The 910417-nt window shown below is 71.7% G+C and carries 846 protein-coding genes, 2 tRNA genes, 8 pseudogenes and 7 riboswitches (2 of these 863 cut by a window edge); of the genes and pseudogenes, 446 read left to right on the top strand and 410 right to left on the bottom strand.

Features of this window, described 5'->3' with window-relative positions; genetic code table 11:
* The 3 genes in view from FR742_RS21875 to FR742_RS21865 are tightly spaced (at most 10 nt apart) and all read right to left on the bottom strand, a layout consistent with a single transcriptional unit that may run on beyond the window.
* Positions 1-405, bottom strand: partial view of an AraC family transcriptional regulator gene (locus FR742_RS21875; RefSeq protein ID WP_187281252.1) — the 5' portion only. It extends 435 nt beyond the left edge of the window; 405 of the gene's 840 nt are visible here — the first part of the coding sequence; it begins with the start codon at positions 403-405; its stop codon lies beyond the left edge, outside the window.
* A complete protein-coding gene (locus tag FR742_RS21870; protein ID WP_148032657.1) occupies positions 402-2381 on the bottom strand; it encodes a serine/threonine-protein kinase in 1980 nt (659 codons plus the stop codon). Before FR742_RS21870 ends, FR742_RS21875 begins: the two co-directional genes overlap by 4 nt.
* 10 nt (positions 2382-2391) lie before the next feature.
* Positions 2392-4185, bottom strand: coding sequence for a serine/threonine-protein kinase (locus tag FR742_RS21865; protein ID WP_148032656.1), 1794 nt, complete (start codon positions 4183-4185; stop codon positions 2392-2394).
* Between the two features lie 289 nt (positions 4186-4474).
* On the opposite strand from FR742_RS21865, the gene FR742_RS46405 reads away from it, so the two are divergent.
* Positions 4475-5293 (top strand): chorismate mutase, encoded by an 819-nt coding sequence (locus FR742_RS46405; protein WP_148032655.1) that lies wholly within the window; start codon positions 4475-4477, stop codon positions 5291-5293.
* A gap of 113 nt (positions 5294-5406) precedes the next feature.
* On the opposite strand, the gene FR742_RS21855 is transcribed toward FR742_RS46405, so the two are convergent.
* Positions 5407-6435, bottom strand: a complete 1029-nt coding sequence (locus FR742_RS21855) for an SGNH/GDSL hydrolase family protein (RefSeq protein ID WP_187281250.1) — start codon at positions 6433-6435, stop codon at positions 5407-5409.
* A gap of 183 nt (positions 6436-6618) precedes the next feature.
* Between FR742_RS21855 and FR742_RS21850 the strand changes: the two genes are divergently transcribed.
* The gene (locus tag FR742_RS21850; protein ID WP_315970625.1) at positions 6619-7551 is read left to right on the top strand and encodes an oxidoreductase; all 933 of its coding nucleotides are present in this window, start codon (positions 6619-6621) and stop codon (positions 7549-7551) included.
* Here FR742_RS21850 and FR742_RS21845 read toward each other — a convergent pair.
* Complete coding sequence (locus tag FR742_RS21845) at positions 7535-8923, bottom strand: amino acid permease (RefSeq protein WP_222709019.1); 1389 nt, start codon at positions 8921-8923, stop codon at positions 7535-7537. The two genes, FR742_RS21850 and FR742_RS21845, sit on opposite strands and share 17 nt — an antisense overlap.
* A gap of 158 nt (positions 8924-9081) precedes the next feature.
* Between FR742_RS21845 and dnaE the strand changes: the two genes are divergently transcribed.
* Together dnaE and FR742_RS21835 are read left to right on the top strand one after the other, a co-directional pair.
* Positions 9082-12609 carry a DNA polymerase III subunit alpha gene (gene dnaE, locus FR742_RS21840; RefSeq protein ID WP_148032653.1) on the top strand — a complete coding sequence of 1176 codons (3528 nt, stop codon included), beginning with the start codon at positions 9082-9084 and terminating at the stop codon, positions 12607-12609.
* Positions 12610-12703: 94 nt separating this feature from the next.
* Positions 12704-14074 carry an amidase gene (locus FR742_RS21835; RefSeq protein WP_148032652.1) on the top strand — a complete coding sequence of 457 codons (1371 nt, stop codon included), beginning with the start codon at positions 12704-12706 and terminating at the stop codon, positions 14072-14074.
* 5 nt (positions 14075-14079) lie between these two features.
* Here the strand turns inward: FR742_RS21835 and FR742_RS21830 are convergent, their stop codons facing one another.
* The gene (locus FR742_RS21830) at positions 14080-14613 is read right to left on the bottom strand and encodes a hypothetical protein (RefSeq protein WP_148032651.1); all 534 of its coding nucleotides are present in this window, start codon (positions 14611-14613) and stop codon (positions 14080-14082) included.
* 62 nt (positions 14614-14675) lie between these two features.
* Between FR742_RS21830 and murA the strand changes: the two genes are divergently transcribed.
* Positions 14676-15983 (top strand): UDP-N-acetylglucosamine 1-carboxyvinyltransferase, encoded by a 1308-nt coding sequence (gene murA, locus FR742_RS21825; protein ID WP_261808667.1) that lies wholly within the window; start codon positions 14676-14678, stop codon positions 15981-15983.
* Between the two features lie 55 nt (positions 15984-16038).
* Positions 16039-18249, top strand: a complete 2211-nt coding sequence (locus tag FR742_RS21820) for a transglycosylase domain-containing protein (RefSeq protein ID WP_261808666.1) — start codon at positions 16039-16041, stop codon at positions 18247-18249.
* A 4-nt stretch (positions 18250-18253) separates the two neighbouring features.
* Here FR742_RS21820 and ybaK read toward each other — a convergent pair whose 3' ends face one another.
* Positions 18254-18748: a Cys-tRNA(Pro) deacylase gene (gene ybaK / locus FR742_RS21815; protein ID WP_148032650.1), complete on the bottom strand. Its 495-nt coding sequence runs from the start codon at positions 18746-18748 to the stop codon at positions 18254-18256.
* Positions 18749-18766: 18 nt separating this feature from the next.
* Positions 18767-19510 carry a helix-turn-helix domain-containing protein gene (locus tag FR742_RS21810; protein ID WP_148032649.1) on the bottom strand — a complete coding sequence of 248 codons (744 nt, stop codon included), beginning with the start codon at positions 19508-19510 and terminating at the stop codon, positions 18767-18769.
* Positions 19511-19568: 58 nt separating this feature from the next.
* On the opposite strand from FR742_RS21810, the gene FR742_RS21805 reads away from it, so the two are divergent.
* A complete protein-coding gene (locus tag FR742_RS21805) occupies positions 19569-20708 on the top strand; it encodes an MFS transporter (RefSeq protein WP_261808665.1) in 1140 nt (379 codons plus the stop codon).
* A 12-nt stretch (positions 20709-20720) separates the two neighbouring features.
* Here the strand turns inward: FR742_RS21805 and ligD (FR742_RS21800) are convergent, their stop codons facing one another.
* Positions 20721-21725, bottom strand: coding sequence for a non-homologous end-joining DNA ligase (ligD, locus tag FR742_RS21800; RefSeq protein WP_148032648.1), 1005 nt, complete (start codon positions 21723-21725; stop codon positions 20721-20723).
* Positions 21726-21784: 59 nt separating this feature from the next.
* On the bottom strand, positions 21785-21976 hold the full coding sequence (locus FR742_RS21795) for a hypothetical protein (protein WP_148032647.1): 192 nt from the start codon (positions 21974-21976) through the stop codon (positions 21785-21787).
* Between the two features lie 226 nt (positions 21977-22202).
* Here FR742_RS21795 and hisD point away from each other — a divergent pair, with 226 nt between their 5' ends.
* Genes hisD through hisF form a run of 9 tightly spaced genes read left to right on the top strand, consistent with a single transcriptional unit; the run spans position 22203 to position 28180 of the window.
* Positions 22203-23510, top strand: a complete 1308-nt coding sequence (gene hisD / locus FR742_RS21790) for a histidinol dehydrogenase (RefSeq protein WP_148032646.1) — start codon at positions 22203-22205, stop codon at positions 23508-23510.
* A complete protein-coding gene (locus tag FR742_RS21785; protein WP_148032645.1) occupies positions 23507-24577 on the top strand; it encodes a histidinol-phosphate transaminase in 1071 nt (356 codons plus the stop codon). Before hisD ends, FR742_RS21785 begins: the two co-directional genes overlap by 4 nt.
* On the top strand, positions 24574-25167 hold the full coding sequence (gene hisB / locus FR742_RS21780) for an imidazoleglycerol-phosphate dehydratase HisB (protein ID WP_148032644.1): 594 nt from the start codon (positions 24574-24576) through the stop codon (positions 25165-25167). The genes FR742_RS21785 and hisB overlap by 4 nt, the downstream gene beginning before the upstream one ends.
* Positions 25164-25319 carry a hypothetical protein gene (locus FR742_RS44665; protein ID WP_187281249.1) on the top strand — a complete coding sequence of 52 codons (156 nt, stop codon included), beginning with the start codon at positions 25164-25166 and terminating at the stop codon, positions 25317-25319. The genes hisB and FR742_RS44665 overlap by 4 nt, the downstream gene beginning before the upstream one ends.
* On the top strand, positions 25316-25951 hold the full coding sequence (hisH, locus tag FR742_RS21775; RefSeq protein WP_187281248.1) for an imidazole glycerol phosphate synthase subunit HisH: 636 nt from the start codon (positions 25316-25318) through the stop codon (positions 25949-25951). The genes FR742_RS44665 and hisH overlap by 4 nt, the downstream gene beginning before the upstream one ends.
* The gene (locus FR742_RS21770) at positions 25944-26273 is read left to right on the top strand and encodes a hypothetical protein (protein ID WP_148032642.1); all 330 of its coding nucleotides are present in this window, start codon (positions 25944-25946) and stop codon (positions 26271-26273) included. The genes hisH and FR742_RS21770 overlap by 8 nt, the downstream gene beginning before the upstream one ends.
* Positions 26273-26995, top strand: a complete 723-nt coding sequence (gene priA / locus FR742_RS21765; protein WP_148032641.1) for a bifunctional 1-(5-phosphoribosyl)-5-((5-phosphoribosylamino)methylideneamino)imidazole-4-carboxamide isomerase/phosphoribosylanthranilate isomerase PriA — start codon at positions 26273-26275, stop codon at positions 26993-26995. The genes FR742_RS21770 and priA overlap by 1 nt, the downstream gene beginning before the upstream one ends.
* Before the next feature lie 22 nt (positions 26996-27017).
* On the top strand, positions 27018-27422 hold the full coding sequence (locus tag FR742_RS21760; RefSeq protein ID WP_222709018.1) for a Rid family hydrolase: 405 nt from the start codon (positions 27018-27020) through the stop codon (positions 27420-27422).
* The gene (hisF, locus tag FR742_RS21755; protein ID WP_148032640.1) at positions 27419-28180 is read left to right on the top strand and encodes an imidazole glycerol phosphate synthase subunit HisF; all 762 of its coding nucleotides are present in this window, start codon (positions 27419-27421) and stop codon (positions 28178-28180) included. Before FR742_RS21760 ends, hisF begins: the two co-directional genes overlap by 4 nt.
* On the opposite strand, the gene FR742_RS21750 is transcribed toward hisF, so the two are convergent.
* The 3 genes from FR742_RS21750 to FR742_RS21745 all read right to left on the bottom strand — a co-directional run bounded on the left by FR742_RS21750 (position 28177) and on the right by FR742_RS21745 (position 30618).
* Complete coding sequence (locus tag FR742_RS21750; protein WP_148032639.1) at positions 28177-29538, bottom strand: glutamine synthetase family protein; 1362 nt, start codon at positions 29536-29538, stop codon at positions 28177-28179. The genes hisF and FR742_RS21750 overlap by 4 nt on opposite strands.
* A gap of 61 nt (positions 29539-29599) precedes the next feature.
* A complete protein-coding gene (locus FR742_RS44660) occupies positions 29600-29761 on the bottom strand; it encodes a hypothetical protein (RefSeq protein WP_187281247.1) in 162 nt (53 codons plus the stop codon).
* A 215-nt stretch (positions 29762-29976) separates the two neighbouring features.
* The gene (locus tag FR742_RS21745) at positions 29977-30618 is read right to left on the bottom strand and encodes a TIGR03085 family metal-binding protein (protein ID WP_148032638.1); all 642 of its coding nucleotides are present in this window, start codon (positions 30616-30618) and stop codon (positions 29977-29979) included.
* Positions 30619-30733: 115 nt separating this feature from the next.
* On the opposite strand from FR742_RS21745, the gene FR742_RS21740 reads away from it, so the two are divergent.
* Positions 30734-32542 carry an ABC transporter ATP-binding protein gene (locus FR742_RS21740; RefSeq protein ID WP_187281439.1) on the top strand — a complete coding sequence of 603 codons (1809 nt, stop codon included), beginning with the start codon at positions 30734-30736 and terminating at the stop codon, positions 32540-32542.
* On the top strand, positions 32539-34326 hold the full coding sequence (locus FR742_RS21735; RefSeq protein ID WP_148032636.1) for an ABC transporter ATP-binding protein: 1788 nt from the start codon (positions 32539-32541) through the stop codon (positions 34324-34326). Before FR742_RS21740 ends, FR742_RS21735 begins: the two co-directional genes overlap by 4 nt.
* A gap of 5 nt (positions 34327-34331) precedes the next feature.
* Here FR742_RS21735 and FR742_RS21730 read toward each other — a convergent pair whose 3' ends face one another.
* Both FR742_RS21730 and FR742_RS21725 read right to left on the bottom strand, forming a co-directional pair.
* The gene (locus FR742_RS21730; RefSeq protein WP_148032635.1) at positions 34332-34715 is read right to left on the bottom strand and encodes an ATP-binding protein; all 384 of its coding nucleotides are present in this window, start codon (positions 34713-34715) and stop codon (positions 34332-34334) included.
* Positions 34708-35535 carry an MEDS domain-containing protein gene (locus FR742_RS21725; RefSeq protein ID WP_148032634.1) on the bottom strand — a complete coding sequence of 276 codons (828 nt, stop codon included), beginning with the start codon at positions 35533-35535 and terminating at the stop codon, positions 34708-34710. Before FR742_RS21725 ends, FR742_RS21730 begins: the two co-directional genes overlap by 8 nt.
* A gap of 140 nt (positions 35536-35675) precedes the next feature.
* Between FR742_RS21725 and FR742_RS21720 the strand changes: the two genes are divergently transcribed.
* The 14 genes from FR742_RS21720 (at position 35676) to FR742_RS21655 (ending at position 46018) form a co-directional block, all read left to right on the top strand.
* The gene (locus FR742_RS21720) at positions 35676-36017 is read left to right on the top strand and encodes an STAS domain-containing protein (protein WP_148032633.1); all 342 of its coding nucleotides are present in this window, start codon (positions 35676-35678) and stop codon (positions 36015-36017) included.
* Between the two features lie 86 nt (positions 36018-36103).
* Entirely contained in the window at positions 36104-36475 is a 372-nt protein-coding gene (gene hisI / locus FR742_RS21715) for a phosphoribosyl-AMP cyclohydrolase (protein WP_148032632.1), read from the top strand.
* A complete protein-coding gene (locus FR742_RS21710; protein WP_148032631.1) occupies positions 36476-37054 on the top strand; it encodes a Trp biosynthesis-associated membrane protein in 579 nt (192 codons plus the stop codon). It abuts the gene before it with no gap.
* Positions 37055-37281: 227 nt separating this feature from the next.
* A complete protein-coding gene (locus FR742_RS21705) occupies positions 37282-37851 on the top strand; it encodes a CD225/dispanin family protein (RefSeq protein WP_148032630.1) in 570 nt (189 codons plus the stop codon).
* A gap of 6 nt (positions 37852-37857) precedes the next feature.
* A complete protein-coding gene (locus FR742_RS21700) occupies positions 37858-38289 on the top strand; it encodes a DUF2752 domain-containing protein (protein WP_148032629.1) in 432 nt (143 codons plus the stop codon).
* A 125-nt stretch (positions 38290-38414) separates the two neighbouring features.
* Complete coding sequence (trpC, locus tag FR742_RS21695; protein ID WP_148032628.1) at positions 38415-39254, top strand: indole-3-glycerol phosphate synthase TrpC; 840 nt, start codon at positions 38415-38417, stop codon at positions 39252-39254.
* A 20-nt stretch (positions 39255-39274) separates the two neighbouring features.
* On the top strand, positions 39275-40498 hold the full coding sequence (trpB, locus tag FR742_RS21690; protein ID WP_148034733.1) for a tryptophan synthase subunit beta: 1224 nt from the start codon (positions 39275-39277) through the stop codon (positions 40496-40498).
* Between the two features lie 15 nt (positions 40499-40513).
* Positions 40514-41314, top strand: coding sequence for a tryptophan synthase subunit alpha (gene trpA, locus FR742_RS21685; protein ID WP_148032627.1), 801 nt, complete (start codon positions 40514-40516; stop codon positions 41312-41314).
* 181 nt (positions 41315-41495) lie between these two features.
* Positions 41496-42056, top strand: a complete 561-nt coding sequence (locus FR742_RS21680; protein WP_261808664.1) for a DoxX family protein — start codon at positions 41496-41498, stop codon at positions 42054-42056.
* Positions 42022-42774: a thioredoxin domain-containing protein gene (locus FR742_RS21675; RefSeq protein ID WP_148032626.1), complete on the top strand. Its 753-nt coding sequence runs from the start codon at positions 42022-42024 to the stop codon at positions 42772-42774. Before FR742_RS21680 ends, FR742_RS21675 begins: the two co-directional genes overlap by 35 nt.
* A gap of 26 nt (positions 42775-42800) precedes the next feature.
* Positions 42801-43820 carry a prolipoprotein diacylglyceryl transferase gene (gene lgt / locus FR742_RS21670; protein WP_148032625.1) on the top strand — a complete coding sequence of 340 codons (1020 nt, stop codon included), beginning with the start codon at positions 42801-42803 and terminating at the stop codon, positions 43818-43820.
* Positions 43817-44521: a VIT1/CCC1 transporter family protein gene (locus FR742_RS21665; RefSeq protein ID WP_148032624.1), complete on the top strand. Its 705-nt coding sequence runs from the start codon at positions 43817-43819 to the stop codon at positions 44519-44521. Before lgt ends, FR742_RS21665 begins: the two co-directional genes overlap by 4 nt.
* Positions 44518-45339 (top strand): hypothetical protein, encoded by an 822-nt coding sequence (locus FR742_RS21660; protein WP_148032623.1) that lies wholly within the window; start codon positions 44518-44520, stop codon positions 45337-45339. Before FR742_RS21665 ends, FR742_RS21660 begins: the two co-directional genes overlap by 4 nt.
* Before the next feature lie 85 nt (positions 45340-45424).
* Positions 45425-46018 carry a hypothetical protein gene (locus FR742_RS21655; RefSeq protein ID WP_148032622.1) on the top strand — a complete coding sequence of 198 codons (594 nt, stop codon included), beginning with the start codon at positions 45425-45427 and terminating at the stop codon, positions 46016-46018.
* A 99-nt stretch (positions 46019-46117) separates the two neighbouring features.
* Here FR742_RS21655 and FR742_RS21650 read toward each other — a convergent pair whose 3' ends face one another.
* Complete coding sequence (locus FR742_RS21650) at positions 46118-47746, bottom strand: bis-aminopropyl spermidine synthase family protein (protein WP_261808663.1); 1629 nt, start codon at positions 47744-47746, stop codon at positions 46118-46120.
* A gap of 195 nt (positions 47747-47941) precedes the next feature.
* On the opposite strand from FR742_RS21650, the gene gltB reads away from it, so the two are divergent.
* The 4 genes from gltB to pyk all read left to right on the top strand — a co-directional run bounded on the left by gltB (position 47942) and on the right by pyk (position 57282).
* On the top strand, positions 47942-52474 hold the full coding sequence (gene gltB, locus FR742_RS21645; RefSeq protein ID WP_148032621.1) for a glutamate synthase large subunit: 4533 nt from the start codon (positions 47942-47944) through the stop codon (positions 52472-52474).
* 12 nt (positions 52475-52486) lie between these two features.
* On the top strand, positions 52487-53965 hold the full coding sequence (locus FR742_RS21640; RefSeq protein ID WP_148032620.1) for a glutamate synthase subunit beta: 1479 nt from the start codon (positions 52487-52489) through the stop codon (positions 53963-53965).
* 144 nt (positions 53966-54109) lie between these two features.
* On the top strand, positions 54110-55732 hold the full coding sequence (locus tag FR742_RS21635; protein WP_148032619.1) for a S8 family serine peptidase: 1623 nt from the start codon (positions 54110-54112) through the stop codon (positions 55730-55732).
* Between the two features lie 119 nt (positions 55733-55851).
* Positions 55852-57282, top strand: coding sequence for a pyruvate kinase (gene pyk / locus FR742_RS21630; RefSeq protein ID WP_148032618.1), 1431 nt, complete (start codon positions 55852-55854; stop codon positions 57280-57282).
* A 50-nt stretch (positions 57283-57332) separates the two neighbouring features.
* Here pyk and dapD read toward each other — a convergent pair whose 3' ends face one another.
* From dapD to FR742_RS21615, 3 genes are all read right to left on the bottom strand, one after another.
* Positions 57333-58274, bottom strand: coding sequence for a 2,3,4,5-tetrahydropyridine-2,6-dicarboxylate N-succinyltransferase (gene dapD / locus FR742_RS21625; RefSeq protein WP_261808662.1), 942 nt, complete (start codon positions 58272-58274; stop codon positions 57333-57335).
* A gap of 49 nt (positions 58275-58323) precedes the next feature.
* Entirely contained in the window at positions 58324-58743 is a 420-nt protein-coding gene (locus FR742_RS21620) for a pyridoxamine 5'-phosphate oxidase family protein (protein ID WP_148032616.1), read from the bottom strand.
* Between the two features lie 215 nt (positions 58744-58958).
* Positions 58959-59041, bottom strand: a tRNA-Leu gene (locus FR742_RS21615).
* Between the two features lie 107 nt (positions 59042-59148).
* On the opposite strand from FR742_RS21615, the gene FR742_RS21610 reads away from it, so the two are divergent.
* Complete coding sequence (locus FR742_RS21610; RefSeq protein ID WP_261808661.1) at positions 59149-59733, top strand: ANTAR domain-containing response regulator; 585 nt, start codon at positions 59149-59151, stop codon at positions 59731-59733.
* Between the two features lie 16 nt (positions 59734-59749).
* Here the strand turns inward: FR742_RS21610 and FR742_RS21605 are convergent, their stop codons facing one another.
* Positions 59750-60361, bottom strand: coding sequence for a hypothetical protein (locus tag FR742_RS21605; protein ID WP_148032615.1), 612 nt, complete (start codon positions 60359-60361; stop codon positions 59750-59752).
* 427 nt (positions 60362-60788) lie between these two features.
* Between FR742_RS21605 and FR742_RS21600 the strand changes: the two genes are divergently transcribed.
* Positions 60789-62084 carry an ABC transporter substrate-binding protein gene (locus FR742_RS21600; RefSeq protein WP_148032614.1) on the top strand — a complete coding sequence of 432 codons (1296 nt, stop codon included), beginning with the start codon at positions 60789-60791 and terminating at the stop codon, positions 62082-62084.
* Positions 62085-62150: 66 nt separating this feature from the next.
* Here the strand turns inward: FR742_RS21600 and FR742_RS21595 are convergent, their stop codons facing one another.
* The 6 genes from FR742_RS21595 to FR742_RS21570 all read right to left on the bottom strand — a co-directional run bounded on the left by FR742_RS21595 (position 62151) and on the right by FR742_RS21570 (position 67411).
* The gene (locus FR742_RS21595; protein WP_148032613.1) at positions 62151-62546 is read right to left on the bottom strand and encodes a hypothetical protein; all 396 of its coding nucleotides are present in this window, start codon (positions 62544-62546) and stop codon (positions 62151-62153) included.
* A 62-nt stretch (positions 62547-62608) separates the two neighbouring features.
* Positions 62609-63394: an ABC transporter ATP-binding protein gene (locus FR742_RS21590; protein ID WP_148032612.1), complete on the bottom strand. Its 786-nt coding sequence runs from the start codon at positions 63392-63394 to the stop codon at positions 62609-62611.
* Positions 63391-64323 carry an ABC transporter ATP-binding protein gene (locus FR742_RS21585; protein ID WP_148032611.1) on the bottom strand — a complete coding sequence of 311 codons (933 nt, stop codon included), beginning with the start codon at positions 64321-64323 and terminating at the stop codon, positions 63391-63393. The genes FR742_RS21590 and FR742_RS21585 overlap by 4 nt, the downstream gene beginning before the upstream one ends.
* The gene (locus FR742_RS21580; protein WP_148032610.1) at positions 64313-65299 is read right to left on the bottom strand and encodes a branched-chain amino acid ABC transporter permease; all 987 of its coding nucleotides are present in this window, start codon (positions 65297-65299) and stop codon (positions 64313-64315) included. The genes FR742_RS21585 and FR742_RS21580 overlap by 11 nt, the downstream gene beginning before the upstream one ends.
* 10 nt (positions 65300-65309) lie before the next feature.
* Positions 65310-66461: a branched-chain amino acid ABC transporter permease gene (locus tag FR742_RS21575; RefSeq protein ID WP_261808660.1), complete on the bottom strand. Its 1152-nt coding sequence runs from the start codon at positions 66459-66461 to the stop codon at positions 65310-65312.
* A gap of 536 nt (positions 66462-66997) precedes the next feature.
* A complete protein-coding gene (locus tag FR742_RS21570) occupies positions 66998-67411 on the bottom strand; it encodes a PaaI family thioesterase (RefSeq protein ID WP_372452401.1) in 414 nt (137 codons plus the stop codon).
* A 62-nt stretch (positions 67412-67473) separates the two neighbouring features.
* Between FR742_RS21570 and polA the strand changes: the two genes are divergently transcribed.
* The 5 genes from polA (at position 67474) to coaE (ending at position 74315) form a co-directional block, all read left to right on the top strand.
* The gene (gene polA / locus FR742_RS21565; protein ID WP_148032609.1) at positions 67474-70164 is read left to right on the top strand and encodes a DNA polymerase I; all 2691 of its coding nucleotides are present in this window, start codon (positions 67474-67476) and stop codon (positions 70162-70164) included.
* Between the two features lie 110 nt (positions 70165-70274).
* Positions 70275-71372, top strand: a complete 1098-nt coding sequence (locus FR742_RS21560) for a polysaccharide deacetylase family protein (protein WP_148032608.1) — start codon at positions 70275-70277, stop codon at positions 71370-71372.
* A 203-nt stretch (positions 71373-71575) separates the two neighbouring features.
* On the top strand, positions 71576-73054 hold the full coding sequence (gene rpsA, locus FR742_RS21555; protein ID WP_148032607.1) for a 30S ribosomal protein S1: 1479 nt from the start codon (positions 71576-71578) through the stop codon (positions 73052-73054).
* Between the two features lie 191 nt (positions 73055-73245).
* Positions 73246-73692, top strand: coding sequence for a GNAT family N-acetyltransferase (locus tag FR742_RS21550; protein ID WP_261808659.1), 447 nt, complete (start codon positions 73246-73248; stop codon positions 73690-73692).
* A gap of 20 nt (positions 73693-73712) precedes the next feature.
* The gene (gene coaE, locus FR742_RS21545; protein WP_148032605.1) at positions 73713-74315 is read left to right on the top strand and encodes a dephospho-CoA kinase; all 603 of its coding nucleotides are present in this window, start codon (positions 73713-73715) and stop codon (positions 74313-74315) included.
* Here the strand turns inward: coaE and FR742_RS21540 are convergent.
* On the bottom strand, positions 74312-79897 hold the full coding sequence (locus FR742_RS21540) for a TIR domain-containing protein (protein WP_148032604.1): 5586 nt from the start codon (positions 79895-79897) through the stop codon (positions 74312-74314). The two genes, coaE and FR742_RS21540, sit on opposite strands and share 4 nt — an antisense overlap.
* A 58-nt stretch (positions 79898-79955) precedes the next feature.
* Between FR742_RS21540 and FR742_RS21535 the strand changes: the two genes are divergently transcribed.
* The gene (locus tag FR742_RS21535) at positions 79956-81128 is read left to right on the top strand and encodes an SLC13 family permease (RefSeq protein ID WP_261808658.1); all 1173 of its coding nucleotides are present in this window, start codon (positions 79956-79958) and stop codon (positions 81126-81128) included.
* Between the two features lie 39 nt (positions 81129-81167).
* The gene (locus FR742_RS21530) at positions 81168-81611 is read left to right on the top strand and encodes a hypothetical protein (protein WP_148032603.1); all 444 of its coding nucleotides are present in this window, start codon (positions 81168-81170) and stop codon (positions 81609-81611) included.
* On the opposite strand, the gene FR742_RS44655 is transcribed toward FR742_RS21530, so the two are convergent.
* From FR742_RS44655 to FR742_RS21515, 5 genes are all read right to left on the bottom strand, one after another.
* Positions 81604-81750 (bottom strand): hypothetical protein, encoded by a 147-nt coding sequence (locus FR742_RS44655; protein ID WP_187281245.1) that lies wholly within the window; start codon positions 81748-81750, stop codon positions 81604-81606. The two genes, FR742_RS21530 and FR742_RS44655, sit on opposite strands and share 8 nt — an antisense overlap.
* Entirely contained in the window at positions 81747-81884 is a 138-nt protein-coding gene (locus tag FR742_RS44650) for a hypothetical protein (RefSeq protein WP_187281244.1), read from the bottom strand. The genes FR742_RS44655 and FR742_RS44650 overlap by 4 nt, the downstream gene beginning before the upstream one ends.
* 98 nt (positions 81885-81982) lie before the next feature.
* On the bottom strand, positions 81983-82783 hold the full coding sequence (locus FR742_RS21525; RefSeq protein WP_148032602.1) for an inositol monophosphatase family protein: 801 nt from the start codon (positions 82781-82783) through the stop codon (positions 81983-81985).
* Positions 82784-82793: 10 nt separating this feature from the next.
* Positions 82794-83411, bottom strand: coding sequence for a hypothetical protein (locus FR742_RS21520; protein ID WP_148032601.1), 618 nt, complete (start codon positions 83409-83411; stop codon positions 82794-82796).
* Complete coding sequence (locus tag FR742_RS21515) at positions 83408-84469, bottom strand: hypothetical protein (protein ID WP_246639253.1); 1062 nt, start codon at positions 84467-84469, stop codon at positions 83408-83410. Before FR742_RS21515 ends, FR742_RS21520 begins: the two co-directional genes overlap by 4 nt.
* Positions 84470-84651: 182 nt before the next feature.
* Between FR742_RS21515 and FR742_RS45285 the strand changes: the two genes are divergently transcribed.
* Both FR742_RS45285 and FR742_RS45280 read left to right on the top strand, forming a co-directional pair.
* Positions 84652-84993 carry a bifunctional 2-polyprenyl-6-hydroxyphenol methylase/3-demethylubiquinol 3-O-methyltransferase UbiG gene (locus FR742_RS45285; RefSeq protein ID WP_261808657.1) on the top strand — a complete coding sequence of 114 codons (342 nt, stop codon included), beginning with the start codon at positions 84652-84654 and terminating at the stop codon, positions 84991-84993.
* Positions 84994-85062: 69 nt separating this feature from the next.
* Positions 85063-85434, top strand: coding sequence for a hypothetical protein (locus FR742_RS45280; protein WP_222709016.1), 372 nt, complete (start codon positions 85063-85065; stop codon positions 85432-85434).
* Here FR742_RS45280 and FR742_RS21505 read toward each other — a convergent pair.
* The 3 genes from FR742_RS21505 to FR742_RS21495 are packed head-to-tail and all read right to left on the bottom strand — an operon-like array spanning position 85431 to position 89014.
* Complete coding sequence (locus tag FR742_RS21505) at positions 85431-86204, bottom strand: sporulation protein (RefSeq protein ID WP_148032600.1); 774 nt, start codon at positions 86202-86204, stop codon at positions 85431-85433. The two genes, FR742_RS45280 and FR742_RS21505, sit on opposite strands and share 4 nt — an antisense overlap.
* A 9-nt stretch (positions 86205-86213) precedes the next feature.
* Entirely contained in the window at positions 86214-87452 is a 1239-nt protein-coding gene (locus tag FR742_RS21500) for an SPFH domain-containing protein (RefSeq protein ID WP_148032599.1), read from the bottom strand.
* Complete coding sequence (locus FR742_RS21495) at positions 87449-89014, bottom strand: SPFH domain-containing protein (RefSeq protein ID WP_148032598.1); 1566 nt, start codon at positions 89012-89014, stop codon at positions 87449-87451. Before FR742_RS21495 ends, FR742_RS21500 begins: the two co-directional genes overlap by 4 nt.
* A gap of 143 nt (positions 89015-89157) precedes the next feature.
* On the opposite strand from FR742_RS21495, the gene FR742_RS21490 reads away from it, so the two are divergent.
* From FR742_RS21490 to uvrB, 4 genes are read left to right on the top strand one after another with little or no spacing between them, the layout of a single operon-like run.
* Complete coding sequence (locus tag FR742_RS21490; protein WP_187281243.1) at positions 89158-90072, top strand: ABC transporter ATP-binding protein; 915 nt, start codon at positions 89158-89160, stop codon at positions 90070-90072.
* A complete protein-coding gene (locus FR742_RS21485) occupies positions 90069-90923 on the top strand; it encodes an ABC transporter permease (protein WP_187281242.1) in 855 nt (284 codons plus the stop codon). The genes FR742_RS21490 and FR742_RS21485 overlap by 4 nt, the downstream gene beginning before the upstream one ends.
* 14 nt (positions 90924-90937) lie before the next feature.
* Positions 90938-91171 (top strand): helix-turn-helix transcriptional regulator, encoded by a 234-nt coding sequence (locus FR742_RS21480; RefSeq protein WP_148032597.1) that lies wholly within the window; start codon positions 90938-90940, stop codon positions 91169-91171.
* Between the two features lie 36 nt (positions 91172-91207).
* Positions 91208-93313, top strand: a complete 2106-nt coding sequence (gene uvrB, locus FR742_RS21475; RefSeq protein WP_148032596.1) for an excinuclease ABC subunit UvrB — start codon at positions 91208-91210, stop codon at positions 93311-93313.
* Between the two features lie 197 nt (positions 93314-93510).
* Here the strand turns inward: uvrB and FR742_RS21470 are convergent, their stop codons facing one another.
* Complete coding sequence (locus FR742_RS21470; protein WP_148032595.1) at positions 93511-94002, bottom strand: hypothetical protein; 492 nt, start codon at positions 94000-94002, stop codon at positions 93511-93513.
* Between the two features lie 401 nt (positions 94003-94403).
* Entirely contained in the window at positions 94404-95039 is a 636-nt protein-coding gene (locus tag FR742_RS21465; protein WP_187281241.1) for a GPP34 family phosphoprotein, read from the bottom strand.
* 188 nt (positions 95040-95227) lie between these two features.
* Here FR742_RS21465 and FR742_RS21460 point away from each other — a divergent pair, with 188 nt between their 5' ends.
* Positions 95228-95713 carry a hypothetical protein gene (locus FR742_RS21460; protein ID WP_222709015.1) on the top strand — a complete coding sequence of 162 codons (486 nt, stop codon included), beginning with the start codon at positions 95228-95230 and terminating at the stop codon, positions 95711-95713.
* A 10-nt stretch (positions 95714-95723) separates the two neighbouring features.
* On the opposite strand, the gene FR742_RS21455 is transcribed toward FR742_RS21460, so the two are convergent.
* From FR742_RS21455 to FR742_RS21440, 4 genes are all read right to left on the bottom strand, one after another.
* Entirely contained in the window at positions 95724-96242 is a 519-nt protein-coding gene (locus tag FR742_RS21455) for a Uma2 family endonuclease (protein WP_261808870.1), read from the bottom strand.
* Between the two features lie 117 nt (positions 96243-96359).
* Positions 96360-96965 carry a hypothetical protein gene (locus tag FR742_RS21450; protein ID WP_148032592.1) on the bottom strand — a complete coding sequence of 202 codons (606 nt, stop codon included), beginning with the start codon at positions 96963-96965 and terminating at the stop codon, positions 96360-96362.
* Positions 96966-97203: 238 nt separating this feature from the next.
* A complete protein-coding gene (locus tag FR742_RS21445; protein WP_148032591.1) occupies positions 97204-97791 on the bottom strand; it encodes a DUF4126 domain-containing protein in 588 nt (195 codons plus the stop codon).
* A gap of 4 nt (positions 97792-97795) precedes the next feature.
* Positions 97796-98698, bottom strand: a complete 903-nt coding sequence (locus FR742_RS21440; protein ID WP_148032590.1) for a choline/ethanolamine kinase family protein — start codon at positions 98696-98698, stop codon at positions 97796-97798.
* A 69-nt stretch (positions 98699-98767) separates the two neighbouring features.
* Here FR742_RS21440 and FR742_RS21435 point away from each other — a divergent pair, with 69 nt between their 5' ends.
* Entirely contained in the window at positions 98768-101146 is a 2379-nt protein-coding gene (locus tag FR742_RS21435) for an FAD-dependent oxidoreductase (protein WP_148032589.1), read from the top strand.
* Here FR742_RS21435 and FR742_RS21430 read toward each other — a convergent pair.
* From FR742_RS21430 to FR742_RS21420, 3 genes are read right to left on the bottom strand one after another with little or no spacing between them, the layout of a single operon-like run.
* On the bottom strand, positions 101103-101882 hold the full coding sequence (locus FR742_RS21430) for a GntR family transcriptional regulator (RefSeq protein ID WP_148032588.1): 780 nt from the start codon (positions 101880-101882) through the stop codon (positions 101103-101105). The genes FR742_RS21435 and FR742_RS21430 overlap by 44 nt on opposite strands.
* Positions 101883-101931: 49 nt before the next feature.
* Complete coding sequence (locus FR742_RS21425; RefSeq protein ID WP_148032587.1) at positions 101932-103056, bottom strand: nitronate monooxygenase; 1125 nt, start codon at positions 103054-103056, stop codon at positions 101932-101934.
* Between the two features lie 41 nt (positions 103057-103097).
* Positions 103098-103745 (bottom strand): acyltransferase, encoded by a 648-nt coding sequence (locus tag FR742_RS21420; protein ID WP_148032586.1) that lies wholly within the window; start codon positions 103743-103745, stop codon positions 103098-103100.
* A 106-nt stretch (positions 103746-103851) separates the two neighbouring features.
* Between FR742_RS21420 and FR742_RS21415 the strand changes: the two genes are divergently transcribed.
* The 9 genes from FR742_RS21415 (at position 103852) to FR742_RS21375 (ending at position 113394) form a co-directional block, all read left to right on the top strand.
* Positions 103852-105513, top strand: coding sequence for a CTP synthase (locus FR742_RS21415; RefSeq protein ID WP_148032585.1), 1662 nt, complete (start codon positions 103852-103854; stop codon positions 105511-105513).
* A 44-nt stretch (positions 105514-105557) separates the two neighbouring features.
* A complete protein-coding gene (locus FR742_RS21410; RefSeq protein ID WP_148032584.1) occupies positions 105558-106166 on the top strand; it encodes an NUDIX hydrolase in 609 nt (202 codons plus the stop codon).
* Positions 106163-107089 (top strand): site-specific tyrosine recombinase XerD, encoded by a 927-nt coding sequence (locus FR742_RS21405; protein ID WP_148032583.1) that lies wholly within the window; start codon positions 106163-106165, stop codon positions 107087-107089. The genes FR742_RS21410 and FR742_RS21405 overlap by 4 nt, the downstream gene beginning before the upstream one ends.
* Before the next feature lie 116 nt (positions 107090-107205).
* Positions 107206-108147 (top strand): ParA family protein, encoded by a 942-nt coding sequence (locus tag FR742_RS21400; protein ID WP_148032582.1) that lies wholly within the window; start codon positions 107206-107208, stop codon positions 108145-108147.
* The gene (locus tag FR742_RS21395; protein ID WP_222709014.1) at positions 108144-108962 is read left to right on the top strand and encodes a ScpA family protein; all 819 of its coding nucleotides are present in this window, start codon (positions 108144-108146) and stop codon (positions 108960-108962) included. The genes FR742_RS21400 and FR742_RS21395 overlap by 4 nt, the downstream gene beginning before the upstream one ends.
* Positions 108955-109683: an SMC-Scp complex subunit ScpB gene (scpB, locus tag FR742_RS21390; RefSeq protein ID WP_261808656.1), complete on the top strand. Its 729-nt coding sequence runs from the start codon at positions 108955-108957 to the stop codon at positions 109681-109683. The genes FR742_RS21395 and scpB overlap by 8 nt, the downstream gene beginning before the upstream one ends.
* Before the next feature lie 1133 nt (positions 109684-110816).
* Positions 110817-111830: a pseudouridine synthase gene (locus FR742_RS45910; RefSeq protein ID WP_261808655.1), complete on the top strand. Its 1014-nt coding sequence runs from the start codon at positions 110817-110819 to the stop codon at positions 111828-111830.
* A gap of 69 nt (positions 111831-111899) precedes the next feature.
* Positions 111900-112259: a chorismate mutase gene (aroH, locus tag FR742_RS21380; protein WP_148032581.1), complete on the top strand. Its 360-nt coding sequence runs from the start codon at positions 111900-111902 to the stop codon at positions 112257-112259.
* Positions 112260-112311: 52 nt separating this feature from the next.
* Entirely contained in the window at positions 112312-113394 is a 1083-nt protein-coding gene (locus FR742_RS21375) for a prephenate dehydrogenase (protein WP_148032580.1), read from the top strand.
* Positions 113395-113439: 45 nt separating this feature from the next.
* Here FR742_RS21375 and FR742_RS21370 read toward each other — a convergent pair whose 3' ends face one another.
* Complete coding sequence (locus FR742_RS21370) at positions 113440-113634, bottom strand: DUF2795 domain-containing protein (RefSeq protein WP_148032579.1); 195 nt, start codon at positions 113632-113634, stop codon at positions 113440-113442.
* Positions 113635-113654: 20 nt separating this feature from the next.
* Positions 113655-114503, bottom strand: coding sequence for a glycosyltransferase family 2 protein (locus FR742_RS21365; protein ID WP_261808654.1), 849 nt, complete (start codon positions 114501-114503; stop codon positions 113655-113657).
* A gap of 105 nt (positions 114504-114608) precedes the next feature.
* Between FR742_RS21365 and FR742_RS21360 the strand changes: the two genes are divergently transcribed.
* The 5 genes from FR742_RS21360 (at position 114609) to aspS (ending at position 120269) form a co-directional block, all read left to right on the top strand.
* Complete coding sequence (locus FR742_RS21360; protein WP_148032578.1) at positions 114609-115235, top strand: TetR/AcrR family transcriptional regulator; 627 nt, start codon at positions 114609-114611, stop codon at positions 115233-115235.
* On the top strand, positions 115232-116593 hold the full coding sequence (locus FR742_RS21355) for a carotenoid oxygenase family protein (protein ID WP_148032577.1): 1362 nt from the start codon (positions 115232-115234) through the stop codon (positions 116591-116593). Before FR742_RS21360 ends, FR742_RS21355 begins: the two co-directional genes overlap by 4 nt.
* 70 nt (positions 116594-116663) lie before the next feature.
* Positions 116664-117320: a (d)CMP kinase gene (gene cmk / locus FR742_RS21350; protein WP_261808653.1), complete on the top strand. Its 657-nt coding sequence runs from the start codon at positions 116664-116666 to the stop codon at positions 117318-117320.
* A gap of 30 nt (positions 117321-117350) precedes the next feature.
* Positions 117351-118745, top strand: a complete 1395-nt coding sequence (der, locus tag FR742_RS21345) for a ribosome biogenesis GTPase Der (RefSeq protein WP_148032576.1) — start codon at positions 117351-117353, stop codon at positions 118743-118745.
* A gap of 261 nt (positions 118746-119006) precedes the next feature.
* A complete protein-coding gene (gene aspS / locus FR742_RS21340) occupies positions 119007-120269 on the top strand; it encodes an aspartate--tRNA(Asn) ligase (protein ID WP_148032575.1) in 1263 nt (420 codons plus the stop codon).
* A 37-nt stretch (positions 120270-120306) separates the two neighbouring features.
* On the opposite strand, the gene FR742_RS21335 is transcribed toward aspS, so the two are convergent.
* The 7 genes from FR742_RS21335 to FR742_RS21305 form a co-directional block, all read right to left on the bottom strand.
* Positions 120307-121632: a lipopolysaccharide biosynthesis protein gene (locus FR742_RS21335; protein WP_148032574.1), complete on the bottom strand. Its 1326-nt coding sequence runs from the start codon at positions 121630-121632 to the stop codon at positions 120307-120309.
* On the bottom strand, positions 121622-122890 hold the full coding sequence (locus FR742_RS21330; RefSeq protein WP_148032573.1) for a DegT/DnrJ/EryC1/StrS family aminotransferase: 1269 nt from the start codon (positions 122888-122890) through the stop codon (positions 121622-121624). Before FR742_RS21330 ends, FR742_RS21335 begins: the two co-directional genes overlap by 11 nt.
* Positions 122891-122969: 79 nt before the next feature.
* Positions 122970-124058, bottom strand: a complete 1089-nt coding sequence (locus tag FR742_RS21325) for a GNAT family N-acetyltransferase (protein WP_261808652.1) — start codon at positions 124056-124058, stop codon at positions 122970-122972.
* Positions 124059-124125: 67 nt separating this feature from the next.
* Positions 124126-125655, bottom strand: a complete 1530-nt coding sequence (locus FR742_RS21320) for an MFS transporter (protein WP_148032572.1) — start codon at positions 125653-125655, stop codon at positions 124126-124128.
* Positions 125652-126302, bottom strand: coding sequence for an LppX_LprAFG lipoprotein (locus FR742_RS21315; RefSeq protein WP_148032571.1), 651 nt, complete (start codon positions 126300-126302; stop codon positions 125652-125654). Before FR742_RS21315 ends, FR742_RS21320 begins: the two co-directional genes overlap by 4 nt.
* Before the next feature lie 59 nt (positions 126303-126361).
* Positions 126362-126820, bottom strand: coding sequence for a MarR family winged helix-turn-helix transcriptional regulator (locus tag FR742_RS21310; RefSeq protein WP_148032570.1), 459 nt, complete (start codon positions 126818-126820; stop codon positions 126362-126364).
* 70 nt (positions 126821-126890) lie between these two features.
* Entirely contained in the window at positions 126891-127490 is a 600-nt protein-coding gene (locus FR742_RS21305) for a 4'-phosphopantetheinyl transferase superfamily protein (protein WP_261808651.1), read from the bottom strand.
* A 110-nt stretch (positions 127491-127600) separates the two neighbouring features.
* Between FR742_RS21305 and FR742_RS21300 the strand changes: the two genes are divergently transcribed.
* Positions 127601-129004 (top strand): FAD-binding oxidoreductase, encoded by a 1404-nt coding sequence (locus FR742_RS21300; protein ID WP_148032569.1) that lies wholly within the window; start codon positions 127601-127603, stop codon positions 129002-129004.
* Here the strand turns inward: FR742_RS21300 and FR742_RS21295 are convergent.
* Both FR742_RS21295 and FR742_RS21290 read right to left on the bottom strand, forming a co-directional pair.
* Positions 128985-130514 carry an alpha/beta hydrolase gene (locus tag FR742_RS21295; protein ID WP_148032568.1) on the bottom strand — a complete coding sequence of 510 codons (1530 nt, stop codon included), beginning with the start codon at positions 130512-130514 and terminating at the stop codon, positions 128985-128987. The genes FR742_RS21300 and FR742_RS21295 overlap by 20 nt on opposite strands.
* A 93-nt stretch (positions 130515-130607) precedes the next feature.
* Positions 130608-132002, bottom strand: coding sequence for an aminopeptidase P family protein (locus FR742_RS21290; RefSeq protein ID WP_148032567.1), 1395 nt, complete (start codon positions 132000-132002; stop codon positions 130608-130610).
* A 123-nt stretch (positions 132003-132125) separates the two neighbouring features.
* Between FR742_RS21290 and FR742_RS21285 the strand changes: the two genes are divergently transcribed.
* The 4 genes from FR742_RS21285 (at position 132126) to FR742_RS21270 (ending at position 135771) form a co-directional block, all read left to right on the top strand.
* Positions 132126-132554 carry a CBS domain-containing protein gene (locus FR742_RS21285; protein WP_148032566.1) on the top strand — a complete coding sequence of 143 codons (429 nt, stop codon included), beginning with the start codon at positions 132126-132128 and terminating at the stop codon, positions 132552-132554.
* A 21-nt stretch (positions 132555-132575) separates the two neighbouring features.
* Positions 132576-133166 (top strand): hypothetical protein, encoded by a 591-nt coding sequence (locus tag FR742_RS21280; protein ID WP_148032565.1) that lies wholly within the window; start codon positions 132576-132578, stop codon positions 133164-133166.
* An 80-nt stretch (positions 133167-133246) separates the two neighbouring features.
* Positions 133247-134029, top strand: a complete 783-nt coding sequence (locus FR742_RS21275) for a cyclase family protein (RefSeq protein ID WP_148032564.1) — start codon at positions 133247-133249, stop codon at positions 134027-134029.
* Positions 134026-135771, top strand: coding sequence for a thiamine pyrophosphate-binding protein (locus FR742_RS21270; protein ID WP_148032563.1), 1746 nt, complete (start codon positions 134026-134028; stop codon positions 135769-135771). The genes FR742_RS21275 and FR742_RS21270 overlap by 4 nt, the downstream gene beginning before the upstream one ends.
* Here FR742_RS21270 and FR742_RS21265 read toward each other — a convergent pair.
* The 3 genes from FR742_RS21265 to dhaK are packed head-to-tail and all read right to left on the bottom strand — an operon-like array spanning position 135768 to position 137751.
* Positions 135768-136142 (bottom strand): PTS-dependent dihydroxyacetone kinase phosphotransferase subunit DhaM, encoded by a 375-nt coding sequence (locus tag FR742_RS21265; RefSeq protein ID WP_148032562.1) that lies wholly within the window; start codon positions 136140-136142, stop codon positions 135768-135770. The genes FR742_RS21270 and FR742_RS21265 overlap by 4 nt on opposite strands.
* Positions 136142-136783 (bottom strand): dihydroxyacetone kinase subunit DhaL, encoded by a 642-nt coding sequence (gene dhaL / locus FR742_RS21260; protein ID WP_308248878.1) that lies wholly within the window; start codon positions 136781-136783, stop codon positions 136142-136144. Before dhaL ends, FR742_RS21265 begins: the two co-directional genes overlap by 1 nt.
* Positions 136771-137751 (bottom strand): dihydroxyacetone kinase subunit DhaK, encoded by a 981-nt coding sequence (dhaK, locus tag FR742_RS21255; protein ID WP_148032561.1) that lies wholly within the window; start codon positions 137749-137751, stop codon positions 136771-136773. The genes dhaL and dhaK overlap by 13 nt, the downstream gene beginning before the upstream one ends.
* A gap of 65 nt (positions 137752-137816) precedes the next feature.
* Here dhaK and FR742_RS21250 point away from each other — a divergent pair, with 65 nt between their 5' ends.
* Positions 137817-138602 carry a 1-acyl-sn-glycerol-3-phosphate acyltransferase gene (locus tag FR742_RS21250; protein WP_148032560.1) on the top strand — a complete coding sequence of 262 codons (786 nt, stop codon included), beginning with the start codon at positions 137817-137819 and terminating at the stop codon, positions 138600-138602.
* Here the strand turns inward: FR742_RS21250 and FR742_RS21245 are convergent.
* Positions 138599-139408, bottom strand: coding sequence for a serine/threonine-protein kinase (locus FR742_RS21245; protein WP_148032559.1), 810 nt, complete (start codon positions 139406-139408; stop codon positions 138599-138601). The two genes, FR742_RS21250 and FR742_RS21245, sit on opposite strands and share 4 nt — an antisense overlap.
* A 56-nt stretch (positions 139409-139464) precedes the next feature.
* Positions 139465-140709, bottom strand: a complete 1245-nt coding sequence (locus tag FR742_RS21240) for an MFS transporter (protein ID WP_148032558.1) — start codon at positions 140707-140709, stop codon at positions 139465-139467.
* A gap of 68 nt (positions 140710-140777) precedes the next feature.
* On the opposite strand from FR742_RS21240, the gene FR742_RS21235 reads away from it, so the two are divergent.
* The 5 genes from FR742_RS21235 to FR742_RS21215 all read left to right on the top strand — a co-directional run bounded on the left by FR742_RS21235 (position 140778) and on the right by FR742_RS21215 (position 147854).
* On the top strand, positions 140778-141383 hold the full coding sequence (locus tag FR742_RS21235) for a winged helix-turn-helix domain-containing protein (RefSeq protein WP_187281240.1): 606 nt from the start codon (positions 140778-140780) through the stop codon (positions 141381-141383).
* Positions 141384-141450: 67 nt separating this feature from the next.
* On the top strand, positions 141451-142176 hold the full coding sequence (locus tag FR742_RS21230) for a DUF4142 domain-containing protein (protein WP_148032556.1): 726 nt from the start codon (positions 141451-141453) through the stop codon (positions 142174-142176).
* Between the two features lie 84 nt (positions 142177-142260).
* Positions 142261-143151, top strand: a complete 891-nt coding sequence (locus tag FR742_RS21225; RefSeq protein WP_148032555.1) for a siderophore-interacting protein — start codon at positions 142261-142263, stop codon at positions 143149-143151.
* A 102-nt stretch (positions 143152-143253) separates the two neighbouring features.
* A complete protein-coding gene (locus FR742_RS21220) occupies positions 143254-146469 on the top strand; it encodes an HAD-IA family hydrolase (RefSeq protein ID WP_148032554.1) in 3216 nt (1071 codons plus the stop codon).
* Positions 146470-146507: 38 nt separating this feature from the next.
* Positions 146508-147854 carry a mannitol dehydrogenase family protein gene (locus FR742_RS21215; RefSeq protein ID WP_148032553.1) on the top strand — a complete coding sequence of 449 codons (1347 nt, stop codon included), beginning with the start codon at positions 146508-146510 and terminating at the stop codon, positions 147852-147854.
* Positions 147855-147864: 10 nt separating this feature from the next.
* Here the strand turns inward: FR742_RS21215 and pruA are convergent, their stop codons facing one another.
* Both pruA and FR742_RS21205 read right to left on the bottom strand, forming a co-directional pair.
* Entirely contained in the window at positions 147865-149490 is a 1626-nt protein-coding gene (gene pruA, locus FR742_RS21210) for an L-glutamate gamma-semialdehyde dehydrogenase (protein WP_148032552.1), read from the bottom strand.
* A gap of 2 nt (positions 149491-149492) precedes the next feature.
* On the bottom strand, positions 149493-150410 hold the full coding sequence (locus FR742_RS21205) for a proline dehydrogenase family protein (protein WP_148032551.1): 918 nt from the start codon (positions 150408-150410) through the stop codon (positions 149493-149495).
* Positions 150411-150485: 75 nt separating this feature from the next.
* Between FR742_RS21205 and FR742_RS21200 the strand changes: the two genes are divergently transcribed.
* Positions 150486-151538, top strand: coding sequence for a CdaR family transcriptional regulator (locus tag FR742_RS21200; RefSeq protein ID WP_148032550.1), 1053 nt, complete (start codon positions 150486-150488; stop codon positions 151536-151538).
* Between the two features lie 30 nt (positions 151539-151568).
* Here FR742_RS21200 and FR742_RS21195 read toward each other — a convergent pair whose 3' ends face one another.
* The 3 genes from FR742_RS21195 to FR742_RS21185 all read right to left on the bottom strand — a co-directional run bounded on the left by FR742_RS21195 (position 151569) and on the right by FR742_RS21185 (position 155228).
* Complete coding sequence (locus FR742_RS21195; protein ID WP_148032549.1) at positions 151569-152162, bottom strand: FMN-binding negative transcriptional regulator; 594 nt, start codon at positions 152160-152162, stop codon at positions 151569-151571.
* A gap of 28 nt (positions 152163-152190) precedes the next feature.
* The gene (locus FR742_RS21190; RefSeq protein ID WP_148032548.1) at positions 152191-153294 is read right to left on the bottom strand and encodes a glycosyltransferase; all 1104 of its coding nucleotides are present in this window, start codon (positions 153292-153294) and stop codon (positions 152191-152193) included.
* A gap of 107 nt (positions 153295-153401) precedes the next feature.
* A complete protein-coding gene (locus FR742_RS21185) occupies positions 153402-155228 on the bottom strand; it encodes a SpoIIE family protein phosphatase (RefSeq protein WP_148034714.1) in 1827 nt (608 codons plus the stop codon).
* Between the two features lie 64 nt (positions 155229-155292).
* Between FR742_RS21185 and FR742_RS21180 the strand changes: the two genes are divergently transcribed.
* The gene (locus FR742_RS21180) at positions 155293-156012 is read left to right on the top strand and encodes an ANTAR domain-containing response regulator (protein ID WP_148032547.1); all 720 of its coding nucleotides are present in this window, start codon (positions 155293-155295) and stop codon (positions 156010-156012) included.
* Here FR742_RS21180 and FR742_RS21175 read toward each other — a convergent pair.
* The gene (locus FR742_RS21175) at positions 156009-156371 is read right to left on the bottom strand and encodes an STAS domain-containing protein (RefSeq protein WP_261808650.1); all 363 of its coding nucleotides are present in this window, start codon (positions 156369-156371) and stop codon (positions 156009-156011) included. The two genes, FR742_RS21180 and FR742_RS21175, sit on opposite strands and share 4 nt — an antisense overlap.
* A 169-nt stretch (positions 156372-156540) precedes the next feature.
* Between FR742_RS21175 and FR742_RS21170 the strand changes: the two genes are divergently transcribed.
* Both FR742_RS21170 and FR742_RS21165 read left to right on the top strand, forming a co-directional pair.
* A complete protein-coding gene (locus FR742_RS21170; RefSeq protein ID WP_148032546.1) occupies positions 156541-157314 on the top strand; it encodes a SigB/SigF/SigG family RNA polymerase sigma factor in 774 nt (257 codons plus the stop codon).
* 73 nt (positions 157315-157387) lie between these two features.
* The gene (locus FR742_RS21165; protein WP_261808649.1) at positions 157388-157741 is read left to right on the top strand and encodes an ATP-binding protein; all 354 of its coding nucleotides are present in this window, start codon (positions 157388-157390) and stop codon (positions 157739-157741) included.
* A gap of 82 nt (positions 157742-157823) precedes the next feature.
* Here the strand turns inward: FR742_RS21165 and FR742_RS21160 are convergent, their stop codons facing one another.
* From FR742_RS21160 to FR742_RS21140, 5 genes are all read right to left on the bottom strand, one after another.
* Entirely contained in the window at positions 157824-158018 is a 195-nt protein-coding gene (locus FR742_RS21160; protein ID WP_148032544.1) for a hypothetical protein, read from the bottom strand.
* Between the two features lie 12 nt (positions 158019-158030).
* The gene (locus FR742_RS21155; RefSeq protein WP_148032543.1) at positions 158031-158777 is read right to left on the bottom strand and encodes a hypothetical protein; all 747 of its coding nucleotides are present in this window, start codon (positions 158775-158777) and stop codon (positions 158031-158033) included.
* Positions 158778-158782: 5 nt separating this feature from the next.
* Positions 158783-159328, bottom strand: a complete 546-nt coding sequence (locus FR742_RS21150) for a hypothetical protein (protein ID WP_148032542.1) — start codon at positions 159326-159328, stop codon at positions 158783-158785.
* A gap of 69 nt (positions 159329-159397) precedes the next feature.
* The gene (locus tag FR742_RS21145; RefSeq protein WP_148032541.1) at positions 159398-159823 is read right to left on the bottom strand and encodes a hypothetical protein; all 426 of its coding nucleotides are present in this window, start codon (positions 159821-159823) and stop codon (positions 159398-159400) included.
* A gap of 135 nt (positions 159824-159958) precedes the next feature.
* Positions 159959-160032, bottom strand: a tRNA-Pro gene (locus FR742_RS21140).
* 125 nt (positions 160033-160157) lie between these two features.
* On the opposite strand from FR742_RS21140, the gene FR742_RS21135 reads away from it, so the two are divergent.
* Positions 160158-161015: an NAD(+)/NADH kinase gene (locus FR742_RS21135; RefSeq protein ID WP_148032540.1), complete on the top strand. Its 858-nt coding sequence runs from the start codon at positions 160158-160160 to the stop codon at positions 161013-161015.
* A 9-nt stretch (positions 161016-161024) separates the two neighbouring features.
* Here FR742_RS21135 and FR742_RS21130 read toward each other — a convergent pair whose 3' ends face one another.
* Positions 161025-162377: a YibE/F family protein gene (locus FR742_RS21130; RefSeq protein WP_148032539.1), complete on the bottom strand. Its 1353-nt coding sequence runs from the start codon at positions 162375-162377 to the stop codon at positions 161025-161027.
* Positions 162378-162451: 74 nt separating this feature from the next.
* Here FR742_RS21130 and FR742_RS21125 point away from each other — a divergent pair, with 74 nt between their 5' ends.
* Together FR742_RS21125 and FR742_RS21120 are read left to right on the top strand one after the other, a co-directional pair.
* Complete coding sequence (locus tag FR742_RS21125) at positions 162452-163165, top strand: DUF72 domain-containing protein (protein ID WP_148032538.1); 714 nt, start codon at positions 162452-162454, stop codon at positions 163163-163165.
* Complete coding sequence (locus tag FR742_RS21120) at positions 163166-164134, top strand: magnesium transporter CorA family protein (protein WP_219544483.1); 969 nt, start codon at positions 163166-163168, stop codon at positions 164132-164134.
* Positions 164135-164582: 448 nt separating this feature from the next.
* On the opposite strand, the gene FR742_RS21110 is transcribed toward FR742_RS21120, so the two are convergent.
* From FR742_RS21110 to thrS, 3 genes are all read right to left on the bottom strand, one after another.
* A complete protein-coding gene (locus FR742_RS21110; RefSeq protein WP_148032536.1) occupies positions 164583-165524 on the bottom strand; it encodes a TAXI family TRAP transporter solute-binding subunit in 942 nt (313 codons plus the stop codon).
* A complete protein-coding gene (locus FR742_RS21105) occupies positions 165521-168067 on the bottom strand; it encodes a TRAP transporter fused permease subunit (RefSeq protein WP_222709013.1) in 2547 nt (848 codons plus the stop codon). The genes FR742_RS21110 and FR742_RS21105 overlap by 4 nt, the downstream gene beginning before the upstream one ends.
* An 81-nt stretch (positions 168068-168148) precedes the next feature.
* Positions 168149-169468: a threonine--tRNA ligase gene (thrS, locus tag FR742_RS21100; protein WP_148032535.1), complete on the bottom strand. Its 1320-nt coding sequence runs from the start codon at positions 169466-169468 to the stop codon at positions 168149-168151.
* Between the two features lie 50 nt (positions 169469-169518).
* On the opposite strand from thrS, the gene FR742_RS21095 reads away from it, so the two are divergent.
* Positions 169519-170490, top strand: coding sequence for a LuxR C-terminal-related transcriptional regulator (locus tag FR742_RS21095; protein ID WP_148032534.1), 972 nt, complete (start codon positions 169519-169521; stop codon positions 170488-170490).
* A 25-nt stretch (positions 170491-170515) separates the two neighbouring features.
* On the opposite strand, the gene FR742_RS21090 is transcribed toward FR742_RS21095, so the two are convergent.
* On the bottom strand, positions 170516-170956 hold the full coding sequence (locus tag FR742_RS21090) for an ATP-binding protein (RefSeq protein ID WP_261808648.1): 441 nt from the start codon (positions 170954-170956) through the stop codon (positions 170516-170518).
* 157 nt (positions 170957-171113) lie between these two features.
* Here FR742_RS21090 and FR742_RS21085 point away from each other — a divergent pair, with 157 nt between their 5' ends.
* The 6 genes from FR742_RS21085 (at position 171114) to FR742_RS21060 (ending at position 175289) form a co-directional block, all read left to right on the top strand.
* Positions 171114-171581, top strand: a complete 468-nt coding sequence (locus FR742_RS21085; protein ID WP_148032533.1) for an adenylyltransferase/cytidyltransferase family protein — start codon at positions 171114-171116, stop codon at positions 171579-171581.
* 88 nt (positions 171582-171669) lie between these two features.
* The gene (locus FR742_RS21080) at positions 171670-172257 is read left to right on the top strand and encodes a hypothetical protein (RefSeq protein WP_148032532.1); all 588 of its coding nucleotides are present in this window, start codon (positions 171670-171672) and stop codon (positions 172255-172257) included.
* A 28-nt stretch (positions 172258-172285) separates the two neighbouring features.
* Positions 172286-173026, top strand: a complete 741-nt coding sequence (locus FR742_RS21075) for a DUF427 domain-containing protein (RefSeq protein ID WP_148032531.1) — start codon at positions 172286-172288, stop codon at positions 173024-173026.
* Positions 173027-173080: 54 nt separating this feature from the next.
* Positions 173081-173473, top strand: a complete 393-nt coding sequence (locus FR742_RS21070) for a GntR family transcriptional regulator (protein WP_148032530.1) — start codon at positions 173081-173083, stop codon at positions 173471-173473.
* Positions 173470-174330, top strand: a complete 861-nt coding sequence (locus tag FR742_RS21065) for an ABC transporter ATP-binding protein (RefSeq protein ID WP_261808647.1) — start codon at positions 173470-173472, stop codon at positions 174328-174330. The genes FR742_RS21070 and FR742_RS21065 overlap by 4 nt, the downstream gene beginning before the upstream one ends.
* The gene (locus FR742_RS21060; RefSeq protein ID WP_148032529.1) at positions 174327-175289 is read left to right on the top strand and encodes an ABC transporter permease; all 963 of its coding nucleotides are present in this window, start codon (positions 174327-174329) and stop codon (positions 175287-175289) included. The genes FR742_RS21065 and FR742_RS21060 overlap by 4 nt, the downstream gene beginning before the upstream one ends.
* A gap of 5 nt (positions 175290-175294) precedes the next feature.
* Here the strand turns inward: FR742_RS21060 and FR742_RS21055 are convergent, their stop codons facing one another.
* The 3 genes from FR742_RS21055 to FR742_RS21045 are packed head-to-tail and all read right to left on the bottom strand — an operon-like array spanning position 175295 to position 179472.
* Complete coding sequence (locus FR742_RS21055; RefSeq protein WP_148032528.1) at positions 175295-176557, bottom strand: M20/M25/M40 family metallo-hydrolase; 1263 nt, start codon at positions 176555-176557, stop codon at positions 175295-175297.
* Entirely contained in the window at positions 176554-178419 is a 1866-nt protein-coding gene (locus FR742_RS21050) for a prolyl oligopeptidase family serine peptidase (protein ID WP_187281239.1), read from the bottom strand. Before FR742_RS21050 ends, FR742_RS21055 begins: the two co-directional genes overlap by 4 nt.
* Before the next feature lie 3 nt (positions 178420-178422).
* Positions 178423-179472, bottom strand: a complete 1050-nt coding sequence (locus FR742_RS21045) for a peptidase C39 family protein (protein ID WP_148034707.1) — start codon at positions 179470-179472, stop codon at positions 178423-178425.
* An 81-nt stretch (positions 179473-179553) separates the two neighbouring features.
* On the opposite strand from FR742_RS21045, the gene FR742_RS21040 reads away from it, so the two are divergent.
* Positions 179554-180885 (top strand): SWIM zinc finger family protein, encoded by a 1332-nt coding sequence (locus FR742_RS21040; protein WP_148032527.1) that lies wholly within the window; start codon positions 179554-179556, stop codon positions 180883-180885.
* A gap of 51 nt (positions 180886-180936) precedes the next feature.
* On the opposite strand, the gene FR742_RS21035 is transcribed toward FR742_RS21040, so the two are convergent.
* A complete protein-coding gene (locus FR742_RS21035; RefSeq protein ID WP_148032526.1) occupies positions 180937-182049 on the bottom strand; it encodes a DUF5925 domain-containing protein in 1113 nt (370 codons plus the stop codon).
* A gap of 41 nt (positions 182050-182090) precedes the next feature.
* On the bottom strand, positions 182091-183608 hold the full coding sequence (locus tag FR742_RS21030; protein ID WP_148032525.1) for a serine/threonine-protein kinase: 1518 nt from the start codon (positions 183606-183608) through the stop codon (positions 182091-182093).
* A gap of 120 nt (positions 183609-183728) precedes the next feature.
* On the opposite strand from FR742_RS21030, the gene mtnA reads away from it, so the two are divergent.
* From mtnA to meaB, 5 genes are all read left to right on the top strand, one after another.
* Positions 183729-184667 (top strand): S-methyl-5-thioribose-1-phosphate isomerase, encoded by a 939-nt coding sequence (mtnA, locus tag FR742_RS21025; RefSeq protein ID WP_148032524.1) that lies wholly within the window; start codon positions 183729-183731, stop codon positions 184665-184667.
* A gap of 82 nt (positions 184668-184749) precedes the next feature.
* Positions 184750-185526, top strand: a complete 777-nt coding sequence (locus FR742_RS21020; protein ID WP_148032523.1) for an N-acetylmuramoyl-L-alanine amidase — start codon at positions 184750-184752, stop codon at positions 185524-185526.
* A gap of 55 nt (positions 185527-185581) precedes the next feature.
* Complete coding sequence (locus FR742_RS21015; protein WP_148032522.1) at positions 185582-187315, top strand: methylmalonyl-CoA mutase family protein; 1734 nt, start codon at positions 185582-185584, stop codon at positions 187313-187315.
* Positions 187312-189450 (top strand): methylmalonyl-CoA mutase, encoded by a 2139-nt coding sequence (gene scpA / locus FR742_RS21010; protein WP_148032521.1) that lies wholly within the window; start codon positions 187312-187314, stop codon positions 189448-189450. Before FR742_RS21015 ends, scpA begins: the two co-directional genes overlap by 4 nt.
* Positions 189451-189556: 106 nt before the next feature.
* Entirely contained in the window at positions 189557-190516 is a 960-nt protein-coding gene (gene meaB, locus FR742_RS21005; protein ID WP_148032520.1) for a methylmalonyl Co-A mutase-associated GTPase MeaB, read from the top strand.
* Between the two features lie 10 nt (positions 190517-190526).
* On the opposite strand, the gene FR742_RS21000 is transcribed toward meaB, so the two are convergent.
* Positions 190527-192299, bottom strand: a complete 1773-nt coding sequence (locus tag FR742_RS21000) for a long-chain fatty acid--CoA ligase (RefSeq protein WP_148032519.1) — start codon at positions 192297-192299, stop codon at positions 190527-190529.
* A 33-nt stretch (positions 192300-192332) separates the two neighbouring features.
* Positions 192333-192521, bottom strand: coding sequence for a hypothetical protein (locus tag FR742_RS20995; protein WP_148032518.1), 189 nt, complete (start codon positions 192519-192521; stop codon positions 192333-192335).
* Between the two features lie 25 nt (positions 192522-192546).
* Between FR742_RS20995 and FR742_RS20990 the strand changes: the two genes are divergently transcribed.
* The gene (locus FR742_RS20990) at positions 192547-193077 is read left to right on the top strand and encodes a CGNR zinc finger domain-containing protein (protein WP_148032517.1); all 531 of its coding nucleotides are present in this window, start codon (positions 192547-192549) and stop codon (positions 193075-193077) included.
* A 38-nt stretch (positions 193078-193115) separates the two neighbouring features.
* Entirely contained in the window at positions 193116-194093 is a 978-nt protein-coding gene (locus FR742_RS20985; RefSeq protein WP_148032516.1) for a hypothetical protein, read from the top strand.
* A gap of 45 nt (positions 194094-194138) precedes the next feature.
* Here FR742_RS20985 and FR742_RS20980 read toward each other — a convergent pair whose 3' ends face one another.
* The 3 genes from FR742_RS20980 to FR742_RS20970 form a co-directional block, all read right to left on the bottom strand.
* The gene (locus FR742_RS20980; RefSeq protein ID WP_148032515.1) at positions 194139-194402 is read right to left on the bottom strand and encodes a zf-TFIIB domain-containing protein; all 264 of its coding nucleotides are present in this window, start codon (positions 194400-194402) and stop codon (positions 194139-194141) included.
* Positions 194403-194458: 56 nt separating this feature from the next.
* Positions 194459-195310, bottom strand: coding sequence for a phosphotransferase family protein (locus FR742_RS20975; RefSeq protein WP_148032514.1), 852 nt, complete (start codon positions 195308-195310; stop codon positions 194459-194461).
* A gap of 574 nt (positions 195311-195884) precedes the next feature.
* Positions 195885-196955 (bottom strand): pentapeptide repeat-containing protein, encoded by a 1071-nt coding sequence (locus FR742_RS20970; protein ID WP_148032513.1) that lies wholly within the window; start codon positions 196953-196955, stop codon positions 195885-195887.
* Between the two features lie 739 nt (positions 196956-197694).
* On the opposite strand from FR742_RS20970, the gene FR742_RS20965 reads away from it, so the two are divergent.
* The gene (locus FR742_RS20965) at positions 197695-198588 is read left to right on the top strand and encodes a TIGR03619 family F420-dependent LLM class oxidoreductase (RefSeq protein WP_148032512.1); all 894 of its coding nucleotides are present in this window, start codon (positions 197695-197697) and stop codon (positions 198586-198588) included.
* A gap of 45 nt (positions 198589-198633) precedes the next feature.
* Here FR742_RS20965 and FR742_RS20960 read toward each other — a convergent pair whose 3' ends face one another.
* The 5 genes from FR742_RS20960 to murQ form a co-directional block, all read right to left on the bottom strand.
* Positions 198634-199299: a response regulator transcription factor gene (locus tag FR742_RS20960; protein WP_148032511.1), complete on the bottom strand. Its 666-nt coding sequence runs from the start codon at positions 199297-199299 to the stop codon at positions 198634-198636.
* Positions 199296-200444 carry a sensor histidine kinase gene (locus tag FR742_RS20955; RefSeq protein ID WP_148032510.1) on the bottom strand — a complete coding sequence of 383 codons (1149 nt, stop codon included), beginning with the start codon at positions 200442-200444 and terminating at the stop codon, positions 199296-199298. Before FR742_RS20955 ends, FR742_RS20960 begins: the two co-directional genes overlap by 4 nt.
* A 181-nt stretch (positions 200445-200625) precedes the next feature.
* Positions 200626-201051: a hypothetical protein gene (locus FR742_RS20950; protein ID WP_148032509.1), complete on the bottom strand. Its 426-nt coding sequence runs from the start codon at positions 201049-201051 to the stop codon at positions 200626-200628.
* A gap of 531 nt (positions 201052-201582) precedes the next feature.
* Positions 201583-202731 (bottom strand): serine hydrolase, encoded by a 1149-nt coding sequence (locus tag FR742_RS20945; RefSeq protein ID WP_148032508.1) that lies wholly within the window; start codon positions 202729-202731, stop codon positions 201583-201585.
* A 62-nt stretch (positions 202732-202793) separates the two neighbouring features.
* Positions 202794-203693 carry an N-acetylmuramic acid 6-phosphate etherase gene (gene murQ / locus FR742_RS20940; RefSeq protein ID WP_148032507.1) on the bottom strand — a complete coding sequence of 300 codons (900 nt, stop codon included), beginning with the start codon at positions 203691-203693 and terminating at the stop codon, positions 202794-202796.
* A 57-nt stretch (positions 203694-203750) separates the two neighbouring features.
* On the opposite strand from murQ, the gene FR742_RS20935 reads away from it, so the two are divergent.
* A complete protein-coding gene (locus FR742_RS20935) occupies positions 203751-204863 on the top strand; it encodes an exo-beta-N-acetylmuramidase NamZ domain-containing protein (RefSeq protein ID WP_148032506.1) in 1113 nt (370 codons plus the stop codon).
* 2 nt (positions 204864-204865) lie between these two features.
* Here FR742_RS20935 and FR742_RS20930 read toward each other — a convergent pair whose 3' ends face one another.
* From FR742_RS20930 to FR742_RS20895, 8 genes are all read right to left on the bottom strand, one after another.
* Positions 204866-205774, bottom strand: a complete 909-nt coding sequence (locus FR742_RS20930; protein ID WP_261808646.1) for a GNAT family N-acetyltransferase — start codon at positions 205772-205774, stop codon at positions 204866-204868.
* A gap of 1 nt (position 205775) precedes the next feature.
* Positions 205776-206786, bottom strand: coding sequence for an ABC transporter ATP-binding protein (locus FR742_RS20925; protein WP_148032505.1), 1011 nt, complete (start codon positions 206784-206786; stop codon positions 205776-205778).
* Entirely contained in the window at positions 206783-207769 is a 987-nt protein-coding gene (locus FR742_RS20920) for an ABC transporter ATP-binding protein (protein WP_261808645.1), read from the bottom strand. The genes FR742_RS20925 and FR742_RS20920 overlap by 4 nt, the downstream gene beginning before the upstream one ends.
* Positions 207770-207771: 2 nt before the next feature.
* A complete protein-coding gene (locus FR742_RS20915) occupies positions 207772-208674 on the bottom strand; it encodes an ABC transporter permease (RefSeq protein WP_261808644.1) in 903 nt (300 codons plus the stop codon).
* Positions 208671-209681 carry an ABC transporter permease gene (locus FR742_RS20910; protein WP_148032504.1) on the bottom strand — a complete coding sequence of 337 codons (1011 nt, stop codon included), beginning with the start codon at positions 209679-209681 and terminating at the stop codon, positions 208671-208673. Before FR742_RS20910 ends, FR742_RS20915 begins: the two co-directional genes overlap by 4 nt.
* Positions 209682-209683: 2 nt before the next feature.
* Positions 209684-211507, bottom strand: a complete 1824-nt coding sequence (locus FR742_RS20905) for an ABC transporter substrate-binding protein (protein WP_148032503.1) — start codon at positions 211505-211507, stop codon at positions 209684-209686.
* Between the two features lie 163 nt (positions 211508-211670).
* Positions 211671-212594: a zinc-dependent alcohol dehydrogenase family protein gene (locus tag FR742_RS20900; protein ID WP_396989492.1), complete on the bottom strand. Its 924-nt coding sequence runs from the start codon at positions 212592-212594 to the stop codon at positions 211671-211673.
* Positions 212595-212628: 34 nt separating this feature from the next.
* Positions 212629-213840, bottom strand: coding sequence for a M20 family metallopeptidase (locus FR742_RS20895; RefSeq protein ID WP_148032501.1), 1212 nt, complete (start codon positions 213838-213840; stop codon positions 212629-212631).
* A 100-nt stretch (positions 213841-213940) separates the two neighbouring features.
* Between FR742_RS20895 and FR742_RS20890 the strand changes: the two genes are divergently transcribed.
* Both FR742_RS20890 and FR742_RS20885 read left to right on the top strand, forming a co-directional pair.
* Complete coding sequence (locus FR742_RS20890; protein ID WP_219544626.1) at positions 213941-214696, top strand: HAD-IIA family hydrolase; 756 nt, start codon at positions 213941-213943, stop codon at positions 214694-214696.
* Between the two features lie 5 nt (positions 214697-214701).
* Positions 214702-215346, top strand: coding sequence for a hypothetical protein (locus FR742_RS20885; RefSeq protein WP_222709012.1), 645 nt, complete (start codon positions 214702-214704; stop codon positions 215344-215346).
* Here FR742_RS20885 and FR742_RS20880 read toward each other — a convergent pair.
* The gene (locus tag FR742_RS20880; protein WP_148032499.1) at positions 215309-215809 is read right to left on the bottom strand and encodes an NUDIX domain-containing protein; all 501 of its coding nucleotides are present in this window, start codon (positions 215807-215809) and stop codon (positions 215309-215311) included. The genes FR742_RS20885 and FR742_RS20880 overlap by 38 nt on opposite strands.
* A gap of 81 nt (positions 215810-215890) precedes the next feature.
* Between FR742_RS20880 and FR742_RS20875 the strand changes: the two genes are divergently transcribed.
* From FR742_RS20875 to FR742_RS20865, 3 genes are all read left to right on the top strand, one after another.
* Complete coding sequence (locus FR742_RS20875; RefSeq protein ID WP_148032498.1) at positions 215891-216814, top strand: acyl-ACP desaturase; 924 nt, start codon at positions 215891-215893, stop codon at positions 216812-216814.
* A 24-nt stretch (positions 216815-216838) separates the two neighbouring features.
* Positions 216839-218815, top strand: coding sequence for an AarF/ABC1/UbiB kinase family protein (locus FR742_RS20870; protein WP_148032497.1), 1977 nt, complete (start codon positions 216839-216841; stop codon positions 218813-218815).
* A gap of 83 nt (positions 218816-218898) precedes the next feature.
* A complete protein-coding gene (locus tag FR742_RS20865) occupies positions 218899-219432 on the top strand; it encodes an NADPH-dependent FMN reductase (protein ID WP_187281238.1) in 534 nt (177 codons plus the stop codon).
* Here FR742_RS20865 and arfB read toward each other — a convergent pair whose 3' ends face one another.
* On the bottom strand, positions 219433-219840 hold the full coding sequence (arfB, locus tag FR742_RS20860; protein ID WP_148032495.1) for an alternative ribosome rescue aminoacyl-tRNA hydrolase ArfB: 408 nt from the start codon (positions 219838-219840) through the stop codon (positions 219433-219435).
* Positions 219841-220008: 168 nt separating this feature from the next.
* Here arfB and FR742_RS20855 point away from each other — a divergent pair, with 168 nt between their 5' ends.
* From FR742_RS20855 to FR742_RS20845, 3 genes are all read left to right on the top strand, one after another.
* A complete protein-coding gene (locus FR742_RS20855; protein ID WP_148032494.1) occupies positions 220009-220815 on the top strand; it encodes a hypothetical protein in 807 nt (268 codons plus the stop codon).
* The gene (locus FR742_RS20850) at positions 220812-221390 is read left to right on the top strand and encodes an HAD family phosphatase (RefSeq protein ID WP_148032493.1); all 579 of its coding nucleotides are present in this window, start codon (positions 220812-220814) and stop codon (positions 221388-221390) included. The genes FR742_RS20855 and FR742_RS20850 overlap by 4 nt, the downstream gene beginning before the upstream one ends.
* A 90-nt stretch (positions 221391-221480) precedes the next feature.
* Positions 221481-222989 carry an alkaline phosphatase gene (locus FR742_RS20845; RefSeq protein WP_148032492.1) on the top strand — a complete coding sequence of 503 codons (1509 nt, stop codon included), beginning with the start codon at positions 221481-221483 and terminating at the stop codon, positions 222987-222989.
* A gap of 16 nt (positions 222990-223005) precedes the next feature.
* Here FR742_RS20845 and FR742_RS20840 read toward each other — a convergent pair whose 3' ends face one another.
* Positions 223006-224355 (bottom strand): FG-GAP-like repeat-containing protein, encoded by a 1350-nt coding sequence (locus FR742_RS20840; RefSeq protein ID WP_148032491.1) that lies wholly within the window; start codon positions 224353-224355, stop codon positions 223006-223008.
* A 67-nt stretch (positions 224356-224422) separates the two neighbouring features.
* Between FR742_RS20840 and FR742_RS20835 the strand changes: the two genes are divergently transcribed.
* Complete coding sequence (locus tag FR742_RS20835; protein WP_261808643.1) at positions 224423-225652, top strand: cytochrome P450; 1230 nt, start codon at positions 224423-224425, stop codon at positions 225650-225652.
* Here the strand turns inward: FR742_RS20835 and FR742_RS20830 are convergent.
* Together FR742_RS20830 and FR742_RS20825 are read right to left on the bottom strand one after the other, a co-directional pair.
* Positions 225634-227031, bottom strand: coding sequence for an MFS transporter (locus tag FR742_RS20830; RefSeq protein ID WP_148032489.1), 1398 nt, complete (start codon positions 227029-227031; stop codon positions 225634-225636). The two genes, FR742_RS20835 and FR742_RS20830, sit on opposite strands and share 19 nt — an antisense overlap.
* Before the next feature lie 236 nt (positions 227032-227267).
* Complete coding sequence (locus FR742_RS20825) at positions 227268-227960, bottom strand: MBL fold metallo-hydrolase (protein ID WP_148032488.1); 693 nt, start codon at positions 227958-227960, stop codon at positions 227268-227270.
* Between the two features lie 99 nt (positions 227961-228059).
* On the opposite strand from FR742_RS20825, the gene FR742_RS20820 reads away from it, so the two are divergent.
* Together FR742_RS20820 and FR742_RS20815 are read left to right on the top strand one after the other, a co-directional pair.
* On the top strand, positions 228060-228461 hold the full coding sequence (locus tag FR742_RS20820; protein WP_148032487.1) for a helix-turn-helix domain-containing protein: 402 nt from the start codon (positions 228060-228062) through the stop codon (positions 228459-228461).
* A 354-nt stretch (positions 228462-228815) separates the two neighbouring features.
* Positions 228816-229205: a DUF4180 domain-containing protein gene (locus FR742_RS20815; protein ID WP_148032486.1), complete on the top strand. Its 390-nt coding sequence runs from the start codon at positions 228816-228818 to the stop codon at positions 229203-229205.
* Between the two features lie 120 nt (positions 229206-229325).
* Here the strand turns inward: FR742_RS20815 and FR742_RS20805 are convergent, their stop codons facing one another.
* The 5 genes from FR742_RS20805 to FR742_RS20785 form a co-directional block, all read right to left on the bottom strand.
* The gene (locus FR742_RS20805) at positions 229326-230069 is read right to left on the bottom strand and encodes a hypothetical protein (protein WP_222709011.1); all 744 of its coding nucleotides are present in this window, start codon (positions 230067-230069) and stop codon (positions 229326-229328) included.
* 332 nt (positions 230070-230401) lie between these two features.
* Positions 230402-231163: an alpha/beta hydrolase gene (locus FR742_RS20800; protein ID WP_148032485.1), complete on the bottom strand. Its 762-nt coding sequence runs from the start codon at positions 231161-231163 to the stop codon at positions 230402-230404.
* Between the two features lie 213 nt (positions 231164-231376).
* The gene (locus tag FR742_RS20795; protein WP_148032484.1) at positions 231377-232735 is read right to left on the bottom strand and encodes a phenylacetate--CoA ligase family protein; all 1359 of its coding nucleotides are present in this window, start codon (positions 232733-232735) and stop codon (positions 231377-231379) included.
* Between the two features lie 31 nt (positions 232736-232766).
* On the bottom strand, positions 232767-233423 hold the full coding sequence (locus FR742_RS20790; RefSeq protein ID WP_148032483.1) for a response regulator transcription factor: 657 nt from the start codon (positions 233421-233423) through the stop codon (positions 232767-232769).
* Positions 233420-234670, bottom strand: coding sequence for a sensor histidine kinase (locus FR742_RS20785; protein WP_148032482.1), 1251 nt, complete (start codon positions 234668-234670; stop codon positions 233420-233422). Before FR742_RS20785 ends, FR742_RS20790 begins: the two co-directional genes overlap by 4 nt.
* 174 nt (positions 234671-234844) lie before the next feature.
* On the opposite strand from FR742_RS20785, the gene lon reads away from it, so the two are divergent.
* The gene (lon, locus tag FR742_RS20780; protein WP_148032481.1) at positions 234845-237205 is read left to right on the top strand and encodes an endopeptidase La; all 2361 of its coding nucleotides are present in this window, start codon (positions 234845-234847) and stop codon (positions 237203-237205) included.
* Between the two features lie 52 nt (positions 237206-237257).
* Here the strand turns inward: lon and FR742_RS20775 are convergent, their stop codons facing one another.
* Complete coding sequence (locus tag FR742_RS20775) at positions 237258-238139, bottom strand: alpha/beta hydrolase (protein ID WP_148032480.1); 882 nt, start codon at positions 238137-238139, stop codon at positions 237258-237260.
* Positions 238140-238216: 77 nt separating this feature from the next.
* Between FR742_RS20775 and FR742_RS20770 the strand changes: the two genes are divergently transcribed.
* The 8 genes from FR742_RS20770 to FR742_RS20735 all read left to right on the top strand — a co-directional run bounded on the left by FR742_RS20770 (position 238217) and on the right by FR742_RS20735 (position 246359).
* Positions 238217-238807, top strand: a complete 591-nt coding sequence (locus tag FR742_RS20770; protein WP_148032479.1) for a TetR/AcrR family transcriptional regulator — start codon at positions 238217-238219, stop codon at positions 238805-238807.
* Between the two features lie 23 nt (positions 238808-238830).
* A complete protein-coding gene (locus FR742_RS20765) occupies positions 238831-239976 on the top strand; it encodes a Fic family protein (protein WP_148032478.1) in 1146 nt (381 codons plus the stop codon).
* 291 nt (positions 239977-240267) lie between these two features.
* Positions 240268-241218 carry a methionine ABC transporter ATP-binding protein gene (locus FR742_RS20760; protein ID WP_148032477.1) on the top strand — a complete coding sequence of 317 codons (951 nt, stop codon included), beginning with the start codon at positions 240268-240270 and terminating at the stop codon, positions 241216-241218.
* On the top strand, positions 241215-241871 hold the full coding sequence (locus FR742_RS20755; protein WP_148032476.1) for a methionine ABC transporter permease: 657 nt from the start codon (positions 241215-241217) through the stop codon (positions 241869-241871). The genes FR742_RS20760 and FR742_RS20755 overlap by 4 nt, the downstream gene beginning before the upstream one ends.
* A 10-nt stretch (positions 241872-241881) precedes the next feature.
* A complete protein-coding gene (locus tag FR742_RS20750; protein ID WP_148032475.1) occupies positions 241882-242694 on the top strand; it encodes a MetQ/NlpA family ABC transporter substrate-binding protein in 813 nt (270 codons plus the stop codon).
* Positions 242695-242787: 93 nt separating this feature from the next.
* Positions 242788-243357 (top strand): hypothetical protein, encoded by a 570-nt coding sequence (locus FR742_RS20745; protein WP_148032474.1) that lies wholly within the window; start codon positions 242788-242790, stop codon positions 243355-243357.
* Between the two features lie 95 nt (positions 243358-243452).
* Positions 243453-244979, top strand: coding sequence for an AMP-binding protein (locus FR742_RS20740; RefSeq protein WP_148032473.1), 1527 nt, complete (start codon positions 243453-243455; stop codon positions 244977-244979).
* Between the two features lie 141 nt (positions 244980-245120).
* On the top strand, positions 245121-246359 hold the full coding sequence (locus FR742_RS20735; RefSeq protein WP_148032472.1) for a S1C family serine protease: 1239 nt from the start codon (positions 245121-245123) through the stop codon (positions 246357-246359).
* Positions 246360-246447: 88 nt separating this feature from the next.
* Here the strand turns inward: FR742_RS20735 and FR742_RS20730 are convergent, their stop codons facing one another.
* The 8 genes from FR742_RS20730 to FR742_RS20695 form a co-directional block, all read right to left on the bottom strand.
* Positions 246448-247188: an ABC transporter permease gene (locus tag FR742_RS20730; protein WP_148032471.1), complete on the bottom strand. Its 741-nt coding sequence runs from the start codon at positions 247186-247188 to the stop codon at positions 246448-246450.
* On the bottom strand, positions 247181-248065 hold the full coding sequence (locus tag FR742_RS20725; RefSeq protein WP_148032470.1) for an ABC transporter ATP-binding protein: 885 nt from the start codon (positions 248063-248065) through the stop codon (positions 247181-247183). The genes FR742_RS20730 and FR742_RS20725 overlap by 8 nt, the downstream gene beginning before the upstream one ends.
* Positions 248062-248385 (bottom strand): transcriptional regulator, encoded by a 324-nt coding sequence (locus tag FR742_RS20720; RefSeq protein ID WP_148032469.1) that lies wholly within the window; start codon positions 248383-248385, stop codon positions 248062-248064. The genes FR742_RS20725 and FR742_RS20720 overlap by 4 nt, the downstream gene beginning before the upstream one ends.
* On the bottom strand, positions 248382-249005 hold the full coding sequence (locus FR742_RS20715) for a hypothetical protein (RefSeq protein WP_148032468.1): 624 nt from the start codon (positions 249003-249005) through the stop codon (positions 248382-248384). The genes FR742_RS20720 and FR742_RS20715 overlap by 4 nt, the downstream gene beginning before the upstream one ends.
* An 86-nt stretch (positions 249006-249091) precedes the next feature.
* The gene (gene cydC, locus FR742_RS20710) at positions 249092-250771 is read right to left on the bottom strand and encodes a thiol reductant ABC exporter subunit CydC (protein ID WP_261808642.1); all 1680 of its coding nucleotides are present in this window, start codon (positions 250769-250771) and stop codon (positions 249092-249094) included.
* Complete coding sequence (gene cydD / locus FR742_RS20705) at positions 250768-252516, bottom strand: thiol reductant ABC exporter subunit CydD (protein ID WP_148032467.1); 1749 nt, start codon at positions 252514-252516, stop codon at positions 250768-250770. Before cydD ends, cydC (FR742_RS20710) begins: the two co-directional genes overlap by 4 nt.
* A 7-nt stretch (positions 252517-252523) precedes the next feature.
* Positions 252524-253288: a cytochrome d ubiquinol oxidase subunit II gene (locus FR742_RS20700; RefSeq protein ID WP_148032466.1), complete on the bottom strand. Its 765-nt coding sequence runs from the start codon at positions 253286-253288 to the stop codon at positions 252524-252526.
* Positions 253289-253298: 10 nt separating this feature from the next.
* Positions 253299-254465, bottom strand: a complete 1167-nt coding sequence (locus FR742_RS20695) for a cytochrome ubiquinol oxidase subunit I (protein ID WP_148032465.1) — start codon at positions 254463-254465, stop codon at positions 253299-253301.
* Positions 254466-254552: 87 nt separating this feature from the next.
* Between FR742_RS20695 and FR742_RS20690 the strand changes: the two genes are divergently transcribed.
* Complete coding sequence (locus tag FR742_RS20690) at positions 254553-254897, top strand: PadR family transcriptional regulator (RefSeq protein WP_148032464.1); 345 nt, start codon at positions 254553-254555, stop codon at positions 254895-254897.
* Here the strand turns inward: FR742_RS20690 and FR742_RS20685 are convergent.
* Both FR742_RS20685 and FR742_RS20680 read right to left on the bottom strand, forming a co-directional pair.
* Positions 254875-255534 carry a permease prefix domain 1-containing protein gene (locus tag FR742_RS20685; RefSeq protein ID WP_148032463.1) on the bottom strand — a complete coding sequence of 220 codons (660 nt, stop codon included), beginning with the start codon at positions 255532-255534 and terminating at the stop codon, positions 254875-254877. The genes FR742_RS20690 and FR742_RS20685 overlap by 23 nt on opposite strands.
* Positions 255535-255593: 59 nt before the next feature.
* The gene (locus FR742_RS20680; protein ID WP_148032462.1) at positions 255594-256649 is read right to left on the bottom strand and encodes a pentapeptide repeat-containing protein; all 1056 of its coding nucleotides are present in this window, start codon (positions 256647-256649) and stop codon (positions 255594-255596) included.
* Positions 256650-256755: 106 nt separating this feature from the next.
* Between FR742_RS20680 and FR742_RS20675 the strand changes: the two genes are divergently transcribed.
* Together FR742_RS20675 and trxA (FR742_RS20670) are read left to right on the top strand one after the other, a co-directional pair.
* Positions 256756-258447 carry an ExeM/NucH family extracellular endonuclease gene (locus FR742_RS20675; protein ID WP_148032461.1) on the top strand — a complete coding sequence of 564 codons (1692 nt, stop codon included), beginning with the start codon at positions 256756-256758 and terminating at the stop codon, positions 258445-258447.
* Positions 258448-258585: 138 nt separating this feature from the next.
* The gene (gene trxA / locus FR742_RS20670; RefSeq protein ID WP_148032460.1) at positions 258586-258960 is read left to right on the top strand and encodes a thioredoxin; all 375 of its coding nucleotides are present in this window, start codon (positions 258586-258588) and stop codon (positions 258958-258960) included.
* 72 nt (positions 258961-259032) lie between these two features.
* Here trxA (FR742_RS20670) and FR742_RS20665 read toward each other — a convergent pair whose 3' ends face one another.
* Together FR742_RS20665 and FR742_RS20660 are read right to left on the bottom strand one after the other, a co-directional pair.
* On the bottom strand, positions 259033-259800 hold the full coding sequence (locus tag FR742_RS20665) for an SAM-dependent methyltransferase (RefSeq protein WP_148032459.1): 768 nt from the start codon (positions 259798-259800) through the stop codon (positions 259033-259035).
* Positions 259801-259891: 91 nt separating this feature from the next.
* Entirely contained in the window at positions 259892-261226 is a 1335-nt protein-coding gene (locus FR742_RS20660) for a class II 3-deoxy-7-phosphoheptulonate synthase (RefSeq protein ID WP_246639746.1), read from the bottom strand.
* 154 nt (positions 261227-261380) lie between these two features.
* Here FR742_RS20660 and FR742_RS20655 point away from each other — a divergent pair, with 154 nt between their 5' ends.
* Positions 261381-262136 (top strand): anti-sigma factor domain-containing protein, encoded by a 756-nt coding sequence (locus tag FR742_RS20655; protein WP_148032457.1) that lies wholly within the window; start codon positions 261381-261383, stop codon positions 262134-262136.
* 56 nt (positions 262137-262192) lie between these two features.
* On the opposite strand, the gene tnpA is transcribed toward FR742_RS20655, so the two are convergent.
* Positions 262193-262621 carry an IS200/IS605 family transposase gene (tnpA, locus tag FR742_RS20650; protein WP_148032456.1) on the bottom strand — a complete coding sequence of 143 codons (429 nt, stop codon included), beginning with the start codon at positions 262619-262621 and terminating at the stop codon, positions 262193-262195.
* Positions 262622-262644: 23 nt separating this feature from the next.
* Between tnpA and FR742_RS20645 the strand changes: the two genes are divergently transcribed.
* Positions 262645-263796, top strand: coding sequence for an RNA-guided endonuclease TnpB family protein (locus FR742_RS20645; protein WP_148032455.1), 1152 nt, complete (start codon positions 262645-262647; stop codon positions 263794-263796).
* A 12-nt stretch (positions 263797-263808) separates the two neighbouring features.
* Positions 263809-264510, top strand: a complete 702-nt coding sequence (locus FR742_RS20640) for a hypothetical protein (protein WP_148032454.1) — start codon at positions 263809-263811, stop codon at positions 264508-264510.
* Here the strand turns inward: FR742_RS20640 and FR742_RS20635 are convergent.
* From FR742_RS20635 to FR742_RS20585, 11 genes are all read right to left on the bottom strand, one after another.
* The gene (locus FR742_RS20635) at positions 264454-265491 is read right to left on the bottom strand and encodes a phosphotransferase family protein (RefSeq protein ID WP_148032453.1); all 1038 of its coding nucleotides are present in this window, start codon (positions 265489-265491) and stop codon (positions 264454-264456) included. The genes FR742_RS20640 and FR742_RS20635 overlap by 57 nt on opposite strands.
* 62 nt (positions 265492-265553) lie before the next feature.
* Entirely contained in the window at positions 265554-266552 is a 999-nt protein-coding gene (locus tag FR742_RS20630) for a LacI family DNA-binding transcriptional regulator (RefSeq protein ID WP_148032452.1), read from the bottom strand.
* Positions 266533-267942 (bottom strand): GH1 family beta-glucosidase, encoded by a 1410-nt coding sequence (locus tag FR742_RS20625; protein ID WP_148032451.1) that lies wholly within the window; start codon positions 267940-267942, stop codon positions 266533-266535. The genes FR742_RS20630 and FR742_RS20625 overlap by 20 nt, the downstream gene beginning before the upstream one ends.
* Complete coding sequence (locus tag FR742_RS20620) at positions 267939-268790, bottom strand: carbohydrate ABC transporter permease (RefSeq protein ID WP_148032450.1); 852 nt, start codon at positions 268788-268790, stop codon at positions 267939-267941. The genes FR742_RS20625 and FR742_RS20620 overlap by 4 nt, the downstream gene beginning before the upstream one ends.
* On the bottom strand, positions 268787-269743 hold the full coding sequence (locus FR742_RS20615) for a carbohydrate ABC transporter permease (protein WP_148032449.1): 957 nt from the start codon (positions 269741-269743) through the stop codon (positions 268787-268789). The genes FR742_RS20620 and FR742_RS20615 overlap by 4 nt, the downstream gene beginning before the upstream one ends.
* Before the next feature lie 69 nt (positions 269744-269812).
* Positions 269813-271141 carry an ABC transporter substrate-binding protein gene (locus FR742_RS20610; protein ID WP_148032448.1) on the bottom strand — a complete coding sequence of 443 codons (1329 nt, stop codon included), beginning with the start codon at positions 271139-271141 and terminating at the stop codon, positions 269813-269815.
* Between the two features lie 270 nt (positions 271142-271411).
* Positions 271412-272656 (bottom strand): RNA polymerase sigma factor, encoded by a 1245-nt coding sequence (locus FR742_RS20605; protein ID WP_148032447.1) that lies wholly within the window; start codon positions 272654-272656, stop codon positions 271412-271414.
* 183 nt (positions 272657-272839) lie between these two features.
* Entirely contained in the window at positions 272840-273271 is a 432-nt protein-coding gene (locus tag FR742_RS20600; protein WP_261808869.1) for a YciI family protein, read from the bottom strand.
* A gap of 93 nt (positions 273272-273364) precedes the next feature.
* Entirely contained in the window at positions 273365-274063 is a 699-nt protein-coding gene (locus tag FR742_RS20595; RefSeq protein WP_261808641.1) for a CHAP domain-containing protein, read from the bottom strand.
* A 13-nt stretch (positions 274064-274076) separates the two neighbouring features.
* A riboswitch (cyclic di-AMP (ydaO/yuaA leader) is annotated at positions 274077-274214 on the bottom strand.
* Positions 274215-274328: 114 nt separating this feature from the next.
* On the bottom strand, positions 274329-275285 hold the full coding sequence (locus FR742_RS20590) for a Gfo/Idh/MocA family protein (RefSeq protein WP_222709010.1): 957 nt from the start codon (positions 275283-275285) through the stop codon (positions 274329-274331).
* 48 nt (positions 275286-275333) lie between these two features.
* Complete coding sequence (locus tag FR742_RS20585; RefSeq protein ID WP_222709009.1) at positions 275334-276149, bottom strand: aldo/keto reductase; 816 nt, start codon at positions 276147-276149, stop codon at positions 275334-275336.
* A gap of 97 nt (positions 276150-276246) precedes the next feature.
* Here FR742_RS20585 and FR742_RS20580 point away from each other — a divergent pair, with 97 nt between their 5' ends.
* Entirely contained in the window at positions 276247-277200 is a 954-nt protein-coding gene (locus tag FR742_RS20580; protein ID WP_148032443.1) for a hypothetical protein, read from the top strand.
* Between the two features lie 2 nt (positions 277201-277202).
* On the top strand, positions 277203-278363 hold the full coding sequence (locus FR742_RS20575; protein ID WP_261808868.1) for a DUF6716 putative glycosyltransferase: 1161 nt from the start codon (positions 277203-277205) through the stop codon (positions 278361-278363).
* Between the two features lie 37 nt (positions 278364-278400).
* On the opposite strand, the gene FR742_RS20570 is transcribed toward FR742_RS20575, so the two are convergent.
* From FR742_RS20570 to FR742_RS20555, 4 genes are all read right to left on the bottom strand, one after another.
* Entirely contained in the window at positions 278401-279684 is a 1284-nt protein-coding gene (locus FR742_RS20570; protein WP_148032441.1) for a polysialyltransferase family glycosyltransferase, read from the bottom strand.
* Positions 279681-280658 (bottom strand): glycosyltransferase family 2 protein, encoded by a 978-nt coding sequence (locus tag FR742_RS20565; protein ID WP_187281237.1) that lies wholly within the window; start codon positions 280656-280658, stop codon positions 279681-279683. The genes FR742_RS20570 and FR742_RS20565 overlap by 4 nt, the downstream gene beginning before the upstream one ends.
* 5 nt (positions 280659-280663) lie before the next feature.
* Positions 280664-282706: an N-acetylneuraminate synthase family protein gene (locus FR742_RS20560; protein ID WP_148032440.1), complete on the bottom strand. Its 2043-nt coding sequence runs from the start codon at positions 282704-282706 to the stop codon at positions 280664-280666.
* Positions 282707-282804: 98 nt separating this feature from the next.
* Positions 282805-284154, bottom strand: coding sequence for a cell wall metabolism sensor histidine kinase WalK (locus FR742_RS20555; RefSeq protein ID WP_148032439.1), 1350 nt, complete (start codon positions 284152-284154; stop codon positions 282805-282807).
* A 328-nt stretch (positions 284155-284482) separates the two neighbouring features.
* On the opposite strand from FR742_RS20555, the gene FR742_RS20550 reads away from it, so the two are divergent.
* From FR742_RS20550 to FR742_RS20530, 5 genes are read left to right on the top strand one after another with little or no spacing between them, the layout of a single operon-like run.
* A complete protein-coding gene (locus tag FR742_RS20550; RefSeq protein WP_148032438.1) occupies positions 284483-285742 on the top strand; it encodes a maltose ABC transporter substrate-binding protein in 1260 nt (419 codons plus the stop codon).
* A gap of 6 nt (positions 285743-285748) precedes the next feature.
* Positions 285749-287317 (top strand): ABC transporter permease subunit, encoded by a 1569-nt coding sequence (locus tag FR742_RS20545; protein WP_148032437.1) that lies wholly within the window; start codon positions 285749-285751, stop codon positions 287315-287317.
* On the top strand, positions 287314-288153 hold the full coding sequence (locus FR742_RS20540) for a sugar ABC transporter permease (protein WP_222709008.1): 840 nt from the start codon (positions 287314-287316) through the stop codon (positions 288151-288153). The genes FR742_RS20545 and FR742_RS20540 overlap by 4 nt, the downstream gene beginning before the upstream one ends.
* A gap of 3 nt (positions 288154-288156) precedes the next feature.
* The gene (locus tag FR742_RS20535) at positions 288157-289947 is read left to right on the top strand and encodes a glycoside hydrolase family 13 protein (protein WP_222709007.1); all 1791 of its coding nucleotides are present in this window, start codon (positions 288157-288159) and stop codon (positions 289945-289947) included.
* Between the two features lie 52 nt (positions 289948-289999).
* Positions 290000-291256 carry a right-handed parallel beta-helix repeat-containing protein gene (locus FR742_RS20530; RefSeq protein ID WP_261808640.1) on the top strand — a complete coding sequence of 419 codons (1257 nt, stop codon included), beginning with the start codon at positions 290000-290002 and terminating at the stop codon, positions 291254-291256.
* A gap of 2 nt (positions 291257-291258) precedes the next feature.
* Here the strand turns inward: FR742_RS20530 and FR742_RS20525 are convergent, their stop codons facing one another.
* Entirely contained in the window at positions 291259-291816 is a 558-nt protein-coding gene (locus FR742_RS20525; RefSeq protein ID WP_148032436.1) for a hypothetical protein, read from the bottom strand.
* 153 nt (positions 291817-291969) lie between these two features.
* Here FR742_RS20525 and FR742_RS45270 point away from each other — a divergent pair, with 153 nt between their 5' ends.
* The 5 genes from FR742_RS45270 (at position 291970) to FR742_RS20505 (ending at position 296134) form a co-directional block, all read left to right on the top strand.
* Positions 291970-292158, top strand: coding sequence for a hypothetical protein (locus FR742_RS45270; RefSeq protein ID WP_222709006.1), 189 nt, complete (start codon positions 291970-291972; stop codon positions 292156-292158).
* Positions 292155-292280 carry a hypothetical protein gene (locus FR742_RS45900; protein ID WP_261808639.1) on the top strand — a complete coding sequence of 42 codons (126 nt, stop codon included), beginning with the start codon at positions 292155-292157 and terminating at the stop codon, positions 292278-292280. The genes FR742_RS45270 and FR742_RS45900 overlap by 4 nt, the downstream gene beginning before the upstream one ends.
* A gap of 164 nt (positions 292281-292444) precedes the next feature.
* Positions 292445-293047: an amino acid-binding protein gene (locus FR742_RS44645; RefSeq protein WP_187281236.1), complete on the top strand. Its 603-nt coding sequence runs from the start codon at positions 292445-292447 to the stop codon at positions 293045-293047.
* A gap of 196 nt (positions 293048-293243) precedes the next feature.
* Positions 293244-294461 (top strand): acyltransferase, encoded by a 1218-nt coding sequence (locus tag FR742_RS20510; protein ID WP_261808638.1) that lies wholly within the window; start codon positions 293244-293246, stop codon positions 294459-294461.
* 488 nt (positions 294462-294949) lie between these two features.
* Positions 294950-296134 carry a hypothetical protein gene (locus tag FR742_RS20505; protein WP_148032433.1) on the top strand — a complete coding sequence of 395 codons (1185 nt, stop codon included), beginning with the start codon at positions 294950-294952 and terminating at the stop codon, positions 296132-296134.
* 84 nt (positions 296135-296218) lie between these two features.
* On the opposite strand, the gene FR742_RS20500 is transcribed toward FR742_RS20505, so the two are convergent.
* Positions 296219-297502, bottom strand: coding sequence for an ABC transporter ATP-binding protein (locus FR742_RS20500; protein WP_148032432.1), 1284 nt, complete (start codon positions 297500-297502; stop codon positions 296219-296221).
* A 229-nt stretch (positions 297503-297731) separates the two neighbouring features.
* On the opposite strand from FR742_RS20500, the gene FR742_RS20495 reads away from it, so the two are divergent.
* The 3 genes from FR742_RS20495 (at position 297732) to FR742_RS20485 (ending at position 301576) form a co-directional block, all read left to right on the top strand.
* The gene (locus FR742_RS20495; RefSeq protein WP_148032431.1) at positions 297732-299201 is read left to right on the top strand and encodes a glycoside hydrolase family 13 protein; all 1470 of its coding nucleotides are present in this window, start codon (positions 297732-297734) and stop codon (positions 299199-299201) included.
* 257 nt (positions 299202-299458) lie between these two features.
* Entirely contained in the window at positions 299459-300484 is a 1026-nt protein-coding gene (locus tag FR742_RS20490; protein WP_148032430.1) for a LacI family DNA-binding transcriptional regulator, read from the top strand.
* Positions 300485-300697: 213 nt separating this feature from the next.
* Positions 300698-301576, top strand: coding sequence for a carbohydrate kinase family protein (locus FR742_RS20485; RefSeq protein ID WP_148032429.1), 879 nt, complete (start codon positions 300698-300700; stop codon positions 301574-301576).
* 29 nt (positions 301577-301605) lie between these two features.
* Here FR742_RS20485 and FR742_RS20480 read toward each other — a convergent pair whose 3' ends face one another.
* The 5 genes from FR742_RS20480 to FR742_RS20460 all read right to left on the bottom strand — a co-directional run bounded on the left by FR742_RS20480 (position 301606) and on the right by FR742_RS20460 (position 308012).
* Positions 301606-303447: a serine/threonine-protein kinase gene (locus tag FR742_RS20480; protein ID WP_187281235.1), complete on the bottom strand. Its 1842-nt coding sequence runs from the start codon at positions 303445-303447 to the stop codon at positions 301606-301608.
* A gap of 117 nt (positions 303448-303564) precedes the next feature.
* The gene (locus FR742_RS20475) at positions 303565-304341 is read right to left on the bottom strand and encodes an XdhC family protein (protein WP_222709005.1); all 777 of its coding nucleotides are present in this window, start codon (positions 304339-304341) and stop codon (positions 303565-303567) included.
* Positions 304338-306686 carry an aerobic carbon-monoxide dehydrogenase large subunit gene (locus FR742_RS20470; protein WP_148032427.1) on the bottom strand — a complete coding sequence of 783 codons (2349 nt, stop codon included), beginning with the start codon at positions 306684-306686 and terminating at the stop codon, positions 304338-304340. The genes FR742_RS20475 and FR742_RS20470 overlap by 4 nt, the downstream gene beginning before the upstream one ends.
* Entirely contained in the window at positions 306683-307150 is a 468-nt protein-coding gene (locus FR742_RS20465; protein ID WP_148032426.1) for a (2Fe-2S)-binding protein, read from the bottom strand. The genes FR742_RS20470 and FR742_RS20465 overlap by 4 nt, the downstream gene beginning before the upstream one ends.
* Position 307151: 1 nt before the next feature.
* The gene (locus FR742_RS20460; RefSeq protein ID WP_148032425.1) at positions 307152-308012 is read right to left on the bottom strand and encodes a xanthine dehydrogenase family protein subunit M; all 861 of its coding nucleotides are present in this window, start codon (positions 308010-308012) and stop codon (positions 307152-307154) included.
* Positions 308013-308097: 85 nt separating this feature from the next.
* Here FR742_RS20460 and FR742_RS20455 point away from each other — a divergent pair, with 85 nt between their 5' ends.
* From FR742_RS20455 to FR742_RS20440, 4 genes are all read left to right on the top strand, one after another.
* Entirely contained in the window at positions 308098-309006 is a 909-nt protein-coding gene (locus FR742_RS20455; RefSeq protein ID WP_148032424.1) for a LysR family transcriptional regulator, read from the top strand.
* A gap of 77 nt (positions 309007-309083) precedes the next feature.
* On the top strand, positions 309084-309617 hold the full coding sequence (locus FR742_RS20450) for a SigE family RNA polymerase sigma factor (protein ID WP_148032423.1): 534 nt from the start codon (positions 309084-309086) through the stop codon (positions 309615-309617).
* Complete coding sequence (locus tag FR742_RS20445; RefSeq protein ID WP_148032422.1) at positions 309614-310681, top strand: ABC transporter substrate-binding protein; 1068 nt, start codon at positions 309614-309616, stop codon at positions 310679-310681. The genes FR742_RS20450 and FR742_RS20445 overlap by 4 nt, the downstream gene beginning before the upstream one ends.
* Positions 310682-310773: 92 nt before the next feature.
* Positions 310774-311766 carry a DUF5937 family protein gene (locus FR742_RS20440; RefSeq protein WP_187281234.1) on the top strand — a complete coding sequence of 331 codons (993 nt, stop codon included), beginning with the start codon at positions 310774-310776 and terminating at the stop codon, positions 311764-311766.
* Here FR742_RS20440 and FR742_RS20435 read toward each other — a convergent pair.
* The 5 genes from FR742_RS20435 to FR742_RS20415 form a co-directional block, all read right to left on the bottom strand.
* On the bottom strand, positions 311763-312158 hold the full coding sequence (locus tag FR742_RS20435) for a RidA family protein (RefSeq protein ID WP_148032420.1): 396 nt from the start codon (positions 312156-312158) through the stop codon (positions 311763-311765). The genes FR742_RS20440 and FR742_RS20435 overlap by 4 nt on opposite strands.
* Before the next feature lie 69 nt (positions 312159-312227).
* Positions 312228-313148: a LysR family transcriptional regulator gene (locus FR742_RS20430; protein WP_148032419.1), complete on the bottom strand. Its 921-nt coding sequence runs from the start codon at positions 313146-313148 to the stop codon at positions 312228-312230.
* Positions 313149-313159: 11 nt separating this feature from the next.
* Positions 313160-314269 (bottom strand): NAD(P)/FAD-dependent oxidoreductase, encoded by a 1110-nt coding sequence (locus tag FR742_RS20425; protein ID WP_148032418.1) that lies wholly within the window; start codon positions 314267-314269, stop codon positions 313160-313162.
* Positions 314266-314454, bottom strand: a complete 189-nt coding sequence (locus FR742_RS20420; RefSeq protein ID WP_148032417.1) for a ferredoxin — start codon at positions 314452-314454, stop codon at positions 314266-314268. The genes FR742_RS20425 and FR742_RS20420 overlap by 4 nt, the downstream gene beginning before the upstream one ends.
* Positions 314451-315629, bottom strand: a complete 1179-nt coding sequence (locus FR742_RS20415) for a cytochrome P450 (RefSeq protein ID WP_148032416.1) — start codon at positions 315627-315629, stop codon at positions 314451-314453. Before FR742_RS20415 ends, FR742_RS20420 begins: the two co-directional genes overlap by 4 nt.
* A gap of 188 nt (positions 315630-315817) precedes the next feature.
* Between FR742_RS20415 and FR742_RS20410 the strand changes: the two genes are divergently transcribed.
* Both FR742_RS20410 and FR742_RS20405 read left to right on the top strand, forming a co-directional pair.
* The gene (locus tag FR742_RS20410; RefSeq protein WP_148032415.1) at positions 315818-316981 is read left to right on the top strand and encodes a VLRF1 family aeRF1-type release factor; all 1164 of its coding nucleotides are present in this window, start codon (positions 315818-315820) and stop codon (positions 316979-316981) included.
* Between the two features lie 121 nt (positions 316982-317102).
* Positions 317103-318059 (top strand): cyclase family protein, encoded by a 957-nt coding sequence (locus tag FR742_RS20405; protein ID WP_187281233.1) that lies wholly within the window; start codon positions 317103-317105, stop codon positions 318057-318059.
* A gap of 60 nt (positions 318060-318119) precedes the next feature.
* On the opposite strand, the gene FR742_RS20400 is transcribed toward FR742_RS20405, so the two are convergent.
* The 8 genes from FR742_RS20400 to FR742_RS20365 all read right to left on the bottom strand — a co-directional run bounded on the left by FR742_RS20400 (position 318120) and on the right by FR742_RS20365 (position 328174).
* Positions 318120-319397, bottom strand: a complete 1278-nt coding sequence (locus FR742_RS20400; RefSeq protein ID WP_222709004.1) for an ROK family transcriptional regulator — start codon at positions 319395-319397, stop codon at positions 318120-318122.
* A 22-nt stretch (positions 319398-319419) separates the two neighbouring features.
* Entirely contained in the window at positions 319420-321246 is a 1827-nt protein-coding gene (locus tag FR742_RS20395) for a glycoside hydrolase family 9 protein (RefSeq protein ID WP_148032414.1), read from the bottom strand.
* Positions 321243-322211, bottom strand: a complete 969-nt coding sequence (locus FR742_RS20390; protein ID WP_148032413.1) for an N-acetylglucosamine kinase — start codon at positions 322209-322211, stop codon at positions 321243-321245. Before FR742_RS20390 ends, FR742_RS20395 begins: the two co-directional genes overlap by 4 nt.
* Complete coding sequence (locus FR742_RS20385; RefSeq protein ID WP_148032412.1) at positions 322208-323470, bottom strand: 6-phospho-beta-glucosidase; 1263 nt, start codon at positions 323468-323470, stop codon at positions 322208-322210. The genes FR742_RS20390 and FR742_RS20385 overlap by 4 nt, the downstream gene beginning before the upstream one ends.
* Positions 323467-324288 carry a carbohydrate ABC transporter permease gene (locus FR742_RS20380; RefSeq protein ID WP_261808637.1) on the bottom strand — a complete coding sequence of 274 codons (822 nt, stop codon included), beginning with the start codon at positions 324286-324288 and terminating at the stop codon, positions 323467-323469. Before FR742_RS20380 ends, FR742_RS20385 begins: the two co-directional genes overlap by 4 nt.
* Entirely contained in the window at positions 324285-325250 is a 966-nt protein-coding gene (locus FR742_RS20375; protein WP_261808636.1) for a carbohydrate ABC transporter permease, read from the bottom strand. The genes FR742_RS20380 and FR742_RS20375 overlap by 4 nt, the downstream gene beginning before the upstream one ends.
* Entirely contained in the window at positions 325250-326599 is a 1350-nt protein-coding gene (locus tag FR742_RS20370) for an extracellular solute-binding protein (protein WP_148032411.1), read from the bottom strand. Before FR742_RS20370 ends, FR742_RS20375 begins: the two co-directional genes overlap by 1 nt.
* 186 nt (positions 326600-326785) lie before the next feature.
* Positions 326786-328174: a hypothetical protein gene (locus FR742_RS20365; protein ID WP_148032410.1), complete on the bottom strand. Its 1389-nt coding sequence runs from the start codon at positions 328172-328174 to the stop codon at positions 326786-326788.
* A gap of 41 nt (positions 328175-328215) precedes the next feature.
* On the opposite strand from FR742_RS20365, the gene FR742_RS20360 reads away from it, so the two are divergent.
* Entirely contained in the window at positions 328216-328929 is a 714-nt protein-coding gene (locus FR742_RS20360) for a hypothetical protein (protein WP_148032409.1), read from the top strand.
* Positions 328930-328954: 25 nt separating this feature from the next.
* On the opposite strand, the gene FR742_RS20355 is transcribed toward FR742_RS20360, so the two are convergent.
* From FR742_RS20355 to FR742_RS20340, 4 genes are all read right to left on the bottom strand, one after another.
* Complete coding sequence (locus FR742_RS20355; protein ID WP_148032408.1) at positions 328955-329176, bottom strand: hypothetical protein; 222 nt, start codon at positions 329174-329176, stop codon at positions 328955-328957.
* Between the two features lie 196 nt (positions 329177-329372).
* Positions 329373-329591 carry a hypothetical protein gene (locus FR742_RS20350; RefSeq protein WP_148032407.1) on the bottom strand — a complete coding sequence of 73 codons (219 nt, stop codon included), beginning with the start codon at positions 329589-329591 and terminating at the stop codon, positions 329373-329375.
* A 126-nt stretch (positions 329592-329717) separates the two neighbouring features.
* The gene (locus FR742_RS20345) at positions 329718-330713 is read right to left on the bottom strand and encodes an alpha/beta hydrolase (protein WP_148032406.1); all 996 of its coding nucleotides are present in this window, start codon (positions 330711-330713) and stop codon (positions 329718-329720) included.
* A gap of 94 nt (positions 330714-330807) precedes the next feature.
* A complete protein-coding gene (locus FR742_RS20340) occupies positions 330808-331866 on the bottom strand; it encodes a helix-turn-helix domain-containing protein (protein WP_148032405.1) in 1059 nt (352 codons plus the stop codon).
* A gap of 134 nt (positions 331867-332000) precedes the next feature.
* Here FR742_RS20340 and FR742_RS20335 point away from each other — a divergent pair, with 134 nt between their 5' ends.
* The gene (locus FR742_RS20335) at positions 332001-332582 is read left to right on the top strand and encodes a hypothetical protein (RefSeq protein ID WP_148032404.1); all 582 of its coding nucleotides are present in this window, start codon (positions 332001-332003) and stop codon (positions 332580-332582) included.
* On the opposite strand, the gene eda is transcribed toward FR742_RS20335, so the two are convergent.
* The 4 genes from eda to zwf all read right to left on the bottom strand — a co-directional run bounded on the left by eda (position 332583) and on the right by zwf (position 337932).
* Positions 332583-333194 (bottom strand): bifunctional 4-hydroxy-2-oxoglutarate aldolase/2-dehydro-3-deoxy-phosphogluconate aldolase, encoded by a 612-nt coding sequence (eda, locus tag FR742_RS20330; RefSeq protein WP_148032403.1) that lies wholly within the window; start codon positions 333192-333194, stop codon positions 332583-332585.
* A gap of 127 nt (positions 333195-333321) precedes the next feature.
* Positions 333322-334281: a glucokinase gene (gene glk / locus FR742_RS20325; protein WP_148032402.1), complete on the bottom strand. Its 960-nt coding sequence runs from the start codon at positions 334279-334281 to the stop codon at positions 333322-333324.
* Positions 334282-334510: 229 nt separating this feature from the next.
* Positions 334511-336457 carry a phosphogluconate dehydratase gene (edd, locus tag FR742_RS20320; RefSeq protein ID WP_148032401.1) on the bottom strand — a complete coding sequence of 649 codons (1947 nt, stop codon included), beginning with the start codon at positions 336455-336457 and terminating at the stop codon, positions 334511-334513.
* Positions 336458-336462: 5 nt separating this feature from the next.
* Positions 336463-337932: a glucose-6-phosphate dehydrogenase gene (gene zwf, locus FR742_RS20315; protein WP_148032400.1), complete on the bottom strand. Its 1470-nt coding sequence runs from the start codon at positions 337930-337932 to the stop codon at positions 336463-336465.
* 142 nt (positions 337933-338074) lie between these two features.
* Here zwf and FR742_RS20310 point away from each other — a divergent pair, with 142 nt between their 5' ends.
* The gene (locus tag FR742_RS20310; protein ID WP_148032399.1) at positions 338075-339277 is read left to right on the top strand and encodes an ROK family transcriptional regulator; all 1203 of its coding nucleotides are present in this window, start codon (positions 338075-338077) and stop codon (positions 339275-339277) included.
* 191 nt (positions 339278-339468) lie between these two features.
* Here the strand turns inward: FR742_RS20310 and FR742_RS20305 are convergent, their stop codons facing one another.
* Together FR742_RS20305 and FR742_RS20300 are read right to left on the bottom strand one after the other, a co-directional pair.
* Positions 339469-339987 carry a hypothetical protein gene (locus FR742_RS20305; RefSeq protein WP_148032398.1) on the bottom strand — a complete coding sequence of 173 codons (519 nt, stop codon included), beginning with the start codon at positions 339985-339987 and terminating at the stop codon, positions 339469-339471.
* Between the two features lie 76 nt (positions 339988-340063).
* The gene (locus FR742_RS20300; RefSeq protein WP_148032397.1) at positions 340064-340792 is read right to left on the bottom strand and encodes a DUF2470 domain-containing protein; all 729 of its coding nucleotides are present in this window, start codon (positions 340790-340792) and stop codon (positions 340064-340066) included.
* Between the two features lie 66 nt (positions 340793-340858).
* Between FR742_RS20300 and rpsD the strand changes: the two genes are divergently transcribed.
* Complete coding sequence (gene rpsD, locus FR742_RS20295; protein ID WP_148032396.1) at positions 340859-341473, top strand: 30S ribosomal protein S4; 615 nt, start codon at positions 340859-340861, stop codon at positions 341471-341473.
* 31 nt (positions 341474-341504) lie between these two features.
* Here the strand turns inward: rpsD and FR742_RS20290 are convergent, their stop codons facing one another.
* Both FR742_RS20290 and FR742_RS20285 read right to left on the bottom strand, forming a co-directional pair.
* Complete coding sequence (locus tag FR742_RS20290) at positions 341505-342317, bottom strand: ion transporter (RefSeq protein ID WP_148032395.1); 813 nt, start codon at positions 342315-342317, stop codon at positions 341505-341507.
* A 57-nt stretch (positions 342318-342374) separates the two neighbouring features.
* On the bottom strand, positions 342375-342833 hold the full coding sequence (locus tag FR742_RS20285) for a nitroreductase family deazaflavin-dependent oxidoreductase (protein WP_148032394.1): 459 nt from the start codon (positions 342831-342833) through the stop codon (positions 342375-342377).
* Between the two features lie 86 nt (positions 342834-342919).
* Between FR742_RS20285 and FR742_RS20280 the strand changes: the two genes are divergently transcribed.
* Entirely contained in the window at positions 342920-343225 is a 306-nt protein-coding gene (locus FR742_RS20280) for a DUF4190 domain-containing protein (protein WP_148032393.1), read from the top strand.
* Here the strand turns inward: FR742_RS20280 and FR742_RS20275 are convergent.
* On the bottom strand, positions 343222-343857 hold the full coding sequence (locus tag FR742_RS20275) for a TetR/AcrR family transcriptional regulator (protein WP_148032392.1): 636 nt from the start codon (positions 343855-343857) through the stop codon (positions 343222-343224). The two genes, FR742_RS20280 and FR742_RS20275, sit on opposite strands and share 4 nt — an antisense overlap.
* Before the next feature lie 66 nt (positions 343858-343923).
* On the opposite strand from FR742_RS20275, the gene FR742_RS20270 reads away from it, so the two are divergent.
* Positions 343924-344664 carry an ABC transporter ATP-binding protein gene (locus FR742_RS20270; RefSeq protein ID WP_261808635.1) on the top strand — a complete coding sequence of 247 codons (741 nt, stop codon included), beginning with the start codon at positions 343924-343926 and terminating at the stop codon, positions 344662-344664.
* Positions 344661-345386: an ABC transporter permease gene (locus tag FR742_RS20265; RefSeq protein WP_148032391.1), complete on the top strand. Its 726-nt coding sequence runs from the start codon at positions 344661-344663 to the stop codon at positions 345384-345386. The genes FR742_RS20270 and FR742_RS20265 overlap by 4 nt, the downstream gene beginning before the upstream one ends.
* 7 nt (positions 345387-345393) lie before the next feature.
* Here the strand turns inward: FR742_RS20265 and FR742_RS20260 are convergent, their stop codons facing one another.
* Positions 345394-346749, bottom strand: a complete 1356-nt coding sequence (locus FR742_RS20260) for a S8 family serine peptidase (RefSeq protein ID WP_148032390.1) — start codon at positions 346747-346749, stop codon at positions 345394-345396.
* 183 nt (positions 346750-346932) lie between these two features.
* Here FR742_RS20260 and FR742_RS20255 point away from each other — a divergent pair, with 183 nt between their 5' ends.
* Both FR742_RS20255 and FR742_RS20250 read left to right on the top strand, forming a co-directional pair.
* Positions 346933-348969 carry a spermidine synthase gene (locus tag FR742_RS20255; RefSeq protein WP_148032389.1) on the top strand — a complete coding sequence of 679 codons (2037 nt, stop codon included), beginning with the start codon at positions 346933-346935 and terminating at the stop codon, positions 348967-348969.
* Between the two features lie 213 nt (positions 348970-349182).
* Positions 349183-349863 carry a glycoside hydrolase family 25 protein gene (locus tag FR742_RS20250; protein WP_187281232.1) on the top strand — a complete coding sequence of 227 codons (681 nt, stop codon included), beginning with the start codon at positions 349183-349185 and terminating at the stop codon, positions 349861-349863.
* 70 nt (positions 349864-349933) lie between these two features.
* Here the strand turns inward: FR742_RS20250 and FR742_RS20245 are convergent, their stop codons facing one another.
* Positions 349934-351256, bottom strand: a complete 1323-nt coding sequence (locus tag FR742_RS20245; RefSeq protein WP_261808634.1) for an LCP family protein — start codon at positions 351254-351256, stop codon at positions 349934-349936.
* A gap of 1266 nt (positions 351257-352522) precedes the next feature.
* Positions 352523-353530: a neutral zinc metallopeptidase gene (locus FR742_RS20240; protein ID WP_148032387.1), complete on the bottom strand. Its 1008-nt coding sequence runs from the start codon at positions 353528-353530 to the stop codon at positions 352523-352525.
* 765 nt (positions 353531-354295) lie between these two features.
* Here FR742_RS20240 and FR742_RS20235 point away from each other — a divergent pair.
* Complete coding sequence (locus FR742_RS20235) at positions 354296-355165, top strand: LysR family transcriptional regulator (RefSeq protein ID WP_148032386.1); 870 nt, start codon at positions 354296-354298, stop codon at positions 355163-355165.
* A 149-nt stretch (positions 355166-355314) separates the two neighbouring features.
* Here the strand turns inward: FR742_RS20235 and FR742_RS20230 are convergent, their stop codons facing one another.
* Positions 355315-356673, bottom strand: a complete 1359-nt coding sequence (locus tag FR742_RS20230) for a cell wall metabolism sensor histidine kinase WalK (protein WP_148032385.1) — start codon at positions 356671-356673, stop codon at positions 355315-355317.
* Positions 356666-357340 carry a response regulator transcription factor gene (locus FR742_RS20225; protein WP_148032384.1) on the bottom strand — a complete coding sequence of 225 codons (675 nt, stop codon included), beginning with the start codon at positions 357338-357340 and terminating at the stop codon, positions 356666-356668. The genes FR742_RS20230 and FR742_RS20225 overlap by 8 nt, the downstream gene beginning before the upstream one ends.
* Positions 357341-357467: 127 nt before the next feature.
* Between FR742_RS20225 and FR742_RS20220 the strand changes: the two genes are divergently transcribed.
* Genes FR742_RS20220 through FR742_RS20210 form a run of 3 tightly spaced genes read left to right on the top strand, consistent with a single transcriptional unit; the run spans position 357468 to position 360521 of the window.
* Positions 357468-358607 carry an outer membrane lipoprotein carrier protein LolA gene (locus FR742_RS20220; RefSeq protein ID WP_148032383.1) on the top strand — a complete coding sequence of 380 codons (1140 nt, stop codon included), beginning with the start codon at positions 357468-357470 and terminating at the stop codon, positions 358605-358607.
* Positions 358604-359581, top strand: a complete 978-nt coding sequence (locus FR742_RS20215; protein ID WP_148032382.1) for an ABC transporter ATP-binding protein — start codon at positions 358604-358606, stop codon at positions 359579-359581. The genes FR742_RS20220 and FR742_RS20215 overlap by 4 nt, the downstream gene beginning before the upstream one ends.
* Positions 359568-360521 (top strand): ABC transporter permease, encoded by a 954-nt coding sequence (locus FR742_RS20210; RefSeq protein WP_148032381.1) that lies wholly within the window; start codon positions 359568-359570, stop codon positions 360519-360521. Before FR742_RS20215 ends, FR742_RS20210 begins: the two co-directional genes overlap by 14 nt.
* Positions 360522-360590: 69 nt before the next feature.
* Here FR742_RS20210 and FR742_RS20205 read toward each other — a convergent pair whose 3' ends face one another.
* Entirely contained in the window at positions 360591-361307 is a 717-nt protein-coding gene (locus tag FR742_RS20205) for a YcnI family protein (protein WP_148032380.1), read from the bottom strand.
* Positions 361308-361355: 48 nt separating this feature from the next.
* Positions 361356-361892, bottom strand: coding sequence for an MFS transporter (locus tag FR742_RS20200; RefSeq protein ID WP_148032379.1), 537 nt, complete (start codon positions 361890-361892; stop codon positions 361356-361358).
* Positions 361893-362038: 146 nt separating this feature from the next.
* On the opposite strand from FR742_RS20200, the gene FR742_RS20195 reads away from it, so the two are divergent.
* A complete protein-coding gene (locus tag FR742_RS20195; protein WP_261808633.1) occupies positions 362039-362497 on the top strand; it encodes a hypothetical protein in 459 nt (152 codons plus the stop codon).
* On the opposite strand, the gene FR742_RS20190 is transcribed toward FR742_RS20195, so the two are convergent.
* From FR742_RS20190 to FR742_RS20180, 3 genes are read right to left on the bottom strand one after another with little or no spacing between them, the layout of a single operon-like run.
* Positions 362494-363246: an ATP-binding cassette domain-containing protein gene (locus FR742_RS20190; RefSeq protein ID WP_261808632.1), complete on the bottom strand. Its 753-nt coding sequence runs from the start codon at positions 363244-363246 to the stop codon at positions 362494-362496. The genes FR742_RS20195 and FR742_RS20190 overlap by 4 nt on opposite strands.
* A 2-nt stretch (positions 363247-363248) precedes the next feature.
* Entirely contained in the window at positions 363249-364037 is a 789-nt protein-coding gene (locus FR742_RS20185; RefSeq protein WP_148032378.1) for an ABC transporter permease, read from the bottom strand.
* Positions 364030-364803, bottom strand: coding sequence for an ABC-2 family transporter protein (locus FR742_RS20180; protein WP_148032377.1), 774 nt, complete (start codon positions 364801-364803; stop codon positions 364030-364032). Before FR742_RS20180 ends, FR742_RS20185 begins: the two co-directional genes overlap by 8 nt.
* A gap of 271 nt (positions 364804-365074) precedes the next feature.
* Here FR742_RS20180 and FR742_RS20175 point away from each other — a divergent pair, with 271 nt between their 5' ends.
* Together FR742_RS20175 and FR742_RS20170 are read left to right on the top strand one after the other, a co-directional pair.
* Complete coding sequence (locus tag FR742_RS20175; protein WP_148032376.1) at positions 365075-366055, top strand: alpha/beta hydrolase; 981 nt, start codon at positions 365075-365077, stop codon at positions 366053-366055.
* A 129-nt stretch (positions 366056-366184) separates the two neighbouring features.
* On the top strand, positions 366185-367018 hold the full coding sequence (locus FR742_RS20170; protein WP_148032375.1) for a siderophore-interacting protein: 834 nt from the start codon (positions 366185-366187) through the stop codon (positions 367016-367018).
* On the opposite strand, the gene FR742_RS20165 is transcribed toward FR742_RS20170, so the two are convergent.
* From FR742_RS20165 to aceA, 3 genes are all read right to left on the bottom strand, one after another.
* A complete protein-coding gene (locus tag FR742_RS20165; protein WP_148032374.1) occupies positions 367011-368288 on the bottom strand; it encodes a hypothetical protein in 1278 nt (425 codons plus the stop codon). The two genes, FR742_RS20170 and FR742_RS20165, sit on opposite strands and share 8 nt — an antisense overlap.
* The gene (locus FR742_RS20160; protein ID WP_148032373.1) at positions 368285-368788 is read right to left on the bottom strand and encodes a SigE family RNA polymerase sigma factor; all 504 of its coding nucleotides are present in this window, start codon (positions 368786-368788) and stop codon (positions 368285-368287) included. The genes FR742_RS20165 and FR742_RS20160 overlap by 4 nt, the downstream gene beginning before the upstream one ends.
* Positions 368789-368958: 170 nt before the next feature.
* Positions 368959-370245: an isocitrate lyase gene (gene aceA / locus FR742_RS20155; protein ID WP_148032372.1), complete on the bottom strand. Its 1287-nt coding sequence runs from the start codon at positions 370243-370245 to the stop codon at positions 368959-368961.
* Between the two features lie 258 nt (positions 370246-370503).
* Between aceA and FR742_RS20150 the strand changes: the two genes are divergently transcribed.
* Both FR742_RS20150 and FR742_RS20145 read left to right on the top strand, forming a co-directional pair.
* Entirely contained in the window at positions 370504-371976 is a 1473-nt protein-coding gene (locus FR742_RS20150) for a helix-turn-helix domain-containing protein (RefSeq protein WP_396989440.1), read from the top strand.
* Positions 371977-372018: 42 nt separating this feature from the next.
* Positions 372019-372942, top strand: coding sequence for a glucosyl-3-phosphoglycerate synthase (locus FR742_RS20145; RefSeq protein WP_148032371.1), 924 nt, complete (start codon positions 372019-372021; stop codon positions 372940-372942).
* A gap of 19 nt (positions 372943-372961) precedes the next feature.
* Here the strand turns inward: FR742_RS20145 and FR742_RS20140 are convergent, their stop codons facing one another.
* From FR742_RS20140 to FR742_RS20130, 3 genes are all read right to left on the bottom strand, one after another.
* Positions 372962-376210: a discoidin domain-containing protein gene (locus FR742_RS20140; RefSeq protein ID WP_148032370.1), complete on the bottom strand. Its 3249-nt coding sequence runs from the start codon at positions 376208-376210 to the stop codon at positions 372962-372964.
* On the bottom strand, positions 376207-377595 hold the full coding sequence (locus tag FR742_RS20135; protein WP_148032369.1) for a glycoside hydrolase family 43 protein: 1389 nt from the start codon (positions 377593-377595) through the stop codon (positions 376207-376209). Before FR742_RS20135 ends, FR742_RS20140 begins: the two co-directional genes overlap by 4 nt.
* Positions 377596-377872: 277 nt before the next feature.
* A complete protein-coding gene (locus FR742_RS20130) occupies positions 377873-378067 on the bottom strand; it encodes a hypothetical protein (RefSeq protein ID WP_148032368.1) in 195 nt (64 codons plus the stop codon).
* Positions 378068-378279: 212 nt separating this feature from the next.
* On the opposite strand from FR742_RS20130, the gene FR742_RS20125 reads away from it, so the two are divergent.
* From FR742_RS20125 to cydC (FR742_RS20090), 8 genes are all read left to right on the top strand, one after another.
* The gene (locus FR742_RS20125; RefSeq protein WP_148032367.1) at positions 378280-379488 is read left to right on the top strand and encodes an acyl-CoA dehydrogenase family protein; all 1209 of its coding nucleotides are present in this window, start codon (positions 378280-378282) and stop codon (positions 379486-379488) included.
* Positions 379489-380465: 977 nt separating this feature from the next.
* Complete coding sequence (locus tag FR742_RS46600; RefSeq protein ID WP_148034686.1) at positions 380466-380813, top strand: transposase; 348 nt, start codon at positions 380466-380468, stop codon at positions 380811-380813.
* Positions 380814-380866: 53 nt separating this feature from the next.
* The gene (locus tag FR742_RS20115) at positions 380867-381721 is read left to right on the top strand and encodes a hypothetical protein (RefSeq protein ID WP_261808631.1); all 855 of its coding nucleotides are present in this window, start codon (positions 380867-380869) and stop codon (positions 381719-381721) included.
* A gap of 642 nt (positions 381722-382363) precedes the next feature.
* Positions 382364-382966: a superoxide dismutase gene (locus FR742_RS20110; protein ID WP_148032366.1), complete on the top strand. Its 603-nt coding sequence runs from the start codon at positions 382364-382366 to the stop codon at positions 382964-382966.
* Between the two features lie 118 nt (positions 382967-383084).
* Entirely contained in the window at positions 383085-383588 is a 504-nt protein-coding gene (locus FR742_RS20105) for an N-acetyltransferase (RefSeq protein WP_187281229.1), read from the top strand.
* A 144-nt stretch (positions 383589-383732) separates the two neighbouring features.
* Positions 383733-384740, top strand: a complete 1008-nt coding sequence (locus FR742_RS20100) for an ABC transporter substrate-binding protein (RefSeq protein WP_148032364.1) — start codon at positions 383733-383735, stop codon at positions 384738-384740.
* A 100-nt stretch (positions 384741-384840) separates the two neighbouring features.
* On the top strand, positions 384841-386559 hold the full coding sequence (locus FR742_RS20095) for an ABC transporter ATP-binding protein (protein ID WP_148032363.1): 1719 nt from the start codon (positions 384841-384843) through the stop codon (positions 386557-386559).
* Complete coding sequence (gene cydC / locus FR742_RS20090; protein ID WP_148032362.1) at positions 386556-388316, top strand: thiol reductant ABC exporter subunit CydC; 1761 nt, start codon at positions 386556-386558, stop codon at positions 388314-388316. Before FR742_RS20095 ends, cydC (FR742_RS20090) begins: the two co-directional genes overlap by 4 nt.
* A 557-nt stretch (positions 388317-388873) precedes the next feature.
* Here the strand turns inward: cydC (FR742_RS20090) and FR742_RS20085 are convergent.
* The 3 genes from FR742_RS20085 to FR742_RS20075 are packed head-to-tail and all read right to left on the bottom strand — an operon-like array spanning position 388874 to position 390430.
* On the bottom strand, positions 388874-389479 hold the full coding sequence (locus tag FR742_RS20085; RefSeq protein WP_222709003.1) for a histidine phosphatase family protein: 606 nt from the start codon (positions 389477-389479) through the stop codon (positions 388874-388876).
* A 1-nt stretch (position 389480) separates the two neighbouring features.
* On the bottom strand, positions 389481-390233 hold the full coding sequence (locus FR742_RS20080; RefSeq protein WP_148032360.1) for a CbtA family protein: 753 nt from the start codon (positions 390231-390233) through the stop codon (positions 389481-389483).
* An 8-nt stretch (positions 390234-390241) separates the two neighbouring features.
* A complete protein-coding gene (locus FR742_RS20075; RefSeq protein ID WP_148032359.1) occupies positions 390242-390430 on the bottom strand; it encodes a CbtB-domain containing protein in 189 nt (62 codons plus the stop codon).
* A 31-nt stretch (positions 390431-390461) separates the two neighbouring features.
* Positions 390462-390590: riboswitch (cobalamin riboswitch) on the bottom strand.
* 42 nt (positions 390591-390632) lie between these two features.
* Positions 390633-390811, top strand: a riboswitch (cobalamin riboswitch).
* Between the two features lie 141 nt (positions 390812-390952).
* Here FR742_RS20075 and FR742_RS20070 point away from each other — a divergent pair.
* The 8 genes from FR742_RS20070 (at position 390953) to FR742_RS20035 (ending at position 398616) form a co-directional block, all read left to right on the top strand.
* Positions 390953-391939 (top strand): ABC transporter substrate-binding protein, encoded by a 987-nt coding sequence (locus FR742_RS20070; protein WP_148032358.1) that lies wholly within the window; start codon positions 390953-390955, stop codon positions 391937-391939.
* Positions 391936-392991: an iron ABC transporter permease gene (locus tag FR742_RS20065; protein ID WP_222709002.1), complete on the top strand. Its 1056-nt coding sequence runs from the start codon at positions 391936-391938 to the stop codon at positions 392989-392991. The genes FR742_RS20070 and FR742_RS20065 overlap by 4 nt, the downstream gene beginning before the upstream one ends.
* A gap of 28 nt (positions 392992-393019) precedes the next feature.
* Complete coding sequence (locus FR742_RS20060; protein ID WP_148032357.1) at positions 393020-393808, top strand: ABC transporter ATP-binding protein; 789 nt, start codon at positions 393020-393022, stop codon at positions 393806-393808.
* Positions 393805-394494 (top strand): (2Fe-2S)-binding protein, encoded by a 690-nt coding sequence (locus tag FR742_RS20055; protein WP_148032356.1) that lies wholly within the window; start codon positions 393805-393807, stop codon positions 394492-394494. Before FR742_RS20060 ends, FR742_RS20055 begins: the two co-directional genes overlap by 4 nt.
* Positions 394495-394540: 46 nt before the next feature.
* A riboswitch (cobalamin riboswitch) is annotated at positions 394541-394736 on the top strand.
* A gap of 61 nt (positions 394737-394797) precedes the next feature.
* A complete protein-coding gene (locus FR742_RS20050; RefSeq protein WP_148032355.1) occupies positions 394798-395643 on the top strand; it encodes a nitrite reductase in 846 nt (281 codons plus the stop codon).
* Positions 395640-396320, top strand: coding sequence for a precorrin-8X methylmutase (locus FR742_RS20045; RefSeq protein WP_315970624.1), 681 nt, complete (start codon positions 395640-395642; stop codon positions 396318-396320). The genes FR742_RS20050 and FR742_RS20045 overlap by 4 nt, the downstream gene beginning before the upstream one ends.
* Positions 396317-397837, top strand: coding sequence for a precorrin-2 C(20)-methyltransferase (locus FR742_RS20040; protein WP_148032354.1), 1521 nt, complete (start codon positions 396317-396319; stop codon positions 397835-397837). Before FR742_RS20045 ends, FR742_RS20040 begins: the two co-directional genes overlap by 4 nt.
* The gene (locus FR742_RS20035) at positions 397834-398616 is read left to right on the top strand and encodes a cobalt-precorrin-4/precorrin-4 C(11)-methyltransferase (protein WP_222709001.1); all 783 of its coding nucleotides are present in this window, start codon (positions 397834-397836) and stop codon (positions 398614-398616) included. Before FR742_RS20040 ends, FR742_RS20035 begins: the two co-directional genes overlap by 4 nt.
* On the opposite strand, the gene cbiE is transcribed toward FR742_RS20035, so the two are convergent.
* A complete protein-coding gene (cbiE, locus tag FR742_RS20030; RefSeq protein ID WP_187281228.1) occupies positions 398606-399841 on the bottom strand; it encodes a precorrin-6y C5,15-methyltransferase (decarboxylating) subunit CbiE in 1236 nt (411 codons plus the stop codon). The genes FR742_RS20035 and cbiE overlap by 11 nt on opposite strands.
* Positions 399842-399870: 29 nt before the next feature.
* A riboswitch (cobalamin riboswitch) is annotated at positions 399871-400016 on the top strand.
* Positions 400017-400133: 117 nt separating this feature from the next.
* On the opposite strand from cbiE, the gene FR742_RS20025 reads away from it, so the two are divergent.
* From FR742_RS20025 to FR742_RS20010, 4 genes are read left to right on the top strand one after another with little or no spacing between them, the layout of a single operon-like run.
* Positions 400134-402137: a VWA domain-containing protein gene (locus FR742_RS20025; RefSeq protein WP_148032352.1), complete on the top strand. Its 2004-nt coding sequence runs from the start codon at positions 400134-400136 to the stop codon at positions 402135-402137.
* Entirely contained in the window at positions 402137-402901 is a 765-nt protein-coding gene (gene cobA, locus FR742_RS20020) for a uroporphyrinogen-III C-methyltransferase (RefSeq protein ID WP_148032351.1), read from the top strand. The genes FR742_RS20025 and cobA overlap by 1 nt, the downstream gene beginning before the upstream one ends.
* The gene (gene cobO / locus FR742_RS20015; protein WP_148032350.1) at positions 402901-403515 is read left to right on the top strand and encodes a cob(I)yrinic acid a,c-diamide adenosyltransferase; all 615 of its coding nucleotides are present in this window, start codon (positions 402901-402903) and stop codon (positions 403513-403515) included. The genes cobA and cobO overlap by 1 nt, the downstream gene beginning before the upstream one ends.
* On the top strand, positions 403509-405899 hold the full coding sequence (locus FR742_RS20010; RefSeq protein ID WP_148032349.1) for a cobyrinate a,c-diamide synthase: 2391 nt from the start codon (positions 403509-403511) through the stop codon (positions 405897-405899). Before cobO ends, FR742_RS20010 begins: the two co-directional genes overlap by 7 nt.
* Before the next feature lie 2 nt (positions 405900-405901).
* On the opposite strand, the gene FR742_RS20005 is transcribed toward FR742_RS20010, so the two are convergent.
* Genes FR742_RS20005 through cobN form a run of 4 tightly spaced genes read right to left on the bottom strand, consistent with a single transcriptional unit; the run spans position 405902 to position 412473 of the window.
* Positions 405902-406627, bottom strand: coding sequence for a cobalt-precorrin-6A reductase (locus FR742_RS20005; RefSeq protein WP_148032348.1), 726 nt, complete (start codon positions 406625-406627; stop codon positions 405902-405904).
* The gene (locus tag FR742_RS20000) at positions 406624-408105 is read right to left on the bottom strand and encodes a cobyric acid synthase (RefSeq protein WP_148032347.1); all 1482 of its coding nucleotides are present in this window, start codon (positions 408103-408105) and stop codon (positions 406624-406626) included. Before FR742_RS20000 ends, FR742_RS20005 begins: the two co-directional genes overlap by 4 nt.
* Positions 408102-408848: a precorrin-6A synthase (deacetylating) gene (gene cobF, locus FR742_RS19995; protein WP_261808630.1), complete on the bottom strand. Its 747-nt coding sequence runs from the start codon at positions 408846-408848 to the stop codon at positions 408102-408104. The genes FR742_RS20000 and cobF overlap by 4 nt, the downstream gene beginning before the upstream one ends.
* Positions 408849-408864: 16 nt before the next feature.
* Entirely contained in the window at positions 408865-412473 is a 3609-nt protein-coding gene (cobN, locus tag FR742_RS19990) for a cobaltochelatase subunit CobN (RefSeq protein WP_148032346.1), read from the bottom strand.
* 35 nt (positions 412474-412508) lie between these two features.
* Positions 412509-412624, bottom strand: a riboswitch (cobalamin riboswitch).
* Positions 412625-412699: 75 nt separating this feature from the next.
* On the opposite strand from cobN, the gene FR742_RS19985 reads away from it, so the two are divergent.
* A complete protein-coding gene (locus tag FR742_RS19985) occupies positions 412700-413020 on the top strand; it encodes a hypothetical protein (protein WP_148032345.1) in 321 nt (106 codons plus the stop codon).
* Between the two features lie 199 nt (positions 413021-413219).
* Here the strand turns inward: FR742_RS19985 and FR742_RS19980 are convergent, their stop codons facing one another.
* The gene (locus FR742_RS19980; protein WP_148032344.1) at positions 413220-413429 is read right to left on the bottom strand and encodes a hypothetical protein; all 210 of its coding nucleotides are present in this window, start codon (positions 413427-413429) and stop codon (positions 413220-413222) included.
* Positions 413430-413602: 173 nt separating this feature from the next.
* Here FR742_RS19980 and FR742_RS19975 point away from each other — a divergent pair, with 173 nt between their 5' ends.
* The 3 genes and pseudogenes from FR742_RS19975 to FR742_RS45895 all read left to right on the top strand — a co-directional run.
* The gene (locus FR742_RS19975) at positions 413603-414163 is read left to right on the top strand and encodes a hypothetical protein (RefSeq protein WP_148032343.1); all 561 of its coding nucleotides are present in this window, start codon (positions 413603-413605) and stop codon (positions 414161-414163) included.
* A 336-nt stretch (positions 414164-414499) separates the two neighbouring features.
* The gene (locus FR742_RS19970; protein ID WP_148032342.1) at positions 414500-415039 is read left to right on the top strand and encodes an MFS transporter; all 540 of its coding nucleotides are present in this window, start codon (positions 414500-414502) and stop codon (positions 415037-415039) included.
* Positions 415040-415111: 72 nt separating this feature from the next.
* Positions 415112-415282 (top strand): annotated as a pseudogene (locus FR742_RS45895) (ATP-binding cassette domain-containing protein); the annotation flags it as partial.
* Positions 415283-415357: 75 nt separating this feature from the next.
* On the opposite strand, the gene FR742_RS19960 reads toward FR742_RS45895, so the two are convergent.
* Positions 415358-415504, bottom strand: coding sequence for a hypothetical protein (locus tag FR742_RS19960; RefSeq protein ID WP_222709000.1), 147 nt, complete (start codon positions 415502-415504; stop codon positions 415358-415360).
* Between the two features lie 133 nt (positions 415505-415637).
* Here FR742_RS19960 and FR742_RS19955 point away from each other — a divergent pair, with 133 nt between their 5' ends.
* Positions 415638-416195: a sigma-70 family RNA polymerase sigma factor gene (locus FR742_RS19955; RefSeq protein ID WP_148032341.1), complete on the top strand. Its 558-nt coding sequence runs from the start codon at positions 415638-415640 to the stop codon at positions 416193-416195.
* 43 nt (positions 416196-416238) lie between these two features.
* Here FR742_RS19955 and FR742_RS19950 read toward each other — a convergent pair whose 3' ends face one another.
* From FR742_RS19950 to FR742_RS19940, 3 genes are read right to left on the bottom strand one after another with little or no spacing between them, the layout of a single operon-like run.
* Positions 416239-416502 carry a hypothetical protein gene (locus FR742_RS19950; protein ID WP_148032340.1) on the bottom strand — a complete coding sequence of 88 codons (264 nt, stop codon included), beginning with the start codon at positions 416500-416502 and terminating at the stop codon, positions 416239-416241.
* A complete protein-coding gene (locus tag FR742_RS19945; RefSeq protein ID WP_148032339.1) occupies positions 416499-416999 on the bottom strand; it encodes a CoA transferase in 501 nt (166 codons plus the stop codon). The genes FR742_RS19950 and FR742_RS19945 overlap by 4 nt, the downstream gene beginning before the upstream one ends.
* Positions 416927-417454 (bottom strand): CoA transferase, encoded by a 528-nt coding sequence (locus FR742_RS19940; RefSeq protein ID WP_148032338.1) that lies wholly within the window; start codon positions 417452-417454, stop codon positions 416927-416929. Before FR742_RS19940 ends, FR742_RS19945 begins: the two co-directional genes overlap by 73 nt.
* A 225-nt stretch (positions 417455-417679) precedes the next feature.
* Here FR742_RS19940 and FR742_RS19935 point away from each other — a divergent pair.
* Positions 417680-418228: pseudogene (locus FR742_RS19935) on the top strand (HAD family hydrolase); the annotation flags it as partial.
* Positions 418229-418279: 51 nt separating this feature from the next.
* Here FR742_RS19935 and FR742_RS45265 read toward each other — a convergent pair.
* Complete coding sequence (locus FR742_RS45265) at positions 418280-418417, bottom strand: hypothetical protein (protein WP_222708998.1); 138 nt, start codon at positions 418415-418417, stop codon at positions 418280-418282.
* A 74-nt stretch (positions 418418-418491) separates the two neighbouring features.
* Here FR742_RS45265 and FR742_RS45260 point away from each other — a divergent pair, with 74 nt between their 5' ends.
* Positions 418492-418776, top strand: coding sequence for a hypothetical protein (locus FR742_RS45260; protein ID WP_222708997.1), 285 nt, complete (start codon positions 418492-418494; stop codon positions 418774-418776).
* Here FR742_RS45260 and FR742_RS45890 read toward each other — a convergent pair.
* Both FR742_RS45890 and FR742_RS46595 read right to left on the bottom strand, forming a co-directional pair.
* Positions 418739-419035 carry a hypothetical protein gene (locus tag FR742_RS45890; protein WP_261808629.1) on the bottom strand — a complete coding sequence of 99 codons (297 nt, stop codon included), beginning with the start codon at positions 419033-419035 and terminating at the stop codon, positions 418739-418741. The genes FR742_RS45260 and FR742_RS45890 overlap by 38 nt on opposite strands.
* A 32-nt stretch (positions 419036-419067) precedes the next feature.
* A pseudogene (locus FR742_RS46595) lies at positions 419068-419376 on the bottom strand (Fur family transcriptional regulator); the annotation flags it as partial.
* A gap of 289 nt (positions 419377-419665) precedes the next feature.
* On the opposite strand from FR742_RS46595, the gene FR742_RS19920 reads away from it, so the two are divergent.
* The 14 genes and pseudogenes from FR742_RS19920 to FR742_RS46590 all read left to right on the top strand — a co-directional run.
* Positions 419666-420292 carry a DJ-1/PfpI family protein gene (locus FR742_RS19920; protein ID WP_148032335.1) on the top strand — a complete coding sequence of 209 codons (627 nt, stop codon included), beginning with the start codon at positions 419666-419668 and terminating at the stop codon, positions 420290-420292.
* Positions 420289-421296: an ABC transporter substrate-binding protein gene (locus tag FR742_RS19915; RefSeq protein WP_148032334.1), complete on the top strand. Its 1008-nt coding sequence runs from the start codon at positions 420289-420291 to the stop codon at positions 421294-421296. Before FR742_RS19920 ends, FR742_RS19915 begins: the two co-directional genes overlap by 4 nt.
* Complete coding sequence (locus FR742_RS19910) at positions 421293-422357, top strand: iron ABC transporter permease (RefSeq protein WP_148032333.1); 1065 nt, start codon at positions 421293-421295, stop codon at positions 422355-422357. The genes FR742_RS19915 and FR742_RS19910 overlap by 4 nt, the downstream gene beginning before the upstream one ends.
* On the top strand, positions 422354-423184 hold the full coding sequence (locus FR742_RS19905; RefSeq protein WP_148032332.1) for an ABC transporter ATP-binding protein: 831 nt from the start codon (positions 422354-422356) through the stop codon (positions 423182-423184). The genes FR742_RS19910 and FR742_RS19905 overlap by 4 nt, the downstream gene beginning before the upstream one ends.
* Positions 423174-424142, top strand: a complete 969-nt coding sequence (locus tag FR742_RS19900; RefSeq protein ID WP_148032331.1) for a GlxA family transcriptional regulator — start codon at positions 423174-423176, stop codon at positions 424140-424142. Before FR742_RS19905 ends, FR742_RS19900 begins: the two co-directional genes overlap by 11 nt.
* A gap of 33 nt (positions 424143-424175) precedes the next feature.
* Positions 424176-424481 (top strand): hypothetical protein, encoded by a 306-nt coding sequence (locus tag FR742_RS19895; protein WP_148032330.1) that lies wholly within the window; start codon positions 424176-424178, stop codon positions 424479-424481.
* 289 nt (positions 424482-424770) lie between these two features.
* Entirely contained in the window at positions 424771-425256 is a 486-nt protein-coding gene (locus FR742_RS19890; RefSeq protein WP_148032329.1) for a hypothetical protein, read from the top strand.
* 82 nt (positions 425257-425338) lie between these two features.
* On the top strand, positions 425339-426076 hold the full coding sequence (locus FR742_RS19885; RefSeq protein ID WP_148032328.1) for a YcnI family protein: 738 nt from the start codon (positions 425339-425341) through the stop codon (positions 426074-426076).
* Positions 426073-427767, top strand: a complete 1695-nt coding sequence (locus FR742_RS19880) for a copper resistance protein CopC (protein WP_148032327.1) — start codon at positions 426073-426075, stop codon at positions 427765-427767. The genes FR742_RS19885 and FR742_RS19880 overlap by 4 nt, the downstream gene beginning before the upstream one ends.
* Positions 427764-428381, top strand: a complete 618-nt coding sequence (locus FR742_RS19875) for a DUF1775 domain-containing protein (RefSeq protein WP_187281226.1) — start codon at positions 427764-427766, stop codon at positions 428379-428381. Before FR742_RS19880 ends, FR742_RS19875 begins: the two co-directional genes overlap by 4 nt.
* A 184-nt stretch (positions 428382-428565) precedes the next feature.
* A complete protein-coding gene (locus FR742_RS45255; protein ID WP_222708996.1) occupies positions 428566-429408 on the top strand; it encodes a hypothetical protein in 843 nt (280 codons plus the stop codon).
* 2 nt (positions 429409-429410) lie between these two features.
* Positions 429411-429662: a 2'-5' RNA ligase family protein gene (locus tag FR742_RS45250; protein ID WP_222708995.1), complete on the top strand. Its 252-nt coding sequence runs from the start codon at positions 429411-429413 to the stop codon at positions 429660-429662.
* A 437-nt stretch (positions 429663-430099) separates the two neighbouring features.
* Positions 430100-431170, top strand: coding sequence for an AfsR/SARP family transcriptional regulator (locus FR742_RS19865; RefSeq protein ID WP_148032325.1), 1071 nt, complete (start codon positions 430100-430102; stop codon positions 431168-431170).
* A 127-nt stretch (positions 431171-431297) separates the two neighbouring features.
* A pseudogene (locus FR742_RS46590) lies at positions 431298-431432 on the top strand (hypothetical protein); the annotation flags it as partial.
* A gap of 256 nt (positions 431433-431688) precedes the next feature.
* Here FR742_RS46590 and FR742_RS45885 read toward each other — a convergent pair.
* The 3 genes from FR742_RS45885 to FR742_RS19850 all read right to left on the bottom strand — a co-directional run bounded on the left by FR742_RS45885 (position 431689) and on the right by FR742_RS19850 (position 433226).
* On the bottom strand, positions 431689-431940 hold the full coding sequence (locus FR742_RS45885; protein ID WP_261808628.1) for a hypothetical protein: 252 nt from the start codon (positions 431938-431940) through the stop codon (positions 431689-431691).
* Between the two features lie 55 nt (positions 431941-431995).
* Positions 431996-432796, bottom strand: coding sequence for a DUF2267 domain-containing protein (locus FR742_RS19855; RefSeq protein WP_187281461.1), 801 nt, complete (start codon positions 432794-432796; stop codon positions 431996-431998).
* Positions 432797-433037: 241 nt separating this feature from the next.
* Complete coding sequence (locus FR742_RS19850) at positions 433038-433226, bottom strand: hypothetical protein (RefSeq protein ID WP_148032323.1); 189 nt, start codon at positions 433224-433226, stop codon at positions 433038-433040.
* Positions 433227-433554: 328 nt separating this feature from the next.
* Between FR742_RS19850 and FR742_RS19845 the strand changes: the two are divergent.
* Positions 433555-433980: pseudogene (locus FR742_RS19845) on the top strand (DJ-1/PfpI family protein); the annotation flags it as partial.
* A gap of 194 nt (positions 433981-434174) precedes the next feature.
* Here FR742_RS19845 and FR742_RS45245 read toward each other — a convergent pair.
* Complete coding sequence (locus FR742_RS45245; RefSeq protein ID WP_222708993.1) at positions 434175-434330, bottom strand: leucine zipper domain-containing protein; 156 nt, start codon at positions 434328-434330, stop codon at positions 434175-434177.
* A 275-nt stretch (positions 434331-434605) separates the two neighbouring features.
* On the opposite strand from FR742_RS45245, the gene FR742_RS19835 reads away from it, so the two are divergent.
* Positions 434606-435496 carry an SRPBCC family protein gene (locus FR742_RS19835; RefSeq protein ID WP_148032322.1) on the top strand — a complete coding sequence of 297 codons (891 nt, stop codon included), beginning with the start codon at positions 434606-434608 and terminating at the stop codon, positions 435494-435496.
* On the top strand, positions 435493-436662 hold the full coding sequence (locus FR742_RS19830) for a zinc-dependent alcohol dehydrogenase (RefSeq protein WP_148032321.1): 1170 nt from the start codon (positions 435493-435495) through the stop codon (positions 436660-436662). The genes FR742_RS19835 and FR742_RS19830 overlap by 4 nt, the downstream gene beginning before the upstream one ends.
* Here FR742_RS19830 and FR742_RS19825 read toward each other — a convergent pair.
* The gene (locus tag FR742_RS19825) at positions 436652-436993 is read right to left on the bottom strand and encodes a DDE-type integrase/transposase/recombinase (protein WP_187281225.1); all 342 of its coding nucleotides are present in this window, start codon (positions 436991-436993) and stop codon (positions 436652-436654) included. The genes FR742_RS19830 and FR742_RS19825 overlap by 11 nt on opposite strands.
* A gap of 197 nt (positions 436994-437190) precedes the next feature.
* Here FR742_RS19825 and FR742_RS19820 point away from each other — a divergent pair, with 197 nt between their 5' ends.
* Positions 437191-437751: a phosphate-starvation-inducible PsiE family protein gene (locus FR742_RS19820; protein ID WP_148032319.1), complete on the top strand. Its 561-nt coding sequence runs from the start codon at positions 437191-437193 to the stop codon at positions 437749-437751.
* Between the two features lie 20 nt (positions 437752-437771).
* Here the strand turns inward: FR742_RS19820 and ligD (FR742_RS19815) are convergent, their stop codons facing one another.
* On the bottom strand, positions 437772-438746 hold the full coding sequence (gene ligD, locus FR742_RS19815; protein ID WP_148032318.1) for a non-homologous end-joining DNA ligase: 975 nt from the start codon (positions 438744-438746) through the stop codon (positions 437772-437774).
* Positions 438747-439148: 402 nt separating this feature from the next.
* On the opposite strand from ligD (FR742_RS19815), the gene FR742_RS19810 reads away from it, so the two are divergent.
* Positions 439149-439523 carry a hypothetical protein gene (locus tag FR742_RS19810; RefSeq protein ID WP_148032317.1) on the top strand — a complete coding sequence of 125 codons (375 nt, stop codon included), beginning with the start codon at positions 439149-439151 and terminating at the stop codon, positions 439521-439523.
* Positions 439524-439888: 365 nt separating this feature from the next.
* On the opposite strand, the gene FR742_RS19805 is transcribed toward FR742_RS19810, so the two are convergent.
* A complete protein-coding gene (locus FR742_RS19805; RefSeq protein ID WP_148034681.1) occupies positions 439889-440317 on the bottom strand; it encodes a DUF2267 domain-containing protein in 429 nt (142 codons plus the stop codon).
* A 110-nt stretch (positions 440318-440427) separates the two neighbouring features.
* On the opposite strand from FR742_RS19805, the gene FR742_RS19800 reads away from it, so the two are divergent.
* The 14 genes from FR742_RS19800 to FR742_RS19735 all read left to right on the top strand — a co-directional run bounded on the left by FR742_RS19800 (position 440428) and on the right by FR742_RS19735 (position 456078).
* On the top strand, positions 440428-443061 hold the full coding sequence (locus FR742_RS19800) for an AAA family ATPase (RefSeq protein WP_148032316.1): 2634 nt from the start codon (positions 440428-440430) through the stop codon (positions 443059-443061).
* 103 nt (positions 443062-443164) lie between these two features.
* Positions 443165-443614, top strand: a complete 450-nt coding sequence (locus FR742_RS19795) for an Hsp20/alpha crystallin family protein (protein ID WP_222708991.1) — start codon at positions 443165-443167, stop codon at positions 443612-443614.
* A 19-nt stretch (positions 443615-443633) separates the two neighbouring features.
* Positions 443634-444122 carry a general stress protein gene (locus FR742_RS19790; protein ID WP_148032315.1) on the top strand — a complete coding sequence of 163 codons (489 nt, stop codon included), beginning with the start codon at positions 443634-443636 and terminating at the stop codon, positions 444120-444122.
* Positions 444107-446005, top strand: a complete 1899-nt coding sequence (gene dnaK, locus FR742_RS19785; protein WP_148032314.1) for a molecular chaperone DnaK — start codon at positions 444107-444109, stop codon at positions 446003-446005. The genes FR742_RS19790 and dnaK overlap by 16 nt, the downstream gene beginning before the upstream one ends.
* A gap of 1 nt (position 446006) precedes the next feature.
* Entirely contained in the window at positions 446007-446513 is a 507-nt protein-coding gene (locus FR742_RS19780; RefSeq protein WP_148032313.1) for a nucleotide exchange factor GrpE, read from the top strand.
* A complete protein-coding gene (locus FR742_RS19775) occupies positions 446510-447436 on the top strand; it encodes a DnaJ C-terminal domain-containing protein (RefSeq protein WP_148032312.1) in 927 nt (308 codons plus the stop codon). The genes FR742_RS19780 and FR742_RS19775 overlap by 4 nt, the downstream gene beginning before the upstream one ends.
* The gene (locus FR742_RS19770; RefSeq protein ID WP_148032311.1) at positions 447433-447726 is read left to right on the top strand and encodes a chaperone modulator CbpM; all 294 of its coding nucleotides are present in this window, start codon (positions 447433-447435) and stop codon (positions 447724-447726) included. Before FR742_RS19775 ends, FR742_RS19770 begins: the two co-directional genes overlap by 4 nt.
* Positions 447727-447736: 10 nt before the next feature.
* Positions 447737-450355 (top strand): ATP-dependent chaperone ClpB, encoded by a 2619-nt coding sequence (gene clpB, locus FR742_RS19765; RefSeq protein WP_148032310.1) that lies wholly within the window; start codon positions 447737-447739, stop codon positions 450353-450355.
* 1 nt (position 450356) lies between these two features.
* On the top strand, positions 450357-450785 hold the full coding sequence (gene trxA / locus FR742_RS19760) for a thioredoxin (RefSeq protein ID WP_148032309.1): 429 nt from the start codon (positions 450357-450359) through the stop codon (positions 450783-450785).
* Complete coding sequence (locus FR742_RS19755) at positions 450782-452434, top strand: cyclic nucleotide-binding domain-containing thioredoxin-disulfide reductase (protein ID WP_148032308.1); 1653 nt, start codon at positions 450782-450784, stop codon at positions 452432-452434. The genes trxA (FR742_RS19760) and FR742_RS19755 overlap by 4 nt, the downstream gene beginning before the upstream one ends.
* A gap of 17 nt (positions 452435-452451) precedes the next feature.
* On the top strand, positions 452452-452901 hold the full coding sequence (locus tag FR742_RS19750; protein WP_148032307.1) for a DUF1931 family protein: 450 nt from the start codon (positions 452452-452454) through the stop codon (positions 452899-452901).
* 138 nt (positions 452902-453039) lie between these two features.
* Positions 453040-453891: a zinc metalloprotease HtpX gene (gene htpX / locus FR742_RS19745; protein ID WP_148032306.1), complete on the top strand. Its 852-nt coding sequence runs from the start codon at positions 453040-453042 to the stop codon at positions 453889-453891.
* Between the two features lie 192 nt (positions 453892-454083).
* Entirely contained in the window at positions 454084-454683 is a 600-nt protein-coding gene (locus tag FR742_RS19740) for a DUF1345 domain-containing protein (RefSeq protein ID WP_148032305.1), read from the top strand.
* Between the two features lie 174 nt (positions 454684-454857).
* On the top strand, positions 454858-456078 hold the full coding sequence (locus tag FR742_RS19735; protein WP_222708990.1) for an NAD(P)/FAD-dependent oxidoreductase: 1221 nt from the start codon (positions 454858-454860) through the stop codon (positions 456076-456078).
* Positions 456079-456356: 278 nt separating this feature from the next.
* On the opposite strand, the gene FR742_RS19730 is transcribed toward FR742_RS19735, so the two are convergent.
* Entirely contained in the window at positions 456357-457220 is an 864-nt protein-coding gene (locus FR742_RS19730) for an SMP-30/gluconolactonase/LRE family protein (protein WP_148032304.1), read from the bottom strand.
* 528 nt (positions 457221-457748) lie between these two features.
* Here FR742_RS19730 and FR742_RS19725 point away from each other — a divergent pair.
* Positions 457749-458852 (top strand): aromatic acid exporter family protein, encoded by a 1104-nt coding sequence (locus FR742_RS19725; protein WP_187281222.1) that lies wholly within the window; start codon positions 457749-457751, stop codon positions 458850-458852.
* A 233-nt stretch (positions 458853-459085) separates the two neighbouring features.
* On the opposite strand, the gene FR742_RS19720 is transcribed toward FR742_RS19725, so the two are convergent.
* Both FR742_RS19720 and FR742_RS19715 read right to left on the bottom strand, forming a co-directional pair.
* A complete protein-coding gene (locus tag FR742_RS19720) occupies positions 459086-460486 on the bottom strand; it encodes a sugar porter family MFS transporter (protein ID WP_148032302.1) in 1401 nt (466 codons plus the stop codon).
* Positions 460487-460550: 64 nt separating this feature from the next.
* Complete coding sequence (locus FR742_RS19715) at positions 460551-461603, bottom strand: glucose 1-dehydrogenase (protein ID WP_148032301.1); 1053 nt, start codon at positions 461601-461603, stop codon at positions 460551-460553.
* Positions 461604-461853: 250 nt separating this feature from the next.
* Between FR742_RS19715 and FR742_RS19710 the strand changes: the two genes are divergently transcribed.
* The 3 genes from FR742_RS19710 to FR742_RS19700 are packed head-to-tail and all read left to right on the top strand — an operon-like array spanning position 461854 to position 463107.
* A complete protein-coding gene (locus FR742_RS19710) occupies positions 461854-462042 on the top strand; it encodes a hypothetical protein (RefSeq protein ID WP_187281221.1) in 189 nt (62 codons plus the stop codon).
* Complete coding sequence (locus FR742_RS19705; protein ID WP_148032300.1) at positions 462035-462628, top strand: TIGR03086 family metal-binding protein; 594 nt, start codon at positions 462035-462037, stop codon at positions 462626-462628. The genes FR742_RS19710 and FR742_RS19705 overlap by 8 nt, the downstream gene beginning before the upstream one ends.
* Positions 462625-463107, top strand: coding sequence for an SRPBCC family protein (locus FR742_RS19700; RefSeq protein ID WP_187281220.1), 483 nt, complete (start codon positions 462625-462627; stop codon positions 463105-463107). The genes FR742_RS19705 and FR742_RS19700 overlap by 4 nt, the downstream gene beginning before the upstream one ends.
* Before the next feature lie 177 nt (positions 463108-463284).
* On the opposite strand, the gene FR742_RS19695 is transcribed toward FR742_RS19700, so the two are convergent.
* Positions 463285-463971, bottom strand: coding sequence for a Na+/H+ antiporter NhaA (locus FR742_RS19695; protein WP_261808627.1), 687 nt, complete (start codon positions 463969-463971; stop codon positions 463285-463287).
* 830 nt (positions 463972-464801) lie between these two features.
* On the opposite strand from FR742_RS19695, the gene FR742_RS19690 reads away from it, so the two are divergent.
* Positions 464802-467798 carry a BTAD domain-containing putative transcriptional regulator gene (locus tag FR742_RS19690; RefSeq protein WP_187281219.1) on the top strand — a complete coding sequence of 999 codons (2997 nt, stop codon included), beginning with the start codon at positions 464802-464804 and terminating at the stop codon, positions 467796-467798.
* 755 nt (positions 467799-468553) lie between these two features.
* Here FR742_RS19690 and FR742_RS19685 read toward each other — a convergent pair.
* On the bottom strand, positions 468554-468757 hold the full coding sequence (locus FR742_RS19685) for a hypothetical protein (protein ID WP_148032296.1): 204 nt from the start codon (positions 468755-468757) through the stop codon (positions 468554-468556).
* A 497-nt stretch (positions 468758-469254) separates the two neighbouring features.
* Between FR742_RS19685 and FR742_RS19680 the strand changes: the two genes are divergently transcribed.
* From FR742_RS19680 to FR742_RS19645, 8 genes are all read left to right on the top strand, one after another.
* The gene (locus FR742_RS19680; RefSeq protein ID WP_148032295.1) at positions 469255-469707 is read left to right on the top strand and encodes a hypothetical protein; all 453 of its coding nucleotides are present in this window, start codon (positions 469255-469257) and stop codon (positions 469705-469707) included.
* 228 nt (positions 469708-469935) lie between these two features.
* On the top strand, positions 469936-471609 hold the full coding sequence (locus tag FR742_RS19675) for a hypothetical protein (protein WP_148032294.1): 1674 nt from the start codon (positions 469936-469938) through the stop codon (positions 471607-471609).
* Between the two features lie 114 nt (positions 471610-471723).
* The gene (locus FR742_RS19670; protein WP_148032293.1) at positions 471724-472266 is read left to right on the top strand and encodes a hypothetical protein; all 543 of its coding nucleotides are present in this window, start codon (positions 471724-471726) and stop codon (positions 472264-472266) included.
* 97 nt (positions 472267-472363) lie between these two features.
* A complete protein-coding gene (locus FR742_RS19665) occupies positions 472364-473497 on the top strand; it encodes a DUF932 domain-containing protein (RefSeq protein ID WP_222708989.1) in 1134 nt (377 codons plus the stop codon).
* Positions 473498-473599: 102 nt separating this feature from the next.
* Positions 473600-474070 carry a hypothetical protein gene (locus FR742_RS19660; RefSeq protein ID WP_148032292.1) on the top strand — a complete coding sequence of 157 codons (471 nt, stop codon included), beginning with the start codon at positions 473600-473602 and terminating at the stop codon, positions 474068-474070.
* On the top strand, positions 474067-475047 hold the full coding sequence (locus FR742_RS19655) for a hypothetical protein (protein WP_148032291.1): 981 nt from the start codon (positions 474067-474069) through the stop codon (positions 475045-475047). The genes FR742_RS19660 and FR742_RS19655 overlap by 4 nt, the downstream gene beginning before the upstream one ends.
* Positions 475047-476342, top strand: coding sequence for a hypothetical protein (locus FR742_RS19650; RefSeq protein WP_148032290.1), 1296 nt, complete (start codon positions 475047-475049; stop codon positions 476340-476342). Before FR742_RS19655 ends, FR742_RS19650 begins: the two co-directional genes overlap by 1 nt.
* Before the next feature lie 11 nt (positions 476343-476353).
* Positions 476354-476836, top strand: coding sequence for a hypothetical protein (locus FR742_RS19645; RefSeq protein WP_148032289.1), 483 nt, complete (start codon positions 476354-476356; stop codon positions 476834-476836).
* Positions 476837-477317: 481 nt separating this feature from the next.
* Here FR742_RS19645 and FR742_RS19640 read toward each other — a convergent pair whose 3' ends face one another.
* The 3 genes from FR742_RS19640 to FR742_RS19630 form a co-directional block, all read right to left on the bottom strand.
* A complete protein-coding gene (locus FR742_RS19640) occupies positions 477318-477593 on the bottom strand; it encodes a hypothetical protein (RefSeq protein WP_148032288.1) in 276 nt (91 codons plus the stop codon).
* The gene (locus FR742_RS19635; protein ID WP_187281218.1) at positions 477590-478135 is read right to left on the bottom strand and encodes a phosphotransferase; all 546 of its coding nucleotides are present in this window, start codon (positions 478133-478135) and stop codon (positions 477590-477592) included. Before FR742_RS19635 ends, FR742_RS19640 begins: the two co-directional genes overlap by 4 nt.
* 112 nt (positions 478136-478247) lie before the next feature.
* Positions 478248-479366 (bottom strand): hypothetical protein, encoded by a 1119-nt coding sequence (locus FR742_RS19630; protein ID WP_148032286.1) that lies wholly within the window; start codon positions 479364-479366, stop codon positions 478248-478250.
* A gap of 160 nt (positions 479367-479526) precedes the next feature.
* Here FR742_RS19630 and FR742_RS19625 point away from each other — a divergent pair, with 160 nt between their 5' ends.
* On the top strand, positions 479527-480720 hold the full coding sequence (locus FR742_RS19625) for an RNA-guided endonuclease TnpB family protein (RefSeq protein WP_148032285.1): 1194 nt from the start codon (positions 479527-479529) through the stop codon (positions 480718-480720).
* A gap of 39 nt (positions 480721-480759) precedes the next feature.
* Here the strand turns inward: FR742_RS19625 and fxlM are convergent, their stop codons facing one another.
* The 6 genes from fxlM to FR742_RS19595 form a co-directional block, all read right to left on the bottom strand.
* Complete coding sequence (fxlM, locus tag FR742_RS19620; protein ID WP_148032284.1) at positions 480760-482868, bottom strand: methyltransferase, FxLD system; 2109 nt, start codon at positions 482866-482868, stop codon at positions 480760-480762.
* Positions 482869-482901: 33 nt separating this feature from the next.
* The gene (locus tag FR742_RS19615; RefSeq protein ID WP_261808867.1) at positions 482902-483906 is read right to left on the bottom strand and encodes a lanthionine synthetase C family protein; all 1005 of its coding nucleotides are present in this window, start codon (positions 483904-483906) and stop codon (positions 482902-482904) included.
* 249 nt (positions 483907-484155) lie between these two features.
* Positions 484156-487239, bottom strand: a complete 3084-nt coding sequence (locus FR742_RS19610) for a lantibiotic dehydratase (RefSeq protein WP_222708988.1) — start codon at positions 487237-487239, stop codon at positions 484156-484158.
* An 83-nt stretch (positions 487240-487322) separates the two neighbouring features.
* The gene (locus FR742_RS19605) at positions 487323-487472 is read right to left on the bottom strand and encodes an FxLD family lanthipeptide (protein ID WP_148032283.1); all 150 of its coding nucleotides are present in this window, start codon (positions 487470-487472) and stop codon (positions 487323-487325) included.
* A gap of 165 nt (positions 487473-487637) precedes the next feature.
* The gene (locus FR742_RS19600; protein WP_148032282.1) at positions 487638-487859 is read right to left on the bottom strand and encodes a hypothetical protein; all 222 of its coding nucleotides are present in this window, start codon (positions 487857-487859) and stop codon (positions 487638-487640) included.
* Positions 487860-487959: 100 nt separating this feature from the next.
* Entirely contained in the window at positions 487960-489213 is a 1254-nt protein-coding gene (locus tag FR742_RS19595) for a helix-turn-helix domain-containing protein (protein ID WP_148032281.1), read from the bottom strand.
* Between the two features lie 413 nt (positions 489214-489626).
* On the opposite strand from FR742_RS19595, the gene FR742_RS19590 reads away from it, so the two are divergent.
* Entirely contained in the window at positions 489627-490055 is a 429-nt protein-coding gene (locus FR742_RS19590) for a DUF4433 domain-containing protein (RefSeq protein WP_148032280.1), read from the top strand.
* On the opposite strand, the gene FR742_RS19585 is transcribed toward FR742_RS19590, so the two are convergent.
* Both FR742_RS19585 and FR742_RS19580 read right to left on the bottom strand, forming a co-directional pair.
* Entirely contained in the window at positions 489998-490921 is a 924-nt protein-coding gene (locus FR742_RS19585; RefSeq protein WP_148028989.1) for an IS3 family transposase, read from the bottom strand. The two genes, FR742_RS19590 and FR742_RS19585, sit on opposite strands and share 58 nt — an antisense overlap.
* Positions 490918-491286 (bottom strand): transposase, encoded by a 369-nt coding sequence (locus FR742_RS19580; RefSeq protein ID WP_148028988.1) that lies wholly within the window; start codon positions 491284-491286, stop codon positions 490918-490920. The genes FR742_RS19585 and FR742_RS19580 overlap by 4 nt, the downstream gene beginning before the upstream one ends.
* On the opposite strand from FR742_RS19580, the gene FR742_RS46585 reads away from it, so the two are divergent.
* The 16 genes from FR742_RS46585 to FR742_RS19500 all read left to right on the top strand — a co-directional run bounded on the left by FR742_RS46585 (position 491280) and on the right by FR742_RS19500 (position 503563).
* Positions 491280-491534 (top strand): DarT ssDNA thymidine ADP-ribosyltransferase family protein, encoded by a 255-nt coding sequence (locus FR742_RS46585; protein WP_148034677.1) that lies wholly within the window; start codon positions 491280-491282, stop codon positions 491532-491534. The two genes, FR742_RS19580 and FR742_RS46585, sit on opposite strands and share 7 nt — an antisense overlap.
* Positions 491535-491561: 27 nt before the next feature.
* Positions 491562-492778 (top strand): IS3 family transposase gene (locus FR742_RS19570; protein WP_396989404.1). Its coding sequence is split into 2 segments (ribosomal slippage): positions 491562-491874 and positions 491874-492778, totalling 1218 coding nucleotides; the frame shifts between segments, so codons are not numbered across the junction.
* Between the two features lie 65 nt (positions 492779-492843).
* Positions 492844-493542, top strand: coding sequence for a tyrosine-type recombinase/integrase (locus FR742_RS19565; RefSeq protein WP_187281217.1), 699 nt, complete (start codon positions 492844-492846; stop codon positions 493540-493542).
* Positions 493539-493922: a DUF6262 family protein gene (locus FR742_RS19560; RefSeq protein ID WP_148032277.1), complete on the top strand. Its 384-nt coding sequence runs from the start codon at positions 493539-493541 to the stop codon at positions 493920-493922. Before FR742_RS19565 ends, FR742_RS19560 begins: the two co-directional genes overlap by 4 nt.
* 454 nt (positions 493923-494376) lie before the next feature.
* Positions 494377-495654, top strand: a complete 1278-nt coding sequence (locus FR742_RS19555; RefSeq protein ID WP_222708987.1) for a pentapeptide repeat-containing protein — start codon at positions 494377-494379, stop codon at positions 495652-495654.
* A 1145-nt stretch (positions 495655-496799) separates the two neighbouring features.
* A complete protein-coding gene (locus tag FR742_RS19550) occupies positions 496800-497900 on the top strand; it encodes an FAD-dependent monooxygenase (protein ID WP_222708986.1) in 1101 nt (366 codons plus the stop codon).
* Between the two features lie 89 nt (positions 497901-497989).
* Positions 497990-498229: a hypothetical protein gene (locus tag FR742_RS19545; RefSeq protein WP_148032276.1), complete on the top strand. Its 240-nt coding sequence runs from the start codon at positions 497990-497992 to the stop codon at positions 498227-498229.
* 74 nt (positions 498230-498303) lie between these two features.
* Positions 498304-498912 carry a DUF4192 family protein gene (locus tag FR742_RS19540; RefSeq protein WP_187281216.1) on the top strand — a complete coding sequence of 203 codons (609 nt, stop codon included), beginning with the start codon at positions 498304-498306 and terminating at the stop codon, positions 498910-498912.
* A 462-nt stretch (positions 498913-499374) separates the two neighbouring features.
* Positions 499375-499563, top strand: a complete 189-nt coding sequence (locus FR742_RS19535; RefSeq protein WP_148032274.1) for a hypothetical protein — start codon at positions 499375-499377, stop codon at positions 499561-499563.
* Between the two features lie 92 nt (positions 499564-499655).
* Positions 499656-500144 (top strand): single-stranded DNA-binding protein, encoded by a 489-nt coding sequence (locus tag FR742_RS19530; RefSeq protein WP_148032273.1) that lies wholly within the window; start codon positions 499656-499658, stop codon positions 500142-500144.
* 169 nt (positions 500145-500313) lie between these two features.
* Positions 500314-500709 carry a hypothetical protein gene (locus FR742_RS19525; RefSeq protein WP_148032272.1) on the top strand — a complete coding sequence of 132 codons (396 nt, stop codon included), beginning with the start codon at positions 500314-500316 and terminating at the stop codon, positions 500707-500709.
* Positions 500706-501005, top strand: coding sequence for a hypothetical protein (locus tag FR742_RS19520; RefSeq protein ID WP_148032271.1), 300 nt, complete (start codon positions 500706-500708; stop codon positions 501003-501005). The genes FR742_RS19525 and FR742_RS19520 overlap by 4 nt, the downstream gene beginning before the upstream one ends.
* Positions 501005-501721 (top strand): hypothetical protein, encoded by a 717-nt coding sequence (locus FR742_RS19515; protein WP_261808626.1) that lies wholly within the window; start codon positions 501005-501007, stop codon positions 501719-501721. Before FR742_RS19520 ends, FR742_RS19515 begins: the two co-directional genes overlap by 1 nt.
* Positions 501722-501923: 202 nt before the next feature.
* Complete coding sequence (locus FR742_RS19510; protein WP_148032269.1) at positions 501924-502553, top strand: vWA domain-containing protein; 630 nt, start codon at positions 501924-501926, stop codon at positions 502551-502553.
* Between the two features lie 416 nt (positions 502554-502969).
* Positions 502970-503275, top strand: a complete 306-nt coding sequence (locus FR742_RS19505) for a hypothetical protein (RefSeq protein WP_148032268.1) — start codon at positions 502970-502972, stop codon at positions 503273-503275.
* Between the two features lie 102 nt (positions 503276-503377).
* Positions 503378-503563, top strand: a complete 186-nt coding sequence (locus tag FR742_RS19500; protein ID WP_148032267.1) for a hypothetical protein — start codon at positions 503378-503380, stop codon at positions 503561-503563.
* A gap of 204 nt (positions 503564-503767) precedes the next feature.
* Here FR742_RS19500 and FR742_RS19495 read toward each other — a convergent pair whose 3' ends face one another.
* On the bottom strand, positions 503768-504208 hold the full coding sequence (locus tag FR742_RS19495; RefSeq protein WP_148032266.1) for a hypothetical protein: 441 nt from the start codon (positions 504206-504208) through the stop codon (positions 503768-503770).
* Between the two features lie 138 nt (positions 504209-504346).
* Here FR742_RS19495 and FR742_RS44635 point away from each other — a divergent pair, with 138 nt between their 5' ends.
* The 4 genes from FR742_RS44635 to FR742_RS19480 all read left to right on the top strand — a co-directional run bounded on the left by FR742_RS44635 (position 504347) and on the right by FR742_RS19480 (position 507100).
* Positions 504347-504484, top strand: coding sequence for a hypothetical protein (locus FR742_RS44635; RefSeq protein ID WP_187281215.1), 138 nt, complete (start codon positions 504347-504349; stop codon positions 504482-504484).
* 1403 nt (positions 504485-505887) lie between these two features.
* Positions 505888-506028, top strand: coding sequence for a tyrosine-type recombinase/integrase (locus FR742_RS19490; protein ID WP_148032265.1), 141 nt, complete (start codon positions 505888-505890; stop codon positions 506026-506028).
* 172 nt (positions 506029-506200) lie between these two features.
* Positions 506201-506569 carry a hypothetical protein gene (locus tag FR742_RS19485; protein WP_148032264.1) on the top strand — a complete coding sequence of 123 codons (369 nt, stop codon included), beginning with the start codon at positions 506201-506203 and terminating at the stop codon, positions 506567-506569.
* Between the two features lie 171 nt (positions 506570-506740).
* Positions 506741-507100, top strand: coding sequence for a hypothetical protein (locus FR742_RS19480; RefSeq protein ID WP_148032263.1), 360 nt, complete (start codon positions 506741-506743; stop codon positions 507098-507100).
* A 483-nt stretch (positions 507101-507583) separates the two neighbouring features.
* On the opposite strand, the gene FR742_RS19470 is transcribed toward FR742_RS19480, so the two are convergent.
* The 5 genes from FR742_RS19470 to FR742_RS19450 form a co-directional block, all read right to left on the bottom strand.
* Positions 507584-508342 (bottom strand): SDR family NAD(P)-dependent oxidoreductase, encoded by a 759-nt coding sequence (locus FR742_RS19470; RefSeq protein ID WP_222708985.1) that lies wholly within the window; start codon positions 508340-508342, stop codon positions 507584-507586.
* Positions 508339-509109 carry an HpcH/HpaI aldolase/citrate lyase family protein gene (locus FR742_RS19465; protein ID WP_148032262.1) on the bottom strand — a complete coding sequence of 257 codons (771 nt, stop codon included), beginning with the start codon at positions 509107-509109 and terminating at the stop codon, positions 508339-508341. Before FR742_RS19465 ends, FR742_RS19470 begins: the two co-directional genes overlap by 4 nt.
* Before the next feature lie 3 nt (positions 509110-509112).
* On the bottom strand, positions 509113-510006 hold the full coding sequence (locus FR742_RS19460) for an ABC transporter permease (RefSeq protein WP_148032261.1): 894 nt from the start codon (positions 510004-510006) through the stop codon (positions 509113-509115).
* A gap of 8 nt (positions 510007-510014) precedes the next feature.
* Positions 510015-510803 carry an ABC transporter ATP-binding protein gene (locus tag FR742_RS19455; protein ID WP_148032260.1) on the bottom strand — a complete coding sequence of 263 codons (789 nt, stop codon included), beginning with the start codon at positions 510801-510803 and terminating at the stop codon, positions 510015-510017.
* 65 nt (positions 510804-510868) lie between these two features.
* Positions 510869-511648, bottom strand: a complete 780-nt coding sequence (locus tag FR742_RS19450; protein ID WP_148032259.1) for an IclR family transcriptional regulator — start codon at positions 511646-511648, stop codon at positions 510869-510871.
* A 194-nt stretch (positions 511649-511842) separates the two neighbouring features.
* Between FR742_RS19450 and FR742_RS19445 the strand changes: the two genes are divergently transcribed.
* The 9 genes from FR742_RS19445 to FR742_RS19405 all read left to right on the top strand — a co-directional run bounded on the left by FR742_RS19445 (position 511843) and on the right by FR742_RS19405 (position 520461).
* On the top strand, positions 511843-512733 hold the full coding sequence (locus FR742_RS19445; protein WP_148032258.1) for a DUF6282 family protein: 891 nt from the start codon (positions 511843-511845) through the stop codon (positions 512731-512733).
* Between the two features lie 33 nt (positions 512734-512766).
* Complete coding sequence (locus tag FR742_RS19440) at positions 512767-513633, top strand: hypothetical protein (protein ID WP_148032257.1); 867 nt, start codon at positions 512767-512769, stop codon at positions 513631-513633.
* 15 nt (positions 513634-513648) lie between these two features.
* Positions 513649-514740: an ABC transporter substrate-binding protein gene (locus tag FR742_RS19435; RefSeq protein WP_222708984.1), complete on the top strand. Its 1092-nt coding sequence runs from the start codon at positions 513649-513651 to the stop codon at positions 514738-514740.
* The gene (locus tag FR742_RS19430) at positions 514741-515718 is read left to right on the top strand and encodes an LLM class flavin-dependent oxidoreductase (RefSeq protein ID WP_148032256.1); all 978 of its coding nucleotides are present in this window, start codon (positions 514741-514743) and stop codon (positions 515716-515718) included.
* A 143-nt stretch (positions 515719-515861) separates the two neighbouring features.
* Complete coding sequence (locus FR742_RS19425) at positions 515862-517055, top strand: thiolase family protein (RefSeq protein WP_148032255.1); 1194 nt, start codon at positions 515862-515864, stop codon at positions 517053-517055.
* Positions 517052-517714 carry a 3-oxoacid CoA-transferase subunit A gene (locus FR742_RS19420; RefSeq protein WP_148032254.1) on the top strand — a complete coding sequence of 221 codons (663 nt, stop codon included), beginning with the start codon at positions 517052-517054 and terminating at the stop codon, positions 517712-517714. Before FR742_RS19425 ends, FR742_RS19420 begins: the two co-directional genes overlap by 4 nt.
* A complete protein-coding gene (locus tag FR742_RS19415) occupies positions 517711-518376 on the top strand; it encodes a 3-oxoacid CoA-transferase subunit B (RefSeq protein ID WP_148032253.1) in 666 nt (221 codons plus the stop codon). The genes FR742_RS19420 and FR742_RS19415 overlap by 4 nt, the downstream gene beginning before the upstream one ends.
* 17 nt (positions 518377-518393) lie before the next feature.
* The gene (locus tag FR742_RS19410; protein WP_148032252.1) at positions 518394-519821 is read left to right on the top strand and encodes an aldehyde dehydrogenase family protein; all 1428 of its coding nucleotides are present in this window, start codon (positions 518394-518396) and stop codon (positions 519819-519821) included.
* A 13-nt stretch (positions 519822-519834) separates the two neighbouring features.
* A complete protein-coding gene (locus FR742_RS19405; RefSeq protein WP_222708983.1) occupies positions 519835-520461 on the top strand; it encodes a nuclear transport factor 2 family protein in 627 nt (208 codons plus the stop codon).
* 557 nt (positions 520462-521018) lie between these two features.
* Here the strand turns inward: FR742_RS19405 and FR742_RS19395 are convergent.
* From FR742_RS19395 to FR742_RS19375, 5 genes are all read right to left on the bottom strand, one after another.
* The gene (locus FR742_RS19395) at positions 521019-522035 is read right to left on the bottom strand and encodes a serine hydrolase (protein ID WP_261808625.1); all 1017 of its coding nucleotides are present in this window, start codon (positions 522033-522035) and stop codon (positions 521019-521021) included.
* 68 nt (positions 522036-522103) lie between these two features.
* On the bottom strand, positions 522104-523474 hold the full coding sequence (locus FR742_RS19390; RefSeq protein WP_148032250.1) for a sensor histidine kinase KdpD: 1371 nt from the start codon (positions 523472-523474) through the stop codon (positions 522104-522106).
* Complete coding sequence (locus tag FR742_RS19385) at positions 523471-524148, bottom strand: response regulator transcription factor (protein ID WP_148032249.1); 678 nt, start codon at positions 524146-524148, stop codon at positions 523471-523473. The genes FR742_RS19390 and FR742_RS19385 overlap by 4 nt, the downstream gene beginning before the upstream one ends.
* 268 nt (positions 524149-524416) lie before the next feature.
* The gene (locus tag FR742_RS19380; protein WP_148032248.1) at positions 524417-525610 is read right to left on the bottom strand and encodes an NAD(P)/FAD-dependent oxidoreductase; all 1194 of its coding nucleotides are present in this window, start codon (positions 525608-525610) and stop codon (positions 524417-524419) included.
* A gap of 49 nt (positions 525611-525659) precedes the next feature.
* On the bottom strand, positions 525660-526511 hold the full coding sequence (locus tag FR742_RS19375; protein ID WP_148032247.1) for an SDR family NAD(P)-dependent oxidoreductase: 852 nt from the start codon (positions 526509-526511) through the stop codon (positions 525660-525662).
* 229 nt (positions 526512-526740) lie between these two features.
* Here FR742_RS19375 and FR742_RS19370 point away from each other — a divergent pair, with 229 nt between their 5' ends.
* Together FR742_RS19370 and FR742_RS19365 are read left to right on the top strand one after the other, a co-directional pair.
* Positions 526741-527682 carry an RNA polymerase sigma-70 factor gene (locus tag FR742_RS19370; protein ID WP_148032246.1) on the top strand — a complete coding sequence of 314 codons (942 nt, stop codon included), beginning with the start codon at positions 526741-526743 and terminating at the stop codon, positions 527680-527682.
* A gap of 73 nt (positions 527683-527755) precedes the next feature.
* Positions 527756-528979: a cytochrome P450 gene (locus FR742_RS19365; protein ID WP_148032245.1), complete on the top strand. Its 1224-nt coding sequence runs from the start codon at positions 527756-527758 to the stop codon at positions 528977-528979.
* 309 nt (positions 528980-529288) lie between these two features.
* Here the strand turns inward: FR742_RS19365 and FR742_RS19360 are convergent, their stop codons facing one another.
* Both FR742_RS19360 and FR742_RS19355 read right to left on the bottom strand, forming a co-directional pair.
* The gene (locus FR742_RS19360) at positions 529289-530620 is read right to left on the bottom strand and encodes a ricin-type beta-trefoil lectin domain protein (protein ID WP_148032244.1); all 1332 of its coding nucleotides are present in this window, start codon (positions 530618-530620) and stop codon (positions 529289-529291) included.
* A 295-nt stretch (positions 530621-530915) separates the two neighbouring features.
* Positions 530916-531686: a FadR/GntR family transcriptional regulator gene (locus tag FR742_RS19355; protein WP_148032243.1), complete on the bottom strand. Its 771-nt coding sequence runs from the start codon at positions 531684-531686 to the stop codon at positions 530916-530918.
* A 167-nt stretch (positions 531687-531853) separates the two neighbouring features.
* Between FR742_RS19355 and FR742_RS19350 the strand changes: the two genes are divergently transcribed.
* Genes FR742_RS19350 through FR742_RS19335 form a run of 4 tightly spaced genes read left to right on the top strand, consistent with a single transcriptional unit; the run spans position 531854 to position 536045 of the window.
* On the top strand, positions 531854-533092 hold the full coding sequence (locus tag FR742_RS19350) for an ABC transporter substrate-binding protein (protein WP_222708982.1): 1239 nt from the start codon (positions 531854-531856) through the stop codon (positions 533090-533092).
* A gap of 55 nt (positions 533093-533147) precedes the next feature.
* Positions 533148-534041, top strand: coding sequence for a carbohydrate ABC transporter permease (locus tag FR742_RS19345; RefSeq protein WP_222708981.1), 894 nt, complete (start codon positions 533148-533150; stop codon positions 534039-534041).
* Entirely contained in the window at positions 534041-534868 is an 828-nt protein-coding gene (locus tag FR742_RS19340; RefSeq protein WP_148032241.1) for a carbohydrate ABC transporter permease, read from the top strand. Before FR742_RS19345 ends, FR742_RS19340 begins: the two co-directional genes overlap by 1 nt.
* A gap of 25 nt (positions 534869-534893) precedes the next feature.
* Positions 534894-536045, top strand: a complete 1152-nt coding sequence (locus tag FR742_RS19335) for a mandelate racemase/muconate lactonizing enzyme family protein (RefSeq protein WP_222708980.1) — start codon at positions 534894-534896, stop codon at positions 536043-536045.
* A 24-nt stretch (positions 536046-536069) separates the two neighbouring features.
* Here FR742_RS19335 and FR742_RS19330 read toward each other — a convergent pair whose 3' ends face one another.
* Entirely contained in the window at positions 536070-536807 is a 738-nt protein-coding gene (locus FR742_RS19330) for a FadR/GntR family transcriptional regulator (RefSeq protein ID WP_219552531.1), read from the bottom strand.
* Positions 536808-537185: 378 nt separating this feature from the next.
* Here FR742_RS19330 and FR742_RS45880 point away from each other — a divergent pair, with 378 nt between their 5' ends.
* The 3 genes from FR742_RS45880 (at position 537186) to FR742_RS19315 (ending at position 544195) form a co-directional block, all read left to right on the top strand.
* Positions 537186-539543 carry an RICIN domain-containing protein gene (locus FR742_RS45880; protein ID WP_148032238.1) on the top strand — a complete coding sequence of 786 codons (2358 nt, stop codon included), beginning with the start codon at positions 537186-537188 and terminating at the stop codon, positions 539541-539543.
* 83 nt (positions 539544-539626) lie between these two features.
* Positions 539627-542446, top strand: coding sequence for a carbohydrate-binding protein (locus tag FR742_RS19320; RefSeq protein WP_148032237.1), 2820 nt, complete (start codon positions 539627-539629; stop codon positions 542444-542446).
* Positions 542447-542458: 12 nt separating this feature from the next.
* Positions 542459-544195, top strand: coding sequence for a ThuA domain-containing protein (locus FR742_RS19315; RefSeq protein WP_148032236.1), 1737 nt, complete (start codon positions 542459-542461; stop codon positions 544193-544195).
* A 52-nt stretch (positions 544196-544247) separates the two neighbouring features.
* Here FR742_RS19315 and FR742_RS19310 read toward each other — a convergent pair whose 3' ends face one another.
* From FR742_RS19310 to FR742_RS19280, 7 genes are read right to left on the bottom strand one after another with little or no spacing between them, the layout of a single operon-like run.
* Positions 544248-545579 carry a nucleotide pyrophosphatase/phosphodiesterase family protein gene (locus tag FR742_RS19310; RefSeq protein WP_148032235.1) on the bottom strand — a complete coding sequence of 444 codons (1332 nt, stop codon included), beginning with the start codon at positions 545577-545579 and terminating at the stop codon, positions 544248-544250.
* Positions 545579-546691 carry a metabolite traffic protein EboE gene (gene eboE, locus FR742_RS19305; RefSeq protein ID WP_148032234.1) on the bottom strand — a complete coding sequence of 371 codons (1113 nt, stop codon included), beginning with the start codon at positions 546689-546691 and terminating at the stop codon, positions 545579-545581. Before eboE ends, FR742_RS19310 begins: the two co-directional genes overlap by 1 nt.
* A gap of 2 nt (positions 546692-546693) precedes the next feature.
* Positions 546694-547539, bottom strand: coding sequence for a TatD family hydrolase (locus FR742_RS19300; RefSeq protein WP_148032233.1), 846 nt, complete (start codon positions 547537-547539; stop codon positions 546694-546696).
* Positions 547540-548046 (bottom strand): EboA domain-containing protein, encoded by a 507-nt coding sequence (locus FR742_RS19295; RefSeq protein ID WP_148032232.1) that lies wholly within the window; start codon positions 548044-548046, stop codon positions 547540-547542.
* Entirely contained in the window at positions 547991-548884 is an 894-nt protein-coding gene (locus FR742_RS19290) for a sugar phosphate isomerase/epimerase (RefSeq protein ID WP_261808624.1), read from the bottom strand. The genes FR742_RS19295 and FR742_RS19290 overlap by 56 nt, the downstream gene beginning before the upstream one ends.
* On the bottom strand, positions 548854-549699 hold the full coding sequence (locus FR742_RS19285) for an SCO3242 family prenyltransferase (protein ID WP_148032231.1): 846 nt from the start codon (positions 549697-549699) through the stop codon (positions 548854-548856). Before FR742_RS19285 ends, FR742_RS19290 begins: the two co-directional genes overlap by 31 nt.
* Positions 549696-550826 carry an inositol-3-phosphate synthase gene (locus FR742_RS19280; protein ID WP_222708979.1) on the bottom strand — a complete coding sequence of 377 codons (1131 nt, stop codon included), beginning with the start codon at positions 550824-550826 and terminating at the stop codon, positions 549696-549698. The genes FR742_RS19285 and FR742_RS19280 overlap by 4 nt, the downstream gene beginning before the upstream one ends.
* Before the next feature lie 280 nt (positions 550827-551106).
* Between FR742_RS19280 and FR742_RS19275 the strand changes: the two genes are divergently transcribed.
* The 8 genes from FR742_RS19275 (at position 551107) to FR742_RS19240 (ending at position 564641) form a co-directional block, all read left to right on the top strand.
* Entirely contained in the window at positions 551107-552546 is a 1440-nt protein-coding gene (locus FR742_RS19275; RefSeq protein WP_148032229.1) for a sugar ABC transporter ATP-binding protein, read from the top strand.
* Positions 552547-553509 (top strand): ABC transporter permease, encoded by a 963-nt coding sequence (locus FR742_RS19270; RefSeq protein ID WP_148032228.1) that lies wholly within the window; start codon positions 552547-552549, stop codon positions 553507-553509. It begins immediately after the preceding gene.
* Positions 553506-554456 (top strand): ABC transporter permease, encoded by a 951-nt coding sequence (locus tag FR742_RS19265; RefSeq protein ID WP_148032227.1) that lies wholly within the window; start codon positions 553506-553508, stop codon positions 554454-554456. Before FR742_RS19270 ends, FR742_RS19265 begins: the two co-directional genes overlap by 4 nt.
* The gene (locus FR742_RS19260; RefSeq protein ID WP_148032226.1) at positions 554443-555639 is read left to right on the top strand and encodes a substrate-binding domain-containing protein; all 1197 of its coding nucleotides are present in this window, start codon (positions 554443-554445) and stop codon (positions 555637-555639) included. Before FR742_RS19265 ends, FR742_RS19260 begins: the two co-directional genes overlap by 14 nt.
* Positions 555640-555675: 36 nt before the next feature.
* Complete coding sequence (locus FR742_RS19255) at positions 555676-556509, top strand: sugar phosphate isomerase/epimerase (protein ID WP_148032225.1); 834 nt, start codon at positions 555676-555678, stop codon at positions 556507-556509.
* A gap of 217 nt (positions 556510-556726) precedes the next feature.
* Positions 556727-560200, top strand: coding sequence for a ThuA domain-containing protein (locus tag FR742_RS19250; RefSeq protein ID WP_148032224.1), 3474 nt, complete (start codon positions 556727-556729; stop codon positions 560198-560200).
* Between the two features lie 62 nt (positions 560201-560262).
* Positions 560263-563109, top strand: a complete 2847-nt coding sequence (locus FR742_RS19245; protein ID WP_148032223.1) for a glycosyl hydrolase family 95 catalytic domain-containing protein — start codon at positions 560263-560265, stop codon at positions 563107-563109.
* Between the two features lie 230 nt (positions 563110-563339).
* Positions 563340-564641: a TrkH family potassium uptake protein gene (locus FR742_RS19240; protein WP_148032222.1), complete on the top strand. Its 1302-nt coding sequence runs from the start codon at positions 563340-563342 to the stop codon at positions 564639-564641.
* A 23-nt stretch (positions 564642-564664) separates the two neighbouring features.
* Here the strand turns inward: FR742_RS19240 and FR742_RS19235 are convergent, their stop codons facing one another.
* The 4 genes from FR742_RS19235 to FR742_RS19220 all read right to left on the bottom strand — a co-directional run bounded on the left by FR742_RS19235 (position 564665) and on the right by FR742_RS19220 (position 569178).
* On the bottom strand, positions 564665-566221 hold the full coding sequence (locus FR742_RS19235; RefSeq protein ID WP_148032221.1) for an ABC transporter permease: 1557 nt from the start codon (positions 566219-566221) through the stop codon (positions 564665-564667).
* Positions 566218-567090, bottom strand: a complete 873-nt coding sequence (locus tag FR742_RS19230; RefSeq protein WP_148032220.1) for an ABC transporter ATP-binding protein — start codon at positions 567088-567090, stop codon at positions 566218-566220. The genes FR742_RS19235 and FR742_RS19230 overlap by 4 nt, the downstream gene beginning before the upstream one ends.
* The gene (locus FR742_RS19225) at positions 567083-567748 is read right to left on the bottom strand and encodes a TetR/AcrR family transcriptional regulator (RefSeq protein WP_148032219.1); all 666 of its coding nucleotides are present in this window, start codon (positions 567746-567748) and stop codon (positions 567083-567085) included. Before FR742_RS19225 ends, FR742_RS19230 begins: the two co-directional genes overlap by 8 nt.
* Before the next feature lie 71 nt (positions 567749-567819).
* Positions 567820-569178 carry a TrkH family potassium uptake protein gene (locus FR742_RS19220; RefSeq protein ID WP_261808623.1) on the bottom strand — a complete coding sequence of 453 codons (1359 nt, stop codon included), beginning with the start codon at positions 569176-569178 and terminating at the stop codon, positions 567820-567822.
* Positions 569179-569437: 259 nt separating this feature from the next.
* On the opposite strand from FR742_RS19220, the gene FR742_RS19215 reads away from it, so the two are divergent.
* Positions 569438-569704, top strand: a complete 267-nt coding sequence (locus FR742_RS19215) for a GlsB/YeaQ/YmgE family stress response membrane protein (protein ID WP_148032218.1) — start codon at positions 569438-569440, stop codon at positions 569702-569704.
* A gap of 132 nt (positions 569705-569836) precedes the next feature.
* On the opposite strand, the gene FR742_RS19210 is transcribed toward FR742_RS19215, so the two are convergent.
* The gene (locus FR742_RS19210; RefSeq protein WP_187281214.1) at positions 569837-570448 is read right to left on the bottom strand and encodes a TetR/AcrR family transcriptional regulator; all 612 of its coding nucleotides are present in this window, start codon (positions 570446-570448) and stop codon (positions 569837-569839) included.
* Positions 570449-570549: 101 nt separating this feature from the next.
* Between FR742_RS19210 and FR742_RS19205 the strand changes: the two genes are divergently transcribed.
* On the top strand, positions 570550-572064 hold the full coding sequence (locus FR742_RS19205; RefSeq protein ID WP_148032216.1) for an FAD-dependent monooxygenase: 1515 nt from the start codon (positions 570550-570552) through the stop codon (positions 572062-572064).
* A 109-nt stretch (positions 572065-572173) separates the two neighbouring features.
* On the opposite strand, the gene FR742_RS19200 is transcribed toward FR742_RS19205, so the two are convergent.
* Positions 572174-572632 (bottom strand): GbsR/MarR family transcriptional regulator, encoded by a 459-nt coding sequence (locus FR742_RS19200; protein WP_148032215.1) that lies wholly within the window; start codon positions 572630-572632, stop codon positions 572174-572176.
* Positions 572633-572799: 167 nt separating this feature from the next.
* Here FR742_RS19200 and FR742_RS19195 point away from each other — a divergent pair, with 167 nt between their 5' ends.
* The 3 genes from FR742_RS19195 to FR742_RS19185 are packed head-to-tail and all read left to right on the top strand — an operon-like array spanning position 572800 to position 576568.
* Positions 572800-574407: a CocE/NonD family hydrolase gene (locus tag FR742_RS19195; RefSeq protein ID WP_148032214.1), complete on the top strand. Its 1608-nt coding sequence runs from the start codon at positions 572800-572802 to the stop codon at positions 574405-574407.
* Positions 574404-575408 carry a reductase gene (locus tag FR742_RS19190; RefSeq protein WP_148032213.1) on the top strand — a complete coding sequence of 335 codons (1005 nt, stop codon included), beginning with the start codon at positions 574404-574406 and terminating at the stop codon, positions 575406-575408. Before FR742_RS19195 ends, FR742_RS19190 begins: the two co-directional genes overlap by 4 nt.
* Positions 575409-575422: 14 nt before the next feature.
* Positions 575423-576568 (top strand): FAD-dependent monooxygenase, encoded by a 1146-nt coding sequence (locus FR742_RS19185; RefSeq protein WP_148032212.1) that lies wholly within the window; start codon positions 575423-575425, stop codon positions 576566-576568.
* Positions 576569-576636: 68 nt separating this feature from the next.
* On the opposite strand, the gene FR742_RS19180 is transcribed toward FR742_RS19185, so the two are convergent.
* The 3 genes from FR742_RS19180 to FR742_RS19170 all read right to left on the bottom strand — a co-directional run bounded on the left by FR742_RS19180 (position 576637) and on the right by FR742_RS19170 (position 579804).
* Positions 576637-577020 (bottom strand): STAS domain-containing protein, encoded by a 384-nt coding sequence (locus FR742_RS19180; protein ID WP_148032211.1) that lies wholly within the window; start codon positions 577018-577020, stop codon positions 576637-576639.
* A gap of 335 nt (positions 577021-577355) precedes the next feature.
* Positions 577356-578225, bottom strand: coding sequence for an alpha/beta fold hydrolase (locus FR742_RS19175; RefSeq protein WP_222708978.1), 870 nt, complete (start codon positions 578223-578225; stop codon positions 577356-577358).
* A gap of 547 nt (positions 578226-578772) precedes the next feature.
* Complete coding sequence (locus FR742_RS19170; RefSeq protein WP_148032209.1) at positions 578773-579804, bottom strand: TerC/Alx family metal homeostasis membrane protein; 1032 nt, start codon at positions 579802-579804, stop codon at positions 578773-578775.
* 405 nt (positions 579805-580209) lie between these two features.
* Between FR742_RS19170 and FR742_RS19165 the strand changes: the two genes are divergently transcribed.
* Positions 580210-580431: a hypothetical protein gene (locus FR742_RS19165; RefSeq protein WP_148032208.1), complete on the top strand. Its 222-nt coding sequence runs from the start codon at positions 580210-580212 to the stop codon at positions 580429-580431.
* Here FR742_RS19165 and FR742_RS19160 read toward each other — a convergent pair.
* Positions 580421-581578 carry a cytochrome P450 gene (locus FR742_RS19160; protein WP_148032207.1) on the bottom strand — a complete coding sequence of 386 codons (1158 nt, stop codon included), beginning with the start codon at positions 581576-581578 and terminating at the stop codon, positions 580421-580423. The genes FR742_RS19165 and FR742_RS19160 overlap by 11 nt on opposite strands.
* 506 nt (positions 581579-582084) lie before the next feature.
* Here FR742_RS19160 and FR742_RS19155 point away from each other — a divergent pair.
* The 3 genes from FR742_RS19155 to FR742_RS19145 are packed head-to-tail and all read left to right on the top strand — an operon-like array spanning position 582085 to position 586126.
* Positions 582085-583416, top strand: a complete 1332-nt coding sequence (locus tag FR742_RS19155) for a cytosine permease (RefSeq protein WP_148032206.1) — start codon at positions 582085-582087, stop codon at positions 583414-583416.
* Between the two features lie 29 nt (positions 583417-583445).
* The gene (locus FR742_RS19150) at positions 583446-585017 is read left to right on the top strand and encodes a hydantoinase/oxoprolinase N-terminal domain-containing protein (RefSeq protein ID WP_148032205.1); all 1572 of its coding nucleotides are present in this window, start codon (positions 583446-583448) and stop codon (positions 585015-585017) included.
* On the top strand, positions 585002-586126 hold the full coding sequence (locus FR742_RS19145) for a DUF917 domain-containing protein (protein WP_148032204.1): 1125 nt from the start codon (positions 585002-585004) through the stop codon (positions 586124-586126). Before FR742_RS19150 ends, FR742_RS19145 begins: the two co-directional genes overlap by 16 nt.
* On the opposite strand, the gene FR742_RS19140 is transcribed toward FR742_RS19145, so the two are convergent.
* The 3 genes from FR742_RS19140 to FR742_RS19130 all read right to left on the bottom strand — a co-directional run bounded on the left by FR742_RS19140 (position 586123) and on the right by FR742_RS19130 (position 588609).
* Positions 586123-587514 (bottom strand): PepSY domain-containing protein, encoded by a 1392-nt coding sequence (locus FR742_RS19140; RefSeq protein ID WP_148032203.1) that lies wholly within the window; start codon positions 587512-587514, stop codon positions 586123-586125. The two genes, FR742_RS19145 and FR742_RS19140, sit on opposite strands and share 4 nt — an antisense overlap.
* 138 nt (positions 587515-587652) lie before the next feature.
* Positions 587653-588213 (bottom strand): hypothetical protein, encoded by a 561-nt coding sequence (locus tag FR742_RS19135; RefSeq protein WP_148032202.1) that lies wholly within the window; start codon positions 588211-588213, stop codon positions 587653-587655.
* Positions 588214-588357: 144 nt separating this feature from the next.
* A complete protein-coding gene (locus FR742_RS19130) occupies positions 588358-588609 on the bottom strand; it encodes a hypothetical protein (protein WP_261808622.1) in 252 nt (83 codons plus the stop codon).
* 45 nt (positions 588610-588654) lie between these two features.
* Here FR742_RS19130 and FR742_RS19125 point away from each other — a divergent pair.
* From FR742_RS19125 to cobM, 3 genes and pseudogenes are all read left to right on the top strand, one after another.
* A pseudogene (locus tag FR742_RS19125) lies at positions 588655-589092 on the top strand (pyridoxamine 5'-phosphate oxidase family protein).
* On the top strand, positions 589089-589391 hold the full coding sequence (locus tag FR742_RS19120) for a hypothetical protein (RefSeq protein WP_187281211.1): 303 nt from the start codon (positions 589089-589091) through the stop codon (positions 589389-589391). The pseudogene FR742_RS19125 and the gene FR742_RS19120 overlap by 4 nt, the downstream one beginning before the upstream one ends.
* 3 nt (positions 589392-589394) lie before the next feature.
* Positions 589395-590138, top strand: coding sequence for a precorrin-4 C(11)-methyltransferase (gene cobM / locus FR742_RS19110; RefSeq protein WP_148032201.1), 744 nt, complete (start codon positions 589395-589397; stop codon positions 590136-590138).
* 230 nt (positions 590139-590368) lie between these two features.
* Here the strand turns inward: cobM and FR742_RS19105 are convergent, their stop codons facing one another.
* The 3 genes from FR742_RS19105 to FR742_RS19095 all read right to left on the bottom strand — a co-directional run bounded on the left by FR742_RS19105 (position 590369) and on the right by FR742_RS19095 (position 594128).
* Positions 590369-592447, bottom strand: a complete 2079-nt coding sequence (locus FR742_RS19105; protein WP_148032200.1) for a sensor histidine kinase — start codon at positions 592445-592447, stop codon at positions 590369-590371.
* A gap of 115 nt (positions 592448-592562) precedes the next feature.
* Positions 592563-593819: a formamidase gene (fmdA, locus tag FR742_RS19100; protein ID WP_148032199.1), complete on the bottom strand. Its 1257-nt coding sequence runs from the start codon at positions 593817-593819 to the stop codon at positions 592563-592565.
* A 27-nt stretch (positions 593820-593846) separates the two neighbouring features.
* Entirely contained in the window at positions 593847-594128 is a 282-nt protein-coding gene (locus FR742_RS19095; protein WP_148032198.1) for an FmdB family zinc ribbon protein, read from the bottom strand.
* Between the two features lie 266 nt (positions 594129-594394).
* On the opposite strand from FR742_RS19095, the gene FR742_RS19090 reads away from it, so the two are divergent.
* From FR742_RS19090 to fdhA, 8 genes are all read left to right on the top strand, one after another.
* Positions 594395-595558, top strand: a complete 1164-nt coding sequence (locus FR742_RS19090) for a cysteine desulfurase family protein (protein WP_222708976.1) — start codon at positions 594395-594397, stop codon at positions 595556-595558.
* Between the two features lie 77 nt (positions 595559-595635).
* The gene (gene fdh / locus FR742_RS19085) at positions 595636-598812 is read left to right on the top strand and encodes a formate dehydrogenase (RefSeq protein ID WP_148032197.1); all 3177 of its coding nucleotides are present in this window, start codon (positions 595636-595638) and stop codon (positions 598810-598812) included.
* A gap of 4 nt (positions 598813-598816) precedes the next feature.
* The gene (locus tag FR742_RS19080) at positions 598817-599593 is read left to right on the top strand and encodes a 4Fe-4S dicluster domain-containing protein (protein ID WP_148034666.1); all 777 of its coding nucleotides are present in this window, start codon (positions 598817-598819) and stop codon (positions 599591-599593) included.
* The gene (gene nrfD / locus FR742_RS19075; RefSeq protein ID WP_261808620.1) at positions 599590-600513 is read left to right on the top strand and encodes an NrfD/PsrC family molybdoenzyme membrane anchor subunit; all 924 of its coding nucleotides are present in this window, start codon (positions 599590-599592) and stop codon (positions 600511-600513) included. Before FR742_RS19080 ends, nrfD begins: the two co-directional genes overlap by 4 nt.
* Positions 600514-600616: 103 nt before the next feature.
* Positions 600617-601915 carry an L-seryl-tRNA(Sec) selenium transferase gene (selA, locus tag FR742_RS19070; protein WP_148032196.1) on the top strand — a complete coding sequence of 433 codons (1299 nt, stop codon included), beginning with the start codon at positions 600617-600619 and terminating at the stop codon, positions 601913-601915.
* The gene (locus FR742_RS19065; RefSeq protein WP_148032195.1) at positions 601915-603720 is read left to right on the top strand and encodes a selenocysteine-specific translation elongation factor; all 1806 of its coding nucleotides are present in this window, start codon (positions 601915-601917) and stop codon (positions 603718-603720) included. The genes selA and FR742_RS19065 overlap by 1 nt, the downstream gene beginning before the upstream one ends.
* A gap of 79 nt (positions 603721-603799) precedes the next feature.
* Positions 603800-604684 carry an MIP/aquaporin family protein gene (locus tag FR742_RS19060; protein ID WP_148032194.1) on the top strand — a complete coding sequence of 295 codons (885 nt, stop codon included), beginning with the start codon at positions 603800-603802 and terminating at the stop codon, positions 604682-604684.
* A 49-nt stretch (positions 604685-604733) separates the two neighbouring features.
* The gene (gene fdhA / locus FR742_RS19055) at positions 604734-605954 is read left to right on the top strand and encodes a formaldehyde dehydrogenase, glutathione-independent (protein WP_148032193.1); all 1221 of its coding nucleotides are present in this window, start codon (positions 604734-604736) and stop codon (positions 605952-605954) included.
* Positions 605955-606002: 48 nt separating this feature from the next.
* On the opposite strand, the pseudogene FR742_RS46580 reads toward fdhA, so the two are convergent.
* The 3 genes and pseudogenes from FR742_RS46580 to FR742_RS19040 form a co-directional block, all read right to left on the bottom strand.
* Positions 606003-608134, bottom strand: a pseudogene (locus FR742_RS46580) (xanthine dehydrogenase family protein molybdopterin-binding subunit).
* Between the two features lie 104 nt (positions 608135-608238).
* Positions 608239-608997, bottom strand: a complete 759-nt coding sequence (locus FR742_RS19045; protein WP_148032192.1) for a xanthine dehydrogenase family protein subunit M — start codon at positions 608995-608997, stop codon at positions 608239-608241.
* Complete coding sequence (locus FR742_RS19040; protein ID WP_148032191.1) at positions 608994-609512, bottom strand: (2Fe-2S)-binding protein; 519 nt, start codon at positions 609510-609512, stop codon at positions 608994-608996. Before FR742_RS19040 ends, FR742_RS19045 begins: the two co-directional genes overlap by 4 nt.
* A gap of 169 nt (positions 609513-609681) precedes the next feature.
* Between FR742_RS19040 and FR742_RS19035 the strand changes: the two genes are divergently transcribed.
* Positions 609682-610704, top strand: a complete 1023-nt coding sequence (locus FR742_RS19035) for a zinc-dependent alcohol dehydrogenase family protein (RefSeq protein ID WP_148032190.1) — start codon at positions 609682-609684, stop codon at positions 610702-610704.
* Here the strand turns inward: FR742_RS19035 and FR742_RS19030 are convergent, their stop codons facing one another.
* Positions 610705-611337 (bottom strand): pyridoxamine 5'-phosphate oxidase family protein, encoded by a 633-nt coding sequence (locus FR742_RS19030; protein WP_222708974.1) that lies wholly within the window; start codon positions 611335-611337, stop codon positions 610705-610707.
* 216 nt (positions 611338-611553) lie between these two features.
* Between FR742_RS19030 and FR742_RS19025 the strand changes: the two genes are divergently transcribed.
* From FR742_RS19025 to FR742_RS19015, 3 genes are all read left to right on the top strand, one after another.
* Positions 611554-612567: a TerC/Alx family metal homeostasis membrane protein gene (locus FR742_RS19025; protein ID WP_148032189.1), complete on the top strand. Its 1014-nt coding sequence runs from the start codon at positions 611554-611556 to the stop codon at positions 612565-612567.
* A 69-nt stretch (positions 612568-612636) separates the two neighbouring features.
* Positions 612637-612900 carry a hypothetical protein gene (locus FR742_RS19020; RefSeq protein WP_148032188.1) on the top strand — a complete coding sequence of 88 codons (264 nt, stop codon included), beginning with the start codon at positions 612637-612639 and terminating at the stop codon, positions 612898-612900.
* On the top strand, positions 612897-613925 hold the full coding sequence (locus FR742_RS19015) for a glycosyltransferase family 9 protein (RefSeq protein WP_187281210.1): 1029 nt from the start codon (positions 612897-612899) through the stop codon (positions 613923-613925). Before FR742_RS19020 ends, FR742_RS19015 begins: the two co-directional genes overlap by 4 nt.
* Before the next feature lie 16 nt (positions 613926-613941).
* On the opposite strand, the gene FR742_RS19010 is transcribed toward FR742_RS19015, so the two are convergent.
* The 3 genes from FR742_RS19010 to FR742_RS19000 are packed head-to-tail and all read right to left on the bottom strand — an operon-like array spanning position 613942 to position 618509.
* Positions 613942-615771 (bottom strand): S9 family peptidase, encoded by a 1830-nt coding sequence (locus FR742_RS19010; RefSeq protein ID WP_148032186.1) that lies wholly within the window; start codon positions 615769-615771, stop codon positions 613942-613944.
* Positions 615768-617348 (bottom strand): asparagine synthase (glutamine-hydrolyzing), encoded by a 1581-nt coding sequence (gene asnB, locus FR742_RS19005; RefSeq protein WP_148032185.1) that lies wholly within the window; start codon positions 617346-617348, stop codon positions 615768-615770. The genes FR742_RS19010 and asnB overlap by 4 nt, the downstream gene beginning before the upstream one ends.
* Before the next feature lie 12 nt (positions 617349-617360).
* Complete coding sequence (locus tag FR742_RS19000) at positions 617361-618509, bottom strand: glutamate--cysteine ligase (RefSeq protein WP_148032184.1); 1149 nt, start codon at positions 618507-618509, stop codon at positions 617361-617363.
* A gap of 242 nt (positions 618510-618751) precedes the next feature.
* Here FR742_RS19000 and nhaA point away from each other — a divergent pair, with 242 nt between their 5' ends.
* The 6 genes from nhaA (at position 618752) to FR742_RS18970 (ending at position 626520) form a co-directional block, all read left to right on the top strand.
* Complete coding sequence (gene nhaA / locus FR742_RS18995; protein ID WP_148032183.1) at positions 618752-620008, top strand: Na+/H+ antiporter NhaA; 1257 nt, start codon at positions 618752-618754, stop codon at positions 620006-620008.
* Between the two features lie 54 nt (positions 620009-620062).
* Positions 620063-621214, top strand: coding sequence for a CdaR family transcriptional regulator (locus FR742_RS18990; protein WP_261808619.1), 1152 nt, complete (start codon positions 620063-620065; stop codon positions 621212-621214).
* 75 nt (positions 621215-621289) lie between these two features.
* Positions 621290-621514, top strand: a complete 225-nt coding sequence (locus FR742_RS18985) for a hypothetical protein (protein ID WP_148032182.1) — start codon at positions 621290-621292, stop codon at positions 621512-621514.
* Positions 621515-621788: 274 nt separating this feature from the next.
* Positions 621789-622748, top strand: a complete 960-nt coding sequence (locus tag FR742_RS18980) for an arabinan endo-1,5-alpha-L-arabinosidase (protein ID WP_261808618.1) — start codon at positions 621789-621791, stop codon at positions 622746-622748.
* 69 nt (positions 622749-622817) lie between these two features.
* The gene (locus FR742_RS18975; protein WP_148032181.1) at positions 622818-624224 is read left to right on the top strand and encodes a hypothetical protein; all 1407 of its coding nucleotides are present in this window, start codon (positions 622818-622820) and stop codon (positions 624222-624224) included.
* 73 nt (positions 624225-624297) lie between these two features.
* Complete coding sequence (locus tag FR742_RS18970) at positions 624298-626520, top strand: hypothetical protein (RefSeq protein WP_148032180.1); 2223 nt, start codon at positions 624298-624300, stop codon at positions 626518-626520.
* A gap of 58 nt (positions 626521-626578) precedes the next feature.
* On the opposite strand, the gene FR742_RS18965 is transcribed toward FR742_RS18970, so the two are convergent.
* Both FR742_RS18965 and FR742_RS18960 read right to left on the bottom strand, forming a co-directional pair.
* A complete protein-coding gene (locus tag FR742_RS18965; RefSeq protein ID WP_148032179.1) occupies positions 626579-627529 on the bottom strand; it encodes an alpha/beta hydrolase in 951 nt (316 codons plus the stop codon).
* A gap of 65 nt (positions 627530-627594) precedes the next feature.
* Positions 627595-629232: an NAD(P)/FAD-dependent oxidoreductase gene (locus FR742_RS18960; protein ID WP_148032178.1), complete on the bottom strand. Its 1638-nt coding sequence runs from the start codon at positions 629230-629232 to the stop codon at positions 627595-627597.
* 443 nt (positions 629233-629675) lie between these two features.
* Here FR742_RS18960 and FR742_RS18955 point away from each other — a divergent pair, with 443 nt between their 5' ends.
* Positions 629676-630332, top strand: coding sequence for a GntR family transcriptional regulator (locus tag FR742_RS18955; protein WP_148032177.1), 657 nt, complete (start codon positions 629676-629678; stop codon positions 630330-630332).
* On the opposite strand, the gene FR742_RS18950 is transcribed toward FR742_RS18955, so the two are convergent.
* The 9 genes from FR742_RS18950 to FR742_RS18910 form a co-directional block, all read right to left on the bottom strand.
* Complete coding sequence (locus FR742_RS18950; RefSeq protein WP_148032176.1) at positions 630326-631513, bottom strand: serine hydrolase domain-containing protein; 1188 nt, start codon at positions 631511-631513, stop codon at positions 630326-630328. The two genes, FR742_RS18955 and FR742_RS18950, sit on opposite strands and share 7 nt — an antisense overlap.
* A gap of 31 nt (positions 631514-631544) precedes the next feature.
* Positions 631545-631922, bottom strand: a complete 378-nt coding sequence (locus FR742_RS18945; protein WP_148032175.1) for a hypothetical protein — start codon at positions 631920-631922, stop codon at positions 631545-631547.
* A gap of 184 nt (positions 631923-632106) precedes the next feature.
* Positions 632107-632409, bottom strand: coding sequence for a hypothetical protein (locus FR742_RS18940; protein ID WP_148032174.1), 303 nt, complete (start codon positions 632407-632409; stop codon positions 632107-632109).
* A 149-nt stretch (positions 632410-632558) separates the two neighbouring features.
* Complete coding sequence (locus FR742_RS18935; protein ID WP_148032173.1) at positions 632559-633509, bottom strand: alpha/beta hydrolase; 951 nt, start codon at positions 633507-633509, stop codon at positions 632559-632561.
* 73 nt (positions 633510-633582) lie between these two features.
* On the bottom strand, positions 633583-634725 hold the full coding sequence (locus FR742_RS18930) for a S9 family peptidase (protein ID WP_148032172.1): 1143 nt from the start codon (positions 634723-634725) through the stop codon (positions 633583-633585).
* Positions 634709-635167, bottom strand: a complete 459-nt coding sequence (locus FR742_RS18925; RefSeq protein ID WP_148032171.1) for a TetR/AcrR family transcriptional regulator — start codon at positions 635165-635167, stop codon at positions 634709-634711. The genes FR742_RS18930 and FR742_RS18925 overlap by 17 nt, the downstream gene beginning before the upstream one ends.
* A gap of 71 nt (positions 635168-635238) precedes the next feature.
* Positions 635239-635841: a hypothetical protein gene (locus FR742_RS18920; protein WP_148032170.1), complete on the bottom strand. Its 603-nt coding sequence runs from the start codon at positions 635839-635841 to the stop codon at positions 635239-635241.
* Between the two features lie 72 nt (positions 635842-635913).
* Positions 635914-641670 carry a LamG-like jellyroll fold domain-containing protein gene (locus FR742_RS18915; RefSeq protein ID WP_148032169.1) on the bottom strand — a complete coding sequence of 1919 codons (5757 nt, stop codon included), beginning with the start codon at positions 641668-641670 and terminating at the stop codon, positions 635914-635916.
* A 673-nt stretch (positions 641671-642343) separates the two neighbouring features.
* A complete protein-coding gene (locus FR742_RS18910; RefSeq protein WP_148032168.1) occupies positions 642344-643519 on the bottom strand; it encodes an esterase-like activity of phytase family protein in 1176 nt (391 codons plus the stop codon).
* Between the two features lie 232 nt (positions 643520-643751).
* Between FR742_RS18910 and FR742_RS18905 the strand changes: the two genes are divergently transcribed.
* Complete coding sequence (locus tag FR742_RS18905; protein WP_222708973.1) at positions 643752-644966, top strand: P1 family peptidase; 1215 nt, start codon at positions 643752-643754, stop codon at positions 644964-644966.
* Positions 644967-645012: 46 nt separating this feature from the next.
* Here FR742_RS18905 and FR742_RS18900 read toward each other — a convergent pair whose 3' ends face one another.
* On the bottom strand, positions 645013-645969 hold the full coding sequence (locus FR742_RS18900) for a LysR family transcriptional regulator (RefSeq protein ID WP_148032167.1): 957 nt from the start codon (positions 645967-645969) through the stop codon (positions 645013-645015).
* 229 nt (positions 645970-646198) lie between these two features.
* Between FR742_RS18900 and FR742_RS18895 the strand changes: the two genes are divergently transcribed.
* Positions 646199-647515: a M64 family metallopeptidase gene (locus FR742_RS18895; RefSeq protein ID WP_187281209.1), complete on the top strand. Its 1317-nt coding sequence runs from the start codon at positions 646199-646201 to the stop codon at positions 647513-647515.
* Positions 647516-647584: 69 nt separating this feature from the next.
* A complete protein-coding gene (locus FR742_RS18890; RefSeq protein WP_148032165.1) occupies positions 647585-648655 on the top strand; it encodes an ADP-ribosylglycohydrolase family protein in 1071 nt (356 codons plus the stop codon).
* Here FR742_RS18890 and FR742_RS46390 read toward each other — a convergent pair.
* Positions 648652-649404, bottom strand: a complete 753-nt coding sequence (locus tag FR742_RS46390) for an NUDIX domain-containing protein (protein ID WP_187281208.1) — start codon at positions 649402-649404, stop codon at positions 648652-648654. The two genes, FR742_RS18890 and FR742_RS46390, sit on opposite strands and share 4 nt — an antisense overlap.
* A 461-nt stretch (positions 649405-649865) precedes the next feature.
* On the bottom strand, positions 649866-650858 hold the full coding sequence (locus tag FR742_RS18880) for a hypothetical protein (protein ID WP_148032164.1): 993 nt from the start codon (positions 650856-650858) through the stop codon (positions 649866-649868).
* 195 nt (positions 650859-651053) lie between these two features.
* On the opposite strand from FR742_RS18880, the gene FR742_RS18875 reads away from it, so the two are divergent.
* Both FR742_RS18875 and FR742_RS18870 read left to right on the top strand, forming a co-directional pair.
* Positions 651054-651794 carry a sugar phosphate isomerase/epimerase gene (locus FR742_RS18875; RefSeq protein WP_187281207.1) on the top strand — a complete coding sequence of 247 codons (741 nt, stop codon included), beginning with the start codon at positions 651054-651056 and terminating at the stop codon, positions 651792-651794.
* An 83-nt stretch (positions 651795-651877) separates the two neighbouring features.
* Positions 651878-652690, top strand: a complete 813-nt coding sequence (locus FR742_RS18870) for a MerR family transcriptional regulator (protein ID WP_148032163.1) — start codon at positions 651878-651880, stop codon at positions 652688-652690.
* A 100-nt stretch (positions 652691-652790) separates the two neighbouring features.
* Here FR742_RS18870 and FR742_RS18865 read toward each other — a convergent pair whose 3' ends face one another.
* Entirely contained in the window at positions 652791-653531 is a 741-nt protein-coding gene (locus FR742_RS18865) for an SDR family NAD(P)-dependent oxidoreductase (RefSeq protein ID WP_261808864.1), read from the bottom strand.
* Entirely contained in the window at positions 653528-654505 is a 978-nt protein-coding gene (locus FR742_RS18860; protein WP_148032161.1) for an aldo/keto reductase, read from the bottom strand. The genes FR742_RS18865 and FR742_RS18860 overlap by 4 nt, the downstream gene beginning before the upstream one ends.
* Positions 654506-654582: 77 nt before the next feature.
* On the opposite strand from FR742_RS18860, the gene FR742_RS18855 reads away from it, so the two are divergent.
* Positions 654583-657099 (top strand): DUF6493 family protein, encoded by a 2517-nt coding sequence (locus tag FR742_RS18855; protein ID WP_148032160.1) that lies wholly within the window; start codon positions 654583-654585, stop codon positions 657097-657099.
* 21 nt (positions 657100-657120) lie between these two features.
* On the opposite strand, the gene FR742_RS18850 is transcribed toward FR742_RS18855, so the two are convergent.
* The 4 genes from FR742_RS18850 to FR742_RS18835 are packed head-to-tail and all read right to left on the bottom strand — an operon-like array spanning position 657121 to position 661185.
* On the bottom strand, positions 657121-658116 hold the full coding sequence (locus tag FR742_RS18850; RefSeq protein WP_148032159.1) for a LacI family DNA-binding transcriptional regulator: 996 nt from the start codon (positions 658114-658116) through the stop codon (positions 657121-657123).
* Entirely contained in the window at positions 658113-658958 is an 846-nt protein-coding gene (locus FR742_RS18845; protein WP_148032158.1) for a carbohydrate ABC transporter permease, read from the bottom strand. Before FR742_RS18845 ends, FR742_RS18850 begins: the two co-directional genes overlap by 4 nt.
* A complete protein-coding gene (locus FR742_RS18840; protein WP_148032157.1) occupies positions 658958-659866 on the bottom strand; it encodes a carbohydrate ABC transporter permease in 909 nt (302 codons plus the stop codon). The genes FR742_RS18845 and FR742_RS18840 overlap by 1 nt, the downstream gene beginning before the upstream one ends.
* Positions 659863-661185, bottom strand: coding sequence for an ABC transporter substrate-binding protein (locus FR742_RS18835; RefSeq protein ID WP_148032156.1), 1323 nt, complete (start codon positions 661183-661185; stop codon positions 659863-659865). The genes FR742_RS18840 and FR742_RS18835 overlap by 4 nt, the downstream gene beginning before the upstream one ends.
* 158 nt (positions 661186-661343) lie before the next feature.
* Here FR742_RS18835 and FR742_RS18830 point away from each other — a divergent pair, with 158 nt between their 5' ends.
* Together FR742_RS18830 and FR742_RS18825 are read left to right on the top strand one after the other, a co-directional pair.
* Entirely contained in the window at positions 661344-663332 is a 1989-nt protein-coding gene (locus FR742_RS18830; RefSeq protein ID WP_148032155.1) for a beta-galactosidase, read from the top strand.
* Positions 663333-663344: 12 nt separating this feature from the next.
* Entirely contained in the window at positions 663345-664445 is a 1101-nt protein-coding gene (locus tag FR742_RS18825; RefSeq protein WP_148032154.1) for an arabinogalactan endo-1,4-beta-galactosidase, read from the top strand.
* Here the strand turns inward: FR742_RS18825 and FR742_RS18820 are convergent.
* The gene (locus FR742_RS18820) at positions 664442-665584 is read right to left on the bottom strand and encodes an acetate/propionate family kinase (RefSeq protein ID WP_148032153.1); all 1143 of its coding nucleotides are present in this window, start codon (positions 665582-665584) and stop codon (positions 664442-664444) included. The genes FR742_RS18825 and FR742_RS18820 overlap by 4 nt on opposite strands.
* 79 nt (positions 665585-665663) lie before the next feature.
* Here FR742_RS18820 and FR742_RS18815 point away from each other — a divergent pair, with 79 nt between their 5' ends.
* On the top strand, positions 665664-666458 hold the full coding sequence (locus tag FR742_RS18815; protein ID WP_187281206.1) for an alpha/beta fold hydrolase: 795 nt from the start codon (positions 665664-665666) through the stop codon (positions 666456-666458).
* A 28-nt stretch (positions 666459-666486) separates the two neighbouring features.
* On the top strand, positions 666487-667050 hold the full coding sequence (locus FR742_RS18810) for a DUF6328 family protein (RefSeq protein WP_222708972.1): 564 nt from the start codon (positions 666487-666489) through the stop codon (positions 667048-667050).
* Here FR742_RS18810 and FR742_RS18805 read toward each other — a convergent pair.
* Genes FR742_RS18805 through FR742_RS18775 form a run of 7 tightly spaced genes read right to left on the bottom strand, consistent with a single transcriptional unit; the run spans position 667024 to position 673481 of the window.
* Entirely contained in the window at positions 667024-667326 is a 303-nt protein-coding gene (locus tag FR742_RS18805; protein ID WP_148032151.1) for a monovalent cation/H(+) antiporter subunit G, read from the bottom strand. The genes FR742_RS18810 and FR742_RS18805 overlap by 27 nt on opposite strands.
* On the bottom strand, positions 667323-667583 hold the full coding sequence (locus FR742_RS18800) for a monovalent cation/H+ antiporter complex subunit F (protein ID WP_148032150.1): 261 nt from the start codon (positions 667581-667583) through the stop codon (positions 667323-667325). Before FR742_RS18800 ends, FR742_RS18805 begins: the two co-directional genes overlap by 4 nt.
* On the bottom strand, positions 667580-668176 hold the full coding sequence (locus FR742_RS18795; protein ID WP_148032149.1) for a Na+/H+ antiporter subunit E: 597 nt from the start codon (positions 668174-668176) through the stop codon (positions 667580-667582). The genes FR742_RS18800 and FR742_RS18795 overlap by 4 nt, the downstream gene beginning before the upstream one ends.
* A complete protein-coding gene (locus FR742_RS18790; RefSeq protein ID WP_148032148.1) occupies positions 668173-669705 on the bottom strand; it encodes a Na+/H+ antiporter subunit D in 1533 nt (510 codons plus the stop codon). Before FR742_RS18790 ends, FR742_RS18795 begins: the two co-directional genes overlap by 4 nt.
* On the bottom strand, positions 669705-670316 hold the full coding sequence (locus tag FR742_RS18785) for a Na(+)/H(+) antiporter subunit C (protein ID WP_148032147.1): 612 nt from the start codon (positions 670314-670316) through the stop codon (positions 669705-669707). Before FR742_RS18785 ends, FR742_RS18790 begins: the two co-directional genes overlap by 1 nt.
* Positions 670313-673048: a Na+/H+ antiporter subunit A gene (locus tag FR742_RS18780; protein ID WP_148032146.1), complete on the bottom strand. Its 2736-nt coding sequence runs from the start codon at positions 673046-673048 to the stop codon at positions 670313-670315. Before FR742_RS18780 ends, FR742_RS18785 begins: the two co-directional genes overlap by 4 nt.
* Positions 673049-673052: 4 nt before the next feature.
* Positions 673053-673481, bottom strand: coding sequence for an SRPBCC family protein (locus FR742_RS18775; protein WP_148032145.1), 429 nt, complete (start codon positions 673479-673481; stop codon positions 673053-673055).
* Between the two features lie 171 nt (positions 673482-673652).
* On the opposite strand from FR742_RS18775, the gene FR742_RS18770 reads away from it, so the two are divergent.
* Positions 673653-674219 (top strand): NADAR family protein, encoded by a 567-nt coding sequence (locus FR742_RS18770; RefSeq protein WP_148032144.1) that lies wholly within the window; start codon positions 673653-673655, stop codon positions 674217-674219.
* A 3-nt stretch (positions 674220-674222) separates the two neighbouring features.
* Here FR742_RS18770 and FR742_RS18765 read toward each other — a convergent pair whose 3' ends face one another.
* The 3 genes from FR742_RS18765 to FR742_RS18755 form a co-directional block, all read right to left on the bottom strand.
* On the bottom strand, positions 674223-675140 hold the full coding sequence (locus FR742_RS18765) for a carbohydrate kinase (protein WP_148032143.1): 918 nt from the start codon (positions 675138-675140) through the stop codon (positions 674223-674225).
* Positions 675141-675339: 199 nt separating this feature from the next.
* Positions 675340-676158, bottom strand: a complete 819-nt coding sequence (locus tag FR742_RS18760) for a PIG-L family deacetylase (protein ID WP_148032142.1) — start codon at positions 676156-676158, stop codon at positions 675340-675342.
* Positions 676159-676280: 122 nt separating this feature from the next.
* Positions 676281-677384, bottom strand: coding sequence for a glycerophosphodiester phosphodiesterase family protein (locus FR742_RS18755; protein ID WP_148032141.1), 1104 nt, complete (start codon positions 677382-677384; stop codon positions 676281-676283).
* A gap of 62 nt (positions 677385-677446) precedes the next feature.
* Between FR742_RS18755 and FR742_RS18750 the strand changes: the two genes are divergently transcribed.
* The 3 genes from FR742_RS18750 to FR742_RS18740 are packed head-to-tail and all read left to right on the top strand — an operon-like array spanning position 677447 to position 679070.
* Positions 677447-678049, top strand: a complete 603-nt coding sequence (locus FR742_RS18750; protein WP_219549101.1) for a TetR/AcrR family transcriptional regulator — start codon at positions 677447-677449, stop codon at positions 678047-678049.
* A complete protein-coding gene (locus FR742_RS18745; RefSeq protein WP_148032140.1) occupies positions 678046-678702 on the top strand; it encodes a VC0807 family protein in 657 nt (218 codons plus the stop codon). Before FR742_RS18750 ends, FR742_RS18745 begins: the two co-directional genes overlap by 4 nt.
* Positions 678699-679070 (top strand): DUF6069 family protein, encoded by a 372-nt coding sequence (locus tag FR742_RS18740; protein ID WP_148032139.1) that lies wholly within the window; start codon positions 678699-678701, stop codon positions 679068-679070. The genes FR742_RS18745 and FR742_RS18740 overlap by 4 nt, the downstream gene beginning before the upstream one ends.
* 8 nt (positions 679071-679078) lie before the next feature.
* Here FR742_RS18740 and FR742_RS18735 read toward each other — a convergent pair whose 3' ends face one another.
* The 6 genes from FR742_RS18735 to FR742_RS18710 all read right to left on the bottom strand — a co-directional run bounded on the left by FR742_RS18735 (position 679079) and on the right by FR742_RS18710 (position 685518).
* Complete coding sequence (locus FR742_RS18735; RefSeq protein ID WP_148032138.1) at positions 679079-680014, bottom strand: hypothetical protein; 936 nt, start codon at positions 680012-680014, stop codon at positions 679079-679081.
* Positions 680015-680082: 68 nt separating this feature from the next.
* Positions 680083-681144, bottom strand: a complete 1062-nt coding sequence (locus FR742_RS18730; protein ID WP_222708971.1) for a spore photoproduct lyase family protein — start codon at positions 681142-681144, stop codon at positions 680083-680085.
* 72 nt (positions 681145-681216) lie between these two features.
* Complete coding sequence (locus FR742_RS18725) at positions 681217-682737, bottom strand: acyl-CoA synthetase (RefSeq protein WP_148032136.1); 1521 nt, start codon at positions 682735-682737, stop codon at positions 681217-681219.
* 40 nt (positions 682738-682777) lie between these two features.
* The gene (locus tag FR742_RS18720) at positions 682778-683299 is read right to left on the bottom strand and encodes a GNAT family N-acetyltransferase (protein WP_148032135.1); all 522 of its coding nucleotides are present in this window, start codon (positions 683297-683299) and stop codon (positions 682778-682780) included.
* 96 nt (positions 683300-683395) lie between these two features.
* Positions 683396-684505 carry a hypothetical protein gene (locus FR742_RS18715; RefSeq protein WP_148032134.1) on the bottom strand — a complete coding sequence of 370 codons (1110 nt, stop codon included), beginning with the start codon at positions 684503-684505 and terminating at the stop codon, positions 683396-683398.
* A complete protein-coding gene (locus tag FR742_RS18710) occupies positions 684493-685518 on the bottom strand; it encodes a helix-turn-helix domain-containing protein (RefSeq protein ID WP_148032133.1) in 1026 nt (341 codons plus the stop codon). Before FR742_RS18710 ends, FR742_RS18715 begins: the two co-directional genes overlap by 13 nt.
* Before the next feature lie 345 nt (positions 685519-685863).
* On the opposite strand from FR742_RS18710, the gene FR742_RS18705 reads away from it, so the two are divergent.
* Positions 685864-686115, top strand: a complete 252-nt coding sequence (locus FR742_RS18705) for a hypothetical protein (RefSeq protein ID WP_148032132.1) — start codon at positions 685864-685866, stop codon at positions 686113-686115.
* 41 nt (positions 686116-686156) lie between these two features.
* On the opposite strand, the gene FR742_RS18700 is transcribed toward FR742_RS18705, so the two are convergent.
* The 5 genes from FR742_RS18700 to FR742_RS18680 all read right to left on the bottom strand — a co-directional run bounded on the left by FR742_RS18700 (position 686157) and on the right by FR742_RS18680 (position 690472).
* A complete protein-coding gene (locus tag FR742_RS18700) occupies positions 686157-687125 on the bottom strand; it encodes an MsnO8 family LLM class oxidoreductase (RefSeq protein ID WP_148032131.1) in 969 nt (322 codons plus the stop codon).
* Between the two features lie 35 nt (positions 687126-687160).
* Positions 687161-688165, bottom strand: coding sequence for a hypothetical protein (locus FR742_RS18695; protein ID WP_148032130.1), 1005 nt, complete (start codon positions 688163-688165; stop codon positions 687161-687163).
* Positions 688162-688629 (bottom strand): SigE family RNA polymerase sigma factor, encoded by a 468-nt coding sequence (locus FR742_RS18690; RefSeq protein WP_148032129.1) that lies wholly within the window; start codon positions 688627-688629, stop codon positions 688162-688164. The genes FR742_RS18695 and FR742_RS18690 overlap by 4 nt, the downstream gene beginning before the upstream one ends.
* A gap of 90 nt (positions 688630-688719) precedes the next feature.
* A complete protein-coding gene (locus FR742_RS18685) occupies positions 688720-689670 on the bottom strand; it encodes an adenylate/guanylate cyclase domain-containing protein (RefSeq protein WP_261808617.1) in 951 nt (316 codons plus the stop codon).
* 46 nt (positions 689671-689716) lie between these two features.
* On the bottom strand, positions 689717-690472 hold the full coding sequence (locus FR742_RS18680; RefSeq protein WP_148032128.1) for a FadR/GntR family transcriptional regulator: 756 nt from the start codon (positions 690470-690472) through the stop codon (positions 689717-689719).
* 86 nt (positions 690473-690558) lie between these two features.
* Here FR742_RS18680 and FR742_RS18675 point away from each other — a divergent pair, with 86 nt between their 5' ends.
* From FR742_RS18675 to FR742_RS18640, 8 genes are read left to right on the top strand one after another with little or no spacing between them, the layout of a single operon-like run.
* Positions 690559-692061 carry an ABC transporter substrate-binding protein gene (locus tag FR742_RS18675; RefSeq protein ID WP_148032127.1) on the top strand — a complete coding sequence of 501 codons (1503 nt, stop codon included), beginning with the start codon at positions 690559-690561 and terminating at the stop codon, positions 692059-692061.
* Positions 692058-693005, top strand: coding sequence for an ABC transporter permease (locus tag FR742_RS18670; protein ID WP_148032126.1), 948 nt, complete (start codon positions 692058-692060; stop codon positions 693003-693005). Before FR742_RS18675 ends, FR742_RS18670 begins: the two co-directional genes overlap by 4 nt.
* A complete protein-coding gene (locus FR742_RS18665) occupies positions 693002-693835 on the top strand; it encodes an ABC transporter permease (protein ID WP_148032125.1) in 834 nt (277 codons plus the stop codon). Before FR742_RS18670 ends, FR742_RS18665 begins: the two co-directional genes overlap by 4 nt.
* Positions 693822-694742 carry an ABC transporter ATP-binding protein gene (locus FR742_RS18660; RefSeq protein ID WP_148032124.1) on the top strand — a complete coding sequence of 307 codons (921 nt, stop codon included), beginning with the start codon at positions 693822-693824 and terminating at the stop codon, positions 694740-694742. The genes FR742_RS18665 and FR742_RS18660 overlap by 14 nt, the downstream gene beginning before the upstream one ends.
* Complete coding sequence (locus FR742_RS18655; protein ID WP_187281205.1) at positions 694705-695505, top strand: ATP-binding cassette domain-containing protein; 801 nt, start codon at positions 694705-694707, stop codon at positions 695503-695505. The genes FR742_RS18660 and FR742_RS18655 overlap by 38 nt, the downstream gene beginning before the upstream one ends.
* The gene (locus tag FR742_RS18650) at positions 695502-696683 is read left to right on the top strand and encodes a M20 family metallopeptidase (RefSeq protein ID WP_261808616.1); all 1182 of its coding nucleotides are present in this window, start codon (positions 695502-695504) and stop codon (positions 696681-696683) included. The genes FR742_RS18655 and FR742_RS18650 overlap by 4 nt, the downstream gene beginning before the upstream one ends.
* A complete protein-coding gene (locus FR742_RS18645; RefSeq protein WP_261808615.1) occupies positions 696680-698029 on the top strand; it encodes a P1 family peptidase in 1350 nt (449 codons plus the stop codon). The genes FR742_RS18650 and FR742_RS18645 overlap by 4 nt, the downstream gene beginning before the upstream one ends.
* 23 nt (positions 698030-698052) lie before the next feature.
* Positions 698053-699480, top strand: a complete 1428-nt coding sequence (locus FR742_RS18640) for an aldehyde dehydrogenase family protein (protein ID WP_222708970.1) — start codon at positions 698053-698055, stop codon at positions 699478-699480.
* A 48-nt stretch (positions 699481-699528) separates the two neighbouring features.
* Here the strand turns inward: FR742_RS18640 and FR742_RS18635 are convergent, their stop codons facing one another.
* The 4 genes from FR742_RS18635 to FR742_RS44625 all read right to left on the bottom strand — a co-directional run bounded on the left by FR742_RS18635 (position 699529) and on the right by FR742_RS44625 (position 701883).
* Positions 699529-700293, bottom strand: a complete 765-nt coding sequence (locus tag FR742_RS18635) for an SDR family NAD(P)-dependent oxidoreductase (protein ID WP_148032121.1) — start codon at positions 700291-700293, stop codon at positions 699529-699531.
* A gap of 13 nt (positions 700294-700306) precedes the next feature.
* Positions 700307-700849, bottom strand: coding sequence for a GNAT family N-acetyltransferase (locus tag FR742_RS18630; protein WP_148032120.1), 543 nt, complete (start codon positions 700847-700849; stop codon positions 700307-700309).
* 56 nt (positions 700850-700905) lie between these two features.
* Positions 700906-701631: a L,D-transpeptidase family protein gene (locus FR742_RS18625; protein WP_148032119.1), complete on the bottom strand. Its 726-nt coding sequence runs from the start codon at positions 701629-701631 to the stop codon at positions 700906-700908.
* Positions 701632-701742: 111 nt separating this feature from the next.
* Positions 701743-701883 carry a hypothetical protein gene (locus FR742_RS44625; protein ID WP_187281204.1) on the bottom strand — a complete coding sequence of 47 codons (141 nt, stop codon included), beginning with the start codon at positions 701881-701883 and terminating at the stop codon, positions 701743-701745.
* Between FR742_RS44625 and FR742_RS44620 the strand changes: the two genes are divergently transcribed.
* Positions 701882-702748: a hypothetical protein gene (locus FR742_RS44620; RefSeq protein ID WP_187281203.1), complete on the top strand. Its 867-nt coding sequence runs from the start codon at positions 701882-701884 to the stop codon at positions 702746-702748. The genes FR742_RS44625 and FR742_RS44620 overlap by 2 nt on opposite strands.
* A gap of 225 nt (positions 702749-702973) precedes the next feature.
* Positions 702974-703480, top strand: a complete 507-nt coding sequence (locus FR742_RS18615; RefSeq protein WP_148032118.1) for an isoprenylcysteine carboxylmethyltransferase family protein — start codon at positions 702974-702976, stop codon at positions 703478-703480.
* Positions 703481-703486: 6 nt separating this feature from the next.
* Here FR742_RS18615 and FR742_RS18610 read toward each other — a convergent pair whose 3' ends face one another.
* Positions 703487-703759, bottom strand: coding sequence for a hypothetical protein (locus tag FR742_RS18610; protein ID WP_148032117.1), 273 nt, complete (start codon positions 703757-703759; stop codon positions 703487-703489).
* Positions 703760-703857: 98 nt separating this feature from the next.
* Between FR742_RS18610 and FR742_RS18605 the strand changes: the two genes are divergently transcribed.
* Positions 703858-704832, top strand: a complete 975-nt coding sequence (locus FR742_RS18605) for an acetylxylan esterase (protein ID WP_148032116.1) — start codon at positions 703858-703860, stop codon at positions 704830-704832.
* 70 nt (positions 704833-704902) lie between these two features.
* Here the strand turns inward: FR742_RS18605 and FR742_RS18600 are convergent, their stop codons facing one another.
* Positions 704903-705190, bottom strand: coding sequence for an iron-sulfur cluster biosynthesis family protein (locus FR742_RS18600; protein ID WP_148032115.1), 288 nt, complete (start codon positions 705188-705190; stop codon positions 704903-704905).
* 182 nt (positions 705191-705372) lie between these two features.
* Here FR742_RS18600 and FR742_RS18590 point away from each other — a divergent pair, with 182 nt between their 5' ends.
* From FR742_RS18590 to FR742_RS18565, 6 genes are all read left to right on the top strand, one after another.
* Entirely contained in the window at positions 705373-705993 is a 621-nt protein-coding gene (locus FR742_RS18590; RefSeq protein WP_187281202.1) for a DUF4142 domain-containing protein, read from the top strand.
* 140 nt (positions 705994-706133) lie between these two features.
* The gene (locus FR742_RS18585) at positions 706134-706982 is read left to right on the top strand and encodes a DUF2382 domain-containing protein (protein WP_148032112.1); all 849 of its coding nucleotides are present in this window, start codon (positions 706134-706136) and stop codon (positions 706980-706982) included.
* Positions 706983-707448: 466 nt separating this feature from the next.
* On the top strand, positions 707449-707736 hold the full coding sequence (locus FR742_RS18580) for a hypothetical protein (protein WP_148032111.1): 288 nt from the start codon (positions 707449-707451) through the stop codon (positions 707734-707736).
* A 78-nt stretch (positions 707737-707814) separates the two neighbouring features.
* Complete coding sequence (locus FR742_RS18575; RefSeq protein WP_148032110.1) at positions 707815-709215, top strand: FAD-binding oxidoreductase; 1401 nt, start codon at positions 707815-707817, stop codon at positions 709213-709215.
* Between the two features lie 85 nt (positions 709216-709300).
* Positions 709301-710962 carry an MFS transporter gene (locus FR742_RS18570; RefSeq protein WP_187281201.1) on the top strand — a complete coding sequence of 554 codons (1662 nt, stop codon included), beginning with the start codon at positions 709301-709303 and terminating at the stop codon, positions 710960-710962.
* A complete protein-coding gene (locus FR742_RS18565; RefSeq protein WP_187281200.1) occupies positions 710959-712083 on the top strand; it encodes an FAD-dependent monooxygenase in 1125 nt (374 codons plus the stop codon). The genes FR742_RS18570 and FR742_RS18565 overlap by 4 nt, the downstream gene beginning before the upstream one ends.
* Here FR742_RS18565 and FR742_RS18560 read toward each other — a convergent pair.
* A complete protein-coding gene (locus FR742_RS18560; protein ID WP_261808614.1) occupies positions 712067-713161 on the bottom strand; it encodes a serine hydrolase domain-containing protein in 1095 nt (364 codons plus the stop codon). The genes FR742_RS18565 and FR742_RS18560 overlap by 17 nt on opposite strands.
* 81 nt (positions 713162-713242) lie before the next feature.
* Positions 713243-713575: a hypothetical protein gene (locus FR742_RS18555; protein WP_148032106.1), complete on the bottom strand. Its 333-nt coding sequence runs from the start codon at positions 713573-713575 to the stop codon at positions 713243-713245.
* Positions 713576-713653: 78 nt separating this feature from the next.
* Here FR742_RS18555 and FR742_RS18550 point away from each other — a divergent pair, with 78 nt between their 5' ends.
* Positions 713654-714661, top strand: coding sequence for a hypothetical protein (locus FR742_RS18550; RefSeq protein ID WP_148032105.1), 1008 nt, complete (start codon positions 713654-713656; stop codon positions 714659-714661).
* Between the two features lie 30 nt (positions 714662-714691).
* Here FR742_RS18550 and FR742_RS18545 read toward each other — a convergent pair whose 3' ends face one another.
* Positions 714692-715549 carry a helix-turn-helix domain-containing protein gene (locus FR742_RS18545; RefSeq protein WP_148032104.1) on the bottom strand — a complete coding sequence of 286 codons (858 nt, stop codon included), beginning with the start codon at positions 715547-715549 and terminating at the stop codon, positions 714692-714694.
* Positions 715550-715684: 135 nt separating this feature from the next.
* Between FR742_RS18545 and FR742_RS18540 the strand changes: the two genes are divergently transcribed.
* On the top strand, positions 715685-716677 hold the full coding sequence (locus FR742_RS18540; protein ID WP_148032103.1) for an aldo/keto reductase: 993 nt from the start codon (positions 715685-715687) through the stop codon (positions 716675-716677).
* 7 nt (positions 716678-716684) lie between these two features.
* Here FR742_RS18540 and FR742_RS18535 read toward each other — a convergent pair whose 3' ends face one another.
* The 3 genes from FR742_RS18535 to FR742_RS18525 form a co-directional block, all read right to left on the bottom strand.
* Positions 716685-717284 (bottom strand): pentapeptide repeat-containing protein, encoded by a 600-nt coding sequence (locus FR742_RS18535; RefSeq protein ID WP_148032102.1) that lies wholly within the window; start codon positions 717282-717284, stop codon positions 716685-716687.
* A gap of 149 nt (positions 717285-717433) precedes the next feature.
* The gene (locus FR742_RS18530; protein ID WP_148032101.1) at positions 717434-718594 is read right to left on the bottom strand and encodes a cation:proton antiporter; all 1161 of its coding nucleotides are present in this window, start codon (positions 718592-718594) and stop codon (positions 717434-717436) included.
* Between the two features lie 6 nt (positions 718595-718600).
* Positions 718601-719083, bottom strand: coding sequence for a cation:proton antiporter regulatory subunit (locus FR742_RS18525; RefSeq protein ID WP_148032100.1), 483 nt, complete (start codon positions 719081-719083; stop codon positions 718601-718603).
* Positions 719084-719233: 150 nt separating this feature from the next.
* On the opposite strand from FR742_RS18525, the gene FR742_RS18520 reads away from it, so the two are divergent.
* The 4 genes from FR742_RS18520 to FR742_RS18505 all read left to right on the top strand — a co-directional run bounded on the left by FR742_RS18520 (position 719234) and on the right by FR742_RS18505 (position 721869).
* Positions 719234-719896, top strand: a complete 663-nt coding sequence (locus FR742_RS18520) for a response regulator (RefSeq protein ID WP_261808613.1) — start codon at positions 719234-719236, stop codon at positions 719894-719896.
* Positions 719897-719988: 92 nt separating this feature from the next.
* Positions 719989-720396, top strand: a complete 408-nt coding sequence (locus FR742_RS18515; RefSeq protein ID WP_148032099.1) for an ATP-binding protein — start codon at positions 719989-719991, stop codon at positions 720394-720396.
* A 31-nt stretch (positions 720397-720427) separates the two neighbouring features.
* Positions 720428-721489 carry a PAS domain-containing sensor histidine kinase gene (locus FR742_RS18510; protein ID WP_261808612.1) on the top strand — a complete coding sequence of 354 codons (1062 nt, stop codon included), beginning with the start codon at positions 720428-720430 and terminating at the stop codon, positions 721487-721489.
* Positions 721486-721869 (top strand): response regulator transcription factor, encoded by a 384-nt coding sequence (locus FR742_RS18505; protein ID WP_148032098.1) that lies wholly within the window; start codon positions 721486-721488, stop codon positions 721867-721869. The genes FR742_RS18510 and FR742_RS18505 overlap by 4 nt, the downstream gene beginning before the upstream one ends.
* A gap of 6 nt (positions 721870-721875) precedes the next feature.
* Here the strand turns inward: FR742_RS18505 and FR742_RS18500 are convergent, their stop codons facing one another.
* Positions 721876-723057 carry an acetate/propionate family kinase gene (locus FR742_RS18500; RefSeq protein ID WP_148032097.1) on the bottom strand — a complete coding sequence of 394 codons (1182 nt, stop codon included), beginning with the start codon at positions 723055-723057 and terminating at the stop codon, positions 721876-721878.
* The gene (locus FR742_RS18495; protein ID WP_148032096.1) at positions 723033-725336 is read right to left on the bottom strand and encodes a phosphoketolase; all 2304 of its coding nucleotides are present in this window, start codon (positions 725334-725336) and stop codon (positions 723033-723035) included. Before FR742_RS18495 ends, FR742_RS18500 begins: the two co-directional genes overlap by 25 nt.
* Before the next feature lie 96 nt (positions 725337-725432).
* On the opposite strand from FR742_RS18495, the gene FR742_RS18490 reads away from it, so the two are divergent.
* Complete coding sequence (locus tag FR742_RS18490) at positions 725433-727139, top strand: IlvD/Edd family dehydratase (RefSeq protein ID WP_148032095.1); 1707 nt, start codon at positions 725433-725435, stop codon at positions 727137-727139.
* Positions 727140-727189: 50 nt separating this feature from the next.
* Here FR742_RS18490 and FR742_RS18485 read toward each other — a convergent pair whose 3' ends face one another.
* The 4 genes from FR742_RS18485 to FR742_RS18470 form a co-directional block, all read right to left on the bottom strand.
* The gene (locus FR742_RS18485; protein ID WP_148032094.1) at positions 727190-727546 is read right to left on the bottom strand and encodes a spore germination protein GerW family protein; all 357 of its coding nucleotides are present in this window, start codon (positions 727544-727546) and stop codon (positions 727190-727192) included.
* A 14-nt stretch (positions 727547-727560) separates the two neighbouring features.
* Positions 727561-729192 (bottom strand): glucose-6-phosphate isomerase, encoded by a 1632-nt coding sequence (gene pgi / locus FR742_RS18480; RefSeq protein WP_148032093.1) that lies wholly within the window; start codon positions 729190-729192, stop codon positions 727561-727563.
* Between the two features lie 171 nt (positions 729193-729363).
* Positions 729364-730086, bottom strand: a complete 723-nt coding sequence (locus FR742_RS18475; RefSeq protein ID WP_148032092.1) for a VIT1/CCC1 transporter family protein — start codon at positions 730084-730086, stop codon at positions 729364-729366.
* Between the two features lie 166 nt (positions 730087-730252).
* Entirely contained in the window at positions 730253-730852 is a 600-nt protein-coding gene (locus FR742_RS18470) for a hypothetical protein (protein WP_148032091.1), read from the bottom strand.
* A 218-nt stretch (positions 730853-731070) separates the two neighbouring features.
* Here FR742_RS18470 and FR742_RS18465 point away from each other — a divergent pair, with 218 nt between their 5' ends.
* The 6 genes from FR742_RS18465 (at position 731071) to FR742_RS18440 (ending at position 741855) form a co-directional block, all read left to right on the top strand.
* Complete coding sequence (locus FR742_RS18465; RefSeq protein WP_148032090.1) at positions 731071-732087, top strand: Clp protease N-terminal domain-containing protein; 1017 nt, start codon at positions 731071-731073, stop codon at positions 732085-732087.
* A gap of 252 nt (positions 732088-732339) precedes the next feature.
* Positions 732340-733548, top strand: coding sequence for an amidase (locus FR742_RS18460; RefSeq protein ID WP_187281199.1), 1209 nt, complete (start codon positions 732340-732342; stop codon positions 733546-733548).
* Positions 733549-733651: 103 nt separating this feature from the next.
* On the top strand, positions 733652-735730 hold the full coding sequence (locus FR742_RS18455; protein WP_148032088.1) for a hypothetical protein: 2079 nt from the start codon (positions 733652-733654) through the stop codon (positions 735728-735730).
* Between the two features lie 62 nt (positions 735731-735792).
* Positions 735793-739179, top strand: coding sequence for a phosphodiester glycosidase family protein (locus tag FR742_RS18450; RefSeq protein ID WP_261808611.1), 3387 nt, complete (start codon positions 735793-735795; stop codon positions 739177-739179).
* 154 nt (positions 739180-739333) lie between these two features.
* A complete protein-coding gene (locus FR742_RS18445) occupies positions 739334-740482 on the top strand; it encodes an amidohydrolase family protein (RefSeq protein WP_148032086.1) in 1149 nt (382 codons plus the stop codon).
* Positions 740479-741855 carry a M20 family metallopeptidase gene (locus tag FR742_RS18440; protein ID WP_261808610.1) on the top strand — a complete coding sequence of 459 codons (1377 nt, stop codon included), beginning with the start codon at positions 740479-740481 and terminating at the stop codon, positions 741853-741855. The genes FR742_RS18445 and FR742_RS18440 overlap by 4 nt, the downstream gene beginning before the upstream one ends.
* A gap of 5 nt (positions 741856-741860) precedes the next feature.
* On the opposite strand, the gene FR742_RS18435 is transcribed toward FR742_RS18440, so the two are convergent.
* Positions 741861-742415, bottom strand: a complete 555-nt coding sequence (locus FR742_RS18435; RefSeq protein ID WP_148032085.1) for a dihydrofolate reductase family protein — start codon at positions 742413-742415, stop codon at positions 741861-741863.
* 73 nt (positions 742416-742488) lie between these two features.
* Between FR742_RS18435 and FR742_RS18430 the strand changes: the two genes are divergently transcribed.
* The 3 genes from FR742_RS18430 (at position 742489) to FR742_RS18420 (ending at position 746427) form a co-directional block, all read left to right on the top strand.
* Positions 742489-745311, top strand: a complete 2823-nt coding sequence (locus tag FR742_RS18430; protein WP_148032084.1) for a glycoside hydrolase family 2 TIM barrel-domain containing protein — start codon at positions 742489-742491, stop codon at positions 745309-745311.
* On the top strand, positions 745308-745514 hold the full coding sequence (locus tag FR742_RS18425; RefSeq protein ID WP_148032083.1) for a hypothetical protein: 207 nt from the start codon (positions 745308-745310) through the stop codon (positions 745512-745514). Before FR742_RS18430 ends, FR742_RS18425 begins: the two co-directional genes overlap by 4 nt.
* Positions 745515-745770: 256 nt before the next feature.
* Positions 745771-746427 carry a hypothetical protein gene (locus tag FR742_RS18420; protein ID WP_148032082.1) on the top strand — a complete coding sequence of 219 codons (657 nt, stop codon included), beginning with the start codon at positions 745771-745773 and terminating at the stop codon, positions 746425-746427.
* Positions 746428-746429: 2 nt separating this feature from the next.
* Here FR742_RS18420 and FR742_RS18415 read toward each other — a convergent pair whose 3' ends face one another.
* Positions 746430-746921: an Lrp/AsnC family transcriptional regulator gene (locus FR742_RS18415; RefSeq protein WP_148032081.1), complete on the bottom strand. Its 492-nt coding sequence runs from the start codon at positions 746919-746921 to the stop codon at positions 746430-746432.
* 105 nt (positions 746922-747026) lie between these two features.
* On the opposite strand from FR742_RS18415, the gene FR742_RS18410 reads away from it, so the two are divergent.
* Positions 747027-748208: an MFS transporter gene (locus tag FR742_RS18410; protein ID WP_148032080.1), complete on the top strand. Its 1182-nt coding sequence runs from the start codon at positions 747027-747029 to the stop codon at positions 748206-748208.
* Positions 748209-748294: 86 nt separating this feature from the next.
* Positions 748295-748582 carry a putative quinol monooxygenase gene (locus tag FR742_RS18405; RefSeq protein WP_148032079.1) on the top strand — a complete coding sequence of 96 codons (288 nt, stop codon included), beginning with the start codon at positions 748295-748297 and terminating at the stop codon, positions 748580-748582.
* A 15-nt stretch (positions 748583-748597) separates the two neighbouring features.
* Here the strand turns inward: FR742_RS18405 and FR742_RS18400 are convergent, their stop codons facing one another.
* Positions 748598-748933, bottom strand: a complete 336-nt coding sequence (locus FR742_RS18400; protein ID WP_148032078.1) for a hypothetical protein — start codon at positions 748931-748933, stop codon at positions 748598-748600.
* 103 nt (positions 748934-749036) lie between these two features.
* Here FR742_RS18400 and FR742_RS18395 point away from each other — a divergent pair, with 103 nt between their 5' ends.
* Positions 749037-750488: a serine/threonine-protein kinase gene (locus FR742_RS18395; protein WP_148032077.1), complete on the top strand. Its 1452-nt coding sequence runs from the start codon at positions 749037-749039 to the stop codon at positions 750486-750488.
* A gap of 46 nt (positions 750489-750534) precedes the next feature.
* On the opposite strand, the gene tuf is transcribed toward FR742_RS18395, so the two are convergent.
* Positions 750535-751701 (bottom strand): elongation factor Tu, encoded by a 1167-nt coding sequence (gene tuf, locus FR742_RS18390; protein WP_148032076.1) that lies wholly within the window; start codon positions 751699-751701, stop codon positions 750535-750537.
* Between the two features lie 301 nt (positions 751702-752002).
* Here tuf and FR742_RS18385 point away from each other — a divergent pair, with 301 nt between their 5' ends.
* The 8 genes from FR742_RS18385 (at position 752003) to FR742_RS18350 (ending at position 762739) form a co-directional block, all read left to right on the top strand.
* Complete coding sequence (locus FR742_RS18385) at positions 752003-753919, top strand: S9 family peptidase (protein WP_148032075.1); 1917 nt, start codon at positions 752003-752005, stop codon at positions 753917-753919.
* Entirely contained in the window at positions 753883-755196 is a 1314-nt protein-coding gene (locus FR742_RS18380) for a serine hydrolase (protein ID WP_261808609.1), read from the top strand. The genes FR742_RS18385 and FR742_RS18380 overlap by 37 nt, the downstream gene beginning before the upstream one ends.
* A gap of 5 nt (positions 755197-755201) precedes the next feature.
* Positions 755202-756044: a serine hydrolase gene (locus tag FR742_RS18375; RefSeq protein ID WP_261808608.1), complete on the top strand. Its 843-nt coding sequence runs from the start codon at positions 755202-755204 to the stop codon at positions 756042-756044.
* A gap of 23 nt (positions 756045-756067) precedes the next feature.
* Positions 756068-757654: a CdaR family transcriptional regulator gene (locus tag FR742_RS18370; RefSeq protein ID WP_148032074.1), complete on the top strand. Its 1587-nt coding sequence runs from the start codon at positions 756068-756070 to the stop codon at positions 757652-757654.
* A 95-nt stretch (positions 757655-757749) separates the two neighbouring features.
* Complete coding sequence (locus FR742_RS18365; RefSeq protein ID WP_148032073.1) at positions 757750-759309, top strand: ABC transporter substrate-binding protein; 1560 nt, start codon at positions 757750-757752, stop codon at positions 759307-759309.
* A complete protein-coding gene (locus tag FR742_RS18360; RefSeq protein WP_261808607.1) occupies positions 759310-760248 on the top strand; it encodes an ABC transporter permease in 939 nt (312 codons plus the stop codon).
* Entirely contained in the window at positions 760248-762056 is a 1809-nt protein-coding gene (locus FR742_RS18355; protein ID WP_148032072.1) for a dipeptide/oligopeptide/nickel ABC transporter permease/ATP-binding protein, read from the top strand. Before FR742_RS18360 ends, FR742_RS18355 begins: the two co-directional genes overlap by 1 nt.
* The gene (locus tag FR742_RS18350; RefSeq protein WP_148032071.1) at positions 762053-762739 is read left to right on the top strand and encodes an ABC transporter ATP-binding protein; all 687 of its coding nucleotides are present in this window, start codon (positions 762053-762055) and stop codon (positions 762737-762739) included. Before FR742_RS18355 ends, FR742_RS18350 begins: the two co-directional genes overlap by 4 nt.
* A 59-nt stretch (positions 762740-762798) precedes the next feature.
* Here the strand turns inward: FR742_RS18350 and FR742_RS18345 are convergent, their stop codons facing one another.
* Positions 762799-763230: a hypothetical protein gene (locus FR742_RS18345; protein ID WP_148032070.1), complete on the bottom strand. Its 432-nt coding sequence runs from the start codon at positions 763228-763230 to the stop codon at positions 762799-762801.
* A 225-nt stretch (positions 763231-763455) separates the two neighbouring features.
* Here FR742_RS18345 and FR742_RS18340 point away from each other — a divergent pair, with 225 nt between their 5' ends.
* Positions 763456-765090 carry a helix-turn-helix domain-containing protein gene (locus tag FR742_RS18340; RefSeq protein WP_222708968.1) on the top strand — a complete coding sequence of 545 codons (1635 nt, stop codon included), beginning with the start codon at positions 763456-763458 and terminating at the stop codon, positions 765088-765090.
* An 87-nt stretch (positions 765091-765177) separates the two neighbouring features.
* Here FR742_RS18340 and FR742_RS18335 read toward each other — a convergent pair whose 3' ends face one another.
* From FR742_RS18335 to FR742_RS18295, 9 genes are all read right to left on the bottom strand, one after another.
* The gene (locus FR742_RS18335; RefSeq protein WP_148032068.1) at positions 765178-765831 is read right to left on the bottom strand and encodes a hypothetical protein; all 654 of its coding nucleotides are present in this window, start codon (positions 765829-765831) and stop codon (positions 765178-765180) included.
* Between the two features lie 235 nt (positions 765832-766066).
* A complete protein-coding gene (menC, locus tag FR742_RS18330; RefSeq protein ID WP_148032067.1) occupies positions 766067-767167 on the bottom strand; it encodes an o-succinylbenzoate synthase in 1101 nt (366 codons plus the stop codon).
* Complete coding sequence (locus FR742_RS18325; RefSeq protein ID WP_148032066.1) at positions 767164-767928, bottom strand: GNAT family N-acetyltransferase; 765 nt, start codon at positions 767926-767928, stop codon at positions 767164-767166. The genes menC and FR742_RS18325 overlap by 4 nt, the downstream gene beginning before the upstream one ends.
* A 133-nt stretch (positions 767929-768061) precedes the next feature.
* A complete protein-coding gene (locus tag FR742_RS18320; protein WP_261808606.1) occupies positions 768062-769132 on the bottom strand; it encodes a Xaa-Pro peptidase family protein in 1071 nt (356 codons plus the stop codon).
* A complete protein-coding gene (locus FR742_RS18315; RefSeq protein ID WP_148032065.1) occupies positions 769129-770040 on the bottom strand; it encodes an ABC transporter ATP-binding protein in 912 nt (303 codons plus the stop codon). Before FR742_RS18315 ends, FR742_RS18320 begins: the two co-directional genes overlap by 4 nt.
* A complete protein-coding gene (locus FR742_RS18310) occupies positions 770037-770810 on the bottom strand; it encodes an ABC transporter ATP-binding protein (protein WP_148032064.1) in 774 nt (257 codons plus the stop codon). Before FR742_RS18310 ends, FR742_RS18315 begins: the two co-directional genes overlap by 4 nt.
* Positions 770807-771682, bottom strand: a complete 876-nt coding sequence (locus FR742_RS18305; protein ID WP_148032063.1) for an ABC transporter permease — start codon at positions 771680-771682, stop codon at positions 770807-770809. Before FR742_RS18305 ends, FR742_RS18310 begins: the two co-directional genes overlap by 4 nt.
* Positions 771679-772761, bottom strand: a complete 1083-nt coding sequence (locus FR742_RS18300; RefSeq protein WP_261808605.1) for an ABC transporter permease — start codon at positions 772759-772761, stop codon at positions 771679-771681. Before FR742_RS18300 ends, FR742_RS18305 begins: the two co-directional genes overlap by 4 nt.
* A 2-nt stretch (positions 772762-772763) precedes the next feature.
* Complete coding sequence (locus tag FR742_RS18295) at positions 772764-774338, bottom strand: ABC transporter substrate-binding protein (protein ID WP_148032062.1); 1575 nt, start codon at positions 774336-774338, stop codon at positions 772764-772766.
* A 108-nt stretch (positions 774339-774446) separates the two neighbouring features.
* On the opposite strand from FR742_RS18295, the gene FR742_RS18290 reads away from it, so the two are divergent.
* A complete protein-coding gene (locus FR742_RS18290) occupies positions 774447-775082 on the top strand; it encodes an Lrp/AsnC family transcriptional regulator (RefSeq protein WP_148032061.1) in 636 nt (211 codons plus the stop codon).
* Positions 775083-775085: 3 nt separating this feature from the next.
* Here the strand turns inward: FR742_RS18290 and FR742_RS18285 are convergent, their stop codons facing one another.
* The gene (locus tag FR742_RS18285; RefSeq protein ID WP_261808604.1) at positions 775086-775427 is read right to left on the bottom strand and encodes a hypothetical protein; all 342 of its coding nucleotides are present in this window, start codon (positions 775425-775427) and stop codon (positions 775086-775088) included.
* Between the two features lie 171 nt (positions 775428-775598).
* On the opposite strand from FR742_RS18285, the gene FR742_RS18280 reads away from it, so the two are divergent.
* Positions 775599-776366, top strand: coding sequence for a DUF4239 domain-containing protein (locus FR742_RS18280; RefSeq protein ID WP_148032060.1), 768 nt, complete (start codon positions 775599-775601; stop codon positions 776364-776366).
* A 1-nt stretch (position 776367) separates the two neighbouring features.
* A complete protein-coding gene (locus tag FR742_RS18275; RefSeq protein WP_148032059.1) occupies positions 776368-777117 on the top strand; it encodes a hypothetical protein in 750 nt (249 codons plus the stop codon).
* A gap of 262 nt (positions 777118-777379) precedes the next feature.
* On the opposite strand, the gene FR742_RS18270 is transcribed toward FR742_RS18275, so the two are convergent.
* From FR742_RS18270 to FR742_RS18255, 4 genes are all read right to left on the bottom strand, one after another.
* Positions 777380-778207: an alpha/beta fold hydrolase gene (locus FR742_RS18270; RefSeq protein ID WP_222708967.1), complete on the bottom strand. Its 828-nt coding sequence runs from the start codon at positions 778205-778207 to the stop codon at positions 777380-777382.
* A 76-nt stretch (positions 778208-778283) separates the two neighbouring features.
* Entirely contained in the window at positions 778284-779105 is an 822-nt protein-coding gene (locus tag FR742_RS18265) for an MBL fold metallo-hydrolase (RefSeq protein ID WP_148032058.1), read from the bottom strand.
* A gap of 109 nt (positions 779106-779214) precedes the next feature.
* Entirely contained in the window at positions 779215-779865 is a 651-nt protein-coding gene (locus tag FR742_RS18260) for a TetR/AcrR family transcriptional regulator (RefSeq protein ID WP_148032057.1), read from the bottom strand.
* Positions 779862-780680, bottom strand: coding sequence for a class I SAM-dependent methyltransferase (locus FR742_RS18255; protein WP_148032056.1), 819 nt, complete (start codon positions 780678-780680; stop codon positions 779862-779864). Before FR742_RS18255 ends, FR742_RS18260 begins: the two co-directional genes overlap by 4 nt.
* A 59-nt stretch (positions 780681-780739) precedes the next feature.
* Between FR742_RS18255 and FR742_RS46575 the strand changes: the two genes are divergently transcribed.
* Both FR742_RS46575 and FR742_RS45865 read left to right on the top strand, forming a co-directional pair.
* Complete coding sequence (locus FR742_RS46575; protein WP_396989320.1) at positions 780740-781153, top strand: SMP-30/gluconolactonase/LRE family protein; 414 nt, start codon at positions 780740-780742, stop codon at positions 781151-781153.
* Positions 781053-781481 (top strand): SMP-30/gluconolactonase/LRE family protein, encoded by a 429-nt coding sequence (locus tag FR742_RS45865; protein WP_261808602.1) that lies wholly within the window; start codon positions 781053-781055, stop codon positions 781479-781481. The genes FR742_RS46575 and FR742_RS45865 overlap by 101 nt, the downstream gene beginning before the upstream one ends.
* 9 nt (positions 781482-781490) lie before the next feature.
* Here the strand turns inward: FR742_RS45865 and FR742_RS18245 are convergent, their stop codons facing one another.
* The gene (locus FR742_RS18245; RefSeq protein ID WP_148032055.1) at positions 781491-782048 is read right to left on the bottom strand and encodes a DUF305 domain-containing protein; all 558 of its coding nucleotides are present in this window, start codon (positions 782046-782048) and stop codon (positions 781491-781493) included.
* A 92-nt stretch (positions 782049-782140) separates the two neighbouring features.
* Here FR742_RS18245 and FR742_RS18240 point away from each other — a divergent pair, with 92 nt between their 5' ends.
* The 4 genes from FR742_RS18240 (at position 782141) to FR742_RS18225 (ending at position 788228) form a co-directional block, all read left to right on the top strand.
* Positions 782141-783388: an FAD-dependent oxidoreductase gene (locus tag FR742_RS18240; RefSeq protein ID WP_148032054.1), complete on the top strand. Its 1248-nt coding sequence runs from the start codon at positions 782141-782143 to the stop codon at positions 783386-783388.
* 142 nt (positions 783389-783530) lie between these two features.
* Positions 783531-784541 carry a hypothetical protein gene (locus tag FR742_RS18235; protein ID WP_261808601.1) on the top strand — a complete coding sequence of 337 codons (1011 nt, stop codon included), beginning with the start codon at positions 783531-783533 and terminating at the stop codon, positions 784539-784541.
* 209 nt (positions 784542-784750) lie between these two features.
* A complete protein-coding gene (locus FR742_RS18230) occupies positions 784751-785239 on the top strand; it encodes a hypothetical protein (RefSeq protein ID WP_148032053.1) in 489 nt (162 codons plus the stop codon).
* Between the two features lie 175 nt (positions 785240-785414).
* Positions 785415-788228, top strand: coding sequence for an AbfB domain-containing protein (locus tag FR742_RS18225; RefSeq protein WP_148032052.1), 2814 nt, complete (start codon positions 785415-785417; stop codon positions 788226-788228).
* 5 nt (positions 788229-788233) lie between these two features.
* On the opposite strand, the gene FR742_RS18220 is transcribed toward FR742_RS18225, so the two are convergent.
* The 4 genes from FR742_RS18220 to FR742_RS18205 all read right to left on the bottom strand — a co-directional run bounded on the left by FR742_RS18220 (position 788234) and on the right by FR742_RS18205 (position 792654).
* Positions 788234-789148 (bottom strand): pirin family protein, encoded by a 915-nt coding sequence (locus FR742_RS18220; protein WP_148032051.1) that lies wholly within the window; start codon positions 789146-789148, stop codon positions 788234-788236.
* On the bottom strand, positions 789145-790287 hold the full coding sequence (locus tag FR742_RS18215) for an MBL fold metallo-hydrolase (protein ID WP_148032050.1): 1143 nt from the start codon (positions 790285-790287) through the stop codon (positions 789145-789147). The genes FR742_RS18220 and FR742_RS18215 overlap by 4 nt, the downstream gene beginning before the upstream one ends.
* A 125-nt stretch (positions 790288-790412) precedes the next feature.
* Positions 790413-791075: a DUF3152 domain-containing protein gene (locus FR742_RS18210; RefSeq protein WP_261808600.1), complete on the bottom strand. Its 663-nt coding sequence runs from the start codon at positions 791073-791075 to the stop codon at positions 790413-790415.
* A gap of 220 nt (positions 791076-791295) precedes the next feature.
* Positions 791296-792654 carry an FAD-binding oxidoreductase gene (locus tag FR742_RS18205; RefSeq protein ID WP_148032048.1) on the bottom strand — a complete coding sequence of 453 codons (1359 nt, stop codon included), beginning with the start codon at positions 792652-792654 and terminating at the stop codon, positions 791296-791298.
* Positions 792655-792688: 34 nt separating this feature from the next.
* On the opposite strand from FR742_RS18205, the gene FR742_RS18200 reads away from it, so the two are divergent.
* The 3 genes from FR742_RS18200 to FR742_RS18190 are packed head-to-tail and all read left to right on the top strand — an operon-like array spanning position 792689 to position 795122.
* Positions 792689-793897, top strand: coding sequence for a Tm-1-like ATP-binding domain-containing protein (locus tag FR742_RS18200; protein ID WP_148032047.1), 1209 nt, complete (start codon positions 792689-792691; stop codon positions 793895-793897).
* Positions 793894-794715, top strand: coding sequence for a phosphoenolpyruvate hydrolase family protein (locus FR742_RS18195; RefSeq protein WP_148032046.1), 822 nt, complete (start codon positions 793894-793896; stop codon positions 794713-794715). The genes FR742_RS18200 and FR742_RS18195 overlap by 4 nt, the downstream gene beginning before the upstream one ends.
* Positions 794715-795122, top strand: coding sequence for a cupin domain-containing protein (locus tag FR742_RS18190; RefSeq protein ID WP_148032045.1), 408 nt, complete (start codon positions 794715-794717; stop codon positions 795120-795122). Before FR742_RS18195 ends, FR742_RS18190 begins: the two co-directional genes overlap by 1 nt.
* Positions 795123-795146: 24 nt before the next feature.
* Here FR742_RS18190 and FR742_RS18185 read toward each other — a convergent pair whose 3' ends face one another.
* Together FR742_RS18185 and FR742_RS18180 are read right to left on the bottom strand one after the other, a co-directional pair.
* Positions 795147-795578, bottom strand: coding sequence for a type II toxin-antitoxin system PemK/MazF family toxin (locus tag FR742_RS18185; protein ID WP_148032044.1), 432 nt, complete (start codon positions 795576-795578; stop codon positions 795147-795149).
* Between the two features lie 55 nt (positions 795579-795633).
* Complete coding sequence (locus FR742_RS18180; protein WP_148032043.1) at positions 795634-796425, bottom strand: aminoglycoside phosphotransferase; 792 nt, start codon at positions 796423-796425, stop codon at positions 795634-795636.
* Positions 796426-796520: 95 nt separating this feature from the next.
* On the opposite strand from FR742_RS18180, the gene FR742_RS18175 reads away from it, so the two are divergent.
* A complete protein-coding gene (locus tag FR742_RS18175) occupies positions 796521-797273 on the top strand; it encodes a thioesterase family protein (RefSeq protein WP_261808599.1) in 753 nt (250 codons plus the stop codon).
* On the opposite strand, the gene gndA is transcribed toward FR742_RS18175, so the two are convergent.
* Together gndA and FR742_RS18165 are read right to left on the bottom strand one after the other, a co-directional pair.
* Positions 797274-798698 (bottom strand): NADP-dependent phosphogluconate dehydrogenase, encoded by a 1425-nt coding sequence (gene gndA, locus FR742_RS18170; RefSeq protein WP_148032041.1) that lies wholly within the window; start codon positions 798696-798698, stop codon positions 797274-797276.
* Between the two features lie 62 nt (positions 798699-798760).
* Positions 798761-799456 (bottom strand): HAD family hydrolase, encoded by a 696-nt coding sequence (locus tag FR742_RS18165; protein WP_148032040.1) that lies wholly within the window; start codon positions 799454-799456, stop codon positions 798761-798763.
* A 22-nt stretch (positions 799457-799478) separates the two neighbouring features.
* On the opposite strand from FR742_RS18165, the gene FR742_RS18160 reads away from it, so the two are divergent.
* Entirely contained in the window at positions 799479-800114 is a 636-nt protein-coding gene (locus FR742_RS18160) for an NAD(P)H-binding protein (RefSeq protein WP_148032039.1), read from the top strand.
* 4 nt (positions 800115-800118) lie between these two features.
* Here the strand turns inward: FR742_RS18160 and ptsP are convergent, their stop codons facing one another.
* The 8 genes from ptsP to FR742_RS18120 are packed head-to-tail and all read right to left on the bottom strand — an operon-like array spanning position 800119 to position 806814.
* On the bottom strand, positions 800119-801738 hold the full coding sequence (ptsP, locus tag FR742_RS18155) for a phosphoenolpyruvate--protein phosphotransferase (RefSeq protein ID WP_148032038.1): 1620 nt from the start codon (positions 801736-801738) through the stop codon (positions 800119-800121).
* Entirely contained in the window at positions 801731-802012 is a 282-nt protein-coding gene (locus FR742_RS18150) for an HPr family phosphocarrier protein (protein ID WP_148032037.1), read from the bottom strand. Before FR742_RS18150 ends, ptsP begins: the two co-directional genes overlap by 8 nt.
* Positions 802013-802022: 10 nt before the next feature.
* Complete coding sequence (locus FR742_RS18145) at positions 802023-803027, bottom strand: zinc-binding dehydrogenase (RefSeq protein ID WP_148032036.1); 1005 nt, start codon at positions 803025-803027, stop codon at positions 802023-802025.
* Positions 803024-803449 (bottom strand): PTS sugar transporter subunit IIA, encoded by a 426-nt coding sequence (locus tag FR742_RS18140; RefSeq protein WP_148032035.1) that lies wholly within the window; start codon positions 803447-803449, stop codon positions 803024-803026. The genes FR742_RS18145 and FR742_RS18140 overlap by 4 nt, the downstream gene beginning before the upstream one ends.
* Positions 803442-803750, bottom strand: a complete 309-nt coding sequence (locus tag FR742_RS18135) for a PTS lactose transporter subunit IIB (RefSeq protein WP_148032034.1) — start codon at positions 803748-803750, stop codon at positions 803442-803444. Before FR742_RS18135 ends, FR742_RS18140 begins: the two co-directional genes overlap by 8 nt.
* A 3-nt stretch (positions 803751-803753) precedes the next feature.
* Positions 803754-804992 carry a PTS mannitol transporter subunit IICB gene (gene mtlA, locus FR742_RS18130; protein ID WP_148032033.1) on the bottom strand — a complete coding sequence of 413 codons (1239 nt, stop codon included), beginning with the start codon at positions 804990-804992 and terminating at the stop codon, positions 803754-803756.
* A gap of 53 nt (positions 804993-805045) precedes the next feature.
* On the bottom strand, positions 805046-806056 hold the full coding sequence (gene pfkB / locus FR742_RS18125) for a 1-phosphofructokinase (RefSeq protein ID WP_148032032.1): 1011 nt from the start codon (positions 806054-806056) through the stop codon (positions 805046-805048).
* Complete coding sequence (locus tag FR742_RS18120) at positions 806053-806814, bottom strand: DeoR/GlpR family DNA-binding transcription regulator (RefSeq protein WP_148032031.1); 762 nt, start codon at positions 806812-806814, stop codon at positions 806053-806055. Before FR742_RS18120 ends, pfkB begins: the two co-directional genes overlap by 4 nt.
* An 87-nt stretch (positions 806815-806901) precedes the next feature.
* Between FR742_RS18120 and FR742_RS18110 the strand changes: the two genes are divergently transcribed.
* Positions 806902-807840, top strand: a complete 939-nt coding sequence (locus FR742_RS18110; protein WP_187281198.1) for a hypothetical protein — start codon at positions 806902-806904, stop codon at positions 807838-807840.
* A gap of 25 nt (positions 807841-807865) precedes the next feature.
* On the opposite strand, the gene FR742_RS18105 is transcribed toward FR742_RS18110, so the two are convergent.
* The 3 genes from FR742_RS18105 to def are packed head-to-tail and all read right to left on the bottom strand — an operon-like array spanning position 807866 to position 809257.
* Positions 807866-808204, bottom strand: coding sequence for an MmcQ/YjbR family DNA-binding protein (locus tag FR742_RS18105; RefSeq protein WP_148032030.1), 339 nt, complete (start codon positions 808202-808204; stop codon positions 807866-807868).
* Between the two features lie 10 nt (positions 808205-808214).
* On the bottom strand, positions 808215-808646 hold the full coding sequence (locus FR742_RS18100) for a CBS domain-containing protein (RefSeq protein WP_261808598.1): 432 nt from the start codon (positions 808644-808646) through the stop codon (positions 808215-808217).
* A gap of 59 nt (positions 808647-808705) precedes the next feature.
* Entirely contained in the window at positions 808706-809257 is a 552-nt protein-coding gene (gene def / locus FR742_RS18095) for a peptide deformylase (protein ID WP_148032029.1), read from the bottom strand.
* A 133-nt stretch (positions 809258-809390) separates the two neighbouring features.
* Here def and FR742_RS18090 point away from each other — a divergent pair, with 133 nt between their 5' ends.
* Positions 809391-810185: a class I SAM-dependent methyltransferase gene (locus tag FR742_RS18090; protein WP_148032028.1), complete on the top strand. Its 795-nt coding sequence runs from the start codon at positions 809391-809393 to the stop codon at positions 810183-810185.
* 10 nt (positions 810186-810195) lie between these two features.
* On the opposite strand, the gene FR742_RS18085 is transcribed toward FR742_RS18090, so the two are convergent.
* Positions 810196-810717: a hypothetical protein gene (locus tag FR742_RS18085; RefSeq protein ID WP_148032027.1), complete on the bottom strand. Its 522-nt coding sequence runs from the start codon at positions 810715-810717 to the stop codon at positions 810196-810198.
* 25 nt (positions 810718-810742) lie between these two features.
* The gene (locus tag FR742_RS18080; protein WP_148032026.1) at positions 810743-811657 is read right to left on the bottom strand and encodes a hypothetical protein; all 915 of its coding nucleotides are present in this window, start codon (positions 811655-811657) and stop codon (positions 810743-810745) included.
* Positions 811658-811792: 135 nt separating this feature from the next.
* On the opposite strand from FR742_RS18080, the gene FR742_RS18075 reads away from it, so the two are divergent.
* Positions 811793-812725: a GNAT family N-acetyltransferase gene (locus FR742_RS18075; protein ID WP_148032025.1), complete on the top strand. Its 933-nt coding sequence runs from the start codon at positions 811793-811795 to the stop codon at positions 812723-812725.
* A gap of 35 nt (positions 812726-812760) precedes the next feature.
* The gene (locus FR742_RS18070; protein WP_148032024.1) at positions 812761-813537 is read left to right on the top strand and encodes an arylamine N-acetyltransferase; all 777 of its coding nucleotides are present in this window, start codon (positions 812761-812763) and stop codon (positions 813535-813537) included.
* A 188-nt stretch (positions 813538-813725) separates the two neighbouring features.
* Here FR742_RS18070 and FR742_RS18065 read toward each other — a convergent pair whose 3' ends face one another.
* Genes FR742_RS18065 through FR742_RS18055 form a run of 3 tightly spaced genes read right to left on the bottom strand, consistent with a single transcriptional unit; the run spans position 813726 to position 818503 of the window.
* On the bottom strand, positions 813726-817106 hold the full coding sequence (locus FR742_RS18065) for a LuxR C-terminal-related transcriptional regulator (RefSeq protein ID WP_148032023.1): 3381 nt from the start codon (positions 817104-817106) through the stop codon (positions 813726-813728).
* 15 nt (positions 817107-817121) lie between these two features.
* Positions 817122-817853 (bottom strand): DNA polymerase beta superfamily protein, encoded by a 732-nt coding sequence (locus FR742_RS18060; RefSeq protein WP_148032022.1) that lies wholly within the window; start codon positions 817851-817853, stop codon positions 817122-817124.
* Complete coding sequence (locus tag FR742_RS18055; RefSeq protein ID WP_148032021.1) at positions 817850-818503, bottom strand: DNA polymerase beta superfamily protein; 654 nt, start codon at positions 818501-818503, stop codon at positions 817850-817852. The genes FR742_RS18060 and FR742_RS18055 overlap by 4 nt, the downstream gene beginning before the upstream one ends.
* A gap of 119 nt (positions 818504-818622) precedes the next feature.
* Here FR742_RS18055 and FR742_RS18050 point away from each other — a divergent pair, with 119 nt between their 5' ends.
* The 9 genes from FR742_RS18050 (at position 818623) to FR742_RS18005 (ending at position 831912) form a co-directional block, all read left to right on the top strand.
* Positions 818623-820485, top strand: a complete 1863-nt coding sequence (locus tag FR742_RS18050) for a propionyl-CoA synthetase (protein ID WP_148032020.1) — start codon at positions 818623-818625, stop codon at positions 820483-820485.
* A gap of 71 nt (positions 820486-820556) precedes the next feature.
* Entirely contained in the window at positions 820557-823586 is a 3030-nt protein-coding gene (locus FR742_RS44615; protein ID WP_187281197.1) for an NACHT domain-containing NTPase, read from the top strand.
* 128 nt (positions 823587-823714) lie between these two features.
* On the top strand, positions 823715-825127 hold the full coding sequence (locus tag FR742_RS18035) for a hypothetical protein (protein ID WP_261808597.1): 1413 nt from the start codon (positions 823715-823717) through the stop codon (positions 825125-825127).
* On the top strand, positions 825124-826224 hold the full coding sequence (locus FR742_RS18030) for a sensor histidine kinase (protein WP_187281196.1): 1101 nt from the start codon (positions 825124-825126) through the stop codon (positions 826222-826224). Before FR742_RS18035 ends, FR742_RS18030 begins: the two co-directional genes overlap by 4 nt.
* Positions 826221-826868 (top strand): response regulator transcription factor, encoded by a 648-nt coding sequence (locus FR742_RS18025; RefSeq protein WP_148034642.1) that lies wholly within the window; start codon positions 826221-826223, stop codon positions 826866-826868. Before FR742_RS18030 ends, FR742_RS18025 begins: the two co-directional genes overlap by 4 nt.
* A gap of 189 nt (positions 826869-827057) precedes the next feature.
* Positions 827058-829034, top strand: a complete 1977-nt coding sequence (locus FR742_RS18020; RefSeq protein ID WP_148032019.1) for an MMPL family transporter — start codon at positions 827058-827060, stop codon at positions 829032-829034.
* Positions 829035-829082: 48 nt separating this feature from the next.
* The gene (locus tag FR742_RS18015) at positions 829083-829976 is read left to right on the top strand and encodes a hypothetical protein (protein WP_261808596.1); all 894 of its coding nucleotides are present in this window, start codon (positions 829083-829085) and stop codon (positions 829974-829976) included.
* Positions 829977-830048: 72 nt separating this feature from the next.
* Positions 830049-830918 (top strand): hypothetical protein, encoded by an 870-nt coding sequence (locus FR742_RS18010; RefSeq protein ID WP_261808595.1) that lies wholly within the window; start codon positions 830049-830051, stop codon positions 830916-830918.
* A gap of 100 nt (positions 830919-831018) precedes the next feature.
* On the top strand, positions 831019-831912 hold the full coding sequence (locus FR742_RS18005) for a hypothetical protein (protein WP_148032018.1): 894 nt from the start codon (positions 831019-831021) through the stop codon (positions 831910-831912).
* Here FR742_RS18005 and FR742_RS18000 read toward each other — a convergent pair.
* Entirely contained in the window at positions 831909-833054 is a 1146-nt protein-coding gene (locus FR742_RS18000; RefSeq protein ID WP_148032017.1) for a glycosyltransferase, read from the bottom strand. The two genes, FR742_RS18005 and FR742_RS18000, sit on opposite strands and share 4 nt — an antisense overlap.
* A 4-nt stretch (positions 833055-833058) precedes the next feature.
* Entirely contained in the window at positions 833059-833874 is an 816-nt protein-coding gene (locus FR742_RS17995) for a formylglycine-generating enzyme family protein (RefSeq protein ID WP_219544449.1), read from the bottom strand.
* A gap of 232 nt (positions 833875-834106) precedes the next feature.
* Here FR742_RS17995 and FR742_RS17990 point away from each other — a divergent pair, with 232 nt between their 5' ends.
* Both FR742_RS17990 and FR742_RS44610 read left to right on the top strand, forming a co-directional pair.
* Complete coding sequence (locus FR742_RS17990) at positions 834107-835066, top strand: Ppx/GppA phosphatase family protein (RefSeq protein WP_148032015.1); 960 nt, start codon at positions 834107-834109, stop codon at positions 835064-835066.
* A gap of 80 nt (positions 835067-835146) precedes the next feature.
* The gene (locus FR742_RS44610; RefSeq protein WP_187281195.1) at positions 835147-835320 is read left to right on the top strand and encodes a hypothetical protein; all 174 of its coding nucleotides are present in this window, start codon (positions 835147-835149) and stop codon (positions 835318-835320) included.
* 5 nt (positions 835321-835325) lie between these two features.
* Here the strand turns inward: FR742_RS44610 and FR742_RS17985 are convergent, their stop codons facing one another.
* Together FR742_RS17985 and FR742_RS46570 are read right to left on the bottom strand one after the other, a co-directional pair.
* Positions 835326-835757 carry an ATP-binding protein gene (locus FR742_RS17985; RefSeq protein ID WP_148032014.1) on the bottom strand — a complete coding sequence of 144 codons (432 nt, stop codon included), beginning with the start codon at positions 835755-835757 and terminating at the stop codon, positions 835326-835328.
* A 175-nt stretch (positions 835758-835932) separates the two neighbouring features.
* Positions 835933-836151, bottom strand: a pseudogene (locus FR742_RS46570) (STAS domain-containing protein); the annotation flags it as partial.
* Between the two features lie 65 nt (positions 836152-836216).
* Between FR742_RS46570 and FR742_RS17975 the strand changes: the two are divergent.
* Positions 836217-837170 carry a GNAT family N-acetyltransferase gene (locus tag FR742_RS17975; RefSeq protein WP_148032013.1) on the top strand — a complete coding sequence of 318 codons (954 nt, stop codon included), beginning with the start codon at positions 836217-836219 and terminating at the stop codon, positions 837168-837170.
* Here the strand turns inward: FR742_RS17975 and FR742_RS17970 are convergent.
* The 5 genes from FR742_RS17970 to FR742_RS17950 all read right to left on the bottom strand — a co-directional run bounded on the left by FR742_RS17970 (position 837167) and on the right by FR742_RS17950 (position 843211).
* Positions 837167-838462 (bottom strand): AAA family ATPase, encoded by a 1296-nt coding sequence (locus tag FR742_RS17970; protein ID WP_261808594.1) that lies wholly within the window; start codon positions 838460-838462, stop codon positions 837167-837169. The two genes, FR742_RS17975 and FR742_RS17970, sit on opposite strands and share 4 nt — an antisense overlap.
* The gene (locus tag FR742_RS17965; protein WP_148032012.1) at positions 838459-839886 is read right to left on the bottom strand and encodes a hypothetical protein; all 1428 of its coding nucleotides are present in this window, start codon (positions 839884-839886) and stop codon (positions 838459-838461) included. Before FR742_RS17965 ends, FR742_RS17970 begins: the two co-directional genes overlap by 4 nt.
* Positions 839883-840980 carry a hypothetical protein gene (locus FR742_RS17960; protein WP_148032011.1) on the bottom strand — a complete coding sequence of 366 codons (1098 nt, stop codon included), beginning with the start codon at positions 840978-840980 and terminating at the stop codon, positions 839883-839885. Before FR742_RS17960 ends, FR742_RS17965 begins: the two co-directional genes overlap by 4 nt.
* On the bottom strand, positions 840977-841762 hold the full coding sequence (locus FR742_RS17955; protein ID WP_148032010.1) for a hypothetical protein: 786 nt from the start codon (positions 841760-841762) through the stop codon (positions 840977-840979). Before FR742_RS17955 ends, FR742_RS17960 begins: the two co-directional genes overlap by 4 nt.
* 105 nt (positions 841763-841867) lie before the next feature.
* Positions 841868-843211: an MFS transporter gene (locus tag FR742_RS17950; protein WP_148032009.1), complete on the bottom strand. Its 1344-nt coding sequence runs from the start codon at positions 843209-843211 to the stop codon at positions 841868-841870.
* Positions 843212-843406: 195 nt separating this feature from the next.
* Here FR742_RS17950 and FR742_RS17945 point away from each other — a divergent pair, with 195 nt between their 5' ends.
* From FR742_RS17945 to FR742_RS17935, 3 genes are read left to right on the top strand one after another with little or no spacing between them, the layout of a single operon-like run.
* Positions 843407-844249, top strand: coding sequence for a shikimate dehydrogenase (locus tag FR742_RS17945; RefSeq protein WP_261808593.1), 843 nt, complete (start codon positions 843407-843409; stop codon positions 844247-844249).
* A 12-nt stretch (positions 844250-844261) separates the two neighbouring features.
* A complete protein-coding gene (locus FR742_RS17940) occupies positions 844262-846025 on the top strand; it encodes a bifunctional sugar phosphate isomerase/epimerase/4-hydroxyphenylpyruvate dioxygenase family protein (protein WP_148032008.1) in 1764 nt (587 codons plus the stop codon).
* 37 nt (positions 846026-846062) lie between these two features.
* Positions 846063-846716, top strand: a complete 654-nt coding sequence (locus tag FR742_RS17935) for a TetR/AcrR family transcriptional regulator (RefSeq protein WP_148032007.1) — start codon at positions 846063-846065, stop codon at positions 846714-846716.
* Here FR742_RS17935 and FR742_RS17930 read toward each other — a convergent pair.
* The 6 genes from FR742_RS17930 to FR742_RS17905 all read right to left on the bottom strand — a co-directional run bounded on the left by FR742_RS17930 (position 846704) and on the right by FR742_RS17905 (position 852620).
* Positions 846704-848116 (bottom strand): NAD(P)/FAD-dependent oxidoreductase, encoded by a 1413-nt coding sequence (locus FR742_RS17930; RefSeq protein WP_148032006.1) that lies wholly within the window; start codon positions 848114-848116, stop codon positions 846704-846706. The two genes, FR742_RS17935 and FR742_RS17930, sit on opposite strands and share 13 nt — an antisense overlap.
* An 88-nt stretch (positions 848117-848204) precedes the next feature.
* Positions 848205-848897: a bifunctional 2-polyprenyl-6-hydroxyphenol methylase/3-demethylubiquinol 3-O-methyltransferase UbiG gene (locus FR742_RS17925; protein ID WP_148032005.1), complete on the bottom strand. Its 693-nt coding sequence runs from the start codon at positions 848895-848897 to the stop codon at positions 848205-848207.
* A gap of 32 nt (positions 848898-848929) precedes the next feature.
* Complete coding sequence (locus FR742_RS17920) at positions 848930-849751, bottom strand: ABC transporter permease (protein ID WP_148032004.1); 822 nt, start codon at positions 849749-849751, stop codon at positions 848930-848932.
* On the bottom strand, positions 849748-850467 hold the full coding sequence (locus FR742_RS17915) for an ABC transporter ATP-binding protein (protein WP_148032003.1): 720 nt from the start codon (positions 850465-850467) through the stop codon (positions 849748-849750). The genes FR742_RS17920 and FR742_RS17915 overlap by 4 nt, the downstream gene beginning before the upstream one ends.
* 27 nt (positions 850468-850494) lie before the next feature.
* Positions 850495-851442, bottom strand: a complete 948-nt coding sequence (locus FR742_RS17910; RefSeq protein WP_148032002.1) for a phosphotransferase family protein — start codon at positions 851440-851442, stop codon at positions 850495-850497.
* A complete protein-coding gene (locus FR742_RS17905) occupies positions 851439-852620 on the bottom strand; it encodes an acyl-CoA dehydrogenase family protein (protein WP_148032001.1) in 1182 nt (393 codons plus the stop codon). Before FR742_RS17905 ends, FR742_RS17910 begins: the two co-directional genes overlap by 4 nt.
* A 46-nt stretch (positions 852621-852666) precedes the next feature.
* Between FR742_RS17905 and FR742_RS17900 the strand changes: the two genes are divergently transcribed.
* On the top strand, positions 852667-852993 hold the full coding sequence (locus FR742_RS17900; protein WP_148032000.1) for a DUF6285 domain-containing protein: 327 nt from the start codon (positions 852667-852669) through the stop codon (positions 852991-852993).
* A 180-nt stretch (positions 852994-853173) separates the two neighbouring features.
* A complete protein-coding gene (locus FR742_RS17895) occupies positions 853174-853839 on the top strand; it encodes a lytic polysaccharide monooxygenase (protein ID WP_148031999.1) in 666 nt (221 codons plus the stop codon).
* Positions 853840-854038: 199 nt separating this feature from the next.
* Here FR742_RS17895 and FR742_RS17890 read toward each other — a convergent pair whose 3' ends face one another.
* Together FR742_RS17890 and FR742_RS17885 are read right to left on the bottom strand one after the other, a co-directional pair.
* Complete coding sequence (locus FR742_RS17890) at positions 854039-854506, bottom strand: putative toxin-antitoxin system toxin component, PIN family (RefSeq protein ID WP_261808592.1); 468 nt, start codon at positions 854504-854506, stop codon at positions 854039-854041.
* A gap of 1 nt (position 854507) precedes the next feature.
* Positions 854508-854966: a helix-turn-helix domain-containing protein gene (locus tag FR742_RS17885; protein ID WP_148031998.1), complete on the bottom strand. Its 459-nt coding sequence runs from the start codon at positions 854964-854966 to the stop codon at positions 854508-854510.
* A gap of 368 nt (positions 854967-855334) precedes the next feature.
* Between FR742_RS17885 and FR742_RS17880 the strand changes: the two genes are divergently transcribed.
* Entirely contained in the window at positions 855335-855793 is a 459-nt protein-coding gene (locus FR742_RS17880; RefSeq protein ID WP_148031997.1) for a VOC family protein, read from the top strand.
* Positions 855794-855916: 123 nt separating this feature from the next.
* A complete protein-coding gene (locus FR742_RS46565) occupies positions 855917-856027 on the top strand; it encodes a hypothetical protein (RefSeq protein ID WP_396989296.1) in 111 nt (36 codons plus the stop codon).
* Here the strand turns inward: FR742_RS46565 and FR742_RS17870 are convergent.
* Positions 855990-856406, bottom strand: coding sequence for a hypothetical protein (locus tag FR742_RS17870; RefSeq protein ID WP_148031996.1), 417 nt, complete (start codon positions 856404-856406; stop codon positions 855990-855992). The genes FR742_RS46565 and FR742_RS17870 overlap by 38 nt on opposite strands.
* A 153-nt stretch (positions 856407-856559) precedes the next feature.
* Between FR742_RS17870 and FR742_RS17865 the strand changes: the two genes are divergently transcribed.
* Positions 856560-857189, top strand: a complete 630-nt coding sequence (locus FR742_RS17865) for a hypothetical protein (RefSeq protein WP_148031995.1) — start codon at positions 856560-856562, stop codon at positions 857187-857189.
* 908 nt (positions 857190-858097) lie between these two features.
* On the opposite strand, the gene FR742_RS17860 is transcribed toward FR742_RS17865, so the two are convergent.
* Genes FR742_RS17860 through FR742_RS17850 form a run of 4 tightly spaced genes read right to left on the bottom strand, consistent with a single transcriptional unit; the run spans position 858098 to position 860845 of the window.
* A complete protein-coding gene (locus FR742_RS17860) occupies positions 858098-858433 on the bottom strand; it encodes a helix-turn-helix domain-containing protein (protein ID WP_148031994.1) in 336 nt (111 codons plus the stop codon).
* On the bottom strand, positions 858430-858657 hold the full coding sequence (locus FR742_RS17855) for a type II toxin-antitoxin system RelE/ParE family toxin (RefSeq protein ID WP_315970621.1): 228 nt from the start codon (positions 858655-858657) through the stop codon (positions 858430-858432). The genes FR742_RS17860 and FR742_RS17855 overlap by 4 nt, the downstream gene beginning before the upstream one ends.
* Entirely contained in the window at positions 858658-858801 is a 144-nt protein-coding gene (locus tag FR742_RS46385) for a hypothetical protein (protein ID WP_315970620.1), read from the bottom strand.
* Between the two features lie 22 nt (positions 858802-858823).
* Positions 858824-860845, bottom strand: a complete 2022-nt coding sequence (locus FR742_RS17850) for a beta-galactosidase (protein ID WP_148031993.1) — start codon at positions 860843-860845, stop codon at positions 858824-858826.
* A gap of 159 nt (positions 860846-861004) precedes the next feature.
* Here FR742_RS17850 and FR742_RS17845 point away from each other — a divergent pair, with 159 nt between their 5' ends.
* The 6 genes from FR742_RS17845 (at position 861005) to FR742_RS17820 (ending at position 868993) form a co-directional block, all read left to right on the top strand.
* Positions 861005-862009 (top strand): LacI family DNA-binding transcriptional regulator, encoded by a 1005-nt coding sequence (locus tag FR742_RS17845; protein WP_261808591.1) that lies wholly within the window; start codon positions 861005-861007, stop codon positions 862007-862009.
* 253 nt (positions 862010-862262) lie between these two features.
* Positions 862263-864764 carry a glycoside hydrolase family 3 N-terminal domain-containing protein gene (locus FR742_RS17840; RefSeq protein ID WP_148031992.1) on the top strand — a complete coding sequence of 834 codons (2502 nt, stop codon included), beginning with the start codon at positions 862263-862265 and terminating at the stop codon, positions 864762-864764.
* Entirely contained in the window at positions 864764-865750 is a 987-nt protein-coding gene (locus FR742_RS17835; RefSeq protein ID WP_148031991.1) for a sugar ABC transporter permease, read from the top strand. Before FR742_RS17840 ends, FR742_RS17835 begins: the two co-directional genes overlap by 1 nt.
* Positions 865744-866622, top strand: coding sequence for a carbohydrate ABC transporter permease (locus tag FR742_RS17830; RefSeq protein WP_148031990.1), 879 nt, complete (start codon positions 865744-865746; stop codon positions 866620-866622). Before FR742_RS17835 ends, FR742_RS17830 begins: the two co-directional genes overlap by 7 nt.
* A gap of 36 nt (positions 866623-866658) precedes the next feature.
* Positions 866659-868296, top strand: coding sequence for an extracellular solute-binding protein (locus tag FR742_RS17825; protein WP_148031989.1), 1638 nt, complete (start codon positions 866659-866661; stop codon positions 868294-868296).
* Positions 868297-868300: 4 nt separating this feature from the next.
* The gene (locus FR742_RS17820) at positions 868301-868993 is read left to right on the top strand and encodes a hypothetical protein (RefSeq protein ID WP_148031988.1); all 693 of its coding nucleotides are present in this window, start codon (positions 868301-868303) and stop codon (positions 868991-868993) included.
* On the opposite strand, the gene FR742_RS17815 is transcribed toward FR742_RS17820, so the two are convergent.
* The gene (locus FR742_RS17815; RefSeq protein WP_148031987.1) at positions 868987-870984 is read right to left on the bottom strand and encodes an alpha-glucuronidase; all 1998 of its coding nucleotides are present in this window, start codon (positions 870982-870984) and stop codon (positions 868987-868989) included. The genes FR742_RS17820 and FR742_RS17815 overlap by 7 nt on opposite strands.
* Before the next feature lie 61 nt (positions 870985-871045).
* Between FR742_RS17815 and FR742_RS17810 the strand changes: the two genes are divergently transcribed.
* On the top strand, positions 871046-871936 hold the full coding sequence (locus FR742_RS17810; protein WP_219544392.1) for an SDR family oxidoreductase: 891 nt from the start codon (positions 871046-871048) through the stop codon (positions 871934-871936).
* On the opposite strand, the gene FR742_RS17805 is transcribed toward FR742_RS17810, so the two are convergent.
* The 4 genes from FR742_RS17805 to FR742_RS17790 form a co-directional block, all read right to left on the bottom strand.
* The gene (locus FR742_RS17805; RefSeq protein WP_148031985.1) at positions 871927-872955 is read right to left on the bottom strand and encodes a YafY family protein; all 1029 of its coding nucleotides are present in this window, start codon (positions 872953-872955) and stop codon (positions 871927-871929) included. The two genes, FR742_RS17810 and FR742_RS17805, sit on opposite strands and share 10 nt — an antisense overlap.
* Complete coding sequence (locus FR742_RS17800; protein ID WP_187281194.1) at positions 872937-874526, bottom strand: CocE/NonD family hydrolase; 1590 nt, start codon at positions 874524-874526, stop codon at positions 872937-872939. The genes FR742_RS17805 and FR742_RS17800 overlap by 19 nt, the downstream gene beginning before the upstream one ends.
* A gap of 112 nt (positions 874527-874638) precedes the next feature.
* The gene (locus FR742_RS17795; RefSeq protein WP_187281193.1) at positions 874639-878139 is read right to left on the bottom strand and encodes a S8 family serine peptidase; all 3501 of its coding nucleotides are present in this window, start codon (positions 878137-878139) and stop codon (positions 874639-874641) included.
* Positions 878140-878266: 127 nt separating this feature from the next.
* Complete coding sequence (locus FR742_RS17790; protein ID WP_148031984.1) at positions 878267-879706, bottom strand: glycosyltransferase family 39 protein; 1440 nt, start codon at positions 879704-879706, stop codon at positions 878267-878269.
* A 232-nt stretch (positions 879707-879938) separates the two neighbouring features.
* On the opposite strand from FR742_RS17790, the gene FR742_RS17785 reads away from it, so the two are divergent.
* The 3 genes from FR742_RS17785 to thyX all read left to right on the top strand — a co-directional run bounded on the left by FR742_RS17785 (position 879939) and on the right by thyX (position 884055).
* A complete protein-coding gene (locus tag FR742_RS17785; RefSeq protein WP_148031983.1) occupies positions 879939-882065 on the top strand; it encodes an anthranilate synthase component I in 2127 nt (708 codons plus the stop codon).
* 50 nt (positions 882066-882115) lie between these two features.
* Positions 882116-883261, top strand: a complete 1146-nt coding sequence (locus FR742_RS17780) for an amidohydrolase family protein (RefSeq protein WP_148031982.1) — start codon at positions 882116-882118, stop codon at positions 883259-883261.
* A 65-nt stretch (positions 883262-883326) separates the two neighbouring features.
* The gene (gene thyX / locus FR742_RS17775; RefSeq protein WP_148031981.1) at positions 883327-884055 is read left to right on the top strand and encodes an FAD-dependent thymidylate synthase; all 729 of its coding nucleotides are present in this window, start codon (positions 883327-883329) and stop codon (positions 884053-884055) included.
* Between the two features lie 9 nt (positions 884056-884064).
* Here the strand turns inward: thyX and FR742_RS17770 are convergent, their stop codons facing one another.
* Complete coding sequence (locus tag FR742_RS17770) at positions 884065-884373, bottom strand: MoaD/ThiS family protein (protein WP_148031980.1); 309 nt, start codon at positions 884371-884373, stop codon at positions 884065-884067.
* A gap of 3 nt (positions 884374-884376) precedes the next feature.
* Positions 884377-885456 carry a sialidase family protein gene (locus FR742_RS17765; protein WP_148031979.1) on the bottom strand — a complete coding sequence of 360 codons (1080 nt, stop codon included), beginning with the start codon at positions 885454-885456 and terminating at the stop codon, positions 884377-884379.
* A gap of 135 nt (positions 885457-885591) precedes the next feature.
* On the opposite strand from FR742_RS17765, the gene FR742_RS17760 reads away from it, so the two are divergent.
* Complete coding sequence (locus FR742_RS17760; protein ID WP_187281192.1) at positions 885592-886383, top strand: helix-turn-helix domain-containing protein; 792 nt, start codon at positions 885592-885594, stop codon at positions 886381-886383.
* Here FR742_RS17760 and FR742_RS17755 read toward each other — a convergent pair whose 3' ends face one another.
* On the bottom strand, positions 886384-887502 hold the full coding sequence (locus FR742_RS17755) for an FAD-binding oxidoreductase (RefSeq protein WP_148031977.1): 1119 nt from the start codon (positions 887500-887502) through the stop codon (positions 886384-886386).
* Between the two features lie 488 nt (positions 887503-887990).
* Here FR742_RS17755 and FR742_RS17750 point away from each other — a divergent pair, with 488 nt between their 5' ends.
* The 3 genes from FR742_RS17750 to FR742_RS17740 are packed head-to-tail and all read left to right on the top strand — an operon-like array spanning position 887991 to position 890392.
* Positions 887991-888692 carry a gamma-glutamyl-gamma-aminobutyrate hydrolase family protein gene (locus FR742_RS17750; protein WP_148031976.1) on the top strand — a complete coding sequence of 234 codons (702 nt, stop codon included), beginning with the start codon at positions 887991-887993 and terminating at the stop codon, positions 888690-888692.
* A gap of 9 nt (positions 888693-888701) precedes the next feature.
* Positions 888702-889616, top strand: a complete 915-nt coding sequence (locus tag FR742_RS17745; RefSeq protein ID WP_148031975.1) for an alpha/beta hydrolase — start codon at positions 888702-888704, stop codon at positions 889614-889616.
* Positions 889613-890392 (top strand): enoyl-CoA hydratase/isomerase family protein, encoded by a 780-nt coding sequence (locus FR742_RS17740; RefSeq protein ID WP_148031974.1) that lies wholly within the window; start codon positions 889613-889615, stop codon positions 890390-890392. The genes FR742_RS17745 and FR742_RS17740 overlap by 4 nt, the downstream gene beginning before the upstream one ends.
* A 142-nt stretch (positions 890393-890534) precedes the next feature.
* On the opposite strand, the gene FR742_RS17735 is transcribed toward FR742_RS17740, so the two are convergent.
* Both FR742_RS17735 and FR742_RS17730 read right to left on the bottom strand, forming a co-directional pair.
* Positions 890535-891716 (bottom strand): acyl-CoA dehydrogenase family protein, encoded by a 1182-nt coding sequence (locus FR742_RS17735; RefSeq protein ID WP_148031973.1) that lies wholly within the window; start codon positions 891714-891716, stop codon positions 890535-890537.
* The gene (locus FR742_RS17730; RefSeq protein WP_148031972.1) at positions 891716-892333 is read right to left on the bottom strand and encodes a class I SAM-dependent methyltransferase; all 618 of its coding nucleotides are present in this window, start codon (positions 892331-892333) and stop codon (positions 891716-891718) included. The genes FR742_RS17735 and FR742_RS17730 overlap by 1 nt, the downstream gene beginning before the upstream one ends.
* A gap of 129 nt (positions 892334-892462) precedes the next feature.
* Between FR742_RS17730 and FR742_RS17725 the strand changes: the two genes are divergently transcribed.
* From FR742_RS17725 to FR742_RS17665, 13 genes are all read left to right on the top strand, one after another.
* The gene (locus FR742_RS17725) at positions 892463-894064 is read left to right on the top strand and encodes a histidine kinase (protein WP_261808590.1); all 1602 of its coding nucleotides are present in this window, start codon (positions 892463-892465) and stop codon (positions 894062-894064) included.
* Complete coding sequence (locus FR742_RS17720; protein WP_148031971.1) at positions 894061-894759, top strand: response regulator transcription factor; 699 nt, start codon at positions 894061-894063, stop codon at positions 894757-894759. The genes FR742_RS17725 and FR742_RS17720 overlap by 4 nt, the downstream gene beginning before the upstream one ends.
* A 56-nt stretch (positions 894760-894815) precedes the next feature.
* Positions 894816-895241, top strand: coding sequence for a hypothetical protein (locus FR742_RS17715; protein ID WP_148031970.1), 426 nt, complete (start codon positions 894816-894818; stop codon positions 895239-895241).
* Between the two features lie 10 nt (positions 895242-895251).
* Positions 895252-895845, top strand: coding sequence for a phosphoribosylanthranilate isomerase (locus tag FR742_RS17710; protein ID WP_148031969.1), 594 nt, complete (start codon positions 895252-895254; stop codon positions 895843-895845).
* A 63-nt stretch (positions 895846-895908) separates the two neighbouring features.
* Positions 895909-896670 carry a GNAT family N-acetyltransferase gene (locus FR742_RS17705; RefSeq protein WP_148031968.1) on the top strand — a complete coding sequence of 254 codons (762 nt, stop codon included), beginning with the start codon at positions 895909-895911 and terminating at the stop codon, positions 896668-896670.
* A gap of 63 nt (positions 896671-896733) precedes the next feature.
* Positions 896734-897315, top strand: a complete 582-nt coding sequence (locus FR742_RS17700; RefSeq protein ID WP_261808589.1) for a CDP-alcohol phosphatidyltransferase family protein — start codon at positions 896734-896736, stop codon at positions 897313-897315.
* 3 nt (positions 897316-897318) lie between these two features.
* Positions 897319-899820, top strand: coding sequence for a mannose-1-phosphate guanyltransferase (locus tag FR742_RS17695; RefSeq protein WP_148031966.1), 2502 nt, complete (start codon positions 897319-897321; stop codon positions 899818-899820).
* Between the two features lie 257 nt (positions 899821-900077).
* Entirely contained in the window at positions 900078-900590 is a 513-nt protein-coding gene (locus FR742_RS17690; RefSeq protein WP_148031965.1) for an FHA domain-containing protein, read from the top strand.
* Between the two features lie 23 nt (positions 900591-900613).
* The gene (locus FR742_RS17685; RefSeq protein WP_148031964.1) at positions 900614-901240 is read left to right on the top strand and encodes a MerR family transcriptional regulator; all 627 of its coding nucleotides are present in this window, start codon (positions 900614-900616) and stop codon (positions 901238-901240) included.
* Between the two features lie 106 nt (positions 901241-901346).
* Positions 901347-901817, top strand: coding sequence for a bifunctional nuclease family protein (locus tag FR742_RS17680; protein WP_148031963.1), 471 nt, complete (start codon positions 901347-901349; stop codon positions 901815-901817).
* 148 nt (positions 901818-901965) lie between these two features.
* A complete protein-coding gene (locus FR742_RS17675; protein ID WP_148031962.1) occupies positions 901966-902586 on the top strand; it encodes a MerR family transcriptional regulator in 621 nt (206 codons plus the stop codon).
* A gap of 51 nt (positions 902587-902637) precedes the next feature.
* Positions 902638-902729: riboswitch (glycine riboswitch) on the top strand.
* Positions 902730-902883: 154 nt separating this feature from the next.
* Positions 902884-905715: an aminomethyl-transferring glycine dehydrogenase gene (gcvP, locus tag FR742_RS17670; protein WP_148031961.1), complete on the top strand. Its 2832-nt coding sequence runs from the start codon at positions 902884-902886 to the stop codon at positions 905713-905715.
* A 159-nt stretch (positions 905716-905874) separates the two neighbouring features.
* The gene (locus FR742_RS17665) at positions 905875-906744 is read left to right on the top strand and encodes a tetratricopeptide repeat protein (RefSeq protein ID WP_148031960.1); all 870 of its coding nucleotides are present in this window, start codon (positions 905875-905877) and stop codon (positions 906742-906744) included.
* Between the two features lie 722 nt (positions 906745-907466).
* Here FR742_RS17665 and FR742_RS17660 read toward each other — a convergent pair.
* Entirely contained in the window at positions 907467-907814 is a 348-nt protein-coding gene (locus tag FR742_RS17660; protein WP_148031959.1) for a hypothetical protein, read from the bottom strand.
* Between the two features lie 83 nt (positions 907815-907897).
* Here FR742_RS17660 and FR742_RS17655 point away from each other — a divergent pair, with 83 nt between their 5' ends.
* Positions 907898-908491, top strand: coding sequence for an alpha/beta family hydrolase (locus FR742_RS17655; protein WP_148031958.1), 594 nt, complete (start codon positions 907898-907900; stop codon positions 908489-908491).
* A 16-nt stretch (positions 908492-908507) separates the two neighbouring features.
* Here FR742_RS17655 and FR742_RS17650 read toward each other — a convergent pair whose 3' ends face one another.
* The gene (locus tag FR742_RS17650; RefSeq protein WP_148031957.1) at positions 908508-908705 is read right to left on the bottom strand and encodes a DUF5999 family protein; all 198 of its coding nucleotides are present in this window, start codon (positions 908703-908705) and stop codon (positions 908508-908510) included.
* A gap of 210 nt (positions 908706-908915) precedes the next feature.
* Positions 908916-909485 (bottom strand): TetR/AcrR family transcriptional regulator C-terminal domain-containing protein, encoded by a 570-nt coding sequence (locus tag FR742_RS17645; RefSeq protein WP_148031956.1) that lies wholly within the window; start codon positions 909483-909485, stop codon positions 908916-908918.
* Positions 909486-909599: 114 nt separating this feature from the next.
* Between FR742_RS17645 and FR742_RS17640 the strand changes: the two genes are divergently transcribed.
* Entirely contained in the window at positions 909600-909998 is a 399-nt protein-coding gene (locus tag FR742_RS17640; RefSeq protein WP_148031955.1) for a hypothetical protein, read from the top strand.
* Between the two features lie 148 nt (positions 909999-910146).
* On the opposite strand, the gene FR742_RS17635 is transcribed toward FR742_RS17640, so the two are convergent.
* Positions 910147-910417, bottom strand: the end of a protein-coding gene (locus FR742_RS17635) for an RNA polymerase sigma factor (RefSeq protein ID WP_148031954.1). Its footprint extends 1052 nt past the window's final position; the window shows 271 of its 1323 coding nt (coding positions 1053-1323); its start codon lies beyond the right edge, outside the window; its stop codon occupies positions 910147-910149.

Raw genomic sequence — 910417 nt, 5'->3', positions numbered from 1 at the left:
CTCGGTCGCCTGGTGCGCGCGCGCCATCAGCGCCGCCACCTCGGGGTCGCGCACCACCTGCTCGGGGAAGTACGGGGTGCCCTTCGGCAGGCCCAGCTCGGCCGCCACCTCGCCGACCGCCGCGACCGACGGGTAGAGCATCCGGTACGCCCACCCGCCGTCCACACCGGCCTGGCCCGTGTGCACCGAGTCCGGGTTCACCAGGACCACCTCGCCCGCCGCGGCCCGGTGCAGGTCGCCCCGGTACTCGAACTCCTCCACGCCGTCGAGGATGATCCCGATCGCGTACCCCTCGTGCACGTGACGGGAGAAGCGGTGGGTGACGTAGCGGGCCTTGAGCAGGTCCACCTCGGGCACCGCCGGATGACGCCAGAAGCGGGCCCGCTCCTGCGGCCGGCCGCTCATCGCGCCGGCCGGAACGTGGCGGTGAACGTCTCGAAGAAGCGCCTGTCGCGCTCCCAGCGGGCGCCGGTGGTCTCCCAGTAGAGCGCGAACGGGCGGCCGCCGGCGGTGGTGAAACCGCGGTTGATCACGTGGATCGCGGTGCCGTCGCGGGAGCGGGTGAACTCCCAGTCGGCGGCGGGGCGGCCCTGGTACTCGATCGCGCGGATGGCGACGCGTTCGTAGCCGGGGAACTCGCCCTTGCGGAGGATCTCCCGCTCCAGCGCCCGCCAGTGGGCGGCCGGGGTCGCGTGGTCGCCCTCGGGGACGGTCCATTCGACGATCATCACGCCTGGGGTGCCGGGGCCGCTGAAGGTGACGCTGTCGCGCTGCGGGTTCTTGACGGCGCGCCAGCCGCGCGGCACGGCGACCGAGAACCCGCCGGCCGCGTTCCGATACGCCCGCCAACCAGCGGGGACCGGGTTCCCGGTGGGGGTCACGTTCCCGGTGGGTTCGCCGGTCGCGTTGCCGGTCGGCACGCCGCTCGCATTCCCGGTGGGCTCGCTCGTCGGCTCCCCTGTACCGCCCGCTGTCGGGTCCCCACCAGGTTCCCGGGTCGGCTGACGCGGAGGCTCTCCGGACGGCCCGTGGGTGCTCTCCGTCGGCCCGACGGCACCGATGCCCGGTTCGCTCCTCAGCAGATTGACGAGTACCACGCCTCCGCCGCCGACCACCACGAGCGCGGCCACGGCCGCCGCCACCACGACCCACCGCTTCCCGCCCGACCGCCCACCGCCGGTCACCGTCCCATACGGGGACCTCTGCGGGCCCGTCCCCTGCGGCGGCGTCCCGTACGAGCCAGAGCCTCCGTGAGAGTCGAGCGGAGCGGAATCCCCTCCGCCCGGACCCGAATGCCCGTGCGGGACGCCGACGTGATGGGGCGCTGGGCCCGCGCCGTGGGGCCCCGAGGCGCTGGCGTGGTGGGGTCCCGAGCCCACGTCGTGAGGGCCCGAGGTTCCGTACGGGGTGCCGGCGTGGTGGGGCGCTGGGCCCGCGCCTTGATGGCCCGAGGCTCCCTGCGGGGTGCCTGTGTGGGGCGGGGACGGGCTTGCGTATCGGCTGTCGGGGCCCAAGGGTGCCGGTTGCTGGTGGATTGCGCCGTACGGGCCGGGTGCCTGAAGGCCGGGGAAGGGCCGGTCCATGGACGCGGCGTCGAGGAGCTGGGCGGCGTGGCCGGCGGGCAGGCGGGTGCCCGGGTCCCGCTGGAGCCAGCCCATGATCACCGGTGTCAGCGCCCCGGCCCGGCGGGGCGGCTCGACCGCGTCGCGGAGCACCGCCGCCACCGTCGCCGCCCACGAGTCGCGCCGGAACGGCGGCCCGCCCTCCACCGCCGCGTACAGGGTCGCCCCCAGCGACCACAGGTCGGACTCAGGCCTGGCGGGCTCGCCGTTCAGCCGCTCGGGAGGCATGTACGCTGGCGTGCCCACGAGACTGCCCGTCGCCGTCAGCCCCGCCTCGGACTCCATGGTGGCGATGCCGAAGTCCGTCAGCACCACCCGCCCGTCGTCGGCCAGCAGCACGTTCTCCGGCTTGACGTCGCGGTGCAGCACCCCGGTGGCGTGCGCGGCGCGGAGCGCGTCGAGCACCCGCGCGCCGATCGCCGCCGCCCGCGCCACCGGCAGCGGCCCGTCCGCGCGGATCGCCTCCGCCAGGGAGCGGGAACGGACGAGCTGCATGACGATCCACGGCCGCCCGTCCTCCTCGACGACGTCGTGGATGACCACCACCGAAGGGTGGTCCAGACGGCCCGCGGCCCTGGCCTCGCGGATGGTCCTGCGGTTGAGCTCGGCCCGCTGCCGCTCGCCGACCCCGCTGTAGCGGACCTCCTTGATCGCGACCGTACGGTCGAGCAGCTCGTCGTAGGCACGCCACACCACGCCCATGCCGCCCTCACCGAGCGGCTCGACGAGGCGGTAGCGATTGCCGACCTGCCTGTCCACGCGGGGCAGCCTACTGGTCGGGTTTGAAGGTCGCGCAGAACGTCTCGAAGAAGTGGTAGTCCTTCTTCCAGCGACTTGCGAGGTTGTGCCAGTAGATGGCGTAACCACGGCCGTTGTCGGTGATGAATCCCCGGTTGCGCACCCTCGTCTTGCCGGTGTTGGTGTTCCAGGTGAAGTCCCAGTCGGCGGCGGCCTTCTGGTAGTCGACCGCCTTGATGTCGATCAGCTGGTAGCCGCCGAACCCGTACTTGGCCGTCTTCTCCTGCTTCCGCCAGTCCTTGACCGGGTCGCTGCCAGGCTTAGAGGCCCGGTCGACCGACACGAACGCGTTGGAGCCCGCGCCGGGGCCGCGGAAGAACACCTGGGAACCCTCACGCTTGTAGACGTCCCAGCCCTTGGGCAGCCCTATGGTGAAGTCGAGCTGCTTGTCCTTGTACCACTTCCAGCCCGAGGGCAGGGTGGCGGCCTGTGCCGTCTCCTCCTCGGTGGGCGTGGGGGAGGGCGTGGCCGACGGGGACTCGCTGACCGTGGGGGAAGGGCTCGACGACGGCTCGGCCGCGTCCGTGGTCGCCGCGCCGGTCGGCTCGGAGGTGGCGGCGGTGCTGGCCGCCGTCGTGGGGCCGGGGCCGCCGGACGGGTCCTCCGGGGTGGCCCGCAGGCCGAGGTAGCCGCCGACGCCCGCGACCAGGAGCACGGCCGTCACGGCCGTGATCACGGGCAGCGCCTGGCGCCTGCCGGCCGAGTCGGCGTTCATCGTGGACTCGGCGTCGTAAGGCGGCGTCGGTGGGTGCTCGGTCGCCGGCGTGATCCGCGCGCCGGTCTCGGGCGGCGGCGCCACGGCGGGCCGGGGCGCGGGCTTGGACACCGGCTGAGGAGCGGGACGGGGCGGGGGCACCGGCATCAGGTTGGGGTCGGTCGGCATGTCGTCCTCGACCGGCGGCACCTTCGGCATCTTCGCCGTCCGCACGGCCGGTGGCTCGCTCGACGCGGCGATCGTCTGCCGCAGCAGCCGCTCCGTCTCCTCGTACATGAGCCGCTGCACCGGCTCCTTGGCCAGCAGCCCGTCGATCACCGGCGCCAGCGGCCCGGCGTGCGTGGCCGGGTCGGGCTCGTCGGTGAGCACGGCGTGCATGGTGGCCAGGGCGTTGCCGCGTTCGTGCGGCGAGCGGCCCTCGACGGCGGTGTAGAGCGTCGCGCCCAGCGCCCACAGGTCGGACTCGCGCCGCGCGGGCAGCCCTTTCAGCCGCTCGGGGGCGATGAACGCCGGCGTGCCCGCCAGCCCGGTCACCGTCAGCTGCGTCTCGGTCTCCAGCGTGGCGATGCCGAAGTCGGTCAGCACCACGCGGCCGTCGTCGGCCAGCAGGACGTTCTCCGGTTTGACGTCGCGGTGGAGCACCCCCGCCTCGTGGGCGCGGTGCAGCGCGTCGAGCACCGCCAGGCCGATCTCGGCCACCCGCTTGGGAGGGAGCGGCCCGTCGTTCTTGATCACGGCGCCGAGCGACCGTGACTGCACGAGCTGCATGACGATCCAGGGCCGGCCGTCCTCCTCGATCACGTCGTGCACGACGATCACGTTGGGATGCTCGAACCTGGCCGCGGCCCGCGCCTCACGCATCGTGCGCCGGTTCAGCAGTTGCACCTCGTCGCCCAGAGCGGCCGCGTATCTGACCTCCTTGACCGCGACGGTGCGGTCGAGCAGTTCGTCATGGGCTCGCCACACGATGCCCATGCCACCCTTGCCAATGGGTTCTTGCAGGTGGTAACGACCGGCGATGCGGCGTCCGCCCGGCTTGTGATCCGACATCAACGGCCTCAAACCCTCCCTCTAGGCCAAGAAATACTCCCATAGCCGGGGATCAACGGCGACTCGCCGCGAGGACAGTCCGCTATTCGAGAAGCCCGTCCCACTAGGTGGAGTGAGCCGTGTAAAGTGCGAACATGACTCGTCGCTACGTGTTTACCGAGCCGGCTCCGGGAGGGCCGGTCGTCAGCTAGCGACCACCTGGAGCCGGCAACAAAGGCAGAGACGCCTCGTCTCTGCCTTTTCACGTTCTTTGCCGGCTCCCGGTGAGCCGGCCGAGTGGGGAGCCGAGATGTCATCGACCTTGGAACGCCACGTGGTCCCGCTGGGCGGCCATCCCGTGGGCGAAGGGCCCGCCGTGGTGATCAGTGACCGGGTGAGCCTGCGCGAGCCTGACGCGGTGCTGCCCGCCGCCGTCACGCTCGCCGAGCCCGCGAGCGCCGCCGACCTGCCCGCCATCGCGGCCAGCGCCCAGGGCGTGGTCATCGGCGGCGCGTGGACCAGGGACATCCCGCTGGTGCGCGCGGTGGCGGGGCTGGGGCTGCCGGTGGTGGTGGAACGCCGCCGCACGGCCACCCTGGAGGAGTGGCTGGGCGTGGCCGACTACTGCGAGGCGGAGGGCGGCGTCCAGGTGATCCTGTGCGAGCACGCCGACCTGGGGCTGCTGCGCGAGGCGCGCGCCGTGTCGGGCCGCCCGGTGCTGGCGGACGTCACCGCCGACCCCGGCCTGTCGACGGCCGCCGTCGCGGCGGGCGCCGACGGCCTGATCGTGTCCGCCGACGGCCGGCACGAGGCGGAGGAGGCGGCCGCCCTCGTCGGCGCCCTGCTCCGGCCGGAGGACCCGGCCACGCTGGCCGAGTGCCGTCAGGCGATCGACCGCGTGGACGCCGCCCTGGCCACCCTCCTGGAGCGCCGCGCCGCCCTCGCGGGCCGCGTCCAGCGGCTCAAGCCGGTCGGCGGCTTCGCGGGCCGCGACCCCGGCCGCGAGCGCGCCCTGGTGGCCCGGATGGCCGAACGCGCCCCCAGCCTGGGCGAGGCCAGGCTGGCTCCCGTCATGAACGCGGTCATCGAGGCCGGGCTGCACCTCGCGGAGGAACGCGCGGCCGGATGAGCAGCCGCCCGGCCCGCTCCCCGCAGACGGTCCGCGACGCTCCCGGGGAGACCCCGGCCGCCGAGCGCCAGGAGGGGAGGACCTCCGGTGGGCGATGCCGGGAGGGTCTTCCCTCAGGGGGTGGTGAGGTGGAAGTTGTTCAGCGGGCGGCCGGGGCCCGTCGTGATCTGGGCGTTGATGAGTTCGGCGAAGCGGCGGTAGCCGTCGGCCGTCGGGTGGAAGCTGCGCGGGTCCACGGTGAGCTGCTCCATGTCCACGATCACCCCGTTGAGGTACGGGCGCGGCCGGCCCACCTCGTGGCCGTCGAACGCCTCGTACGCGTCCACGTACTCGACGCTGCCGGGCCCGCCGAAGGCGACGATCGCCCGGTCGAACTCGCCGGCCACCTCGCGCACGACGCCGTTCAGCCGCTCGGTCATCGAGTTGAGCCAGCGCTGGTCGGCGACGCCGAGGTTGTCGATCCGCCCCGGCGGCGAGGCGGGGAACGGCCGCGGGTAGCCCAGCAGCACCACCCTCGCCTCGGGCGCGCGCGTCCTGATCTCGGCCAGCACGGCCCGCATGCTGCCGCGAAGCTCCCCGATCCGGCGCCGCACCTCGGCGTCCTGGTCGACGCAGGCCGACGACCACGGGAACTTGACGATGCACTCGGTGAGCACCGGCGCGAACCCCGCGTCGTTGCCGCCGATGCTCAGCGTCACCAGGCTCGTGCCGGCGCCGACGCGCTCGATCTGCGGCTGCTGGCCGTGCTGGCCCCGCAGCAGGTTGCCGGTGGTCGCGCCGCTGCACGCCCAGAACCCCGTCTCGCCGCCGAACGCGTGGGCGCCCGCCACGAGCGGCACGTACGAGCCGCCGGCGCGGTGGCAACGGTCGGCGCCGCCGTCCAACGGCGCCTCTCCGCGCCGGTAGACGCCCTCGCCGGACGAGTACGAGTCGCCCAGCGCCACGTAGGCCCCGCCGAGCGCGACCTCGGCGGCGGTCAGCCTGGTCACCTGCGGGAGCCGGCCCGCCGGCTCCCCGGTCGCCGGACAGCCGGCGTCCAGCAGCGCGCACGCGAGCCCCGTGTAGACACCCGCCGGCAGCCCCGCGACGGCCAGCGCCACGCCGAGCAGCACCGCCGCGACGACGCCCGCCGCCTTCCTCACCCCAGTCAGCGCGACCTCCCCCGAGACTCCGCCTTCGAGGGTAGATCAGGGGACGGCTTACGGTCACGGTCGTTTTGCGTACGTTCCGGCCCCGCGGTGATCTTCGGCCGCCCGGACTGCTAAGATTCCGGTGATCGCCTGAGCCTTCCCGGCGCGGACCACGTCCGCCGGGGAGGCTTTTTCATGTCCGGATCCCCTTTCGACGACGTGAGGCCCCGCATGACCACGCAGACCCCCGCCGCCGGCACCTGGAAGCTCGGCGACCTGACCGTCAACCGCATCGGCTTCGGCGCGATGCGGCTCACGGGCGGCGCCGCCTTCGGCCTCGGCACGCCGAGCGATCGCGACCGTCCGATCGCCGTGCTGCGCCGCGCGATCGACCTCGGGGTCGACCACATCGACACCGCCGCGTTCTACTTCTCCTCGACGCGGTCCGCCAACGAGCTGATCAACCGGGCGCTGTCTCCTTACCCGGAGGGCCTGGTCATCGCCACCAAGGTCTGGGCGGGCAGGGACCCGTCGGGCGAGTGGATCTGGGCCACGCCCGGACAGCTGCGCGGCCAGGTGGAGGAGAACCTGCGCCAGCTCGGCCGGGACCACATGGACGTGGTGAACCTGCGCATCCCGCGGAGCCGCGCGACCGGCTCGATCGCCGAGCACTTCGGCGCGCTGGCCGAGCTCCGCGACGCCGGGCTCGTACGCCATCTGGGCCTGTCCAACGCCACACCGGCCCAGCTGGCGGAGGCCGTGGCCATCGCGCCGGTGGTCTGCGTGCAGAACGCCTACACCGTGGGGGCGCCGGCCGCCGAGCAGGAGTTCCTGCGGGCCTGCGGCGAGCAGGGCATCGCGTACGTGCCGTTCTTCGCGATCGCCGGCGCGGGGCGCGAGCGGGGAGCGGTCGCCGGGGAGCAGGAGTCCGTGCGGGCCGTCGCGAGCGCCCACGGCGCGACGCCCGCGCAGGTCCGGCTGGCCTGGACGCTGGCGCAGGGGCCGCACGTGCTGGCCATCCCCGGCACCGGGAACCCGGACCACCTCGCCGAGAACGTGGCGGCGGGGGCGCTGCGGCTGTCCGGCGAGGACCTGGCACGCCTGGCCGGTGTCACTCGGCTGGACTGACTGCGGGGGAGGCCGGATCGGCCGCGGCCGCGAGGCGCTTCCTGCGGAGGCGGAGCAGGAACCACCCGGCTGCGATGCCGGCGGCGACGACCGGGAGCAGGTAGAAGGCGACCCGCTGGTCCTGGTCGGCGAACGGCATCAGGAAGACCACCAGGGCGAGGAAGGCCAGGGTGAGCCAGTTGGTGTAGGGGGTGCCGGGCATCGGGAAGGCGGAGCGGTGCCCGGTGCGCCGCAGGCGGAGCTGGCAGTAGACGAGCGTGCCCCAGGTGGTGACCACGCCCAGCGAGGCGCACGCGGTGGCGATGTTGAAGGCGCGCTCCGGCACGAAGGAGAACAGGGCGATGCCCGCCAGGAACATCGACGCGGTGAACAGCACCCCGCCGATCGGGATGCGGCGCCGGCTGAGCGCGGCGGTGAAGCCGGGCGCCTCGCCCTTGAGTCCCATCGACCGGACGATGCGGCCCGTCGCGTACAGGCCGGAGTTGCACGACGAGAGCGCGGCGGTGATCACGATGAGGTTCATGGCGTCGGCCGCCCACGGCACGCCCAGACCGGCGAACACCGTGACGAACGGGGACGTGCCGGCCTCGTAGGCGGTCCACGGCAGCACCATCGACAGCAGCAGCACCGAGCCCACGTAGAACAGCGCGATCCGCCACACCACGCCGTTGACCGCCTTCGGCATCACCTTCTCGGGCCGGGCCGTCTCGCCCGCGGCGATGCCGACCAGCTCGATCGACGCGTACGCGAACACCACCGACTGCAGGCTCATCAGCACCAGCGGGAACCCGGTCGGGAAGAACCCGCCGTGGGCCACCGCGTTCGCCGGCGTCGCCTGGCCGACGGTGAACACCACCAGCACCAGCCCGACCACCAGGAACGTGACGATGGCCAGCACCTTCAGCAGCGCGAACCAGAACTCCAGCTCACCGAAGAGCTTCACCGACAGGAGGTTCACCACGAGCACGAAGGCCAGCGCGAGCAGCGCCGTCAGCCACTGCGGGAACGCCGGCGCCCAGTAGTGGACGTAGGTGGCGATCGCGACCAGCTCGGCGACGCCGGTGAACGCCCAGTTGAACCAGTACATCCACCCGCTGGCGAAGGCGGCCCACGGCCCGATGAACTCGTGCGCGTACACCACGAAGGAGCCCGAGGCGGGCCGGTAGAGCGCCAGCTCCCCGAGCGCCCGCATGACGAAGAACGCCGCCACCCCCGCGGCCGCGAACGACAGCACCAGGGCCGGCCCCGCGGCGGCCAGCCGCCCGCCGGCGCCCAGGAACAGCCCCACGCCGATCGCGCCGCCGATGGCGATCATCTGCACCTGGCGGTTGCCCAGGGCGGGCCGGTATCCCTCGTCGGACTCCGTGTGCACTGAGTGTCTCCTTCGTGACTTTCCGTCACGGAGAGGGTATAGGCGCTGATCGAGGGAGAGGGATCCGGCACGCCGTCCCCTGCCACGCCCCGGAGTGTCGGTGCGGACCACTAGAGTCGGAGCGCACACCACACGTTCAGACCGGGAGGCGCCGCTCCATGTCGTCCAGCGACTCGTTCGTCCATCTGCACGTGCACACCGAATACTCCATGCTCGACGGGGCCGCGCGGCTCAAGCAGATGTTCAAGCAGGTCGGCGAGCTGGGCATGCCGGCGATCGCGATCACCGACCACGGCAACATGCACGGCGCCTACGACTTCTACCGGCAGGCGACCGGCGCGGGCGTCAAGCCGATCATCGGCATCGAGGCCTACGTCGCCCCCGCCTCGCGCTTCAACAAGAAGCCGGTGCTGTGGGGCGAGCCGCACCAGAAGAAGGACGACGTCTCCGCGGGCGGCTACTACACCCACATGACGATCTGGGCGCGCAACAAGACCGGCCTGCACAACCTGATGCGGCTGTCCTCGCGCGCCTACACCGAGGGCTTCGTCCGCAAGTGGGCGCGGATGGACGCCGAGATCCTCGCCGAGCACGCCGACGGGCTGATGGCCACCACCGGCTGCCCCTCCGGCGAGGTGCAGACCAGGCTCAGGCTCGGCCAGTACGACGAGGCGGTCAAGGCCGCCGCCAAGTTCCAGGACATCTTCGGCAAGGACAACTTCTTCCTGGAGGTCATGGACCACGGCCTCGACATCGAGCGCCGCGTCCGCGACGGGCTGACCCGCATCAGCAAGGAGCTGGGCATCCCGCCGCTGGTCACCAACGACTCCCACTACACCTACGAGTCCGACGCCTCCTCCCACGACGCCCTGCTCTGCATCCAGACCGGCAAGCAGCTGTCCGACCCCGACCGGTTCCGCTTCGACGGCAGCGGCTACTACATCAAGACCGCCGACGAGATGCGCGCCGTCGACTCCTCCGACCTGTGGGCCGAGGGCTGCCGCAACACGCTGCTGGTGGCCGAGAAGGTCGACCCCGCCGGGTTCTTCGAGCACAAGAACCTCATGCCGACCTTCCCCGTGCCCGACGGCCTGACCGAGGAGGAGTTCTTCCGCCAGGAGGTCTGGAGAGGGCTTGAGCGCCGCTTCCCCGAGGGCGTCGACGAGGAGCACCGCGCCTGGGTCGAGAACGAGCTGCGGGTCATCGTCCAGATGGGCTTCCCGAGCTACTTCCTCGTGGTCGCCGACTTCATCATGTGGGCGAAGAACAACGGCATCCGCGTCGGCCCCGGCCGTGGCTCCGCGGCCGGCTCCCTGGTGGCGTACGCGCTCGGCATCACCGACCTCGACCCGATCCCGCACGGCCTGATCTTCGAGCGGTTCCTCAACCCCGAGCGCGTCTCCATGCCCGACGTCGACATCGACTTCGACGAGCGCAGGCGCGGCGACGTGATCCGCTACGTCACGGAGAAGTGGGGCGCCGACAAGGTCGCGATGATCGCCACGTTCGGCACCATCAAGGCCAAGGCCGCCATCAAGGACGCCGGCCGCGTCCTGGGCTACCCGTACGCCCTCGGCGACAAGGTCTCCAAGGCGTTCCCGCCCGCCGTGATGGGCAAGGACATCCCGCTGTCGGGCATCTTCGACAGCGACCACCCCCGCTACGCCGAGGCGGGCGAGCTGCGCAGGCTCTACGAGGAGGACGTCGACGTCAAGGCGACGATCGACCTCGGCAAGGGCCTGGAGGGCCTGATCAGGCAGACCGGCGTGCACGCCGCCGGCGTGATCATGTCCGCCGAGGTGCTGACCGACCACATCCCGATCATGCGCCGCGACTCCGACGGTGTGATCATCACGCAGTTCGACTACCCGACCTGCGAGACGCTCGGCCTGCTGAAGATGGACTTCCTGGGCCTGCGCAACCTCACGATCATCGACGACTGCCTGAAGATGATCGAGGCCACCACCGGCGAGCAGATCGACCTGCTGGCGCTGCCGCTCGACGACCGCAAGGCCTACGAGCTGCTGGCCCGCGGCGACACGCTGGGCATCTTCCAGCTCGACGGCGGCGGCATGCGCTCGCTGCTGCGGCTCATGCGCCCCGACAACTTCGAAGACATCTCCGCCGCCCTCGCGCTCTACCGCCCCGGCCCGATGGGCGCCAACTCCCACACCAACTACGCCCTGCGCAAGAACGGCCAGCAGGAGATCACCCCGATCCACCCTGAGCTCGAAGAGCCGCTCAAGGAGATCCTTTCCACGACCCACGGCCTGATCGTCTATCAGGAGCAGGTCATGGCCATCGCGCAGAAGGTCGCCAACTACTCGCTGGGCGGCGCCGACCTGCTGCGGCGCGCGATGGGCAAGAAGAAGAAGTCCGAGCTCGACAAGCAGTTCGTGACCTTCGAGCAGGGCATGAAGGACAACGGCTTCTCCGCCGCCGCCATCAAGGCGCTGTGGGACATCCTGCTGCCGTTCTCCGACTACGCCTTCAACAAGGCCCACACCGCCGGCTACGGCCTGGTGTCCTACTGGACGGCCTACCTCAAGGCCAACCACCCCGCCGCCTACATGGCCGCGCTGCTGTCGTCGGTCAAGGACGACAAGGACAAGTCGGCCCTCTACCTCAACGAGTGCCGCCGGATGGGCATCAAGGTGTTCCCGCCGGACGTCAACGACTCCGACTTCGACTTCACCCCGCGCGGCACCGACATCCGCTTCGGCCTGTCGGCCATCCGCAACGTGGGCGCCAACGTCGTCGACGGCATCATCAACGCGCGCAAGGAGAAGGGCCGCTTCGCCGACTTCAAGGACTTCCTGCGCAAGGTGCCGGCGCTCGTCTGCAACAAGCGCGTCATCGAGTCTTTGATCAAGGCCGGCGCGTTCGACTCGCTCGGCCATGTCCGCAAGGGCCTGGTCATGGTGCACGAGCAGGCCGTCGACGCGATCATCGACATCAAGAAGAACGAGGCCATCGGCCAGGACTCGCTGTTCGGCGCGATCGAGGGCGGCGAGGACCAGACCTTCGACGTGCAGATCCCGGTGGGCGAGTGGGACAAGACCACGCTGCTGCAGTTCGAGCGGGAGATGCTCGGCCTGTACGTGTCCGACCACCCGCTGTTCGGCGTCGAGCACATCCTGGCCGCCGGGGCCGACTGCTCGATCGCGGCGCTGCAGGACGACAGCCGTCCCGACGGCCAGGTGGTCACCGTCGGCGGCATCCTGTCGGGCGTGCAGCGCAAGGTCACCAAGAAGGGCGACACGTGGGTGCTCACCCAGCTTGAGGACCTGGAGGGCGCCATCGAGGTGATGATCTTCCCGTCGGCCTACCAGCTCTGCTCGACGATCCTGGCCGAGGACGCGATCGTGTTCGTCAAGGGCCGCATCGACAAGCGCGAGGACATCGGCAAGATCATCGCGATGGAGGTGACGGCCCCCGACCTCACCCAGGAGGCCGGCGGGCCGCTGCTGGTGAGCCTGCCGCTCAACCGCTGCACCGCCCCCGTGGTGAGCAGGCTCAAGGAGATCCTGACCACCCACCCCGGCACCTCCGAGGTCCACCTCCAGGTCCACAACGGCCCCAAGACGACCGTCCTGCGGGTCGACGACCGGCTGCGGGTGGCGCCGTCACCGGCGCTGATGGGCGATCTGAAGCAGCTGCTCGGCCCGGCCTGCCTGGGGGCCTGACCCGTCCCCGGTGGCGGAGTTCGACCAGGCCGGGGCCGCTGCCTGGGCAGACCTCGCCATCGTGGGCCGCCCCCGGGTGGGGGAGGATCACGGGGTGAGCGAACTGCACTACCTGAGCGCCACCGAGCTCAGCCATCTGATCCGTACCCGCCAGGTGAGCGCGGTCGAGGTGCTCCAGGCCCACCTCGACCGCATCGAGCAGGTCAACCCCCGGGTCAACGCCGTCGTCACCCTCGTCGCCGAACAGGCCATGGACGCCGCCAAGGCCGCCGACGCCGTCGAGCCGGTCGGCCCGCTGCACGGCGTCCCGGTCGCGCACAAGGACCTCACCGACACCGCGGGGATCCGGACCACCTACGGCTCGCCGCTGTTCGCCGGCCACGTGCCGGAGCGCGACGACCTGGTGGTGCGGCGGCTGAAGGCGGCGGGCGCGATCACCGTGGGCAAGACGAACACGCCCGAGTTCGGCACCGGCTCCCACACCGTCAACGACGTGTTCGGCCTCACCCGCAACCCGTACGACCTGACCAGGTCCGCCGGCGGCAGCAGCGGCGGCGCGGCGGCGGCGCTGGCCACCGGGATGGTGCCGCTGGCCGACGGCTCCGACATGGGCGGGTCGCTGCGCAACCCCGCGTCGTTCTGCAACGTGGCAGGGCTGCGGCCCACGCCGGGGCGGGTGCCGGCGGTCTCCGAGATCGCGGCCTGGTACACGCTGTCGGTGCAGGGGCCGATGGCCAGGAACGTCGACGACCTGAGCCTGATGCTGTCGGTCATCTCCGGGTTCGACCCGCGCTCGCCGTACGCGATCAAGGAGGCGTACGCGCCCGAGCCGGAGGAGGGGGTGGCAGGGCTGCGCGTGGCGTGGAGCCCCGACCTCGGCGGGCTGCCGGTCGACGCCGCGACGGCGGCGGTCACCGCGACCGCGCCCGCGGTGTTCGAGCGGCTCGGCGCCCGCGTGGAGGAGGTCGAGCTGGACCTGGAGGACGCCGAGGTGGCCTTCCGCACCTACCGCGCGTGGTTCTACGCGCTGGCCTACGGCGACCTCGACGGGCTCGGGGCCAACACCGCGTGGAACGTCGAGCGGGGGCGCGAGGTCACCGGCGCCGACCTGGCCCGCGCCGAGCGCGCCCGCAGCCGTCTCTACCAGCGGATGGCGGACTTCTTCGACTCCTACGACGTGCTCATCGCCCCGGTCAGCCAGGTGCCGCCGTTCCCGGCGGAGGAGCCGTACGTGCGCGCGATCGACGGCGTGGAGCTGCCCGACTACCTGGCGTGGATGCGGTCCGCCTACTGGGTCAGCGTGCTGCACGCCCCGGCCGCGTCCGTCCCCGCCGGGTTCACGCCGTCGGGGCTGCCGGTGGGGGTCCAGATCATCGGCCGTCCCTTCGCCGACGCCCGCGTCCTGCGGGTGGCCCGCGCCTTCGAACAGGCCACCGGCCACGCCTCGCACCACCCGCCCCTCTGACGGCCTCAGCCGGGCGGGGGAGCGCCGTCCCCGGTGGGCGGGTGGGGCTTGCGGAGGGGGGACTCGCGGTAGCCGTGCATGCCCTCCAGGAACCCGAAGAGCCCCACCGCGAGCATCGGCCACGACACCAGGACGCCCTTGGCCGTCAGGTCCAGCGGGCCGGGGACGAACGTGACCCCGGGGAAGGCCGAGGCCTCGACGGTGACGACGCCCACGGTGACGGTCGTGCCGATCCACCAGGCGGCCAGGGCGCCCGCGGCCCCGCCCAGGCAGAGCCCCAGGAGGACCGGGAGCTGGACGCGGCGGCTGAGGAACCAGGCCAGCGCCCCGCACGCCAGCCCCAGCCCGCCGGTGATCGTGGCGAACCAGCCGTCCGCCGCGATGAGCGCCTGCGTGGACGGGTCCGCCAGCGCCGGCGCCTGGTCGAAGGCCCGGTACGGGGGCCGCGGCGACAGGGCGGACCACAGGAGGCCGGCGGGAAGCCCGAGGGCGGCGAGTGCGAGGACAGTGATCGCGAACGCGCGTACTTCCCTCGTCACGCCACGCCCCTTCAATCGCCGGCAGGACCAGATCGATGGTATCTCCCGGTTAGGCTCACTTCGTGATTGAAGAGAAGGTCTGGGTGATAGAACCCTCTGGCCCGCTTCGCGGCGATGTCGTGGTGCGCGGGTCGAAGAACGGGGTCTCCAAGCACATGGTCGCCGCCATGCTCGGCGGCGGCGAGAGCACCATCCACAACGCCCCCGAGGTGGGCGAGGTCGGCATCACCGCCGCCATGCTGGAGGCGCTCGGCATCCACGTCGAGATCAGCAAGACCGAGATCCGCATCGGGCGGGGTCAAGAGATCAGGCCGCGGGTGCCCGACGCGTTCACCGGGCTGAACCGCATCCCGATCCTCATGCTGGGCCCGCTGCTGCACCTGGCGGGGGAGGCGTTCGTGCCGCTGGTCGGCGGTGACCCGATCGGGCGGCGGCCGATCAACTTCCACGTGGAGGCGCTGCGCGCGATGGGCGCCGAGGTGGAGGTCGGTGACACCGGCGTGTTCGCCAAGGCGGGACGGCTGCGCGGCACCCGCCTGGAGCTGCCGTACCCGAGCGTGGGCGCGACCGAGACGATCCTCATGTCCGCGGTCCTGGCCGAGGGCAAGACCGTGCTGAAGAACGCGGCCACCGAGCCCGAGGTGGTGGAGCTGGCGCTGTTCCTGCAGCGGATGGGCGCCATGATCGAGCTGTCGCCGGACCGCCGGATCGTCATCGAGGGCGTGGAGCGGCTGCGCGGCGCCTCGACCTGGCTGGCCGGCGACCGCATCGAGGCGTTCTCGTACCTCGCGGCGGGACTGATCACCGGCGGCGAGGTGCGCGTGCACGGCTGCCCGCAGGACCGGCTGGTCACCGCGATCACCACGCTGGCCAGGATGGGCGCCCGGTTCGACATCAACGACGAGTACCTGTGCGCCACCGCGCCGCCGGAAGGGCTGCGGGCGGCGGCCGTGCAGACCGACACCCATCCGGGGTTCATGACCGACTGGCAGACGCCGCTCATGGTGCTGTTCACGCAGAGCCAGGGGATGTCGGTGCTGCACGAGACGGTGTTCGAGAACCGTCTGGTGTACGTGCCGGCGCTGAAGAGCATGGGCTGCGAGATCGAGGTGTTCGACCAGTGCCTCGGCGGCCCCGCCTGCCGCTACCACGACACCAACGCGCGCCACTCGGCCGTCGTGCGCGGGGTGTCCCAGCTGCGGGGCGCCGACGTGACACTGCCCGACATCCGGGCCGGGTTCTCCGCGGTGCTGGCCGCAGCCGTGGCCGACGGGCGCTCGACGCTGCGCGGCGTGCACCACATCGAGCGCGGCTACCACCACCCGTTCGAGCAGTTCCAGTCACTTGGTCTGAACATCAGCAGAGGTTAGTAAAGAGACAGGAATCGGGCGTTTGCCGGGGATCGGGCGGTCGCACATCAATGTCGTGACTGTCCGCACATCCATCGCCACGCTCGGCATGGTGGGCGCCCTCGGCGGGGTGCTGGTCGCGGCGTTCGCCGCGCCCGTCGTCGCCGGGGCGGGCCTGGCCGCGAAGGGCACCGCCGACACCTTCACGCACCTGCCGCCGGCGCCGCGCGAGGAGCCGCTCAGCGAGGTGACGCGGCTGGTGGACGCGAGCGGGCACACCTTCGCCCAGTTCTACCAGGCCAACCGGACCACGGTGCGGCTGGACCAGGTGGCGCCGGTGATGCGGCAGGCCATCGTGGCGATCGAGGACGCCCGCTTCTACGAGCACGGCGGCATGGACGTCATCGGCACCCTCCGGGCGCTCATCGCCAACACCCGGGCGGGCTCCATCAAGCAGGGCGGTTCCTCGCTCACCCAGCAGCTGGTGAAGAACATCCTGGTGGAGAGCGCCAAGACCGAGGAGGAACGAGACCGGGCCCGCGCCCCCAGCGTCTCCCGCAAGATCCACGAGCTGCGGCTGGCGCTGGCGATGGAACGCAAGTACCGCAAGGGCGAAATCCTGGAGAAGTACCTGAACATCGCCTACTTCGGCGCCGGCGCGCACGGCGTCGAGGCGGCGGCCAGGCGCTTCTTCTCCACCTCCGCCGCCGAGCTGACCCTCACCGAGGCGGCCACCCTGGCCGGCGCCGTGCGTACCCCGTACTCGACCGACCCGTCCATCGGCCGCGCGCAGCGCGCGCGCCTCAAGGAGCGCCGCGACCTGGTGCTCGACCGCATGGCGGGACTCAAGCTGATCACCCGCGAACAGGCGTCCGAGGCCAAGGCCAGCCCGCTCGGGCTGAAGCTGAAGCCCGAGCCCGGCGGCTGCTCGCAGAGCGAGCATCCGTACTTCTGCATGTACGTGCACCGCGAGCTGCTGACGAACGAGGTCTTCGGCAGCACGGCGGCGGTACGGCGGGCCCGCATGGAACGCGGCGGGCTGGTGATCAGGACCAGCCTGAACCCGAAGGCGCAGAAGGCAGCGGAGCGGGCCATCAGGGAACGGGTGAACCCCGACGACACCGAGGTGGCCGCCGAGGCGATGGTGGAGCCCGGCACCGGCTGGATCCGGGCGATGGCCGCCAGCAAGAAGGTCGGGCCGGGCAAGAAGGGCGGCCCGCGCACCACCTACAACCTGGTCGCCGACGTCCGGCACGGCGGCGGGCAGGGGCTGCAGGCGGGCTCCACGTTCAAGGTGTTCACGCTGGTCACCGCGCTCAAGGAGGGCTGGCGGTTCGGCGACGGGTTCGACACCCCGGGGTCGCTGGTGCCCTCGAAGGGTTACCGGGACTGCGCGGGCAAGCCGGTCAACGACCCGTCGGCGCAGGTGTTCAACGCCGGCGGCGAGGGCAGCGACGGCGGCCCGCACAGCCTGGAGACCGGCACCTGGAAGTCGGTCAACATCTTCTACATGATGCTGGAGCGCAAGGTCGGCCTGTGCGACGTGGTCAAGACCGCCAGGGAGCTCGGCGTCGTCAGGGCCGACGGGCGGCCGCTGCGCGAGGTGCCGACGTTCACGCTGGGCGTCAACGAGATGGACCCGCTCACGGTCGCGGCCTCGTTCGCCGCGCTCGGGGCCCGCGGCCGGTACTGCCGCCCGCTCGCCATCGTGGAGATCGCCGACAGGAACGACCGGCGCACCCGCGTGCGGCCCGACTGCCACCAGGCGATCGAGCGGCCCGTCGCCGACGCGGTCAGCCACGTGCTGACCGGCGTGTTCGACAAGGGCACGATGCGCGGCCAGGACCCCGGCATGCCCGCCGCCGGCAAGACCGGCACCAACAACGGCTACACCTCGGCCTGGTTCGCCGGCTACACGCCCCGGCTCGCCGCCGCGGTCAGCGTCGGCGACATCCGCGGCTCCTACCGCCACCCGCTGAGGAACGTGGAGATCGGCGGCCAGTACTACGGCTCGGTGCAGGGCGCCTCGCTGCCGGGGCCGATCTGGGTGGACTCGATGCGGCGGGCGCTGCGGGGCGAGGAGAACCGGGGCTTCCACGGCCCCGACATGTCGCGCTTCGGCGGCGGTCACACGCCGGGCCTGGAGGAGGCGCTGGCGGAGGAGCGGGGGGAGACGCGCGAGAGGGGCGACCGCCGCGGTCGCGACCACCCGATCTCCAAGCGGCACCGCAAGATCATCGAATGGCTGCTCGGCGAGCGGCGGCACCCGCCGCGCGACCGGTGGTGAGGCGTCAGGCGGGCTTGCCGATGGGCGCCGTCACGGCCCCGGTCAGCTCGATCAGGCTGGCCGGCGCGGTCTCGATCTGCAGCCCGCGCTTGCCGGCCGAGAAGTAGACCGTCTCGAACTCCAGCGCCGAGGAGTCGACCACGGTCGGCAGCCGCTTGCGCTGCCCGAGCGGGCTGATGCCGCCCACCACGTAGCCCGTCACCCGCTCCACCTTGGCCGCGTCGGCCATCGCCGCGCGCTTGCCGCCGAGCGCCGAGGCCAGCGCCTTGAGGTCGAGCTTGCCCGCCACCGGCACCACCGCGACGGCCAGGCCGCCCTCGGTCTCGGCCACCAGGGTCTTGAAGATCCGCTCGTAGGGGACGCCGAGCGCGTCGGCGGCCTCCTCGCCATAGGCCTGCGCGGCGGGGTCGTGATCGTACGGGTGGAGCGTGAACTCCGCCTTGGCCCGCTCCAGCGCGACGGTGGCGGGGGTGCCGCCCTTGGTCTTCGACTTGCCCACAGGACGAGTGTAGCGAATCTACAATGTAAAGGCGCGGCCGGGGGTGTACCCGAGCGCCCGCCGGAACGCGTCGATGAACGCGCTCGCCGACGACCAGCCGCACCGGTGCGCCACCTGGGTGACGGCGCCGCCCTCGGCCAGGAGCAGCAGCGCGTGGTGCAGCCTGAGCTGGGTGCGCCACTGCGGGAACGTCATGCCGAGCTCGGCCCGGCAGAGCCTGGCCAGGGTCCGGTCGCTGGTGCCCGCGTCGGCGGCGTGCCGGGCGAGCGTCCGCGGGTCCGCCGGGTCGGCGTGCAGCGCGGCGCAGACGGCCGCCAGGCGCGGGTCGCGCGGCGTGGGCAGGTGCAGCGGCTGCTCGGGGGAGCGGCGCAACCGGTCGAGGAGCACGGCGAGCAGCCGCCCGCGCTCCCCGCCGTCCGGGCCGGCCTGTGCCGCCTCGCCGGTGTAGGCGATGATCAGCTCGCGGAGCAGCGGGCCGACGGCGAGGACGGCGGGGCGGCCCAGGCCCAGCGGGTTGGCGGTGAGGCCGACCAGCCGCACCTCGGTGGCGCCGTGGGCGCGGTGCTCGTGCACGGTGCCGGCCGGGATCCAGATGGCGCGGTTGGCCGGGGCGACCCAGGTGCCGGCGCCGGTGGTGACGGAGAGGACGCCGTGGCGGGCGTAGACGATCTGGTGGGTGTCGTGGCGGTGGGCGTCGATGCCGCTTCCCGGCGCCAGGGGGCGGAGGCCGGTGGGCGCCTGCGGCAGATGGCGGATTTCCATGACAAGTTGGCACTTTATCGGAAGCGCGCCATCCCGGGCCCCGGCGATGATCGGGGGCGTGCGGGCGAACAAGGTGGGGATGCTGGCGGCCGGCCACGCCGGGGTGGACGTCTACCAGGGGGCGGTGCCGGCGCTGGTGCCGTTCCTGGTGGCCGAGCGGGGTTACGGGTACGTGGCGGTGTCGGGCGTGGTGCTGGCCGCGACGTTGCTGTCGTCGGTGGTGCAGCCGGTGTTCGGGGCGCTGGCGGACCGGTGGCGGATGCCGTGGCTGATCCCGGCCAGCATGGTGACGGCGGGGCTCGGGGTGGCGCTGAGCGGGGTGACGGACTCGTACGCGCTGACCTGGCTGGCGGTGGCGCTGTCGGGGCTGGGCGTGGCCGCGTACCACCCGGAGTCGGCGCGGCTGGCGAGGATCGCCAGCGCGGGCAGCCACGTGCGGATGAGCTGGTTCTCGCTGGGCGGGACACTGGGGTTCGCGTCGGCGCCGGTGCTGGTGACGCCGCTGCTGGCGGTGGGCGGGCTGGGCGCCTCGCCGTGGCTGGTGGTGCCGGGGGTGGTGGGCGCGCTGGTGACGCTGCCGGTGATCCGGGCGCTGTCGGGGCGCGGCGCGGCGCGCGGCGCGGCGGCGGAGGCGTCGGGGCGCGACGACTGGGCGTCGTTCGCCCGGCTGACGCTGGTGATCGTCTTCCGGTCGGTGGTGTACGTGGGGCTGAGCGCTTTCGTGGCCCTGTACGCCGGGGGCGGGGCGGCGGGGGCGGTGGCGCTGTTCGTGCTGTTCGGGGGCGGGGCCGTGGGCACGGTGCTGGGCGGCAGGCTGGCCGCGCGGTGGGGCCGGGTGCGGGCGATGCGGGCGGCGTACGCGGCGAGCGTGCCGGCGGTGGCCGGGGTGGTGCTGGCGCCGGGGCCGCTGATGTACGTGTTCGTCGCGGCGGCGGCGATCACCCTGTACGCGCCGTTCTCGCTGCACGTGACGCTGGGCCAGGACTATCTCCCGCGGCGGGTGGGCACGGCGGGCGGGGTGACGCTGGGGCTGGCGGTGAGCGCGGGCGGGCTGGCCAGCCCGCTGGTCGGCTGGGTGGCGGAGACGGTGTCGCTGCGGGTGGCGCTGGGCTGTCTGGCGCTGGTCGCGATACCGGCCTGGCTGCTGTCGCGCACGCTGGCGGAGCCGGCCAGGCCCGCCGTCACGAGCGAGACCTGACGGCCGCCGCGGTCAGCCGACGGCGGAGGCGCCGCCCGGCGAGCCGGGGCCGATCAGGCGGACCTCGCCCGGCCGCCGGTCGGGGCGCAGGCCGCGCCAGGAAGGGTGGCGCAGCCGGTGGTCGCCGGTCACCTCGGCGTACTGGACCTCGCCGACCATGACGGGCCGCACCCAGTGGGCGTCGCGGGCGTGCTCGCGCGGGACCGGTTCGGCGAAGGGCGGGTCGTCCTGCTCCAGCGGGGCCAGGCGCCGGCGCAGGTCGCCCAGCATGGACTCGGTGAAGCCGGTGCCGACGTGCCCGATGAACAGCAGGCGCCCGGCGTCGTCGTACGAGCCGAGCAGCAGGGAGCCGATGGTGCCTGAGCGCCGCCCGGAGCCGGGCTTCCAGCCGCCGATGACGACCTCGACGGCGCTGACGTTCTTGACCTTGGTCCACTCGCCGGTCCGCCTGCCGGGCCGGTAGGGGGAGGCGAGCCGCTTGCAGACGACGCCTTCGAGGCCGAGGCGGCGGGAGGAGGCGAAGGCGTCCTCGGCGTGGTCGTGGAAGCGGACGGGTACCTGCCAGCGGTAGCCGGGGGTGAAGACGGTCTCCAGCAGCTCGCGGCGTTCGGTGTAGGGCAGCTGGATGACGGGGTCGTCGTCGAGGTGCAGCAGGTCGAAGGCCATGAAGGTCACGGGCACGGTGCGGGCGAGCTCGGCGACGCTGACCGGGTTGCGCTGGTGCATGCGCGGCTGGAGCGCGCCGAAGCTGGGGCGGCCGGCCTCGTCGAAGGCGACGATCTCGCCGTCGACGACGGCCTGGCGGCGTCCGGTGGCGCCGGCCATGAGCTGGAGCTCGGGGTAGGCGGAGGTGATGTCCTTGGCGTTGCGCGACATCAGCCGGACGGTGCCGCCGGCGATGTAGGCGATCGCGCGGACGCCGTCCCATTTCATCTCGACGGCCCATTCGTCCTGGTCGGCGGAGGGCAGCGCGCCGGCCTGGGCCAGCATGGGCGCATAGGTGGGCAGCGGCGCCATGACGGGTGCCATACCCCGGCTGGGTCGTGGACGTAACCCGAAATAACCTGACAGTTCGGTCAAGCCGGGGCGTGGCCGTCCTCGACGAGCTGGCCCAGGTCGACCCCGTGCAGGGCGAGCTCGGTCACGCTGGCGCAGTATCCCTGCAGGTAGAGGCGGCCGCCGATGTCGTGTGAGATGCGGAGGAGCGGCCGGTCGTCGAGCACGATGGCCTCCACCACGATGCCGCCCGGGGCACGCCAGATCGCCATGCCAGGATCGTACAAAGGTGTAGGTAAAGCACAAGTAATGACAAAGTAGACATAAAGTCCGATGGCCGGAGGGAAAGGCTCGTCAAAGGGCGGGTGTGTCAGTTCCCTCGGATCATGGGGAGGCGTCAGCGCCAAGTTTTACCCGGCCGTCCCTCTTGGGCTCGCCCGGAGTGTCCGCATGCTGGACGGAAGCGGATTCAGGGGTTGGACTCCGTAGACTGTGGGGGTGATTTCCCGTATCGACATGCGCGGGTCCCTTCCTGCGGACCTGCGCGACGTGCTGCCCCGCGCCGAGCTCGACGTCGAGGCCGCCCTGGAGAAGGTGCGGCCCATCTGCGAGGACGTGCGCCATCGCGGGGCGGCAGCCGTACGGGAGCTGACCGCCAGGTTCGACGGTGTCGAGATCTCCACCACCCGGGTGCCCGCCGAGGCGATCGCCGGGGCGCTCGCCGGGCTCGACCCGAAGGTCAGGGCCGCGCTGGAGGAGTCCATCCGCCGCGCCAGGCTGGTCCACCGCGACCAGCGCCGCACCGAGGTCACCACCCAGGTGGTGCCCGGCGGCACCGTCACCGAGCGGTGGGTGCCGGTCGACCGCGTGGGCCTCTACGTGCCCGGCGGGCGCGCCGTCTACCCGTCGTCGGTGGTGATGAACGTCGTCCCGGCCCAGGAGGCCGGGGTGCCCTCGCTGGCGGTGACCAGCCCCGCCCAGCGGGAGTTCGGCGGCCTGCCGCACCCGTCGATCCTGGCCGCCTGCGCGCTGCTCGGCGTCGACGAGGTCTACTCCGCGGGCGGCGCCCAGGCCGTGGCCATGTTCGCCTACGGCACCGAGGAGTGCCCGCCCGCCACCATGGTCACCGGCCCCGGCAACATCTGGGTGGCCGCGGCCAAGCGGCTGCTCAAGGGCCGCATCGGCATCGACAGCGAGGCCGGCCCCACCGAGATCGCGATCCTGGCCGACGCCACCGCCGACCCGGTGCACGTCGCCGCCGACCTGATCAGCCAGGCCGAGCACGACGTCATCGCCGCCGCCGTCCTCGTCACCGACAGCGAGGAGCTGGCCGAGGGCGTGGAGAAGGAGCTGCCCGCCCAGGTGGCCGCCACCCGCCACAGCGAGCGCATCGCCGAGGCGCTGCGCGGCCGCCAGTCCGCGATCGTGCTGGTCGACGACCTCGACGCCGGCCTGAAGGTGGTCGACGCCTACGCCGCCGAGCACCTGGAGATCCAGACCGCCGACGCCGCCGCCGTGGCCGCCCGGGTACGCAACGCCGGCGCGGTCTTCGTCGGCCCGTACGCCCCGGTCTCGCTGGGCGACTACCTCGCGGGGTCCAACCACGTGCTGCCCACCGGCGGCTGCGCGTGCCACTCCGGCGGGCTGTCGGTGCAGACCTTCCTGCGCGGCATCCACGTCGTCGACTACACCCGTGAGGCCCTGGCCGAGGCGGCCGCCCACGTGTCGGTGCTGGCCGACGCCGAGGACCTGCCCGCCCACGGCGCCGCGATCCGCGCCCGCTTCGACTGGCAGGTGCCGTCATGAACCTGGACGACCTGCCCATCCGCGACGACCTGCGCGGCAAGAGCCCCTACGGGGCGCCGCAGATCGACGTCCCCGTGCGGCTCAACACCAACGAGAACCCGCATCCTCCGTCCGCCGAGCTGGTCGCCGACCTGGCCGAGGCGGTCGGCAGGGTCTCGGGCGAGCTCAACCGCTACCCCGACAGAGACGCCGTCGAGCTGCGCGCCGCGCTGGCCGCCTACCTGGGCCACGGCCTGACCACCGAGCAGGTGTGGGCGGCCAACGGCTCCAACGAGATCATCCAGCAGATCCTGCAGGCGTTCGGCGGCCACGGCCGCAGCGCGCTGGGGTTCGAGCCTTCCTACTCGATGCATCCGATCATCACGACCGGCACCAGCACCGAGTGGATCCACGCCGCCCGCGAGGAGGACTTCTCGCTCGACCCGGGCAAGGTCGTGGCGGCGATCGGCGAGCACCGGCCCGACGTCGTGTTCGTGGCCTCGCCCAACAACCCGACGGGCACCGCCCAGCCGCTGGAGACGATCGAGGCGATCCTGGACGCGGCGCCCGGCATGGTCGTGGTCGACGAGGCCTACGCCGAGTTCGCCCGCGAGGGCACGCCGTCGGCGCTCACCCTGCTGCCGAGCCACCCCAGGCTGATCGTCACCCGCACCATGTCCAAGGCGTTCGCCATGGCCGGCACCCGGCTGGGCTACCTGGCCGCCCACCCCGCCGTGGTGGAGGCGCTGCTGCTGGTGCGGCTGCCGTACCATCTGTCGACGCTCACCCAGACGGCGGCGCTGGTGGCGCTGCGCCACCGCGCGGAGCTGCTGGGCACCGTCGACGCGCTGCGGCGGGAGCGTGACGCTACGGTTGACTGGCTGCGGTCCAAGGGGCTGGCGGTCGCCGACTCCGACGCCAACTTCGTGCTGTTCGGGCGCTTCCCCGACCGGCGCGCGGTGTGGGAGGGACTGCTGGCGAGGGGCGTGCTCATCCGCGAGGTGGGCCCGCCCGAATGGCTGAGGGTGTCGATCGGCACCGGTGAGGAAATGGCGGCGTTCCGCGCCGCCATGGAGGGAGTTCTGTGAGTCGCGTAGGCCGCGTCGAGCGCACGACGAAGGAGACGTCCGTCCTGGTCGAGGTCAACCTCGACGGCACGGGCGCCGTGGACGTGTCCACCGGGGTCGGCTTCTTCGACCACATGCTGGCGCAGATCGGCAAGCACGGGCTGATCGACCTGACCGTCAAGACCGAGGGCGACCTGCACATCGACTCCCACCACACGATCGAGGACACCGCGCTCGCGCTGGGCGCCGCGCTCCGCGAGGCGCTGGGCGACAAGTCGGGCATCAGGCGGTTCGGTAGCGCGTCGTGCCCGCTCGACGAGGCGCTCGCCGAGGTCACCGTCGACCTGTCCGGCCGCCCCTACCTGGTCCACTCCGAGCCCGAGGGCATGGCCCCGATGATCGGCCCCGACTACGACACCACGATGACGCGCCACATCCTGGAGTCGATCGTCGCCCAGGCCGCCATCTGCCTGCACGTCCGCGTCCCGTACGGCCGCAACGCCCACCACATCGTGGAGGCGCAGTTCAAGGCGCTGGCCAGGGCGCTGCGCGCGGCGTCGGAGCGTGACCCGCGGTCGACCGGGGTGCCGAGCACCAAGGGCGTGCTATGACCGAAAACGCGATCGCCGTCATCATGGTGTTCCTCGGCCTGTTCCTCATCGGCGGCGTGGTCTCGCTGATCAAGCAGGGCATGAAGGTCGGGGCCGCCGTGTGCGGGCTGGGCGCGGCGATGGCACTGTTCGCGGGGGTGATGTGGTGGTGAGCAAGAACGTCGTGGTGCTCGACTACGGGTCCGGCAACCTCCGCTCGGCCGAGCGGGCGCTGGCCAGGGTCGGCGCCGATGTGACCGTCACCTCCGACTTCGACGCCGCGCTGGAGTGCGACGGCCTGGTGGTGCCGGGCGTCGGCGCGTTCGCCGCGTGCATGGCCGGTCTCAAAGGCGTGCGCGGCGACCAGATCGTCGGCAGGCGGCTGGCCGGCGGCCGGCCGGTGCTGGGCATCTGCGTCGGCATGCAGATCCTGTTCGCCCGCGGCGTCGAGCACGGCGTGCAGACCGCCGGCTGCGACGAGTGGCCGGGCACGGTCGAGCGGCTCGACGCGCCGGTGCTGCCGCACATGGGCTGGAACACCGTCAAGGCGCCGGCGGGCAGCGTGCTGTTCGCCGGGATCGACCCCGCCACCCGCTTCTACTTCGTGCACTCCTACGGGGTGCGCGAGTGGGAGCTGCGCACCGGCGACGGCTTCGCCGAGCCGGTGGTCACCTGGGCCGAGCACGGCGTGCCGTTCGTGGCCGCGGTCGAGAACGGCCCGCTGATGGCCACCCAGTTCCACCCGGAGAAGTCCGGCGACGCCGGCGCCGCGCTGCTGAGCAACTGGCTCGGCACCCTTGAGTAAGGAGCGGGCGCGCCGCCGCGCCGAGCGCGAGGCCGCGCGGGCGCGGGCCATCCGCCTCAACGAGGAGCGCCAGGCCCGCCGCGCCCGTCGCAGGGCGGCACTGGCCCGCCTGGTGCCGCGCCCGGTCCGGGTCGCGCGGCAGGGCGGGCTGCTGGCCCGCCGCCACCGCGCCCAGAACGCCGCGGTCGCGCTGGGCTTCCTCCTCGTGCAGGTGCTGGCCTGGCTGATGTGGGGCTCGCCGCTGGTGACCTTCGGCGTGTTCGTCTGCTCCCTGCTCCTGCTCCCCGTACTCGTCACACTCGCTTTCGACCGGAGGACCTGATGTCGCTCGTTTTGCTCCCCGCCGTGGACGTCGCGTACGGCGAGGCCGTACGCCTCGTCCAGGGTGAGGCCGGGACCGAGACCGGCTACGGCGAGCCGCTGGCCGCCGCGCTGGCCTGGCAGGAGGCGGGCGCGGAGTGGATCCATCTGGTCGACCTGGACGCGGCCTTCGGCCGCGGCTCCAACCGCGAGCTGATCACCGACCTGATCGGCCGGCTGGACGTGAACGTGGAGTTGTCGGGCGGCATCCGCGACGACGAGTCGCTGGCGGCGGCGCTGGCCACCGGCTGCCGCCGGGTCAACATCGGCACGGCCGCGCTGGAGAACCCCGAGTGGTGCCGCAAGATCATCGCCGAGCACGGCGACAAGATCGCGGTCGGCCTGGACGTGCGCGGCACCACGCTCGCCGCCCGCGGCTGGACCGAGGACGCCGGTGACCTGTGGGAGGTGTTCGACCGGCTGGAGGCCGACGGCTGCCCCCGCTACGTGGTCACCGACGTGACCAAGGACGGCACGCTCAAGGGCCCCAACCTCGACCTGCTGAAGCAGGTCTGCGCACGCACCGACAGGCCCGTCGTGGCCAGCGGCGGCATCTCCTCGCTCGACGACCTGTCCGCACTGGCTTCTCTCGTCCCCGACGGCGTGGAAGGTGCCATCGTGGGAAGGGCCCTGTACGCCCAGGCGTTCACGCTGGAGAGCGCACTGGCCACTGTCCGCAGTTAGATCCCTGTCGGGAGGGGGCGTGATGGGCACCATGAGTATGGACAGCATCGGCACGCGGGTGTTTTCGGGCGGCGTCTGGGAGGAGAAGTACGGATACGCGCGAGCGGTCATCGCCGGAGACCGGGTCATCGTGTCAGGCTGCACCGCCACCGTCGAGGGGGAGGTCCGCCACGTCGGCGACCCCTACCATCAGGCGCTCACCGCGATGGAGATCGCGCTGGAGGCCGTGGTGAAGGGCGGGCTGTCCCGTGAGGACGTCGTCATGGTGCGCTACTACGTGGTGGATCAGCGCCACTTCGACCAGGTGGGCAAGGCCATCGCGGAGGTGTTCGGCAAGGTCCGTCCGGCCTGCACCGGAGTGCGGGTGGCCGGCCTGGTCGAGCCGAGGATGCTGGTAGAGATCGAGATAGAGGCACAACGAGCATGACCGTAGCCGTCAGAGTGATCCCCTGCCTGGACGTCGACGCCGGGCGGGTGGTCAAGGGCGTCAACTTCGAGAACCTGCGCGACGCGGGCGACCCGGTGGAGCTGGCCAGGCGCTATGACGAGGAGGGCGCCGACGAGCTGACCTTCCTCGACATCACCGCCTCGTCAGGTGAGCGCGACACCATGCTGGACGTCGTGCGCCGCACGGCCGAGCAGGTGTTCATCCCGCTCACCGTGGGCGGCGGGGTCCGGTCCGCCGACGACGTCGACCGGCTGCTGCGCGCGGGCGCCGACAAGGTGTCGCTCAACACCGCGGCGATCGCCAGGCCGGAGCTGCTCACCGAGGCGTCGCGCCGGTTCGGCGCGCAGTGCGTGGTGCTGTCGGTCGACGCCCGGCGGGCGCCGGGCACGCCGAGCGGCTTCGAGGTCACCACCCACGGCGGCCGCCGCGGCACCGGCATCGACGCGGTGGAGTGGGCGGCCAGGGGCGAGGAGCTGGGCGTGGGCGAGATCCTGCTCAACTCGATGGACGGCGACGGCACCCTCGACGGCTACGACCTGGAGATGATCCGCGCGGTCCGGGCCGTCGTGCGGGTGCCGGTGATCGCCAGCGGCGGGGCCGGGCGCCTGGAGGACTTCCCGCCCGCCGTGGCGGCCGGCGCCGACGCGGTGCTGGCCGCCAGCGTGTTCCACTTCGGCACGCTGAAGATCGCCGAGGTGAAGGACACCCTCCGGGCGGCCGGCCACCCGGTCCGCTAGAACACCCGCATGTGCTGGAAGCACTCGTAGGAGGCGTCCCGTCCGGCGAACGCGGCCGCCTCCGAGCGCTTGACCGCGAGGAAGGCGTCGCGCCGCAGCGGGCCCAGCGCCTCCGTCAGCGTCTCGTCCGCCTCCAGCGCGTCGAGCGCCTCGTCCAGGGAGGTGGGCAGGCGCGGGTAGAGGCCGGGGCGGGTGTCGGGGTCGACCGTGACCGGCTCGCCCGGGTCGAGCTTGCGGCGGATGCCGTCCATCCCCGCGTGGATGACCGCGCCGAGCGACAGGTAGGGGTTGGCGGAGGAGTCGGACGGCTTCAGCTCCAGGTTGGGCTCGCCGAGCTCGCCCAGCGGCGAGCAGACGCGGACCGCCGCCTCCCTGTTGTCGGGGCCGTATACGGCGTACGCGCTCGACCACCTGCGCGGCGCCAGGCGGCGGAAGCTGTTGACGCTGCCGCAGGTGAGCGCGGTCAGCGCGGGCAGGTGGGCGAGCAGCCCGCCGATGAACCAGGCGCGCACGTCACCGTCCTCGCCGAACACGTTCGTGCCGTCGCGCCACAGCGACAGGTGCAGATGGGCGCCGTTGCCCGCCTGGTCGGCCAGCGGTTTGGGGGCGAGTGACGCCCACATCGCCATGCGCATGGCGACCCCGCGCACGGTCTCGCGGTAGAGCACGTGGTTGTCGGCGGCGCGCAGGGCGGGCGCGTGGCGTACGGACAGCTCCTGCTGGCCGGGGCCGAGCTCGGGATGGCAGTGCTCGACCCGCAGCCCCTGGGTCTCCAGGGCGCGGATCAGCTTGATCGTGTAGTCGTGCGCGGTGTCGAAGCCGGTGCCCGCGTAGCAGAGGGAGTCGTCGATCGGCACCAGGCGGTCGGGCCCGCCGGACGGATCGGGGAGCCGGCGGCCGAGCGTGAACTCCGGCTCGAAGGCCGCCAGCAGCAGGTAGCCCTCGGCCGCGAGTGAGGCCACCGCGTCCTTGAGGAAGGAGCGCGAGCAGGCCTCCCAGGGGGAGCCGTCGGGCAGGCGCAGGTCTGACAGCATCGCGGCCGCGCCGGGCGCGTGGGGGAGGGTGACGTAGGTGGAGGGGTCGGGAACGATGCGCACCTCGCCCACCGGACCCATGTGCTCGACGTCCTGCAACTGGTCGAGCATGTTCATCGCCATCATGGCCACCGTGTGCCCGATGCCGGACGTGAGCCGCTCCGCGAGACGCGACCGGGAGGCGGCCTTGCCGCGGACGACGCCGCCGTGGTCGACGTACAGAAAGCGGATCAGCTCCACGCCTTCGAGCTCCGCTCGCTCGAGGATGCGCCTGACCCCGGGGTCGGGCTGGTGGAGCGTGTTGGCGCCTGGACGATCTGTCATCCTGCCTGCGTAACACGTCTGGGCGGCGCGGGGAAGCATCTCCCGCAGACAGGACCGACTATCAGGTCAAGACATTGGTAAAGAAGACAGCCAACTGGTTGGCTCCGTTGATGATTCCGTCAAATACTCCGTTGACCGCGGCGGCGGCTTCGGCCGGCCGGGTGAACAGGTAGAAGACCACGAACGCCACCAACACGTACGTGAGCACCTTCTTGACCTGCATGGGGGGCCTCCTGCAGTCCGTTCCCAGCCGTATATACCCGGATCTGGGCGATCACCTTGCATCTTCTGTGAAGATGTTCATGATCCTAACCGGGGGGCTTGTCTCTGGCCCATGGTACGGCCTGCCGGCGCCGCGGGAGCGCCTTCCGCGCAAGGGTTTTCCGGCGTCGCAGGTGAGGGTGTGCCGTGACCCTCGTCACCATGCCCCGCCCCTGGTCAGACGCCCAGCCGGGCGCTCCTCAGCCGCTCGACGGCGTCGGCGTCGCCGCTCAGCTCGGCCCGGGAATGCGCCTGGCGGCCGAAGCAGAAAAGCAACAGTTCGCTCGCCGTTCCGCTCACCTCGACCTTGGGACCCTGCTGGGCGCCGCCCAGGACCACGGACCTGGCCCCGCCGCCACCCCGGCGGTGGAGCACCACGCCGACGGGGGCGCGGCGCAGCATCATCTTCGCCATGGCCGACAGCCGCTTCCAGATCAGGTCCTCGAAGTCGGCGGGCAGCTCGCGCGGCTCCCAGCCCGGCTGGGCGCGCCGTACGTCCTCGTGGTGGACGAAGAACTCCATGGTGTTGACCGCCGTGTCGAGGAACGGCAGCAGCCCGTACACGCCGCCGGGCCTGCGCACCAGGGCGACCAGCGCGGGGAACGGGTGCTTGGCCTTCAGCCCGCGCTGCACCGAAGCCGTGTGGCCGGCCAGCGCGCGCACCGCGATGCCCGGCATCGCGTCGGGCCGGCGCTCGCGCAACGCCAGGTGCGCGGCCAGGTCGTAGGTGTCCCAGCCCTCGCAGAGGGTCGGCTCTCCGGGGCCGAGCTGGTCGAGCAGGTCGCAGAGTGCGGCGCGTTCGCTACGGGCGTGAGTCACATCGTCAACCCTACCTGTGGGAATAACGGGGCGATCAGACGTGATAGTGACTTACGTAGAAACGTCGGGTGTGAAAGGAATTTTCCGAGTGGCGAACAAGGTCACCTCGGCCGTCATGCGTCAAGGGCTTCGCGTCCTTGGGGTGGCCATTCGCACCGAGAAGGTGGTGTTCACCTTCGCCGTGCTGGCGAGCGCCGTCTACGGCGGGATGACCGTCGCCTCGGCCTGGGCGCTCGGCTGGGCGACCCAGAACGTCGTGCTCGCCGCGTTCGACCGGGGGGAGGTCACCACCGGCGCGCTCTGGACCGGCGTGCTGCTCATCATGGGGACCGCCCTGCTCAAGGCGCTGGGCGTGGCCGGGCGGCGCATCCTGGCCGGGCTGATGCAGTATCGCATGCAGGCCCGCTCCCGCCGCGACGTCACCAAGCAGTATCTGCGCCTGCCGTTGTCCTGGCACCACCGCCACCCGACCGGCCAGCTGCTGTCGAACGCCAGCTCCGACGCCGAGGCCGCGTGGGCGCCGCTGGCGCCGCTGCCGATGGCCGTCGGCGTCGTCGTCATGCTGTTCACCGCGGCGATCGGCATCCTGTTCACCGACCTCATGCTCGCCCTGGTCGGTTTCTTCATCTTCCCGGCCATCGCGCTGCTGAACCTCGTCTACCAGCGCCGGCTCAGCCCTCTCGTGACCCGCGCCCAGCAGCTCCGGGCCGAGGTGAGCGAGATCGCCCACGAGAGCTTCGACGGCGCGCTCGTCGTCAAGACGCTCGGCAGGGAGGAGCTGGAGACCGACCGGTTCCGCCGTCGCGCCCACGAGCTGCGCGACGCCAACATCGCCGTCGGCAAGGTGCGCGGCCTGTTCGACCCCCTGCTGGAGGCGCTGCCGACGCTCGGCGTGCTCGCCGTCCTGGCCGTCGGCGCGCTGCGGCTGTCCACCGGCTCGATCGACTCCGGGCAGCTCGTCCAGGTCGCCTACCTGTTCACGCTGCTGTCCTTCCCGATCAGGGCGCTCGGCTGGGTGCTGGCCGAGCTGCCGCGCAGCGTCGTCGGCTGGGGCCGGGTGCAGGCCGTGCTGGACGCCGAGGGCTCCATGACCTACGGCGAGACCGCGTGCCGGCCCGACGGCCCCGCGTCCCTGGAGGTCAAGGACGTCTCCTACGCCTACGGCGACACCGAGGTGCTGCACGAGGTCAGCTTCGACGTGCCCGCCGGGCGCACCGTCGCCCTGGTCGGGCCCACCGGCTCCGGCAAGTCCACGCTGGTGCAGCTCCTGGTCCGCCTCGTGGACCCCGCCTCGGGCCAGGTCCGGCTCGACGGCGTGGACCTGCGCGACCTGCCCTACGGCGGCATCGCCGAGTCGGTGGCGCTGGTGCCGCAGCAGACGTTCCTCTTCGACGACACCGTACGCGGCAACATCGCGCTCGGCCTGCCCGTCGACGACGAGCGGGTGTGGCGGGCGCTGCGCCTGGCGCAGGCCGACGGCTTCGTCGCCGGGCTCGGCGACGGCCTCGGCACCCACGTCGGCGAGCGCGGCACCACCCTGTCCGGCGGCCAGCGCCAGCGCCTCGCGCTGGCCAGGGCGGTCGTCCGCGAGCCCCGCCTGCTCATACTCGACGACGCCACGTCCAGCGTCGACCCGCAGGTCGAAGCCAGGATCCTGTACGGGCTGCGAGACCGGTCGCAGGCGTCGACCGTCGTGGTCGTCGCCTACCGGATGGCCACGATCGCGCTCGCCGACGAGGTCGTCTTCCTCGACCGGGGCCGGGTCGCCGACCGCGGCACCCACGCGGAACTGCTGGACCGCTGCCCCGGCTACCGCGACCTGGTGACCGCCTACGAGCGCGAGGAGCTGGAACGGGCCACGCTCGACACAGACACGGACACCGACCGGCGGCCCGGTCTCGAAGAGGAAGAGATCAGCGCATGACCGTCGAAAGCGGGCGCATCGGCGCCGGTGCCGAGAGATCCGCCTGGGGCGTGGTCCGGCAAGGACTGTCGCTGACCCCCGAGTTCCGCAAGGGCCTGGGGGTCACGCTGGTGCTGGCCGTGATCGCCACCAGCGGCAAGATCATCGTTCCGCTGGCCGTGCAGCAGACCATCGACACCGGGATCGCCACCGGCCATCCGGATCTGCCGTACATCACCCGGATGGTCGCGGTGTGCGCCATGGCGGTGCTGCTGACCGCGGCGGCCGCGTACCTGATGAACGTCCGGCTCTACAAGGCGACCGAGTCGTCGCTGGCCACGCTGCGGGTGCGCGGCTTCCGGCACGTGCACGACCTGTCCGTGCTCACCCAGAACACCGAGCGGCGCGGCGCCCTGGTCTCCCGCGTCACCAACGACATCGACCAGATCAGCACGTTCATGCAGTGGGGCGGGCTGATGATCATCATGGCCTTCGGGCAGCTGATCATCGCCTCCGTGCTGATGTTCGTCTACTCCTGGCAGCTCACGCTGCTGGTGTGGGCCTGCTTCGTGCCGTTGATGATCGCGTTGCCGCGCTTCCAGCGCTGGCTGTCGGCCGCCTACACCCGGGTGCGCGAGCGCACCGGCGACATGCTGGCCGCGGTCAGCGAGTCCGTCGTGGGCGCCGCCGTGATCCGCGCCTACGCCACCGAGCGGCGCACCGCCGAGCGCATCGACCAGGCCGTGGACGCCAACAAGGCCGCCCAGGTCAAGGCGCAGACCATCGTCGGGTTCGTGTTCCCGCTGACGGAGATCGTGGCGGCCCTGGCCATCGCCGGGATCGTGCTGCTCGGCGTGCGGCTCGGCCTGTCGGGTGACATCACCGCCGGCCAGCTGGTCGCCTTCCTGTTCCTCATCACCCTGTTCGTGGCGCCGATGCAGACCGCCACCGAAGTGCTCAACGAGGCGCAGAACGCCATCGCGGGCTGGCGGCGGGTGCTCGGCGTCATCGACACGCCCGCCGACGTGGCCGATCCCGGCGACGACGGCACCGCGCCGCCGCGCGGCCCCATCTCCGTCGCCTTCGAGGACGTCACCTTCGCCTACCCCGGCGGCCCGCCCGTGCTGCGCGAGGTCACCGTGGACATCCCGCCCCGCTCACGCCTCGCCGTCGTCGGTGAGACCGGTTCGGGCAAGACCACCTTCGCCAAGCTGCTCACCCGTCTCATGGACCCGGTCTCGGGCCGCGTCCTCGTCGACGGGCACGACCTGCGCGGCGTCCGCTTCTCCTCGCTGCGCGAGCGCATCGTCATGGTGCCGCAGGACGGCTTCCTGTTCGACGGCACGCTCCAGGAGAACATCCTGTACGGCAAGCCGTCGGCCACCCGTGAGGAGATCACGCTCGCCCTCACCGAGCTGGGCCTGGCCGACTGGCTGGAAGGCCTGCCCGCCGGCCTCGACACCCCGGTCGGCCAGCGCGGCGAGTCGCTGTCGGCGGGCGAGCGCCAGCTCGTCGCGCTGGCCCGCGCCTACCTGGCCGACCCCGACCTGCTGCTGCTCGACGAGGCGACCTCGGCCGTCGACCCGGCCACCGAGGTGCGGCTGGCCCGGGCCCTGGAAGGCGTCACCCGCGGACGCACCGCCGTCACCATCGCGCACCGCCTGTCCACCGCCGAGAACGCCGACGAGGTCCTCGTCTTCGACGGCGGCCGGCTCGTCCAGCGGGGCCCGCACGCGGAACTGGTGGGCGAGCCCGGCGTGTACGCCGACCTGCACGCCTCCTGGATCTCCGCCGCCCGCTCCTGACCGGCTCACGACGCCGCGAAGGTTACCGTCGTCCCGCCGGGACCCGAGACGATCGTGAGCTGCTCGCACAGGAGCCGCGTGAGCCACAGGCCGCGCCCGCCCGCCTCGAACGCGGCGGGCGGGGGCGAGGCGGTGGACCAGCCCGGCGGCAGGCCGGGGCCGTCGTCGGCGACCTCGCACCACAGCCGCCCGTGCTGCCACCACAGGCGCAGCCGCCCGCCGCCCCCGCCGTGCAGGACCGCGTTCGTGGTCACCTCGTTGACCGCCACCACGAAGTCCTCCAGCCGCCGGCCCGCCAGCCCCTCCTGGGCTGCGCGGGCCGTGACCATCTTGCGCAGCAGCGTGATCCGGCCGCGCGCGAAAGTCTGCGAGAGTATCTGCCTACACATCACCGGCCGGGCGCACGCCGAGGGCGTCGCCCGCCTTCAGCAGGCGCAGCAGCCGCGCCAGCGGGCTGCCGCACGCCACCACCGTCCGCCCCGGCCGCCTGGCCAGGGCCATCGCCACCAGCAGCTGCGCCGAGCCCGCGTCGATGAAGTCCAGCTCCGTGGCGTCGATCACGACCTCGTCCCGCTCCGCCCGCAGCGGCGCCAGGATCGAGGCGAACGCCTGGCGGTTCGTCAGGTCGACGTCGCCCCGCAGCCGCAGCCCCGGCGGCGACGACGTGGCGGCGTACCGCAGCAGCGCCTGCTCCGGCGAGATCGGGTGCACGCCCGTCACCCTGTCGAGCGCCTCACAGGGGAACAGCGCCCGGTCGTACTGGCAGACGGCCGCCAGCCCGCACCGCCCGAACAGCGCGTTCACCGCCGACTCGGACGCCACCTGCCCCGGCGGGTCGTGCACTCCCCACGAGGCGTCGACCAGCGCGTACAGCCCCCGGTAGCCCTGGGCGAGAGCCCGCTCCCCGGCGGCCTCCAGCCGGTCGAGCGCCCGGCAGGGATCCGGCCGGCCGCCGGTCAGACGCGTGCCGGCGATCTCGATCCGCCCGGCCGACTCCGCCTCGCGGAACCCCGGCACCAGCGGCGTCAGCCACGCCCGCGTGCGGTCGGGGGAGTCGGCGTGCGTGATGATCAGCACCTTGGTGCGGCGGCGCAGCCCGTTGAGCGTGAACAGCCGGGTCGCGGCCCGCCGCTCCCGGTCGCCGAGGAACGGCAGGCATACGTGATCGCCCAGGTCGGGGTCGAGGGCGGAGCCGGTGACACGGACCACGATGCGCTCCCTATCGGCGTGGTCTCGAAGATACCGGTCGGAGCGATATCACGCAGTGCGTTCTCCGTAAAACAGTCAGTGACGGACCAAGGAAAGGTGTAGCTTCGACGCGGGCCGCCTTGTCACAGGGCGTGAGGAGCATGGCGTTGGAACTGCTGCAGATGACTCGCCGGAAACACGGCGAGCGGACCGTGGTCAGCCTGGCCGGCGAGGTCGACGCGGACAACGTGTCGGAGGTGCGCACGTGCCTCGCCGAGGCGGTGCGGGCGCACGGCCCGCGCCTGGTCGTCGACCTCAGCAGGCTGACCTTCATCGACACCACGGGCCTGGGCGTGCTGGTGCGCCAGCTCGCCGCCCTGCGCGAACGCGACGGCACCATGGCGCTGGTCGCACCGGACGGCCAGGTCCTGCGCCGGCTCCGCCGCACCAACCTGGCCCCGCTCTTCCCCATCTACGACACCCTCTCCCAGGCCCTCGACTGACCTTCGCGCGCGTCCTGGAGCTCACGGGGAGGGCGCACGGCACGGGGGAGTGCGGGAGCGCGCCGCGGGGCTGGTTGAATGGCGGCATGCCGCTTGATCCCGAGATCGCCGCGAGACTGAAGCGCGACGGCGACGGGCTGGTGCCCGCGATCGTCCAGCAGCACGACACCGGTGAGGTGCTCATGCTCGCCTGGATGGACGACGAGGCGCTGCATCGCACGCTCACCACCGGCAGGGCCACGTACTGGTCCCGCAGCCGCCAGGAATACTGGGTCAAGGGCGACACGTCCGGTCATGTCCAGTACGTGCGAGAGGTCGCGCTCGACTGCGACGGCGACACCTTGCTGGTCCGGGTCGACCAGGTCGGCGCGGCCTGCCACACCGGCGACCGCACCTGCTTCGACGCCGACCGGCTGCAGGCCGTCCAGGGCCCCGCCGCCGCGCCCGCGGAGCGGTAGATGGGCTCCGGGCAGGGCGCGGGCCGGCGGGAGCTGTGGCTGTGGGTGGCGCTCACGGCCGCGGGCTGCCTCCTGGTGCTGCTCGCCGCGGGCCGCCCCTGGGCGGACGGCGTACGGGCGAGCGGCGAGCTGACGGTCCCCACCGGCGGTGACCTGAGCCCGGTGCTGACCCCGCTCGCCCTGGCGGGGCTGGCCGGGGTCGTCGCCGTGCTGGCCACCAAGGGCGCCGGACGGCGCGTCGTCGGCGCCCTGCTGGCGCTGTGCGGCATCGGCGCGGCGGCCGCGGCGTGGGGCGCCACCGGCCGGGCCGGGATCGAGACCTGGCTGCGCGGGCACAACGTGCTCAGCGCGGCGGGCCCGCTGGAGTGGGACGTCGTGACAGCGTGGCCCGCCGCCGCCGGGCTGGGCGCGCTGCTGATGCTGGCCGGCGGGGTCCTCGCCGTCATCCGCGGCGGCAGGTGGGCCGGCATGTCCGACCGGTACGAGCGAGCGGCCGACCGCCCCCGGCCCCAGGCCGACGGTGACAGGGCCCTGTGGGACGCGCTCGACCGCGGGGACGACCCCACCGAATCGCGCTGAGTTCGTTCACGTACGGATGTCTCTCCGGGCCTGTCCGCCCAGGCCGCCGGCGGCATGATGGTGACGCTGCCCGGTCCCGCCGCGACCGCGTCGGCCGGTTACTGAAGTTTTGCAGGCGGATTACAAGTTGTCCGCAAGCTGAACGTTATTGCATGTCGCCCATGGTTTGTCGCTAGGCTGCCGCGCGCACCTCACCACGAACTAACGATATGAGGAGTTAAAGGGACATGAGTTACGGAAACCAGGGCGACGGCGGATATGGCGCCCAGCCGCCCGGTGGCGGTTACGGTCAGCAGCCCCCGAGCGGTGGCGGCTACGGTCAGCAGCCGCCCAGCGGCGGTGGTTACGGTCAGCAGCCGCCCAGCGGTGGCGGCTACGGCCAGCAGCCCCCGAGCGGCGGTGGCTACGGTCAGCAGCCCCCGAGCGGTGGCGGTTACGGCGGTTACGGCGAGCAGCCGCCGAGCGGCGGCGGCTACGGCGGTCCGCCTCCCGGCTACGGCCAGCAGCCCGGCGGATACGGCACCCCGCCGGACAACCACCTGGTCGCCGCCATCCTGACGACCCTGTTCTGCTGCCTGCCCCTGGGCATCGTCTCGATCGTCAAGTCGACGCAGGTCAACCAGAAGTGGCAGATCGGCGACATGCAGGGTGCCATGGCCGCGTCCGAGGAGGCCAAGACCTGGTGGAAGCGGTCGCTGATCGCGGGCATCGCGATGTACGCCCTCATCATCGTGGGCTACATCGTCTTCTTCATGATCATCGCCGCGAGCGTCACGACCACCTATGGCACGTACTAAATAACCATGACCGACGCGAACCTCGATCGGCGCGGCGCTGACCGGCTCAAGGCAGTGCTCGCGCCGCTCGGTGTGGCCGCGGCCGCCGGCGCCGTCTTCGCGGTCGTCGGCACGATCGACCCCAACCAGCCGGGCAACTACCCGACCTGCCCCTTCCTGTGGGCGACGGGCCTCTACTGCCCCGGGTGCGGCACGCTGCGCACCATCCACGCACTCGCCCATCTCGACCCGGTGACGGCGCTCGGCCTGAACCCGCTGGCCCTGGCGATGGTCCCCTTCCTGCTGTTCTGGTGGGGACGGTGGATGGTGAACGCGTGGCGCGGCAGACCGCGGCGCACCACGCTCGCCCACCCCGCTTACCTGTGGGCGTTCCTGGCAATGGTGATTCTTTATTGGGTCGTCCGCAATCTCCCATTCGGGGTGTTCCTGGCTCCCTAGTCAACCCCCCTGTGGCGAGCCGACCTCGCCGGGGCCGATACCATCGCAGAGTACGGGGCCGGGAGCGGACGCCTTGCGAACTACCGGTCTCCACCCCCACTGCCGACCGGAGGGACCCTAAGCGCGTGAGTGAGCGGACGGAAGGACCTAGTGTCCTCGACGACATCCTCGACGGGGTGCGTGCCGATCTCGCCGCACGCCAGCAGACCGTGTCACTCGGCGAGCTCAAGCAGCGCGCCGAGCGGGCGCCGGCCCCCCGCGACGCGCTCGCCGCGCTGGGCGGCGACCGGGTCTCGGTGATCGCCGAGGTGAAGCGTTCCAGCCCGTCCAAGGGTGCGCTGGCCGCGATCGCCGACCCGGCGGCGCTGGCGGCCGACTACGAGGCGGGCGGCGCCCACGTGATCAGCGTGCTGACCGAGCGGCACAAGTTCGGCGGCAGCCTCGACGACCTGGCCGCCGTGCGCGCCCGGGTCGACATCCCCATCCTGCGCAAGGACTTCATCCTCACCTCCTACCAGCTCTGGGAGGCCCGGGCCCACGGCGCCGACCTGGCGCTGCTCATGGTCGTCTGCCTGGAGCAGGAGGCGCTGGTGTCGCTGATCGAGCGCGCCGAGTCCATCGGGCTCACCCCGCTCGTCGAGGTCCACACCGAGGAGGAGCTCGACCGGGCCGTCTCGGCGGGCGCCCGCGTCATCGGGGTCAACGCCCGCAATCTCAAAACTCTCGAAGTCGACCGCGACGTCTTCAGCAAGTTGGGGCCGAAGATCCCCGATAATGTCATCAAGATCGCAGAGTCGGGTGTGCGGGGCCCGCACGACCTGCTCGCCTACGCCAGATGGGGCGCCGACGCGGTGCTGGTGGGAGAGAGCCTGGTCACCGGCAAGGACCCGCGCAAGGCCGTGGAGGCGCTGGTGACCGCAGGCGCCCACCCGGCGACACGCCCGGATCACGGAGCAGAGGGATAGCAGTGGCAAACGAAGGCACGATCCTTACCGCCGCCGATCTCGCCGGCAACGGCGTCCACGGCGACGATCCCGATGTGCACGGCAAGTTCGGCATCTTCGGCGGCCGGTTCGTGCCCGAGGCGCTCATCCCGGCGCTCGACGAGGTCGCCCGCACCTACGCCGAGGCGCGCGCCGACGCGCGGTTCCTGCGCGAGTTCGACCACCTGCTGCGCACGTACGCGGGCCGGCCCACCACGCTCACCGACGTGCGGCGCTTCAGCGAGCAGGCCGGCGGCGCGCGGGTCATACTCAAGCGCGAGGACCTCACCCACACCGGCGCCCACAAGATCAACAACGTTCTGGGCCAGGCCCTGCTCACCAAGCGCCTCGGCAAGAAGCGCGTCATCGCCGAGACCGGAGCGGGCCAGCACGGCGTGGCCACCGCCACCGCCGCCGCGCTTCTCGGCCTCGAGTGCGTGATCTACATGGGCGCGGTCGACTGCGAGCGCCAGGCGCTCAACGTCGCCAGGATGAAGCTGCTCGGCGCCACCGTCGTCCCGGTCCACAACGGCTCCAAGACGCTCAAGGACGCCATCAACGAGGCGTTCCGCGACTGGGTCACCAACGTCGACACCACCCACTACCTGTTCGGCACCGTCGCGGGCCCGCACCCGTTCCCGGAGATCGTGCGCGACTTCGCCCGCATCATCGGCGTCGAGGCCCGCCGCCAGATGCTGGAGCTGACCGGCGCGCTGCCGACCGCGGTGTGCGCCGCCGTCGGCGGCGGCAGCAACGCCATCGGCATCTTCCACGCCTTCGTCGGCGACGAGGGCGTCCAGCTCCACGGCTACGAGGCCGCGGGCCGGGGTCTCGACAGCGGCGAGCACGCCCTGACCCTCACCGCCGGCACGGTCGGCGTGCTCCACGGCTCGCGCACCTACGTGCTGCAGGACGAGGAGGGGCAGACGATCGAGTCCCACTCGATCTCGGCCGGCCTCGACTATCCGGGCGTGGGCCCCGAGCACGCCTGGCTCAAGGACAGCGGCCGGGCCACCTACCACGGCGTCACCGACGACGCGGCCATGGCGGCGTTCTCGCTGCTGGCCAGGACCGAGGGCATCATCCCGGCCATCGAGTCCTCCCACGCGCTCGCGGGCGCGCTGGAGCTCGGCCGGGAGCTGGGCCCCGAGGCGACCATCCTGGTCAACCTCTCGGGGCGCGGCGACAAGGACATGGGCACGGCCATGAAGTACTTCAACCTCTGACGACCAGGACCACCAATGACGACTCTTCAGACGGTGTTCGCCAAGGCCAAGGCGGACAACAGGGCCGCCCTCGTCGCCTACCTGCCCGCGGGCTTCCCGACCAAGGACGGCGCCGTCGCCGCCGCCGCGGCCCTGGTCGAGGCCGGCTGCGACGTCATCGAGATCGGCCTGCCCTACTCCGACCCGCTGATGGACGGTCCGACCATCCAGGACGCGGTGCACCGCGCCCTGGTCAACGGCACCCGCATCGCCGACGTCCTGCGCACCGTCGAGGGCGTGGCGGCCACCGGCGCGGCCACGCTCGTGATGACGTACTGGAACCCGATCGACCGCTACGGCGCCGACCGGTTCGCCCGCGACCTGGCCAACGCCGGCGGCGTCGGCACCATCACGCCCGACCTGACCCCCGAGGAGTCGGGGCCGTGGCGCGAGGCGTCCGCCGACGCAGGCATCGACACCGTGTTCCTGGTCGCGCCCAGCTCGACCGACGAGCGCATCGCGGCGGTCGCCGCCTGCTGCACCGGGTTCGTCTACGCCGCCTCGCTCATGGGCGTCACGGGCGCCAGGGAGTCGGTCAACGTCGCCGCCGAGGGCCTCGTGGAGCGCACCCGCGCCCACACCGACCTGCCCGTGTGCGTCGGCCTCGGCGTCGGCACCGGCGCGCAGGCGGCCGAGGTCGCCCGCTACGCCGACGGCGTCATCGTCGGTTCCGCCTTCATCCGCCGCCTCCTGGACGCGCCCGACGAGGCCGCGGGCCGCGCCTCGATCCAGAAGCTGGCCCGTGACATGGCCGAGGGAGTCCGCGCCCGCGGCTGACCCGGCCCGCGAGCCCCCCGGGAGCTCCCGGGGGGCTTCACCTTGTCACGCGCCTTGTCACGCGCCTTGTCCCGTGCGACCTGCGGCAATCGGCGCTTAGCCGAGTCTTATCGGCAGCGTGATCAGATAGATCCAAGGTACTGTGCGCTTTCCCGGTACACAGCGGAAGAGGAGATGGCCCGTGAACGCGTCGGAGGCGTCACGCAACGCCAGATCAGCGATACCCTGGGTGACGACCGCCGCCCGGCTGGTCCTCGGCGGGGTGCTGATCGTGGCCGGTGGGCTCAAGATAGGCAACCCGTCCGAGTCGGTCGTGGCGGTCAGAGCGTACGAGCTGCTGCCCGACGCGGTGGCCACGACGGTCGGCTACGGCCTGCCGATCGTGGAGATCGTGGTCGGCGTGCTGCTGATCATCGGGCTCATGACCAGGGTGGCCGCCGTGGTCGCCGCGCTGCTCATGCTGGCCTTCGTCTTCGGCATAGCCTGGGCGTGGGCCCACGGGCTGCGCATCGACTGCGGCTGCTTCGGCGGCGGCGGTCAGCTCGGGGCCGGGCAGGAGCCGACGTACCTCATCGACATCCTGCGCGACTTCGGCTTCGTGCTGCTGGGCGTCTGGATCGTGCGATTCCCGCCCGGGCGCGTCGCGCTCGACCGGCCGCTGGGCCTGGCGGGGCTGGAGCATCCGATCGGAGAAGAGGAGAACGGCGATGGGCAAGGGCGACCGGGCGAAGTCGGCGCGTGAGAAGATCGAGCAGCAGCGCGCAGCCGACCGCGTGCGGGAGCGGCGCAAGAAGCTCGTCACCTACGTGACGGCCGGCGTGGTCGCGCTGGCCGCCGTCGGCGCCGGGTGGTGGTACGCGGCCAGCAGGTCGCAGTCCGAGCAGGCCGGCGAGGCGCTGGCGCCGATCACCGTGAACGCCGAGGGCGCCGTGGTGATGGCTAAGGAGGGCGTGACCCAGCCGGTGATCGACATCTACGAGGACTTCCAGTGTCCCGCCTGCCGCGAGCTGGAGCGGGTCAGCGGCGCCACGTTCAAGAACCTCGCCGCCGAGGGCCTGGCCAAGGTCGTCTACCACCCGATCACGATCTTCTCCCAGGAGCCGACCAAGTCCAACTCGGTGCGGGCCGGGGCCGCCTCCCGCTGCGTGCCCGACGGCCCGCAGTGGATGGCCTTCCACGACACGCTCTTCGAGCACCAGCCCAGCGAGGTGGGTGAGGGCTTCAAGCTCGACGAGATGGTCGAGTGGGGCAAGGACGCCGGCATCACCGACCCCGCCTTCGAGACCTGTGTCACGTCCCAGACCTACGCCAAGGCCCAGCTCGACTACAGCAAGAAGATCGGCGACGAGCAGAAGATCCAGGGCACCCCGACGGTGAAGCTCAACGGCACCGAGCTCGACAGCAGTGTCGCGTTCTCGCCTCAGGAGCTGCGCGAAACCGTCACCGAGGCCGCCAAGTAGCGCGGCGTCCGCTACCCTCACCTGACATGCTCCTAGCCTCGATTCCCAGCCCCTCCCAGGGGGTCTGGTATCTCGGAATCATCCCGATCAGGGCCTACGCGCTCTGCATCGTGCTCGGCGTGGTCGTCGCCGTCTGGCTGGGCGAGCGCCGCTGGCGCGCTCGCGGCGGCGAGAAGGGCACGATCATCGACATCGCCGTGCCGGCGGTGATCTTCGGCCTGATCGGCGGCCGCCTCTACCACGTCATCACCGACTGGCAGACCTACTTCGGCAGCCGCGCGATCAAGGAGCCCATCCAGGCCCTGTTCATCTGGGAGGGCGGGCTCGGCATCTGGGGCGCGGTCGCGCTGGGCGCCGTCGGCGTCTGGCTGGCGTGCCGCCGGCGCGGCCTGTCGCTGAGCGCCGTCGCCGACACGGTCGCGCCAGGCATCGCCTTCGCCCAGGCGATCGGCCGCTGGGGCAACTGGTTCAACCAGGAGCTGTACGGCTCGCCGACGACGCTGCCATGGGGCCTGGAGATCGACATGCAGCACGGCGGCGAGCCCGGCGTGCTCTACCACCCGACGTTCCTGTACGAGTCGCTGTGGAACGTCGCGCTCGGCTTCGCCCTGATCTACGCGGGCAAGCGGTTCTCGCTGCGCCACGGGCGGCTGTTCGCCCTCTACGTCGCCGGTTACACGCTGGGCAGGTTCTGGATCGAAGGGCTGCGCATCGACCCGGTCGGCGGCGTCGACCACGCCGTCGAGTTCCTCGGCCTGCGCATCAACCAGTTCACCGCCATCGCGCTGTTCGTCGGCGCCCTCGTCTACTTCTGGGTGACCAGGAACAAGACCTCCGAGGAGGTCGTCGTCGCGCGGCCGGACGCCACTGCGGACGCCACTGCCGACTCCACTGCGGACGCCACTGCGGACGACGACGCCGATCCGGCGCACCGGCCCGATCAGGCCGACCCCGACGACGACCCCGCCACCGAGGAGGCCTCCGGCGCGGACCGGGCTCCCGGACAGGACTCCGAAGCCGTACCCGAGGAGAAGAACAGCCGATGAGCGAGCGCGCGGAGGCTCACCACCAGCACCGCGACGTCGCCGGAGGCTGGCTGCGGCCGTCCGTGTTCGGCGCCATGGACGGCCTGGTGTCCAACTTCGCGCTCATCGCCGGGGTCGCGGGCGGCACCGGCGACCCCGGGATCATCGCGCTCGCGGGCGTCGCCGGGCTGGCGGCGGGCGCGTTCTCCATGGCGGGCGGCGAGTACGTCTCGGTCGCCAGCCAGCGGGAGCTGGCCCTGCGGGAGATCAAGGTGGAGGCGCGCGAGCTCGCCCACCACCCCGACGAGGAGCTGGAGGAGCTGGCCCGGTCCTTCACCGACCGGGGCGTCGATCCCGCGCTCGCCGCCGAGGTGGCCAGGCAGCTCTCCCGCGACCCCGAGCAGGCGCTGGAGCTCCACACCCGCAACGAGCTGGGCATGACTCCCGGTGACCTGCCCAAGCCCAAGGTGGCGGCCGTCTCGTCGTTCCTGTCGTTCGGCCTGGGAGCCGCCCTGCCGCTGCTGCCCTACCTGTTCGGCGCCGTGGAGCTGTGGGTGTCGGCGGTGGTGTCGTGCCTGGCCCTGTTCGGCGCGGGCGCGATCGTGTCCGCCGTGACGGCCCGCAGCTGGTGGTACTCAGGGTTGCGGCAGCTCGTCGTCGGCAGCGTCGCCGCCGCGCTGACGTTCGCCCTCGGCCACGCCATCGAAGGCGCGACGCTGTGACCGGCCCGCAGCGCAGCCGCAGGCGCCGCCGGACCCGGCCGCCCCGGTCCGACTGGCAGTTCCCGCTCCTCACCGACTGGGGGGTCCGGCCCGAGCGGCAGAAGCTCCTCGTCATCGTCACCTCGTCGATCGCCGTCCTCGCCGCCGCGGTCGCGCTCGTCGTCGTGGTGGCCTCACTCGGCTCCTACACGCCCGAGAGCCGGACCGGGGCCGCCATCGCGCAGACGAGTTCCGCGCTGCCGCAGACCTTCCACGGGTGGGCCTCGCCCAAGCTGTTCGAGCCGATCTCCGACCGCGCCGAGGACGCCGAGCCGCTCACCGCGAAGGAGGTCTTCGCCCAGAAGACGCTCACCGGGGAGAAGAAGCTCAGGCTCCGGCTGGTCGCCAGCAAGATCGAGGCCGACTGCTCGGCCGCCCTGTGGGGGGAGGCGCTGATCGAGCAGGTGTCCGCCGCCGAGTGCAGCCAGGCCGCCCGCGGCCTCTACACCAGCGCCGACGGCCGCTACGTCGGCCAGTACACCCTGCTCAACCTGCGCGACGGGCAGGCCGCGGCCGAGCTGGTCGAGTCGCTCAAGACCCTCTACCGGGGAGGCTGGACGCTCCCCCTGGAGAGCGCCAAGGCGGCCTTCCCCGGCAGCGGCTACACCGAGGCGGGCGGCTACGCCCTCGGCCACTACGTCGGGCTGGTGTGGATCGGCCGGGCCGACGGCGCCGAGCCCACGGCCAAGGACGACTACGTGTCGCTGGCCCTGACCCTGCGCGGCGCCGAGAAGCCTGTCTACCAGCGCGTCGTGGCGATCACCGGGCCGGGGTCCTGATGGTGTACGCTCCCACGCGCTCGTCCGGTTACCGAGGAGGCCGCTCGTCCGCAGCGGCAGGTTGTTGGCGTCACAGGGGGACTAGATGCCGGTCCGACTCGTCATCGCGCTGGTGTCGGCCGCGCTCGCCGTCGTCGCGGCGGGCGCGTGGCTGTGGCTGGGACGGGACGCGCCCCGGCCCGCCGCGCTGCGCACCCAGCCCACGTCCGCCCTGTACGCGCTCGTCGACACCCGCCAGGCCGACACCCGTCCGCTGACGGCGGCCGAGGTCTTCACCGGCGCCACGCAGACCCTCGGAGCGCTGCGGCGCGAGGCCGTCGAGGAGCTCGACGACTGCGCGGACGCGCTGTGGGGGGTCGAGGCCGACGGGTGCACGCAGGCGCTGCGTGCCACGTACCGGGGGGAGGGGATGGCGGGGCAGTTCGTCATCTTCAACCTCCCGGACGGGCGGGCCGCCGACGCGCTGGTGTCCGCCCTGCGCACGGACGGGTTCGTCCGGCAGGCGCTCCCGTTCGACCCGGCCCGCAGCCGTGCCGAGGTCCGCGCGCTGGGGCACTACGTGACGGTCAGCTGGGCGGGTGTCCTGGAGGGCGCCGCGGAGGGCGATCTCGTGCAGCCTCTGATCGCCCTCGACGGGCTGAGCGCCGTCGTCCAGTCGCGCGTCCTCGACGCCACGTGAGCGGGGTTTCTCTCGACCTGTGCGTGACCAGCCGTAGTGCGTGAAAAGCTTCAAACCCTTTTGGGGAACCCCCTCGGGTGAGGCGCCGTCATGCGTGCCTTACGGCCCGCTGTTCCCGCCGTGGGGATTCGAAACGCCGCTGTCCCCGTCGGCGGGGAGGGAGCGGAGGGTGGTGCCGATGGCGGAGGGGAGGGTGGTGAGGCGGTGGAGTGGGGCGTCCAGGGGGGTGAGGTCGCCGGCCCAGGGGGCCGCCTCGCGGATCAGGGCGCGGGCCTCGTTCTTGGTGAGGGTGACGTCGTGGGTGGCGGCTACCGCGATGAGGGCCTCGCGCCAGGTGTTGGCCAGTTTGGCGTGGCCGCTGTCGAGGATGCGGCGCAGGATCTGGGCCTGCGGGGCCTCGGGGCGGGGGCGGCGGGTCGCGGTGAGCATGGCGCCGGACCCGGTGAAGCTGTAGACGGGGTCGAGCGCTGAGGGGATGTCAAAGGGGCCCGCCAGGTGGACCTCGACGTGCGGGGCACGGGTGGCCAGCAGGAGGCGGGGGAGGGCGGCCTCCAGGCCCGGGGGGACGGCGATCGCGACCCTCTCCACCGAGGCCGCGTACGGTTTGCCCAGCCAGGTCGCCAGCTTGACCCGGGGCTGAGGGAGGGTGGCGGGCCAGTCGCCGACCAGCAGGTCGGCCTCGCCCGCGGACGAGAGGCGGGTGGCGGACTCGGCCATGCTCGCGGGGGTCGGGCGGGGCTCCGCTTGGCCGGGAGCGGGCGCCGGGCCGGACTCGACCGATTGGGGGCCGTGGGTGTAGATGGCGGTGGTGAGCTGGGAGAGGCGGGAGCGCACGGCGGGGGCGGTCTTGGTGGTGGGGCGCAGGATGTAGAGGTCGGCGGCGGAGCCGATCGCCTCTGCCCCGAAATATCTGTTGAAATCTGGGTAAATCGCTTCAAACGCCACGTTCAACGCCGACAGGGCGTTCTGCACCTTCAGCGCCAGCGCCGGGGTCCGCTCGCTCGCCCCGTACGCCAGCAGGACGCGCCCGTTCTCCGTCAGGCCCTCCAGCGCGCGGGCCACGAACAGGCCGACGCCCTCCGGGGTGTACGGGGGGTCGGTGACGGCCAGGTCGTGGTCGCGGGCCGACGCGGGCAGGCCCAGCCGCAGGTCGGCCCAGCGGGTGTGGATCCCCAGCCGCTGCTCGTCGATGTAGGCCAGGATGCGGTCGTCGACGTCCACCACGGTCACGTCGGTCTCCGGATGCACCAGCTTGACCGCGACCGAGGTCAGGTCATGGTCGCCGACACACAGCAGTCGCGCGCCCGGGAGCCAGAAACGGGCCCCGAGCAGCAGCGCCCGGCGCAGGACCGTCTCGGGCGTGGCCGGCACGTGGTCGAGCGCGTGGCGGGGCCGCGGCGCCTTGGCCACCAGCTCGCGCAGCCGCTCCAGTGCGGGCTCGTAGTGCGCGACCAGGTGCTGGACCGGGTCCTCCGGAGGCGGCGCGAGCGCCAGCAGGTCCTGGAAGTCCTGCCAGTGCGCCGGCGGCAGCCGGAACCGGTCTCCCTCCCGCTCCGTCCGCAGCTCGCGCAGCAGCTCCTCGACGGTGCGCCGGGACGTCGCGGTCTCCCTGACCAGGTCGGCCAGGGACCACCAGCGGCCGTCGCAGAGCAGGGTCAGCGCGTGCCTGAGCCGCCTGCTGTCCACCCCTGCCGCGCCGAGCAGGCGCTCCACCCCGTCACGCTCCATACGGCCACCCTATCGATCCGCCGCGCCAAGATCCGAGCCGCTGACCTCGGATAAGTGCGACATGTTTCGTAAAACGGACGCGATGGGCACCATTCCGGCAGCGTGCGGTAACCTCTACACACGATATGCAGCAGGGCCAACGTCGTCCCCGCCTGTAAGCAGTTCAAGACAGACGATGACGACGGGAGGGATGCAATGCCTGCTGCCCACCTCGGGTTCCCCGAGCCCCAGGGCCTCTACCACCCCGCCAACGAGCATGACGCCTGTGGTGTCGCCATGGTCGCCGACGTCGCAGGACGCCGGGGGCACGGGATCGTGGTCAAGGCGCTGACGGCGCTGTGCAATCTGGATCATCGGGGGGCCAAGGGTAGCGAGCCGGACACCGGCGACGGAGCCGGGATCCTCACCCAGATCCCCGACGCTTTCTACCGCGCGACCACCGGCTTCCCGCTGCCCCCCGCCGGGCAGTACGCCACCGGCATCGCGTTCCTGCCCATCGACGAGCAGGCGCGGGCCATCGCCACCGGCATGATCGAGGAGATCGCCGCCGAGGAGGGCCTCACCGTCCTCGGGTGGCGCGACGTGCCGGTCGACCGCGCGCTGCCCGGGCCGAGCGCCCGCGCGGTCATGCCGTACTTCAAGCAGCTCTTCGTGTCCTCGCCGGGCGGCGAGGCCGGGCTCGGGCTCGACAGGCTCGCGTTCTGCCTGCGCAAGCGGGCCGAGCACGAGGTGGACGTCTACTTCCCGTCCCTGTCGGCGCGTACGGTCGTCTACAAGGGCATGCTCACCCCCGAGCAGGTCGAGCCGTTCTTCCCCGACCTGTCCGACGAGCGTTACGAGAGCGCGATCGCGCTGGTCCACTCGCGCTTCTCCACCAACACGTTCCCGAGCTGGCCGCTCGCGCATCCGTACCGCTACATCGCGCACAACGGCGAGATCAACACCGTCAAGGGCAACCGCAACTGGATGCGCGCCCGCGAGGCCATGCTCCGGTCGGACCTGATCCCGGGCGACCTGGCACGGCTCTTCCCGATCTGCGACCCCGACGCGAGCGACACCGCCTCCTTCGACGAGGTGCTGGAGCTGCTCCACATCGGCGGCCGGAGCCTGCCGCACGCGGTGCTCATGATGATCCCTGAGGCGTGGGAGAACCACACCGAGATGGATCCCGCGCGCCGCGCCTTCTACGAGTTCCACTCCTCCCTGATGGAGGCGTGGGACGGCCCGGCGTCGATCACGTTCACCGACGGCACGCTCGCCGGCGCCGTGCTCGACCGCAACGGCCTGCGCCCCGGCCGCTTCTGGGTGACGGCCGACGGGCTCGTCGTGCTCGCCTCCGAGGCGGGGGTCCTCGACTTCGAGCCCGGGGACGTGGTCCGCAAGGGCCGCCTGCAGCCCGGCCGGATGTTCCTCATCGACACCGCCCGCGGCAAGATCATCGAGGACGACGAGATCAAGGCCGAGCTCGCCGCCGCGCTCCCGTACGAGGACTGGCTGCACGCGGGGCTGGTCAGGTTCGAGGAGCTGCCCGCGCGCGAGCGCTGGGTCGTGTCGGAGACGCGCGAGGTCGACAGCCCCAGCCACGAGGCGCTCGTCAAGCGGCAGCAGACCTTCGGCTACACCGAGGAGGAGCTGCGCGTCATCCTCACCCCGATGGCCCGCACCGGCATCGAGCCGATCGGCTCCATGGGCACCGACACCCCGGTCGCGGTGCTCAGCGAGAAGCCCAGGCTGCTGTTCGACTACTTCAGCCAGCTGTTCGCGCAGGTGACGAACCCGCCGCTGGACGCCATCCGCGAGGAGCTGGTGACCAGCCTGGCCAGCACGCTCGGCCCCGAGGGTAACCTGCTCGACCCCGGGCCGACGTCGTGCCGCCAGCTCGTGCTGCCGTACCCGGTGATCGACAACGACGAGCTCGCCAAGATCATCCACATCAACGACGAGCACGACCTGCCGGGCTTCCACCCGCACGTCGTCTCCGGCCTCTACGAGGTCGCGGGCGGCGGCGAGGCCCTGCTGCACCGCCTCGACGAGATCCGGGCCGAGGTCTCTCAGGCCATCGCCGACGGCGCCCGGATCATCGTGCTGTCCGACCGCGGCTCCGGCGAGGCGCTCGCGCCCATCCCGTCGCTGCTGCTCACCGGCGCGGTGCACCACCACCTGATCCAGGAGAAGACCCGCACCAAGATCGGCCTGGTGATCGAGACAGGCGAGGCCCGCGAGTGCCACCACATGGCGCTGCTCATCGGCTACGGCGCCGGCGCGGTCAACCCCTATCTCGCCATCGAGACCGTCGAGGACCTGGTCGACAGCGGAACGCTCAAGGTCGACAAGCGCAAGGCCGTACGCAACCTGATCAAGGCGTACGGCAAGGGCGTCATCAAGGTCATGTCCAAGATGGGCGTGTCGACCGTGGCCTCCTACACCGGCGCGCAGATCTTCGAGGCGCTCGGCCTGAGCCAGGAGGTCATCGACTCCTGCTTCACCGGCACCACCTCGCGGCTCGGCGGCGTCGGCTTCGACGTGCTGGCCAGGGAGGCCGCCGAGCGTCACGCGCACGCGTACCCGAGGGCGGCGAACGCGCACCGCCGGCTCCAGGTCGGCGGCGAGTACCAGTGGCGGCGCGAGGGCGAGCCCCACCTGTTCAACCCCGAGACCGTCTTCAAGCTGCAGCACGCCACCCGGACCCGCCGCTACGAGATCTTCAAGGAGTACACCGGCATGGTGGACTCCCAGGCGGAGCGGCTGATGACCCTGCGCGGCCTGTTCAAGCTGCGCGCGGGCACCCCGATCCCGATCGAGGAGGTCGAGCCCGTCTCGGAGATCGTCAAGCGGTTCTCCACGGGCGCGATGTCGTACGGCTCGATCTCGATGGAGGCGCACGAGACGCTCGCCATCGCGATGAACCGGCTGGGCGGCAAGTCCAACACCGGCGAGGGCGGCGAGGACCCCGAGCGGCTCTACGACCCGGCCCGCCGGTCGGCGATCAAGCAGGTGGCCTCCGGCCGGTTCGGCGTCACCTCCGAGTACCTGGTGAACGCCGACGACCTGCAGATCAAGATGGCCCAGGGCGCCAAGCCCGGCGAGGGCGGCCAGCTGCCCGGCCACAAGGTCTACCCGTGGATCGCCAAGACGCGCCACTCCACGCCTGGCGTCGGCCTCATCTCGCCGCCGCCGCACCACGACATCTACTCGATCGAGGACCTCGCGCAGCTCATCCACGACCTGAAGAACGCCAACCCGGCGTCCAGGGTCCACGTGAAGCTGGTGGCCGAGGTCGGCGTCGGCACGGTCGCGGCCGGGGTGTCGAAGGCGCACGCCGACGTGGTGCTGATCTCCGGCCACGACGGCGGCACCGGCGCGTCCCCGCTGACCAGCCTCAAGCACGCGGGCGCGCCGTGGGAGCTGGGCCTGGCAGAGACGCAGCAGACGCTGCTGCTCAACAACCTGCGCGACCGCATCGTGGTGCAGGTCGACGGCCAGCTCAAGACCGGCCGCGACGTGGTCATCGCCGCCCTGCTGGGCGCCGAGGAGTACGGTTTCGCCACCGCGCCCCTCGTGGTCAGCGGCTGCGTGATGATGCGGGTCTGCCACCTCGACACCTGCCCGGTGGGCGTGGCCACGCAGAACCCCGAGCTGCGCAGGCGGTTCAGCGGCAAGCCCGAGTTCGTGGTCAACTTCTTCGAGTTCATCGCCGAGGAGATCCGCGAGTACCTCGCCGAGCTGGGCTTCCGCTCGCTCGACGAGGCCATCGGACACGTCGAGATGCTCGACACCACGGCGGCAGAGGACCACTGGAAGGCGAGCGGGCTCGACCTGTCGCCGATCCTGCACCGGCCCGACCTGCCCGCGAGCACCGCGCTGCGCCGGGTCACCGGCCAGGACCACGGCCTCGACCACGCGCTGGACAACACGCTCATCCAGCTCGCCGAGGGCGCGCTCCGCGACGGCACCCCGGTCACGCTCGACCTGCCGATCCGCAACGTGAACCGCACGGTCGGCACCATGCTGGGCTATGAGGTCACCAAGCGTCACGGCGGCGAGGGCCTGCCCGACAACACGATCGACATCTCCTTCACCGGCTCGGCGGGCAACTCGTTCGGCGCGTTCGTGCCCCGCGGCATCACGCTGCGGCTCACCGGCGACGCCAACGACTACCTCGGCAAGGGCCTGTCCGGCGGTCGCGTCACGCTGCGCCCGCACGAGGAGGCGCCGCTCGACGGTCACATCATTTCCGGAAATGTCGCCCTGTACGGTGCCACGTCCGGAGAAGTGTTCATCCGGGGCGTCGTCGGTGAGCGGTTCTGCGTGCGCAACTCCGGCGCGACCGCCGTCGTCGAAGGCGTCGGCGACCACGGCTGCGAGTACATGACCGGCGGCAGGGTGGTCGTGCTCGGCCCCACCGGGCGCAACTTCGCGGCCGGCATGTCCGGCGGCGTCGCCTACCTGCTCGACCTCAAGGCCGAGCGGGTCAACCGCGAGATGGTCGCCATCGAGGCGCTCACCGGCGAGGACGCCGAGTTCCTCAAGGAGACCGTCGAGAAGCACTTCGCCGAGACCGGCTCCCCGGCGGCCAAGCAGCTGCTGGCCGACTGGGACTCCGCGCTCACCCGGTTCGGCAAGATCATGCCGACCGACTACCGGCGGGTCCTGGAGGCCGCGGAGGCCGCCCGCATCGAAGGCAGGGACATCGACGAGGCCGTCATGGCGGCTGCGGTTCAGGGATAGGGAGGCGTACCGATGGCTGACCCCAAGGGGTTCCTCACGCACGAGCGGGAGCTGCCGGCGCGCCGCCCCGTCGACGTCCGCATCGGCGACTGGCAGGAGGTCTATCAGGACTTCCCGTCCGGCAAGCTGACCAAGCAGGCGGCCCGCTGCATGGACTGCGGCATCCCGTTCTGCCACAACGGCTGCCCGCTGGGCAACCTCATCCCGGAGTGGAACGACCTCGTCCACCGCACCGACTGGCGCGAGGCGATCGAGCGGCTGCACGCCACCAACAACTTCCCGGAGTTCACCGGCAGGCTCTGCCCGGCTCCGTGCGAGGCGGCGTGCGTGCTCGGCATCAACGCCGACCCGGTGGCGATCAAGCGGGTCGAGGTCGAGATCATCGACCGGGCGTTCGCCGAGGGCTGGGTCACCCCGCAGCCGCCGCAGCGCAAGACCGGCAAGCGGGTGGCCGTGGTCGGCTCCGGCCCGGCCGGGCTGGCCGCCGCCCAGCAGCTCACCCGCGCCGGTCACGACGTGGTGGTGTACGAGCGGGCCGACCGCGTCGGCGGGCTGCTGCGCTACGGCATCCCCGAGTTCAAGATGGAGAAGCGCCACATCGACCGCCGCCTGGCGCAGATGCGGGCCGAGGGCACCGAGTTCCGCACCGGCGTCAACGTCGGCCTCGACGTCACCGCCGCCGAACTGCGCGAGCAGTACGACGCGGTGGTGCTGTCCGGCGGCGCGACCGCGTGGCGCGACCTGCCGGTGGCGGGCCGCGAGCTCAAGGGCGTCCATCAGGCGATGGAGTATCTGCCGCTGTCCAACAAGGTGCAGGAGGGCGACTTCGCGGTCTCCCCGATCTCCGCCGAGGGCAAGCACGTCGTGGTCATCGGCGGCGGCGACACCGGCGCCGACTGCATCGGCACCGCCATCCGGCAGGGCGCCGCGTCCGTCACCCAGCTGGAGATCATGCCGCGGCCGCCCGAGACCCGGGCCCCCGGGCAGCCGTGGCCGACCTTCCCGATCCTGTTCAAGATGGAGAGCGCCCACGAGGAGCTCGCCGAGCAGGGCGGGCAGCGGGTGTATGCGGTCTCCACCACGGAGTTCGTCGGCGACGCCGACGGCAACGTGAAGGCGCTGCGCCTGGTGGAGGTCGAGGGCCCGCAGTCGGGCTTCAAGCCGATTCCCGGCACCGAGCGGGAGATCCCGGCCGAGCTGGTCACGCTCTCCATGGGCTTCGTCGGCCCGGAGCGGGGCCCGCTGCTGCGGGACCTGGCCGAGCTGGGCGGCGACGGCTTCTACGACGCCCGGGGCAACGTCGCGCGCGACAAGACCTACATGTCCAAGGTCGACGGCGTGTTCGTGGCCGGCGACATGGGCCGCGGCCAGTCGCTCATCGTCTGGGCCATCGCCGAGGGCCGCGCCGCCGCCAGCGGCGTCGACCGGTTCCTGACCGGTGACACGGCGCTGCCCTACCCGATCCTGCCGACGGCCCGTCCGCTGGTCTGACCTGCGCTGGAACGAAACGCCCGCCCGGCCCCTTCCCGGGCGGGCGTTTCGCGTCCCGGCTCGCCCCCGTATCCGGCGGGTTGCATCAGTTGCCGCAGGTCGGGAAGATGCACATTCTGGAGAAGTACGGATGATAGGGGAGAAATGAGGCGTGTTGCCCCGGTCCTCGCGGCGCTGTCGGCGACAGCCGCGCTGACCGCCTGCTCCCCGGTCACCCCCGCGGCCGCGGCCGCCGCCGACTACCTCGTCTTCTACGCCGACGGCCGCCGGGCCGACGCGCTCACCGCCGTGCGGAAGGCCGACGGCACCGTCACCCACACCGAGACCAAGCTCGGCTACCTGATCGCCCAGGGCTCCGGCGAGCGCTTCGCCGAGACCGTCGGCGCCGACCCCGCCGTCGTCGGCGTCTCCGGCGACAGGGCCATCGGCCGCACCTCCGCGACCGCCGCCAGGGCGTTCCCCGACGGGTCGGCCTTCGGCGAGAAGGGCTCCGCCGAGAAAAGCGACCCGCTCAGCGGCCTCCAGTGGGACATGCGGCTGATCGGCGCCGACCGCGCCAACGAGAAGGCGCCCGGCACGAAGAAGGTCCTCGTCGGCGTCATCGACACCGGCATCGACGGCAACCACCCCGACATCGCGCCCAACTTCAACCGCGGGCTCAGCCGCAACTTCGTCACCGACCGGCCCAAGGACGAGAACGGCGAGAACCTCGACGGCCCCTGCGAGGCCGCGGACTGCAAGGACCCCGTCGACCAGGACGACGAAGGCCACGGGACGCACGTCGCCAGCACCATCGCCGCGCCCATCAACGGCATCGGCATCGCCGGAGTGGCCCCTGGGGTGCAGCTCGTCAACATCCGGGCCGGCCAGGACTCCGGCTTCTTCTTCCTCAAGGCCAGCCTCGACGCCCTCACCTACGCCGGCGACATCGGCGTCGACGTGGTCAACATGAGCTACTACGTCGACCCGTGGCTGTTCAACTGCCGGGCGAACCCGTCCGACAGCAAGAAGGAGCAGCTCGAACAGCGCGCCATCATCACCGGCATGCAGCGCGCCCTCGACTACGCCAGGAAGAAGGGCGTCACCCTCGTCTCCGCGCTCGGCAACGGCGCCACCGACCTCGGCCGGCCGAAGGTCGACAACGACAGCCCCGGCTACCCGCGCGGCGATGAGAAGATCCGCCGGATCGACAACAGCTGCCTCAACGTCCCCGCCGAGTCGGAAGGCGTCATCTCGGTCGCCTCGGTCGGCCCGTCCGGCCGCAAGGCCATCTACAGCGACTACGGGACGGAACAGGCGGACGTCGCCGCGCCCGGCGGCGACGCGCTCGACGGCAAGGGCGCCTCCCCGACCCGCTCCATCCTCGCCGCCGCCCCCGAGAAGGCGCTGCGCGCCAAGGGCCGCATCGGCGCCGACGGCAAGCCCAAGGGCCAGGACGTCGTACGCGACTGCGCCCGCGGCACCTGCGCCTACTACCAGTATCTCGACGGCACCTCCATGGCCGCCCCGCACGCCACCGGCGTGGCCGCCATCATCATCAGCCGCTTCGGCGAGCCGGGGCCGGGCGGCGTCACCCTCGCGCCGGACACCGTCGAGGAGTACCTGTACAAGACCGCGACGCCGACGGCGTGCCCGGTCCCGCGCGCGTACGTCTACGACGTGTACGGGGAGAAGACCACCCATGTGTGCGAGGGCGGCCCGGACAAGAACGGCTTCTACGGCCACGGCATCGTCAACGCCCTGGAGGCGGCCACCTTCGAACCATGACGGCGACACGTGCACGTGGCGCGCTCGCCGGTCGCCGTTGCCGTGCTGTTCTCCCGCGCGCGGTACGTTCTGCGTCGTCCTTGACTGCCAAGTGGTCTGTACCAATTAAGGTAGGACTCGTGACACGTCGCGCGAAAATCGTCTGCACTCTAGGCCCAGCCACGTCCTCACCCGAACGCCTGCGCGATCTCATCGCCGCGGGCATGGACGTCGCACGGTTCAACCTCAGCCATGGCGACCATGACATGCACAGAGAGGTCTTCGATCGCGTCAGGGAGGTGGCGGCCGACCTCGGCCGCGGTGTAGGCGTTCTCGCCGACCTGCAGGGCCCCAAGATCCGCGTCGGCCGCTTCGAGGAGGGGCCGGTCCGGCTCGGCTTCGGCGACGTCTTCTCCATCACCGCCGAAGACGTCCCCGGCGACCGCGAGCAGGTCTCCACCACCTACAAGGGTCTCGCCAAGGACGTGCGCCCCGGCGACACCATCCTCGTCGACGACGGCCGGCTCGTGCTCGAGGTCACCCGCGTCGACGGCGACCGGGTCGTCACCCGCGTCGTCATCGGCGGCATGATCTCCGACAACAAGGGTCTCAACCTGCCCGGCGTCAACGTCAGCGCCCCCGCGCTCACCGACAAGGACGAGACCGACCTGCGCTGGGCGCTGCGCACCGGGTTCGACATGATCGCCCTGTCGTTCGTCCGCCGCCCCTCCGACGCCGACGTCGTACGCAACATCATGGAGCAGGAGGCCGTCCGCCTCCCCCTCCTCGCCAAGATCGAGAAGCCGCAGGCGGTCGAGCGCCTCCCCGAGATCGTCGAGGCCTTCGACGGCATCATGGTCGCCCGCGGCGACCTCGGCGTCGAGCTGCCTCTGGAGCAGGTGCCGATCGTGCAGCGGCGCATCATCGAGCTGTGCCGCGAGAAGGCCCGCCCGGTCATCGTCGCCACGCAGATGCTCGACTCGATGATGAGCGCCCCCCGCCCCACCCGCGCCGAGGCCTCCGACGTCGCCTACGCCGTCATGGACGGCGCCGACGCGGTCATGCTGTCGGGCGAGACCTCCGTCGGCAACTACCCGATCGAGTCCGTCTCCACGATGGACCGCATCGCCTGCGCCGCCGAGGCCTCCTCGCTGCACGCCACCCACACCCTGGAGCGCATGCCGGAGACCACCGGCGGCGCCATAGCCCGTGCCGCCGCCGAGGTCGGCGCCATCGTGGGGGCCAAGGCCCTGGTGGCCTTCACCATGTCCGGCGAGACGGCCCGCCGGCTGGCCCGCTACCGCTCGCCGATCCCGCTGCTGGCCTTCACCTCCGCGCCCCACGTCCGCGGCCAGCTCTCGCTCACCTGGGGGGTGGAGACGTTCCAGGTGCCGTTCGTGCACCACACCGACGACATGGTGCGGCAGGTGGAGGCGTCGCTGCTGTCGCTGGGCCGGCTGGAGAAGGGCGACAAAGTGGTCATCGTCGCCGGCTCCCCGCCCGGCACCCCCGGCTCCACCAACGCGCTGCGCGTGCACACGATCGGCTCCGCCGTCTCGCACGCCAGCTGAGGGACCGTCCGTCGGCCGGCTGCTGCCCCCGTGAGGGAGCCGGCCGGACGCTAGTTGGCGTGCAGCGCCTCGTTCAGCTCGATGCCGGTGCCCTGGCGGGTCACCACCTCCACGGCGCCGGTCTCGGAGTTGCGGCGGAACAACAGCCCGTCGCGCCCCGACAGCTCCCTGGCCTTCACCACGCCGCCGTCCGGCAGGCGCACCTTCGTGCCCGCCGTCACGTACAGCCCGGCCTCGACGACGCAGTCGTCACCCAGGGAGATGCCGATGCCCGCGTTCGCGCCGATCAGGCAGCGCTCGCCGACCGAGACGACCTCCTTGCCGCCGCCCGAGAGCGTGCCCATGATGGACGCGCCGCCGCCCAGGTCGGAGCCCTCGCCGAGCACCACGCCCGCCGAGATCCGGCCCTCGACCATGGACGCGCCCAGCGTGCCGGCGTTGAAGTTGACGAACCCCTCGTGCATCACGGTCGTGCCGCTCGCCAGGTGGGCGCCCAGGCGCACCCGGTCGGCGTCGGCGATCCGCACCCCGGACGGCATCACGTAGTCGACCATGCGCGGGAACTTGTCGACCCCGTAGACCGCCACCGGCCCGCTGGCCCGCAGCCGCGCCCGCGTGATCTCGAAGCCGTCCACGGCGCACGGCCCGTGGCTGGTCCACACGACGTTCGCCAGCTTGCCGAACACCCCGTCGAGGCTCAGGCCGTGCGGCCGGACCAGCCGCGCCGACAGCAGGTGGAGCCGCAGGTAGGCGTCGTGGGCGTCGGCCGGCGGCTCGGAGAGCTTGGCGATGCCGGTGCGGACCGCCACCACCTCCACGCCGCGCGCCTGGTCGGGCCCCACCAGCCCGCCCAGCTCGCCGGCCTCCTCGGCGGAGAGCCGCTCGGTGCCCGTCACGGGCGGCTCGCCCAGCTGAGGCTCGGGGAACCAGGTGTCGAGTACGGTGCCGTCAGCGGCTATGGTCGCGAGGCCGATGCCGAAAGCGCCGGTCACGGCAGGATCGATAGCAGTCACATGCCTCAAAATACCGTGACGGTGCTCCTCAGATGGCGCCCAGGTCGGCCGACAGCCAGTGTTCGGGCCGCATCCGGAACGTCACCAGCGCGCCCAGGTCGGACCCCTCCACGTAGCCGGGAACCGCCTCGACCGGCAGGTAGCGCGAGGCGATCCTGGTGAGCTGCTCCAACGTCGTCGGCCCCGACCACACGACCGGCCCCTCGACGGACACGTACCGATAGGTCGGGCTGGTCCGCTGCACCAGCAGCGTGAAGCGGCCCGTCTTCCCGATCAGCGCCGCCTTCCGGGAGTCACGCCCGGTCAGGAACTCGACGTCGCCGCCCGGTTCGTAGTCGTACCAGACGGGCACGCTCAGCGGCCCCCGGTCCGCTCCCGCGTCGACCGCCACACCGGCCACATGCGGCTCCGCCAGGAACTTGGCCCGCTCCGCCACGTTCAACCCCACGGCATCCACCTCCGAAAAGCCACCGTGATCCGTTCATTACCGATCTTCGGTCACCCTATGCCTGCTTTGGAGGCGTACCTTGGAGGCGAAAGGTCACGTGGAGCAGGGGGAGGCGTCTCGACGGGGCGTTCGGGTGTACGACCTGGCCGCCGCAACCGGCCGATCGGAGAGCACGATCAAGGGTCACACGAGGGTGCGTGCGACGGTTTCCGGGGTGCCGGAAGCGGGATTCGAACCCGCACGCCCTTGCGGGCAGACGCTTTTGAGGCGTCAGTGTCTGCCATTCCACCATTCCGGCATATTTCCGGACGTGTCCCGGAAACTTGTGGGGGTTCACCTCTTCAGGGAGACTGTCGAGGATGCCGCCGTGGATCTAATGTACCGGACATCGGTACTCTTCTGCTCGTGAGTACGCAGCGGCGAGTGGTGATCGCGGAAGACGAGGCGCTCATCCGCCTCGATCTCAAGGAGATGCTCCAGGAGGACGGCTACGTCGTCGTGGGGGAGGCCGGCGACGGGGAGCAGGCGATCCGGCTGGCCACCGATCTGCGGCCCGATCTCGTCATCCTGGACGTCAAGATGCCGGTGCTCGACGGCATCTCCGCGGCGGAGCGGATCGTGGCCGAGCGGATCGCGCCATGCCTGATCCTCACCGCGTTCTCCCAGCGTGACCTGGTGGAGCGGGCCAGGGAGGCGGGGGCGATGGCCTATCTGGTCAAGCCGTTCACCAAGGCCGACCTGGTGCCGGCGATCGAGATGGCGGTGAGCCGTCACGAGGAGATGGTGGCGCTGGCCGCCGAGGTGTCGAGCCTGACGGAGCGGCTGGAGACGCGCAAGCTGGTCGAGCGGGCCAAGGGCAGCCTGATGACGCAGCACGGCTGGAGCGAGCCGCAGGCGTTCCGCTGGATCCAGAAGGCGTCCATGGACCGCCGGCTGAGCATGCGCGAGGTCGCCCAGATCGTCATCGAGGACGCGGCCGACCGGGGCTGAGCGCCCCGGCGCGGGTTCACGACGTGGGCAGGCCGCACACGTCGAGCGCGTAGTGGATGAGACGGTCCTGGACGTCCTTCGGCGGGCTGACGATCACGACGCGCTGCTCGCCGCCGTCGACGCTGGCGCGTACGGGGAACAGGAACGCCTTCTTGGCCTCGGCGAAGGCGTGCGGGTCGCACCGCCCGGGGGTGAGCCGGATCTCGGCCGCGATGCTCGGGGCCGCGGCGTCCAGCTCGGCGATCGGGTCGCCCTCGGTGACCGGTGCGGCGATGTAGTGCGTGGTGCCGTCGATGCGGTGCACGGTGACGGCGCCTTCGCCGCGGCGGGTCAGCACGAGGGTGCCGTGCATGGCGTCGCCGACGCGCTTCCACTCGGGGCCGAAGGCGATGTCGGCCGCCAGCTTGATCAGATGCTCCGAACACTCGTCGCGCAGCAGCCGGGTCAGCAGCGGATCGGGGTGGGGGATCTCGAAGACCACCTTGCGCGGCTCCTGCTCCGCGCCGACGCGGACGTGGGCGACGACGGTGGCCGGCTGGACGCCGGGAAGACGGCCTGGCGTGCAGTTGGCTTTCCCGAACGGGATGGGTAAGTCGGTTCTCTCCGTCTTCTTGACCGTGATTTCCACGTTTTGTGGGGCCAATGTGGTGAATGATGGCGTCACCAGTTGAACGTCGGTGAAGTGCACCGGAGTCTCGGAGGTGTTCCGCACGGCCACCTGCATCCTGTGCGCGGGCTCGTCCGAGCGCCACTGCGCGAGCGAGACCGATACGCCCGGCGGCGGTGCGGCGTCGGGCGGTGGCACGCTGTCACCGCCGCAACCTGCGAGGAGGGCCATCAGGGGGAGGAGTGCCGTTATCCGCTTCACCGACGCAGATTAAGCACCTGCCGATCACGCGCGTAAGTTGAGGACTGATTACGACTCCGCATCCAAGTGCCGACAGTTACCCCGCTGCCCTGGCATCACCATGCAGGCATTTTGTACGTTTCCGTCATTCGATCGGGAACGCTCGGCGTGCTGACGGATCCCGGCCTGGAATGAAGGAGATTACTTCATGGTCCGCATTGCTCCCGTGGGACGGGTGCTGGCTGTCGTGGCTGCCACCAGCCTCGCCCTGACAGCTTGCGGTGGTGGCAGCGACACCGCCTCGCAATCCACACCTTCGTCGGCTGCGCCATCCTCCGCGGCCCCCGCGGCAGAGGGCGACGGCACGCTTACCCTGGGCACGCTGCTGCCTCAGACGGGGTCGCTCGCGTTCCTCGGCCCGCCCGAGTTCGCGGGCGTCGACCTGGCCGTCAAGGAGATCAACGAGGCCGGCGGCGTGCTCGGCAAGGACGTCGTCAAGATCCACACCGACTCCGGCGACACGACCACCAACATCGCCTCCCAGTCGGTCGACAACCTGCTGGCGCAGAAGGCCGACGCCATCATCGGCGCCGCCTCCTCGTCGGTCTCGGAGACGGTGATCGACAAGATCACCGGCGCGGGCGTCATCCAGTTCTCCCCGGCCAACACCTCCGACACGTTCACCACCATCGCCGACAAGGGCCTCTACTTCCGCACCTCGCCGCCGGACAAGCTGCAGGGCCGCGTCCTCGGTGACCTGATCGTCGCCGACGGCAACGCCACGGTCGCCATCATGGCGATGCAGGACTCGTACGGCACCGGCCTGGCCGACCAGGTCGTCAAGACCGTCCAGGACGGTGGCGCCGAGGTGGTCGAGCGGGTCGACTACGACCCGAAGGCCGCCGACTTCGCCGCCGACATCGCCAAGATCAAGGCGAAGAACCCCGCGGGCATCGTGCTCATCGGCTTCGAGGAGACCGCCAAGGTCATCAACGAGCTGGTCAAGCAGGGTCTGCCGGCCGACAAGCACAAGTGGTACATGGTCGACGGCAACACCTCCAACACCAACTACGTCGACATGCCCAAGGGCACCCTGAAGGGTGTCAAGGGCACGATCCCCGGCGCCGCGTCTCCTGAGGACTTCCAGAAGAAGCTCCTCGAGGTGGACGGTGACCTTGAGGACTTCAGCTACGCGCCGGAGTCGTACGACGCCGCCAACCTGATCGCGCTGGCCGCGGAGGCCGCCAAGAGCGACTCGGGCACGGCCATCGCGGCCAAGCTGGCCGAGGTCAGCAAGGGCGGCGAGAAGTGCGACAGCTTCCCGACCTGCGTCGAGCTGCTCAAGGCCGGCAAGGACATCGACTACGACGGCGTGAGCGGTCCGGTCGAGTTCAACGACGCCGGTGACCCGGCCGTCGCCACCATCGGCATCTACGAGTACGGCGACGACAACAAGTACGGCACCAAGGCCGTCGAGTACCGCACGGGCAACATCGAGGGCTGATCGCTCCTCCGGTGAGCCACCGGGCCCCGGTCCCTCCCCCCTGAGGACCGGGGCCCTTTCACGTGCTCAGGAGCAGCCCTCCTCGATCCGCCCCGCGGCGGCCCGGTACTCCTTGAGCAGTGCCACCTGCCGCGCGCGCGGCAGGCTCGCCACGGACAGGTCCTGCGTGGTGGCCTCGACCGTACGGACGGCGCCGCCGAGCGAGGCGGGCAGGCGGGGGCCGAACTGGAGGGTGATGCCGCGCACTTCGGCCAGGCGGCCGAGCACGGCGTCCTCGAAGCGCTGCGCGTCCTCCTCACCCGCGGGCTGCAGCAGAAGGCCGGCGTAGCCGATGGCGGAGACCACGCGCGCGCACGGATCATCGCCGGGGTCGCCGCCGGTGCTGTAGGCGCCGGCGGCGGGGGCCTGCCCGCAGGCCGCCAGGACGGGGAGCATGAGCACGAACGCCACGAAACGGTTCACATGGCCATTGAAAACGGAGAAGGGGCCCCGGGTGGAGCCCCTTCTCCGTTTCGTGCCGTGATCTACGCCCTGGCGAGGGTCCCGAGGTACAGCTCGATGACCTTGGGGTCGTCGGCGAGCTGGCGTCCGGTGCCGGTGTAGGCGTTGCGCCCCTGGTCGAGCACGTAGCCGCGGTGGCAGATCTGCAGGCAGCGCCGGGCGTTCTGCTCCACCATGATGATGGTGACGCCGGCCTTGTTGATCTGCTGGGCCTGGAGGAACACCAGGTCCTGCAGCTTGGGCGACAGGCCCGCCGACGGCTCGTCCAGCAGCAGCACCGACGGCTCGGTCATGAGCGCCCTGGCCATGGCCACCATCTGCCGCTCACCGCCCGACAGGGAGCCGGCGCGCTGCTTGCGCCGCTCCTTGAGCGCCGGGAACAGCTCGCAGACGAACTCGAAGCGCTCCTTGAACTTGGCGGGCGCCTGGAAGGCCCCCATCTCGAGGTTCTCCTCGATGGTCAGGCTGGGGAAGACGTTGTTGGTCTGCGGGACGTAGCCGACGCCGCGCGAGACCAGCTGGTGCGCCTTCATGTTGGTGATGTCCTCACCCTTCAGCGTGACCGTGCCGCTGCGGATGTCGACCAGCCCGAACATGGCCTTGAGCAGCGTCGACTTGCCGGCCCCGTTGGGGCCGATGATGCCGATCAGCTCGCCGTCGCCCACGTACAGGTCGGAGCCGTTGAGGATGTTGACACCCGGCAGGTAGCCGGCGATCAGCTCGTCGCAGCGGAGCACGGCGTTCTCGGCGCCGCTGAGATGGTCGCTGCGGTCGGTGACGGCGGCCTTGGACTCGGGGACGGCGTTCACTTGCTCTCCTCCTGGATCTCGGCCTCGAGCGCCTCCTCGGCCTCATGGAGCTGCTCCTCCAGCTCGCTCTCCGAGAGCGGCGCGTCATGGTGGGCGCCCAGGTAGGCGTCGATGACCCGCTGGTCGGACATGATGGTGTCCGGCGGGCCCTCGGCGATGACGGCGCCCTGTGCCATGACGATGACCCAGTCGCTGATGTCGCGCACCATGTCCATGTCGTGCTCGACGAACAGCACGCTCATGCCCTGCTCGCGCAGGTCCTTGACGTGGCCGAGCAGCGACTGGGTGAGCGCCGGGTTGACGCCCGCCATGGGCTCGTCGAGCATGACCAGCTCGGGCTCGACCATGAGGGCGCGGGCCATCTCCAGCAGCTTGCGCTGGCCGCCGGAGAGCGAGCCGGCGAAGTCCTCGCGCTTGGCGTCGAGCTTGAACCTGGCCAGCAGTTCGTCGGCGCGGGCGGTGATCTGGTCCTCCTGGCCGCGCCAGGACCCGGGGATCAGCGCGCGCCAGAAGTTCTCGCCCTTCTGACCCTGCGCGCCGAGCCTCATGTTCTCCAGCACGGTGAGCCGCGACAGCGCCTTGGTGAGCTGGAAGGTGCGGACCATGCCGGCGCGCGCGACCTTGTGGGCCGGCACGCCGTTCATCTTGCGCCCGTTGAACGTCCACTCGCCCGAGTCGGCGGTGTCGAAGCCGGTGAGCTGGTTGAAGAACGTGGTCTTGCCCGCGCCGTTGGGGCCGATGAGGGCGGTGATGGAGCCGCGCTGGACCTCCACGTGCCCGACGTCGACGGCCGTCAGGCCGCCGAAGCGGCGCACGACGTTGTCGACCACGAGGATCGGGTCGGGCTTGGCCACGCCCGGCTCGTGGGGGAGGTCCTTGAACGCGGCCAGCGCGGCGGCCTTGCGGTCGGTGGCGGTCTCAGCGTGCATTGATGGCCAGCTCCCTCTTGTCGCCGAAGATGCCTTGCGGGCGGTAGACGAGCAGGAGGATCAGCCCCAGTCCGACCAGCAGGAAGCGGAACGGGCCGACCTGCGTGATGTCCATGAAGGTGATGACTCCGGACTGCACCGCGCCGCTGAGGAGACCGTTGACGAGCACCAGCAGCACCCAGAAGATCGACGCGCCGACCACCGGGCCGAACACGCGGGCGGCGCCGCCGAGGATGACGATCGTGTAGGCGAAGAACGTGGTCTCGGTGCCGAAGATGTCGGGCTGCACGGACCCGGTGGCGAGTCCGTAGACGAAGCCGCCCAGGCAGCCGAGCACGCCGCCGAGGATCAGCGACTGCATCTTGTAGGAGAACACGTTCTTGCCGAGGCTGCGCACGGCGTCCTCGTCCTCGCGGATGGCCTTGAGCACGCGTCCCCACGGGCTCTTCATCAGCAGGAAGACGATGAGGCAGGCGATGGCGATCAGGACCCAGCCGACGGTGAGTACCCACATCTCGCGCTCGTTGAAGCTCAGCGGCCAGAACCCGTAGGTCCCCTCCGCGTAGGGGTTGATCTCGTAGAAGCCCTGTGAGAAGCCGCGCCGGCCGTCGGAGCCGCCGAAGACGCTCTTGAACTCCACGGAACGGAAGATGAGTCTGACGATCTCCGCCGCGGCGATGGTCACGATGGCCAGATAGTCGGCGCGCAGCCGCAGCGTGGGGATGCCCAGGAGGAAGGCCAGCAGGACCGCGGCGACCAGGCCGACGCCGATGCCGATCCAGAAGGGCAGCCCGATCACGGTGACGGTGACGGCCAGGCCGTAGCCGGCGACGGCCAGGAACGCCGACTGGCCGAAGTTGAGCAGGCCGGTGTAGCCGAAGTGGATGTTGATGCCGATGGCGGCGAGCGCGTACCACACCGTCTCGACGCCGATGGCGGCCTTGAGGGTGGTGGAGAGGATGATGTCCCAGTTCATGATTCCCCCGTCAGCCGATCCGCTCTCGGCGGCCGAGGATGCCCTGCGGCCGGAAGAGGAGCACGAGGATGAGCACGGCCAGCGCGCCGACGTTCTTGAGCTCCGGTGGTATCCACAGCGTCGAGACCTGGATGAACAGGCCGACGATGATCGAGCCGATGAGCGCGCCGAAGGCGGTGCCGAGGCCGCCGAGCGTGACGCCGGCGAAGATGAGGAGCAGCAGCTCCTGGCCCATCGTGAACTTCAGGTTCTGCGACAGGCCGAGCATGACGCCCGCGAGCGCGGCGATGGCGCCGCCGCCGGTCCAGATGATGCGGATGATCCGGTCGACGTTGATGCCCGAGGAGGCGGCCAGCGCCGGGTTGTCGGCGACCGCCCGGGCGGCCTTGCCGGTACGGGTGCGCAGCAGGGCGAACCCGACGGCGATGAGCACGATCAGCTCGATGCCCATCGAGATGAGGTTCTTCGGCGTGGCCGAGATGGGGCCGAGCTGGAGGCCGGCCTGGGCGTTGTACTGGGCGTACGCCTGGGTCTCGCCGCCGAACAGGATGAGGAACAGGTATCTCATGAACAGCGCCACGCCGATCGAGACGATCATCGCGGCGATGATGCCGGTGCCGCGCCTGCGCAGCTGGCCCCAGAAGAACCGGTCCTGCGCGTACCCGATCCCGCCGGCCAGCATGACCGCGATGACCGCGGCCGGGATGATGTGCAGGCCGAAGGGAACGTTCACAAGATAGGCGAGCAAGGCCCCCAGGGTGACCAGCTCGCCGTGGGCGAAGTTGGTCAGGCCGGTGGTGCCGTAGATGAGCGACAGGCCGAGCGCCGCCAGGGCGATGATCAGCCCCAGGTTGAAGCCTTCGAAAGTCAGCTGCGCCGCGCGCTGCCAGAACGCGCTGCCGCCGCCCTCGTCTGGCGCCGCCGCGCCGTCCGCGGCCTTGGCCTGCAGGGCGAACAAGACGGTGGTCGGGTTGCCTTCGTACACGGTCGGGGCGCGTTGGTTGTTGCCCCCCCGGATCGCCATGTTCTGCGGGAGCGTGGCGGCGTCCAGTGTGACCTTGTACTGGCCGGGTTCCTCGATCGGCACTTCCCACGTGCCCTGGGCGTTGCTGGTGACCTCCTGAACGGGTTGCCCGCTTTCGGTGGTAACCACGATCTTCACGCCGTTCACTGGCTGGCCTTGGAATGTGAGTGTTCCCCTGAGGCTCTGTTCCGGTGCGGCCGCATGGGCCGGGACGGTGAGCAGCAGGATGAGTCCACCCAGGAAGGCCGTGAACGCGATCACGGCTCTGCGCAATGGTGCTCCCTCAATTAGGTCAAGGCGGGGTTGTGCCCCTCCATCTCGACACGCGGGCATCGCAGGCACAACTGGGATGCTGTGGCGGGAGCTTATTTCGCGTACGCCCGGTTCAGTATCCTTCGTCACCATTTAGTGACATGTGTGTGTCACTCATGTGAGCAAACGAAGGTGGCAGGTCAGGGGCTAAATCGAGGGTTGCACCTGGCAGGTGAGAGTCACAGATTGCTAACGATCCGAGGGGGGAATGAAAGAGCCCGAGGGGCGGCCTTTGGGGCCATGCAAGGCTTTCCCCGGCCTCACCTGTTATCTACTCGGCCTCCCCGCGGGCTCTAGTGCACACAACCGTAGCGACCTGTGGGGGGCATGCGCAAAGGGCGGACAAAAGTCACGCAAAGGACTCAGGCGTCACGCAGCATGCATGTGAGGCGCGAGGTGCACACCCGCCGCCCGGCTTCGTCCGAGATCTCGATCTCGTAGCTGGCGAGCGTACGCCCGGCGTGCAGGGGAGTGGCGACGGCCGTGACGAACCCCGACGTCGCCGAGCGGTGATGGGTGGCGTTGATCTCGACGCCGACCGCGATCCTGCCGGGCCCGGCGTGCAGCGCCGCGCCGGTCGAGCCCACCGTCTCGGCCAGCACCACCGATGCGCCGCCGTGCAGCAGCCCGTACGGCTGCGTGTTGCCCTCCACCGGCATGCGGGCGACCACCCGCTCCGGCGTGGCCTCCAGGAACTCGATGCCCATGCGCTCGGCGAGCACGCCGGTCTTGTCACGGACGAAGGCGAGGCCGACCGCGGGATCGATCTGCGTCAAGGGGACGCCTCCAGTCTTTCCAGCTCGGGTTTTCTGTCGTAGTCGCAGACTAGGCTGCCTGTGTGCCGAAGAGTGAAGTGACCCCCAGCCGCCCGTGCCTGCTGCTGCTCGACGGGCATTCCCTGGCTTACCGCGCCTTTTACGCGCTCAAGGACGCCAACCTCATGACCACCGACGGTCAGCACACCGAGGCGGTCTACGGGTTCACGTCGATGTTGACCAACATCCTGCGCGACGAGCAGCCGACGCACATCGCGGTGGCCTTCGACCGCTCGGAGCCGACCTTCCGGCACGAGGAGTACGCCGCCTACAAGGCCAACAGGGCGGAGACGCCCGAAGACTTCCGCGGCCAGATGCAGCTCATCTACGAGCTGCTCGACATCCTGCGCATCCCGCGGCTGTCCAAGCCCGGCTTCGAGGCCGACGACCTCATCGCCACCCTGGCCACCCGCGCCTCCGCGGAGGGCATGAGCGTGCTCATCGTCACCGGCGACCGCGACGCGCTGCAGCTCGTCGACGACGACGTCACCGTGCTCATGACCCGGCGCGGCATCAGCGACATGACCCGCTTCACCCCCGAGGCGGTGCAGGAGAAGTACGGCCTCACCCCGCGGCAGTACCCCGACTTCGCCGCGCTGCGCGGCGACCCCAGCGACAACCTGGCCAGCATCCCCGGCGTCGGCGAGAAGACCGCCGCCAAGTGGGTGCGCGAGTACGGCTCGCTCACCGCGCTCGTCGACCGCGTCGACGAGGTCAAGGGCAAGGTCGGCGACAAGCTGCGCGAGCACGTCGCCCAGGTGCTGATGAACCGCCGGCTCACCGAGCTGCTGCGCGACGTCGTGGTCGAGGCCGAGCCCGCCGAGCTCAAGCAGGGCGCGTGGGACCGCGAGGAGCTCAACAAGCTGTTCGACACCCTCCAGATCCGCGGCGAGCTGCGCGAGCGCGTCTTCAAGACGCTCGGCACCGGCGAGCAGGAGCCCGACCAGGGCTTCGAGGTCGAGACCGTGATCCTCGGCCCCGACCGGGTGCCGGGCTGGCTGTCGGCCATGCCCGAGGGCCGCGCCGGCCTGGCCTTCAAGGGCTCCTACGGCAGCGGCACCGGCCGCGTCGACGCCATCGCCGTCGCCTCGCCCGACGGCACCGCCGCCCACCTCGACCCGGCCAAGCTCACCGAGGCCGACGAGGCGGCGCTGCGCGCCTGGCTGGCCGACGAGTCCAGGCCCAAGGCCGTCCACGACGCCAAGGGCCCGATCCTGGCCCTGTGGGCGCAGGGCCTCGACTTGCGCGGTCTCACCTGCGACACCGCGCTGGCGGCCTACCTCGCGATGCCGGGCCAGCGCACGTTCGCCCTCGAAGACCTGGCCAGGCGCTATCTCCACCGCGACCTGCGCGCCGAGGAGGAGCCCAGCGGCCAGGCCGCGCTGTTCGGCGACGACGAGGACGCCCCCGCCAAGGACCTCGCGCTGCGCGCCCACGCGGTGCGCGAGCTGGCCGACGCGCTGGAGGCCTTCCTGACCGGCCGCGGCGGCACCCAGCTGCTCACCGACGTCGAGTTGCCGCTGCTGACCGTGCTGGCCGAGCTGGAGCGGGCGGGCGTGGCCGTCGACCGCGACTACTTCACCGGCCTGGAGGCCGAGTTCGGCGCCGCGGTCAAGCACGCCGTCGAGGAGGCCCACCGGGTCGTCGGCGAGCAGTTCAACCTCGGCTCGCCCAAGCAGCTGCAGGAGATCCTGTTCACCAGGCTCGGCCTGCCCAAGACCAAGAAGATCAAGACCGGCTACAGCACCGACGCCGACCAGCTCGCCTGGCTGGCCACCCAGACCGACCACGAGCTGCCGGTCATCATGCTGCGCCACCGCGACCAGACCAAGCTCCGCACCACGGTCGAGGGCCTGATCAAGGAGATCGCCGACGACGGCCGCATCCACACCACGTTCAACCAGATCATCGCCGCGACCGGCCGCCTGTCGTCCGAGAAGCCCAACCTGCAGAACATCCCGATCCGCACCGCCGAGGGCCGCCGCATCCGGCAGGGCTTCGTCGTCGGCGAGGGCTACGAGACGCTGCTGACCGCCGACTACAGCCAGATCGAGCTGCGGATCATGGCCCACCTGTCGGGCGACGAGTCGCTGATCGCCGCCTTCGAGTCGGGCCACGACTTCCACCGGGCGACCGCCGCGCGGGTGTTCGACCTGTCGCCCGAGCAGATCGACGGCGAGCTGCGGGCGCGCATCAAGGCGATGAACTACGGCCTGGCCTACGGGCTGTCCGACTTCGGGCTGTCGGGGCAGCTCAACATCCCGGTGGCCGAGGCCCGGGCGCTCAAGGAGGAATACTTCCAGGAGTTCGGCGGCGTGCGCGACTTCCTGCAGGAGATCGTCCGCCAGGCCCGCACCAACGGCTACACCGAGACCATGATGGGCCGCCGCCGCTATCTGCCCGACCTGACCAGCGACAACCGCCAGCGCCGCGAGATGGCCGAGCGGATGGCGCTCAACGCCCCCATCCAGGGCTCGGCGGCCGACATCATCAAGGTCGCCATGCTCCACGTGCGCCAGGCGCTGCGCGAGGAGGGGCTGTCCTCGCGGATGCTGCTCCAGGTCCACGACGAGCTGGTGTTCGAGGTGGCGCCCGGCGAGCTGGAGACGCTCAGGCAGCTCGTCACCGACCAGATGAACGCCGCCTACCACCTCCGGGTGCCGCTGGAGGTGTCGATCGGCGTGGGCCGCACCTGGGAGGACGCCGGCCACTGACTCCTGCCGGGTTTGCCCTCTTTTGACCGGGTAAGCCGTAGGGCTCAGAGGTCCGCGGTGGTTCTGGACTACTCTGTGGGTTCGATTTCCCCGAGCGGTACGGGAGTTCTGTGCGGTCCACATCGTTCCAGGCGCGCATCATCGGCTTGGCGAACGTCGTGGTCGTGGTGACGGCGATCATCGGGCTCCTGCTGATCTCCGGCGAGCCCGCACCGCCACCCGCGGCGTTACCCCAGCGTGCCACGCCCGCGCCCACCGCGCCCACCACAGCGGTCACCGAGGCGACGCCGCCGCCGGGAATCGTCGCCACGCCCGAGCTCGCCCGCGAGGTCAAGGCCAACGAGCTCGGTAAGATCCCGGTGATCATGTACCACCGGATCGTCAGGAAGCGGCAGGCGTCCATCGACCGCACCCCCGCCCAGTTCAGGAAGGAGCTGGACAAGCTCGCCCGGCAGGGGTACGTGCCGATCAGCGCCAGGGAGTTCGCCGCCGGCGACATCCGGGTGCCGGCCGGGAAGTTCCCCGTCGTGCTCACCTTCGACGACGGGCACCCCAGCCACTTCGGGCTCGACGCCCACGGCAACGTCAAACCCGACACGGCCGTGGCGATCATCCTGGAGACGGCGGCCAGATATCCGGACTTCCGGCCCGTGGCCACGTTCTGGATCAACCACACGCCGTTCGGCCTGCGGACCGAGCAGGAGCAGGCCGCGGCCGTGCGCTGGCTGGCCGGCAACGGGTTCGAGGTGGCCAACCACACCTGGGGCCACCCCAACCTCCGGGCCGTGCCCACGCGGACCGTCCGCAAGCAGCTCGCCAAGCTGGAGCGCCTGCTCGTCCGCCTGGGCGCCGGTCCGGCCAAGACCATGGCGCTGCCGTACGGGTCCATGCCGCGCAAGAAGAAGGCCGCGCGCTCCGGCGCGTGGGAGGGCACCCGGTACGCCTTCGACGGGGTCTTCCTGGCCGGGGCGGAGCCGTCGCTTTCGCCGTACGCGAAAAAATTCGATCGTGGCGCGATCCAGCGGATCCAGAGCAACGGCAAGAAGGGAGAATGCCGCAAGTGGTGCTCGCAGCACTGGCTGGAGTGGCTGGACAAGCATCCCCGTGAGCGGTACGTGTCCGACGGCGACCCCGGGCGGATCTCCGTCCCGGCCCGACTTAGGGGTAATATCGGGGCCAAGCGCGGTCTCCTGATCAACAGCTACTAGATGTGGCGAATGTCCTGGCCGGATTGACCCCGCCGCTCTGGTCTCATATGCTGATCGCTGCGCTGTGGGCTCGCGCGCGCCTCAGACGGAGCGGGCTCGCGCTCGGTCTCGTCGATGTCGTAATTCCTCGGCTTGATGCGGAAGAGGGCCTGCCGCGCGTCCGCCACATCGACATCCTGTCCGCGTTCGGAGCAATTCCACACATGACGTCCAGCACTGAGGCCACCTCGAGCACCCCGCAGGTAGCGGTCAACGACATCGGGTCCGAGGAAGCCTTCCTCGCCGCGATCGACGAGACCATCAAGTACTTCAACGACGGCGACATCGTCGAGGGCACCGTCGTCAAGGTCGATCGAGACGAGGTCCTTCTCGATATCGGCTACAAGACCGAGGGAGTCATCCCCTCGCGTGAGCTTTCGATCAAGCACGATGTCGATCCGGCTGACGTCGTGGAGGTCGGCGAACACGTCGAAGCCCTCGTTCTCCAGAAGGAGGACAAGGAGGGCCGCCTGATCCTGTCCAAGAAGCGTGCTCAGTACGAGCGCGCCTGGGGCACGATCGAGAAGATCAAGGACGAGGACGGCATCGTCACCGGCACCGTCATCGAGGTCGTCAAGGGTGGTCTCATCCTCGACATCGGCCTCCGCGGCTTCCTCCCGGCGTCCCTCGTCGAGATGCGCCGTGTCCGCGATCTGCAGCCGTACGTCGGCCGCGAACTCGAAGCCAAGATCATCGAGCTCGACAAGAACCGCAACAACGTGGTCCTGTCGCGCCGTGCCTGGCTGGAGCAGACGCAGTCCGAGGTTCGCCAGACGTTCCTCAACACCCTCCAGAAGGGCCAGGTCCGCAAGGGCGTCGTGTCCTCGATCGTCAACTTCGGCGCCTTCGTCGATCTCGGCGGCGTCGACGGTCTGGTCCACGTGTCCGAGCTGTCCTGGAAGCACATCGACCACCCGTCCGAGGTCGTCGAGGTCGGCCAGGAGGTCACGGTCGAGGTCCTGGACGTCGACATGGAGCGCGAGCGCGTCTCCCTGTCGCTCAAGGCGACCCAGGAAGACCCGTGGCAGCAGTTCGCCCGCACCCACCAGATCGGCCAGGTCGTGCCGGGCCGCGTCACCAAGCTGGTGCCGTTCGGCGCGTTCGTCCGGGTCGAGGAGGGCATCGAGGGCCTGGTCCACATCTCCGAGCTGGCCGAGCGCCACGTGGAGATCCCGGAGCAGGTCGTCCAGGTCGGCGACGAGATCTTCGTGAAGATCATCGACATCGACCTCGACCGTCGCCGCATCAGCCTGTCGCTGAAGCAGGCCAACGAGGGCGTCGGCGCCGAGGTCGAGTTCGACCCGACCCTCTACGGCATGGCGGCCACCTACGACGACCAGGGCAACTACATCTACCCCGAGGGCTTCGACCCGGAGACCGGGGAGTGGCTGGAGGGCTTCGACAAGCAGCGTGAGGAGTGGGAGCGGCAGTACGCCGAGGCCCAGACGCGCTACGAGGCCCACCGCAAGCAGATCGAGGAGGCTCGCAAGGCCGAGGCCGAGGCGGGCGAAGCGGCTCCCACGTCCTACGGCGAGCCGCAGGGTCAGCAGGGCGGCGGCCAGTCGGCCCCGGCCGGCGGCGCCCTCGCCTCCGACGAGGCGCTGGCGGCCCTCCGCGAGAAGCTCGCGGGCGGCCAGAGCTGATCTCCTGGTAGCACGTCACCGAGAAGGCCCCGCACGGCATCGTGCGGGGCCTTCTCGCGTGCGGACGCCGAGATCGCCCTGACGGCGGCGAGGAGGCTCCCCGGCCCCCTTCCTCGGAGGACGTGCCGTCCGGGCGTCACGGGAGCTTTCAGGGGCGTGGGGAGGGCGGCGACGCGTGTAGGGTGCTCGGCGTGGAGATCCAGCGGGCCAGGGCGGAGGACGCCGGCGAGATTCTGACCCTCCAGCGCGCGGCCTACGTGAGCGAGGCCCAGCTCTACGGTGACCCGTACATCCCGCCGCTGGTGGAGTCCGTCCAGCAGGTCCGCAAGGCCATCGAGACCGGCCTCGCGCTCAAGGCCGTCGAGGCCGGGCGGATCGTCGGCGCGGTGCGCGGCGCCCTGTCGGGCACCACCTGCCTGGTGGGCCGGCTCGTCGTGGCGCCCGACCGGCAGGGGGAAGGGCTGGGGACGGCCCTGCTGCGGGCGCTGCACGACGAGGTCCCGGAGGCGACGGCGTTCGACCTCTACACCGGCCACCTGTCGGAGGGCAACCTGCGCCTCTACCGTCGCCTGGGCTACCGCGAGACCCGCCGCGAGCGCATGGACGATCACCTCACCCTCGTCCACCTGAGGCGCTGACCCACCGGTAGGCTGCCGCTGTGCTGAAGATTGGGCTCACCGGCGGCATCGGTTCGGGCAAGAGCGAGGTGTCCAAGAGGCTGTCCGCCAGGGGCGCCGTGGTCATCGACGCCGACAAGATCGCCCGCGAGGTGGTCGAGCCGGGCACCCCCGGCCTGGCCCGGGTGGTGGCGACGTTCGGCGAGGAGGTGCTCCGCCCCGACGGCTCGCTCGACAGGGAGAAGCTCGGCTCGATCGTCTTCGCCGACCAGGAGAAGCTGGCCGCGCTCAACGCGATCGTGCATCCCCTGGTGGGGGAGCGGGTCGCCCGGCTGCAGAGCGAGGCGCCCGACGACGCGATCGTGGTCTACGACGTGCCGCTGCTGGCCGAGAACGGCCTGGCGGGCATGTACGACGTGGTCATCGTGGTCGACGCGGCCGACGAGGTGCGCATCGCCCGCCTGGCCGACCACCGCGGCATGGCCGAGCACGACGCGAAGGCCCGCATCGCCGCCCAGGCGAGCCGCGAGGACCGGCTGGCCGTGGCCGACGTCGTGATCCCCAACGAGGGATCGCTCGACGACCTGGACGCCCGGGCCGACGAGGTCTGGGCCGAGCTGCTGGAGCGCGCCGCCCGGGGTTAGAACGGCGAGTCCAGCGGCACCTGGCGCACCCCCGGCAGGTAGGCGTCCAGCTCTCCCAGCTCGAACCTCGACATGCCGACGACGTGCCAGAACTGCCCCGCCGTCTCGCCGTGCACCTTGTAGCGCCCGTCGGGGGCGAGCGCCGCCCAGCCCTCCGGCAGCCCGAGCAGCGTCACCAGCCGCTCCGCGCCCTGCCACAGGATGACCGCCCCGTCGTCGCCCGCCGTGGCCAGCAGGTCGGAGACCGGGCTGAAGGCCACCGACCAGACCCGCCGCGCGTGCCCTTCCAGCCGGTGCAGCAGCCGCCCCGACTCCGCGTCCCACACCCGCACGGTCAGGTCGTCGCCGCCGGTCGCCAGCCGCTCTCCGGACGCGTCGAAGGCGACGCTCCACAGCCGGCCCCGGCCGCCGTCGAGGGTGTGCCGCAGCAGCGGATGCCACGGCTGGCCCGGCCGCAGCTCCCACACCAGGGCCCGGCCGTCGTTGCCGGCGCTCGCCAGCAGACGGCCCGACGACGAGAACGCCACCGCGTACACCCGGTCGGTGTGCCCGTCGAGGGTGGCCACCCGGCCGCCGGACTCCACGTGCCAGATCCGTACGCGACGGTCGTCGCACCCGGTGGCGACGTAGCGGCCGTCGGGGCTGAAGGCGATCGAGCGGACCCGGCCGCGGTGGTCGGCCAGGTTGGTGACCAGCCGGCCCGTGGAACGCCACCAGACGCGCACGCTGTCGTCGTCGTTGGCGGTCGCCAGCATGGTGCCGTCGGGGCTGAACGCCTCGGCCCACACGTGGTCGGTCTCGGTGTTCAGCTCGCGCTCGTACTCGTGGGTCGTCACGTTCCAGAAGTGCACGCCGCCGTCGTTGCTGGAGGCGGCGAGCAGCGGGCCCGCGGGGGAGAACAGCGCGGAGATGAGCCGGTCGGAGGTGCCGGTGAACTCGGTCAGCTTCCGCCCGGTGCGCGGCTCCCAGATGCGGACCACGCCGTCGTTGCCGCTGGTGGCCAGCATCGTGCCGTCGGCGCTGAACCGTACGGAGGTGATGCGCCTGCCGTGGCCGCGCAGCACCCGCTGGCACTTGCCGGACACCGGGTCCCACAGCCGCACGGTGCCGTCGTTGCTGCTGGTGGCGAGCTGCCCGCCGTCGGGCCGCCACGCGAACGGCCACACCGAGCTGCGGTGGCCGGTCAGCTCGGTGCGGTGCGGGCCGCCCACGGTCTGCAGCCGGACCACGCCGCCGGAGTCGCCGGTGGCGAGCGTGTGCCCGTCGGGTGAGAACGCCACCTGGTAGACGGCCGCCGCGTGGGTGGTGTGCAGGCCGCGGAACTCGCCGGACGTCTCCCACAGCCGCACGTCGCCCGAGGTGTCGCCGGTGGCCACCAGCGAGCCGTCGGGGGAGAACGTGACGCAGTAGATGCTGCCCCGGTGGCCGGTGAGCGCGTGCCGCCGCTCCCACGTGCGGGTGTCCCACAGCCGCAGCGTGCCCGCCTCGTCGCCGGTGGCCAGCAGCGCGCCGCCGGGGGCGTGCACGGCGCGGTAGACGCCGCCGCGGTGCCCGTCGAGCGTCGTGACCAGCTCTCCGGACGTGAGGTCCCACACCCGGACCACGCCGGCCGAGTCGCCCGTCACCAGCGCCGATCCGCCGAACGAGGCCGTGTAGACCGGGGCCTGGTGGCCGGCCAGCAGGTGGACGGACTCGCCCGTCGCGGTGTCCCACACCCGGACCACGCCGTCGCCGCCGCCCACCGCCAGCAGCTCGCCCGTCGGGCTGAGCCGCACCGGCCAGGCGCCGTCGGAGTGACCGGTCCGCGTGCGCAGCCGCTCACCGGTCAGCGCGTCCCACAGCACCACGGTGCCGTCGCTCGCGCCGCTCGCCAGCAGGCCGCCGGCGAACGAGACCGCGTACACCCGCCCGGAGTGCCCCTGCAGCGTGCGCACCGGCAGCCCGCCGACGCACAGCAGCACCCCGCCGTCGTCGTGGCCGATCGCGATCGTCGCACCGTCGGGGCTGTAGGCGATCGGCTCGGGCAGCCGGCTGGTCTGGAAGTGATAGCCGTACGGGACCCCGATCTCGGCAGGCGCCAGCTGGGTCTCCACCGGCTGGCCGGGCACCACGGCGGCGCCCGGCAGGCGCGGGAGCGTGCCGCGCACGTCGATCAGCGCGGCCCGGTGCCAGCGGGCGCCGGACACGGCCGCGTCGCTCAGGTCGGTCCTGGCCAGCCGCGCCCCCGACAGGTCGGCGCCCGTCAGATCGGCGCCGGCGAGCACCGCGCCGTCCAGCCTGGCCCCGACCAGGCGGGCGTCGCGCAGCACCGCCCTGGACAGGTTGGTGCCGGCCAGCGTCGCCTCGGTCAGGTCGGCGCCGGTCAGATCGACCTCCCGCAGGTCTCTGGCCGACAGGTCCTCGCCCTTGAGGTTCGCGCCGCGCAGGTCGGCCCTGGCGGGGGTGCGCAGCCGGGCGGCGATCTTGACGGCGTTCGCCCTGGCCACGTCGTCGGCGGGCGGGTCGGCGACCCACGCGCGCAGCGCCCGCACGTCGGCCAGGTCGCACAGGAACTCCACGGTCAGCGCCGACAGCGGCCGCCGCGACAGCACCGCCGGCGCCTCCAGCGTCGCCGCGACGTGCCGGGCGATCAGCCACTCCATCACCGAGGCGTGGATGAACCCGAACATGCCCTCCTCGGTGCGGACCATCAGGCTGCCCGACCCCATCGCGTACGCGGTGTGCGCGGGGGTGAGCTGGCCGCCCGCCAGGTCGGCCAGCGTTTCGGCGATCTCGGTCAGCTCCTCGACGCCGAGCAGCGACTCGCCGGTCTCCCACAGCCGCAGCGCCAGCGCCGTCACCGCCTGCCACAGCTCGTCCTTGGTCAGCGCCGCCGCCGAGCCGGGCATCCTGGCCCGGTGCTCCTCGAAGGCCAGCCACGCCTCCAGGATCTGCTCGTACAGCAGCGCCGGGCTGATCGTGTGGCGGGCCTCGGCGACCGTGCGCAGCCGCTCGGCGTCGAGGTCGGCGATGAAGGTGAGCATGCGCGGGTTCCTGGCCAGCGCCAGCAGGTCCTCGATGCCCTCCATCAGCGACATGCGGGCGGCCGCCTCGTCCTCGCGGGCGAACCGGTTGTGCAGGTAGGAGCGGATCTGGTCGCGGGTGAAGTTCTCCAGCCCGAGCACCCGCCGCTGCGGCAGCACGCCCACCATCTCGCCGAGCGAGGTCAGCACCTGGCTGTGCGACTTGAAGTGTTGCGTGCGGCTGGCGACCACGATCTTCGCCTTGTCCTCCGCCGCGGCCAGCAGCGTCGCCAGGTGGTCGGCCGCCCGGTCGTAGGTGAGCCGGGTGACCAGCTCGTCGAACCCGTCGAACAGCAGCACGATCCGCCCCTGGCGCAGCAGGTAGCGGAACGCCTTCAGGTCGATGACCTCCTCGCCGTGGTTGGCCAGGTGGGCCGCCACCAGCCCGTCGACCGAGTGGGACTTGTCCAGGGCGCGCAGCTCGATGAGGATCGGCGTCAGGTGGGGCAGCTCGGCCGGGATGCGCCGGGCCAGCTCGCGCAGCGCGAACGTCTTGCCGTGGCCGAAGTCGCCGAGCAGCAGCAGGAACCGGCCGTGGTCGGCCGACAGCAGCCGCATCAGCTCGTCGGTCAGGCCCGGCCTGACCTGGCCGCCCGGCCGGTCGAGCTCGCGGTAGCGCTGCGGCACGTACAGGTCGGGCGGGTAGCGGCGGTCGGTGGTCAGCCTGGCCGTCTGCTCGGCCACGTAACCGGACAGGTCGAGCAGGCCCTGGAACTCGGTGAAGCTGCGCAGCCGCACCCCGCGCCGCATCAGGTCCTCACGCAGCGCGCGTGGCGGGGGCGGCCCCTGGTAGACCAGCTCCGCCGCCAGCTCCGTGGCGTGCGCCTGCCGCACGAAGGCCGTCGCGTCCTCCGCCGTCAGGTCGCCGACGTGGGCGCCGATCATCGTCTGCCGGACGAACCCGTCCTCAGGATGGGTGACCACCAGGTGGTCGCGCAGCCGGCGGATCCTGGCCCGCTCGTGCCTGGCCTCGCACACCTCGGTGATCCGGTCGAGCAGCAGGTCGACCGGGCTCGGCTGGCGCCCGTCGGGCTGTCCGGGCCCGGCCGGCGGGGCGGGCAGCCGCGCGGGGGGCGTCTCGCCCGCGAACGTCGCGCGGGCGGCCCGCCAGGCCCTCGGGGACCGTTCCGGCTCACCGCCGTCGGGCAGCCACATCCTGACGCCGCCGGAGGTGATCTCCACGACGTGGTGGCGGCCGGAGCGCGGCGCGGCGACCGCGAGCTCGCCGCCCTGCCCGCCGCCCTGGAAGAGCAGGTTGAGCCGGTGCGCCAGCAGCCGGTCGTACGCGGGCGCGTCGTGCAGCGCGTCGGGCGGATGGCCCAGCACGCCGAGCCGCAGCCACGCTCGCTCCTCGTAGGGACGCAGCCGCTCGGCGAACCAGGCCGCCTGCGCCTCGCCCAGCATCGCGTACGCGTCGCGCTCGAGATGACTCATGGCCATGGTCGAGTTGAGCCCGGCCACCACCACCTTCAGATCGGGCACCTCGAACAGGGTCCACGGCTGCCCGCCGTCGAACACCCGGTCGTCCAGCCCCTGGTAGACCTCCTCGAACAGGCCGGCGAAGTGGCGCCACTTCGGCCAGTAGGGCGGCTGCGGGCGCACGTCGTCGGCCTCGCACGTCATGAAGTAGGCGCTGGCCGCGGCCTTCGTCACGTCGCGCGGCCCCGGCACGATGACCAGCCGGTGCGGCTCCAGCCCGATCAGCATCCGCAGGTCGGTGACGAACCGGGTGGCCTGCCCGAACTGACCGAGGGTGCCCGACTCCGTCAGGTCGCCGCTGACCACCATCAGGTCGGGCCGCGGCATCCCCCGGTCGTACATGGAGGTCAGGTCGGCCCAGATGCGCGCCTGCATGTCTTCCGGCGTGAACGGCTCACCGGGGTCGGGCAGCGCCCGGCCGAAGCGCGGACCGCCGATGTGGAGCACGCTGACGGACTCGCGCGCCGGATGCGGGCCCGTGGCGGGCGGGAACTTCGGCGCCGACACCGGCGTGCGGCGCGCCCTGGACCGCTCGCCGGGCGGCGGCAGCGAGGGCGCGGGACCGGCGACCGTCCTCGTGCCGGTGGGGAACGCCGGCGCGGCCTCCGGCTTGGCCCGGCCCGCCAGCGCCTCGCGCACCCGTCCGAGCAGCAGCGCCCTGGCCTGCCCCGCGTCGGTGACGCCTAGCAGGTCGACCCAGGTGATCGTGGACAGCAGCCCTTCGAGCCGCACGTCCTCCAGCCGGATCGTGATCAGCTTGTTGGACGGGTTGTCGGGATCGGCGCGGAGCGCCGCCTGCCACTCCATCCGCCCGTAGCGCGAGCTCAGGTAGTTGCGCGAGAGCACGGCCACGACCAGCCCGGCCTCGCTGACGCCGCGGTCCATGAAGTCGATGAAGTTGGTGCCGGGCACGAAGTCCCATGCCTGGATCATCGTCCGGTAGCCGGCCGCCTCCAGCTCCCAGGCGATCCAGGTGGCCCACGCCGTGTCGGCGGGGGAGTAGCTGACGAAGATCTGGGTCGGCCTGCCGTCACGCGCCATCCGTCCAGTATCACGCGTGGGATCGGCCTTTCGCAGCCCGTGTGCGATCATCGTCCTCGTGTTGCGTCGTCTTGGCGTGCTCGACTGGATCAGGATCGGGCTGCTCGCGCTCGGCCTGCTCTTCGTGGCGACCGGCCTGCTCCCGCTGCCCGACGCCGCCGAGAGCCTGGCGGAGATCGGGCCGCTGCTGGTCTTCCTGGTCGGCATCATCGTGCTCGCCGAGCTGACCAAGGAGGCCCAGGTCTTCGACGCCATCGCGGCCAGGGTGGCGGTGCTCGGCCGCGGAAACTACGTCGCGCTCTTCCTGCTCTGCACTGCCTTCGCGTCATTTATCACGATATTTCTGAATCTCGATACGACTGCCGTCCTCCTCACCCCCGTCATGCTCGCCCTGGCGTCCCGGGCCCGCATCGCCGCCCTGCCGCTGGCCATGACGACCATCTGGTTCGCCAACACCGCGAGCCTGCTGCTGCCGGTGTCCAACCTGACCAACCTGCTCGCCATGGACGAGATCGGGCTGTCGCCGCTGGAGTTCGCCGCCCGCATGTGGGCGCCCCAGCTCGTCTCGATCGTGGTGACGATGGCGTTCCTGTGGGCGTTCTTCTGGCGTCGCGGCGAGCGCCGTGAGCTGCGCTACACCCCGCCCGTGCTGCAGCCGGTCGGCGACCGCGTGCTGTTCGGCGCCGCCTCGGCCGCGTGCCTGCTGTTCATCGTGGCCCTGCTGGCCCGGGTGGAGGTCGGCGTCGCCGCGGTCGCCGCGGCGCTGGTCGTGGTCGTCGCCTTCGCAGTGCGCGACCGCGCCCGGCTCACCTGGGGGCTGGTGCCCTGGCAACTGCTCGTCTTCGTGACCGGGCTGTTCCTGGTGGTGCCCACGCTGAGCCGCTACGGGCTGGCCGACCTGATGAACTGGCTGCTCGGCACGGACCGCGACCCGTACAGGACAGCCGCCGTCGGCGCCGGTCTGTCCAACGTCATCAACAACCTGCCCGCGTACAAGGCCGTGGAGGAGGTCATCCCGCCCGGCGACCGCGGCCAGCTGTTCGCCCTGCTCGTCGGCACCAACGTGGGGCCGGTGATCACGCCCTGGGCGTCGCTGGCCACGCTGCTCTGGTTCGAGTCGTGCCGCCGCCACGGCCTGCGGGTGCCGATGCGCCGCTTCCTGCTCACCGGGGCCGGTCTGGCCGTCGTCGGGCTGGTCACCACCACGTGGGCGCTGGTGACTTTCGGATAGTCCCGAACGAGCCGTCAAGGGTTCGCGACAATGGGCGCCATGCCCGAATCACGAAAGATGACCATCGCAGCGCTCGCCATGATCATGGCGCTGGCGGGTTGCGGCGGCGCCACCGACACCGCCGCCCCCTCGGAAGCGGCGCCCTCCACGGCATCCGCCGACACCCTCCCGGCCACGGACGACGCCTCCGCCCTGGCGGTGCGCCAGGTCAAGCTGGAAGTGCTCGGCGAGGGCACCTCCGCCCAGCCGATCGTCTACCACCTCGACACGAACGGCACCGAGAACGACGCGGACCTGCCCTGGTCGAAGACCGCCGAGATCGAGCTGACCGCCGCCGAGCAGAAGGCCGGCCGGCTGATCACCCTCGTGTCAGGGTCCGTACGGGACGCGAACGGCCAGTTCCAGCCCGCCGCCTGCCGGATCACCGTGGACGGAGAGAAGGTCGCCTCCGGCAAGGGCACGTGCGAGCACCTGCTCAAGTAGTGCGCCGGAGCTTCACCGGCCGGGGAGGGCGGCGGCGCCTGCGGCGCTCGTCCTCCTCCGGAACCTGCTCCGACGGGCGTGGCCCCACCACGACCGCGAACCACGGATGGGCCCAGTCCTTCCCCCGCTCATTGGTCATGCCGTCACCAGCCGATTACGGAAGGCGGCCGCACGGATCCGCTCGGGGGTGAAGGCGTCGGACGGTTGCGCAGCGGAGGCGAAGAGCACCCGCGCCGGCTCGCTTACGGTCACATCGGTCAGCATGGTCGCCATGGTGATCTCTCCTTTCCCTGCGGTGCCGCTTCCAAGCACTCTCTTCATCGACATCGACGGCAGACGGAAGTCATCGACCTTCCCACCTCGCCGGATGGTCAGCTGACAAGGGCCAGCAGGCCCGGCAGGGCCTTGGGGTGCGCGGCCACGAAACTGCGATCTCCGGCGCCGCCGTCGATGCTCTCCTCGAACGGCCCGCCGTCGAGCGCCCGGATCTCGATGCCCGCCTCCTGGGCGATCAGCGCCCCGGCCGGCAGATCGATCGCCTCCGCGCGGTAGCCGACGATGCCGTCGATGTCGCCACGGGCGAGCATCACCCACTGCAGCAACGGGGCCCACAGCTGCAGCACTCGTCTGGCGCTCAGCTCCAGGGCCGACTTCAGCAGGCACGCTCTGGCGTCTTGCCTGCTCACAGCATACCCCTGGGTCCAAGCCAGGAGCGGCCCGTGCGGAGAGGGCCGGTAGGACGCCGACAGCCGCGACCCCGACGGGGCCAGCGCGCCGCGGCCCTGGATCGCCGACCACGTCCGCGCCGTCACCGGGTCGTGCACCACGCCGAGCACCGGCCGGCCGGCCCGGCACAGCGCCAGCCCGACCACGTAGGCGGGCAGGCCGATGGCCACGTTGTTGGTGCCGTCGAGCGGGTCGACCAGCCACGTCCACTCGCCGCCCGTGGCGCCCAGCAGGCCTGACTCCTCGGCGATCACCGAGTGTGACGGGAACGCCGTCAGGATCCGGCCGGCCAGGAGCTCCTCCGACGCCAGGTCGAGATCGGTGACCACGTCGCCGGCGTCGCCCTTCTGGCGCACTCCGACCGCGCCCCGGGTGCCCTCCAGGAGCAGCGCCCCCGCGGCCTCGGCGGCCTCGACGGCGACCGCGCGGGCGTGATCCAGATCCATCGGGAACCCCTCAGCTCAGGTGGGCGGCTATCAGTCGGACGGCCAGCGCCGTCTCCGCGGTGTCGAGCGCCTGCCTCGGCACGTGGTGGCCGCCCGTGCGGAGCGGGCCGAGCGACAGGTCGCGGCTGCCCGGACGGCTCCGGCCGAGCGCGATCGTGGCGGTCTCCCCGCCCTCGGGGACGACGCTGCTGTGGAAGCGTCCTGACGGCAGCGTGTAGGTGTCGCCGGGCCCGAACACCTCCACCAGGCCGGTCTCGTGACGGACGGTGCGCGGGGTGGGGGAGATGCGGTCGCCGCCCGGCCCGCTGACGACCTCGAACACCCGGTGCGTGGCGTCGTGACCGGCGTCGGTCACCACGGCGTGCACGTTGCGCACCTGGCCGTAGAGGACGTGGCTGACCAGGTCCCAGCTGTGGCAGTGGATCTGCGAGGTGGTGCTGCGCGCGGGCGCCAGCGAGTCGGACCACAGATGGATACATACCCCCTCGCCGCCGTCGCGCTCCAGCGGCAGGCAGACGAATCCGAGCGGGTGGCGCACGCCGCGCAGACCGTCACCGGAGATCGCCGCCAGAGCCCAGGCCCTGGCCTCGCCGCGCGCGAGCCGCTGGAAGACGCCGCCGTAGCTCATGGGACCGCCGTCTCCCGCAGCGGCTCGCCATAGGGGTCGACCGCGCGCAGCGCCTTGCGGGCGATGTCGACGACGTCGCGGCCGTTGTAGGTCTTGGGCAACGGCACGCCGATCCGCTCGAACAGGTCCTGCACCTCCTCGATCGTGGGCTCGTCGCCGAGCTGCACGCTCCGGTACTTGTCCAGCGGGACCCGGCGCGCCTGCTCGAAGCTGAGCCGCAGCTCGGTGTCGCAGTTCTCGTAGTAGAAGGTGCCGGCCAGCGCCGTCATCGCGCGGTTCGGGTCCTCGACCGTCATGATCAGGCGGCTGCTGGACAGGTCCCAGCGGAACGTGGTCATCGTCGACGACAGGCCCACCCCGATGTCGAGCAGCCCGTAACGCTGCCGGTGCCAGAACGCCGCCAGGATGGTCGCGTACGACTCCTTCCTGACCCGGTCGGTGGTCCACCGCTCGCCGGTGCCGTCGGGCAGGTCGGACAGCGACCGCCGGTAGTGCGCGTACGTCTCGCAGACCTCGACGTCGGCCGGGTCGATCACCTCGATGCGCACGGTCAGGTGGCGCTTGTCGCGGCGGGCGGCCGCCACGCACGCGGGCAGGGTGACGGCGCGCAGGTAGGTGCCGGTGCCGCCCTTGAAGCTCCACCGCGTGGTGTCCTCGCGCGCCTCGGCGTGCGCCTGCGCGATCTCCTGCGAGCTGCCCAGCACCCGGACGAGCTGCAGCGCGTCCAGCGCCTTGCGGGTACGGTCGACCAGCGACTCGATCTGCTCCAGCCGGTCGAGCCTGGTCGGCAGCCGGCCGAGCACGTCGGAGGTGATGGCCTCCATCGGCGCCTGGCGGGCCCGGTCGCGCAGCAGCGCGGTGGCCACCAGCGCCAGGATCACCAGCGTCGCGGCGCTGACGAGCTGCGTCTGCACGGTGGCGCCGTTGTCGCCGAAGATCTCGTCGGGCATGATGCCGAGCACGCCCACCACGACGGCCAGCAGCAACGCGATGGCGACGTCGGCGTTCTGGACCGCCCACGGCGCGATCCGTTTCAACGCCCCCACGAACCGTGCCATCGCTGCCCCGTCCGACGAACAGTCAGTCCCGCCGTCATGGTAACGACGCTGCCAGGCCAGGGGCTAGCACAGGGAAAGCGCGTCCCCCGTACCGTTGAGGATCAACGGCCATGACCATCGACCCGGAGACCCTCTGTGTTCAACGGCGATCCTTCGGATCGCGGCTCAGTCGCTGAAATCCGGTGTCTTCCCTCGTCGTTCGGTCGCTTCGCTCCCTCTCTCCTCAGTCCAGACACCGGCGCTCCTTCGCACAGCCGGCTCCCGCCAGGGTTCTCGACGTGGGGGGCGGTACGGGCGTGCACGCGGAGTGGCTGGCCGCCGACGGCTACGACGTGGAGCTGATCGACCCGGTGCCGCTGCACGTGGCGCGGGCCGAGCGGCTGCCGGGGGTCACCGCGCGGTTGGGCCATGCCCGCGCGCTGCCCGCGCGCTGCCCGCGCGCTGCCCGCGCGCTGCCCGCGCGCTGCCCGCGCCGGACGGCGGGGCCGACGCGGTGGTGCTGCTCGGGCCGCTCTACCACCTGACCGAGCGCTACGACCGGGTGCGGGCGCTGGCCGAGGCGCGCCGGGCGGTGCGGCCCGGCGGGGGTGGTGGTGGCGGCGTTCATCAGTCGTTTCGCCGGGTTGCACGACGGGTTCGCCCGCGGCTTCGCGCTGCGGCCGGAGCATCTGGCGGCCGAGTACCACGCCGCGGACACCGGGCTCATGGTGTCCCCTCGGGAGGGCGGGTTCCGCGGGTTCTTCCACGACCCCGACGAGATCATCGGGGAGTTCGCCGACGCCGGGCTCGCCGAGCCCGTCCGGTACGGGCTGGAGGGCGCGTTCTGGCTGTACGGCGACATCGACGTGTGGCTGGACGACGAAGGGCGGCGCGAGCTGCTGCTCGACGCCGCCCGTCGGCTCGAATCGGTGCCGTCACTGCTGGGCGTGAGCGGCCACCTGCTGGCGGTGGCCAGGAAGGGCTAGAACCAGCCGCGCCTGCGCGCCATCGACTCCAGGCCGCGCTGGAGGGCCTGGTCGACGCCCGCCGGGTGCTCGTCGTAGCGGACGGTGAAGCGGTTGTAGGTGTCCTGGCCGGCACGCAGGAAGCCGTCGCGCTGGTCGGCCTCCAGGATGACGTCCATCTGCCGTGGGCCGGCGATGAACGTCAGCTCCAGCTCGTTGAAGTGGCGCCGCCACGAGCCGCCCGCGTAGTACTCGATCTCCTGGAAGAACGGCATCGTCGACCCGTGCAGCGTGCCCCGCTCCAGGTCGGCCTTCTTGAACCGGAAGCCGAGCCGGTCCAGCGCGGCGAGCACGTGGTCCTGGGCCGGGAGCGGGTTGACGAACAGCGGGTCCAGGTCGCCCTTGTCGAGCGCGCCGGCGAGCGCGAGCTCGGTGTGCACGCCGAGCCGCATGCCGCGCAGCGGGTGGCCGCCGATCGCGCTGATCGGCGTCTCCCACGGCACCGGGATCTCGAACGGCTGCCGGTGCTCGGCCTTGGCCGCCAGCTGCAGCGGGCCCGACACCTGCTGACGCAGGAAGCTGTAGGTCGTCTTGTACTCGCTGTCGCCGGACTCGACCTCCACCACGGCCGTCAGGTCGACGGTGATGGCCTCCACCTTGTAGTCGGAGCCGCCGCCGCGGAAGTGGACCACCCCGCGCAGCGGTTCGCCGGGGCGGACGCTGGCGTTCGACAGGACCGTGTCTACCTCGACGCCCGCGCCGAACGCGGCCATCAGCTTGCGGAACACCATGGGGTTCTCCTATGTGGTGGGTGGTTGTGCCCCGAGGCTCCTGCCGTTGGCCGAGATCCGGGGGAGCAACTGGGCCAGCAGAAGCGTGGACAACGCGGAGTCGCCGCCGCCCTGCTGGGTGCGGACCACCAGCGGCTGAGGGGCCTTCTCCGCGAGGGTGGCGCCCACGTCGAGGCGCCTGCGGGCGAGCTCGTACTGGAGCACGGCCCGGTTGTCGCGGTAGGAGTCGGCCAGCCGGCGCAGCGCCTTGGCCTCGTTCTCGGCGGCGGTCAGCTCGGCGCGGCCGCGTGCCTCGATCTCCCAGCGCACCCGCTGCGCCTCGGTCTCCTGCTCCTCCAGCATCCGGGCCACGTCCTTGCGCGCCGTGTTGTGCGCGGCCTTGACCTCGACCACCCGGGCGTCGCGGGTCTTCTTGGCCCGCTCGATCTCCATGAGCAGGGTGTCGATGCGGCGCTTGCGGGTCAGCTCCCACTCGCGCTCGTACGCCTGCAGCTCCTTGGCCACCTTCTCGCGGGTGGACAGGTGCTGCTGGTACTGGTCGGGCAGTTGCACGTCGGGGATGTTGGCGCCGGTGACGCGCACCCCGTAGCGGCCGAGCTGGCGGTTGAGCGCGTCCTGCATGTCGCCCACGTCCGAGCCGCGCAGGTCGTAGGCCCGCTCGGTGTTCACCCTGCGGCTGCGCTGCCGGATCGCGTCCTGCACGGCGCTGGACAGCACCAGGTCGAAGTTGCCGGCGCCGATCGTGCGGACGAACGCCACCGGGTCCACGATGCGGAACTTCAGGAAGAACTCGATCGACTTCAGCGGCACGTTCTCCGCCGTCGGGCAGGCCACGATCGGCGCCGAGTACGGGATCTCGGTCGAGGTGTCGACGACCGCGTCCACCCGGTCCCAGGGCAGCCAGAGGTAATGCCGGCCGGGAGGCAGCGTGGAGACGATCGCGCCCCAGCGGCTGCGCACCCCGGTGGTGCCCTCCTCGATCTCGATGATCGCCCGCCGCCACATCGTGAGCAGCGCGACGACCAGGAAGAACAGCGCGGCCAGCGCGGCGAGGACGGTCCAGTCCGTCAGCACCGCCATGCCGGCGAAGTAGACGGCCAGGAAGATCAGGATCATCCAGCTGAAGCCGCGCCGGTCCTTGGGGATGACGACGGGCACGAGCTGGCCCTGCTCGCCGCCGCGCAGCAGCTGGCGGATCTCCGACCAGGACGCCAGCGACTCCTTGATCTTCGAGAACTCGCGGCTCATCGCTCGACCTCCGTGGTGATCTCCAGGTCCGGGGCTTCCGTGACCTCGTCGGCGACCCGCTTCAGCAGCGCGTTGATCTCCGCCTCACGGCCGGACACGCGGGTGCCGATCTGCTGCAGCCTGACGCGGATGGCGGCCATGTCCTCGGGCGTGAACAGCACCGCCTCCTTGCCGCCGACCAGGCTCTGGGCCAGCTGGAGGAAGTCGATGTCGCTCTGCTCGCCGACGTGCACCACCTGCGGCAGCCGGTTCGCGACCGACTCCAGCTTGTCCAGCAGGTCCTGCTGGAAGCGGTAGTCGAGGATCTCCGGCGCCTCGGCCGCGCTCAGCGCCCGGATGTCCAGCGCCTGCGCCTCCAGCAGCGCCGAGTTGGCCTTGGCCTCGGACTCGGCCTCGACCAGGCGCTGCCTGGCCTGAGCGGTGGCCTGGTGGGTGGCCCGCTCCAGCGCGGTGTCCATCCGCGCCTGGTAGCCGGCGATCTCGGCCTGGATGGCGCTCAGCGTCTCCTGCAGCCCGGCCAGCTCCTTGACCAGGTCGCCCTCGTTCTGCTCCTTGCGCAGGTTGAGCTCGTACTCGTAGGTGTAGGCCTCCTTGGCCACCCGGACCATCTCGGGGGCGGCCAGGTCCATGCGGTACTCCTGGCTGGAGGGCTCGGCGTGGGTGATGTTCACGTCCGTGAGCCGCACCGCGGGCAGGAACTGCTGGTTCAGGCTGTCGAGCATGCCGTGCGTGCTCTCTCCGACCAGGTCGTAGATCTCCTCGGCGCGCTGGGCGTAGATGAGGGAACGGGTGACCTCGCTGATGGCGTTCTGGAGCTTGGACTGGAAGCCGCTCACCGAGCCGAGCACGAAGATGAACTCGGCCGGGTTCTCGATCCTGAACTGCAGGAACAGGTCGACGCTGGCCTTGACGCCCTGCTGGGTCGGCGCCTCGCTGATGGGCGCGTTGAAGGGGTACTCGCGGGTGGTGTTGACGATGTAGCTGACCCGCTTCCACGGGTTGAACAGCGTCACCCGGCCCGGGTCGGCGATGTGCACCAGCTTGCCGAACTGGGTGATCAGCGCCTTGCAGCCCTCCGGCACCATCACCACGCTGCGCCGCCACCACAGGAACGCCGCGGCCAGGACCAGGACCACCCAGTAGTGGGGGCCGAAGAACAGGTCGGTGTTCGGGATGACGTTGCCGAGCGCGCCGATCAGGCCGAGCGCCACCAGGATGACCAGGGGGACGACGACCTTGGCGGTGCCGCTCTTGGGGATCACCACGGGCGAGATGACGTGCATGCCGTTCTCGGCGAAGCTGCGGTTGACGATCTCGCCGGCCTCGTTGAGCGAGGCGGTGCGCGCCTCGATCAGCGTGCCGACCGACACGCCGCCGTCACGGGCGGCGGCGAAGTCGTGCGGGTTGAGCGCGAACCCCTGGACCTGGTTGGTGTATTGCCCGGACTGCTGGACGACCTGGCCCATGGCCTGTCCGACAGCCTGACGAACGTTTCCTCCTTGGGCGACCGCTTGGGCTACGCCCTGGCCCGCCTGCCTCAGGGCCTCTCTGGGTCGTGACATGAAACCTTCCTCTTCCGCTACAAGCGAATTCAGACCGTATCGGGTGAGGCTTGCCATCTGCTTGCAAAGCGGTGTCGTACGTCTATTGCCAGAAGTAGTAGTCGTGCTATGAATGTAGTAGTCCTACTACATCGGAGGGGGTCATGAGCACCACCAGAGAACTGGACGGTGACCTCAATGTGACGAACGAGGGCACCGCGATCGAGGTCAGTGGCCTGCGCATGGCGTACGGCGACAAGGAGGTGCTGCGGGGCGTCGACTTCGCCGTCGCGCCCGGCGAGGTGATCGCCCTGCTCGGGCCGAACGGCGCGGGCAAGACCACCACGATCGAGATACTCGAAGGCTTCCGGATCCCCTCCGGCGGCCGGGTGCGGGTGCTCGGCACCGAACCGGCGCGCGGCGGCGAGGCGTGGCGGGCCAGGATCGGCGTGGTCCTGCAGTCCTGGCGCGACCACGGCCGCTGGCGGGTGCACCAGCTCCTGCACCATCTGAGCCGCTACTACGTGCCGTACGCGAAGCCCGGGCGGCTGCCGCTCGACACGGCCGACCTGATCGAGGCGGTCGGCCTCGGCAAACACGCCGGCCAGCGCGTCAGCCGGCTCTCCGGCGGCCAGCGGCGCCGCCTCGACGTCGCCATCGGCATCGTCGGCCGCCCCGAGGTGCTCTTCCTCGACGAGCCGACCGCCGGCTTCGACCCGCAGGCCAGGCGCGACTTCCACGACCTCGTGCACCGCCTGTCGGACCTGGACGACACCACGATCCTGCTCACCACGCACGACCTCGACGAGGCCGAGAAGCTCGCCGACCGCATCCTCATCCTGGCCGGCGGCAAGATCGTCGCCGACGGCAGTCCCGACAGCCTGACCCGCCAGGTCTCCCGTGACGCCCAGGTGCGCTGGAGCCGCGACGGCGAGCACTTCGTGCACGCCACCGACGACGCCACCGCCTTCGTCCGCGGCCTGTTCGAGCAGCACGGCAGCGGGATCACCGACCTGGAGGTGCGCCGGGCCACCCTGGAGGACACCTACATGGCCATCGTCAAGAGGGAGGAAGCGTGAACCCCACGCTGCACGCCGCCCGGCTGGGGCTCACCCGCGGGTGGATGGAGTTCAAGCATCAGGTGACCAGCGCGCAGGACATGGGCTTCACCGTGGTCACCACCGCGGCCTTCGTCGTCGTGCTCTACTTCCAGCGCGACGCCACCCTGCCCGGCACCGACCTCTCCCTGGCGGCGGCCACGCTGCCCGGCCTGCTCGGCCTGATGATCCCGATCAACGCGCTCATGGGCGCGGTGGGCACGCTCTCCGTCGAGCGTGAGGACGGCACCCTGCTCAGGGCCAAGGCGCTGCCCCAGGGCATGGTCGGCTACCTCGTCGGCAAGGTCGTCATGCTCTCGATATCCACCCTGGCCTCCCTGGTGGTGCTGCTCGTCGCCGGGCTGTTCCTCGTACCGGAGCTGGCCGGCACAGGGGTGGGCGGCTGGCTCACCATCGCCTGGATCACGGTGCTCGGCCTCCTGTCGGCGCTCCCGCTCGGGGCGGTCATCGGCGCCGTGGCCGGCAGCCCGCAGGCCGCCGGCGGGCTGGTGATGCTGACCGTCGGCGGGCTCACCGCGATCTCCGGGATCTTCTACCCGATCACCGCGCTCGCCGGCTGGCTGCAGGGCCTGGCCCACGTCTTCCCGCTCTACTGGCTCGGCCTCGGCATGCGCTCGGCGCTGCTGCCCGACGCGGCCGCCGCCGCCGAGATCGGCGGCTCGTGGCGCCCGGTCGAGACCACGCTCGTGCTCGTCGCCTGGGCCGTGGCCGGGCTGGTGCTGGCCCCGCCGATCCTGCGCAGGATGGCCAGGCGCGAGTCCGGCTCGCTGATGGAGCAGCGCCGTCACCGCGCCATGCAGCGGATCGGCTGAGAAGATGGGCGACGATGAGCGAGAACGTCTACAACCGCATCGCCCTGCTGCGGGCCGAGCGTGGTGTCACCCGAAGGCAACTCGCCGACGCCCTGGGGGTGCACTACCAGACGATCGGCTACCTGGAGCGCGGCGAATACAGTCCCAGCCTCTACCTGGCGCTGCGCATCGCCGGATACTTCGAGGTGCCCGTGGAGGTCGTCTTCTCCACCACGCCGTTCCCGCGCATCGGTGAGCGATCGGCCTGACGGTTTATGTCAGTGGCTGCGCCTACAGTGGGCAGTATGCGTCCGGTCACAGATTTGCAGCGGAAGGTGGCGCCGTTCGAGGTCGTCACCGAGATGACTCCCTCGGGCGACCAGCCGACGGCCATCGCCGAGCTGGAGCGCCGCGTCAAGGCCGGGGCCAAGGACAGCGTGCTGCTCGGCGCCACCGGCACCGGCAAGACCGCCACCATCGCGTGGCTCATCGAGCGCCTGCAGCGGCCCACCCTGGTCATGCAGCCCAACAAGACGCTCGCCGCCCAGTTCGCCAACGAGCTGCGCGAGATGCTGCCCAACAACGCGGTCGAATACTTCGTCTCCTACTACGACTACTACCAGCCCGAGGCCTACGTCCCGCAGAGCGACACCTACATCGAGAAGGACTCCTCGATCAACGACGAGGTCGAGCGGCTGCGCCACTCGGCCACCAACTCGCTGCTGACCCGCCGCGACACCGTCGTGGTCGCCTCCGTGTCCTGCATCTACGGCCTCGGCACGCCGCAGGAGTACGTCGACCGCATGACCCGGCTGCGCGTCGGCATGGACATCGACCGCGACCGGCTGCTGCGCCGCCTCGTCGACATGCAGTACACCCGCAACGACCTCGCCTTCACCCGCGGCACGTTCCGGGTCCGCGGTGACACCATCGAGATCATCCCCAAGTACGAAGAGCTCGCCGTCCGCATCGAGATGTTCGGCGACGAGATCGAGAAGCTGTCCACCATGCACCCGCTCACCGGCGAGGTCATCACCGAGGACGACGAGCTCTACATCTTCCCCGCCTCCCACTACGTGGCGGGCGAGGAGCGGATGTCCGCCGCCGTCGCCGGCATCGAGGCCGAGCTGGCCGACCGGCTCGCCGAGCTGGAGCGGCAGGGCAAGCTGCTGGAGGCGCAGCGGCTGCGCATGCGCACCACCTACGACATCGAGATGATGCGCCAGATCGGCACCTGCTCCGGCATCGAGAACTACTCGCGCCACATGGACGCCCGCGAGGCCGGCAGCGCGCCCAACACGCTGCTCGACTACTTCCCCGAGGACTTCCTGCTGGTGCTCGACGAGTCCCACCAGACCGTGCCGCAGATCGGCGCCATGTACGAAGGCGACGCCTCCCGCAAGCGCACCCTCGTCGACCACGGCTTCCGGCTGCCGTCCGCGCTCGACAACCGGCCGCTGAAGTGGGAGGAGTTCCTGGAGCGCATCGGGCAGACCGTCTACCTGTCCGCCACCCCCGGGCCCTACGAGCTGGGCCGGGTCAAGGGCGACGTCGTCGAGCAGGTCATCCGGCCCACCGGGCTGGTCGACCCCGAGGTCGTGGTCAAGCCGACCAAGGGGCAGATCGACGACCTGGTGCACGAGATCCGCGAGCGGGCCGAGCGCGACGAGCGGGTGCTCGTGACCACGCTGACCAAGAAGATGGCCGAAGACCTGACCGACTACCTTTTGGAGCTCGGCATCCGGGTCCGCTACCTCCACAGCGAGGTAGACACGCTGCGCCGCATCGAGCTGCTGCGGGAGCTGCGCAGCGGCGAGTTCGACGTGCTCGTCGGCATCAACCTCCTGCGCGAGGGGCTCGACCTGCCCGAGGTGTCGCTGGTCGCCATCCTCGACGCCGACAAGGAGGGCTTCCTGCGGTCCGAGACGTCCCTCATCCAGACGATCGGGCGGGCGGCGCGTAACGTGTCCGGGCAGGTTCACATGTACGCCGACAAGGTCACGCCGTCGATGGAGCGGGCCATCGACGAGACCAACCGGCGGCGGGCCAAGCAGGTCGCCTACAACAAGGCCAACGGCATCGACCCGCAGCCGTTGCGCAAGAAGATCGCCGACATCCTCGACTCGTTGCAGCGGGAGGACGCCGACACCCGGCAGCTCATGGGGGGTGGGCGGTCCCAGTCGCGGGGCAAGGCCCCGGTGCCGGGGTTCGCCGCCAAGGCGGGGCAGCATGCCAAGGCGATCGCGGGGGAGATGCCTCGGGCGCAGATGGAGTCGTTGATCGACTCGTTGACCGAGCAGATGCATCAGGCGGCTGCCGACCTGCAGTTCGAGGTGGCGGCTCGGCTTCGTGACGAGATCAAGGAGCTCAAGCGGGAGCTTCGGGACATGCGCGAGGCTGGGGTTCGCTGACTCTCGGCCTTTGTGCCGCTGTGGTGAGCGTTTCGGCTTTTGTGTCGCCTCTGTGGGCTTTTCGGTCCTTGTGCTGCGGGGGTGTCCTGGTCTTTGTGCCGCTGCGGTGGGCGGGCGACCCGGCCTCGCGCGATTGCCCGGGGTCTGGTGGTCTTCGCCTTCGGCGTGGGCCGGGCGCGGGGGTACCTGGCACGGTCTTAACTCGGCCGGGTCGCCCGCCCACCTCCGCTTGCCCCTCTCCGTCCGTCCGGACTCGCGCCGTAGTGGTGCTTTGCCGCTTTTGCGGCTGCTTCGCCGCCGATGCTGAAGCTCTGGCTCACCCCGTGCTCGGGTGCTCGCCGTAGCTGAAGCGTCGCTTTCCGGGCCATGTGAGCGCTGGTCGTCGTAGCTTTCCGGGCTCCGGTACGGTCAGCCGCGGCGTTTTTGCGGCGGTCGGCGCGTTGCTTCTTGGCGGTGCGGGGAGGAGCGCCTGCCGGTTCGCCGAATTTCAGGGAGTCGAGTCTCAGGTCGAGTCGGCGGCGGGCCGCCGCCCAGGCCACGCCGAGGAGCGCCAGCGGGAGGAGCCAGAGCCAGGCCGTGTGCCTGAAGGACACGATCGCCGCCACCGTCGGTTCGCGGAGGCTGGTGGCCAGGACGTCCACGGTGACGGCGCCGGCGTCGTAGGCGTCCGGGTCGCTTACGTCGATCACGCGTTGTTCGCGTCCTCCGGTGATGGCGCGGGGCTCCGAGGCGGGGGTCGTGGTCTCGACTCCCAGCCGGGGGAAGCGCAGGGTGATGGACGAGCCGGAGCGGGGCGCAGGGTCACCGTCACCTTGTCCGCCGGCGGCTCCGTTCCGCTGGTCAGGTGGGCCAGGTCTCGCCGAACTCGATCGGGGTGGGCGCGGGCGATCAGCCTCGGGCTGTGAGGCTGGCATTCAGGGCGTCGAGCCCTGACGGCTGCGTGGTCCGGAGGGCTCCCGTAGTGGGGGCCGGGATGCCTTGCGGTTCGCTGGGTGGTTCCTGGTTGCCGGGAGCCGGCTCGTGCGGGAGGTTCGCCATCGCGTCCACCACCGTTCGCTGCGACGTGGGCCCGTCCCCGATCTCCGTCTGGTCAGGTGGCGGTGCCGCCTGCGATCCTGCCGATGCTCTCCTTGGCGGCCCGGTCGAACGATTGCGCGACCAGGGTGCCCAGGGGGTTCTGGGCTGCCATCTCCTGGGCGCGTCGGCGTTCTGGTTTCGGCAGGTTCTTGGGGAGGAGCTTGCCTGCGTGGGCCAGGGAGACGAGTGCCGAGACGCGGGCGTCGGGCTCGGCTCCGGTCAGCACGGCTCTCAAGCGGTCGTGGAGTGCCGCTCTTGGCGCCGGGCTGGTCTCAGGGTAGACCTCCTCTTTGAAGATGCGCAGGTAGCGGCGGGTTTCTGCGGTGATCAGGCCTTGGCGTACGAGCGCGGCCAGTAATCGGGTGCGGCGCTCGGGTGTGTACATCGAGACCCACCAGTCGGTGAAGGCCGGGGGTGGGCCGCTGTGGGCTGTCAGGTGGTGGAGTGTCTGGTCCAGTTCGGGGTTGCCGGTGGGCTCGGGGTCGCGTACGTGTAGGTGGCCGTTCTCCAGGGCGAGTCTGTCCATGACGACGAGTTCGGCGAGCACGGCGGCGCTCAGCGTGTAGTCCAGCATCTCCTGGTTGACCGAGACCACGCCGTCGGGGCGGAGGGCCAGCAGGAGGAGCTCTTCGGCGATGAGCGGCTTCATGGATCCAATCTGGCGCATCGCGAGCCGGCATGGGCACCCGAAGCCTTTGGAGGATCGCCCGGCGAGTGGCCCGGGAAACCGCGGGGAGGCGGCTGCCGAGGAACGGCTAGGGTGCGGGGATGCGGCGGTGTGCGGGGTGCGGGTTGTGGGAGCCGGCCGGGGCGCCGGGGTGTGTGAAGTGCGCCCGGGTGGTGGACGGACTCGTCGAGGAGGGGTGGCGGGAGTTTCTGCGGGGGGAGTTCGGGGGGCTCTCCGCTGAGGAGGAGCGGGGGGTCGCCGAGATGGTGATCGACGAGCTCGACCGGCATCTCTGGCGGGTGGTCGACGCCGCCTATGACCGGCTGGTCTGCGGAGAGTGCGGGGGAGCGCTCAGCCGGGGGGCCGCCGGGTGCGCCACGTGTGATCGGGCGCATGGTTACCGGTACGCGGCGGTCGAGGTGGATCGGCCGGGGGTGGTGCCGGGCAACGAGCATGCGCTGCGGGTGAACGTGTCGGTGGTGCGGCGGCCGTACGGGATCTCCGATAAGGAGTTGCTGGCGCGGCGGCTGTCGCTGCCGATCCTGCTGGAAGGACATCTGCCGACCATCGAGCAGGCGCAGGCGGCCCGGGCCGTTCTCAACAAGGGCGGATCGGCCGAGGAGTACGCGGCCTTCATCCATCAGGAGTGGAGTTAGCGGGGCCGCCTCAGCGCCTGACCTTGTCCAGGTCGAGATCGACGTCGACGGGGAAGCCGATGTCGGTGTGCAGCCGGCCGCGATGGATGCCGGTGGGCAGATAGGCCTTGACGGCGGGCTCCAGCTCGAAGGTGTAGGCGACGGGGCGGTCGTCCTCCAGCTCGACGCGCCAGAAGTGTTTGATGCCCGCGCTCGCGTATTTGCTCGGCTTGGTGGTGCGGTCTCTGTCGCGGGACTCCTCGGAGACCACCTCGACGACCAGATGAACGTCTGCCGGCTTGAAAGTGGTGAGGCCGATCTGCTGGGCGGCAGCGGTCTTCACCAGCATGATGTCCGGCTCGGGGCGCTGGCGCAGGCCCAGGGTCACGGTCATCTCCCGGATGACGACGAGGTGGTCGGGCGGGCGGAGCTCCCTTTCCAGCAGCCTGAGAACAAGCATGTGGAACATTGTCTGGGGCGACATCATGATGAGCCCACCATCGATCAGTTCGACGTGCGGTGGCGCGTCGGGGGGGAGGTGATCGAGCATGTCGGCGGTCCAGCCGCCCGGAGGGCCGGGGTAGAACCATTCCGGAAAGGCTGTGGTCATGACGACGCCTCCTCGGAGATGTGACCCTTCGGAATCATGATGCCACAGTGGGTGGTGTCAGGGCTGCTCTTTGCGGTCCTGCATGGTCCTGCGGTAGAGGTCGTCGATCTCCTGGAGGGGGTCGGGGGCCGGGCGGCGGGCCTCGATCTCCAGGTCGGTGCGGGTGCGCAGGTCCTCCAGGCCGGTGGCCGAGTGTTGCACCTGGTCGCTGAGGAGATCGGCGCGGATGCGGGCGCACATGGCCGTCAGCTTGGCCTGGTGCTCGCGCAGCGTGCCCAGCGTGGCGTGGTCGACGTAGCGTGAGACGCGGGCCTGCTGCGCGTACATGCCGAGCTGGCCGTCGTGCACGTCGGCCTGGGCCGTCAGGTCGGACAGCAGGCGGGGCAGGTCGCCCAGGCCCCAGCCCTGGCGCTGGGCCTGCTCGACCGCCTGGCGGGTCAGCGAGACCTCGCGGCGCAGGTCGAGGCGGAGGCGCTCGACCTCGGCGGCGTCGCCGGCGCCCATGGCGTTGACGTGCGTGGTCAGCCGGGTGGTGGCCTCCCTGGCCTTGACCGCGGCCTTCTTGCCGACCTTGACCAGCACGTAGACGCCCACCCCGGCGATCAGCAGCAGGAACGCCAGGATGACCAGCACGATCATGAGGAGCTCGCCGATCGGGGACACCTCCTGTGTGGGGCTCTTGGTTTCGAGGATAGTGCCCCCGCGGCGATGGGAAAGGCCCGGCAGCGGGGTGAACGCTGCCGGGCCTCTCGTCATGCGGGCGCGGGGCGGGGGCCACTGAGCGCCCGCACGGCCGGCGGGCCGCCGTGGGGCGGACGCGGAACCCGACGGTACGGAACGAAGCGGGCGCGCCACATCCGCCTGGCAGGTGTTGACGCGGTGACCGGTGCCGCGCTACCGGTCAGATCCGGTTCCGGCGGGCGCGCCGGCGGCGGACCTTCCTGATCACCCACCAGGCGATCAGCGCCAGCAGGATCAGGGCGAGGATCACCAGGACCGGCGCGAACACCGCCACCAGGCTCAGGCCCAGGGCGCCGCTGTCCTCGGCGACGCTGGCCACGGGGGCGCCGGCGCCGGCCGTGGTGGCGTTGACCACCGGCCGGGCCGCGGTCTTCAGCAGGTGCACGGCCAGCGCCATGACGATGCCCAGCACCCAGCCGAGCCACGGGTTCTCCGCCATCCAGGCCGAGCTGTCCAGCTCGGCCGCCGCGGTGGTGGCGCTGAACACCACGCCGCCGGACGCCGGCCGGACCGCCGTCTGGATCACGTCGTTCACCGTGTCGACGGCCGGCACCTTGTCCAGCACGAACTCGGCGGCCAGCAGCACCGCGATCACCCCGAGCACGCCCCAGTTCGACAGCCAGGCGTACCCGTCGGGCAGCTTCACCGCGTCGGTGACGTTGGCGAGCACGCCCACGACCAGCAGGGGGATGTAGGCGTTCAGCCCGGCGGCGGTCGACAGGCCGAGTCCGGTCAGAGTGGCGAACATGGTTCTAGTCTGCCCGCGCCGCCTCGTCCATGAGGGACGGAAGCTCCGCGCCGGTGAACTCGGCCACCGCCCGCTCGTACTTCTCCATCCCCCACGACCAGAAGTCGAAGTCGATCGGCTGGTCCGCGCCGTCCTGGATCGACGCCCACAGGGTCCAGCCGTACTTCGCCATCAGCCCCAGCAGCCGGGCGCGGGCGATCTTGTGGCGCAGGCGGCGGCCGTAGTAGGCGGTCACCAGTTCCTCCAGCTGGCCGGGAGAGAGGTCCGACTCGCTCCACAGGTTGCCCAGCTCGAAGCAGGGGTCGTTGTTGCCCGCGTACTCGTAGTCGATCAGCCAGAGGCGCTGCCCGTCGTCGATGATGTTGCCGGCCAGCAGGTCGTTGTTACACGGAACCGTCGCTTCCCGCCGCACTTCCAGACATTTCTGGATTTGAGCGACCTGGGGCATGAACTCCAGATACCGCGCCGGTAGCCGGAACCCGCGCTCCCGCACGATCCCGAGATACCGCCGCTGCACGTCGAACATGTCGAACTCGCGGGGAAAGCGCGGCCCCGCGTGCAGCCGCCGGCACGTCTCGGCCAGCCGGGGCAGGTTCGCCGGGTCGCGCACGTCGGCCTCGGTGAACGTGCGCCCGGGGATGTAGCCCACGACCAGCCCTTCACCCGGCAGATAGGCGTGCACCGGAGCGCCCACCCCCGCCTCGGCGGCGGCCAGCGTCGCCAGGTGCTCGGCGTCCCTGTCGATGAACAGCAGCGAGCCGTCGCCGCCGAACACCCGCACCACGAACGTCCCGCCGTCGGTCGTCACCTTGAAGTTGCGGTTGGTCAGCCCGCCGGGCAGCTCCTCCACGGAACGCGGCACGCCGGACAGGAGGGGGATGCGGTCGAGGATCTCGAGCACGGCCATGGTCGATGCTAAGCCGACGCGCGTTAAACGGTCTAGACCTTTAGAGTCACCGAAGGTTAGCCTCGCCGCATGAGCGACTCCGCGCGCATCGTGATCATCGGAGGTGGCGTCGGCGGCGCCTCCGTCGCCTACCATCTGACCCTGCTCGGCGAGCGGGACGTGATCCTGCTGGACCGCGACGAGCTCACCAGCGGCTCGACCTTCCACTCGGCGGGCCTGGTCGGCCAGCTCCGCGCCGACCCCACGCTGACCAGGATGAACCAGTACTCCGTGGAGCTCTACCGGACACTGGACGCGGGCTGGACCGAGTGCGGCGGCATCAAGCTGGCCTCCACCCCCGAGCGGATGGCCGAGATCCGCCGCCAGATCGGCTGGGCGCGCACCTTCGGCCTGCCGCTGGAGGAGATCTCCGTCGCCGAGGCGGCCGAGCTGTTCCCGCTGATGAGCACCGAGGGCGTGGTCGGCGCCGCCTACCTGCCCACCGACGGCCAGATCGACCCCTCCCGGCTGTGCTACGCGCTGGCGGCCAGGGCCAGGGAGGGCGGGGCGCGCGTCCGTACCCGCACCAGGGTGCTCGGCCTGGACGTCACGGACGGGCGCGTGACCGGGGTGCGCACCGACCAGGGCGACATCGCCTGCGAGGTCGTCGTCAACTGCGGCGGCATGTTCGCCGCCGAGATCGGCCGCATGGCCGGCGTGCGCGTGCCGATCGTGCCGATGTCGCACCAGTACGTGGTCACCGACGGCTTCCACGAGCACCGCGACCTCCCCACGCTGCGCGACCCCGACCTGCTCGTCTACTATCGGCAGGAGGTCAGCGGGCTGGTCATGGGCGGGTACGAGCGCGAGTGCGCCCCCTGGACGGCCACGGCCGCCTCCCACGACGCGATACCGGCGGACTTCAACGGCCGGCTGCTGCCCGAGGACTGGCCGCGGCTGGAGGAGATCTTCGACAACTCCCGGCTCCGCGTGCCCGCCATGGCCGACGTCGGCATCCGCAAGCTGATCAACGGGCCGGAGGCGTTCACCCCGGACAACGAGTTCTGCCTGGGCGAGACCGAGGTGGGCGGGTTCTACGTGGCGGCCGGGTTCTGCGCGCACGGCATCGCGGGGGCGGGCGGCATCGGCAAGGTGATGGCCGAGTGGATCGTCGAGGGCGAGCCGTCCATGGACCTGTGGCACATGGACGTCCGCCGGTTCGGCGCCCAGTACCGCTCGCCGTCCTACACGCTCGCCCGCGCGGTGGAGAACTACGAGACCTACTACGACATCCGCTACCCGGGCGACGAGCGGCGGGCCGGCCGGCCGCTGCGGGTCTCTCCCGCGTACTCCTGGCACCGCGGCCACGGCGCGGTGTTCGGCGAGAAGTCCGGCTGGGAGCGGGTCAACCACTACGGGAGCGACGCCGGCGACGGCGACGAGCGGCCGCGCGGCTGGGCGGGGCGCAACTGGTCGCCCGCCATCGGCGCCGAGCACCGCGCCACGCGCGAGGCCGCCGGCCTGTTCGACGAGAGCTCGTTCGCCAAGATCGAGCTGACCGGCCAGGACGCCGCCGCCCTGCTGGAGTGGGTCTGCGACAACCGGGTGGCCCGCGCGATCGGCGCGGTCACGTACACGCAGGCGCTCAACCGGCGCGGCGGGATCGAGTGCGACTTCACCGTCACCCGGCGCGGCGAGCGGGAGTTCCTCATCGTCACCGGCACCGCGTTCGGCTCGCACGACCTCGGCTGGCTGCGCAAGCAGGCCCGGCTGCGCGGCGCCGACGTCCGGATCGCCGACGTGACCGGCCAGTACGCCTGCTTCGCGCTGTGGGGGCCGCGCGCCCGCGACATCCTCGGCGCGCTCACCCCCGACCCGCTCGGCTTCCCGTTCATGACCTCGCGCGAGCTGACCGTGGGCGACGTGCCCGTGCTGGCGCTGCGGGTGACGTTCGTCGGCGAGCTGGGCTGGGAGCTCTACTGCTCCAGCGAGTACGGGCTCGCCCTGTGGGAGACGCTGTGGCGGGCCGGCGAGCCGCACGGCCTGGTCGCCGGCGGCTACAAGGCCATCGACAGCCTGCGCCTGGAGAAGGGCTACCGGGTGTGGGGCGCCGACATCGGCCCCGAGACCACCCCGTACGAGGCCGGGCTCGGTTTCTGCGTCAAGATGGACAAGGAGTTCCTCGGCCGGGAGGCCCTCGACCCGCGGCCGAAGCGCAGACTGCGCTGCGTCACGCTCGGCGACCCCCGTGCCGTCGCGCTCGGCAACGAGCCGGTGCGCGTCGACGGCGAGGTGGCCGCCCGCGTCACCTCCGGCGGCTACGGCTACACCGTCGGGTCCTCCATCGCCTACGCCTACCTGGAGGCCGAACCGGGCACCAAGGTCGAGATCGAGGTGGAGGGGACCTGGGTGCCCGGCACCGTCGTCAAGGAGCCGCTGTGGGACCCGGCGGGGGAGCGGGTCCGCTGACCCCGGACCGCACCGAGATCCGCACCCGGTCCGGCCGGAACAGGTCGCGGGCGTGCTCGACAGGCGTGCCGTCGCCGGCGTAGGCGGTGCGCTCGATCCGCATGAGCGGCGCGCCCGGCTCGATGCCGAGCTCCGCCGCCTCCGCCGGGCCCGCGACCACCGGGTCGAGGTGCTCCAGCGCGGTGCGCGGCGCCAGGTCGTAGCGCTCGGTCAGCAGCGCGTACAGCGACCTCGTCAGGTCCTCCTCCAGGAAGCCGGGCAGCGCGGGGAAGAACGAACGCTCCAGCGCGACCGGCGAGCGGCCCGCCGAGCGCACCCGCGCCACCTCGTGCACCGGCTCGCCCGCCGGGAGCTCCAGCGCGGCGGCCACCGGGGCCGGCGCGCTCACCGTGCGGGCCACCAGGACGCGCGCCTCGGCCCGCAGATGGGCGCGGCGCATCTGCTCGGTGAACCCGGCCAGCCCCGTCAGGTCGCACTCGACGCGCGGCTCGGCCACGAACGCCCCGCCCGCCCGGCCGGGCACCCTGATCAGCACCCCGTCGGACTCCAGCCGCGCGAGGGCCTGCCGGAGCGTCATCCGGCTCACTCCGAGCCGCCCGGCCAGCTCCCGCTCCCCGGGCAGCCGGTCGCCCGGCGCCAGCTCGCCCCGGTCTATCGAGTCGAGCAGCCACCGTTCGATCTGCACGTGCGCGGGCACGCCGGTGCCCCGCTCCAGCTCAGGCGGTGTCCCGACCACACCGCATATTGACACGCTTCGGGGGCTGAGCGCCAAAGCGGGTGAAGCGTCACTCCGCCAGCCGGTTGAGCCGATCCAGCGCCTCGCCGAACTCGCTGATCATCTCGTACACCACCTCGCGGGCCGGCTTGACCTGGTTGAGCTGCCCCACCACCTGGCCGACGAAGTAGCCGGCCAGTTCCAGCGCGCCCGGCTCGCCCCGCTCGGCCGCCGCCGTGATGCGGGCCATCGCGTGCTCGGCCACCAGCATCTGCAGCGGCATGCCCAGCGGGCCCGGGCTTTCCTGGCCGTGGTCCCACTCCTCGGTCCACGCGGTGGCGAGCTGGCGGGCCGGCTTGCCGGTACGCGAGCGGGACCGGACGGTGTCCAGCGACGAGGCCGCCAGGAACTTGCGCTTGACCGCCTGGGGTGTCTCCGCCTCCTCCGTGGTCAGCCAGACCGAGCCGCACCAGACGCCCTGCGCGCCGAGCGCCATCGCCGCCGCCATCTGACGGCCCGAGGCGATGCCGCCGGCGGCCAGCACCGGCACCGGCGCGACCGCGTCCACCACCTGCGGCGTCAGCACCAGGGTGGAGATCTCGCCGGTGTGGCCGCCCGCCTCGGTGCCCTGCGCGACGATGACGTCCGCGCCCGCGGCCACCTGCCGGCGCGCGTGCTCCACGGTGCCGACCAGTGCCGCCACCGGCACCCCCGCCTCGCGCGCCCGCGCCACCATCTCCGGCGGCGGCGGGCCCAGCGCGGAGGCGATCAGCCCGATCGGGTGCTTGAGCGCCACGTCGATCAGCCCGGTCGCGCCCGCCGCCGACACCCGCCGGGCGAACTCGTCGGCCGCCGCGCCCACCGGCTGCTGCCCGGGCCCGCCCACGCCGTACTTGGCCATGAGGTGCGTGACGAAGTCGCGGTGCCGCTCGGGGATCAGCTCGGCGACCCGCACGCCGCCGAGGGCGGCGGCGTCCACCTTGCCGGGGACGAGCACGTCCACGCCGTACGGCCTGCCGCCCACCTGCTCGTCGATCCAGGTGAGCTCCACGTCGAGCTGTTCGGGGGTGTACGCGATCGCGCCCAGCACACCGAACCCGCCCGCGTTCGTCACCGCCGCCACCACGTCACGGCAGTGGCTGAAGGCGAACAGCGGGAACTCGATGCCTAGACGCTCGCTGATGGCGGTCCGCATGCACCGACGCTAACCGCCAGAAGCATGTTCGGTCCAGATGGTCAGGAAGCGGCCAGTGGCGAGACGCCCGGCGCGTGCCAGCCTAAGTCCGCGTCGTACGCCCGCACGAGCTTGGCCGGCACCCCCGCCACCACGCTGTGGTCGGGGAACTCGCCGCGCACCACCGCGCCGCCCGCCACCACGCACTGCCGCCCCAGCCGGGTGCCGGGCAGCACGATCGCGCCCGCGCCCAGCCATGAGCCCGACCCGATCGAGACCGGGTTGTTGCGCGGCCACTGCCGGCCGATCGGCACGTCGGGGTCGTCGTAGACGTGGTTCTGGTCGGTGATGTAGACGTACGGGCCGGTGAAGACGTCGTCACCGATGTCGATCGACTGGTGCGCGACCACGTGCGTGCCGCGGCCGATCGAGCAGCTCTCGCCGATCCGCAGGATCGAGTCCGGGCCCAGGTCGGCGCCCGGCCACATGCCGCACGACAGCGACACGCGCTCGCCGATCAGCGTGTGGTCGCCGATCTCGATCCATTCCTCGCCGAAGATCGCCCCCGGGGGGAAGGCGACCTTCGCTCCCTCGCCCAGGCGGCGGAACCGGTAGCCGGCGGGAGTGCGCGGGGTGATCGCGCCGGCCTCCCGGACCGCCGCGTAGGCACGGTGGATCAGCGTGCCGATCGCCCGCCGTACAAGTGACATAAAGACCAAAGTTACCGCTTGGTCATACCGTTCGGGCATGTGAGGGGCGTTGTTTGATATCCTGAGAGCCCGTGGACACTAGCCACACCTAGCCACGGGAGCCTCCTTGCGCAGCGCCACGCAAACCAAGCATCTGTTCGTCACCGGCGGCGTCGCCTCCAGTCTCGGCAAGGGGCTCACCGCCTCCAGCCTCGGCCGCCTGCTCAAGGGCCGCGGACTCCGGGTCACGATGCAGAAGCTCGACCCCTACCTCAACGTCGACCCCGGGACGATGAACCCGTTCCAGCACGGCGAGGTCTTCGTCACCGACGACGGCGCCGAGACCGACCTCGACGTCGGCCACTACGAGCGCTTCCTCGACACCGACCTGCACGGCTCGGCCAACGTGACCACCGGCCAGGTCTACTCCAACGTCATCGCCAAGGAGCGGCGCGGCGAGTACCTCGGCGACACCGTCCAGGTCATCCCGCACATCACCAACGAGATCAAGGACCGCATCCGGGGCATGGCCGGCCCCGACGTCGACGTGGTCATCACCGAGGTGGGCGGCACCGTCGGCGACATCGAGTCGCTGCCGTTCCTGGAGGCCGTGCGGCAGATCCGCCACGAGGTGGGCCGCGACAACGTGTTCTTCCTGCACGTCTCCCTGCTGCCCTACATCGGCCCGTCGGGCGAGCTCAAGACCAAGCCCACCCAGCACAGCGTGGCCGCGCTGCGCAGCATAGGCATCCAGCCCGACGCCATCGTGCTCCGCTCCGACCGGCCCGTCCAGGTCGCGATCAAGCGCAAGATCAGCCTGATGTGCGACGTGGACGAGGACGCCGTGGTCAGCTGCGTCGACGCCGCCTCCATCTACGACATCCCGCGCGTCCTGCACTCCGAGGGGCTCGACGCGTACGTGGTGCGCCGCCTCGGCCTGCCCTTCCGCGACGTCGACTGGAAGGAGTGGGACCAGCTCCTGCGCCGCGTGCACCGGCCGGCCAAGGAGGTCACGATCGCGCTGGTCGGCAAGTACATCGACCTGCCCGACGCCTACCTGTCGGTCACCGAGGCGCTGCGCGCGGGCGGGTTCGCCAACGACGCCAGGGTCAACATCCGCTGGGTCAAGAGCGACGACTGCGAGACCCCCGAAGGCGCCGAGCGCGAGCTCGACGGCGTCGACGGCGTGCTCATCCCCGGCGGCTTCGGCGTGCGCGGCATCGAAGGCAAGATCGGCGCCATCCGCCACGCCCGGGAGAACAAGATCCCGCTGCTCGGCATCTGCCTCGGCATGCAGGGCATGGTCATCGAGGCCGCCCGCGACATGGCCGGCCTGGAGGACGCGAACTCCGCCGAGTTCGACCCCGACACCAAGCACCCCGTCATCTCCACCATGGCCGACCAGGAGGACGTCGTCGCCGGCGAGCGCGACATGGGCGGCACCATGCGGCTCGGCAGCTACACCGCCAAGCTCGGCGAGGGCACCCTCGCCCGCCAGCTCTACGGCAAGGCCAAGGCCGCCGAGCGCCACCGCCACCGCTACGAGGTCAACAACGCCTACCGCGAGCGGCTGGAGAAGGTCGGCCTGGTGTTCTCCGGCGTGTCGCCCGACGGCCGCCTGGTCGAGTACACCGAGCTGCCCGCCGACGTGCACCCGTTCTTCATCGGCACCCAGGCCCACCCCGAGTTCCGCTCCCGGCCCACCCGCGCCAACCCGATGTTCAAGGGGCTCATCGGCGCCTCGCTCGCCTACGCCGACAGCAGGGTGGCGGCTAAGGTGGCCAAGTGAAGATCGGCTCGGGTGACCGGCGAGGGGCGGAAGCGGGTGCGGACATGATCCAAGACACGCCCGAGTCCTGGGAGGTCGTCGAGACCAGGAAGCGGTTCGAGGGCTACGTGATCGACGTGGTCACCGACACCGTGCGGATGCCGCGCGACGAGACCGCCGACCGCGACTACGTCCGCCACCCCGGCTCGGTCGGGGTGCTCGCGCTCGACGACGACCGGCGGGTGCTGCTCATCAGGCAGTACCGCCACCCCGCCCGGCGGCTGCTGTGGGAGCTGCCCGCCGGGATCCGCGACGTCGAGGGCGAGCCGCTGGTCGAGGGCGCCGCCCGCGAGCTGGCCGAGGAGGCCGGCTACCGCGCCGCCACCTGGCACACCCTCGTCGACATCCTCACCTCGCCCGGCTGCTCCGACGAGCGCATCCGCGTCTTCCTGGCCCGCGGCCTGGAGAAGATCCCCGACGAGGAGAACCACTTCGAGCACCGCCACGAGGAGATCGGCATGCCGGTCGAATGGGTGCCGCTCGACGACGCCGTGCGCCGCGTGCTCGCGGGGATGATCCACAATTCTGCGGCCGTGGCCGGTATTCTCGCCGCATATGCGGCCGCGGCCGACGGGTTCGCCGGCCTGCGCCCGGCGGACGCTCCGGAGGCATGAAGGAAAGGACCATTCCCGTGGAGGCGGTGCTGTCCAGCTACCTCGCCCACCTCGCGGTGGAGCGCGGCCTGGCCGCCAACACGCTCGCCTCCTACCGGCGCGACCTGCGCCGTTACGCCGAGCACCTGCGCTCGCGCGGCCGGGCCGAGCTCGACCAGGTGGCGGAGTCCGACGTACGCGCCTTCCTCGCCGCGCTGCGCGAGGGCGACGGCGAGCACCCGGCGCTCGTGGCCAGCTCGGCCGCACGCGCCGTGTCCGCCGTGCGCGGCCTGCACCGCTTCGCGCTGCGCGAGGGCGTCACCGTGCACGACCCCGCCCATCAGGTGCGCCCGCCACGCCAGCTCCGCAGGCTTCCCAAGGCCGTCTCCGTCGACCAGGTCGAGCGGCTCATCGCCGCCTCGGGCCCCGACGGCGCGCCGCTCACCCTGCGCAACCGCGCCCTGCTGGAGGTCCTCTACGGCACCGGCGCCCGCATCTCCGAGGCCGTCGGCCTGGCCGTCGACGACCTGGAGGACGACCAGGTGCGGCTCTGCGGCAAGGGCGGCCGCACCCGCGTGGTCCCGCTCGGCCGCTACGCCCGCGCCGCTCTCGACGCCTACCTCGTACGGGCCAGGCCCGGTCTGCTGGCCCACGGCCGCGGCACTCCCGCCGTGTTCCTCAACGCCCGGGGCGGGCGGCTCACCCGCCAGGGCGCGTGGGAGGTCCTGCAGGCCGCCGCCGAACGGGCCGGACTGGCCGGGATATCTCCCCATGTTCTCCGCCATTCGTTCGCAACACACCTCCTCGACGGCGGCGCCGACGTTAGGGTGGTGCAGGAGTTGCTCGGCCACGCCTCCGTGACGACCACCCAGGTCTACACGCTGGTCACGGTCGACAAACTCAGAGAGGTGTACGCGGCGGCGCATCCCCGCGCCCGTCAGTGATCTATAGTCTTTTGGGTCGTGCGGCACTCCGGCGTGCCGCCTTGCCGCGTTAAGTGGTGACGCCATAGTGTCCGTCCGGACGGTCCGGTTCGGGATCGTCAGGGAGGTTCGAGCTGGTGACTGTGAAGACCAACGGTTCGACCCCGGGGACCCCCGACAACCCCTGGGGTGACACCAAGACCAACGCGCCTTCCAAGGGCGTCAACCTGGGCCCCACGCAGCGGCCCCGCCCGGTGTTCCCGGAGCCGGTGCCGCGCGACGTCCACGGCCCGGCCCGCGTGGTCGCCATGGTCAACCAGAAGGGCGGGGTCGGCAAGACCACCACCACCATCAACCTCGGCGCCGCCCTCGTCGAATGCGGTCTCAAAGTGCTGCTCGTCGACTTCGACCCGCAGGGCGCGCTCTCCGTCGGCCTCGGCATCAACCCGCTGCAGCTCGACCTCACGGTCTACAACCTGCTGATGGAGCGCAACGTCAGCGCCGAGGACGTGCTGCTGGAGACCGGCGTCGAGGGCCTCGACCTGCTGCCCAGCAACATCGACCTGTCCGCCGCCGAGGTCCAGCTCGTCACCGAGGTGGCCCGCGAGCAGGTGCTCGGCCGCGTCATCAAGCCGCTGCTGCCGCACTACGACGTCTGCCTCATCGACTGCCAGCCGTCGCTGGGCCTGCTCACCATCAACGCCCTCACCTGCGCGCACGGCGTCATGGTGCCGCTGGAGTGCGAGTTCTTCGCGCTGCGCGGCGTCGCCCTGCTCATGGACACCATCACCAAGGTGCAGGAGCGGCTCAACGAGGACCTCGAGATCGAGGGCCTGCTCGCCACCATGTACGACGCGCGCACGCTCCACGGCCGCGAGGTGCTCGCCCGCGTCGTGGAGGCCTTCGGCGACAAGGTCTTCCACACCGTGATCAACCGTACGGTGCGCTTCCCCGACGCCACGGTGGCCGGCGAGCCGATCACCACCTTCGACCCGTCCTCGCTCGGCGCCAACGCCTACCGCGAGCTGGCCCGGGAAGTGCTCTCGCGCTGGCCGCAGCCTGCCACAATGGCGAGGTGACAGAGCAGCAGGCCGGGCCCCAGGGCTTCCAGGTCCACCTGGACGTCTTCGAAGGGCCCTTCGACCTGCTGCTCGGGCTGATCTCCAAGCACAAGCTCGACATCACCGAGGTCTCCCTCTCGCAGGTGACCGACGAGTTCATCTCCTACATCCGCTCCCGCGGCCCCGAGTGGGACCTCGACCAGACCAGCCACTTCCTGCTGGTCGCGGCCACCCTGCTCGACCTCAAGGCGGCCCGGCTGCTGCCATCGGGCGAGGTCGAGGACGAGGAGGACCTCGCCCTGCTGGAGGCCCGCGACCTGCTGTTCGCCCGCCTCCTGCAGTACAAGGCCTACAAGGAGGTCGCCAAGATCTTCGCCGGGCGGATGGCCGACGAGGCGCTCCGCTTCCCGCGCAGCGTCCCCATGGAGCCGCAGTTCGCCGGCCTGCTGCCGGAGCTGGTGCTCGGCATCGGCCCCGAGGAGCTGGCCCGCATCGCCGCCCGCGCCTTCACCCCCAAGCTCCCGCCGACCGTCGGCGTCGGCCACATCTACCAACCGCTCGCCAATGTGCGCGAGCAGGCCGCTATTCTGGTGGAGCGCCTGCGCCGCATGCGCAGAGCCACTTTCAGGGCCCTGGTCGCCGACTGCGAGGGCACCTACGAGGTCATCGCCCGCTTCCTGGCCGTCCTGGAGCTGTTCCGGGAGTCCGCGGTCAGCTTCGAGCAGGTCGAGCCACTCGGCGACCTGCACGTCACGTGGACGGGCACCGACGACGGCGACGTCTCGGTGGGAGACGACTACGAGGAGAGCCCGGAGAAACCCGCAGATGGCTGACGACTCCCGCCCGCGCAAGGACCTGCCCGCCTGGATGACCCTCCCCGGCTCCCTGATCCCGTCCTCTCCCGAGGACCTCCAGGACGCCGCGGAGGCCCCCGAACGTGTCGATCCACCTGAGGACCCCCGTTTCGAAGTGCAGGAGCCGGTCATTGAGGCGCCTCCGCACGAGGCGCCGGGTCCCGAGCTCAAGCCGGCGCTGGAGGCCATCCTCATGGTCGTCGACGAGCCCGTACGGGAAGTCACCCTGGCCCAGGTGCTGGAGCGGCCCACCCACGAGGTGGCGGCGGCGCTGCGTGAGCTCTCAGCGGAATACGAAGCCTCCGCGCGGGGTTTCGATCTGAGGCAGGTCGCGGGAGGGTGGCGATACTATTCGCGCCCCGCGTACGCGCCGCTCGTGGAGCGGTTCGTCCGTGACGGCCAGCAGGCGAGGCTGACCCAGGCCGCGCTTGAGACGCTCGCGGTCGTGGCCTACCGGCAGCCGGTGAGCCGGGCGCGGGTGGCCGCGGTGCGCGGCGTCAGCAGCGACGGCGTCATGCGGACGCTGGTCGCGAGGGGGCTGGTCGAGGAGGCCGGCACCGACCCGGAGAGCCAAGCCGTGCTCTACCGGACAAGCTCATACTTCCTTGAGCGTCTGGGACTGAACGACGTCAGTGAGCTTCCCGAGCTCGCGCCGTTCCTCCCCGACGACGTGGAGAACATCGAGGAGACGACGAAGTGATCAACAGGCGAAGCACCCCGTCCGGTGATGGACGCGGTCGAGGACGCGCCGGCGGCTCCGGCCGCGGCGGGCGTCCCGCCTTCCGCTCGGACGATTCGCGCGGCCGTACGCGCCGCGACGACTCCCGTGACGGTTCCCAGCGAGACGAGCGCCGGGGTTCCGGCAGAGACGACTTCAGCGGCGGCTCCCGCCGTGACGACGCGCGCGGTTCCTCGGGCGGGTCCTACCGTGGGGATGACGCGCGCGGGGGTTCCCGTGGTGGCGGTTTCCGCGGGGACGACCGCCGGGGTTCCGGCGGGGGTATCCGCAGCGACCGTCGAGGTTCGCGGGACGACCGTGGCGGATTCCGTCGTGATGACGCGCGCGGGTCTTCGGGCGGTTCGTTCCGTCGTGATGATGCGGGCGGTTCGTTCCGTCGTGATGACGCGCGCGGGTCTTCGGGCGGGTCATCACGTCGTGATGACGCGCGTGGGTCCTCGGGCGGGTCTTACCGTGGGGACGACGCGCGCGGGGGTTCCCGCGGTGGTGGTTTCCGTGGCGATGACCGTCGGAGTTCCGGCGGGGTGTTCCGTGGTGACCGTCGGGGTTCGCGGGATGACCGTGGCGGGTTCCGTCGTGACGACGCGCGCGGGTCTTCCGGCGGGTCCTTCCGTCGCGATGACGCGGGTGAGGGTTCCCGTCGTGACGGGTTCCGTGGCGATGACCGCCGGGGTTCCGGCGGGGAGTTCCGTGGTGACCGTCGGGGTTCGCGGGACGACCGTGGTGGGTTCCGGCGTGATGATGCGCGTGGGTCTTCAGGCGGTTCGTTCCGTCGTGACGACGCGCGTGGGTCTTCGGGCGGGTCCTTCCGTCGTGATGACGCGCGTGGATCCTTCCGTCGTGATGACGCGCGTGGATCCTACCGGCGTGATGACGCGCGCGGTAGCTCGCGTGGGGAGGACCGGTACGGCCGGGACCGGGGCGACGCACGTGACTCGCTGCGCGCCGGCAGGGGCGGCGGTACGCGGGCCAGGTACGGGCATGACGGCGGCCGTTCCGAGCGGCCCGCGCGGGACGACCTCGGTTTCTCCGGCGAGGACATCGAGTACGAGTCCTCCGGCGGCGGCCGTGCGGAGGAGCGCGGCGGGTTCCGGGTGGACCGGAGCGGGCGCAGGGAAGGCCCCCAGGGTTCGTCGCGGGCCCGTTACGGCAGGCGCGACGAAGGAGACCGCGGCGGCGCGGGCCGCACGCCCCGGCGGGACGAAGGCGCCCGCAGCGGGCGGGTGTCCAAGCGCGACGGCGTCCACACGCTGGGCGACTCGCGGCGCGGCGCCGGAGACCGGGCCACGCCCAAGGACCGGTTCAAGACCGCACGCCAGCCCGTCCGCGACCGCGACTTCTACCCCGAGGGCTACACCGACGAACGCGACACCACCGAGGTCCCGGGCGGGGTGCGCCTGCAGAAGGTGCTCGCCCAGGCCGGGGTCGCCAGCCGCAGGGCCTGCGAGGAGATGATCGGCGACGGCCGCGTCACCGTGGACGGCCAGGTGGTGCGCAGGTTCGGCGCCAAGGTCGACCCGGCCAAGCAGGTCATCCACGTCGACGGCAGGCGTATCCCGACCGCGCCCGACCTGGTCTACTACGCGCTGAACAAGCCGATCGGCGTGGTGTCGACCATGGAGGACCCGCAGGGCCGGCCGTGCCTGGCCGACTTCGTGGAGGAGCTGGCTCCGCGGCTGTTCCACGTGGGCAGGCTCGACACCGAGACCGAGGGCCTGCTGCTGCTCACCAACGACGGCGAGCTGGCCAACCGGCTCACCCACCCGAGCTACGGGGTGCCGAAGAAGTACTGGGCCAAGGTGCCCGGCCCGATCCCGCGCGACCTGGGCCGCCGGCTCAAGCAGGGCATCGAGCTGGAGGACGGCATCGCCAAGGCCGACGACTTCCAGATCGTGCAGGAGCACGGCCAGCAGGCGCTGGTCGAGGTGGTGCTGCACGAGGGGCGCAAGCACGTCGTACGACGCATGCTGGAGGAGTCCGGCCACCGGGTCATCGACCTGGCCCGCATCGAGTTCGGCCCGGTGAAGCTGGGCCGCACCAAGCCCGGCACGCTCAGGGCGCTGACGCTGCGTGAGGTCGGCGAATTGTACGCCGCGGTGAAGCTGTAACCTGGCCACGACGCTGGAGCCCGTGCGAATCTCCGCACGGGCTCTCCCGCTATAGAAGGAGCGAAGCGCATGGTGCGGGCGATCCGCGGCGCGATCCAGGTGGACGCCGACGACCGTAACTCGATCATCGAGGGGACGACCGAGCTGGTCGCCCAGGTCATGGAGCGCAACGAGCTCACCACGGACGACGTGATCAGTGTGCTGTTCACCGCCACTCCCGACCTGACGGCGGAGTTCCCGGCGCTGGCGGCGCGCAAGCTGGGGTTCCACGAGGTGCCGCTGATCTGCTGCACCGAGATCGGCGTGCCGGGTGCGCTGCCCAGGGTGGTGCGGCTCATGGCGCATGTCGAGACCGATCGGCCCCGCTCGGCGATCCAGCATGTGTATCTGCGCGGCGCCGTCGCGCTCCGTCAGGACATCGCCCAATAAATCGCCCAATAATCTGCCCGTACGACTCCCGTACCGAAATCAGGACAACGACATGGCCTCCGAACTCCGCACCGTGCTGGTTGTGGGCACCGGTCTCATCGGCACCTCGCTGGCGCTCGCGCTGCGCAAGCACGAGGTGCGCGTGCTGCTCGCCGACCGAGACCAGGGGGCCGTGCGGCTCGCGCGCGAGCTCGGCGCCGGTGAGGAGTGGCGGCCCGGCGAGAGCGCCGACCTGGCGGTGATCGCGGTGCCGCCCGGTTACGTCGCCACCGAGCTGCGGCGGCTGCAGGAGGGCGGCGCGGCGCGGTTCTTCACCGACGTGGCCAGCGTCAAGGCGGAGCCGATCGACCGGGCGCGCGAGCTGGGCTGTGACCTGTCCGCGTACGTGGCCTCGCACCCGCTGGCGGGCCGTGAGCGGTCCGGGCCGGGCGCGGCCAGGGCCGACCTGTTCCTGGGGCGGCCGTGGGCGTTCTGTCCCACGCCCGAGGCGTCCGCGGAGGCGACGGCGGCGGTGCTGCGGCTGATCGAGCTGTGCGGCGCGAACGCGGTCGAGGTCGACGCGGCCGAGCACGACCGGGCGGTCGCGGTGATCTCGCACGCCCCGCACGTCGCGGCCTCGGCGGTGGCGGCTCGCTTGGCCGACGCCTCCGATGTGGCGCTCGGCCTGGCCGGTCAGGGGGTGCGCGACGTGACCAGGATCGCCGGCGGTGATCCCGGCCTGTGGCTGGGCATCCTGTCCGGCAACTCGGCCCCGGTCGCCGAGGTGCTGGAGGCGGTCTCCCGTGACCTGGCGGAGGCGGCGTCGGCGCTGCGGGCGCTGTCCGGGGGCGACGGCACCGCGTCCGGCGAGCTGACCCAGCTGCTCAAGCGCGGGGTCGTGGGCCACGGGCGGATCCCGGGCAAGCACGGCGGCCCGGCTTCCGCGTACGCCGTCGTCCAGGTCGTCATCGGTGACAGTCCGGGCCAGCTGGCGCGGCTGTTCCAGGTGTGCGACGAGGTCGGGGTCAACGTCGAGGACGTCCGCCTGGAGCACGCTCCCGGCCTGCCCCTGGGCGTGGCCGAGCTGTCGGTGCAGCCCGACGCGGCCGGCTCGCTGAGCCAGGCCCTGCGCGAGCGCGGCTGGCAGGTGCCGTAGCGGCATGGTGAAGGGTCCCGGCGTGGTGCCGGGACCCTAGGTGGTTCAGCGCCGGGTGATCGCTTGGCTGACGGCGTTGGGGCCGTCGTACTCGCGGTCGGGCATGGCTTCCAGGGCGCGCATCGTGTCCTGGTCGGCGCCGTGTTTGCGGGCGGCCTCCAGCAGGTCGGCCTTGGAGGCCGGGTAGTCGACACCCTTGAGGTGCTTCTGCAGCTGGATCGGGTTCGGTGCTGTAGTCATAACCCATTGCTACCCAAAAGTCACAGATTGTAACGATCAAGCGCCTTTCGTGCTCGTTCGACCTCCGGCGGCAGTGCCTCGCGCCGGGCCAGGGCGCGGCGGATCCGGGGGAGGGCGTCGAGCAGGCCGCGCCGGCCCGCCCTGCCTTGACGCAGGGCGTCCAGCGACCGCCGGGCCACCACCGGCCACGGACGGCGCAGCACGGCCGTCAGCAGCGCGTTGCGCGCCGCCAGGGCCTGCCGGGCCGCAGGGTCGCGGGGAGGCGTCGGGTGGTGGTGCGCCACCACGTCGTCGGCGTAGGCGAGACCCCAGCCGCGCGCGGCCAGGTCCAGCGCCAGCCGCTCCTCCTCGCCGAAGAAGAACACCACGTCGTCGAAGCCGCCGGCCTCCAGGAAGGCGTCCCTGCGCACCACCGCGCCGCACGCCAGGAAGCCGAGCACGCTCGGGCCGGGCAGGTCGGCGGCGACCCCCAGCGGCGAGCGGCGCATCTCCTCGCTGACCGGGTCGAGCCGCTCCTCGGGCCCCACCAGCAGGCGCGCGCCGAGCACGGCCAGGCGCGGGTGGGCGTCGAAGAGCCCGGCCGCCCGCTCCAGCGCCCCGGGCGCCCACCACGAGTCGTCGTCGGCGAAGGCCACGTACGGGGTCCGCGCCAGCCGCACGCCCACGTTGCGGGCGGGCGCGCCGAGGTTGCGGCCGTTCTCCACGACCTGGACGTGCGGGTGGTGGCGGCGGACGAACCCGGCGGTGCCGTCGGTGGAACCGTTGTCCACCAAGATCACCGGGCCGCGATGGCGGGGGAGCGAGCGCTGCAGCGTGCGCAGGCGGTCGCGGGTCACCACCACCACCGTCACCTTGCTGTCAGCTCTCACGCACGGCTTCTCACCCGAGGGAGTCCGCTCATGCCTTGACGGGCCGGGGAAGCCGGGATAGAAAGACGGTAACAGCGTTACCGAGAAGAAACGGCGTTACCGAACATGAGCGTGACCGCGTACCAGCAGGCCCAGCAGGAGGGGCAGGGCGTCGTGCGGGCTGTGATCCTCGACGCCGCCAAGAGCCTGCTGATCGGCGAGGGGCCCGCGGCGCTGACCGTGCGGCGCATCGCCGGCGAGGCCGGCTGTTCCACCAAGGTCATCTACACGCTGTTCGGCGGCAAGGACGGGCTCTGCCGGGCGCTCTGGCTGGAGGGTTTCGCCCGGTTCGAGCGGCGGCTGCTGGAGGTGCCCCACGACGACGACCCGCTGGAGCGGCTGCGGGCCGGCGTCGCCGCCTACCGGGAGTACGCGCTGGAGGAGCCGGAGTACTACCGGCTGATGTTTCAGGGCGCCCTGTCCGGCTACATCCCCGACGAGGCGGCCAGGGATGCCGCCCGGCGGACGTTCCGCCTGCTCGTGGGCGGCGTGCGGCGCTGCCTCGACGAGGGGCGGCTGCGCGGCGGCGGCGCCGCGGAGATCGCCGACGTGCTCTGGATGGCCATGCACGGCGCGGTGAGCCTGGAGCTCTCCGGCTTCTTCGACCGGGCCGAGGCCGGGCACCGCTACCGGCTGCTGTGGACCTCGGTGCTGCATCCCTTCCTCGTTCCAGACGAGAGGACCACCCCATGACGTCCCACCCGTACCGCGACGGCTTCGCCCCCGTCACCGAGGAGATCACCGCCTACGACCTGGAGGTGACCGGCCGGATCCCAGCCGAGCTGAACGGCCGCTACCTGCGCAACGGCCCCAACCCGCTGAGCCTGGACGACCCGTCCGCCTCCCACCTGTTCCTCGGCGAAGGCATGATCCACGGCGTGCGGCTGCGCGACGGCCGCGCCGAGTGGTACCGCAACCGGTGGGTGCGCAACGCCGCCGTGGCCCGGCGGCTCGGCGAGGAGCCGCGCTCCACGCTCACCCACGAGGGCATGGACTTCGCCCCCAACACCCACGTGCTCGGCATCGCCGGGCGCACCCTGGCCACCGTCGAGGCCGGGGCGCTCCCGTACGAGATGAGCTACGAGCTCGACACCATCGGCCCGTGCGACTTCGACGGCGGCCTGCCCGGCGGGTTCGCCGCCCACACCCACCTCGACCCGGCCACCGGCGAGCTGCACGCCATGGCGTACTTCTTCGGCTGGGACCACCACCAGCACATCGTGCTCGACGACAAGGGCACGGTCGTGCGGACCAGGGACATCCCGATCGCCGACGCGCCCATGCTGCACGACTTCGCGCTCACCGAGAAGTACGTGGTCATCTACGACCTGCCGGTCACCTTCAGCATGGCCCACGCCGAGCAGGGCGCCTCGCTGCCGTACGCGTGGAACCCCGGCCACGCCTCAAGGGTCGGCCTGCTGTCACGGGCGACCGGCGAGGTGAGCTGGGTGGAGGTGCCGCCGTGCTGGGTCTTCCACACGCTCAACGCCTACGACGACGGCGACCAGGTGGTGGTCGACCTGGTGCGTTACCCGCAGCGGTTCGTCGACGCCCGGCTCGACCTGGGCGGCACGCCGACGCTCGACCGCTGGCGTGTCGACCCGGTCGCCGGCACCTTCACCGAGACGCGGCTGGACGACAGGGCGCAGGAGTTCCCGCGCATGGACGAGCGGCTGACCGGCAGGCCCTACCGCTACGGCTACACGGCGGCCGCCCGCGACCTGATCGACGTGGTCTATCCCGACGACACCGAGCTGGAGGACCTGCCCGACGAGGCGTTCGACAACACGCTGATCAAGCACGACCTGGCGGCGGGCACGCAGCAGGCCCGCCAGTTCGGGCGCGGCGCGTACGTGGGCGAGCCGGTGTTCGTGCCGTCGGGCGACGCGGAGGACGACGGGTACGTGCTCACCTTCGTCAACAACCCGGACAGAGGCGCGGCCGACCTGGTGATCCTGCCGGCGCAGGATTTCACCGGCGACCCGGTGGCCACCGTCCACCTGCCGGTCAGGGTTCCGCTGGGCTTCCACGGGAGCTGGGTCGCCGACTGACCGGCTCGTCGCGGTGGCGCGAGACGGTAACCTCGTGAGGTTGGGTCAGCACACGTGAAGAGGGAGAGCCGTGGCCGGTCTGGTCGTCGCCATGGACGGCCCTTCGGGGTCGGGCAAGTCGAGCGCGTCGCGCGGGGTGGCCCGCGCGCTGGGTCTGCGCTACCTGGACACCGGAGCGCAATACCGGGCGATGACCTGGTGGATCCTCCGGCAGGGCGTCGACCTCGCCGACTCCGCCACGATCGCGGCCCGCTGCGGCGAGCCCGAGATCGTCTCCGGCACCGACCCCGACAGCCCCGCCATCCACGTCGGCGCCGTCGACGTGGCGGGGCCGATCCGGGAGGACGAGGTCACCTCGGCGGTCTCCGCCGTGGCGGCGGTGCCCGAGGTGCGGGCCAGGCTCGTCGCCCTCCAGCGGGAGATCATCGGCGCCGGCGACATCGTGGTCGAGGGCCGCGACATCGGCACCGTCGTCGCCCCCGACGCCCCCGTCAAGATCTACCTGACGGCCAGCCCCGAGGCCCGCGCCCAGCGCCGGTCGGCGGAGCTGGCCGGCACCACGGCGGAGGCGCAGCAGGCGGCCCTGGCCAGGCGCGACACCCTCGACTCGACACGCAAGACGGATCCACTCTCGATGGCGGATGGCGCCGTCGAGCTCGACACCACCGCGCTCAACCTCGACGAGGTGATCGCGGAGGTGTTGAGACTGGTCAAGGAGCGCACCTGAGCGGTGCGGGACTCATAAGGATGAGACACCATGTCTACGGGGGATTGGGTCGAGGCTGAGCTCGACGATCTCGAGGTTTCCGGCGACGTCGGCGATAGCACGCCGCTGCCGGTCGTGGCCATCGTCGGGCGGCCGAACGTCGGCAAGTCCACGCTGGTCAACCGCATCATCGGCCGCCGGGAGGCGGTCGTGGAGGACGTGCCGGGGGTGACCCGCGACCGGGTGACCTACGAGGCCAACTGGCGCGGCCGCCGCTTCACCGTGGTCGACACCGGCGGGTGGGACCCTGACGCCACCGGCATGGGCCTGCGCATCGCCGAGCAGGCGCAGGTCGCGACCGAGCTGGCCGACGTGATCGTGTTCGTGGTCGACGCGACCGTGGGCGCCACCGACGCCGACGAGATCGTCGGCTCCGTGCTGCGCCAGTCGGGCAAGCCGGTGATCCTGGCCGCCAACAAGGTCGACAACCAGCAGGTCGAGCTGGAGGCCGCCGCGCTGTGGTCGCTCGGCCTCGGCGAGCCCTACCCCGTCTCCGCGCTGCACGGCCGCGCCAGCGGCGACCTGCTCGACGTGGTGCTCGACGCGCTGCCCGAGACCCCGCGCGAGCGCTTCGCCGACGAGCGCGGCCCCTACCGGGTGGCGCTGCTCGGCAAGCCCAACGTCGGCAAGTCCTCCCTGCTCAACAAGCTGGCGGGGGAGGAGCGGGTGCTGGTCGACCCGATGGCCGGCACCACCCGCGACCCCGTCGACGAGCTGATCGAGCTGGGCGGCCGCACCTGGCGGTTCGTCGACACGGCCGGCATCCGGCGGCGCGACCGCGAGCTGCAGGGCGCCGACTTCTACGCCGCCATGCGCACCCGCTCCGCGCTGGAGCGCTCGGAGGTGGCGGTCGTGCTCATCGACGCCAGCGAGCCCCTCACCGAGCAGGACCTGCGCATCATCGGCCTGGTGATCGAGTCCGGCCGGGCCATGGTGGTCGCGTTCAACAAGTGGGACCTCGTCGACGAGGACCGCCGCTACTACCTGGAGAAGGAGATCGACCGGCAGCTCGTCCGCACCCCGTGGGCGCTGCGGGTCAACATCTCCGCCAAGACCGGCCGCCACGTCGACCGGCTGGTGCCGGCCCTGGAGCGGGCGCTGGAGTCCTGGGCGACCCGGGTGCCGACGTCCCGGCTGAACGCGTTCCTGACCGAGCTGGTGCAGCAGACGCCGCCCCCGGTGCGCGGCGGCAAGCAGCCGAAGATCCTGTTCGCCACACAGGCGTCGATCGAGCCGCCCAAGTTCGTCCTGTTCACCTCCGGCTGGCTGGAAGACACCTACCGGCGCTTCATCGAGCGGCGGCTGCGCGAGGAGTTCGGCTTCGCCGGCTCGCCGATCGAGGTCACGATGAAGATCAGGGAGAAGCGCCAGAAAAGGGATCGCTGATACCATCGTCGGCAACGCGTCGACGGAGACGAGTAGCCGGGGTCCACGCGGGCCGAGAGAGCCGCCGGTGCTGTGAAGGCGGCCCCGCGCCCCCGGTGAAGACACTCCTGAGTGCGGGGAGGAAATGCCTCGCCGGCCTGACCCCCGTCACAGGGTCCGAGAGGCCGCCCGTTCCCGGGCGGCGAAAGTGCGGTGGCACCGGGAGCTCCCTTCTCCCCCGCACTCCCAAGGGGTCATACACCTTCCTCATCAGGAGCTGTCATGATCTCTCGTGTCCTGTCCGCCGAGCTCGCCGAGCACGCCGGGCAACGAGTGACGATCGCCGGCTGGGTCCATCGCCGCCGGCTGCTGAAATCCGTGTCCTTCCTCGTCGTCAGGGACCGCTCAGGGCTGGCCCAGGCGGTCACCGCGGGCGACCTGCCCGCCGAGGAGAGCGTCGTCCAGGTCACCGGCAGGGTGACCGTCAACCCGCAGGCGCCGGGCGGCGCCGAGCTGACCGAGCCGGAGATCGAGCTGCTGTCACGGCCGGCCGAGCCTCCGCCGTTCGACCTGTTCAGGCCCGTGGTGGCGGCGACGCTGCCGACGGTGCTCGACCACGCGCCCGCCGCCCTGCGCCATCCGGCGCTGCGGGCGCCGCTGGAGATCTCGGCCGCGAGCGTGGCGGGGTTCCGCGCCGCGCTGGACCGGCTCGGGTTCACCGAGGTGCACACCCCGAAGATCGTCGCGTCGGCCACCGAGTCCGGCGCGAACGTCTTCGGCATCGACTACTTCGGCCGGCCCGCCTACCTCGCCCAGTCGCCGCAGTTCTACAAGCAGGCGATGGTGGGCGTGTTCGAGCGGGTGTACGAAGTGGGGCCGGTCTTCCGGGCCGAGCCGCACGACACCGTACGCCACCTGGCCCAGTACACCAGCCTCGACGCCGAGCTGGGCTTCGTCCGCGACCACCGGGACGTGATGGCGGTGCTGCGCGAGGCCGTGGCGGGCATGCTGGAGTCGGTACGCGAGCGCGCCGCCCCGGCCGTGGCCCTGCTCGGCGCCGAGCTGCCGGGGGTGCCCGACGAGATCCCGGCGATCCACTTCACCGAGGCGCAGCGGATGACGGGCGAGGACGAGCCCGACCTCTCACCCGCCCAGGAGCGGTGGCTGTCGGAGTGGGCGCTGAAGGAGCACGGCTCGGAGTTCCTGTTCGTCACCGGCTACCCGATGGCCAAACGGCCCTTCTACACCCATCCCGACCCCGGCAGGCCCGGCTACTCCAACGGCTTCGACCTGCTCTTCCGCGGGCTGGAGCTGGTGACCGGCGGACAGCGGCTGCACCGCCATCAGGACTACCTGGACGCGCTGGCCGCCCGCGGTGAGAGCGCGGAGCCGTACGAGGGATATCTGCGGACGTTCGCGTACGGGATGCCCCCGCACGGCGGGTTCGCCATCGGGCTGGAGCGGTGGACGGCGCGCCTGACGGGCGCGGCGAACATCCGCCAGGTCACCGCGTTCCCGCGCGACCTGCACCGCCTCACGCCGTAGCGGCCCGGCCCGCCGTCCGGGCTCCCCGGACGGCGGGTCAGCCGGTACGGGGGAGCGCCAGCACCTTGCGCAGGCCGGGCAGCACGCACAGCCCGGTCACCGTCTGGCTGATCAGCAGGGCGTAGCCGACGCCGGTGACGCCCGCCACCGGGAACAGCGCGATCACGGTGGCGAACACCAGCAGCGTCATGCCGATCTGCACGGTGGCCAGCTTCCTGGCCTCGCTGCGGGCCCGCAGCGTGCCGAGCCGGATCTCCACCAGCGCCATCGGCAGCACCCCGACGGCCATCAGCCGCAGCAGCGGCGTGCCGGCCTCGGCCAGCTCGGGCCCGAACACCCGCAGGATCAGCGGCGCCCCGGCCACCACGACGGCCACCACCGGCCCGACGATCAGGAAGGTGCGGCGCAGCGCGTCGCGGGTGCTCCGCGCCAGCCGCCCGGCGTCGAGAGAGCCCTCGACGGTCAGCGAGACCGCCATGTTGGCCGCCAGCAGCCCCATCATGCAGCCGAGCGTGTGGGCGATCGAGAAGTAGCCGAACAGCTCGGCGTCGTTGAGCCAGGCGCCCACCATGACCGGCACCAGGTAGAGCACGAGCAGCGTGGACAGGGTGCCGGAGAAGTCGCCGGCCACGAACCGGCCGATCTCCCGCAGCCGCGGCGGGGTGGCGTTCGCGCCGGTGCGGGCCACGTGCCGGGGCACCGCCACCTTGAAGATCAGCAAGGTGACCGGGATGAGGGCGAGCGCCGTGGGCACCATCCACGAGACGAAGATCCCGCCGTACAGCCCGCCCACCGGCAGGGCCCCGGCCAGCACGACCAGCAGCACCATCTTGGCCAGCCCGAACACCGTGCTGTTGACCGGCACCCAGACGGCCTGCCGGAGCCCGGCGAGCACCACGTCCTGCAAGGTGAAGATCGTCCACACCAGCACCGACGCCAGGAACACCACCGCGGGCACGAACCCGGCCAGCTCCCCGTAGGCGGGCCCCCACAACGGCAGCGTCAGCAGGAACCCGAGCGCCGCCAGCACCGCCGTGATGCCGGCCACCCCGTAGCCGCGCAGCACCAGCCCGCCCGTGCCGCGCCCCGACACCGGGATGAACCGGGCCATCACCCCCACGAACGCCAGCCCGACGAGCGAGGAGAACAGCCGCATCGCCGTGATCATGAGCTGGCCCTGGCCGAACGCGGCCGGGTCGTACAGCCGCACGGCCAGGAACCAGTAGCCCAGCCCGAGCAGCGCCGTGACCGCGGTGTTGACCATGAGGGCGTAGCCCTGGAGGAAGAGCGGGTCGCGCAGGTCGGTGCGGAGCCGGGCGACCAGCCCGGTCCGGCGCGGGACCGCCCCTGTGTCACTCGTCATCAGGAGGCGGTCCTTCCAGCGGCGGCCGGACACCCAGCCGCTCCAGCAACGGGATCAGGCGACCGGCGTCGAGCGGGTCGGCGGGCAGCACGTGCCCCGTCCACCAGCGCGCGACACCGGGCGTGGGACCGGTGGGGAACAGCCGGTCGGCATCGAGCCGGTCGGCGGTGGGGATCGGGCGGTCGCCGTCGAGCGGGTCGGCGGGGGGAATCGAGGGGTGGGCATCGAGCGGGTCGGCGGGCAGGATCGTGGTCAGGTAGTCGTCGAGGGGCGGGTCGTACACGAAGCCCGGCACCACGCCGTGCGACTCCAGCGCGGCCACCACCCGGTCGCGGTCGGCCACGAGCAGCGGGACCCGCAGCAGCGGCCGCACCGGCGCGTCCGTCACCCCCGGCGCGGCCCACGGGGTGGCGCGCAGCGCCGCGACCCCGGCCAGCCTGCGCTCCCGCTCGCGCCCGATGGCGCGGATCCGGGAACGGTGCAGGCGCAGCAGGGCGCGGCCGGGGCGCATCCGCCAGTCGTCCAGGTCGATGCGGAGCCACGGGTCCATCGCGTCCAGGTCGCCCGCCGCCTTGGCCACCTCGCCGGCGGTGGTCGGGTAGCGATGGCCGGTCCACGTCATGAGGCCGAGCCGCTTGAGCGCGTGCCACACCGGCCGCACCAGCCCGGTCCGGTAGACCGCCTCCCGCAGCAGCGGCCGCAGCACGGCCGACACCTGGGCCCGCGCCGGGCCGGGCAGCAGCAGCTCCTCGCGGGCCGCGGCCAGCTCCCGCAGCGCGGCCGGATCGGCGGCCGTCAGGAAGCCGCCGGACATCGCCCGCCCGTGCTTGGCCAGGCTGAACACCCCGGCCTCGCCCCACAGCCCGGCCGGCCGGCCGTCGGCCTCCGTCTGGAAGGCGTGCGCGGCGTCGTCCACCAGCACCAGCCCGTGCCGGTCGCACGCGGCGCGCAGCCGGGCCACCCGGTCCGGCACCCCGTACAGATGCGTGGTGAGCACGCCCGCCAGCCCGGACCAGTCGACCCGGTCGACGTCGATGTTGCCGTCACGGGCCGAGACCGGCGCCATCACCGGCGTCAGCCCCGCGGCCAGCGCGACGAAGAGCACGGTCTCGCAGTTCGTCGGCGCGATCAGCACCCGGTCGCCGGGCCGGAACCAGTGGCGCAGCGCCAGCAGCAGCCCGAACCGGGCCGACGGCACGTGCAGGCAGCCCTGCCCGAGCCGCTCGCCCATCCGGGCCTCCAGCTCGGTCGCCCTCATGACGCCGTCCGGCGCGGGTCGCGGGTCCGGCCGGCCTCCACGACGCGACCCCGCGCTCGCCGGAGCCGGCCGGGGGACCTCACGAGGTCACCCGGCGCTTGCCGTAGCTCTTCAGCACCCGGTCGGCCAGCCGGTACAGCGCGGGCGTGCCGAGGACGGCCCGGCGGGCCAGCCGCACCGGCTCGGTGCGCGCCCAGTGGACGCCCGCCCGCGCCGTCCGCCGCCGCACCACGCCCTCGGCCACCGGAACGGTCCTGCTGGCGAGCGCGTCCTTGTACTCGTAGCCGGCGCCCACGCTCAGGTCGATCGCGTCCAGCCCGGCCTCCGCCGCCGCCTCGGCCATCCGCAGATGCTGGATCAGCCCGGGGGAGTATTTGGCGAACTCCGGATCGTACGCGGGGAACCAGCCGACCAGCGTCGAGCGGCTGCGCAGCCCGAAGTGGCCGGCGACCGGCGTGCCGTCCGCGTACAGCATCGACAGCACGCCGCCGAAGTCCTTGGAGTCGATGGCGTGCAGCCGCTCCACCAGCTCCACCACCCACGGCCGGGCGAACCGGTCGGCGCGGCCGCTGCGCGCGTACTGCCCCGACTTCCACGTGCGCAGCAGCCGGAACTGCTCGACGTCGCCGGGGCTCACCGCGAACGTGGACGTCACCTCGCCCGCGTCGCGGCCGAGCTTGCGCTCCTTGTACTGGGTGGTCTTGAGGAACTTCGGCGACCGTTCGCGCAGCCCTTTCAGATAGGCCTGGTAGCCCTCGGTCAGATCGAGCACGACCGCGTCCTGCGTCAGGGTCACGTACGGGGCGAACCACGGCTGGTCCCGCACCAGGCAGCCGAACTCCCACACGTGCAGCCCGCACGCCCGCAGCAGCCTGCCCGCCTCGAACACGGCGCCCGGCCGGTGCACCACCCCCTGGCACAGCGACACCCACGCGCCGACGGCAGCCCCGACGCCGGAACGTTCCTCGTACGGGAGGAATCCGGCGATGCCGTCACCGTCGCGGATCACCGCGACCCGGACCCGGTCGCTGACCTCGCCCATCACCAGGGCGAAATCAGGGCTCAGGAACGGGTTGTCCAGATGCGGTTGCTCCCGTTGCATCTCCCGCCAGGCGTCGATCTCCGACGTCCCCAGTTCGCGCGGACGCAGAACACCGATCTCATACACGCTCGCCCCCTGCTTCTCGATGTGAGGAGGAACAGCGTAGTCCCGGTCGATGCTCCAGGAGTGGGAGTTATACGAGCGTTGAGCGTGTTGTGGAGCGACGCGGCATGAACCACGCCAGCGCCGCGCCGAGCAGGCAGATGAACGCCGTCACGAGGAACATCTCGGTGTACTCGACGTGCAGCGCGCCCCGCACCCCGGCGGTGTACTCGGCGAGCCGCCGGGCGTACTCGGCGGGTTCGACGCCGAACGGCACCGGCGTGTCGAGGTGCGCGGTCAGCGACTGGAAGCGGTAGAAACCCCAGGCCGAGACGGCGGCGATGCCGATCAGCATGCCCATCATCCTGGCCACCACGACCGCCGCCGACGCCACGCCGTGCTGCGCCGGCCGGGTCACCCGCAGCGCCGCCGCCGACACCGGCGCGATCACCAGGCCCACGCCCAGGCCCGCCACCACCAGCGTGGCGTCCATCATCAGCCGGGCGTCCGCCAGCTCCAGCGGCCATCGGCTCATCAGCCCGTAGCCGGCGGCGGCCACCAGCAGGCCCGCCGCGGTGACCACGCGGCCGCCGGACCGCCGCGTCAGCAGCCCGCCCAGCAGCGCCCCCACCGGCAGCGCGATCAGGAACCGGCCCAGCACCAGCGCCGCCTCCAGCGCCTCCAGGCCGAGCAGTGTCTGGGCGGTGAACTGCACGAACACCATCGTCACCAGCAGCGCCGCCCCGGTCAGGAAGCTCACGCCCAGCGTGGACAGCAGCGGGCCCTTCGGCACGCCCGTGAGGTCGAGCAACCGTACGGGCGAGCGGATCTCCCACCAGACGAACGCCGCCCCCACCAGCGTGCCCGCCCCGATCAACGGCGGGCCCCAGGCGGGCAGCACGGCCGCGGCCGGGTCCGGGTTGTACAACCCCACCACCAGCAGCCCCAGCGCCAGCGCGAGTAACCCGCCCCCGACCCAGTCCACCCGCACCTTCACGGGAACCTCAGGCGGCACGCCCGCGCCGCTCCCGGCGGGGATGCCCCACTGGACGGCGAGTGCGGCGGCGAGCGCCAGGGGGAGGTTGATCCAGAAGATGGCGTGCCAGTCGCCCAGCTCCACTCCGAGCACCGCGAAGCTCGGGATCAGCGCCAGCACCCCGCCGTACACGGGCCCGAGCGCGCTGCCGAGCTCCTGGGCCGCGCCGACCGCTCCCAGCGCCACCGGCCGCTCGCGCTCGCCCCACAGGTCGCCGATGAGCGCCATCGTGATGGGCAGCAGCGCCCCTCCGGCGATCCCCTGGACGGTCCGGCCCGACACCACCATGATCTCGGACGACGCCAGCGCCGTCAGCACCGAGCCGGCCGCGAACGCCGCCAGGCAGGCGTGGATCAGCGGCCGTCTGCCGTAGCGGTCGGACAGCTGCCCGAGCAGCGGCATCGCCGCCACGTAGCCGAGCAGGAAGCCCGTCACCACGGGCGTGGCCCGCTCCAGCCGGTTCAGCGGGATGCCCAGGTCGGTGGCGATGTCGATGAGGACGGTCACCACGACGTACGCGTCGAGCGCGGCCAGCAGCACCACCGCGCCGCCGACGCCGAGCGCGACCCGGCGCGCGCGCCTCATCCGGCCGACGGGGGCGGCGTGATCGTCACCGGCGCGTCGTAGTCGGCCAGCGTCACGCTCACGCTGCCGCCCTGCAGCGGCAGCTCGACCTTGGTGAGCCTGCTTGTGGCCTTGTCGACCCAGACCGTGCCGTTGACGGGCTGGGTGACCCCCGGCACGAGCGTGCCGAGCGTCTGCTCGGAGAACCCGGTCGCCACTCGGTAGGCGCCGCCCTCCTCGGCCTGGACCAGCGGGTCGGAGGCGGATTCGAGCAACTGGGCGATGCCCTTGGCGGGGTCGAGGATCAGCGAGGGATCGTACAGCTGGGCCAGCTCCCGCCGGGTGAGCTTCTGGAAGCCGCCGGTCGGGCCCTTGAAGTGGACGGTGTCGCCGATCAGCGCGAACGTGATCTCCTGGAGGCTGCCGAACACCTCCAGGGTGATGGTGCCGTCGGCGTCGCCCTGCGCCGTCAGCCGGCCGTCGGCCTTCTTGACCGGGACGTTCGGCTTGCCGTCCGTGGCGATCGAGAACGCCGCCGACTTCACCGACCGCATGGCCGCCGCGGCCTTCTTCATCAGGTCGGACCCCGCGGGCAGCTCCTCGCCACCGCCGGACGAGCAGGCCGTGAGACCCGCGACGAGGAGGACGAGGAGCAGCTTTCTCAGCATGAAGCGGATCGTAGCGAGCGGTGGCGCGCGCCGCGCGCGCCGCCGGTATCGGTTGGGTGTCAGCGCAGCTTCTTCAGATGCTCCACGATCGGCGCGAAGGCCCCCTCCAGCTCGCCGAGCTGGTCGTCGGTCAGCCGGTCGACGAAGTGTTCGCGGACGCCGGAGACGTGGACGGGCGCCACCCGCTGGATGGTGTCCCAGCCCTCGTCGGTCAGCACCGCGAAGGTGCCGCGCCGGTCGTCGCGGCAGTCCTCGCGGACGACCAGCCCCTTGGCCTCCATCCGGGAGATCTGGTGGGAGAGGCGGCTGCGGGACTGGATCGTCGCGTCGGCCAGATCGCTCATGCGCATCCGCCGGCCAGGGCTCTCCGAGAGGTTGACCAGGATCTCGTAGTCGTTCAGCGACAGCGCGTGTTCCTGCAGCTCCCGGTCCAGGCGGTGCATGAGGAGCTTGTGCAGCGCCAGGTGGGTTCGCCAGGCACGCTGCTCAGCGGGGGAAAGCCAGCGAGGCGCGCTCATGATCTCCTATCCGGGACACGTCCGGCGGCCGGCCACGACGGTGGCGCCGCCTGTGGGACTCGTATCAAGGTTAACCGGGGATGGCGGCTCTCCTGGCAGGGGTGTCGGTGATGGCGGCCACCAGGATGTCCGGCTCCGCCCGCCACTCCAGCAGATGCCGGCCCGCCCAGTCGCCCTCACGGGCGGACAGCTCGTCGAGGGTCAGCTCGCCCCGCTTGATCAGCGCCTCCTTGCGCGCCCACACCCGGATCAGGTCCTCGTTGCCGCCGGCCTCCTTCCGCTCGCGGGGAGTGAGCGCCATCCCGGCGAGCATGCGGTCGAGCGGGCCGGGCGGCACCCGCTCGGCGTCGACGCCGACGCGGCCGTGGCCGGCGGCGGCGCACACGTAGCCGCGCGTGTGGCTCAGGCTGACGCCCACCGCCGGGGCCTCCTCCAGGTACGGCCTGCCGTGGCCGGGGCCGTGCACGTGGCAGACCTGGGCCAGCGTGAGCCGGTGCGGTGCGACGCCGAGGAGCTCGGCCGCGCAGAGGCGGACCAGCAGGTGGGCGGCGACGAAGGCGTGGCGGTCGGCCTCGTGCCGGAACCGCGCGGCCCGCTCCCGTTCGGCGGAGGTCAGCAACGTCACCGGGGCGTCCACCTCGTCAGGCCGACCGCCCATCACCAGCGCCATGTCCGCAACGTACACCGTGACCCGGATTTGCCCATCCGCCAACCAACCACAAATCCGGCGAAACCTACGATTAATTGAGGTTCGCCTATAGCGCGCCCTGGGAGTGCGACATGGTTCAGCTCATCAGAAGCGGGCTCGAAGGACTGCGCGAGAGATGCGCCGGGCGTGTGGTCTCCCCGAAGGACGACGGCTACGAGAGCATGCGGAAGATCTGGAACGGCGCCGTCGACCGCCACCCCGGCGTGATCGTCCGGTGCGGCGGGCCCGACGACGCTGAGGCGGCCGTCGCCTACGCCCGGCAGGAGGACCTGGAGATCTCCGTGCGCGGCGGCGGCCACGGCTTCGGCGGCCTGGCCGTGACCGACGGCGGAGTCATGCTCGACCTCAGCGCGCTGCGGCAGATCGAGGTCGACGCCGCCAGCCGGTGGGCGTCCTGCGGGGGCGGTGCGACCTGGGCCGATCTCGACGCGGCCACCCACGTGTACGGGCTGGCCACGCCCGGCGGCACGATCAGCCACACCGGCGTCGGCGGGCTGACGCTCGGCGGCGGCTTCGGCTGGCTGAGCCACGACCACGGGCTGACCGTGGACAACCTGGAGTCGGCCGACGTCGTGCTCGCCGACGGGCGGCAGGTGCACGCCTCCGCCCGCGAGCATCCCGACCTGTTCTGGGCGCTGCGAGGCGGCGGCGGCAACTTCGGCGTCGTCACCTCCTTCGCCTTCCGGCTGCACCCGGTCGGGCCCGAGGTGCAGGTGGGGGTCCTGTTCTGGGAGGCGGAGCGGGGCCCCGAGGCGATCGAGACGATCGACCAGGCCGTGCGGAGCCTGCCGGAACACGTCGGCGTGCTGATCGCCTTCGGGATGAGCGCGCCGCCCGCCCCGTTCGTCCCCGAGGAGCACCGCCTGCGGCAGGGGCACGCGCTCATCGTGGCCGGGTTCGGCTCGCCCCGGCATCACGCCTCGGTGCTGGAGCCGATCACGCGGGCGCTGCCGCCGCTGTTCTCGTTCGCCGCGCCGATGTCGTACCCGCAGCTCCAGTCGCTGCTGGACGACACCGTGCCGTGGGGGACGCCCGCCTACGAGAAGGCGCTCGACCTGCCGTCGCTCGGGACGGACATGATCGCCACGCTCTGCGAGCAGGCGGCGCTCAAGGGGTCGCCGATGTCGTTCATACCGGCGTTCCGCCTCGACGGCGCCTTCAGCTCGATCCCGGACGACGCCACCGCCTTCGGCGGCAGCCGCGAGCCGCACTACACGCTGTCCGTCATGGCGCTCACACCCACGGCGGACGCCCTGGAACAGGAGCGGACGTGGGCCCGCGACGCCTGGTCGGCGCTGCTCCCGTACTCCCGGGGCACCGGCGCGTACGTGAACTTCCTCACCGACCAGGACGAGGACCGCGTGCGGGCTTCCTACGGCGAGGAGAAGTACGCCCGGCTGGCCGCGATCAAGGCCGAGTACGACCCCGACAACGTCTTCCGCCTCAACCAGAACATCAGGCCCGCCACCGGCTGAGGAGATAGCCCGGGGTGCCGGGGAACGGAGTGTCCGGCGGCGCGTCGCGCAGGGTGGCCGTGCCCTCCGACGGCGGCACCGCCGGGCAGCGGGCACCCTCGGCCGGGATCTCCAGATCGACCAGGTAGCGGTCGAAGACCGCCGTCGCGCAGTCGCCCATGCCGTACACGCCGTGCCCCCAGCCCTCGTAGGTGAGCAGCCGGGCCTCGCGCCCGATCTGCCGCGCGGCGGCGGTGGCCCACTCGTAGGCGGTGGCCGGGTCGTGCAGGGCGTTGGCGAGCAGCAGCGGCGGCGTGCCGTCGACGCGCAGCCGGTGCTGCGGGTTCGGGATCGGCGCCCGCGTGCCGGCGCAGGCCGCCAGCATGCCGTGCGCGTTCGGGCTGATCAGCATGTCCGGCGCGATCTTCGCCGACCGGCGCAGGTGGGCGGCGTACTCGCGGTGGTCGCGCACCGGCAGCAGATAGTCGAGACAGAAGACCCGCGACGCGTCGTTGACCGTCTCCTCCTGCGGGGCGGCCGCCAGGAGCCGCTCGGCGGGCCCGCCGGTCTCCAGCGCCACCAGGAACCGGGCCAGTTGGGCGAAGGCCGGCCCGTAGAACGCGCCGAACACCTGGTTGATCAGGATCGTCCTGGTGAACCGGACGCCGGGCTCGCCGGGGAAGGGCAGCTCGCCCCGCTCGGCCCGCTCCAGCAGCCCCGCCCAGACGGCCCGCACGTCCCTGCCGTGCAGCGCGCAGGACTCCGTCCGCCCGCACCAGGAGACGAACTCGTCGAAGGAGTCCTGCGCCGCCCGCGACTCGGTGTCGAGGAAGGCGCGGGTGCGCAGGCTGTGGTCCATGTTGCTGTCCAGCGCCAGCGCCCGCACCCGGTGCGGGTAGCGCTCGGCGTAGAGCTGGGTGATCAGCGTCCCGTACGAGAGGCCGTAGGCGGTGAGCTTCCGGTCGCCGAGCGCGGCGCGCAGCGCGTCGAGGTCCCGCACGACGCTGCCGGTGTCGACGTGGTCGAAGAGCGGCCCGGTGCGGGCCCGGCAGTCCTGCCGGTAGCGCTCGTTGTGGGCCAGGAGCGCCTCGAAGCCCGCCCGGTTGCCGACGGTGAGCGGGTCGGGCGCCCGCAGGGCCAGCTCCAGCGAGCACCGGATGGGATGGCTGCGGCGCACCCCGCGCGGGTCGTAGCTGACCACGTCGAACCTGCTGGTCAGCTCGGCGGTGAAGGCGATCCGGTTCGTGATCACGGCGTCCACCCCTGAGCCGCCGGGACCGCCCGGATTGATCACCAGCGAGCCGGCGCGGGCACCCGGACCGGTGGCCTTGCGGCGGGCCAGCGCCAGGTCCAGCGTCGGCCCGCCGGGGTCGTCCCAGTCGACGGGCACGGTCAGCGTGCCGCACTCGACCTCCGGCGCTTCGGGACAGGGGGTCCACGCGATCCCGCCCGAGGCGCCGGCCGGTAAGACGGGCACGAGGGGGAGGACCGCGGCGATGACGAGGCTGAGGATCAGGACAGATCTTCGCATGACGCGTCCAATCGTCGGGTGGACCCGATCGTCGGACGGGCCCGCCGGCGGCGCCATCGACCCTGAGTACGGTCTTCGCGTCGTCCTCAGGTATCAGCCGAGCAGGACCGACATCCAGCTCTCCACCTCGTCAGGGTGGCGGGGGAGCGCCGCCGACATCAGCCGCGCCCCGTCGGCCGTGATGACCAGGTCGTCCTCGATGCGGACGCCCAGCCCTCGGAACTCCTCCGGCAGGGTGAGGTCGTCCGGCTGGAGGTAGAGGCCGGGCTCCACGGTCAGCACCTGGCCCTCCTCCAGCACGCCGTCCAGATACGTCTCCGCCCGCGCCCTGGCGCAGTCGTGCACGTCCAGGCCCAGCATGTGGCCGCTGCTGCAGAGCGTGTAACGGCGGTAGAGCCCGGTCTCCATGAGCGCGTCGGGGGAGTCCTTCAGCAGGCCCCACTCGTGCAGGCCCTCACAGATGACGCGCATGGCCGTCAGGTGGAACTCGCGGAACCGGACGCCCGGCCGCAGCGCCGCGATCGCGGCCGACTGCGCCTCGTAGACCAGCTCGTACACCTGCCGCTGCACCGGCCCGAACCGGCCCGAGAGCGGCAGCGTGCGGGTGACGTCGGCGGTGTAGAGGGTGTCGGTCTCCACGCCGGCGTCCAGCAGCAGCATGTCGCCCGGGTCGAGACGTCCGTCGTTGCGGATCCAGTGGAGCACGCACGCGTGCGCGCCGGAGGCCACGATGCTCTCGTAGCCGACCGCGTTGCCCTCCAGCCGCGAGCGCAGCCCGAACACGCCCTCCAGGTAGCGTTCGCCGCGCGGGTGGCCGAGCGCCTGCGGGAGTGCCCGCACCACGTCCTCGAAGCCGCGCACGGTCGCGTCCACCGCGGCCTGCAGCTCGCCGATCTCCCACTCGTCCTTGACCAGCCGCGCCTCCGCCAGGAAGCTCTCCAGCTCGGCGTCGCCGCCGCCGGGCTCCACGGCCTCGTCCACCGCCGGGTCCACGCCGCGCAGCACCCGCGCGGGTCCCTTCAGATCCAGCTCGCGCGGGTGCGCGCAGTCGATCTGGTAGAGCTCCGCCGCCTCCGCCAGGTCGGGCCTGCGGCCCACCCAGAACTCGCCGTAACGGCGGTCCCGGTAGAACTCCTGGCCCTCCTCGCGAGGGGAGCGCGGCCGCGTGTAGAGGGTCGCCTCACCGGACGGCTCGATCACGAGCACGTCACCGGGCTCGCCCGCGCCCGTCAGGTACGAGAAGGCGCTGTGCGGGCGGAACCGGTAGTCGCTGTCGTTGCTGCGCACCTTGAGCGTGCCCGACGGCACGACCAGCCGTTCCCCGGGGAACCGGCTCGCCAGAGCCGCCCGCCGCTTGGCCGCCCACGGGGCGACGGGCAGCGCGCGCACGCCGGTCCGCCGCGTGTCCGCCCAGCCCGTCCGCATGAACGCGGCCAGCTCCTCGGAGATCGGCAGGTCGTGGCTCCCGGTGTTGAGAGGCTCGGTCACAGCGGCTCCAACAGTGGTATTTCATATGGCAAGTACGGTCAGCTTACGGGAGTCCTTGACGGCCTCCCACCCCCTTGCTTGCCTGTAACCACGACGGGGTAACTCCTAGCCGAGGTGGTACGGATGCTGATCAGCACGATCTTGCACGGCAAGGGAAGCGACGTGACGACGGTGGCGCCCGACGCGACCGTCCGTGAGTTGCTGGCCCGGCTGGCCGAGCACAACATCGGCGCCGTCGTCGTGTCCGCCGACGGCGTCACCATCGACGGGATCGTCTCCGAGCGCGACGTGGTGCGCCGGCTGCACGATCGCGGCGCGGGCATCCTCGGCGAGCCGGTCTCGTCGATCATGACCGCCGAGGTGCGCACCGTCGCCCCGGGCGACCGGGTCGACGAGCTGCGCAAGACCATGACCACCCACCGCGTGCGGCACATGCCGGTGGTCGAGGACGGCCGCCTGGCCGGCATCGTCAGCATCGGCGACGTGGTCAAGAACACCATCGAGGAGCTGGAGACGGAGAAGGCCTCACTGGTGGACTACCTCCACCGCTGACGCGGGTGGGACGCTGTCCAGGTGATGTACCGCCCCCCGCCTGACTACCCGCGCGCGTCGAGCAGCCCGACGATCATCCTGCTCGTCGCCGGGCTGACCGGGGTGCTGGGCTTCCTGATCGGCTTCCTCACCGGGCTCGGGTCAGGAGAGCTGGCGGCGGCCCCCGCTCCCCGGGTCACCGTGACGGTCGAGGGACAGCTCGACCCCGACGCGCAGCCCACCGACCCCGTCCCGTCCGACGCCGTCCCGTCCGACCCCGCCGCGTCCGATCCTGCCGCGTCGCCTCCGGCCGCCGACCCGTCCGCGTCGGCCCCCGTCACCTCGGACCCGTCCGCCGGCCCCCCGGACGACCCCGTCACGTCGAACCCCGGCGATCCGCTCGCGTCGATGCGCACCCTCGTCGTCGGCGTCGACATCCAGCCCGGCACCTACCGCACCACCGGCCCCGCGGGCGGCACGGGCCAGTGCTACTGGGCCCGCATGAACAGCACCACCGGCGACATCGGGGACGTCATCGACGCCGGCATGCCCTCAGGCCCGGCCACCGTCACCATCGCCGCCACCGACAAGAGCTTCCAGACGGCCGGCTGCGCCGAATGGACCAGGGCCTGACGGACCGCCGCAGCGGTGCCTGTTTGCGGGGGTGACACCCGCGTAGGAGGATGCGCTCAGCCCCACGCGAGGAGGAAGCCATGTCGGTGTTGCGGAGCTTCGTAGACAGTGTGCGCAACGGCGCGATCGAGGTCGTCGACCTCACCGCGCCCCTGTCGGAGGAGACGCCGATCCTCCAGTTGCCCGAGCCGTTCGGCAACACCATCCGGTTCCGGCTGGAGGAGATCAGCCGCTACGACGACCGCGGCCCGGGGTGGTACTGGAACGACATCCACACCGGCGAGCACACCGGCACGCACTTCGACGCGCCCATCCACTGGGCGACCGGCCGTGACGGCCAGGACGTCTCCCAGGTGCCGGTGACCAGCCTGATCGCGCCGGCCGTGGTGCTCGACTTCACCGCCGAGGCGGGCAAGGACCCCGACTTCCTCCTCCAGATCGACCACGTCAAGGAGTGGGAGCGCGCCAACGGCCCGCTGCCCGAAGGCGGCTGGCTGCTCTACCGCACCGGCTGGGACTCCCGCTCCGGTGACCAGGACACGTTCCTCAACGCCGACGAGACCGGCTCGCACACCCCCGGCGTCTCCGCCGAATGCGCCAGGTGGCTCGCCGAGCAGACGCCGATCATCGGGCTGGGCGTCGAGACCGTCGGCACCGACGCGGGCGCCGCCCACTCCTTCGACCCCGCCTTCCCCTGCCACGCCTTCTTCCTCGGCGCCGGCAAGTACGGCCTCACCCAGCTGCGCAACCTCGACCGGCTCCCGGTCACCGGCGCGGTCGTGGTGGCGCCGCCGCTGCCCATCCTCGGCGGCTCGGGCAGCCCGGTGCGGGTGCTCGCGCTGGTGGAGCGGGGCGAAGGGTGATCGTCGCCGAGGCCGTCGGCGCGCTGCTCGCCGCGGCGGGCGTACGAGCCGCGTTCGGGGTCGTCGGCAGCGGCAACTTCCACCTCACCAACGCCCTCGTGAGCCACGGCGTGCGCTTCGTCGCGGCCCGTCACGAGGGCGGTGCGGCCACCATGGCCGACGCCTACGCCCGGATGACGGGCGAGGTGGCGGTCGTCTCCGTGCACCAGGGGCCCGGCCTGACCAACGCGATCACCGGCCTCGCCGAGGCCGCGAAGAGCCGCACCCCGCTCGTCGTGCTGGCGGGCGAGGCCACCGACGCCCGCTCCAACTTCCACATCGACCAGGACGCCGCCGTGCGCGCGGTGGGCGCCGTCCCGATGCGGGTCACCGGCCCCGCCGAGGCGGCCCGGCACACCCTGGAGGCGTTCCGCGTCGCCCGCGACGAACGCCGCACGGTCGTACTCAACCTGCCCCTCGACGTGCAGGCCGCCGAGACGGAACTCGGCGGGGAGCGACCGGAGCAGGCCGCGGGGACGGAACTCGGTGGGGAGCGGCCGGAGCGGGCCGCGGGAACGGGTCCGGGCGGGGAGCGGCCGGACTACGCGGGCGCGAGCGAGACGGACCGGGCCGCGGCGGCTGTTCGTGAGAGCCGTCCCGGCACGCCCGCCGCCTCCGCCGAGCAGCTCGACGGGTTGCGCCGGTTGCTCGACGGGGCGGAACGGCCGGTGTTCGTCGCGGGGCGCGGAGCACGGCACGCGCGGGCCGAGCTGGTGGAGCTGGCCGAGCGGACCGGCGCCCTGCTGGCCACCTCGGCCGTGGCCAAGGGCCTGTTCCGCGGCAGCCCGTGGGACCTCGACGTGAGCGGCGGTTTCGCCACGCCGCTCACGGCCGAGCTGGTCCGGGGCGCGGACCTGGTGGTCGGCTGGGGGTGCGCGCTCAACATGTGGACCACCCGCCACGGCTCGCTGATCGGCCCCGGCGCCAAGGTCGCGCAGGTCGATCTCGACCTGGCCGCCGTCGGCCTGCACGTGCCCGCCGACCACGGCGTGGTGGGCGACGTGGCCGAGGTCGCCCGCGCCCTCACGGCCGGCGGCGAGCGGGCCGGCTACCGCTCGCCCGAGCTGGCCCGCCGCATCCGCGAGGAGGGCCGCTGGCGCGCGGTCCCGTACCACGACGAGAGCGGCGGCGGCCGCGTCGACCCGAGGACCCTCACCATCGGCCTGGACGACCTGCTGCCCGCCGAGCGGATCGTGGCGACCGACTCGGGCAACTTCATGGGCTACCCGGCGATGTTCCTGGACGTGCCGGACGAGCGCGGGTTCTGCTTCACGCAGGCGTTCCAGGCGGTCGGGCTCGGCCTCGCCACCGCCATCGGCGCCGCCGTGGCCCGCCCCGACCGGCTGCCGGTGGCGGCGCTCGGCGACGGCGGCGCGTTCATGGGCATCGCCGAGCTGGAGACCGTCGTCCGGCTCGGGCTGCCCATGGTGGTCGTGGTCTACGACGACGAGGCCTACGGCGCCGAGGTGCACCACTTCGGCCCGCACGGCCACCCGCTCGGCACCGTCCGGTTCCCGCCCGCCGACCTGGCCGCGATCGCGCGCGGGTACGGGTTCGCGGCCGTGACCGTCACCGGGCCGGCCGACCTGGCGGGCGTGGCCGAGTGGCTCAAGGGCCCGCGCGAGCGGCCCCTGCTGGTGCACGCCAAGGTCACCGGCGACCGCCCCTCCTGGTGGCTGGAGGAGGCGTTCAGGGGCCACTAGAGCTTGCGGTGGGTGCGGGCCTCCTCGGCGGCGGCCAGCACCACCGCCAGCGCCGCCCCGCCGCCGGCCGCGACCGCCGCGGCGATCGCGCCCTCCACGAACGGCACGTCCGCCAGCACCACCCGGCCGGGCTCCTCCAGCAGGCGGGCGGTGAGCACCGAGCTGCCCAGGTCGGGGATGAGCAGCACGCCGTCGCCCCGGTCGACCTCGCGCACCGCCGCCTCGATGCGGTCGATGCTGACCCCGAGCCCGCCGTCGCCGGTGCCGCCGGCCGCCGCCACGGGCGCCTCCCGGCCCGCGATGCCGCGCGCCAGCTCCGCCGTCTCCGCGGCCAGCCCGGCGCTGTGGGCGACGAGGACCACGCCCACCATCAGGCCGCCGCCTCGGCCAGCGCCGCCATGATCAGCGCCGCCGACGCCGCGCCCGGGTCCTCGTGGCCGATGCTGCGCTCGCCCAGGTAACTGGCGCGGCCCTTGCGGGCGCGCAGCGGGATCGTCGCCTTCGCCCCCTCCTCGGCCGCGCGCGCCGCCCGCTCGAACGCCTTGTGCTCGTCGGCGCCCTCCTGTACGGCCTGCGTCAGGGCACGGGCGGCCGGAGCGAGCGCGTCGATCATGGTCTTGTCACCCTGGGCGGCCTTGCCCAGGCGCTCCACCGCCTGGACACCGGACTCGAACGCCGCCGCGAACCCGGCGAGCGTCACCGGCGTGTCCAGCGACTTGCCGAGCTGCCGGAACAGCGACCCGTACAGCGGGCCCGAGGCGCCGCCCACCCGGCGGATCAGTGTCGTGCCCGCGGACACCAGCACCTGCGCGGGGGAGGTCGGCGGCCACTCGGTCAGCGCCTTGCCCACCTCGGTGAAGCCGCGGTCGAGGTTGGTGCCGTGGTCGGCGTCGCCGATCGCGGCGTCCAGGCCGGTGAGCCGGTCGCGGTGCAGCCTGACCGCCCTGGCCGCGCCCTCGGTCCAGGCGAGGAAGAGATCGGTGTCGAGCATCCCGGCCATCAGCGCCCCCACCGCAGGCCGGGCGTCTCCACCGGGGCGTCCCACAGCCGGGTCAGCTCGCCGTTGAGGCGGCAGACCGTGATCGAGAAGCCCTGCATGTCGAGGCTCGTCACGTAGTTGCCGACCAGCGAGCGCACCACCCGCGCGCCCTTGCCCCGGACGAACGCCTCCACCTCGGCGAACACCACGTACAGCTCGATCAAGGGGGTGCCGCCCATGCCGTTGACCATGACGAGCAGGTCGTCGCGGAGCGGGAGGTCGCCGTGGATCGCCTCCATGGCGAGCGCGGCCAGCTCGCGGGCGGGGGCCATCGGCGCGCGCGACCTGCCCGGCTCGCCGTGGATGCCGATGCCCAGCTCCACCTGGTCCTCGGGCAGGTCGAAGGTGGGCTTGCCGGCTGCGGGCGTCACGCACGAGGTGAGCGCCACGCCGAACGAGCGGCTGTGGTCGTCCACCTCGCGGGCCACCCGCGCCACCTCCTCCAGCGGCGCGCCCTCCTCGGCCAGGGCCCCGGCGATCTTCTCCACGAACAGCGTCGCGCCGGTGCCGCGCCGGCCCGCCGTGTAGAGGGAGTCCTGCACGGCCACGTCGTCGTCGACCAGCACGCTCGCCACCGGGACGTCGTCGCACAGCTCGGCGGCCATCTCGAAGTTCAGCACGTCGCCCGTGTAGTTCTTGACGATGTGGAGCACGCCCGCGCCGCCGTCGGCCGCCCTGGTGGCGTCGATGATCTGGTCGGGCACCGGGGAGGTGAAGATCTCACCAGGGCAGGCGGCGTCGAGCATGCCGTGGCCCACGAAGGCGGCGTGCAGCGGCTCGTGCCCCGACCCGCCGCCGGAGACCAGGCCCACCTTGCCGGGGCGCGGACCCTCCGCCCGGTAGACCACCCGGTCGCGTACCCGCAGCGAGGGGTGCGCCGCGGCGAGGCCGTTGAGGGCGTCCTCGACCACGGATTCGGCCGTGTTGATGAGCTTCTTCATGGTCAGAACATCTGCCCGTTTTCCGCTGGAGGCAAGCACCAGGCGGAGTAGGCTACCGTCTGCACATGGCCGAGATCGTGTACCCGCCGGTGATCGCAGCCGCGCGGACCTTGTTTCGCGTGCTTGACTACCGCTTCCACCTGGAGGGCACCGAGCACGTGCCGTCGACGGGCGGCGCCGTCCTGGTGAGCAACCACATCAGCTACCTCGACTTCATCTTCGCCGGCTACGCCGCGCTGCCGGCCAGGCGGCTGGTGCGGTTCATGGCCAAGCAGGACGTGTTCGACCACAAGATCTCCGGCCCGCTCATGCGCGGCATGAAGCACATCCCGGTCGACCGCGGCGCGGGCGCCGGCTCGTACGCGACCGCGCTGCGCATGCTGAAGGCGGGCGAGATGGTCGGGGTGTTCGCCGAGGCCACCATCAGCCGTTCGTTCACCGTCAAGGAGATCAAGAACGGCGCGATCCGGATGGCGCAGGCCACCAAGGTGCCGGTCATCCCGGTGGCGCTCTGGGGCACGCAGCGGCTGTGGACCAAGGGCAGGGAGCGGCGCATCTTCCAGCGCCACGTGCCGATCACGATCCTGGTGGGCGAGCCCATCCACCCCAAGCGCGGCGAGGACGTCGCCGAGCACACCACGGCCCTCCACGCGCGGCTCTCGGAGCTGGTCGACCGGGCGCAGCGCACCTACCCGGAGATCCCGCAGGGCGTGTGGTGGCAGCCGGCCCATCTGGGCGGCACCGCGCCCACCCCCGAGGAGGCGGCGGCGCTGGACGCCGCGGAGGCCGAGGCCCGCGCCGCGAAGAAGGCGGCGGGCGGCGGCGCCCACGAGGAGCCGGCCGGAACCTAGATGGCCGTCTGGTAGGCGCTCGCCCGCATGCCCGCCAGCAATGTCTCCGTCTGCGACAGCGAGTAGCGGTGGCGCGGGTCGTGGTGGAGCAGCCCCTCGATGAGCGGGCGCATCACCCCGGCCCGGCGCGGCGGCGGGAACGGCCCGCTGCGCGCCATGCCGAGCACGGTCGCGGCGTCCTGGCCCGGGTAGGGCGGCTGGCCCTCGATGGCGCTGTAGAGCGTGGCGCCGAACGACCACATGTCGGCCTCCTTGCTGGCCGGGCCGCCGTAGAGCCGCTCGGGGGCCATGAACGCGGGCGTGCCGCGCAATCGCCTGGAGGTCGTGGTCTTGCGGATGTCGCCCTCCGCGGTGGCGATGCCGAAGTCGGTCAGCACCACCCGGTCGCCGGTCAGCATCACGTTGGCCGGCTTCACGTCACGGTGGAGCACCCCTGCCTGGTGGGCGGTGCGCAGCGCGGCCAGCAGATGACGGCCGATCGCCGCCACCGACTGGGCGGGCAGCGTGCCCACCTGGGAGAGCAACTGGTGCATGGAGAGCCCGTCGAGATACTCCATCACGATCCAGAGCTTGCCGCCTTCTTCGATGAGGTCGTGGACCGTGACGATGTTCGGGTGCGACAGCCTGGCCGCCATCCGGGCCTCGCGCAGCACGCGCCGACGCACCATCTCGGCCTCGCCGGTGAGCGTCAGCTCCTTGAGCGCCACCTCCCGGTGGAGAAGCCGATCGAACGCGCGCCATACGACGCCCATGCCCCCACGACCGGCCTCCTCGTTAAGGAGGTACCGTCCGCCGATCTCCCGCATACCATCCCCTCATTGACAGGGGTAATCATGTCATCTCAGCGCACTGTTGTGGGTGCCTAACGTGATCCGGTTATGTCGGGAATGGTAACGCCGCTGGTCACCCGCTTGGAAGTCGGAAAGAATACCACCCGTCCGATCCAGCAGACCGCGAGCAACTGGACCACCGTCGCCCCGGCGAAGACCGCCGGCAGCCCGGCCACCTCTCCCGCGAGCCCGCCCAGCGCCGCGCCGAGGGGCATGCCGCCCATCCCGAGCAGCCGGTAGGCGGCGTTCACCCGGCCCAGCAGCTCGCCGGGGATGATCCGCTGCCGGGTGCTGATCACGAGCACGTTCGCCGCGGCACCGGACACCCCCCACACGACCGCCGTCGCGTACAGCAGCCAGGGGACCGGCAGCAGGACCGGCACCAGGTGCGCCAGGGCGCAGACCGCCCAGAGCATGACGAAGGCGGGCGCGTCCCCGGCCAGGCGACCGGCCCGGCCGGCCACCAGCGATCCGGCCAGGGCCCCGACGGCGAACACGGTGAGCATGAGGCCGTAGCCGCTCGGCGCCAGGCCCATCGGCGAGCCGTCGCCCACCACCCAGAGCACGAGCACCCCGAAGTACGCGGCGCCGGCCGTGTTGATCAGCCCGGCGGACAGGGCCAGCGTGCGCAGGAACCGGTGCGACCACAGGTAGCGCAGCGACTCGGCGATCTCCCCGGCGACCGGCCGCGGCGCCGCGCGCGGGGCCAGGAATCGGCCGCGCATGCCCAGCAGGAGCAGCCCCGCGACCCCGTACAGGAGTCCCGGCGCGCCCAGCACGGCGGCGGGCAGGACCGTGACGAGCAGGCCCGCCAGCGGCGCCCCGGCGAAGTCGTTGCCCAGGATCTGGACGCCGACGACGCGCCCGTTGGCCCGGGTCAGCTCGGTCTCCGGCACGGCCATGGGCAGCGCCGCCTGGGCGGAGGTGTCGGCGAACACCTCCGACACGCACGCGAGGAACACGGCGGCCAGCAGCACCCACAGGTTCATCAGCCCGAGCGCGGCCAGCCCCGTCGCCACGGCCAGCACCGCGGCGCGCGCGGCGTTCGCCGCCACCATGATCCGCCGGCGGTCCAGCCGGTCGACGAGCGCGCCCGCGGGCAGCGCGAGCAGCAGCCACGGCAGCGTCGCCGCCGCCCCCGCCAGCGCCACCAGGGCGGGGGAGCGGGTGAACGAGACCGCCATCAGCGGCGCGCCGACCTTCAGCACGCCGTCGGCCAGGTTGGACAGCGCGGTGGACGACAGCAGGAAGCCGAAGGATCGGCCGGGGCGTGTCAAGACGGGGCTCCGTTAGTGTGTAAGGAGAACTGTGCATGGATTCCTTTGCAAAGATAGGTTTGCACACTGTGGAGCGCAAGAGCTATTCCGCCAGGACCCTCGACACGGGCGCGCTCAAGTCGTTCGCCCACCCCCTGCGCCTGCGCCTGTACGAGCTGCTGGAGGAGCGCGGCCCCGCCACCGCCACCCAGCTCGCCGGCCAGGTGGGGGAGAACACCGGCGCCACCAGCTACCACCTGCGCGAGCTGGCCAGGCACGAGATGATCGAGATCGTGCCGGGGATGGGGCGCGGCAAGGAGAAGTACTGGCGGGTGACGCCGGGCGGCTACTCCTACGGGGAGACGCCGCCGGAGCCGGAGGCGGCCGAGGCGCTGGAGTTCCTCATGGACGACCTGATCCGGCAGCGCGGCGCGGAGCTGGCCCGCTGGCGCGAGGAGGAGCGGGACGCGCCGGAGGAGTGGGTCCAGGCCAGCGGCTTCGGCCGCCGCGCGCTGCGCTTGACGCCCGGCGAGACGGTCGCGATGCGGGACGCGATCTTCGCGGTGCTGGAGCGCTACCGGGCCCTGTCGGACGCGCGCATCGAGGAGCCGGCGGCGGACCCGGCGCTCGGCCGCGTCGTCGTCCACTTCGACGTCTTCCCGGTGGGCGCGCGCCGGGATCCGGAGCCGGAGTGAACACCTGCGGGGTCCGCCGCGTACCTCAAGGTGACCAGTCCGAGGATCCGGAAGGGGATGACGGCACGTGCGATCTCGACAGGGACACCGCCGTCTCGCTCTCGCCGCGGCCTGCCTCGTCACCGTCGCCGCCGGCACGGCCTGCACCGCCCCGGCCGTGCCGCAGGCGCCCGACACGGCGCAGGTGGCCGACGCGGTGCCGACGGAGATTCCGGAAGAGCTGATGGCGCCGCCCGCGACGAGCCTGACCCAGGAAGGGGACGCCGAGCCCACCGCGCAGGCGGCGGAGAGCGGCGACGACAGCGAGACCCGGCCGACGAAGTGGGGGCCGTTGTCCGCGGCCGACCGGGATCTGATCAAGAAGGTTCGTCTCGCCACGCTGTGGGAGATGACGATCGCTCAGGAGGCGATACAGCGGGGAAACAGCTCACGCGTACGGGAGATCAGCCGGGAGATCTCCGAACAGCACCACGCCCTCGACAACGAGGCCCGCGACCTGGCGCAGAAGCTGGACGTGCGGTTGCCCGTGCGGCCGACCGAGGACCAGCAGAAGTGGATGGCCGACATCTCCGGCAGGTCGGGCCGCGACTACGACGTCACCTACGTGAAGTGGCTGCGGCTGGCGCACGGGCAGATCTTCGCCTTCATCGGGCAGGTGCGCGGCAGCACCCAGAACACGCTGGTGCGCACGTTCGCGGAGTCCTGCAACAAGGCCGTGCTGAACCACCAGCGGCTGCTGGAGAGCACCGGCCTGGCCGGGCCGGAGGCGTTCCCGGACCCGCCGGAGGTGTGATCCGACGAGGGGCGGGGTTTTCGAATCAGGATATGTCAGGTTAGGTTTGCCTAACCTGACATACTTTGAGGAGAGAGACCCGCCATGACCGAGCCCTTCCGCATGTTCGGCGTCCGCGTCGGCAGGCTGGACCGCCTGAGCCCGACGTTCCTGCGCGTCACGTTCACCGGCGACGACCTGCGGCATTTCGCCGACAACGGCTATGACCAGCGGATCAAGCTCATCCTGCCGGTGCCCTCCCACGGACTGAGCCGGTTGCCCGGAGGCTCCGACTGGTACGGGCAGTGGCGCGCCATGCCCGACGAGGACCGCAACCCGATGCGCACCTACACCGTCCGCCGGGCCCGCCCCGAGGCCTGTGAGCTGGACGTGGACATCGTGCTGCACGGCGACACCGGCCCGATGTCCCGCTGGGCGACGGCGGCCGAGGTGGGGGACGAGCTCGTGGTGCTCGGGCCCGACGGCCGCTACCAGGGGCCGCCCTCCGGCCTGGAGTTCCGTCCGCCGGAGGGCACCGGCGCGGTGCTGATCGCCGGTGACGAGACAGCCGCGCCCGCCATCTGCTCCATCCTGGAACGCCTGCCCGCCGGCGTCGAGGGCGAGGCCCTCCTGGAGGTCGCCACCCGGGGAGACTTCCTGCCCGTGGAGACCGGCAGCGCGGTCAAGGTCACCTGGCTGGCCAGGGACGGCGCGCCGCACGGCGCCCACCTCGTCCCGGCGGTGCGCGAGGCGGCCCACCGGCTGCTGCCCGCGCTGCCGGCGTCCGAGGACTTCCAGGACGTGGACGTCGACGCGGGCGAGCTCTGGGAGGTGCCCGAGGCGCCGTCCGGCCCGCTGTACGCGTGGCTGGCCGGCGAGGCCGCGATGATCAGGACCCTGCGGCGGCACCTGGTCGCCGAACGCGGCATGGACCGCCGCGCGGTGGCCTTCATGGGCTACTGGCGGCTGGGCCGCTCGGAGGACTGGGCGGCCTGACCGCCGCCCGCGCCGGATCTCCCCTGGTCATGCCGCCGCCGTGAGGGTTTCCTGCCCGGTGGCAGGGTAGCCGGACCGGGACAGGCTGTCGCGGGGGGCACCATGGACGGCTTCGTACTCACGTACGACCACTACGATCCCGAGGCGGAGAAGCTGCGCGAGGCGATCACCTCGACCGGGAACGGCTACTTCTGCACCAGGGGCACGGCCGAGTGGGAGGACATCGGCGAGTTCCACTACCCGGGCACCTACACCCACGGCGGGTACAACCGGGAGACCTCGATCTTCGACGGTCACCCGGTGCTCAACGAGGACCTGGTCAACCTGCCGAACTGGCTGCCGCTGAAGCTGCGCGTCGAAGGCGAGGGGGCGGTCCGGTTCGGCGACGTGGAGGTGCTCGGCTACCGGCACACCTACGACATCCGGCTCGCCCTGGTCCAGCGGGACCTGCGCTTCCGCGACGCCGCCGGCCGCGTGACGAGCCTGCGCAGCCGCCGGTTCGTCAGCATGGCGCACAGCCACCAGGCCGCGATCGAGTGGACGCTGACGCCGGAGAACTGGTCGGGCCGGGTCGAGGTGGTCTCCGCGCTGGACGGCCGCATGAGCAACCACATCGTGGTCCGCTACCGCGACCTGGAGGGCCGCCACCTGGATCCGGTGTCGCCGCGCACGTTCGGCCCCGACGTGATCGCGCTGGAGGTGAAGACCCGCCAGTCCAACCTCTACATCGCCCAGGCCGCCCGCACCCGTGCCTTCCACGGCGACCGGCCCGCCGCGACCGAGCGGCGGCTGCACCAGATGGCCGACTACATCCAGGAGGTGCTCAGCTTCGACGTCGAGGAGGGCCGGCCCAGCCGGGTGGAGAAGCTCGTCTCCATGTTCACCTCGCACGACAACGCCATCACCGAGCCGCTGGCCGCCGCCGGCCGGCACGTGCTGCGCTACCCCGACTTCGCCGGGGCGCTGGACAAGCACGAGTCGGCCTGGACCGAGCTGTGGGAGAGCTGCGACGTGCGCCTGCCCGCCGAGCCGCGCGCCCAGCTGCTGCTGCGCCTGCACATCGCGCACGTCCTGCAGGTCTGCTCCCGGCACACCGCCCGGCACGACGCCGGCGTGCCCGCCCGCGGACTCAACGGCGAGGCGTACCGGGGACACGTCTTCTGGGACGAGATGTACGTCTACCCGTACCTCAACCTGCGCCTGCCCGAGATCACCCGGGCCCTGCTGCTGTACCGGCACCGGCGGCTGACCGAGGCGCGCGCCGCCGCGGCCGAGGCCGGTTACCGGGGCGCCATGTTCCCCTGGCAGAGCGGCAGCGACGGCACCGAGGAGACCCAGCAGCTGCACCTCAACCCGATGTCCGGCGAGTGGGACCCGGACCTCAGCCACCACCAGCGGCACGTCAACGCGGCGATCTTCTACAACGTGTGGCGCTACTTCCAGGCCACCGACGACCTGGAGTTCCTGCGCGACTACGGGGCCGAGCTGATGCTGGAGATCACCCGCTTCTGGGCGTCGATCGCGCACTTCGACCCCGCCAGGCAGCGGTACGAGATCCACGGCGTGATGGGGCCCGACGAGTTCCACGAACGCTACCCCGACACCGAGGAGCCGGGGCTGCGCGACAACGCCTACACCAACGCCATGGCGGCCTGGATCGCCGCCACCGCCCCCAAGGTGCTCGACCTGCTGCCCAGCAGCCGCGCGGCGAGCATCCGGCGCAGCCTCCAGGTCACCGACGAGGAGCTGGCGACCTGGGAGGACATGAGCCGCCGCATGTACATCCCGTTCCACGACGGCGTCATCAGCCAGTTCGAGGGCTACGGCGACCTGGAGGAGCTCGACTGGGACCACTACCGCGCCCGCTACCACAACGTCCAGCGCATGGACCGGATCCTCAGGGCCGAGGGCAAGGACCCCAACCGCTACAAGCTGTCCAAGCAGGCCGACACGGTCATGCTGTTCTTCCTCTTCGACGAGCAGGAGCAGCGCGAGCTGTTCGGGCGGCTCGGCTACGACTACGACGCCGACCTGGTCAAGCGCACGATCGAGTACTACGACGCGCGCACCACGCACGGCTCGACGCTCAGCTTCGTCACCTACGCGGGGGTGCTGGCCGCCATCGACCCGGAGAGCTCGTGGGAACGCTACCTGGCGGCTCTGGAGAGCGACGTCAACGACGTGCAGGGCGGCACCACCCAGGAGGGCATCCACATGGGCGTCATGTCCGGGACCCTCGACCTGCTCCAGCGCTGTTACGTCGGCACCAGCATCACCGGTGACGTGCTCAGGCTGTCGCCCCGCCTGGTCGACCGGCTCGACGGCGTCTCGTTCTCCATGCGCTTCCGCGGCACCACGCTCAGGCTGAGCATCGAGGGCGACCAGCTCATCCTGTTCACCCAGGCGGAGGGGTTCCGGGGCCCGCTGCACGCGGGCGTGGGCGACGACGTCCGCGAGCTCGTCCCCGGAGGGACCTGCGTCTTCACCATCCCGGGAGGGTCACCCGCCCGAGAGAGGGGCCGCACCATGCCCGCCGCCGGATTCCAGGGCGCGATCTTCGACGTCGACGGCGTGCTCGTCGACTCGCCGCACCAGCGCGCGTGGAAGGACGCGCTGCGCGAGCTGATGGAGGGGGAGTGGGCGGACGTCCGCGACCGGACCACCTGGTCGGACGACCGGTTCACGCCGGAGGTCTACCAGCGGGTCATCTCCGGCAAGCCGCGGATGAGCGGCGCGCTGGCCGCCCTGCAGTACTTCGAGGTCCCGGACGCCGAGCGGCGGGTCGAGCAGTACGCCGCGCACAAGCAGCGGATCGTGGTACGGCTCATCGACGCGGGGGAGTTCACCGCCTATCCGGACGCCCTCCGCTTCGCGCTGGCCGTCCGCGCGGCCGGCATCCCGTCGGCGGTGGCGTCCTCGTCCAAGAACGCCGACCTGTTCCTGCGGAGGATCCGGCTCGACACGTTCGCGGCCGAGCAGGGACTGTCCTACGACTTCATCCGGCGGGGCCAGACCCTCGCCGACTTCTTCGACGCCGACCTGTCGGGCCGTGACTTCGAGCACGGCAAGCCCGACCCGGAGATCTTCGTCACCGCGGCCGCCGAGCTGCACGTGCCTCCGGAGGACTGCTTCGTGGTCGAGGACGCCGTCAGCGGCGTCCAGGCCGCCAAGGCCGGCGGCATGGCGGGGCTCGGGGTGGCCCGCGCGGACGACGCGCGGATCCTCGCCGGCGCGCACGCCGACCTCGTCGTCACCAGCCTCGACGAGGTGGACCTGGGCGCCCTGGCCGCGCACCGGCTCGACCGGAGGCCCGCCTGACACATCACCACGTACCACCGGCCGAGAAAGGTCTGATCATGAGCAGCGAACTGTCCCGCCGCGCCGGCGCGGCCCGCCCCGCGGCGCCCGTCCGGCTGATCCACCTCGGGCTCGGTGACTTCTTCCGCGCCCATCAGGCGTGGTACACCGAGCACGCGCCCGACGGCGAGGAGTGGGGTTTCGCCGCCTTCGGCGGGCACGAGGCGTCGGACCTGCTCGCCGCCCAGCAGGGCCTCTACACGCTCATCACCAGGAGCGCCCACGGCGACCGGTTCGAGGTGATCGCGACCGTGTCCGAGGCGTGGCCCGCGACCGACCACGACGCCCTGCTGCGCCTGTTCCGCGCGCCCGAGGTGGCCGCCGTCACCGTCACCGAGCTCGGCGCCCGCGACCACCCGGACGTCCGGGAGGACGTGGCCGCCCTGCGCACCGACCCGGCCGCGCCGGTGCGCACGACCCGCGGCCGGCTGCTCGCCGGCCTCGCCGCCCGCCGCCGCGCCGACGCGGGCCCGGTCACGCTGGTGGCGTGCGACCACACGGCCGGCAACGGCGCCATCCTGTCCCGCCTGCTGTACGAGATGGCCGACGAGGTCAACCAGGAGCTGACCGGCTGGCTGGACGAGAACGTGTCCGTCGCCGCCACCGTCGCCGACCGGGTCACCCCGCACACCGGCCCGTCCGGGCTGCGCGCCGTCGCCGAGGCCACCGGCCGCGACGACCGCGTCCCGGTCACCGCCGAGCCGTACGCCGAGTGGGTGCTGGCAGGCCGGTTCCCGGCCGGCCGCCCGCGCTGGGAGGACGCCGGCGCCCTGCTGACCACCGACGTCACCCCGTACGAGCATCGCAAGCAGTGGCTGGTCAACGGCTCCTGCTCGCTGCTCGCCTACGCCGGCTCGATCCGCGAGCACGCCACGCTGGCGGAGGCGATCGGCGACGACGCCTGCCGCGGCTGGCTGGAACGGTGGTGGTCGGAGGCCGGACGGCATCTCGGCCGGGCCGCCGCCGGCCTGGACGCGTACCGCCAGGCGCTGCTGGAGCGGATCGCCAACCCGCGCATCCGCCACAGCCTCGCCAGGATCGCCGCGGACGGCTCCCGCAAGCTGCCGGAACGCGTCCTGCCCGTGCTGCGCGCCGAACGCGCCGCCGGTCGCGTGCCGGAAGGGGCGGCCCTCATCCTGGCCGCCTGGATCAGCCATCTGCGCGGCCACGGCGCCCCGGTCAGCGACCCGCGCGCGGCCGAGCTGACCGTGCTCGCGGCCGGCCCGCCGGCCGAGGGCGCCCACCGCGTCCTGGACGCGCTCGACCCGGAGCTCGGCGCCGACGACACGCTGGTGGCGGCGGTCCGCGACGCCGCCACCCGCTTCGACCGCGTCAGAGTGCCCTGACCGGCCGAGATCAGCCCATGTGCGGGTAGCGGTGGTCGGTCGGCGGGGTGAACAGCTCCTTGACCGCGCGGGCGCTGACCCACCTGACCAGGTTGTACATCGACCCCGCCTTGTCGTTGGTGCCCGACGCGCGGGCGCCGCCGAACGGCTGCTGGCCCACGACCGCCCCGGTCGGCTTGTCGTTGACGTAGAAGTTGCCCGCCGCGAAGCGGAGCTTCTCCGACGCCGCCGCGATGGCGTAGCGGTCCTGGGCGATGAACGCGCCGGTCAGCGCGTACGGTGAGACGCCCTCCATCTGGGTGAGCACCGCGTCGAAGTCGGCGTCGTCGTAGACGTGCACGCCCAGGATCGGCCCGAAGTACTCCTTGACGAAGATCTCGTCGGTCGGGTCCGACGACTCCAGGATGGTCGGCTTCACGAAATAGCCGGTCGAGTCGTCGTACGAGCCCGTCAGCACGTCGATGTGCGAGGCCGAGCGCGCCCGGTCGATGGCGGCCTTGTGCTTGGCGAAGGCCCGCTCGTCGATCACCGCGCCCATGAACGCCGACAGGTCCGACGCCACGTCGCCCACGGTCAGCGACTCGGCCACGGCCACGAAGTCGTCGCGCATCCGGTCCCACACCGAGCGCGGCACGTACGCCCGGGACGCCGCCGAGCACTTCTGGCCCTGGTACTCGAAGGCGCCCCTGATCAGCGCCGTCGACAGCACCGCCGGGTCGGCCGACGGGTGGGCCAGCACGAAGTCCTTGCCGCCCGTCTCGCCGACCAGGCGCGGGTAGCCGCGGTAGGAGGCGATGTTCTCGCCCACCGTGCGCCACAGGTGCTGGAAGGTGGCGGTCGAGCCGGTGAAGTGGATGCCGGCCAGGTCGGGGTGGGTGAGCGCCACCTCGGAGACCGCCTCGCCGTAGCCGGTCACCAGGTTGATGACGCCCGGGGGCAGCCCGGCCTCCTCCAGCAGCCGCATCGTGAAGTGCGCGGCGAACTGCTGCGTCGGCGACGGCTTCCACACCACCACGTTGCCCATCAGCGCGGCCGAGGTCGGCAGGTTGCCGGCGATGGCGGTGAAGTTGAACGGCGTGATCGCCAGCACGAAGCCTTCGAGCGGGCGGTACTCCATCCGGTTCCACACGCCGGGCGAGGAGATCGGCTGGTCGGCGTAGATCTGCCGGGCGTAGGCCACGTTGAAGCGCAGGAAGTCGATCAGCTCGCAGGCCGCGTCGATCTCCGCCTGCTGGACGGACTTCGACTGGCCGAGCACCGTGGCCGCGTTGAGCGTCGCACGCCACGGCCCCGACAGCAGGTCGGCGGCCTTCAGGAAGATCGCCGCCCGCTCGTCGAACGGCAGCGCGCGCCAGGCCGGGGCGGCGGCCAGCGCCGAGTCGATCGCGGCCCGCACGTCCTGCGCGCCCGCCTCGCGGGTGCGGCCGAGCACCGCGGCCTTGTTGTGCGGCTGCACCACGTCGATGGGCGTGCCGCCGCCGAGCCGCTGCTCACCGCCGATGGTCATGGTCAGGTCGAGCGAGGCGCCGGACAGCTCCTTGATCCGGGACTCCAGGGCCGCGCGCTCCGCGCTGCCGGGCGCGTACCCGAGAACCCGCTCGTTGGCCGGGGCCGGCACGTTGCTGATGGCATCCATAATCACTTGCCTCCAAGGGCACGAAGGAAGAAGGCGACGTTCGCGGGGCGCTCGGCCAGCCGGCGCATGAAGTAGCCGTACCAGTCGGCGCCGTACGGCACGTAGACGCGGACCGTGTGACCGGCTCCGGCCAGGGCCTCCTGCCGGTCCGTGCGAATCCCGTACAGCATCTGATACTCGTAGTCGCCACGGGAGCGGCCGTGGCGGTCGGCGAGCAGTTCGGTGATGGAGATCAGCCGGTCGTCGTGCGTCGCCACCATGGGGTACCCCTTCCCCGCCATCAGGATACGCAGGCATCGCACGTACGCCTTGTCCACGTCCGTCTTGCTCTGGTACGCGACCGTGGCGGGCTCCCGGTAGGCGCCCTTGACCAGCCGCACGCGCGACCCCTCGTAGGCCAGGGCGCGGCAGTCGTCCTCGCTGCGGTGCAGGTAGGCCTGGACGGCCACGCCCGTCGAGGGGTGCTCGCGGCGCAGCTCGCGCAGGATCCGCAGCGTGGAGTCGACCGTGGTGTGGTCCTCCATGTCGAGCGTGACGGTGGAGCCGCCCGCCGCGGCGGCGGCGCAGATGGCCCGCGCGTGCTCCAGCGCCAGGTCCTCGTCGAGCGCCTGCCCGACGGCCGACAGCTTCACCGACACCTCGGCGGCGCGGCCCAGCTCCAGCGGGCGCAGCTCCTCCAGCAGCGTGAGGTACGCCTTGGCGATGGCGGCGGCGTCACCCGCGTCGCGGGTCTCCTCGCCGAGATGGTCGACGGTCACGGACAGGCCGGTCCCGAGCAGCCGGAGGATCGCCTCACGGGCCTCCGGCACGCTCTCACCGGCGACGAAGCGGTCGACGACCCTGCGCGTGAGCGGGAAGCCCGACACGGACCGGCGCACCAACCGGCTCCCCGAAGCGGCGAGCAGCACTTGTCCCAACATGCGTCCAGGCTAAAACCGCAGGTCAGAGAGGTCTATGGACGCGAGTAACGCCAGGTGTGGCAGGCTGTCATACACATGCACAACACCGCTGATCTGCAGGAGATCGTCGACGAGATCGCGGGCCTGCTCGGCGCTTCCGCGACGCTGGAGGACCGCTCGTTCCGCCTGCTCGCGTACGGGGCGCAGCACGGCGACATCGACACCGTCCGCCAGGAGTCGATCCTGCGCCGGCGCGCCTCGCAGGAGGTGCGCGACTACTTCGAACGCTACGGCATCGCCCGGGCCGGCGGCCCCGTCCGGATCCCGGCCGACGACCGGCTCAAGGTGCTGGCCAGGATCTGCTGGCCGTTGCGCCACGGCGACGTCACCTACGGCTACCTGTGGCTGCTCGACTCCGGCAGCCTCGCCGACGCCCGGCTGCACCGCGTCGCCCCGCTGGTCACCAGGGCCGCCGCCGCGCTCGCCCACGAGGCCAGGAGCCGCCAGGACCTGGGCCGCCGGCTCGACGCGCTGCTGTCGCCCGACCCGCAGGAACGGGCCGCCGCCTCCCCGGAGATGTCCGGTCCGGTGGCCGCCGTCGCGGTGCGCGAGTCCGAGGAGCGCGCCGCCGCGCTGTGGACGCTCCCGCGCGGGGTGCTCGCCCGCGCCGGCTCCCCGGTCGCGCTGCTCGCCCCCGCGCATCTCGCCGCCGAGGTCGCGCGGACGGTCCAGGGCGCGTACGGGACGGCCGCGGGCATCGGCGCGGCCCGGGCCGACCCGGCGGACGCCTGGCTGAGCTGGCGGGAGGCGCGGCAGGCGCTGCGCGTGGCGGAGAACTTCCCCCGGCACGCGCCGGTCGCCCGCTGGGAGGAGCTGGGCGCGTACCGGCTGCTGGCCCGGCTCGGCGTGGGCGACCTGCGCGAGCTGGCCGAGGCGGTGGCGCCGTTCGACCCGGAGCTGGCCCGCACCGTCGAGGTCTACCTCGACCTCGGCGGCCACGCCCAGAAGGCCGCCGCCGAGCTCGGCATCCACCGGCAGACGCTCTACTACCGGCTGGGCAAGGCCGAACGGCTCATCGGCCGCGACCTGTCCGACGGCGACGACCGGCTCACCGTCCACCTGGGACTCAAAGCGTCCCACCTGCGCTGACCGCCCTGCTCAGGCGGCTGTGGCAGGGGGTCAGGCCAGGTGGCGCAGTGCGGCCTCGTCGCCGGGGCCGCCGCGGGCGGCCAGTTCGGCGGCCACCCGCTCGCGCAGTCCGGCGTCCTTGTGCCCGTCGTACTTGAACTTGCCGCGGATCTCCTCCACCGCCAGCCGCAGCCCCAGCAGCCCCGAGAGCAGCCGCGGCATCCGCGCGGGGTCGCCGTGCCCCGGCTCCTGGTCGGCGAGCTGGGCGCGCAGGATCTCCAGCTTGCCCTCGGGGTCGGTGACGATCTCGGCGTGGCAGACGAGCTGGACCGAGGAGTAGTACGTGGTGGGCACGCCGAGCGACGGGTCGATGCCGCTCTCGGCACGCCACTTGCCGGGGACGTACGTCCAAGGGCCCGCCACCGACAGGAGGACCTTGGGGTTCTCCTCGATGGCGGGCCAGATGGGGTTGGGCCGCGCGAGATGCAGCCAGATCGTCCGCTCGTCCCGCAGCAGGAACTGGGTGGGCACCACCACCGGCAGGTCCCTGCCCCTGCCGGCGGCGATCAGGTGCCCGAACTGGTTGTCCTTCAGGTAGGCGACGGACCGCTCGTCGTCGCCCGCGTCCCAGGGGTGGATCAGCATGGCACGACGATAGGCGACGCGTGACGGGTCAGGCGCAGGCGGCCTCGTACACCCGGACCAGCTCCTGGCTGACGCGCTCCCACGAGTAGCGGGAGCGGGCGCGGTCGGCGCCGGCGTAGCCGAGCGCGGTGCGCAGCGTGGGGTCGGTGAGCAGCTCGCGGGCCAGCCTGGCGGTGCGCGACGGGCGGTCCGGCGGCACCAGCAGCCCGGTGACGCCGTCGATGACGGAGTCGAGGTGGGCGCCGACGGACGAGGCGATCACCGGCACGCCGCAGGCCATCGCCTCCAGCGCCACGATGCCGGTCGGCGCCTCGCGCGGCACCGTCACGACCGCGTCGGCGCTGCGCATGAGCTTGGGCACCGCCGCCCGCTTGACCTGGCCGAGCAGGGTCACCTGGGACGCCACGCCGAGCTGCTCGGCCAGCGCGCGCAGCCGGCGCACGTCCGCGTCCTCGTCGAGCAGTTCGGGCGCCGGCCCGCCGGCCAGCACGAGCTCGACGTCGGGAAGGCCCTGCAGGGCCCGCACGATGGTCTGCGCGCCGCGGTCACTGGTGAGCGGGCCCACGTGCAGGAGCCGCTTGCTGGTGCCGCGCGAGGCGGTGACGCCCCGGCGGTGGAAGCGCTCGGTGTCGACGCCGTACGGCACCACGGCGATGTGGTTGCGCGGCACGCCGATGCGGATCAACGCCGACTCCTCGTCGCCCGAGCCGGCGATGACGGCCCTGGCGCGGCGGCCGAGTGCCCGTTCCAGGGGCAGACGCGCGGGATCCACGGTGTGGAAGGTGTGCGTCACCGGAACGTCCAGGTCCTTGGAGCCCGTGACGGCGGCCAGGCCGCTGGTCCAGGAGTGCGCGTGGATCACGTCGGGGCGGTCCTGCCGCCACCGCTTGCTCAGATACTCGCCGACGTCGTTCAGATAGGGCACCACATCGGCCGGGCTGAGGTCACGAGCCGGGCCCACGTCGATGTGTTCCACCGTGACACCCGGGGCCACCCGCGTCTTGGGCTTGCCCTCATCACTGTTACGGCGGGAATAGATGGTGACGTGGTGATCGCGCCCGAGCTCGCGGGCTACGGAGAGAATGTGGTGGCGCTTGTTGCCGGAACCAGAAGCGACGATCGCGATATTCATGGCACACCTCAGCGTGAAAAAAGCTTTCAAGGTGTGCCTGCGTCTTAGGCACGTCTGTGTCTAAGCCGACAATACCCGTATTCCCGGTGTTCGCAAACCCATGCCAATCAGACGCCTCGAAGAGCGAGGACCACGATCTCGTCCCACACCTGCCCGCCGGAGAACGTGTTGCGGTCGGCCTCGATGGCCTTGACCACGGCCGACGGCGCCTGACCTGCGCATCTGCTCAGCACGTCGGCCAGCCGCTCCTCGCCGTACGGCTCGCCCTTGTCGTTCCTGGACGAGATGAGCCCTTCGGAGTAGAGCACCATCGTCTCGCCCACGCCGAGCGTGATCTCCTCGGTGCAGGTCTCCGCCTCGGCCGCGATGCCCAGCGGCACCCCGCCGCCCGCCGTGAAGCGCACGTAGCCGTCGGGCTGCACCAGCGCGGCCGGATGATGGCCGGCCGACGACATGCGGATCCTGCGGCCCTTCACGAACCCGGCCACCGCCATCACGAACAGGCCGGTGCTCTGCTCCACCAGCGCCTCGTTCACCTTGCGCACCACCGGGTCCGGGTCCTGCTCCCAGACGCTCAGCACCCGCAGCCCGCCGCGCACCATCGCGCTGACCGACGCGGCCTCCTCGCCCTTGCCGGCCGCGCCGCCCAGGGCGAACCCCCAGCCGCCGGGGAGCGGGAACACGTCGTAGAACTCCGCGCCCACCGACGAGCCGGGGTGGTAGACGGCCGCCGCCTCGTAGCCGGGCACGTTGGGCAGGCTGCGCGGGACCACGCTGGCCGTCAGCGCGTCGGCCGCCCGCGAGCGGCTCTGGAAGCTGTTCTGGGCGCGTACCGCCATGCCGAGCTGCAGCCCCACCTCCTGCATGACGCTCAGGTCGGCCAGCGTGAACGGCTGGCGGTCGTGCGTGCGCACCAGCGTCAGCACCCCGTCGCCGCCGCCGATCGGCACGCACAGCAGCGAGCCCGCGCCCATCGCCGTCAGCACCGGCCCGTCGGCGCAGAAGCCGAGCAGCGACTCGTCGTCGACCATCTCGAACACCACGCCGGAGCCGCGCTCCAGCACCTGGGCGACCACCTGGGCGCCGGCCGGGTCACTCGACTCCACCTGCCGGATCACCTCGTTGACCGGCAGGTTCTTCGGCCCCATCACGATCGAGCGCCGCGGCAGCCCGTCGCGCACGACGTCGGCCACCACCCAGTCGGCCCACTCGGCCGCCAGCAGCCGGGTGGCGCGCGGCAGCGCCACCGGCCGGCGCAGCGCCTCCTCGTCCAGGAGGAGGGCGGCCATCCTGGACAGCAGGTCCTGCCGCCTGGCCGCCGCCAGCAGCGCCGTGCCGTCGGCCTCCTCCGGCCGCCTGTCGCCCGGCTCGGGCAGCTGCACCTCGATCGGCAGCGCCACCACCGCCACCATCTGCTGCGGCTCGCCCGGCATGGTGAGCCGCGCCATGGCCAGTTGCACGAGATGCGTGCGCCCCTGGTGGGCGAGCCTGGTCTCGAACGCGGCCGGCTGGCCGGTGCTCAGCACCGCCGTCAGATGGGACCGGAACGCCGCCCGCCTCGACACGTCCACCAGCAGCGGGAAGGACCGGCCCACGAGATAGCCGTCAGGGCTGCCCAGCAGCCGCGAGGTCTCGGGATTGATCCGCCGGACCGTGCCGCCGCCGTCGAGCACGATGACCGGCACGGGGAAGGCCCGGAACACCTGCCGCAGCAGCTTCAGCTCCCGCTGGGAGCCGTCCTTCTTGCCGGACTGCCTCCTGGGCCCCCTGCTGAGCTGCTCGCGCGCCTCGGCCAGCAGCTCCACGGCGGTGTCGAGCTCCGCCAGGGCGGCGTCCAGAGTGGGCGCGAGGTCCGAGGGGTAGGCCGCCCTCGCCTCACGCAACGACGAGACCCGCCCGGTCAGTGCGTCCAAGGCGTGTTCGAGGTCCGGCATGCTCACCCTCCGACGCTACGCCACCCGGGATAATGGTAGCCATAAGGGGTAGATGCTTGCTGCTATGGAATCCACCGCGATGATCACTCCTGGGCTGGCCCGCGACCTGGCGACGCTGGGCAGACTGGGGGAGGACACCTCCACCGAGACCGTGCTGCGCGGCCTGACCACCGCGCTCGCGGCGGGTGTCCCCGGATGCTCGGGCGGGTCGGCCGAACACTGGCGCGACCGGCGCGTCCTCACCTCCGGCTCGCACAGCGAACTGATCACCCTCGTCGAGGGCGAGCGTGAGATCGGCGAGGGCCCCTCCACCGAGGCCCGCCAGACCGGCGCCCGGGTGGCCGTCGCCGACGTGCTCACCGACACCCGCTGGCCGCGCTACGCCGCCCTGGCCACCCGCTGCGGCGTCCGCTCGGTGCTCGCCGTGCCCATCAAGGTGCCGCCCGCGCTGCTGGTCGTCGGCCTCTACTCGGTGCGGCGCGACGCGTTCTCGCCGCAGGGGGCGCAGTCGCTGGCGGAGATGCTGACCGAGCAGGTCGGCGTCGCCATGGCCAACATGTCGGACTTCGACGAGGTCCGTACGGACGCCGCCCAGCTCCAGGAGGCCCTGGCCGGGCGCGCCCTCATCGACCAGGCCAAGGGCATCATCATGCAGACCAGCGGATGCACCGCCGAGGCCGCCTTCGACGAACTGCGCAGGATCTCCCAGCACCACCAGGTCAAGGTGGCCGACCTGGCCAGGCTCCTGGTCGAGGAGCACCAGCGCAAGAACCGCCGCCGCTAGCCGATCGCCGCCAGAGCGTCGTCGAGGGTGTCGTAGATCGGCAGCCGCTGCGCCAGGCCGGTGATCCACATCACCTTGGACTTGGCGTACTCGACGCCGATGAGCGCGAACTTCGCGCCCGAGCTGAGGCTGGTCTGCCAGTGATGGACGATCAGCCCCAGCGCTCGCGAGTCCATGAACGTCACCCCGGCCAGGTCGAGTATCAGGTCCGGCCCCGCCAGGGAGAGGTAGTCCGCGAACTGCTCGCGCGTCGTGGCGTCGAGCACACCGTCGACCCTGATCACGGCAATCTCGTCAACGGTGGACGACGTCAGGCTCAGGGCGGCCGTGGACCCCTCGCCGTTCTCGGGCACTGTCACGGGGCAACCTTACTGTCACTGAAGTAGAGAGGAATACTCCTTCGGGAGTAGGGCATACTGGTGTCCGAAGTCCAGCAGAGGGCTTTCGTCTCGAACGTTGAGCGAGGCGTGCCTCTGTATGGGCTTTTCCTGTTACAGAGGCCGCCTGCCACCCCATAGAGGAGCAGCGATGGCTGTGCAGGAACTCGTCCTCGAAGAGATGACCGCCGAAGAGCTCCTGGCCGAGATGGTCGGGGAAGGAACCCCCGACAGTCTCAGAGAACGGCTTCGCGAGCGCATCGTGGAGATGCACCGGCCGCTGGCGATGGAGATCGCCCGGCGCTACCGCTACCGCGGCGAGCCGCTGGAGGACCTCCTCCAGGCGGCGTACGTCGGGCTCATGAAGGCCATCAACGGCTTCGACCCCTCGCTCGGCCACGCCTTCAGGGGCTACGCCGTCGTCACCATGACCGGGGAGGTCAAGCGTCACTTCCGCGACCGCACCTGGGCGATCCGGGTGCCCCGCCTCTACCAGGAACGCCGCTCCGAGCTGAACCGGCTCGTCGCCGACCTCAGCCAGGACCTCGGCCGCTCGCCGACCGTCGCCGAGCTGGCCGCGAAGATGAAGATCTCCGAGGAGGACGTCCTGCTCACGCTCGACGCCTCCGCCGCCTACAGCACGCTCTCGCTGGACGCGCCGCTCGGCACCGATGACGACGCCGCCTCCCTCGGCGACGTCATCCCCGAGGACGACGACACGCTCAGCACCATGGTCGACCGCGAAGCCGTCAAGCCGCTCATCGACGCGCTCCCCTCGCGCGAGAAGCACATCCTGCTGCTGCGGTTCTTCGGGAACATGACCCAGGCAGAGATCGCCGCGGAGTTCGGCATCTCGCAGATGCACGTCTCCAGGATTCTCCGCAAGGTCCTCGACCAGCTGCGCGCAGAGCTGACCGTCGGTTAAGGGGGAACGCCGGGTGATGACAGAGGACATCCATCCTCAGGCGGGCTCACCGGGCCCGCCACCCGGCGCGCGCGTGCGCAGGCTTCATTTCCGGCTCCCGGACCTGCCGCAGGTCCGGGAGTTCGCCGCGTCCGGGGCACGAGAGCTCGGCATGCGCCATGAGGCCGTGGACGACTTCGTCATCGCCGTCAACGAGGTGGCCACCAACGCGGTCACCCACGGGGACGACGCGGCGCGGGTGCGCCTCTGGTCCGACTCCGGGGACATCGTGATCGAGGTGCACGACGACGGCACCTGGAAGCCGGGCCCGCTGCCCGGCTCGGTGGGCGGCATGGGGCTGTGGGTGGCCCGGTTGCTGTCGTCCGACCTGACCCTTCACATCGGCGGCGGAAGCACCGTGACCATGAGGTTTCCGGGCAAGAGCTGATATCAGCCGCCGACTGGCCCACGTGCAAAGAGCCGCGCCCGGCGTATCGAGTACGCCGGGCGCGGCCGCTTGTCCTGATCGGCTAGCGCCGGCTACGGCCGCGCCAGCCTCCGTAGCTCTTCACGCTCGCCGTGCCGATGCCGGCCTGGTGCAGCGCCAGCAGCGTCAGGCCCAGCAGCATGAACGTGGTGCCGGAGATGCTTCCGGCGATCTGCGTATCCAGCAGGTCCAGCAGGAACCCTAAACCGAAGACGATCGCGGCGACTATCGCGAGCATGTGATCCTCCTCCTACACCGTGGTCTTGCTGGACGACGCCGGGTTGTCCCGGCCTGACATGGCGAGCAGTCCCTCCAGTACGCCCCGGTACTCGCGGAGTGCCTGCCGGAGCCGCTCGGTGTCGTCGCCGCCGTCGCTCTTCCAGCGCTCGCGCAGCTCTCCCGTACGGGACCGCAACGCGTTCGTCAGCGAGTCGACGACCTCGCCCACGAGCCCGTCGGCGCGGTGGACCGCTTCCGCCGGGTCGTCGACGAAGGAGGCCTGCACGTCCCGCCAGCGTGACTGCACCTCGTCGGGGTCCTGCTCGAACAGGGGGAACGCCTGGGGAGCGGCGTGCGAGGGTGGATCCTCGGCGGGCTGGGCGGGCCCGGGGCCGGCCGCGGTCACCTGCTCGGTCGCCGTCACCGTGTCGTGCGGTCCGTCATACGGGGAGTCGGGGTCGGGATCCCGGGCCGCGTCATGAAGGGGGTCGGCGTCCGCCGTGCCGTCATGGAGGGGATCGGCGTGCGCCTTGCCGTCATGAAGGGGGTCGGCGTGCGCCGTGCCGTCATGGAGCGGGTCCGGGTCACCGGGCGCCGGGTGGGGGCCGGTGTCATCGGTGGTGTGCCTGTCCGACACGACCAGCACGTCCTCGTCATTCCTGCCGTACGGCTCCCGGTGGGTGCCGCCGGCCTTGTCGTCCGTGGTGTACTCGTCGTCGCGGTCGTTCCGTACCTGCTGGTCGGAGCGCTGCGACGGCACGTTCAGCTCGTCGTTCATACCCGTCACCGTCCTCGGGTCGTCTCGTGCAGTAATTCCTCGAAGAGCGCGCGATAGTGGACCATCGCCTGGCGCAGGTCCTCGGTCGAGGCCTCCTTGCGGGTCGCGCGCTCGCTGATGTCGTGCGCCTTCCGGTAGTGGGTCAGCGTCTCGGCGTGCCCCACCGACAGGTCGGCGATCCGCTGGCGGAAGTCCTCCGTCGGGTAGCCGCGCTCGGCCATGACCGCCGTCACCAGCTGGTCGGCCTCCGCCACGGCGGATTCGGGGGCGTCCACGAAGCGCTCCTGCACCTCGGCCCACCGGTTGGCGTAGTCGTCACGTGACTGTTCGGGAAGCGGCTTGATGTCCAGCTCGGCGTGGCGCTGCTCGCGGGCGATCAGCTCCTGCTCGGCCTCGCGCTTGCTGTCGTGCTCGGCCATCGTGCGCTCGTACTCGGGGCCGAAACGGTCGCGCAACCGGCTGCGGCGCTGTTGCTGCACGACCACGTAGGCCACCGCGGCGACCGCCGCGATCGCGACCACGACGAGGGCCACCCAGATCAAGGTGTCCATATTGTTCGCCTCCGGTCTCTTCTGTTGAGACCGCGAACTGCCCAGGGAAGCGCCGGTGAAACGCCGCCTTCAGCCCTCTTCCAGGGCCTTTCTGGCGGCTTCCAGCACGGCTGCGACGTGGGAGCCGTCAGGGGCCGCAGGGATCTCCACGAAGCCGGTCGCCGGGTCGTAGCCGACGTCGAGCCCGGCGTCGACCAGCCGCTTGGCCCACCGCAGCGCGGTGTTGAGCCGCTCGGGCGCGGGCGGCCTGCCCTGCGCCGCCGCCGACAGGTTGCGCAGGTTGGTGGCGGGGCCGGACTGGGAGTGGGCGCGCTCCAGCTTCCACGGCAGCGCCCGGCTGTGGTCGAGCATCGGCTTGGCCAGCCCGGCGGCCCGCTTGGCCTGCAGCACCCCGGACTCGCTCACCCCGAAATGGGCGGCCAGCTCCTGCACGCTCAGCCCGCGGGCGACCAGCCTGGCCAGCTCGTCGCGGTCGATCGTCGGCCTGCGCCCCATGGGCCACCTCCGGGCATGACGTACGGACGCGCAACAGGATCACAGGCGCCGGCGGGTGCGGACGGTCTCGCCGACGTCGCGGCGCCAGAGACGACGAAGCCCTGATGAGAATCGCTCCCCATCAGGGCTTTAACGTCGGGATGACAGGATTTGAACCTGCGACCCCTTGACCCCCAGTCAAGTGCGCTACCAAGCTGCGCTACATCCCGTGGTGCTGTCGCGTGGCCGAGCTTCTCGCTCTGCTCCGCGGGGAAAACATTACCATGCGCCACGGACCTCTCGGCGCCACCTTTCCGCCGGTCCGCCTGTTGCGGGCGGACCCTAGAGTGTCCCCATGGGCATGGTCGGGACGGTCGGGCTGGTGCTGCATCCTCAGCGCGACTCCAAGGAGGCGATCGACATCATCCTCGGCTGGGCCGCCGGTCGTGACGTCACGGTGCTCGGGCTGCCCGAGGAGGTGGGGCGGATCGACTGCAGCGCGGTGGCGGTCGACGGCCAGACGCTGGTGGAGCGGGCCGACCTGGTGGTGAGCCTGGGCGGCGACGGCACGATGCTGCGCACGATGCGGCTGATCGCCGGTCGCGGCACTCCGGTGCTCGGCGTCAACCTGGGGCGGCTGGGCTTCCTCGCCGAGATCGACGTGGCCGAGCTGTCGGAGACGCTCTCGGCGATCGACCACAACCGCCACACCGTGGAGCCGCGGATGGCGGTCCGCACCAGGCTCGGAAATCAGGAGCTGATGGCGTTCAACGACATCGCCCTGGTGCGCTTCCCCGGCGACGGGCTGGCGGCGGTGACCGTCACCGCGGCCGGCAACCCGTTCGTCAACTACGCAGCCGACGCGGTCATCGTGGCCACCTCCACCGGGTCCACCGCCTACAGCTTCTCCGCGGGCGGGCCGGTGGTGTCGCCGCGGGTGGAGGCGGTGCTGGTGGTGCCCGCGGCGGCGCACTCGGCGTTCAACCGGGCGCTGGTGCTGCCTGCGGACGAGGAGGTCAGGCTGGAGCTCCTGCCCTCCAGCGGGCAGCTGGCCGTCGAGCTGGACGGCAGGGTGGTGGGCCGTCTCGGCCCCGGCGATCAGATCACGGTGACGGCCTGCCCGGGAGCCGCCAAGGTGGTGCGCCTCGGCACCACCTTCTACGAGCGCGCCCGCCGCAAGCTCCGGGTCGACGGCAGCGTCGAGATCGCCTGAGCCCGCCCCCTACGGCGGGGAGCCGGCGCGGCGGTGGCGGGCGCGGCGGGGGAGCGGCCGGTCGCCGTACGTGCCGTCCGGCCCGGGATGGGGAGCCCGCGGGGTGTCGTCGGCGAAGAAGGACTCTCCGGAGGGCCGGGGCGCGGGCTCGGGTTCGCCGGAGGCGGCGCCGGACGGGTTCGCGTGGCGGGAGGTGACGAGGGCGGCCAGCGCGGTGGTGATCGGCACGGCGGAGATGAGCCCCAGCGTGCCCACCACGCTGCGGGCCACCTCCTGGGCGATGACCGGCGTCGTCAGCACCTCGCCCAGCGGCTGCTCGCCGATGCTGAACAGCAGCAGCAGAGGCAGCGACGCCCCCGCGTACGCCAGGATGATCGTGTTGATGACCGACGCGATGTGCGCCCGGCCGATCCGGCTGCCCGCCCGGTAGAGGCGGCGGAACCCGTAGGACGGGTTGGCCGCGGCCAGCTCGGACACGGTCACCGACTGGGTGACCGTCACGTCGTCCAGGACCCCCAGCGCGCCGATCATGATGCTCGCCAGCAGCAGCCCCTGCGTGTCGATGGACATGCTCATGTCGAGGGTGAACGAGCTGTCGTCGGTGATGCCGCTCAGCTTGGCGACCCCGATCACCGCGTACGAGAGCACGCCGGTCACGGCGAGGCTGGCCAGCGTGCCGAGCACCGCCATCGAGGTCGCCAGCGTGAAGCCGTGCGTCAGGAACAGCACCGACAGCATGATCGCCGAGGCGCCCACGATCGCGACCAGCATCGGCGGCTCGCCACCCAGGATGCCGGGGATCACGAACGTCAGCAGCAGCACGAACGTGATCGCCAGCCCCAGCAGCGCCGTCAGCCCCCGCCACCGCCCGAACGCGATCACCGCCAGCGCGAACGCCGCCCCGAGCAGCAGCAGCGGCGCCGACCGGTCGTGGTCGGACAGCTGGTAGGCCGGCATGCCCTCCTCGGCCTGCGGGTTGTGCAGCAGCACCACGTCGTCGCCCGCGGTGAAGCGCTGGGAGCCCGGCCCGCTGGGCAGCGACAGGGTGACCTGGCGGCCCTCGTCGCGCCCCTCGCCGACGGTGACGGTCGCCTTGCCGCAGGTCGCCGGGTGCGGCTCGGGCGCGCCGGGCTGCGTCTCACCGCACGGCTCCAGCGCCACCGCGGTGATCGTGCCGGCCACCCGCTGGAACCCGGTCTGCTCCTGGGCCGCCTCCGGACGCCCGTCCGGCCACAGCAGCACCAGCGCCGCCAGCGTGACGGCCGCCAGCGGCAAAAGAACGGCCAGCGTGGCCACGACGGCCCGCCGTGAAGCGGGCACCGGGGTGCCGTGCGCATGGTCGTGCGCGTGGTTGGCGCCCATCCCTGATCAGACCTCCTCGTCCGGTCGGCGAGTGCGACAGTACTGCACGTGGACGGGGTGGGTAGGCCATCGGAATGGCGACGCTCGTGGGCACCTCGGGGTGGCAGTACGCGGACTGGCGCGGCGTCCTCTATCCCGAGGGGGTGCCGCAGCGGCGCTGGCTGGAGACGTACGCGGAGACCTTCCCCACGGTCGAGAACAACAACGCGTTCTACCGGCTGCCGAAGCCGGAGACGTTCGCCGGCTGGCGCGAGCGCACCCCCGACGGCTTCGTCATGGCGGTCAAGGCCAGCCGCTACCTCACCCACATCAAGCGGCTGGACGAGCCGGAGGAGCCCGTCGCCAGGCTGATGGCGGCCGCGTCGGGGCTCGGCGGCACGCTCGGCCCGATCCTGCTGCAGCTCCCGCCCACGCTGCGGGCCGACCCCGGCCGGCTGGAACGCTGCCTGAGCTGCTTCCCCGGGCACGTCAGGCTGGCCGTGGAGTTCCGGCACGAGTCGTGGTGGACCGGCGAGACCCGGGCGATCCTGGAGGCCCGCCAGGCCGCCCTGTGCTGGGCCGACCGGCTCAACCAGCCGCAGAACCCGTTCTGGCGGACCGCGCCGTGGGGGTACGTGCGGCTGCACCAGGGCCGCGCCGCCGACGGGTTCTCGTACGGGGACGCGGCGCTGAAGACCTGGGCCGGGCGGGTCCGCGAGGCGGGCTGGCGGGACGCGTACGTGTACTTCAACAACGACCCTGGCGGCGCGGCGGTGCGGAACGCCACGCGCTTTGCCAGACTGCTTTAGGTGCGTACCCGCCTGTATCGGGACGGCCGGCTGGAGAAGGAGAACTTCCCCCTGGCCGAGGTCTCCGACCACGTGTCCGACCACCGCAACGCGATCTGGATCGACCTGTGCCGGCCGACGCCTGAGGAGCTGACCGCGCTCGGCGACGAGCTGGGCCTGCACGAGCTGGCCGTCGAGGACGTGCTCGCCGACCACCAGCGCCCCAAGGCCGACGTCTACGCCAACCACCTGTTCATCACCGTGTACGCGATGCGCTTCGACGGCGACCGGTTCGCCCCGGCCGAGATCGACGTCTTCGTCACCGAGACCGCCCTCGTCACGGTCAGGCTGGATCCGGCGGTCGACCTGGACGAGGTGGTCCGGCGCTGGGACGCCGCGCCCGCGCTGGCCGGGAACGGGGTGCTGTTCCTGCTGCACGGCCTGCTCGACTGGGTGGTCGACGGCCAGCTGGAGCTGGTGCTCGACCTGGACGGAAGGGCCGAGGACCTGGAGGAGGAGCTGTTCGAGGAGCGGCCCGCCGACGCCAGGGAGGTGCAGCGGAAGATGTACGAGCTGCGCAAGACCTCCGCGCATTTCCGCAAGGTCGTGATGCCGATGCGGGAGCTCTTCGGCACCCTGCTCCACCGCGACCAGGGCGTCCTGCGCGGCTCCCAGATGATGCCCTACTACCAGGACGTCTACGACCACGTGCAGCGCACCGCCGAGCTGCTGGAGTCGCTGCGCGACCTGCTGGCCAACATGCGCGAGACGCGCCTGGCCCAGCAGGGCTTCCGGCTCAACCAGATCATGAAACGGCTCACCGGCTGGGCGGCCATCATCGCGGTGCCCACCGCCATCACCGGCTTCTACGGCCAGAACGTGCCGTTCCCCGGTTCCGGCCAGGCGGTGGGCTTCTGGATGTCGCTGGCGCTGGTGTCCGTCGTGTCGGTGGCGCTGTACGTGGTGTTCAAGAAGAACGACTGGTTGTAGGGCGGCGGGCAGGGCACGCCCCGGTCCTCCAGCGTCAGGCCGACCCGCACCGTCACCTCGCGCGCGCCGCCGGCCGGGTGCAGCGGCAGGCAGCGCCCGCCGGCGACGAGCGTCCTGCGCCCGATCGGGGTGGCGATCAGCGACAGCTCGCCGTACGCGGCCGGCGCCGCCAGCCGCAGCAGCCACGCCCCCTCGGGCGTACGCGACCGGGTCCCTTCGAGCGCGTAGTAGTCGAGCACGCCGCCGCCGGTGGACACCACGGCGCGCATCGTGAAGCCGCGGCCCTCGGCGGTGAACAGCTCCGCCGAGGGCGCACGGTAGACCGAATGGACGTACGCGAGAGCGAACGCCCCGGAGGGCGGCAGCACCAGCCCGTTGACGGCCGGGCGCCCCGGCCCGCCGCCGGAGCCGAGCGCCAGCACCGCGGCGAGCGAGAGGGCCAGCCGGATCAGCCCTTCTCCTTGAAGTAGCGGGCCGCGCCGGGGTGCAGGGCGACCGGCCGCACCTGCTGGGCCAGCGCCGGGTCGAGCTTGTCGGCCTCCGGGTGGACCGCGACCAGCTCCTGCTTCTTCTCGAACAGCGTCCGGGTGATGTCGTAGGCCAGCTGCTCGTCCATGGTGTCGGGCACCAGCAGCACGTTGGCGATGCCGACCGTCTCCACGGAGCCTTCGAGCTTGTAGACGTCCAGGCCGATGTCGAGCCCGACGTACTGCTCGCCGTACTCGCGCTGCATCTCCGCCAGCACGTCGGCGGTGTCGATGATCTTGATGTCGGGCTTGCTGGTGGCCAGGTCCACCACGCCGGCCGTGGGCAGGCCGCCGACCCAGAAGAACGCGTCGACGGTGCCGTCCTTGACGGCCTGCACCGACTCGTTGATCGACAGCTGCTGCTTGCTGATGTCGGTGTCGGGGTCGAGCCCGGCCGCCTCCAGCATCCGCCTGGCCACGACCTGCGTGCCGGAGTTCGGCGGGCCGAGCGAGACCGTCTTGCCCTTCAGGTCGGCCACCTTCCCGGCCTGCACGCCCGGGGCGACCACCACGTGCGCGTAGTTGTCGTAGATCCGGGCCAGCGCCTTGACCGGCTGCTTCTCGGTGAACGAGCCGGTGCCGTTGACCGCGTCGGCGGCCGTGTCGGCCTGGGAGAAGCCGATGTCGGCCTTGCCGGTGGCCAGCAGCTTGATGTTCTCGACGGAGGCGGAGGTGACCGAGGCGGTGGCCTGGGTGTCGGCGATGTTGGCCGACAGCTGCTTGGCCAGGCCGCCGCCGTAGACGTAGTAGACGCCGGTGGTGCCGCCGGTGGCGATCGACAGCCGGTTGCCCGAGCCTCCGCCGGCGCCTCCGCAGCCCGCGATCAGGCCGGCCACGGCGAGCACCGCAAATATCCGCTTCACGCTGGGACGCTCCTTCTTCTGATGAGGTGGACGGCTGCCGCGACGGCCAGCACGGCCAGGCCCGCGACGATCGGGACGGGTTCGAGGAACAGCAGCAGCACGGCGGCCACCGCGGCCAGCAGCCGCTCGGGCGCGCCGGCCAGGCCGCCGGTGGCCATCGCCAGGGCCGCCACCGCGACGGCCGACACCGCCGTCATGGCCAGCACGGTGCCGAACGGCCCCTGGCCGAGCAGCGCCTGGCCGTGCGGGGTGAGCACGAACGCGAACGGCACGAGGAAGGCCGGCAGCGTGTAGCGCCAGGTCATCATCATGGTCCGGTACGTGTTGCCGCCGGTGATGGCGGAGGCCGCGACCGCCGACAGCGCGGTCGGCGGGCTCACCTCGGACAGCACCGCGTAGTAGAAGATGAACATGTACGCCTCGGCCTGCCCCACGCCGAGAGCCGTCAGCGCGGGGGCGATGATCACCGCCGCGATGATGAAGCTGGCCGTCACCGGCACCGCCAGGCCGAGCAGCATGACCGCCACGGCCGCCATCACCGTGGTCAGGATCAGGTTGCCCGCGGCGAAGTCCACGATGATCGAGCTCAGGTTCAGGCCGAGCCCGGTCTGGGTGATGACGCCGACGATGATGCCCGCCGCCGCGCACACCGCGGTCACCGGGAGCACCTCCAGCGTGCCCTTGGCCAGCGCCCGGCCGATCCGCCTCGGGCCCATCCGGTGGGCGGGGTCCAGGAACGACAGGGCGAACGCGACCGCGGTGGCGATCACCACCGACTGGAACGCCGACCGGTCCATCGCCATCAGGACCACGATCAGGATCAGCGAGCTGAAGTGGTAGCCGAAGCGCAGCAGCAGCCTGCCGACGCCGGGCGTGTCCACCCGCACGGCGTGCGTGCCGAACCGGCGGGAGTCGATCTCGATCGCCAGCAGGATGCCCAGGTAGTAGAGGATCGTCGGGATCGTCGCGTAGATCAGCACCTGGAGGTAGCTGACCCGCATGACCTCCGCGATGATGAACGCCGCCGCGCCGAGCGTCGGCGGCGACAGGATGGCGCCGATGCCGGCGGCCGCGAGGATGCCGCCGGCGGGCTCTCTCGGGTAGCCGGCCCGCCGCAGCACCGGCCAGGCCACGCTGCCCAGGCTCACGGTGGTCGCCACGCCCGAGCCGGACACCGTGCCGAGCAGGAATCCGGCGGTGGTGACGGTGCGGCCGGGGGCGGCGCGTGACCTGCGGAAGGCGGAGAAGCTCAGGTCGATGAAGAACCTGCTGGCGCCGGAGTAGTCGAGGACCGCGCCGTAGACGGTGAAAAGGATGATGTAACTCGCCGCCACCTGGAGGGGGACGCCGAAAAAGCCTTCCGTGCCCGTATAGAGCTGTGACACGATCTGGTCGAGGTCGAGACCTCGGTGGCCGATCGTCCAATCGACGGGCAGCATCGCGCCGTAATAGGCATAGGCCAGAAAAATGGCGCAAATGATGGAGAGAACCGCGCCGACCGTGCGGCGCACCGCCTCCAGCAGGAGCAGGGTCAGCCCTATCCCGGCGATCACGTCCAGCTCGGACAGCGCCGCGCCCGACCCTCGATCGCGGAACGACTCGATGTCCGCCAGCGGGTACACGAGCACCGCCAGCGAGGCCAGCGCCAGCAGCCAGTCACCGACGGTCGGCCACTCGCCTTTCCTGCGCACCGGACCCTCCGCCCCGACCTCCACCGGAAGCGTGTCCCCGAGCGGCGCCGGACCGGGCTCCTCCGCCGCCCCGGTCGTCCGGTCGAGGACCAGCGTGTCGTCAGGGGTGTTCGGCCGGGCGGTATCCAGAAGACCGGCGCCCGGGCGGGAGGGGCTGTCCGGGAGGTCGGTGTCCGGACGGGTGGTGGTGTCCGGAGGGCTGGTGTCCGGGTGGGCGGTGGTGTCCGGGGGGTCGGTGTCCGGGTGGGTGGTGGTGTCCGGAGGGCTGGTGTCCGGGTGGGTGGTGGTGTCCGGGTGGGTGGTGGTGTCCGGGTGGGTGGGGGTGTCCGGCGAGGCTCCGATGACCACCGTGTCCGCCGACGGGCTCGCGCCCTTCGGCGGGTCGGCGGCCGGGACGTCGCGCAGCGTCGGCGCGTCCGGGAGGACCCCCGTAGCGCGGACCTCCGGCAGCGTCGGGGCCTCGCCCAACGTGAGCGCCCTGGCGTCCGGGTGCGTCGCCGCCCCGGCGGGCGGCCCGGACCGGGAGAAGCGGGCGCGCAGGCGGCGCGCGAACGGCCCGTCCAGCCGCCGGCCGAGGCGCCGCAGATCGCCGGGGAGGTGACGGAGGCGGCTCAGGGACTGCGCCGCGCCCGACCGGTAGCAGAGGAACACCAGCGGCAGCGCCGCCGCCAGGAACGTCATCCGGTGCTGCAACGCCTCGACCGGCCAGAACACGACCGCGATCGAGTAGGCCGAGAGCAGCCCGCCGACGACCCACACGCCGAGCCGTAAGGGGCCTGCGAGCTGGCGGGCCGGGCGTTCCTGTTCGCGGGCCTGTACGGGCCCGGCCTGTCGGTCGCTCGACTCGGTCAAAACAACTCCCTCTGACACGGCGTTGGGGGCAATGTACGAGCCCTTTACCGACTGTGGGAAGAGTCGTGACGTTTATTTGATCTATTGCCCGGGTTGGAAGCGCGGCGCGCACATCGCCGCCAATTCGGCGACCGGCACCACCCCTGCCTGGCAGCCGTCGCGCAGCCGCACCGCCGCCCCGCCGCCGGCGGCCTCGCGCGGTCCCACGACGAGCTGGAAGGGAACCAGCCGGTTGGCCCTGATCCGGGCGCCGAGGGTGCCCCGGCCCGGCTCGACGAGCTCGGCCCGCATCCCCGCCGCCACGCAGCGCCGTACCACGTCGCCCGCGGCGGGCAGCTCGGCGTCGGACAGCGGCAGCACGACCGCCTGCACCGGCGCCATCCAGGCGGGGAACGCGCCGCCGTGCACCTCGATCAGGTGGGCCACCAGCCGCTCCAGCCCGCCCACCACGCTGCGGTGCACCATCACCGGCCGGTCGCCGCCCGCGTACTCCAGGTCGAAGCGCTCCGGCTGGAAGGAGTCGACCTGCACGGTCGACAGGGTCGACTCGCGCCCCGCCGGGTCCGCGATCTGGATGTCGATCTTGGGGCCGTAGAAGGCGCCCTCGCCGCGCTCCTCGTCGTAGGCCCGCCCGCGCTGGTCGAGCACCTCGCGCAGGATCGACTCCGAGCGGTCCCACATCTGCGGGTCGTCGACGAACTTGGCGCCCTCGCCGCGCAGCGACAGCCGGTAGCGGGCGGCCTCGATGCCGAGCTGGGCGTGCGCGGCCTCGATCAGGTCGAGCGCGGCCGACACCTCGCCGGCCGCCTGCTCCGGCCGGCAGAACACGTGCCCGTCGTTGAGCTGGATGGCCCGTACCCTGGTCAGCCCGCCGAGCACGCCGGACAGCTCCGAGCGGTACATGCCGCCCAGCTCGGCGATCCGCAGCGGCAGGTCGCGGTGGGTGCGCGGGCGGGAGCGGTAGACGAGCGCGTGGTGCGGGCAGAGGCTGGGCCGCAGCACGAACTCCTCCCCGCCCACCCGCATCGGCGGGAACATGTCCTCGGCGTAGTGCGCCCAGTGCCCGGATCGCTCGTACAGCTCGCGCTTGCCCAGCACGGGCGAGTTGACGTGCTGGTAGCCGTTGCGGCGCTCCAGCTCGTACACATAGTCCTCGACGGCCTTGCGGACGGCGGCGCCCGCCGGCAGCCAGAAGGGGAGCCCGGGGCCGATCAGCGGGTCGGTGTCGAAGAGGCCGAGCTCGCGGCCGAGTCTGCGGTGGTCGTTCATGATCGTCCTTCGCGTGGAAAGGGCGAACGACCGACTCTCCCGGGCATTCGCCCGGGAGCAGGAATCAGCGCGCCGGGACGGGGTCCGGCGTCGTCGTGACGAGAGCGCGCTGCATGGGCCCGACGATAGCAGCCTGACTGTCGCGTCCGCCCCCGGAAAATTCGGCAGTGGTATAAAGAACCGTGGCCGAGATCACCCTGAACGTCCGCCAGTTGCAGGCGTTCGCCGAGGTCGGCTACCAGGTGGCCGCGGGAGCCGGGGCCCACGGCGCGATGACCGCGCTGCGCGAGGTGGTGCCGGTCGACGCCTACGAGTTCGTCGCCTTCGACCCCGCCACCGGCCGCCACCAGAGCGTCGTGTCCGACGGGCACCGGCGCGTCGACGGCGACGCCGCCGAGGAATACACCGGGCTGGAGGCCTACCGCACGGCGATGGCCACCCGCCGGCCGGTGGTCATGCCGGAGCCGGGCACCGAGCTCTACTTCCGCCGCCATCTGGCGCCCTACGGGTGGCGGGCGGGGCTGACGGCGCCGCTGTTCCTGGCCGAGGGCCGCTACACGGGCCTGCTCCACCTGGCCGCCCGCGACGCGTTCCCCGAGCTGACCGGGCCGCTGGTGACGGCCGTGAGCCCGATGCTGGCGCACGTCACCGACCTCACCCGGTGCGTGATCGACCCGGTGGGGCTGCCGCCGGGGTTCCACGCGGTCGCCTTCGACCGGGCCGGCATCCTGCGCGAGGTCCCCGGGCGGCCGGTCTCCGAGGCGCTGCGCGACGATCCGGCGATGCCCGCCTACGCGCGCGCGTTCATCGACTCGCGCGAGCTCGGCCGTCACGGCCTCTGGCTCGACCGGAGCGGGCAGTGGCACGAGACCCGGCTGCTGCGCGCCGGCGTCGGCTACCAGGGCTCGCTGCAGGGCGCGGTGGTGGCCGAGCGGCCCTGCTCCCTGCCGTACGACCTGACGGGGCGCGAGGTGGACGTGCTCACCCGGGTCGCGGCCGGCGACTCCAACCCGCAGATCGCCGCCGCGCTCGTGCTCAGCGTCCGAACCGTCACCACCCACCTCGAGCACATCTTCGCCAAACTGGCCTGCGACAGCCGCACCCGGCTGACCACGAAGGCGCTGGCCGAGGGCCTGTGCCGGCTCGACGTCTAGACCGGCTCGTCTAGAACCGGCTCTGTTAGACCGGCTCGGCCGCCCAGCCGGCCGGCACCGTCACCAGCAGCAGCTCGAACCAGACCGTCGTCGTCCCGTCACCTCGGGTGTAGCCCCAGCGGTTGCTGAGCGCCTCCAGCATCGGCAGCCCGCGCCCGCTCGTCGCCCGCGGGTCGGCGCCGCACACGCACGGCGGGCCGTCAGAGCCCGCGTCCTCGACGCACACCAGCACCGTCGCTCCCGTCGCGCGCAGCCGCACGGTGAACGAGCCGCCCCCGCCCGAGCGGGTGTGCAGCACCGCGTTCGTGGCCAGTTCGCTGATCAGCAGCGCGCAGTCGTCGTGCAGCGGGTGGTCGCGGCCGAGGGTGCCGGTGACCAGGCCCCTCGCCCTGGCGACCGCCGCCGGGTCCCCGGGGAAGCGCATCTCGAGGTCGTGCTCGGGCTGATGGACGTCCGGTCGTGTCACGCTGACCCCCCGTTTCGGCGACGTTGTTCGACGCGCGAACCCACCCCCGCGGATTATCGCGAAAAGGTAGGAATCGCCTTTCCGGCGATCGGCTGTCGGGGTGCCGCGCCGGACCTTGTACGCTGCGATCGACGAGTCGACTAGGAGGGGTGCCTGGGTGAGCAGCCTGGAGGCCGTCTGGGTGCAGCGGTACGACCACCCGGGGGCGGCGGTCGTGACCGGAGTTTTCGACATCCTGCACGTTGGCCACGTGCGCTATCTCGGAGAGGTGGCCGCCCGGGGGCTGCCCCTGGTCGTCGGCGTAGAGGACGATCCTCGCGTACGGGCGTGGAAGGGCCCCTCGCGGCCGTTCAACCCGGCGGTGGAGCGGGCCGAGGTGCTCGCCGCGCTGCGCGCGGTGACCGGCGTGTTCATCGTCACCGGGCCGCCGGAGGCGCACGCGCCTGAGCACTACATCGATCTGCTGGCGCCGATGCGGCCGGGCGCGCTCGCCCACACCGCCGGCGACCCGCACGCCGGGGGCCGGCGCGCCGCCGCGGCGCTGCTGGGGGCCGAGTGCTGGGAGATGGAGGCCATCCCCGACCGCTCCACCACCCGCATCGTCAACGCCGCGGGCAAGGGGTAGCCCGGCCTCTCCCGTACGACGGCCGGGATGGGAAGACACCTGGCCCGGGGTCACCTGGGTGCGGAGCATGATCGCGTACCCTCCTGACATGATGTCCGATCGGCTCGCGCGCGGGGTCACCGACCTGCTCGCCCCGCAGGTCCTGGTGATCTCCATGCCGCCGGCCATCGGCCTGGTCGCCCAGGGCTGGACGGGGGCCGCGTGGGGGCTGGTGGCGTCGGTGCTGTGCGGGGGAGTGCCCGCTGCGGTGATCGCCGCCGGGGTGCGGTCGGGCCGCCTCGACTCCCACCACATCGTGGATCGGGCGAGCCGCCCGGGGCCGCTGCTGGCCGCCGTCGCGGGCGTGCTGGGCGCGCTGGTGCTGCTGGCCTGGCTGGGCGCGCCGCGGCTGCTGCTGGCCGCCGTGACCGCGATGCTCGCCGCGCTGGCCGTGACCATCCCGGTCACGTTCCGCTGGAAGATCTCCTTCCACGCCGCCGTGTGCGCGGGCACGGTCGTGGTGCTCGCGTACGTGCTGCCCGCCGTGCCGGTCCTGCTGGCCGGGGCGGCGGTGGTGGCGCTGGTCTGCTGGGCCAGGGTCCGGCTGGCGCACCACACCCCCGCCCAGGTGGCCGCGGGCACGGCCGTGGGCGCGCTCGTCACGTGGGCGACGCTGGCGGCGTTCGGGGTGGAATAGCCCCGCGGGAGCCGGGGTTTGCGTGGGTATGGATGCCGTGAGCCGTGGCCGGGTCCGCGTCGAGCCCTCGGCCAAGCGTGTCAGGATCTTTCTCGGTGGACGCCCGGTCGCCGACACCACCCGTGCCCTGCTGGTGTGGGAGGTGCCCTACTACCCGGCCTACTACGTCCCGCTGGACGACGTCCAGGCCGAGCTCAAGCCGACGGGAGCGGTCGAGCGCTCGCCGAGCCGGGGCGACGGGGTCGTCCACACGGTGACGGCGGGCGGGAAGGAGGCGGCCGACGCCGCCGTCACGTACCCGGACTCGCCGCTGGAGGCGATCAGGGGTCATGTCCGCTTCACCTGGGACGCCATGGACGCCTGGTTCGAGGAGGACGAACAGGTGTACGTGCACGCCCGCAGCCCCTACACCCGCGTCGACATCCTCCCCAGCTCCCGCCACGTCCGGGTCGAGGTCGCGGGCGTGACGGTGGCCGACTCGCGGCACGCCCGCATCCTGTTCGAGACGGGCCTGCCGCCCCGCTACTACCTGCCGAAGACGGACGTCCGGCTGGACCTCTTGGAACACACCGGCACCGTGACGCACTGCCCCTACAAGGGCACCGCCGAATACTGGTCGGTCAACGGCGAGAAGGACCTGGCGTGGTCGTACCCGACCCCGCTGCCCGAGAGCGAGCGCGTCGCCGGCCTGATCGCCTTCTACGACGAGAAGGTCGACGTCTACGTCGACGGCGAGCTCCAGGAACGTCCCAAGACCGTCTTCGGTTGACAGGCCGGGGCCGAGTCCATCACCCTTTCACTACTTCATTAGTGAAAGGGTGTTATGATCGAGTTCCAGCTCGACCGCGGGTCGGGCGTCGCCACGTACCTCCAGCTCGTCCACCAGGTCAAGCACGCGCTGCGGCTCGGCACGCTGCGCCCCGGTGACCAGTTGCCCACCGCGCGGGAGGTCGTCGAGAAGCTGGCGATCAACCCCAACACCGTGCTCAAGGCCTACCGGGAGCTGGAGCGTGAGGGGCTCGTGACGGGCCGGCCGGGGCTCGGCACGTTCGTGGAGCGCGGCTTCGGCGGGGCCGGGCTGGCCGAGCACACGCGGCTGCGGCGGGGGCTGGCCGCGTGGGTGCGTGAGGCCAGGGACGCCGGGCTCGACGAGGAGGACCTGCGGGCGCTGTTCGCCGCCGTCCTCTCCGACGCCTCCCGGGAGGGCGTGGCGTGAGCGCGCCGATCCTGGAGGTGCCCGTGCTGGAAACCACAGGGCTGAGCGTGCGGCGCCGGCGCGCGTGGGCGCTGCGCGACTGCTCGCTGTCCGTGCCCGCCGGGCGGGTCGCCGCGCTGGTCGGCCCCAACGGGGCCGGGAAGACCACGCTCATGCTCGCCGCCGTCGGCCTGCTCGCGCCCGACCGGGGACACGTCTCGGTACGGGGGACCGCCGCGTTCGTGGCCCAGGACAAGCCGCTGTACGAGTCGTTCACCGTCGGCGAGCTGCTGGAGTTCGGGCGGCGGACGAACACCCGCTGGGACGGCGAGGGCGCGCGGGCCCGGCTGGACGCGCTGGGCGTCCCCCTCGGCCGCAGGGCGGGCAGGCTGTCCGGCGGGCAGCAGGCGCAGGTCGCGATCACCCTCGCCCTGGCCAGGACGCCCGACCTCCTGGTCCTGGACGAGCCGCTGGCCAACCTCGACCCGCTGGCCCGGCACGACGTGATGCGCACCCTCATGGGCGAGGTGGCCGGGCGCGGCCTCACCGTGCTGCTGTCCTCGCACGTGATCGCCGACCTGGAGGACACCTGCGACTGGCTGGTCGTGCTCAACGGCGGCCGGCTCCAGGTCAGCGGCGACATCGACGACCTGCTGGCCGGCCATCTGCTGCTGTCCGGCCCGGCGGAGGCGGCCGAAGGGCTGGAGGCCGTCTCCGTGACCGGCACCGGCAGGCACGCCACCCTGCTGGTCCGCGGCGACCGCGCGCTCGACCCGCGCTGGAGCACCCGCCGTCCGAACCTGGACGAGCTGGTCATGGGCTACCTGCGCAGCCCTCAGGTGGCGGCGCTGCCGGGTCCTGCGGGGGTGGCGCGATGATCTGGGTCACCTGGCGCCAGCACCGGGCGCAGCTCCTGACCACCGCCGGCTTCCTGGTCGTGCTCGGGCTGCTGCTGCTCGGCTCCGCGACCGAGGCCCGGAGCTATGTGTCCGGCTACTTCCCTGACGGCTGCCCCGCCGGTTTCGCCCACTGCGGGTCGGTCGAGGTGGCGGTGGGCCTGGGGGAGCGGTACGACGCCGTCTACACGCTGTTCGGCTGGATGCCGCTGGTGCTGCCCGCGCTGATCGGCGCGTTCTGGGGGGCGCCGCTGCTCGGCAGGGAGTACGAGCGCGGCACCCACCGGCTGGCCTGGACCCAGTCCGTGCCGGTGCGGCGGTGGCTGGCGGTCAAGCTCGGCGTGCTGGGCGGCGCGGTGGTGGCCGGCGGGCTGCTGCTGTCGCTCATGGTCAGCCTGTGGCGTCCGGTGTTCAGAGAGGGGATCGACTCCGGGTTCGGCAACATCGGGGTGTTCAACATGACGGGGGTGGCGCCGGCCGCGTGGTGGCTGTACGCGTTCGCGGCCGGAGGGTTCGCCGGGACGCTGTTCAGGCGCACGCTCCCGGCGATGGCGCTGGTCGTGGCCGGGGTCGCGGCCACCATGTTCACGCTGTTCGCGCTCAGCGACCACTACGCCCCGCCGGACCGGGCCGTGCTGTCGGGCACGGTCGTGCTCGACGACCCCGACGCCCGGCTGGTCGGCGCCACCTGGGTGGACCCGTCGGGGCGGGCGGTGGACGACCCCGCCGCCTGCGAACGGGGCCTCGACACCGGGCGGAGCAGCGCGAAAGCCGAGGCGTGGCAGGACTGCCTGTTCGCCGAGGGCTACGCCTACGCCGTCACCTACCACCCGCCGGAGCGGTTCTGGCGCTTCCAGTGGACGGAGGCGGGCATCCTGGTGGCCGCCTCCGCCCTGCTGTGCGCCCTCACCGCGCGCCGCGTGCTGCGCCGCCGGGGGTGAGACCGTCAGGTGAGCAGTCTGGCCAGCACCCTCGTGCCGAACTCCAGCCCCGCCACCGGCACCCGCTCGTCCTTGCCGTGGAACATGCCGAAGTAGTCGAGATCCGGCCGCAGCATGAGCGGCGCGAACCCGTACCCCTGGATCCCGAGCCCGGCGAACGACTTGGCGTCCGTGCCGCCGCTCATCACGTACGGCACGGGCCTGGCCAGCGGGTCCTCGGCCACCAGCGAGCCGGCCAGCTCGTCGAAGAACGACGACGGGTACGGCGCCGCCGGGGCGTCCTCCAGGTTGACGAACTCGCGGGTGATCTTCGGGCCGAGCAGCTCGTCGAGCGTCTCCAGGAACTCCTCCCGCAGCCCCGGCAGGTAGCGGCCGTCGACGTGCGCCTCGGCCGAGGAGGGCACCACGTTCACCTTGTAGCCGGCGGCCAGCATCGTCGGGTTGGCCGAGTTGCGGATCTGGGCCTTGAACAGCTCGCCCAGCGGGCCGAGCCGGGCCGCCTCGGCGTCCAGCCGGTCCAGGTCCACCGGCTGTCCGGTGATCGCCGACAGCTCGCGGATCAGCGCCGCGACCGGCGGCGTGAGCCTTACCGGCCACTGGTGTGCGGCCAGGCGCGACAGCGCGTGCGCCAGCGTGGCCACCGGGTTGTCGACCGGAGGCTTGGAGCCGTGACCGGCCACGCCGTGCGCGGTCAGCTTCATCCAGGCGGTGCCGCGCTCGCCCACCGCCACCGGGTAGACCCGGTGGCCGCCGGACGTGACGCTGAACCCGCCCGACTCGCTGATCGCCTCCGTCACCCCGTCGAACAGCTCACGGTGCTCGGTCACCGCGTGGCGGGAGCCGTAGTCGCCGGTCGCCTCCTCGTCCGCCAGGAACGCCAGCACCAGGTCGCGCTTCGGCCGCTGCCCGCGCGCCCGCATGCCGAGCACGGTGGACAGGGTCATCGCGCACGAGCCCTTCATGTCGACCGCGCCCCTGCCGTACACGCAGCCGTCGACGATCTCGCCGGAGAACGGGTGCATCCGCCACTCGGCCGGGTCGGCGGGCACCACGTCCAGGTGGCCGTGGATCAGGAGCGCGTCGGAGGAGTCGCCGGCCATCCTGGCCACCACGGTCGTGCGCCGGGGCGCGGACTCGAACACCTCCGGCTCCAGCCCGGCGTCGGCCAGCAGCGTGGCGACGTACTCGGCCGCCGGGCGCTCGCCGGAGCCCGGGTTGGTGGTGTCGAACCTGATCAGGTCCGAGCAGATCTCGGCGACGCTCTTCACTTCCCGCCCTCCAGCTTCAGCGGCGCGACCTCGGGCGTCTCGAACCCGAACAGCTGACCGTAGAAGGCCAGCTCGGCCTCCAGCGCCGCGACGATGGTCTCCTCCCTGCGCCAGCCGTGCTGCTCGCCGGGGAAGGTGAGCAGCGCCCACCGCTTGCCGTGCCGGTCCAGCTCGGCGACGAACCGCTCGGCCTGGCTCACGTCCACGATCGCGTCCTCCAGCCCGTGCAGCATCAGGCACGGGCCGGACGCCCGGTGCGCGTGCAGCAGCGGCGAACGGTCGGTGTAGCGCTGCCGCGTCTCCGGCAGCGGCCCGATCAGCCCGTCCAGGTAGCGCGACTCGAAGTCGTGCGTCTCGGCCGCCCAGCTCTCCGGGTCGGTGATCGCGTACTGCGCGACGCCGCCCGCGAACACGTCGCTGTGCACCAGCGCCGCCACCGTCGTCCAGCCGCCGGCGCTGCCGCCCCTGATCGCGATCCTGGCCGCGTCGGCGCGGCCCAGCTCCACCAGCCCGCGCGCCACCTTCGCGCAGTCCTGCACGTCGACCACGCCCCACTGGTGGCGCAGCCGCTCCCGGTAGGCCCGCCCGTATCCGGCGGAGCCGCCGTAGTTGACCTCGGCCACGCCCAGCCCGCGGCTGGTGAAGTAGGCGATCTCCAGGTCGAGCATGACGGGGCTGCTGCCGGTCGGCCCGCCGTGCACGAAGATCACGTAAGGGGCCGGGCCCTGGACGCCGAGCGGCGGGTACACGTGCGCGTGCACCCCCTCGATCGTCATCGATTCCGGCTCGGGCAGCAGCGCGCGGTCCGGCAGCGGCCGGGGGGCCGACACGGTCTCCAGCCCGCCGCCGTCGAGGTCGGCCAGCACCACCTCCAGAGGCGAGAACGGGGTCGCGGGCACCGCCGCGGCCTTCCCGCCCGCCGCCGAGACGGTCGAGGCCCAGTGGGTGGCCTCGCCGCCGATCTCCCGCAGCTCGCCGGTGGCCGGGTCGAGCACGCCCAGCCGCCGCCGGTCGGCCGTGCCGTACACCAGCACCAGGCGGTCGCCGGCGAGCGCCAGCCAGGTCATGCCCGGCTTCCACGGCGCGTTGCCGAACTCCAGCTCCATCGGCGTGAGGTTGCGCCCGCGGACGCCGTCGCGGCCGATCTCGTGCACGTTCCACCAGCCGGTCGGGTCGGTGACCGCGTACAGCGTGTCGTCGTCGCGCCACTCGGCCTGCACGACCGACTCCTCCCGGCCGCCCGCCACCACCGTGTACGGGCCCGCGACGCCGTCGTCGCCGAGCGGGGCGACGCACAGCTCGGTGCCGTCCCACGGCATGTCCGGGTGGTCCCAGCCGATCCAGGCGACGTGGCCGCCGCCGGGGGAGAGACGCGGGTTCATCAGGAAGTGCTGCGCCTTCGCGACCACCCGCACCTCGCCGCCGGAAAGAGGGCCGGAAAGAGGGATCGCCACCAGGTCTCGCACGTCGTTGGTCTCCCGCACCGCCCACACCTCGGCCCGGCCCGGCGGCAGGTAGAGGTCCCCGTAGCGGGCCGGGCCCTCCGGCGTCAGCGGCACCGGGTCGCCGCCGTCGACGCGGTAGACCCGCTGGTCGGCCCAGTTCGTGAACACCAGGCCGCCGCCGGGCAACGGCCGCCACGAGCGGCCCCCGTACTCGACCAGCCGGTTGCGCGCGTTCCAGCCGCCGGGCAGCGCGTCCGCGCGCCCGCCGCCGGGCAGCCCGCGCACCACGCACCGCCGGCCGCCCTCGTGCGGGCGCGGCTCGTCCCACCACACCTCCACGCCCGCGGGCGTGGCGACGGCCTCGACCCACTGGGGGCCGCCGTCGGTGCGGGCCACATCAATCGCTTCAATACTCATGTCTCACCAATTGCCATCGGACTCGGGCAGGGACATCTCGGGTGGGTGCAGGACGTACGTGATGCCGCCGCTGCCGGAACTCCTGAGCCACACGCGCTCGAACGCCGCCCGCGGATACACCCGCCGCACCCGGCCGTCGGGCACGGCCGGGTCGTTGACCCGCACGTCGCCGCCGGCCGTGAAGCCGGTCACCACCATGAGGTTGCCGCTCGTGGAGTAGCCGGACCCGGGCAGCTCGCGCTCCTTGAAGGACAGCGACACCACCACCGGGATCCCGGCGCGGGCGAACCGCTCCAGCTCGGCCGCCGACCTCAGCCGGGTCACGAACCCGCGCAGGCCGTACGAGCCCGCGTACGCCACGTTGAACGGCCAGTTGCCGGTGCCCAGGTAGCTGCGGTCGTAGGTGCCGCGCGCGGCGTGGTCGACGGCCGGGTGGGGGCAGCCGCCGCCGACCCATCCCAGGTCGTCCGGCCCGCGGCCCCAGTAGGCCAGCACCATGGACGTCGCGGCGGGGCCGCACCAGTTGGCGCCGCCGCCGTCGTACTCCGGGTGGTGGCCCGCGTGCGCGTGCTGCCAGAGCGCCGGCACGTCCAGCTCCACCGGCTCGCGGCCGGACGGCGGCGAGCCGGACGGGTGCGGCGGCAGCGCCGACGCCATCACCGCGAGCCCGTCGACCCGCGCGCCCGCCCCGCACGCCCGCACCCGGACCCGGTAGGCGGTGACGGGCCGCCGGGCCACGAACGTGTCGACCGCCACGTCGCCGTCGTCGTCGCCCTGGCCGGCCACCGACGTGCGCGGCTCGCCGTGCTCGGACCAGCGGCCCATCACGTACCACTTGGTGCGGCGGCCCTCGGCGGTGACCGCCTGCAGCTCGACCTCGATCCAGGAGCCCGGCGGGGTGCGCGCGGTCCACGACGGCACCAGCTGCGTCGCAGGGAAGCCGATCCGCTGGTCGTCACCGGTCCAGCCGTCCCCGGTGTCCGGGAGCACGGGGGGCACGGCGAAGCGGGTGAGGGCGACGCGGGGCCGGTCGACAGTGAGCACCAGCCCCATTGTGGGGTCGCGCCGCAGGTCACGCATCGGATGTTTTACGTACTGGCCTGATTGTCGGTCGTGATCACTATCGTCCGGGCCATGACTCAAGCAGTGCAGGCGTACTCCTACGCCGGGGCCTCCACGCTCGCCGACGGCAGGCTCGGCCTGTCGACCTCCGGCGGCACGGCGCTGTCCGGGCCCCACACGCACCCGAGGTTCTTCAGCGGCCTGCTCACCCAGGCCGCCCCGGCCGCGGCCGGGCTGCTGGCGGTGGCCGACGTGGCGCTGGCCCGCTACCACCAGCCGCGCCCTGGCTGGACCCGCGACCCGGTGGTGACCTGCGACGGCGACCGGCTCAGGTTCGAGTCGTTCTCCGCCTGCGGCGGCGTCTACGCCCGGCTAGACGTGACCGCCCTCGACGGCGAGGTGCTCGACCGCGGCACCACCAACGTCGACGTCAACGGCCCGCTGCGCGAGTCGCTGCGCCGGGTCGGCGGCCGTGACCCGCTCCACCTGGGCGTCGGCCCCGACGAGCTGACCGTCACCACGCTCGACGGCGCCGTGGTGGAGAAGAAGGTGCCGCTGCCGACCCGGTGGCTGCGCGGTTTCGCCGAGGTGCAGGTGATCGCGGCCGGGTTCGACCTGCGGGCCGAGCTGAACGGGCCGCAGGCGGTGCGCTTCCTGCGCTCGCTGCCGCGCCGCGCGCGCGGCGCCGTCTGGGCCGCGCCCGCCGGACGCGACCTGCGCCTGGCCGCCGGCCCCGGCCGCGGCGCCGTCTGCCTGTCGGGCACCGGGCGGATCGTCACGCTCATGCCGCTGCTCAGGTTCGCCAAGGCGCTGCGCGTGTACGGCCCCGCGGGCGACGCCGAGCACCAGGCGAGCGCGTGGGAGCTGGAGCTGCCCGGGATGCGCTACACGCTGGCGGTCTCGCCGCAGCCGTGGCGCGGCTTCTCCGGCGAGGGCCAGGTGCTGGAGGACCTGGCCACCGACGAGGCCGCCGGCGACGCCGACCTGATCGGCATGCTGCTCAACTTCGAGCCCGCCGTGGAGATCGGGCTGCTCGCCGACCGCTCCGGCCTCCCGCCCGCGCGGGTGCGCGCCGCGCTCACCCAGCTCGGCACCGCCGGCCGCGTCGGGTACGACCTGCACGACGCGTCCCACTTCCACCGGGAGCTCCCGTACGACCGCGACCAGGTCGCGGAGCTCAACCCGCGGCTCACCGCGGCCCGCGCCCTGGTGGAGTCGGGCGCGGTGCGGCTGGAGGGCGACCACGCGGAGGTCACCACGCCGGGCGGCGTCCGCCGGGTCGCGGTCGGGCCGGGTTCGTGCACCTGCGAGTGGTGGTTCGACCACCGCGGCTCCCGCGGCCCGTGCAAGCACGTGCTCGCCGCCAGGATCGCCGCCCGCGCCACCGTGGAGGCCCCCGTCTGACACGGCCCCGGGTTCAGGGGTCCGTGTCGCCGTGTCGTAGGGCGGGCCGGGCTACAGGTAGAGGCCGGTGTTGTCGTCGGAGGCGGCCGGGGTGAAGGTGCGGCCGGTGCGGAGCGCGTACAGCTCGGCGAGGGTCGCGCCCGACGGGCCGATGCCGTCGGAGGAGCCCAGCCAGGCGACCGCCTCCTCGCGCGACAGCGGGCCGACCTCCAGCTGCGCCAGGCAGCGGCCGGGACGCACGACGGCGGGATGCAGGCGGGTCAGGTCCTCGTTCGTGGTGATCGCCACCAGCACGTCGCGGCCCTGGCCGAGCAGGCCGTCGGTCAGGTTGAGCAGCCGCGACAGGCCCTGGCCCGCCTGCGACTTGGCCGACGCGCTGATCAGCTCGTCACAGTCTTCGAGCACGAGCAGCCGCCAGCGCTGCTTCTCGTCCTCGTCGTTGTCGTAGCCGACGGCCACCTCCATCAGGTAGCCGGGGTCGTCGAACAGCCGCTCGGGGTCGAGCACGCAGTCGACCTGACACCAGTCGTGCCACTGCTTGGCCAGCGTGCGCAGCAGCGTCGTCTTGCCGGTGCCCGGCGGGCCGTGCAGCAGGAGGAGGCGGCCGTTCACGTCGCCGGGGGTGATCGTCATCAGGTCGGCCAGGCCGCCGCGCACCCGCTCGGCGTAGTTGCCGCTGATCTGGTCCCACGGCTGGGCGGTGATCGGCTTCTCCGACCGGTTGCCGCCGTGGGAGCCGCGCCACCAGAAGCCCATCTCCACGTGGTCGGTCTCCGGCGCGGCCTCCTCGGCGCCGGCGACGCTCTCCTTGAGCACGGTGCGGGCCAGGTCCTCGCTGATCGCGCTCACGCTCAGGGTGGCCGAGCGGTTGCGGTGCCTGATCACCCGCAGGGTCCAGCCCTCGCCGCAGATCAGCCGCGACTCCATGCCGTCCTCGACCATGGCGGTGCGCACCACGCGGCCCTCGGCGGGGCGCAGCGGCGCGTCGGCGCGGACCCGCTCCAGGCTGGCGACCCGCGACCACGGCTGCAGGCCCGTCGCGAACGGCGACAGGGCCAGCGCGTCGATCACGTCGACGGCCGAGTCGGAGTCGTCGAGCCAGATGTTCATGGGAAGCTCGGCGTCTTCCGGGCTGGGGAACGGCACCTCCCTGATGACAGACATGGGGTCTATGATCACATCCTCGGGTGCGCGTGTCGAAAACTTTAACCTGCTCGCTTCAGCTCACCGTCACTTTTTCCGCCCATCGGCATGGTCAGCCGGTAATCCGCCTCGTTGTCGTCGGTGCGCTCCAGCGTCACCCGCATGCCGCCGGCGCTGTCGTACACCGCGCACAGACCGCCCAGCCCGCCGAGCCGGAACGACAGCTTCTTCTCCGACACCTCCGTCACCTGGAGTGTGCCGGTCTCGCAGCCCGCGTCCTCGCCGGGGGCGTGCCAGGTGCCGGTGCTCTCGCCCTCCTTGAGGGTGATGGCGACGGGTTCGTCCTCGAACTTCCTGTCCAGCATCTCGCTGTCGGCGGTGCCCTCCCACGTGCCGGCGAACGCGGCCGGGATCCGCAGGTCGCCCCGGCCGCTCTGAGCCGGTGAGCGGGTGGGCTCCCGACGCACGGGCTCCTCGGCCTGGGTGGATTCGCCGGCTCGGGTCGGCTCCCCGGCCGGGGTCGGCTCTCCGCTCGGGGAAGGCGGGACCGTCGTGGAGACGGTGTTCTGAGTGGGAAGGGCGGCGGAGTCCCTCGCGCCGAAGTACGTCCACAGCAGCGCCGCGCCGCCGGCCGCCAGCGCCACCACCACGGCCAGCGCGCCGACCAGCACCGCCCTGGAGCGCCCGCGCCCCGGCCCGGTGGTGAGAGCGGGGGCCCCCGGCCCTGTCCGATCCACCCTCCGCCCTTCGCCAGCACCCGTCCCGGTGGGGCCGTCGACCGGGCCGGGGGAGCCGGGGTTGACCAGCTGGACCATCAGGGAGGGGGCGGTGGGGCGCAGGGCCGGGTCCTTGGCGAGGGCCGAGGCGATGGGGCCGCGCAGACGCGGGGGGAGCGGTCGCAGGTCCGGTTCGGTGTGCAGGACGCGGTGGAGCACGGCGGGGACCGTGTCGGCGCCGAACGGGCTCACCCCGGTCGCCGCGAACAGCACGGTCGCCGCCCACGCGAACACGTCGGAGGCCGGGGACGCCGGGGCGCCGCCGATCTGCTCGGGCGACAGGTAGGCGGGGGTGCCGATCAGCCCGGACGTCATGGTCGCCGCCCCCTCGGCCCTGGCGATGCCGAAGTCGACCACCCGCGGCCCGTCCGGCCCCAGCAGCACGTTGGCCGGTTTGAGGTCGCGGTGCACGATGCCGGCCGCGTGGATCGCCGCCAGGGCCGTGGCCGTGCCGATCGCCACCCGCTCCAGGTCTCCGCCCGCCAGCGGCCCCCGGTCGCGCACCCGCTCGAACAGCGAGGGGCCGTCGATGAACTCGCTGATCACGTACGGGCGTGGCCCGTCGGTCGAGGCGGCCAGCACCCGCGCCGTGCAGAACGAGGCGATGCCCTCCAGGGCCGCCAGCTCGCGCGCCAGCCGCGCCCGCGTCTCGCGGTCGCCCGTGCTCAGCAGCTTGATCGCGACCGGCTCGCCGGCCTCGGAGTGCGCCAGGTAGACGACGCCCTGCCCGCCCTCGCCGAGCCGCCCGGCCAGCCGGTAGCCGCCGAGCTCGGCCGGATCGCCGGGCGTCAGGGGAGTCGCCATGGTTCGTTACGTTACAGGTCGCCCCGGTTCGCCGGTATGGTGATCGATCTCTCCGCCGGGGGCGTCGGGGTGCTCGCCGGGCGCTGATCCGTACCTGGAAGCTGCGCTAGCGTTCGGCGGGTGAGGACCATCGACTGGGTGGACGGCGCCGTCGAGCTCGTCGACCAGACCCGGCTGCCCGACGAGTGCGTGACCCTGCGCGTCGAGACCGTGGACGAGCTGGTCGGCGCCATCCGCCGGCTCTCCGTGCGGGGCGCGCCCGCGCTCGGCGTGGCGGGGGCGCTCGGCGTGGTGCTGGCCCGCGGCGACCAGGATGCCGTCGCCCGGCTGCGCGCGGCCCGGCCCACCGCCGTCAACCTGGCCTGGGGCGTCGACCGGGCCGCCGCCCGCATCCCGGAGGGGCCCGAGGCGGTGCTGGAGACGGCGCTGCGCATCAGGGACGACGACATCGCGGCCTGCCACGCCATGGGCGAGCGGGGCGCCGAGCTGCTCGAAGGCGACCGGCTGCGCATCATGACCGTGTGCAACACCGGCGGCCTGGCCTGCGTCGAGCGGGGCACCGCGCTCGGCGTCGCGCAGACCCTGCACGAACGCGGCAGGCTCGCCGAGGTCCTCGCCCTGGAGACCCGCCCCCTGCTGCAGGGCGCCCGGCTCACCGCCTGGGAGCTGGCCAGGATGGGCGCGCCGCACCGCCTCGTCACCGACGGCGCCGGACCGTACCTGCTGGCCAGGGGAGGCGTCGACGCGGTGCTGATCGGCGCCGACCGGATCGCCGCCAACGGCGACACCGCCAACAAGATCGGTTCGTACGCGCTCGCGCTCGGCGCGGAGCGGGCCGGGGTGCCGTTCATCGTCGTCGCCCCCGAGAGCACGATCGACCCGGCCACCCCGTCGGGCGAGCACATCGAGATCGAGGACCGCGGAGCTGACGAGATCGTGGCCTTCCGCGGCACGCGCGTGGCTCCCGAAGGCACGGACGCGCTCAATCCCGCCTTCGATGTGACACCACATGACCTGATCACGGCGATCGTGACGGAAGAGCGGGTCATCCGGCCATAGGTAAAATCAACCGAATATCCTCACCTGAATGAGGGAGGACGTTACGCTGAGTGTTCAAGGTGACGTCTTCCGGGAGTAAGTCATGGCCATTGACTTGATCAGCAGGAAAGCGTGGGGTGCCCGATCGCCGCGGGGGAGCCATACCCGGCTCGACTCGACCAAGGGCGTGAAGGTCCACTACACCGGCGGGCGGGTCGACCCCCGCATCGTCGACGAGCATGACCGTTGCACGACCCTGGTCCGCTCGATCCAGAACTCGCACATGGACGGCAACGGCTGGATCGACATCGGCTACTCGTTCGTGGCGTGCCCGCACCGGAAGGTCTTCGAAGGCCGAGGGCTCAACCGGTTGCCCGCCGCCAACGGCTCCGGGCTCAACCGGGGCCACTACGCGGTGCTCGGGTTGGTGGGCAACGCGGGGCTGTTGGAACCGCCTGACGGGATGTTGCACGCGATTCTGGACGCCATTGACCATACCCGGCAGAACGGGCGGGCGGGCGATGAGATCAAGGGGCACCGTGACGGGTACGCCACCGACTGCCCGGGCGGGCCGCTGTACGCGTGGGTCCGCCGGGGCGCGCCCCGGCCCGACGGCGGGGGCAACGGCGCCCCTGAGCCGCCGGGCGCGCCGCCGTTCCCCGGCCGGCTGCTCAAGTACCCGCCGGTGACGCGCGGCGACGACGTGCGCACGTGGCAGGCCAAGATGGCCGAGCGCGAGTGGGAGATCGACGTGGACGGCGCGTACGGGCCCCAGTCGCGCGACGTGTGCCGCCGCTTCCAGCGCCAGCAGAAGATCGACGACGACGGCGTAGTGGGCCCCGTCACATGGCGGCGCACGTGGGAGGCACCTCAGGGGTAGGACTGGGGCCGACCCCCGGTTACCTCGTAAATCAGCCTATGCGTACTATCCGACCATGGATCTGGCTGCGGGGTTTCCTTCCACCTCGCGCGACGACTGGCGGGCGTTGGCCATAGCGGTGCTGCGCAAGTCCGGCGTCGACGCGGAGACGCCCGAAGAGGCGCTGTCCCACTCCACCTATGACGGGCTGGCTGTCGCACCGCTGTACGACGCCGCCGACCTGCCCGCGTCCGCGCCGTTCGAGCGCGGCTCGCGACCCGCCGGCGGCTGGGACGTCAGGCAGCGGCACGCGCTGCCCGACCCCGAGGCGGTGATGGCCGACCTGGAGAACGGGGTGACCTCGCTCTGGCTCGTCGTCGGCGACGGCGCGATCCCGGTGGCCGAGCTGCCCCGGGTGCTGAAGGGCGTCTTCCTCGACCTCGCGCCGGTCGTCCTGGAAGCGGGCGAGCTGACGGCCGAGGCCGCCGAGGCCCTGCTCACGCTGGCCGGTGACACCCCGGTCCAGGGCAACCTGGGCGCTTCGCCGCTGAGCCCCGAGGCCGCGGAGCTGGCGGCCCGGTGCGCCGCCGGGCATCCCGGGCTGCGGGCCGTCACGGTCGACGCCACCCCCTACCACGACGCGGGCGGCGGCGACGCCGAGGAGCTCGGCTGCTCGCTCGCGCTCGCCGTGGCCGGCCTGCGCGCGCTCACCGCCGCCGGGCTCACCGTCCAGCAGGCGTGCGACCAGCTCGAGTTCCGGTACGCCGCCACCGACGACCAGTTCGCCACCATCGCCAAGCTGCGGGCGGCCAGGCGGCTGTGGGACCGGGTCACCGAGGTGACCGGGGCCTCCGGGCCGCAGCGCCAGCACGCGGTGACCAGCTCGGCCATGATGACCGGCCGCGACCCCTGGGTGAACATGCTGCGCGCCACCGTCGCCTGCTTCGCGGCCGGGGTCGGCGGCGCCGACGCGGTGACCGTGCAGCCGTTCGACGCGGTGGTCCGGCCGCCGGACGCGTTCTCCCGCCGGATCGCCCGCAACACGCAGTCGCTGCTGCTGGAGGAGGCCGGCGTCGGGCGCGTGGTCGACCCGTCGGGCGGCTCCTGGTACGTCGAGCGCCGCACCGAGGAGCTCGCCGGGCAGGCCTGGGCCTGGTTCCGGGAGATCGAGGCGGCCGGCGGCATCGAGGCCGCCGCCGAGCTGGTCGCCGGCCGCGTCGCCGCCACCCGGGAGCGCCGCGCCGCCGACCTCGCGCACCGCCGCCTCCCGCTCACCGGCGTGAGCGAGTTCCCCGATCTGGAGGAGAAGCCTCTCAACGGAGCCTCCTCCTCTGGACCGTTCCTGGCGTCCCACTCGCCCGCCGCCCTCGCCGCCGGGCTGCCGAAGATCCGGTACGCGCAGGAGTTCGAGGAGCTGCGTGACCTGGCCGACGCGCAGGCCGAGCGGCCCAAGGTGTTCCTGGCCACGATCGGGCCGGTCGCCGTGCACACGCCGCGGGCCGCGTTCGCCGCCAACCTCTTCCGGGCCGGCGGGCTCGACACCGAGACCGCGGGCCCCGGCGCCGATCCCGAGCAGATCGCCACCGCCTTCGCCGTCAGCGGGGCCACCGTGGCCTGCCTGTGCTCCAGCGACAAGCTCTACGGCCAGCACGCCGAGGCGGTCGCCGCCGCGTTGAGACGGGCCGGCGCGCGCACGGTCTGGCTGGCGGGGAAGGGTGACTATGACGGCGTCGACGGCTACGTCCACGCCGGCTGCGACGCGCTCGGCGTCCTGCGCACGACCTTCCGCGACCTGGAGGTGACCCGATGATCCCCGACTTCTCGACCGTCCCGCTCACGGCCCGCTCGTCCGGGGGCGACGGCCCGGGGCCTGACGCCCCCGCCTGGGAGACGCCGGAAGGGATCGCGGTCAAGCCGCTCTACACCGGCCGTGACCTCGACGGGCTCGACTTCCTGGGCACCTACCCGGGTGCCGCGCCCTACCTGCGCGGGCCGTACCCGACCATGTACGTCAACCAGCCGTGGACCATCCGCCAGTACGCGGGCTTCTCCACGGCCGCCGACTCCAACGCCTTCTACCGCCGCAACCTGGCCGCCGGGCAGAAGGGCCTGTCGGTGGCCTTCGACCTGGCCACCCACCGGGGTTACGACTCCGACCACCCGCGCGTGGCCGGCGACGTCGGCATGGCGGGGGTGGCGATCGACTCGATCTACGACATGCGCCAGCTCTTCGACGGCATCCCGCTGGACCGCATGTCGGTGTCCATGACCATGAACGGGGCCGTGCTGCCCATCCTGGCGCTCTACATCGTGGCGGCCGAGGAGCAGGGGGTGACGCCGGAGCAGCTGGCCGGCACCATCCAGAACGACATCCTCAAGGAGTTCATGGTACGGAACACGTACATCTATCCGCCTGCGCCGTCGATGCGGATAATTTCGGATATTTTCGCGTACACCAGCGAAAAGATGCCGAAATTCAACTCCATCAGCATTTCCGGCTACCACATCCAGGAAGCCGGGGCCACCTGCGACCTGGAGCTCGCCTACACCCTGGCCGACGGGGTCGAGTACCTGCGGGCCGGGATCGCCGCCGGGATGGACGTCGACCGGTTCGCGCCGCGGCTGTCGTTCTTCTGGTGCATCGGCATGAACTTCTTCATGGAGGTCGCCAAGCTGCGGGCCGCCCGGCTGCTCTGGGCCAAGCTGGTCGACGGGTTCGGCGCGAAGAACCCCAAGTCGCTGAGCCTGCGCACGCACTCGCAGACGTCGGGCTGGTCGCTGACCGCGCAGGACGTGTTCAACAACGTCGCGCGCACCTGCGTCGAGGCCATGGCCGCCACCCAGGGCCACACCCAGTCGCTGCACACCAACGCGCTGGACGAGGCGCTCGCGCTGCCCACCGACTTCTCCGCCAGAATCGCCCGCAACACCCAGATCCTGCTCCAGCAGGAGTCGGGCACCACGCAGGTGATCGACCCGTGGGGCGGCTCCTACTACGTCGAGCGGCTCACCCACGACCTGGCCGAGCGCGCCTGGGAGCACATCCAGGAGGTGGAGGCGGCGGGCGGCATGGCCAAGGCCATCGAGGCGGGGCTGCCCAAGCTCCGCATCGAGGAGGCCGCGGCCCGCACCCAGGCCCGCATCGACTCCGGCCGCCAGCCCGTCATCGGCGTCAACAAGTACCGGCCGGACGCCGACGAGCCCATCGAGGTGCTCAAGGTCGACAACAGCGCGGTCCGCGCCCAGCAGCTGGAGAAGCTGCGCGCGCTGCGGGCCGAGCGGGACGAGGCCGCGGTCGGCCGGGCGCTCGACGCGCTCACCCACGCCGCCGCCAACCCCGGCCCCGACGCCAACCTGCTCAAGCTGTCGGTGGACGCCGCCCGAGCGAAGGCCACCGTGGGCGAGATCTCCTCCGCGCTGGAGAAGGTGTTCGGCCGGCACGCCGAGCAGGTCCGTACCATCTCAGGTGTGTACCGCGACGAGGCGGGCCCGGCCGCCGACATCGAGCGCGCCCGCGAGGCGTGCGCCGAGTTCGAGCGCGCCGAGGGCCGCAGGCCGCGCATCCTGGTCGCCAAGATGGGCCAGGACGGCCACGACCGCGGCCAGAAGGTGATCGCCACCGCCTTCGCCGACCTGGGCTTCGACGTCGACGTCGGCCCGCTGTTCCAGACGCCGGAGGAGGTGGCCAGGCAGGCGGTCGAGGCCGACGTGCACGTCGTCGGCGTCTCCACGCTCGCCGCCGGGCACCTCACCCTGGTGCCCGCGCTGAAGAAGGCGCTCGCCGACCTCGGCGCCGAGGACGTCATGATCGTGGCGGGCGGGGTCATCCCGCCGGGAGACTTCGACGAGCTGCGCGCCGCCGGAGCCGCCGCGATCTTCCCACCGGGCACCGTGATCGCCACCGCCGCCCTGGAGCTGCTGGAGGATCTGCGCGGGCGGGCGTAGCGCTCCCGCGTGACACCGCCCCGGCATCCGAGGTGCCGGGGCGGTGTCATTGCGGCGTGGGCGAAGATGTCAGGCTGTAGCCGGATCTGCGAGGAAGGGGCGTGGCGTGCGCTCGCTGGAGGACTACGTTCGGGGCGTCAAGGCGGGGGCGCGGGCCTGGGTCGCCCGTGCCATCACGCTCGTGGAGTCCACCAGGCCCGACCACCGGGCGATGGCCCAGGAGCTGCTGGTCGAGCTGACCCCGCTCACCGGGAAGGCGCGGCGGGTGGGCATCTCGGGAGTGCCCGGGGTGGGCAAGTCGACGTTCATCGACGGGTTCGGCACCATGCTCACCGGGGAGGGCCACCAGGTCGCGGTGCTGGCCGTCGACCCGTCCTCCACCAGGACCGGCGGCAGCATCCTCGGCGACAAGACCCGGATGTCGAGGCTGGCCGTCGACCCGGCCGCGTTCATCAGACCCTCGCCCACGTCAGGCACCCTCGGCGGCGTGGCCAAGGCCACCAGGGAGGCGATCGTCGTGGTGGAGGCGGCCGGGTTCGACGTGGTGCTGGTCGAGACCGTCGGCGTCGGCCAGTCGGAGACCGCGGTCGCGGACATGGTCGACACGTTCCTGCTGCTCACGCTCGCCCGTACCGGAGACCAGCTGCAGGGCATCAAGAAGGGCGTGCTGGAGCTGGCGGACGTGATCGCGGTGAACAAGGCCGACGGCGAGCACGCGCTCGCGGCGCGCAAGGCCGCGCGCGAGCTGGCCGGGGCGCTGCGCATGCTGCGCTCCGACAGCGCGCCGCCGCCCGTGCTCACCTGCAGCGGCCTGACCGGCGACGGGCTGGAGGAGCTGTGGCGCCAGGTCCTGGCCCATCAGGAGGGCCTGGACCTGGCGGACAAGCGCCGCCGCCAGCAGGTGCGGTGGACCTGGACGATGGTGCACGACCGGCTGCTGGCCGAGCTGCGCGACGACCCGCGGGTGTCGGAGATCCGCGACGGGATCGAGCGCGAGGTGCTCGCCGGCACCCTGACCCCGTCGCTCGCCGCCGACCGCCTGCTGGCCGCCTTCAAGCGCTCCTGAGGACCGCCGCCTACGCCTGGCCGTCGTAGAAGGAGTCGAGGGTCTCGCCGTAGCGCTCCTCGACCGCCTTGCGCTTGACCTTCAGGCTGGGCGTCAGCTCGCCGGTCTCGACCGCGAAGTCCTGCGAGAGGATCGAGAACTTCTTGATCGTCGCGTAGCTGGCCTGGTCGGCGTTCACCTGGTCGACCGCCTTCTGGACCTCCTCGCGCATCCGGGGGTGCGCGCGCAGCTCCTCCGGGTCGGTCGGCAGGCCCTGGGCCTCGGCCCACGGCCTGGTCACGTCCATGTCGAGGGTCATCAGCGCGGTGCAGAAGTTGCGGCGGTCGCCGTGCACGAACACGTGCGAAAGGTACGGGCACGCGGCCTTGATGCGGCCTTCCAGGTGGGTCGGCGCGACGTACTTGCCGCCGGAGGTCTTGATCAGCTCCTTCTTGCGGTCGGTGATGGTCAGCCGGCCCTGGTCGTCGAGCTCGCCGATGTCGCCGGTGTGGAGCCAGCCGTCCTCGAGCGCCTCGGCGGTCTCCTCCGGCAGGCCGTGGTAGCCGCGCATGATGCCGCGACCGCCGATAAGGATCTCCCCGTCGTCGGCGATGCGCACCTCCGTGCCGGGCAGGGGCTGGCCCACCGAGCCGAACTTCACGTTCGCCGGGCGGTTGAGGAAGCTGCCCGCCGAGGACTCGGTCAGCCCGTAGCCTTCGAGGATCGTCAGCCCGGCCGCGTCGAAGAACTCGGCGATGTCCTGCGAGAGCGGCGCCGCCCCGGAGATGAAGTAGCGGATCCGGCCGCCGAAGCGGGCGCGCAGCTTGCTGAACACCAGCCGGTCGGCGATCGCGTACTCGATCTTGGTCGTCAGCGGGATCGGGGCGCCGTGCTGGCGGGCCCGGACCACCCGGACGCCGGTCTTGCGCGCCCAGTTGAAGATCTTCAGCTTGGCGCCGCCCTCGCGCTGCTGGGTGGCCGCCACGGTGTTGTGGATCTTCTCGAAGATGCGGGGGGCGGCGGCCATGAACGACGGCTGCAGCGCGCCCAGGTTGTCGGCGATGCGGTCGAGCCGCCCGTCGATCGCGGTCGGCGTGCCGATGTCGATCATCACGACCTCCAGCAGCTTGCCGAACGAGTGGGACAGCGGCAGCCACAGGAAGTGGAGGTCGTCGGAGGTGATCAGGTTGAGCTCGCGGACCGCGCTCGCGGCGTACAGCCAGTTGTCGTGGGTGAGCTCCACGCCCTTGGGGCGGCCCGTGGTGCCGGAGGTGTAGATGAGCGTGGCCAGGTCGGCCTCGCCGATGGCGTCGACCATGGCGTCGTAGTCGGCCTCGGCCGCGGCCTTGCCCGGCACGTCGTCGAGCTTGATCACCCAGCCGTCGTCGCTCGCGGTGCCGTCGATCACGATCACCTGCGTGACGTCCGGCAGCTCCTTCTGCACCGAGCGCAGCTTGGCCACCTGGTCGTCGTTCTCCGCGATGACGATCGAGGTGCCGGAGTCGTTGACGACGAAGGCGCACTCGGCCGCGGTGTTGGACGGGTAGATCGTGGTCGTCGCCGCGCCGGTCGACAGCACCGCCAGGTCGCACAGGATCCACTCCAGGCGGGTGGAGCACAGGATGGAGACCCGGCGGTCGGGGCCCGCGCCGAGGGCGGCCAGGCCGAGCGCCAGCTCCCGGACCCGCTCCCCGGTGGCGCGCCAGGACAGCGACGTCCATCCGTCGCCTGACGGCGTCCGGTACGCCTCGGCTTCGGGGGTGGCCGCGATCCGGTCGCGGAGAAGAGAGGGGATGCTGGACATGCCTGACCTCCTGTGGGGGTGTTGCAGCAGACTCTAGGACGAGTGCGCGCCTCCAGTCGACGGGCTGCGCCCCCGGCCCCCCGAGGTCCTGCCCACGAGGCACGACGTGCGTACCTCCCAGGCGCCGCAGGCGCACCGCAGATACGACACCACGCCGTCGGAGGTGGCGTGGGTGGAGACGAGGGTCAGGGCGAGCGGGTCATGGAGGTGTCTGGAGTCCATGCCCCCAAGGTGATGTAATGGTCTTGTGCATTTCAACACTTACGGCGGCAACGGGGCCGCGCTCTCGGCGGCCCTGGTCAACGCCACCGATTTCCGGCCGGAGCCGCTCGCCGGGCTGCTGACCGAGCACGAGATGCTGCGCACCGCGATGACGCCCGCCCAGGCGGGGGAGATGGAGGCCTGGGCTCTCCGCCTCGACCCGGTCTTCGGCGAGCCCGAGGTCGCCAAGCAGATCACCCTGGTCAACGACCTGCTGGAGATCACCGCGGCCAGGCCGTTCGTGAGCACCCACGACGGACTGACGCCCCACCTGCACTTCTCCTCGACCGAAGGCGACATCGTGGCCAGGGCCAAGGACACCACCGCCGGCGGCCTGGCGATGGCCATCTGCTTCTCCGACGGGCGCAGGCTCGGCCGCTGCGACCGTGAGGGGTGCCGCACCGTGTACGTGGACACCTCGCGCAACGGGCGCAGGCGCTTCTGCTCGCTCGCCTGCGCCAACCGGGTCAACGTGGCGGCGCACCGTACCCGGCAGAAGGGACTCACGGGAACGTGAATTGACGTCGGGGGATGAAGCGGGCGATAGTGTGGCAGGTGACTGCCCCTCGGATCTTCACCTGCACGCTCGCCCTGGCGGCTCTCACAATCGGAGCGTGCAGCGCCGCGCCCACCGTCACCGGTGGTGAGACCAGCGCGAGCGGCGTGGCGGGCGGCGACGGCGCGGCGGTCGCGGGAGACCCGTCGACCTCGTCCGCCCCCGTGCCCACCGCGCTGACCGCCGACGCCTACAAAGGCGAGCTCGACGGCCGGCGCGACGACATGAGCAAGGCCATCAAGTCCCTGGCCGGCGCCCGCTCGCTGAAGTCGCTCGACCAGCGCGTCGTCAAGGCCCAGGAGACCCTCCAGAGCGCCGCCGACGAACTGGCCCGGCTCAGCCCGCCGCCCGAGGTCCAGGCCCAGCACACGGCGTACGTCGAGAGCCTGCGCGAGGTCGCGCTCCAGCTCGGCACGTCGGCGACCAAGGTGGGCAGCAGGGACCTGTGCACCCCGTCCGCCGTCTTCACCGACCTGGACGACCCGCTGACCGCGCTCGGCCGGGCCGGCAAGGCGCTGGAGGACGCCGGCGACTACGAGGCCGACATCGTGTCGGTGAAGGCCGCGGGCAAGAAGAACAGGCGGCTCGGCAACGGCCACTTCCTGCGCAAGGGCGGCTCCGGCGGCCGCAGCTCACTGCAGATCCACAACGGCGGCACCCGCGACGCGGTGATCAGCCTGGTGCGGGGGAAGTCCAAGGTCTACAGCGTGTACGTGCGCAAGAAGGCCAAGTTCAAGATCAACAACGTGGGTGACGGCAACTACCGCATCTACTTCACCCACGGCGTCGACTGGGACGGCAAGAGCCGTTCGTTCACCCGGGAGTGCAGCTTCGAGCGCTTCCAGAAGTCGGTGCGGTTCAAGACCACCTACACCGCCACGCAGATCCGCTGGCACGACTGGCGGATCACGCTGCACGCGATCTCCGGCGGCAACGCCCGCACCGCGAAGGTCGACCCGGACGACTTCCCGGCCTGATCGCACGAACGGGGCCTCGCGGTCGCGCGGCCCCGTTCTGACGGATCAGCTGGAGAAGAGCATGCCCACCCAGCTGCGCTGGCGGTGATGCTTGCTGTGGCCGTAGTGGCCGCCGGGCCGGGGCGCGCCCCAGGCCGGGCCGCCCGGCGCGGGCGGCGGAGGAGCGGCGTGGTAGGCCGCCTCCATCTGCGTCAGCGTCTCGAGCTCGCCGTAGTCCAGGAAGATCCCACGGCAGTTGTCGCACTGCTCGATGTGGATACCGTTGCGCTCATACGTCCGCATGTTGCCGCGGCACTTCGGGCACTGCATCTACACGCACTCCTTGGCCTCGATGTCCTGGGTGAAACCTATCGCGCGCGTCGCCGTCACGCTCTGACGATTCTGCTGCACGATTCGACCAACGAATGCTCGACCTCGTCCAGTTCCCTGCCTTCCCGGTGGGCATGGCAGACGGCCACGGCCGCGAGTTGCGCCGTCACCGCCCTGGCGGGCAGGTCGAGGCGGCGCCACGGGTCGTCGCCGCCCAGCGCCGGGCCGCCCGCCGCCAGGTAGGCGCCCAGGAAGCGGTCCCAGACCTCCGGCTCCAGCAGGCCCGCCGCGTACCACGCGGCCGGCCTGGCCAGGTCCCACGCCGGGTCGCCCACGCCGAGGTCGTCGGCGTCGATCAGCAGCCACCGGTCGCGGAACACGAGCTGGCCCAGATGCCAGTCGCCGTGCGCGAGCAGCCCCGGCCCCGGCTCCGGCTCGGGCAATTCCGCGAACGCGCGCCGGATCAGCCGCTCCACCGGCCCGTCGCCCTCCATCCGCCGCACCGCCCTGGCCGCCCTGCCCGGGCCGCCGGCCGCGGGCAGCCGCGGCAGCAGCGTGAGAGGCACCGCGTGCAGCCGGGCCAGCAGCCTGGCGCCCTCCTCCCAGGGAGCGTCATCCGCCTCCTCCCGCCTGATCGGGCGGCCCGCCGGCCACACCGTCACGGCCCGCCCTGACACCGTGAGCACGTCGGGCACCAGCGGCGCCAGCATCACCCCGGCCAGCGCGGCGGACGCGCAGGCGCGTAATCGCGCGCGCAGGCCGGGCACGTCCTCGCGGACGGCGTGCGCCTTCACCACCACCTCACCGCGCCGCACCACCACCGAGTCCGAGCGCGTCTGGTGACGCACCGGATCGCCGCTGCCCCCGTACGTGCCGGCGACCCCGGCCAGCTCCCCCTCAAGACCCACGCGTACAGAGTATTCGCCGGTGCCGAGGGTGGGTGCGACCGGACGCCGTCGCCGGACGGGGCCAAATCCACGGCCGGACCCGCGGCGACCGCGACCCGGCACGGTTGGTGTGTGCCACCGTGTGTCATTCGATGCCCTCGCGTGCCGCTGGTGGAAGCGCGTGGAATGATCTTGCTGCCTTTGGCCCTGACGTCCCCGGCCACGGCCCCATGGTCGCGGCGGCCGACGCGGATCGTCCAGGACAGCTCCAGCGTCGCGCATCTTCGTGCTCCGCGCTTACGGAAGCATGCCCACCCGGCCGCTCCGGCCGAGCCGTGGATCGCCCGACGCTGGGTCCCAGGCGTATCAGACCTGCCCAACTGCTCATGCCGCCGTCGCGGGCGCTCGTCGCCGCCGTGGTGCCGCGCCGCATGCGCCAGTGGCGGCGGCGCCTAATGACGAGTTCCGGCAGGTATGGCCGAGCTGGAGCAGCGCCGGGCGGAGAAGGAGGCGGCCGACGCCGGAATCACCGCCCGCATCGACTACAGCAGCGACGAACACCTCGTCGAGGTGACGCTGCCCAAGCATGAACGTCTCATCCTTGACTGCCGGAAGAACGCGGCAGCTTCACTTGAGGCGCCGAGGTTGGCAGGTGAGCGGGTGGCGTCGTCCAGACGGACGCGTTCGAGAAATCGAGCTCGGCACCCTCCTCGATGCGGACGCCTGCGAAGTCGACCTTTCCACCGGAGAATTCTGCGCCGTCGAAACTGATTCGTCCCGACCTGATGGCCACGCCGGTGAACAGCACTTCGGCCCCGGTGAACTTGGATCTCAGGAAGCGCGTATCCGTGGCGGCGAACACCGTGGTCCACAATTCGCCACCTCCCATCTGCTTCGAACCGAAGTCGACCTTCCCACCGCTGAAGGTGCACTCACCGAAACCTCCGCTGAGGAACTCAGCGCCCCAGAACCTCACCTCACCGCCCAAGAACTCCACTCCCCAGAAGTTGGCTACGCCTCCGTGGCAGCGAAGCCGGTAGAAGTCGGTTGTTCCTGCTACGAACTTCGCGCCGAGAAAGTTCAGCGAGCATCCCTCTGGAACGACAGCCCAGGAGAAATTTCCCCCGTCAAACACAGCGCCGCTGAGATCGAAGTGGCAGTCATGCCAGAGAGGGCCTTGCGCTCCGGGGTTCAGGTGGTCGCAGATGATGCCGATCACCGTGTGTCGAACGTTGCGATGCTGAGCAAAAGCGGTCCGTTCGGCGACTGGTCCGTCAGGCCCGGGGGCCGGCTGATAAGGCATTCGCAGGAAGCCGCACAGGACATTAATGCAGGTCTGACGCTGCTCAGGCCAGTCATCAGCAAGGGCTGCCATGGCATAGACGCCGGCGAGTTGAACCGTTGGCTGGTCACTGCCTATCTGGGTCGCGGCGGAGCCGAACCGCTCATTGAGGACTCGATCCCGCTCGCGCTCCTCCTTGGCGTGCTCCAACTTCGATGTCGCCTCAGCGACGAGTTGCCGACGATAGGCAACTACCAGGGCAACGACCCCGCCCACTCCAGCGATCACTGCGAACGACAACTTCATGACATCGAAGAAGATCGCCAGTGGCAACCCGCGTGACACCTCCAACTGCGGAAATCCCAACAAGATGAGGGTGAACATGATTAAGCCCGTTGCGCTCACAACCGCCACCGAAATGGCGCCGATCAGTGCTACACCGAGCCGGACAAGATTGAGCCCGCCGGAATCCCTAACAGGCTGCCACCCCCACTGCAGAACCCGCCGCCAAAGACTCAACACCTAACAGAGGGTCGCATCGTCAGCACTGGGACGAAAGACCCGATCTCAATCTTGATTCAGAGGAGGTTCCTGTCGCTCGAACCGTTGATCGGGGGAACTGCCGTCGCTCGACCTGTCCGGGATCGAATGGGCGATCGTCGGGGATGATGCGGACCAGGCGCCCGTCCCATGGATCTGGTTTGGGCGGCACCCCTCGGCGACCGGTGCGCCAGGCAGCGCGTGCCGCTTTCATAAAGCAGATCGGGGCGGTCTTGGCCCGGCAGAAAGGCTGCTCCGACCCGAAGGGCCACATCTCGGCGGAGTGGCCCGAGCCGTTCCCGATAGGGCACCTTCATGTCTGAGACCAGACCCGTCAAGGTGCATCGGCGACCTCTTCCGCCTCCGGGTCCCCATGGCCATACGACTGAAGACCTACGCCAAGTGCATCGATGGCCAGCGTGGGACCGCCGATCAGGGCATCCAGAAGCGCTGGAGGAAGCGTGCGTGACAGGGTGCCACTACGGAATATGCATGGAATGGCAGTGCCGCTGGACAGTGGGGCGAATACCTCCCAGGTCATGAGCCCTCCGGGGGAGGAGTGCGTGTCGGTCAGACTAGGGGCATGAGAATCGGATTCGCCGTGCCCCAGTCAGGGGCGTGGGCCACGCCGCAGGCCATGCGCACGATCGCCACCCGGGCGGAGCGGCTCGGATACCACGAGCTGTGGACCTTCCAGCGGATGCTCTACCCGGTGGGGCACGAGATGGGGCCCACCTATCGCAGCGTGCACGACCCGCTGATCACGCTGTCCTACCTGGCCGGCGTGACCGAGCGGATCCGGCTCGGGGTGGCGGTGGTGAACGCGTTCGTGCAGCCGGTGCCGCTGGCCAAGCAACTCGCCACCCTGCAGACCCTCTCGGGCGGCAGGCTGACGGCCGGGCTGGGGCTCGGGTGGGTGGAGGAGGAGTTCGAGGCGGCCGGGGTCGGCTTCGCGCGGCGCGGGCGCAGGGGCGAGGAGTTCGTCGAGGTGCTGCGCAAGATGTGGGGCGACGAGGTGGTGGAGCACCGGGGCGAGTTCTACCGGATCTCGCCGTCGTACGCCGACCCGAAGCCGTCCCCGGCGCCGCCGATCCTGCTGGGCGGCACGGCCGAGGTGGCGCTGCGCAGGGCGGGGCGGCTGGCCGACGGGTGGGTGAGCTCCAGCCGCGAGGACCTGTCGGGCATCGCCGGCCGCATCGCCCTGGTGAAGGCGGCGGCCTCGGAGGCGGGGCGGGACGCCGGGTCGCTGCGGTTCGTCTGCCGGGGCGTAACCCGGGTGCGGCCCGAGCCGGGGGAGCGGCGGCGGCTGACGGGCACCGTGGAGGAGATCAGGGGCGATGTCGCGTGGCTGGCGGAGCAGGGCGTGACCGACCTCTTCCACGACCTCAACTTCGACCCGCACGTCGTCACCGCCTCCCCTGACGAGGCACTGCGCCACGCCGAGGACCTCCTGGAGGCCCTCGCCCCGTCCGCCTAGCCGTCCCGAACATGCCCAATTCGTATGCTGTGTCGCACGGCGATGTCAGGCGCCGGGCCGTATCAGGCCGCTCTCGTAGGCCAGGATGACCAACTGGACCCTGTCGCGCACGTTCAGCTTGGCAATGGCCCTGGTGATGTGGGTCTTGGCAGTGAGCGGACTGATGACGAGGCGCTCGGCGATCTCTTTGTTGGAGAGTCCGAGCGCCACGAGCTTGACCGTCTCCAGTTCCCGGGAGGTGAGGGCGGCCAGCCGCTGCCCCGCACCGGGCGTGAGGTCCTGCCGGTGGGCGAACTGCTCGATGACGCGCCGCGTCACGCCTGGAGACAGGAGCGCGTCTCCGCCGGCGACGGCGGCGACCGCCCGGCGAAGTTCGGCTGGTTCGACCTCTTTGGTGAGGAAGCCGCTGGCTCCGGCGCGTAGGGCGGCGAAGACGTGTTCGTCGGTGTCGAACGTGGTGAGGATGATGACGCGACAGCCCAGAGTGGCCGGGTCGGTGACAATGCGGCGGGTGGCGGTGATCCCATCGGTGCCCGGCATGCGGATGTCCATGAGGATCACGTCGGGGTGGGTGCTCGCGGCCAGCCGTACGGCTTCGTCGCCGTCCAGGGCTTCGCCGACGACCGTGATGTCCCGGGAGCGGGCCAGCAGGCTGCGGAAGCCGGCCCGTACGAGTGCCTGGTCGTCGGCGATGAGCACCTTGATCGTCATGCCGTCGAGCCTGCCACAGGGATGTCGGCCCGCACGGCGAAGCCGCCGCCGGGGACAGGTCCTGCGGTGAGTGCGCCCCCGAGTGCGCTCACCCGCTCGCGCATGCCGGCCAGGCCATGGCCTTCAGTGACATCGGTGCCGCCCGGGACGCTGCGGCCGTTGTCGGTGATCTCGACGATGATCGAGCGAGGCTGGTAGCCGATCGTCACCTTGGCTTCGCTCGCCCCGGCGTGCTTGAGCGTGTTGGCGAGGGACTCCTGTACGACACGGTGAACGGCGATGGCGGTAATGGCGGGGACGGCCGCGCGGTCGCCGTGCTCGTCGAGGGTCACCTCGAGTCCGGCGGTGCGGGCGTCGGCGATGAGGGTGTCCAAGGAGGCCAGATCCGCCTGGGGCGCGGTGTCGCCGGGATTGTCACGCAAGATCGTGATGAGGGAGCGGAGGTCGGTCATCGCCCGGTTCCTGACATCCTTTGCCAGGCGTAGCGCGGCGGCGGCCGCTGCCGGGTCCTCCTCCAGCGCGTCGGCGGCGACATTGAGCTGCACGCCGACGACGGCCAGCGTGTGGGCGATGACGTCGTGAACCTCGTGCGAGACGCGCAGCCGTTCCTCGGCGGCGTGCGCACGGCTGTCGGTTTCGCGCAGCCGCTCGCGCCAGCGCATCGCGGCGGCGTAGGTGAGGCCCGCGGCGATGAGGATCGCCAGGAGCAGTCCTTCCCCCGCGACGTGGAGCACGTAGTGGGTCGGGTTGCGGTCCAGGACCGAGCGGAATTCGACCGCGGAGTAGACCAGTTGGGCCAGGCCGATGGCGGCCACCCAGCGCACGCGCGGTGTGGTGGCGGCGGTGAAGTAGGCGACCGCGGCTGGCCAGATCCAACCGGCGGGAGACCAATGTCCGGTGAGGTGATAGACGAAGATCCCGCCGATCGACAGCAGCAGCACGGTCATCGGCCAGCGGTGTCTGACCAGCAGGAGCGCTCCGAGAAGCAGCCCGAGGGGGATCGGGCCCTGCCAGGGGTTATGCACCCCGGTGGCGAGGGCTACGGCGACGAAGAAGACCAAGGTGAGGGCAGCGAGCGTGATATCGGTGATCCGGGCAAGGTGCCGGACAGGAGCGGGTTCGCGCCGTGAGGGCGGCTCGGCCATGCGGAGGCTCTTTCTCGAGGGGCGACAGGTGTAACGCGGGGCCGGGGCGTACCGGACGGCGTCGCCCAGGTGGTGACATGGGCGACGCCGTCGTGGTGTTCGGCTTCCGTAGTCGCGTGGACCGGCGGGCTCAAGGACTGGGGAAGTTCTGGATCCCCAGCCTGGGTCGGGCAGGTTCGGATCAGACGTGGGTGACCAAGAGGGTCACGCCTGCCTCGCCGCCACAGTCGACGAACACGGGGCCGACGCCGTTACCGATCTTGGGGTTGAGGGTCGCCTTGGCCACGAATCCCTTCGGGTCGTCCTTGACGACGCGGATGTTCTGCAACACCGGGTGCTTCCTGTCGAGCCCGGCGAGCACGGACCTGAGCCCCTTGCCGCCGCCGCAGTGGCCGGTGATCGTCACCTCCTGGCTGCGCTTGGTGGTGGGGTTGGGGCTGACCTGAACCACCGCCCTGGCGCCCTTCGGCGGCTTCGGCGCGGCCATCGCGGCGGTGGCAGCCTCGCCGGCCGTGCCGGCCTGGGCACCAGCCGGCGCGCCGGCCAGTCCCAGCAAACCGGCTGTCAAGCCCAGCCCGGCGACCGCAGTCAGCACTCTCTTGCTCATGGCGATTCCTCCCGTTCTCATCCGGCTATCTCGAGGAGAAACGCTAGGCCGGGCCGCAGCGGGAGCGCGTCGTCCGTTGATCGTCACTTGACCTTGCACCGTTCGCTGTACGCATTACCCCGAAGGGAGTAGGCATCAGGCCTCGACCGACCGCACGAGGCCGAGACTGTCAGGGCTTCTGGATCGTGGCTCTGCGTGGCCAGGTCGACTCGGAGATGGCGCCCTGCTGGGCGCAGCGCGTGCAGGCTCTCGCCCTTGTTCAGCCGGCGGGCGATCTTGCGGGCGGTAGGCCGGGTCCGACAGAACCTTCGCCGCGTGCGGCGTACGGCGCGGCATGCCCCGGCGACCTGGCCATGCGCAGCAGGTCGGGCCGGCACCCGAAGGCGACCGCTGTCATAGTCGCGGTCGCGACCGTCGTGCGCGGTTCGCGGGGGGCGTGGTGTTGGTGAGGGGCGGTTGTCCGCATGGTCGCGACACTCGTACGTGGCTTGCGGGTGGCTGCGTAGCGCGTGCGGGGTTGGTGAGTGGGGTCTAGGAGGACAGGCGCAGGGCTTCGGTCGCGACTGCGGTGCGCAGGTCGCGGATGCCCGGGCGGCCGCGTACCGGGTGTACGGCGTTCGTCAGGAGGACCGCCGTCAGACGGCGGGACGGGGAGACGATCAGGGAGGTGCCGGTGAAGCCGGAGTGGCCGAACGCGTCGTCCAGCGGGCCGACGATGCCCGGGTCGCCGATGCGGACGCCGAGCCCGTGCCGGAACGGCGCGTCGGTCACGCCCTGGTCGCGCAGCATCTCGGCCACGGTGTCCGGGCGCAGTGCCGCCCCGCCGCCCAGCCTGAGCGCCTCGCCGAGCGCCAGCACGTCGTCCGCGGTGCCGAAGACGCCGGCGTGTCCCGCCACCCCGCCGAGCGCGTACGAGGTCTCGTCGTGCACCTCACCCCGCACGCAGCCCGGCCCCCGTCGCTCGGGCTTCCACTCGGTGGCGGCGACCCGTGAAAGGTCAGCGGCCCCCTGAGACAGCCCGCCCGCGGGTGCAGGCGGGGTGGGGGAGCCGATCTCGTACGGGGGCCCGCTGTCGGTCGTGGGCTGGGTGGGAGGGCTAAAGACCGGGCGGTAACCCGTGGCCGTCAGGTTCAGGGGGCCGGTCACGCGGGTGCGGACCAGCTGGTCGAGGGGGATGCCGGAGGCCAGTTCCGCCACCCGGCCCGCCATCACCAGGCCCACGTCCGAGTACAGGTACGGCCCGCCCACCGGAGAGGTCACCGGCGTCGAGACCATGGCCGCCATGCGCGCGGCCGGAGAGGCGTCCGGGAGCTCCAGGTCGATGCGGCGGGTGGGCTGGAAACCCGCCGTGTGCGTCAGCAGGCGGCGCAGGGTGATCCGCGGGTCGCGGCCCGGCAGCCAGGCCGCCACCGGCTCGTCCAGGCCCAGCACGCCCTCCTCGGCCAGCGACAAGACGGCGGCCGTGGTGAACAGCTTGCTGATCGAGGCCAGGTCGAAGACGGCCTCGCGGCTCGCGGACGGTCTGTACTCGGCGAGCGTGAACGCGGCGTCCCGGTAGCGCACCAGCTCGCCGGCGGCCGAGGCCGCCACGACCGCGCCGTCCACGGCGATCAGCGCGACAGCCGCCGGGCACACCCCCGGCACGGCCTCCGCCAAGATCGCGTCCAGCCGATCGGACATCCTCTAGTCCCCCGTACGTCGAATGAACCCAAACCCAGGACCCCCGAGTCGGCAGATCCCCGTCAGCCGCTCAGCGCGTCGCTGAGCCGCTCCCCGTGGGAACGCAGCAGCGCGCGGGCGCCCTCCGCGTCCAGCTTGTGCCTGATCATCAGCACCGCCACCTTGGCCTGCCCGCCCGCCTCGGCCAGCGCCCGGCCGGCCGCCTCGTGGCCCGCCCCGGTGATGTCGCTGACCATGCGCACCGCGCGCGAGGCCAGCTTGCTGTTCATCGCCGACATCTCGATCATCTGGTTGCCGTACGTGCGGCCGAGCCGGACCATCGAGATCGTCGAGATCATGTTGAGCACCAGCTTCTGGGCCGTCCCCGCCTTGAGCCGGGTGGAGCCCGTCACCACCTCGGGGCCCACCACGACCTCGATCGAGTGCTCGGCGGCGGCCGACAGCGGCGCGCCCTCGTTGCACGACAGGCTGACGGTGAGCGCCTCCCGGCGGCCCGCCTCCGCCAGCGCCCCCAGCACGAAAGGGGCGCGCCCGCTGGCCGAGACGCCCACCACCGAGTCGAGGGGGCCCACTTCCAGCTCCGCCAGGGCGGCGGCGCCCGCGTCCGCGTCGTCCTCGGCGCCCTCGACCGAGCGGGTGAGCGCTTCATGACCGCCCGCGATGACGCCCTGGACCAGCTCCGGGTCGGTGCCGAAGGTGGGCGGGCACTCGGACGCGTCCAGCACGGCCAGCCGGCCCGACGTGCCCGCGCCGACGTACAGCAGCCTGCCGCCCTTGCCCATCCGCTCGGCGATCGCGTCGATCGCGTCGGAGATGGCCGGGATGGCGAGGGCCACGGCCGCCGGCACCGCGGCGTCGGCCTCGTTCATCAGTCGGGCGATCTGCAGCGTCGGCAGCCGGTCGATCTGGCTGTAACGGGGATCGCTCTGCTCGGTGGACGGCTCTGGTAGCGGATCAATCATGACGCTAATTTCCACCCTCTACTTCTCTCTTGTAAATATCTTTCAGACAATGGGTTCATGTCATACGTACGCACCGGAGCCGAACGGCTGGCCGCGGATCCGTCGCTGGCCGGCGGGACGCGCCTCGGCCTCATCACCAACCCCACCGGGGTCCTGCCCGATCTGACCCCGACCGCGGACGCGCTGCTGGCGGCCGGAGTGCCGCTGACGGCGCTGTTCGGTCCCGAGCACGGCGTCCGCGGCACCGCGCAGGCCGGCTTCAGCGAGGGCGACGCGGTGGACGCCAGGACCGGGCTGCCGGTATACGACACGCACAAGACCGAGGGCGAGGCGCTGGACGAGCTGGTGGAGCGCTCCGGCGTGGACACGCTGGTGTTCGACATCGCGGACGTGGGAGCCCGCTTCTACACCTACGTCTGGACGATGTACGACCTGCTCGCCTCGGCCGCCCGGCTGGGCCTGCGGTTCGTCGTGCTGGACCGGCCGAACCCGCTCGGCGGGACCGTCACCGAGGGCCCGCCGCTCGACCCGGCGTTCGCCAGCTTCGTGGGCCGCTTCCCGCTGCCGCTGCGCCACGGCAGGACCGCGGGGGAGCTGGCCACGCTGTTCGGCTTCGACGCCGACCTGCGCGTGGTCACCATGGAGGGCTGGCGGCGCGACATGACGTTCGCGGCCACCGGCCTGCCCTGGGTGATGCCGTCGGTCAACATGCCCACCCCCGACACCGCGCTCGTCTACCCGGGGACCGGGCTGTTCGAGGGCACGAACTTCTCCGAGGGCCGCGGCACCACCCGGCCCTTCGAGCTCGTCGGCGCCCCCTACGCCGACGAGCGGTTCGCCCCCGCGCTGGCCGCGCTCGGCCTGCCCGGCGTGCGGTTCAGGGAGACGTGGTTCACGCCCACCTTCCACAAGCACGCCGGCCTCCCGGTACGGGGAGTTCAGCTGCACGTGCACGACCCGGAGGCGTTCCGGCCGGTGCTGACCGGGGTGAGCATGCTGCACGTGGCGCGCACGCTCTACCCGGGGCACCTGGAGTGGCGGGGGCCGGAGCAGTTCATGGACCACCTGTGGGGGTCCGGCAGCCTGACCAGGTGCCTGGACGCCGGGGAGGATCCGCGCGGCCTGTGCGCCGAGCCCGCTCCCCCTGACGGACCTCTCCTCTACGGCTGACTTCACGCCAGTTCGCGCCCGTACAGCCAGAAGACGCGCTCGGCGCGGGCGCCGACGCCGCGCGCGTAGAACCGCAGCGGGCCGACCCAGCCGATCTGGGCGGTCCGCTGCCCGGCCGCGCGCATGTCGGCCAGGCAGAGCCGGAGCAGCACCCGGCCCAGGCCGGTGCCGCGGGCCTCGGGCGCGGTGCCCATCGGACCGAACCAGGACGGGCGGGTGCCCCAGGCGGCGAAGGCCAGCACGCGGCCGTCGCGCTCGGCGTAGTGCAGGCCGGAGGCGTTGACGGCCTCCCAGGCCCAGGCGTCGTTCCAGTGCTCACGGGCGAACTCCGCCACCCGCTCCCGGTCGCCGCCGGCCGCGCGGACCTCGATGCCGATCTTGGCCAGGCGCTCCACGTCGGCCCGCACGTCCAGGTTTGTGTCCAGGTCTGTGTCCAAGTCCGCGGTCATGTTCCAGGCCGTGCGGTCGAGCTCGTAGCCGAGGCTCTCGGCCAGGCAGGCGGCGGGCGTGTACCGCACGTCGATGCCGGGCCAGGCGTAGCAGGGCGGGTTCCCGGCCAGGCGGACCCGGCGGGCGCCCTGGCCGCGCAGCCACTCCTCGGCCGCGCGCAGCAGCGCCCGGCCGCCGCCCAGGCCCTGGTGATCGGGGTGTACGGCGATGAGGTCGACGTGGCCGACGGCCGGGTCCGCGGTGGACATCGACGCCATGGCGAGGCCGCCGCCGGTCACCAGCGCGGCCCAGCGGCGGTTGGCCGGCGGCGCGGCCAGCCTCTCCACCAGCGCCCCGGCCTCTTCCGCGTCATGGACGAGCGCCGCCCGCGCCACCTCGGCGGCCCGCGCCAGATCGGCGCCGCGCAGCTTGCGCAGCACCCGGACCTCTCCTGTCTCCGGGCCGGTGGGGTGGGAGGTCACCTCACACCTCGCTCATCGGGCGGGCCACGACGCTGCGCCGCTCCGGGTAGAAGCAGGCGTGCTCCTGCGGGATGCCCTCCGTCACCTGCAGCAGGGGGCGCTCGTCCGCGCAGCGCTCGCCGCGGAACGGGCAGCGCGGCGCGAACAGGCAGCCCGACTCGTCCTGCCCGGCCTCCATCGACTCCACCGGCGTCACCGGCTGCTCGCCGGGCCGCTCCAGGCCGTGCAGCACCGGGATCGCCGACAGCAGCGACTGCGTGTACGGATGCACCGGGTCGGCGATCACCGTGTCCACCGGCCCCCGCTCCACGACCTGACCCCGGTAGATCACGTACAGCTCGCCGTCGTCGCCGATGTAGCGCGAGGTGGCCACGTCGTGGGTGATGAACAGCACCGCCACCCCGAGCCGCTCGCGCAGGTCCTTCAGCAGCGCCAGGATGCCCAGCCGGAGCGAGACGTCGATCATCGACACGGCCTCGTCGGCGACCAGCATCTCCGGGTCCACGGTCAGCGCCCGCGCGATGACCACGCGCTGCCGCATGCCGCCCGACAGCTGATGCGGGTAGCGGGCCAGCACGCTGGCCGGGTCGAGCCCGACCATCGACAGCACCTCGGCGGCCCGCTCCTCGATCCACGCCTTGGACCGGCCGGTCTGCTTGGCGCGCAGGGTCAGCGGGGCGTTCAGCGTCTGGTGGATGGTGCGGGTCGGGTTCAGAGCCGAGTACGGGTCCTGGTGGATCAGCTGGATCTTGCGGAAGTGCGGCTGGCGCTGCTTGGGCTTCAGCGACGACATGGGCACGCCGTCCAGCGTCAGCTCGCCCTCGTCGTAGGTCTCCAGGCCGGCGATGATCCGGCCCAGCGTCGTCTTGCCGCATCCGGACTCGCCGATGAACGAGGCCGCGCCGCCCTTGGGGATGGCGAAGTCCACCCCGCGCAGCGCCCGCACCTCGCGTGCGCCGAGCACGTTGCCGCGCTGCTTGAAGGTCTTGACGATGCCTTCTCCGGTGATCACGCGTGCTCCCTCACCTTCACCGCGTGGCAGGCCACGATCCGGTCCCCGTGCGCGACGGCCGCGGGGTCGTCGGTGTCGCAGACGTCCATCCGCAGCTCGCACCGGTCCCTGAACACGCAGCCCCGCTCGGGCACGGTCGTCAGCGTCGGCGGCCGGCCGGGCAGCGCCCGCGCCTCGGCGATGTCGCCGGTCAGCCTGGGGATGGCCCTGATCAGGCCCTTGGTGTAGGGGTGGCGGGGGTCGCCGAGCACCTGCCTGGTCGGCCCCTGCTCGACCAGCCTGCCGCCGTACATGACCGCGAGCCGGTCGGCGACCTCGGCCACCACCCCGATGTCGTGGGTGATCACCAGCGTGGTGAGGCCGCGCTCGGCGTGCACCTCGCGGACGATCTTCAGGATGTTCGCCTGGGTGATCATGTCGAGCGCGGTGGTCGGCTCGTCCAGCACCACCAGGTGGGCGTTGAGCACCAGCGCCAGCATGATGCCGACGCGCTGGCGCATGCCGCCCGACAGCTCGTGCTGGTGCGAGTCGAGCACCCGCGCCCCGTCCAGGCCCATCCGGCCGAGCAGCTCCCTGGCGTCGCGGACCAGGCCGCGCAGGTCCTCCACGCCGTGCGAGCGGCCCAGGTCGAGCACCTGCTTGCCGACCGTCTTGAGCGGGTTGAGGGAGTTCTGGGCGGCCTGGAAGACGTAGCCGACGTGCTTGCCGCGCGCCTTGCGCAGCTCCTCGCCGCGCAGCCCGACCACGTCGCCGAGCCCGTCGATGTCCACGCTGCCCGCCGCGATGCGGCCGGGCGGCTGCACCGCGTTCAGCAGCGACAGCGCCAGCGTCGACTTGCCCGAGCCGGACTCCCCGACGATGCCGGTGATCGTACCGGGCTCCAGCGTCAGCGCCACGTCCCGTACGGCGGGCAGCTCGCCCGCGGGTGTCTTGTAGACGACCGTCAGGCCGTCGATGCGCACTCCCGGCGCTTGTCCTGGCACTCCTACTCCTCACGCAGCCGGGGGTTGAAGATCTCGTCCATGGCGTCGACCACGAGCACGATGCCGAGCGTGAGCAGCAGGATCGCCAGCAGCGGCGCCAGCATGTACGGCAGCGCGGCGGTCGTGGTCAGCGCCCCGCCGCCGAACACGGACAGGTTGAGCATGACGCCCCAGTTGTCCGCCTCGTACGGGAGCACGCCCAGGAAGAACAGGCCCACCTGCGCGTACACGGCGCCGGTGACCGCGATGAGCATGTTCATCGCGATGTACGGGGCCATGCTCGGCAGCAGCTCCTTGCCCACGATGTGGGTGGTGGACAGGCCGAGCCCGCGCGCCGCCTCGATGAAGCCGCGCTCGCGCAGCGACAGCGTCTGCGAGCGCACCGCCCGCGCCACGCCGCCCCAGCCGAGCAGCCCCAGCAGCAGCCCCATCTCCAGCGCGCTGCCGAACGACCACACGGTGGAGAGCACGAGCAGCAGCGGCAGCCCGGGGATGGTCAGCTTCATGTCGGTCAGCCGCATGAGCACGGTGTCCCAGCGGCCCCGCTTGAAGCCGGAGAACAGCCCGATCGCGGTGCCGAGCACGACCGTGATCACCGCGGTGACCAGCGCGCTCAGCAGCACGTACCGGGAGCCGGTGATGACCTGGGCGAGCACGTCGCGGCCCTGCCCGTCGGTGCCGAACCAGTGCTCGGCGCTCATCGGCGCGTACAGCTGGCTCGTGTCGCGCGGCAGCACCTCGGGGTAGAACATCGGCCCGAACACGCCCATGAACGTGAAGCCGAGCACGATGACGGCGCCGACCAGGCGGCTGGGCTTGCGCTTCATCACCCGCCAGACGCCGCGCCAGAAGTTGCGGCGCATGGTCGCCGCCGTGCTGGTGGTCTCCAGGATCGCGCTGCTCACGCCGACGCCTCCTCACCGGAGCGGACCCGCGGGTCGATGACCGTGTAGAACAGGTCGGCCAGGATGTTGGCCACGATGATCGCCGCCGTGATCAGCAGGAACGCGCCGCCCATCAGCGCGTAGTCGCGGTTGACGACGCTGTCGATGAGCAGGAACCCGAGCCCCGGGTAGTTGAAGATCTTCTCGATGAAGATCGCGCCACCGAACAGCAGGCCGAGCGAGAGCGCCAGGATCGTGAACAGCGGCAGGATCGCGTTGCGCGCCACGTACCTGAAGATGATCGACCGTCGCATCCCGCGCAGCTCGGCCGCCAGGATGAAGTCGTCGCCCAGCACGGTGACCACGCTCGACTTCATGGCCAGGATCCAGCCTCCGTAGCTGGCCAGCGCGTACGTCACGACAGGCAGCGTGGCGTGCTCGATCAGCGAGCCGATGTAGCCGGCGTTGAACCCGGGCTCGAACAGGATGTCGGCGGTGCCGCCCTGCGGCAGGATCGGGATCAGCGTCGTGAAGATGGCGCCCATCAGCAGCGCCAGCACGTACTGCGGCACGCCGTGCAGCAGCGAGCCGGAGATGGCCAGGAAGTCGCCGAGCTTGCCGGAGCGCTTGATGGCCGCGTACACGCCCATGATCACGCCCACCAGGAAGCTCAGCAGCGTGCCGGCCAGCACCGGTAGAACGGTCCACTTGGCGGCCTCGCCGAGCACCGAGGTCACGGGGGAGCCGGGGTGGGTGACGGACACGCCGAGGTCGAACCTGAACAGGCCCGCCATGTAGTCCGTGTACTGCTGCCACAGCGTGCCCTCGGGCAGGAACCCGTACATCACGGCCGTGGCGCGCTCGGCCGCCTCCGGCGACATGCCCTGCTCCAGCAGCTTCTGGTAGCGCGCCGCCACCGGGTCGCCGGGGATGTTGCGGACGATGAAGAAGCTGATCGTGGCGACGACGAGAATCATGACGATCCCGCGGGCCAGGTGGCCCGCGAGACGTCGTGCGATGACCGTCATGCCTACTGAGTCTTCTTGACCATGCCGAGCTGGATCCAGACTCCGGCGGGCAGGCGGAGCAGGTCGCTCTCCTGCTCGGGGAAGCCGGTGAACCGGCTCGTGTTGGTGAACTGGGTGTTCACGTAGTCCCACAGCTGGATGACCGGCAGGTCCTGGTTGGCGGCCTTGGCCAGCTGGAGCATGATCGGCTTGGCCTCCTCGGCGCTGACCGAGTTCAGCTTGCCGGTGAGCTCACCCGGGTTGATCTCGGTGCCGTCGACCTCGACCTTCTCCGCGCCGCCCATCCAGTTGCCGCTCTTGCCCGGCTCGGCGTGCTTGATCTTGCCGGCCACGTTGGTCCAGCCGTTGGAGGCGCCGTAGAGACGCTGGTAGATGTCGTACGGCGCGGGGCCGAGCGCGATCAGCCAGAAGCCGACGTCGTACTTGCCGGCCGCGATCTCCTCCAGGTACAGCGGGTAGTCGGCGACGGTGACGACCTCGGCGTCCACGCCCGCCTCGACGAGCTGGCCCTTGATGTTCTCCTGCGCGGAGATCCAGTCGGAGAAGCCGGACGGGGCGGTCATGGTGACCTTCCAGGGGCTGCCGTCGGCCAGCGCCCACTTGCCGTCCTTCTTCTGCAGCCCGGCGGCCTTGAACTCCTCCTCGGCCTTGGCCGGGTCGGGGTTGTACGGCTCCAGGCTGTTCAGCTCGGCGCCCAGCCACTCCTGGGCCGGCTTCTGGTGGATGCCGGAGGTGGTCACCGCGGCGTTGCCGCCCTCGGGCGAGGCGACCTTGGTGACCTCGGCGCGGTCGATCAGGTAGGCCAGGCCGCGGCGCACGTGCACATTGTCGTACGGCTTCTTGGTCTGGTTGAACGCCATGCCGACGGCCACCGGCGAGAAGCCCTTGATGATGTTGGTGCCGGGCGCCTGCTTGATCCGGTTCATCACGTCGGCCGGGGCGGCGGTGAAGCCCGCGTGGTCCAGCTTGCCGGAGATCAGGTAGTTCCAGATCTGCTCGTTACCGGTGTAGTTGAGGAACTTCACCTGGTCCGGGGCGACGTTGGCGGCGTTGTAGAACTCCTTGTTCTTCACCAGCAGCGCCTCGCCGGGGTTGACCCGCTCCAGGATGAAGGGGCCGGCGGAGACGTCCTTCTCGGGGGCGAAGGTGATGATCTTCTCGCCCAGGGCGGTGATCTCCTCGCGGGCCTTCTCGGCGTCCGCGCCCTCACCGCGCGAGGTCTTGAGCTTGTCCCAGAAGTCGGCCGGCAGCACGCTGCCCCAGATGTGCGCGGGGGCCACGAAGGTGTCGAGCACGCCGCGGGCGAACTTGCTGCTGGGGTTGGTCATGTCCTGCGTGACCTTGACCGTCTTGTCGTCGACGACCTCGACGTCGGCCGCCGCGCCCGCCGCGCCGGGGGTGATCGCGAAGGCGGTGCTGCCCTGCGTGTAGGCGATGCCGATGGACAGCCTGACGTCCTCGGCGGTCACCGGCTTGCCGTCGGACCACTTGTTGTTCGGCTGCAGCTTGATGGTGATCGCGGAGTTGTCCGGGGCGATCTCCCAGCTCTCGGCGATGCCCGGGTAGAACTGGTTCGGGTCGGTCAGGTGGTTCTTGACCCATGCGAGCTTCATCGCGTTGTACCCGAGGAAGGAGTTGCCCTTCGGGTTGTACGGGTTCGCGGGGCCGCTCGCGTCGATGCCCGGCCTGTTCACGTCGATCGTGGTGAAGAGCCCGCCGCCACCGCCGCCCGAAGAGGACTGATTGGTGGGGGTGCCGCTGCCACTGCACGCTGCTGTGACGGCGGTAAGGCCCAGCAACGCCACTACAGCTGCTAGTCGCTTCATGTACCGCTCCGGGGAAGTTCGGACCTGATGAGGATCTGTGGGATTGACCGGACCCTACGGTCAGGCGGTGAGTGCGTCAATAATCTCCAGTGGTTGTGAGGCTAATGTAACTTTCCTTCATAGGTGCTCGTGACGGCGTTTGTCTCCACAGGCCTCGGGCTCGTCAGCCCACGAGAATGACGGCGGCGCCCTTGACCCGGTCGCGCGCGATGTCCGAGAGTGCCCTGCCGGCCTCTTCGAACGTGTATGCCACGCTACTGACCTGCGGCGGGTGCTCGCGCACGAGCTCCAGGTACGCGCGCCCGTCCGCCCGGGTGTTGGCCGTGACGCTGCGCAGCGTCCGCTCCCGGAAGAGATGGCGGTCGTAGTCAAGCGGCGGGATGTCGCTCAGGTGGATCCCGGCGACGGCGAGCGTGCCGCCCCGGTCCAGCGCCTCCAGCGCGGGCGGCACCAGGTCGCCGACCGGCGCGAACAGGATGGCCGAGTCGAGCGGCTCGGGCGGCCGGTCCCCGGCCGAGGCCGCGCCCAGTTCGAGCGCCAGCTCCCGGTGACGGGCGGCGCGGGTGACCACGTGCACGACCGCGCCCATGGCGATGGCCGCCTGGGCGGTCAGATGGGCCGACGCGCCGAACCCGTAGATGCCCAGCCGCCCGCCCTCGGGCAGGTCGCTGCGGAGCAGCGCGCGGTAGCCGATGATGCCCGCGCACAGCAGCGGCGCCAGCCGCTCGGCCGGCACGTCGTCAGGCAGCGGGTAGACGTAGTCGCGCGGCGCCGTCAGGTAGTCGGCGAAGCCGCCGTCGGCGTCCCAGCCCGTGTACGTGGACTCCGGGCACAGGTTCTCCACGCCGCGCCGGCAGTAGCGGCACCTCCCGCAGGTCGAGCGCAGCCAGGCCACCCCGACCCGCTCCCCGTCGCTCCCGTCGGGCCGCACCACCCGCCCGACCACCTGGTGGCCGGGCGTGGTCAGCGGCCGGTGGGGCGGCAGGTCGCCCTCGGCCAGGTGGAGGTCGGTGCGGCAGGCGCCGCACACCTCCACCCGCACCAGCACCTCGCCCGGGCCCGGCTCGGGCACCGGGCGCTCCGCCATGACCAGCGGCCGGGACGCGATAGGCCCCGGCCGGTCAACCGCCCAGGCCCGCATCGGCCGCCGCCAAACGCCTGTGGGCCAGCGAGGCGTACAGGGCCGCCCCGTCGGGCAGCACGGAGTCGTCGAACAGCGCCTCGGGGGAGTGGTTGTAGGGCGCGGTCGCCGGGTCGCGGCCGGGCGGGCAGGCGCCCAGGAACACGAACGTCCCCGGCACCTCCTGCAGCACGTACGAGAAGTCCTCCGACCCCATGGCCGGATTCGGCGCGACGACGTAGCGGCCGGGACCGAACAGCTCGTCCACCGCGGCGCCCGCGAACGCCGCCTCGGCGGCGTCGTTGACCGTCACCGGATAGCCCATGCGGATCGACGCCTCCACCTTCAGGTCGTGCGCCGCCGCGATGGACTCCACCACCTCGACCAGGCGCCGCTTGGCCAGGGCCCGGTTGCCCGCGCTGAACGTCCGGACCGTCGCCTCGAATCTTGCCTCGTCCGGGATGACGTTGTCGGCCGACCCGCCGTGGAAGCTGCCGACGGTCACCACCACCGGGTCGAACGCGTCGAACGTCCGGGTGACCATGGTCTGCATCGCCGTCACCATCTCGCACCCGGCTTGGATCGGGTCACGCGCCAGGTGCGGGGTGGAACCGTGCCCGCCGCGCCCCTTCACCGTGGCCTCGAACACGTCGGCCGCCGACATGATCGGCCCCGGCCGCGAGGCGAACACGCCCGCCGGCAGGATCGAGGAGACGACATGCATCCCGTACGCGGCCACCGGCCGGTCGCCGGCGGCGTCCAGCACCCCCTCCTCGATCATGTGCCTGGCGCCGTGCTGCCCCTCCTCGCCCGGCTGGAACATGAAGATCACATCTCCGGCCAGCTCCTCGCGGCGCGCGCTCAGCAGGTGCGCCGCGCCTGCCAGCATGGTCGTGTGCAGGTCGTGCCCGCACGCGTGCATCCGTCCCTCGACCTGGGAGATGTACGGCAGGTCGTTGCGCTCGGCGACGGGCAGCGCGTCCATGTCGCCGCGCAGCAGCACGGCCGGTCCCGGCCGGCCGCCCCGCAGGACGGCGGTCACCGAGCTGAGCGCCTTGCCCAGGGTGATCTCCAGGGGCAGCCCGTCGAGGGCCGCCAGCACCTTCTCCTGGGTACGGGGCAGCGTCAGGCCGATCTCCGGCGTGGTGTGCAGCGAGTGGCGCAGCCGGACGAGCTCGTCCCGCATGTCCTGTGCGGCTTCGGTGAACGACATGAGTCACATTCTTCATGCACCGGTTGAGAAGTCGATATGCCGCACTCGCTAGGATGATCCGGTGACCGAGCGTAAGCGGATCGACTTCTGGCTGTCCGACATGGACGGGGTCCTGGTGCACGAAGGGCGGCCGGTGCCCGGCGCCGACACCTTCATCAAGCGGCTCAGCGACTCCTCCAAGCGGTTCCGGGTGCTGACCAACAACTCCATCTACACCCGGCGCGACCTGTCGGTGCGGCTGGCCGCGGCCGGGCTCGACGTGCCCGCCGAGTCCATCTACACCTCCGCGCTGGCCACCGCCCAGTTCCTGGACGACCAGCGGCCCGGCGGCTCCGCCTACGTCATCGGCGAGGCCGGGCTGACCACCGCCCTGCACGGAGCCGGTTACGTGCTCACCGACCTCGACCCCGACTACGTCGTGCTGGGCGAGACCCGCACCTACAGCTTCACCCAGATCACCCGCGCGATCAGGCTCATCGAGGGCGGCGCCCGGTTCATCGCCACCAACCCGGACCCGATCGGCCCGTCCACCGAGGGGTCGCTGCCCGCCTGCGGCGCCGTCGCGGCCATGATCACTCGCGCCACCGGGGTGCAGCCGTACTTCGTCGGCAAGCCCAACCCGCGGATGATGCGCAGCGCGCTCAACGAGATCGGCGGCCACAGCGAGACCACCGCGATGATCGGCGACCGGATGGACACCGACATCGTGTGCGGCATGGAGGCCGGGCTGTTCACCATCCTCGTGCTGACCGGCGTCACCCAGCGTCACGAGGTCGACCGCTTCCCCTTCCGTCCGTCGCTCATCGTCGACTCGGTCGCCGACCTCGTCGATCTGGTGGAACCTGCCGGAGACTGACAGGTATGGGTGGCAGGCTTGCCGCCATGACCCGGATCTACCTGGAAGAAGGGCCGAAGAAGGTCTTCGCCTGCTCGTTCGCCTGGCCCGGCTGGTGCCGGGTGGCCAAGGGCGGGGAGGCCGCGATCGACCGGCTGATGGAGTACGCCCCGCGCTACCGCGTGATCGCCGAGCGGGCCGGCCTGGCCTTCGACCCCGGCGAGCCCGAGGTCGTCGCCCGGGTGCGCGGCGGCACGACGACCGACTTCGGCGCTCCCGAGACCGTCCCGGAGCAGGACCTGGAGCCGGTCGGCGAGGAGACCGCCCGGCGCGAGGTGGCGCTGCTGCGGGCCGCCTGGGAGCTCTTCGACGAGGTGGCGGGGGAGTCGCCGGAAGAGCTGCGCAAGGGGCCGCGCGGCGGCGGGCGCGACCTGACCAAGATGGTGAACCACCTGCAGGACTCCGAGCGCGCCTACGCCCGGCAGGTCGGGGTGCGCCACAAGCCCTACCGGTCACGCGCCGACGTGGACGCGCTCCGCGCCGAGCTGGCCGAGGTGCTCTCGCGCCCGTGGCGGCCGCCGGTGGAGACCGCCTGGCCGCCCGCCTACGCCCGGCGCCGCCTCGCCTGGCACGTCATCGACCATCTGTGGGAGATCGAGGACCGTCGCTGACGGCCGCGCCGGCGGGGGGACGATCCTCGATGAGCCGGGGCAGCGCCTCGATGTGGCCGGACAGATAGGCGGCCACCGCCTCGGGGACCACGTGGCGGGAGGTGATCTCCTCGCGCTCCAGCGGCAGCCGCTCCACCTCGTAGACGCCACGGCCCGGGTCGTCGAGCTCGGGCCCGTGGCGCAGCGCGGGGTCCATCGCCACCAGGCGGCACCCGTACACGTGCTGGGTCTTCACCCCGCCCTCCCACGGATAGCTGACCGTGGTCAGCGGCGTCACGGCCGAGACCGTCGCGCCCAGCTCCTCCAGCAGCTCGCGGCGGAGGGTGTGTTCGAGCGTGGCGTCGCCGGGCTCGACGTGACCGCCGGGCACCGACCAGTAGACGGCGCGGCCCGGCACCGTGCGGCGGAAGATCACCAGGTGCTCGTCGTCGTCGAGGAGCAGGCCCCGGACGCTGGGTCGCATGAGGACACCATATTTCACCTGGGCGTCCCTGGGGTACCCTAACCTACGGTGCCGTAACCTTGAGGAGGAGAGGATCCCTTCATGCCGATGACGCAGACGCAACTGCTCCACGAGCTCGAGCCGATCGTGGCAGGTGAGCTCGACCGCCACGAGAAGATGGCCAAGGAGTGGTTCCCCCACGAGTACGTTCCGTGGAGCGAGGGGCGCGACTTCGACGGCCCCTACGGTGGTGAGGCCTGGCAGGAGGGCGACTCCAAGCTGCCCGAGCCGGCCCGCGTGTCGCTCATCGTCAACCTCCTGACTGAGGACAACCTGCCCAGCTACCACCACGAGATCGCCACCACCTTCGGCCGCGACGGCGCCTGGGGCACGTGGGTGCACCGCTGGACGGCCGAGGAGGATCGCCACGGCACCGCGATCCGCGACTACCTGACCGTGACCCGCGCCGTCGACCCGGTCAAACTGGAGCGCGCCCGCATGGCCCACATGCAGAGCGGCTTCATGACCGACTACGGCACGATGCTGCAGCAGCTCGCCTACGTCTCCTTCCAGGAGCTGGCGACCCGCATCGCGCACCGCAACACCGGCACGGCCTCCGGTGACGAGGGCTGCGAGCGCCTGCTCGCCCGCATCGCCGCCGACGAGAACCTCCACATGCTCTTCTACCGCAACCTGCTCAAGGCGGCCTTCGAGCTCGACCCCGACCAGACCATGCGGGCCGTCACCGACGTGGTGACCACCTTCCAGATGCCCGGCTCCAACATCGCCGGCTTCACCCGCATGGCGATGACCATCGCCCACGAGGGCATCTACGACCTGCGCCTCCACCTCGACGACGTGCTCATGCCGGTGCTGCGGCAGTGGTCCGTGTTCGACAAGACCGGCCTCGGCCCCGAGGGCGAGCGGGCCCGCGAGGAGCTGTCGGAGTTCCTGCAGAGGACCGACGAGACGGCCGCCCGGTTCGTCGCCCGCCGCGAGGAGCGCAGGGCCCGAGCCAGAGGCTGATCCAGCATGGGATGATTCGTCCCCATGGATCTCCCCGTCACGCTCGTCGTCGCGGTCGTCACGATCGTCATGGTGATCGCGCTGGCCGCGGCCGCCCAGCGTCTGCTCGGCGTCCGGTTCGGCGCGGTGCGCACCTTCCTGGCGGCCCTCCTGGCGTTCTCGCTGGCCGGGCCGCTGACCACGCCGATCCTGAGCCCTTTTCCGCAGATGGACGGCACGCGGGACGTGGGCCTCGGCCCGCTGTGGGTGCTGATCCTGGTCGTGATGTGCATCGTGCTCATCCCGATGGTCATCCTGGTCGTCGCCGAGGCGCTGGTGCCCACGGGGTCGATCCCCGGGCCGCTGGAGCTGGTCAGGTCGCTGCGCGGCCGGTTGTCGCGGGCCAGGCGCTACTCCGAGATCACCCGGATCGCCGTCAGACACGGGCTCGGCCCGTACCTGCGCGGGCGCGGCGACCGGCCGGAGGACCACACCGGCGCCGTGCGACTGGCCCGCTCGCTGCGGCTCGCGCTCGACGACGGCGGCGTCACCTTCGTCAAGCTGGGGCAGGTGCTGTCGACCCGGCGCGACCTGCTGCCGCCCGAGTTCATCGAGGAGCTGGGCCGGCTGCAGGACCAGGTGGCGGCCGAGCCGTGGGAGCTCGTCGAGCCGGTGCTCCGCGCCGAGCTGGGCGGGCCCGTCGAGGAGGTGTTCGCCGCCTTCGACCGCACCCCGCTCGCCGCCGCCTCGATCGCGCAGGCCTACACCGCCCGGCTGCGCACCGGCGAGGACGTCGTGGTCAAGGTGCGGCGGCCGGGCATCGGCCGCACCGTGGCCAGGGATCTCGACATCGTCCGCCGCCTGGCCGTCACCCTGGAGTCACGCACCCGGTGGGGTCGCGGGCTCGGCGTGCGCGACCTGGCCGAGGGGTTCGCGGTGGCGATCAGGGAGGAGCTGGACTTCCGCGTCGAGGCCGCCAACATGGCCGCCGTCGCCGCCTCCGACGGCGGCGTCACCTATCCCACCCCGGTCGGCGCGCTCTGCACCGAGCGGGTCCTGGTCATGCAGCGCCTGGTCGGAAAGCCCGTCACCGCCGCCACCCCCGAGCAGGGCCCCCGCCTGGCCCGCGACCTGCTCGACTGCCTGCTGCGGCAGATCCTCGTCGAGGGCGTCTTCCACGCCGATCCGCATCCGGGCAACCTCATGCTGCTCGACGACGGCACGCTGGGCCTGCTCGACTTCGGCTCCGTCGGCCGCCTCGACGCCTCCGCCCGCGCCGCGCTGCAGCGCTTCCTGCTCGCCATGAACCGGCAGGACCCGCTCGCGGTGACCGACGCCCTGCTGGAGGTGGTGCCCAGGCCGGAGGACATCGACGAGCCGGCGCTGGAGCGGGCGCTCGGCCAGTTCATGGCCAAGTACCTGGGGCCGGGCCTCGACAGCATGCGGATGTTCACCGACCTGTTCAAGATCGTCTCTTCGTACGGGCTCTCGATCCCGCCCGAGGTGGCCGCCGTCTTCAGGGCGCTGGCGACGCTGGAGGGCACGCTCGTGCGGCTCTCACCCGGCTTCGACCTGATGAGCGAGGCCCGTGCCTTCGCCGGCCGCTACCTGTCCGAGCAGTTCGACGGCGGCAACCTCAAGGAGGCGGCCGCGCAGGAACTGGCCGCCCTGCTGCCGATGCTGCGCCGCCTGCCGCGGCGCGTGGAGCGCATCGCCAGCGCCGCCGAGCACGGCAGGCTCGGCCTCAACGTCCGGCTGCTGGCCGACGAGCGCGACCGCGGCTTCCTGACCGGGCTGCTGCACCAGGTGCTGCTCACCGTGCTCGGCGCGACCGCCGGGCTGATGGCCGTCATCCTGCTCGGCGTCGACGGCGGGCCGGTGGCCAGCGAGGAGCTCGGCATGACGCTGTTCCAGCTCATCGGCTACAACCTGCTGGTGATCAGCGCCGTGCTCGTCCTGCGCGTGCTGATTCTGATCTTCCGCCGCCCTCGGGACACTCCGGCGAAACGTACATCCTCTTGACTTAGGGATGGTCTTGGACAACCACGGCATCGGGCAGGTTTCTGACCCATCAGCCGTACACAAGACCCCTTGGGGAGCAGTGGGTGAAAATCATCGGGATCGCCGCCAGCCTCCACGCGGGTTCGTACGTCAACCGGCTCCTCGACGCCATCCGCTGCGAACTGCCGCCGGGCGCCGATCTCGAGGCGTGGCCCCGCCTGCACGAGGTGCCCCCGCACGAGCCGGGACCGGCCCCTTCGGTGGTCCGCGAGCTGCTCGCGCTGGTGGGGGAGTCGGACGCGCTGGTGCTCACCGCGCCCGAGCACAGCCTGCTGCCGGTGGAGCTGGAGTACGCCCTCGACTGGATGGCGCGGGCCGGCGCGCTGGACGGCAAGCACGTGGCCGTCATGTGCGCCAGCGCCCGCGCGTGCGGCGCCATGTGGGCGCAGGCCGAGCTCTACAAGGAGCTGCTGGGCGCGGGGGCGGTGGCCGTCGGGTCCGAGCTGGTGATCTCGCCCGTGTGCCCGCACTTCGACGACGACGGCCGGCTCTGGGCCCGCGACCTGCGCGCCCAGGTGTGCGAGACGGTCGGGCAGCTGTGCCAGGCGCACCTGCGCGAACCGGTGCTGTCGGTCTGATCAAAGATCGCGGCGCAGCCGCTTCACCTCGGAGCGCTGCTTCTTGCCCGCCAGGCGGCGCTCGACCGAGCCGCGGGTCGGCTTGGTGGGGCGCCTGCGCTTGGGCGGCGGCGCGATGGCCTCACGGATCCGCTGCGCCAGCCGCTGCTGCGCGGCCTCCCTGTTGCGGAGCTGGGAACGGTGTTCGGAGGCGGCGATCGTGATCGTCGGCGAGCCGAGCCGCTCCAGGGCGCGGGCCTTCAGCGCGGGCGGCAGCGCCGTACTGGACGCCACGTCGAAGGTCAGCTCCACCCGGCTGTCGGTGGTGTTGACCCCCTGCCCGCCCGGGCCCGAGGACCGGGAGAAACGCCAGACGAGCTCGGCGTCGGGGATGACGACCGAGTCGTTGACGACCAGCGTGGCGGGCATGACGATCCTTCCTCTGTGCACGGTCAACGTATAGACGGGCGGGAGTGCCGGGCAACGACATTTCCTGTCATACCCCCAACATCCCCGGTATGTGCGTGATTCCGCGGGGTTGACGGCGCCCCGCAAGCGGCGTATGCCACTATCGCGCATCCATCACCTGGGGGAGTCATGACGGCAGGCATCGTCGGCGTGCACGGCATCGGCAAGTACGACTACTACCTCAGGGCGGGCGGGTCCGCCGCCGGGGCGGCCACGGCCATGCGCGAGAAGTGGGACCGCTACCTGCACGCCTCGCTCGGCGGCCCGGCCAGGACGTACTTCAGCGAGGTCGCGTACTTCTCCCACCTGCTCCGCGACCCCGCCGCAACGCGCGCGGCCCCGCTGCGGGCCGCCCGCGGCGAGGCGGCGGGCTGGGCCGCGAACCTCGGCTTCGGCGAGTACGTCACCGGCACGCTGAGGTCGTTCACCGCCTGGGTGCTGTCCCGGCTGGAGGGCCGGTCGGCCGCGTTCGCCGAGCTGTTCGCCCCCGAGGTCGCCGCGTACCTCACCGACCAGGGCAGGCGCGAGCGGGTCAGGGGGGCGGTCGCCGACACCATCCGCCGCAACCGGCCCAGGGTGGTCATCGCCCACTCTCTCGGCAGCGTCGTCACGTACGAGACCTTCTGGGCCTATCCCGACCTGGAGACGGACCTGCTCATCACGCTGGGCAGCCCGCTCGGCATGCGCGAGGTGATCTTCGAGCGGCTGCTGCCCGCCCCGGTCAACGGCCGCGGCGAGCGGCCCAAGGGCGTGCGGCGCTGGGTGAACATCGCCGACAAGGACGACATCGCGGCCATCCCACCCGCGCTGGCCGGCTGCTTCACCGGCGTCGACGCCGAGGAGCTGGTCAACCTCGACTGGATCGACTTCCACACCGCCGAGAAGTACCTCGGCTGCCCGGCGCTCGGGCCGCATCTGCGACCATTCCTCGGATGAGATGGATCCTCTTCGACTACGGCAACGTCCTGTCCCTCGCCCAGCCGGTCGCCGAGGCAGAGGCCATGGCCCGTGCCGCCGGCGCCGACCCCGCCGAGTTCCTGCGTGAATACTGGGCCCACCGGCTGGAGTTCGACCGGGGCGCCCTCGGCCCGGCCGAGTACTGGGCGAAGGCCGCGGGCCGGTCCCTGTCCGCGGCCGAGCTCGACCGGCTGATCGCCATGGACGCGGCCAGCTGGTCGCACCCCGACGAGGGCTCCCTGGCGATCCTGCGCGAGCTGCTGGAGCAGGGCCGCGACGTCGCCCTGCTGTCGAACGCGCCCGCCTGCGTCGCCGACGCCCTGGACGAGCTGCCCTGGATCGCCGCCATCCCGCACCGCTTCTACAGCGCCCGGCTCGGCCTGGTCAAACCCGACCGGCGGATCTACGAGCACGTCGCCGCCGAGCTCGCCGCCGACCCCGCCGACGTGCTCTTCGTCGACGACCGCGAGGACAACGTCGAGGGCGCCCGCGCGGCCGGCATGCGGGCGGTCCGCTACACCGGCGCCCCGGCCCTCCGCGCCCACCTGGAGTGAGCCGGGGCCGGAGGAGGGCGACGGGTGTTGTTCATCCCCCTTTGACGCCGCTTTCACAGCCTGGTCAGCGGGTGCGGACATACCTGGAGCGTGGACCGCAGATCCTTCCTGACCGCGGCCGCCGCGGGCCTCCTCGCCCCGCGGGCCGGCACGTCGCCCAGAACGCTCAGAGCCGACCCGTTCACCCTCGGCGTCGCCTCCGGAGACCCGTCCCCCGGCGGGGTCGTGCTCTGGACCCGCCTGGCCACCGACCCGCTCGGCGGCGCCGGCCTCGGCGGCATGCCCTCCCGCGACGTCGACGTCGGCTGGCAGCTCGCCGCCGACGAGCGCTTCTCCGAGATCGTCACCTCCGGTACGGTCACCGCCCGCGCCCGCGACGCCCACAGCGTGCACGTCGAGGTCGAGGGCCTGGACCCCGGCAGGGAGTACTTCTACCGCTTCCGCGCCGAAGGCCGGCTCTCACCCGAGGGCCGCACCAGGACCACGCCCGCCGCCGGCGTGGAGACGCCGCTGGCCTTCGCCGTCGCCGCCTGCGCCCATTTCGAGCACGGCTTCTACACCGCCTACCGGCGCCTGGCCGAGCAGGAGCCCGACCTGGTGGTGTTTCTCGGCGACTACCTGTACGAGTACGCGCCGAGCGGCTACACTGCGCTGTCCGGGAAGCGGGTCCGCACCCACACCCCCGGCAAGTGCGCCACCCTGGCCGACTACCGGCTGCGGCACGCCCAGTACAAGAGCGACCACGACCTCCAGGCCGCGCACGCCGCCGCCCCCTGGCTGGTGGCGTTCGACGACCACGAGGTGGAGAACAACTGGGCCGGCCCCGTCTCCAGCACCGGCGCCCCCGCCTTCGCCCGGCGCAGGGCCGCCGCCTTCCGCGCCTACTACGAGAACATGCCGCTGCGCCGCGGCAGCCTGCGCGGCGCCGCCATCCAGGTGAACCGGCGCGTCTCCTGGGGCTCGCTCGCCCGCTTCCACCTGCTCGACACCCGGCAGTTCCGCGACGACCAGGCCTGCGGCGACGGCGTGCGCTCCGGCTGCGACGAGCGCCTGTCCACCGGGCGCACCCTGCTCGGCGACGGCCAGTGGCGCTGGCTGGAGGACGGCCTCCAGGGCTCCGGCACCCGCTGGAACCTGCTCGGCCAGCAGATCATGATGACCCACCGCGACTTCCGCTCCGGCCCGGGACGGGACGTCAACCTCGACTCCTGGGACGGCTACGCCCCCGAGCGCACCCGCGTGCTGAACGCCCTGTCCGGCACCGCCAACCCCGTCGTCCTCACCGGCGACGCCCACATGCACCACCTGGCCGACCTCAAGACCGACTTCGACGACCCGGACGCGCCCGTGGTGGCCCGCGAACTGATCGCCACCTCCATCGCCAGCGACGGCGACGGCTACCGCGACCGCACCTGGATCGCCGAGTCCCTCGCGGAGAACCCGCACATCTCGTACATGGACCAGCGGCGCGGGTACCTCATGGCCCGCCTGACGGGCGACGAGCTGTCGGTCGACTTCCGCACCCTGGACTACGTCTCCCGCCGCGGCGCCCCCGCCCGCACCTCCCACCGCACCACCATCCCGGCCGAGTCGGCCTGAACGCCGCGGCCGCCGGTCACCGGGCGCCCAGCGCGTATCCGTACAACCCTTCGCCGGAGCCCATCTCGCGCGCCCTGCCGAACCGCGGCGCCGCCCCCTCGCCGCGCCTCCCCGGCAGGGACGTCACGACGCCCCTGCCCGGCGCGGCCACCACCAGCGTGGCGGGCCCTCCGCCCGGCGCGGGCAGCACCGACACCGTGCTGCCCTTCTCCTTGATCCGTACGTCCCCGTACCGGGACAGGCCGCCCCGCGGCGAGCCCGGCATCACCTGCACCGAGTCCTCGCCGGGCACCCCCACCGCCAGCTCGTCGTCCCCGTCGCCGTCGAGGTCGCCCGCCGCCAGCGACGCCCCGAACCGGTCGTAGTAGCGCGGCTCGCCCTTCAGCAGCCGCTGCGTCCACATCTCCGACCGGGCGCCGCGCAGCCCGTTCCGGGTCCCGTACACCACGTGCAGGGCGCCGTCGCCGTAGTCCATCGCCCGCTGCCCGGCGGTGAGCCCCTCGCCAGGGACGCCGATGGCCAGGTCGTCGCGCCCGTCGCCGTCGAAGTCGCCGGTCGCCAGCGCCGCGCCGAACGCGTCCCACTTCTCCGCCGAGCCGGCGACCCCCGGCGAGCTCTGGGTCAGCCGCAGCGCCCGCCGCCGGCGGGGGTCCAGCACGGTGACCGAGCCCTGGCCGTCCTTGGTGACCGTGTCGGCGGGCGCGCCCACCACCAGCTCGTCGCGCCCGTCGCCGTCGAAGTCGCCCGCGGCGAGCGTCTCGCCCCACCCGTCGGTGGATCGCGCCGCCTGCCGCACCCAGCCGGTGCGCTGGGTGATCGGGTACGGGTCGCGCCCCTTCATCCAGTACACCGTCACCCCGCCGCCCCGGCCGCGCCCGGGAGCGCCCACGGCCAGCTCGTCCCGGCCGTCGCCGTCGAAGTCGCCGGCGGCCAGCGACGCCCCGAACCGGTCGCTCGACGGTTCGTGCAGCGACAGTTCCTCGCCGGGCCGCAGCCCGCCGGGGGAGCCGTGGTAGAGCCGCACCACCCCGTTCCCGTCCGCGCCGGGCACCCGGTCGCCGAGGAACTCGTCCGATACCCCCACCGCCAGGTCGGCGCACCGGTCGCCGTCGAAGTGGCCCACGGCCAGCGACGCGCCGAACGCGTCACCCGGCTCGGGCTCGTCCTGGGCCAGCCGCTGTTCGCGTCCCGACCCGTACAGGATGGTCACGGAACCCGCCCGCCGGTCGTCGTACGGGGCGGCCACGGCCAGGTCCGGACGGCCGTCGCCGTCGAAGTCGGAGGGGGCGCCGGAACACGCCGGGAGCGACGCTCCCGTACCGGTGACGAGGGGCAGAATCAGGCACGCGGAGAGCAGAACATTCACACCTCAAGTCATGTCGCGCCCAGCCGAACCCGGATTGAACGCCCCGGGAACGTGCCAGGATAGGCACGTGGACATCGACCTCGCTGATCTTGACTTCTGGCGCAGGCCGCTCAAGGAGCGGCACGAGGCGTTCGCCCGGCTCCGGCAGCTGGACCATCCGGTGTTCTTCCCGGAGAAGAAGGTGCCGTTCCTGCGCTCCGGCGCCGGCTTCTACGCCCTGGTGCGCCACGCCGACGTGGTCGAGGCCAGCCGCAACGCCAAGGTCTTCTCCAGCGAGCCGGCCGTCACCAACCCCGAGCCGCCCGGCTGGGTCAAGCAGGTGTTCGGCGAGTCGATGGTCAACATGGACGACCCGCGACACGCCCGGCTGCGCCGCATCGTGACCCGCTCGTTCAGCCCCAAGATGCTCGCGGGGCTGCAGTCCGACATCGAGTCGGCCTGCGGGCGCATCGTCGACGACGCCGTCGCGCAGGGGCCGCGCGACTTCGTCCAGCAGGTCGCCGCCCGGCTGCCCATCCACGTCATCTGCGACATGCTCGACATCCCGCAAGAGTGGCGCGAACGGGTCCACAAGCACGTCGACATCTCCACCGCCTACACCGGCATCCGGCCCAGCCTGGCCCGCACCGTCCAGATGGCCGGGCAGAACATGCTGGCCCTGCTCGCCCTCCAGCGCATGGTGATCAAGCTGGGCCACGAACGCGCCGCCGACCCCAAGGGCGACCTGGTCTCCCTCCTGGTCACCGCCAACCCCGACGGCGAGAAGCTCACCTACCGCGAGCTCGGCTCGTTCTTCGCGCTGCTGCTGGTCGCCGGCAACGAGACCGCGCGCAACACCATGGCCCACGGCATCAAGCTGCTCACCGACAACCCGGCGCAGCGCGAGCTGCTCATGAGCGACTTCGACGCGCACATCGGCAACACCATCGAGGAGATGGTCCGCCACGTCTCGCCGATCATGCAGTTCCGGCGCACGCTCACGCAGGACTACTCGCTGCGCGGGCTGGAGCTGAAGAAGGGCGACAAGGTCGTGCTCTTCTACGGCTCGGCCAACCGCGACGAGTCCGTCTTCCCCGACCCCGACCGGTTCGACATCACCCGCGACACCAAGCCGCACGTCGGCTTCGGCGGCCCCGGCCCCCACTTCTGCCTCGGCGCCAACCTGGCCAGGCAGGAGCTGCGCACCATGTTCAGGACGCTGCTGACGAGGCTGCCCGGCATCCGCACCGTCGGCGAGCCGGAGCTGCTGGAGTCCAACTTCGACAACAGCGTCCGCAGTCAGGCCTTCACCTTCTGAGGGTCGAGCACGTTCTCCCTGACGGCGACGGCCGTCACCAGCGCCGCCACCCCCATCATCACCGCGCTGACCAGCATCGCCCGGCGGAACCCCGCGTCGAACACCGCCGGGTTCCGGAAGGCGTTCCCGACCAGCCCCACCAGGGGCGGCACCGCGGCCACCGCGAGCAGCCCGCCGGTGCGCGCCACCGCGTTGTTGATCCCGCTCGCGGTGCCCGCGTGACGGTCGTCGGCGGTGGCCAGCACGGTCGCGGTCAGCGGCGCCACCGCCGCCGACAGCCCCAGCCCGAACACGGTGACCGCCGGAAGCACGACCAGCGCGTACGACACGCCGGAGCCGATCGTGCTCATGAGCACGAACCCCACGCCTGCCAGCAGGATCCCGCCCGTCATCGGCCAGCGCGGCCCGTACCGCTTGGCCAGTTCGCCGGCGCGCGGCGACAGCAGCAGCATCAGCACCGTGACCGGCAGCAGCGCCGAGGCCGCCGCCAGCGGCGAGAACCCCGACACCACCTGCAACTGCACGGCCAGCAGGAAGAACACCACGCCCATCGCCCCGTACATGACGAGCGTGACCGCGTTCACCGCCGAGAACACCCGGTCGGCGAACAGGCCGACCGGCACCAGCGCGTCCGGCGACCGGCGCCACTCCAGCACCACGAACGCCGCTCCCAGCAGCACGCCCGCGACCAGCGGCACCGGCGCGTCCAGCTCGATCAGCCCGTACGTGATCCCGGCCAGCGACAGCGCCGCCAGCACCGACCCCAGCACGTCGAAACGGCCCGCCGCCTGCTCGTCCCTGCTCTCCGGCACGTGCCGGGCCGCCACCAGCAGCGCCGGCGCCGCGAGCGGCAGGTTGATCAGGAACGCCCACCGCCAGCCGGCCGTCTGCACCATCGCCCCGCCCAGCAGCGGCCCCACCGCGCTCGCCACCCCGCCCAGCCCCGACCAGACGCCGATCGCCCGCGGCCGGTCCGCCTTGGAGAACGACGCCTGGATGATCGCCAGCGAGCCCGGCGTGAGCAGCGCCCCACCCACCCCCTGCAGGGCGCGGGCCGCGATGAGGAACTCGATCGTCGGCGCCGCCGCGCACAACGCCGACGCCAGCGCGAACCAGACCATCCCGATCAGGAACACCCGGCGCCTGCCGAACCGGTCGCCCAGTGAGCCGCCCAGCAGGATCAGACCGGCGAGCGTGAGCGTGTAGGCGTTCACCGTCCACTGCAGGCCCGCCATGCCGGCCCCCAGCTCGGCGCCGAGGAAGGGCAGCGCCACGTTGACCACCGTGCTGTCGAGCATCGCCAGCCCCGACCCCAGCACGGTCGCCGCCAGCACCCACCGGCCACGCGCCGATCGGAGCTCGATGTGCCCGTCGTCCATTGCGAACCTCCCCAGGCAGCAGCACAGCCGGCGGCCTCAGGCATTCCCCGCAGCTCAACCCCGGGCACCAGGATCACGGGCGGCGTCCCTCGCGCATACGTCTCAGAGCCGGGCCGCCACTTTCGCGCAGGCGCGGCGGTATGCGGCTGAGAGCTGGGCCGCGACCTCGCGCAGGGGGGGCGAAGGCGGCATGCGGCTCAAAGCCGGGCCGCCGCCTCGCGGAGGCGGCTAGCGGCTCAGAGCTGGGCCGCGACCTCGCGCAGGCGCGCGGAGGCGTCGCCGGAAATCGGGTCGCCGTGCCCGACGCAGACCAGGCCCAGGTCCAGGTCGGCCAGCCGACGGAAGGACGCGGCCGTCCTGGCCCGATCGGCGTTGAACACGCCCAGGATGACCTGCCCGTTCACGTTCGCGACGGTGTCGCCGGCGAACAGCAGCCGGTGCGCCGGCAGGTGCAGCGCGATGCTGCCGTCGGTGTGTCCCGGAATGGGGATCACCTCGGCGCCGCCCCCGAAGTCGATCACCTCGCCGCCCTCCAGCTCCCGGTCCACCCGGGCCGCGGGCACGGGAGGCATCGGAGGCAGGCTGTCGTAGATCTCCCGCTCCCACTCGGGCATGTCCGCCCGCTCCGGCGTCTGCTGCGCGGCCTCTCCCCGCACCACCGGCGCGTCGGCCCGGTGGACCATGACGGTGGCATCAGCCGCGATCTCCGCCAGCGCGCCGTGGTGGTCGTCGTGCCCGTGCGTCACGATCACGTGCCGCAGGTCGGCGAGGGTGAAGCCGAGGGAGCGGATCGCGCCTTCGACGTCCTTGCCCGACCCCGCCACGCCGGTGTCGATCAGGGTCAGCGCGTCGCGCTCGTGCCACAGGTAGGCGTTGCCGACGGGGAAGCGGAGGAGACGCAACTGAGGGGTCAACTCGATCAGTTCCATGCGGGCAACGTACGTCCGCCTCTCCGGTCCCGAGAGCTTCTTCACTAACGGCGATCCATTCCCTATCACTCCCTGGGATAGGGTAGGTTGAGGAAGTATATGGAACGATATACCGTCGAGCAGGTGGCCAACCTGCTCGACCTGCACGTCAAGACCGTCCGCGCGTACGTCCGTGACGGCCGGTTGAAGGCCGTAAAGATCGGCAAGCAGTATCGGATCGCCCGCGAAGACCTTGAGGCGTTCACCGGCCTGCCGATCGCCCCACCCCCTGCCGGTCGGCACGCCGAGGCGTCGGCCATCGTCAACATCGACGGCATCGACCGTGCCGAGATGGACCGGGTCAGCACCATGCTCCTGGCCTCGCTCGGCGGCCGGCCCACCGGCGTCCGCGCCGAATGCGTGTACGACGAGGAACGCGGCCGGCTGAAAGTCGTCGTCCTGGGCGACCTCGAGGCGACCGCCCAGGTCCTCCGGCTGATCGACGCCCTGGTCAAGCAGTAGCCCCGACCGACCGGCGTCACGACCGGCCCAGCCCACCAGGCGCATCCGCCCAGGTGTTCCGGCTGGTCGACGCCTTGGTCAAGCAGTAGACCATGACCCGCAGGCATCATGACCGGCCGAGTCCGTTCGCCCAGGTGCTTCGGCTGGTCAATGCCTGGTCAAGCAGTAGACCCGACCGGCCTGCGCCATGACCGGCCCAGCCCACCAGACGCACTACTGACCCGCCCGCCAGGCCACCGACCCGTCCGTTAGTCGCATTACAGCCCCGTCCGTTAGCCGCATCACCGACCCGCCCGTTGGGCGCATGACCTGCCCGGCCCGTGACCGGCCGTGACCTACTCCTGGAGATCCCACATGCCTGACCATCCCGCCCCCGCCACCCCGATGCCCGGTGTCCTGCTGTGTGAGGCGGACGGCCCGCCGGTGCGGACGGAGCGCGACGCCCTCGACCTGATCGGCGACGCCTGGTATCACCGCGCGCACTTCGTGGCCATCCCCGCAGGCAGGCTGCACGAGGATTTCTGGCGTCTCAGCACCCGCGTCGCCGGCGAGATCATCCAGAAGTTCGCCAACTACCGCATCAAGGTCGCCGTCATCGGCGACATCTCCGAATACGTGGCCTCCAGCGGTGCCCTCAGGGACTGGGTACGCGAAGCCAACCGAGGCGACGAGCTCTGGTTCCTCCCCGACCTGGAAGCCCTTCGCGCCCGGCTTACCGACGAGCCCGCGGCTACGAACCTGTAGGGACGCCCTGGTGCGTACCGGCGGCTGCGGACGCCGGGTCTGGCCTTACTGGGCTCACCGGCCTTACTGGGCTCACCGGCCTTACTGGGCTCAGCAGGCTCAGCGGGCTCACCGGGCTCGTCAGGCCCACCGCCGACCCTCAGGGGTTCTCCGCAACTGGCCCGGCGAAGACGTCCCGTAGGCGTACTCAACGGCGTTGAACACTACGGCAGGCGGGTCGCCGCGGCGGCGGACAGGACATAGGTGACGCCGGTCAGCCGTTCGGAGCCGCCAGAGGTGAGCGGCCGTGGCGGTGTCGTGGATGGCGCGCTCGCGAGTACGGGGAGTCGGCTCGCCGCGCAGTTGCAGCGGCCCGTCCGGAACGATGTAGCTGCCGCCGGGCAGATCGGGCACGGTCGCCGCGTACAGGGAGGTCTTCGCGCCCTCCAGAGTGGGCAAGAAGGCGACGCGGACCAGCAGGCGCGTACGAGTCGCATGCAGCCGTTCTCTGCTGCCGTCGGCGCCTCCGGTGAGCACGTTGGTGCGGGTCAGCCCGGGCGCCACGGCCATGCTGCGCAGCTTCAGCCGGGCGGCGTCGGCCCGGCGCTGCAGTTCGACGGCGAAGTAGAGGTTGGCCCGCTTGGACTGCACATAGGCGAACGCCGTGCGGTAGCGGCGTTCGGCGTTGAGGTTGTCCAGGTCGAAGCGGGCGAAGCGTTGCCCCTCACTGCTGACGGTGACCACCCGTGGATCGGGTGCGGCGAGCAGGTGCGGCAGAAGCACGCCGCTCCAGTCGGCCAGCAGGATGTCGACCCCCGATCTCGCCGAGCGAACCGTCATGATGCGGACGTCGAGGACGGCATCGGTCATGGTGTGGGCCGACATACTCCAACTCATCGCCGTGCTCACTCGGATCGAGGCCGCGAGCACAGCAAGCATGGCCGGTCGGAGTAAGGACTGCACCCTCCAGTGGTGGCCTGCCGGGAACGGTGCCGCGTGTGCCGGAGGCAAGCGGTGGCCTGCCGGAACAGCGCCGCATGCAAGCGATGGCCGTCCGGGGGACGGCGCTCCATGTGCCGGAGGCAAGCGATGGTCTGTCGGGGACGGCGCTGCATGTGCCGGAGGCAAGCGGTGGCCTGCCGGAACAGCGCTGCATGTAAGCGGTGGCCGTCCGGGGGACGGTGCCGCATGCGCCCGGAGAGGCGGCGATCGCACGGTCATGGCCCAGTGGTCGTCTTCCCTGGCGGGGGACGGCCGACCTCCTCAATGTGGCCGAGAGCTATCCGGGTGAGGTTGCGGAGGGACGTGGAGCCGGGACGGAAGTAGTCGCTGTGGCCGGCCTCGCCCGCGTCGAACAGCCGGGCGCCGTAGGCGGGGTCCGTCGGGTCCTGGCCGAAGCCCAGGGGGCCCAGCTTGGTCTTCGGGACGAACCTCATCCAGTCGTCCGAGCCCAGGCCGGCCCAGACCCGCGCGGGGCTGAACGTGGCGGCCGGGAACTCCACGCCGGGGCTGGCGACGAGGGCCAGATCCGCGATCGGGAGGCCGGAGGCGGCGGCTTCGGCGCAGACCACCGAGCCGTAGCTGTGGCACAGGAGCGCGATCGGGGCCGCGGTCCGGCGGCGGAGGTCGGTGACCATGCCGCGGAGCGCCTGCGCGCCCTCACCGGCCGCGGAGTCGGTCATGACCTTCAGGCTCCAGGTCGGTGGGGAGTCGTATCCCAGCCAGGCGACGACCGCCAGGCGCGTGCCCGGTGACTGGTCGGCCGCCTCGGCCAGGAGGGCGCGGGCCGAGCCGCCCGGCCGGTGGCTGCCGGTGTCGAAGGTCTCCGCCGTGATGTCGGCGCCCGGTACGATGACCGCCACCCGGTCGGCCGTGGCCACATCGCCGTAGACCCGGACCAGCCGTCCGCTGGTCTGGGCGGGTGGGGCCAGCAGCGCGCCGAGCGCCAGCATGCCGAGGATCCCGTGCCTGAATCGCATGGCGTCGAAGGTACGGATCCGGACCCGGATTCCGCGTCACCGCACGGGCTGATCTTGCGGGTAGTACCGGAGTCGGATCACGACGCCGGAAGGATGACCGGCCGGCCCCCGCGTCAGGGGTGGGGCCCGCCACCTTCGGGACGCCAGCGGGTGTGGCGGTGCTTGGCCTCCGGGGGAGTCAGCGGGTGTGGCGGTGCTTGGCCTCCGTGGGAGTCAGCGGGTGTAGCGGTGCTTGGCCCCCGGGGGGAAGTAGTCAGGGTCGCCGGTCTGCCGCAGCCGGATCACCGGCGTCTGGCGCGCCTCCGGCACGTAGTGGGCGAACTCGCTGTTGAGCCGCCGCAACTGGGACAGGATCGACGCGCCCACGGCCTCGGCCGTGCCGTCTGACGGCTTCTCGCCGGGGGCCAGCTCCACCGTCACCGTCAGGTGCCGGTCGCGCCGCTCGTCCTCCGCCACCTCCATCACGAACTTGCCCGTCACCAGCCCGGCCACCTCCGGCTGCTCCAGCCCCACGGAGATGTTCTCGGGGTACACGTTCGCCCCGTAGTACGACACGGTGAAGCGGCTGCGCCCGAAGACGTACGCGAAGGGCCGTTCGGGGCCGGGCGCCGACGGCTCCAGTCCGTGGTCGCGGACGAATGCCAGCATCCGCTCGTACGGGATCAGGCCGCCGTCGTCGGCGATGTGGTAGCGGATCAGCGGGATGCCGTTGTCGCCGGAGAACAGCAGGGTCCCCTCGTGCTCCTCGAAGAAGCGCGCCCCCGGGTCGTACTGGACCAGCGTGGGCAGCCGCGACTCGCCGAACAGCTCACGCGCGACCGTCGGCCGCTCCGCCAGGAAGCGGCGGATCTCCACCGACAACGGGGTCTCGTTGCCGAGCACGCCCGCGTCGGCCGTCCCGTACAGGGAGGCGATCCCGCGCACCGGATCGGCGATGCCGGCGCGGGAGGCCACCAGCGTGCGCCACTCCTCGCTGAAGACCTCGCCGGCGGTGACCAGCTTGACCTGCCAGCGGGACCAGGGCAGCCCGGCGTCGATCACGTCCTTGAGGAAGGGCGGGTAGCCGAGCAGCACCACCTGGTCGAAGTGCGGCGCCAGCTCGGGCACCACCCGCAGGATCTCCCGCTTGTCGCCGCCCGGCGCCACCACCGTCACCGGGTAGCCGAGCTCGGCCAGCCGGCGGCAGCAGGCGAGCGTGAACAGCCCGCCCACCCAGGTGCCGAGCGCGAAGCAGACCACCGCCAGCGTGCGCCGCTCGTGGGCGGCGAAGGAGTCGCGGAACACCTCCTCGAAGCGGGCCGCGACGGCGTGCTCGTCGGCGGCGGTGCGCGGCCAGAACGCGGGCTCACCCGTCGATCCGGACGACACCGCGACGATGTCACCGATCACCCCATGACGGCACAGGTCAGGGAGCGGGTGGCGTCGCGTGTACGTGTCCTTGCTCGTCATCGGCAAGCCCACAAAATCCTGAAATGTCCGGATCTGGGCGGGGTCGATGTCGTGCTCCGCCAGGAACGCCCGGTACGCGGGCACCGTCTCCACCACGTCATGGAACAGCTTGACCAGGTCCATCAGCCGACTGTACGACCGGAACCCCGGCCCGTCACTCGCCCGGCCGCACGAGCCCGGTCTCGTAGGCGTACACGATCGCCTGAGCGCGGTCGCGCAGCCCCAGCTTCATCAGCACCCGCCCGACGTGCGTCTTGACCGTCTGCTCGGCCAGCACCAGCTTCCGCGCGATCTCCTGGTTGGACAGCGCCTGGGCGACCAGCGTGAGCACCTCGCTCTCGCGCTCGGTCAGCAGGCTCAGCCGGACGGCCGAAGGCGCGGGCCGCGGCCCCAGCCGGGCGAACTCGTGGATGAGCCGCCTGGTCACGCCCGGTGAGATGAGCGCGTCGCCGGCCGCCACCACCCGGACGGCCTCGGCGAGCTGGGCGGCCGAGGCGTCCTTCAGCAGGAACCCGCTGGCGCCGGCCCGCAGCGCCTCGTAGACGTAGTCGTCGAGGTCGAACGTGGTCAGGATGAGCACCTTGGACCGCGAGCCGGGCGAGCACAGCCGCCGGGTGGCCTCCAGCCCGTCCATCACCGGCATCCGCACGTCCATCAGCACCACGTCGGGCGCCAGCTCGGCGGCCCGCTCGATCGCCTCCCGCCCGTCGGCCGCCTCGCCCACGACCACGATGTCGGGCTGGGAGCTCAGGAACACGGTGAAGCCCGTGCGCACCATGCCCTGGTCGTCGGCGATCAGAACCCGTATCACCCTGAACCCCGTCCGGTCGGCAGCACCGCGGTCACCTGGAAGCCTCCCACCGGGACCGGCCCCGCCTCCAGTGTGCCGCCGAGCAGCGCCGCCCGCTCGCGCATGCCGACGAGCCCGTGACCGGCGCCCGGCGAGTGGGCGGGGGAGGAGCCGGGGCCGTTGGTGATGTGCAGGCGCACGCCGTGGTCGTCGCGGCCGATGTCGAGCACGACGGTCGCGCCGGGGGCGTGGCGCATCGCGTTGCTCAGCGACTCCTGCACTATCCGGTAGGCGGACATGCCCACCGCCTGGGGCACCCCCTCCAGCGACTCGGGCCGCCTGACCAGCACGGACAGCCCGGCCGCCCGCGCGTTGGCCACCAGGTCGTCCACCTGCTCCAGGCCGGGCTGCGGGGCGGTGTCGGTGCGGCCCTCCTCGTCGCGCAGCACGCCGAGCACCTGCCGGAGCTGGGCGATCGCCTCCAGCGACAGCGCGCGGATGCCGGCCAGCCCCGCCTCCAGCTGGGCCGGGTCGCCCGCCGCCTTGAGCGGCACCGCCTCGGCCTGGATCGCGATCACCGACATGTGGTGGGCCACCACGTCGTGCAGCTCGCGGGCGATGCGGGCGCGCTCCTCCAGCACGGCCTGCGCGCCCATGGCCTCCTGGCTGCGCCGCTCCTCCAGGGCGAGCCGCTCGGTGGCGCTGCGCCGCACCCGGACGTTGTAGCCGAGGAGCATGACGGCGCCCACGATGACCGACCCGAGCGGCATGCCGTTGGGGAAGGCGATCCACATCACCAGCACGCTGATCACCCAGGCGGCGCCGGTGATCCGCCGATCGCAGCGCACCGCCACCGAGTAGGCCACGAGCAGGTAGGAGAGCACCATCTCCGGGGTGTAGGGGTTGTCCTCGTAGTCGATGCCCAGCTCGAAGGAGACCCAGAGCCCGGCGGGCAGCAGGGCCAGCGAGGCGCGCCAGGCCGCCAGCGGCCTGCGGTCGCGCAGCACGAGCGGCACCGCGACCCCCAGCGCGGCCAGATAGGCGACGGCCAGGCGTCCGTCATGCTGGAGGACCCGGTCGTAGGTGGTCAGGAACAGGACGAGGGCCAGCAGCGCGTCGGCCGTCCGCACCAGGTCGAGCGTGCGGAACGGCAGCAGCCCGAGCCAACGCGGCACCGGCATGGCCAGCCGGCGGGACCGGGGCGTGGGCGGGTCGGCCTCGCCCTTGTAGAGCACGAGAGGGATGGGGCGCAGCACGGCCGAGAACACGGTTGAAGACTACGAGCCGGGTGCGCGCCGCGCGTCGCACCCAGGTCTGATCCGCTCTCACCCTTAGGTATCGCTTACATGATTACGCTCGCTCTGAGCGAACATCGGCAAGCAAGGGAACATTACGAGGCTCCGATGAATTGAGTCGATATAACTCAATCCTTTGGAGTTCGCATGAGTGAGAGCTTGATCCTGCCGGTTCTGCCGCTGGACGACGCCGTCGTGCTGCCGGGCATGGTGGTTCCCCTGGACCTGTCCGACTCCGAGGTGCGCGCCGCGATCGACGCGGCCCAGGCATCCGGTGGCAACAAGCCCCAGGTGCTCCTCGTTCCCCGCATCGACGGCCGCTACGGCGCCGTCGGCGTGCGCGCCGTCGTCGAGCAGGTCGGGCGGCTGCCCGGCGGCGAGCCCGCCGCCGTGGTCCGCGGCGTCGACCGGGTGCGCATGGGCGCCGGCACGACCGGCCCCGGCGCGGCGCTGTGGGTGGAGGCCGTGACCGTGGACGCGGTCCCCGCCGGTGAGCGCGCCACCGAGCTGGCCAAGGAGTACAAGGCCCTGGCCACCACCATCCTGCAGAAGCGCGGCGCCTGGCAGGTGGTCGACCAGGTCAACCAGATCGACGACCCCTCGGTGCTGGCCGACAGCTCCGGCTACACCCCGTGGCTGTCCACCGCCCAGAAGGTGGAGCTGCTGGAGGCCGGCGATCCCGCCGACCGGCTGGCCAAGCTGGTCGAATGGTCCCGCGAGCACCTGGCCGAGCTGGACGTGGCCGAGACGATCCGCAAGGACGTCCAGGAGGGCATGGAGAAGCAGCAGCGCGAGTTCCTGCTGCGCCAGCAGCTCGCCGCCATCCGCAAGGAGCTGAAGGAGCTCAACGGCGACTCGGCCGAGACCGAGGAGGAGGACTACCGCGCCCGCGTCGAGGCGGCCGACCTGCCCGGGAAGGTGCGCGAGGCCGCACTCAAGGAGGTCGACAAGCTGGAGCGGACCTCCGACCAGTCCCCGGAGACCGGCTGGATCCGCACCTGGCTCGACACGGTCCTCGACCTGCCGTGGAACGTGCGTACCGAGGACAACTACGACATCGTCGGCGCCCGCGAGGTGCTGGACGCCGACCACACGGGCCTGTCCGACGTGAAGGACCGCATCATCGAGCACCTGGCCGTCCGCAAGCGCCGCCAGGAGAAGGGGCTCGGCGTGGTGGGCGGCCGGCGCAGCGGCGCCGTGCTCGCCCTGGCCGGCCCTCCCGGCGTCGGCAAGACCTCGCTCGGCGAGTCGGTCGCCCGCGCCATGGGCCGCAAGTTCGTCCGCGTCGCGCTCGGCGGCGTCCGCGACGAGGCGGAGATCCGCGGCCACCGGCGCACCTACGTGGGCGCGCTGCCCGGCCGCATCGTCCGCGCCGTCCGCGAGGCCGGCTCGATGAACCCGGTCGTGCTGCTCGACGAGGTCGACAAGGTCGGCGCCGACTACCGCGGCGACCCGACGGCCGCGCTGCTGGAGGTGCTCGACCCGGCGCAGAACCACACGTTCCGCGACCACTACCTGGAGGTCGAGCTCGACCTGAGCGACGTGCTCTTCCTGGCCACGGCCAACGTCCTGGAGGCGATCCCCGGCCCGCTGCTCGACCGGATGGAGGTCGTCACGCTCGACGGCTACACCGAGGACGAGAAGGTCGCCATCGCCCGCGACCACCTGGTGCCCCGCCAGCTCGGGCTGGCCGGCCTGACGGCCGAGGAGGTCACCGTCGAGGACGAGGCGCTGCGCAGGCTGGCCACCGAGTACACCCGCGAGGCCGGCGTCCGCTCCCTGGAGCGGACGGTCGCCCGCATCCTGCGCAAGGTCGCGGCCGGCGACGAGCTCCCTGTCACGGTCGGCGCCGACGGCCTGACCGCCTATCTGGGCAGGCCCAGGTTCGTGCCGGAGTCGTCGCTGCCGGAGAACGCCCAGCGGACCTCGGTGCCGGGCGTGGCCACCGGCCTGGCGGTCACCGGCGCGGGCGGCGACGTGCTCTACGTGGAGGCGTCGCTGGCCGACCCGGAGACCGGCGAGACCGGCCTGACCCTGACCGGCCAGCTCGGCGACGTGATGAAGGAGTCGGCCAGGATCGCGATGTCCTACCTGCGCTCCCACGGCGCGGAGCTGGAGCTGCCCGTCACCGCGCTGAAGGACCGCTCGGTGCACGTCCACTTCCCGGCGGGCGCCGTGCCCAAGGACGGCCCGTCGGCGGGCGTGACGCTGACGACCGCGCTGGCCTCGCTGCTGTCGGGCCGGCAGGTCCGCGGGGACGTGGCGATGACCGGCGAGATCTCGCTCACCGGCCGGGTGCTGCCGATCGGCGGCGTCAAGCAGAAGCTGCTGGCGGCGCACCGGGCGGGCATCTCCACGGTGCTCATCCCGGCGCGCAACGAGCCGGACCTGGACGACGTGCCCCAGGAGGTCCGCGACGAGCTGACCATCCACGCGGTCAGCGACGTGCGCGAGGTCCTGGACATCGCGCTCGTCCCGGCTCAGGTGGCCGGCAGCGTCGCCGCCTGATCCCGTACGAGGACGCCCCGCTCCGGCGGGGCGTCTTCCGTATGGGGAGGTCTCAAGGGAGGGAGGCGGTGAACTCCAGCACGCTCTCGTTCACCTCGGACGCGAAGTGGCCGGAGATCGAGTGCGTCGCCTCCGGCCACAGCTCGGCGCGCACGCCGGGGATGAGGTCGCGCGCCCGCCGGATCGCCAGGGCCGGGTCGTGGATGACGCTGCGCCCGGCCACCAGCACCAGCGCGGGCACCGTGATGGAGCGCAGCTGCTCGTCGGTGAAGCGCGCGGGAGGCGGGAGCGCGGGCCGGTAGTGCGCCATCGTGGCGGAGATGAGCCGGGCCACGGGGTCGTCCGGCGCGATCTCGCCGCCGGTGCCGTCGATCCACCTGAGAAAGCGCGGCCGCGCCCAGCGCGAGACGAACGGCAGCATGACCGGGATCGTCCGCAGGATCAGCCCGGCCGGTATCGGGGCCAGCGTGTTGGCCGGGTCGATCAGGCTGATCGAGGCCACGCGGCGCGGATCCCGCACGGCCTGGTTGCACGCCAGCCAGCCGCCGATCGACATGCCGACCAGGTGGGCGGCGCCGATCCCGAGCCCGTCGAGCGCGGCCGAAAGCCAGGCGGCCTGGTCGCCGGCGTCCTTGATCGGCGCGGTCTGCTCGCTGCGGCCGCCCTCGCCGAGCAGGTCGAGCACGTACACGGGGCGGGCCGCGGCCAGCCCGGGGAGGTTCGGCAGCCACATGACGCCGGTCGCCGACTTGCCGTGCAGCAGCACCAGCGGCGTGCCGCCGCCCTCGCCGAACCGGTACGCGCGCACCCGCCCGAACGGCGTCGCCACGTCATGCGTCCCGGCCGGTGACGGCAGCGCGGCCAGCGTCTCGTCATAGACCTTCTCGTACGCCGCCCGCGCGGCGGGCGTGGCGAAGCGGCCGATCTCCGGCATCTCACCCTCCTTTGCCATACGATCATATTGCGTTCTTTGTCGTACGATCATATGGCGAAAATCGGGAAGGCGGGCGGATGCCGAAGAAGGTCGACCACGAGCAGCGGCGCGAGCAGATCACCGAGGCGCTGTGGGGCATCGCCGCCTCGCGCGGCCTGGAGGCGGTCAGCATGCGCGAGGTGGCGGCGGCGGCGGGCATGTCCATCGGGCTGGTCCAGCACTACTTCGCGAGCAAGGACGAGATGCTCCTGTACGCGACCGCCCGCCTGCGCGATCAGCTGAGGGAACGCCTCGGGCGCAGCCTGGCGGGGATGGAGTCCGCCACGCCCCGCGACCTGGTGCGCGCCCTGCTCCTGGCGATGCTGCCGCTGGACGCCGAGGCCCGGACGGCGACGCTGGTCGGGGTGGCGGTCTTCTTCCGCGCGCTCAACGACGAGACCATGGCCGTCCGCTACCGGGAGGGCCGCGCCCTGCTGTCCGCGGCGGTGGCCGAGCGCCTGCAAGGGCTCGCCGCCGATCCCGCGATGGCCGCGGACGCCCTCCTGGCGCTGACCGACGGGCTGGCCTCCGACCTGCTGCTCGGTCACCTCACGGCGGATCGCGCGATACGCATCCTCGATCGGCAGATCTCCCAAATGACCGAATCATCCGCTCATTTGACCGAATGATTCGGTCATGCTTCCATGGTTCCATGCTGTACGGGACGCCCGAGCTGGAGCCGGCCGACAAGGCCGTGCTGGTGGAGATCGAGGAGATGCGTCGCGATCTCAAATACCGGCTGGCCGAGACCCACCGCTGGGACGGCCAGTTGCGCCGCCAGCTGCGGGCGAGGGCGATCCAGGGCTCCAACTCGATCGAGGGCTACCACGCCAGCGTCGAGGACATCGAGTCGATCATGGAGGGGGAGGAGCCGCTGGAGGCGTCCGACCGGGTCACCCGGGAGATCGCCGGCTACCAGCAGGCGCTCACCTATGTCCGGCTCCTGGCCGAGGCCCCGGCGTTCCGCTATGACCAGGGCCTGCTCAACGCGCTCAACTTCATGATGATCGGCCACCACAGGCAGAAGGGGCCGGGCGTCGTCCGGCCTGGCGGCATCTACATCCGCGACTCGGAGACGGGCGGGGTCGTCTACGAGGGTCCCGAGGCCGAGCTGGTGCCCGGCCTCCTCGACGAGCTGATCGCCTGGCTCAACCACGGTGACCTCGGCGCGCCCAGTTACGTGCGTGCCGCCATGGCGCATCTCAACCTCGTCAAGATCCATCCCTGGCGCGACGGCAACGGCCGGATGTCCAGGGCGCTGCAGACCCTGGTCCTCGGGCGCGACCGGATCACGACGCCCGAGTTCTGCTCGATCGAGGAGTGGCTCGGCCAGCAGCGCACCACCCTCCACTACTACGAGATGCTCGGCCGGGTCGGCGGGCGGCAGTGGGGGCCGCACGGCGACACGCTGCCCTGGGTCAGGTTCTGCCTGCGCTGCCACCACATGCAGGCCCAGCGCGTCCGTCAGCGGCTCACCCAGGCAGGGGAGATCTGGATGCTGCTCGAAGAGCGGGTCGACGCCGACGGGCTCAACACCCGCTCCGTGTCCGCGCTCTACGAGGTGTTCGTCAACCGCAGGCTGCGCCGGAGCCGCTACCAGGCCGACGAGGGGCTCAGCCAGGGTCAGGCCGCCCGCGACCTGCGGGAGCTGGCCGCGAAGGGCTGGCTCCAGCCGTACGGGGAGACCAAGGGACGCTTCTACGAGCCGGGCCCGCGCATGCGCGCGATCAAGGCCGACTTCGCCCGGCGGGCCGAGCCGCTCCGCGACCCCTACCGAGTGAGCGACGTCACCCCCTGAGTCAGGAATAGCCGCGCCGCGGGGCGTCGTTGGCATGAGCATGACCGAGGGACACGCGCATCGCCGATCCGGCCGGTGTTGTCGCCTGCGCATGGGGCGGATGACCGCCCGCCAGGCCCGATAACCGCCCGCCCTCCCTCGAAGGTCTTCCCGTGATCATGCCCTGTTACGTGCTGCGCCGGCTGAGCCATCTGCCGTTCCATCCGGGTTCGCGATAGAGCGACCGGCTCTCGTACGGGATCGTTTCCAGCTCCGCGGCCATGGGCCGCCTTTCAGCCATGGGGAAGTGTCGTGATCGAGGTTTCCGGCCTGCGCAAGGCGTACGGCCGCACCGTCGCGCTGGACGGCGTGGACCTGAGCGTGCGCGAAGGCGAGGTCTACGGCGTGGTGGGGCGCAGCGGCGCCGGCAAGAGCACGCTGCTGCGCTGCGTCAACCTGCTGGAACGACCCGACTCCGGCACGGTGAGGGTGGCCGGCCAGGAGCTCACCGGGCTCGGCGGCCGTGACCTCAACCGCGCCCGCCGCCGCATCGGCATGATCCACCAGCATTTCGCGCTGCTCTCCTCGCGGACCGTGGCGGGCAACGTGGCCTTCCCGCTGGAGGTCATGGGCGTGCCCAGGGCGGAGCGCCGCCGCCGCGTCGCCGAGCTGCTGGAACTGGTGGGGCTGAACGGGCGCGAGCGCGACCACCCGCACCAGCTCTCCGGCGGGCAGAAGCAGCGCGTCGGCATCGCCAGGGCGCTCGCCGGCAAGCCGGCCGTGCTGCTGTCGGACGAGGCCACCTCCGCGCTCGACCCTGCCACCACCCAGTCGATCCTGGACCTGCTGAAGCGGCTCAACACGGAGCTGGGCCTGACGATCCTGCTCATCACGCACGAGATGGACGTCATCAAGAGCGTCTGCGACTCGGCCGCCATCATGTCCGGCGGGCGCGTCGAGGAGTCGGGCGCCGTCGCCGACCTCATCAGGACCCCCGGCTCGCGCCTCACCCGGGAGATCTTCCCGCTGCCCGGTCCCGCGCCCGCGGGCTCGGTGACGCTCACCTTCACCGGCGACCCGCAGCGGCCGCTGGTGTCGGAGGTGGTGCGCAAGTTCGACGTGGACGTGAGCATCCTGGGCGGCGCGATCGAGGAGATCGCCGGCGGCTCGGCCGGCCGGCTGCGGGTCGCGCTCACCGGTGACGAGGCTCCGGCCGCGCTCGACTATCTCCGCGAGAGCGGGCTGCTGGTGGAGGTGTCATGACCTGGGAAGAGATGGCGCCCCTGCTGGTGGAGGCCACCGTCGAGACCGCGATCATGGTCGGCTGGTCGGCGCTGCTGACCGTGCTGCTCGGGCTGCCGCTGGGCGTGGCGCTGGTGGTGTTCGACCGCGGCGGGCTGCGGCCGCTGCCCGCTCTGAGGTCCGTGCTCGGGATGGTCGTGAACGTGGGCCGGTCGCTGCCGTTCATCGTGCTGATGATCGCCATCATCCCGTTCACCCGGCTGGTCGTCGGCACCACCATCGGGACCGCCGCCGTGGTGGTGCCGCTCACCGTCGGCGCCGTGCCGTTCTTCGCCCGGCTGGTGGAGACCTCGCTGCGCGAGGTGGACCGGGACGTGATCCAGGCCGCGCAGGCGATGGGGGCGGGCCGCGCCACCGTCGTGGCCAAGGTGCTGCTGCCCGAGGCGCTGCCGGGGATCGTCGCCGGGATCACGGTGACGGTGGTCGCGCTCATCGGCTACACGGCCATGGCCGGGACCATCGGCGGAGGCGGGCTGGGCGACCTGGCCATCCGGTACGGCTACCAGCGGTTCGAGACCGGCGTGATGGTGGCGACCGTCGTGCTGCTGGTCGTGATCGTGCAACTCATGCAGAGCCTGGGCGACTACGCCGCCCGGCGTCTATCGCACAAGTAAAGGAAAGATCATGAAATTTGGTCGAATAGTGGGTGCTGCCGCGCTGGCTCTGTCGCTCGCCGCATGCGGTGCGTCGCAGTCCGCGACCAGCGAGCCGGACGGCGCGCTCAAGGTCGGCGCCAGCCCGGTGCCGCACGGCGAGATCCTCGCCTACATCGACGAGAACCTCGCCGAGGCCGCCGGCCTGGACCTGGAGATCGTCGAGTTCACCGACTACGTGCAGCCGAACGTCCAGCTCAGCGAGGGCAAGCTGGACGCCAACTTCTTCCAGCACAAGCCGTACCTGGACGACTTCAACGCCTCCAAGGGCACCGACCTGGCCTTCGTCACGCCGGTCCACCTGGAGCCGCTCGGCCTGTACTCCAAGAAGGTGACCGAGCTCGGCGGCCTGGCCGACGGCGCCACCGTGGCCGTGCCGAACGACGCCACCAACCTGGGCCGCGCGCTCAAGCTGCTCGCCGACAACGGCGTGGTGACGCTCAAGGAGGGCGCGGGCACCGCCGCCACCGAGCGCGACGTCACCGGCAACCCGAAGAACCTGAAGTTCGAGCCGCTGGAGGCCGCGCAGCTGCCGCGCTCCCTGGACGACGTGGACGCGGCCGTGATCAACGGCAACTACGCCATGGAGGCCGGACTCAAGCCCGCGTCCGACGCCCTGACCCTGGAGAAGGGCGAGGACAACCCGTACGTGAACGGCCTGGTCGTCGCCGCCGGGCAGGAGCAGGACCCGGACATCGTCACGCTGGGCAAACTGCTCCAGGACCAGAAGGTGAAGGACTTCATCGCGCAGAAGTACGCGGGTTCGGTGACCGCCGCCGGATAAGGCGACGTTAAAGCGGCTTGCAAGCCGGGGGCAATCGGTTCCGCTTATCAATGACCCGACAGCAGAACCGACCTCTTCCCGAGGAGCCCTCAAGTGCGATTCGCAACTCGAATCCTGATCGGCGTCGCGGCCGCCTCCATGGTGGCCGTCGCCGCCCCCGCCGCGGCGAGCGCGACGACGACGACCAGTGCCTCCGCCTCCTACGACAGCTGGGGCCCGTACCACTCCAGTGACCACAACGCCAAGGCCGAGGGTCATGTGAAGGTGGAGAAGAAGACCTACAAGCACTGGTACTGGAAGACCGTCTGGACCCCCAAGAAGGTCTGCAAGTGGCACGACGGGGAAAAGAAGTGCTGGTGGGTGAAGAAGAAGGACAAGAAGCGCGTGTGGGTGTGGAAGCACGTCGACACCTTCGACGTCCACAGCAAGCTCCACAACGACAAGTGGTGGGGCAAGAACAAGTGCGCGTGGGAGACCTTCAAGGTCGTCACCAACGACGGCGACACCTCCTTCGAGCGGTTCAAGAACTGCCACAAGCACCCGAAGCACTTCTCGTTCTCCGGTAAGGACGTCGCTCACATCTACGTGAACGTGAGCCGCGGCGACCACTGGGGCCCGAAGGGCTGGAACTCCGGCTGGCAGGACGTCTACCACGCCGTCTGATCCATGACAGCGAGCCGCGGCCTCGAAGGCGAGGTCGCGGCTTCGCCGTGTGCGGAGGCTGGCTTTTCCCGGCGTGAACAGAATACTGTTCGGTCATGTACCCGGGAGCCATCGCAGCCGTCACCCCCGACAAGCCCGCTGTGATCATGGCGGGCTCCGGTCAGGTCGTCACCTATCGCCGGCTCGACGAGGAGTCGAACCGGCTGGCCCACCTGTTCCGCGCCGCGGGCCTGCGGCCGGGCGACCACATCGCCTTCATGTTGCCCAACCATCCGCTCTTCCTGGCCATCGCCTGGGCCGCGCACCGGTCCGGCCTCTACTACACGGCGATCAGCTCGCGGTTGCAACGCGACGAGCTGGCCTACATCGTCGACAACTGCGGCGCCCGGGTGTTCGTCTCCAGCGCCGCCCTCGCCGAGGTCGCCACCTCCATCACCGCCGACACGCCGGGCGTGGAGCTGCGGCTGATGCTCGACGGCACCGCCGAGGGCTTCCAGTCGTACGAGGAAGCCGTCGCGGCCCATCCGGTCACCCCGATCGACGACGAGGTGCAGGGCACCGACATGCTCTACTCCTCCGGCACCACCGGCAGGCCCAAGGGCGTCAAGCCCGCCCTGGCGCTGGAGCCGCTGACCGAGCCTGGCGCCCTGTTCGGCCTCATCCAGTTCCTGTTCGCGCCGTCGGCCGACAGCGTCTACCTGTCGCCCGCTCCGCTCTACCACGCGGCCCCGCTGCGTTACTGCATGACGTTCCAGCGCATCGGCGCCACCCTCGTGGTCATGGAGCGCTTCGACCCCGAGGAGTACCTGCGGCTGGTCGAGAAGTACCGGGTGACGCACTCGCAGCTGGTGCCGACCATGTTCATCAAGATGCTCAAGCTGCCGGAGGAAACCCGGGCGAGATATGACCTGTCGTCGCTGGAGGCCGCCATCCACGCGGCCGCGCCCTGCCCGATCCCGGTCAAGGAGAAGATGATCGAGTGGTGGGGCCCGATCATCCACGAGTACTACGCGGGCACCGAGGGCAACGGCTTCCTGTACGTCGGATCGAAGGACTGGCTGGAGCACAAGGGCACGGTCGGCCGTTCCCTGCTGGGCCCGGTGCACATCTGCGACGAGGAGGGCGAGGAGCTGCCGCCGGGCGAGCACGGCACGATCTACTTCGAGAGCGCCGCCGCCTTCGAATACCACGGCGACCCGGACAAGACCCGCTCGGTGCAGGACCCGCGGGGCCGCGGCTGGACCACCCTCGGCGACATCGGCTACCTGGACGAGGAGGGCTTCCTCTATCTCACCGACCGCCGCTCGTACATGATCATCTCCGGCGGGGTGAACATCTACCCGCAGGAGGCGGAGAACGCCCTGTGCGTGCACCCCAAGGTCGCCGACGTGGCCGTGCTGGGCGTGCCGGACGAGGAGATGGGCGAGCAGGTCAAGGCCGTGGTCCAGCCGGTGTCGATGGACGAGGCGGGGCCGGAGCTGGAGAAGGAGCTGATCGAGTACTGCCGTTCGCAGCTGGCTCACTACAAGTGTCCCAAGTCGGTCGACTTCAGGGCGGAGCTGCCCCGGCATCCCACGGGCAAGCTCTACAAGCGGCTGCTCAAGGACGAGTACTGGAAGTGATTTTTCCGCGCCGGGCAACGGGCTTCGAGCAGGGAGGATAAAGTCGTCGTTTACGAGTTCAGCCGCCGTCGATCATCGGCTTAACCAGGACTTACGCCTGCTGCGGCACCCTTGGGTAAGAGGAACTCGAGGGAGATGACGATGAACGCGAACGAGCCTCGCGAGCAGGGCGCCGGCGGCTGGAGCCAGTTCGGCGACACGCCGCCCTCCGCCGGGGGCTTCCCCCGGCGGGACACCATGATCATGGGTCATCCGGTGCCACCGCCTCCGCCTCCGCCGAAGAAGCCCGGCTTCACGGCCGGGCGGAAGGCGATCGCCGGGCTGGCCCTGGCGGCCGTGGCCGTCGGCGGCGGCGTAGTGGGCGCCACCGTCGCCACCGCGTTCCAGGATCCCGTCGTGACGACCGTCAGCGCCCCGAGCCCCACGTTCAGCCAGGCGTCCAACTCGCTCAGCGTGGCGCAGGTCGCGGAGAAGGTGCAGCCCTCGGTCGTGATGATCCAGGGCTCGACGGGCGAGGGCTCCGGAGTGGTCCTCACCGCCGACGGGCTGATCCTCACCAACAACCACGTGGTGGAGGGCGCCGGCCAGGGCGGCGGCCGGATGAGCGTGAAGTTCAGCGACGGCAGGACCGCCGCCGCCACCGTCGTCGGCACCGACCCGGCCACCGACCTGGCCGTGATCAGGGCCGAGGACGTGTCGGGGCTGTCCCCGGCCACCCTCGGCGACAGCGGCAAGCTCAAGGTGGGCGACTCCGTGCTCGCCCTCGGCAGCCCGCTCGGCCTCGACGGGTCGGTCACCCTCGGCATCGTCAGCGCGCTCGACCGCACGCTCACCGTCGGCGGCGAGCAGGAGCAGGCCCCGCCCGGCTGGCCGCAACAGCAGCGCGGAGGCGGCGGCGCGGTCTCCACGATCGGCGGCGCCATCCAGACCGACGCCGCGATCAACCCGGGCAACTCGGGCGGCGCGCTGGTCAACGCCGCGGGGGAGGTCGTGGGCATCAACACGGCGATCGCCACCGCGGGCAGCAACGGCAGCATCGGCCTCGGCTTCGCGATCCCGATCAACACCGCCAAGCACGTGTCCGACCAGCTGATCAGCACCGGCAAGGTGACCCACGCGTTCCTGGGCGTGAGCGTCACCGACGCCACCGGCGACGTGCCCGGCGCGCTGGTCCGGCAGATCACCGCGGGAAGCCCCGCGGAGAAGGCCGGACTGCAGTCGGCCGACCTCATCACCAAGATCGACGGCAAGGCCGTCGACGGCGGAGATGACGTCGTCGGGCAGATCAGAGGTTTCAAACCGGGCCAACAGGTTCAGATCACATATATGAGGGACGGCGCGGAGAAGACCGTCACCGCCACCCTCGCTGAAATGCAATAACAGGACCCCCACACGGACGGGTGTGCCGTCGAGATCGCTGCGGACTCGGCGGCACACCCCCTTCCGTTCACCGGGAAATCCCGGCCGATCAGGTGAACCGGCGGCCCTCGTCACGCCGGTAGGCCCACGCGGCGGCGGCCCCGGCCACCACGGTCCACCCGGCCAGCACCACCAGCGCGAGAGTGTCCGGGGCGGCTCCGGTGCCGGCCCACCAGACCAGCTCGCCGCCGCCCCGGCTCGGCACGTACGGGGAGATCGCGGTCAGGAACTCGGGCATGACCTGCGGCGGCAGCATCAGCCCGCCCACGATCGCGAACGGGAAGAACAGGATCTGCGACACCGCGATCGCCGCCTTCGACGGCAGCACCAGCCCGAGGAACAGCCCGATGAGCATGAACGGCAGCGACCCGGCCAGCGCCGCGCCCACGATCGCGGCCAGCCGCGCCGGGGCGAGGTCGGCCTCGGTGAACAGCCCCGCCACCAGGATGACGGGGAGCGTCGAGACCACCATGAGCGCCGTCGTGGTGAGGATCCGCCCGGCGAAGTGCGGGAACGGCCCCGCGGGGAGCGTGCGCAGGTAGGGATTGAACGGCTGCTCGCGGTCCATCGCCACCGAGATCGACAGCCCCATCAGCGCCGCCGACATGGCGCCCACCAGCATCATCGAGCCCATCGACAGGGTCGAGGCCACCGGGTCGTCGCCGACGAACGGCACCGCGAACGCCAGCATCGCGATGGCCGGGAACAGCCCGCTGGCCAGCAGGCCGATCGGCACCCGGATCTGCTCGATGACCTGATAGCGGGTGTGGGCCAGGACGAGGCTAGGCATGGGCGTGCTCCTTCGCGGCGGTGATGGTCAGGAAGGCCTCCTCCAGGGAGGTGGGCCTGATCTCCAGGCCCGAGAACGGCGTGCCGCTGCGCACCAGCTCGACCACGAGCCGGTCGGGGTCGGGGGTCACCAGGTGGACCCGGCCGCCCTCGCGCTGGACGCCGGCCACGCCGGGCAGCTCCGGCAGCTCGCCCGCGTCGAACGAGACCCGCCGCGCGCCGACCACGTCACGCACGGCCGCCACGGTGTCGTCGGCGAGCACGCGGCCGTGGCCGACGACCACCACCCGCTCCGCCAGCGCCTCGATCTCCTCCAGGTAGTGGCTGGTCAGCAGGATGGTGCCGCCGCCCTCGTGGAAGGCCCTGATGCCGTCCCACAGCGCGCGCCTGGCCTCGACGTCCAGCCCGGTGGTCGGCTCGTCCAGGAACACCAGCTTCGGGTCGCCGGCGAACGCCAGCGCCACCGCCAGCCGCCGCTTCTGGCCGCCGGACAGGCCGCCGATCTGCCGCTTGACCAGGTCGCCCAGGCCGAACCGGTCCAGCAGCTCGGCCTTGGCCACCGGCTTCGGGAAGTGGGAGGAGACGAAGTCCACGACCTCGCCCACCCGCAGCACCTCGGGCAGCCCGGTCTCCTGCGGGGTGACGCCGATGCCGCGCCGCACAGCCGGGTCGGACGGCGAGCCGCCGAGCAGCTCGACCGTGCCGGAACTGGGCCGGCGCAGCCCCACGAACAGGTTCATCAGCGTGGACTTGCCCGCGCCGTTGGGGCCCAGCAGGCCCACCAGCTCGCCGGCCCGGATCTCGACGGAGACCCGGTCGAGCGCGACCACGTCGCCGTAGCGCCGGGTGGCCTCGACCGTTCTGGCGAGGACTGTCATGGATTTCCTCCTGCGGAGTCCAGTAGGGAACGGATGGCCTTGGTGTAGTCCTCGAGCGCGAGCCGCCCCCGCGTGGTCATCGAGACGTAGGTGACGGGGGTGCGGCCCCTGTGGGTCTTGGTGATGCGCACGTAGCCCGCTTCTTCGAGCTTGGTCAGATGGACGGAAAGGTTGCCCGCGGTCATGCCGAGCAGGTCCTTGAGTGAGGGGAAGGCGATCTCGTCGCCCTCGCCGAGGGCACTGAGCGTGACCATCACGCGCAGCCTGGCCTGGGCGTGGATGACCGGGTCGAGCTCGGGCGCGGCGTCGCCGGAGGTCATGCGCGCCGCCGCAGCAGGATCCCGGTGACGATCTGGCCGCCGCCGAGGAGGACCGCGGTGAGCAGCGCGTGCCAGCCCGGCCCCAGGATGACGCCCAGGCCGTTGACGGCGGCGACCCACACCCCCATGAAGAACATCGGCCACTGCGTGTAGAGGGCGCCGCAGGCCATGTAGAGCACGGCCACCACGAGCAGCGACACGCCCGACCACATCAGGCCCCTCTCCTCAGGGGGCAGCATGGAGCTGAACCGGATGTTGATCACGGTCATCAGCACCATGCCGACGAACCAGGCGTAGCCATACATCATGCCCTTGGCCGAGCTCTCACCGCGGATGGCGGAGCTCAACCTGACGAGCCCGGTCGCCATGAACGCGCCCGCCACCAGCTGCGCGGCGAGGAGGATGCCCAGCGCGAGCTGCCAGGTGATGGGCGCGTAGGGCACGCCGTGCAGCCCGTAGTGCAGGAAGAACGCCCCGAAACCGAGCAGCCAGGCGACGCCCCACGGCGTGTAGAGCAGCAGCGGGTCGCCGTTCAGCGCCTTCACCGCGGCGGCGCGCTGCCGCTCGATCAGCCGGAGCGTCTCCTCGGGGGAGGAGGCCCGCTCGCCGTCGTCTGTCATCGCAAACTCCTCGGAACACCAAACTGGTTTGTACTGTAAACCAGTTTGCCATGCCCGTACAACGGGCGGCGGGCCCGCGGAGTTCCCTAACGCCGGGTGAGCACCTCCGACTCCCACAGATCCCGGTAGTAGCCGGGCCGGGAGACCAGGTCGTCGTGGGCGCCGCGCTGGATCACGCGGCCGTCCTCCAGCACCACGATCTCGTCCACCTGCTCCAGCCCCTTGAGGCGGTGGGTGACGAGCAGCGTGGTCCGGTCGTGCGTGACGTCGAGCAGGTCGGCCATCAGCTCGTCGGCCGTCTCCTCGTCCAGCGCCTCGGCCGGCTCGTCCAGCAGCAGCACGGGCGGGTCGAACAGCAGCGCCCTGGCCAGCGCCAGCCGCTGGAGCTGGCCGCCGGACACGGTGCTGCCGTCCTCGCCCAGCTCGGCGTCCCAGCCGGTGCGCTCCACCCAGTGCTCCAGCCGCGCGTCCCGCACGGCCCGCGCGAGCCGCTCGTCGTCGGCCTCCGGGCCCGCCAGGCGCAGGTTGTCGCGGAGCGAGGTACGGAAGAGGTACGGGTCCTGCGTGAGGCCGGTCATCATGGCCCGCACGTCGTCGGAGTCCAGGTCGGCGATGTCCACACCGTTGATCCTGATATTTCCGGACTCGGGCTCGACGAGCCGCATGAGCGCCGCCAGGATCGTGCTCTTCCCCGCGCCGCTCGGCCCCACCAGCGCCACCCGCCTGCCCGGGGCCAGCGTGAGCGACACCCCGTCCACGGCCGGCCTGCCGCCGGGCGCGTGCCGTACCACGAGATCCTCGACCTCGACCGTCAGCGGCGGCGACGGGGGAGCGGCGGGCGTGGCCGGCTCCGTGACGGCCGGGGAGGCGGAGCGGACCTCGCGCAGGCGGCGCAGCGCCGCCGCGATGCCCGCGTACCGCTCGCCGGCGGCGGCCAGCGGCAGCACCGGCTCGAACGCCACCAGCGCCGTCAGCGCGAGCACGGCCGTGCCGACCGTCCCCACGCCGCCCGCCTGCGCGACCAGCACGATCGCGACCACGGTCAGCACCTGCACCAGCGTGCCGCCGGCCAGGGCGGTGGCGTGCACCCGGGCCTGGCGGCGCTCCAGCCGGCCCAGCGCGTCGCCCGCCTCCCCGGCGTCCCGCAACGCCCGGTCCCCGGCCCCGTACGCGGACAGGTCGGCCGCGCCGTGCACCAGGTCGGCGACCCGGCCGGCCAGCTCGGCCCGCGCCGGCGCCATCCGCGCCGACCAGCGGCGCGCCGCGGCGGCGGTGGCCGCCGGCAGCAGCGCCCCGGCCAGCAGCAGCCCGGCCAGCAGGACGAGCGCCGTGACGGGCAGGATCGTCAGGCCGATCACCACCGCGGTGAGGCCCGCGATGGCGGCCGCCGCGGCGGGCAGCAGGCAGCGCACGAGCAGGTCCTGCACCGCGTCGGTGTCGTCGACCATGCGGCTGAGCAGGTCGGCGCCGCCCACCCTGGGCCGCTGCGGCGGGATCAGCGACTCGTACAGCCGCTCCCGCGTGCCGGCCTGCGCCCGCAGGGCCACGTCGTGGCCGGTCAGCCGCTCGGCGTAGCGGAACACGCCGCGCCCGGTGGCGAACGCCCGGGTGGCCACGATCGCCACGCTGAGCGCGGCCAGCGGCGGCTGCTCCGCCGCCCGCGTGATCAGCCAGGCGGACGCGGCGATCAGCCCGAGGCCCGCGAGATCGGCCGCGGCCCCGGCCAGCACCGCGTACACCAGCCGGGCCCGCATCTGCCCCTTCATCGCTCCACCCGCCCGCTCGTCGGAATCTCGTCGCCGGTCTTCTCCTGCTGAGGCGAGGCCGCGCCGGGACCCGGGGGAGCGAGGGCGGGTTCCGTGCGGGTGGTGTCCGCGACGACGCGGCCCTCGTGGACGCGGATGACCCGGTCGGCCAGCTCGATCATGGCCGGGCGGTGGGCCACGATGACGGCGGTGCGGTCCTTGCTCAGCTCCGCGGTCGCCGCCACCACGGCGGCCTCGCTGCGGCCGTCCAGCCGGGCCGTCGGCTCGTCCAGCAGCAGAACCGAGGTCGACGGGCGGCAGAAGGCGCGGGCCAGGGCGATGCGCTGGCGCTGGCCGGCCGAGAGGTTGGCGCCCCGCTCGCCGACCCGGGTCTCGTAGCCGTCGGGCAGCTCCCCGACGAACTCGTCGGCGTAGGCGGCGCGGGCGGCCCGCCGCACCTCGTCCATGGAGGCGGCGGGCGCGCCGAGCCGGATGTTGTCCGCCACCGAGGTGGTGAACAGGTGCGCGCGCTGCGGCACGAACGCCAGCCGGGCCCGCCACGTCTCCAGGTCCAGCGTCCGCAGGTCGGCCCCGTCGACCAGCACCCGGCCCTCCGACGGCGGCACGAAGCCGAGCAGCAGGTTGAGCAGCGTGCTCTTGCCGCTGCCGCTCTCACCCACCAGCGCCACCCGCTCGCCGGGCTCGATGGTGAGCGTGACACCGTCCAGCGCCGGGTCGGCACGGCCGGGATAGCGCACGGTGACGTTCTCCAGCTCGATCCGCGGCCGCCCGGACACGGCCGCGGTGCGTCCCGGGGCCGGCGCGGCGGGGTCGTCCGAGCGGTCCAGGACGGAGAAGGCGGCGTCGGCGGCGGCCACCCCCTCCATCGAGGCGTGGAAGCGCGTGCCCATCGCGCGCAGCGGCAGATAGGCCTCCGGTGCCAGCAGCAGCACCAGCAGCGCCGTGGACAGGTCCAGCGTGCCGCCGAGCAGCCGCAGCCCGATCGGCACCGCCACCAGCGCCAGCGACAGCGACGCGCACAGCTCCAGCACCAGCGACGACAGGAAGGCGACCCGGAGCGTGCGCATGGTGGCCGAGCGGTGCGCGCCGGCCACCTCCCGGATCACCGTCGCCTGGTAGCGGGCCCGGCCGAAGGCGCGCAGCGTGGGCAGGCCGCGCACCACGTCCAGGAAGTGGCCGCCGAGCCGGGTCAGCGCCCGGTACTGCCGCTCGGTGACGGCTTTGGTGGTCATGCCCACCAGCGCCCCGAAGATCGGGATCAGCGGCAGCGTGACCAGCACGATGACGGCGCTGGCCAGGTCGGCGGCGAACAACCGGACCAGCACCGCCAGCGGCACCACCGCGGCCACCGCGATCGACGGCAGGTAGCCGGTCAGGTAGTCGTCCAGCCCGTCCAGGCCGCGCCCGGTGAGCGTGACCAGCTCCCCGGAGCGGTGACCGGCCAGCCGGACGGGGCCGAGCTCGCGGAACCTGGCCAGCAGGCGGTGCCGCAGCGCCGACTTGACGCCGGTGGCGGTGCGCCCGGCGAAGACGCCCTGCGTCCAGGCCAGCAGCGCCCGCAGCGCCACCACGCCGGCCACGGCCGCCAGCGCGACCGCGGTGAACCTGCCGGACAGCACCCCGGCCAGCAGCTCCGCCTGCACGAGGACGAGCAGCCCGGCCGCCATCGCGGCCGCGAACGTGACGGCCAGATGACGCAGGACCGGCTGCTCTCCCCGGATCAGGCGGAGTAGATCCTTGTGCACGGGCGCCTCAGAAGAAGGATGGGTTCAGGTCGGCGCCCTTGCCGGGACGGAAAGTGCGCCATATCCATACTTGCGCGCCCACCATGATGGGTGCGAACGGCAGGACCATGAGACTGAGCACATTCAGCGTGGCCGCCGGCGCGCTGTGCTCCAGCATGTAGGACATCCCCCCGCCGAGCAGGGCGAGCGCCGGCGTCGCGGCCAGCGCCCCCGACGCCAGCAGGGCCCGGCCGGTACGCGCCGGTCCGGCGAACCCGGGCAGCCGCCAGCCCAGGAACACGCGGCCGTGCCAGGCGAACAGCAGGGTCACCGCCGCGCCGAGCAGCAGCCCCAGCGGGTGCATGAGCGGCCCGTCGAACCCGGTGGCCGCCGCGTAGATCACCAGCCCCCAGCCGAACGACAGCCAGAGCGAGCCCAGCACGATCATCAGGTCCCAGAACGCCCGCCACCGGGCACCGCCGATCCTGCGCCGGAACCACAGCCCGGCGTCCCGCACGATCCACGCCAGCAGCATGGCCACCACCAGCGGGTAGATCGCGGGCAGCAACTCGCCCTCCAGCAGCGGGTAGACGCCGAACAGCGTCCCGGCGACGGCGACCAGCCACACCTCGTTCGCGAGCACGTACGGCCCGATCGCGGCGACCATGCGGTCCCGGTCGTCGCGGTTCCTGCCGAGGACCGGCAGCAGCAGCCCGACCCCGAGGTCGAAGCCTTCCAGCGCGAAGTAGCCGGCCAGCAGCAGGGCGAAGACGGCGAACCAGATCAGCTCCATCGGGGCACTCCTAGTGGCTCAGCGCGGGCGAGCGCTGTTCGGTGGCGGTGGCGCCGAGGGCGAGGTCGCGCGGTCCGCGCCTGACCACCCGGGCGATGAGCACGTAGTCGACGACGGCCAGCAGCCCCAGCACGGCCACGAACCCGGTGAGCGAGGCGGTGACCATGCCGGTCGTGAGCCCCGGCGTCATGGCGTCGGCCACGGTCAGCTTCTCCCAGATCATCCACGGCTGCCGCCCCAGCTCCCTGGCCAGCCAGCCGAGGATGGCCAGCACGAACGGCACCGGCGTCAGCGCCATCAGCAGGGGATGCGCCCACCGCCAGCGCGGCAGCTTCCTGATCAGCGGCAGCATGAAGAGCAGCACCACCATGGACAGCAGGTTGCCGCCCTCCATCATCAGCCCCAGCGGCACCGCGGCGGCCGGGTTGTCGTCGAACTTGCCGTCCTGGATCCCGCCGAACTGGGCGTAGCCGTACGCCACGGTCAGCGTGATGCCGACGGCCGCGGCCACGATCCCCGTCTTCATCGACCTGGTGAAGAACTCCTGCTCGTGAGTACGCCGCCGCAACTGGTAGGCGCTGGCCCCGACGAGCACCATCGCCCCGGTGAACAGCCCGGCGCCCAGCACGTGCGGCAGCGCGAACACCAGCGTCTTGTTGGTGAACAGCGCGCCGGCGTCCACCAGGGCCAGCCGGTCGCCCGCGTCCACCGCGCCGGCCGGGTTCTGCAGGAACGAGTTGGCCACCATGATGAAGAACGCGCTGGCGTACGCGGTCGCGGTGACCGCCCAGATGCAGGCCACGTGCGCCCACTTCGGCAGCCGCCCCCAGCCGAAGATCCACAACCCCAGGAACGTCGACTCCAGGAAGAACGCCACCAGCGTCTCCATGGCCAGCGGCGCCCCGAACACGTCGCCCGCGTAGTGGGACAGACCGCTCCACGACAGGCCGAACTGGAACTCCATCACCAGGCCGGTGACGATGCCCAGGGCGTAGTTGATGACGTAGATCTGCCCCCAGAAGCGGGTCATCCGCTCGAACAGCGGCCTGCCGGTGCGCGCCCACCGGGTGTTCATGATCGCCACCAGCGGCGCCAGCCCGAGCGTGAGCACGACGAACAGGAAGTGCAGGCTCCCCGTCAGGGCGAACTGTAAGCGGGCCAGATCGAGTGCGTCCATCTCTCCACTCCGTCGTTGTGCCTGTCTACATATAGACAGCCTACATGTAGACTGCCTACATGCGAGACGGTGCTTAGGATCGTTGCCATGAACCCCGACGCGCTGCGCGGCCACATGGACGCTCTGCTGCTCTCCGTGCTGGAGCGGGAGCCGCTGCACGGCTACGCCATCATCGAGGCCCTGCAGGAGCGGAGCGGGGGAGCGCTCAACGTGCCGACCGGCACCGTCTACCCGGCGCTGCGCAGGCTGGAGCGCACCGGCCACCTGGTGAGCGAGTGGGCGACGGTGGGCGGGCGCAGGCGGCGCACCTACCGGCTCACCGACTCCGGCAGGAAGCAACTGGAGGGGGAGCGGTCGGCCTGGCAGGCGTTCACCAGCGCCATCGGGAGCGTGCTGGGGCCCGGGGAGGTCAGGCCCTCCGGGTCAGCCTGACGCACCGGGTCGCGCAGTAGAGCTGCAGCCCGGCGCAGGCGTAGGTCATCAGGTTGGCGAGGACGACGGGAAGGGAGAGCCCCATGCTCGCCGACACGTACGAGCCCTGCGAGAGCACCAGGCCGAGCAGCGAGGTCAGCGGCAGCATCAGCCAGACCGCCAGGCCGAGCGAGCGCGTCACCAGCCGCGCCTTCGGGATCCAGCGGGCGCCCCGGCCCAGCGCCAGCAGCGCGAGCCCGCCGTACAGGCCGGTGGCGAGCTGGATGACGTCGAGCAGCCGGGAAGCGGGCATGAACCAGCTCGGCCGGCTCTCCCACACGACCGGATCGGCGGGCGCGAAGTTCCAGACCAGGCCCCACGCCAGCACGGTCGCCGGCACGCTGACGAACAGCAGCAGCCCCAGCCTGCGCCCCGCCGAAGCGGTCAGCTCCTCCTGGTAGCCCGGCGCCACCTCCTGGACCGGCCCGAACTCCTCGACCGCCCGCCGCTCCGCGTCGGCCCGGCGCAGCCCTTCGGCCTCGTAGGCCTCGGCGCAGTCGACCAGACTGTCGCGCGCCTCGACGACCATGTCATGTTTCGGCCCGTACGGCCCCGACAGGGACCGGCGCAGCTCGGTCACGTAGTCGTCGATGAGCATGGACTCAAGTCTACGAAGCGGCACCCCGGGCCCCCATCGGGGATCTCCCTGATATGCGGTCACGCTAGCCAGTGCTGCGCCGGCGCGCGGCGGCGGGAGAACCAGCGCAGCATGGGCAGGCGCATGCTCACCCGCATGCCGCGCGGGGTGAGCGCGAACGTGCACTCCTTCAGCCGCACCCCCGCCGGGTGCGCCAGCCCGGTGAAGAGGCAGGCCGACAGGTCGAGTCCCGTCAGGGCCAGGCTGGCCGCGTCCACCTCGCGCAGCGACGTCAGCGTGGACGTGCCGCCCCCGGTAACGGTCGCGGGGCCGCGCAGCACCGCGCCCTCCAGGTCGGCCTGCGAGTCGGTCAGCCGCACCGTCGTGGCCCCCGCCACCACCAGCCGCCGCAGGTCGACCCCGCACCCGCGGACGGCCAGGTCCAGGGTGCCGCCCGCCTGCGCCCGCGTGGCCGAGAACCTGCCGGTGGCCGACAGGTAGGCGTCGGCGGCGAAGCGCACCGAGTCGAACCCGGCGCTGCCGCTCACCTTGCGGAACGAGAGCGTGCGGCCGAACCGGGCGCCGCGGAAGTGCGCCGCCTCGCCCATCCGGGCGCCGTCGAACGTCGCGTACCCCTCGAACCTGGCGGCCTCGCAGGACAGCCCGTGCTCGAACACCGCCTGGCTGAACAGCGCGTCCCTGGTCATCACCGCCCCGTCGAGCGAGGCGTGCCCGCGCACCGTCACCCCGTGGAACGACAGCTCCCTGGCGAACCTGGCGCTCGCCAGCGACACGTTGCCCTCGAAGCGGGCGCCGAAGAACGACGCGAGCCGCTCGAACCGGGCGCCGTCGAGCGACACGTCGCCCGTGAACGTCACTCCCGCCAGCCGCACGTCGCCGGTGAAGCGGGCGCGGTCGAGCCGGGCGCGACCGGGCCGGCCGAGGGTGGCCTCCACGACCCTGCCCAGCAGGTCGCCGCTGAGCGTCGTGCCGCGCAGGTCGAGCAGCCGGCCCGGAGCCATGCCCGCCAGCACGGCGGAGACCTGGTCGGGGGAGAGGTGGGCGAGGCAGAGGCCGTACGGCCGGCGGGCGATCCCTGTGCAGGCCGCCGATTGCGCGCAGGTGACCCAGTCCATGCCCTGCTCATACCCGGTGGGCCGCACTGTCAAGGTTCGGCGATGGAAGCTTGAGGTCACATCTCTGTAGACACCTGTCACGGACCCTGGCTCTAGAGTGCGGCTTATGCATGCTTTACCCCGGGCTTCCTGGGCCGCGATCACCGCGGCCGCACTCACCGCCGGCCTCCTGTCGGCCCCCGCCGCCGCGACGCCCGCCGGCCCCTGCGACACCCCGCCCGACCGGGAGATCGCCGAGGTCCAGGGCAGCGGCGCCGCCACCCCGCTCGCCGGGCAGACCGTCCGCGTCGAGGGCGTGGTCACCGCCGACTTCCAGCGCACCGACCAGCTCAGCGGCTTCTTCCTGCAGGACCCGACGCCGGACGCCGATCCGGCCACCTCCGACGCGCTGTTCGCCTTCGCCCGCGAGTCCTTCAAGGACGTCAAGGTCGGCGACCGCGTGCTCGTCACCGGCCGGGCGATCGAGTTCAACGGCTGGACCGAGCTGTCGCCCGTCACCGCCGTCGACGTGTGCGGCACCGGCTCCATCGCGCCACAGCGCCACCGGCTGCCCAGCGCCGACCTGGAGCCGGTGGAGAACATGCTGCTCACCTTCCCCCAGCGGCTGACCGTCAACGACAACTACAACCTGGGCCGCTTCGGTGAGGTCACGCTGTCCTCCGGCGGCAGGCTCTTCCAGCCGACCGACCGGCCGGGCGTGACCGCCGACGCCAACGCCCGCCGCTCCCTGCTCGTCGACGACGGCTCCAACCAGCAGAACCCGGCCACGCTGCCGCCCGTCGTGCGCGCCGGGGACAGCGCCACCGGCATCACCGGCGTGCTCGGCTACGGCTTCGACCGCTACCGGCTGCAGCCCACCGAGCCGATCCGCTACCAGAGCACCAACCCGCGCCTGCCCCGGCCGTTCCCGGTGATCGGCAACGTCACGGTGGCCTCCTTCAACACGCTCAACTGGTTCACCACGATCGGCTCGCGCGGCGCGAGCACCGCCGAGGAGCAGCAGCGCCAGCTCGCCAAGCTCGTCTCCGCGCTCAAGGGACTCAACGCCGACGCCGTCGGCCTCATGGAGGTCGAGAACAACGGCCAGACCGCCCTGCAGGCCCTGGTCGACGCGGTCAACGCCGAGATGGGCGCGGGCACGTACGCGGCGCTCACCCACCCCTACCCGGGCACCGACGCGATCCAGGTCGGGCTCATCTACAAGCCGGGCAAGCTGACCCCGGTGGGTCAGGCCCGATCCTCGGAGGACCCGGTGTTCAGCCGCCCGCCGCTCGTCCAGAGCTTCCGCCGCAAGCACGGCGGCCAGCCGTTCACGATGGTGGTCAACCACCTCAAGTCCAAGGGCTCCTGCCCTGACAGCGGGCCCGACGCCGACCAGGGCGACGGCCAGGGCTGCTGGAACCCCACCCGGGTGGCGCAGGCACAGGCGCTGCTCGGCCTCATCGAGGACCTGCCGGCCCCGCTGGTGCTCGGCGACCTCAACGCCTACGGCGAGGAGGACCCGATCGAGACCCTCGAAGCGGGCGGCCTCACCAGCCTCACCAAGCGGTACGTGCCCGCCCCGCTGCGCTACAGCTACCTCTTCGACGGGCTGGCCGGCGAGCTCGACCACATGATGGCGAGCAAGCAGCTGCTCAGGCGCGTCACCAGCGCGGCCATCTGGCACGTCAACGCGGACGAGCCGCGCATCCGCGACTACAACACCGAGTTCAACCCGCCGCACCTCTACCGGCCGGACGCCTACCGGTCCTCCGACCACGACCCCCTGGTCGTCGGCCTCACCCTGCCCGGCCGCTGACCCGCGCCCGTCCCCGTGCCCGTCCCCGGGCCGGGCCGCGTGCGCGCGGCCCGGCCCGGAGCATGGAATGCTGGTGAGGGGTACGTGGTTGTCACGGAGACAATCACCGGAAGCGGACCGACGTCAGAGGAGCCACTTGTGGCGACCATCGAAGTAACCGAGACCAACTTCAACGACATCGCCGACAAGGGGATCGTCCTGCTCGACTTCTGGGCGGAGTGGTGCGGTCCTTGCAAGATGTTCGGGCCGATCTTTGAGAAGGCCTCCGAGAAGCACGAGGACATCACGTTCGGCAAGATCGACACCGACCAGGAGCAGGCGCTCGCGCAGGGCTTCGAGATCAGGTCGATCCCGACCCTGATGGCCATCCGCGACGGCATCGTGGTCTTCGCGCAGCCCGGCGCCATTCCCGCGCCGGCCCTCGACGACCTGATCCGTCAGGTGCGCGCGCTCGACATGGACGAGATCAGGGCGGAGCTCGACAAGGAGCTCAAGAACGCCCAGAAGAACTGACCCACTCCGGCACGGCCCCGCCCTCGGGCGGGGCCGCCGTGCTTTCCGTGCTTTCCGTGCTTTCCGTGCTTTCTAGGCCTTGCGGCCGACGCCCGCGTATCCCGGGCTGCGCCGTCCCGAGGCGGCCAGCTCGTCGTCCGGGCGCCAGTCCTTCGGGTCCACCAGGCCGGGCTCCAGCAGCTCGTAGCCCTCGAAGAAGCGCAGGATCTCCTCGTGCGTGCGCAGGTTGAGCGCCGCCGTGGACTGCTTGTAGACCTCGAGCGCCTGCGGCGTGAGATCGGTGTTGTCGTCGATCGCGTGGCTGATCACCAGGTGGCTGCCGGGCACGCTGACCTCGCGCAGCCGGGCGATGAGCCCGAACGCCTCCTCGTCCGACAGGAAGTGGAGGATCGTCAGCATCATGAACGCGACCGGCCGGTCGAAATCGATCAAGGGCTTGAGCTGCTCCAGCAGCTCATCCGGCTTGCGCGCGTCACCCTGGAGGAAGTCGACGTCGTCGCCGCGCGCCAGCAGCGCCCGGCCGTGCGTGCACACCACCGGGTCGTTGTCGACGTACACCACCCGCGAGCCCACCGCGATCTCGTGCGTGTTGCCCTGGGTCGGCAAACCCGCCCCCAGGTCCACGATCTGGTCGACACCGTTCTCGGTCACCAGGCGTACGGCCCTGCGCAGGAAACCGCGGTTGACCGCGGCCGAGGTCTTGGTGTTGGGGAACAGCTTCAGGATGCGCTCGGCCGCCTCCCGATCCGCCGCGAAGTTGTCCTTGCCGTCGAGGTAGTAGTCGTACATCCTCGCGACGTTGGGCACGTTCGGATCGACGCCATCTGGAGCTCTGTCCACCACATCTCCCAATATTCCCGGCCTTTAGCCGCTGATCATAGAAGATGTTCCGGGCCACCGCTCGGCGATGGCCCGGAAAGGTGAGAGTCACTCAGCCGCGGTACAGCTCGGCCACCCGGAAGGCCAGATCGAGCGACTGACTCCGGTTGAGCCGCGGGTCGCAGGCCGTCTCGTAGCGGGTCGCCAGGTCGCCCTCGGCGATCTCGTGGCCGCCGCCGACGCACTCGGTCACGTCGTCGCCGGTGAACTCGATGTGGATGCCGCCGGGGTGCGTGCCGAGCGCGCGGTGCACCTCGAAGAACCCGGCCACCTCGTCGAGCACGTTGTCGAAGCGCCGGGTCTTGTGGCCGCTCGGCGCCTCGAAGGTGTTGCCGTGCATCGGGTCGCACACCCAGGCCACCTGCGCGCCCGCCGCCGTGACCTCCTTGACCAGCGGCGGCAGATGCTCGCGGATCTTGGACGCGCCCATCCGCGTGACGAACGTGAGCCGCCCCGGCACGTTGTCTGGGTTGAGCTTCTCCACCAGCGCCAGCGCGTCCTCAGGAGAGGTGGACGGGCCCAGCTTGACGCCGATCGGGTTGCGGATCCTGGAGAAGAACTCCACGTGCGCGCCGTCGAGCTGGCGGGTGCGCTCGCCGATCCAGACCATGTGCGCCGACACGTCGTAGGGCAGGCCCGTGCGCGAGTCGATGCGGGTGAGCGCCTGGTCGTAGTCGAGGATCAGCGCCTCGTGGGAGGAGTAGAACTCCACCGACTGGAACTCCTCCGGCTCGGCCCCGCAGGCCCGCATGAAGGCCAGCGCCTGGTCGATCTCGCGGGCCAGCCGCTCGTAGCGCTGACCGGCCGGCGACCCGGCCACGAAGTCCTGGTTCCAGGCGTGCACCTGGCGCAGGTCGGCGTAGCCGCCCTTGGTGAACGCCCGGGCGAGGTTGAGCGTCACCGCCGAGGAGTGGTAGGCCTTGAGCAGCCGCCACGGGTCGGGCCTGCGCGACTCCGGGGTGAAGTCGAACCCGTTGACCATGTCGCCCCGGTAGGCGGGCAGCTCCACGCCGTCGCGCACTTCGGTGCCCTTGGACCGCGGCTTGGCGAACTGGCCGGCGAGCCGGCCGATCTTGACCACCGGCACCTTGCCCGCGTAGGTGAGCACGATCGCCATCTGCAGCAGCGTCTTGAGCTTGTTGCGCACGTTGTCGGCCGTGGCGCCGGCGAACGTCTCGGCGCAGTCGCCGCCCTGCAGGACGAACGCCTCGCCCCGGGTGACGGCCGCCAGCTCCTCCTTGAGCTGGTCACACTCTCCCGCGAAGACCAGCGGGGGCAGGCCGCCGAGCTCGGCGACGACCTTCTCGAGCTCGTCGCGCTCAGGCCAGTCAGGCTGCTGGGCCGCGGACAGGGCTCGCCAGGAATCGAGATTCAGCGAATTGCTCAATGCGCTCACGAGATACGAGGGTATTCCACCGGATCCCTCTGGCCGACCTCCATGTCCACGTTGTGAGAAGGCGGTCAAAGCTTGACGGCATCCATGAGCGCCGAGCGCCCGAATCACCGGGTGTGAGCCGCCTCTCACCACCTCGGGAGTGGACATGGACGACGAACTCCACGCCCTGTCCGGCGCCTACGCCGCGCACGCGTTGCCGCCGGCCGACGTGGCGTCGTTCGAGGAGCACCTGTCGAGCTGCCGCACCTGCCCGTCCGAGGTGAGCCGCCTCCGGGAGACCGCCGCCCGCCTGGCCCTCGCCGTCGCCACCCCGCCGCCCGCCTCCCTGCGCCCCCGCGTCCTGACCGCCGCCCACCGGCGGCACGACACGGTCCGCCCGGCGGCGGACCGGACTCCGCGTGCCGACGTCCTTCCCCCGCGGCGCGAGTGGCGGGCCAAGGCGGTGGCGGGGCTCGCCGCCGTGTCCGCGGCCGCCGCCGTCGCGCTCGGCGTGGTCGCCTTCGACGCCCGCCGCGACCTGGGCGACCTGCGGGCCGGGCACGGCGCGCTGGTCACGGAGGTGGCCGCCGTCCTGGCCGCCCCGGACGCCCGTACGGTACGGCACCGCATCGCCTCGGGCGGCACCGGCGTCGCCGTCGTCTCCCGCGAGCGGGGACGGATACTGTTCACTTCATCGGGAATGCCGGAGTTGCCGCCGTCCAAGGTCTACGCTCTGTGGCTGATGAACCCGGACGGCGTCCGCCCGGCCGGGCTGCTCGACCGGGGGGAGGACGGCCTCACCGCACCCGTCGTCGCCGACCTCCGCGACGACGTCCGCCTCGGCCTCACCGTCGAGCCCGCGGGCGGCTCCGACCGGCCGACCACCCGCCCCATCCTGTTCGCCGAGCTTCCCGCGGCCTGAGCCGGACCGTCGCCCAGGCCGCGGGAATCCTTCGAATGACCATTGCGCTGCCTCTGCTAGATCGGGAGCTTCTGGGCCTCGATGTAGTCTTCAATGATCTTGAGCGGTGCTCCGCCGCACGAGGCGGCGAAATACGACGGCGACCAGAGGTGACCATCCACGAAGGCCTGATCGATCTGGCCAGTGAACTCTATGGCCAGGTAGTGCGCTGATACGGCCTTGAGCCGGTTAACCAGCGTGGAGACCGCCAGCTTCGGCGGATAGTGCACCAGCAGACGAACATGATCGTCTCCGCCGTGGAACTTGCGCAGGTCCGCGCCCATCTGAAGACACACCTCCCTCATGGCCTGTTCGCAGCGCCGCAACATCGCCTCATCCAGCGCATCTCTCCGGCGTCTAGTGATGAAGACAAGATGTGCATGAAGATCAGAGACGACACTTCTGCCTCTTCTGACCACAGGGTCCGGTAGCCATCGAGGTGACATAGAGAAAATGATACGTTGCCAGAGTGAAATTGGTGGTGCAGGTGAAACTGCTCCCCGACGCCGCCACTGAGCAGGCGCTCCGGGAGACCCTCACCTTGTGCAACCGAGCTGCGAACCACGTCTCCCGCCGCGCCCATGCCACTCGAATTCAGGAGAAGACCCATCTGCAGCGGCTTGTCTACGGCGAGCTGAAGGCCATGGGATTGTCCGCACAGCCCACCATTCACACCATCCGCAAGGTGGCCGGAGCCTATGCCACATTGAATGGCCACCTGACGGCGGGCAACTACGGTCCTCAGGGGGCCAGACAGAGGGCCAGGGTGAAGGCGAGCCCGATCCGGTTCCGCAAGGACGCCGCCCAGCCGTTCGACGACCGGTGTCTGTCCTGGCAACTACAAACCCGCACAGTCTCCATCTGGACCGTGCGCGGACGCCTCCAGCGCATACCGTTTGCCTGTTCATCCGAGCAGGCCGAACTGCTGACTCGCCACCGGCAGGGCGAGTCCGATCTGGTGCTACGAGGCGGATGCTGGTATCTGTACGCCACCTGTGACATCCCCGAGCCAGAGCCGTATGCACCGGACGGATTCCTGGGCGTGGATCTAGGCATTGCCAACATTGCCACCACCTCCGACGGCCTTCGGCACGCGGGGAAGCACCTCAACCAGGTGCGCCACCGTAACCGAGGGCTCCGCAAGCGTCTGCAGGCTAAGGGCACCAAATCTGCCAAGCGCGTGCTGCACAGGATCTCCGGCCGGGAAGCGCGGTTCGCGGCCGACGTCAACCACCGCATTTCCAAGAGCATCGTGACCGAGGCTGAACGCACCTCACGCGGCATAGCCCTGGAAGATCTGGGCGGAATCCGTGAGAGGGTACGGCTACGCAAGCCCCAGCGGGTCGCGCTGCATTCGTGGAGCTTCCAGCAGTTGGGGGCGTTCATCGCCTACAAGGCACTGAGGGCAGGCGTGCCGGTTGAGCATGTGGATCCGGCCTACACCTCTCAGCGATGTTCGGCCTGTGCGCACACCGACCGCAGGAATCGGCCCGATCAGGCGAGTTTCGTCTGCACGTCGTGTGGCTTCGCTGAGCACGCCGACGTGAACGCGGCCCGCAACATCGCCTTGCGCGGTGCGGCGGGCTGGGCAGTGAGTCACGCTGCCGACGATGCGGCCTGACCCGTACATGCCATGTGCGGTGAAGAGCTGCGAGCTCGGTCCTTCGAGACCGAGAAGCTGACCTACTTCGGCTGGCCCACCTCATCCGAGCTGCCGTGGACGTTCAGCGAGGACGGCACCGTCATCGACCACCTCGTCTTCGGCAAGTTGCCGCGCGGCCGGCACACGGTCGAGTACCGCTCGATCGACGCGGCCGGCAACCACGGCGAGCCGGGGGAGTTCACCGTCACCACGATCGCGCCGCCGCCCGCCTGCACCCGCACGATCACCGGCGAGCACCGCGGGCCGCTGGCCGTCACCGGCGGCGTCACCTGCCTGGACGGCGCCCGCGTGACCGGCCCGGTCGTCGTCGGGCGCGGCGCGTCCCTCGTGGTCACCGGCGGGCGCGTCACCGGCACGCTCACCGCGTCGGAGGCCGCCGCCGTGCACCTGCTCGGCGCCCGCCTGGACGGCGCGTTCAGCGCCGACCGCACCGGCTCGCTGCACATCGTCTCCGCCGACGTGCGCGGCGCCGTGCTGCTCACCGGGAACGACGCGCCGGTCCTGTCGGGCAGCACCGTCAGGGGCGCGCTCGCCTGCACCGGCAACACGCCCGCGCCCGCCGACCTGGGCGTGCCCAACGCGCTGCGCGGCGCGGGCGCCGGGCAGTGCCGCGAGCTACGCGACGGTGCCGGGGGCGAGAGGTACGAGGCGGTCCAGCACCTCGGCGAGTGAGGCCGTGGCCTGGTCGCGCACGCGGGCGTACTCGGCCTCCGGATACTGCCGGGGGCCGTTCTCCACCAGCAGGATCAGGTAGAGGTACGCCCGGTACAGGTCGAGCCGTACGCGCGCGGCCGGGGTGAGCTCGAACGGGGTCACCTCGCGGTAGCCCGCCACCAGCGGGTCGTCCTCACGCAGCTCGGCGAAGATCGTCGGGGTGATGAACTCGGCCAGCGGGTCGCCCCAGAACGCCCGCTCGTGGTCGATGATCGCCTGGATGCGGGGCGGCCCCGACAGGTCCAGGAACACGTTGCCCGGCCAGATGTCGAAGTGGACCAGGTGGGGCGTGGTCACCTCGTCGAGCGCGGGCGCGGCCGCCGCCAGCAGCGCGCGGATGCGCGGCACCGGCGCGGGCAGCGCCGTCGGGTAGCGGACGGTGTCGCCGAGCAGCGCGTCGACCATGGCGAGGTACGCCTCGCGCCAGGTCGAGCCGGTGATGCCGGCGTGCGGGTAGCCGAACACCGGGCCGGTTACCGCGTTCAGCCGGGCCAGGAGGCGGCCCAGCTCGCGGCGGAGCCTCGCCTCGTCCTCGGGCGTGACCTTCGGAGAGCCCTCGCCCAGGGCGCCGTCGCCCCGTGAGACGTGGTTCCAGGAGACGCCGTCGAGCGCCGCCAGCATGAGGTAGTCGCCGCCCAGCACCGGGTCGTCGAACCCGGCCCGCAGCAGCGCCGCCACCGGCACGCCCGCCGCCGCGGCCAGCTCGCAGGCCGCCGCCTCCGTCCGCAGCAGATCGCGCTCGTAGCTCAGCTGGTCGAGCTCCGGCGGCGGCGACAGCTTGCAGACCACGTCGCGGCCGTCGTCCAGGCGCAGCCGCCACACCGCGTTCGCGAAGCCGTCGGTCAGCTCGGCGTGATCGAGCACGCCCGCGCCGAGCGCCCTGCGGGCCAGCGCGTCGAGCTCCTGCCGCGATAAGCGGCGCTTGGTCCTGCTGTCCACCCGCGCCCTCCTCAGACCGGCCCTCGCCGTACCAAGCTCATCCGCGCTACTCGCGCCGCGCCTCAGGCCGACTCGCGCCGCACCAGGTGGGTGTCGAGGATCACGACCGGCTGGCGCAGCTCCTCGCCGTTGATGCGGGCCACCAGCAGCAGTGCCATCTGGCGGCCCATCGCCTCCGTCGGCTGGTGGACGGTCGTCAGCGGCGGGTCGGCGTGCAGGGCGGCCTTCGAGTCGTCGAACCCGATCACCGCCACGTCGCCGGGGATCGCCCGGCCCGCCGCCTTCAGCACCCGGACCGCGCCCAGCGCCATCGGGTCGGAGGCGGCGAACACCGCGTCGAGGTCGGGATGGGCGGCCAGCAGCTCGGCCATCGCCGCCTCCCCGCTCTCCTCGGAGAAGTCGCCGTACGCGACCAGCTCGGGAAAGCCGGAAGGCAGCAGCGCGTCGCGGTAGCCCGCCAGCCGGTCGACGCCCACGCCCATGTCCTGCGAGCCGGCGATGGCGGCGATGCGGGTGCGGCCGAGGCCCAGCAGGTGTTTGACCGCCTGCCGGGCCCCTGCCCTGTTGTCCATGTCGACGTAGCTGTAGGGGGACAGGCCGACGGGGCGGCCGCCCAGCACGGTCGGCACGCCCATCGCCTCCAGCCTGCCCGGCAGCGGGTCGGCGCCGTGCAGCGACAGGAGCAGCACGCCGTCGACGTGCTGCCCCGTCAGGTAGTGCTGCAGCCTGGCGTGCTCCTGGGGGGTGCGCGCCATGGCCAGCAGGAGTTGCAGGCCGGTCTCCGACAGCGCCGAGCCGATGCCCCGGATGGTGCCGGCGAAGTAGGGCTCGTCGAAGAGCCGGCCTTCGGACTCGGAGACGACCAGCGCGACGGTGTCGGTGCGGCGGGTCACCAGGGTGCGGGCCGCCCGGTTGGGGACGTAGCCCAGCTCCTGGATCGCCGCCTGCACCGCGTCGCGCGCTCGCTGGCTCACATTGGGGGAGCCGTTGATGACTCTCGACACCGTGCCTCGGCCGACCCCGGCCCGGGCGGCGACTGCCTCAAGAGTCGGTCGGTTCATGGTTCCTATTCTGCCGGATGATCTCGGCATACCATGTCGCGCTGTCCTTGGGCAGCCGCTCCTGCGTCTCGTAGTCGACCCGGACGATGCCGAAGCGCTTGCCGTAGCCCCAGGCCCACTCGAAGTTGTCCATGAGCGACCAGGCGAAATAGCCCTCCAGCGGCACTCCGGCGTCGATCGCCTCGCGGCAGGCGCCCAGGTGGGCCTCGAAGTAGGCCCGCCGCTCCTCGTCGCGCACCCGGCCGTCGGCCAGGACGTCCTCGAACGCGGCGCCGTTCTCCGAGACGACCAGCGGGATCCGCGGGTAGTCGCGCGCCACCCTGGCGAGCACCTCCACCAGGCCGTCCTCGTCGATCTCCCAGCCCATCGCGGTGACCGGGCGGCCGCCGTTCACGAACGAGACGTGCTCGCTGCCCACCCAGGGCGAGGCCGAGTCGGTCGGCGCGGCCGCCGCCGAGGCCCTGCCGCCCGGCGCCCCGGACACCGTGAACCGGCTGTAGTAGTTGACCAGCAGCACGTCGATCGGCGCGTTGATGGTCTTCAGGTCGCCGTCCTCGATGAAGGCCAGGTCCATCCGCAGGTCGTCGAGGACGTCCTGCGGATAGCGGCCGGTCAGCAGCGCGTCGAGGAAGAACCGGTTCTGCAGCCCGTCGATGCGACGTGCCGCGTCCTGGTCAGCCTCGCTGGCCGTGGCCGGGGTGATCGCGTAGAGGTTCACGCAACCTCCCACCCGGCGCGCGCCCATGGCCTGGACCCCTAGTCCATGGGCGAGGTTCAAGTGGTGCGCGGCCCGGATGGCGTTCTCGGGCTCGCGGCGTCCCGGAGCATGCTCACCCGAGGCGTATCCGAGGAAGGCCGCGCACCACGGCTCATTGACGGTGCTCCATGTGTGCACCCTGTCGTGCAGCGCTTCGTGGACGATCGCCGCGTAGTCGGCGAAGCGCAGCGCCGTGTCCCTGGCCGGCCAGCCGCCTCTGTCCTCCAGGGCCTGCGGCAGGTCCCAGTGGTAGAGCGTCAGCCACGGGTCGATCCCGTGCGACAGCAGCTCGTCGACCAGGCGCTTGTAGAAGTCCAGCCCCTTCTGGTTGACGGCCCCGGATCCGTCCGGCTGCACGCGCGGCCAGGACACCGAGAAGCGGTAGGCGCTCAGGCCCAGATCCGCCATGATCCGTACGTCGTCGCGGTAGCGGTTGTAGTGGTCGATGGCGACGTCCGCGTGTTCGCCGCCCACCACCCTGCCCGGCGTCTTGGTGAACGTGTCCCAGATCGACGTGCCGCGGCCGTCCGCCGTCACCGCGCCCTCGATCTGATAGGCCGAGGTTGCCGCGCCCCACGCGAACCCGGTAGGGAATCGCAGCTCGGAGCGGGTCTGTTCCTCCTGAGTCGTCACGCCTTGACCGCACCTTCCATCAGGCCGCCCACGATCTGACGGCCGAACAGTACGAAAACTACGAAGAGAGGGAGTACCGAGGCGGCGGTGCCGGTGAACAGCATCACGTAGTCGGTGCCGTGGGCCTGGTTCAGCGCCGCGATCGAGGTCTGCACCACCGGGTTCTCCGGCAGCAGCACGATGAGCGGCCACATGAACTCGTTCCACGTCTGCATGAACACCAGCAGCGCGAGCACCGCCATGCCCGGCCGGAGCGCGGGCAGGATGACCTTGCGATAGATGCCCAGTGTTGACGCCCCGTCGACCCTGGCCGCCTCGACCAGTTCGTCCGGCACCGCCTGGGAGGCGTACTGGGTCATCATGAACACGCCGAACCCGTTGACCAGGAACGGCAGGATCACCGCCTGGAGCTGGCCGGTCCAGCCGAGCGTCACCATGAGCTCGTACAACGGCACGATGCCCATCTGCTGCAGCGGCACCATCATGGTGACCAGGATCAGCCCGAGCAGGATCTTCGAGCCGCGGAAGCGCAGCTTGGAGAAGGCGAAGCCGGCCAGGGTGGAGATGAACACCACCGACACGGTCACGGTCGTCGCCACGATCGCCGAGTTGATGAGGCCGGTGAGGAAGTAGGCGTCCTCGGTGGCGAGCAGCCGCTCGACGTTCTCGCCCAGATGGCCGCCCGGCAGCATCGGCGGCGGGGTGTCGAGCGCGTCGTCGTTGGTCCGCGTCGCCATGATGAACATGTAGTAGACGGGATAGGCCGACAGCAGCAGCGCCAGGGCGAGCACGACCTTAGTGAGAGCCCCCGCGTCCCACAGCCGGTTGACCGGTTGCCTGGTGGTCATCGTGCACCCCCGATGCGGCGCGTGAACCAGTAGTTGATCATGGTGCCGAAGAGGATCAGCACGAACAGCAGCCAGGCGGCGGCCGAGGCGTAGCCGATCTCGAACCCGCCGCGGAAGGCGGCCTCGACGATGAACATCGCCACGGTCTGGTACTGGCCGGTGGTGCCGCCGGTCATCATCTGCTCGCCCTCGAACATCACCGGCTCGGTGAACAGCGTCAGGCCGCCGATGGTGGAGATGAAGACGACGAACACGATGGTCGGCCGCAGCATCGGCAGCGTGATCTGCCAGAACTGCCGGCGCGCCGAGGCGCCGTCGATGGCCGCGGCCTCGTACAGGTCCTTGGGGATCGTCTGCATGGCGGCGAGCAGGATGATCGCGTTGTAGCCGGTCCACCGCCAGTCGACCATGGTGGCGATGGCGATCCAGGCGGACCACTTCTCGTTCTGCCAGGCGATCGGCTCGATGCCGGCGAACCCGAGTATCCAGTTGAACAGGCCGTAGTCACGGCTGTAGAGCTGGCTGAAGACGACCGCCACCGCGACCACCGAGGTGACCATCGGCAGCAGCACGCCCAGGCGCAGCAGCAGCCTGCCGCGCAGGCGCTTGTTCAGCGCGTTGGCCAGCACCAGGGCCATGATGATCTGCGGCACGGTGGCCAGCACGAACATGCCGACCGTGTTGAACACCGCGTTCCAGAACTCCGCGTCGGCGATCAGCTCGGCGTAGTTCGCGAGGCCGGCGAACTCCCGCTTGCCGGCCAGCTCGGCGTCGTGCAGCGACAGCCAGAGGGTGTAGAGAAGAGGGAAGACGCCGAAGACGGCGAACAGCAGGAAGTAGGGCGAGACCAGGAGATAGGGCATGCCCCTGAGGTCGAAGCGCCCGGCCCGCCTGCTCGGCCTCGCCCGCCTGGGCGACGCGTGCCGGGGCGGCGGCGCGAGTTGGAGAGTCATGGAAGCCTTTCGAGCCAGATCGGGAGTGGCGCCCGCCCGGAGCGGGCGCCACCCGGTCCAGTGGGAGCGTCAGCCCGCTGCCTTGACGCCCGCCTCGACGAACTTCGTCCAGGCCTCGTCGTAACCCACCGCGCCCTGGTCCATGCCCTCCAGCACCTTCTCCACCGAGGTCTTCACCTGGGCGTGCTTCTCACCCAGGAAGACCGGCTGCAGGTCCTTGACCGAGGCCGAGAAGATCTCGCCGGTCGGCACGTCGTTGAAGTACTCGTTCTTGAGGCCCGCGACCTCGGGGTCCTGCTGGGCGGGGATGGAGCTCGGGAAGGCGCCCGCCTCCTTGAAGGCCGCGATGTGGCCGTCCTTGCCCGTCAGGTAGTTGAGCACCTCGGCGGCTTCCTTCGGGTGCTTGGTCTGCTTGGGGACGGCCAGCCACGAGCCGCCCCAGTTGCCCGTGCCGCCCGGCACCGCCGCGACGTCCCAGTTGCCCTTGTTCTCCTCGCCGGCCGCGCCGGAGATCACGCCGAGCATCCACGACGGGCAGCCCATGGTGGCGAAGTCGCCGCCCTTGATGGCCTTGTTCCACGGCGGGGTGAACGCCTGGAGCTTGGCCGTCAGGCCCTGCTGGCTGAACTTCTGCACCCAGTCGAAGGAGGTCTTGACGGCCGGGTTCGTCTCCAGGACGAGGTTGTTCTCCTTGTCGAAGTACGAGATGTTGCCGTTCTTCGGCGCCTCCTGCGACAGGATCACGTTGTAGATGGTGTTCGGGCCGTCCATCCACTTCGCGCCGGTGTCGGCGGCCGAGAACTTCTTGCCGGCCTCGAGGTAGGCGTCCCAGGTCGGCCAGAGCTTGGCGACCTCCTCACGGTCGGTAGGCAGCCCGGCCTTCTCGAACAGGTCCTTGCGGTAGCACATGGTCATGCCGCCGATGTCGGTGCCCAGCGCGAACAGCTTGCCCTCGGCGTTGACGCCCGTCTCCCACTTGGCCGCGGGGAAGTCGGCCTTGCGGTCCTGCAGGCCGTACTCGCCCAGGTCGGTGAAGAACTGCGGGCGGGCGGCCATCAGGCCCATCGCGCCTTCGTCGATGCCGACGATGTCGCCGGCGCCGCTGCCCGCCTGCAGGCGCTGGAGCAGCTGCGGCAGATAGACGTCTTCGAACCTGTCGGTCAGGTTCGAGTACTTGACCTGGATGTTCGGGTGCTCGGCGTTCCACTTCTTCACGGCCTCGTCGTAGCCGAAGTTCTCGCCGCCGCCGAAGGTGTGCACGTTGATGGTGACGGGCTCCGCCGGCGTGCTCGCATCGGCTGAGGGGGCCGGAGCCTCACCGCCACCACAGGCGGCGGTCATCGCGGCCAGGGCTGTGACCAGGACTCCGGTTACTGCAAAGCGCTTGTGGTTCGTCATACCGTACCCCTCTTGGGTGTGGATCTTGGGAGGTGCATCGCGACAGTCCCGCGATTGGAGTGTCTTTGGGAGCGCTCCCACAAAGAGTGCCCGTAGCGCGTCCAGGCGTCAACGTCCCGAAACTCAACCGTTACCTCTGGGGTATTTTGTGACCCTAGAAGTAGCCGTACGGGGATATATCGCCCAAAGCGCTACTTGGGAGCGCTCCCATCCCACGGGCACCGTTTCTCCCGCACACCGGCACAAAAGCGCACCAGAACCAGAGGCGTCTCACCGGCAGGCCGCGGCCCGCGCCTCCATGAGAACGCGTTCGCGCTCGTTGCGGGTCAGCGCGGCCGCGCGCTCGAACTCGGCGCGGGCCTCGCCGAGCCGGCCCAGTTTGAACAGCAGGTCGCCGCGTACGCCCGGCAGCAGGTGGTAGTCCCGCATGGCCGGCTCGCCGGCGATCTGGTCGACCAGCTCCAGGCCCACCTCGGGGCCGTACGCCATGGCCAGGGCCACCGCGCGGTTGAGCTCGACCACCGGCGAGCCCGACAGGGCCGCGAGCCGCGCGTACAGGTCGGCGATGCGGACCCAGTCGGTCTCCCCGGGCGTGAACGCGCGGGCGTGGCAGGCCGCGATGGCGGCCTGGAGCGTGTACGGGCCCATGGTGTCTGTCAGCTCCTCGGCCCGCTCCAGCGCGGCCAGGCCGCGGCGGATGAGCAGCCGGTCCCACCGGGCGCGGTTCTGCTCCAGCAGCAGGATCGGCTCGCCGGACGGGCCCAGCCTGGCGGCCGAGCGGGACGCCTGGATCTCCATGAGCGCCACCAGGCCGAACACCTCGGGCTCCTTCGGCATCAGCCCGGCCAGCACCCGGCCCAGGCGCAGCGCGTCCTCGCAGAGGCCGGGCCGCATCCAGTCGTCGCCGGCGGTGGCCGAGTAGCCCTCGTTGAAGATCAGGTAGATGACCTCCAGCACGGACGACAGCCGTCCGGCCAGCTCCTCGCCCGCGGGGACCTCGAACGGCACCTTCCGCGTGGCCAGGGTCCGCTTCGCGCGGACGATCCGCTGCGCCACCGTCGGCTCGGGCGTCAGGAACGCGCGCGCGATCTCGTCGGTGGACAGGCCGCCCAGCACCCGCAGCGTCAGCGCGACCCGGGCCTCGGTGGACAGCACCGGATGGCACGCGGTGAACACCAGCCGCAGCAGGTCGTCCTCGATCTCCTCGGGGCCGGGCGGCTCCTGTCCGGGGTCGTCCTCCAGGGCGCGGCCGATCTCGGCGAGCTTGCGCTCGTAGCGTTCCCGGCGGCGGATCAGGTCGACGCCCCGGCGCTTGGCCACGGTCATCAGCCAGGCGCCCGGATTGCGTGGCACGCCCTCGCGGGGCCACTGCTCCAGCGCCGCGACCAGCGCGTCCTGTGCCAGCTCCTCGGCCAGGCCGACGTCGCGCACCAGCCGGGCCAGCCCGGCGATCAGCCGCGCCGCCTCGATCCGCCACACGGCCTCGATGGCCCCATGCGTCTCCGAAGCTGTCACGGGCCCATCGTATGGTCACCCCGTCCGGGACATGCCCGGCGCTCACCTCAGCGCAGGAAGCGAGAAACCGCGGCGGACGGTCGTCCACGGCGGGCGTGCCGCCCTGGTTGAGGGCGGCACGCACGCCTGGGTGTGGGTGGCGCGTTCTCGGCAGGCGTCTGGGGGTCGCCCTGGGGGCTGCCGTCAGGCGTTCGGGGGGTTGGTCTCCAGGGACTCGCGGAGGGCTTTGTCGCGCTCGGCGGTCTCCGGGGTGAGGGAGGTCTCCGGCATGTCGGCCGCGTCGAAGACCTCCCAGAGCTCCAGGCCGACGCCCTCGCCGCCCTCGGGGACGGGGACGCGCAGGGCCCATTCGACGGCCTCTTCGCGGGACTTGACCTGGATCAGCCAGAAGCCGGCGATGATCTCCTTGGTCTCCGCGAAGGGCCCGTCGATGACCTTGGGCTTGCCGGGTCCGTAGGCGATGCGGGCGGCGCGGGAGCTGGGGGCCAGCCCCTCCGCCGCCAGCAGGACACCGGCCTTGGCCAGCGACTCGTTGTAGGCCATCATGTCGTCGACGAGCTGCCGGCTCGGCATGACGCCCGCCTCGGTCTCGGCGCTGCCCTTTCCGATGATCATGAACTTCACGGTGCTTCTCCTTCGAATCCCGGTCTCGCCGACGCGTCGAACGAGCGGCGCCCGCATCGACACCTCAGGGATTCTTCCGGACAATCAGGCGGCGTACTCGGGGTAGCCGTAGCCGACGACCTGAGACTTGGGACGGATGCGCTCCTCGACGAGCCCGTTGCCGGTGTTGCCCTCGATCGTGGAGATCGTCCCGTCGCGGTTGTCCTTGACCACGAAGCCGACGTGCTGGATGGAGCCGAGGCTCTTGCTGCCGTTCCAGGCGAAGAAGACCACGGCGCCCGGCTTGGCCAGGGTGCCCCAGCGGCCGTTGTTCTGGAACCACCGCGCGTGCGTCACCGTGTAGGCGTCCCAGCCCACCTGCGCGCGGGCGCCGGTCTGCTCGCCGACCCAGGAGACGAACATCGCGCACCAGGGGGCGTTCAGGTAGGCGGCGGGGTGGCCGCCGTCACGGGCGATGGTCTCCTGGGCGCGCTGCGAGTTCGCGTACCACTCCTGGAACTTCGTGCCGCCGCCCCGCGCGTTCTCCCTGATGCCGATCTGCTCCCTGGCCAGGGCGAGCACCTGGGCCGCGGTGACGTCGATCTTGTCCTTCTCGGCGGGCTTCGCCTCCTGGGAGGCGGTCTGGCCGGTCTCCGCCTGGGCCGTCAGCGAGAGATCGTCTCCGTTGACCGGGTCGGCGTGGGCGGGGAGGGCGGAGCCCATGAAGCAGGCGACGAAGGTGGCGCCGAGGGCGGCGCGGACGTAATGCGGTTGGGTGGCACGGGGGAGGCGATGCATGACCATCGAGGGGATGTACTCCTTGCTTCCATGCCGCTTACCGGGTTAGCTGACGGGTTCGGGCGTGGAAGCTGCCCTACGGCGCGCGAGGCGCCGATTCACCCCGGAAGAAGTGGGTCCCCGGTTCCGCGCAAGGCGGATTCAGCGGTCGCAGGACGATCCTGCGATACGACGGTGTTCTCGGACACGACCGGACAAACCGGACGTATGCCGTGAATGCGGAGTAAAGTAACGCATCTGGCAAGAAACTGGCAAGTCTTCAAAGCCGCGGCTAGCGGATCTGCGCCCGCGCCTCCGCCAGAACCCGCATGATGGCAAGGCTCTCGTCAAGCGGCATGATCTCGCTCTCGGTACGACCTCGCGCCAGGCAGTCGCGGACCTCGCGCAGCTCGCCCGCGTACCCGTTGTCCGCCGGATCGTCGAGCACGTGCTCCTCCGGCTCCATCCCCGGCCCGCTGAGCACGACCCGCCGCGGAGCCCAGAACGGGGCGTCGATGTCGGCCCGCATCCCGGTGCCGACGACGGTGGCGTCGTTGGAGTAGGCGCCGAGCAGCGAGCACTCCACCAGCGCCCGCCTGCCGCCCGGATAGCTCATCAGCCCGCCCGCCTCGGCGTCCACGCCGCCCGGGGACAGCGACCCGGTGAGGTGCGTGCTCTCCGGCAGTCCGAGGAACAACTGGGCCAGCCCCATGGGGTAGATTCCCAGGTCGAGCAGGGCGCCGCCGCCCAGCTCCGGCGCCCAGAGCCGGTGCGCGGGATCGTACGGGTGCGCGAAGCCGAACGAGGCGCGCACCGAGCGGATCTCGCCGAAACGCCCGTCGCCGGCGAGCATGCGGATCAGCGGGTTGAACCGCATCCACATCGCTTCCATGAGGAAGATCCCGGCCTCGCGGGCCAGCCGGACCATCCGTTCGGCGTCGGCCGTGGTGGCGGCGAGCGGCTTCTCGCACAGCACGGCCTTGCCCGCCGCGATGGCCGCCTCGGCCACCTCCAGGTGCTGGGCGTGCGGGGTGGCGACGTAGACGGCGTCCACGGCCGGATCGGCGCACAGCTCGGCGTAGGAGCCGTGGGCGGACTCGGCGCCCAGCGTCGCGGCCAGCGCCTTGGCCCGGCCCAGGTCGCGGGAGCCGACCGCGGCCACCCTCATCCCCGGCTCGGCGGCGATGACGGCGCCCACTGTCCTGGCGATGCCGCCGGTCGCCGCGATGCCCCACGATAAGTCACGCACGCGGAAGATCGTACAGATTCATCCGCGAAAGCGATATGTGAGGCGAATTCACCCGCTGGTCTCGGGGTCGAGCCCCAGGCGGCGGCCGGCGTTCATCGCCCCGATCGCGGCCATGTCCTCGCGGTCCAGGATGAAGTCGAACACGTCGATGTTCTCCTTGATCCGCGACGGGGTGACCGACTTCGGGATCACCACGTTGCCGATCTGGATGTGCCAGCGCAGCACGATCTGCGCGGGCGTGCGGTTGTGCTTGTCCGACAGCACCGCCAGCGCCGGGTCCTCCAGCAGGCCCCGGCCGGAGCCGAGCGGGCTCCACGCCTCGGTGAGGATCCCGTTCTTGTCGTGGAACTCGCGCATCTCGTGCTGCTGGAAGTACGGGTGCAGCTCGATCTGGTTGATGCAGGGGACGATGTCGGTCTCGTCCATGAGCCGGGTGAGCGTGCCGACCGTGAAGTTGGACACGCCGATGGCCCTGGCCCGGCCGTCCCGGTAGATCTTCTCCAGGCCGCGCCAGGCCTGGACGTACTTGTTCTGCTTCGGCGCCGGCCAGTGGATCAGGTAGAGGTCGACGTGGTCGAGGCCGAGCCTGGCCAGGCTCTCGTCGAAGGCCCGCTCCACCCGGTCGTGGTCGGAGTTCCACAGCTTGGTGGTGACGAAGAGCTTCTCGCGCGGGATGCCGGAGGCGCGCACGGCCCGGCCGACGCCCTCCTCGTTGCGGTAGAGCGTGGCCGTGTCGATGTGGCGGTAGCCGGCCTCGAGCGCGGTCAGCACGGCCCGCTCCGCCTCGTCGTCGGTCACCTTCCAGACGCCGAGGCCGAGTTGCGGGATCTCGACACCTTCTCTGTAAAGCCGTAGCGAGTTCATACTTCCCATTGTTCACGTCTCGTTCCGCACGGCTTAAGCCGCCCGGGCTAGCTTGAAGCGGTCGTGAACGGGCCATCACCTGGCTGGGAGAGCAAACGTGGTCAAACAGGCGTCGGCCTGGGTGGAATCCCCGCTCCAGATGCTGTGCGCCGTCGAGGCCCATCACGCGGGGCTGCTCGGCCCGGCCACCATCGTGGTGCCGCGGGCGCGGCTGCGCGCCCTCAAGGCGACCGGGCGCGAGCTGCGCGGCCTCGACCTGCCCGCCGGGCTGGAGCTGGCCGAGCCGAGCGAGCGCATGCCGCGCCGGCCGGCCGCCGTCGGCGACGCCTTCTCCGGCCGGGTGCAGCTGCGCTGGCTCGCCGCCTTCCCCGGCAGGGTCGTCGTGGTGGACGACGGCATGGCCACGATCCGGCTGCTGGAACTGCTCGCCGCGAAACCGTACCGGCCGCTGCTGCGGGCCCGCGCCCAGCCGGGCGCGCTGCGCGCGGCGCTCGGGCTGGCCGCCGCGATCAGGCTGCGCGCGGGCGGGGTCACGGTCTTCACCGCGCTGCCCGTCCCGCCACACCTGGCGGAGGCGGTCCGCCGGGCGGGCGTCGACCTGGTACGGCACGAGTTCGCATGGCTGCGCGGCCAGCCGCCCAGCGAGCCGGGGCCCGCCGAGCGGACGGTCGTGCTCGGCACCTCGCTGGTGCGCAACGGGCTGGTGCACCGCGAGCGCTACCTGCGCTGGCTGACCGACCTGGCGGCCGAGGAGCCGCTCGCGTACTACCCGCACCGGCGGGAGGACCCGGTCGACGTCGCGGTCATCCGCGAGCGGCCCGGCATCACCGTGCACGACGGCGGCGCGCCCGCCGAGCTGACGCTGCGCGGCCTCGACCCGGGCCAGCGGGTGGTCAGCCTGCCGTCGACCGCGATCTCCTCGCTGCGGGTGCTGCTCGGCCCGCGCGGAGTGGCGGTGGAGCCGGTGGACGTGCCCGACGACTGGTGGACGAGCAGGGCGGCCCCCGCGCTGCGCTCGCATCTGACAGGAGTGACAGGAGTGACCGGTTGAGAGTGCTGGCGGTGGCCGACTCCGACTCGTACCTGAAGTGGGCGGCCTGCCTGCTCCAGGACCTGCCGGACGGCTGTGACACCGAACTGGTGGTGGTGCGCACCCCGATCGCGCCGTCGGCCGAGCAGATCGCCGCCGCCGTGGGGGACCGGCCCGCGCCGCCGGTGCTGAGCGCCCGCGCGCTGCGCCGCCTGGCGGAACGGTCCAGGCCCGACGTGATCCTGGTGTCCTGCACGGGTCCGGTCGTGGACGTGCTGGTGTCCGGCGTGCTGGACGGGCTGCGCCCGCGGCCGGTGTTCGCCACCGGGCTGCCCGGCATCTCGGTGCCCGCGACGGAGAAGGCGTGGCTGTTCCGCAGCGGCTGCGACCTGTTCGTGGTGCACAGCGAGCGCGAGGTGGCCGAGTTCGCGGCCATCGCGGCCCGGCTCGGCGGGGGAGGGGCGGTCGGCCTGGCCAGGCTGCCGTTCCTGCGGCCCCGGCAGGAGCGGTCCGGCGGCGACCGGGTGGTCTTCGCCACCCAGGCCAAGGTGCCGAAGGCGCGCGAGGACCGCGAGCGGATCCTGCTCGCGCTGGCCGAGCTGGCCGTCCGCGAACCCGGCCTGGACGTCGTGGTCAAGCTGCGCGCGCTCGAAGGCGAGCGGCAGACCCACCGCGAGCGCCACCACTACCAGAAGCTCTGGCGGGAGCTGGGCGAGCCGGGCCGGCTGCGGTTCGCCGCCGGGTCGATGCAGGACCAGCTCTCGCGGGCGGCCGGGTTCGTCACCGTCAGCTCCACGGCGGCGCTGGAGGCCATCGCCATGGGCGTGCCGTCGCTGGTGCTGAGCGACTTCGGGGTGAACGCGGAGATGATCAACCTGGTGTTCGAGGACAGCGGCCTGCTCGGCACGCTCGACGACCTGGCCGAGGGCGGCTTCCGGCAGGCGGACCCGCGGTGGTGCGCGGCCAACTACTTCCACCCGGACGAGCGCGGCGACTGGACCGGGCTGCTGACCGGGCTGGTGCTCTCCCGGTCCCGGGTGCCGGCCGCGTCCCTGCTGGACGGCCCCGAGCACGCCGCCGCCCGCCGCCGCGCCCGGCTGCGGGTCGAGGTGCCGCCGAACATGCTGCGCGCCGGCTACCGCGCCAAGCGACGCGTCCGCCGCTACCTCAAAGTCCTGACCTGACGCGTACGGCGCGGAGGTCGCCGCAGGTGGAGCGGGGTCAGCGGGTGGTTCGGAGTTTTCTGCGCAGGCGGTCCAGCGGGCCCGGCGGGGGCTGCTCGGACCTGCCGGGCTTTTCGGGCTTGTCGAGGAGGCCCAGGGCCTCCAGCCGCCTGCGCTTGAAATAGCGGGCGTCGAAGGTGAAGCCGTCGGGCCGCAGGTCCGGGTACGCCTCGGCCTGCATGCAGTAGCCCACCGCGCGGACCAGCTCCGGCAGGTCGGCCGCGGGCGGCTCGTCGACGAAGCCGTCCTCCGACAGCCGGGGGAGCAGCGCGTCCACGATCGTGGCAGGGATCCGGTTGCTGTTCTCGTACGGGGTCAGCCGCTCCAGCACCAGGCCGGTGCCGTGGGAGACGGCGCGCAGCCCGTAGTGGCGGCGCGCCGTCACCAGGGCGGTGGAGAAGCAGCCCACCACCAGCTCCGGCCGGAGCGTGGCGAAGCAGACTTCGGCGGGCACGCTCTCCCCGGCCACCGTCACCTGGACGCCGAGCGGCCCGGCGGCGGCGCGCAGCAGCCGGGCGTGCTCACGCCCCGCCGAGGGATGCGGCTTGAACAGCACGCCCGTGTAGCCGCGGGCGGCCAGGCCGCGCAGCATCGCCTCGTGCAGCCCGGCCTCCTCCTCGGGGGTGACGACGCCGAGCGCCGACAGGTACTGCCCGAGGATCATCGCCTGGCCGCCCGCCATGGCCGGCGCGGTCGCGGCCACCTCGCGGACGACCGACAGGAACGGCTCCTCCGGCAGCCTCACGGCCGGCACCCCGTACTCGCTCAGCAGCAGCGGCGCCAGCCCCGGCACCAGGTCGAGGTGGAGCAGGCGGGTGACGCGGTGGAAGATCTCGGCGGGCAGCGGGTCACGGGTCGGTCCGTAGCTCATCAGCCCGTCGGAGTAGACGGTGATCGGGCAGTCGCGGACCAGCCCGGCGATCGTGCGGGCGGGCGCGACCGCGATCGACTCGACCACCAGCTCGTCGGCCACGTCCAGCCGCAGGTGGGAGCGGACCAGCCGCTCCAGCATCGGCGCCTCGACGATCCTGGGCCGCCACTCCGCCGGATGCAGCGGGGCGATCAGCTCGTTCCACGAGCGCACCTCGTCGAACCGGGAGGCGAGCGCGGCGAAGCCCGGGGTCGCGTCCAGCGGCGTGGAGACCTCGGGGACCGGCGTGTTCGAGGACACCAGCAGCACCCTGCGGCCGTCCCCGAACAGGCCGGCGTCGATGCCCGCCGCCAGCGACATCGCGCCGAACAGCGTCGAGGCGTAGAAGACCGTCGTCGGGTGGCTCGTCATGATTCCTCCCCATCGGGGCGCGGCCCGCGGGCCGGGACGGGCAGACCGGGCAGCAGCTCGCGCAGCACGGCCGAACGCTCGGCGGGCATCGCCGCCGCGGCCTCCGCCACCAGCTCGCGCGGCAGCGCCTGCGCCATCCGCGCGCCGCGCTCGGTGAACCGGGCCCGCAGCTCCGGCGGGAACCGGTCCGCGAGCTCCAGGTGGTGGGCGAGCAGACCGCAGAAGTTGCGCACCGCCTTCGGCAGGTACTTCTCCTCCAGGTCCGCGAAGACCAGCTCGAACGCGTCGAAGAAGTGCAGCTGCCGCTCGTCGCCCACCTGGGTGAGCGAGCCGGCCACCTGCCGCCGGTAGAACACGCCCGCCATCGACACCGCGGCGAACGTCACCGCCTCCCGGTGCAGCCGCCAGATCCACGGCCGGTCCTCGGCGGTGTGCAGCCCGGAGGGGAAGCGCAGCAGGTCACCCAGCGACCGCCGGTAGACGCCCGCCCAGGCGTACGGGTAGTCCACCATCGTGCGCGTGCCCGCCGGCAGGATCGCCCCGCGCGGGTCGAGCACCGCGCCCCGCCGCGCCGCGGGGGCCCGGTGCACGACCCGCTTGCGGCCCTCGACCTGTACGTGGTCGGCGCGTACGAAGTCGCAGCCGAGCCCGTCGATGACCGCGACCAGCCGCGCCAGGTAGCCGGGAGCCAGCCAGTCGTCGCCGTCCAGGAACGTGACGTACCGGCCGGAGACGGCCGCAAGCCCGGCGTTGCGCGCGTCCGCCAGCCCGAGCGGCTCGGGGTTGCGGATCACGGCGAGTCCGGGCAGGTCGGCGCGGAAGTCCTCGACGACGGCGGCGGTGCCGTCCACCGACCCGTCGTCGACCACGACGAACTCGAAGCCGGGCCGGAAGTTGCGGGCCAGCGAGGCGAGCGCGTCGGAGATGAAGCGCTCGCCGTCGCGGACCGGCACGATGACCGAGAGGGTGATCACCGAGGTCAGACGGTGATCCGGCGCAGCCGCGCCTTCGGGGCCTCCTCGCCGGGGAAGACCCGCTTGACGCCGTCGCCCATGGCCTGCTCGATGATCCGGATGTCGCGCACCAGGTGCTCCAGGCCCGACGGCTCCAGCGAGGCGGCGTGGTCGGAGCCCCACATGGTGCGGTCGAGGGTGATGTGCCGCTCCACGCAGACCGCGCCGAGCGTCACCGCGGCCAGCGAGATCTGCAGGCCCCGCTCATGCCCCGAGTAGCCGACCGGCACCCCGTACCGCTCCTTGAGCGTGGTGATCGTGCGCAGGTTGGCCTCCTCGGGAGGCAGCGGGTACGTGGACGTCGCGTGCATCATGATCAGCTTGTCGGTGCCGAGGATCTCCACGGCCTCGTCGATCTCCCGCAGCGTGGACATCCCGGTCGACAGGATGATCGGCTTGCCGGTGGCGGCCAGCGCGCGCAGCAGCTGGTGGTCGGCGACGCCGGCCGAGGCCACCTTGTGCGTCAGGACGTCCATGTCCTCCAGGAACTCCACCGACGGCACGTCCCACGGGGAGGCGAACCAGTGCAGGCCGCGCTCGTCGCAGTACTCAGCGATCTGCCGGTACTCGTCGGCGCCGAACTCGGTGCGCTCCTTGTACTCCAGGTAGGTCATCTCGCCCCACGGCGTCTGCCGGATCTGCCCCTTCTGCGCCTCGGGCACGCAGATGGCCGGGGTGCGCTTCTGGAACTTCACCGCCTGGCAGCCGGCGTCGGCCGCCACGTCGATGAGCCGGCGGGCGATGTCGAGGTCGCCGTTGTGGTTGATGCCGATCTCGCCGATCACGTACACCGGCTCGCCGTCGCCGACCGGCACGTCCCCGATGGACACCGGGCGGAACCTGAGCCGCGGCGGCGCGGCCGGAGCCGGCTCCTCCGGGACCGGCCGGGCCGCGACCACCCGGTCGCACAGCTCGCGCACCGCGCCGTCGCCGCCCGCCCTGGTCAGCACCACCCGGGCCGCGGCGCGCACCCGCGGGTGCGCGTCCGGCACCGCGACCGGCCAGCCCACCTCGGCCATCGGGCCCAGGTCGTTGACGTCGTTGCCGACGTACGCCACGCGGGCCGGGTCGAGGTTCTCGATGGCGAGCCAGTCGCGCAGCACCGTCCGCTTGTCGGCCAGCCCCTGCAGCACCGGCACGCCGAGCTTGCGCGCCCTGGCCGCCACCACCGGGTTGTGCTCGGTCGACATGACCAGCACCTTCACCCCGGCGCGGCGCAGCAGCGACACGCCCATCCCGTCCGAGCGGCTGACCAGCACCATCTCGCGGCCCTCGGAGTCGACGTAGGCGCGGTCGTCGGTGTGCACGCCGTCGAAGTCGGTGATGACCGCGTCCACGTCGATCGGCTCGGGCGCGTCCACGAACGGGGCCAGCGCCCTTACGATCTCCAGGTCCTCGGGCGTGTCCACCTCGACCGCGTGCCGGGCCGGCACCGCCTGCACGGCCACGTCGCCGAAGAAGCGGTGACCGCGCTCGCGGAACCCCGCCGCGCGCATCACGTAGAAGGCGCCGGTCTCGCGGAACTGCGGCTCCATGTCCTGCCTGCGCGGCCGGGACGCCGGGTCGTGGTTGACGCCCGCGCCGGCCGGGGTCCACAGGAACTCGTGCGTCGGCGTACCGGAGAAGACCGCGTCGGCCTCGCCGTCGAGCACCCGGCGCACGGCCGCCGACAGGTCGGCGGGATCGATGAACGCGCTCGTGCACTGCACGAGCACGACGACCTCGGGGTCCTCGCCCAGGGCGTCGAGGGCGTGCAGCACGGCCGACTCGCTGGAGGCCGTGGCGCCGCTCAGCTCGGCCGGCCGCTCCACCACCCGCGCGCCCGCCCGCTCGGCGGCCTCGGCGATGCCCGGGTGATCGGTGCTCACCACCACCTCGTCCACCAGCTCGGCCTGCAGGCACGCGCGGACCGCGCGGGCCACGAGCGGGGTGCCCCCGACGGGGGCGAGGTTCTTCAGTGGTACGCCCGCCGAACCTCCACGGGCGGGAACTACGGCCAGGACTCGCAACGTATCTCCTCTATCCTCCGGGTTGCATCCAGAAGCTAGAGGCGCTGGTTGAACTGGCAGCGTCCCCGTTCTTAACTTTCCGGGGGCATCGGGTTGCGTCACCCGGGCCAGGTGGCCGGCAGGCGCAGCACGAACCTGGCGCCGTGCGGGCTGTCCTCCACCCGGATCTGCCCGCCGTGCGCGAGCGCCACGTCGCGGGCGATCGCCAGGCCCAGCCCGGTGCCGCCCGCGTCCCGGCTGCGGGCGGCGTCCAGCCGGGTGAACCGCTCGAAGATGCGCTTGCGGTCGCCGACGGCGATCGGCGCGCCGTCGTTCTCCACGCAGAGCACAGCCTGGCCGTCCTGCCGCCGCACCTCGACGGACACCTGCTTCTCGGCGTGCCGCTGGGCGTTGTCCAGCAGGTTCGTCAGCACCCTGGCCAGCTGGAGCCGGACGCCGTGCACGGTGACGCCCTCGGCGAGCTCGGTCCTCACCGGGACCCTGTCCGTGCGCCTGGCGAGCTCCTGGCGGACCAGCTCGGCCAGGTCCACCTGCTCCCTGGCGGCGGCGTCCTCGCCGGAGCCGATCCTGGCCAGCAGCAGCAGGTCGGTGATGATGGCCTCCAGCCGGTCGGTGTCGCGCAGCGCGGACTTCACCAGCGTCCGCACGTCGGCCTCGTCCGGGTAGAGCTGGGCGCTCTCCAGCTGGGCGCGCAGCCCGGCGATCGGGGTGCGCAGCTCGTGCGAGGCGTCGGCGGCGAACTGGCGCTGCTGCAGCCCGGCGCGTTCCAGGCGGGCCAGGGTGCCGTTGACGGAGCGGGCGAGCTGCGCCACCTCGTCGTCACCCGGCGGCTCCGTCACCCGGCGGCTCAGGTCGCGGGCGGTGATGTGGTCCAGCTCCCGCCGCATCCGCGCCACCGGGCGCAGGGCCGAGCCGGTGACCACCCAGGTCGCCCAGGCGGTGAGCGCGAGGATCGCGGCGAGCTGGACGGCCGCGCTGATCTCCATGCTCCGGGTGGAGAGCAGGGGCGGGGTGCGCCGCGCCGCGTAGACGATCGGCGCCTCGGCGGTCAGGCCGGCCCGCATCACGGTGATGTGCATACACATGGCGGGCAGGCAAGCGGTGACGTCGACGTCCCGGCCGCCCGGCCGCGGCCGCACGCCGCTCAGCATCGGCAGTTTCCTGGCCGCGTCGCTCGCCGCGAGGATCCGGCCGTCGTGCGCGACCAGCTGGATCAGGTCGACGTCGCTGTCGAGCACCGGCAGCCCGTGGCCGGCGCCCAGCTCGCCGCCGCGCACCCGGGCGGCGATGCGGGCGGCGGTGTCTCCCGTGGAGTCCCAGGTCGCCTGCGCGATCAGGTGGCGGGTGATGAGGACGCCCGCGATCGCCACGGGGGTGAGCACGAGCGCGGCGACGACCGTGGCGATGATGGTGACGCGTCCCCGCAGGGATCGGGCCCACAGGCGCACCTCACCGACGCTACCGACCGTAGTCTTCGCGGACTGCCGCGCCGAGGGAAAGAAAGGTCAAATGCTCCCGATCCTCATCAAAGACGGTCCCGCACCGGCCGGCGCGGGAGAATCGGGTGGGACCCCGCCGGCTTCCGCCGGGTGGGGATGCAAGCTTGCCGAAACTTGCACACCGTCGGACGCTGGAGGTTGAGCCTCCCCGGAATGCCTCTGGATGAGGATCGGGTAACGCCCTCTTGCAAAATCTTCCAAAAATTGCAAAATCCAGCTAACGTCCCGGAAACAAGAGCCGCGAAAGCGGTCGATCACTGATCTTTCGGGAGGTCTCATGAGCAAGCGAGCCCTGGGCGTGGCCGCTCTCGCGACGCTGGCCTTAACCGCCTGTGGCGGCTCCGACCCCGCTGCCCCCTCCGCGGCGCCGAGCGAGTCCGCCTCGGCCGCTCCCGCGTCGGGCAACCTCGTCATCTGGGCCGACCCCAACCGGGTCAAGGCCCTCACCCCCTTCGCCGATCAGTTCGGCACCGAGAACGGCGTGACCGTCGAGGTGAAGGAGATCAGCAAGGACAACCAGCAGACCTTCCTGACCGCCTCCCAGCAGGGCAGCGGCCCCGACGTCATGGTCGGCGCGCACGACTGGATCGGCAACCTGGTGCAGAACGGCGCCATCGAGCCGGTCAACCTGACCGAGGAGCAGAAGGCGGCGTTCTCCGACATCGCGATCAAGGCGGTCACCTTCGACGGCCAGATCTACGGCGCCCCGTACGCCGTCGAGAACATCGCCCTGATCCGCAACACCGACCTGGCCCCCGACGCGCCCGCCACGATCGAGGACATGGTGGCGACCGGCAAGAAGCTCAAGGACGACGGCAAGGTCCAGGAGATCCTCTGCCTGCCCGTGGCCCAGAAGGGCGACGCCTTCCACGTCTACCCGCTGTTCGCCGCCGGCGGCGGCAAGCTGTTCGGCTCCACCCCGGCCGGCGACCCCGACCCCAAGCAGGTGCTGGTCGGCTCCGAGGGCTCGGTCAAGGCCTTCGGGAAGCTGCGCGAGCTGGGGGAGAAGGGCGACGGCGCGCTCAAGACGTCGATCACCAACGAGAACTACATCCCCAGCTTCGCCGGCAAGAAGTGCGCCTTCCTCATCTCCGGCCCGTGGGCCATGACCGACGTCAAGAAGGGCGGCTTCGGCTACGACATCACGCCCGTCCCGTCGTTCGAGGGCGGCGAGCCCGCCACCCCGTTCGTCGGCGTCCAGTCGTTCTTCGTCGCGGCCAAGGGCCAGAACAAGACGCTCGCCCAGGAGTTCGTCACCAACTACGTGACCAACAAGGACGTCGCCAAGGCGCTGTACGACGCCGACCCCCGGCCCCCGGCGCTGACCGCCGCCCTGGAGGAGGTCAAGGCGGCCGACGCCGACGCCGGCAAGTTCATGGACGCGGGCAAGGACGGCATGCCGATGCCCGCCATCCCGGAGATGCAGGCCGTGTGGGAGCCGTTCGGCATCGCCGAGGCAGGCGTGGTCAAGGGCGGCGACCCGGCCGAGGCGGCCGCCGCCGCGCAGAAGACCATCGACGGCTCGCTCAAGAACTGACGCCCCATGTCGCCGGACGTGCGCGAGACCGCGGAGGCGTCACAGGCTCCGCGGCCCCGCCGCAACATCACCACCGCCTTCGTGGTGAGCAGGATCGCGGTGCTCGCCGTCGCCGCCGCGATCCTGCTCTACGCCGCGCCGCCGCTGGTCGCCACCGGGTCGTGGATCGGGCTGGCCGTGCTGCTCGGGGCCACCACCGTCATCGGCTACCTCTACCTGACCCGGCGGTACGTCCCGGCCAAGTATCTCGTCCCCGGCACCGTCTTCCTCATCGCCTTCCAGGTGTTCCCGGTGCTCTACACGGTGACCACCGCCTTCACCAACTTCGGCGACGGCCACCGCGGTGACAAGGCGGCGGCGATCACCGCCATCGAGCGCGGCTCCGTACGGCAGGCGCCCGGCTCGCCCGAGTACCAGCTCACCACCGCGCTGCGCGGCGGCGAACTGGTGTTCCTGCTCGTCGACCCCGCCACCAAGCAGGTCCGGCTCGGCGACGCGGGCGGGCTGTCGCCGCTGCCCGGCGCCGAGGTCGGCGTCACCGGCAAGGTGCTGCGCGCGCCCGGCGTCACCGTGCTGACCGCGCCGCAGGCCGCCGCCCGCGGCGAGGAGATCGCCGCGCTGACCGTGCCCACCGACGGCGGGGCCATCAAGGCCAACGGGCTCAGCCGCGCCGTCGAGGGCAGGGCGGCGCTCGTCTACGACGCGGGCTGCGACTGCATGTGGGGCGAGGGCGGCCCGTGGCGCGCCGACGGGTCGCAGGGCTACTTCGTCAACGCCGCCGGCGAGCACCTGGCCCAGGGCTGGCAGGTCAACGTCGGCCTGGCCAACTTCGCCAGGGTGCTGACCAACCCCACGATCTCCGGCTACTTCCTCGGCGTGTTCGGCTGGAACGCGGTCTTCGCGCTGGCCTCCGTAGCCGGCACGTTCGGGCTCGGCATGGCCGTCGCGCTGGCCCTGCACCACCCGCGCATGCGCGGCACCAAGGCCTACCGGATCGCGCTCATCCTGCCGTACGCCATGCCGTCGTTCGCGATGCTGCTGGTCTGGCGTGACATGTTCAACCGCGACTTCGGGCTGGTCAACCAGATGCTCGGGCTGAACGTGGACTGGCTCGGCGAGGTGACCACCGCCCGGCTCGCCGTCGTCCTGGTCAACCTGTGGCTGGGCTTCCCGTACATGTTCCTGGTCACGACCGGGGCGCTGCAGGCGATCCCGCGGGAGCTGACCGAGGCCGCCGCCATCGACGGGGCCACCCCGTGGAAGGCGTTCCGGCGGGTGACGCTGCCGCTGCTGCTGGTGGCGCTGACGCCGCTGCTCATCTCGTCGTTCGCGTACAACTTCAACAACTTCAACGCCATCCAGCTCACCACCGAGGGCGGGCCGTTCCCGCCGGAGAACCCGCAGGTGGGGGGCACCGACCTGCTCATCACCTACACGTTCAGGCTGGCCTTCGGCACCGGCGGCGCGCAGTTCGGCTTCGCGGCCGCGATCTCGGTGTTCATCTTCGCCATCGTGGCGATCGTCTCGGCCGTGGCGTTCCGCCGTACCCGCAAGCAGGAGGAGGTGTACGCGTGAAGCTGGCGCTCAGGCACGCGTTCGTGCTCGCCGTGTGCGCGTTCGCGATCTTCCCCATCCTGTTCGTCGTCTCGGCGGCGATCAACCCGCTGGGCACCCTCGCCTCGACCGAGCTGCTGCCGACCGGAGCCGGCCTGGACAACTTCGGCGAGCTGATGACCTCGGACGTCTACCCGTTCGGCCGGTGGTTCTTCAACTCGGTGTTCATCGCGCTGCTGTCGTCGTTCGCCAGCCTGCTGCTGTCGATGTTCGCCGCCTACGCCTTCAGCCGGATGCGCTTCGCCGGGCGCCGGGTCGGGCTGCTGGCGCTGCTGCTCATCCAGATGTTCCCGCAGTTCCTGGCCATCGTGACGATCTTCATGATCTTCACCAGGGTGACCGAGCTGTACCCGGCGTTCGGCTTCGACACCGTGTGGGGGCTCATGCTGCTCTACCTGGGCGGCGCGCTCGGCGTGAACACCTGGCTGATGAAGGGCTTCCTGGACACCGTGCCGAAGGAGCTCGACGAGGCCGCCACCGTGGACGGCGCCACGCACGCGCAGGTCTTCTGGAAGGTCATCATGCCGCTGGTCACGCCGATCCTCGCGGTCACCGCGCTGCTGGCGTTCATCACCACCATGAGCGAGTTCCTCATGGCGAACGTCTTCCTGCGCGACCCGGAGAGCAAGACGCTCGCCGTGGGCATGTACGGGATGATCGCCGGCGACCGGCGCAACGAGAACTTCGGCATGTTCGCCGCCGCCACGCTGCTCACCGCGATCCCGACCGTCAGCGTCTTCCTCTGGCTGCAGAAGTACATCGTCTCCGGACTCACCTCCGGCGCCGTCAAGGGGTGACTCATGCGCTTCCTGGATCTGCCGCACCACGACGGCTCCCCGCTGTACGTCTCCACGCAGGCGCCCGAGCCCGGCGCCCCGGTGACGCTCTGGCTGCGCGCCCCGCGCGCCGCCGGGGTCACCGCCGCGCACGTGCGCGCCGTCCACGACGGCGAGCCGCGCTACGCCCGCGCCGCGCCTGACCCCGCCAGGACCGGCCGCCCCGTCGGCGGGTACGGTGCCGGCGACGACTGGTGGCGGGCCGAGGTCACCCCGGTGAACCCGGTCACCCGCTACCGCTTCCTGCTGGAGACCACCGGCGGCCAGGCGTGGCTGACCGCCGCCGGGCTGTTCGCGCACGACCTGCCCGACTCCGGGGACTTCCGCCTGGTCTGCCACGAGCCGCCCCCCGCGTGGATGGCCGGCTCGATCGTCTACCAGATCTTCCCCGACCGGTTCGCCCGCTCGGGCCCCATGCCGGACCCGGCCCCGGCATGGGCGCTGCCCCGCGACTGGGACCGCGACCCGGTCATCCCCAGCGGCCCCGGCACCGCCGAGCAGTTCTACGGCGGCGACCTCGACGGCGTCGTCCGCCACCTCGGCCACATCGAGAGCCTCGGCGCCGACACCGTCTACCTGACCCCGATCTTCCCGGCCCGCTCCAACCACCGCTACGACGCCGCCGACTTCGACCGCGTCGACCCGCTGCTCGGCGGCGACGCCGCGCTGCGCCGGCTGGCGGACGCGCTGCACGGGCGCGGCATGCGGCTGCTCGGCGACATCACCGCCAACCACACCGGCGACGCCCACGCCTGGTTCACCGCCGCCGTCTCCGACGTGCGCGCCCCCGAACGGGACATGTACTACTTCGACCCCGACACCGGCGACTACGAGTCCTGGTGGGGCTTCAAGTCGCTGCCCAAGCTCAACTGGGGCAGCCCGCTCGTCCGCGACCGCATGCGCCAGGTGCTCGCCCGCTGGACCGGGCCGTTCGACGGCTGGCGGGTGGACGTGGCCAACATGACCGGCCGGTTCGGCGCCGACGACCACAACCACGAGGCCGCGGCCCTGCTGCGCCGCGCCCTGCCGCCCGGCGCCGCGTTCGTCGCCGAGCACAACCACGACGCCTCGTCCGACCTGGACCGCGACGGCTGGCACGGCACGATGAACTACGGCGGCTTCACCCGTCCCGTCTGGTCCTGGCTGCGCGCCGGCACGCTCGGCCTGGAGCACTTCCTCGGCGTGCCCGGCGGCGTGCCCCGCCGCGACGGCCTCGCCGCCCTGGCCACGCTGCGGTCCTTCGCCTCGCACATGTCGTGGCGCTCGCTCGTGCACTCCTGGCAGCTGCTCGACTCGCACGACACGCCGCGGATCCGCACCGTCACCGGCTCGCGCGAGCGCCACCTCGTCGCGCTCGGCCTGCAGGCCACGCTGCCCGGCACGCCCATGGTGTTCGCCGGCAGCGAGTTCGGCCTCACCGGCGTCAACGGCGAGCACTCCCGCACCCCCATGCCCTGGAACCGCCCCGCAGACCGGGACCCGGCCACCCTCGCCGCCTACCGCGACCTGCTCGGCCTGCGCCGCCGCGAACCCGCCCTGCGCCACGGCGGGCTGCGCTGGCTGCACGCCGACGCCGACTGCCTGGTGTTCGCGCGCGAGACGTACGAGGAGACGCTGCTCGTGTGCGCCCGCCGCGCGCCGGGGGCTCCGCTGGCCCTGCCCGCCCGCGCCGACCTCGTCCATAACGGCGGCGACACGAATGACGGAACAGGTGATGGACCGTCGCTGTCCGTGTGGCGGGTCATCGGCCGATGACGCTACGGTTGGGGCCGCCCCGTCAGAGTTGATCGAGTTATAGGTGTGCCCGATGAGGTTGCTGTCCGTGGCCGTCCTGGCTTCGCTCCTGCCCGCCCTGCCGCTGCCGGCCCAGGCGGCCGCCCACGCCGGCACCACCTACTACGTGGACTCCAAGGCGGGTGACGACGCCGCCGACGGCACCGCCGCCGACCGGGCGTGGCGGTCGCTCGACGCGGTCAACGCCGCCGACCTCAAGCCCGGCGACACCGTCGCCGTCAAGCGGGGCAGCAGCTTCACCGGCTCGCTCGTGCTCGCCGCGAAGGGCACCGCCCGCTCGCCCATCACCGTCAAGGCCTACGGCAAGGGCGCGCTGCCCAGGATCGGCGGCCGGGACGCCAACTGCGTGGTCGTCGCCGGCGACCACTGGCGCATCAGCGGCCTGCGCGCCAGCAACTGCGCCTGGGCGGGGTTCGAGATCAAGGGCGACCACAACGTGCTGTCCAAGGTGCAGGCCGACCGCAACGTGACCGGCGCGACCGTCACCCCCAGCGGTTCCCGCAACACGATCAAGGACAGCACCTTCACCAGGAACAACCGGATGAGCGTCAACGACAAGGGCGGCGACAACGACTCCGGCGCCTTCGGCATCCTGCTCAACGGCGACGACAACCTCGTCACCGGCAACACGATCACCGGCAGTCACGCCAAGAGCTACGATTACGGCGTCGACGGCGCCGCCATCGAGATCTTCGGCGGCAACCGCAACCGGATCACCCACAACCGCACCCACGACAACAACACCTTCAGCGAGCTCGGCGCCAAGAAGGGCGACACCGCCACGGGCAACGTGTTCGCCTTCAACGTCGTCACCTCCTCGCTGAAGACCGGCTCCTTCCTCGTCACCCGCGGCGCCCGCCACGTCGTGGGCCCGGTCAAGGGCACCACGGCCGTGCACAACTCCGTCTACATGCCGGCCCGCGACACCATCGGCTGGTCCTGCCACGACGGCTGCTCCCCGTCGATCCTGAAGCTGCGCAACAACGTCATCGTGGTGGGCGGCACGGCCGGCTACGAGGACGCCAAGGGCGCCGACGAGGCGAGCAGCGTCTACAAGGCGCGCAAGGCCGAGTTCAAGCTCGGCTCCGGCTCCGTCATGGCCGACCCGCGCTTCGTCTCGCGGACCAACCTGCGCCTGGCGCCCTCGTCGCCGGCCCGTGGCCGCGCGGTCCGCCTCGGCCCGTCGTGGTTCGGCGGCGCCGCGCTGGCCAAGGACATCACCGGCAAGCCGCTGCCCTCCTCCACCCGCCACGCGGGCGCCTACCAGTAACGTCAGCCGATGCCGTAACGGCTCGACATCCAGTCGTAGACCTGGCGGGCGGCGGGCTCGTCGCCGCCCAGCAGGGTGATCAGCCTGCCGGTGCGGCGGGTCAGCACGCACGCGAAGCTCTCCGCGAACAGCTCCGACACGTCCTGCCGGTACGGCGACTCCAGCCGGGGCCGGCGCAGCGCGTGCAGGAAGGTCCACCAGCGGTCGGCCGAGGGCCGGCCGTCGGAGTGGTCGATGGCGTGGCCCAGCTCGTGACCGCACACGTTGACCGACGGCGAGGGTACGCTGCCGACCGCGATGCGGCGCAGGACCGGGTCGTAGACGCCGGCGCTCCGCTCCCACGTGCCCTCCTGCTGCGGCAGCGGGATGGCGCGCAGCTTCTCGAAGGCCGGCAGGTCAGGAACGGAGCCGGGGCCCACCACCAGGCCGCCGTCGAGGTGGTCGGCCAGGCGGGCGCCCAGGGCGCGCGGCACCGCCGCGAGCGTCATGACGGCCACGAGTGACTCCGGCGGCGGCAGCGTCCCCGGCTCCCACATCCGCGTCAGCCTGTGCTCCAGCACGCCGACATGCAGCCATCCAGGCCATCCTCTGCGCCTCACCGTACCGCGCTCTCTGCAACCGTTCTCAGGCCACCCTCGTGACCGAGATCAATGATTACCTATCCGCGACCCTGTGGTGGTGTCGAAACGGGCGCGATCCGCACGACGCTTCCTGTGAAAGCGACGAGAGAGAGACCCACGGACTGGAAGATCGAAGTCGTCTCCATCCCCGTCGCCGACGTGGAGAAGGCCAAGGGGTTCTCCAGCGAGCGGCCGGGGTTCGATGTGGACCACGACTCGCGGGTGAACGAGGAGACGCGGGTGGTCCGGCTGACGCCGCCCGGCTCGGGCCGCTCCATGTGAGCGCGGTCAAGCACTACGAGCGGGACGGCACGCTCGCCGAAGGGCGGGGAGGCCGATGGAACTCGTTCGTGTTCTTCGACGACCTCGACGGCGACGGCCGGGTGCTGCAGGAGCGCGCCTGACGGCGGCTTGGCGCAATACGCGGTCAGTCTTGCCCGGTTCTTGGCGGCGTGAACCGGTATGGAAGCTGCATGCTGGGATTAAGCGCAGCAAGCGTGACATATCCGTGGAACATGCCGGAAACCTCTCCGCGGCACTGTGAAAGCCTCGGAAAAGGGGAGGGGCAATGCTGCTGCGACTGAGGGTGTCGCTAGCCGACCGGCCGGGAGGGCTCGGCCAGGTCGCCAAGGTGCTGGGCACGCTGGGCGCCGACATCCTCCAGGTCACCGTGCTCGAACGTGAGATGGGCAGGGCGGTGGACGACTTCGTGGTGTCCTGGCCGGGCCCGGCGGGCGCGGACGAGGTGCGGGAGCGGTTCTCCGCCGTGCCAGGCGTGCGGGTGGAGGGCGTGTGGCCGACCCGCGAGGTCCCCGGCTCCGCGCCCGACTACGACCTGCTCATGCACGTGGCCGCCGAGCCGTCGCGCGGCCTCGCCACGCTGGTGGACGCGCTGCCCGGCCTGTGCGGCGCGGAATGGTCGGTGGCCTACGCCGGCGGCTCGGTGGTCCACAGCTCCATCGCCGCGCCCGAACTCGTGGACCTGCCCGAGCCGCCGCCGCGCGCCGCCACGCTGGACGGCGAGAAGGTGCGGCTCATGCTGCTGCCCATGACCGCGTACCAGCTGCACCTGCTCGTGGCCCGGGCCGACGGGCCCGGGTTCCACCGCGCCGAGCTGGAACGGGCCGTGCGGATCGTGGACGTCGTCTCCGCCCTGGCCGCCCGCGTCTGACCGCCCGTGCGCCCGCGGCCCCGTCCCGCTCCGGACGGACCTCCGGCACCGACCACCCCGCCTTTTCGTCCACCCACCGCTGAGGCGGACCCGGTAGTTCGTCCGGGATGGGAAGACTGTGGCTTTAGGGAGAAGATTTCGGGGTTGTTGTTGATCGCCGAGCATTTCTCCTATGGGTACGGGTAGGTTTGGGCGGGTGTCAGAAGCCTCCGCTCCGGCCCAGCCACGCCTGGCGTGGCTGGACGCGCTGCGTGGCATCGGCGCGCTGGCCGTGGTCGCCGAGCACATGACCCCGTGGTTCCTGCCTTCCGTGCGCCCGCAGTGGTTCCATCTCGGCGTGTACGGGATCTTCGTGTTCTTCCTGGTCAGCGGCTACATCATCCCGGCGTCGCTGGAGCGCCACGGCGACGTGCGCACGTTCTGGCTCAGCCGCGTGTTCCGCCTCTACCCGCTCTTCCTGGCCGTCGGCCTGCTGGTGGTCGCGCTCCACTGGTGGGTGCCGGTCCGCGAGGCGGTCGAGCGCGACTGGGCGTCGGTCGCCGGCCACGCCACCATGCTGCTCGACGTCGTGGACGTGGCCGGGGTCGCCGACACCATGTGGACGCTCTCGTACGAGATGGTGTTCTACCTGATGGTCACGGCGCTGTTCATGGTCCGGCTGCACCACCGCAGCGGGCTGCTGGCGATGCTGTTCGCGGCCGGGGCGGTGGCGACCGGGGTGCTGATGACGCGGGGGGTGCTGACCGGCGGCTGGGTCGCGTACGTGTCGTGCGCGGTGTTCGTGACCGGCCTCGTCTGCCTGATCACCGGGCGGTTCCGCCGGACGGCCGCGGCCGTGCTGGGCGTGATGGCGCTGACGCTGCTGGTGCTGGGCAGCCGGGTGCCGTGGGTGGGGGTGGCGGTGCTGGCGCTGATGTTCGCCGGCACCGCGATCTACCGCTGGGAGCGGGGCGAGGGCCGGTTGTGGCCGGTGGCGGTCACGCTCGTGGCGGTCGCCTGCGTGCCGTTCTGGGCGATCATGGCTGGGTGGTGGTGGGTCCAGCCCGACATCTGGATCACCACGATCGTGCTCGTGGCCGCCACGTTCGCGGCGGGCATGGCGCTGCGCGGGCGGCGGGTGCCCCGGGTGCTCGTCTGGCTGGGGCTCGTCAGCTACTCGCTCTATCTGGTGCACCACCCGCTGCTGAGGTACTTCACCTGGGTGTCCGGCGACCTCCGGGCGGAGCCGCTGCCCTACCAGCTCGCCATGACGGCGCTGGCGCTGACGATGGTGGTGCTGGTGAGCGCGTTCACGTACCGCTTCGTGGAGCGGCCCATGCAGGAGCTGGGCCGGCGGATCGCGCGGTCGAGGTCGTCCACCGTTCCAGCGCGGGGGCCAGCAGAGGATGCCTCAGCAACGTCCGCCGCACGATAGGGTCCTCCGCCATCAGGAACGCCAGGTGGCGGACCGCGTGCGCGGCCACGTGAGCCACCTCCACCCGCTCCGGCGAGGGCCTGGCGGGAGCCGCGCCCATGGCGAGCTCCAGCCGGGGCAGCGCGACGGCGGGCAGCCACGGCGCGGGGTCGGGGCACACCGCGTAGGTGAGCACGATCTCGCCGCCCGGCAGGTGGCGCCAGCTCGTGGAGTGGACGACGGTGAGCGGGTCGCCGGCGGAGATCCCGCAGACGCGGCGCGCGGCCTCGTCGGGGCTCTCGCCGGGCTCCGGACGCGTCTCGGCGCGCCGGTAAGCCCACGAACTGTCGGCGTCCGCCCTTAGCATGAGCGTCTCGACCCAGACCACGTGTCTTCCCGTCACCGTTCCGCAGCTTACTGCCAATCATACGCAATAACGTAAATCCCGCATGTGTGTCGCCTCTCCTGCGGTAGTGGTCGGGAGGCGGACGACGGAAGGGGGAGGGCCCATGCCCGGCTTGCTCGTGCTGATGGGATCGGGAGAGACGAGCCCGACCATGGTGGAGGTGCACCGCGCCGCCGCGCGCCGGCTGCGGCCGGGGGCGCGGGCCGTGCTGCTCGACACGCCGTACGCGTTCCAGGAGAACGCGGCCGACATCTCCGCGCGCGCCCGCCGCTACTTCGCCCGCAGCGTCGGACTGGACGTCGAGGTGGCGCCCGGCGTCGCCGGCGCCGACTGGGTGTTCTCCGGGCCGGGCAGCCCCACCTACGCGCTCGACCGCTGGACCCACTCCGGCGTGGCCGGCGACCTGCGGGCCCGGGTGCGGGCGCGGTCCGGGGTGACCGTGCTCGCCTCCGCCGCCGCCTGCACGGCCGGCCTGGCGACGGTGCCGGTGTACGAGATCTACAAGGTCGGCGCCGAGCCCTGCTGGCGCGAGGGCATCGACCTGCTGGAGCCGCTCGGGCTGCACGCCGTGCTGATCCCCCACTTCGACAACGCCGAGGGCGGCACCCACGACACCCGCTACTGCTACCTGGGGGAGCGGCGGCTGTCGCGGATGGAGCGCGAGCTGCCGCCGGGCACCGCCGTGCTCGGCGTCGACGAGCACACCGCGCTCGTCATCGACCTGGAGACGGAGGCCGTCGAGGTGGCGGGCCGCGGCGGCGTCACGGTCCGGCTGCCCGGCTCGGTCACCGTGCTGCCCGCGGGCACCCGCACCGGGCTCGCCGAGCTGCGCCGCCTGGCCGAGGGCGGCGCCGGCACGCCCGTCCCGGCCCCGCCGCCGGCGGTCCGGCAGGCCGGGGTGACGCTGGAGGAGACCATGAGTGCCGCCGAGCGCGCCTTCGCCGCGGCGGTGGCCGCGCCCGACCTGGCGGCGGCCGCCCGCGCGGTGCTGGAGCTGGAGGCCGGGATCGTCTCCTGGGCGGCCGACACCGAGGAAGACGCGGGCGGCGTCGACCAGGCCAGAGAGCTGATGCGGCTGCTGATCGCCCGGCTCGGCGAGCAGGCGGCCACCGCGGGCGTCCACACCGTCATGGGCCCGCTCCTGGCGCTCCGCGGCGAGCTGCGCGCCCAGGGCCGCTACGAGGTGGCCGACGCGCTGCGCGAGGCCCTGCTGGAGGGCGGCGTGCTGGTGGAAGACACCCCCGACGGCCCGCGCTGGTCGGTCGTGCCCCCGCCGCGCCCTCGGTGAGCCATCGCGGGATCGAACCCCGGGGCGCGCGGGCGCGTACCTGTCTGCGAGGGCTCCGGCGAGGGAGGCGGCGACGTGCGGTGGCTAGCGGCGCGGCTTGTCGATGCGGGCGCCGTCGGGGGTGAAGATCATCAACCGGCTCATGTCCACGCCCACCTTGGCCGCGTCGCCCGTACGCCACACCGGGCGGTTGCCCAGCCGGACCGTCAGGTCGGCGCGGCGGTGCACGCCGTTGCCGACGTTCTGGCCGACCTGCTCCTGTTCCTGCGGCTCCTCCTCCCGCTGCGGGAACATGCGCCGCATCAGCGCGCCGATCCCGCCCGAGGCGGCGTGATGGCCGTTGCGCCCCTCGCGCGGGTCCGGCGGCTCGGGCACCGGCACGGCCGGCACCCCGCACTCGATGTAGGCCATCCACTCGTGGCCGTGATACTCCAGCGTGCGCACCCGTCCGTAGAAGGCCGGTCCGTCGTACGACTCCGGCACCGGCGCCAGCCCGTCCGGCCGCATGCCGACCAGCACCTGCCCGCCGGTGTGCTGCGAGATCGCGTACGCGCGCGGGTCGCTCCACGGGATGGACAGCCGGTGCGGGCCGAAGTCCAGCAGGACGAACTGGTTCTGCGGCGTGTGCACGCTGGCCGAGAGCAGGTTGAGCTGCTGGGAGTTGAGGAACGCGGCGACGAAGGCGGTCGCTGGATCGTTGTAAATCTGGGCCGGAGTGCCGACGTCCTGCAGCACGCCGCGGTTCAGGATCGCGATGCGGTCGGCCAGCGTCAGCGCCTCCACCTGGTCGTGCGTCACGTAGATGGTGGTGATGCCGAGCGACCTGACCAGCGCGGAGATCTCCATGCGCAGCTCGGTCCGCATCCCCGCGTCCAGGTTCGACAGCGGCTCGTCCATCAGGAACAGCTTGGGCTGCCTGACGATCGCGCGGCCCATGGCCACCCGCTGGCGCTGGCCGCCGGAGAGCGTTCCCGGCCGCCGCTCCAGGGTCTCGTCGATGTGCAGGGCCTTGGACAACTCGGTGACGCGGTCGCGCACCATCTGCGGGTCCGCCTTGGCGATCTCCAGGGGGAAGGCGATGTTGCCGCGCACGGTCCGGTGCGGGTAGAGGGCGCCGCTCTGGAACACCATGGCCACGTCGCGGTCGCGCGGGGCCACGTGGTTGGCGAGCTGGCCGTCGAGCCAGAGCTCGCCCTCGGTGATGTCCTCAAGGCCGGCGATCATGCGCAGCAGTGTGGACTTGCCGCAACCGGACGGGCCGAGGAGGACGAGGAACTCGCCGTCCTCGGCCCTAAGACTCAGCTTGTCGACCGCCAGGTAATCACCTGGATACACCTTGGTCACGTTGTCGAGAACGACTGAGCTCATGGGCCCACACCTTGCGCGCGTGTCACCTGTGACGGGGACGGATTGAAGAGGTAGTACATCGCGCATTAACACTGCATGTCCACCCTTGACATAAAAGTTCTGCTGATACCTGGTTTCGGTCGAGAGTTTTGGGGTGCCTTACGCCGTTATTTCCGAAATGTGTTACTTGGAAGGGCTTGCGAAAACTTGCGGTAAGGTCTTTCAATGGTCGGGACTCAGGGGGTGGCTTATGGCGACGTGGTGGCGGGACGCCGCGATCTACCAGGTGTACGTGCGTAGTTTCGCCGACGGCGACGGCGACGGGGTCGGCGACCTGATAGGCGTCCGTGATCGCCTGCCCTACCTCGCCGCGCTCGGCGTGGACGCGATCTGGCTGACGCCCTTCTACCCCTCGCCGATGGCCGACTTCGGCTACGACGTCGCCGACTACCGCGACGTCGACCCGCTCTTCGGCACGCTCGGCGACGCCAAGGCGCTGATCGACGAGTCACACGGGCTCGGCCTGCGGGTGATCGTCGACATCGTGCCCAACCACACCTCCGACCAGCACCCCTGGTTCCAGGAGGCGCTGCGCGGGGCCAACCGCGACCGCTACGTCTTCCGCGACCGGCCCAACGACTGGGAGTCCATCTTCGGCGGCCCGGCCTGGACCCAGGTCGCCGACGGCCAGTGGTACCTCCACCTGTTCGACCCATCCCAGCCCGACCTCAACTGGGAGCATCCCGAGGTGCGGGCCGAGTTCGAGTCGATCCTGCGCTTCTGGCTCGACCTGGGCGTCGACGGCTTCCGGATCGACGTGGCGCACGGCATGGTCAAGCCGGCCGGCCTGCCCGACATCGGTCACTCCGGGCAGACCCGGCTCATCGGCAACGACGTGGTGCCGTACTTCGACAACGACGGCGTGCACGAGATCCACCGGTCGTGGCGGCGCATCCTCGACTCGTACCCGGGGGAGCGCATCGGCGTGGCCGAGGCCTGGGCGCCCACCCCCGAGCGCCTGGCCCTCTACGTGCGGCCGGACGAGCTGCACCAGGCGTTCAACTTCCACTACCTGTTCGCCCCCTGGGAGGCTCAGGCGCTGCGCGAGGTGATCGACAGCTCGCTCGCCACCGCCGCCTCGGTCGGCGCGCCGACCACCTGGGTGCTGTCCAACCACGACGTCAAGCGCCACGTCACCCGCTACGGCAGCCTGGCCAGGGCCCGCGCCGCCGCCCTGCTCACGCTCGCCCTGCCCGGCTCCGCCTACATCTACCAGGGCGACGAGCTGGGCTTGCCCGAGGTGCTCGACCTGCCGGAGGAGGTCCTGCGCGACCCGCAGCGGCTGCGCGACCCCGACAGCGGCCGCGACGGCTGCCGGGTGCCGCTGCCCTGGACGCGCGACCTCGGCTGGCGTGAGCCGTGGCTGCCCATCCCCGCCGCGTGGGCCGGGCTCAGCGTGGAGGCCCAGCAGGGCGTGCCCGGCTCCACCCTGGAGCTCTACCGGGAGGCGCTGCGGCTGCGCCGCTCCTTCGACGGCGACCTGACCTGGCACGACTCTCCCGAGGGGACCCTCGTGCTGTCGCGGGGCGACCTGCTGTGCACCGTCAACCTGACCGGGTCACCGGTCGGCTTCGCCGTCGACGGCGACCTCCTGCTGGCCTCGGACGAGCCCGGCGCGCCCGATTCGGCGGCCTGGTGGAGAATGAGGCATCCGGCCTGACGGGTTCCCGCTTCACGGCCCGTCGCCCGCGCGAGAGGATTCTCGTTGAGGTCCCACACCGGCTCCACAGGACTTCCGGCGCTCCGCCGGCCCGTCGGCGAGCGCCTCGGACCGTCTGCCGGACGATCGAGGCCGGTTCGCACTGCTGTTCGATATGAGACGATGTGCCGGACCGTGAATCGCCTGCCTCTTGTGATGCTCCGCAAGGGTCCGATTCCTCCCTCGCCTGAAGGCGGGGGCTTACTCGGAGGTTTCTGATGAACGGACCCGCCCGCCTTGCCGACATCGCCGCCCAGGCCGGGGTGAGCGAGGCCACGGTCAGCCGCGTGCTCAACGGCAAGCCGGGCGTCTCGGCGACGACCCGCCAGGCGGTCATGACCGCGCTCGACCTCATGGGCTACGAGCGGCCGCCCCGGCTGCGCCAGCGCAGCAACGGCCTCATCGGGCTGGTCACCCCCGAGCTCGACAACCCGATCTTCCCGGCGTTCGCGCAGGCCATCGAGAAGTCGCTGACCCAGCACGGCTACACGCCCGTGCTCTGCACGCAGCTGCCCGGCGGCGCCCCCGAGGACGAGTTCACCGAACTGCTGGTCGACCGCGGGGTGAGCGGCATCGTGTTCGTGTCAGGGTTACACGCCGACACCACCGCCCGCATGGACCGCTACACCCGGCTCACCGACCGCGGCCTGCCGATCGTGCTGGTCGACGGCTACAACGAGCACATCGACGCCCCGTTCATCTCGGCCGACGACCGCATGGCCGCCCGCCTGGCCGTCCGTCACCTGGCCGACCTCGGCCACGAGCGCATCGGGCTGGCGCTCGGGCCGCGCCGGTTCGTCCCCGTCATCCGCAAGATCGAAGGCTTCCGCGAGGCCATGAGGGTGCTCCTCGGCGCCGACGACGTGGACGACCTCATCACCCACTCGCTGTTCTCCGTCGAGGGTGGCCAGGCCGCCGCCACGCAGCTCCTCGACCGCGGCTGCACCGGCATCGTGTGCGCCAGCGACCTGATGGCGCTGGGCGCGATCCGCGCCTGCCGCCAGCGCGGGCTCGCCGTGCCGGGCGAGGTGTCGGTGGTCGGCTTCGACGACTCGCCGCTCATCGCCTTCACCGACCCGCCGCTGACCACCGTGCGCAAACCGATCGGCCCGATGGCCACGGCCGCCGTGCAGACCCTCCTCGAAGAGGTCGGCGGCGCGTCCGCCAAGCACGTCGAGCTCATCTTCCAGCCCGAGCTGGTGGTCCGCGGCTCCACCGGCTCCGGCCCGCTGGTCAACCGGTGATGGTTCTGGCAATGTCCGGCCGGGTGCCAGATGAGGGTCTGTTCGGGTGATTCTTCTGGGAACCTCCGGCTGGGTGTCGCTCCGGGTGTCCGCGGGCCGTCGTCGGGGCAGGCAAGGGCCTTTTGGGAAACCCCTCGGGCCGGGCGTCGTCATGCGTGCCTCACAACCCGCTGTGCCCGCCGTAAGTGCTCGTGCGAGGAGGAGGGCGGGACTGTGACGTGTGACGTGCTCGTGCTGGGCGGGGCGGGGGTCGATACCACCGTTTACGTGCCGGAGCTGCCGCTGGCCTACCGTGACACCTATCCGGTGCCGCCCGTGGTCGATCGGATCGGGAACACCGGGTCAGGGGTGAGCCTCGGGTGCGCGGCCCTCGGGATGGACGTCGCCTTCGCCGACCTGATCGGTGACGATCCGCAGGGCGCGCTCGTCCGTGACGCGCTGCGCCACGTCGCCTGCGCGTGGGGCACCGCCGCCGGGGGCACCCGGCGCAGCGTCCTGCTGGTCGCCCCCGACGGCCGCCGCACGTCGTTCTTCGACGCCAAGGCCACCCCCGGCGAGCGCCTGCCCCGCGCGCTCTACGCAGGCGTCCGGGCCCGCCACGTGCACGTGTCGCTCTCCGACATCTGCCGCGACGTCTTCGACGACCTCGGCGGCGTGCCCGTCTCCACCGACCTGCACGACTGGGACGGGGCCGACGACTTCCACCGGGACTTCGCGTACCGGTCCGACCTGGTGTTCCTGTCAGCCGCCGCGCTGGAGGACCCGGTGGCGGCGATGCACGGCATCCTGGCCCGCGGGCGGGCCCGCACCGTCGTCTGCACCCGCGGCGCCGGCGGCTGCCTCGTCCTGACGCGCGGCGGCGAGGTGCGCGCCTTCCCCGCCGCCCCGCTGCCGGCACCGGTCGCCGACAGCAACGGCGCGGGCGACGCGTTCGTCTCCGGCTTCCTGTACGGGACGCTCAACGGGCTGCCGCTGGAGCGGTGCGTGACGCTGGGGGCGGTCGCCGGGGCGCACGCCTGCACGGTGCCGGGCACCCACGAGTCCCCGATCACCGAGCCCGTCCTCCTGGCCCGCGCCTCAGCAGACACCTGAGCCTCGGTCGAGACCTCAGCGTCCGCCGATCACCTGACTCGGTCGAGTGCTACGCGGCAGGCGGGCGGCATCCCGGACGAGGGCGGCTCGGCGCACTCGGTGTCGCTGACGGTTAAGGTCAGCTTGCCGTCCTGTACCGGGTTGCCCGCCTCGCCCGCGGACGGGCCACGGGACATCCACACCAGCACGGCGACCAGCAGCGCGAGCAGCACCAGCATGATCACCACGGCGGCCAGGCAGCCGGTGAACAGGTTCCGGCCCGGCTTGGCGGGCCGGGCGCCCGGCGGCAGCGGGCCACGGCGGGGCAGCGGGCCCTGCCCGGTCTGATGCGGAGGGACCTGCGGCGCCTGACGCCCCGGCCGCGGGAAGCGCCCGGACGTCTCGGCGGGCGGCATGGGCGCCGCCTGCCGCGGCCCCTGGAAGGTCCCCGTCTCGCCGGGCGGCCCCTGACGCGGCCCACGCCCCCCGGACCTCGGCACGTTCCCGGACGTCTCGGCAGGCGGCGCCTGGTACGGCCCCCCGGACCCGGAGCGCCGGAAGTTCCCCGACGTCTCGGCAGGCGGCACAGCGGGGCGCGGCCCCGGGCGCGGTACGTTCCCGGACGTCTCCGCGGGCGGCGCCTGATGCCCGCCCGGCCCGGAGCCTGGGAAGTATCCGGGCGTCTCGGCAGGCGGTGCCTGGTGCGCGCCCGGGAAGTTTCCGGGGGTTTCGGCTGGGGGTGGGGCTTCGGTGGCCCTCGGGCTGGGGCCTGCGGGAGCCGGTTGACGGGACGCGTCGGGAGCCGGCATGGGGAAGCGGCCGGAGGTGTCGGCGGGCGGGGGGCCGCTGGGGGCGCCCGGCAGGGGCTGGTGGGGCGCGCCGGGCTCGGGGCGGGCGAAACGGCCGGAGGTCTCGGGGTGCGGCTCCGCCCTGCCGCCCTGGTGCGGGGCACGCGGGCCCGGGTGAGGGTGCGCGCCGGGACGGTGGGCCAGCGGGGGGAACTCCGCGGGGTTCCAGGAGTCCGTGAGATGGCGGGAGGCCGCGAGCTGGGCCGCCGGCTCGTCGGTGGCGCTCACCAGCTCCAGCAGCAGCTGCTTGGCCGTCGGCCGCCGCGCCGGGTCGGGATGGATGGCCGCGGCCACCAGCCGGTCGAGCGGCGCGGGCAGCCCGCGCAGGTCGGGCGGGGCGGTGCGGGCCCTGGCCGCCATGACGTAGGCGTCGCCCTCGCCGAACGGATGCCCGCCCAGCCCCGCGTACGCGATCAGCGACCCCCACGCGAACACGTCGCCCGCCGGGCTGGTGCGGCCCTCGAAGACCTGCTCGGGAGCGATCCACCCCGGCGTGCCCATCACCATGCCGGCGTTCGTGTGACGCGAGCTGACGTGCGTGGACCTGGCCAGCCCGAAGTCGATCACCCGCGGCCCGGCCAGCGTCAGCATCACGTTGGCCGGCTTGAGGTCGCGGTGGACCAGCCCGGCCGCGTGGATGGCGGTCAGCGCCGCGGCAACCCCCACGGCCGCGGAGTGGAGCATCGACGGCGACAGCCGGCCGTGCTCGATGAGGTGGTCCTCCAGCGAGACGCCGTCGATGAACTCGGTGACGAGGTAGAGCACCCCGTCGTGCTCACCGTGGTCGAGCACCCGGGCCGTGCAGAACGACGCGACCTTGCGCGCGTTCGACACCTCCTCGTGGAAGCGCGCCCGGTAGACGGGGTCGGCGGTGAAGTCACGCCGGATCGCCTTGAGCGCCACCGTCGCGCCGTCCGGCCCCTTCGCCAGATAGACGGTGCCCATGCCACCGGACCCGAGCCGGCCGGCCAGCTCGTACGGCCCGATCGCGGGCGGGTCCTCTGGCGTCAGCGGAGTGCCAGCGGAGCGGCCCTGCTGCCCCAACGTCGCTGTCCTCTCGCCGTCGTCATCCCGTCGACTCAACCGACCGTTTCCTCCGCCCGGCATGCCTTTGTGCACCCCAGACTCTAACGGAGTAAGGGCCTGCCCGCTGGCCGGGAGCTAGGACCGGACGCCGAGCTGGATGATCTCCGCGTGGACCGACACCGCCACCTCTCCCGGCGTCCGCGCGCCGATGTCCAGCCCGGCCGGCACGCGCACCCGGTCGCCGCCGTCCACCCCCGCCAGCACCCCTGCTCCCCGCCTGCGGCTGGCGATGAGACCCACGTACGGGACGCCGGCCGCCAGCGCGGCCCGCAGCACCGGCTCCTCGGACACGCCGTGCGAGGCCACCAGCACCGCGGTGGTGTCCGCGGCGATCGCGGCCCACGGGTCGGCCGACGCCTCCACCTGGTAGCCGAGCGCCCGCCCCACCTCGGCGAACGCCCGCGCGATCGGACCGTCACCGTACACGTGCACGAGCACCGGCGGCAGCACGGCCTCCAGGAAGATCTCCAGCGTGCCGCCGGACAGGCACGGCTGGCCGACGGCGACCAGCCCCTCCTCCTCGCGCGGCTCGCCCTCCTCGGGCGTGATGCGCAGCAGCGTCGAGTGCCCGGCGCGCCTCGGCTCCAGCAGCCGCAGCCCCTGGGCCCGTACCGTGTCGAGCGCGCAGTGCCCGCCGACGAACCCCTCCACGGTCCCGTCGGCCAGCACGAGCGCCCGGTCGCCGGCCTTGGCGCTGGTCGGCCGCTGCGCGCGCACGACCGTGGCCAGCACGTACGGCTCCCGCCCGGACCGCAGCTCGGCGGCCCGCTCCCGCACGTCGCGCGGCGGGGCCGGCGCCCCGCCCGTCCGATCACGGCGGCGGGGCGCCGGCATGCCGATGAACTCGCTCATGAGATGGCCAGGTCCGTCCTGAACGGCCGCCCGTCGATCGTCCGCCACACGTTCGCCGGGGTCAGCGGCATGTCCGCGTGCCGGATCCCGTACGGCGCGAGCGCGTCCACCACGGCGTTGACCACGGCGGCGGGGGAGCCGACGGTGGCCGACTCGCCGACGCCCTTGGCCCCGATCGGGTGGAACGGCGACGGGCTGACCGTCTCGCCCAGCTCCCACGACGGGCACTCCATGGACGTGGGCAGCAGGTAGTCCATGAAGGAGGCGCCCAGGTGGTTGCCGTCCTCGTCGAACGCCATCACCTGCATGAGCGCCATGCCCACCCCATCGGCCAGGCCGCCGTGCACCTGCCCTTCGACGATCATGGGGTTGATGCGCACCCCGCAGTCGTCCACCGCCACGAACCTGCGCACCTTCACCTGCCCGGTGCCCGGGTCGACGTCGACCACGCAGATGTAGGCGCCGAACGGGTAGGTGAGGTTCGGCGGGTTGTAGACGGTCACCGCGTCCAGGTGCCCTTCGACGCCCTCGGGCAGCTCCAGGTTCGAGTGCGCGGCCAGCGCGATCTCCGCGAGCGACTTGGCGGTCGACGGGTCGCCGACCACCGACCACTTGCCGTCCTGCCACTCCAGGTCGTCCGGGCTGGCCTCCAGCATGGCCGCGGCCACCAGCTTGGCCCGGTCGCGCACCTTCCTGGCCACCACCGCGGTCGCCGCGCCCGACACCGGCGTCGAGCGCGACCCGTACGTGCCGAGACCGAACGGCGTCTGGTCGGTGTCGCCGTGCACCACCTCCACGTCGTCGGCCGGGATGCCCAGCTCGTTGCCGACGATCTGGGCGAACGTGGTCTCGTGCCCCTGGCCCTGCGACTGGCACGACACCCGCAGCACCGCCTTGCCCGTCGGGTGCACGCGCAGCTCGGCGCCGTCGGCCATGCCGAGGCCGAGGATGTCCATGTGCTTGCGCGGCCCGGCGCCGACCGCCTCGGTGAAGAAGCTGATGCCGATGCCCATCAGCTCGCCCCTGGCCCGCTTGGCGGCCTGCTCGGCGCGGAGCTCGTCGTAGCCGGCCATGTCCAGCGCCAGCCTCAGCGTCTTGGGGTAGTCGCCCGAGTCGTACTCCCAGCCGGTGGGTGAGGTGTAGGGGAACTGGTCGGGCTTGAGCAGGTTGCGCATGCGCAGCTCGGCCGGGTCCACGCCCAGCTCGGCCGCCAGCACGTCCATCAGGCGCTCCACCAGGTAGACGGCCTCGGTGATGCGGAACGAGCACGCGTACGCGACGCCTCCTGGCGCCTTGTTCGTGTAGACGCCGGTGACCTCGCAGTGCGCGGCTTCGAGGTCGTACGAGCCGGTGAAGACGTGGAAGAACCCGGCGGGGAACTTCGTCGGCTGGGCCGTGCCGTTGAACGCGCCGTGGTCGGCCAGCACCTTCACCCGGATCGCCTTGATCCGGCCGTCCCGGTCGGCGGCGATCTCGCCGTGCATGTGGTAGTCGCGGGCGAAGGAGGTGCTCATCAGGTTCTCCGAGCGGTCCTCCATCCACTTGACCGGGCGGCCGGTGACGATCGAGCCGACGATCGCGCACACGTACCCGGGGTAGATCCCGACCTTGTTGCCGAACCCGCCGCCGATGTCCGGCGAGATCACCCTGATCTTGTGCTCGGGCAGGCCCGCCACCATCGCGTACAGCGTCCGGTGCGCATGCGGCGCCTGCGTCGGGCACCACACGGTCAGCTTGCCGGTCACCTTGTCGAAGTCGGCGAGCGCGCCGCACGTCTCCAGCGGCGCCGGGTGCACGCGCGGGTAGAGCATGTCCTGCGCGACCGTCACCTCGGCCCGCTCGAACAGCTCGTCCGTCCTGGCCCTGTCGCCCGCCTGCCAGTCGAAGATGTGGTTGTCGGCCTTGCCCTCCAGGTCGTCCCTGATCACCGGGGCGCCGGCGTCGAGCGCGGTCCTGGCGTCGATGACCGCGTCCAGGGGCTCGTACTCGACCTCGATCAGCTCCAGCGCGTCGCGCGCCGCGTAGCGGTCCTCGGCCACCACGAACGCGACCTCCTGCCCCTGGAAGCGCACCTTGTCCGTGGCGAGCACCGCCTGCACGTCGTTGGACAGGGTGGGCATCCAGGCCAGGTTCAGCCCGGCCAGGGTGGCGCCGGTGACGACGGCCTTGACCTTGGGGTGCGCCTCGGCCGCCGAGGTGTCGATCGACACGATCCGCGCGTGCGCGTAGGGGCTGCGCAGGATCGCGCCGTGCAGCATGCCGGGCAGCTTGACGTCGTCGACGTAATTGCCGCGGCCCCGGATGAAGCGGGCGTCCTCCTTGCGGTGCATGCGTCCGAAGCTCATGACTTGGCCTCCGCCTCTGCCGCCCAGCGGATGGACCGGACGATGTTCTCGTAACCGGTGCACCGGCAGAGCTGGCCGGAGATCGCCTCGCGGATCTCGCCCTCGTCCGGGTCGGGCTTGTTGTCGAGCAGCCACCGCGCCGTCAGCAGCATCCCCGGCGTGCAGAACCCGCACTGCAGGCCGTGGCACTCCACGAACCCCTTCTGCACCGCGTCCAGCTCGCCGTCCTTCTCCAGCCCCTCGACGGTCGTCACCTCGTGGCCGTCGGCCATCACCGCCAGCACCGTGCACGACTTCACCGGCACCCCGTCGAGCTGGACGGTGCACACCCCGCAGTTGGAGGTGTCGCAGCCCCAGTGGGTGCCCGTCAGGTCCAGCTCGTCGCGCAGGAAGTGGGTCAGCAGCAGCCGCGGCTCCACGTCGCGCTCGTACGGCTGCCCGTTCACCGTCACCGTGATCCGCATGTCAGATCCTCTCCACAGCCCTGGCCAGTGCCCGCCGGGTCAGCTCGGCGGCCAGGTGGCGCTTGTAGTCGGCGGGTCCGCGCTGGTCGGAGTGGGGTTCGCAGTGCTCGGCGGCGATCCGGCCCGCCTCCGCGAACACCTCCGCGCCCGGCGGCTTCCCGATCAGGTGCGCCTCCGCCTCGGGCGCGCAGAAGTGCTCGGCGCCGACCGCCGTGAGCCCGATCCCGGCCCGCGCGATCACCCCGCCGTCCAGCTGGAGCACCGCCCCGGCCGCCGCCACCGGCCAGTCGCCGACGCGCCGCTCCACCTTCTCGTACGCGCTCCCCGCCCCGTCCAGGATCGGCACCCGGAGCGCGAGCAGCAGCTCCCCGTCGCCGACGGCGGTCTCGTACGGTCCCTCATGGAACTCCCTGACCGGGACCTTCCGGACACCCGCCGGGCCCTGGATGACCGCGGTGGCGCGGAGCGCCGCGAACACCGCCGCCAGGTCCTCCGAGGGGTCGCCCTGGCAGAGCGAGCCGCCCACCGTGCCCCGGTTGCGGACGATCGGGTCGGCGATCACCCGTTCGGCGTCCTCGAAGATCGGGTACGGGCCGGTGGCGACCGCGCCGGCCAGGAGCTCGGCGTGGCGCACCATCGAGCCGATGACCAGCTCGCCGTCCTCCACCGAGAGCTGGGCCAGCTCGGACAGCCCGTTGATGTCGATCAGCGCCTCGGGCTGGGCCAGGCGCAGTTTCATCATCGGGATCAGGCTGTGGCCGCCGGCCACGACCCGGGCGTCGGGGCCGTACCTGTCCAGCAGCTCTAACGCGTGCGGGACGCTGCCCGCTCTTTCGTACGCGAACGTCGCGGGAACTTGCATGCCTGCACAGTGCTGTCACCCTTTCGGCTGGACAATCCAGAAATAAGGGATTCCTTAATCCGCGCCGGGAATCTATGAAGAAAGGGTGACCCTGAGCCAGCTCGGCGCCTTCGTCTTCGTGGCCCGCCTCGGTTCCGTCAAGGCCGCCGCCCGCGCGCTCGGCATCAGCGAGCCCGCCGTGTCGCAATCGCTGGCGCAGCTCCGCCGCCACCTCGGCGACCCCCTGCTCACCCGCTCCGCCGGCGGCATGGTGCTCACCGAGGGCGGCCGCCGCCTGCTCGGCATCGCCTCCCAGATCGTCGCACTCGGCGCCGAGGCCGTCGCCGCCGTCCAGCCCGGCGGCCCGGCCCGGCTGCACGTGGTCATGGACGGCGTCCTTTCCGAGCACGTCGCAGGGCCGCTGGTCTGCCTGTTCAACCAGCGCAAGTCCATGGACGCCAGCACCGGCGTCGCCGCCACCGCGGAGATGCCGCTGCTGCTCACCAGCCGCCTCGCCGACGTCGCCGTCGGACCGCAGCTGACCGGCCCAGGACTGGTCAGCCGGCCCGTCCTGCGCTGCCGCCTCGTCGCCGTCGCCGCCCCGCACGGCCACCGCGACCACTGGCTCGTCGGCCCCTCCGGCACCGACCCCGCCGGCGACAGCGGCCGGCTGCTGCGGCTGCTGCGCGTACCGGAGTCGCACGTACGCGTCTTCGCCAACCAGACGGCGGCCTGGAAGGCGGCGGCGGAGGGCGCCGGCGTCGCCCCCGCCGTCGCGCACCTGGTGGCGTCCCAGGTCCGGCGCGGGGAACTGGTGGTCGTGGAGACGGCGGCCACCCCCATGCCGGTCTCCTGGTACGCGACCGTCCTGGAACCCGGCACCCGATCGGCCTCGGCGGACGCCTTCCTGGACTTCCTCACGACCCCGGCGGCCACCCAGGTGATGCGCTCCCCGGACGAGGGCATCCCCCGAGCCCGCTTCCGCCCCCCGGTGCACGTGTCGATCTGGAGCTGACCGTCACTCCCTCCTCAGAAGTGCCAACCTTCCACGGCGGCCACGGCGTCTGGGGGGTATCGACCTGAGGAGAGACGTTGGATCGCGATGCCGGTTTCCGGGCGTTCGTGGATGCTCACCAACGCCCGTTGATGCGCCTGGCCTACCTGCTCACCGGAGAGGTCCACCTCGCGGAGGACCTCTGGCAGAGTGTGCTGGTCCGCATGATCGGGCGGTGGCCGAAGTTACGCCACATCGACAACCTCGACGCCTACGCGCGCAGGATCATGGTTAACCAGTACATCTCGTGGCGGCGGCGGCGCGGTGCAGGCGAGGTGCCGAGCGCCGAGCCGCCCGAACGCGCCTACTCCTGCGAGGACTCCGCCGTCCTGCGGATCGTCCTGCGCCAGGCGCTCATGCGGCTGACGCCCAAGCAGCGCGCGGTGCTCGTCCTGCGCTTCTACGAGGACCGTACCGAACGTGACGTCGCCGACCTGCTGGGATGCTCCGTCGGCACCGTGAAGAGCCAGGCGCACCACGCCCTGGCCCGCCTGCGCGCGCTCGCGCCGGAACTGGCGCCCAGACTGCCCGTTCTGGAGGACCCGGCCCGAAGTGAGGGGGCACGCCGATGACCTGGCTCGGAGAACAGCTCGGCCGCATCGCGGACGACATGCCGGAGCGCGACCTGGCCGCCAGGGCGGTCGCCGTGCATCAGCGCAGGCGGCGCAACGTCATGGCGTTCGCCGCCGCCGCGGTGGTCGTCGTCACCATGATCGCGGTCACCGTCGCGGTGCGGGCGCTGCCCGGTGAGCCGCGCGCCGCCGCCCGCCCGTCCGCCCCGCCGGAGCTGCCGGTCATCAAGGTCGGGACGGTGCCGACCGTGGAGTCGGCGCCCGTGTTCGTGGCCCAGTCCGCGGGCTACTTCCAGGAGGAGGGCCTCACGGTGCAGCCGGTGGTCGTCACGGGCGCGGGAGCCGCGACGCCGCAGGTCGAAGTCGGCGCGCTGGACCTGGCGTACACCGACTACGTCACCCTCTTCCGGGCGAACGAGAAGGGCAAGGACTTCAAGATCGTCGCCGGCCTGTACCGGTCCTCGCCGGGAGACCTCGCGATCGTCGTGAGCGCCAAGTCGAAGATCAGGACAGTGCGCGACCTGAAGCGCAAGCAGATCGCGATCCCGAACCTCGGGGGCCTCGGGCAGCTGACGGTGACGGCCGCGCTGAAGCGGGCCGGGCTGAAGCCGCGGGACGTCGTGATGGTCGAGAAGCCCTATCCCGAGATGCTCCACGCGCTGAACAGCGGGCAGTTCGACGCCGCCCTGCTGGCAGAGCCGTTCGTCACCGTGGGCGGCGAGCGCTCGCGGATCCTGGCGGACGCGATCCCCCGGGAGTTCGCGGACCTGCACACCGCGGGCCTGGCGGCCACCGCCGAGTGGGTCCGGAAGCACCCGCGCACGCTGGCGGCTTTCCAGCGCGCGCTGGCCAAGGCGCGGCACCTGATCGCGAGCGATCCCCGTCAGGTGCGTGAGGTGGTGCCGACCTACACGAAAACCTCCCCCGAGGAGGCGGCCGCCTTGACGTTCGGCTCCTATCCGGCCCGACTCGACATGACGGAGCTCAAGCGGGTCGCCGACCTGACCCACGCCCACGGGTTCACGGAACGCCCGGTGGATCTCGGTGATGCCGTCGGCGGGTGATCCGGCACGCCCGAGACCCAGGCCGTGCCGCGTCATACAGGATGCGAAGAGAGCCCCGTCGGCAGGCGCCCGGTGCGGCTAGCCTCGGGCGCATGCCGCGCCTGGTGTTCTCCGACTCGGACCTCGGCCGCGTCCGCTTCGCCGTCCTGCCCTTCCAGGAGACGCTGAAGGCGGCGCGCGGCCTCGGGCTGCCGGCCCCTCCGCCCGGCCTGGCCGCCTGGCGGCACGCCGGCCGGGCGGCGCTGCCCGCGGCGGCCCGGCCGGTGGTGGCCCTGTGCTCGGCGCACCCCAGGCATCTGCCCGACTTCCTGACGCCGCAGCCCGCCGCCGGTCCGATGACGTTCGAGGACGAGCTCCACGCGGCACTCGACGACCCGGCCGCGCCGGTGCTGCAGGACACCGCCGCGTTCGCCGGGGTGCTGGAGACCGTCCCGCCGGTCGTCGGCACGCTGCTGCGCCATCCCACCCGCGCCCGGCGAGCGCTGCGGGACGCGTTCGCGGCGTTCCACCGGGCGGTGCTGGCCGCCGACTGGCCGCGGCTGCGCGCCCAGCTCGCGGCGGACGTGGCCTATCGTGCCCGGCTCGCAGCGCGGCACGGGGTGGAGGCCATGCTCGCCACGCTCTGCCCTCCCCACGTGCGCTGGGAACACCCGTACCTGGAGTTCGCCGGGCCGGTCGCGCCCGACTACGCCCTCGGCGGCCGGGGGCTGGTCCTGGTGCCGAGCATGTTCCTGACCGACGGGGTGCACCGGCAGCTCAACGACCGGCAGCAGCCGATGCTCTTCTACCCGGCGCGCACCGCCGGGGCGTTCTGGCGCGACAGCGGGGGACGCGACTGGCCGGACGGACGCCTGGCGGGGGCGGTCGGCGAGCGCCGGGCGGCCGTCCTGCGGGCTCTCGCCCGCCGTTCCGGCCGCGGCACCGCCGACCTCGCCGCGGCGCTGGGCGTCACGCCGGCGACCGCCTCGGCGCACGTGGCCAACCTGCGGCGCGCCGGGCTGGTCGTCACCACCCGCGTGGCGCGCACGGCCCGGCACGAGCTGACCCCGCTGGGCTGGGACCTGCTGGACCTGAACGCCGGCTAGCCCTCGACGGCGATCGCCTCGATCTCCAGCAGCCATTCCTCGGCGTAGATGCCGGTGATGACGATGGTGAGGGCGGGCCGGTGGTCGCCGAGCACCTCCTGGCGGATGCGGCTGTTGGCCTCGCGATACCGGCGGTCGGAGAGGTACGTCGTGACCTTGGCGAGGTTGCGCACCCCCATGCCGGCCTCGGCCAGCACGGCGAGCACGTTGCGCCACGTCAGGCGGCACTGGGAGTCGAAGTCATCCGGCAGCGGGCCCGGCCCGCCCCAGGGGACCTGGCCGCTGACGAACAGGGTGCGCCGGGCACCGGTCACCACGGTGCCGTGCGTGTAGTCGCCTGTCGCCGCCGGCAACGACGCGGGATCGACGGGCCGTACCAGAAGATCGTCCATGGCGGTGACCCTAGGAACCCGCCCGCGCGGGCCGCAAACCCTTCGCCGATCCGTCTAATCGAGACCCGGTCAGGGCCGGGCGGCGTCGAACAGGAGCTGACGCAGCCAGGCCATGAAGGGGTGGTCACCGAGATGCGGGTTCCAGACCATGTCGATGCCCAGCCCGGGGATCGGGAACGGGAACTCCTCGATCCGCAGGCCGACGAGCGCCCGCATCTCCGCGGCGACCCGGTGGCGCAGCAGGGCGACCCCGCCCGCCCGTCCGACCAGGTACGGGACGAGCAGGAAGTCGGAGACCCGCAGCCCGACCCGGTAGGGGACGCCCTGCTCGTCGAGCACCGGATACGGGAAGACCCGCCGCTCCGCGTCCACGACGACGTGCGGCTGCGTGGTCAGCAGGTCGAGCGCGCTCATCTCCGGTGGCGTGTCCGCCGAGGCCACCACCACGATGCGGTCGTCGTACAGGCGCTCGCGCGGGTGCGGCGACGCGAACGCCTCGGAGATCAGCACGACGTGCACGCCGTGCTCGGTGAAGGTCGACTCGGCCGGCACGGTGATCGTGCGCAGGCGCAGCGTCGCGTGCGGCGCCCGCTCCGCCACCAGCCGCCCCAGCCGCGCGCCGAGGACGAAGGCCGTGCTGGTGGTCATCGCGACGGTGATGACCCGGCGATCGGTCGCCGGGTCGAAGACGGGCAGGCTGACCAGGTCCGCGGCCTGCTGGAGCGTCGCCCGCAACGGGGCGATCAACTGCACGGCGCGCGGGGTCAGCGTGACGGCGTTGCCCTGCCGGACGAGGAGGTCGTCGCCGAGCAGGCGTCGCATGCGGCCCAGGGCGTGGCTCATCGCCGACTGGGAGAGCCCGACGCGCTCGGCGGCCCTGGTCACCGAGCGCTCCTCCAGCATCGCGAGGAGGGGCACCAGCAGGTTGAGGTTGACCGACGCCAGCCGATCCAGCCCCGAACCCGTGGTGTCCGCATCCTTGTCGCTCATCGCGACGAACTCTACGCGGCGGCCCGGCGCAACCGAGGGATCGGGATCCGGTGGTTCAGCGCCACGGCCACACCGGAGCCGTCCTCGCGGGACCAGCGCATCAGGCCCGGCTCCAGGTGCTCCGGCTCCCCGTCCACCGGGAGATAGCCCACCGCCTTGAGGCTGAGCCCGAACTGCTCGGTCCAGAAGTACGGCTGGAACCGCAGCGGCGGCGCCCCGTCCCCGCGCACGAGGGCGGCCGTGGCCACCTTCGCCTGCTCGATCGCGCTGTTCCACAGCGGGACGCGGCGCGGCCCGTACGGTGTCGGGAACGCCGCCAGGTCGCCGACCGCCGCGACATCGGGGCGGGCCAGCCCGCGCGCGTCGACCCGGACGACCCCGCCCGCGGCGAGGCCCGTGCCCGCGAGCCACTCCGTGTTGGGGACGTCACCGGCGGCCGACACCAGCAGCTCGGCCTCGACGACCGCGCCGTCGTCCAGGACGACGCGCACGCCGCCCGCGCCCCGCTCGACCCGCGCGGCGCCGGTCTCCACGACGGTGAGCCCACGCTCCCGCGCGGCCTCGCCGAAGACCCCGGCCAGGTACGGTCCCAGGTGCCCGATCAGCGGCACCCCCTGGGAGACGAGCGTGACCTCGCACCCCGCGGCCAGGCACGCCGAGGCGATCTCCATGCCGAGCGGGCCGCCGCCGGCCACGACCACGGACGGGCTCGCGGCCAGCCGGTCGCGCAGGGCCAGCGCGTCGTCCAGGCCACGCAGCGTGTGCTCCTCGGGCAGGCCGGACAGCCGCCGCGCGCGGGCCCCGGTGGCGATCACGAGCCGGTCGTACGGCAGCTCGGTGCCGTCGCCGAGGGTGACGAGCCGGCGCTCCAGGTCGAGTCCGCGAGCCCGGACCCCGAGAAGCTCGGTCGCCCCGTGCGTGGCCGGCGGGAGCTCGTGGGCCGTTCCGCCGCCGTCGAGCAGGAGCGCCTTCGACAGCGCCGGACGGCTGTAGGCGGCGTGCGGCTCGTCACCGACGACGGTCAGCTCCCCGTCGAACCCGCTCGCGCGCAGCGAGTCGGCCGCGGTGAGCCCGGCGACGCCGTTGCCGACGACGACGACCCGCCTGATCCGCGTACTCACGCGAGCCGCAGGGCCGCCACCGGGCAGACCCGGACGGCGGCGTTGGCCAGCGGGACCTCGGCGTCGCCGATCTCCTCGCGGTCGAGGACGAGCTCGCCGTCGTCGTCGAGGTGCATCAGCTCCGGCGCGGCCTCCTCGCACAGGCCGTGCCCTTCACAGCGGGGACGGTCGAGGACGATCTTCATACCGGGACCACCTCCAGGACGGGGAGCTCCTCGATGCTCCGGGTGACGTTGCTCGGCACCCGGACCTCGGGGCCGACGACGAGCCGCCGCACGCGGCGCGCCAGGGCCTCGATGACCGCGTGCGCCTCCAGCCGGGCCAGCCCCTGGCCGGCGCAGCCGTGCGGGCCGTAGCCGAACGACAGGTGGTCGACCGGGTTCCGCTCGACCAGGAACGCGTCGGGGTTCCCGTAGTGGCGCGGGTCCCGGTTGCCGGCCCCGAACAGGATCGCCACCTGCGCCCCCGCCGGGACCACGACGCCGTCGATCTCCACGTCCCGGGTCGTACGACGCCCCCAGGCGTGCAGCGGTGCCCAGTAGCGGAGCACCTCGTTCAGCGCGGCCGGCACCAGCGACGGGTTCTCCCGCACCAGCGCGAGCTGGCCGGGGTGCGCGGCGAAGAGCGCGACGACGTTCCCGATGGCGGCGATCGTCGTGTCGACGCCGGCGCCGAGATACTGGTGGATGATGTGGCCGGCCGTGCCCGGCGGGATGTCGCCGCGCGCCTCGGCCTCGAAGATCCCCCGCCCCACCGAGCCGGGCGCCAGATCCTCGGCGGTCACGCCCGAGCACCAGCCGTACAGCTCGCCAGCGATGGGGAAGCTCTCCGCGGTGCGCCGGTTCATCGGCCCGATCACCTGCATCGCCGCCTGTCCCCAGCGCAGCATGTTGTCGCGGACGTGACCGGTGAACCCGATGAGATCCGCGACGACCTCCAGCGGGAACGCGCGGGCCAGCGCGTCGATGGCCTCGAACGAGCCCCGGTCGACCAGCTCCCCGACCAGCGCGTCGGCCTTGGCGTCGATGCCGGCCTTGAGCCCGCGCAGCGCCCGCGGCGACAGGTTGGCGGTCAAGGTCGCCCGCAACTGGGTGTGCACCGGCGGGTCCGAGGACAGGGACGTGCCGGTCAGCGCCTCGTTGACCATCGGGTTGAAGCCGATGGCCCCGGCGGAGGAGAAGCTCTCCCAGTCGCCCAGGGCGTTGCGGATCACGTCGTACCTCGTGAGCGCGTACACGTCGTTCGCCGGAAGGCGGACGACACCTCCCAGGTCGCGCAGCGCCGCGTAGGAGGGGTAGGGGTCGACGAGCACCGTGTCGTCGAACAGGTCGAGATCGGAGACGGGGGCGGAGTCGGTCATCGTTCACCTCGGGTCGGTCATCGCGTAACCCAGTGAAGCGACCGGGGTCACATCAGGCAAACGCATGTTCTGTATGGACGGACATGAATGCGATGCATGGCGAATGCGCCAAACACCTCAAAACGGTGCGAAGCGGACACGTTCGGGTAGGGAGCAGCTCACAGCCACCGGGGGAAAGGATGAGAGTCTTGGCGGCCATCGAGGAACTGGATGACAAGGCCCTGCTGGAGCTGTCGGGGCACACCGACGCGGCCGGGGTGCTGTCGGTGTACGTGAACGCCGATCCGGGCGGGGACCGGAACGCCGCGGCGATCGACCTGAAGAACCGGTACCGGGAGCTGCGGCGCCGGGTGGCCGAGGAAGGACCGGCGGAGCGCCGTCGCGAGGTGGTCGCCGCGCTGGACCGGCTCGGTCCCGAGGTGGAAGAGCTCGCCACACCCATCGAGTCCGGCCGCGGCCGGATCGCCTTCGCCGCGCTCGGCGACGACTGGGTGGTACGCCTGGACAGCCAGATGCCGGTGCCGAATCGGGTCGTGCTCGACGACGGCCCGTTCGTCCACCCGTTGCTGGAGTTGCTGGACGAGGGCCGGCCTGCCGGGGTCGTGCTCGTCTCCAGCGACGAGGCCCGGCTGCTGGAATGGCGGCTCGGCCGCCTGCGGCAGGTGAGCCAGTTGGAACAGGAGGACCTGGAGGCGCCGCACGAGCGGGCCGGCCAGATCGGCGGTGGACCGGCGGGCCAGTACAACACGCCGATGCGGGAGCAGCGCAAGGCCCGCGAGCGGGCCTGGGCGCAGCGGTTCCTGGACCGGGTGGCGGAGACCGTCACGAACCTGACCGAGGAACGGCGGTGGGAACGGATCCTGGTCAGCGGCGGCGATCAGTGGGCCGAGATCCTCGCCGGCAAGCTCCCGGAGCCCTTGCGGGACCGGGTGATCCGGGACACGCGCGTGCTCGCCGGGCTCGACGACTCAGGGCTGCTGGCCGCGGTGACCGAACGGCTCCACGCCGAGCACACCGCGAGCGAGCGCCGGCTGCTCGAACAGGTCCTGGACGCCGGGCTGAGCAAGAAGGGCGCGCTGGGCCTGTCCCAGGTGGCCGGGGCGCTGAACGAGGGCCGGGTCGCCCACCTGGTCTACGACCCGGAGGTACGTTACGTCGGCTCGGTGGACGCCGACGGCACCCTGTACGCCGACACCGAGACCGGCGTCCGGCGGCACACGCCCGAGCCCCGGCTGAACGAGCGGCTGGTGGAGCGGGCCCTCGCCACCGGAGCCAGGGTCAGCCCGATCGAGGGGGCCGGCGCCGGAGTCCTCGGCGACGCCGGAGGCATCGGCGCCCTGCTGCGATGGTGAGGCATGCGGCGGGCCCCGGGATCGTCCGCCGTCACGATTGACTCGCTGGTTCCTGAGGGAGCGAGCGGGATACCCTGCCTGCGGTGTCTCCAACCACGCGACCGGAGGAGTCGATGCCGGGATGACGGCAGGGCGACCGGTGCCCACGCAGGACGACGTGCTCGGATACTTCGACACGCTGTCGAACTGGGGACGGTGGGGCGACGACGACGAGCTCGGCACGCTGAACCACATCACCGACGACGTCCGGCTGGCGGCGGCGCGGGCCGTGCGCCACGGCAGGAGCGTGTCGTGCGCATGGGAGGTCGCCGTACCGGAGGACATGGAGCGGTCGACGACGGCGTGCCCGTGCGCCGCCGACATGCCGGGTGCGGAGAACATGCCGGCGCCCGGATTCCGTCATGACCGGCACTGGGGCTTCTCGTCCGAGCGGGTCGGCGTCACCTTCCACGGCAACACCATCACCCACGTCGACTCGCCGTGCCACATCTTCTGGGACGGCGCGATGTACAACGGGCGGTCGCACGCGCTGGTCGACGCCGCGACGGGCTCGGCGTGGGCGGCCGTCACGGCGGCGGCGAACGGGATCGTCACGCGGGGTGTCCTGCTGGATGTCGCGAGCGCGCGGGATGTGCCGTGGCTGGAACCGGGGCAGGGGGTGTTCCCCGACGATCTGGATGAGGCTGAGCGTCGTCAGGGTGTGCGGGTGCGATCCGGCGATGCGGTGCTCCTGCGGACCGGCTACGGCCGCGTCCGGCACGAGACCGGTGCGGTCAGCGGTTTCACCCAGGCCGGGTGGCACGCGTCCTGCCTGCCGTGGCTGCATGAACGGGAGGTCGCGCTGATCGGCGCCGACACCCCCCAGGACGTTCTGCCATCAGGGTACGAAGGTGTGCTGATGCCGGTCCACGCCGTGAGCCTCGTCGCGATGGGTCTGTGGATGCTCGACAACTGCGACCTGGAGGCGTGCGCGACGACGGCTGCCGAACTCGGCCAGTGGGACTTCCACCTCACGGTCGCGCCGGTCCGCTTCGCCGGCACGTCCGGCAGCCCGGTCAACCCGATCGCCACATTCTGACCGCGTTTCTACGACGAGGACGCTCAAGGACCCGGCCCAGACCGCCGTACGCGACAGCGGTCAGCGGCCCGACTCGGCCGGGGCGCCGTCGCGGGCGTGGCCGAAGACCTCGTCCCTGACCCGGGCGAGTGCCAGGTCCAGCCCGCCCACCAGCACCGGGTTGCCGTCGACGGCGGAGAGCCGGACCTGCGGCCGGTCGACGTCGAGCACCCGCAGCTCGCGCTCCACGAGGTCGCGCAGCGGCTCGCCCCCGGCGGACATCAGGCCCCCGGCCAGCACCACGAGCCCCGGGTCGACGACCGCGGCGATGGTCGCCAGGCCGAGCGCGACCCGCGAGGCCACCGTACGCAGGCCAGCCGCCGCTTCCTGGGCGGCTCTCCCGGTGCCTTGGGCCAGGCGCGCCGCGGTCGCCACCGACTCGCGGAAGTCGGCCCCGCGCACCCCGTACGAGCGCAGCAGGTCCTGCAGCGCAGGCCCACCGGCCAGCGCCTGGTAGCCGTGGTGGCCGAACCGGCCGCCGTCGCGGGCCGTGGCCGCGCCGGGGATCGGCATGTAGCCGACCTCGCCGGCGCCGCCGAAGAAGCCGCGGTGCAGCCGCCCGCCGATCACGAGGGCGGCGCCCAGCCCTTCGCCGGCCCAGAGCAGCACGAAGTCCGGGCAGCCGGCCGCCGCCCCGTGCGCCTGCTCGGCGAGGGCGGCGAGGTTGACGTCGTTCTCCACGTCGACGGTGACGCCGAGCCCGGCGGTGAGCGTGGGCACCAGATCGGGGATCTGCCAGCCGGGCATGTCCTCGGCGGCGGCGTGGTCGAGCCTGCCGGTCGTGGGGTCGACGGCGCCCTGCACGCCGATCACGACGCGGCGCAGTGGGCCCGGTGGCCGTGCCGCCTCCACCGCCGCCCGCAGCCGCTCGACGAGACCGCCCCCCTCAGACAACTGTACGGGGGAAGACGCGGGAAAGGGTGCCGGTGAAGACGCGGGTGAAGGTTCGGGGAAAGGCGCGGGGTAGTCGGCCTCGCCGACGACGGCGCCGGTGATGTCGGCCACCCGGACGCCGATCCTCCCCGGGGTGACGTCCAGCGCGGCCACGTACGCGGCGGCGCCGTTGACCCGGTAGACCTCGGCCGTGCGCCCGGCCTGGCCCGTGCGGACGCCGTCGTTGACGACCAGGCCCGCCTCCTGCAGGCGGGCCAGGAGCTGGAACGCCGTCGGCTTGGACAGGCCGGTGAGCCTGCTCAGCTCGGGGCGGGTCAGCGGGCCCTTCTCCAGCAGGATGCGGAGCGCGGCGCGGTCGTTGATCGCGCGCATCAGCCGCGGCGTCCCGTGGACAGGGGGCTTCACGTCACCTCCGGAGTGAGCGGCGTCACGTCAACGTGAGAGCGTACAGGGCGATCGCCGCGAAATCGTCGGCCGGTTCGGAGGCCTGCCAGGAGCGCACGTCGTCGACGAAGCGGCTTCCGTGGCCGGTGAACCGCTCGTAGCGGTCCGTGCCGTCCGCCGGGCAGGGCGGCATCTCCTCGAAGTGCCCGCCGAGGCCGTCCTCGAACAGCCCGGCGTCGTTGGGCCCGTTGACGACCGCGCCGGTGGCGGGCCTGCCGGTGATGTTGGCGATCTGGTGGTGCGGGCAGGCGATCGCGTTCTCGCCCACTCCGGCGACGAAGGACACGCCCCACGGGTTCGCGCCGAGCGCCCAGTTGCGCTGCGCCGTGCCGAAGGCGTCGTAGGAGCGGTCGCCGGTCACCGACCGGTACAGGTGCGCGGTGGCGGCCAGGCCGAAAGCATGCGGTACGGAGTCGAACGTGTCATAGAGTGCCCCCGCCCGGAACGGGTCGGCGGCGGCGCGGCGGGCGCCGAGGTCGAGCTGGGCCCGCAGCCCGGCGACCAGGTCGGCCTCGGTGACGGCGAGTCCCTCGGCCCGGGAAGCGCGGATGGCCTTGATCAGGTCGGCGTGGGCCAGAGCGCTCACGTCGTAAAGGTTGAGCGTGTCGCCCTGCTCCTCGTCGAGGTAGCCGCGCGCCCAGCGGGCCGACTCCGCCAGCCACCGTCCGGCGCGCGGGTCGCGCAGGCGCTGCGCGGCCAGGGCCAGCTCGGCGGCGCCGAGCTGCATGTCGTCGCGCCACACGCTCTCCGGGTAGAAGGCGTGCGGCAGGGAGGTCACCAGCCGGTCCACGCCGGTGGTCCGGGCCATCGCGTAGACGGACGCGGCCTGGTCGAGCAGGCGGGCGGCGCGCGCCCTGGACGGTTCGAGCTGGGCGGCCAGCGCGAAGGCGGCGGCAGTGCGCCCGGCCAGGTTCGGGCTGATCGGCTCGCCGGGATCGGCGGCGCGGAAGACCGGGCGGTCGCGGATGAACTGGTGACCTTCGGCGTCGTCGCCGTCGTCGGCCTCGGGCAGCCGCCAGATGTCGTGGTCGCCGACGAACGTGCCCTCGGCGTCGCCGGCGCCGATGCCGACCTGGATGTAGAGCGTCTTCGACTCCTCATCCCACATCTTGTCCAGATATTTCAGGCCATGAGCTGCTTCCTTCCTCAAGGCCGGGCTGCTCGCGCCGTCCCGCTGGGCCGCCCACAACAGCGTGTCCACGTACGCCAGGATGTGGGTGAACTTGAGGTAGTCGCCCGCGTCGAACCAGCCGCCCTCGACGTCGACCGGGCCGCCGATCCGCGTCAGACCGCCCTTGATCTGGTCGGTGTCCGGGCCGGTGAACTCGGGCCACGCGTAGACGGAGGCGGCCCGGTCGTTGAGATGGCTCGGCCGGCGCACCGCGTCGGCGCCGTCGCGCTGCAGGCCGAGGAAACCCAGCACCTTGGCCGCCGGGTTCCGCGACGGCGCGATCTCGAACTCGGCCGACGTCGCCCCTCCCGCCTTGATCCGGTAGCGGCCGGGCGTGCGCAGCCGGGTCAGGTCGAGGTCGTGGACGTGCGGGTAGCGGCTGTTCCAGGCGCCCCGGTCAGGGCCGGCCCGCCCGGTGAGCACCGTCCGCCCGCGCCCGTCGACCACGGTGAAGCGCCCGGCGGGGCCGCTCGTCATCAGGTACGCGTGCTTGCTCTCGCCCGGCAGGTAACCGACCTGATCCACCCGGATCAGCCCGGTCGCGTCGGCCTGGCGGGCGGGCTGGTCGGTGGCCGCGGCGGGACCGTTCACGGTGGCCAGCAGCGCCAGCGCGAGCGCGGCGGGGATCAGCTTCCTCACGTGCTCCTCCTGAAGTGTTCGCGAACTCGGGCGTGCGCGGCCTCGGCCGCGCCGAGCAGGTCCAGCCCGGCCAGGGCGGCGCCCGCGACCGGGGGAAGGGCGGTGACGAGGACGCGCGCGTGCGGCGCGCTCGCGCCGAGCGAGGTCTCGATCAGTCCGTGCAGGTACGGGTCGCGCGCGGTCAGCACGCTGCCGCCGAGCACGACCTCGGCGGGCGTGTCCAGCAGGCCGAGCCGGTCCAGGCACACCCTGGCCATCACCGCGACCTCGTCGGCCTGCCGCGCGACCAGGCCCCTGGCCACGGCATCGCCGCCGGCCGCGACGGCGAACAGGCCCGGCACCAGTTCGTGGAGCCGGGCCGGGTCCAGCTCGCCGAAGTGCAGGGCGAGCACCACCTCCGTGACGCTCGCCGCGCCGAACCGCGTGCGGACCAGCTCGGCCAGCGCCGTGTCCGGGCCGCGCCCGTCCTCCGCGCGGGCGGCATGCCAGAGCACGTGCTCGGCCAGGTCCTCGCCGCCGCCCCAGTCGCCGCTGCGCCTGCCGAGCGCGGGGAAGCGGGCCACCTCGCCGGTGGGGGAGACGCCGGCGGCGTTCATGCCGGCCCCGCACACCACGACGACGCCCCACGGCCGGGACGCGCCCGCGCGCAGCACCGCGAAGGTGTCGTTGGCCACCGACACCTCGCCCGCGCAGCCGCGCGCCAGGAACTCCGCGCGCAGCGCCTCCTCCTCGCGCGGGAAGTCGGCGCCGGCCAGGAAGGCCGCCAGGACGTCGGCGTACGGCGAGGCCATGCCGTCGCGCAGCGCCAGGGCGGCGCGCTCCACCACGTCGGCGGCGGCGCTCACTCCGGCGCTCTGCGGCACGAACGGCCCGGCCCGGCCGGTGGCGAGCACGGTGCCGTCCTCGGCCACCAGCGCGAGGTCGGTCTTGCTGTTGCCGCCGTCGACCGCCAGGATCGTCCTCAACGGGTCCCCGCCCAGGGCAGATGCGCGCGGTTGGCCTCCAGCAGCAGCCCGGTCAGCTCGCGCGCCAGATGCTCCTGGCCGACGAGCGGATGGGCGAGCAGCGCGTCGGCGACCCGTTCGCGCCCGCCGCGCAGGGCGGCTTCCAGGGCGAGCGTCTCGTACGCCGAGACGTGCGCGACGAGCCCGGCGTACAGCGGCTCAAGAGGGGCGACCGGCAGCGGCGCCGCCCCCGAGGCGGTGATCCTGGCGGGCACCTCGATGACCGCCTCGTCCGGCAGGAACGGCAGCACGCCGCCGTTGCGCACGTTGACGACCTGGACGTCGCCCCGGTCCCCGAGCAGCGAGGCGATGAGCGCCACCGCGGCCTCGGAGTAGAACGCGCCGCCCCGCTGCCCCAGCAGCTCCGGCTTGGCCGTCACCGCCGGGTCGGCGTACAGGGCCAGCAGCTCCCGCTCGATCTCCGCCACCCGCGCCGCGCGCGACGGCTCGGTCCGCTGCTCGGCGACCACCAGGTCGTGCGCGTAGAAGTAGCGCAGGTAGTACGACGGCACCGCGCCCAGCCTGGTGATCAGCTCGACCGGCAGCCCGACGTCGGCCGCGATCTCCCGGCCGTGCTCCCGGATCAGGCCGGGGAGCACGTCCTCGCCGTCCAGGAGGACCGACCGCACCCAGGTGAGGTGGTTGAGCCCGGCGTGCCCGAGCGACACCCGCGACGGGTCGGCGCCCAGCGTGGCCGCGAAGCGGCGCTGGAAGCCGATCGCCACGTTGCACAGCCCGATCGCGCGGTGCCCGGCGTCCAGCAGCGCCCTGGTGACGATGCCGACCGGGTTGGTGAAGTCGACGATCCACGCCCCGGGGGCGTGCCGGGCGACCGTCTCGGCGATGTCCAGCACCACCGGCACCGTCCGCAGCGCCTTGGCCAGCCCGCCCGCGCCCGTCGTCTCCTGGCCGACGCAGCCGCAGCGCGGCGGCAGCGTCTCGTCCACCTCGCGCGCCGCCTGCCCGCCCACCCGGAGCTGCAGCAGCACGACCGCCGCCCCCTCGACCCCCGCCCGCACGTCGCCGGTCGCGGTCACGGCGGCCGGGTGCCCGGCCGCCCGCAGCATCCGGCGGGCCATGCCCGCCACCGGTTCCAGCCGCTCCGCGGCCGGATCTACCAGGGCGAGCTCGGTCAGCGGCAGATCCTCACTCAGCCGGGCGAACCCGTCGACCAGCTCCGGCGTGTACGTCGAGCCGCCCCCGACCACGGCGAGCTTCAACCCTTCACCCCCGTCAATGTCACGCCCTCGATGAAGACCCGCTGGGCGAAGAGGAAAACGATGATCACCGGGGCGGTCACCAGCAGGGTGGCGGCCATGGTGAGGTTCCACTGCACGCTGTGGAAGGCCTTGAAGGTGGCCAGCCCGAGGGACAGGGTCCAGCCCTCCTGGTCGACCCCGGCGTACAGCAGCGGCCCGTAGTAGTCGTTCCAGCAGTAGAAGAACGAGAACAGCGCCACCGCCGCGATCGCGGGCCGGGCCATCGGCAGGATGACGCGGAACAGGATCCGCACGTCCGAGCAGCCGTCCACCTTGGCCGCGTCGGTGTAGTCGCGCGGGATCGTGATGAGGAACTGGCGCAGCAGGAAGATCGAGAACGCGTCGCCGAAGAGCATCGGCAGGATCAGCGGCCACAGCGAGTCCGTCAGGTCCAGCCGCGCCCACACCAGGTAGATCGGCACCGCCACGACCTGCGGCGGCAGCATCATCGCGCTGATCACCACGAGGAACGCCGCCTTGCGGCCGCGGAAGCGGAAGCGGGACAGGGCGTAGGCCGCCGGGACTGACGACACCAGCATGAACACCGTCGCCAGCGACGCGTACAGGAACGTGTTGAGCGTCCAGGTGAGCAGCTCCGAGCGGGCGAAGACGTCGGCGAAGTTGGCCCAGTTCCACTGTTCCGGCCAGAGCCGGCTGGTGAGAGCCTGCTCGTCCGTCATGAGCGCGGTCAGGGTCACGAACGCGACCGGCCCGAGGAACATCAGCGCCAGCGCGATGGCCAGCGAGTGCTGGGCGACCCACATCAGGCGGCGCCTCACGACGTCACCTCCGCCTTGCCGAACTGCCGCAGCAGGATCAGCGTGAACAGCATCGCGACCGCGAACAGCAGCAGCGCGTGCACGCACGCCAGCCCCATCGACCAGTCGCGGAATCCGGTGTGGAACAGGTGCTGGGGCAGGGTGAGCAGCGAGCCGTCCGGATAGCCGGGGGTGAACGTGGTGCCGGCCGAGTCGGTCGCGCCGGACGCCACCCGGGAGGCGATCATCGCCTGGGTGAAGTACTGCACGGCGTAGATCACGCCGGTGACGGCGGAGAACATCAGCACGGGGGAGATCGTCGGCAGAGTGATGCTGCGGAACTGCCGCCAGGCGCCCGCCCCGTCGATCGCGGCGGCCTCGTACAGATGCCTGGGCACGTCCAGCAGCGCCGCCAGGAAGATCATGATGGTGTTGCCGGCGCCCCACAGGGCGAGCAGGGTGAGGCTGGGCTTGGCCCAGGCGGCGCTGCCGAACCAGTCGGGGCCGGCGATCCCGAACCAGGCCAGCAGCTGGTTGACCGGGCCCGTCGCCGGGTTGAGCAGGTAGACGAAGGCGACCGTGCCCGCCACCATCGGCACCAGCGACGGCAGGTAGAAGATCGTCCGCAGGATGCCGCCCCCGCTCTTCAGCTTGGCCAGCAGCTGCGCCACGCCCAGCGCGAACACCACCTGGGCCGGGACCATGAACACCACGAGCCAGAGGGTGTTCAGCGCCGACTGCAGCACGCGCGGGTCGGAGAAGGCGTAGCGGTAGTTGTCCAGGCCGATGAACTCCAGCGTGAACAGGTCGTACCGGTGGAAGGAGAAGTAGACCGTGGACAGCAGCGGGTAGACGAAGAAGACCGCCACGCCGGCGATCCACGGCGACAGCCACAGCAGGGCGCGCAGGCCCTCGCCGGGCCGCCGGCGCGACGGCCGGGCGAGGGCGTGCCCGCGCCGTGCGACGTGGGTGGAGGCCATCATCAGCCCCCGGACAGCTTCAGCTTGTCGTCGATCCGCTTGTCCACCCCGGCCAGCCCGGCGTCGAGGTCCTTGACCGCGCCCTTCTCCCACTGGATGAGGAAGGTGGAGAAGGCGTCCTGGTTGAAGACGCTGTTGACGCTGGCCGGCATCGACGTCGTCTTCGGGTGGTTGAAGATGTCGAGGAACGTCGCGAAGTTCGCGTCCTTTGCCAGGTCCGGGTGCTCCATGGCGGCCTTGGTGGTCGGTACGTTGCGCAGCGCGTTCGACAGCGTCACCAGCGACTCGGTGTCTGTGGTGAGGTGCTTGACCAGCTCCCAGGCGTGCTGCGGGTGCGCGGCGCCCCTCGGCACACCGATCACCGTGCCGGCGGTGAAGCCGCTGCCGTACAGCTCGGGCTTGTCGTCGGCGACGGGCAGCGGGGCGGTGCCGTAGTCCAGGTCCTTGGCTTCGGGGTCGTTGGCGATCATGGCGTTGCGCCACTCGCCGTCGAGGATCATGGCGACCTTGCCCTCGAAGAACGGGTGCTCGGCGCCCCACTCGTCGCCCAGGCCCTTGCGGAACTTCTCCAGCTTGTCGTAGCCGTACCAGTCGACCAGTTCCTTCTGCCACCGCAGCAGCTGTTTCCACGCCGGGTCGGAGCCGATGGCCGAGGTGCCGTCGTCCTCGTACCACTTCGCGCCGACCATCGGGCCGAGGTGGCTGGGGGAGTTCTCGTAATACTGGAAGCTCGGGATGAACCCGGCGACCTCGATGTTCCCGTCAGCGTCGCGGACCGTGAGCTTCTTGGTCAGCTCGGTCAGCTCCGACAGGGTCTTCGGCGGCTGCTCGCCCTTCATCAGCGCCTTGTTGTAGTAGAGCCCGTACGCGTCCGCGAGCAGCGGCATCGTGCACCGCCTGCCCTCGAACTCGGTGTAGGCGCGGGCCGCGGCCGGGAGCACGCCCAGATCGATGCCGTCCTGCTCGATGACCGCGGTGAGGTCCTGGAACGCGCCGCTCCTGCACCACTGGGCGACGTTGTCGGTGGTGAACGAGGCCGCCACGTCGGGCGCCTTGCCGCCGCGGATCGCCTGGGTGATCTGGGCGTCCTGGATGCCCTTCTTCGTGGTGACCTTGATCTGCGGGAACTTCGCCGTGAAGCCCGCGACCGCCTCCTCGAAGGCCTTCGTCTCGACGTCGGTGGAGAAGCCGTGCCACAGCTCCAGCGTGGCGGGGGGCAGCGCGGCGGCGGCGGGGCCGGTGCCGCTCGCGGCGGGCTGGGCGCCGAGCGACGGCGGTGCCTCCTTGCCCGCGGTGCATGCGGTGAGCGACAGGGCCAGCAGCCCGGCCGCCACGAGAGGGACGAAGCGCACGAGAGTCTCCTATGAGCTGGTGTGGGGGGTTACGTCGTCCATCAAGAGATAGTAAAGCTTCCTAACTCAACGGTGACAGTAAGCGGGCAGCCCGAAGCGGTCAAGGCCCGAAACCAACGCGTGACGCCGCCCAAGGCGAGCGGTACGGAGCGTCAAGGGTAAGAATGTTGACTATCGAGAGGCCGGTCAGCCGATGACGAGGAAGTCGGACCCATCAGCGGACCGGCGCAGCCGGCCGACGGCGCGGAAGAAGCGACTCCCGTGCGGATAGCGGGTCTGCAACCAGCCGTCGGACCGGGTGATGCCCGCTTCCTTGAGGTCGTGCCGGATGCGGTCCGCGAGCATCGCGGCGACGGCCGGGCCGTGGCTCGTGCGGGTGATCTGGAACTCGGTGAACCTGCACGAGTCGGGCGCCGGCTGCTGGAACTGGACCTCCACCGCGCCGAGCACGTCGCCGGCGGTAACCTCGCCGAGCGGTCGCCTGCTGTGGTGCCAATGGTAGAACTTCCAGAACCGCTCGTCGTCCATCGGCCCCGCCTCGCGCACCCGTACCCGGCCGTCCTCTTCCATCACGGCGATGTAGAGCACGCGGTTGTCAGAGCACGGCTTGTCTCTGAAGTGGTGGCGCGAGCAGAGAGGATCCCAGTGGTAGGCGAACCACATCAGCGACGCGGCGAGATCGGGATGGCCGCCGGCCCACCGGTCGTCGAAGAAGAACCACTGCTCACGTGTCTCGCCCCATTCCGCGATGAGCATCTGGACCACATGCTCGTCCACGTGGATGACCGTGCCTTCGCGGCCGCGGGCGGTCCGGATCAGCTCCAGCGCCGCCGCGTGGGAGCTGAGGTCGGCGAGGTAGTCGTCCGGCGGCTCGGCATAGCCGGGCCATCGGTTGCAGCGCTCCAGCGCCGCCGCGATGCCGTCCTCGTCCGGCGCGATCAGCGACCGTAACACCATCAGTTCCAGCGGCCATTCGCCGGTGGTGCCGAGCGAGCGCAGCGCGGCGGCGAACTCCGGGAGCCGGACGCCCCGGAAGGCGTAGGTGTCGTCCCGTCCGATGCTGAAGTGTCTCGCCCTGCAGGTGAGCAGGACCGCGTAGACGGTGCCCGTCCCGGACGATCCGGCCAGGTCGACGGTCTTCCACGGTGGTGTGAACCCGCCGGCGGGGGTGTTCACGGTCGCGGGCAGCGGCCCGTCGTGCACGGCGTAGGACCAGAGGCCGGGGCTGGCCGCCACGGCGGAGTCGTCGACGAGGTAGTACGCCACCTCATACCAGAGGGAGTCGGCGAGCACGCGCACGCTCCGGGCGTCGACGTTGCACTGCTGGAGTTCCGACACCCGGGTCCGGGCCAGGGTGCGCAGTTCCTCCATGCTCCGCGGCGGTGCGTCGCCTTCGAAGAGGGCCGCGAGATACCAGACGTCCGTGCCCAGCTCGCGCTCGAACCACTCGTACGGGTCCCCGGCCGTGGCGTCCTCCCATACGTCATGGACCCACTCCAGCACCGTCGGCTGGGGCATCCGCCACACGCGCTTGCCGAGAACGCCCTGGTCCCATGAGCGGTAGATCAGGTACACGGTGGCCTGCCCTGGAGATCGCCGGAAAGGCGATCTTAACCGTGCGGGTAGTCGCCGGCCGCTTCCTGGAACGCCGGGGGATCTCCACGCGGGCGTATCAAGATCGGCAGGAGGCGTTTCTGGACCCGGCCCGGCGGCTCGGCGAGGATGAGGCCATGGCGGAGAAGCGATCAGCACGGCCGAAAGGTGGCCTGGACTGGACGGCGGTGAGCGCTATGGCGACCGCGGCTGCCGCCGTGGTCGCCCTGGTCGCGTACCTGATGCCGCAGCCCCCGCAGCCCGGCCCGGAACCCACCCCCTCGGCCGCGCAGTCGTCACCGGATCCCGCGCCCACCTCGCCCGCACCGCAGACCTCGAGCCCTCCGCCCGAGCCCAGCACCCCCGAATCCAGCACCCCCGAATCCCGCACTCCCGAATTGCCGGTGCCGAGCTCCACCCCGGTGGCCGAGGATCCCCCCGCAACGCTGTCAGCGGTCCGGCCCGCCGGCTGCGACGAAACGGAGACGGCGCTGGCCACATACCGCCGGGACGCCGGGACCACCCGCGCAGGCCAGGCAGCCGCGGCCCGCCAGGCATACCACGACCTGATGGGCGCGGGCCTCGACGCGCAAGGAGCGGTGGGAACGACCATCCGCCGGCTGGCAGCCGAGTTCCAGGAGCTGAACTTCCGCCTGACCGGTATGACGGGCGGCGATCCCAACCAGGTGATCGCGGACATCAACGCGGACTTCGCCGACCTCAGGAGACTGTGCTGACCTGACGGCGTCACGCCTTGGCGGGCTATGGCTGGGGACGTTGGATGCCGTGGTGATCGAGCAGCAGGCCCACGCCGTGTTCGAGACGGACCAGCCGCGCGTCCATGCCGGTCAGTCGTTCGTCCATGGCGGCGAGCCGATTCGTGTGTTCCCCCTGAACCGCTTTGACCTCGGAGAGGTCCCGGCCGGTTTGGAAAGCCCAAGACTCCAAGGCATTCACACGCTCCTCCATGCTCTTGGTGCTCAAGTCGATCTCCCTTACCGTGGGGGGCAGGGACCTGGCTGATGACCGCAGTCAGGTCCCGGCTGTCGTCAAGGTTAGTCGGTGCCTGGCTGGTCGCCGAGAGACCACGAGGCGGCAGTCCGGTGCGGTCCTCGGCAACCGTCGCCGGGCACCTGAGGTAATGAACACTTTACCCAACGTGACGACAGGCTCGGGCGCGTCACCGCCTGCTGCGCCGCTTGGCGGCATACGGCAGGACGAACAGGTACAGGCCGGTAGGCAGGAGCAGGGCAAGGGGCAGGAGCGGCACGTAGTAGATCCACTCGGCCGGCCCCTCCTGCCCCGCGACGGCGATGGCGACGACGGTGACGACGACGGTCACCGTGAAGGTCATGGACAGCCAGCGGTGCGCCCGCCGGACCCACGTGTTCCCGTTCATGGCTCTCCTTGCGAGACGAGAGACCCCGCTCCGGTGAGCGGGGACATCCATGACGATCACGCTAGGCGCGGCGCGGTGGCCGCCGCTTCTCCGTTCCTGACCGTTCAGCTGGGCGGCGCGGGCGGCTCAGGGGGCGAGGATACGGCGGAGCCAGCGCATCCGGGGCACACCGGCGTCCTGCGAGATCGCGGCGTGCGGGACGATGCCTTCGAAGCCGTGGAACCCGCCCGGCCAGACGTGCAGCTCGGCCTGGCCGCCGGCCTGCCAGATGCGGGTGGCGTAGGCGACGTCCTCGTCGCGGAAGGTCTCGGCCGAGCCGACGTCGATGAACGCCGGGGGCAGCCCCGACAGGTCGGTGGCCCGGGCCGGGGCCGCGTAGGGGGAGACGTCGGGGCCGCCGCGCCGGTCGCCGAGCAGGGCGGTCCAGCCGATCTCGTTGGCCGCGTGGTCCCAGATGCCGAGACCGGCCATCTGCAGGGACGAGGGGGTGTCGTTGCGGTCGTCCAGCATCGGGCACATCAGCATCTGCCCCACCAGGGCCGGGCCCTCGCGGTCGCGGGCCAGCAGGGCCACGGCCGCCGCGAGCCCGCCGCCCGCGCTGCCTCCGGCCACGAGGATGCGGGCCGGGTCGATGCCCAGCTCGGCGGCGTGCTCGGCGGTCCACACCAGGCCCGCGTAGCAGTCTTCCACCGGGGCCGGGTGCGGGTGCTCGGGCGCGAGCCGGTACTCGACCGACACGAGCACCAGACGCAGCTCCTGCGCCACGTCCAGCAGCGAGTCCAGGCCGACGAGCCGGTTCCCGCCGATCATGCCGCCGCCGTGGATGTTGTAGATGGCCGCCAGCGGGGTGGTGGCGCCGGTGGGGCGGCAGATGAGCAGGGTGACGTCGGGCGCTCCGGCCGGGCCGGGCACCTCGCGCTCCTCCACGTCGAACGCCCCGCCGCGGCTGAGCTGCTCGGCGGTGGGCACCGGCATCAGGGCCGAGTTCGCGCGCAGCGCGGGGATCTCGTCCAGCGACGTGAGCGGGGGCATGTGCTGCTGGATCAGGGTCAGGGCCGCGCCGAGTTCGGGGTCGAACGGCACCGGCGCGGCCGGCCGGGCGGGGGACTCGTCGATGCTCATCGGAGAACCTTTCGGTCGGACGTCGCGGCCGACTTGCCGCTGGGACCATGGTGGCCACGGCCGGGCCGGTGGATCGACCGCCAGATGGCGGGCCTTACCCGCCACTCGGCGGGTTTACCCGGCGACCCCGCCGATCGGCGGGCCTGCCCGGCTCGGGGTGGCGGGCCAGCCGCCGGAGTGCGAACGCGAGCTGCAGGCGCAGGCGGCCCTGCGGGGTGCGTACGTCCCAGCCCAGCAGGTGCTCGGCGTGGGTCATCCGTTCCTGCAGGGTGGAGTGGTGGATGGTCAGCTCCGTGGCGGCCGCGCGCAGGCTCTGGGCGTAGGCGACGGCGTGGAGGGTGGCGAGCGTCCAGGGCGCCGCCGACCCGGCCCGCTCCAGGGCGAGGACGTCGGGGACCGCCTCGCCGTCCGGGCGGGCCGCGGCGGCGAGCACCATCAGCCCGCCCAGCTCGTCCGCGAACACCACGCGCGGGCCGGGATCCTGGGCGGATCCCTCGGCCGCCAGGCGCAGCGCGACGCGGGCCAGCCGCCACGACTCGGGAAGCTCCGGCACGGGCACGGCGGGGCCGACCCCCTGGCGCTTCTCGCCGGGCCGGTCAGCGATGATCACCGGGTCACGCTCGATCCGGGCCCGCCCGCCCTCCTCCGCGACCGCGCGGACCCGTACGTCACCTGCCAGGTTGAGCCGCCGGGCGGCGATCAGCCGGGCCTGCGGCGGCGCGGCCGCGTCGAGGAGCAGCTCGACCAGGGCGGGATCCTCACCCGGCCGGGCGGGCGCGCGGCCCCAGGTGCGGTCGAGCACGTCGCGCGCCGCGGCGGCGGCCCGTTCGAGCACGATGGCGTCGACGGGCCCCGCTCGTCCGGGACGCTCCAGCCGGAGCGCCGCCGCTCCGCTGCCCACGTGGTGGGCGGGCCAGCCCGGGTCGGGCGCGGTCCGGTGGTCCTCGCGCTCGCCGTCGGCCCGTACGCGGATCCGCAGGTGACGGTCGGGGTCGGAGAGGCAGGCGGGACAACCGGCCAGCATGGCGGCGCCGCGCACGATCGCCTCCAGACCGGCATGGGCCTGGACGAGACGGTCGAAGTAGGCGATGACCCGCACCGCGGCCCCGGCCTCGGTGTCGAGCGCCGACACCCGGCCCACCAGCTCTCTCATCCCCTCAGCCTAGGTGAGCCGGACCACAGCGGTAGCGATCCGTGACGACCCGCTCTCCCCCGGTCCCACACAGACCGGGCCACAGCTTGCCGGGAACGAGCCGGATCGTCCCGAGATTGCGCTAGGGTGCGGCGATGATCGCCAAGCCGCCCGGATGGCCCTTCGTGATCGTGTGGTCCGCCTTGGCCCTAGTGATCATGTACTGGGCGAGCGTGCCCTTCTGGTACGGGGTCGAGATGCTCCTGGCGGTCGTCCTCGTCGGTCTTCCGCTGATGGCCTACTGGGCGCTGCGGTTCGCCCTGGCGGCTGACAGAGGCGGGATCACCGGACGGGCCGGACGCTGTCTGGCGCCCTGGTTGATCACCTGGGCGACCGTGGTCGCGCTGGCCTACAACGCCCCTTTCGCGCTGCGGTTCTCGCTGTCGGCGCCGGCCCTGGGCGCCTACGCGGAGAGGATCATGGAACGAGGGCCGATCCACTACGAGTCCTGCGAGTGGGCGGGGCTGTACCGGGTGTGCGGTGGAGGAGCCGAGCACGGAAGCCTGGACGGCGTGCCGGTCCCTGGTAGCGCCGGCTTCACGACGACGGAATGGGCCATCTACAGCAACACCGGCTTCGCCTGGCATCCAGGAGCCGTCCCGCAGGAAACCGCCGACGACATCTACGTGCGCATCGTGGGCGACTGGTACGGCTCCCGCGGCTGGGACGGGTGGTGATCACCTCAGGGCGGCCGCCTCCGAGGCGAGCTTCTCGACGCGGGACCAGTCGCCGGCGGACAGGGCGTCGGCCGGGGTGAGCCAGGTGCCGCCGACGCAGCCGACGTTCGGCAGGGCGAGGTAGTCAGGGGCGGTGGCCGGGCGGATGCCGCCCGTCGGGCAGAAGCGGACGTCCGGCAGCGGGCCCTGCAGGGACTTCAGGTACGCGACGCCGCCCGCCGCCTCGGCCGGGAAGAACTTCAGCTCCTTGATGCCCCGCTCCGCCAGCGCCATCGCCTCCGAGGCGGTGGCGGCGCCCGGCAGGTAGGGCAGGCCGCTGGACTCCATCGCCTCCACGAGCGACAGCGTCGTGCCGGGGGACACGAGGAAGCCCGCTCCGGCCTCCAAGGCGGCCGCGATGTCCTGCGAGTTACGGATCGTGCCCGCGCCCACCTTGGCCTCGGGGACCTCGGCGGAGATCCGGGCGATGGCCTCCAGCGCGGGGGCCGTACGGAGCGTCACCTCGATCACGGGCAGGCCGCCGGCCACCAGCGCCCGCGCCATCGGCACGGCGGTCTCCACGTCGTCGATCACCACGACGGGGATCACGGGGGCGAGGTCGAGCAGGCTCATCGGGAACTCCTCAGGTACGGAAAACGCCCGGGACGCGGCGAGGCGCCCGGCGCACGGTGGTCGATCGGGACGGGCCACGCCGGCCGCCAGACCCGCCACCGCGTGGGCCGGTGGGTGGCGTGGGTGGTCATCGGGCCGCCGGCGCGTGCTGGGTGAGCCAGGCGGCGGCGCCCGTCAGGGCGGGCTGCGGCGCGACGATGAGCGAGGTGCCGATCTCCGCCAGGTATGCGGACATGTCGGGATTAGCGGCGAACCTGGCACGGAAGTTGCTGGCGCACACGCGTTCCACGATACGGGGAAGGACGCCTCCGCCCAGGTAGACACCACCCCGCGCGCCGAGAGTCAGCGCGACGTTCCCGGCGAAGCTCCCCAGCATCCCGCAGAACACCTCCACCGTCTCCGCGCACAGCGGGTCGCCGAGCCGCGCCACGATCTCCGAAGCGGCCAGGGACGGCGCCGCGACGCCGTTGACCCGGGCCAGCGCCCGGTGCAGGCGGGCCAGGCCGGGCCCCGACAGCACGTGCTCGGCCACCACCTGGTCCAGGCCCTCCGCACGGAGCGCGCGGACCATCTCCAGCTCCCTGTCGTCGGCCGCGGGCACCGTGACGTGACCGCCCTCGCCGGGGATCGGCACCCAGCCGTGATCGGTCGGCACCAGCCCGCCCACGCCGAGCCCGGTCCCAGGGCCGAGCACCGCCTTCACCCCGTACGAAGGCTCGGGGCCGCCCAGCGGCACCAGCTCGTCCGCGCGCAGGTGCGGCAGCGACACGGCCAGCGCCTCGAAGTCGTTGAGCAGTTTCACGTACGGGACGTCCAGGTCTCGCGTGGACCCGGCCCACGGCGAGTTCGTCAGCCGGTAGCGGTCCCCGTCGATCGGCCCGGCCACGGCCAGGCACGCCGCCCCCGGCCGCACCCCGCCCGCGTGTTCCGCGAGGTAGGCGGCCACGGCGTCGGGCAGCGTCGGATAGACGGCCCCGGACAGCACCGCCACGTGTGACGGCGCGGCTCCTGGCGCCGTGACGAGACCGAACCGGGCGTTCGTCCCCCCGATGTCGGCGACCAGCCACGGCAGCTCCGGCGCCCTCATCGCGACCGTCCGGCGCGTGCAGAACAGCCGCAGGGCCGGGAGAAGCGCATGCCCCGCGAGAGCATGAGGCTCCCGCCGCCGAAGGCCCGGAGGACGGGCCCGGCCAGGCGGTCGCCGCCGTGGATGCTTTCCGAGGGGTGGCCGGGCGCGGCCGGGAGTTTCCCGCCGCGGGAGATGCCCTCCGAGGGCCGAAGGGCGGGCGCGCCCTCGGAGGGAGACCAGGAAGGAGTCACCGGGAGGCTCCCGAGGGAGCGGGCAGCGGGATGCCCGCCTCCAGGTGGGAGGCGCCCGACTCGGCGGGGAACGCCAGCCCGGGGCCGTGGTGCGGCGACTCGGCGCCGCTGACGCCGAAGATGCCGGCCCCCTGCTCGGCGTGCCCCGCCATGCGGCGGAAGGTGGCGAACAGCTCGCGGCCGGTGCCGACCCACTCGGCGTCGCTGAGCGCGCGGCCCGCGGGAGTACGGCGGGCCAGCTCCTCGGCCGGCACGAGCAGGTCCAGGGTGCCCCCGGCCGAGTCGAGGCGGACCACGTCGCCGTCGCGGACCAGCGCGATCGGCCCGCCGTCCGCCGCCTCGGGCGACAGGTGGATGGCGGCGGGCACCTTGCCGGAGGCGCCCGACATGCGGCCGTCGGTGACGATCGCCACCCGCTGCCCCCGGTCCAGCAGCACCGCCAGCGGCGGCGTGAGCTTGTGCAGCTCAGGCATGCCGTTGGCGCTCGGCCCTTGGTAGCGGATGACCGCGACGAAGTCCTGCCCGTCCAGCTCGCCCGCCTCGAAGGCGCGCAGCAGGTCGAGCTGGTCGTCGAAGACCTTCGCCGGCGCCTCGATCACCAGGTGCTCCGGCTTGACCGCCGAGACCTTGCTCACGGCCGTGCCCAGGTTGCCGGAGAGCACGTGGATGCCGCCGTCGGCCGCGAACGGGTCCGACACCGGGCGCAGCACGTCCAGGTCGGAGCTGCCGATGACCGGCTCCCATGCCAGCTCGCCGTCACGCAGCTCCGGCGCCGACCGGTAGCGGTCCAGGCCAGGCCCGGCCACGGTCATCACGTCGGCGTGCAGCAGGCCCGCGTCCAGCAGCTCGCCGATCAGCACCTGCATGCCGCCCGCCTCGCGGAAGTGGTTCACGTCCGCCTGGCCGTTCGGGTAGATCCTGGTGAGCGACGGCACCACCTTGGACAGGCACGACAGGTCATCCCAGGTCAGCACGATCCCGGCGGCGGCCGCCATGGCCACCAGGTGCAGCGTGTGGTTGGTGGAGCCGCCCGTGGCCAGCAGCGCCACGCACGCGTTCACGATCGCCTTCTCGTCGACCAGTTCGCCGATCGGCGTGTACTCGGCGCCGTGCGCGGTGATCTCGACCGCGCGGCGGCCCGCCGCCGCCGTCAGCGCGTGCCGCAGCTCGGTGTGCGGGTTGACGAACGTCGAGCCCGGCAGGTGCAGGCCCATGACCTCCATCAGCGCCTGGTTGGAGTTGGCGGTGCCGTAGAAGGTGCACGTGCCGGGGGAGTGGTAGGACTTCGCCTCGGCGTCCAGCAACTCGCCCCTGCCGAGCTTGCCCTCGGCGAAGAGCTGGCGGGTGCGGGCCTTGACCTTGTTCGGCAGGCCCGACGTCATCGGCCCGGCCGGCACGAAGATCGCGGGCAGGTGGCCGAAGTGCAGCGCGCCGATCAGCAGGCCCGGCACGATCTTGTCGCAGACGCCCAGCAGCAGGCTCGCGTCGAACATGTCGTGCGACAGCGCGATGGCCGTCGACATCGCGATCACGTCGCGGCTGTAGAGGGACAGCTCCATGCCGGCCCTGCCCTGCGTGATGCCGTCGCACATGGCGGGCACGCCGCCCGCCACCTGGGCCACGCCCCCGGCCGCGCGCACCGCCGCCTTCAGCTCCGGCGGGTACGTCTCGTACGGCTGATGGGCGGAGAGCATGTCGTTGTAGCTGGTGACGATCGCCACGCCCGGCTTGGCCGTGCCGCGCAGGGCGGGCTTGTCGGAGTCGGGCGCGGCGGCGAAGCCGTGCGCGAGGTTCGCGCAGCCCAGGTGCGCGCGGGCCGGGCCCTTCGCGCGGGCGTTCTCGCCGTCGCGGCGGATCCTGGCCAGGTACGCGGCCCGGCTGGTCGCGCTGCGGCCGGCGATGCGGTCGGTGATCCGCTGGATGACGGGGTGCATGGAAGTCATAGAAGTCACGCCTCCTCCTCGTGCCAGGCGCGGCCACTGCGGCCGAGGAGCTCGTGCGCGCCTGCGGGGCCGGTCGTCCCGGCGGGATACGGTTCGGGCAGTTCGGGGGAGGAGCGCCAGGCGTCCAGGATCGGGTCGATCCAGCGCCACGCGGCCTCCACCTCGTCACGGCGCATGAAGAGCGTCGGGTTGCCGGCCAGCACGTCGCTCAGCAGCCGCTCGTACGCCTCGGGAACGCGGGCGGGGAACGTCTCGCCGAAGTTCAGGCTGAGCGGCACCGGCTTGAGCGACACCTCGCCCGCGCCCGGCTCCTTGGCCATGATGTGCAGCTCGATGCCCTCCTCCGGCTGCAGCCGCAGCACCAGGCGGTTCGGCGAGCCGCCGGGGAAGATGGAGTGCGGCACGTCCTTGAACTGCACCACGATCTCCGAGCGCCGGTTCGGCAGCCGCTTGCCGGTGCGCAGGTAGAACGGCACCCCGGCCCAGCGCCAGTTGCGGATCTCGGCGCGGATCGCGGTGAACGTCTCCACCCGCTCCGACGACTCGGTCGGCGGCGTCGAGCCGGGCTCCTCCAGGTAGCCGGCCATGCCGTCGGCGGCGGTGTACTGGCCGCGCACGGTGAAGCGGCCGACCTCGCCGCCGGTGATCGGGCGCAGCGCCTGCAGCACCTTCACCTTCTCGTCGCGGATCGCCTCGCGGTCGTTGCGCGCGGGCGGCTCCATCGCGGTCAGCGTCAGCAGCTGCAGCAGGTGGTTCTGCACCATGTCGCGGAGCGCGCCGGCGTGGTCGTAGTAGCCGCGCCGGCCGGGCGTGCCGACGGTCTCGGCGGCGGTGATCTGTACGTGGTCGATCCAGAGTGAGTTCCAGATCGGCTCCAGGAACGCGTTGGCGAAGCGGAGCACGAGCAGGTTCTGCACCGTCTCCTTGCCCAGGTAGTGGTCGATGCGGAAGATCTGGTGCTCGTCGAAGATGGCGCCGACCTCGTCGTTGATCCGCTGGGCGCTCGGCAGGTCGTGGCCGAGCGGCTTCTCCAGCACCACCCGGGAGCGCGGGGTCACCAGCCCCGCCCGGTCCACCTCCCGGCAGAACGGGCCGAACGTCCTGGGCGGGCTCGCCAGGTAGAACACGCGGTCGCGGTCCTCGGCCAGCGTCGCGCGCAGCGCGTCCCAGCCGGTGCGGTCCTGCCCGCCCACGTCCACCGTCAGATGGTGCAGGCGGCCCAGGAAGCGCTGCCACATGGCGTGGTCGTCGACCGGCACCACGTCGCGTACCTGGGCGTCCACCTTGCCGCGGAAGTCCGCGTCCGTCAGCCCGCCCCTGGACAGGGCGATGACGCGCGTCTCCGGCGAGAGCCGGCCGTCCCTGTCGCTGTGGTACAGCGCGGGGAGCAGCTTGCGCATGGACAGGTCGCCGGTACCGCCGAAGACCACCAGGTCGGCGGTGTGGGCGGCCGGGGAAGGCGAGAGCGGGGACACGAACAGGACTCCGATGATCTACCAAAGCGGGGACAGAACGGACACTAGCCAGGGTTTCGGTCCTACACAAGCATAGTTTTGCTATTTGAGATGAAAAAGTAGCGACTTTTCATGACACAACTAGGTGTGGTTCACTTAGCCGATGTCTCGACGTACCGCAGCCACCCTCGCCACCAGCGGTGACGTGCTGCAGCTGATCCGCACCGGTACGGCCGTGACGCGGACCGACATCGGCCGGGTCACCGGCCTGTCACGCCCCGCGGTGCAGCTCCGCGTCGACGAGCTGCTGGAACGCGGCCTGGTCGTCGAGCGCGCGGACGCTCCCTCGACCGGCGGGCGCCCGCCGGTGCGGCTGGAGTTCAACGCGTCCGGCGGCGTCGTCCTGGTCGCGGCGCTGGGCGCGAGCCGCACCCGCGTGTCCATCTGCGACCTGAGCGCCCGCGAGCTCGCCGGGCAGGACTTCGCGATCGACGTCGAGCAGGGCCCCGACGTGGTGCTGCCCCTCGTCATGGACACCTGGGACGAACTGCTCGGCGACCGGCCCCGCTCCATGGTCAAGGGCGTCGGGATGGGCATGCCCGCCACCGTCGAGTTCGCCGAGGGCCGCACCGAGAGCGCCAGGGTGATGGCGTCCTGGACGGGCGTGGTGATCCCGCCGCTGGTCCGGGCCCGCTTCCCGGTGCCCGTGCTGGTCGACAACGACGTGAACGTGCTGGCCATCGGCGAGCACCGGGGCGCCTACCCCGACCTGGACGACCTGATGTTCATCAAGGTGTCCACCCGGATCGGCGCCGGCATCATCGCCGGGGGCGGCATCCTGCGCGGCGCGCTCGGCGCGGCCGGAGAGATCGGCCACATCCCGGTACGCGACGGCGGCGGCGTGCTGTGCCGGTGCGGCAACGTCGACTGCGTCGACTCCGTCGCCAGCGGCACCGCGCTCCTGCGTGACCTGCGCGCCGCCGGCAAGGACGTCAAGAACATCGCCGACGTGACCCGCCTGGTGCGGGCCGGTGACGCCGAGACGATGGCGACCGTGCGCGAGGCCGGGCGCCGGATCGGCGAGGTCGTGGCCGGGGCGGTCAACATACTCAACCCGTCGGTCGTGGTGCTGGGCGGCGACATGGCGGAGGCGTTCGGGCCGCTGGTGTCCAGCATCCGCGAGGTCGTCTACCGCCGCTCCACCGCGCTGGCCACCAGACGGCTGCGCATCGAGCCGAGCCGGCTGGGGCCGGCCGCCGGCATCAGCGGCTGCGCCGTCATGGTCCTCGACCACGTCCTCTCACCCGAGGCGGTCGACGAGTCCCTCGCCACCCGCCGCCCCCTGCACCCTGCGAAACCCCTCTGACGACCCCCGATCCACCTGGGCGTCGCACGCGTCAGGGAGAGGAATCTCTTCGGGGACTCTCGGGCTGTGCGTCGTAGTGCCGGGGAGGGAACCTCCGTGGGAACCCCCTTGGGCTGGGCGCCGTCGTGCGTGCCTTTGGCCCGCTCAGCTCGCCGTAGTGCCGGGTTGGGGAGGGGTGCTCTCCCGGGTGCTCAGCGGTGGCCGGGGATGCGGTTCGGGCGCGTGAGGCGCTTCTTCGTCTTGGTCTTGGTGGTCGTCGGGGTGGGGCGGGTGCCCGGGGCGGGGTGGGCCGTGGTGAGGGCCGGGCCGGCGGGGGCGAGGGCGCCCGCCCGGCTTTCCCTGTCCGTACGGGAGGACGGGGTGGCAAGGGAGGTCTCGCCCGGGGACGGCGCCACCGAGGACGGTGCGGACGACGGCGAGGGGCGGGGGGAGCTCCGGGCGGTGGGCCGGTCAGGGGTGCCCGTGGGGGACGGGCGCGCGTCACGGCGGGGCATCGACAGGTGACGCGGGTCGGCCCGGCCGGAAGCCGACTCGATCGCCCCTCGCGGCTCGGCGAGACCCGGCACGCCCGGCTGGGGCATGCTGGCGGTGGAGAGCGACGTGCCCGGCGACCCGGCGGCGGCCAGGACGCCGGCGAGGACGAGCATGAGGGTGCCGGTCAGCGTGCCGGCGATCTGCAGGATCCGCCCGCGCCGTTCGGTCTCTCTCACAGAGGCAGATGATAGTCAGCCCTGGCGGTGCTCGAACGGCGAAGCGGAGAATCGTGATCAAGAAGGACGTCCCGGTTCAGGCCGCCGGGTGGTGGCCGCAGGTGCAGAGCAGGCCGTTCAGCGCCGCCTCCAGGTCGCTCCCGCTGCTCGTGGGCGCCGGGAAGAGGAAGCGGACGAGCGAGCCGTCCGCCCTCACTGTGACCCCCCGGCTGTCCAGCTCCCATAGCCACACCTCGCCGGCGGGCCTGCCGAGATGGCGGGACACCCCGTTGGTCAGCTGCTCGCGGTGCGCGGCGTTGACGTGCGCCAGCACCCGCTCGGCCGGTTCGGCGAGCGGGTCGGGCTCGGCGTCCAGGTAGTCGTCGGCGTCCAGCACCCCGGACTCCTGCCCGGTCAGGTACACCACCTGGGCCACGTCCACCCGCAGCAGCCGGGGCGCGTCCGGCCGCCCGTAGCGCTCCAGGGCGTCGAACAGCGCCTCGTCGGCCGTGTTCGCCGCCACCGCGACCGCCGCCGCCCGCGCCTCGCCCGCCGGCACCGGCTGCGCCCAGCCCTGCACCTCCATCAGCCCGCGCGGGTGCTCGTCGTCCCCGAGCCTGCGCATCGCCGCCAGGTTGACCGCCACCACGGCGTCCTGGTGCAGCCGGTGCAGCCCGTGCAGCGGCTCGCCGGGCAGCACCAGCAGCACCGGCCTGCCCCGCTCGTCGACGCCGCCCCTGGCGCGGGCAGGGACGCCGTCGACGGTCAGCTTGACCACCGAGGCGGTCGCGGCGAGAGTGCGGATCCGCTGCGGGATGGGCAGCATGGCGCCTCCTTGGCGTGTAGGTTAGCCTTACCTAAGTAAGCATTACCTAAGCACAATGAGGTGAACGTGCGCTACACCGGTCCCAAGGTGCGCCTGTCGCGCCGCGCGGGAGTGCCGCTGACCAGGAAAGCCGTCCGCTACTTCGAGCAGCGCCCGTACCCGCCGGGCGAGCACGGCCGCAAGACCAATCGCCGCAACACCGGCGACTACGGGGTCCGCCTGCTGGAGAAGCAGAAGCTGCGCTGGTACTACGACGTGTCGGAGCGGCAGCTGCGCCGCTACTGGGACCTGGCCGAGCGCCGGCCGGGGGCGTCCGGCGCCGAGCTGGTCTCCATCCTGGAGTCCCGGCTGGCCTCGCTGGTGATGCGCTCCGGGCTGGCGCCGTCGATCTACGCCGCCCGTCAGTACGTGGCGCACGGGCACATCGCGGTGGACGGCCGCAAGGTGGACATCCCCAGCTACCTGGTCAAGCCCGGCCAGGTCGTGTCGGTGCGGGAGCGGTCGCGCCGGATGCAGCCGTTCGTGGCCGCCGCCGAGGGGATCCACGCGGACGAGCGCACCGCCCCGTACCTGAGCGTGGACCTGCCCGCGCTGACCTTCACCCTGCTGGCCGTCCCGATGCGGGAGCAGGTGCCCGTGCCCGTGGACGAGCTGCTCGTGGTCGAGTTCTACTCCCGCTGACCCTCGCGGCGCGCGCGTGCCCGGCGGGCCGTCAGGCGCTGGTGCGCTTCTTGGCCCGCGGGGTGACGCGGCGCAGTGCCGCCACCTCCTTGCGCAGCTCCGCCAGCTCGTCCAGGATGCGCTGGGTCGAGGCGGCCGACAGGTCCTCCATCTCGGCCCGCTCCTCCTTCGCCTCCTCGTCCATGGCGCTCACCACCACCGCCATGAACAGGTTGAGCACCACGAACGTGCAGAGCAGTATGAAGATCGTGAAGAAGATCCAGGCCGACGGGTGGACCTCCATCACCTCACGCGCGATGTTGCCCCAGTCGTCGCCCGTCATCGTCTGGAACAGCGTGAACAACGACGTCGGCAGGCTGCCGAAGCGCTCCGGCGCCGTCTGCCCGTACAACTTGGTCGCCAGCACCGCGGCCACGTAGAGCACCAGCGACAGCAGCACCACGATCGAGCTCATCCCCGGCATCGCGCGCAGTAGGGCCGAGACCACCTTGCGCAGGCTCGGCACCGCCGACAGCAGGCGCAGCGCGCGCAGGATGCGCAGCGAGCGCAGCACCGACAGGCTGCTCGCCGTGGCGGGCGCCACCGCGATCAGGACGATCACCGTGTCGAAGATGTTCCACGGGTCGCGGTGGAACCGTGAACGCTCCACGTAGATCTTGGCCGCCAGCTCGACCACGAAGATCGCCAGCGCGAGCTGGTCCAGCAGGGCCAGCAGGTCGCCGTAGCGGGACGCCACGGAGGGGACGGTCTCCAGACCGAGGACCGCGGCGTTGACCAGGATCACGGCGACGATGAACCGCTGGAAGTGCCGGTGCGCCAGGATGGCGCGGAGGCGTTCACGCACGGGGGAGGGCTCCTCCTCGAAAGGGATGGATTGCCCGACTATTTTGGCGTAAAAGGATCACTGCTCCGGTATCAGCCGGAAGACCCGCAGTTCCCGCCCGGACCTGGCCGTGTAGCGCTCGTAGAACGGCGAGCCCGCCACCAGTCCTGGCCACACCGCGGTCCGCTCGTCACCGGTCAGCAGGCGCGCGCTCACCGGGATCTCGCGCCCCTGGAAGGACACGGCCGCCTCCGGGCGGGCCAGCAGGTTGGCCGTCCACGCGGGGTGGCGCTCGGCGCCGAAGTTGCTGCCCACGACCAGCAGCGACCCGTCGGGTTCGCGGACGCAGGCCAGCCGGGTGCGGCGCGGCTCCCCGGACCGGGCGCCGGTGGTCATCAGGACCAGGGAGCGGTCGCCGCCGACCGGCTTGCCGCCGGACATCTTGTCGATCAGCCGCTCGACCTTCGGCACCATCCTCGGACCGGCTCGCATGAACCACTCGGTACCGGCCAGCCACTGGAACGCGCCCTTGATCATTCAAGCAGTGTACAAGCGGCTGGCAATGAGGCTGCTGTGGTATAAAACCCACCTGATTGCCTGACAACCGAGGGGTCAAGTCACCCATGTCCTATCCCCACTACGGCCCCGGCTACTACGGCCCGCCACCGCAGACGCACCCCAACGGGACGACCATCCTGGTGATGGGCATCCTCAGCCTGGTCATCTGCCAGATCCTCGGGCCGTTCGCCTGGAACATGGGCACCAAGGCGCTGCGGGAGATCGACGCCAGCGGTTATGTGTACGAGAACCGCGGCATGGTGCAGGCCGGCCGGATCTGCGGCATCGTCAGCACCTGCATCATGGGCGGGATCATCCTCATCTACGGGGTGTTCATCGTGTTCGCCATCGTCATGGCGTCGGTCAGCTAGCGCCGCACGCAGTAGTCGCCGATGCCCGACTCCAGCAGGCCGAAAGCCGCCTCGGCCTGCGCCCGGAGGTCGGGTGCTATCGTCTCCCACGGCTCACCGGCCAGCGAGCGCCGCACGGCGTAGTCCGACAGCAGCCGGGTCGTGGTGAGGATCTGGGCGGCCACCAGCCGGGGGGCCAGATCGTCGGCGTCCGCGTCGAGCTCGTCGGCCAGCGCCTCCGCGAGCGCCTCCTCTCGCTGCTGATGGATCTCCCGCATCCGGGCCAGCAGTGACGGGCTCTCGCCCACCATCCTGGCGAACACGTCGGCCCCGTCCTGCAGGCCGTACTGCCACCCCCGGGTCTCGACCGCCGCCACGAAGTCGCGGCGGAACGCCCGCACCGCGCTCTCGCCCTTCTCCCGCGCGCGCAGCACCTCCACCGGCAGGCTCTCGACGAACTCCTGCCGGTCGGCGAACAGGTCCTCTTTCGTGCGGAAGTAGTTGAACACCGTGTTCACCGACACGTCGGCGGCCCGCGCCACCTCGGCCACGGTCACGTTGTCGAACCCGCGCGTCATGAACAGCCCCATCGCCGTGTCCGCGATGCGCTCCCGGGTCTCGCGCTTCTTCCGCTCCCGCAGCCCCTCTTCCATGCCTTCATCGTACCAATATTGCAGTGGCCCCAAAATTGTGTCTACTCTAAATTTGGAGGCGATGAAGTGATCGAGACATCAGGTCTGAGCAAGACCTTCACCGGCGGCGTCGAAGCCGTCAGGAACGTGACCATGTCCGTGCGGAGCGGCGAGATCGTCGGCTTCCTCGGCCCGAACGGCGCGGGCAAGACCACGACCATGCGCATGCTGACCACCCTGCTGCCGCCCACCGGGGGCACCGCGACCGTGGCCGGCCAGGACCTGCTGGCCGGCCCGAGAGAGGTGCGGCGCCGCATCGGCTACGTGTCCCAGTCCGGCTGGACGGACCCGACCGTCCCGATCGGCGACGAACTGGAGCTGCAGGGCATGCTGTACGGGCTCTCCCGCGTCGAGGCGCTGGCCCGGGCCGCCGAGGTGCTGGCCATGCTCGGCCTCGACGGCGTGCGGGACAGGCCGGGCGGCGCGCTCTCCGGCGGGCAGCGGCGCCGCGCCGACATCGCGTTCGCGCTGCCGCACCGGCCGGCGCTGCTGTTCCTGGACGAGCCCACCACCGGGCTCGACCCGCAGACCCGGGCCCACCTGTGGGACCACATCCGCGCGCTGCGCGACCACCACGGAGTGACGATCTTCTTGACCACCCACTACCTGGACGAGGCCGACGCCCTCTGCGACCGGCTGCTGATCATCGACCACGGCGAGATCGCCGCCTCGGGCACCCCGGCCGAGCTCAAGGCCGGGCGCACCCTCGACGCGGCGTTCCTGGACATCACCGGCAGAAGCCTGCGTGAGGAGGCCGGCGTCCGATGATCCGCGACACCTGGGTGCTCTTCCGGCACAACCTGCGGATCACGCTCCGCCAGAAGGTCGGGATGATCTTCGGAGCCATCCAGCCGCTCTTCTTCCTCGTGCTGTTCGGCCCCATCTTCGCCACGTTCGGCACCTGGGAGGTGCTGGTGCCCGGGCTGATCATCCAGCTCAGCCTGCTGAGCACGGGCATGGCCGGGTTCGGCGTGGTCTTCGAGAGACGCACCGGCGTGCTGGAGCGGATGCGGGTCACCCCGGCCTCCCGCCTGGCGCTGCTGCTCGGCCGCGTGCTCACCAACGTGGTCACGCTGGTGGTCCAGGTCGTGCTGCTGGTCGCGGTCGGCTACGCCTTCGGGCTGCGCGCCCCCGCCGCGGGGCTGCTGGCCGGGCTCGCGCTGATCGTGGTGCTCGGCACCAGCATGGCCGCGCTCTCGTACGCGATCGCGCTCACCATGGACGAGCAGCTGTTCGCGCCCGTGATGAGCACCGCGGTGATCCCGCTGGCGCTGCTGTCGGGGTCGTTCCTGCCGATGTCGATGGCCCCCGGCTGGCTCGACGCGCTCTCGTACGTCAGCCCGTTCAGATATGCGGTGGAGGCGCTGCGCGAGCTGTTCGCCGGCCACTACCTGACGGGCACGGTGCTGGCCGGAGTGGTGGTGACGGCGCTGTTCGCCGTGGCCGGCCTGGCGGTCGGCACCCGCGTGTTCAACCGCCAGGCCGCGTAGCGACGGCTCAGGCCGCGCTCCTGGCCCGCCGCCCCAGCGCGGCCAGGATCGCGGCCGGGTCCACGATGCCGTAGCCGTAGTCGTAGTCGAAGCCCACCGTGCTGCGGTCCTCGGCGGTGCGGCGCAGCAGGGCGCGCAGCTGGGCCGGCGACAGCCGCGAGGCGGGCCAGCGCGTCCGCACCGCCGCCACCAGCCCGGCCGCGACCGGGGCCGCCGCCGACGTGCCGGAGTCGGGTTCGTCGCCGTACGCGCCGGAGCCGGCGAAGTGCGTGTACGCGCACACGTCCGGCTTGCGCTCGGCCAGCCGTCCCGGGCCCTGCGAGGAGTAGCCGACGCGCTCGCCGCGCACGTTCACCCCGCCGATCGAGAGCACCCGCGGATGGGAGTTGGCGCCGGTGATCGGCCGCTCGGGGAAGGCGCAGCGCCCGTCGGGGCAGTCGCGCCCGCAGTTGCCCGCCGCGAACAGGATGTCCGCGCCCGCCTGGTCGAGGCTCGCCACCATCAGGTTGAACGGGTGCGCCCCGTTGTCGGAGTAGTTGCCCGGATGCCCCACGGGGAAGTCCCACTCCGGGGAGAACGACCCCCACGAGTTGTTGACCACCAGTGCCCGCGACTCCTCGGGCTGGGCGTCGAGCACGCCGCGCAGGTGCGCGAACGCGGCCACCGCGTCGGACAGCAGCCCGTCCATGACCGAGCCGCCCGGCCGGGTGGAGCGCAGCAGCGGCAGGTCGAGCAGGGTCGCCGCCGGGGCGCCGATGAGCGCGTCGAAGGCGCACATCGTGCCGTGGTCGACAGGGAACTCCCCGGGTGTGCCCGGCACGGTCGGCGGCACCCAGCTCCGCCCGGCGTCGAGGCGCACGTCGCGCCCCAGCTTGCCGCTCAGGTGGTCCAGGTTGACGCCGGTGTCGACCACGGCCACGTGCACGTCGGACCCGTCGAGGCCCTCGGCGCGCATCCGGGGCCCGTCCAGCAGCCGCTCCACGTCACGCCAGGTGCCGGCCGGCGGGTCGCCGCCACACGTCGGGCAGGTCTCGATGACCGGGTCGGAGAACACGCCCACCACGTCGGGGCGCAGCCCGGGCAGCAGCGAGACCCTGGTGGCCAGCTCGTCGTCGGAGATCGTGCCGCGGACCAGCACGGAGGCGTCCGTTGCGGCCATCGAGAACCGCAGCGGCTGGTTGAGCGAGAGCGGATCGCCGCCCGTGGCGGGCACCGGGCGCGGCAGCGCCACGGGCGCGAACCCGGTGTCGAGCTCGACACCGGGCAGGCCGTCCGCGACGTCGGCCGTGGTCACGGCGCGGCCGGGGTCGGCCACGGCCGCGACGAGGTCAGGGGAGGGGCGGAGTTGGATGAGGACCCGCATGATCACCACCGAGCGTGTATGGATGGAGCGACTCCCTTACCGTGCGTCATCGCGCCGTCGCCGTCCAGGGCTTTGCCAAGCCTGTGACCTGCGGAAACGTCGCAAAATGCGACGAATGGGACGACATCCTCGCGTAATCGTGAGGCTTCCGTGCGGGCGATCTGTTGACTAGGTTGAGTCACCATGACGCTTCAGGCGCGCAAGCCCGTCGAAAGCGGTGGCACGGGCGGACACTGGCTGGCGGTGCGGCCCCGGCTGATCCTCGCCAGCGCGTTCATGCTCTTCCTGGAGCTGGCGCTGATCCGCTGGACCGGCTCCAACATCGTGCACCTGAGCTACTTCACCAACTTCGTGCTGCTCGGCTCGTTCCTCGGCATCGGGCTCGGGTTCCTGCGCGTCGGCCGCACCACCGCCCAGCCCTACTACTCGCCGGTCGTGCTGTTCGGGCTGGTCATGGTGGTGCTGGCGTTCCCGGTGACGGTCGACCGCGACACCGACGGGGTGCTCTACTGGACGAGCCTGTCCACGGTCGGGCCGCCCGCCTGGATCAGCCTGCCCATCGTCTTCTGCGCCGCCGCGCTCGTCCTCATGGGCCCCGCCGAGCTGGTCGGGCGCTGCTTCCCCGAGCTGCCCCGGCTGGAGGCCTACCGCTACGACCTCATCGGCAGCCTGACCGGCATCGCGGTGTTCACCGGGCTGTCGTTCCTCAGCGCGCCGCCCGTCTTCTGGGGCATCCTCGCCGCCGCCGCGTACGCGGTGCTGCTCGTGCCCCGGCCCCGCGCCGCCTACATCGGGCTGGTGGCCGTCCCCTCGCTCGCCGTGGTCGGCCTGCTGCTGGCCGAGACGCTCACCGCCGGGGCGCTCTGGTCGCCGTACTACAAGGTGACCCACCGCCAGTTCGAGCAGCTCGGCGTGCCGGTGACCGACATCTCCGTCAACGGCATCCCCCACCAGCAGGCCGTGCCCGCCCACGCCCGGCTCCAGTGGGAGGCCCAGTACGGGCTGCCCTACGAGCGGGCCGCCGCCCGGCCCGACGACGTGCTCATCATCGGCGCGGGCAGCGGCACCGACGTCTCCATCGCGCTGTCCAAGGGCGCCCGCCACGTCGACGCCGTCGAGATCGACCCCAAGCTGCGCGAGCTCGGCGGCTCCACCCACCCGGACAAGCCGTACGACGATCCCCGCGTGACCACGCACGTCACCGACGGCCGCGCCTTCCTGGAACAGACCGATCGCTCGTACGACCTGATCCTGTTCGCGCTGCCCGACTCGCTCACGCTCGTGTCGGGGGCCAGCTCGCTGCGGCTGGAGAGCTACCTGTTCACCGAGGAGGCCATGCGGGCCGCCCGTGAGCGCCTCAAGCCCGGCGGCGCGTTCTCCATGTACAACTACTACCGCGAGAGCTGGCTGGTGGACCGGCTCGCCACCACCGCCCAGCGCGCCTTCGGCCACGCCCCCTGCGTGGACGTGGTCAGCACCACCGGCCAGCAGGCCGTCATCACCGCCGGGGCGACCCCCGAGGCGCAGCGCTGCGGCGCCCCCTGGGCGGGCGCGGCCGCCGGCACCCCGCCGCCCGCCGACGACGACCGGCCCTTCCTCTACCTGAAGGACCGCACGATCCCGTCGCTCTACCTCGTCACGCTCGGTCTGATCCTCGCGGTCAGCCTCCTCGCCGTCCGCGTCGTGGCCGGCCCGTACCGCAGGATGCGCCCGTACGCCGACCTGTTCCTGCTCGGGGTGGCGTTCCTGCTGCTGGAGACCAAGAGCGTGACCGGGTTCGCGCTGCTGTTCGGCACCACCTGGGTGGTCAACGCCATCGTGTTCGCCGGGGTGCTCGTCGCCGTGCTCGCCGCCGTCGAGGTGACCCGCCGCTTCCGCACCCCGCCGCTGCCCGTCATGTACGGGGTGCTCTTCGCCGGCCTGCTGCTGGCCTGGCTGGTGCCGAACGCGTGGCTGCTGTCGCTGCCCGTGCCGGTGCGCGCGGTGGCCGCCGTCATCGTCGCCTTCCTGCCGATCTTCGCCGCGAACGTGGTGTTCGCCAAGCGGTTCGCCGACACCGCCGACGCCACCACCTCCTTCGGCGCCAACCTGCTCGGCGCCATGGTCGGCGGCTGCCTGGAGTACCTGGCGCTGGTCATCGGCTATCAAGGGCTGCTCGTCGTCGCCGGCGTGCTTTACCTCGGCGCGTTCCTGCTGTTGCCCCGGCGGGCGCTCGCGTAAGCCCCTGTTTGCCCGGCCATGTGAGGCTTTACCTGCGGTTTTGGAATGCCTGGGAAAGCCGCGCCGTTGTAACCAACATCTGAGCGCCCATCAATCTGACAGCGGCCGCTCCACTCCCAGCGCACCTCGCTCCGCAGCGTGTCCCGCAGAGGTGCTCACGTAGCTCTATGCGTACGAATGATCACTAATTGTGCGCGACTCTGGAGGAACACCATGACGATCACCCGTACCCTGCGCAAGTTCGGCGCCACCGCGGCCCTGGCCGTCGCCACCACCGTGGCGGCTCCCGCCTTCACCGCCCCCGCCCAGGCCGCCGAGCTCCCGTACGGCCAGGACGTCTCCAACTACCAGCCCACCCACGACTGGGGTGCCAGCGGCGCCGACTTCGGCATCGTCAAGGCCACCGAGGGCCTGGACTTCAAGGACAAGACCTTCGCCCGCCACTGGAAGGAACTCGACAAGCACGAGGTCGTGCGCGGCGCCTACCACTTCGGGCACCCGAAGAACGACCCCGTCGCCGAGGCCGACTTCTTCCTGTCCGTGGTGAACAGCCAGCCCGCCGAGAAGGGCGACCTGCTCGCCCTCGACCTGGAGACCAGCGACGGCAAGTCGGTCGAGCACGTGAACAAGTGGGCCAAGACGTTCCTGGAGCGGGTCAAGGCCAAGACCGGCGTCACCCCGCTGTTCTACAGCGGCTACGCCTTCGCCGACCAGTACGGCAAGGGCCTGGGCGAGTACCCGCTGTGGGTCGCCCACTACGACAAGGCCAAGGGCACGGTCGCCACGCCGGCCGACTGGAAGTCCTGGACCATCCACCAGTACTCCGACGCGCCCGTCGACCAGAACGTCTCCGCGCTGAGCATCGACCAGCTGCGCGCCCTCGGCCGCAGCTGACCCCCCCGGGGTACGCCGACGCACCTCGCCCCGCCTCCCGCCGACCGGCAGGAGGCGGGGCGAGGTCGTTTCATCCGCACAGCTCGTCGAGCGACTCGGCGCTGTCGTTCGCCTTCTGCGAGTTGCGGGTCGGCGTCTCGGTCGGCTGGGCCGCCCGCACCTGCGTACGCGAGACCGACGGGGAAGCCGACGCCGTCGGCGCGGCCTGCGTGGCGGCCTTGGCGCGACGCGGCTTGAGCGAGTCCTGGACCGCCTTGGCCGACGCCCGCCGGATCTTGACCCAGTCGGGGCTGCCCGGCCAGTACTTCGGCGGCACGAACTGCAGGCTGCTCATCTTCGCGTCCTTGACCTTGAGCGCCAGGTCCAGCAGCGGTTCCAGGAGTTCCTCGGGGATGTTCGTCTCGGCCAGCCGTTTGGTCGCCGTGGCGATGCTGTTGAAGTTCGCCAGGATCTTCTGCGGCGTCGCCTGCTGCGCGAACGCGCCGATGACGCAGCGCTGGCGGCTCATCCGGGAGAAGTCGTCGCTGCCCACCCGGGACCGGCCGTACCAGAGGGCCTCCTCGCCCGACAGCCGCCGGGTGCCCGCCCTGATCGTGCCCGCGGTCCCGTACAGGCCGCCCCACTTGACGTCCTGCTCCACGTGGATGGTCAGCCCGCCGATGGCGTCCACCAGGTCGGCGAACCCGTACATGTTCATCAGCACGTAGTAGTCGATGTCGAGGTTGAGCGTGTAGCTGATCGCGTCCATCAGCGCGCGCGGGCCCCGGTTCTTGCCGCCCGCCTGCTCCGGGTGGTCGTTGGCGTACTGCCACACCTCGTTCAGCAGGCCGCCGTTGGGCAGCTCCGCCATGAAGCCGTTCGGGAAGTGCCTGCGCAGCGGCGACGACGGCGGGAAGCGCACGTGCTGCAGGTTGCGGGGCAGGCTGAACAGCACCGTGGCGCCCGTCGGGATGTGCACGCTGGCCACGTTCATGCTGTCGGTGCGCACGCCGGTGCGGTTGCCCGCGGCGTCACCGCCGACCAGCAGGAAGTTGACCCGGTCCTTGCCGTTCCACGGGTCCTCCTCCTTGATCGGCGCTACGTCCGGGTTGTCCTCCGCGCTCTTGAAGACGTGCTTCTTCGCGTCCCACACCGCGTAGACCGACGTGGCCGACAGCGCGAACGGGGCCATCACCACCACACACAGCAGTCCCACCGCGACGCCGGAGATGATCTGGCCCTGCTGGGTGAGCCGGCTCGGGCCGAGCGCGACGTACGAGGAGACCGCTAGCGCGAACCAGCTCAGCGCGCCCACGGAGGCCAGGACCACGACGGTCATCATCACGCTGTCGCGCGTGACGATCCCCGCGTTGTCCAGGTTGGCCAGCACGAACGCCAGCAGGCCGAGCAGCACGGCGACGAAGACGCCGACGAGGACCAGACCGGTGCGCCGGTGCCCGGCCCGCAGGTGCGCGGCGCCCGGAACGAAGATCGACAGCAGGGTCCAGCCCAGGATGGACGCCGGCGTGAGCGGCTTCGCGAACCGCGGCGCCGCACTCCCGCCACCGACCCCGGCAAGCCTCCCCGCGATCCCCCCACCCCGGTTGCCGCCCGAACGTGCCCGCCCGTCATCGCCACGACCTGGCCCCGAGCCACCCCCGGCGCCAGAGCCGCCGCTCCTGCCGGAGCCGCCTCCAGCCCCTGAACCTCTGCCAGAGCCGCCACTGGCCCCTGAGCCTCTGCCAGAGCCACCGCCGGCACCTGGGCCCCTTCCGGAACCGCCGCCGGCACCTGGGCCGCTGCCGGAACCGCCGGCGCCAGGACCTCTGTCGCCACCGGCGCCGGTGCTCCTACCGGAGCCGCCTCCAGCACCGAAGCCGCTGCTGGCACCGGCTCCTGCACCCCTGCTGGAGCCGCCGGGGCCTGCACCTGAGCCTCTGCTGGAGCCGCCCTCGCCGGAGACTCTGGCTGATTCGGCGCTGGGGTGGACGCCCCTGGCTACGCCGCCGTGGCCAGAGCCGCCTGTGACGGGGCCTTCGCTCGCGCCTCTTCCGTTCCCGCTCGGGGTGGAGCCCGCGCCTCTCCCGGCCGCCTCTTCGCCGGGGCGGCCGCTTCCGCCGGAGGTCCCTCTCCCGGCAGGGCCGCTTCCGGCGGGGGTTCCTCTCCTGGCGGAGCCGTGGTCGCCGGAGGTTCCCCCTACCTGGTGGTCGCCTCTGCCGGAGGTTTCGCCTCGGGTGGGGGTGCCGGGGTGTGGGGTTTCGCGGGCGTCCGGGGTTTGGCCCGGCGCGTCCGCGGGGTCCCTGCGGGGGCGTGGGGTGCCTGACGCAGGGTCGCCGGAGCGCCGGGTCCTGCGGGTCCGCCCGCTCCGCGGCTCGCCGGCTCGCGGTTCGGCGGCCCTGGGGTCGACGGCGCCGGACGGGTCCGGATGGGGGGCGGCCGGGTCGGGCGAGGGGTCGGCGGAATTGCCCGGCGCGGGCCGGGGTCGGCGAGGGGGGCGCCGTTTCCGGCCTCCGGGCACGGCGTCCACCCCATCGCGTTTGCTCACACCGGCTCCTTCGCACGCCTACCAGGCATAACCCGCTGGGTTTGCCCCCCGATGGCACAAGATTGCCAGGATTCTAGTCGCCATATATGGACATCAAAGACATGTGCCCAACATGAGATGAACCTCAAGTAACCATCAGGAGGTGGTCGAAGACGGCGCGGCCCACGTGTTGCACTGGTAGGCCTTGTTCTTCTCCCAGCCCTGCCGGAACCACCGGTGGTTGTTCGCCGTCGACCCGTGGTCACGCGGGTATCCGGGATGGTCGCCCACCTGGCCGTAGAACCAGAACAACCGCTGCCGGCTGCTCGTGCTCACCGGGTACGAGGCCGCGACCGACCGCATCCACATCCCGCCGAAGCAGGTTGCCTGGAGCTCCAGCCGTCGGCTCAGCGCCAGCTTGCCGTTCTGGTTCGAGGTCTCCAGCGTCTGACCCCACCAGGAGTCCAGCAGCCCGGTCAGGTTCTGCACGTGGTGCCCGTACTCGTGGGCCATCATGCTGATGATGCCGCCGTGCCAGCTGATGATCTGGCCGTAGCCGCGCGAGTTGCCGTTCCCCCTGGCCATGGCCGAGGTGGAGGCGTAGATCGTGTTGTTGCGCGGGCAGTAGTACGGCACGATGCTGCCCCGCTGGGGGTAGTCGCCGCAGGCGCCCCTGCCGCTCCTGGCCGCGATGGCGTACCTCGGCGGGCTGAACGGGATGCCCTGCTTCTGCAGGATCGGGCCCCATGCCTGGTCCATGCACTTGCCGGTCTTGAGGATCAGCGACTTGAGCTGGCTGTGGCTGAAGATGCTCACGTTGCCCGCCCGGCAGGTGAGCCTGGGCAGCACGCCGGCCCGGTAGACGGTGTTGTTCTTCAGGCTGCGGTCGAGCGTCACCTGCCTCGGCGGGTCGTCGCCCGGCTCGTCGTCCTGCGTGGGCCGCTGGGTCGGACGCTCGGTGGGCACGTCGTCCCGGGTCGGGCTGCTCGTCGGCTCACCCCTCGACCGCGTCGGCTCGTCGTACGGGGAGTACGTCGGCTGCGCGATCGGCGTCGTCGTGTCCGAACCCGACGACGAGCCCAGGAACGCCGCCCCGACGATCACCAGCACGAACAGTCCCGCGATCGTCCCGCACACCAGCCCGAGCACGCCGACCACGCCCATGCCGGACTTGCGGCGCGGCCGGTGGTGCCACTGCCCGTGCGGCGGGAAGGACGGCTGCCCGCCCGGCCAGGGCCCCTGCGGGGGCGGAGGACCGCCCGGGTACCCGCCGCCCGGCGGATAGCCGCCGCCCTGCCCGGGGTACGCCCCCTGCCCGTGCGGCGGGCCCTGGCCCGGGTACGGCCCTTGGCCGGGTGGATTGCCCTGGCCCGGATACGGCCCCTGTCCGGGATAGGGCCCCGCGCCCGGGGGCGCGCCCTGTCCGGGATACGGCCCCTGTCCGGGATACGGCCCCTGGTCCGGATAAGGTCCCTGGCCCGGGTACGGCCCCTGGCCGGGTGGTGGCTGGCCCGGGTAGGGGCCTTGCCCCGGCGGCGGGGCGCCCCCTCCGGGGTACGGTCCCTGACCCGGATGGGGTCCGCCAGGATTGGGAACGCCTTGACCGGGGTATGGGTTGCCCTGCGGCTGTGGCTGGCGGTGGCCAGGCGGCGGCCATGGTAGCGAGGGCGGCCTCTGGGGCTGTCCTGGCCCCTGTGGCGCGGGAGGATATTGCCCGTTCCCTGTCACCGTGTCGCCCCTTTACTCGGTTGTCCGAGATGCGCGACCTCTCCTGTCACACATCGTGCCTTTGCCGAATATGGGGCAGAAGCATACTGATTTCCCACCCGTCACGGATGTAGCGGTACTCGGTTACGGTCCGAAATCATTCGAGGTGATCTCAGTCATGTTCCGGACCACGGACCTGCCGTTGTCCTAGCGTTCTTTGCCATGAACCTCCAGCAGCTCCGCTATGTGGTCGCGACTGCGGAGCACCGCACCATGACTGACGCGGCAAGGTCGCTCTATATCGCACAACCTGCGCTTTCGCGTGCGATCCGCGATCTGGAACGAGAGCTCGGAATGACGCTCTTCGCGCGTTCGGGGCGGGGGGTAGTGGTGACCTCGCAAGGTCGCCGCGTGGTGAAGCTGGCTCGGGAGGCGCTCGACGCCGTCCGCGAGATCGAAGGCCTCGCCAACCACGGCGGCGCCGGCGAAGCGGAGCTCCGCATCGCCTCCACCCCCAGCCTGGAGCCCGGTCTGGCGGGGCGGCTGTTGCCCGCCTACGCCTCCGAGCACCCCGGCGTCCGCGTGCACATCGTCCGCTGCGAGGGCCGCGAGGCCGTCGTCAGCGCCATCCGGGACCAGCGGGCCGACCTCGGCCTGACCGATCTGCCCGTCCCCGGCGACCTGATCACCCACCCGCTCGAGCGCCAGGAGATCGTGCTGATCTCCCCGCCCGGGCTCGAACTCCCCAACCCCGTTCCCATGGGCAGACTCCACGGCATGCGCCTGGCCCTGCCCGCGCGCGGCAGCGTCCGCCGCAGGGAGCTCGACGCGATGTTCGGCAAGTTCTCGGTGAGCCCCGTCGTGGTGCTCGAAACCGACGAACGCAACGGCTGGCTGAACGCGGTGCGCGCCGGGAAGGCGTCGCTGCTGTGGTACCGCGGGATGGCCGAACAGGCCGCCCGTGCGGGCCTCGTGGTCCGCTCGCTGGAGCCCGCCGTCAGACGCGTGATCGCCGTCGTGCACACGCGCCGCCGCCTCCCGCTGATCGCCCAGGACTTCCTGGCGACCGCCGAGAGGGGCACGACCGCCTAGCGCGGTCGGATTCTCAGCACCTCGCCGGTCGCCGGCCCGTGTGCCCCCGTGGACACGTGGCAGGCGCCGTCAGGCTCCACCGTCACACCGGTCGGCGTGCAGTCGTGCCGACGCGCTCCTGGTGAACGCCCCGGTGACGGACGTCCCGTTCAGAGGGACGGGGGGAGGGAGACGACGGCGCGGAGGCCGGGGGAGGCGTCCTCCAGGTGGACGGTGCCGCCGTGCGCGCGCACCGTCTCCCGGACGATGGCCAGCCCCAGCCCCGCACCGCCCTCGTCACGGCTGCGCCCGGTGTCGAGCCGGGTGAACCGGTTGAACACCCGCTCCCTGTCCTCCTCCGGGATGCCCGGCCCGTCGTCGGTGACGGTGAGGATCCCGTCGGCGGTCAGCGCGACCTCGACCTTCGACGCGGTGTGCCGCACCGCGTTGTCGATCAGGTTGGTCAGCACCCGGCTGAGGTCCATGGCGTCGCCGCGCACCTCCACCGGGTCGCAGGCGGCCAGCCTCACCTCGGCGTACCGCTCGGCCGTCTGCCGCACGACCTCGTCCAGGTCGACGGGCTCGCGCCGGGCCGGGACGCCGCCGCGCTCGTCCAGCCTGGCCAGCGCCAGCAGGTCCTCGGCCAGCCGCGACAGCCGCAGGGTGTCCTCCAGCACGCCCTCGGCCGTCTCCGGCCAGTCCTGCCCCTGCGGGTGCCCGAGCGCCACCTCCAGCTGCAGCCGGATGCTGGCGAGCGGGCTGCGCAGCTCGTGCGCCGCGTCGGAGACCAGCGCCCGCTGCCGCTTCTCGGCCTCCTCCAGCCGCGCCAGCATGTCGTTGAGCGTGGTGGCCAGCGAGTGCACCTCGTCGCGCGACTCCGGCACCGGCAGCCGGCGCGACCGGGCGGTGTGCGTGATCTCGGCCGCGCCCCTGCGCAGCGCCGTGATGGGCCGCAGCGTACGCCCGACGATCATCCAGCTGGCGCCCGCGAGCAGCACCACCAGCAGCGGCGTGCCCACCAGCAGCACCCGCCCGGCCGTGCGGACGCTCGTCTGGATCTCCGACACCGACCGGGCCGCGATCACCGTCTGCCCGCGGTCGGCGCTCAGCACCACCACCCGCAACTGCGCCGGGATCGCGTACGGATGACCGTCGACGAACGTGGCCCGCCCGTCCTCCAGCGCCCGCGCCCGGCCCCGCGCGTCCAGCAGCGGCACCAGCCGGTCCGCGCCGTAGGTGACGTGCGTGATCCGCCCGTCCGCGCCGATGACCTGCACGATCGTGCCGTCGTGGGTGGTGATCGGGGTGGTCAGCGTGCCGGCGTCGGCCTGCACCCGCACGGTGTGCGCCTGCCGGCTGACCGACTCGTCCACGGTGGCCAGGAGTGTCCGGTCCAGCACCGAGAGCAGCACCGACGCCGACACCGCCAGCGCCACCGCCAGCACGGCGACGGCCACCACCGTCAGCCGGAACCGCAACCCCTGCCGCCGCCACCAGGCCGACGGGCGCGCGGCCGGGAACTCAGCCACCGTCGCCGGCCAGCCGGTAGCCCGCGCCGCGCACGGTCTGCAACGCGTTCCTGCCGAACGGGGCGTCGATCTTGCGCCGCAGGTAGCCCACGTACACCTCGACCACGTTCGGGTCGGTGTCGAAGGTGTCCCAGACGTGCTCCAGGATCTCCGACTTGGACACCACCTCGTCGCGCCTGCGCAGCAGGTACTCCAGCAGCGCGAACTCGCGCGGCGTCAGCTCGACGTCGCGTTCGCCGCGCCGCACCCGCCGCCGCGCCGGGTCCAGCGACAGGTCGCCGGCGGCCAGCACGGCCGGCCGCCGCCCCGAGTCGCGCCGCAGCAGCGCCCGCAGCCTGGCCACCAGCACCACGTACGAGAACGGCTTGGTCAGGTAGTCGTCGGCGCCCAGGTCGAGGCCGTCGGCCATGTCGTACTCGCCGTCCTTGGCCGACAGCATGAGGATCGGCACCCAGTTCTCCTCCGCGCGCAACTGCTTGCACACGTTGTAGCCGGACAGCCTGGGCAGCATGATGTCGAGCACGACCACGTCGTAGTCGCCGTGTCTCGCCTCGTGGAGCCCCTGCTCGCCGTCGTGGGCGAGGTCGACGGCGAACCCCTCCGCCTGCAGCCCGCGCTGGAGCGCGGCCGCCATCCGGCGTTCGTCCTCGACGACCAGTACCCGCATGTGCCGATTCTCCCGTCCGTGCGCTGAGAGCCCGCTGAGAACGCTGAGAGGGATCTCAGCCCGTCTCAGGTTCGCCTAAGGATGCATCACGCAGGCTGCGTGTATCGACATACCGTTGAGGAGTGACATGCGTAGAGGCACGTACGTGAGGTGGGGAGTGCCGATCGCGGCGGCGGCCGTGATCGGCGCGGCGATAGGCGCCGGGCCGGTGATCGCCGCGGTGAGCGGCGACCCCGTGCTTCCCGAACGGTCGGCCCAGCAGCTGCTGGCCGACGCCGCCGCGGCGGCGGAGAAGAGCGAGGGCATGCCCCCCATGTCCGGCACCGTCCAGCAGACGGCCTCGCTCGGCCTGCCGGCGCTGCCCGACACGGGCGACGGCTCGCCGCTGTCGCTGCTGTCCGGCTCCCACGAGGTGAAGCTCTGGTACGGCGGCGAGGACAAGATGCGGCTGGCGCTGCCCACCCAGTTCAACGAGACCAACGTGATCGTCAACGGCGACCAGGTGTGGTACTGGGACAGCGACAGCAACACCGCCACCAGGGTCAAGCTGCAGGGCGAGCACCCCCGGGAGGGCCTGCCCACGGCCGCCCCGACCGTCATGACGCCCGACCAGGCGGCGCAGCGGCTCCTGGAGCAGGTGGACGAGTCGACCACGATCTCGGTGAGCAACACCGCCGAGGTCGCGGGCCGCCCGGCCTACCAGCTCACGCTCACCCCGAAGGACCCCGCGTCCCTGGTCCAGGAGGTGCGCCTGGCCATCGACGGCGAGCACTACGTGCCGCTGCGGGTCCAGGTGTTCGCCAAGGGCTCGGCCGAGCCGGCCTTCCAGGTCGGGTTCACCCAGCTGACCTTCACCCCGCCCGCCGAGGAGAACTTCGCCTTCACCCCGCCGGCCGGGGCCAAGGTGGAGGAGAAGACGTTCGGGCCGTCCGACGTGCGACAGGAGCACGCCGAGGAGGCCAGGCGCACCGCCGGGGACCTGAAGGTGCGCGGCGAGGGCTGGACCGCGGTCGCGGTGCTGCCCGCCGACGCCGCGATGCCGCAGGGCGACGCGGACGGCGCTCCCGGCGCTCCCGGCGGCGAGGGCGCCGACGCGCGGGCGCTCTTCGACAACGTGCTGAAGACGGCCACCCCGGTGAGCGGCACCTGGGGCTCCGGCAAGATGATCAGGACGAAGCTCGTCACCGTGCTGCTGACCGACGACGGCCGCCTGCTGGTCGGCGCGGTCACCCCGGAGGAGATCATGAAGGCGGCGGGCGTCAGGTGACGACCGTCGCGCAGGAAGCGGGGGCGCCCACCGGGGCGGCCCCGCCCTCCGACCCCGGCGCCGCCATCGTGACGTCCGGGCTGACCAAGCGCTTCCGCGGCGGCCAGACGGCCGTCGACGCGCTCGACCTGACCGTGCCGCGCGGCTCCGTCTACGGCTTCCTGGGGCCGAACGGCTCGGGCAAGACCACCACGATCCGGATGCTGCTCGGTTTGATCACGCCCACCGGCGGCACCTGCTCCCTGCTCGGCCTGCCGCTCGCGCTGGCCCTGCCCCGGGTGGGCGCGCTGGTCGAGGGACCGGCCTTCTACCCCTACCTGACGGGCGAGGCCAACCTGCGCCGGTTCGACGCCGCCGACCCCACCGCCTCCGGGGCGACCGTCCGGCGGCGCGTCGGCGAGGCGCTGGAACGCGTCGGCCTCACCGCCGCGGCGGGCAAGCGCTACCGCAACTACTCGCTCGGCATGCGCCAGCGGCTCGCCATCGCGGCCGCCCTGCTCGGGCCGCGCGAGCTGCTCATCCTGGACGAGCCCACCAACGGGCTCGACCCGCAGGGCACCCGCGAGGTGCGGGCACTGGTCAAGGAGATCGCCGCCGGCGGCACCACCGTGTTCGTCTCCTCCCACCTGCTGGCCGAGGTCGAGCAGATGTGCACGCACGCCGCCATCATGCGCACCGGCCGCCTCGTCGCGGACGGCACCATCGCCTCGCTGAGCGGCGGCCTGGCCACCCGCGTCAGCGTCGAGACGCCCGACGCGGCCGACGCGGCGCGCGTGCTCGCGGCGCTCGGGCTGGCCGACGTGCGCTCCGCCGCCGGCGCCGTGACCGCCGAGCTGGGGGGCCACGCTCCCGAGCGGGTCAACGCCGCCCTCGTCGGCGAGGGCGTGGCCGTACGGGGGCTCGCCGTCGTGCGGCCGAGCCTGGAGGACGTGTTCGTCGGACTGACAGGAGAGGGATTCGATGTCGACGGCTGACACGGGCACCCGCACCCGTCGCACCCCCGGGCTGGTGCCCGTGACCGAGACCCTGAGCACCGTCGAACGCCGCCCGGAGGAGCCCTCCGACCGGCCCGCCCCGCCCGCTCCGCAGGCCGGGCGCCGCGCGGGCGCGTTCTGGCGGCTGCTCGTCTCCGAGCTGAGCCTCACCTTCCACCGGCCGCGCAACCTGGCCATGCTGGCCGCGCTCGCGACGGTGCCCGTGATCATGGGCGTGTCCCTGCGGCTGTTCGCCGGGGACGACCAGGTCGGCGGCATGATCGCCGCCGTGGCCGGCAACAGCCTCATGCTGACGTTCCTCGCGCTCTCGGCCCTGGTGCTGCTGATGATGCCGATCGCGGTCAGCGTGGTGGCCGGCGACGCGCTCGCCGGCGAGGCCGGCGGCGGCACGCTGCGCTACCTGCTCGCCGCGCCCGCCGGGCGCACCCGGCTGCTGGCCGTCAAGTACCTGAACGCGGTCGTGTACGCGTACGCGGTCACCGCGGTCGTGGCGCTGTCGGCGCTGGTGACCGGGCTCGTGCTGTTCCCCGCCGGTGACGTGGTCCTGCTGTCGGGCACCACCGTCACCATGACCGACGGGCTGCTGCGCATCGCGCTCACCGTCGGCTACGTCGGCTTCGCCCTGTCGGCGGTCGCGGCGGTGGCGCTGGCCATCTCGGCGTTCACCGAGGTGCCCATCGGGGCGATCGCGGGCACCGTCGTGCTGATCATCGCCTGCCAGGTGCTGCGGGCCATCCCCGCGCTCGAAGCGATCGCGCCCTACCTGCTGCCGACCAGGTTCACCGGCTTCGACGCGGTCCTGCGCAGCCCGATCGACACCGGGGCGCTGACGGAGGGCCTGCTGACGTTCGGCGCCTACATCGTGATGTCCCTCTCGATCGCCTGGGCCCACTTCACCGGCAAGGACGTCACGTCCTGACCCCCACAGGGCCGGCGCGAGGGTAAGGGCTTCGCCCCGTACGGGTCGCGTACGGGGCGAAGGTGGCGATCAGGAGGGGCGGCGGCGGAGGGCCAGGGCGGCGATCACCACGCCGGCGACGCCGACGGCGAGGCCGGCGCCGCCCAGCAGGCGGGCCGTCCCGTCCGAGGAGGCGGGGGCCGCGCCGGACGCGGCCGGCGCCGCGACGAGGCCGGCGGAGGCGGACGGGGAGGCGGACGCGGCGGGGGAGGCGTCGGCGGGCGGGGTCAGCTTGAGCACGGGCGCCGGGTGCTCGGGCTCGGACCCGTCGGCCGCCGGGGCGTCGGCCCAGGAGACGACCTCGCCGCTGGAGTACGTCTGCTTGGTCGGGAACACCAGCTGGTCGACCCCGGTCGGCAGCCGTCCCATCGACACCTCGAACTCCTGGAACTCGCCCTGGCCGATCTCACCTCCCGACCAGGCGATCGTGGTGACGGCCTCGGTGAGCTCGCCGTGCTCGGTGGTGACGGGCTTGGGCAGCTTGCCCTCGGTGACCTTGACGGTCCAGCCGGGCACCGGCCTGACGGAGACGAACGCCAGCGGATGATCGGTGGGGAAGGTCACCTCGATCTTGGTCGTCCTGGCGTCGTCGCGCTCGTTCGGCACCCGGAAGGCGACCTTGGTGAACCCGCCCGCGACGGCGGTGCCGGGGTTGATCGTGACGTGCGCCAGCGCGGGCAGGGCGAGCGCGGCGGTGAGAGCGGTGGTGGCGGCGAGCACGGTCGCCGCACGTCTGAAGAAGGACATGTCGATAACTCCACTTGGTGGGCATAGGGGATGAGAGGTGTCAGCAGGTCAGGCGGGAAGTGGAGGACCTCGCCTGGTGACGCTGTGGCGGACCGCCGGGTCCGGCGGCACGTCGCGCACCCGTACGACGGGCACGGGCGGCCGGGCGGCGGGACGCGCGGGGACGGGCCGGGGGAGCAGGAGGCGGCGGGCCAGGCGGCGCAGCAGCGCCCAGAGCGCGGCCTCGCCGCGCGACAGCCACCAGCCGGTGAGGAGCGTGGCCGTCAGGTGGGCCACCAGCATGCCGAGCGCCTCGCCCAGCCCCTGCCCGTGGATGTGGGCGGCGACGTAGCCGGTGCCGTCGCCGCCGAACAGCTCGTGCAGCCCGAGCTGGGCCGCGACCAGCAGCCAGCCGACCTGGGCCGGTGAGCGCTCCCTGCCGCCCAGCGCGGCGGCGAGCCCGAACACCGCGCCGCCCCCGGCCGGCAGGGTCCACGGCGGGGGCCGCGATCCGCCGCTCAGCCAGTGGGCCAGGGCCGCGAGGAGCACACAGACGGCGGCGAAGGCCGCCGTCCGGATGAGCCGGAAAGGCAGGTGCGCTCGCATGAGTGTGCTCATGGTGCCACGGGCAGAAGACGTGCGAAAGCTCAAGCGGGAAGCCGCGTGATGACCGGGTGATTCGCGGCGTTTGTTCGCTAGGGTCGTGCCGACCACGTCGACATGAGGTGAGAACGTTGCGGCACTTAGGTGGTTTGCTCCTCGGGCTTGTGGTGACCGCGGCCGTGCTGGGAGGTGGCGGCTGGGCGGTGCAGCAGACGATGGCGGACGTCCAGGCCGCACCGCCGGTCGGCCCGTCGCTCTGGATCGCGCTGGGCTCCATGGCCGCCGTCGGCCTCGTCGTGGGGCTCGTGGTGGCGGGCCGGGTGTCACCGGTCGCCACCTTCATCCCGTCGATGGTCCTGCTGGCCTGGACCGTGGTGTACGCGCTGGACGCGAACCGGGCGCTGACCCTGCTGCCCGACGGCCCGGCGGTGAACGGCGTCGTCAGGGAGATCGTCTCCGGCGCCCACATCCTGCTCCGCGGCGGCGTGCTCGCGCTCCTGGGCGTCGCGCTGTTCATCCCGGTGCTGATGCCCTCGCGCTGGGCGCGCCGCTACGACGAGGACGACGACGACTACGAGGAGCAGACCCGGGAGGGCAGCTACTACTAGCGCCCGGTGGTGTAGAGGTGGGTGACCACCTCCTCGATGGAGGAGAGACCGGGAGCGCTCGCCATCAGGTCGTCCAGCGTCCCGTCGAAGGCCAGCCGGCCGTGGTCGATCAGCATCACGCGGCGGCACAGCCGCTCGATGTCGCCCAGGTCGTGGGTGGTCAGCAGCACGGTCGTGCCGCGCTCGGCGTTGATCCTGGCCAGGAACTCGCGGATGCCGGCCTTGCTCACGACGTCGAGCCCGATCGTGGGCTCGTCGAGCACGAGCACCTCCGGCGCGTGCAGCAGCGCCGCGGCCAGGTCGCCGCGCATCCGCTGGCCGAGGCTGAGCTGGCGCACCGGCGTGCTCATGAACGGGCCGAGGTCCAGCGTCGCCGTCAGCTCCGCCAGCCGTTCCGCGAACACTTTGCGATCTACTACTTTGTAAAGGAGCCGGATCAGCTCGAAGCTGTCCTTGAGCGGCAGGTCCCACCAGAGCGTGGTGCGCTGGCCGAAGACCACGCCGATGTGCCGGGCCAGCGTGGTGCGCCGGCGCGACGGGTCGAGCCCCGCCACCCGCACGGTGCCGGAGCTGGGCGTCAGGATGCCGCACAGCATCTTGATCGTGGTGGACTTGCCGGCGCCGTTCGGGCCGAGGTAGCCGACGAACTCCCCGGGTGCGACGGTGAAGGTCAGGTCGCGTACGGCGTGCACGGTCCGCCGCTTCACCTTGAAGGTGCGGCCCGCCTGGTTCAGTTCGATCATGGTCATGGTCAACTCCCTGTCGATCGGTAACGGCGCAGCCCCTGGCGCCAGGCGAGCGCGGCCAGCAGGGCGAGGACGAGGGCCGCGACGGGCCCGAGGAAGCGCATGAAGCCGGGCGTGCCGAACGGGTCGTCGCGGCCCAGCGCGTACAGGCCCGGCTGCCAGTTGATGAAGGCCAGCGGGAGCACGTACGTGACGCCGCGGACGAGTTCGCGGCCGTAGACGCTGAACGGGTACTGGGCGAGCTGCGCGCTGCCGTAGGTGAAGGCGCTGCTCACCTCCGGCGCGTCGACCAGCGCGAACTGGAGAGCGGCGGCCAGCGTCCAGAGCGAGGTGAAGATCACCACGCCGGAGAGGATCATGACGGGCACCATCCAGAGCCGCCGCGGGTCCAGGTCGAGCGCGGCGAGGGCGTAGCCGAGGGCGGCGGCGGCCTGCAGGACGCGGCCGATCCTGGCGGGCACGAACCGGTCGGTGGCGATCTGGATCCAGGCGTTCACGGGCCGGATCAGGAACGTGTCGAGCGTGCCGTCCCTGATGTGCGCGCTGACCCGGTCGAGGTTGCTGAACAGCAGGTCGGTGAGGGTGAAGGCGATCCCGGCGGTCCCGTACAGGAAGAGGACCTCCTCGCGGGTGAACCCGCCGAGCGAGGTGGTGTTGGCGAAGACGATCAGGATGGCGGCGAGGTCGAGCGCGGCGGTGGCGCAGCCGAGCACCAGGAGCAGCGCGAAGGAGGCGGGGTAGGCGGCGGCGGCGCGGGTCCAGGTCCAGGCGAGGAGCAGGTAGGTCCTAACCACCCTGGATCACCACCTTGTGGCGGATGGCGCGGGTGCCGAGCGCGCCCAGGGCGAGCAGCGCGGCGGCCCAGAACGCCTGGAAGGCGAGGGTGTCGAGGACGGGGGCGGTGCCGAGGTAGAGGTCGGCGGGGGCCTGCGCCATGGCGGCCCAGGGCAGCACCCTGGCGACGTCGCCGAGCCAGCCGGGGAAGATCGTCAGCGGCAGGACCAGGCCGCTGAGGAAGGTGGTGAGCACGGTGGAGGCGATGTTGACGCCCCGGTCGTCGGCGAGCCAGCAGGCCGACAGTGCCACCAGGTAGCGCCAGCCGAAGCTGGTGACGACGCCGAGGAGCAGGCCGGCGAGCAGCCCCGCCCAGCGGCCCGGTCCGTCGGGCACGACGATGCCGAACAGGGCGGCGCCGACGAGCATCGGCGGGATGCCCCGGACGAGCAGGAGGTAGCCGGCGCGGCCGAGGTCCTCGGCCAGTGTCCAGAGCTGGAGCGGGGCGGGGCGGACCAGGTCGAGCGCGATGTCGCCGCTGCGGATGCGCTGGGGGATGGCGAGGCCGCCGCCGAACAGCTGCATCGGCCCGATGAAGGCCTGGGTGACGACGCAGAAGGTGACGGCCTGGGCGACGTCGTAGCCGGCCAGGCCGGGCCTGGCCTGCCAGAGGGCGATGAGGATGTAGGCGCGCAGGATGCCGAACACGGTGTTGGTGAAGGCGCCGGCGAGCGCGGCCCAGACGTAGGTGGCGTGCTTGCGGAAGCCGTACCGGGCGAGCCGCATGTAGAGGGGTATGGTTTGGCACCTCCGGAGGGTGAGGGCACGGTGACGGCGCGTGCCCGGGGCCGTGCGCGCGCACGGGCCGGTCGGATGGAAGGCCTGGAATTATCCAACCGGCGGTCAGCGGTTGGCAACGGGATAGATGGCGCCCCGGCGTCGGCGGGCATAACCCTCTAGCAGGCAGCATTGCCGAAATGTCCGGGAAAAGCGATGAGATACTTACCGACGGGTAGAGCGATGTTCTGGCGGGGAATCAACATGCCGGAGGCCCGAAATGCACCTGGACAGGGATGTCGCTCCCGAGTATCCACTGAGCTGGCAGGCCCGCGCTCTCACCGGCCTCATGCGTCACACCCTCAAGCCGGCCTCCCACCTGTTCCTGCGCCACGCCCTGGCGCTGACCGCCGCGTCCCAGCTGGGAGAGCTGGTCAGGCTGCTCCCCGCGGCGACGCCCGACCACGTCTCGCTGGTTCCCGCCGCGTTCTCCGCGTGCGGCGGCGAGTGGGTACGCGGGCGTGACACGCTGGACGAGCACAAGGTGGTGCTGTATCTGCACGGCGGCGGCTACTTCTCGTGCTCGCCCCGCACGCACCGGCCGATCACCTGGCGCCTGTCGGCGGTGGCGGGCCGCCCGGTGCTGGCGCTGGACTACCGCCAGGGTCCGGTGCACAAGCTGGCCGACTCGCTGAGCGACTCCCTCGAAGCCTACGACTGCCTGCTGGGGCGCGGGTACGAGCCGGAGGACATGATCATCGCGGGCGACTCCGCGGGCGGGCACCTGACCCTGGCGACGCTGCTGGCGCTGCGTGACCGCGGCCTGCCGCTGCCGTCGGCGGCCCTGTGCCTGTCGCCCTGGGCCGACCTGACCGACTTCCCCCGGCACGCGAACCGCTGGCAGGACCCGATGCTGCCGGCCGGGCGGGTGCGCTGGCTGGCCCGCCGCTGGACCGACGGGCTGGACCCGCGCGACCCGCTGGTCTCCCCGGTGCTCGGCGACTTCACCGGGCTGCCGCCGCTGATGATCGTCACCGGGTCGACCGAGGTGCTCAGGGACGAGGCCCGCCGCGTCGCCGAGCGGGCCAGGGACGGCGGCGTGCCGGTGACGTACGAGGAGTGGCCGCGCATGCCGCACGTGTTCCCGATCCTGGCGGACGTGCTGCCGGAGGCGCGGCTGGCGTTCCGGCACATGGCGATGTTCCTGGCGGCCGTGGCCGGTCTGGAGGAACTGGCGGCGGAGGACGAGGCCGCCGCCTGAAGGTCGCGCACGGGGTGAATCGGCTGCCGGGACAGGGGCAGAGGGGCGAGAGTGACATTTCGCATCGCGCTGACGCCGCGCGGGGAGCAGAGTGTAGGTTAGGCACCCCTAAGCAAGGAGCTGTTCCGCATGACCGGTAAGCCGAGGGATCACCACCGAGGCGTCGTGCTGCGTACCGAGCGCATCGCGCCGCACATGATCCGGGTCATCGTCGGAGGTGACGGACTCCGCGACTTCGAGACGTCCGGCCACACCGACACTTACGTGAAGATCGTGTTCCCGCACGAGGGGGTCGACTACCCCCAGCCGTTCAGCGTCAAGCAGGTACGGGAGACCATGCCGCGCGAGTTCTGGCCGCGGCTGCGCACCTACACCGTGCGCGCCTGGGACCCCGACACCCGCGAGCTGACGCTCGACTTCGTCTACCACGGCGACGAGGGCCTGGCCGGCCCGTGGGCGGCCAACGCCGGACCGGGTGACGAGCTGCTCATGATCGGACCCGGCGGCGGCTACGCGCCCGGCCCGGAGGCCGACTGGCACCTGTTCGCCGGTGACGAGAGCGCGCTGCCCGCCATCGCCGCGTCCCTGGAGGCGCTGCCCGAGGGGGCGCGGGCGTTCGCGTTCATCGAGGTGGCGGGGCCGGAGGAGGAGATCAAGCTGAGCACGCCCGGCGACGTCGAGGTGGTCTGGCTGTACCGGGGCGACCGCCCGGTCGGGCAGGCCCTGGTGGAGGCGGTGTGCTCCTTCGGCTTCCCGGCCGGGCGGGTGCAGGCGTTCGTGCACGGCGAGGCCGGGTTCGTCAAGCAGCTCCGCCGCCACCTGCGGGTCGGCCTGGGCATCCCGATGGCGCACCTGTCGATCTCCGGTTACTGGCGGGCCGGAGCGGACGACGAGTCGTGGCGCGCGGTCAAGAAGGACTGGAACAAGCAGGTCGAGGCCGAGGAAGCCGCCATCCTCACTTGATCTTCGTGACGTCGATCACGCGCAGGGTGTCCCCGACCGGGTAGGCGAGCAACCTGCCGTCGTCGTCGAAACCGGGCCTCATGAGGCTGAATCCGCCCGCCGTACGCTTCGACGGGATGCCGAGGTCGGCGGAAGCCCCGGTGCGCAGGTCGAAGAGCACGACGCCGCCCGCGTGCCGGCCGTAGCGGACCGAGGCGACGTGGAAGCGATCCAGGGCGGGCGGCGTCCTGGCCATGCCGACGGGCAGCTCCTGCTGCTGGGAGCCGTCGCGCATCCGGTGGAAGGGGGCCGCCCCGGAGCTGCCGACGCAGAGCGTCACGCCGCAGGCATGCACCCGCTCGCCGTCCCGTACCAGGGCCCGGTCGGTCTCCCCGGTCCGCAGGTTGCGGATCAGGCCGTAGCGTGTGCCTTCGCCCGCGCCGTACGGGCCGGGAGTGCCGATCCACGGCCAGGACAGCAGGTGCATGCCCGCCCCGTTCGCGACCGGCTCCACCTCACCGCCGCCGAGCGGGACCGTGAACACGCCCCCGGAGCGGGCGGAGAACGCGACCCGGTCACCGACGATCTCGACCTTGTCCACGCCGCGCTCGTCCAGCTCGCGGCTCCCGATGACCCGAGCCTCGCCGCCCGTCAGGGGAGCCGCCCAGATCTGGGCGGTGCCGTCCTTGAGCTGCGTCCACCAGGCGACGTGCCCGCCGGCGGCGTCGAAGCCCGACGCGAACAGCACGGTCCCCTTGGGGGTCACCACGTGGGTGATCTCGCGCAGGGCGAGCGTGTCCAGGTCGTAGGCGTACAGGGCGTCGGTCTTCTCGAACGAGGCCCAGGTGGAGACGAGCAGGGTCCGGTCGTCGAGGAGGAGGATCGGCTGGATCTTCTTGCCGTCGGGCGTCTTGGCGGGAACCTCGCGCAGCGCCTCCGGCCACACCGATCCGATCGGCTCAGGCTTGACGTCGTAGGATGGGGCGTGGGACTGGGCCGGCGACTCGGGCGGCGAGACTGCCGCCGTCGCCGTCGCGTCCGGGGTCACGGTGGCGGCCCTGTCGGCGGCCCTGTCGGCGGCTCTGTCTGCGGCGCGCAGGCCGCCCGCGACCCCGCCCGCGATCACCACGACCGCCGCGCCGGCGAGCAGCGCCTGCCTGCGCTGCCTGCGCCGCCGGTAGCGGGCCTCCACCTGGGAGGCGGCCGCCTCGGCGGGCAGCCCGGGCGCCTGGCCTGCGGCCTGCCGCAGCGTCCTGCGCAGGGTGTCCTCCACGTCGGGCGTCCGGTTCATCGCGCTCCCTCCCCGACCGCGCTCCACTCGGCGGGGACGGCGGCGCGCAGCTTGTCCAGCGCCCGCGACGCCTGGCTGCGCACGGTGCCGCGGGAGACGCCGAGCACCTTGGCGATCTCGGCGTCGTCGAGCTGCTCGTAGTAGCGCAGCACCAGGACGGCGCGCTGCTTGCGGGGCAGGCCGGCCAGCGCCAGCCACATGGCGCGCTCGTCGCCGCTGGGCAGCGCGTCGCGGTGCTCCCTGTCAGGTGGCTCCCAGGTGAGCTGTTCGCGTCTGCGCCGCCGCCAGGCCGCGATGTGCAGCCGTGCCATCGTGGTGCGCGCGTAGCTCTCGGGGTTGTCCTTGGAGCGCAGCCGCGGCCAGGCGGCCCGCACCTTGAGCAGCGCCTCCTGCACCAGGTCGGCGGCGTCGTGCGGGTTGCCCGCGAGCACGTAGCCGTAGCGCATCAGCGCCTCACCCCGCTCGGCGACAAACTCCGCGAATCGGGCGTCTCCATCCACCTGCTCCAGCCTTCCGTCGATTCCTTCCACCTCTCAGAGAAGGAACGCGGCCGATCCGTTGCACGGGCTGGCGGACATGGGTCGGCCGCGCCAGGCCGGGGAAGGTCTGGCGCGGCCGTTCGCCGGGGGGAACCACCCATGCCCTGGAGGTAACCGGCGAGCTCATGCGGTCAGTGGGCGAACTGCTCCTCCTCGGTCGACCCCTTGAGCGCGGTGGTCGAGGAGTCGGGCGAGATGGCCGTGCTGACCAGGTCGAAGTAGCCGGTGCCGACCTCGCGCTGGTGGCGGGTGGCGGTGTATCCGTGCGCCTCCGCGGCGAACTCCGCCTCCTGCAGGTCCACGTACGCGGTCATGCCGTCGGTCGCGTACCCCTGGGCGAGGTGGAACATCGAGTAGTTCAGCGAGTGGAACCCGGCGAGGGTGATGAACTGGAACTTGTACCCCATGTGCCCCAGCTCGCGCTGGAACTTGGCGATGGTGGAGTCGTCCAGGTGCTGCTTCCAGTTGAAGGAAGGCGAGCAGTTGTAGGCCAGCATCTGGTCCGGATACCGGGCCTTGATCGCCTCGGCGAACTCGCGGGCCACGTCCAGGTCGGGCGTGCCGGTCTCCATCCAGAGCAGGTCGGAGTGCGGGGCGTAGGCGAGGCCGCGGGCGATGCACGCCTCGATGCCGTTGCGCACCCGGTAGAAGCCTTCGGCGGTGCGCTCGCCGGTGCAGAACTCCTGGTCGCGCGGGTCCACGTCGCTGGTCAGGAGCGTCGCGGCCTGGGCGTCGGTCCGCGCGATGACCAGTGAGGGGACTCCCGCGACGTCCGCGGCGAGGCGGGCGGCGTTGAGGGTCTTGATGTGCTGGCCGGTCGGGATGAGCACCTTCCCGCCGAGGTGGCCGCACTTCTTCTCGGAGGCGAGCTGGTCCTCCCAGTGCACGCCGGCGGCGCCGGCGGCGATCATGCCCTTCATCAGCTCGAAGGCGTTGAGCACGCCGCCGAACCCGGCCTCGGCGTCGGCCACGATGGGCGCCAGCCAGTGCGGCGCGTCCTCCCGGCCCTCCGACCAGGTGATCTGGTCGGCGCGCAGCAGCGCGTTGTTGATGCGGCGGACCACGGCCGGCACGGAGTTGGCCGGGTAGAGGCTCTGGTCGGGGTAGGTCTGCGCCCCCAGGTTGGCGTCGGCGGCGACCTGCCAGCCGGACAGGTAGATGGCCTTCAGCCCGGCCTTCACCTGCTGCACGGCCTGGTTGCCGGTCAGCGCGCCGAGCGAGTGCACGTACTCCTCGGTGTGCAACAGGCTCCACAGCCGTTCGGCGCCGAGCCGGGCGAGCGTGTGCTCCTCCTGGACGCTGCCACGCAACCGGATCACGTCCTCGGCGCTGTAGGTGCGCTCGATGCCGGCCCAGCGCGGGTCGTTCTCCCACTCGTCCCGCAGCTGCTCGGCGGCTCCCTTGAGGCGATCGTTCATCGTTCACTCCTTTGTCGTCCCCTGGGGCGTATGCCGAGTCTGTGCCCCCGTGACCCCCGGCAACAGCCAGAACAGGAGAGAAAAACCAGCAAATTTCCGCGACATGCAACTACTGGCCGGTATTCACGGCAGAAAAAATCGAGAGTTTTCCCTATGGACTAGACCACTGGTCAGAGGTGGTGCGCCCGGCCTCACTGGGCCTGCAGGCGCCTCCCGTACGTCTAGAAGATGAGCGGAATTTCCGACTAAGATGCGTGCATGGCGTCCTTGCTGGGTGAAGAACCGCTGACTTTGACGCATGAGCTCGATCTCATCGCGTTCGGGCAACGCCTGCGCCACCTCCGCAAGCAGCGCGGGCTCACCCTCTCCGACCTGGGCGAACGGGTCAGCAGGGCGCCCAGCCAGCTCTCCCTGCTGGAGAACGGCAAGCGCGAGCCCAAGCTCTCCCTGCTCAAGTCGCTCGCCTCGGCGCTGAACGTGCCGGTCGAGGAGCTGCTGCGCCGCCAGCCGCCCAACCGCCGCGCCCAGCTGGAGATCGCCCTCGAAGAGGCCCAGCGCGACCCCATCTACGCCGATCTCGGGCTGCCGCGTCTCAAGGTCTCCGCCCGCGTGCCCAACGACGTGCTGGAGCACATCCTCGGCCTCTACGGCGAGCTGCGCTCCCGCGAGGCGCGCGGCACCGCCACCCCCGAGGAGGCCAGGGCCGCCAACGCCGAGCTGCGCCGCCGCCAGCGCGAGCTGGGCAACTACTTCCCCGAGATCGAGCAGGCCGCCGCCGAGGCGCTCGGCGCCGTCGGCTACCGTGCCGGCGCCCTGTCGCAGAGCATGATCCAGAGCCTGGTGACGCACTTCGGCTACACCGTGCACACCGCCCAGGACCTGCCCCGGTCGGTGCGTTCCATCACCGACATGCGCAACCGCCGCATCTACGTCAAGCACGAGCAGCTCGGCATGCACACCCCGCGCACCATCCTGCTCCAGACGCTCGGCCACCTCGCGCTCGGCCACAACAAGCCCCGCGACTTCGCCGACTTCCTGCGCCAGCGCACCGAGGCCAACTACTTCGCCGCCGCCGTGCTCGTGCCGGAGAAGGCCGCCGCCGTCTACCTGCGGGAGGCCAAGGCCGACCGGGCGCTGTCGGTGGAGGACCTGCGCGACGTGTTCGCGGTCTCGTACGAGATGGCCGCCCACCGCTTCACCAACCTCGCCACCCACCACCTCGACCTGGTCTGCCACTTCGTCCGCAACGACGCCGGCGGCATCATCTACAAGGCGTACGAGAACGACGGCATCGTCTTCCCGGCCGACGAGCAGGGCGCCATCGAGGGCCAGCGGATGTGCCTGCAGTGGTCGGGCCGCCAGGTGTTCGCCTCGCCCGACCGCTTCTCCGTCTACTACCAGTACTCCGACTCGCCGACGGGCACCTACTTCTGCGTCGCGCACGTCGACCCGTCACGGGAGCGCGACTTCGCCATCACGCTCGGGGTGCCGTTCAAGGAGTCGCGCTGGTTCCGCGGCCGCGAGACCACCAACCGCACCAAGTCCACCTGCCCCAACGGCGACTGCTGCCGCCGCCCGCCCACGGCGCTGGCCGAGCGCTGGGAGGGCTACGCCTGGCCGTCGGCCCGCGCCAACTCGCACGTGCTCGCCGCCCTGCCGCCCGGCTCCTTCCCCGGCGTCGACGAGGCGGATGTTTACACATTCTTGGAGCGCCACGCCGTCACGGGTTAACCCTCGGAGGGCAGAACTCAGGGGATGAACGGGGGTGGTCGCATGCTGCCTGAAGTTCGGACCTGGTTGCGGCGCCGCACCACACGCACGACCGACTGGCCGGTGCGCGAGCTGGCCGAGGCGAAGGGCCGCACGTCTGTCAGCGTGGTTCTACCCGCGCGTGACGAACGCGACACCGTGGGTCACATCGTCGGCGTCATCCTCGACGAGCTGGGCGGCCTCGTGGACGAGGTCGTGGTCATCGACTCTTGCTCCACCGACGACACCGCCGCCGTCGCCGCCCGCGCCGGCGCCGACGTGCACGCCCAGGACGCCATCCTGCCCGAGCTGGGCCCGCTCGACGGCAAGGGCGAGGCGCTGTGGAAGTCCCTCGCCGTCACCAGCGGCGACATCGTGGCGTTCGTCGACGCCGACATCCGCGGCTTCCAGTCGTCCCTGGTGAGCGGACTGCTCGGCCCGCTGCTCACCGACCGCAGCGTCGCCTACGCCAAGGGCTGCTACGACCGGCCGCTCGACGGCGCACCCAACGGCGGCGGCCGCGTCACCGAACTGGTCGCCCGCCCGCTCATCAACCTCCACTGGCCCGAGCTCGCCGGGTTCGTCCAGCCGCTCGCCGGCGAGTACGCCGGCCGCCGCTCCGCGCTGGAGCGGGTGCCGTTCCTCACCCGGTACGGGGTCGAGCTCGGGCTGCTCGTCGACCTGCTCGACCTGGCGGGGCTGGACGCGTTCGCCCAGGTCGACCTGGGCTCCCGCGAGCACGCGCCGCAGTCGACCGAGGCCCTGGGCAACATGGCGGCCCAGATCATGCTGGCCGCCTACTCGCGGCTGCTCCGCCAGGGCAAGCTCGGCCGCTGCCACGACCTGTCGTCCTGCCTCGACCAGTTCCGCCGCTGCGCGGGCGGCCACCGGGTGGTCAGCAGCGACGTCTCCATCGCCGAACGACCCCCGATGCTGACACTGCGGTGAGGCAGGACGACGCCGGGTCCTACGTTCCGAAGGCCTTCACCTCCAGCAGGCCCACGGAGGACGAGCCGTTGCCGGTGAGCAGCACCCGCAGGCGGGTGGTGTTCACCGAGGAGAAGGTGACGGTGTTGTACTGGTTCTTGGCCAGCCCGTAGGCGCTCGCGCCCGGGACGTCCGCGTACGCGCTGCCGTTCCAGTACTGCAGCTTCCACGACGCCGGCATGTCGATGCCCTGCTCGTCGTCGAAGAAGTACACGTCGGCACGGTTGAGCGCCTGCGCCGACGACCAGGTGAGCTCCGCCCAGTGCTGGCCCGTCTCGGGCCAGGTGCCCCAGCGGGTGCCCTGGTTGGGGCCGGGGATGTTGGAGCTGGCCGGCTCGCCGCCGTCGTTGACGGCGGCGCAGCTCTCCCACGCCGAGGTGTAGGAGCAGGACGCGGTGGCCGACAGCGCCCGGTTGGCCGGAGGCTGGACGCCGCCCCGGTTGACCACCTTGAACTCGGTCAGGCCCACCTTGGACCCGGAGGCGTTCGCGGCCAGCATCCGCACCCGCTGGGCCGTGACCGGGGTGAACGTGACCTTGTTGAGGTTCGCCCGCGGGCTGCCGGGCGACTTGACCTGGCTGCTCACGGTCACCCAGGAGCTGCCGTTCCAGTACTGGATGTCGTAGGACGCGGGCGCCCGGTAGGTGCCACTGGCCGGCCGGCTGTCACGGAAGTGGAGCCAGACCTCGTTGAAGGTCTGCGGCGACCCGAAGTTGACCTCGTACCAGTCCTGGCTGTTGGGCGAGCCGCCCGCGCCCCAGAACGGCTCGTTGGTCGGCAGGCCGTCGCGCGCCCCGGCCACGCTGGTGCCGGACCCGGTGTGGGAGGCGGTGGCCGAGCCCATGGCGGCCAGGTTGGTGAGGCCGGCCGTCAGGTCGACGCCCGCCTTGGCGAGCATGTCCACCATGCGGGCGCCGGTGTGCGAGACCTGCGCGGGCGCCTGCATGCCGGACGCGGCGCTGCTGTAGAGGACGGTCGCCGAGGTGGTGACCGCGCCGGTGGCCGGGTTGTAGGTCAGCGGCGCCAGCCGGTCGATCGTCGCCCGGCGGACCCCGTTGACGTAGACGGAGTAGCCCTGGGGGATCCCGGCGTAGCGCACCACGCCGTCGGCCGGATCGTCCCAGACGATGGTCAGGTCGCTGTTGCGGTAGCGCAGGTTGTTGACGGTGAAGTGGGACCAGCCGATGTCGATCGGGCTCAGCTCCACCTGCGCGTCCGAGCGCGGGCGCAGGCCCGCGACGTCCTCGATCACGGTCCAGTTGCTGCTGCCCAGGATGTTGTGGTGGATCCAGGAGCGGTACTGGATGCTGCTGCCGTTCCAGTCGGCCCAGAACTCGTTGGCGTCGGGCCACTGGGTGTTGCCGCCGACGTACTGCGCCCAGGCGTTCCAGTAGAGCAGCTTCTTGTACCAGGTGGCGTCGATCCACTCGTTGGGGTAGTTGCGCAGCACCGAGGAGAGCAGCCGGAACTGCACGGTCGAGTTGATCGTGGAGAAGTTGTTGCTGCCCGTGCCCGAGGCCGCCTTGTCCCGCTGGTTGGCGGTGTAGAACGGGAAGATCGGATACTCGGCCGGGTCGTCGAACAGGCGCAGCGCCTGCCGGTAGGTGGCGGTGTTGGGCACGGCGCCCACCGCGAACGGGTAGTAGTTGTTGATCTCCTTCCACGGCACCCACTCGTTGGTGGAGACGTGCCGGTGCTCGAACAGCTGCCGGTTCGGGTTCCACAGCACGTTGACCAGCGCGTTGCCGATGTCGGTGGCCAGGGTGTTCATCTCGTTGGCCTTGGCGGTGTTGCCCAGCAGCGCGTACGCCTGCGCCGCGGCCTTCGCCCCGCTGTACTGGTAGGCGCCCTCGGCCCGGTCCAGCCAGCCGGAACGCCAGTGGAAGGAGACGGCGTCGGCGTCGTTGCCGGTCAGCGCGCCCCAGTCGTACTCGATGACCTTGTCGCCGTCGTGGTCGTAGAAGGACAGCTGCCCCTTGACGTCCTGCTCGGCGTAGCGGGCCAGGTTGCCCACGATGCCCGGCTGGCCGCCGTGGATCTGGTAGCTCTTCCACGCCGCCTCGGCGACGTACTGCGTGTAGCTGTTGGACCAGTTCTCCGGGTCGCCGGGGTTGTCGGCGAACCGGCCGCTCTTCGAGGTCTGCCCGATCGACAGCCACGGCCCGTACGACCACACCGGGTCGCGCAGGTACTTCAGGTCGTCGATGTGCATCGGCTGGGTGAGCACGATCGCGTTGTTGTAGCCCAGCACCCCCTCCATGGACGTGGGGAACTGGAAGGTCTGCCCGGGGATGTCGGCGTCGAGGTGGTTGTAGCGCATCAGCCACCAGCGGTAGTAGACGTTCTTCTTGATCGCCGGCTCGGGCACGTCGATGTAGGGCACGTTGACGGCCCACCACCGGTTGTACTCCCGCACATGGGTGGCGAACGCGGTGGCGGGGGAGTGGCCGCGGTAGGCGTTGTACTCGGTGAGCGACCCCGCCAGCTCGTTGGTGACGAACCCCATCTGCACCTTGACCGTCACCGTCTGCCCGGCGGCCACGGTGACCGACCGGTTCAGCCCGCCGGAGCTGACGGTGAACCCGTCCCCGGACAGGCGCGGGTAGATCGTGGTCAGGTTGTTGTAGGCGTTGACCTGCCCGGTCAGCTCGCTGCCGCTGCCGGTGGTGGCGTAGGGCGAGGTGGCGCGCAGGTTCAGCGTCGCCGACGAGCCGCCGTTGTTGGTGACGGCCACGTTGGTGACCGCGACGTTCTCGTTGGTGATGAACTTGGTGACGTTGGCGACCAGCGAGCCGCTGGTGTGCACGCTCTTCCAGTGGCTGGGCGCCTGCCAGCGCTGGCCGGGCTGCTCGGTCCAGCTGCCGGAGCCCAGCGCGATGCTGTAGGCGCTCTGGTTGCTGATGCTCTCCCAGTACGCGACCTGCCCGCCGAACCCGATGACCGACGGGGTGTGCGTCTTCATGAACAGGGCGCGGCCCCGCGTCATCAGCCAGGTGCCCGCCGGGTCGTTGCCTGGCCTGGCCAGCAGCCGGTCCATCCAGAAGTCGGTGCCGGAGCTCTCGGCGTCGTAGATGGCCCGCATCATGTCGCCCGCGGTGTACGCGGCCGGCACGGCGGGGATCGCCGGGCCGCCGAAGGTCGGATAGCCGATGGTCTGGTCGGCCCGCGCCGGTGCGCCGGCCACGAGCGTCGCCGCGACCAGCAGCAGGGCGGTGAGGATCCGTCTCATGACAGCGCCCTCCATTCCAGGACACCGGTCGAGTAGCCGCTCTTCGAGGTGATGTTCAGCCGCAGCCGGGTGGTGGTGACCGCGTTGAACGTGGTGACGTTGAAGGTGTGCGGGGCGACGCCGCACGCCGACTGGCCGGGCACGTTCACGTACGCGCTGCCGTTCCAGTACTGCACCTGGCAGGAGGCGGGCAGGTCGATGCCCAGGTCGTCGTCGAACCAGTACGTCTCCACCCTGCTGACGCTCTGGGCGGCCGGCCACTGGTACTCGACCCACTGGGTGCCCTGCTGCGGCCAGTTGCCGTAGGCGCCGTGGCTGTGGTCGGCCGAACCGGTGGGCGCGTACCCGTCCTTGATGGCGCCGAGCGTCTCCCACGGGGAGACGTAGGAGGTGGACGGCGTCGCCGACAGGGCCAGGTTCTGCGAGCCTCCCGGCCCGGTGGTCTGGACGACCTTCTGCATGGTGCCGTCGGCGTTCCAGTAGAGCTTGTCGAGGGTGACGGAGCGGCGGAAGTTCCCGCCGCCGGGCGCGGCGGCGTTGTGGTAGACCATGTACCACTGGCCCTTGAACTCGATGATCGCCGGGTGGTTCGTCGTCGAGCTGACCTGGTCGAGCACGACCCCGCGGTGCGTCCACGGCCCGAGCGGGTTGCTGGCGGTGGCGTACCGGATGCAGGCGTAGTTCGGCGCCGAGCACCCGGAGTCGTTGGCCGCGTAGGCGAGGTAGTAGGTCCCGTTGCGCTTGAACATCCAGGGCGCCTCCCAGAAGTTCGACACGCCCTGCGGGGTGACGACGGGGCCGTCCAGGGTGACCATGTCCGGCCTGAGCTTGGCCGCGCGCAGCCCGTAGTACGAGCCCCAGTACATGTAGACCTGACCGTCGTCGTCGGTGAACACGGTCGGGTCGATGTTCAGCGGGGACGAGTTCGGGGTGCTGTCGCTGATCAGTGGCCCGCCCTTGGCGTCGGTGAACGGGCCGAGCGGGCTGTCGCCGACGGCCACGCCGATGTTCATCCAGCCGGGTCCGTTGCCGTTGACGGAGACGTACCAGTAGTAGCGGCCGTCGGCGCCGCGCTCGACCTCGCTGGCCCAGGCGTCCGCGCCGGCCCAGGGGAAGCTGGAGACCGAGAGGCGGGCGCCGTGGCCGGTGAAGGACGTGCCGTCGGTGGAGCTGAAGACGTGCCAGTCGCGCATGACGAAGTTGGTGCCGCCGGCCGGGGCCTCGTCACGCCCGGTGTAGAGGTACAGGGTGTCGCCGGCGACGAGGGCGGCCGGGTCGGCGGTGTAGATCGAGGTGGTGATCGGGGCCGCCGCGGAGGCGGGCGCGGCGAGGGCGGGGAGCAGGGCGACCGCGAACAGCGCGGCCAGGGCTCTTAATCGGGACATGGACGGGTCCTCCTACCTGGGGGGTTCTTGAGACGATCGTGTTAGCGCTAACATCACGGTTCGCCTCGTGGAAGGCAGGTGCGTTCTTGGTTCACCCGAGTGTTCGCGGCACCGCAGAAACCGTCAAGACCCAAGTTTCGAGAAGTCGTGTTCGAGCAGGTCAGAGGCTAGTGAAAGGTTTTCGAAGCCGCCTTCTTTCCAGGGCTGCCTTAGCTGTCGCCGGAAGCGGTCAGGGGGGCTCAACAGCGGCTGGTAAACCGAAAACCTTTCACCGCGTTCAGGAGAAAGCCTTCACTTCCAGCAGCCCGACCGACGCCGGGCCGCTCTGCAGCGCGACCCTGAGCCTGGTCGTGCTGACAAGGTCGAACGTGACGCGGTTGTAGGCGTTCGGCGCCACCGGATAGGTGCCCGGGATGTCGGCGTACCCGCTGCCCGTCCAGCGCTGGAGCTTCCAGGAGGCCGGCAGCCGCACGCCCCCGCCGTCGTCGAAGAAGTAGACCTCGGCGGAGCGGATCGTCTGGCTGCCCGGCCAGGTCAGCTCGGCCCACTGGGCGCCGGTCTGCGGCCAGGATCAAGAACTGAAGGCGATGGCGCGCCGCGGCCCGTCACGCCGGCCTGCGACTACTGGCCGGTAGCATACTGGCGTCGGCCAGGCCTCACCGGAAGATCTCAGGGAGCGACCACATGAGCGGCTTCAGTCTGGACCTCAACCAGGACGTGATCGAGGTCCGGGACTGGGTGCACGCCTTCGCCCGCGACGTGGTCCGCCCCGCCGGCGCCGAATGGGACGAGCGCGAGGAGACCCCCTGGCCGGTCATCCAGGAGGCGGCCAAGATCGGCCTCTACTCGCTCGACTTCTTCGCCACCCAGTGGTTCGAGGAAAGCGGCCTCGCGCTGCCCGTGGTGTTCGAGGAGCTGTTCTGGGGCGACGCCGGCATCGGCCTGTCGATCGTCGGCAGCTGCCTCGCCGCCGCGGCGCTGTCCGGCAGCGGCACGCCCGAGCAGGCGGGCCAGTGGCTGCCGGAGATGTTCGGCACGGAGAACGACGTCAAGCTGGGCGCCTTCTGCGCCTCCGAGCCCGACGCCGGCTCCGACGTCGGCGCCATCCGCACCAGAGCCGTGTACGACAACGGCGACTGGGTCATCGACGGCGTCAAGACCTGGGCCACCAACGGCGGCATCGCCGACGTGCACATCGTCGTCGCCTCCGTGGACCCCGGCCTCGGCACCCGCGGCCAGGCCTCCTTCATCATCCCGCCCGGCACCCCGGGCCTGTCCATGGGCCAGAAGTTCAGGAAGCACGGCATCCGCGCCTCCCACACGGCCGAGGTCGTCCTCGACGGCGTCCGCGTACCCGGCTCGTGCCTGCTGGGCGGCAAGGAGAAACTGGACGCCCGCCTGGCCCGCGTCCGCAACGGCGAGCGCGCCGGCGAGCAGGCGGCGATGGGCACCTTCGAGACCACCCGCCCCACGGTCGCCGCCATGGCCGTCGGCATCGCCCGGGCCGCCTACGAGTACGCCCGCGACTACGCCCGCGAACGCGAGCAGTTCGGCCGCAAGATCGGCGAGAACCAGGCCATCGCCTTCCTGCTGGCGGACATGGCCACCCGGGTCGACATCGCCCGCCTGATGACCTGGCGCGCGGCCTGGATGGCCCGGCAGGGCAAGCGCTTCGAACAGGCCGAGGGCTCGATGTCGAAACTGGTCGCGGGGGAGACGGCGGTGTGGGTGACCGAGCAGGCCATCCAGATCCTGGGCGGCGCGGGGTACACCCGTGAGCACCCGGTGGAGCGCTTCCACCGCGACGCCAAGATCTACACCATCTTCGAGGGGACGTCGGAGATCCAGCGGCTGATCATCGGGCGCGCCGTGACTGGCCTGCAGGTTCGCTGAAAACGGCCGCCTTGGGAAGCCGACCCTGAAGACTGTCTTGAGGCTCTGTTCCGTCACTGTTCCGTCAGAGTTCCGCGCCGGTGTCGCGCGTAGATCGATCACGCCGGCTCCTATGGTTACGGAGCGTGATCTCAGCCGCATGGCCGGGGTGCGGCTGGAAGTCGTCTCGATACCGGCTTACCGCCGCAGGCAGAGCCTCACGCGGTGGTGAATTTCGGATTCGGCCGCCTCGCGTTGTGGTTTGGCGTCTGCAGTCTTCACACCGAAGAGGTCACTGGTTCGATCCCAGTATCGCCCACCACATAGCAGCAGGTCAGAGGCCGGTTCTCCAAGGGAGCGACCGGCCTTTTCGCTGTCTGGACCGTCGTTGGACCGTGGCCCGGGTCGTCACCCGCCCGGGTGGACCGTCACGGGACGGCAGGTCCCGGCACCCGCGCCGCGGTCCAGACGGTCCGCGATGTTCAACTGGCCGGTCTTCGCTCGGGGCCTCTAGCCGTGAGCGTGGGTATCGGCGAGGGATGCATACGACGAGATCTACAGTGTAAAGCTGTCGGCCATGCTTAGCGAGTACCTTCCACAAGCCCTTGGCGTGATCCATCAGATTGCCGTCGGGCACGGGAGGCCGGGCGGGTCCTCGACGCCCCGGCGCACCCCGTCTTGTAGGCCATCCTCCACGCCGGCGGGCGAGATCAGAAACTTGGTGAAGGTGTGGAGATGGCTCGCCACCTCATCGGTAACCCGCTGCGTCTGCCCGCCCAGGCCGACGGCTCGCGAGTCGCTTCGTCCGGGAGAGATTCGTGCGGAACTGACGTTTCCTCCTCGGGCTCCTGGTTCGCCTCGCTGAGCTATTGGTCGGGCCTCAGGTCAGAACCTGGCGACAAGCACGCCCTGCAGGATTTCGAACCTGATGACTTCGTACATCTTCGAGGGTCGCCGACTCGGGCACTCGCCCCAGAAGCCTCGATTCGAACCGGAGCATGACTCCTGACAGCAGGCCGTGCGAATGGGGCAAAGCCCTGGCGGATGGCGGTCGGCGGGGAGCGAGTGGACGCCTGAGTCGATACTGCACCTGGAGTCCTCTGCTGAGGCCGTGCACCTTGGTCCCTCTCGACCGCCACCCGTCAGTTGCTCCTCTTCACCAAGATCGTGGTGTGAGCCAGCCGCAGGAGAGAGAGGCTGGCTGCTTCACCAGCTTCCCGGGCCTGGTCGATCTGACCGGTGCCCGGGTTTTCGCCGAGCTTGGCGGCGACCGCTTCGCTTCGCCGACGCCCCGCGACTTGAAGGCGTATGCGGGGTCGGCGCCCATCACCCACGTCTCCGGATAAGGGCGTGGGCGTCTGGACACGTGACGATTGAGTGGTCTCGGCAGGAGGTCCTGGTGGCGGTCAGGACGCGCTTGCTACGTCCGGGCGCTGTGACGAAGGGGTACTCCGCCGTCGATGTCGTGGCGGAGCCCGACGCCATGTTGGTGATCTTCCGCTGGCGGCGAGACCCGAACGTCTACGCCATCAAGGTCGAGTTTCCGGCAGCGTCGAAGAGCCCGTGGACTGGCCTGCTGGCGTCCTCGATCGATGGATGGGCCACAGACGTCGAATATCTCCTTACGGAGGAACTCGATACCCGACTGGTCCGTCGGAGCCGCCGGACGGTCCGGGAGGGCCACGTCCTGTTGGACATCCGCGATGCTCCCGGCCCCTGGCCCGCGGGGTTCTTCATCAGCCTGGTCCTATGCGGTGACGACGTCGTGCTCCTCCTGCGCCAGTTGAAGGACGACTGGGAGAGCGCCTGCGGCATCCGGAGGTCGCCGCCGGCGTCGGTTCTCCCACATGCGGCCAAGCCGGGCCGCTGGCTGGCCGAGGAGGGGATGGATATCACTGTTCCCCGGCGGCTGATCGTCGAGGCCAGGCTTGCCTGCTGGCTTCAGGCCTACGCCGACAACGCCCGCGGGAGACCTTTCGTCGGTCATGCAGTCGCATCCTGGCAGGACAAGCGGCACACCATCGCCCGTCTCGACGTGGTGCACGTCCAGCCCGGCATCACATCAGAGGTACGCGAGGCGCTGGTGCCTGTTGCGGTCCGCGAGGTCGCCGAAGCTGGTGCCCTGCGCGTGGTCACGGCGATCGACGACCCGAGCTCCGTGGACTGGGGTTCCGGCCCACGGACTATGGCGGCCTTATGCTCCACACCAGGGAGCGCTGAACCGCAGATCGGATGTCTGCGACCGTCGGATTAGAAGTCCGTGGATCACCGTGTCGGGTGATGTCGAGCCTCGCCGCTTTCTGACATTACTGCAGGTAGGTGCTACGTGAGTGGGACCGGACAGTGTCGGAAAGACCGTGGTGAAGCGGGGGTGTCCGAGACTGCCGGTCCCCCTACGGTCCCCCAAACAATGGGCGTCGCGATCGTGGCGGCAGCCGTAGAAGGTTGTCGACCGCGAGCACAGGGCCGATGTTTCACGTCCCGGCGGCGTGGGCCCAGCCTCCACACGCGGAAAGCGCCGACGAGATCGAGGTCGGATGGTGCTAGCAATCACGGTAAGGGATTGCTGGCCACCAGTTAGGGCAAACGCTGGCCGCTCACCTGGACGTCGGCGCATCCCCGCACTCGGGCGGGACTGTCACTTGTGCGGGGCCGGCGGTGAGCACGCCCACCTGGTAGTGGCCGACCTGGGACCATCCCCGCTCGCGCGGGGCTGACGCTGGAGAACCTGGCCGTGCTGGCGAGGGTGAGGGCGTCCAGCGGCTTCGAGATGGACGTGACGGCCAGGTGCTGAGTGGCATGCCATCACTGCTGGCATGCCACTCGGGACATCCACTAGTTGCTGGTCTATTGTTGTTGCAATATATATGCAGTTACGTAGCTGGGGAGATAACTCATGGGTGAGTACACCCTTCCAGACATGCCGTACGACTATGCGGCCCTGGAGCCCGCCATCACCGGCGAGATTCTTGAGCTGCACCACGCCAAGCACCACGCCGCCTACGTCAAGGGCGCCAACGACACGCTGGAGAGGCTGGCCGAGGCTCGCGACAAGGGCGAGTTCGACGGCCTGGTCGGACTGGAGAAGACGTACGCCTTCAACCTGTCCGGCCACGTCCTGCATACGATCTTCTGGCAGAACCTCTCGCCCGACGGTGGCGACCGCCCCGACGGGGAGCTCGGTGAGGCCATCACCGAGCACTTCGGCTCCTTCGAGGCCTTCCAGAAGCAGCTCACCACGGCGACCACGATGGTGCAGGGGTCCGGCTGGGGTGTGCTGGCCTGGGAGCCTCTCGGCCGCCGCCTGGTGGTGGAGCAGGTCTACGACCACCATGGCAACGTCGGCATGAACACCACCCCGCTGCTCGTCTTCGACGCATGGGAGCACGCCTATTACCTGCAGTACCGCAACGTGCGCCCGGACTACGTCGAGAAGCTCTGGGGCCTGATCAACTGGAATGACGTCATCGCCCGTTACGACGCCGCCCGCGGCGCCTGACGTCCCCATGCCAGCGACGCCCGCCCAGTCACAGCTTGGTCCGCCGGGCCGGGCGGGCGCCGCTTCCCTGAGGATCTGTCTCGTCCCGGCGCACGAGGCGCACACCTTCCTGGCCGGCGTGGCGGAGGTCGCGGGTCAGGTCTTCACCCTTCCCCCTTGGGGCGAGCCGCTCGACGAGGCGCGCGCGGTCGCCGAGCGCCTGGCCGGCGACACGCAAGCACCAGGGTTCACCTTCGCCGCCGCCCTGCACGGCGATCAGCTCCATGGCTTCGCCTACGGCGTGCGCTGCTCCCGGTTGGCCTTGCTCGCTTCACGGGTGCCACGTCGTGACTTCACCCTCAAAGAACTGGCCGTCGCGCCTCAGGCACGCGGATTCGGAGTCGGCAGGATCCTGCATGACATGATCCTGGCCGCGGCTCCGGCGACCTCCTGGTGGCTGGTCACCCACACGCGCGCCGATGCGGCGCTCGCCCTGTACCGAAGGCGCGGCTGGCGCGCAGCAGCGCTGCACCCGGGAAAAACCGGAACCAGGTTGATCATGTTCCGCGGGCATGGCCCGTCTCGCCATAGAGATAGATCTCAGCAGGAGGTTCAGCCTATACCGAGGCCTACATCACCTTGATGCAACTTGATTGCAATTGCACCATATAGGCAGAATGGGGTGCTTCGCCCACCTTTGTTCGAACTCACCACCGGAGCTTCACCGCATGAGCCGCCCCCGTTCCACCGCCATGACCCCCACGTCGCCGAAGGCGGTGGCCGGATCATGAGGAAGCTGCTCGTCCTGGCGGCGGCCCTGACGCTGACCGCCTGCTCGCAAGCACCCGCCGCCCAGGAGCCCGCCCAGCGGGCGGCGCCGCAGGCCGGCTTCCCCGTCACGGTCGAGAACTGCGGGCGCACCCTCACCTTCGACCGGCCGCCGGCCAAGGTGGTGACCGGCTACCACCCGTCCCTGGAGACCCTGTTCGCGCTCGGCCTCGGCGACCGGATCGCGGGGCGGACGAACTTCTCCGAGAGTGCGTTCCTGCCCGGTCACAAGGAGCAGTACGACAAGATCCCGGAGATCTCCGACACGATCATGATGCCGCAGAAGGAGATCATGCTCTCCCAGGGCGCCGACTTCATCGTGGACAACCAGATGGCCAGCTTCGACGCCGCCGGTGGTTACGCCACCGTGGAGGAGCTGGACGCGGCCGGCAGCCCCGTCTACATCCTGGGCGGCTGGTGCAGCCCCGAGGAGGTGCTGCAGTTCACCCTCGACGACACCTTCGACGACCTGCGCAACCTCGGCAAGATCTTCGGCGTCTCCGACCGCGCCGATAAGCTGATCAGCGAGCTGCAGGCCCAGCTGGACGACGTCAAGAAGCGCGTCGAAGGCCGCACCCCGGTCAAGGTCCTGGCCACCGACGGCGGCAAGGGCCCGGTCAACGCCTACGGCGGCTCCGGCATCACCCACCAGATGATCACCCTGGCCGGCGGCGAGAACGTCCTGGCGGACGTCAAGGGCGACTACACCGAGGTCAGCGCCGAACAGGTCAGCGCCTCCCAGCCCGAGGCCGTCCTGATCAGCGACTACTCCACGCTGCGCGGCGAGGACATGCCCAGCTCGCCCGCCAAGGCCGCCGAGACCTTCGCCATCGTCAAGAACAGCCCGGCCGCCAAGGAGCAGCGCTACCTCGCCGTGCCCGTCGCGGCCCAGCATCCCGGCTACCGCAACCTCCTGGCCGTCACCGACATCGCCAGGTTCCTGCACCCGGACGCCTTCACCCAGTGACCAGCACCACCCGGCAGAGCCCGGCGCTGATCTCCAAGATGTACGGGGTGCGCGCTGTGCGGCGGACCCAGCTCGTCTTCGAACGGCTCAAGGAGGAGCAGTGATCCCCCGACTGCTGGCCCTGTCACCGTCCATCCGGTGGCGCCTGGCCGGACTCGTACTGTTGCTGCTGTCCATCACCGCCACCTACGTCGGCCAGGGCGTCCTCGTCGCCCAGGCGCTGGCCCGGATCTTCGCCGGCCGGGACGCGGGCTCCATTGTCTGGCTCGTCGCCGGCGTCGTCGTGCTGCAACTCGCCCGGAGCGTCGCGCTGGCCGTGCGTGAATCCGTCGCGCTGCGCACCTCGGCCGCGGTCAAGGCCGAGCTGCGCCGCCGCCTCACCGGCAAGCTGCTCCGGCTCGGCCCCGCCCACGCCCAGCGCGGACGCACCGGCTCGTCCCAGACCACTTTGGTGGACGGCATCGAGACCGCCGACGCCTACATCGGCAGGTTCCTGCCCCAGGTGATCGCGTCCGTCCTCGGCGCCGTCGCCGTGACCGCGTACCTGTTCACCCTGGACGCGCTGGTCGGCGGCGTGGTGCTGGCCTGCGCCCTGCTGCTGCCCGTCGTGCCGCTGGTCTCCGACCGCGTCCTGCGGGACCGCAACGCCGCGTGGTTCAGCGGCTACAAGGGCCTGTACGCCGAGAACCTCGACGCGTTGCAGGGCATGGCCACGCTCAAGGCGTTCAACGCCAGCGGCCGGCGCGGCGCCGAGCTGGCCGGGCTGGCCGACCGGTTCTGCCGCGACTCCATCCGGCTGATGGCCGTCGTCGTCGGGTACGTCGGCGGCGTCGCGTTCGTCATCGGCCTGGGCACCGCGGTCGCGCTCGGCGCCGGCGCGCTCCGGCTGGCCGCGGGCGAGCTGACCGTCACCGAGCTGCTGATCATCCTCCTGCTCACCGCCGAGAGCTTCCGGCCGCTGAAGGAGCTGGAATCCGCCTACCACGCCAGTTACACCGCCGTCCCGTCGCTCAAGGCCGTCTTCGAGATCCTCGACACCCCCGAACCGGCGCAGGGCACCGCCCGGCTCGGCCTGACCGGCCCGCCCTCCGTGTCCTTCGACGGTGTGACGTTCACCTACCGCGACCGCGACCGGCCCGCCCTGGACGGATTCTCCCTCGACCTCGCGCCGGGCGAGCGCGTCGCCCTCGTCGGCCGCTCCGGCGCGGGCAAGACGACGGTCGCCTCCCTGCTCCTGCGGTTCTTCGACCCGGAGTCCGGACGGGTGGCCGTCAACGGCGTCGACGTCCGCGAACTGCCCCTGGAGCGGCTGCGCTCGCTGGTCGCCGTGGTGTCCCAGGACACCTACCTCTTCCACGGCACCGTGCGCCACAACCTCGCGCTCGCCCGCCCCGACGCCACCGGCGAGGAGGTCGAAGCCGCCGCCCGCGCCGCCCAGGCCCACGACTTCATCACCGCCCTGCCCGACGGCTACGACACCGTCGTCGGCGAGCGCGGCCTCAAGCTCTCCGGCGGTGAACGCCAGCGCATCGCCATCGCCCGCGCCCTGCTCAAGGACGCCCCGATCCTCATCCTGGACGAGGCCACCTCCAGCGTCGACGCCGCCAACGAGTCCGCCATCCAGGACGCCCTGGACACCCTGTCCGGCGGCCGGACCACGCTGATGATCGCCCACCGGCTGTCCACCGTCCAGGCCGCCGACCGGGTCATCGTCATGGCCGACGGCCGCATCGCCGAATCCGGGCCGCCGCGTGAGCTCCTGTCCGGCCAGGGAGCCTACGCCCGGCTGGTCGCCGCCCAGAACGGAGCCGCCCGATGAGCACCGCCACTGCCACGCTCACCCGTACCGGCGGTTCCCGGTTCCGTCCGATCCTGGCCCTGCTCGGCCCGCACCGCCCGCTGCTGCTGATCGCGATCGCCAGCGGCATCGCGCATCACCTGGTCGTCCTCGCCTCGGCAGGTGTCGGCGCCTGGGTGGTCAGCCGCGCCATCACCGGAGCCACCCCCGAAGATCTGCGCGGCGGCCTGATCGCGCTCGGTCTCCTTTTGCCCTTCCTGGCCCTCACCCCATGGCTGGAGTCCTACCTCGCCCACGTGGCCGCCTTCCGCGTGCTGGCCGACGTGCGGGGCCGCGTCTACAGCGCTTTCGAACGCCTCGCGCCCGGCTACCTGCTGCAGCGCCGCTCCGGCGACCTCGGCAGCGCCGCCATCTCCGACGTCGAGCAGTTGGAGCTGTGGTTCGCGCACACCCTCAGCCCGCTGATCAGCGCCGTCACCGTCCCCGTGGCCGCGCTGACCGCGCTGGGCGTCTTCCACCCGGCCCTGGCGCTGGCCCTGGCGCCCGCGCTGATCCTGCTCGCCCTCCTGCCCGCCTGGCTGCGTCAACGCGCCGCCGACCAGGGCGCGCGGCTCCGCGCCCAGCTCGGCGAGCTCAACGCCGAAGCCGTCGACACCCTCCAGGGGCTCCGCGAGCTCCTCACCTCGGGGGCGGGGGACCGCCAGCTCGACCGCCTGCACGAGCAGGACCGGCGGCTGCTGGAGGCCAGACTCGCCCACGGCCGCCGCTCCGGCCTCGAACACGCCGTCACCAACGCCGCCACCACGCTCGGCCTGCTCGCCGTGCTCGTCACCGCCGCCCTGCTCGTGGCGGCGAACGCCCTGGAACCGGCGCTGTTCCCCGTCGCGGTGGTGCTGGCCGCCGCCACCTTCGCCCCGGTCATCGCCGTCACCGACGTCGCCCGCGACCTCAGCCTCGTCACCGCCGCCGGCGACCGCATCATGACCATCCTCGGCACCCCGCCTCCCGTCACCGACCGCGTCGACGCGCCGCCGCCCGGCGCCGTCGAACCGCGCGTCCGCTTCGACACGGTCCGCTTCCGCTACGGGCCGGAACTGCCCGAAGCGCTCGCGGGCGCGACCTTCGACATCGCCCCCGGAGAGACCGTCGCCCTCATCGGCCACTCGGGCGCGGGCAAATCCACCTGCGCCAGCCTCCTCATGCGGTTCTGGGACGTCACCGCCGGCGCGATCACCATCGGCGGCCACGACGTCCGAGACTTCCCGCAGGAGGACCTGCGCCGCCTGATCACGCTCGTCCCCCAGGACGTCTACCTGTTCAACATCCCGCTGTCCGACAACATCCGTCTCGGCCGGCCCCACGCCACCGACGACGAGGTCGAGGCCGCCGCCCGCGCCGCGCACGCCCACGAGTTCATCACCGGCCTGCCCGACGGCTACGACACCCTGCCCGGCGAGCTCGGCGCCCGCCTGTCCGGCGGGCAGCGCCAGCGCATCGCCATCGCCCGCGCGCTGCTCAAGGACGCGCCCGTCCTGATCATGGACGAGGCCGTCTCCAACCTCGACGCCGAGAGCGAGCAGGAGGTCGCCGCCGCCATGACCGCCGCCCGCCACGACCGCACCACCCTGATCATCGCCCACCGCCTGTCGACCATCCGCACCGCCGACCGCATCGTCGTCCTGGACGGCGGCCGCGTCGCCGAGACCGGCGCGCACGCTGAACTCCTGGTGACGGATGGCGCGTACACCCGGCTCCTGGCCACCCAGCTCACGGGCTGAGCACACCAGGCACATACGTGCACCCGATATCCGCCGACCCGGAGGCCGGCCGCACCCACGTGACCGGGACCCGGGACAGGCCTGGGATCGGGCCACGGTCGTCACCTCGGTCGCTTGGCCTTGGCGCCGGCCAGTTCATAGGCCGATGCCGATCAGCAGCGACCCCACCACGGCCACCCAGATTCAGCTCGGCAACCCGCCGCTCCCTGCTGCGGCGTAGGGCTCACCGAGCTTTCCGGCGTGGCCGGGGCAAGTGCGGCGGAGGTGACAATCGAGCTCGGTTCGGTGGTGGGCGTTGACGACTCATGCTCTGTCTCTGCCGAGGACGGAGGTGGAGGCTGGCCCTTGAGGGTGAAGGGAATCTCACCCTGGATGTGATGGTTTTCGAGTCGGGGCACTACCACTCGATGCCCTTCTGCCCCTCCTGGCCGGCGTCCATGGGATGGCCCACCTTGCCCAGCACAGCACGCTGCTGACTCGGGGTGAGACCGCGTTGAGCACCAGCGCCAGCTTGAGCTCATCCAGCCCGACGACCGCGCTGAACGGATATGGAACGATCAAAACAGGACCTTCCGGTTGACGTGAGCGACCCGCCAGCCGTCCCGGGTGATGGCCAGCTCGGTGGTGGACAGGGGAGCGAGGTCGAAGCGGGCGGCGCCCAGCGGGCCGAGCCCGAGCGCGTGGCCCAGCGCCGCCCGGATGGTGCCGACGCCGCAGACCACGACTCCTTCGGGCTCCTCCCGTACGCCGTCGAGCCAGCGCGCCACCCTGGCGGCGTGCGCGGTCAGCGGCTCGCCGCCGTGCGGTGCGGCGTCGGGGTCGGCCAGCCACCGGGCGATCGCGTCCGGCTCCTGCTCCGCGACCCGCTCGTACGGCAGTCCGCGCCACCGGCCGCAGTCCGCCTCCCCGAGCGCGACGGCCTCGCACGCTGCCAGCCCCAGCGCCGCGGCGGTCTGCCGCGCGGCCCGTACGGGAGCGGTCCAGGCCGTCGTGACCCCGGCGAACCCCGCCGGCCCCAGGCCGACGTCCGGAGTCCCGGCGGTTCCCCGGGCGGGCTTCGTGAGTGCGGTGGCTCTGGTCAGGCCCGCCGTGTCGGCGTCCTCGTCGGTGGGGAAGCAGGCGGCCCGCGTCCCCGGCGTGGTGGCGTGCCGGACGAACAGCACCTCAGCTCGGCGCGGCGGCACCCACGGGAGCCGCCGCGCCTCGTGCCGCCCGGTCGCAGGCCCAGCCGAACAGCGCGCCGAAGACCGCCCAGAAGACCAGCTGCGTGCCGATCGAGGCGAGCCTGAACTCCCACAGCAGCGTGGCGGGGAAGCCGTCGGGCACCTCGTCGACCGTGGGCAGCAACAGCCACGCGGCGACCACCGGCACGAGGAACGCGGCCACCACGGCGACCCACCGGGGCCACCCGCCCGCGTGGACGCGGCGGGCCGTCGCCACCGCGATCGCCGCCGCGGCCAGCCCGACGAGCACCATCACCACGTACAGCAGGGTGCGGCTGTTGATCGTCGCCGGATCGCCCACCGCAGGCGGATTAGCCGGATATTTCAGGAAGGGAACGAGGATGACCGCGACGAACGCCGTCCCCGCCGCCGCCAGCGCCAACCGCCCGTCCGACCGCGGCCCGACCCGCCCGCGCAGCCCGGCGAACACGAGCGCGAAGATGCCGCCCACCGCCAGCCCGTACAGCCCGGTGGCGAGGAACAGCCCGGCCTTCTGCGCCGGCCTGCTGACCTCGGCCTCCTCGCCGTGGCTGTGCCCGTGCCCGTCCGCTGAAGCGGGCGCCGGCGCCGCGGCCTCCTCCAGGGCGATCGCCGCGTCCACCTGGGGTTCCCCGAAGGTGAAGGCGAATCCGCCCGCGATCAGTCCGGCCAGGAGCCCCAGGAGCAGGCCCCTGACCACGAAGGTCCGTACCACGCCGGCCCCTAGTGGCACGGCACGCCGAGCAGGTGCCGCCCGTCGTGCATCAGTTCGTGCAGGAAGGCACCCATCTGCGAGACCGCGCCGTTGTCCATCAGGACCAGGTACGCCACGAGCAGCAGCACGGGCACGGCGAGCAGCCAGGGGCGAAGGTGTGGAAAGGGAACAGTCGACGGGGTGGACAGCCCGCTCATCGATCCTCCTCAGGGTGACGCGTCCCATGTAACGAGGTCACGGCGGCCAAGCGACCTGGCTCCCGGGATCTACGTCCCGGATACAGTGGCGCGTCCGCACCGGCATCTCACCGGATTTCCCTTGGACGACCGTGAATCCACCGGAACGTATCCTTTTCCCCTGTTCGCGTCAATGCGCCCAGGTCGTCCCGCAGGCGCAGGAACACATATGAGACGATGCCGGACGTAGGCGACGGCGGAACGAGGAAGCCGGTGTGAATCCGGCGCGGTCCCGCCACTGTGACCGGCGAGCGGACCCCGAACACGCCACTGCCCGTACGGGTGGGAAGGCCGGGGCGAGCGTCGACCCGGGAGCCAGGAGACTCACGCGGTCGCCTCCTCGAAGGAATTGGGGCGGATCTCCCCAAGAGAGGACGGTGGCCGCCATGCCACGACGCCGACGCGACGCCATTTCCCCTGCTCGGTGCGCGGGCCTTCTTGATCGATCCCGCCCCGCCACTCCGGTCAGGAAAGGCCCCGCCCATGACGAGCCCACGCTCGCTCCCTGTCACGCTCCTGCTGATCATCGGGCTGATGACGGGGTGCGGCACCGCGCAGCCCGCGGCGTCCCCGCCGCCGTCCACCCCGTCCACCGTCGCGGGTTTCCCGGTCACCGTGACCAACTGCGGGGTGACCACCACGTACCAGCGGCCGCCACGGCGGGCGGTCACGATGAACCAGCACGTCACCGAGATCATGCTGGCGCTCGGGCTGGAGAAGTCGATGGCCGGCACCGCCTTCCTCGACGACCGCATCCCGCCGCAGTACGAAGCCGCCTACAACAGCGTCAAGGTGCTCGCCGAGGAGTATCCGTCGTACGAGGTCCTGCTGTCGGCCGAGCCCGACTTCGTCTACGGCGGATTCCGCAGCGCCTTCGATGAGGAAGGGCGGGGCCGAGAGGCGCTGGAAAAGGCCGGGATCGACTCGTACCTCAGCCTGGAGGCCTGCCCGGCCGGCCCGGTGACCACCGATCTCCTGGAGGAGGAGATCCGTACGATCGGCCGGATCTTCGGCGTGAGCGACCGCGCCGAACAGCGCGTCGCGGAGATGCGCGCCGTGCTGGAAGGCGTCGAGGAGAAGGTGCGCGGCGCCGAGCCGGTCAAGGTCTTCGTGTACGACAGCGGCGACAAGACCGCCTTCACCGCGGGCGGAGCCGGCATCGGCAATGACATGATCAGCCGGGCCGGGGGCGTGAACCTCTTCGCCGACCTGGGCAAGGCGTTCGGCGACGTGTCGTTCGAGCAGGTCGCCGACCGCGCGCCCGAGGCGATCGTCATCTACGACTACGGCGATCAGTCGGTGGCGGACAAGAAGACGTTCCTCCTGTCCAACCCGGCGCTCAAGGACGTCCCGGCGATCAAGGAGCAGCGGTTCGCGGTGCTGCCGCTGTCGGCCACGGTGCTCGGCGTCCGGGTGCCGGAAGGAGTCGAGTCGCTGGCCGGGCAGCTCCACCCGGACCGCTTCTCGTGACCGCGCTCGCCGCGGTGCCCCGGAGCGGCGCGCGGCTGCCGTACCCGCTGGTCCTGATCCTGCTCACGGCCCTGCTCCTGGTGGCCGCCACGGCCGGGATCGCGGCCGGGTCCGTCCCGCTGGCCACCGGTGAGGTGTGGGGCATCCTCGTCCACCGAGCCATGCCCGCGCTCGTCGAACCCACCTGGCCGCCGGTCAGGGAGACGATCGTGATGGACGTGCGGGCGCCGCGCGTGCTGCTGTGCGGCGTCGCCGGGGCGGCGTTGTCGGTGTGCGGGATGGCCCTGCAGGCCCTCGTGCGCAACCCGCTGGCCGACCCGATGCTGCTGGGCGTCTCGTCCGGGGCGAGCGTCGGCGCGGTGCTCGTCCTGGTCCTGAACCTCACGGTGTTCGGCGCGTTCTCGCTGCCGCTGGCCGCCTTCGCGGGAGCGCTGGGAGCGCTGACACTGGTGTACTTCCTGGCCCGCTCCGGCGGCCGGATGACCACGGTACGGCTCGTCCTGGCCGGGGTGGCGACCGCCGAGGTGCTCTCGGCGATCGCCGGCTACCTCATCATCACCTCCGGCGACCCGCGCAAGACCGAGTCGGCGATGCGCTGGATGCTCGGCGGCTTCGGCGGCACCTCCTGGGACCTGGTCCCGATCCCGGCCGCGGCGGTGCTGCTTGGCACGGTGACGCTGCTCGGCGTGTCCCGCCCGCTCAACCTGCTGCTGGCGGGGGAGGAGGCGGCCGCCTCCATGGGCCTGAACGTGCACCGCTTCCGCGCCTGCCTGTTCGTCCTCGTCGCCCTGATGATCGGCGCCGTCGTCGCGGTCAGCGGCTCCATCGGGTTCGTCGGCCTGATGCTCCCGCACATCGTGCGCCTGCTGGTCGGCGCCGGCCACCAGCGCGCGCTCCCGGCCGCCGCCCTGCTGGGCGCGGCCTTCCTGATCGCCGCAGACCTGGCGGCACGTACGGTGATCGCTCCGGAGGAGATCCCGGTCGGCATCCTGACGGCGCTCGTCGGCGGCCCGTTCTTCCTGTGGCTGATGCGGCGGAAGGCGGCCTGGTGACGCCGGCCTGGCCGCTGAGGGCGGCCCGATGAGGCCCGGACACCTTCGCGCCGAGCACGTGGGCGTCGCCGTCGCGGATCGCGACCTGGTCCGCGACGTCGTCCTCGACGTGACGCCCGGCGAGGTCGTCGCGCTGACCGGGCCCAACGGCGCGGGCAAGTCCACCCTGTTGCGCACCTTCTACCGCGCCCGGCGCCCCACCTCGGGGCGGGTGCTGCTCGACGGCGAGGACATCTGGCGGATGAGCGGCCGCCGGCTCGCGCGCCGGCTCTCCGCCGTCGTCCAGGAGCCGCCCGGGGAGTTCGAGCTGACCGTGTACGAGGTCGTGGCGATGGGCCGCAGCCCGTACAAACGAGCTTTCCAGGGCGACGACGCCGCCGACCGGCGGATCATCATGGACGCCCTGGACGCGCTCGACGTCACCGCACTCGCCCAGGCGCCGTTCGACCGGCTGTCGGGCGGGGAGAAGCAGCGCGTCCTGATCGCCCGCGCCCTGGCCCAGCGGACCGGCACGATGGTGCTCGACGAGCCCACCAACCACCTCGACCTGCGCCACCAGCTCGACGTCCTGCGGCTGGTGCGCGGCCTGGGCGTGACCGCAGTGATCGCCCTGCACGACCTCAACCTCGCCGCGGCCTTCTGCGACCGGATCTGTGTGATGCGTGCCGGACAGGTCGTCGCCGACGGCCCGCCCGCCCAGGTCCTCACCCCGGCATTGCTGACCGAGGTGTACCAGGTCGCGGCGGATGTACACGCCCATCCCCGCACCGGCGTCCCGCAGATCAGCCTTCACCCCGACCAGGAGAGCCCTTCATGACCCCTCCACGCTCCGCCTCACCCGCCGCACTCGGCGAAGCGCTGAGTGGCATCGCCGGTTTCGGTCCCTTCTTCGTCCTTAACACGGGACCAGGTCAAGGGGAGTGGCGGCCGGTCAAGGAGGTCTACGCCGCCGGCTTGGCCCACCTGGTGGCGGACCGTGCCGCGTGCTACGGCACCGGTGAGACGCGCATCGCCGCCTCCATCGTGCAGCTCGGCCACGCCGCGCGGCTGTGGTCGGTGATGCTCGGCTGCGCCGTCGCACACGGCGTCGTGCCCGACCTGTCCGGGCTCCGGCAGGAAGCCGAAGGGCCCAGCCTCCGGCTGGCGGTACCACGCGGCTGGCACACTCCCGAGGATGACGCGCTCGCGCCGCTGCTCTACCGCATCGTCATGGACGAGCATCTCGTCCCGCTGGCGGCGGGGTTGCGCGTCAAGGTCGCCGCCGGGCTGCTGCACGGCAACGCCGCCTCCGCCCTGGCCGAGGCCGCGCGCGAACTCGTACGGGCCCGTCCCGACCTGAGGCAGCCCGCCACCGACCTCGCCCGGCGGCTGCTCGACATCGGCGATCTGCGCGGCAAAGGCGCGTTCACCGGCCCCGACCTGTCGTTCCGTCGCCGCACCTGCTGCCTTTACTATCGCGTGCCGGGCGGCGGGAAGTGTCCCGACTGCTGCCTGGCACGGTAGCCGGCGACCTCCTCTGGAGGGCGGCTGTGGACCGAGGCGGGCCCCGCGATACGCTCAGCAGGCCAGTCGTACTCCATCACGTGGAAGCCAGGGAATCCGGTGCAATTCCGGAGCTGACGCGCAGCGGTGAGGGGACGGGAAGGACACGCCGGCAACGGCGGCCACTGGACCTCCAGGTCTGGGAAGGTGTCCTCTCCCGGATGATCCGAGTCCGAAGACCTGCTGGTGCTGACGACACCCGTCGTCGGGTCATGGTGGGTCCCGCGTATGGACCCGGACTCTGAACAAGGTGAATGACTCCGGATGAACCGGTTTCGACCAGACCATTGCCCGGGCGTACTGCGTCCCTGGTCCGCCGCCGACGGGCTGCTGGTGCGGTTGCGTCTCCCCGGCGGCAGGGTCTCCGCGAAGTCGCTGCACGCCCTCGTCGAGGTGGCAGAGCGGTACGGAGACGGGCACGTTCACGTGACCACCCGCACCAACCTGCAGGTACGTGCCATGCCCGCCGTTCCCGGCACCGAATGCCTGCCTGACGAGGTGCTCACCGCCTTGGAGGCGACCGGCTTACTGCCCAGCCGGTCCCACGACCTGTCGCGCAATGTGATGGCGTCCCCGCAGACCGGGCTTGCCGGTGGCCGAGCCGACCTGCGTCCCGTGGTCGACGCCCTGGACACCGCGCTGTGCGGCGATCCCGAGCTGGGGCGGCTGCCCGGACGGTTCCTCTTCGTCCTCGATGACGGTCGCGGAGATCTGCTGGATCGCTCGTGCGACCTGGGCCTGGTGGCTCTCGGCGACGGGTCGGCCCAGCTCCGGGCCGGCGACGGGTGGGGCCCTGTCGTGTCTGTGCGGGACGCGCACGCGCACCTTGCCGATCTCGCCAGGCTCTTCCTCGATGCGCGCGGTGCGGGCCCGGACGCTCCCTGGCACGTCGTCGAACTGCCTGAACCGCTGGTCGAACCGGTGCCCCGATCCCGTGGCGTCCCCGGTGCGGCCCCGCCTTTGGCCTTCGGCCCTGTGCCCGGAGGCGTTCACCGGCCGGTGCCGGCGGAAGGCCTGGACCGCGCCGCGGTGGAACGCCTGTGCGCCGCCGCCCCCGAACTCGTCGTCACCCCCTGGCGTGGCATCCTGATCCCCGAGGAAACCCGATGAACCCGATGTCCGACAACCGGCCGCGTCGACCGAGCCGCCGCTATGCGTACGTCGACCGCGGAACCGAGATCTACCTCGACTCGTTCGCGATGATCCGGCGTGAGGCCGATCTGTCCAAGGTGCCGGCCAACGCCGAGAAGCTGGCGGTCCGGATGATCCACGGCAGTGGTCAGGTCGACCTGACCGACGACCTCGTCATCGACCCGCGTCTGGTGCCCGCCGCCCGCGCCGCGCTCGCCGCGGGAGCGCCGATTCTCTGCGACACCACCATGGTCATGAGGGGCGTGACCCGCAGCCGTCTGCCCGCCGACAACGAGGTGATCTGCACCCTCGGCGATCCGCGGGTGCCCGGCCTCTCCGAGGAGTGGGGGACCACACGCACCGCTGCGGCCGTCTCGTTGTGGGAGCCGCGCCTGGAGGGCGCCGTGATCGCGATCGGCAACGCTCCGACCGCCCTGTTCCATCTCCTGGAGATGCTGGCCGACGGGGCGCCCCGCCCGGCCGCGGTCGTGGGCTGCCCGGTCGGCTTCATCGGCGCCGCCGAGTCGAAGCAGGCGTTGCAGGACTTCGCCTCCGGCCATGGGATCGACATCCCGTTCGTCACCGTGCGGGGCCGTCGCGGCGGTTCGGCGATGACGTCGTCCGCGCTCAACGCCATCGCCCAGGAGGCGGAATGAGCACCGTGACGGCCCCAGGCAGGTTCGCCGGGGTGGGCGTCGGCCCCGGAGACCCCGAACTCCTCACCCTCAAGGCCGCCCGGCTGATCGGGCGGGCCGACGTGATCGCCTACCACTCGGCCCGCGGCAGGCAGTCCAACGCACGGAGGATCGCCGCCGGACTGTTCCCCGCCGGGGTCGTCGAGGAGCAGTTGGTCTACCCGGTGACCACGGGCGCCACCGACCACCCCGGCGGTTACACCGGAGTGCTGGCGGAGTTCTACGAGGAGTCTGCGGCACGACTCGCCGTGCACCTCGACGAGGGACGGAACGTGGTGCTGCTCGCGGAGGGCGACCCGCTGTTCTACGGGTCGTACATGTACATGCACGATCGTCTCTCGGAGAAATATCCGACCGAGATCGTGCCGGGGGTTCCCGCCTTTCTCGCTGCGACGGCCGCGACCGGGAGCCCGTTGGTGCGCCAGACCGACGTGCTGACGGTCCTGCCCGGCACCCTGCCCGAGTCCGAGCTTGCCCGCCGTCTCGCCGACACGGACGGCGCGATCATCATGAAACTGGGCCGTACCTTTCCCGTCGTACGCCGTGCCCTGGCCGCGGCCGGTCGCCTCGACCACGCGCTGTACGTCGAGCGGGCCTCCATGCCTGAGCAGCGGTGGCAGCCGGTGGCCGACGTGGACGAGACGAAGGTGCCGTACTTCTCGCTGATCGTCGTCACCGGGGACAGCCTCAACGGCCGACGCTCCCGGGACGCCTCCGAGGCGGCCGAGGCCCGGGTCCCCTCCACCGGAGCGGCCGAACTGCTCGTCGTCGGGCTCGGTCCCGGTCCCGACGGCTGGCTCACTCCCGAGGCCGCCGCCGCGCTCGCCGAGGTCGACCACGTGGTCGGCTATGGCCCGTACATCAACCGGGTGCCGCAGCGCCCCGGCCTGACCCGGCACGCGTCGGGCAACACCGTCGAGGTGGACAGGGCCAGGTTCGCTCTCGAACTCGCGCGACGCGGCGAGAAGGTCGCGGTGGTCTCCGGCGGCGACGCCGGGATCTTCGGGATGGCGGCCGCGGTCTTCGAAGCGGCTGAGGACCCGGCCTTCGCCGAGGTGTCCGTGCGTGTCCTGCCCGGCGTCAGCGCGGTCCAGGCGGTGGCGGCTCGCGCCGGAGCTCCGATCGGCGCCGACTTCGCTGTGCTGAGCCTGTCGGACAGGCTCAAGCCGTGGGAGGTCATCGAGAGGAGACTGCGCGCCGTCGCCGAGGCCGACCTGGTCCTGGCGGTCTACAACCCGGCCTCGCGCAGCCGGACCGGGCAGGTCGCAACCGCTCGAGACGTGCTGCTGAAGTACCGGAGCCCCGACACCGTCGCCGTGGTCGGGCGTGACGTGGGCCGTGCCGAGGAGTCGTTGACCGTGACCACCCTGGGTGAGCTGGATCCGGCGGCCATCGACATGAAGTGCCTGCTGATCGTGGGCGCCTCGTCGACCCGCGTCTCCTCCACCGGAGTCTGGACCCCGAGGTACGTCCGGTGACCGTCAACTTCGTCGGCGCCGGACCTGGCGCGGTTGACCTGCTGACCGTACGCGCCGCCCGGCTGCTCGCCGAGGCCGATGTCGTCCTCTTCCCCGGCACCTACCTCGACCCCGGCGTGCTGGCGCACTGCGGCCCGGATGCGGTGCTCCTGGACACCCAGGACCTGGACCTGGACCTGGACGAGATCACCTCTCTCCTCGTGGGGGAGGCGAGGGCGGGCCGACGGGTCGTGAGGCTGACGTCGGGCGACCCGTCGCTGTACTCGGCGCTGCACGAACAGACCCGTCGCCTGGACGCCGCGGGGGTCGCCTGGCAGGTCACGCCCGGCGTACCCGCTTACGCCGCGGCCGCCGCGCGGGTGGGCAGCGAGCTGACGGTGCCGCTCGTCGCCCAGTCAGTGGTGCTGACCCGTACCCGTGCCCGCTCCACACCGATGGGGAAGGGCGAGTCATTGACCGACTTCGCAGCGACCGGGGCGACCCTCGTGCTGCACCTTGCGATCACTCGAACCCGCGAGCTGATGGCGGAACTGGAGCCGGTGGTCGGTGCCGACTGCCCGGTGGTCGTCGTGTACCGCGCCAGCCAACCGGGGGAGCTGGTGCTGCGCGGGACGGTCGGCATGGTGGCGGACCTGGTCGAGGAGGCCGGGCTCCGGCAGGCGGCGGTGATCCTGGTCGGACGGGCCCTCGCCGACGCCGACCGGCGAGGAGGAGGGGAGTCCTACCTCTACAGCGCCGAAAGAGACCGGTCGACGAAAACTTTCGGTCTCAGAGACTGAGACTCCACTGTGTCACGGTGCGCGCCGGCGTCCACCCGGTGAAGCCCCCCACGGGGCGGGCGGTCTCCACCGCGATCCGGGTCAACTCCCCGCCGTGGGTGCGAAACGCGTCCGCGAGCAGCTGCTCGGTCTCCAGGGTGACACCGTGCGCCACCAGCCGCCCGCCCGGCCGCAGGGCCGCCAGGCAGGCGTCGAGTACGCCGGGCCTGCTCGCCCCGCCCCCGATGAAGACCGCGTCGGGGGTGTCGAGGTCCGCGAGTGCGCCGGGCGCCCGCCCCTCGACGACGCGGAGGTCCGGTACGCCCAGTCGGACGGCGTTGCGCGCGATCCGGGCGGCGCGCGCCGGGTCGGCCTCGACGGCCGTCGTACGACACGTGGGGTGCGCCCGAAGCCATTCGATGCCGACCGATCCCGCTCCCGCCCCGATGTCCCACAGGTGCTGGCCGGGCGCGGGGCGGAGGCGGGCCAGCGCCGAAGCGCGCAGATCGCGTTTGGTGAGCTGGCCGTCGTTCTCGAAGACGTCGTCAGGCAGACCCGCGACCCAGGACGAGGTCCAGCTGATGCTCGTCGCCGGGATCTCGACGGCCAGCACGTGCAGGGCGGGGACCGCGTCGGAAGGCATGTCCGTCCACTCACGGGCCGTTCGGGTCACGCGGGACTCCCTCGGGCTGCCCAGGTCGCCCAGCAGCGTGATGGCCGCGTCCGGATTGCCGGTTTCCACCAGCAGTTCGGCGACGATCGCCGGTGTCTCGGGACCGGAGGTCAGCAGGAGCAGCCGCCGCCCAGGGGCGACCTCGCGCAGCAGCCGGGCTTCGTGGCGGCCCACCAGGGTCACCACCACCGACTCCTCGGCCGGCCAGCCCATGCGCGCCCGGGCCAGAGCAGGCGAGGAGACCGCGGGGAGGACCCGTACGTCGTCGGCGCCCAGGACCCGGATCAGGGTCGTGCCGATGCCCGACAGCATCGGGTCGCCAGAAGCCAGGGCCACCACACGGCGCCCGCGCACCTCCTCCAGCATCGCCGGCAGCCCCTCGGCCAGTGGCGAAGGCCAGGGCAGACGCGTCTGACCGGCCACCTCGGGGACGACCGCCAGGTGGCGGCGGCCTCCGAGCAGTATCTCGGCGTCTCGGACCAGCGCGGCGGCGGTCTCGTCGAGACGTCCGTCCGCGCCGACGCCGACGACGGTCAGCCGGGGCCTGTGGAGAGGGTCTGTCGAATCGGGCACGTCACGGGAGGCTATCGTGGTGGTCAACGTGAGGTGCCCCCGCGCCCAGCCATCGGAAACGGTGGGGAAGGTCAACGGGGAGAATCTGGGAAGCCGGTGAGATTCCGGCACAGGCCCGCTGCGGTGTATCGAGCACTCCTCGTGAGCGACTCGACAAGTCCGAAGACCGGCCTCGCGTAGCCACTGATGTATGGCCTAGCGAGCGGGAGCCTCACACGTGCCAACGAAGTACCCCTTTTCTGCCATTGTCGGGTGTGAGTACGACCCCACGACCGCCTCCGGCCTCGGCGATATGGGCCTCGCCCTCGTGCTCACGGCGATCAGTCCGGAAATCGGCGGCGTCCTCGTCCGCGGGGAGAAGGGGACCGCGAAATCGACCACCGTCCGCGGCCTCGCCGACGTCCTCCCGTGGATCGAGGTGTACGACGGCGACCGCTTCTCCGTCGACCCGCACGATCCGGCCGAGCCGTCGCCGGACGGCCCTTTCGGCTCCGGTGCCGAAGTGGTCGGCAGGCCGGTGCGACTTGTCGAGTTGCCCGTCGGAGCGACCGAGGACAGGGTGCTCGGGTCGCTGCACCTGGAGAAGGCGCTCACCACGGGAGCCGTCGAGTTCGAGCCGGGGCTCCTGGCCCGCGCGCACCGCGGAGTCCTCTACGTGGACGAGGTCAACCTGCTCCACGACCACCTGGTGGATCTCCTGCTGGACGCCGCCGCGACGGGCCGGGTCACCGTCGAGCGCGACGGGGTGTCGCTGGGCCACGCTGCCCGCTTCGTACTGATCGGCACGATGAATCCCGAGGAGGGGGAGCTCCGCCCTCAGCTGCTCGACAGGTTCGGTCTGACCGTCGAGGCGGCCGCCCCTCGCGACCCGAAAGCGCGCGTCGAGATCGTGCGCCGGCGCCTCGCGTACGACCGCGATCCCGCGGCCTTCGCGGCCCGCTACGCCGGCCGTCAGGAGGACCTGACCCGCCGGATCGCCGAAGCCCGCGCCCGGCTCGACGGCGTGCTGCTGGGCGACGCCGCGATGTTCAAGATCGCCGAGGTCTGCGCGGCGTTCGAGGTGGACGGTCTGCGTGCCGACATCGTCACGGCCCGCACGGCCGTCGCCCACGCCGCCTGGGCGGGCCGCCGCGAGGTGACCCGAGGCGACATCCGGGCGGCGGCCCTGCTGGCGCTGCCGCACCGCCGCCGCCGGAACCCGTTCGACGCCCCCGGCATCGACGAGGACCTGCTCGACCGGGTGCTCGGCGACGACGAGCTGCCGCAACCCCCGGAGCCGCAGGGCGGGGACGCACCCGGCGAGGCGCCGGTCGAGGAGCGGGCCGAGAACCGGCCGGAGGAGCCCGGCGACCAGCCCGCCGACACGGCCCCCGAGACGGATGCCGAACCGACGAGGGAACCCGAGCCCGCCACCGATCAGGACGCCCCCCGACGGCCTGCGCCGCCCGCTCCCACCGCCATGGGGGGCGCGACCACCGACCGAGCCCGGACGGCGTACCGCCCCCGGCTCTTCACCGTCGACGGCGTCGGCCAGGGCAGGCCCGGTCGTCGCAGCCGGGCTCTGAGCTCCAGCGGACGCAGGGTCGGCAGCGGCACGGGCACCGGCTCGCTCCACCTGGTCGAGACGCTGCGCGCCGCCGCGGAACGCCACGCCGTCCAGGGCACAGGCGCCGTCGGCGACAGGACCGGCCGACGTGTCGTGCTGCTCCCCGTCGACCTGCGCGTCGCCGTACGGGAGGGCCGGGAGGCCAACCTGCTGCTCTTCTGCGTGGACGCCTCGGGGTCGATGGCGGCACGGCGCCGTATGGTCCAGGTGAAGACCGCGATCCTCTCCCTGCTCACCGACGCCTACCGCCGCCGCGACAAGGTCGCGCTGATCAGCTTCCGCGGTGACGGCGCCGCTCTCACCCTGCCGCCGACCGGGTCGGTCGAGGTGGCCGCCGCCCTCCTCGACGAACTCCCCGCCGGAGGACGCACGCCGCTGGCCGAGGCCCTCGTGGAGGCCCAGCGGGTGCTGCGCCGGGAACGGCTGCGCGACGCGCGCATGCGTCCGCTGCTGGTCCTCGTCACGGACGGCCGCGCCACCTCCGGAGCCGACGCGGTGGCCCGCTCCCGGCAGGCCGCCGACGGCCTCGCCGCCCTCGGGGTGCCGAGCGTCGTCGTCGACTGCGAGGACGGCCCGCTCAGAATGGGGCTCGCCGAGGTGCTGGCCGGCCACCTGCGCGCCGAACACGTGCCGATGGCCCGGGTCAGCGCCGACAGGCTCGTGGACGTCGTCACCGGCCGGGTCGCCTGATGGGCGTGCTCGAAGCCCTGCGCCCTGGAGCGGTCGTCCTCGTCGGCGGCGGTCCCGGCGACGCGGGACTCATGACCGTCGCCGGCCGCGCCGCCGTCGAACAGGCCGACGTGCTGCTGGTCGACCACCTGGCCCCGGCCGGAGCGCTGGAATGGGCCAGCCCCGACGCCGAGATCGTGGACGTCTCCAAGATGCCGCGCGGCGCCTTCACTCCGCAGGAGCGGATCAACGAGCTCCTCATCACCCATGCGCGGGCCGGCCGACGGGTGGTGCGGCTCAAAGGCGGCGACGGGTTCGTGTTCGGACGCGGCATGGAGGAGCTCATCGCCTGCTCCGAGGCGGGAGTGCCGGTGCGCGTCGTGCCCGGAGTCAGCTCCTCGGTCGCCGTTCCGGCGCTCGCCGGCATCCCGGTCACCCACCGCGGGCTGGTCCAGGGATTCAGCGTGATCTCCGGCCACGTCCCGCCCGACCACCCGGAGAGCACCCTGGACTACGCGGCGCTCGCGGCCTCCGGAACGACGCTCGTGGTGCTCATGGGCGTCGCCAACCTGGCCGCCATCACCAAGTCGCTGCTCGTGCACGGCATGGACGCCGACACCCCGGCGGCCGTCGTCGCGCGCGGCGGCCACCCGGACCAGGAGGTCCTGACGGCTCCTCTGCACGACATCGCCCGAGTGGCCGCGTCCATCCGTCCACCCGCCGTCACCGTCATCGGAGAGGTGGCCCGGTGGGCCTCCCTCACATACGAGGAGGAGACCCACTGATGCCCCAGGGACAGCCACTCACCGTGCCCGACGACGGTCTCACCACCCGGCAGCGCCGCAACAGGCCGCTGCTGATGGTCCACACCGGCGATGGAAAGGGGAAGTCCACCGCAGCCTTCGGGCTCGCCCTGCGCGGGTGGAACCAGGGGTGGAACATCGGAGTCTTCCAGTTCGTGAAGTCCGCCAAGTGGAGCATCGGTGAGCAGACCGTGCTCGAACGCCTCGGAAAGCTGCACGACGAGACGGGCGAGGGCGGGCCGGTCGAATGGCACAAGATGGGCTCCGGTTGGTCGTGGGCCAAGAAGCAGGGCGACGCCGAGGACCACGCCCGGGCCGCCGGCGAAGGATGGCAGGAGATCAAGCGCCGACTCGCCGCCGAGACCCACGACCTGTACGTGCTCGACGAGTTCACCTACCCGATCGTCTGGGGATGGGTCGACCTCGACGACGTCGTCACCACGCTGCGCGACCGCCCCGGCCGCCAGCACGTCGTCATCACGGGCCGCCGGGCGGCGCCCGAACTGCTGGAGGCCGCCGACCTCGTCACCGAGATGACCAAGGTGAAGCACCCCATGGACGCCGGACAGAAGGGGCAGAGGGGCATCGAATGGTGACCCTGCCGCGCCTGGTCATCGCTGCCCCCTCCACCGGACAGGGGAAGACCACCGTGGCGACCGGCCTGATGGCCGCGCTGCGCGATCGCGGACTGCGGGTCTCCGGTCACAAGGTCGGCCCCGACTACATAGACCCCGGCTTTCACGCCCTGGCCACCGGCCGGCCCGGTCGCAACCTCGATCCGCACCTGGTCGGGGAGGAACGGATCGTCCCCCTGCTGCTGCACGGGGCCCGCGGTGCCGACGTGGCCGTGATCGAGGGCGTGATGGGCCTGCACGACGGGCGGATCGGCACCGACGGGTTCTCCTCCACCGCGCACGTCGCGCGCCTGACCCGTACGCCGGTGGTGCTGGTCGCCGACATCGCCCGGATGTCGCGCTCGGCCGGTGCGGTGGTCGCCGGCATGGCGGCATACGACCCGACGGTGGACGTGGTCGGCGTGATCCTCAACCGGGCGGGCTCCGCGCGCAACGTCGCCGAGGTCGAGCGCTCCCTGCGTCTGCCGGTGCTCGGCGTCGTGCCGCGCGACGACTCGATCTCCTCGCCGTCCCGCCACCTCGGCCTGGTGCCGGCGGCCGAGCGCGACGGGTCCGCGGCCGCGGTGGCCCGGCTGGGCGAGTGGATCGCCCGGCACGTCGATCTCGACGCGGTGCTGGAGACGGCCCGCACGGCGCCCGGGCTGGACGTCGTGCCGTGGGACCCGAGCGCCGAGGTGCGTCCCGTCGCCGGGGAGGCGCCCGTGGTGGCGGTCGCGGCGGGCCGGGCGTTCACGTTCGCGTACGCCGAGACGGAGGAACTGCTCACCGCCGCGGGGTGTCGCGTTGTGCCCTTCGATCCCCTGACCGACGGGTCGCTGCCGGCCGGCACCCGCGCACTCCTGCTCGGCGGCGGCTTCCCCGAGGTGTACGTGCGGCAGCTCGCCCGCAACGTATCGCTGCTGACCCAGGTGCGCGACGCGGTCATGGCAGGACTGCCTACCGTGGCCGAGTGCGCCGGTCTGCTCTACCTGCTCAAAGCCCTCGACGGCACTCCGATGGCGGGGGTGATCGGCACCAGCGCCACGATGACCGATCGTCTGACCCTGCGCTACCCGGTGGCCAGGGCCGTGGGCGACAACCTGCTGTCGCGAGAGGGGGAGGAGGTGTCCGGCCACGAGTTCCACCGCACCGCGCTGACCCGCCCGGCGGTCGGCTGGACACCGGCATGGGATCTCGACGGCGAGCTCATCGGCGTCGCCTCGCCCACCTTGCACGCCTCCTACCTGCACCTGCACTGGGCGGCCCGGTCGTACATGGCTCAGCGGTTCGCCGAGGCGGCGGCCAAAGCCAGACCGGTGGCCGCGTCGGAGCGCACCGGCGACACGGCACGTGAGCCGGTTCCCGTCGAGCCCCTGCACCACCACGGCGACCGGGAGACCGGGCCGGGGCTGGTCGACTTCGCCGTCAACGTCCACCCCGGGCCACGACCGGCCTGGCTCACGTCCGCGCTGCTCGAAGGGGTGCGTGACTCGGTCTCCTACCCGGACCCGACACCCGCACGCGAGGCGATCGCCGAGCTGTACCGGCGCCGTACGGACGAGGTCCTGGTCACCGCGGGCGCGGCCGAGGCGTTCGAACTGGTCGCCCGGTGGAAGCAGTGGCGCCATGCCGTGGTGGTGCACCCACAGTTCACCGAGCCGCACGCGGCCCTTGAACGCGCAGGGCACCGGGTCACCGTGGTCCAGTGCCGCCCGGAGGACGGCTACCGGTTGGACCCGGCCGCGGTGCCCGACGACGCCGACCTCGTGGTGCTGGGCAACCCCACGAACCCGACAGGGATCCTGCACCCGGCCGAGGACATCCTGCGGCTGCGCCGCCCCAGGCGGGTGGTGGTCGTGGACGAGGCGTTCATGGACACGATCGAGGGGGAGACGGAGTCGCTCGCCGGTCACCGCCGCCGCGGGCTGCTGGTTGTCCGCAGCCTCACGAAGCACTGGTCGATCCCCGGGATACGCGCCGGTTACGTGCTGGGCAGCGACCGCTGTATCGCCGGTCTGGCGGCCCGGCAGATCCCGTGGTCGGTGTCGACCCCGGCAATCGCCGCCGCCGTCGCGTGCACCTCCCCGGAGGCGATCGCCGAGGCGGCACGTCGCGCCGGACAGATCGCCGAATGGAGGGAGGCCCTGGTCACCGGCCTCAGCTCGCGCGGAATCGAGGTGCTGCCCTCGCGCACCTCATTCGTCCTGGCCCGCCCCGGCCGTGGCGTCCGCGAGGCGTTGCGGCAACGCGGCGTCGCCGTACGCAGGGCGGACACCTTTCCGGGGCTCGACGCCGACTGGGTGCGCATCGCGGTGCGTCCTCCCGAGACCTGCGCCCGGTTGTTCACCGAACTCGACGCCGGCTGACCTCAGCGGTGCGACAGCACCCAGCCGAGAGCCGGGCCCACGGCGTCGACCACCGATGCCCGCGGGTCCGGCTCCGGCCGGGAGACCACCACGACCGGGACGCCGAGCACGGCCGCGGCCTCCATCTTGGGCCACGTGTACGATCCGCCGGAATCCTTCGTGACCAGCACGTCCGAGCCGTGCTCGCGCATCACTTCGAGGTCGCCGTCCAGCGTGTACGGCCCGCGGCTGGTGAGGAGGCGCCAGTTCGGAGGCAGGACGGTGCCAGGGGCGTCGACCACCCGTGCCAGCACGGCGAACTCGCGCAGCCGCGGCACGAACCGGCCCAGCTCCTGCCGTCCGACGGTGAGGAAGGGGCGTTCCCCGAGCGCGGCGGCGAGCGCGGCGGCCTCGTCGTGGGTGGCGGCGTACCGCCAGGCGGGATCGGGCTCCCAGCCCGGCCGCTCCAACCTGAGCAAAGGAACCTGCTCCGCGGCACAGGCCTCCAGCGCGTTGCCGCTCATACCGCGGGCGAACGGATGGGTCGCGTCGACGACGAGATCGTAGTCCGCGAGGGCCGCGCGCAGGCCGGGCACGCCGCCGAAGCCACCGATGCGCACCCGGCCCACGGGCAGCCGGGGGCGAGCCACGCGTCCGGCGAGTGACGAGGTGACGTCGACATCCGCGTCGACCAGGAGACGGGCGAGCTCCCGCGCTTCGGCGGTGCCGCCCAACAGCAGGACCTTCATCGCCCGCCTCCCACGGTCAGGGCCGGGAGACCGGAGGGTGCTCCCGTACGGGCCAGCGCGAGCAGGGCGTCGACGTCGAGGTGCTCCTCGACGAGGTCGGCCAGCAGTTCCAGCCGGCGTTCACGCGCCGCAGGAAAACCGACCCCAGAGGGCTCCAGTCCTGCGACCTCGGCGAGGAAGGCGGCCCGGAACTCATCGCCTTCCAGGGCGCCGTGCCACATCGTGCCGAAGACCCGGCCGGTCCGGGCGCCGCCGAGGAACTCGTCGACTCCGTCGGCGCGGGTGATCCGCCCGTGGTGGATCTCGTATCCGGTGGCGATGGCTCCCAGCGCTTCGCCGCGCGGCAGGCGCAGCACCTTGTCGGGGCGGAACTCGGTCGTCACGGGAAGCAGCCCGAGCCCCGCCGCCCGTGTGCCCGCCAGGCCCTCCACGCCGTCGGGGTCGTGGATTTCGGTGCCGAGCATCTGGAAGCCGCCGCAGATCCCGAGCAGTGCCCGACCCGCGCGTACGTGCGTTTCGATCGCGGTGTCGAGGCCGCGTGAGCGCAGCCACGCCAGGTCGGAGAGCGTGGCCCGCGTTCCGGGCAGCACCACCAGGTCGGCGTCGGCCAGGTCGCGGGGGGCGGAGACGAAGACGACGTCGAGGTCGGGTTCGAGGCCGAGGGCGTCGACGTCGGTGAAGTTGCTGATGCGGGGGAGCCGGACGACCGCCGTCCGCACGCGGGCGCCGTCCCGGCTGCGTCGGCCTTCGAGGTCGAGGGCGTCCTCAGAGTCGAGCCACAGATCGGGATGCCACGGCAGCACGCCGTGGACCGGACGTCCGGTCAGGGATTCCAGCTGTTCCAGGCCGGGACGCAGGAGGGAGAGGTCGCCCCGGAACTTGTTGACGACGAAGCCCGCGATCAGCGACTGGTCGGCGGGCTCCAACAGCGCCAGGGTGCCGCACAGGGAGGCGAACAGGCCGCCGCGGTCGATATCGCCGACCACGACGACGGGAAGGCCGGCGTGCCGGGCGAGCCCCATGTTCACGTAGTCGCCGGCCCGCAGGTTGATCTCCGCGGGACTGCCCGCCCCCTCGGCCACGATCACATCGAAGCGGGCCGCCAGGTCGTCGTATGCCGCGTGCGCGGCCTGCGCGAGGTGGCGGCGGCCGGTGGTGAAGTCGGTCGCCGCCACCTCGCCCGCCGGTCGGCCCATCACCACGACATGGCTGCGGCGGTCGGAGCCGGGCTTGAGCAGCACCGGGTTCATCGCGGGCTCCGGCACCACCCGGGCGGCCAGAGCCTGCACCCACTGGGCGCGTCCGATCTCGGCGGTCGAGCCGTCGCGGTCGTGGCAGACCATCGAGTTGTTGGACATGTTCTGCGCCTTGTACGGCGCCACCGACACCCCACGGCGGGCGAACGCCCGGCACAGTCCGGTGGCGACGACCGACTTCCCGGCGTCGGAGGTGGTGCCGGCGACGAGCAGACCACTCACGGCGCGGACGTCCTTTCCGGGGCACGCAGCAGACAGACTTCCATCACCCAGCCGGCCGCCTCACGGGCGGCTTCCCTGGCCGAGTGGAGGTCGGACAACACGTCGCCCACCCGCCCGGCGACCAGGTGCTCACCGGCCGCGCCGAGGTTGGCGCCCCACCAGATCCGCCAGTCCCGCAACTCCCGCAGGTTCTCCAGGTTCCGCTCGGAGCCGAGCATCACCACGATGTTGCGCTGGCCGTCCGCGACCGCCTCGGGCAGCCGGCGAGCCGTGGTGATGTGCACGGGCCGGCCCACCCCGTGCAGCACGATCCGGTGCCGCGCGGCCAGCACCTGCGGGGCGCTGATTCCGGGGATCACGTCCCAGGTCAGGTCCATCCGCTCACCGAGCCGGTCCAGGACGCGCAACGTCGAGTCGTACAGCGAGGGGTCGCCCCAGACCAGGAACGCCGCGGTTCCGCCACGGGCGGCCAGTTCTTCGGCGTACGCGTCCACGCGCGCGGCGTGCCATGCCTTGACCGCACCGGGATAGTCGGCCGGGTCGTCGCGGTCGCGTTCGGGATCGGCGACCTCGACGAGTTCGAGGCCGTGCTCCGCGCAGATCCGGCGGCGCACTTCCAGCAGTTCGTCGTCATCGCCCTTGCGCACGGCGAGTACGTAGCCAGCCGCCGCCAGGGCCTTCGCGCCCTCACCCGTCAGATGGTGCGGGCCCATGCCGAAGCCCACCACGTGCACGTGCGTCACCGTCGTTCCCCGATCATCACGCGCCGTCTTCGAGATCACCCTCGACCTCCAGGTAGACCTTCTGCAGCGCCTTCACGGTCTCGTCGTTCGGCTCCGCCCACAGGCCGCGCTCGGCGGCCTCGTGCAGGCGCTCGACGATGCCCCGCAGCGCCCACGGGTTCGACCTGCGCAGGAACTCCTGGTTGGTCTCGTCGAGAACGTACGACTTCGCCAGCGACTCGTACATCCAGTCCTGGACGACACCGGCGGTGGCGTCGAAACCGAACAGGTAGTCCACCGTCGCGGCCAGCTCGAACGCGCCCTTGTAGCCGTGGCGCCGCATCGCGCCGATCCACCGGGGGTTGACCACGCGCGCCCGGAAGACCCGGTTGGTCTCCTCCTGAAGGGTGCGGGTCCGCACCGCGTCGGGCGAGGTCGAGTCGCCGACGTACGCCTTCGGGTCGGATCCGGTCAGCGCGCGCACGGTGGCGATCATGCCGCCGTGGTACTGGAAGTAGTCGTCGGAGTCCGCGATGTCGTGCTCGGTGCTGTCGACGTTCTTCGCGGCGACCTTGATCCGCCGGTATGCGGCGCGCATGTCGTCCGCGGCGGGGACGCCGTCGAGGCCGCGTCCGTAGGCGAACCCGCCCCACACGGTGTAGACCTCGGCCAGGTCGTTGTCGTCGCGCCAGGTGCCCGATTCGACGGCCTGCAGGATCCCGGCGCCGTAGGAGCCCGGCTTGGAGCCGAAGATCCGGGTGGTCGCCCGGCGCGCGTCGCCGTGCTCGGCGAGGTCGGCGCGGGCGTGCGCGCGGACGAAGTTCATCTCGTCGGGCTCGTCGAGTTCGGCCACCAGCTTCACCGCGTCGTCGAGCATCGCCACGACGTGCGGGAAGGCGTCGCGGAAGAAGCCGGAGATGCGGACGGTGACGTCGATGCGCGGGCGGCCCAGCTCGGCGAGGTCGATGACCTTGAGGTCGTTGACCCGTCGCGACATGTCATCCCACACGGGGCGCACACCCAGCAGGGCCAGCACCTCGGCGATGTCGTCGCCGGAGGTGCGCATCGCGCTGGTGCCCCACACCGACAGACCCACCGAGGTCGGATGCTCACCGGTCTCGTCGAGATAGCGCCGCACCAGCGACTCGGCCATCGCCTGTCCGGTCTGCCACGCCAGCCGGGACGGGATGGCACGCGGGTCGACGGTGTAGAAGTTGCGGCCGGTGGGCAGCACGTTGACCAGGCCGCGCAGCGGCGACCCCGACGGGCCGGCCTCGACATAGCCGCCGTTCAGGGCATGCAGCAGCACGTCCATCTCGTCGGTGGTACGGGCCAGACGCGGCACCACCTCGGTGGCGGCGAAGGCCAGCACCTGACGGACCACCGGGTCGTCGTGCAGGGCGTCCACGGCGGCGACATCCCAGCCGGCCGCCTCCATCGCGGTGAGGAGGGACCGGGCCTGCTCCTCGTACACGTCCACGGTCGCCGTCGAGGCGTCCTCGGACAGGCCAAGGGCGGCGCGCAGGCCGGGTATCGCGTTGCCCACACCGCCCCACACCTGGGACGCGCGCAGGATCGCGAGCACCAGGTTGACCCGGGCCTCACCGGTGGGCGCCTGGCCGAGCACGTGCAGGCCGTCGCGGATCTGCACGTCCTTGATCTCGCAGAGCCAGCCGTCGATGTGCAGCACGAAGTCGTCGAACTCGTCGTCCTCGGGCCGCTCGTCCAGGCCGAGATCGCGGTGCATCTCCGCGGCCCGCATCAGGGACCAGATCTCGCCGCGGATCGCCGGCAGCTTCGCCGGGTCCATCGCGGCGATGTTGCCGTACTCGTCGAGCAACTGCTCCAGACGGGCGATGTCGCCGTACGTCTCGGCGCGTGCCATCGGCGGGATGAGGTGGTCGATGATGGTGGCGTGGGCCCGGCGCTTGGCCTGGGCGCCCTCGCCGGGGTCGTTGACGAGGAACGGGTAGAAGAGCGGCAGGCTTCCCAGTACCGCGTCGGTGCCGCATTCGGCGGAGAGCGCGGCGTTCTTACCGGGCAGCCACTCCAGCGAGCCGTGCTTTCCGACGTGTACCACCGCGTGCGCGCCGAAGCCGCCGTCGGTCTCCGGGGCCTCCAGCCAGCGGTAGGCGGCCAGGTAGTGGTGGGTCGGAGGCAGGTCGGGGTCGTGGTAGATGGCGACGGGTTTCTCGCCGAAGCCTCGGGGCGGCTGGATGAGCAGCGCCACGTTCCCGGCGACCAGCGTGGCAAGGACGATCTCGCCCGCGTCGTTGACGAACAGGCTGCCGGGCGCCTCACCCCACGCCTCGGCCATCCTCTCGCGCAGTGCGGCAGGGAGATCCGCGGTCCAGCGAGCGTACTTCTCGGCGCTGATCCGTACATGGGCGTCGGTGAGGTGCCCTGAGGTCAGCCATTCCTCGTCCTGGCCGCCCGCCGCGATCATCGCGTGGATCAGCGCGTCGCCGGCCTCGGTGTCGTCGTCGAGGTCGAGGCCCGGCACCGCGCCCGGCGCGCCCAGGTCGTAGCCGGCGTCGCGCAGCCGGCGCAGGAGGCGGATCGTGGAGACCGGGGTGTCGAGGCCGACCGCGTTGCCGATCCGCGAGTGCTTGGTCGGGTACGCCGAGAGGACCAGCGCGACCTTCTTCTCACGGTTGTGCATATGACGCAGGCGTGCGTGGTTGACCGCGATCGCGGCCACACGGCGGCAGCGCTCCGGGTCGGCGACATAGCGAGGCAGACCGTCGGCGTCGATCTCTTTGAAGGAGAACGGGGCGGTAATGATCCGCCCGTCGAACTCCGGGATCGCGATCTGGTTGGCGGAGTCGAGCGGAGTGACGCCGTCATCGCTCGCCTCCCACTCCGCCCGGCCGCTGGTCAGGCAGAGGCCCTGCAGCACCGGGATGTCGAGGGCGGCGATCCGCTCCACGTCCCAGGTCTCGTCCTCACCGCCCGCGCTCACCGACGCGGGGACGCTGCCCCCCGCGGCGAGCACGGTGACGACCAGGGCGTCGAGGGTCTGAAGCGCCTCGAAGAGGTCGTCGGGCGCGCTGCGCAGCGAACCGGCGAAGATCGGCACCCCGACGGCCTCGCCGGTGGCGTCGACGGCGTCGGCCAGGGCGTGGGCGAAGGCCGTGTTGCCGCTGGCCTGGTGGGCTCGGTAGTAGAGGATGCCGATCCGTGACAGGGAGGCGTCGACCGGCGCGGTGCGCTCGGCGAAGCCCCAGGAGGGGATCGCCGTGGGCGGCTCGAAGCCTTCGCCGGTCAGGAGCACCGTGTCCGACAGGAAGGCGTGCAGCTGGGCCAGGTTGACCGGGCCGCCCTCGGCCAGGTAGCGGTGGGCCTCGGCCGCGACCCCGATGGGGACACTGGAGAGCTCCATCAGCTCGGCGTTCGGCTGCTGCTCCCCGCCGATCACGACGACCGGCGTCCCGGCGGCGCGGACCGCCGCCAGCCCCGGCCACAGGTCGTGCGGCGAACCGAGCAGCCGCACGACGACGAGGTCGGCGCCCGCCACGCAGGCCTCAAGGGCGGCATCGCCGTCGCGCGCCGGATTGGCGAGCGCGTACCCGGCCCCGCTGGCCCGCGCGGAGAGCAGATCGGTGTCGGACGTCGACAACAGACAAAGACGTACGGACGCGGCCATGGCCGGGCTCCTCCTCCGGGGTTCTCGCCCCGTATAGCGGTCGGATCGCCCTCGGCCAGTATCTGGCTGCAGACCCTCGCGGGCCTGATCACAGTGGCGGAACCGCCCCGGAATCTCACCGGGTTCCTGCACCGAAGACGTCCTGGCAGCCTACGGGAGAACGCCCACCGCGCGTCATCCGGCCCATCCCGTCCTCCGTGCGGTATCGGAAAGGGACGAGACACGGTTGGTCTCAGGTTCGATCCGTCTTCCTGCTCGACCAAGTCACCGTCGCGACCGCCACTATCTGCCCGCGCTCAGCAATGCCCAGCTGGTCCTGTTCCACCTGGGCATTGTCGACACGCTGCCGAGGATGGGCGGGCCGGTCCCCTTCGAGCAGCTGCCGGCCGAGCTGGCAGAACCGATCCGGACGGCGAAAGCCACCACCGTCGCCGCTCCCGCCTGTGATCGCGCCGTGCAGGTCGGCGACGGCAACGGGATTGCCGTATCGAGGTTGGCGCTGACGGCGTCTCCTGAGCCGGTGTGGATGATCGGCGTGGGGTGCTGATCCTCAGGCTTCGATCAAGATGCGGATCAGACTGGCGGCCAGCAAAGCGCCTCCCACTCCCAGGAGGGCGCCAACAGGGCCTCCCAAGTAGGCGCCGATCACTGCCCAGGCGCCGATGAGGGCGCCGTAGCCCGTGAGGAGGGGCAGTCCGTCCCGGTGCTCGCCAGTTCGTGATACCCGGCCGAGGATCATCTGCTGCTCAGCCAGCGGATGACGTCGTGAGCAACTCGTCGAAGCGTCCGGACCGCGCCTGGTCGACGATGTCCTGGAACTGATCGATGCTCATCTCGACACGCTGACCGAAGTCGTCGGTGATGACGATTCTCCGCTCGGCAGGAGCCTCAGGGTTGACCCACAGCTCAGGGCAGCCACAGCTGCACTGACCACAGAAACGCGCGATGGACCGCATACGCTCTCCACCTTCCGGCAGGACGGCTCTGTGGCCGAGGATGAAGCGGCAGATGGGCCTCGTCAACCGGCCCAATCGGCAGATACACAATCCTTTCGATACAGGTTGGGAGAAGGAAGCTCGGTAGGGCTGCGCCCTTCTCAGCGGGTCGTCGGGCTGGAAGGATAAATGCCGTGTCCGCCCTGGAAAGGGTCTCGTGCCTGGCCCGCGCCGTTGTCTTCGCGACGGTGTGCGTTGTCATGTCCGCGGGCGGTCACGTTCTCGCCGGTGGCGCGGCGGTCACAGCGCCGGCGTTGCTCATCGGTGTCGCCGGGGCGTTCGTCCTGGCTGCCGTGCTCAGCGGACGTGAGCGCGGGCCTGAGGTCATCATCGGGGCGACGGCGGCCGCTCAGATCCTGCTGCATGAACTGTTCGCCACAAGCGCTCCCCCCTCCGCCCTGCAAACGGACCACGTGCATGGGGGCATGCCGGGTGTCGGCATGACCGTGGCGCATCTCGTGCTCGCGGTGGTCAGCGGATGGTGGTTGTACCGCGGCGAGAGCGCGTTCTGGCTCATGGTGCGGCTGTGGGGAATGGCGCCGCTGCCGAAGCTGCGCCGTCTGCTGGTGGGGGCCATCGAGCCGTTGACGGTCCCGGTCCGGGTGGTTTTCCTCGCTGAGCCCGAGACGCGTCGCGGTCCGGAATTCGTCCGGGCGATCCAGTGGCGTGGTCCGCCGGCCTTGCGGCTTCACTGACGACACGGCCTTCATCAGCGGCAGCGTGCGACTGCCGTCTTCCGACGTGCTCGCAGTCATGACCGCACCCTGACGGGTCCCGGTTCAGATGGCTTGTCGTCGTGCCCGGGGGCGCGTCCTGTTCCTGGGTACGGTCCGTCGGCGTTGCTAAAAGTTTCACTGACGCCACCTGCCCTCATCAGAGGACAGCGTGCGACCTGCCGTCTTCCAGCGGTGTTCGCACGCGAACACCGCTGGAACCCGCCGCCTGCTCGGTATACGACTCATCGCGGAGGCACACAGCGGCACGGTCGTGCCGTCCGCCCGGAAGTGATAGCCGGAGTAATGCCTGCTGGAATGACGTTCCGCCTGGTTCGCGCCGCGGCCTTCGCCGTGGTGTGCTGCGGGCTGGGCGCGTTGGCCCACCTGCTCGGGGGCGGGAACGTGACCGCGCCGATGGTGGTGGCGGCCGTGGCCGTGTCCTTCGCCGCAGCCGTGCCGGTGACCGGCCGCGAACGGGGAACGCGGGTCATTCTCTTCCTGCTCGCCGGCGTGCAGCTGGTGCTGCACCTGTTGTTCTCCGTCGCTTCGTCGCTTCCTTCTCTGCCGGTGGCGCCCGGCGGGCACGTGCATTCGGGTCTCGTCCCGGGGTTGGGGATGCTGGTCGCGCACGGGTGGGCGACCGTGATGACGGCGTTGTGGCTGTCTCGGGGTGAGGCGGTGCTCTGGACGCTGGTGCGTCGCCTGAGCGTGCGGCTCCTCCTGTGGTGGTGGGCGCCACCCCGTACGACTTACTGGGCGGTGCTCGTACCCGCCGCCGAACCCGCGCCCCTTCGTCCGGCTCTGCTGGAGCACTCGCTGAGCGGGCGCGGCCCGCCGGCTCTGCTCGCAGGCTGACCTTCCCTTTTCGCTCCACCGGACGGACGAGCTCCGCCCGGCCGTCGTCGTACGCCCCAACGGAGTCCTTTCATGCCCGCACCCGATAGCGCCGTGCCCGCCTCCTTACGTCTGTCCGAGGTGAGCTGCCGGCACGGCGAGCTGCTGGCGGTCGATCGGGTGAGCCTCGAACTCGGCCCCGGTGAGCATCTCGCCATCACCGGCACCAACGGCTCCGGCAAGAGCACCCTGCTGCGCGCCGTACTCGGCCTGCACCGCCACAGGACCGGGATGATCGAGGTCGACGGCCGGCAGGCGCGGCGCGTTCGGCCTGGAAGGTCATCGGACCCAGCGCCCCGCGCTCAGGGACAGGGCCGCCGCCACGCCGAACCCGGCCGTCGTGGTCCAGCCCAGGACGGAGCGGGAAATGCCCGCCTCGGCCAGCAGCCTCGGTCCGAGGGCGCCGATCAGGAACAGCTGCAGCATCGAGAAGGCCATGACCGAGGTGAGCTAAGCCGTCACCTGCCACTGCCCGGTTGGCGCCGATCGGTCCAGTCGCACCTTCATGTCCCTTCGTCTGCTGCGCGTCGTTCTGTCATGACTGCAAGGAGTGATCGTTATGAATACTCGTGTACGTGCCGCCGACGATCGGCGCCTGACCTCGCTCGCCCTGGCCGCGCGCGAGGGCGGCCCGGCCGAGGTGGAGGCTTTCACCAGAGCGGCCTACGCCGACGTGCGCCGCTTCCTCGCCTACCTCACCGATGTCCAATCGGCCGACGACCTGACACAGGAGACGTTCGTGCGGGTCCTGCGCAGTTTGCCCGGGTTCGCCGGCAGGTCGTCGGCCAGGGCCTGGCTGCTGTCGATCGCCCGGCGGGTGGTGGTCGACCGGTTCCGGGCGGCCGGGGCGCGGCCGGTGGTGGCAGATCTCGCGGACTGGCAGGCAGTTGTGGAGCGGTGCCAGCCGCGTGATCTGCCCAGCTTCCAGGACGGTGTGGACCTTGCGGAGCTGCTGGCGGCGGTGCCGTCCGAACGGCGCAGGGCTTTCGTACTCACCCAGGTCGTGGGCTTGCAGTACACCGAAGCCGCCGAACTGCTCGGCTGTCCGGTCGGCACCGTTCGATCGAGAGTGGCGCGGGCCCGGCTCCAGCTGTGCGCGTCCTGGCTCGCCGCCTGACCACCCGGGGCGGGGGACGGAGCATGCGGCTCCGTCCCCCGCCTCAGCCGGTCATGAGCTGTCCGCGTAGCGCGTCGCGGTCGGGCTTGCCCGCCGGAGTGAGGGGGAAGGAGCCGACCACCAGCAGGTGCTCCGGATGCTTGCCCTTGGCCAGCCTGGCTGCCGGCAAGTGGGGGCACAGGTCCGCCGGCTCCGGTGCGGGGCTGCCGGAGCGCCTGAGCGGGCAGACGACTTCGGCGATCCCGCGCGCCACGGGGAACGGCAGCGCGACCGCGCCGAGAGCGGCCAGAGCCAGGGTCACGTTCATGCGAACCTCCACGGTGCGGGAACCATGAGAGCGCCGTGCTCGTCGCGGGTGAGCGCTGCGGCGAAACGGGGGTCAGCGGGCAAGGCGTCCAGGCCGGTCGTGACCGAGGTGGCGCTCAGCCCTTTCCAGCGCAGGAGCGAGACGGCCTCGACGCTGTCCAGGTCGCGGACTTTGTCCCGGTATGCGGTCGTTGCTTCCTCCGCCGCCACCCAGCCGTCGGCGGTGCGGAGCGGCTGTCTGTAGCCGGGCGGCCTGCGATAGGGCGCGCCCCGCGCGGCCCGGCTCAGCGCGGGTTCCGTGAGGAGCTCGGCCGCGCCGAGGAGCGAGGAATCCACCCGGGCGCCGCGTCCCTCGCGCTCACGTAGCAGCAGCCCGGCCAGCACGGCCTCGGTTCCGAGCAGGCCGCCGAGCACGTCCAGCAATGTCATGAGCGAGGGCGCGGCGGGCTCGCCCTCGGGCCGGACAACGTCGCCGACGCCGGTACGTGCCTGGACCATGAAGTCCGTGCCCAGGGGGCGTCCGGCAGCCGCCCGGCCCAGCCGCTGGTGCAGGCGTAGACCAGGCGGGGATTGATCGCGGAAAGGTCGCCGCTGTCCAGGCCGAGACGTTCGGCCGTGCCCGGTGCCCAGTTCTGCACGAACACGTCCGCCCGCGCGACCAGCTCGCCCAGGTCGGCGCGCCCGGCCGGGGACTTGATGTCGATCTCGACCGCTTCCTTGCCCCGGTTGAGCGCGAGCCACCGGGCGGACAACCCGCCGCACGCCGGGGGCATCCCGCGCAGCGGGTCGCCACCCGGCGGCTCGACCCGGATGACCCGCGCGCCGAGCAGGCCCAGCAGATGAGCGGTGAGGGGAGCCTGGATACGCCGGCCCGCCTCCAGGACCGTGAATCCGGCCAGCGGTCGGAACACGTTCGCGGACGGGGGAGCGCCCGGTGACGGTTGCCGGTCCATCGGCCACAACTGCCAAGGCAGCTCGGCGCGCGGCTCGGCGGCCCTTTCCTCCAGGGAGCGGAGCGCGCACACCGAGGCGCCGTGGTCCTTGGCCGCTCGCCGTACCTCGTGCCAGGGAACGGCGGCGGCCCGCTCGTGGAGGCCGGCGGGCAGAGGGGAGCAGGCGGTGGCGTACCGGAACCGGAAGGACCGCCACCCCGCCGACGCCACCCGCGGATCACTGGCGCTTCCGGAGCGATAGCCCTCGCCGACGTCATCAAGCCCTCGGCTGTCGAAGCGATCGGTGAACTGCACGCGATGGGGCTGAGCACGCTGCTGCTCACCGGTGACAATGCCGCCACCGCGCGAGCCGTGGCCGATCAGGTCGGCATCGACGACGCACCCGCGCTGGCCCGCGCCGATCTCGGCCTGGCGGTGGTCGAGGGCACCGATGTCGCTCAGGCCGCCGCCGACCTGATCTTGGTCCGTGACGACCTGAACGTCCTGCCCACCGCCCTCACCTTGGCACGCGCCACCCTGGCCACCATCCGCGGCAACCTCGCCTGGGCATTCGGCTACAACGTCGCCGCCCTGCCGCTGGCCGCCGCCGGCCTGCTGAACCCGCTCATCGCCGGAGCCGCCATGGCCCTGTCCTCGGTGTTCGTGGTCACCAACAGCCTGCGCCTGCGACGCTTCGCACCGGCGGCGGCGCGTGCCGACTTCCTTGCCGGGCATGTGGACGACCTGGAGGCCCACAGCCCTGCGGCAGCTGAACCGGTCCGTCAGTCGAGCTGACTCCCGGGCACGTACGGGTTGCCGAGAAGTGCCGGCCCCTTCCCGGAGCAGTCAGGCGACCTGGAATCCGGCTTCTTCTCCGCCGTCGCCCTGCTCGTCGGCACCTTCGGCACCGCCGCCCTTGCTGCGCACACCGCCGTCAACCAGCTCGTTTACATCGTCTTCCAAGTCTCCGTCGGCCTCTCGCATGCGGCCTCCATGTCTACCTGGCGCTTCCGGAGCTGGTCCTGCGTCCGTTCCTGGACTCCGATGACGCCACCGCGATGAGGATCGCCGCGGGGCTGCTCATGGTCGCGGACGTCATGCAGTTCATCGACTGCGCCCAGAACATCGGCGTGGGGCTGCTGCGCGGCGTCGACGACACGAAGGGTGGCTTTCGCGTCACCCTTGTCGGCTACTGGCTCGTCGGCCTGCCCGCCGCCTTCCTGCTGGCCGTGCCCGTCGGGCTGGACACACTGGGTACGTGGCTCGGACTGTTCACCGGGCTGGCTGCCACGGCGGCGCTCCTGCTCACCCGTTTCCATCGAGCCCTTCAGTCGGCTGCTTGAGCATGATCAATCTGACCTGGTTCTCCGTGTTCAGCAGCGCGGCCACCCGCCACCCTCTGCGGCGGTACAGCCCGAGCGCCGCGCTGGCTCGCGGGTGCGTGGTGAGCCACCACGACGCGCCCGGGGAGGCGGACAGCAAGGGCAGGACGTGCCCGGACAGGTTGAACGCGTAGGTCTTCTCGAGCCCGACCAGCCCGCCGAACTCGCCCTTGTCCCGTGCCTCGGCAGCCGTCGGGGGTGCACCTCGAAGCCGCTGCATGTCATCACCGCTGCCGTGACCTCGGTCGAGTGGCTCGCCGGCAGTTCGAAGAGCCTGCCGCAGCGACGACAGATCAGGTGATGGTGCGGGACTGTGGCCAGTCCGAAGAGAGTTTCGCCGGCGTACTCGATGCTGTGCAGGACACCGTGTTCGGTCAGCACCGCCACGTTCCGATACATGGTGGAGGGATTCACCGAGCCATGGGTCGAAGTCACCAGCTCGTGCAGGCTGATCGCGCTGAGGTGGGTGGCCGCCTCTCGCAGGATAGCCAGGATCAGGAGTCGCGGGACTGTCCTGCGCAGGCCCAGCCGGGGGAGGATCTCCCCGATGTCGTCGCTCATGCGCGGCAGGTGATGAAGACGGTGAGTGCCGTCAGCATGGCACTCGTGACCGGCGACGGAGAAAGCAGCACTGCCACCCCTGTGGCATGAAGGTCCAGGGCTACTCACCACCTTCGCCCAAGTTCCCGGGAACCAGGGCGGGATTTGCGACGACTGGTCGCACGAGCCGCTTCGTGCTCATGGCCCTGGCCAGAAGCTGGCGGACGTTGGCCTGCTGGCCACTTCCACGCGAGAGGGCCCCTCGTCACCATGGGGAACCGCGATTCGACACCGAGAATTTGGAGGCTGCATGCGAGTCGACATCGTCGTCTTCGACGGGGCGGACGACCTCGACGTGGTGGGCCCGTACGAGGTGCTGAGCCTGGCCGCCCGTGCCGGGCAGGGCGTCACGGTGCGGTTGGTTTCCCTGGACGGGCCGCGGACGGTGACCACCGCAGGCGGCTTGCTTCTGCCCGCAGCAGGCTGGGCCCCGCAGGAGGCCGATGTGCTCATCGTGCCCGGGGGCGGCTACGCCAGAAGCGAGACCTCGGGCATCCGGGCGGAGCTGGACTCGGCACGGCTGCCGGCCGCGCTCGCGGCGGCGGCCCGGCCCGGCCTGGTGCTCGCGTCGGTCTGCACGGGCGCGCTGTTGCTGGCCGCGGGCGGACTGCTGACCGGCCGGGCCTGCACCACGCACCATCGGGCGGTCGAAGACCTGGTGGCGGCCGGCGGCCGGCACGTGGACGCCCGGGTGGTGGACGACGGCGACCTGGTGACGGCCGGAGGGATCACCTCGGGCCTGGACCTGGCGATCTGGCTCGTCGAGCGCTATCGCGGCACGGAGGCCGCCGCGCTGGTGCAGAAGGTCCTGGAGTACGAGCGCCGCGAACCGCTGTGGCGTTCTGATGAGCCGGTCGCGTCAGGAGCGGGACGATGATGCGGCGGCTGACGTTCTGCCTGGCCGTCATGCTGCCCCTGGCGGCGGTCGGTTGCGGCGGCGACGTTCGGTTGGCGGCTACCGGTTCGTCCATCGTGGTCAAGGACTGCGCGGGCAAGGACGTCACCTTCAGCGAGCCGCCGGCGAAGGTGGTGACGCTCGACGGGTACGCCGCCCAGACGATGGCCCGGCTCGGCCTGACCGGCAAGATCGCCGCCACCGGCTATCCGGCTCCGTTCACGGCGGACACCTCTCCCTACAAGGAAGAGCTGGCCAAGATCCCGGTCCTGGCCGAACGGGTGCCGGTGACCGAGGTCGTCGCCGGCCAGCGGCCCGACCTGGTCTTGACGGGATTCTCCGCCTTCGGCGGCCCACCAGGAAGCCCGAAGGACACCGATCTGACCACCATGAACGCGAAGGGCCTGGCCGCGTGCATGCCGGGCGACGGCATGGCCATGAGCGGCGGCACCTCCAGCCAGGCCCTGACCGACCTCGAACCCACCTACGACTACATCCGCAAGCTCGGCACCGTGTTCGGCGTCCAGGACCACGCGGACAAGCTCGTCGCCGAGTTGCGGGCCCGTCAGGAGGCCGTCAAGCCGCAGGGACCCAAGCCGCGCGTCATGATCGTGCAGGACAACCCGGTCGCCGGGCAGCCGATCAAAACCTCCGGCAGCGGCACGATCGCGCACGCCGTGCTCACGCTCGCGGGCGGCGAGAACCTCTTCCCCGACGTCCACGCGATGCACGCCGACGTCTCCCCGGAACAGGTGGTCAAACGGGACCCGCAGGCGATCTGGGTGATCACCGACTACACCTTCGCCAAGGTCAAAGGACAGGAACTGGTCGACCAGGTCAAGCTGAACCCGCTGCTGTCCGAGACCACCGCCGTCAAGCAGGGGAAGGTCTTCTCCACGTCGCAGTACCTGGTCTCCTTCCCCGGCCCGCTCAACCTCGACGGCCTGGAACAGCTCGCCGCCGACCTGCACGCGGGCAGCTCATGATCGCGATCGTCCACAAGCTGCCGTGGCGCGTCGCCGCCGTGCCCTACCCGGTTCTGGTCGCGGCGCTCACAGCGGGGCTGGCCTTCTCGGTGGTGGTCGCCACCGGGTTCGGGCCGGTCGCGGTGCCGGCCGGCGAGGTGGCCGGCATCCTCGTCCACCACCTGACCGGAGGCGGCGACAGCGCGGCCACCGCCGATCTCATCGTCTGGCGGATCCGCTTCCCGCGCGTGCTGCTCAGCGCGGTGGCCGGTGCGGGTCTGGCGCTGGCCGGGGCCGTCGTGCAGGGCGTGGTGCGCAATCCGGTCGCCGATCCGTACCTGCTCGGGCTCTCCCACGGGGCCTCCGTCGGTGCCGTGCTGGTGCTGACCACGGGGGCGGCCGTGCTCGGCGCGCTGACCCTGCCGGTCGCCGCGTTCACCGGCGCGACCGTCGCGATCGGCATCGTGCTGGCGATGTCCAGCCGGCAGGGCCGGTTGCTGCCGGTGCGGCTGATCCTCGTCGGCGTCGCCTTCGGACACCTGTTCGCCGGGATCACCTCGTTCGTGCTGGCCCGCACCGACAGCTCCGCCGCCCAGCAGCAGATCATCTTCTGGCTCCTGGGTGGGCTGTCCGGCACGAACTGGGCCACCCTGCCGATCCCGGCGGTCGTGGTCGGCGTGGTGGCCGGGCTGCTGCTCATGCGGGCCCGCCGGCTCAACGCCCTGGTGCTGGGCGAGGAGGCCAGCGCCGCGCTCGGCCTCAACGCCAGCCGGCAGCGCTGGTACCTGCTCATCCTCGTCACGCTGCTGACCGGCACGGTCGTCGCTGTGTCCGGCGGGATCGGCTTCGTGGGCCTGATCGTGCCGCACCTGGCCCGGATGCTGGTCGGTGCCGACCACCGGCGCATGCTGCCCGTCACGGTGGTGCTCGGTGCGCTCTTCCTGCTCTGGGCCGACGTCGCCGCGCGGATCCTCATCTCGCCCGCCGAGTTGCCCATCGGCGTGCTGACCGCCTTTATCGGGGTGCCGTGCTTCGTGCTCGTCATGCGTGCGCGCGGCCTGGCCAGTCAGGAGTCGCCATGAGACTTGACATCGACGCCGTGTCGGTCGCGCTGGGCGGCCGGGACGTGGTGGAGGAGGTGTCGTTGGCCATACCCGCCGGGTCGTTCACCGCGCTCGTCGGCCCCAATGGCAGCGGCAAGTCCACCCTGCTGCGAACCGTCTACCGGGCCCTGCGCCCGCACACCGGTGAGATTCGCCTCGACGGACGTGACCTGTGGTCCATGCCCGCCGCTCACGCGGCGAGGAACGTCGGCGTGCTCATGCAGGAGCAGCACACCGGCTTCGAGTTCACGGTCGCGGAGACGGTCGCGCTGGGCCGCACCCCGCACCTCGGCTTCTTCGACCGGCTGACCGGCGCGGACCGCGCCGCGATCGCCGAGGCGCTGGAACGCACCGGCCTGACCTCGTACGCGGACCGGCGGGTCGGCCGGCTCTCCGGAGGCGAGCGCCAGCGAGTCCTGCTCGCCCGCGCCCTCGCCGGCCGGCCCAGGCTGCTCGTCCTGGACGAGCCCACCAACCACCTGGACGTCCGTCACCAGCTCGACATCCTCGAACTCGTCCGTGACCTGGACATCACCGTGCTCGCCGCCCTGCACAGCCTGGACCTGGCCGCCACGTACGCCGATACCGTCGCCGTCCTGCGAGAAGGGCGGATGGTGACGCACGGCCCGGCCGCCGACGTGCTGACGCCCGCCACGATAGGCGAGGTGTTCGACGTGGACGCCACCGTGCATGACGCGGGAGGAAGGCCGGGATTCGCGCTGCGACCACGCTGCGTGTGCCCGGACCGGCCCTGCCACTGGAGCTGCCGCAACCGCATGGAGACACTGCTGACCGATGCCCGCTGACCCGCACATCGTCGCCGTCCTCGCCCTGGACGGGGTGGTCGGCTTCGACCTGGCGATGCCCTGCCAGGTCTTCGGCACCGCCCGCCTGCCCGACGGCAGCTACCCCTACCAGGTGCGCGTCTGCGGTACCGCGCCATCGGTGAACGCCACCGCCGGCGGCGTCGGCTACTACCGCATCGACGCCCCCAACGGCCTGGACGGCGCCGAAGACGCCGACACCATCGTGGTGCCCGGCGTCACCACCACCCGTCCGGCCCCCGGCGCCGTGCTCGACCTGCTCCGCGAGGCCGCGGCCCGCCAGGCACGCGTCGTGTCCATCTGCACCGGCGCGTTCGTGCTCGCCGAGGCCGGCCTGCTGGCCGGGCGGCAGGCCACGACACACTGGGCGGCCGCGGGCGAGCTGGCCCGCCGCCATCCCGACGTCCGCGTGGACGCCAAGCCGCTCTACATCGGAGACGGACGCCTGTTCACCTCGGCCGGCGTCGCCGCCGGGCTCGACCTGTGCCTGCACCTGGTCCACCGCGACTTCGGCGCGGCGGTGGCCGCGGGCGCCGCCCGTGCCACCGTCATGGCGCCCAGCCGCGACGGTGACCAGGCCCAGTTCATCCCGCAACCGCCGGCCGCCGTCGTGGACGGCAGCCTGGCCGCGACCCTCGCCTGGATGCGCGAGCACGCGGCCGAACCGCTCACCCTCGCCGACATCGCCCGGCAGGCCAACCTGAGCGTCCGCACGCTCTCGCGCCGTTTCCAGGAGCAGACGGGCACCACGCCACTGGCGTGGCTCGCCCGCCAGCGCCTGCTGCTGGCACGGCACCTGCTGGAGACCACCGACCTGCCGATTCCCGCCGTCGCCGATCGCAGTGGCCACGGCTCGCCCAGCGCCCTGCGCGCGCACTTCGATCGCGAGCTGCGGACCAGCCCGCACCGCTACCGGCAGTCCTTCCGGCCACGTGCCTGAAGGACGATCCGATGGGAGGACAACTCGCCGGTGATGTCAGGCTCGCCGGATCACCTCGGCGTCGGATGCCGCCTGGCCGGTCACGCGCATCTGTCCGTTGGTCAGGTCGACGAGGACGCCTGTGATGCCGCAGACGGCGACCTGTCACGTGGTGTCCGCGTACGGCTCGTGCCGCTGCTGGCCTACCTGGCCCGGCCCTTGGACCTGGTGCCGGATGCGGTGCCGCCCGGTGCTTCATCGGTCTGGCACCAGGTGAGCCCGGAGCAGACGGCGGCGCGGTTGCAGTTCCTGGTCGGGTGGGCTCGCCCTCCACAGTTCGGTGACATGCCCGCCCTGTAGCGCGCGTTGAAAGCTTCATGGTCCTTGGCCGACCGGCCGGGTACCCACGGGCATGAAGCGCATCTCTGAGGTGATCATGTGGAGGCCGGGTAGCAATCGATGACGTGCAGGACGGCTTGCCTGGTCTGGCGGTATACGGCGACTGTGTCGCCAGCGGCTGTGGCGACTGCCCCTCGGCGGGTGTGGTTGTGGCTCGCGGATCCCCGCATCAGTCGGCAACGGGGTCGCAGCCATTGCTAAGCTCCGGCCATGAAGCAAACGGGCGATGCGCGGTCTGCGCTCGGCCCTGGTGGCACTCAGCACTACCGTGATCGCGGTCGCCGCCCACCGCGCCGGCCATGGGACGGCCCCGCCCCTGCTGGCCCTGGTCCCCGTGGTCCTGGCGGCCTGGGGCGTCGCCTACGCGCTGGCGGGCCGCAGGGTCTCCCGGCGGGAGTTGCTGGCCCTGCTCGGCGGCGCCCAGTTAGGCATCCATGGCCTCAGCGTCTACCTGGCGGGCCCCGTCCACCACGATCCCGGCGACGCCTCGTTGCCGATGGTCCTCGCCCACGCTGCGGCCACCGTGCTCACCGCGCTGCTGCTGGAGCATGGCGAGCGGATGTGGTGGGGCCTGCTCCGCATGCTCGGCGGCCGGTACCGTACCGTCCGCGCCCGCGACCTACCGCCGCCGGTCCGGCGCCCGGTCCCGGTCGCCTCCCGCGCTGTCCCCACGCTGACCCGGCTTTGCGCCGGACCGGTCGGGACGCGCGCTCCACCGCTCCTCAACCGGATCTGAACCACCACGGGGACGAAAGGCCCCGTTACCCCCGGACCGGACCGAACGGTTCGGTCATGATCTGTATAGAGGAGAACCCCCCATGAGCTTTGCCCTGCGTACCACCATGCGCACTGTCGCCGTCGGCGCGGCCGCCTTCGGGCTGGTCCTGTTCGGCGCCGGCGCGGCGTCGGCGCACGTCACCGTCACCCCCTCCACCACCGCGGCCGGCAGCTACACCGTGCTGACTTTCGGCGTCCCGCACGGCTGCGACGCATCGGCCACCACTTCGATCGCCATCGCGATGCCCGAGGAGATCATCGCGGTCACCCCGACGGTCAACCCGGGCTGGGATGTCGAAAAGAAGATGGAGAAGCTCGACACACCCGTCGACGACGGCCACGGCGGCCAGTACACCGAGCGGGTCGACCAGGTCGTCTACACCGCCAAGACGCCGCTGCCCGATGGCCTGCGCGACACGTTCGAGCTGTCGCTGAAGCTCCCAGAGAAGGAAGGCACGAAGCTCGTTTTCCCGGCGATCCAGAAGTGCGAGAAGGGCGAGACGCCCTGGACCGAGGTCGCCGCGGATGGTGCGGAGGAGCCGGAGCATCCGGCCCCGTTCATCGTGCTGACCGCCGCCGAAGGGGCGGGGCAGGACGCGGCCACGCCCACGCCGGCCGAGACCGCGGCGGCCGCTCCCGCGGCCGACACCTCCCGCGCGGCCGCTGATTCGGCAGAGTCCTCCGGCTCGGGCGTCATCGGCTGGGCCGGTCTGGTGCTGGGCGCGATCGGCGCGGCCGCGGGCGTGACCGCACTGGTGCGCGGCAGGAAGACCTCTTGACCTGTCCGGTCCGCCGCAACACGCTCAGGTGGGCTCGGCCGGTTGCCGCGCCCACCTGGGTGGTCCTGCTCCTGGCCGCCCTCCTGGTCCTCCTGCTGCCGGGCACGGCCTACGCCCATGCCGTGCTGAAGAGCACCGACCCCAAGGACGGCCAGGTCCTCGCTCAGGCGCCGCGCACGGTCACGGCCACCTTCAGCGAGGCGATCACCCTTGCTCCCACGGGGAACGTGCTGCTCGACTCGGCCGGCCGCCCCGTCCCCGCCGAGGTCCGCTCGGTGAACGACACCGTCGTCTACACCCCGGCCTCAACCCTCGCCGAGGGCACCTACATCGTCAGCTGGCGGGTCATCTCCCTCGACACCCACCCGGTCAGCGGCGGGATCAGCTTCTCCGTCGGCGAGCCGAGCGCCAGTTCCGTCGCCGTCCCCGCCCAGGTCGCCGACCGCGAGGTGAACGTGCTCCGGATCGGCGCCGAGGTGCTGCGGTATGGAGGGGTGCTCGGGTTCGCCGGCTTGACCGTCTTCGGCCTGTTCATCGCCGAGCCGAGCGTGCGCAGGTCCGCGGCGTTCGCCCGGAGAGTCGGGCGTGCCCGCGACGCGCTGGCCGCGGCGGCGGTGCTCGGCGCCGTCGCGCTGGTCCCGCTGGTCAAGCTCTGGCAGGACGGCACGGGCGTCGGCGGGTTGTTCTCCGCCTCGCTGTGGCCCGCTGCGCTGTCGGCGGCGCCCGCGGCCGCCGGGGCGCTGCTGGCCGCCGGCGTCGTGATCGCGCTGGTCGCGGTGCGCCGCGACCTGCCGGTCGCCGCCGCGGCCGGGACGGCGTTGGCGCTGGGCTCCCTCGCCATGGTCGGTCACACCCGGGTGTACGGGCCGGGCTGGCTGGTGCTCGCCGCCGATCTGCTGCACGTGGCCACCGCGGCGCTGTGGGTCGGCGGGCTGCTCGGGTTGTGCCTGCTGTTCGTCCCCGACCGCCACCACCGGGTGGCCGAGGTCGCCTCGGCGGTCGGCCGCTTCTCGGCCGCGGCGCTGTGGCTGGTGGCCGGGCTCGGCGCGAGCGCGGTCCTGCTGTGGTGGCGGATCGCCGACAGCGTGGACGGTCTGTGGACGACCGGCTACGGCCGCCTCGTGCTGGTCAAGCTTGTGCTGGTGGTCGCCGTCGTCGGCGTCGCCGCCTGGAACCGGTACCGGTTCGTTCCTTCGGTGCTCTCCGGCACGCGCTCGCAAGCCACCCTGGGCGCGCTGCGCCGTACGGTCGGGATCGAGGCGGCGGGCCTGGCCGTGGTGGTGGCCGTCACCGGCGTGCTGGTCTCGCAGACGCCGCGCGAGGAGACCGGCGCCGCGCCCGCGGCGGCCGCGCCGTCCTCCGCTGCCGGGCCCAAGACGCTCACCGCGGCTGTCGGCGACGGTAAGGCCACCATGGTGATCAGCCCCGGCAAGCGAGGGGTCAACGCGCTCCAGTTGTCCCTGGTGGACAGCAAGGGCGTGCCGCTGGTGCCGCATGAGACGCCGGAGCTGTCGGTGCGGCTGCCCGCATACGAGCTGGGGCCGTTCAAGAAGCCGCTGTCCACGACGGGCAAGGGCACCTACGAGGCGGCGGTCGACTTCCCGCTGGACGGGACGTGGACGGTGACGCTGGTCGTGCGGCTGTCGGAGTTCGAGAGCCCGGTCGTCTCCCAGGAGGTGGTGATCCCGTGAAATCGGGTGTCTCCCGCGCGGCCCGGGCCGCCGGGGTGGTGCTGGCGGCAGCCGTGCTGGTGCTGCTACCGGCCGCCCCGGCGCTGGCGCACGTGCTGCTGGAGTCCGCGCAGCCCAACGGCGACGGGTCGGTCACGCTCACCTTCTCCTTCGACCATGGATGCGACGGCGCGCCGACCGAGGCACTCCTCGTCCGGATGCCGGCCGGGTCCTCGGCGCTGTCGGCCGGTCAGCCGAGCGGCTGGTCCAGCGCGGTGAAGGGGAACACGGTCGAGTGGACGGGCCCGGGCATCGCCGACGGCACCAAGGCGTCCTTCACCGTCAGCGCGCGTTTGTCGGGAAAGGCCGGTGAGCCGCTGATCTTCCCGACCACGCAACGGTGCACCGGCGGCAAGGGGTACGAGTGGATCGGCGCCGATGACGATGCGAAGGAGCCCGCGCCCCGGCTGATCGCCACCGCCGCCGTGCTGGACCCGGACCTCAGCCCGGCTCCGCCCCCGGCCGTGGGCACGGACGGCGCCGACGACGTCCAGGTGGCTGTGGCGCTGGGCGCCTTCACCGCCTTGGCGGCACTGACCGCTCACCTGGCCCGCCGGCGTCTCCCTCGGCCCTGACCCCCGGTCCGAACCTGCCCCATCCGGGTCGTCTGCGGCCGCTCGACGCCCTCACCGGCGTCGAGCGGGTGGCCCGCTACGCGCCTTCAGCGGCACCGGCCAGTTCGGCGCGTCGGCCTCACTGAGCGGCTCGCGGGCGTCCTTGAAGGGGGCGAAGGCGGGCTCATTACGGGTCACTGCGGGAGTGGGGAAGAGCGCCCGGTTCTCGCTGTTGGAGGGGCGGCAGCACCCGCGCCAGACCGCGGAGCTGTATGCGACGGCCGGCTACCTGTGCGCACTGCTGGCGTGGATCAGTTGCGACCTCGGCCAGCTACAGGCCGCCGACACCCACGGCCGCGCCGCATGGTTGTGCGCCGAGCTGACCAGCCACGACGACCTACGGGCTTGGGTGCTGTCCCCCCGCAGCAAGATCGCGTTCTGGGATGGACGGCTCCGCGACGCGATCAACCTGGCCCGGCGAGGAGCAGCTTTCCGTCCCCACGGCACCGCGGGCATCATGCTCGCCTGCCAGGAAGCTGACGCGTGGGCTGCGCTCGGCGCCATCGACGGCGCCCGCGGCGCTCTGGCTCGTGCCGAAGCCGCGCGCGACCAGATGGAAGGAGCGGGCGAAGTCGCCGGGCTGTTCGCCTGCTCCGACTTTCGGCGCGCCGATTACGCCTCGTCGGTGCCGCTGCGCATCAGAAGGCCCGGCGACGCCCGACCGCGCCGTCGCCAACATTCCGCAGCCCCAGGCGTACGGGACGGTCGCGCAGGTGCGCATCGTCCAAGCGACCGCCCACCTCGCGCTTGGACAGCCGGATGGTGCGGAAGCGCCCTGAGTCACCACATGAAGGGGAGGCAATGCATGACCGGCGAGCGGACGGCCGACCATTGGTGGTGGAGGCCGGGGTGGAAGCATGGCCGGCGCTTCCACACCTGGCACCTCACGTTCGACGACGCCGCCGATGTACGTCGGCTGGCTAGGGCCGGGACGGGCTCGCCAAGGTCGACGGGCTGGATCTCGTACCCGATCAATGGCTGCACCTGACCATGCAAGGCCTCGGGTTCGTCGATGAGGTCGAGGAGGCCCACGTGCGGGCGATCGTCGAAGCCGCCCAGATCAGCCTGACTCACGTCGAGCCGTTCGCGTTGACGCTGGACCGGCCCAGGATCACCCCTGAGGCGATCCGTTGGGAAGCCCAGCCGCCGCAGCCGGTGGCCGCGGTACGCGACAGGATCCGCGCCGCCAAAGCGGAGTGCAAGCCGTCCCTGCGACCACGTGGGTGCGGAGCGTGGAGTTGATCGTGCTCGGCCGAGACCGGCAGATGTACGAGTGGGATACGTACGCAACCGTCACGCTCTCCAGCGTCGGATAGATCAACTCTCGGCCACGATCCGCGGCAGGCGACGGGGACCATCAGTCTCCACCTGGAGCGCCCTCTCAATGCTGGACCCGTTGACCCGCCACTCGCTCAGGTGGCGCTCACACGTGCGTACATTTGAGCTTTTACCAGACTGAATGGCGTGCTGACCTAAGCGGCGGCGGACCATCCGGCCCGCGCGGGTGAGGGGATGTCAGGACCTGTCAGGCAGCGGTGTTGACCTGGTTGTGATGTGGTTGTCGCCTGGTCATGATCCTCTCGTGGATTTGCGCAGTAATATCCACAATGGTCTGATTTGATCAGGAATCACTGCTACCACATCGCCGATCGCCTTCACGTGGTGAATGGGGGACTCCTGTGCGGTTCGCCATCTTGGGCCGGCTCCAGGTCGAGCGCGGGGACGAGTCGGTCGAGATCACGCGTACCAGGCGATCGCTGCTGGCGGCACTGTTGCTGGCCGCCTCCGACGGGATCGCCGCTGAGACGCTGATGCAGGCGGTCTGGGGTGATACTCACGGCCGAGAGAACTCACTGAAAACCGCCTTGTCGCAGCTTCGTCAACTGCTCCCGGGGCGCATTCCGTCCGCACGCAACCATGGGTACCGCATCGTGCTGCGCCCGGAAGACAGTTTCGACCTGACGGAATTCCGGCGGCTGGTCGAGGAGGCCCGAATCCAGATATCAACCGGTGATCAACATGCCGCAGTTGCCTCATTACGAAGGGCATTGGATTTATGGGGCGATCCTCCCTTGGCCGACGTACCTGAGGACCCCCTCCGATTGGCGACATGGCGGCAAGAACTGCTGTGGGAGCGCAAGGTCGCGCAGCAGGATCTCCTGAAGGCCCGATTGAACACGGGCGAGCACCATAAGCTCCTCGGCGATCTCCGCCGGGAGCTGGCCGACGATCCGCTGTCGGAGATACTCAACGCGTTGCTGATGACCGCTCTGTACCGGGCGGGCTATCGGGTGGAGGCGCTGCGGCACTACGACACCCTCGCGACGCTGCTGGCCCAGGACACCGGCGCGGACCCCGGGTCGAAGCTGCGCCGGTTACGCGACGAGATCGCCGCGGACACCCTCGGTCCTCGGATCCTGGACGACGACGAACCGGCCGCCCCCACCATCGCCTGGGGAGCCGGAGGACTACCTCCGGCTCAGCTTCCACCGGCCGTCAGCGATTTCACCGGCCGCGCGGCGGAGGTGGAAGAGCTGTCGCGCTATCTGCATACCGCCGGAGAGCCCGGCCGTGTGCCCATCGCCTCCATCAGCGCCCCCCGGGGGTGGGCAAGTCGGCGCTGGCGCATCAGGTGGCGCACCTGCTGCGGCCGAACTCATCCGAGGTGTAGTTCGAGCCGCGATCGGCGTGGAAGATGGCGTCCGGCTGGAGCAGGCCTGTGGCAGCCGCCATCCGGATCGCGTCCTTGATCAGATCGGTGCGGTAGTGGTCGGCCATCGCCCAGCCGAGAACCGCTTGAAGGCCACGGCCGGTCATCGCCGCTGATCTGGGCTCGCTGCCGGCGGGCAGGGCGCGGTCAGCGACAGTGAGCATGCGATGGACGCGTACGTCGAGGTGGAGATGATCACGAGACGAAGCATTCGTGCTGTGGTCGTGGAGGCGGGTTTCGCCGGGTTGGCCGCGGCGCGAACGTTGGCCAAGGCGGGTGCGCTGGTCACGCTGATCGACCACAACCCGGACCCGACCTTTCAACCTCTGCTCTACCCGATGGCTACGGCGGTGATAGGCATGTCCGACGTGCCATACCCAGCGGATGTGCAGAGTTTTTACGAGGTCGGCGCCGTGTGTGGCTGCGGCTGCATTCGGGAAGACGAGCTACGACCATGTCGCTGCTTACCTGGATCTAGAGGTGATCCTGCATCTCCGGCGGCGCTGGCCTGCGGTGCCCGCCCGGGTAATGCGGACAAGCCCTGGCCCGAGGCGGGAATCACGCGTCCCGCTCGTCCCGCCAGCCGCCGGGTTCGGGATGGTAGCCGTAAGCGGCGGCCCGCACTGTGTCCTCGTCCTCCAGCCCGGAGCCGATCGTGCCGCCGACGGTGGCCAGCGAGCTGATGATCCAGGCCAGGTTCAGATAGTCGGTGAGATCGACCGGCCGCTGCAGGTTCTGTTCCAGCACGGAGGTGTCGATCAGCAGCGCTGCGGCGAGTGTCGTTCCGGCGAACAGCACCAGATAGGACACCGCGGCGGCCAGGGTGAGGGTGAGGATTGTGCCCAGGTTGAACAGCCGGGCCAGCTCAGCCGGTGTCTCCCCGGTCTGGTTTCTCCCACAGGTCGTGCGCGATGATCAGCCAGGTCACCAGCGCGGTCAGTCCGAGAAGCATGATCACGGTGAGTCGGAGTCCGTCGAGCGCGTCACCCATCTCCCAGATGGTGTTGGTGGTGAGCGCGAACGCGGCCGTGGCGAAGGCGCCGGCCAGGAGTTTGGACAGGCCCAGCAGGGCGCGTCCCGGGCGGTTGGCCCGGATCATTCCGGTCAGCAGCCGCACCCGGCCGGCCAGCCGCGAGGCGACGTAGCCCAGTTCCCCGGCATCGGCCTGGCCGACCACTCGGTGAATGGCGGCGACCTGGCCGGCCAGTTCGGCTGGTGCCCGGCCGGTCGGCGGTACCCGTTCCTCGGAAGTGTCAGTGAGCAGCCGGCTCACGAGACCCGGGACGGCGGCGCGGAGCGCTCGCAGCTGGCGCAGCCCCAGCGCGGGCAAGGACACCGCCGCGACCCGGCGCCGGGCGGACGTATGCGCCACCAGCGGCACCCGCTTGGTGTGCAGCGGCAGGTCGGTCAGGCAGATCGCGACGTCCCACCGGGCGTCGGCGCGCCGGCGGGCGAGATCGTCGAGCAGCGCCTCGACGCCGCCGTCGCGGCGCGGCGCCACTTCACCCCAGCCTGCCCGGACGGTCCACCGCACCTGCTGGTCCACCTGCTCGGCGAGCCGGTCGGCCAACTCGGCGGCGAGCCGCGCGACCACCTGCGCCGGATAGTCCGGCGGGGTCGCCACGAGTCCGACGACGATCTCCGGCCGATGCTCACTGATGGCCATGAGCGCTCCTCGCCGGTAGCCGGGTGGATTCCGGGACCGAATACCCACAGTCGCGCGGCACATGCGTCGTGTATCGGGTGATGAAGATCTGGACGCGGCAGGTGAGGGGCAGGTGTCCACAGCGGGCACCGAGTCGCCGCTGAGACGTTGATCCGGCGATGCTTGTCGAGGGAAGGGCACCGCGAGATGGCGGCCCATGGCGCGCACGCTTGGCCACCGCATCGTCGGGCTTGTGGTTGTTTCATGCTGAGCGCTTGGTGGGGACCCGTTGGTCGGTGGGCAAGGTGTAGCGCCGGGTGGGGTCGAGCCGGGCGACGACGCTGTCGACGCCGGTGCGGAGCGAAGGAGTGGCCAGGGTGTGCCGGAGGATGTGGACGGGCAGGGCGAGGCCGCCCGCTTGTGTAACAGCAGTCGCCGACGGCTTGGTCACGGGCGAGGGGGCCGTCGTTCGACGGCGCGCAGGTAGCGCTTCTGCTGGCGGGCGTCCAGGATGCGGGGCGCGAAGCTCGGGGATGTCGTCGCGGCGGGGCCGAGCCCGAGTTGGGTGACGACGTGTTCCGGAACGGTGAGGCAGGCGTTGACGGTGTCGGTGGTGCGAGAGCGCGGCGGGTTTCGCCGTCCAGCGGCCCCGTGCCAGGGCCGCGCTGTAGGCGGCGTGGACCGCGGGCGGCGGGCAGGCCGAGCTGTTGCGCGTGCCCTGGGGCGACTTCAACTGCCTGCGGCTGGGCGGGGACGCCGAGCAGCGCCAGACCGGCTAGGCGCGCGACCATGACCTCGAAGACGCCGGCACCTTCACGATGGACCGGCTGGTCGGCGAGGTGTCGGTCGACGAGGCGCTGCTCCTGCCGGGCGGGTCGGTGAACCCGGACAAGTTGCGGATGGAACCCCCTGCGGTGCGGTTCGTCCGGGACTTCGTCCAGTCGGGCAAGCCGGTCGCGTCGATCTGCCACGGCCCGTGGAACTTCGTCGAGGCCGACGCCGCGCGGGGCCGCCGGCTGACCTCGTGGCCGAGCGTGCGCACCGACCTGCGCAACGCCGGGGCCGAGGTGGTCGACGAGCCGGTCGACACCGACGGCAACATCACCACGAGCCGGTCGCCCGACGACCTGCCGGCCTTTTGCGAGCGCATCGTGCAGGAGTTCGCCAGGGGCCCGCAGGCCACCGCCGCTGAACGTCGGGCGTGACCTCGTCGCTCACGAACGTGCGTCCGTCGCTGTCCGCGCTGGCACTGCTTTCGGAATGAGACCTGGTTGGGGGCGGGTGCCCGCGTGCCCGCTGCGAGGCCGGCCCAGGTCCAGGCGCTTGAGGATACGCCACACGCCCGACTTGCTGACGGTGGCGTCGTGGTACCGCTTCAGGTACAGCGCGACCACGATCTTCACGCGGCGATCTCGGCGATCTCGACGTCGGTGGCGTTCGGGCTCGTCCTGGGCCGCTTGGAGCGCGTCCGCAGGCCGTCGATGCCCTCGGCTCGGCAGCGCCGGTACCAGATGGAGTAGACCTGCCGGTTGATGCCGACGTACCGGCATGACATGGCGACGTTGCCGGTGACCTCCCTGCATGTCGGGTGACTGCCAGGCGCCGCTTGGCCTCTTGATCGAGCGGCGGGCTGGGCTCATGGGACCTGGGCCGGAGGCAGGGCCTCTGGCGTCGTCCAGCCCGTCGTGGACGACCATCCAGACGACCTGCGCCTTTAATGCCTGAATCCGCTGGTGTCATTCGTTTTGTCAGGGGCAAGGGGCGGTGGACGCGGGGCGTCACCAAACCGGGGGCCGCCCGCACATACCACCAGAACCTGCGTTAGGACGCATGATGACCGACAAACTCGCCCGTGCGCTCGGGTGGACCAGCCTCGCGCTGGGCGCGGCGCAACTGGCGGCACCACGGGCCGTGACCCGCCTGTGCGGCGTCGACGACGCGTCAGGGGCCACGACCGTCGCCAGGCTCGTCGGCGGGCGCGAGCTCCTGCACGCCGCGCTGCTACTCGGCGCCAAGAACCCTGCCCGGTGGGCGTGGACCAGGGTCGCCGGCGACACAATGGACCTCGGCGTCCTGGGCAGGGCCGCCGCCGGCCGCACCGGCGCCCGGCGCACCCGCGCGCTGGCCGCGCTCGGCGCCGTCGCCGGGCTCACCGCCCTCGACGCCGCCTGCGCCCGGGGCGGCACTGCCAAGACCAAGGGTCCGCTGCAGGTGCGCGCCTCCATCACCATCAACAAGCCGCGCGAGGACGTCTACCGCTTCTGGCGGGAGCTGGAGAACCTGCCCTCGTTCATGGTCCACCTGGACTCGGTGCGCACCATCAATCAGCGCTGCTCCCGCTGGAAGGTCAAGGGCCCGATCGTCGACCTGGAGTGGGAGGCCGAGATCATCGACGAGCGGGCCGGCGACCTGATCGCCTGGCGCTCGGTGCCCGGCACCGGCATCTCCACCGCCGGCCTGGTCAGCTTCACCGACGGCCCCGGTGGGCGGGGCACCGTCGTGGACGTCTCGCTGGAGTACGGCGCGCCCGGCCGCCGGCTCGCCGCCGTCGCCCGTATGTTCGGCGAGCACCCCGAGCAGCAGGTCCGCGACGACCTGCGTCGCTTCAAGCAGGTCATGGAGACCGGCGAGGTGGTCCGCTCCGAGGGCAGCCCCGAGGGCCACCGCGCCCGGCGCCAGCTCCATCAGCGTCCCGCACAGCCGATCGGAGGACGGGCATGAAGGCCAACGTGTGGGCGGGCCGCAACCGCCTGGAGATCCAAGACGTTCCGGACCCGCAGATCCTCAACGCGCGTGACGCGATCGTCCGCGTCTCATCGACCGCGATCTGCGGCTCCGACCTGCACCTCGTGGACGGCTACATCCCGACCGTCAAGAAGGGCGACGTGCTCGGCCACGAGTTCATGGGCGAGGTCGTCGAGGTCGGCCCCGGCGTGCACAACCTGCACACCGGGGACCGCGTCGTGGTGCCGTTCCCGATCGCCTGCGGCGCCTGCTTCGCCTGCGAGGCCGAGCTGTACTCGGTGTGCGAGAACTCCAACCCTAACGCGGGCATGGCCGAGAAGCTGATGGGCCACGCGCCCGCCGGTATCTTCGGCTACTCCCACATGCTGGGCGGCTTCGCCGGCGGGCAGGCCGAGTACGTGCGCGTGCCGTTCGCCGACGTCGGCCCCATCAAGGTCGAGGACGACCTGCCAGACGAGAAGGTGCTGTTCCTGTCGGACATCTTTCCGACGGGCTTCATGGGTGCGGAGATGTGCGACATCAAGCCGGGCCAGACCATCGCGATCTGGGGCGCGGGCCCGGTCGGGCAGTTCGCCGCGGCCAGCGCGTTCCTGCTCGGCGCGGACCGGGTCATCGTCATCGACCGCTTCCCGTACCGGCTGCGGCGGGTCCAGCGCACCGGCGCCGAAGTCCTCAACTACGAGGAGGTGAACGTGCTGGAGGCGCTGCGCGACATGACCGGCGGGCGCGGCCCCGACGCCTGCATCGACGCCGTCGGCATGGAGGCCCACCACCCGACTCCGGCCATGTACGCCTATGACCGCACCAAGCAGGCCGCCCGGATGGAGACCGAGCGCCCCTACGTGCTGCGCGAGGCCATCATGGCCTGCCGCAACGGCGGCGTGGTCTCCGTCATCGGCGTCTACGGCGGGTTCGTCGACAAGTTCCCGATGGGCACTGTCATGAACCGTTCGCTGACCATCCGCACCGGCCAGTGCCACGTGCAGCGCTACACCGAGCCGCTACTGCAGCGGATCCGCGCGGGCGAGATCGACCCGAGCTTCGTCATCTCGCACCGCATGCCGCTCAGCGAGGCGCCGCGCGGGTTCGAGCTGTTCAAGAACAAGCAGGACGAGTGCAACAAGGTGGTTCTCACTCCGTAAGCCTGCCTTCGCGGCCAGAGCCGCCGTCGGCGGGGTTGTGGCGGCGGTGCCACAGAGGCATCTCCAGGGTGTCCAGTGCCAGGTCGGTGCGTAGATGAGTAGCCAACTGCCAGCCGACCACCCTGCGCGAGTGCACATCGATGACGAAGGCTGCGTACACCCAGCCTCTCCAGGTGCGGATGTAGGTCAGGTCCGCCACCCATAACCGGTTCGGCGCCGGCGCGTGGAAGTCACGTGCGACCAGATCATCGGGCCGGTGTGTGTCTGGGCCGGGCTGGGTGGTGCGGGTGGTCTTGCCGCGCACAAGGCCCTGTAAGCCCAGTTCGCGCATCAGCCGACGAAGCGGTGCAGCCATTCGTTCTTGATCGCGGCGAAGAACGACTCGGCCATCGCGTTGTGCGGGTACCTGAGCTGGGCAGATGATGGACGGCACCGCACCGGACCGGGAGATTCACGCGTGCCAAACCGAGGGTATGGGCCACCCTGACCACGGTCGCAACACACCCAGCACGATCCCAGGTACAGCTCATGAACAATCCAACGGACAGATCAGGTGCGCCCGGACCTCCATCTCCGGCCGAGGCCGTGGCACACGAGGTCGCCCACAAGCCGGGCAACAGCAGGCTGCTGGCCATGCTGGTCGCTGCCGAGCACGGGATCCTCTATCTGGTGTCGTTCGCGCTGCTGGCTCTGGGCGTCGGCATTCTCGCCCTGATGACCCTCACGGTCGTTCAAGGAGATGCGTCTGGGGCTGAGAAAATCATCGTCATCCTGGAAGAGCTGCTTCTCGTGCTGATCGTGCTGGAGATCTTCGTGACGGTGCAGACCCACCTCGCGGGCGGCCGCCTGCATCTGGAACCGTTCATCATTGTCGGCATCATCGCGATCATCCGGCACATCCTGTCGGTGGTCGTCCGGCTGACTATCCCTGTGAACCCGGCAGAGAGCCGCCAGCAGCTCACAGAGCTTGTCATCTACACGGCGAGCGCCTTCATGCTGGTCGCGGCGCTGGCGCTGGCACGATGGTCGCAGCGGTGGCCCACCCGTCCGCCGTCGGGCGCGCGCCGCGACTCCAGCGCTTCCGGATGAGGACTGACCGATCCTCGCCGTCAGTCCTCCTCCTTCCGTACCTGGTCCGGCCGCTTGTCCGGGCGCAGCCCGCGCCAGCTCGGATGCCGCAGACGGCCGTCTGCAGTCCACTCCGTGTACTGCACCTCGCCCACCAGGACGGGAGCGACCCATCGCGCGTCGCGCTCGTGCGGGCGCGGCAGCTCCTCGTCGAACGGGCTGTCCGGCCGCTCGTACCGCGCCAGTCGGGCCGCGAGATCCCGCAGCATATCGTCTGTGAAGCCCGTGCCTACATTCCCCACGTAGATCAGCCGTCCCGAGTCGTCGTACACGCCCAGGAGCAGCGATCCGATCATGTCGGCGCGTCTGCCCTCGCCTGGTCTCCACCCTCCCACGATCACCTCCTGGGTGCGGAAGTTCTTCACCTTCACCCAGTGGCGGCTGCGCCGTCCCGGCTCGTAAGTCGATGCCAGCCGCTTGGCGACCACGCCTTCCAGCAGGCGTTCGCGGCTCCGCCGGAACGCCGCGGCCCCGTCGCCGACGCTGTGGGGCGGGACGCTCCAGCGTTCTCCTGCCGCCACGGTCGTTGAAAGCAGTTCTCTGCGTTCCGCGTACGGCAGGTCGATGGTGGAGAAGTCGTCCACGTGCAGGACATCGAAGATCAGATAGGAGACCGGCGTCGACCGAGCCAATGCCGCGACTCTACTCGGATCCCGCTGGTGGATACGCGGTTGTAGCGCGGTGAAGCTCGGCACGCCCCGGTGGTCGAGCGCGACGATCTCCCCGTCGAGCACCGCGCGGCCGCGTACGGCGGTCGGGAGCGGTCCGAACTCCGGATAGGCGGCCGTGATGTCGAGGCCGTTGCGTGAGAACAGCCGGAGTGCGGCGCCGTCCACGTAGCCGAGCGTCCGTGCACCGTCCCACTTCATCTCGTAGCCGAACAGCCGGTCCTCGGCCGGCGGCGGCAGCCGCCCAAGCCGCGCCAGCATCGGCGAGTACTCCGGAAGGTCCCCCATGAGGAGGTCATACCCAAGTGCGGAACGCGCTCCTGTGACATCGTGGTTCAGACGAGGGCTCACTGGGAGCGCCCCGAACGACGGCTCCTCTCCTAGCGGCGGTTGTCGACCTCGGTCGTGTCGGGGGTTGTGGTGGACATGGCTGTCGGGATCGCGGGTGCCGCCGACTTGTCCGTACCGGTCTCTTGGATCGTCGCCTAGAGCCTCGTCCTGACCTGGGTATGGCGCATCGGCTTGCGGCAGGATCAGTGCATCGCTGAGGAGGAGGACCGTACGCACTTCACGGCCACGGGGTCCTGACCGTCGTGCATCGACTGTGGGAGCGGGTGCCCGGCCATGGGAGCAGGCAGGAGGCACGCGAACATGCGGCACTGTTCAACCTCCCCACCGTTCACAGTGGTCATGGGCATGTTCACCTCCTACGCGGCCCAGTTCGCGATCGTGTTGCTCGCCTCCCTCGCCCTCACCACCGGGAGCGTGCTGGACCATGCCGTCGGCCTGGCCGACTACCTGCAGCTGTTGTGGATGGCGGCTTCGATGGCTCTAACGGCAGGCGCGCTTGGAGCGGTCTTGGAGAACGACACGGTTGCGCGAAGCCGGGTGGTGCAGGGCGGCGCGGAAGCGGCCCGGTCCCCACGTGCGGCCGTGGACGCGCTTGGCGAGGGTGTCGCGATCCGCAGGGCCGTGCGTGATGCTCCAGCGCGTGAGCCACCTCGTCGATCTCCCGATCGAGGGTTTCCTCGGCGATGGCGGCGTACCGGCTGGCCGTCCCACTGATGCCGATCGCGCCTGGCGAGTACAGCCTGGTCCCGGGACCTGGGCGAAAGCGTCGGGCTCCTGCGCTCTCCAACGTCCTTCGGCGTTCGCTGCGCAGGCGGGCCCGCTCCCTGCGCTCCGCCGCCTCGCGCCTGCCCTCGATGCTCAGGCCATACTCGTGCTCGGCCCGGAGGTGGCCATGGCTGCCGCTCCGATGAAGAACCCGATCGCAGCGCCAAACGGTACGCCTCCGCCGAGGATGCCCGCCGCTACGCCGAGGCCTTCGATAAAGAGGACCGAGACGATCTCGGCAGGCGAACTCCTCTGGTGGGACTCCTCCCGCTCCGGCTCATCCGCGCCCTGCGCCGACGGCAAAGACCTGACCGCTAGGGCAGCACCGAAGCCAGGTCCTTCGGCATGCTGGATTTCACGTCCTCCCACTCGCCGTCGGAAATGTGCTTCCTGAGCGCCTGCAACACCGTCTTGACGAGATCTTCCGTACTCTCCTGGACTTCGAAGTCCACCCCGCTTGACACACGGTCGAGGAACTTCTCGCGGTTGAGCTTCACCGGAACCGCGCCCGGGCGCCAGCCGTCGTAATAGAGACCGCGGATCAGCAGCGGCAACTGGGCGGCGAGGTGCGCGCTCTCCTCGACGGACAGCCGGTCGCGCAGCGCGTGAAGCACCGCCCGGAGGGCGGCGTAGGATCGGTTCCGGTGCTCAGCAGACCAACCGTGCGCCTCTTCGATCTCCCGCAGGACCCGGTTCGTCTTGTCCACCGTCCGGTTGAACGGCGCATAACCGGTCTCCGCCATCTCGTCCACCCCTTCGCGTTCTCTTGCGGCACTACAACCCTGGCTCCAGCCGCCCCCGAACCACATCCCCAGGACATGTAGTGCACCGAGGACAAAAGATCTCGACAGGCATGGGATTCGCTGCTCCGGCGCCGGAAAGTGCTCGATTGGGGGGGGACGAGATGCGGGGACGCGATCGGGAATGGAGCCAGGTCGAGGGGCTATTTCGTACGCTGGAACAAGGCGGGACCGGCACGCTACTCGTAGACGGTGAACCCGGGGTGGGCAAGAGCAGGCTGCTGAACGAAGCCGCCGATGCCGCTCCCCACCACGGCATCGGCGTGATCCGCGGCAGCGTGGAGGAGCTCGGCGAACTCGTTTCGTGCGGCTTCTTGCTGGAAGCCCTCGACCTCCCGTTCGAGGCAGAGTCCATCGGCTCACCGGCGCACCTGCTGGACCGCCTGACGAAGGGCTTCCTAGAGCGGGCCGGAGCGCCGGTGCTGGCCGTGTTCGACGACCTGCACCGGGCCGAACCTGCGACGCTGCGGACCGTCCGTCTCCTACACGACCGGCTGACGACCCAGCCCGTCGGCTGGCTGCTGAGCGGCTCGACCGCCGGGAACGACGCCCGGGCCGCCTGCTTGTTCGGCCTCCTGGAGCGGAACGGCGCCGCGCGGGTGACGCTCGCGCCGCTCTCGCCGGAAGCCGTCGCGGAGCTGGCAGCGGACATGCTCGGGAGGCCGCCCGATCCGACGACGCGTGCGCTGGTGGCCGGTGCCGGGGGCAATCCTCTGCTGATCACCGAGTTGCTTGCCGGCCTGCGCGTCGAAGGCCGCCTCGACGCGTCCTGTGGTGCCATGTCACGTGCCCATTTGCCCGCCCGGCTGCGAACGGTGGTGCGACGCTGGACCGATGCCCTGGGCGGGGAGGCCAGAAGCCTGGTGGAGACGGTCGCCGTGCTCGGTGGGCCGCTACCGATCGAGCAGGCCGCGTCGCTGCTCGGCACCACACCGGCCGGCTTGCTCTCCGCCATCGAGGAAGCCACGGCGGCGGGCATTCTCGACGTCACGGGGCGTGGGCTCGCCTTCCGCTACGAGCTGATCGGGACCGCTACCGCCACATGGGTTCCTCCGCCAATACGGGATGCACTGCTGAGCCAGTCCGGCGCTCTCACAGACCTCGAACCGGCGGGCACCCCTTTCACCGCTTCGGCCGCTGCCGTCCACGCGGCGGTCGCCGATGGGCGGCTGGAGGAGGCCGAGAACATGGTCCAGGAACGTCTCGCCGGCAATCGCTCCGCACAGAACGTGGCGGAACTACGATGCCTGCTCTCGGACATCATGTACCGGACCGGCAGGGGCGACGAGGCGATCCACGAGGCCGACAGCGTGCTGGCCCTCCCGGCCCGCTGGCATCACGTGCGTGACCGCGCGGTCGTCGTGAGGCTGTACGCCATGACACGCCTGCAAGACGAGTACGTACGGGCGTACGCGGATGAGATCATCGACGGCGAATCCGGGCACGGTCCAACCGTCATGGTGGCCGCGCTGACCGCCCTCGCCACGATCGAGCGGGACGAGGGCAGGCTCTCCAACGCCGTTGCACTGGCCGAGGACGCCTGGCGGCTGGCCAGCGAGGACCGGCCGGACGAACGCCGCTACGAGGCCTGTCTCACCATCGCGGCGATGCTCATCGATGTGCGCCGCCTCGACGAGGCGCGGGCAATGCTCCAGCAGGCACGCACGGACATGCTCGCTCATGACCATCTGGCCTGGGCAGCGGACGTCGCGGCATTGGAGGCTCGCGCCGAGTTCGCCGCGGGCCGGTTCGACGGTGCGATCACCGAAGGGAGGAGAGCCCTGAGCCTCGCCGCCGTTCACAACATCCCGCTGGCAGCCGAGGTGGCCAGCGGCATGCTCGCCGCCGTCGCTCTCCGACGGGGCGACCTGCGAGAAGCGACGCGACGTGTCGCGGCCCCCGCTGAGGGATCGAGCGAAGCGCGTGCGCGGCACGCGCTGCTGGCAGCCCAGGTCACCGAGGCGCGCGACGGCCCTCGGAGCGCGATGACCTTGCTCACGAGTCTCTGCGGCCCGCTGCGGCAGCCGTCTTCGCTGCTCGCCATGGATCCGACGGTGAGCGCGTGGATGGTCCGGGTCGCCATGGGCGCGGGAGACCGTGCGACGGCCGAGTCCATCGTCACCATGGCGGAGTCCCTCAGCCAAGCCAGCTTGGGATTTCCGATGTTGGCCGCGTCCGCCGCGCACGCCCGGGGCCTGCTCGACGGCGATCGCGAGGCCCTCACCCTCGCTGCCGAGCAGATCGAGGACATATGGGCGCGGGCCTCGGCCGAGGAGGATCTTGGCGTGCTGCTGAAGGCCGTCGGGGAGCAGCAGGAGGCGATCACCAGTTTGGATCGAGCCTTGGCGATCTACCATGACATCGGGTCCACCAGGGATGCGGCACGCATCCGCCGGAAGCTGCGCGGCATGGGAGTGCGCCGCCGCCACTGGCGCAACACTCCGCGGCCCGCTTCCGGCTGGGACAGCCTCACGGAAACCGAGGATGCCGTCGCCCTGCTCGCCGTCGACGGACATACCAACCGGCAGATCGCCGAGCAGATGTTCCTCAGCGTCCATACAGTCGCGTTCCATCTGCGGCACGTCTACCGCAAGCTGAACATCGGCTCCCGCGTCGAGCTCACACGCCTCGCGGTGGCGCAGGAACGGGTCGACCCCGACCGGTCGCACGATGAGAGCGACAACTGAGCCACCGAAACTACACGAGTTGGGGATGTGACCGCCCAGCGCGCCGACAAGAGTCAGAACTGTAAATACCGAACCCGTACCTCCATCCCAGGAGGGGGGACCGATGGCACTGCTGGCAATGCGCCGCAGGGGCGGCGAGACATACCCGATGCGCGAGTTCGAGGACGTCTACGACCGGCTGGGGCAGCTGATGAATGCAGCCCTGGGAGAGTTCGCCGAAGAGAGGCCCACAGGCGTGTGGACTCCCACGGCCGACATCTCGGAGACCGAGGACTCGTATGTCGTGGAGGTCGACGTCCCCGGCGTGAAGAAGGACGAGATAGACGTTCAGCTCTCCGAGCGCGAACTGATCGTCACCGGGCAGATCGAGGAGCACGAGAGTCAGCGGCGGCACCGCAAGACGCGCAGGACCGGCAGGTTTGAGCTGCGCGCGCTGCTCCCGGGGGAGGTCGACGCCGAACGGGTCGAGGCGCGCCTGTCCGACGGCGTGCTCACCATCACCATTCCGAAGGCGGCGGCTGCCAAGCCCCGGCACATCGAGGTGACCGCCTGAGGCGGGGAAAGGAGCAGCCGTGACCGTCGCGCCGACCGGTTCCATCACGGCCAACAGGGAACGGCTCGCCACTTACCACACGTACCAGGAGGCGCAGAAGACAGTCGACTACCTGTCGGATCACGGCTTCCCCGTGCATGGGACATTGATCGTGGGCGTGGGGCTGCGCTCGGTGGAGCACGTCGTCGCACGGATGACGTACCTCCGCGCGGCCGGCTGGGGCGCGCTGAGCGGAGCCTGGTTCGGCCTCCTCATCGGCCTGTTCTTCGGGATCTTCGCGACTACGGCCGCGTCCATGGTCGCCCTGGTCCTGTGGGGACTGCTGGGCGGCGCGGTCGCCGGGGCGATCTTCGGCCTGATCGCGCACGCGGCACACGGCGGCCGAAGGGACTTCATCTCCGAGACCGGCCTAGTGGCTGACAAGTACGAGGTCCTCGTCGACTCCGAGCACGCGGCCAGGGCCCAAGAGCTTCTCCGGAAGGCGAACGAGCAATGGCGAAAGCAGTAGGCATCGATCTTGGTACCACGAACTCGGTGATCGCCGCCACGGTGGACGGTCACCCCACGGTGATACCCAACGCTGAAGGCTCCCGGACGACGCCGTCCGTGGTGGCGTTCACCGATCAGGGCGAACGGCTGGTCGGCCAGCTGGCCCGCCGCCAGGCCATCCTCAACCCGAAAGGAACGATCTATTCCGCCAAACGCTTCATCGGCCGACGCTACGACGAAATCCAGAGCGAGCAGCACGCCGTCTCCTTCGACGTCGTGGAGGGGCCCCAGGGAGCCGTGCGCTTCCAGGTCGGCGACAAGCAGTATGCGCCGGAGGAGGTCTCTGCGCTGGTCCTGCGTAAGCTGGCCGCCGACGCGGCGAAGTACCTCGGCGAGAAGGTGACCGAGGCGGTCGTCACCGTTCCGGCGTACTTCAACGACGCCCAGCGCCAGGCGACCAAGGACGCGGGGCGCATCGCGGGGCTCGAGGTGCTGCGGATCATCAACGAGCCGACCGCCGCCGCCCTGGCGTACGGGCTGGACAAGAAGTCCAACGAGACCGTGCTGGTCTTCGACCTGGGCGGCGGTACGTTCGACGTCAGTATCCTGGACATCGGCGAAGGCGTGGTCGAGGTCCGCGCCACCTCCGGCGACGGGCATCTCGGCGGCGACGACTTCGACCGCAGGATCGTCGACCACCTGGCCGACGAGTTCCAGCGGGATCAGGGCATCGACCTGCGCAACGACTCGCAGGCGCTGCAGCGCCTCTTCGAGGCGGCCGAGAAGGCCAAGGTCGAGCTCTCCGAGGTCACCCAGACCACGGTCAGCCTGCCGTTCATCACGGCGGACGCCTCCGGACCCAAACATCTCAACACCACGCTCATGCGGTCCACCTTTGAGAAGATCACCACCGACCTCGTCGAACGCTGTATCCATCCCGTCGAGCAGGCGATGGAGGACGCCAAGCTCAGGCCCGCGGACATCGACGAGGTCATCCTCGTCGGCGGATCCACCCGGATCCCTGCCGTCCAGACCCTCGTCCGCAGGCTCACCGACGGCAAGGACCCCAACATGACGGTGAACCCGGACGAGGTGGTCGCCATCGGAGCGGCGATCCAGGCGAGCATCATCAAGGGCGAGGTGCAGGACGTCGTGCTGCTCGACGTCACACCGCTCTCACTCGGTGTCGAGACGCTGGGCGGGCTCATGACCAAGGTCATCGAGCGCAACACCACTATCCCGGCCCGCCGGACCGAGACGTTCTCTACGGCGGAGGACAACCAGAGCGCCGTAGACATCGTGGTCCTGCAGGGTGAGCGGGAGCGCGCCGCCGACAACCGGGTGCTCGGGCGCTTCCGGCTGGAGAACATCCGGCCCGCGCCACGAGGGGTGCCGCAGATCGAGGTCACCTTCGACGTCGACGCCAACGGCATACTCAACGTTTCCGCCCGGGACAAGGACACCGGGGCCGAGCAGCGGATCACCATCAGCGAGAGCTCCAACCTGGACAAGTCGGAGATCGAGCGGATGGTGGCGGACGCCGAGCAGCACCGTGACGAGGACACCAGGCTCCGAGAGACCATCGACGCTCGCAACGAGCTGGACTCGGTCGCCTACCAGGTGGAGCGCCGGCTACAGGAGCTCGGGGACACCGTACCCGTGCACGAAAAGGCACGTGCGGAGCAGCTCATCGAGGAAGCCCGCCAGGCGATCAAGGAAGAGGCGCCGATCGACCGGCTGCGGTCACTCAGTGGCGAACTACAGCAGGTGTACCACGGACTCGGCGCCGCCGGTGGCCGGCCAGAGACGCCTGGGGTGCCTCCCCAGGCCCGGGAGGAAAGCGCCCCGGGCGCCAGCGACGACGTAATCGACGCGGAGTTCTCCACCTCGGAGCCCGATTGACATGAACGAGAACGTACCCGATGTCCGGAAGGAACCCCGTGAAGAGAGTGCCGCCGCATCTGCGGAGACAGACGCCAAACTCGCGGAGCTGGAGGACCGGTGGCTTCGCGCCGTCGCGGACTTGGATAACCTCCGCAAGCGGATCGCCCGCGACAACGAGCGGCTGCGGGCCGAGGAACGCGCCAGGGTCGCCGCCGCGTGGCTGCCTGTCCTGGACAATCTCGAGCTCGCGCTGAGCCATGCGTGCCGCGACGACGACGCGAAGGCGGTGCTCGACGGTGTGCGAGCGGTGCGCGACCAAGCCGTCGCCGTCCTGTCCAACCTGGGCTACCCACGACAGGACGAGACGGGCGTTATCTTCGACCCGGCGCGCCACGAGGCGGTGGCAGCCGTCGAACGGGCCGATGTCGAGCCTGGCAACGTCGTGGAAGTGCTGCGGCCCGGCTACGGCGAGGGTGAGCGGCAACTGCGGCCCGCAAGAGTCGCCGTCGCGAAGAAGGCGGGATGATGGCCACACGGCGGGACTTCTATGAGGTGCTCGGCGTGGACAGGAACGCCGACGCGGACGAGATCCAGCGCGCTTACCGCAAGCTTGTGCGCTCCTACCACCCGGACGTCAACAAAGATCCGGGGGCAGAGGACAGGTTCAAAGAGATCTCGGAGGCCTACGCTGTGCTTTCTGATCCCGAGCAGCGTCGCCGCTACGACGCCTTCGGCCACGATTTCCGCCAGGTGCCGCCCCACGTAGACCCCGCGGACTACGCCCGCGCAGGCACGCGCGCTCCGGGCGGCACCTGGCGGTCGTCACCGGCCGAAGGCTTTGGGTTCGGCACAGACGTTGACCTGGACGACCTGCTCAGCGGCATGTTCGGCGGGCGTGGCAGGCAGCGCTGGGGCCCTGTGCCCGGTGCAGACCAGGAGGCGCAGCTCACGCTGACCGTCGAGGAGGCCTACCGCGGCGGCCGTCGCGGAATCACACTGCCCGGTGGCAGGCGCCTGGACGTCACGATTCCACCGGGGGTCACGAACGGGCAGCGCATCAGGCTCGCCGGGCAGGGCGGGCGAGGAAGCGACGGAGCGCCGGCAGGCGATCTGCACCTGATCGTGCAGATCGCCGACCATCCCCGGTATCGCGTGGAGGGCCGCGACATCCACACCGCCCTGCCACTCGCTCCTTGGGAGGCGGCACTGGGCGCTACGGTGCCCATCGACACACCAGGCGGCGAGGCGAAGCTGAAAGTGCCGCCGGGCACGTCCAGCGGCCGTCGCCTGCGCTTGAGAGGGCGCGGCATGCGCAACCCGAGCGGCCCCGCGGGTGACTTCTTCGCCGAAGTCCGGATCATGGTGCCGGCCACGCTCACGGACGAGGAGCGACGCCTGTTCGAGCAGCTCGCTGCCGCATCGCGGTTCGACCCGAGGAGGCGCTCGTGATCTACGCATTGGTACGCCCGGCCCGGCTGGACCTCGATTCCTACGCGCGGGTCACGGGGCTGCACCCGGAGATCGTCCGCCGGCTGGTAACGCTCGGACTGCTGGAGCCGGACAGGGATGCCAGGGGGGAGTTGTGTTTTACCCCCTCCCAGGTCATGGCGGCCGCCCGCATTCAGCGGTTGCACGAGGGCTTGTCCATCAACTACGCCGGGATCGGCGTGGTGATCGACCTCCTCGACCGGATCGCGGAACTCGAGACCGCCCTGCGCGGCCCTTCGCCACGACGCTAGGGGGACTGGAATGGACCCGAACAGGATGACGCAGAAGTCGCAGGAGGCCTTGCACGACGCCCAGACCAAGGCGCTGCGGCATGGTCACACCGAGGTCGACGGGGAGCATCTCCTGCTGGCCCTGCTCGACCAGCCCGATGGGCTGACACCTCGGCTGCTGCAACAAGCAGGTGCCGACACGCAACGTCTTGGCGCCGATCTAGAAGCGGAGCTGACGCGCCGTCCCAAGGTCAGCGGCCCAGGCACTGCCCCTGGCCAGGTGTTCCTCACTCAACGCCTGGCCCGGCTGCTCGACGCCGCGGACCGGGAGGCGAGCCGGCTCAAGGATGAATACGTTTCGGTCGAGCACCTGCTGTTGGCCCTGATCGAGGAGGGCTCCACGACTGCGGCAGGACAGCTGCTGCACGGCCAGGGTGTGACCCGGGACCGGTTCCTGGAGGCGCTCACCGCCGTCCGGGGCAACCAGCGGGTCACCTCGGCCATGCCCGAGGTAGCCTACGAGGCGCTGGAGAAGTACGGGCGCGACTTGGTCGCCGACGCCCGGGCGGACAAGCTCGATCCGGTGATCGGCCGTGACGAGGAGATCCGGCGGGTGATCCAGATCCTGTCCCGCAAGACCAAGAACAACCCGGTCCTGATTGGCGATCCCGGCGTCGGTAAAACGGCCGTCGTCGAGGGGCTGGCCCAGCGCATCGTCCGCGGCGACGTGCCCGAGGGGTTGCGTGACAAGACCATCTTCAGCCTGGACATGGGCTCGCTCGTGGCGGGAGCCAAGTACCGCGGGGAGTTCGAGGAACGCCTCAAAGCCGTGCTGAACGAGGTGAAGGCGGCGGAGGGGCGGATCCTGCTGTTCGTGGACGAGTTGCACACTGTGGTCGGTGCCGGGGCGACCGAGGGTGCCATGGACGCGGGCAACATGCTCAAGCCGATGCTGGCCCGGGGCGAGTTGCACATGATCGGCGCGACCACGGTGCAGGAGTATCGCCGGCACATCGAGAAGGACGCCGCCCTGGAGCGGCGGTTCCAGCCGGTACTGATCGACGAGCCCTCGGTCGAGGACGCTGTGTCGATCCTGCGCGGCCTGCGCGAGCGGCTGGAGGTCTTCCACGGGGTGAAGATCCAGGACAGCGCGCTCGTCGCCGCGGTCACGCTGAGCCACCGCTACATCGCCGACCGGTTCCTGCCGGACAAGGCCATCGACCTGGTCGATGAGGCGTGCGCGATGATCCGTACCGAGATCGACTCCATGCCGGCCGAGCTCGACGCGCTCACCAGGAAGGTAATGCGGCTGGAGATCGAGGAGGCCGCGCTGGCCAAGGAGGACGACCCCGCGAGCCGGTCCCGTCTGGAAGAGCTACGCAAGGAGCTGATCGCCTCGCGTGCCGAGGCCGAGGCGATGCGGGCACAGTGGGAGGCCGAGCGGTCGGCCCTGCGCAAGGTGCAGAGCCTGCGGCAGGAGCTGGAGAGCGTGCGGCGGGAGGCCGAACAGGCCGAACGTGCCTACGACCTCAACCGTGCCGCCGAACTGCGCCACGGCCGGCTCCCCGAACTGGAACGCCGGCTGCACGCCGAGGAGGAGCGGCTCGGTACCCGGCAGAACGGCCACCGGCTGCTGCGCGAGGTCGTCACGGAGGACGAGATCGCGTCCATCGTCTCCCGCTGGACGGGCATCCCCGTGACTCGGCTGCAGGAGGCGGAGCGGGACAAACTGCTCAAGCTCGATCAAATCCTGCACGAACGTGTCGTCGGGCAGGTGGAGGCCGTGCGGCTCGTGGCCGACGCCGTCATCCGGGCTCGCTCCGGCATCAAGGATCCTCGGCGCCCCATCGGATCGTTCCTGTTCCTCGGACCCACCGGGGTCGGCAAGACCGAGCTCGCGAAGTCCCTCGCGGCGGCCCTGTTCGACACCGAGGACAACATGGTGCGCATCGACATGAGCGAGTACCAGGAGCGTCACACCGTCAGCCGGCTCGTCGGTGCTCCGCCGGGCTACGTCGGTTATGAGGAGGGCGGTCAGCTCACGGAGGCGGTGCGGCGCAAGCCGTACTCGGTGGTGCTGTTCGACGAGATCGAGAAGGCCCACACGGATGTGTTCAACACGCTGCTGCAAATCATGGACGACGGGCGGCTGACCGACGCGCAGGGCCGCACGGTCGATTTCCGCAACACCGTGGTCATCATGACCTCGAACATCGGCTCCCAGCACCTGCTGGACGGGGTCACCGCCGACGGGGAGATCAAGCCTCAGGCACGCGAGAGCGTGATGGGGGAGCTGCGCCGGCACTTCCGGCCCGAGTTCCTCAACCGGGTCGATGACATCGTGCTGTTCAAGCCGCTGACCGAGGCCGAGATTGAGCGCATCGTCGACCTGATGTTCACCGACATCAGAAACCGCCTGGCCAGCCGCCGGCTCACCCTGGAGGTCACCGAGGACGCACGCCGGCTCATCGCCAACCAGGGCTACGACCCCGTCTACGGTGCCCGGCCACTGCGCCGGTTCATCGCCCGCGAGGTGGAGACCAGGATTGGACGCGCCCTGCTCGCTGGCGACGTGCCCGACGGGTCGACCATCACGGTCGGTGCCGACAAGGGTGAGCTGAACGTCACCTTCTATCCGCCCAGGACCTGACATGCACACCGTGAACTGCGCCAACTGCGGCAGACCCAACAGGGTCCCGGACGCCTACCGAGGCAGGCCCCAGTGCGGGATCTGCCACCAGCCGCTGCCGTGGATCGCCGACGCTGACGACAGCACCTTCGCCGAGGTCGCCGAACAAGCCGACCTTCCCGTCCTGGTCGACTTCTGGGCACAGTGGTGCGCCCCGTGCCGGACAGTCACCCCGGCACTCGAACAGCTCGCTCGCGAGATGGCGGGACGGCTCAAACTCGTCAAAGTCGACGTGGACGGCTCTCCGGCCCTCGCCCGCCGATACACGATCACGGCCGTGCCGACACTCATGGTGCTGCACGAGGGCCGCGTCGTGGCGCAACGCGCAGGCGCGCCGCCCGCGCCGCAGTTGCGCGAGTGGGTCGAAGACACAGTAGGGGCACCGTCATGACGGCCTCGCCGGCCGACGTGGTCGAGACGCCTGACCTGTGCGGGGCCTATCCCCGGCTGGACGAGCATCAGATCGCCGAGCTGTCGCGGCCCGGCGAGCGGCGATCCGTGTCCCCGGGCGACATTCTGCACCGGGAGGGCGAGCAGCTCCGTGAGTTCATCGTGATCCTGCAGGGCAAGGTGGCCGTGGTCGAGGGGTACGGCGCGAAGGAGCGGACGATCGCCGTCCACGGCCCCGGACGATTCCTCGGCGAGCTCGGCCTCCTCACCGGCCAGGCGGGATTCGTGACCGCGGTCGTGCGGGAGCCCGGCGAGGTGCTGGCCGTGCCGGCCGACGAGATACGGACGATCGTGGCGGGCGATCCGGCGCTCGGCGACCTCATCCTGCGGTCCTACCTGACCCGCCGCACCCTGCTGATCGGTCTGGACGCCGGGTTCCGCATCATCGGCTCCCGATACTCACCCGATGCCCGGCGGTTGTGCGAGTTCGCCGCACGCAACAGGATCCCTCACCGGTGGATCGACCTGGAGGAGGACGAAGCCGCGGACGCGCTCCTGCGCGAGCTGCGCTTTTCCCCGCACGACACCCCGGTGGTGATCTGGCGCGGCGACCAGGTGCTGCGTAACCCGACCACCGCCGAACTGGCGAAGACCATCGGCCTGCTCGCCCCTGCGTCGAGCGACACCGTATGCGATGTGGTCGTCGTAGGCGCGGGACCCGCAGGCCTGGCCGCCGGCGTGTACGCGGCCTCTGACGGCCTGACAACCGTCGTGCTCGATGCCGTAGCCGCGGGCGGCCAGGCGGGCACCTCGTCCCGCATTGAGAACTATCTGGGTTTTCCTACGGGGATCTCGGGCGCCGAACTCGCCGAGCGTGCCGTCATCCAGGCAGGCAAGTTCGGCGCCCGCCTGACGGTCCCCGCCGAGGCGAGTGAGCTGGAACCGCGTGAGGGCCACTACGGCATCTTCGTGGAGGGCGAGTGCGTCGTGAAGGCCCACGCCGTGATCATCGCGACCGGCGCCCGCTATCGGAAGCTTGATGTTCCTCATCTCGATAAATTCGAAGGATCCGGCGTCTACTATGCGGCGACACCGTTCGAGTTGCGCATGTGCCGGCGATCGCCCGTGGTCGTCGTCGGCGGCGGGAACTCCGCGGGCCAGGCGGCGCTTTACCTGAACGGAAACGCGTCGTCGGTGCGCATGCTCGTGCGCGGCGGCGATGTACACGGGAGCATGTCCCGTTACCTCGCCGACGAGATCGACCGAACTCCCGGCATCGAAATCATGTACTACACCGAGGTACGCGAACTGCTCGGAGACCGCACGCTACAGGCTGTTCGCGCGGAGAACACGCGAACAGGAGAACTCCTGGAGATCCAGACCAGCGCGCTGTTCGTTTTCATCGGAGCCGAGCCGCACACTGAATGGCTCAAGGGGACCGTCCCGCTGGACGACCGCGGCTTCATTGTCACGGGTCAGGGCACGTCGCCCTGGGGTACCCCCCTTTCCCTGGAAACCGGACATATGGGCGTTTTCGCCGCCGGCGACGTTCGCAGCGGCTCGGTCAAGCGGGTCGCGTCCGCAGTCGGAGAAGGTGCCATGGCGGTACGCCTGGTGCACGAGAGATTCACCACCACAGGCACTCAATAGGAAGGACGGTGATCCACATGCCCGTGATCGCAGTTTCCAGATTCGAGCACTTCTTTCGCGCCGCCGCGGGACTCGACGTGGACAAGGCCGATCTCAAGCGCTACAGCGACTTCGTCAACCGCAAACTGTACGACATGCTCATTGTCGCCGAGGCCGCCGCGAAGTCGAACCGGCGCGACATCATCCAGTTCTGGGACCTGCCCATCACCAAAGGACTGCAGGAGAACATGTACGACTTCCGGGACCTGGACGAGGAACTGGACCTGACATCGATCCTGGCGGAGCTCGCGGCGCTGCCTCCGCTGGATCTGTCGCTCAGCGAAGAAACCGAGGCCCGGCTGCCGGCCGTGGCGGGTGGGCTCTCCGTGGCGCTCGCCAGGGCGATCAGGGTCATAGAGCCTGATCGTAAGAATCCGGGAAGCGAGGAGTGGACACGCACAATCCGTGTCTTCGACCTGCTGCTATGACGAGATTCGGCAGCTTTGCTGCTGCCTCTGCTCGCCACGCGATCGGATGGCGGGGCACGGGCAGGCCTGGCCCCACACCACGGGGAGGATGGGCTCGAGCGCGATGAGTAGGAGATGTGTTCGAGAAAGGAGGACGCCATGCGTCACAACGGTCTGCGTACCGCGGCGCTGCTCGGCGCCCTGTCTGCTCTGATCATCCTGGTGGGGTGGTGGCTCGGCGGCAGCACCGGAATTCAGATCGCCGTCCTGTTCGCGCTCGTCAGCAACGGTGTCGCCTACTTCTTCTCCGACAAGATCGCACTGTCGGCGATGCATGCACAGCCTGTCGGCCCCGGTGACTGGCCCGGGCTGCACCAGATGGTCCGCGAACTGTCGGAGGAAGCGCGCCAGCCCATTCCCCGGCTGTACATTTCGCCGATCCTGCAGCCGAACGCGTTCGCCACCGGGCGCAATCCGCGTCATGCCGCAGTCTGTGTGACCAGCGGGATCACCCAGTTGCTGAACGAACGCGAGTTGCGCGCTGTCCTCGGGCACGAACTGTCGCACGTCTACAACCGCGACATCCTGATCTCCTCCGTTGCGGGAGCTCTGGCCACGATGGTCACCTATCTGGCATACATGGCCGGGTTCTTTGGCGGGGGAGACGATGACGAGGGTCCCGGCTTCCTCGGGGCCCTCCTGATGATGATCCTCGGGCCGGTGGCGGCCGCGATGATTCAGATGGCCATCTCCCGGGCGCGGGAGTATCAGGCCGACGAGTCCGGTGCCCGGCTGACCCGTGACCCGATCGGGCTGGCCAGCGCGCTACGGAAGATCGATGCGGGCACCCGGCAACTGCCGCTGCCGGAGACCGGCCGGCTCTCCTCGACCTCGCATCTCATGATCGCCAACCCGTTCCGTGGCGGGGGCATCGGGAGGCTCTTCTCCACCCACCCACCGATCGCCGACCGGATCGCACGGTTGGAGGCCATGGCCGGTTACCGCCGCTGATCTGGCTGTGCTCGGGGCCGACGGGTAATTTCCCGGTGTCGGAAGGGCGAGAGCGAAGTCAGCGACGGCGAGCGTGCGCTGGACTCGCACGTCAAAAGGGGTGGCGTCGGCCCGTCCTATGACACTCTGGTGCAGGTGAGGGCAGCGTGGGAGCGTCGCGGACGGCGGATACTTTCCTTGCGGCGGGTTTTGATGTGCGTCCTGCTCGGTGCCGTGGCCGGCGGGGGCGTCGCGCTCATCGGCGCCCCTGAACTGTTCTTCTTCGTCACTTGGGATGTGGCTGTTTCCCTCGTCCTGGCGTGGGCCTGGCTGATCAGCTGGTCGCAGGACCACGAGGGGACCAAGCGCATCGCCGAACAGGAAGGTGGGACGCACACCACCGACACGGGCATCCTGATCGCTGCGGTGGCCAGTCTCGCGGCTGTCGTGGCGGCCCTCCTCCGCCCGGGCAGCGATCAGGACCCTGTTGCCGCAATCGCGGTGATCTTGAGTTTGGTGACCGTGGTCCTGTCCTGGACTTTGACGAACACCGTTTTCGCCCTCAAGTACGCACGCTTGTACTATGTCGAAGTTGAGGGAGGCATCGACTTCCGGCAGGAGCAGCCGCCGAGCTATAGCGACTTCGCCTACACGGCGTTCACCGTGGGGATGGCTTACGGAGTATCGGACAATGTGCTGGCCAGCACCCGCATCCGGAAAGTCGCCTTCGGGCACGCCCTGCTTTCCTACCTTTTCGGCACCGTCGTTATCGCGGTGTCGGTCGGTCTCCTCGCCGATCTGGGGCAGCGATGAGCCTGTGTCGATGCCTGACGATCTCGAACAGGTCACCCTGGAGCGTCGAGACAGTACTGGACGAGGCTGGTTCGCCCAGGTAGTACGAGGCGCGGTTCCTGCGTCCCTCGGGTTCAACGGACACAGGGCATGCTTTGGGCCTCCGAGGGGGTGGCACGGGGCAGGGAGATGGTCATGAGACGAAGAACCCGCGTCGTGATCGTGGGAGCCGGTTTCGCCGGGCTGGCCGCGGCGCGAACGCTGGCCAAGGCAGGTGCGCTGGTCACGCTGATCGACCACAACCCGTACTCGACCTTCCAGCCCTTGCTCTACCAGGTGGCTACGGCCGGGATGAGCATGTCCGACGTGTCATACCCCATCAGGACCTACGCCGCCAGGTGGCCGAACGTGCGCGCCCGCCGCGGTGCACTAAGCAAGGTGCTGCCCGAGAAGCGGCGCGTGGAGTTGGATGACGGAAGCACGCTGGACTACGACTTTCTCGTGCTGGCCACCGGTGTGACCACCAACTGGTACGACGTGCCGGGCGCGCCGGAGAACGCACAGCCGCTTTATTCGCTCAACGACGCGGCAGCGTTGCGGCGGCGGCTCCAGCACTGTCTGGAGGACGCGGTGGCGGGCCGGCGCGACAGCGTCCATGTCGTGGTGGTGGGCGGGGGCTCGACCGGGGTCGAGATTGCCGGGACGCTGGCCGAGCTGCGGCGGCGCACGCTGCCGCTGACGCATCCCGAGATTCGTCCCGACCAGACGAGCGTGACGCTGGTGGAGCGCTTCGACTTCGTGCTGGCGCCGTACAGGCCGCGGCTGCGGAATGCGGCGGCAGCCGCGCTGCGCAAGCGAGGGGTGCGGCTGCGGCTGGGCGCCACCGTGGCATCCGTGGAACCGGATGCGGTGGGGATCGTCGACGGGACGTACGTGCCGAGCGACGTGACCGTGTGGGCGCTCGGCGTGACTGCGCCCGCCTACGTGGCGGAATGGGGGCTGCCGCAGACCAAGGGCGGCAGGATCAGGGTCACCGAAACTTTGAGTGTGCCGAAGCATCCCGAGATCTTCGTGGCCGGCGACCTGGCCGGACCGCCCGTGCAGCTGCCGCAGCTCGCTCAGCCGGCGATCCAGATGGGAGAGCACGTGGGCAAGCAGGTCCTGGCTGCGGCTCAGGGACTACCGTTGCGGCCGTTCTCGTACCGGGATCCGGGGATCATGGCGACCGTGGGCCGGGCCGAGGCCGTGTTGCAGCTGTCCAACGGATTGACCATGCGTGGGTGGCCCGCGTGGCTGGTGTGGATCTTCATTCATGTGGCGTACCTGCTGGGCGGACGCAACCGGATCACCGTGCTGGTCAACTTCTTCTGGCGGTACGCCGGTCCACGCCACACTGCCACCAGCGTCAGTGAGTGAGCGCCGCCGACAAGGCGGCCAGTTCACCAGCTTGGAGACCGTCGCGGCGCAGCCGAAGCGGGGCCGGGCGGGCTCGCCAGGGCCACGGCCCTGGCCGTCCCCTCGCCCTCTGCCCCCTGTTGTTCTTCCGCCGTAGGATCAGCGCCGGCCGAATTCAGGCAGACTTCCGCTGCGAGCACCCGCGCGACATCGGGTGGCATGCAGGTCGGCGTACTCCGCACGGGCGGCTTCGGGATAGCCGCCGTTCGTCGTTCAGGCCAGGGCGATAGAGCACCCGGTCAGAGTGTCGTCGGCAAGACCGGGCGACCTGGCACGCCGGGGTCGGCGGCGAAGAGGGAACCCGCCTCCGGCTGCTCAGTGCGGTCCACGTCCCGCGCCGAGGTGGTGATGAACAGGCGGTCCAGATTCTCGCCTCCGAAGGCGACCGAGGTGACCTTGCGCACCGGCAGGCCGACGATCGCGTCGAGGCGGCCGCCGACGTCGTAGCGGTGGACGGCTGCTCCCTGCCACAGCGCCACCCACACTCCGCCCTCGTCATCGACTGTCAGGCCGTCCGGAGCCCCAACCTCCCGGTCGATGAATACGAACGGGCGGCGCCCGCTGAGCCCGCCCTCCGGATCATAGTCGAACACGTCCACGCGCCCGGTGGCGGTGTCGGTGTAGTAGGCGAGGGAGCCGTCCGGGCTGAAGTCGAAGCCGTTGGAGATCGTCACCTCGGGCAGGACCACCCGCAGCGTCCCATCGAGTTCGGCCACGTAGAACGAGCCGCGTCCGGGACTCTCGTCGTAGGCCATGGTGCCAATATAGAAGCGGCCGTCGGGGTCGCAACCGCCCTCGTTCATCCTGATCGCGGGGTCAGTCCACGCCTCGCCGAGCGAGCGCAGCGGGGCGTCCAGGTCATCGAAGTCGGCCAGCAGCAACTCGCGTTCTGCCGCGACCACGTAGCCGCCCGACACGCGCGGCCGTACGACAGCGGCGACTTTTGCCACATGGCGGCGGCGTACGTTGCCGTCGAGGTCGAGCATCAGCACGTCGCCGGCCAGCATGTCGACCCACCGCAGTCCGCCCCACCGGCCAGACCAGACGGGCCCTTCCCCGTGCTCGGCGACGGGGTCGGTCACGGGGTACGAGGCGATGGTCATGCCGATCTCCTTGACAAGTCTCACGGGACACCTGCCGCTCATGCTGCCAGAACTGTCGTAGCCGACCACGTACCTCACCAAGCGGTGTCGCGGCGGCTCAGCCTCGTTCACCGACGCGACCGCGAAGTCCACCATGGAGATCGGAGACCTGCCCTGTGGATCGGCCAAGTGGGCAAAGGCGCGGTCGGATACGGGATGGCGGCACGGTCAGACAGCAACGAGGCTCATGAGACCCTCTCAGCGTCGGCGGTGGATCGAGTGCCGACGTCGCTGACCGGCAGTGTTCTCGAAGGCCTGGTGAGGGCAAAATGCCACTCGAAAACGGAGCGCCCGCTACCCGACGCGGGCAGCCTCGCGATAGAAGGTGAAAGACGACCCGGAAGCACCAGGTGGGGCACCACGTCTGAGGGTGCGGTGATGGCATTTTCCGCCGCGAGGCGATGGCTGGACAGGTGGGCTGACCTAGTCCCCGGCTTGGGTCGATGGCGGCGGCGGGGGCTACGCCGCTGGGTGCGGCGTGAGAGGCAGTTGCTGCTGCCGACGGTGACGGTCACCGTCGGCTGCCTGGTGGCTTGGTGGATCGCCACCGTACTGATCGGCTCACCTCAGCCGGTGCTCGCTCCCACCGGCGTGCTGTTGTCGGTGACAGCGACCGCCTACAGCACCCTGGTCCAGGCGGTCCAGCAGACCATCGCGGTGCTGGTAGGACTGGCGGCTGCAATCGGCTTCGTGCAGGTGTTCGGCACCAGCGCCGCCACCATGGCCGTCCTGGTCGCGGTCGCGCTGGTGGTCAGCAGAACCGTCGGCATACCCTGGCAGAACACGCAGGCGCCCATCACCGCCCTACTCGTGTTCGCCCTGGGCCGCGAGTACGGCATGGCGCGGCTGCTCGACATCGTCATCGGCGCCGTCGTCGGAGCCACGCTCATACTGGTGATCCCGCCCCGTCACGTGGGCCGGGCCATCAAGGACATGGCCGACCTGGCCGATATTCTCGCCGACCTTTGCTCCGAACTGGCGGAAGGCGTCAGGCAACCCTGGACCGCCCACCAGGCGCAGAAGTGGCTGGCCCGCGCCAGACGCCTGTCCGTCAGGCTGCGTTCGGCACACGAGAGCGCCGAACGAGCCAATGAGTCCCTGCGTTTCACCCTACGTCGGGCGCGAACCCGCCAGCGCCTGCGCCGCATCATGCAGGCAGTCGCGTGCCTGGAGCACGCCTGCCTTCAACTGCGCGGCGTCGCCCGTGCCCTCGCCGATCTGGCTGCGGGGGTTCGCGGCCTGCCAGGACAGCACGAGACCGGCAGTTTTCCCCAGGTCTTCGCCGACCTGTTGGATGCGGTCGGGAAGGCTTACGCCTGTTTCGAGCAACTTCTGGTCGTCCCTGGCAATGGCGAGGACCTGCTCCGCCTGCGCGCCGCCGTAGCGGAAGGCGAGCACCTCGAACGCGCTGCCCGCAGGCAACTGGCAGAGATGGATCCGCATTCACCCCTCTGGACGTTGTACGGCGCGCTGCTCGAGGACTGCGTCCAACTGCGCTATGAGGTCGATCCCGACGGCGGGCCGCATCGCGACGCGATCCTCCCACGCGCTCGTGAACAAGCAGCCTGGTTCACGTCACGTCGGCGACACTAACCTTCCGCCGTCCGGCGGCTGCAGCAGGCGCTCGGCCGCTCTTCGCCATCCATCGTCTACGAGGATCGAACACAACCTCGACGTAGTCCGTCAGGCAGAGTGGATCACCGCGTGCGGCAAGCCGTGGCTCGGGATCGTCCCATCCTGTCACACCAGCGACCAGGTCACCAGTCGTCACACCTAGCCCCCGTGGTGTCCCTCGCCGGTGGGACACCACAACCATACTGAGCGGGTCAGCCCATTTCCTCCAGCTTGCGGCCCTTGGTCTCCCTGATCCATCTGGCGACGAAGATGAACGACAGCAGCGCCATGACGGTGTACCCCGCGTAGGTGAGCGGAAGATTCCACTCCGCGAGCGCCGGGAACGAGACCGAGATCAGCCAGTTGGCGAGCCACTGGGCCGCGGCGGCGACGCCCAGGGCTGCGGCGCGGATACGGTTGGGGAACATCTCGCCGAGCAGCACCCAGACCACCACGCCCCACGACAGTGCGAAGAACAGCACGAACGTATTGGCGGAGACGAGCGCGATCAGTCCCTGCGGGTCCGGCAGCGTAACCCTGCCGCCGGTCACCCTGGCCGCGCTGAACGCCCACGCCGTGGTGGCCAGCGCGATCGTCATCCCCACCGAGCCGATCATGAGCAATGGCTTGCGGCCGATCTTGTCCACCAGCGCCATCGCGATCAGCGTGCCGATGATGTTGATGATCGAGCTTGAGAAGCTGATCAGCAAGGACTCGCTCTGGTTGATGCCGACCGACTGCCACAGTACGGTCGAGTAGTAGAAGATCACGTTGATGCCGACGAACTGCTGGAAGGCCGACAGAGTGATGCCGATCCAGACGATCGGCAGCAGCCCGAGCGCCGGGCCGCGCAGGTCCTTCATCCCCGGCACGCCTTCGGCGCGTACCACGTGCTGAATCTCCGCGATGCGCTCGTCGAGGTCCACGTCTTCACCCTCGATCTCAGTCAGCACCTCGCGCACCTGCCGGGTGCGGCCCGACATGATCAGATAGCGGGGCGATTCGGGGAGTTTCAGTGCGAGCAGCAGATACAGCAAAGCTGGGATCGCGCAGGCACCCAGCATCCACTGCCAGGCCTGCAGCGGCCCCAGGTGGTTGCTGACGTTGCCGCCGGCGATGCTGGCGATTACGTAGTTGACGAGCTGTGAGACGGCGATGCCGAGCACGATGGCCAGCTGCTGGAACGAGCCCAGCCGGCCGCGGTAGGCGGGCGGCGCCACCTCGGCGATGTAGGCGGGCGCGAGCATCGACGCCATGCCGATCGCGAAGCCTGCGATCACCCGCCAGAAGCCGAGATCCCAGACCGTGAACGGCAGCATCTGCCCGATCGAGCTGATCATGAACAGCAGCGCCGCCACCTGCATGGACCTCGTACGCCCCAGTTGGTCGGCCAGCCTTCCGCCCGTCCAGGCGCCCGCGGCCGAGCCCAGCAGCGCGATCGCCACCACGACCCCGGTCTCGACCGGTCCCACCCGGAAGTGGTTCTGGATACCGACGACCGCGCCGTTGATGACGGCACTGTCGTACCCGAACAGAAATCCGCCGACGGCCGCGGCCGCCGCGATGAACACGACATGTCCCAAGCGCTCTTGACCGGCTCGGTTAAAGATCATGAAAGTTCCCCTTGATGGGGCATACCCATCAAGTCACGCTCAGTAGCAGACTTGGGGAGTTCCGCTACGTGGTGAGGTCGATGACGACCTTGATGTCGTCCCCAGGCTCGAGAGCCTCAAGTGCGCGGTCCAGCGGCACCCGCCGGGTGATCATCCGTTCGAGCCACCCACGATCGGCCTCGGCCAAGAAGGTGGCCGCGGCCCTGAAGTGGCGCAGGTTCGCGTTCACGCTGCCGAAGACCACGTCGTTCTCCAGCACGATCTCCCGGTTGATCATTCCGGGGTCCACCCGATGCTCGCGCCCCCCGGGCGCGAGCCCGCACAAGCACAGAGTGCCCGCCGCAGCAGTCATCGTCATGGCTTCGATGACGAGCCTCCCCGCACCGGTGCACTCGATGATGACGTCGGGTTTGTGCTGGTGGAAATCCACTAGGGACGTGCCCGAGTGGTAGGTGCCGCCCAGGTCGGAGACCATTCTCGACTTGAGCCCTCCTTCAGGAGCCCGGTCCAGCACGTGCAGCTCGAGCCCTCGCTGTCGCCCCAAGAACGCGGCCAGCAGCCCGATCGGCCCCGCTCCCGTCACCAGCAGCATGTGCGGCTCGAACCAGGCCCGCGTGCCGATCCGGTCGATCTGCTCCCACGCCTTGGCGACCACGGACATGGGCTCGGTCAGCATGCCGACGCTCTCCAGCGACGGATCCAGGCGCGCGACGTGCGCGGCCTCGACCGTCCAGCGCTCGCTTCCGTACCCGTCGAGCTCCTTGATGCCGCGCTCGGTGTAGCGGCCGTTTCGGCACATGTCGAACTCGCCACGCAGGCATGCCCCGCACGGAACCGGATCGGGGCGGCGTACGACACCCGCCACCAGGTCGCCAGGCGAGAATGCGGAGCCCGCTGGCGCCTCCAACACCCGGCCGAGCGACTCGTGCCCCATGACCATCCGGTCCTTGCCTGGCGGCGGCCAGCCGTACACGGCGGCGGCCAGCTCCCTGTCCGTCCCGCAGATGCCCAGGGCCAGCCCTTGGACAAGCAACTCCCCCGTGCCCGGGTAGGGGCCGGGCACCTCCTGCACCTCCAGCGTCCCCTTCTTGCCTGGCGCAAATGTCAGCGCACGCATCTGCAACACCCCCGGGACTGGTCCCTACCCCGGACGTTCAGGAGAATACGTGTCGTACCCGCAAGTGGGACACCCACGCAGGATCGATCAGCTGGCCAGCCCCAAGGTTAGCGTCCACGGCAGTGGTGCACAGGTTTGAACCCATCCGTCACCTTGACGCCCGTTCGGGAAGATCGATGTGACATGAGGACGGTCACTCCGCGATCCTTCGCAGCTGTCGAAGGCATAGGCGATCTCCAAGCACCTCAAGGTGCTCGAACGCGCCGGGCTCGTCTCCCGGAGCCGGGATGCGCAACGGCGGCCCTGCCGGCTCCAGGCGGGTCCGCTCAAGGCCGCCACCGACTGGCTGGAGGGCTATAGCCGGTTCTGGGAGGACCGCTACCAGAACCTCGACGAACTGCTGGACGAACTCAAAGGTGAAGAGGCCAACGATGGGTGAGATCGCCGACCGTTACCGGCGGCGCGCGGACGCCTTCGACCGCAAGGTCGCGACCGTACGCCCTGATCAATGGAACAACCCATCCCCGTGCGAGAAGTGGACCGCCCGGGATGTGGTGCGGCACATCATCGACATGCACGGCGTGATACTGCGCCAGCTTGACCGCATGCCCAGCGCCGCGCCGTCCGTGGACGAGGATCCGGTCGCCGCGTTCCGTTCCGCGCGGGCCGACGTCGAGGCGATCCTGGACGACCCTTCGCTGGCGAGCGTTGAGTGTGAGACGCCCACCGGCAGCATGACGGCCGAGGAGCACATCGACAAGGTCCCGAGCGCCGATCTTCCGCTGCACGGATGGGACCTCGCCCGAGCCACCGGCCAGGACGACACGATGGACCCCGCCGATGTGGAATACCACTGGTCGGCCATCACCGCGCTGCCGGCGGACCTCCTGGAGAAGTACCGCACGCCCGGCGCGTTCGGTCCGGGCGTGGAGGTGTTCGGCCCGGAGGTGCGGATCGAGGAGGACGCCCCGCCGCAGGACCGGCTGCTCGCCCTCATCGGCCGCGATCCGCGGTGGTCCGCATGACGGCTGGGGTCACCGTTCTGACGCCGTCCGACCGGGCTGTGGTGATGCTGCGGGTCTTCAGCGCCCCTCGCCATCTGGTCTTCGACGCCTGGACCCAACCCTCGCTGCTGGTCAAGTGGTACGGCGCGCACGGCTGGAACCTGGTCGTGGCCGAGGTCGATCTCCGTCTCGGCGGCGAGTGGCGCTTCGTCTGGGATGGGCCGGACGGCGCCTCGATGTCCTCCGGCGGGGTCTACCGGGAGATCGATCCGCCCGCCCGCCTCGCTTACACGGAGTCCTTCGACGACCACTGGTATCCGGGCGAGTCTCTGGTCAGCCACGACTTCACCGAACAGGACGACAGGACGACGCTGACCACCACCATGCTGTTCGATTCGCAGCACACCCGCGATCTCGTCGTCTCCTCCCCCATGGCCCGCGGTGTGGCCGAGGGCTTCGACCGACTTGATGCAGTGCTGTCCCCAAGACGTACATCCTGATGCAAGCCGGCGACCAGTCCACCAGGTCATTCGGACTCGGCACCAGCCCGACATGATCACGTGGCGGCTGTCCTGGGTCACGCCGCCACACCCACGATCACGATCTCCGGCTGCCGTACTAGCCTGCCCGGCTGAAGGCGGCGAGCAAACCGGTGAAGGCGCCCGCCGCCTCTGGACTCAACTGCCGGCTGTTTCAGGCCGGTCCGTCTCGTAAACGTCCAGGACACCGTCCTGGTCGAGGTCGGCGGTCTCGATCTCGTGGATGCGCCGGTAGGCGCGGTTACGCAACCGCAAAACCACTGTCGCCAGCAATGCCGCGGTCACTGAACCGGCCAGCACCGCCACCTTGACGTGCGCGTCGTCACCCATACCGAAGGCCAGTTCGCCGATCAGCAGGGAGACGGTGAACCCGATCCCGGCCAGCATCGACAAGCCCAGCATGTCGACCCAGGACAGGTTCTCGTCCAGGTCGGCGTGGGTGAAGCGGGCCATGAGCCAGGTCGCCGTCATGATGCCGATCGGCTTGCCTACGATCAGGCCCACCACGATCCCCAGCACCACCGGGTCGCGGAAGGCGCTCATCAGGCCGTCCACTCCGCCGAGGGTCACTCCCGCGGACAGGAACGCGAACACGGGCACGGCCACCCCGGCCGAGAGGGGACGGAACCGGTGCTCGAAGTGCTCGGCCAGGCCGGGGCCGGCGTCCGGGCCGCCGGACTTGGGGCTGCGCAGGACGGGTACGGCGAAGCCGAGCAGGACGCCGGCGACGGTGGCGTGCACGCCCGAGGCGTGCACCAGAGCCCACGTGATGGCGGCCAGCGGAAGCAGCAGCCGCCAGGAGCGCACGCGGCGCTGCACCAGCACGGTGAAGAGCGCCAGCGCCGCCAGCAGTCGCCAGGCAACGGCGCGTTGGAACCGTGGAAGAAGACCTTAATGAGGTTCATGCCGACGAGCAGCCCGGCCACGAAGCTCGGTGCGCTCATGCCGCGGCGGCCGTCTTCCGCGCGTCCGCCGGCCCTGGCCTGCTGGTGGAGCCAAACGACAGCATCCTGTCGCCGAGCCGGTTGTTAAGGTCCTGGATGAGCGAGACCACGACCCGGACGGTCAGCTCCGGGTATGGAATCGCGATGTCACCGATCTAGCGGAGGATGTCCGTCAGCAGCGGTGCGACCCGGTCCGCGATACCGGGTCGCAGCTCGGCCGGACGACGGTGTTGTCTTCGGCCTGCCCCACCCGCAGCAGCACGACGAGCAGGTCACCACGCTGGTCCTTCCAACGGCCCAGAAAGCCGAAGAACCGCCGCGGCTCCGGCGGCCCTGGATCTCTGACCGCTCACCGCCGCATACCCCTACACCGCCCTGCGATTCGGCCACGCTCACGACGGGCAGTTGCCCGCGCTTCCCGTTCCAGAGCACTTCCAGCCATTCCTGAAGAGCTGGGCCGATGCGAGGTCGACCTTAGCGTCTTGCCCGACCAGCCTGAGCGTTCTCGCTGTCACTGAGTGCTACGGGCCATGTCGGATTCGTGCACGGTGCCGATGGCAAGCCAGGTGCGAGGCCCGAGTCCTTCTTGAAGGAATCTTCAAATGGGGCTACAACCCGATGGTCAGCTTTATGGCAGGCACATATTGCCGCCTTGGACTCAGGCGGTGGCGGGCTGCTGTATTCGTTGCTGGGCACCTCATGCGAGGAGGGGTGGGGAACGATGGTGGCGAGAGCGTTGATCAGGTTGTGATGCGGTTGCGTCCGGGTCATGATCCAGTTTTGGGTTTGCGCAGTAATATCCAAAATGATCAGATTTCATCTGAAATCACTGCTGTCGCAGCGCCGATCGCCTTCTCGTCGCGAATGGGGGCTCCTGTGCGGTTCGCCATCTTGGGCCGGCTCCAGGTCGACCGCGGGGGAGGGACGGTTGAGATCACCCGTACCAGGCGTCCGCTGCTGGTCACGCTGTTGCTGGCCGGCTCCGACGGAGTTAGCGCCGAGACACTCATGCAGGCGGTCTGGGGCGACACCTACGGCCGGGAAAACTCGCTGAAAACCGCCTTGTCACAGCTTCGCCGGCTACTTCCAGGGCGCATTCCGTCAGCGCGTGCTCACGGATATCGCATCACGCTCCGTCCAGACGACCAATTCGACCTTGCCGAATTCCGGCGCTTGGCTGAGGAGGGCAGGACGCGGATATCAGCGGGGGATCAACCAGCCGCAGTCGCCTCGTTACGCCGGGCATTGGAATGGTGGGGCGATCCCCCGCTGGCCGACGTGCCCGAGGACCCCATTCGATTGGCGACCTGGCGGCAAGAACTGCTGTGGGAGCGCAAGGTCGCGCAGCAGGATCTCCTGAAGGCCCGATTGAACACGGGCGAGCACCATAAGCTCCTCGGCGATCTCCGCCGGGAGCTGGCCGACGATCCGCTGTCGGAGATACTCAACGCGTTGCTGATGACCGCTCTGTACCGGGCGGGCTATCGGGTGGAGGCGCTGCGGCACTACGACACCCTCGCGACGCTGCTGGCCCAGGACACCGGCGCGGACCCCGGGTCGAAGCTGCGCCGGTTACGCGACGAGATCGCCGCGGACACCCTCGGTCCTCGGATCCTGGACGACGACGAACCGGCCGCCCCCACCATCGCCTGGGGAGCCGCGGGACTACCTCCGGCTCAGCTTCCACCGGCCGTGAGCGATTTCACCGGCCGTACGGCGGAGGTGGAAGAGTTGTCGCGCTATCTGCGTAATGAGGGGGAGTCCGGCCGTGTGCTCATCGCCGCCATCAGCGGCTCCCCTGGAGTGGGCAAGTCGGCGCTGGCACACCAGGTGGCGCACCTGCTACGGTCGCGCTTCCCGGACGGCCAGATCTACGTGCACCTGGCCGGCATGTCCGACCGGCCAAGAGAGATCGCCGACGTGCTGGGGGAGGTCCTGGCCGCGCTAGGAGTCGAGCTCGCCAGCGTGCCAGCCACCGTCGCCGGGCGCACCGCGCTGTATCGCTCGGTCCTGTCGGGGCGCCGGGTCCTGGTGGTACTCGACGATGTGTCCGGCATGCATCAGGTGCATCCGCTGCTGCCCGGCACGCCGGGATGCGCGGTGATGGTGACCAGCCGTGTGCACCTGGTCGGCGGGGCCGGTATGCGGACCGTGCGGCTGGAACCGCTGTCGCCGGCCGAATCGTTGAGCCTGCTGGGGGAGATCATCGGCGCCGCGCGCATCCAGTCCGACACCACCGCGGCCGCCGACATCGTCCACGCTTGTGACGGGCTCCCCTTGGCGGTGCGGATTGCCGGTGCCCGGCTATCGGGACAGCCGCAGTGGCCGCTGGCGACGTTCGCCACGCGGTTGCGCAAGCGGCTGCTGAGCATGCTGCGGGCCGATGGCATGACGGTCGAGGCCGGCATGGCCGACAGTTATGAGTCGCTGCCGGATCTCGCGGCGCGGGTCTTCCGCCTGGCCTCCCTGCTGCGGCCGGGCGGATTCGCCGGCTGGGAGGTGGCCATGCTGGCAGGCGGAGATGCCGACGATGTCGAGGACGTGCTGGAAAGCCTGGTCCGGCACAGCCTGCTGTCCACGATCGGGGTGGATTCGCTCGGCCAGCCTCGATATCGGCAGCACGATCTGCTGCGTGTCTTCGCCGCCGCGCGTCTGGCCGAGCGTCCCAACGAGCGCGACCGGGCCATTCACCGGCTGACGCTGGGCTGGCTGGAGCTCGCGGGCCTGGCCGACGAGCAGATCGCCCCGGAGCCGCATGACCCGCCGGTCGTGGCGCTGGAGATGTCGACGTTCGCCCCGTCGAACGTCCGTCAGCTGATTGTGGACGACGTCGACGGCTGGCTGGCGACCGAGGCGGCGAATCTCCTGTACGTAGTGCGCATCGCTTGCGAACAAAGGCTGTCGAGCCTGGCCATGGGGCTCGCATTGCGCGTGACGTCCTATCTGTACCGAGAAAGCCGCCACCGCGACGCCGAGGACATGTGGCGGCGCCTGCTGCAGATGCTCTCCCCCTCCGACGTACGGCTGGCCGCGGAGGCGCGTCATCGCCTGGCCACGCTGATCATGCGTCATGCGGGCGGAGCGCAGCGCGCGATGCCGCTGCTCAACGAGTGTGTGGCCGCGCGGGAAAGCAGTAAGGATGCTCTTGGACTGGCACGATCGCTCGCGTTGCGAGCAGTGTGTCGTCGTCAACTCGCCGCCGCGGCGCCGGTCGCCTCTGATCGCGACGCTTTGCTGTTCGAGGCCGAGACGGATGCCCATCGGGGGTTGCGGATCGCCCACGACATCGCTAACCAGTACGCTGAGCTGTTGTGCCTGCGTGCCATGGCCACCGTGGTTAGCGCCCACGGTGACCACGAGCGCGCGCTCGTCCTGGGCCGTGAGGCGGTGGCAGTGGGCGGCCAACTCGCCAGGAAACCGCAGGATCGGTCCTACCTGCGGTGGGCTCTGCAGACGCTGGCGGCGTTGATGCTGAACGCCGGCTGTGCGGAGCCCGCGCTCAGGCTGAGTGACCAGGCACGCGAGCTGAGCGTGGAGATTCGGCACCGCGCCGGGCAGGCGCACGCGCAGGAACTGGCCGGTGACGCGCTGGCCGCGCTGGACCGCCGGCAGGAGGCCGACGAGCGCTACCAGGATGCGGCCGCGGTGTTCGAAGCGGATGGGGGAGCAGAGGAAGCCATGCGGTGCCGTGCCAAGCTGGCCGGATAGCCGCCACGACGCGGCACCGGGAGTCAGCCCGAGTCGCAGAACCGGTGGCGGCCCCGTCCTGGACGGCCGACACGTGCGCCGCCTTGGCCGCGGGGCCGCGAACCGGGTTCACTGAAGGCGCGCATCCTCTCGACCCCGGACGGCAGGAACGTGACGACCGGCGATTGGCCCGTGGCCGCGCCGACGGGACCACCCAGAAGATCACGGTGAGGTCTGCGGTGACGAGCTGCAGGAAGCAGTCTTTTCCCTCGGGTTCGGTCTCTACGTCACGAGGGGAAGCGCGGAACCCGGCTCCCCCGGAACCACAGATAAGCACCCAAGCCACTCAGCTTCGGCGATGCGATCACATTGCCTACCGCGCCAGGTCGACCGGAGGCTCACTGAGAGCATCGCGAACGGGTACAGCCCCGTTACCGGGGATAGTGACTCATTGGCCTACAGGGTCGAAGTCGATCATCGAGGGTGCTTCGGAGTCGGTCAGAGCGGCGCAAGCCACGGCGAGCGAGTCGGTGGCCGGGTCCCGGGTGGTCACGCAGGCCGCCGTCGAGGTGTACGGTGTGCCGTCGGATGTGGACGTGGCCTTCGACAGGCGTTGGCGCTCCTGGCCACTGGCCTCAAAACCGTAGCGGCTACAAGCGGCAACGACGCAGCGGGCAAGAACGACCCGGGGTGGGGTGGCGTCCGCGAGCGGTTGCAAAGTGAATGAGCGTGAGTTCGTACAACAGAAGTCGCGACCGGGGCGTGCCCGGTTTGCGTTAGGCCTCGTTGAGGCCGTGTTCCGGGTCGCGACCATCAAGCACGTTCACCGCGCGGATGAACTCCGGATCATCCCACATCGCCATGTCCGGGGCGTCCGGGTGGGAGTCGATCCACGCGTTCATTAGCTTGTTGAACGCGCGCTGGCGGGCGAGCTGCTCCGGGCCGGGACGCATCGGCTCGGGCCGGCGATCGTGCTCCACAGCGCTGATGCTAGCTGTCGGCAGGCGAAACAGGGGTGGTTCCTCGGTGTTCTCGCGCACTGCCTGCGTTGACCTTCAGCGACATCTGCACGAACCGCAGGATGTTATCACGGGTGCGACCGCCGGACCCATCCCACCGATCGTCTCGCAGGTCGCTGCCGCGCCAAGTCGGCCTGGTAGCCGCCACGACGCGGCACCGGGAATCAGCCCGGGTTGGAGCCCCGTGGCTGGCCCATCCCGGCCGGCCGACCGTGCGCCGCCTTGGTCGCGGTGCCGCGAACCGGGTTCTCGCCGAGGCTCGTGCCCGCCACGGCAGAGATCTTTTGCTGGCGCAAAACATCTTGTCCGTGGCCGGCACCACCCGGTTGCGGCCCTCGCGCCCGGCGGCGCTGTGTCTGCCTTGCCGGGACGGGTCCACCACACGGTCCGCTAGCCCCGGTAGCCGATCAGATCCGCCACGCCCCGTCCGGGGCGTTGGCCGAGGAAGGGCCTCGCTCATGGACATCCAGGTCAGCATCACCGGCAGGATCGCGTTCCCGCCCCGTTTCTTCCCCGCCAAGGGTGACTCGCCCGCCATGTGGTCGGCCAAGCTGGAGGTCAACGGGCCTCCCACGCCGGGCCGCGACGGCGCCCCGTATGTGCCGACCCGGCAGGTCGAGGTGGTCACCTACGGGGTCGCGGCCATCCGCGCCGGAGAGTCCTACCGCCAGGGCCACCTGCTGGTGGTTCAAGGGTGCGACCTGGTCGCCCGGAGCTTCGAGTCCAGGGACCGCGCCGGGCACAAGACCGTCCGCAGCATCATCAAGATCACCGCTACCGCGATAGGGCTGTGCTCGCGCTACAGCATGGTTAGCGAAAGCACCAGCCCTTCGCAGATCAGCGCCGCCTCCCCGCGCATGGTCCAGGGTGCATCCGCCGCCGACGAGGCCCAGCCCGCCGCCGCGGCCTGACGCCACCCCGAGCCGAAGAGGCGCCGGCATCCCTCCCGCCGGCGTCTCTTCGTTCCTCCCGCCGCCCGCTCTGCCGGGTCCTCCGCGCTCTCGCCTGCGCGGAAGGGGCGGGCGGCGGGAGCCCCCTCTTCACTTCATTCCGATGGGAGTCACTGCTCCATGTCCATCACCACCGAAGCCCTCGAGCCATCCAGCTCTTATCTCGAGACTTTCGAACCCGTCCCGCCGGTGGACGTCGAACCCGACGCCGACCTGGAACTGCCCGAGGACTTCCGCCTGGCGCGGATCCCGGTGCGCCAGCTCGGCCACTTCCCCGACAACGTGCGGGAGAACTACCACCTCACCCAGGAGTTCTGCGCCTCTCTCAAGGCCCAGCTGCAGGTCCCGGTGACGGTCATCCCCATACCGGACGATCACCAGCGCGGCGAAGGAGAAGAGGAGCACCGCTGGTGGGTGGTCAAGGGCAACCGCCGCCTGGCAGGCGCCATCACGATCAACCTGCCCAAGCTGCTGTGCCTGATCGACCTGACCAAGGCCGAGGACAAGGCGAGCCTGTTGGTTGACCAGGTGGTAGAGAACGACGACGACTTCCGCCTCGGACTCACACCCTTCGAGCAGTCCCGCGCCCTGTTCATGGCCCACCAGCTGGGCGCCACCCGGACCGAGATCCGCAAGCGCACCGGCCGCAGCCGCGAGGAGGTCGCCCAGGCGATCGCCGCAGGCAAGCTGTCGGAGCCGACCCGCCGCACCGCGCAGGCCATGCAGTACGCCTGGACGCTGGACGAGCTCGCAATGTTGGACGAGTTCGACGGCGACCAGGAGGCGCTGGCCCAGATCGATTCGTTCATCTCCAGCTGGGGGTACACCGGCCGGCACGCCATCGAGCGGGTGCGCACGGACCGGCAGGAGGCGGCCGCGCACGCCCGAGCGGTGGCCGACCTGGCGGACGCGGGCGTCCCGGTGACCGAGGACGAACCCGCCGGCGCCGTCCGGCTCGCCCGGCTCGCTGGCCGGGTAGAAGGGTTCGACCCCGAGCAGCACGGCGATTGCCCGGGCCGCGGCGCGTTCTTCTACAGCTGGCGCCAGGGGCAGCCCGAGCTGTACTGCAGCACCCCCGAGCGGCACGGCTACACCCCGCCGCCGGCCATCACGCTCCCGCAGTCCGCTACGACCGAGCCGGACGGCCCTTCTCGCAAGGTCGTCGTGGAAGGCAACCGGGCGTGGATGGCGGCCGCCACGGTCCGCCAGGAGTGGCTGGCCACCCTTCTGGCCCGCAAGAGCGCGCCCAAGCCGGTCGTCCGCTTCATCACCCGGACCCTCAACGACATGCCGGCGCCGGTACGCGACAAGCTCGGTACGGCCTCGCTGTCCAGGCTGTATGGCAAGCTCGGCGGTCCCGCGGACCTGGAGGCGGCGCTGGCCACCGCTGCTTCCGGCCGGTTGACGATGCTGCAGCTGCTGCCGATCGCGGTGGCGTGGGAGTACCAGATGAGCGAGGCCTCCGCCGAGTGCAAGAACACCTGGCGGCCCGGTCGTCACAGCCCGTGCTCCACCGAAGACGCCGCGACCTGGCTGCGCTTCCTGGTGCACGAGCTGGGGCCGGAGCTGGGGGACAAGGCGTACGCGCCCGCGCCCATCGAGCAGGCCCTGATCGACGGCACCCCCTACCTCGGCGACACGCCCCCCGACACCGCTCCGGATCTCCCCAGCCGGGAAGACGACGACCCGCAAGAGGAAGAAGGCGTGTCTCTCGCTCCGGACGATGCGCCCTCACCCGAGCGCGACCGTGCCACCAGCGCTGACGTTCCCGAGCACCCTACCGCCCGCGCTGAGCTCAGCGCTTGCGAGGCAGCCGATGGCGAGGACGACGTCAACGCCGACGACAGTCTCCAAGCAGCCTGACAACGACCGGCGGCCGCTCTCGCTTGCCCGTTTCCGGCCGAGCTTCGCTTTTCCCGTCCACGACCCAGGAAGGTCCCTCACATGACCTGTACCGACACGGAGGCTCGGTAACCCATGGCCAGCCGTGGTTTCGTCGGCTTCGTCGCCGACCAGACCGAGAAGATCGCCTACAACCACTACGACTCCGCGCCGGACGGAGTCGGCCTGATCGTGCTGGGGTGGCTGCGCACCGCTTCGAAAGCTCCGGACGTGTTGCGCGAGCGCGTCGTCGCGCTGCAGGTGGTCACCTCCGGCCGGCCCAACAAGGATGACATCGAGCGGTACGGCAAGTACGCCGACCCGTACGTCTCGTCCCACGTGATCACCTGGGTGGAACTGCTCTGGAAGACCCAGGGCGACCCCGAGGCGATGCTGCGAGCAGGCGTCATCGACGACGCCTCGTCCTACCCCGTGGCCTACTCCGAGTGCGAGTGGGGCTACATCGTCGACCTCGATACCCAGGTCTTCGAGGTGTACCGGGGCCGGAAGGTAGCCCCGCACAACCGCGGCCGCTTCGCCACCCGGCCGCACCCCGACGATCACTATCCGGCGGCCCTGGTCACGGGGTGGCGGTTCGACCAGTTGCCGAGCGATGAGGAGTTCCTCACCGGCCTGTAATCCCGCCCCCTCTTTCCACTTCATCTGGTCCCGGCCGCCGGTTCAGGCGGCCGGGACTTTTCCCTTTCCACCCACCTCCACGAATGGGGCGACCCCTGTGAGTTCCGCATCCGCACCTACGCTGACCACCCGTAACGCGGGACTGGAAGACCTTGTCGACCTGCTGCGCCATCAGCAGGCGCACAAGGTCGACGTCGTGGCACACAGCCGGCAGATCCGCGCCGAAGGCACCCGCCTGCGCATCAGTACGGCACCGTTGCTGTCGGAGCGCGGCGTCACCACCACCGCCGGGCTCTACACGCCGACCAGCGTGTGCGACCAGGGCCTCGCAAGCAAACTCGGCATCCCGCTGCCGTACCTGCGCCGCCTGCGCGAGCACAAGCCCGACCTGTACGACGCGAACGTCAACGGCTGGCTGGCCGACGCCGACAGGCGCTTCCTCGTACGCGGCCTGAACGGCAACGGCGGGCACGGCGTCGCGCGGGCGTTCCTGTCCGACAGCTACCGCATCATCGACAACCTCGACGTCCTCATGGCGGCCCTGGACGGGGTGCGCTTGAGCGGCGTGCAGGTCCAGATCGACGGCTGCGACCTGACCGAACGGCGCATGTACGTCCGCGTCGTCTGCGAGCAGATCCGCGCCCTGGCACCGGACCTGCTGCGCGACTACCGAAGCCCGTTCACCGGCGAGCGCGGCGCCGACAACCCGGTCGTGTTCGCCGGGTTCGTCATCACCAACAGCGAGGTCGGCGAAGGCGCGTTCACCATCGTGCCCCGCCTGCTGGTCCAGGTCTGCCGCAACGGCATGACCATCAACGCCGACGCCGCCCGGCACGTCCACCTCGGCGGCCGCCTGGACGAGGGCGTGGTGCGCTGGAGCGCCGACACTCAGGACAAGAACCTGGCCCTGATCACCGCCCAGACCCGCGACGCGATCACCACCTTCCTCGACCTCGACTACGTCCGCGCCAAGCTCGATCAGATGGCACGGCTGGCCGGCACCCGCGTCACCGACCCCGCCGCGACGATCGAGCAGGTGGCCAAGAAGCTCTCCTACACCGAGGAGCAGCAGCGGCAGATCCTGTCCCACTTCATCCAGGGCGGCGACACCAGCGCCGGCGGCGTCATGCACGCCGTCACCAGCGTCGCCCGCACCCTGCCGGACGCCGACGCGGCGCACGAGATGGAAGGCCACGCGGCGCGCGTGCTGCACCTGGCCGCCGGCCTCTGAACCCTCTGTCTCCGCGGCCTCCGGTCCGTCTTCCCTCCGGGACCGGGGGCCGCGGTTCCCCTTTCCGTCTATTCGTACCTATCCGAGTTGGGAGGCACTGTGGTGTGCCTGTCTGACCTGCCCGGCCCGCGCCCGCTTCTGGTGCCTCGCGCCCACGCGCTCATCTCCGACGCCCAAGCGATCGAGGACATCTACCGCACGCTGCTGGCCGCCTACGGCAACTGGGGACCGGACACCCTCGCCACCATCAGCGCCATCATCGCCGCGACCGGCCGCAGCATCGTCGACGTCGAAGCCATCACCGCCGACATGATCGAGGACGCCGTCACCGGCTGGCCGATCGCCCGCATCCAGGCCAACCAGATCACCGGCTACGTCCGCCAGACCCTGGACGGCGGCATCCTGGTCGAGCTCTACACCCGCGACCGGCGGGCCGACCGTCACCTGCGCGTCACCGTCGACGGGCAACTCCTGCACGGCCCCGCGCTGACCCAGGCCTGCGACGCCGACCGTTCGACCACGACCTCCACCACGCCCGCGCAGCCGGGGGAGGAGACGGGGCAACAGCGATGAGCGCGGACACCCCGATCCGCCCCGGCATGACCGCGCCCGGCGAGCTCGTCTACGAACACGATCCCGACGGACCGCAGCATGCCATCGCCACCGGCAACGGCCGCTACTACAGCGACCCGGCCACCGGCGCGCTACTGATTTCGGTCACCAACGTGCTGGCCACCATGGCCAAGCACGCGCTCGCGCCGGCGGCCGCCAAGCACACCGCCGAGTGGTTCGCCGAGCACCTGCCGGCCGCGCTGCGTGCCGCCGCCGACCCCGACGAGCTGGCCGAGTTCGTCAAGCAGGCCAAGGCCGCCTACCAGGCCGAGTGGGAGCGGCGGATGCGGCTGGGCAGCCGCGTCCACCGCCAGGCCCAGGCCATCAACCTCCAGGCGCCGATCGCGCCCGACCCCGAAGCCGAACCGTTCCTCGGCGCCTACCGACAGTGGCTCACCGACTTCGGCATCGACATCGCCGCCGACGTCATCACCGCCGAATGCACCATGCTCAACCGCGACCTCGGCTACGGCGGCACCAGCGACCTGTGGGCGAACCTACGCTTTCCCACCCCCACCTCGCCGCTGGTGCCCCGATTCAAGCCCCGCGCGGTGCCGGCCGATCCGCTGCCCACCCCGTCCGGGCTGTGGCTGGTCGACATTAAGACCAGCCTCAAACACCCCGCCTCGGCGGTGTGGGACGAGTACCCGCTGCAACTCGCCGCGCTGCGCCACGCCACGGTCGCGCTGGCCTGCCCGCCTCAGTGCCGCTACGGCGCCACCGACCACCACGACGGCACGCACGAGTTCCCGGTCCCGGACTTCGCTGGCGCCGCGGTGCTCAACCTGCGCACCACCGGCTACGGATTCATCCCCCTGCCGGCCGACGACGCGGCGTTCGCGGCCTTCCGCGGGCTGCAGCCGGTCACCGCCTACCTGCACCGCATCGACCTGCGCGGTCGCAAGCCCGTCCAGCCCCCGACCGATAAGGATCTTTGATGCCGATCCACCCGAACGTGTTCGCGCGGATGCGACGCCGGCAGCGTGCTTACTGGCCCGACGGCCACATCCGCATCGGCGACAGCGTCCCGGCCAAGAACGGCGTGCACCCGATCAAGCTCAACACTTTTCGCTTCAGTTCCCCCTCCCGCGCCCTGGTCGAGGCGGCCGCCGCCCTGTACGGCGGCACCGTTGCCGAGATGACCCGAGGCCTGGACAAGTGGCAGGTCACCACCACCGCTGACGAGATCCCCGTGCTGCTGCCGCCGCACTCGGTCACCCAGTGGATGGAGTTGTGGGACGGCCCCTACTGCGAGCGGCGCTGCGACGGCGAGACCATCGAGCAGAAGTCCGGCCGGCCCTGCCTGTGCCGGGCAGAAGGGCGGCTGCGCTGCGAGGTCAAGACCCGGCTGTCGGTCCTGCTGCAGGACGTGCCCAGCCTGGGCACCTGGCTGCTGGCCAGCAAGGGCTGGAACGCCGCCGAGGAACTGCCCGACCGGGCCGCCTTCATCGAACGCGCCGGCGACTACATCGACGCCATCTTGTTCGTCACCGAAGCCCGTACGCTCAAGGGCGGCAAGCCCGTCACCTTCCCGGTGCCCCGGCTGCGCGTGGAGGGCATCTCCCCACGTCAACTGATGACCGGCACCGTGCCCGAGCGCTCAGAGCTGGCACGGCGTAACGCACCCGAACTGCCCCGCGGCAACAGCCAATCGCCCGGCACACCCGACAGCGAGGACGGCGGCGACGAACCGTCCAGCCAGACGCCGCCGGACTACCTCGCGCTGGCTTCAGCCGCCACTACCCCCGAGCGGGTACGCGCCATCTGGCACCAGGCCCTCCAAGCCGGACATCTCACCCCAGAGCTGCGCACCGTGCTCAACACCCTGGGCGCCGCGCTGACAGCCCGCCGGCACCAACCCTCGACCGTCCCCCAGGAACCTGCTGGAGACCGCCTGCCTGCCGAGGCGCCATTCGGCGAGCGATCTCCGGCCGAGAGCGGCGCCTCCCCGGAGCCTGTCCAAAAGCTCACCCCGCATGCACGGGCCGAGTGGCTGCGTCACCAGATCCTCCACCAATGGCCAGGCGGCACCACGGACCTGCACGCCGCCTTCGACGCGAGGACCGGCACCACCATGCGACGCGCCACCCTCGATCAACTGCAGGCCTTCGCCACCGATCTGCGCCGGCAACTCGCCGGCGAACAGGACCACGAGGTCGTCGACGCCGACCTCGTCGACGACCACCAGCCTCCCCATCCCGTAGCCGACCGGCCGCAGGACGACGCACCGTGAAAGGAAACACCATGACCACCGACTTCGTGCCGCAACTCCGCCACCGCCAAGCGGCCTGGCAGGGCTTCGACCGGATCACCGAGGTCCAGGCCAGCCCGGACCCCGACGTGCGCTGGTGGCAGACGGACTACCGCAGCAGGTGCGGAACGGGCTGCTGCTACGCCGGCCAGGTCGCCCTCGCCGCCGGCGGCCAGTGGCTCGTGCACATCCGCGATCGCCAGATGTCCATTGACGGCACCCCCGTCACCAAGGCCGGCAGCTGGTCGGTGCCGTACTCGATCTGGCAGTACATGCTCGCCACCGACAACGACCCCGCACACCTCGTACGGCACGTGCGCGGCAAGCGAGTCATTCACGTCAGCCACCGAGCGGCCCACCTCATCGGGATCGACCCCGACGCCGAACACCACGACGACGGTGGGCTTTTCGAGTCCGACAACACTCGCGAAGATCTGGAAAAGCTCATTACCAAGCAGGTCGGCCCCCGCCCGTAGGTGACCGTCACTCACCTCCTGACTGTCGAATGGCGGCGAGCGTACGATTGCCGACTCGTTCCACTCGTTCTTCAGCCGGTACGCGTCGTAGACGGAAGTGCCGCTCCAGGTTCTCTGGCAAAGTGGTTTTCTTTACGCGCCGCGATACGCAGGGCGGAAGCTGTCGGTACGTTGATCCCGGAATAAGCGATGCCGGTCGCCGAGAGGATTGTGTAGCGGAAGGTTATTTGTGGCGATATGAGCTATGTGGGACGAGTGTCTAATTCTCTGAAAGTGCTCCAGATTAGCCCTATCGCTCGACAAACCTGCAGGTCGTCGAGTGTGCTCCCCGCGCACGCGGGGATGGTCCCAGGGCGTGCGGCATGACCAGCACCCCGACGCCGTGTTCCCCGCGCGCGCGGGGATTGATTCGCCGGAACGGGCGCGCTCGAAACCTCGACGAAGCGGAGTGCTGGCAACCCATGCCTCGACTGCGGGCTCGTCAACCGAACAGATGCAGAATCCTGTCGGCCTGTCGCTCCAGGGTGCCCACCGGATTGTGGGGGGTCGCCGGCCCGTCGGGGCCGAGTCGGAGGAACCAGCCCAGCGCGACCAGACGGCGAAAATCACGCACCCGCTCCGCCTCACCCGGAAAGAGGTCGAAGCAGGCGAGCAGTTGCTCCGCGTCGAAGTTGCCGTCGAGGCGGGAAATGTGCTCGCAGAGCTCGCCGAGTTCGAAAGCGCGATCGCTGCGGCCGGAGTCCTCCCAGTCGATCAACCGACGCGGCGTTCGTGATCGTCCCACAAGTAGTTCGCGTGGTTGCCGTCCGCCAGCCCGAGGACCGGCGGCAGAGGATTCGTGGCGAGTTTGTCAGGGGTGGTGGAGGCCAGCCAGGCGGCCCCCGCGCGGAACGCCTCCTGGACGCGGGAGTCAGTGCCGAGGTGGGGCCGTTTGCCGGCCCACGCACGGGTCTTGTCCACGGCTGCCGCGGGCTCCCAGGCGGCGGGTTCAATCTCTTGCACCACCTGGGGCGGGATCTGGTGCAATCGGTTCAGCGCGGCGGCCGTTGCCTTGACCTGCTCATCGGTGGCGTGCTCACCGCGCAGGACGTGGCCGGGCAGCCTGCTCATGACGATCATAGGAGGGTGAGCGTCGAGCGCGGCCTCCACCGGTGCGGGCGCCAGCCCGGGCGCGTGTTCGGCGAGCAGCGTGAGCACTGCCCATTCCCGGTGAGGCTCTCCTCGTTCCCACAATGTGTAACGCTTGATCACGACATCGTGGCGGAATTCGAGGTCGTGGGTGCATCGGCCGACCGTCATGCGCTCGCTTCGCCCTTCCTGTCCCTTCGGCCGCGAGGCGGCGGGTTCTCTGGGCCGTCCCCCTGACGGGAATCGTTCACCTACCATCTAGATCATCCCTGTGATCGGGCTCTTAACCGGGTGGCGCCAGAGCGTCCCGCATTACCTCGGTGGCGGTTCGGGTCGCATGCTGGAGGTCATCGAGCAGATCCGGAATGTCCCCGCGCCCTAACCCTGCCGCGTTCACCATGGCGGTCAGCGTAGGTCCGTCATCGCCGACGGCGTGCGGCGCGCCGTTCAAGAGTTCCCAGGCCGCGTACGCATCCGAAGAAGCCACAGCCGTGCTCGTCATCTTCCGAGCCACGTCCGCCGCCCCGCAGCCGCCGGGGGCCAGCCCGAGAACGCACAACCCCAAGCGCACCTGGAAGACCACATGCTCGGGCTCTGCTGGAAGCCGCAGATAGGCGTCGACCATGGGTGAGATGACCGGATCGGCCAGCTGGTCGGCGAGGCGCGGGCACAGCGTGCGCAGGCAGGCCGCAATCGCCTCCTCCCACGGCGCTTCTATGGGGGTTGAGTCCAGTAGGTGAGCGGCTTCGTCATGGTGACCGGCGGTCGCGCGGGCGATGATGGAGACCTGGCGCCCCTCGTAGAGGAGTTCTCCGACGCCGTGGTGTTGCTCGGCGTGGTGAAGCGCCTCAGTCCATCGGCCGGCCCTGGCCAAGGCCCTGCTGCCGTCGACGAGGAGGACAAGCCGCATCCACTGCACCGTCTCGGGCCGGTCCTCTTCGGTGACGAGGTCGGCCAAGTCCACCTCTCTGCCGGTGACGACCGTGGACGCTCGGTCGCGGAGCCCGTCGTACAGACCCCGGAACACCCGGTAAGCGCCATCTGGATCGCCGTCGCGGACGAGCAGACGACCGAGGTTGATCAGCGGTTGCAGCGCCAGCTTGGCCGTCGCCGCGGGGTAGGGACGGCGCGTGAGGAAGACACCAGCCTGCTGCCAGCACAGATCCTGCGCCAGGTTGGGCAAGCCGCAGTCGGTGGCGATCAGCGCGGCCACGTTGAACGCCTCCGCGGCCCGAAGAAGCGCGTCGTCGCCGCGTCGCGCCGCGAGATGAGCGCGGTCACGAACGCGAGCGACACGCTGTTCGAGTGAGCGGCACACCGCCCGCGGGCGCGGCACGAGCGGGAAGCAGCGCGCCACCTCCTGCAGGGGCGCGACCGGCTGGGCGGCGTCGGTTCTGCTCACCTTCGTGCCTCCTGTCTACGGGTGGCCGGCCGGGGAAGCCGCCGCGGTCACCGGATATCTACAGGCTGGAGGCCCCGTCCTTCAGGACGGGGAGGAAGCCGGAACGGTCGGACACTGTGGTCTCCTGGTTTTGTCGGTGGCGGTCGGTAGGTTGATCGGCGTGTCCCGCTACCGGCTCCAGCCTTCGCCTGTCCAGGAGCAGGCGTTGCTGGAGCATTGCGGGCATGCCCGGTATGTGTGGAATCTCGCGGTTCAGCAGCACGCTTGCTGGAAGTCGGGCCGCAAGAGTGCGCCGGGGTTCGCCGAGCAGTGCCGCCAGTTGACCGAGGCGCGGGCAGCGTTCGAGTGGTTGCGGGCGGGGTCGATCATCGTTCAGCAGCAGGCGCTGAAGGACTTCGCGCAGGCCATGAGCAATTTCTTCGGCGGCAGCCACCGTCGTCCGACCTGGCGCAAACGCGGGCGGAGTGAAGGGTTCCGGATCGTCGCCGTCAAAGCGGGTGACGTGCGCCGCCTGTCGCGCCACGTGGGCGAGGTGAAGGTTCCGAAGGTGGGGTGGGCGCGGTTTCGCTGGTCCCGCGCTGTCCCCGAGGGGGTGAAGTCGTACCGGATCACCCGCGACCGTGCCGGGCGATGGCATGTCGCGTTCGCCGTTATCCCGGACCCGATCCCCGTGCCGGGCCTGGGTGAAGTGGTCGGTGTCGACCGTGGCGTCGCGGTCTCGGCGGCCCTGTCCACCGGCGAGATGCTGGATGCCCCCGGTCTGCGTAAGGCGGAGAAGGCCCGCCTGCTCCGGTTGCTGCGCAAGCTGGCGCGGGCCGAGCGGGGGTCGAACGGGCGCGGTAAGGTGAAGGCCGCCATCGCCCGGCTGAAGGCGCGCGAGAGCGACCGGCGCAAGGACTGGGTGGAGAAGGTCAGTACGGACCTCGCCCGCCGGTTCGACGTGATCGCCGTCGAAGACCTGAAGATCCGCGCCATGACCCGGTCGGCGGGCGGCACTGTCGAGGCGCCGGGCCGGAACGTGCGTGCCAAGGCCGGGCTGAACCGGGGCATTCTCGCCGCCGGGTGGGGTGCGCTGGTGGAGCGGCTGGGGCATAAGGCGGCCGGCCGCGTCCTGAAGATCGGCCCCGCGTACACGAGTCAGCGTTGCTCGGCGTGCGGGATCGTGGACCGGGAAGCGCGTGAGAGCCAAGCGCGTTACCGGTGCCGGTCCTGTGGATACGCGGGCAATGCCGATGTGAACGCGGCCAGGAACATCGCACACGCGGCAGGGCATGTCGTGTCTGCGCGGGAAGGGCCATGGAATGCCGGGCCGGTGCACCGCGAACCTCAACGCGACCTCCTCCTCGTGGGATAGTTGCGGTTGGAATCCCCGTGCTTCAGCGCGGGGAGGATGTCAACACACGACGGTCAGGCGGGCGCCAGGCCGGTCGATGCGGTACCCCGGCGATAGCTGCTCGTCGAGCGTGCCGGCTGGATGGGCGGTGATGAAGGGTCGCGACGGCCGTTCCCTGTCCCACTCATGCAGCAGTTCGGCCGTCTGCTCGGCGAGCTTCGCGCTTTCGGGACCATGGGCGATCACACCGAGCTCGTGCGTCTGGCGTCCTGGTACGTGCTTGTCGAGAGGGCGCAGTGCCAGGTAGGCGATGCTGGTGTCGTCGTACAGAGTGGCTCCGCTCCAGCGCGGCGCGGGCGTGACGAGGCCGCGGTCGCGGGCCTGCGGCCCGGCCGCCAGCCGGGCGAAGCGGCTGCCGGTGGTGACCAGCCACAGATCGAGATGTCCGACGGGTTGATCGTCGCGGATTCGGATGCCGGTCCAGACCTGGTGGGCGGGATGCTTCAAGGCCTGCGGCAGATGCTCGCCTTCCTGCGACGGGCTGCCGTCGAGGTGAAGTACGACGTCGTGGGCGAGTTGCAGCTCACGCCCGGCGTGGAACGTCGAGCCGCGCATGGGCACGAACCCGCACACCAGGGCCGACGTGGAAACCATCCGGTCGGGCTGGTCGCGGTCGAACGCCAGCGAGCGGGTCAGACCACTGTCATGCAGGAGGACCGGGACGACCATCCGGCCGCCCTCGGCGAGCTGCCGCCACCAGGCGGCGGTCAGATCCCACGCGCCGGCGGTGACGATGAGCCGGTCATACGGGCCGCCGGCGGGATGGCCGTCGGCGCCGTCACCACAGATCACCTCCACCTGCTCATATCCCGCCGCACGCAGACCACGGCGGGCCTCCTGGACGATGTCGTCGTCGATATCGATCGTGACCACGCGCCCGTCCGGGCCGGCCAGCTCCGCCATGAGGGCCGCGTTGAAGCCGGTGCCCGCGCCGATCTCCAGCACGCGGTGGCCGGGCCGGATGTCGAGCTGTTCCAGCATTGCGGCCACGAGGTTCGGGCTGGAGGCCGAGGAGATCGCTGAGCCGTCCGCGCCGTACTTGGTCGTGACGACCTTGGGCGCGTAGGCGTCCCGCAAGTCGACGCCGGGCAGGAACAGGTGCCGGGGCACCGTCCGGAACACGGCCTCGACTCGCTCGGACTTGAAGGTACCGCGGTCGCGGATGTGGTCTGCCAGCTCGTCGCGAAGCCGCTCGGGGCTCGGGTCGGTGTCCGTGCGGGTCGTCACTGAGGAGAGCGTAGCCGCAGGTGACGGCAACTGGCGGGAGGTCGGGGCGTCCTCGATGCCCGGGGTGTGATGGAACACGACCCGGGCAGCCGTCGCCGAGAAGAACGCCTGATGGCGTGCGGAGATACCTACTCGGTTCCACGCGAACAGGACGTGATGGGCCAGTACGGAGCGCAGACCGCGAGTGAGGCGGCCGCTCTTGGCCAGGGCCGCGAGCCGGACGCCGGTCTCGTGGAAAGCACCCGTCCAATCCGGAGCGGCCGCCAACGGGCTGGATGGGCTGCTGCCGCGCGCGGTGATGAGCGTGCGGACGGCGGCCAGTTCCACGTCCGTGACCTGGTTGGGGAAACTCGCCGGAAGGGCGGCCGGCCGGTGCGCGGCGACCTTGTCCCACACGTCGCCCTGCTCGTACCAATCCAGGCCGGCCCCGCGCAGCAGGGTGCTGGCCAGCATCAGACCCAGCTCACGCCGGTGATCTCGGTCCAGGAGCCGATCATCGAGCTGGTGCAGGTAGTGGAGGATGTTGCGGCTGTCGGCGTGGAAGAGGTCGTGTGCGACGTTCATGGCCTCGACGCCGCCGAACGGGTGGATCTCCGGCTCATACATCCCCCAGACCCACTGGGCGATGTCGCCGCGCTCCCGCAGACCGCCCATGGCTTCCCGCAGGAGCGCGGCGGCCTCGTCGTCCTTGCCGGGGGCGGGCATGCAGCGGATCAGCCATTGGGGGCCCTTACGGGTGTACCACCATGAGGTGATGACCCGGTGCTGCTCGGCTTCGGCCAGGAGCGGCCGGAGATGCGAGGCGGCTATCGACTCAGCGGCCCGCCAGTCGTCGCTCGTCATGTTGACCTGGCGCCATGGGCTGGTGCTGTCGGTGTTCATCGGTTCGGCTGTCCAATCGCGGGCTGGGGTTGGTCAGGTGATGAGCAGGCAGACTTGCCAGTCGTCGCTGGTGCCGACGGTCATGGTGTGCAGGACGAGCGCGATGCCGGCGCGGCCCTCGATCAGCCCGTCGTGCTCGGCCTGGTCGGCGTGGTCCAGCAGCGTGGTCAGCAGACGCGGCAGGTGGGTGGCGAGTTCTCCGGTCGAGTCGTCGACGGTGGCGTGCCATACGGTGGCCAGGAGTCCGGCCCAGCCGTGGCATAAGGCGGGGCCGCGGATGCGGGAGAGCTGGGCGGGGTCGGACAGGCATGCCGCGAGTGCGAGCTCGGCGCGTTGCCAGCGGGCGTGGTCGCCGGTCGCGATGCCGGCGAGCTGCAGGGCGCGGGCGATCCCGGGGGTGCCGTAGCACCAGGAGGGGCGCGCCGGTCCGTGCCGGGCGGGACGTGCGTCGAGGTGCTCGCCGATGTTCACCCGCTCTGGCCACCAAGGGCCTGTTGGGCCCTCTTGCCGCCAGCGGTCCAGCCAGAGGCAGATACGTTCGATGGCCTCGGCGTGGCCCTCGACGGTGAGCCCGCGCCGCATGCTGGTGGCGAGCAGCGCGAGCGGGCCGGCGATACCGTGCGCCATCCCATGGTCGGCGAACCCCCCGTGGAAATCGGCGGGTGGGCGAGCCAGCGGAAGGTCGGTGGTCCACCAGCCGGGAAGCTCGGTCCGGGCTTCGTCGCCTGGCAGCGGCTGGGTGAGCTTCACCAAGTAGGCGAGAACCTCCCGGAACAGCAGTCCCTGCGGGTCGCGCCGCAGCAGGTGCGCGCCCAGCCCGGTCATGCCGCGTACGAGATCGAACTCGTCCCGGCTGGGGCGTTCGACGGCGGCCAACCGGGCGTGTGCGGCGGCAAGGCGGCCTTTCACGATCATGGTGACGCTTGCGTCCAGCTTCCGCAGCGCCGTTCGGTAGCGGCCGCTGGGGGCGGTCGTGGCCATGGCGAACGCGAGTGCGGGCGCCCCGAACCACAGGCCCGCCCGGTCGCAGGCGTTGATCTCCTCGCGGGTGGAGCACTCCAGCCAGTCGTCCTACCCGAGTCCACGCGGCCAGTCCGGCGTGCGCGCGTACGGCATGCAGGAGGGCGATTCCAGCGGCGCCCTTGGACAGCGACTGGTGCCGCCAGCGAGGGCTGGACGGACTGTAGTCGTGGCCGGGGTCGGGTGGTGGGGGCGTGGCCAGGGCATCAGCTATCCGGTCAGCCGTCTCCACGGCCTGGGCCGTGTGGTGCAGGCCGGTGAGTGGCGTCATCGGTGGCTCTCCTTCCGGCGCGGCGCGGCCACCGCCAGGGCGATCGCCCGAGCCAGTCGCAGAGACATCCGCTCGGATTCGGGGTCGATGCCGAGCACGCGGATGTGATGCAGGTGCAGAAGCGACACCAGCACACCAGCGGGGTCCAGATGGGTGCCGGTGAGAAGGCCGGAGTAAGCGGCGCCGGCGGCTGCGCGCGCGTGCCAGGCCGCCGCAACGCAGGGACCGGCCGGCAGACCTCGTAGCGCTGCCCCGTCCGGGTCGGCCAGGCCCATCGCCTGCCGTAGCACCGCCCGGTCGCATCGGGAGTCCGGAGCAGGGCGGGGATGGTCGATTAGCCAGCGCATGGCTGCAGGCCGGGTGCCGGTCATCGCGGCCACGAGGTCGACCATGCTGGCCGCGGTGAGTGCCTGCGGGCGAACGGCCCGGGACGTGGCCACTGCGCGAAGCTGTGCCAGCGCGGCGGCGGAGTCGGCGGCGAACAACGTCTCCGCGGCCTGCAGAGCGGGGCCGGACCCGTAGCGGGCCGTTTCGGGGTGGTGGGTGTCGAGGACCAGGTCGCCGATCAAGCCGTGTCGGCGCAGGCCGGCGGCCCAGACCCCGACGCGGTGGGCCGCGGCGCCGTAGTCCTCCGGGCGGGGTAGGCGTAGGCGGAGCCTCACGTGCGGGGCAGGGTCGCGGTAGCGGATGAACCACCACGGCGGCGGCCTCTCGCCCCATGCGGTCAGGAGGTCAGGCAGGTGGCCGACCAGGAGGGCGTCGTGGACCTCGGGCGCTGCGTACAACTTGACCGACAGCAGGCGCGAGCCCGGCAGTTCGTCGTGCTCCGGTTCGATCAGCGGTAGCGGCGCGGAGCGGGCCAGCATGGCGGGCGGAGCGGCGGACGCCAGAGGGAAGACGATCTCGTGGGCTCGGCCCGCGAGCCATCCGTGATCGGCGGCGGTCGGCGCCTCGGCCACGACGGCGGCCGGGCCTACGGCGTCGAGGTGAGCGCGCAGCAGCGCCATGTCCATGGGCTCGTCCAGGCTCAGCCGCAGCAGCCGGTCCGCTTCTCCGACGTGCACGCTGGCGGGCAGGCCCAGGTGTGCGCGCAGCTTGGTCATCGCTGCCGTCCACACCGGCCAGGGCGCTTGCGGCCCGGGCAGAAAGCCGTCGGGAAGCCGCCACCGGGCAGGTGCGAGCACGGTCCGGCCGTACCGTAGCCGGGGCAGGAACGGCAGATGCGTTGCGGCTCCCCAGGCGAAGGGCGAGATCGTGACTGCCCGGGCGCGCGGCAGTTCGAACAGCAGCCGCGCGAGCGGCGGGATCGCCTGCAAGGAGGCCGCGTGCGGCAGGACGGGTTCCACCACCCGGCGTCGCGACAGCGACACCAGATACAGCCGGGATTTGTCGGCGGTGACCGCCAGGTCCTTCACACGGATCCGGTCGGTCTGGGCGGCGCGGTGCTCGCCCAGGCTGATCACGTCCGGGAAGATCCTCGGGGCGTGGGCGACGTTCTGCATGTGCACGGTGCGCGGCGGGAACGCCAGTTGGGCAGGCAGCGCCCCCTCCACTGACACGGGCAGGCCGGCGTACACGTCGGCCATCCGTTGCCGGTCGGGGGCGGGCATCAGGTCCAGGAACCGGCCGGTTCGCGCCATCCCCGACCTGCCTGTACCGATCACCGCGAGCCTGAACACTCCGTCGGCGAGCGCGGCTGGCGTGGGAGAACGCACCTCGGCGCACAGCTCCACATGCGGCGCCACCTGGAGATCGTCCACACTGCCGGCCGTCAGGCGGTCAATGGCGGCGTCATCGAGGGCGACCTCCCGGGCGCCGTCGATCGCCGCCTGCTGCGCGAGCGCGAGCAGGCGCTGATCGCGTAGCGACAGACCCCGCGTGCTCGGCTGGTCGGGGTGCGCGAAGTGCGCGGGGTAGCCGAGCCCGGCCACACCGTCCACGAGTTGCTCGACCCGGACCAACGCCCCGATCCCGTACCGTGCCAGGAACCTCGCGTGGTAGTCCTGCCACGCCGTATGCCCGGACGGGGCGGGGGCCAGCCGCAGCAGCGCGTCGGCGGCGGCCTCCACTTCGCGCGCGACCGCCGAGGGCAGCACCACAGCGCGGCCGAGCCGCAGGTCGGTCGCCAGCGGCTGGTCGACCACGTTCGCCACCGCGCGCATCCGGGTGCGTAGCTCAAGCCGGTCGAGCGGGGCGTCCTCCTGGAGGTGAGCGTGGATCGCGCGCAGTTCTGCGACCAGCGGCGCGGCCGTGCCGAACGCGCCGTCCCCGACGGTCTCAATCTCGCGGAGCCGTTCGAGAACATGGGCGAGGCCGTCCGCGTTGGTCGAGGGAGGGCGGAGGTTGCTGATCAGGACTCCCAGCGCCATCAGCTCGGAGAGCATCGCGTCGAGGGCAGAGGAGGGGACGCTGAGTTCGATGGACAGCTTGTCGATCAGCTCGCTGACGGGGACAGGGGAATGCGCGCTCTGGACGATCGCCCGTACGACGGTGCCGTAGCGCACCGACACCTCCGGCGTCGGGCCGTCGCTCATCATCGAGGCATGGGGCTGCCAGCCCACGACCAGCCGGTTTCCGTGTGCGATGGCGAAGTCATTCATCTCGACGAGTAGTCGGCGCCGCAGAGTGGAGCACATCTCCAGCCGGCCGATGACAGCGGCCAGCCACGCCGCGTCCGCCCGCGCATGAACCGCGTGGTTCGCAGGCCAGTAAGCCGAGACCGTCTCGCCGAACCGCACGGGCGCCACGCCGGCGAAGATTCCGAATGGGGTGGCGCGGCCGCGCATTCGCACCAGGTATCGGGCGAGCGTCACCACCATGCGCCGAACCTGGCCAACGCTGGGGCGATGCCCAGCGCACACGGCGTTGACGCGGTCGGCGAACGCCGGGCTGGCCACGGTGACCGCTTCTGCGATGGACGGTTCAGCCCACACGCCGGCCAGCCAGGCGCATCCACTGGCTGCATTGTCGCCGTCCAGGGCGGGCCAGGGCGGCAGGTTGAGACAGCCGGGGTGGGTAGCCGCGCGGATCAACGCCGCGTCAACATGCCGGTATGTACGCGAACGCTCGTGCGAAGTCACGTGATGCCTCCGCGGACTGAGTCTGAGGGAGAGGAGGGTTCCCTCCAGCCGAGACGACCGGAGGGAACTCCGAGGGGCCGCAGCTAGCAGTCGCCGCCGGCCACGGTGTCGCACCCGTTGTCCGTGCTGCAGTTCAGCGCGGCCGCCGCGTCGCCGGTGTCGGCCAACCGCACGTCGAGATCGAACTCGTCGGGCGTGAGAGTTCCCGCAGACTTCGGAGTTTGTGCAGGCATGGAGGTTCACTCCTTCTGTCGGTTGGTGGTGCAGGACATCCTGAGCCGCCGCCGGGTGGTGCGCAGTGTCCCAGGAGCTGGTGGGGTGTGCCGGAGTCCGCCTGCGGCATCGAGAGGCCGCGCCGTGGTCACCTGCGCAATGGCCGGCGGGTTGTCATGTCACGATCATGACCCCTGCAGGTCGGCTGCCATCAGCAGGTCGCGCAGTCCTTCCACGTTCGCGTGGCGTAGCGGCTCGCTTTCCTGATCGCCGACGGGCCTGGCGCACCAGTCACCGTGGCGGCCACCCGGTGAGCGTTCGCGCCAGATGTCCCAGTCAGGGAAATCGCCCTGCAGGACCTCGACCGCCGATGGAACGCAGCCGAGGGGGGTTAGGTCTTCGCGCACGTTCTGACGCTACGAGTGAGGACACACCGCCTACCAGCGGCGTAACGCAGCGGTTTCTGCCTGGTCGCTGCGGAACTACCACGTTGCGCGGTAGTCGGGTTCAGCCGGTGAGGGAGAAGAACTCCACGAGCGCCCGCTGATCGGCGGTGAGCTTCCGTTTCGTACCGCCGGTGACGAGTTCTCTCGCGGTGTCTTTGCCGAGTTGCTGATAGCGCAGCCAGGCCGGCGCACGCAGGCGCAGCCGCGTCATGATCTCAGTCGCTCGGGCCACGTCACCGATCCGCAGATGAGCGCGGGCGCAGTCCAGTAGTGCCCTGTTCCAGGTGCTGGAGTCAGTCCGGCCCACGTCGCGCGGCAGTTGCTGGTAGAGCTCGACGGCCCTGCCGTGGTCGCCGGCGATCATGGCGTTTTCCGGCCGCATCAGTGCAGCGGTGAGCGGTCCGAACGATGATCCTCCCGATGGGCGGCTGTGCTCGTGTCCCATGCGAGTGCCGGCGAGGATGGCCAGGCTCACGAACTCTTCCGCGCGGTCCGGCTGGTTGTCCCTGGCCGAGGCCGCCGATGCGCGTGCCAGCAGCCAGCCCCAGGCGTCGAGCTCGGCGATGTCGGCGGTGGACATGCGAGGTTCGACGGCGTCGGCCGCGGCCGCGCAGAGCCGCATCACTTCGGAGAAGCGGCCCTGCCGCATCATCGCCCAGGCTTGTACGGTGACCGCCGCGGCCGCGAGTGACATGTCGCCGATGGAGAGCGCGTCGCGTTGGGCCTCTTGGACGGCTGTGAGAGCCAGGTCATGCGCGCGGACTTGGATGAGGTAGCGCGCTGCGAGGTTCAGCGCATCCGACCTCAGCCGGACGGCACTCTCCCTATCGGTGTCCGGCACGTTGTCGGCGTGGTAGCGCGCGGAGAGAATCAGGGGCGGCAGGAATTCGGCGACCTCGTCATAGCGGTTGCTGTGGTACTGGGCGCCGAGGTTGCCGATCGCGTTCTCCAAGCGGGGCAGGGAAAGGTCTTCGGAGTCCGCGCTTCCGAACAGCCGGTGCCCCGACAGGTCGATGGCCGGCGCGATGGCCGCGCGCAGGGGAGCCAGGACCAGGTCGCTGGTGCTGTCGAGGACGGGCTCGGGGACTCCGGATCGGACGAACGTCATGGTGACCACGTTCAGCGCCCGGGCCAGCGCGTGGTACGTCTCCATGCGCGCGGTGCCGCCTTGTTCGATCTTCCGGATCACGGAGATGCTGATCCCGCTCGCTTCCGCGAGTTCCTCTTGCGTCATGCCGCGCAGCACGCGCAGTTGGCGGACCTGATCGCCCACTTCTGATTCGCCCGCTGCGGATGGATCGATGGCGCTGCTCACGCGTTCCACCTCCTGGCCTCTGCTCTCAGGCTAGGCGCGGATCCGCGGCCAGTCAGGGCCTTATGACGAAGAAGCGGCCCCCGGGCGAACCATGGAGAGCCAACATGGCTGCTTGGAGCGCCCGGCTGTGCTCTCCGTGCGCGCGCGGGGAACCGTATGGCGCTCTGGCGGTCGCGGCGGGGATGGCGCAGTCCCCACCGTGCGGGGTGCCCCAGGGCGACGAGGCGGCCGAAGATCTTGCCGGGTTGCTGTGAGGTGACCTCCTCGCGGGGGTGACCTCACCACGTGCCGTGTGGACGACTGCTTCACCTCCTGCACGGTGGAAAACCAGGCTAGGGGCTGCACGCCAAGCGCTGCTGAGCGGCGATCCGCCTAGGTCGGGTGTTGGTCAGGTCGCTACACTGTCGGCTTCAATGGACGCCCAGACGAACCCGTGGCTGCTGCACTTCACTCATGTGGACAACATCGAAGGCATCACCGCGACTGGCCTGGTGGCCGACAATCGGCAACCGGCTACGGCCGTGGAGTGTGCCGAGCCGGGTATCAAGGAACGCCGACGCCAGCAGCCGGTCACTATCGAGCCGGGCGGTGTGGTGGCTGATTATGTGCCGTTCTACTTCGCGCCCCGCTCGCCCATGCTGCACCGGATCCACAACGATGGGGTCACGGGTTACTGCCAGGGGCAGCGGCCTTTGGTGTACCTGGTGACACGTCTTGAAGCAGTGATCGCCGGGGCGGGCGTGGGTGGCCACTGTGTCAATCCCCTCAAACCGTGGAGACGGTCCTATGCCACAGCGGCCCTCACCAGGGCCGATGATGCTTGCCTCGTCTCGATCATCTGACGCTCGAATGTGACAGGCGGCAGCCCGTCGTTGGCGCTGTGCCTCCGCTTGACGTTGTAGAAGTCCGCGATCCAGGTCGCGATCTTCAGCCGGGCCTCCGCCCTGGTACGGAAGTGGTGACGGTGCACAAACTCGACCTTCAGCGTGCTGTTGAGCGACTCGGCAGCCCCGTTGTCGAGCGCGCACCCGACCCGGCCCATGGACTGCACCACCCCGTGCTTGCGGCATTCGGCCTGGTAGCGGGCAGCGGTGTACTCCGACCCGCGGTCCGAATGGAAGATCACCCCGTCCACGTCGCCGCCCCTGGTGGCGACCGCCATCTGCAGCGAGGCGACCGTCAGCGCCGCGTCGTGATGCTCGGACATGGCGTAGCCCAGCAGCCGACGGGAGAACAGATCCTCCACCGAGGCCAAGTACAGTGGCCCCTCATCGGTGTGGATCATTGTGACGTCGCCGACCCACAGCACGTCCGGAGCGACCGCGGTGAACTTCCGCCGCACCAGATCCGGCGCGGCCGGCCGCTTGCCCTGCCGGGTCAGCGAACGAGGCTTCTTCGGCGCCCGCCCAGCCAAGCCGAGTTCGGCCATCCGCCTGGCCACGGTGTTCTCTGACACACGCCAGCCCGCCTCGTGCAGGTCCTGGGTGATCCGCGGTGAGCCGTACGTACCGCCCGAGGCCGCGAACAGGCGCTTGATCTCCGCATCTAACCGGGCCCGCCGCTGCTGGCGGGCGGTCGGCGAATTCGCCCCGATGCGGTTCTTCCACTTGTAGAACCACGACTGGGAGACCTCCAGCGCCCGGCAGGAGATCGCGTGGTCGATGCCGTAGTCGGTCTTCTGGGAGCAGATGAAGGCCGCCACGCTCACCGGCCCATCGCCTCTTTCACCCACAAGACCACGGAACGCTTGAGGACATCACGCTCGTCCTCCAGCTCCGCGCGTTCCTTCTCCCAGGCCGCCTTCTCCTTGGCGTGCTGCCGGGCCAACTCGGCCTTCTCCCGCCGCAGCCGCGCCAGCTCCTCCTCCGCCGACTCCTTCAGCGTCCCGCCTCCGCTGTCGCCACCGGCCTGCCCTGCCGCGAGCCGGTCCATCTGCACCCAGTTGTACAGCGTGTACTCGTTGATGCCCAGATCCCGCGCGACGTGCGCGACGGGCTTGCCGGTCTCCCTGACGATCCTCACCGCCCCAGCCCGGAACTCCGGATCAAAGCGACGCCTCGTGACTCCTGCCACGACCAAACCTTTCCTGGTTCGGTCTCCACGTTACGAGGGGAAGCCCAACTGACCGCAATGCGGCGGTTGCCACCGCTCGCTTCACAGCTCAGGCCAAGGAACTGCCTACGCACATCGACTGGGAGATCATGGCGGCACAGTACTGGGCCAACACCGCCGAAGACGGCTTTCGCATGCAGCGGCGGATGGCTGAACTGCTCGTACATGGAGCCTCCCCCCGAGGTGTGGACACCTTGAGTACCGGATGATGGAAATCCGGAGACAAGGAGTTCCACGTGGCGATGAAGTCGTATCCGCCGGAGTTCAAGGCGGACGCCGTCGCGTTGTACCTGTCCGATCCGGATCGGACGTTGGCCTCGGTGGCCGAGGACCTGGGGATCAGCCGGGAGACGCTGCGTAACTGGGTGCGTCAGGCGCAGGCGGACGGCACCGCTGGCGTGAAGGAGCGGGGCCCGGTGAGGAAGCCCGCGCATGGCCCGCTATCGTCCGACGACGTGCTGGAAGAGGAGAACAAGCAGCTCAAGGCCCGGATCCGGGAACTGGAGCTGGAGCGCGACATTCTGCGCCGGGCGGCTAAATATTTCGCGGGAGAGACCAACTGGTGAGCCGCTTCGAGTTCGTTGACGACCATCGCGACGTCTTCGGCGTCAAGCGGCTGTGCTGGGTGCTGAAGGTGTCCCGATCGGGCTTCTACCGGTGGCGTAAGGCGGCTCCGGCCCGGGCGGAGCGTGCCGCGGCCGACGCCGTACTCGCCGCGGAGATCAGGCATATCCACGGGGAGTTCGACGGCACCTACGGCAGTCCGCGCATCACCGCCGAGCTGCGGGCACAAGGTCGCAGGGTCAACCACAAGCGGGTGGCGCGGGTGATGCGCCGCTTCGGCATCGTCGGGCTGCACCTGCGCAAGAAGGTGCGCACCACGGTGCCGGAACCCTCGCATCAGAAGGTGCCCGACCTCATCAGGCGGGACTTCACCGCGCCCGCCCCGAACCGGCGCTATGTCGGTGACATCACCTACCTGCCCGTCGGTGACGGCCGGTTCCTCTACTTGGCCACCGTGCTGGACCTGGGCTCACGCCGGCTAGCGGGCTGGTCAATCGCCGATCACATGCGCACCGAGCTGGCGACCGACGCGCTGCGGGCCGCGGCCGCGACGCGGGGCAGCCTGGACGGCGCGATTTTTCATGCCGATCATGGGGCGCAGTACACCTCGGCCGAGTTCGCCAAGGTCTGTGCCGAGCTCGGGGTGCGCCAGTCCATGGGAGCGGTCGGTTCGAGCGCCGACAACGCCGCGGCGGAGGCGTTCAACGCCACTCTGAAACGCGAGACGCTGCAGGGAGCCACGCGGTGGTCCTCGGCGCGCGAGGCCCGCCTGGCGGTGTTCAAGTGGATCACCCGCTACAACACCCGCAGGAGACATTCCACCATCGGCTACCTCAGCCCCATCGACTACGAGCAGCAGACCATCGGTAGGGTGCAGCTCGCCGCATAACGACCGGTGTCCACACTTCGGGGCGAGCCCCCGAACGCTTGCACCCCGTCCGCGACCCAGACATCGTGGCAGCGATCCAGGGGCAGCAGCGCCTGGCGCGCGCCAAGCATCCGGACACCCTGTGGTTGTTCCCGGCTTACAACCACAATGCCCACGGCCAGCGACACACGACGACCGCCGCAGTCCGCTCGGCCATCCAGAAGTGGATGGCCGAGGTCGGCATCGTCGACCGCGACGGAAACCCCGCCCATATCACCCCGCACCAGTTTCGCCATACCTTCGGCACCCGCGAGCTCAATAACGGTGCACCACAGGAAGTGGTCCAGGAGCTGTTGGACCACGACGACCCTGCGGTCACGCGCGGCTACGCCCGGCTCAACGGTGAGCGATTGAAACACGAGTTCATCTCGGCGGCCCGATTCAATGCCGCCGGGGAACTACTCCAGCAGCTGGCCCCCGACAGCGCTCTCGCGGACGTCGCGTGGATGAAAGAGCGCATGAACCGGGCCAAAGTGACCCTCCCGAACGGCTACTGCGCCCTGCCCTTGCAGCAAACGTGCGAGGTGCAGAACGCTTGTCTCGACTGCAACGACTACTTCGTGACCACCCCGGAGTTCATCCCAGCCCATGAAGAGCAGCGAGCACGCACCGCCGACCTCATCGCCACCTTTGAGAGCGCCGGCCAGACTCGCATGGCCGAGAAGAACCGAAAGGTGCTGATCAAACTCGACACCCTCCTGAAGTCTCTGAGAGGTGTCCCGTGACAGAGGCCCTTGACCGCTACCGCGATGACCGTCGTTCCCGAATGCAGGCCGCTGTCGCCAATGCGATGCGAAAACTGGACGAGTCCGGCCAGCCCATCAACATCAGCCGCGTCGCTGCTGCCGCCGGCGTGTCACGGCAATGGCTCTACGACAGCCCATTCCGGGCCGAGATAGAGCGGCTGCGCGAACGAGAAGCAGGCACATCTTCACGTCGACCACCCGCGAAACAGACCTCGTCCGAGGCATCACTGCGCGCCCAGAACGAAGCCCTGCGCCAACGTCTCAAAGAGATGCGCAGTGAGACCGCCGCCTTGAGGGATGCCCTGGAGCGGGCGCTGGGTCTGTTGCGTGAACGCGGCCAACCACCGAACCTCGGCTGAGCGCGAGCATCGGGCCCGGCCCCAGCGCACTGGTAACCCCAACCGACCCGCTGGCCCAGCACGCGACGCAAGACGGCCCGGCGCTTGGGTCGCTGCCACCAGAGGCAAAGCAGCACTGAGTAACCGCTGTTACTCATGTGGTCGCGCGAGTTGGTCATCTCCTGTTTCGCTGGGCCGGCGGACCTGGTGCAATCACCAGCATGGCAGCCAAACCCCTGCTTCTCCGCGTAGCCCTCACGCTGGCCGCGCTCCTCACCTCGGCCGCGGCCGGAGCCGCCCTCGCCTCCTCCTCGACCAGGGGGCGGACACCGCCCCCACCGGCGGAACTAGAACCAGCACAGCTGCCAGACGACCCCCCACCGCCCGCGCCGCGGCGCCACAGGTGGTGGAGGCGCGTACTGTGGGTGGTCCCGCTCCTGGCATTGACCGCCGTCTGCGCTTGGGCCGCAATCACGTGGACAGGACCAACTGGGCGCGCTGGGTCCTGGCGGGCGTTGCGCTCGCGCTGGCGGCCTGCCTCGCGCTCGCCGCCCTCATCGGCCCGGCCGCCCGATACCTCGCCGGAGAACGCGCCCCGCTCACAAACGTCGAACGCACCGAGATGACCGCGGCCGAGCGAGTGGAGGCAGTCAACTCCGCGCGTCACACGCTCATCCAGGCAGTGACCGGGCTGGTCGTGATCGGCGGTGTCGTATTCACGGCACTGGGACTCTGGTACACCGCTCAAACGCTGAGCACCACCCAGGAGGGGCAGATCACCGACCGGTACACCAAAGCCGTCGAACAACTCGGTTCCACCAAGTCCGACGTGCGACTCGGCGGGATCTACGCACTGCAACGCCTTGCCGCTGACTCGCCACGCGACCGGGACACCATCCGCAACGTGTTGTCAGCGTTCGTCCGCAACCACGACATGTGCACCCTTCAACCCGGTGAGAAAACCCCGCCCAAGCGATGCAGCGACGACAAAGGGGAAGGTAACTACCCCATCGTGCGTCCCCCTGCCGATGTGGTCGCGGCGTTGACCATTGCTCCCACCCTGAGCGCCCTGAAATACAGCGTTGACATTATTCCCGGTGTCATTAACAGCGGTGACATTACCGGCCGCGCAGACTTCTCCAACAGCCGCTTTCCCGGAGCGGCCCTGTCCCGCGCGAACCTGGCCAGCGCGGATCTGACCAGCGCGAATCTGACTAGAGCGCAACTGGTTGAGGTGGACCTGAAGGGCGCGCGACTGGCAGGTGCGAACCTGGCCGGCGCGGACCTGTTTGAGGTGGACCTGAGGGGCGCGGATCTGATAGGGGTGAACCTGATGGGCGCGTCGCTGTCCAGCCTGGAGTTTGGCGGCGCGTACCTGATGGACGCGGACTTGTCCCGCGCGGAGCTGGTCGGCGCGGAGCTGTCCGGCGTAAGCCTGTCCGGCGCGAACCTGTCCCGCGCGGACCTGTCTATCGCGGAGCTGTCCGGCACGATCCTGTCCGGCGCGAACCTGTCCCGCGCGAGCCTGGTCGGCGCGGAGCTGTCCGGCGCGGACCTGACCAGCGCGAACCTGTCCCGCGCGGACCTGTCCGGCGCGGACCTGTCCGGCGCGAAGCTCAGCGCGGACCTGTCCGGCGCGGAGCTGTCCGGCGCGGACCTGTCCGGCGCAGACCTGAGGGGTATGCGCGGGATGACTGAGCAGCAGGTGCGGGCGGTGGCCACGGTTGACTCAGACACGACGTTCGTCTACTGAGTAGCCCACCAACGAGGCTCGGCGCCCGCCCCGTTCCCTGCGAGGAGACGGGGCTGATTGCTCCGCTAACAAGCCGTCCGGCAACGCCCGGTTACTACCAGCTACTTTGCGTCTGGTGACGGCGACCCGAGCGGCGGGCCAAGACGGGCCACAGTCAGACTCGCTCCCGAACACCATGCCTTTCTGGACATGTCTGCATTACCAAACCAAAGGTCAGACGGCCATATGACCTTCTTGACTCCAGATAACCCGGTCGGCGTCGACCCAGTGCCGGAAGCTGGAGCGCTGGTAGCCTTCGCGGCTCTCCTCGCCCACGAGCAAGCCGGCGACCGCATCACGCAGGAGCACCGTCTCGGCTCGGGCGGACGACGCGGCCGCCGCTGCCGTCGCGGCGGCCGGTGCCGGACTGAGCCCGATCAGCGGCGTCGCCAGGAGTCCTGCAGCCAGGAGAGCGGCCGGGATGGCGCGGCGTAGGGGGGAAGGCACCGAGATCCTCCAATGCAGCTACCCAACGTTATGATTGCCTACTTTAAGTAATCACGGCTGGTGGAGGTCGCTCACTACCGGCTGGGTGACAACCTTGTGACCGCTCCCAAGCTCGCGCATGGCCCCGGCACCGCCGACGCGGCACCAGCCCGGCGACGGCCGAGAAGATTCTCTGTCGCCACGCCGCTCATCGGCGCAGAAAGCACCGGCCCGGTTCTCGGTTGCGCTGGACCAGCTGAGCCCTTCGGCCTGAGCAGCGCCGTAGCCGCCTCGAGGCCGGCGCAGATGTCTCGCTCATCCGGATGTGGAGGGCGGCGGAGTCTGACTCGCCCCAGAAGGGATGCGGCGTTCGGCATCAGACCACAACGGGCGGTCCACCCTTCCGTCTTCGCAGCCTGCGTCACGGGGCGCCGCTCGCGCAACCGCCCTCTCGCCCCGCACGGCGGGGCTCCAGGAGGGGCGAGGTCTGGCCGATCAGAGATCTTTTGCTGGCGCAAAACATCTTGACCCGGCCAGACACGGCCGGTTGCACGGCGGCTTCCCGCGCCGCTGACGGCCGCCGCCGGAAGGGGACATCCCCGCCGCCGCGGCCCCCGCGCCGACGGCCGCGCGCATTCCTCCTTCCGGCAGCCCCGCCCACCCCCACTCCGGGAGCTGCCATGACCGCGCTCGCCCACCCCCACACCGCCTCGCCCGCCCTGACCGCGCCCGACGACCAGCCCGCCATCGCCATCGTCGGCGCCTCCATCACCGGCCCAACTCTGGCCCTGTTACTGCACCAGGCCGGCCTGACGAACGTCACCGTCCTGGACGCCTCCACCCACCTGCACGCCCAGGCTGGCGGTGTCATCGGCCTGGAGCACACCGCCCTGGACGTGCTGGACTCCCTCGGCGTCCCGCAGAGCGAGTTCGTCCCCTTCACCAGCGAGCGCGTGGTCGCGGTCAAGGTCGCCGACCGTTGCGAGGCCGGCCGCACCCACACCTTCTACCCGGGCCGCTCCACCGCCTGGCACCTGATCAACACCGCGCTGCTGCAGCGCCTGCCCGAGGCATGGTTGCGCCTGGGCAGCCGCGTCACCGGCCTGACCGCCGGCCCGGACGGCCGCGCCCAGCTGCAGGTCGCCGACGCCGACCCGATCAGCGCCGACCTGGTGGTCTTCGCCGACGGCCGCCGCTCGATCGGCCGCCGCCTGCTTGACCCGGACCGCCAGCTCCGCTACGGCGGGTACGTCGCCTGGCGCGGCCAGGCGCCGACCGTGCCGCAGGACCTGCGTGACTACACCCGTATCGAGCCGTATGGCGCGGGCTTGCACCTGTTCCCGATCCTGCAGCGTGACGGCAGCACCGCCACCGACTGGACCTTCTACCTCAACCACTCCGAGCCGGAGTTCCGCACCCTGCTGGCCGCCGAGCCGACCCGCCGCACCTACGTCCTGCCGCACCAGATCACCCCGTACGCCCGCGAGCATGTCACCGGCCACGCCCGGCAGCTGCTGCCCACCACGGCCGCCGACATCATCCAGGCCACCCCGGTCTGGACCGCCGCCCCCATCGTCGACATTGCCCCGCCTGAGCGGATGGTCTACCCGGTCGGGCGGCACGCCCAGGCCGTTCTGCTGGGTGACGCGCTGGCCCCGGTCCGGCCCAACACCGCCCGCGGCGCCAACAACGGCATCGAGCAGGCCACCTCCTTGGTCGCCGCGCTGACGCAGCATCTGCGCTACGGCGCTGACCTGGCCGTCGCCTTGGAGGGCTGGTAGCGCCGCGCCTTGCCCGCCGTCCGCGACGCGCTGGAGCTCGGCCCCAAGCTGGGTGCCGCACTCGGCCTTGGACACCATCCGGCGCCGGCATGACCGGCGCCTATCGGCCGGCCCGGACCATCGAGCCGGGCTGGCTGGTCCGCCTCGCCGCCGGCGACACCCCGGCCGGTGGCGGGTGGATGTCCGTCCTGGCTCGCATCGACACCGTCAATCAGCTCGGCCGGCAGCGCGTCTGGTTTCTCGGTGAAGACCGGGCCGCGTCGGCCTACGCCGACGACCTGGTCTTCAGCCGCACCCCCGACGAGGCGGCCATCGCCCACCACCCATGAGCCCTTTCGCCTCATCTCCCGCCGTCCGGGGACCGGTTCCCCAGGACGGCGGCTCGATCAACAAGGAGCCCGTTATGACGTCGACCAACCTGCCCGTTCCCCAGCCGGCCGGAGACCACGCCGGACAGCTGCGGCACCTTACCCGCCGGCTCGCCACCGATCTGGCCGACCAGCTGCGCGCCCAGCCGCCGACCGGCCAGATCGTGGACGGGGCCCGAACCCGGCTGCATCAGACGATCAACCGGTATCGCGCCGGCGACAGAGCGGACGACGCCACCGCCATCCGCCTCAGCATGGACCTGCGGATCGTCCGCATCCGCGACGAAGCCTGGCTGGCCTCGCAGGTCGAACCGATCGTCATGACCGCCCTGCTGCTGGATGTGGCCGACCGGATCGAGCCGGAGTTCCTGGCCCCGGTCGGCTCGCTGCTGGCCTTCACCGCTTGGCACCTGGGCGAACGGGATGCCGCCCGCCGCGCTGTCGAGCAGGTCCTGGCAAGGGAGCCCTTCTACTCGATGGCCCTGCTGATCCAGATGGCGCTGCAGCTCAACGTGCCTGCGGGCGCCCTTCGGGACCGCATGCCCACGCTCGGCGAGATCGACATCATGATGGGGCCGCCCCAGCCGGACTGGCTCCAACCGCTCCAGTGGACCTTGGCCGACTACCTCGAGGCCGCCCGCTGAACGACCTCACCCGCCGGCGGCCCAGGGCGCGGCGTGCACGCGCCCGCTTCGGCGGTGACCGTGGCCGGGCGGCGCAGGGGGCCGGTCCGGCGGCGGGCGCGCTCAGCCCGGCCGCGCCGGGTGAGCGCGTCGCCGTAGTCCCGTGACGGTGGCTGAGGTCTAGCGCCGATCGTGCGGTCGAGTCCGACGCCGGTGGCAGGCCCTGTCGTAAGTTCCTGCCGGTCATCCGCCCCTCATTTCGGACCGGTCAGCCTCGCAGGCACGTTCCTCCAGGCAAGGCGGCTTTCGCTGCGCTCACCCCGCACGGTCAAGATCTTTTGGCGCAAGGGCAGGAACGGGCGCCAAAACATCTAGCCCGTACGGGGCCGCCGCCTTGCCTTCCGTCTCTTCCACCTGCGTGTCCTCCCTCACCGAAACGCGGAACGGCCGCCCAGCAGGGGCACCGTACGGAAGGAGCCGGACATGCGACTCAGCCTCGACCTCCCCCTCTACGCCACCGATATCACCGCCTGCACCCGCTGCGGCAACGAGGTCACCCTCCAGCACAGCTGGAAGACCCTCGACGGTGGCCGCATCTGCCTGGGGTGCGTGTGCGAGGCCGTCGAGGCCTACCGCCAGTCCACGGTCGCTGACCGCGACCTCCCCTACTAACCCCCCCGGCCGGTGGCGGGGGCCACGAGCCTCCGCCATCCTCTGCCCCTCTTTTCGGAACCCACCGCTACTACTGCGCAGGAGGAAGACCCATGGCAGCAGGCGACACCGTCATCACCATCGTCGGCAACCTCGTCGACGACCCCGAGCTCCGCTTCACCCCGACGGGGCAGGCGGTCGCCCGGTTCCGCATCGCCTCCACCCCCCGCTACATGGACCGCCAGTCCAATGAGTGGAAGGACGGCGACAGCCTCTTCCTGACCGCCAACGTCTGGCGGCAGGCGGGCGAGAACGCCGCCGAGTCCCTGACCCGCGGCACGCGCGTCATCGTCCAGGGCCGGCTCCGGCAGCGCACCTACGAGACCAAGGAAGGCGACAAGCGCACCGTCTACGAGATCGAGGTCGACGAGATCGGCCCGTCCCTGCGCCACGCCACCGCCAAGGTGAACAAGACCCGGCGCAACCGTCCCAACACCCCGCCGCAGGACAACCCGTGGGAGAACATGCCCGCCGAAGGCCAGCAGGCCAACGGCCAGCCTGTCCCCGCAGGCGCGACGGCCGGTGACGAGCCGGACTTCTGACCCCGGGCAGGGGCCCGCCCGGAATTCTCCGGGCAGGGGCCCGCCCGGAATTCTCCGGGCGGGCCCGCTCCCTGATCCCACCGGATCCCTTCCCTCTCCGCCGCGCCTCCGGCTCCGCTATCCGGAGGCGCGGCGGCCCCTTTTGTCTCGTGAGGAGGACGTCCCTCCGATGATGTCGACCTCGACGCGCGAGGACCTGACGGACCTGCTGCACTTTCTCGGCGCCGTGCTCAACGACCCCGGCGCGGGCCTGCGCCCCGCCCTGCTGCACGTCATCGGCGAACTGGCTCGCCTGCTCAGCGTGGACATCGACGACCACGAACTCGCTTGCGTGCTCGGCAGTACCGCAACTCCCGCTCCCGACGACCCCGTAATGCCCGGCCAGGCGATCCCTCTGCCTGGCCGGGGCCAAGCCGTCGTGCTGGCCGTGCGGGAGAAGGGAGCGCTGCTCAAAGTCCGCGCCGCCAGGCGAAATCCGCCACCTCCGGAGCACGCCCGACGGATGGGCGGACCTTTGACCCGCCACAACCCCTGCCCGCACCTCGAAGGAGGCCAGCCCCGATGAATGACCCAGGCGAGCACGAGCCGCTACCGTTCGAGGGCCACATGCTTCTGATCACCGCATGCTGCCGCTGTGGCATGCAGCCGCTCATCGTCGACCCCGACAACGCCGTCTCCGTCCTGATCCACCAGGCCACCGGCACCCCGCTCGACCTCGACGGTAACCCGGCACGGCGCGGCGACCCTCTCGTGCGGCGCGAAGCCCTGTGCTCCGGCTGCGTCCGGCTGTGCCGGCAGGCCATCGCGCAGGGCGAGCTCGTGTCCTGGCCCCGGCCGCCGTCGTCGGAAGGTTTCGCTTGATGCGCCACGTGGTCCAGTTCTCCGGCGGCATCGGCAGCTGGGCGGCCGCTCAGCGCGTCGCCGCCCAGCACGGGACCGACCGGCTGACTCTGCTGTTCGCCGACACGCTGGTCGAGGACGACGACCTGTACCGGTTCAACCAAGACGCCACCGCCCAGCTCGGCGTCGAGCTCACCGTCGTGGCCGACGGGCGCACCCCGTTCGAGGTGTTTCACGATGTCCGCTTCCTGGGCAACGCCAGGATCGCGCCCTGCTCGTACTGGCTCAAACAAAAACCCTGCCGAGACTGGCTCACCGCTCACGCCGACCCGCGAACCACCATCGTCTACGTCGGTATCGACTCCTCCGAAAGGCACCGCATCCCCGGTATCGTCCGGGGCTGGGCGCCCTGGCAGGTTCGCTTCCCGATGGCCGAGCCGCCGTTGCTGACCCAGGAGCAGATGCTGCAGGCCGCCCGCGCACTCGGCGTGCGCCCGCCGCGCCTGTACGAGCAGGGCTACCGCCACAACAACTGCGGCGGAAGCTGCGTACGGGCCGGGCAACGGCAATGGCTGCACCACCTGCGCACCCACCCCGACCGCTTCCTGCGCGCCGAGCACGAAGAGAACCGGCTGCGCGCCGAACTCGGCGACGTCGCCATCCTCAAGCGACGACGGCACGGCGTGACCCGTCCGCTGCCGCTGGCCGAGCTACGCCGCCGCGCTCAGGCCGCCTGACGCCCGGCTCGCATCCTCCCCGACGAGGGCTCCGCACCGGATGGGCCCGCGCTTGCTTGGGCCTACCACGGAACCCCGGGCGCGGGGGCTCGGCAACAGGGACTGGACGGCTTGGACGGCCCCCCGCGCCCGGGAACCCGTGGTCGAAGCGGCCCGAGCGCGGGCCACCCCGGCCCGCCACACCCTTCGAAGGAGAACACAGGTGAGCGACGACACCGCCCGCTGGCGGCACATCGAGATCGTCCTGGACCGCTCCGGGTCCATGCAGCCCATCACCTCGCAGACCGAGGCGGGCCTGCGCGGCTTCCTGGAGGCGCAGCGGTCCGTGCCCGGCCGCACCACCGTCACTCTGTACCAGTTCGACGAGGTCGGCGAGCTGGTCTTCAGCAACGTGGAACTGGCCGACGTGCCGGAAGTCCGGCTGCAGCCGCGCGGCGCCACGGCCCTGTTCGACGCGATCGGCGACACCATCGAGCGCGCCCGTGCCCAGGTGCTGGCGCTGCCCAAGCCGCAGCGCCCCGATGAGATCATCACGGTCATCCTGACCGACGGCGCGGAGAACTCCTCCCACCGCTATGACGCACCGCGGCTGCGGAACTGGATCGAGGACCTGCGGGCCAAGAGGCGCACGTGGGTGTTCGTGCTGCTGGGCGCCGGCTCCTACGTCACCCGGCTCGCCCGCATGCTGGGCATCGGTCAGGAGACCACCATCCACTACGACCACGACCTCAGCCAGACCGCGCTGTCCACCGCCGGTGAGATGGTCCGCCGCGGCAGCCGCAGTGGCCGGTACGGCTTCACCGACGAGGACCGGACCGCCACCCGGCACTGACCCTCGGGGGTGTGTTGGCGGCCGCGACCACGAGCGGTCGCCGGCACATCCCCGTCTCCCGTGCCGCCGACAGCGCAGCCCGCTCAGGAGGCTGGGGGTGCGGCATTCGGGCCAGTGCGGTGTTCCTCCCTTTCCGGCTTCGCAGCCTGCGTCACGGCGGCGCGCCCCCGCAACCGTCCTCTCGCCCCGCTCCGCGGCACCTGGCGGCGAGTTCTGTCTGCTTTCAAGATCTTTTGCTGGCGCAAAACTTCTTGGAAGCAGGCAGAAACGAACGGTTGCGGGGCGCTTGGCCGTGCCGCTGACGGCCTTATCGCCGGAAAGGGGAAGCCCGCCGCCTCGGCCCCCGGGCCCTCACCCCTCCACTGCTCTTCCGGCAGCCCATCCACCGGACACGGGAAGAAGGAGAACCCCCGATCATGCTGCCTGAGGTGAAGGCGTACTTCGACGCCATCGACAATCGCAACCTCCGCCTCGAGACCGACCGCATCTACCGCGCGCATCCGGTTCCGGACTGGGACCCCACCCTGTCGGCCGACCAGGTCGCCGCTTACTTCGAGGCGGAGGACAAGCGCAACGCCGCCCTGCGCGAGCTGGAAAGGCGGACAAGACCAAGCAGGCCGAGGCCTACCAGAAGCTGGCCGCTTCCGAGGACCCGCTGGTGCGCTTCCTGCTCACCGATCGGGAGGTGCAGGCCTACCCCCACCACGCGCACGACGTCCTGAAGGCCCTGCCGATGAGCCGCGAGGAGATGGAGGAGTTCGGCGACCGGCAGGACTTGGTGCCACGAGTTCGGGCGTCTGTTCAGGCGCGCGGACGAGGCCGGCGTGCTGCCCGAGCCGACCCCGGACCTGGCCGACATCGAACCGCTGGTTCGCGAGATCGCCAGCCGGTTCGGCATAGATGAGCGCCGCATGCGCACCCTCGTTAACAAGCACCTCCCGGACATCCTCGCCAGCGCCTCGGCCAAGAGCGCGCAACCAGCACAGGAGGACCTGCCGGCCACCGCGTAAGAGTGACCGAGGGCGGCGTGGCGGACGGCAAGCCCTGCCACGCCACCCTCGGGGCAGCGCCGAGCACGGTGAGGAGCCGGACCGGCCCCTCACCGATCCCCGGAGTGGGCCCAGCCGTGGCGAGCGCGCCTCACGCGGCCGCCTCACACTCCAGGTGGTCGCGCCCTTGAGGAACCCACCAGGGCTTGGCAAGGCCGCACCCTTTCAGCCCTCGTTCGTGTCGGCGCCCAGCGTGACGCCCATCCGCTCCAACCGGGAGCGGATGGCGCCACGGCTGCGGCCGAAGACCTGCGTCAGGTCCCGGATGGTGGTGCCAGGAGCCGCGGCCAGATCCTTGAGCCGCTGATCGTCCTCGGGCGTCCAGGGGCGGTGCGAGTTACTGTGCGTGTGCCTCCGCTCCTGCAGCACTGGTGTCCGCCGATCTCCGGCAAGCGCGGCCGCGCCGCTGGCCAGCAGCTGAGCGAGCACCGCTAGGTGGACAGCGGGGACGGTCTGGGCGGTGCCGAAATCGAGCAGTAGTTGGCCGTCGGCGTCGTTGCCGCGCATCTCGATGTGCAGCCGCTCACCGTCGACGGTCAGGGCCAGCTCGTAGCGGTGACCGTCCTGGTCGGCCTGCAAACGTACCTGAGACAGGGGACTGGACACGGGATCTCCTTCGAGGGGAGGCGAGGCGAAGGGCTCACGGGACGCAGCCGGGCTACGCGTCGTGCGCCCGCCCACTTGGTGGACGGCCGGCTCAGGATGCCGACGCGTTCGAGCTTCACTCATCCCATTATCGAACAGATGCGTCAGAAGGTCGCACGATCAACCGCAGGAGAACCCGGCCCCGACGGGCGCCTGATCGTCCAGTCCAAGCAGATCGAGTGGGCCGGCCTCCTCGTCGACCCGGACACGGAAGCGGACCTGGCAGGCGAGGACTGAATCCCGGACCGGCTGGCCGCCGTAGGAGCGGCCGGCCTGTATCGGGGCGCTTGAGGCTGCGCTCTTCCCTCGTCGCATCGTCGCTTCGCTCCTTCTCTCCTCAGTCCAGAGCACAGCCCGCCCCTCCAGGCCGGCCGCTCCTACCGTGCGCCGCCGTACTTCGGCTGCCGTGGGGCGCCGTCGTCCCTGCTCGCCGACCCGGACCGACCTCGCCGTAGCGGGCTCGCCAGCCCGGCCATTCCGCGCACAGGGCGCTCGCTGCGCTCGCGTCGCACACGATCGGCCTGCGGCCGACCCTGTGCGCGGCGCGCTCCACGTCGGCTTCACGAAGGCTTCGCTGGCGCTCCGCCTGCGTTACGCCTCCGCTCCGCGCGACACTCCGCCGTCCCGCTTGGTCCCACCTGAAATATCCCTCGGCGCCGAATTCCCAACCTCCTTCCGGCGTAAGCCGGAGCGCATCACCAGCGCCGACCGGAAGGCGTCGGTCACCTCCACCGGCCAACTCCTCCAGAGGCGCACCTGGTCAGATGCGACCTGTATGCGGTCCGGTTCCCGTGCTCGCCGCTCGGTGCTAGCACGGCCTGGCTCTCGACAGCGGCCGCCTGCGCGGCTCGTCGCGCTCCCGTTGGCGCGGACGGCTCTTCCGCGTCCCCGTCTGGTGTCCCGAGCCAGGTCAGCCTCGCAGGCCGTCACGGCGGACAACCCACCCTCTCAAGATCTTTTGCTGCGCAAAACATCTTGACGGGCAAGTTGTCCTCCCCTCCTTCGCCTGCGAAGTCGCCCTCGCCGGGACACCCCAAGGCGGGCGCCGCCCACGCGAGCGCCCCCTTCTGCAGACAGGAGCCCTTCATGCTCAGCGCCTCCTTCCACGCCATCGCTCTCGATCCGGGCACCCTCATCGCCGCAGCGGGCATCGCCCTCAGCGTCCTCGCACTTGTCGCCTTCGGCGCCGCCGTCATCAGCATCCAGCGTGACGACCGCCGCGGTGTCCCTGCCGCCTCACCCACCTCCCCACGCAGGTTCAGACGGCGTGTCCTCGGCACCCACACCCCACCCAACCGGCAAACCGGAGCCAGCCGGGCAGCTCAGGACTGCTGAACACCCGGCCCCCATCCGGGCGCACCACAGGAGCGTCGCCGGCAACCCGGCTCCGGCAGCGGATGGCGCCACGACTGCGCCCAAGCTCGCGTACCAGGCCCCCATCGCCGGCCCCTGCGCTGCGAGCCTGGCTGGGCGCACATCGTCCTGCGCCGTCCACGGCCGGGCCGCGGTGGCATGTCGGGCCCGTCGCTGTTCCACCGTGGCGGCTGGGCGGAGCTGACCGGCATGCCGGTCAGCTCCGCAGCGCCGGTGGCCGGCAGATCGGCGATCACGGTGAGGCCGGCGGCGGCAGGCTGCGCGCCGTGCCGCTCGGCCAGGACCTGGACATCGGCGTCGACGCCGACTTCACCCCGCACGCCCTGCGCCACACCGCCGGAACCGCGATGGTGCGCGCCGGCACCGACAAAGAACAGGCCGTCCCGCACGTCCTCGTCGAGGAGTAGACCGAGAACCGCTCAGTCCCGCCCGACTGACAGTTTCGCGACCGCCTACCGACACCGAGCCGACCGCTCCACTGGCACCGCGAGGTCGCGGCCACTGACGCTCAGGCGACTGCCGACACTTGGCCGATGTCGCTGAGGCACTCGCTGCCCTCCGAGGCCGGAGCCGTGTTCGGTGCGACGCCCGACACTACGCAGCGGCCTGGGCGAGCTGTTCGTCGCTCCCTCTGCACGGCTCCTCAATGGCTTCGACCTGCATCTCGGGGCGGCCACCACGAACGCGGGCAGCACCTGCAGTGATCCACAACTGATCCTCAAGATCGGCCGGCGAGCATGGCTCGTGTACGACGATCAAGGAGAGGGTCACATGAACAAAAGGCGCACGGCTGTAATGATCATGGCTGCGTGCTTCACCATCGGGGCAGCACAGGTCATCGGCGCCGGGTCTGCCGCAGCCGCGCCCCTGAACGGCGCAGGAGTGTCGTCGATCTACCCCGACCAAGACCCCATCGACTGCGATACCCATCCGCACCACTGCCGCTGATCCGGCGCTCGTCGGGCTCGACTAGGCACTGTCTCAAATTCGAGCACCGACGTGTCGGTGCCGTAGGACCGGCCGGGGGTTCTACCGGCGGATTCCGACCCACCTGAGCGAGCCCCGCTCCGCTTCCGCGAGCGGGGCTCGCGGCTGTCGGCGGCCGGGGAAGCCGACTGCATGATCGTGCAGGACCACCGGCACCCGGCATGGGAGCAGCAAGCGTCGCTGGCCCGCCGCCGCTCGATAGTGCGGACGGTGCCCTCCAGCCCCACTGCCTTGGCCTGCTGCCGCTCGGCCGAGCTCCGCCGTGACGGATCGAACTCCTCCCGTGGGACCGTATCGGTCGGAGCGTCCGGCGGCAGGCCGGTCTCCACCTCGACGATGGTCCGCCGCCAGCGTTCCGCCTCAGCCAGGACCTCGGCCCCGGCGCCGATGACCGCGAAGTCCGCCGCGGCCATCAAATGCCCCGCCAGCACCACCTGCTCGCCCGCCTCCGACGGCAGCCGGACCGACGTGCCGGCCAGCCCGACGACCTGATGCTCACTGCCGTCGAAGGAGACCCAGTCGCCCGGCCATCAGCCCCGTCGGCTCGCAGAACGGCTCGCGCAGCGCGCCGGCAATGCCCGGCAGTAGGTGGCGATGCCGACCACCTGCGGGTCGTAGTCCAACAACATCAGGTGATCGCGTTCTAGCCAGGACTCGTAACCGACGTGCCGGCCCATCGTCGCTGACCACCACCGGCCCGAAAGTGCTTCTGCCCCTTGTAGGAAGGGAAGCGCCGGACCGGCCGGCCGTCCTCGAAAATGCCAGACCGGCCGGTAGGGAGGCCGGACCGCGCCAGTACCGGCTGGTCCAGCAGCGTGGCCAACCGCAGCACCGAGAACCCGCCGTCCGGCCGCCGAGCCGGTTGAAGGTCGGCAAGTCCCCCAACCGCTTCGAGGATTCCGGCCGGCTCAAAGGTGTCGCGCGTGCCATCGACGCCGCACAGCGCCCCGGTTGGCCCTCAGGGGCGGGGACGGATCACGCGTCGTCGTTGCGAGGCGCGTCGAGGTGGGTGACGAGGTTGATGCCGCCGTCGACGTGGATCACCTCACCGGTGACGAAGGGGGCCTTGGTGAGCGCCAGGACCATCGCTGCGACGTCGGATGGCTGCCCGAGCCGGCCCAGCGGTGTCATGGCCACGGTGCGCGCCGCCCGCGTGGTGAGGCTGTCCGAGGTCAGTCGGGTCTGGAGCGGCCCCGGGGCGATCGCGTTCACCCGGACGTCTGGACCCACGGCCTTGGCCAGCAGCCTCGTCAGGTGGTCGAGCGCGGCCTTGCTGACGGAGTAGGGGATCGAGCTGCCGAGGGGGCGCGAGCCGCCCACCGAGGTGATGTTGATGATCTGGCTGCCGGGCTCCATGACCTTCACGGCGGCGACGGAGACCTGCCACGTCCCGACGACGTTGACGCCGAGGATCCGGTGCCAGTCGTCAGCGGTGATCGCATCCAGGTCGGCGTGGGGGACGGGTCGCGACACTCCGGCGTTGTTCACCAGCAGGTCGAGCCGGCCGTGCCGCTCCACGGTCGTCTCCACCAAGCGCACGGCGTCGGAGGGATCGGCGATGTCGGCCTGGACGTAGCTCGCCCCCGGGAGCCGGGCCGCGAGCCGCTCACCGGCGTCGACCGAGGTGGCCGAGTTCACCACGACGGTGAAGCCGTCTGCCGCGAGCGCATGGGCGATCCCTTCTCCGATCCCGGAGCTCGAGCCCGTCACGATGGCGACCCGTGGCGCGCTCACCGGGCGACTCGCTCGGCGACGGGCGCTTTCAGCGCGTTCACGATCGCCCGGCTTCCGCTGGCGAGGATCGAGGTGTCGTTGCTGACCACCACGTAGTCGTAGCCGCGGGCCAGCGCGGTCCGGGCCTCCTCACTCGTGGCGGAGGCGGTGCCGATGGGAACACCTGCCGCGGCGGCGGCCTCCAGCGCGGACGTGGCGAGCCGGTCCACCTCGTCGCGTCCCGCCGCGACGCCCATCGACATCGAGAGGTCGGCCGTCCCGACGAGCGCGGCACCGATGCCGTCGAGGGCCAGGATCTCCCTCGCGTTCCTGATCGCCGCCTCGCTCTCGAGCTGGACGACGCACAGAACCTGCTCGTTGCCGTACTCGAGGTAGTCCGCCCGTGGCAGCAGCCCCCAGCGACCCGCTCGGCTGGTGCCGCCGGACCCGCGGTCGCCGCGCGGCGGGAAGCGGGTGGCCCGTACGACCGCCCGGGCCTGCTGAGCCGTGTCCACGTGCGGCACGATCACACCGGCCGCGCCGGCGTCCAGGACCCGCTGGATCACGCTGAGGCCGTGGTCAGGCACCCTGACGAGCGGGTCCACGCCGAGGGCGCGGGCCGTCGCGATGTGGGTCGAGGCGGCGCCCAGGTCCAGTGTCGTGTGCTCGAGGTCGATGACCACGAAGTCGAAGCCCGCGTAGGCCATGATCTCGACGCTCTCGGGGCTGGCGAGCTTGATCCAGGTCCCGAGCGTGCCGTCGTTGATCCCGTTGCGTACTCGTGTCATGGCTCAGATCCCGCTGGTGGTGTCGGTGGGGGCGGCGGTCCAGAAGACCAGCCACTTGCCGAGCTGCACGACGACCGCGTGCAGTGCGATGCCGACGGCCGACAGCACGACGATCACCGCGAAGGTCCTGGCCACGTCCAGGGTGAAGTTGCTCGCCTGGATCAGGTAGCCCAGACCTGCGGAGCTGCCCACGAACTCCGCGACCACGGCGCCGGTCACGGACAGGATGACGGCGACCTCCAGTCCCGCGAAGATGTGCGGAAGCGCCGACGGGATCTGCAGGTGCCGCATGACCTGCATGCGGGACGCGCCGAAGGACCTGAGCATCTCGACCTGCTCGTAGGCGGCGGACCGGAATCCCAAGATGGCGTTGATGAGGAGGGGGAAGAACGCGATCAGCGCCACGGTCAGCACCTTCGAGCTGATCCCGATGCCGAACCAGACGATCAGCAGAGGCGCCATGGCGACCTTCGGGATGGTCTGGGTCAGGATGAGCAGCGGGAAGAGCACGCGCTCCACCGTCCGGAACTGGGTGATGAGCACCGCGGAGACCAGTGCCGAGCCGACCGCGATGCCGAACCCGATCAGGATCTCCTTCAGGGTGACGATCGAGTGGGTCATCAGGCTGCCGTCCTGGAAGCCGTCGACCAGGGAGCCGGCGACGGCCGTGGGCGCGGGGACGAGGATGTCGGAGACGTCGAAAATCTCCACGACGGCCTGCCAGACCACCAACAGCCCGATGAACACCAGCACGCTGTAGGTGATCTCCGGTACTCGGCGGCGTCGGGATCGGACCGGGGTGTCCGAGCTCGTGGGCGCCTCCACCGGCGCGGTCCCGCCGTCCGGGGCGGCGAGTGCCTCGCCGCCGGCTGCGTGGCGCTTGGTGTTGGTGGACATCAGGACTCCTAGTGGGCGCTGTGCTCGGAGTCGAGCAGCTTGCGGATCTTCAGGACGATCTCCCCGAACTCGGGCGTGTTGATGTTCTCGAGCCGCCGCGGTCGAGGGAGCGCGACCTCGACGACGTCCGCCAACCGGCCGGGTCGCGGTGTCATGACCACGACGCGGTCGGCGAGGAGCACCGCCTCGGGGATGCTGTGCGTCACGAACAGCACGGTCTTGCGGTCCTGGTCCCAGATCTTCAGCAGGTCCAGTCCCATCTGGTCGCGGGTCATCGCGTCGAGGGCGCCGAACGGCTCGTCCATGAGCAGGATGCGCGGGTCGTGCATCAGGGCGCGGCCGATCCCGACCCGCTGCTGCATCCCGCCGGACAGCTCGTTGGGGTACCGATCGCCGAACTCCTCCAGGCCGAGCATCACCAGCAGTTCGTCGGCCTTCGCGTGGGTCGCGGCGTCCCGGGCGCCGTGAAGGTCCGGAGACGTCAGCAGGTTCTTCCGCACGGTGCGCCATGGCAGCAGCAGCGGCTGCTGGAAGACCATCCCGAGCTGGTTGCGGTGGGTGTCCTCCGACGGCCCGAAGGTGACCTGTCCGGAGGTCTGGCGGGACAGGCCCATGATGATCCGCAGCAGCGTGCTCTTGCCGCAGCCGCTGGGGCCGACGATGGAGATGAACTCACCGGCTCGGACGCTGAGGGAGACGTCGTCGAGAGCCTGGACGGTCCCGCCGGACTTCGTCGGGTAGAGCATGGACAGCGAGTCCAGGCGGATCACGCAGTCGGTGTCGGTGCTGGTCGGCATGTCTGTCATTCCTCACCTGGTTCGAGCGCAGGCTGCCCGCGCCTTGGTCGTCGTGCGGGCAGCGATCAGTCGGCCGCCTCGGGCCACGTGCCGCCCATCTCCTTGGTCAGTCGCTTGCAGGCGGCCTTCAACGCCGTGGCCTCTCGGGAGTCCAGCGCCTCCGGCAGCATCCGCTCGGTGCCGACGGCCGCGATCGTGGCGCAGATCCCGGTCGCCGCGAACACCGGCGCCGCGACGACGCAGATGCCGCGGTGGTTGACGTGGCTGCTCATGCCGGCCTGCTGGATCGCCTCGATACGACGGCGAGTCTCGGTGCGCTGGGGCTCGGGGAGGCTGCCGGTGAGCCGGTCGGCGTGGAACTGGTCGGGGAGGAAGGCCAGGAAGACCTTGGCCTGCGAGGAGTCCAGGGCGAGCTGCGAGCCCACGCGCACTGTCACCAGGGTGGGATGCTCGGCCTCCTCCACCAGCGAGACCACCGGGCCGGAGGTGCCCCACAGCGACAGCACGGTGCTGACCTTGATCTCGAGCACGAGCTCGCGCATGTAGGCCGGCGCCTTCTGCATGATGCGCTGCTGTCCCAGCATGAAACTGCCGAGCTGCAGGATCGACCGTCCGGGACGAACGAGTGCGGAGTCCTCCACACGCTCGAGCAGGCCGGAGCCGATCATCGAGCTGAAGTAGCGATGCACCGTGGTCCGGTTCAGACCGAGCCGGCGGGTGGCCTCCGCGACGGAGAGCTCCGGAGTCTCCGGACCGAACAGTCCGAGGATCTGCGCGGTCCGGCTCACCGCCTGGATGTCCTGCTCGCGAGCAGTCACTGGCTTGTCGACCTGGCGCTTCGTCATCGGCCCCCGCCTCGTTGAGTGTCCATAAAGAGTGCCCGTAGTTCGCAGTACGGACAGAGAGTAAGCGTGACCCACGTCTCGCTGCAAGATTTTCCTGCGAATTCGCGGAAGCGTTCCTCGAACGCACCCTATTGACAGACCGGATAGCGAACTCTCAGTCTGTGATGCGAACACCGCCGACGCCTGGAGACTTCGTGACTGCCACACCCGCCATCATCAAGCTGCTGAACGGCTGCGTTGACCTGCACTGCCATTCCGGCCCGAACCCGTTCCCCCGACGCATCGACCATGCCGAGGCCGGCAAGGACGGCGAGCGGCTCGGCATGCGCGGCGTGCTGGTGAAGTCCCACCACCACAACACGGTCATGGACCTGCTCTCGATGAGCGACCGGCTGGCCAAGATCAAGACCCCGGTCTTCGGCGGCATCACCCTGAACAGCATGATCGGCGGCATCAACCCCCAGGCGGTGGCCATGTGCCTGCGCATGGGGGGCAAAGCGGTGTGGTTCCCGACGTTCTCGGCCGGCCGGCACATCGAGTGCCATCCGGAGGGCGTCGGCTTCCCCACGGCGAGCGTCGAGGTGCCGTCGTCCAGGGTCGACATCCACCAGGAGAACGGCGAGCTGATCCCCGAGGTCCACGAGGTGCTCGACCTGGTCAAGGAGACCGGCGCGATGGTGACCGGCGGGCACATGGAGACCGAGTCGATCACCCAGTTGTTCGCCGCGGCCAAGGACAAGGGTGTCACCCGGATGCTGCTCAACCATCCCGACTACGTCATCGGCGCGGACGAGGCGAAGTGCCGTGAGCTCGTCGGCTACGGAGCGTTCGTCGAGCACGAGACCGGCTTCTACGACCCCGAGGGGACCAAGAAGTGGGACCCGAAGATCCTCCTGGACTGGATCGAGAAGATCGGCCCGGAGCACACCGTGATCGCCTCCGACCTCGGTCAGAAGGACCGGCCGCTGCCGGTGGACTCCTACATCCGCGTCGCGACCGCGCTGCTGGACCTCGGCCTGGACGAGAGGTCGCTGCGGCAGATCTTCTGCGACAACCCGGCCTTCCTGCTCGGCCTGGACGACTGAACGACCACCCCCCACGACAGATGAGGACAGACGATGACCACCTTGGCCACCCCGCCCGACGTGGAGTTCTCCGACCTCGGTACGGGCGATCCCGACGAGACGACCCCTGGTGGATCGTCGACGTGGTACTTCCGCGGACACAACTTCGTGCTCGCCTACACGACGCTGGTCGCCGGCGACGTGCTGGAGCGGGATGACCAGCCGGACGAGTACGTCGCGATCCTCCCGTACGAGGAGTGCGGCGTCGTCATCCGTGCGTCGCGGGAGTCCGAGTCGGTCTCGGGCAAGGCCGTGGTGATGGTCCCGCCGGGCAGCAGCGCGATCGCCGGCGTCGACGACTGCACCGTCGTACGGCTGTTCAGCTCCCGGTCCGCCGACCTGCTGGACAAGGCGCGCAACCGGGACTCGTACGCCGATCCGCACCCGAACACCAAGCCGTTCGAGCCGTGGCCCGACCCACCCGGGGGTTACCGCATCAGGGCTTACCGGCTGGCCGACCTGCAGGTGACGCAGGACGCCGTCCGCCCGGGCCAGATCGTGCGGTGCAGCACCTTCATGATCAACTTCCTGGCGCCCAGGATCGGCCCGCGCGATCCTGACACCCTCTCGCCGCACGACCACGACGACTTCGAGCAGTGCTCGCTCGCCGTGGAGGGTGAGTACGTCCACCACCTGCGGACCCCGTGGTCCAGGCGGCGCAGCGAGTGGCGCGAGGACCGGCACCTGAAGTGCGGCAGTCCTTCCGTGGCCGTGATCCCGCCGCCCATGATCCACACCAGCGAGGCCGTCGGTCCGGGGACCAACCAGCTGATCGACATCTTCTGCCCGCCGCGTCTGGACTTCTCCCTGACGCCGGGCCGAGTGCTCAACGAAGACACCTACCCCCTCCCCAACCAGTAAGAGGCAGGTTCCATCGTGAAGACCGGACGAGCGGTGAAAGTCGTCAGTGGTGCGGTCGCGGTCTTGTGCGCGGTCGTGACGCTGAGCGCGTGCGGTTCCGGCAGCGGATCCGACGCCTCGGCCAAGTCCGGCGGGCTGACGCCGGTGACGTTCGCGATGGCGTCCCCGAGCTGGAACGCCGGCTACGCGGTCATGGCCGTCGTGGAGGCCGAGGGCTTCTACGAGCAGGAGGGTCTGAAGGTCACGACCAACCTGTTCCCGTCGGCCACCCAGGCAGCGCAGCAGGTCGCCGGCGGCGGGGCCGACCTCGGCCTCATGACGGTCGAGCCCGTGGCCATCGGGCACGACAAGGACCTGGACCTGGCCTACTTCAGCTCCTACTGGGCGAAGTGGATCTACAGCCTGCAGTTGCCGGACGGTTCGGACGTGAAGAGCATCGCCGACCTGAACGGCAAGAAGATCGGCGTCTCCGCGGTCGCGAGCTCCGGCGCGACGTTCGCCCGTACCGCGATGGAGCTCAACGGGCTGGGCCAGAACGGAGCCACGCTGGTGCCGATCGGCGCCGGCGCCCAGCAGATCAACGCCATCAAGAGCGGCCAGGTCGATGCGCTGGCGCTCTGGGACATCCAGTACCAGATCGTCAAGAACGCCGGCGTCACCTTGACGCCGCTTCCCGTCAAGGAGACGGCGGACGCGTGGGGCGGCGGCTTCGCGACGACCCGGAAGAACCTCGAGGCCAAGAAGGACGTCCTCGAACGGTTCGGCCGCGCGGTGGCGAAGGCGTTCGTCTTCGCCAAGGCCAACCCCGAGGCCGCGATCCGCGACCTGTGGAAGCTCTATCCGGAGACCCGCGGGTCGGAACCGGAGGAGAAGGCGCTGGCCGACGGGGTCAAGGTCCTCGAGGTACGCCTGGACGGACAGGGCTTCGACGACAAGACGCTGGGCCGGATCGACGAGGCTGCGTTCACCCGTTCGCTCGACTTCATGGCCTCGGCCGGACTCATCAAGAAGTTCCCGGCGAAGGAGATCTACACCGACGCGATGTTCAAGGCGTTCAACGACTTCTCCTACGACGAGGTCGTCAAGCAAGCAGAGAGCGCCGGCTGAATGCGGCTGGGGGTCGCGCTCGACCTGAGCTCCCAGGAGCCGGTCCGCCCGCAGGTGGATCGCGCGGTCACGCTGCTCGCCCGCGCGGAGCGGCACGGTTTCGACTCCGCGTGGGTGGGTGAGAGCTATCACGCGGCGGCTCAGCCGTTCCACCTTCCGTCCGTCCTGATGGTCCTGGGGCATCTGGCCGGGCGGACGTCCCTGGCGCTGGGGTCGGCGGTGCTGCTCCTGCGCGCGTACAGTCCGGAGAAGCTGGCGTACGAGGCCGCGCTGCTCGACCAGCTGTGCGGCGGGAAGCTCACCCTCGGCCTCGGGCTCGGCGGCCCGGAGGTCGCCCAACGGGCCGGGCTGCCCGCGTCAGGTCCGGCTGGCGCGGCCTTCGACGCCACGCTGAAGTCGCTGCGCGACGCCTGGTCCGCCGACGCGCCGGTGGCGGTCCCGCCTCCGGTGCGGCGCGGCGGGCCGCGGATCCTGGTGGGCGGCAAGGTGGCTGCCTCGGCCCGTCGTGCCGCGACGCTCGCCGACGGATTCTACGGCGCGACGAACTACTGCGACGACCTGTTGACCAAGCAGTCGGCCGCCTACTGGTCGTGTCGCGGCGGACGGCCGGACGGGACGGAGGGAGTGGTCGCCACCACCAGGTTCTGCGTCGTCCACGAGGATGCCGCCACTGCCCGCGAGCTCGCCGCGCGCCACCTGAAGGCCGCGACCGGCTACTACACCGAGCGGGGCTTGTGGATGGGTGCGGACGGCCCTGCCGAGATCGAGCTCCCCATGGTGGGCACGCCCGGCGAGATCGACGCGACGATCGCCCGGTACGTCCGGGCGGGGGTCACGTCCGTCCAGCTGCGGGTCGCCCCGTTCGGCATGCCGCCGGAGGTCGCCCGCCACACACTCGACCTCGTCGGGCGGCACGTCCTCCCGCACTGGCACGACACGACGACTTCCGACGCGATCACGAGCTCGGATGGGAACTGACCGAGGCCGGCTCCGGCGGGACGTTCGTGGACAAGGCGTTCCCGGCCACGGACCTTCCCGACGCCAACGACTTCTCCTACGACGACATCCGCAAGCAAGCGAAGGACGCCTCCTGAGATGGGGCAGGAAGTGGAGACGCTCCGATGAGCAGCTCATTCGTGTACGCGTCGGTCCGGACCCCGTTCGGCCGGTTCAACGGAGCCTTGGCCGACACGAGGACCGACGATCTGGCCGCGACTGCGTTGAAGGGACTTCTCGACCGCTCGCCGGGCCTGGATCCCGGCCTGGTCGACGACGTGTTCTGGGGCAACGCCAACGGCGCCGGCGAGGACAATCGCAACGTCGGCCGGATGGCCGTGCTGCTGGCGGGCATGCCCGTCTCGGTGACCGCCACCACGGTGAACCGGCTCTGCGGCTCGTCGCTGGACGCCGCCATGATGGCCGCACGCATGATCGAGGCCGGCGACGCGGAGATCGCGATCGCCGGAGGCGTGGAGTCGATGACGCGGGCGCCGTGGGTCCTGCCGAAGCCGTCGCGCCGGTTCCCGGCAGGCGACGTCACCGCCGTCTCCACGACGCTGGGCTGGCGTCTGGTGAACGAGCGGATGCCCGCCGAGTGGACGGCCTCGCTGGGCGAGTGCAACGAGCAGCTGCGGGAGAAGTTCTCGATCTCGCGCGAGCGGCAGGACGAGTTCGGCGCCCGCTCGCACCGCCTCGCGGCGGAGGCGTGGGCGAAGGGCTTCTACGAAGACCTCGTGGTGCCCGTCCCCGGCGCCGACCTGGCCCAGGACGAGAGCATCCGTCCCGGCACCTCGCTCGAGGCGCTGGCGAAGCTGAAGCCGGCGTTCCGGCCCGACGGGACGATCACCGCCGGCAACTGCTCACCGTTGAACGACGGCGCGAGCGCGGTCCTGCTGGGCTCGGCGAGCGCGGCCGCGACCATCGGTCGTGACCCGGTCGCACGGATCGCCGGTCGCGGCTGGGCGGCGCTGGAGCCGCAGCAGTTCGGCTACGCCCCGGTCGAGGCCGCGGGCGACGCGCTCGAGCGGGCGGGCATCACCTGGGACGACATCGGCGCCGTCGAGCTGAACGAGGCGTTCGCCGTCCAGTCGATCGCCTGTGTCGACGCCTGGCTGAAGCTCGGGCTGCGGGACGCCGAGCTCGTCAACGCCAAGGGCGGGGCGATCGCCATCGGGCACCCGCTGGGCGCCTCGGGCGGGCGCGTTCTCGGGACCCTCGCGGCGCGGCTCGTGGAGTCCGGTGAACGATGGGGCGTGGCGGCCATCTGCATCGGTGTGGGTCAGGGCTTGGCGGTCGTGCTGGAGAACGTCGCATGACGCTGCTCTGCACCTCTGCCGACGAGGCGGTCAGCGGCATCGCCGACGGCTCGACGGTGCTGGTCGGCGGCTTCGGCACGACCGGCATGCCGTTCGACCTGATCGACGCGTTGATCCGGCAGGGAGCGCGAGACCTCACCGTCGTGTCGAACAACGCGGGCAACGGGGACACCGGGCTCGCGGCGCTGCTCGCGGCCGGGCGGGTACGCAAGATCGTGTGTTCGTTCCCCCGGCAGACGGACTCCTGGGTCTTCGACGCGCTGTATCGCAGTGGGAAGATCGAGCTCGAGGTCGCGCCGCAGGGGAACCTGGCCGAGCGCATGCGCGCCGCCGGAGCCGGGATCGGCGGATTCTACACCCGCACCGGAGCCGGGACTCTCCTCGCGGAGGGAAAGGAGACCCGCGAGATCGCCGGCCGGACGTACGTCCTGGAGCTGCCCATCGCCGCCGACGTCGCGCTCATCAGCGCCCACACCGCGGACACCCTCGGGAACCTCGTCTACCGCAAGACGGCACGCAACTTCGCTCCCGTCATGGCGACGGCCGCGACGACCACCGTCGTGCAGGTGCGGCACGTCGTCGAGCCGGGAGCGCTGGACCCTGAGGCCGTGGTCACCCCGGGCATCTACGTCGACCGGATCGTGCAGGTGTCGTCATGATCGCTCAGCACATTGACCGCGGCCCTCTCGGGCGGGACGAGATGGCCCGGGTGCTCGCGCGCGACATTCCCCGCGGGGCGTACGTCAACCTCGGCATAGGTCAGCCCACGACCGTCGGCGACCACCTCCCCCCGGAGTCGGGGGTCATCCTCCACACCGAGAACGGCATGCTCGGCATGGGGCCGGCGGCGACGGGCGACGCGATCGATCCCGACCTGATCAATGCCGGCAAGTTCCCGGTGACCGAGCTGCCCGGCGCCTCGTACTTCCACCACGCCGACTCGTTCGCCATGATGCGAGGCGGCCACCTCGACCTGTGCGTCCTCGGCGCCTACCAGGTCTCGGCATCGGGGGATCTCGCCAACTGGCACACCGGCGAGCCCGACGCGATCCCGGCGGTCGGCGGGGCGATGGACCTCGCCGTGGGCGCCAAGCAGGTCTTCGTGCTGATGTCGCTGTTCACCAGGACCGGCGAGCCGAAGCTCGTCAGGGAATGCACGTATCCGCTCACCGCGCTGCGGTGCGTGGACCGGGTCTATACCGACTTCGCCACGTTCGAGATCACCGGGCGGGACCAGGTCCTCGTCCGGGAGACGTGGGGGATCTCGTTCCACGAGCTCCGCGCACGCGTCGACGTCCCGCTCGCCGCGGCGACACCATGAGGAGGTTGGAGAGCGACATGTCCACCAGGCACCAGTTCTACATCGGGGGTGCGTGGGCCGATCCGGCCGCGCCGCGCACCTTGGGCGTCCTCGACCCCGCGACAGAGGAGACGTTCGCGGAGATCAGCCTCGGGACGGCCGAGGACGTCGACCGTGCGGTGGTGGCGGCGCGCGCGGCCTTCGCCGCGTACGCGCACGTCAGCGTGGAGCAACGGCTGGAGTACCTCGAGCGGATCATCGCCGGCTTCCGGGCTCGGCTACCCGAGATCGCCCGGACGATGACACGCGAGATGGGGGCGCCGATCACGTTCTCGACAGAACGCCAGGCCACGGTGGCGCTGTTCCACTTCGAGGAGGCGGCCCGCGTGCTCGCGGACTACCGCTTCGAGGAGAAGATGGGAGCCGGGATCGTGCGGCGCGAGCCGATCGGCGTCTGCGGTCTCATCACGCCGTGGAACTGGCCGCTGAACCAGGTCGCGTCGAAGGTGGCCCCGGCCCTCGCCACGGGATGCACCGTGGTGCTCAAGCCGAGCGAGATCGCGCCGCTCAGCGCCATGGTGCTCGCCGAGGTCATCCACGACGCCGGGCTGCCGCCCGGCGTGTTCAACCTCGTCAACGGTGACGGTCCCACGGTGGGTGAGGCCATCGCGGCGCACCCCGGCATCGACATGGTCTCGCTCACCGGCTCGACCGGTGCCGGCATCAGGGTCTCCAAGCTCGCGGCCGACACGGTGAAGCGCGTCGCGCTCGAGCTCGGTGGCAAGTCGGCCAACATCATCCTGCCCGACGCGGACCTGGAGTCCGCGGTCGTCGCCGGGGTGCACTCGTGCTACACCAACGGCGGCCAGAACTGTCAGTCGCCCACGCGGATGCTCGTGCACCGCTCGCAGCGCGACGAGGCGTACGCCGCTGCGCGACGGGCGGTCGAGGAGGTCCGTCTCGGGGACCCGTTCGATCCGTCGACCACGATGGGGCCCGTGGTGAGCCAGGCGCAGCTGGAGAAGATCACGGCGCTCGTGCAGTCGGGGATCGACGAGGGCGCGACGCTCGTGGCCGGCGGCCCGGGACGCCCCGACGGGCTCGGCAAGGGGTTCTACGTCCGCCCGACCGTGTTCGGCGACGTCACGCCGCAGATGCGGATCTCGCGCGAGGAGATCTTCGGCCCCGTGCTCTCGATCCTGCTCTACGAGACCGAGGACGAGGCCGTCGAGATCGCGAACGACACGCCGTACGGGCTGGCGGGCTTCGTGCAGTCGAAGGACCCCGACCGCGCCCGCAGGGTCGCCAACCGCATCCGTGCGGGCCGCGTCTACCTCAACGGCGCTCCGTTCGACCGCAGCCTGCCGTTCGGCGGCTACAAGCAGTCCGGGAACGGACGGGAGTTCGGGCGGTTCGGCTTCGAGGAGTACCTCGAGGTGAAGGCCGTGCTCGGCTATCCGCGGTGAACGAGAGGACGACATGGTGAACCCCGACCACAGCCGGCGGCTGGCAGTCCTCCTGGACCGCGAGGAGCTCTTCGACCTGGTGAGGCGGGAACGCTTCGCCCGCGACCAGCGACTCTTCGACATGATGCGTGACTGCTTCCACGACGACGCCCACGTCCGGACCACGTGGTACGAGGGACGCGGCGGCGAGGCCTACGTCGAGGCGACGAAGACGTGGATGGAGCGGACCGGGAACAGCAAGCACTGGGTCTTCCCCGCCTACGCGCGGGTCGAGGGCGACCGGGCGACCGTCGAGAGCCCGGCGAAGATCTTCAACCGGACCACGGTGAAGGGAGTGGAGGTCGACTTCCACGCCTACTGCCGCTTCTTCTCACGTGCGGTTCGGGACGAAGGACGGTGGAGGCTGATGAGCTTCGAGGTCCTGATGGAGCGCGACGAGCTGCGCCCCGTCCACGCGGGTGGGGCGCTTCCGGTGGACGTGGCCCAGCTTGCCGGGCTTCGGCCGTCCTACCGGTTCCTCACCTGGATTCAGTCGACCCGCGGCGTGACGGTGAGCCAAGACCTGCTCGGCGACGACCGGCCGGCCGAGCTCGACGCGTTCCACCAAGGCGAGACCGCCTGGCTCGCCGGCACGGGCTAGCGGTCAGCGCCGCGGGCCCCGCTGCGACGGGCCCGGGCGTGCACGAGTCCTGGGCGGGTCGAGCCGTAGGTTCGCCCTGCACCTGCACCGCCGGCATCGGCCAGGACGACGAGCCCGACATCGTCTCGGTCCCCGGCCGCGCGACCGCGGACCGAGCAGCCCGGCGTGTTCGGCCACGTTCCAGCAGTCTCGCGGTCGGTGTCGGCCGGCACCCCGCGCACGTACGCATGCGCGGCGCGACGTGGTTCGATGCGGCCGAACCGACCGGCGGTCCGCGGCCACCGCATGATCTTCGGCTGTCTTCACAGACTCCGGATGATCCCGCGGTGGCCGTCGCCATGTGACCCTTACGCCTCAGCACTAAGGCCCGTTCATCCCCGACACGTGACGGTGACGGTCTCCTGGTCCGCCCCGCCGGGCCGGCGATCATCGTCCGGGTCACCCGCTGGTCGGGGTTGCGGTACCGGGACGAGCCGGAGCAGCCCGTGACGCCGGCTCGCCGCAGGCCGTCGCCCGACGGTGACCGTGCGAGGTGACCCGGGTGTCGTACGGCGCGCTCAGGAGACCTTGGCGGCGACGGCGCGGAAGGCGGCGAGCACCTCCTCCTGGTCGTGCGCGCCGGTCGACGTGGTCGACTTGACGATCACCACGTCGTGCTCCGGCGAGACGTAGATGTACTGCCCGCCGAACCCCGCCGCCATGAAGTCACGCTCGCCGCCCAGCCACCAGTGCAGCCCGTACTTCGGGTTGACCCCGGACGGGCTGGTGGACGACTTCACCCACGACGCCGGGACCACCTGCTTGCCGTGGGCCTTGCCCTGGCGCAGGTAGAGCAGGCCGAAACGGGCGTAGTCGCGGTCGGTGGCCTGGAAGCAGCAGTAGCCGAGGCTCTCGCCCTTGCCGTCACTGGAGATCTGGGCCGCGCCCGCCATGCCCGCGGGCTGCCAGATCTTCTTCTCGACGTAGCGGTGGTAGGGGGTGCCGGTCGCCTCGGTGATCACGCGGGCCAGGACGTACGAGTTCATGCTGTTGTACTCGAACTGGCTTCCGGGGGTCCAGTCGGGCTGCTGGCGGGCGGCCATCCGGGTGAGCGACTGGCCCTGGTTCGCGGCGATCTGCATCCGGGGGACGTCCTCGCGCTCGTCCCAGTCGGTGCCGGACGACATCCACAGCAGGTGCCGGATGGACACGTTGTTGTAGCCGGACTTGCGCAGTTCGGGCAGGTACTTGGTGACCGGCTCGTCGAGCGACCGGATGTGCCCCTCCCGCAGCGCGACGCCGAGCGCCGCCGAGGTGAAGGACTTGGCCATCGACCACGACTGGAAGCGGGTGTTCCGGTTCGCGTCGGTGTACCGCTCGTGGACGATCTTCTGACCGCGCAGGACGAGGAATCCGTTGGTCTTCGTACGGGTGAGGAAGTCGTCGAGGGTGCGCCGCTCGCCCTGGTAGGTGTACGTGGCCGAGAGCGGCCGGTTGGCGTCGACCAGCTTGACCGGGTCGGCCGACGGCCGGATGACGTCGGCGGACGGGGCCGCGGGAGCGGCCAGGGTGAGCGCGATGAGGATGCTGCGCACGTCGCCTCCTGGAGTGGGTGATGGGACAGGGGCGATGATGGCGGGCGTCCTTGGCAAATCTCTGGCAGTCACTCCAGCCACGAGCGGGCCCGGCCGGTCCCGCCTGCCGTGGGCAGCCGGATCTCGAAGCGGGAGCCGGTCACGGTGGCGGCGCCGCCGTGCAGCTCGGCCTGCTGACGGACGAGCGTCAGGCCGAGGCCGGAGCCGGGACTGCCCGGACGGCGGCGGAACCGGGCGAACACGGCTTCACGCTCCCCGGCGGGGACGCCGGGGCCCCCGTCGGCGACGGTGAGGACGGCGGTCGCCCCGTCGAGGGCGAGTTCCACGGTGATCGGGGGCTCGCCGTGCCTGGCGGCGTTGTCGAGCAGGTTGCCGGCGATCAGCCGGAGCCCCTCGGCCCAGCCGCGCACGGTCACGCCGTCCGCCACGGACTCGGTGATCGTCGCGCCGGGGTGGCGGCGGCGGGCCGAGGCCGCGGCTTCGCGCACGATGCCGCTCAGGTCGGCGGGGGCGGAGGTCGCGGGGTCGAGCAGCTCTCCGGCGGCGAGCTGGCGGAGCACGGTGATGAGCCGCTGGACGCGGGCGTGCTCGGCGGTCAGGTCGGCGACGAGTTCGTCGCGGTCGGCGGGGGTGAGACCGGGGTGGTCGAGCTGGGCGAGGTTGGCGCCCATGCTGGTGAGCGGGGTGCGCAGCTCGTGCGCGGCGGTGGCGGCGAAGGCGCGGGCGGTGTCGAGCGCCTCGGCGGTGCGGGTCACCGCCGCGTCGCGCCGGTCCAGCAGGTCGTTGAGCACCCCGGCCAGGTGGTCGATCTCACCGACGCGGGACCCGGTGTCCAGCCGGATCCCCGTGCGGGCGGACGGCTCCGGCGGGGTGTCGAGGGCCGCGGCCTGCCGGCCGAGCCGGACGAGCGGTCGTACCGCGTACCGCCCGAGCGCCAGCCCGGCCGCCGCGCCCGCCGCGGCGCCGGCCAGCGTGACCGTCCACACCCGCCGGCGCAGCAGCGCGAGCTGGGCGTCGAGCCGTTCCCGCGGTTCGAACAGCCATAACCGGCTGCCCCGCCGCCCCAGGTCGGTGGCCACGTACCGCCACTCGCCCGCCCCTTCGGCGTGGTCGGCGGGGCCGTCGCCGGCGGGCGGGCGCGCGGGCACGTCGCCGATCGTCAGCGGTTCCGCGCCGTGGACGTGCACGTACGCGCCCGTGCCGACCGCGGCGGCCAGCCGGCGCTCCATGAAGTCCGGCGGCACGGCGGGCGCGACGCGGGCCCGCCAGGCGTACGAGGTGGCCATCGGCCGGAGCGCGTTCAGCCGCGCCAGCAGCCGTTCGTCGCGCTCGGCACGCAGATCGGCGGAGACCAGGGCCAGCACCAGCAGCCCGGCCAGCGACACCATGAGCGGGACGAGCACGGCCAGGCAGAGCGCGAAGCGGGTGGACAGCTTCACGCCGCCGGCGCCCGCAGGACGAAGCCGACACCGCGGACGGTGTGCACCATGCGGGGCTCACCCAGCTTGCGCCGGAGGTAGCCGACGAAGGTGTCGACGGCGTTCTCGGTGACGTCGAAGTCGTAGCCCCAGACCCGCTCCAGCAGCACCTCGCGGGACAGCACCAGGCCGGCGTTGAGCGCCAGCACCTCCAGCAGGTCGAACTCGCGCCGGGTCACCTCGACCTCGCGCCCGTGCATCGTCACCCTGCGCGCGGCCGGCTCGACGACCAGCGGCCCGACCCGTACCGCGGCGCCGGGGACGCGGCCGGCCCGGCGCAGCAGCGCGCGCAGCCGCAGCACCAGCTCGCCGAGGTCGAACGGCTTGACCACGTAGTCGTCGGCGCCCGCGGCGAGCCCGGCGACCCGGTCGGCCACGTCGTCCATGGCGGACAGCATGAGCACCGGCACGTCGGCCCCGCCGGACCGCAGGCGGGCGCACACATCGATGCCGGACAGGCCGGGCATGGACACGTCGAGCACGACCGCGTCCGGCCTGCGGACGGCGACGAGCTCCAGCGCCCGCTGCCCGGAGCCGGCGGTGTCGACGCCGAACCCTTCCAGCCGCAGCCCGCGCCGCAGCGCCCGCAGGATCGCCGGGTCGTCATCGACCGCGAGGATCTGGTGACCGGCCAACGACACCTCCAGGGGGAACAGCCGAGGGGCCCAGATCCTACTTCGTCAGGTCTGGAGCACGAACAGGATGTTGGCCGCCGGGCCGGCGCCGCAACTCAGGTCGCCTGCGTGCACGACGCCCCGATCGTCGCCGTCGAAGCGAGCGTCACCCCAGGCCGTCAGAGCCGGACGGCGACAACTCCTGCGGCCGGCCGGCTTCTCCGGCCTCGAACCGGCTGGGGTCGATCAGCGGCGGGGTCGTCCACGTGGACCACACCCTATGAGGCGGCTACACGGCCGCCTTCGCGGCTGTCGCGTCCGGTGCGGCGGCCAGGCGGTGCTTGCGCCTGGGCATGCCGAAGGTCGGGTGCGAGGTGGCCCACAGCGCCATCCTGAGAATGACCGACTTGATCTGTGCGGACTTCCGGCCGCCCTGGTACTTCGCCCTCGCTCGCCCTTCGTCGTCGACCGCCTGCCGGATCCCGTCCCGCCGCCCGAGGCTGATCTGGTTGTACGTGTAGACCAGCTTGGTGTGTGGGACCTTGCGGCCGGTCAGGCGTCCCACGATCGCCTCGATGGCCTGCCGGCTCGTGTAGCCGGCCGAGGCGCAGGACATCGGCAGCGGCCGGCCGTTGTCGCCGACGGCGCAGGCGCTGTCGCCGATGGCGTAGACGTCGGGGTGCGAGATCGACCGCATGGTGCGGTCGACGACGATCTGACCAGTCCCGGTGACCTTCAGCCCGGCGGCGGCGGCGACGGGGCTGACCGCGAACCCGGCCGTCCACACGGTCGCGTCGGAGGTCAGGGCGGTGCCGTCCGTGCACAGCACCCGCTCCGCTTCGACGGCTTCGACGCTGGTGTGCTCCAGGACGGTGATGCCCAGCCGGTCGCAGGCCTGCCGCAGGTGGCCGCGGGCTCCGGCCGAAAGCCGGGCGCCCAGCTGTCCGCGGGCGATGAGCGTCACGGACAGGCCGGGCCGGGATTCGGCGAGCTCGGTGGCGGTCTCGATGCCGGTCAGCCCGTCGCCGACGACCACCACGTTCCCGCCTCCGCCCCGCGTGACCAGGCTGTCCAGGCGTTCGCGCAGGCGCAGCGCCGAGGGCCGGGCGGCGACGTCGAAGGCGTGCTCGGCCACGCCCGGGGCGCCTTCGACGTCACCGTGGCTGCCGAGCGCGTAGACAAGCGTGTCGTAGCCGAGCTCGCCGCCGGCGTCGGCCAGGGTGACGACCCGGCGCTCGGGGTCGACGGCGGTGACACGGGCCAGGCGCAGCCGTATCCCCGTGCCGGCGAAGACGTCGGCGAGGTTCGGAGTGTCGATCTCCTGACCGGCCGCCAACTGGGGCAGCCGCATGCGCTGGACGAATTCCGGCTCGGCGTTGACCACGGTGATCTCGAAGTCCGCCGGGGACAACCGGCGGGCCAGGATCCCGGCCCCGTAGGCCCCGGCGTAGCCGGCGCCGAGGACGACGATGCGGTGCTTCATGTGGTGCTCCTGTCGGTTCGCTTGCTTGCGATGGAATGACTCGGCCGGGTCACCGATCTTCTTGATCGAGGTTGCCGTGAGCCTGCGCCGAAAGGTCCTGCCAGTCGGCCCAGGTCTTGAGCCGGTCGGCGTAGACCTGCTGGAGGATCGGGTAGAAGCCCTGGCCGAAGAGCACCCGCAGGGGCGGGTCGTCGGAGTCGACGATCTCGAGGAGAGCCTGGGCCGCGGCGGCCGGGTCGCCGGCGGGCTGCTTTCCCGCGAACGCGGCGATGCGCCGGCGAAGGCCGTCGTAGATCGGGTCGGGCTCGGCCAGGTGGCCGTTGTCGAGGGGATCGGGGTTCTTGCCGCCCCTGGTGGCGAAGCCGCCGGGCTCGATGACGGTCACCTTGATACCGAAGTCGGCGACCTCCTGGGCGAGGGATTCGTTCACGGCTTCCAAGGCCCACTTGGAGGCGCTGTAGGCGGCGCTGAGCGGCATGGCCATGAGCCCGGCGGCCGAGGACAACTGGATGATGTGTCCCGAGCCCTGCTCGCGCAGGTAGGGCAGTGCGGCCTGGATCACCCACACCGCGCCGAACAGGTTGGTCTCCATCTGGTCGCGCAACTGCTGTTCGGTGATCTCCTCGACCGCGCCGACCTGGGCGTACCCGGCGTTGTTGATGATGACGTCGAGACGGCCGAAGTGCTCGGCGGCCCGCTTCACACCGTCGAAGACGACCGCCTTGTCGGTCACGTCCAGCTCCAGCGGAAGCACCGCGTCGCCGTAGCCGGCGACCAGCTCGTCAAGGCTTGCGGCGGTACGGGCGGTCGCGGCCACTTTGTCGCCGCGCGACAGGGCGGCCTCGACGAAGTGGCGGCCCAGGCCGCGAGACGAACCGGTGACGAACCAGACCTTGCTCATGATGTCTTTCCGTTCCTTGTGAGATGGCGGTTGCGCGGTCACCCCGCAGCGGAGCGGAGATGATCGCTCAGGGAGTCGGCACCCTGACGACCATGCGGCGTTCGCTCCCCGGACTTTGTGACAGTGCGGTCACGTGAGGTGTGTCACCCATCACGGGTGTCACACATCGGCGGGCGCCGGCGCCTTATGCATGGAGCAGCAGTCGCGAATGAGCGGGCAGGAGCCAGGTATGCAGGAGCGCGGGGACGCGACGACGGGCGCAGCCGAGCCGATGGCCGGTGGCGGTCAGATGGGCCCGGCCACCGAGGTGTTCCTCGCCCATCGCAACCTGCTGTTCACCGTCGCCTACGAGATGCTCGGCTCGGCGGCCGACGCCGAAGACGCCCTGCAGGAGACCTGGCTTCGGTGGGTCAAGGTCGACCTGGGACAGGTGTCCGACCAGCGCGCCTACCTGATACGGATCGCCACCCGGCGCTCGCTGGATCGGCTGCGCACCATGAGGCGTCTCAAGGAGGACTACGTCGGCTCCTGGTTGCCCGAGCCGCTGCTCACCGCGCCGGACGTGGCCGAGGACGTCGAGCTGGCCGAGAGCGTGTCGATGGCGCTGATGCTCGTCCTGGAGACGCTGTCGCCGACCGAGCGGGCCGTCTTCGTGCTGCGCGAGGTCTTCGCCATCGGCTACGAGGAGATCGCGGCCGCCGTCGGCAAGACGCCGGGGACCGTACGCCAGATCGCGCACCGGGCCCGCCGGCACGTCGACGCCCGGCGTCCTCGCGAGGTGGTCTCCCCGGGCCAGGCCCGGGCGGCTCTGGAGTCGTTCCGGCGCGCGTTGGAGACCAGGGACCTGCAGGGCCTGCTCGACGTGCTCGCCCCTGAGGTCGTTCTGGTGAGCGACGGCGGAGGCGTCAAGCAGGCCGCGCCGCAGCCGATCATCGGCGCGGGCAAGGTGGCCCGCATGATCGTCAGCGGCCTCGGCAAGGCCCAGGTCACGCTCACCAGCGAGCCCACCGTGGTCAACGGCAACCCGGCGCTCCTCCTGCGCGTAGACGGCGAGATCGACGGCGTCATAGCAGCCCGGGTCGAGGACGCCCGCATCACCGGCCTCTACTACGTCCGCAACCCCGACAAGCTGACCCGCATCGCATCCGAGACCCCACTCACCCTGCGATGAACACCGGCGGAACAGCCCATCGACCAGACACCGCCTCCGGCTTCATCCCGGACTTTTTACCAGGAGGTTCTTCATGACGAACAGCGTCGCCGGCGAACGCGCCGACCTGGAAGTGCCTGTCGAGCGTGGCTGCCCCTTCGCCCCGCCCGCCGCCTACGAACGGCTGCGCGAGCGGGCACCGATCAGCAGGGTCCGCCTGACCAGCGGCGGCGAGGCGTGGTGGGTGTCCGGGCACGAGGAAGGCCGTGCCGTCCTCGCCGACCCCCGCTTCTCCTGCGACAAGCGCAAGGAGGGCTTCCCGCTCTTCACCCTCGATGCGGCGACCTTGCAACAGCTCCGCAGCCAGCCGCCGTTGATGCTCGGCATGGACGGCGCGGAACACGCCGCGGCCCGCCGCCCGGTGATCGGCGAATTCACCGTCAGGCGGCTGGCCGCGCTGCGCCCACGGATCCAGGACATCGTCGACCGCTTCATCGACGACCTGCTCGCCACCGACCAGCAGCCGGTCGACCTGGTACAGGCGCTGTCCCTGCCGGTGCCCTCCCTGGTGATCTGCGAACTGCTCGGCGTCCCCTACAGCGACCACGACTTCTTCCAAAGCCGCACCACCATGATGGTGAGCCGGACCTCCCTGGAGGACCGGCAGCGAGCCTTCGCCGAACTGCGCGCCTACATCGACGACCTGGTCACCCGCAAGGAGTCCGAACCCGGCGACGACCTGTTCAGCCGGCAGATCGCCCGGCAACGCCGGCAAGGCGCCCTCGATCACGCGGGCCTGGTGAGCCTGGCCTTCCTGCTGCTGACCGCCGGACACGAGACCACAGCGAACATGATCTCGCTCGGCGTGGTCGCACTGCTCACCCACCCACAGCAACTCGCCCTGATCACCGCCAATCCGAACAAGACGCCCATGGCCGTGGAGGAACTGCTGCGCTACTTCACCATCGCCGACGGAGTCACCTCCCGGGTGGCCACCGAAGACGTGGAGATCGGCGGGGCGCGTATCAAGGCCGGCGAGGGCGTCATCGTCTCGGCCCTGTCGGCCAACTGGGACCCGGCGGCGTTCAAGGACCCGGCCGAACTGGACGTCGAGCGCGGGGCCCGCCACCACCTCGCCTTCGGCTTCGGCCCGCACCAGTGCCTCGGCCAGAACCTGGCCCGGATGGAACTGCAGATCGTCTTCGACACGCTGTTCCGCCGCGTCCCCACCCTGCGGCTCGCCACACCGGCCGAGCACCTGCCGTTCAAGAGCGACGCCGTCGTCTACGGCGTCCACGAACTCCCGGTCACCTGGTGAGCAGGACACGGTGCGGATCACAGCCGGCACCGGACTCCGCGTCGGCTCCGGCCCATGCGTCCTGACCTGGCCAGGGCACCGTCCGGAACGCAGCCTCCACTCGCCCGGACATGCAGAACAGGAGCGGGACGAAGGTGTCGGCTCCTGGGCCACACCCAGGAGCCGACACGCTCCTGGGTGTGGCCCAGGTAGAGCTCTGCAGGACGTACCCGCCGGCGGAGATGTGGTGGGTGCGGGCGTCGATGATGCGGTCGGTGGAGGTGAGCGGGGGGCGGTGACTCGCCCCGGCGGTGGCGCCCTCGCGGACCGTCAGGCGCGGGTCCACTTCTGGTTGGCGCCGCCGTGGCAGGTCCAGATCTGCGTCCTGGTGCCGTTGGCGGTGCCGGCGCCGCTGACGTCCAGGCACTTGTTCGCGCCGACCGCGGTGATGCTGCCGTCGGCGTTGAGGCGCCACTTCTGGTTGTTCTGGCCGTTGCAGTCCCAGATGATCACCGCGCTGCCGTCGGCCGTCCCGGCCCCGTTCACGTCCAGGCACTTGCCGCCGTACACCCGCAGCTCACCGGCACTGGTCACGGTCCACTGCTGATTGGCCTGGCCGTTGCAGTCCCAGATCAGCGCCTGCGCGCCGTTCGCCTGGGAAGCGCCGTTGACGTCCAGGCAGCGGTTCGACCCGACACCCCGCAGCGCGCTCGTGTCGGGCGGATTCGGGTCGCCGCCTCCCAGTTGCGTGAAGAAGTTCCAGACCACGGGCCTGGTCCAGGAGTTCTCGCCGGGTTCGAAGTCGCCAGGTCTCCCGTCCACGGGACCGGGGGTGTGGCCGGCGTCGAACGCCGCCCACGCCACCGGATACCCGGTCCGGCACCCCGAGTAGTAGGTGACGATGTGCGTCAGGCTGCCCTGCGCGGGCTCCTGCGGGTTCTGGGGTGTGCAGCCGTTGTTCCTGACGAACCGGTCACGTAGCGACCGGCCCGCGGAGATGTTGAGCACCGAATCCCTGAGGCCGTGCAGTCCGATGTACGCGACGGGCTCCGTGCCGCCGCTGCAGCCGCTGAGCTGCGCGCCGGCATAGACCGCCACCGCGCGGAAGACCGTCGCCCGGGCGCACGCGAGCGCGTAGCTCATGCCGCCGCCGTAGCTGAAGCCCAGGGCGAAGCGCTGTGCGGTGTCCACGCAGAGGTCCGCCTCGATCCTCCGGATCATGTCGTCGACGAAGGTGACGTCCTCACCGCCCGAGTTGGCCCAGCCGTTGTTGAGTCCCTGGGGCGCGACGAAGATCGCGGTGCCGTTCGACAACGCCCTGAGCCCGTAATAGGACCACGGATAACCACTGGTTCCGCCCGAGTCGACGTCGTTGGCGGTGCCGCCGTTCCAGTGGAATCCGAAAATCAACCGGTAGGGGGTCGTGTTGTTGTAGCCGTCTGGAATTCTCAGGACGAAGCTTCGATTTCTGCCGTTCGTGGTAATCGATTGGGTGCCGCTTCTGAGGGTCGGGGTCTTGCCGCATCCCGCGGTGGGCGCGAGGGCGCTCTGTTGCGCGCGCGACGGGGTCGCGCTGTCGCCCAGCGCCGTCTGCCCCGTGGTCGGAACGACGAGCAGTGCCGCCGACGCGATGGCGGTGAGGAGGAGCCTGAGCCTCGACATCACGCGATTTCCTTTGCCGTTGTGGTGGTGCCACACGTGAATGGGAAGTAGTCGAGAATTTAATGTGTTAGCGCTAACGTAATAGCGCTGGAATCGGTTCCCCTTTCTTTCGGGCGGCTGATGGCGATGGTGCAGCGGAGCAAATATGACCGTGACAAGACCTGTCAAGGCCCGGCCCGCCCGACGTCGAGGGCCCTCGCCCGGGGAGATCCCGCCGCTCCTCCGCCTGACCAGGACAAGCCGCCGCGGCCACCCCTGATCTGCCGAGATGAAACTTTCAGATCGTTCGCGTGCCCTAGCGCTGCAGCCGTACGGGATCGGCCGTCCCGCTGCGGCGGACGATCCAGGCGTCGGTGATGTGGCGGAACATCGCCTCGGCCGCGCCGTCGGGATCGTGCGCGGCGATGCGTTCGTAGATGCGGCGGTGGCCGAGGTTCGACGCCACGCACAGGGCCCGCTCGGTCCTGCCCAGGTAGCGGGCGGTGTTGACGACCTGGCCTTCGAGTGACCGTACGACGCCACGAGCGATGCGGTTGCCCGAGGCCCGCATGATGGTGTCGTGGAAGGCGCGGTCGCTCTCGGCGTACGTGACCGGGTCGTCCACGAGCTCGTCCATGTGATCCACCAGCGCTCGTAGCTGATCTACGGTGTCCGGCCCGGCCAGGCGGGCGGCGACGTTGGCCATGTCGGACTCCAGCACGCGCCGGGTGACGACGAGGTCGTCGAGGATCGCCAGGCTCTCGTCCTCGGCGATGGTCGCGGTGAGGACGAGCTCGTCGAGCATGTCCCAGGTCGCCGGGGGAGTGACCATGGTGCCGGAGCCCTGGCGGACCTGCACCAGCCCTTTCTCCTGAAGGATCTTCACCGCCTCCCGCACGACGGTGCGGCTCACGGAGAAGGTCTCGCACAGCGCGGGCTCGGGAGGCAACGGTGTCCCCGGCGGGTGTACACCGCGCACGATGCGCTCCACCAGCTCGGCGGTAACCGCTCTGGCGAGACTCGCCGGGCGGCGTACCCAGGCCGGTGGCGCCGGGTCACTGCCGGCCGTTTCCCGCGATGCCGTCATGTCGCCTCCGGTGGCCTGGCAGGTGACAGCGTCACCGCGGTCAGTATACGCACGATCCCTTGCCGTGAGACGTCATACGAATTACGTTTGACCGCAGACGGCCTGATCCGGCGGCCGCTCCCGGAAAGCGGGCAGCGATGAAGCACCGAGCGTTATGGTCGGCCCTGATGGTCGCGGCCCTGGCCGTGGCCGGCTGTGGAAGCGCGACCCGGACGGGCACCCCGTCCGGGGACTCGCAGCGGAAGCTCGTGGTCTGGGACTGGAAGTCCGGTGAACCGGCCGCCGCGGCCTACGTCGAGAAGGCGAAGGCGGACTTCGCCCAGCGGCATCCGGGGGTCACCGTCGAGTTCGTCGCCCAGCCGTACGACCAGTACTACACCCTGCTCGGCACGGCGAGCCAGTCGGACAAGGCGCCCGACGTCATGCTCTTCAACGGGGGTGGGCAGATCCGTGACCGGGCCGGCACGCTCCTTCCGCTGGACCGGTACGTGGCCGAGGACAGGAGCCGGCTGGCGGGCTGGGACGCGTTCAGCGAGGACGGCAAGGTCTACGCCGCACCGGTGACCCTGCAGGGGCACCCGATCTACTACAACAAGACGCTCTACGAAGCGGCCGGCCTCGACCCGGCTGACCCGCCCAAGACCTGGCACGAGTTCGTCAGCGGCTGCGCCGCCATCAAGAAGGCGACCGGGGCCGCCTGCTTCGCGCTCGGGAACAAGGAAGGCTTCGGCATCCAGTTCTTCCTGTCGGGCCTCGGATCCGGGATCCTCACGCCCCGGGAGTACGACGACTGGATCGCCGGAAAGCGCGACTGGACCTCTCCCCACGTACGGCGGATCTTCGAGCTGTGGAAGGACGCCGGCGACAAGGGGCTGAACAACCGCGGCGCCAACTCCACCGCGATGTTCACCGACATCTTCACAGTCTTCGAGACCGGAAAGGCCGCTCACATCATCGGCCTGATGTCGGATATCGGGCACTGGAAGGACTTCGGAGAGTTCCTGCCGCCCGAGAAGATCGGCGTCATGCGGGCCCCGGTCGTCACCGACGGAGCCACCCCGAGCCTTCCGTATGACGGCGGCATCGGCTACGCGGTCGCGAAGGGGACGAAGGACCCCGCACTGGCCGCCGATCTGGTGCGAGCCCTGACCTCGACCGACGCCTTGACGGCGTTCTACGCCGAGGCCGGCGCGATCACGTCCGACACCACGATCGACGTCTCGCGGGCCGGCCCGGCCGCCACCGCGATCGTCTCTGAGATCAGGACCGGCAGGCCCGCCCTGCACGTGGCGCTGTCGTCCAAGACCCTGGATTTGATGGGACGGCTGTCCCAGCAGCTCCTGAGCGGGTCGGCCACCGTGGACGAGGCCGTGGAGCAGCTGGCCGCCTCCGACCGGACGGGCTGACCGCGTGCCGATCGGAGGCCCGTCGCCGCCGGCCCGGCCGGCCGGCGGAGCGGCCGTGAAGCGACGAGCCCGTACGGCAGCCGGCACGGTGCGCGCCGAGCGCCTCGCGCCCTACGTCCTGGTGGCCCCGGCCGTACTGATCATCGTGGCGCTGCGGCTGTGGCCGCTGGCCCTGGGAGTCAACTTCTCCTTCACGGGCGATGGCGAGTACAACGGAGCCTTCGTCGGGCCGGGCAACTACCTGGAGCTGGCCGGCGACCCGCTGTTCCACCTCTCGCTGCGCAACGTCGGGCTGCTGGTGCTGCTGCTTCCACTGGCGGTGGCGATTCCGGGTCTGCTCGCGACCTTCATCTATCTGCGGGTGCCGGGTCACCGGGTCTACCGCAGCGTCTACTTCTTCCCGGCCGTGCTCTCACCGGTGATCGTCGGCGCGATCTTCAACCTGATGCTCGGGTACGAGGGCCCGTTGAACTCCGCCCTCGCGGCGATCGGCGCCGGCCCCGTCGACTGGCTGGGCGATCCGGGCATCGCCATGTTCACGGTGGTCGGCGTGCACATCTGGGCGACGTTCGGGATGGCCCTGGTGGTGTTCCTCGCGGGATTCAGCACCCTGGACGCCTCGCTGCTGGACGCCGCCCGCGTGGACGGCGCGTCACTCCGCCGGACCATCTGGCACGTGATCATCCCGAGCCTGACCCGCACCATTCAGTTCGTCTTCGTGACGACGATGATCGGAATGCTGACGTCCATGTTCGGCCTGCTCTTCGTCATGACCAGCGGGGGCCCGGAGGGGTCCACCTACCTGCCGGAGTATTACATCTGGCACCAGCAGGGACAGATGAACCGGCCGGCGCTCGCCTCGGCCGCCTCGACGGTTCTCTTCGTCGTCATGCTCGTGGTGGGGCTCCTGCAGATCACCCTGCTCCGTCGCGCCGGGAGGCAGGACTGATGCCCAGGACGCGTCCGGCCAGGTGGGTGGCCGCCGTTCCGATGGCCGCTCTCGCGCTGGCGACGATCTATCCTCTCGTGTTCACCGCCAACGTCGCGATGAAGACCCGCCGGGAGTACGTCCTCGACCGGTTCTCCCCGGCGGGCTCCCCGCGGTGGGACAACCTCGCCGAGGCGTGGGCCGGCGCCGGAATGGCGGGATACTTCGTCAACTCGTTCATCGTCGTGGCGTGCGCCGTGGCCCTGCTGCTGCTGTTGGGGTCGATGGCGGGCTTCGCGCTGGCTCGGCTCCGGTTCCGCGGTTCCTCGATGATCTTCCTGGGTTGTCTCGCGGGACTGTTCGTCCCGTTCCAGGTGATCATGGTCCCGCTCACCAGGGTCATGGCCGACAGCGGGCTCATCGACACCTATCCGGGGCTGATCCTGGCCTACGTCGCCCAGTTCCTCCCGTTCACCGTCTTCCTGATGACGAGTCACTACAGGACCATTCCGGCGGAGATCGTCGACGCGGCCAGGATCGACGGCAACACGGTGTACGGCGTGTACCTTCGGATCATGCTCCCGCTGGGCGCTCCCGCGCTGCTGTCGGTCGGCATTCTCGACGCCCTGTTCTGCTGGAACGACGTGCTCATCGCCCTGCTCATGATGCCGTCGCCGGAGAACCGCACCCTCATGATCGGGGTCAACGCCCTGCGCGGGCAGTATTCCGGCGACATCCCCGTCTTCGCCTCGGGTGTCCTGATCGCCGCGGTGCCCGTGCTGATGATCTACCTGTTCCTCCAGCGCCAGATCACCGACGGGATCACCGCCGGCTCCACGAAAGGCTGACATGCGGATCACTGGCTATCGCACCATGACGACGGTCCAGGAATGGGGTCGTCCCGTCGGTGACGTCAACGGTGTCTTCGCCGACGGAGTCGTCCCGGTGCCGCTCGTCATGGTGGACACCGACGAGGGGATCACCGGCGTCGGTCTCGGGCCGCACGTGGAGATCGAGACGGTCTTCGCCGCGATCGAGGGAGAGGATCCGCGCGGCGTGACGGCGCTCTACGACCGCATGCTGCGGCGGACCTTCAAGGCGGGCCACGCCGGGGCCGTGTTCGGCACGATCGGCGCACTCGACACCGCCCTGTGGGACATCAAGGCGCGGGCGGCCGGTGAGCCGCTCTGGCGCCTGCTCGGCGGGCGCGACCGGGGGGTGCCCGCCTACGCCTCCGGCCTCGACATCGGCCTGTCCGACGACGAGCTCGTCTCCGTCTACCAGGTCTACGCCGGGCACGGTCTGCGCGCGGCCAAGGTCAAGGGCGGCCTCGACATCGAACGCGACCGGCACCGCCTCACGCTCGTACGGGAGGTCCTGACCGAGGCGGGGCGCGGAGCGCGGCCGGGCCTGATGCTCGACGTGAACGAGGCCTGGAACCGCAAGCAGGCGGTCCGGCACGTCTGCGAGCTCGAACGCACGCTGGATCTCACGTGGATCGAGGAGCCGGTGCGGCGGTGGGACGCCGACGGCCTGGCCGCGGTCGGCCGCGGGATCCGCGCCTCCGTCGCCACGGGGGAGAACCTCACCGGCCTTGAGCAGTTCCGCCCGCTGCTGGCCGCGGGCGCCGTGGACATCGTCCAGACGGCCGTCGTCTGGGGGGTGTCCCACTTTCTCCGGGTGTCCGCCCTCGCACACGCCCACGACCTGCCGGTCAGCCCGATCGGCGCCACGCCCGTCGCGCTGCTGCACGCCGCGACGTCGGTGCCGAACCACCTGGCCAGCGAGCTGCAGGATCTGCACCCGCCGCTCGGGCTGTCGCTCGACCTGTACGTCGAGGACGGCGCGTTCGTCCTCGGCGACTCGCCGGGTCTGGGCATCACGGTCGATGAGCAGGCGATCAACGCGTTCGCCCGCAGTCCGGACACCAGGGCGGCCGAGGGCCCCCACATCCGGCCGGAGCACGCCGGGCGGCGGCTGCTGGCGGTCGACGACCGCTCACCCGCGACGCGGTCTCCGGGATGAGCCGGAGCCGGGCGCCCGCCCGGATCAGGGGGACGAGAAGAGACGCTGCTGGATCTCCTTGCGGTAGTCGTCGAGCGTGTTGTCGATGTGCAGGGCCGCGGACTGGGCGGCCGCCTCGGGGTCGCCGGCGCGGATGGCCTGGTAGATGGCGTCGTGCTCCTCCACGGCCTTGGCGGCGTGCCCGCCGACCGAGCCGCGCAGGCCGATGAGGCTCGACTGCGCCTGCAGCCTGCGGGCCTCCCGCACGCCGACCTGGAGGAACATGTTGTGCGAGGCGGCGGCGACAGCGGTGTGGAAGGCGTCGTCGCCCTCGTTGAACAGCTCCTCGCGTCCGGTCTCGTAGCCGCGGCGGCACAGTCCGGCCGCTTCTTCGATGGCCCTCAGCTCGGCGGGCGTGGCGCGCCGGGCGGCCAGCCGGCTGGTCTCCATCTCCTGCGTCCGGCGGAACTCGAACAGCATGTAGACGTGGTCGAGGTCGGTCGGGAGGAAGAAGGCCCCCCAGCGCCCGGTGCCGAACATCCCCTCGTCGTCGGCCACGTACAGGCCGCGGCCCTTCTGGGCGCGTACGCGGCCGAGCGCGGAGAGGATCTTCACCGCCTCGCGCACCACGGTGCGGCTGGTGCCCAGTTGCCGGGCCAGCTCGTTCTCGGTCGGCATGCGGTCACCCGGACGCAGGCCGAGCCTGACGATCAGTTCCAGCACCTGCTCGGCGGCTACCTCGTAGCCCGGCCGGTATCCGCTCTCGCGCGGGGCCTCAGTCACCGTGCTTCCTCCTCGGCGTTCCCTGAAGAGTATGACGGAAGAGCCGACCCTCCACGCCTCCGGCACCGCCCAATAAGTACGACACATATGAACGGTTCATCCGAGAGTCGCGGGCGCAGACAAGCGTGGTCACCGGTGTTACCACTGGTGAAAGCGTAAAGCGGCGCCCCATGGTCGCACTCTCAGTGCGCGCATCGGGAAATAAGAAGGCTTAAGGGGTTGACGGGTATCCCTACTCCAAAGGTAATTAGGAGCGAGACCGGCGGTCCACGCCCGCTCGGCCCCGCAACGGCGTCACCTGCCTGACGACCAGGGCGTGACCTGGCCAAACGCCTACCCCCCGAAGGAACGACTGTGCACTTACCGCCACCCGTCACGATGCTCAGACCGGTCCTGATCGGCGTCGTCACCGCCGTGCTGGCCGCGGCGTTCGCCCTCGTCGCCCCCGCCACCCCGGCCCGCGCGGCCACCACGACCCTGTACGCGTCACCCGCCGGCACCGGCACCGGCTGCACCTCCAGCCAGCCGTGCTCGCTGGCCGCGGCGCAGACGGCGGTACGTTCGCTGAACGCCGGGATGTCCGGTGACATCGTCGTGGAGCTGGCCGGCGGGGTGTATCGGCTGTCCTCGCCGCTCCGGCTGACCGCCGCCGACTCCGGCGACAACGGCTACGTCGTCAGATGGCAGGCCGCGGCGGGGGCCGTCCCGGTCATCAGCGGAGCCAGGGCGGTCACCGGATGGACCCTGGCCGACTCAGCGAGGAACATCTGGCGCGCCAACGTCGGGGCCGGGATCGACACCCGGCAGTTGTACGTCGACGGCGCGCTCGCCACCCGGGCGCGCACCGCCGTCAACCGGTCCGACTTCACCGCGAGCAGCACCGGGATGAGGTTCACCAGCAGCGCGCTGAGCTACCTGAACAACCTCGCCGACCAGGGACGGGTGGAGATGGAGAGCGTCGGCTCCTTCACCGACCGGTACGCGCCGGTGCAGAGCATCAGCGGAAACCTCATCACGATGCGGCAGCCCGCCTGGAACAACAACAACTTCGGGTACGACACCTTCACCAGTCCGCACCGGGCGGGGCCGCTCCACCTGACCAACGCCTACGAGTTCCTCGACTCGCCGGGGGAGTGGTACCTCGCCCCCGCGACCGGCACCCTGTCCTACATCCCGCTCCCCGGGCAGAACATGAGCCAGGTCAGCGTGGAGCTGCCGGTGCTCCAGTCGCTGGTGCACGTGGGGGGAACCTACGACGCGCCCGCGCACCACATCACCTTCAGCGGGATCACCTTCACCGGCACGAGCTGGCTCGGCCCCGGCGTCAACCAGGGCTACGCGGACCAGCAGACCGGCGCCTACATAGCGGGCAACTTGAGCTGGCCCGCCTTCACCTCCTGCCACCAGGGCTGCCGGCAGTTCGAGGCGACCCGGCCGAACTGGTACCAGATGCCGGCCGCCGTGCAGGTCTCCGCGGCGAACACCGTCACCTTCACCGACTCGCGCTTCGTCAACCTGGGACAGACGGCCATCGGCATCGGCAACGACGCCAACGCGCACGCCAGCGGTGTCGGCCTGGGCGCCGCCGGCATCACGGTCACCCGGTCGGAGATCGCCCGCAGCTCGGCCGGCGGCATCGTGGTCGGCGGCGTGCGCGCGGACGCCCACCACCCGAGTGACCAGCGGATGGTCAACCGGGACATCACCGTCAGCCACAACCGCATCCACGACCTCGGCCTGGACCACCGGGGCGTCGTCTCGGTCCTGTCCACCTACGTCACCGGCACCGACGTGTCCCACAACGAGGTCTACAACATGCCGTACACCGGCATGTCGATCGGGTACGGCTGGGGCGCCAACGAGCCGGGCGGCAGCACCCACTACGCCGACCGCGGCCTGTACGACTTCCAGCCGCGCTACACCACGCCCACCGCCGCCTCCGGCAACCGGCTCGTCGGCAACTACGTGCACGACGTCATGCAGCAGATGACCGACGGCGGCTGCATCTACACCCTGTCGTGGAACCCGGGCGCGGTGATCAGCGACAACCACTGCCTGCGCACCAACGGCTGGTTCGGCATCTACTTCGACGAGGGCTCGCGGTACTACACCGTCAGGAACAACGTGCTGGCGAACACCGGCACCTGGGCCACCGCCAACTACTGGTACGGCGAGAACATGGGCGACTTCACCGTCACCGGCAACTGGTCGACCAACGGCAGCACCAACGTCACCAACGGCGACCGCGGCAACGTGGTGAACAACAACGTCACCGTGACCAACGGCGCCTGGCCGGCCGGAGCCCAGGCCGTGATCGCATCCGCCGGGCCCGGGGGGCAGCCCTCGGGCGGCACGAGCGCGCTGCGGGGCGTGGCGTCGAACCGGTGCCTGGACGTCAACGGCGCTTCCCAGGCGAACGGGGCGCAGGTGCTGATCTGGGACTGCAACGGGCAGGCCAATCAGCAGTGGACCGTGACCAGCTCCGGTGAGCTGCGGGTGTACGGCGGCAAGTGCCTGGACGTGAACGGGGCGGGGACGGCGGACGGCAGCGCGGTGATCATCTGGGACTGCAACGGCCAGAACAACCAGAAGTGGCGCCTCAACGCCGACGGCAGCATCACCGCGGTCGGCGCGAACAAGTGCCTGGACGTCAGCGGCGCCGGCACCGCCAACGGCACCAGGACGCAGATCTGGACCTGCCACGGCGGCACAAACCAGAAGTGGACCCGCGCCTGACGGGCCCCGTCTCCACCGCGGCCCGAGGCGGAATCCCGGGCGCCTTGCCCTGACTGGTCTTCCTGTCGCAGGAGGGAACACCCATGTCCCGACGTCCGTGGCTCACCTTGCTGACCACGATGGCACTCGTCACTTCAGGAGCGCTCGCGCTCGACGCCTCCCCGGCGAACGCCCTCGACATCCCGCCGTCCGACTACCAGCAGGTGTCCCTCGCGTCAGGTGGCGCCGAGCTGGGTGAGGCGATGTCGCTGGCCGTGATGCCGAACCGGTCGGTGGTGCACACGGCGCGCGACGGCACGCTGCGTGTCACCGACGCCACCGGCGCCACGAAGGTGGCCGGCAGGCTCAACGTCTACACCCACGACGAGGAGGGCCTGCAGGGAGTGGCGGTCGACCCCGGCTTCGCGTCGAACCGGCACCTGTGGATCTACTACTCCCCGAGGCTGAGCACCCCGAACGGCGACGCGCCGAGCACCGGCACGCAGGCCCAGTTCGACCAGTGGAAGGGCGAGCTGTACCTGTCCCGGTTCACCCTCAAGGCGGACGACACTCTCGACATGGCCAGCGAGAAGGTGGTCCTCCGGGTCCAGAACGACCGCGGACAGTGCTGTCACGTGGGCGGGGACATCGACTTCGACGCCGCCGGCAACCTGTATCTGACCACCGGCGACGACACCAACCCGTTCGAGTCGAGCGGCTACTCCCCGCTGGACGAGCGGACCAACCGCAACCCGCAGTACGACGCCCAGCGCTCGTCCGCCAACACCAACGACCTGCGTGGCAAGCTCCTGCGCATCAAACCGCAGCCCGACGGCACCTACACGATCCCCGCCGGCAACCTGTTCCCGCCGGGCACGGCGAGGACCCGGCCGGAGATCTACGCGATGGGCTTCCGTAACCCGTTCCGGATGAGCGTGGACAAGGCGACCGGCATCGTCTACCTCGGCGACTACGGGCCGGACGCGGGCGTGACCTCCTCCAACCGCGGCCCGAGCGGGCAGGTGGAGTTCGACCGCATCACCGGTCCGGGCAACTACGGCTGGCCGTACTGCACGGGCACGAACACCACGAGCGAGACCTACAACGAATGGAACTTCGCCACCAACAGCACCGGTCCGAAGTACGACTGCGCGGGCGGCCCGGCCAACAACTCCTTCCGCAACACCGGCCTGGCCACGCTGCCTCCGGCCAAGCCGGCGTGGATCCGGTATGCGGGGGACGCCGGAAGCCCGCCGGAGTTCGGCTCCGGATCGGAGTCGCCGATGGGCGGCCCGGTCTACCGTTACGATCCCGGCCTGGACTCGGCCGTCAAGTTCCCCCAGTCGCTCGACGGACGGTACTTCGCCGGTGAATACGGCCGGCGCTGGATCAAGGCGATCGAGGTGAAGCAGGACGGCGCGTACGGCGAGATCTCGGCGTTCCCCTGGACAGGGACGCAGGTGATGGACATGGCCTTCGGTCCTGACGGAGCCCTCTACGTCCTCGACTACGGCACCGGGAACAACAACCAGGCGCTGTATCGCATCGAGTACATCGGCGGCGCCAACCGCAACCCGATCGCCAGGGCGTCCGCCGACAGGACGTCGGGACCGGCTCCGCTCGCGGTGAACTTCTCCTCGGCGGGCAGCTCGGATCCGGAGGGGGGCGCGCTGACCTACTCGTGGAACTTCGGCGACGGCACCACCTCCACGGCGGCGAACCCGGGCAAGACCTACACCACGAACGGCGCATACACGGTGACGCTCACGGTCCGGGATCCGCAGGGTCTCACCGGCACGGCGAGCGTGACCGTGACCGTCGGCAACACCGCGCCGACGGTGAGCCTCACCACCCCCGCCCACGGGCAGCCGTTCTCCTTCGGGGACACCGTGCCCTTCCAGGTCACCGTCAGCGACCCGGAGGACGGCACGATCGACTGCGGCGGCGTCACCGTCGCCTACTTCCTCGGCCATGACAGCCACCGCCACCAGATCACCTCCACGACCGGCTGCTCGGGCTCCATCGCGGTGCCGGTCGACGGCGAGCACGACGCCGCGGCCAACATCTACGGCGTCTTCGAGGCCTCCTACACCGACCGGGGCGGTCTGACCTCCACCAGCGCCCGTACGCTCCAGCCGCGGCACCGGCAGGCGGAGCACTTCGGCGCCCAGCAGGGCGTCCAGACGGCCGACCACGCCACCGCGGAAGGCGGCAAGACGGTCGGCTTCACCGACGACGGCGACTGGATCTCCTTCCAGCCGTACAGCCTGGGCAGCGCGACCCGGATCACCGCCCGGGTGTCGTCGGCCGGCGCGGGCGGCAGGATCGAGGTGCGGGCGGGCTCGGCGACCGGCACGCTGCTGGGAACGGCGAACGTGGCGAGCACCGGCGGATGGGACACCTTCACCGACGTCTCGGCGAACCTCAGCGGCGCGCCGGCCGGCACGACGACGTTGTACCTGGTCTTCCGCGGCCCGACCGGACAGGGCTACCTGTTCGACGTGGACGCCTTCACCCTCGACACCGGCACCCCGCCCTCGGGGAGCACGAGCGCGTTCAAGGGCGTGGGGTCGAACCGGTGCCTGGACGTCAACGGCGCCTCCCAGGCCAACGGCGCCCTGGCGCAGCTCTGGGACTGCAACGGCCAGCCCAACCAGCAGTGGACCGCCACCAGCGCCGGTGAGCTGCGGGTGTACGGCGGCAAGTGCCTCGACGTGAACGGGGCCGGGACCGCGGACGGCACCGCGGTGATCATCTGGGACTGCAACGGCCAGAACAACCAGAAGTGGCGCCTCAACACCGACGGCAGCATCACCGCCGTCGGCGCGAACAAGTGCCTGGACGTCAACGGCACCGCCAACGGCACCAAGGCCCGCATCTGGACCTGCACCGGAGGAACCAACCAGCGCTGGACCCGCGTCTGAAAGGGACATCCCATGTTGCGACATCTGACCCCAGCCGCACCCGGGGGCGGCCGCAAGACCTCTGTACTGCGGCGCCTGTCAGTGGCGGTGGCCGCGATCACCGCCGCCGCGACGTTGATCCCCGCCATCCCCGCCCAGGCCGCCGCCTTCAAGGTGCTGGTGTTCTCCAAGACGGCCGGGTTCCGGCACGACTCGATCCCCGCCGGCATCCAGGCCATCCGCGAACTGGGGGCGGCCAACGACTTCACCGTCGACGCCACCGAGGACTCGACCGCCTTCAACGCGGCCAACCTGGCCCAGTACCAGGCGGTGGTGTTCCTCAACACGACCGGTGACGTGCTCAACGACAACCAGCAGGCCGCCTTCCAGACGTACGTGGACGGCGGGGGCGGTTCCGTGGGCGTGCATTCGGCCGCGGACACCGAGTACAACTGGCCGTATTACGGGCAGCTCATGGGAGCCTGGTTCGCCAGTCACCCGGCCATCCAGCAGGCCACCGTACGGAACGAGGACCGGGCGCACGCCGCGACCGCTCACCTGGGGGCGACCTGGTCACGCACCGACGAATGGTACAACTACCGCGCCAACCCCCGCCCGAACGTCCGCGTGCTGCAGAGCCTGGACGAGGGCAGCTACAGCGGCGGCAGCATGGGCGACCACCCGATCACCTGGTGCCACCCGCAGTCCGCCGGTCGCGCGTTCTACACCGGCCTGGGGCACACCCAGGAGTCGTACGCCGATCCGGCCTTCCGCACGCTGCTGCTCGGCGGGATCCGGTACGCGGCCAGGGCCGCCAACGCCGACTGCCGCCCGGAGACCGGGTACACGACGTTGTACAACGGCTCGACCACGGGCTGGTCGCAGGCGGGGCCGGGGTCGTTCACCGGCAACGACGCCACGCTGACCTCCCAGGGCGGCATGGGGATGCTGTGGTACAACGCCAAGGAGTTCCGCTCCTACTCACTCAAGCTCGACTGGAAGCTGACCGGCGACTCCAACTCCGGCGTGATCGTCGGGTTCCCGGCCACCAGTGACCCCGGCGCGGCGCTCGACACCGGATACGAGGTGCAGATCGACGCGACCGACACCCCGGACAGGACCACCGGGGCGATCTACGGGTTCAAGGCCGCCGACCTCGCCGCCCGCGACGCGGCGCTGAACCCGCCGGGGCAGTGGAACACCTATGAACTGCTGGTGGAGGGCGAGCGGCTGCAGGTGTTCCTGAACGGCAGCAAGATCAACGATTTCACCAACGCGGATCCGGCCCGCTCGCTCCAGCAGGGCCACATCGGCATCCAGAACCATGGGCCCGGCGACGTGGTGTCCTTCCGCAACCTCCGCGTCAAGGAACTGACCAGCACACCGGGCGGTACGAGCGCGCTGCGGGGCGTGGCGTCGAACCGGTGCCTGGACGTCAGCGGCGCCTCCCAGGCCAACGGGGCGCAGGCGCAGCTCTGGGACTGTCACGGGCAGGCCAACCAGCAGTGGACCGCCACCAGCGCCGGTGAGCTGCGGGTCTACGGCGGCAAATGCCTGGACGTGAACGGGGCGGGGAGCGCGGACGGCACCGCCGTGATCATCTGGAACTGCAACGGCCAGAACAACCAGAAGTGGCGCCTCAACGCCGACGGCACCATCACCGCCGTGGGCGCGAACAAGTGCCTGGACGTCAACGGCACCGCCAACGGCACCAGAGCGCGCATCTGGACCTGCACCGGAGGAACCAACCAGCGCTGGACCCGCGTCTGATCGGTCGGTCACCCGCCGGCGCGGCGATCCGCGCCGGCGGGTCTGTGCGCGGTCAGCGGTTCGTCCGGGCCAGGGCGGTCAGGAGTCCCTTGACCTCGGTCGCCTCGTAGAAGTCACGGTCGAAGGGGCCGATGATCAGCGGCCCGTCGTCGGGGAGATCGGGCAGCCGGCCGTGACTGCCCCGCACCGGCGCCGGGTCGAGCGGCACCACCCGCATCGTGTACCGGAAGCCCAGCTTCTTCCTGGCGAGCGCCGCCGCCGCGCGCAGCTTGACGAACGGATCGCCCGGGTCCATGAACAGCTCGGCGGGGTCGTAGCCGGGTTTGCGGTGGATGTCCACGAGCCTGGCGAAATCCGGGGCGCGGTCGTCGGAGAGCCAGTAGTAATAGGTGAACCAGGCGTCCGGCTCCGCCACCGCGACGAGTTCGCCGGCGCGTTCGTGGTCGAGACCGTACTTCGCCTTCCCTGCCTGGTCGAGCACCTCGTCGACGCCGGACAGTTCGGCGATGACGGCGCGGGTGCGGTCGAGGTCGCCGGGGTCGCGCACGTACACGTGGGCCACCTGGTGGTCGGCGACGGCGAAGGCCCGGGACGCCCACGGGTCGAGATACTCCATCCCGGCCTGGACGTAGACCTCCAGGAGGCCCGCGGCGCGCAGCGCCCGGTTGATGTCCACCGGGCGGGACACCGGGGTGATGCCGTATTCGGAGAGCACGACGACCTCGGCGTCCTCGGCCAGGAGCGGGGCCAGCGCGGCGTCGACGGCCCGGGCGGCCGCGATCGCCTCGGGACCGGCGGGGCCGTACCGCTGGAGGTCGTAGTCGAGGTGGGGCACGTAGACCAGCAGCAGATCCGGCCGTTCGCGGGCCAGGATGCGGCGGGCCGCCGCGATGATCCATTCGCTGGAGGCGATCCCCGCGTTGGGTCCCCAGTAGGTGAACAGGGGGAACGGCCCCAGCGCGGCCTCCAGGTCGTCGTGGAGTGAGGGCGGGCGGGTGTAGCAGTCGGGCGACTTGCGGCCGTCGGCGTGGTAGACGGGACGCGGGGTGACGAGCAGGTCGGCGGGCGCGCCCATCGCGTACCACCAGCAGACGTTGGCGGTGCGCAGGCCGGGCGCGGCGGTCCACAGCTGGTCGCCCTGGATGAGCGCGTTGTGCTGGCGCCACAGCAGCACCTCGCCGAGATCCCGGAAGTACCACCCGTTTCCCACGATGCCGTGGTCGCGGGGCATCGAACCGGTCAGCAGGGTGGCCTGCATCGAGCAGGTGACGGCGGGCAGCACGGGCCGCAGCGCGGCCGCCGAGCCCGCTTTCGTCACGTTCGGCATGTGCGCGAGCAGGCGCGGGGTGAGCCCGACGACATTGATCACGATCAGCGGTGCCATCACGTCTCCTTCAGCCCGAGGGCGGCCAGCTGCCCCCGCATCCAGTCGAGCTCGGCGGCGATGCCCTGCGCGACGTCGGCCGGCGCGCCGGGAAGCACGTGCCAGGTGTAGGTCTCCACCTCGACGTGCCTGGTCAGCGGACGCTCCCCGCCGAGCAGCGTCTCCAGCAGGTGCCGCAGGTAGGGGGCGCTGGTGGTGAGCGGAGGGGGCGGCGCGCCGTGCAGCGGGACGTGGAAGTGCACGCGCCAGCTCTCGTCCGCGGGCAGGCCGCCGGCCAGCGCCTCGCCCAGGTCGTCGGCGTAGCCGGTGGCGGAGCGCGTCTGGTGGAGGAACCGGGCCTCGTCGAACGCGGCCAGCGCCCGCTGCGCCCCAGGCGGCGCCACCAGGGCGCACGACGCCTGGAGCTTCACGATCGGCAACCCGGTGGCCGCGCCCGCGTCAGGGTCCTCGAAACCCACGGCCATGTGGCAGGCGTCCAGACAGAGGCCGAGGTGGTCGTGGTCCACGTCGCTCAGCAGGGCGCGCGCCTGCGACGTCGTCTCGACGACGCAGCCGGGCTCCGGCTCGAAGCCCAGCCGGATCACCTTGCCGGTACGGCTCGCCAGCGCCCGCAGGCCCTGGGCGACCGCGTCGAGATGGGCCGTCACCGCCGCCGCCTTCGCCCTCGTCCACCCGGTCCGCCAGGCGAGGGGAAGGGTCGAGATCGTGCCCTCGGTGACGTCGTCCGGCAGCAGCGCGGTGAGGATCTCGGCGAGCCCGAGCGTGTAGCGCAGCCGGTCCGCGTCGGCCCAGTCAGGGGCGTAGACGCGGTACTTCACGACCTCGTCGTGGAAGCCGCGGTAGGGGAACCCGTTGAGGGTCACGACCTCCAGCCCGAGCGCGGTCAGCCGCTCGCGCAGCGCCGCGAGCTCCCCGGGCCGGGCGGTGAGGTCCGCGGCGGCGTGCTGGGACAGCCACAGCCCGAGCCCGAGCCGCTCGACGCCGAGCAGGCGCCTGACCCGCGCCGCGACGCCGGACAGCTGAGCGTGGATGCCGGGGAGATCCTCGGCGGCGTGGACGTTGGTGCAGTAGGACAGATGCACCGTCGAGCCGTCCGGATGGCGCAGCCGCATGGTCAGCCCCGCTTGATCGTGTTGCCGGCGTAGTCAGATCCGGATTCCGAGCCGGAACTGAGGTCGAGCCGGCCGCTCTGCCCGTAGAAGGCGACCGGGTTGCGCCACAGGACCTGATCGACGTCGTCCTCGCCGAAGCCGGCCGCGAGCATGGCGTCGGCGACCTCGCGCGTCTTGAGCGGATCGCTCCGCCCCCAGTCGGCGGCCGAGTTCACCAGCATCCTGTCCGTGCCGTACTGCTTGAGCAGGGTCACCATCCGGTCCGGGTCCATCTTGGTGTCCGGGTAGATCGAGAACCCCATCCAGCAGCCCGAGTCAGCGACCATGCCGACGGTCAACTCATTGAGGTGGTCGACGAGCACCCGCCCGGGGGGAATCCCGGCGGCCCGCACCACGTCGAGCGTCCGGCGGGTGCCCTCGGCCTTGTCCCGGTGCGGAGTGTGCACGAGCACCGGAAGATCATTGTCCTGGGCGAGCGCCAGCTGGGCCTCGAACGCCCGTTCCTCCTCCGCCGTCATCGAGTCGTAGCCGACCTCGCCGACCGCGACGACGGAGTCCTTCAGCAGGTATCGCGGCAACTCGGCCAGCACCGGCGCGCAGCGCGGATCGTTGGCCTCCTTGGGGTTGAGCGCGAGCGCGCAGTGGTGGCGGATGCCGTGCTGCGCGGCGCGGTAGGGCTCCCAGCCGAGCAGCGCGTCGAAGTAGTCGAGGAAGCTGCCCACGTTGGTCCGGGGCTGCCCCAGCCAGAAGGCGGGTTCGACGACGGCCCGGACCCCCGCGTCGTGCATGCGCCGGTAGTCGTCGGTGGTCCGGGAGGTCATGTGGACGTGCGGGTCGAAGATGCGCATTCAGATCCTCTCCAGGACGTCACGCGGGACGGGGCGGCCGGCCGCCCGTAGCTCGGCCGCGTAGTCCGACAACATCCGGGCCAGCTCGGCGTCGAAGCGGCGGTCCAGCCCGGCCACCTCGTCCAGGGGGATCGACATGAAGACGCACTTGAGCACCCCTTGCCGGAAGGAGTGGTCGCCCAGCCACGCCGAGCCGTACGGGCCGAGGGCCGCGGCGACCAGCCGCGCGTCATTGGTGCGAAGCGCGTCCTCCACCAGCGCGACCGCCGTGCCGTCCAGGTCGAGCTCGTGCAGGACGGTCAGGATCGCCAGCCGCTCGCCGCTGTCGCCGGCCTCGTACAGGCTTCGGATCACCGCGGGGTCGCCGCGCAGCGCGCCGAGCAGCGCGCGCCGGGCGTCTGGACCGCCCCGCCGTCCGGCCTGCGGGAAGAGCCGGTGGATCGCGTGCGGGTCAGCCTCGACCTGCCGGACGGCCGAGGCCTGCCACTCCTGTGCGGGCTCCTTCATGTGCCCTCCTCAAGAAGTCGATCGATCGGCGGGCGACCTGCGGGGCCGCAGGGCTGTGCCGGGCCAGTTCCACGGCCACCAGGCCCCGGTAGCCGCGCAGAGCGGCGAGCGCCGGCACGAAGTCGATCTCACCCTCGCCGAACTCCAGGTGCTCGTGGACTCCCCGGCGCATGTCCTCGATCTGCACGTGCACGGTGTACGGCAGCGCCCGCCGGACACAGGTGGCCAGGTCCTCCCGTTCCACGCAGTGACAGTGCCCGATGTCGAGGGTGAGACCGAACCGGGGATGGCCGCCGAGCATCGCCCGCAGCCGCTCATAGCCGTCCAGGTCGGCGACCAGCATCCCGGGTTCGGGTTCGAATCCCAGCGTGACGCCCACCCGATCGGCCTCGTCGAGCAGCCGCGCGCACTGGCGGGCCAGTCGCGTGTACGCCTCCGCCTCCGGCATGCCGTCGGGCCGGACGCCGCTCCACAGATGCACCACGGGAGCGCCCAGGTCGGCGGCGACGCGCATCGCCATGACCAGGAACTCCACTCTGCGTCCGGCGTCCTCGCTGATGAGGGTCGGATGGTGTTTGCGCAGCGGATCGAGGGTGTAGCGCCCGCCCGTCTCGACCACGGTGCCGAGGCCGAGGCGAGCGCAGATCCCGGCGATGCTGGACACCTCCGCGGCCAGCCCGGGGGAGAAGGGGTCGAGATGACCGTGGTCGAGCGTGATGGCCGCACCCGTGTACCCCAGATCGGCCAGGACCGCGAGCGCCTCGGGGAGCCGGTGGCCGGCGAATCCGTTGGTGCAGTAGGCCCACTTCACGATGTCGCCAGCCGGGATGAGAGCCACCGCCCCACGGGGAGCGAACACAGCAGCGCGCCCGCCGTCGCGAACCGGCCGCCGCCCGCGACCGCCGCCGCCTGGAGCGGGATCAGGCCAAGGATGCTCAGGCGGACGGCCCGCCGTACGTTCTCGGGGTCGGGAAGGGTCCGTAACCCGGCCTGGACCGGGAGGGTGGAGGCGAGATAGCCGGCGATGAGGACGCCCGCCCCGGCCCGCGCGGCGGCTCCGCCCCGCGCGCAGGAGGCGGCCGCGAGCCCGGCCGCCACGGTGCTGGCCGCGACCGCGCGCCCGGCGGTCCCGGGCGCCGCCCCCGTCACCTCGGCGCGGCCCAGGACGCTGATCCCGTAGGTGTGCGCGCCTATCGCCAGCGCCGCCGGCAGGGCGGCCCTGGTCTGCTCGCCCGCGCCGAGAAGCACGTCGAGCACGCGGCAGGCCGCCATCGACGCCGGTCCCGCCGCCGTCCGTTTGAGACCCAGGTCGTAGGCCCACACCGCGCCGGCCAGCAGGCCGGCGACGGTGAGACCGCGCCGGCCGCCGGCGAGGGCGGCGGTGGCCAGGCCCGCGCCGGTCAGGGCGGCCGCGAGCCCGAGCGCGGCGCCCGGGCGGACCCGGCCCGACGGGATCGGGCGCTCGGGACGCTCGACGGCGTCCGCCTCACGGTCCGCCCAGTCGTTGAGCGCCATTCCGGACCAGTACACGAGCACCGACGCCAGGGCCAGGCCGGGTGCCGGACGCCGTCCCGCGGCGGCGGCCCCCGCGATGGTGTCCCCCGGCACCGACAGCGCGGCGGGTGCGCGGACCAGTTCGAGCAGCGCCCTCATGACAGCTCCTCGGCGAAGGCGCGCAGCCGGGCGTACTGCGCGGCCAGGGCGTGCTCGTCCGTCCCCAGCGGGCTCTTGAAGAAGTACCCGAGCTCGGGCAGGACGCCGTGCCGCCCTTTCTCCTGCGCGCGGGCGACCAGCCGGGCCAGGTCCAGGACGAGCGGGGCGGCGAGCGCCGAATCGCAGCCCTGCCAGGTGAACTGCAGCGTCATCCGGACGTCGAGGAAGCCCTCGAAGCTCACGTGGTCCCAGGCGGTCTTCCACTCCCCGAGATCCGGGACGTAGTCGATGTGCGTCTCACCCTCCACGGGTTCTCCCAGGACCTTCGTGACGACCTGGTCCTTGGAAAGCCGCTTGCTGGACCTGGCGGCCGGATCGGCGAGTGTCGCCCCGTCGCCGCCGCCGAGCAGGTTGAGCCCGGACCAGGAGCGGACCCGGAGGGCCCGGTCCGCGAACATGGGCGCCAGGGCGCTCTTCACCAGGGTCTCGCCGGTCTTGCCGTCGCGTCCCGCGTACGGCACGCCCCGCCGGGCGGCGAGTTCCGCCAGGGCGGGCAGGGTCGGCCCGGTGGAGGGGGTGAACTCCACATAGCCGCATCCCGCGTGGAACGCCGCGTAGGCGTACAGCGAGCTCGGCGGCAGGACGTCGTCGCCCGCGGCGAGCCGCTCCTCGAGGTCGGCCAGCCTCTCGAACTCCGGGCGCGGATCCACCGGGGGCTCGGTCGACGACACGTTGATGACGACCACCCGGGCCAGCCCGTGCCGGGCGCGGAAGCCGGTGATGTCGTCGATCAGCCGGGTCGCGGCCGATCCGTCGCCGGGGACGTGGCCCGGCCGGATCTCGGCGTCGGCGGCTTCCAGGTCGGACGCGAGCAGCCCCGGGAGGTCCGGTGAGATGACCTCCGCTCTGCCCAGTTGTTCGGCGCGCTTGCGTAAGGAGGTCTCGGCGATGTCATGTCCGCCGAAGACCAGGTCGGTCAGCGGAACCAGTTGCCCGGGAAAGCCGGCGGACTCGCTCACGCATCCACGGGGGGAGGCCGCTCCCGCCCTGATGGCCGCGGCGCCCACGATGGCAGTGGTCGCCACGGATCCTCGTGCCCCGATAAGCCACACACCGAGCTTGTCCATGAAAGCTCCATCGTGTCCGGGACTACCCCGCATGCGAAGGCATCCGGTAGGTGAGTCTTCGCGATGGTAAAAGGTATTTTCGTCGATGGTCAAGCATAAGTAGGCTCATCGTTGTCTTATGGTCTGCCGTCTATGGCCATCGCCGCCCGTTCGTCACGTCCCAAACCCGGGCAATTTAGGCGTGCTGGCGACCAACTTTTGCTTGACCATCGATATAAGCCCGCTTAACATCCCGCACCATGAGCCATAGGCCTGAAAGTCGGCGGGGACGGCTGACCGGATGCTGAGCCTGCGCGGCATCGGCAAGAGCTTCCTGGGCGTGCGGGTGCTGTCCGGGGTGGACCTGGCCGTGACGGCCGGCGAGGTCCACGCCGTCGTCGGCGAGAACGGCGCCGGCAAATCCACCCTCATGAAGATCATCTGCGGGGTGCACGCGCCGGACGAGGGCACGATCGAGCTCGACGGCCGGCCCGTCTCCTTCGGCCATCCGCTCGACGCGCGGCGCTCCGGCATCGCGATCATCTACCAGGAGTTCAACCTGCTGCCCGAGCGCACCGTCGCCGAGAACGTGTTCCTCGGGCGCGAGCCCGTCAGGCGCGGCCTGGTCGACCGGGCCGCCATGGAGGAGGCGACCGCGCGGCTCCTCCACGAGCTGGGCGAGGAGGCCTTCGGCCCGCGCGACGCCGTCAAGCGCCTGCCGGTGGCCCAGCAGCAGATCGTCGAGATCGTCAAGGCGTTGTCGGTGAACGCGCGGCTCATCGTCATGGACGAGCCCACGGCGGCGCTCGCCGAGCACGAGGTCGAGTCGCTCTACCGGCTCATCGGGCGGCTGAGGGAACGCGGCGTCGCCGTCGTGTACATCTCCCACCGATTACGCGAGGTGTTCGATCTCGCCGACCGGGTCACCGTGCTCAAGGACGGCGCGCGCGTCACCACCCTCCCGATCGGTGAGGTGACCCCCGGCGAGCTGATCCGCCTGATGGTGGGCCGCGACCTCGGGACCTACTTCCCGCCCCGCTCGGCGGGCGCCGGCGAGGTACGCCTCAGCCTGCGAGCGGCCGGCAATCACCGGCTCCATGACATCGACCTGGAGCTGCGCGCCGGGGAGATCGTCGGCATCGCGGGCCTGCAGGGATCCGGCAGATCGGAGCTCGCCAGAGCGATCTTCGGCGCGGAGCCCTTCACCACGGGCGAGATGATCCCGTCGCGCCCGCGCTCGGTCCGGGAAGGCGTGGCCCTGGGCATCGGACTCGTGACCGAGGACCGCAAGGCCGAAGGGCTCGCGCTGCGCCAGTCCGTGCGCGACAACGTCCTGCTCGTCGCCCGCGCGGTGCGCGCCGGCGACCGCGCCGGCGTCCGTGACCTGCTCGAACGGGTACGCCTCTCGCCCGTACGCCGGGAACAGGAGGTCCGTTACCTGTCCGGCGGCAACCAGCAGAAGGTCGTGCTGGTCAAGTGGCTGACGATGGCGCCGCGGGTGCTGCTGTTCGACGAGCCGACCCGGGGGATCGACGTCGGGGCCAAGGCCACGATCCACGACCTGATGCGCGAACTGGCGAACGGCGGCATGGCCATCATGATGATCTCCTCCGAGCTGCCCGAGCTCATCGGCATGAGCGATCGCGTCGTCGTCCTGCGCGACGGCCGCGTCGCGGGCACGCTGCCCGCCGGTGCCTCCGAGGAGGCCGTCATGCGCCTGGCCGCGGGAGAGGCGGCCTGAATGCCCCTGCTCACGCGGCTGCGCGAACCCACGCAGGTGGTGTTCCTCGCGCTGCTCGGCCTGGTCGCGGTCGGCTGGGCCCTCGTCGCGCTCGACGGCGGCCAGTTCCTCACCCTGGAGAGCGTCGTCGGGATCCAGCAGCGTTCCGCGGCCCTCGGCATCGTGGCGATCGGGCAGACGCTGGCGATCCTGGCCGGGTCGCTCGACCTGTCGGTGGCGTACCTGATCAGCCTGGCCTCGCTGGTCGCGGCGGAGATCATGGCGGGCCAGGACGGGAACATCGGGCCGGCGGTCGCCGCGGTGCTGGCCATCAGCGCTCTGGTGGGGCTGGTCAACGGGCTGGTCATCACCGGGCTCCGGGTGCACGCCTTCATCGCCACGCTCGGAGTCGCCCTGATCATCAAAGGCGTCGTCGACCACCTGTACGACGGGCCCGCGGGCAAGGTGCCCGAGTCTTTCCAGGTCCTCGGCTACTCCCGGATCGGGCCGATCCCCGTCTCCGCGCTGCTCTGGGCGGGCGTGGCCGTGCTGGCCTGGTTCCTGCTGAGCAGGACCCGGCTCGGATACCGCATCTACGCGGTCGGCGGGAACGAGGAGGTCGCCCGCCTGTCCGGCATCCGCACCGGCCGGGTCATCGTGCTCACCCACGTGCTGTGCTCCGTCTGCGCCGGCATCGCGGGCCTGCTGCTGGCCAGCAGGCTAGGCGCCGGGGCCCCCACGGTGGGCACCGACGGCGGCTACGACCTCGAGTCCATCGCCGCGGTCGTGCTCGGCGGGACCGCGCTGGCCGGCGGCAAGGGCGGCGTCGCCGGAACCGTGGGCGGAGTCCTGCTGCTGGCCGTCCTGGACACCGTCTTCAACCAGCTCGAGGTCAACTCCTTCGTCAAGGACGTGGTCCGCGGCGTGGTCATCGTCGTCGCGGTGGCCGTCTACGCCCGGCGTACCGTGGGACGGCCCGCATGAGGCGGGCCCTTCCCATCCTCGCGGTCCTCGTGGCGCTGCTCACCGCGATCGCCCTGGTCAACCCCCACTTCCTGGAGCCCGCCGGATTCCTGGCGTTCCTCAAACGGGCCGCGCCGCTGGTGATCCTCGCCGCGGGACAGTATTTCGTCATCGTCTCCGGCGAGTTCGACCTGTCGGTCGGCTCGCTGGTGACGGCCGAGGTGGTGATCGCCGCACGCCTCATCGACGGCGACGAGTCCGCCACCTGGCCGGTCCTCGTCCTGCTGATCGTCATCGGGCTGCTCGTCGGGCTGGTCAACGGCGTGGCCACCACCAAGCTGCGGGTGCCGTCGTTCATCGTGACGCTCGGCATGCTGCTCATCCTGTCCGGGGCGGTGTTCCTGTGGACCGGTGGCGCGCCGCGCGGCGCGCTGTCGGAGGGCTTCCGCGTCTTCGGCCGCGGCGGCCTCGGGCCGGTGCCGTGGTCGGTGCTGATCCTCGTGGCCCTGGGCGCGGCGGCGATCCGGCTCATGCGCGCCGACTTCGGCAAGACGCTGATGGCCGCCGGCGACAACGAGCGTGCCGCGGCGCTGTCCGGGGTCCGGGTCGACCGGGTCAAGATCTTCGCTTTCATGCTCTCCGGCCTGGCGGCGGCCGTCGCGGCGATCCTGCTCGGCGGTTTCGCCGGCGTCTCGGCCCAGGTCGGTCAGGGGCTGGAGTTCTCCGCCATCACCGCCGTCGTCCTCGGCGGCGTGGCGCTCGGCGGCGGCCGCGGCTCCGTGCCGGCCGCCATGGCCGGGGCCGTCACGCTGGAGGCGCTGTTCACCCTGCTCAACCTGTACGGGATCTCGGGGGCGCTGGAGTTCACCGTGCAGGGCGTCATCATCATCGCCGCGGTCGCGGCAGGAGCCATCCGGCTTCCCTGGAAGCCCACCCCCCGAAGAGGAGACGCACATGCCGCGTCCTGAGGCCGCAATCGCAGTGTTGGCCGCGCTGGTTCTCGCCGGCTGCACCACCGACAGGCCGACGGCCACCACCCAGCCCGCCGCACCCGCCACGAGCGCTCAGGGCTCCGGCACGGGCACGCAGTCGAAGTTCTTCGTGCAGGCGGATTTCGACGCCCAGCTGGCCATGCGCTCCCAGACACCTCAGGGCCCCGCGGCCAAGCCCTGGGAGCAGGCCATCGACCCGAAGATGATCGACACGGCACAGTACAAGAAGGACGGGCCGTACCACCTGTGCTTCTCCAACGCGGCGGTCAACAACCCCTGGCGCCAGGTCGGATGGAAGACGATGCAGGCCGAGGTGGGCCTGCACGAGGAGATCGGGGAGTTCACCGCGCTGGACGCCGAGGGCAAGGACGACAAGCAGATCTCCGACATCGCCGAGTTGCAGGCCAAGGGCTGCGACGCGCTGATCGTCTCGCCGAACACCACGGCGACGCTCACCCCCGCCGTGACGGCCGCCTGCGCGAAGGTGCCCGTCATCGTGTTCGACCGGGGCGTGGAAACGGACTGCCCGGTGACGTTCATCAAGCCCATCGGCGGCTACGCCTTCGGCGCCGACGCCGCCGAGTTCCTGACCGAGAAGGTGCCGGCGGGCGGGAAGGTGCTGGCGCTGCGCATACTGCCTGGCGTCGACGTGCTGGAGACCCGCTGGTCGGCGGCGAAGGTGGTCTTCGACAGGAGCCGCCTCCAGGTGGTGGGGGTGGAGTTCACCGACGGTGACGCCGCCAAGACCAAGAGCATCGTCAGCGACTACATCCAGCGGCACGGCACGATCGACGGTGTCTGGATGGACGCGGGCGCCACGGCGGTGGCCGCGATCGAGGCGTTCGAGGACGCCGGTCTGCCGGTGCCGCCGATCAACGGCGAGGACCAGCAGGACTTCCTGCAGAAGTGGAAGGACGCCGGGCTCACCGCCGTCGCGCCCACGTACCCGACCTACCAGTGGCGCACCCCGATCATCGCCGCTCTGAAGATCCTCAAGGGCGAGGAGGTTCCGGAGATGTGGAACCTGCCGCAGCCCAAGGTCACCGGCGACAACCTGGCGGACTACCTCCAGCCCGACATGCCGCCGCTGCACTACGCGCTCTGCGGTTGTGAGGACCTGCCCGGGTTCCCGGAGACCTGGGGCGGGAAGAAGGGCTGATCGGCCCCTCCCGAACCGACGACGAAGAGGGACGCCATGTTCTCCATCGGAGTGAACACCTGGGTCTGGGTCTCCCCGCTGACCGACGACGAACTGGCGCGGCTCGCGCCCCGCGTCGCCCGGTGGGGCTTCGACGTCATCGAGCTGCCCGTCGAGCGGCCCGGCGACTGGAACCCGGACAAGGCCGCGGCGGTGCTGGCCGAGCACGGGCTGGCCGCGTCCGTGGTGCTGGTCATGCCGCCGGGGCGCGAGCTCGTGGCCGCGTCCCCGGGGACCGTCCGCGACACCCAGGACTATCTGCGGCACTGCGTCGACGTGGCGGTGACTGTCGGCTCCCCGGTGATCGGGGGGCCGGCGTACGCCTCGGTCGGCCGTACGTGGCGGCTCTCGCCGGACGAACGCCGGGGGGTCTACGCCGAGTTGCGCGAGCATCTGCGGCCCGTCCTGGACCATGCGGCCGAGCGCGGGGTGAAGCTCGCCGTCGAGCCGCTCAACAGGTACGAGACCAGCCTCGTCAACACCGTCGAGCAGGCGCTGGAGGCGCTGCCCGAGGACTGCCACCTGGCGCTCGACGTCTACCACATGAACATCGAGGAGAAGGACCCCGCCCAGGCGGTGCGGCTGGCGGCGGATCGCATCGCGCACGTGCAGGTGTGCGGCACCGACCGCGGCACGCCGGGAGCCGACCGCTTCGACTGGCCGGGCTTCACCCGGGCCCTGCGCGACACCGGCTATCGGGGGCCGCTCGTCATCGAGTCGTTCACCGCGCACAACCGGACCATCGCCACCGCGGCCTCCGTCTGGCGGCCCCTCGCGGAGAGCCAGGACAGGCTGGCCGTGGACGGCCTCGCCTACCTTCGGACCCTGTGATTGAAAGTTTCATACTTATCCTGCTGGGTGGAAGCAAGTGCGGTGGCGACCTTCGGCACGTTGACCTGCTGTTATCGATGGGCGCTCGCCGGATAGGTGGACCGGGCTGGTTTCCCAACTCTGAATAAGCATGCTTAATGGGTCTGTGGCGAGGCGAGACGCCTCACGTCCTCCCTCCGACTCCGACCCGTTGCCGGCACCCCCCAGGAGATCCTTCATGCGAAGATCACGCCTGTTCCCCGCCTTGGTCGCAGCCCTGTCAGGGCTGTTGATGTCCTTGTCGCCGCAGGTGGCGCAGGCGGCCGCGCCGTTCAGGGTGCTGCTGTTCACCGAGACGGCGAGCGGCGCCTACCGGCACGACTCCATCCCCGCGGGTGTCGCGATGTTCCAGCAGCTGGCGGCCGACCACGACTTCCAGCTCGACCACAGCGAGAACTCCGCCGTCTTCACGCCCGCGACCCTGAACACCTACGACGCGGTGATCATGCTCCAGACCAGCGGCATGGTGTGGGACGACGACGCCCAGCGTCAGGCCTTCCAGGCCTACGTGCGCGCCGGCCACGGCGTCGTCGCGATCCACAACGCCACCGACATGAACATCGAGACGCAGTTCCCCTGGTGGGACCAGGTCGTCCTGGCGGGCGCCCACATGACCGCGCACTCGTCGATCCTCCAGGGCACCGCCAAGGTGGCCGACAAGACCCACCCCTCCACGGCAGGGCTGCCCGACCGGTGGGTGCGCGCGGAGGAGTGGTACAACTTCGACAAGAACATGCGGGGCTCGGTGCACGTGCTGGTGACCGCGGACGAGACCACGTACGACGCGGGGCCGAGCAAGATGGGCGTCGACCACCCGATCTCCTGGTGTCACAACCCGGAGGGCGGCCGGGTGTGGGCCACCGCGATGGGCCACCAGGCCTCCTCCTACGCGGAGCCCCTGTTCCGGCAGCACCTGCTGGGCGGCGTGCGGTGGGCGGCGGGCGATGCGCCGGGTGACTGCGGCGGCACGGTCGCGGCCCGGTTCCAGAAGGTGACCCTCGACGGCGCACCGGACCAGCCGATGGAGCTCGACGTGGCCGCCGACGGCAGGGTCTTCTACATCTCGCGCTCCGGCAAGGTGAACATGATCCCCGCCAACGGCGGGGGCACGCGCGTCATCGGCACCCTGCCGGTGTACGACGGCGGCGAGGACGGCGGCATCGGGCTGGCGCTGGATCCGAGCTTCGCCACCAACGGCTGGATCTACGTCAACTACTCGCCGTTGAACGGCGGTGAGGTGAACCGGGTGTCGAGGTTCACCTTCAACGGGACCAGCCTCGACCTGGCGAGCGAGAAGAAGATCATCGAGGTTCCGGCGTACCGCAACGTCGACGAGCCCGGCCACACGGGCGGCTACCTCGCGTTCGGGCCTGGCGGGAACCTGTACATCGGCCCGGGTGACGACACCAATCCCAACGGGTCCAGCGGGTACGCCCCGATCGACGAGCGGCCCGGCCGGGAGCATTACGACGCTCAGCGGTCCTCCGCCAACACCAACGACCTGCGCGGCAAGATCCTGCGCATCCACCCCGAGCCCGGCGGCACCTACACGATCCCGTCCGGCAACCTGTTCGCGCCCGGCACCGCCAAGACCCGGCCGGAGATCTACGCGATGGGCTTCCGCAACCCGTTCCGCTTCTCGGTCGACAAGGTGACGGGCTGGATCTCGGTGGGCGACTACGGACCGGACGCGGGCGCCGCGAACCCCGGCCGCGGTCCCGAGGGCACCGTCGAGTGGAACCTGATCAAGCAGCCCGGCTTCTACGGCTGGCCGTACTGCGTCGGCGACAACCTCCCGTTCAACGACTACAACTTCGCCACCAACACCTCCGGCCCGAAGTTCACCTGCTCGGCACCGGTCAACGACTCGCCCAACAACACCGGTCTGACCAACCTGCCCGCGGCCAAGCCCGCGACCGTGTGGTACGACTACCACGCCTCGGCCCAGTTCCCCGAGATCAACTGCTGCGGCGGCGCCGCCCCGATGGGCGGCCCGTTCTACCGCCATGACCCGGCCAGCGGTTCGGACCGGAAGTTCCCCGCGTACTTCGACGGCACGCCGTTCTTCTACGAATGGAGCCGCAACTTCGTCAAGGAGTTCCGCCTCGACTCCTCGGGCAACCTTCTGAAGATCAACCCGTTCGTGGCGCAGATCGCCCCGCGCGCGCCGATCGACATGAAGTTCGGGCCGGACGGCGCCCTGTACATGGCCGACTGGGGCAACGGCTTCGGCCACGCGAACACCGATGACAGCATCTACCGGGTCGACTACGTGGCCGGGAACCGCGCGCCCCTGGCCAAGGCGAGCGCCGACCCCGACTCGGGCACGGCACCGCTGGTGGTGGCGTTCTCCTCGGCCGGCTCAACCGACCCCGACGGCGACCCGATCACCTACGCGTGGGACTTCGGCGACGGCGGGACCTCCACCGGCGCCAACCCCTCGCACACCTACAACGCCAACGGCACCTTCACGGCCAGGCTGACCGTACGGGACTCCGGCGGGAAGACGGGCAGCGTCACGGTGCCCATCGTCGTCGGCAACACCCGTCCCGGGGTGACCTTCTCGGCCCCGCCCGACGGCGGGTTCATCGACTTCGGCGACCAGGTGGACTACACGGTGAACGTCACCGACGCCGAGGACGGCGCCGCCGACTGCACCAAGGTCAACGTGATCACGGCGCTCGGCCACGACCAGCACGCCCACGACACCGGCCAGTACACCGGTTGCTCCGGAACGGTCACGACCACCGCCTCCGGCCATGACGAGGCCTCCAACGTCTACTACGTCCTGTCCGCCGACTACACCGACAGCGGCGGCCTGAAGGGCTCCGCCGGCCTCACCCTGCAACCGAAACACAAGCAGGCCGAGCACTTCACCGGCTCGTCCGGCATCCGCGTCATCGACGAGTCCGGAGCCGAAGGCGGCAGGCGCATCGGCGACATCTCCAACAACGACTGGATCTCCTTCAGCCCGATCAACCTGTCCGGGATCGACACGGTGTCCTTCCGCGTCTCGGCGCCGTCCAGCACCGGCGCGTCCATCGAACTGCGCGCCGACTCGCCGACCGGGGCCCTCCTCGCCTCCAGCCCCGTGCCGGCGACCGGGGGATGGAACACCTACGTGTCGCTGTCCCCGGTGCGGGTCACCGACCCCGGTGGCACCCGCAATGTCCACGTGGTGTTCAAGGCGCCGTCCGCGAACGCGTTCGACCTGGACTCCGTCACCTTCAACGGCACGGGCGTCGGGCAGGGCGACGACCCGCCCCCGGGCGGCACGAGCGCGCTGCGGGGCGTGGCGTCGAACCGGTGCCTGGACGTCAACGGCGCCTCCCAGGCGAACGGCGCGCAGGTGCTCATCTGGGACTGCAACGGCCAGGCGAACCAGCAGTGGACCGTCACCAGTGCCGGTGAGCTGCGGGTGTACGGCGGCAAGTGCCTGGACGTGAACGGGGCCGGGACGGCCGACGGCACCGCGGTGATCATCTGGGACTGCAACGGCCAGAACAACCAGAAGTGGCGCCTCAACACCGACGGCAGCATCACCGCGGTCGGCGCGAACAAGTGCCTGGACGTCAACGGCACCGCCAACGGCACCAGGGCACGCATCTGGACCTGCACCGGCGGCGCCAACCAGAAGTGGACCCGCGTCTGATCCCCTGCGACGCCCGCGTGAGCCGGGGACCGACCACCACTCCGTAGGAAACGGGATGCGAGATGTCTGATCTATCACGAAGGCAAGTCCTCAGATTCGGCGCCGCCGGAGCCGGAGCCTTCCTGCTGCCGCCGGCATGGACCGCCGCCGCCCGGGCCGCCTCGGCGCCCCCTCCTGAGGTGAGCGCCGCGAACGATCTGGCCCTCTGGTACGACGAGAGCGCCGGCACGGACTGGCTGCGGGCGCTCCCGATCGGCAACGGCCGCCTGGGCGCCATGGTGTTCGGCAACGTCGACACCGAGCGGTTGCAGCTCAACGAGGACACCGTCTGGGCCGGTGGACCGTACGACCAGAGCAACCCCCGAGGGGCGGCGGCGCTGGGCCAGATCCGGCAACTGGTCTTCCAGAACCAGTGGAGCCAGGCCCAGACGATGATCGACCAGAACATGCGGGGAAACCCGGTGGGACAGCTGGCCTACCAGACCGTCGGTGATCTGCGGCTCGGCCTCGGCAGCGCCTCCGGGGTCGCGGAGTACAACCGTCATCTGGATCTCACCACGGCCACCACCGCCGTGTCCTATCTGCAGAACGGCGTCAGGTACCGGCGCGAGGTGCTCGCGAGCGCGCCCGATCAGGTGATCGCCGTCCGCCTGACCGCCGACAGGCCGGGCTCGATCACGTTCTCCGCGACCTTCGGCAGCCCGCAACGGGCGACGCGCTCCAGCCCGGACGGGACCACGGTCGCGCTCGACGGCGTCTCGGGCGACATGGAGGGAGTGGCCGGCTCGGTCCGCTATCTGGCGCTGGCGCGGGCCGTCGCCGAGGGCGGCAGCGTCAGCAGCTCCGGCGGCACCCTGCAGGTCAGGTCCGCCAACAGCGTGACGCTGCTGGTCTCCATCGGCTCCAGTTACCGTAACTTCCGCGACGTCGGCGGCGACTACCAGGGCATCGCCCGGCGCCATCTCGACGCCGCCACCGGCAGGACCTACGACGACCTGCGCGGCCGGCACGTCGCCGACTACCAGCGGTTGTTCGGGCGCACCACGCTCGACCTCGGCCGCACCGCGGCAGCCGACCAGCCGACCGACGTGCGGATCGCCCAGCACGCGAACACCGACGACCCGCAGTTCTCCGCGCTGCTGTTCCAGTACGGCCGATATCTGCTGATCTCCTCCTCCCGGCCGGGCACGCAGCCGGCCAACCTCCAGGGCATCTGGAACGACTCGCTCACCCCGGCCTGGGACTCGAAGTACACCATCAACGCGAACCTGCCGATGAACTACTGGCCGGCCGACACGACGAACCTGTCCGAGTGCTACGAACCGGTGTTCGCGATGCTCGACGAACTCGCGGTCAGCGGCGCCCGGACGGCCCGCGTCCAGTACGACGCCGGCGGTTGGGCGACCCATCACAACACCGACGCGTGGCGGGGGACGTCGGTCGTCGACGGCGCGTTCTGGGGCATGTGGCAGACCGGCGGAGCGTGGCTGGCCACCCTCGTCTGGGACCACTACGGTTTCACCGGCGACCTGGAGTTCCTCCGGCGCTACTACCCCGCGATGAAAGGCGCCGCGCAGTTCTTCCTGGAGACCCTCGTGCAGGAACCTCAGCTCGGGTATCTGGTCACCAACCCGTCGAACTCTCCAGAACTGGCCCACCACGCGGGCGTCAGCGTCTGCGCCGGCCCCACCATGGACAACCAGATCCTGCGCGACCTGTTCGACGGCTGCGCCCAGGCCTCCCAGACGCTCGGCGTCGACGCCGACTTCCGGGCGCGGGTCCTGGCCGCCCGGGACCGGCTACCGCCGATGAAGATCGGCTCGCGCGGCAACATCCAGGAGTGGCTGTACGACTGGGTCGAGACCGAGCCCGCCCACCGGCACATCTCCCACCTCTACGGCCTGCACCCCAGCAACCAGATCACCAAGCGCGGCACCCCGGCGCTGTACACCGCCGCCCGGCGCACCCTCGAACTCCGCGGGGACGACGGGACCGGCTGGTCCCTGGCCTGGAAGATCAACTACTGGGCGCGGATGGAGGAGGGCGCTCGTGCGCACACGCTGCTCCGCCTCCTGGTGACGACGGCCCGGCTGGCGCCGAACATGTTCGACCTGCACCCGCCGTTCCAGATCGACGGCAACTTCGGCGCCACGTCCGGCGTCGCCGAGATGCTGCTGCAGAGCCACAACGGCGAGCTGCACGTGCTGCCGGCCCTGCCGCCGGCCTGGCCCAACGGCACGGTACGGGGTCTTCGAGGACGCGGCGGCCACACCGTGGACGCGACCTGGAGCTCCGGCGGGGCCACCGAGATCCTCCTGAGGTTCGACCGTGGCGGGACGGTCAACGTGCGCGCCCGGATCTTCGCCGGGACCTACCAGGTGGTCGACACCACGACCGGCGATGCCGTCAGCGTCGCCAAACCCGAGAACGACGTCATCAGACTGACCGGTCAAGCCGGTCGTACGTACCGCATGACCGGGTCCGGCCCCGCGCCCGCGAGCCACGTGCGGATCACCAACGCGACCACCGGCCTGGTGCTGGACAGCGGCGGGAACGTCGCCTCCGGGTCGAACCTCAAGCAGTGGAACTGGGACGGCAGCACCAACCTGCAGTGGCAGCTCGTGGACCTGGGCGGCGGCTGGTACCGCATCGTCAACCGCACCAACGCCATGGTCATCGACAGCTGGGGCAACACCGCCAACGGCGCCAACGCCCGGCAGGCGGCCTGGAACGGCGGCGCCAACCAGCAGTGGCGACTCAACAGCACGGGCAACGGCCGCCACCAGATCATCAACCGGGGCACCGGCACCGCCCTGGACGGCATGGGCAACAGCACCGCCGGCTCCATCGTCGCCCTGTGGACGCCGAACAGCAGCACCAACAACCAGTGGACGATCATGAGCACCTGACCGTCCATACCCGTCCGTGGAACGGTACGCGGTTGGCGGCCATGCCGTGCTGCGCTACGGTATGCGCGGAGTGCCGGGAAGCCTGGTCGGCGGCGTCTTCAGCCGTACGACTCCACGGGGGCTCCCTGATGCGTGGCTCATGGCCTGCTGCCCAGCAGCCGGCGAGGGCGGGTAACCGGAAGGCACGGCGCCGGCCTGCGGTGCCGGGCCGCGGCCGGCACCCGGCGGTGATGATCTCGGTGGGATTCGGGACCGCTGTGCTGATCGGCACGCTGCTGCTCGGCCTCCCGCTGGCCACCACCGAGGGCGACTCCTCCCACTGGCTCACCGCGCTGTTCACCGCCACCTCGGCCGTCTGCGTGACCGGCCTGATCGTGGTGGACACCGAAACGCACTGGTCGGTGTTCGGCGAGGTGGTGATCGTCTTTCTCATCCAGGTGGGCGGTCTGGGCATCATGACACTGGCCACGCTGATCATCGTGATGATCTCGGGCCGGATCGGCCTGCGCGCCCGCCTGTCGGCCCAGTTGGAGACCAAATCGGTGGTCGCCGCCGACCTTCGCCGGGTTCTGCGGAAGGTGGTGATGTTCAGCATCGTCTGCGAGGCCGCTGTCGCGGTGGTCCTCACGGTCCGCTTCGTCACCGGATACGGCGAGCCGCTCGGCCGGGCAGCCTACCTGGGCCTCTTTCACTCGGTGTCGGCCTTCAACAATGCCGGCTTCGCCCTGTGGCCCGACAGTCTGATGCGCTTCGTCGCGGATCCGTGGATCTGCCTGCCCGTGGCACTGGCTGTCGTCGTCGGCGGGCTCGGCTACCCAGTGGTCTTCGAACTCCTGCGGACCTGGCGGCATCCGGGCCGCTGGTCGATCCTGACCCGGGTCACCGTCGGCTTGAGCGTGGTCCTCCTCGGCGGCGGTACGTTGACGTTCCTGGCGATCGAGTGGCACAACCCCGCCACGATGGGCCCGCTGGATGATTCCGGCAAGCTGCTGGCGGCCTTCTTCGCCGCCGTCATGCCACGCTCCGGAGGCTTCAACTCCATCGACATCGGCCAGATGAACCCCTCCTCCTGGCTGCTCACCGACGTGCTGATGTTCATCGGCGGCGGCAGCGCCGGCACCGCGGGCGGGATCAAGGTCACCACGTTCGGGTTTCTGGTGTTCGCCATCTGGTCGGAGCTGCGCGGCGAGCACCAGGTCAACATCGGCCACCGCCGCCTGCCGTCCACCACCCAGCGTCAGGCGCTGTCCATCAGCTTGATCGGCGCCATCCTGGTCACGTTCTCCACCTGGCTCATGCTGATGATCTCTCCGCACAGTCTCGACCAGGTGCTGTTCGAGGTGATCTCGGCCTTCTCCACCAACGGCCTGTCCACCGGCATCACCGCCGACACCACGCTGGCCGGGCATGTGCTGCTCAGCGTGCTGATGTTCATCGGGCGCATCGGCCCGCTGACGCTGGGCTCCGCGCTCGCCCTGAAGCAGCGCACTCGTCGTTACGAGCTGCCGGAGGAGAAGGTGATCGTCGGCTGACACCGGCACCGGTCACAGGAGGTTCACAGGGTCAGATCGCGGCGGCGGAGTCCGTACAGACCCACCGCGGCCAAGCCTGCCGCCACGACGGTGAGCCCGGCCAGCGTGCCCGGTCCGGGGCTGGCCAGCGTGGAGTAATGGACGTGGGCGAACGGGGAGATCATGAAGAGCGAGTCGTTCACCAGGCCGACCTCCCAGGCGACTTCGAGGGCGATGGTCAGGACCAGGGCGGTCCACCCCACGACCGCTCCGGCCCGCCGGAACAGCCCGAACGCCGCCACGGCGATCCCGGCCATCACCCAGATGCCGGGCAGGATGACCGTGGTGAGGGCCAACCCGCCGGGGAAGTCGCCGGTGCCGAGGCCCAGCGCGAGGCCGGCGATCACCAGCATGGCGACGGGGACCGTCACCGCGAACAGGAGATGGGCAGCCGCCCACCGGGTCCGGCTCACCGGGCCGGACAGGAAAAGCTCGGTGGCCTCGTCGCCGCGCAGGCGCAGCACCGTCATGATCGCGTACAGGGAGACGGAGAACACCGCCAGCTCGTACACGACGAGCTTGAAGAAGATCCGCGCGGGATCGTCCTCTCCCGTGCGCCCGGCCCAGTAGTCCAGCGCACCGCTCTGACCGAACGTCTCGACGGCGGTCTGCCCGCCGAGCCCGAGCCCCGCGCCGATGAAGGCGGCGCCGGCGATCCACGCCAGTGCCGCCCCCCGGTGCGTCCGCCAGGCCAGCCCGAGCGGTCCGCGCAGACCGGCCGGCGCGCGGGCGGGGCCGAGGCGGGGCGGCAGGAGACCGGCGCCGAGGTCGCGGCGGGCCGACAGCGCGAAGGCCGCCCACGCCATGGCCGCGACGAACGCCGCGACCAGCGCGAACACCCACCACTGCTCGCCGCCGAAGGCGCGCGCCCGCAGGAACCAGCCGTTCGGTACGAGCCAGCCCAGCCATTCCATCCCGGGGCCGCCCAGGTCGCTGACGCCCCGGAGGAGGTAGGCCGCGAAGAACACGGTGAAGGCCGCGGCTCCGGCCACGCGGGCGCTCTGGGTCAGCTGCACGGCCACCGCGGCCAGCGCGGCCCCGACCCAGCCACCCGACGCGGCGGTCAGGCCCCAGGCGAGGGAGCCGGCCGGAGGGAGCCCGGCGCTCACGCCGACCACCGCGATCAGTGCGGCGAGCACCAGGTTCGCGCCCAGCACGACGGTGAGGGCGGCGGTCAGCGGGGCGCGCCGCCCCACGGCGGCCGAGCCGACGAGCTCCCGCCGCCCTTGCTCCTCGTCGGAGCGGGTGTGCTTGACCAGGAGGACGATGCTGGCCAGGGCGGCGAAGATGGTGGTGGCGGCGGCCCGCTGCTGGGCGGCGGCGGCGCCCACGCTGTCGCCGTACGCGGGTCCCTGCAGCAGGAGGATCACGGGGTTCCGCGCGATCTCCTCGACGTAGTGCAGGACCGCGTCCCGGGTGGGGAGCAGTTGCCGGATGGTGGTCACCGTGGTCGCGACGAAGAGGACGACGGACAGGATCCACAGCGGCTGCCAGACGCGGTCGCGACGCAGGATCAGCCGGATCAGCGCTGTCGTGTTCATCGGTAGTGCCTCATGAACAGCTCTTCGAGAGTGGGCGGCTGGGCGGTGATGTCGCGCACGCCGTACTGCGCCAGGTGGGCCAGCACGTCGCCGATGTGGTCGGTGTCGGCCTGGAAACGCACCCGGCCGCCGTCCGTGCTCAGGTCGTGGACATGGGGGAGCCCACCGGCCGGGACCCTGGCGAGTTCGGCCGTGACGGAGACGCGTGTGAGATGGCGTAGCTGCGCGAGGGTGCCGGCCTCCACGATGCGGCCGTCGCGGATGATGCTCACCCGGTCGCAGAGCGCCTCGACCTCGGCGAGGATGTGGCTGGAGAGCAGGACCGTGCGGCCCTTGCGCCGTTCTTCCGCGACGACCTCGCGGAAGATCGCCTCCATCAGCGGATCGAGGCCGGAGGTCGGCTCGTCCAGCAGGAGCAGCTCCACCTCGGAGGCGAGCGCGGCGATCAGCGCGACCTTCTGCCGGTTGCCCTTGGAGTAGGTCCGGGCCTTCTTACGAGGATCCAGGGCGAAACGCTCGATCAGCTCGCCGCGCCGCCTGGCGTCGGCGCGGCCGCGCAGCCGGCCGAGCAGGTCGATCACCTCGCCGCCGGACAGGCTCGGCCAGAGGGTGACGTCGCCGGGGACGTAGGCGAGCCGCCGGTGCAGCTCGACGGCGTCGGCCCAGGGGTCGCCGCCGAGCAGCCGGACCTGGCCGCCGTCCTTGCGCAGCAGGCCGAGAAGGATGCGCAGGGTCGTGGTCTTGCCGGCGCCGTTGGGGCCGAGGAAGCCGTGCACCTCTCCTTCCCGCACGGTCATGTCCAGGCCGTCCAGCGCGCGGACCCGGCCGAACTCCTTGGTCAGCCCGTGGATCTCGATCACGTCAGTCACGGGGGTGCTCCTTCATGTGGTGATCGGTGACGGCCTGGCGGACCTGGTCTCCGGGTCCCGAGGTGATCCACTGCCCCAGGTGCGCGTAGACGTCGGCCATGGCGATGCCGAGCCGGGGGAGATTCGTCCTGCTGAGCGTGTCGACGCCCATCCGACGGGACAGGTGTGTGTGGAGCACGATCGTGCTGAGGTGCATCGCCGCCATCACGGCGGCGCGTTCGCGAACCTTGGCCTCGTGCGGGGGGAAGTCGTCCGGCCAGTTCTCCACGAGGAACCGCTCGGCGGCGTCGGCGCCTTCGTCGAACAACACCGCCGCCACGCCCCAGCCCTCGGCCAGGGCCCGGGCGAGGTAGCGGACGCTGAGCTCGTTGGCCTCGTACATGCCCTGGATGACGTCGGGGGTGACCTCGACGCCGTCCTGGACCTGGCCCGCGGCGCCCATCATGGTGGCACGGACGTGCGCGTCGCAGGCCTCCCGCAGCCCTTCCTTGGAGCCGAAATGGTGCTGCACCAGGCCGACCGAGACACCGGCGGCATCGGCGACGGCCTTCAGCGTCGCCCCCTTGAAGCCGCGCTCGGCGAACTCCGCCAGGGCCGCGTCGCGGATCCGCGCGCGAGCGGTCAGGTCCTCGGGCGGTCGATCATAGGCTGAACACATGACCCGGATACTATATGGCCATATTGTTTCCGGCAAGATCGTATTGTTCTGGAGTCGGCGGGCCGATCTAGTCAGCCGATGATCATCTTTTCCTCCGGCAGTTCGTAGCGGCGTGTGCGTTCCTTCAGCGCCAGCGCGGAGCCGAGCGTCACCGGGCCGATGCGGCCGACGAACATGAGCACGGTCAGCAGCAGGTGCCCGGCGGGTGTGACGGCAGCGGTGATGCCGGTGGACAGCCCGACCGTGCCGAACGCGGAGACGACCTCGAACAGCACCTGATCCAGGGTGTGCGGGGTGAGCACGAGCAGCACGTAGGTGGACATGGCGACCAGGCCCATGCTCATCGCGGCGATGGTGATCGCCTGGCGTTGCGTGGCCGACGTCAGCTGCCGGTGGCCGATGGTGACCCGCGGCTCGCCGCGCATCTCGGCCCAGACGACGAACGCCAGCACGCCGAAGGTGGTGACCTTGATGCCGCCGGCCGTGCCGGCGGTGCCTCCGCCGATGAACATCAGCACGTCGGTGACCAGCAAGCTGGAGGGGGTCATGGAAGCGATGTCGAGGCTGTTGAAGCCGGCGGTACGAGGCATCACGGCGGTGAAGAAGCCGGCCAGCACCTTGTCGTCATCGCTCAACGCCCCCAGCGTCCTGGGGTTGCTCCACTCGGCGGCCAGGAAGACCAGGGTGCCGATCAGGAGCAGGATGACGGTCATGCCGACGGTGATGCGGGTCAGAAGCGACCACCGGCCGGGGTGCCGCCACGAGCGGCGCAGCTCGAACAGCACCGGGAAGCCGAGCCCGCCCACGACGACCGCGGCGGCGATGGTCAGGCAGATCCACGGATCGGCGGCGAACCGGGTCAGACTGTCCGGCCACAGTGCGAATCCGGCGTTGTTGAAGGCCGACACGGCGTGGAAGACGCCCAGGTAGAGCGCCCGGCCGAACGGCTCGCCGTACCCGAGAAGAAACCGCAAGGTGAGGATGACGGCGACGACCGCCTCACTGAACAGGCTGAACAGCACCACGTTGCGCACGATGCGCCGCAGATCGCCGGCGGTGAGTGACTTGGTCTCGGCCTGGGCGAACAGCCGGGCGCGCAGCCCCAGCCGCCCGGAGATCAGCAGGGTGAACACGGTGGCCAGGGTCATGATGCCCAGACCGCCCACCTGGATCAGCAGGGCGATCACCGCCTCGCCGAACGCCGACCAATGTCCGCCCGTGTCGACGATCACCAGGCCGGTCACGCACACCGCCGAGGTCGCGGTGAACAGCGCAGTGATCCAGTCGGTGGGTTCCGCCGAGGCGCTGGCCAGGGGAGAGGACAACAGTACGGTGCCGACGAGCACCGCGGCCGCGAAACCAGTCGTGATCACCTGTGCCGGGTGCTGGAACCGGCCCAGCAGAGCCGCGACCGGTCCGCCGCGCCTCACGACGTTTCCCGGCGCAGGTAGTGGACCGTCCCGGATTTCCTCTCCCGTTTCATGGTCATCACGTTCACCGCTCCAGACTTCACCTTGAGAACAGCGGAATCACGTCGAACGCTGAGGAAGGCTCGGCCCGCGTTCGTCGTGTCGCTGTGTACCTGGCCTCTATGGCGGCGATCGGGTTCGGTTCCGGACGCCAGGGGCATACCGACCAACGGAATCCCCACATCGCCGCTCCCCGACAAGCGGTGCAGGAAGGACCTTCATGATCGGCTTCATTGTCGCAGGGCTCATCATCGGCGCTCTCGCGCGGCTCATCAAGCCGGGCAAGCAGAACCTCGGCCTGCTGGCGACCCTGCTGCTGGGCCTGGTGGGCTCGTTGATCGGCGGCACCGTGGCCAGCCTGCTCGGCACCGGCGACATCTTCGAGCTCAATGTGCTCGGTTTCGTCGTGGCTGTGATCGCCGCGGTGGCCTTGGTGGGCACCGCGGAGGCCATCGTCGGCTCAAGGCGCCGGCGAGAGGTGCGATGATCGCAGCAGGCTCTCCGCCGCGTTCGGCGATCGCGCATGCGTTGCCTCGTCAACCGCCGTCGTGCGCGGAGCTTCTTCGACCGGCCTGTACGGGCGCGGCCATGATGCCGGCCCGCTCGACCCGTGGCCGGCTCAGCCGCGGCAGGCGGTCAGCGCGGCCAGGATGACCTCCACCAGCCGCGCCAGGACACCGGGATCCAGCGGCTCCGAGGGCTGCCACGGCGTCCGCGGGCGCAGGTAGGCCAGGCCGATCAGGCAGTCGGTGGCCAGGTCGAGGTCGAGGTCGGCGGGCAGCTCGCCGCGGTCGACGGCGCGCTGCAGCAGCTCCGTGGCGGCGGCGCGGCGGGGCAGCTCGGCCGTGGTGTGCATGGCCGTCGCCAGTCGCGGGTTGCGGGTCGCCTCGGCGGTCAGGTCGGTGAGGATCCGCATGGCGCGGTCGTCGGCGCGCAGCGCCGAGGTGTGGCGGACGAAGCCGGCGACGTCCTCGTACAGGGTGCCCGTGTCGGGAAGGGGCACGGCCTGGTCGGCGAGTTCGGTGAGAAGGTCCAGCACCAGGGGCTCCTTGGAAGACCAGCGCCGGTAGATGGCCGCCTTGCCGACGCCGGCCCGGCGGGCGACGGCGTCCATGGACATGCGGGCGTATCCGTGGTCGGTCAGCTCGGCCAGGGCGGCCTCGATGATCGCGCCGGTGACCTCTTGGCGCAGGACGGCCGCGCCGGCGGGCCTGCGGCTGGAGTCGGACATGCGCGACATTCTCCCATGAGACGGAACGGTTGCGTTCCATTGTAGGCGGGCCGTACCGTGGAAGGGCCGGAACGGAATCGTTCCGTTCTAAGGGAGATGTCATGAACGAATCCACGGATGTCCTGGTCGTCGGCGCCGGGCCGGCCGGGCTGGCGCTGGCCTGCGGCCTGCTACTGCACGGCGTGCGGGTGCGCGTGGTGGACCAGGCGGCGGGGCCGGCCACCACGTCGCGGGCCAACCTCCTGCACGCCAGGGGCGTCGAGGTGCTCGACCGGCTGGGCGCGCTCGGTGACCTACCCGAACGCTCGGCCCAGGGGCTGGTGCTCACCACCTACATCGGGGGCCGGCCGGTGATGCGGATCCGCTTCGGCGACCCGATCCTCGGCACTCCCCGGCCCGCGCTGGTGCTGCCCCAGACCGAGATCGAGGCCGCGCTCCGCCGCAGGTTCGCCGAGCTGGGCGGCGGCGTGGAATGGGGGACCGGACTGGTCGACGCACGCCAGGACGGGGACGGCGTCACGGCCGTGCTCGGCGGCGGGCGGACCGTACGCGCGAGCTGGCTGGCCGGCTGCGACGGCGCGCACAGCACGGTACGCAAGCTGGCCGGCATCGGATTTCCCGGCGCGCCCCTGACCGACCAGTGGCTGCTGGCCGACGGTCACGCCGGCTTCGGCCTCGGCCGCGAGGGCGGGCACGGCTGGGCTCATCCCGACGGGCCGCTGTTCGTCATGCCGATGCCCTCGCCCGGCGGCACGGGCGACGACCTGTGGCGGCTGATGGCCTACCTGCCGGGCGCCACCGACGAGAAACTGGACGAGGCCGAGATCCTGGAGGCGTTCCGGCGCGTCGTGGGCGAGCGCGCGGGGCTCGCGGGTGAACAGCTCAAGGACCTCGTCTGGGCCTCGATGTTCCGCGTCCACCGGCGGCTGGCGACCGGCTACCGGCAAGGGCGCGTCCTGCTGGCCGGTGACGCGGCCCACATCCACAGCCCGATGGGCGGCCAGGGCATGGTCACCGGGATGGGCGACGCCGAGAACCTCGCCTGGAAGCTCGCGCTGGTCGTCCACGGCCGCGCCGGCCACCGGCTGCTGGACACCTACCAGGCCGAGCGCCGCCCGCTCGCCGCCGAGGTGCTCCGCTCCACCAGCGCGACCGCCCGGTTGCAGATCGGCGACAGCCCGCTGCTGCGTCTGCTGATCAGGTGGGTGCTGGTGCCCCTGTTCAACCGGCCGGCGGTGCAGCGCCGGGGAACCATGGCCGCCTCCCAGCTCGGGGTGACCTACCGTCGCGGCCCGCTGGCCGGTCGCGGATCGCGGCTGGGACGCCGGCCGCGGCCGGGTGACCGGGTCGCGGATCTCGCGTGCGCCGGCACGCGGCTGCACGCCGAGCTGGGCGGGCGCTGGGCTCTGCTGGCCACCGGCCCGGGCGCGCGGCTCTGCGAGCCGCAGGTGAGCGACTCGCTGGGTGACCGCGTCGTCACTCTCACGCCGGACGGCTGGCGCGATGACGAGGTGTGGCTGGTGCGCCCGGACGCCCACCTGGCCTGGCGCGGCCGTCCCGGCTCGGACGGCCTCGGACGCTGGCTGCGGCGCGCGTCGATACACCCCGAGCCATAGGTCGTCGCCGTGGTGCCGCCGAAGACATCGCGCGGTTGTCGCGGATCGTGGCGAGGCGTTCCCGGCGGCAGGCCGAGGCTGGGCGCTCGCGCCGGCCGGCGGGCTTGGGTCAGGCGCTCTGCTGGTGCCAGCGGTGCAGCAGGGCGGGGAGCTCGCCGAGCAGGAACGCGTAGAAGTCGCGCATCTGGGTCAGGCGCTGATGGGCGGGGTTGCCGCCTTCGGTGGCGGCGATCCCGGCGGCCGCGGCCTGCATCATGGCCTGAATGACGGTGTTCTGGCTGGTGAACAGGGTGGCCCAGGCGTCGTCGCGGAGCCGGTAGTGCTCGCGGCGGCTGCCCGGCGCGGGCAGGCGTTCGATCAGGCCGACCGTCAGCAGGGATTTGATCGCGCCGGAGACCGAGCCCGCGCTGGCCTCCAGCCGGTCGGCGATCTCGCCGGCGGTGACGCTTTCCTGGTCGGTGAACAGGAAGACCGCGAGGGTGCGCGCGGACATGCGTTGCATCCCGCCTTCGATCAGGGTCAGGGCCAGCCGTTCGGCCGCCTGCCACTGCTCATGCCTGTCGTTCACGTGTGCCTCCTTGCGGAAGCAGGATATCGAACACGCCATGTCTTCAGAAATTTCTGAAAAGTCGGTATAGTGTTGGCATCGGCCTCCGCGGGAGGTTCGATGGTGTGCCGGGAAGCCTGGTCGGCGATGTGACATCCAGTTCCACGTCGATAGGGAGTTGACCGGCTATGACCCTGCTCAGTCGTGTGTACGGCGTGCGGCCCACCCTGCGTCACCGGGTGCGGGTGCGGCGGAACGTGGAGATCCCGGCCGCCGACGGTGTGCGACTGCTCGCCACGCACTACTACCCGGCCGGTCAGCGCCAGGCTCCCTTGGTGCTGCTGCGCGGCCCGTACGGCCGCGGCAACGTCCTGGACCGGCTTCCTGCGCTGCTGGCCGAGCGCGGCTACCAGGTGCTGTTCCAGAGCCTGCGCGGCACGGCCGGATCCGGCGGACGCTTCGACGGCTTCGTCATCGACCCGGCCGACGGCGACGGCACACTGAGCTGGCTGCGCGCCCAGCCGTGGTTCGGCGGCGAACTGGCCACCTGGGGCGCCAGCTACCTCGGCTTCACGCAGTGGGAACTGGCCGCCCGCGACATCCCGGAGTGGAAGATCGCGCTCATCCAGGACGCGCCGTCGTCGTTGGCCGAAGGCTTCATGTACCCCGGCGGGGCCTTCGCGACCGGGAACGCGCTGGGCTGGGTGCAGCTGGTGGAGCGGATGTTCACCGGCGGCATCGCCCGCCAGATGGCCGGCATGGTGGGCGCCGCCCGGCGGCTGTCGAGGGCCACACTCGCCCTCCCGTTGCAGGAGGCCGACCAGGCCCTGACCGGTCACCCCGTGCCATGGTTCCGGGACTGGGTCTGGCACGAGGCGAGCCAGGAGTACTGGGCGAGCACCGACCACCGCGCCAACACCCCGCGCATGCCGCCGGTGGTGCACTTGCAGGGCGGCTGGCACGACTGCTTCCTGCCGGGGATGCTTGCGGACTACGCCGCCCTGGTGGCCGCCGGACGCCAGGTGCGGCTCCTGGTCGGCCCATGGGGGCACGGCCGCGGGCTCTACACGCGCCAGGGGCTGGCCGACGCGCTGGCCTCGCTGGACGCCGTGCTGCTCGGACGGCAGGCGCCCACCGGTGTACGCCTGTTCGTCACCGGGGCGGACCACTGGCGCGACCTGGCCGCGTGGCCGCCCCCGCACGAGCCGACCCCCTGGTTCCTGCATCCAGCCGGCGGTCTCAGCCGTACCCCGCACGAAGGTCAGGCCGCACCCAGCCGCTACCGCTACGACCCCGCCGACCCGACCCCGACCGTCGGCGGCACGCAGGCGGGCATGTCGGTCGGGACGCAGGACAACCGCGCCGTCGAGGCCAGAGCCGACGTGCTGACCTTCACGACCGCGCCCCTGCCCGACCACGTCGAGGCGGTCGGCCCGGTCCGCGTGCGGTTGCACGCGCGCTCGGCCAATCCGAACGTCGACTACTTCGCCCGCCTGTGTGACGTGGACGAGCGCGGCCGGTCGATGAACGTGTGCGACGGGATCGTGCGCCTGCGCGAGCCGGGCGACATCCGCACGGTCGAGGTCACCCTGTGGCCGATGGCCCACCGGTTCCAGCGCGGCCATCGCATCCGGCTGCAGGTCTCCAGCGGCGCACACCCGCGCTTCGGCCGGAACCCCGGCACCGGCGAGCCGCTCGCGACCGGGACGGGCCTGCGCGCGTCCGAGCACGAGATCTTCCACGACCACCTGCGCCCATCAGCCCTTTTCCTGCCCCTCACCCCAGGAGCGTCATGAAACTGCTTGTTCTCGGCGGCACCCACCACGTGGGCCGCGCCGTCGTGGAGACGGCACTGGAGCGCGGTGACGATGTGAGCACGCTCAACCGCGGCCTCAGCCGTGACCCCGCGCCCGGCGTGCGGGCGCTGCTCGCCGACCGCACCGACCCCGAGGCTGTCCGGCGGGCGCTGGGCGGCCAGGAGTGGGACGCGGTCATCGACACCTGGGCCTGGGCGCCCAGAGTGGTGCGCGACACCGCCCGCCTGCTGTCCGGCAGGGCAGGGCACTACGGCTACGTCTCCAGTCGCGGCGTGCACCGCTGGCCCTGGCCCGCGGGCGCCGACGAGCAGGCGCCCCTGGTCGACGGCGACCCCGCCGGCACCGACGATGCCGACTACGCCGCGGCCAAGCGCGGCGGCGAGCTCGCCGTCCTCGAATCCTTCCCCGAGACGGCGCTGCTGGCCAGAGCCGGGATGATCCTCGGCCCGTACGAGGACGTCGGCCGCATCCCGTGGTGGCTGCGCCGCCTGGAGAAGGGCGGCAAGGTCCTCGCGCCCGCCCCCGCCCAGACGCCCCTGCAGTACATCGACGTCCGGGACCTGGCCATCTGGCTGCTCCAGTCCGCCGAACGCGGCCTGAGCGGCGCCTTCACCACCACCGGCCCGCCAGGCGCGATCACCCTCGGCGACCTGCTCACCACGGCCCTGGACGTCACCGGGTTCGACACCGAGCTCGTGTGGGCGGAGCCGGACCTGCTCCTGCGGCACCGCCTGCCGCTCGGCATGGAGTTCGGGCTACGGCTGCCCGACGGCAGCGTGCCGAGCGGCATGCACGACGCCGACGTCAGCGCTGCCCTGGCCGAAGGCCTCACCACCCGCCCGCTGCGCGAGACCCTCGCCGACACCTGGGCCTGGCTGCGGGCCGAAGGCGATCCGGCACCCCGCGCGGACGCCCCTTCTCCCGACACCTGGCTGGACGCCACCGCCGAACAGCGGCTACTCGACCATCTCGCCTCCTGAGGAAGCAACCTTTCATGCGCGCCATCATCATCGGAGCCGGCATCGCCGGCCTGGCCACCGCCCTGCGCCTGCACCAGATCGGCTGGGACACCCTCATCGTCGAACGCGCCCCCGCCCGCCGCGGCGGAGGCTACGCCGTCACCTTCGGCGGCATCGGCTACGACGCCGCCGAACGCATGGGCATCCTGCCCGGCCTGCTCGGCAAGGGCTTCATCACCGACGAACTCGTCTACCACAAGCCGAACGGCGACCGCCGCTTCTCCCTCGACCGTGCCACCATCGCCGCCACCACCGGCCGCCGCTCGATCACCATCCTGCGCGGCGACCTCGAAGCCGTCCTGTACGAGAAGGTCGAGGGCCGCGCCGAAATCCGCTTCGGCGCCACCCTCACCGCCGTCGACCAGGACGAGCACACCGTACGCGTGACCTTGACCGACGGCACCGAGGAGGAAGGCGATCTGCTGATCGGCGCCGACGGCCTGCACTCGGCCACCCGCGCCCTGCTGTTCGGCCCGGAAGAGGACTTCCTGCTCGATTTGGAGCACAAGGTCGCCGTCTACATGCTCGACAAGCGCCCCGCCTCCATCGCCACCGGCGCCACCGGCACCCTGTCCTCCGGCGGCCGCACCGCCGCGGTCATCAGCATCCCCGACGGCCGCAACGTCGCCTTCTTCGGCTACCGCGCCGACCACGCCCGCCCCGGCGAGGACGTGACCACCGAACTGCGGCGCGTCTACGGCGACCTCGGCTGGGTCATCCCCGAAGCCCTGGCCGGACTTCAGCGGGCCGAGTCGGTCTACTTCGACACCATCAGCCAGGTCGTCGCGCCGTCCTGGAGCAAGGGCCGGGTGGTCCTGCTCGGCGACGCCGCCTGGTGCGTCACCCTGTTCGCCGGATACGGCTCCTCCCTGGCCGTCGGCGGCGCCGACCGCCTCGGCACCGAACTGGCGGCCCACCCCGGCGACGTCCCCGCCGCGCTGGCCGCGTGGGAGGCCGCCATCCGGCCCGAAGCCGAGCGCAAGCAGAAACTCGGCCGCCGCGTCAAAGGCGTCTACGCCCCCACCAGCCCGCTCCTGCTGTGGCTGAGCTTGCTGCCCCTGCGGCTGGCCTCCCTGCCCCTGGTCCGCCGCTACATGATCCGCCGCTTCATCGAAGGCTGACCAGCGGTCCATCTGGCCAACGGAAGATCACACCGCTTGCGGCCGGCGTTCGCGTGAGACCGCTCGTCTCAAGGCCGGGGCCAAGCCGGCGGAGGCGGTGAACTGACGGCCGGTATCGCCGCGTCCATGGTGTCGAAGATCGGCAGGTGAGCTTCCAGGCCAGTGATGCGCAGCCATCGTGTGACCGGTGCGCCGGGATGCAGGAAGGCCATGGCCACACCTGCTCGCTGCAGGCGTTGGTGGGCTGTGATCAGGCTGGCAAGCCCGGAGGAGTCGAGGAAGGCCAGAGCCGACAGATCGATCAGCACCGGCATCTTCGCGTCGGTTGCCAGGTGCGTGTCCAGCCACGATCGCCATCTGGTCATGTTGTCCCAGCTCAAGTCTCCGGCGAGCCTGACGACGAGCACGCCGTGCTCTTCGGAGACGCCCACGATGAGCGCGCTGTCGTTCATGCCGAATCCTCGCGTCGGCCGCCCGGCGGACGCGAAACGTCCTGTGAGGGCCCGGCGGAACACCGGACGACACCGCGGCTTCCTGATGGCGATACGGGCGGGTGGAGCCTGCTCGGATGGGCCGCCGCCGGCGGCAGAGCATCCACAGGGATCCCGGGGAAGGGGATGAACCAATCCCGTGCGCGCATATCGAGGACCTCTGATTTCGGTCGGCGACAACAATTGCCGACCAGGCTTCCCGGCGCACCAATTGTGAGCGTAGCAAACGGTTACAGTCGGCAGAAGTGATGCCGTTATCGGACCAGTGGTGTCATCAAGCTCGACCCGCGAGCGTCTCAGGTGCGCTTTCGCAGGGTGTCGAGGAGCGCGGGCAGGAGGGTCGCGTCCTCGTGCGGGCCGAGATGACCCACGCCCGGCACATTCACCACGTTGGTATCCAGCAGGGCGAGCGCAGGCCCGTGAAGGCGGGCGGGCGGATAGAAACAATCCTCCTGTCCAGTGGCCACCACCACCGGGGTGCCCCGCCAGCGGCTCACGAGGGGTGCGGGGAGCGGCGACGGAGCCAAGCTGGTGCGACTGTGCCGGGCGACCAGGGTCATCCACTCCGCCAGCCGGTGATCCGAGCCGTCCGTCTCGTGCGCTCGGCCGCTCATGTGACGCAGCAGCGCCTGACTGCGCTCGACGGTCGGAACGGTCAGCCAGGGCAGCGTGACCCTGATCAGCGCGGGAGTCAGGCGGGCCCGGCTCAGACCGGCCGCGGATACCAGCACCAGGCCGCTGATGTGCGGCCCCGGGCGCGCCGCCAGGGCTACCGCCGCTCCCAGCGAGTGACCCACGACCACGACGGGTCCGCTGTTCAACTGGTCGACTATCTCTCCTACCCAGCGGCCGTAGCCGGCCAGGCGTCCCCGCCCGGGCCGACGTGCCGTGCTCAGGCCCGGCTGGCCCGGCAGGTCCACCATGATCACCTGGTGGCCGGGGAGCAGAGCCTCGGCCACCTCCAGCGAGGTCGCGGCACAGAAGCTGGTGCCCGGCAGCAACACCACGCCGCGGCCCTGGCCGGCGCTGACGACCGCCGTGGTGCCCAAACTGGTCTCCAGGGTGTCGAGCCGGTGTCGCACTGTCCAAGAGCGCAGCCGGTCACGGCACCAGTCGCGCACTTCCCGCTCGCCCGCGGGTGAGGTGTAAAGGGTGGGGGAGGCCACAGGGGGAGCCCTTCCTCGCAGGTAGGTCGATCATCTGCCGACCAGGCTTCCCGGCTCACCAACCCCGAGCCTCTCGTGAGTGAGGCCAAGGCACGATGTCACCCTGGCAAAGATCCACGCCACCCGCAACAAGCATGCTGTGAGTTACGAGATTGATCCGAACAAGTGGACCATGAGGGGGAACAGGCAGGGCTGGTGGAGCGGTTCCGGGTGCGCGGCGAGCGGCGCGACCGGTACCGGCTGGCCGAGGACGTCTTCGCCCGCGCGTTCCGCGTCAAGATGGCCGAGTTCGCGAGTTCTACGCGCTGGCGGAGCAAGGACTCGAAGCGGTGGGCGGCGACCCGGAACAGCGCCGGCGGCTGGAACTCATGCGCGACATGGCCGCAGGCCGCAGGGCACCGGCCGCAGCATCGTCGACGTCGAGGCCATCACCGGCGCAGGCCTGCGACGCCGGCCGTTCGACCACGACCTCCGCCACGGCCAATGCAGGCGACCGGTTGCGAGGTCGGCGCGAACCCAAGAACAAGCGTCACCAGCGCCACGCGAGTCATCCGTCCGACGGCGGGACGGTGACACGTTGGACATCACGGTGGGCAGCGCGGCGGTTGGCGTGCAGGCTCGTGATCGTGACGGTCGTCAGGGCCACGACGATGACGCCGAGTGAGACCAGGGTGGGGATGTCCGGGACTGCGGGCCAGACGCTGTGCGCCCAGTTCAGGACGAGTTTGACGCCGATGAAACCCAGGATGACGCTGAGCCCGTGATTGAGGTGCCGCAGCTTCTCCAGCACGCCCAGCAGCACGAAGTACAGCGCCCGCAGGCCCAGCAGGGCGAAGGCGTTGGTGACGAAGACGAGGAACGGGTCTTCGGTGACCCCGTAAACCGCGGGCACCGAGTCGACCGCGAAGACGATGTCGGTAGCGAAGACGGCCACGATGGCAAGCGCCAGCGGCGTCAGGGCCAACCGGCCGCCCTGGCGGACCATCAGGCGGGAGCCGCGGTAGTCGGCGGTGACCGGCATGAAGTGCCGCAGCACATGGATGGTGCGCATCGAGGAGATGTCGACCTGCTGCTGAGTGCCGCGCAGCGCGTCTCTGAGGATCTTCCCTGCGGTGATGATCAGGATCACGCCGAACAGCAGGAACGCCCAGGTGCCGCTGGCCAGCGCGGCCGCGCCCAGGGCGATGAAGATCGCGCGCAGCGCCAATGCCCCGATGATCCCGTACAGCAGGACCCGCTGGGCCAGTTCACCAGGCACCGCGAAGGCCGACAGCAGCAGCATGAACACGAAGAGGTTGTCCACCGACAACGACTTCTCCACCAGGTAACCGGTGTAGAAGCCCACCGAGGCCTGCAGCCCGAACGCGCGCCACACGTAGACGCCGAACAGCAGGGGCAGCGTCAGGTAGAAGACCGACCAGCCGACCGCCTCACGCATCCGTACCTCGTGCGGGCGCCGGGTCAGCACGAAATCCGCGCCCAGCAGCAGCGCAAGGCCGCCAACGGTGGTCGCCCACAGCTGCGGCGAGCCGATCGATTCCAGAGGGGCAGCCGTCATCAGCCCTATGGGGACGGGCATGGAACCTCCTCGGACCGGCCGGGCCTTTCGAGGTCTCCTTCGCCCACGACCGTGCGGGCGGCCGCCCGGGGACGAAGTCACGCCCGTACTGACCGGGCCGGCTCTTGGGAAGTACTCCCCTCGCCCTTCCAGGCTAGGCACACCGGTCCGGTCTGTTCCACTTCGGCGGCTCCCGCGGTGATCGTCAAGCGTTTGACCGGCGCCGCAAGCTGGGCCGATAGTGGAAGAAAGGGGAGTACCCCGCCGTCGGACATCCCGGTCGTCATCACGGTCTGCACGCCTGGACAGGCCCGGCGGGATGGCCCTCCGGCCGCAGCCTGGCCGACGCGGCTGCCGGGGCGGAGGGTGCGGGAAGACCTTCGTCCTCGTGGCGACACCTCCAGGCGAGGCCCAAGAGGAGTCCTCATGTCGATCACCGTGCTGCTGGAGATCCTGGCGGGCGTCCTGCTGATCTTCTCTGCGCTCGTGGCTGCCGCTGCGCTCTGGGTTCCACCGCCGCGGTCCCGCGCCGCCGTTCGCCGCCGTGCCTCTTCTCGCACGCCGCCTGTCGAGGACCGCCCGGAGCGGCCGGGGGGCTACGTCTCTCAGGCTGCGGATCACCGCGCACCCCACCGCTTCACCAGGTGACATGGAGAGCCTTCGGGCCGGCGTCGACCCCGTCGCGGACCCACTCGACGCTCTCGGCCGGGCCCGCCAGGCACAACCCGGGCAGTTGCCGGGCCAGCGCTCCGATCACGGCCGCGACCTCGAGGCGGGCCAGCGGCGCGCCGAGGCAATAGTGCACGCCGTGCCCGAACACCAGTGACGGGCTCGATCTCCGTTCCGGTACGAAGGCGTCGGGATCGGCGAAGTGCCGGGGATCGCGGTGTGCGGCCTCGAGGCGTACCAACACCAGGTCACCGGCTCGGATCCGGGTCCCGGCCAGCTCGACGTCGGTCTGGGCGAAGCGGGGGAAGGGCTCGCCTGTCTGCCCGGACTGCAGGCGCAGCACCTCCTCGACGGTCGCGCCCAGCCGCTCGGAGGCCGTGGCCAGGCGTCCCTCGCGCAGCAGCCTGAGCACGGCCGCGGAGATGGCGTTGCGGGCCGACAGGTATCCGGCGGAGACGATGGTGGCGGTCATGGCGACGAGCTCGCTGTCGCTGAGCCTGCCGTCCTCGGCGTCCCGTACGGTGATCAGGGAGCTGAGCAGGTCATCGCCGAGGTCCTCGCGCCGCGCCTCGACCAGGGTCGCGGCGTACGCCGACAGGCTCTCCCACGCCTGCGCGCCCTGGGCCATCTCCTCCTCGCCGCCGAAGACGAAGTCGACGCCGCCGGCGGCACCGGCGACGGCCTGGAAGTGCTCGCGGTCGGCGATCTCCACCCCGAGCAGCTCGCTGATCGCCGCGATGGACACGGGCCCGGCCACGTCCGCGACGAGTTCGGCGGGCGGCCCGCCCCGGGCGATCGCGGCCACGTGGTCGTCCCCGAGCCGCTCGATCCGATGGCGCTGCGCCTCGATCCCGCGCGGCCCGAACGCCTTCGACACCAGCCGCCTCAGCCGCCCGTGCGCCTCGCCGTCCTGGAAGAGCGTGTCGTTCCCGGGATGCGCGGTCCCGGGAGGGGTGAGCCCGAACCTCCGGTCCGCCAGGACGGCGGCGACGGCGTCGTAGGAGGTGACGAGCCAGGCGGGGCCGCCGCTGGGGGTCTTCACCTGGGCGATGGGGGTGGTCTCGCGCATGGCCGCGTACTCGGGAGGGGGTGTGAAGGGGTCAGGGCGGTCGTACGGGAGGGTCATCGCCTTCGGCGCCTTTCTTCGACGGGCAGCGGGTGTTCGCTCGCCTGGTGCCAGTCAAGATGTTGACGTCGCGTCAAGGTCAAGCCGATGGGATTCCGGGCTCTCCCGACGAACCCGCCACAGGCGCCGAATCACCGCGATCACGGCGATGACGGCGTTGCTGGCCGTAGGATTGATCGGCCACCCCGACGGTGATCTCTTGGCTGCCGTCGCCCACCGCACGATCCGGCTGTACAGCCCCGCGCCGTCCCACGACTGAACAACCAGGAGCACCGGTGGGGGCGTCACCGACATGCGGGTCGGCCGTCACGGAACCGGGGGGCGATCCCGGCGTCGAGCAGCATGAGCACCCCCGGCGTGTCACCGTGCTGGGCGCAGGCGTACAGCTCCCGTTGCGGCAGCCGAGCGGCCCGTTGAAAGCTGCACATACCGTGCCTCTTCTCGTGTGCGCCTCCTTTATCTAACGTCGCGTTGTCGGTGTAGATCACTGCTGCGAAGGACACACGATGGCGCAACCCCCCGCATCCGTCGGCTTACCCGCCGACACCGGCCTGGCCCGTGACGACTACGCACTCGAACGCGTCCCCGCCTCCGCCCGCTACGGCTGGACCACCATCGCCGTGCAACGGTTCGGTCTGCTGTCGGCGCTGTCGCAGTTCCTGCTCGGCGCCACCCTCGGCATGGGCATGACCTTCTGGCAGGCCGTCCTGGCCGTCACCCTCGGCGCCGTCATCCTCGAGGTCGTCGCGATCGCGCTGGGCATCGCCGGCATGCGCGAGGGCCTGTCCACCAGCCTGCTGGCCCGCTGGGCCGGGTTCGGCCGCTACGGTTCCGGCCTGGTCGGCCTGGTGATCGCGGTCAGCCTGCTCGGCTGGTTCGGCGTGCAGACCGCCGTGCTCGCCCAGGGCGTCTCCTCCCTGCTCGGCGGCTCGCCGGCGTGGATCTGGGCGATCGCCGGCGGCCTGGCGATCACCGCGATCGTCGTGCACGGCTTCGCCGGGATGGCCTGGACCGCGTGGATCACCGTCCCGGCCTTCCTGGCGCTGGCGGGCTGGGCCATCGGCGTGGAGCTCGCCGAACGGCCGCTCGGGGAGCTGATCGCCTCCCAGCCCGCGGGGCCGGCGATGAGCCTCGCCCAGGGCGCCACCCTGGTCGCCGGCGGGTTCATCGTCGGCGCCGTCATCTCGCCCGACATGTGCCGCTTCAACCGCAACGCCGCCGACGTCGTCAAGCAGACCGTCCTCGGCATCTCGCTCGGCGAGTACGTGCTCGCCCTGGTCGGCGTCCTGCTCGCGCACGCGCTGCGCACCGGCGACGTGGTCACCATCGTCACCACCACCTCCGGCACCGTCGGCGTGCTCGTGCTGATCACCGCCACCGCCAAGGTCAACGACTGGAACCTGTACGCTGCCAGCCTGGGCGTCACCAACACCCTGCACACCGCGTTCGGGGTGAAGGCCGGGCGCGCCGCCGTCACCGTGGTGCTGGGGATCGTCGGCACCGCGCTGGCCGCCCTCGGCATGGCCGACCATCTGGTGGACTTCCTGGTCCTGCTGGGGGTGGCCATCCCGCCCATCGCCGGGATCATGGTCGCCGAGTACTTCGCGGTGCGCACCTGGCGCGCCGACCTCGACAGCTCGCGCGAGCGCGGAGAGCTGCCCGCCCACGCGCCCGGGTGGATCCCGGCCGCGCTGGTCGCCTGGGTGGCCGCCGCGCTGATCGGCCACTTCGTCACCGCGGGCATCCCGGCGCTCAACGCCCTGCTGGCGGCCTTCGTCCTGTACGCGGTCGCCGGCAGGCTCGGCCTGACCGGCGCGGCCCGGCCGTCGACGTCATGACCCGGATCCCCGGGAAGGAGCACGCGGCTGTGCGCATAGGGATCGACGTGGGCGGCACCCACACCGACGCCGTCCTCCTGGACCAGGACATGAACGTCGTGGCCGGCATCAAGACAGCCACCACGGCCGACGTCACCGGCGGCGTCGTCACGGCGCTGTCCACGCTGCTGGAAGGCAGCCGTCTCGATCGCGGCCGGATCTCCGCCGTCATGATCGGCACCACCCACTTCACCAACGCCCTCGTCACCCGCCGCCGGCTGGCCCGCACCGGCGTGGTCCGGCTCGCGCTGCCCACCTCCGCCTGGCCGGCCGAGCTGGTCGACGCCGTCCGCCCGGTGGTGCGTCTGTGTCACGGCGGCCACGAGTTCGACGGCCGGCCCATCTCCCCGCTCGATCCCGACGAGCTCAAGCGGGTCGCCGCCGACCTGGCCGCCCACGACATCACCACCGTGGCGATCAGCTCCGTGTTCTCCCCGGTCACCGCCGAGGCCGAACTGGCCGCCGCCGACATCCTGCGCGCCGAGCTGCCCCACCTGCGCGTCAGCCTCTCCCACCAGATCGGCCGCATCCGCATGCTGGAACGGGAGAACGCCACCGTCGTCAACGCCTGCCTGCTCGACCTGGCCGACGAGATCGTCGACGCCTTCGCCGCCGCCCTGGCCGCCGTCGGCGTGCGCGCGCCGCTGTTCCTGTCGCAGAACGACGGCACGCTCATGGACGCCGAGTACACCCGCCGCTACCCGGTCAGGACGTTCGCCAGCGGCCCCACCAACAGCATGCGCGGCGCCGCGTTCCTGGCCGGGCTGGCCGACGCCGCGGTGGTCGACATCGGCGGCACCACCACCGACGTCGGCGTGCTGACCGGCGGCTACCCCCGCCAGGCCGGCACCGACGTCGACATCGCCGGGGTGCGCACCAACTTCCGCATGCCGGACGTGGTCTCCGTCGGCCTGGGCGGCGGCAGCCGCGTCACCCGGCGGCCGGAGCTGCGGATCGGCCCCGACTCGGTCGGCTACCAGCTGACCGAGCAGGCGCTGGTCTTCGGCGGCCGTACCCTGACCGCCACGGATCTCGCCGTCGCCGCCGGGCTGGCCGAGGTCGGCGATCGCTCGCTGGTGCGCGGCCTGGACCGTGAGCTCGTCCGGCGCGGCGCCGCCTGGATGGCGGACCGGGTGGCCGGACTGGTGGACCAGATGCGGCTGAGCGCCGAGCCGCTGCCGGTCGTCATCGTCGGCGGCGGCGCTGTCCTCATGCCCGCCGAGCTCCCCGGCGTGCCCGAGGTGCGCATCCCCGGCCACCACGGCGTCGCCAACGCCATCGGCGCCGCCATCGGGCAGATCGGCGGCGAGGTCGACCGGCTGTTCCTCATCGGCTCCCAGCTCACCCGCGACGACGTGCTGGACCAGGCCCGCGCCGAGGCGACCGACCTGGCCGTCTCGGCCGGGGCGGTGCCCTCCAGCGTCGAGATCGTCCACGTCGACGAGATCCATGTGAACTACCTGCCGGGCAACGCCGTCCGTGTCATCGTGCGCGCCGTCGGCGACCTGGACCTCGGCCGCGCCCGTACTCCCGAGGAGGATCCGCAGTGGGCTACGACCTGACCCCGCAAGGGCTGCACGACCTGGCCGAAGGCGCCGCGGTGCTGGGCACAGGAGGCGGCGGCGACCCGTACATCGGCCGGCTCCTGGTGGAGCGGGAGATGGCCGCCGGTCGCCGGGTGCGCGTCATCGGCGCCGACGAGCTGCCCGACGACGCGCTGGTGCTGCCGTCGTCGATGATGGGGGCGCCGACCGTGTTCGTGGAGAAGCTGCCCTCCGGCGGCGGCAACGTGGCCGCCTTCCGCGCTCTGGAAGAGCACCTCGGCCGCCGGGCGCACGCCGTCATGCCGACCGAGTGCGGCGGGCTCAACAGCATGATCCCGCTGATGCTCGGCGCCCAGCTCGGCCTGCCCGTGGTCGACGCCGACGGCATGGGCCGCGCCTTCCCCGAACTGCAGATGCAGACCTTCGGCGTGCTGGGCGTGTCCGGCTCGCCCATGGCCATCGCCTCCGACCACGGCGATGTCTGCGTCATCACCGCCGGCGACAACAAGCGCATGGAACAGCTGGCCAGGGCGCTGACCATCCAGATGGGCGGCGCCTCCTACATCAGCGACTACCCCATGGACACCGCCGAGGTCCGCCGCACCTCCGTGCACGGCACGCTGTCGCTGTGCCGCGACATCGGCCGCACGCTGCGCGAGGCCCGCGCCGCGCACGCCGACCCCTTCGACGCGCTCACCGCCATGCTCGCCGGCACCATCTACAGCCTGGGCGTCGTGCTGTTCCGCGGCAAGGTCGTCGACGTCGAGCGCCGCACCGTCGACGGCTTCGCCCGCGGCAGGGCCCGCCTGCAGGCCGCGGACGATCCCGGCGACGTCCTGGAGATCACCTTCCAGAACGAGCACCTCGTCGCCCGCCGGGACGGTCGCGTCCTCGCCATCGTCCCCGACTTGATCTGCACCCTGGCCACCGAGACCGGCGCGCCCGTCCCCACCGAGTCGCTCGCCTACGGCCAGCGGCTGACCGTGTTCGCCATCTCCACGCCGCCGATCATGCGTACGCCTGACGCGCTGGCCTGTTTCGGCCCGGCAGGCTTCGGCCTGACCGACCCGTACGTCCCGCTGGAGAACCTCCTGCCCGGAAGCCTCGCGAAGACCCCAGCACCCTAGGCGCCTTCCTGCTGGGTCGCGCGGGCACGCAGGCCCAGCAGGACATCGACGGCCAGGAAGGCGAGCAGGGACAGGCCCATCAGAGGCAGGAACCAGCCCACAGCCACGACGAGGAGGATCAGCGGTACGAGGACCGCCCAGCCCAGCCGGTGCCAGCCGCCGCGCGGGTACGGCTCGCCGAAACCGCGCGTGGGACGACGCTGCCACCACATCCGGTACCCGAGCACGATGAGCGTGATCGCCCCGGCGGCGAGCAGCATCAGCACGATCTGGTTGGCCAGGCCGAACAGCAGGCCCATGTGCCCGTCGATGCCCCACTGCGTGAGCTTGGCGGCGAGGTTGTAGTCGCTGAAGCGCAGCACGGCGGTGACCTGACCGGAGCCGGCGTCGACGGCGACCTGGTCGAGGCGCTGCGGAACCGTCTTGTCGATCTCCTTGATCACGTAGGGTGCGCCCGGCTCGGCGGGCCACACGATCTCCAGCGGGCCCGACAGGCCTTCACCCGCCCCGGCCCGGGCCACCTGATCGACGCTCACGGCCGGGCCGCCGTGCCGGTGGACTCCCTCACCGGTATGGGCGGCGTGGTCACCGGAGGACGTGGTGACCGCCGGCGTGGTCCAGCCGAGCGCGGTGCGCACCTCGCCGACGTTCTCCCCGGCGTACGTGGACCAGGTCAGGCCGGTCGCCGACAGGAAGAGCAGGCCCAGCACCGCCCACAGGCCGACGGAGCCGTGCCAGGACAGGCGCCGGCGCGCTCCCGGCAAGGACCGGTCGGGGGCGAGCAGGCCGCGCAGGCGGCGGGCGCCGCGGCGCCTGGTGACCCAGAGCGTCAGGCCGCCCAGGGCGACGACCCACAGCCAACTGGCCGCCAGCTCGCTGTAGAGCCGCCCCGGCTCGCCCAGGTGCAGGTGACGGTGAAGGTGGGAGATCCAGGCGCGGACCGGGAGCGCGCCCGAGCCGCCGTAGCTGTCCAGGGTGCCGCGCACCTGACCCGTGTACGGATCGACGAAGACGGCCAGCTGAGTGCTTTCCGGCAGGCCGGGCACGTCCATCAGGACGCGGGTGCTCGCGTCCGCCGCTTCCGGGGTGCGCACCGCGGTGACCTTCCCGTCAGGTCGCGCGGCCTGCGCGGCGGCGACCTGCTGGGTCAGCGGCAGACGCTGCTCGCCGACGGGAACGGTCAGCTCGTGGCGGTGCGCGACCTGCTCGATCTGGAAGGAGGCGGCGTACAGCAGGCCGGTGGAGGCGGCGACGAGCAGGAAGGGAGCGATGAGGATCCCGGCGTAGAAGTGCAGGCGAAGGATCAGCGGCTTGAGCGCGGTCCAGGCTGACGCCCGGCTGGGGGACGGGTCGGGGCCGGCGGTGGGGCGGGTGTCGGTAGAGGTCACGAGAGTCTCCGTTACGGGCGCGCGCCACGACAGGTGCGTGCCGCCGCGAGATGAGGTGTTCGTCCGCGCGTCGGCGCGGCAGGGAGACGGGGGTGGCGGCAGCGGCCGGCCACGACCGTGAAGCGGGCTACGGCCCGATCAGAGAGCGGCGACCGGCAGGGGAGGCCCGCGGCGCCGCAGGCTGGAGGCCAGCAGGAGCCGCAGCCGGGCATGCTCGTGATGCGCCAGAGGGCGGCGCGGCAGGCGTGCGGTGACCGGCGAGACGGCGAGCAGCAGGCCGGCCCAGAGCACGCTCAGCGACGTGACGGCCAGGTGCGCGATCATGGCCAGGGCGGTCTCGCCGCGTTCCAGCCACCACGACGACAGCAGAGCCACCGCCACATGGACCAGGACCATGCCCACCCCGGTGCCGCCGTGGGCGTGGGCGAGGGGGACGGCGGACGCCTCGGCGCCGGCGCTGAACAGGTGGTGCATGCCGTACTGGGCGGCGAAGCACGCGGCGAGCAGCGCGCCCCGCCCGTGCTGGCGGGCACCGATGGCGTAGGCTCCGCCCCAGGTCAGCGCCACCGCCGCGGCCAGGAACCCGGGCCGCACGGCCGCGCCTCCGGCCAGCACGTGCACGACGGCCGACACCAGCACGCAGACCACGGCGAACACCGTGGCACGCGTCGCACGCAGGAAGGGCCGGCCGACATGCACCCGCACATCGTTCCCTGGGGGCACGCCGCCGACACACCGGAACCCGCCCGGCGTGGTGCTCGGCGAGGATGCCGCAGGCTGCGGGATCGCCTGCCGTGAACCTTTCACCCGCGGCGAGAGGACTCCGTGCCGAGACGCGCGTCCTCAGTCTTGGGGCGGAGTGCGGCGCAGGAGGTACGTGTCCATGATCCAGCCCTTGCGGGCCCGGGCCTCGGCGCGGAGCTCGCGGATGCGGTCGCCCACTTCGGTCACCGGCCCGGACACGAGGATCTCGTCGGGCGTGCCCCAGTAGACGGTGAAGTCGTCGAGGCCGGTGAAGGAGCAGTGGGCGTCCAGCATGACGACCGTGTCGTCGGCGGTGGGGCCCTCAGCGGCCAGGCGGCGTAGCCGCTTCACCCGTAGGAGTGTAGGCACTGGTGAGCGGATGAACGCGACCGGACCATGCCAGAAGCGTCGATATACGATGTTGGTCGCCATCGCCTGAGGAGGGTCGTGAATCTGGTCGAGCAGGGGGACGGTTTCGCCGCGTTCTGGCAGGAGCGGCATCTGTGCACGCTCGCCACCGCGCGTCCAGGCGGGCCCCCGCACGTGGTGCCGGTGGGCGCGACCCTGGATCTGGAGACCGCCACCGCCCGGGTGATCACCTCGGGGTCCTCGTACAAGGCCCGGCTCATCGGCGAGGCCGGCGCGCTGGTGGCGCTGTGCCAGGTGGACGGCCGCCGCTGATCCACGCTGGAGGGCCGGGCCGTGGTGCGGACCGAGCCGGAGCGGGTGGCCGACGCCGAACGCCGCTACGCCGCCCGCTACAAGCCGCCTCGCCCGAACCCGTCCAGGGTCGTCCTGGAGATCGAGGTCACCCGCGTGCTGGGCAACGTGTGATCACCGTCGTCGGCGTCGGCGCGGACGGCCGGGACGGACTGCCCGCCGACTCGCGGCGCGTGGTGGAGGCGGCGGAGGTGCTCATGGGCGCCCCCAGGCAGCTCGATCTCGTCCCCGCCTCCGCGGCTGAGCGGGTGGCCTGGCCGTCGCCGCTGCTCCCCGCGCTGCCGGGGGCCGAGCGGCCGGCTCGGCGGCGACCTGGTCAGGCTGTCGGTGCAACGGGCCTCACCCGTCGGCGGGTTCACCGGATGGCGGGCCGCGATGCCGGTGACCGTGTGGTCGGTCATCAGGAAGGATGAGCCGTGACCGTCTACTTCATCGGGGCAGGCCCGGGGGCCGCCGACCTGATCACGCTGCGCGGCCTGCGGCGGCTCCAGACGTCGCCGGTGTGCCTGTACGCGGGCTCGCTGGTGCCGCGCGAGCTGCTCGACTCGTGCCCGGTCGGCGCGCGGCTGGTGAACACGGCGGACCTGACGCTCGACGAGATCGTCGCGGAGCTGGTCGCCGCGCACCGGGCCGGACTCGACGTGGCGCGGCTGCACTCCGGCGATCCGTCGGTGTTCAGCGCCGTGGCCGAGCAGATGCGCCGCCTGGACGCGCTCGACGTGCCGTACGACGTGGTGCCGGGGGTGCCGGCCTTCGCCGCGGCGGCCGCCGCGCTGGGCAGGGAGCTCACCGTCCCCGGCGTCGGCCAGACGATCATCCTGACCCGCACGTCGGCCAGGGCGACGCCGATGCCCGACGGCGAGGACCTGTCCACGCTCGGGGCGAGCGGGGCGACGATGGTGCTCCATCTGGCCGTGCAGCGGATCGACGCCGTGGTGGCGGAGCTGCTGCCCTCGTACGGGCCGGACTGCCCGGTGGCGGTGGTGGCGCGGGCGAGCAGGGCGGACGAGGTGATCCTGCGCGGGACGCTGGCGGACATCGCCGGGCAGGTGCACGAGGCCGGGATCCGCCGCACGGCGGTGATCGTCGTCGGGCGGGTGCTGTCGGCGTCGGAGTTCCCCGACAGCCACCTCTACAGCGCGAAGCGGGCCAGGACGTGAGCCGGATCCTCATCCTGGGCGGCACGGCGGAGGCGCGGACCCATGACAGAGGACACGGGCACCGGCCCGACCTGCCGGAAGAGCTGGTGGCGCGGGTGCCTACTACGCCTTCGCCTGGGACATGCTGCCCAGGGACGAGCAGAGCGCGGCGCTGCTGAGCAACCTCGACGCCGCGAAGGTCTTCGGCACCCCGGTGAGCGCGCGCTGATCAACCCTTGAGGTGGTCGCGCTCACCATCGAGGCTTCACGCCTGCCTCACCGACGTCAGAGGGCTTGGGAAGCGGGAACGTGGCCTCCACCTGCGTCCCCGGCCCGGTCAGGGGCGCCCGGGTGATCCGGCAGGTGCCGCCCAGCTCCGCGGCGCGCTCGCGCATCGAGGCGAAGCCGACGCCGGAGCGCTGGTGGCCGGTCAGCCCCTTGCCGTCGTCGCGCACCCGTACGACCAGCGCGTGCTCCGAGCAGGCCAGCGTGACGACGATCCGGGTGGCGTCGGCGTGCTTGCGCACGTTGGTCAGCGCCTCCTGCGCGATCCGATACGCGGCCACCTCCACGGCCGCCGGCAGGTCGCGGGTCTCGCCCTCCACCTCGACCTGGACGGGCGGGCCCGGCTCCGCGGCGAGCGCGCGGACCGCCCCGAGCAGACCCAGGTCGTCCAGGCTGGGCGGGCGCAGGCCGTAGACCAGCTCGCGGACCTCCTGGCTGACCGAGTCCATGCTCCCGCGCAGGTCCCGCAGCATCCGGTCGGCGGTGGACGGCACCTCGCGCAGGCGCAGCTGGGCCATGGTCAGGGACATCGACATGTTGGTGAGCGCCTGGCCGAGGCCGTCGTGCAGGTCGCGGCGGAGCCTGCGCCGCTCCTCCTCACGGGCGTTCAGGATGTTCTCCCTGGAGCGTTGCAGGTCGGCCGTCATCAGTACGGCGTGCGCGACGTCGGCGACGTGGACGGTCGCCGTGCTGATCAGCCGCTCGGTGTAGGCGGCGGAGAAACGGCGCGGCCCTGGCGGCCCGATCAGCATCCGGCCCACCGGCTCGCCGTGCCACACCAGCGGCACGGCCCGCGGGTCCGGACCGGTCGTCCCCAGCTCCACCCGCATGCCCGCGGCGCCGGCCTCTGTGCCGGCCTCTGTGCCGACCTCGACGACGACCCCGGTCACGCCGAGGCCGTCGTGCACCACGGCCGTGACGGCGGCCAGCGCGTTCACCGGCTCGGTCTCGCCGACCTCGCGCGCCAGTCTCCTGGCCAGTTCCTCCGGCTGGCCGTGCCTGCCGTACAGCATCACGTCGGTGAGGCGGCGCAGACGGGTGCGCAGCGGCTGGAAGAACACGCCCGTCACCAGCGCGGCGGCCAGCCCCGCCACCTGGTCGTAGCCCGACACCAGCAGCGCGGCCAGGGCGCCGGTGCCGAAGTAGGCCCCGCCGACCGCGGCGATCAGGCCGGTCGCGATGACGGTCCGGCTGATGACGGTGTCGATGCCGTACAGCCGGTACTGCAGCACCGCGAACGCGATCGTCACCGGAAGCAGCCCGGTCCAGATCGTCGCAGGCAGCCAGTAGGCCTCGCCGAGCAGCACGAACACCGTGTAGACGACGAACGCGCTCAGCGGCCAGGCGATCTGCCTGCGCGCCGCCGGAGACGCGTGCCGCAGCCGCACCAGCAGGGAGACCAGGGCGAGCACCACACACGCGTTGATCAGCAGAGTCAGCGAGCGCGTCAGCACCCCCTGGTAGGGAGCCAGGGCCTCGATCGCCAGCGGATTCGGGATGACCTCCGGCCAGCGGTAGGTGCTCGCGGGCGGCGTCGGCCGCACGATGGTGCGCACGCCCTCGACGACGGTCGCGGCCACACCGGTGATCGCCACCGGCAGCCAGCGGCGGGAGGGCAGGCGATCGTCCGGTGAGAGCAGCGGCGTCAGGATCCCCAGCGCGCAGGCCCCGACGATCCAGCCCACGACGGCCAGGATGCGCAGCCATCCGGCGCTCTCCAGGTCGCCGGCCGACGCCTGCGCGAACTGCAGCCCGGTCACCATCACGTTGACCGCGCAGCCGAGGCCGCCGGCACACATCAGCCAGGCCAGCTTCAGACGGGGACGGTGCGCGATCAGGAACGCGCCGATCAGCGGGAACGTCAGGCCCGCGCCGTGGTCGGGCGCCAGGGGCGGCCACGGCGACCACTCCTCGGGCAGCGATAACTGGATCGCGGTGCCGGCCACGGTCAGCGACACCGACAGCACGGCCAGCACGACGGACACCCACGCCCGCACCCGGCCCGCGCCCGGCGCGCCGCCCCCGTCTGCCTTCACTGCTCGCATCCCCTGCCCCGCGGAACTCTCAGCGCCCGTCGGCGAACCGACCAGGCGTCCGCGAGCATCAGCGTAGAACGCTATCCGGCGCGCATGGCCGCTGACCAGGCACGTGCCCGGCGGTTCAAGCGAAGGCGGCGTGCGGTGCGCTGGTGCCCTCCGGCACGCGGACCGGCCCGGACGCGCTGGGGCGTACGTCGACGTCGAAGATCGCGGTCGGCAGGTAGACGGTGGCGCAGGAGTTGGGGATGTCCACCACCCCCGACAGCCGGCCCTCGATCGGGGCGGCGCCGAGCAGCAGGTATGCCTGCTCGGGGCTGTAGCCGAACGTCGTCAGGTAGTCGATCGCGTGCAGGCAGGCCCGCTGGTAGGCCAGTTGCGAGTCGAGGTAGCGCTGCTCGCCGTCCAGCGTGACGGAGATCCCGGAGAACGCCAGCCACTCGCTGTACTGGGGGGCGGTGCGGCCCGGCATGAAGATGGTGTTCTCGCCGACGCGGTACGTTCGCATGCCGTCCTTGATGAGGTCGACGTGCAGGTCGACGAAGCCGCCCATCTCGATGGCGCCGCAGAAGGTGATCTCGCCGTCGCCCTGGGAGAAGTGCAGGTCGCCGAGCGACAGGTTCGCCCCGGGCACGAACACCGGATAGAAGACGCGGGAGCCCTGGGTGAGGTTCTTGATGTCCTGGTTGCCGCCGTTCTCCCGGGGCGGCGCGGTGCGGGCGGCCTCGCCGGCGATCCTGTCGAACGCGGACGAGGACACCGATCCGAGGATGGCGTCCTGCGGCTCCGGTGGCAGGGCCAGCGCCGGCACTCTCGCCGGGTCGGTGGCGATCAGCGCGCCCTCCCGCTGGTTCCACTTCGCCAGCAGCTCCGCCGACGGCGCGGTGCCCATGAGCCCGATGTGGGTGATGCCGGTGAAAGACACCGCCGGGATGTGGCGCGAGGTGGCTTCCTGGCCGCGGAAGTCCCAGATCGCCTTGTAGGCGTCGGGGAACTGGTCGGTGAGGAACGAGCCGCCGTTCTTCTTGGCGAAGATGCCGGTGTAACCCCAGCCCTGGCCGGCCAGGGGGCCGCTGTCCTCCTGGGGGATGGGTCCCACGTCGAGGATGTCCACGATCAGCAGGTCGCCCGGCTCGGCCCCCTCCACCGCGAACGGGCCGCTGAGCGCGTGCACCTTCGTCAGCGGGGCGTCACGGATGTCCTCGGCGGAGTCGTCGTTGTGGATCGCGCCGTCGAACCACTCCCGGCAGTGGACCCGGAAGCTGTCGCCCGGTTTGACCCGCGCCACCGGCGGGATCTCGGGATGCCAGCGGTTGTGACCGATCTTGGCCTGGTCGGTGAACTTCTTGGTCGAGTCGAGCGGGAAGATCAGCTCTGGCACGGCTGGATCCTTTCGGCACAGGGACGGTCACGGGCGCGGCAGGCGACCGGTGGCGGGATGAATGGGCACCGCGGCCGGGGCGCGGCGCGGCGGCAGGGACGTGACGACCTCGGGCTCGGAGGCGCTGCGCTCCGCCCGCCGCAACCGGGCCGCCAGGGCGGCCGGAGTGCGCGCCAGCATCGGTGCCGAGAACATCCGCGTCGAGGTCGCGCCGCAGTCCGGGCACCGCACCGCGGCGGGTGCGGTGCCCATCGGAAAGACGACCTCGATGTCGCGACAATGCGGACAGCGATAGCCGTATGTCGCCATAGAAGGTGCCCCCCGCGTTTTCGAACAAAAGCCCCAGGCCACGACGTCTTATCGACGTGACCTGGGGAAACAACCTCAGAAACGGATATACGCAACTTAACGCGTGAATGACCTGCGATCGATCGCACTTCTGCCAAGCTTGCTCGCGGAGTAAGGCAGGTCGCCGAATACCTAGGCAAAACCCATGCCACGTACCTCCCGTATGTTCATGGCTGATCGACGGGAGTACGTTGCGGAGTCGCGCCCGGTAAGAGCAAGATCGGTACGTGAGCGAGAACGACGGGGCCCAGGCGCATCCCGCGCTGGCCGGTGGCGCGCTGTACCTGGACTACAACGCCACCACCCCGGTCGACCCCGAGGCGGTGCGGGCCGCGCTGCCCTACCTGACGACGCACTTCGGCAACCCCTCCAGCGGCCATTCCTACGCCGGTGAGCCGCGCCGGGCCGTGGAGCGCGCCCGCGGCCAGGTGGCCGGACTGCTCGGCGCCCAACCCGGTGAGATCGTGTTCACGAGCGGCGGGTCCGAAGCCGACACGCTGGCCGTCCGCGGCGCCGCCCTCGGCTCCCCGGGGCGGCAGGTCGTCACCCTGGCCACCGAGCATCCGGCGGTGCTGCGCTCCTGCGAGAGCCTGCGCGCGGACGGGTTCACCGTGACGCGGGTGCCGGTGGACCCGCACGGCCGCGTCGACCCGGACGTGCTCCGCGCCGCCGTCCAGGAGCGGGAGACCGCCCTGGTCTCGATCGCCTACGGCAACAGCGAGACCGGCACCCTGCAGCCGATCGCCGAGCTGGCCGCCGTCGCGCACGAGTCGGGGGCCCTGTTCCACACGGACGCCGCGCAGGCCGCCGGGAAGGTGCCCCTCGACGTGTCCGCCCTCGGCGTGGACCTGCTGACGATGGTCGGTCACAAGATGTACGCGCCCAAGGGCGTGGGCGCCCTCTACGTGCGCTCCGGCACCCGGCTCCATCCGCTCATCCACGGCGGCGGCCAGGAGGGCGGGCTGCGGGCCGGCACGGAGAACGTCGCCCTGGTCGCCGCCCTCGGCAGGGCCGCCGAGCTGGCCCGGCTCGAACTGCCCGGCAGCGCCGTACGGCTGGCCGCCCTGCGCGACCTGTTGCACGCCGAACTGGAGGCCCGGTTGCCCGGCCGGGTCCACCTCAACGGTCACCCGGCCGAACGGCTGCCGGGGACGCTGAACGTGAGCATCGACGGCGTCGGAGGCCGGGCCCTGCTGGCCGCGGTCCCCGGCATCGCCGCCGCCACCGGATCGGCCTGCCACGAAGGCGTCGACGCCCCCTCGCCCGTACTGCTCGCCATGGGCCTGCCGGCCCGGCGGGCGTCCGAGTCGGTGCGGCTGTCCCTGGGCCGGTGGAGCACCGAGCGGGAGGTGCGGCAGGCGGCGAGGCTGATCGCCGAAGCGGCCGCCTGAAACGTCACGTCCACGGACGACCGGTCCGTCCGAGAGTCGTGGGAATACGCCCCCCGAAACGGGGCATGGATCGCACCATGGCAGGAAGGGGATGGCCGGCCCGCTGGCCGGTGATCCGGCAGCTCAGAGGCCAGGACGGCAGGGGCGACGCGGCGCGGTCGCGCCGCACCGACGCCCTGCGCCCGCGCACCGAGGACGCCGCCACGGTGGCCCGGTCCATCTGCCCCTACTGCGCGGTCGGCTGCGGCCAGCTCGTCTACGTCGAGGGCGGCAAGGTCACCCAGATCGAGGGCGACCCCGACTCCCCGATCTCCCGGGGACGGCTCTGCCCCAAGGGGGCGGCCAGCAAGCAGCTCGTCACCCATCCGGGACGCCAGACCCAGGTGCTCTACCGCAGGCCGTACGGCACCGGCTGGGAGCGGCTCGACCTGGACACCGCGATGGAGATGATCGCCGACCGGGTGGTGCGCACCCGGCGGGAGACCTGGGAGGACACCCACGAGGGCAAGGTCGTGCGCCGCACGATGGGCATCGCCAGTCTGGGCGGGGCGACGCTCGACAACGAAGAGAACTACCTGATGAAGAAGCTGTACACCGCCCTCGGCGCCATCCAGGTGGAGAACCAGGCGCGTATTTGACACTCCTCCACCGTCCCCGGTCTGGGGACCAGCTTCGGGCGTGGCGGCGCGACGACCTTCCAGCAGGATCTGGCGGAGGCGGACTGCATCGTCATCCAGGGCTCCAACATGGCCGAGTGCCACCCCGTCGGGTTCCAGTGGGTGATGGAGGCCAAGGCGCGCGGGGCGAAGGTCTTCCACGTGGACCCGCGGTTCACCCGCACCAGCGCGCTGGCCGACCGGCACCTGCCGATCCGCGCGGGCAGCGACATCGTGCTGCTCGGCGCGCTGATCAACCACGTGCTGGCGAACGAGCTGGACTTCAGGGAGTACGTGCTGGCGTACACCAACGCCGCCTCCCTCGTGTCCGAGGACTTCCGCGACACCGAGGACCTCGACGGCCTGTTCTCCGGCTGGGACCCGGAGACGGCCGTGTACGACCCGAGGAGCTGGGCGTACGAGTCCACGCCTGAGGGCCATCCTTCCGAGCAGGCGGAGGGCGGAGCCCGGCACGCCAAGACGGCGGGGCCGGACACCTACGGCGCGCGCGGGGCCGCCGTGCACCCCAGCCCGCCCACGGACCCGACGCTGACCCACCCGCGCTGCGTCTACCAGATCGTGAAACGGCACTTCGCCCGCTACACCCCGGAGCTGGTCGAACAGCTCTGCGGCATCCCGCGTGACGACTTCGCCGAGCTGGCCGAGGCGATCATCGCGAACTCCGGCCGCGAGCGCACCACCGCCTGGGTCTACTCCGTCGGCTGGACCCAGCACAGCGTCGGCGCGCAGTACATCCGCACCGCCTCGATCCTGCAGCTCCTGCTGGGCAACATGGGACGGCCCGGCGGCGGCATCCTGGCGCTCCGCGGCCACGCCAGCATCCAGGGCTCGACCGACATCCCGACGCTGTTCAACATCCTGCCGGGCTACCTGGACATGCCGGACGCCGGGCGGCACGAAGGCCTGGACCACTACCTGGAGCTGGAGGGCGGCAGCACGGGCTTCTGGGGCAACCGGCGCGCCTACCTGGTGAGCCTGCTCAAGGCGTGGTGGGGCGAGGCCGCCACCGAGGAGAACGACTTCTGCTTCGGCCACCTGCCGCGCATGACCGGCGACCACGGCCACTACACCACCGTGATGAACCAGATCGACGGCATCGTGAAGGGCTACTTCGTGGTGGGGGAGAACCCCGTGGTCGGCTCCTCCGGCGGCCGGGCGCAGCGCCTCGGCCTGGCGAACCTCGACTGGCTCGTCGTCCGTGACCTGTCCCTGGTGGAGACCGCCACGTTCTGGCTGGACGGCCCGGAGCTGGAGACGGGCGAACTGCGCACCGAGGACATCGGCACCGAGGTGTTCTTCCTGCCCGCCGCGAGCCACGTGGAGAAGGAGGGCACGTTCACCAACACCCAGCGGCTCCTCCAGTGGCGGGAGAAGGCGGTCGACCCGTCCGGCGACTGCCGCAGCGAGCTGTGGTTCTACTACCACCTTGGCAAGCTCATCAGGCGCCGGCTGACCGACGACGAGATCGACCGGCCGGTGCGCGAGCTGACCTGGGACTATCCGGAGCTCGGCGTGCACGGCGAGCCCTCGGCCGCGGCCGTGCTCCGCGAGATCAACGGGGTCGGCCCCGACGGGCGGGCGCTGTCGTCCACCAGCCAGCTCCGCGCCGACGGCTCCACGACCTGCGGCTGCTGGATCTACTGCGGGGTGTACGCCGACGAGGTCAACCAGGCCGCCCGCCGCCGACCCCGCCGGGAACAGACCGCGGTGGCGCCCGAATGGGGCTGGGCGTGGCCGGCCAACCGGCGCATCCTGTACAACCGGGCCTCCGCCGATCCCGAGGGCCGCCCGTGGAGCGAGCGCAAGGCGTACGTGTGGTGGGACGCCGAGCGCGGCGAGTGGACCGGCCACGACGTGCCCGACTGCGAGATCGGCAAGCCGCCCGGTTACGTGCCGCCCGAGGGCGCCTTCGCCGAGGACGCGCTCGCCGGGACCGACCCGTTCATCATGCAGTCCGACGGCAAGGGCTGGCTGTACGTGCCGCTCGGGCTCGTCGACGGCCCGCTGCCCGCCCACTACGAGCCGCACGAGTCTCCGGTCGCCAACCCCCTGTACGCCCAGCAGGCCAACCCGGCACGCCACACCTACAACCGGCCGGAGAGCCCGTACAACGCGCCGGATGGACGCTTCCCCTACGTGCTGACGACGTACAGGCTGACCGAGCACCACACGGCGGGCGCGATGAGCCGGCCGCTGGCCTACCTCGCCGAGCTGCAGCCCGAGCTGTTCTGCGAGGTGTCGCCGCGGCTCGCCGCCGAAGCGGGGCTGACCAACGGCGGCTGGGCCACGATCGTGACCAGCCGCGCCGTGGTGGAGGCGAGGGTGCTGGTCACCGGGCGGATGCGGCCGCTGCGCCTCGGGGGCGTGATCGTCCACCAGGTCGGCCTGCCGTACCACTGGGGGTGGGGCGGAGGCGGCCTGGTCACCGGTGACGTCACCAACGACCTGACGCCGCTGGTCCTCGATCCGAACGTCTACATCCAGGAAGGCAAGGCGATGACCTGTGACGTGCGGCCGGGGCGCCGGCCGAGGGGCCCGGCGGCGCTCGACCTGCTGGAGAGGTACCGCCGTGGCTGAGCGGATGGGCTTCTTCACCGACACGAGCGTGTGCATCGGCTGCAAGGCGTGCGAGGTGGCCTGCAAGGAGTGGAACCAGATCCCCGACGACGGCTTCGTCTTCGAGGCCACCTCCTACGACAACACCGGCATGCTGGGGGCGAGCACCTGGCGGCACGTCGCGTTCATCGAGCAGTCACGACCGGTGGCCGTCGGCGGTGACGAGGGCGTGGACCGGTGGCTGATGTCCTCCGACGTGTGCAAGCACTGCACGCGTGCCGCCTGCCTGGACGTGTGCCCGACCGGGGCGCTGTTCCGGACCGAGTTCGACACGGTGGTGGTGCAGGCCGACATCTGCAACGGGTGCGGCTACTGCGTGCCCGCCTGCCCGTACGGCGTGATCGACCGGCGGGAGGGCGACGGGCGGGCCTGGAAGTGCACGATGTGCTACGACCGCCAGCGCGGCGGCCTCGAACCCGCCTGTTCCAAGGCGTGCCCCACCGACTCGATCCAGTTCGGCCCGCTCGACGAGCTGCGGGAGCGCGCCGAGCAGCGGGTGGCCCGGCTGCGCGCCGACGGGAACGAGCAGGCCCGCCTGTACGGGGAGAGCCCCGATGACGGGGTGGGCGGGACGGGGGCGTTCTTCCTGCTGCTGGACGAGCCCGAGGTGTACGGCCTGCCGCCGGACCCGGTGGTGACCACCCGCGACCTGCCCGCCATGTGGGGCTGGGCGGGCGCGGCCGCGCTGTCGGCGGCCGGCGCCGTGGCTCTGGCGTTCCTGCGTACGGGGGAGCGGCGGTGAAGCGGGAAAGGGCCGTGGCGCGGGAGGTGGTGGCGGAGGCGGAGTTCCGGTCCTACTACGGCCGCCCGGTGATCAAGCCGCCCATCTGGCACGAACCCCACATGCCGACATATCTGTATTTGGGAGGTGTGTCGGGAGTCTCGTCCTCGATGGCCGTGATGGCCCGGCTGACCGGCCGGACCCGCCTCGACCGCACCGCCCGCGTCGCGGCGGCGGCCGGGGCGGCCCTGGGCGCCGGGCTGCTCTCCGCCGAGCTGGGCAGGCCCGAACGGTTCCTCAACATGTTCCGCGTCTTCAAGCTCACCTCGCCGATGAGCGTCGGCTCGTGGATCCTCGCCGCGCACGGCGGGCTGTCGGCCGCCGCCCTGGCCGGTGACCTGACCGGCATCCTGCCGGCCGCCGGTGACGCGGCGCTGCTGGCCACCGCGGTGACCGGGCCGCTGACCGCCACCTACACCGCCGTCCTGGTCGCCGACACCGCCGTGCCCGCCTGGCACGAGGCGTACCGGGAGCTGCCGTTCCTGTTCGCGGGCAGCGCGATGGCCGCCGCGGGGGCGGCCGGGATGCTCGGCACGCCGCCGGCCCATGCCGGTCCCGCCCGCGCCGTGGCCGCGCTCGGGGCGGGCGTGGAGACGGTCGCGGGGCACCTGATGGAGCGCCGGCTCGGGTTCCTGGGGGAGCCGTACCAGGTGGGACGGGCGGGCCGGCTCATGCGCGCCGCGCGCGTCCTGACGGCCGGCGGCGGGCTGCTCGCCGTGGTCGCCGGACGCAGCCGCGCACTCAACGCCGTGTCCGGCCTCGCCCTCACGGCGGGCTCGCTGTGCACCCGCTTCGGCATCCTCGCGGCGGGCCGCGCCTCCGCCGCCGACCCCAAGTACACCGTCGTCCCCCAGCGCCGGCGCCTCGACGAAGCCTCCTGAAGCCGGATCCCGCCCGGGCGCGCCGGGCCCCGACTTTTCAGGAGGCCGAAGTCCTCGGCCCGGCGGGTTCGATTCCCGCCCGCCTCCGCTTATGTTCGGAAACATGGATCGACGCAGGCGGGTGCCACGCACCGACGCCGTGCTCGCCGACTCGCGCCTGGTGGAGGCGGGCGGGCGGCTGGGCCGGTCGGTGGTCAAGGCCGCGGTGGCGGCGGCGCAGGAGCGGGCCCGGCAGGGCGAGATCGCCCCCGAGGAGGTGGCCGACGCGGCGGTGACGGCGCTCCCGGCCCGCGCGGCGAGCCTGCGTCCGGTCGTCAACGCCACCGGCGTGCTGATCCACACCAACCTCGGCCGGGCCCCGCTGTCGGCGGCGGCCGTCGAGGCGATGACCGCCGCCGCCGGGTCCGCCGACGTGGAGTTCGACCTGGCGACGGGCGCCCGGTCGCGGCGGGGCCGGGGCACGCTGGAGGCGCTCGCCGACGCCGTGCCGGTGGCGCAGGACGTGCACGTCGTGAACAACAACGCCGCCGCCCTCGTCCTGGTCGCCACCGCGCTCGCCGCCGGGCGGGAGATCGTGATCAGCCGGGGCGAGCTGGTCGAGATCGGCGACGGGTTCCGCATCCCCGACCTGCTCGCCTCCACCGGGGCGCGGTTGCGCGAGGTGGGCACCACCAACCGCACCTCCGTCCGCGACTACGCCGACGCGGTGGGGCCGGCGACGGGGTTCGTGCTCAAGGTCCACCCGTCGAACTTCCGGATCGAGGGCTTCACCGGCTCGGCCGAGGTGCCGGAGCTGACCGGGCTCGGCGTGCCCGTCGTGGTCGACATCGGCTCCGGCCTGCTGGCCCGTGAGCCGCTGCTGCCCGCAGAACCCGACGCCGCCACCATGATCGAGGCGGGCGCGGACCTGGTGACGGCCAGCGGCGACAAGCTGCTCGGCGGGCCGCAGGCGGGCCTCCTCCTGGGCCGGTGCGACCTGGTCGAACGCTGCCGCCGGCACCCGCTCGCCCGCGCGCTGCGGGTCGACAAGCTCACGCTCGCCGCGCTGGAGGCGACGCTGCGCGGTCCCGTCCCGCCGGTCCGGCGGGCGCTGCACGCCGATCCGGCCGTGCTGGAGAGGCGTGCCGCCGCCCTGGCCGGTCGCCTGGCCGGCGCCGGGATCGACGCCCTGGTGGTGCCGAGCGAGGCCGCCGTCGGCGGCGGCGGCGCTCCCGGAGTGCTGCTGCCGAGCGCGGCCGTGAGCCTGCCCGAACGGTTCGCCGTCCCGCTGCGGACGGGCGATCCGCCGGTCGTCGGCCGGATCGAGGGCGCCCAGCTGCTGCTGGACCTGCGTGCCGTCCCGCCCGAACGCGACGACGACGTGGCGCGCGCGGTGCTGGCGGTCGCGGAGGTGGTGGGCTGATGCACGTCGTGGCCACCGCGGGTCACGTCGACCACGGCAAGTCCACCTTGGTACGGGCACTCACCGGTATGGAGCCCGACCGGCTGGACGAGGAACGCCGGCGCGGCCTCACCATCGAGCTCGGGTACGCGTGGACGTCCCTCCCGTCGGGGGAGCCGCTCGCGTTCGTCGACGTGCCAGGTCATGAGCGGTTCCTCGGCACGATGCTCGCGGGGGTCGGGCCCGTACCGGCCGTGGTGTTCGTGGTGGCGGCCGACGAGGGGTGGATGCCGCAGTCGGAGGAGCACCTGGTGGCCCTGGAGGCCCTCGGGGTGCGGCACTGCCTACTGGTGGTGACCCGCTCGGACCTCGCCGACCCGGGCCCGGCGATCGAGCGGTCCCGCGCCCGCCTGGACGAGGCACTCGGGAAGCCGGGCGGTGGGGTGGCGGCGGTCGCCGTGAGCGGGCGCACCGGTCAGGGGCTGGACGAACTGCGGCGGGCGCTGGACCGGCTGGTGGCCGGGCTGCCCCGGCCGGATCCGGGGGCGGCGGTCCGGTTGTGGATCGACCGGACGTTCAGCGTGACCGGCAGCGGGACGGTGGTGACCGGGACGCTGCCCGCCGGGACGGTGTCGGTGGGCGACGAGCTGCTGCTCGACGGCGAGCCGGTGCGGGTCAGGGGCCTGGAGTCGTTGAAGCGGGCGCGGGACACGGTGTCCGGGGTCGCCCGGGTGGCGGTCAACCTGCGCGGGCACGACCTCCCCGAGCGCGGGCAGGCGCTCGTCACGCCGGGCGGGTGGACGTACACGGAGTCGGTGGACGTACGCGTCGCGCCCGTCGGGAAACAGCCGCAGGAGGGTCCCGGCCTGCCTCGGCGGCTGACCGTCCACGTGGGGTCGGCGGCCGTGACGGCCGAGGCGCGGCACCTCGGCGGCCGCTTCGTACGGCTGCGCCTGGACCGGCCGGTGCCGCTGCGTCTCGGCGACGTGCTGCTGCTGCGCGACCCCGGGCGCGACCGGTCCGAGGTGCGGGTGCTCGCCGGGGCGGACGTCCTCGACGTGCGCCCCCGGGCCCTGCGCGGCCGGGGCGCCGGCAGAGAGCGAGCCGCCCAGCTGGAAACGGCCCTTCCGAAGCCCGCCCCCGAGGCCCCCGACAAGCCCGCCGGGCTCGACGCGGCGTTCGCGTTGCGGGTGCATCGGCTGCTGCGGGCCGCCGACCTGCGGGCCATGGGGGCGGCGCCCGAGGTTCCCGGGGTGGCGGGGGAGTGGCACGCCGATCCGGACTACTGGGAGGAGTCGCGGAGGCGGCTGAGCGAGGCGGCGCGGCGGTACGCGGAGCGCAATCCCCTGGAGCCGGCCATGCCGGTCGAGGCGGCCCGGCGCGAGCTGGGGCTGCCGGACCGGCGGCTGGTCGCGGCGCTGGTGGGGCCGCCGCTCACGCTCGCCGGCGGGCGGATCGTGGCGAGGCAGGCAGGGCTGCCGGGGCCCGTGGCGCTGGCGGTGGAGCGGGTGCAGCGGGAGCTGGCGGCGCGGCCGTTCCAGGCGCCGGAGGCGGGGCGGCTGGCCGAGCTGGGACTGGGCCCGAAGGAGCTGGCGGCGGCCGTGCGGGCGGGGAGCCTGCTGCGGGTGGGCGAGGGCATCGTGCTGCTGCCGGGAGCCGACGGGCGGGCGGCCGAGGTGCTCAGCCGGCTGCCGCAGCCGTTCACGGTCAGCCAGGCCAGACGCGCGCTCGGCACCACCCGCCGGGTCGCCGTGCCGCTGCTCGAACACCTCGACAGGGCCGGTCTCACCGAGCGGCTGGACGAGGTGCGCCGCCGCTGCGGATGACTCCGCTTAGGGGCCTGGACCTGGGTATATATATTGGGAAATCAGGGGGATTGTGAACCATCGTCATCTGGGGGTTGCGATGGTCGGAGACCTTCCACGGCGGCTCGTCGCGGAAGCCATCGGGACAATGCTGCTGGTGATCTTCGGTCCGGGATCCGTGGTGGCCGCGTTGCTCATGGGCAACGGTGAGCTTTCTTACGCCGCGCTCGGCTTCATCTCGTTGTCGTTCGCCGTGGTCGTCGCGCTCGTCATCTACGCCTTCGGCACCACGTCGGGCGCGCACATCAACCCGGCCGTCACCCTCGCCCTGGCGGCGGGCCGCAGGTTCCCGTGGGCGGAGGTGCCACCGTACATCGTGGCGCAGCTCATCGGGGCGTTCGCCGGCGGTCTGCTCATCGTGGGCGGCTTCGGCCGCCGGGCCGCCGACCTGGGCACCGGGCTCACCGCTCTCGGCGAGGGCGTGAGCTATGGGCAGGGCATCCTGCTGGAGGTGATGGGCACGTTCCTGCTGATGCTCACCATCATGGCGATGGCCGTGGACCGCCGGGCGCCGAGCGGCTGGGCGGGGTGGATCATCGGCATGGCCGTCGCCTGCGAGATCTTCGTGATCGGCCCCATGACGGGCGGCTCCGTCAACCCCGCCCGCACCTTCGGCCCGTACCTGACGACGAGCGTGTTCGGCGGTGACACGCCATGGTCGGAGTTCGGCGTCTACATCATCGGCCCGGTCGTCGGAGCCGTACTCGCCGTGCTCGTGTACGACCAGGTGGCGCGCCCGGCGCGCGAGCTGCCCGAGGCGGCCGAGCAGGGCACCGCCGGGGAGATCACCGGCACCCGGCGGCCGGGTGACGAGGAGGACCTCGCGCGGGACGTCCCGGTGGCCCGGAGCTCTCGCGACGACCTGGTACGCGACCGCCCGGCGCACGGCCCACGCCGCCGCCCCGGCCCCGGGGGTGATCGATGACCACGTGACCACCCGCCATTCGCACCCCGTACAAGGGAGAGGGCACGTCATGTCAGGTAACAGAGGAGTCTCCTACGAGGGCCCCGGCAAGGTCGAGGTACGCGTGACCGACTATCCCGACTACGAACTCAAGGACGGTCCGGGCGTCAACCCGGCCAACGTGGGCCGCAAACTGCCCCACGCGGCGATACTCAAGTCGGTCGCGACCAACATCTGCGGAAGCGACCAGCACATGGTCCGAGGCCGTACCACGGCCCCGACGGGCCTCATCCTCGGTCACGAGATCACCGGCGAGGTGGTCGACACCGGCCCCGACGTCGAGTACATCAAGACCGGCGACCTCGTGTCCGTGCCGTTCAACATCTCCTGCGGCCGCTGCCGCAACTGTAAGGAACGCAAGACCGGCGTCTGCGAGAACGTCAACCCGGACCGGCCCGGCTCCGCCTACGGCTACGTCGACATGGGCGGCTGGGTGGGCGGCCAGGCGGAGTACGTCCTGGTGCCGTACGCCGACTGGAACCTGCTGAAGTTCCCGGACAAGGACCAGGCGATGGAGAAGATGCTCGACCTGGCCATGCTCGCGGACATCTTCCCGACGGGGTTCCACGGCTGTGTGGGCGCCGGGGTGGGGCCGGGCTCGACCGTCTACGTCGCCGGGGCCGGACCGGTCGGGCTCGCCGCGGCGAGTTCGGCGTTCCTGCTCGGCGCCGCCGTCGTCATCGTCGGCGACCTGAACAAGGACCGTCTGGAGCAGGCCCGGAGCTTCGGCTGCGAGACCGTCAACGTGGCCGAGGGCGAGCCGAAGGACCAGATCGAGCAGATCCTCGGCGAGCCCGAGGTGGACTGCGCCGTGGACGCCGTCGGCTTCGAGGCCCGCGGCCACGGCAAGGAGGCGGAGAAGGAGCAGCCCGCGACCGTGCTCAACACGGTGATGGACGTCACCCGGGCGGGTGGCGCGCTCGGCATCCCGGGACTCTACGTGACCGGTGACCCCGGCGCGGCGGACGAGGCGGCCAAGCAGGGCTCGCTGTCGATCCAGATCGGTCTCGGCTGGGCCAAGTCGCTCAGTTTCGTCACCGGCCAGTGCCCGGTCATGCGGTACAACCGCCAGCTCATGCAGGCGATCCTGCATGACCGCGTGCAGATCGCCAAGGCGGTCAACGCCACCCCGATCTCGCTGGACGACGCCCCGCGCGGCTACCACGAGTTCGACGAGGGCGCGGCGCGCAAGTACGTGATCGACCCGCACGGCATGCTCGCGTCCAGGTGACCATGCGCCGCGAGCGGCGCGAGCCGTCGCTCGCGGTCCCCCGGGCCGTCACCAGGCCGGGTCCATCACCGTCTCGGGCGCGATGGGCAGGCCGCGGACGCGGCGGCCGGTCGCGTGGAAGACGGCGTTGGCGATGGCGGCGGCCACCCCGACCTGACCGATCTCCCCGACCCCCTTGACCCCGAGTGGGCCGACGACGTCGTCGCGCACCTCGACGAGGTCGACCGTGACCTCGGGCGCGTCGGCGTTGACCGGCACGAGGTACTCGCCCAGGTTCGCCGCGGCCCAGCGGCCCGTGCGGGGGTCCGCGTGGTTGCCTTCCAGGAGAGCCTGGCCCAGGCCCCAGAGCATGCCGCCCATCAGCTGGCTGCGGGCCAGGAGCGGGTTGAGCACCCGTCCGGGCGCGAACGCGCCGCTCAGCCGGCGGACGCGGACGAGGCCGAACTCCGGGTCCACGGCGACCTCGGCGAACTGGGCGCCGAAGGTGAGCAGGCCGTGCGGCGTGTCCAGCGGCGGCGGACGCCACGTGCCCGTCGCCTCCGCGTCGGACAGGTGGTGGCGTTCGAGCAGCTCACGGTACGTGTCGGCGGCGCCGGGACGTTCGGCGGAGGACAGGCGCCCGGCGGCCACGGTCACCGACGCGGGGGCGACGCCGTGCAGCGGTGACGCCTCGTCACCCACCGCCAGCGCGACGAGCTGCTCGCGCAGCGCGGTGCCGGCGGCGTGGACGGCGGAGCCGACCATGCCCGCGCCGGTCGAGCCCACCGCCGCCGTGCTGTTGGGCAGATCGGTGTCGCCGGCCTGGACCTGCAGGTCGGCGAGGGTGACGCCGAGCGCGTCCGCTCCCACCTGGGTGGCGATGGTGAGCACGCCGGTGCCGATCTCCTGCGTCGAGGTCTGCACGACCGCGCTGCCGTCGGCGAAGAGACGGGCCCGGGCGCGCTGGGGCGGCATGAACAACGCCACCGGGTACGCCGCGGCCGCCATCCCGGTGCCGATCAGCCAGTCGCCGTCGGACCGCGTGCGGGGGGCCGGGTCACGCCCGGACCAGCCGAATCGTTCGGCGCCGAGGCGGAGGCACTCCTCCAGCCCGCCGCTGGACCACGGGTTGCCGTGCGGGTCGGTCCGCGCGTGGTTGAGCAGCCGCAGGTCGAGCGGGTCGATCCCGAGCCGGTAGGCCAGCTCGTCCATCGTCGCCTCAAGGGTGAAGACGCCGAGGGTCTCGCCGGGGCCCCGGGTGAAGGTCGGCGTCATGGTGTTGCCCCTGATGAGGCGGTGCACGCCGAGGTAGTCGCCGCACGCGTACAGCTGCGACGAGACGCCGGTCGCGGGCTCGGCCCAGTCGTCGAACGGCGAGGTGACCGACAGCTTCTCGTGCCGGATCGCGGTCAGCCAGCCGTCCCGGGTGGCGCCGAGCGCCATGCTCTTTCCTGCTCCTCGCGGTGCCCCGTCGAGGTGAACATCTGCGGCCGGGTGAGCATCAGCTTCACCGGCCGGCCGACGTGCCGCGCGGCCATGGCGGTGAGCGTCGTGTGCGGCCACACCATCGCCTTGGAGCCGAACGCGCCGCCGACGAAGGACGTGATGACCCGGACGCGGGAGACGGGCAGGCCGAGCAGGTGGGCCACGGTCTGCTGGGTGGCCCGCACGCCCATGGTCGACTCGTACAACGTCAGGTCGTCGCCGTCCCAGACGGCGACCGTCGACGGCGCCTCAAGGGCGTTGTGGTGGTTGGCCGCCATCCGGTAGCGGGCCTCCACCCGCACGTCGGCCCGGGCCAGGCCGGCTTCGGCGTCGCCGCGCTCCTCGCGCCCCGGCAGCAGCCCGCCGAACAGGCGCTCCCCCTCGTACGACCGGCCGCGCCCCTGCTCGATCGTGGCGGTCGCCTGGACGACGTCGTACGAGACGCGCACCAGCGAAGCCGCGTACCGTGCCTGCTCGTACGTCTCGGCGACGACCAGGGCCACCGGCTGTCCCGCGTAGTGCACGACGGTGTCCTGCATCGGGAAGAAGCTCTCGCCGGGCGCGGTCAGGCCCGCCAGCGACGGCAGCAGGCGCGGCGGCGCGGCGATCCTCGGCAGGTTCTCGTGGGTGAGCACGGCGAGGACGCCCTCGGCCGCGTGCGCCGCGCCGGTGTCCATCGCGGACACCCGGCCGGCGGCGACGGACGCGCCGACGATCGCGAGATGCGCCGCCCCCGGCGGCGAGATCTCCGCTGAATACCGCGCGGCGCCGGTCACCTTCGCCGGGCCGTCCACCCGCGTGACCGGCGTGCCGACCGTGGTCATGGCCGGACTCCCCTCAGGCTGTGAGTCAGGCCGCGCACCACCGCGCGGCGCGCGAGCTCGACCTTGAACGCGTTGTACCGGCGAGGCACGGCGGCGTCGAGTTCGAGCGCGGCGGCCCGCCGGAAGGCCGCCTCGTCCGCCGGGCCGCCGACGAGCGCCGCCTCCGCCCGCCTCGCCCGCCAGGGCTTCGTGCCGACCCCGCCCAGAGCGAGCCGGACGCCGGTGACGATCCCGTCCTCCGCCTCCACGGCCGCCGCGACCGAGACGAGGGCGAACTCGTACGACTGCCGGTCGCGGAACTTGAGGTAGACCGAGCCGCGGCCGAGCGGCTCGCCGGGAACGTCGATCCCGACGATCAGCTCGCCGTGCGCCAGCGGGTGCTCGACCTCGGGCGTGTCGCCGGGAAGAAGGAAGAGGTCGTCGGCCGCGATCGCCCGCTCGCCGCCGGGCCCCGCCGTCCGGATGACGGCGTCGAACGCCACCAGCGCGACGGCGACGTCCGACGGGTGGGTGGCGATGCAGCGCTCGCTGGTGCCGAGGATCGCGTGGCCCCGGTTCAGCCCGTCGAGCGCCGAGCAGCCCGTCCCCGGTTCGCGCTTGTTGCAGGGCGAGACGCCGTCGCGCAGGTAGGGGCAGCGGGTGCGCAGGTCCACCTCGTTGGTCCCGCCGGCCAGGAAGGCGCTCGCGGGACTCGCCGCCGCCAGGGCGATCGCGTCGCCGACGTCCCTGGCCCTGCTGTAGGTGAGCGGCCTCACGACGCGCCTCCCGCGCCGTCGCGGACCTGCCGGATGGCGGCGCGGATGTTCGGGTACGCCGCGCAACGGCAGAGGTTGCCGCTCATGAACTCGGCGATGTCCTCGTCGGTGACGGCGTTGCCCTCCTCGATGAGCTTGACCGCGGACATGATCTGTCCAGGGGTGCAGTAGCCGCACTGGAAGGCGTCGTTCTCGACGAAGGCCCGCTGCATCGGGTGCGGCCCGTCGTCGCCGGCGAGCCCCTCGATCGTGGTGATCTCGCGGCCCGCGACGGTGACGGCCAGCATGAGGCAGGCGAGCACCCGCCGGCCGTCGGACCACACGGTGCAGGCCCCGCAGGTGCCCTGGTCGCAGCCCTTCTTGGTGCCGGTCAGGCCGAGGTGCTCGCGCAGCGCGTCGAGCAGGCTCACGCGCGGCTCGACCTGGAGGACCCGGGGCCTGCCGTTGATCCTCAGCGACACCGGGACGCTCTCCGGCCCCTGGATGACGCGCGGGCGGCGATCGGTATCGGACATGGTCTTCCCTTCCCCTGGCCGCTGGCCTGTCCTTCCCTACCCGGCGAAGGTACGGAGGAGCTGAGGCGAGGGCTTGGGCCGGGTAAACCCGGGCGCCCCGCCCCGGCCTTCCCGTTTTCGGAAGCGGGGCGGGGGAAGCCTGACACCTACGTGGAAGAGGGGATTCACCATGCGTGGAGCAGTTCTGTACGCTCCGGGCGACGTCCGCGTCGAGGACCGTCCCGACCCGGTGATCGTCGAGCCCACCGACGCGGTCATCCGGCTCTCGGCGACCTGCGTCTGCGGATCCGATCTGTGGCCCTACCGGGGGGTCGAGAAGCTCGACGGGGCGGCTCCCATGGGGCACGAGTACGTCGGCGTCGTGGAGGAGGTCGGCAGCCAGGTCACCACCATCAGGCCGGGTCAGTTCGTGGTCGGCTCGTTCTGGGCCTCCGACAACACCTGCGAGATCTGCCGGGCGGGCTACCAGAGCGGCTGCGTCCACCGGGTGCTCATGGGCTCGATCGGCACGCAGTCCGAGCTGGCGCGGATACCGCTCGCCGACGGCACGCTCGTCGCGACCCCCGGCATGCCGGACGCCGATCTGGTGCCGAGCCTGCTGGCCGCCTCCGACGTGCTGGGCACCGGATGGTTCGGCGCCGTCGCCGCCGCGGCCGGGCCGGGCAAGACCGTCGTGGTCGTCGGTGACGGCGCCGTCGGACTGTGCGGGATCCTCGCGGCCGGGCAGCTCGGGGCCGAGCGGGTCATCGCGATGAGCCGGCACGCGCCCCGGCAGGAGCTGGCCCGCCGGTTCGGCGCCACGGACATCGTCACCGAACGCGGCGACGAAGGGGTGGCCCGGATCAAGGAGCTGACGGGCGGGCTCGGCGCGCACAGCGTCATCGAGGCGGTCGGCACCCAGGAGTCGATGACGCAGGCCATCCGCTCCACCCGCCCCGGCGGCCACGTCGGCTTCGTCGGCGTCTCCCACGACGTCGCGCTGCAGGGCGACGAGCTGTTCTTCTCGCTCGTGCACCTGCACGGTGGGCCGGCGCCGGTGCGGCAGTATCTTCCCGAGCTGATCGGGCTGATCTGCGACAGGAAGATCGATCCCGGCCAGGTCTTCGACCTGACCCTGCCACTGGACCAGGCCGCGGAGGGCTACCGGGCGATGGACGAGCGCCGCGCGATCAAGGCACTCCTCCTGCCCTGACTACAGGTTGGTGCGGGCGTCCAGGGCGAGCCCTTCGTCGATCGCCTCCGCCGGAACGTCCCTGAGGCCCAGGTGGTCCTTGGCGATCTGCCCGAGGGTGGGCAGGCTGTCGCGGGCCGGCCAGGTCTCGGGCTTCCACAGCGACGACCGCAGGAACGCCTTCGCGCAGTGCATGTAGAGCTCCTCGACGTCCACGAGCACCGCCAGCCGGGGCCGCCTGCCCCGGGCCACCAGGTCGTCGAAGAACGGCGCGTCCGCCACGAGGGTGGCGCGGCCGTTCACCCGCAGGGTCTCGTTCATCCCCGGCACGATGAACAGCAGCCCGACGTGGGGGTTGCGCAGCACGTTGCGGAAGCTGTCGACGCGGTGGTTGCCGGGCCGGTCGGCGAGCGCCAGGCGGTGGTCGTCGAGGACCAGCACCGACCCGGCCGGGTCGCCGCGCGGCGAGACGTCGCACGTCCCGTCGGGGTTCGAGGTCGCCAGCAGCACGAGCGGCGAGTGGGCGATGATCGCGCGGGCGTGCTCGTCGATCCGGCCGATGTCCTTGTCCCAGATGCCCTGCGACGGCTCCGGCACGATCTCCCGGAGCTCGGCCTCGGTCGTCACCGTACGGATCTCAGAAGCGTGATGCACCGCCTCAATATAGTGGTGGGCACGCAGCCCCCGGCCCGTACGTGAGCATCCCCGGGTGGATCACCCTCTGCGGATGCTTTACCGTGGAGGGCAACGAGGGGAGTACTTCCCAAGCGTCGAACCCGGTCAGTACGGACCTGTGGCGGGTCCCCGGGCGGCCGCCCGCGTCAAGCGGGTGAAGGAGACCTCGAACGGCTCAGCGTTCGAGGAGGATGCATGCCCGCCACGTCAGTCTTGGCTGCCGTCGAACTGCAGACGATCGCCTCACCCCAGCTGTGGGCGATCACCATCGCGGGGCTGGTCGCCCTGCTCGTACTCGACTTCGTCGTCACGCGGCGCCCGCACGAGGTGCGGATGCGCGAGGCGGCCGGCTGGTCGATCTTCTACCTGGCCCTTCCCGTGGTGTTCGGGTTCGGCCTGTGGGCGTGGGCCGGGTCCACCGTGGCAGTGGAGTTCTTCACCGGCTACGTCGTGGAGAAGTCGCTGTCGGTGGACAACCTGTTCGTGTTCATGCTGCTGCTGGGCGCCTTCGCGGTGCCCGCCGCGCTGGCCCAGCGTGTCCTGCTCTACGGGATCATCGGGGCGCTGGTGCTGCGGGCCGTCTTCATCGCGCTCGGAGCCGCCGCCCTGCAGAGCGGCACGTGGGCGTTCCTGCTGTTCGGCGCGATCCTCGTGCTGACGGCCGGGAAGGTCTTCAAGGACGCGGCGAGCGGCCGGGAGCAGGAGGTCGACATCTCCTCCATCCGCTCGATCCGGCTGCTGCGCCGGTTCGTGCCGGTGACCGACGACTACCGGGGCTCGCGGCTCGTCGTCAGGGAGGCCGGGCGGTACGCGCTGACCCCGCTGGCGCTGGCCATCGTGGCGGTCTTCGCCACGGACATCGTGTTCGCCGTCGACTCCGTGCCCGCCGTCTACGGCGTCACCGAGGACCCGTTCCTGGTGTTCGCCACCAACGCCTTCGCTCTGCTCGGCCTGCGGGCGCTCTACTTCGTGCTGCAGGGAGCCCTCAGCAAGCTCCGCTACCTCAACCACGGGCTCGCCCTCATCCTGGCGTTCATCGGCGTCAAGCTCGTCCTGCACTGGGCGCACGGCATCTGGCCGCAGGTCCCCGAGATCCCGACCCTCGCCTCGCTGGGCGTCATCGTCACGGTCCTGCTCACCGTCACGCTGACCAGCGTGCGCGCCAACCAGCGCGACGAGCGCCGCGCCGGAGAACGCCCGGACCGGTGACCCGGCATATGCCCAGGTCAGCAGGGTTGTCCGGTTTGTTGCCCCGGAGGCGGGGGTAGCCCGGCAACCGTGCCCGACGCCCGCGACCTCGACGTGCTCGTCCCGGCCAGGGACCGTCCCGTGCTGGTCACCCTGACCGGCCTGGCGGCGCGGCGCGTGACCGGCGCCCGCGTGGTGATCTCCGACCGGTCGCGGGCGCCCGTCGCGCACGACCCGCCGGCGGAGTCCGCGTACGAGGACGTGGTGGCGCGGTTGCGGGTGATGGAGCGGTACGGGGGAGCGGGCCGGGCCTGCCGTCTGGAGCAGCCGACGACCGTCCTGGAACAGCCGTGAGCACGGTCGCCGGGGTGCGGCGGATCGCGGTGCTGCGCGCCAACGCGCTCGGCGACTTCCTGCTGGCGCTGCCCGGCGTCGAGGCGATCAGGAACGCCTACCCGGACGCCGAGCTCACGCTGCTCGCCCTGCCGTGGCACGCGGACTTCCTGGCCGGGCGGCCGGGCCCGGTTGACGAGGTGATCGCGCTGCCGCCGATCACCGGGGTGTCCACCTCCGAGGACGGCCACCGGGCGCCTGCCGGGCTGTTGGAGCGGCTGCGGGAGTCGCGCTTCGACCTGGCGGTGCAGATCCACGGCGGCGGGCGCTACTCCAACCCGTTCGTGCGGGCGCTCGGCGCGGGGACGACGGCCGGGCTCCGCGCCCCGGACGCGCCGCCGCTGGACCGGTGGGTACGGTACATCCACTTCCAGCACGAGACGATGCGGTATCTGGAGGTCGCGGCACTGGTGGGCGGCCACACCAGCCTGACCGAGCCGCGCCTGACCGTGACGGCGCGCGACCGGGCGGAACTGGGCGAGCTGCCGGAAGGGCTGGTCGCGATACATCCGGGGGCCAACGACCCGCGGCGGCGGTGGCCGCCGGAGCGCTTCGCCGCGGTGGCGGACCGGCTGGGCCGGCCGGTCGTGGTCACCGGGTCGCGGGCGGAGCGCGACCTGGTGGCCAGGGTGGCCGGGGCGATGCGGCGGCCCCCGGCCGCGGTCGCCGGGGAGCTGAGCGTGGGCGGGCTGGCCGCGCTGTACGAGCGGTGCGATCTGCTGGTGGCCAACGACACCGGGCCGCGCCACCTGGCGGCCGCGGTGGGGACGGCGACGGTGGCGGTCTACTGGTGCGGCAACCTGATCAACGCCGGCCCGCTCTCCCGCCACCGCCACCGGCCGCTGGTGTCGTGGACGCCCGCCTGCCCGGTCTGCGGCGCGGGCGGGCTCGACCCGCACGCCGGGCGGTGCGGGCACGAGGTGTCATGGGTGACCGACGTGCCGGTGGACGCGGTCGCGGAGGAGGCCGGGGACCTGCTGAAGTGACCCTGCGGTCCGGCGGTCACCCGGCTCCGTGGGTGTGCAGGCGGTTCGTCAGCCAGTCCACCACCTTGGTCACGAAGCTGATCCGGTTGCCGATCCGCCGGATCTCGTGGCCCTCGTCCTCGAAGAAGAGGTGGTCGCACGGCACGCCGCGGGCCGTGGCCGCGTCGACGACCTGTTCGGCCTCGTACAGCGGCACGTTGGTGTCGTGCGCCCCGTGCACGACCAGCAGCGGGGCGGCCAGCCGGTCGAACGCGCGCAGCGGCGACAGGGCGCGCAGCAGGTCGCGGTCGGTCTCCGGGTGTCCGTACTCGCTGATCGCGGCCGCGGCGATCCACGGCTCGCTGCGGGCGTAGAACGTCTCGAAATCGGCGATGCCGCTCACGGTCACGCCCGCGCGGAAGAGCCCCGGATGGGTGACGAGCGCGGCCAGGGTCAGATAGCCGCCGTAGGACCAGCCCATGCAGGCGATCCGGTCCCGCGCGGCGGCGCCGGTGCGCACCAGCCCGGCCACGCAGTCGGCCACGTCGTCGACGGCGCGGAAGCGCAGCTCGCGGTCGTCCGCCTGCCGGAAGGCGCGCCCGTATCCGCCGGAGCCGCGCACGTTCGGGGCGAGCACGCCGATCCCGGCGGCCAGCAGGTTCTGGTAGAGGGGGTTGAACGTGGGACGCTCCTGGTCCTCGGGGCCGCCGTGCAGGAACACCAGGAACGGCGCCGGCCCCAGCACGTGCGGCGGCCGGTAGAGCCAGGCGGCCAGGACGAGGCCGTCGCGGGCGGGGAAGCGCACCAGCTCCGCACCCGCCGCCGTGGCCAGCCGGCCGGCGCCCGCGACCCGCCGGTAGCCGCCCCGGTCCAGGTCGCACAGCAGCACGTGCGAGGGGTCGCCGGGGCTCTCCGCGGCGAGGACGGCCAGGGTGCCGTCCCAGCTGATCCTGGCGGAGGTCACCACGTCGGCGGGCGGCGGCGGCAGCGGCCTGGGCTGCTCGGTCTCCAGCTCCAGCACGTCCAGCCCGGAGCGGCCGTGCTCGTTCCACACCAGCAGCGCGCGGCGCCCGTCCGCGCTCAGCGCGAACCGGTCCAGCTCGGCGTCCGGCCGCTCGGCCAGCACGACCGCGTCCGCGCCCTGCCGCACCGCCAGCAGCGCGGCCCGGTCGCGGCCGGCGTCGGAGACCACGTACGCGGTGCGGCCGTCGGGGGAGAGGGCGCCGGCGTCGGTGGATCCCGGCAGTCCGGGCAGCAGCGGCCGTTCCCCGCTCGGCAGGTGCGCGCCCAGCGCCTCGGCGACGAGGGTCGCCACGTACATGTGCCGCCGTCCGCGCGGGCCCCGCCGCAGCAGCATCGTGGCGTGGTCGCGGCTGATGGCGGCCGGCCACAGCAACCGGCCCGCGGCGATGACCTGGCGCCCGCCCGTGGCGGCGTCGGCCAGCACGGCGTGGGTGTGGCCGGCGGCCGACGTCTCGGCGACCAGCACCTCCTCGCCCCGCCCCGTCCAGCGGACCAGCGCGGCCGACCCTCCGGCGGGCGCGGAGAGCAGGCGCAGGTCGCCGCCGTGCGGCCGCACCGTCCAGACCTGGGTGTGCTCGCCGCCGCCCGGAGCCAGCAGCACGGCCAGCCGGGCGCCGGTCGGCGCCCAGCTCACGTCGACGGCGGGCTGCGGCCCGGTGTCGACGACCCACGCCTCGGCGTCCTCGCCGACCGGCTGGATCCACACCCGGGGAGAGCCGTCCCTGTCGCTGACGAAGGCGACGGCGCTGTCGTCCGGGGCGAGGGCGGGCGCCAGGCAGCTCCACGCGGTCAGGCTGGCGGCCGACGGCAGGTGCGACAGGCCGCCGATGATCTCCGGCGTCATCCGAGGTGGGCCTGCAGCCACAGTTCCAGCAGGCCGAGCTGCCACAGCGTGTTCACCCCTGTCGCCGCCCTGTCGCGGCCGGGGTCGGCGAGCAGCCGGTCGACGTAGTCCCGCCGGAACAGGCCGCGGTCGCGGGCGGCCCGGCTGGTGAGCGCGTCGCGGACGAGGTCGAGGAGCCGCCCTTCGACGTGCCGGATCGCCGGCACCGGGAAGTAGCCCTTGGGCCGGTCGACGACCTCGGCGGGCAGCATCCGGCGGGCGGCGTCCTTGAGCACGCCCTTGCCGCCGCCGGCCAGCTTGAGCTCGGCCGGGCAGGCCGCGGCCAGCTCGACCAGCTCGTGGTCGAGGAACGGCGTGCGCGCCTCCAGGCCGTGCGCCATCGTCATGTTGTCGAGCCGCTTGACCGGGTCGTCGACCATCATGGCGGTGGTCTCCAGGCGCAGCACGGCGTCCAGCGCGGTGTCCGCGCCCGGCCTGGCGAGGTGGGCGCGGACGAGGTCGCCGCTGACGTCGGAGTCCAGCAGGTGATCGGGCGCGAGGATACGCGCCATCGGCTCGCTCATCGCGTGCACCGCCTGCTCCACCCCCTGCGCCAGGCGGGAGTCCGGGACGCGGATGCGGTGGTGGTCGGTGCCGAAGCGCCGGGCCACCAGGTCGGAGTAGGCGAACTCGTCGCCCTGCTCGCCGCCGGCCGGCTCGAACCCGATGCTGAACGTGGCCGGCTCCCGCTGCCCCTGCTCGGCCAGCAGCGCCACGATCAGGCTGGAGTCGAGCCCGCCGGACAGCAGCACGCCCACCGGCACGTCGGCGACCATGCGCCTGCGCACCGCCGTGCGCAGCGCGTCGAGGACGGCCCTGCGCCACTCGCCGTCGTCCGCGGGCGCCGCCGGGCGCCGGTGGCGGGGCTCCCAGTAGCGGTGCTCGGTGCTCGTGCCGTCCGCCTCGATCACCCGTACGGTGGCCGCGGGCAGCTTGCGGACCCCGGCCAGGATGGTGCGCTCGCCCGGCACCAGCGAGTGGAAGGTCATGTAGTGGTGCAGCGCGACCGGGTCGATGCCGGTGTCCACCCCGCCGGCGGCCAGCAGGGCGGGCAGCGACGAGGCGAAGCGCAGCCGCCGGCCGTCCTCGGACAGATACAGGGGCTTGATGCCGAGCCGGTCGCGGCCCAGGGTGAGCCTGCCGCCGCCGCGTTCGGCGACCGCGAACGCGAACATGCCGGTGAAGCGGTCCACGCATCCGGCGCCCCACCGGTGGAACGCCTTCACCAGCACCTCGGTGTCGGAGCCGGACTGGAAGCGGTAGCCCGCGCGGCGCAGCTCGGCGCGCAGCTCCCGGTAGTTGTAGAGGCAGCCGTTGAACACCGCCGCGAGGCCCAGCTCGGCGTCGACCATGGGCTGGGCCGCCTTCTCCGACAGGTCGATGATCTTCAAGCGGCGGTGGCCGAGGGCGGTGGGCCCGTGCGACCACAGGCCGGAGCCGTCGGGCCCGCGGTCGCGCATGGCCTCGGTCATCCGGCCCACGGCGCCGAGGTCCGCCTCCGCGTCGTCGAAGCGGATCTCACCGCTCAGCCCGCACATCGCCTTTCCCTTTCAGGACGCCGCGGACCGGTACGGCGGGGAGTCGCCGAGGGGCCGGTTCCACTCGCAGGCCCGGGTCTCGGCCAGCAGCAGGTCCACGACGTCGGCCAGCCGCCCCCGGCGGGCGAACGCCTGGCGCTGGCGCGCCGCCGAGCTGCCCCGCGCCAGCGCCTCCCGGGTCAGCCCGGAGACGAGCTCCCAGTCCGCCGACTCTTCCAGTTGCGGCCGCAGGCCCTCGACCAGGCGCCGGATCACCATGGGCGCGGCCCGCGGCACGCCGCCCACCGGGTCGATGAGCTCGCCCTCCAGCCCGGACCGCGCCGCCTGCCACGTCGCCGCCCGCACCGCTTCCAGGTGCACCTCGCGCTCCACGCCCTGGCGCACCGCCTCCAGCTCCCTGGCCACCAGCGCCCGGAACAGCCCCGCGATCAGCACGATGTCCTCCAGCCGGGGGCAGGAGTCGCAGATCCGCAGCTCCACCGTGGGCACATGCTGCGACGGCCGGATGTCGTAGTAGATCATCCCGGGATCGCTGATCACCTCCGACCGGATGAGCTCCTTGATCATCTCCTGGTACTCGGCGGCGGAGTCGTACTTCGCGATGGGACCGGCGGTGGGCCAGCGCCGCCACACCAGGCTGCGGTAGCTGGCGTATCCGGTGTCGTCGCCGTCCCAGTAGGGGGAACTGGCCGACAGCGCCAGCAGCGGCGGCAGCCACGGCGTCAGCCGGTGCGCGACGGCGACGGCCAGGTCTGGATCGTCCACTTCCGCGTGTACGTGGGTGCCGCAGATCAGCTGCTCGCGGGTGAGCTGCTGGTAGTCGCTGAGCATCTGCTCGTAGCGGGGGTCCGGGGAGACCTTCAGCTCGTGCATGTCCACCAGCGGAGGGCTGCCCGCCGCGCTGATCCCCAGGCCCGCCTCGTCGGCCAGCCCGATCAGCCGCCCGCGCAGGTCGCCCAGGTCCCGCGCCAGGTCGTCCAGCCGCAGGAAGGGCGAGCTGTTGGACTCCACCATCGAACGCTGCAGCTCGTGGGTGAAACGATCGGGCGGCAACTGCTCCAGCAACAGATCGGCGTGCCCGGTCAGGCGCCGGGTGTCCAGGGAGACCACATGGAACTCCTCCTCGACCCCCACCCGGATCGATCCCGCGTCACCCGCCACCAGTACCTCCTTCGTGCCCGTATGACATGCCCCCTCCCCTGAAAAAGGCCTTCCTCACGTGGGATCGATCACTGTGCGCGGTCGCGGGGACGGCGCGTCCGGGCGGTGTTCCGCCGCGTCCTCCACCGACTTTGCCGGTCGTCGGCAACGTTCGCGCCGGGAGACTGCGGGCCGCCGTCGTTGTCCGCCGTCATGCCCGTACACCAGCCTTGATGTGAAAACCGTTTCCCATCTGGAGGGCCATGACCGACGCCGGACGCCGCCGTCTCTTCGGCCGCGGCTCGTGGGCGGAAGCCCGCCGCATCGCCGACATCCTGCGCAAGGAGACCATCGGAGGAGCTCTCCTGCTGGGCGGCGCGGCGCTGGCCCTGATATGGGCGAACTCGCCCTGGTCGGGGGTGTACGAGGCGATCCGCGGCTTCACCGTCGGCCCCGCCTCCCTGCATCTGCGCCTCGACCTGGCCACCTGGGCGGCCGACGGGCTGCTGGCCGTCTTCTTCTTCGTCGCCGGGCTCGAACTGAAACGGGAGTTCGTCGCGGGCGACCTGCGCCAGGTGAGGCGTGCCGCGGTGCCGGTCGCGGCGGCCTTCGGCGGGGTCGTCGTCCCCGCCGCGCTCTACCTGCTGGCCACCAGGAACGTCGACGGCGCCGCGGCCGGGTGGGCGATCCCCACGGCCACCGACATCGCCTTCGCGCTGGCGGTGCTCGCGGTCCTCGGCACGTTCCTGCCCCCGGCGCTGCGGACCTTCCTGCTCACCCTGGCCGTGGTCGACGACCTGATGGCCATCGTCATCATCGCCGTCTTCTACACCGGTGACCTGGCGCCGGTCCCGCTGCTCGCGGCCCTGGTCCCGCTGGCGGTCTTCGCGGTGCTGGTGCGGCGCGGGGTCCGCTCCTGGTGGCTGCTGCTGCCCCTGGCGTTCGCGGTCTGGGCGCTGGTGCACGCCTCCGGGGTCCACGCCACGGTCGCGGGCGTGCTCCTCGCCTTCGCCGTGCCCGTCGTCCACGGCGGAGGCCCGGGGCCGGCCGAGCACTTCGAGCACCGCTTCCGGCCGCTGTCGGCGGGGGTGGCGGTGCCGCTGTTCGCGTTCCTGTCGGCCGGTGTGCACCTCGGCGGGCTGAACGGCCTCGCGACCGCGCTCACCGACCCCGTCGCCGTGGGAGTCGTCGCCGGCCTCGTCGCCGGCAAGCCGATCGGGATCATGGCCGCCACCTGGCTGGTGGCCCGGTTCACCCGCGCCCAGCTCGACGAGGGGCTGAGCTGGCTCGACGTGCTGGGCCTGTCGATCCTGGCCGGGATCGGCTTCACGGTGTCGCTGCTCATCGGCGAGCTGGCCTTCGGGACCGGCGGCGACCACGTCAAGCTGGCGGTGCTGGCCGGCTCGGTCACCGCCGCCCTGCTGGCCGCGGTGATCCTGCGCCTGCGCAACCGGGCCTACCGGCGCATCCAGGAAGCCGACGACCGCGACGCCGCGCGCCAGGTTGGAACGCTACAGTGACGCTTGCCGGACCTCGGCAATCCAGAGCGCGGGCCTTCGGGGGAGAGCCGCACCGTGACCGTACCCGAATTCGACCTCGAGGAGATCGCCGCACGCGCGAGCGCCGACGCGGGCGGCGTGCCCGCCCGCTGGCTCGGCGAGTACCTGCCGCTGCTGGCCCAGGTGAGCAGGACCCAGGGGCATCTCGACAGCGCGGCGCTGGCGCGCATGCGCGAGTGCGGTGAGACGGCGGCACGCGACGGCATCCCGCTGCGCGCCGTCATCGACGTCCACCTGAGCGCCACCTGGCTGGCCTGGCCGACGCTGCCGGGGATCGTCGGCGCGCGGCGGGCGCAGGAGCTGCGGTCCGCGGGGGAGGCGATCTTCCGGGCCGCCGACCGGTCGGCCGGCGCGCTGGTCGAGGGGTACGAGGAAGCCCAGCGGCTGGAGATCCGCCGGGAGGAGGCCGTACGCCGGGAGTTCGTCGACGACCTGCTCCAGGGGCGCGGGGACCTCGGCACGGTGGTCGAACGCGCGGGGCGGTTCGGGCTGCGCCTGGCGGCCGCCCACCTCGTCTGCGTCGCCGAGGCCGGCCGCCCCTTCCACGACGGCGGCCCCGTCGCCCGCCACGTCGAGGCCGCGATGGACGTACGGGACGTGCTGATCGCGACCAAGGACGGCCTGCTGGTGTGCGTGGCCCCCGGTCACGCGGACGGCGTGAGCGAGGCGTTCGCCGCGCGCGTGCGCCAGGCGCTGGGCGGGGAGGAGTCGCTGCGCGTCGGGGTCGGCCGCGCGCACGAGGGGCCCGGCGGGGTGGTGCGCTCCTTCGAGGAGGCGCGCAGCGTGGTGGAGTTCGGCCGCCTCCTGGAGCTGGAGCAGGAGGTGCTGTACGCGTCCGAGCTGCTCGTCCTTCAGGTGCTGCTGCGGGACAGGGCGGCGATCGCCGAGCTGGTCGAGGCCGTGCTCGGCCCGTTGCGGGCAGCCAGAGGCGGTCCCGCCACCCTGCTGGAGACGCTGTTCGCCTACTTCGCCAGCGGCGCCGTCGCCACCGCGACGGCGAGCCGCCTGCACGTGGGCGTCCGCACGGTGACCTACCGCCTCGGCCGGATCCAGCGGCTCACCGGCTACGACCTCGGCAACCCCATCCAGCGGCACGCCCTGGAGACGGCCACCCTGGGCGCCCGCCTCCTGGGCTGGCCCGGCGCGCAGTCCTCTCCTGGAACGTAGCCTGGGAGGGTGATCCTCGAATTCTTTCTCGGGTTACTGGGCGGCATCTTGGGCAGCCCTCCACATCGGTGGACGATGCCACGCGCGAGGTCGAACGCCGACGGGTCGGTGACCGTTCCCGGCGCCGTCCACGGCTTCACCTCGATCGACAGTGAGAACGGCTGGATCGGCGGCTGGCTGACGATCTCGGACCAGCAGGTGGTCCGCACCATCGGCAGGAACGCCAAGGTGCTCCGCAGGAGCATCCCGCGTAACGGGGCCACCGTCGACATCCGGACGAGACCGGCGCGCGATACGTGACCATCGCCCTCACCAGGGCCGACGGCCGGGACGCCAAGACCGGTTCTACGACCAGGCGCTCGCCCGGTTCGGGTGAGCCGGTGCCGCGCGGCCGGGTTCTGTGTGGCGCACGGTCTCCGGCGACGCTGTTAGCGTTATCACTGCGTGTCCGCACGAAAGTACGCCGACCGCCACCGCCAGTCAAGGGCGTTGACCGTTGTCATGATTCGTGTCTATATTCCCCTCGACCCCTGGCGCACGGTCTCCTCCACCCCCCACCAGGAGAGGACCCATCGTGCGCCCAGCCATCACCGTCATGGCGGCCGTCGTCACCCTGCTGCTCAACACCACTCCCGCGCTGGCCTACCCGCCGCCCGGCCAGGTCGCCGGTGACACGGTCGTGCACGACCCGACGATGATCCGCACCCCGTTCGGTTACGTCCTGTACTCCACCCACGGCCACCTGGAGGCCCGCACCTCCGCCGACGGGGTCACGTTCACCCGCGCCGGCGACGCGTTCGACACGCCGCCCGCCTGGTGGAGCACGTACTCGGCCGAGAACGACCCCTGGGCCCCCGACATCTCCCACGAACGCGGGAAATACCTGATGTACTACGCCGTCTCCAGCTTCGGCAGCAACCACTCGGCCATCGGCCTGGCCACCAGCCGCACCGGCCGCCCGGGAAGCTGGACCGACCGCGGCATCGTGTACGCCACCGAGCTCGGCATGGACCACAACGCCATCGACCCCAACCTGCTGGTCGACCGCGAGGGCCGCTGGTGGCTGAGCTTCGGCTCGTACTGGACCGGCATCCGCATGATCCGCCTCGACCCCCGTACCGGACTGCGGCACGAGAAGGACCGCACCCTGTACCACCTCGCCACCCGCCCCGACGCGCCGTACGCGGTCGAGGCGCCGGACATCGTCGAGCGCGGCGGCTACTACTACCTGTTCGCCTCCTACGACCGCTGCTGCGCGGGCCTGGACAGCACGTACAAGATCAAGGTCGGCCGCTCGACCAGCCCGACAGGCCCGTACACCGGCCGCGACGGGCAGCCGATGATGACCGGCGGCGGCACCCTGCTCCTGGAGACCCACGGCCGCTTCGTCGGCCCCGGCGGCCAGAGCGTCATGCGCGACCGCGGCCGCGACGTGCTCGTCTACCACTACTACGACGGCGACGACGGCGGCACACCCAAGCTCGGGCTCAACCGGCTCGCCTGGGACGCCGACGGCTGGCCGCACGTGAGCTGACGATTTACCGCCGGCATACCGGTGGTCACTAGGCTGACGCCCTCCATCGTCTGATCTTGAAGGACCCCCGTGACCCGTCTGGCGCTCGCGACCCTCGCCGCCCTCCTGCCGGCGCTCATCCCCGGCGTCGTCCACGCCGACGTCCCCGGTGTGCGGGGGACGGAAGGCAACCTCATCAGGGAGGAGGCGCCACGGGACGACGGGATCAGGCACATGGACACCAAGGCGATGATCGCGGCCCTGAAGGCCCTCAACGCGAACACGTACGTCTATCCGATGGCCGGTGACAACGTGCACTGGGAGGACCTGCGCGAGGAGTTCCTGCCGGCCGCCGCCGACGCCGGGATCAAGGTGTGGGTGATGGTGTACTCGCCGAGCCAGCAGGGCTGCTGCGTCTCCCGTCCGTTCAAGCACGACTACGTGGCCTGGTCCCGCGAGCTCGCCACCCTCTCCAAGACTCACCCGAACCTGGTCGGCTGGACCGTGGACGACTACGCCTACGACATCGGGAAGACCTTCACCCCCGCGTACGTCCGCCAGATGAGGGACGCCGCCAAGGCGGTCAACCCGGCGTTCACCTTCAACCCGACCGTCTACTACAAGCAGTTCACCGACGACTTCATCGCCCAGCAGATCCCGCTCCTGGACGGCGTGATCTTCCCGTTCAGGGACTCGCCGCACCGCGACACCTCCTGGTCGTGGAGCCTGTCCTACCAGGTCAAGCAGCTCGCCCAGCGCCTTCCCGGCACCGACGTCTACGTGATGCCGTACGCGCACCCGCTGAGCCACGCCGCGCAGAAGCCCACGGTGTCCTACGTCGAGACGATCACGAAGCAGGCGCTCGACCTCGTCCGCGCGGGAGAGGCCGCGGGCGTCATCCAGTACAAGCTCCCGCTCATGCCCCGCGACGCCAACTGGACGCGCCCCGCGACCGACGACCTCTCCCGCACCGGCGACGGACGGTTGAGCTTCGTCGTCGAGTCCGGCACTCCGACCAAGGCCGGGATGTGGTGCGGCGCCGAGCGCACGGTCCAGCTGACGCCCGGGGCGACCAAGCGCACGGTCACCTTCTACCACCGGGACGGCCGCGGCTCCGAGAGCCCGGCCGGCCACCACAAGAAGCAGCTTCTCGTGGACGGGAAACTGGTGTGGCAGCGGGACGTCACCGCCGACGCCAAGGACACGTGGACCAAGGCCACGATCGACCTGACGGACCAGCTGGCCGGGCGGACGAGCGCGAAGCTCCAGTGGCGGCTGTTCGAGCTCAAGGGCGTGACGAACTACTTCGTCGACGTGAGTGTGGACGACATCGCGCTGACCGGCATCCAGCTGAGCGATCCCGGCGTCGAGAACGCCGCCACCTGGACGTCCGGCCTGTCACGTAACGGCGGCCCCGTCTACTGCTCCGCCCAGGTCTACCACCGGGACTACGGCGCCGACCTGCGCGAGCGCCTCGCCGGGCTGTACGGCCGCTAGGCTCCGCCCGGGACGCGGAGATCGTTCAGCGCTAGGTTGGCCTCATGGCCATGTCTGCGATCGCGTACCCGTCGTGACGTCCTTCGGCGAGGCCGCCCTGCTGCGGGCCTGCCGGGCCGGCCAGGTCGTGCGGGCGTCACGCGGGGAAGAGCTCGTCGTCGACGCCGATCTCGTGCGCAAGGTGTGCCGGCGGGACCCGGCGGAGATCGACCCCCGCGGCCTGGTGATCGAGGGGGCCAGGATCACGGGCGGGCTCGACCTGACGGGGATGGCGGTCACCTTCCCGCTCCGTTTCGTCGGGTGCGTGTTCGACGAGCCCCTCGACCTGGACGGCGCCGACCTCCACCTGCTGGCGCTCGACGGCTGCGCGGTCCCCGGCCTGCTGGCCAACGGCCTGCGCGTACGGCGGGACCTGGATCTGTCCAGGTCACGCATCACCGGCGACCTCCGGACTCCCGCCAGCACCTCGTCCACCGCGGCCGTCTGGCTGTGCGAGTCGGAGATCGGCGGGCGCCTGCTCTGCCTGGACACGCTCATCGAGTCCGAGGGCCGGGCGATCCAGGCGGATCGCATCAGGGTCGGCGGGACGATCCGGCTGCTGCACCGGTTCGAGGCACGCGGCGCGCTGCGGCTGATCGGCGCGCGGGTCGAGGGGTCGCTGGACCTGACCGGCGCCAGCCTCACCCGCCCGCAGCAGGACCTGGCGCTGGACCTGGGGGACGCCGAGATCGGCGGCAGCGTGTTCCTCATCGACGACCAGACCGGCAGGCGCCCGCTGGTCCGCGGCCGGATCGACCTCGGCAACACCCGCATTTCCGGACATGTCCTGATCCGTAATGCCACCATCGACCCCACAGGCCCGGTGACCGGCGTCAACTACACCAGCGGCCGCAGCACCGGCACCGCCATCAGCGCCCCCGGACTCGTCGTCGGCGGACCCCTCGGCATCGAGGGCGAGTGCAGGATCAGCGGCGGCGTGGACCTGAGCATGGGATCCTTCAGCACCATCCAGATCAGCCGCGAGAGCGTCTTCACCGTCCCCGGCGGCCGCGCCCTCGACCTGACCAACGCCGAGCTGCGGTCGAGACTCCTCATCGAGGAGGGCGCGACCGTCGAGGGCACGCTCCGCCTGGCCGGCGCCCACATCCGGGGCGACCTCACGTTGCGGGGCACCCGCTGGAGCCACCCGGAGGAGACCTCCGTCATCTCCGCCCAGGGCGCCGTGATCGACGGCATGGTCAACATGCGGGAGGTGAAGACCGAGGGAGGCCGGCTCGGCTTCCGCGCCGCGACGGTCGGCGGCGTGGTCAACGTCCGCAACGCCCGCTTACACAACCCCGGCGGCCAGGCGCTCTCCCTCGAACAGGCCCTCATCCGGGGCCCGATCCTGCTCAGCGCCGGCTTCACCGCGGACGGCGAGGTCGTGCTCAACCGGTGCGCCGCGGAAGGCCGGCTCGACTGCGACGACGGCACCTTCACCGCCGGCATCAAGGCCGTGTCGGCCACCACGCGTGAGGGCATGCGCCTGCGCTGGGCCGAAGTGCCGCCGCACGTCGACCTGACCGGCGCGGCCACCACGGTCCTCGCCGACGACGTGACCCGCTGGCCGTCCGACACGGCGATCTCCGGCTTCGTCTACGACCGCTTCGACGACGCCTGGGACTGGCGGCAGCGCCGCGACTGGCTCCGGTCCATGACCTCGTACGACGCGAGCCCGTACGAGCAGGCGGCCCGGGTCTTCCGCCAGCACGGCCGCCCGGTCGAAGCCGAGCACCTGCTCATGGAACTGCGCCGCCGGGCGCCCCGGCGCGGCTGGATCAGGGACACCATCGACGCCCTTTACGGCCTCACCGTCGGCTACGGCTACCGCCCCGGACGCGTGCTCTGGCTGCTCGGCGCCCTGCTCGTCCTCGTCTACGCCATGCTGCTCACCCCGGCCGTGCAGGAGACCCTGCGCGCCACCGACCCGCGCGGCAACGTGTACGCGGCGGACGGCCGCCTGGTCACCGTCGAGGCGGCGACCCCGGAGGACGACAGCACCGTCACCGTGTCCCGCCGGGATCCCCGGCCCGGTCCGTGCGGCGACGGCCAGGTGCGCTGCTTCGACCCGCTCTTCTACACCGTCGACACCGTCGTCCCGCTCCTGTCCCTGGGCCAGCGGGCGACGTGGTACCCGGAGACGCGCACCGGCGGCGGCTCACTGGTGTCGGGGCTGCTCAACGTCGCCGGCCTGCTGGGATGGCTGCTGTCCACGGTGGTCGTGCTCTCCTTCGCCAGGCTGGCCAGGCCGGCGTGACGATCGACACAACCGGTGCCGTGGGCGGGAGCCCCGCCCACGGCGCCGGAGCTGTCACTCAGGCCAGGGCCCGCTTGAGCGCATCGATGCGCCGGGCCCAGATCCGCAGGGAGAGCGGGGCCTCGGCGGCGAACGTCTCGGAGGCGTGGTAGCTGCCCGGGTTGACGTGCAGTTCGGTCGGGACGCCCGCCTGCATGAGTCGCTGCGCGAAGGCGATGTCCTCGTCCCGGAACAGGTCGACGGTGCCGACGTCGATGAAGGCCGGCGGCAGGCCGGCCAGGTCCTCGGCGCGTGTCGGGGCGGCGTATTGGTCGGCGTCCTTGCCGCCGAGGTACCAGGCCCAGGCCTCGATGTTGCCCGCCCGGTCCCAGATGCCGATGTCGGTGATCTCGTGGCTGGACGGCGTCTCGTTCCGGTCGTCGATCATCGGGTAGATCGGCATCATGAACGTGATCGCGGGTCCGCCGCGGTCGCGTGCCAGCAGCGCCGTGCCGATGGTCAGCCCGCCGCCGGCGCTGGCGCCGTAGATCGCCAGGCGTTCCGGGTCGATGCCCAGGTCGGCGGCGTTCTTCGCGGTCCACGCCAGGCCGGCGTAGCAGTCCTCGACCGGGGCGGGATGGGGGTGCTCGGGGGCGAGGCGGTACTCGACGGAGACCACGACGGCGCCGACCTGGTCGCAGATCATCGTGGCGGTGGCGTCCTCTCCGGCGATGTCGCCGAGGATCATGCCGCCGCCATGGATGTAGTAGATGCCGGGCAGGGTGCCGGACGCGTTGACCGGCCGGTAGATCCGCACGGAGATGTCGGGTTCCCCGTCGGGGCCGGGGACGGTCCGGTCCTCCTTGGTGACGTTCGGGTTGTCCGGCACCTCGATCGCGCTCATCATGCCCTGGACGGCGGCTCGGCGCTGGACGATGTCGGGGATGGCGTTGAAGCCGCCGGGCATCATGCCGAGCAGCGCGTCCAGGGGGATGCGGCTTTCCGGGTCTATCAGGTCACGACGGGACATCGAGCCCTCCATGGGGGTCATGAATCCGGTGGTCTGGAGTGGGTGTTCTGAGGGTCCCGGCGGGCTCAGACGGAGAGCGCGAAGCCCTTGTAGCCCTGGGCGGCGATCTCGTCACACGTCTTGCGGTACTCGCCGACACCGCCGGCGTAGGGCATGAAGACCTGCGGCTTGCCGGGCACGTTGGCCCCCATGTACCAGGAGTTCGCCTTGGGGTAGAGAGTGGCGTCGGCGATCAGGTTGACGTGGTCCACCCAGGCGTCCTCGGCTTCCTGGGTGGGCTCGATCGTGGTGAGGCCCTGGTGGTCGAGATACGCGATCGCGTCGGTCACCCAGTCGACGTGCTGCTCGATCGAGACGACCATGTTCGAGAGCACCGACGGGCTGCCCGGACCGGTGATCATGAACAGGTTCGGGTAGCCCGCTGAGCTGATCCCCAGGTACGTGCGAGGGCCGGCGCTCCAGGCCTCGTCGAGCGGCGCCCCGCCCCTGCCCCGGATGTCGACGCTCGTCAGCGCGCCCGTCATCGCGTCGAACCCTGTCGCGTAGACGATCACGTCGAACTCGTACGCCTGGTCCGAGGTGCGGATGCCGCGCTCGGTGATCTCCACGATGGGGGTGCGCCGCAGGTTGACCAGGTGCACGTTCTCCCGGTTGTACGTCTCGTAGTAGCCGGTGTCCAGACAGGGGCGCTTGGTCCCGACGGGATATTCGGGACACAGGTCCGCAGCGGTCCGCGGGTCCTCGACGATCTGGTGGATCTTGCGGTGGATGAACCGCTTGGCCGTGTCGTTGGCCGCCTGGTCGATGCTGAGATCGGCGTACGCGGTCAGCAGGTTGACCAGGCTGCCGCTCTCCCAGGCCCGCTCGAAGGTGGCGTCGCGCTCCTCGTCGGAGACCTCCAGGGCGGACTTCGTCGGGATCGGCGTGGGGACACCGAACCCCGACTCCTTCTGGGCCTGGCGGAACGTCCGGTAGTTCGCCTTCATGGCGGCGATCTCGTCCGGGCGCAGGCTGCGGTTGCGCGCCGGGAGACTGTAGGCGGGGGTGCGCTGGAAGACGGTGAGCTGCGCGGCCTGCTCGGCGATCACGGGGATCGACTGCACGCCGGAGGACCCCGTACCGATGATCCCGACCCGCAGCCCGGTGAAGTCCACGCCCTCGTGCGGCCAGTGCGCGGTGTGGTAGGTGGCGCCCGCGAAGCGGTCGAGCCCGGGGATCTCCGGCAGCTTCGAGGCCGACAGGCAGCCGGTGGCCATGACGAGGAAGCGGGCGGTGACGGCGTCCCCGTGCTCGGTGCGCACCCGCCAGGTCCGGCCCTGCTCGTCGTACGCGGCGGCGTTCACGCGTGTCCGGAAGAAGATGTCCCGGCGCAGGTCGAACCGGTCGGCGACGTGCCGCGCGTACCGCAGGATCTCCGGCTGGGTGGGGTAGCGCTCCTGCCACTCGTACTCCTGCTCGAGGTCCTCCGAGAACGAGTACGAGTACGCCAGGCTCTCCACGTCCACCCGGGCACCGGGATAGCGGTTCCAGTACCAGGTGCCGCCGACGTCGGTGCCCGCTTCGAAGGCGACCGCGGACAGGTTCATCTCCCGGAGCTTGTGCAGCAGGTACATGCCCGAGAAGCCCGCGCCCACGACGACGACGTCGACGGAGGAGGGCACGGCGCGCGAGGCGGGCTGAGAGTCAGAGGGGGGTGCGGACATGCGTCCTCCTGGGGGTGGTGGAAGTGATGCCTCGACAGGTGCCGGGCGGATGCCGTGTGTCCACGGGCGCCGCCCGGCCATGAGGGTGCTCGTCATCGCCCCGCGGTCACGGAGTGATGAGCTCAGGAGGGTGGATCCGGGGGGAGGAGGCGGCGGGCCCTGGTGTGGCGCGGCCGCTTCGGTGAACCAGCTGGCCCCTGTTCGCGCGGCCCGCCGTGCCGCGAGCGGGGAGGACCCTGCACTTTCGTGATCAGGGGTTGAACATCACGCATGTCATCTGGAAGTAGCTCGAATGTAAAATGCATTCTGCATTCCGTCAACAGTCTCCGGATCCGCGAGGTGAGAGCCCGTCCCGACGGGCAACCCGCCGGTGGGGGCCGGACCGGACTGGTCAGGAACTCGTAGGATGGCCGCGTCAGATCCCTCCGAGCGAGAGCGCCGCCATGTCCTTTGCGGTACCGCTGACGCGGAAAGAAGCGGTCCTGCGTCAACTGCGAGACGAGATCATCACCGGACGGTTGAAGCCGGGCGCGGCGATCAAGGACGCGGAGATCGCGGCCCGGCTCGGCGTGAGCATCACCCCGGTACGGGAGGCGGTCACCCAACTCGCCGCCGAAGGTCTGATCGACATCTCGCCGAACCGGACACGGCAGGTCACCCAGGTGACCCAGAAGAGCGCGCTCGAGCTCATCGACGTGATGATGGTGCTGGCCTGCGCGGGTTTCGAGTGGGGCGTCGACAACCTCACCGACGAGCACCTCGCCGCCCTGCGCGGCAAGCTCGACGACTTCGCCGAGGGACTGCGCCACGGCAACGCGACGGTCGCCGCCGCCGCGGGAGCCGACTTCAGCACGGTGGTCATCCTGGCGAGCGGCAACCGCGAGCTACAGACCCATGTCGACCTGGTCGTCACGCGCACCCTGCGGGTGCTCGCCCTCACCGCCGAGAGCGAGGTGTGGAACGTGTGGCTGGACGGCTACCGCGAGGTCCTCGAACTCCTCGAACGCGGCGACCGCTCCGGGGCCGCCGGACGCTACCGGCAGATCTACCGTGACTACCGCCGGCGGGTGGAGGCCATGCTGTTCGACGAGGATCACTGACGCTTCGCCGGCGCGGCGATCGCCTGCCTGACGGCGCCGAGCAGGCTCGACGCCCGCGTGTCAGGCACCCCCTCCCGGACGCGGTTCATCACGTACCCGAACGCTAGCCCGCTCTCCGGGTCGGCGAAGCCGATCGAGCCGCCCATGCCGCCGAAGCCGAACGCGGCAGGGGAGTACCAGTACGCGTCCGGGGTGGGCAGGCCGAAGCCCGTGCCGATGCGGACGGGCACGCGCAGGACGCGGTCGACGCCGGCGACCTGTTCCGCGGTCGCGGCGGCGAGGGTGGCGGGGGCGAGGACGCGGTGCCCGTCCACGTCGCCGATGAGGGCGGCGTAGAAGCGGGCCAGGGCGCGGGCGGTGCAGATGCCGTTGGTGGCGGGGATCTCGGCGGCCTGCTCCGCCGGGTCGTTGTGGTCCAGCGAGGGCTGGACGAGGGTCATCGCGCGTACGGTCAGCGACTCGGGATCGGCGTAGGCGGCCATCACCTCGCGCATGGGCTCCGGGATGGAGTCCAGGTCGATCGCGGCGGGGTCGAAGCCGCCCGGATCGGTGAGGATGCGGCTGACCCGGTGGTGCTCGGACGGCGGCAGGCCGATCCACAGGTCCAGGCCGAGCGGCGCGGCGATCTCCTCGGCGAGGAACGCGCCGACGCTCCGGCCGCTCACCCTGCGGACGACCTCGCCGACGAGCCATCCGTACGTGAGCGCGTGGTATCCGTGCCCGGTGCCCGGCTCCCAGTACGGCCGCTGGGCGGCCAGCGCCTTCACCACGGGTTCCCAGGCGATCACCTCGGCCGGGGTGACCGGCTGGTCGAGAGCGGGCAGACCGGCCTGGTGGGTGAGCAGCCACCGGACCGGGACGCGCTCCTTGCCGCCCGCCGCGAACTCGGGCCAGTAACGGGCCACGGGCGCGTCGAGGTCGAGCTCGCCCCGCTGGGCCAGCAGGAGCGCGCAGGTCGCCGTGACCGCCTTGGTGGTGGAGTAGACGACCTGCAGGGTGTCGCGCTCCCACCGGCGGCCGGTCCCGGGGTCGGCCATCCCGCCCCACAGATCGACGACCTGGCGTCCGTGCAGATACACGCTGACCGCCGCGCCGACCTCCTGCCCGGAGGCCAGGTTGGCCGCGAACGCGTCACGTACCGCTTCGAACCCCGGTGCGGTCAGCCCACTGATTTCGGGCATGCGTCATCCCTTTCCAGTCCGTGGAAGAAGGTCAGCGGCGGAATTTCTCGACGAGCCAGGCGCACAGCTCAGGCTCGGTCATCTCCGGGAACTCCGCCGCGAACGTGGCCAGTGCGCGGCGCGCCTCGTCGCGGTCCAGGCCGCAGGCCATCGCCGCCTTGAGATACTCCTGACGTGCGGCGGTGGGACGCCCGCCACCGGACCCGCGCCCCGGCAGCCCCGCACGCCATCGGCGGATCTCCTCCAGCCGATCGGCCCGCCAGCCCGGCGTCTCGTCGACTTCGACGTCCGGCTCGGGGAACGCGTGCTCGGAGCCCGCCGGATAACGCGTGCGCCACTTGTGCACGGCGTGCCGGCTCACTCCCAGGGCCTCGGCGACGCCGAGGACACCGAGGTAGCGCTCGGTCATGGGCGCACCAGCTCGTCCCTTCCGGCCTCCTTCGCGGATCTCCAGTATTACCACGTCCGGCACCCCGCCCTTCGAGGCGCCGGAAACATTGTCTCTCTAGGAGACGACGTTGGCAACCGTCGTGCACATGCCGAGGGGCCGCCCGTTCTCCCTTCGGAGACGGACGGCCCCTTCCGCGCGGTCGTCAGCAGATGTCCGCGCCGTCGAAGTTGCGCGGGCCCCGCGCGACCTTGGAGGAGATGGTCCGGCCCGGATCGACGGTGGAGCAGTCGCCGTCGGTGCCGCGCGCCCACTTGATCTTCAGTCGTAGTCGGTAGCGGCAGTCGTTGCGGGCGTAACCCGTCTTGGTGACGATGCCCTTGGTCTGCCAGACGGCGACGCACGAGGGCGCGTTGCCCGCCGGAACCGCGGCCACGGCGGGCGTCGCGAGGGTGAGGAGGCATCCGGCGGCGGTGCAGGCGAGGAAGGTGCTCTTGAGGAGGCGCACGGGGTCCCTTTCGGATTGGTGAGATGGAACCCTTCGATTTGTAGTTGACTGATTACTTTAAGTCAACATGTGAATCATGATCTGGAGGCCACCCGTGCATGACGCCGCCGCGCGGCTTCCGTACCGGCGGCGGCGCCGCGGGCGATTCGTCAGGCGAGGGCCCTGCGGAGGGCGTCGATCCGCTGGTCCCAGATGCGCCGGGAGAGCGCGGCGTCCGGGGCGAAGTTCTCCGAGGCGTGGTAGCTGCCCGGGTTCACGTGCAGTTCGGTCGGGACGCCCGCCTGCATGAGGCGCTGCGCGAAGGCGATGTCCTCGTCCCTGAACAGGTCGACGGTGCCGACGTCGATGTAGGCCGGGGGCAGACCGGTCAGGTCCTCGGCGCGGGCCGGGGCGGCGTACTGGTCGGCGTCCTTGCCGCCCAGGTACCAGGCCCAGGCCTCGATGTTGCCCGCCCGGTCCCACAGGCCGACGTCGGTGATCTCCTGGCTGGACGGCGTCTCGTTCCGGTCGTCGATCATCGGGTAGATCGGCATCATGAAGGAGATCGCCGGCCCGCCGCGGTCGCGTGCCAGCAGCGCCGTGCCGATGGCCAGCCCTCCACCGGCGCTGCCGCCGTAGATCGCCAGCCGTTCCGGGTCGATGCCCAGGTCGGCGGCGTTCTTCACGGTCCACGACAGGCCGGCGTAGCAGTCCTCGACCGGGGCGGGATGGGGGTGCTCGGGGGCGAGGCGGTACTCGACGGAGACCACGACGGCGCCGACCCGGTCACAGATCATCGTGGCGGTGGCGTCCTCTCCGGCGATGTCGCCGAGGATCATGCCGCCACCATGGATGTAGTAGACGCCGGGCAGCTGCCCCGCCGCGTCGGCCGGGCGGTAGATCCGCACGGCGATGTCAGGCTCGCCGTCGGGGCCGGGGATGGTCCGGTCCTCCTTGACGACGTTCGGGTTGTCGGGCACCTCCATGGCGCCCAGCAGGCCTGAGACGACGGCCCGGCGCTGGACGATGTCGGGGATGGTGTTGAAGCCGCCGGGCAGCATGTCGAGCAGCGCGTCCAGCGGGCCACGGCTCTCGGGGTCTATCAGGTCGCGGGGGGTCATCACGGCCTCCAGGGTTCCGATGGTGGATTCAGCGTGCTGGCATGGAGGCCGCAGTTCAAGAGGGCGGCCGTCGTCAGGGAACGGCCCCGGCGTGCGCGGTCAGGAAGTCGCGGACGAGCCGGTCGTACCTCGGCCGGTCGACGTTCCACGCCTCAGTGTGGTCACCGCCGGGGAACTCCTCGTACCGGATGTCCCAGCCCAGACGCGGCCCGGCGGCGGCGAGCTCCCGGGAGGAGCCCACCGGGACCTCGGTGTCGTCGTCCGTGTGGATCAGCAGGAGCGGAGGCCTGACGGCGGGCGGATGACGGATCAGGTGAAGGGCGTCCTGGTCGACGCCGATCCGCCATTCCACCACCCGGCTGGAGAGCCATCCGGCGAAGGCGGGCATGCCGAACCGGGCGGCGTTCCACTCGCTCACGCGCTCCAGATCGTACGGGGGCGCGTCCATGATGACCGCGGAGACGAGGTCCGCCAGCGGCGATCGCGCCAGGAACTGGCCGGCCACGACGCCTCCCATGGACGTGCCGTAGAGGACGACGCGCCGCGCCCCCAGGCCCCGCGCCGTGCGGACGGCCGCCTCCAGGTCCCGCCACTCCGTGTCGCCCAGATGGATCAGCCCGTCTGGGGAGGCCGGGGCGCCCTCGTCGTTGCGGTAGGTGATGGCCAGGAACGGCATGCCGAGCCGGTGCACGACGGGAAGCACCTTCTGGACGGCCTTGCGCCTGGCGTTCTGGCCGTGGACGGCGACGAACCAGGTGGTGCCGTCGCCGGGGACGTGCCAGGCGGGCGCCGGACCGAGCTCGGTCGGCACCGTGATCTCGGAGTAGTCCAGGCCCCACGCCACCTCCGGATCCCCGGGAGGGGCCACGTTGAGGCTGCCGGAGGTGCCGATGGACGGGACCGCGCCGTCCAGCACCGCGCGGGTCACCTTGCCGCCGCCCCGTGACGTCACCTCGCCGAGCATGGTGCCGGCGCCGCTCCATTCCAGCCAGTACGTGCCGGGCTTGCGCGTCGCCGGCGTGTCGGTCAGGGTCACGGTACGGTCGCCGGAGGCCAGCACCATGACGTCTCCCGCCCCCCAGCGCCGCACCTTGATCGCCTGGTCGCTCCCGAACCAGGCGCCGTAACCCAGCCCGGCGACCAGGACCGCCAGGGCAACACCGGCCGCGATCCACGCCTGCCGTCTCCAGCGGCGCGGCCTACGCTCGGACGCCATCGAGGACCCTCCTCGTCGCACGCGTGCACAGAGCCCGGAACTCGTCCTCGGCCAGCCCGATACGGCCGCCGAGATAGAGCTGCACCAGGCCCTGGGCGGTGGCCGTCACCGTCATCGCGACCTCCAGCGGATCGTCCGGGCGCAGCAGGCCGTCACGCATGCCCTCCTCGACCAAGGTGACGATCTTCGTGAACGACGGTGAGGCGCCGTCCCTGAAGCCGTCAGGGAACCGCCGCGCCCGCCCCAACTCGCCCCGTGTTCGGAGAGCGCGATCGGCCACGGCGGCCAGGAGCGCCTCACAGTTGGGGGTAGTGCTTGTAGATCGCCATGGCCGTGATGCCGACGGCGTCAGCCGCCGCCGCATGGTGGCGGCCTCGACGCCCTCGGCCGCGAGGATGGTGCACGCGGGCTCGGCGACCCGGTCCGCCGTCTTCATTGACATGTGTACAACGTAAACTTCGAAGGTTTAACGCGTATACCTCATGCGACGCTTCGGGGGCCTGTGTTCCGGGATCATGTTTCCCATGACCTGTCGGGGATGCGGTAGAAGGTGCGCGTCGCCGTCCACCATTCCCGGTCGGTGAAGCGTCCGGTGATGCGGCCCACCATGCACGCCATGAAATGCATGTCCTGCTTGAGGTTCCTTGTCTCGCCGAGCTCCAGTCCAGGCGTGTGCGGCATGTACTCAGGGAGATCCATGTCGCCGCCTTCGTCATACGGCGGGGTGATGTCTCCAAGTTGTTCCCCGTCGTAGTAGAGGTTCAGGGGTTCGAGCTCGCCCAACTCTTCGCGGCAGAAGATCTCGAAGACACGTCGCTTTCCGAGATTTCGGATGGCGGGATGGTACGGATGCAGGCCGAAGGCGAGGACATGCGTCCAGCCGGGGGCGTGCGGGCCGATCCACACAGCGGCCCGCTCCCGTATGCGTCCGTACACCTCCGTGGCGGTTTCGAGATCGCACTCCAGGCGCGAGTCCGGATCCACGCGGAGCAGCCGGGACATTTCTTCGGGATTGCCGCTCTCGACCCAGAGGCCGTGAAATCCATTCTGGAGACCGTGCCCGTGCGCGATCATCAGATCCCATTGGTTTTCTGCGGGGAGTTGGGGGTGCGTCATTTCTGCGTCCTCACATCTCATAGGGTCGGGGTTGCCGGGCTTTTCGCCTCGGCAACCCCGACCCTTCACAGCCTACTCTACGATCTGCACCCAGAACGGGCTGTCGCTGACCTTGGTGACTGTGTTGACTGGGTCGTACGTGAGAAGGCGGTATTGACTGTAGAACGCCTGGAGCGCTTCTCCGTGTCTCGCGTTGTAACTTGTGAAGACGGCTTGGACGGAGTAATTGATTTTATCCTTGGCTGCCCCTTCCTGAGTGGAGGCGAAGGGGTATTCGTCACACCGGAGGGCTCCCTTGCCATGTTCTTCGTAGAGGTCCTCGTTATAGTACTTGCAGTAGTTCGATCCATAGCTATTCCCCATATGGAACTCCTCGGGCCATCCTCTGTGGACCCAGAATTCGTGTCCCGAGAAGACCGCCCGGTTTTCGTCGTAGGCGCCATCGGCGCCCCTCCATAGCGGATCCCCCTCGGAGGTGTGCGGTGCCGCCTTATAGTTTCCGGGGATGGTTTTCGGCCGTTCGGTGCCCGTCTTATTCCTGTGTGGCGGGTATTTGACATCTCGGTTGCTCGTTGTGTCTCCCGGTCGGAACGGCGGGTTGGTTTCAGCGTTCGTGCTCCTGCTCAGAGCTTTCTCGATGTGGTCGATCACACCGATGAAGTTCCTGTCCTTGGTCTTGGACATCGTGAAGACCCGATCGGCTCTGATGTAGATGCAGCCGCCGGTATTCTTTTCCTCGTTCTTGCCGAATCCGAGCTGCTTCCAGTCGCAGCGATAACTGGGCGAATACAGGCTGTTGCTGGGAATGCCTTGCCCCCACCGCACCACGCCGAGTCGCTTACCCCCGTCGCCGAGTAGTTCCTGGTCCCATAGGGGAAGTCGGCCCTTTTGTCCTTTGTACTGGGTGAGGGCGGGCATTATGGAGCAGACTTCTCGGTCGTGGTTGGCCGGCTTAGGCGTAGTGATCAGATAATGGAGATACGGCGTCGCGCGCCAACTCTCGATCGTCTTGAGCTGGGTCGGGTTCCCCTGCTGGATTTGGCATCCTTGCGTGTCAAGATCGAATTCGATCTTGACATCGTTCAGATCGTCGTCCAGCTCCGCACGCCTGACTCCTCTATTCCAGACCCCGAAGTCCGTCAGCTTCACCCAGAACTTGATGTGCTGTGGCTTCAGGCCGGCATCGCCGGCACCGCCCTTATAGATGGCGTTACCGGTGTGGTCGCCGATGTAGGTGTGCGCCACCCAGGTCGCCCGGAAGGTGAACACGTCATCGTCGGTCACCTTGTCCAGCACCGCAGCCGGGATTTGCAGCGGCCCCGGGAACAGCCTCACCCACCAGGAAGTCTTGTTCCTGCGCTTCTTGACGCCGTTGTCGTCGTACTCCTCCCATCCGCCATGTCCAATCCAGGAGGTCCAGCATGCCGAGTGCGGGCGCTCCTGCATCCTCGAGTAGGCGTCGGTGAACCTGGGCGCTCTGGTGGTGGCGTAGCAGTCCTCCAGCGACGGGTGCTTGTACCCGAAGTTTCCGGTTGCCGCTGCTGCCTCTGAGGCTTTGGCCGACCGGGGCGGCTGCTCGCCCGACCGGACATCGCCGACCTTGAACGTCTGCCATTCCGACCAGAGACCGGATGCCCCGGGGACTGTCGCGCGTGCGCGCCACCGCATCCATTGACCCTTCTTGAGCTTGCCGGACGGCACCTGCAGCGTGCGCCGCGGCGAGTCGCCCTTCCCGGTCACCGTGCCCGACCAGGTCACCTTCTTGGCAGGGGCCCATCCGGCCTTCGGCAGCCGGGGTTTCGATGTTTCGGCCGGCTGCGGAGCGACCTCTACTTCCGCTGTCGTCGGACGGCCCTGCGGGTCTGTCACCCAGGCGGTGAACGCCGGAGTGGTGCCCTTGTCGTCAGAGATCGCCAGTTTCGCTACAGCCGGAGTGGTGCGGCTGGACGCGGCACCACGGGCGACCGGGACGGCGCCGATGGGAGTGTTCATGTCGGTCTGGATCTCGGCCGCGCTCTGGACGCGATTGTAGACGCGCACCTCGTCGATCAGACCGCGATAGAACTCGTCCCAGAAGGCGTTTCCACCGATCCGCAGCTCTCCTCCATCGTCGAGGACGTCGCCAGTCAAGGGCACTTGTGAGACCAGCGTGCCGTTGACGTAGAAGGAGAATGTGGCGCCGTCGTAGGTGGTCGCCAGGTGGCTCCACTGATTCAGTGGCAGGGGGTCGTCGGCCGTGAGCCCGCCACCTTCCGCGGTGGTCCGCAGCCAGCCTGCCGGTGCGGTGTACTCGGTGGAGGCGTACAGGCCGTAGACGCCGCCCTCGGTATGCTCCTTCATGAGCACGGTGCGCCAGAGGTCGTCCAGCGCGGAGGGTCGCACCCACGCCGAAAGCGTCAGCTTGTTCGTCAGGCGGAGCGAGGCGGAGTGCTCGACCGTCACCCAGCTGGAGGTGCCGTTGAACGACAGTGCGGTGCCGTGCTTGCCCGTGGCCCAAGTGGTGTCCCGGGCGACTCCGGTGTTGTGGTGGCCGGAGGAGTCCCCTACGGTCGTGCCCGTGGCCTCGTTCATGCCGTAGGCGGCCACGAGCCCGGTCGGTGGTTTCGTGCCGGTGGTGAATGACCAGGTGTACGGCCCGGCCATGGCGTTGCCTGCGGCGTCCTTGGCCTCTGACACCTCGGCGGTGTACGCCGTGGTGTCGGCTAGCGGCTGAGCGGGAGTGAAGGTGAGCACTTGCTGGCTGGCGTCCATCGCCGTCGTTCCGGCGACCGACGCGCCGACCGGGTCCTTCAGCGTGAACTGAGCGTCGGTGACCGCTTCGCTGAACGTCGCGGTGACCGGCGTGGTGACCGGAACGTCGCTTGCCTGGGCTGCCGGGGTGACCGTGGAGACCGCCGGTGGAGTCGTGTCGGGGTTGGGAGTGCCGGAGCCGACGGGGGTGTTCATGTCGGCCTGGATCTCGGCGGCTGTCTGGGCGCGCTGGTAGATGCGCACCTCATCGATGAGGCCGCTGAAGTACTCACCCCAGATGGCGTTGCCACCGATCCGCAACGGGCTGCCGTCGTCGAAGAGATCGCCGCTCAGCTCGGTCTCGTTCGCTTGCTGACCGTTGACGAACAACCGCAGCCTGGTGCCGTCGTACGTCGCCGCCAGGTGGCTCCAGGCGTTGACCGGCAATGCCGACCTTCCGTTGGCGATCGTCTCGCTGTCGGGGTCAGTTTGCGCCCAGATGGTGGGAGCGGTGCCGTCGGAGGCGTAGAGCAGGTAGGAGGCGCCGCCGGTCTGGAGTTCCTTGCCGACGACGCTTCTCCAGTTGGCGACTGTGGCCGGGTTGACCCAGGCCGACAGCGTCATCCCGGTCGTCAGGCGTAGCGAGGTAGCGTGCTCGACCGTCACCCAGCTGGAGGTGCCGTTGAACGACAGCGCTTTACCGTACTTGCCGTTCTGCCACGACGTGGCGGTTGCCGTACCGGTGTTGTTGTGGCCGGAGGAGTCGCTCACGCTTGTCCCGGCGCCCTCGTCCATGCCGTAGGCGGCCACGAGTCCGGATGGTGGTTTCGTGCCGGTGGTGAATGACCAGGTGTACGGCCCGGCCATGGCGTTGCCTGCGGCGTCCTTGGCCTCTGACACCTCGCCGGTGTATGCGGTGGTTGCGGCCAGTGGCTGGGCGGGGGTGAACGTGAGCACCCGCTGAGTGGTATCCAGGGTCGTCGTTCCGGCGACCTCCGTATCGGCGGGGTTCTTCAGCGTGAGCTGAGCGTCGGTGACCGCTTCGCTGAACGTCACGGTGACCGGGGTGGTGACCGGAACATCCGTCGCTCCGGGAGTGGGGTTCGCCGCCGTCACGGTAGGCGCCGTCGTGTCTGGACCGCCGGTGGTGAACGACCACGAATAAGAATCCATGGCGTTTTCCTCTGAATCGATCGCGCCCGAGACCACTGCGGTATATGTAGTCTCCAGCTTCAGCGTCTGCGTCGGCGTGACGGTCGCCGTCGTGTTGGTGCTGTCGTATGCCATTGTCGCCGTGACTTCGGCACCGCTGGCATCCTTGAGCACCACGGCTGCCTCGTCGACCGGTTCGGAGAAGGTGACCTTCAGTTTCGCGTCAAGGGGGACGTCGACCTCGCCATCCGCAGGTTCGACTGCGATCACCTGCGGCGCGCGGGTGTCTTCACCCCTGCCGTCATCGCCGTCACTGCCCTCGGTGGGGAGATCGAGCTCGTCCGCCCTGACTTCGAAGGCTTCGCCGTCTCGCTGTCCCGCGATCCGACCGGCGAACTCATTGCTGATGCTCGTTTGCTCGCTGCCTGTCGGCTCATATATCGATCTGGCGCGGGCTTCCTCCCATGTTGGAAGGCTCGTGATGGGGTCGGGCGACATGAAGGTGAAGCCATCGACGACGGGCGGCGGAGGCGGCTCGAAGTCCACGGTGAGGAAGGGTGGGTGGAGTGTGCCCAGGCAGTCCTGCCGCGGGGCCGTGGTGCAGCCACCCGCTTCGTTGGTCCGGTAGCGTCGCCAGTTTCGGAGGTCCGACTCGTTGCCGGCGGTGAGTTGGAAGCCGTAGTTAGGCTCGCCGTCCGCCCATGCCTGGACGATGTCGTCGACGGAGTGGATGAGGTCCCATGGGTAGTTCATGGCGCCGGAGCAGTTCTCACCGGCGTAGCCGGCGTATTCGGTGTCTGCTCCGGTGGTGGTGATGCGCGGCTGGGATGCCCACGTCAAGGTGGAGACGTCCCAGCGTTCCGTCACCTGGTAGGCGGTGATGCCGGATCCGACGAACTCGCCGCAGTCGCTGGACAGGTGGTTCCAGAGAACCAGGTCGGCGTTCTGGACCGTTGCTCCCCGGATGGGATGATCGGCCGGGAACTCGTCGAAGCGGATGTAGCTGCGCCAGCGGACGGCGCCGTCATTGGACTTGCCGACCAGGATCCGGTCCAGGCCGCTGTTGGCGTAGCCGTTGGGGTAGTCGGCGTTGTTGACGAAAGTGTCGTTGCCCAGCTCGGGCTCCCACCAGTCGTCGTCGAACGCGGCCAGCGTGACCGGGTAGGCGACCGCAGGGTCGGCGAGGTAGGCCGGGTCGGGCGTATAGACCAGCGCCGAGGCGCTCGGGTCCAGGGTGACGGTGGCCCGGCCCACCTTGCCCGCGTCGATGTCGCTGTCGAGGTCGGTCGCGGCCGAGTCGAGAAGCAGCGCCGGAGGCAGATCGGCGATCTTCTTGCCCTGAGAAAGCAGCGCCGGTTTGCCCGCGGTGTCCTTGTCGAGGGCCATGTTCTTGGGCACCCTCGTGGGGATGCGGAAGCTGACCGGGCCGGTGACCCGCTCCCGCAGGACGATCTCCTGCTTGAAGCCTGTCGCCGTGGCGGTGACGACCAGGTCGATCCCCTTGCCGTAGAGCGAGGGGTAGGTCGCGGTGCTGCCGTCGATGGTGGGCTTGGGGAGTTTGCCAGGGCTACCGATGGTGGCCGAGCCCTTGCTGCCCTTGCTCTTCAGCACGAAAGCGTCGTCACCGGCCGACAGAGTCAACTCGCCCTTGACGGCCTTCGGCTTGATGACACCGTCAACTTCGACCAGTGTGGTGTCGACAGGTGTGAAACCGTCGCCTTTGGCGTTCTTGACCCGGATGGGTTGCAGGTGCTGTTCCATTCGCAAGGTCTTGCCGTCGGGGTTGGCGTAGTAGGTGGCGTTCTCCGAGCGCAGTGACTTGATCTCGATACGCCGGTTGTCCTTCTTGGCCTGCGCCAATGCTATGCCGGTGGGGGTGAGTAGCGGCGAAGATGCGGCAGTGCGGGATGGCGTGGGGTCCTGGGCAATCGCTGGATCGCTGATCATGGAGAGGGAAAGAGCGAGAACGGTGACTAAGGCAGCGCGGCGTCGCGTCCGGGGGGATAAGCCGGACGTCGAGGATGGTGAGTTCACTCCGACCTTTCAAACGAGGTGGCAAAACGGAGTGATCGTCACATGAGATTCCATTAAAAGTAAAGATCCTTTTCAGCGATCGGAAGTGATCCTCTGTAAGCATTTGACCTGCTGAACGGCAACATCCGCAGACGGGCGGGCCGCTGGCTGATCAAGGGCTCAGTCAAGAGTGGTGTCCATGGTCCGAGCGGCGAATCGCTAAGGAGTCGCTGAAGTTCGCGTGAGCTTCGCGACTCGTGATCGTCATGATGTACGACGATCGAACCCTTACCGCGCCTGGTCGCGATCAAGCACTGTTCTCGAAGAATCTTCATGCCGCACCGTCGGGGCAAGATCGGTGAGTCTCTGCCCTCCGGTGCGTGATGCGGCAGCTGCTCATCACGCACCGGCGGCACCGCGCAGGGCGAGCGTCAGTGGTTCGAGCGGGGCGACGGCTCACTGCTGCCGGTCTCCCGGATGGCCACCACCTGCCGGATTCGCGAGGGCCCGAAGGGGGCTCTTCCACGAGGTCGGCTCCACCGTGCACGCCGAGGAGGCGGCGTGCCCGTGCCCTTCCCAGGGCGGGAGGGGCACGGGCACGTAAGGGTCAGCGGGTGGCGTGCAGCGGGCGCGGCAGCTTGATGGTGATGAACTCGTTGTCGTCCGGCTTGCCGGGCGTGCGGCCGGTGGAGAACGGGAAGTTGTTGTCGTTGGCGACGATCAGGGTGCGGTCGTCGAGGATGGCCACGTCCTCGATCGTCTCGAACGGGAAGCGGAACGTCGTGCCGAAGCCGCCGAGGCCCTTGGGGTTGGCGAGGTCGAGCAGGTCGGCGACGAGCGTCTTGTCCATGGCGCCGTCCTGGTTCCGGTCGCGGACGTCGGCCAGGTAGATCTTCTTGGTCCTGGCCGCGTCGCCCTGGGCGCCGTCACGCTCGATGATCAGGAACCGGTTCCGGTCCACGACGACCGCGTCGCCGATGGCGTGGCCGGGGGCGTCCAGCGGGTAGGTCCAGCGCTTGCCGGTGTAGGCCCTCTTACGCACGTCGAACTCGTACATGCGCAGGGTGCCGGCCGGGTCGCCGCTGACGGTGCCCTCCAGCAGCGGGTAGAGCCGCTTGCCGTCGAGCGAGCGCGCCATGCCCTCGAAGCCCTTGCTGCGGCCCAGGTTCGGCTCGGCGCCGTTCAGGAACGGGTTCTCCGGCGCCTGGACGCCGGGCAGGGGGATGGGCGCTTCGAGCAGTCTGCCCGTCGAGGAGAAGTGCAGCAGGAACGGGCCGAACTCGTCGCCGATCCAGTAGGTGCCGTCTCCGGCGCGCACGATCGACTCCACGTCGAAGTCGGCGCCGGTCAGCCGGCGGTCCTCCCTGGTGATGGGGAACGTGATGTGCCGGTCGGGGTCGGCGAGGTCGAACCCGCCGAGCACCTTCACCGTGCCGCCCCGCAGGTCGGGCTCGACCCGGTGCACCCGCAGCAGGAAGTCCGCGCTGTTGCCCTTACTGCCGAAGCCGTTGTCGGACAGCATCTCGTAGACGCCGCTGCCCCGGGGCACGATGCCGCTGAAGCCCTGCACGGGCTGGCCGGCGAAGGGCGGGGTGAGTCCGTTGACCGGGTCGGGGCCGAGCTGGGTGCCCGAGGTCTCGCTGTTCGGTACGAAGGTCTCGGCGGGCAGCGAGGCGAACCCGGTGAGGGTGGCCCGTCCGGGGTCGGCGGGCTTGGCCGCGGCGGGCGCGGCGAGGCCGGTGACCAGCGTGGCGACACCGAGGGCGAGCAGTGCACGTTTCATATCGGGCACGCTAGGGAGGCCGTGTTAATCGACGCCCAACGTCGGACGTCCTTCCGGCAGGGGGCCGGCGAACTCACGCGATCGCGGACGTACTGGCGAAAACGCCGACTATAGCTACAAATCGGCACACTACGATCTTTACCTTTGCTGGTCCGACCAGTAGCCTCAGTGCACTCAGTAGCGCGCGCACTCCCCGACGTCCCTTCCCGCCCCCCACTGGAATGAGGGATCCATGAAGCCACGCCTCGTCGCACTGCTGGCCGGAGCACTGATGCTCACCGTCCCCGGAAGCGCGTCCGCGCAGGCCGCCACCGCCGCGAACACCCCCGGGCTGCCCGGCCCCGACAACGCGATCACCGACGTGCCCGGCATCAAGGTCGGACAGGTCCAGTCGGCCAGGGCGCCCTACCTGACCGGCACCACCGTGATCTACACCCCGACGATGTCCGTGGCCGGCGTCGACCAGCGCGGCGGCGCCCCCGCCACCAAGGAGACGGACCTGCTCGACCCGCTCAACTCCAACCCCGGCGTGAACGCGGTGATGCTCGGCGGCAGCAGCATGTACGGGCTGGCCGCCACCGACGGCGTCATCCGCTGGCTGGAGGAGCGCGGCGAGGGCGTCAGGGTCGGCTCGGGAGTCGCGCCGATCGTCCCCGCCGCCGACATCTTCGACCTCGGCAGGGGCGGCGACTTCAAGGCCCGCACCACGCCCGAGTGGGGCTACCTCGCCGCGCAGGCCGCCAAGGAAGGTCCGGTACGTCAGGGCGTCGCCGGCGGCGGCACCGGTGCCCGCGCGGGCGGGCTGAAGGGCGGTGTCGGCACCGCCAGCATGACCCTCAGCGACGGCACCGTGGTCGGCGCCATCGTGGTGGTGAACTCGGCCGGTTCGCCGGTCGACCCGCGTGACTGCTCGCTGTTCGCGGCCCGGTACGAGGTGGCGGGCGAGTTCCGCGGCCTGGAGACGCCGAAGGCCAAGGAGTGCCGGCCGGAAGCCAAGGCCGACGCCCCGTCGCTGAACACCACGATCGCCGTGGTCGCCACGAACGCGCCGCTGGAGAAGGCCGCCGCCGCGCGGATGGCCGGCAACTCCCAGGACGGTCTGGCCCGCGCGATCAGCCCGATCCACACGCTGGGCGACGGCGACACGATCTTCGGCATGTCGACCGGCACCGGCACCCCGCTGCGGGTCAACAACCCGGCCGACTCGCGCCGGCTCAACGAGATCTTCAACGCCGCCACCGACACGCTGACCCGGGCCACCGGCCACGCGATGCTGAACGCCACGTCAGTCGGCACGACCCAGAGCTACTGCGACCGCTATCCGTCCGCCTGCAAGAAGGTGAAGCCGCTGCCGCAGAACAAGCAGGGCGAGGCGCCTGAGGTGACCAGGGACTCGCTGGCCGCCGCCGCGGAGAAGGTGCGCGAGGTGGCCCCGCTGCCCCAGTAGCACCGCATCGGGCCGCTTCCCCGCACGTGCCGGGGGAGCGGCCCGCTCAGTGTCGCGGATCACCTCCGAAGTGACGTCGTGCCTGCCAGGCGCTGTAGACCGGGTGGGCGGCCAGCGCCTCCTGGTGGGCCTGCGTGGCGAGGGCGACCAGTTCGCCCGCCCGGTCGGCGAGCGCGCCGTCGAGGCGCCAGGCGACGAGGTGCCTCATCCACAGCGGGGCGCCCGCAAGCGGGCGGACCACGATGCCGTCGCCGGGCGGGAACGTGGCCTGGCACGGCGTGACGGCCTGCCCCGCGGCGACGAGCAGCCGGATCATCGGCGCCTCGATCATGATGTGCGGCACCCGAGGTTCGAAGCCGGCGTCCCGGCACGCCGTGACGAAGCACTCGGGCCAGCCCGCCCCGTCAGGAGGCGACAGGACCCAGTCGTCGTCGGCCAGCCGGGCGAGGGGCACCTCTTCGAGTGACGCGAGAGGGTGGCCGGCGGCCATCGCGACGAAGACGGGCTCCATGGCGATGGGGCGCACGCCTATCGCGGCGGGCACGGCGAGTTCGTGGCCGGGGTAGTCGACGAGCGTGGCCGCGTCCAGCCGCTTGGAGGCGAGCAGGTCCATGAGCAGGCGGGGCGAGTGCTCGGTGTGCACGGTGATCGGCGTGCCCGGCGTCCCGAACAGCCTGCGCAGCAGGCCGCCGAGCACCGGGTTGGCGTAGCCGCCCATCCGGGCGACGCGCGGCCGGTCCGGGGCGGGCGTGGTGTCCGTCATCAGCTCGTCCACGATCTGGAGCGCCGCTCTGGCCCGGATCAGCACGAACCGGCCGAAGGGGGTCGGGGTCATGCCCAGCCGGCCGCGCCGGTAGATCTGCCCGCCGAGCGTGGCCTCGATCCGCCGCAACTGGGCGGTGAGAGCGGGCTGCGAGACGCCCAGGACGACCGCCGCCTTGCTGAGACTGCCCGCGTTCGCGATCTCGCACAACGTGCGAAGGTGCCGCAACTCCAGCTGCATGCGGCAAATCTAGTACGACATAACCCTAGGGTGATCGGGCGCGCGTGGGTGCCCGTACCCACGAGGAGGGCCATCCCGAAAGGGGATAACTCCCGGGTTATGTGGCGTGCCGACCTGCGGCCCGTCGGACGCCCTCCGCCGCCGGCCCGGATCGACACCGCAGCGTTATTGCCCCATGAACGCGCAGCCGCGAACAATCTGCGCCATATCGCTGTCGATGGAGACAAATATGCGCAAACTTGGCTTGGTCGTGGGGGGCGTACTCCTCGCGACGTGTTTCTCGGTCCCGCCCGCGACCGCGTCCGATGACCACAAGGTGGAGATCTTCGACGAGAGCGGGCCGCGGGGCTACACCGACGTGCCGGGCGAGATCGGCCCGCGGGCGAGGTCCCGGCAGGCGCCGTCCGCCACCGTGACGCCCATCGAGGTGAACGGCCCCAGCGACAAGCGCATCGACCTGGTCTACCTGGGCGACGGCTTCACCGAGTCCGAGATGGACCTCTACACCTCCCAGGTGGAGACCAGCTGGAACCTGCTGGCCGAGCGCGAGCCGTTCAAGAGCTACCGGAAGCTGTTCAACGTCTGGCAGGTCAACGTCGTCTCCAACGAGTCCGGCTCCGACAACGACCCCGCCGAAGGGATCGAGAAGGACACCGCGCTCCACAGCACCTACTACTGCGACGGGCTGGCACGCCTGGTCTGCGTCGACGTGCCCGCCGCCGAGTCCTACGCCGCCCTGGCGCCCGCCTTCGACCAGATCGCCGTGGTCGTCAACAGCGGCACGTACGGCGGAGCCGGCTACATCGAGGAGGACCTGGTCACCTTCTCCGGCGGTCACGTCTCCGGCCCGGAGATCCTTCCCCACGAGCTCGGCCACTCGCTCGGCGACCTCGCCGACGAGTACCCGTACTGGGCCTATCCCGACGACGGCAGCGTCTACACCGGCGAGGAGCCGCCGGATGCCAACGTCTCCGTCCACGACGCCGGAGAGCAGACCGCGCGGCGGACCAAGTGGTGGCGCTGGCTCGGCGCCGAGACCCCCGACGGCGGCGTCATCGGCGCCTTCGAAGGCGCCTACTACCACAACCTCGGCATCCACCGGCCCAGCGACGACTCGCTGATGCGCACCCTGCGCAAGCCCTTCAACTCGGTCGGCCGCGAGGAGATGACCCGCAAGTTCTACGAGCTGACCGGCATCGTCGACGCCGCCACCCCGCCGAGCGACAGGCCGATCCGCAAGTCGGCCACCCTGACCGTCACCCACGTCGACATCCCGACCGTGTCCACCCGGTGGTTCGTCAACGGGCACGAGATCGCGGAGTGGGCCGGCCAGACCTCCGTGCAGGCCGGCGAGCACAAGCCGCCCAAGCAGCGCGGCAAGCCCGAGGCTCCGTGGTGCGGGCGCAAGGACCTGCGGTCGAAGCACTCGTGCACCTATACCGTCGTCGTCTCCGACTCCACCGGCTTCATCCGCGATCCCGCGTACCGCGAGAACGCCCTCACCTCCACGATCACCTGGACGTTCGGCCACAAGCACGCCCACTGACAAGGATCGGGCCGTGTGCACGGCCCGATCCTTCCCGTACGCGACAAGGCCGGGCATAAGGTGTGGGCCATGGCGGAAGTGACGTACCGCAGCCGGGTCCGCGGATGCGTGCTGGGCGGGGCGATCGGCGACGCGCTCGGCGGGGCGATCGAGTTCGACTCCATCGCGGGCATCCGTGCCCGTCACGGGCAGGCCGGGGTCACCGGCATGGTGACCGACGGGATCGGCCGCGCGGGCCTGATCACCGACGACACCCAGATGACGCTCTTCACGCTGGAAGGGCTGATCAGGGCCGAGCTGAGGGCCGCCACCCGCGGGTTCGCGGACACCGCGGAGGTGGTCCGGTCCGCCTACCTGCGCTGGCTCGACACCCAGCGGCACGACGCCCCGCCGCCGCCCGGCGACCCGCACCACCGTACGGGCTGGCTGCGCGAGCAGCGGTGGCTGTACGCGCGGCGGGCGCCCGGCAACGCGTGCCTGTCGGGGCTGCGCGCGCGGCCCGGCCGGGACGGGCCCCTGGGAGAGCCGGGGCCGGTCAACCGCGACTCCAAGGGCTGCGGCACCGTCATGCGGTCCGCGCCGTTCGGGCTTCTCGGAGGCTCCGCGCGGGAGGCGTTCGAGCTGGCCGCCGCCTGCGCGCGGATCACCCACGGCCACCCCACCGGCTACTACGCGGCCGGCGCCTTCGCCGCCCTCGTCCACTTCGTGGCCGAGGACCTGACCCTGTACGAGGCGGTCCACGAGACGCTCCGCCTGCTGGCCTCGTACCCCGGGCACGAGGAGACCAGCGTCGCCCTGCGGGCGGCGGACGAGCTGGCAGGAAAGGGCGAGCCGAGCCCGGAGCGGGTGGAGAGCCTCGGCGGGGGATGGGTGGCCGAGGAGGCGCTGGCCATCGCCGTCTACTGCGCGCTCACGCGCGAGAAGGACTTCGCCGCGGCGCTGCTGCTGGCCGTCAACCACTCCGGCGACAGCGACTCCACCGGCTCCATGACCGGCAACCTCCTCGGCGCCGTGCGCGGCGAGGACGCCCTGCCGGTCGCCTGGCTGTATCTGCTGGAAGGCCGCGAGACCATCACCGAACTGGCCGACGACTTCGCCGGCCGCGGGCGCGCCGACCCGGCCAAGTATCCGCCGGGCTAGAACTCGTACAGGCCGAAAGCCTCACCGCGCCCGATGCCGCGCAGCGCCTCGGCCGGGTAGCCGACCGTGTCCTGCGGCAGCCGGTCCAGCGGGAACCAGCCGAGCTCGGAGCATTTGTCCGGCTCGGCGTTGTACGGCTCGCCCGCCCACCTCTCCGCGACGAAGAAGATCCCCACCCGATCCGGCGCCCGGTGCATCACGTGGGCGAAGACCAGGTCGGCGGGGTCGACGCGGACGCCCACCTCCTCGCCGGCCTCCCGCGCCGCCGCCTCCGTCGCCGACTCGCCCGCCTCCAGGTGGCCGCTCGGGAGGTGCCACAGCCCGTCGGCGTACCCGGTGCCGGATCGGCGCCCCATCAGCACCTCGCCGTCGCGGACCAGCAGCACGTGCACGTCCACGATCGCCCGGAACCGGTCCCGGGCGGCGCGCCGGTCGATGTCCTGGATCCACTTGACCGCCACGGCCGCCACCTGCGTCAGCTCCGCCCGCAACCGGTCGGGGTCCTCCTCGGCGAACGCCTCCAGCACCTCCTCCGCCAGCACGTGCCGCCAGGTCAGCCGCCCCTCCCGGGACGCCTCACCGGTCTCCCGCTTCGCCCGCTCAGCCTCGTCGCCGTGCTGCGGGCCGGTGCCGTCGGTGAGGCCCTCCTGGACTCCCCACCGCCGGTCCTGTGCCACCCGCTCGTCCGCCACCGCCCGCAGCACCCTGCCGAGCGAACCGGGCAGACCGTAGTCGCCGTCGATCGTCATGGGTCGGCAGCATAGGGAATCCTGTGCCCATGGAGGATCTCGTACGGCGGGCCACCGAGCGGGCGGAGCGGGCCGGGTTCGCGTACTCCTGTGACCCGGGTGTCGGACGGCTCCTCGCCGTGCTCGCCGCCGGGCTGCCGGCGCGGGCGCGGGTGCTGGAGATCAGGACCGGGACGGGAGTGGGGACGGCCTGGCTCGTGTCCAGCCTGACGTCGCGCACGGACGTCACCGTCACCACCATCGAACGCGACGCCGGGCGCGCCGGGCTCGCGCGGCAGGGGGAGTGGCCGGGGTTCGTGGAGTTCCGCACGGGCGACGCGCTGGAGATGCTGTCCGCGCTCGGGCCGTTCGACCTGATCTTCCCGGACTCGCCGGCCGGCAAGCACGCGGCGGGCGACGCCCGGCCCCGCCGAACCGGGGAGGGACGGGGCAGGGCTCAGCGGGGCCGAGGGGGTACGGGATCAGGAGGTGGCGCGGGCCACGGCGATCACGGTGGAGCCGCGCTGGCCCGCCTCGTAGAACATGTACGAGACGCCGCCGTCGGTGCCGAAGGCCGGGGCGGCCGAGCGCCGGGAGTCGGGGCCGCCGGTCAGCGGGGTGTGGAAGACGCCGAGGTGCACCTCCCGGTCGAAGGAGTTGCCGACCTCGGTGAGATACATCTTGCCCGAGTTGCCGTGGTAGACGACGTACGTGGTGCCGTTGCGCTTGAGCAGGTGCGGCCCGCTCAGGTCGGTGAGGCCGTCGCCCGCGGGGGAGATGAGCGGGTCAGGGGCGAACTGCCAGCTCACCGCGTCGCCCGACCAGCCCCAGAAGATCTTGCGGTTGCCGCCGTGGTTGCCCATGAACACCATCACGTACCGGGCGCCCCGCGCCGGGATCGCGTGGTCGAAGACCCGCGCGTAGGAGGCCTCCGAGATGCCGGGCACCATCGAGGTGTTCAGCACGACGCCGTGGTAGCTGAAGTCGACCCCGTTGGCCGAGGTGGCGAGCCGGGTCGTGCTGTTCTCGCCGTGGAAGTACAGGTACCAGCGGCGGGAGGCGGCGTGCCAGAGCACGTGCGGTGACGACACGTGGCTGACGTTGAAGTGCGAGCCCCACTGCCGGCTGACGATCGGGTTGGCGTGATACTCGGTGAACGGCCCGGCGAGTGAGTCGCCGTAGGCCAGGCAGATGCCACCGGGCGCGTCGTGCGGGGCGTAGTAGAGGTAGTACCTGCCGAGCCCGCCCGGCATGCGGTCGTACGTGCCGCGCACGCACGGGAAGATCAGCTCGCCGGTCGGGTTGTAGCGCAGCGCCGAGGTGTTCAGCGACCGGCCGAGGTAGGCGTACGAGGGAAAGCCCGCGGGCCCGGCGGCGGCGGCAGCGGCGGCGGGGGAGGAGAGCGCGGGGAGGGCGACGGCCGTGCCTGCGGCGGCGCGCAGGATCGTGCGGCGGTCGAGGATCGGATCGGACATGCTCTGCCCTTTCGTGATCACACCGGCGGGGGGCCGGTGTGATCACCGAGCATCGGTCAGCGAAAAGCGTCAGTCAACCTGCTAATACGAATTACTTCAGTGTGTGGCGAGCCTCCGGCGGTGGCGCCGCTTCCCGGGATGCCGGCGGCTCCCTAAGATCGATGGACTGGATCATGTAGTAGCAGGGGGTATGTCGTGCTTGTTCCCGCCGTCCAGCTCTACTCCGTACGCGCCGAGATGACCGTGCGGCCGACGACGACTCTGACGTCCCTCGCCGCGATGGGGTACCGGGCCGTGGAGCCCACCTTCGGGCTCCTGGGCGACGACCCGCGCGCCTTTCGCGAGCTGCTGGAGGCGAACGGGCTCACCGCCTGCTCGCTGCACGGGCCGCTGCTGGACGAGCACGCGCCCGCCGTGCTGGAGGCCGCCGCGGCCATCGGCACGGACACGGTGATCATCCCGGCGATCCCGCCGGACGGGTTCTCCGATCGTGCCGCCGTGGAGGAGAGCGCCCGCCTGATCAACGCCGCCGCCGCCCGCGCCGCCGGGGCGGGGCTGCGGCTCGGCTACCACAACCACCACTGGGAGCTGGCGGCGCGGATCGGCGACCGGCACGCCCTTGAGGTGCTCGCCGAACTGCTCGACCCGGACGTCCTGCTGGAGGTGGACCTCTACTGGGCCGTGGTGGGCGGCGCCGACGTGCCCGGCCTGCTGTCCCGGCTCGGCGACCGGGTCACCCACCTGCACGTCAAGGACGGCCCCGGCACCGTCGACGACGCCATGACCGCGGTCGGCTCCGGCACGCTGCCGATCCCGGACATCCTGGCGGCCGCCCCCGGCGACGTCTGGCGGATCGTCGAGCTCGACCGCTGCGACGGCGACATGCTCGAAGCCCTCGCAGCCTCCCGCGCCTATCTTGACGGGCTCGGCGGGTAGCCCACGTTCCGCCGGCTCAGGCCTCGGCATCCACCCGGGTTCTTGACCCTCACACCGTGTCAGGCGGTCGACTTGGAGACATCATGTTCACCATCGGAGACTTCGCCAGGCACGGTCGCGTCTCGGTCCGGATGCTGCGTCACTACGACGCCACCGGCCTGCTGCGCCCGGCCCACGTCGATCCGGCCACCGGCTACCGCTACTACACGGCCGCCCAGCTGGCCCGCCTCAACCGCGTCATCGCGCTCAAGGACCTCGGCTTCACCCTCCAACAGGTCCGGGCGATCCTGGACGAGAAGGTGACCATCGGGGAACTGCGCGCCATGCTCCGGCTGCGGCGCGCCGACCTGGAGGCGGCGATCACGGCGGCGGCGGCCCGGCTGGCCCAGGTCGAGGCGAGGCTCCGCTCGATCGAGAGCGAGGGGCAGATGCCCAGCAACGATGTCGTACTGAAGAGCCTGCCGAGCGTGCGGGTGGCCGAACTGACCGCGGTGGCACCGGACTTCGACACCGTCGGCCCGGTCATCCAGCCGCTTTACGAGGAGCTGTCCCGGCGCCTGGAGGCGGCGGGCCTCTCCCCCTCCGGGCCCGCGGTCGCCTGCTACGAGGACGCGCCGGACGGCGGGATCCTCATCCACGCGGGCGTCGAGGTCTCCGCGCCCCTCGGGGAGAACGACGGGCTGCGGATCGTGGACCTGCCGCCCGTCGAGCAGGCGGCGACCGTCATGCACCGCGGCTCCATGGAGACCGTCCTGCCCACCGTCCAGACCCTCGGCCGCTGGATCGACGCCAACGGCTACCGCTCCGTCGGCTACCCCCGGGAGATCAACCTGGAGTGTCCCGACAACCACGACGAGTGGGTCACCGAACTCCAGGAACCGGTGAACAAGGTCTGACACGTTACGGCGACACGGCTTCCGGAGAATCTCGCCGGGAGCCGTGATCGGCGATGTCAGAAGTCGAAGATGCCATTCTCCTACCACCCGGCCCCGCCTCTCAGCGCAGGTAGCTGGCGCCGTTCAGGTCGATGATGGTGCCGCTGGCCCACTCCGCCTCCGGCGAGGCCAGGTACACGACGGCGGCGGCGATCTCCTCCGGGCGGGCCACGCGGCCGAACGGGCTCTGGGCGCGGATCTCGTCGCCCCTGGGCGGTTTGAGGTGCTCGTTCGTCATGTCCGTCTCGACGAAGCCCGGCGCGACCGCCGCCACCGCGATGCCCTTCGGCGCCAGGGACACCGCGAGCGACTGGGTGAGCGCGTTCAGGCCCGCCTTGCTGGCGCCGTACGCGGGACTGTCAGGCTCGCCGCGGAAGGCGCCGCGCGAGGAGACGTTGACGATGCGACCGCCCCGCGGCATGTGGGGGAGCGCGCACCAGATCATGTTCGCCGCGCCGGCCAGGTTGAGGTCGAGCGTCCGGCGCCAGGCCGCCTGCCACTCCTCGTAGGTGAGGTCCGTGACCGGGTGGTGCAGGAACACGCCGGCGTTGTTGACCAGCACGTCGATGCCGCCCAGGGCGGTGGCCGCCTCGTCCACGACGCGGCGCACCGCCTCCGGGTCGGCCAGGTCCGCCTGGACGACCGCGTGTCCCTCGCCCGGCAGCTCGTCCAGCAGGCCGGAGGCGAGGGCGGGGGAGTCGCGGTGGTGGATCGCCACCCGGTCACCCAGCTCGGCGAACGCCGTCGCGACGGCTCGTCCGATGCCCCGCGACGCCCCGGTGACGAGAACCCTCCGGCTCACCATCGGTCGTGCACCTGCGGGCGGATGAGCTCGTCGTACACGTCGCGTACGGCCTGGAGGGTCTCCGGCGGGAGGGGCGGGAGCGCGGCCGCGGCGGCGTTGGCGGCGGCCTGGGCCGGGTTGCGGGCGCCGGGGATGACGACGGACACGCCGGGCTGGTCGAGGATCCAGCGCAGCGCGAACTGCGCCATCGTCGCCCCCTCGGGCACCAGCGGGGCCAGCCGCCGGACCGCCTCCAGGCCGGTGCGGAAGTCCACGCCGGAGAACGTCTCGCCCACGTCGAACGACTCGCCGTGGCGGTTGAAGGTGCGGTGGTCGTCGGGCGCGAACGTGGTGTTCTCGTCGTACCGGCCCGACAGCAGGCCGCTGGCCAGCGGCACCCGGGCGATGATGCCGACACCCGCCTCGCGGGCCGCGGGCAGCACCCGCTCCAGCGGCTTGAGCCGGAACGCGTTCAGGATGATCTGCACCGTCGCCACGCCCGGCCGGGCGATCGCCGTCAGCGCCTCCTCGCACGTCTCCACGCTCACCCCGTACGCGGCGATCTTCTCCTCCGCGACCAGCGTGTCGAGCGCGTCGAACACCGCGTCGGACGAGTACACCGGCGTGGGCGGGCAGTGCAGCTGCACCAGGTCGACGGTGTCGACGCCGAGGTTGCGGCGGGAGCGCTCGTTCCAGGCGCGGAAGTTGGCCATCACGTAGTTCTCCGGCACCTGGTCCATCCGGCGGCCCATCTTGGTGGCCACCGTGAGGTCCGGGTGGGCCTTGGCGAACCGGCCGACGATCTGCTCGCTGCGGCCGTCGCCGTAGACGTCGGCGGTGTCGATGAACGTCACCCCGTCGCCGGCCGCCGCCGAGAGCGTCGCGACCGCGTCGTCCTCGCTCACCTGCCCCCAGTCGGCCCCGAGCTGCCAGGCTCCCAGCCCCACCACGCCGACTCGCCGTCCGGTACGTCCCAACACACGCTGTTCCATGGACGGTAACTCTTCCATACCTGGCTTCAGGTCGCCGGATCGGTGAATTGTCGGGCCGGGTCAGTAGGGTCCGCGCCATGTCCGCACCGTGGAAAGATCTTCTCAAGCTGATCCAGGCCGGCGACACCGCCGGCACCGTCCGCTCCGTCGCCGCCTTCGACGCGGCCGCGAGGAAGGCCGTCGCCGCCGAGCTCGCGCCCTACCTCGCGGCGCAGAACAGGGCGTACGGCGGCAGGTTCTGGGAGTGGACGGGCCAGTTACGGCCCCTGCTCATGGCGGGCGTCGGCTGCCTCGGCGGGGCGGCGGCCGTGACCTCGTGGATCTTCCGGCGCGAGCTCCGGTGGCGCGATCCGGCGGGCGACGACGCGCCGCGCGTCCTCGGCCTGGTCCGTACGCGCCCGGTGGAGTGGCAGGAGGATCTCGCCCGGCGGACGGTGCTGCGGCTGCGGGCGGAGCAGGAACGCGAGTGGGAGATCGTCGCGGCTCTGGTCAGGGCGACCGGCATCGAGCCGCCGGACAGCGACCCCTTCCTGTCGGGGTGGGTGCGGCGGCTCGGATCCGCGCCGGGCGCCGACGATCCCCTGTTCCCGCACCTCGCGCCCAGGATCTTCGAGACGGCAGGGCTGCGGGAGGCGTTCTCGTGGCCGCAGCGCGATGGCGTGCTGCGGCTGATCGAGAGCGGTCGCCTGGATCGCGGCGAGGTGCTCGGCCAGGTCATGGGACGGCTGCTGCGCGACGGGCCCGACGCGCCGCCGGTGCTCGCCCAGCTGCACGACGACCTGGCGCCGGACCTCGACGAGGTGGCCGGACGGGTCCGCGACTATGCGGCGATCCTGCCCGCCGCGCCTGTCACGGTGGCCGACATGGCCCTGGCGCGGCTGCGGCAGGCCGACGAGGCGGGGCGGCTGGAGGAGGAGCTGTTCGCCGAGGCGGCGGGAGCGCTGGCGTTCCGGCAGGAGAAGAAGCTCGCGCGGGCGGCCGTCGCGTGGGCGCGTGACGCCGCCGGGCGCGGGCCGGAACGGGTCGACGCCGCGCTGGCGGTGGTGGCGGCGGTGTTCCGGCAGGACACGCTCGCGCTGCAGGAGTACGCCGTCCGGGCGGCGGTGCGGTTGGCCGGACGGGCGGGCGAGGAAGGTCGGCAGGCCGTCCTGGACGCCGCGGGCGGGCTCCCCGCCGAGCTGCGGGAGAAGATCGCCGGCGCGTACGGGGAAGCCGTCGAGGCCGATGAAGCCGAGGCGCCCGCGCTGGTCGCGGCGCCCGCGCCGAGCCTGCCGCCGCCCATCGCGTCGCCGGGGGAACTCGCCGAGGCGGTCGCCGCCGTGGGGCCGAAGTCGGGAGCGGACACGTTCGAGCGGGTCCTGGCCGGGCTCGCCGAGTGGGCGCACCGGGAGCCGGACACCCTGCGCGAGGCGCTGCGACCCTGGTGGCATCCGCTGGACCCGCACCTGTTCGGCTGCCATCACCCGTATGGGAGCGACGAGCGGCTCCACCAGCTGCTCATGCGGGCGGTGCTCGCGTTCGCCTCACCGGAAGACAGCCTGCGGCTCACCGCGCTGATCCGCGGCGGCCGGGTCAACCGCGAAGGCGGCGGGCTGGACCGGCTCTACGAGGCGCGGGCCCGCGAACTGATCGCCGCCTACGAGACGGCGTCCGCACCGCCCCTCCTGCTCGCCACGCCTACCTCCGGCACCGGCCACATCGCTCCCGAGGTGCTGCTCGACCGCCTCGAACGGCTGGCGTCGGCTGGCCTGGAGCCGTTGCCCGCCGACCTCGCGCACGCCCTCCTGCGGCTGCCGCGCACGGTCGGCGAGGCGGCGGCGGAGCGGGCGGAGAAGCTCGGCACGCGGGCGGGCCGGGAGTGCGCGGCGTGGCTGCGCGGCGGCGGGCTGCCCGACCCCGAGGTCCGGTGCTCGATGGTCAGGCGCGTCGGATACGGGTGGGCGGGCGAGGAGCTCCAGTCCGAGCTGGAGCTGCCGGAGCCGCTGCACGACCTGGCGCGGCGGGACACGTCCTGGTCCTCCACGATGCGCTGGTGGCCGATGGCGGCGCCGTCGCATCGCGAGCTGGTGGCGGCGCATCTGCTGACCGCCCTCGACGCCTGGGGCGACGGGCACCTCGCGCTCGCCGCGCTGGCGCACGGCGACGGGCCCGCCGGGACGGCGGTGGCGCACGCGCTGGCCGTCGGGATGAGCGAGCCCGACGTCGCGAAGCGGGCGGCGGCCGTGGACGCGCTCCTCACCCTGGCCGCCCGGGACGAGGTGCCCGCGCAGCGGCTGGCGAAGGCGGTCGCCGGGCTGCTGCCGCCGGGGCTGGTCATGCTGTCCCGGGTGGTGTCCGCGCTCGACGAGGCGGTCCAGGCCGGGGCGCACGCGGCGGTGTGGCCGGTGGTGGCCCCGCTGCTGCCGCGCGTGCTGCCCGCCGCGGGGGAGCGCCCGCGCAACGGGCTCGCGGACCTGCTCGCCGTGGGCGCCCGGGCCGCCGCGCTCGCCGGGGCACGCGGCGAGATCCCGGAACTGGCTGCCGTAGCGGGCCGTAAGGGATCCACCAGGCTGGTGCGGGAAGCGCAGCGGCTCCACCAGCTGCTCGCGGGGTGACAGCTCGCGAAGCGCCTTCTGTCAGGCGGACTCGCGGATCACCAGCTCGGTCTGGAGCACCACCGGCTCGGGCTTCTCGGCGCCGTCGAGCCGGGCCAGCAGCAGGTTGATGGTCGCGTTCGCCATCTCCGCCAGCGGCTGCCTGATCGTCGTGAGCGGCGGGAGGGTGGAGGTGGCGACCGAGGAGTCGTCGAAGCCGCCCACCGCCACGTCGTCCGGCACCCGCCGGCCCGCCGCGCGCAGGGTCGTCAGGGCGCCGGCCGCCATCAGGTCGGAGGCGACGAACACCGCGTCGAGGTCAGGGGTGCGCTCCAGCAGCTCGGCCATGGCCCGCTCGCCGCTGGCCTGGGTCCAGTCGCCGTGCGCGATGAGCTTCTTGGACGCCTTGCGGCCCAGCACGTCGGCGAAGCCCTCCAGGCGCTGGATGCCGCCGGGGGTGTCCATCGGGCCGGTGATCATGGCGATCCGCCTGTGGCCCCGGCTCACCAGGTATTCGGTCATCTGCCGGGCGCCCAGGCGATCGTCCGCGGCCGCGTACGGGATGACGTTCTCGCGCCCGATGACCGCGCCGCACGAGACGGCGGGGGCGGCGGCGGCGAGGGCGTCGGCCAGCGGGTCGCCCGCGTGGGTCGTCACCAGGAGCACGCCGTCGGCGTGGCCGCCGCGCACGTAGCGCACCACCCGGTCGCGGTCGCCCTCGTTGCCGGCGAGCATCATCACCAGCGAGATGTCGCGCTCGGCCAGGCGGCGGATCGCCACCCGGATGAGGGTGCTGTAGTTGGGGTCCTCGAACAGCATCTGGTCCGGCTCCGACAGCACCATGGCCACGGAGCCGGTGCGCTGCGTGACCAGGCTGCGGGCGGCGCGGTTGACGACGTAGCCGGTCTCGGTGATGGCCCGCTCGATCGCGGCCCGCGCGGCCGGGCTGACGTAGCGGTCGCCGTTGAGCAGCCTGGACACCGTGCCGCGGGACACGCCCGCGGCAGCGGCGACGTCGTGGATGGTAGGGCGCTTCATTTCACCGCTCCGGAGGACAGGTCTGTCCTCCAGTATCGCTGCATCGTGAGGAAGAGCGCGATCAGCGGGATGATCGACAGCAGCGCGCCGGTCAGGATCAGGTTGTACAGCGCCGGCTGGTTGGCCCCGGCCGCCAGCAGCGTGTAGAGCCCGACCGTGAGCGGGAACTTGCCGTCGTCGCCCAGCATGATGAACGGCAGCAGGAAGTTGTTCCAGATGGCCACGAACTGGAAAAGGAAGATCGTCACCATGCCCGGCACCATCAGCGGCAGCGCCACCCGCGACATGAGCGTCCACTCGCCGGCCCCGTCGATCCGCCCGGCCTCCAGCAGCGAGTCCGGGATGGCGGCGGTCGCGTACACCCGGGCGAGGTAGATGCTGTACGGGGACAGGATCTGCGGCAGCAGCACCGCCCAGTACGTGTCCGCCATCCCCACCTTCGAGAACAGCAGATACTGCGGGATGGCCAGCACCACGGCCGGCACCAGGATGCCGCCGATCAGCAGGTTGAAGATCAGCGCCCGGCCCGGGAAGCGGTACTTGGCCAGCGCGTACCCGGAGACGGCGGCGACCACGGTGGCCAGCAGCGAACCGCCGCCCGCGTAGACGAACGTGTTGACCAGCCACAGCCAGAACACCCCGTCGCGGTAGGCGAGCAGGTCGGACACGTTGGAGAGGAAGCCGGTGCCGAAGGCCATGGTCGGCGTGGTGAACAGCTCCCCGGGCGACTTGGTCGCCGCGATCAGCACCCAGCTCACCGGGAACAGGCAGTAGATCGCGCCGGCCAGCAGCACGGCGGTCGGCAGCAGGCCGGTGGACCGGCGGGTCGTGACGGCGGCCATCAGCCCTCCCCGAAGGCGCGGTCGCGGACCACGCGCAGAAATCCGAACGCCAGGACGAAGGAGACGGCGGCGATGACGATCGAGGTGGCCGCCGCCGCGTACAGGTCACCGGTGACGAACGCGTCCCGGTAGACCTTCATCAGCGGGCTCCACGTGGAGCTGATCGTGTTCGTGAACGGCCGCAGCGTGGTCGGCTCGGTGAACACCTGGATCGTCGCGATGATCGAGAACACGGTGGTCAGGATGATCGCCGGCATCAGCAGCGGGATCTTGATCCGCAGCGCGATCTGCGTCTCGGTGGCGCCGTCGAGCCGCGCCGCCTCGTAGTAGTCGCGCGGCACCGCCCGCAGCGCCGTGTAGAGCACCAGCATGTTGAAGCCGGTCCCGCCCCACACCGCCACGTTGGCCATCGAGTACGTGACCGTGGTCGCGCCGAGCAGGTCCACGTCCAGCACCGCCCGGATCGGGCTGAGCGACGGCAGGTAGAGGAACCCCCACAGCAGCGACGCGGCCACGCCGGGCACCGCGTACGGCAGGAAGATCGCGATCCGGCCGAAGCGGGCCAGCCGCACCCGGGCCGAGTCCAGGGCCAGCGCGAACAGCAGCGCCAGCCCCAGCATCACGACCAGCACGATCGCGCCGTACCCGAGCACCCGCAGCCACCCGGCCCACAGCTCGCCGTCGGTGATCGCGGCGGCGAAGTTGTCGAACCCGGCGAACACCTCGCGCCGCGACCCGCCCCCCAGCCCGAGCCCGGACACCCGGGTCCGGCGCATCGCCAGGTAGGCGGTGTAACCGATCGGCACCGCCAGGAACAGCACGAACAGCACGATCGCCGGGGTGAGGAACAGGTACGGGGCGAGCAAGGGGCGGCGCGCGGCGCGCCGCCTCTTCGCGGAGTACGTCATGACGCGAGCGAGAACCCGGACTTGCGCATGTCGGCGACCGTGGCCTCGTGCATCGCCCTGACGGCGCCGGAGAACGGGCTGCCGTCCTGCAACGCCTTGTCGAAGCCGTCCCTGAAGGCGTTGTACGTGACGCCGACGTTGGGCCCGAAGGTGAAGCCGCGCGCCCCGGCGGAGGCCTGGGCTGCCTGCTGCCAGAAGTCCGGCTGGTTGGCGAAGTAGCCGGGCGCCTCGGTGAGCGCCGTCTGCGCCTTGGTGGCCGCCGGATAGATCGCGGCCTCCTTCACCAGCGCGTCGACCGCCTCCGGGTAGGTGTTGAGCCAGGTGGCGAACTGGGCCGCGGCGGCCCTGTTCGGCGACTTGGCGGCGACCGCCACGGAGGAGCCGCCCCAGAAGCCGGTGTGGTTCTCGCCGGCGTTCCACTGCGGCATCGGGGCGATCGCCCACTTGCCCTCGGCCTTGGGCGCGTTGCTCTCCAGCGTGCCCGGCGCCCAGATCGCCGACGGCCAGGTGAGCAGCTTGCCGTCGGCGAGAGCCTTGTTCCACTCCGGGGTGAAGTACGGCGTGTCGTCGATGGCGCCCTCCTTGACCAGGCCGTCCCAGTAGTCGGCGACCTTGACGGTGGGCGCGTCGGCGATGTCCACCTTCCAGGCCTCGCCGCTGATCGACCACCACTGGGCGCCCGCCTGCTGGGCGAGGCCGGTGAACGCGCCGGGGTCCTTGCTGGAGAAGGTGCCCAGGTAGACCTTCGGGTCCTTCTTCCGCACGGCGCGGGCCGCCTCGGCGTACTCGTCCCAGGTCTTCGGGACCTCGATGCCGTACTCGTCGAACAGGTCCTGGCGGTAGAAGAGCATCATCGGGCCGCTGTCCTGCGGGACCGCGTACACGCCCTCGGTGCCGAGCGTGACGAGCCCCCACACGCCCTCGCCGAACTCGCCCTTGACCGCCTCCGTCTCGGCCTTGAGGTCGGCCACCGCCTCGGCCGCCACGAACGACGGCAGGTGCTGGTATTCGGCCTGCACCAGGTCCGGCGGGTTGCCGGCCTTGGCCGCGGTGAGGAACTTGGCGGCGGCGTCGTCGCCCCCGGCCTGCTTGCTGACCGTCACCTGGATGTCGGGGTGCGCCTTGTTCCACACCTCGACGACCTTGTCCATGTTCGGAGCCCACGTCCAGTACGTGAGCTTGACCGGGCCCTGCGGGGCCTGAGACTGCGTCCGCGCCGCCTCCGGAGTGCCGGCGGGCTCGCCGCCGCCACATCCGGACAGGGTCAGGGTGGCCGCGAGCGCTGCGGCCAAGGCGGCTCCGAGGCGTGTGGCACGCATGCATACCTCCAGATGTTCTCTGTGAACGTGCACAGACTGGATCAGCCATCAGTGCGGGGTCAAGGGCCCGTTATGTTCTCGTTAGTCTCCTGGTCGGTTTCCAAGAACGGTGACGCGCGCTACTGTGCACGTTCACAGAAGTACGACAAGGGGGATGGATGTATCCGGAGCGTCCGGCCGGTATCGCCTACGGCGGGGACTACAACCCCGAGCAGTGGCCGCGCGAGGTGCACGAGGAGGACGTCGCCCTGATGCGCGAGGCCGGGGTCAACCTGGTGAGCCTCGGCATGTTCTCGTGGGCGCTGATGGAGCCGGAGGAGGGCCGCCACGAGTTCGGCTGGCTGGACGAGATCGTCGACCGGCTGCACGCCGCCGGCATCGCGGTCGACCTGGCCACGCCCACCGCCGCGCCGCCCGCCTGGTTCACCGCCCGCCACCCGGACACGCTGCCCGTCGGCCGCGACGGCGTGCGGATCGGCTTCGGCGGCAGGCAGAACGCCTGCTCCAGCGCGCCCGCCTTCCGCGAGGCCACCGCCCGCCTGGTGCGCGCGCTCGCCACCCACTACCGCGGCCATCCCGCCGTGGTCATGTGGCACGTGCACAACGAGTACGGGGCGCCGCTGGGCGAGTGCTACTGCGAGCACAGCGTCGCCGCCTGGCGCGACTGGCTGCGCCGCACCTACCGTGACCTGGCCGAGCTCAACGACGCCTGGGGCACCGCGTTCTGGGGGCAGCGCTACACCGACTGGGCGCAGATCGACGCCCCCCGCCACAACCACACCGCCGTCAACCCGGCCCAGCGGCTCGACTTCGCCCGCTTCAGCGACGGCCAGCACCGCGAGCACTACGCGCTGCAGCGCGACATCCTGCGCGAGATCACCCCCGGCGTGCCGGTGACGACCAACTTCGCCGGCACCGTGAACTGCAAGTCGACCGACCTGTGGCAGTGGGCGCGCGAGCTCGACGTGGTCGCCAACGACCACTACCTGAAGGCCGAGCAGCCGGACAACCACATCGACCTGGCCATGTCCGCCGACCTGGCGCGCTCGGTGGCCGGGGGAGAGCCGTGGATGCTCATGGAGCACTCGGCCGGCGCGGTCAACTGGCAGCCGCGCAACATCGCCAAGGGGCCCGGCGAGATGCGCCGCAACAGCCTCGCGCACGTCGCCCGCGGCTCCGACAGCGTGCTGTTCTTCCAGTTCCGCGCCTCCCGGTTCGGCGCGGAGAAGTTCCACTCCGCGATGGTGCCGCACGCCGGCGCCGGCTCCGCGCAGTGGCGCGAGATCGTCGAGCTCGGCGCCGACCTGCGCAGGCTCGCCGGCGTGCGGGGCAGCCGGGTGCGCGCCGACGTCGCCCTGGTGTGGGACTGGGAGTCGTACTGGGCGCTGGAGCTCGACTGGCGGCCGTCGGTGGACCTGCGGTTCCGTGAGCGGGCCGACGCCTTCTACGAGGCACTCTGGCGGGAGCACGTCACCGTCGACTTCGTCCACCCGTCCGCCGACATGTCGCGTTATCAGGTGGTGGTCGCGCCGAGCGCGTACCTGCTCACCGACGCTTCCGCCAAGAACCTGCACCGGTACGTGGAAGCAGGCGGAAACCTGCTCGTCTCGTACTTCTCCGGCATCGTCGACGAGCACGACACCATCCACCCCGGCGCCTACCCGGGCGCGCTGCGCGAGGTGCTCGGCCTGTCGATCGAGGAGTTCCACCCCCTGCGCGAGCACGAGACCGTCGCCGTCACCGGCGGGCTCGACGGACGGATCTGGTCCGAGCGGATCCACCCGGCCGGGGCCGTCGCCGAGCGCGAGTTCGCCTCCGGGCCGGACGCCGGGCATCCCGCGCTCACCCGCCACGACCTCGGCGCGGGCACCGCCTGGTATCTGGCCACCGCCCCCGTCACCGGCCTGCGCGAGCTGCTGGCCGGGGTGCTCGACCGCGCCGGCGTGACCCGCCCGCGCGGCCTGCCCGACACGCTGGAACTGGTCCGGCGCGGCCGCCACCTGTTCCTCATCAACCACGGCGACGAGCCGGTGACGGTCGAGGGGGTGACCGGCACGGGCGTGTTCGACGGGGCGCACCACGACGGGCCGGTGACCGTCGCGGCCGGCGCCGTGACGGTCGTCGAGGAGCAATCCCCCCACCCCTAGGAGAGCACGTCAATGAGACGGTTACTGATCGCTCTGCTCTGCCTCGCCACCCTGGCCGCGGCGGCTCCCGCCGCCCAGGCCGAACGGCGGCTGCCCATCCGCGGCGCCGACGTCTCCAGCCTCGCCAAGTCCGAGGCGCTCGGCGGCGTCTACCGCCACGCCGACGGCCGCCGCGACGACGCGCTGCGCATCCTGGCCGGGGCCGGGCTCACCCACATCAGGCTCAAGGTCTGGGTGGATCCGGCCGACGGCTACAACACCAAGACGCAGGTCCTGGCCGTCGCCAAGCGGGCCAAGAAGGCCGGGCTCCGGCTGCTCGTCGACTTCCACTACTCCGACACCTGGGCCGACCCCGGCAAGCAGTTCAAGCCCGCCGCCTGGGCGAACCTGCCCTTCGACGAGCTGGTCCGGGCCGTGTACGCGCACACCTTCGACGTGCTGGACGCGCTGCGCCGCCAGGGCACCCCGGCCGACCTGGTCCAGGTCGGCAACGAGATCAACGGCGGCCTGCTGTGGCCCGACGGGAGCAACCAGAACTGGGCGGACACCGCCCGGCTGCTCAACGCCGGATACGACGCGGTCAAGGACGTCTCCCGCGGCACCGACGTGGTGCTCCACCTGGCCAACGGCGGCGACAACGGCCTGTACCGGTGGTGGTTCGACAACGCCGCCGCCCACGGCATCCGCTACGACGTGATCGGCCTGTCGTACTACCCGTACTGGCACGGCACCCTGGAGGCGTTCCAGGCCAACATCGACGACGTCGCCACCCGCTACCGCAAGCCCGTGGCCGTCGTGGAGACCGGCTACCCGTTCACCACCGCCGACGACGACGGCTGGGAGAACCTCATCCTGTCGCCCGAGCCGTACCCCGGCTACCAGGCCACCCCCGCCGGGCAGGCCGCCCTGCTGAGCAAGGTCTCCGACATCGTACGGAACGTCCCCGACCGGCTCGGCCTGGGCGTCTTCTCCTGGGAGGCCACCTGGACCGGCGTGCCGGGCAACGGCTGGGACCCCGCCGACCCGTCCACCGGCAACGCCTGGGAGAACCAGGCCCTGTTCGGCTTCGACGACCGCGCCCTGCCCGCCATGCGGGCGCTCGGCCGCGGCTAGACCTCGATCTCGGGCCCGTACAGCTCGCGCAGGCACTCGCGGGCGAGTTGGAGCTCCTCGTGCGGTTCGACGACGAGCACCGGCACCGCGGTGCCCGCCGGGCTGATCAGGCCGTCGTCGGCGCGGTTGCCGCCCACCGGCGGCTCGACCCCGAGCAGGCGCAGGCGGCGGCAGACCGCCTCGCGCACCTCGGGCTGGTCCCAGCCGATCTCCCCGGTGAACACCAGCGCGTCGACGCGGCCCAGCGACGTCGCCGCGGCCGCGATCTCCCGGCTCACCCGGTGGCAGAACACCCGCAGGGCCAGCGCCGCCTCCTCGTCGCCGTCGCGTTCGGCGGCGACGAGGTCGCGGGTGTCGCCCGAGCGGCCGCCGGACAGGCCGAGCAGCCCCGACTCGCGCTCCAGCCCGTGGCGCAGCTCGTCCGCGCTGAGCCGGCCGTCGAGCAGCCACATCAGCATGCCCGGGTCGACGCCGCCGGAGCGCCTGCTCATCGGCAGCCCGTCGAGCGGGGTGAACCCCATCGAGGTGTCGAGGCTGCGCCCGCCCGACACCGCGCACACCGACGCGCCGCCGCCCAGGTGGGCGAGCACCAGGTCCAGCTCCGCGACCGGACGGCCGAGCAGCTCGGCCGCCCGGTCGGTCGTCCACGCGTACGACAGGCCGTGGAAGCCGTAGCGGCGCAGCCCGTACCTCTCCCGCCACGCCTTGGGCAGGGCGTAGACCGCGGCCGCGTCGGGCAGCCCGGCGTGGAAGGCGGTGTCAGGGCAGAGCACGTGCGGCACCGCGGGCAGCAGCTCGCGGGCCGCGTCCAGCAGGTCCAGCGCCGGCGGCAGGTGCAGCGGCGCAAGATCGGTGATCCGGCGCAGCGCGGCCGCCAGGTGGTCGTCGGCCACCGCCGGCGCGGTCACCAGCTCGCCGCCGTGCACCAGCCGGTGCGCCACCGCGCCCACGTCCCGGTCGAGGTGGCGGCCCAGGAACTCCGACACCTCCGCCCGCGCGGACCCCGGCTCCACCGCCCGCTGGGAACGCGCGCCGTCGACGACCACGCCGCCGTCGACGAGGTCGAGGCGGAGGCTCGACGAGCCGGCATTGACCGTCAGCACCGCCGCTTCCGCCCAGCTCTGTCCCTGATCCAGCATGCCTGACGCCTACCCGGCGCCGCCTGGGCGACACCATGGTGTCTAGGACATCCGCCGCCCCTGACGGAGGATGGTGCCTATGATCGGATTCGGCTACGCCCGCACCCCTTTAGGACAGATCCACTACGCCGAGTGCGGCACCGGCGAGCCGGTGCTGCTGCTGCACCAGACGCCCCGCTCCTGGGACGAGTACCGCGAGGTGCTGCCGCTGCTCGGGGCGGGCCACCGGGCGATCGCGATGGACACCCTCGGCTTCGGCGCCTCCGCGCCGCCGGCCGAGCACACGATCGAGGCGTACGCGGACGGAGTGCTGGCCTTCATGGACGCGCTCGGCCTGGAGACGGCCGCGGTCGCCGGGCACCACACGGGCGGGGTGATCGCCGTGGAGGTGGCGGCCCGCGCCCCCGGGCGGGTGAGCAGGCTGGTGCTGTCGTCCACGCCGCTGGTGGACGCCGAGGCGCGCCGGCGGCGTGAAGGCCGGCCGCAGGTGGACCACGTGACCGAGCGGGAGGACGGCTCCCACCTGGTCGAGCTGTGGGCGGGCCGGGCCGGCTTCTACCCGCCGGGCCGCCCCGACCTGCTGGCCCGCTTCGTCCGCGACGCGCTGGCCGCCCGGCCCGGCCTGACCGGCGGGCACCGCGCTGTCGCCGCCTACCGGATGGAGGACCGGCTCGGCCTGATCCGCTGCCCGGTCCTGTGCGTGGGCGCCGCCGACGACCCCTTCGCCTTCCCCGAGCTGCGCCCGCTGGCCGACCGGCTGGGGGCGCCGGCCGCGGTCATCGCCGGCGGCATGGTGCCGCTGGAGTACCAGGCCGCCGAGTTCGCCCGCGTGGTCGGAACGTTCCTGGCGGGCGGGGAGTTTGCGATCCCTTGACGTTGGCAGTACCCCCTTGACTTTCGAGATGTATCGGAACAGGTGGGAGGCGGTCCTCGTGCAACAGGTGCCGGAACAGGAGAAGGAGACCCGGCAGGAACGCGCCGATCGCAACTTCGTCGAGTTACTGCAGGGCGCCCGCGTCGCGGTGACCGGTGTCCAGGTGCTGTTCGCCTTTCTGCTCACCGTGCCGTTCTCGCAGGGCTTCGAGCGGCTGAGCGCGTTCGACCGGTGGTTGTTCTTCGTGGCGCTGGTGTCGGCGGCGTGCGCCTCGATCTGTTACATCGCCCCGGCCAACCAGCACCGGGTGCTGTTCCGCCAGGGGCTGAAGGAGAAGCTGGTCCGCCGCTCCAACCACTACGGTCTCGCGGGCGCCCTCGCGCTGGCCCTGTCGATGACGTCCGCGACGATGCTGGTGGTCGACTTCCTGTTCCACTCCACGCTGGCGTGGGTCACCGCGGGCGGGGTGGCGGCGCTGGCCGCCTGGGCGTGGTTCGGCCAGCCGGCGCTCGACCGGTCCGCCCGCCCCGACGACACCGCACCTGACGAGAGCGACGGCCGCCGATCAGGAGGAGCCGCCGCCGGCGTCTGACCGGCGGTAGTCGGCCCGCGCCACCACGTACGCGGCCACCGACACGGTGATGATCTGGGCCACGGCGACGATGAGCAACGGCCCTGCCGTGGCCCAGGTCGGCTGGCGCAGCCACATCGCCAGCAGCACCAGCAGCACGCAGAGCACCTGGGGCTTGGTGGCGACGTGCATCCGGTCGAGTGTGGTGCGGAAGCGCACCATGCCCCATCCGGCGGTCAGCGCGAGCGCCGCCCCGGCGAGCAGGCAGACGGCCGCCGCGACGTCCAGCACGTTCACTCGTTCCCCTCCGGGAAGTAGCGGGCCAGCGAGACGGTCCCGACGAACCCGAGCAGCGACAGCACCAGCAGGATCGGGACGTCGGAGTAGTCGCCGTAGACGGCGGCGTACGCTCCCGCGCCGCACATGGCCAGCGAGGTGATCATGTCCACCGACACCGCCCGGTCCAGCGTGGTCGGGCCCCTCCCCAGCCGGTAGAGCGCCCCCGCCGCGCCGACGGCGAGCAGCACCAGCGTCACCAGATACACCGTGGTCATCCGAGCTCCTTCCGGTCGGCGCGCGTACCGAACGCCGCCACGATCCGCGTCTCCAGCGCGGTCACCTCGTCCTGGGTGAGCGCCGCCACCACCGCGTGGGGGCCGGACCGGCCGAGCACGTGGATGGTCAGCTCCCGCCGCTCCCGGTCGGCTCCCAGCACGAGGCTGCCCGGCACCGTCGTCACCCCGATCATGATTATGACCGTCATGGCCTCCGACGAGGTGCGCAGGCGTACCGGCACGATCGCGGTCGGCGGCGACGGCGACCGCAGCACCCAGAACACCACCCGCGCCGTCGAGGTCACCAGGTCGAGCAGGAACCAGGCCAGGAACCGGACGAACGGCAGCGGCCGGAACCGGATGCCGGGATCGAGCACCGGCAGCGGCAGCAGCCATGTGACCACGGCTCCGGCGATCAGCCCGCCCACCAGGGTGCCGAAGGACAGATCGCCCCAGAGCATCATCCAGATCAGCGCCAGCCAGCAGACCAGCGCCAGCGGCACCGGCCGCCCGAACAGCCGCGGCGCCAGCCGGTCGCGCGTCTTCCCCTGCCGCTCCGGCTCCTGAGGGCCGGCCTCCGAAGGCTCCGTCATCCCGACCCCAGGACCGCGGTGATGTACGGCTGCCGCGCCAGCAGTTCGTCGGCCGCCCGCTCGGTCAGCGACGACAGCGGCCCGGCCAGCACCGTGTAGGCCAGCCCCAGCACCACCAGCGCCGTCACCGGCCCGTACAGGCCCGGCGTGTTCGCCGCGCTCCGCTCCATCTGCTCCTCACCGGCGTCCGCCCGGCTCTCGCCCTCGCCCTGCGGCTCCCGCCAGAACGCCTTGCCCCACACCTTCGCCACCGCGTACAGGGTGAGCAGGCTCGTCACCAGCGCGGCCGCGACCAGCGCGATCGGGAGCGCGCCGCCGACCTCCAGCCCGGCCTGGATCAGCGCCAGCTTGCCCAGGAAGCCGGACATCGGCGGGATGCCCGACAGGTTCATCGCGGGCACGAAGAACAGCACCGACAGCAGCGGCGCCTTCCGCATCAGCCCGCCCAGGCGGTTCACCGACGTGGTGCCCGAGCGCCGCTCGATCAGCCCCGCCACCAGGAACAGGCTCGTCTGCACGGTCATGTGGTGCACCGCGTAGAAGACGGCGCCCGCCAGCCCCGCCACGGTCGCCAGGCCCACCCCCATCACCATGTAGCCGACGTGGCTGACCAGCGTGAACGACAGCATCCGTTTGATGTCCGTCTGCGCCACCGCGCCCAGCACGCCCAGCAGCAGCGTGGCCAGCGCCGCCCACAGCAGCAGCGTCCCCACCGGCCCGCCGGGGAACAGCAGCGCCTCCAGCCGGAAGATCGCGTACACGCCGACCTTCGTGAGCAGCCCGGCGAACACCGCCGTCGCCGGCGCGGGCGCGGTCGGATAGGAGTCCGGCAGCCAGCCCGACACGGGGAAGATCGCCGCCTTGATCGCGAACGCCAGCAGCAGGAACAGCTCCACCAGCAGCTTCACCTGCGGCGTGAGGTCCGCGAACCGCACGGCGAGCTGGGCGATCGACAGCGTCCCGGTGGCCGCGTACACGATCGCCAGCGCGATGAGGAACAGCATCGACGACATCAGCGCCATGACCGTGTACGTGGCCCCGGCCCGGATCCTGGACTGGGTCCCGCCGAACGTGAGCAGCACGTACGACCCGCTCAGCAGCATCTCGAACGCCACGAACAGGTTGAACAGGTCACCGGTCAGGAACGCGTTCGCCACCCCGGCCAGCATCACCAGGAACGCCGGGTGGAAGATCGCCATCGGGGCGACGTCCTCCTGCCGGTCGTAGGCGCTGACCACCGAGTACACCATCACGCACAGCGTCACCGCCGACGAGGTCACCAGCATGAGCGCGGACAGCCGGTCGGCGACCAGCGAGATCCCGATCGGCGTCTCCCAGCCGCCGATCCGCGCCACCATCGGCCCGTGCTGGTCGACCTGGGCGAGCAGCACCGCCGAGACCACCAGGTTGACGGCCAGCGCGAAGATACTGATGACACCCTGCAGATGCCGCAGCCGCGCGCCGATGGCCAGCTTGATGCCCGCCGCCAGCAGCGGCAGCAGCACCGGGACCGGGATCAGCGCCTCCACTACTCGTCGCCCTCCAGCTCGGGGTCGAGCGCGAGCGCCTGGCGCTCCCGCTCGGCCCTGATGGCCCGCCGCATCTGCTTGCGCGCCTCCCGCTGGCGCGCCTTGAGGCGCCTGCGGTCGGCCCGCCGGTGCGCCATCCGCTCACCCCTGGTCGGCTCGTCACGCAGTTCGGCGTGCAACTCGGCGCGCTGCTCGGCGACCAGCCGGTCGTACTCCGCCTGCCGGGCGCGCACCCGCTCGCCCAGCTGCCCGCGCCGGGCGCGCAGCCGAACCCAGCGGTCCTCGGTGTCGTCGCTCACCTCGTCGGAGCCGCGCAGCTGCCAGGCCCGGTGCACCATCGAGAGCAGGAACGCGGTGACGCCCAGCGTGATGACGATCGCGGTCAGGACCATGGCCTGGGGGAGCGGGTCGGCCATCTGGTCCGGCTCGGCCCGGCCGAGCAGCGGCGGGTCGCCGGCGTCGCCGCCGGTGGTGAGGATCAGCAGGTTCACCCCGTTGCCGAGCAGGATCACGCCCGCCAGCACCCGGACCAGGCTCCGCTCCAGCAGCAGCGTCACCCCGGCGGCGACGAGCAGCCCGCACACGGCCAGCGGCACCAGCGAAATCGTCATCGCGCCTCGATCTGCTCGTCCACCTCGGCGCCGAGCGCCCGCAACACGTCCTGCACCATTCCCACCACCGTCAGATAGATCCCCAGGTCGAACAGCAGCACCGTGGACAGGTGCAGGGTGCCGACCAGCGGCACCGTCACGTCCGCGGCCAGCATGCGCAGCGCCTCACCGCCGAACGCCATCCCGATGAGCGCCGTGCCGACCGACATCGTGAGCCCGACCCCGAGCAGCACCCCCGGGTGCACCGGCACCGCCCTGGCCAGCTCGTCGCGCCCGCCCGCCAGGTAGCGGACCGTGATCGCCAGCCCGGCCACGATCCCGCCCGCGAAACCGCCGCCGACCCGCCCGTGCCCGACGAACAGCAGGAACACCGAGAGCAGCAGGACCGTGTGGAAGGTCAGGCGGGCGGCCACCTCGAACGCGAGCGACCGATGCTCCTCCGGCAGCGCCGACGCCAGCCAGGGCCGGCCGGGACGCGGGGGCGCCGGCCGCCTGTCGATCGCGTACGAGGTGCGGCGCAGATACACCAGACTGGTGACGCCCAGCGTGAGCACCAGGATCACGGTGCTCTCGCCCATCGTGTCCCAGGCCCGGATGTCGAGCAGCAGGGCGCTGACGATGTTGCCGGCCCCGGCCCGCTCCGCCGCCCCGGCCATGAGGTCGCCGACCGGCGGGGCCTGCCGGGCGTCCATCGCCAGGACGCCCGCCACGACCACCACCGCCCCCGTCACGAGACCGATGCCGAGCCGGAGCGCGAAAGGCAGCCTGGCCGGCACCGGCGGGTTCGACACGCGTCTCAGCACCAGCACGAATATGACCATGCTGAGGGTCTCGGCCAGGAACTGGGTCAGCGCCAGGTCGGGGGAGCCGTGGGCGAGGAACAGCAGCGCGACCCCGTACCCGGTCATGCCGCAGGAGATGGCCAGCAGCAGGTAGCTGTGGGCGCGCAGGGCGAGCACGACCGCGGCCGCGATCAGCACGGCGAGCAGCGGCTGCTCGGGCCGCTGCCACCCCGTCACCGGCGCCTCCAGCGCGAGCGGAGGACCGTAGGACAGGGCGAGCGTCCCGATGCCGGCCAGGGTGGCGAGCGTGAGCAGCACGTAGTCGGGCACCGAGCCGCGCTGGACGATGCCGGTGAGCTGGAGCGCCGCCAGGTCGGTGCGGCGCAGCGCGTTCCAGAACGCCACGCCGGAGTCGGTGATGTGCATCGCCGACCCCAGCCGCGCCACCGGCTCGCGCGCCAGGAACAGCAGCACGCCGACGACCAGCGTGGCCGCCGACAGCAGCAGCGGCGCCCCCACCCCGCTCCAGAGCGCCAGGTGGGTGCCGTGCCCCGGGTCGGGGAAGGAGGCCGTGTAGCCGGACATGGCCGTCTCGAACATGCCCGCCAGCGGCGCCAGCACCAGCCCGAGCCCGGCCAGCAGCACGGCCGGCGCCACCATGAGCACCAGCGGCCGCTTCAGCTTCGACCGCTTCCTGTGCGGCTTGTCCGCGAACGCGCCCCACAGGAACCGCAGCGTGTACGCGGCGGTCAGCGCCGACCCGGCCACCACCGCCGCCAGGACGAACGGGTCGGCCAGCAGCGCCTCCAGCGCCGCCTCCTTGCCCACGAACCCGACCAGCGGCGGCAGCCCCACCATCGACGCCCCGGCCAGCACCGCGGCCGCGCACGTCCACGGCATCGAACGGCCCAGCCCGCTCAGCCCGCGCAGATCACGCCGGCCCGCCGCGCGGTCCACCACCCCCACGACCAGGAACAGGGTCGCCTTGAACAGCGCGTGCCCGAGCAGCATCGCCACCCCGGCCAGCGCGGTCGCCCCGGTGCCGGCGCCGAACAGCACGATCAGGAAGCCGAGCTGGCCGACCGTCCCGTACGCGAGCAGCCTCTTCAGATCGGTCTCCCGCAGCGCCCGCCAGCCGCCCAGCAGCATCGTCAGCGCACCCAGCGGCACCGCCACCGCCCGCCACACCGTCGCGTCGCCGAACGCCGGGCCCAGCCGGGCCAGCAGGTAGACGCCCGCCTTGACCATCGCCGCCGCGTGCAGGTACGCCGACACCGGCGTGGGCGCGGCCATCGCCGCGGGCAGCCACGCGCTGAACGGGAAGATCGCCGACTTGGACAGCGCCCCGACCAGCACCAGCAGCAGCGCCACCGATCCCACCTCGGGCGGGTCCGCCAGGATGGCGGAGATCTGGTAGGTGCCCGCCGACTGCCCGATCATCACGAACCCGGCCAGCATCGCCAGCCCGCCCAGGGTGGTGACGACCAGCGCCTGCATGCCGGCCCGCCTGCTCGACCGGCTCTCCGGGTGATGCCCGATCAGCAGGTACGAGAAGACCGTCGTCAGCTCCCAGAACACGTACAGCAGCAGCAGGTCGTCGGCCGTGACCAGGCCTAGCATGGCGCCGGCGAACGCCGTCATGGCCGCGCCGAACCGCCCCAGGCCCTCGTCGCCCCGGTAGAAGTAGCGTGAGCTGTAGACCATGACGAGCGCGCCGACGCCGGTCACCAGCGCCATCATCAGCAGGCCCAGCGCGTCGGCGCGGAACGCCAGCGAGATGCCGAGCGCCGGAGCCCACGGACGGACGGACGCCTCCGGCCCCAGCAGGGTGTAGACGAAGCCGGCCGCCGGTGCCGCCGCGAGCAGCAGCAGCGCGTCCCGTCCGAACCGCCGGACCAGCCAGGGAGCGCAGAACGCGGCCGCCGCGTGCAGGATGAGCAGCCACTCCATCCATTCAGCCCGAGTTGTTCAGGCGGTTACCGATCTCGTCCTGCAGGCGCGAGAGCGACTCGTCGAGCATGCCGCGCACCTCGTCGGCACGCTCGCGCGGCGTCTCCTCCTCCGGCTCGTCCAGCAAGGAGATGTGCACCGTCACCTCACTCGTGCCGCTGTCGGCGTCCGAAACCTGCAGCCAGCCCGAATAGTCCGGATGATCACGGCCGCCCCACTCCACCCTGAGCTGGTCACGCTGGGCGCGGAACAGGCCCTCATGCTCGCCCTCACCGGGCACCACCTCGCCGCCCGCCTCCACGGTGTTCGGCCCGCTGCCGCGGACCCACAGTCCGTGCGGCAGCCACCTGTTCATCAGCGTGACGTCGGACGCCACGCCGAACACCACACCACTTTCGGCAGGCATGCCACGCGTCGCCTCATACTCGGCCATGGAAACTCCCGGTTCGTCCGTAGCACCTCGTCTGCCCCGGTCACCCCTGTGGCAAACCGCGCCCCTCGCCGCACGGGCATGCCGTCGCGCGGGGTGTGACGCGGGTGTGACGCGGGTGTGACGCGGGTGTGACGCGGGTGTGACACAGGGAGGCTGTGACACAGTAAGGCCATGTCCGAGAAGCTTCCCCGGTCAGTCCCCGAAGCCGTGGCCGCAGAGCTGGCCGGGCGACCGCCGCGCTATCTCTACTTCTGGGGCCACCAGCCCGCCCGCGACGGCACGGCCGGCCGCGGCTGCCTCAGCCAGTGGTGGCCCGCCGGGTTCACCGAGGACGGGCGCCACTACCGGTCGGCCGAGCACTACATGATGGCGCACAAGGCGCTGCTGTTCGGCGACGAGGTGGCCGCCGAGAAGATCCTCGCCGCCGCCCATCCCGGCGAGGCGAAGAAGCTCGGGCGCGCCGTCGGCGGCTTCGACGAGGAGACCTGGGCCGCCCACCGCTACGAGATCGTGGTACGGGGCAACCTCGCCAAGTTCGGTCAGCACGCCGAGCTGAAGGAGTTCCTGCTGACCACCGGCGGGCGGGTGCTGGTCGAGGCCAGCCCGCTGGACCGGGTGTGGGGCATCGGGCTGGTCGCCGACGACCCGGCCGCCGCCTCGCCCGCCACCTGGCGCGGGCTCAACCTGCTCGGCTTCGCCCTCATGGACGTCCGCGACGCGCTGGCCCGCCCGCGCTGACGCTCAGCGGCCCGCCACCGCACCGGCGTCACGGGGGAGGTCGGCGCCCCGCACCGTGCAGGCCAGCGCCGCCACCTTCGCCGCGAACGCCGCCGCCTCCCGCGCCGTGGCCGGATCCAGCCCGTCCAACCGGCCGCCGAGCAGCCCGCGCCCGTCGAGCCAGTGCAGCAGCCCGGCCGTGAACGCGTCGCCCGCCCCCACCGTGTCGACCACGTCCACCTGAGGCGCGGGCACCTCCGTCCGGACCCCGCCGAGCGACACCAGCGCCCCGGCCGGGCCCCGCGTCACCACCACCAGCCGCGCCCCGGCGGCGTGCCACTCGTCGCACACCCGCTCCACCGGCTCGCCGGGCCGCAGGAAGGCCAGGTCGTCGTCGCTGAGCCGCAGGATGTCGGCGAAGGCGCACCACCGCTCGACCGCGTACGCCTCCCGCGTGGCGAGGCTCGGCCGTACGTTGGGATCGACCGAGACCGTCACCCGCCGCGCGGCCGCCGCCGCGAACGCCTCCACCACGTCCCGTCCCGGCGGCCTGACCAGCGCCAGCGACCCGGTGTGCAGGCACCGCACGCCGTCCAGCACCGGGCCGGCCAACTCGGCGCCGGTCCACTGCCAGTCGGCGGTGCCCTCGGCGTGGAAGCCGTAACGCGCCTTGCCGGCGTCGTCCAGGCCGGCCACCGCGAGCGTGCTCGGCTCGCGGGCCTCGACGGCGTACGTCAGATCCACCCCGGCCAGCCGCTCCCGGAACAGCTCCCCGAACACGTCACCCGAGATGCGCCCCAGGAACCGCGCCGGCGTGCCGAGCCCGGCCAGCGCCGCCGCCGTGTTCGCCGGCCCGCCGCCCGGCAGCACCCGCAGCGTCAGCTCACCCGCCCGCCGTTCCGCGAACGCGTCGGCGACGCACTCACCCAGCACCGCGATCACCCGCCCACCCTCTCACGCCACCCCCTGCACGATCAGCCGGTGTCCGGAGAGATCCGTCCTCCCGCGCCGGCCCGATGCGTGTGGAGGGGCGGTGGCCGCCCGATGCGTGCGCCAGGGCCGGTGACCGCGGAGGTCATCGGCCCTTCCTTCGCCCGGGTCGGAGCGGGCGGAGCCGCCTGGCAGGCCGAGGAGGGTCGCGTCAGCGGAGGCCGGTGAAGAGGTCGTCCTCGTGGGCCGGGGTCTTGACGCGGCTCTGGACGCGGGTGAACGCCTCGTGGGAGAACATCTGCTGCTGGGCCTGCGGGGGCATGCGCAGCGGGAAGATGTTCTCGCCCTGGCTGGCGTGCGCCTCCAGGGCCTTGAGCTTGCGGTCGACGTAGGCCGAGACGTCGACGATGGCGTTGACCAGCTCGTCGGGGGTGCCGAAGTCGTCGTCGGGCTCGAAGCCCAGGTCGATGCCCGACTCGCGGAGGGTCGCGGCCATGTTGGCGATCGCGGCGCGCGGGATCGCCGTGTAGTAGAGCTTGTCGGGGACGCCGCCGCCGTTGACGGCGGCCACGGCGACGCGGTGGGCCTGGACGTGGTCGGGATGGCCGTAGCCGCTGCCGCCCGTCTCGTCGTAGGTCACCACCACCTGCGGGCGGTAACGCGCCATCAGCTCGGTCAGCCGGGCGGCCGCCGACTCCACGGACACGTTGGCGAAGGCGTCAGGGTGGTCGTTGGTCGACCAGCCCGCCATGCCGGAGTCGCGGTAGCCGAGCAGCTCGACGTGCTCGATGCCGAGATGGTCCGCGGAGGCGCGCAGCTCGGCCAGCCGGCGCTCGGCCACCTCGGCGGCGTCGTGGCCGGCCTCGCCGGGCTTCACCCCGCCGGGGCCGTCACCCTGCTCGCCGTTGGTGCAGGTGACCAGGACCGTGCGGACGCCCTCCGCGGCGTAGCGGGCGAGCACTCCGCCGGTGCTCAGGCACTCGTCGTCGGGGTGGGCGTGCACGGCCATCAAGGTCAGTCGGCTTTCCATGGCCGAAACCCTACTCGGCGCCCCCGACAGATCCTCCCGCCAGGGCCAGCCGGGCGGCCTCGTCCCGCGCGGCGGCCCGCCCCGCCCCGCTCACGGCGAGCCCGTGCTGGTCGGTCGTCATGTCAGCGGGCGCGACGCGAGACGACGGCCCGGCCCATCGCGGGATCGTCGCAGAACGCGCCGTCGACGCCCAGCTCCAGCAGCCGGCCCAGGAAGCCCGCCACGTCACCGGTGGCGCGCGGGTAGGCGGGGCTGTCGGGGTTCCCGAGCCGGTGGTCGGCGGGGAGCTGGGAGTTCTCGTTGCGCACGGTCCACACGTGCACGTCCAGCCGCCCGCGGTGGGCGTCGCGGACCAGGGCGGTCGGCTCCAGGGTCCTGCCGTCGGCGCCGACGGGCAGCACGCGCCGGGTGTCGACGCCGATCGCGCCGGCGTACCGGGCGACCTCCCGCAGGCCCTCCGGGGTGACCATGTCGTCGTAGGTGCGGCCGTTACCGGCCGCGACCCAGTCGTAGGGGGCGCCGGTCGCGCCGATGAGCTGGACGAGCGGCAGCCGCGTCCTGCCGGACAGCTCGCGCAGGTTGGCCGTCTCGAACGACTGGATGTACGCCTTCCGCACGCGGTTGCGCTCCAGCGTCTCCAGCAGCGGCTCCTCCAGCGACAGGCCGATGGAGTCGAAGTAGGTCGGGTGCTTGGTCTCCGGGTAGACGCCCACCCCGTGCCGCAGCGCCAGCTCGACCACCTCCTCGAAGGTGGGGATCTGGGCCGTCCCGTCGAAGGCCGTGTTGTCCGGGCGCAGGCCGGGCACCCGCTCCCTGGCCCGCAGGGTCTTCAGCTCGGCGAGCGTGAAGTCCTCGGTGAACCACCCGGTCACCTCGCGGCCGTCGATCGTCTTGGTGGCGCGCCTGCCGGCGAACTCCGCCCGCTCGGCCACGTCGGTGGTCTGCGAGATCTCGTTCTCGTGCCGCGCGACGAGGACGCCGTCCTTGGTGGGGACGAGGTCGGGCTCGATGTAGTCGGCGCCCATCGCGATCGCGGCATCGTACGAGAGCAGCGTGTGCTCGGGGCGGTGGGCACTGGCGCCGCGATGGCCGATGACGACGGGCGGCTGGGCGCGGCGGCCGGGGTCGGCGGCCGTCGCGGCGGAAGTCGATGGGGTCACCACGAGGGCGACGGTACCGGCCGACAGCACGGCCAGCACACTCGCGAACAGGCTGCGGATCGTCATGGGCGCACCGTAAACCCGCGAGAGGGGTTCCCGGAGTTACTTGGATGAGTTACTGTTTACTCATGCAAGTAAGAAAGCGGACGTTCACGGGGGACGCCAGGCGCGCGCAGATCATCGCCGCGACTATCGAGACCCTCGGGCGGCTCGGCTACGGGCACACCTCGTTCGCGAAGATCGCCGAGCGGGCCGGGCTGAGCAGCACGCGGCTGATCTCGTACCACTTCGCCGGCAAGGACGAGCTGATGGCCGCCGTGGTCGGGCACGTGCACGAGAAGCTCGGGCGGTTCATGCACGAGCGGGTCAGCGCGCAGCCCGACGCCAGGAGCCGGCTGCGCGCCTACATCGGCGGCCTGGTCGCGTTCAACGCCGCGCACCGCGACGAGATGGAGGCGCTGATGACGATCTTCCTCAGCCATCCGGGCGAGGCCGGCTCCTACGGCCCGGAGGAGGAGATTCGGACGCTGAGCCACCTGGAGCTCATTCTGCGCGAGGGCCAGGAGCGGGGGGAGTTCCGCGCGTTCGACCCGTTCGTGATGGCCGCCACGATCCAGCGCTCGCTCGACGGCCTGCCGTTCCTGCTGCGCTCCAGGCCCGGCCTCGACCTGGAGCTGACGGCGCGCGAGCTGGAGACGATGTTCGACCTGGCCACCAGGGCGGAGCCGTGAGGGGGCGGTGGCTGACGATCGCCGTCAACATCGGCGTGCCCGTCGTGATCTATTACGGGTTACGCGCCGCGGGGGTCAGCGTCTACCTGGCGCTGCTGGCCGACACGCTGGTGTCGGCCGGGTTCACCGGTTACAAGCTGCTGCGCGAGCGCAAGCTCGACGGGCTGAGCGCGTTCTTCACCGCCATGTTCGCCGTCGCCGTGGTGGTGACGCTGGTCAGCGGCGACGAGCGGATGCTGCTGGCCAAGGAGGGCTGGGTCACGGCGGCGGCCGGCATCTGGTTCCTGGCCTCGACCAGGATGTCCCGGCCTCTCGCCTACCTCTTCACCCGGCCGCTGCTGGAGCACCGTTACCCGTTCGGGCCGGTGCGCGAGCCGTGGGAGGTCTACTGGGAGCGGCTGCCCAGGTTCCGCCGCGTCTGGCGGGTGTCGTCCGCCGTCTGGGGCGTCGTGCTGCTGCTCGACGCCGCCGCCCGGGTGGCCATCGCGTACGCGCTGCCCGTCGACACGGTGCGCGTGACAGGGATGCTCCTGTACGCGGTCGCGACCCTCGTCGCCGTGATCATCACCAATGTCCACTACGTGCTGAGCGGGCTCTACAACGGCTGGAGCAGCCTGTACGAGCCGCTCAGGAGAGAGGAGTCGCGCGCATGACCCGCCGCCTTCCCACCATCGCCGTCGCCGTCGCCGCCACACTGGCCGTCTGGCTCGTGGCCGTCCCGATCGCCGGCGTCGACCTCGCCGCCCGGGGCGGAGCCGGGACCATCGCGGTCGGGCCCGTGGCGGTGGTGATCGCCACCGCCGTCGCCGGGCTCGCCGGCTGGGCCCTGCTGGCCGTCCTCGAACGCCTCACCCGGCGCGCCCGCGCCATCTGGACCGCGGTCGCCGCGGCCGTCCTCGTCCTGTCGCTGCTCGGCCCGCTCGGCGGGGTGAACGCGGGGTCACAGCTCACGCTCGCCCTGATGCACCTGGCCGCCGGAGCGGTGATCATCTTCGGGATGCGCGGCACGGCGACGCGCTGAGTCCGCTCTCATGGGGCGCCGCCCAGCAGCCGCGCGCACACGTGACACTTGTAGAAGATCGTCGCCACCTCCCGCCAGTCGCGGCGCACCAGAAGCAGCCGCATGGCGGCGTACGGGACGGGCACCTCCAGCTCGTCCATCAGCTCCGCCCACTCGTCCCGGTCCGGCAGCGCCGTGCGCCTGCGGGCCAGCCGGCGCAGCGGGCCCGGCTCCAGCTCAGGGAACTCCGCCGGCGCGGCCTCGGCCAGGTCCACGATCTCCCGGTCGCAGCGCCGGTGGATGTCCGCGATCTCGTCCCGTACGTCGCGCAGCCCCGAGAAGTAGAAGCGCAGCAGCGAACCGGGACCGTCCAGCACGTGGTCGTCCTCCAGCAGCTCGGCCAGCTCATCGGCGAGCCCGGTGAAACGGCCGGCGCGCTCCGGCGGCGGCCCGTCCCGCGCCGGGCGGGGCCGCCTCGGCGGGCGGCGCGGCGGGGACGCCAGGAACATGACCACCACGGCGGCGACGAGCGCCAGCGTCACCACGACGATGGCGGCGATCAGCCAGATCAGGACCGTCCCGGCCGTGCTCACGGTGGCGGAGACGATGCCGCCCACCGCCTGATAGCGGATGGCCGCCCACAAGAACGCGGCCGCCGCCCCGCAGAACGCCAGGAGCTTCGCCAGCCGCCAGCCCGACCGGGTGCCGATGAACGCCAGCACCAGCGCGAGCACCAGCGCCACGATCGGCCGTTCGAGGAAGGAGAGCACGCTCTCCCACCTCCACTCCACGGGCCGCCCGGTGGCGGCGTGACTCAGCCCCATCCACACCAGCGCCGCGACGGCGGCGGCCAGCAACACCAGTTTGAGCAGGCAGGACTCGCTGACGGAAGCCAGCACCACCAGGATCACGGCGACGATGACGGCGGTCAGCGGATCGGCCAGCCCCTCCCACACCCCAGCCATGGCGCACCCCGTTGACGGATACCCAGATTGTGGGCTCGCCGGGGGGCCCGGACAAGACGGCTGCTTCGTCAGAAGGCGTAGCGGATCCGGCAGAAGGGCAGGCGCTCATCGATGAGATCGGTGAGCGCGGCTACGTACCGGCCCTTCTGGCCGGTGCGGTAGCGGACGTTCCAGCCGCCCGTCTGCGAGCGCTTGGGCTGCTGCAGGTCCGGCCGCCACAGCACCTCCTCGGCCTTCGGATGCCAGCCGAGGTTGACCTCGTGCAGCCGGTCGTTGTGGGTCAGGAAGATCACCTCGGCGGCGAGCCGCTCGCGCGCGGCCGCGCCGATCCCGTCGCCGAGCCGGTCCAGCAGCTCGGCCCAGTCCTCCAGCCAGCCGTCCCTGACCACCACCGGGCTGAAGTTGACGTGCACCTCGTACCCGGCCGCCACGAAGTCGTCGATGGCGGCGATGCGCTCGGCCACCGGGGAGGTGCGGATGTCGAGCAGCTTGGAGTCGGCCTCCGGCATCAGGCTGAACCTGATCCTGGTGCGCCCGCGCGGATCCCAGCCGAGCAGGTCGCGGTTGACGTACTTGGTGGCGAAGCTGGCCTTGGCGTTCGGCAGGTCCCGGAACAGCTCCACCAGGTCACGGACGTTCCTGGAGATCGTCGCGTCCACCGAGCAGTCGGAGTTCTCGCCGATGTCGTACACCCAGGCGTGCGGGTCCACCTGGTCCGGCTCGGGCTTGACGCCCTGCCTGGCGGCGTGCCTGGCGAGATAGCCGGTGATCTTGTCGATGTTGGCGAACACCGTGATCGGGTTGCTGTAGCCCTTGCGGCGCGGCACGTAACAGTACGCGCACGCCATCGCGCAGCCGTTGGCCGTGGACGGCGCGACGAAGTCGCTGGAGCGGCCGTTCGGGCGGGCGGTCAGGGACTTCTTGGTGCCGAGCACCAGCGACTCGGTCTTGATCCGGACCCAGCGGGCGACGTTCGCCTCGTCGCCGTACAGCTCGGGGATGCGGTCGTGCCGCTCGACCTCGACCAGCTCGGCACCAGGGAAGCGGCCGAGTATCTCCCGGCCGCGCGGCAGCTCGGCGGCGGCGGGCTCGAAGTAGATACGTCGGATGTCGAGAAGGTTGTCGCCCACTCCCGTACAACGCCGTGACTCAGCGTCGTCTTCCCTGGTCAGCGAGCCCTTGCGAGAGGATCGGTCCGGCGGTCAGAACGCCTCCCGCAGCTCCCGCTTGAGCACCTTGCCGCTGGCGTTCTTGGGCAGCGCGGCGACGAACCGGACCTGCTTGGGCGTCTTGAACGGAGCCAGCCGGCCCCGCAGGAACGCCACCAGCTCGTCGGCGGTGAGGCTCGCGCCCTCGCGCAGCACGACCGCGGCCGTCACGGCCTCGATCCACCGCTCGTCCGGCACCCCGAACACGGCCGCCTCCGCCACGGACGGGTGCTGGTAGATCGCCTCCTCGACCTCGCGGCTGGCCACGTTCTCGCCGCCTGTCTTGATCATGTCCTTCTTCCTGTCGACCACCGACAGGTATCCGTCCACGTCCATCACACCCAGGTCGCCGCTGTGGAACCAGCCTCCGCGGAACGCCTCCGCGGTCTTCTCCGGGTCGTTCCAGTAGCCGAGCATCGCGTGCGGGCTGCGGTGCGCGATCTCGCCCACCTCGCCCGGCGGCAGCGGCTCGCCGTCGTCGCCGACGATCCGCGTCTCCACGTTCAGCGCGGGCCGGCCGGCCGAACCCAGCCGGGTCAGCTGCTCCTCAGGGCGCAGGATCGTGGCCACCGGCGCCATCTCCGTCTGCCCGTAGAAGTTGAACAGCCGCACCTCGGGCAGCCGGGCCGCGATCTCCTTCAGCACCTCGACCGGCATGATCGAGGCGCCGTAGTAGCCCTTGCGCAGCGACGACAGGTCACGGCGGTCGAAGTCGGGGTGGCGCAGCAGCCCGATCCAGACCGTCGGCGGGCAGAACAGCTTGGTGGCCCGCTCCGACTCGATCGCCGCCAGGATCGCCGCCGGGTCGGCGCCGGGCAGCACGATGTTGGTCGCCCCCAGATAGATCCCGGGCGTGAGGAAGCAGTGCAGCTGGGCGCAGTGGTACAGCGGTAGCGCGTGCACCTCCACGTCGTCGCCGCTCATCTCGCCGTCGACCACGCACGTCACGTACTGGGAGATCAGGCTCCGGCTCGACAGGGTCGCCCCCTTCGGCCGGGACTCGGTGCCGCTGGTGTACATGAGCTGGATCGGGTCGTCGTCGCCGATCTCCACCACCGGCTCAGCGTCGTCACCGTGCGCCATCCAGTCCTCGACCGGCTCCCAGCCGTCCCGGCCCGCCCCGATGACGCCGCGCACCGCGACCCGGTCGCTCACGGCGCCCTCGGCCACCGGCAGCAGCGCCTCCTCCACCAGCATCCCGGACGCGCCCGCGTGCTCCAGGATGTACGCGACCTCCTCCGGGCCCAGCATGAAGTTGATCGGCACCGAGATCGCGCCCAGCCGGGCCAGCGCGAAGTAGGCCACCACGAACGCGTGGTCGTTGTGCGAGAGGATCGCGAACCGGTCGCCCTTGCCCACGCCCCGCGAGGCCAGCGCGTTGGCGGTGCGGTTCACCGTACGGTCGAGGTCGGCGTAGCTCTGCCGCAGGTCGCCGTAGATGATGGCGGTCTTGGCGGGATAGCGGGCCGCGGAGCGGCGCAACAGGTCTCCGATGGCATGCTGGCGAGTCGTCATACCGGACATCCCTCACTTGGCCGAACTTCGTTCGGGAATCCTAGCCTTCGCCGGCCCGAGGTTCACGAAGATCTTTCACCAGGATCCGGCACACGTCGGGCACCTGCTCCACCCGCCCGCCCGGCAGGTAGATCCGGCGCGTGGTCGGCACAGGAGGATGCGGCCACTCCACGTAACCGAGCCGCCTGTAGAGCGGCCACACCCGGCGGTTGCGCGGATCCACGCCCAGCGCCACCCGGTCGTGGCCGAGCTCGCGTAACCGCCGCTCGGCGGCGCCCATCAGCCGGGTGCCGATCCGCTGGTTGCGATGCTCGGGAGCCACCTCCAGGTGGGTCAGCAACGGCACGCCGGGCAGCCGCTCCCGCACCTCCGGCTCCTCGGCCGGGTCCAGCCACAGGTACACGTCCCCGATGGGGGTGAACCCGTCCCACGCGACCAGCAGCACCCCGTGCTTCTCCCGCTGACCCGCCAGCCGCTCCCGGAAGTACGGCTCCTGCCCGAGGGAGTTGACCAGGGCGACGAGATCCCCGTGCACGGCAGCTCGGATCCGGACATGCAGCATGACTTCTACAATCAAGCGGCGAAACGGCGGGCAACCAGCTTATCGCGGTGATCTGTCACAAAAGGACGAAACAGACAGCGGATCGCCGCCCGGAGGTCACGGCGCGCCCCGGCCGGGCGTGGCGAGATAACGCAACGCCTGCTCGACGGGCCTGCCGCGGGGCAGCAGCTCCACGAACTCCCGCCACACCTTGCTGTCGGCCCGCCACCTGTCGAGGTATCCGAGACAGAGCTCGGGACTGATCAGGGCCAGCCGCCCGCGCGCGGCCTTGAGCGACTCTTCCATCCGCCGCCGCTCGTCCGGGCTCACCCGGGCCCGCGGCAGGCGGTCGAGGATGCTCTCGATGAACAGGCGGCGCCTGGCCAGGAACTCCGTCCAATGCCGCAGATCGGCCTCCCGCAGGGTCCTGCCCTCGTCGAGCAGCCAGAACACGCCCTCGGCCAGCACGTCGCCCGTCTCCTCCGCCCTGGCCCTCTCGGTCGTGCGGAACGGGTCGTAGGGCGCCTGCTTGACCAGGCCCGTGACGGCGAGCGGGCGCAGCCCGTCCTCCTTCAGCAGATAGAACCAGTCCTCGTTGTAGACGTCCGGGAAGAACGCGACGTCGCGCACCGTCTCCACGACCAGCGCGCCGCCGCCGACGAAGGTCTCCTGATGCCCGCCGACGGCGCGGAAGGCGTGGCACACGACCGAGTTGTCCGGGAACCCGCCGATCGACAGCCCGGCCGCGTCGAAGTCGTCGAGCAACCCGGCCGCCCTGCGGAGGTCGTCAGGCGCTCCCACCTCGATGTCGTCGTCGAGGAACACGATGCGCTCCCAGCCGGCCATCCTGGCCAGCGCCAGCGCGAAATTGCGCTTGGCGGCCGTGTCGGTGTGCCGTCTCAGCCTCGGGGGGAGCGCGGTGGACGTCTCGAGCGCGGGCAGCCGCGCCGCCGACCTCGCGGTGAAGTCGATGGCGATCACGTCGGCGCCGGGAGCGGCCCCGGCCCGCACCCGCTCGGCGCTGGTCCACCTGCCGCTGCACAGCACGACCAGCGGGCAGCCCAGGACCTCCGCCAGATGGGAGGCGTGCCGGAGGTAACGGCTCGGGCGGGCGGTGGGCACCACGATCGCGTCGATCCTGGCCATGCCCGCGGGCGCGCCGGTCGCCTGGAGCAGATGCCGGTGGGAGGGATGGTGATGCGACGCCGGCGAGGTCAGCCGGGCCATTCGACCAGCCTCAGCTCGTCGAGCGTCCAGTCGGGGGTGATGACCTTGCCGTTGACGACGCGGACCTTGCTCAGCAGCGCGTAGGCCTCGTGGCCGCCGAAGCGCTCCTGGAGCCAGGCGGTGTTGCGGTCCCTGAACTTGACGTCGGTCAGGGCCCGCGCCACCCCGAGCGTGCCGCGGCCGTACATGCCGTTGCAGATCGTGAGCGTGCACTCGGCGTTGTAGGGGTTCTCCCCCCGGTAGAACAGCGCCACGTCCTCGCGCAGCCGCCCGCCGCTCAGCTTGGGATGGAAACGCCGGTCAGAGGAGGAGAAGTAGGGGCCGTGCTCGCCGTCCCAGTCGTTCACCTGCTCGACCGGAAGCCCGAGGTCCTGGAAGACGTTGGTGGTCAGGTCGTTCCAGTCGACGCCGCCGAGCAGCACCAGATGAGAGGTGAGGTCGTCCGGCTCCAGCTCGTCCGGGGTGTGGCGGCGGACCTCGCTGGCAGGGTTGAAGGCGCGGATGTGGCCGTGCAGCTCGAAGAGCGCGTCGAGGTCGGCGTAGGTGTAGAGCTCGATGTGGTGCGGGTCGTCGGGATCGACGTAGGGCATGCGCGCCAGCCACTCCCCGGGAAGCCGCGCGCAGACGATGACGACCTGCTTGCCGTCGTCGAACTGCCACGGGTTGACGACCGCGCTCGACGGTCTCTGGTCCAGGGCGGCCGAGCGCAGGTCGAGCAGCTCCTGCAGGAGCTTGTCGCGCAGCTGTGACTCCTCCGCGGTCAGCTCGTCCTCGGCGACCGGGACGAGGTCGTCGTCCCTGAGCGAGCGGCGGCTGCAGAAGATCAGCGCGTAGGCCTCCAGGCGGGAGACCGGCGGCACCTTGGGGTTGCCCTCGTTCTCCCACGACGAGATGAGGGGCACGCTGACGTTGAGCGCCTGGGCCAGCTGCGGCTGCTTGACTCTCCTGCCGGGCCACTGCTGAAGGCGCAGTTGCCGGAGCCGGTGCGCTAGGGCCTGGCCGGAATCCGCCATGAGGACACCCCCATCCGAGGTTCAACACCTTAAGTAAACCTCTACCCACTGCCGGGGGCGAGGGCATACACGCAGGCCAACACCGAAACTTCGAGGCCGCATCGGCGAAGCGGCCATTCTAATCCACAACGACTTACCCAGGAGAGGGATTAATGCATCAAAGGGAGGGCAAGTCTTCAGTCAGGGGCTGAAGATTTACTGAAGTTCAGACGGGGATTCAGATGACGATCAGAGACCCTCCGGCGAGACCGCGCCGCCCGGGCGAGCATCCTCACGAACAGGCGTCACTCCCCGGAGTGCCGCACGCTCCAAGGCCCCTCGATGCCGAACCACAGGGACCCCACCATGTTCGTCACCTCTGCCCTTCCCGCACTCATGGAAACGATCGCCAGCCCTGAGGGCGTCGCGATGGCCCGCGGCCTCCTCTACCTCCTGGCCGTCCTCGCCGGCTGGACCGTGATCTCGGCCGTCCGCCGGCTCGGCAAGGTCGTCACCGCGCTGTTCCGCGCGTCCCTCATGGTCGTCGCGCTGGCCGCCGTCGGCACGGTCGCCGTCGTGCTCATCGCGCAGCTGGCGCTCATCCTGGAGCTCAGCTGACGGCCGTACGGTGAGATGGGCGCGAAGACGGCGCCCATCTCTCACGCCAGGGCGGCCAGCCGCCGGTACGACTCCAGGCGGTCGTCCAGGTCGTAGGTGTTCATCGTCACCAGGACCTCGTCGGCGCCCGTCACCGTCACCAGGTCGCGCAGCCGCGTCGCGACCTCGTCCGCCGTCCCGCTGATCTGGCCCTTGCGGGCGTCCTCCAGCAGCGCGCGCTCGCGCTCCGGCAGGTCCATGCGCAGGATCTCGCCCGGCGGGCGCAGCGGCGGGAACACGCCGCGTACCCGCGAGTGCGCCGTCGACCACGCCTCCGGCACCTGCAGCAGCGCCGCCTGCTCGGCGGTCTCGCCGACCGCGATGTTCGCCGCCACCATCACGTACGGCGCCGCGCTCCACTCCGACGGCCGGAACGCGGCCCGGTAACGGGCGGCGGCCCCGGCCGGGGCTCCGCCGCCGATCACCAGGGGGAGGCCGTGCGCGGCGGCGATGTCCGCGCCCGCGCCCATGGCCAGCACGAACACCTGCGGGCGCAGGCCCTCCGCCGGCAGCGCGTGCACCCCCGGGTACGCGTCCTGGGCGCCGGTGAAGAAGCCGAGCAGCTCCGCCAGCTGCCCGGAGAACCCATCGGCGGCCTCCCTGCCCTGGCCGAGAGCCTTGCGGATGCCGCCGGTGAACCCCACCGACCGCCCCAGGCCCATGTCGATCCGCGCCGGATGCAGCGACTCCAGCACGCCGAACTGCTCGGCCACCACCAGCGGCCGGTGGTTGGGCAGCATCACGCCGCCGGTGCCCACCCTGATGCGGGAGGTGGCCGCCGCGACGGCCGCCGCCAGCACGGTCGGCGCCGACCCCGCCACGCCGGGGACGCTGTGGTGCTCCGACACCCAGAACCGGTGGTAGCCGAGCTTTTCGGCCTCGCGGGCGAAGCGCACGGTGTCGCGCAGCGCCGACGCGGGCGACTGCCCCTGCCGGACCAGCGAACGGTCGAGGATCGAGAGCGGTGTCATATCCCGGTGCAACAAGGGCGGGCGGGAAATGGTTCCTACTCGCCGTAGAGCCCGATCGACCAGCGGACGGGGCGGTGGGGATGACCGCCGTCCACGGTGATCCGAGCGGTCACCACGACCCGCTCACCGGGCCGCGTCTTGTGCTCGCTCATCGCCAGCGGGAACGGGCCGGACCGCCACACGACGCAGCCGCTGCCGTGGCCCACCCCGCCGTCGACCGTGATCTCGAACCGGAGCCGCTCGGCGAGGTCGCCGGCGCAGATCTGGTCGAGGCCGAAGGACCGCCCGGTGGCGTCGAACTCGAACCGCACGGTGTCGTCCGCCGGCCACATCCCGGTCCGCGCGTCGAGGAGCGGCCGGCCGCCGAGCCTGTCCGGCAGGTCCTTGACCGGTTCCGGCCGCACGGGCGCGTCCGGCGGCGTCCAGGCGTAGACGCCCAGCGTCCAGGTGCCCTCGGTCCGCGGCACGGGCCGGCACGTCCCACCCCGCACCACGCAGGCCGTGCCGGTGGTGGTCGTGTCGAAGGTGACGCTCACCTCCCGGGCGCCGGTGGGCACCGTGAGCGGCTGGAGCGCCCGATTGGCCGAGCAGCGGCCGAAGCCGGGGCCGCTGGAGCGGCCGTCGACCGCGACGCGCACGCCGGTGTTCACCTGGAGGTCGCCCTCGCACACGGCCGCCACGTCGAGCCGCTCGCCGGTGACCGGCACCCGCACCGTCGCCCGGTCCGCGCCGCCCGCCCGGATCGTGGTGACCGCCACGCGCCGGTACGCGGTGCCGTCCGGGGCGGTGAACCGCTCGGGCAGCTTCGCCGCCGGCCGCACGGCGACGGTGGTCTCCGGCTCCGCCGGGCCGGGCATGACCGCCGCACCCAGCACCACGGCGGCGGCCACCGCCGCCCCCGCCGCCACGCCGGCCGTCACCCGTCTGCCCAGGCGGGCCCTGCGGACGCGCGCCAGGACCTGCTCGTGGCGCGACGGATTCGCCGGAGATGGGCCGTCGGCCCGCTCGCGCAGCGCGTCCCGGAGATCCTGAACGGTCATGACCGCAGCTCCTTCATGATCGACTCGTTCACCCGCAGCTTGGCCAGCGCCTTGGCCGTCTGGCTCTTGACGGTGCCGGTCCCGCAGCCGAGCAGCGCGGCCACCTCGGCCACCGGCAGGTCCTCGTAGAAGCGGAGCACGATCACCGCGCGCTGCCTGGCCGGCAGCCCGCGCACCGCGCGCCACAGCTCCGCCCGCTCCCCGGCGTCGTCATCCCGTACGGGGAAGTCCGGCAGGCTCGCGCTGGGCACCTCGGCCCGCCACCTGCGGCGCCACCAGGAGGTGTAGGTGGTGACCAGGACGCGGCGGACGTACGGCTCCGGCTCGTCCACCCGCGGCCAGGCGAACCACGCCTTGGTCAGCGACTCCTGCAGCAGGTCCTCGGCGAGGCCCCAGTCGCCGGTCAGCAGGTACGCGGTGCGTAACAGCCGGTCGGACCGGGCCACCACGAAGTCCTGAAACATGGCTCTATCCGCCACGGGATGCGCCTCCCCATCAGAGCGTTGCTGACGGTACAGACGCGATGGGACGACGACCCGGTTGCCCGGCGGCGCTCAGGCGCGGGTCACGGTGAACGGGACCAGCTCGCCGAGACCCCGGACCGACAGCCGGTCCACCGCCCGGAGCTGGAACGCCCGGTCGTCCTCCAGCTCCTCGGCCGCCTGCGGGTCCGCCAGGATCGTCCCCGGCAGGGCCAGCGCGGTCAGGCGGCTGGCCAGGTTGACGGTCGTGCCGAAGACGTCGCCCATGCGCCACACCACCGGCCCGGCCGCCAGGCCCACCCGCAGCTCCGGCATGCCCCGGCCCTTGGCGTGCGTCTCCACCAGCCGCAGCCCGATGTCGGCGGCCACGTGCGACTTGTCGGCCACGAACAGCACCGAGTCGCCCAGCGTCTTGACCACCCGGCCGCCGTGGGAGGTGACGATGTCGGCCGAGCGGCCCTCGAACCTGTCGACCAGCGCGGCCAGCTCGGTCTCGGTGATCTGCCTGCTCAGCCTGGTGAACCCGACCAGGTCGGCGAACCCGACCGTGACCCGTACGGCGCTGAGGTCCTGGACGGCGAGCCGTCCCGCGGCGGCGGCGAGCTGGCGCCGCCAGGCGTAGACCAGCAGCCCGGTCAGGTCGGGCACCACCCGCTCGGCCCGCCGGCGCCACGCCCTGGGCCGCTCGGCCAGCGGCACCCCCGCCTGGTCGAGCTCCTCGGCGCCCAGCTCGGCCTGCGACTCGGCCAGCCGGGCCGTCGCCCGCCCGAGTGAGCGGGCGATCAGCAGCATGTGCTCCTCGTCGTAGAGGCCGTCGCTGACCATGCCGAGCAGGGTCCTGAGCGCCTCGACGTCGGAGTCGGTGAACTCCACCGCGTCGTCGGCCACGTTCGCGAAGCCGAGCGCCCGCCAGAACCGCCGCGCGCGGTAGACCGGCACCCCTGCCATCTCGGCCACCTGGTGGCTGGTGTAGCGGCGGGGCTCGCGCAGGAACGCCTCGGCCACCGACTCCTCCCCAGCCACGGCTGCAACATAACACTCTTTACCCGGATTGCGCCGCCGGCACCATTCACTCTTCCAGCAGTGCGCGCAGCGCGGGGCGCTCGTCGGCCGGGACGTAGTCGACGTAGTAGTCGTACATCGTCTCCCGCGACAGCCGGGCCGCCAGCGGCCCGTCGCCGGCGCGCACGGCGTCGAGCACCTCCTCGTGGTGCCGGATGCTGCGCCGCATGAGCGCCACCCGGTCGTCCGACGAGGCGATCTTGCCCGCTATCAGGTTGAGCACGATCGACCGGACCACGCCGGTGCTGATCTCGATGAGCTTGTTGCGCGAGGCCCGCGCCACCGCGTCGTGGAAGGCCACATCGGCGGCGCTGAACTCGTCGTAGCTGACCTCGGCGGCCCGGCGCATCCGCTCGATGGCCGCGTCCATCTCGGCGAGCTGCTCGTCGGTGCGCAGCCGCGCCGCGAGCAGGTTGGCCGACGCGTCCAGCACCATCCTGAACTGCACCAGCTCGCCCAGCGACAGCTCGTCCACCCGCGCGAGCGTGGTCATCGACTTGTGCAGCGCGGCGGGCGAGAACGGCTGCACCTCGGCGCCGTTGGGATCCCCGGGCCGCGACTGGACCAGCCCGCGTGCCTGCAGCACGCGCAGCGCCTCACGCACCGTGGAGCGGCTCACCGAGAACTGCGCCATGAGATCGCGCTCGCTCGGCAGCCGCTGGCCCGGCGTGAGCGCCCCCGTCTCGACGGCCTCCTCGATCTGCTCCACGATCCGCTCGTAAGCGCGTACGGTCCGCACCGGCTCGAACCGTGGACCACCCATTGAAGCCCCCTTGACCTGAGCCGTAGCGGACTGGCAATGTGCAGCCTACTGGTCAGACCAGTGCACTAGCCAGGAGGCTGAAGGACATGAGGCGAATCGGGACCTGGATCGCCGCGGGCGGTCTCCTGTTGAGCATCGCCGCCTGCGGCGGAGGCGGCGGATCCGAGACCGCGGGCGGCGAGCAGCAGGCCCCCCAGGCGCAGACGTTGTCGGTCGGGTTCGTGGCCGAGCCGGCCAACCTCGACTTCACCTCGACCGAGGGCGCCGCCATCCCGCAGGCGCTGCTGGTGAACGTCTACGAGGGCCTGGTCAAGCTCGACCAGGACGGCAAGATCGTCCCGCTGCTGGCCGAGAAGTGGGAGGTCTCGGACGATCTGAAGACCTACACCTTCACCCTGCGGCCTGACGTGAAGTTCACCAACGGCGCGGCCTTCACCGCCGACGACGTGGTCTTCTCGTTCGAGCGGCTGAAGAGCGACTGGAAGCTGAAGATCACCTCCCAGCTCGACGTGGTGGAGAAGGTGGAGAAGAAGGACGACGCCACCGCGGTCGTCACGCTCTCCAAGCCGAGCAACAGCTTCCTCTACACGATCGCCACCCGGCTCGGCGCGATGTTCAGCCGCACCGGCGTCTCCGACCTGGCCAACACCCCTGTCGGCACCGGCCCGTACAAGCTGGGCGAGTGGCGGCGCGGCGACCACATCCGCCTCGACTCCAACGACGGCTACTGGGGCACCAAGCCGCAGATCGGGTCCGTGACGCTGAAGTACTTCAAGGACGCCACGGCGATGAACAACGCGCTGCTGACCGGCGGCATCGACGTCATCTCCGCGGTCCAGGCGCCCGAGTCGCTGCAGCAGTTCGCCGACCCCAACCGGTTCGAGACCATCGAGGGCACCACCAACGGCGAGGTCGTGCTGTCCATGAACAACGGCCGGCCGCCGTTCGACGACAAGAAGGTGCGCCAGGCCGTCCGCCACGCCATCGACCACCAGGCGCTGCTCGACACCGCCTGGGCCGGGCGCGGCCAGCTGATCGGGTCGATGGTGCCGCCGACCGACCCGTGGTACGAGGACCGCACCGGCGACTACCCGTACGACGTCGCCAAGGCCAAGGAACTGCTGGGCGGCAAGACGTACGACGTGAAGATGCGCATCCCGAACCTGCCGTACGCGGTCGCCAGCGCGCAGGTCGTCAAGTCGCAGCTGGCCCAGGTCGGCATCAACGCCGAGATCGAGCCGCTGGAGTTCCCGGCCCGCTGGCTGGACTCGGTGTTCACCAAGGCCGACTACGACCTGTCGATCATCAACCACGTCGAGCCCCGCGACATCCGCATCTTCGCCGACAAGTCCTACTACTTCCGCTACGACAACCCCGAGTTCGGCAAGCTGCTCGCCGCCGCCGACGAGGGCACCGAGCAGGAGCAGACCGACAACTACAAGGCGGCGGCCAAGCTGCTGTCCGAGGACGCCGCGGCCGACTTCCTGTTCGGCTTCCCGAACCTGATCGTGGCGAAGAAGGGCGTGACCGGCCTGCCGAAGAACGCCATCTCCGAGTCCTTCGACTTCACCGGTCTCGCCAAGCAGTGATCCTGTACCTGCTGAAGAGGGCCGCGGTGTTCGTCCTGAGCGCCGCGGTCGCCGGTGTGCTGGTGTTCTCGTTCATGGCCGTGCTGCCGGGCGACCCCGCCGAGGTGGCGCTGGGCGTGAACGCGACCCCCGAGGCGGTGGCCGAGCTGCGCGAGCAGTTCGGCACGGACCGTCCGGCGGCGGCCCAGTTCTTCGACTGGTTCGGCGGGCTGGCCACCGGCGACTTCGGCACCTCGTACGTGACCAGCTCCCCGATCGGGGAGCAGATCAACGACCGGCTGGGCGTCACCGCCGTGCTGGTGGGCGGCGGCATGCTCGTGGCCCTGCTGATCGCGGTGCCGGCCGGCACCTTCGCCGCCGTGCACCACCGCAACCCGCTCGGCGTCGCCATCAGCGCCTTCAGCCAGGTGGGCATCGCGATCCCGGCGTTCCTGGCGGGCATCCTGCTGGTGTTCGTGTTCGCGGTGCAGGCCCAGGTGCTGCCGTCGGGCGGCTACGTGCCGCTGGCCGAGGACCCCGTCGAGTGGTTCCGCGGCCTGCTGCTGCCGTGGCTGTCGCTCGGCCTCGTGCAGGGCGCGGTGCTCACCCGCTACGTCCGCTCCGCCGTGCTGGACGTGATGCGCGAGGACTTCCTGCGCACCGCCCGCGCCAAGGGACGCGGCCGGATGGGCGCGCTGTGGCGGCACGGGCTGCGCAACGCCTCCGTCCCGGTGGTGACCGTGCTCGGCCTGCAACTGGCCACGCTGCTCATCGGCGCGGTCGTGGTGGAGCGGGTGTTCGTCATCCCCGGCCTGGGCGACCTGCTGCTCAACGCCGTCGCGGGCCGCGACCTGCTGCTCGTCCAGGGCGTCGTCATGGTCCTGGTGCTGGCCGTCCTGCTGATCAACTTCCTGGTCGACGTGGCCTACGCGGCACTCGACCCCCGGCTGCGGGGGGCACGATGAAGGGCCGGCTGAACGCGAGCCTCGTCAGCGGCGCCGTCCTCGTCGGGCTGGTCGTGGCGATGGCGCTGGTGTCGTTCGTGTGGACACCGCACGACCCGGTGCTCGTCGACGCGGGCAACAAGCTGCACGGCCCCGGCGACGGCTACCTGCTGGGCGCCGACAAGTTCGGCCGCGACACCTTCAGCCAGCTCATGGTGGGCGCGCGCACCACCCTCTACGTCGGCATCGTGGCCGTCGGCATCGCCGCGCTGCTCGGCACGCCGCTCGGCGTGATCGCCGGCATGACCCGCTGGCGCTGGCTGTCGGAGCTCGTCATGCGGGCCAACGACCTGGTGTTCGCGTTCCCCGCGCTGCTGCTGGCCGTCATGCTCGGCGCCGTGTACGGGGCCGGCACGCTCACCGCGATGATCGCCATCGGGGTGGCGACGGTGCCCGCCTTCGCCCGGGTCGCCCGCGCCGCGACCATGCAGGTCATGGTGACCGACTACATCCTCGCCGCCCGCGCCGCCGGCCGCCGCCGCCTTCCCGTGGCGTTCCGGCACGTGCTGCCGAACATCGGCTCGATGCTGATCGTCCAGGCGTCGGTGTCGTTCGCCATCGCCATCCTGGCCGAGGCCGCGCTGTCGTTCCTCGGCTTCGGCACCCGCCCGCCCACCCCGTCGTGGGGGCGCATGCTGCAGGAGTCGCAGGAGCTGCTGTTCTCCACGCCGCGCCTGGCCCTGTGGCCCGGCCTGGCCATCGCGCTGGCCGTGCTCGGCTTCAACCTGCTCGGCGACGGCCTGCGCGACTACCTCGACCCCAAGCTCAGGAGGATCCGTGCTGAGCGTTGAGGGCCTCACCGTGCGGGCGCACGCGGCCGAGCTCGTGCACGACGTGTCGTTCCGGATCGGGCCCGGCGAGCGGGTCGGCCTCATCGGCGAGTCCGGCTCCGGCAAGTCGCTGACCGCGCTGTCGCTGATGGGCCTGCTGCCCGAGGGCGTCACCGCCGCCGGGCGGGCCCGCCTGCGCGACCGCGACCTGGTCGGCGTGCCCGAGTCGCGGCTGAAGGACCTGCGCGGCCGGGCCATGTCCATGGTGTTCCAGGAGCCGATGACCGCGCTCAACCCGCTCATGCGGGTCGGCGCCCAGGTCGCCGAGGTCATGACCCTGCACGGGAAGCCACGCGAGCAGGCCCGCGCCCGCGCCGTCGAGCTGCTCGGCCGGGTCCGCCTGCCCAGCCCCGAACAGGTCGCGCGCGCCTACCCGCACCAGCTCTCCGGCGGCCAGCGCCAGCGCGTCATGCTCGCCATCGCCCTCGCCAACGAGCCCGAGCTGCTCATCTGCGACGAGCCCACCACCGCGCTCGACGTCACCGTGCAGAAGCAGATGCTCGACCTCATCGCCGAGGTGGCGCCCGCGCTGCTGTTCATCACCCACGACCTGGCCGTGGTCGCCTCCGTCTGCGAGCGCGTCCTGGTCATGTACGGGGGACGCGTCGTGGAGAGCGGCCCGATCCGCGAGGTGTTCACCAGGCCCCGCCACCGCTACACCGAAGGCCTGCTGGCCGCCTCCAAGCTGACGCCGCGCGGCACCCGCCTGCCCACGATCAAGGGCAGCGTCCCGCCCGCCGGCCAGTTCCCCGGCGGATGCGTCTTCCGCAACCGTTGCCCGCACGCCGACGTGACGTGTGAGAAAGTCCCGGCGCTGACAGGAGAGGGCCATGCCCACGCATGCTGGCACCCCGCTGATCGAGGTTAGCCACCTCACCCGCGTCTACCAACGGCCCCGCACCTCGCTCACCAAGCCGGGCGGAGCCGTGCACGCGCTGCGCGGCGTGTCGCTGACCGTGCACAAGGGCGAGCGGTTCGGCATCGTCGGCGAGTCCGGTTCCGGCAAGTCCACGCTGCTGCGGCTGCTGTGCGGGCTCGACCAGCCCACCGCCGGCTCCATCCGGTTCGACGGCCAGGAGATCACCGGCCTGCCCGAACGGCGGCTGCGCTTCCTGCGCCACAGCCTGCAGATCGTGTTCCAGGACCCGATGAGCTCGCTCGACCCGCGCATGCGCGTCCGCGACCTCGTCGCCGAACCGCTCGTCGCGCTCGGCGAGCCCGTCGGCGGCCGGGTGGCCGAACTGCTCGACGAGGTGGGGCTGCCCGCCGCCGCCGCCGACCGCTACCCGCACCAGTTCTCCGGCGGCCAGCGCCAGCGCATCGCCATCGCCCGCGCGCTCGCCCCCCGGCCCAAGGTGCTCGTCGCCGACGAGCCCGTCAGCGCGCTCGACGTGTCCGTACGCGGGCAGATACTCAACCTGATGGCCGACCTCGTCGACGAGCACGGCCTCACCCTCGTCTTCGTCTCGCACGACCTGTCCGTCGTCCGCCACGTGTGCGAGACGGTCGCCGTCATGAACGACGGTGAGATCGTGGAGACCGGCGCCGTCGACGACATCTGGATCGAGCCGAGCCACCCCTACACCCGGGCGTTGCTGCGGGCCGTACCCACCCTGGAGGGATTGCTGTGATCGAAGTGGACGCGCAGGGCGTCGTCGAGTTCACCCGGGCGCTGGTCCGCGTCCCCAGCACCAACGACCCGGCGCGCGGCCGCAACGAGCAGCCCGCCGCCGACCTGGTGGCCGCCAGGATGCGCGAGTGGGGCTGGGAGCCGGTCGTGTACGAGGCCGCCCCCGGCAGGCCGAACGTGGTCGCCGTGGTCGAGGGCGGCGGCGGCGACGGGCCCACCCTGATGTTCGAGGGCCACACCGACGTCGTCACCGAGGGCGACCTGTCGGAGTGGACCGTGGACCCGTTCGGCGGCGAGATCCGCGACGGCAAGCTGTGGGGGCGCGGCAGCGCCGACATGAAGTCCGGCCTGGCCGCCACGCTCTACGCCACCCGCGCGCTGCAGCTCGCTGGACCGTTCCCGGGACGGATCAAGGTGTGCGCGCTGGCCGACGAGGAAGGGCTCATGATCGGCGCCCACCACTTCGTCGACCAGGGCCTGGCCGCGGACGTGGACGGCGCCATCGTGGCCGAGCCCGAGGCCGGCGAGATCTGCGCCGTCGCCAAGGGCGCGCTGCGGCTGCGCGTCGACTTCACCGGCAAGATGGCGCACGGCGCGATGCCGCAGCACGGCCGCAACCCCGTCCAGGCCGTCGGCGCGCTGCTCACCGGCCTGCGCGAGCTCCAGGCCGAGCTGCAGAAGCGCTTCCCCGCCCACGAGCACCTCGGCGAGGTGTACGTGACCCCGACCGTGGTCCGGGCCGGCAGCGAGGAGCAGGTCAACGTCATCCCCGCCACCGCGTCCGTCTTCGTCGACGTGCGCACCATCCCCGGCGTCGGCCACCAGGACGTCGCCGACCGGGTGGCCGAGCTGGCCGCCTGGGACGGGATCGCGTCCGAGGTGAGCATCCTGGTGGACCGGCCGCCGGTGGACGTGCCCGTCTCCGACCCGGTGGTGGCCGCGCTGGCCGCCGCCCACCGCGACGTCACCGGTGAGGAGCCCGTCTACGGCGGCGTCCCCGGCTCCACCGACGGCACCGTGCTCACCCACTGGGGCGGCGTCCCGTCCGTCGTGTACGGCCCGGGCGGCAAGTGGATCGCCCACCAGGCGGACGAGTACGTCGAGGTGGACGAGATCGTCCGCTGCACCCGGGTGTTCGCCGAGGCGGCCAGGCGCTTCCTCACCCGGAACCTGACGTGACACCGGGTGCCACCAACTCCCTGCTGGACGTGGCCGGCCTGCGCGTCGGCCACCACCACAGGGCGGGCGGCGGCTACCGGACCGGCACCACCGTCGTGCTGGCCCCCTCGGGCGGCATGGTCGCCGGGGTCGACGTCCGCGGCGCCGCCCCCGGCACCCGCGAGACCGAGCTCCTCGACCCGCGCAACCTCGTGGAACGCGTCCACGCCATCGTCCTGACCGGCGGCAGCGCGTACGGCCTCAGCGCGGCCTGCGGCGTCATGTCCCGCCTCGCCGACGCCGGCGTCGGCTTCCCCGTCGAGGGCGGCGTCGTCCCCATCGTCCCCGCCGCCGTCATCTACGACCTCGGCCGCGGCGGCGCCTTCCGCGCCACCCCGGACGCCGCCTTCGGCGAAGCCGCCCACGACGCCGCCCTCCACCCCGCTCCCTCTCGCACGGCGACCCCGGCCACCGGCGTCAAGCCGGCCCGCCCGGCCGCCCCCGTCACGGGCCACGGCACCCTGCACGCCGCGCCCGGCGCTTCTCCCTCCGCGCGGGCCTCCTCGGCCGCCGACGTCGAGCCGGCCAGGACGAGCGGTGTCGCGCCTGCCGGCCCCGCCGGTGGTCCGTACGTCGCGTCAGGCGGCGCTGCTGTGTCCGCGCGGGGCTCCTTCACCTCGGCCTCGGCCGCCGATGGCGAGGCGGGCGCCGCGTCTGGAGGGGCGTGCGGGGTGAGCGCGGCGGGGCATGTGAGCGGGTCCGTCGGCGCGGGCGCGGGTGCGGTGGCCGGAGGGCTGGCCGGCGGGGTGGGGACCGCGAGCGTGATCCTGCCCTCCGGGGCCACCGTCGCCGCGCTGGCTGTGGTGAACGCCGCCGGGTCGGTGCTCGATCCAGGAAGCGGCGCCCTGGCCGGGGCCAGGTACGGGCTGCCCGGCGAGTTCGACCACCTGCGGGAGCCGAGCGCCGAGGAGACCGCCGCGTGGCGGCCGTCCGGGGTGACCTCGCTGAACACCACGATCGGCGTCGTCGCCACCGACCTGACGCTCACCAAGGCGCAGTGCGCCAAGCTGGCCGCGGTCGCGCACGACGGCCTGGCCCGCGCCATCCGCCCCGCGCACACCATGGTCGACGGCGACACGATCTTCGCCGTCGCCACCTGCGCCCTGCCCGCGCCGGGCGGCGAGCAGCGGGTGTTCGGGGAGCGGGCCGGGAAGGACGAGCCGCCGGGGGCCGAGCTGCACGACCTGCTCGCCGCCGGGGCCGACGTGTTCAGCCGGGCCGTGGCGCACGCCGTGCTGGCCGCCACCGGCAGGGAGGGCGCGCCGGCCTATCTCGACGTGTTCCCGAGCGCGATGCGTACGTCATGAAGCACACCAAGGGGGATCAAAGCGTGAAATATCAGGATGCGTGGCCGTCCGGGCTGCCCATCGGCGACGGATGGGTCGAACCGGCCGCCGAAGCCGACGTGATCTTCCCGTACGACGGCTCGGTGGTGATGCCCGCCCCCGTCGGGGACGTGAAGCTGGCCGCGCGGGCGGTCGAGGAAGCGCTCGCGGTCGCGCCCGCGATGGCGGCGCTGCCGTCGCACGCCCGCCGCCGCGCCCTCATGGCCGCCCACGACGCGCTGGCCGAGCGGCGCGAGGAGGTCGAGCGGCTGCTGGTGCTGGAGACCGGCAAGCCGCTCGTCGACTGCCGGGTCGAGGTGGCGCGCACCCTGGTCACGCTGGTCACGGCCGCCGAGGAGGTGGCCAGGCTGCACGGCGAGACCGTGCCGCTGGACCTGCTGCCCGCGGGGGAGGGCCTGATCGGGTTCTGGACGCGGCGGCCGATCGGGGTGGTGGTCGGCATCACCGGGTTCAACTACCCGCTGCTGCTGGCCGCCCACAAGATCGCGCCCGCGGTGGCCGCCGGGTGCCCGGTGATCGTCAAGCCCGCCCCGGCGACGCCGCTGGCCACGCTCTGGCTGGTGCACCTGCTGCGCGAGTCCGGCGCGCTGCCGCCGGCGGCGGTGCAGCTCGTCACCGGCGACGTCGAGGTGGGCCGGACGCTGGTCGAGGACCGGCGGATCGGCGCCGTCTCGTTCACCGGCTCGGCCGCGGCCGGGCACGCCATCGCCCGCAACGCCGCCCCCACGAAGGTGCTGCTCGAACTCGGCTCGAACGCCGCCCTCGTGGTGGCCGCCGACGCCGACCTGGAGGCCGCCGCCGACGCGGTGGTGCGCGGCGGCTACTACGCCTCCGGCCAGGCGTGCATCTCGGTGCAGCGGGTGCTCGTCGAGGAGCCGGTGGCGGCGCGGTTCCGGGAGCTGCTGGCCGCACGGATGAAGGACGTGGTGGTGGGCGACCCGCGGCTGCCCGAGACCCGGGTGGCGCCGCTCATCGACCCGGCCGCCTCCGACCGGGTGCTCGACTGGGTCGCCTCCTCCGGGGCCGAGGTGGTGACGGGCGGCGTGCGCGACGGCCGCGCCATCGCGCCCACGCTGCTGGCCGGCGTGCCCGACGGGGCCGCCGCCTGGGACGAGGAGATCTTCGGTCCCGTCGTGTGCGTGCGCCCGGTGCCCGACCTGGAGGCCGCCTTCGCCGCGGTCAACGCCTCCCGGTACGGGCTGCACGCCTCCGTGTTCACCCGCTCGCTGGCCACCGCGTTCGCCGCGATCGAGCGGATCGAGGCCGGGGGAGTGGTGGTCAACGAGGTGCCGGGCTTCCGCGCCGACAACATGCCGTACGGGGGCGTCAAGGACTCCGGCGTCGGCCGGGAGGGCCCCCGGTTCGCGATCGAGGAGCTCACCGTGACCCGGATGGCCATCATCCGCCCCTGAGGACGGATGACAGGCGTCCGGCGGGGACGGGTGGCTCCTGGTCCGCCGTCAGTTGGGCGGGTCGAAGCGGCCGTCCACCGCCGTCCAGCCTCCGTCGACGTACAGCACCGAGCCGGTGACGAAGCTGGCGGCGTCGCCGGCCAGGTAGACGACCGCGCCCGCCAGCTCCCCGGCGGTGGCCCAGCGGCCCAGCGCGCTCTTGGCCGCGTACGCCCCGTACCAGCCGGGGTCGTCCTTGATCTGCTTGGTGAGCGGCGTCTCCACCACGCCGGGCGCGATCGCGTTCACCCGCACCCCGTGCGGCCCGAACTCGGCCGCCGCGGTGCGCAGCAGCTGCACCAGCCCGGCCTTGGTGGCCGAGTAGACGCCCTGGCCGGGCTCGGTGACGGCGGCGCGGATGGAGGCGAAGCCGATGATGGACCCGCGGCCGCGCGCCACCATGCCCGCGCCGAACGCGCGGACCACCTCGAACGAGGCCTTCAGGTTGAGGTCGACGACCCGCTGGAACTCCTCGGCCGTGTAGTCCAGCAGCCGCTTGCGCACGTTGGTGGCCGCGGTGAACACCACCACGTCCGCCTCAAGCTCGGCGCCCGCGGCGTGCACGGCCGCGCCGTCCAGCACGTCGAGCGCCAGGGACGTGCCGCCGCAGCGGGACGCCGTCTCCTCGGCGGAGGGCAGGTCGCGGTCCGCGCACACCACCGTCGCGCCGTGCGCGGCCAGCGCCAGCGCCGCCTCCCTGCCGATGCCGCTGCCCGACCCGATGACCGCCGCACGCCGCCCGTCCAGGCGGAACAACCCCTCGTATGCCTTCATGGCAGCACCTTAGTCACTGGTCAGACCAGTGCACCAGGTGGTGTCGCGCCTCCCACTCCTCCCGGAGCAGCTCGTACTCGACCTCGCCCTGCTCCGCGCCGTCGATCGGGTCCTCCCAGTCCTCCCAGAAGGTGCGTACGTGCCGCAGCCCGCACTTCTCCATGACCCGGCGCGAACCCAGGTTCACCGCCATCGTCTGGGCGTAGACGCGGCGCGCGCCCAGCTCGGCGAACGCCCGCTCGATCAGCCGCAGCGACCCCTCGGTCGCGTACCCGCGTCCCCAGGACTCCCGGCGCAGCCGGTAACCCAGCTCCAGCTCGCCCTCGCCGCCCGGCCGCAGGTGGAACCAGCCGATGAAGGCGCCGGTGCGCCGCTCCTCGGCGGCGAAGAACCCCGACGCCATGAACCGGGGGAGCGTCTCGCGCACGATCGTCTCGCGCGGCGTCGGCCTGCCGCCGTTGAGGAAGCGCATGACGTCGCGGTCGTTGTGCAGGCGGACGAGCTCGCCGGCGTCGTCCGTCGTGAAGGGGCGCAGGATGAGGCGTTCCGTGTCCATCCGGCACACGGTAATCGCCGGTCCCGCGCCCCTCGACGGATTTTCGGCGCGGCGGCCTAGCCCTTCAGCTTGTGGCCCTGCCTGACGTACACCGGCTCCCCGATGGTCACCATCCGGTAGAGACGGTCGGCTATCGACATGGGGAGGCGCACACAGCCGTGGGAGCCGGGCCACGACGGCACCTTCCGGCCGCCGTGGATCGCCACCCCGCCCACGAAGTACAGCGAGTTGTACATCGAGCCCAGCGGGCCCGTCGTCCAGCCGGGCGCGCGCTTGTAGACGCGGAAGTCGCCGATCGGGGTGACGGCGACGCGGCAGCGGCCGCCCTGGCAGAACCGCACCCCGGCGCCCGTCGAGGTGTGCGAGATGAGCACCGGCCGGCCGCGGCGGTAGACGGTCAGGAGCTGGCGGCGCAGGTCGATCTCGACCCGGTTGGCCGACCCGGTCTTCACCAGCGGGCGAACCTTCCTGGGCCGGGTCAGCCTCCGCCACACGTCGGTGTCGACGATGTTCGCGGCCTGCATGCCCTGGCTCTTCCTGAACGCCCACACCGCGAAGCGGGTGTCCTTGTCGTAGCTGCCGGTCGCCTTGGTGAACAGGTAGCCCATCTGGCGCAGCCGCTGCTGGAGCCACCTGACGTCCTCGCCGCGGTCTCCGGGCCGCAGGTCGATCTCCTCGTCCTCGCCCCAGCCGTCGTCGGCCGCCGCCGGGGAGATGAAAGGGGTGGCCGTCGGGAGAGCGAGGCACAGGACGAGCGCGAGAATGCGGCAGGCGTTGATCACGGAGTTAACGTATCCCTTGTTAGGAAATGGTGATCCCGCCGGAGGGTCTCATTCTGTAAAGAGCAGGCCAGGACAAATTCGGACATTTTGGGCCGCCTTCTTTTTGGTTCCCTAGAATGGCGTTTTTTTGAACCGGTATTGCTGAGTGGCGAGATAGTCCTGCTTCGCGGCAAGGGTATGTTCGCGGCTGTCGCGAGGCGTTTCAGAGCCCGCTTCCAGATCGATGAACCATGAACGGAAACCATCGCCCATGAACATTGCAAGCCGTATCCGCTCCGGCAGGCGGGTCGCCGGTCTCGCGCTGGCGGCGGCCGCCGCCGGAGCGACGCTCCTCCCCGCGGCACAGGCCGTCGCCGGCACCGGCCAGGTGGCCGGTACCGCCGTCGTCGTGCACGAGAAGCCGATTCTCTGCAAGCACCGCAAGTGCGGGCACCGCTACAGGTGCCACAGCTGCGGGCACCGTCGCGGCTGCCACAACTGCGGGCACCGCCACCACGACGGCAACTGGTTCTTCAAGAACAAGGGTCACCACCACCACCGCGACCTCGACGATGACGTCGACGACGACGAGTTCGAGCACAAGGGCCGCCACCACGACGACGGGTTCAAGCACAAGGACCGCGACGGCGACTGGGGCAAGCGCAAGGGCGACGACGAGCGCGGCGAGTGGGACGGGCGCAAGGGCTACCAGGACCGCGGTGACTGGAAGCAGTACAACGAGGACCGCGGCGAGTGGGACAAGTACAAGGGCGACCGCGCCGAGTGGGACAAGTACAACGGCGACCGGAACCGCGGCGAGCGGGACACGTACAACGGCATCCAGGACCACGGTGACTGGGGCAAGTACAAGGGCGACCACGGCGAGTGGCAGAAGTACAACGGCGACCGCGGCGAGTGGGAGAAGTACGGCGACGGCGACCGCGCCGAGTGGGACACGTACAACGGTGACCACGCCCGCGGCGACTGGGGCAAGTACAAGGCTCCTCACAAGGAGAAGTGGGGTCACGGCTACTACGCCAAGAAGCACCACCACAACAACAAGTGGTGGGTGTGGCCGTTCGTCGAGAACGGCAGCGAGCCGTGGTGGCGCACCGACCGGAAGAAGAAGACCGCCTGAAAAAGCCGCTGGGGCTCGTCGCCCGTAGCGGAGGGGAATGAACCCGCCGCTCGTTTTCCGGCCCGGCCGCAGGCCGTGGCGAAAGTCCGGCAGGCGGATTCCCTTCGGTGATTCATCGTGCGGACGAAATGCCGCACCCGTTTCGACGGGTGCGGCATTTCGCGTTCCCCGGGGTTGACGGGCCGATCCGAAGAAGTCATCATGTGATGAAATAAGGGGTGGGCCATGCGCAGGACATCAGCCGCGATCGGCAGTGCGATCTTCTTCCTCGCCGCCCCGGGCGTCGTCGCGGGCCTGGGCCCCTGGTGGGTCTCCGGCTGGGAGCCGCGCTCGCCCCTGCCCGGCGCCTGGATGATCCCCCTCAGGGTGGCGGGCGTGCTGCTGCTCCTGGCCGGGGCGGCCGTCGTCGTGGACGCGTTCGTCCGGTTCGTCGCCGAGGGCTCCGGCACGCCGGCCCCGATCGCGGCGCCCGGGCGGCTGGTCGTCGGCGGCCTCTACCGCCACGTGCGCAACCCGATGTACGTGGGCGTCCTGGCGGCGATCCTGGGCCAGGCGCTGCTGTTCGGCGACGGCGGGCTGCTGGTGTACGCGGCGGTGGCCGGGGCGGCGATGGGCGCTTTCGCGCACTGGTACGAGGAGCCGCGCCTGCTCGGGAGGTTCGGCGCCGACTACGAGCGATACCGCCGCGCGGTGCCCGGGTGGTGGCCGCGCGTCCGGCCGTACCACCCCTGACGCCGGTCACTCCAGCGGGTGCCCCAGGCGCAGGATGCGCCGGTCGCCGCTCACGGTCACCTCGCTGACGGTCCACATGCGCTCGTCGACGACGGTGCCGTCCATGGTCATGTAACCCCCGACGACCAGCAACGGGCGGCCGCCGATGAAGAAGAGCTCGGCCCGCGCCTCGGTCTCGTCGCCGAACCCCAGGATGAAGTCGTCGTAGTCCAGAGGGGCGTCGAGGATCATGCCCGGCGCCAGGTGGGGGCGGGAAGTCTGGAACAGGTGCACGTTCACGGGGGTCAGCTACCCGGATTCCTGATGATCGTGCACGCTGTGGCGCTGATGTGCGTGAATGCGATGAAATGTCTCCATCCCGAAAGGTTGGAGTATCTGTGCCCCTGTTCGATCTGCCGCTTGAGCGACTCCGCGACTACCGCCCCGACCGTGACGAACCCGCCGACTTCGACGCGTTCTGGGCCCGCACGCTCGCCGAGGCCCGCGAGTTCGCGCTGGACGCGGAGTTCACCCCGTACGAGCTGCCGTTCGCCCACGTGGACGCGTTCGACGTCTCCTTCGCCGGGTGGGGCGGGCACCGGATCAACGGCTGGTTCCTCATCCCGCGCGGCGCCGGGGCCCCGCTGCCGTGCGTGATGCACTACATCGGCTACAGCGGCGGGCGCGGCTTCCCGCACGACCACCTGATGTGGCCGGCGGCCGGGTACGCGGTGTTCGTGATGGAGACCCGCGGCCACGGCGGCGCCAGCGTGCAGTCGCCCGGCGCCACCGGCGACCCGCACGGCGCGGCGGGCCCGCAGGCTCCCGGCATGATGACCCGCGGGATCATGGACCCGGACGACTACTACTACCGCCGGGTGTTCGCCGACGCGGTCAGGGCCGTCGACGCGGCGGCGGCCCACCCGTCCGTGGACGCGGGCCGGATCGTGGTGTCAGGCGGCAGCCAGGGCGGCGGCATCGCGCAGGCCACCGCCGCGCTGCACCCGTCGGTGGCGGCGGCGCTCGTGGACGTGCCGTTCCTGACGCACTTCCGCCGGGCCGTCGAGATCACCGACCGCGACCCGTACCAGGAACTGGTCCGGTTCCTCGCCACCCGGCGCGAGGCCGCCGACCAGGTGTTCCGGACGCTCTCGTACTTCGACGGGGTCAACTTCGCGGCTCGTGGCACGGTGCCGGCGCTGTATTCGGTGGCGCTGATGGACTTCGTCTGCCCGCCGTCGACGGTCTTCGCCGCCTACAACCACTGGCAGGGGCCGAAGGAGATCACGGTGTGGCCGTGGAACGGCCACGAGGGCGGGAGCGGCTACCAGCGCGAGGAGCAGCGCCGCCACCTGGCCGCGCTGTTCGCCTGACGCCCGCCTGGCACGCCGCCGATCCGGCACGTGGATCGTGCCGGACCCGGCGGCGTGCCGAGCTGCGGTGTCAGCCGGCGCGCTCGGTCACCAGGAAGGACACCGCCCCCTGGTCGTCGGCGCCGGCGTCGAGTGACTTGTCGTCCAGCACCGTCGCGGCCACCGGGTCGAGGTAGACGCGGGCGCCCTCCGACTCCACGACCGCGTCAGCCGGCTCGGGAGCCGTGGCCAGGGACAGGGTCAGCGAGCTGGCGTCGTCATCGCTGGAGGCGATGCGGATGCCGCCCTGCGCCGGCTCGGGCGCGCCCGCCGTGAGATTGCGGATCGCCTGGGCTGCATTAGCTGTCAGGGTGAGCACTACGGCTCCTCCTCGGATTCGACGTACATGAGTCGCCTGCCATTCCCCGGTCTGTCCGGGTCCTAACCTTTGTGGCCGGGACTTTTACCGGCGAACCGGCGTGGCGTGGCGGGCCGGGCCCGTCGGGCGCGCTTGGATGACTCTCCGTCAACGCACCATCACAGATCGTCGGGGGATTCAGCATGTCCGTTCCGCGCCCGTACCTCGCCCTGCTCCTGGCCGCCGTGACGGCCGTCACCGGCTGCAACAGCGGCCCCAGCACGTCCGCGGGGCTCGCCACGCCCGCCTCGCCCACCGCGGCCTCGCCGGGGACGGCCTCTCCCGCTCAGCCCTCCGACCAGGACCGGATCTGGCTCCGGGAGATCCATCAGGGCAACATGGCCGAGATCCAGGCGGGGGACCTGGCCCAGCACAAGAGCACCTCCGAGGCGGTCCAGAGGCTGGGCACGATGCTGGTCGAGGACCACACCAAGCTCGATCAGGAGGTCGTGAAGACCGCCGAGCAGCTCGGCGTCAGCCTGCCCAAGAACACCTCGGGCGAGCAGAAGAAGGTCATCGCCGGGCTCCGCGACGCCTCGCGCGCCGACTTCAACCAGGAGTTCCTGATCGCCATGCGCAAGGCGCACGAGAAGGCCATCACCGCCACGCAGACCGAGATCCAGAGCGGCACGTCGCCCCAGGTGAAGCAGCTGGCGGAGAAGGCGCTCCCGGCGCTGGAGATGCATCTCGACGAGATCGGCAAGATCCCCGGCGGGGAGGCGCCGGCGCCGGACAGCGGCGCCCCGGCCCCGGAGAACTCCTGAGGCGTCAACCCCGAATTACGCAAAACATCCCGGATGAGCGTGCGTTTGTGCAGGTATGGGGGTATTTGCCCGTCTTGAGCCACCTGTCGGTCCGGCGAAGCGGCCGTCAGAACGAACAATTCGGGGGAATCGTCGTGGCTATGCAGACAGAGATCCGGAGCCTTTTCGACTGCGATGTCATCGACTCCGATGGTCAGCGGGTCGGCAGGGTCGGCCAGGTCTACCTCAGCGACCGCACGGGGGACCCGGAGTGGGTCACGGTGCGCACCGGGATGTTCGGCATGAAGCAGAACTTCGTGCCGCTGACCGGTTCGCGCCGGTCCGGGAACGAACTGCGCGTCCCGTTCGTCAAGGAGATCATCAAGGGCGCGCCCAGCATCGACGTGGACGAACACCTGACCCTGGAGGAGGAGGCCGGGCTCTACCGCTACTACGGCATGCAGCCGTCCACCATCCCCAGCCAGCGCAAGCCCGAGGGCACGACCGGAACGACCACCGGAACGACCGGAACGTCCGGAACGACCGCCGGGATGACCGGAAAGGTCACCGGGCCCGCGCCCGAGCGGCGCGGCGCGCGGGGGACCGAGCGGGATGTCGACATGACCCGCTCCGAGGAGACGATGCACGTCGGCAAGGAGACGAGGGAGGCCGGCCACGTCCGGCTGCGCAAGTACGTGGACAGCGAGAACGTCCAGGAGAGCATCCCGCTGGAGCACGACGAGGTCGTGATCGAGCGCGAGCCGATCTCCGGCGGCCAGCCCTTGGAGGGGCGCGAGCTGGAGGAGGACGAGGAGTCCATCACCCTGTACGAGGAGCGCCCGGTCGTCGGCAAGGAGACCCGGCCCGTCGAGCGCGTGCGCCTGCACAAGGAGAGAGTCCGCAAGGACGAGACGGTGCAGGGGGAGGTCCGCAAGGAGCGCTTCGAGGTCGACCGGGACGGCGCGACGATCGACGAGCGCGACGAGCGCGACGACCGACGCGGGCGCTGACGCCCTCTTTCGCGCGGTTTTCAGGCGAGGGCGCACGGTCGCGCCCTCGCTTTCAGATGATGAAAGAACTCACATAGCGCAACGAAACCCCCGAATTCGGGCGGGCCTGATCCCGCTTGCGGGCTGTCACGACCCGTTACTCCGTGGTTGCTCTCTTACCCTCCCGCAGGGTAGCCGCGCCTGACCTTCGGGTTACATGGCGGACGGCTCGCCCGTGGCCCCCTTCCGCGGCCGAGATCCCCTTTCCGAGCACTACCGGAACGGTTTCGCGCGGTCTTCCACGCCGGCTGACCGGCGCGCCTGGAGGTTCCTGCGAGCCGCCCTGTGACCCACGAGGGCATTCCAACGCATTCGTTAAGTAGCAGTTGACAGCTTGACGGTAAATGGCAGGATCAGGGCGTGAACAAGTAGTTCAGGGTTTACAGAGCACTTCGCGGATGTCCTGAAAGGGGAGGTGACCAGCGAGATGAGCGTTACCCCCGACGGCGCCGCACCGACGTCACGGCCGACCGCGACCCAGAACCCGTTCGGTAGGAGCCCCGCCATGCACGTCCACCCCGATTACCGCCACCCCTACGACGGAGACCGGCAGCCGCCCAAGCCGCGTCTGGCCGTCTACGACCACCTGGAAGAGATCGCCGCACCCGAGCCGATCGAGCCTGACACCCAGGTCACCGAGCGGCTGTGGCAGATCCGGGAGATATCGAACAGGGCCATCGGCTCCATCGACGACCTGCTCAAGCGCACCGCCTGATCGCGAACCAATGAGGGGGGAGACCCGGCGAAGCGGCCGGCGACCCGCGGGGAATGTCTCGGCTCACCAAGGAGTGTCATGCAAGGTCACACGCGACTGGCGTCAGCAGTACGCGACGTCGGAGCACACCGCGCGCGGATGATCGCGGGCGTCGCGCGGCCCCAGAACGTCGACGAGGTACGCGCCGTGGTGCGGCGGGCAGCCGTCGAGGGGCGTCGTCTATATCCGCTGAGCACCGGGCGCAACTGGGGCATGGGCTCCGGCGTGCCGGCCAAGGACGAGAACGTGGTCGTCGACCTCAGCGCCATGAACCGCATCCGCAGCCTCGACCTGGAGAACGGCTTCGCCGTCATCGAGCCCGGAGTGACCCAGCGCCAGCTCGCCGAGGAGCTGCGCGACACCGACTGGATGCTCAACGTCACCTCCTCGTGCGCCGACACCTCCGTGGTCGGCAACGCGCTGGAGCGCGGCGACGGCTCGATCCGCTCCCGCGTGCACGACCTCGCCGGGCTCGAGGCCGTGCTCGCCGACGGCAGCCTCGTCAGCACCGGCGGGCTGGACCACTGGGGCCGCTACCGCGGCGCCGTCGCCGGTCCCGACCTGACCGGCGCCTTCGTCCAGCACAACCTCGGCATCATCACCGCGGGCGTCATCGCGCTGGTGCCCCGCCCGCAGGCCATCGGGCTGGTGCACGCCCGCATCCCGCGCGACCAGGCCGGCCGGGCCGTGGGCGCGGTGGGTTCGTTCCTGCGCAACGGCAACCCCGCCGACGGGCTGCTGCGGGTGCGCGAGCTGTCGCTGACGCCCAGCCGGGGCGGCTGGATGCTCCCGGACGGGGTGGACCCCGAACTGCTCACCATCGTCGGCCCGCTGCTCGGCAGCGGCGAGACCGTCCGCCTGGCCGAGGACCTGCTGCGCAAGCACCTGCTGGAGGTCGAGGGCGCCGAAGGGCTCCGCGTCCTGGACGCCGCGGCGGTGAGCCCCGACGACCCCCTCTACCCGCGGGCGCTCATGGCCCAGGGCATCCCCAACTGCCTGAGCGTGCACAACGCGCTCGGCGTCACCTCCTGCGACGACGTCGACGCCGGCCAGATCGGCTTCCTCGTGCTGCTGCCCAAGCTCCCGATGGACGAGATCTCCACCGAGAACCTCCTGACCGTGCTCCGCGCGGCCGTCGAGTGCAACGGCACCGCGGCGATGATGGAGTGGAACATGGTCAGCAGGAACCTCGCCAACGGCGTCATCCAGATCTTCTTCGACCGGGGCGTGGCGGACGCGCCGGCCCGCGCCCACCGCCTGCGCCAGGACGCCAACGGCCTGCTGCGCGGCTACGGCTGCCCCATCTACCGCTCCGACATCGACAACGCCGCCGCCGACGTCTACGCCCAGTCCTCGACGGCGACCCTGTCCATGCTCTACCGGCTCAAGGGCGCGCTGGACCCGTACGGACTGGTGTCGCCGGGACGCTACAGCGCCTGACGGCGGCGGGGACGGGAAGGCACGACCGCCGCCCGGCGCGCCGGGCGGCGGGAACGACATCCGGGCTCTCATGGAGGTGGCCACGTTGCGTCAGTCGCCAGTCGTCGAGACGGGCTCATACCCGGTCACGCGAAAGCCCGCACGCGGGCGCGGCACGCTGCTGCGGCTGGTAGGCGCCGGCGTCATGTTCACCGTCATGGCCGACACCACGGCCACCACGCTCGCCGTCGGCCTGATGCAGCACGGCGACGCCGGGAACGCCCTGCCGCTGAACGACCTGCTCTGGCTGACCAGCGCCGCGTTCGTGCCGATCGCGGCCCTGCTGGCCACCGCGGGACGCTGGGCCGACCTGTTCGGCCGCCGCCGCGTGCTGATCATCGGGCTCGTGGTGTTCGTCCTCGGCGGGCTCGCCACGCTCACCGTGCCCGACTGGCCGATGGTCCTCGCGGCCAGGGCCGTGCAGGGGGTCGGCGCCGCCGCCATGATCCCGGCCAGCCTCGCCGTGCTCCTCGGCGAGCTGCCCGAGCACCAGCGGCGCGGCGCCATCGCGCTGTGGAGCTCCGCGTCCGGCGTCGGCTGCCTGCTCATGCAGGCGGGCGGCGGCTGGCTGGCGGAAGGGTTCGGCTGGCGCGCGCTGTTCGCGCCGGTCGTCGTGGTCGGCATGCTCCTGCTGCTCGCCGCCACCTGGCTGCCGCCCGGCCTGCCCGCCGGCCGGAGCGGCGCCCGGACGCGGCCCGACATGCTCGGCGCGGTCCTGCTGGCCGCCTCGATCGGGGCCATCGTCCTGGCCATCTCCAAGGCGACCTCGTGGGGCGTGGTGTGCGCCTACCTGGCCGCCGGCGCGCTCGTCCTGCTGGTCCTGTCGCTCCTGCGGTCCCGCCGGCACCGGGTGCCCGCCGTCGACCTGACGCTCTGGCGGCGGCCCGGCTTCGCCTGGGGCTGGCTCGCGACCTGGGGATTCGGCGTGCTGTCGTACGGCCTGCTCGCGCTGCAGCCGCTCTACCTCCTGCACCTGGGCTTCCCCATGCTGGAGGTCGCGCTGTGGCTGACGCCCACCTCCGTCGCCGTGGCGGTGACCGCGTGGCTGGGCGGCAAGGTCGTGCGCAAGCTGGGCCCGTACGGGCTCATCTACGTCGGCGCCACCGCGTGCGGCGGCTCCTGTGTCGTGGCGCTGGCGCAGAGCGGTCCCACGCTGTGGGGGCTCGCGGCGAGCGTCGGCGTGGGCGTCGGGGTGGGGGCGCTCGCGCCCGGCACCTCCATGGCCACCACCCTGGCCGCCCAGCCGCACCAGTACGCCTCCGCGGTGGGCGCGGCCGTCATGTCCCGCATGGTCGGCGGCGCCGTCGGCGTGGCCACCGTGTCGGTCGTCATCGGCCATCCCTTCATGGTGGGCCCCATGGGCGGTCTGGCCAGCGCGCTGGCGGTGTGCGTGGCCGTCTCCGTGCTGGTCGGCACGCTCGCCCTGATCAAGATGCTGCGGATGCCGCACGCCACCGGCGAGGTCATGGTCCTGGTGCCCCGCAAGATGCTGCTGGAGCTGCGCATGCAGCTGGCCACGGTCGCCGCCGAAGCCGACGCGCTGCTGCCCCCGCAGCCCGCCGCCGACCCCGGCCACGCCGCGGTCCCGGCGGTACCGCCCCAGCTGGGGCGGGGCCAGGCCCACGCCATGAGGCCCGGCTCGCAACCCCGCGTGCACGGGGGCACGCGTCTCGCAAGAACACCAGAAGGGCTCTCATCATGGCAATGACGACATCCTGCGACGTAGCGATCGTCGGCGCCGGTCTCGGCGGCTGCTTCCTGGCCCTGTTACTGGGCCGCAGCGGCCGGAGCGTCGTCGTCGTGGAGCAGGGCACGGCCATCCCGGCCGCCGGCGCCGACTTCGTCAAACGCCCCGGCATGGCGGTCCTGGCCCGGCACGGGCTGGGGAGCCTGGTGGAACGGCACTCGCTCAAACGCGACATCGTCCGCTACTACCACGACGGCGAGCCGATCCAGGAATGCCGTTACCCCGACGGCTTCCTCATCCGCCCCTACCGCGAGCTGGTCGAGGTCATCTACTCGTCCTGCGCGATGGAGGGCGTCGAGTTCTGGTTCGACTCGCGGATCGAGAGCCTGGAGCGCGACGGCGACCGGGTGGCCCGGCTGGTCCTGGCCGACGGCCGCGAGCTGCGACCCGGCGTGGTCATCGCCGCCGACGGCACCCGCTCGATGATGCGCCAGGAGCTCGGCATCACCAAGGAGACCACCTCCTACCCGCACATGCTGCGGGTGGCCACCGTGCCGCTGACCGCCAGCGTCGCCCGGCTCAACCGGCTCTACTTCAACTCCGAGGGCTGGTTCAGCTACCTGTATCCGGTCAACGAGGAGCAGGCCCGGGTGTTCGTCGGCCTGCCGATCGAGGACGACGACGAGGTGTTCGGGCACGGCCTGCTCGTGGACGCGCTCAAGGAGTTCGTCACCGAGAACGACGACGCCTACGACGTCCTCGGCCCCGCGCACTGGCAGAAGATCCCGGTGGCGGCGATGCGGGTGCCGGTGTACCACAAGGGCAACGCCGCCCTGCTCGGCTCGGCCGCGTTCGCCTGCCACCCGATGACCGGCATGGGCATGAGCTACACCATGCACGACGCCGAGATCCTCGCCGGGATCATCTGCGCCGCCGAGGGAGACCCGGCCCTGCTGGAGAAGGGGCTGGAGACCGGGTACGAGCCGCGCAGGCACGCGCACGGCGAGCTGATCGACTACGGTGACGCGCTGTCAGGGACGTTCCACGACAAGGCGGCCTACCTGGAAGTGTTCCGCGAGGACCTGCACGTGTTCGGCGACACCGAGCCGATCGGCGACGGGTACGTCAGAGTGCTGCGCTGAGCACCGCCGAGCCGATCCGGTCCACGGTGGCGAAGTCGCCGATGCGGTTCTTCAGGATCCCGACGGCCAGCCCCGTCCGGGTGTCGGCGAAGGCCACCGTGCCGCCGCTGCCCGGCATGCCGAACACGGTGGGCGCGGCGAGCCCTGGGGTGAGCCCGATCGCGTAGCCCAGCCCCCACGCGGCCTCGACGCCGGTGACCTCGTCGAGGCCGCGCACCGCGGGCGCCGACAGCTCGCGCAGCCGCGCCGGCGGCACCAGCTCGTCCGTCAGAAGCGCGTCGTAGACGCGCGCCACCGCACGGGCGGTCATCGTGCCGCCGGCCGGGATCTCGGCCGTGAGCACGTCGCGCCGGTTGCTGAACCCGGCGTCCGGCATGGCCGCCATCGGCGCCGCCGTGTAGCCGCCGACCACCCGGAAGAACGGGATCCCGTTCCGCAGCGACGGCGGCGGCGTCACCGGCGGGGCGACCTCCTCGATCCGCGCCAGCCGGCCCAGCTCCGCCTCCGGCACGGCGAAGAACAGCTCGCCCGAGACGCCGAGCGGCCCGGCGACCTCCTCCTCCAGCACCTGCGAGATCCGCTTGCCCGTGGCCCTGCGCACCACCTCGCCCAGCAGGTAGCCGAAGGTCTGCGGGTGGTAGCCGCACCGGGTGCCCGGCTCCCACCACGGCTCGGCGTCCGCGACCGCCGCGCACATCAGGTCCCAGTCGCACAGGTCCTCCGGCGTGGTCGCCTCGGGCACACCGGGCACGCCGGCCTGGTGGGAGAGGGCGTGGCGGACCGTCGCCCGCTCCTTGCCGCGCGCGCCGAACTCCGGCCACAGCTCGGCGATCGGCGTGTCGTACGAGAACACCTTCCGCTCGGCCAGCACGTGCACCACGGCCGCGGTGACGCCCTTGCCGGTCGAGGTCGCGTACACGGGGGTGCTTGACGTGAACGGCCGCCCGGTCGCCGCGTCCGCCACCCCGGCCACCACGTCCGCCAGCAGCTCTCCCCGCCGGTAGACGGCCACCTGCAGCCCGCGCTCCGCGCCCGACGCCACCAGCTCGTCGGCGATGTCCTGCACGATCTTCTGCATGTCTGTCACCTTAACGCTGGTATGACCGCCCCGGTGGCAGGAAGCCATCGGCGGGCCGGCCCCGCCACGGAGGACGCGGCGTCATGGCGTCGTGAGCCCGGGCTTCGCGCCGTCCTGACGCGGTGGGCGGCCCGCCGCGGTGACCACCAGCTCCGCCCGCCCGGCCACCTCCGCCACCTCGAACCCGGCCGCGCCGAGGATCGTGCGTAACGCGAGCCGGACGGCCGTGCGGATGGTGTCGTGACGGGAGGGGTCACCGGACGGGACGCTCCAGCGCACCACCACGCCGCGCTCCGGGTCGCACCACACGCTGAGCCCGCCGTCGCTCGGCTTGCGGGACGGCGCCACGGCGAATCCGGCGTCTCTGAGCTCCTGGCACACCAGGCGTTCCAGCTCGGGATCCGCCACGTTCATGTCAACTCGCTGCCCATGACCGCCCGCCGCGAACCTACCCTCAGGTGCGAGCGCCGTACCTCCCGTACGATGGCGGGCGTGCGCGTGGGGGAAGCCGTGGACACGGCGCGCCGGTGGGTGCGCGACGAGGGCGCCCGCCTGCCCGGGTTCGGCGGCGCGTTCCTGACCGGCTCGGCGCTGTGGGCGCCGCCCGGCTCCGCGCTGCCGCCGCACTCCGACGTGGACGTGATGGTGGTGCTCGACGAGCCCGCCGGGCACGGGCGCAAGGTCCGGTACGGGGGAGCGCTCCTGGACGTGTCGTTCCTGCCCGCCACCCGGGTGGAGTCGGCCGAGGCCGTGCTGCGCGACTACCACCTGGCCGGCGCCTTCCACCGGCCCGGCGTGCTGGCCGACCCCACCGGGCGGCTGTCGGACCTAGGCCGTGAGGTGTCCCGCCGGTTCGCCGGGCGGCGCTGGGTGCTGGCCCGCTGTGACCACGCCCTGGAGACGGTCCGCGCCCGGCTGGCCGGCGCCGGCTCGCCGGGGCCGCTGCCCGACCAGGTGAACGCGTGGCTGTTCGGCACCGGCGTGACGGCGCACGTCCTGCTGGTCGCCGGGCTGCGCAACCCGACCGTCCGCCGCCGGTACGCGGCCACCCGCGAGCTGCTCGCCGGCCGCGGCCTCGGCGACCGCCACGAGCACCTCCTCGACCTGCTCGGCTGCGCCACCATGACCCCGGGCCGGGTCCGGCGCCATCTGGACGGGCTGGAGCGGCTCTTCGACACGGCCGCGCGGGTGGACGCCCCCGGCTACCGCTTCGACTCCGACATCACCCCCGCCGCCCGGCCGATCGCCGTCGGCGGCAGCCGCGCCCTCATCGACGCCGGCCTGCACCGGGAGGCGGTCTTCTGGCTGGCGGCCACCTACGCGCGCTGCCTGCTCAAGCTCGCCGCGGCCGGTCGGCCGGCCCCCGAGGACGCCCTCCTCGAACTCCTCTCCGACCTGGGCGCGGACACCCCCGCCGCCCGCCAGGCCCGCGCCGCCACCGTCCTGGCGTACCTTCCGTCCCTCCGGCGCACGGCCGGACACCTGGCCCCGCCCGCCTGACCACGCGCGCACTCCCCGCGGCGCCCTGGGTCAGGCGGTGACCGCGTGGAGGGCGCCGGGCTGGCGGCCGGTCAGGTGGTCCAGGGCCGCGGCCGTGGTCTCGTCGGCGGGGAGGTAGACGACGAGCCGCTGGTCGGCGTCCGCCAGGTCGAGGGACTCCACGACCAGCCGGAGCTCGCCCGCGCCCGGATGGGCCAGCCGCTCGCGGTAAGGGGTCGCGGGCGGCGCCGGCGGGGCGTGGAGCAGCTCGGTGAACACCGCACCGGCCGTGATCGTCAGCTCCTCGACGAGGTGTCCGGCCCGCCCGTCGCCCATGGCGGCGGCCAGCCGCAGGGCGGTGGCCCGCCCGGCGGCCACCGCGCCCCACTCGGGGAAGGCGGCCCGCGCGCGGGGGTCGGTGAACACGTAGCGGGCCAGGTTGGGCCGGTCGTCGTCGAGGACGCCCAGCGCCGCCACCATCAGGGCGTAGCCGGCGGTGTGCGCCAGCACGTCCTCCAGCCGGTTGAGCAGGACGGCCGGGGCCGGCTCCAGCCGGTCGAGCAGCGCACGGAGCGTGGGCCGCACCGTGCGCGCGGGCGAGGACGCGGCGGCGGAGCAGAGCAGCGCGTCGCCGCCGGCCATCTTGGCCAGGTGGCGCAGGTGCAGCCGCTGCTCGAAGCTCAGCCCGAGCACGTCGGCGAGCGCCCCCAGCACCTGGGCGGACGGGTTGCGGTCGCGGCCCTGCTCCAGCCGGGTCAGGTACTCGACGCTGATGCCCGCCAGCGTCGCCAGCTCGGCCCGGCGCAGCCCGGGGGTGCGGCGCCGCGGCCCCTCCGGCAGGCCGACGTCGCCCGGTCTGACCGCTTCCCGGAGGCCGCGCAGGTAGGCGGCCAGCTCGTTCCCGCTCACGCAGGGCAGTCTAGGCGGGACGGCGCCCGCGCATCGTGGCCCTGTCAGGGCCAGTCTCCGCCCGGTCTCCCTCCCCGGCCGGCGGCCCCGCCATGGTGGACCCCGTACGGAATGACGAGTGAAGGGAAGACGGCCATGAGGTACCGGTTGCTCGGGCGTACCGGGTTGAGGGTGTCGGAGCTGTTCCTCGGCGCCATGACGTGGCGCGCGGTGACGCCCGGGGTGCGCGCGATGCTGGACCTGTACGAGGACGCGGGCGGCAACGTCGTCGACACGGCCTCCGCCTACGGCGAGTCGGAGAGCGTGGTCGGCGAGGTGCTGGAAGGGCGGCGGGACCGGTTCGTGGTCGCGACCAAGTACACCCTGACCCGCGACGCCGGCGACCTCAACGCGGCGGGCAACCACCGCAAGAACCTCGTGCTCTCCCTGGAGCGGAGCCTGCGGCGGCTGCGCACCGACTATGTGGACCTGCTCTGGGTGCACATCTGGGACCGGCACACGCCGCTGGAGGAGACGATGCGGGCCCTCGACGACGTGGTACGAGCGGGCAAAGTGCTCTATGTCGGGATATCGGATGCGCCGGCATGGGTGGTGAGCCGGGCCAACACGCTGGCGGAGTGGCGCGGATGGACGCCGTTCGCGGGCCTGCAGGTGCCCTACAGCCTGCTGTGGCGCGACGTCGAGCGCGAGCTGCTGCCGATGGCGGAGGAGTCGGGGCTGACGGTGGCCGCCTGGGCGACGCTCGCCCAAGGCGTGCTGTCGGGCAAGTACACCGCCGGCCCCGCTCCCGAGACCCCCACCAGGATCGAGCCCGGCTCGGTGACGGAACGCGAGCACACGGCGGCCAGAGCCGTCATGGACGTGGCCGACGACCTGGGCGTTACGCCGTCGCAGGTGGCGATCGCCTGGACCCGGGCCCGCTCGCGCGTGGTGCACCCCATCGTCGGCGCGAGCACCCCCGGCCAGCTCGCCGACAACCTCGCCGCGGCGGACGTCACCCTCCCCGAGGAGGCCATGGAGCGCCTCGCCCAGGCGGCGCCCTTCACCCGCGGCTTCCCCGCCGACTTCATCGCCGAGGCCGGCGGGGTCTTCGGCACCCGGATCGACCGCCTCGACGGCCGCCCCTGACACCGGATCAGGGGAGGACCTGGAGACCCAGGGCGGTGACGATGATCGTGGCCTGGTGGGGGTCGACGGTCGCGTCGCGCAGGGTGACCGCCGACGGGTCGAGCGTGCTCAGGTCGCTGCCGCGCAGATCGCAGGAGGTCAGGTCGGCCCGGCGCAGCGCGGCGCCGCTGAGGTCGCAGCGGCGCAGGGTGGCGCCCGTGAAGTTGGCCCCCGACAGGTCGGCCTCGCGCAGGCGGACCCCGTCGAAGGTGCTGCCCCGCAGGTCGGCGCCCGCCAGCGAGGTGAACGACCAGTCGCCGCCGTCGACCTTGAGCAGCCCGTAGGTGCACCCCGAGAACGTGCTGCCCGTCAGCTTGCAGCCGTTGAACGTGGCGTCGAAGAACGAGCAGCTCCCGAACGTGCACGCGACGAAGGCGGCGTCGGCGTGGACCGACACGTTGAAGCGGACGTTGCTGAACGTGCACTCCTCGAAGGTCGTGCCGTCGTCGGCCATCTCCATCATGTCGAGGTCGACGAACCGCACCCGCCGGAAGGTCTCGCCGTCGAGGTCGCGGTCGTCCCACTCGTCGGGGCCGATCGTGGTGTCGGCCGTCACGCGTGTCGTCATCGCGCGCCCGCCTCCACCCGCTCGCCGACGACGACCACGCGGTCGCCGCCGGCGTTGTCCGTGAACTCCACCGTCAGCCGCCTCCTTCGATGATCGGAGGCAAACCTCCCACACCCCACCGACAGAAACGGAAGAGCGCGCGCCGCCGGTCAGGCGCGCTTGGCGATGGCTTCGAAGAGAGGCTGGACGAGCTTGGCCGCGAGCGGGCCGAAAGCGGCCAGGATCAGGACGTACGCGGCCGCCAGCGGACCCAGGTCGGGGTGGGCGCCGGCCGCCACCGCGAGACCCGCGATGACGATGTTGAACTCACCGCGCGGCACCAGGGCGATGCCCGCCCGGGCCTGACCCGCTTTGGAGATGCCGGCCCGCCTGGCCGCGTACATGCCCGTCGCCAGCTTGGTGAGCATGCTGACCAGCGCCAGCGCGGCGGCGATCGCCGCCACCGGGAGGATTTTCGTCGGGTCGGTCTGCAGGCCGAAGAAGACGAAGAACACCGCCGCGAACAGGTCGCGCAGCGGCGCGAGCAGCGCCTGCGCGTCGTGCGCGAGCTGGCCGGACAGGGCGATCCCGACGAGGAAGGCGCCGACCGCCGCCGACACCTGGAGCTGCTGGGCGATGCCCGCCACCAGCAGCGCCAGGCCCACGACCTTCAGCAGCAGCACCTCGTTGTTGGGGCTGGAGACGAACGCCTCGATCCACTTGCCGAACCGCAGCGCGATCAGCAGCACCACGGTCACCGTGGCCAGCGCGATGCCCACCGCGATCGCCCCGCTGAGCAGGCTGAGCCCGGCCAGGGTGGCGGTCAGGATCGGCAGGTAGACGGCCATCGTGAGGTCTTCGAACACCAGCAGCGACAGCACGGTCGGTGTCTCGCGGTTGCCGATCCAGCCCAGGTCGCTCAGCACCTTGGCGGTGATGCCGGAGGAGGTCGCGTACGTGACGCCGGCCATCGCCAGGGCGGCCACCGGCCCCCAGCCGAGCAGCAGCGCCAGGATCGCGCCGGGCGCGGCGTTGAGCACGAGGTCGACGATGCCGGCGCGGGCGTTGCCCTTGAGACTGGAGACCAGTTCGTCGGCGTTGTACTCCAGGCCGAGCGTCAGCAGCAGGAGGACGACGCCGATCTCCGCGCCGATGGAGATGAACTCCTCGCTGGTGGCCAGAGGAAGGACGCCGCCGGTGCCGAAGGCGAGCCCGGCGATCAGATAGAGGGGGATGGCGGAGATGCCGGCGCGCAGCGCCAGCGCTCCGAGCACGCCCAGGCCGAGGAGAACGGCCCCGAATTCGAGGAAGAGTATCGCTGTGTGATGCACCCGGCCCTAGCCTTCAGCCAATATGTCGCCGACTTCGGCCGTGCTGTCCGCGCTGCCCACCACGACCACGATGTCGCCGGGAAGGAGCACGAAGTCGGGGCCGGGGCTGGCGTAGACCTGCCCGTTGCGGACGATCGCGACGATCGACGCGTTCGTCCGGGTCCGCACGCGCGCGTCGCCCATCGGCCTGTTCACGTACGGGGAGGTGGCCGGGATCGGCAGCTGGAGGCTGACCAGGCCCTCGACCTCGGCGTGCGCCTGGTTGAGCCGCGCGACGATGCGCGGGGCGCCGAGCAGCTCGACGAGCGCGTCGGCCTCCTCGTCGTTGAGCTTGACTGCTTCGCAGGCCCGGTCGGGGTCGTCCTTGCTGTAGATGACGAGATCACGCCGCCCCGTGCGGTGCGAGATCACCCCGATTCTTCGGCCTGAATGGGTGGTGAACTCATGGCGCAGCCCTATCCCCGGCAGCGCCGTCTGCTCGACCTCCACGGCTGTATCCCATCCATCTTGATCCGAAAACAACGGGAGAACATTACCAATCTCCACCCATAGTGTCGGCACCGAGAGGAACCGACATAGCAGGTGAACGGTAGTGTGCGGAGAAGACAATCGTCGGGAGCAGGTAAAAGGGGAGCTGCCGTGTCACCCTCGCAGGGGCCGCACCCGCCCGCCCCCGTGCGACTCCTGCTCGTGGAGGACCACGACATGGTGGCCGAGGCGATCGCGATGGCGCTCGACCACGACCCCGGCATCGAGGTGGTGGCCAGGTCCCGATCGGTGGCCGCCGCCGTGGCCGACGCCCGCGCCCACCTGCCCGACGTGGTGGTGCTCGACCGGCGGCTGCCCGACGGCGACGGCATCACGGCCATCGGCCGCATCTCGCAGGCCGCCCCGGGCGCCCGCGTGCTGGTTCTGACCGCCGAGGCGACGCCGGCGATCGCCGTGCGCGTGGTGGAGGCCGGTGGCGCGGGCCTGGTGGTGAAGTCGTCGGGGCTGCGCGAGCTCGAGTCTGCGGTGATCGAGGTGGCCTCGGGCGGGGTGGCGTTCGGGCCGGGCCTGCTGCCCGCCGTGCTCGACCAGCTCGCCGGCCGCGGGCGGGCGGGCCGGGGCGCGCTGACCGGGCGGGAGCGTGAGACGCTCCACCTGCTCGCCGAGGGAGTGAGCACCGACCAGCTGAGCGAGCGGCTCGGCATCGCCCGCAACACCGCCCGCAACCACATCCAGCGGGTGCTGGAGAAGCTCGGGGCCCGGTCCAAACTGGAGGCGGTGGCCATCGCCCGGCGTGAGGGCCTGCTTGACTGATGCACCTGCACCAGTCCCGTTCCGCACCAGCACCAGAAAGGTCGGCGCGGTTGCGTCTCGCGGCCGGGCTTCGGGTGTCCGAAAGTAGGACCATGGGCACGGGACTCGACTCGCACATGGTGGAGCACCACCTCGCGGAGGAGATGGGCAGCATCTCCGTCGCCCGGCAGGTCGCCCGTGACGCCCTGATGACGTGGGGTTATCGAGGCCGCTTCGAGGACGTGCTGCTCGTCGTCTCCGAGATGGTCACCAACGCCCTCGTGCACGGCGCCGGCGCGCCCGTGCTGCGCATCGCCGGCGGTCTCGGCCACATCCGCGTCGAGGTCGGCGACTCCAGCGACGCGTTGCCCAGGCCGCGGAGCCCCGGCCCGTCCGACGGCTGGGGGCTGCACGTCGTTGAAGAACTGAGCATCGCCTGGGGCACCTCGCTCCAGGAGGGCGGGAAGGTGGTCTGGTGTGACCTCGCGGCCCCTCTCACCGCTGTCACCACCGCCGATTGAGGGGGTGCGGGTCCCTCAGAGGGACACCGCCGTGCGAAGCTGCACTATGCCCGAGCACGAGCACGTCGACCTCCAGCTCCTCCTGCAGAGCCTCGGCGACCACGCGATCTTCATGCTGGATCCGGGCGGCCGTGTCATGAGCTGGAACGCCGGCGCCCAGCGCATCAAGGGCTACGTGGCCGACGAGGTCACCGGCCGTCACTTCTCGATCTTCTACCCGCCGGAGGACATCGCGGCGGGCAGACCCGCCCGCGGCCTGGAGACCGCCGCCGCCGAGGGCAGGTTCGAGGACGAGGGCTGGCGGGTGCGCAAGGACGGCACCCGGTTCTGGGCCAACGTGGTGATCACGGCCCTGCGCGACGGCGAGGGCCTGCTGCGCGGGTTCGGCAAGGTGACCCGCGACATGAGCGAGCGGCGCAACGCCGAACGCGCACTCGACGAGCGCGGCAGGCTCCTCGCCCACCTGGTGCAGGCCCAGGAGAAGGAGAGGCGGCGCATCGCCTGGGACGTGCACGACGACACCATCCAGTCGATGGTGGCCGTCGGCATGCGCCTGCAACTGCTGGCCTCCCAGTTGCCGGGCGACCACGCCGAAGCCGTGCTGCGGCTCAACGACACGGTCAACGCCGCCGTCGGCCGCCTGCGCAACCTCGCTTTCTTCCTGCACCCGCCGGGCCTCGACAGCGGCGGCCTGGTCGACACCCTGTCCGGCTACCTGGAGCAGGTCGTCTCGACCGCGGGCCTCACCTACGACTTCGTCCCCGACCTCGACGAGGAGCCGCCGCCGGAGACCGCGATCACCGTGTTCCGGATCTGCCAGGAGGCCCTCACCAACGTGCGCAAGCACGCCCACGCCTCCTCCGTACGGGTCTCGCTCGCCTCCGCCGACCAGGGCGTGCACGTCAAGGTCGGCGACGACGGCGTCGGCTTCACCGATCCGGGCGACGGCTCCTCCCGGATGGGGCATTTCGGGCTGATCGAGATGCGCGAGCGAGCCGAGATCTCCGGCGGCTGGTGGCAGCTCCACAGCAGTCCCGGCGAGGGGTCCACGGTGGAGTTCTGGGTGCCCGCGGTGCGGCCGAGGCGGTCATGAGCGCCGCGCCGGACCGGCTCACCGTCCTGATCGGCGACGACCAGCCGCTGATCCGCGAGGTGCTCACCGAGGTGCTGACGGCCGAGCCCGACCTGGACGTGGTCGCCGTGGCCGCCGACGCCCGGGAGGCGGTGCGGCTGGCGGTCCGCCACCTGCCCGCGGTCGCCATCCTCGACGTGCGGATGCCCGGCGGCGGGGCGTGGGCGGCGAGGGAGATCCGCCGGCTGTCGCCCGCCACCAGGGTGATGGCTTTCTCCGCCTACGGCGACTCCCGCTCCGTCGACGAGATGCGCCGCGTCGGCGTCCGCGAGTACCTGCTCAAAGGGCTGCCCAACAGCGACATCGTGGCGGCCGTGCGGCGCACGGCCGCCACCTCCTGACCTCCCTCAGATCAGCTCCAGCGCCTGACGGGCGATCTCCCACTCCTCGTCGGTGGGGATGACCAGGACCGCGACCTCCGCCCCGGGCGGCGAGATCGCCCGCTCGCCGTCGTCCGTGGCCTCGTTGCGCGCCGGGTCCACCGCGACGCCGAACCTCTCCAGCCCGGCCAGCGACGTGGCCCGCGTCGCCGCGTCGTTCTCGCCCACGCCGCCGGTGAACACGATCGCGTCCACCCGGCCCAGCACCGCGTAGTACGCGCCCACGTACTTGCGGATGCGCCGGCAGTAGACGTCCAGCGCCAGCCGTGCCCCGCCGTCGCCGTCCGCCGCGCGCCGGCGCACCTCGCGCATGTCGCCGGTGCCGGCGAGCGCGAGCAGGCCGCCGTGGCGGCCGAGCGCCTCCTCCACGTCCTGCGTGTCGAACCCGGCCACCCGGCCCAGATACGCGCAGAGCGCCGGGTCGACGTCGCCCGAACGGGTGCCCATCACCAGGCCCTCCAGCGGGGTCAGGCCCATGGAGGTGTCGACGCTGCACCCGCCCTCGACCGCGGTGGCGCTGGCGCCGTTGCCCAGGTGCAGCACGATCAGGTTGGCCCCGGCGGGGTCGCGGCCCAGGAACGCGGCCGCCCTGCGGGACACGTACGCGCACGAGGTGCCGTGGAAGCCGAACCGGCGCACGCCCAGCCGCTCGCGCCACTCGCGCGGCACCGCGTAGGTGTACGCCTCGGGCGGCAGCGACCGGTGGAAGGCCGTGTCGAACACCGCCACCTGCGGCACCCCGGGGAAGGCGGCCTGCGCCACCCGGATGCCGGTCACGTTCACCCGGTTGTGCAGCGGGGCCAGCGGCGCCAGCTCCTCGATGGCGGCCACCACCGGTTCGTCCACCAGCACCGCCGTGCCGAACCGGTCGCCGCCGTGCACCACCCGGTGGCCGACCGCAACCGGGTCCAGCTCCGGCCCCACCGTCCGGAACGCCTCCAGCACGGCTTCGAGGCCCTGCTCGTGGTCCGCGTAGACGCCCTTCCTCCGGTACGGGGGAGCGTCGCCTGCATGGTGGGTCAGCAGGCCCTCGCCCTCGTGGATCCGCTCGATGACGCCGCGCGCGGGGCGGGCTCCCGACTCGGCGTCGATCAGCTCGTACTTGATGGAGGAGGAGCCCGTGTTCAGGACGAGGATGTGTGCGGCCATGTCCACGAACTGATCTCGGGGGCGTCCTCGCCGTACATGCGGGTGTAGGCGCGGGCCTGCAGCCGGGCGTCGGACATGCGCTGGCGCAGGTGGGCGGCCTTCGAGCCGAGGCCGGGAACCCGGTCGATCACGTCCATCACCAGGTGGAAGCGGTCGATGTCGTTGAGCATGCACATGTCGAAGGGCGTGGTCGTGGTGCCCTCCTCCTTGTAGCCGCGCACGTGCAGGTTGTCGTGCCCGGTGCGCCGGTAGGTGAGCTGGTGGATCAGCGTCGGGTAGCCGTGGAAGTTGAAGATGATCGGCCGTTCGGTGGTGAACAGCGTGTCGAACTCGGAGTCCGGCATGCCGTGCGGGTGCTCCGACGGCGGCTGCAGCCGCATCAGGTCGACCACGTTGACGACCCGGACCTTCAGCTCCGGCATCTCCTCGCGCAGGATCGAGGCGGCGGCCAGCGTCTCCAGCGTCGGCACGTCGCCCGCGCAGGCCAGCACCACGTCCGGCTCGCTGCCGGCGTCCGTGGACGCCCACGGCAGGATGCCCAGCCCGCGCGTGCAGTGCGCGATGGCCTCGTCCATGCCGAACAGGTCCAGCACCGGCTGCTTGCCCGCCACGATCACGTTCACGTAGTCGCGTGAGCGCAGGCAGTGGTCGGTGACCGACAGCAGCGTGTTCGCGTCCGGCGGCAGGTACACCCGCACCACCGACGCCTTCTTGTTGACCACCACGTCCAGGAAGCCCGGGTCCTGGTGGCTGAAGCCGTTGTGGTCCTGCCGCCACACGTGCGACGACAGCAGGTACGTCAGCGACGCCACCGGACGCCGCCACGGGATCTTCTGCGACGACTCCAGCCACTTGGCGTGCTGGTTGAACATCGCGTCGACGATGTGGATGAACGCCTCGTAGCAGTTGAACAGGCCGTGCCTGCCGGTCAGCAGGTAGCCCTCCAGCCAGCCCTGGCACAGGTGCTCGCTGAGCACCTCCATGACCCGCCCGGCCGGTCCCAGGTGCTCGTCGGTGGGCAGCAGCCCGGCCTCCCACGTCCGGTCGGTCGTTTCGAAGACGGCGCTGAGCCGGTTCGAGGCGGTCTCGTCCGGGCCCATCAGCCGGAACGTGCGCGGGTTGCGCTCGATGACGTCGCGCAGCAGCCTGCCCATCACCCGGGTCGGCTCGGTCGACTGGGTGGCGGGGGCCTTGACCTCGACGGCGAGGGCGCGGAAGTCCGGCAGCCGCAGCGGCGTGAGCAGCTCGCCGCCGTTGGTGTGCGGGTTGGCGCTCATCCTGAGCTCGCCGCGCGGCACCGTGTCCAGGATGCCCTGGACCGGCCGGCCGCCGGAGTCGAACAGCTCGTCGGGCCGGTAGGAGCGCATCCACTCCTCCAGCATCGCCAGATGCTCGGGGTTGTCGTGCACCGCCGACAGCGGCACCTGGTGGGCGCGCCAGGTGCCCTCCACCGGCAGCCCGTCGACCACCTTCGGGCCCGTCCAGCCCTTCGGCGTGCGCAGGATGATCATGGGCAGGCGCTTCTCGGCACCTTCCCGGTACGCGGCGATCTGCTCGAACGCCTCGTCCAGGGTGCGCGCCATCTCCTCGTGGTCCGGGCCCACGAGGTGCGGGCGGTACCCGTACCCCTCCATGAGCTTGAGCAGCTCGTCCTCGGGGATGCGGGCGAGCACCGTCGGGTTGGCGATCTTGTAGCCGTTCAGCGAGAGGATCGGCAGCACCACGCCGTCGCGCTCCCGGTTGAGGAACTTGTTGGAGTGCCAGCTCGCCGCCAGCGGGCCCGTCTCGGCCTCGCCGTCGCCGATGACGCACGCCACCACCAGGTCCGGGTTGTCGAACGCGGCCCCGTACGCGTGCGCGAGCGCGTACCCCAGCTCGCCGCCCTCGTGGATGGAGCCGGGGGTCTCCGGCGCCACGTGGCTGGGGATCCCGCCGGGGAAGGAGAACTGCCGGAACAGGCGGCGCATGCCGTCCTCGTCCTGCGTGACGTCCGGGTAGCGCTCGGTGTACGAGCCCTCCAGCCAGGAGTGCGCCACGGCGGCGGGGCCCCCGTGCCCGGGTCCGGCGATGTAGATCATGTCCTGGTCGCGCTCGCGGATGACGCGGTTCAGGTGGGCGAAGCAGAAGTTCAGCCCGGGGGTGGTGCCCCAGTGGCCGAGCAGGCGCGGCTTGACGTGCTCGCGCCGCAACGGCTCGGTGAGGAGTGGGTTGTCCAGCAGGTAGATCTGGCCCACCGACAGGTAGTTGGCCGCACGCCAATAGGCATCGATGTCGTCCATGCTTCGACAAGTGCCCCCGTTATGGCCATGGTGAACAAGGCACGTTCCGTAGACGATTGCTACCGTTAGCCATGATTCGATGGCTAAGGTGCCGTTATGGTTTTGCGCAGCTCGCACTGGTACGCGGGCGATGACAGGAACTCGTACATCCACCGCGCGTGGATGCGCCGAGGACTGCCCCGGGACGCCTTCGACGGCGAACGGCCGCACATCGCGATCGCCAACACCGCCTCCGACCTGACCCCCTGCAACTCCCATCTCAACGAGGTCGCCGACAGCGTCAAACAGGGCGTCTGGGCGGCCGGCGGCGTCCCCCTCAATCTGCCCGCGCTCTCCATCGGCGAGACCAACGTCCGGCCCACCGCCATGCTCTGGCGCAACCTCGCCGCCATGGCCACCGAGGAGATGCTGCGCGCCAACCCGATCGACGGCGTGGTGCTGCTCGGCGGCTGCGACAAGACCATCCCGTCGCTGCTCATGGCCGCCGCCTCCGTCGACCTGCCCGCCGTCGTGCTGCCCGGCGGCCCCATGCTCACCGGCCGCTTCCGCGGCGTCCCGCTCGGCTGCGGCACCGACGTGTGGCGGCTCAGCGAGGAGGTACGCGCCGGGACGCTCTCCCGTGAGGCGTTCCTGGAGTCCGAGTCCTCCATGATCCGCAGCCGGGGCCACTGCAACACGATGGGCACCGCCTCCACCATGGCGTGCATGGCCGAGGCGCTCGGCATGACCATCCCCGGCACCGCAGGCATCCCCGCCCCCGACAGCAGACTGCTGGAACGCTCGCACGACACCGGCCGCCTGGCCGTCGAGCTGGTGCGCGAGGGCCGCCGCCCCAGCCACGTGATGACCCGTGCCTCGTTCCTCAACGCGATCGTCACCCTGGCCGCCGTCGGCGGCTCCACCAACGCCGTCGTCCACCTGCTCGCCATCGCCGGCCGGCTCGGCGTCGAGCTGAACCTCGACGACTTCGACCGCACCGGCTCCGGTGTGCCGCTCCTCGTCGACCTGCAGCCCGCCGGCCGGCACCTGATGGAGGACATGTTCAGGGCGGGCGGCCTGCGGGCCGTGCTGAACGAGGTCGCCGACCTGCTCGACCCGTCCGCGATCACCGTCACCGGCGAGCCGCTCACCGGCTCCCTGGCCGGGGCCGAGATCTGGGACGAGACCGTGATCAGGAGGCGCGCGGAGCCGCTGCTGCCCGACGCCGGCATCGCCGTGCTGCGCGGCAACCTCGCCCCCGACGGCGCCGTCATCAAGCCCGCCGCCGCCTCGCCCGAACTCCTGCGCCACCGGGGCCGGGCCGTCGTGTTCGACAGCGTCGAGGACGTCTACGCCCGGCTCGACTCGCCCGACCTGGACGTGGACGAGACGTCGGTGCTCGTGCTGCGCGGCTGCGGTCCCCGCGGCTACCCCGGCATGCCCGAGGTGGGCAACCTGCCGCTGCCCGCCAAGCTGCTGGCCAAGGGCGTGCGCGACATGGTGCGCATCAGCGACGCCCGCATGAGCGGCACCGCCTACGGCACCGTCGTGCTGCACGCCGCGCCCGAGGCCGCCGCCGGCGGGCCGCTCGCCAGGGTGCGCACCGGCGACCCGATCGTGCTCGACGTGGCGGCCCGGCGGCTCGACGTGGACCTGCCGGAGGCCGAACTGGCCGCCCGGGAGCCGGTCATGACCGGCCACGCCCGGCCCGTACGCGGCTGGGAGCGGTTGTACGTGGACCACGTGCTCCAGGCCGACCGGGGCGTCGACCTGGACTTCCTCACCGGTTCGAGCGGCGACGGGGTGGGCCGCGAGTCCCACTGAGCGGTTTCACCGGAAGCGCGGCGCCCGGAGTCTCCGGCCGACCCCGGGCGTCAGTGACGGCGGCGACGGCGGCGCTTGAAGACGGCGCGCAGCGTCAGCAGGAGCACCACGGCGACGATCTGGCCGCCGGCCACGATGCGGTTGACGTCCACGGCCGGCTGCCAGCGCACCTCGCCGTCCTTGACCACGAACACCCCGGCGGGGGTGGCAGCCACGCCGTAGCCGACGCCGCTGCCGCTGCCGCTGTCGCCCTTCTTGTCCTCGCCCTGGCCCGTGCCGCCGCCACCGCCGTAGGCGATCCTGGCGACGGGGATGACGACCACGTCGCCGTGTCGCACGGGGTCGCCGAACACCCTCTTGACGTTCGCGGAGTCCCTGGACTTCTCCGCTATCTCCATGATGTCCATGCCCTCATCGTGGCTCACGACGGGCGGCCGCGCAGCTCGCGGTAGACGCGGACCAGCCGCTCGGTCGAGGGGTCGGGGAAACCGGCCTGCGGCTCGTCGGAGGTGAGCGCGGGGGCCAGGTCGAGCGCCATCTTCTTGCCCAGCTCGACGCCCCACTGGTCGAAGGAGTCGATGCCCCAGATGGTGCCCTCGACGAACACGACGTGCTCGTACAGGGCGACGAGCTGGCCGAGGGTCGACGGGGAGAGCTTCGGAACGAGGATGGTGGAGGTGGGCCGGTTGCCCGGCATGACCTTGTGCGGCACGACCGCGGCGGCGGTGCCCTCGGCGGCGATCTCCTCGGCCGTCTTGCCGAACGCGAGCGCCGAGGTCTGCGCGAACAGGTTGGCGGTGAGCAGGTCGTGCATGCCCTCGCGGTCCTCGTACGGCTCGGCGAAGCCGATGAAGTCGGCGGGCACCAGGTGGGTGCCCTGGTGGAGCAGCTGGTAGAAGGCGTGCTGACCGTTGGTGCCCGGCTCGCCCCAGAAGATGGCGCCGGTGTCGCAGGTGACGGGGGCGCCGTCGGCGCGCACCGACTTGCCGTTGGACTCCATGGTGAGCTGCTGGAGGTAGGCGGGGAAGCGGTGCAGGCGCTGGCTGTAGGGCAGCACGGCGCGGGTCTGGGCGCCGAAGAAGTCGGCGTACCACACCCCGAGCAGGCCCATCAGCACCGGCATGTTGGCCTCGAAGGGAGCGGTGCGGAAGTGCTGGTCGATGGCGTGGAAGCCGGCCAGCATCGCGCGGAACCTGGCCGGCCCGACGGCGATCATCAGGGACAGGCCGATGGCGCCGTCGTAGGAGTAGCGGCCGCCGACCCAGTCCCAGAAGCCGAACATGTTGTCGGTGTCGATGCCGAACTCGGCGACCTTGGCGGCGTTGGTGGAGACGGCCACGAAGTGTTTGGCGACGGCGTCCTCGCCCAGCGCGCCGACCAGCCACTGGCGGGCCACCTTGGCGTTGGTGAGGGTCTCGAGCGTGGTGAAGGTCTTGGAACTGACCACGAAGAGCGTGGTGGCGGGGTCGAGGCCGCGGAGGTTGCCGGTGATGTCGGCCGGGTCGATGTTGGAGACGAACCTGGCCTCGATGCCGGCGTCGGCGTAGTCGCGCAGCGCCTCGTAGGCCATCGCGGGGCCGAGGTCGGAGCCGCCGATGCCGATGTTGACCACGGTGGCGATGGGCCGCCCGGTGGCCCCCCGCCACTCCTGGGCGCGCACCCGGTCGGCGAAGGCGGTCATCTTGTCGAGCACGGCGTGCACGTCGCCGATGACGTCCTGGCCGTCGACCACGAGGGCGGCGTCGGCGGGGGCGCGCAGCGCGGTGTGGAGGACGGCCCGATCCTCGCTGACGTTGATGTGCTCGCCGGTGAACATGGCCTCGATGCGCTCGCGAAGCCCGGCCCGCTCGGCCAGCCGCACCAGCAGCCCGATGGTCTCACTGGTGACGCGGTGCTTGGCGTAGTCGAGGTAGAGGTCGCCCGCCGTCAGCGTCATGCGGCCGGCCCGGCCGGGGTCGTCGGCGAACAGCTCGCGCAGGTGTATGCCCGCCAGCTCACCATGGTGCTTCTCCAGCGCCGCCCACTCCTGGCTCTGGGTGATGTCGCCGTTCACGTCGCCCTCCTCGCGGCCGTCACAAACCGATCACGCCATCGTCCCGTATCCGCATACCCGGAGGTTCCGATTCCGCGCATGGCGGAGCGGACTCTTTGCCGGAGCCGGGTTCCGCGCATGGATCGGGAGACGGCTGGGCCGGGAGACGGCTGGATCAGGAGACGGCTGGGTCTAGGAGACGGCGACGCCGAGCAGGTGGCCGATGCCGAAGGTCACCGCGGCGGCGCCGACGCCGAGCACGAGCTGGCGCAGGCCGCCCACCCACCACGGGCGGGCCGTGAGGTGCGCCACGACCGCGCCGAACCCGAACAGGGCGAGCACGCTCAGCACCACCGCCAGCGCCAGCCCCGACGCCCCGAAGAAGAACGGCACCAGCGGCACCAGCGCCCCGGCGGAGAACGCGCAGAACGACGAGACGGCCGCCAGCTTCGGCGAAGGCAGGTCGTCCGGATCCACCCCGAGCTCCTCGCGCACGTGCACCCGCAGAGCCTGCTCGGGATCGGCCGACAGTCCGGCCGCGACCTGTTCGGCCAGCTCCGGCTCCAGCCCGCGGGACCGGTAGAGCGCGGCCAGCTCGGCGCGCTCGCCCTCGGGGTTGCGGGCCAGCTCGCGCCGCTCCACGGCGATCTCGGCGCGCATCAGCTCCGTCTGGGACTTGACCGACGTGTACTCGCCGGCCGCCATCGAGCACGCACCCGCCACCAGCCCGGCGAACCCGGCGAGCACGGCGCCCCGCCCGGGACCCGAGGCCCCCACCACACCGGCGATCAGCGCGAAGTTGGAGACGAGCCCGTCCATCGCCCCGAACACCGCCGGCCGCAGCCACCCGCCGGTGACGTCACGGTGGCTGTGGTGCATCTCGGGGGAGTACGTCCGCTCCAGCTCGATGGTCATGAAATCCCTCCTATTGCTGCATTTCCATCGACATTAGGTAAATGCCGGAAAGATCCGCAACGAAGGAGAGGCTTGCCTGACCTGCGGTTCTGCACCGTATACGAACAGGTGGACGAGTGTTTTAGGCCCTCCTAAGTAAGGCGGGCCAGGGTGACGAACGACACTCTCAGGACGCCGGCTGGGCGACGGGCAGCGGCACGGCCGGGGTCGTCGTCCCGGTGTCCTGGATCAGGCGGGAGCAGTCGTCGATCGCCGCCGTCAGCAGGTCGCGCAGCATCGTGTCCGGGTCCTCGATGCAGGCCTGCACGATCCCGACCACGGCCAGTTGCACCGCGTTCGGGGCCGCGTACCTGCGGAAGCCCTTCTCCGTGATCTTGGCTGCCCGGCTGAACCTGCGCGCCTGGGCCGCCGCCTGCGGGACCTGGTCCATCGCCTCCTGACTGCGCGGGCTCAGCCGTCCGGGCGGGACGCCGTTCAGCCGGGCCAGCATCTCCTCCGCCGCGAGCACCGACACCGCGAGGGCGAGCTGGCGCTCGGCGGCGGCGACGGGCAGGGCGGTGGTCGCGCAGCGGAGCGCGATGTGGGCGTCGACCCGGAGGTCCGTGCTGGTCAGGCCGATGATGGACGGGACCAGGTGGATGAGGCGGCTGCGGCTCTCGTCGGTGGTGTTGTCGTTGACGAGACGGGCCAGCGCGGCCAGCAGCGGGTGTGTGCAGGCCGGGTGGTCGCTCCACCGTTCTCCGGCCAGATAGGACGCGAACTCCATGAAGCAAGCACCACGCTTCGGGTTGCGATGCCTGCCACGGGACAGAACCGGCATGTGATCAAGGTGATTGTCCACGGGTGCTCCACTTTGTGGTGTATCGCCGTCTTTCCAGTCTGCGCTGACATCTGCCCCAATGCCAGTGAATAAGACTCCCGGCCTTGTCGGAGGCGGTGGGGTTACATGGGGGTTATGATGGGGGCAGTCCTTGGGGAGGTGACGTGCCGAAGATCAACGTGTATCTGCCGGACGACCTGGCGGAGGCGGTCAAGCAGGCGGGCGTGCCGGTCTCGTCCATCTGCCAGCGAGCCCTGGAGCAGGCGGTCCGCCGCGTCACGGCCATCCGCGAGACAGCCCTGTCCGACGTCGACCTCGACCGTCCCACCGGCGCCCTGACCCTGCTGACCCCGCGCACCCGCACCGTGCTCAAGCTCGCGGCGGCGCGAGCCGGGGCGGGCGGCGTCGAGACCGAGCACCTCCTGGCCGGCATGCTGGCGGAGGGCACCAACCTCGCCCTCCACGTCCTGCGCGCCATGGACATCGACCCTGGGCAGGTAACCCGCGACCTCGCTGGGCGCATGTCCATGGGAGGTGGTGCGTCTGCGGAAGGGCGCACGTCCCCGGGAAGTCGTGCATCTGCGGAAGGTTCTACGTCCCCGGAGAGTCGTACGACTGCGAAAGCTTCTACGGGCCCGGGAGGTGCGGAAGGTCCCGACTCTCCGGGCGGTCGTATGTCGTCCGGAGGTCTCGGAGCCGGACAGGATCCCGGCGGCGAGCCGGGACGAGCTGCGGGTTCTGAGCCCGAGCCGGGCAGCGGCCCGGTGCATGAACCCGGGGCGGGCGAGCCGGGTTCAGAGGTGCGCCGGTTCGGCGTGGGCGCGGCGAACGCTCTGGAAGCCGCGGTCAACGAGGCGACCTCGCTCGGGCACAACTACGTCGGATGCGAGCACCTCCTCCTCGGGCTCGTCGCCGAACCCGACGGGATCGCCGGCCAGGTGCTGCGCGGGCTGGGCGCCGAGCCCCGGCCGACCCGCCGCGCCGTCGTGGCGGCCCTCGCCGGCTACGTCCACCTACGCGCCGAGTCCGCCGCCCAGCCGTCCTCGCAAACGTCCGGCCAGTCGCCCGGCGCGCCGGACCTGGCGGCGCTCGTGGCCGTGGCCGTGCGGCAGCAACTCCAGCCCCTCGTCCAGCGGATCGCCCGGCTGGAGGAGCATCTCGGCCCGGCCTCCGGTGACTGACAATGCGGATCACCCGAGTCCTGCGCGCCAGAGCGTTCCGCTACGCCGTCGTGGCCGTCGTCATGGTGGGCGTCGTCATCGCCGCCACCTGGTGAGGCGGTACCTTTCCCACCGTTCCTGGCCGGGGCGTCGACGGCAACCGCGTCATGGCCGGGACACCGCCGGCCTCCCGGTGGAGCGGGGGGCTATCGAAGACGTCCCGCGGACTAAAGCGCGATGTCCGTCGTACGGGGGACATGTCAGGATGCGCGCATGGTGCGGAGCGCGATAGGGCTGGCGGAGGAGTTACGGGCAGGCGAGACGACCGCCGTCGACGTCGTACGGGAGGCGATCGAGCGGGTGCGGTGGGCGGGGGAGCGGTTCGGGGGTGTGGCCGCCGTTGATGCCGGGTGGAGTATGGCGGAGGCTGAGCGGGCTGATCGGCGGTTGCGGGCCGGTGAGGGCGGGGTGCTCGAAGGGGTGCCCGTGACTGTCAAGGACTGGATCGACGTCGCGGGCTGGCCCGTGAGCGGGGCGGCCGGGGGGACGCCGGGGAGCCCGGGGCGGCGGCCTGAGCGGGATGCGACGGCCGTGGCGCGGCTGCGGGCCGCCGGGGCGGTCGTGGTCGCGATCAGCAGCGCCATGGCCGACAACCCCGTGCACGGGAAGACCGGCAATCCGCGCGATCCGGGCAGGGCGCCCGGTGGGTCGTCGTCGGGGACGGCGGCGCTGGTGGCCGCCGGTGCCGTGCCGCTGGGGCTGGGCAGCGACTCGGGAGGGAGCGTACGGCTGCCCGCCGCCTGGTGCGGGGTGGCCGGGCTGAAGCCGACGTTCGGGCGGGTGCCGCTGACCGGTCACTTCCCGCGCTGCGGATCGCTGGAGGACGGCAGGACCGTCATCGGCCCGATCGCCGGGACCGTGGCCGACCTCGCCGCCACGCTGGAGGTGATCGCCGGGCCGGACGGGATGGACGGCGGGACGCCGCCGGTGCCGCTCGGCGATCCGGGAGCCGTGCGCGTCCCAGGGCTGCGGGTGGCGACCATGGCCGGGGCCGGCGGCCACGAGGCGACGGCGCGGGCGGTGCGGACGCTGGCCGAGGCGGGGGCGGCCGTCGCGGAGCGGCCGCTGCCCGACGTGCGGGAGGAGGCGCTGGAGCTGACCCGGCGCTACTGGGACCGGGCGGGGCTGAGCGGAGAGGAGAACGTGCGGGTGCTGTGGGACTGGGACCGGTTCCGCAGGCGGATGCTGGCCGCCACCGCGCGGGCCGACGTCCTCGTCATCCCCGCCGCCGAGGAGCCGCCGCCGTGGCGGGAGTCCGAGACGGACGACTACCTGTGGACGCTGCCCTGGAGCCTCACCGGCGCGCCGGTCGTGGTGGTGCCCTGCGGCGGCTCGGCCGTCCAGGTGGTCGGCCGTCCATGGGAGGAACACGTCGTGCTGGCCGCCGCGGCGGAGATCGAGCGCGCGGAAGCCCCCGGATAAGGAGGGAGCCTAACCACGGGGTGGCGTGCTACGTTGCCTGCTGATCCCCGGCGGCCGGATCCGCGTCGCCGTACCTGACTCCTTCTCCGCATGGGGGCAAACGGTGAGGTGGGCGTACTTCCTGCTGGTCGCGTCGGCGCTGTGGTGGATCGCGCCGCCCGCGCACGCCGCGCAAGAGGAGCCCCCGGTCGCGCTCATCGGCGTGCCCGGCCTGCTCTGGGACGACGTCGACCCGCACGCGACCCCCAACCTGTGGCGGCTGGCCGGGGAGAGCGACCTGGGGTCGGTGTCGGTGAAGACCGTGGGCACCCTCGCCTGCCCGTTCGACGGCTGGCTGTCGGTGTCCGCCGGCGTCCGCTCCGCCGTCGGGCAGCGCTGCGGGCTGCCGCCCGAGCCGGAGCGCACGGGCGAGGGCGCCCGGGTGCCGGGCTTCGACGGGCTGCGCGCGAGGCGTGACGGCACGTACGCGGGCACGCTCGGCGCGGCCGTGCACGCCGCCGGCCACTGCACGACCGCCGTCGGCCCCGGCGCCGCGCTGGCGCTGGCCGACGCCGACGGCAAGGTGGACGTGTACGCGCCGGAGCCGGCCGCGCTGGCCGACTGGTCGCGCTGCCGGGTGCTGGCCGTGGACGTGGACGAGCTGATCCGCCCCTACCTGGCGGGCGGCCACCTGCCCGCGGTGCCCGACGCGCTCGGCCCGGAGCGGCGGCGCGAGGCCGTGCGGGCCGCCGACGCGGAGGTCGGCGCCGCGCTGGCGAAGCTGCCCGCCGGCGCCCAGGTGGTGCTCAGCGGCATCGGCGACCACGGGTCGGTGCCGCACCTGCGGGTGGCCATGTGGAAGCGGGCCGAGGCGTCCGGCGCGCTGCTCGGCACCGCCTCGACCCGGCGCGGCGACATCGTCATCATCACCGACACCACGCCGACCGTGCTCACCGCCGCGGGCATCCCCGTCCCGCCGACCGTGATCGGCCTGCCCTGGCAGGCGGGGGAGCGGCTGCCGCTGGAGGAGGCCGTCGCCGAGCTGCGCAGGGCCGACATGATGGGCACCGGCATCCGCAACACCACCGGGCTGTTCTTCACCGGCTTCGCCGTCATCACGGTGTCGTTCTACGCGATCGCCTACTACGTGCTGTCCCGCCGCAGGAACGCCGGCGCCGTCGGCGTGGTCGCGCTCGGCCTGGCGGCGGTGCCCGTCTCGACGTACGCGGTGAACGTGTTCCCCTGGGGGCACGGCCCGTACCCGATCGCGCTGGTCATCACCGGCGTGGTGGCGATCGCCTCGGCCATCACCGCCTTCGCCGTGCTCGGGCCGTGGCGGCGCGGCCCGCTGGGGCCGCCCGGCGTGGTGGCCGCGATCATCGGCATCGTCATGGTGGCCGACCTGCTGACCGGCACCAACCTGCAGTTCAACAGCCTCATGGGCTACACCGCCGTGGTGGGCGGGCGCTACTACGGGCTGGCGAACATCCCGTTCGCGCTGCTGGCCACCTCCGTGCTGATGACCGCCGCGGTGGCCGCCGACCATCTGGTGCGGGCCGGGCGGCGGCGGGCCGCGGTGGCGCTGGTCTCCACGCTGGGCGTGGCCGCGATGCTGCTGGCGGGCTGGCCGGGGATCGGCAGCGACTTCGGCGGCGTGATCGCGTTCGTGCCCGGCATCGCGGTCACCGCGCTGCTGGTGGCGGGCAAGCGGGTGTCGGTGCTGAAGTTCGTCGGGTTCTGCGCCCTGGGCGGGGTGACCGTGTCGGCGCTCGCGGTGCTCGACTACCTGCGGCCGGCGCCGTCGCAGACCCATCTGGGCAGGTTCGTCGGCATGGTGCTCGAAGGGACGTTCATGCCGATGATCCTCCGCAAGCTCGGGGCCATGCTCAACACCATGCTCTCGCCCAACCTGATGCCGATCGTGATCACCGGCCTGGCGTTCCTGATCTTCGCGATCATGCGACCGGGCAAGATCAGCGCAGGGGTGGTGCCGCAGGCGTTCGAACGCGCGCCCATGCTGAAGGCCGGGCTGATCGGGGCGCTGGTCAGCGGCGTGGTCGGGATGCTGGTCAACGACTCGGGCACCGCCGTGCTGTCGATGGTCGTGGCGGTGGCCGTGCCGCTGGTGCTGTACGCGGGGATCCACAGCGAGCCGCTGGCGGAGCCCGCGTCCGAGGAGGCCCCTGTCGCCGCCAAGATCTGAAATTTTCTTTTAGTTCACCCCAAGGTCTTGAAAGTTATATGCACGGACGATTGCATTCGGTCGTGCAGACCCTCCGTTTACTCGCCGCGGCGACGCTCGTGCTCACCGCCGCCGCGCCCGCACAGGCCGATCCCGCACCCCCGATCGAGGACGCGCCGACGGCGTCGTCCTACCCGCCCCCCTCGACGCTGGTCGCCGCCCAGGCGACCGGCGACCGGCTCGACACCGCCAAGAAGACCAGGCCGGTGGCCCCGGGCATCACCTTCACCTCCTTCGACCGGCTGGACCCGCTCGGGTGGCTGCGCGCCGACGCGCTCACCGCCGACCTCGCCGGCGGGGCGAGCGCCGACTACGTGTACTCCGGCGAGGTGTCGAAGACCGAGCCGCTGTCCGGCCCCGCCCAGCGGTCGCGGGCGGTCGCCGCCGTCAACGGCGACTTCTTCGACATCAACAACTCGGGCGCCGCCCAGGGCATCGGCGTGCAGACCGGCGAACTCGTCCAGTCGCCGATGGCCGGCCACGACAACGCGGTCGCGATCAGCGGCGACGGCGTCGGCCGGGTGCTCAAGATGCACTTCGAGGGCACCGCCACCCCCGAGGGCGGCTCACCGGTCACGCTCACCCAGTTCAACCAGCGCATCCAGTCAGGCGGCGTCGGCCTGTTCACCCCGCTGTGGGGCTCCTACACCCGGGCCCGCGCCGTCGAGGGCGCCACCGCCGTCACCGAGGTCGAGCTGAAGGACGGCGTGGTCACCGCGGTCCGCGGGCAGGCCGGTGAGGGCCCCATCCCGGCCGGGACCTCGATCCTGCTCGGCCGCGACGCCGGCGCCGCCGCCCTGGCCGGGCTCAAGGCAGGCGACAAGGTCGAGGTCGCGTACCGGCCGAAGGCCTCCGACGGCGGGGACGTCAAGGCCGCGGTCGGCGGGAACTGGGTGCTGGTCAAGGACGGCAAGGCGCAGAACTCCACCGACCAGTCGGCGCACCCGCGCACCGCGGTCGGGTTCTCCGCCGACGGCAAGAAGATGTACCTGCTCACCGTGGACGGCCGCCAGGCCGACAGCCGTGGGGTCACGCTCAACGAGCTGGCCGCGATGATGGTCGAGCTGGGCGCGGCCGACGCGCTCAACCTCGACGGCGGCGGCTCCTCCACCATGCTCGCCCGCGAGCCGGGCCAGGCCGCCCCGCAGGTCGAGAACAGCCCGTCCGACGGCGGCGAGCGGCACGTCCCCAACGGCCTGGCGCTCTACGCCCCCGAGGGCAGCGGCAAGCTCAAGGGCTTCTGGGTCGAGACCGCCGTCGACCCCGGCCGGGCCCCCGGCGCGGCGCCCATCGGCGGCGGGCGCCCCGAGCGCGTCTTCCCCGGCCTCACGCGGCGGCTGACCGCCGCCGGATACGACGAGACGTACGGGCCCGCCTCCGGGGCGCCGATCTGGCGGAGCAAGCCCGCGGTCCACGGCATCGTCAGGGACGGCAGGTTCCACGCCCTGGTGCCCGGTACCACGACCGTCACCGCCGCCCGGGGCAAGGCCACCGGCTCCCTGGAGCTGACCGTGCTCCAGCCGCTCCAGCGGCTCGGCGTCACCAGTGACCGGGTCGGCCTGGCCGGCGCGGACGACACCGCGACCTTCGGCGTCGTCGGCTACGACCGCAACGGCAACACCGCCCCGATCGAGCCCGCCGACCTGTCGCTCGACTACGACCGCGCCCTGCTCGACGTCACCGCGAACGAGCACGGATCCTTCACCGTCAAGGCCAAGAAGGACACCGGCTCCGCCCTGATCACCGCCAAGGTCGGCAAGATCAGCACCGCCCTGCCGGTGACCGTCGGCTTCGAGGACCAGCCGGTCGCCGACTTCGAGAACGCCGCCTCGTGGACGTTCGCCGCCGCGCGGGCCACCGGCTCACTCTCGGCCGCGCCGGGCCAGAGCGGCGGCGGGCTCAAGCTCTCGTACGACTTCACCCAGTCGACGGCGACCCGCGCCGCCTACGCCAGCCCGCCCGAGCAGCTCGTGGTGGACGGGCAGCCGCAGGCGTTCGGGCTGTGGATCCACTCCACCGGCAAGGGGGAGTGGCCCAGCCTCGAGTTCTACGACGCGCTCGGGCAGTCGCAGATCCTGCGCGGCCCGTACATGACGTGGACCGGCTGGCGGTTCGTCGAGTTCGCGGTGCCGCCGGGCGTGAGCTACCCGCTCAAGCTGCGGCGCTTCTACGTGGCCGAGACCAAGGCCACCGCCTCCTACACCAACGAGATCCTGATCGATGGCCTGGTCGCGAAGGTGCCGCCGTCCGTGGAGACGCCGGAGCCGGAGAAGGTCGCCGACCCGGTGGTCAAGCCGGACGTGGCCGACCGGCCGTGGCGGTTCGCGGTCATGTCGGACGCGCAGTTCGTCGCCCGGGACCCGGACAGCGACCTGGTCGCGGGCGCGCGCCGCACGCTCCGCGAGATCAAGGCGGCGAAGCCGGACTTCCTGTTCGTCAACGGTGACCTGGTGGACGAGGCCTCGCCGGAGGACTTCGCGCTGGCCAAGCGGGTCCTCGACGAAGAACTCGGCGATGACCTGAAATATCACTACATACCGGGTAACCACGAGGTGATGGGCGGCAGCATCGACAACTTCAAGGCCGTCTTCGGCGACACGTACACCACCTTCGACCACAAGGGCACCCGCTTCGTCACGCTCGACACCTCCCGCCTCAACCTGCGCGGCGGCGGCTTCGAGCAGATCGAGCTCCTCCGTACGGAGCTGGACCGGGCCGCGGACGACCGCTCGATCGGCTCGGTCGCGGTGCTGTTCCACGTGCCGCCGCGCGACCCCACCCCCGGCAAGGGCAGCCAGCTCGGCGACCGCAAGGAAGCCGCGCTGGTGGAAGGCTGGCTGGCCGACTTCCAGCGGGAGACCGGCAAGGGCGCGGCGTTCATCGGCGGGCACGTGGGCACCTTCCACGCCTCCCGGGTGGACGCGGTGCCCTACGTGATCAACGGCAACTCCGCCAAGAACCCGTCCACCCCGGCGGGCGACGGCGGCTTCACCGGCTGGTCCCTGTGGGGGGTCGACCCGGTCACCGGCAAGGAGGCCGAGCACGTCAGGCGCAACTGGTTCGCCGACGCCCCCGAGTGGATCGGCGCCGAGCTGCGCCCGCACGTCGACCGGCTCACGCTGACCGCCCCGGCCAGGGTCGAGACCGGCACCCCGGCCGCCGTCACCGCCACGGTCCGGCAGGACGGCCGTGACGTGCCCGTCGCCTACCCGGTGTCGGCGGCCTGGTCCGGCTCGCCCAACCTGCACGTGGGACCGCGGGCCAAGGCCAAGCCGTGGCACGTCGCCGTGCTCGACCCGGAGACCGGCACGCTCACCGCGCTGCGCAAGGGTCAGGTGACGGTCGCGGTCACCGTCAACGGCGTCACCGAGCAGACCGCCGTGGCGGTCGCCGCCAGGTCCGCCGCCTGATCGACCGCCTGATCCGCGGGGACGGGCGCGCAGGTCGTGCCCGTCCCCACGTTCATCGGCCCCGCACGCGGGCACGGTTCGGGTTGAGGCCGTTGTCCGCGAAGGGGAAGAACGTACGTGTCGCGCGTAGAGGTGAAGCCGGGCGGGGGCGCCGATGGCCAGTGAACTCACCGTGCTGTCCGGGCTCCATCGGACGATCGAGGAACTGCCGCTGGTCGACCAGCACGCCCACGGGGTGACGGGCCGCGACCTGTCGCGTGCCGCCTTCGAGGAGCTGATCACCGAGGCCCACGGGCCGGCGCCCGACTGGATGACGCCGTTCGACTCGCAGCTGGGCCACGCCATCCTGCGCCACTGCGCGCCCGTGCTCGGACTCGACGCGTTCATCTCGCCCGAGGAGTACCTGGCCCGCCGCGCCCGGCTGGGCGTCGTCCCGGTGAACCGGTTGCTGCTCGGCGCCGCGGGCGCGGGCCACTACCTGATCGAGACCGGTTACCGCGCCGACGAGGTCGTCGGCCCTTCCGGCATGGCCGAGCTCGCCGCGGTCCCGGTCGACGAGGTGGTGCGGCTGGAGGCCGTGGCCGAGCAGGTCGCCGCCTCCGGCGTGTCCGCCGCGGGCTTCGCCGGCCGGTTCGCCGAGGCGCTGGGGGAGCGGATCCGCACCGCCCGCGCGCTGAAGAGCATCGTCGCCTACCGGCACGGGCTCGACCTCGACCCGGACCCGCCCTCGCCCGCCGAGGTGACCGAGGCCGCGGGCCGCTGGCTCGCCGCCGGCGGCCGCCTGGCGGACCCGGTGCTGCTGCGGCACCTCATCTGGACCGCGCTGGAGACCGGCCTGCCGCTGCAGTTCCACACCGGGATCGGCGACCCCGACCTGGACCTGCGCCGCGCCGACCCGCTGCTGCTGCGCGGGCTGATCGAGCGGACGCAGCCGGCCGGGGTGCCGCTGGTGCTGCTGCACTGCTACCCGTTCCACCGCCACGCCGGATACCTGGCACACGCGTACCCGCACGTGTTCTTCGACCTGGGCCTGGCCGTCCACCACACCGGTGCGGGCAGCGCCGCGGTGGTGGCCGAGAGCCTGGAGACCGCCCCGTTCGCCAAGATCATGTTCTCGTCCGACGGATGGGGCCCGGCCGAGCTGCACTTCCTCGGCGCGGAGCTGTGGCGGCGGGCCATGACGCGGGTGCTCGGCGGCTTCGTCACCGAGGGGGAGTGGTCGGCGGGCCAGGCCGTGCGGGTCGCCACCATGATCGGCGCCACCAACGCGCGCCGCCTCTACCGGCTCGGGGGCGCCGCGTGACCTCCTATCCCCGCCCGGACGGCCACTCCGACCGGCGTACGGACCACCGTGCTGAGCTGCGGTCCGATCAGCTCTCCGGCCGGCGCGCGGACGCCCGCGCCGACCTCGGCTCCGACCACCGCGAGGTGCTGCTTCGGGAGGCGCTGCACGCCGAGCTGCCCGCCGCCGAGCGGCTGCGGCGCGAGCTGCACGCCGACCCCAGGGTGTCGGGCAAGGAGGCGCCCACGCTCAGACGGGTGCTGGACGCGCTGCCGGAAGGGCCGGTGGAGCACGTCGCCGGGACCGGCGCGCTGGTCAGGATCGGCGGCCCCGGCCCCGCCGTGGGCGTGCGCGGCGAACTCGACGCGCTGCCCATCGTCGAGCGCACCGGCGTGCCCTGGGCGGCCGACAACGGCGCCATGCACGCCTGCGGCCACGACGTCCACCTGGCCGCCGTCGTGGCGCTGGCCCGCGCGGTCGCCAGGGTCACCGCCATCCTGGAGACGCACGAGAGCCGGCCCGAGGCCGGGTACGAGTCCGTGACCGCCCAGCAGCGGCCGGCCCCGCTCATGGTCGTGCTGCAGCCACGCGAGGAGAGCCACCCGTCGGGCGCCGCCGACATCGTCCGATCGGGAGCCCTGGCCCGCAACGACGTCTGCGCCATGATCGGCGCGCACGTGCAGCCCGTGCTGGACGCCGGGGTGACCGCCTGCACGCCGGGCGCGGTCAACGCCTCCGCCGACGAGTTCCGGGTGACGCTCAGGGGCGTGAGCGGGCACGCCGCCTACCCGCACCTGGCCCGCGACCCGATCGTCGCCATGGCGCAGGTGATCACCGGAGCCCAGCACCTCGTCAGCCGGGCCGCCGACCCGATGGTGCCGACCGTGGTGACGTTCGGCACCGTGCACGCCGGCACCGCGCCGAACGCCATCCCCGCCGAGGCCGTCGCCCACGGCACCCTGCGCACCCTGTCACAGCCGGCGCGCGAGACGCTGCACGCCCAGTTCGCCCAGCTCGTCGAGGACATGGCGCGCACCTACGGCTGTGAGGCCGACGTCCGGGTCCACCGGGGCGAGCCGGTCCTGGTCAACGACGCCGCGCTCGCCATGCGCACCGGCGCGCTGCTGCGTCAGAGCGGGCGGTCGGTCAGCGAGGAGCTGCGCTCGTGCGGCGGCGACGACTTCGCCCAGTACGGCGAGCTGATGCCGTCGCTGATGATGTTCGTCGGCGTCGACACGCGGGCCGGGCTGCACACCCCCGAGTTCCTGCCCGACGACGCCACCGTGGGCGAGGTCGCCGAAAGCCTCCTGGCCGGCTATCTCGCCGCGTCCCCGTCGCCGGGCGTCAACGGGAGGGGTGTCCGCCGGCATCCCCAGGAACGGGTGATCCCCTGACGGGGTCAGGCGTTCCTGGCGACCCGGAACGTCAGGTGCGTCATGCCCGGCGTCGTCACCGTCCTGACCTCCTCCAGGTCGGCCGGCAGCGGGAGCTTCCCGAACAGCGGCAGCCCGTCGCCGAGCAGCACGTGTGCGACGTGCAGCCGCAGCTCGCCGACCAGCCCGGCGGCCAGCGCCTGCCGGCACACGTCCGCGCCGCCGACCACCCACACGTCCCGCTCCCCGGCCGCCGCCCGCGCGCGGGCGACCGCGTCCTCGATCCCGCCGGTGACGAACGTGAACGTCGCCGGCGGCTTGACCAGCGGCTCCCGCTCGGTGTGGGAGAGCACGAACACCGGGTGCGGGAACGGCGGCGCGTCACCCCACGGCTCCAGGCCCGACCGGAACATACCCATCCCCATCACGTACGCGCCCGGCTCGGCGGCGAACTCCGCCATGATCTCCGCGTCCTCCGCGCTCTCCGCGAAGATCCACCGGTGGAGCCGCTCCAGATCCTCGTCCGGCCCGGTGGCGAACCCGTCGACCGAGACCGTCATGTTCAGCACCACATCGCTCATACCCGGTAGACCGCCGTCCCGCCGGAAACTCGTCGCTGACGAAAGCGCGCCGAACCTCTAGGCTCGGCAGGCGATGGAATGCGAACGTTTCACCCCTGGTTCCGGCCGCCTCGACCCTCGCGCGGCCCTGCGCTCGGACGCCCCCTCGCTCGACCTCAACGGCACCTGGCGGTTCCGCCTGTCACCGGTGGCGACCGTCTCCGAGAGCTTCGCCGACCCCGGCTACGACGACACGGGCTGGGACGACTTACCGGTGCCGTCGCACTGGCCGCTGCACGGCCACGGCGCTCCCGCGTACACCAACGTGTCCTACCCCTTCCCCGTCGACCCGCCGCACGTGCCCACGGAGAACCCGACCGGCGACTACCGCCGCGCCTTCGACCTGCCGGACGGCTGGAGCGGCGGCAGGCTCCGCTTCGAGGGCGTCGAGTCGTACGCGAAGGTCTGGCTGAACGGGCACGAGCTGGGCTTCACCACCGGCAGCCGGCTGCCCGCCGAGTTCGACGCCGGGCCGTGGCTCAAGCCGGGACGTAACGTGCTGGCCGTGCGCGTCCACCAGTGGTCGGCCGCCTCCTACCTGGAAGACCAGGACCAGTGGTGGCTTCCCGGCATCTTCCGCGACGTGACCCTCACCCGCTCGGCCGCCGACGTGTTCGTGCGCGCCTCGTACGAGGAAGGGCGCGGCACGCTGAGCTTCGACGGCGACGGCGCCCTCGACGTGCCCGAGCTGGGCATCACCGGGCTCGGGCCGGGCGAGCGCGTCACCGTCGGAGCCGAGCCGTGGAGCGCCGAGACGCCGCGGCTGTACGAGGCGGTGCTGCGCGCGCCGGGGGAGACCGTCCGGCTGCGCGTCGGCTTCCGCACCGTCTCCATCGAGGACGGGGTGCTGCTCGTCAACGGTCGGCCGCTGCTGCTCAAGGGCGTCAACCGGCACGAGTTCCACCCCGAGCACGGGCGGGCGGTCTCGTACGAGACCATGCGCGAGGACGTGCTGCTGATGAAGCGGCACAACGTCAACGCCGTCCGCACCAGCCACTACCCGCCCCACCCCGCCTTCCTCGACCTCTGCGACGAGCTGGGGCTGTGGGTGATCGACGAGTGCGACCTGGAGACGCACGGCTTCGGCCAGGTCGGCTGGCGGCGCAACCCCAGCGACGACCCGCGCTGGGAGGAGGCGTGCCTCGACCGGATGCGCCGCATGGTGGAGCGTGACAAGAACCACCCCAGCGTCATCATGTGGTCGCTGGGCAACGAGGCGGGCGTTGGCCGCAACCTCGGCGCCATGGCGGACTGGGCCCGCGAGCGCGACCCGTCCCGGCCCATCCACTACGAGGGCGACCGCTCGTGCGAGCACACGGACGTGTACTCGCGCATGTACGCCTCGCACGCCGAGGTCGAGGCGATCGGCCGGGGCGCCGAGGACCCGCTGGACGACCCCGAGCTGGACGCGCGGCGGCGCGCGATGCCGTTCCTGCAGTGCGAGTACGCGCACGCGATGGGCAACGGCCCCGGCGGGCTCGCCGAGTACCAGGAGCTGTTCGAGCGCTATCCACGGCTGGCCGGGGGCTTCATCTGGGAGTGGATCGACCACGGCCTGGCGCATCCCGCGCTCGGGTACGCGTACGGCGGCGACTACGGCGAGCCCGTCCACGACGGCAACTTCGTCGTCGACGGCCTCGTCTTCCCCGGCCGCACGCCGTCACCCGGGCTCCTGGACCTGAAGAAGGTGTTCGAGCCGGTCGCGTTCACCTTCTCGGAGGGTTCGGTGACGATCCGGAGCAAGTACGGCTTCCGCGACCTGTCCCACCTGGCCTTCTCCGGCGAGGTCGAGGCGGAGGGCGTGCCCCTGGGGTCGTTCCCGCTGGAGGTCCCCGCCGAGGGCGGCGAGGTCAAGCTGCCGGTCTTCCCGGAGGGGGAAGGCGAGCGCTGGCTCACTGTCCGCGCCTCCCTGGCCCGCGACGAGCCGTGGGCGGACGCGGGGCACGAGGTGGCGTGGGCCCAGGTCCCCCTCGACACGGACGGCACCCCGTACACGGGGCCGGACGACCTCCGCGCCGTCCCGCGCCGTGCCGATGGACCCGCTCACCGCAGGGACGCCGCCTCAGCCGCTCATGGTGCGGAGATCGAGGTCGGCGGGGCGGTGTTCGACGGGGCGACCGGCCGTCTCACCCGCCTGTTCGGCCTCGACGTCGAAGGTCCTCGGCTGGAGCTGTGGCGGGCGCCGATCGACAACGACCGCTACGACGGCACCGAGTTCCGCTGGCGCCTGCTCGGCCTGCACCGCCTCACCCACCGCGTCGACGCGGTCGAGCCCGGCGACGCGCTCACCGTCCGCACGAGGGTGGCGCCCGCCGCGACCGACCTCGGCATGCGCGCCACCTACACCTGGACCGCCTCGGGCGACGCCCTCGACCTCCGGGTGGACATCGTCCCCGAAGGCGACTGGCCCGAGCCGATCCCGCGCCTCGGCCTCGCCCTGACGCTTCCGTCCGTCCCTCGGGCGGTCACCTGGTACGGCCTCGGGCCGGGGGAGGCGTACCCGGACACCGGTATGGCCACCTGGGTCGGCCGGTGGACCAGCACGGTGGAGGGGATGCAGACCCCGTACGTCTACCCCCAGGAGAACGGCCACCGCGCCGCCGTCCGCTGGGCCGAGCTCGCCGGCATCCGGATCACCGGCGCCCCGGTGTTCGGCCTGACGGTCCGCCCCTGGAGCACCGCGGCCCTGGACGCCGCCGCCCACCGCCCCGACCTCGTCCCGGACGGCCGCCTCCATCTCACCCTGGACCTGGCCCAGCACGGCATCGGCAGCGCCGCCTGCGGCCCGGCCACCCTGGCGCGGTACGAACTGCGCGCCCGCCCGGCCACCTTCCGCCTCCGTTTCGAGCCGTCGTGACTCCCTTGGAACGGGCCCTGGAGACGGTCATCGCCGACCTGCCACCCGAGGTCAGGGCCCGCCACCGGTTCCACTTCACGGAATGGCAGGACGAGTACCGGTACCTCGCCCTGGAGGACGGCAGGTCCTGGAGCGGGGGAGCGTACCTGAGCGCGGACACCGGGTACGACGTGGCGAACGTCGCGGAGTGCATGCAGACCTGATGATGGAGGTGCTCTGCCGTCGTGAAGACGGATCAGCCTCCAGGGCCGGATGCGATGAACGGCTTGGTCCCTTTGTCGACCATTCTTTCCAGGTACCAGAAAGGAGGAACCGGCGAGCCGTCGCCTTGCGGCTCGGGTCGGCTGCGAGCATCGTACGGACCCGGTCGAAAGGAAGCTCACCGACATGTCCACGGCGAAACCAGGAAGAGTGGCCTCGTCCGGGCCGGGAAGGCGTCGCCCGGCCGGGAGATCGGCGATGCTGGTCGCCGCGGGCACCCTGTCCGCGGCCCTCGTCGCCACCCTGTCCCCGTCGGCGAGCGCGGGCCCGACCCCGAGTCCCACCCCGACTCCCACGCCCAGCCCTACGGAGAGCCCCACCGAGAGCCCCACCGAGAGCCCGACCCCGGCTACGCGGGTGAGGTGGGGCTTCGGGGACGTCGACGCGACGTGCGAATCCAGGGTCTTCTTCAAGATCCACCGGCTCTCGCCGCGGAACTTCTACATCCCACGCACCCGTTTCATCGACGGGCCGGGCGGCACGATGACGGTGAGTGTGACACGTGAGCACGAGGTGCTCGCCTTCCTCGAGACCGAGTCGGAGAAGCAGATCTCCCTCACCACCGGAGACGTGGTGCGCAACCTGCGCCGGCTGGGAATCCCGCACCTGGAGGAGCGCCACATGGTCTTCGCCGGCCACGAGTACACGCGGGAAGTCAGCAAGGGCATGTACGGCAACATGCGCTACCGCGTCTTCGGTTACCGCGTCGGCTGGTCGGCCTGGTCGGTGCTCGGCACCTGCCGTCACCGTCTCATCGACCGCGGCATCGCCAACGTCCCCGCCAAGGTGGAGGGCTGGCGCTACTGGGAGACCAAGCACCCGAAGTACCACGGCCGCATCCTGTCCCTCAAGTAGGGTCAGCGGCTCCACCCGGCGGAGTCGGTCACCGGTCTGAGCTCGGAGGCCGGAGGTTCGACGGGACGGCCCTCGTACTGGGTGGACAGGACGACGAACGAGGTGAGCTCGCCGTGCCCGCCGAGGCGTTCGAGCAGTCCTTCCAGATGGCGCATCGAGGCGGTGCGGATCCTGAGCATGGTGCACGAGTCGCCCGTCAGTTTGTGCACCTCGACGACCTCGGGATAGTCCCCCGCCGTGGTGGTCTTCAGCAGGCAGCGGCCCGGCGCGCAGCGCATCCGGACGAACGCGGTGAGCGGCAGCCCCGCCTTGGCCGGATCGATCCTGACCTGATATCCGGTGATCACTCCGGCCTCCTCGAGACGGCGCACCCGCTCGGCCACGGCGGGCGGCGACAGGTTGACGAGGCGGCCGAGCCGGTTGTACGAGAGACGGCCGTCGCGCTGGAGTTCGGCGAGGATCCGCCAGTCCGTACGATCCAACTGTCTGTCCATTCGTCAACCTCTGACCGGATCATGCATCACGTTCGAGAAGCGTAACCGCCGCAGGGCCGTTCAGATCCCCTTCATTCTCAAAACCGACATTCCTATCGTAAAGGGATGATCAATAGACACCGGCGCAGCATAACCGCCCTGTTCACGGCGACCGCGCTCATGAACGCCGCGATGGCGGCGGCGAGCGCGGTCAGCACCCTCGTCGCCACGGACCGCCTCGGCCTCGCGTGGGCCGGCGTGCCCGTGACGGCGGGCATCGTCGGCACCGGCGCCGGCGCCCTCGCGCTGACCCGCGTGATGAACCGCGCCGGGCGGCGTGCCGGGTTCGTGCTCGGCTTCGCGGTGGCGACGGCGGGGGCCTGCCTCGCGCTCCTGGCCGTCGCCTCGTACGACATCGTCACGCTGACCCTGGGCATGCTCCTGCTGGGGGTGGGCAACGCCGGGGCCCAGCTGTCCCGCTACGCGGCGGCGGACCTGTATCCACCGGCGCGGCGCGGGTTCGCGATCGGGACCGTGGTCTGGGGCGGCACGCTCGGCGCGGTCGGCGGGCCGTTGCTGCTCGCACCGTCGAGCACGGTCGCGACCGGGCTGGGATGGATCGCCTTCACCGGCCCCTTCCTGCTGGCCGGTGTCGCCTGCGCCGCGGCCATGGCCGTCTCCGCCGCCCTGGCGGGATCCGGGGCACGCCCGGTCCCTGGGCGGGCACGGCTCAGCGACCTGGTGCACGGGCCCGCCGCGCGGTCGGCGTTCGCGGTGATGGCCGCGGCGCAGGTCGTGATGGTCGGCATCATGACCGCGGCCCCGCCGGACATGCACCTGCACCACCACGGCCTGGATGCGGTCGGCGCCGCGCTGGCGGCGCACACCTTCGGCATGTTCGCGTTCTCGCCGCTCACCGGCCACCTGATCGACCGGTACGGCGCGCGGCCCGTGATGGCCGCCGGGCTGGCGATCATGGCGCTGTCCGTGGCCCTGGCCGCGGCCGGGCCCGGCCGCATGCCGATGCTGACGGCCGGCCTGTTCCTGCTCGGGTACGGCTGGAACCTCTGCTTCATCGGCGGCAGCGCCGGCCTCGCCACGGGGCTGCCGGAGGGGGCCGACCGGATGCGCGTGGAGGGCGCGGTCGACGCCGGACTCTGGGGCGCGGCCGCCGTGGCCGGCCTGGCCTCCACCATGGTCCTTTCCTCTGGTGGGTACACCGTCCTCGCGCCGGTCGCCATGGCCCTGCTCGTCCTGGCCGCGGTCACGCTCGCCCGGACCCGGCGCGCCGCCCCTGCGCGAAGGTGACCCTCTCGTGCGCGCACCGATGAGTTCCGGCTCGCTCGGCGGTCACAACCACGACGGTCAGGACGAACTCGGCAGAGGAGCAGGACATGGTCATCGTCGCGGGGCACATCGTCGTCGATCCGCACCGGCGCGAGCGCTATCTGGCGGATTGCGAGGGCGTCGTCGAGCTGGCCCGCCGCGCACCCGGCTGCCTCGACTTCGCCATCGGCGCGGACCTGGTGGACGCCGGCCGCGTCAACATCTTCGAACGCTGGGAGTCGCGGGCGGCCGTCGAGGCGTTCCGCGGCAGCGGCCCCGACGACACCCAGCAGGACGCCATACTCGCCGCCTCGGTGACCGAGTACGACGTCGCGGACCTGCGCTCGCTGACCTGAGCCGTCAGCCGGTCCTCAGTCGCCCGCGTAGCGTGCCGAGACGTCCTTCCGGATACCGATGATCATCGCGACGACCAGGAAGAACAGTGAGACGACCAGCCCTGTGGGAAACGGCCAGGCGAGCACACAACCGAGGTACAACGCCACGGCTCCCACGAGCGTCCAGGTGAGAGCGCCGAACACGTCACCGGTCCCGCGCGCGCTCCCGTGGCGCAGCCGGCGGACGCCGGTGTAGCCGATCACCGGAAGGCAGGCGATCGCGCCGGCCCAGAGGACGTTGTTCCCCAGCGCGCAGGCGCTCGTCAGGAAACCGAGGGCGATCACCAGCCATAATCTGACGGACTCGAACATGGCACCTCCATGCCGCGGGGCCGACAGTATGCCATGGAGCACCACCACGCCCAGATCATTAGGATCATTGCCGTTGCGATGACCCCGGCGATCGGGAGCCCCGATGAGCGACCCCCGCGGCTTCGGCCCCCGGGCGATGGACGAGCCAGAGGTGATCGGCCCGTACCGCGTCGAAGGCCGGATGGGCGCCGGCGGCATGGGCGTGGTCTACGCGGGGGTGGCGGCGGACGGCGCCCGGGTGGCGGTCAAGGTCATCCATCCGGGGCTGGCCGCTGATCCGCAGTTCCATGCCCGTTTCGTGCGCGAGGTCGATCTCCTGTCCAGGGTGCGCGGGCGCTGCACGGTCTCGGTGCTGGCCGCCGACACCGCCACGATGCCTCCCTGGCTGGCCACCGAGTTCGTGCCCGGCCCGACGCTCAGCACGCACGTGCAGGGCAACGGGCCGCTGCCGCCGGACGAGTTGCTGTCGTTCGGCGCCGACATCGCCGAAGCGCTCGCCGACATCCATCGAGCCGGCGTCGTGCACCGCGACCTCAAACCCGGGAACGTCATCCTCTCCGCCTCCGGCGCGAAGGTCCTGGACTTCGGCATCGCCCGCGCCCTCGACGAGAGCGGGCTCACGGGCACCGGCGCGCTGATCGGCACCCCCGGCTGGATCAGCCCGGAGCAGTACCGGGGCGACCAGGCGGACGAGGCCGCCGACGTCTTCGCCTGGGGCGCGCTGATGGTGTACGCCTCGACCGGGCGCCCGCCGTTCGGCACCGGCGCCCCCGATGTCCTGGCCTACCGCGTCATGAGCGTCGACGCCGACCTGTCCGGCGTGCCGCCGCGCGTCCGCGACCTCGTACGGAGCGCGCTCGCCAAGGATCGGAAGGCGCGGCCGGCCACGCACGAGCTGCTCGCCCGGGTCACCGCGCTGAGGAGGGGCGCGACGACCCCCATGCCGGTGCCCGGCAGGCGCCCCGTGGTGCCGCTGTGGTCGGCCGTCGCCGTCGTGGCGGCGGTCTCGGCCGTCGGCGTGGCCTTCACGGTGAACGCGGCGGGGACGCCGGAGGCGCTGCGGAGCCCGGGCGTCTCTTCCTCGTCCACGCGGTCCGGAAGCCCGGAGCCGGGCGGGAGCGAAAGCCCGGAGCCGGATGAGAGCGAGAGCCCGGAGGAGACGGCGACGGCGGACGAGACCGCCGAGGAGTCGCCCACTCCCAGCAGGACCCCCGTGAAGACGCCCACCGCGAGGAAGACGAGCCCGCGCCCCTCGGCCACCACCGCGCCGTGCCCGTCCAACAGCGCGATACTCCAGCAGGTCGCCGCGATGAACGGCGGCAGCCTGCCGCAGGACGCCGCGGTCGGGGGCAGGAAGTGCGCGGGCTCCTGGCTCGCGGCCGAGATCGAGTCCCCGAGTGTCGGCGGGATCTCCCTGATCGCGACGCGGAACAGAGCCCGGTTCGTCGACGCCGAGATCGGCAGCAACTTCTGCTCACTGTCGGACCGCCCGGCCCTCCTCGCCAGAGCGCCGGGCAGCATCAAGACCTTCCTCTGTCCCCAGGGCTTCAGCTGATGCCGCTGGTCGCCGGGACCTCCGAAGAGGTCCCGGCGACCACGGTTCAGTCCGTCACGGCGAGCACCGTGCCGGCGCCCACGGTCAGGCCGCCCTCGCGGATGGCGAAACCGAGGCCCGGCTCCAGGGCGACCGCCTTGCCGAGGGTGACCGGGACCTCGATCGTGTCCCCCGGCCGGGCCGGCGAGGTGAGCAGCAGCTCACCCGGCACGTCCGTCGTGCGCAGGTAGAACTGCGGCCGGTAGCCCGAGGCGATCGGCTTGCGCCGGCCGCCCTCCTCCGCCGTCAGCAGGTACACCCGGGCGGTGAACGCCCGGTGCGCCGCCTGGCTGCCCGGGGCCGCGAGCACCATGCCGCGCCTGACCTGGTGCCGCTGGACGCCCCGGAGCAGGAGGGCGGCGTTGTCGCCCGCCTCGCCGCGCTCCATCGTGCGGCCGAACGTCTCGACGCCGGTGACGACCGCGGACAGGTCGCCGCCCAGCCCGACGGCCGTGACCGGGTCGCCGACGCGGACGGCGCCGCGCTCGATGGCCCCGGTGACGACCGTGCCGCGGCCGGTGATGGACATGACGTTCTCCACGGGCATGAGGAACGGCGCGTCCACGTACCGGACCGGGACCGGGATGTGGTCGTCGACCGTACGGAGCAGCTCGTCGATGGACGCCGTCCAGGCCGGGTCGCCCTCCAGCGCCCGCAGCCCGGAGACGCGCACCATCGGCGAGCCGGCGAAGCCGTGCTCGTCGAGCAGGTCCTGCAGCTCCAGCTCCACCAGGTCGGTGAGTTCCGGGTCGGCCCCGTCGGCCTTGTTGACCGCGACGACCAGGTGCTCGACGCCCACCCGCCAGGCGAGCAGGACGTGCTCCCTGGTCTGCGGCATGATGCCGTCGCGCGCCGACACCACCAGGATGGCGCCGTCGAGCTGCGCCGCCCCCGTGATCATGTTCTTCACGTAGTCGGCGTGGCCCGGCATGTCCACGTGGGCGTAGTGCCGCGTGGCGGTCTCGTACTCGACGTGCGAGATGTTGATCGTGATGCCCCTGGAGTGCTCCTCCGGGGTGCGGTCGATCCGCTCGAACGGCGTGTACGTCGCCTGGCCGCGCTCCGCCAGCACCTTCGTGATGGCGGCGGTCAGCGTGGTCTTGCCGTGGTCGACGTGGCCCATCGTGCCGATGTTGAGGTGCGGCTTGTTCCGCACATAGGCCTGCTTGGCCATGATCCCTTCCTTGCGAACCTGGATGCGTGGTGACCCGTGCAGGGCCGTCTACCTCTCCCCGCCGGGTCACACTCCGGGACGAACGGGAAGAGGTCAGCGCTCCAGGCCGTCGCAGGCACGCTCGAACGCGCCCGCGCGGGCGGGCGTCGTCGGGAGCGCGTGCCGGATCATGATGACCATGGTGCTGCTCTCAGCGGCGATGGGCAATCGAATATTCCCTTTGGTCCGGCGGACAAGGCGCGGGCCCCGGTTCGTCCTGCAGACCGAAGAAGGCGTGACGGTGCTGGCCTAGCGTTCGCTCATGCCCCGCATCGCGCTGGACGACCTGTTCCGCCTGGCCGTGCCGTCCGATCCGCAGCCGCGACCGGACGGCGGCGCGGTCGCGTACACGCTCACCACGGCCCGGCGCGAGCCGGACGGGAACCACGACGAGATCTGGCTCGCCGCCCCCGGCGCGGAGCCCCGGCGGCTCGCCGAGGGGAGCTGCCCGCGCTGGTCGCCGGACGGGCGCACCCTGGCGTACCTGCGGTCCGTCGAGGGCCGGCCGCAGATCCACCTGCTGCCCATGGACGGCGGTGAGCCGCGCGTCCTCACCGCCGCGCCGCTCGGAGCGGGCGCGCCGGTGTGGTCGCCCGGCGGCGACAGGATCGCGTACGCGGGTCCGCACGGCGAGCTCGACCCGCACGCTCCCGTGGTGGCGGACCGGCTGGACTACAAGGCCGACGGCGCCGGGCTGCTGCGCGGGATCACCACGCAGGTCTTCGTCGCCGAGGTGACGTCGGGGGAGACCGTCCGGCTCACCGAGGGCGGCTTCCACGCGGGGGAGCCTTCGTGGGCGCCGGACGGGGAGCGGCTGGCGTTCACCGCCGGGATGGAGCCCGACGGCGACCTGCGGCTGTCGAGCTCGGTGTACGCGGTCGAGGCGGGCGGGGGTGAGCCGAAACGGCTGACCGGTCCCGAGGTGATCGCCAGCGGCGTGTGGTGGCTCGGCGGGCGGCTGGTGGTGGCCGGGCCGGTCGAGCCGGTCGGGCACACGCGGCTCCACCTGGTGGAGGCGGACGGGGCGCGGGAGCTGGAGACCGGGCTGGACCGCAACGTCATGGTGGGCGCGCCCGGCTACCCCGGCGCCGCGCCCCGGCTCGCCGGCGGGCAGTTGCTGTTCGCGGCCCGCGACCGCGGCTGCACGCACCTCTACACCGTGCCCCTGACCGGAGGGACGGCGGTGAAGGTCGTCGGCGGCGACGCCGTGGTGGCCGGTGCGGGCATCGCAGCCGGAAAGCTCGCGTACGTCGCCGCGACGGCCCGCAGCGCGGGCGAGGTGTACCTGATGGATCTCCCGCCGGGCGGAACATCCGAGACATCGGGAGAGTCACCGCCGGACCCATCCGAGACCCCGGCGCCAGAGGGCGCGCTCACCTCGTACGCGCTCGCTGACGTGGACCTGTTCACCCCCGTCCGCCGCACGTTCACCGCCGCCGACGGCACGCCCGTCGAGGGGTTCGTGCTGCGCGACGAGACGCTGGACGGGCCGGGGCCGCTGCTGCTCGACATCCACGGCGGCCCGCACAACGCCTGGGCGCCCGTCTTCGACGGCGCGCACCTCTACCACCAGGTGCTCGCCGCACGCGGCTGGACCGTGCTCACCCTGAACCCGCGCGCCAGCGACGGGTACGGTGAAGCCTTCTACAAGGCGGCGGCCGGAGCCTGGGGGCTGGCCGACACCCAGGACTTCCTGGGCCCCCTCGACGACCTGGTGGCCGAGGGCGTCGCGGACCCGGAGCGGCTGGCCGTCACCGGCTACAGCTACGGCGGCTACATGACCTGCTGGCTGTCCACGCGGACCGGGCGGTTCAAGGCCGCCATCCCCGGAGGTGCCGTGACTGACCTGGTCAGCATGGGTGGAACCTCCGATATGGGATATTTCCTGAAAATGTTTGAATGCGGGGGTGACGTCGTACCCCAGTCCCCGCTCACCCACGTGGACGACGTCACGACCCCCACCCTCCTGCTGCACGGCGACACCGACGACCGCTGCCCCGTGGGCCAGGCCGAGCAGTGGTTCGCGGCGCTGCGCGAGCGCGGCGTGCCCGTCCGGCTGGTGCGCTATCCAGGCGCCTCCCACCTGTTCATCCTCAACGGACGCCCCTCACACCGGATCGACTACAACGAGAGGATCATCGCGTGGCTGCAGCAATGGGTCACCGGCTCGCCGAGCTGATCGCCGAATACGAGGTGCCCGGCGCGGCCCTCGCCTACCTGCACCAGGGGGAGCTCCACGAGTTCGCCGCCGGGGTGCTCAACAAGGCGACGGGGGTCGAGAGCACCCCCGACTCGCTGTTCCAGATCGGCTCCGTCACCAAGGTGTGGACCGCCACCCTGCTCATGCAGGACATCGAGCAGGGCAGGCTCACCCTGGACACGCCCGTCGTCGACGTGCTGCCCGAGTTCAAGGTCGCCGACCCCGAGGTGACCAAGACCGTCACGATCCGCCACCTGCTCTCCCACACCAGCGGCATCGACGGCGACCTGTTCCTGGACACCGGCCGCGGCGACGACTGCGTGGAGAAGTACGTGGCGGCCTGCGCCGACCTGGCCCAGAACCACCCGCTCGGCGTCACTCAGTCCTACTGCAACTCCGGCTTCATCGTCGCCGGGCGGGTGCTGGAGAAGCTGGCCGGCAAGCGCTGGGACGACGTGCTGCGCGAGCGGATCATCGAGCCGCTCGGCCTCACCCACACCGCCACCCTGGCCGAGGACGTGCTCCGCTTCCGCGCCGCGATGGGCCACATGGAGAACGGGGACCCCGCCCCGGTCTGGGGGCTCATGCGCTCCGCCGGACCCGCCGGGCTCATCTGCGCCCGCCCCGCCGACGTGGTCGCCTTCGCCCGCGCCCACCTCGAAGGCGGCCTGCTGGAGAACCCGGCCGCCATGTGGGAGCCGCAGATCGACATCCCCAACCCGCACACGCTCGGCAGGCAGTGGGGCATCGGCTGGATCCTCGACGAGTGGGACGGCCAGAAGGTCGTCTCCCACGGCGGCAACACCATCGGCCAGCACGCCATGCTCTGGATGCTGCCCGGCACCGGCACCATCGCCTGCGTCACCGTCAACGGCGGCCACAGCGGCGCGTTCACCCACCGGGTCGTCACCGAGCTGTTCGCCGAGCTCGACGGCGTCACCGTGCCCGCCAGGCTGGGCCCGCCCGAGCAGCCCGTCCAGGTCGACTCCGCCCGCTACGCCGGCGTCTACGAGCGCGCCGGGTCCCGCATCACGATCGGCGAGCGCGAGGGCGGGCTGCGGCTGCGCATGGAGTCCACCGGCGAGCTGGCCGCGCTGGACGAGCCCGTCGAGCTGGACCTGCGGCCCGTGGACGAGGTCACCTTCGTCGGCCGCAGGGACGGCGACCCCGACTGGCTCTCGGCCGTGTTCTTCGAGCTGCCCGACGGCTCCCCGTACGTGCACCTGGGCGCCCGCGCCACGCCCCGGACGGGCTGAAAGGCGTGCGTGAGGTGTTCGAGGGCGCGGGCGCGCGGGGCTTCCTGCACGCCCGCGACGTCGACGGCGACCGCGAGACATGCCTCGACGCGGACGAGCCCGTCGTCCTCGCGTCCGTGTTCAAGATCGCCGTGCTGCTGGAGTACGCCCTGCAGGCGGCGGCGGGCGAGCTGGCGCGGACCGAGCGGCTGACCGTCACCGCCGCCGACAAGGACGGCGGCATCGGCACCTCGGGCTGCGCCGACGACGTCTCGCTCACGCTGCGGGACCTCGCGCACTTCATGATGACGATGAGCGACAACGCCGCCACCGACGTGCTGCTGCGCCGGGTCGGCCTGGACCGGGTGCACGCCACGCTCGCCCGGCTCGGGCTGCGCCGCACCCGGCTCATCGGCGGCTGCGCCGAGCTGTTCGCCCAGGTCGAGGCCGAGCTCGGCACCGTCGAGCTCGACGGGATGCCGCGCGAGCTGATCGAGCCGCTGGCCGTGCGCGACCCGGCGCGGACCACGTCGGGAACGCCGCGTGAGATCACCACGCTGCTCGCCAGGATCTGGCGGGACGAGGCCGGCCCCGCCGAGGCGTGCGCCGAGGTCCGCGCGGTCATGGGCAGGCAGATCTGGCCGCACCGGCTCGCCTCCGGGTTCGGCGACGAGGTCCGGGTCTCCGGCAAGACCGGCACGCTGTGGGGGGTGCGCAACGAGGCCGGCGTCGTCGAGTACCCCGACGGCGGCCGCTACGCCGTCGCGGTGTTCCTGCGCACGGACAAGCTGGGCGGGCGCGACCCGTCCGCCGACGCGGTGATCGGGCGGGCCGCCCGGCTGGCGGTGGACCGGTTGCGCGGCCCATGACGGCCGCCCCCTATGGTGAGTGGATGACCACCCGCCCGCGCGCCAGCCTGGGGCGGATCCTGCAGGACCTGGGCAGCACCGTCCTCGACGTGGCCGCCGCGCCCGGCGACCTCGACGCCGAGGTCACCGGCGTGCACATCTACGACCCCCACGACGAGCCGATGGTGGCGCCGGGCGGGATCGTGCTCGCCGTCGGGGTGCGCGGCGCCGACGGCGTCCGCGCCCTGCTGGAGCGGGCGCCGCGGGCGGCGGGCGTCGTCGTCAAGCTGCCGGTCGAGGTGGACGAACGGGTCCGCGCCGCGGTGACCGAGACCGGAGTGGCCGTGCTCGGCCTCACCCGCGCCGCCTCCTGGTCGCAGGTCGCCGCGCTGCTGCGCTCGCTGCTGGCCGAAGGCGACCTGGACGGGCCGGAGGACGAGCCGCAGGGCGACCTGTTCTCCCTCGCCAACGCCGTCTGCGCGCTGCTCGACGCGCCCGTCACCATCGAGGACCGCTCCTCCCGCGTCCTGGCCTTCTCCGGCCGGCAGGACGAGGCCGACCCCGGACGCGTCGAGACCGTGCTCGGCCGCCAGGTGCCCGAGCGCTACCGGCGCATGCTCGACGAGCGCGGCGCGCTCAAGGAGCTCTACCAGAGCCGCGACCCCATCCACATCGAGCTGCCCGCCGACATGCTCGACCGGGCCGCGGTCGCCGTCCGCTCCGGCGACGAGATCCTCGGCTCGATCTGGGCCGCCGTGGGCGAGCCGCTCACCGAGCAGCGGCAGCGCGCCCTCGCCGACGCCGCCAAGATCGTGGCGCTGCGGCTGCTGCGCGACCGGGCGGGCGCCGACGCCCAGCGGCGGCTCCGCGCCGACCTGCTGTCCACCGTCCTCGCCGGCGGGACGGGCGCGGCCGAGGCGGCGGGCCGGCTCGGCATCGCCACCCAGCGGCTGTGCGTGCTCGCCGCCCAGCTCACCGACCAGCAGGAAGGCGACCTCGCCCGCGGCGAGAGCGACCGCCAGCGCTTCTGCGACGCGCTCGCCCTGCACGTCGCCACCATCCACCCGAAGGCCGCAGCCGCGCTCGTCGGCTCCGTCGCGTACGCCGTGCTGCCGCTCACCGCGGGCCCGGAGGACGAGGAGGCCCGCGCGGTGCGCATCGCCCAGGACTTCCTGGCCCGGGTCGGCCCCCGCCACCCCGCCAACATCGGCGTCGGCCGGCTCGCCGGCACCCTCGCCCAGGCGTCCAGGTCCCGCGCCGACGCCGACCGGGCGCTGCGCGTCCTGCGCGCCCGGGGCACCTCCGGCCAGGCCGCCGGCTACACCGATGTCCACTTCGAGTCGCTGCTGCTGCAGGTCGCCGACGTGGCCGGCGCCGAGGAGCAGACCCCCACCGGCCCCTACCAGCGGCTGCTGGAGCACGACCGCGAGCACGGCAGCGAGCTGGCCGCCACCCTGCGGGCCTACCTCGACGCGTTCGGCGACGTGAACGCCGCCTCGGCGCGCGTCCACGTGCACGCCAACACCTTCCGCTACCGGCTCAAGCGGCTCGTCGAGATCAGCGGCCTGGACCTGTCCGACCCCGAGGCCAGGCTCACGGTCATGCTGCAGATGCGGATCTTCGGGCCGTAGCACGACGGCGCGCGCGGATTTCGTGGGCGGGCACGAAGCACGAGCCGCCGCAAGCGGAAAAGGTGGGGCATCGCCTCCCACCTCCCGGAGTTCCCATGAAGAAAGCAGCAGGCGCCGCCGCGCTGGCCCTGTTGGCCACCGCCTGTGGCGCGGGCACGCCCGAGGCGGCGCCCACGACCACCGGCGGCACGTTCACGTACGCGATCCCGGCCGACCCCGGCGTGCTCGACCCCGCGACGGGCGTGCTGTCGGTCACCAACACCGTGCTCTCGATCGCGTACGACACGCTCGTGCGGCCCGGCGAGGACGGCGGCATCGTCCCCGGGCTGGCCGAGAAGTGGGACGTCAAACCGGACGCCGTCACCTTCACCCTGCGCAAGGACGTCACCTGCTCCGACGGCTCCCCGGTCACCCCCGAGGACGTGGCGGGCACCATCAACCACATCGCCGACCCGGACACCAAGTCGCCCGTCTACGGCGTGTTCGTACCGGCAGGCATGAAGGCGGAGGCCGGCGACGGCACCGTCACGCTGTCCACGCCGGAGCCGTTCGGGTTCATCCTGGAGAGCGCCAGGAGCATCTTCATCGTGTGCGGCAAGGGGCGCGAGGACCGCTCCCTGCTCGCCCGCGGCACCTCCGGCTCCGGCCCGTACGTGCTGTCCGAGGCCGCGCCCGGCGACCACTACACGTTCAAGGTGCGCCGCGACTACGCCTGGGGGAGCAGCGGCACCGGCGCGGACCTGCCCGAGCAGGTCGTGCTCAAGGTCGTGCCGAACGAGCAGACCGCCGCCAACCTGCTCGTCGCCGGCACCCTCAACGGCGCCCAGTTCCTCGGCCCCGACCGCGCCCGCATGGAGTCCACCCCCGGCATCGGGCAGATCGTCACCCCCGTGGGCAACGGCCAGTTCTTCTACCACCAGGGCGACGGCCGGCCCGGCGCCGACCCCGCCGTCCGCAAGGCGCTCACCCAGGCGCTCAACCTGACCGAGCTGGGCGGCATCGCCTCCGGCGGCACCGGCCGGCCCGCCACCGGGCTCGTCGTCGAACCCCGCGCCTGCCCCGGCGACACCGTCACCGGCCACGTGCCCGCCTTCGACGAGGCCGCGGCCGCCGCCGCGCTCGACGCCGCCGGCTGGAAGCCCGGCCCCGACGGCATCAGGGTCAAGGACGGCGAGCGGCTCAGCCTGCGCCTGCTCTACGCCACCACCCGGGGGCCGGGCGTGCAGGCCGCCGCCGAGTACATGGCCGCCGCCTGGAAGAAGGCCGGCGCCGAGGTGAAGCTCAACGGCGTGCTCGACACCAAGCTGTCGGAGTCGCTCAACGTCACCCAGGACTGGGACGCCGTCTGGCTGCCGATCACCGTCACGCTGCCGTCGCAGCTCGTCGGCTTCCTCTCCGGCCCGGCCGCGCCCAAGGGCGCCAACTTCGCCCACCTGGACAACGACCGCTACACCGAGCTGGTGACCGAGGCCAACGGCACGCCCGGAGAGGAGGGCTGCGCGCTCTGGGGCCAGGCCGAGTCCGCCCTGTTCGAGAGCGCCGACCTGGTGCCCGTCGTGGGGAACACCACGCTCATCGCCACCAAGAACGCCGCCTTCCGGATGGCCGGCGGGCTGTTCGACCCGAGCTCGTTCCGGCTCACCCAGGGAGGCTGAGTGCGCCGTCCGCTCATCCGGCGGCTCGTCCGGTTCGCGGTGTCGCTCGCGGTGCTCGTGCTGGCCGCGTTCGCGATGATCCACCTGATCCCCGGAGACCCCGTGCGGGCCTCGCTCGGCCCGGCCGCCCCGGTCGAGCTGGTCGAGACCCGCCGGGCCGCGCTCGGCCTGGACCTGCCGCCGCACGAGCAGCTCGCCGCGTACGTGTCGGGGCTGGTGACCGGCGACATGGGCACCTCGTTCCTCACGGGGGAGCCGGTCACCGCCGTGATCGCCGCCCGGCTGCCCAACACGCTGGCGCTCGCCCTGCTCGCCACCGTCGTGGCGCTGCTCGCCGCCGTCCCGCTCGGCATGTGGGCCGCCGTACGGACCGAGAACGGCCGCAACCGGGGCACCGAGGCCACGTTCGGCTCCGTCACGAGCGCCGTGGTGGCCATCCCGGAGTTCCTGTACGCGATCGCGCTCGTGGCGGTGTTCGCCATCGGCCTGGGGCTGCTGCCGCCCGCAGGGAAGGCCGGGCCCGAGTCCTACCTGCTGCCCGTGCTCGCGCTGGCACTCGGGCCGGCCGCCATGATCGCCCGCATCGCCCGGGTCGAGACGCTGCGCGTGCTCGGCACCGACTACGTCAGGCTGGCCAGGGCCAAGCGGCTGCCCGCCGCCCGGCTGCACCTGCGGCACGTGCTGCCCAACACGCTCACCGCCACCCTCACCCTGGGCGGGCTGCTGCTCGGCTCGCTCATCGCCGGCAGCGTGCTGGTCGAGTACGTCTTCGCCTGGCCAGGGCTCGGAGGGAAGATCGTCGAAGCGATCACCCAGAAGGACTACCCGGTCGCCCAGGGCGTGATCCTCGTCTACGGCACCATCGTCCTGCTCGTGAACCTCCTGGTCGACGTCGTGCTCGGCGTGCTCGACCCGACCTCCGCCATCAAGGAGTCGTGATGCTCCGCACCCCCGCGGCCATCGCCGGCGCCGCCCTGGCCGCGCTCATGGTGGTGCTGGCCGTGATCGGGCCGCCCATCTGGGGTGACGCGGCCGAACTCGTCGACGCCGGCGCGATCCTGCAGGGCTCCTCGGCCGCGCACCCGCTAGGCACCGACAACCTCGGCCGCGACCTGCTCGCCCGCGTCCTCGTCGCCGGCCGGTACTCGCTGCAGCTCGCGCTGGCCGCCGCGCTCATCGGCGCGAGCGCCGGCATCGTGCTCGGCGCGCTCCCGTCCGTGCTGCCCGCCCGCGCCGGACGGCTCGTCACCGGCGCCGTCAACGCGCTCGTCGCCTTCCCCGGCCTGCTGCTGGCCATGTTCACCGCGGTGGTCGCCGGGCTCGGCGCGCGCGGCGCGGTGCTCGGCATCGGCGCGGCCATCGCCCCCGGCTTCGCCCGGCTCACCCAGACGCTGGCCGCCTCCGTGTCCGGGGCCGACTACGTGGCCGCGGCCCGCATGCTGCGCGTGCCGCGCCACCGCATCCTCGCCCGGCACGTGCTGCCCAACATCGCCGAGCCGCTCATACTCAACCTCACCCAGGCGCTCGGCGGGGCGCTGCTCGGCCTGGCCGGGATGTCGTTCCTGGGTCTCGGTGTGCAGCCGCCGGACTACGACTGGGGCAGGCTGCTCTTCGACGGCTTCGGCCGCATCTACATCCACCCGGAGGTCGCGCTCGGCCCGGCCGCCGCCATCGCGCTCGCCGGCATCGGCTTCAACCTCCTCGGCGACGCCCTGGCCAGGCGGGCCGCCCGCACCCCCGTACGGACTCCGCGCTCCCGCCAGGACCGGCCGGCCGCCGCCGCGGGCGGGGGGGAGACCGAGCCCGGCGCCGTCCTCGACGTCGCCGGCCTCACGGTCACCTTCCCCGGCGGCGTCACCCCGGTGCGCGGCGTGTCACTGAGCGTGCGGCCCGGCGAGATCGTCGGACTGGTCGGCGAGTCGGGCAGCGGCAAGTCGCTCACCGCCGCCGCCGTCGGCGGGCTCGTCCCGTACCCCGGGACCGTCAGCCACGAGCGGCTGCGGCTGTGCGGCGAGGACGTGGCGAACCTGAGCCGCAAGCAGCTCGGCACCTCCCTCGCCATGGTCTTCCAAGACCCGATGGCCTCGCTCAACCCCGCGCTCAAGATCGGCGGCCAGCTCGCCGAGGTCGCCGTCGTGCACCAGGGCGCCACCCGCGAGGACGCCCGGCGGCGCGCCGTCGACCGGCTCGGCCACGTCCACCTGCCGGAACCGGAGAAGCAGGCCGCGCGGCACCCGCACCAGCTCTCCGGCGGCATGCGCCAGCGCGCCGTCATCGCCATGGGCCTCATGGGCGACCCCAAGCTGATCATCGCCGACGAGCCCACCACCGCTCTCGACGTCACCGTCCAGCGCCAGATCCTCCGCCTGCTCCGCGAGGTCGTCGAGGAGAGCGGCGCGGGCGCGCTGTTCATCTCCCACGACATCGCCGTGGTCGGCGAGCTGTGCGACCGGGTGGTGGTCATGTACGCGGGCCGGGTCGTGGAGGAACTGCCCGTGGACCGCCTCGCCGACGGCGCCGCCCACCCGTACACCCGGGCGCTCATCTCGTCCCTGCCCGACATGGACACCGACCGGGCGCTCCCGCTGGCCAGCATCCCCGGCCGCCAGCCGGCGCCCGCCGAGGTGGGCGCCGGCTGCGCGTTCGCCCCCCGGTGCCCCCTCGCCACCGGCCGCTGCGCCACCGACCGGCCCGCGCTGGAGGCACACGGCCACGACCACCGGGTCGCCTGCTGGGAGGCTTCGTGAGAATCGACGACCTGACCGTCCGGTACGGCGCGTTCACCGCCGTCGACGGAGTGACCCTGGAGATCCCGCCCGGCCGCATCGTCGGGCTCGTCGGCGAGTCGGGCAGCGGCAAGTCGTCCGTGGCCCGCGCCGTCAGCGGCCTCGTCCCGCACACCGGCAGCGTCACCGGCGCCTCCCGCATCCAGATGATCTTCCAGGACCCGTACGCCTCGCTCGACCCGCGCATGCGCGTCGGCGACTCCGTCGGCGAAGCCCTCCTCCACCTCCCGCGCCGGGCGCGCGCCGCCGAGGTGACCCGCCTGCTGGGCATGGTGTCCCTGCCCCCGGAGACGGCGCCGAGCTACCCGCGCGAGCTGTCGGGCGGCCAGCGCCAGCGCGTCGCCATCGCCCGCGCCCTCGCCGCCGACCCCGACCTCCTGGTCGCCGACGAGATCACCAGCGCCCTGGACGTGTCGGTGCAGGGGTCCATCCTCAACCTGATCCGATCCCTGCGCGACCGGACGGGGCTGCCGATCCTCTTCATCTCGCACAACCTGGCGGTGGTGCGGTACGTGTGCGACGAGATCGCCGTCATGCACCGGGGGCGCGTCGTCGAACACGGCCCCACGGTGGACCTGGTCTCCAGCCCCGCCGATCCGTACACGCGGACCCTCCTGGAGGCGGTGCCGCGCCTGCGCCGCTGATTCCCCCGGGGGTTCGCCAAGGGCGTGCCGGTCACCTTTGACCGGGAGCCGGGGCCGGCTCAGCAGAAGACGCCCGTGATGACCAGGTGCTCGGGGTCACGGATCTTGTGAGCGCCCACGCCGCCGGGCCTCCCGGCACCGCCCGTCCAGGGGTACTGCACGGCGCCCCCGCCTACGGTTTTGTAGCCGACGGCTCGACAGGGGACCCAGACCGCGTCCCAGTCCTCGAACCATGGGGTGACTTGCCCGCGGGTGAGACGGCGCTGGTGTGAGTTGCCGCATGGCCCGTTGTTGCCGTCGCACCAGCTCTTGTACGCCACGACCGCCGTGCCGCTGAGATTGGTGACGCCGCCGCAGCCGGCGAGCGACTGGGCGACGGTGGCGCAGACCGTGTCGTCGGCGTGCGCGCCGCTGGTCGTGATCAGGCCGCTGAGAAGCGTGGCGGCCACCGCCGAAGAAATGACGGCCAGACGCGCGGTTGTGGAATGCATGTGTCAAGCCCCGTTCGGAATACAGGATGCCTTTGTCGGCATCTCGCCTGGATCGTGGACGACAGCCTGACAATCGCGTCGGCAAACCCGCAACGCCTCCGCCCTCATATGGGACGTTCGGGACGGGAAAGCCTTCGTGATCTGCGAGAACATCCTCGTCCCGGGACGCGTTCACCGGGCCGATGTAGCATGCGGGCACGACCTACGGGACGGCTGGGGGCAGCTGTGGCGGACGCGCCGCGCGCAAACGAATTGAGCCGTTTTCTCCGTCAACTGAAGGAGCAGAGCGGTCACAGTTACGAGTGGATCGGGCGGAGGGTCAATGCGAGCAAATCAACGGTGCATCGATATTGTTCCGGCGAATCCGTGCCGCCGACCTTCGGACTGATCGAGCAGATCGCGAAGGCGTGCCAGGCTGACAAGACCGACCTGGCCCACTTGCATCGCCTGTGGATCCGAGCGACCACCCCCGCTGAGGAGAGCGCGGAATCGCAGGAATCCATCACCGTCCTGCTCCGGCCACCACGAGAGCGCGAGCCTGTCCGGCGCGCGGCGGCCGACGGGCGAGGCGTGGTCTGGACGAGCGCGGGGTTGGTCATCGCCTGCCTCCTGATCCTGACGGCCAGCGCGCCGGGGAACCCGGCGGGGTCGCCGGCCGGCGTCCCGCGGATAACAGGTCCGAGCTGGGTGCGTCCGCCCGCCCCGGTGCCGGCCACGCTGTTCGGCGTCACCGTCAACAGCGCCACCGGGGCCATGCCGTCCTTCCGGATCGGCGCCGTGCGGCTGTGGGACAGCGCGACCCGCTGGTCGCAGATCCAGCCAAGGCGTGGTGAGTTCGACTGGTCGACGCTCGATCGCCATGTCGAGGGTGCGCAGCGGTCGAGGCTGCCGGTGCTGTTCGTCTTCGGTGGCACGCCTGGGTGGGCCAGTCCTACGGGCCCGCCGGCCCCCTACCCCGATGGTTCCCGCGCCGCGCCCCCGGATGACCTCGCCGACTGGGAGTCGTTCGTCCGTGCCGTGGCCGGCCGTTATCGGGGCCGGATCGCGGCATACGAGCTGTGGGTGCTCGGCAATGATCACCGCTTCTACAGCGGGGACATCGGCACGCTGATCGAGATGACTCATCGCGCAGCACGGATCATCAGGAGAGCCGATCCCGAGGCCACCTTGGTGTGCCCCGGAATGGGGCGGCTGTGGAGCCGCGACGGCCGCGACGCCCTGCGCAGGTTCGCGCAGCTCGGCGGCTACGGCCACTGTGATGTGGCAAGCGTGAAGCTGCACCAGCGCATCGCGTCCGATCCTCCCGAAACCATGCTGGAGCTGGCAGATCTCGCGGACCGGACCCTGCATGAAGCGGGGGTGCACCCACGGCTCTGGAGCACCGGGACCTCCTACACACTCCCCTTGGAGCGCCCGCTGGACGCCCTCACCGCGAGGGCCTACGCGGCTCGCTACTTCCTCGTCGGCCTCTACGCGCGCGGCCTGAACGTCGAACGCATGTACTTCTACAACTGGGGCGGCACGAAGATCCCGATCGTCCTGCAGGGCGAGGGCGGCGTGCCGACCTCGGCCGCCCTGGCCGTCGAGCAGCTACAACGCTGGCTCGCTCACGCCTCCAGCCGATCGTGCGGTCATGGGGACGCCATCGGACTCCCCGCGAATGTCTGGCGGTGCGAGGTCACGGTCACCGGCGACGGCGGGACGCACGGGGCCGCGGTCATGTGGACGGTCGCGGGCACCGCCGAGATCCCGGCAAGCCGGGACACGACGACGCTGCGCCGACTCGACGGCACTTCCCACGCGGTGCGCCCAGGAGACACCATCACCGTCGGCCAGGAGCCGATCTTCGTCGAAGGCTAGAACCTCAGGCCATCGGTCTGCTGGGTCCGGTACGTGTGCGACGAGATCGGCGATCTCTCGATGAGATCGACTGCCAGGAGGAAGGTCTTACGGTCGTCCGGGTTGGTGCATGCGGGAGAACCACTCATTGACGGCGGCTCGCAACCGCTCCTGGATGTTCGTCCGCGTCACGTCCTTGGCCAGGGTTTCCGGTCCCCCCATCGCCGGGGAGGCGCGGAAGACCAGCACCACGTCCACATCCTGAGGGGCTTCGAGTCGCGTCCGGCTGGCAAAGGAACCCGTTTCCCCGCGAGCTCTCACCTCTATGGCAACCACGTTGCTTCGCCCGAGATCGTCGTTGCCGCGCAGAAGCTGGTCCACGCGCTGGTGTGACAGACCGAGCAGCGTCGCCGTCTCCCGGAGCGAGTATCCCTTCTCGGTCAAGGCACGAGCGGCGATGGTGGATCGCTCCTGCCACAGATCCTGCGCGGCGTCCAACCACGCACGCGCGCCCTTGGCCTCGCACAGCAACTCGCCTACGTCTTCAGGCAGGGCATATGTGGTCTCGATGTCGAACGTGCTCTGCTCCGCATCGAGAATCGTCGCGATGAGGTCGCGAGCCATCGACTCGATCCTGGTCAGGGTCCGTGCCTGGGTTAGTGCGTTGAGTGGAGCCGGATCGGCGCCGTCGCCGGCAGCTGTGACCCGCGCCAGCCACCAGTCGTCCTCCCGCCAGACCTGCACTTCGTAGACGGGCTTCATTTGTCCATCCATCCCTTCCCCAGGTACGGCTCGAAGGTCGCCTCGATCTCCCGCGTCACCCGAGGAGCGAGGTCGCCAGGGTGTTGCGGGATCGTCGTCCACGGATCGCAGGCACCTGTCCACCTCGGCGGCAATCTTCATTCCCTGAACCAGGGTGGCGGCGTCTAATTTAGTAGACAGATTGGCGTCTAGTTAGCTAGACATCCAGGTGCGCGCGCGTTCTACCTAAGGTGCGTCAGAGGGGGATCCACTCCTTGGACGTGGTGATCTCGTCCAGGATGGACGGGATCGGGTCCACGCCGAGGCCAGGCCTCGTCGGCACTGCCAGGTGGCCGTCCGAGAGTTCGAAGGGCTCGGTGAGGTCGGTGGCGAAGTAGCGGCGGGAGGCGGAGGTGTCGCCCGGGAGGGTGAAGCCGGGCAGGGCCGCCAGCGCCACGTTCGCCGCGCGGCCGAGGCCCGTCTCCAGCATGCCGCCGCACCACACCGCGATCCCGTTGGCCCGGCACAGGTCGTGGACGCGGCGGGCCTCCAGGTAGCCGCCCAGGCGGCCGGGCTTGATGTTGATGATGGAGCAGGAGCCGAGGGCGATCGCCGCCGCCGCGTGCTCGGCCGACTCGATGGACTCGTCCAGGCAGACGGGGGTGCGCAACCGGCGGGCGAGCGCGGCGTGCTGGACGAAGTCGTCGTTGGCCAGCGGCTGCTCGATGAGCAGCAGGTCGAAGGCGTCCAGGCGGGCCAGGTGGCGGGCGTCGGCCAGGGTGTAGGCGGCGTTGGCGTCCACCTGGAGCAGCACGTCGTCGCCGAAGCGCTCGCGGACGGCGCGGACCGGCTCGATGTCCCAGCCGGGCTCGATCTTCAGCTTGATCCGCACGTACCCCTCGGACAGGTAGCCCTCCACCGCGTCGAGCAGCCGCGGGATCGAGTCCATGATGCCCACCGAGACCCCGCACGGCACCCGGTCGCGCGACGCCCCGAGGTAGCGGCCGAACGACTCGCCCGACGCCCGCAGCTGCGCGTCCAGCACGGCCGTCTCCAGCGCGGCCTTGGCCATCCGGTGTCCCTTGACCGGTTCCATGGCCCGGCCGGCGGACTGCGCTTCCACGCTCGCGGGCAGCCTCGGCAGGAGGAAGCGGCGGATCACCTCGGCCGCGCCGTCCACGTACTCGGAGGAGTAGAGCGGCTCCGACATGGCCACGCACTCGCCCCAGCCCTCCGCGTCGGGCGTCACCACCCGCACCAGCAGCACGTCGCGGGCCGTCTCGGTGCCGAACGAGGTGCGGAACGGGGCCACCAGCGGCATCGCGACCCGGCGCAGCTCGACTCCAGTGATCTTCACGCTCTCTCCACTACGTAGTACGACTTGTCGTGAAATCCGGTTACTCTGCGTCCCTCAGCCAGCATGTCACCCAGCGTCTCCCGTACGGCATGCCGCCAGGCCTTGGCCGTGCCGGGGTCGGTGCGGCGCAGGCGCTCGACGTCCTCGGGCACGGCGACCAGGACGGTGGCGGCGTCGGCGCGGCCGGGCACCGGGCGCCCGCCGTCGCCGGCGAGCGCCACCACCGCGTCCGGCGGCACCGGCACGGGGGAGCGCGCCCCCGAGACGAGGGCCTCGACGCGCCGGTCGGTGATCGGCCAGACCGCGAGCACCCGGTCGGCCTCGTCGCCCTGGTTGATCGCGTCGTCCATGACGCCGTAGAAGGCCGGCAGGTACTCCTCGGGCCGGGCGCCCAGCTTGGCCAGATTGAAGTGGGCGTTGCGGCGCACCAGCGGGTCGAACGTCCAGGTGATCCGGCGCACCCCGCGCTCCAGCGCCCACTGCCGCTGGTGCAGCTTCAGCGCGAACCCGGTGCCGGGGGAGCCCAGCACGCCGGTGATGTGCGAGTGCAGCGTGGCGTCCGCGCCGAAGAACGCCACGGACGCGCCCACCAGCCGCTCGCCGTCGAAGGCGCCCGCCACGTAGTTGCCCGCGTGCGCCATGGCCAGCATCAGCTCGGCGGTGATCGGCCGCCCGGCCGGCTCGAAGTGCCAGATGTCCTCGAACAGCGCCATGACCTGCTCGAACTCCGCGATGCCGTGGAGCTCTCTGATGGCGTTCAAAGCTGTCGGCCCTCTCCGTGGGTCGGATGTCACCGCGACGTTATGCCACCGCACCCCCGCCGGGATTCGTCCGGGCATACCAAGACGGCGGGCTTCTTCGTCGCCCCGCCCGAGGAGCCCGCGCTGGGCGGGGTCAGCGTTCGAGGACGGGGAGGGAGGAGGGGGCCGTGGTCAGGGGGCGGGGGCCGGATTCCGTGCACGCCACGATGTCGGCCACCCGGGCGCCGAACAGGTCCGGTACGTAGATCGCCGGTTCCAGGCAGAGCACCATGCCCGCTTCCAGCGGCGTGTCGTCGTCCGCGCGCAGCCGGGGGCCCTCGTCGGAGCCCAGCCCGACGCCCCGGCCCGCCCCGGGCGCCGCGAACCGGCCGTAGCCGCTGTCGTCGACGGCCTGTGCCACGGCAGCCGCCACCGCCGCGGCCGGCACGCCCGGCCGGGCCGCCGCCATCCCGGCGTGGCGGGCCGCCACCACGACCGAGTACACGGCGTCGTAGTCCTCCGGCGGCTCGGCGACCGCGAACACCCGGGCCACCTCGGCGCAGTAACCGTCCCAGCGCGCGCTCAGCGACACCAGCAGCGCGTCCCCCGGATTGATCACCCGGTCAGATGGGGCGCTCCCCGGCGCGGCGGTGCCTGGACCGGCCGTGACCCGCACCGACAGCACCTCCTCGCACCCCGCCTCCAGCGCCAGCACGCGCAGCCGGGTCGCCATGGCCCGCTCGGTGGCGCCGAACCAGGACAGCTCAGGGGCGCAGGCCAGCACGGAGTCGGCGGCGAGTGCAGCCCGCTCGACCATCGCGACCTCGTACGGCTCCTTCCGCAGCCGCAGGGGCGCGAGCACCTGCGCGGCCGGGACCAGTTCCGCGTCGACGGCCAGCCCGAACAGCTCCCGCACCCGCATCTCGGGGTCCACCCCGACCCGCCGCACCCCCGGCGGCAGGTACGGGCGCGGGTCCGCGGTCTCGGCGGCCCCGTCCATCGTCACCACGAGGAAGCCGTCACCGCGCCCGCCGAGGAACCGGAAGTCCGGCGAGGGCCGCAGCACCAGCGCGTCGATCCCGTCCGCCGCCATCCCCGCCCGCACGGCACTCAGCCGGTCCCCTCCGGAGACCGGAGCGGACACGGCGGGGCGCGTCCGCTCCTCCCGCACGCCGCCCACCGGCCGGAGGTCCGGCGGGGGCTGGGAGGGGTCCGGCGGGGTCACGACGGCTCGTGCAGCCAGCAGGCGACCGGCCCGAACTCCGGCTCCTTGACCCGGCACACGTCCATCACCAGCGGGCACCGCGGATGGAACCGGCACCCCTGCGGCGGGTCCGCCGGGTCGGGGACGTCGCCCGGCAGCTCGGCCGGCAGCACCCCCATCCCGTCCGGCTTCGGGATCGCCCCCAGCAGGGCCTGCGTGTACGGGTGACGAGGCTCGGCCCACACCTCGGCCGTGTCGCCCACCTCGACGATCCGCCCCAGGTACATGACCGCGATCCGGTCGGCGATCAGCCGCACCACCGACAGGTCGTGGCTGATGAACAGCAGCCCCGCCCCCGAGGAGACGGCCAGGTCCCGCATGAGGGTGGCCACCTGGGACTGGGCGGAGGCGTCCAGCGCCGAGATCGGCTCGTCGCCGATGAGCAGCCGCGGCCGCGCGGCCAGCGCCCGCGCGATCGCGATCCGCTGCCGCTGCCCGCCGGAGAACTCGTGCGGGTGCCGGGAGGCGAACTCGCGCGGCAGCCCCACCCGCTCCAGCAGGTCGGCCGGACTGCTCGTGGCGTCGCCCGCCACCCGCAGCCCGTCCGCGATCTGGTCGCCGACCCGGCGGCGCGGGTTCAGCGACGCGTACGGGTCCTGGAACACCATCTGGACCCCGGTCATCGTCCTGCGGCGCAGGCCGAGCGGCGTCACCGGCGTCCCCTCGAAGCTGATCGACCCCGAGGCGGCCCGGTTCAGCCCGACCACGGCGCGGGCCAGCGTGGACTTGCCGCAGCCGGACTCGCCGACCAGGCCCACCACCTCGCCCGCGCGCACCTCCAGGCTCGCCCCGGCGACCGCCCTGACCACGGGCCGGCCGGGGGTGCGGTGCTCGACGACCAGGTCGTCGATCTTCAGCAGGCTACTCATGAGACCTCCGCGTCGGGCAGCGACGCCAGCAGCGTGCGAGTGTACGGGTGATCCGGCTCGCGCAGCACCCGGGAGCGCGGCCCGGTCTCCACGACCAGGCCGTCCTTCATCACGCTCACCTCGTCCGCGACCGCCGACATGACGCCGAGGTCGTGCGTGACCAGCAGCACCGCCAGGCCCAGCTCGTCGCAGAGCCCGCGCAGCAGCCGCAGCACGCCCGCCTGCACGGTCACGTCCAGCGCGGTCGTCGGCTCGTCGGCGATGAGCACCTTGGGGGAGCAGGCCAGCGCCACCGCGATCGCGATGCGCTGCCGCATGCCGCCGGAGAACTGGTGCGGATAGCGCCGGTACGCCTCCTCCGCGCCGGGGATGCGGACCTTGCGCAGCAGCTCGACGGCCCGGTTCCGGGCCTCGGCCCTGCCGAGGCCGAGGTGGTGGCGCATGTGCTCGGTGAGCTGCCTGCCGACGGTCAGCATCGGGTGCAGGCTGGTGGCCGGGTCCTGGAAGACCATGGCGACCTCGCCGCCGCGCACCTTGTTCAGCTCCTTGGGCGGCAGCGTGAGCAGCTCGCGCCCCTCCAGCGCGATGCCGCCGGTGACGCGGGAGCCGTGCGGCAGCAGGCCGAGCACGGCCAGCCCGGTCATGGTCTTGCCCGAGCCGCTCTCGCCGGCCAGGCCGTGCACCCGGCCGGGCTCCAGCGTCAGGTCCACGCCGCGCAGGATGTCCTTCCCGCCGATCGTCACCTTCAGGTCAGTGATCGCCAGCGTCACAGCGCACGCTCCTTGATCGCGCGAGCGGTCCGGGGGTCGAGGGCGTCGCGGAGGGTGTCGCCGAGGAAGTTGAACGCGAGCACCACGGTCAGGATCGCCAGGCCCGGGAAGGTGGCGACCCACCAGCTGTCGAACACCTCGACGCCCGACGACACCATCGCCCCCCACTCGGGCGACGGCGGCTTGGCGCCCAGCCCCAGGAACGACAGGCCGGACAGCAGCAGCAGCGCGGTGCCGATGTCGAGCGTGGCCAGCACCAGGATGGGGCCGGTCACGTTCGGCAGCACGTCCACGCGGAGCGAGCGCCACGCGGAGAAGCCGAGCAGCCGCCCGCTCAGCACGAACTCCCGCTCCCGCACGCCCAGCACCAGCCCGCGGGTGACGCGCGCGTACGCGGGCCAGGCCACGACCAGCACGGCCAGCACCGCGTTGGTGAGGCTGGCGCCGAGCGCCGCGGCCACCACCATGGCCAGGATCACCGTCGGGAACGCGAACACCAGGTCCGCCAGCCGCATGATCGTCTCGTCCACCCATCGGCCGAAATATCCGGCGCAGGCGCCGAGGAGACCGCCGATCAGCAACGACAGCGCCACCAGCGCCAGGGTCAGCGGGATCGACACCCGCGCCCCGTGCATGACCCGCGACAGGATGTCGCGCCCGAGCTGGTCCGTGCCGAACCAGTGATCGGGCCCCGGCGGCGCCAGCCGCGGCAGCTCCTGGGCGAGCGGGTCGTGCGGCGCCAGCCAGGGCGCCGCCACCGCGATCACCAGCCAGGCCACCGCGATCACCACGCCGGACACGGCGAGCGGCTGCCGCCAGGCCTGCGGCAGCCGGCCCAGCAGCCCCTTGCGGGCCAGGGGATCCCGCCTCATCGCAACCTCACTCGGGGGTCGATCACGCCGTACAGGACGTCCACGATCAGGTTGATGACCAGGTACACCACGCCCACCACCAGGCCGACGCCCATCACCGCGGGCAGGTCGAGCGTGGTGGCGCTCTTGTAGGCGTACTGGCCGATGCCCGGCCAGGCGAAGATCGCCTCCACCAGGACAGTGCCGGACAGCAGGCTGCCGAACGCCAGGCCCGCCACCGTGATGACCGGCACCAGCGCCGAGCGCAGCACGTACCGGAACAGGATCACCCGTCCCGGCAGGCCCTTGGCGCGGGCGGCGCGCACGTAGTCCTGGCCGAGCACCTCCAGCACCGCCGAGCGGGTGAACCGGGTCAGCAGCCCGATCGTGTAGAGCGCCAGCACCAGGGCCGGCGTGATCAGGTGGCCGACGGCGGAGCCGAACACGTCCCACTGGCCGGCCAGCAGCGCGTCCACCGTGTGCAGCCCGGTCACCGGGGGCGGCGCGCCGAGCGCCGGATCCACCCGGCCGCTGCCCGGGGTGATCTGCAGCCGGTAGAAGAACACGTAGAACGCCACCAGCGCCAGCCAGAACGTCGGCACCGAGATGCCGATCAGGCTCAGCAGCCGCAGCAGGTGGTCGGAGAGCCGGTCGCGACGCAGCGCGGCGATCACGCCGAAGGCCACGCCGAGCACCAGCGAGATGAGGATGGCCGCGCCCGCCAGCTCCAGCGTGGCCGGCACCGCCTCCGCCAGGTCCTGGCTGACGGGCCGGTGGCTCTGCTGGCTGTCGCCCAGGTCACCCTGGACCAGCCCCTGCAAGTACAGGCCGTACTGCTCCCACGGCGGCTTGTCCAGCCCGTGCTCGGCCCGCCACTGGGCGACGATCTCCGGGTCGTTCATGGCCCGCTGGCCCAGGTTCGCCGCCACGGGGTCGCCCGGTACGAGGTTCGTCAGCACGAACGTCACCAGGGTGACCCCCCACGCGAGGAGGATGGCCATCAGCACCCGGCGGATCAGGAACCGGGCCAGCGGCGGCAGCGCCGGCCGCCGGGGGCGCGGCGGGGTGACCGCCGCGCCCTTCTCCACGCTCGCGGGCACTTCTACTGCACGCCCAGGTCGGCGACGTCGACCTGCCACACCGGGTGGTACTCGATGCCGGTGACCGAGGTGGCCGCGACGATGTTCTGGCTCGGCTGGATGAGCGGGACGAACGGCCCGGACTCGTTCAGCTTGCGCTGCACCTCCTGGTAGGCCTGCGTGCGGGCGTCGTCGCCGATCGCGGTCGCCGCCTTCTCGCCGAGCTCCTCCAGCTCCTTGTTCGCGCCGGCCTTCCACCCGGCGCGCTCGCCGACGAGCTGGCCGGGCAGGAACGCCAGGTAGACGTTCGGGTCGGGGTAGTCAGGGCCCCAGTACCACAGGCCCATCTCCTCCTTGCCGTTGCGGTAGTTGTCCAGCGCCGTCGTCACCGGGGCGGGCTGGAGGTCCACCGTGATGCCGACCTCCTTGAGGTTGGCCTGCACGCGCTCGGCCAGCGGCTGGAAGGACAGGCCGTTCACGGTCAGCTCGGTCGGGTACTCCAGCTTGACCGTCGGGTTGGACAGCCCGCTCTCGGCCAGCGCCGCCTTGGCGCCCTCCACGTCGCGCTGGACCGCCTCGCCCTCGGGCAGCGCGCCCAGGATCTGGGACGGGATCACGCCCGGCGCCCTGGCCGCGCCCTCGCCGGCCAGCTCCAGCAGGCCCGAGTAGTCGACGCCCTTGCGGACGGCCTCGACGAACTTGGCGTTCGTCGTCACGTCACTGATCTCGGAGTCCTGGTTGGCCAGCAGGAAGAAGACGTTCGCCGAGGCGGTCTTCTTGACCTGCAGCGTGTCCGGCATGTTCGCCACCTGGTCGCCGGACAGGTTCAGCGCCAGCTGGCTGTCGCCGCGCTGCACGTTGAGCTTCTGCGTCGCCGACTCGACGTTGCGGATGACGACCTTCTCGTACGCGGGCTTGTCGCCGTGGTACTGCGGGTTCGCCTTCAGCACGACCTGGCTGCTGACGTTGAACGTCTCGATCTCGTACGGGCCGGAGCCCGCCGAGTTGGCGTTGAGGTACTGCTCGGCCTTGTCCTGGGCGTCGGCGGTGCCGCCGTTCTCCTTGACCACGTCGCTGTTGAGGATGCCGAGCGCGGGGTTCGGCAGGATGTACGGCAGGGCGGCGTTGGCCTTCTCCGACGTCATCGTGACCGTCGTGTCGTCGGTCTTCTCGACCTCCACGCCGTCGAGCAGGAACGACGGGCTACCCTTCATGTCACGGACCCGGGTGAGCGAGAAGACCACGTCGTCGGCCGTGATCGGGGAGCCGTCGGCGAACGTGGCCCCCTGCTTGAGCTTGAGCGTCAGCACCTTGCCGTCGTCGGACAGCTCGTAGGACTCGGCGAGGGCGGGGACGGGCTTGGTCACGTCCGACCCGTCGAACGTGAGCAACGTCTCGTACGTGGCCTTGCCCACGATGAGGCCGGTCGGCTCGTACGTGCGTCCGGGGTCGGCCGTCTTCAGGTCGAAGGACGTGTCGATGACGAGGGTCTTGCCGCCGCTCTGCGCGGCGGGGGCCTGTGCGCCGCCGCTTCCGCAGGCGGCGAGGGCGAGCGCACCGGCGAGCAGCACTGCCGCCGTCTGCGAGCGGGTCGCCATGTAGGTCCTCCAAGTGGACGGTTCGAACGGGAACGCCCAGGATTGTCCGTCAATCTGTCCAGGTTCTGTGCGGTCACTGAGACGGATATAAATGAGTGCGAGGTAACAATGACTGAAATTTCCAGAAATGGTGGTACCGGGGGCACGCACCCTGGACGGATCGGCATCGGTCTGGACCTGGACTCCACCCATATGAAGATCCTTGAGGTCCTCCGCGAGAACGGCAGGATCTCGGTCGCGTCCCTGGCGGAGCGGGTCGGCATCTCCCGGGCGAACGCCTACACCCGCTTCGAGGCGCTGCGCGCGGAGGGCGCCATCAAGGGCTTCACCGCCGAGGTGGACCCGGTCAAGGCCGGACTGGGCATCACCGCGCTCATCTTCGTGACCGTCCGGCAGCAGATGTGGAAGCAGTTCAGGGCCGAGCTGGCGCGCATGCCGGAGGTCGAGTACTGCGCGATCACCACCGGGCAGCACGACGCGATGATCCTGGTCAGGGTGGCGGACGTGGCCGAGGTGCACGCCATGGTGACCGACCGGCTGGCCAACATCCCCGCGGTCAAGGCCACCGAGACCGTGTTCATCCTGGACGAGGTGCTCAAGCGGCCCTACGTGCTGCCGAGCGACCGCGAGCGGGCCCGCCCCTCCCGGCGGCCCGCCCCCGAGACGCCGGGGGACGTGCCGCTGGGCAAGATGCGCTTCGTGCAGGCCGCCGAGGGCAGGGCGGCGCTGCGCAAGGACACCTGACGGTCAGGCGACGACCTCGGTGCACACGCTCACGTGCGGCGTGTCGTCACCGGCGAACATGAACTCCTCCACCAGGCGCAGCCTGCCGTCCGACTCGTTCTCCACCCGGCTGTCGCTGCGTCCCGCCGCGGTGCCGCCCGCCACCAGCGCGTGCACGTACGAGATCGAGACCCGCTCGCCCTCCCGGGTGCCGACGAAGCGGCCGAGGGTCACCGTGTCGCCGGTGTAGCTGCCCCACACCAGGCCGTCCTCCTCCCAGTACTCGAACTCGGTGGGGCTGTCGGGGTCCACCTTGCTCGCGGTCGAGCTCACCATCACGAATTTGCGGCCGTTGAGTAGGTTCACGCGCTCCATCGTGGAGGCTGTGCGCCCGCGGCCGGGAACCGGCTGGACGGATGGCGCGGCGGTGACCGGCTGGGCGGCGATCCGTCCAGCCGGGCCCGGCGAATCCTTGGCTATTCCGATCACATCGCTTACTGTGTTGGTCAAATCACCGTCGGTAACGAGGAGATCGTCATGGTGGCGTACGTGTTCTCGGTCATGGCGGCGGTTGCCCTGGTGGGGGCCGCCGCCTTCACGTTCCGGCTGGCGGGCAAGGGGAGTGACGACCGCGGCGCCGACGGGCCGTCTGCCGGGCACGCGGGGGCCATGCTGTCGGCGCTGTTCCTGCTGGTCTTCGCGATCGCCGTGATCGTCCCCTGGACCACCGCCGACTCGGCGAGACAGAACACCCAGGTCGAGAGCCGCGCCGTGGTCGACGCCTACTGGGCCGCCGCCGGGCTGCCGTCCGTCATGGTGGAGCCGATCCGCACCGGGTTGCGGGAGTACGCGACCTTCGTCGTGGAGGACGAGTGGCCGCGGATGGCCCGGGGTGAGCTCGACCCGATGGGCGGCGTCAGGCTCGACGAGCTGCGTTCCCGGATCATCGAGCTGACCTCGGACGACGACGACGAGCGGGAGGCCAGGACCACCACGCTCGGCCACCTCTCGGCCATCGGCGCGGCCCGCGCCCAGCGTGCCGCGGACGCCGCCGCCACCCCGCCGGCGGGGCTCCTGTCCCTCACGGTCCTGACAGGGCTGGCGGTGATCTTCTTCCCGTTCCTCGCGGGGGCCCGGCCGCGCGGGATCACGTTGCTGCCGCTGGCGGCGATGGCCGCCCTCCTGGGCTTCGGCACGTATCTGACCTGGGACATCGCCCGCGCCTTCGACGGCCCCCTGGCCGTCGGCCCGGAGGCCTTCACGGCGGCGCTGAACGAGTTCGCCCGCATCGCCGGAGGCGTCTGACATGCCACGTCCCCTGGCCCCCCTGCTGGTGGCGATCACCCTGCTGACCTTGTCCGCCTGCCTGCCCGCCGAACCGGCGGCGCGCGGCAGCGGCCCCGCCCCACCGCTCGTTCGCCCCGTCGCGCCCTCGGATCTCCAGCCCGTGCGTGTCAGCCGTGTCGAGGGCGCGTCGTATCGCGCCGGGCGTTGGTCCGTGACGGGCGTGCGTGCCGATCACGGCCCTCCGGACCCCGCCGAGCTGGGGGAGCGCGCGGAACGGCTGGCCAGGAACCTGTCCCGGCCGAGGTCCCGGCCGCCGGAGTCCCGGTTGTCGAAGCCCCGGCTGGCCGAGCCCCGGGTATTGAAACCCCGGGTGTCGAAACCCCGGGTCGAGCCGCCCGGGGTCTCCGTCGGGGAGGGCCGGGTGCCGGGGAAGCGGCGGCCGGGGCCGCTGGTGTCGGTGCCTGACGTGCGGGTGTACGGAGACGCGGTGTGTGTCGAGACCCCGCGCTCCCACGTCCACATCGGCAGATGCCGCGCCACCCCCGCCCCGGAGAGCACCTGGCGCGCCTCCCAGGTGTCGCCGCCCGTCGTGACCCCCACCCCGACCCCCACGAAGGCCGAGCCCACCCCCACCTCCAACCTGAGGATCGTGGCCGCCCGCCCCGACCCACCAGGACGGCCCAACCCCCTCGCCACCGTCCTGCTGATGGCGGTGCTGACCACCGTGATCGCCTCAGCCACCGCCGTCGCCTTCGGCGCCGTCAAATAACCACCCACAACCGGCCTGACCGCCGGTCGCCCTCGACACAGGCAAAGGAGCCGGCCCGCCGGCATCAGACGTCCACTGCCCGCCCGGCCGGGTGAACCCCGCGCTGATCCAAGCCGGGCAAGCTCCGCCCGACTACCCGATCAGGTGAGTGCCGCTCGCTGGTCCAGGCCGGGTGGGTGTCCCGGTCGGGTGGGTGCTGTCCCGCCCTCAGTCACTCACCCCGACCACCCCGGTCGGGTGAGTGCCGCTCGGTGATTGCGGGTCAGCTGGTCGGTGCGTGGTCGTTTCGGTGGTGGGTCGCAAGGGGTGGCGTGATCGTTGCCAGGAAGGGCAGCAGGGCCTCGGCGGTCTGGTCGGGCATCTCGGCGTGCGGGTAGTGGCCCGCGCCGTCGATCACGCGTACGGTGGCCGGTCCGCCGAGCTTGGCCGCGGTGCGGGCGGCGTCGCCGGCGGGGTCGGGGAAGTCGGCGTCCTTACCACCCATCACCAGCAGGGACGGCTGGGTGACCTCGGCGTACCGGTTCGCCACCCCGGCCAGGGAGAGCGCGATCTGCGCGCGCAGCGGGACCATGCCGCCGGGCGCGCGCAGGGCCGCCTTCAGCTCCGACAGGTACGCGTCGAAGTCGTCCGGCCGGGCCGAGGGGTAGCTCGTACGCAGGAACATCCCCCAAAGCCCGGCGTTCCTGCCGACGAGCCAGGACGCCGCCCGCATCCACGCCTTGACCTTCGTCTCACCGGAGAACGTGCCGATGAGCCCGAGGCCGGAGACGGACTCCGGCGACTCGGCCGCCGCCCAGACCGCGGACGAGCAGCCGATCGAGTGGCCGATGACCGTCGCCGGGCCGCCCAACCGGCGGATGAGGGCGAGCACGTCGGAGCCGATCGCGTCCACCCCGTACCCGGGCCAGCCGGTGCCGGAGGCGCCGTAGCCGCGCACGTCCATGGCCGCGACCCGATGGCCGGCCAGCCGGGGGATCAGGTGGCGGAAGGTGCGGTGGGTGTCGCCCATGCCGTGGACCAGCACCACCAGCGGGCCCTCGCCGCTGACCCGGTATGCGATCCGGCCGCCGGGAACGTCCAGCGATTCCATAGTTCACCGCTCCAATCAGAGAGCACCGATCTCCATTGAGTGCAGTGAACCACGCGCCTGGCGTGAAGGCAAGGGCTCAGACGCTGGAACGGCGCCCGGTCAGCTGGAGGCTCTGGCCCCGTTCCAGGTAGACCACGCGATCGTCCAGGCCGCAGCTCAGCATGTGCTGCTTGAAGTCGCTCAATGGCGAGGCGAACGCCGCGTAGTCGTCGAAGTGGACCGGCACCACGGTGGTGGGATCGACGAGGTCGACGTAGCGGGAGCCCTGCTCGCCGTCCATCGTGACCGTCATCAGGCCGAGCAGCTTCGTGCCGCCCAGGTGCACGACCGCCACGTCGACGTCGGGGAAGCGGATCGGGATCGACTCCAGCCGCCGGTCCATCAGCGTGTCGCCGCTGATGAGCAGCCGCAGGTCGGGCAGCCCTTCCGAGTCGCAGAACTCCAGCATGCTCCCCATGACGGGAGGCAGCAGCGTCTCGGCGGAGCCGGGCGCGTGGCGGGCCGGCAGCGCGGTGATCGTCACCGACCCGCCGGGGCCGCGCAGCTCGTGCTGCTGCCAGATGGACAGGCCCGTCGTCCGCTTGAACCCCTGGCGGCCCAGCCGCCGCGCCGCGTGCCGGGTCGTCACGATCTCCGTGTCCCGGTCCAGGCCCTTGCGGGTCACCCGGTCCCAGTGGTCGCCGTGCATGTGCGACAGCACCACCGCGTCCAGCGGCGGCAGCTCGTCGATCCGCAGCGCGGGCTCGGTCAGGCGCTTGGTCGTCAGCCCGTAGCCGAGGTAGGCGCGCTGGCCGCGGTGCAGGAAGTTCGGGTCGGTGAGCAGGTTGAAACCGTTGTAGCGGATGAGCGTGGTGGCGTTCCCGATGAACAGCAGGCTCCCCCGGCCGGTGGCGGGCATGGCGTCCTCATCTCCTGCGGGTGGAACGGTCGGGCAGGACTTTTGTCCCTTTTCGTCCAGTAAATGACCCCATGCCACCGATTGCTGACGCCAAACCCGCCCGTACGGTTCAGCCAGGGGCGATGCCGCTGAGGCACGTCGCCACCAGGCGGTCGGTGAAGCCGGGCGGGACCCGGATCTCGCCGGCCGGGGTGCCGGTGAACAGGTGCGGCAGGATGAGCTCGTGGCAGGCCCCGACCACCATGGTCGCCGCGGCCTCGGCGTCGGCCCGCGCGGCGACCTTGCCCGCCGCCTGCCCCGCCCGCAGATAACGCGTCAGCGCCCCCCGCAAACCGTCCGGCCCCTCGGCGTGCGTCTGGAGGAGGCCGGGACCGCCGCCGAGTTCGGCGAAGCGGGCCAGGACGCCCGGCTGGGCCAGGAGGCCGGCGAAGGCGGGCAGGATCGCCAGGTGCAGCGCTACCCCGTAGTCGACGTACGCCCGCAGACCGGTCTCCAGGTCACCCTCGCCGGAGCCGTCCGGCAGGGCGGGGAGGCCGCGCTCCACCGTCCGGACGTGCGCCAGCAGCGCCCGCGCGATCAGCTCCTCCTTGTCGGCGAAGTGGTTGTACAGCACCCCGTCGGCGACCCCCGCCTCCTTGGCGATGGCCCGCACGGTCAGCCCCGCCGCGCCGTGCCGGGCGATCAGCCGCTCGGCCGTCGCGATGAGGTGCGCGGGCAACGACTCACTGCCGGGGACGGCTGCCGCTTTACGAGGGCTCATGCCCGTACGCCCGATATCAGGTTGGCGTAGCCGCGCAGCCGTACCGCGCCCGCCCGCTCGTACGGGCGCAGGGCCGGCGCGAGGGCGGCCGTGGCGCGCTCGGCGGAGGCGGGATCGGCGAGGGAGAGCCGGTAGCGGATCGGCCCCCACCCGGCGAGGAACGCGGCCGCGTCCTCCGTGTCGCGCCCCCACACCTGGTCGGCCTCCACCGGGGTCACCTCCACATCGGTGAAGCCCGCGGCGGTGAACACCTCCTGGACGCGGGCGGGGTCGGCGAGCGAGGCGGGGGAGGTGCCGTCGGGCGACTCGGGCGGCGGCGGCAGGTGGGCCGCCATGGCGCCGAGCACCGTGACCAGCTCCGGTATGTCGCGCAGGCTGAGGAACGCCACCCGCCCGCCGGGCACCAGTGCGCTCCCGATGTTGCGGAAGGCGGCCACCGGATCGGCGAAGAACATGATGCCGAACCGGCTGACCGCCAGGTCGTAAGCGCCTTCGCCGAAGTCGTGCACCTGGGCGTCGCCCTGGGTGAAGGTCACGTTGCCGACCCCCTCGGCGGCGGCCAGCTCACGGGCCTTGGCGAGCATGGGCGCCGACAGGTCGAGCCCGGTCGCCTCCCGGCCCCGCCGCGCCGCCAGCCTGGTGAGCTGGCCGGCGCCGCACCCGACGTCGAGCACCCGGTCGCCGTCGCGCACGAAGCGCAGGAGGTGCTCGTTGTAGACGCCGTTCATGGCGTCGTAGCGGTCGTGGTGGCCGGCCCAGTGGGCGCCCTCGTAGCCGTTCCACGCCTCGGCCTGGTGAGTGTTGACGATCGTCATACCAACTCCTGGATGAACATGCGTTCATGAACGTGTATTCATGATGTTAGCATGCCCGCATGGCGATCTCCGCACATCCCGTGACAGAACCCGTCGCCCACCACGGCGAGGGCCCCGCGTGGCACCCGCGCTGGGGCGGCCTGCGCTGGGTGGACATGCTGGCCGGCGACCTGCTCGCGCTCGACGCGCAGGGGCGCGTGCGGCGCAGGCACGCCGGATCGCTGGCCGCCGTCATCAGGCCGCGCGCGGGCGGCGGGTTCCTCGTCGCCGCCGAACGCGAGCTGCTGCTCGCCGACGCCGACGACCTCCACGCGCCGCTCCGCTCGCTGGGCGAGGCGTGGCAACGGGTCGCTGACCGTGGTGCTGTCCGGGGTGGGCATCTCCAACGGCCTCGACTTCAGCCCTTCCGGAGACCGCGCGTACTACGCCGACACCCTGACCGGCCGGGTGGACGTCCTCGACTACGGCCGTGAGCACGGGCTCACCGCGCGCCGCCCGTTCGTCACCGTGGACCGGGGCAAACCCGACGGGCTGACCGTCGACGCCGAGGGCGGCGTGTGGGTGGCGCTCTTCGACGGCGGCGCCGTGCACCGCTACGCCCCCGACGGCACCCTCGACGCGGTGGTCGAGCTGCCGGTGCGGAAGGTCACCGCGGTGACGTTCGGCGGCGACGGCCTGGACCGCCTGTTCATCACCACCTCCGCGGTCGGCGTCGACCGCGCGGAGCAGCCCCTCGCGGGCGCCCTGTTCACGGCCGATCCGGGAGTACGGGGCCGTCCCGTCCTGGAGACGGCCCTCTGACCTCCTCCGTCACTCCACGGCGGACAGCGCCTCCAACTGCTCGGTGCGCGTCCGTTCGAGATCGGCGGCCATGGCCAGGGCTCGCGGGTCCGCGCCCGAGTCCCGCTCGCCGCGGGTCACCTTGACCGACTGGTCCAGGTGCGCGCGCACGCTCTCCAGGAACAGCCGGTCGAACGCCTTGCCCCGGGCCCCGCGCAGGGCGTCGAGCCGGGCCGCCGTCACCATGCCGGGCATGTCGTGCCCCTCGTGCGCGTTCACGTCCGGCAGGCCCGCCGCGGCGCGCAGCTCGCGCAGCCGGTCCAGCTCGTCGCGGTGCGCCCCGGCCAGCGACGCCGCCAGTTCCCGCACCTCCGGCGTGGAACCGCGCCGGGCGCCCAGGTCCAGCATCGGGAGCGCGCGCCCGGCCATCGGGATCATGAGCTGCAGCCACGCGGCGTCGGTGCCGTTGAACCCGCTCGCCGACGCCACGGGGGTGGGCGGGGGAGGGTGTCCCGCGCGCTCGCCCGTGCCGCACGAGGTGATCAGGAAGGCGGCGAGCAGGGCCGCGCACGCCGGGGGACACCGCATGGACTCTCCTGACGACGACGGGCGTGAGAGCGCTCTCTCAGCGTAGACGACCAGCGGGGAAGAGCCGGCTCGCGCGGATGGTTGGCATGGACATGGACGAGGTAGACGTGGTGGTGATCGGCGCCGGGCAGGCGGGGCTGTCCAGCGCCTACTTCCTGCGCCGGTTCGGCCACGACCCGCTGGTCCTGGACGCGGACGACGGGCCCGGCGGCGCGTGGCGGCACCGCTCGCCCACGCTCACCATGGACAAGGTCCACGGCGTCTTCGACCTGCCCGGTGTCCGGCGCGACCCGGCCCGCGACGGCGACGACCGGCCCGCCGCATCCGTCGTGCCCGCCTACTACGCCGCCTACGAGCGGGAGCTCGGCCTGGACGTGCGCCGCCCCGCCAAGGTCACCGCCGTCGAGCCGGGCCCCGCCGACCGCCTCCTGATCACCGCCCGCCTCGGCGCCGCCGTGACCGCCGCCACCGATGCGGCGTCGTCCGCTGCCGAGGCGAGCCCGTCCTCCCGCACTGGTGCGGCGTCCGCCGACGGCGACGCGGGCCCATCCTCTAGCACGTCGGTCGATGCCGACGCGGGCTCGTCCTCCCGCGCTGGGTCGACGTCGTCCGGGTCCTCTCGTACGGGGGAGGTCGTCGCAGGGTGGGCCGCGCGGGCTGTGGTCAACGCCACCGGCACGTGGACGCGCCCGTACTGGCCCTACTATCCGGGCGCGGCGGATTTCCGCGGCCGGCAGCTGCACTACGTCTCCTATCGCGGGCCCGCCGAGTTCGCCGGGCTGCGGGTGGTCGTGGTGGGCGGCGGCCACTCGGCCGCGCACGTGCTGGCGGAGCTGGCGGGGGTCGCACGGGAGACGTTCTGGGTGACGCGCCGGCCGCCCGACCTGCGGGGCGACGACTTCGGCGAGCAGGCCAGGCGCGAGGCGGTGGCCCAGGTCGAGGCCCGGGTCCGCGCCGGCCTGCCGCCGCGGAGCGTGGTCAGCGTGACCGGCCTCGGCGCCACCCCCGTCGTCCGGCAGGCGCTGGAGGCGGGCGCGCTGCGCCGGTGGCCGATGTTCGAGCGGATCACCCCCGGCGGCGTGGTCTGGCCCGGCGGACGGTACGAGGAAGCCGACGTGATCGTCTGGGCCACCGGCTTCCGGTCGGCGCTGGACCACCTGGCGCCGCTCCGGCTGAGGGAGCCCGGCGGCGGCATCAAGGTCGACGGTACCCGCGCGGTCCGGGAGCCTCGCCTGCACCTGGTCGGATACGGGCCCTCCGCGAGCACGATCGGCGCCAACCGGGCCGGCCGGGAGGTGGCCCGCGCCGTCGACCGGCTCCTCACCAGAGCCGCCGCCTGAGCACCACATCCGATGCGGATAAATCATGATTGGCCACAGGTGAGCGAAAGATCCCCTACTATTTTGCCTCGATAGTGGGCGCGACCGGCCCGTGCAGTCCAGGCCCGGAAACGCGTCCTGCACCACGTGGCGAAGGAGAAGCGTGGCCGTTGCGTCCTCCGCCGGCAGGCGGCGCGGCCTCCTCCGAGTTCTGGGCACGACGGCCCTCCTGACGGCACTCTGTCCCGGCCTGACCGCGGCGGTCCCCCTGACGGCGCTCGCGGACCCGAAGCCCTCGGTCAAGAAGCTGGAGAAGGAGCTGGCCGCACTCCAGAAGGAGTCCGACAAGCTGATCGAGGACTACTACCACGGCCGCCGGGAGCAGCAGCAGGCGGAGAAGGCCGAGAAGGCCGCCCGTGAGAAGCTGGCCGGATCCCAGGAGGTGTTCGACCGGCACGCCACCGAGCTGCGCGCCATGGCGATCACCCAGTACATGACCGGCGGGTCCGAGAACATGGCGCTGCTCACCGGCGTCGAGGACCGGGGCGGCCTGATCCGCAGGCTGGCGCTCACCCGGCACCTCGCCGACGAGCAGCACGCCAAGCTGTCGGGCTTCGCCCGGGTGCGCGACGGCCACCGGCAGGCCAAGGAGGAGGCGGAGGCCCGCGCCGACGAGCTGGACGCCACCGTGAAGGACCTCGCCGGCCGGCGCGAGAAGGCCGAAGCCACGATCGAGAAGATCCGGGACAAGATCGACCAGCTGCACAAGGCGCCCGGCCGCCGCTCCGACGGCACGTTCCTGCCACAGCTCCCCGACGGGTCCGACAACGTCACCCCGCGCATGCGGCTGGTCAAGTCGCTCATCGAGCGACGCTTCGGGACGGGGCCGGGCATCGGCTGCTACCGGCCCATCCAGGACGGCGGCGAGCACCCCCTGGGCCGCGCCTGCGACTTCATGCTCAGCCGGGGCGGCGCCTTCCCCTCACCGGCCGAGGTCCAGCGCGGCCACGCGATCGCCGAATGGGCCATCAAGAACGCCCGGCGCCTCGGCATCATGTACATCATCTACCGGCAGCGGATCTGGCACGTCAGGACGGGTTCCTGGCGCGTGATGACCGACCGCGGCGGCACCACGGCCAACCACTACGACCACCCGCACATCTCGGTCTACTAGCCGCGCTTTCCTCGCCGTCGAAGCCGGGACGGCCGGGAAAACGCGGTAAGTCAGCGCTTGCAACCACGGATACAGTGCGCTGCAGGCGCGCGGCATCGCACGAGCAAGCGTCCGGCAGGCGGTCGGCCTTATCAAGGTGGTGCACACCCCGACAGCACACGGGGCCCCCGGGAGAAGCCCGGGGAGCACTCATCCCTCAAGGAGAAGTCATGCGCCGCTCGCTTCGCACCGTTCTCACGCTCGCCGCCGCCTCCGCCGCCACCGCCGTGGTCATGGGCGCGCCGGCCGCCGCCTCGACAGACCCGCAGCCCCTGATCATGAACCCGCCGACGCAGAACTGGGGTTCCTACTACTCCAGCAACTTCAAGGCCAAGGCCAAGGGCACCGTCAAGGCCAACTGGAACCCGGCCCACACCCAGAACGACGTCCGGATCAAGGGCAAGCTGTACGACCTGGACTTCCGCACCCTGCAGCAGGGCGGCAAGTGCGCGTTCGTGCAGATCCGGGTCCACCACCTCTACCAGCCGAACTGGAAGTGGGACGAGGCCGGGGCCTACAAGCTGTGCAACGCCGGCCACGTGAAGAACTTCACGTTCTGGAAGCACAACGTGGACAAGGTCCGCATCCGCGTCAGCCAGATCGGCTACTACAGCAACAACCTCACCAAGCGGGGCGCCTGGCACCAGGTCACCATCTGATCAGACGACCGCGACGAAGAAGGCCCGCTCGCCCGAGCGGGCCTTCTTCCATGACCGGGGGTGCCGGTGGCGCGCACCAAGGTGTACGTATACGTCATGTCGGCTCTGCCGGCCCGGCTGTCGCCCGGGGTTACCATCCGATCCGGCCGTCTCCCACCCCCCAACGGAGATATCCATGAAGACCCGCCATCGCGCCAGGGCGTGCGCGCTCCTGCTCGCCCTCCTCGCCGGGCTGCCGCTCGCCGCCCAGCCCGCCCACGCGGCGCCGGCCAAGCCGCCCCCGCTGTCGACCCCGTGGACGAGCCAGGCCCTCGACGGCACGCCCTTACCGGAGTACCCCCGCCCCCAGATGACCCGGCCCGACTGGCTGAACCTCAACGGCGAGTGGCAGCTGAGGCAGTCGGCGACCGACGGCGCGCCGCAGTTCGGCGTCACCCTGCCGGAGCGCGTCAACGTCCCGTTCGCGGTCGAGTCCGCCCTGTCGGGCGTGATGCGCCCCGCCGGCGACGACCGCCACTACCTCTTCTACCGCCGGACGTTCACGGTCCCGCCCGCCTGGCAGGGCCGCCGGGTGCAGCTGCACTTCGGCGCGGTCGACTGGGAGGCGTCGGTCTGGGTCAACGGCCGGGCGATGGGCAGCCACCGGGGCGGATACGACCGCTTCGAGTTCGACATCACCGACGCGCTCAACGGCGGCACGAACGAGCTGATCGTCAAGGTGTACGACCCGACCGACTCCGGCCACAACGGCAGCCACCCGGTCATCGGCAAACAGACCCGCGACCCGTCGGCCATCTTCTACACGCCCGTGTCCGGCATCTGGCAGACCGTGTGGCTGGAGCCGACGCCCACGTCGTCCATCTCCAGCGTCGACACGTATCCCAGCCTGAGCGACGACACGCTCCGGGTGCGCGTGTTCACGCGCGGGAACGTCAGCGGGCACTCCGTGCTCGCCGAAGCCCTGGACGGCGCCACCGTCGTCGGCACCGCCACCGGCGCGTTCACCGAGTTCCGCGTGCCCGTGCCGAACGCCCGCCGATGGACGCCCGACGACCCGTTCCTGTACGACCTGCGGATCTCGCTGCGCGACGGCGCCGGGCGGACCGTCGACCGGACCACGCACTACTTCGGCATGCGCGAGGTCGGCAAGCGGCTCGTCAACGGGGTGCTGCGGCCCACGCTCAACGGCGAGTTCGTCTACCACCTCGGCACGCTCGACCAGGGCTACTGGCCGGACGGCCTCTACACCGCGCCCACGGACGCGGCGCTCGCCTTCGACCTGCGGAAGCACAAGGAGCTCGGCTTCACCATGGTGCGCAAGCACATCAAGGTCGAGCCCCAGCGGTGGTACTACCACGCCGACCGGCTCGGCCTGCTGGTGTGGCAGGACATCCCGTCGATGCAGGCGTCCAACAGGAACATCACCCCCGCGCACGCGCAGCAGTTCGAGACCGAGGCGCGGGAGATCGTCGACGAGCACCGCAACTCACCCGCGGTCGTCGCCTACGTCCCGTTCAACGAGGGCTGGGGCGAGTGGAACCTCGCCGACACCCGCCGCGTCATCCAGAACGTCAAGAACCAGGACCCGACCCGCCTGGTCAACGGGCACAGCGGGTTCAACTGCTGCAACTCGCTGGGCGACCCGGGCAACGGCGACATGGTCGACTGGCACGTGTACACGGGCCCGGACGCTCCCGCGCCCTCCTCCACCCGCGTCTCGATCCTGGGCGAGTTCGGCGGCCTCGGCCTGCGCACGCCGGGTCACGAGTACAGCCCGCACGGCGGCTTCTTCGCCTACGAGCACCTGACCAGCGGCGCGCAGCTCGGCGACCGCTACACCGGCATGGTCCGCGACCTGCGGGAGCTGGTCACCAAGAAGGGCCTGAGCGGGTCCGTCTACACCGAGATCACCGACCTGGAAGGCGAGTACAACGGCCTGATGACCTACGACCGCCGGGTCCAGAAGGTCGACACGAACCAGGTGCGCGCCGCCCACCGGCACCTCCTGGCCGCCGCCGCGAACGAGAACGCGACGCCGCGGCTGACGGCCGGCCACGTGCGCTCGTTCCGCGTGACGACCCCCGGCCACACCGGCCGCTACCTGCGGCACGCCGACTCCGTCGCGCGCACCGACGTGATCACCACGACGAGCCCCGACCTCGCCCGCAGGGACGCGTCGTTCCGCGCCGTGCCCGGCCTGGCCGACGCCCGCTGCCACTCGTTCGAGTCGGTCAACCTCCCCGGCCGCTACCTGCGGCACGCGAACTCCGTGGTGCGGCTCGACGCGAGCACCGGTGGGTCGTTCGCCGCGGACGCCACCTGGTGCGCGCGCCCCGGCCGGACCGGCACGGGCGCCTCGTTCGAATCGCTGAACTTCCCCGGGGCGTTCCTGCGGCACCACTCGGACAACGTCTACCTGGCCAGGCCGAGCGGCCCCAACCCCTTCGACGGCGGCGCCGCCTTCGACGCCGACGCCACCTGGGACGTCAGCGCCCCCGCCCTGTGGCGCAGCTCCGCCGACCTCCCCGTGGACGCGCGCCGGTCGCTGCAGGTGCGGACCTGGGGCTTCACCGACCGCTACCTGCGGCACGCCGACAGCCTGGCGTCCACCGCGGTGGTCAACTCCGGCAGCGGCGCGCTGCTGAAGAACGACGCCACGTGGACCATCCGCCGCGGGCTCGCCGACTCCAGCTGCTACGCCTTCGAGTCGGTCAACTACCCGGGACGGTTCCTCCGCCACGCGAACTCGCGCGTGCGCATGGACGCGAACGACGGAAGCGCGCTGTTCGCCCAGGACGCGACCTGGTGCGCCCGGCCCGGCCTGCAGGGCGACGGCGTGACCCTCGAATCGATCAACTATCCGGGTTCGTACCTGCGGCACTACCAAGCGGAGGTGTGGTCGGCGAACGGCACGGGCACCGCGTGGAACCGCCCGCAGACGCTGACGGCCGACAGCACGTGGCAGCTGGCCGCGCCGTGGGCCCCGTGAACGGCCTAGCGAACCCGGCCTCTGGCCTTGAGCCGCGTGCCGGGCAGCGCGGGAGCGGGCAGCGGCGCGCCGTCGTAGCCGCGCACCGTGCCGAACCCGTCGCCCTCCATCCACTCCTTGCGGAAGGCGGTGATCTCGTCGTGGCTCCGGCCGACGAAGTTCCACCACATGACGATCTCCTCGGCGAACGGCTCGCCGCCGACGAGCAGCACCCGCCCGGCGCCGCTCAGCCGCACGACCTCGCGGCCCGGCGGCACGTACAGCAGCGGCCCCGGCGGCAGCGCGGCGACCTCGCCGTCGAGCAGCAGCAGCCCGTGCTCGTACGCGGGATCGAGCGGCACCTCGGCGTCACCGTCGACCGCGATCTCCGCCCCCACGAGCGGGCTGTACGCGGTCGCCGGCGAGCGGACCCCGCCCAGCGCGCCCATGAACACGGTGGCCGCGTAGCCGGGCCCTGACAGCACGGGCAGCACGGCGTGGTGCTCGAAGGCGGGCGCGACCTCCCGGTGCCCGCCGGGCAGCGCCACCCACAGCTGCACCCCGTGCAGCGTGCCCAGCCGCGACTCCTCGGAGTGGGAGATGCCGCGCCCGGCCGTCATGAGGTTGAGACTGCCGGGCCGGATCTCCTGGAGGCTGCCCAGGCTGTCGCGGTGCAGCACCTCGCCGGCCACCAGCCAGCTCACGGTCTGCAGGCCGGTGTGCGGGTGCGGCGCGACCCGCATCTCCGCCTGCTCCGGGCCGTAGGCGTCGACGAAGCACCAGGCGCCGATCATGCGCCGGTGCACGTGGGGGAGTGTCCGCGTCACGGTCATGGCACGCGGGCCGCCGAGCGGCACCGCGCGCCCTTCCAGCGTCTCGCCGCCCGCGCCGCCGCCGGGGCCGCAGAGGATCTCGGAGGGGTCCGGTTCCAGGTTGCTCACCCCCCGACTGTACGGGCCGGGCCCAGCATCTCCCACCAGGTGTCGACGGCGGGGAGGTCGGCGGTGTCGACGGCCTCACCGGGCCTGGGCACCACGAACGGCACGTCGCGTGCCTTGGCCTCGTGCCAGAGCCGGTCGACCGGCTCGGCCCACGGGTGCGGCGCCAGCGTGAACGTCGCCCAGTGCACCGGCAGCATCAGCCTCCCGCCGAGGTCGACGGTGGCCGTCACCGCCTCCTCAGGGGTCATGTGGATGTCCGGCCAGGACGGGCTGTAGGCGCCGATCGGCATGATCGTCAGGTCGAACGGCCCGTGGGCGGCGCCGATGCCCCGGTAGCCCTGGAAGTATCCGGAGTCGCCCGCGTAGAAGACCCGCCTGGCGGCCCCGGCCACCACCCACGACCCCCACAGCGTGTCGTTGCGGGTGAACGACCGGCCGGAGAAGTGGCGGGCGGCGGTGGCCGTGAACCGCAGCCCGGCGACCTCCGCCTCCTCGTCCCAGTCGAGCTCGATGATCCGGTACGCCGGCACGCCCCAGAGCTCCAGGTGGGCGCCGATGCCCAGCGGCACCAGGAACGGCGCCTTCTGGGTGTGGGTGAGCGCGCGCACCGTGGCCATGTCGAGATGGTCGTAGTGGTCGTGCGAGATCACCACGGCGTCCACCTGGGGCAGCCCGCCGATCGGCACCGGCACCGGATGATGCCGCTTCGGCCCGACCAGCTGCGACGGAGACGGCCGCCGGCTCCACACCGGGTCGAGCAGCACCCGCCTGCCCTCGATCTCCACCAGCGTCGAGGCGTGCCCGTACCAGGTCGCGCGCAGCCCGCCGGCAGCGGGCTCACCGGACGGCGGCGCCAGCACCGGGACGGGGCCAGGCGGCCGGCGCAGCTCCTTGTTCCTGAGCAGCCCGGCGATCGCGCCGACCGGCGGCGCGGTCATCAACGTGACCGGTTCCGGCATCCGGTTGAAGAAGACACCGTCACGGAACTGCGGCGAGCGCCGCATCCGGCCCGCTCGGACCGGCCCGGAGCCCAGGGGCCGCAGCCCCAGCTCCGCGGGCACCCGGCGCAGCGCCCAGCCCGCGGCCGCCAGGACCGCGCCACCCGCCAGCACGCGCCGTGCCGTCCGGAAACCCGCCATGCTCACACCCCCTGGAAAACGTCCTCCCGCGTCAACCCGGCGGGAGAGCCCCGATGTTCCCTATCGGTACGATAGATCGCGGAAGATCGGAGCGCGCCGACCGCACCGCTGCCGTGCTCTCCACGTCAACGCTCCTCGCGGCCACGCTCCGGGTGCGGCCACGGGTTCGGGCGGCAACCGTGCAACGACTTCGACTGCTGCGCCATCACCGGCGCGAGCCGGCCGCGTCTCGGGCATCTGGCGTGGCGGTGGCCGAGCGCGTGCCCCACCTCGTGGTTGATCAGATAGCGGCGGTAGGCGGCCAGGTCGCCGCCGTACTGCGGGACGCCCTCGGCCCAGCGGCGCGCGTTGATGACCGAGCGGGAGCCGTTCCAGCAGGACAGGTCGCCGCTGGTGCGCAGCGGCACGCACTCGCGGTCGGTGAGCCGCGGGCTGGACAGCGCGACCCGCAACCGCACCGGCGGCCCGTCCACCCGCCGGAACCGGCCCCAGCCGCGCGGGTCGTTGAGCGTCCGGTGCACCTCCGCCGCGAACGCCCGCGTCCCGAACGGCAGCCCCCGCTCGACCTCCACCAGGTAGCGGATCACCTTCCCACGCCCCCGCCTCGCCATCGCGCCGCCCGGGACCACCTCGTACCTCCCCGACGCCCGCCGCGGCACCTCGGGCTCCGCACGCGGCGGCGCGCTCGGCGGCGGCGCGCTCGTCCCCGGAGGAGACGGCGGAGGCTTCGACGGGACCGACACGGCACACCCCGCCACCACGACGAGCAGCACCACCAACGCGCGCAACGACGCCTCCCCACGACCACACGCGGGGGATGTCACAGATCGTACCCACGACGTCACCCCCCTTACCGGCGACCGACAGCCATCAGGGAACCCGGCTGCGCCGGCACCGGTGAAGACGGAGACCAGCGACCCTGCAGCCTTGTCAGAGGGCCCAGGTCAGCGGCCCGACTGTCCTGTCAGAGGACCGAGGCGACGACGCGGCTGGGCTGGTGGTCGGAGGTCAGGGGAGTCGGGGGTGGTATGGGCGGAGGTTGAGGGGTGGTTCCTCGCCCAGTGCCAGTCCGGCCGCTACCCGTCCGGTGAAGGGGCCCGCTGTCAGGCCGTACGCGCCCAGGCCTGTAGCCACGATCACCCGGTCGTTCACCGGTCCGATGAGCGGCGGGCCCGGTGCGTGCACCGGCCGTAACCCCACCCTGGTCTCCGTCACCGTCGCCTCGGAGAGGCCGGGCGCCACCCGGAGGCCCGCACGCAGCACCTCGTCCAGGCCGCCCATGGTGACCCGCGGCGCGAACCCCGCGTCCTCGATCGTCGCCCCCACCACCACCCGCGAGCCCGGGAACCCCAGCAGGTACGGCCCGACGTGGGGCAGCACGATCGGCCACCGCGAGGTGTCCACGCCCTCCAGCGTCACGTGCACGATCTGCCCCCGGCGCGGGAACACCGGCAGCTCCACCCCGAGCCCCCGGCACACCTCCCCGCTCCACGCCCCGGCGGCCACGATCACCACGTCGGCCTCGACCAGCGTCCTCTCACCGCCCGCCCCCGGCTCGTCCCCGTACGGTGATCGGGGTTCGGGTGGGGTGCCCGCCGTAAGCGTGGCCTCCGGCTCGTCCCCGTACGGTGAGCCGGGTTCGTGCGGGGCGCCTGCGGCGGCGTCGCGGACGGCCCCGTACGGAGACGCCTCGGACGCCGGATGCGTTCCGTGGGCGGAAGGCGGGCCTTGGGGGGAACCCGGGGTGGCCTGACGCCAGGATTCCCGGTCGCCCGCAGCCCCGGGCAACCCCGTGACGCGTCCGCGGGAGTCCGCCTCACGGACCTCGCGCACCAGCACCCCGCCGTCCGAGGTGAGCGTGGCCGTGCCCGTACGCAGCTCCGCCCCCTGACGGAGGGCCGCGCGCAGGAGGGCGTCCCGCACCGCCCGCCCGTCCACGCGCGCCGCGCCCGGCACCAGGAGCGCGCTCAGGTCCTCCGACAGGGGAGGGAACAGGACGGACGGCGCCGCCACGTCCACCACGTCCCCCATCTCCGGCGCCTCCGCGTGCCGCCGGGCCAGCAGGGCGCGCACCGGCTCCAGGTCGGAGGGCTCGCCGGCGACCAGTAGCGCGCCCACCCGCGCGTACCCCAGGGACTCGCCGAGTGACGACACCAGCCCCGGGTAGTGGCGGGCGCCCTCGCGGGTCAGCCGGTACCAGTCCTCGTCGTCCGGATGGTCCACCCACGGGCACACGATCCCGGCCCCCGCCTGGGTGGCCTGCCCCGGGTACGCCCCGTCCACCACCGTCACCGGCACGCCGCGCCCGCTCAGCCGGTGAGCCGCGGCGGCCCCGACGATGCCACTCCCGATGACCACGACACGCATGCCCCCATGATCCCATCCGGGTTAACGTCGGAGGATGACAGTCGTACTCATCGGCACCCTCGACACCAAGGGCGAGGAATACGGATGGCTGCGCGACCGGCTGACCGAGCTGGGCCAGGAAGTCGTGGTGGTCGACGCGGGCACCGGAGACCCGGGCGTGCCGTACCCCGTCGACCACCCGAACGACCGGGTCGCGGCCGCCGCCGGCGCCGACCTGGAAGCCCTGCGCGCGGCCGGCGACCGGGGGGCGACGGTCACCGCGATGGGCGAGGGCGCGGCGGCGGTGCTGGGGGAGCTGCACGCGGCGGGGCGGGTCTCCGCCGTCCTGGCCGTGGGCGGCAGCGGCGGGTCGTCGATCGCCGCGAGGGCCGTCCGCGACCTGCCGATCGGCCTGCCCAAGCTGATCGTCTCCACCATGGCGTCCGGCGACGTGTCCCCGTACGTGGGAGCGAAGGACGTCACGCTCATGTACAGCGTCGTCGACATCGCGGGCGTCAACCGGCTGTCCCGGGCGATCCTCGGCAACGCCGCCGCCGCGGCCGCCGGGATGGCCGCCGCCTACCGGGAGCAGCGGGCCGCCGAGGGCGACCGGCCGCTCGTCGGGGCCACCATGTTCGGGGTGACCACGCCCGCCGTCGACGCCGCCCGCGAGCGGCTGCGCGAGCTCGGGTACGAGGTGCTGGTGTTCCACGCCACCGGGGCCGGCGGCCGGGCCATGGAAGGGCTCGCCGCGAGCGGCATGCTCGCCGGGGTGCTCGACCTGACCACCACCGAGCTGGCCGACGACCTGGTGGGAGGTGTGCTGTCGGCCGGGCCCGACCGGCTGACCGCCGCCGGACGGCACGGCGTGCCGCAGGTGGTCGCGCCCGGAGCCCTCGACATGGTCAACTTCGGGCCGCGCGACACCGTCCCCGAGCGGTTCGGCCGCCGCAACCTGTACGTGCACAACCCCACGGTGACCCTCATGCGCACCACCCCGGAGGAGATGGCCGAGCTGGGCCGCAGGGTGGCGGCCAAGCTGGCCGGGGCGAGCGGGCCGGCCGAGCTGTTCGTGCCGCTCAAGGGGGTGTCCGCGCTCGACGCCGAGGGCATGCCCTTCCACGACCCGGAGGCGGACGGGGCCTGCTTCGCCGCCCTGGCGTCCTTCCCCTCGACCGTGCGGCTCGACCTGCACATCAACGACCCGGAGTTCGGGCGGGCGATGGCCGACCGGCTCCACGAGATGATCGGAGGCAAGCGGTGAACCGGCAGACAGTGCTCGAACGGCTCCACGCGACCGTCGCGGAGGGCAGGCCGGTGATCGGCGCGGGCGCGGGCACCGGGCTGTCCGCCAAGTGCGCGGAGTCCGGCGGCGTCGACCTGATCATCATCTACAACTCCGGCCGCTACCGGATGGCCGGGCGCGGCTCGCTCGCCGGGCTGCTCCCGTACGGCGACGCCAACCAGATCGTGGTCGAGATGGCCGCCGAGGTGCTGTCCGTGGTGAAGGACACCCCGGTGCTGGCCGGGGTCTGCGGCACCGACCCGTTCCGGGTCATGCCGCGCTTCCTCGACCAGCTCAAGGCCATGGGGTTCGCCGGCGTGCAGAACTTCCCGACGGTCGGTCTGTACGACGGCGTGTTCCGGCAGAACCTGGAGGAGACCGGCATGGGGTACGACCTCGAGGTCGAGATGGTCAGGCTGGCGCGCGAGCGGGAGCTGGTGACGGCGCCGTACGTGTTCGACGAGGACCAGGCGCGGGCCATGACCGAGGCCGGGGCCGACGTGCTCGTGCCGCATGTCGGGCTGACCACCAAGGGCAGCATCGGCGCCGGCACCTCGCTCACCCTCGACGAGGCCGTGACCCGCGTGCAGGCGATGCGCGACGCGGCCGTCGCCGTCCGGCCCGACGTCCTCGTCCTGTGTCACGGCGGGCCGATCGCCGAGCCGCAGGACGCCCAGCACGTGCTCGCGCGCACCAAGGGCGTGGCCGGTTTCTTCGGCGCGTCCTCCGTCGAGCGCCTGCCCACCGAGCGGGCCATCACCGAGCAGGTCGCCGCCTTCAAGAACCTGGAGATCTGATGCTCATCAATCCCGACGCGGTCCCGACGATGACGTTCGGCTGGGGCTCGATCAAGTGGTTCGTCACTCCGTCGGCGATCGCCGGCGCGGGCAGCACCCTGGGCGAGGTCATCGTCAACCCCGGCATGGGCCACGCCCGCCACAACCACCCGGACGCCGAGGAGGTCCTGTACGTGATCTCCGGCGAGGCCCGGCAGATGGTGGGCGACGGCGAGGAGTTCCCGATCCGCGAGGGCGACGCCGTGCACATCCCGGCGGGCGTCTACCATTCGACGTTCAACACCACCTGGCGCCCGCTCCGCCTGATCGTCACCTACACGCCGGGCGGCGAGGAGAAGGCCCTGGAAGCCGCCCCCGACTTCCACCTCCACCAGGCGGGGGACATCCCCGCCTGGCGCCCCGCCTGACCGCCGCGGGACTCACCGCGGGACTCACCGTCCCGCGGCCCACCCGTACGTCCTCATCAGCAGCGCGGCCAGCCGCGTGAACCGGTCGGCGTCGAGCACCGCGCCCTCGCGCCGGATGTCGTCCTCGTCCAGCTCGAACACCCGGTCCAGCCGGACGTACGAGGTCTTGCCGTCGCGGCCCCAGGCGCCCAGCTCGTACCAGTCGGGCCCGTCGTCGCCCCGGCTGGACAGCATCATGCCCAGCAGCCTGCGCCCGCTCCGGCCCACCACGAGCAGCGGCCGGTCCTTGCCCCGCGACGGGTCCTCCTCGTACGGCACCCAGGCCCACACGATCTCGCCAGGATCGGCGAGCCCGTCGAGGTCGGGCGAGTAGGCCAGCGTGGCGGCCTCCCGCAGGGACCGCACCTCCCGCACGGCGCCCCTGACGGGCCGCGGGTCCTCTCCAATATCACGCACCCGCGGATTCTACGGGCCGCCCCGCCCGCCCAGCACCCGCGGTCACACCGGATCGTCAGCGGCGCGCTCTCGCCAGCCGGGTGACGGCGGCGAAGCGGGCCAGCTCATCGGGGGCGGGGTCCTCGGTGAGCAGGCCCAGCGCCACGAGCCTGAACGCCAGCGCGCGGGCGAGCCAGCGCGGCGCGTCCTCGCCGATGGCGTCCACCAGGTCCGGTTCGGCGTCGTGGTAGAGGAGGGCGTCCGCGACGACGATCGCGTCCGCGTAAGGGGCGGGCCGCCAGTAGGGGGAGAAGTCGATCACCGCGGGCGGGCTGCCCCGGTGGAAGAGCACGTTGCCCGTCAGGTCGCCGTGCACGAGCTGGGCGGGCGCGGCGACCGGCGCGAGCAGCCCGAGGAGTTCGGCCAGCATCGGCCCGGCGTCCCCCCGGAGCGCGACGTCCTCCTCCTGCCACGCCACCCGGTCCGCGACGGCCCACGGGTGCACGCGCCGGTCCAGCAGGCCGGGGCGCGGCACGTCCCGCAACGCCTCGTGGAAGGCCCGGCCGACCGCCAGCAGCGACGCCCACCTCCTGGTTCCCGTCCGGCCGGGGAGGAGCTCGGACGCCGTCCACCCGCCGACCACGTACGTGCCGGTACCGGCCCTGATCGGCCGGGGGACGCGGAAGGACACCGACGGCGGCAGGCGCTCGAACAACCCGGCGCTCCACTCGGCCTCCTCGCGGCCGTCGACCGGCTTCAGCACCGCGCCGCCGACCCGTACGGCGCGGCCCTCACCACCGGGCAGCGGTTCCGGGACGCCGGAAAGGCCGAATGCGGCGAGCACGCCCGCGGGCGGTAGGACCGTCATATCTCCGATCTTCGCCGCCCCGCGAGGATGTTCAAGAGCCGGGGCGCCCGAGCCGCACGACCTGGCCGGGCGGCTCTCCTCTAGAATCTCATTCTGTGACGTCCCCGTTCTTCACCTCGCAAGGCGCCGAGTTCGTCCCGGCCGCCCACGCGCACAGCCCCTGGTCCCCGGGCATGCTGCACGGCCGCCTGCTCGGCGGGCTGGCGGCCCGCGCCATCGAGTCCCGCTACGCCGACCCCGACCTGCACGTCGCCCGGCTCACCGTCGACCTGTTCCGCAACAGCCCGATGCTGCCGGTCACGGTCGAGACCGCGCTCGTCAGGGACGGGCGGCGGATCCGGGTGGCCGACGCGACGATCCGCACCGAGCAGGGAGTGATCGGCCGCGTGAGCGCCGTCCTGCTGCGCACCAGCGAGCAGCCGGAGAACCAGCCGGTGCTCACCGACCCGTGGGACGAGACCCCGCCCGACGGCCCCCCGGAGCCCTCGACGGGCTGGGAGCCGCCGTTCGAGATGTGGTGGGTGCCCGGCCAACGGCGGTTGTGGATGCGCGAGGACCGCCCGCTCGTCGACGACGAGAAGCTCACCCCGATCGTGCGCACGGCCCTCGCCGGCGACTTCGCCAGCCCGCTCACCTCCATGGCCGAGGGCGGCGTCGCCTTCATCAACGCCGACTACACGCTCACCCTCGCCCGGATGCCCGGGAGCGAGCTGATCGGCATGGAGGCCACCGGCCGGGTCGCCGCCGCCGGCGTCGCCACCGGCCAGGTCACCCTGCACGACACCACCGGCCCGTTCGGGTTCTGCGTGGTCACCGCCCTGGCCAACCCGGTGCCGCTGCGCGGCTGATCAGGCGGGCCGCTCCGCGCGGTCGCCGGACCAGTCGGTGTGGAAGGCGCCCTCCCGGTCGACGCGCAGGTACGTGTGCGCGCCGAAATAGTCGCGCAGCCCCTGCACCAGCGCGGCCGGGAGCCGGTCGCGGCGCAGCCCGTCGTAGTAGGCCAGCGCCGAGGAGAAACCGGGCGTCGGCACGCCGATCTGGACCGCCGTGGTGACCACCCGCCGCCACGACTCCTGCGCCACGCCCAGCGCGGCCGCGAACGTCGGGTCGGCCAGCAGCGTCGGCAGGGTCCGGTCGGCGTCGTAGGCGGCGCGGATCCGGTCCAGGAACTTGGCCCGGATGATGCAGCCGCCGCGCCAGATCGTCGCCATCGCGCCCAGGTCCAGGTCCCAGCCGTACTCCTTGGACGCGGCCGCCATCTGGTCGAAGCCCTGCGCGTACGCGACGATCTTGGACGCGTACAGAGCCTGGCGCACGTCCTCGATCAGCTCCTTGGCGCCCACCCCGGACACCGACGGGCCCGCCAGCTCCCTGGCCGCCGCCCGCTGCTCGGGATGGCCCGACAGCGCCCGCGCGAACACCGCCTCGGCGATGCCCGTCACCGGCACGCCCAGCTCCAGCGCGCTCTGCACGGTCCACCGGCCGGTGCCCTTCTGCTCGGCCCGGTCGACCACGACGTCCACGAACGGCTTCCCGGTCTCCGCGTCCACCTGGTCGAGCACCTCGGCGGTGATCTCGATCAGGTACGAGTCCAGCTCGCCCCGGTTCCACTCGCGGAACACCTCCGCCAGCTCGGCCGGGGTGGCGCCGAGCGCCTGGCGCAGCAGGTCGTAGGACTCGGCGATCAGCTGCATGTCCGAGTACTCGATGCCGTTGTGGACCATCTTCACGAAGTGGCCGGCGCCGTCGGGGCCCACGTGCACCGCGCACGGCACCCCGTCGACCTGGGCCGCGATGTCCTGAAGGATCGGGCCGAGCGCCTCCCACGACTCCTTCGACCCGCCCGGCATGATGCTCGGGCCGTTCAGCGCGCCCTCCTCGCCCCCGGAGATGCCGGTGCCGACGAAGTGGATGCCCTTGGCGCGCAGCGCGGCCTCCCGCCGCCGGGTGTCCTCGAAGTGCGCGTTGCCGCCGTCGACGATCATGTCGCCCGGCTCCATCAGCTCCGCGAGCGCGTCGATCACGGCGTCGGTGCCCGCGCCGGCCTTCACCATGATGATCGCCCGCCGCGGCCGCTTCAGCGACGCCACGAAGTCGGCCAGCTCCTCCGACGGCACGAACGTGCCCTCGCCGCCGAACTCCCGCACCAGCGCGTGCGTGCGCGACGCCGACCGGTTGTGCACCGCCACCGCGTAGCCGTGCCTGGCCAGGTTGCGGGCCAGGTTGCGGCCCATGACGGCCAGGCCGGTGACGCCGATGTCTGCCAAGTCCATGTGAAAGCTCCTCTATGGGTGGTACGCAGGCTCCAGCCCACAGGTTCGGGCCGGTATTCCCGCTAGTAGTCGCCGTGCCGGACGCCCAGCTCGTCCAGCCGGTCGAGCATGTCGGCCGGGTCGGCGTACACCCGGAACGCCCCCGTACGCTCAAGCTCGTCCCTGCCGTAGCCGCCGGACAGCAACCCGATCCCCAGCGAGCCGGCGCGGCGCGCGGCGAGCAGGTCCCAGATGCTGTCGCCCACCACCATGGCATGCGCCGGATCGGCCCGCAGCAGCGCGGCTCCGGCCAGGAACAGGTCGGGGTCCGGCTTGGCCCGGCGCACCAGGTCGCGCGTCACCAGCGGCGCGTCATCCGGCAGCCCCAGCATGCCCAGCGCCAGCCGGGCCGTGCGGGCGTACCCGCTGGTCGCGATCGCCCACGGCACGCCCCGCGACGACAGCTCCGCCAGCAGCTCCGGCGCGCCCGGCAGCGGCCGCACCGACTCGACCTGCTGCTCGTACGCGTCGGCGTGCGTCGTCTGCAACTCGTCGATCTGCGCCTGGGTGAGCTTCAGCCCGGTCTCGCGCAGCAGCGCGTTCACGAACAGGCCGCCGCTCATGCCGATGCGCCGGTGGATGCGCCACACCGCGAGGTCGATGCCCATCCCCGACAGGGCCTGCCGCCAGGCGATGACGTGCTGGTAGACGCTGTCGATGAGGGTGCCGTCGAGGTCGAAGAGAAACGCCGGAGCGGGCGCCTCGGGGAAGTCGTGCATACCCCCATGACACCATGGGGCCATGAGGATCATCATCGCGGGCGGACACGGGCAGATCGCGTTGCGGCTGGCCAGGCTGCTCGGCTCCGCCGCCGTCGGCCTGGTCCGCAACCCCGCGCACGTCCCCGACGTCGAGGCCACCGGCGCCCGGGCGGTGGTGTGCGACCTGGAGAAGGCGAGCCCCGACGAGGTCGCCGGGATCGTGCGCGGCGCCGACGCGATCGTGTTCGCCGCCGGCGCCGGCCCCGGCAGCGGCGCCGCCCGCAAGGACACCGTCGACCGGGGGGCGTCCGTGCTCATGGCCGACGCCGCCGAGCGGGCCGGCGTGCGCACGTTCGTCCAGATCTCCTCCATGGGCGCGGGCCGGCCGCCCGCGGCCGGCACCGACGAGGTGTGGGCCGCCTACATCACGGCCAAGACCGAGGCCGAGGACGACCTGCGCCGCCGCGACCTCGACTGGACCATCGTGCGCCCCGGCCGCCTCACCGACGAGCCCGGCACCGGCCGGGTCCGGCTCGAACCGGAGGTGCCGCCCGGCTCGGTGCCCCGCGACGACGTGGCCGCCGTCGTCGCCGCCCTGCTGACCGCTCCCGGCCGGCGCACGCTCGAACTCGTCTCCGGCGACACGCCCATCCCCGAAGCCGTCGCCTCAAGGTGAACGGTCAGCGGCCGTCCAGGGCCGCGCGGGCCAGTTCCCTGCACTCCTCCAGCGTGTGACGGGCCAGGGCGTCGCGGACGGCGGGGACGCAGACGGGCGCCATCGAGAGGCTCGTCACGCCGAGACCGGCCAGGATGGGGGCGAGCCTCGCGTCGCCGGCCGCCTCGCCGCAGACGCCCACCGGTTTGCCGGCCGCGCGGCCCGCCTCGGCGCAGAGCTCGACCAGGCGCAGCAGGGCCGGCTGGGCCGGGTCCAGCAGGTCGGCCAGCGCGGGATGCTGCCGGTCGGCGGCGTAGGTGTACTGGCTCAGGTCGTTGGTGCCGATGCTCAGGAAATCCACCTCGCGCAGCAGACGGTCGGCCAGGAGGGCCGCGGCCGGGACCTCCACCATCGCGCCCACCCGGGCGATGCCGCGGGCGCGGGCGCGGCGCGCGAAGGCGGCGGCCTCACCGGGGGTGCTGACCATCGGGGCCATCACCCACGCCTCGGCCCCGGTGCGGCGGGCCGCCTCGGCGATCGCGTCCAGCTGGGTGTCCAGGACGTCCGGCAGCACCCGGTCCACGCGCAGACCGCGGACGCCCAGCGCCGGGTTCGGCTCCTCGGGCAGCCCGAGGAACGGCAGCGGCTTGTCGGTGCCGGCGTCGAGGGTGCGCACCACGACGTACGGGACGGCGGTGAAGACGTCGGCGTAGGCCGTGACCTGCTCCTCGTACGTGGGCGCCTGCTTGCGGTCCAGGAACAGGAACTCGGTGCGGAACAGGCCGACGCCCTCCCCGTCCGGACGCAGGTCGGCGGCCGAGCCGATGTTGAGCAGCAGCTTGACCGGATGGCCGTCGGCGGTCCTGCCGGGGCCGCTGGTGGCCGCGAGCCGGGCCCGCTCGGCGCTGTCCTGCTCGCGGACGCGTGCCGCGTCCTCCTCCGTGACGCCCGTGACGATCTCGCCGGTGGCGCCGTCCACCGAGATGTACGTGCCGTCCACCAGGTGCGCGGCGCCCGCGCACGCCACCACGGCGGGCAGCCCGCGGCCGCGGGCCAGGATCGCCGTGTGGCTGGTCGGGCCGCCCTTCACCGTCACCAGCGCCAGCACGTCCGGGCCCAGCCCGGCGGTGTCGGCGGGGGAGAGGTCCTCGGCGACCAGCACGAACGGGTGCCCCGGTGACGGCACGCCCGGCATCGGCACGCCGAGGGCGGCGGCCACCGCGCGGTGCTTGAGGTCGTCCAGGTCGGCGGCCCGCTCGGCGAGGTAGCCGCCCAGCGCGGCGAGCGCCTCGCGGTGACGGGCGAAGGCCGCCTCCAGGGCGTGCGGGGCGTCCAGTCCGTCGCGCACCCCCTGCTCGGCCTCCTCCTTGAGCATGGGGTCGTCGGCCATCATGGCCAGCGCGTCGAGGATCTCCGCGGCGCCGCGGTCACCGCCCGCCACGGCGGCGGAGCGCCGGCGCAGGTCCTCGGCGACCGCCTCCAGCGCCTCGCCGACGACGGCGAGCTCGGCGCCGATGTCGGTCACGGGGTTCGGGGCGGGCAGCGCCGGGGGCCCGGCCATGCGCAGGCACGGACCCGCCGTCCGCCCCGGGCTGACCCCCAGCCCGGCCAGCGAGGCCGGGCCGGAGGGCGGGAGGTCAGGCATCCAGGGCCTCTTCCGCGTCCAGATCACGGGACAGAAGGGTCACCAGGGCGTCGAGGGCCTCGTCGGCGCCGGGGGCGTCCGACTCCAGGGTCACCTCGGTGCCGTGGACGGCGCCCAGCGACAGCACGCCCAGCATGCTGTGGGCAGGGACCGACTTCTCCCCGACCCGGATGCGCACGGGCACCCCCAGCCGCGCCGCCTCCTGGACGAACAGTTTGGCGGGCCGGGCGTGCAGCCCGCTGGCCGACGCGACGGCCACGGTCCTCTCGGGCATGGGTGCCTCCTCACGGTTCGATGGTGACCTTGATGGCCGCGCCCTGGCTGACCAGGCCGATCCCGTCCAGCACCCGCGACAGCGGGAGCCGGTGGGTGACCAGGTCGGCGACCGGCACGGCGCCCTCGGCGATCAGGCGGAGGGCCTCGGCGTTGTGGCCGGGGCTGGAGCCGTTGGCGCCGACGATGGTCAGCTCCCGGTAGTGCACCAGGTTCGAGTCCAGCCGGATGAACGGGTCGTCCTTCGGCAGGCCGCCGAAGAAGCTGATGCGTCCCTGGCGGGCGGTCATCAGCACGGCCTGCTCCTGGGCGGCGCCGGCCGCGGCCGCGGTGATGACCACGTCCGCGCCCCGGCCGCCGGTCAGCTTGAGCACCTGCTCCACCGGGTCGGCGTCGATCGCGGCGTCGGGGCGTACCAGCTCGGCCGCCATCGCGAGCCGGTCGGTGTTCACGTCCACGAGGAACACCCGGGCGGCGCCGCGCGCCCGCGCCAGCCGCACGTGCAGGCAGCCGATCGGGCCCGCTCCCATCACCACCACATCGTCACCCGTACCCACCCGGGCCAGGGCCTGCCCGTTGAGCACGCACGCCAGCGGCTCGGCCACCGACGCCTCGGCGAACCCGACGCCGGACGGGATCGCGTTCACCCCGTTCACGGCCAGCACCTTGGCGGGGATGATCATGTACTCGGCGAAGCCGCCGTCGTAGTGGTAGCCCATCGACTCCTGGTTCGGGCACACGGTCATGCGGCCGTGCGCGCAGTCGGGGCAGGCGCCGCACGGGATGGCGGCGATCACCTGCACCCGCTCGCCGGTGTCCACCACCTCGCCGGCGATCTCGTGGCCCATCACCCGGGGCGGCCGGATGTGGTGGTGGCCGAATTTGTAGATCTTCGCGTCGGTGCCGCACGTCGAGCAGTTGCGCACCCGGATCTTCAGCTCGCCGGGGCCGGCGACCGGCTCCGGCGCGTCCTCGATCCGGATGTCGCCCGGCGCGTGGAATCTGGCGACCTTCACGTCAACTCCTCTATCACCTGGTGTGCTTCCGTCGCCTCGCGCAGCGTCCGCGCCCGGTCCGGGTCGAGGAGGATCTCGGCGAGCGCGGCCAGCAGCGGCACGTGGCCGTCGTCCTTGGCCGCGATCCCGACGCAGACCGTGACGGGCTCGCCGTCCCAGTCGACGCCGCCGGGGAACCGCACGACGCAGATCGCGTCGCGCCTGACGTCCTCCTTGGCGGCCGCGGTGCCGTGCGGGATGGCCACGCCCTCCCCGACGTACGTGGAGATCGAGCGCTCGCGCTCCAGCATCGCGTCGATGTACGGCTCCGCGACCGCGCCGATGTCGACCAGGACCCGCCCGCAGCGCCGGATGGCCTCCTCGCGGTCGGCCGCGCTCTCGTGCAGCAGCACCGCGCGCGGGTCGAGCAGGTCCTCACGCATCGACGGTGCCGCCGCTCTTGATCGTGGCGACGAGCTTGGTCACGGCCGGGTCGCCCAGGAAGATCTGGAACGGCACCAGCACCTTGCCCGGCGCCGCCGCCCTGGCCCTGGCGGCCAGCCCGGCGTGGCAGAGCACGACGTCGGCGTCGGCGGGGATGTTGTTGACCGGCGTGTGCTCGACGGCGACCCCGGAGTCCTTGAGCTGCTTGCGGAGCTGGCTGGCGAGCATCACGCTGCTGCCCATCCCCGCGTCGCAGGCAACGATGATCTTGTGAATGTCCTTGCTGTCGATGCTGGGCATGCTTCACGCCTCCTTGCTGGCGGTACGGGTCTCGGTCTGCGCGGGCTCGCCGGAGTCGCGGCGCTCGCCGTTGGCGGGCTGCTCGCCGGGGGTGTCCGCCACGACGTCCGGCACGGTGTCGTCGGCGCCGGCCCGGTGGGAGCCGGCGGGTTCGGGAGCGCCCTCGGCCGGCAGGTCTCCGGCGGGTTCCTCCTTCTCGCCGCGGCCGAAGCCCAGCAGCAGCGCGGCCAGGGCGAACGACACGGCCGTGGCGACCACGATGCCCGCGATGGACGCGAACAGGCCGCCGCGCGGCGTGACGGCCAGGTAGGCGAAGATGCTGCCCGGCGACGGCGTGGCGACCAGACCGGCGCCGGTGACCATGAAGGTGAACACGCCGGCCATGCCGCCGCCGATGACGGCCAGGATGAGGCGGGGCTTCATCAGCACGTACGGGAAGTAGATCTCGTGGATGCCGCCGAAGAAGTGGATGATCATCGCGGGCGGCGTGCTGGGCCGCATGGCCCGCGGGCCGAAGAACATGAAGGCGAGGAGCAGGCCGAGGCCGGGGCCGGGGTTCGACTCCAGCATGAACAGGATCGACTTGCCGGTCTCCGCCGCCTGGGTCACGCCGAGCGGGCCGAGGACGCCGTGGTTGACGGCGTTGTTGAGGAACAGCACCTTGGCCGGCTCGATCAGCACGGACGCGAAGGGCAGCAGGCCGGTGGCGATCAGCCAGCCGACCGCGTCCTCCGCGGCGCCGGTGATCACCTGCACGATCGGGCCGATGCCCAGCACGCCGGCCACCGCCATCGCGCCGCCGATGATGCCCGCGGAGAAGTTGTCCACCAGCATCTCGAACCCGGCCCGGGTCCGCGCTTCGGTGAACGCGTCCACCTTTTTCAGGATCCAGGCGGTGAGCGGACCGATGATCATCGCGCCGAGGAACATCGGGGCGTCCGCTCCCACCACGACGCCCATCGCGGCCACGGCGCCCACCACGGCCCCGCGCTGGCCGTGCACCATCCGGCCGCCCGTGTAGGCGATGAGGACCGGCAGCAGGACCTTGATGATCGGGTCGACCATCGCGGCGAGATCCGCGTTGGGCACCCAGCCGGTGGGGATGAACAGGGCGGTGATGAGACCCCAGGCGATGAACGCGCCGATGTTCGGCATGATCATCCCCGCCAGGTGGCCGCCGATCCGCTGGATCGTGGCTTTGGCGCCGGTTCCGTAGACCGGGGGAGTATAGGTGTCGGCCATGGGACATTGCTCCTTCGGGGGGTGAGCAGGCTCGTGCGTGGGTGAGCCGTAAGTCAGCGAGGGGACGGCGGCGGATGCGGCGCCGCCCCGGTGGCCGCCGCGCGAACCGTCACGGGGGTACGGGGGAGCGGCGAGGTGAGGAGGCGGCCGGGGTCGGGGCGGGAGACGCGGACGGCGTCGCGGCGGATGTCCGCGGGCCCCGGCATGCGGCTGCCCGGCAGGCTGACCGCGGCGGCGCCCCAGGCGAGCGCCTCCACCAGCGCTGTCTCGCCGCTTCCGCCGCCCGCGAGGAACCCGGCGAGCATGGCGTCGCCCGCGCCGACCGCGTTGCGGGGCTCGGCGACGCGTGCTTCCCCGTACCAGCACCCGCCGTCCTCGACGAGCACGGCGCCGTCGGCGCCGAGACTGGCCAGCACGGTACGCGCGCCCGCCGCCCGCAGCTTGGCCGCGGCCGCCACCACGTCGCCGACGCAGGTGATCGCCACGCCGGTGGCGTCGGCCAGCTCCTCCAGGTTGGGTTTGATCAGCGCGGGCCCGGCGCCGAGCGCGCGGGTGAGCGGCGGGCCGCTGGTGTCGACCGCGACGTGGATGCCCGCCCCGGCGAACCGGCGGCACAACCGGGCGTAGACGTCGCCGGGCACCTCGGGCGGGAGACTGCCGGAGGCGACCACCCAGTCGGCCTCGCGCGCCTCGGCCAGCACGGAGTCGGCGATCGTGTCGAGCTCGCCGGGGGAGAGCGCCGTGCCCGGCTCGTTGATCTTGGTGACGGTCCCGTCGGGCTCGGCCAGCGTCACGTTCGACCTGGTCCGGCCGGCCACCGGCACGGTCACCATGTCCAGGCCCTCCTGGCGGAGCAGGTGCACGAGTTGCCGTCCCTCGTCGCCGCCGAACGGCACCACGGCGCGCGAGGCGACCGCGTTGGCCAGCAGGGCGCGGGAGACGTTCACGCCCTTGCCGCCGGGGTCGAGGCGGGCGGCGGCGGCGCGGATGACCGCGCCGCGGTCCAGCGCGGCGATCTCGATCGTGCGGTCCAGGCTGGGATTGAGCGTCAGGGTCACGATCATGCGCGGACCACCTGAGGTCCGGCGGCGGACAGTTCGGCGGCGAGCGCGTCGTCCACTCCGGCGTCGGTGATCACCACGTCGATCTCGCTCAGCGCGGCGAAGCTCGCCAGGTAGGTGTTGGTGAACTTGGTGTGGTCGGCGAGCAGCACGCTGCGCTCGGCGGCCCGCACCATCGCCCGCTTGATCGCCGCCTCGGCCGGGTCGGGCGTGGTCAGGCCCTTCTCGGCCGAGCAGCCGTTGGTGGCCATGAACGCCACGTCCACGTGCAGGTGCGCCAGCGGCTGCAGCGCCCAGTCGTCCACCGTCGCGAGGGTGCGGCCGCGTACCCGCCCGCCGAGCATGATCACGTTGAGGTTGCTCCGCGCGGCCAGCACGGTGGCGAGCGGCGGCGAGTTGACCACCACGGTGAGCTCGCGGTCGGCGGGCAGCACGCCGACCAGGCGGCCCGTCGTGGTGCCCGCGTCGATGATGACCGAACCGTCGTCGGGCAGCTCGGCCAGGGCGGCCTTGGCGATGCGCTCCTTCTCCGCGGTCATCACCTCGTCGCGGGTGGCGAGCGCGGGCTCGAAGCCGAGCCGCTCCACGGGGATGGCGCCGCCGTGCACGCGGCGCAGCACGCCGGCCCGCTCCAGCGCCGTCAGGTCGCGGCGGATGGTCTCGGTGGTGACGTCGAGCTCGGCCGCCAGCGACACCACGTCGACGCGGCCCGCCACGCGCGCCCTGCGCAGGATGTCCTGCTGCCGCTCCTCGGCGTACATGATGTTGGTTCACCGCCGTTTCAGGTTGGTTTCCCCTTTGTTTATCCCCGTTTCTGTGGTTGGTCAAGACTCTGATAGGTATGTGCGATGCGATTGAAGCCCTGGGCCGCGGTCGCCGCGGCCGTACCCCTCGCGGCGGGATGCGTCGCCGGCCCCGCGGCGGGCCCCGCCCGCGCGTCGAGCGGCACCTCGCAGAGCTCGTCGGCCGAGAGTCCGCCCGCCCGGGCCACGGCGTCACGTACGGCGCGGCCGCCCAAGGTCCCGCCGGGCACGACCGCGTCCTGGCTGGTGTTCGACCGGCAGCGCGGCAAGTTCGTCGCGACCCGGCACGCGCACCGCAAGTACCGCTCCGCCTCGGTCATCAAGATCCTGATCGCGATCGACTTCCTGGAGTCGCGCAGGACCGTCTCCGCGGCCGACGCCAGGCTGCTGAAGATCATGCTGAGGGAGAGCGACGACGACGCCGCCTCCACGTTCTGGGACCGGGGCGGCAAGGGCGCCATCGTCACCCGCATGGCGCGCAAACTCCGGCTGCCGGACACCACGCCGCCGCCCGCGTCCAAGCCCGGCTTCTGGGGTTACGCCACGCTGAGCGCGCACGACGTCGTGCGGACCTACCGCTACCTGCTCGACACCGCCTCGCCCCGGGTGCGCGACACGATCCTGGGCCACCTGCGCGCGGCGACGCCGTGCGGCAGCGACGGCTTCGACCAGGCCTTCGGCATCCCCGACGGGGTGCCCGGCCGCAAGGCGGTCAAGCAGGGCTGGTCCGGCTTCGGGCTGACGCCGCCGGTCAGGTGTGACGCCAGGACGCAGAGCGCGTCGATCTCCCTGGTCGCCTCGCGCGCCGCCGACGCGCGCGTGCCCGACTACGGCCGGCCGGTGCTCTACACGACCGGGCTCGTGGGCAAGGACGAGAGGTACGTGATGGCGGTGCTGACGGCGCACCCGGCGGGCAGCGCGTGGCGGGGCTCGGTGAACCGGATCACGAAGCTCACCGCGGGGCTCTATCGCAGCGTCACCTGAACGGCTGAAGGGCGGCCCCGTCGCGCTAGCCGACGTAGGCCGCGTACACCTTCTTCGGCACCACCATCCGCCACGCCTCCAGCACCAGCTCGCGCATCTCGTCCGGGTCGAGGACGGCCAGGCGCGCGACGACCCAGTTGAAGCGCAGATCGGACTCGGGGGGCAGGAGGAACTTGTCGGGCTCCGCGGCGACCAGCGCGGCCCGCTCCTCCTTCGGGAAGGCGAACCCCATCAGCGTCTCGTCGCGCGAGAACGCGACGTAGACGATGGAGCCCACGCGGAACTTGATCCGGTCTCTGATCAGGTGCTCCGATGACCGCGGGAAAGTCGCCGCGAGCCGCCGCACGTCCTCGACTGTGACCACGTGGTCAACGTTAGCGGTTGCCCTCCGCCGCGGAGATGTCGGCGAGCGCCGAGTCCGGGTCGCGCTCCATCGCGAGGTCGCCGATGCTGAGGATGCCGACCGCGCGGCCGTCCTCGAGCACCGGGAGGCGGCGTACGTGGTGCTGGCGCATGAGCTGGACGGCCTGGTCGATGCTGGTGTCCGGGCAGACGGCCTCGACGCCTGGCGAACAGGCCTCGCGCACGGGCGTGTCGGGGCCCTTGTCGTCGGCGACGCACCTGATCGTGATGTCGCGGTCGGTCACGATGCCGGCCATCCGGCCGTGGTCGTTGACGATGATCGCGCCGGTGTCGTTGTCGCGCATGAGCGCGGCGGCGACGCTGACCGGCTGGTCGCCGTCGACGGTCGCGGGGTGGCTGGTCATCACGTCTGCCACGGTTCTGGCCATGGTGTGTCTGCCCATGGTGTGTCTCCTCGATGGATTGCTTCCGGAGGAGCACCATCTACCCGATTTGCCGTCGCTCACGTGCCGGGTGGGTTGTTTGTCGGAATTTGCCCTGTGGCGAGGGACTGCTCGTACGCGGCCAGCACCTGCTTGCGGCGTTTGGCCGGGAGGCGGTCGATGTAGAGGTGGCCGTCGAGGTGGTCGGTCTCGTGCTGGAGGCAGCGCGCGAGCATGCCGGTGCCCTCGACCGTGACGGGCCGGCCCTCGGCGTCGGAGCCGTGCACCGTGGCCCGGTCGGACCGGGGGAGCGGGGCGTACTGGCCGGGGACCGACAGGCAGCCCTCCTCGCCCGCGTCGAGGCGCCGCTCGCCGACGCCCGGCAGCTTCAGCGCGGGGTTGACGACGACGCCCCGGTGGCGGACGCCGTCGTCGTCGGGGCAGTCGTAGACGAACACCCGCAGGGGCGCGCCGATCTGGTTGGCGGCCAGCCCCACGCCGTCGGCCGCGTACATGCTCGCGAACATGTCGTCGACCAGCGCCCGCAGCGCGTCGTCGAACCGGGTGACCGGCTCGCACGGCGCGTGCAGCACCGGGTCGCCCACGCGCACGATCGGCCGGACCTCTCCCATGGCGACCGCCCTTCCGTAGTCGTCCGGAACAGTGTACGGTCGAGCGCCACATATCCGAATAATGAGACATATTCTCTCGTATAGCGAGATGACTGGTAGCGTGCCGGACATCAGCCGAGACGAGGGAGTTTCGATGAAAGCCGTCTACACCCACGGCCACCACGAGTCCGTGCTGCGCTCCCACCGGTGGCGCACCGCCGGCAACTCGGCCGCCTACCTCCTGCCCCACCTCCGGCCCGAGGCGGTCCTGCTCGACGTCGGCAGCGGCCCCGGCACCATCACCGCCGACCTGGCCGCCAGGGTGGCGAGTGTGACCGCGACCGAGGTGAGCGAGGAGGCGCTGGAACTGGCCAGGGCCGAGGCGGCGGCCAGAGGCGCGGGCAACGTCGGCTTCGCCGTCGCCGACGTGCACGCGCTGCCCTTCCCCGGCGGATCGTACGACGTCGTGCACGCCCACCAGGTGCTCCAGCACGTCGGCGACCCCGTACAGGCGTTGCGCGAGATGCGGCGGGTGGCGCGGCCCGGCGGCGTCGTGGCCGCCCGCGACAGCGACTACGCGGCCTTCGCGTGGTATCCGCGCGTGCCCGCGCTCGACACCTGGATGGAGCTCTACCAGAAGGTGGCGCGCGGCAACGGCGGCGAGCCGGACGCCGGCCGCAGGCTGCTGTCATGGGCCCGCGCCGCCGGGTTCACCGACGTCACCGCCACCTCGTCCACCTGGTGCTTCGCCACCCCCGAGGACCGCGCCTGGTGGGGCGGCATGTGGGCCGACCGGATCCTGCGCTCCGCGATGGCCGAGCAGGCCCTGGCCACCGGCGCCGCCGCCGCGGAGGACCTGCGGCGCATCTCCGACGGCTGGCGCGCCTGGGCCGGGTCGGACGACGGCTGGATGTCGATCCTGCACGGCGAGATCGTCTGCCGCGCCTGACCGCCGCCGGTCAGAGCCCGAGCGTGCGCGCCCGCTGCCACTGGGGGTCGCGGAACAGCACCACGTCGGTGCCGTCGATCAGCTCGTCCGGCGCCGACACCATGGTGATCTCGCCCGCCGACTGCATCTCCAGCAGCAGGTCGCGCACCCGCGGCCCCACCGGCAGGCGGCCCGGCGGCAGCCCGAACCCGTCGCGCACCGCGTCGGCGACCTCCGACAGCCGGAACGGCCCGTCGAAGGCGTCCACCACCGAGCGCACCACCGCGGGCGTCACCAGCCGCTCCGCCTCGGCGTGCGCGAGCTGCCAGTTGATCTGCTCGCGCCGCCGCCCGGTGCCGGCGCAGGAGGTGCAGGGACGCGTCAGTCCGGGCGTGGGCTCCTCCTCGGCCGAGCCCAGGCAGACCGAGCACTGTTGGTGCTCGGCGGCGTGCGCCTCGGCCGCCATCCGCCCGCCCAGCTGGGCCCCGCAGTCGCAGCCGTAGGTGTCGCCGAGGATCGTCCCGGTCTGGCGGGTGATCGTATGCTTCGTCATCGTCGCCGACTCTACCCCCGGCCCCTCACCCGCGGGCCGCGGCGAGCCCGTGCAGGCGGCGCAGCGCCTTGCGGGCGGCGGCGGCCACCCCCGCGTCCGGGTGGTAGTCGATGAACACCCGCAGCACGGGCTCGGTGGCCGGGTGGTCGCAGAGCGCCAGCAGCGTGATCGTGCTCGCCTGCTCGTCCGTCTCCATGCCGGCCGCCACCGACTCGACCACCTCGGACGGCTCGCCGCCGAACTCCAGCAGCGCCGCCGCCATGTCCACCAGCACCCAGCCGATCTCCTCGGTGGCCGGCTGCCGGTCGTCGCGGCTCAGCCTGGCGGCGATCACCGCGCCCACCTTGGGCTCGATCACCAGGTCGTCCAGCGCCCGGCGGCCCTCGTCGCCCAGCTGGAAGCCGAGCAGCTCGATGCCGATCGCCCGGCTGAGCGGGCTCACCGCCGGCAGCACGCCCGCGATCTCCCTGGCCGCCCCCGCCGCGTCACGGCGGGCCAGCCAGCCGGCCAGCTCCTCGTCGCGGTCCGCCTCCGGGTACGAGCGCAGGCCCAGCAGCAGCCCCGCCCCGTCGCGCTCCGCGAGCGAGCCCATGACGGGCACCTCCTGCCCGGTCAGCTCCCCGATCAGCCTCCGGCCCATCCACAGCCCGACCGGCGTCGCCTCGTACGGGTTCGCGCCCTTCACCAGGCCGAAGGCCACCAGCTCGGCGGGAGGGTCGCCGGCGGCGGGCTCGCGCGCCACGAACAGGCGCACCACCTCCAGCAGCAGGCCCTCGTCGAGCCGGTCCCTGCACACCTCGCCCCAGGCCTCCAGCACGTCCTCCTGGCCGTCGAGGAACTCGGCCGCCAGCGGCGCCGCGCGCACGGCGGCGACCAGCTCGTCCTGAGGCGGCAGGCGGACGGGCGGCTGGAGCGGGAAAACGTCTTCGTAGGCGGGCATTCCCCTATCCTGTCGGACCTTTCTGACAAGTGCGATATGGTCCTCCTACCCCGTAAGACCGGAAGAAAGGAGGCGCTGAGATGTCCCGCTCCTTCCGGACGCTCACCGCGTCCGATCCCGCTCTTCGGAGGATCCGTGCTTTTCCGTCCCACGGCCGCGCCTGATCTCGGCCGCCTGCTCGACTGCGCCGTCGACGAGCCCGTCAGCTGGGCCCATCCCGAACGGCTGCGTTCCTTCCTCGCCGACGGCCACTACCACCACGACCGGATCTGGGTGGCCGAACAGGACGGCGAGATTCTCGCCCGCGCCGTCTGGTGGGGCTTCCCCGGCGCCGGGCCGCTCGCGCTCGACTGCCTCCACGTCCACCCTTCGGTCACCGACCGCGTCGCGCTCGCGGCCGAGCTGCTGCGCCACGCCCATGACGCGTTCGGCGAACGTCCCGCGTACCACGTGTTCCTGCCGGTCGGCTGGCGCGGCAACGACGCCGTCACCGCCGCCGTCGGCTGGCGGCAGGAGGCCTGCCGCCGCGCCGGTCTGACCGACGAGCTGGAACGGCTCCGGTACGCGTGGACGCCGGACCGGCCGCTGCCGGAGGCGTCCGGCAGGCTCGTCTTCCGGGAGGAGCCCGACGACGAGACGTTCGTCGCCGCCTTCGCGGCCGCGTCGGCCGGCAGCCTCGACCACCACACCCGGCAGGCGCTGCTCGTCAAGGACGCCGAGGCCCAAGCTAGAGAGGATCTGGCCGACTACCTGGCGATGCCGGGCGACCGGTCGTGGTGGCGGCTGGCCCACACCCGCTCCGGCGAGCTCGCCGGGTTCGCGCTGCCGTCCGCCAACGCCTCCGGGCCGGTGGTCGGCTACCTGGGCGTGCTGCCCGAGCACCGCGGCCACGGCTACGCCGGCGACCTGCTCGCCGAGATCACCCGCAGCCACGCCGGGCGCGGCGCGGACCGGGTCGTCGCCGACACCGACACGGGCAACGTGCCGATGGCGCGGGCGTTCGAGCGGGCCGGGTACGAGCTGTTCGCCGTCAGGCTCGTGCTCTCCGCGAATCCCGTGAACGCGTGATGCGCGCGGGCCGCCCGCTCCGGCACGGTTGAGCCATGTGGCACATCGATGATCTCGACCTGGACGCGTACCTCGACCGGATCGGCCACGGCGGCCCGCGCACCCCGTCCGCCGCGACGCTGCGCGCGGTCCACCGCGCGCACGTCACCGCCATCCCGTTCGAGAACCTGGACGTGGTGCTCGGCAGGGGCATCCCGCTCGACCCGAAGTCCCTGCAGGACAAGATGGTGACCGGGGGCCGCGGCGGCTACTGCCACGAGCACAACCTGCTGTTCGCGGCCGCCCTGGAACGCCTCGGGTTCCCGGTGACGCGGCTGCTGGCCCGCATCCGCCTCGGCGGCCGCTCCCACCTGCCGCGCTCGCACGCCATGCTGCTGGTGACCGCGGACGGGCGGCGGTGGCTGGCCGACGTGGGGTTCGGCGGCGACGGGCTGGTGGAGCCGATGCCGTTCGCCGAGGAGGCGACCGCCTCGGCGGGCCACTGGCGATGGCGCCTGACCCGGGACGGCGACCTCTGGATCCTGCACGCGGGGGAGGAGCAGCTGTACGGGTTCCGCACGGACGAACCCCACTACCCGAGCGACTTCGAGGTCGCCAACCACTACGTGGCCACCCACCCCCGCTCCCCGTTCGTCTCCCACGTGCTGGCCCAGCGCACGGCGATCGGCGAGCGCGTACGGATCGAGCACCTGGGGGCGCGGACGGCGGGGAGCCTGCGGGACGGCCTGCGCGACCGCATCGGCATCACGATCTCCGAAGCGGACGCCGCGGCGCTGCTGCCCTTGATCCATCCCGAGGGCCGTCCGGACTGAGGCCTTCGCCCGGCATCCCTTCGCTGTCCGAGCACGGGCCATAGAGGTTTCCGGCCGGGGGGGCGGGGACGCCCCGCCGGTCTGGGCGCGGGTCAGAGAGGCCTCCGGCGCGGGGCCGCCTTCGCTGTCGGGGCACGGGTCAGCGAGGTTTCCGGCCGGGGCGCGGGCCCCGTCGGGCTGGGCGGGGGTCAGGTGAGGCCCTCGCTGATCAGGGCGTGCCGGGCCAGCTCGACCCGGCTGCTGACGCCCAGCTTGGCGAAGGCGTGCCGGAGGTGGCTGTCGACGGTGTGCGGGGACACGAACAACTCGGCGGCCACCTCCCGGTTCGTCAACCCCCGGGCGACCAGCCGTGCCACCCGCAGCTCGGACGGGGTCAGCGCGGCCCACCCGGTCGGCGGGCGCCCGGCGGCGTCCCTCCTGACGCCGCACGCCGCGTACACCTCCAGCGCCTCGTCCCTTCGCCCGGCCTCCTCCAGCGCCGCGGCCAGCCCTAGCGGTCGCGGCGCCGCCCGGTACAGCTCGACGGCCTCGGCCAGCCGCCCCTCCGCATGCGCGGCCGCCGCCCGTAACGACACCACCTCCGGGTTGCGCGCGGCCAGCGCCCGGATGCCCGCGACCACCCCCGGCTCCCCACGCAGCCGCGCCGCCGCCCACGGCTCCTGCAACAACAGGTACGCGAGCGCACTCCCCTCCTCACCCAGCCACCCCAGCCCCGGCGCGTCACGACCCCGACCCTGACGGTCCGACGTCCCAAGGGCCCGCCGATCGCGGTGGGCCAGTGTTCCCCGGGCTGCCTGATCGCGGTCGGTTGGTGTTCCTCGGGCTGCCTGATCGCGGTTGAGCGGTGATTCGGGGGTGGCCTGTTCGCGGTCGGTTGGTGTTCCGTGGGTGGGTTGATCGGGGTGGGTTGGTGTTCCGCAGGTGGGTTGATCGGGGCGGGTTGGTGTTCCGTGAGTGGGTTGATCGCGGTGGGTCGGCGTTCCGCCAGCCCGCTGATCGCGGTCGGCCGGCCCCGCGCCTCTCTTCGTCCGCCTGCCCGTCGTCCCGTGCCCGTAGAGCGACCGTTCGAAGAGTGCCGTACGGAAGCGCAGTTCGTCGTGGACCAGGCCGGGGCCGCTTCCCGCCAGCTCGGCCCCCTGGCGGAAGTGGCGGCGGGCGGCCTCCGAGTCGCCGCGCAGCGCAGCCACATGGCCTCGCACCGCCAGCAGCGCCGGTGCGAGGGCCATCGCCGACAGCTCGGCGGTGACCCGCAGTCCGGCCTCCGCCTCCGCCTCCGCGTCGTCCAACCGGCCCCACGCCAGCAGCAGATCCGCCCTGAACCGGTGACGCAACGGCAGCGACCAGGCCGTGCCCGCCGCGCCCGACTCCCGCGCGACCGCCGCGTACACCGCGTCCGCCTCCTCGAACCGGTCCAGCACCGTCAAGGCCGCGCCCAGCCAGAGCCGTGGATGCCGGTGCGCCACCTCACCCCCAGCCGCGTCCGCGATCCGTACCGCCTGCTCGGCATGCTCCAGCGCCACCCGAGGCTCGCCCCGGAACAGCGCCACGGTCGAACGCGCCTGCAACGCCACCACCTGCCCGAACGGCTCCCCACTGGCCACCGCTCCCGCCGCCGCCGCGTCGGCCTCGTCGATCCGTCCGGTCATCATCAGCGCGTGCGCCCGTACCGCGAGCAGCCGCGCCCGCGCCTCCACCGGCACCCCGGCCCGCGCCAGCGCCCGCCCCGTCCGCTCCACCACACCCGCGTCGTCACCGGCATGCTTGAGCGCCTCCGCCAGCCCGAGACAGATCGCCGCCTCCTCCCCGGCACTCAGCCGCCCGCCCAGCGCATCCGCCGATGCCGTCACCGCCTGCGCGCCCGGTTCTTCGGGTGTGTCCAGCCGTCCGGCTTCCGTGTGCCCGCTCGGCGCGTCCAACGGTGCCGTCGCCGTCCTCGCGCCCGGTTCTTCGGGTGTGTCCAGCCGTGCGGCTTTCGTGTGCCCGCTCGGGGCGTCCGCCGATGCCGTCGCCGTCCTCGCGCTCGGCTCTCTGGGCGTGTGCCGCCGGGGGGTGGGGCCGTCCATCGGGTCGTTCTCATCACCTGGGAGAGCCGGGGTGTCAGGCGACCGGGGACGGGCGTACGGTCTCGTGGAGCAGTCGTCGGCGAGGGCGCGGGCATCGGCGAGGCGGCCCGCCGAGGCGAGGAGGCGTACGGCGTCCGCGACCAGCGCCGGATCCCAGCTGTCCGAGAGGTCGAGGGCTCGCGTCATCAGGTCGGCGGCGGCCGACGGGGCGGTGGCCCTGAGGCCGGCCGCCGCCGCACGCAGCTCCGCGACGGCTGCGGCGTCTCCCCGGCGGGCGCCGTGCCGCAGGTGCTCGGCCAGCTCCGCCGGGGGCCTGCCCTCGGCCCTGAGCACGGCGGCCGCCTCCCGGTGCCACGCGCTCCTGACCGCCTCCGGCAGCCCTCCGTACACCGCCTCCCTGATCAGGTCGTGCCGGAACGCCAGCCGCCCGCCCTCGTCCACCAGCACCCCGGCCCTGACCGCCTCCTCCACCGCCGCGACCGCCCCGGCCACCGGCGCGCCGAGCACTCCTGCCGCCTCGTGCACCGAGAACGGCCGCCGCAGCACCGCCGCGACCCCCAGCAGCCGCCGCGTCCCCGCCGCGAGCGGCAGCAGCCGCCGCTCCACCGCCTCAGGGAAGCCGCCGTCCATCCTGACCCGGCCGTCCTCACGCGCCGCCGACAGCGCCTCCTCCAGCAGGAACGGATTGCCGCCGCTCGCCCGTACCAGCTCCAGAACCGGTCGCGACGGCGGCGATCCCAGCAGGTGGCCGCTCAGCTCCGCCGCCTCCTCCTGGCTGAGCGGCGGCAGAGGCACCCGCACCGCCTCCAGCCGGTCCAGCGACTCCTGCTCGGGCAGCGGCCGCCGGGCCAGCAGCCACACCACCGGCGACCCGCCCGGCACCAGCCGCCGCAGCGCCAGCAGGCTCAGCTCGTCGGCCCACTGCACATCGTCCAGCACCACGAGCAACGGCCTTGCGAACCGCTCCAGCGCGTCCCCGATCATCTCCACCCGATCCACGGGATAGCCGATGGAGTCCGAATCGGCGGCCCGCCGGACGTCGTCGCGGGTGATCGTGAGGGGATGGGGCTGGTCGAGGGGGTGGCCGGTGGGGTCCGTCTCGGCGGCCTGCCGGACGTGGTCGCGGGTGGTTCTGGAGGGGTGGGGCCGGTCGGTGGGATCTGTCTCGGTGGTCGGCTGGAGGTGGTCGGGGGTGATTGTGGAGGGGTGGGGCCGGTCGGTGGGGTTTGTCTCGGCGGGCTGCCGGACATCGGCACTACCGGTGACGTCGATCGGCACGACTCCGGCCAGTGCCGAGCGCAGTGTCGACAAGGGGGCCACCCGGTCCAGCTCGGTGGCCCGTCCGGCGGCCACCGTCAGGCCGCGCGCTCGGCCGAGGCGGGCGGCCTCCGCGAGCAGCCGGGTCTTGCCGATCCCCGCCGGCCCCTCCACCAGCACACATCCCGCACCCTCGGCCAGCACGCCGCTGATCGCCGCGAGCGCCTCCCGCCTGCCGACGAACGTCATGGCACCGATTCTGCGCTACCCCAGGCGGATCCGGACCACGAGGTCGTGCAGGGCGGCGTGCGCGGAGGCGGTGCCGGGCAGCGCCGAGCCGTCCCCGGCCCGCTCCAGCTCCGCGGTCATCCTCGCCACGTCCGCGGCGGCCGAGGCGATCACGGGCGCGGCGCCGTGCTCGGCCTCCCGCTTGGCGGCCACCAGCTCGGGCAGGTACGCGGGTCCGTACTCATACAGCTGCGTCAGGTCGGCCCGCAGCTCGCCCGACCGCATCAGGTGGATCCCGGTGGCCAGCACCCGGAACGTGTACAGCAGCGGCTTCAGCTCGCCCGTCTTCCCGAACAGCCGCCACTGCGTCCGCGCGAACCCCAGGTAGTGGTGGGCGTGATGGCGCGTCAGGCACGCGGGCGCCAGCGCCACCAGCTCCTCGTGCACCGGCGACGACGCCACCACCAGCGGCGACAGGAGCTGCTCCAGCACGTAGCCGTTGCGGCTCAGCAGCAGCCGGCAGAACTTGGCCAGGTCGTGGGTCACCAGGTCCACCTCGACGCCGTCCCGCGTCCACGTCGCGTCGAGCGTCTCCGGCCCGGTGACCAGCCCGACGACCTCCCGGGCGGGCAGCACGTGCACGCCGCGCAGGTCCACGTCCGAGTCCGCCGACGGGAACCCGTACAGATGGGCCCCGCTCACGGTGGCGAATACCAGCGGGTACGGCTGCTCACCCGGGATCTCCGGCAACCAGGCGGGCAGGTTCACAGGTTCTGTCTCCGCACGCCGATCAGGAACTCCTCGACCGCGTCACGGTCCGGCCGGTCCGGCAGCACCGAATCGGCCGCCGCCAGCTCGGCGACCAGCCGCGCGCGCCAGGCGTCCACCTCCGCCCACGGCACCTCGCCCCGCTTGACCGCCAGCAGGCGCTCGCGGTCGTCGCCCATCCGGACGCGCGGCTCGCCGTGCCGGACCAGATGGAGGCCGCTCAGCAGCAGCCTGATCATGTGCATGGCCTGCTTCCACTTCGGCGCCTCCGGGTCCAGCCGGCGGAACTGCGCGTCCGCGTACCCGGCGAACGTCTCCTGGGCGCGACCGGACAGGAACGCGCCCCGCAGGTCGAGCAGCCGCCGCCCGGCAGGCGTGACCACCTCGACCAGCGGCGACCACAGGCACTCCAGCACCGTCGGGTTCGCCTGCAGCGCCAGCACGCAGAACCGCTCGACCTCCCACGAGAACTGCTCGGGCAGCGGCCCGTCGCGGTGCGTCGGCGGTTTGTCCAGCCGCCAGAACGCCTCGGTCGGCGCCACGAACACGCCACGCCGGTCGACGTCGGACGCCTCGGTCTCCAGCCCGTACGCGCGCGAACCGGTCACCACGGACAGGATCAGATCATCGCCCAGATCGACGCCGTCCATTGACCGTGTACCTCCTGTGGTCCACCCCGAATCCCCCCAATTTAGGGCTTTGTTGCCGGATCCGGGTTGATGATCGTCGATTGCTGACACAGTCTTGAGTCGTGGGAAGTGCTCCGGAAATGCGTAGTTACGAGTCCGTCTACCGGCAGAGCATCGAGGCGCCGGAGGAGTTCTGGCGCGAGGCGGCGCGGGGCGTCGACTGGGACGTGGAGCCCGAGCGGGCCCACGACGGCGGGCGGTGGTTCCCCGGAGGGCGGCTCAACACCTGCCACAACGCCGTCGACCGGCACGTCGCGGCGGGCCGGGGCGACCAGGACGCGCTGATCTACGACAGCCCCGTCACCGGGTCCGCGCGCCGCTACACCTACCGGGAGCTGCTCGACCTGGTGTCCCGCACCGCGGGGATGCTCCGCGGGCTCGGCGTCGGGACCGGCGACACCGTGGTCATCTACATGCCGATGGTGCCCGAGGCCGTGGTCGCGATGCTCGCCTGCGCCAGGCTCGGGGCGGTGCACTCGGTGGTGTTCGGCGGGTTCGCGGCCAGCGAGCTGGCCGTCCGCATCGACCACGCCAGGCCCAAGGTGGTGCTGTCGGCGTCGTGCGGGATCGAGCCGTCCCGGCTGGTGGAGTACAAGCCGCTGCTGGACGCCGCGCTGGAGCGGGCGTCGCACCGGCCCGCCCACTGCGTGATCCTGCAGCGCGAGCAGCACCCCGCCGACCTCACCGAGGGCCGCGACCTCGACTGGGAGAGCGCCGTGCGCGACGCGGAACCCGCCGGATGCGTCAGCGTGGCCGCCACCGACCCGCTCTACATCCTCTACACTTCCGGCACCACCGGCGCCCCTAAGGGCGTGGTCCGCGACAACGGCGGCCACGCGGTCGCGCTCCACTGGAGCATGGCCAACGTGTACGGCGCCGCGCCCGGCGAGGTCTACTGGGCCGCCTCCGACGTCGGCTGGGTCGTCGGCCACTCCTACATCGTCTACGCCCCGCTGCTCGCCGGCTGCACGACCGTCCTGTACGAGGGCAAGCCCGTCGGCACGCCCGACCCGGGCGCGTTCTGGCGGGTGGTGTCGACGTACGGGGTGCGCACGCTGTTCACGGCGCCCACCGCGTTCCGCGCGATCAAAAAGGAAGACCCGTCCGGCAGTTTCGCCAAAAAGTGGGATCTGTCCAGCCTGCGTTACCTCTTCCTCGCCGGCGAACGGCTCGACCCCGACACCTACCACTGGGCCTCGGCCCTGCTCGGCATCCCGGTCATCGACCACTGGTGGCAGACCGAGACCGGCTGGCCGATGGCCGCCAACTGCGTCGGCATCGAGGAACTGCCGGTCAAGCCGGGTTCGCCCACCAAGCCCGTCCCCGGCTGGGACATGCGCATCCTCGACGACGACGGGAACGAGTGCCCGCCCGGCGTCGAGGGCGCCGTCACGGTCCGGCTGCCGCTGCCCCCCGGCTGCCTGCCGACCCTCTACCGCGACGACGACCGCTTCACCGAGGCCTACCTGTCGCGCTACCCCGGCCACTACCTGACCGGCGACGGCGGCCGCATCGACGAGGACGGCTACCTGTTCGTCATGGGCCGCATCGACGACGTCATCAACGTGGCCGGGCACCGGCTGTCCACCGGGGCCATAGAGGAGGTGCTCGCGGACCACCCGGACGTCGCCGAGTCCGCGGTCATCGGCGTGACCGACGAGCTGAAGGGGCAGCTCCCGGTCGGGCTCGTGGTGCTCAAGGCGGGCGTGGAACGCGACCCCGCCGACGTCGAGCGCGAGCTGACCGCCCTGGTCCGCGAGCGGATCGGTCCCGTCGCGGCCTTCCGCAGGGCCGTCGTCGTGAGCCGGCTGCCGAAGACCCGCTCCGGCAAGATCCTGCGCGGCACCATGCGCGACATCGCCGCCGGGACCCCCTACCGCGTGCCGTCCACCATCGAGGACCCCGCCGCCCTCACGGAGATCACCGACGCGCTCAAGGGCTGAGCATCCGACAACCCTACAAAGCCGGACCAACGGCGTCATGATGGGAGCTCTCACGCTCTTCGGAGACGCCGATGACGGACATCCTGAGCTACGCGGGCGCGCTGGACATCCTCGGCTGTGAGCGGCCCCGGCTGGCCAAGGCCGTCGAGCGGGCCGCGGCCGTGCCTCCGACCGGCTGGGGCGGCGCCGCCGTGCCCGCCGCGGGCCTGGTGGAGCTGCGCGGCGAGATCGTCCGCTACACCGAGGACACGGTGCGCGGGGTCGCCGCCCGGCGCGGCGGCGACACCCGGTTCGTCAGGACCCGGCGGCTGGCCGCGGCCCACGCCGTGATCGTGGCCTCCGCGTACTTCGAGGCCCTGGGCGAGGAGTCGAGGCCCCCGGTCACCCTGGAGCGACTGGACCACACCCGCCACCCGGAGGCGGCCGAGCGGTACGCCGCCCTCGTCAGGAGCCTGCTCGCCACCGGGCTGCCGACGCCCGAGCCGCATCGCCCGTACGAGGAGACCCGGCGGGCCGTGCGGCTGGTCCACCGGCGGATGTCGGAGGCGCTCCTGTCGTACGCGCGCGGCCTGCCTGTGTGGGGCGAGCTGCCGGCGGGCGACCGGGCCCGGCTGCCGGCGCTGTTCGCCGACGGCCCGGAGGCGCACGCGCTGCGCGTCTACGACGAGGACTACCGGCTGCTCGCCCTGGACCGCCCCGAGTTCGGCAGGTGGAGCCTGGCCGCCGAGCAGCCGCCGCCGGGCGCCGGGCTGTCGCGGGTGGCGCGGCTGCTGGCGGAGCTGGCCCCGCCGCGCACCGGCGACCGGCCCGTCATCCACCTGGTGCGGCTGGCCGCCGGCGCGCTCGACCAGCCGCTGATGGCCGGCCGCGAGCCGCCGGATGACGTGACGCTGCCGCTGCTCGGCGAGGGCTACATCACCCCGCGCTGCCGGGTCGCTGAGCTGGCGGGGACCGCCGCCGAGCCGCCCAGGCCGGCCGCCAGGAGCTGGTGGGCCGGGCAGCGGGCGCTGCCCGACACCGAGGCGTTCCTGGTCGGCCATCTCACCTCGCTGGGCGCCACCCAGGCGCCGCTGGTCGTGCTGGGCGAGCCGGGCGCGGGCAAGTCCACGCTGGTGGAGGTGCTGGCCGCGCGGCTGGCCGGGTCGGAGTTCCTGCCGATCCGGGTGCGGCTGCACGACGTGGTGGCGGAGTCCACCGTGCTGTCCCAGATCGACCAGGGGCTGCGTACCTCGCTCGGCGAGGACGTGCGCTTCGAGGAGCTGGTCGAGGCGGGGCAGGGGGCCCTGCCGGTGGTGCTGCTCGACGGGTTCGACGAGCTGGTCCAGGCCGCCGGCGAGGGCCGCCACGACTACCTGGAGCAGATCCAGGAGTTCCAGGCCAGGCAGTACCGCGTCGGCCGGCCCGTCGCCGTCGTCGTCACCGGTCGCACCGTCGTGGCCGACCGGGTGCGCTTCCCCGACGGCCTGGTCGTGCTGCAGCTGCGCCCGTTCGAGGAAGACCAGGTGCGGCGCTGGCTCGACATCTGGGACCAGGCCAACCGGGCGGTGCTCGCCCGCCGTGACCGCGCACCGCTGTCCGCCGGCGACGCGCTGGCCCACCCCGAGCTCGCCACGCAGCCGCTGCTCCTGCTGCTGCTCGCCCTGCACGACGCCACGGGGGACGGCGTGCGCGGCGCGGGCCCCATCGGCCGGGCCCAGCTGTACGAGGCGCTGATCCGCGGCTTCGCCCGCCGCGAGGTCGCCAGGGACGCCTCCGCCATCGGGCTGCCGCCGCCCCGGCTGCGCGCCCTCGTCGACCGGGAGCTGGTACGGCTCGGGGCGGTCGCGCTGTCGATGTTCGCCCGCGGCCGGCCGGTCGCCGCGGCGGCCGCGCTCGACGCCGACCTGGCGGCGCTGTGCGGGCCGGGCAGCGGGGCGGACCGGGCCACCAGGCGGTTCTTCTTCGCGCGCCGTACGTCCGCGCGCCGTACGGGGAACGGGACAGACGGCTACGAGTTCGCGCACGCCACGTTCGGCGAGTTCCTCGTCGGCTGGCTGGCCGTGTTCGCGGTGCGCGAGCTGGTCAGGAGACACGACCTGACCGGCGGCGAGCTGGCCGCCGCGCCCGCCCAGGACCTGGACGACGACCTGCTGTACGCGGTCACCTCGTTCTCCTGCCTGGCCGAGCGCGGGCCGATCGTGGGCTTCGCCGTCGAGCTGCTCGCCGGGCTGCCCGCGCGGGAGCGCGAGCGGGCCGTGGAACTGCTCGGCGTGCTGCTGCGCGAGTCGCTGTACGAGCGGCGGCGGCGCTCCTTCACCGCGTTCGAGCCGGTGCGGCGGCCGGTCACGCGGCGGCTGGCCGCCTACTCCGCCAACCTCACCCTGCTCATCGTGGCCGCGTCCGCGGCGCCCGTACGGGTGTCGGAGCTGTTCGGCGGCCCCGACCCGCTGGCGCGGTGGACCTCGCACGCCCACCTGTGGCGCAGCCAGCTCGGCGACGGCGGCTGGAGCGGGCTGCTGGCCGCCATGCCCGCGCTGCGGGTCTCCGAGCACGGCGAGCGCGACATCCTGCTCGGCGGGCCGGCCGAACCGCCGGGCGGCGACGGGCTCGGCTGGTGGTTCGGTCACGGCCTCGGGCGGCGGGCCACCGTGCTGCGCCACCGGATCAGGGTGTTCGCCGAGCGCGCGTACCTGCTCAACCCCGACACCGACCTGCTGGCCGACCTGCTCGACGAGGGCGCCGACCCGCCGCTCCTGCTGCGCCCGCGGGGCCGGGTGGCCAGCCTGCCCCGGCTGCTGCGGGACCTGCTGACCGGCGAGCCCCTGAACCCCGACGACCGGCTCGCCCGCTACCTCGACGCGATCACCGCCGCCACCGCACCCGGCCTGCCGCCCGACGCCCGCCTGCTCGCGCTCATCGCGCACGCGGTCACGATCGACGGCGCCCGGCTGCCGTTCGCGGGCCGCGGCCGCATCGTCAGCGAGCTGCTGCACGCCGGCGCCGACCACGCGCTGCTGCGGCCGCTCGTGGAAGCCATGATCGCCGAACGGTTCGAGAGCTGGGAGAGCCTCGTCGAGGCGGGCATCCCCGAGGACGTGCTCCGCAAGATCCACAGCCCATGACCGGCTCGCCCGGACTTTGCGGGATAAATGCCGACATAGCTTGATCAAGTACCGCTAGGGTATCCGCCGACCGCTGAACCGCGGTTCCGCGCCGGGATCCGCCCGGCCCGTCCGGGGGAACCTCTGCCATGGCGTCCGTCCTCGCCTTCCGTGTCCCGCCAGGCCGCTCCGCCGTGGCGCGACCGGCCGGCCACCGCCTGTTCGCGGCCGTGCTCGTGCTCGCCGCCGCGCTGCGCGTGCTGGTCATGCTGGGGTACGACACCGCGATGGTGTACTGGTACGACTCGTTCACGTACCTCGACACCGCCGTGCGCATGCGGCCGAACGGGGCCTTCCACCCCGCCGGATACTCCACGTTCCTGTGGCTGCTGCGGCCCTTCCACAGCGTGGAACTCGTGGCGGGCGTGCAGCACGCGATGGGGCTGGGCGTCGCCGTGCTGATGTACGCGCTGCTGCGCTCGCGCGGGCTGCCCGGCTGGGGGGCCACCCTCGCCACGCTGCCGGTGCTGTTCGACCCGTCGTTCGTCCGGCTGGAGCACGCGATCCTGTCCGACCTGCAGGCGATCTTCCTGGTGATGGCCGCGCTGCTCGTGCTGGGCCGCCGGGAGGAGGTGACCGCGCGGGCGGCGGCCGGGGCCGGCCTGCTGCTCGCCCTGGCCGGGCTCACCCGCACCGCCGCGGTGCCGCTGATCGGCCTGGCCGCGCTCTGGCTCCTGCTCAGGCGGGGCCGGCGCCGGCGGGCGGCCGTCCTGCTGGTGGCCGGCGCGCTGCCGCTGCTCGCCTACGCCGGATGGTACGAACGCCACCACGACCGGTTCGCGCTCAGCGGCTCCGACGGCGTGGCGTTATGGGCCCGCACGATGACGTTCGCCGACTGCTCGGTCATCCAGCCGCCGCCCGCCGAGGCCCGACTCTGCCCGAACGGCACCGTGATGGACGCCGCCTCCGAGTACGTGTGGGCGCCCGGCGCCTCGCTCAACCTGCTGCCGGGCGACCGGTTCGCGCACAACGACCTGGCCAGGTCCTTCGCCCTGCGCGCCATCGCCGCCCAGCCGCTGGACTACCTGCGGCAGATCGCCGGGGACACCGCGCTCGCCTTCACCTGGGAGCCGGTGCCGCACCCCGACCGGATGACGCCGACCTCGACGTTCCCGTACGGGGTCTGGACCGTGCCCGACAACGAGCTGGTGCGCGCGGTCCGCGCCGACTACGACCCGGACATCAGGGGGATGCGCTCGGTGGAGCCGTGGGGATCGGTGCTGGCCGCCTACCCGTACCCGTGGTTCCTGCACGGGACCCTCTTCGGGGTGCTGCTGCTGGCCGGGGCCGCCGGGTCCGTCGGGCGGCGGCGGCCGGCGCTGCTGCCGTGGGCGTTCGCCGCGTTCCTCCTGGTGGCGCCGGTCGCCGCGCTCGACTTCGACCACCGGTACGTGCTGCCCGCGATCCCGCCGGCCTGCGTCGCCGCCGCGCTCGCCGTACACGGGATACCGCGACCGCGGTATCGCGCGGCGGGGGACGAGCGCACTACCGTGAACATGTGAGGACGCTCGCCCTGGTCTGCGGCATGGCGGTGGTCGTCCTGTATTCGACCGTCATGGCCTACGACAACCAGCCCGGGGCCACGCCCCTCGACCCGGCCGGCTACGCGCTGCTCGTCACGGCCGTGCTCGCGCTCGCCTGGCTGCCCCGCAGGCCGGAGGTCGCGCTGGCGATCAGCGCCGGGGCGGTCGCCGCCCTGTTCACCCTCGGCTACGCGTACGCGTTCTGGCCCGCTCCGGCGCTGATCTCGGTCTTCGCCACCATCTCGACCGGCCGCCGGGCGGCGGGCTGGGCGGGGGCGGCGTTCCTGGTCGCGGTGCCGGCGGTCGCGGCGGTCCTCCATCCCGGGGTGGACAACGCGGTGGCCGTGGTCATCTGGGCGCTGCTCGTCCTCGTCGCCGCGCAGCCCGCCGAGGTGTCGCGGGCCCGCCGCGCCTACACCCTCGAAGTCGAGCGCCGCGCCGCCGAGGCCGAGCGCGGCCGCGAGGAGGAGGCGCTGCGCCGCGCCCAGGAGGAGCGGCTGAGGGTGGCCAGGGAGCTGCACGACGTCACCTCCCACACGGTGTCGGTGATCGCGCTGCACGCCGCCGTCGCGGCCGAGGCCGTCGCCCGCGCGGGCGGGCCGCCGGAAGCCCGCGACGCCCTCCAGGTGATCCGCGACTCCAGCCGGCAGGCGCTGGCCGAGATGAAGGGCGTGCTCGGCGTGCTCCGGCCCCGGCATCCCCTGCCCGGCAGCGCCCAGCTCCCCGCCCTGGCCAGGACCGCCGGGCTGCCGGTCACGCTGGAGACCACCGGCGAGCCCCGGCCGCTGCCGCCCGCCGTGGACCTGGCCGTCTACCGGGTGGTCCAGGAAGCCCTGACCAACACCATCCGTCACGCGGGCGCCACCCGCGCCACGGTGACGCTGGCGTACGAGGAGGCGGGCGTGCGCGTGCGCGTGGACGACGACGGCACCGGCCCGTCCGGCACCCCCGGTCTGGACGCGGGAGGCCATGGGCTGAGGGGGATGGCCGAGCGGGTGGAGGCCGCGGGCGGGAGACTCACCACCGGTGCCGGTCCGGCGGGCGGGTTCCGGGTGGCGGCGTGGATGCCCGCGTGATCACCGTCCTGCTGGCCGACGACCAGCCGCTCGTCCGGGCGGGGCTGCGCGCGCTGCTCGACCCGGAGGACGATCTCACCGTCGTCGGGGAGGCCGCCGACGGGGCCGAGGCGGTGCGCGAGGTGGCCCGGCTCGGGCCTGACGTGGTGCTGATGGACATCCGGATGCCCGGCGTCGACGGGCTGGAGGCGACCCGCCGCATCGCCTCCGGACGGACCCGCGTCGTCGTGGTGACCACCTTCGACCTGGACGAGTACGTGTACGAGGCGCTCCGATCGGGTGCCAGCGGATTCCTGGTCAAGGACGCGGAACCGGCCGAGATCCGGCACGCGGTGCGGGTGGCCGCCCGGGGTGACGCCCTCCTGTCCCCGGGGGTCACCCGCAGGCTGATCGAGGAGTTCGCCGCCCGGCCCGGCGTGAACGACGACCGGCTCGCGCCCCTCACCGGCCGCGAGCGTGAGGTCCTCGCCCGCGTCGCGCACGGCCGCACGAACGACCAGATCGCCGGCGAGCTGTTCATGAGCCCCGCCACGGTCAAGACGCACGTCAACCGCATGATGACCAAACTCGGCGTCCACGACAGAGCCCAGCTCGTGGTCCTCGCCTACGAAACCGGCCTCACCCGCCCCGGCCACCACCCCTGACCACCCCGCGGATGCGGTGGGGGGACGCCCTGTCCCTGACCCCGGCCGTCCGGCGCCGGGTGCGGTGGAGGAAGACCCGTACCCGCCTCTGATCCTCCGCCGTTCGGTGCTGGATGCCGCGGGTGCGGTAGGTGGGGGACCGCGGTGGGGGGACGACCGGTGCGGGGGGTCGTTCGTAGCGTCGGCGGCATGATCCGATTCTGCATCCGCCACCGGCGGCTGGTCCTGCTGGGCTGGCTGGCGCTGGTGTCCGCGCTCGTCGCCGGGGCCGCCTGGAACCCGGCGCCGGTGGCCGGTGAGTTCGCGCTGCCCGGCAGTGAGAGCGGGCGGGCCGCCGAGCTGCTCGGGCCCGCACCCGCCGAACCGCCCGGCACGCTCGTCGTGTCCGCCCCCGCCGGGGTCGAGTCGCCGGCCGCCCGCCAAGCCGTGGACGGGCTTCTCGCGAGGATGAACGAGGTCCCGGGGGTCCGCGCCGAGACCTCGTACGCACGCGTCTCGCCGGACGGGACCGTCGGCACGATCCCGATCGACTACCCGGACGAGACCGCCGCCCGCGAGCTGGCCGAGGTCCGTGACGGCTTCGAGGCCGGGGCCGTCACCGCCGAGCTGGCCGGCGACGACTTCGCCGACTTCACCCCCGGCGGCCTGACCGAGGGGGTCGGGCTGGTGGCCGCGGCGGTGATCCTGCTGTACGCGTTCCGGTCGCTGCTCGCCTCCGCCCTCCCGATCGCCATCGGGGTCGTCGGCGTCGTCTCCGGCACCAGCCTGCTCGCCCTGCTCGGCCACCTGGTCGCCACGCCGGACTTCGCCGTGTACCTCACGATCATGCTCGGCCTCGGCGTCGGCATCGACTACGCCCTGCTCATCGTCACCCGCTTCCGCACCGGCCTGCACGAGGGCCAGGACGTCGAGACAGCCGCCGGCACGGCCATGCGGACCGCCGGCAGGTCCGTGCTGTTCGCCGGCGTCACCGTCATCGTCACCGGCGCCGGCATCGTGTTCCTCGGCCCCGGGCTCGGCGGCGGCATCGCGGTCGCCGCGGGGTGCGGCGTGCTCATGGTCATGCTCGCTTCCCTCACCCTCCTGCCCGCGCTGCTGACCATGATCGGACACCGGATCGACCGGTTCTCGCTGCCGGCTCGTACCGGCGGGGAGCCGTGGTCGGCGCGGTGGAGCAGGGCCGTGCAGCGCCGGCCGTGGACGGCGGGGCTGCTGGCGACGGCGCTGCTCGCCGGGCTCGCGCTGCCCGCGCTGGACCTGCGCACCGGCTGGTCGGACGCGTCCGACCGGCCCGTCACCGACACCACCAGGCGCGCCCACGACGTGCTGGCCGGCGCGTTCGGGCCGGGCGCCGGGTCGCCGCTCGTGCTCGCCTCCGACCGCCCGCTCGGCGCCGCCGTCGAGCGGGCCCGCGCCACCCCTGGAGTGGCGGGCGTGACGCCGCTGGGGGAGCGGGCCGCGCTCGTCGTGCCCGCCACGGCGCAGCAGGACGAGGCCACCGCCGGCCTGGTGCGCCGGCTCCGCGCCGAGCTGCCGGAGCCCGTCCTGGTGACCGGCTCGACCGCCGCCGCCGTGGACTTCGCCGACCACGCCGCCGACCGGCTGCCGTGGACGGTCGGCGCGGTGCTGCTGGCCTCGCTGGCGCTGCTCATGGCCGTGTTCAGGAGCGTGGCGGTGCCCGTCAAGGCGATCCTGGTCAACCTGCTGTCGATCGGGGCCGCGTACGGGGTGGTCGTCGCCGTCTTCCAGTGGGACGTGCTCGGGCTCGGCACCGGCGGGCCGATCGACGCCTGGGTGCCGATGATGCTGTTCGTGATCACGTTCGGGCTGTCCGTGGACTACGAGGTGTTCCTCGTCTCCCGCATCCGCGAGGAGTACCGGAACGGGCTGGGCAACAGCGCCGCGGTCGCCGCCGGGCTCGCCGGGACCGCCCGGGTGATCACCACCGCCGCCGCGATCATGTTCTGCGTGTTCGCCGCCTTCGGCGCGTTCGACGACCGGGCGCTGCGCGTCATGGGGGTCGGGCTGGCCGCCGGAGTGCTGGTCGACGCCACGATCGTGCGGATGGTCCTGGTGCCCGCCGCGATGGAGGTGCTCGGCGACCGTAACTGGTGGTTCCCCGGCCTGTCCTTCGCGAGGCTGACACCCGAGCGGGATGTTTCGTAGTATCCGGAACAGAGGAGCGTTGGGGGCGCCGAGGTGCCAGGGCAGAGCGTGGGAGTGGTCGTCGATCCGGCGGTGCCGCCGGAGACCGCGGGGATGCTGCGCGCCAACGCCCCGCTGCTGTCGAGGATCCGGACGGGCTGGGTGCCCCCGGCCGCCCTGCCGGTCCCCGCCAGGCGGCGCAACACCTCCAGCGTGGCGCTGCTCGCCGCCACCCCGCTCGTCATCGCGCTCATGGCCGTGCTGCTGGACTCGCCGGCCGCCCCCGCCGGGTTCCTGCTGCTCGGCGGATTCGTCTTCCTCGTCCTCGTCAAGATCGCCAACATCAGCGAGGCGGTCGACGACGACCACCGGCCCCAGGAGCGGGCCCTGTACGAGAAGGCCCGCCGGCACCACGGCCGCTACCTGATCCCGCAGGACTTCGACGAGGAGGCCGCGGCCGTGCTCCACCGGGCCCAGCAGGCCGTCGGCACCGTGCTGCGCTCCCACGTCAACGCCGAAGGGCTGCTCGACGGCCCGCGCAACGCGCTCCTGCTGCCGGAGCAGGAATGGGAGATCGCCCGCCTGCTCGCCAAGCTGTCGGCGCTGCGCGCCGACCACCGCGAACTCCTCTGCCGGGGCCTCGCCCCCGAGGTCGCGGCCGTGCTCAAGCCCCTGCAGGGCGCGCTCGACAGCAGCGAGGCGGCCGTGGTCGCGCGCGTCGAGGCTCTGGAACGTTACGCCGGCCACGTCGCCGAGGCCGAGCGGGCCTACCACGCCCGCGAGCAGATCGAGGAGCTGCGCGCCAGGCTGCCGCGTTACGAGGAACTGCTGGCCGAGACCGGCGCCGGCACGATGGCCGTCGCCGAGATCGAACGCCTCGCGGAGGACGCCGACTCCGTGGAACGCGCCCTGCGGCGAAGTGTCACCTCCGCGCATGAGGCTTTTCGCTACTTAGAAGGCTGACGTTCGGACAGACCGCCACATAGGATCCTTAATGTGCCGGGTCGTCATGCGAAGGTGGTAGTGGAGCCGACGGTGCCTGCCGAGACGGCCGACCTGTTCCGTGACCACCGCAAGCTCCTGCTGCGCATCCGCGCCGGGTGGACCCCGCCGAACAGGCGTCATCCTCCGGCCCTCGGGCTCGTCACCCGGATGACCACCACGCTCGTCGCGCTGGTCGCCGTCGGCGCCGGGCTCGACTTCTTCCTCGCCGGCCTCTACACCCCGTTCGTCGTCGTCATGACGCTGGCCGCGCTGCTCATCGCCGGCGTGCTCGCCAAACCCAGGCCCGACGCCGAGGCCGAGCGGCGCCAGGTGGTCGAGCGGCACGTCTACGACAGCGCCCGCAGGTTCGAGGGCCGCTACGTGCTCCGCGAGGACCTCGACGAGAGCGCCCGCCGGCTCATGGCCCGCGCCCAGGCCGCCGTCGACGCGGTCATGGAGTCCCACGTCAACGCCGGAGGGCTGCTCGACGACGTGCGCAACGCCGTCATGCTGCCCGCCCAGGAGTGGGAGATCGCCCGCCTGCTGGCCAAGCTGTCGGCGCTGCGGTCCGGACACCGGGAGGTCGTCTCCGAAGGCGTCATCCCCGAGGTGGCGGCCGTCGCCGAGCCGCTCGCCCAGGTGCTCGACAGCAGCGAGCGCGCGGTCGTGGCCCGGGTCGAGGCGCTGGAACGTTACGCCGGCCACGTCGCCGAGGCCGAGCGGGCCTACCACGCCCGCGACCAGATCGCGCGGCTCAGCGCCCAGTTGCCCCGCTACGAAGAGCTCCTGGCCGAGTCCGGCGCCGACGACTCGGCCGTGCCCGAGCTGAGCCGGCTCAGCGAGGACGCCGACCGGCTCGAACAGGCGCTGCGCGACAGCGTCACGTCGGCCCACGAAGCGTTCCGTCACTTACAGGGGTGATCGGCCGTTCACCCCGCCGTCCGCCACAGGGAGGGTCGCACGCCGTTTGTCGTACAAAGAATCGAGCTCGAAGGGCAGAGTTCCCATAGGATCCGGATTTGTGGAAGTCGTGGTGGATCCAGGGGTGCCACCGGAGGACGCGCGGCTGATCAGGGACAGCGGCCAGGTCCTGGTCAGGATGCGCCGCGGCTGGGTTCCCGAGCCGCCGCCCCGCGCCGGCGTCGCCCAGTCCAAGGGCGTGGCCGTCGCCGTGACCGCCGTCGCCGTGCTGCTGATCGCGCTCGGCCTGATGAGCCGCGGCATCGGCCTGCTGCTGCTCGCCTTCGTCGGCGTGCCCGTGCTCCTCGTCGCCTTCATCCGCAACGACCTCACCGACGAGGACGAGGAGGCCGTGCTCGCCCGCGAGGTCTACGAGCAGCTGCGCTGGTACGAGGGCCGCTACGTGCTCACCGACGACCTCGACGAGGCCTCGCGCAGGCTGCTGGCCCGTGCGCAACGGGCCATCGCCACCGTCAACGAGTCGTCGGTCAACGCCGAAGGGCTGCTCGACGGGGTGCGTAACGCGGTGATGCTGCCCGCCCAGGAGTGGGAGATCGCCCGCCTGTTGGCCAAGCTGTCGGCGCTGCGCACCAGACACCGCGAGACCGTCACCGGCGCCGTCACCCCCGAGGTGGCGGCCGTCGCCGAGCCGCTCGCCCGGGCCCTCGACAGCAGCGAGGAGGCCGTGGTGGCGCGGGTCGAGGCGCTGGAACGCTACGCGGCCAACGTCACCGAGGCCGAGCGCGCCTTCCGCGCCCACCAGCAGGTCGAGGAGCTGCGCGGCCGGATCCACCAGTACGAGGAACTGGTCGCCGAGACCGGGGCCGACGCGTTCGCGGTGCCGGAGATCGCCCGGCTCGCCGAGGACGCCGACCAGCTGGAGCAGGCGCTGCGGCGCAGCCTCAGCTCCGCGCACGAGGCCTTCCGCCACCTGGAGCCGGGCGAGCGGTCCTAGGCCGCGGCGGGCCGGGCGGGCTGGGCGGTCTGCAGCAGCAGGTCGCACAGCACGTCGGCGGCGTCCACGCGGCCCAGCTTCTGGGCCGCCTCACCCATCGCCGCCCGCAGGCCCGGGTCGGCCAGCAGCGGCATCAGCTCGGCCAGCAGCTGGTCGGCCGCAGGGTTCGGCTCCAGCAGCGCCCGCGCCGCGCCCGCCGACACCAGATAGCCGGCGTTCTTGCGCTGCTCGTCGCCGCCCGTCGGGATCAGCGGGATCAGCAGCGACGGCTTGCCGATCGCGGTCAGCTCCGACACCGTGCCGGCTCCGCTGCGCGAGATCACCACGTCGGCCGCCGCGTACAGGTCGGCCAGCTCGGACCCCACGTAGGGGACCGGGTGGTAGCGGTCGGCGAGCTCGGGCGGCAGCTCCACGGCCCGCATCTGCTCGATCCAGGCGGGGCCGCACTGGTGGACGATCTGGGCGTGCGGCAGCAGCCTGGGCAGGACCTCCGCGATCAGCGTGTTGATCTGCTTGCTGCCCTGCGCGCCGCCCGTCACGTAGATCAGCGGCACCTCGAACGTCAGCCCGAACAGGTCGTAGGCCGCCGCCCGCTTGCCCTGCAGCAGCTCGGGCCGGATCGGGTTGCCCGTCACCACGGCCTTGGCCCTGGCCTTGGCGGGCAGGTGTTCGAGCGACGACTCGTGCGACAGCGCGATCCGCGTCGCCAGCCTGGACAGGATCCGGTTGGCCAGCCCCACCACCGTCGTCTGCTCGTGCATGACCAGCGGCCTGCGGATCAGCTTGGCCGCCACCCCGATCGGCACCGCCACGTAGCCCCCGGTCGACAGCACCACGTCGGGCAGGTAGCGGGCGGCGTGGCCGATCGCCTGGAACACCCCGACGGGGATGCGGAACAGGTCGGCCAGGTTGGTGCCGAGCTCGCGCAGGTTGGGCCGGCGGCGCAGCTTGCCCGTCGTGATCGCCTTGAACGGGATGCCGTGCTCGGCGGTGATCCTGGCCTCCAGGCCGTTGGCCGTGCCCACCCAGAGCACGTCGTGCGGCACCTGCCGGCGCTGGATGGCCGTCAGGGTCGTCAGGGCCGGGTAGGTGTGACCGCCGGTGCCGCCGCCGGTGATCAGCAGTCGCAGGGTTTGTGACATGGGCTCAGACTATGGCCGCGCACCGGAAACCCGTATGTCCGGTGGCCGAGTCGGGGGTGTTGGCGGTGCGGGCGGCCAGCCGGTAGCGGTTGCAGTAGGAGTCATGGCACATGTAGGAGCCGCCCCTGATCACCTTCATGGTGCCCTCGGCCGGGCCCGTGGGGTTCTCCGCGTACGGCTCCCAGCGGGTGTCCCACCAGTCGGCGGTCCACTCCCACACGTTGCCCGCCACGTTGTAGAGGCCGTAGCCGTTCGGCTGGAACGACTTGACCGGCATCGTGCCCCTGCTCGGCGCCGAGGGGAACGGGCCCTGCCAGATGTTGCACCGCTGCCGCCCCTTCGGCGCCAGCTCGTCGCCCCACGGGTAGCGGGTCCGCCGCAGGCCGCCGCGGGCGGCCGTCTCCCACTCGGCCTCCGTCGGCAGCCGCTTGCCGGCCCACCGCGCGTACGCGGTCGCGTCGTGCCACGACACCTGCACCACCGGATGGTTCTGCCGGTCGCCGATCGACGAGCCGGGCCCCTCGGGGGAGCGCCAGGAGGCTCCTTCCACCCCGACCCACCAGGGCGCCTGCGGCACGCTCGCGTCCATGACGCCGCGGGAGGCGAACTGGCGGAACACGAACGACCAGCCGATCCGCTCGGCCTCGGTCACGTATCCGGTCTCCTTCACGAACCTGGCGAACTGCGCGTTCGTCACGCAGGTCGGGTCGATCAGGAACGCATCCAGCTTCACCTCGCGGACCGGGCCCTCGCCGTCCTCCGGGTTGGCGTCGGGGTCGTCGCCGCCCACCGAGAACGTCCCGCCCGGGACGCGGACCATCCCGCGCGGCGGCTCCCACCGCGCCGGCCCGGGCATCACGAGGACCGGCGCCTCGGGGGCGTCCGCCCCGGTGACGGCCTCCCTGGCGGGCCCGCAGCACGCGCTCATCTGGCTCCTCCCATGTGTCACGACCTCTAGGAAGGGTAGTCGCCCCGGCATGCCCACGATCACGCGGTCGTCGCCCCCCGGCCTCCGCTTCGCGGGCGAAGCGCCTGCCTGTAGCGTCATCGCCATGCGACTCGGCGTGCTGGACATCGGCTCGAACACCGTCCATTTACTCGTCGTGGACGCCCACCGCGGCGGCCGTCCCATTCCGGCGTTCTCCCACAAGGAGGAGCTGCGCCTCAGCGAGCATCTCGGCCCGGACGACAAGCTGTCCGCCGAGGGCGTGGACCGGCTGCGCGCGTTCGTCGAGCAGGCCGTGGTCATCGCCGAGGACAAGGGCGTGGAGGAACTGCTGGCCTTCGCCACCTCCGCCGTGCGCGAGGCCGCCAACGGCGAGCGGGTGCTGGAGAAGGTCCAGCGGCACACCGGCGTGCTCATCGACGTGCTGTCGGGCCGCGACGAGGCGAGGCTGACGTTCCTGGCGGTGCGCCGCTGGTTCGGCTGGTCGTCCGGGCGGCTGCTGGCCTTCGACATCGGCGGCGGCTCCCTGGAGATCGCGGCCGGGGTCGACGAGGAGCCCGACGTCGCGGTGTCGCTGCCGTTCGGCGCCGGGCGGCTGACCCGCGACTGGTTCACCGCCGACCCGCCGTCCGCCGACGAGGTGCGCCGGCTGCGCCGCCACGTGCGCGCCGAGATCGCCCGCACCGTCGGCTCCGTCGTCCGCTACGGCGGGGCCGACCGGGCGGTGGCCACCTCCAAGACCTTCAAGCAGTTGGCCAGGATCGCCGGGGCGGCACCGTCCAGCGACGGCGTCCACGTGCCGCGCTCGCTGTCGCGCCAGGACACCGCCGACTGGGCCGCCAAGCTGACCGCCATGACGGCCGCCGAGCGGGCCGAGCTGTCCGGCGTGTCGGCGGGGCGGGCGGCCCAGCTCGCCGCCGGCGCGATCGTGGCCGACGCGGTGATGGACCTGTTCGAGGTGGAGCGGCTGGAGATCTGCCCGTGGGCGCTGCGCGAGGGCGTCATCCTGCGCCGGCTGGACGCGCTGCCGGGACGGCTGGAGGCGCCCGACGGAGCCACCGAGTAAGAGGGATATATCGCCACATAACAGGCAACTGACCGTGATGAAACTGCAGAGAACGAGCACCGGCGGGCAACTCTGACGGGGTGTGGACGTTGCTCGGCGCGATCGGCTCGCTGCTGGTCGCCCTCTCCCTGTCGTTCCTCGCGGTGCTGGGCATCGCGGTGGCCGTGCTCATCTGGCTGGCGCTGATGGCCTCCATGAGCGGGATCGTCCTGACACACGGCGGCTCCGCCCGGCGGAGCGGCCGTGAGCCATGACGTCCTCACGTCCGGATGAAGTGCGGCCCCGCCGCGCCCGGTGAGTAGCGCAGCCGCTTCTCCAGGCACACCACCGCGCCGTTCTCCCGCTTGTTGGTGAAGCGGACGTCGTCGGCCAGCGCCCGCATGATCTGCAGCCCCCGCCCGTTCTCGGACCCGGGCGTCGCGTCCCTGACCGACGCCGGGTCGAAACCATGGCCGGTGTCGACCACCCGGATCACGCACAGATCGTCGTAGACCATGGCGCTCACCGTGTACTCGTCGCTCGGCGCGGCATGCTTGACCACGTTGGAGCACGCCTCCGTCAACATGAGCTCGATGTCGTCCCGGATCTCCGGCTCCACACCCAGCGAGTTCAGCGTGCCGTCGAGCATCTGCCGGATGAGCGGCACGCTCGCCGCGTCCCTGGGCAGCCGCAGCGCCATCGTGGTCTCCACCGGCGCCTCCCTTCCGTGTCGAGAATGCCTCTGCCCATGATCCGGCGAAGCATTCGCTACGGAAGGAGACGCTCAGCCCGGCGGCAGGCCGAACAGGCGGTCGAGCGCGGTCATCCGCATCAGGTTGCGCAGATAGGGCGTGACGGCGACCACCCGCAGCACCGCGTCCTCGGCGGGCCACCCGCTGGTAGAGGCGGACCAGGGCCGCCAGCCCCGACGAGTCGATGAACCCCAGCCCCGACAGGTCGACGTCCACCCGCTCGAATCCGTCACCCAGCAGGACCGACGACAGCTCGTCCGCGGTGTCGAAATCGAGGTCACCGCGGACCGCGAGCTGGACCGTTGTCTTGTCGGACGAGTCGATCTCGATCTGCAGCGGGGTCTTGTCGGGCACCCTCACAGCCTAACCACCACGAAAATACGGCGCGCGCCGAGGGGCACAACCATGACAATCACCCCATGCATCACTTCAGCCGACCGGGTGCCGGAGACGCCCCGGCCATCCACGAGCTCAGCGCCGCCTGCGACACCGAAGTGCTCGGACGGCCCGACCTCACCCTCGACGACATCGCGGGCGAGCTCGCCGAGCCCGGCTTCGACCTCGACAGCGACGCCTGGCTCGCGCACGGCCCGGACGGCCGCCTCGACGGCTGGGCGTGGGCGCGCCGCCAGGGCGCGAGCGAGATCGTCGACGCCGACGTGATCGTCCGCCCCGGCGTGGCCGGTCTCGCCGAGCGGCTCTGGCCGCTCGTGCTGGAGCGCGCGGGCGCGCTCGCCCGCGAGGCGGGCCACCCCGCCGCCGTCACCGACGTCGGCGTCTACCGGGCCGACCGGGCCAAGCAGGCGCTCGTCACCGGGTACGGGTTCGCGGCCGCCACCAGCTTCCACCGCATGCGCGTCGACTTCGACGGCCCCGTCGAAGCACCTGAGCCGCCGCCCGGCGTCACCCTGCACGGCGGCCAGAACGAGCAGGTCCGCCGCGAGGCCCACGAGGTGTACCAGGAGGGCTTCGCCGACCACTTCGGCCACGCCTACGTCGACTACGACCGCTGGTACGCCCGCAGGCAGGCGATCCCCACCACCGACTGGAGCCAGCTCACCCTGGCCAGGGTGGACGGCCGCGCGGCCGCGATGGTGCTCGGCAACAACCAGTTCGCCGCCGACGAGGGCTGCGGCTACGTCGACACGCTCGCCGTGCGGCCCGAGTTCCGCGGCCGGGGCCTGGGCCGCCTGCTGCTGCGCACCGCCATCGCCGCCGACGCCGCCCGCGGCCGTGAGGGCACGATCCTGCACGTCGACACCAACAACACCACCCCCGCGCTGGGCCTGTACGAGTCGGAGGGGATGCGCCCGGTCCTCGTCATCGACATCTGGCGGCGCACCGTCGAACCCGGCACCGTCGAAGCCGGTTAGACCCGGTGGGCCGCCAGGTGGTCCAGCACCGCCTGGTTGGCCTCCCACCCGTCGGGGAACTTCACCGGCACCCCGAGCTGCACCGGCTCCGCCGACGGATGCGCGTCGAGCAGCTCGGCGATGCCCGCCCTGGCCACCACCACGCACGCGTGCCGGTGCCGCGAGGCCAGCACGCACAGCCGCCCCGACTCCAGGTGGAAGGCGGTCGCGTCGCGCCGCCCCGACAGCGGGTGCAGCACGATCGTCACGTCGTACTCGCGGCCCTGCAGCCGGTTGGCGGTGTCGACGGTGATCTCCGGCGGCAGCCCGGCGTTCCTGATCGCCGCCACCTGGTCGCGGTGGGCCGCGCCGACCGCGATCCGGTCGGCCGTCACCGGCCGCTCGCCCTGCTCCGAACTCGCCACCGCGCCGCGCTGCATCAGCCGTGCCGCCAGCAGCGCCACCGCCTCCACCGCTTCGGCGTCGGTGCGCACGGTGTGCCGGTTCGGCAGCTCCAGCAGCGCCCACCCGGAGCGGGCCGCCTCCTCCAGCGCCCGGTCGTGCACCGTGCCCATGCCGCCGGTGACCAGCTCCAGCCGCCGGTCGCCAGGCCCGGTGCCCGACCGGAACCCGGTGAACGGGTAGAACGCCCGCGACACCACCGGCGCCGCCGACGAGGGCAGCCGCCACGACACCGGCAGCCGGTGCACCGGCAGGTCGGGGTTGTGCCGCAGCAGCACCGACACGGCGCTCTGCAGCGGATCCCACGACAGCCCCGACCACCGGTCGCCGTCCACGATGGAGAACGGGTCGAGCTGCCCGGGGTCGCCCACGAACAACGCCCGCTCGAACAGCCCGGCGATGCGCAGCAGCTTGTCGGAGCGCATCTGATAGGCCTCGTCCACGATGGCCCACGGCCACGTCCGGCCGCTGATCCAGGCCCACTTGTCGGCGGTGGCGATGACGACGTCCGGATCGCCGAGGTCCTGGACGCGGGTGCCGAAGGTCACCCCTGGCAGCTCCAGCATCCGCTTGCGCGGCACGTAGCCGCCCGCCGACAGCCGGCCCACCGTGAGCCGCGGATGCTTCTCGCAGATCCGCGTCACCAGGTCGTCCACCTGCTCGTTCGTCTGGGCGACGATCATCAGCGGCTCGCCGGTGGCGGCCAGGTGCGCCGCCGCCCGCACCACGAGCGTGGACTTGCCCGCGCCGGGCGGCGAGTCGACCACCACGCCCCGGTGGCCCGGCAGGTCGGCCAGCACCCGCCGGATGACCTCCTCAGGCGTGGGCTCAGGCGTGAGCTCAGGGATCACGACCACTCCTCCCGGGCGTCCTCGTCGGCCGGTTCGTACGGGCGCGGCGGGCCGCCGTGGGTCCACGGCGTCGCCTCCGGCTCCGGCAGCGCCGCCGCGCCCTGGAACTCGTCGGTCAGCGAGCTGTAGCAGACCCGCTCGCCGATCTCCGGCACCGCGCCGGGCGCCGGGGTCTTGCCCCGCCCCATGCCCTTGGTGATCTTCAAGGTGACCAGGCCGTCGCCCGCCGACACCAGCTCGGCCCCCTGCCCGCGCCGTTCCGGCGTGCCCAGCGAGGTGCCGGGCGGGATCCGTACGGGATCGTCGGTCTTGACCGTCACCAGCGGGCGCAGCTTGCGCGAGCGGCCCTCGCCCTCGGTGTTGCCGGGCACCGTGTCGACGACCTCGCCCGCGAACGCCTCGCCCGTGAGCCGGTACTCGGCCATCACCAGCGGGTCGTCGTAGGCGCGCTGCACCTCGTAGGCGGCCTGGGCGCGCTCCATCCGCGAGAGCCGGGCCGCCGCGGCCACCGCGCCGTCGCGGCGGGCCTGCGGCGGCGCCCCCTCCGCGAGCTGCGCGGTCATGCCGCTGAACGAGCCGCGGTCGTGCTCCCACCGCTGCGCCACGCTCGCGCCCGGCTCCAGGCCGCGCAGCAGCTCGACGGCCCGCCACACCAGCCGCCACGTCGGCTCCAGCTGGGTGCGCAGCGCCTCGGTGATCCGCTCGGCCGATCCGCTCTCCATCGCCGGCGCCAGCACCTCCGCGTCGAACCCCGGATCGGTGGCCGGGCCGGCCGGCGGCCAGATCAGCGGGTCCTCGGCCGCGTCGTCGGGCCCGTCGGTGATCCAGGCGAGCAGCGCCGCCAGGTTGGCGTCCTCCAGCGCGCTCTGCCCGCTCGCCCAGTGACGGGCCAGCTCGTCGGTCGCGGCCAGCATGAGCGACGAGCCGGGGTGCGCGGCGCGCTCGGCGAAGTACGTCAGCCACCGGCCGAGCAGCGGCACCCCCTGCGGCACCGGGAACGGCCCGTCGGTGCGCCGGAACCGGGTGGAGCGGCCGAGCAGCCGGGTGAAGGCCACCCCGGCCCGGTTCGGCACGATCAGCTGCGGCGCGTCCAGCGCCCGCTCGTACGGGTCGGCGCCGCGCCGCTCCACCGTCTCGGTCTCGGCCGTGAAGCCCGCCACGTACGGCAGCAGCACCCCGGCCAGGTCGGCCGTCCAGGCGAAGCGCAGGTCGCGGTTGCGCGGCTGGGCCACCGCCAGCAGCCGCGGCTCGGCGGGGTCGGTGCCCAGCATGGCGGCCAGCGGCGCCGCCGCCTCACCCGACAGCTTCAGCGGGATGAACACCATCGGCCGCGCCGACAGGTGGCAGTGGCGGACGGTCGCGATCGGCTGCGCGACGCCCTCGTCGATCGCCCGCAGCCGGGCGAGCGAGGTGAGCAGGCTCACGCCAGGCACTCCCGCCGCAGCCGCTCGGCGCCGCGCAGCAGCCGGGCGATCTCCTCCTGGCCCTGCGCGGGCGCGCGCGAGCCGTCGGCCAGCGCCAGCGCCTCCCGCACCGACGCCACGCCGCCGAGCTCGTCGCGGACGGCGCGGCCCAGCAGATCGGACGCGCCCTCCTGGCGGGCCTCGTCGCGGCAGAAGAAGCACAGGTCGCACGTGGACAGGCAGTCGGGCGCGTAGCGGGCCTCGGCCCTGCGCACCGCGTCGGCCAGCTCCGCGACCGGCCTGGCCGGCCGCCCGTCGGCGTCCGGCGCCAGGTCGAACGTCACGTCCTCGGGCAGCGCGTCCAGCAGCCGGTCCAGGCTCGTCATCCGGGAGAGCTGGCGGCGCAGCACCGCGAGCTGGCGGCGCACGTCGACCAGCGTCGCCACCGGACGGTTGGCGAAGTTCTCCGGACAGACCAGCACCACGTCGTCGGCCACCCGGAGCGGGTCGTGGCCCAGCTCCTCCAGCAGCGTCCGCAGCGCGAGCACGTACACGGCCGCCTGCCGCGCGGCCGCCGCCACCGCGGCCGGGTCGGCCTGCCCGTCGACCACCGCGAACGACTTGATCTCCACGATGTGGAACCGGCCGCCGAGCTGGAACGCGACCACGTCGGGCTCCAGATAGGCGGTGTGGCCGGCGATGCCCAGCGTGAACAGCGGATGGTCGTAGACGGTGCCCACGCCCTCACCCCTGGCCGCGCGGTCGATCAGCGCGCGGGTGTGGGTGTGGCGCAGGTGGGCGCCGACGTTCTCCACGTCGTGGTAGGCCACCTCGTCGATCGGCAGGCCGAGCAGCTCGCGCAGCATCCGGATCAGCTCCGCGCACCCGTCGGCCTTCACCAGCGCCTCGAACGCGTTGCCCCGCGTGATCGCGAACGGCGACTGGCCGAACGGGGCGGGGAACCCCAGGTGGCGGGCGACGGCGTCCTTGTCGATCCCGGCGCCGTCCATGAGCGCCCGCCGCGTGCAGCCGGGGTTGGCCGCCAGCGCGGCGATCGCCCGGGCGTCGTGCGGCTTCGGCGGTGTGGTGCCGCGCAGCGCGTCGAGCCGGTTCATCGGCCGCCTCCCATAGCCATGACTGATCTTGGAACAGTGGTCAGCGTAGTGGCCCCGAACAGCCGGGCCACGTCATCGAGCTGGGTGTCGGCGCGTCCCGCCAGCTCCGCGCGGTCGCCGGCGTCGCGCCCGGCGTGCACGGCCAGCTCCCGCCGCGCCGCCTCGGCCACCCGCGCCGGGTCGGGCGGCACCTCGTCCCCGGCGCCCGGGATGTTGCGCGCCATCCTGGATAACAGCCGGTCGCCGTCGGGCGAGCGCCGCCCCGCGGCGTGCTCGGCGATCCGGATCGCGCAGGTGAGGAAGTCGACGCGGGGGCTGAGCGGGCCCACCACCCGGCGCTCCACCGGCCACGTGCTGACGGTGAGGTAGCCGCGGGCGGGGGAGAGCCGGTCGGTCAGCGCCGCGCACAGGTAGTAGGGCCGCCCGAACGGCGACGAGCGGAACGAGCGCTCCTCGTCCCTGCGCAGGCTGGTGAGCTGGGAGCTGCGGATCGTGCCGGCCAGGAACGCGCCGCTCACCGCCACCACCAGCCGGGCCTGCGCGGGCGCGCCCAGCAGCTCCAGCGCCTGGTGCACCTGCTCGCGCACGGTCACCAGCCGCGGCCCCTGCGTCTTCCCGGCGGGCTTCTCGCCGCTCACCAGGGAGTCCCACGCCTTCTCGGCGGTGCGGAGCTCGGCCCGCAGCGCCCTGGCCGCCGAGCCGTCCCTGGCCCGCATGGCCCTGCGCACACCGGCCCTGAGCTCGTCGATGCGCCGTTCGAGCTCGTCCAGCCGGTCACTCATGGCGCGAGGGTATCAGGGGTTCCAGTAATTACCAGTATTTCGGTGCGTGTCCCGCAGATGCGTACGCGGCCGCACCCGGGAAGGGCGCGGCCGCGTACGGAAGGGTCAGGCGGACGTGGTGACGCGGTCGGAGGGCGGGAGGCCGAGCTGGTCCGTGGGGACCTTGTGGGTCTCGCGCGCCGTCGCCACCGCCACCGCGCTGATCGCGCACAGGATGGCGGTGAAGATGCCGACGCCGACCCAGCCCTGCAGGCCGAGCCAGCCTCCCGGGGAGACGATGCCGGCCGCCGAGGCGACCGCGAAGCCGGCGACGGCGAAGCCGATCTGGGTGCCGATGGCCATGCCCGACAGCCGCACCTTGGTGGTGAACATCTCCCCGTAGAGCGAGGGCCAGATGCCGTTGGAGGCGCTGTAGACGACGCCGAGGGTGAGGATGCCGACCAGGAAGATCATCGGGTAGCTGCCGGAGTTGATCGCCGCCAGGTAGGCGAAGATCATGATCGGGCTGCCGACGGCTCCGATGAGGAACACGGGCTTGCGCCCGATCCGGTCCGACAGCATGGCCCACAGCGGGATGGCCAGCAGCGCGGCGGTGTTGGCCACGGTGCTCACCCAGAGCATGGTGGCCCGGTCCAGGCCGACGTTCTCGACGGCGTAGTTGAGCGCCCACACGGTGAAGATGGTGCTGACCGTCGCGATCAGCGCCGCGCACACCACCCGCACCACGCTCGCCCAGTGGTCGCGGAAGAGCAGCGACAGCGGCATCCGCGGCACCGTGCCCTGGGCCACCTCGCGCTCGAACGCCGGCGTCTCCTCCAGCTTGCGCCGGATCACCCAGCCGACCACGGCCACGATCACGCTCATCCAGAACGGCACCCGCCAGCCCCAGGACAGCAGCTGCTCCTCGGGCATGGCCGCCACCGGGATGAACACGACGGTGGCCAGGATCTGCCCGAACTGGGTGCCGTTGAGCGTGAAGCTGGTGTAGTAGCCGCGCCGGTGCTCGGGGGCGTGTTCCAGGGTCATGGAGTTGGCGCTGGCCTGCTCCCCGGCGGCCGACAGGCCCTGCATGATGCGCAGCACGACCAGCAGCACCGGGGCCAGGTCGCCGATCTGGTCGCGGCTCGGCAGGCAGCCGATGAGGAACGTCGACACGCCCATGAGCACGAGCGTGAACACCATGATGCGCTTGCGGCCGAACCTGTCGCCGACGTGACCGAGGATGAACGCGCCCACGGGCCGGGCGGCGTAGGCGACGCCGAAGCTGGCCAGCGACTGGAGGGTCGCCGTGGTGGGATCGGACTCGTCGAAGAACACCTTGGAGAAGATGAGGGCGGCGGCGCTGCCGTAGATGAAGAAGTCGTAGTACTCCAGCGCACTGCCTATCCAGGCCGCGACGGCCGCTTTGCGCGGCGTGCCCTGGCGGGCGCCGGGGGGTTGGTCGGTCACGATGGCTCCCTGTTGGTGCGGCGTCGTCAGTGTGGACCGTGCCCCCGTCCGGGCCCCGCACTTGTTACGAACTAGATAGTTAATTGCTCGCCATGCTCCTGTGGCCGCGATCTCATGTCAAGAGTCTCTTCACGGGACGACTCCGGAGATGTTATGACTAACTCACTAGTTCGTACATAACTCATGAGGGTGAGCATGACCTCCTACCTGATCGGGCTCATCGGCTCCGGCATCGGGCCGTCACTCAGCCCCGCCCTGCACGAGCGGGAGGCGGTCCGGCTCGGCATCCCGTACGTCTACCGCCTGATCGAGACGGCCGACGCCGCCGAGGTGGGGGAGCTGGTCCGCGCCGCGCGGCGGTTCGGCTTCGACGGGCTGAACATCACCCACCCCTGCAAGCGGGCCGTGCTCCCGCACCTGGACGAGCTGTCGGCGGACGCGGCCACGCTGGGCGCGGTCAACACGGTGGTGTTCGACGGCGAGCGCGCGGTCGGGCACAACACCGACTGGACCGGCTTCGCCGAGTCGTTCGCCCGCGACCTGCCCGGCGCGCCCACCCGCCGGGTGACGCAGCTCGGCGCGGGCGGCGCCGGGGCGGCGGTCGCGCACGCGCTGCTCACGCTGGGCGCGGGCGAGCTGACGGTGGTGGACGCCGAGCCCGGCCGGGCCCGGGCGCTGGCGGGGGAGCTGGCCGAGCGGTTCGGCGCGGGCCGGGCGCGCCCGGCGGCCCCGGACGACCTGCCGGACCTGCTGCCGGACGCCGACGGGCTGGTGCACGCCACCCCCACCGGCATGGCGGGGCACCCCGGCCTGCCGCTGCCCGCCGCCCTGCTCCGCCCGGACCTGTGGGTGGCCGACATCGTCTACCGGCCGCTGGAGACCGAGCTGCTGCGCCAGGCCCGAGCCCTGGGCTGCCGCACCCTCGACGGCGGCGGCATGGTCGTCTTCCAGGCGGCCCACGCCTTCCACCTGTTCACGGGCAGGAAACCGGACGCGGAGCGGATGCTCGCCCACCTGACCGAACTCGTCACCGCCTGACAGGAGGACGCCATGCGCAAGTCCATCGCGACCGTGTCGCTGAGCGGCACGCTGACCGAGAAGCTGGAGGCGATCGCCGCGGCCGGCTTCGACGGGGTGGAGGTGTTCGAGAACGACCTCGTCGCCTGCCCGCTGCCGCCCGAGGAGATCCGCCTGCGGGCGGACGACCTGGGGCTGGGCATCGACATGTACCAGCCGCTGCGCGACTTCGAGGCGGTGCCCGACGACGTGCTCAAGGGCAACCTGCGCCGCGCCGAGTACACGTTCGAGCTGATGAACCGGCTCGGCGCGGACACGCTGCTGGTCTGCTCGAACGTCTCCCCGGACGCCCTGCCCGACGACGAGCTGGCCGCCGCCCAGCTCCGCCTGCTCGCCGAGCGAGCCGCCGGGCACGGCATCCGGGTCGCCTACGAGGCGCTCGCCTGGGGACGGCACGTCAGCGAGTATCTGCACGCCTGGCGGATCGTGCGGACGGCCGACCATCCCGCGCTCGGCGTCTGCCTGGACAGCTTCCACATCCTGTCGCGCGGCTCCGACCCCATCGGCATCGAGGCGATCCCGGGGGAGAAGGTGTTCTTCCTGCAGCTCGCCGACGCGCCCCGGCTGGCCATGGACGTGCTGCAGTGGAGCCGCCACTACCGCTGCTTCCCCGGCCAGGGCGGCTTCGACGTGACGGGCCTGGTACGGCACGTGCTGGCCACCGGGTACGCGGGACCGCTGTCGCTGGAGGTGTTCAACGACGTCTTCCGCCAGTCCGACGCCCGCCGGACCGCGCTGGACGCGATGCGGTCGCTGATCGCGCTGGAGGAGGCGCTGACGCCGGACGGGGTGCCGCCGGTGGTGCCGTCCGGGTTCGCCTTCGCCGAGCTGGCCACCGGGGGCTCCGCCGAGCTCCCCGGGATCCTGTCGGCCCTCGGCTTCGCCCGTACCGGCACGCATCGGACGAAACCGGTCGAGCTCTGGGAGCAGGGCGGCGCCCGCGTCCTCCTCAACGCGGCCCCAGCGGAATCGGCCGACGAGCAGCCGGCGCTGGTGGCGATCGGGCTGGAGACGCCCGACCCGGCCGCTTCGGTGAAACGGGCCGGGAAACTGCTCGCGCCGGTGCTGCCGCGCGAGCGCGCGCCCCGCGACGCGCCGCTGGACGCCATCGCCGCCCCCGACGGGACCGCGCTGTTCTTCTGCCGCACCGGCCACGCCGACCACCCCGACTGGACGGCCGACTTCCCCCGTACGGAGCCCGTACCGGAAGGGGACGTGACCGGGATCGACCACGTCGCGCTCACCCAGCCCTGGCAGCACTTCGACGAGGCGTCGCTGTTCTACTGCGGCGTGCTCGGGCTGCGCCCCCAGGAGAGCCTGGAGGTCGCCGACCCGTACGGCCTGCTGCGCAGCCGCGCCATGGCCGGCGGCGGCACCCGCCTGGTCGTCAACATCGCCAGGACGGTCGCCCGCCAGGCGTCCCGGCAGCACGTCGCGTTCGCCGTCCGCGACCTGCGGGCGCTCGCCCGGCGGCTGCGCGCGGACCATCCCGGCCTGCTGCTGCCCATCCCGGCCAACTACTACGACAACCTGGAGGCCAGGTACGGGACGGACCCGGAGATCAGGGAGCTGGGGCTGCTGTACGACAGGGACGAGGAGGGCGAGTTCCTGCACCTGTACACGGTGACGGCGGGCCGGGTGTTCTTCGAGCTGGTGCAGCGGATCGGCGGCTACGACGGGTACGGCGCCGCCAACGCGGCCGTCCGGCTGGCCGTGCAGCACGCCGAGCGGTCATAGGATGAGGCGTATCGTCCCCGCCGTCCCGTGGAGTCACATGACCTCGCAGCCAGCCACCGGTGAGCGACGGCGCGACGCCGACCGCACCAGGGCGGAGATCCTCGAGGTCGCCCAGCGGGAGTTCGCCAGGCGCGGCTACGCGGGGGCGCGGGTCGACGAGATCGCCGAGCTGATGCGCACCACCAAGCGCATGATCTACTACTACTTCGGCAGCAAGGAGAAGCTCTACATCGCCGTCCTGGAGAAGGCCTACTCCGAGGTCCGCGCCGCCGAGCGCGACCTCGACGTGGAGCACCTGGCGCCGGTCGAGGCGATCCGCACGCTCGCGCAGCTGACCTTCGACCACCACGAGGCCCACCGCGACTTCATCAAGCTCGTCGCGATCGAGAACATCCACGGGGCCGAGCACATACGCAAGTCGCAGGCCCTGGCCAACCTCGGCACGCCCGTGCTCGGCGTCATCGAGCGCATCCTGGAGGCGGGCCGGGCCAGCGGCGACTTCGACACCGAGGCCGACGCCGTCGACGTGCACATGATGATCAGCGCGTTCTGCTTCTTCCGGGTGGCCAACCAGCACACGTTCGGCGCGCTGTTCGGGCGCGACATGGCCGCGCCCGAACACCGCGACCGGCTGCGCCGCATGGTGGGCGAGATGACCGTCGCCTACCTGCGCGGCGGTCACAAACCGTAGGCCTCCAGCAGCCGCAGCCACACCTCGCTCACCGTCGGGAACGACGGCACGGCGTGCCAGAGCCGCTCCAGCGGCACCTCGCCGGTCACCGCGACGGTCGCCGAGTGCAGCAGCTCGGCCGTGCCCGGCCCGGCGAACGTGACACCCAGCAGCACCTTGCGGTCCTCGTCCACCACCGCCTTGGCCCGGCCGCGGTAGCCCTCGCCGAGCAGGTAGGCGCCGGACACGTCCGCGAGGTCGTACTCGACCGCCCGCACCCGGAACCCGGCCTCGCGGGCGGCCGCCTCGGTGCGCCCGACCGAGCAGATCTGCGGGTCGGTGAACACCACCTGCGGCGGCCCGAACCCGTCGGCGACCGCGCGCATCCCCGGCAGGTCGCCGGCCTCGCCCCTGGCCCGGGCCGCGATGACGTCACCGCACGCCCGCGCCTGGTACTTGCCCATGTGGGTGAGCAGGTTGCGCCCGTTGACGTCGCCCACCGCGTACAGCCAGCCGCCGTCCACGCCGGTGGCGCGCAGGCTGTCGTCCACCTCGACCGGCCGGTCCGCCGGCAGCCCGACGCTCTCCAGCCCCAGCCCCTTGGTGGCGGGTCTGCGGCCGGTCGCGACCAGCACCTCGTCGGCCTCGATCGGCGGGCCCTCCGGCAGGTGGACGGTCACCTTGCCGCCCGGCTCCGGCCGCTCCACCCGCTCCGCCGAGGTGTGCGGCCGCACATCGATCCCGGCGGCCGCGAACGACTCGGCCAGCAGCTCACCCGCGAACGGCTCCATCCGCTCCAGCAGCCCTCCGCCGCGCACCAGCATCGTCGTCTGCCTGGCGCCCAGCCCGTGCATGGCCTGCGCCATCTCGCAGCCGACCACGCCGCCGCCGATCACCGCGAGCCGGTCGGGCACCGAGGAGGCGGCGGTCACCTCGTGGCTGGTCCACGGCTCCGCCTCCCTCAGCCCCGGCACCGGCGGCACCGAGGCGACGCTGCCGGTCGCCAGCACCACGGCGTGGCGGGCGATCAGCACCCGCTCGCCGCCGTCCGGGGTGTCGACGACCACCCGCCGCGGGCCGTCGAGCCTGCCGCGCCCGCGCACGAACGTGGCGGGCACGCTCTCGATCCACCCCACCTGGCCGGCGTCGTCGTAGCGGCTGACCGCCTCGTCGCGGCGGGCCAGCACCGCCCGCGTGTCGATCGGCCCCACCTCCAGGCCCGGGACCCGGGACACGTCGGCGGCCAGCTCGACCGGGCGCAGCAGCGCCTTGCTCGGGATGCACGCCCAGTAGGAACACTCGCCGCCCGCCAGCCGCTCCTCCACGACCGCGGCCGACAGCCCGCCGCGCACCGCCCGCTGGGCGACGTTCTCACCGGCCGGGCCTGCTCCGATCACGATGACGTCGAACTCGTCGGACACGGTTACCTCCCGGATGGCGTTTCCCCTGGGGGCAGTCTGCCAGTCGATCAGCGCCCGCTCCAGAGCCCTCACCGAGCGGCGGAACCGGTCACGAACCGGTCGAGGGCACCGCCTTCACCCAGGTTCTGTCGTCGGTCAGGAACCGGTCCAGCCGCAGCCCCGCCGCCTCAAGGGCGGCCGCCAGCTGGTCGTCCGACAGCCGCCGCGAGGTGAACGACTGCGTCCACTCGTGCTCCCCGCACACGGACCGCATGGTGGCGTTGACCACGCCGGGAGCGACCTCCTCCAGCGCCGACATCTCGATCCGCATGTCGCCCTCGGTGCGGCCGCGGCCGACCTCCCAGGCGTCGTGCCGCTCCGGCGGCGTCCACTGGATCAGCACCGCCCCGTCCCCGGCCACGTGCCGCGCGCACGCCTCCAGCAGGCCGTGCCGTCCCTCCTCGTCGGCGGTGTGCACGAGGTTCGAGGCCATCAGCACCCCGTCGAAGCGCCGCCCCAGCCGCAGGTCCTGGATACGGGTGCACACGGTCTCCGCGCCGCGCACCTCGGCCAGCATCTCGGCCGACTCGTCGACCGCGACCACCTCGTAGCCGCGTTCGATCAGGGCGTGCGTCACCCGCCCCACGCCCGCCCCCAGGTCGAGCACCGACCCGCCGACCGGCACCTGGCCGGCCACGACGTCCGGCTCCTCGCGCGGCTTGATCCTCTTGTAGACCTCGACGGAGGAACCGTCGGGGGTGATGGCCCCGGACCCGGTTCCGCTGTTCGGAGTGATCTTCATGCGTTCGACACTAATCCCGGAAGGGCGCGCCGTCAGTCGCCGAACCGGGACAATTTCCCGTGCCGCCGGGCATACCGCAGCGCCCACCCGAACAGCGCCAGCGTCGCCGCCACGTAGACCACGTTCAGCCCCGCCGCCCACGCCATCCGGTCCCACGGCACCGCGCCGCCCGCCATGACCGTGCGCATCCCCTCGAACACGTGGGACGCGGGCGTGAACCAGGCCACCACCCGCAGCGGCTCCGGCAGTACCGAGACCGGGTAGAAGATCCCCGCGAGCGGCTGCACCACGAACACCAGCGACCAGGCGATCACCTGCGCGTTCTCGCCGAACCTGAGCACCGCCGAGATGCCGACCAGCCCGAGCGACCAGCCGAACACCAGCAGCACCCCCATGAACGGCACCAGCCCCACGCCCAGGGTCATCACCCCGAACCCGTACAGCGCGTACGCCAGCCCCGCCATGACCATGACCGCGACCGCCACCTTGCCCAGCGCGAACAGCATCAGCCCGGTCACGTACTCCACGCTGGACAACGGGCTGACCTGGACGTTCAGCAGGTTCCTGGACCAGATGTCCTCCAGGAAGGCGATGGAGATCTCGTTGCTGGCCTTCTGCAGCACCTGCCACAGCAGCACCGCGCCGAGCAGGAACGTGACCACGAACGGCACCCGCTGCGACTGCAGGAAAAGCGTCACGAATCCCCACAGCACCAGCTCGACCGTCGGCCAGAACAGGATCTCGAACATCCTGATCGGGCTGCGCCGCAACGCCGCGAAGTCGCGCCGCACCACGCCGAGGATCCGCTGCCGCCGGGCGGCCGCCCCGAGCGGGGGCAGCGTCAGAGTCGTCATCCGCGCGCCACCTTCAGGAACACCTCTTCCAGGTCCACGGCCCCGTAATGACCGGCCAGCTCCGCGGCCGTCCCCGCGGCGACGATCCGCCCGGCCGCCATGAAGCAGATGCGGTCGCACATCCGCTCCACCTCGCGCATGTTGTGCGAGGTGATCAGCATCGCGCTGCCGTTCTCCCTGGCCACCCGCGACAGCAGGCCGCGGATGCGGTCGCCCGCGTCGGGGTCGAGGTTGGCCGTCGGCTCGTCGAGCACCAGCAGCCGGGGCGCGTTCAGCAGCGCCTTGGCCAGCTGCACCCGGGTGCGCTGGCCGGACGACAGGTCCATCATCCGCCGCCCGCGCAGCGGCCCCAGCTCCAGCAGCTCGATCATCTCCGCCACCCGCGCCTTCGGCCGCCGCACCGCGTAGAGGCGGGCGAACGCGTCCAGCACCTCGTGCACCAGCAGCGGCCCCGGGAGGTCCACGTAGCTGGCGGCGAAGTTGACCTGGCTGAGCACCTCGACGCGGTGCCGCGCCAGATCCATCCCGAAGACCCGCACCTGGCCCGCGTCGGGAGTGATCAGCCCGAGCAGCATGTGGAGCGTCGTCGACTTGCCCGCCCCGTTGAGGCCCAGCAGCCCCACGACCTCGCCCTGGCCTACGCCGAAACTCACCTCGTCGACCGCGGTGACCGGGCCGAACCGCTTGACCAGCTTGATCGCCTCGAGGATGGCCACCGCTTCAGCGTGCTGCCCCGGCGTGAGTCATCGCAACGGGTTTTCCTCCAGCATGGCCAGCAGGTCCCACTCGTTCTCGCACACCCGCCGCCCGATCGCCGCCAGTTCCACCGACCGCGACTCGCCGGTGAGGTGCCGCCGGGCCTGCACGACGCAGATGACGCCCCACTTGAGCACCCCGAACGTCTCCCACCAGCGCAGCGCCTCCCGGTCCACCGGGTGTCCCGACGCCTTCTCGTACGAGGTCACGAGGTCGTCGTAGGACCCGAAACCGCCCACCGGCAGCGGCGACCCGAACCGCCACGCCTTGACGCACAGCCAGCCCAGGTCCTCCAGCGGGTCGCCGGCGTGCGCCAGCTCCCAGTCGAGCACCGCCCTGACGCCCTCGGGCCCGACGATCAGGTTGCCGTTGCGGAAGTCGCCGTGCACCACGGTCCGCCGGCCGCTCACCGGCCGCGCCGCCGCCAGGCGCCGCAGGGCGAGCTCGAAGACCGGATGCGGCTCCCCGGCCGCATCCAGCGCCGCCCGCCACTGCTCCAGCGGATCGTCGCTTCCGTCATCGGCCCGGGGGAGCGCGGACAGCGGCATCCGATGGATCGCCGCCAGCGCCTCACCGCACTGCGCGGCCAGCCGCGGCCGCGCCTCGCGGAAGGCGTCGTCCCGCAGGATCCGCCGCGGGATCGTCTCACCCTCGATCCGCTCCATGAGCACGTACGCGTCAGCCGCCGCCACCACGCCGGGCACCGGCACCCCGGCCTCCCGCGCGGCCCGCATCAGCCCCGCCTCGGCCGCCAGCCCGGCGCCCAGCCCGCCCTCGGCCCCCGACCGCAGGATCAGCGGATGACGTACCCCGTCAGGCGTGACCACGTCCAGCGCCCACGTCTCCCGCGACGCCCCGCCCGGCAGCCGCACCCGCCCCTCGACCGAGGCCCCGCCACCGAAGGCCTCCCGCACCACCGCGTCGACGTCGGTCACCGGAGCCCGAACTCCCAGTTGCCGCCGCCCGCGTACTCGCCGAGTATCCGCCGCCCCACCGAGTCGATGTGCACCTCGTCCGGCCCGTCGTAGATCCGCCCGGCCCGCGCGTGCCGGTACATCCGGTCCAGCGGCGTGTCCGGAGTCAGCCCCGCCGCCCCGTGCACCTGGATCGCCCGGTCGATCACGTTGTGCAGCATCCGCGCCCCGACCACCTTGATCGCGCCGATCTCCACCCGCGCGCCGCCCCCGGCGTCGACCGCCTCCGCCGCCTGCAGCGTCAGCAGCCGCGCCGCCTGGATCTCCGCGTACGAGTCGAACACGTGCTGCCGCATCAGCTGCTTCTTCGCCAGCGGCTCGCCGAACGCCGTCCGCTCGTGCAAGCGGCGGCACATCAGGTCGAACGCCCGCTGCGCCTGCCCCAGCCACCGCATGCAGTGGAAGATCCGCCCCGGCCCGAGCCGCTTCTGCGCGATCACGAACCCGTGCCCGCGCGGCCCCAGCAGGTTGGCCGCCGGCACCCGCACGTCCTCGTACCGCACCTCGCAGTGCGACCCGTTCAGCCCGAGCACCGGCGTCTCCCGCACGATCGTGTAACCGGGCGTGTCCGTCGGCACCAGGATCATCGAGAACGCCAGGTGCGGCGGCGCGTCCTCCTCGGTCCGGCACATCACGGTCGTGTACGCCGCCTGCGACGCGCCCGTGGTGAACCACTTGTGCCCGCTGACCACCCACTCGTCGCCGTCGAGCACCGCCCGCGTCGCGATCTGCGTCGGGTCGCTGCTCGACACCGCCGGCTCGGTCATCGCGAAGCTCGGCGAGATCTCGGCCCGCACCAGCGGAGCCAGATAGCGCTCCCGCTGCTCGGCGGTCCCGTGCTCGTACAGCATGAGCGAGTCCTGCAAGGTGTACGTGCCGAGCGCGAGCTGCCCGTACTCACTGCGCCCCTGCACCTCGTTCACGTACACGTAGTCGAGGAACGGCAGCCCGCCGCCGCCCAGCTCCTTCGGGTGCCCGAGCGCCCAGAGCCCTTCCTTCTTGGCCTCCTCCTGCAGCTCGCGGAGCGCCTCCCGGCCGCCTTCCTCGATGGCGCGCTCCGCGGGCTCCACCCGCTCGGTCATGAACGCGTACACGGCATCCCGCAGCGGGCGGACCCTGTCAGGCACGGCGAAACTCATGCAAGGATCTCAACCGAAAACGACTGTCCGGTCAACGGAGAACAGCATGCACGACGCCCCGACATCTGCCCAGCTGGTCGCCGCGGTCCGTGAGTTCCTCGAAACGGACGTGCTCCCGGCGGCCGAGGGCCGGGTCCGCTTCCACACCAGGGTCGCCATCAACGTGCTCGCCATGGTCGAACGCGAGATCGAGCTCGGCCCGTCCCAGGCCCTCGACCACGAGACCCGCCTGGCGGCCCTCGGCGTCGCCTCCGACGCCGAGCTCGCCGCCGCGATCCGCGAGGGCCGCCTCGACGACAACCCCATGCTGGCGCCCTTCCTGAAGGAGGCCGTACGCGCCAAACTCGCCGTCGCCAACCCTGACTACGGCTGAAATTTTCAGCCCGTACGAGCCCGCTTCGGAAAGCCCTTTCCCCAGCTCATCCCCTGGTAGGTTCGTCCACTTCGGCCCTTGACATCCCGCCGTCATTGGCGTGGCCTTCCGCGGTCAGATACCGTCACCGGACGGAGCGCTCCCACCACCGGCCCCCTACCGGAACACGGAGACCGCACTATGTCCCACGCCGGACCCCGCCGCCGGGCGCGGCGCATCCTCGCGCTGCTCGCCGCCACGGTGACCCTCCTCGCCATGCCCCTGACCGGCACCGCCTCGGCGCACGGCTCGATCGTCGACCCCGCCTCCCGCAACTACGGCTGCTGGCTGCGCTGGGGCAGCGACTTCCAGAACCCCGCCATGCAGCAGCAGGACCCGATGTGCTGGCAGGCCTGGCAGGACAACACCAACGCGATGTGGAACTGGAACGGCCTCTACCGCGACAACGTCGGCGGCAACCACCAGGCCGCCGTCCCCAACGGCCAGCTCTGCAGCGCCGGCCGGACCCAGGACGGCCGCTACCGCTCCATGGACACCCCCGGCGCCTGGACCATGACGAACGTCGGCAGCTCGTTCAGCATGCGACTGTACGACCAGGCCCGCCACGGCGCCGACTACATCAGGGTCTACATCACCCGCCAGGGCTACGACGCCACCACGACCCCGCTCGGCTGGAACCACCTGGAACTCGTCCGCGAGACTCCCCGGTACGCGCCCGCCGAGAACTACCTGATCACCAGCCTGACCAAGGGCTCGCGCACCGGCCGCCACGTGATCTACACGATCTGGAAGGCGTCCCACATGGACCAGACGTACTACTTCTGCAGCGACGTCAACTTCACCTGACCCTTTCCCCTTCCGCTTCGTGAGCGGCCGCGCATGGACGCGTGGCCGCTCGCGCGCAGCAGGCGGACAAAGGGGAGTTCGTGTTCATCGCGAGAAGAGCGTCATGCGCCGAACCGGCCGCTACGTAGTGCGGCGACCGACTCCACCAAGCTGGCCCTCTCCACTGCGTAGAGCACGTCCTCGATTGTCTCCGGCGGGTTCACCCGGGAGTCCACGATCTGTTGGACACAGGCCCACACGATCCGGTCGTCGAGTTCGATCTGATCGAGGATGAAGTCGTCCGGCGACTGAGCTCCAAATTCCAGGTGGTTAGTTCCTCCGCTGGGAAGTCCTTGAGATTGGAGGTGACGATGACCCGGGCGCCCGCCTTGATCGCGGCTGCGAGTACATGCCTGTCATCCGGATCGGGCAGCTTCAGTCCTTCCATCAACGGCTCGTATCCCTCAACCAGGCAGTTTCGGACTGCGGCGTTCATGAGGTCACGCAATCTCGAGAGCTTGTCCGCCGGAATGTCCGGGCGATCGGCCGCCAGGTTGCGAAGCGTCTCGTCCAGAATTTGGTTCGTCCACTTGGCTTGCACGATGTCGGCCTGGGCGATGCGGATGAGGAGATCCCGGAGAGTGTTGCCATAGAGGACGTTGGCGTCGTAGACCACGACGAAGGCCACGTCAGATCCCCAGCTCCTGGCCGAGAGCGGCGAGGTCGTCGGCGGCGGACCGCCGCTTCAGATCATCACGCCGTTTGTACGCCATGAGATCCTCAACGGTGATGCGACGGTGCTTCCCCACCATCCGGTAAGGGATCGCACCATCCTCCAGCAAGCCGATCAGGTACGGCCGGGACACGTTCAGCATGTCCGCCGCCTGCTGGGTGGTGAGCTCGGCGTGGGACGGAACAACCGACACACCCCGACCCTCCGCGGCCTGAGCCAGTATGTACGCCAGCAGGCTCACGGCGTCACGCGGAAGAATCAATGCTTCCTCGTTGCCGACCTCCCCGGAAACCGGGATGACCTCCTTCTCGGGATGTCTCATCAGATAGTCCTTGATCCGCCTGACGGCTCGGGCTGCGACCTGCGCGTCCATCGACCCGGGCTCGATCGAGCGCTTGACCTGGATGCCTGCCATGACTGGCTCCTTCCCCACAGTCGCATTATGCGCAATAATCGAAACAAACGCAACAGGGGGCGTGCGAGGCAGGGCTGGAGACTGCTCGCGACCTGCTGTCCGGTGTGGACGTGCAGTGGGGCGAGTGGCCGCACGGTGGCCGGTTCGTCACCAGCCCCCGCCGCCGAAGCGATGTGGCTGTGGGATCGCTCGCTGACAGGGGGCACCCTGATCGAGCAGACCCCGGTTCGCTCAATGATTTCGAGCGATTGCGAGTGGCAGGCTGGCAGGCCCCTTTCTGCCAGAATCTTGACTAGAGAGGACGAACATCCAGGCACATGCGAGGGCTAACGGTGGGCCACCCCGAAGATTTCCGAGAAGGGATGACGATGTCAGCTGAGCGGAAGCCGGGTGCTGTCAGGCAGTTGCGGCTCGTGGTGGAGGCGGAGGATTACGAAGCGGCCGTCGCTTTCTATCGGGACGTGCTGGGTTTGCCGGAGCAGGCCGCCTTCTCCGGGGGCGACGGAGCTGAGGTGGTGATCCTGGAGGCGGGCCGGGCGACGCTGGAGATCGCCAATCCGGCGCAGAAGCGGATGATCGACGACGTGGAGGTGGGGAGGCAGGTGGCGCCCAAGTTCCGGGTCGCGTTCGAGGTGGAGGACACGCGGGAGACCGTCGACCGCCTGACGTCGGGTGGAGCGGATGAGGTCGCACCGCCTACCGTCACGCCCTGGCAATCGCTCAACGCTCGTCTAGATGCGCCGGGTGGCATGCACATCACCGTCTTCCAGGAGCTGCAGAGCCTGGAGGAGCGTGAAGCTCTCGACGGATTCGGCACGGGGACCTGACCCGTTGTTCTGTCCACAGTGACCGCCCGGCTGCCACGCGGGCGGCCGGGCCGTCTACGTGCCTGGATCAGGCGCCGTAGAACCACTTGGAGGATCACCCTTGAGCATGGATCATTGCTCCTGATGACACAGACGACTCAGCGCACCTGGACCCACGGTGTCCCCCGCACCACTTCCGCCGGGCGCCGCATCGGCCTCACGTTCCGTTGTTTCGATACGGGGTCCGTGAGATGAGTGGGCGGGCTGGGGTCAGCACCTGATGCCGTCCAGATGGTATTGAAGAAGATGGCAGAGGATGGATCTCGTGAAGGTGAACTGGACGCCCCTTGTCCTCATAGGCGTAGCTCTCGTCCTCGCCGCTGTTTCGCTTGCTCTGAAGGCGAGTCCTGATCTTGACGTGGTCCGAATCGGCGGCATCCTCGGTGCCGTGGGAATCCTGGTAGGAGGGGCAGCCCTCGTGGTCCATGGGATCCAGCGCGGGATCGAACGGGATCGAGACCGCCACATGTGATCGCACCGTTAGGAGTCGCGGGAATCTTTCGGTGATCTCATCCTGTCCGTGCTCTGGATGTGATCCGAGCAGGGCCATCATCACGTTGATGAAGAGGATCATCGCGACTTTGGTGGCCTGTGGTGCCCTGCTGGCGGGCGGTGATTCCCCTCAGGCAGTGACCGAGGACCCCGTACGGGCGCTTGATGCTCTTCTGGCGCCGGGACGTGGCGTGCACTTCACCGAGGTGACCACTCTGTCGGGTGTCGCCGGTGAATGGGTGGAGCGTCGGCGTACGGGGTCTTCGAGTTCAATGCGGAAGGCGGCGTCAGGGCCCTTGACGTCACCACCACGGAGGGTGAGCACGGTCGTGAACGTGCTATCGGCTTCAACCACGACGTCGGCGGCACCAGCTACCGTTCCGGGGGCCTCGTCGGAAAGTGGCTGAAGAAGGGCAACGTCTGGTGGGAGGGTTCTCACCAGTCGCACCTCTGGCACACAGAGTTACTTGGTTATGACGAGCAGCTCGTCAACCCGGCTGAGCCCGCGACCCTGAACGCTCTGCTGAAGAACGGGAAGCGAAGTGGAGACACCATCACAGGCGTAATCACCTTCAAGGAGCTTGAGTGGGTTTCCCGCTGGGCGCAGCACTCGACGCACGCCGGCTGGGATTCGGGCACGAGGCTGTCCTACACCATCACTCTGAACTCCATGAACGTGATCAGCAGGGTGCGGAGCACGTTCACATTTGCCGACGGCCTGGACGAACTGGTAGGCAGAACCCTCCACGTCGACACCCGCTACAGCCGGTGGGGTGGCAATGTCTCCATCAAGGCGCCGGACCCTGGTGAGACGACCACCGAGCTATGCATCGAGGGCATCTGCAATTGGCGCCTTCCTGGCTGATGGGCAGAGCATATCCCGATCGTCTATGACAACACCTTGAGGGAGATCTCCGAATGCAGATAATGTCCCGTAGCTCCGATGCGATCGTCCTCGAACTCTCTGTCAAAGAGATGCGCACAATCATCGCGGGTCTGCGTGAAGCAGATCAGGAGTTGGAAGACTGGGAGTTTCAGACAAGAACCGGAGTCGAGCGAAGCGCGATGAGAGAGTTGCACCACGCCATCCACGATGCACTTTATGGAACTGGGGCGTAAGTATTCGTCCTAGCGGTGGCGGCCGTCGACTGTTGCGGGTCCGCAGAGTGGACAGACCTCACGAGGATCGCGGCGGTGAGGGGTTCGATTCGTTGGCGGCGTCCGGCGCTGACTTGGACGTTACGGGCGACGTTGCGGGCCAGGTCGTCTTCGCGGACGGCGTGCTGGAGTGCCGAGCGCAACAGAGCGTGCAGGTAGACGATGATGAGGCGGTCCGCTCTGCGGCCGCCGCGCGTTGGGCGGTCGCCAGCCGCGCTGCGGCTCTCCGGCCGGTCGCGGCCGCGCCGCCCACACGCATTGCTGGATAGGCGCTACTGCAGAGAAGCGCCAACGGCTGCGGCAATAGGACCATGAGAGCGACGCGCGTCACGCCACGCCACGCCGGAGAAGTTGACAACTCAGGGGCTCCGCCCCTGTACCCCGGCCCTCCTCGGAGATGAGGGGACGTGGCTGGCGTGGAAGGGTGGTCACCTCCTCGTCGGCCACCACAAGGGATGCCAGACCGGACCCGATACAGCAGCGCCAGCGGAATGACGACCACGTGTGCGCTGGCAGCCATGGTAACGGCCCTCAAGACTGGAAGGTTGGGAGCCATGCCCGCACGGGGGAAGTGTCCCCGAGTCGCGTGATCGGGCCGTGAAGAGGGTGTTCGAGTTATGCGGCGTGGGTGTCGGTGCCGCGCAGGATGTAGAGGTCATCGCCGAACACTGCCGAGATCTGGAGTTGCCCGCCGAGGGCCTGCACGTAGCGGGCGATGGCCTCCACGGTGGACACCTCGCCGCGTTCGATCTGCGAGACGCGGCTCTTGGTGACTCCCATCAGGTCAGCGACCTCGGTCTGCGACAGGCCCAGGCTCTTGCGCCGCTCGGCCAGGCGGTAGCCGTCGATGTAGGCCTGATTCCGCCGCCGGGCCTCAGCCACGGCCTCCTCGCCGCCGGAGGTGGCCACGATGTCGGCGCGGACGTCACTCCACTTGGGAAAACTCGTCATCGGTCCTTCTCCTCCGCCTCGCGTTCGGCCAGGTACTTCGCATACAGCTCTTCGGCACGAGGGATGGCCCGCCTATACCAGCCGGACCAGTCACCTGACTTGTCCCCGCCGACAAGCAAGATGGCCGACCGCCACGGATCGAATACAAACAAGATCCGGATCTCAGAGCGGCCCGCCGAGCCGGGACGCAATTCCTTCAGGTTGTGGACCCGGGACCCTTCCAACTAGTCGACCAGTGGGCGGCCCAGGCCCGGACCGGCCTCGGCCGGTCGGTCGATGGCATCGACGACCTGCGCCCGGGATCGCTCATCCAGGGCGTTGATCCAGGCAAGGATCTCGTCAGTGACGCGGATCTCCCACTCGTCCACACGAGGGAGTGTAGCATTTGCTCTACTTTTCGACGTCTCGGCGCTGGTCGCCGACGAGATCGATCGCCGCCGCACCCAGGGGACCCAGGACGATTTCCTCCGCCACCCGCTCCCCGGTCAGCAGGTCGGTGCCGGAGGACGCCAGCGCAACGGTGGCGGTCTCGGTGCTGTGGTTGAGGAGGAAGAGGAACTTGTCCCCTCTGATCGTGCACTCCACGTGCGAGGGAACGCCGCGGAACGGCGATCCCGCACCCGCCGCCCGTACCGCCTCCACCAGCATTTCGCCGAAGGCCGGCTCCTCCAATAAGGTGGCGCAGTAGACCACCCGGCCCGAGCCGAACCTGTTCTCCACCACGGCGGCGCGGCCGGCAAGAAGGCCGTCCTGGTGAACCGCCAGGGGCTTTCCGGTTTCCAGGTGGAGGTCCTCACGCCACCAGGTCGCCGTAGCAGCCCGGCCGTCAGCGAACTCGACGGTAAAGGTCTCTGCGGGGCGCGCCGGCCAGTATTCGTCGATCTTGGCGCCGATCAGCTCCCGGAACGCCCCGGGATACCCATCCGGCCGGACCCGGTTGCAAGAATCCACCACGCCGGAGAAGAACGACATGATGACCGTCCCGCCGTTACGGGCGAACTCCTGGATACGCGCTACCCCGACATCATCAATCAGGTACGCGTTCGGGACGATCAATACCTTGTACGGGGACAGATCGCCGGCGGTAGACACCACGTCCACGGGCACATGCTCCCGCCACAGCGGCGTGTAGTGCCGCATCACCGTGTCCACATAGCTGAAGTCATTCCGCGGCAGCCCGTACGTCTCCTCCAACCCCCACCACCCGTTCCAGTCGAACAAGATGGCCACGTCCGCCCGAGACGAGGTCCCGGCGACCCCCGACAGCAACCGGAGCTCCCGCCCCAGCTCCACCACCTCACGGAAGGTACGAGACGACGGCCCCGAATGGGGAAGCATCGCCGAGTGGAAACGCTCCTGGCCGCCCCGGCTGGCCCGCCACTGGAAGAACATCACCGAGTCCGCCCCCCGCGACAGCGCCTGCAGCGACCCGAGCCGCATCCGCCCCGGCTCCTTGACGACGTTGAGCTTCCACTGGCTCACCGCCGAGGCCGCCTGCTCCATCAGCATCCACGGCTGCCCGCCTTTCAAGGACCGGAACAGGTCGTACTGGAAGGCGGCCGAGATGTGCGACGTCGGGTCCGCCGGGTCGGGGTAGATGTCGAGGGCGACCGCGTCCTCCTCCGGCGCCCAGCGCCAGTAGTCGGCATGGCGATAAAAGCGCATAAAGTTGGTCATGACCGGAATGTCGTCCCGGAATGACCGGACGATGTCCCGCTCGGCGACGAAACATTCCAGCAGCGCGTCCGACGTGAACCGCTTGAAGTCGAGCCGCCGCGCCGGATTGGACCACGACCGCGGGATGTTCGGCACCTCGATCTGCTCCCAGGACGTGTAGACCTGCCCCCAGAACCGGGTGGTCCACGCCTCGTTCAGCGCGTCGAGGGACCCGTACCTCCGCCGCAGCCACTCCCGGAAAGCCACGGAACTGGCCGGGTTGTACGCGGTAGGCCCGTACTCGTTGCTGATGTGCCACATCGCCAGCGCCGGATGGTACGAGTACCGCTCGGCCAGCTTGGTGGTGATCGCCGCAGCGTACCGCCGGTAGATCGGCGAGGACGGGTCGTAGTGCAGGCGGCTGCCGAACCCGAACGGCTCCCCGTCCGCCATGATCGGGAAGACCTCGGGGTGCAGGTGGGTCAGCCACACCGGCGGCGCGGCCGTCGGCGTGGCCAGGTTGACCGCGATGCCGTTGCCGTGCAGCAGGTCCATGACCTCGTCGAGCCAGCCGAACGCGTACGTGCCCGGCTCGGGTTCCAGTGAGGCCCAGGCGAAGACGCCGAGCGAGACGACGTTGACCCCGGCCTCGCGCATCAGCCGCACGTCCTCGCGCCACACGGCCGGGTCCCACTGCTCGGGGTTGTAGTCACCGCCGTACGCCAGCCCGCCGACGCGGCTCCTGAACGCGGCCATACGAGACATTGCGCTCCCAAAGCAGCAGTCAACCGATGCCGCACGGCATCAGAAAGTTTCGGTAGGAGTTGCCGGAAACTTGGCCGTCACTTGTTGCGTTACGGTAGGCTCCGCTTCGCGGCGCTGTCAACAGCGCCGCGAGCGCTCCCAGGGGGTTCCGTGCAACGCGCCACGCTCGCCGACATCGCCGCGACCGCCGGTGTCTCCGTGCCCACGGTCTCCAAGGTCCTGAGCGGCCGCAAGCACGTCTCGCCCACCACCCGCGACCGGGTGCTGGAGGCGGCCAGGGCCCACGGCTACGAGTCGCCGCGCCCGCCGGGCGGCCCCCGGGCCGGCATCGTCGACCTGCTCATCAACGGCCTCGGCTCGCCCTGGGCGCACGTCCTCATCGAGGGCGCCGAGGCGGCGGCCGCGCGCTGGGGCTTCTCGCTCGTGGTCACCTCCTCCTACCGCCCCGACTTCGACCGGCGGCGCTGGGTCGGCATGCTCCGCAAGCGCGGCACCGACGGCATCGTGCTGGTGCTGTCGCGGGCCGGCCAGGAGGAGATCGAGGCGATCAAGGACCTGCTGCACGTCCCGCTGGTCCTGCTCGACCCCGTCGGCCAGCGCGAGCTCGGGCTGTCGGCCGTCGGCGCGACCAACTGGGCCGGCGGCGTCCAGGCGACCACCCACCTGCTGGAGCTCGGCCACCGGCGCATCGGCTTCATCGGCGGCCCGCTCGACAAGCAGTGCACGCTCGACCGTTACGAGGGCTACCTCGCCGCGCACCGCACGTTCGGCATCGACCCCGACCCGGCCCTGACCCGTTACGGCGACTTCCTGATCTCGGGCGGCCGGCTGCACGGTGGCGAGCTGCTCGACCGCCCCGACCGGCCGACAGCGGTCTTCGCCGGCTCCGACCCGCAGGCCGCCGGGGTCTACCAGGCCGCCGCCGAGCGCGGCATCCGCGTGCCCGACGAGCTGTCCGTCGTCGGCTTCGACGACTCGCCGCCGTGCGAGATGATGACGCCCCCGCTCACCACCGTGCGCCAGCCGCTCGACGAGATGGCCAACGAGGCGATCCGGCTGGTCCACGAGGAGCTCACGCACCCGCGCTCCACCGGCACCCGCATCGAGCTCGCCACGAGTCTCGTCGTACGGAGCAGCACCGCTCGCGCCAACTGACTCGTCGTACGGTGGCGTGCGGGCCTGACGTCACTCGTCGCGCGGTGGCCAGGGCTTCTGAAACTTTCTGGAAAACGCGCCCTGCCCCGGACGTTGCCGCAGGTGCGCATCGCCTGGTACGGCCGGGCTCCGACTGCCCTCTTGACACCTCTCGACGCGCGCCCTAAGTTGCCGAAATATTAACGGGTCTCCGAAAATTTTCGGCAAAGTCCGGCATCACGGTTTCCGTATGCCGCCCGGCCGAGAGGATGGCATGACGGGCCAGTCACCCCCCGACACCACGCCCGGCACGAGCTCCCCCTGGCGGGACCGGAGGCTGACGCCCGCCGAGCGGGCCGACGCCCTCGTCCCGCTCATGACGCTGGAAGAGAAGATCGCCCAGCTCGTCGGCGTCTGGGCCGGCGCCGACCCATCGGGGGACGGCGTCGCCCCGCGCCAGGCGGACATGAACGTCGTCGACTGGGCCACGGTCATCCGCCACGGCCTGGGCCAGCTCACCCGCCCGTACGGCACCGCCCCGGTCGACCCGGCGGCGGGCGCCCGGTCCCTGGACGCCTCCCAGCGGGAGATCATGGCGGCCAACCGGTTCGGCATCCCGGCCCAGGTGCACGAGGAATGCCTGACCGGCTTCTCCGCCTGGCGGGCGACCGTGTACCCGGCGCCGCTGAGCTGGGGCGCCTCCTTCGACCCGGGGCTCATCGAGGAGATGGCCGGACGGATCGGCCGCTCCATGCGCGCGGCCGGCGTGCACCAGGGACTCGCGCCGGTCCTCGACGTGACCCGCGACTACCGGTGGGGGCGCACCGAGGAGACCATCGGCGAGGACCCTTACCTGGCCGGCAGCATCGGCGCCGCCTACGTGCGCGGCCTGGAGGGCGCCGGGATCGTCGCCACGCTCAAGCACTTCGCCGGCTACGCCGCCTCCCGCGGCGGACGCAACCACGCTCCCGCGCACCTGGGGCCGCGCGAACTGTCCGACGTCGTGCTGCCGCCGTTCGAGATGGCGCTGCGGCTGGGTGGCGCCAGGTCGGTCATGAACTCGTACGCGGAGATCGACGGCGTGCCCGTGGCCGCCGACGAGAGCCTGCTCACCGGGCTGCTGCGCGATGAGTGGTGCTTCACCGGCACGGTGGTCGCCGACTACTTCGCCGTCCGGTTCCTGCAGAGCCTGCACGGAGTGGCCGGGGACGGGGCGGAGGCGGCCGGGCTCGCGCTGCGCGCCGGGATCGACGTCGAACTCCCCACCGTCGACACGTACGGCGGGCCGCTCGTCGAGGCCGTCAAGTCCGGCACGGTCAGCGAGGCGCTGATCGACCGCGCACTCCGCCGCGTCCTGACCCAGAAGGCCGAACTCGGCCTGCTCGACGACGGCTGGCAGCCCGTCCCGGCCCTCGCCGGCGAACCCGCATCCGCCCACGCCTCGGCAACCGGTTGCAGTTCCGGAACGGAAGACGGCGACCCCGAAGGGGAGGACCCGGTCGCGGGGAGGTCGCGGTTCGACGACGAGGGGTCACGGGAGCTCGCGCTGCGGCTGGCCCGTGAGTCCGTCGTGCTGCTGCGCGACACCGGCGTGCTGCCGCTCGCCCCGGGCCGGAAGGTCGCCCTGGTCGGCCCGGTGGCCGACGATCCGATGGCGATGCTCGGCTGTTATGCCTTTCCGAATCACGTCGGTCCGCACCATCCCGGGCAGGGGCTCGGGCTGGAGATCCCGTCGCTGCGCGAAGAGCTGGCGAAGCGGATCCCGGGGCTCACGTACGCGCCGGGCTGTGACGTCAGGGGAGAGGACACCGCAGGCATCGCGGCGGCCGTCGCCGTCGCCAGGGAGAGCGACGTGTGCGTGCTCGCCGTCGGCGACCGGGCCGGGCTGTTCGGGCGCGGCACCTCCGGCGAGGGGTGCGACGCGACCGACCTGAGCCTGCCGGGCGTGCAGGCCGAGCTGGTGCGGGCGGTGCTCGCCACGGGCACCCCGGTGGTGCTGGTGCTGCTCGCCGGTCGCCCGTACGCGCTCGGGCCGGAGACGGACGCGGCCGCGGCCGTGCTGTTCGGCTTCTTCCCGGGCCAGCTCGGCGGCCGGGCACTGGCCGAGGTGCTCACCGGCGCGGTGAATCCGTCAGGGCGGCTGCCGGTCAGCGTCCCCCGCGACGGGGGCGGGCTGCCGGCCACCTACCTGACCCCGCCGCTGGGACGGCGCACCGACGTGTCGTCGGTCGACCCGACACCCGCGTTCCCGTTCGGGCACGGCCTGACCTACACGACCTTCGAGTGGACAGGGGCCGAGAGCGGCGGAGAGTGGCCCGTCGACGGCGAGACGGTCGCGGCCGTCACCGTCCGCAACACCGGGGAGCGGCCCGGTGCCGAGGTCGTCCAGCTCTACCTGCACGACCCGGTCGCCCAGACCACCCGTCCGGTCGTCCGCCTCATCGGGTACGCCCGCGTACCGCTGGAGCCCGGCGAGGCCGCCCGCGTCACCTTCACCGTCCACGCCGACCTCGCCTCGTTCACCGGCGTGCGCGGCAGGCGGATCGTCGAGCCCGGCGACGTCGAGCTGCGCCTGTCCCGCTCCAGCGCGGACGTGGCGGCGACGCTGCCGCTGCGCCTGACAGGCGAGGAACGCGAGGCCGGCCACGATCGGCGCCTGCAACCGACGGTCCGCGTCGACCGCGCCACCGACCCCGGCGCCGGCGTGAGTGAGACCGTCTCCGGCGAGCACGGCACGATCGGCGCGGGCCGCCGGGATGGAGTACCGGAGGTCTGATGAGCGCAACCGACACGGTCCCGCCGGACACCCGCGAGCCGCGCCGGGCCCGGCCGGACGGAGGGAAGCCGCCGGCGGCGCCGCGCACCACGTGGCGGCGGGCGCTGCGCCGCGACTGGCAGCTGTACACGCTGGCGCTGCTGCCGCTGGCCTTCTTCCTGGTCTTCAGGTACGTGCCGATGATCGGCAACGTCATCGCCTTCCGCAAGTTCGAGCCGGGCGGCAGCCTCTTCGGCGAGGAGTGGGTGGGCCTGCGCTACGTGCGCATGTTCCTGGACGACCCGACGTTCTGGACGGTGTTCACCAACACGCTCGTCCTCGGCGGCCTGACGCTGCTGTTCTGCTTCCCGCTGCCGATCGTGCTGGCGCTGCTGCTGAACGAGATCCGCACCCGCAAGCTCAAGCGGTTCCTGCAGTCGGTGTCCTACCTGCCGCACTTCCTGTCCATCGTGATCGTGGCCGGCATCGTCATGCAGATGACGGCCGTCGACGGCCCGATCAACCAGCTGCTGAAGGTGGTCGGCGAGGAGCCCGTGCCGTTCCTGCAGAAGCCGGAGTGGTTCCGGACGATCTACGTCACGTCCGAGATGTGGCAGACGGTCGGCTGGGGGACGATCCTCTACCTCGCCGCGCTGACCACCATCGACGACCAGCTGTACGAGGCGGCGCGGATCGACGGCGCCGGCCGGTGGCGGCAGATCTGGCACGTCACCCTGCCGGGCATCCGCCCCACGATCATGACGCTGATGATCCTCAACATCGGCACCTTCATGGCCGTGGGCTTCGAGAAGGTCCTGCTGCTGTACAACCCGCTGACCTACCCGACCGCCGACGTGATCACCACGTACCTGTACCGCATGGGCGTCGAGTCCAGCAGCCTCAGCTACGCCGCCGCGATCGGCCTGTTCGAGGCGCTGATCGGGATCGTGCTCATCACCTCGGCCAACGTGATCTCCCGCCGCACAGTAGGGACGAGCCTGTGGTGAAGCTGGACGACAGCCCCGGCTACCGCGTGTTCCGGTGGATCAACGCGGTGATCCTCACCGGCGTCGTGGTCGTGACCCTGTATCCGTTCGTCAACATCATCGCCCGCTCGTTCAGCGAGGAACGGTACATCGTCACCGGGCAGGTCAACCTGATCCCGCGCGGGTTCAACCTGTCGACCTACGAAGTCCTGATGTCGGACCCGATGTTCTGGACGAACTACCGCAACACGGTGGTCTACACCGTCGTCGCCACGGCCATCGCCATGGTGATGACGACGTGTTACGCGTACGTGCTGTCGAAGAGGCACCTCAAGGGCCGCACGGTCCTCATCTGGATCGCCGTCTTCACCATGATCTTCTCCGGCGGACTGATCCCCAACTACGTGCTGATCAACAGCCTCGGTCTGACGAACTCCATCTGGGCCATCGTCCTGCCCAACGCCATCAGCGTCTTCAACCTCCTGGTCATGAAGGCGTTCTTCGAGAACCTGCCGACCGAGCTGGAGGAGGCCGCCGCGATCGACGGCCTCGGCACCTACGGCATCCTGTGGCGCATCGTGCTGCCGCTGTCGAAGGCGGTCATCGCCACGATGGTGCTCTTCTACGCGGTCTCGTTCTGGAACTCCTGGTTCACCGCGTTCCTCTACCTGCACGAGCAGCGGCTGTTCCCGGTCACCATCTACCTGCGCAACCTCATCGCCGGGGCCACCACCTCGGATTCCTACGGCCTCGCGGCCGGTGACGTGACGCAGGCGGCGTCGAACATCCAGTCGGTGGCGATCATGCTCACCGTCCTGCCCATCCTGGCGGTCTACCCCTTCGTCCAGAGGTACTTCGTCTCCGGCGTCATGCTCGGCGCGGTCAAGGGATAGACCGCAACCCCACCCCCACGGCAAAGGAGTCCCTCCATGCGCGACATCTCACGACGTCAGGCGATCATCGGACTGGGCGCGTTCACGCTCGTGCTCGCCGGCTGCGGCGAGGACGGCACGGCTCCGAAGGCCGCCGACACGTCCGCGAACAGGGCGGGCGCGATGGCGAACTACGGCGTCGGCCAGCAGTTCAAGGCCACCGAGCCGATCTCCTTCGACGTGCTCTACAACAACCACTCGTTCTACCCCAACAAGAACGACTGGCTGTTCTGGCAAGAGCTCACCAAGCGGACGAACGTGACGCTCAAGCCCGTCGAGGTGCCGCTCAGCGACTACGAGCAGAAGCGCGGCCTGCTCGTGGGCTCCGGCCAGGCCCCGCTCATCATCCCGAAGACCTACCCCGGGCAGGAGGACACCTTCGTCTCCTCCGGCGCCATCCTGCCGGTCAGCGACTACCTCGACCTGATGCCGAACTTCAAGGACAAGGTCGCCAGGTGGCGGATGGAACCGGAGCTGAACACGCGCAGGCAGGCCGACGGCCGCTTCTACCTGCTGCCCGGCATGCACGAGAGCGTCTGGGTGGACTACACGCTGGCCGTCAGGACCGACATCATGGAGAAGCTCGGCCTGGAGGTCCCGGCCACCTGGGACGACCTCTACACGGTGCTGAAGGCGATGAAGGAGGAGTACCCCGACCAGTACCCGATGACCGACCGGTGGGGCGACCCCACCCCGGGCGGCAACCTGTTCAAGCTCGTCGCCCAGGCGTACGGCACCAGGGGCGGCTGGGAGTACCTGCACGCGACCTGGGACCCCACGGCCGGCAAGTTCGCCTTCACCGGCGCCATGCCGCAGTACAAGCAGATGATCGAGTACCTGCACAAGCTGGTGCAGGAGAAGCTGATCGACCCGGAGAGCTTCACCCAGCAGGACGAGCAGGCCAAGCAGAAGTTCACCTCCGGCAAGTCCTTCGTCATCAGCACCAACGCGCAGAGCCTGATCAACGACTACCGCGGGCCGCTGGAGAAGACGGTCGAGGGGGCCAAGGTCACCAAGATCCCGGTGCCCATGGGCCCGGTCGGCGACTACAAGATCGGCACCCGGCTGGAGAACGGCATCATGATCTCCAGCAAGGCCAAGGACAACCCGAACTTCGTGGCCATGATGCAGTTCATCGACTGGCTGTGGTACTCCGACCAGGGCCAGGAGTTCGCCAAGTGGGGCGTCGAGGGCACCACGTACACCAAGGACTCCGCCGGCGCCTACAAGCTCGCCGACGACATCGACATGGTCGGCCTCAACCCGGGCGCCTCCAAGCACCTGCAGAAGGACTTCGGCTTCGGCAACGGCGTGTTCGCCTACGGCGGCACCACCAAGCTGCTGCAGTCCACCTTCTCCGAGGAGGAGCTGGAGTTCCAGAACGTGATGAACGCCAGGAAGCAGTGGCCGGTGGACCCGCCGCACCCGTTCACCGACGAGGAGCGCGAGCGGTCGACCCTCTGGGAGACGCCGCTGAAGGACCACGTCACCCAGAACACGCTCAAGTTCATCCTCGGCGAGCGCGACCTGGCCGAATGGGACGCCTACGTCAAGGAACTCGAAGCCAAGAACATGACCACCTACATCGACCTGGTCAACGCCGCCGCGGACCGGTTCAAGAAGGAGCACGGCTGAGCCGATGGGCGAGGTGACCGCCGGGCGGCGGTTCGGCGAGGGGCCGCTCTCGCGCGCCGCCGCCCTGATCTACACGATGCTGGTCGTCGAGCTGCTGCTGCTGGCCGCCACCGCGCCGGGCCTGGCCGGGCTGGTGCTGCTCGACCGCGACGCGAGCAACCTGCCGCTGTACGCGCTCTGCGCGCTGCCGGCCGGCCCGGCGCTGTCGGCCGCCCTGTACGCGCTGCGCCACCGGAGCGCTGACCTGGCGGACCTGTCACCGGCGGCCGCGTTCCTGCGCGGCTACCGGGCCAACGCCGCCGACGTGCTGAAGGTCTGGGCGCCGTGGCTGGCCGGCATGACCGTGGTCGGGGTCAACCTGGCGCACTTCGCCGCCGCCGGGGTGCCGGGGTGGTGGGCGGCCCTGCTGGTCGCCGTCGCGGTGGCGGCCGCGCTGTGGGCCGCCAACGCGCTGGTGATCGCGTCGCTGTTCCGGTTCAGGGCCGTGGACGTCGCCCGGCTGGCCTCGTACTTCCTGGCCCGGTGCCCGGGTGCCACGCTGGGCAACGCGTGCCTGCTGGTCGTGGCGGGCGGGCTCACCCTGGTGGCCACCGAGCTGGCGCCGCTGGCGCTGGCGTCCGCGTTCGCGGCGGGGCTGCTGCGCAACAGCCGGCCGATGATCGCCGAGATCCGCGAGCGCTTCGTGTCCGGTCAGTGAATGCGGCGGCCGTGCGCGTCGGGCACGCCCGACTTGCGGAAGAAGTACGTGTTGATCTGGTCGCGCCACTCCCGGGCGGAACGGAGCTGCTCGTCCAGCAGGTCGCGCACCCGGGCGTGCAGCGCCGGGTCCACCAGCCCGGCCAGCCCGTCCCAGACGGGCCTCAGCTCCGCGACCTCCTCCGCGCCGGCGAAGTGGGTGTCGTAGATGTGCTGGATGACCGTCTTTCCGCTGCGCAGCACGTGACCGTACGGGACGTGGTGGAAGAAGAGCAGCAGCTCGTCCGGGCACCGCTCCGCCGACTCGTACACCTCCGACCACGGCTCCGGATACTGGCCGGTGCAGCCCGTGCCGGTGGCGCGCGTCCGGTCCACGCCGACCCCGTCGCGGTCGGCGAAGTGGTACGTGCCCCACGGCGTGTACTCGTAGCCGTCCACGTCCGGGCCGTAGTGGTGACCGGGCCGGACCATGAAGCCGACGCCGAGCGGCGCCGTGTAGCGCTCGTACGTCTCCCACGAACCGTCCATGATCGCGTGCAGCGGCTCCCGCAGGCGGCCGGCCGTGTCCGGGAAGGTCAGGCCGATCCACTCGTCGAGGATCTCCGCAGGGCCGAGCCCCGGGTCCCAGGCCAGCCGCCCGAACGCGTACAGGTTGGCCTGCGCGAGCGGATGCCCGGTCCAGTACGGGTCGTCGCCCGCGTTCGAGACCGCCACCAGCTCGCCGGCGACGCCGGCCACCGTCCGGCCGCCGGGACCCCACGGCTCGAAGCCGAGCACCTCGCGCCACATCGGCGCCAGGTAGCAGACGTGCCGCTGCTGGCCGGTGTACTCCTGCGTCACCTGAAGCTCCACCGCCAGCCGGGTGCGCGGCATCGCGGCGATCACCGGCGAGACCGGCTCGCGCACCTGGAAGTCGATCGGCCCGTGCTTGACCTGGAGGATCGCGTTCCCGGCGAACTCCCCGTCGAGCGGCGCGAAGTGGTCGTAGGCGGCCCGCGCCCGGTCGGTGGAACGGTCGCGCCAGTCCTGCCGGTGGTCGTAGACGAAGGCCCGCCAGTGCACCACCCCGCCGTACGGGGCGAGCGCGCCGGCCAGCAGGTTGGCCCCGTCGGCGTGGCTGCGCCCATAGGCGAACGGCCCCGGCTGCCCCTCAGAGTCTGCCTTGACCAGGTAACCGCCGAAATCCGGGATCGCCTCGTACACCCGCGCGGTCGCCCCCGCCCACCAGGCCCGCACGTCCTCGTCCAGCGGGTCGGCGGTGGACAGCCCGCCGAGGACGACGGGCGCGGCGAAGGTGACCGACAGATGGACCCTGATCCCGTACGGGCGCAGCGCGCCGGCGAGGGCGGCCACGTCGCCGAGCCGGTCGGTGAGCAGCCGCGCCTCGGTGGCGTGCACGTTGACGTTGTTCACCGCGACCGCGTTGACGCCGGCGGCGGCCAGCAGCCGCCCGTAGGCGCGCACCCGGTCCAGGTCGCCGCGCGGGCCGCCGTCCGCCCAGAAGATCGAACCGCCCGCGTACCCGCGCTCGACCTGCCCCATCACGGGATGCACGTCCACGTTGTCCCAGTGGTCGAGCATCCGCCGCCGCATCGCCGGCCGATGACGCTCGGCCGGGAAGTCCGCGCCGAACGCCCGCTCACCCAGCCGGACGACATGGAACAGCCCGTACAGCAGCCCCGCCCCCTCGCCGGCCACCACGGTCACCCCACCCCGCCGCCCGACAAGGAACGCCTCGCCCGGCATGCCGGTTTCCCCGGCCTCTTCGCCGTAAAGGACCGCGCGCGCGTGGGCCGGGAGGTGGTCGGACGTGGCCAGCACCAGGTCGGCCTCCCCGTCCTCGTACAGACTCCCGCCGAACCGGGCGCAGGCCCGCGCGACCTCGTCGCGGACCGTGCCGGCGAGCAGCCCGTCCCCGCGTACGAGGACCCGCCGGGATCCGATCGCCCGGAACGCCTCGGGAGGCAACCAGGCCGGATGGACGTCCGTCATGAGAAGAATCTATCGAGAAAACATGACAGTGGATGTCCTCTTTTCCGGGAAACCTGGTCGCATGATTGCTTTGGTGGCGGGCGCGACCCGCGGAACAGGACGTGGCATCGCCGTCGAACTCGGCGCCGCCGGCGCGACGGTTTACTGCACCGGCAGGACGACCCGGGAGCGGCGCTCGGAGATGGACCGGCCCGAGACGATCGAGGAGACGGCGGAACTGGTGACGAAGGCCGGCGGCACCGGCATCCCCGTGCGGGTGGACCATCTTGATCCGGCCCAGGTCAAGGCCCTGGTCGAGCGGATCGACCGCGAGCAGGGCCGGCTCGACGTGCTGGTGAACGACGTCTGGGGCGGCGACAAGCTCTGGAGCTGGAACACCCCGGTCTGGGAGCAGGACCTGGAGAAGGGGCTGAGGATGCTCAGCCTGGGCGTGCACACCCACCTCATCACCAGCCACCACGCGCTGCCGCTGCTGATCAGGAACAGGGGCGGCCTGGTCGTCGAGGTCACCGACGGCACGTGGGACTTCAACGCCCCCCGCTACCGGGAGAACCTCTACTACGACCTGGTCAAGATGTCGGTGAACCGGCTCGCCTTCAGCCAGGCGCACGAGCTGCGCCCGCACGGCGGCACGGCGGTGGCGCTCACGCCGGGGTTCCTGCGTTCGGAGGCGATGCTGGAGAACTTCGGCGTCACCGAGGAGAACTGGCGCGACGGGGCCGAGCGGGAGCCGTCGTTCGCGGTCTCGGAGACCCCGGCGTACGCGGGCCGCGCCGTCGCCGCCCTGGCCACCGACCCCGACCGGGCGCGCTGGTCCGGCAAGTCCGTCGACAGCGGCACGCTGGCCAAGGAGTACGGCTTCACCGACGTGGACGGCAGCCGCCCCGACGTGTGGCGGTTCATCGCCGACACCGACGGCGGCAAGCAGCCGAACCCGGACGACTACCGGTAGAGCGCCGTCATGCGGGCGGCGGCCTCCGCGACCATCGACCGTAGTTCCGCCGGCTCCAGCACCTCCGCCTCCGGCCCGAAACGCAGCACCTGCGAGTACGCGATCTCGATCGACTCCACGCGGAGCCGCACCGTACCGTCGGGCTGAAGTGAGGCCACCGCGTCCGGCAGCGCCGCCGGGTCGGCGACGTGCCGCAGCATCCGCAGCCCGGCCTCGGTGAGCCGCAGCGTGATCGAGGTCCGCAGCAGCGAGTGGCCGAACGCGGCCGACTGCTCGGCCCAGAACGCGGCCAGGTCGAAGCCCGGATCCCGGACGAACACGTCGTCGCGCACGGCGATCTCACCGAACCGGTCCACCCGGAACAACAGGAACCGCGCCTGCCCCGCCGACTGCCCCTGCGGCTGTGCCGATGACGGCCCCGGCCCAGGTGACGGTCCCGGTCCTGGTCTCGGTGATGGTGGGGACGGGGATCGGGCCGCGAGGTACCAGGCGCCCGCCTTGAGGACCAGCCCGTACGGCTCCAGGGTGCGCGTGCGTCCCTTGTACCCGGCGGTGACCCGCCGGTCGCCCCACACCGCCCTGGCCAGCGGGGCGAGCTGCGGCGGCGGTGGGGAGTCGTGCGCGAACCAGCCCGGCGCGTCCAGGTGGAAGCGCTGCGCGGCCGTCGCGGGGGCGTCGCGCAGCCCGGGAGAGAGCGCGGCGGCGGCCTTCAGCCGGGCCGTCGCCGCCACCTCCTGCAGCCCCATCTCGCGCAGCGCGCCCGGGACGCCGGACAGGAACAGCGCCTCGGCCTCCGCCCGGTCCAGCCCGGTCAGCCGGGTCCGGTATCCCTCCAGCAGCCGGTAGCCGCCGCCGCGCCCCCGGTCGGCGTAGACAGGGATGCCGGCCGAGGACAGCGCCAGCACGTCGCGGTGGACGGTGCGCTCCGACACCTCCAGCTCGCGGGCCAGCTCCGCCGCCGTCATGCCGCCGCGGCCCTGCAGCAGCAGCACGAGCGACATCAGCCGGGCGGCGCGCACAGCGGCATGATCACGGCGGACGGGTGATCAGGGGAGTGGAAGACCTCGACGTCGCTCGGCACCATCGGCCCGCCGGAATGGGTGAGCGGATCGCCGGTGCCGGGGTTGCGGGCGATCGTCGGATAGGCGCCCGCGGCGACGTGCACGCGGACGCGGTGGCCCCGCCTGAACCGGTGGCCGATCGGCCACAGCTCCACCCGTACCCTGCGCACGTCCCCCAGCGTATCGGCGTCCAGCGGGCCCAGGCGGCGCACGCCCTCGCACACGTTCATCGACCGCCCGTCCGGATGCACGTCGCACACGCGGACGACCACGTCCGCGTACGGGGTGCTGGAGCGGACGTACAGCTCCGCGCTGACCGGGCCGATCATCTCCAGGTCGGACTCCAGCGGGGGCGAGCTGTAGACGAGCACGTCGCGCCGGGCCTCCAGGCGGCGCTGGTCGCGCGGCCGGGAGTCGGCCAGCAGCACCGGGCCGCCGATCACCGGCGTCGGATGGTCCGGGTGGTAGCGGAACCGGTCCGGCTCCGACTCCAGCGGGCCCTCCGTGCCCAGCCCGAAGCCGTGCTGCAGGTGCCAGCGCCGCCGCCGCAGGCCGGGCACCGGCCAGTCCGGGTACTCGCGCCACTCCTCGGCCCCCGTCACGTACAGCCGCACCGGCTGGTCGCGCAGCCCGGAGACGTCGCCCAGCAGGTGGGCGCGGAACCAGGCGAGCGACTCGGCCATCGACGGGCCCAGGTTGCGGGCGTCGATGTGGTACCAGGGGCCGATCGTCAGGTACGGCCGCCGGCCCGCCGCCCGCATCGCCGCGTAGTCCTTGAGCTGCCACGGCAGGAACACGTCGTACCAGCCGCCGAGCATGGTGACCGCCGCGTCCACCTCGCCGACCGTGGGGGAGTGGTCGCGCCGGGTCCAGTACGGCGCCGGGTCGGCGTGGTGCGCCACCAGGTCGCGGTAGAAGGGGAGCGGCCGGCCCGCCGACGCCAGGTCCAGCTCGCCCACCGGCCGCCCCGACAGCACGGCCCGCCGCGTCACCCGCGGCGCGGTCAGCCCGGCCGCGCCGCCGAAGCGGCGGCCCATGTGCTCGGTGAGCGTGGTCCAGCTCAGCGCCGACTCCAGCGCGAACGCGCCGCCCACGTACGCGGCGTCCCTGAACTGGGAGGCGGTGATCTGGGTGGCCATCGCCTTCAGGTCAGGGCCGGCGTACGGGGCCACGGCCCACTGGGTGAACCCCAGGTAGGAAGGGCCGAACATGGCGAACGAGCCCCCGTACCAGGGCTGCTCGCGCATCCACGCGATCGTCGCCAGGCCGTCGTCGTGCTCGTGGCCGAGCGGGTCGAGATCGCCGCCGGAGCCGAAGCCGCCCCGGCAGCTCTGCATCACCACCTGGAAGCCGTGCCAGGCGAACCCGCGCCCGTACAGCAGCCCGAACAGGCCGCGGCGGCCGTACGGGGAGCGGATGAGGACGACCGGCGCCCGCTCCGCCCCGGCGGGGACGTAGCGGTCGGCCAGCAGGGTGACGCCGTCGGGCATCCGCACGGGGATGTCACGGTGGACACGTACGCGTCGCATTACCTACCAGTAACATATGTGGCCGCGCAGGCGGTAGCCCGGAGCCCGGCCGATCCGGCCGGACGCACCGGCGTGCGCGGGAGCGGCGGCGGGCGCCGCCCCCGCGCGGCCGCTACGGCGCGGTCTTGTCCGGCCGCTCCGAGACGCGGATCGCGTTGACGATCGTCGCCCCGTCACGGGCCGCGAACCTGACGTTGAGCTGGCCGTCGGTGACCCGCACCGTGTACTGCCTGCTCACCGCCGTGTACGTGCCCGCTTCCAGGGCCAGGTCCAGGGCCGGGATGGCCAGCTGGCCCTCGACCAGCACGTCGAACACCCGCCGCCCCATGGCCATGTTCCGGATCTCGGCGAAGTCCAGCTCGACCGTGTAGACGCCGTTGGGCACGGCGTCGAAGCGGTACTCCAGCATCCGCTCGCGGGCGGTCCTGAACAGCGCCTGGTCCTCGGTGCCCTTGATCGTCTTGTTCGTGCTGTGGGTGGCGGAGGAGGTGGCGACGTAGCCGTGCGAGCCCGCGCTGTAGCGCCGGTCCGGCGTCCAGGCGTCACCGGCGGCGTCCGTGGACCCCCGGGTGGCGCCCACGTCCACCGCCACCTGGTGCCTCGGCACCACGACGGTCACCGTGATCTCGATCACCGGCTGCCGCCCGCTGGCCGACCTGACCAGGAGCTTCCCGGCCCGGGTCGAGCCCGGCTGCACGCCGTCGCTCGACACCGTCACCCTGAGCGTCGCCTTCTGGCCCGTGGCCAGGGTGCCCGAGGCCGGGGTGACGCCGAGCCAGCCGCCCGCCGGATCCGTGGTGATCGTGTACGGGGTCGGCGAGCCGAGGTTCGTCAGCTCCATCGTGCGCGTCCTGCTCTGGCCCTGCGGCATCACCACGGTCAGCTCGGCGGCCGAGGCGGCCACCCGCCCGGTCACCAGCGCCGTGTCGATCCGCTGCACCGTGGCCGGGGCCACCGTCACGGCCCGGGTGAACGTGCCGTAGTGCTCCTTGGACACCTCCACGTCGTAGTCGCCGGCCAGCACCTGGCCGTAGAAGGAGCCGTCGGCGCCGGTGGTGAACGTCGCCACGTCCCCGATCCGCACCGTCGCGCCGGGCAGCGGGTCGCCGTCGTTGGCGTCGGACACCACGCCCGTCACCAGGCCGTGCCTGCTCGCCGTGATGGTCACGCTCTGGCCGGCGGCCAGGGCGGGCTCCTCGTACAGGTAGAGCAGCGCGTCGTCGCCGGCGGCGTTCTCCACGCCGACGGTGCCGAACGCGCCCCGCTCCCGATCGGTCTCCATGTCCTTGTAGCGGAAGCCGATCGAGCCGTCCTCGCCCAGCAGGGCCGCGAACGACACGCGCAGGTTCTGGTCGGCGTAGAACTTCACGTCGCGCCACTCCACCACGAACCGCCTGTGCGGAGCCGTCCCGACCACGCCCGTGTACACGCCGCTCTCCGCGTCCACGATGAAGTCGTCCCAGAGCGGGTAGACGGCGTTGTTCGGGGTGCCCGTGCTCGGCAGGCGGCTGTTGCTCGGCGTGGTCAGCCGGGCCTCGGCGAAGGTGAGGAACCCGTTGGTGACGACCCAGGCCCGGCTCTGGCCGGTGCCGTAGAACGGGACGGGGAACGGCAGCGTCACCTGGACCGCCTCGTCGTCGCCGGTCAGCGCCAGCTTCTCGGTGCCCGCCACGTACGGCTCGGCGCCCGCGCGGCAGGTGTAGCCGAAGTTGTCACCCCGCAGCGGCAGCTCGACGTCCCTGGTCACGTCGCCGTCGACCGTCACGGACACGGTGGCGCCCGCGGAGCAGCGCGACACCGGGGTGACGACGAGCTCGTACTCGCCGTGCGGCAGCGTCAGCTCGTACCGGCCGGAGGCGTCGGTCACCGCGCTGAGCGGCGTGCCCGAGGCCGTCACCCGGGCGTCCCGTTCCGGCGCGCCCGCGGTGGTGACCGTGCCGGACACCGTGCCCGACTGGACCGCGGTCAGGGTCAGGTTCACGGTCGTGGTCTGGTCGCCGGTGACGGTCGCGGCCGCGGTGCCGCTCTCGTAGCCGAACTTCGCCGCCGTCACCTGGTACTCGCCGGGCAGCAGGCGGACGAACGAGAACGCGCCGTCGTCGCCCGTCACCAGCGTGCGGTCGGTCGGGCCGTCGATCGTGACCGTCACGCCGGCCACCGGCTGCCCGCCCGCGGTGACCGCGCCGGTCAGCCCGCCGAGGCTGTCCTGAGGCGTGGCCCGCACCGCGGCGTAGGCGTCGAGCCGGCCCTCGCCCCACACGTTGTTGTCGGCGGCCGTGCCGCCGCAGCTGGTGTCGGCGACGTCCACGGCCGTGCTGTCGAGCAGCGGCCGGGTGGCGGCGATGTCGCCGTGCAGCCCCGGCGAGGCCGACCACATGAGCGCGACCGTGGCCGCCACGTGCGGCGAGGCCATCGAGGTGCCGGTGCCGGCCGCGTAGCCGCCGGGCACCGAGGAGCGCACGCTCACGGCCGGGGCGGCGATGTTCGGCTTGATCTCGCCGTTCTCGCCCGCGCCCTTGCTGGAGTTCACGTACAGCGCGTTGTTCACGTCGAACCCGCCGGCGCTGTAGCTGATCTCGTACTGGCCGGGCGAGCCGCTGCTCTGGCAGGACGGGCCCTCGTTGCCGTTGGAGAACGCCGGGAAGATGCCCGCCGCGATCCACGCCTCGACCGTCTCCTTATACCAGGGGTCGAAGCCGTCGCCGCCCCAGGAGTTGTTGACGATGTCGGGGGCCAGGTCGGGGCGCGGGTTCTCGCCGTTCGCGTCGGTCGGCGCCAGCACCCACTGGCCGGAGGCCAGCAGCGAGGCGTCGGTGCAGGTGTTGACCTCACAGCCCTTGGCCGCGATCCAGCGCGCGCCCGGGGCCATGCCGATGCCGTTCGCGCCGACCATGGTGCCCATCGTGTGGGTGCCGTGGCCGTTGTTGTCGCACGGCACCGCCGTCGGGCAGACCCCCGCGGGGTCGAACCAGTTGTAGTCGTGGGTGACCGTGCCGTCCGGGTTCCTGCCCCGGTACGCGTCCCGCAGGTCGGGGTGGTCGAACTGGACGCCGGTGTCGATGTTGGCCACCACGATGCCCTCGCCGCGGTTGCCCAGCTCCTCCCACACGCGCGGGGCGTTGACCCGGTCGATGTTCCACTCGACCGCGTTCACCCGCGCCTCGGCCTTGGCCGGCTCCGGCTTGGGCAGCGTCAGCGTGCGGACCGGCTCGATCCGCTCCACCTCGGGCAGCCCGGCGATCTCCGCCGCCAGCTTCGAGCCGGCCGTCACCTTGACGGCGTTGACGATCCAGAACGGGGTGTACTCGGCGCGGTGCTGGTCCAGCAGCTTGCGCAGACCGGCCTGCGAGGCGTCGGCCTTCTCGGTCTTGGCCTCGTAGACCCGCTCGGCCTTGTCCTGCTTGCCGGTGGCCCGGCGGGCGCCGCTCAGGTCGGCGTCGTCCTTCATCCGCACCCAGAAGGTGGCCTTGTCCTCGCTGTCCAGCTGAGCCTGGACCGACTTGTTGATTTTGTCCGGAGGGGGCGCCGCTTGGGCCACTCCGTTCGGGACGATCATGGCTAATGCGGCGACGGCTCCTGTCAGGAGCGCGCGCCAGCGGGGGGTGTTGGGCACCGGCTCTCCTTCACACCAGCGGGAAAGAGCTGATCTTTACGGCTCTGTGGAGAAGAGTGAAGAGACCTTGTCGGGATTGCAAGAGAAAATCCTGACAATGCGCCGTATGTCACAAAATGTAATGTGGTCAGTCGAACTGCTGCCACCGATGCCAGGTCGCCGTCCAAGGCTGCCGCAGCCCCTGACACAGGAACACCGGCATGTCCTGCTCCTCGTTGTCCAGCCCCAGGCCGTTGTCGACCCTGGCACGCACCTCACAGGAGGAGTACTGCAGGTCGCGCCGCATCCTGCCGACGTTCACGATGATCGCCGGGTCCCCGTCGTCCGGCGGCGGCCCGTACTCCCAGAGCTGGTTGTGGCCGGAGTAGACCCGCGTCAGGCCGCCCTGCACGAGCGAGCCGTGCTCCCCGTAGTTGCCCGTGACCACGACGGCGCGCCGGCGCTCCTCCGGCGGCAGCGAGTCAAGGACCCCGGTGACGGCCGCGTTGAACGCCGGCCAGCCGATCGACTCGCGCGCCACCTCGTTGATCAGGGGCACCGGCGTGCTCGCCAGCATGGTCAGCGGCACCAGCGGCAGTGTGATCACCGCGTTGCCGAGCCCGTTGACCGCCAGTGACAGGCCCGCCGACTTGATCTTCTCCCGCCCCGCCGACTCCGCCGTCACGCAGCCCGCGGCGAACAGCAGCAGGACCAGCCCCGCCGTGTAGTCGAACCGGCCGCCGCTGATCACCGTCACCACCGCGGCCGCCGGATAGGCGACGGCCAGCGCCCGCACCCGCCGGTCACGCCACAGCCGCACGAACCCGAAGCCGGCGATCACCGCCACCACCGGCCCGAACAGCAGCAGCTGCATCGGCGTGAACAGCAGCCGCATCGTGTCGCCGTCGCCCTCGCTCAGCCCCGCCGCCATCTTCAGCTGCGGCCAGTCGTGGGTGAGCTGGTAGACGAAGTTCGGCAGCGCCAGCACGGCCGCGACCAGCGCCCCCGCCCACAGCCACTTGCTCGCCAGCAGCCGCCGCGGCCCCGCGGCCAGCAGCCCGGCCGCGAGCCCCAGCACCAGCATCACGATCAGAAGCTTGTTGTACGTGGCCGCGCCGATCACCGCGCCGGCCGCGAGCCACCAGCGTTCGTCGCGCAGCAGCGCCTTCAGCATGAACAGGATGGCCGCCGCCCAGATCGGCAGGTCGAAGCTCGCGGTGAGCAGCGTGTGCCCGGCGATCAGCGTGTAGGCGCCCGTCGCGGTGCCGGCCGCGGTCAGGGTCTGCGCCGCGCCGCCCCCGCCCAGCTCGCGGGCGATCAGCGCCGTCAGCACCACCAGCAGCGCCGCCGCCAGCGCGGGCAGCACCCGCAGCGCGGTCGGGGAGTCGCCGAACAGCGCCATGGACAGCCTGGCGGCCATCGGCGTGAACGGCGGCTGGTCCACGTACCCCCAGTCCGGATAGTCCGCGAGTGCCCGGAAGTACAGTTCGTCGCGGTGGTAGCCGTAGCGGGGGCTCAGTGCCAGCAGCAGCGTCACGAGGACCGCGGAGACGGCGGTGACCGGCCGCCACGCGAGGGGGCTGTCCATGACGATCCAACCTATGCGCCGTAGATCCTTCGTGCCACCTGCGCGTCGCGTTGCGCGATCTTGACAGCCCGGAGTAGCCTTGCCTCATGCGAACTCACGCCGAGCTTCAGTGGTGGCGCCGCTCCTAGGCGGCGCGAAGATTTCGCATACCCTCTGGCAGGCCGCCCCGGTTCGGCGGCCTTTGTCGTGTTCGCCCCGGGGCTCGTTGATCGAAGTGCGCGAAGGGGCAGCAGTGGAGACGAGCGGATATACCACCGCCAAGGGCATCGACGTCGAGCTCGAGGTGCGCGAGGTGTCCGAGGACGCGCTCGAAGAGATCGTGACGGCTCTGGGAGAGCGGCGCGGCGGCGCGTTCTCCTCGGGCATGGACTACCCCGGCCGTTACAGCCGATGGGCCTTCGGCTACGTCGACCCCTGCGTGGAGCTGGTCGCCAAGGGCCGCACCATCTCGGCCAGGGCGCTCAACGAGCGCGGCCGGGTCGTGCTGCCCGCCGTCGCCTCCTGCCTGCTCGCCGCGGGCAAGCCGGTCGGCGAGCCCACCGCCGACTTCGTGCAGGTGCACGTCCCGGAGTCGGAGGACCTGCTGCCGGAGGAGATGCGCAGCCGCCGGCCCACCGTCTTCACCGCCATCCGCGAGGTCATCGCGACCTTCAAGGGCGCCGACCCGCACCTCGGGCTCTACGGCGCGTTCGGCTACGACCTCGCCTTCCAGTTCGAGCCGATCAAGCACCGGCTCGACCGCCCCGCCGACCAGCGCGACCTCGTCCTCCACCTGCCCGACCGGCTCGTGGTCATCGACCGCCAGCGCGAGACCTGCTTCGAGCGCCGCTACGAGTTCACCGTCGACGGCCGGAGCACCCGCGGCCTGGAGCGCACCGGCGAGGCCCGCCCGCAGGTCGCCCCCGCCGAGGTGCCGCCCAACCCGCCCAGGGGCCAGTACTCAGAGGTCGTGGCCGCGGCCAAGGAGCGGTTCAAGCGCGGCGACCTGTTCGAGGTGGTGCCCGGCCAGGTCTTCCACGCCACCTGCGCCGACCCGTCCGGCTTCTACCGCGGGCTGCGCAAGAGCAACCCCGCCCCGTACGAGTTCATCATCAGCCTCGGCGAGGGCGAGCACCTCGTCGGCGCCTCGCCCGAGATGTACGTGCGCGTCAGCGGCGACCGGGTCGAGACCTGCCCGATCTCCGGCACCATCGCCCGCGGCGCCGACCCGGTCGGCGACGCCGAGGCCATCCGCACCCTCCTGACCAGCGTCAAGGAGGAGTCGGAGCTGACCATGTGCACCGACGTCGACCGCAACGACAAGTCGCGCATCTGTGTGCCCGGCACCGTCAAGGTCATCGGCCGCCGCCAGATCGAGCTCTACTCGCGGCTCATCCACACCGTCGACCACATCGAGGGCCGGCTGCGCCCCGAGTTCGACGCGCTGGACGCCTTCCTCACCCACATGTGGGCCGTCACCGTCACCGGCGCGCCCAAGACCTGGGCCATGCAGTTCATCGAGGACCACGAGGCCACCACCCGCCGCTGGTACGGCGGCGCCATCGGGTTCATCGGCTTCGACGGCTCCATGAACACCGGCCTCACCCTGCGCACCGCCCAGATCAAGGACGGCCTGGCCACCGTGCGGGCCGGCGCCACCCTGCTGTTCGACTCCGACCCCGAGGCCGAGGAGCGCGAGACCGAGCTGAAGGCCAGCGCCCTGCTCGGCGCGCTCGCCGCGGTCGGCGCGCCCGACACCGTGGCCGAGACCCCGGCCAGGGAGCAGCCGGGGCTGGGCATGAAGGTGCTGCTCGTCGACTACGAGGACTCCTTCGTCAACACGCTCGCCGACTACTTCCGCCAGGAGGGCGCCGACGTGGTGACGCTGCGCCACGGCTTCCCGACGGAGATGCTCGACGAGATCGGCCCCGACCTGGTGGTGCTCTCGCCCGGCCCCGGCTGGCCCGCCGACTTCGGCACGGCCGCGCTCATCGACCAGATCTACGCACGAGACCTGCCGGTGTTCGGCGTCTGCCTCGGCCTGCAGGCGATGGTCGAGCACGCCGGCGGCACGCTCGAACTGCTCGACTACCCCGAGCACGGCAAGCGCGGGCAGGTCTCCCGGCTCGGCGCCGGCGTGCTGCTCGACGGGCTGCCCGAGGAGTTCACCGCCGCCCGCTACCACTCGCTGCACGCCAAGCGGCCCGGCGTCGTCGGCTTCACCCCGACCGCGGTCACCCCCGACGGCAACGTCATGGCGATCGAGGACCCCGACCGGCGCCGCTTCGGCGTGCAGTTCCACCCGGAGTCGATCCTCACCGCCGAGGACGGCGCCGGGGCCAAGGTGATCAGGAACGTGCTGCGCCTGTGCCGCCGGTGAGTGGGTAAAACGTCCGCGGGCGCGTGCGGGGACCGCCTAGAGTCTCCCGCATGCTCCCCGTAGACCTGCCCGACACGGTGCGTGACGCCCTGCTCGCCCCGCTCGTCGACCACGCCTGCCACGGGGTGCGCCGCGACGAGCTGACCCGCGGGCGGTTCGAGCTGCTGCTCAACGAGGGCGGCAGCCCGGCCCCGCCCGGCACCACCCATTTCGACACCCCGCTCGGCGCGGCCGTGCGGCGCTGGTGCGCGCCCGTGCTCGGCCTGGAGCCGCACGCGCCGCCGCCCATCTACCTGTCCCGCCGCGCCGAGCTGGGCGCGGCCGAGGTCAACCGGCTCCTGCTGCGGGCGTCCGGCGTGTCGGCCTTCCTCGTCGACACCGGCCCCGAGGGCGCCGACCTGCTGACGGCGGCCGAGATGGGGTCCGGCGGCGAGGCCGCCGCCGGCGAGGTCGTCAGGATCGAGCAGATCGAGCAGGACGTCGCCGAGATGGCGGGCGTCGCCGTCGACTACCTCGACAGCCTCGGCGACGAGCTGTCCGCCCGCGCCGCCCGCGCGGTCGCTCTGAAGACCGTGGTGGCCGGTCTGTGCGGCCTCGGCCTCGACCCCGCGAGGCCCAGCCGGGGCGCGGTGCTCGCCGCCGCCAACCGGCGGCTCGCCGACCCCAAGCAGCCGCTCGCCGAGCCCGCGCTGGCCCGCCACCTGCTCTGGTCGGCCGCCGACGTGGCCAGGGAGCGCGGGCTGCCGCTGCAGATCCACGCCGGCCTCGGCGCCTGCGACGCCGGGCCGCACCTCGCCGACCCGGCCCTGCTCACCGGCTTCATCCGGGCGCTGCAGCCGGCCGGGGTGCCGGTCGTCCTGCTCACCTGCTATCCGTACCAGCGCCAGGCCGCCTATCTGGCGCACGCCTTCCCGCACGTGTACGTGGACGTCGGGCTCGCCCTGGCCCACACCGGCGCCGGGTCGCCCCGGGTGCTGGCCGAGCTGCTGGAGCTGGCCCCGTTCCACAAGCAGCTGTACGGGTCCGGCTGCCGCGAGCTGGCCGAGACGTGTCACCTGGGGGCGGTCTACTTCCGGCGCGCGCTCGGCGCGGCGCTGAAGGCCCGGCTGGACGCGGGGGAGTGGAGCGCCGCCGACGCCGCCAGGATCGCCCACATGATCGGCGCGGGGAACGCCCGCCGCGTCTACCGCCTGTGAGCCCGGCCCTCGCCTGTGGTTTGCTTGGATGCCGTCATCACCACTGAACCGACCGGGGGGTTCCCATGGGCAGCGCCGAACCTGAGATCACGTTCCGCGGCGACATGGACGTGGAGCTCGTCAAGTCCGCCGCGTCGGACGCCGACGTGCTCTGGGCGGCGCGGGTCTCCACGAAGGGGGAGAGCTCGCTCGCCGAGCTCGAAGCCGACCCCGAGCGGTCCAAGGGCCTCATCAACTTCCTCATGCGCGACAGGCACGGCACGCCGTTCGAGCACTCGTCCATGACCTTCTACGTCAGCGCGCCGATCTTCGTCTTCCGCGAGTTCATGCGGCACCGCACCTTCTCCTACAACGAGGAGTCGGGCCGATACCGTCAGCTCGTGCCGGTCTTCTACGTGCCCGGCCCCGACCGCAAGCTGGTGCAGGAAGGCAAGCCCGGCAAGTACGTGTTCCGCGAGGGCACCCCCGAGCAGCACAAGGTGGTGACCGAGGCGACGACGGAGAGCTACCGGCAGGCCTACCGCGCCTACCTGGAGATGCTGGAGGCCGGGGTCGCCCGCGAGGTAGCCCGGACCGTCCTGCCGGTCGGCCTCTACTCCTCGATGTACGCCACCTGCAACGCCCGCGCCCTGATGAACTTCCTCTCGCTCCGGGTGCGGCGCGACGACTCCGCCTTCCCGTCGTTCCCGCAGCGGGAGATCGAGATGGTGGCCGAGAAGATGGAGTCGCTGTGGGCCGGGCTGATGCCGCTGACGCACGCGGCGTTCGAGGCCAACGGCCGCGTCTGCCCCTGATCGAGCGGGTCAGGCCAGGGCGGGCATGACGTACACCTCCGCGCCCGGCGGCAGCGTGCAGTCGAGGCTGCCGAGGCCGCGGGCGTTCTCGCCGCACACGACCATGTTGATGTGGCGGCGGATCCGCCCGTACTCGTCCCTGATCCGCTCCTCCAGCAGCGGGTGGGTGCGGCGCAGCACGTCGAGCGCCGCGCCCAGGGTGGGCGGCGAGTCGCGGTCGGGCCCGACCGCGAACACCTTCACTTCCGTACGGCCGCTCACCCACCTGCGCAGGGCGGCGGGGAGCACGAACACGACCAGCATCACGGGACGGGCCATGGCTCAGAGCACCGCCGCCCGCACGGTCAGCACGTCAGGCAGGTGGGAGGCCACCAGCGACCAGCTCGCGCCGTCGTCGGCCGACCAGTAGACCTCGCCGCCGCGGGTGCCGAAGAACAGGCCCGCCTCCGTGGCGGCCATCGCGTCGCGCAGCACGCTCGCGTGCACCGGCCCCTCGGGCAGGCCGCGCTCCAGCGGCTCCCACGACCCGCCGGCGTCGGTGCTGCGGTAGACGCGGTAGCGGTGGCCGACCGGGGTGCGGTCCATGTCGGCGTGCAGCGGCAGCACGTACAGCGTGCCGGGGCGCGACGGGTGCGTGACGACGGGGAAGCCGAAGTCGGAGGGGAGCGCCGAACCGATGTCGTGCCAGGAGCCGCCGAAGTCGTCGCTGCGGTAGACGCCGAAGTGGTGCTGCAGGAACAGCCGGTCCGGCCGGCCCGCTTCCATCGCCACCTTGTGCACGCACTGGCCGAACTCCGGATACTGCTGACCTTCGGGCAGGAACGGGGCGCGGATGCCCTGGTTGGCCGCCTCCCACGACAGGCCGCCGTCGGTGGTGCGGTAGAAGCCGCCGGTGGAGATCGCCACGCCGAGCACGCGCGGGTCGGACGGGTGCGGGATGATCGTGTGCAGGCACAGCCCGCCGCCGCCCGGCTGCCAGCGCGGCCGGTGCGGGTGCTCCCACAGGCCTTCCACCAGGCTGAAGGTGACGCCGCCGTCTTCCGACCTGAACAGCGCGCCCGGCTCCACGCCGGCCCACACCACGCCGGGCTCCGACGGGGAGGGCGTGAGCTGCCAGACGCGGGTGAGCGTGGTCCCGGTCTTCTCGGGGAAGGCGATCGGCGGGCTCTCGGCCTCCCGCCAGGTCCCGCCGAGGTCGTCGGAGTACATGACCGAGGGGCCGAAGTGCCCGTACTCGATGCCGGCCAGCAGGCGGGGAGCCGCGCCCCCGGTGTCGATCGCCACGGAGTGGATCCCGACGGTGGAGAACGCGATCGGCTCGACGCGGAACGCGCCTGCGGCGGTGGAGCGGGCGAGGAACAGGCCCTTGCGGGTGCCGATCGCGAGCACTGCGTCTGTCATGGCATCGCTCCCATGGTCGCTATGCCGCCATCGTGCCACGCGGGTGACCGGCTCGCCGAGTACTGGGAGATTTGCCGCACGATTACCTGCCAGGTAATCGTGGCACTTCCCCCTTTGTCGCTAACGTATCGGGACATGGGAGCTGTAGCTGTACAAGAAGAGGCTTTTGGTGATCTGTTGCGATCGTGGCGGCAGCGGCGCCGGGTCAGCCAGCTCGACCTGGCGATCGAGGCGGACGTCTCCGCCCGGCACATCAGCTTCCTGGAGACCGGGCGCGCCCGGCCCAGCAGGGAGATGGTGATGAAGCTGGCGGAGGAGCTGGAGGTGCCGCTGCGGCACCGCAACAGGCTGCTGATCGCGGCCGGGTTCGCGCCGGTGTTCGCCGAGCGCGCGGTGCGCGCGCCCGAGATGCACGTCGTACGGCAGGCGCTCGACACGATCCTGGCCGGGCACGAGCCGTACCCGGCGCTGGTCGTGGACGCCGCCTGGAACCTGGTGGCGGCCAACCCGGCGGCCGGGATGTTCATGGCGGGGGTCCCGGCCGAGCTGCTGGAGGAACCGGTCAACGTGATGCGGCTGTCGCTGCACCCGGAGGCGATGGGCGGGCGGCTGCTGAACCTGGCCGAGGTCCGCGCCCACCTGCTGCACCGGCTGCGCAGGCAGGCCGAGATGTCCGGCGACGGGCGGCTGGCCGAGCTGCACGACGAGCTGGCCGCCTACCGGTATCCGGGGGTGGACCTGAACGTGGCGCACGTGCCCGGCCCCGGCGACATCCTCCTGCCGCTGCGGATCAGGCACGGCGACCGCGTGCTGTCCATGTTCACCACGATCGCGACCTTCGGCACGCCCGTGGAGGTGACGGTCTCCGAGCTGGCCATCGAGACGTTCTGGCCGGCCGACGACGAGACCGCGGCGGCGTTCCGCTGATCACCGCTCGCCGTGCACCACGTCCCGGTGGATGCGCGCCGGTGGCACCCCGTCGGCCTGCAGGTTGCGTACGGTCTCGGTGACCATGGAGGGCGGCCCGCACACGTACACCTCGTGCTCGGCCCAGGAGTGGAAGCGGCGGGTCACGTCCGGCAGGCGGCCGCGCATCCCCTCGTAGCCCGGCTCGTCCGACACCACGGGCAGCACCCGCAGCCACGGGAACGAGGACTCCAGCCGGATCAGGTCCTGAAGGTCGTACAGCTCGGCCGAGGTGCGCGCGCCGAACAGCAGGTGCATGGAAGGGCGGCAGCCGGAGGCGATCACCTGCTCGATGATCGCCTTCAGCGGTGCCAGCCCGGTGCCGCCGGCCACGAACAGCAGGTCCCGCGCGCCGCGCTCGGGCGGCGTCATGGTGCCCATCGGCGGCCCGAGCATGACCGTGTCGCCGATGCGCGTGTCGCGGACGAGCGTGGTGGACACCCAGCCGCCGGGCACCGCGCGCACGTGCAGCCGGAGCGCGTTGTCCGGGCGCGGCGCGTTCGCGATCGAGTACGTCCGCCACACTCTCGGCCAGCGTGAGGTCTGCACGTTGACGTACTGGCCCGGCGTGAACGGCAGCCGCTGGGTGGGGCGCAGGGTGAGGATCGCGATGTCGTCGTGAGGGCGTTCGTGGTCCAGCACCTCCGCCAGCCACCAGGCGGGGGAGACCCCGGCGTCGGCCTCGGCCGCCTCGATCATCAGATTGGCCGCGGCCGTGTACGCCGACACCCACGCGGCCTCGATCTCGGCGTTCCAGATGTCGGCGGCGAAGCGCCGGACGGTGGCGACCAGGGCGCTGCCGATGGCGGTGTAGTGCTCGGCGACCACTCCGTACTTGCGATGGTCCCTCCCCAGCTGGCCCAGGAACGAGCGCATGCTCTCCGGGCTGTCGACGCTCCACACGATGCGGGCCAGCGCGCTGAAGAGCCGGTCGCGCTGCACGTCCATGGCCGGCGGGAACATCCCGCGAAGGTGCGGGCTCTCCGCGAACAGCCTGCCGTAGAAGTAGGCGGCCGCCTTGTCGGCCACCGGCTCGATGATGGAGAAGCTCTCCTTGACCAGGCGCGGATTCAATGACATATACCCAACCCGTCCTATTGGCCGGAAAGTTATTCCGGTCGTGTCGTCCCACCTCCCTGGCGGCTCCGGGTGACGAGCGTCCGGTATGCCCCGGCGCATCCGATCGCTCGAAATCCAGTGTTACACCGCCTCTGTAACCTCACAACCGATTCACCCAATGAGGTGCACATCTGAACTTTCAGTAACGGTCACATTATTTTCCCCATCTTGCCGGGGCTGTATTTCGAGTATTGAACGCGAATAGGAGTTGCATTCGCCTTTCATAATGAAATTTCGGGATTTGGGCGGATTGCCGGGCGGTCCGCCCGTCCCGCCGCCCTGCTCCGGCTCACCCCGCCCGCCCCGCCGCGGGACCGGACGGCGGGCTCCAGACGGGCAGCCCCCAGGAGACTTGTGGGACAAGCGACATAACCGAAATGGTGTGCGCCATGATGGGGCATGTGCCTGCGCCCCAGGCCACCCCTGCACAACGCTCCCCTGGAGATCGCATGTCCCGACCGCTGATAGGCGTCACCGCCTACTTCGAAGCCGCCCGCTGGGATGACTACGTACGGGAGGCCGTGCTCTCCCCGCCCTCGTACGCCAGAGCGATCGAAAGGGCCGGCGGCGCGCCGGTCGTGCTGCCGCCGATCAACTCCCACGCCATCGCCGCCTACGTCAGCGGGCTGCGCGGCGTCGTGCTGACCGGCGGCACCGAGGTGGGCGCGGCCGCCTACGGCGACGAGCAGGACCCGCGCGCCCCCGAGCCGCAGCCGCACCGCGACCGGTTCGAGCTGGCCCTGGCCAGGGCCGCCGTGCAGGCCGACATCCCCGTCCTGGGCATCGCCCGCGGCATGCACGTGCTCAACGTGGCCCAGGGCGGCAGCCTCATCCCGTGGCTGCCCGAGATGCTGGAGAGCGAGCGGCACAACGAGCCGGGCGCCCCGCACCGCATCCAGGTGAGCGTGTCGAGCAAGCTCGGCAAGGCCGTCGGCGACCACGTGGAGGCCGTCGCCCCGCACACCCAGTCGGTGCGCCGGCTCGGCACCGGGCTGCTGGCCGTGGCCTGGGCGGACGACCAGATCGTGGAGGGCATCGAGCTGCAGGGCCACCGGTTCGGCGTGGGCGTGCAGTGGCACCCGGAGCGCGAGATGGGCGACGGCGGGAAGGGCAACGGCCTGTTCGATGCGCTCGTGGAGGCGGCCCGCTAGGCTTCGATCATGTCGCTGCATCCCCAGGCACGCGCGTACATCGCCGCCTACCCGTCTGACCTGGGCGTCGACCCGGCCACGCTCGATCTGGAGCGGATCCGGGAGATGCGCGCCGTCGACGGCCTCGCGGCCCAGCGCGGGCCGCTCACGCAGCTGCCCTCGGTCCGCGACGAGACGGCCGAGGGCGTGCCCATCCGCATCTACCGCGCCGACCGCGGCGACGAGCCGCTGCCCGTCGTCGTCTACTTCCACGGCGGCGGGTTCGTCTTCGGCAGCGTCAAGCGCAACGACGCACTCGGCCGCGACCTGGCCATCCGCACCGGCGCCGTGGTCGTCTCGGTCGACTACCGGCTCGCGCCCGAGCACCCGTTCCCGGCCGCCGCCGACGACGCCTGGACCGTCGTGCGCGACGTCTTCGCCCGGCCCGCCTTCTACCAGTGCGACGGCAAGGTGGCGGTGATCGGCGACAGCGCCGGCGGCAACCTCGCCGCGGTGGCGGCCTGGCAGGCCCGCGACGCCGGGCTCCGCATGGCCCACCAGGTGCTGGTCTACCCGATGCTCGACGCGCTGATGGACACCCCCAGCTACCGCGAGTTCGCCGAGGGCTACGGCCTGGACGCCGCCGAGTCGGCCTGGTTCCTGCGCCAGTACGCCGCCGGGGCCGACCCCGGCGACCCGCGCCTGTCGCCGCTGCGGCTGGCCTCATGCGCCGGGCTGCCCCCCGCCACCGTGGTGACCGCCGAGTACGACGTGCTGCGCGACGAGGGCGAACGCTACGCCGCCCGGCTCGCCGAGGAGGGCGTGCCGGTCGAGCTGCGCCGCTTCGACGGCGCGGTCCACAGCTTCTTCGCCCTGCCGCGGCTGTTCGACCAGGCGGCCGAGGCCCGCGAGTACATCGCCGCCCGGCTCAAGGAGTCGCTGTGACCTACGAGCGGCTCAAGACCGACACCCCCGCCGACGGCGTGCTGCGGATCACCATCAGCGAGCCGCGCAGGCTCAACGCCGTCGACCGCACCGGCCACCGCGAGCTGGCCGAGATCTGGCGCGACGCCGACCGCGACGACTCCGTCAGGGCCGTGGTCATCCGGGGCGAGGGCGAGGCGTTCTCCGCCGGCGGCGACCTGTCCATGATCGAGGAGATGACGCGCGACCACGACACCCGGCTGCGCGTCTTCGCCGAGGCCCGCGACATCGTCTACAACGTGCTCAACTGCGCCAAGCCCGTCGTCTCGGCGATCCAGGGGCCGGCCGTGGGCGCCGGGCTGGCCGTCGCCCTGCTCGCCGACATCTCGGTCGCGGGCCGCACCGCCCGCATCATCGACGGCCACACCCGGCTCGGCGTCGCCGCGGGCGACCACGCCGCCATCATCTGGCCGCTGCTGTGCGGCATGGCCAAGGCCAAGTACCACCTGCTGCTGTGCGAGCCCGTCACCGGCGAGCAGGCCGAGAAGATGGGCCTGGTCAGCCTCTGCGTCGACGACGACGCCGTGCACGACACCGCCATGGAGATCGCGGCCAAGCTCGCCGCGGGCTCGCAGGAGGCCATCAGGCTCACCAAGTACGCGCTCAACAACTGGCTGCGGATGGCCGGGCCCGCGTTCGACGCCTCGCTCGCCATGGAGTTCCTCGGTTTCACCGGCCCCGACGCCGCCGAGGGGCTCCGCGCGCTGCGCGAGAAGCGTCCGCCCCGCTTCACCTGAGGGGGGTTTCGGCGCCGTAGCCGGGGTAGTCGCCAAGGCATGGAACGCATGGCAGACCGCACGGCGAGCCTGTCGGCCGGGGCCGAGAACGCCGCCTCGGGGGACGAAGCAGCGGCCCGCCGCGGTCAGCGCCGGGTGGCGGTCAGAAACCGCGCGGGAGGCCGAGCACCTGCGTCGCGAGGTAGTTGAGCAGAAGCTCCTCGGTCACGGGTGCCACCCTCCCGATCCGGGCGTCGGCGAGCAGCCGGGCCACCGGATACTCCAGCGAGTACGCCATGCCGCCGTGCGTCTGGAAAGCGGCGTCGGCGGCCTCCCAGGCGGCCTGGGAGGCGGTCAGCTTGGCGATGTTGGCCTCGGTGCCGCACGGCAGGCGCCGGTCGAACGACCACGCCGCCTTGTAGATCATCAGCCGGGCCAGCTCGATCTTCGCCTTCACCTGGGCGAGCGGGAACGCCACCGCCTGGTTGGCGCCGATCGGCCGGCCGAACACCTCGCGCTCCTTGGCGTACTGCACGGCCACCCGCAGCGCCACCTCGGCGCCGCCCAGCGCGGAGGCCGCCAGCAGGACGCGCTCGGGGTTGAGTATGTCCCACAGCACCGCCGCGCCCTGGTCGACCTCGCCGACCACGTTCGCGGCCGGCACCCGCAGGTCGTCGATGAACACCATGTTGGACGGTGTCGTGTTGGCGCCCATCTTGGGGATCGGCTGGAACGACAGCCGCCTGGCGGCGACCGCCTCCGGCACGTTCACCAGGAACACCGTCAGCCCGTGGGACCGCGGCCTGGCCTCGGCCGCCGGGACCGTCCGGGTGACCAGCAGCATCCAGGCGGCCCGCTGCACGCCGGTGATCCAGATCTTCTGGCCGTTGATCACGAACTCGTCGCCTTCGCGGCGGGCCGACGTGGTGATCGCCAGCGAGTTGGAGCCCGCGTCGGGCTCGGTCAGCGCGAAGCACGTCTCCAGCTCGCCGGTGGCCAGCCGCGGCAGCAGCTCCTCCCGCTGCCGGTCGGTGCCGTGGCGGGTCAGGGTCAGCGCCCCGAAACCGGGCGTGAGCACGTACGTGAAGGCCGATCCGCCCGCCGCGCCGGACGCCGAGATCGTCTCGGTCGCCACCGCCAGCTCCAGCAGGCCCTGCCCGCCGCCGCCGAAGCGCTCGGGCACCGCCAGGCCCAGCCAGCCGCCCTTGCCGAGCTCTTCCCACACCTCCTGCGGCCAGCGCTTCTCGCTCTCGCACCGCTGCCAGTAGTCGAGGTCGTAGCGGGCGCAGATGTCGGCGATGCCACGCTGAACCGCGAGCGCGCTCTCCGGGAGAGTGAAATCCATCAGTCCATGGTAGAAGAAAGCTCTGTTCGCGGGCGAGGCCTGCGCGCGTGGAAGACGAACGCCGGAGGGGCGTTGCGCCACACCGTCCGCCCGGCCACCACTTCCTCGAACCGCTCGGCCAGCAGCGTCCGGAAGCGCCGCGCCCGGCTCAGCGGGATCGCGTGCACGTACGAGAAGGTGGTGAACGCGCCCGCGTGGCTCATCACCGACGTCACCGCGCCCATCAGCGTCAGCTGCAGCCCTTTCGGGAACGCCGCCCACGGCAGCCCGCTGACCACCACGTCCGCCTGCCCCAGGTTGCGCTCGGCCAGCAGCGCGGACAGCTTGGCGGCGTCGCCGTTCACCACGTCCACGGCGGGGAAGCGCTCGGCCAGCAGCGCGGCCATCGTCTCGTTGAGCTCCACCGCCAGATGATGGCCGCGACCGCCCAGCCTGCGCTGGATCTCGGCGGTGAACGGGCCCGTGCCCGGCCCCAGCTCCACCACGGTCGGCTCGCCGCGCTCGGGCACCGGCGCGCACACCGCCGCGGCCAGCCGCTGCGAACTGGGCACCAGCGCCCCTATCGTGGCGGGCGAACGCAGGAACTGGCGCAGAAGCAGCGTGGTGTCGTTGGACATGACTCAAAGGTAAGGGTCCGGATCCCATGCGCGTCTCCGCCGGGGGGACGAAGAATCGGCCACTTGGAGGAGGAGGCATCCTCCGCCGGGAGGACTGTCCGGAAGGCCCCGCTCGATACCTTGGGTGCCATGAGCTGGCGTTGGCGCGGTGTGCCGTTCGACCTGCTCCTCGCCGCCGCGGGCGTCAGCCTGGACCTGCTGATGTCCGGTCAGGCGCGGCTCGGGGAGCTCGCACCGCAGTACACGATCGTCCCCCTGGCGCTGCTGGTCGGCGTCCCCCTCGGGCTGGTGCGGCGCCGGCCGCTCGTGGCCGCGCTGTGGCTCGCGGGCGCCCTCGTCCTCACCGACCAGATGGGGGCCTACAGCTCCAACACCGCCCAGATGCTGCTGCTGGTCGCCGTCGGGCTCACCGCCTACCGGGAGCGCTGGCGCTCCATCGCGGTGGCCATGGCCGCGGCGGGCGTCGCCACCGCCGTCAACCTGGTCGACCCCGGTGCCCCCTTCTCGCTCAGGACCGGGCTCTACTGCGCGGGCGTCGCGATCTTCCCCGCGGTGGTCGGCGGCTACCTGCGCGGCCCGGTGGGCGAGCTGGAGCACCGCGACGTCACCCCCGACGTGCTGCTCGCCGCCGGCGGCCTGGCCTACACCATGCTGAGCACCTGGACGAGCTGGCACTCGGGGCCCCAGCCGGCCTGGATGACGGGCGTGCTCGCGGTCGCCGCCGGGCTGGCGCTCGGCGTGGCCAGGCGCATGCCGGGGCTCGTCTTCCTGTTCCACTGCATCCTGGTCGTCCTCGCCGACACCTACCTCCCCCAGGTGGTCAACACCAGTCTGGTGCTGCTCCTCATCGCCCTCGGCGTGTTCGCCATGCGGGTCGCCTCCTGGGGGTGGACGGCCGCCGCCTACCTGGCGACCTGCCTGCTGGCCGGGGTCGCCGTCGTCGGCCCGGACACCGAGACCACGTTCTTCCGCGCCGCCGTCGTGTGCGCGCTCGTCCTCACCCCGGTCGCGATCGGCCGCTACCTCGGGGTCAAGCAGGCCGCCGCCGCGGCCGAGCGGCTGCGGGTGCGCGAGTCCACCCGGCTCACCGTCGCCCAGATGCGCGCCGACCAGCTCGCCGAGCGCGAGCGCATCGCCCGCGACGTGCACGACATCGTCGCCCACCACGTCGGCGCGATGGTGCTGCGGGCCGGCGCCGCCCGCTACACCGCCCCCGACGGCCCGGTCGCCGACGCGCTCACCGACATCCGCGAGACCGGCCACCAGGTGCTGGAGGACCTGCGCGGCCTGATCGACCTCTTACGCGACCCCGACCGGCAGCCCGGCCTGCTCGCCGACCCCAACGACGTGATCCGCGAGTCCGCCGAGCGGATGACGGCCGCCGGCCTCGCGGTGGATCTCGAACTCGACCGGGGCACCGACCACGCCCCGCTCGTCGCCCGCGCCTCCGCCGCGCGCATCGTCCAGGAAGGCCTCACGAACGTGCTCAAACACGCCGGACCCGGCACCGAGGTCCGCGTCCGGGTCAGCGCCGACCGCCACGGCGTCGGCGTCGAGATCCACAACGGCCGCCCGCCCACCACGATCGAGCGCCTGCCCTCCTCCGGGCGCGGGCTGGCGGGCATGCGGGAGCGGGTCCGCGCCCTCGGCGGCACCCTCAGCGCCGGTCCCGACGAGGACGGCGGCTGGCTGCTCGCCGCCAGCCTGCCCGCGGCCAGGAGCGTCTCGTGATCCGTGTCCTGGTCGCCGACGACCAGGTGCTCGTCCGGGCGGGCGTGCGGATGCTGCTGGAGGCCGACGGCGACATGGAGGTGGTCGCCGAGGCCGACGACGGCGCCGAGGCCGTCCGGCTGGCCGAGCGCCACCTGCCCGACGTCATCCTCATGGACCTGCGCATGCCCAGGGTCGACGGCCTGGAGGCGATCAAGCGGGTGCTCGCCGCCCGCCCGGCCAGCCGCATCGTGGTGCTCACCACCTTCGCCGAGGACGCCAACGTGCACGCCGCGCTCCGCGCCGGCGCCGTCGGCTTCCTGGTCAAGGACGACGAGCCGGCGCGCATGGTCGACGCCGTCCGCCGCGCCCACGCAGGCGAGCAGCTCCTCGCCCCGTCGGTGCTGCGCCGCGTCGTCGAGCGCTTCCTGGCCGCCGGGGAGCAGTCCGCCGGGGCCGCCCCGCGCGGGCTCACCGAGCGCGAGGTCGAGGTGCTCGCCCTGGTCGGCACCGGCCTGTCCAACGCCGAGATCGCCGAGGAGCTGCACGTCGGCGTCACCACCGTCAAGACCCACGTCGCCTCCGCGATGGAGAAGCTCGGCCTGCGCAACCGCATCCAGGCCGCCGTGGTCGCGCACCGCAGCGGCCTCGTCGACGCGTCCTTCCGCCCCGTACGTCCGCCGCGCGGCGGAGGGCAGGATAGCCCGGCAGGCTGACGACCGCCGGCGGGCCCGGCGCGCATCCTTGGTCCTCGATCGAAAGGACTGCGGACATGTCAGAAACGGATCTCTTCCAGCGCCCGCCCGCCTCGGCCCCCGTCAAGCCGGTCAACGCCGGTCTGCTGTACGCGCTGCGGCTGACGATCATCGCCCAGGCGGCGGGCCTCGTCGTGGCGGGCTCGCTCGCCGGACAGTCGGTCGCCACCGACGGGGCGATGGCCGAGCCCCACGTGATGGCCGGGATGCTCGTCCACCTCGTCGGGCTCCTGCAGATCGTCTTCGCCGTGCTCGTGTGGCGGCCGGGCCGCGGCGCCGGCTGGCCCGCCCTGGCCAGCCTCGCGCTGTTCGTCGCGGGGATGGGCCAGCACTTCACCTGGGAGATGCTCGGCGCCCACCTGCCCAACGGGATCGTCATGTCCGGGCTCGCCACCGCGCTGCTCATCTGGTCGTGGTCGCCGGGAGCGTCCCGCCGCCGCTAACCTCGTTCCTGTGTACGTGAAGATCTGCGGCCTGACCGATCCCGGCCACGTGGCCGCCGCCGTCGAGGCCGGCGCCGACGCCATCGGCTTCGTGCTGACCAGCAGCTCGCGCCGGATCACGCCCGAGCGGGCCGCCGAGCTGGGGGCCCTGGTGCCGCCGGAGGTGCTGACCGTGGGCGTCTTCCGCGGCGAGGACCCCGCCACGGTCCGGGCCGCGGCGCTCGCCGCCGGGGTGCGGGCCGTCCAGCTCCACGGCCACCACCCGCACGGCGACTTCACCGCGCTCAAGGACCTCGGCCGCACCCTGATCAGGGCCGTCGACGCGCGGGCCGACCTGCGGTGCGGCGCCTTCGACGAGAGCATGCTCATCGTCGACGCGCCCCGGGCGGGCTCCGGCGAGCCGTGGGACTGGTCGGCCGTCCGCGGCCGCCCTTCGGGGCAGTGGATGCTCGCGGGCGGCCTGGCGCCGTCCAACGTCGCCGAGGCGATCGCCGCCGCCCGCCCGTGGGGGGTCGACGTCTCCAGCGGCGTCGAGACCGCTCCCGGCGTCAAGGACCCGGCGCTGATCGCCGCCTTCGTCGACGCCGCCCGCGCCGCCTCCTGACGCGCCCTCTCAGGGCGAGATGACGCGCGCTCTCGGAGCGCCATGGGGAACGGAGTCGACGGGATGTCCGGGGAACGCTTACAGAGCGGCGAGCGGGCGCGGGAGTTCCTGCGCGGGTTCGCGCGGCGGCGGGCGCCGCGGGTGGTGCCGGTGCCCTGTGGCTTCGGGGTGCTCGACGATCGCTACGCGGCCTCGTACGACGACAACAAGCTCGTCGTGTGGCACGGCGAGGACCCGCGGGCCGTGCTCGCGGCGGCGGAGGAGGTGCTGGGGGCGCGCGGCCACCGGATGGTGTGCGTGCTCGACGACCGGCTCGGCCGGGAGTTCGCGCCCGCGTTCGCGGCGGCGGGCTACCGGCACGAGGAGAACGTGCTCATGGCCTACTGCGGCGACCCGCCCCGCGTCCCGCACGCCGAGGAGCTCTCCCTGGCGGTGCTGCTGCCCGTGCTGCGCGAGACCTGGCGCGAGACGCTGCCGGACGCCGGCGACGAGGTGATCGAGCAGCTCGCCCGGCGGGCCGAGACCAGACTGCGCGGCGCCGGCCGGGTCGGGTTCCGCGGCGTGCGGACCTCCGGCGGCGAGATCGCCGCCCGCGCCGACCTGTACGTCCACGACGGCGTGGCGCAGATCGAGGACCTGGTGACCGCCGTCCCGCATCGGGGCAGGGGGCACGCACGCGCGCTGATGCTCTCACTCCTGGCGGAGGCCACCGCGGCGGCCGGGCTGGTGTTCCTGGTGGCCGACGCGGGCGACTGGCCCAGGGAGTTCTACGCCCGCCTCGGATTCGCGGAGATCGGCCGCACGCACGACTTCGTCCGCGCCTGACGGCGGGAGCTTGGCCGGATGCGGCCCCGCTGGGCCGGAAGTTCGCGCAGTAGGGTCTGGGGCGTGAGTGAAACTTCCGCCGAGGACCGAATCTGGACGGTTCCCAACCTGCTGAGCTTCCTGCGTCTCCTTGGCGTGCCCGTGTTCCTGTGGCTGGCTCTGGGGCCGCGGGCCGACGGGTGGGCACTCGGGGTGCTCGCGGTGGCCGGGTTCACCGACTGGCTCGACGGGAAGATCGCTCGCGCGTTCAACCAGACCAGCAGGCTCGGGCGGCTGATCGACCCGGCCGCGGACAAGTTGTACGTGTTCGCGACCATCGTGGCGCTGCTGGTGCGGGAGATCATCCCGTGGTGGCTGGTGGCCGTGATCCTGGCCAGGGAAATCTTCGTCGCCTGTTCCTTCCCTGTACTCCGCAAGCATGGATATCGGGCACTTCAGGTGCATTTCCTGGGCAAGGCCGCCATGTTTAACCTCATGTATGCCTTCCCTCTCCTCTTCCTTGCCTCCCACACGGGGTGGTATGCCGAAGTGGCCCGCATCGTCGGGTGGGCGTTCGCGCTGTGGGGAACGGGCCTCTACTGGTGGGCAGGCGTGTTGTACGTGCTACAGGTGCGCCGGCTCGTGACCGCGACCACGAAGGAGTGAGCGGTGAAGGCGGTTGTCATGGCGGGCGGCGAAGGCACCCGGTTGCGGCCGATGACGGCCAACCAGCCCAAACCCCTGCTCCCCGTGGTCAACCGTCCGATCATGGAACATGTGCTGCGCCTGCTCAAACGGCACGGCATCACCGAGACCGTGGTCACGGTGCAGTTCCTGGCCGCGCTGGTGCGCAACTACTTCGGCGACGGCGACGAGCTCGGCATGCGCCTGCAGTACGCGACCGAGGACGTGCCCCTGGGCACCGCGGGGAGCGTGAAGAACGCCGCCGCGCGGCTGCGTGACGACCGCTTCCTGGTCATCTCCGGCGACGCGCTCACCGACATCGACCTGACCGACATGATCCGCTTCCACCGCGACACGGGGGCGCTCGTCACCATCGGGCTCAAGCGGGTGCCGAACCCGCTCGAGTTCGGCATCGTCATCGTCGACGAGGCCGGGCGGGTGCAGCGCTTCCTGGAGAAGCCCACCTGGGGCCAGGTCTTCTCCGACACCGTCAACACCGGCATCTACGTCATGGAGCCCGAGGTGCTGGGCGACGTCCCCACCGGCGAGCCCGCCGACTGGTCGGCCGACGTCTTCCCCAGGCTGCTGGAGCGCGGCGCCCCCATCTACGGCTACGTGGCCGACGGCTACTGGGAGGACGTCGGCAGCCACGACAGCTACCGCAAGGCCCAGGCCGACGCCCTGTCCGGCAAGGTCAGGCTCGACATCGGCGGCTTCGAGGTGTCGCCCGGCGTCTGGGTGGCCGGCTCCGCCTCGGTCGAGCCGGACGCCGTGCTCAAGGGGCCGCTGTTCGTCGGCGAGTACGCCAAGGTCGAGGCCGGCGCCGAGCTGCGCGAGTACACGGTGCTCGGCAACAACGCGGTGGTGCGCGAGGGCGCCTTCCTGCACCGCGCGATCGTGCACGACAACGTCTACCTCGGCCCCGGCACCCACCTGCGCGGCTGCGTGATCGGCAAGGCCACCGACGTGATGAGCGGCGCCCGCATCGAGGAGAACGCGATCATCGGCGACGAGTGCGTCGTCGAGGCCGAGGCGTACGTCTCCAGCGGGGTCAAGATCTACCCGTTCAAGACCATCGAGGCCGGCGCGGTCGTCAACACCAGCGTCATCTGGGAGTCGCGCGGCCAGCGCGGCCTGTTCGGCCCGCGCGGGGTCAGCGGGCTGGTCAACGTCGAGATCACGCCCGAGCTCTGCGTCCGGCTGGCCAGCGCGTACGCCACCACGCTGAAGAAGGGCGAGTACGTCGTCACCTCGCGTGACTCCTCGCTGGCCGCCAGGGCGCTCAAGCGGGCCGTGATCGGCGCGCTCAACGCCAGCGCGATCAACGTCCACGACCTCGAGGCGGCGCCGCTGCCGGTGGCGCGCTTCCACACCGCCAGGGGCACCGCCGCCGGCGGCATCACGCTGCGCACCACCGCCGGCGACCCGCAGAGCGTCGACATCGTCATCATGGACGACCGCGGCGCCGACCTGCCCCCCGGCGCCCAGCGCAAGCTTGAGCGGGTCTTCTCCCGGCAGGAGTTCCGCCGCGCCTTCCCCGGCGAGATCGCCGAGCTGACCTTTCCGGCCAGGGCGGTCGAGGACTACTCGCACGAGCTGCTGGGCCGGGTCGACATGACCGGCGTGCGCGGGATGAAGGTGGTGGCCGACTGCGCGGGCGGCACCTCCTCGCTGGTGCTGCCGCGGTTGCTGGGCCGGGCCGGGATCGAGGTGCTCACCGTCAACGCGGTGCTGGACGACCTGTCGCCCACCGAGACGATCGCCGAGCGCCGGCGCGACCTGCAGCGGCTGTCGGAGCTCGTGAGCTCCTCACGCGCGGCCTTCGGCGTCAGGTTCGACCCGGTGGGGGAGCGCATCGCGCTGGTGGACGAGCAGGGCCAGCTCATCAGCGAGGAGCGGGCGCTGCTGGTGGTCCTCGACCTGGTGGCCGCCGAGCGCAGGGGCGGGCAGGTGGCGCTGCCCGTCACCACCACCCGGGTCGCCGAGCAGGTGTGCCGCTTCCACGGCGTGCAGGTGCGGTGGACCTCGACCGCCGTCGACGCGCTCACCTCAGCCGCCGGCGACCCCGGCATGATCTTCGCCGGCGACGGGCGGGGCGGCTTCGTGGTGCCCGAGTTCAGCCCGGCCATCGACGGGCTGGCCGCGTTCATGAGGCTGCTCGGGCTGGTGGCCCGCACCCGGCTCTCGCTCAGCCAGATCGACGCCAGGATCCCCGAGGCCAAGCTGCTCAAGCGGACGATCCCGACGCAGTGGGCGGCGAAGGGGGCGGTGATGCGCTCGGTCATCGAGGCGGCCGAGTCGAGCGGCGACGGTCACCGGATCGACACCACCGACGGGGTGCGGGTGGTCGGCGACGACGGCAGCTGGGTGCTCATCCTGCCCGCCGCCACCGAACCGGCGACCGACCTGTGGGCGGAGGCGTCGGACGTCGACACCGCGCAGATCCTGCTCGAACGCTGGGCCCAGGTGGTCGAGCAGGCGACATGATCCATAACAGGCCGGATCCTGTCCACGATTTGTCTGGAAGGACCGCAAGATCGTAATGTTAAGACGCGCGGCGGCATGGACCTTCAGGTAGGGGCGGTTGTAACTTTGTCAGCGTCCGAACCTGTCGTCCAGCGCCCCGCCTTGACCTTTGCCGCTGATCAGCGTAAGTTGCGGCATTCGCCAAAACGTGAAGAGCGAAGCGAGGCGCGCCCCGAGCACCGTTGCCGCGACTTCGCGGTAGGAGGCCGAGCCGATCGATGCCGAGCGTCTACTGCACGCAGTGCGGGCATGCCAACCCCGAGGATGCCCGTTTCTGTTCCCGTTGTGGGACCCAGCTGACCAGACCCGAGGTCTCCGGGGACACGACATCGACGATCTCTGTCGCGGGAATAGAGGCGTACGAGGCTGAGACCGGCGACATGCTGCTGGCCGAGCGGGCGCTGGTGGAGCAGCTCCCGCCGGGCGCGGCGCTGCTCACCGTCACCAGGGGGCCCAACCAGGGCAGCCGGTTCCGGCTCGACAAGGAGCTGACCACCACCGGCCGCCACCCGGAGAGCGACATCTTCCTCGACGACATCACGGTCTCGCGCCGTCATGTCGAGTTCTACCGCCATCGCGGCGGCCAGTTCTCGGTGCGCGACGTGGGCAGCCTCAACGGCACCTACGTCAACCGGGAGCGCATCGAGGAGGTCCCGCTCCACTCCGGGGACGAGGTGCAGATCGGCAAGTTCCGGCTGCTGTTCCTGATGCGGACCCCCGCCGGCGCATGAGCTCACAGGCGGCACGCTCGCACATGAGCATCGGGGAGGTGCTCGCCCTGCTGCAGGGCGAGTTCCCCGACGTCACGATCTCCAAGATCCGTTTCCTGGAGGGCGAGGGGCTGATCGAGCCGGAGCGCACCCCGTCCGGCTTCCGCAAGTTCACCCACCTGCACGTCGAGCAGCTGCGCTACATCCTGACCGAGCAGCGCGACCACTACCTCCCGCTGCGCGTGATCAAGGACAAGATGGCCGAGAGCTTCGGCCGCCCCCGCGCGCTGCACGACAAGCAGGAGGTCAAGCTCACCCGGGCCGAGCTGCTGGAGTCCGCGGGGCTCGACGAGGAGACGCTCACCGAGCTGGAGGACTACGGGCTGCTTGCGCCGGTCGCCCGGCGCTACGACGAGGAAGCGCTGAAGATCGCCCGGGCCGTGGGCGGGCTGGCCCGCTTCGGCCTGCACGCCCGTCATCTGCGCGCCGTCAAGGCCGCGGCGGAGCGGGAGGCCGGTCTGGTCGAGCAGACGGTCGCGCCCATACTCAAACGCCGCAAGCCCGGCGCGATCGGTGAGGCCGACGAAGCGGCCAGGGAGCTGTCGGCACTCCTGCTCGACCTCCATGCCGCCCTGCTGCGTACGGGGGTTCGTGGCGTTCTGGGCCGATGAGCGGCCTGCGGGACATTCAGGGCTCGGCGGGTGTTACGTTGAAATGCAGAAGCGGACCAGCGATGACCTGAGCCGGGCCACCGGCCAGTCGAATATGGAGCAGCCCGTGTTGCAGATGGAGGTAGTGGGCGTTCGGGTAGAAATGCCCACCAATCAGCCGATCGTTCTGCTCAAGGAGGCACACGGGGAGCGGTTCCTGCCGATCTGGATCGGCATGACCGAAGCGACGGCCATAGCGCTGGCACAGGCCGACGAGCCGCCGCCCCGGCCGCTCACCCACGATCTTTTCAGGGACGTGCTGAGCGCGCTCGGCGTGGGTCTGCGCGCCGTCAACATCGTCGCTCTGCGTGACGGCATCTTCTTCGCCGACCTCGTGTTCTCCAACGGCGTGGAGGTCAGCGCCCGGCCCTCCGACTCGATCGCGCTGGCGCTGCGCACCGGAGCCCGCATCTTCGCCAGCGAGGAGGTGGTCCAGGAGGCCGGTGTGATCATCCCCGACGACCAGGAGGACGAGGTGGAGAAGTTCAGGGAGTTCCTTGACACGATCTCACCCGAGGACTTCGGCCGGGCGGGGTAGGTATTTCAGTGCATTTACGCTTCACGACGCGCCGAGCCGGATCGTTGACTGAGCATGGTCACGGTCCTACGGTGCAAGTGAAACCCGTGGTCGACCTTTTACGAACCCCCAGATGAGGCCACGGGATGAGAGAAAGCCGGAGGTCCGCGTGGCGGTCAGCAGCGGCGAGGGAAAGACGGCCGGCCAGGAAGATCCGGTGCGGCGCGAGAGTGCGCGGCAGCGTGCCGGAGAACAAGGATTGCTCTTCGACGAGCAGCCTGCCACGCTGCCGGACGACATCGGATACCGCGGGCCGACAGCCTGCGCGGCGGCCGGCATCACCTACAGGCAGCTCGACTACTGGGCGCGCACGGGCCTGGTGGAGCCCACGATAAGAGCCGCGCACGGCTCCGGCTCCCAGCGCCTCTACAGCTTCCGCGACATCCTGGTCCTGAAAGTCGTCAAGCGGCTCCTCGACACCGGAGTCTCCCTCCAGCAGATCCGCACCGCCGTCCAGCATCTGCGCGACCGCGGGGTCGCCGACCTCGCGCAGATCACGCTGATGAGCGACGGCGTCAGCGTCTACGAGTGCACCTCGGCCGACGAGGTCATCGACCTTCTCCAGGGCGGTCAGGGCGTGTTCGGCATAGCGCTCGGCCGGGTCTGGCGCGAGGTCGAAGGATCCCTCGCGGAGCTGCCGGGGGAACGGGCGGCGGTCGTGGACGACGTCCCGGCCGACCATCCCGCTGACGAACTGGCCCGGCGGCGGCGCGCGCGCCGCATCGGGTGACGCCCCGTACCACCCCAATTCGGGTCGAGGCTGTAATCTAGGACATGCTGACGACCCCGTGCGGGAGAGTCCCCGGCACCGCCGGGGCGCCGAAGGAGCAACCCTCCCCGGAATCTCTCAGGCGCCCGTACCGCTCGGGTGAGGCAACTCTGGAAAGCAGGTGCGTCCGCCAGGCGCACTTCACCGACGGTGCAAGCCCCGTAGCGGGGTGAAGCTCTCAGGTCGCCATGACAGAGGGGGAGATCCGGCATACGCCCGCGCCCAGCGCCGGTCTCCACAGCCTCGGGAGGCATCTCCATGACCGACCTGTCAGCACCGCCGTTCTCCAGCAGGCACATCGGGCCCTCAGCGGCCGAGCAGCAGCGCATGCTCGAGGCCGTCGGCTTCGAATCGGTCGCGGACCTGGTCGCGGTGGCCGTGCCCGAGGCCATCAGGGCCAAGGACCGGCTCAAACTGCCGGCCGCCGCGAGCGAGGCCGAGGCCATCGCCGAACTGCGCGCCCTCGCCGGCCGCAACCAGGTGCTCACCTCCATGATCGGCCTCGGCTACCACGACACGGTCACGCCCGCCGTCATCCGCCGCAACCTCCTGGAGAACCCGGGCTGGTACACCGCCTACACCCCGTACCAGCCGGAGATCTCGCAGGGCCGGCTGGAGGCGCTGCTGAACTTCCAGACCGTGGTCTCCGACCTCACTGGCCTGCCCGTCGCCGGGGCGTCCCTGCTCGACGAGGCCACCGCCGCGGCCGAGGGCATGACGCTGGCACGCCGCGCCGGCAAGGCCAAGAGCCCGGTGTTCGTGGTGGACGCCGACACGCTGCCGCAGACCAAGGCCGTGCTGGCCACCCGCGCCGAACCGCTCGGCATCGAGCTCGTCGAGAGCGACCTGACCGGCGACCTGCCCGAATGCTTCGGCGTGCTGGTCCAGTACCCCGGCGCGTCCGGGCGGCTGCGCGACTTCCGCGCCGTGGCCGAGCGGGCGCACGAGGCCGGCGCGCTGGTCGTGGCCGCCGCCGACCTGCTGGCGCTCACGCTCCTGGCCGCCCCGGGCGAGCTCGGCGCCGACATCGCCGTCGGCTCCTCCCAGCGGTTCGGCGTGTCGTTCGGCTACGGCGGGCCGCACGCCGCCTACATGTCCGTACGCGAGGGACTGCAGCGCCAGATGCCCGGCCGCCTGGTCGGGGTGTCGGTCGACGCCGACGGCGCGGCCGCGTACCGGCTGGCCCTGCAGACCCGCGAGCAGCACATCCGCCGCGAGAAGGCCACCAGCAACATCTGCACCGCGCAGGTCCTGCTCGCGGTCATCGCCGGCATGTACGCCGTCTACCACGGGCCCGACGGGCTGCGGCGGATCGCCCGGCGGGTGCACCGGCACGCCGCCGCGCTCGCCGCGGGGCTGCGCGAGGGCGGCGTCGAGGTCGTGCACGCCGAGTTCTTCGACACCGTGCTGGCCCGCGTCCCCGGCCGGGCCGCCGGCATCGTCGCCGCGGCCGCCGAGCGCGGCGTCAACCTGTGGCAGGCCGACGCCGACCACGTCTCCATCGCCTGCGACGAGAAGACCGGCGCCGCCGAGCTCGCCAAGGTGTGGGCGGCCTTCGGCGTCGAGCGCGCGGACGCCGCCCTGGACGCCGTGGACGACGCGCTGCCGTCCTCCCTGCTGCGCGAGTCGGACTTCCTCACCCACCCGGTGTTCAACACCCACCACAGCGAGACCTCGATGCTGCGCTACCTGCGCAGGCTCCAGGACAAGGACATCGCGCTCGACCGTTCGATGATCCCGCTCGGCTCCTGCACGATGAAGCTGAACGCGACCACCGAGATGGAGCCCATCACCTGGCCCGAGTTCGCCGGCATCCACCCGTACGCGCCCGAGGCGCAGGCGCTCGGCTACGGCGAGCTGATCCGCACGCTGGAGGACTGGCTCGCCGAGGTCACCGGCTACGACAAGGTCTCCATCCAGCCGAACGCCGGCTCCCAGGGCGAGTTCGCCGGGCTGCTGGCCATCCGCGCCTACCACCGCGCCAACGGGGACACCGGGCGCGACGTCTGCCTCATCCCGTCGTCCGCCCACGGCACCAACGCCGCCAGCGCCGTCATGGCCGGCATGCGGGTCGTGGTCGTGGCCTGCGACGACGACGGCAACGTCGACCTGGCCGACCTCGACGCCAAGATCGGCAAGCACCGCGACCGGCTGGCCGCCATCATGGTCACCTACCCGTCCACGCACGGCGTCTACGAGGAGACCGTCACGGAGATCTGCGCCAAGGTGCACGACGCCGGCGGCCAGGTGTACGTCGACGGGGCCAACCTCAACGCGCTCGTCGGCCTGGCCAAGCCCGGCGAGTTCGGAGCCGACGTCTCCCATCTCAACCTGCACAAGACGTTCTGCATCCCGCACGGCGGCGGCGGGCCCGGCGTCGGCCCGGTCGCCGTCCGCGCCCACCTCGCCCCCTACCTGCCCGGCCACCCGCTGCGCGACGGCTCGCCCGTCGGGCCCGTCTCTGCCGCTCCGTACGGCTCCGCCGGGATCCTGCCGATCTCGTGGGCGTACATCAGGATGATGGGCAGCGACGGCCTCACCGCAGCCACCGAGCAGGCCATCCTGTCGGCCAACTACCTCGCCCGCGGCCTCGCCCCGCACTACCCCGTCCTCTACACCGGCAGGGGCGGGCTGGTCGCCCACGAGTGCATCGTCGACCTGCGGCAGATCACCAAGGAGACCGGCGTCACCGTCGACGACGTGGCCAAGCGGCTCATCGACTACGGCTTCCACGCGCCCACCATGTCCTTCCCCGTCGCCGGGACGCTCATGATCGAGCCGACCGAGAGCGAGGACCTGGCCGAGCTGGACCGGTTCGTGGACGCGATGGTCGCCATCCGCGCGGAGATCGCCAAGGTGGCCTCCGGCGAGTACGACCCGGCCGACAACCCCCTGCGGAACGCCCCGCACACCGCGGAGGCGCTGACCGCCGACGAGTGGAGTCACCCGTACGCGCGGAGCGAGGCGGCCTATCCGGTGCCGTCGCTGCGCGAGGACAAGTACTGGGTGCCGGTGCGGCGGATCGACCAGGCGTACGGCGACCGCAACCTGGTGTGCTCCTGCCCGCCTCTGGAGGCGTACGAGGACTGACAAGGGCGGTCCAGGCCCGGCCCGCGCGGCCGGGCCTGCTCGCGTCCCGGAAGGGCATTTCGGACTAATCGGGCGTCAGTCAGACCGATGGGGTCAACCGAGCAGACATGATCGCGAGAACTCGTTAGGCTCGGGGCGTTCGTCGCCGAAGGAGCTCTCTTGACGTTCTCAGAGCTGGAGACCCCGCCGCTCGACACCGCCCGCCGCCTGGCCGAAGGCGGTGACCTCGACGGCGCGGCCGCCATACTCGCCGAGCTCGCCGCGCAGCCCGGCAGCCCCGATCGGGCGCAGGCAGCCGTGGGGCTCGCCGTGGTGCTCGACCAGGCGGGCGACGTGGAGGGGGCGCGGGCCGCCGCCAGGACGGCGCTGGCCACCGGGCACCCCGAGTTCGCCGCCCAGGCCGCCTGCCACCTGGCTCAGGGGTTCGAGCGTGAAGGGCGGCTGGACCAGGCGCGCGGGGCCTGGCAGGCCGTGCTCGGCGTCGGCACCCCCTCGTACGTGCCGCTCGCGCACCTGGCGCTGGCCCGGCTGGCCGGCGAGGTGGGCGACTACGACGAGGCGGAGGCCGAGCTGCGCGCCGCCATCGAGACGGGCCATCGGACCGGGGACGACGCCCCGGCCGGCGGGGAAGCCTCGCATGAGGGAGCCGAGCCGGACGGACCCGCCGTCGAGGTGCGGGTGCACGCCGCGCAGCAGCTCGCCGACCTGCTGATCGGGCGCGAGGAGCCGGGAGAGGCCGCCGACGTGCTGCTCGACGCGCTGGAGGACGCCGCCTCCGGTGAGGACGCGGCGCGGTTGCGCGTGCAGCTCGGCATCGCGCACCTGGAGATGGCCTGCGCCGAGTTCGCCGAGGCCGTCGAGCAGGGTGGCGAGGCGCAGGTGAGCGCGCTGGCGATCGAGCTGCTGGCCCGCACGCTTCCCCTGCGCGGCCGCGACGACGCCGCCGGGCAGGTGTGGGCGTACGGGCTGGAGCACCAGGACGAAGGCCTGGCGGCCGAAGTACGCCTCCGCTACGACCGCGACACCTGAGCCGACCCCACAGCTTTCGAGTCAGGGCACCGTTGTGCGTGCCCCGCAGTGATTTTCGAACACAGGCCACCGTCGATGAGTCCGGAAGCGTGCCGACGGCCACCGGGTAGTGCGGGCGAACCGCGGATGAGAACCTCTCCAGGCCGCGCCGGCTGTGCCCTCTCATGGGTTGCGGATCGCAGCTGACCGTATGAGAACCCGATGGGTCACGGGTGGACGAGGTGGAGGGTGCGCAGCTGACCGCGTGAGAACCCCTCGGCCCGCGTCAGTGGCCGTTCCGCTCGTGTGGAGTGCGGGCGATCGCTTGAAAGCCTTTCGGCCGCGTCATGGTCGGTCTCGTCCGCTTGGGTTGTGGAGTGGGGGCAGCCGTGTGATCCCTTTTCGGGTGTTGGCGGCTCGCCGCTGTGGGTTGACGGGGGCGGGCGGCCGCTTCTCGGCGGCAGGTCAAGACCTTTTCGGGAACCCCCACGGGCCGGGCGCCATAAGGCGTGCCTTCGGCCCGCTCAGCTCGCCGTAATTCCGGGGTGTGGTGGCCGCGCTTGGGGAGATGGAGACAGGCAGCGTGCCTTGACCGTAAGGGGCGGCGCATCAGCGCGCTGGCCGCAGGTCAAGACCCTTTTTTGGGAACCCCCACGGGTCGGGCGCCGTAAGGCGTGCCTTCGGCCCGCTCGGCTCGTTGTAGTTCCGGGGTGGCGCCTGGGGGAGGGGGACGGGGTTGGCCGTCAGGGGCGGCGCATCAGGGCGCCGGCGGCGGCGATGTTGATCAGGACGATGGACAGCCAGGCGACGATCAGGCCCACGGTGCCCGCCTGGCTGGCGGCGATGGCCGTCAGCGGGACGCCGATGCCCATCGAGCCCAGCGCGATCGGCACCATGGAGCGGGAGCTGTCGTTCTTGCGCTTGGTCTCCTTGCCGCGTCGCTTGAGCTCGGCTTCGACCCGGGCCGCTATCGTCGCGTCGAGCCGGTCGGCCAGGGAGTCGACAAGAGCGGGCTCGTAGTCGGGGCCGAGGTCGCGGCGGGCGTCGATCGTCGCCCGCAGTTCGTCGCGGACATCCCTCTCCGGTTGCATAGAGGACATCCTGCCCTGTCCGGAGGCGCGCCGTCATCAGACCTGGGAGCTATGTTGAGCTCCTCCCCAGGTACGGTGCTGCCATGGAGATCATGACTCCCCGGGGGGCGGCGCGGGTCGACGTCGACGAGGAGGAGCGCGGCCGGCTGCTGCTGGTGCTGACGCACGGGTCGGCCGGGGGAGTCGACGCGCCCGACCTGCTGGCGGTCCGCGAGGCGGCCCTCGGCATGGGCGTGACCGTGGCCAGGGTGACGCAGGCGTTCAGGATGGCGGGGGCGCGGGCGCCCGGATCGGCCGAGCGGCAGGACGAGGCGTGGCTGGCCGTGCTGGCCGAGCTGCGCGGCCGGTGGCCCGGGCTGCCGCTCGTGCAGGGCGGCCGGAGCAACGGGGCGCGGGTCGCCTGCCGGACCGCGCGGGCGGCCGGGGCGGTGGCGGTGGTGGCCCTGGCGTTCCCGCTGCACCCGCCCGGCAAGCCGGACCGTTCCAGGGCGGACGAGCTGCGTGGCGCCGGAGTCGATGTGCTGGTGGTGAACGGTGACAGGGACCCGTTCGGCGTGCCCGACGCGGCGGACGCGACGCGGCTCGTGGTGCTCCCGGGAGAGGGGCACGATCTGAAGAAGGAACCCGCCCGGGTGGGCGAGGTGGTCGCCGACTGGCTGACCCGTTATCTCGGGTAACCGGTCGGCGGTGCGCTCAGGCTGCCCCGACCAGCGGGTCGGGGCGGTGCGGGGCGATCGCGGTGCCGCCGGGCAGCAGCTCACCGGTGTCCTCGAACAGGACGACCCCGTTGCACAGCAGACTCCACCCCTGCTCGGGGTGGCAGGCCAGGGTGCGGGCGGCTTCGCGGTCAGGCGCGTCGGCAGACGGACAGACCGGGTCGTGCGGGCACATCGGCGTGCCTCCGATATCTCGTGGATGGCCCCCGATCAAGGAGTCGGGAGCGGCTCGGGTTTCTCTTTCCAGTAAGTGTGCAGCAAGTGTGCGATGTGCGTCACACGTTCCGACATAGCCCGTTTGGACTGTTAAGGGAGGATCCCCTGGAGTGTGACCTCCGACACAGCGTGCCTTATGCAGGATAACGGGCCAAGCATGACACGCACACTAGGTTTGGAGCCCCCGGAGCAACGCGTCGAGCCCGCGTTCGAAGTCGGCGTCGGCGTCGCGGTCGCGCCGCACCCACTCGTCCACCTCGGGGTCGGCCCAGCCCGAGCGCTGCACCTCGACCGCGACGCTGCCGAAGACGAAGGCCCGCAGTGTGCGCACGGCCTCCTCGGCGCCGGGCAGGCCGCCGTCGGCGAGCTGCTCGATCTGCTCCCCGATGGCGATGACGGTGGCGCCCTTGGGCGGCTTGGTGAGCGCCAGCGCCAGCACGCCGGGATGCTCGCGCAGCATCTCCCGGCTGGCCCTGCACCACGCCCTGGCGGTCTCCTGCCAGGTCGCCGCCTGCTCGACGTGGACGGCGGTGACGTGTTCGGCCAGGGCGTCCATCAGCGCCTCCTTGCCGCGCGGCAGGTGGTGGTAGATGGCCATGGCCTCGACCTGGAGGGCGTCGCCGAGCCTGCGCATGGTGAGCCTGCGCAGGCCCTGGCTGTCGGCGATGTGCAGGGCGGCCTCGATGATGCGCTCGCGGGACAGGGGGACCGGTGGTCGCTTGGCGGGCATGGTGATCATCTTACTATGTAAAGGAGGCTGCGCCGGAGTGCCGCGCCGGACCGGTTACGGGGCGGGGGCGCGGAGCGCGTACCCTGGTCGCTGATAAGAACGACAGCGTGAAGGGCAGAGTCGATGGCGTTTTTCCGTCCGCGGGTGAGCCGCGAGGCCGAGGTCCGCTACCACGCGGATCTGGAGATCTCCAAGCGCTACCCCGAGCTGCTCGGCAGGGCCAGGGAGGCGGAGCAGGTGCTGCGTGACCTGCGCGCCGCCGACGCCGACGAGATCGAGCTGCGGGCCGCGGGCCGGGCGCTCGACAAGGAGCTGACCGAGGCGCTGCGCGCGGCCGAGGCGGGGCAGCGGGCGGCGTTCGGGGTCAAGTCCTACGACGACCGCATCGCCCGGCGCAAGGCCAAGGCGACGCCCAAGGGCGCCATGTGGACCATGGAGGTGGAGCGGCTGCGCACGCTCCGCGAGGAAAACAGGATGTGGGGCATCCCGCGCGTGCCCCGTCCCGTGCCCTCCGCCAGGTGACCGGCCTCACCGGGCGGTGAGCCCGGCCCGGCCGCCAAGACGCAGACGAGCCCCGGCGCAGGCCGGGGCTCGTCGCGTTCGCCGGGTCAGCCGGCCCGGGTACGGTCAGGCGGGGTTCATCCCGGCCGGGCCCGGGCGGTGACCCTGGTCAGCTGGCCCAGTCGAGCAGCGGGCGGGTGTTGCTCGGGTGGCGCAGCTTCGACAGCGACTCCTTCTCCAGCTGCCGGATCCGCTCCCGGGTGAGCCCGAGGTGCTTGCCGATCTCGTCCAGTGTGTGCGGCTTGCCGTCGATCAGGCCGAACCGCAGCGCCATGATCTTCGCCTCGCGCGGCGACAGGTTCTGCAGCACGCCCCGCAGCTGGGCGCCGAGGAGCTGCCGGTCGACGATCTCCGACGCCTCCGGCGAGTCGACGTCCTCG

The sequence above is a fragment of the Nonomuraea sp. C10 genome (genome assembly GCF_008017515.1).
GTDB classification, from domain to species: domain Bacteria; phylum Actinomycetota; class Actinomycetes; order Streptosporangiales; family Streptosporangiaceae; genus Nonomuraea; species Nonomuraea ferruginea.
Note: the sequence above shows the minus strand (reverse complement) of the source record. Positions and strands in the feature narration are given on the sequence as shown.

Bases quoted from the DNA above. Each gene is read 5' to 3' on its own strand.
- FR742_RS21865 (WP_148032656.1), bottom strand. From the start codon at position 4,185: ATGTCGGATCACAAGCCGGGCGGACGCCGCATCGCCGGTCGTTACCAC.
- FR742_RS46405 (WP_148032655.1), top strand. From the start codon at position 4,475: ATGTCATCGACCTTGGAACGCCACGTGGTCCCGCTGGGCGGCCATCCC.
- FR742_RS21850 (WP_315970625.1), top strand. From the start codon at position 6,619: ATGTCCGGATCCCCTTTCGACGACGTGAGGCCCCGCATGACCACGCAG.
- dnaE (WP_148032653.1), top strand. From the start codon at position 9,082: ATGTCGTCCAGCGACTCGTTCGTCCATCTGCACGTGCACACCGAATAC.
- FR742_RS21810 (WP_148032649.1), bottom strand. From the start codon at position 19,510: ATGGAAATCCGCCATCTGCCGCAGGCGCCCACCGGCCTCCGCCCCCTG.
- ligD (WP_148032648.1), bottom strand. From the start codon at position 21,725: ATGGCGCCGCTGCCCACCTATGCGCCCATGCTGGCCCAGGCCGGCGCG.
- FR742_RS21795 (WP_148032647.1), bottom strand. From the start codon at position 21,976: ATGGCGATCTGGCGTGCCCCGGGCGGCATCGTGGTGGAGGCCATCGTG.
- FR742_RS21785 (WP_148032645.1), top strand. From the start codon at position 23,507: ATGAACCTGGACGACCTGCCCATCCGCGACGACCTGCGCGGCAAGAGC.
- FR742_RS44665 (WP_187281249.1), top strand. From the start codon at position 25,164: ATGACCGAAAACGCGATCGCCGTCATCATGGTGTTCCTCGGCCTGTTC.
- priA (WP_148032641.1), top strand. From the start codon at position 26,273: ATGTCGCTCGTTTTGCTCCCCGCCGTGGACGTCGCGTACGGCGAGGCC.
- FR742_RS21760 (WP_222709018.1), top strand. From the start codon at position 27,018: ATGGGCACCATGAGTATGGACAGCATCGGCACGCGGGTGTTTTCGGGC.
- hisF (WP_148032640.1), top strand. From the start codon at position 27,419: ATGACCGTAGCCGTCAGAGTGATCCCCTGCCTGGACGTCGACGCCGGG.
- FR742_RS21750 (WP_148032639.1), bottom strand. From the start codon at position 29,538: ATGACAGATCGTCCAGGCGCCAACACGCTCCACCAGCCCGACCCCGGG.
- FR742_RS44660 (WP_187281247.1), bottom strand. From the start codon at position 29,761: ATGCAGGTCAAGAAGGTGCTCACGTACGTGTTGGTGGCGTTCGTGGTC.
- FR742_RS21740 (WP_187281439.1), top strand. From the start codon at position 30,734: ATGCGTCAAGGGCTTCGCGTCCTTGGGGTGGCCATTCGCACCGAGAAG.
- FR742_RS21735 (WP_148032636.1), top strand. From the start codon at position 32,539: ATGACCGTCGAAAGCGGGCGCATCGGCGCCGGTGCCGAGAGATCCGCC.
- FR742_RS21730 (WP_148032635.1), bottom strand. From the start codon at position 34,715: ATGTGTAGGCAGATACTCTCGCAGACTTTCGCGCGCGGCCGGATCACG.
- FR742_RS21720 (WP_148032633.1), top strand. From the start codon at position 35,676: ATGGCGTTGGAACTGCTGCAGATGACTCGCCGGAAACACGGCGAGCGG.
- hisI (WP_148032632.1), top strand. From the start codon at position 36,104: ATGCCGCTTGATCCCGAGATCGCCGCGAGACTGAAGCGCGACGGCGAC.
- FR742_RS21710 (WP_148032631.1), top strand. From the start codon at position 36,476: ATGGGCTCCGGGCAGGGCGCGGGCCGGCGGGAGCTGTGGCTGTGGGTG.
- FR742_RS21705 (WP_148032630.1), top strand. From the start codon at position 37,282: ATGAGTTACGGAAACCAGGGCGACGGCGGATATGGCGCCCAGCCGCCC.
- FR742_RS21700 (WP_148032629.1), top strand. From the start codon at position 37,858: ATGACCGACGCGAACCTCGATCGGCGCGGCGCTGACCGGCTCAAGGCA.
- trpA (WP_148032627.1), top strand. From the start codon at position 40,514: ATGACGACTCTTCAGACGGTGTTCGCCAAGGCCAAGGCGGACAACAGG.
- FR742_RS21675 (WP_148032626.1), top strand. From the start codon at position 42,022: ATGGGCAAGGGCGACCGGGCGAAGTCGGCGCGTGAGAAGATCGAGCAG.
- lgt (WP_148032625.1), top strand. From the start codon at position 42,801: ATGCTCCTAGCCTCGATTCCCAGCCCCTCCCAGGGGGTCTGGTATCTC.
- FR742_RS21665 (WP_148032624.1), top strand. From the start codon at position 43,817: ATGAGCGAGCGCGCGGAGGCTCACCACCAGCACCGCGACGTCGCCGGA.
- FR742_RS21655 (WP_148032622.1), top strand. From the start codon at position 45,425: ATGCCGGTCCGACTCGTCATCGCGCTGGTGTCGGCCGCGCTCGCCGTC.
- FR742_RS21650 (WP_261808663.1), bottom strand. From the start codon at position 47,746: ATGGAGCGTGACGGGGTGGAGCGCCTGCTCGGCGCGGCAGGGGTGGAC.
- gltB (WP_148032621.1), top strand. From the start codon at position 47,942: ATGCCTGCTGCCCACCTCGGGTTCCCCGAGCCCCAGGGCCTCTACCAC.
- FR742_RS21640 (WP_148032620.1), top strand. From the start codon at position 52,487: ATGGCTGACCCCAAGGGGTTCCTCACGCACGAGCGGGAGCTGCCGGCG.
- FR742_RS21635 (WP_148032619.1), top strand. From the start codon at position 54,110: ATGAGGCGTGTTGCCCCGGTCCTCGCGGCGCTGTCGGCGACAGCCGCG.
- FR742_RS21600 (WP_148032614.1), top strand. From the start codon at position 60,789: ATGGTCCGCATTGCTCCCGTGGGACGGGTGCTGGCTGTCGTGGCTGCC.
- FR742_RS21585 (WP_148032611.1), bottom strand. From the start codon at position 64,323: ATGCACGCTGAGACCGCCACCGACCGCAAGGCCGCCGCGCTGGCCGCG.
- FR742_RS21580 (WP_148032610.1), bottom strand. From the start codon at position 65,299: ATGAACTGGGACATCATCCTCTCCACCACCCTCAAGGCCGCCATCGGC.
- rpsA (WP_148032607.1), top strand. From the start codon at position 71,576: ATGACGTCCAGCACTGAGGCCACCTCGAGCACCCCGCAGGTAGCGGTC.
- FR742_RS21540 (WP_148032604.1), bottom strand. From the start codon at position 79,897: ATGGCGCGTGACGGCAGGCCGACCCAGATCTTCGTCAGCTACTCCCCC.
- FR742_RS21530 (WP_148032603.1), top strand. From the start codon at position 81,168: ATGCCCGAATCACGAAAGATGACCATCGCAGCGCTCGCCATGATCATG.
- FR742_RS44655 (WP_187281245.1), bottom strand. From the start codon at position 81,750: ATGACCAATGAGCGGGGGAAGGACTGGGCCCATCCGTGGTTCGCGGTC.
- FR742_RS44650 (WP_187281244.1), bottom strand. From the start codon at position 81,884: ATGGCGACCATGCTGACCGATGTGACCGTAAGCGAGCCGGCGCGGGTG.
- FR742_RS21525 (WP_148032602.1), bottom strand. From the start codon at position 82,783: ATGGATCTGGATCACGCCCGCGCGGTCGCCGTCGAGGCCGCCGAGGCC.
- FR742_RS21520 (WP_148032601.1), bottom strand. From the start codon at position 83,411: ATGAGCTACGGCGGCGTCTTCCAGCGGCTCGCGCGCGGCGAGGCCAGG.
- FR742_RS21515 (WP_246639253.1), bottom strand. From the start codon at position 84,469: ATGGCACGGTTCGTGGGGGCGTTGAAACGGATCGCGCCGTGGGCGGTC.
- FR742_RS21505 (WP_148032600.1), bottom strand. From the start codon at position 86,204: ATGGTGTTCCGCAAGCTGATGGCCGCGTTCGGCGCGGGCGTCGAGGTA.
- FR742_RS21500 (WP_148032599.1), bottom strand. From the start codon at position 87,452: ATGAGCCGCGAGTTCTCGAAGATCAAGGAGTCGCTGGCGTCCTGGTCG.
- FR742_RS21495 (WP_148032598.1), bottom strand. From the start codon at position 89,014: ATGTCACGACCCAGAGAGGCCCTGAGGCAGGCGGGCCAGGGCGTAGCC.
- FR742_RS21490 (WP_187281243.1), top strand. From the start codon at position 89,158: ATGAGCACCACCAGAGAACTGGACGGTGACCTCAATGTGACGAACGAG.
- FR742_RS21480 (WP_148032597.1), top strand. From the start codon at position 90,938: ATGAGCGAGAACGTCTACAACCGCATCGCCCTGCTGCGGGCCGAGCGT.
- uvrB (WP_148032596.1), top strand. From the start codon at position 91,208: ATGCGTCCGGTCACAGATTTGCAGCGGAAGGTGGCGCCGTTCGAGGTC.
- FR742_RS21465 (WP_187281241.1), bottom strand. From the start codon at position 95,039: ATGAAGCCGCTCATCGCCGAAGAGCTCCTCCTGCTGGCCCTCCGCCCC.
- FR742_RS21455 (WP_261808870.1), bottom strand. From the start codon at position 96,242: ATGCTCGATCACCTCCCCCCCGACGCGCCACCGCACGTCGAACTGATC.
- FR742_RS21445 (WP_148032591.1), bottom strand. From the start codon at position 97,791: ATGTTCGCCACTCTGACCGGACTCGGCCTGTCGACCGCCGCCGGGCTG.
- FR742_RS21440 (WP_148032590.1), bottom strand. From the start codon at position 98,698: ATGGCCGTGCTCGAGATCCTCGACCGCATCCCCCTCCTGTCCGGCGTG.
- FR742_RS21435 (WP_148032589.1), top strand. From the start codon at position 98,768: ATGAGCGACTCCGCGCGCATCGTGATCATCGGAGGTGGCGTCGGCGGC.
- FR742_RS21425 (WP_148032587.1), bottom strand. From the start codon at position 103,056: ATGCGGACCGCCATCAGCGAGCGTCTAGGCATCGAGTTCCCGCTGTTC.
- FR742_RS21420 (WP_148032586.1), bottom strand. From the start codon at position 103,745: ATGTCACTTGTACGGCGGGCGATCGGCACGCTGATCCACCGTGCCTAC.
- FR742_RS21410 (WP_148032584.1), top strand. From the start codon at position 105,558: ATGATCCAAGACACGCCCGAGTCCTGGGAGGTCGTCGAGACCAGGAAG.
- FR742_RS21405 (WP_148032583.1), top strand. From the start codon at position 106,163: ATGAAGGAAAGGACCATTCCCGTGGAGGCGGTGCTGTCCAGCTACCTC.
- scpB (WP_261808656.1), top strand. From the start codon at position 108,955: ATGGCTGACGACTCCCGCCCGCGCAAGGACCTGCCCGCCTGGATGACC.
- aroH (WP_148032581.1), top strand. From the start codon at position 111,900: ATGGTGCGGGCGATCCGCGGCGCGATCCAGGTGGACGCCGACGACCGT.
- FR742_RS21375 (WP_148032580.1), top strand. From the start codon at position 112,312: ATGGCCTCCGAACTCCGCACCGTGCTGGTTGTGGGCACCGGTCTCATC.
- FR742_RS21370 (WP_148032579.1), bottom strand. From the start codon at position 113,634: ATGACTACAGCACCGAACCCGATCCAGCTGCAGAAGCACCTCAAGGGT.
- FR742_RS21360 (WP_148032578.1), top strand. From the start codon at position 114,609: ATGAGCGTGACCGCGTACCAGCAGGCCCAGCAGGAGGGGCAGGGCGTC.
- FR742_RS21355 (WP_148032577.1), top strand. From the start codon at position 115,232: ATGACGTCCCACCCGTACCGCGACGGCTTCGCCCCCGTCACCGAGGAG.
- der (WP_148032576.1), top strand. From the start codon at position 117,351: ATGTCTACGGGGGATTGGGTCGAGGCTGAGCTCGACGATCTCGAGGTT.
- aspS (WP_148032575.1), top strand. From the start codon at position 119,007: ATGATCTCTCGTGTCCTGTCCGCCGAGCTCGCCGAGCACGCCGGGCAA.
- FR742_RS21335 (WP_148032574.1), bottom strand. From the start codon at position 121,632: ATGACGAGTGACACAGGGGCGGTCCCGCGCCGGACCGGGCTGGTCGCC.
- FR742_RS21330 (WP_148032573.1), bottom strand. From the start codon at position 122,890: ATGAGGGCGACCGAGCTGGAGGCCCGGATGGGCGAGCGGCTCGGGCAG.
- FR742_RS21320 (WP_148032572.1), bottom strand. From the start codon at position 125,655: ATGAGGCGCGCGCGCCGGGTCGCGCTCGGCGTCGGCGGCGCGGTGGTG.
- FR742_RS21315 (WP_148032571.1), bottom strand. From the start codon at position 126,302: ATGCTGAGAAAGCTGCTCCTCGTCCTCCTCGTCGCGGGTCTCACGGCC.
- FR742_RS21310 (WP_148032570.1), bottom strand. From the start codon at position 126,820: ATGAGCGCGCCTCGCTGGCTTTCCCCCGCTGAGCAGCGTGCCTGGCGA.
- FR742_RS21305 (WP_261808651.1), bottom strand. From the start codon at position 127,490: ATGGCGCTGGTGATGGGCGGTCGGCCTGACGAGGTGGACGCCCCGGTG.
- FR742_RS21300 (WP_148032569.1), top strand. From the start codon at position 127,601: ATGGTTCAGCTCATCAGAAGCGGGCTCGAAGGACTGCGCGAGAGATGC.
- FR742_RS21295 (WP_148032568.1), bottom strand. From the start codon at position 130,514: ATGCGAAGATCTGTCCTGATCCTCAGCCTCGTCATCGCCGCGGTCCTC.
- FR742_RS21285 (WP_148032566.1), top strand. From the start codon at position 132,126: ATGCTGATCAGCACGATCTTGCACGGCAAGGGAAGCGACGTGACGACG.
- FR742_RS21275 (WP_148032564.1), top strand. From the start codon at position 133,247: ATGTCGGTGTTGCGGAGCTTCGTAGACAGTGTGCGCAACGGCGCGATC.
- FR742_RS21265 (WP_148032562.1), bottom strand. From the start codon at position 136,142: ATGGTGGGCGTGGTCCTCGTCGCCCACAGCGCCGGGCTGGCCGCGGAG.
- dhaK (WP_148032561.1), bottom strand. From the start codon at position 137,751: ATGAAGAAGCTCATCAACACGGCCGAATCCGTGGTCGAGGACGCCCTC.
- FR742_RS21250 (WP_148032560.1), top strand. From the start codon at position 137,817: ATGGCCGAGATCGTGTACCCGCCGGTGATCGCAGCCGCGCGGACCTTG.
- FR742_RS21245 (WP_148032559.1), bottom strand. From the start codon at position 139,408: ATGCGGGAGATCGGCGGACGGTACCTCCTTAACGAGGAGGCCGGTCGT.
- FR742_RS21225 (WP_148032555.1), top strand. From the start codon at position 142,261: ATGACCGAGCCCTTCCGCATGTTCGGCGTCCGCGTCGGCAGGCTGGAC.
- FR742_RS21220 (WP_148032554.1), top strand. From the start codon at position 143,254: ATGGACGGCTTCGTACTCACGTACGACCACTACGATCCCGAGGCGGAG.
- FR742_RS21215 (WP_148032553.1), top strand. From the start codon at position 146,508: ATGAGCAGCGAACTGTCCCGCCGCGCCGGCGCGGCCCGCCCCGCGGCG.
- pruA (WP_148032552.1), bottom strand. From the start codon at position 149,490: ATGGATGCCATCAGCAACGTGCCGGCCCCGGCCAACGAGCGGGTTCTC.
- FR742_RS21205 (WP_148032551.1), bottom strand. From the start codon at position 150,410: ATGTTGGGACAAGTGCTGCTCGCCGCTTCGGGGAGCCGGTTGGTGCGC.
- FR742_RS21200 (WP_148032550.1), top strand. From the start codon at position 150,486: ATGCACAACACCGCTGATCTGCAGGAGATCGTCGACGAGATCGCGGGC.
- FR742_RS21195 (WP_148032549.1), bottom strand. From the start codon at position 152,162: ATGCTGATCCACCCCTGGGACGCGGGCGACGACGAGCGGTCCGTCGCC.
- FR742_RS21190 (WP_148032548.1), bottom strand. From the start codon at position 153,294: ATGAATATCGCGATCGTCGCTTCTGGTTCCGGCAACAAGCGCCACCAC.
- FR742_RS21185 (WP_148034714.1), bottom strand. From the start codon at position 155,228: ATGCCGGACCTCGAACACGCCTTGGACGCACTGACCGGGCGGGTCTCG.
- FR742_RS21180 (WP_148032547.1), top strand. From the start codon at position 155,293: ATGGAATCCACCGCGATGATCACTCCTGGGCTGGCCCGCGACCTGGCG.
- FR742_RS21170 (WP_148032546.1), top strand. From the start codon at position 156,541: ATGGCTGTGCAGGAACTCGTCCTCGAAGAGATGACCGCCGAAGAGCTC.
- FR742_RS21160 (WP_148032544.1), bottom strand. From the start codon at position 158,018: ATGCTCGCGATAGTCGCCGCGATCGTCTTCGGTTTAGGGTTCCTGCTG.
- FR742_RS21155 (WP_148032543.1), bottom strand. From the start codon at position 158,777: ATGAACGACGAGCTGAACGTGCCGTCGCAGCGCTCCGACCAGCAGGTA.
- FR742_RS21150 (WP_148032542.1), bottom strand. From the start codon at position 159,328: ATGGACACCTTGATCTGGGTGGCCCTCGTCGTGGTCGCGATCGCGGCG.
- FR742_RS21145 (WP_148032541.1), bottom strand. From the start codon at position 159,823: ATGGGGCGCAGGCCGACGATCGACCGCGACGAGCTGGCCAGGCTGGTC.
- FR742_RS21135 (WP_148032540.1), top strand. From the start codon at position 160,158: ATGGGCATGGTCGGGACGGTCGGGCTGGTGCTGCATCCTCAGCGCGAC.
- FR742_RS21130 (WP_148032539.1), bottom strand. From the start codon at position 162,377: ATGGGCGCCAACCACGCGCACGACCATGCGCACGGCACCCCGGTGCCC.
- FR742_RS21125 (WP_148032538.1), top strand. From the start codon at position 162,452: ATGGCGACGCTCGTGGGCACCTCGGGGTGGCAGTACGCGGACTGGCGC.
- FR742_RS21080 (WP_148032532.1), top strand. From the start codon at position 171,670: ATGATGTCCGATCGGCTCGCGCGCGGGGTCACCGACCTGCTCGCCCCG.
- FR742_RS21075 (WP_148032531.1), top strand. From the start codon at position 172,286: ATGGATGCCGTGAGCCGTGGCCGGGTCCGCGTCGAGCCCTCGGCCAAG.
- FR742_RS21070 (WP_148032530.1), top strand. From the start codon at position 173,081: ATGATCGAGTTCCAGCTCGACCGCGGGTCGGGCGTCGCCACGTACCTC.
- FR742_RS21060 (WP_148032529.1), top strand. From the start codon at position 174,327: ATGATCTGGGTCACCTGGCGCCAGCACCGGGCGCAGCTCCTGACCACC.
- FR742_RS21050 (WP_187281239.1), bottom strand. From the start codon at position 178,419: ATGAGTATTGAAGCGATTGATGTGGCCCGCACCGACGGCGGCCCCCAG.
- FR742_RS21045 (WP_148034707.1), bottom strand. From the start codon at position 179,472: ATGGGGCTGGTGCTCACTGTCGACCGGCCCCGCGTCGCCCTCACCCGC.
- FR742_RS21040 (WP_148032527.1), top strand. From the start codon at position 179,554: ATGACTCAAGCAGTGCAGGCGTACTCCTACGCCGGGGCCTCCACGCTC.
- FR742_RS21035 (WP_148032526.1), bottom strand. From the start codon at position 182,049: ATGTCTGTCATCAGGGAGGTGCCGTTCCCCAGCCCGGAAGACGCCGAG.
- FR742_RS21030 (WP_148032525.1), bottom strand. From the start codon at position 183,608: ATGGCGACTCCCCTGACGCCCGGCGATCCGGCCGAGCTCGGCGGCTAC.
- FR742_RS21020 (WP_148032523.1), top strand. From the start codon at position 184,750: ATGGCCATTGACTTGATCAGCAGGAAAGCGTGGGGTGCCCGATCGCCG.
- FR742_RS21015 (WP_148032522.1), top strand. From the start codon at position 185,582: ATGGATCTGGCTGCGGGGTTTCCTTCCACCTCGCGCGACGACTGGCGG.
- scpA (WP_148032521.1), top strand. From the start codon at position 187,312: ATGATCCCCGACTTCTCGACCGTCCCGCTCACGGCCCGCTCGTCCGGG.
- FR742_RS21000 (WP_148032519.1), bottom strand. From the start codon at position 192,299: ATGTCCAGCATCCCCTCTCTTCTCCGCGACCGGATCGCGGCCACCCCC.
- FR742_RS20995 (WP_148032518.1), bottom strand. From the start codon at position 192,521: ATGGACTCCAGACACCTCCATGACCCGCTCGCCCTGACCCTCGTCTCC.
- FR742_RS20980 (WP_148032515.1), bottom strand. From the start codon at position 194,402: ATGCAGTGCCCGAAGTGCCGCGGCAACATGCGGACGTATGAGCGCAAC.
- FR742_RS20970 (WP_148032513.1), bottom strand. From the start codon at position 196,955: ATGTTCACCCTCATCTTGTTGGGATTTCCGCAGTTGGAGGTGTCACGC.
- FR742_RS20965 (WP_148032512.1), top strand. From the start codon at position 197,695: ATGAGAATCGGATTCGCCGTGCCCCAGTCAGGGGCGTGGGCCACGCCG.
- FR742_RS20960 (WP_148032511.1), bottom strand. From the start codon at position 199,299: ATGACGATCAAGGTGCTCATCGCCGACGACCAGGCACTCGTACGGGCC.
- FR742_RS20955 (WP_148032510.1), bottom strand. From the start codon at position 200,444: ATGGCCGAGCCGCCCTCACGGCGCGAACCCGCTCCTGTCCGGCACCTT.
- FR742_RS20950 (WP_148032509.1), bottom strand. From the start codon at position 201,051: ATGAGCAAGAGAGTGCTGACTGCGGTCGCCGGGCTGGGCTTGACAGCC.
- FR742_RS20945 (WP_148032508.1), bottom strand. From the start codon at position 202,731: ATGTCCGATCGGCTGGACGCGATCTTGGCGGAGGCCGTGCCGGGGGTG.
- murQ (WP_148032507.1), bottom strand. From the start codon at position 203,693: ATGATTGATCCGCTACCAGAGCCGTCCACCGAGCAGAGCGATCCCCGT.
- FR742_RS20935 (WP_148032506.1), top strand. From the start codon at position 203,751: ATGTCATACGTACGCACCGGAGCCGAACGGCTGGCCGCGGATCCGTCG.
- FR742_RS20910 (WP_148032504.1), bottom strand. From the start codon at position 209,681: ATGACGGTCATCGCACGACGTCTCGCGGGCCACCTGGCCCGCGGGATC.
- FR742_RS20905 (WP_148032503.1), bottom strand. From the start codon at position 211,507: ATGAAGCGACTAGCAGCTGTAGTGGCGTTGCTGGGCCTTACCGCCGTC.
- FR742_RS20900 (WP_396989492.1), bottom strand. From the start codon at position 212,594: ATGGCGGAGCGCCCGGTGCCCGAGCCGGGCCCGGGCGAGGTGCTGGTG.
- FR742_RS20895 (WP_148032501.1), bottom strand. From the start codon at position 213,840: ATGTCGTTCACCGAAGCCGCACAGGACATGCGGGACGAGCTCGTCCGG.
- FR742_RS20890 (WP_219544626.1), top strand. From the start codon at position 213,941: ATGGACGGGGTCCTGGTGCACGAAGGGCGGCCGGTGCCCGGCGCCGAC.
- FR742_RS20885 (WP_222709012.1), top strand. From the start codon at position 214,702: ATGGGTGGCAGGCTTGCCGCCATGACCCGGATCTACCTGGAAGAAGGG.
- FR742_RS20880 (WP_148032499.1), bottom strand. From the start codon at position 215,809: ATGCGACCCAGCGTCCGGGGCCTGCTCCTCGACGACGACGAGCACCTG.
- FR742_RS20875 (WP_148032498.1), top strand. From the start codon at position 215,891: ATGCCGATGACGCAGACGCAACTGCTCCACGAGCTCGAGCCGATCGTG.
- FR742_RS20870 (WP_148032497.1), top strand. From the start codon at position 216,839: ATGGATCTCCCCGTCACGCTCGTCGTCGCGGTCGTCACGATCGTCATG.
- arfB (WP_148032495.1), bottom strand. From the start codon at position 219,840: ATGCCCGCCACGCTGGTCGTCAACGACTCGGTCGTCATCCCCGACGCC.
- FR742_RS20855 (WP_148032494.1), top strand. From the start codon at position 220,009: ATGACGGCAGGCATCGTCGGCGTGCACGGCATCGGCAAGTACGACTAC.
- FR742_RS20850 (WP_148032493.1), top strand. From the start codon at position 220,812: ATGAGATGGATCCTCTTCGACTACGGCAACGTCCTGTCCCTCGCCCAG.
- FR742_RS20830 (WP_148032489.1), bottom strand. From the start codon at position 227,031: ATGGACGACGGGCACATCGAGCTCCGATCGGCGCGTGGCCGGTGGGTG.
- FR742_RS20825 (WP_148032488.1), bottom strand. From the start codon at position 227,960: ATGGAACTGATCGAGTTGACCCCTCAGTTGCGTCTCCTCCGCTTCCCC.
- FR742_RS20820 (WP_148032487.1), top strand. From the start codon at position 228,060: ATGGAACGATATACCGTCGAGCAGGTGGCCAACCTGCTCGACCTGCAC.
- FR742_RS20815 (WP_148032486.1), top strand. From the start codon at position 228,816: ATGCCTGACCATCCCGCCCCCGCCACCCCGATGCCCGGTGTCCTGCTG.
- FR742_RS20805 (WP_222709011.1), bottom strand. From the start codon at position 230,069: ATGTCGGCCCACACCATGACCGATGCCGTCCTCGACGTCCGCATCATG.
- FR742_RS20800 (WP_148032485.1), bottom strand. From the start codon at position 231,163: ATGCGATTCAGGCACGGGATCCTCGGCATGCTGGCGCTCGGCGCGCTG.
- FR742_RS20795 (WP_148032484.1), bottom strand. From the start codon at position 232,735: ATGGACCTGGTCAAGCTGTTCCATGACGTGGTGGAGACGGTGCCCGCG.
- lon (WP_148032481.1), top strand. From the start codon at position 234,845: ATGAGTGAGAGCTTGATCCTGCCGGTTCTGCCGCTGGACGACGCCGTC.
- FR742_RS20775 (WP_148032480.1), bottom strand. From the start codon at position 238,139: ATGCCGGAGATCGGCCGCTTCGCCACGCCCGCCGCGCGGGCGGCGTAC.
- FR742_RS20770 (WP_148032479.1), top strand. From the start codon at position 238,217: ATGCCGAAGAAGGTCGACCACGAGCAGCGGCGCGAGCAGATCACCGAG.
- FR742_RS20765 (WP_148032478.1), top strand. From the start codon at position 238,831: ATGCTGTACGGGACGCCCGAGCTGGAGCCGGCCGACAAGGCCGTGCTG.
- FR742_RS20755 (WP_148032476.1), top strand. From the start codon at position 241,215: ATGACCTGGGAAGAGATGGCGCCCCTGCTGGTGGAGGCCACCGTCGAG.
- FR742_RS20750 (WP_148032475.1), top strand. From the start codon at position 241,882: ATGAAATTTGGTCGAATAGTGGGTGCTGCCGCGCTGGCTCTGTCGCTC.
- FR742_RS20740 (WP_148032473.1), top strand. From the start codon at position 243,453: ATGTACCCGGGAGCCATCGCAGCCGTCACCCCCGACAAGCCCGCTGTG.
- FR742_RS20735 (WP_148032472.1), top strand. From the start codon at position 245,121: ATGAACGCGAACGAGCCTCGCGAGCAGGGCGCCGGCGGCTGGAGCCAG.
- FR742_RS20730 (WP_148032471.1), bottom strand. From the start codon at position 247,188: ATGCCTAGCCTCGTCCTGGCCCACACCCGCTATCAGGTCATCGAGCAG.
- FR742_RS20725 (WP_148032470.1), bottom strand. From the start codon at position 248,065: ATGACAGTCCTCGCCAGAACGGTCGAGGCCACCCGGCGCTACGGCGAC.
- FR742_RS20720 (WP_148032469.1), bottom strand. From the start codon at position 248,385: ATGACCTCCGGCGACGCCGCGCCCGAGCTCGACCCGGTCATCCACGCC.
- FR742_RS20715 (WP_148032468.1), bottom strand. From the start codon at position 249,005: ATGACAGACGACGGCGAGCGGGCCTCCTCCCCCGAGGAGACGCTCCGG.
- cydC (WP_261808642.1), bottom strand. From the start codon at position 250,771: ATGAAGGGGCAGATGCGGGCCCGGCTGGTGTACGCGGTGCTGGCCGGG.
- FR742_RS20700 (WP_148032466.1), bottom strand. From the start codon at position 253,288: ATGGAGCTGATCTGGTTCGCCGTCTTCGCCCTGCTGCTGGCCGGCTAC.
- FR742_RS20695 (WP_148032465.1), bottom strand. From the start codon at position 254,465: ATGGACGCACTCGATCTGGCCCGCTTACAGTTCGCCCTGACGGGGAGC.
- FR742_RS20690 (WP_148032464.1), top strand. From the start codon at position 254,553: ATGAACCCCGACGCGCTGCGCGGCCACATGGACGCTCTGCTGCTCTCC.
- FR742_RS20685 (WP_148032463.1), bottom strand. From the start codon at position 255,534: ATGCTCATCGACGACTACGTGACCGAGCTGCGCCGGTCCCTGTCGGGG.
- FR742_RS20680 (WP_148032462.1), bottom strand. From the start codon at position 256,649: ATGGACTGGGTCACCTGCGCGCAATCGGCGGCCTGCACAGGGATCGCC.
- FR742_RS20675 (WP_148032461.1), top strand. From the start codon at position 256,756: ATGCATGCTTTACCCCGGGCTTCCTGGGCCGCGATCACCGCGGCCGCA.
- FR742_RS20655 (WP_148032457.1), top strand. From the start codon at position 261,381: ATGGACGACGAACTCCACGCCCTGTCCGGCGCCTACGCCGCGCACGCG.
- tnpA (WP_148032456.1), bottom strand. From the start codon at position 262,621: ATGTCACCTCGATGGCTACCGGACCCTGTGGTCAGAAGAGGCAGAAGT.
- FR742_RS20640 (WP_148032454.1), top strand. From the start codon at position 263,809: ATGTGCGGTGAAGAGCTGCGAGCTCGGTCCTTCGAGACCGAGAAGCTG.
- FR742_RS20630 (WP_148032452.1), bottom strand. From the start codon at position 266,552: ATGAACCGACCGACTCTTGAGGCAGTCGCCGCCCGGGCCGGGGTCGGC.
- FR742_RS20620 (WP_148032450.1), bottom strand. From the start codon at position 268,790: ATGACCACCAGGCAACCGGTCAACCGGCTGTGGGACGCGGGGGCTCTC.
- FR742_RS20615 (WP_148032449.1), bottom strand. From the start codon at position 269,743: ATGACTCTCCAACTCGCGCCGCCGCCCCGGCACGCGTCGCCCAGGCGG.
- FR742_RS20610 (WP_148032448.1), bottom strand. From the start codon at position 271,141: ATGACGAACCACAAGCGCTTTGCAGTAACCGGAGTCCTGGTCACAGCC.
- FR742_RS20600 (WP_261808869.1), bottom strand. From the start codon at position 273,271: ATGATCATCGGAAAGGGCAGCGCCGAGACCGAGGCGGGCGTCATGCCG.
- FR742_RS20595 (WP_261808641.1), bottom strand. From the start codon at position 274,063: ATGGTCATGCATCGCCTCCCCCGTGCCACCCAACCGCATTACGTCCGC.
- FR742_RS20585 (WP_222709009.1), bottom strand. From the start codon at position 276,149: ATGAACTCGCTACGGCTTTACAGAGAAGGTGTCGAGATCCCGCAACTC.
- FR742_RS20570 (WP_148032441.1), bottom strand. From the start codon at position 279,684: ATGACGAGCCACCCGACGACGGTCTTCTACGCCTCGACGCTGTTCGGC.
- FR742_RS20550 (WP_148032438.1), top strand. From the start codon at position 284,483: ATGAGCAAGCGAGCCCTGGGCGTGGCCGCTCTCGCGACGCTGGCCTTA.
- FR742_RS20545 (WP_148032437.1), top strand. From the start codon at position 285,749: ATGTCGCCGGACGTGCGCGAGACCGCGGAGGCGTCACAGGCTCCGCGG.
- FR742_RS20535 (WP_222709007.1), top strand. From the start codon at position 288,157: ATGCGCTTCCTGGATCTGCCGCACCACGACGGCTCCCCGCTGTACGTC.
- FR742_RS20530 (WP_261808640.1), top strand. From the start codon at position 290,000: ATGAGGTTGCTGTCCGTGGCCGTCCTGGCTTCGCTCCTGCCCGCCCTG.
- FR742_RS44645 (WP_187281236.1), top strand. From the start codon at position 292,445: ATGCTGCTGCGACTGAGGGTGTCGCTAGCCGACCGGCCGGGAGGGCTC.
- FR742_RS20505 (WP_148032433.1), top strand. From the start codon at position 294,950: ATGCCCGGCTTGCTCGTGCTGATGGGATCGGGAGAGACGAGCCCGACC.
- FR742_RS20500 (WP_148032432.1), bottom strand. From the start codon at position 297,502: ATGAGCTCAGTCGTTCTCGACAACGTGACCAAGGTGTATCCAGGTGAT.
- FR742_RS20495 (WP_148032431.1), top strand. From the start codon at position 297,732: ATGGCGACGTGGTGGCGGGACGCCGCGATCTACCAGGTGTACGTGCGT.
- FR742_RS20490 (WP_148032430.1), top strand. From the start codon at position 299,459: ATGAACGGACCCGCCCGCCTTGCCGACATCGCCGCCCAGGCCGGGGTG.
- FR742_RS20475 (WP_222709005.1), bottom strand. From the start codon at position 304,341: ATGAGCGAGTTCATCGGCATGCCGGCGCCCCGCCGCCGTGATCGGACG.
- FR742_RS20470 (WP_148032427.1), bottom strand. From the start codon at position 306,686: ATGAGCTTCGGACGCATGCACCGCAAGGAGGACGCCCGCTTCATCCGG.
- FR742_RS20465 (WP_148032426.1), bottom strand. From the start codon at position 307,150: ATGCGGATCACGGTGACGGTGAACGGGCAGCCGTACGAGCGCGACGTG.
- FR742_RS20460 (WP_148032425.1), bottom strand. From the start codon at position 308,012: ATGCAAGTTCCCGCGACGTTCGCGTACGAAAGAGCGGGCAGCGTCCCG.
- FR742_RS20445 (WP_148032422.1), top strand. From the start codon at position 309,614: ATGACCTGGCTCGGAGAACAGCTCGGCCGCATCGCGGACGACATGCCG.
- FR742_RS20440 (WP_187281234.1), top strand. From the start codon at position 310,774: ATGCCGCGCCTGGTGTTCTCCGACTCGGACCTCGGCCGCGTCCGCTTC.
- FR742_RS20435 (WP_148032420.1), bottom strand. From the start codon at position 312,158: ATGGACGATCTTCTGGTACGGCCCGTCGATCCCGCGTCGTTGCCGGCG.
- FR742_RS20430 (WP_148032419.1), bottom strand. From the start codon at position 313,148: ATGAGCGACAAGGATGCGGACACCACGGGTTCGGGGCTGGATCGGCTG.
- FR742_RS20420 (WP_148032417.1), bottom strand. From the start codon at position 314,454: ATGAAGATCGTCCTCGACCGTCCCCGCTGTGAAGGGCACGGCCTGTGC.
- FR742_RS20415 (WP_148032416.1), bottom strand. From the start codon at position 315,629: ATGACCGACTCCGCCCCCGTCTCCGATCTCGACCTGTTCGACGACACG.
- FR742_RS20405 (WP_187281233.1), top strand. From the start codon at position 317,103: ATGACGGCAGGGCGACCGGTGCCCACGCAGGACGACGTGCTCGGATAC.
- FR742_RS20375 (WP_261808636.1), bottom strand. From the start codon at position 325,250: ATGATGGCCTCCACCCACGTCGCACGGCGCGGGCACGCCCTCGCCCGG.
- FR742_RS20350 (WP_148032407.1), bottom strand. From the start codon at position 329,591: ATGAACGGGAACACGTGGGTCCGGCGGGCGCACCGCTGGCTGTCCATG.
- FR742_RS20345 (WP_148032406.1), bottom strand. From the start codon at position 330,713: ATGAGCATCGACGAGTCCCCCGCCCGGCCGGCCGCGCCGGTGCCGTTC.
- FR742_RS20340 (WP_148032405.1), bottom strand. From the start codon at position 331,866: ATGAGAGAGCTGGTGGGCCGGGTGTCGGCGCTCGACACCGAGGCCGGG.
- FR742_RS20335 (WP_148032404.1), top strand. From the start codon at position 332,001: ATGATCGCCAAGCCGCCCGGATGGCCCTTCGTGATCGTGTGGTCCGCC.
- eda (WP_148032403.1), bottom strand. From the start codon at position 333,194: ATGAGCCTGCTCGACCTCGCCCCCGTGATCCCCGTCGTGGTGATCGAC.
- glk (WP_148032402.1), bottom strand. From the start codon at position 334,281: ATGAGGGCGCCGGAGCTGCCGTGGCTGGTCGCCGACATCGGGGGGACG.
- edd (WP_148032401.1), bottom strand. From the start codon at position 336,457: ATGACTTCCATGCACCCCGTCATCCAGCGGATCACCGACCGCATCGCC.
- FR742_RS20310 (WP_148032399.1), top strand. From the start codon at position 338,075: ATGTCTCGACGTACCGCAGCCACCCTCGCCACCAGCGGTGACGTGCTG.
- FR742_RS20300 (WP_148032397.1), bottom strand. From the start codon at position 340,792: ATGCTGCCCATCCCGCAGCGGATCCGCACTCTCGCCGCGACCGCCTCG.
- FR742_RS20285 (WP_148032394.1), bottom strand. From the start codon at position 342,833: ATGATCAAGGGCGCGTTCCAGTGGCTGGCCGGTACCGAGTGGTTCATG.
- FR742_RS20280 (WP_148032393.1), top strand. From the start codon at position 342,920: ATGTCCTATCCCCACTACGGCCCCGGCTACTACGGCCCGCCACCGCAG.
- FR742_RS20275 (WP_148032392.1), bottom strand. From the start codon at position 343,857: ATGGAAGAGGGGCTGCGGGAGCGGAAGAAGCGCGAGACCCGGGAGCGC.
- FR742_RS20265 (WP_148032391.1), top strand. From the start codon at position 344,661: ATGATCCGCGACACCTGGGTGCTCTTCCGGCACAACCTGCGGATCACG.
- FR742_RS20260 (WP_148032390.1), bottom strand. From the start codon at position 346,749: ATGCGGGTCCTCATCCAACTCCGCCCCTCCCCTGACCTCGTCGCGGCC.
- FR742_RS20255 (WP_148032389.1), top strand. From the start codon at position 346,933: ATGACGCTTCAGGCGCGCAAGCCCGTCGAAAGCGGTGGCACGGGCGGA.
- FR742_RS20250 (WP_187281232.1), top strand. From the start codon at position 349,183: ATGACGATCACCCGTACCCTGCGCAAGTTCGGCGCCACCGCGGCCCTG.
- FR742_RS20240 (WP_148032387.1), bottom strand. From the start codon at position 353,530: ATGGGCGTGGTCGGCGTGCTCGGGCTGGTGTGCGGGACGATCGCGGGA.
- FR742_RS20235 (WP_148032386.1), top strand. From the start codon at position 354,296: ATGAACCTCCAGCAGCTCCGCTATGTGGTCGCGACTGCGGAGCACCGC.
- FR742_RS20225 (WP_148032384.1), bottom strand. From the start codon at position 357,340: ATGCGGGTACTGGTCGTCGAGGACGAACGCCGGATGGCGGCCGCGCTC.
- FR742_RS20220 (WP_148032383.1), top strand. From the start codon at position 357,468: ATGCGTAGAGGCACGTACGTGAGGTGGGGAGTGCCGATCGCGGCGGCG.
- FR742_RS20210 (WP_148032381.1), top strand. From the start codon at position 359,568: ATGTCGACGGCTGACACGGGCACCCGCACCCGTCGCACCCCCGGGCTG.
- FR742_RS20205 (WP_148032380.1), bottom strand. From the start codon at position 361,307: ATGTCCTTCTTCAGACGTGCGGCGACCGTGCTCGCCGCCACCACCGCT.
- FR742_RS20200 (WP_148032379.1), bottom strand. From the start codon at position 361,892: ATGCGAGCGCACCTGCCTTTCCGGCTCATCCGGACGGCGGCCTTCGCC.
- FR742_RS20190 (WP_261808632.1), bottom strand. From the start codon at position 363,246: ATGACCATGATCGAACTGAACCAGGCGGGCCGCACCTTCAAGGTGAAG.
- FR742_RS20180 (WP_148032377.1), bottom strand. From the start codon at position 364,803: ATGCGGCTCGCCCGGTACGGCTTCCGCAAGCACGCCACCTACGTCTGG.
- FR742_RS20175 (WP_148032376.1), top strand. From the start codon at position 365,075: ATGCACCTGGACAGGGATGTCGCTCCCGAGTATCCACTGAGCTGGCAG.
- FR742_RS20170 (WP_148032375.1), top strand. From the start codon at position 366,185: ATGACCGGTAAGCCGAGGGATCACCACCGAGGCGTCGTGCTGCGTACC.
- FR742_RS20165 (WP_148032374.1), bottom strand. From the start codon at position 368,288: ATGAACCGGACGCCCGACGTGGAGGACACCCTGCGCAGGACGCTGCGG.
- aceA (WP_148032372.1), bottom strand. From the start codon at position 370,245: ATGAACGATCGCCTCAAGGGAGCCGCCGAGCAGCTGCGGGACGAGTGG.
- FR742_RS20150 (WP_396989440.1), top strand. From the start codon at position 370,504: ATGGCGTCCTTGCTGGGTGAAGAACCGCTGACTTTGACGCATGAGCTC.
- FR742_RS20145 (WP_148032371.1), top strand. From the start codon at position 372,019: ATGCTGCCTGAAGTTCGGACCTGGTTGCGGCGCCGCACCACACGCACG.
- FR742_RS20140 (WP_148032370.1), bottom strand. From the start codon at position 376,210: ATGAGACGGATCCTCACCGCCCTGCTGCTGGTCGCGGCGACGCTCGTG.
- FR742_RS20135 (WP_148032369.1), bottom strand. From the start codon at position 377,595: ATGTCCCGATTAAGAGCCCTGGCCGCGCTGTTCGCGGTCGCCCTGCTC.
- FR742_RS20125 (WP_148032367.1), top strand. From the start codon at position 378,280: ATGAGCGGCTTCAGTCTGGACCTCAACCAGGACGTGATCGAGGTCCGG.
- FR742_RS46600 (WP_148034686.1), top strand. From the start codon at position 380,466: ATGACTCCTGACAGCAGGCCGTGCGAATGGGGCAAAGCCCTGGCGGAT.
- FR742_RS20110 (WP_148032366.1), top strand. From the start codon at position 382,364: ATGGGTGAGTACACCCTTCCAGACATGCCGTACGACTATGCGGCCCTG.
- FR742_RS20100 (WP_148032364.1), top strand. From the start codon at position 383,733: ATGAGGAAGCTGCTCGTCCTGGCGGCGGCCCTGACGCTGACCGCCTGC.
- cydC (WP_148032362.1), top strand. From the start codon at position 386,556: ATGAGCACCGCCACTGCCACGCTCACCCGTACCGGCGGTTCCCGGTTC.
- FR742_RS20075 (WP_148032359.1), bottom strand. From the start codon at position 390,430: ATGAGCGGGCTGTCCACCCCGTCGACTGTTCCCTTTCCACACCTTCGC.
- FR742_RS20070 (WP_148032358.1), top strand. From the start codon at position 390,953: ATGACGAGCCCACGCTCGCTCCCTGTCACGCTCCTGCTGATCATCGGG.
- FR742_RS20060 (WP_148032357.1), top strand. From the start codon at position 393,020: ATGAGGCCCGGACACCTTCGCGCCGAGCACGTGGGCGTCGCCGTCGCG.
- FR742_RS20055 (WP_148032356.1), top strand. From the start codon at position 393,805: ATGACCCCTCCACGCTCCGCCTCACCCGCCGCACTCGGCGAAGCGCTG.
- FR742_RS20050 (WP_148032355.1), top strand. From the start codon at position 394,798: ATGAACCGGTTTCGACCAGACCATTGCCCGGGCGTACTGCGTCCCTGG.
- FR742_RS20045 (WP_315970624.1), top strand. From the start codon at position 395,640: ATGAACCCGATGTCCGACAACCGGCCGCGTCGACCGAGCCGCCGCTAT.
- FR742_RS20040 (WP_148032354.1), top strand. From the start codon at position 396,317: ATGAGCACCGTGACGGCCCCAGGCAGGTTCGCCGGGGTGGGCGTCGGC.
- FR742_RS20025 (WP_148032352.1), top strand. From the start codon at position 400,134: ATGGGCCTCGCCCTCGTGCTCACGGCGATCAGTCCGGAAATCGGCGGC.
- cobA (WP_148032351.1), top strand. From the start codon at position 402,137: ATGGGCGTGCTCGAAGCCCTGCGCCCTGGAGCGGTCGTCCTCGTCGGC.
- cobO (WP_148032350.1), top strand. From the start codon at position 402,901: ATGCCCCAGGGACAGCCACTCACCGTGCCCGACGACGGTCTCACCACC.
- FR742_RS20010 (WP_148032349.1), top strand. From the start codon at position 403,509: ATGGTGACCCTGCCGCGCCTGGTCATCGCTGCCCCCTCCACCGGACAG.
- FR742_RS20005 (WP_148032348.1), bottom strand. From the start codon at position 406,627: ATGAAGGTCCTGCTGTTGGGCGGCACCGCCGAAGCGCGGGAGCTCGCC.
- cobN (WP_148032346.1), bottom strand. From the start codon at position 412,473: ATGGCCGCGTCCGTACGTCTTTGTCTGTTGTCGACGTCCGACACCGAT.
- FR742_RS19980 (WP_148032344.1), bottom strand. From the start codon at position 413,429: ATGCGGTCCATCGCGCGTTTCTGTGGTCAGTGCAGCTGTGGCTGCCCT.
- FR742_RS19970 (WP_148032342.1), top strand. From the start codon at position 414,500: ATGACGTTCCGCCTGGTTCGCGCCGCGGCCTTCGCCGTGGTGTGCTGC.
- FR742_RS19960 (WP_222709000.1), bottom strand. From the start codon at position 415,504: ATGCTGCAGCTGTTCCTGATCGGCGCCCTCGGACCGAGGCTGCTGGCC.
- FR742_RS19955 (WP_148032341.1), top strand. From the start codon at position 415,638: ATGAATACTCGTGTACGTGCCGCCGACGATCGGCGCCTGACCTCGCTC.
- FR742_RS19950 (WP_148032340.1), bottom strand. From the start codon at position 416,502: ATGAACGTGACCCTGGCTCTGGCCGCTCTCGGCGCGGTCGCGCTGCCG.
- FR742_RS19945 (WP_148032339.1), bottom strand. From the start codon at position 416,999: ATGGTCCAGGCACGTACCGGCGTCGGCGACGTTGTCCGGCCCGAGGGC.
- FR742_RS19940 (WP_148032338.1), bottom strand. From the start codon at position 417,454: ATGGACCGGCAACCGTCACCGGGCGCTCCCCCGTCCGCGAACGTGTTC.
- FR742_RS45265 (WP_222708998.1), bottom strand. From the start codon at position 418,417: ATGCGAGAGGCCGACGGAGACTTGGAAGACGATGTAAACGAGCTGGTT.
- FR742_RS45260 (WP_222708997.1), top strand. From the start codon at position 418,492: ATGAGGATCGCCGCGGGGCTGCTCATGGTCGCGGACGTCATGCAGTTC.
- FR742_RS45890 (WP_261808629.1), bottom strand. From the start codon at position 419,035: ATGCAGCGGCTTCGAGGTGCACCCCCGACGGCTGCCGAGGCACGGGAC.
- FR742_RS19920 (WP_148032335.1), top strand. From the start codon at position 419,666: ATGCGAGTCGACATCGTCGTCTTCGACGGGGCGGACGACCTCGACGTG.
- FR742_RS19915 (WP_148032334.1), top strand. From the start codon at position 420,289: ATGATGCGGCGGCTGACGTTCTGCCTGGCCGTCATGCTGCCCCTGGCG.
- FR742_RS19910 (WP_148032333.1), top strand. From the start codon at position 421,293: ATGATCGCGATCGTCCACAAGCTGCCGTGGCGCGTCGCCGCCGTGCCC.
- FR742_RS19905 (WP_148032332.1), top strand. From the start codon at position 422,354: ATGAGACTTGACATCGACGCCGTGTCGGTCGCGCTGGGCGGCCGGGAC.
- FR742_RS19900 (WP_148032331.1), top strand. From the start codon at position 423,174: ATGCCCGCTGACCCGCACATCGTCGCCGTCCTCGCCCTGGACGGGGTG.
- FR742_RS19895 (WP_148032330.1), top strand. From the start codon at position 424,176: ATGTCAGGCTCGCCGGATCACCTCGGCGTCGGATGCCGCCTGGCCGGT.
- FR742_RS19885 (WP_148032328.1), top strand. From the start codon at position 425,339: ATGAGCTTTGCCCTGCGTACCACCATGCGCACTGTCGCCGTCGGCGCG.
- FR742_RS45250 (WP_222708995.1), top strand. From the start codon at position 429,411: ATGCAAGGCCTCGGGTTCGTCGATGAGGTCGAGGAGGCCCACGTGCGG.
- FR742_RS19855 (WP_187281461.1), bottom strand. From the start codon at position 432,796: ATGGCCATCAGTGAGCATCGGCCGGAGATCGTCGTCGGACTCGTGGCG.
- FR742_RS45245 (WP_222708993.1), bottom strand. From the start codon at position 434,330: ATGTCATGCCGGTACGTCGGCATCAACCGGCAGGTCTACTCCATCTGG.
- FR742_RS19835 (WP_148032322.1), top strand. From the start codon at position 434,606: ATGATGACCGACAAACTCGCCCGTGCGCTCGGGTGGACCAGCCTCGCG.
- FR742_RS19830 (WP_148032321.1), top strand. From the start codon at position 435,493: ATGAAGGCCAACGTGTGGGCGGGCCGCAACCGCCTGGAGATCCAAGAC.
- FR742_RS19825 (WP_187281225.1), bottom strand. From the start codon at position 436,993: ATGCGCGAACTGGGCTTACAGGGCCTTGTGCGCGGCAAGACCACCCGC.
- FR742_RS19820 (WP_148032319.1), top strand. From the start codon at position 437,191: ATGAACAATCCAACGGACAGATCAGGTGCGCCCGGACCTCCATCTCCG.
- ligD (WP_148032318.1), bottom strand. From the start codon at position 438,746: ATGGGGGACCTTCCGGAGTACTCGCCGATGCTGGCGCGGCTTGGGCGG.
- FR742_RS19810 (WP_148032317.1), top strand. From the start codon at position 439,149: ATGGGCATGTTCACCTCCTACGCGGCCCAGTTCGCGATCGTGTTGCTC.
- FR742_RS19805 (WP_148034681.1), bottom strand. From the start codon at position 440,317: ATGGCGGAGACCGGTTATGCGCCGTTCAACCGGACGGTGGACAAGACG.
- FR742_RS19800 (WP_148032316.1), top strand. From the start codon at position 440,428: ATGGGATTCGCTGCTCCGGCGCCGGAAAGTGCTCGATTGGGGGGGGAC.
- FR742_RS19795 (WP_222708991.1), top strand. From the start codon at position 443,165: ATGGCACTGCTGGCAATGCGCCGCAGGGGCGGCGAGACATACCCGATG.
- dnaK (WP_148032314.1), top strand. From the start codon at position 444,107: ATGGCGAAAGCAGTAGGCATCGATCTTGGTACCACGAACTCGGTGATC.
- FR742_RS19780 (WP_148032313.1), top strand. From the start codon at position 446,007: ATGAACGAGAACGTACCCGATGTCCGGAAGGAACCCCGTGAAGAGAGT.
- FR742_RS19775 (WP_148032312.1), top strand. From the start codon at position 446,510: ATGATGGCCACACGGCGGGACTTCTATGAGGTGCTCGGCGTGGACAGG.
- clpB (WP_148032310.1), top strand. From the start codon at position 447,737: ATGGACCCGAACAGGATGACGCAGAAGTCGCAGGAGGCCTTGCACGAC.
- trxA (WP_148032309.1), top strand. From the start codon at position 450,357: ATGCACACCGTGAACTGCGCCAACTGCGGCAGACCCAACAGGGTCCCG.
- FR742_RS19755 (WP_148032308.1), top strand. From the start codon at position 450,782: ATGACGGCCTCGCCGGCCGACGTGGTCGAGACGCCTGACCTGTGCGGG.
- FR742_RS19750 (WP_148032307.1), top strand. From the start codon at position 452,452: ATGCCCGTGATCGCAGTTTCCAGATTCGAGCACTTCTTTCGCGCCGCC.
- htpX (WP_148032306.1), top strand. From the start codon at position 453,040: ATGCGTCACAACGGTCTGCGTACCGCGGCGCTGCTCGGCGCCCTGTCT.
- FR742_RS19740 (WP_148032305.1), top strand. From the start codon at position 454,084: ATGTGCGTCCTGCTCGGTGCCGTGGCCGGCGGGGGCGTCGCGCTCATC.
- FR742_RS19735 (WP_222708990.1), top strand. From the start codon at position 454,858: ATGAGACGAAGAACCCGCGTCGTGATCGTGGGAGCCGGTTTCGCCGGG.
- FR742_RS19730 (WP_148032304.1), bottom strand. From the start codon at position 457,220: ATGACCATCGCCTCGTACCCCGTGACCGACCCCGTCGCCGAGCACGGG.
- FR742_RS19720 (WP_148032302.1), bottom strand. From the start codon at position 460,486: ATGATCTTTAACCGAGCCGGTCAAGAGCGCTTGGGACATGTCGTGTTC.
- FR742_RS19715 (WP_148032301.1), bottom strand. From the start codon at position 461,603: ATGCGTGCGCTGACATTTGCGCCAGGCAAGAAGGGGACGCTGGAGGTG.
- FR742_RS19705 (WP_148032300.1), top strand. From the start codon at position 462,035: ATGGGTGAGATCGCCGACCGTTACCGGCGGCGCGCGGACGCCTTCGAC.
- FR742_RS19700 (WP_187281220.1), top strand. From the start codon at position 462,625: ATGACGGCTGGGGTCACCGTTCTGACGCCGTCCGACCGGGCTGTGGTG.
- FR742_RS19680 (WP_148032295.1), top strand. From the start codon at position 469,255: ATGGACATCCAGGTCAGCATCACCGGCAGGATCGCGTTCCCGCCCCGT.
- FR742_RS19670 (WP_148032293.1), top strand. From the start codon at position 471,724: ATGGCCAGCCGTGGTTTCGTCGGCTTCGTCGCCGACCAGACCGAGAAG.
- FR742_RS19655 (WP_148032291.1), top strand. From the start codon at position 474,067: ATGAGCGCGGACACCCCGATCCGCCCCGGCATGACCGCGCCCGGCGAG.
- FR742_RS19650 (WP_148032290.1), top strand. From the start codon at position 475,047: ATGCCGATCCACCCGAACGTGTTCGCGCGGATGCGACGCCGGCAGCGT.
- FR742_RS19645 (WP_148032289.1), top strand. From the start codon at position 476,354: ATGACCACCGACTTCGTGCCGCAACTCCGCCACCGCCAAGCGGCCTGG.
- FR742_RS19635 (WP_187281218.1), bottom strand. From the start codon at position 478,135: ATGACGGTCGGCCGATGCACCCACGACCTCGAATTCCGCCACGATGTC.
- fxlM (WP_148032284.1), bottom strand. From the start codon at position 482,868: ATGAACACCGACAGCACCAGCCCATGGCGCCAGGTCAACATGACGAGC.
- FR742_RS19605 (WP_148032283.1), bottom strand. From the start codon at position 487,472: ATGCCTGCACAAACTCCGAAGTCTGCGGGAACTCTCACGCCCGACGAG.
- FR742_RS19590 (WP_148032280.1), top strand. From the start codon at position 489,627: ATGGACGCCCAGACGAACCCGTGGCTGCTGCACTTCACTCATGTGGAC.
- FR742_RS19550 (WP_222708986.1), top strand. From the start codon at position 496,800: ATGACCGCGCTCGCCCACCCCCACACCGCCTCGCCCGCCCTGACCGCG.
- FR742_RS19545 (WP_148032276.1), top strand. From the start codon at position 497,990: ATGACCGGCGCCTATCGGCCGGCCCGGACCATCGAGCCGGGCTGGCTG.
- FR742_RS19540 (WP_187281216.1), top strand. From the start codon at position 498,304: ATGACGTCGACCAACCTGCCCGTTCCCCAGCCGGCCGGAGACCACGCC.
- FR742_RS19535 (WP_148032274.1), top strand. From the start codon at position 499,375: ATGCGACTCAGCCTCGACCTCCCCCTCTACGCCACCGATATCACCGCC.
- FR742_RS19530 (WP_148032273.1), top strand. From the start codon at position 499,656: ATGGCAGCAGGCGACACCGTCATCACCATCGTCGGCAACCTCGTCGAC.
- FR742_RS19525 (WP_148032272.1), top strand. From the start codon at position 500,314: ATGATGTCGACCTCGACGCGCGAGGACCTGACGGACCTGCTGCACTTT.
- FR742_RS19520 (WP_148032271.1), top strand. From the start codon at position 500,706: ATGAATGACCCAGGCGAGCACGAGCCGCTACCGTTCGAGGGCCACATG.
- FR742_RS19515 (WP_261808626.1), top strand. From the start codon at position 501,005: ATGCGCCACGTGGTCCAGTTCTCCGGCGGCATCGGCAGCTGGGCGGCC.
- FR742_RS19505 (WP_148032268.1), top strand. From the start codon at position 502,970: ATGCTGCCTGAGGTGAAGGCGTACTTCGACGCCATCGACAATCGCAAC.
- FR742_RS44635 (WP_187281215.1), top strand. From the start codon at position 504,347: ATGCGTCAGAAGGTCGCACGATCAACCGCAGGAGAACCCGGCCCCGAC.
- FR742_RS19480 (WP_148032263.1), top strand. From the start codon at position 506,741: ATGATCGTGCAGGACCACCGGCACCCGGCATGGGAGCAGCAAGCGTCG.
- FR742_RS19465 (WP_148032262.1), bottom strand. From the start codon at position 509,109: ATGACACGAGTACGCAACGGGATCAACGACGGCACGCTCGGGACCTGG.
- FR742_RS19460 (WP_148032261.1), bottom strand. From the start codon at position 510,006: ATGTCCACCAACACCAAGCGCCACGCAGCCGGCGGCGAGGCACTCGCC.
- FR742_RS19455 (WP_148032260.1), bottom strand. From the start codon at position 510,803: ATGCCGACCAGCACCGACACCGACTGCGTGATCCGCCTGGACTCGCTG.
- FR742_RS19450 (WP_148032259.1), bottom strand. From the start codon at position 511,648: ATGACGAAGCGCCAGGTCGACAAGCCAGTGACTGCTCGCGAGCAGGAC.
- FR742_RS19440 (WP_148032257.1), top strand. From the start codon at position 512,767: ATGACCACCTTGGCCACCCCGCCCGACGTGGAGTTCTCCGACCTCGGT.
- FR742_RS19430 (WP_148032256.1), top strand. From the start codon at position 514,741: ATGCGGCTGGGGGTCGCGCTCGACCTGAGCTCCCAGGAGCCGGTCCGC.
- FR742_RS19425 (WP_148032255.1), top strand. From the start codon at position 515,862: ATGAGCAGCTCATTCGTGTACGCGTCGGTCCGGACCCCGTTCGGCCGG.
- FR742_RS19420 (WP_148032254.1), top strand. From the start codon at position 517,052: ATGACGCTGCTCTGCACCTCTGCCGACGAGGCGGTCAGCGGCATCGCC.
- FR742_RS19415 (WP_148032253.1), top strand. From the start codon at position 517,711: ATGATCGCTCAGCACATTGACCGCGGCCCTCTCGGGCGGGACGAGATG.
- FR742_RS19410 (WP_148032252.1), top strand. From the start codon at position 518,394: ATGTCCACCAGGCACCAGTTCTACATCGGGGGTGCGTGGGCCGATCCG.
- FR742_RS19405 (WP_222708983.1), top strand. From the start codon at position 519,835: ATGGTGAACCCCGACCACAGCCGGCGGCTGGCAGTCCTCCTGGACCGC.
- FR742_RS19380 (WP_148032248.1), bottom strand. From the start codon at position 525,610: ATGAAGCACCGCATCGTCGTCCTCGGCGCCGGCTACGCCGGGGCCTAC.
- FR742_RS19375 (WP_148032247.1), bottom strand. From the start codon at position 526,511: ATGAGCAAGGTCTGGTTCGTCACCGGTTCGTCTCGCGGCCTGGGCCGC.
- FR742_RS19370 (WP_148032246.1), top strand. From the start codon at position 526,741: ATGCAGGAGCGCGGGGACGCGACGACGGGCGCAGCCGAGCCGATGGCC.
- FR742_RS19365 (WP_148032245.1), top strand. From the start codon at position 527,756: ATGACGAACAGCGTCGCCGGCGAACGCGCCGACCTGGAAGTGCCTGTC.
- FR742_RS19360 (WP_148032244.1), bottom strand. From the start codon at position 530,620: ATGTCGAGGCTCAGGCTCCTCCTCACCGCCATCGCGTCGGCGGCACTG.
- FR742_RS19355 (WP_148032243.1), bottom strand. From the start codon at position 531,686: ATGACGGCATCGCGGGAAACGGCCGGCAGTGACCCGGCGCCACCGGCC.
- FR742_RS19350 (WP_222708982.1), top strand. From the start codon at position 531,854: ATGGTCGCGGCCCTGGCCGTGGCCGGCTGTGGAAGCGCGACCCGGACG.
- FR742_RS19340 (WP_148032241.1), top strand. From the start codon at position 534,041: ATGCCCAGGACGCGTCCGGCCAGGTGGGTGGCCGCCGTTCCGATGGCC.
- FR742_RS19335 (WP_222708980.1), top strand. From the start codon at position 534,894: ATGACGACGGTCCAGGAATGGGGTCGTCCCGTCGGTGACGTCAACGGT.
- FR742_RS45880 (WP_148032238.1), top strand. From the start codon at position 537,186: ATGCTCAGACCGGTCCTGATCGGCGTCGTCACCGCCGTGCTGGCCGCG.
- FR742_RS19320 (WP_148032237.1), top strand. From the start codon at position 539,627: ATGTCCCGACGTCCGTGGCTCACCTTGCTGACCACGATGGCACTCGTC.
- FR742_RS19315 (WP_148032236.1), top strand. From the start codon at position 542,459: ATGTTGCGACATCTGACCCCAGCCGCACCCGGGGGCGGCCGCAAGACC.
- FR742_RS19310 (WP_148032235.1), bottom strand. From the start codon at position 545,579: ATGGCACCGCTGATCGTGATCAATGTCGTCGGGCTCACCCCGCGCCTG.
- eboE (WP_148032234.1), bottom strand. From the start codon at position 546,691: ATGCGGCTGCGCCATCCGGACGGCTCGACGGTGCATCTGTCCTACTGC.
- FR742_RS19300 (WP_148032233.1), bottom strand. From the start codon at position 547,539: ATGCGCATCTTCGACCCGCACGTCCACATGACCTCCCGGACCACCGAC.
- FR742_RS19295 (WP_148032232.1), bottom strand. From the start codon at position 548,046: ATGAAGGAGCCCGCACAGGAGTGGCAGGCCTCGGCCGTCCGGCAGGTC.
- FR742_RS19285 (WP_148032231.1), bottom strand. From the start codon at position 549,699: ATGAGGGCGCTGCTCGAACTGGTCCGCGCACCCGCCGCGCTGTCGGTG.
- FR742_RS19280 (WP_222708979.1), bottom strand. From the start codon at position 550,826: ATGGACAAGCTCGGTGTGTGGCTTATCGGGGCACGAGGATCCGTGGCG.
- FR742_RS19275 (WP_148032229.1), top strand. From the start codon at position 551,107: ATGCTGAGCCTGCGCGGCATCGGCAAGAGCTTCCTGGGCGTGCGGGTG.
- FR742_RS19270 (WP_148032228.1), top strand. From the start codon at position 552,547: ATGCCCCTGCTCACGCGGCTGCGCGAACCCACGCAGGTGGTGTTCCTC.
- FR742_RS19265 (WP_148032227.1), top strand. From the start codon at position 553,506: ATGAGGCGGGCCCTTCCCATCCTCGCGGTCCTCGTGGCGCTGCTCACC.
- FR742_RS19260 (WP_148032226.1), top strand. From the start codon at position 554,443: ATGCCGCGTCCTGAGGCCGCAATCGCAGTGTTGGCCGCGCTGGTTCTC.
- FR742_RS19255 (WP_148032225.1), top strand. From the start codon at position 555,676: ATGTTCTCCATCGGAGTGAACACCTGGGTCTGGGTCTCCCCGCTGACC.
- FR742_RS19250 (WP_148032224.1), top strand. From the start codon at position 556,727: ATGCGAAGATCACGCCTGTTCCCCGCCTTGGTCGCAGCCCTGTCAGGG.
- FR742_RS19245 (WP_148032223.1), top strand. From the start codon at position 560,263: ATGTCTGATCTATCACGAAGGCAAGTCCTCAGATTCGGCGCCGCCGGA.
- FR742_RS19240 (WP_148032222.1), top strand. From the start codon at position 563,340: ATGATCTCGGTGGGATTCGGGACCGCTGTGCTGATCGGCACGCTGCTG.
- FR742_RS19235 (WP_148032221.1), bottom strand. From the start codon at position 566,221: ATGAACACGACAGCGCTGATCCGGCTGATCCTGCGTCGCGACCGCGTC.
- FR742_RS19225 (WP_148032219.1), bottom strand. From the start codon at position 567,748: ATGTGTTCAGCCTATGATCGACCGCCCGAGGACCTGACCGCTCGCGCG.
- FR742_RS19215 (WP_148032218.1), top strand. From the start codon at position 569,438: ATGATCGGCTTCATTGTCGCAGGGCTCATCATCGGCGCTCTCGCGCGG.
- FR742_RS19210 (WP_187281214.1), bottom strand. From the start codon at position 570,448: ATGTCCGACTCCAGCCGCAGGCCCGCCGGCGCGGCCGTCCTGCGCCAA.
- FR742_RS19205 (WP_148032216.1), top strand. From the start codon at position 570,550: ATGAACGAATCCACGGATGTCCTGGTCGTCGGCGCCGGGCCGGCCGGG.
- FR742_RS19195 (WP_148032214.1), top strand. From the start codon at position 572,800: ATGACCCTGCTCAGTCGTGTGTACGGCGTGCGGCCCACCCTGCGTCAC.
- FR742_RS19190 (WP_148032213.1), top strand. From the start codon at position 574,404: ATGAAACTGCTTGTTCTCGGCGGCACCCACCACGTGGGCCGCGCCGTC.
- FR742_RS19185 (WP_148032212.1), top strand. From the start codon at position 575,423: ATGCGCGCCATCATCATCGGAGCCGGCATCGCCGGCCTGGCCACCGCC.
- FR742_RS19180 (WP_148032211.1), bottom strand. From the start codon at position 577,020: ATGAACGACAGCGCGCTCATCGTGGGCGTCTCCGAAGAGCACGGCGTG.
- FR742_RS19170 (WP_148032209.1), bottom strand. From the start codon at position 579,804: ATGCCCGTCCCCATAGGGCTGATGACGGCTGCCCCTCTGGAATCGATC.
- FR742_RS19165 (WP_148032208.1), top strand. From the start codon at position 580,210: ATGTCGATCACCGTGCTGCTGGAGATCCTGGCGGGCGTCCTGCTGATC.
- FR742_RS19160 (WP_148032207.1), bottom strand. From the start codon at position 581,578: ATGACCCTCCCGTACGACCGCCCTGACCCCTTCACACCCCCTCCCGAG.
- FR742_RS19155 (WP_148032206.1), top strand. From the start codon at position 582,085: ATGGCGCAACCCCCCGCATCCGTCGGCTTACCCGCCGACACCGGCCTG.
- FR742_RS19105 (WP_148032200.1), bottom strand. From the start codon at position 592,447: ATGCGAGCAGTGAAGGCAGACGGGGGCGGCGCGCCGGGCGCGGGCCGG.
- FR742_RS19095 (WP_148032198.1), bottom strand. From the start codon at position 594,128: ATGGCGACATACGGCTATCGCTGTCCGCATTGTCGCGACATCGAGGTC.
- FR742_RS19080 (WP_148034666.1), top strand. From the start codon at position 598,817: ATGGGCTTCTTCACCGACACGAGCGTGTGCATCGGCTGCAAGGCGTGC.
- selA (WP_148032196.1), top strand. From the start codon at position 600,617: ATGGATCGACGCAGGCGGGTGCCACGCACCGACGCCGTGCTCGCCGAC.
- FR742_RS19065 (WP_148032195.1), top strand. From the start codon at position 601,915: ATGCACGTCGTGGCCACCGCGGGTCACGTCGACCACGGCAAGTCCACC.
- FR742_RS19060 (WP_148032194.1), top strand. From the start codon at position 603,800: ATGGTCGGAGACCTTCCACGGCGGCTCGTCGCGGAAGCCATCGGGACA.
- fdhA (WP_148032193.1), top strand. From the start codon at position 604,734: ATGTCAGGTAACAGAGGAGTCTCCTACGAGGGCCCCGGCAAGGTCGAG.
- FR742_RS19040 (WP_148032191.1), bottom strand. From the start codon at position 609,512: ATGTCCGATACCGATCGCCGCCCGCGCGTCATCCAGGGGCCGGAGAGC.
- FR742_RS19035 (WP_148032190.1), top strand. From the start codon at position 609,682: ATGCGTGGAGCAGTTCTGTACGCTCCGGGCGACGTCCGCGTCGAGGAC.
- FR742_RS19025 (WP_148032189.1), top strand. From the start codon at position 611,554: ATGCCCGCCACGTCAGTCTTGGCTGCCGTCGAACTGCAGACGATCGCC.
- FR742_RS19010 (WP_148032186.1), bottom strand. From the start codon at position 615,771: ATGACGCCGGAGATCATCGGCGGCCTGTCGCACCTGCCGTCGGCCGCC.
- asnB (WP_148032185.1), bottom strand. From the start codon at position 617,348: ATGTGCGGGCTGAGCGGTGAGATCCGCTTCGACGACGCGGAGGCGGAC.
- nhaA (WP_148032183.1), top strand. From the start codon at position 618,752: ATGACCGACGCCGGACGCCGCCGTCTCTTCGGCCGCGGCTCGTGGGCG.
- FR742_RS18985 (WP_148032182.1), top strand. From the start codon at position 621,290: ATGCCACGCGCGAGGTCGAACGCCGACGGGTCGGTGACCGTTCCCGGC.
- FR742_RS18965 (WP_148032179.1), bottom strand. From the start codon at position 627,529: ATGTCCCGTCGTGACCTGATAGACCCGGAAAGCCGCATCCCCCTGGAC.
- FR742_RS18960 (WP_148032178.1), bottom strand. From the start codon at position 629,232: ATGTCCGCACCCCCCTCTGACTCTCAGCCCGCCTCGCGCGCCGTGCCC.
- FR742_RS18955 (WP_148032177.1), top strand. From the start codon at position 629,676: ATGTCCTTTGCGGTACCGCTGACGCGGAAAGAAGCGGTCCTGCGTCAA.
- FR742_RS18950 (WP_148032176.1), bottom strand. From the start codon at position 631,513: ATGCCCGAAATCAGTGGGCTGACCGCACCGGGGTTCGAAGCGGTACGT.
- FR742_RS18945 (WP_148032175.1), bottom strand. From the start codon at position 631,922: ATGACCGAGCGCTACCTCGGTGTCCTCGGCGTCGCCGAGGCCCTGGGA.
- FR742_RS18935 (WP_148032173.1), bottom strand. From the start codon at position 633,509: ATGACCCCCCGCGACCTGATAGACCCCGAGAGCCGTGGCCCGCTGGAC.
- FR742_RS18930 (WP_148032172.1), bottom strand. From the start codon at position 634,725: ATGGCGTCCGAGCGTAGGCCGCGCCGCTGGAGACGGCAGGCGTGGATC.
- FR742_RS18925 (WP_148032171.1), bottom strand. From the start codon at position 635,167: ATGTCAATGAAGACGGCGGACCGGGTCGCCGAGCCCGCGTGCACCATC.
- FR742_RS18920 (WP_148032170.1), bottom strand. From the start codon at position 635,841: ATGACGCACCCCCAACTCCCCGCAGAAAACCAATGGGATCTGATGATC.
- FR742_RS18915 (WP_148032169.1), bottom strand. From the start codon at position 641,670: ATGATCAGCGATCCAGCGATTGCCCAGGACCCCACGCCATCCCGCACT.
- FR742_RS18910 (WP_148032168.1), bottom strand. From the start codon at position 643,519: ATGAAACGTGCACTGCTCGCCCTCGGTGTCGCCACGCTGGTCACCGGC.
- FR742_RS18905 (WP_222708973.1), top strand. From the start codon at position 643,752: ATGAAGCCACGCCTCGTCGCACTGCTGGCCGGAGCACTGATGCTCACC.
- FR742_RS18900 (WP_148032167.1), bottom strand. From the start codon at position 645,969: ATGCAGCTGGAGTTGCGGCACCTTCGCACGTTGTGCGAGATCGCGAAC.
- FR742_RS18895 (WP_187281209.1), top strand. From the start codon at position 646,199: ATGCGCAAACTTGGCTTGGTCGTGGGGGGCGTACTCCTCGCGACGTGT.
- FR742_RS18890 (WP_148032165.1), top strand. From the start codon at position 647,585: ATGGCGGAAGTGACGTACCGCAGCCGGGTCCGCGGATGCGTGCTGGGC.
- FR742_RS46390 (WP_187281208.1), bottom strand. From the start codon at position 649,404: ATGACGATCGACGGCGACTACGGTCTGCCCGGTTCGCTCGGCAGGGTG.
- FR742_RS18880 (WP_148032164.1), bottom strand. From the start codon at position 650,858: ATGTCCGATCCGATCCTCGACCGCCGCACGATCCTGCGCGCCGCCGCA.
- FR742_RS18870 (WP_148032163.1), top strand. From the start codon at position 651,878: ATGTTCACCATCGGAGACTTCGCCAGGCACGGTCGCGTCTCGGTCCGG.
- FR742_RS18860 (WP_148032161.1), bottom strand. From the start codon at position 654,505: ATGGAACAGCGTGTGTTGGGACGTACCGGACGGCGAGTCGGCGTGGTG.
- FR742_RS18855 (WP_148032160.1), top strand. From the start codon at position 654,583: ATGTCCGCACCGTGGAAAGATCTTCTCAAGCTGATCCAGGCCGGCGAC.
- FR742_RS18850 (WP_148032159.1), bottom strand. From the start codon at position 658,116: ATGAAGCGCCCTACCATCCACGACGTCGCCGCTGCCGCGGGCGTGTCC.
- FR742_RS18845 (WP_148032158.1), bottom strand. From the start codon at position 658,958: ATGGCCGCCGTCACGACCCGCCGGTCCACCGGCCTGCTGCCGACCGCC.
- FR742_RS18840 (WP_148032157.1), bottom strand. From the start codon at position 659,866: ATGACGTACTCCGCGAAGAGGCGGCGCGCCGCGCGCCGCCCCTTGCTC.
- FR742_RS18835 (WP_148032156.1), bottom strand. From the start codon at position 661,185: ATGCGTGCCACACGCCTCGGAGCCGCCTTGGCCGCAGCGCTCGCGGCC.
- FR742_RS18830 (WP_148032155.1), top strand. From the start codon at position 661,344: ATGTATCCGGAGCGTCCGGCCGGTATCGCCTACGGCGGGGACTACAAC.
- FR742_RS18825 (WP_148032154.1), top strand. From the start codon at position 663,345: ATGAGACGGTTACTGATCGCTCTGCTCTGCCTCGCCACCCTGGCCGCG.
- FR742_RS18820 (WP_148032153.1), bottom strand. From the start codon at position 665,584: ATGCTGGATCAGGGACAGAGCTGGGCGGAAGCGGCGGTGCTGACGGTC.
- FR742_RS18815 (WP_187281206.1), top strand. From the start codon at position 665,664: ATGATCGGATTCGGCTACGCCCGCACCCCTTTAGGACAGATCCACTAC.
- FR742_RS18810 (WP_222708972.1), top strand. From the start codon at position 666,487: ATGTATCGGAACAGGTGGGAGGCGGTCCTCGTGCAACAGGTGCCGGAA.
- FR742_RS18800 (WP_148032150.1), bottom strand. From the start codon at position 667,583: ATGACCACGGTGTATCTGGTGACGCTGGTGCTGCTCGCCGTCGGCGCG.
- FR742_RS18795 (WP_148032149.1), bottom strand. From the start codon at position 668,176: ATGACGGAGCCTTCGGAGGCCGGCCCTCAGGAGCCGGAGCGGCAGGGG.
- FR742_RS18785 (WP_148032147.1), bottom strand. From the start codon at position 670,316: ATGACGATTTCGCTGGTGCCGCTGGCCGTGTGCGGGCTGCTCGTCGCC.
- FR742_RS18780 (WP_148032146.1), bottom strand. From the start codon at position 673,048: ATGGAGTGGCTGCTCATCCTGCACGCGGCGGCCGCGTTCTGCGCTCCC.
- FR742_RS18775 (WP_148032145.1), bottom strand. From the start codon at position 673,481: ATGGCCGAGTATGAGGCGACGCGTGGCATGCCTGCCGAAAGTGGTGTG.
- FR742_RS18770 (WP_148032144.1), top strand. From the start codon at position 673,653: ATGTCCGAGAAGCTTCCCCGGTCAGTCCCCGAAGCCGTGGCCGCAGAG.
- FR742_RS18760 (WP_148032142.1), bottom strand. From the start codon at position 676,158: ATGGAAAGCCGACTGACCTTGATGGCCGTGCACGCCCACCCCGACGAC.
- FR742_RS18755 (WP_148032141.1), bottom strand. From the start codon at position 677,384: ATGACGATCCGCAGCCTGTTCGCGAGTGTGCTGGCCGTGCTGTCGGCC.
- FR742_RS18750 (WP_219549101.1), top strand. From the start codon at position 677,447: ATGCAAGTAAGAAAGCGGACGTTCACGGGGGACGCCAGGCGCGCGCAG.
- FR742_RS18740 (WP_148032139.1), top strand. From the start codon at position 678,699: ATGACCCGCCGCCTTCCCACCATCGCCGTCGCCGTCGCCGCCACACTG.
- FR742_RS18735 (WP_148032138.1), bottom strand. From the start codon at position 680,014: ATGGCTGGGGTGTGGGAGGGGCTGGCCGATCCGCTGACCGCCGTCATC.
- FR742_RS18725 (WP_148032136.1), bottom strand. From the start codon at position 682,737: ATGACGACTCGCCAGCATGCCATCGGAGACCTGTTGCGCCGCTCCGCG.
- FR742_RS18720 (WP_148032135.1), bottom strand. From the start codon at position 683,299: ATGCTGCATGTCCGGATCCGAGCTGCCGTGCACGGGGATCTCGTCGCC.
- FR742_RS18715 (WP_148032134.1), bottom strand. From the start codon at position 684,505: ATGGCCCGGCTGACCTCGCCGGCGTCGCATCACCATCCCTCCCACCGG.
- FR742_RS18710 (WP_148032133.1), bottom strand. From the start codon at position 685,518: ATGGCGGATTCCGGCCAGGCCCTAGCGCACCGGCTCCGGCAACTGCGC.
- FR742_RS18705 (WP_148032132.1), top strand. From the start codon at position 685,864: ATGTTCGTCACCTCTGCCCTTCCCGCACTCATGGAAACGATCGCCAGC.
- FR742_RS18700 (WP_148032131.1), bottom strand. From the start codon at position 687,125: ATGACACCGCTCTCGATCCTCGACCGTTCGCTGGTCCGGCAGGGGCAG.
- FR742_RS18695 (WP_148032130.1), bottom strand. From the start codon at position 688,165: ATGACCGTTCAGGATCTCCGGGACGCGCTGCGCGAGCGGGCCGACGGC.
- FR742_RS18690 (WP_148032129.1), bottom strand. From the start codon at position 688,629: ATGTTTCAGGACTTCGTGGTGGCCCGGTCCGACCGGCTGTTACGCACC.
- FR742_RS18680 (WP_148032128.1), bottom strand. From the start codon at position 690,472: ATGGGTGGTCCACGGTTCGAGCCGGTGCGGACCGTACGCGCTTACGAG.
- FR742_RS18675 (WP_148032127.1), top strand. From the start codon at position 690,559: ATGAGGCGAATCGGGACCTGGATCGCCGCGGGCGGTCTCCTGTTGAGC.
- FR742_RS18665 (WP_148032125.1), top strand. From the start codon at position 693,002: ATGAAGGGCCGGCTGAACGCGAGCCTCGTCAGCGGCGCCGTCCTCGTC.
- FR742_RS18655 (WP_187281205.1), top strand. From the start codon at position 694,705: ATGCCCACGCATGCTGGCACCCCGCTGATCGAGGTTAGCCACCTCACC.
- FR742_RS18635 (WP_148032121.1), bottom strand. From the start codon at position 700,293: ATGAAGGCATACGAGGGGTTGTTCCGCCTGGACGGGCGGCGTGCGGCG.
- FR742_RS18630 (WP_148032120.1), bottom strand. From the start codon at position 700,849: ATGGACACGGAACGCCTCATCCTGCGCCCCTTCACGACGGACGACGCC.
- FR742_RS44620 (WP_187281203.1), top strand. From the start codon at position 701,882: ATGAACATTGCAAGCCGTATCCGCTCCGGCAGGCGGGTCGCCGGTCTC.
- FR742_RS44625 (WP_187281204.1), bottom strand. From the start codon at position 701,883: ATGGGCGATGGTTTCCGTTCATGGTTCATCGATCTGGAAGCGGGCTCT.
- FR742_RS18615 (WP_148032118.1), top strand. From the start codon at position 702,974: ATGCGCAGGACATCAGCCGCGATCGGCAGTGCGATCTTCTTCCTCGCC.
- FR742_RS18590 (WP_187281202.1), top strand. From the start codon at position 705,373: ATGTCCGTTCCGCGCCCGTACCTCGCCCTGCTCCTGGCCGCCGTGACG.
- FR742_RS18585 (WP_148032112.1), top strand. From the start codon at position 706,134: ATGCAGACAGAGATCCGGAGCCTTTTCGACTGCGATGTCATCGACTCC.
- FR742_RS18580 (WP_148032111.1), top strand. From the start codon at position 707,449: ATGAGCGTTACCCCCGACGGCGCCGCACCGACGTCACGGCCGACCGCG.
- FR742_RS18575 (WP_148032110.1), top strand. From the start codon at position 707,815: ATGCAAGGTCACACGCGACTGGCGTCAGCAGTACGCGACGTCGGAGCA.
- FR742_RS18565 (WP_187281200.1), top strand. From the start codon at position 710,959: ATGACGACATCCTGCGACGTAGCGATCGTCGGCGCCGGTCTCGGCGGC.
- FR742_RS18560 (WP_261808614.1), bottom strand. From the start codon at position 713,161: ATGCAGAAGATCGTGCAGGACATCGCCGACGAGCTGGTGGCGTCGGGC.
- FR742_RS18555 (WP_148032106.1), bottom strand. From the start codon at position 713,575: ATGAACGTGGCGGATCCCGAGCTGGAACGCCTGGTGTGCCAGGAGCTC.
- FR742_RS18540 (WP_148032103.1), top strand. From the start codon at position 715,685: ATGAGGTACCGGTTGCTCGGGCGTACCGGGTTGAGGGTGTCGGAGCTG.
- FR742_RS18535 (WP_148032102.1), bottom strand. From the start codon at position 717,284: ATGACGACACGCGTGACGGCCGACACCACGATCGGCCCCGACGAGTGG.
- FR742_RS18515 (WP_148032099.1), top strand. From the start codon at position 719,989: ATGGGCACGGGACTCGACTCGCACATGGTGGAGCACCACCTCGCGGAG.
- FR742_RS18505 (WP_148032098.1), top strand. From the start codon at position 721,486: ATGAGCGCCGCGCCGGACCGGCTCACCGTCCTGATCGGCGACGACCAG.
- FR742_RS18500 (WP_148032097.1), bottom strand. From the start codon at position 723,057: ATGGCCGCACACATCCTCGTCCTGAACACGGGCTCCTCCTCCATCAAG.
- FR742_RS18495 (WP_148032096.1), bottom strand. From the start codon at position 725,336: ATGGACGACATCGATGCCTATTGGCGTGCGGCCAACTACCTGTCGGTG.
- FR742_RS18490 (WP_148032095.1), top strand. From the start codon at position 725,433: ATGGTTTTGCGCAGCTCGCACTGGTACGCGGGCGATGACAGGAACTCG.
- FR742_RS18485 (WP_148032094.1), bottom strand. From the start codon at position 727,546: ATGGACATCATGGAGATAGCGGAGAAGTCCAGGGACTCCGCGAACGTC.
- FR742_RS18475 (WP_148032092.1), bottom strand. From the start codon at position 730,086: ATGACCATCGAGCTGGAGCGGACGTACTCCCCCGAGATGCACCACAGC.
- FR742_RS18470 (WP_148032091.1), bottom strand. From the start codon at position 730,852: ATGGAGTTCGCGTCCTATCTGGCCGGAGAACGGTGGAGCGACCACCCG.
- FR742_RS18460 (WP_187281199.1), top strand. From the start codon at position 732,340: ATGGTGCGGAGCGCGATAGGGCTGGCGGAGGAGTTACGGGCAGGCGAG.
- FR742_RS18445 (WP_148032086.1), top strand. From the start codon at position 739,334: ATGGCCAGTGAACTCACCGTGCTGTCCGGGCTCCATCGGACGATCGAG.
- FR742_RS18435 (WP_148032085.1), bottom strand. From the start codon at position 742,415: ATGAGCGATGTGGTGCTGAACATGACGGTCTCGGTCGACGGGTTCGCC.
- FR742_RS18430 (WP_148032084.1), top strand. From the start codon at position 742,489: ATGGAATGCGAACGTTTCACCCCTGGTTCCGGCCGCCTCGACCCTCGC.
- FR742_RS18420 (WP_148032082.1), top strand. From the start codon at position 745,771: ATGCTGGTCGCCGCGGGCACCCTGTCCGCGGCCCTCGTCGCCACCCTG.
- FR742_RS18415 (WP_148032081.1), bottom strand. From the start codon at position 746,921: ATGGACAGACAGTTGGATCGTACGGACTGGCGGATCCTCGCCGAACTC.
- FR742_RS18410 (WP_148032080.1), top strand. From the start codon at position 747,027: ATGATCAATAGACACCGGCGCAGCATAACCGCCCTGTTCACGGCGACC.
- FR742_RS18405 (WP_148032079.1), top strand. From the start codon at position 748,295: ATGGTCATCGTCGCGGGGCACATCGTCGTCGATCCGCACCGGCGCGAG.
- FR742_RS18400 (WP_148032078.1), bottom strand. From the start codon at position 748,933: ATGTTCGAGTCCGTCAGATTATGGCTGGTGATCGCCCTCGGTTTCCTG.
- FR742_RS18395 (WP_148032077.1), top strand. From the start codon at position 749,037: ATGAGCGACCCCCGCGGCTTCGGCCCCCGGGCGATGGACGAGCCAGAG.
- tuf (WP_148032076.1), bottom strand. From the start codon at position 751,701: ATGGCCAAGCAGGCCTATGTGCGGAACAAGCCGCACCTCAACATCGGC.
- FR742_RS18385 (WP_148032075.1), top strand. From the start codon at position 752,003: ATGCCCCGCATCGCGCTGGACGACCTGTTCCGCCTGGCCGTGCCGTCC.
- FR742_RS18370 (WP_148032074.1), top strand. From the start codon at position 756,068: ATGACCACCCGCCCGCGCGCCAGCCTGGGGCGGATCCTGCAGGACCTG.
- FR742_RS18365 (WP_148032073.1), top strand. From the start codon at position 757,750: ATGAAGAAAGCAGCAGGCGCCGCCGCGCTGGCCCTGTTGGCCACCGCC.
- FR742_RS18355 (WP_148032072.1), top strand. From the start codon at position 760,248: ATGCTCCGCACCCCCGCGGCCATCGCCGGCGCCGCCCTGGCCGCGCTC.
- FR742_RS18345 (WP_148032070.1), bottom strand. From the start codon at position 763,230: ATGCATTCCACAACCGCGCGTCTGGCCGTCATTTCTTCGGCGGTGGCC.
- FR742_RS18335 (WP_148032068.1), bottom strand. From the start codon at position 765,831: ATGAAGCCCGTCTACGAAGTGCAGGTCTGGCGGGAGGACGACTGGTGG.
- FR742_RS18315 (WP_148032065.1), bottom strand. From the start codon at position 770,040: ATGAGTAGCCTGCTGAAGATCGACGACCTGGTCGTCGAGCACCGCACC.
- FR742_RS18305 (WP_148032063.1), bottom strand. From the start codon at position 771,682: ATGAGGCGGGATCCCCTGGCCCGCAAGGGGCTGCTGGGCCGGCTGCCG.
- FR742_RS18295 (WP_148032062.1), bottom strand. From the start codon at position 774,338: ATGGCGACCCGCTCGCAGACGGCGGCAGTGCTGCTCGCCGGTGCGCTC.
- FR742_RS18290 (WP_148032061.1), top strand. From the start codon at position 774,447: ATGACTGAAATTTCCAGAAATGGTGGTACCGGGGGCACGCACCCTGGA.
- FR742_RS18280 (WP_148032060.1), top strand. From the start codon at position 775,599: ATGGTGGCGTACGTGTTCTCGGTCATGGCGGCGGTTGCCCTGGTGGGG.
- FR742_RS18275 (WP_148032059.1), top strand. From the start codon at position 776,368: ATGCCACGTCCCCTGGCCCCCCTGCTGGTGGCGATCACCCTGCTGACC.
- FR742_RS18270 (WP_222708967.1), bottom strand. From the start codon at position 778,207: ATGGAATCGCTGGACGTTCCCGGCGGCCGGATCGCATACCGGGTCAGC.
- FR742_RS18265 (WP_148032058.1), bottom strand. From the start codon at position 779,105: ATGCCCGCCACCGGCCGGGGGAGCCTGCTGTTCATCGGGAACGCCACC.
- FR742_RS18260 (WP_148032057.1), bottom strand. From the start codon at position 779,865: ATGAGCCCTCGTAAAGCGGCAGCCGTCCCCGGCAGTGAGTCGTTGCCC.
- FR742_RS18255 (WP_148032056.1), bottom strand. From the start codon at position 780,680: ATGACGATCGTCAACACTCACCAGGCCGAGGCGTGGAACGGCTACGAG.
- FR742_RS46575 (WP_396989320.1), top strand. From the start codon at position 780,740: ATGGCGATCTCCGCACATCCCGTGACAGAACCCGTCGCCCACCACGGC.
- FR742_RS18245 (WP_148032055.1), bottom strand. From the start codon at position 782,048: ATGCGGTGTCCCCCGGCGTGCGCGGCCCTGCTCGCCGCCTTCCTGATC.
- FR742_RS18240 (WP_148032054.1), top strand. From the start codon at position 782,141: ATGGACGAGGTAGACGTGGTGGTGATCGGCGCCGGGCAGGCGGGGCTG.
- FR742_RS18230 (WP_148032053.1), top strand. From the start codon at position 784,751: ATGCGCCGCTCGCTTCGCACCGTTCTCACGCTCGCCGCCGCCTCCGCC.
- FR742_RS18225 (WP_148032052.1), top strand. From the start codon at position 785,415: ATGAAGACCCGCCATCGCGCCAGGGCGTGCGCGCTCCTGCTCGCCCTC.
- FR742_RS18215 (WP_148032050.1), bottom strand. From the start codon at position 790,287: ATGGCGGGTTTCCGGACGGCACGGCGCGTGCTGGCGGGTGGCGCGGTC.
- FR742_RS18205 (WP_148032048.1), bottom strand. From the start codon at position 792,654: ATGCGTGTCGTGGTCATCGGGAGTGGCATCGTCGGGGCCGCCGCGGCT.
- FR742_RS18200 (WP_148032047.1), top strand. From the start codon at position 792,689: ATGACAGTCGTACTCATCGGCACCCTCGACACCAAGGGCGAGGAATAC.
- FR742_RS18190 (WP_148032045.1), top strand. From the start codon at position 794,715: ATGCTCATCAATCCCGACGCGGTCCCGACGATGACGTTCGGCTGGGGC.
- FR742_RS18180 (WP_148032043.1), bottom strand. From the start codon at position 796,425: ATGACGGTCCTACCGCCCGCGGGCGTGCTCGCCGCATTCGGCCTTTCC.
- gndA (WP_148032041.1), bottom strand. From the start codon at position 798,698: ATGGACTTGGCAGACATCGGCGTCACCGGCCTGGCCGTCATGGGCCGC.
- FR742_RS18165 (WP_148032040.1), bottom strand. From the start codon at position 799,456: ATGCACGACTTCCCCGAGGCGCCCGCTCCGGCGTTTCTCTTCGACCTC.
- FR742_RS18160 (WP_148032039.1), top strand. From the start codon at position 799,479: ATGAGGATCATCATCGCGGGCGGACACGGGCAGATCGCGTTGCGGCTG.
- ptsP (WP_148032038.1), bottom strand. From the start codon at position 801,738: ATGCCTGACCTCCCGCCCTCCGGCCCGGCCTCGCTGGCCGGGCTGGGG.
- FR742_RS18150 (WP_148032037.1), bottom strand. From the start codon at position 802,012: ATGCCCGAGAGGACCGTGGCCGTCGCGTCGGCCAGCGGGCTGCACGCC.
- FR742_RS18140 (WP_148032035.1), bottom strand. From the start codon at position 803,449: ATGCGTGAGGACCTGCTCGACCCGCGCGCGGTGCTGCTGCACGAGAGC.
- FR742_RS18135 (WP_148032034.1), bottom strand. From the start codon at position 803,750: ATGCCCAGCATCGACAGCAAGGACATTCACAAGATCATCGTTGCCTGC.
- mtlA (WP_148032033.1), bottom strand. From the start codon at position 804,992: ATGGCCGACACCTATACTCCCCCGGTCTACGGAACCGGCGCCAAAGCC.
- pfkB (WP_148032032.1), bottom strand. From the start codon at position 806,056: ATGATCGTGACCCTGACGCTCAATCCCAGCCTGGACCGCACGATCGAG.
- FR742_RS18120 (WP_148032031.1), bottom strand. From the start codon at position 806,814: ATGTACGCCGAGGAGCGGCAGCAGGACATCCTGCGCAGGGCGCGCGTG.
- FR742_RS18110 (WP_187281198.1), top strand. From the start codon at position 806,902: ATGCGATTGAAGCCCTGGGCCGCGGTCGCCGCGGCCGTACCCCTCGCG.
- FR742_RS18100 (WP_261808598.1), bottom strand. From the start codon at position 808,646: ATGGGCAGACACACCATGGCCAGAACCGTGGCAGACGTGATGACCAGC.
- def (WP_148032029.1), bottom strand. From the start codon at position 809,257: ATGGGAGAGGTCCGGCCGATCGTGCGCGTGGGCGACCCGGTGCTGCAC.
- FR742_RS18090 (WP_148032028.1), top strand. From the start codon at position 809,391: ATGAAAGCCGTCTACACCCACGGCCACCACGAGTCCGTGCTGCGCTCC.
- FR742_RS18085 (WP_148032027.1), bottom strand. From the start codon at position 810,717: ATGACGAAGCATACGATCACCCGCCAGACCGGGACGATCCTCGGCGAC.
- FR742_RS18080 (WP_148032026.1), bottom strand. From the start codon at position 811,657: ATGCCCGCCTACGAAGACGTTTTCCCGCTCCAGCCGCCCGTCCGCCTG.
- FR742_RS18070 (WP_148032024.1), top strand. From the start codon at position 812,761: ATGTGGCACATCGATGATCTCGACCTGGACGCGTACCTCGACCGGATC.
- FR742_RS18065 (WP_148032023.1), bottom strand. From the start codon at position 817,106: ATGACGTTCGTCGGCAGGCGGGAGGCGCTCGCGGCGATCAGCGGCGTG.
- FR742_RS18055 (WP_148032021.1), bottom strand. From the start codon at position 818,503: ATGGACGGCGTCGATCTGGGCGATGATCTGATCCTGTCCGTGGTGACC.
- FR742_RS18050 (WP_148032020.1), top strand. From the start codon at position 818,623: ATGCGTAGTTACGAGTCCGTCTACCGGCAGAGCATCGAGGCGCCGGAG.
- FR742_RS44615 (WP_187281197.1), top strand. From the start codon at position 820,557: ATGACGGACATCCTGAGCTACGCGGGCGCGCTGGACATCCTCGGCTGT.
- FR742_RS18035 (WP_261808597.1), top strand. From the start codon at position 823,715: ATGGCGTCCGTCCTCGCCTTCCGTGTCCCGCCAGGCCGCTCCGCCGTG.
- FR742_RS18020 (WP_148032019.1), top strand. From the start codon at position 827,058: ATGATCCGATTCTGCATCCGCCACCGGCGGCTGGTCCTGCTGGGCTGG.
- FR742_RS18000 (WP_148032017.1), bottom strand. From the start codon at position 833,054: ATGTCACAAACCCTGCGACTGCTGATCACCGGCGGCGGCACCGGCGGT.
- FR742_RS17995 (WP_219544449.1), bottom strand. From the start codon at position 833,874: ATGGTCCGCGTCCCGGGCGGGACGTTCTCGGTGGGCGGCGACGACCCC.
- FR742_RS17990 (WP_148032015.1), top strand. From the start codon at position 834,107: ATGCGACTCGGCGTGCTGGACATCGGCTCGAACACCGTCCATTTACTC.
- FR742_RS17975 (WP_148032013.1), top strand. From the start codon at position 836,217: ATGCATCACTTCAGCCGACCGGGTGCCGGAGACGCCCCGGCCATCCAC.
- FR742_RS17960 (WP_148032011.1), bottom strand. From the start codon at position 840,980: ATGAACCGGCTCGACGCGCTGCGCGGCACCACACCGCCGAAGCCGCAC.
- FR742_RS17955 (WP_148032010.1), bottom strand. From the start codon at position 841,762: ATGAGTGACCGGCTGGACGAGCTCGAACGGCGCATCGACGAGCTCAGG.
- FR742_RS17945 (WP_261808593.1), top strand. From the start codon at position 843,407: ATGACCTCCTACCTGATCGGGCTCATCGGCTCCGGCATCGGGCCGTCA.
- FR742_RS17940 (WP_148032008.1), top strand. From the start codon at position 844,262: ATGCGCAAGTCCATCGCGACCGTGTCGCTGAGCGGCACGCTGACCGAG.
- FR742_RS17935 (WP_148032007.1), top strand. From the start codon at position 846,063: ATGACCTCGCAGCCAGCCACCGGTGAGCGACGGCGCGACGCCGACCGC.
- FR742_RS17925 (WP_148032005.1), bottom strand. From the start codon at position 848,897: ATGAAGATCACTCCGAACAGCGGAACCGGGTCCGGGGCCATCACCCCC.
- FR742_RS17920 (WP_148032004.1), bottom strand. From the start codon at position 849,751: ATGACGACTCTGACGCTGCCCCCGCTCGGGGCGGCCGCCCGGCGGCAG.
- FR742_RS17905 (WP_148032001.1), bottom strand. From the start codon at position 852,620: ATGAGTTTCGCCGTGCCTGACAGGGTCCGCCCGCTGCGGGATGCCGTG.
- FR742_RS17900 (WP_148032000.1), top strand. From the start codon at position 852,667: ATGCACGACGCCCCGACATCTGCCCAGCTGGTCGCCGCGGTCCGTGAG.
- FR742_RS17895 (WP_148031999.1), top strand. From the start codon at position 853,174: ATGTCCCACGCCGGACCCCGCCGCCGGGCGCGGCGCATCCTCGCGCTG.
- FR742_RS17885 (WP_148031998.1), bottom strand. From the start codon at position 854,966: ATGGCAGGCATCCAGGTCAAGCGCTCGATCGAGCCCGGGTCGATGGAC.
- FR742_RS17880 (WP_148031997.1), top strand. From the start codon at position 855,335: ATGTCAGCTGAGCGGAAGCCGGGTGCTGTCAGGCAGTTGCGGCTCGTG.
- FR742_RS46565 (WP_396989296.1), top strand. From the start codon at position 855,917: ATGACACAGACGACTCAGCGCACCTGGACCCACGGTGTCCCCCGCACC.
- FR742_RS17870 (WP_148031996.1), bottom strand. From the start codon at position 856,406: ATGATCCTCTTCATCAACGTGATGATGGCCCTGCTCGGATCACATCCA.
- FR742_RS17865 (WP_148031995.1), top strand. From the start codon at position 856,560: ATGGGTGGAGCGTCGGCGTACGGGGTCTTCGAGTTCAATGCGGAAGGC.
- FR742_RS17860 (WP_148031994.1), bottom strand. From the start codon at position 858,433: ATGACGAGTTTTCCCAAGTGGAGTGACGTCCGCGCCGACATCGTGGCC.
- FR742_RS17850 (WP_148031993.1), bottom strand. From the start codon at position 860,845: ATGGCCGCGTTCAGGAGCCGCGTCGGCGGGCTGGCGTACGGCGGTGAC.
- FR742_RS17840 (WP_148031992.1), top strand. From the start codon at position 862,263: ATGACGGGCCAGTCACCCCCCGACACCACGCCCGGCACGAGCTCCCCC.
- FR742_RS17835 (WP_148031991.1), top strand. From the start codon at position 864,764: ATGAGCGCAACCGACACGGTCCCGCCGGACACCCGCGAGCCGCGCCGG.
- FR742_RS17825 (WP_148031989.1), top strand. From the start codon at position 866,659: ATGCGCGACATCTCACGACGTCAGGCGATCATCGGACTGGGCGCGTTC.
- FR742_RS17820 (WP_148031988.1), top strand. From the start codon at position 868,301: ATGGGCGAGGTGACCGCCGGGCGGCGGTTCGGCGAGGGGCCGCTCTCG.
- FR742_RS17815 (WP_148031987.1), bottom strand. From the start codon at position 870,984: ATGACGGACGTCCATCCGGCCTGGTTGCCTCCCGAGGCGTTCCGGGCG.
- FR742_RS17810 (WP_219544392.1), top strand. From the start codon at position 871,046: ATGATTGCTTTGGTGGCGGGCGCGACCCGCGGAACAGGACGTGGCATC.
- FR742_RS17800 (WP_187281194.1), bottom strand. From the start codon at position 874,526: ATGCGACGCGTACGTGTCCACCGTGACATCCCCGTGCGGATGCCCGAC.
- FR742_RS17790 (WP_148031984.1), bottom strand. From the start codon at position 879,706: ATGGACAGCCCCCTCGCGTGGCGGCCGGTCACCGCCGTCTCCGCGGTC.
- FR742_RS17780 (WP_148031982.1), top strand. From the start codon at position 882,116: ATGCTCCCCGTAGACCTGCCCGACACGGTGCGTGACGCCCTGCTCGCC.
- thyX (WP_148031981.1), top strand. From the start codon at position 883,327: ATGGGCAGCGCCGAACCTGAGATCACGTTCCGCGGCGACATGGACGTG.
- FR742_RS17770 (WP_148031980.1), bottom strand. From the start codon at position 884,373: ATGGCCCGTCCCGTGATGCTGGTCGTGTTCGTGCTCCCCGCCGCCCTG.
- FR742_RS17765 (WP_148031979.1), bottom strand. From the start codon at position 885,456: ATGACAGACGCAGTGCTCGCGATCGGCACCCGCAAGGGCCTGTTCCTC.
- FR742_RS17760 (WP_187281192.1), top strand. From the start codon at position 885,592: ATGGGAGCTGTAGCTGTACAAGAAGAGGCTTTTGGTGATCTGTTGCGA.
- FR742_RS17755 (WP_148031977.1), bottom strand. From the start codon at position 887,502: ATGTCATTGAATCCGCGCCTGGTCAAGGAGAGCTTCTCCATCATCGAG.
- FR742_RS17750 (WP_148031976.1), top strand. From the start codon at position 887,991: ATGTCCCGACCGCTGATAGGCGTCACCGCCTACTTCGAAGCCGCCCGC.
- FR742_RS17745 (WP_148031975.1), top strand. From the start codon at position 888,702: ATGTCGCTGCATCCCCAGGCACGCGCGTACATCGCCGCCTACCCGTCT.
- FR742_RS17735 (WP_148031973.1), bottom strand. From the start codon at position 891,716: ATGGATTTCACTCTCCCGGAGAGCGCGCTCGCGGTTCAGCGTGGCATC.
- FR742_RS17730 (WP_148031972.1), bottom strand. From the start codon at position 892,333: ATGTCCAACGACACCACGCTGCTTCTGCGCCAGTTCCTGCGTTCGCCC.
- FR742_RS17725 (WP_261808590.1), top strand. From the start codon at position 892,463: ATGAGCTGGCGTTGGCGCGGTGTGCCGTTCGACCTGCTCCTCGCCGCC.
- FR742_RS17715 (WP_148031970.1), top strand. From the start codon at position 894,816: ATGTCAGAAACGGATCTCTTCCAGCGCCCGCCCGCCTCGGCCCCCGTC.
- FR742_RS17705 (WP_148031968.1), top strand. From the start codon at position 895,909: ATGTCCGGGGAACGCTTACAGAGCGGCGAGCGGGCGCGGGAGTTCCTG.
- FR742_RS17690 (WP_148031965.1), top strand. From the start codon at position 900,078: ATGCCGAGCGTCTACTGCACGCAGTGCGGGCATGCCAACCCCGAGGAT.
- FR742_RS17685 (WP_148031964.1), top strand. From the start codon at position 900,614: ATGAGCATCGGGGAGGTGCTCGCCCTGCTGCAGGGCGAGTTCCCCGAC.
- gcvP (WP_148031961.1), top strand. From the start codon at position 902,884: ATGACCGACCTGTCAGCACCGCCGTTCTCCAGCAGGCACATCGGGCCC.
- FR742_RS17660 (WP_148031959.1), bottom strand. From the start codon at position 907,814: ATGCAACCGGAGAGGGATGTCCGCGACGAACTGCGGGCGACGATCGAC.
- FR742_RS17655 (WP_148031958.1), top strand. From the start codon at position 907,898: ATGGAGATCATGACTCCCCGGGGGGCGGCGCGGGTCGACGTCGACGAG.
- FR742_RS17650 (WP_148031957.1), bottom strand. From the start codon at position 908,705: ATGTGCCCGCACGACCCGGTCTGTCCGTCTGCCGACGCGCCTGACCGC.
- FR742_RS17645 (WP_148031956.1), bottom strand. From the start codon at position 909,485: ATGATCACCATGCCCGCCAAGCGACCACCGGTCCCCCTGTCCCGCGAG.
- FR742_RS17640 (WP_148031955.1), top strand. From the start codon at position 909,600: ATGGCGTTTTTCCGTCCGCGGGTGAGCCGCGAGGCCGAGGTCCGCTAC.